This is a genomic window from Sulfitobacter sp. EE-36 (genome assembly GCF_000152605.1).
GTDB lineage: Bacteria > Pseudomonadota > Alphaproteobacteria > Rhodobacterales > Rhodobacteraceae > Sulfitobacter > Sulfitobacter pontiacus.
In genome coordinates, this window is the sequence record NZ_CH959310.1 from 111,950 (window position 1) to 1,026,420 (window position 914,471).

Here is a 914,471-nt window from a genome sequence, read left to right on the forward strand (position 1 = left end):
CCCATGTCACACGGTCATCACCATCACGTCGATCCCGACAGTGGCGACGGCAAGATTGCCCTCGCGGTGGCGATCAACCTCGGCCTCACGGTCGCGCAGGTCATCGGCGGGATCGTCGCGGGCAGCCTGTCGCTGATCGCCGATGCGCTGCATAACTTCAGCGACGCCATCGCGCTGATCATCGCCTTTGCCGCACGCAAGATCGCCCGCCGTCCAGCCAATGCAGATATGACCTTTGGCTACGGCCGGATCGAGGCGGTCGCGGCGCTGATCAACTATACCACGTTGATCGTGATCGGCCTGTATCTGGTCTATGAGGCCGCGATGCGCTTTGCCAATCCCGAACCCGTGGCGGGCTGGATCGTGGTGATCGTCGCCGGCTTCGCCTTGCTGGTGGATCTGGGCACCGCCGCGTTGACCTTTCGCGCATCGAAATCCAGCGTGAACATCCGCGCGGCCTTTCTGCACAATGTGGCCGATGCCTTGGGGTCGGTTGCCGTGATCGTGGCGGGGACGCTGATGATCCTGTTCGGCTGGGCTTGGGTGGACCCATTAGCCACGCTGCTGATTGCCGGATACATCCTTTGGCAATCCGCGACCGAACTGCCGCAGGTGGCGCGAATCCTGATGCTTGCCTCGCCCGATGCGCTGCGCACCGAAGACGTGATCGCGGCGCTGCGCGACCAGCCCGGTGTTGCAGACGTTCATCACGTGCACCTGTGGCTGATGGAGGAACACGGCGCGGCCTTTGACGCCCATATCGTCGCCGCACAAGGCACCGACCCAAGCGCCCTGCGCCAAGCCTTGAAATCCTATCTGAAGTCCGAGTTCGATCTGAACCACGTCACGCTGGAGCTTGAGACCCAGGATGCCCATTGCCACGACGCCAAGGTGATCGGTCACTAACACCCGCACCCCTCGACCTTTCGTATAGCGCGCCCTGCAAACCATCGCCGATGGCACTGCCTTCGGGCGCGTGGGTCGTTTTGGCTCCTTGTAAATTCGGCCTCAACTACGACATAATATAGTCAAAATAGAGGGCTAGACACCGCCCAAGGCTCGGGAAACAGGGCGCGACATACCCGCAACAGCACCAATCGGAGCAGGCATGCTGGAATTCGACAACGTCTCCAAGTCCTTTTGGACTGGCACGCAACACAAGGTCATTCTCGACCATGTGTCATTTCGTGTGGATTTGGGGCATTCCCTTGGCATCCTCGCCCCGAACGGCACCGGCAAGACGACCCTTATTAATATGATGGCGGGGCTGGAAAAGCCGGACGAAGGTGAAATCAGACGCGGCTGCAACATCAGCTTCCCGCTGGGGTTCATGGGCGGTGTCGTCAACAAGGTTTCCGCGGTAGAGAATGCCCGCTATATTGCCCGTCTCTATGGGCTGGACCCTGACTACGTCGAAAGCTTTTGTCGCTGGCTGTGTGGGTTGGGGGAATATTTTGACCAGCCCGTCGGGACATATTCGGCCGGGATGAAATCACGGTTTTCGTTTTCACTGCTGCTTGCGCTTGATTTCGACATCTATTTGATCGACGAAGGCATGCCGAGCACCACAGATGTGGAGTTCAACCGCAAGGCGGGCGAAATTCTGCAAGAACGGCTGCGCACGACGACGATCATCATCGTTTCGCACCAAGCCGAGACGTTGGAACAATTCGCGCGGTCCGCTGCTGTCTTGCTTGGCGGAAAGCTACATATCTTCGACACCTTGGAAGAGGCCAAACAGCTTTATGACTACGAAACCCAAGGCTAGAAAATTCCGCATCAAACGTGCGACCCCTGCTGCGGCCCCAAAAGGAACCGACGCGGTCGAACGTGATGCCCCCGCGGCAGCCCCGCCAAAGCCGCAGGCCCCCGACGCGCCACGCGCTGCGGCTGCATCACGCGGCGAAGCACCGAGAGCTGCAGCGCCCAGCCACGCTGCCGCAGCCTCCGCTGCGCGCCCGACCCCGCCCTCCGACGCCCGCAGCGGCGAGGTGTCATCAGCGACCGAAGTCAGCGGAGAGCAGGACATCGACGCGATCCGCCGCGAAGGGCTGACCGGCCGCCAATTGCGCATGGCCCGTCGCGTGGCGCAAAAACACGGGCTTGCCCCGACCTCTGACTTCGATGCGGTGCGGTTGCTGCGCGCCGAAGGGATCGATCCGTTCCAACGCTCCAACATGCTGGAACTGGTCGTTCCTCAGGACAAGCAATCCACCGGCACGGCATTGCAGAAAGGGCGCATCCAGCTTCCCCAGACCGTCCCTGCCGGGGGGCGCAACCTGCCCTCGACCGACGTTAATCCGATGGAACGCCGCATGCGCGAGATCTCGGACATCCAGCGTGACATCACCAAGCGCCGCCGTCGCAAGATGGGGCTGCTTATGGTGCGTCTGGCGTTCTTTGTCGGGCTACCCACAATCATGGGCGGGTATTATTTCTACAACATCGCCACGCCGATGTATGCGACAGACAGCCAGTTCCTGATTATCCAGAACGAAGGCACAGGCGGGCTTGGCCCCCTTGGCGGGCTGCTGCCGACGCAATTTGCCAACTCTGCCGATAGTATCGCGACACAAAGCTACCTCCAGTCAAAAGACGCGATGCTGCGGCTGGACCGTGATGTCGGCTTTATGAAGCATTTCTCGGACCCGGCCATCGACCCGATCCAGCGGATGAACCCTGACGCGTCGAACGAGGAAGCGTATAAACACTATAAGGACAACGTTAAAATCGGATACGATCCGACCGAAGGCATGATCCGGATGGAGGTGATTGCCGCCGATCCCGAGGTCGCGAAAGACTTTTCCGAACACCTGCTGGAATATGCCGAAGAACGCGTGAACGCCCTGTCGCAGCAAAAGCGCGAAGACGGCATGCGCGACGCCCGCGAAGCCTATGAGCAGACGGTCGCCAAGCGCCGCGAGGCGCAGGAAGCGCTGATTAAATTGCAGGTCGACAACGGGGTGGACCCGCAGGCGGTGATCGCATCGATCCGCGGTCAGATCACCAATTATGAAACCTTGCTGCTGGAAAAAGAGCTTGAACTTGCCGCCCTGCTCGACAACCCGCGCCCGAACCGCGCCAAGGTGGACGGTGCCCAAGGCGACGTGCGCCGGCTTAGCGCGCAGCTAGACAAGCTGAACGAACGCATGAACAGCGCGACCGAGGGCACCAACTCGCTTGCACAACAAGCGGTCAGCTTGCAACTGGCGCAGGCCGATCTGGCAGCGGCGGATGCCGCCTTGCAGGCGTCCCAGACCCAGATGGAACAAGCCCGAACAGAGGCCAGCCGTCAGGTCCGATATCTGACCGTCGCGGTGCGTCCGGTGGCGTCGCAAAGCGCCTCATACCCACGCAAGTTCGAGAACACGATTTTGACATTCCTGATCTTTGCGGGCATCTACCTCATGCTATCGCTGACCTCCTCCATTCTGAAAGAACAGGTAACAAAATGACCCAAGTCACCGTTGGAAATGTCGTCATCGGGAATGATCGCCCGCTGACGGTGATCGCAGGCCCCTGCCAGCTGGAAAGCGAAACCCACGCACAGATGATCGCCGGCCAGATGAAAGAGGCATGCGATGCCGTGGGCGCCCAGTTCGTGTTCAAGGCGAGCTATGACAAGGCCAACCGCACCTCCCTTGGCGGTAAACGCGGGCTTGGCATCGACGAAGGTCTGGCTGTGCTGCAATCGGTGGGCAAATCCATCGGCGTGCCCGTCCTGACCGACGTGCATACCGAAGCGCAATGCGCCATCGCGGCCGAGGCTGTCGACATCCTGCAAATCCCCGCCTTCCTGTGCCGCCAGACCGATATGCTGCTGGCCGCGGGCAATACGGGCAAGGTTGTGAACGTCAAAAAGGGTCAGTTTCTGGCCCCGTGGGATATGCCCAATGTCGTCGCCAAGATCGAATCCACCGGCAACAAGCGTATCCTGCTGACCGAACGCGGCACCTCCTTTGGCTACAACACGCTGGTCGCTGACATGCGCAGCCTGCCGCAGATGGCGCAAACCGGATACCCTGTAGTGATGGACGCGACCCATTCAGTCCAGCAGCCCGGCGGGCAAGGTGGTTCCAGCGGCGGACAGCGCGAGTTCGCCCCCGTCATGGCGCGCGCAGCGGTCGCGATTGGCGTAGGCGCGGTATTCATTGAAACCCACGAAGACCCGGACAACGCACCGTCGGACGGGCCGAACATGATCTATCTGGATCAGATGCCTGCGCTGGTTGCGTCGTTGATGAAATTCGACGCGCTGGCCAAGGAATACCCCCTCACCTTCTAAGGGGCCATCCTGCCAATACTAGACCTTCGCGGCGTTTCCGAATGCCGCGATCAGCCCCGCGTCCTTTACACCCGGCGCGCTTTCCACACCGGAAGAGACATCTACCTGCCGTGCGCCGGTCATACGGGCGGCCTGAGCCACATTGTCGGGGGTCAGCCCCCCTGCCAGCATCCACGGCTTGTCCCATGTGCGATCTGCGATCAGACGCCAGTCAAAGGACAATCCATTGCCACCGGGCAGCGCTGCCCCTTGGGGCGGTTTCGCGTCGATCAGGATCTGGTCTGCCACGGCCATATAGGCATCAATCTGTGGCAGGTCATCTGCATCGGCCACACCGACCGCCTTCATCACCGGCAGCCCATAGCGCGCCTTGACCTCGGCGACACGCTTGGGCGTTTCCTTGCCGTGTAGCTGCAGCATATCAATAGGCACAGCGGCCGTCAGCGCATCCAGAAAGGCGTCATCCGCGTTGACCGTCAGCGCGACCTTACACAGCCCCATTGGCACCTCTATGGCCAGTTCAGCGGCTTGATCAATCGTGACGTGCCGGGGGGATTTTTCAAAGAAAACAAAGCCGACATAGCGCGCACCGGCCGCAGCGGCCGCCGCAATATCCTGCGTGCTGCGCAAGCCGCAGAATTTCACGTGCAAATTTTGGGTCATCGGATATTTCCTGCGCTAAGGGGCATAGGCCCGCTTAGCTTGCTTGATCCAGCAGCGCCAGAACCTCGTCCTGGTCCTGATACTTCTCGCCCTTCAGGCGTGCGACTTCACGTTCCAGCCGGCGCATTTCGCGGGCCTGACGTGCGGCTTCGGCACGCTGGCCGTATTCGCGGATCCATTCCCAGACGAAACCCACCAGCAAACCGGCGATGATGCTGCCCAGAATAACAAGGAACAGCGGCACCTGAATTTCAGGGTTCAACGCGAACCAGCCCGATACCTCGGTCGGTAGCAACTTCAGCGACACCATAGACCGGTTGGCCAAGGCAACCGCGATCAGTGCAATGGCGAAGATTGCGATGCAGAGGTAGCGAACATAACGCATTAGGAATTCCCGTTTAAACGATCTCTAAGCAGTTTACCGGTCTTGAAGAACGGCACGTGCTTTTCTTCTACATGAACCGTTTCCCCAGTGCGAGGGTTCCGGCCCACACGGGCGTCACGTTTTTTCACTGAAAAGGCACCAAAGCCGCGCAGCTCTACCCGATCACCGTCGGACATCGCACCGGTGATCTCTTCGAAGATGGTATTTACGATCCGTTCCACGTCGCGCTGATAGAGATGGGGATTGTCGTCGGCAATCTTCTGGATCAGTTCTGACCGGATCATTTAACGTCCTCCGAGGTGCGCAATTAATGTCTTAACTAGATGGGACTATAGCAAACCAAACGCGTTCGTGAAGTCATGCATATTTCTATTATTGCGATTAAGCAGCGGGAAGTCGCTGTTTTCCAGTCATTTTTTAGCCACATTTCACACAACCACCCGGAATAGCGCTGCCAGCCGCCCTTCCTTGCCCCTCGCCACAGATTGCGATTCGCAACGAAAAAGGGCCCCGCAGTCTGCACTGCGAGGCCCCTGATCTGTGCAACAAGCGCTAAGGCTTATTCGTCGCCTTTCAGAGCGGCACCCAGGATATCACCCAAGGATGCGCCGGAGTCAGAGGAGCCATACTGCTCGACTGCTTCTTTCTCTTCTGCGATTTCACGTGCTTTGATCGACACGCCCAGACGGTGCGCTTTCGCGTCAACGTTGGTGATGCGTACGTCAACCTTGTCACCAACCGAGAAACGCTCGGGGCGTTGTTCGGCACGGTCACGCGACAGATCGGAGCGACGGATGAAGGCTTTCATGCCTTCGTATTCGACTTCGATGCCACCGTCTTCGATGGAGGTCACGGTCACAGTCACAACGGAACCGCGCTTCACGCCGCCCACTGCTTCTGCGAACTTGTCGCCGCCCACACCTTTGATCGACAGGCTGATGCGTTCTTTTTCCACGTCAACTTCGGAAACAACGGCCTGAACCGTGTCACCTTTGCGGTAGTCCTGGATCGCTTCTTCGCCGCGCTGGTCCCAGCTCAGGTCCGACAGGTGAACCATGCCGTCGATGTCGCCTGGCAGGCCAACAAACAGACCGAATTCGGTGATGTTTTTGACTTCGCCTTCAACTTCGGTGCCTTCTGGGTGTGTTTCAGCAAACACTTCCCATGGGTTGCGCATGGTCTGTTTCAGACCAAGGGAAACGCGACGCTTGGCGCCATCGATTTCCAGAACCATGACTTCGACTTCTTGGCTGGTGGAAACGATCTTGCCGGGGTGTACGTTCTTCTTTGTCCAGGACATTTCGGAAACGTGAACCAGACCTTCAACGCCTGGCTCCAGCTCAACAAATGCACCGTAATCGGTGATGTTGGTGACACGGCCAGTGTGCGTGGATTCCAGCGGGTACTTGGCTTGAACCAGATCCCATGGATCTTCTTGCAGCTGTTTCATACCCAAGGAGATGCGGTGCGTCTCTTTGTTGATCTTGATGACCTGAACCTTGATGGTTTCGCCGATCGACAGGATCTCGGATGGGTGGTTCACACGGCGCCATGCCATGTCTGTGACGTGCAGCAGGCCGTCAACACCGCCCAGATCAACGAAGGCACCGTATTCGGTGATGTTCTTGACCACACCGTCAACTTCCTGACCTTCGGTCAGGTTGCCGATCACTTCGGCACGCTGTTCGGCACGGGATTCTTCAAGGATTGCACGACGCGAAACAACGATGTTGCCACGACGACGGTCCATTTTCAGAACTTGGAACGGCTGCTTCAGACCCATCAGAGGGCCGGCATCGCGCACGGGGCGCACGTCAACTTGGGAACCGGGAAGGAAGGCAACTGCGCCGCCCAGATCAACGGTAAAGCCACCTTTAACGCGGCCAAAGATCGCGCCTTCAACGCGCTCTTCTGCGGCATAGGCTTTTTCCAGACGGTCCCAGGCTTCTTCGCGACGGGCCATCTCGCGCGAGATGACAGCTTCGCCACGGGAGTTTTCTACCTGACGCAGGAATACTTCGACTTCGTCGCCGACTTCCACTTTGGGTGCTTCGCCAGGCTCGGCAAATTCTTTCAGTTCAACGCGGCCTTCCATCTTGTAGCCTACGTCGATAATAGCTTGGCCCGCTTCGATCGCGATAACCTTGCCTTTGACAACAGAGCCCTCTTCGGGCGTGTCCATTTCAAAGCTTTCTTCCAAAAGTGCTTCGAAGTCTTCCATTGAGTTCATAGCCATGTAGCTTGATTTTCCTTTAGCATTTGGTTTCTGGCCGCGCGGTTGTCTCCGCCGGTCTGTGGTTAAAATTGTCATCCGCGATGGGATTCGATCCGCAAAACAAAGAGGGCCGGATGAAACCGACCCTGCCTGATATCTCGCGCCCGAAACGTGTATCCGCCCCTTAGACAGTCGCGCGTATAGCCCTGTTTCGGGGCAAAGGCAAGGGCTGGCGCGGGTGATCCCCTGTTCATACAGGGCGATGTCAGCAAAAAGGGCAGACCGTAGCCTGCCCTTGTCCATTTGGTGATCCGCGTCGTCCGGTATCAGCTTTCGGTCGGGCCGCCCGCCTCTTTCCAGCCGGGGAAACCGCCGATGTTGGTGACATTGGTGTAGCCCATGTCGTGCAGCGTCTTACCCGACAGCGCGGCCTGACCGCCCGCGCCGCAGACCAGGTAAATCTCCGCGTCTTTTCCGAAGATCGGGTTATACATCTCTTCCTTGTTGGGGTCGGCGCGGAATTCGATCATGCCGCGCGGCACACGATGCGCGCCCTTGATGGTCCCGCTTTTGGCGATGTCGCCGGAATCGCGCACGTCGATAAAGACGCCCTTGCCTTCGGCATGTTTCGCAATCGCGTCCTTGGCGTCCATCTTGGGGACAACGGCATTCGCATCGTCGAGATAGTCTTGAGCGGTCTTCATAGTCGGCACCTCTTGTTTATTCCTATCGTGCCCAGCCTACCGCCAGACACATCCCAAACCAACGTCGGGCACCGACATTCGTTCCGCCGCGTTTAGTCACGTCGACGTGCGGCCACCAGTTCGATGGCGCGGGCCACGGCTGTTTCGATATCCATGGTCGAGGTATCCATCAGCTCTGCATCCTCGGCGGGCTTCAGCGGTGCTTCGGCGCGGGTGCTGTCGCGGGCATCGCGGGCCTGCACATCGGCCAACACCCCTTCCAGCGTGACCTCGGCACCCTTGGCGCTAAGCTCGGCAAAGCGGCGCTGTGCACGGACCTCGGGCGTGGCGGTAATGAACAGCTTGACCGGCGCATCGGGGCAGATCACCGTGCCAATGTCGCGCCCGTCCAGCACCGCGCCCCCTGCCCGCATGGCAAAGCTGCGCTGGAAATCGACCAAGGCGGCCCGCACAGCGGGGATCGCAGCGGCGCGGCTCGCGGCCTCTGCCACGGCATTGGTGCGCAGCTGGTCATTCTCAAGATCATCGGCTTGCAGGGTCAGGGCGGCCTCTTCGGCGGTCATGCCCTCCAGCACTTTCGCCCCTACGGCGCGATACAGCAGGCCGGTGTCCAGATGCGCAAAGCCGAAATGCGCCGCAACAGCGCGCCCGACAGTGCCCTTGCCCGCCGCAGCCGGCCCGTCAATCGCAACGGTAAAGCCCAGCATCACGTATCCCCCCGCGTCACATCCGCGCCAAGGCGTTTCATCAGCGGCTCGAAGATCGGGAAGGACGTGGTGATCGGCGACCCGTCGTCCACACTGACAGGCGAGGTTGCGGCCATGCCGAGGATCATAAAGGACATCGCGATGCGGTGGTCCAGCTGGCTGGCGCAGGTGGCCCCGCCCGGCACGTTCCCGTGCCCCCGTCCGGTGACCGCCCACCAATCGGGGCCCTCGTCCACTTCGATCCCGTTGGCGCGCAGTCCCTTGGCCATCGCGTCGATCCGATCGCTTTCTTTGACCCGCAGCTCTTTCACGCCGCGCATCATGGTCTGGCCCTGCGCAAAGGCGGCCACGACAGAAAGCACCGGATATTCGTCGATCATCGACGCCGCGCGCGCTGGCGGCACCTCGATCCCTTTGAGGTCGGGCGAGAATTTGGCGCGCAGGTCGGCGACCGGCTCGCCGCCCTCGGTCCTCTCATTCTCATAGGTCAGATCGGCCCCCATCTCGCGCAGCGTGGTGAACAGCCCTGCCCGTGTCGGATTCAGCCCGATCCCCGGCACCAGCACGTCGGATCCCGGAACGATCAAGGCAGCACAGACCGGAAACGCAGCCGAGGACGGATCGCGCGGCACATCCACATGCTGGGCCTGTAGCTCTGGCTGGCCGGTCAGAGTGATCACACGGCCCTCATCCGTGTCTTCCACCGATATCTCGGCACCGAAGCCCGCCAACATCCGCTCCGTATGGTCGCGCGTGGCCTCGGCCTCGATCACGACGGTCTTGCCGGGGGCGTTCAGCCCTGCCAGCAAGACGGCGGATTTCACCTGTGCGGACGGCACTGGCACGGTGTAGCGCACGGGCACAGGGTCAGCCGCCCCCACGATGGTCATGGGCAGGCGTCCGCCCTTGCGCCCGACAGACTGCGTGCCGAACAAGGCCAGCGGATCGGTGACCCGCGCCATGGGGCGGCCGTTCAGGCTGGCGTCGCCGGTGAATGTCGCGGTGATGGGGGAGGTCGCCATCGACCCCATGATCAAGCGCACCCCCGTGCCCGAGTTTCCGCAGTCGATCACCCCGTCCGGTTCTGCGAAACCGCCCACGCCCACACCGCGCACAGACCAGTTGCCGCCGCCCATATTGGTGACTTCCGCGCCAAAGGCCTGCATCGCCTTGGCCGTGTCCAGCACATCGTCGCCTTCAAGCAATCCGCTGATGGTGGTTTCGCCGATGCACATCGCGCCCAGAATCAAGGACCGGTGCGAGATCGACTTGTCCCCCGGCACCTCGGCCACGCCGGACAGCGGGCCGCAAGCGGTAGAGGTCATCGGGACGGGCGTGGCGTGGCTGGACATGGATAACCCTCAAAAAAACTTCCTGAAAGCCCGTCTTAAACCAGCGATCCCGCCCCGTCCATTGCCAGCGTTCTTGGCCCGCGCCCGCCCGCTTAGGTCTTGCGGAAAGTCAGGTAGTGCGGCACGCGCCCTTCGCGCAGCGCTTTTTGTTCGTAGCGGGTAGAAATCCAATCGCCCCACGGCTCTTTCCAGTCGCCGGGACGTTCCGCCAGCCATTCGAACCCGCGGCGCGGCACCTGCTCAAGCGTCTGGCGCACATAGTCTTCGATGTCTGTGGCAACGCGAAAGATCGCGCCGGGCTTGAGCACCTTTGCCAACGGCTCAAGATGTTCAGGCGTCACAAAGCGACGACGGTGGTGGCGCGTTTTCGGCCACGGATCAGGGTACAGCAGGAAAGCGCGGTCAATCGATGCCTCTGGCAACACGTCAAAGATATCGCGTGCATCGCCGGGGTGGATCGCCACGTTATCGACACCCGCGCGGCGGATCTTGCCCAACAGCATCGCGACCCCGTTGATGTAAGGTTCGCAGCCGATGATGCCTACGTCAGGGTTTTTCGCCGCCTGATGCACCATATGTTCGCCGCCGCCAAAACCGACTTCCAGCCAGACGGGTTTGCCGCCAAACAGCGTCGGCAGGTCTAGCGGTGTACGGTCGGGGTTCGCGTCCCAATCGACAGGACCGGGCGACAGCGCCTCTAGATCCTCTTCGATATAGCCTTTCTGGCTTTGCTTAAGCGATTTGCCTTTTAGGCGACCGTAGAAATTGCGGCGGGGGCGTTCAGGATGTGTCATGGCGCTGGCTTTAGCCTGCGCGGGGGACGGGCGCAACATTTCGCGTGACGCCGCGCCGCAAAAGCCCACGCGCCCCATGCGCAACGGCGGTGCCGCCCCTGTGAGGCGCAGCAAAACCGGAACGATCACAGGGACTTTACGTTGAGCTACAGGGTTCTACCTGACCAAGAACCGATAATAATGCAGCGGAGGACATGCGAATGCGGGAACTGGCAAGCCGACTAGGACTACGAACGGACCCTACGATATTCTTTGTTTCCGCCCTGTGTACCGCCCTATTTGTACTGGCTCTTGTACTTGCCCCTGAACCGATCGGGGATGCTTTCGCCGCAGGCCGCGCCTGGATCGTATCGCATCTGGGGTGGTTCTTTATTCTTGGCGTCAACGTCTGGCTGGGCTTTCTGATCTGGGCCGCGATGAGCCGTCACGGCCATATCCGCCTTGGCCCGCGCGACAGCCGTCCCGAGTATACAAACCTGTCGTGGTTCACCATGCTTTTCGCGGGCGGCATCGGCACCGTGCTGATGTTCTGGGGCGTGGCCGAACCGATCAGCCATTTTTCGGACCCGCCCCTGCCCGGCGTTGAACCTTTCACGGAACAGGCCGCACAAGACGCCATCTCTATCGCCACATACCACCTTGCGCTGCACACCTGGACGATCTTCGCGCTGCCCGGTCTGGCCTTTGCCTATTTCATCAACCGCTATGATCTGCCCGTGCGGGTCAGTTCAGTCTTTTACCCGCTGTTGAAAGAGCGCATCCACGGCCCTTGGGGCAAGGCGATCGACATTGCGTCGATCCTCGGCACGCTGTTCGGCGTCGCGGTCTCGCTTGGGCTGGGGTCATCGCAGATCGCAGCGGGTCTGTCGGCGCTGTTTGGGTGGAACGACGGCGTGCCGCTGCAGGTCGGCATCCTGACCGCGCTGACCGCCGTTGCCGTGGTGTCTATCGTAGCGGGGCTGGATAAGGGGGTGAAGCTGCTGTCCAACCTCAATATCGGCATGGCCGTGGCGTTGATGGTCTTTGTGCTGGTGACCGGTTCGACCCTGTTCCTGCTGCGCGGCATGGTCGAGACCTTTGGCCTGTACCTAAGCAACCTGCCACGGCTCGCCTTCTGGAATGATATGCTTGCCGATACCAATCCCTCGAATGGGGATTGGGGCTGGCAGGGCAGCTGGACGGTGTTCTACTGGGCCTGGACGGTCACATGGTCGCCCTTCATCGGGCTTTTCGTCGCGCGGATTTCGCGGGGGCGCACGATACGGGAGTTCGTCTTTGGCGTGCTGCTGGCCCCGTCCCTGTTCACGCTGATCTGGTTCTCGATCTTCGGCTGGCAAGCGATGGAGATTGACGGCATCGGCACCGCCGCGCGCGCGGCTCTTGGCGCGCAGGCCGGTTCGCTGAGCGCCGCAGTGGCTGACTCTGTCCCGCTTGCCATGTTCGCGTTTTTCGAAAGCTTCCCTTTCGCCGATATTGTGCAGGGTATCGCCGTGCTGGTGGTGGCAATCTTCTTTGCAACATCCTCGGATTCCGCGTCGCTGGTTGTCGACATGCTGTGCACCGGTTCGCCCGAACCCGGCCCCACCCGCCAGCGGGTGTTCTGGGGCGTGTCCGAAGGGCTGGTCGCGGCGATGCTGCTGATTCTTGCAGGTGATTTGGGGCTGACCGCCTTGCAACAGGTGATCACGGTCGTCGGCTTGCCGATCTTCCTGCTGGTCTTTGCGATGATCCCTTCGCTGATCAAGGGGTTCCGGACCGAAGATATCGACCACGTCTCTATCGGCAAACGCCCCGGCCTAGGGGATCTATAGCAGCCCCCACCAACGCAAAAGGGCAGCCCATCGGGGCTGCCCTTTGTTGTGCCAAGAAGCAGTGTTTACAGCGCGGCCTTCAGCGCATCGACCAGATCGGTCTTTTCCCAGCTAAAGCCGCCATCCGCTTCGGGCGCGCGTCCAAAGTGGCCGTAGGCCGCGGTGCGTTCAAAGATGGGGCGGTTCAACTGCAGATGCTCGCGGATGCCGCGCGGTGTCAGGTCGATGATCTGACGGATCGCCTTTTCAATCGCCGCATCCGTGACATCCGCGTCGCCACCATAGGTATCGCAGTAGATCGACAGTGGCTTGGACACGCCGATGGCATAGCTCAGCTGGATCGTACACTTTTCGGCCAGACCGGCTGCCACGACGTTTTTCGCCAGATAGCGCGCCACATAGGCGGCAGAGCGGTCAACCTTCGTCGGGTCTTTCCCCGAGAACGCGCCGCCCCCATGCGGTGCCGCACCGCCATAAGTATCCACAATGATCTTACGCCCGGTCAGGCCCGCGTCGCCGTCAGGGCCGCCGATGACAAAGGTCCCCGTCGGGTTCACCCACCATTCGGTGTCGGGGGTGATCCAGCCTTCGGGCAGAACCTGGGTGATATAGGGTTCGACGATGTCGCGGATGTCGGCACTGGTCTGGCCTGCATCGGCGTGCTGCGTCGACAAGACGATAGAGGACACGCCAACAGGCTTGCCGTCTTCATAGCGCACGGAAAGCTGGCTTTTGGCGTCCGGGCGCAATGTCGGCTCTGTCCCGTCTTTGCGCACTTCGGCCAGACGGCGCAGGATCGCATGGGCATAGTGGATCGGCGCCGGCATCAGCTCTGGCGTCTCGTTGGTGGCGAAACCGAACATGATGCCCTGATCGCCCGCGCCTTCTTCTTTGTCGCCTGAGGCATCCACGCCTTGCGCGATATGCGCCGACTGCGGGTGCAGCAGGTTGGTGATCTCGCAGGTGGCGTGGTGGAATTCATCCTGCTCATAGCCGATGTCCTTGATGCAGGCGCGGGCGATGCCGTCGATCTTGCCAAGGTATTCATCCAGCTTGTCCTTGTTCGACAGGCCAACCTCGCCGCCGATGACCACGCGATTGGTGGTGGCAAAGGTCTCCGCTGCGACACGCGCTTCGGGTTCTTCGGTCAGAAAGGCATCAAGTACGGCGTCGGAAATCCGGTCGCAGACCTTATCCGGGTGGCCCTCGGAAACGGATTCCGAAGTGAACGTGTAGTTTTTGCGGGACATTTAGTGCTCCAATAGATTTCTTAGCCACGTCAGGAAGCCGTTGTGGCCGATTAACGGGGCTTAGCTTTGCCTGCCCCTTTGGTCAAACTTTAAGTTGCGTCGTCGGCGCAGGATAACAAGGGCAAACCCCGCCAAAGTGATGAAAAGAAACGGCCATTCGCCCCACCTGCTATAGGGTGTCGCAGGGCGTGGGGCGGGCAGAGGGGCATCCAGAAAGCCTGCCTCGTTCAGGGCCAAACTCTTTGTGATCCGGCCCCAGGGGTCGATCATCGCCGAAACGCCCGTGTTGGCGACGCGTGCCATGGGCAGGCCTTGCTCTATCGCGCGCATCCGGGCCTGAGCCAGATGCTGCAACGGCCCCTGGCCCTTGCCGAACCACGCATCATTCGTGAGCTGCATCAAGAACGCGGGCCGCGCCGGTGCGGCGTTGACGTCACGCGCAAAGACGGCCTCGTAGCAGATCAGGGGAAGCGCCTGGCCCAAGGGCCCCAGATCCATCAGATCTGCCCCCGGACCCGAGGAAAACCCGCTGCCAAACTGCGCCGCCATGCCGCGCAGACCGATACGGCCCAACAGATCGCCAAAGGGGATGTATTCGCCAAAGGGCACGAGGTGGTGCTTGTCATAGGTCTGCACAACCTCGGCGTCTGGCCCCAGCACCACGGCCGAGTTGTAATAGGCCATGTCGTCGCGCCGCTGCACCCCCAGCACCACAGGCGTACCGGCGGCGGCTTCGCTGATATAGGTCAGCGCGCCATGGGCCAAATCAAGCGGCCACGCGATGGCGGTTTCGGACCAGAGGATCAGATCAGGTGCCGCATCCCCCTGCGCAGGCGGTGCAGCGGTCAGCGCCAGCTGACGATCAAAGAATTCGGGAATTTTGACGGGGTCCCATTTGTCTTTCTGCGCCGCATTCGGCTGTACCATACGGATCATATGGTCGGTGATCGGGGCGTCTCCCCCCCAAAAGGGCACCGTCAACGCCGCCACACCCAAGACCCGCGCGCCCCAGACAGCGCCCTGCCGCAGCAATGTGCCCCGCGCGCGCTGTACCACCGCGACAGCCAGCGCGACGAAGGCAAGGGTCATGCCGTAGGGCCCCACCAGCGCAAGCCCCTGCCCCGGCCAATGGTTGACCAAAGACTGAGAGAACATCCCCCACGGGAAGCCGGTGAACAGATAACCGCGCAGCATTTCGGCGGCGGGCAGGACGAAGATCAGCGGCCAGACCTGTGCCGACAACCGGCGGGACATGTAGAACGCCAAAGCCCAATACAACGCCAAACCGCCCGTCAGCCCCGCCACAGCAAAAGGTGCCATCCAGGCATAGCGTTCAGGGTCGACCATGAAGGGCGATATCAGCCACGACCACCCATGCAAGAAATAGCCAAAGCCAAAGCCCCACCCGAGCGCTGCGGCCTGCCGGGGCGTCGCAGCAGCGCGGTAGATCAACAGAACAGCCGCTAGTGCCGCGAGCAAGACCAGCGGCAAATCATAGGGTGCCTGCCCAAAGGCCGCGACACCGCCCGCAAGCACCGCGGCACCGAACCGCATCCAAGCGGCACTGCGCAAAGTCATCAGTGAGATCCGGCCATACGCACGCGCAAACGCTTGATCCGGCGCGGATCGGCGTCGATCACCTCGAACTCGGGGCCATCGGGATGCACGACCACTTCGCCACGTGCCGGCACCCGTCCCGACAGCATGAAGACCAACCCGCCGAGGGTGTCGATCTCTTCTTCGTCGACATCATCGTGATCGGTCAGCGAATGGCCAATCTCGGCCTCGAAATCATCCAAGGGTGTCTTGGCCAGCGCGAGGTAGCAGCCGGGTTTTTCGACCGTCCAATATTTGCCTTCGTCCACGTCGTGTTCGTCTTCGATCTCGCCGATGACCTGTTCGATCAGATCCTCGATCGTGACCAGCCCGTCGACGCCGCCGTATTCGTCAATCACCAGCGCCATATGGCGCCGTTCGGCCTGCATCTTGGTCAGCAAGACGCCAATGGTCATGGACGGCGGCACGAACAGCAAGGGACGCAGCATCGCCTGCAGGTCAAATTCGGTGTTTCGGCCGTTAAAGCCGTGGGTCAGCGCCAGATCCTTGAGGTGAGCCATGCCAACGGGGGTATCGAGCGTGCCGTCATACACCGGCAGGCGCGTCAGACCGCTGTCCTTGAACACGCCGACCAGTTCATCCAGCGTCGAGGTCACCGGCACGGCGGTGATATCCGCCTTGGGCACCGCCACATCATCCACCCGCATCCGGCGCAGGTTCATCATGCCGCGGGTCGACAGCCTGTCAGCCTGTGCCGCGGTGATCTCCTCCTCTTCCTCGTTGTCCGACGCGCTAAGTGCGCCCATGACCCGGGAAAAGAAGCCACCGGATTTCGGGGTGTCTTCGGTTTCTTCGGCCTCGGAGGCCGGTATGATGTCTTCCAACTGCGCGCTCTGCGCCGCCTCAGATGATCCGTCTGTGTCGCCCATCGGGTCCTGTCTTTATGTGTTTAGGCAGGCGGTTGCACTGCGTCGTCTCTATATGGGTCATCCAACCCCAATTTGCCAAGTATTTCTACCTCTAACCGTTCCATCAGGGTCGCATCCCCGTCCCGTTCGTGGTCATACCCCAACAGGTGAAGCAGCCCGTGCACGATCAAATGGGTCACGTGATCGGCCATCGGGCGGCCTGCGGCCTCTGCCTCGGCGTGGCAGGTGTCATATGAAATTGCGATGTCGCCCAGTTCCAGCATATTGTCGAACCCCGGCGTGACCGGCAGCGGAAGTTCGCCGTCGCGCGCGGCACCGCGCTCCTCGGCCGGCCAGCTGAGCACATTGGTCGGCGTGGGCTTGTCGCGGAAATCTGCGTTCAACGTGGCGATATGGGCATCGTCGCAGGCCAGCACCGTCACCTCGGCGGTGTCGGCATCCAGCGACAGATGCGCCAATGTGGCGCGCATCGCGCGGGGGCATAGGGTATCAAGGTCCAGACCGGCCCAACGGGGGTCTTCCTCTATCACGTCAAGCGCCTGCATCAGCGCCCCACCGGGGGCCAGCCCCCGGCCCCCCGGAGTTTATTTGGCAAAATGAAGCAGCCGGGCATCACGCGTGGCCTGCATCTGCTTCATAGGCTTCGATGATCGCGGCCACGAGCGGGTGCCGCACCACGTCTTTCGAGGTGAAGTAGTTAAAGCTGATCTTGGGGATCGTCTTGAGCAGCCGTTCCGCGTCTTGCAAGCCCGATGGCACGCCGCGTGGCAAGTCGATCTGGGTCCGGTCACCGGTGATCACCATCCGCGAGCCTTCGCCCAGACGGGTCAGGAACATCTTCATCTGCATCGAGGTCGCGTTCTGCGCCTCGTCCAGCACAACAAAGGCGTTGGACAGGGTCCGCCCGCGCATGAAGGCGAGCGGGGCGATCTCGATCTTTTTCTCTTCGATCAGCTTGGCCAGTTGCTTGCCGGGCAAGAAATCATTCAGCGCGTCATAAAGGGGCTGCATGTAGGGATCGACTTTGTCCTTCATGTCACCGGGCAGGTAGCCCAGCTTCTCCCCCGCCTCAACGGCAGGGCGCGACAGGATGATGCGGTCCACGTGGCCACCAATGAACATCGACACGCCGACGGCCACCGCAAGATAGGTTTTACCCGTACCGGCAGGGCCGATGCCGAAGGCCAGTTCGTTATCGAACAGTGATTGCACATAGGCTTTCTGCGCAGCCGTGCGGGGTTCGACGCGTTTCTTGCGGGTCTGGATTTCGACGCCGCCCAAATTCGGCATCTCGATCTGGTCGCCCGGGCGCACCCCCGTCCCGGCCGCTGAATCGCCCATGCGTAGCAAACTGGTAACATCGGCGGGCTCCACACTGCGTCCGCCTTCCAGTCGGGCGTAAAGCCCTTCGAGCACTGAGGCCGCGCGGCTGGTCGCGTCTTCCTCTCCCATCACCGACAGGTGGTTGCCCCGACGCACGATCTGGACCTCAAGCGCCGTCTCTACGGCGGTCAGGTTGGCGTCATAGGGGCCGCAGAGATCGATCAGAAGCCGGTTGTCCGGAAATTCAAGCTGCTGCGCGTGAGAAGCGGGAGGCGTCATTGTGTCACTAGATGGCAAAGCGTTTTCCTAATTGGAGGTGTCTTTGGATTAATATGGGTCCCATATTCAAACTATGTACCCCTTTGAGCCGACAAAAAAGGGCCGGAGCGTAAAACGCGCCGGCCCGATCCTATGTGCAGGAGTGGTCGCAAGATCAGTTGGGATCTCGGACGCGCGAGCCGCCTTTGAAGTCGCCCGCCGTATATGTGGGCTGGGCCACGCCAGAGCAGACCGGCTTGCCGTATTTGTCCAGTCGCTGGCTCAGGTAGCCTTCGACGCCGTCGTCGATGATCCAGTGGTCGCAGCCATTGGGATCGACCCAGATGCCGGCCTGAAGCTGGCTCAGGTGCTTTTTGTCAAAGCCACGGTCGACGGTTTTATCGGCGGGATAGCCCCGGCCTTCGTAGTCAGCGCAGGCACCCAGTGTCAGGGCGCAGGCGGTGACCATCATAATCTTAGCTTTCATCACGTTACTGTCCCCTTAGCGAATGCAGATGATTTCGACGCGGCGGTTCTTGGCCATACCGCCCGCTGTGCCATTGGACGCCGCTGGCATCCGTTCGCCATAGCCGCGGACATCCGCGATGCGGGCCCCCGATTGCTGGGCGATGCTGGCAACCGCATTGGCACGGTTCAGCGACAGCTTCATGTTATAGGCATCCGACGCGCGGCTGTCTGTGTGCCCGCTGATGATATAGGACACGGCACCCGTGGTCTTGAAGAATTCAGCCAGACGGGCGCGGCCCTGCGGGTGCACACGGTAGCTGTCGGTGTTGAAAAACTGGTCCGTATTCATCACGCCGCAGACGTTACCCCGGCGGCAGACCGGAATACCCTGACGGGTGACATGCGGTGTCATATAGCCTTCGGCACCGTCATCCATGACCCAATGTTCACACCCATCGGGGTCAACCCAGATCGTTGGAATATACTGGCCCTTGTCGCGGCCCTGTTGAGATCTTGTTTGTGCATCGGCAGCAGATGCCTGAAGCACGAATGTTGCGGCAATCATCGTGCCCGCAAACAGCCGTAGCCCCTTGGAAATTGTATTAAACACAGCCCTCGTCCTTTTCTTACTGTCCCCCAGTCGGAAGACCCACAGATACCCCAGGCACCACGGTCGTCCGCTATATGTTGTGAGATTAAGAGGTAAACGCGCTTCTGTGAAGCGCGAATGCGGCCATATTTACTATATTACTGCCACACTTACGCCATTTTCCGGCCATTGCAGTCGTTTTGGTCTACAATCATTGCGGGCAAATCGCGGCCGGTGACACCTAAATCTGACGCGCCGTTAGCGAATTGGTTTTGGCATCAACGATTCTGACGCGGACAACGTCGCCAATTTCGGCCTGCGCCTCGTCGATATGCACAGAGTGGAGGTATTCGGATTTCCCCACCATCTGCCCCGCCTCGCGGCCCGCTTTTTCGACAAGAACAGAAACATCGCGCCCCACCATGCTGTTCTGGATCTCGCGCTGTTGACCGGTGATCAGCCCTTGCAAGCGCTGGAGGCGTTCGTCGGCTATGGCGGGTTCTACCTGCGGGCGTTCGGCGGCGGGGGTGCCGGGACGGGTCGAGTATTTGAACGAATAGGCGTAGCCGTATTTCACCTCGCGGACGAGCTCCATCGTGGCTTCGAAATCCGCGTCGGTTTCTTCGGGGAAGCCGACGATGAAATCGCCCGACATCACGATATCGGGGCGAGCGGCGCGGATGCGTTCGATCAGCCGCAGATAGCTTTCGGCGGTGTGGCTGCGGTTCATCCGCTTGAGGATACGGTCCGAGCCGGATTGCACGGGCAGGTGCAGATAGGGCATCAGCTTGTCGATCTCGCCATGGGCGGCGATCAGCGCATCGTCCATATCGTTGGGGTGGCTGGTGGTGTAGCGGATACGCTCCAGCCCGTCGATCTTGGCCAACTCCTTGATCAAGCGGGCGAGCGTGTAATCCGCCCCCTCTTCCCCCACGCCGTGATAGGCGTTGACGTTCTGACCCAGCAGGGTGACTTCGCGCACGCCGCGTTCTACCAGTTCACGGGCTTCGGTCAGCACGCGGGTCGCGGGGCGCGAGACTTCGGCCCCGCGGGTATAGGGCACCACGCAGAAGGCGCAGAATTTGTCGCAGCCTTCCTGCACGGTCAGAAACGCAGAAGGCGCACGCGTCGCTTTGCCGCGGCCTTTCAGCTTTTCAAATTTATCTTCTTCGGGGAAATCCGTATCAAGCGCGGTTTTGCCAGAGCGCACGCGCGCCTCCATCGCGGGAAGGCGGTGATAGGATTGCGGCCCCACGACCAGATCGACCGCCGGCTGACGGCGCATGATCTCTGCCCCTTCGGCCTGCGCCACACAGCCTGCGACGCCAATCTTCAGATCGGGGTTCAGTTCTTTAAGCGGCTTCAGGCGGCCCAGTTCGGAATAGACTTTTTCTGCTGCCTTTTCACGGATGTGACAGGTGTTCAGCAGGATCATATCGGCGTCAGCTGCGGTCTTTGTCTCGACGTAGTTATCGCCCAGAGACTCGGCCATACGTTCACTGTCGTAGACATTCATCTGGCAGCCGTAGGTCTTGATGAACAGCTTTTTTGGCGCGGTCATGGCAGGATCCGTTGATCAAAGGTGCAAAAGCGCGGTCTAACAGCGCCAGCGTTCTCTTGCAATGCGTCCCGATTTGACAGATTTAAGGCACAGTACAAATAGAGCCGGGGTGTCATGCAGTACCGCAGTCTTGACCATTTTATCAGTGACAGCAAAGCGGTGCTGAGCAAGGGGCCCATTGCCCTCATCATGGTCGAGGACGCGATAGAGATCGAGACGACGCTGCGCCATCACCAGCAGCTTGGCTTTGCCACCGTTGTCGCCTTTATGCCCGCCAGCTTCGCGCTGGCCCGTGATGTCGCCGAAAGCAAAGGCGTGCTGCGCGTGGATTACGACATGGACCGCGAGGGCGCGCTGGAAAATGCCGTAAACGCCGTGATTGAGGCCGCACCGGGGCAATGGCTTTATACCTGCTACAACGCCGAATATCTGTTCTACCCTTTCTGCGAGACGCGCACCGTGGGGGAGTTGCTGGCCTTTCACACGGAAGAGCGCCGCGATGCAATGCTCACCTATGTCGTTGATCTTTATGCAGATGATCTAGGTGCCGCCCCGAACGCGGTATCGCTGGACAACGCCTTTCTGGACCGGTCTGGCTATTACGCGCTGGCGCGGCCTGACGGCACGCCGGACAACCACCCCAAAGAACGGCAGCTTGATTTCTTTGGCGGATTGCGTTGGCGGTTCGAGGAACATGTGCCCGCCGCGCGGCGCAAGATCGACCGTATCTCGCTGTTCCGCGCCAAGCCCGGCTTGCGGATGCGGGACGATCACACCTTCACGGATGAAGAATACAACACCTACGCCTGCCCGTGGCACCACAATATCACGGCGTCGATCTGTTCTTTCCGCACGGCCAAGGCGCTCAAGTCCAACCCGGGCAGCAGGGATAGTATCGTCAGCTTCAAATGGCACAACTCCGCGCCGTTTGAATGGCATTCTCGCCAACTGCTGGATCTGGGGTTGATGGAACCGGGGCAGTGGTTCTGAACGCAGGGGACCGGTAAAAACCGTGCCCTAGACCGAACAGCCCTAGCCCTTGCGGCGCAGACGGATCACCACATCGACCGAGGCGATCTCGGCCCCTTCGGGAGCGTCGGGCAACTGCGCGATCACCAACTGGTCAGAGGGCGCATCGGACAGGCGTGCCTCGTCCTCCCAGAAAAAGTGGGGGTGATCATGGGTGTTGGTATCGAAATAGCTTTTGGACCCGTCAACCGTGACTTCCTGCATCAGCCCCGCGTCGCAAAAGGCGCGAAGGGTGTTGTAGACCGTTGCCAGCGACACGGCATCGCCCTGCCCCTTGGCCGCGTCAAACAGACTTTCGGCGGTGACGTGGCGGTGCTGACCGTCGCCCACCAACAGATGCGCCAGCGTCATGCGCTGCCGCGTGGGGCGCAGGCCCGCCTTGGCAAGCCACTCAGAACTGATCTGCTGTGTTGTTTGGGTCATTGGCTATAAGTCCCTCTCATGCGCTATATATAAGGGGCAATGGGGGCGGTTTTCAAACGGAAATCCGGAAACTCTTGCCAGCGCCGCCTTTCGCCGTCGCGTAAATGCGGTGTGCCTGCGCCCTTGCGGGCCTGCGGCGCGCAATGCTAAACCTGCCGGGATTTGAAATTCAGCCCTCAGGAGCCGCGATATTATGGCCGACTACCCCACCAGCTTTGACAAAGAAGCCCTGCTCAAATGCGCCCGTGGCGAGCTTTTCGGCGAAGGCAACGCGCAGCTGCCCGCCCCGCCGATGCTGATGATGGACCGGATCACAGACGTCTCGGCTGACGGCGGTGCCCATGGCAAAGGCCACATCACGGCGGAATTCGACATCACGCCCGACCTGTGGTTCTTTGACTGCCACTTCCCCGGCAACCCGATCATGCCCGGCTGCCTTGGCCTGGATGGTCTGTGGCAGCTGACCGGCTTTAACCTTGGCTGGCGCGGCTGGCAGGGGCGCGGCTATGCGCTTGGCGTGGGCGAAGTGAAGCTGACCGGCATGGTACGCCCTGACCGCAAGATGCTGACCTACAAGATCGACTTTACCAAAGCGATCCAGACCCGTCGCCTGACCATGGGCGTTGCCGATGGCATCGTCGAAGCCGACGGCGAAGTGATCTATCAGGTCAAGGACATGAAGGTCGCGCTGAGCGAGAGCTAAGCCCACCCGTCAGATCATCGCTCGGATCACCTTGCTGATCATCCAGACAGACTGATGACTTGATTTGTCGCCCCATAGGCGGCAAACGGGAAACGAACGTGCGGCCCCGCGACAAGCGTGCGGGCCGCGCAGCATCAAGAGGGCACCCGCCCCACACAGATCAAGGGAGTGCAGCCCATGCGCCGCGTCGTCGTCACAGGATTGGGAATTGTCTCGTCCATCGGAAACAATGCAGAAGAAGTTCTGGCATCGCTGAAAGACGGGACCAGCGGCATCGTCGCCAGCCCCGAAATGACAGAGCACGGCTTTCGCAGCCGCGTTGCAGGGACGCTCAAGATTGATGTGGCCGACCACATCGACAAACGCGCGCTGCGTTTCATGGGCGGCGGTGCGGCTTATGCCTATATCGCCATGCAGCAAGCCATCGCGGATGCGGGCCTGAGCGAAGACCAGATCAGCAACCCGCGCACCGGCCTTGTGGCGGGCTCTGGCGGGCCGTCGACATCGGCGCTGTTCACCGCGCATAACGTGGTGCGCGACACCGGCGCGACCAAGCGTATCGGGCCGTTTGCCGTGCCGAAATGCATGTCCTCCACGGTCAGCGCGAACCTCTCGACCGCCTTCAAGATCAAGGGCATCAACTACTCCATCACCTCGGCCTGCTCTACCTCGCTGCATTGCATCGGCAACGCGGCGGAACAGATCATGCTGGGCAAGCAGGACGTGATGTTCGCGGGCGGCGGCGAAGAGCTTGACTGGACGCTGTCCTGCCTGTTCGACGCCATGGGCGCGATGAGCAGTAAATATAACGACGCCCCCGAAACCGCGAGCCGCGCCTTTGACGCCAACCGCGACGGGTTCGTCATCTCGGGCGGCGGCGGCATGCTGGTGCTCGAAGAGCTTGAGCACGCCAAGGCGCGCGGTGCCACGATCTATGCAGAAGTCACTGGCTATGCGGCGACATCCGATGGTCATGACATGGTGGCCCCGTCCGGCGAGGGCGGCGAACGCGCCATGCGTCTGGCGCTGGAAACCCTGCCCGAGGGCCGCAAGGTCGGCTATATCAACGCGCACGGTACCTCCACACCCGTCGGCGACGTGGGCGAGATCGAAGCGGTCCGTCGCGTTTTTGGCCAGGGCAGCACGCCCCCCGTCAGCTCGACCAAGTCGATGACCGGCCACGCTCAAGGCGCCGCCGGCGCACTCGAGGCGATCTTCTGCCTGCTGATGCTCAAGAATGACTTTATCGCCAAATCCATCAACGTCGTTGATCTAGACCCGAAACTGGACCCGTCAGAAATCGCGCTGGAGCGTGTGGACAATGCCGGTCTGGATTCGGTGATGACCAACTCCTTCGGGTTCGGCGGCACCAACGGATCGATGATCCTTTCCAAATTCCAAGAGTAAGGGCAGCAGATGTCAGACATGCTTAAAGGAAAACGCGGCCTGATCATGGGTGTCGCGAACGAACGCTCCATCGCTTGGGGCATTGCCAAGGCGATGGCCGAAGCCGGTGCGGAACTGGCGTTCACCTATCAGGGCGAGGCCTTTGGGAAGCGTCTCGAACCTCTGGCGCAGAGTGTAGGGTCGGACTTCATGGTCGATGTCGATGTCACCGACGACGCCTCGCTTGATGCCGCGTTCGAGCAGTTGGGCGCGCGTTGGCCCACGATCGATTTCGTCGTCCACGCCATCGCCTTTTCCGACAAGTCCGAGCTGACTGGCCGCTTCCTGAACACCAGCCGCGCGAACTTCAAGAACTCGATGGATATCTCAGCCTACTCCTTCATCGAGATCGCCCGCCGTGCGCACCCGCTGATGGTCGAGAATGGCGGCACCCTGCTGACGCTGACCTATATGGGATCGAACCGCGTGACGCCCAACTACAATGTCATGGGCGTGGCAAAGGCCGCACTGGAAAGCGCCACGCGCTATCTGGCGAATGATCTGGGCCCCGAAGGCATCCGCGTCAACGCGATCAGCCCCGGCCCGATGAAAACGCTTGCCGGTGCCGCGATTGGCGGGGCGCGCAAGACCTATAAACACACCGACACAAACGCCCCCATGCGCGCCAATGCGACGTTGGAAGCGGTTGGCGGCACGGCGGTCTATCTGGCCTCGGATGCCGGTGCTTGCACAACGGGCGAGATTATCCGCGTGGATGGCGGGTTCCATGTGCTGGGGATGCCGCAGGCGGAGAACCTTTAAAGGTACTGGCGGACCGGGGCGCTGCCACAAAGTTCTATTTCCGGGGCTCTGCCCCGGACCCCGGGATTTCAGACCATTTGGAAATAGGGCGTCGCGTTTAGCGCAGGGGCGGGGTTTGGTAGAGCCAGACCTTCATACCGCCGTGGGCGATAGCAGGGCCTTGGGGTTTCCACGGCAGGCCGGTGGCTTTGGCCAAGGGCGGCTCGGACGTGACAAGGCCAACGCGCCAGCCTTTAAAGCGGGTCAGCAGCGTTTGGCCGAGCGTGCCATACAGCGGATAAAGCAGTTTCTTGTTGCCGATGCGCCCGCCGTAGGGCGGGTTCACCATGACAAGGCCGGGGGGGGCATCGGGCGGGGTCAGCTCGCCCGCGGCGTGGTTTTCAAAGGTCACGGTATCGGCCACCCCTGCCCGTTCGGCATTCATACGGCTCATCCGGACGGCACCCGCGTCACGGTCAGAACCATAGAAACGCAGCGGCGTGGATGTGGTGGGAGTGTCGCGCATGGCGGCCCATTGGGCAGCGTCAAAGCTCGCGAGGTCTTCGAAAGCGAAATGGCGCGAGCGGCCGGGATTGAGGCCCATGGCGATCTCGGCCGCCTCGATCACGAAGGTCCCAGAGCCGCACATCGGATCGACCACCGTCTCGGTGCCCGTGTACCCCGCCTGACGCAACATCAGATAGGCCAGGTTTTCGCGCATCGGCGCTTTGCCCACGGCTTCCTTGTGGCCGCGTTTGTGCAGCGCGTCGCCCGAGGTATCAAGGCTGATGGTCACCACATTGTCGTCGATCCGGACCTTGAGCACGAGAGCCGCCTCGGGCGAGATCGTGACCCCGAGGCTTTCGCGCAAGGCGGTTTCAATCCGCTGGGTCGCGGCACCGGCGTGATAGATTTTAGAGGCTTTCGTGGTCACCTGCACCCGCAGCGGCACATCGGCGCGCAGCACATCGCCCCAGGGGAACTTGCGCGCGCGTTTGTCCAGCTGCGCCAGATGGAACGCCATGAAGGACCCGATCCGCGCCAGCACGCGCGAGGCTCCGCGCAGTTGCAGGTTCGCGCGCCAGACCTCGGGCCAGCCGCCCTGCACCGTGATCCCGCCGGGCGAGGCCACAGGATTGGCAAAGCCTTTTTCTGTCACCTCGGCGAGAAGCATGTCTTCCAGACCGGGGGTGGCCACAATAAAAATGTCGAAGGTGTTTTGACTGTCCATAACCGCTGCTTACTGCGCGGCGCGCGAGGTTTCGAGCGGTTTCTTGGAGCAAGACAGTCCGGCGCGATTGAAAGCGCCGGACTGTATGGGCCTGGTTTAGGCGATTTTTACCAGTTCGATGTCGAACTGCAGGTCTTTGCCCGCCAGCGGGTGGTTGGCGTCAAGGGTCACAGTGGCGTCGTCAACCTCGACAACCATCACCGGCATCGCCTGCCCGTCCGGGGTTTGCATCTGCAGCTGCGTGCCAATTTCCAGCGGGATATCCGCAGGGATGCCTTCGCGTGGCACGGCCTGACGCATCTCGGGGTTCACATCGCCGTAGGCCTCTGCGCTGCCGATCTTGACGACTTTCTTGTCGCCGACTTCCATGCCGGGCATCGCGCTGTCGAGGCCGGGGATGATCTGGCCGGACCCGACCGTGAACTCCAAAGGCTCGCGCCCTTCCGAGCTGTCGAAGGTGCTGCCGTCAAGCAGGGTACCAGTGTAGTGAATAGCAACAGTATCGCCGGATTTAACCTGCGTCATAGAAAGCTCCGATCCATAAAGGGAAAATACAGGAGGCCGCGTATCTGCGCGGGTGCTCCGGGTTCGGCGCGCAGTGTTTCAAGCCTGCGTCCTGTCGTAAACCCCCATGAGGCCAGTTTTTCGGCCTTTTCTGTCGTGACGGGTCGTGACAGTCTTGCGGAAGAAATATTCAGGGGGGAAATCATGGCGATTACAACATGCGTGTTCGACGCATATGGCACCTTGTTCGATGTGGCCGCAGCCGCACGACAAGCCGCGTCAGAGCCGGATTTTGCAGCAATAAAAGACAGCTGGCCGCAGGTCGCCGAACATTGGCGGCAAAAGCAGCTTGGCTATTCCTGGCTGCGCGCTGTCACCGGGGCCCACGACGATTTCTGGCAGGTCACCCAAGAGGGTCTGGACTGGGCACTGGAAAAGACCGGAAACGACAACGACCCCGCCCTGCGCGAGCGCCTGCTGGCGCTTTACTGGGAGCTTCAGGCCTTCCCCGAAGTACCCAAGATGCTGAAAACGCTGAAGGAAGCTGGGCTGAATACCGCGATCTTGTCGAACGGATCACCAGCCATGCTGGACGGTGCGGTTTCCTCCGCCGGTCTGGGTGACACGCTGGATGCGGTGCTGTCGGTGGAAAGCGTCGGCGTCTTCAAACCACATGCCAAAGTCTATGAACTGGTCGGACAGCGCTTTGATTGCGCGACCTCAGAGGTGTTGTTTGTCTCGTCCAACGGATGGGATGCGGCGGCGGCGACAGGCTTTGGCTTTACCACCGCCTGGGTCAACCGCGCGGGAGAGCCGATGGACCGGCTGCCGTGGCAACCGGCCCATGTGCTGCAGGACCTCAACGGCATCCCAGAACTGGCAGGCGTATAATGGCTCATTTCACCACATCCGACGGGCTAACGCTCTATTTCACCGACGAAGGGGCGAGTCTGCCGATTCTCTGCCTTGCAGGATTAACGCGGACCACAGCGGATTTCGACTATGTCACCCCCCATCTGAAGGGCGTGCGGCTGATCAAGATGGACTATCGCGGGCGCGGGCAATCTGACTTCGACCCTGACTGGTCACACTATTCCCCCCCGGTTGAATGCCGTGATGCGCTGGAGCTGCTGGATCATCTTGGCATCGACAAGGCCGCCGTGCTTGGCACCTCGCGCGGGGGGCTGAATGCATTGGGGCTGGCCAAGGGAGCCAAGGATCGGTTGCTGGGCGTCGCCTTTAACGACGTTGGCCCGCATATTGACCCGCAGGGGCTGGATTTCATCATGGGCTATATCGGCCGCAACCCTGCTGCCAAGACCCATGCCGAGGCCGCCGCCGCCATGCCGCGTGTGTTTCCCGAATTTGACGACGTGCCCGACAGCCGGTGGATGGAAGAGGCGCAAAAGCATTACACCCAGACCGAAAGCGGCTTGCAGATCACGTATGACAAGCACCTGCGTGATGCGGTGGCCAAGGCGTTCTCTGCCCCCTCCCCCGACCTGTGGCCGTTCTTTGACGCGCTTGACGGGCTGCCGATTGCCTGCATCCGTGGCATGGCGTCCAATCTGCTGAGCGAGGAAACCTTGCAAGAGATGGAACGCCGCCGCCCCGATATGGTGGTCGCGCGGGTGCCGGGACGTGGGCATATTCCGTTTCTGGACGAACCAGAGGCGGTTGCGGCCTTGAACGAATGGATCGGGAAGATGCAATGAATATCGACATGATCCGCGCGGCAGCGCGGCGGCTGGAGGGGCACGTGCGGCGCACGCCTTTGCTGAACTCTCCGTTTCTGGATGACATCGCGGGGCGGCGCGTTTGGGTCAAGCCCGAGTGCCTGCAACACACCGGCAGCTTCAAGTTTCGCGGCGGCTGGTCGGCGGTGTCGGCTCTGGAGCCCTCCGTACGCGCCAAGGGGGTCATCGCCTTTTCCAGTGGCAACCACGCCCAAGGTGTTGCCTATGCGGCCAAGCTGCACGGGGTGCCTGCGGTGATCATCATGCCCGCCGACGCCCCCCGTCTGAAGATCGCCAACACCCGCGCGCTTGGGGCCGAGGTCGTACTTTATGACCGCATGACCGAGGACCGCGACGCCATAGGCGCAGCTATGGCGGAGGAACGCGAATTGACGCTGATCAAACCGTTCGACGACCCGCTGGTGATTGCCGGTCAGGGGACAACGGGGCTCGAGATCGCGCAGCAGGCCGCCGAAGCGGGGATTGCCCGTGCCGATGTGATTGCCTGCTGTGGTGGCGGGGGGCTGACCTCTGGCATCGCGCTGGCGCTTGAAGCCGAGGCACCGGGGCTGCGCGCGCGTACCGCCGAGCCCGAAGGCTTTGACGATACCGCGCGGTCGCTCGCCGCAGGAGAGATCACGCGCAACGCCGCCCTTGGCGGGTCGATCTGCGATGCCATCGTCACGCCGCAACCGGGCGATCTGACCTTTCCGATCCTCAAGCGGCTTTGCGGCCCCGGCCTTGTGGTCAGCGACAACGAAGCGCTGCAGGCGATTGGCCATGCGTTCAACCGTCTCAAACTTGTGGCCGAACCCGGCGGGGCTGTGGCCCTCGCCGCCGCATTGTTCCGGCAAGACGAGATCGACGGCGACGATGTGATCGTCACCATCTCGGGCGGGAATGTAGACCGTGATATTTTCTCGCGGGCGCTTGCCACGCTTGACTGACGCCCCACAGGAGGTTCTGACATGAAGATTTTCGATACTGGCGACGTGCGTCTGCACTACCGTGTGGATGGCCCCGAGGATGGTGCGCCTGTGGTCTTTGCCAATTCACTGGGGACTGATCTGCGCCTGTGGGATCCGATCCTGCCGCTGCTGCCCAAGGGTCTGCGCATCATTCGTTTTGACAAACGCGGGCATGGGCTGTCGTCGTGCCCGCCTGCGCCCTATGCGATGGGGGCGCTGATTGGCGATACGGAAAAGCTGCTGGATCATCTGGGCGTAAAGGGCTGCGTCTTTGTCGGGCTGTCCATCGGCGGGATGATCGCCCAAGGGCTTGCGACCAAGCGGCTGGACCTGATCCGCGCCATGGTGCTGTCCAATACCGCCGCCAAGATCGGTACCAAGGATATGTGGGCAGACCGCGTGCGCGCCGTGCAAGAAAGCGGTATCGAACCGATGGCAGATACCATCATGGAACGCTGGTTCGCCGCCCCCTTCCGCGCCACGCCCGAGCTTGAGCTTTGGCGCAATATGGTCGTACGCCAACCGGCCGAAGGCTATGCCGGTTGCTCTGCCGCGATTTCGGGGACGGATTTCTATACCCCCACGGCGGCGCTGCGCCTGCCAGTGCTGGGGATCGCGGGCTCCGAAGACGGGTCCACCCCCCCTGATCTGGTGCGCGAGACCATCGAGCTGATCCCGGGATCGAAGTTCAAGATCATCCGCAAGGCCGGCCATCTGCCCTGCGTCGAACACCCGCAGGAATATGCAGCGCTGCTGACCGAGTTTTTGCAAAGCGTTGGCCATGTCTGACATCCTTTTGGTTCACGGCTCGTGCCACGGCGCGTGGTGCTGGCGCGATCTGATCCCTGCGTTGCAAGAATTGGGCCACAGCCCCCGTGCGATTGATCTGCCCAGCCACGGCGACGACGCGACGCCGGTCAACGCGGTCACTCTTGACAGCTATGCCGATGCGGTGCTTGCGGCCTCTACCCCCGATACGGTGGTGGTGGGGCATTCGATGGGCGGTTTTGCCATCGGGGCGGCGGCACAGAAAGATCCAAGCGCCATGGCGCGGCTGATCTATCTATGTGCCTACGTCCCTGCGGCGGGGCTGTCGCTGGCCGAGATGCGCAAACAGGCCCCGTCGCAACCGCTGATGCCCGCTGTGCGCCTCGCCCCCGACGGCAAAAGCTTTACCCTTGATCCCGCAATGACAGAGGCGCTGTTCTATCACGACTGCCCGCCGGATGTTGCAGGTTTTGCCGCACCGCGCCTCTGCGCGCAGGCCGTGGCCCCGACGATCAAGCCTCTGCCAGATACTGCCCGTGCGGACGCCATGCCGCGCAGCTATATCCGCTGTATGGACGACCGCACCATCCCGCCCGCCTATCAGGTCACGATGACGAAAGACTGGCCAAGCGCGGATGTTCATGAGATGGCCTGCGGGCATTCACCCTTCTTTACCGATCCCGCCGGTCTGGCGCGGATCATTGACGACATTATCCCGAGGTAACCCATGGCCGCCAGCGTCTTTGACAGCCCCCTGTTCGCACAGCTTTTCAACACCGGTGACGCAGGCCGCCTGTTCTCGGACAGCGCTGCGATCCGCGCGATGCTGCTGGTCGAAGGGGCGCTGGCCAAGGTGCAGGGCAGCCTTGGTATCATCCCCGAGATGAGCGCCGCCGCGATCCACCGCGCCTCTCTCGAGATTCAGGTCGACCCCGGGGCGATTGCCGCCTCTACCGGAGAAAACGGCGTGTCCGTGCCGGGGCTTCTGGCGCAGTTCCGCGCCGAGATGCAGGCGCCGGAATTTGCCCAGCACGTCCATTGGGGCGCGACCAGTCAGGACATCATCGATACCGCGCTGATGCTGCGCCTGCGTCAGGCGCTCAAGCTGGCGGAAACCGATCTGCGCGAGATCATCGCGGCCCTTGCGGCAGGGGCCGAACAGCACCAATCCCTGCCGATGCCTGCCCGCACCTATGGCCAGCACGCCACCCCCACCAGCTGGGGCGCGGTGCTGGCGGAATGGGGCATGCCACTGTGCGATGCGCTCGACCAGCTTGAGGCGCTGCGCGAAGGGTCGCTGTTCGTGTCCCTGTCGGGGGCAGCGGGGACGGGATCTGCCCTTGGTCCGAAGGCTGCCGAGACCCGCGCGCAGCTCGCCCAAGCGCTTGGGCTGCACGACCCCGGGCGCAGCTGGCATGTGGACCGCGGCCCCGTGCTGCGCATCGCGGATTGGCAGGGCCGCGTGATGGCAGCGCTGGCGCATATCGCGCAAAGCACGCTGGCGCTGACCATGACCGAAACCGCCGAGCTTGCCCTTGGGGCGGCAGGCGCGTCGTCGACCATGCCGCAAAAACAGAACCCCGTGGGGCCCTCGGCGATTGTCGCCCTCGGGCACCAGTTCACCGGCCAGCGCGCCACGCTACAAGCCGCCGCGGCGCATCAGCATCAGCGTGATGGCGGCGCGTGGTTCGCGGAATGGATGGCCGTGCCTCAGCTGGCACTGAGCCTTGCCGCCGCGCTGAACCACACAAAAAGCCTTGTCGCGGGGCTGACGCCGCACCCTGTGAAAATGCACAGCGCGCTGACGGATGGGCTGGGCCTGATCCACGCCGAAGCGCTGAGCTTTGCCCTAGCCGAAACGATGCCCCGCCCCGAGGCCCAGAAGATCACCAAACAGCTTTGTCAGGATGCGCTGGCCAAACAGGTGCCGCTGGCCGATCTGGTCCACGCGGATTACCCCGACGTGGCCGAGACCCTTTTCGACCCGTCAACCCAGATGGGACAGGCCCCCGCAGATGCAGCCGCCTTCGTGGCCCGCGCGCGTGCGCTGTAACCGCGCAACCGGCGCGCGATAGCCCATGCGTCCGGCGGTCATATTTATCATCCTGACCGTCATGATCGATGCCATGGGCATTGGTCTGATCATCCCTGTGATGCCGGACCTGATCGCGCAGGTCCAATCCGCCGATCTGTCACGCGCCGCGCTGTGGGGCGGTGTGTTGGCGACGACATTCGCGGTGATGCAATTCCTGTTCAGCCCGCTGGTGGGCAGCCTGTCCGACCGCTTCGGGCGCAGGCCGGTGCTGCTGACCTCGCTGAGTGTGATGGCGCTGGACTATGTTCTGATGGCGCTGGCGGGGTCGATCTGGCTGCTGCTTTTGGGGCGGGTGATCGGTGGTATCTCGGCAGCCACGGGGGCCACAGCCAGCGCCTATATGGCCGACATCACCAGACCCGAGAAACGCGCCGCCGCCTTCGGCATGATCGGCGCGGGTTTCGGGGCCGGGTTCGTGCTGGGCCCTGTAGCAGGCGGTTTTTTGGCCGAGTTTGGCACACGTGCCCCCTTTTGGGCGGCGGCGGTGCTGGCGGCGGGGAATGTGATCTTTGGCTGGATCGTCCTGCGCGAAACCGTAAATACCCGCAGCGCTGCGCCCCTGTCATGGCGGCGCGCGAACCCCTTGGGGGCGCTGCGGGCCTTGGGCGATCTGCCCGGGGTGTCGCGCCTGCTGCTTGTCTATTTCCTCTATCACCTTGCGTTTGCCGTCTACCCGTCGGTCTGGAGCTATTTCGGCAAGGCGCAATTCGGCTGGTCCCCTGCGATGATTGGCGGGTCGCTGGCATTGTTTGGCGCGGCGATGGCCGTGGTTCAGGGGGGGCTGATCCGGCCCGTGCTGCACCGCTTTGCCGAACGCGGCACCGTGCTGATCGGCTTTGCCTGCTCCATCACCACTTTCGGGCTGATCGCAACAGTCACATGGGGCAGCGCGATCCTGATCCTGACCCCGCTTGCCGCACTCGCGGGCGTGATCCCGCCTGCGCTACAGGCACCGATGTCAGCCCGCGTCACCCCCGAGCGGCAAGGCGCGCTGCAAGGGCTGCTCACCTCGGCATCGGCGCTGGCGATGGTGGTCGCCCCCTTGGTTATGACATCCGTCTTTGCCGCCTTCACCAGCACTTCGACCCCTGTCTATTTTGCGGGCGCGCCTTTTGTGCTGTCGATGATCCTGTCGGTGGTCGCCTTGGTGGTCTTCCGGCGCGTGCGTATAAATCCCGCGCATGTGGACTGACATAACGTAAGCCTGAGCCAGCGCGGCGCATATAGGCTTGCGGGAGGGGGCAGAGCTTGCCACCCTTCCCTAAATTCACGCGCCCGGAAGGACCCGTTATGCCGTTGATCAAAGCCGCCGTTTGCCATGAATTTGGTGCTTCCCTGAAAATCGAAGACGTAGAACTCCGCGCCCCCGAGGGGGCAGAGGTCGAGGTGACGCTGGATGCCGTCGCGATCTGCCATTCGGACATTTCCTTTGCCAGCGGCGGCTGGGGCGGATCGCTGCCCGCGGTCTATGGTCACGAGGCCGCGGGACGGGTGAGCGCTGTGGGCGACAGGGTAAGCGGCGTCGCGGTCGGGGATAGCGTTGTGGTCACGCTGATCCGCGCCTGCGGCAGTTGCCCCAACTGCGCTAGCGGTCGACCTGTGATCTGCGAAACCCCCTATGACGGCGACACCGGCCCGCTGAAAACCAAAGACGGCGGCAAGCTGCATCAGGCCATGGCATCCGGTGCCTTTGCCGAAAAAGTCGTTGTGGATCAGGCACAGGTCGTCAGGATCAGCGCCGATATTCCCAAGGATGCCGCCAGCCTGATCGCCTGCGGGGTGATCACCGGCGTCGGTGCGGTGGTCAATGCTGCGCAATTGCGGGCCGGTCAGGACGTTGTGGTCATCGGTGCCGGTGGCGTCGGGCTGAACGCCATTCAGGGCGCGCGCATCGCCGGGGCCCGCCGCATCGTCGCCGTGGATATGAGCGCCGAGAAGCTGGAGATCGCCAAGGAGTTCGGGGCCACGGATGGTATCCTTGCCACCGAAGACAAACCCTGGGGGCAGTTGGAACAGGCGATTGGCCGCAAGGGCGTGGATGCGGTGATCGTGACCGTTGGGGCGATCCCTGCCTATAACGACGCACCGAAATACCTTGCCGCGGGGGGGCGCGTGGTCATGGTCGGCATGCCTCATATCGGCGACGGCGCGACCTATGACCCCGGCACATTCGCCGCAATGGGTCAGGGCACGGTCGGCTCCAAAATGGGCGACGTGGTGATCCAGCGCGATATTCCGTGGATGGTCGATCTATATGCCCAAGGACGGCTGAAACTGGACGAGCTGATCTCGGGGCGGTGGTCGCTGGAGCAGATCAACGACGCGATCGAGGATACCAAGACCGGTGCCGCACGGCGCAATGTGATCCTGTTTGACCGCTAGCGCCACGGGGGCCAGCCCCCGTACCCCCGGGATTTTGAACCATTTGGAAAAGAGGATCACGCGATGAAATTGCAAGATCTTGAGGTTATCGTCACAGCGCCCCCTGCCCCCGGCTGGGGCGGGCGCTATTGGATTTTGGTCAAGCTGACCACGGATACAGGGATAGTCGGCTGGGGCGAATGTTATGCCGCTTCGGTCGGGCCGCAGGCCATGCGCGCGGTGATCGAGGATGTTTTTGCACGTCACATGCAGGGCGAGAATCCCGAAAATATCGAGCTGATGTACCGCCGCGCCTATTCGTCAGGCTTTACCCAGCGACCCGACCTGACCGTCATGGGCGCATTTTCGGGGCTGGAGATCGCCTGCTGGGATATTTTGGGCAAGGATCGGGACAGTCCGGTCTATGCCTTGATCGGCGGCAGGATGAACGAACGCGTGCGGGGCTATACCTATCTTTACCCGCTGCCGCATCACGATATGACCGCCTTCTGGACTTCGCCCGAGATGGCGGCGGAATCGGCGCTGGACTGTGTGGCGCGAGGCTATACCGCGATCAAGTTCGATCCGGCGGGGCCCTATACCATGCGCGGCGGGCATATGCCGGCGATGACCGACATCTCGCAATCTGTCGCCTTTTGCAAAGCGATCCGCGCGGCGGTTGGCGACAAGGCCGATCTGCTGTTCGGCACCCACGGGCAATTCACCACCGCAGGCGCAATCCGTTTGGGGAACGCCATCGCGCCCTATAGCCCGCTCTGGTACGAAGAGCCGATCCCGCCAGATGCGGTGGAGCAGATGGCCGCCGTGGCGCGGGCCGTGCCGATCCCTGTCGCGACCGGAGAACGGCTGACCACCAAAGCCGAATTCGCGCCGGTGCTGCGGTCCGGGGCAGCCGCGATCCTGCAGCCTGCCTTGGGCCGTGTCGGTGGCATCTGGGAGGCCAAGAAGATCGCCGCCATGGCAGAGGTCTATAACGCGCAAATCGCGCCGCATCTTTATGCGGGCCCGGTGGAATGGGCGGCCAATATCCATCTGGCCACGTCGATCCCCAATATCCTGATGTGCGAATGTATCGAGACGCCCTTCCACGACCAGTTGATCAAGAGCACGATCAAGGTGGAGGACGGGTTTATCACAGCCCCCACCGCAGCCGGTTTGGGGCTAGAGGTGGACGAGGCCTTGGCCCGCGCGCATCCATATACCGGCAACGGGCTGCACCTGGAAATGCAGTCAGCGCCTTGTGATTACGTCAACGGGAATGCGTTTGAAGGGGGGGCACCGTCGGTCAAATCCTGACGGGTCCGGTGGTATGAGGGGGCCGCAGCCCCCTCTGCCAGAGATTTAGAAGAACGCCTGCAGGCCGGTCTGGGCGCGGCCCAGGATCAGCGCGTGCACGTCGTGCGTGCCTTCATAGGTGTTCACCGTCTCGAGGTTCATCATGTGGCGGATCACCTGGAATTCGCCGCTGATGCCGTTGCCGCCGTGCATGTCGCGGGACATGCGGGCGATGTCCAGCGCCTTGCCGCAGTTGTTGCGCTTGACGATAGAGATCATCTCGGGCGCGGCGTTGGCATTGTCCATCAGACGGCCCACTTGCAACGAGGCCTGCAGGCCAAGCGCGATTTCGGTCTGCATGTCGGCAAGTTTCTTTTGGAACAGCTGTGTCTGCGCCAGCGGTTTGTTGAACTGTTTGCGGTCCAGACCGTATTGACGCGAGGCGTGCCAGCAGAATTCAGCCGCCCCCAGTGCGCCCCAGCTGATGCCATAGCGGGCGCGGTTAAGACAGCCGAACGGGCCTTTCAGACCTTCGACATGAGGCAGCAGGGCATCTTCGCCGACTTCGACGTTGTCCATCACGATCTCGCCTGTGATCGAGGCACGCAGCGACAGTTTGTTGCCGATCTTGGGTGCGGACAGACCCTTCATGCCTTTTTCAAGGATGAAGCCGCGGATCTTGCCGCCGTGCTCTTCGGACTTGGCCCAGACCACGAAGACATCCGCGATCGGCGCGTTCGAGATCCACATTTTAGAGCCGGTCAGCTTGTAGCCGTTGGCGGTTTTCACCGCACGGGTTTTCATGCCCGCAGGGTCGGAGCCCGCATCAGGTTCTGTCAGGCCAAAGCAGCCGATGAATTCGCCGCTGGACAGTTTGGGCAGATACTTCATCCGCTGCTCTTCCGAGCCATAGGCGTAGATCGGGTACATGACGAGGCTGGATTGCACGGACATCATCGACCGATAGCCGCTGTCCACACGTTCCACTTCGCGCGCAACCAGACCGTAAGACACATAATTGCCGCCCAAGCCGCCGTATTGTTCGGGCACGGTGACACCCAGAAGGCCCATGTCGCCCATCTCGCGGAAGATCGCGGGGTCGGTGGTTTCATTGGCGAAAGCGTCGATCACGCGCGGCTGCAGCTTTTCCTGCGCATAGGCGCGCGCGCTCTCCTGGATCATGCGTTCGTCTTCGGTCAGCTGTTCGTTCAGGCGGAACGCATCCGCCCAATCAAAGCTGCCCATGTCGGGGGCGTCTTTGGCTTTCAATACGGGCAATTCGGTGCTCATGGTATGTCCTCCTCGGGGTTCGGATTTGGGCGCAGTATTGCAAAGCCCGGCGGCAATGACTATCGCTGGTTACTCCTGAACCTATGAGTCAAAGTCATATGATCGCCCCGCGCCGCTTCCTTCCGTCGGTCAACGCCCTGCTCGCATTCGAGGCAGTGGCACGCTTGGGCAGTGCCACATTGGCGGCGCAGGAACTGTCCCTGACGCAAAGTGCGATCAGCCGGCAGCTCAAGACGCTAGAGGCGCAGTTGAATGTGGCGCTGCTGGACCGCCAAGGGCGTCAGCTGGTGCTGACCGAGGCGGGAAAAATCTATGTAATTCAGGTGCGTGACGTTTTGAACAGGCTGGCTCAGGCATCCATCACCGCGCGCACGAACCCGATTGCGGGGGCGCTGAACCTTGCCATTCTGCCGGGGTTCGGGATGCATTGGCTGGCCCCGCGGCTGCGCGACTTTGCCCAGTCCCACCCGGAGGTGACGGTGAACCTCAGCACGCGGCTGCATCCGTTTTCCTTCCAGAACAGCCCCTTCGACGCTGCAATACATTTTGGCAAGGAAGACTGGCCCGGTGTGCGCTATTTGCCGCTGATGCCCGAGACGGTGGTCCCCGTCTGCGCGCCCGAGCTGCTGACCGAACCGCTGGAAGATCCCAGCCAGATCCTGCGCTATGCGCTGCTGCATCTGGATACCCGCCCGCGCGGCTGGTCGCGGTGGCTGAGCGCGCTTGGTGTCACGCAAGAGCCCCCTGCCGGCATGATGTTCGACCAGTTTTCAACCATGGCGCAGGCGGCGGTGCACGGGTTGGGCGTGGCGCTGCTTCCGACCTTTTCCGCCGAGCCCTATCTGCGCGACGGGCAGCTTGTGCTGGCATCAACGCAGACGACACAGAGCATCGGGAATTACTACCTCGTCTGGCCCGAGGACCGTGCCGAAACCGCGGCCTTGCAGTCGTTCAAGACGTGGCTCGACGGGCAAACGGGTCAGGTTCTTTAGCGTAGGCCAAGGTTCTGAAGCATATCCGCCCTATTTCCGCCGCAATTCTGCATTAGCACACCCTTCATCAGTTTTAAGGGGGGCCCCTTTGAAAGGGAGCATGGATATGCCAATTTCACTTACCAAACTCATTTCTGCTGGCGCGACAGCGGTCACACTTGCGGCTGCCACCGCAGCGACCGCGCAAACCCATGACGTCGTGATCTTTGACGACGCCTTCTTTCCTGCCGTGATCTATGTCGACGCCGGGGACGAACTGCGTTTTGTCAACAACGCCAGCGCCGCGCGCAACGTCAGCGCGGGTGACGGGTCGTGGTCATCCGGCACGCTGGAAACCGGCAGCAGCTTTAGCCAAACGGTAGAGGCAAACAGCCAAGTGACCTTTATCGGCACGTCGCTTGGGGAAAACCCCAAAAGCTACTCCGGCGAGATCAGCTTTGACCCCGCACCGCTGAGCGAGTGATCGGGTCCATCCCTGCGCTTGTCGCAGGTGTTTGAAATAAAAACGGCGCGCCCCTGTTTCCAGCGGCGCGCCGTTTCGCGTTGATATGGCGATATGGCTTACTTCACCGTGATGCGGCCATCGGTATAGGGCGTGTAGGCCCCGTTGGCGGCGATGAATTCAGCCGTCACATCTGCCAGATCGGGACCGTAGTCATAGGCGTTCTGCGCAGAGGTAAACGGCGCATAGCCGTCGCCGCCATTGCGCACATAGTTGTTGGACACGACGCCATAGGTCTTTTCGGGATCAAGCGGCATGCCGGATACGGTGACATCGCTGATGCGGCTGCCCGGCTCGGCGCTGGTGTCCACGGTGAAGGTCATGCCCGCCACTTGCGGGAAACGACCTGCGACCTCTTCGATCTGGCTCACGCCATTTTCCAGCGCCTCTACCAATGCCGCACCGGTGACCTGAAAGGTCGACAGGGTGTTCTGGAACGGCAGCACTGCCAGCACTTCGCCCATGGTCACCTCTCCGGCGTCGATGGAAGAGCGCAAGCCGCCGCTGTTCTGGATCGCGACCTCGATCCCTTGATCCGCCACACGGGCCAGCATCGCATCGGCGACGAGGTTGCCCATCTGACATTCCTGCACGCGGCAGACCGACCGGTCGCCCTCGATCGGCTCGGTGGTTTCGGCGACGACTTTGCTGCGCAGTTCTTCCAACGGTTGGGCCAGCTCGCCGATACGGGCGACGGTGGTCTCGTCCTCTGCGACGCCTGCGTCGATCAGGATCGGATCGCCCGAGGCTTCCTTGATCTTACCTTCGTCATCGAAGGTCACGTTCAGCTCGCCCAGATATTTACCGTAGGCATAGGCCTGCACAATCGCCGTATCCTTGACCATCGTCGGATAGGCCCCTTCGGCTTTTTCATCGGTATTGGACAGCAGCGTATTGGTGTGCCCGCCGACGATCACATCAACGCCTGTGGTATTCTCGGCGACCATCTGGTCGACCCCATAGCCCGAGTGGCTGAGCACGATGATCTTGTTGATACCCTGCGCGGTCAGCAGATCGACCTCGCCCTGCACGGCAGCCACGGAATCGGTAAAGACGACGTTGTCTCCGGGGCTCGACAGTTCGTGGGTGTATTCGGTGGTCAACCCGATCAGGCCTATCTTTTCACCGCCACGCTCGATCACGGCAGATTTCGCCAGCTTGTCCGCCAGCAGCGGTTCGGCAGAGACATCGGCATTCGACATCAGGATGGGAAAGTCGATCGCCTCCATGAAACCGGCAAGCACTTCGGGGCCATCGTCGAATTCGTGGTTGCCCACGGTCATGCCGTCATAGCCCAGCATGTTCATCATCTCGGCTGCCATCTTGCCCTTGTAGTGGGTGTAGAACAGCGAGCCCTGAAACTGGTCCCCGCCGTCGACCAGCACATAGTTGTTGGTGCGCGCCTTGGCGTCCTTGATCGCGTTGACCAGCCGTGCCGTCCCGCCAAAACATTCACCGGCGGTATTGTCCTCGGCGGAACAAGGGCCATCGTATTTGCTGATCGGTTCAAACCGCGCGTGGAAATCATTGGTGTGCAGGATGGTCAGACTATAATCCGCCGCTGCCATGCCCGAGGTCAGCGCAAGCGCTGCCGTGGCTGTCAGGAATCGTTTCATGATGGGTCCCCCCTTTGGGTTGAATTATGCACCTATGGTGACCCCCAGTTTGCCCCCTTGTCAAAGACCATCTGAGCGCAAACCCGCCCTTCCCCAAGGTCACCGCCCTACGCTGCCGCAAAGCGCACAGCCCTTGACCGTTTGCACCGACCAAGGCATCACAGCGGCTATGTTGATTTACAAGATTTTCCGCTCCGATGAATGGCAGGCCCTGCGCCGCGACGGCTCTACAACGGGCGCACCGGTTGATGTCGCCGATGGCTATGTGCATTTCTCGACCTCTGAACAAGCGGCTGAAACGGCTGCGAAACACTTTGCCAGTGAGACAGACCTGTTTCTTCTGGCCGTAGAGACCGACCGTCTTGGCGATGCGCTGAAATGGGAGGTGTCGCGCGGCGGCGCCGAGTTCCCGCATCTGTACCGCATGCTCATGCTAGAGGATGTGGTTTGGGCCCAGCCCCTGCCCTTGCTGAACGGGGCGCATGATTTTCCCGCTGGCTTTAAGGAAGCTCAATGATGACAGGATATATCGACCCGGATCGCGCACAGTTCGACGCCTTCAAGGGGCTGGACCGCGACACGCCGCTGAATATGGTGAACCTTGTCAAACTGCGCGACAAGGCCGCCTACCCAGACGATCACGCGCTGGCCGCCAAGGCGCTGACAGGGGCGCAAGCCTATAAGAACTACGGTGCCGAAAGCGGTCCGGTGCTGGCGGATGTCGGCGGATCGATCCTGTGGCGCGGCCAGTTCGAGGTGACGCTGATCGGCCCCTCGGACGAGGATTGGGATGTGATGTTCATCGCGCAATACCCCAACGCCCACGCATTTTTGCAGATGATCTCGGACCCGCGGTACAAACAGGCTGTGGTGCACCGTCAGGCCGCGGTTGTGACATCGCGCCTGATCCGCAGCGCACCGCTGCCCCTGACGGATGAATTTGCATGAAGCGCATGGCCGAGCAGCTGGGGCTGCGCGCCCTGCATCAGGTTGACCCCGAAACGGCCCATGGTCTGGCGATCACTGCGCTGCGGCTTGGCTTGGCCCCGACACCCGGTCCGGTCACATCGAAACGGCTGAAAACCTCGCTTGCCGGGATGAGCCTGCCCAACCCTGTCGGCCTTGCTGCGGGGTTTGACAAGAACGCCACCGCCGTCGCGCCGCTGTCCAACGCGGGGTTCGGCTTTATCGAGGTCGGGGCCGCCACGCCCCTGCCCCAACCCGGCAATGACAAACCCCGTCTGTTCCGCCTGACCGAGGACCGCGCGGCGATCAACCGCTTTGGCTTCAACAACGAAGGCATGCAGGCGATCTGCACGCGCTTGGCGCGCCGCGGTGCGGGCGTGCCCGTGGGGCTCAACCTTGGGGCCAACAAGACCAGCACCGACCGCGCCGCCGATTTCGCCCGCGTGATGGAGCTTGCCCGCGATCACGTGGATTTCGCCACGGTCAATGTATCCTCGCCCAATACCGAAAAGCTGCGTGATCTGCAGGGCAAGGCCGCCCTCGCCGCACTTCTGGCCGGCGTGATGGAGGTGCGCGGCGATACGCCCGTGTTCCTGAAAATCGCCCCCGATCTTACCGAGGCGGAGATCGCCGATGTGGCCGAGGTCGCCAATGACGCAGATGTGGCCGCGATCATTGCGACGAATACAACGCTGGACCGCACCGGCCTGAAGAACGCGCAGCGTCACCAGATGGGCGGGCTGTCGGGCGCGCCCCTGTTCGAAAAATCCACGCGCGTGCTGGCGCGCCTGTCGACGCTTACCGATATTCCGCTGGTGGGCGTCGGGGGCATCAGCTCGGCCGAGGATGCCTATGCCAAAATCTGCGCAGGCGCTTCGGCGGTGCAGCTTTATACGGCGCTCGTCTATGGCGGGCTGTCACTGGTGACGGATATCGCCAAGGGGCTCGACAAACTGCTGAAGCAGGACGGGTTCGATACCGTGGCCGATGCCGTGGGCAGCAACCGCAGCGCTTGGCTTTGACAGGACGCCCCGGCGAAGATCGGGGCGCGATCCGCGTGACTTCGCCCCGACCCTGCGCGCGCGGGGCCTATCCCGCCGCACGCTCCAACGCGGGGTAGCGCAGCGCCAGCGTGACCCCACGCGCGACAAAGGACACCAATAGCGAAATCCACAGCCCGTGGTTGCCCAGCCACGGCACCAGCAGCGCCGCACTTGCACAGTAGATCACAAACGACACCGCCATCATGTTGCGCATGTCCCGCGACCGCGTGGCCCCGATAAAGATTCCGTCCAGCATCCATGACGCCCACCCCAGCAGCGGGGCCGCGACCATATAGGGCAAGAACACCCGCGCCTCTGCGCGCACAAGCGGGGCCGTGGTCATGAGGTCGATGATCATGCCCCCGCCCCATGCGAAGCCCACGGTCATCAAGGCACAGGCCAGCAGACCCCAACCGCTGGTCAGCACCGCACCGCGCCGCAGGACATCACGCTGCTTGCCGCCCATGGCCCGCCCGACCAGCGCCTCGGCCGCAAAGGCGAAACCGTCAAGCGCAAAGGCCGTGATCATCAGGAATTGCAATAGCACCTGGTTGGCGGCGAGCTTTACATCCCCCAACCCCGATCCCAGAAACAGGAACGAGACGAACACCGCCTGCAACAGAAGCGACCGCACAAGGATATCGCCGTTGACCTTCATCATGTTAATCCAGCGCGGCCCGTCGAACACCTGCGCCCAGTCCCGCCATGCGGGCACTCCAAAAGCCGCACGGCAGAACCACAGCCCAAGTGCCGCACCCGACCATTCCGCCAGAAAGGTCGCGATGGCGACGCCCTGGATACCCCAGCCGAGCCCCAGTACGAACCACAGGTCCAGCGCGATATTCAGCCCGTTCATCCACAGTTGCACCACCAGCACGGCACGGGTGCGTTCCTGCGCGATCAGCCAGCCGGTGATCGCGTATATCGCAATCGCCGCCGGGGCGGACCAGACGCGGATCCCCATATAGGACCGGGCGAGGCTTTCGACCTCTGCGCTGGCCGGAGAAACCTGAAACGCCGCCCAGAACAGCGGTATCTGCAGCATCACCAGCGCAAGGCCCGCCAGCCCGCCGATCAGCAGCCCGCGTGTCAGCAGTGCCGCAACCTCTGCCGCGTCGTTGTTGCCTGCCGCCTGCGCGGTCAACCCGACGGTGCCCATCCGCAGAAATCCGAATACCCAGTAGAGCGATGACAGGATGATCGCGCCGATGCCCACGGCTCCGATGGGGGCCGCCAACCCGATCTGCCCGACGACGCCGGTATCCACCGCGCCTAAGATGGGCACGGTGGCGTTGGAGATAACAATCGGGATGGCGATGTTCAGCACGCGGCGGTGGGTCACCACCTCTTTCGCGGATAGTTTGCCTTGGGCGACGGCGCTGACTTCGCCCTTGGGGATCGCGTCAGTCACGGCGTTGGGGCATCAGGAAATGGCCCGTTGCCTGCGCGAAAAGCTTGCTGCGGTTGTCCTGCCATGCCTCGACATGCACCGAGGCATAGCGCCGGCCCGACCGGTTGATCCGCGCGCGCGCATAGGCATCGCGCGGCAGGCCCGAGCGCAGGTAATCGACGGTAAAGTCGATGGTCTTGGGCAGTCGTGGCAGATGCGTTGCATCCATCTTGTCGACGGCCAGCGCACCGGATTCAAGATCCTCCCACAGGTATTCCCAGCTGAGCGTGATGATCGAGGTCACCTCAAGGAACGAGGCCGTGACCCCACCGTGCAGCGCCTGCAACAGCGGGTTGCCGATCAGCTTGTCGGAAAACGGCAGAACGCCGGTCAGCTCGTCGCCGCGGCGGTCGAACTCGATCCCCAGAAAGCTGACGTAGGGCACCCCGTCCACCAGCGCACGCAGCGCCGCATCGCGACGCTTTTTGACGACCTGTACCGCCTCGGGTTTGCTCCGTGTGCTCATCGTTTGCCCTCCACCGTGAAACTGCCGGTGGCGGTGGCGACCGGGCTGCCGTCTTCTTCGTCCTGTGCCGTGGCGCGCACAAAGGCGACATTCCGCGTCACGTGATAACATTCCGCCCGCGCCGTGATCCGTTGACCGGGGACAGCCGCGCGCAGATATTCGATGCGCAAATCAATCGTCGCCGTCCCGCCGGGATTGCTGGGGTGGCTCATCACCGCGGCCCCGCAGCAGGTATCCATCAACGCCGACACGGCCCCGCCATGCAAGACACCTGTGCGCGGATCGCCGATCAGCCGTTCATCATACGGCATGTCGATCACGGCGACGCCGCCGTCCAGCTCTTGCAGCTCCATCCCCAGGGCACCGCTGTAAGGCAGCGCCGCTATGAACTGCTTGGCGATGCGAAGTTTGTCTGACATTTTTTACTTCCTTGGCGTTATTCTCCCCATATCAACCGAGCGGCCAAGCAAGAGCAACCCCAGTGTTGCGCTTGGAAAGTGAACCGCATAGTTTCCGAACTTGAGGAGACCAAGATGACAGACAAACGCCTGAACTTTAAAGAAATGTGTGCGGAGTTTGACGTCACGCCGCGCACGTTGCGCTATTACGAGTACATTGAACTGCTCCACCCCGAACGCGAAGGCCGGTCGCGCAGCTATGGCGCGCGGGAAATCGCCCGTATGAAGCTGATCATGCGGGGACGCAAGTTCGGGTATTCGCTGGAAGGCATCCGCCAATGGCTGCTGATCTATGAAAACGAAGGCACCGAAGCGCAAATGCGGGCGTGGGTCGTGAGCGCGGACCGCCAGTTGGGAGAGCTGGCAGAACAGCGCAAGCAGTTGGACGAAGCCATCGAAGAGCTGCAGAAATCTCGCGACGATACAGAGGCCGCATTGGCCAAGCGCGACTGATATTTGCGTAGCGCCTTGGGTTTACGGGGCGCTACCACAACTGACAGCCGCTGGCTGGAGGGTGCCGTCGTTGGCAGCATCGAGCGATGGTATGAGAAACTGATTGGATGCGGGCTGGCTTACGCCTGCCGCGCGGCCATCCGACCCATCACATCGGAAAGACGGGTCAGGTCTGCGGCTGTCACAATCAGTTCTGACAGTGAATCAGCGTCGAGGCAGGCAGCAAATTCATACGCCACGTCTTCAACAAGCTTGGCCGCATCCTTGAGCCCCCGCGATGCAGAAGACGCGGAAATCACCGGCCCTTGTGCAAGATCATAGGTATTCGGTGTTGTTGAGGGTTTCGGGGGTTTGTTCTGCGCCACGGCCTGTCCACTTACAGTTGAGAATTCGCCACGACTATGCGTCCGACAGGTGATGCGCACGTCCCGTAAGTGCGCGACATCCGGTCACGCTCCCTGCATTACGATAGGTTATCCAGCGACGGGTCGATCAGGCCAAAGGCCACGCCCCGCACCGCCGCGCGAGTCCGGTCGGTCACATCCAGTTTGCCAAACAGACGCCGCATGATCGTATCGACCGTGTGCCGCGACACCCCCATGATCTGCGCGATCGAGGTGTTGCTCTTGCCGCGCGCGATCCAACGGAGCAATTCCAGCTCGCGCGGGGACAAGCGCCGATTGGGTGCAGCAGGGCCTGCCACAAGCGCGCAGAACCGCATATGGGCAAACTGGCTGGCGACGTGCAGGTCCAGAACCTCTGCATCGCTCGGGCGCGGCCTGTCGTGGTGGAAGCCGATACTGACCAAAGCATTGCGCGCCTGTGGCCCAAAGACCTGACAGACCAGACCATCGGCAAAGCCGAATTCTCTCGCTCTGTTCAGATAGGCTTTCTGCTTTTCGGTCAAGGTGGTCAGCTGCGGCAGGTCACGCCAGAAAAACGGGGTGATCTGTGAGGCCGCGAAGGGAGGAAACGGATCGTCCAGATACAGGTGCTCTTCGGTATACATCCGGTGAAACTCTGCCGGGATACCGATCGCGACAGCGCCAAAGCTAGAGTCCCCAAGCGATTGCACATCAATACTGTGATAGGTGACCGTGCGAAAATCCTGCGCTTTGGCAAAGCGTTGCACCAGCAGCCATAGCGCCGAAACGCTGCTGACCTCGCGCAGACACTCTGTGAATAATCGCGGATCCATATCCTCGGGCATATCACCCCCCGGCCGATAAAACTTGCTCCCCCACACCACTTAGTCGGCGCGAGATACCTATCAATGACCGCCTCGTGAAAACCCCCGCGGAGTTACGCAGATTTACTCAACGTAAAGCAAATGTTTGACGTAGCGTCCAAGTTACGTAAGCTTGTTTCTGGGTTATACCGCTCCCAGTATAGGTGAAGTTGACCGTTCTACAGCAGTGATAGAATAGCGAGTAACTGATATGTCCAACACTACAATGACCATCCGCGAGATGTGCACCGCCTTCGATGTGACCCCGCGCACCCTGCGGTTCTACGAAGCAAAAGAACTGCTTTTTCCCGAACGTCAGGGACAAAAGCGCCTGTTTACCAAACGGGACCGTGCGCGGCTGAAACTGATCCTGCGTGGCAAGCGCTTTGGCTTCAGCCTCGAAGAAATCCGCCAGTTGCTGGACCTGTACCACATGGGCGACCAGCAACAGACCCAATTGGCGCGCACCTATGACATCGCGCGCGAACGTCTGGCCGACCTCGAAGCACAGCGCGAGGATCTGAACAACGCCATCGACGACCTGCAAAACCAGTTAAAATGGGGTGAGAAAATGATCGCCTCCATCAACAGCGCCCGCAACGCGGCAGAATAGGCCCGCAGTCCGGCGCACCCGAACACCTGATACACCGACCTAGATATACTGACCAAACGACGGCCAGATGGCCAAGGGAGAACACCACATGCCGAGCTACACCGCCCCGATCAAGGATATGCAATTCGTCCTGCACGACGTGCTGAACGTCACCGCGTCGTCCACCCCCGGTTACGACGAGCTTGAGGCGGATTTCACCTCTGCCATTCTGGAAGAAGCAGGCAAGCTGACCTCAGAAGTCCTCGCCCCGCTGAACGCGGTGGGTGATCAGGAAGGCTGCCGTCTGGAGAACGGCGTCGTCTACACCCCCAAAGGGTTCAAGGACGCCTTTGAAAAGGTCAAGGAAGGCGGCTGGACCGGTCTGGACATGCCAGAGCAATACGGCGGCCAGAACATGCCCTATATCCTCGGCACCGCCGTGGGCGAGATGTTCTCGGCGTCCAACCAGGCGTTCACCATGTATCAGGGCCTGACCCACGGTGCGGCCTCGGCGATCCTCGCCCACGGATCTGACGCACAAAAAGATACATATCTGCCCAACATGGTGTCCTGCGAATGGACCGGCACCATGAACCTGACAGAGCCCCACTGCGGCACCGATCTGGGCCTGATGCGCACCAAGGCAGCGCCACAGGAAGACGGCAGCTATAAGATCACCGGCCAGAAGATCTTTATCTCGTCCGGTGAACACGACATGGCCGATAACATCATCCATCTGGTGCTGGCCAAGATCGAAGGCGGCCCCGAAGGCATCAAGGGCGTATCGCTGTTCATCGTGCCCAAGTTCATGGTCAAGGAAGACGGCTCGCTTGGCGCACGCAACGCGGTGTCCGTCGGCTCCATCGAAGAGAAGATGGGCATCCACGGCAACTCTACCTGTGTGATGAACTATGACGGCGCGGTCGGCTACCTGCTGGGTGACGAACACAAAGGCATGCGCGCGATGTTCACCATGATGAACGAAGCCCGCGTGGGCGTCGGCATGCAGGGTCTGGCGCAGGCCGATGTGGCCTATCAGAACGCACTGGCCTACGCCAAGGACCGCCTGCAAGGCCGTGCGGTCACAGGGACAGAGCACCCCGACAAGCCTGCCGATCCGTTGATCGTCCACCCCGATATCCGTCGCAGCCTGATGGAGCAGAAATCCTTTGTCGAAGGGGCGCGGGCGTTCATCCTTTGGGGGGCCAGCCTGATCGACGCGGCACACCGCGCGGATGACAAGGATGCCGACGGGCTTGTCTCGCTGATGACCCCCGTCATCAAAGGCTTCCTGACCGACATCGGCTATGACATGACGGTCAAGGCGCAGCAGGTTTATGGCGGCCACGGCTATATCGAGGAATGGGGCATGTCCCAGTTCACCCGCGACGCCCGTATCGCCATGATCTATGAAGGGGCCAATGGCGTTCAGGCGCTGGACCTCGTGGGCCGCAAGCTGGCGCAGGACGGTGGCAAACACGTCATGGCCTTCTTTGATATGATCAAGACCTTCATCAAGGAAAACGCAGGCCAGGACGCCGAGTTCGACGCCAGCTTTATGGAGCCGCTGAAGGCTGCCAGCAAAGACCTGCAATCGGCAGGCATGTACTTCATGCAGAACGGCATGAAGAACCCCAACAACGCGCTCTCGGGGTCGAATGACTTCATGCATATGTTCGGGCATGTCTGTCTGGGCCTGATGTGGGCGAAAATGGGTCTGGCCGCGAAGAAAGCGCTGAAAGATGGCACCGGCGACGCGTCCTTCTACGAGACCAAGCTGGCAACCGGCCGTTTCTACATGGCCCGTCAACTGCCCGCGACTTCGCTGCACCTCAAGCGGATCGAAACCGGCGCGGATACTGTGATGGCGCTGGACGCGGCAAACTTCTAGGTTGCACCGGGGTGGGGACATCCCCCCACCCCGATGCTGACTGAAAGGACGCCCGATGCCCAAACGTTTCCGCCTGACCCGCCGCTTCCCTGTCGCCATGACCGAAGACGGCTACCGCCGCCTGAAGAAATTCGCGGCTGAGGCCGGATTGGATGAAGGCGAAGCGCTGTCGTTTCTCTTCGAGAACTTCAACAGCGTGATCGACGAAGAGAACCTGACCGCGCGACTGCGGCTGTTCAACGCGGAACTGGACGGACGAAAGAGGTAGCACACCACCACACCCCGAATGCCCTGCCGAACCCGACCCTTCGGGGAGAGTTTAAGGGGCAAAATGAAGCGCAAACACCCTGCCCTGATCCTGCGACCCGCACGACCAAAGCAGGGCTTCACTTTGCACGCGGCTCAGCTCTCCAGCCTGCCGCGCGGGGGTTGAATACGACAGGATGATTAGTAACTGATTAACGCAAACCCGCGCATCTTCATTTTGCCGGATAAACTCCACGGGGGTGTGGGGGTGTGAAACCCCCACGGGACGACGATCGACACACAGGACTTGAGGGAGGGTTCAGATGACCATCAAACTGCATTGCTTCGGCGAAAGCGGAAACGCCTATAAGGCGGCGCTTGCGCTGCAGCTGTCGGGGCTCGACTGGGAGCCGGTGAAAGTTGATTTCTTCGGCGGCGAAACCCGCACGCAGGATTACCGCACGACGATCAATAACATGGGCGAAGCGCCGGTGATGATTGATGGTGACATCCGTCTGACCCAATCCGGCGTGATCCAGGATTATGTCTCGGAGCAATCCGGCAGATTTGGCGGGGGCAATCCCGAAGAGCGCCGCGAGATCCTGCGGTGGGTGCTGTGGGACAACCACAAGCTCAGCTCGAACGCCGGTATGACGCGTTTTTTGATGAACTTCCTGCCCGAAGACAAGCAACCCAAAGAAGTCATCGGCTTTATGCAGGGGCGTTTGTCTGCGGCCTATGCCGTGCTGAACGACCACCTGAACGGCCGCGACTGGATTGTCGGCGACGGGATCACCAACGCCGACCTCAGCTGCTGCGGCTATCTGTATTACCCCGAGCCTTTCGGCTTTGTCCGCAAGGACTGGCCCCATATCGACGCGTGGCTCACGCGTCTGAGCGAAACACCGGGCTGGAAAGCCCCCTACGACCTGATGCCCGGCAGCCCTGCTGACCGCGCCTGACCCAAAGGGAGACACCACATGACCGAAGCATATATCTACGACGCCCTGCGCACCCCGCGTGGCAAGGGCCGCAAAGACGGCGCCCTGCACGAGCTGACTTCGTTGCGCCTGTCCGCGCTGACGCTCAATGCGATGAAAGAGCGCAACAACCTTGAAGGCCATGCCGTCGAGGACGTGATCTGGGGCAACGTGACACAAGTGATGGAACAGGGCGGCTGTCTGGCGCGCTCTGCCGTGCTGGCATCCGATCTGGATGAACGCATCCCCGGCCTTGCCATCAACCGTTTCTGCGCCTCTGGCATGGAAGCTGTGAACCTTGCCGCCAACCAAGTGCGCGGCGGCGCGGGCATGGGCTATATCGCCGGTGGCGTTGAAATGATGGGCCGCGTGGCCATGGGCAGCGACGGCGCGGCGATTGCCGTTGATCCTTCGCTCGCGATGGAGCGGTATTTCGTGCCGCAGGGCATCTCGGCTGACATCATCGCGACCGAATACGGCTTTACCCGTGACGAGGCCGACAAGCTGGCGATGCAGTCGCAGCAGCGTGCCAAGAAAGCCTGGGACGAAGGACGCTTTGATAAATCCGTGATCGAGATCAAGGACCAGAACGGCCTGTCGATCCTCAGCCATGACGAATACATGCGCCCCCAGACCGACATGCAGTCGCTCGGGTCGCTGAACCCTGCGTTCCAGCAGATGGGCGAGGTCATGCCCGGCTTTGATAAGGTCGCGCTGATGAAATATCCGCACCTCGAGAAGATCAACCACATCCACCACGCGGGGAACTCCTCGGGCATCGTGGACGGTGCGGCGGCTGTCCTTATCGGGAACAAGGAATTCGGCGAGAAATACGGTCTCAAGCCACGCGCGCGCATCCGAGCAACCGCCAAGATCGGGACCGACCCGACCATCATGCTGACCGGCCCAGTTCCCGTGACCGAAAAGATCCTTGCCGACAATGGCATGAACATCAACGACATCGATCTGTTCGAGGTCAACGAGGCCTTTGCCGCTGTGGTTATGCGCTTCATGCAGGCGTTCGACGTTGATGAAAGCAAGGTCAACGTGAACGGCGGGTCGATCGCCATGGGTCACCCCTTGGGGGCCACCGGCGCGATGATCATCGGCACGCTGCTGGACGAGCTTGAGCGTTCGGACAAGGAGGTCGGGATGGCCACGCTTTGTATCGCCTCCGGCATGGGTGCCGCCACCATCATCGAGCGCGTTTGATGGGCGACCAGCCGCATCCTTTCCACGCCGTGGCCGATCTGGCAGCGCGGCGTGGGCTGAGGGACCTTAAGCTCGCAGAAGAACGCGGGGGGCAATATGTGCGCCTGTATCAGGCCACGCCGCCGCTGTTCTTCAAGCATCGTAACGATCCAAGCGACAGCTATGACCGCGAGCGGTTCAAGGACTTCAAACGGATACTGCTAAGCGAGGAAGACTGCGACAAAGGCCCCGAAGCCACCATCGCCTTGATCCGCTCACTGCTTGAAAAATTCGCTGACTATACGCCTCAGCGCTCGTAACACACTCCAAATCAGGGAGAGATTTAAATGACCGATTTCACCATGAAGACAGACGCCGACGGCGTCGCCATCATCACCTGGGACGTGCCCGGAAAATCCATGAACGTCATGTCGATCGAGGGCCTGTCCGAGCTGGACAGCATCATCGACACGGTCCTGTCCGACGACGCCATCAAGGGGGCCGTGATCACCTCTGGCAAGGACGGGTCCTTTGCCGGTGGTATGGACCTGAACCTGCTTGCCAAGATGCGCGAAGACGCAGGGGACGACCCCGCACAGGGGCTGTTTGACGGCACGATGAAAATGCATGCCCTGCTGCGCAAGATCGAACGCGCGGGCATGGACGCCAAGACCAACAAGGGCGGCAAGCCGATTGCCTCTGCCCTTCCCGGCACTGCCGCGGGCATCGGGCTTGAACTGCCGCTGGCCACGCACCGCATCTTTGTCGCAGACAACCCCAAGGCGCGTATCGGCCTGCCCGAGATCATGGTCGGCATCTTCCCCGGCGCGGGCGGTACCACCCGTCTGGCGCGCAAACTCGGCGCGATGGCCGCATCGCCCTTCTTGCTGGAAGGCAAGATGGTTGCGCCTGCTGCTGCGAAATCTGCCGGTCTGATCGACGAAGTCGTCGCTGATCCGGTAGCCGCCGCGAAAGAATGGGTGCTGAATGCCAAGGATGCGGACATTCTGAAACCCTGGGACGCCAAGGGCTACAAGATGCCCGGTGGTGCCCCCTATCACCCTGCGGGCTTCATGACCTTTGTCGGGGCCAATGCGATGGTCAACGGTAAGACCCAAGGTGCCTTCCCTGCGGCCAAGGCCCTGCTGAGCGCCGTTTACGAAGGTTCGCTTGTGCCCTTCGATACCGCGCTGAAGATCGAGGCGCGCTGGTTCACCAACATCCTGCTGAACCCGTCCTCCTCTGCCATGATCCGGTCGCTGTTCCTGAACAAGGAAGCGCTGGAAAAAGGCGCGGTACGTCCCGAAGGCGTTGCCGATCAGCGCGTCAAGAAGCTGGGCGTTCTGGGGGCTGGCATGATGGGTGCGGGCATCACGCTTGTTTCCGTGCAAGCCGGGATCGAAGTCGTGCTGATCGACCAGACCCAAGAAGCCGCCGACAAGGGCAAAGCCTATTCCGCCAGCTTCTTTGACAAGGGCATCGCGCGCAAGAAATCCACCGAAGAAAAGAAAGCCGCAGCCCTTGATCTGATCACCGCGACCACCGATCTGGACGCGCTGAAAGGCTGTGACCTGATCATCGAAGCCGTCTTCGAAGACCCTGCCGTCAAGGCCGAGATGACCAAAAAGGTCGAAGCCGTGATCCCCGAGGATTGCATCTTTGCCTCCAACACCTCGACCCTGCCGATCACCGAGCTGGCCAAAGCGTCCAGCCGGGCGGATCAGTTCATCGGCATCCACTTCTTCTCGCCCGTCGAGAAAATGGCGCTGGTGGAAATCATCAAGGGGGCCGAGACGGGCGACCGTGCGGTGGCCAAATCGCTCGACTATGTGCGTCAGATCCGCAAGACGCCGATCGTGGTCAATGACGCGCGGTTCTTCTATGCCAACCGCTGCATCATCCCCTATGCCAACGAAGGCGCGCGGATGATCACCGAAGGGGCGGCACCGCAACTGGTCGATCACGCGGCACAGCTTCTGGGCTTCCCTGTGGGGCCGGTGCAGCTGACCGATGAGACCTCGATCGATCTGGGGGCCAAGATTGCCCGCGCGACCAAGGCGGCCATGGGCAATGCCTATCCTGCCAGCCAAGCGGATGATCTGATCTTCTGGATGGAAGATCTGGGCCGCCTGGGCCGCAAGGCGAACGCGGGCTTCTTTGACTATGACGAAAAGGGCAAGCGTCAGGGCTATTGGAAGGGGATGCACGACAAGTTCCCGCTGGCCGAGGAACAGCCAGACCTGCGCGATGTGCAGGACCGTCTGATGTTTGTTCAGGTGCTCGAAGCTGTACGTGCGCTGGAAGAAGGCGTGCTGGAAGACATCCGCGAAGGCGACGTGGGTGCGATCCTTGGCTGGGGCTTTGCGCCTTGGTCCGGCGGCCCGTTCAGCTGGCTCGACATCATCGGCACGCCCTATGCCGCGGAACGTTGTGACCAGCTGGAAGCGCAGTTCGGCGAGCGGTTCAAATGCCCTGACCTGCTGCGCGAAATGGCCGAGAAGAACCAGACCTTCTATGGTCGCTTCGGGCCGGACGCCAAAGCCGCCTGAGACGGCAACGCCCGATAGAGAAAACGGAAGCGGCCAGCAGTTCTTGCTGGCCGTTTTGCTTTGCTGGATGATGTACCGCCCGCGCTCTCAGCTGTCGAAGCTGTAGCCGAAACGCGCGATATCCTCGGCGCAGGTCGTGGCGATCAGGTCGCGGGTTTGGGGGGTGTAGTGGTCCCGATAGCCCGCCGCGCGGTCCGACGCATTCGCATGCGGCAACGTCAGATCAAAGCCCAGATGGTCGAACACCGGCTGCGCGTCCTGCGCGAAATGCTCGATCCGGATGAACAGGTTGCTTTGATCCTCGCCCGCCCCGTCACGCAGATAAGACCCATAGGGAGAGGCCAGAAGGCTGCCCTGCACGGTAGGCGTCTGCACGAAGGCATCAAACGCCAGCGACTTGGCAAGCCCCACAGCGGGATGATCGAACCCCTGCGCGCGCAGCCAATGGTAATAGCTGACCATCCGGTCCCACGGGTTACGCACCAGCGCAAAGGCGAACATCCGGGCAATCTCTTGGCGGGTGACCACGCCCTCGATATCGGCGAGGGTTGCGTGCTTCCAAAGCCGTCCTGCCGACGCAGCCCCTGCCAGACGCTTGCGCCGCTTGACTGCCTTGGGCGTGTCGCCCAGCATTAGATCGTCCTTCATCGCCCGTGCTTCCAGCGCGAGCGCAAGGGACGTGCCTCCGGTCTTGGGAATATGCACAAAAATATAGTTGCGTCCGCGGCTGATGATCATGACCGCCCCGCCGCATCTGTGATTGGCCGCTTTACGCTCGTGCCCATATCCTGCCTTTGCCCTGCTTTTATCATCCTTCCCAAAACGGGGGATGCTGCGCAATAGTAACCGGGACAAAGCGAAAAAAGACAGGGTGCGCCATGGGCTGGATGACGAACGAAGACGGGTTGGACAAATGCGCGGCGAATTACGTGCCGCTCACGCCTCTGTCGCACCTGAAACGCGCAGCCCATGTCTTTGCCGATGTGACGGCGGTGATCTACGGCGCGCATCGGGTGAGCTATGCGCAGTATCACGCGCGCTGCTCACAGCTTGCTTCGGCCTTGGTGGCGGCGGGGGTTGAACCGGGTCAGGTTGTGGCGACGATCCTGCCCAATATCCCCGCGCAGGCAGAGGCGCATTTCGGCGTGCCCGCCTGCGGTGCCGTGCTTAACACCATCAACACGCGGCTGGATGTGGGCACGGTGGGCTACATCCTCGACCACGGCGAAGCGCGGGTGCTGCTGGTCGATACGCAGTTCGTCGATCTGGCAGAGGCGGCCTGTGCAACCCTCGACGGCCCGCCCCCGCTGCTGATCGAAGTGCCTGATCCCGCGGCGGGGTTTCCGGCAACGGGTCGCCACACCACATACGATGATTTCATCGCCACCGGTGACCCTGCGTTCAACTGGATCATGCCGCAGGACGAATGGGAAAGCCTTGCGCTCAACTATACCTCTGGCACGACGGGGCGGCCCAAGGGCGTGGTCTATCACCATCGCGGGGCCTATCTGATGACCATGGGCACGGTGGTCAGCTGGCGTATGGTGATGCGGCCCGTGTTCATGCAGATCGTACCGCTGTTTCACTGCAACGGCTGGAACCACACGTGGATGATGCCCCTCTTGGGGGGCACACTGGTCTGCTGCCGCGACATCACTGCCGCTGCGATCTATGACGCCATCGCCGACGAAGGCGTGACCCATTTTGGCGGTGCCCCCATCGTGCTGAACATGATGGTGAACGCAACAGAAGCCGAACGCCGCGCCTTTGATCATCAGGTGGAGGTCTTCACCGCCGGTGCGCCCCCTGCCCCTGCCACCCTGTCCAAGATCGAAGCCTTGGGGTTCAACGTCACGCAGGTCTACGGGCTGACCGAGACCTACGGCCACGTCACCGAATGTCTGTGGGACCCCGCATGGGACAGCGCCCAAGGGGCCGAGCGCGCCGCGATCAAGGCCCGTCAGGGCGTCGCCATGCCGATGATGGAAGAGATCACCGTCATGGACAGCGAAATGGCCCAAGTCCCGCTGGACGCTGCCACACAGGGAGAGATCATGATCCGCGGCAATTCGGTGATGAAGGGATACTTCAAGAACCCCGCCGCCACGCGCGCGGCCTTTGCGGGCGGGTATTTCCATTCGGGCGATCTGGCGGTGCAGCATCCGAACGGACATATGCAGATCGCAGATCGCGCCAAGGACATCATCATCTCGGGCGGCGAGAACATCTCGTCCGTCGAGGTCGAAGGCGTATTGATGGGGCATCCGGATGTGAACCTCGCCGCCGTTGTCGCGCAACCGGACGAGAAATGGGGCGAAGTGCCCTGTGCTTTTGTCGAGCTGAAACCGGGCCGGAGTGGAGACGAAGCTGCCCTGATCGCCTTTGCGCGCGACACGCTTGCGGGTTTCAAAGCACCCAAACGCGTGGTGTTTCAAGAGCTGCCGAAAACCTCGACCGGGAAGATCCAGAAATTCGAACTGCGCGCACAGGCCGCCAGGCTTTAGTGCGGTCTACATCGCGCGCTGTGTGACGACCGGATCGGCGACGATCACCGCCTCTGCCTGCTCTTGCGGGCCGAGCCGTTTTTCGTACCGCCAGACGTCGATCTGCAACGGCCCCTCGCCGGTTTCGACCTCGTAGGGGATCGTGCCCGCCTGTACCCAACCGCAGGCCTCATAGAACCGCGCGGCGCGGGTGTTGCCAACCGAACAGGCCAGCCATTTCAGCCCATGCCCCAGCTCTGCTTCCGTCGCTGCCATCATCTGCTGCGCCAGACCGCTGCCCTGAAAGGCATCACTGACATAGAACTGGTAGATCTCGTCATGGTCCACCATGAAGAACCCCGCGATCTGCCCTTCGACCCAGACCACCTGCGTATGCTTAAGGTGCACACGCATCCGCATCGTGAACTCTTCGAAACTGCGCAGGGCGGTCAAGGCGGGCGGCACGACATCGGCATGGGCCTGATGCCAACCACGATACCAGATCTCGACAAGTCTGGCGGCATCATCGGGATGTGCGGGCTTGATCTGCATGGGACGCTCCTTTCGAATTCTCCTATGCTGTCTTAAGTCCACCCATTGCTCAACCCGTGTCAGGTGGTAAACTATCCAAAACAGTTAGGCACTATACTTCAGGATATGACAGCCCTTTCCAAATACGCCCGGTTGGAAGCAACCGGACTATGGCGTTCGGCCCCCGATGCCCAACGTCGCGAGGTCATCGTGTCGATCGGCGATGCGACACTGGTGATTTCCGACCTCAAGGATCAGGCGCTGACCCATTGGTCACTGGCGGCTTTGGCGCGGTCAAACCCTGGCACCCGCCCTGCGATTTTCCACCCCGACGGCGACCCCAGTGAAACGCTGGAAATCCCCGACAGCGAGGGAGAGATGATCGACGCCATCGAAACCCTGCGCCGCGTGGTCGAACGCCGTCGCCCCCGCCCGGGGCGGCTGCGCTTTGCCGGGGTGCTGACCTCGGCGCTGGTGGTGGCGGCGGTGGCGCTGTTCTGGCTGCCAGGCGCGCTGCAAGATCACACGCTGCGGGTGGTGCCCAAGGTCAAACGCGCCTCCATCGGGGCGGCGCTCCTGAAAAAGATCGAACGGGTGTCCGGCCCCGCCTGTACCAACGCCCGCGGGCGCACGGCGCTGGCAAAGCTCGGCGCGCGGCTGTCGTCTGATCCGATGGTGGTGCTGCCCGCCATGACCCGCCCCAGCCTGCACCTGCCCGGCGGGCTGATCGTGCTGAACAAGACCCTGTTCGAGGATTACGAGTCCCCCGATATCGCGGGCGGCTATATTCTGGCGGAGCAAGCGAAACGCGCCGTCACAGACCCGCTTGAACATATGCTCGCCACCATCGGCATCCGCGAAAACTTCCGCCTGCTGACCACCGGCGATGTGTCGGATGCGGCCCTCACACGCTACGCCGAACATCTGATGGCCGAACCCGCGCCGGAACCGCCCGTTGACGCCCTGCTTTCCCGCTTCGAAAAACAGCGCCTGCACAGCACGCCTTACGCGCAAGCCCGTGACATCACTGGAGAGACGGTGCTGCCCCTGATCGAAGGCGATCCGATGAACGGCAAGGAAACCGACCCACTGCTGAATGATGCCGACTGGCTACGGCTGCAAAATATCTGCGGCGGCTAAGGCAGAGATACACAAACCGACCTTCAGCGCAAAAGGCCAGCCGGATCGCCCCGACTGGCCTTTTGTCTGCACTGTCGTGCGGATGCGTCAGCGGATGTAGGCATCGCCGTAACCGGCACCGCGCAACTTACCCAAAGCCGCCGGTGCCGCGGACGCGCCAAAGGGCCCTGCCTGCACCGACAGATAGGTCTTGCCGCCGCGGATGGACTTACCGATGCGCGCGCCCATACCCATCCGCGCGATACGTTGTGCCGCACGCTGCGCGTTCGCGCTGTCTCCATAGACGCCGATCTGCACATAGGTCTTGCCCGCGGCACGCGGGGTCGCTGGGGCTGTGGCGACTGGCTTGGGGGTCGAACGGCTGGAGTAGACCGGCTTGCGCGCGGCAGGCGCTGCGTTCTTGTTGCGGACGATACGTTTGACCAGTTGGCCGTTGCGCTTGGCAAAGCTCACCTCGCCCAACTCGCGGCGCTGCTGCTCGACCGAGGTATAGGGGTAGACCAGCGGCAAACGCGCGGTCACGTCCTGCCCTGTGCTTTGGTTGACCAGACGGCGCGGCACGGTGTTGGTCCAGATCAACAACATCTTGGACCGCCCCTCAAGGTTCTGTTCGGCCCGCTTGGGGTTCAGACGGTCGTCTTCCCACACGGGGCGATATCCTTTGGGAACCGAGACGTTGGCATAGGTGTTCTGGCGGTTGATCGCGACATGTTTCGGCACGATCCGCGTATGCGCATGCGCCGCTGCGGGTCTCGCCGTGGTTGTGACGCTGCCTGCGGCTGCCCCATAGGACGGCGCAGATGCCACGGCCCCGGCCTGCGCGGTGGAGGGTAGGATCGGCGCGGTTTGCGGGCCGCAACGCACGGCGAGGCCCTTGGTCCGCGACCCGGAGTATTGCTGGCTGATGGCAGAGCGTCCGGCACAGGTGGTCGGCACCTGCGCCACGGCCACCGGCGCTTGCGCGCGCGGTGCGGCTGGCACGTCGACCGAGCGTGGCACCGGCTGGCGCACCGGCTTGGGTGCTTTCTGGCGTACAACAACCGGCTTGGCCTTGCGCTGTGGCAGAGGGCGTGCCGCAACCGTGGGCTGTTTGGCCGCGGCGGGCGCGTTGTTCACGGTGATCTGCACCGGCGCATCAGCACCACCGGCAGGCGCGCTGGCCGCTGTCTGCACATTGGTCGGCTTGAAGCCGCAGACACCCTGACGCTTGCGCGACACGCGCGGCACCCAGGTCACATTGCCGTCGATACCGGCCCGAATAAACACACAGCCTTTGCTGTCGACATATTGCTTGCCCTTATACGAGGCCGACGGGAATTCCGCCGGCTGATCGCGAAAGCTTTGCGCTTGGGCAATTCCTGCCCCAAACGTCGTCATCAATGCCGCAACTGCCACAATACTAGTAAATTTCATCTGCGCCCCCACACAATGTAGTACATAAACCATGCGCGATCCCGGTTTCAGAGTAAAGCACCCTGATCACCGGATCGCCCATTTTGCGCCTTACTTGGTCCCGAACATCCGGTCACCGGCGTCACCAAGCCCGGGAATGATATATCCCTGCTCGTTCAGCTTCTCGTCGACCGCCGCGGTGACGATCGGCACATCGGGATGCGCCTCTTTCATACGGGCCACGCCTTCGGGGGCCGCCAGCAGACACAGGAAGCGGATATTGGTCGCACCGGCTTTCTTCAGCATGTCGATCGCTGCCACGGATGAATTACCAGTGGCGAGCATCGGGTCCACGGCGATCACCAGACGGTCGTCCATACCCTCTGGCACCTTGAAATAGTATTCCACCGGCTGCAACGTTTCCTCGTCACGATATAGGCCAACAAAGCCTACCCGCGCCGACGGGATCAGCTCAAGCACGCCATCCATCAACCCGTTGCCCGCCCTCAGGATAGAGATCAGCGCCAGCTTCTTGCCATCCAGCGTAGGTGCGTCCATCGGCTGCATCGGCGTGTCGATCCGCTTGGTCGTCATCGGCAGGCCGCGGGTCACCTCATAGGCCAGAAGCTGGCTGATCTCGCGCAGCAACTGACGGAACGCCGCGGTCGATGTGGATTTATCCCGCATGATTGTCAGCTTGTGCTGCACCAGCGGATGATTAACGACGGTCAGGTGTTCAACGATATCGGACATCGGGGCGCTCTCCATATTACTTGGCTGAACTCATGCCCCGAAAAGCCGTGCCCCGCAACCATCGCATCTTCGCCAGCTTCATTTTGCCAGTCAAACTCCGGGGGGATCGCGGCCCTGCCGCGATGGGGGCTGGCCCCCATCCGACCGATACGCCGCCGAACAGAGTTTAGTCGGGCACCGCAACCCCAAGATGCCGCGCCACCAGCCCAGCGACATCGCGAAAACCGATCTGCCCCAAGCGGCCAGCACCCTGCCCTGCCACCAGAACCGGGGCCCGTTCGCGGGTGTGGTCGGTGCCCACCCATGTCGGGTCGTTCCCGTGGTCTGCGGTCAGCACCAGCAGATCCCCGTCCCGCAGTTGCCCCATCAGCTTACCGATCTCGGCATCAAACCACTCAAGCGCGCGGGCATAGCCCGACACATCGCGCCGATGCCCATAAAGACTGTCAAACTCCACAAAATTCGCAAACGTCAGGCTGCCGTCTTCGGCGCTTTCAACCAGATCACCAAGATGCCCCATCAACGTCTCGTCAGACCCTTTGCGCACCTCGTCAAAACCGGTCATCGAAAAGATGTCGCCGATCTTTCCAACGGCATAAACACGGGCACCACTGTCCTGCACCCAGTTGCTCAGCACCGGCGCGGGTGGCTTGATCGCGAAATCACGACGGTTGGTGGTGCGGGTAAAACCGCTTTGCGCATCCCCGATGAAGGGACGCGCGATCACCCGTCCGACTTTCATCTCATGCGCGATCGGGGCCATGTTTTCGCATAGGTCCAACAGCCGTTGCAGGCCGAAACTCTCTTCATGCGCGGCGATCTGCAACACGCTGTCAGCCGAGGTATAGCAGATCGGGAAACCGGTCTTGATATGCTGCGCGCCGAACTCCTCGATAATGGCGGTGCCGGGGGCGTGGCAATTCCCCAAAATCTCGTCCGTGCCGGCAAAGGCCGCAAGCTGCGCAACAAGCGCGGGCGGAAAGGACTTCGACACATCGGGAAAGTAATGCCACTCCCACGGGACCGGCAAACCGGCCAATTCCCAATGGCCCGAGGGCGTATCCTTGCCGCGCGAGATTTCTGTCGCCGCGCCCCATGTGCCGCTGACGGTGTCATCAAGGCTTGCGATATGCAGCCCGCTGGCCAGTTCAATCGCGGGGCCAAGCCCCAGCGACGCCATATGCGGCACGTTCAAAGGGCCGCTGCGCCCGTCTTCTGCACGGCCTTCGGCACAGGCCTGCGCGATATGACCAAGGGTATTCGCGCCGGTGTCCGGCACACGCCCGTTAAAGAAGGTGTCCGCATCGGGGGCACCGCCGATACCGACTGAATCCATCACAACCAGAAAAGCACGCGCCATCAGCCGACCCTCTCTACAATCAAATCCGGCACGGCGACCGGCTTCGGGCCGATGGTGATCGCACCGCGCACCGCCTGTGCGGCCCGCTCTGCGTCACCGGCGCGGGCCGCATGGACCACCGCCAGTGGCCCCTTGGACGATACTTTCGCGCCCAGGCGGACGACATCCGAAATCCCCACGGCCGGGTTGATCTGGTCCGTCTCGACCGCGCGCCCGCCGCCCAAAGCGACAACGGCAAGGCCCAAGGCCTCCCCATCAATCGCGGTCACATATCCGGTTTTCGGTGCGGGGACCTCTCCGATGATCGTCGCCTCGGGCAGGAACCGCGTCCAGTTTTCGACAAACTTCGCAGGCCCGCCCATGGCCGCGATCATCACGCCAAAGCGTTCCGCCGCGCGGCCCGACCGGATCGCCTGCACGATCATATCCGCCCCGACCTGCACATCGCCCGCCAGCCCTGCATTGGCCAGCAACACCCCCCCAAGAGCCGCACAGACCGAGACAATCGGCCCCTTGCTATGACCCGTCAGCACGCGCATCACCTCGGCCACTTCCAGCGCGTTCCCAAGGCTGGGCACCAGGGGCTGGCTCATATCGCTGATCACCGCCGTCGTCCGGCACCCACTCGCATTCGCAGTCTTGGTCAGCGCCGTCGCCAGCGCCTGCGCCTGCGCCAGATCTTTCATGAAGGCACCGCTGCCGACCTTGACGTCCAAGACCAGACCATCCAGCCCCGCCGCCAGCTTCTTCGACAGGATCGACGCGGTGATCAGATCGAGGCTGTCCACGGTCGAGGACACATCGCGCACCGCATAAAGCCGCTTGTCCGCGGGGGCGATACCGTCGGTCGCACTGACAATCGCACAGCCTGCCTTGGCCACCACGGCGCGAAACTGCGCCTCGTCCAATGTGGTATTCACACCCGGAATGGCCTCAAGCTTGTCCAGCGTCCCGCCAGTATGCCCCAGCCCACGCCCCGAGATCATCGGCACATAAGCCCCGCAGGCGGCCAAGGCAGGGGCCAGCACAAGGCTGACGCAATCGCCCACACCGCCCGTCGAATGTTTATCCAGCACCGGCCCGTTCAGATCCCAGTCGAACACCCGCCCGCTGTCGCGCATGGCGAGCGTCAGGGCCACGCGGCCCACATCGCTCAGCCCGACCTGACAGACCCCCATCGCAAAGGCCCCCGCCTGCGCATCACTGACCCGCCCATCGGCAAGGGCCATCGCGAACCAGACAAGCTCTTCTCGGTTCAGCGACCGCCGGTGTCGCAGTTTGGACAGGATCGCGCGGGCATCCATGGCTTAGCCCTCCATATGCGCGCGGCCAAAGGCACCGGGCAACAGCTCGGCCATGGTCATCACCTCTTCAACGCCCGACAGGGTCGCCATGGTCACCCGCGCGTCCCCCTGACCGAATTCCGCCAGTTTCTGACGGCAGCCGCCACAGGGGGTGACGGGCGTGGGGCTGCCCGCAATCACATAGGCCTCTACAAAAGCCGTCTCGCCCGCCGCGATCATGGCGGCGATGGCACCGGCCTCGGCGCAGGTGCCTTCCGGGTAGGCGACGTTTTCCACGTTGCAGCCGACAAACACCGCACCCGAGGCCGTGCGCAACGCGGCTCCCACCTTGAAGTTGGAATAGGGCGCATAGGCATTTTCCTGCACGGCGCTGGCGTGCTGTCGCAAATCACTGGTCATAATTCCCCCAAGTTTCACAAAACTATAAAAACCTTTCGCCAAAGTTGCGATGCCAAAAGCGGAAAAATGCCATGCTTCATTTTGCCAGACAAACTCCGGGGGAATCGTGGCCTGTCACGATGGGGGCTGGCCCCCTTCCCGCCCTACAATCTGCGCCGCATAGGCGGTGACACGCCCCGCTCCAAAAGTCGTGTTGGCGCGGCTGGCAAAATAGTTTAACGCTAAACTACTCTCTTAAAGGACCGCCAAAACATGACCGATGCGCCCAATCTGCGCCAAGCCGCACTTGACTATCACGCTTTCCCCAAGCCCGGAAAACTCGAAGTGCGCGCGACCAAACCACTGGCGAACGGCCGCGATCTGGCGCGCGCCTATTCCCCCGGCGTGGCTGAAGCCTGCCTTGAGATCAAGGCCGACCCGACCACAGCCGCGCATTACACCACCCGCGCGAACCTTGTGGGTGTGGTGACCAATGGCACGGCGGTTCTGGGGCTTGGCAACATCGGCGCGCTGGCCTCCAAACCGGTGATGGAGGGCAAGGCCGTCCTTTTCAAGAAATTCGCCAATATCGATTGCTTCGACATCGAGCTGGACCAGAACGACCCCGAAAAGCTCGCCGAACTGGTCTGCGCGCTAGAGCCGACCTTCGGCGCGATCAACCTCGAAGACATCAAGGCCCCCGATTGCTTTACCGTCGAACGCATCTGCCGCGAGCGGATGAACATTCCGGTTTTCCACGACGACCAGCACGGCACTGCGATTGTCGTTGGGGCCGCCGTGAAGAACGCGCTTTTCGTGGCGGGCAAGAAGTTCGAGGACATCAAGATCGTCTCCACAGGCGGCGGCGCGGCGGGCATTGCTTGTCTGAACATGCTGCTGAAGCTCGGCGTGAAGCGCGAGAACGTCTGGCTTTGTGATATTCACGGTCTGGTCTACGAGGGACGCGAGATCGACATGAACCCGATCAAATCGGAATACGCGCAGAAATCCGACCTGCGTGATCTGGCCGATGTGATCCATGATGCCGATCTGTTCCTCGGCCTCTCTGGCCCCGGTGTCCTGAGCCCCGAAATGGTGCAGAAAATGGCACCGCAGCCGATCATCTTTGCGCTGGCCAACCCCACGCCGGAAATCATGCCCGATCTCGCCCGCGCGGTGGCTCCTGATGCGATTATCGCAACGGGACGGTCGGATTTTCCCAATCAGGTCAACAACGTATTGTGCTTCCCCTTTATCTTCCGCGGTGCGCTGGATGTGGGGGCAACCACGATCAATGACGAGATGAAGATCGCCTGTATCGACGGGATTGCAGCGCTTGCCCGTGCCACCACCTCCGCCGAGGCTGCCGCCGCCTATCAGGGCGAACAGTTGACCTTTGGCCCCGACTACCTGATCCCCAAACCCTTTGACCCGCGTCTGATCGGTGTCGTGTCTACCGCCGTCGCGAAAGCCGCGATGGACACCGGCGTCGCCACCCGCCCGATCGAGGATCTGGCCGCCTATCGCCACAAGCTGGACAGCTCGGTCTTCAAATCGTCCATGCTGATGCGCCCCGTGTTCGAGGCCGCGCGCGTGGCCCCGCGCCGGATCGTCTTTGCCGAAGGCGAAGACGAACGCGTGCTGCGCGCCGCCCAAGCCATGGTGGAGGAAACCAAGGAACGCCCGATCCTGATCGGCCGCCCCGAGGTGATCGAACGGCGCATCGAAAAGGCTGGTCTGACAATCAAGCTGGGCGAGACAGTGGATCTGGTGAACCCCGAAAACGACCCGCGCTACCGCGACTATTGGGAGACCTATCACAACCTGATGGCCCGCCGCGGCGTGTCACCTGATATCGCGCGCGCCATCATGCGCACCAATACCACCGCCATCGGCGCGGTGATGGTGCACCGCGAAGAGGCCGACAGCCTGATCTGCGGCACCTTCGGGGAATTCCGCTGGCATATGAATTATATCGAACAGGTTCTCGGTCGCGACGGGCGGCGCCCCCACGGGGCACTGTCGCTGATGATCCTGGAAGATGGGCCGCTGTTTATCGCAGATACGCAGGTGCATCTGCACCCCACCCCCGAACAGATCGCCGAGATCGCCATCGGTGCTGCGCGCCATGTGCAACGTTTCGGCATCGAACCCAAGATCGCCCTGTGTTCGCAAAGCCAGTTCGGCAATCAGGGCGAAGGGTCGGGCAAACGTCTGCGCGCGGCGCTGCGGCTGCTGGATGCGGGCAACCATGATTTCTGCTATGAGGGCGAGATGAACATCGATGCCGCACTCGACCCCGAGCTGCGCAGCCGTCTGCTGCCCTCGAACCGGATGGAAGGTGCCGCGAATGTTCTTGTCTTTGCTCATGCGGATGCGGCATCGGGCGTGCGCAATATTCTGAAGATGAAGGGAGGCGGGCTTGAGGTTGGGCCGATCCTGATGGGGATGGGCAACCGTGCTCATATCGTCTCTCCGTCGATCACCGCGCGCGGGCTGCTGAACGTCGGTGCGATCGCCGGTACGCCGGTCGCCGAATACGGCTGACGCCCCGCGTGAAAACGCCGCCCTTATGCGGGGCGGCGCATGGACCGGAACCGGCCGGAATTACTTGGCCGGTTTGGTGCCCTTGGCCGCAAAGGGTGCCTTGATGTCGGACACGCTGCTTGGCATCGGCTTGGCAGGCCGTGCATCTGCTTTGGCCTTTTTCTTCTTGTTGGCGAGCTTATCACCCATTGTTCTGAACCTTTGTTCAAAGACGAAGGGCGGCGACATGCCGTCCCTATCCGCGATGCTGCGCCCCTTCGCGCGATTGATCTGATCCAAATTCGACGCGGTGGGTCATATTCGACACGCGCTGTGCGAAATTTTGTGCGCTACCGGAAACCGGCCGAAACGCGCTTGTAAATTTTGACACCGCACGCGGGGGAGCGGCTGTAAACTTTGTTGCCGGATGGTCGCGATATAGGCGCAAGCTCTTGCTCTTTCCCGCGGCCGTGGCCTACCAAATGGTATTCGCGTTCACGGGAGGGAGCCGCATATGGGATATCACGACATTTACAAAAGCTGTCAGGACAACCCTGAAGCCTACTGGCTAGAGCAGTCCAAAGCCATCGATTGGGAGGAAGCGCCCCGTCAGGCGTTGTTCGACAAGGGCAATGATCTGTACGAATGGTTCGCCGACGCCAAAGTAAATGCGTGCTATAACGCCGTTGACCGCCATGTGGAAAACGGCCGTGCCGATCAGGTGGCGATCATCCATGACAGCCCGATCACCGGCACCCAGACCAAGATCACCTTTGCCGAGCTGCAAACCCGCGTCGCCGCTGTCGCCGGTGCGCTACAGGCCAATGGCGTGGGCAAAGGCGACCGCGTGATCATCTATATGCCGATGGTCCCCGAAGCGCTTGAGGCGATGCTCGCCTGTGCGCGGATCGGGGCGGTGCACTCGGTCGTGTTCGGCGGCTTTGCCTCGAACGAACTGGCCGTGCGGATCAACGACTGCACCCCCAAAGCGATCATCGCCGCATCCTGTGGGTTGGAACCGGCGCGCGTCGTGGCCTATAAGCCGCTGCTTGATGGGGCCATCGAACAGGCCGACCATAAACCCGACTTCTGCCTGATCCTGCAGCGCGAACAAGCCCCCTGCGACCTGACACCGGGGCGCGATCTGGATTGGCACGCGGCGCAAAAAGGCACCACCCCCGCGCCCTGCGTCGCGGTGGAGGGCAACCACCCCGCCTACATTCTTTACACCTCGGGCACGACCGGCGCGCCCAAGGGCGTGGTGCGCCAAACTGCGGGGCATCTGGTGGCGCTGAACTGGACGATGAAGAACATCTACAATGTCGATCCGGGCGATGTCTTCTGGGCCGCCTCCGATGTGGGCTGGGTCGTGGGGCACAGCTATATCTGCTATGGCCCGCTGGTGCATGGCAACACCACCGTTGTGTTCGAAGGCAAGCCCGTGGGCACACCCGATGCGGGCACCTTCTGGCGCGTCATTTCCGAACACAATGTCCGCAGCTTCTTTACCGCCCCCACCGCGATCCGCGCCGTTAAACGCGAAGACCCAAAGGGCGAGGAGATTGGCAAATATGACATTTCCTGCCTGCGCGCGCTGTATCTGGCGGGCGAGCGCGCCGACCCAGACACCGTGATCTGGGCGCAGGAAAAGCTGGGCATACCCGTCTATGACCATTGGTGGCAGACCGAAACCGGCTATACCATCGTCGGAAACCCCGCCGGACTAGAGGCGCTGCCGGTCAAGGTCGGCTCCCCCACGGTGCCGATGCCGGGCTATGACGTGCAAATCCTGAACGAGGCGGGCGAGCCGCAACCCGCTGGCACTTTGGGGTCTATCGCGATCAAGCTGCCCCTGCCTCCCGGCACGTTGCCCACCCTGTGGAATGCCGAAGATCGCTTCCGCAAAAGTTACCTCACGACCTATCCCGGATACTACGAAACGGGCGATGCGGGCAGGATCGACGAGGATGGATATCTTTATATCATGGCGCGCACCGATGACGTGATCAACGTCGCCGGTCACCGCTTGTCCACCGGCGCGATGGAGGAGGTTCTGGCCGGCCACCCCGATGTGGCTGAATGTGCCGTGATCGGCGTCAGCGATCCGCTGAAGGGCCAAGCCCCGATGGGGTTTGTGTGCCTGTCCAAAGGGGTCGACCGCCCCCATGCCGAGATTGCAGCCGAATGCCAGCAACGGGTGCGTGACCAGATCGGGCCAGTGGCAGCCTATAAGATGACGCTGGTGGTGGATCGCTTGCCCAAGACGCGTTCAGGCAAGATCCTGCGGGCGACGATGGTCAAACTGGCCGATGCAGAGCCGTTCAAGCTGCCCGCCACGATCGACGATCCGGCCATTCTGGACGAGATCAAGTCGGCGCTGCAAACCATCGGCTACGCCAAGGACACCTGATAGATTCGGCTTCCCAGAACGCGAAAAAGGCGGCTGTAACAGCCGCCTTTTCTATTCAATATCTAGGCCAGTTAGTGTTTGGCCACGAAGCTGTCTACCTGACGCTCCGCCTCGTCTTTGGCAACGCCGTAGCGCGCCTGAATCTTGCCGACCAGCTGGTCGCGTTCGCCGGCGGCTTCTGTCAGGTCATCGTCGGTCAGATCACCCCATTCTTCTTTGACCTTACCGGTCATCTGGCTCCAGTTACCTTTAATTGTATCCCAATTCATGTCAGGTCTCCTTTTGCTAAAATTCCAAACGATGAAAGCACCTGAGCGGCCTCTCATGCGTCTCGGAATATCAACGCGCCAAAGGCACCGCGGTTCCGTCTGAAACGCGGATTAGTTGAACTGCTCGCTGATCAGCCGTTCTTCCAGACCGTGGCCCGGATCGAACAGGATACGGTGCTTGATCAACGGGTCCGAGGTGATCTCGACCGCGACGACATCACGGTAGGAATTCCCGTCGGCGTCGGCCATCACAGGGCGTTTGGCGGGCTCCAGCACATCAAAGCGCACGGTCACCGTTTTCGGCAGCAAAGCCCCGCGCCAGCGCCGTGGCCGAAACGCCGCCATCGCCGTCAGGGCCAGCACATCCGCGCCAATCGGCAGGATCGGGCCGTGCGCGGAGTAATTATAGGCGGTGGACCCGGCAGGCGTCGCCACCAGTGCGCCATCGCAGACCAGCTCCTCCATCCGCACGCGCCCGTCGACGCTGATCCGCAGCTTGGCGGCCTGCGGCCCCTCGCGCAGCAAGGCGACCTCGTTCAAGGCCAGCGCCTTGGAGGTCTCGCCATTCGCATGTGTGGCGACCATCACCAGCGGGTTGATCACCGCCTCTTCTGCTGCGCGCAGACGATCCACCAGATCCTCTTCGGCATAGGCGTTCATCAAGAACCCGATGGTGCCGCGGTTCATGCCATAGACCGGCGTCGACAGCTCTTGCGAGTCGTGCAGCGCCTGCAGCATGAACCCGTCCCCCCCGAGGGCGACGATAACCTCTGCCTCCTCGCGCGTGACATTGCCGTATCGTGCGCTCAGCGCCGTCAACGCATCCTGTGCAACATCAGAGCGGCTGGCGATAAAAGCGATCTTCATGGGCGGATGTTTCCAATGAGGGATATTCACAGTCAAAAGAACCACATATCGCGCCGACCTACCAGCTTTGCCGCATATGACGGTGCGACCGGCGCATTACGACCTTCACCCCCGTGCCGGATTAAGCTAGATAGCCCGCAACCCGCACACGTAGTCAAAGGAACCACGCCCATGTCCGGTTTTTTCACCACCCCCCTGTCCGAAGCCGATCCCGAAATCTTTGGGTCCATTACAGACGAGCTGGGTCGCCAGCGCAACGAGATCGAACTGATCGCCTCCGAAAACATCGTGTCTGCGGCTGTCATGGCGGCGCAGGGGTCGGTGATGACCAACAAATACGCCGAAGGCTACCCGGGCCGCCGCTATTATGGCGGGTGTGATTTTGTCGATGTGGCGGAAAACCTGGCGATTGAACGCGCGTGCAAATTGTTCAACTGCGATTTCGCCAACGTGCAGCCGAATTCGGGCAGCCAAGCCAACCAAGGCGTGTTCACCGCGCTGCTGCAACCCGGTGACACCATTCTGGGCATGAGCCTCGACGCGGGCGGCCACCTGACCCACGGGGCCAAGCCGAACCAATCCGGCAAATGGTTCAATGCCATCCAGTACGGCGTGCGCAAACAAGACAACCAGCTTGACTATGACCAGGTCGAAGCGCTTGCGAAGGAGCACCAGCCCAAGCTGATCATCGCCGGTGGTTCCGCCATCCCGCGCCAGATCGACTTCAAGCGGATGCGCGAGATTGCCGATATGGTCGGTGCCTACCTGCAGGTGGACATGGCCCATTTTGCCGGTCTGGTCGCTGCGGGCGAACACCCGTCCCCCTTCCCCCATGCGCATGTGGCGACAACCACCACACATAAAACCCTGCGCGGTCCGCGCGGCGGCATGATCCTGACCAACGACGAAGCACTGGCGAAAAAGTTCAACTCGGCCATCTTCCCCGGTATTCAGGGGGGCCCGCTGATGCATGTGATCGCGGCCAAGGCCGTGGCCTTTGGTGAAGCGCTCAAGCCCGAGTTCAAGACCTACATCCAACAGGTCATCAAGAACGCCCAAGCACTCAGCGACCAGCTGATCAAAGGCGGGCTCGACACAATCACACACGGCACCGACACCCACCTGCTGCTGGTCGACCTGCGCCCCAAAGGCGTCAAAGGAAACGACACCGAAAAAGCCCTGGGCCGCGCGCATATTACCTGTAACAAGAACGGTGTGCCGTTTGACCCTGAAAAGCCCATGGTCACCTCCGGCATCCGTTTGGGCTCGCCTGCGGCAACAACACGCGGGTTTGGTGAGGATGAATTCCGTCAGATCGCCGACTGGATCATCGAGGTTGTCGACGGGCTGGCCGCCAATGGGGCCGATGGCAACGCCGAGGTCGAAGCCAAGGTCAAAGCCGAAGTCGAAGCGCTCTGCGCCCGCTTCCCGATCTACCCCAACCTCTAAAGCCCCAAGCTCTAAAGCGATGTGCCCCGGGCCCTTCCAAATGGATTAAATCCCGGGGGGCCCGCAAGGGCGGGGCAGCGCCCCAAACCACGCCTCAAAACAAGGCCCCGCTCGCATCTCTGCAGCGGGGCTTTTGCGTATTCGATCGTAACAGCAGCGCCCGTCAGACGTAGCCGCGCCACCACAGAAACATGATGAACGCCACCGCAACGCACATCAGGTTGAACGCCACACTGGCCGCAAGACCAAGCCAGCGGTCCTTGCGCCGTTCGGCCACGTCGATCCCGGCAAGATGCTCCATCACGCGATCATAGGCGGACTGCACCGTCGCGCCCTCGAGCCTGCGTGCCATCTTGGGGTTGCGCGCCATAAAAGCCGCCTGTGCAAAGACCTTGCCCTCACGCCGCACCCGCGCGGGCAGACGCCGCCCTGCGCGCGCCAACGCATGAGAGACATCGCGCCCCTGCACACCCAGCTTTGCCTGCAAGCCGCGCTGCATGTCACGTGCCTTGGTCTCTAGGTCTTTTTGATCCAGCATGTTTCAACCCTAAACGGTCTGGCACATCCGCTGCAATGGCCCTACATCTTGGGCATGTTGAATTACACTGAATATGGCACCACAGGCGACGCCCCTGCCCTGCTGATCGTGCATGGTCTTTTCGGGTCAGGCCGCAATTGGGGCGTGATCGCCAAACGGATGTCCGACCAGCGCCGCGTGGTGACCGTCGACATGCGCAACCACGGGGACAGCCCGCGCGCGCAGACGCAAAGCTACCCCGAGATGGCCGCCGATCTGGCAGAGGTCATCACCCATCTTGGCGCGCCAATGGACGTCTGCGGGCATTCGATGGGCGGTAAGGCGGCCATGATGCTGGCGCTGAACCATCCCGAACTCGTGAACCGTCTGGTGGTCGCCGATATCGCGCCCGTCGCTTATGGCCACAGCCAGCAAGAGTTTATCGATGCGATGCGCACGGTCGATCTGGGTACGCTCACCCGCCGCGCCGACGCCTCTGACCAATTGGCGGCGGCGGGGGTCGAGCCCGCATTGCAAAGCTTTTTCACCCAGTCTCTGGATGTGCCCAACAAAACGTGGAAGCTGAACCTTGATGTGCTTGAGGCAGAGATGTCCAAGATCGTCGGCTGGCCCGATGGGGTCGATGGACAATACGAGGGGGAGGTGCTGTTCCTGTCCGGCGGCAACTCCACCTATGTCAAACCCGAAGACCGCCCCGTGATCAAGGCGCTGTTCCCGCAGGCGCGCTTTGCCAAGCTGCCGGACACAGGCCATTGGCTACATGCAGAAAAGCCGCGCGACTTCGAGGCGTCTTTGCGGGCCTTCCTGACGCTGGGGTGAGGCAAAGGGGCAGCGCATCGAGCGGTGCTGCGCCCCTGCCACATGGGTGTTGCCTGAAAACACGCCCCATATCCCGACATGCCCCCTTGCACCTCTCCCCCCAAAGCCTATAACGCGGAGAATTTGCAAACATCCGGGGGCCTGAGCCATGCCAAAAAGAACCGATATCCAGTCGATCATGATCATTGGAGCGGGGCCCATTGTCATCGGTCAGGCGTGCGAGTTCGACTACTCCGGCGCGCAGGCCTGTAAGGCCCTGAAAGAGGAAGGCTACCGCGTCATCCTCGTGAACTCCAACCCTGCGACAATCATGACCGATCCGGGGCTGGCAGATGCCACCTACATCGAACCCATCACCCCTGAAATCGTCGCCAAAATCATCGAGAAAGAGCGCCCCGACGCGCTGCTGCCAACGATGGGCGGTCAGACCGGGCTGAACACCTCGCTCGCGCTCGAAGAGATGGGCGTGCTCGAGAAATTCAACGTCGAGATGATCGGCGCGAAACGCGAAGCCATTGAAATGGCAGAAGATCGCAAGCTCTTCCGCGAAGCGATGGACCGTTTGGGCATCGAAAATCCCAAGGCGACCATCGTCACCGCGCCCGTTGCCGCCAGCGGTAAAAAAGACCTTGCGGCGGGCGTTCAGCTTGCGCTCGACGCGCTGGAATATGTCGGCCTGCCCGCGATCATCCGCCCTGCCTTCACAATGGGTGGCACCGGCGGCGGCGTGGCCTATAACCGCGACGATTACGAATTCTACTGCCGCTCGGGGATGGACGCGTCGCCGATGGGGCAGATCCTGATCGACGAAAGCCTGCTTGGCTGGAAAGAATACGAGATGGAAGTGGTGCGCGACACCGCTGACAACGCGATCATCGTATGCTCGATCGAGAACGTCGACCCGATGGGCGTGCACACAGGCGATTCGATCACCGTGGCCCCTGCCCTGACGCTGACCGACAAAGAATACCAGATCATGCGCAACCACTCGATCGCCGTGCTGCGCGAAATCGGCGTGGAAACAGGCGGATCGAACGTGCAGTGGGCCGTGAACCCCGAAGATGGCCGCATGGTCGTGATCGAGATGAACCCGCGTGTATCGCGCTCTTCCGCGCTGGCGTCCAAGGCGACGGGTTTCCCCATCGCCAAGATCGCGGCCAAGCTGGCGGTGGGCTTTACCCTAGACGAGCTGGACAACGACATCACCGGCGTGACCCCTGCGTCCTTCGAGCCGACAATCGATTATGTCGTCACCAAGATCCCGAAATTCGCGTTCGAGAAATTTCCCGGCTCCGAACCCTATCTGACGACCGCGATGAAGTCTGTCGGAGAAGCGATGGCGATTGGCCGCACGATCCACGAGTCGCTGCAAAAGGCGCTGGCGTCGATGGAATCCGGGCTGACCGGCTTTGACGAAATCGACATCCCCGGTCTGGACAGTGACCTGCCCGCCGACGCACCTCAGAACGAAGCCGCGCTGATTGCCGCGATCAGCAAGCAGACCCCCGACCGGATGCGCACCATTGCCCAGGCGATGCGTCACGGTATGTCCGACGTGGATATCCACGGTGTGACCATGTTCGACCCGTGGTTCCTTGCCCGCATCCGCGAGATCGTCGACGCCGAGGCGCAGGTCCGCAAAGACGGGCTACCGCTGACCGAAGACGGGATGCGCAAGCTCAAGATGATGGGCTTTACCGATGCGCGCCTTGGCACGCTGACCGGGCGCGACGAAGACAACGTGCGCCGCGCGCGTCTGAACCTTGGCGTCAAGGCCGTGTTCAAACGGATCGACACCTGCGCCGCCGAATTCGAAGCGCAAACGCCCTACATGTATTCTACCTACGAGGCACCCGCCTTTGACGAGGTCGAATGCGAAGCCCGCCCCAGCGACCGTAAGAAAGTCGTCATTCTGGGCGGCGGCCCGAACCGGATCGGCCAAGGGATCGAGTTCGACTATTGCTGCTGTCACGCCTGTTATGCGCTAACCGACGCGGGCTACGAGACGATCATGGTCAACTGTAACCCCGAAACCGTCTCGACCGACTATGACACCTCGGACCGGCTGTATTTCGAACCCGTCACCTTTGAACACGTGATGGAAATCCTGCGGGTCGAACAGGAAAACGGCACGCTACACGGCGTCATCGTGCAGTTCGGCGGCCAGACACCGCTGAAGATCGCTCAGGCGCTGCAAGAGGCGGGCATCCCGATCCTTGGCACCACGCCCGACATGATCGACCTTGCCGAAGACCGCGAACGGTTCCAGCAGCTGGTGCAATCGCTGGGCCTGAAACAGCCGCATAACGGTATCGCCCACTCCGACGCCGAAGCGCTTGAGATCGCAGCAGACATCGGCTTTCCGCTGGTGATCCGCCCGTCTTACGTTCTGGGCGGCCGCGCGATGGAGATCGTGCGCGATCAGGCCAGCCTCGAACGCTATATCCGCGACGCGGTGGTCGTATCGGGCAAAAGCCCCGTGCTGCTGGATCACTACCTCTCGGGCGCGGTAGAGCTGGACGTCGACGCGCTGTCAGACGGCGCGGATGTCCACGTTGCGGGGATCATGCAGCACATCGAAGAGGCCGGCGTTCATTCGGGCGACAGCGCCTGTTCGCTGCCCCCCTATTCGCTGAGCCGCGAGATCATTGCCGAGGTCGAAAAACAGACCAAGGCGCTGGCGCTGGCGTTGAATGTAGTGGGCCTGATGAACATCCAGTTCGCAGTCAAGGACGGCGAGATCTACCTGATCGAAGTCAACCCCCGCGCCTCGCGCACCGTGCCCTTTGTCGCCAAAGCGACGGACAGCGCGATTGCGTCAATCGCTGCGCGGATCATGGCGGGCGAAAAGCTGTCGGCCTTCCCGCAACGCGCGCCCTACCGTGACGATGCCGCCTATGACGACGTGCTGCCTTTGGGTGATCCAATGACACTGGCGGACCCGAACATGCCTTGGTTCTCGGTCAAGGAAGCCGTGCTGCCCTTCGCCCGCTTCCCCGGTGTCGACACGCTGCTTGGGCCGGAAATGCGGTCAACGGGCGAGGTTATGGGCTGGGACCGCGACTTCCCCCGTGCCTTCCTCAAGGCGCAGATGGGCGCGGGCAACCCGCTGCCGCGCAACGGCTGTGTATTCTTCTCGATCAAGGATATGGACAAGTCGGATGACATGCTGACCGCCGCGCGTATCCTGCTTGAGCAAGGGTTCACCCTGCGCGCCACCCGTGGCACCGCCGCCTGGCTGACAGAGCATGACATCGCCTGCGAGATCGTGAACAAGGTCTACGAGGGTCGCCCGAACATCACCGACATGATGAAGGACGAAGCGATCCAACTGGTGATGAACACCACCGAAGGCGCGCAGGCGGTCGAGGACAGCAAATCCATCCGCTCTATCGCGCTGTATGACAAGATCCCGTATTTCACCACGGCCGCCGGTGCCTATGCCGCAGCGCTGGCCATCAAGGCACAAGCCGAAGACGAGATCGGCGTTAAATCGCTTCAGGGCTAACTGCCCTTTCTGACCTGCGCCGCGTCTTTGATGCCTGGCGCAGGTCTTTCTCCTTTCCTCCCCCCCCTCTCATTGTCCGTCGCCCTTGCATGCCAGCCCCCGCTGGACTTGACCCCGCAGCCGTTTCTTGGCCTACTCGGACAACGCTGAAAAAGGTTTACCCATGTACACACCCGCCATTACTGGTAGCGGCATCTTTACGCCGGAACAGGTCATCACCAACGCCGAGCTGGTCAAGGCGTTCAACGCCTATGCCGATCTGTACAATGCCGAACATGCCGCTGAGATCGAGGCCGGAGAGTTGCCCGCCAAGGAACACTCGTCAGAGGAGTTCATCGTCAAGGCGTCGGGGATCGAACAGCGCTATGTCATGGATAAGACGGGTATTCTGGACCCCAAGGTGATGCACCCCCTGCTGCGCCAACGGTCCGACGACGAACCCGGCCTGATGGCCGAGATGGCGCTGGATGCGGCACAAAAGGCGTTGCTGGCGGCCGGGAAAACCGCGGCTGATGTTGATGCCGTCATCTGCGCGGCGTCGAACCTTGAACGCGCCTATCCGGCGGTAGCGATCGAAATCCAGCAGTTGCTGGATATCAACGGCTTTGCCTTTGACATGAACGTCGCCTGTTCGTCCGCGACCTTCGGCATCCAAGCGGCGGCGGATATGATCCGCTCCGGCTCGATCCGCTCTGCGCTGGTGGTCTGCCCCGAGATATGCTCGGCCCATCTGGAATGGCGCGACCGTGACTGCCACTTTATCTTTGGGGACGTGGCCACCGCCGTGCTGATCGAACGCGCCGAAGACGCAGCCGGTGCTTATTTCGAGATCAAATCGACCCGTTGCGCGACCGAGTTCTCGAACAACATCCGCAACAACAATGGCTTTTTGCGCCGGTCTCGCCCCGATGGCGTCGCGGACCGCCGCGACATGCAGTTCATGCAAAACGGGCGCAAGGTGTTCAAGGAAGTGCTGCCGATGGTTGCCGAACACATCGCGGGCCACATGGCTGACGAAGGCGTTGAGGCCGCTGATCTGAAGCGTCTGTGGCTGCATCAGGCGAATAAATCGATGAATGACTTCATCGGTCGCAAAGTGCTGGGTCGCGCGCCCGAAGCGGGCGAGCAGCCCAACATCCTGCAAGACTACGCCAACACCTCCTCTGCCGGGTCGATCATCGCGTTTTCAAAATACTCCGACGATCTGACCGATGGGGACACCGGGCTGATCTGTTCCTTCGGGGCCGGATATTCCGTGGGTTCTGTGCTGGTGCAGCGCCACGGCTAAGCCCACTGGCACAGAGCCACTTCAACACCTGTGACATGTGGGGCGCGGTCTGCGACAGACGCGCCCCCGCTGCCCTACCCCCACCTTGAACGCCAAGGTCGCCTGACGCTAAAGAGGGCCATGGCAAAGCTTTACTTTCATTATTCGACCATGAACGCGGGCAAATCGACCGTGCTTCTGCAGGCGGCTCATAACTATGTCGAACGCGGCATGGTCCCCTATCTGATGACCGCGAAATTCGATCACCGCGCCGGACACGGGCGGATCGCATCGCGTATCGGGATCGGGCACGAGGCGGACACCTTCGAGACGGACGAAGACCTTTTGGCGAAGATCGAAAAGCGTTTGGCTGAAGGCCCTTGCGCCTGCATCTTCATCGACGAGGCGCAGTTTCTCAGCCCTGATCAGGTCTGGCAATTGGCCCGTGCGGTGGATGACCTGCGGGTGCCCATCATGTGCTATGGGCTGCGCGTGGACTTCCGTGGTCTGCTCTTCCCCGGGTCGGCCACGCTGCTCGCCCTTGCCGATGAGATGCGCGAGGTTCGAACGATCTGCCACTGCGGCAAGAAAGCGACGATGGTGGTGCGACAGGATGCCGAAGGCAAAGCGATCCGCGAAGGGGCGCAGGTGCAGATCGGCGGCAACGAGACCTATATCTCATTGTGCCGCCGACATTGGCGCGAAGCCGTGGGCCGTTAAACGAGGTTCGGGGGCGTTTCGCCCGCGACGCCCGCTTTCAAATTCTCAACCGCCATCATCCACATATCCACACGCACCTCCCGGGAAGACGTGCCTAGATGCGGTAATAGCACCACGTTATCCAGATCCCGCAGGGCTTGCGGCACCTCTGGTTCGAACTCATAAACATCCAGCCCTGCGCCGCCGATGGTGCCCGCTTGCAGGGCCTCGATCAGGGCGGCTTCCTCGACGATATTGCCACGAGCGATGTTGATCAGGAAGGCATGGGGCTGCATCGCCGCCAGCACATCCGCATTGATCAGATGCTGCGTGTCGTCCCCGCCCGGCACAGCGATAACGACCACATCAACAGCGGCGACCAACTGTTTGAGATCACTGATATGTTCCGCCGGATAGGCGACGCTTTTCGCGCTGCGGCTAAAGTATTTCACATCCATCGAAAAGCCGTAGTGACAGCGCCGCGCGACGGCTTGGCCGATCCGACCCATCCCGACGATCCCGACAGTCTTGCCCGTCAGATGCATGCCCAAAAGCTGCGAAGGCTCCCATCCGGACCATTGACCTGACCGGACCAACCGTTCGCCTTCTCCCGCACGCCGTGCGGCCATCAGCATCAGCGTCATGGCGATATCGGCGGTGGCATCGGTCACGGCACCGGGCGTGTTAGAGACCTGAAGCCCCGCCGCCTTTGCCGCATCGACATCGATGTGGTTATAGCCCACCCCGAAATTGGCGAGCATCTTGCACCGTGGCATGCCGACCTTGCCAAAGACATCCGCGGTAAAGCGGTCGCCCAAGGTGGCCAGCACCCCGTCATAGTCGCGCAGGGCGTCCTGCATCTCGTCCTCGGACAAGGGCGCGCTGTCCTCGCGATAGGTCACGTCAAAGCCTTCCAGGGCCTCGTGCACTTCGGGGGGCGCAGGGCGGGCGATCAGTAGTTTCGTCAATGCAGACGTCCTCCGTTCGGGGTGGGTTGCGTGGGGCGCATCAGCACAATCGCCCCGTCCTCGTCCGGCACCCCAAGCACCAGAACTTCGGACATGAACGGCCCGATCTGACGCGGCGGGAAGTTGACCACCCCCATCACCTGCGTCCCGATCAGCGTCTCGGGCGTGTAATGCACCGTCACCTGGGCCGAGGTTTTACGCTCACCGATATCGGGACCAAAGTCGATCCACATCTTGATCGCGGGCTTGCGCGCCTCGGGGAAGGGTTCGGCACGGGTGACCGTCCCGACCCTGATGTCGACTTTCATGAAGTCGTCAAAGCTGATCTCAGCCATTCGAAAGCTCGCGCGAACGATCGGCGGCTGCCGCCACAGCGCGTTTGAGCAGGACCGGAAAGCCGTCTTGCTCGTTCATCAGCACATCCAGCGCGGCCTGTGTGGTGCCGTTGGGGCTGGTCACGTTGACGCGCAACTGGTCCGGGCCTTCGTCGGCGGATTTGGCCAGGGCCCCTGCCCCTGCGACCGTCGCCGTGGCGAGCTTTAGCGCGAGCTCGGGGCTGAGCCCCTGCGCGATCCCGCCCGCGGCCATGGTTTCGATCATGTGGAAAACATAGGCCGGACCCGAGCCGCTGACCCCTGTGACCGCGTCGATCTGGGATTCCTCCTCCAGCCGGACAACGTCGCCCACGGCCGACAGCAGCTCTTCGGCTTCATCCATGCCTTTGGCGTCGACGTGGTTGTTGCCGACGATGGCGGTGATGCCTTGGCTGATGGCGGCGGGTGTGTTGGGCATGGCGCGCACGATTGGCGTCTGTTCCCCCAGCGTTTTCTCAAACGTCGCGATGGTAGTGCCGGCGGCGACGCTGACAAAAACCGTCTTGCCGTTGCCCATGGCCTGCAACGTGGGCAGCGCGTCACCCATCATCTGCGGCTTCACCGCTACAAGAACCACAGCGGGCTCTTTGGGCAGATCGACGTTCAACTGCACGCCCTGCTCTTTCAACCAATCAGAGGGTTTCGGATCGATGACATATACCGAAGATGTCGGAAGCCCGCGTGCCAGCCAGCCCGCCAGCATCGCGGATCCCATCTTGCCACAGCCCAGTAGAACCAAACCGTCTTTGGCGATGCGCGTATCTTTCATATCTGTACCCCTAAATTAACATTCGGGGATACACCTATGCGTGGCCGTACGCCTCTGCAATGGCAACCTGAAGGGCTTGTCGGGGCGTCTGGTCGCCCCAAACCGCCAGTTGGACCGCGGGATAATACCGCTCTGCGTTGCTCACGGCGGCGTTGATCATGGTATCAATCTGCTGCGCAGAGGCATCCTGCCCCCCGGCAAGAACCAGCCCATAGCGATAAACCATCAGCTTTTGTTCCGGCCAATATGTGAAGGCACCGGTCCAGCATTGATCGTTCACATCGTTGAGCAAGTGATAGAGCACCGGCAGTTTTTCCGCGGGCGGATCCATTTCGAAGGTGCAGACAAGGCGCAGGGTTTCGTCAAAGGGCGACCACGCGAGGGTGATGGAATAGGTCCGCCACTGCCCTTCGACGGCCATCGCGATCTGTTCGTCCGATATACGGTCGAAGTCCCAGTCGTGATACGCCGCGAGATTTTCTACGATGTCGATGGGGTGAATGTCTTCTTCAAGATACTGCTCTGTCAGGGCCATGTGGTCACCTCTTTGGATCCGGGTATTCATATGCGCAGGCACATCAATACATGGGTGCATCTACCATAAATCGCCGAAGCTCTTAGCGACCTATACCAAATATGGTGCGCGCAACGCGGCCCTGAGGCAAGTCTTTTTCTGGGGGTAACCACGAAAGATAGGGGATAACCTCAGTATCTTGTGGATAAAAGCAGCATAACCCCCAATCTATAGAGCACTGACCCCGACAGACAGCATTAGAGGCGAAGATGCCACCGGGAAAACGAACACACCCGCCAAAAGGCGGGTGCGGATCACATCGTTCAACGTAGGCCGAAGGTAAGCGCGGCGATCAGCCCTTGCTGTCCATCGCATCAAGCCGCGCTTTCAGCGCTTCATTCTCTTCGCGGGCTTTTTGCGCCATGGCGCGCACCGCGTCGAATTCTTCGCGTGTCACAAAATCACGGTCTGCCAGCCAACGGTCCAGCATGCCCTTCATCGCGGTCTCTGCTTCGGTCTTGGCCCCTTGGGCCACGCCCATGGCATTGGTCATCATCTGCGAGATGTCGTCGAAAATCTTGTTGCGCGTTTGCATGGTCATTCTCTCCTGATCGGCTGTTGCTCACTATATGGTGTGCAAAGCGGGTTCTCGCAAGGTTGACTTCCGTTTACGGTCAGGCTCAATCAGCGCATGAATGCAATGCTCCCCTTCCCCGACCTGTCGCCCGAGATTTTCTCGTTCACGTTATTTGGCATGACCGTCGCCCTGCGCTGGTATGCGCTGGCCTATATCGTCGGCATCCTCGTTGGCTGGCGCATCGTTGTGCGCGCGGTTGAGCGGCCCAAGCTTTGGGCAGGCAATACCCCCGTCATGACCAAACAGCAGGTCGAGGATCTGCTTTTCTGGGTCATTCTCGGCGTCATTCTGGGCGGGCGTCTGGGATATGTACTATTCTATCAACCGGGCTACTACCTCAGCAATCCCGCGCAGATCCTGCGGATCTGGGAGGGGGGCATGTCGTTCCACGGCGGGGCGCTTGGGGTGATCTTTGCGGGCATCGCCTATACCAAGCGTCATGGCATTAGCACGATCTCTACCGGCGATGTCGTCTGTCTGGGGCTGGCACCCGGCCTGTTTCTGGGGCGTCTGGCGAATTTCATCAATGCAGAGCTTTGGGGCCGCCCCACCGATCTGCCCTGGGGCGTGGCCTTTCCCACGGTGGCCGCACAGGACTGCCCGGACATTGCGACGATCTGTGCACGGCATCCCTCGCAGCTATATGAGGCGCTGCTTGAGGGGCTGATCCTTGGGGCCCTGCTGATCTATCTGGCATGGCGGCGCGGCGGGCTGAAATCAGAGGGGCTGATCGGCGGCGTCTTTCTGGCCGGCTACGGGGCCGCGCGTTTCATCGTCGAATTCGTACGCCAACCTGATGCGCAATTTGTCAGCGCCAACAACCCGCTGGGGCTGGCGTGGCATGTAAACGGCTGGGGGCTGACCATGGGCCAACTGCTGAGCCTGCCGATGATTGCCATCGGGGTGTTCCTGATCTTGCGGGCGACGCGCAAGGCATGACCACACTGCGCGACATTCTACACAGCCGCATCGCGTCCAACGGGCCGATGCGGATCGACGAATATATGGCCACCTGCCTGCTGCATCCGACGCAGGGCTATTATACCACCCGTGACCCCTTTGGCACCCAAGGCGATTTTACCACTGCCCCCGAGATCAGCCAGATGTTCGGAGAGCTGTTGGGCCTGTGTCTCGCGCAGAGCTGGCTCGCCCAAGACGCGCCCTCGGCCTTCACCTTGGCCGAGCTCGGCCCCGGCCGCGGCACCCTGATGGCCGATATCCTGCGCGCGACCCGCAACGTGCCCGGCTTTATCGAGGCGGCGCGGATTACGCTGGTAGAGGCGTCCCCGACGCTGCGCGATGTGCAGGCCAAGACCCTTGCGGGGCATCAGGTGATCTGGGCCGACGGGACCGACGCGCTGCCCGACCAGCCGCTTTTTCTGGTGGCGAATGAATTTTTCGACGCGCTGCCGATCCGCCAGTTCGTCCGTGGCGAAACATCGTGGCGCGAACGGCAGATTGGGCTGGCGGACGGCGCGTTGAGCTTTGGGCTGGGGCCCGAACTGCCGCAACCCGCGCTGGCCGACCGGCTGGCTGATACCAAGCCCGGCGATCTGGTCGAGGATTGCACTCAGCTTGCGCCGATCCTCCACCCTGTGTCGGAACGGATCGCGACCCACGGCGGTGCCGCGCTGATCGTGGATTATGGCGACTGGCACAGTCTGGGCGATACCTTGCAAGCGCTGCAGGGGCATGAAAAAGCCGATCCTCTGGCCGCCCCCGGCCAAGCCGATTTGACAGCACACGTCGATTTTGAAAAGCTTGCCCTCGCAGCCGCACCGGCCAGCCACACCCGCATCACCCCGCAGGGCGTCTTTCTAGAACGCCTCGGGATCACTCAACGCGCACAGACCCTTGCCAAGGGCATGACCGAGGACGCGCTGAACGCCCATGTCGCCGCACATAGACGCTTGACGCATCCGTCAGAAATGGGAAATTTGTTTAAAGTGATGGGGATTTATCCTCCGCACCATAGCCCGCCCCCAGGATTGGAACCATGACGCTGGAAATACTCACCTCCGATAGTCTTGGCGACGTGCGCCACGGGTTCTTTACGCGCCGCGGCGGAGCCTCCTCTGGCGTGTTTGCCGGGCTGAATTGCGGGGTTGGCAGTTCCGACCAGCGCGAGGTCGTAGAGATCAATCGTGCCCGTGTCGCCGATGCAATGGACGTGGCACCGGACCATCTGGTTGGCGTGCATCAGATCCATTCCGCCACCGTCATTAGCGTCGATGGCCCCCTGAACGAGAAGCCCCGCGCCGATGCGCTGGTCACCGCGACACCGGGGCTGGCCTTGTCGATCCTGACCGCCGATTGCCAGCCTGTGCTGTTCCACGACGCCGAAGCCGGCGTGATCGGGGCGGCGCATGCCGGTTGGCGCGGCGCGCTTGACGGAGTGCTGACCGCCACAGTCGAGGCGATGGAAGACCTTGGGGCCACACGCGATAATATCACAGCGGTGATCGGCCCCTGCATCAGCCAGCGCGCCTATGAGGTCGGGCCAGAGTTCATCGATGCCTTCCTAGCAGAAGATCCGACATTCGCCCGCTATTTCGCAAATGGCACCGATGACCGGATGCAGTTCGACCTTGCGGGCTTTGGCCTGAACCGCCTGCGCGCGGCAGGTGTGGGCCATGCGGAATGGACGCGCCACTGCACCTATAGCGATGCGGATCGTTTCTATAGCTACCGTCGCAGCACCCACGCGAAAGAGGCTGACTATGGCCGGCTGATCGCTGCGATTGTGCTATAGAATCGTGAATTTAGGCAGCAATGCGACAGGCACCTGCCCAGATTTCGCCCCATAGCCGGCCAGCAGGCTGTTTAAATGCCGGCCCATTTTCTACCACAGGTCATAAATTCAAGGGTGTTTCGCGCTTTTGAGCGCGTGCCACAAACCGCGCCCAGGTCTGCTTAAATTATCTGTATTTTTTCGCGAAATGCCCAATCGGTGCCCGAAAGCATTTGCATAGTGATCCTCGACGAAAGGGCATTGCCCATAGACAATAGGATACAGAGCATGAAAACCAACGCACGCTTCATCAAATCGGTTATCGACGCTTCCAACAAGGAAGGCGTGAACCTGCCTTGGTCCCGTGGCACACGCCGCGCCGCGTTTATCGCGAAACGCGCTGCCCTGACGTCCCAGCAAAAAGCCGCCTGAAGAGAGTCGGCTTATGGCCCGGGGGGTCACGAGCCGCCGGTGACCCTGCGCGCGACGGGCGGGTGCCTGTCCGAACAGATGGTTTGAGACCGTTCACAAACATTCTCTGCGCGCGGGCCTCTCTCGCGCGGATTAATCCGGATCGCAGGTGTTTCAGCGGGGGCTAGGCACGTGGGATCGACCATATAAAGGTCACATTATGACATTGCATACTGCCCCTGATTTCATCCCCTCCCCTACACATACGGCGCAATCAGCAGCCTCCCGTTCGGTTCTGCGGGAGGCGCGGGCCCGATCGACCGGACGCACCCGCGCGTATGAGATTGCGGTGCTGCGTCAGGACGGCTCCGTCTTTGTGACCGAAGGCTACGCCCCTGCCACACCGTTGTTCGAAGAACCGTTTTCCGCTTTCGCCCATGGCACGTTGATCCGCACGACCCAAGGGGAAATCCCGGTCGAAGACCTTTGCCCCGGTGACCGGATCGTACAGGCCGACGGGCTGCACACTCCACTTCTTTGGGTTGGATCAAGCAAGTTCGTCCCTGCGGATATCGGCCATCGCACGCCGCTTGTACGGGTCATGGCGGACAGTCTGGGGCTGGCGCGCCCCTCTGGTTTCCTGACCTTCGGCCCCGCTGCGCGCATCCTGCATACGCCTCAAAGTCTTCGCGGCGCAGAGCAGACGCGCAAGGTCTTTACCCTTATGCGAGATCTGGTGGACGGGGTGAATATAATCGAAATTCAGCCTCCGACGCCGGTGCGGCTGTATCACTTGGGTCTTGCCCGTCATGCCGCGATCAGCGTCAGCGGTCTAGAGATGGAAACATTTCACCCCGGCCCGTCGACAATCGCAGCCCTGCCGCTTCATCAACGTGACGCGTTTTTATCAATGTTTCCGCATATCAATACTGCCAAGGATTTTGGCCCGCTGTGTCACCCCCGCGCGTCAGAACGGTTAGACCCGATCTACGCTGCGCAATAGGCCTTAGGGTTCGCTTTTCAGACGGCTTTCCAGCACATCAAAAGGCACGCCCGGTTCATCTTTGGCCGGGCGGATCACAAGGCTGGTTTTGACGCTTTCCACATTGGGCGTCGTCAGCAATTGTCCGGTCAGAAAGCTCTGGAAGCTGGACAGATCGGGGGCGACGCATTTCAGCAGGAAATCCACCTCGCCGTTGAGCATGTGACATTCGCGGACCAGCGGCCAGTTGCGGCACTTCTCTTCAAAGGCGGTGAGGTCGGATTCAGCCTGGCTGGCCAGACCGACCATTGCGAAGACCTGTACCTCGAACCCCAGCTCACGCGCGTTAACATTCGCGTGGTAGCCGCGGATATATCCGCTTTCCTCAAGGGTCCGGACCCGGCGCAGGCACGGCGGTGCAGAGATGCCTACACGTTTGGCCAACTCAACGTTGGTCATGCGCCCGTCCGCCTGCAATTCGGCTAAAATTTTCCGATCAATCGGATCAAGCCGCGTCCCTGCCATAATACCCCCATAGGATTTTCAATTGTTATAGCACCAACATCGTTGGACGCAATAATCTTTCGCCGGTGCGCAATGTTCTGAATTCAAGCAAAAATCAACCGCATTTTCGATGACGGCGATCTTTGCAGGGCGGATATGCAAACTTGGGGTTTAAGGCAACCCGAGGGGCGTCTATATCGGTTGGAACGCAACAAATGATACATTCTGGGGTTCTTTATCATGGCCGAAACTCGCGAAACCAAGCTTTTGATCATCGGCTCCGGCCCTGCCGGATATACTGCCGGTGTCTATGCCAGCCGCGCGATGCTGAACCCGATCCTTGTACAAGGCATCGAACCGGGCGGGCAGTTGACCACCACGACCGAGGTTGAAAACTGGCCCGGCGACAGCGAGGTCCAGGGCCCCGATCTGATGATCCGCATGCAGGACCACGCCAAGGCGATGGGGACCGAGATCATCGGCGACATCATCACCGATCTGGACCTGTCCAGCCGCCCCTTCCACGCCAAGGGCGACAGCGGCACGACCTATGTGGCCGACGCCGTGATCCTCGCAACAGGCGCACGGGCAAAATGGCTGGGGCTTGAGACCGAAGAGAAGTTCAAAGGCTTCGGTGTTTCGGCCTGTGCCACCTGCGACGGCTTCTTCTATCGCAATCAGGAAATCGTGGTCATAGGGGGTGGCAACACTGCCGTGGAAGAAGCGCTGTTCCTGACCAACTTCGCCTCCAAGGTCACCTTGATCCACCGCCGGGACGAGCTGCGCGCCGAGAAGATCCTGATCGACCGGCTGATGAAAAATCCAAAGATCGAACCGCTGTGGTTCCACCAACTGGATGAAGTCTATGGGACCGATGCGCCGCTTGGTGTCGAAGGGGTCAAGGTCAAGCATGTCGAAACCGGCGAGATCACCGATATTCCGTGCAAAGGTGTTTTCGTCGCCATCGGCCACGCGCCCGCGAATGAATTGGTCAAGGATACGCTGGAAACGCATATGGGCGGCTATGTCGTCACCAAGCCGGACAGCACCGAAACCTCTGTCCCCGGTGTATTCGCGGCGGGCGACCTGACCGACCACAAATACCGTCAGGCCGTGACCAGCGCCGGCATGGGCTGCATGGCCGCGCTAGAGGCTGAACGATTCCTTGCGGAAGTTGGCGATGACGAAGGCAAAGACACATCGCTGCCGCTTGGCTATGGAGCCGAGGTAAAAGACGACGCATAACGTTCGCCTAGGATGGCATTTGCTGGGATAAGATTGCCTTTTCCCAGCAAAAAACACGTCGCTGTCCGTAATTCGCCGCAAAGCGGCTACAAAGGTTGCCTAGCCCAATCGGTGCGGTCTATCAGCCCGAATATTCGAATTTGAACCCAAAATATTGCGAGACGCCCATGCAAACGCCCAACCTTGCTCCGATCCCTGAACTCTATGTCTCTTACGACTCGGCGCAGAAGCTGAAGGTGGAAGCTGGCGACCTGGTCAGCCATGACCTGACGCCGCGCCAGATCTGCGATCTAGAGCTGCTGATGAACGGTGGCTTCAACCCTCTCAAGGGTTTCTTGACCGAAGAAGACTATGACGGTGTTGTCGAAAACATGCGTCTGGCGGATGGGTCGCTGTGGCCGATGCCGATCAACCTTGATGTGTCGGAAAAGTTTGCCGAAGGGCTCGAGATCGGGCAGGACATTGCGCTGCGCGATCAGGAAGGCGTGATTTTGGCGGTGATGACGGTTACCGACCGTTGGGTTCCAAACAAGGCCCGCGAGGCAGAGAAAGTCTTTGGCGCGGATGACAGCGCGCATCCGGCGGTGAACTATCTGCACAACACCGCGGGCAACGTCTATCTGGGCGGTCCTGTGACTGGCATCCAGCAGCCCGTCCACTATGATTTCAAGGCGCGTCGCGACACGCCGAACGAGCTGCGTGCCTATTTCCGCAAGATGGGCTGGCGCAAGGTTGTGGCCTTCCAGACCCGCAACCCGCTGCACCGCGCGCACCAGGAACTGACCTTCCGCGCCGCGCGTGAAGCGCAGGCGAACCTGTTGATCCACCCCGTTGTCGGCCTGACCAAGCCCGGCGATGTGGACCACTTTACCCGCGTGCGCTGCTACGAGGCCGTGCTCAACAAATATCCCGCCGCCACCACCGCGATGAGCCTGCTGAACCTTGCCATGCGCATGGCTGGCCCCCGCGAGGCCGTGTGGCACGGTCTGATCCGCAAGAACCACGGCTGCACCCATTTCATCGTGGGCCGCGACCATGCGGGCCCCGGCAAGAACTCTGCCGGTGAGGATTTCTATGGTCCCTATGACGCGCAGGATCTGTTCCGCGCTCATGAGGAAGAAATGGGCATCGAAATGGTAGACTTCAAACATATGGTTTGGGTGGCCGAGCGCGCGCAATACGAGGCGATTGACGAGATCGAAGACAAGGATGACATCACCATCCTCAACATCTCGGGCACCGAGTTGCGCCGCCGTCTGCAGGAAGGGCTGGAAATCCCCGAATGGTTCTCCTTCCCCGAGGTGGTTGAAGAGCTGCGCCGCACCAAGCCGCCGCGCAACAAGCAGGGCTTTACCGTCTTCTTCACCGGTTTCTCCGGCTCGGGGAAATCGACAATCGCCAATGCTTTGATGGTCAAACTGATGGAGATGGGCGGCCGTCCCGTCACGCTGCTGGATGGCGATATCGTCCGCAAGAACCTGTCGTCGGAACTGGGCTTTAGCAAAGAGCACCGCGATCTGAACATCCGCCGCATCGGCTATGTCGCGTCCGAGATCACCAAGAACGGCGGCATCGCCATCTGTGCGCCGATTGCGCCTTACGCCACCACCCGCCGCGCGGTGCGCGAAGACGTGGAGAGCTTTGGTGCCTTCGTCGAGGTCCACGTCGCCACCTCCATCGAGGAATGCGAACGCCGCGACCGCAAGGGGCTGTACAAGCTGGCGCGTGAGGGTAAGATCAAGGAATTCACAGGGATCTCAGACCCCTATGACGTTCCCGAAACCCCCGAACTGCGCGTTGAGACAGAAAATGTCGACGTCGACAATTGCGCCGATCAGGTGCTGCTCAAGCTGGAAAGCATGGGGCTGATTAAGGGGTAACTCTTTCGCCAAGTCGAATACAGAAAGGCCAGCCTTCATAGGCTGGCCTTTTTCGTGCGTGTTGTTGGACCTCGTGCACAAAAAAGGGCCGCAAAATCGCGACCCTTTTCATTTAATTTTCGATGTTAAGACTTAATGCAACATCACGGGCGCATAGTCATGATCGCGCGCGAGGCTAAAGGCGAGCTTGCGGTCACCGACCAGCGCAAGCTGCTGCCCTTCGGCGTCATGCACGGCGTATAGCTGTTTTAGCCCTTCCGCCTGCTCGCGCACTTCGAGGGGAAGGTCGGACACGGCAATCATCTTGACGTAGACGGTACGGTCCTGAACATGCGTTTCTTCGTTATGCATTTTATTCCCCTTTTCTGATCTTGATGGTCTGAACGACTTTTTCGGGCTTGGCGCGGGTGAGATCGACGTGTAGCAGGCCGTTTTCAATCAGCGCTTCGCCAACGTCTACACCGTCGGCCAGTACGAAGGATCGTTGGAACTGGCGTGCGGCAATCCCGCGGTGCAAAAAGATTCGGTCTTCTTGCGTGTCGACCTGACGGCCACGGATCACAAGCTGTCTATCCTCAACGGTTATAGAGAGATCTTGTTCCGCAAAACCTGCAACCGCAAGCGTAATGCGGTAGCTATAGTCCGATGTTTGTTCAATGTTGAACGGTGGATATCCTTCGTTTCCGGCCTTCGCCGTACGTTCCATCACCCGTTCCAACTGCTCGAAACCCAGCATATGCGGGTAGGAAGCCAGCGTTAATTTCGTCATAAGACACGTCCTTTAAGATAAGCGACAGTCAGTCATCCGGCCCCGTATTCGGCGACCTGCATCAAATATGGGGGCCATGGGGGCAGGACGCAAGGGCTATGCCTTTGAATTGCAACCGCCTATATTCACAGGCCTAGATATAGCAAGAATCAGCCAAACCTATGAATCCTCCCTCCGACCTGTCGATGAAGAATGACGATGTCCTGCGTGTCGAGCTTGAGGTGTTTCGCCGCGAGCATCGCGATCTGGACGATGCCATTCAGGCGCTGGTCGACAAGGGGACGGGCGATCAGCTGACGCTGCAGCGGCTGAAAAAACGCAAGCTGCGCCTGAAAGACCTGATTGCCCAGATCGAAGACCGGCTGACCCCCGATATTACCGCCTGACAGCGCCCGCCAGCGGATTGCCACGCGGGCGATCATGGCTATAGTGCGCGCTTCTTATACGCTCTAGCAAAGGCCCTTTTTCATGGAAAATCCACCTGTCGGCATCATCATGGGCTCGCAGTCCGATTGGGCTACGATGCGTGAGGCAGCGACGCTGCTGGATGAACTTGGTATCGCGTACGAAGCCAAGATCGTATCGGCACACCGCACCCCCGACCGGTTGTGGAGCTATGGGAAAACCGCCGCCGACCGTGGCCTGCAGGTGATCATCGCCGGTGCGGGCGGTGCTGCGCATTTGCCCGGCATGATGGCGTCCAAGACCCGCGTGCCGGTGATCGGCGTGCCAGTGCAGACCAAGGCGCTATCGGGTGTGGATTCGCTCTATTCTATCGTGCAGATGCCCCGGGGCTTTCCGGTCGCGACGATGGCGATCGGTGCGGCAGGTGCTGCGAATGCCGCGTTGATGGCGGCAGGCATTCTAGCCCTCCAGGATCCTGCCCTTGCCACCCGCCTTGACGCTTGGCGCGATGCGCTTAGCGCGTCTATCCCAGAGGAGCCTTCGGATGACTGAAGCATTGAAGACAGGGGCCACCATCGGGATTTTGGGCGGCGGGCAACTGGGGCGCATGCTGGCCGTTGCTGCCGCACGTCTGGGGTTTCGCACGCATATCTTTGAACCCGGTGCCAACCCGCCTGCAGGTGATGTCGCCCATGCGCTGACCACCGCTGGCTATGATGACGTCGACGCGCTGACCGCCTTTGCCAAATCGGTTGATATTGTCACCTTCGAGTTTGAAAACATCCCGACAGATGCGCTGGATGTGATCGAAAACATCACCCCCATCCGTCCCAACCGCGAGGCGCTGCGCACCAGTCAGGACCGTCTGGTGGAGAAACAGTTCCTCGAAGGTTTGGGCCTGACTGTCGCCCCCTTTGCCGATATCGCCAATGCCGCCGATCTGGAGGCTGCGATGACGACGATCGGCGCGCCGTCGATCCTGAAAACCCGTCGCTTCGGCTATGACGGAAAGGGGCAGTCGCGCCTGCGCAGCGCGGATGATGCGGCGGGGGCCTTGGCAGATATGGCTGGCAATCCTGCGGTGCTGGAAGGCTTTGTGAACTTCACCGCCGAAGTGTCCGTGATCGCCGCGCGCAGCCCCTCGGGCGAGGTTGCCTGTTTCGATCCCGGTGAGAATGTGCACCGCGACGGCATCCTGCACACCACCACCGTCCCTGCCCGGCTCAGCGCCGCACAGCGCATGGATGCGGTACTGCTGGCCGCCAAGATCCTGAATGCGCTGGATTATGTCGGCGTGCTGGGGGTCGAGCTTTTCGTCACGCCGCAAGGTTTCATCGTGAACGAGATCGCGCCACGGGTGCATAACTCGGGCCATTGGACGCAGAACGGCTGTGCGGTGGACCAGTTCGAACAGCACATCCGTGCCGTGGCGGGATGGCCCTTGGGCGACGGCAGCCGCTATGCAGATGTGGTGATGGAGAACTTGATCGGCGACGATATGGACCGCGTGCCCGAGCTGGCGAAACAGCGCGACACAGCGCTGCATCTCTACGGCAAGGCCGACATCAAACCGGGTCGTAAGATGGGCCATGTGAATATCGTCAAACGGCCCAGCTAGGGCGATATCCGCGCGGGCCTAGCGAAGGAACCGCGCGGCAATATCACCGGACATATAGCTGACGCGCCCGCCCGACATCGTCAGGGCCACACGGCGCGTCTGCGCGTCGAGCACCAGTAGATCAGCCCGCTTTCCGGTGGCGATCACGCCCCGATCCGACAACCCCAGCACCGCCGCGGGCCCTGCCGATACCAAGTGCCACGCCTGCGCCAAGGGCAATACGCCACGATCCGCCAGCATGAAGGCCGCGCGTCGTGGCGACGGGTAATGGTAGTCAGAGGCAAGCGCCCCGCCGATCCCCATCGAAATCAGGTCAAGTGCGGAAACATTGCCGTTGTGCGACCCGCCGCGCACCACATTGGGCGATCCCAGCACCACATGATCCCCCGCCGCCGCTGCGGCTTCGGCTGCCTCCAACGTCTCGGGGAACTCGGCGACGCGCACGCCACGCTTGCGCCATAGGGCGCGCCCTTCGGCGGTGGTGTCATCATGGCTGCCCATCTGGATGCCCCGCGCCGCCAGCACCTTGCACAGCCAGTCCAGTGCCCCGGGGACATCCGCGCTTTGGGCGTGCAGGTCTTGCATCATCCGCAGATGGTCGTCCGGATTGCGTCCTGCCTTCAGCGCTTGCCCTACCATGCGTTTGGGCACCTGCCCTTTCGCCAGCCGGTCGTGCGGCAGATGGTCGTTGAACACGACATAGGACAGCCCCCAGTCCTGCATGCGCTGCGGCAGATCGGCGTAGAGGTCCAGCAGATGCGTCTCGAGCCGGAGCTGTCCGCGCAGGTCTGTAACCAACGTATCCGACACCTGCTGGATCGCGCCAAAGACCTGTTCGGCAAATTCATAGCCGCGCAAGCCGCCTTCCCAGCTGATGAACTGCGCCAGCACGGCGGTGGTGATGCCATTGGCGGCCAGCTCTGCCTCGGCGGCGACCAGACCCTCTTGCATGGTTTTCATCGCACCGCGACGGGGGGCGAGGTGCCGTTCGAACCCGTCCCCATGCACATCGACGATCCCCGGCACGATCATGTAACCGTCAAGATCAACGCGCGTGGTTTGCGCCGCATCGGTAATCAGCCCCTGCGCAACCGCCAGCGGGCGGGGCTCAAGCGCATCCGCGCCCAAGACGTGCGCCCCCGTAAATTCAACGTTCAGCATCGTTAGCCTTTTGTCCCGGCAAGCAGGCCCCATCGGGGCAGCCGATTGAATCAAGCACTGCGTCCACGAACCCCAGCGACCGGTCGAATTTCCCTGTGTCCAGATAGGTCATCGTCTGCGCAATCACCGTCGGGTTCATCATCATGAACGTATGCGTCACCGGCAGCATCAGAAAATCGCGCATCCCGTCGACCCGCGCGGATTGGACGGACACTTTGCCATCATCGCGCCCCGGCAGCAGCGACGAGAAATAGGGGTTCAGCGATTGCGTCCCCGCGATCACGCCCAGATCAAAGGTAACCGGAGGCAACCGCAGGGGAAGAGAGTTTTCACCCGTCCCCATCTGCGCCCCTGCGGGACCGTTCATCCAGTCAAAGGCGGCAAGATCACCCAGCGTGTCCACGACCTCGCTGCCGTGATTGGGCGGGGCCAGCATGACGACGCGGCCGATACGCGCATCGCCCGTTTCGGCAACCCATTGCCGCAGAAGGATACCGCCCATGGAATGGGTCACAAAATCAACCTTTTGCGTCCCGCATGCCGCGACTGCGTCGGGCAAGGTGCGGCGGGTCAGCTCTTCGACGGGGGCGGTGGTTGACGGGTAGCCGGGGCGCACCACGGTGTAGCCCTCGGTCTCGAGCGCGGCCTCCATCACGGCAAAGGAGGTCTCGGTCCGGGCGAGCCCGTGCAACAGCACCACGCAGCGCCCGTTTCCGGCTGTGGAAAGCGACGCTTGCGCCTGTGCCATGCCCGACAGCACGCCAAGCGAGAAAGTGATTGTGACCAGTGTTTTCATAGCTAGGATCAAATAGACTGAAAATGCCGCATGTGAAATGCTTTGACGCATGCGCCGCGAGATTGAGGGTAAGATGGCGGAAAATAGCCCGCGTTTGGCAGTTCGTGCCGTGTTGGTCCATGAAGGCCGCTTGCTGCTGGTCAACGCCTATCCCGATGGCAAAAGCGACCTGATGTGCGCGCCCGGTGGCGGGGTAGAACGCGGCAGCGCCCTGCCCGACAATCTGATCCGTGAGGTGTTTGAGGAAACCGGCCTGCAGATCGCCGTGGGGGTGCCCTGCTTGGTGAATGAATTCCACGACCCCGAGGGGGATTTCCATCAGGTGGATATCTACTTTCGCTGCACGGTGACCGGGTCTGCCGATGTGGACCCCGCGTGGCAGGACGCCGAAAGGATCGTGACCGACCGCCGCTGGGTCACCCCCGACGAGATGCGCGGCCTGCGGGTCAAGCCGGATAGTCTGGCGCAGGTCGCCTTTGGCAACGACCCGATCAGCTACGACCCGCTGGAGCCGATCGTGCGCTGACCGCCAGCCCGATCCCGCCAAGCACCAGCGCAGTGGCAATGATCACCTTTGCGCCCAAAGGCTCTGCCAGCAAAAGCGCACCGGCAAGAATCGCGATGACCGGCACCGATAGCTGCACCACCGCCGCCGTCGCCTGCGCCAGCCTTGGCAGCACCGCATACCACAGCGCGTATCCGAGGCCCGAGGTGACGGCCCCGCAGACCACGCCAAGAGCAATGCCCGTGGGGCTGTAGAATGTCGGCTGCACCAGCAGCAGGATAGCGACCAAGGGCGTGCAGATCACAAAGTTCCCCGCGCTGCCTGCCAGCGGGTCAGACGCACCTCGGCCAATGATCGTATAGGCGGCCCAGCCGAGCCCTGCGGCGATCATCAACACGGCGCCCAATGGGTCAACCGCCACGCCTTGCGACGGCCAGAGCACCAGCACCAATCCGGCAAAGGCCACCCCCGCCCCTAACAGCTTGCGCGGTGTCGGTGTCACGCCGAACAGCGCACCATGGGCGAACATGGCGATCTGAACCACACCGAACAGGATCAACGCGCCCAAGCCTGCGTCCAGCGTGAGATAGGCGAGCGAGAAACCGATGATATAGATGGCCAGCGTGACCGCCCCCAGCCCCTGTTGACGTCGCAGCAAGGGCACCCGCCCGCCGCGCAGCACGACCAGCAGCGCCAAGAGCACCGCCCCTGACAACACCCGCACAACGGCAAATCCGGTGGGGTCAATATGCCCGCCCGCGATGGCAAAGCGGGTCAGGACAGAGTTGGCCGCGAAGGCGACCATCACAAGGGCGGTGAGCAAGAAGATACGCATGGCGACTGCTTAGGCTACCGACGCGCGACGTACCACGAAAAAGGGGCGCATCTGGTGATGCGCCCCTTCATTCTGTCAGCACAAGGGCGTGATCGCCCCCGCGGCGTGATTTACATCATGCCGCCCATGCCGCCCATGCCCCCCATGTCGGGCATGCCGCCGGCTGCGCCGCCGTCTTTCGACGGTTTGTCGGCAACCATGGCTTCGGTTGTGATCAGCAGACCAGCAACGGATGCCGCGTCTTGCAGTGCTGTACGCACAACTTTGGCAGGGTCGATAACACCGAATTTGAACATGTCGCCATATTCTTCGGTCTGAGCGTTGAAGCCGAACTTCAGGTCGTCGCTTTCGCGGATTTTGCCGGCCACTACGGAACCGTCAACACCAGCGTTTTCAGCGATCTGACGCAGAGGCGCTTCGAGCGCTTTGCGGACGATGCCGATACCAACGTTCTGGTCTGCGTTGTCGCCTGTCAGCCCTTCGAGCTTTTTGCCCGCTTGGACCAGTGCAACACCACCACCAACAACGATACCTTCTTGAACAGCGGCACGTGTCGCGTTCAGGGCATCATCAACGCGGTCTTTGCGCTCTTTGACTTCAACTTCGGACATGCCGCCAACGCGGATCACGGCAACACCGCCTGCCAGTTTGGCAACGCGTTCTTGCAGCTTTTCTTTGTCGTAGTCGGATGTGGTTTCTTCGATCTGGTTACGGATCTGAGCAACACGTGCTTCGATCTCTGCCTTCTCGCCAGCGCCGTCAACGATTGTTGTTTCGTCTTTGGTGATGGTGACTTTCTTGGCCGAACCCAGCATGTCCATTGTAACGGACTCGAGCTTCATGCCCAGATCTTCGGAGATCACTTGACCACCTGTCAGGATCGCAAGGTCTTGCAGCATGGCTTTGCGGCGATCGCCGAAACCAGGTGCTTTGACCGCTGCGATTTTCAGGCCGCCGCGCAGTTTGTTGACAACCAGAGTTGCCAGCGCTTCGCCTTCAACATCTTCGGAGATGATCAGCAGTGGTTTTTGCGACTGGATCACTTGCTCAAGCAGGGGAACCATTGGCTGCAGCGAGGACAGTTTTTTCTCGTGCAGCAGGATGATCGCGTCTTCCAGCTCGACAGTCATCTTGTCGGAATTGGTCACGAAGTAAGGGGACAGGTAACCGCGGTCGAACTGCATGCCTTCAACAACATCGGTCTCTGTTTCCAGACCTTTGTTCTCTTCGACGGTGATCACACCTTCGTTGCCGACTTTCTGCATCGCGTCCGCGATCTGACGGCCGATTTCTTTCTCGCCGTTTGCAGAGATGGTGCCGACTTGGGCAACTTCGTCGCTGTCGTTGACAGGGCGCGCTGCTGCTTTGATCGCTTCGACGACAGTGGTGGTCGCCATGTCGATGCCGCGCTTCAGGTCCATCGGGTTCATGCCAGCGGCAACCGATTTCATGCCTTCTTTAACGATGGCTTGGGCCAGAACGGTTGCGGTTGTTGTACCGTCACCCGCTTCGTCGTTGGTCCGGGAAGCAACTTCCTTGACCATCTGTGCGCCCATGTTTTCGAACTTGTCTTCCAGTTCGATTTCTTTCGCTACGGATACACCGTCTTTGGTGATGCGAGGCGCGCCAAAGGATTTGTCCAGCACAACGTTACGGCCTTTGGGGCCCAGTGTGACTTTGACGGCATCGGCAAGGATGTTCACACCCTTAAGCATCTTGTTACGGGCGTCGGTCCCGAATTTTACGTCCTTAGCAGACATAGTGTCTCTCCTAATATCTTGGGTTGATGTCAGCGTATCTTGGGTGAGGCGCTAGGCCCCGGTCTGCCTGAGCTCAGGACAGGATCCCCATGATGTCGCTTTCTTTCATCATCAGCAGTTCTTCGCCGTCCAGGGTGACTTCTGTGCCGGACCATTTGCCGAACAGAACCTTGTCGCCGGCTTTTACAGCCATTGCGATCAGCTCACCGCTGTCCTTGCGCGCGCCTTCGCCACAAGAAACAACTTCACCCTCGGAGGGTTTTTCTTTTGCGGAATCAGGGATGATCAAGCCACCCTTGGTTTTTTCTTCGCTTTCGGTGCGGCGCACCAGCACACGGTCATGCAGCGGTTTAAATGCCATCTTTCAGCTCCTTAAGGCTCAAAGTTATTCTCCCAAGCCGCCCCTCCGGTCGAGGGGTGCAGCCATTAGCACTCAGCCCTGCCGAGTGCTAACGAGGGATAGCTAAGGATGTGCACGGCCCTAGTCAACCACGGTAATTTGAAAAATTTTAGCCAACTTGCCCCGTGGCCCGAGCAGGCTAGTCCGACCCGAGCACCCGCCCCGCGGCGGAAACGGCTTCGGCACCTGTCGGGGTCAGGCCGTATATGCCTGTCTCGATCTTTTCAAACCATCCGTAGTGATTGTCGCGCATCATGGCGGTTGCCCGCTGAACCTGGGTTTCGCGCGCGACATGGGCACCTTTGCTCGCCCCTGCCTCGAATAGATACATCGCGAGCTTCAGCGCATCCTGCCGATAGGCGGTGACCAGCCCTGCCCGCGTCTGCCCGCCGTCATTCGGGTCGCCCTGACGCCGTGCGAATTCACGCAGCAGCCGTGCCTGCCGCTTGGCGCTTTTGCGCGGCGCATAGGGGCCCGGATCGCAATGCACCTCGACCAGACCATCCTGCAGCCGCACGGTGATCACCCCCAACCCCAAACGCCGCGCCAGTGCCGTGTTGTCCTTGACCGCCTTGGCAAAACGTTTACCCGGCTGACGGGCGACCGCCAGGTAGACATCATCGCTGACCGACAGACGCGCGATACATTGATGAAACAGCGCGAGGCTAAAGCCCAGCTTCAGCTCGACCACCACCGGCGGCTCTGCCCCGCGAACAGCCACGACATCGGCAGCCCCCACCTCTGACTTCACGACATAGCCCTGATCCTCGAGAAAGGATTTGATCGGCGGGTAAAGGTCGGTTTCGCGCGGGTTTGTCATGGGTGCAGTGCTACCAGCTTTGCCCCGTTGCTGAGAACCCCAAAGCCGCGGCTATCAGGCAGGTGGTGACAACTGCGCCAACCAACCATATAAGGCGCGCAAATCAACACTCTCCCACTGCAGGACATTCCTATGACAACGCTTGTTTTTGGCCATAAATCCCCCGACACAGACAGCACCGGCAGCCCGATCATCTGGGCATGGTACCTGAATGAAATCAAAGGCGTCGACGCCGCCCCCGCCCTGCTGGGCGAGCCCAACACCGAAGCGCTGTTCATGCTGGACCACTGGAAGCTGGACAAGCCGCAGATCATCGACGACGTGCAGGCCGACCAGCCCGTTGTGATCGTTGACACCAACAACCCTGCCGAGCTGCCCGCCAGCATCAATGACGCGGACATCACCGCCATCATCGACCACCACCGTCTGGTGGGCGGGCTTGAAACCAAAGGCCCCGTCAACATCGTGATGGAGACGCTCGCCTGCACCGCGACGATCATGTACAAAATGATCGGTGATGACATGGCGCAGATGCCCACCAATATCAAAGGCGCGATGCTGACCTGCATCCTGTCCGACACGCTGGAATTCCGCAGCCCGACCACAACGCAAGAAGACACCGCCATCGCCCATGCGCTGGCCAAGGATCTGGGTATCGACATCGCTGAATACGCGGCGCAGATGTTTGCGGCGAAATCCGACGTATCGTCCTTCTCCGAGGCAGAGCTGCTGCGCATGGATTCGAAAGAATACGAAGTCGACGGCAAGAAATTCCGCGTCTCCGTTCTGGAAACCACATCGCCCGCAGCCGTGCTGAACCGTAAAGACGCGCTGATGGCCGCAATGCCCGGCGTTGCCACGGAAGACGGGGCCGATCAGGTATTGCTCTTCGTTGTCGACATCCTGAACGAAGAAGCCACCATGCTGATCCCCAACGACTTTACCAAGTCTGTGGCAGAGAAAAGCTTTGGCGCGACCGTCACCGGTGACAGCGTTGTCCTGCCCGGTGTGATGAGCCGTAAAAAGCAGATCATCCCGAACATCAAAGTCTAAACGGACCTATCTGGCTCCCTCCTTGGCGGGGGCACAAACGCAAAAGCCCCCCTGAGATCAGGGGGGCTTTTGTCATTTCAGCGCCGCGCCGAAGCGCGAGGGGCTTATACCTTCAAAGGGGTATCGCCGCGTTCCCATGCCAGCGGCTTGAACACGTCGTCGACGGGTGTCTGCGCGACGTGGTTCACGTAGTTGGAGATGGTTTTCTGCGCCATCCCAAGGATCACATCCAGCACCGCGCGGTGGCCATAGCCCGCGTCAAAGAACGCTTTCATCTGATCGTCGGACACATTGCCGCGCTGGCGGAACATCTGGACGGTAAAGGTGCGCAGCGCTTCCAGCTTGGGTGTCGGCAGCGCGGTTTCGTTGCGCAGCGCGTCCGAGATTTCGTCCGATACCTTCATCATCTTGGCGATACCTGTGTGCGCGGGGACACAGTAGTGGCATTCGTTCTCGACGTTGATCGCCTGCCAGACAACTGTCAGCTCTTCCGCATCAAAATCGGTTTCGGTGAACAGCTTGTGCAGCACCTGATAGCCTTCGTAAGCCTGTGGGCTTTCGGCCAGAACCTTGTGCAAACCGGGCAAACGGCCAAAGGCTTTTTGCGACTGCTCAAGCAGCGGCTTGGAGGCTTCGGGTGCGGTATCAAGATCGTGAGAGGGGAAGGACATGGAAAAGCTCCTGTAAATGTTTCGCTAAAGTACATTTAGGGTTTATTGAGCGATCACTCAAGTATATAATTGAGCAATCATTCAAGAAAAGGTGATCCCATGCCCCGCAAACCCAGCTATGACCGTGAAGATCTGATCGAACGCGCCCGCGATCTGTTCTGGCAACGCGGTTGGGCGGGTACGTCGCTGAAGGACCTGGAGGCGAGCCTCAAGATGAAGCCGGGCAGCTTCTATGCAGCGTTCGGGTCAAAGGATGCGCTGTTCGAACTGGCGCTTGATCGCTACGCCGCTGACGGGTCAGAGCGGATGAAGGCGCTTGCCCGTAACGAAGGCCCCCTGCCCGCGCTACAAAAATTCCCTCGCATGGTGATTTCGAATGACACCGCACCGGCCAAAGCCTGCATGCTCTCGAAAACCCTGCTTGAACTGCAAGCCCACCGTCATCCGCTGGCCCAAAAGGCAAACGCCCATCTGCTGAAGATGGAGCAGATGTTCGCAGAGCTGTTTTCCCAAGCCCAAGCCGCCGGTGACATCAGCACCGAACACGATCCGAGCAGTCTGGCGCGGCGCTACCAGTCCGATGTGCTGGGGCTGCGCGTCTCGGCGGAACGTGAGGGGGTGGATGCCGCCGCCATCGCGGGCGAAATCGCGGACGGGTTGGCGCGGCTCTGACACGCATCAGGGCGCGGGCCTGTTGCGCTGCCCAGTTGCCCCGCGGGGGGATGTGTGCTTTCTGCGGTGCAAAGCTCTTGCAGATTGGAAAGCGGCCCATGACCCAGATTATCAATAACCTTTTCGAAATCTCTGACCGCTATGACGCCTTGTTCGTCGACCTTTGGGGCTGCGTCCACGACGGGGTCAAAGCACTGCCGGATGCGGTCACCGCGCTGCAAGCCTATCGCAACGGCGGCGGCAAGGTGGTGCTGGTCACAAACTCCCCCCGCCCCCGCGACGGCGTGATCAAACAGCTGGCGCATTTCGGCGTACCGGATGATGCGTGGGACGATATTGCCACCTCGGGCGATTCTGCGCGCACGGCGATGTATCGCGGCATGGTGGGCAAACAGGTCTGGCACCTCGGCCCGCCCACGGACAAACACTTCTTTGATCCCAGCGACGTGCTTGATGATCCTGTCGATATCCAGCGCGTTGATCTGGAAGACGCCGAAGGCATCGTTTGCACCGGCCCGTTCGATCCGTCCGAAGACCCCTCCGTGCTGCGCCCGCAACTGCTTTATGCCAAGCAAAAGGGGCTCAAGCTGCTTTGCGCGAACCCCGATATCGTGGTGGACCGTGGCGATGTGCGCGAATGGTGCGCCGGTGCTGTCGCGGCGCTTTATACCGAGATGGGCGGGGAAAGCCTGTATTTCGGCAAGCCGCACCCGCCGATTTATGATCTGGCCCGCCGCAAGCTCTACGCATTGGACAAGGACATCACCGACAATGGCATTCTCGCCATCGGCGACGGCATCCATACCGATGTCAAAGGGGCCATGGGCGAGGACATCGATTCGCTTTTCATCTCTGGCGGTCTGGCCGCGCGGGAAACCAAAACGCAGACCCAGCCCGATCCCGAGGCGCTAACCCGTTATCTGGAAAAGGAAACATCGGCTCCGACCTACACAATTGGGCACCTACGCTGACCTACTTTTTCCTTGCGTTTCTGCGCTTGCAAAGTAATTAAGTTTCACACTGGATAAAACTGGCGTCACTTTATTACTGAAAGGGCTGGCATGTTGGATAATCTGCCCCGTGGAACGATCTGTATTGAAGATATCGAAATCGGCATGACGCGCTATCTGCGCAAGGTCATCACCGACGAAGACATCGAGATGTTCGCGCAAGTGTCCACTGATCGCAATCCGGTACATCTGGACGACGCCTATGCGCAGGACACGATCTTTGAGGGGCGGATCGCCCACGGCATGCTGACTGCTGGCCTGATCTCTGCCGTGATCGGAGAGCAGCTGCCGGGGCATGGCACCGTCTACATGGCGCAGTCGCTCAAGTTTCTGGCCCCCGTGCGCCCCGGCGATCTGGTCTATGCCGAGGTGAAGGTCACCAATATCGAATTCGACAAGCGCCGTGTGAAACTGGATTGCCACTGTGCGATTGACGGCAAAAAGGTCCTGATTGGCGAAGCAACCGTTCTGGCCCCGTCGCGCAAGTTCGACTGACGATAGCCCTCCCGCCAACGCCCGTACCACGACGCTGCGGTTTTTCGGTACCGTGACCCGCCCCGCTGCTTGTCAGCACCGGCAGAGGGGGCTACCACCAAGCGCATGGAAATCATTCGCGACTATCAATTTGTATCCGCTTCCGATCAGGGGGCGACCGCCGCTATTGGCAATTTCGACGGGGTGCATCTGGGGCATCGGTCGGTCATCGACATGGCCCGCGCCGCCCTGCCCGACGCGCCCTTGGGCGTGGTCACATTCGAGCCACACCCCCGCGAATATTTCGCCCCCGACGCCCCGCCCTTCCGCCTGATGGGCGCAGAGGCGCGCGCGCACCAGTTGCAAAAGATCGGCGTCGACAAGCTGTATGAGCTGGGGTTCGATGCAGCCCTATCCGGCCTCAGCCCCCGCGCCTTTGCGCAAGAGGTGATCGTTGATGGGCTGGGCCTGCGCCATGTGGTCGTGGGTGCGGACTTCCGCTTTGGCAAGGCGCGCGCGGGCACCGCTGAACAGCTGCAGGCCTTCGGTGCCGAGATGGGGTTCGGCGTGACCATCGCGCCGCTGATGGCGAAGGGCCCTGATACCGTGTCTTCGACCGCGATCCGCAACGCGCTGACAGAGGCACGCCCCCGCGACGCCGCCGCGATGCTGGGCCATTGGCACCGCGTTGAAGGCCCGATCCTGCACGGTGAAAAGCGCGGCCGCGAACTGGGCTACCCGACGGCGAATATGTCGATCGACGGGCTGCATCCGCCGGCCTTTGGTGTCTATGCCGTGCTTGTCGATGTGCTTGAAGGGCCGCAGGCAGGGCGCTACCACGGCGTTGCCAGCCTTGGCGTGCGCCCCATGTTCGGCGAGAACAGGGCCAACCTCGAGACATTCATCTTCGACTTCAAAGGCGATCTCTACGGCAAGCATGTCTCGGTCGCGCTGGTCGACCACCTGCGTGGCGAGGAAAAATTCGACAGTCTTGAGGCGTTGATCACCCAGATGGATGCGGACAGCGCACAGGCCCGCAGCATTCTGGCCGCGCTATGACCGATCCGATTGCCGCCAAAGGTCTTGCCAAACGGTTCTGGGAAAAGAAGCCGCTGACCAAGATGTCGCAAGACGAATGGGAAGCGCTGTGTGACGGTTGCGGAAAATGCTGCCTGAACAAGCTTGAAGACGAAGACACCGAAGAAGTCGCCCTGACCCGCGTGGCCTGCCGCCTGCTGGATGATGCGACCTGCCGGTGCAGCCACTACGAGAACCGGCACCAGTTTGTGCCCGACTGCATCGTTCTGAAGCCCGAAAATCTGGATACCCACGCCTATTGGATGCCGCTCACCTGCGCCTATCGGCTGCTGTGGCAGGGCAAGCCGCTGTATGATTGGCACCCGCTGATCAGCGGTGACCCTGATAGCGTGCATCGCGCGGGAATCTCGGTGCAGCATAACACCGTCTCGGAATTCGACACCCCGTTCGAGGAATGGGAAGACCACATCATTGAGGAGCCAACCTGATGTTTTTTGCCTCTGACAACGCGGGCCCTGTTCACCCCCAGATCATGAACCGTCTGGCACAGGCAAACACCGGACACGCGATGCCCTATGGCAACGATCCCATCATGGACGAAGTCCGCGACGCGATCCGCACCGCGTTCGAGGCACCCGAGGCCGCAGTCTATCTGGTCGCAACCGGCACCGCGGCCAATGCGCTCGCGCTGGCGTGCTACACCCAGCCGTGGCAGACGATCTTCTGCTCCGTCACCTCGCATATCCACGAAGACGAATGTAACGCACCCGAGTTCTATGCCGGTGCCGCGAAGCTGACCGTGGTGGAAACCGACGACAAGATGACACCCGAGGCTCTGACAAAGGCGATCGAGAAACACCCCGAGGGCAATGTACATGGCGCGCAGCGCGGGCCGGTGTCGATCACGCAGGTGACCGAACGGGGCTCGGTCCACACGCTGGAAGAGCTGAACGCCCTTACCGCTGTTGCCAAAAGCTATGACCTGCCGGTGCATCTGGACGGGGCGCGCTTTGCCAATGCGCTGGTTGCCCTGGGCTGCACCCCGGCAGAGATGACGTGGAAAGCGGGCGTCGATGTCGTCAGCTTTGGCGGCACCAAGAACGGTTGCATGGGTGTCGAGGCGGTGGTTTTCTTCGACCCCGCCAAGGCTTGGGAGTTCGAGTTGCGGCGCAAACGCGGGGCGCATCTGTTTTCCAAGCACCGGTTCCTGTCTGCGCAGATGGCGGGCTATATGCAGGATGATTTGTGGAAGACGACCGCCGCCTTGGCCAATGACAACGCACGCCATCTGGCCGACGGTTTGCGCGCCGCAGGGGCAACGCTGCTACATAAACCCGACGCCAATATGATCTTTGCCAAGTGGCCCCGCCGCATCCATCAGAAGCTGCATGATGCGGGGGCGAAATACTATGTCATGGACGGCTCGCTGGACAGCGGCGATCCAGATACGCCCTTATCGGCGCGGCTGGTCTGTGATTGGTCGATCGGCACAGAGGCGATCGACCAGTTCCTATCGTATTTCTGACGGCTATACCGTTTCGAGAAAGCTGCGGATTTCAGCGGCGACGGCCTGCGGGTGCGTGATCGGAGCCATGTGCCCCGCCCCTTCGATCGCCTTGCGTGTCACATTCGGCAAACGGCGGGCGATGGACGTGCTGATCGCATCTACCATATCCGCCGATGTGGCCCCGTCCATCAACAGCACCGGCATCTCGGCGCGGGCGAACTTGCCAGGTTCTAGCAGCCCGGCATTGTCGTCCCGCAAGAACGGCTGGCTAGCGGGCACATAATGGATACGGTCAGCCATATACTGGCGCAGCTTTTCCGGTGTCTGTTCCCATCCGCTGCCGTCGCCCCAGCCGGTGTTGAAGATGCGCGCAGCCTCCATCCGGTCGCCCGCATCAAAAGCCGCATCGAACCCGCCGGAGTTGCGATCCGCGGCTGCCACCCGTGCCGGATCGTCAGCCAGAGCCGCCGCGAAATAGACCGGTTCGATCATCGTCAGGCTACGCACCAGTTCGGGGTTCTCGATGGCAATCCGCAAGCCGATCGTCGCGCCAAAAGAATGGCCGATAATATCAATCGGTTCGGTCACCAGTTCCCGCACCAGATCGGTCGCCCGGGCATGGATATCCCCCTGCCCGTCCCAATCGGCGGATTTCCCGTGGGAGGGCAGATCGGGACACAGCAACGTCAGTTCATCTGCCAACGCCTCGCCCACGCCGCGCCACGCGCCGGAATGGGCAAGCGTGCAGTGAACAGCCAGCGCGTGCCGCGGACCATGCCCGAATTGCCGTGTATATAAACCTGAACTCACAGTTTACCTGCCATCACGAGGTCAAGATCTTCAAGCCGGTCCTGGCCCCAGAACTTGTGGACGTCGTCCAGAATATAGAATGGCGCGCCAAAGACGCCCTTTTCGACCGCCTCTTCCAGATTGCGCGCGTAGGTATCAGCCCCCTGCAGCAAGCCTTTGTCGGCCAGCGCGGGGTCAAAGCCCGCTTTTTCAAGACAGTCGCGCACGACCGCATCTTCGGCAATATCGCGTTCCTCGGCCCAGACGGCGGTCATGATCAGCTGGCACAGCTTGCCTACGTCGCCGCCTTCGTTCTGCGCTGCGATGATCGCATAGGATGAAGGCGCGCCGTTGGTGGGCCAATGCGCGGGTTTGAGGTTGAACGGCATCCCCAGCTTCTTGGCCTGACGCGGCAGTTCAATCGCGCGATACTCTTGCCGCGACGGATGCCGATCTTTCGGGGGCTGCCCGCCCGTGCGCCCGAAAGCGGTAATCAGATCAAAAGGTTTATAGGTAATCGTCGCCCCGTGTTTGGCGGCGATTTCCTCAAGCCGGTTTCCCGCCAGATAGGCATATGGTGAAAGTGTCGCAAAAAAATAGTCGATATGGGGCATTTGGGTCTCCGATCAGGGCTGTGCAGCTTTGCCAGACCGTAAGGCCATGCTAAGCGGTGTCAACGTCACGATTCTGTCACATGTTCTGCATCCAGGGACCCTTTGCACATGGCTCAAACCACCGAACCCAAACTGATCTCAGGTAACGCGAACATGCCGTTGGCCAAAGCCATCGCACGGCGGATGTCGCTGCATCGGGGGGTCAACGTAGGGCTGGTCGACGCACGGGTCGAACGGTTCAATGACGGCGAAATCTTTGTGGAGGTTTACGAGAACGTCCGCGGCGAGGATATGTTCATCATCCAGCCAACGTCGAACCCCGCCAATGACAACCTGATGGAACTGCTGGTCATGGCCGACGCGCTGCGCCGGTCCTCTGCGGCGCGTGTCACGGCTGTTCTGCCTTATTTCGGGTATGCCCGTCAGGACCGCCGCACCAAGGCAAGGACGCCGATCACCGCCAAGATGGTCGCGAATATGATGGTCGGCAGCGGCATTGAACGTATCCTGACGATGGACCTGCACGCCGCACAGATCCAGGGTTTCTTCGATATCCCTGTCGACAACCTCTATGCCTCCCCCGTTTTCGCGCTGGATATCCAGAACGAATTCAAGGGCCGCATGGACGAGCTGATGGTCATCTCTCCGGATGTGGGCGGCGTGGCCCGCGCACGCGAACTGGCGAAGCGCATCAACTCCCCCCTCGCCATCGTGGATAAGCGCCGCGAAAAGCCCGGCGAGATTGCAGAGATGACCGTGATCGGCGATGTGACCGACAAGGTCTGCCTGATCGTGGACGACATCTGTGACACCGCCGGCACCCTGTGCAAAGCGGCCGAGGTGCTGATGGAAAACGGCGCGAAGGAAGTCCACTCCTACATCAGCCACGGCGTTATGTCCGGCCCTGCGGTCGAACGCGTTAGCAATTCGGTGATGAAATCTCTGGTCATCACGGACAGCATCGCGCCGACGCCCGCCGTCAAGCAAGCAACAAACATCCGGATCGTGCCCACGGCGCCGATCTTTGCGCAGGCGATCCTGAACATCTGGAACGGTACCTCGGTCTCGTCCCTGTTTGACGCCGACACGCTAGAGCCGATCTACGACGGCATGTACAAACCCGGCTAAGCGCCCCTGAAACAACGGCTGGGGGCGCTGCTTAAAGCTCCCAGTCGTCTTGCTGCGGCAACGGCCCGATGGCCATCCAAGACGCCCTGACGCGCGCGATACGCGTATCGCCCCAGGTGCGGAACACCAGTTCAAATCCCTCTTTCGTAACATTCTCTGAACGCAGATCCGCGCGCATGACCGTGGCGTTATCCACGTCCCACAGGGCAAGCGAGGCGTGTACCGTGGGGATATCGCGGTACGGCGTGGAGAAGGTAATATGGTTGCGCCGCTCGCGCTGGCCCTGCCCCGTCCACATCTCGCCACCATCCTGAAAATCGGAGAACAACACCGTTTCTCCGCTATCGATACCAACGCTGTTTGCGTTCATTCTTTTCATCGTGATGGCCTGCCCCAACTCGTCCTACCGCTACAATCCGACAACCATAAGTTAAGGTTAACAAATAGAAAAGGCCCCGCGGATGCAGGGCCTTTTCATCAAAACGGGCAAGGAAACGTCAGAGGCTGGGTTGCTTGCTCGACAAGCCGATTTCGTCCCCCATGGCGACCATGTCGGACAGCAGCTTGGCTGCGTCGTCTACGGGGCCAGGTTCATTCACGAAACCCTCTTTTGCCGTTGTGTACATGGCTTTGGCTTCGGCGATCATTTCGTCCAGATGCTCTTGGGTCATATCACCCTTGGACACCGCGCGTTCGGCCAGAACCGATACGCCTTCGGAAGAAATCTCGGCAAAGCCGCCGGTTACCACATACTCAGCAGTGCCTTCCGGGCCTTCAACACGCAGCACACCGGGGCGCAGCGTGGTGATGGTGGGGGCATGATCAGGCATTGCTGTCATGTCCCCGTCCGCACCCGGAATCTGAACGGCCGTCACCTGCATCGAGGCCAGCCGCCGCTCGGGCGAAACGAGGTCGAATTGCATTGTGTCTGCCATTTTCAGCGCTCCTTAAGCGGCGTCTGCCGCCATTTTTTCAGCTTTCGCTTTCACTTCTTCGATGCCGCCAACCATGTAGAAGGCACCTTCGGGCAGGTGATCGTATTCACCGGCAACAACCGCCTTGAAGGAGGTGATTGTCTCTTCCAGTGGAACCTGCTTACCGTCGGAGCCGGTGAACACTTTCGCAACGTCGAAAGGCTGGCTCAGGAAGCGTTCGATCTTACGCGCACGGGCAACGGTCAGTTTGTCGTCTTCCGACAGTTCGTCCATGCCGAGAATCGCGATGATGTCCTGCAGCGACTTGTAGCGTTGCAGGATACCCTGAACGTCACGTGCCACGTTGTAGTGCTCTTCGCCAACGATGGATGGGTCCATCAGACGCGATGTGGAGCCAAGCGGATCAACAGCAGGGTAGATACCCTTTTCCGAGATCGAACGGTCCAGAACGGTTGTCGCGTCAAGGTGCGCAAAGGATGTCGCGGGCGCAGGGTCGGTAAGGTCATCCGCAGGAACGTAAACGGCCTGAACCGATGTAATCGAACCGGATTTGGTCGATGTAATACGTTCTTGCATCGCACCCATGTCGGTCGCCAGTGTTGGCTGGTAGCCCACGGCCGAAGGGATACGACCCAGCAGAGCCGAAACCTCGGAACCGGCTTGGGTAAAGCGGAAGATGTTGTCGACGAAGAACAGAACGTCGGTACCGGATTGGTCGCGGAACTGTTCGGCCAGTGTCAGACCGGTCAGAGCAACGCGCATACGCGCTCCGGGAGGCTCGTTCATCTGGCCGTACACCAGCGCAACCTGCGATTTTTCCAGATCATCAGGGTTGATAACGTTGGATTCGATCATCTCGTGGTACAGGTCGTTCCCTTCACGGGTACGTTCACCAACGCCCGCGAAAACCGAATAACCGGAGTGCACTTTGGCGATGTTGTTGATCAGTTCCATGATCAGAACGGTTTTGCCAACACCGGCACCACCGAACAGACCAATTTTACCACCCTTGGCGTAAGGTGCCAGAAGGTCGATAACCTTGATGCCCGTTTCCAGCACTTCGGATGTGGTCGACTGTTCCGCGAATTCGGGCGCGTCAGCGTGGATCGAGCGACGCTCGGCCGATTGGATGTCGCCTTTTTCGTCGATGGCTTCGCCAACAACGTTCATGATGCGGCCCAATGTGGCGTTACCCACTGGGATCGAGATGGGCGCGCCTGTGTCTTCGACGCGCTGGCCGCGAACCAGACCTTCGGTCGCGTCCATCGCGATGGTACGCACGGTGTTTTCGCCAAGGTGCTGAGCCACTTCGAGGATCAGTTTCTTGCCGTGGTTTTCAGTTACAACAGCGTTGAGGATCTCTGGCAGGTGATCCTCGAACTGCACATCGACGACGGCGCCGATGACTTGTGTGATTTTGCCGACTGCATTTGCCATGTCGTTTCTCCGATTTGTCCTACAGCGCTTCCGCGCCGGAAATGATTTCGATCAGCTCGTTGGTGATGACGGCCTGACGCGAACGGTTATACTCGATGGTCAGATCTTCGATCATGTCACCGGCGTTCCGTGTCGCGTTGTCCATTGCCGACATCCGGGCACCCTGTTCAGAGGCCGCGTTTTCCAGCAGAGCCGAGAAGATCGCCGTTGCAACGCCGCGCGGCAGCAGGTCGGCCAGGATGGCCTCTTCGCTGGGCTCGTAGTCGAACAGTGTCGTCGCCTCGTCCGCGCCTTCGGTCTCTTCGAAGGTCGCCGGGATGATCTGCTGTGCCGTCGGGATCTGGCTGACGACGTTCACGAACTTCGCATAGAAGATCGTGGCGATGTCATATTCACCCGCGTCAAAACGGCCAAGTACGTCCTTGGCGATCCCCTGCGCATCGGCATAGCCAAGGCGCTTGACGTCGCTGAGGTCAACGTGACCGACCAAAAGGTCGCCAAAGTCACGACGGATGCTGTCGCGGCCTTTCTTGCCAACGGTCAAAATCTTGACCTCCTTACCCTTGGCGATAAGGCCACGGGCATGGGCTTTGGCAAGCTTGGCGATGTTGGCGTTAAAGCCACCGCACAAGCCACGTTCAGCGGTCATGACAACCAACAGGTGCACCTGATCCGACCCCGTGCCGCTCAGCAGCTTGGGGGCGGTGTCAGACCCACCTACCGATGCAGCCAACCGCGACATCACAGCGTTAAAACGCTCTGTGTAGGGGCGGGACTGCTCGGCAGCTTCCTGCGCGCGGCGAAGCTTCGCCGCGGCAACCATTTGCATGGCTTTCGTGATCTTGCGGGTCGATTTGACCGACGCGATCCGGTTTTTTAGGTCCTTGAGGTTTGGCATGTGCCCTCCCTCCCTTAAGCGAAGTCAGCGGCGAAAGAATCGATGGCAGCTTTGATCTTGTCTTCCAGCTCACCCTTCACCTTGCGGTCGTTGTTGGTGATGTCAGCCATCAGGTCGGCGTGCTTGCTGCGCAGGTGCGCCAGCAGGCCCGCTTCAAAGCGGCCGACTTCTTTGACGTCGATCTTGTCGAGGTAGCCGTTTGTACCCGCATAGATCACGCAGACGATTTCCGCGTTGGTCAGGGGGGAGTACTGAGGCTGCTTCATCAGCTCTGTCAGGCGCGCACCACGGTTCAGCAGCTGCTGAGTGGAGGCATCAAGGTCGGAACCGAACTGAGCAAAGGCCGCCATTTCGCGGTACTGAGCCAAGGACAGCTTAACCGGACCAGCAACAGAGGACATCGCTTTGGTCTGAGCCGAGGACCCAACGCGCGAAACCGACAGACCGGTGTTCACAGCAGGACGGATACCTTGGTAGAACAATTCGGTTTCCAGGAAGATCTGACCGTCGGTGATCGAGATCACGTTGGTTGGAATAAACGCGGAAACGTCACCACCTTGGGTTTCGATGATCGGCAGAGCTGTCAAAGAGCCGTTGCCTGCGTCATCGCCCAGCTTCGCCGAACGCTCGAGCAGACGGGAGTGGAGATAGAAAACGTCACCTGGGTAAGCTTCACGCCCGGGCGGACGACGCAGCAGCAGGGACATCTGGCGGTAGGACACGGCTTGCTTGGAAAGGTCATCATAGATGATCAGCGCGTGACGGCCGTTGTCGCGGAAGAATTCCGCCATAGCTGTTGCGGAGTATGGTGCGAGGTACTGCATTGGTGCAGGCTCGGACGCGGTGGCCGCAACAACGATGGAATAATCAATCGCGCCTGTTTCCTCGAGCTTTTTAACCAGCTGGGCAACAGTCGAACGTTTTTGGCCGATCGCAACGTACACGCAGTACATTTTCTTGCTCTCGTCGTCGCCTGCGGCGTCGTTGATCTGCTGTTGGTTCAGGATCGCGTCCAGAGCAACGGCAGTTTTACCGGTCTGACGGTCACCAATGATCAGCTCGCGCTGGCCACGGCCAACGGGGATCATCGCGTCAACGGATTTCAGGCCAGTCGCCATTGGCTCGTGTACCGATTTCCGTGGGATAATGCCGGGGGCTTTAACGTCCGCGAGGCCACGCTCGGTGGATTCGATGGGGCCTTTGCCGTCGATGGGGTTACCCAGACCGTCAACAACACGACCCAGCAGACCGTTGCCGATTGGCACGTCCACGATGGAGTTGGTGCGCTTGACGGTGTCGCCTTCTTTGATGTCGCGGTCGGAACCGAAGATAACAACACCGACGTTGTCTGTCTCGAGGTTCAGGGCCATGCCCATGATGCCGCCGGGGAATTCGACCATCTCGCCAGCCTGGACGTTGTCCAGACCATACACGCGAGCGATACCATCACCAACGGACAGAACGCGGCCAACTTCGGCAACTTCTGCTTCTTGACCAAAGTTCTTGATCTGGTCCTTCAGGATCGCAGAAATCTCTGCAGCTTGGATACCCATTTATCCGACCTCTTTCATTACATTCTGGAGGGAATTGAGCTTTGCGCGGATCGACGTGTCGATCATCTTAGAGCCCACTTTTACGATAAGACCGCCAATGAGGGAGTCATCAACGGTCGCATTCAACGTTACTTTTTTGCCTGTGGTCGCGGCGAGCGACTTGGACAGCTTTTCGGACTGCGCTTTGGTCAGCGCCTTGGCCGAAATCACATCAGCAGTCACTTCGCCTTTTTCGACGGCGATGATGTCACGCAGGTTCTGGACCAGCTGCGGCAGGACGAACAGACGGCGCTTGTTGGCCATCAGTTCCAGCGTGCTGGCGAGCGTCTGGGACAGGTCCATCTTTTTGGCGATGGCACTGATCGACGCGGCTTGCTGTTCGCGCGTGTAGATCGGCGAATTGATCAGATCGCGGAAATCTTCGCTTTCGGCCAATGCGGCTTGCAGCGCATCAAGATCTTTCTCGATCTGGGGAAGGGCTTTGGCCTCTTGGGCCAACTCGTACACGGCGGTCGCATAGCGTTGTGCGATACCTGTAGAGATTGATGCTGTTTCGGACACGTCCATCCTCTCATACGTCAGGGCCGGATAAGCGAATACATCGCGTCACCGGGGTGTTGGCGCGACTTGAAATTACCCAAGACGTCTAAATCAGGGCGGATGTAGCAGACGGACCCGCATCCCGCAACACAGTATAGTGAGGTTGCCACAGGAAAGCGCCCCTTATTCTTAGCGCAATGCACCCCTGCGACGCTTTGACCTGATCAACCTGCCTAAAAATCAATAGACATCCGGCAATTTCGGGTGTGGCAGCGATTCTTGCCGCCGTGGCGCGGGGGTCACATAGGCTGTGGCAGGACCGCCTGAACTGCCGAGGGCGTCACCGCCCCGACCCCTTCCAAAACGCGGATCGACCGGCGCGCTGGCGTGCGTGCAACCTTGCCCTTGGGCGGGTACACCAGCTTGGTCACCTCGACCATAAACGCCCCGCCCGCCATGATCGTCGGCATGTGCCGCCCGACCTTTTCAAACAGCGGCCCCGCGCGCCGGAACGTCCGTCTGGTCGAGGGCATCAGATACAGCGCACCCAACTGGCGCTCTGGCAGGAACTGGTGTTTGCGCAGTTGCGTTTCGAGCTGCCCCAGCGAATAGGGCCGCCCGTATCCGAAGGGCGTGATATCGCTACGCGCCCAGAACCCTGCACGGTTGGGCACGATGAACAGCGCCCTGCCCCCCGGCCCCAACACGCGCCAGCATTCCTCTAGCAGGTCGCCCTGCCGGTCAGACGTTTCAAGCCCGTGCATCAGAACCAGCCGGTCGACATGTCCGGTTTCGATCGGCCAGAGCGTTTCTTCGGTCAGCACAGAGGTATTGGGCATGCCCGCGGGCCAAGGCATGACCCCCTGCGGCCCCGGCATCAGCGTCATCACCCGCCGCGCATCCGCCAGATAGGGGCGCAGCAAGGGGGCCGCGAAACCAAAGCCCACAACGGTCTGGCCCTTGGCCTCGGGCCAAAGCTCAAGCATGCGGGTACGCAAGGAATGCTGCGCCGCGCGGCCAAGGGCACTGCGATAGTAAAAGTTGCGCAGGTCTTGGACATCAAGGTGCATGGCAAAGGGCCTTGTTGGGTGGATCGCCCCGACCCTAGACCAAAGCCACGCGCCGCAAAAGAGCGGACTGCGCGAAACCCGTTTGCAGCACCGCCCCGCCCGCGCTAGCGTGGTGATCCGCACCCCGAAACCCCGACCGGAGCCGCTGCCATGTCCTTTGATCTTGTGACCATCCCCTGCCTGTCCGACAACTACGCCTTCCTGCTACGCGATCAGACCAGCGGCAAGGTCGCCTTGATCGACGTGCCTGAGGCCGCGCCGATCGCTGCCAAGCTGGACGAGTTGGGCTGGACCCTCACGGAGATCTGGCTGACCCATCACCACCCCGACCACATTCAGGGCGTGCCCGCGCTGATTGCCGACTACCCTGCCCGCGTGATCGGTGCCAAGGCTGATGCCGAACGCCTGCCCCCGCTGGACGCGGCCTATGACGACGGGCAATCCTTCACCTTCGGCGCGCATACGGTCGATGTGATCGATGTGTCGGGCCATACCGTCGGGCATATCGCCTTTCACGTCCCCGTGGCCAAATGCGTCTTTACCGCCGACAGCCTGATGGCGCTTGGTTGCGGTCGCCTGTTCGAAGGCACGCCCGCACAGATGTGGGACAGCCTGCAAAAGCTGATGCGCCTGCCAGCCGATACCACCGTATGTTCGGGTCACGAATACACGCAGTCGAACGCAAAATTTGCCCTGACGGTTGATCCGGAAAACGCGGCACTTATATCTCGTGCAAGAGAGATCGATCAGGCCCGTGCTGATGGCGAGCCGACAGTTCCCTCGACGCTTTCAACGGAACTTGAAACCAACCCCTTCCTGCGCCCGTCCGATCCGGGCATCCGTGCGCAACTGGGGATGGTCAACGCCACCGACACCGATGTGTTTGCCGAAATTCGCGCGCGCAAAGACCGTTTCTGACCGCCGCAATCATGGTCTAAAATCGACGTTCACGATAAATGTGACAGCGATATTGCAGAAAAACCTTGAAGCTGCGCCGTGATCAACCAAACTCTAATACTATGAGGCCATGCTCGGTTGCGGCGCGTCCTGTTTCTGACGCCCCCTCCGACACAGATCGAAAAGGAGCACGCCTGTGCCTTCATTCTCGTCTACCCTAGAACAAGCCATTCACGCGGCGCTGGCCCTTGCCAATGCGCGCAAACATGAATTCGCTACGCTTGAACATCTTCTTTTGGCCCTGATCGACGAACCCGACGCCGTGCAGGTAATGAAAGCCTGTTCTGTCGATATGACCGAACTGCGCGAAACGCTGGTCGAATTTGTCGATGAAGACCTGAACAATCTGGTCACCGATGTTGACGGCTCCGAAGCGGTGCCAACGGCAGCGTTCCAGCGGGTGATCCAGCGTGCGGCGATCCATGTGCAATCCTCTGGCCGGACCGAAGTGACCGGCGCGAACGTGCTGGTCGCGATCTTTGCAGAACGCGAAAGCAACGCCGCCTACTTCCTGCAAGAACAGGACATGACGCGCTATGATGCGGTCAATTATATCGCGCATGGCGTCGCCAAAGATCCGGCTTTCGGTGAACCACGCCCCGTGTCCGGTGCGCCGGATCACGAGGAAGAAGCCCAAGGTGTCACCGATGGCGACAAGAAAGAATCCGCGCTGGCGAAATACACCGTTGATCTGAACGCGAAATCCCGCGAAGGCGACGTTGATCCGCTGATCGGCCGGTCGGACGAGGTGGAACGCTGCATTCAGGTGCTGTGCCGCCGCCGCAAGAACAACCCGCTGCTGGTGGGCGACCCCGGCGTCGGGAAAACCGCCATCGCCGAAGGGCTGGCGCGCAAGATCGTTGCCGGTGAAACGCCCGAGGTCTTGGCCGAAACCACGATCTATTCGCTCGACATGGGCGCGTTGCTGGCGGGCACCCGCTACCGCGGTGATTTCGAAGAACGTCTGAAAGCCGTCGTGACCGAGCTGGAAGAACATGACAACGCCGTCCTGTTCATCGACGAGATCCACACCGTTATCGGTGCCGGTGCCACATCCGGCGGCGCGATGGATGCCTCCAACCTGCTGAAACCCGCGCTTGCGGGCGGCAAGCTGCGCACTATGGGGTCGACCACCTACAAGGAATTCCGCCAGCATTTCGAAAAAGACCGTGCCCTTGCGCGTCGTTTCCAAAAGATCGATGTGAACGAGCCTTCGGTCGAGGATGCGGTGAAAATCCTGCGGGGCATCAAACCCTATTTCGAGGATCACCACTCGGTCAAATATACCTCTGACGCGATCCGGACCTCGGTTGAACTGGCGCACCGCTATATCAACGACCGCAAACTGCCTGACTCCGCCATCGATGTGATCGACGAAGCGGGCGCGGCACAGCATCTGCTGGCGGCCTCGAAACGGCGCAAGACCATCGGCACCAAAGAAGTCGAAGCCGTGGTCGCCAAGATCGCGCGCATCCCGCCCAAGAACGTGTCCAAGGATGATGTGATTGTGCTCAAGGATCTTGAGGCATCGCTGAAACGCGTTGTCTTCGGTCAGGACAAGGCGATCGAAGCGCTGTCGTCCGCGATCAAACTGGCCCGCGCTGGCCTGCGCGAGCCCGAAAAACCCATCGGCAACTACCTGTTCGCAGGGCCGACAGGTGTGGGTAAGACCGAGGTGGCGAAACAGCTGGCCGACACGCTTGGTGTGGAACTGCTGCGTTTCGACATGTCTGAATACATGGAGAAACACGCCGTTTCCCGCCTGATCGGTGCCCCTCCCGGCTATGTCGGGTTTGATCAGGGCGGCATGTTGACCGATGGCGTTGACCAGCACCCGCACTGCGTTTTGCTGCTCGACGAGATGGAGAAAGCCCACCCGGACGTCTACAACATCCTGTTGCAGGTGATGGATCACGGCAAGCTGACGGACCATAACGGCCGGACAGTGGATTTCCGCAATGTCGTGCTGATCATGACGTCGAACGCAGGCGCGTCCGAGCAGGCGAAAGAAGCGATCGGCTTTGGCCGTGACCGTCGCACCGGCGAGGATACCGCCGCGATCGAACGGACCTTCACGCCCGAATTCCGCAACCGTCTGGACGCGGTGATCAGCTTTGCGCCGCTGCCGAAAGACGTGATCTTGCGGGTGGTCGAGAAGTTCGTGCTGCAGCTTGAAGCTCAGCTGATGGACCGCAACGTGACGATTGAACTGTCCACCAAAGCCGCCGAATGGCTGGGCGACAAAGGCTATGATGCACGAATGGGTGCGCGCCCCCTTGGACGCGTCATCCAAGAGCACATCAAAAAGCCCCTCGCCGAAGAGTTGCTGTTCGGCAAGCTGGCGAAAGGTGGTGTGGTCAAGGTCAACGTCAAGAAGGGCGAGCTGGACCTGACGATCCTCGGGTCGGAAAACCCCAAGCTGACAGGCAACAAGCCACCGTTGCTGACAGCTGAATGATACCACGCAGCGCCGTATTTGCGCTTGCACTGCCCTTTGCCAGCCCCGTGCTGGCAGAGGGTTTTCTTATCTCCCCGCCCCTTGATTGCGACCTTGGCACAGACTGCTTCATCCAGCAGTATGTAGATAGCGACCCGTCGTCTGATGCGATGGATTTCACCTGTGCCACGTTAAGCTATGACGGGCACAAAGGCACGGATTTCGCACTGCCCAGCCGGGCCCGTATCGCCGACAACATACCCGTCCTTGCCAGCGCCGCAGGCCGTGTCACCGGTATGCGCGACGGTATGACTGACAGCGGCTATACCAGCGAAAACGCCGCCGATATCGACGGTAAGGAATGTGGCAACGGCGTCGTGCTTGACCACGGGAACGGCTGGGAAACCCAGTACTGCCACCTCAAACAAGGCTCCGTCAGCGTTACCACGGGGCAGGAGGTCGCCTTGGGCGATACCATCGGCTTTGTCGGGCAGTCGGGAAAGGCCGCCTTCCCCCATGTGCATCTGTCGGTGCGCAAAGACGGAGCGGTCGTTGATCCCTTCGATCCCGATGGGACCACCAACTGCGACGCGCCCGGTGACAGCAACCTTTGGGCTGAACGGCCCGACTACCGCGCCGGTGGGCTGATCAGCATTGGTTTTGCCGATGCGGTCCCCGCCTATGACGCCATCAAACAAGGCGAGGCAGCGGCGGCGTCCCTGCCCGTGGACGCGGATGCGCTGGTTGTCTGGGGCTATATGTTTGGCACGCGGGCAGATGACATCGTGAACCTGTCCATCACCGGCCCTGACGGCATGGTGATCGCGGATGATGTGACGCTGACCAAAACCCAGGCACAAGCCTTTCGCGCCATCGGCAAACGTGGCCGCGTGGACTGGCCGGCGGGCATCTATACCGGCACGGTGACGATGATCCGCGGCCTGCAGATCATCAGCCAACGCAGCACGGAAATCGAGGTCAAATAACGCTACCTCTCGGTCAGCTTCAGCTCGATACGGCGGTTTTGCGCGCGGGCGGCTTCGGTGTTGCCACGGGCCACGGGCTGATATTGGCCAAAGCCGTTCGCGGCCAGCCGTTCCGGTGCAATCCCGAGGAAGTTGATCATATATTTGACCACTGACAGGGCGCGCGCCTGACTAAGCTCCCAGTTATCCGCAAATTCGCCCAACCCCGACAGCGGCTGGTTGTCGGTATGCCCGTCTACGCGAATGACCCAGTCGATTTCAGGCGGGATATCGGCCGCGATGTTGCGTAGGATACCGGCGACCTTGGCGATCTCTCCACGACCATCGGCGGACAGCGTGGCGGCCCCCGGGGGGAACAACACCTCGGAAGAGAAGACGAAGCGGTCCCCCTCGATGCGCACACCCTCCTGATTGCCCAAAAGCGCGCGCAGACGGCCAAAGAACTCGGACCGGTATTGTTCGAGGTTCTTTGTCTCGGCCTCAAGCCGCGCACGTTCAGCCGCTTCAAGCTTGGCGCGGCGGCGTTCTTCGGCGGCGACCCGTGCGAGGGCGGTGTTCAGGTCTGACCCCAGCGATTGCAACTGCACCTCTTTCGCGGCATCGCGTGCGACGGCATCATCCAGCAGGGATTGCAGCTCTCCCAACTGGCCGCGCAGGGCGGCGACCTGCTGGTTCAATAGTTCTGTCTGGCGTTGTGCCGCGGCAGTCGCCGCTTCTTCCTGCGCCAGCTCGGACCGGGCGGCATCCAGCAAAGCGGCCTGTTTCTCTGCATCCGACAGCTCTGCCTCGGCGCGGTTCTCAGCGGCAAGCTTTGCCGCAAGCGCATCCGCCAGTTTGGCGCGCAGCTCTGCCCGATCGGCCTGTGTTGCTTCAAGAGTTTCGGTTTCCGCCAGCGCAGCGGCAAGTTCTGCATCCAGCGTTTCCTTGGCAGCGCGGGCGGCGGCGAGCAGGGTCAGCGTATCCTCGGCCTCTTTGCGCTGCGTCTCTAGCGCCAGCGTCATTGCGGTCAGCTCTGCATCGGCATTTTCCAGCTTTTCGCGCAAGCGTTCGGCGGCGGCAGCTTCGGCCAAACGAGCGGCTTCGGCCTCTGACAGCGTGGCGGCATTCTGCGCGGCGGCGGTTTCCAAAGCGGCCTGCGCATCCTGATTTTGCGCCCGCAGATCATCCACCAGCGCTGTCAGCGCATCACGGCGGGCGGCGGCAAGGCGGGCGGCTTCGGCCTGGGCGTCCGTCTCTGACCGCGCCTGCGCCAAGGCAAGGTTCAACGCCTCTTGCGCGCTCAGTAGTTCTTCTTGTCGTGTCTCAAGCGCTTCTCCACGGGCGACCGCCGCATCCCGCTGGGACAACAGACTTGCCACCTGAGCTTCGAAGCCGGTGATCTTGGCCTCTGCCGCGTCAAGCTGTGCGGCCTGCGCATCGCGCGTCGCGGTCAAGGAGGCGATCATCGCCGCCTGCTCTGCCGCCTGATCGCGGGCAGCGGTGAGGGATGTGTTCAGCGTCCCCAGTTCTGCCTCAAGCTCGGCCGTGGTTTGCCGTTCCATCCCAAGCGCTTGCGCCAGCGCCGCGACTTCACCCGACAGTGAATTCAGTTCGTTCTCTTGCCCGTTGATCCGCTGGGTCTGTACGGCTTGCAGCACCATAAAGATGGTCAGCACGAACATCAGCACCAGCAAAAGACCCGTCATCGCATCCACGAATCCCGGCCAGATCGAGCCCTGAAACCGTGCCCCAGTGCGTCGGGAAAGCGCCATGATCAGCTGCCCTCGGTGTCGGTGCGGTCAGGGGTGCGCAAGCGGCGCGGCTCAGCGCCACGCGGAGCCGACAGCGCCTTGGCCAGCAAGGATATATCCTTGCGCAACTCGGCCATCGTCTCCTGCCGTCCGGCTGAAATCTCTTCGAGAATACGCAGCATCTGCACGTCGATCGACCGCAGGCGCATCCGGCTTTCCGCATCCGCGCGTTCGTGTTCACCCTGCCCTTCAAGCACGGCCACCATGCGCTCCTGCCCTTTGGCGATCCGGTCAAGGCTTTCGGCCGGCGTATCGGTCTGTGCGGCCCGCGCCGACAGTTCCTCCATCGTGGCGGCCAGCGCACCGATCTTGCTGTTCAGCGCGGTCTGGCTTTCCGCCGATTGTCCGATCAGCTGACGCAGGCTGTCCATCTGTTCGGCCATGTGATCCAGCACACCAGCCACCGCGTTTTGATCCGACGCCCCGTCCTCGCCCGAGGAAAAACCAACGCGAGTGATCGAGCTGAGCCAATCTTCAAGCTCCTGATAAAAGCGGTTCTGCCCGTGACCGGCAAAGAGTTCAAGCAAGCCAACCACCAGCGATCCCGCCAGCCCCAAAAGGGACGACCCGAACGCCACCCCCATACCGCCAAGCTGCGATTCCAGCCCTGTCATCAGGCGCGCGAACATATCGGTGCTGCCGTCCCCTTCTTGCGGGGCAAGGCTGCGGATGGTTTCAACAACCGCCGGTACGGTCGTCGCCAAGCCGTAGAACGTGCCCAGAAGCCCGAGGAAGATCAGCATGTTGACGATATATCGCGTGATCTCGCGCGCTTCGTCGATGCGGGTGGCGACGGAATCCAGGATAGATCGGGTAGAGGTCGCGTTCACCTGCATCCGCGCGCCGCGTGTGCGCAGCAGCGATGCCAGCGGTGCCAGCAGCTGCGGGGCGACGGCATCGGCATTGGGCGCGTCAGAGGCAAAATTCTCGATCCAGCGGACAGAGCCGATCAGCTGCACCACCTGATAAAAGCAGGCGATCACACCGATGAAGAAGACGACAATAATGACCCCGTTCAAATAGGGGTTCGCCGCAAAAATAGGCAAAACGCTTGGCAGCGCCAGAAAAGCCCCGATGCAAGTCAGCCCGAGGGCGATCAGCATCAGCGTGATCTGCCGCACCGGCTGGGAAAACTGTGGTTTGGATTCGCGATCTGACTGCGCCATGCCTCGTGGCTCCTGACACTTTTGTGCTTCTGTTGCCGCAGCCTACACTTAATCCCGACGGTTATGCCACGGGTTTATGCGCATAAAGTCTTTACGCGGTCGTGCAGCCACGCCAGCGACGGATCATGCAGCCCGATCTGCGTCAGATGCGCTGCGGTGTTGAATAGATATTCGGTATTCGGCCCCATGCCGCCAACCGCGCCCGAGATGATCTGCGCCTGCTCTTCCAGCGGCAAGCCGCCGCAGTATTGGTCATGTTCCGCGTCAATCACATAGACCAAGGCCGCAACCGTGCGCCCGTCCTCTAGCTGCACATCCAGGGTTTTCTCTACATAAGCCGACGAGACAAGCTCGCGTTCGCGCAAATAGGCCAGCGTCGCCTCTTCGGTGCCCGGTGCCACGCGCAGCGCCATGCCATCGCAGGCCGTGCCGGTATCCGCATCCAGCGCCAGCACAAGTCCCGGACGTTCGACCGAGCCACGGTGGTGGATGGAGCGCATGCAGAAAGACCGGGCATACCCGGGCAACCGCCCGATCACGCTTTCCGCGACGTCAAACCCCGGTTTCCACAATAAGCTGCCGTAACCGAACACCCACATTGCCATGTCTCTGGTCCTTTATCATTGGCTTGTTTAAAGCTGCGCTATCGCAGGCGTTAATAAGGTGTTGGGTAAAATGGGCAAGGTCGTGTTGGTTATTGTCGTTCTGGCGGCGGTTTGGTGCGGATGGTGGGTCGCGGCCTCGTCCGGATTGCAGCGGGGCATCGCGAAACTGATCGAAACGCGCCGCGCAGCCGGATGGCAGGCAGACGTGGGCGAAATGAAAAAGCAGGGCTTCCCCACGCGGTTGCAAACCCGTCTGACCGATGTGACCCTGACCCCGCCGGCCCAAAATGCCGGGCGCGGGATCGCCAGCGCCGTCGCGGCAAAGCGCGTCGACATCTCTACCCCCGCATACTGGCCCGGATATGTCACCGTTGCCTCGCCCTATATCGAACTTGGCCTGTCCGGCCCCAACCTGCGCGCCATGTTGTCGGCCGAGGACGTGACAACCGATCTGCGCCTACGCCCCAGCGTTTCCGGCCAGCTGGACCGGTTGACGCTGGACGGCGGTGCCTGGGTGCTTGACCTGCCCGTCACCGGCCCTGTCGAGGGGCGCGGGTTGAACGTCAGCGCTGTGCAACAGACCGTCGGCCAGCCGATCTATGATCTGGCGCTGGACGCGCAGAACGTCACCCCCAGTGCCGCACTGCGCGGCCTGTTCGGCCTGCCCGACGATTGGACAGAGGCCTTTGACACCGTCACCGCCAAAGCGACCATCACCTTTGACCGGCTGTGGGACCGTAAGGCCCTTGGCCGGACCCGCCCCCAGCCCCGCGTGATCGACCTGCGTCATGCCGAGCTTGCCTGGGGCGACATCGCCCTGTCCCTGCGCGGTACAATTGCGGTCGCCGAAGACGGTCTGGCAACAGGGACGCTGTCGGTCGCGGCACAAGACTGGCCGACGATGCTGACCATGGTTGAGAGCGCGGGATACATTCCCCCCAACTTCCGCCCCCAAGCGGAACAAATGCTGAAGGGGTTGGCGCAAATGTCGGGGAACACCGATGCGCTGGATCTGGACATCACCGTGAAGGACGGAAAGATGTCTATGGGTTTCATCCCCTTGGGCCGAGCACCCAAGATTATTTTGCGCTGAATTGCGTTAAATCAACGGCAATAGGTCCCCTTGCGATACCGCGCCGTGTCGAAATGAAAGTGATCCAGATGGAAACGGTTTGCTTTCGGGCCAAGCACGGTGCCAAACGGCCCGCAGGCCCCCTTGTGCACCCGACGCATGGCCTTACGGCTCGCGGGGGCATTCCAGCCCTTCAACACACTGACCTCAGCACCGCTGTGCATCTGGAAACCCGAGATATCGATCGCCCGCCCGCGCCCGTGCTCTGATATCTTGCCACCCGGCTGGTTGTTGCGCGTCCGGCAGGCGTAATGGGCGGCGACACGCAGCCCGCGCAGGCCACCCTGACCGGCAAAAGCGGGCTTTGCCGATTGATCAATCCATGTTTTCAATGCTTTGGCAGTCTTGCAGTCCATCACCGCCGCTTGGCTCAACCGTACGCCCGACACCGATTGGATCTGAACCGCATCGCTGACACCACATCCCTTGAGCTTAGGTTGCACCCGTCCGATCGCCTTGCCCTGAATGGAAATATCCCCGCACACAGCGCCCTTGGCCAGCAAGCGGCGTTTGGCCTTGGCCGCTTGTTCTAGCTTACGGCTGCGCAGGCTGGGCCGTAGCGAGGAGGCGATCCCGCCCGTGGCCGCTATCGCGCGTTTGGCCCCCGCATTGCGCGGCGGCGTGGCAATCGACCCTTGGGGTGTCAGCGCAGCACCCCCGGCCAAAGCCGGCGGGCGCAAAGAAGTATCGGGCCCGGCCAGTGCGGCACCGGAAAGCAGCGCGTATATCAGCGCCGCCCGGATCATTTATTGCCGGGTTGGCGACCAAAGTTCGGCGCGTCCGTGTCCTGCCCCGCTTCGATAATCCCGCGACGGATCGCGCGGGTACGGGTGAAGTAATCATGTAGATGATCGCCATCCCCCATACGGATCGCGCGCTGCAATGCGAAAAGCTCTTCCGTAAAGCGGCCCAGAATCTCGAGCGTGGCCTCCTTGTTGGTCAGGAACACATCGCGCCACATGGTCGGATCGCTTGCCGCGATGCGGGTAAAGTCGCGAAAACCCGCGGCGGAATATTTGATCACTTCGCTATCGGTCACGCGGCGCAAATCATCGGCCACGCCCACCATCGTATACGCGATCAAATGCGGCGCATGGCTGGTCACTGCAAGCACCAGATCGTGATGCTCCGCATCCATTTCCTCGACATTGGCACCCATACCATCCCAGAGGTTCCGCAACCGCGAGATCGCATTGGCGTTGGTGTCGGGCACAGGCACCAGCAGGCACCAGCGGTTGTCAAAAAGCTCTGCAAAGCCGCTGCGTGGGCCGGAGTGTTCGGTCCCCGCCAAAGGATGTGCGGGGATGAAATGCACCCCGTCGGGCAGCAGTGGGCCCACTTGCGCGATCACATCCGCCTTGACCGACCCCACATCCGTCACCGTGCAGCCGGGTTTGAGATGCCCGGCCATCTCGGCCGCGACCGACCCCATGACGCCGACGGGTACACAAAGCACCACAAGATCCGCGTCTTTCACCGTCTTGGCGATGGAATCGCAGACCTCGTCGCACAGTCCAATCTCGCGGGCGGTGTCGCGGGTTTCGGCGCTGCGTGCAAAGCCCGACACATGGCCCGCAAGCCCGCCGCGCTTCATCGCCCAGAACATCGAAGAGGCGATCAGCCCCAAGCCGATCAGCGCGACTTTCTCATAAATTACGGGCATATCAGTCGCCTTTAAACTGTCGGATCGCATGCACCACGCGACGGCATGCGCTTTCATCGCCCACGGTGATCCGCAAGCAGGTCGGCAGCTGGTAGCCCGCCACGCGCCGCACGATCAACCCTTGGGTCTTGAGGTATTCATCACAGGCCTCGGCCTCGTCCTGCGACTTGAACCGTGCGAGGATGAAGTTCGCGCAAGACACATCAGACGGCACGCCGATCTCTGCCAGCGCATCAGCCATCCAACTGCGCCATTTGGCGTTCTCGCTCCGGCAATGGGCGGCGTAGCCGGTATCCTTGATCGCCGCCGTTGCCGCATTCAGCGCGGCTTGCGACAGGTTGAACGGGCCGCGCACACGATTCAGCACGTCGATAATATGCGCCGGTGCATAGCCCCAACCGATCCGCAGCCCGCCCAGACCGTAAAGCTTCGAGAACGTCCGCGTCATCACGATATTATCGTGGCTATCGACCAAAGCCGCGCCGCCGTCATAGCCTTCGACATATTCGGCATAGGCCCCGTCGAGCACCAGAATTGCCTGTTTGGGGATACCGGCGGCAAGGCGTTCAATCTCGCTCAGCCCGATCATGGTGCCGGTGGGGTTGTTCGGGTTCGCAATGAACACCAGCCGCGTTTTGTCGGTGCACCCCGCGAGCAGCGCATCCACATCCGTGACCCGTTCGTTTTCGGGCACCTCGACCGGGGTCGCGCCATTGGCCAGCGCGGAGATCCGGTACATGCCAAAGCCGTGCACCGTGTGCAGCACCTCTGTCCCCTCGCCCGAGAACGCTTGGCACAAAAAGGCGATGATCTCGTCCGAGCCGGCCCCGCAAATGATGCGGTCAGCGTCCAGCCCGTGCACCTGCGCGATCGCCTGACGCAGCGCGGTATGATCAGAGGACGGATAGCGATGCAGATCATAGGACGCATCGCGGAACGCTTTGACGGCCGCGTCGGACGGGCCAAGCGGGTTCTCGTTCGAGCTGAGCTTGATCACATTATCAAGCCCCGCCACATGGGACGCCCCGCCTTGATACAGCGCGATGTCCATAATGCCGGGTTGCGGGCGAATAGCGGTTGTCATCTGTCATGTCTCCTGTCGGGCGGACCATAAACGCGCGCCGTCGCCAGCGCCACTACGATCTTGTCCCAGCGTCATATGGCCCCGCGCTAAAGGCGCGTCACCAAACGCAAAAAGGGCCACGCCGGTCTTTCCAGCGTGGCCCCTTCGGCATTGATATGCGAGGAACCTTAGTTCTTCGCGTAGAATTCGACCACGAGGTTCGGTTCCATCATGACAGGGTATGGCACGTCGCCCAAAGCGGGGGTGCGCACGAATGTCGCTGTCATCTTGGAGTGATCCGCCTCGATGTAGTCAGGCACGTCACGCTCTGCCAGTTGCGTCGCTTCGAGCAGGGCAACCATTTGCTTGGAACGGTCACGCACTTCGATCACGTCGCCTTCTTTGACGCGGTAGGAAGGAATGTTAACCTTCTTGCCGTTCACTTTGACGTGGCCGTGGTTCACGAACTGGCGCGCAGCGAAAACGGTCGCGACGAATTTGGCGCGGTATACAACGGCGTCCAGGCGACGCTCCAGCAGACCGATCAGGTTTTCACCGGTGTCGCCTTTTACACGCTCGGCTTCACCGTAGATGCGGCGGAATTGCTTTTCGGTCAGATCGCCGTAGTAGCCTTTCAGCTTCTGCTTGGCGCGCAGCTGAATGCCGAAGTCGGACATTTTGCCCTTGCGGCGCTGACCGTGCTGGCCGGGGCCGTATTCACGACGATTCACTGGGGACTTAGGACGGCCCCAGATGTTTTCGCCCATACGGCGGTCAATTTTGTGCTTGGCAGCTGTACGCTTAGTCACGGCTGTTCTCCTTTTTGAGGCCCCCGCAGGATTGCGACGGGCGGTAAAGGGCGTTGTCCTCTGGCCGAAGCCTGACAGGGTTCCCCTTGCGGGGTCCACCAACACCAATCAAGCGGCGCTTATACGGTGCTGCGGGTTGGAGTCAATGCACGAACTTGGCCCAATTAGCCTCAAATCATAGCTTATTAGGCAGTAGCGGCCGGGAAGTCCGTGAAAATGCGCATTTCGATGAACGCTCCGCCGCCCTACGTCATGTGACCCGCCGAACGCTGCCTTAAAATCGCCAAAATCGTTAACAAAAGGTTAAAGCGAGCACTTTTAAGTTGAAAAGTTAACGATTGTCACGCAGCATCAATGTGTTGAACGGTTTGAGGGGGCTAGTGTGACGCATAACATGGGCTATCGCGGCGGATACCGTTGGCATCCAATGCACTTCATCGGAACTTGTAATGCAGTTGTGGTGCGTAGCCTTCAAAGGCCACACGCATGAGAATCTTGGCCGTCGAGGACAACCAAGATCTGCGCAATTTGCTAGAAGAATATCTTCGAACGCAAGATCACGAATATGTCCGCACGGCCGCCTCCGGCAAGGAGGCGCTTGAAGTCATCCATAGCGCGCCGGTTATTTTCGACTGCCTCCTGCTCGACATCCAGATGCCGGAAATGTCCGGCGTAGAACTTATCCCCCACATCCGACAAATCGACGGGTACGAATTCGTGCCCATCATCATGCTCACCGGGGTAAAGAACAGCGAAAGCATCGCGAAATCCTTTGTGGCGGGCGCGTGGGACTATATCATCAAACCGTTCGAGTTCTTCGACCTTGAGGCACGCATTCATGGTGCAGAAATGCGCAACGCCGAATTTGTCCGGCACCTGAAACGCCCGCATGAATCCCCCAACCAAGAGAATTTCGACGTTCTGAAAGAGCTCGCGCTCGACCGTCCGATGTCGCCGTCCGAGCTTTCCGAGAGCGGCCTTGTCCCGCAGGACGCCTTTGAAAACTGCATTATGCGCATGCAATCCGAGTTTGGTGGCGGCATGCAGATCGCTGTGATCGTGTTGCAGAACTTTGCGGATGTGCTTGCGCAGGTTCCGCAAGACCAGCGCGTCGAGTTTTCCGTCGGATTGGCACGCAGGTTGACCGATGCGCTCAGCAGCCTGAACCTTATCGTGACATATCGATCAAACGGCACCTTCGCCGCGCTCTCGCCCGCGCTTAAAACGCAATCCACGCTCAATATTGCTGACGTGGTGAAGAGCGCGGTCCAGACCTCGCCAGAGGCAGCATGTCATCGCGATATCGTGGTCAACGTCGACTACTGCCGCACCAAGGCATTCTCGACCAGCGGCGACACGATTGTGATGCTTGACCAACTCGCAAAGCGCCTAAGTACCATTACCGCCTAACACGGTAACAGCGGCCTAGCCGGCGTCCCAGTCGTGTTTGGGCCTTTGCGCCACAGCCTGATGACGGGGACAGCACGTCAAATGGTCATTCACCATGCCCACAGCCTCCATGAACGCATAGACGATTGTCGGGCCGCAGAACTTAAACCCCCGTTTTTTCAAGTCAGCCGATATCTGCTTTGAAAGCGGCGTCCATGCGGGAACATCCGACTGACGCTCAAACCGGTTTTGCAGTGGCTCGAACCCCACGTATTTCCATAAGTACCGATCAAATCCCTCCTTCTTTTCAATCTCTTGCCAAACGCGTGCATTTGTAATTGCCGCCTCTATCTTTCCGCGGTGGCGGATAATGCCGGGGTTGGCGAGCAAGCGTTCAACCTCGGCTTCACCCCATGTGGCGATGACATTAGGGTCAAAACCGGCAAAAGCCTCGCGAAAATTCTCTCGCTTTTTAAGTATCGTGATCCAACTCAGCCCTGCCTGAAAGCCATCGAGGATCAGTTTTTCCCAAAGCGCGCGACTGTCATACTCCGGCACACCCCAGTCAGTGTCATGATAATCCAGGTAAATTTTCTCTGGCCCAGCCCAGTCACACCGCTGCATCCACATCCCCTTCTCCGACGGATCTGGCCGGATGGCTAAAATTTGTACTGCATTGCCGCGTTAACCCGGCGTTACAAGTTTCCGCGCCAAGGTGACATGAGTACAGCGATAAATGGAAGCGCCACTTTGGAAGATATATCACCACACCCGCTCGCCGACCTGCCCGAGGGGACGAAAAACCCGCTCGACTACGCGCTGACCCAACGCGACGGCAGCACATTGGCCATGGTCCGGGCTGCTGTCGCGCATAATCAGACGTTGATGGCTTACCAGCCTGTCATGCGGGACGCGGACGACCCAAAAATCGCCTTTTACGAAGGTTTCATTCGCATTCTGGATCCCACCGGTCGCGTCATTCCCGCCCGCGAATTCATGCCCGTGGTCGAGAAGACCCAGCTTGGCCGCGAGATTGATGTGCTGTCGCTCAATGCGGGGCTTGCCGCGCTGAGCGAAAACAAAGGGTTGCGCCTTTCGATCAACATGTCCGCGCGCTCTATCGGGTATGCGGGATGGACGACCCTTTTGAACCGGTGGCTGTCGCGCGACGGCACCATTGGCGAACGTCTCATCCTGGAAATTAGCGAAAAATCGGCGATGCAAATGCCCGAACTCGTCGCCAGCTTTATGGACCAGTTCCAGACACGGGGCGTTTGCTTTGCATTGGATAACTTTGGCTCTGACTACATCGCCATCCGTTATTTGAAAGAGATGTTCTTTGACATTCTGAAGATCGACGGGCAGTTCGCCCGCGGCGTAAGCGACCACCCCGACAATCGTGCAATCGTGTCGATCATGGTGTCGATCGCGCGCAACTTCGACATGATAACCGTCGCCGAACAGGTGGAAAATCAAGACGATGCATCCCTGCTTCTCGCGCTTGGGGTCGATTGCCAACAGGGCTTTCTGTATGGCGCACCAACCACCCAACCCTACTGGCAGAGCACGCCGGAAGAGCGCAAAAATGCGTAAGCGAACATGGCGCGATTGCCGCATGTGCAGCAATGGGATATGTCCAAACCATAGAAGACGGGGGAACGGGAAAACGCCGTATTATATTACCCCACGTCAGTAGTTCAGGGGAAGAACACATATGACCAACGTTGTCATCGCATCCGCAGCGCGCACGCCTGTCGGCAGCTTCAGCGGATCCTTTGCAAATACACCCGCGCACGATCTGGGTGCCGCGGTGCTGAAAGAGATCGTCGCCCGCGCAGGCATCGACCCTTCCGAGGTCAATGAAACAATTCTGGGTCAGGTTCTGACCGCCGCTCAGGGGCAAAACCCTGCCCGTCAGGCACATGTGAATGCGGGTCTGCCTATCGAAAGTGCTGCATGGTCGATTAATCAGGTCTGCGGCTCTGGTCTGCGCGCGGTCGCTTTGGCAGCACAGCACATCCAATTGGGCGACGCCGATATTGTGGCAGCCGGCGGTCAGGAAAACATGTCGATGAGCCCCCACGCCCAAAATCTGCGTCCGGGCCAGAAAATGGGCGACATGCAACTTATCGATACGATGATCCGCGACGGTCTGTGGGATGCCTTCCACGGGTACCATATGGGTCAGACAGCTGAAAACGTTGCCGCTAAATGGGATATCAGTCGTGACGCCCAAGACGCATTCGCGGTGGCCTCGCAGAACAAAGCCGAAGCCGCCCAGAAGGCCGGTAAATTCCAAGACGAAATCGTGCCTTTCACCGTCAAAACCCGCAAGGGCGAGGTGGTTGTCGATCAAGATGAATACATCCGCCACGGTGCCACGATGGAAGCGATGCAGAAACTGCGCCCCGCCTTCACCAAAGACGGTTCCGTCACCGCAGCCAATGCGTCCGGCCTGAACGACGGTGCCGCTGGCGCATTGCTGATGTCCGCAGACAACGCCGAAAAGCGCGGCATCACACCTTTGGCGCGCATCGCGTCATATGCGACCGTTGGCCTGGACCCGACGATCATGGGTGCCGGCCCGATCTATGCATCGCGTAAAGCGCTTGAGAAAGCGGGTTGGAAGGCCGAGGATCTAGACCTTGTCGAAGCCAACGAAGCCTTCGCGGCGCAGGCCTGCGCGGTCAACAAGGACATGGGGTGGGATCCATCGATCGTGAACGTGAACGGCGGTGCCATCGCAATCGGCCACCCCATCGGTGCCTCCGGCGCCCGCATCCTGAACACCCTTTTGTTTGAGATGCAGCGGCGCGGCGCGAAAAAAGGCCTCGCGACCCTGTGCATCGGCGGTGGCATGGGCGTGGCCATGTGTCTTGAGCGCCCATAACGCTGTATAATCGATCAAGCGTGGCGCGTGTTCGGCAAGAACGCGCGCCACGCGAAAAACATCTGCTTTTTCCCTGCGTAAACTGTTGCAATGAATTTCAAGCCTGACTACAAATTCTCCACGTAATTAAATTACGAAATTAATAAGGCAAACGAAACAACATTGCCTTAAGGGGAGAGATTTATGTCACGTGTTGCACTTGTAACAGGGGGAAGCCGCGGGATCGGGGCGGCTATTTCCACAGCTTTGAAAGACGCAGGATACACCGTCGCGGCAACATATGCCGGGAACGACGAGGCAGCCGCGCAGTTTACAGAAACCACGGGCATCAAAACCTACAAGTGGAACGTCGCCGACTATGACGACTCCAAAGCCGGGATTGCCAAAGTCGAAGAAGACTTAGGCCCGATTGACGTGGTCGTAGCGAACGCAGGTATCACCCGCGACGCACCTTTCCACAAGATGACGCCCGACCAGTGGAACGAAGTGGTTGGCACCAATTTGACGGGTGTTTTCAATACGATCCACCCGGTTTGGCCTGGCATGCGCGAGCGCAAATTCGGTCGCATCGTCGTCATCAGCTCGATCAATGGGCAGAAAGGTCAGTTCGCCCAGGTGAACTATGCCGCGACCAAAGCAGGCGATCTGGGCATTGTGAAGTCACTCGCTCAGGAAGGCGCGCGTGCCAATATTACCGCGAATGCGATCTGCCCCGGTTATATCGCGACGGATATGGTGATGGCGGTGCCCGAGAAGGTGCGCGACTCTATCGTGGCGCAAATCCCGACCGGCCGCTTGGGCGAACCCGAAGAAATCGCCCGCGCGGTTGTATTCCTAGTCAGTGATGACGCGGGCTTTATCAACGGGTCCACGATCACCGCGAATGGTGCGCAGCATCTGGTCTGAACGGCCTACTTGAACGCAAAAGGCCAGCGCATTTCGCGCTGGCCTTTTTGTCGGCGGCCCACCAATGGGCACGCCAACGGAATTGAAATCTATCAGGCGGAAAGCCGGGTAATTTCCTCTTTCAAGCGCAGCTTTTCCTTTTTCATATTCGCAACCTTTAGCCCGTCCATACTCGGCGATCGTTGGGCCTGTTCTACAGCGTCACTCATTGCCAAATGCTTCCGTTTCAGAGCATCCAGATGTGCGTCAAAAGCCATGTAACTCTCCTTAGGTTATGTTGCGTAGAATGATTGAAGCACGAAATATTCCACCTGTCACGCGGCAGCGCAGCAAAACTATCGACAAGTTGAGATATCGGCGAGAGGCTGCTTAGAATGGCAGCGCTGCGCCCTCGCGCAGGACCGCTCTTATTTCGGGCACATAACTGTCGCCGTCGCTTAAATGTTGTGCGCCTTCGTGCACGATAAGGGGCGCGTTCAAGCGAAATGCCCCCCGCCCGCTTTTGCGCGCACGCAGGATGACCAGTTCAGCCATGCGACCGATGCGCGGTGCGATCGGCAGCACCTCTATGCTGCCCATATCATGGGGTAGCGCGCGGATCAGATCGGGCAGGCGTTCCGCCCGATGGATAAAATGCGTCTGTCCTTTCGGGGCAAGGCGCTTGGCCGCGATCTTGACCCAGGTTTCCAACGGAGTCGCTTCACCCAAGGCGGTTTCACGACCGCTATTTGTCGCAGCGACAGAGGCATGCCGATCAAAATACGGCGGGTTGGCAAGAACGTGGTCAAATTGTCGCTGCCGCAGGGCCAGCGGCATGGCATCAATGTCGGCCTCGACCACTTCAAATGCTGGATTATTGCGCCGTGCAAGCGCGGCATAGGCAGGCTGGATCTCGACCCCCGTCAGCTGCAAGCCCGGCACCCGCGCGCCCAGACAAAGCGACGCCGCCCCTACCCCGCAGCCCAGCTCTAGCACGTGCTGACCGGCCTGCGCCGGAACCGTTGCAGCCAATAAAACAGGGTCGACGCCCGCACGGTAGCCTTTACGCGGCTGCCACAAATGCAGTTTGCCGCCCAGAAACGCATCCCGCGTGAGCGCGTCGGGGTCAAAAACGTCCACAGCGGTTACTTGGGCAACCCGGTGGGGATGTCGTTGTCAAGCAACACCCGCGTTGCGGCGGTGTGATCGTCGTCGTGCACCATCAAGCGGCGGGGGAAAATGCCGATCCCGCCTTCAAGCACGCTCATGTTTACGTCCAGCGGAAAGCAGTCTATATCCTCGCCCTGAAGAAGGGCGCTGGCAAAGGCGATTATTGTCGGATCGGTTGTGCGCAAAAGTTCCTTCATAACAGAGATGTAAGGGCAATCGACGTTGATTGTCGAGCCTTCCAATTAAGGTCGTGTAAATGACGAGCGAAAACACCCAGAAACCACATGACCGGATGGCGGCCTATCTTAACGCGGATATGACCGCGGTGAACGACCTGATCCGCGACCGCATGGCGTCAGAACATGCGCCGCGCATCCCCGAGGTCACGGCCCATCTGGTAGAGGCAGGCGGCAAGCGGCTGCGCCCGATGCTGACCCTCGCTGCGGCGCGTCTGTGCGGCTATGACGGCCCCTACCACGTGCACCTTGCCGCCACAGTGGAATTCATTCACACCGCGACCCTGCTGCACGACGATGTGGTCGATGAAAGCGCGCAGCGTCGCGGGCGGCCGACGGCTAACTTGCTGTGGGACAACAAGTCTTCGGTGCTGGTGGGCGATTACCTTTTCGCGCGCAGCTTCCAGCTGATGACCGAGACGAATAACATGCGCGTGCTGGCGATCCTTGCCAATGCCTCCGCCACGATTGCAGAGGGCGAGGTGCTGCAACTGACCGCCGCGCAGAATCTGGCCACGGATGAAGGCATCTACCTACAGGTCGTGCGCGGGAAGACGGCGGCGTTGTTTTCGGCGGCGACGCAGGTGGGCGGGGTGATTGCCACGGCCCCTGACGCACAGGTTCAGGCACTGTATGACTATGGTGATGCCTTGGGGATCGCGTTCCAGATTGTCGACGATCTGCTGGACTATCAAGGCGATCCGAATGCCACCGGCAAGAACATCGGTGATGACTTCCGCGAGCGTAAGCTGACCCTGCCCGTGATCAAGGCGATCGCCAAAGGCGACGCGGCCGAACGTGCCTTCTGGACCCGCACCATCGAGAAGGGCAAGCAGGAGGACGGCGATCTTGAACACGCTCTGTCACTGCTGAATGCACATGGCACTCTGGATGAAACCAAGGCAGAGGCGCTGGCATGGGCGGAACAGGCCAAGACTGCGCTGAACACCCTGCCTGATCATGATCTGACGCAGATGCTGCGCGATCTGGCCGATTACGTCGTCGCGCGTATCAGCTAATCGCCCCCCAATTGGGGCGCGTCGAAGCTACCCCAGCATCGGTGCGGCGGTGGCCCACCAGCCGGGCTGTGCCGCCGCAATACGCGTGACGGCGCGCTGCGCCAGTGCCTCGGTCTCGTAAAGGCCAAAGCAGGTCGCACCAGAGCCCGACATACGCGCCAGCAGCGCGTCCTGTAGGCTGCCCAGACACTCTGCCACCTCTGGCACCACCTGGATCGCCGGTGCCTCCAGATCGTTGCGCTGTGTGGCCAGCCAGGCGGCGAACGCAGGCGCGCTGGTGAATGCGGGCAGCTCTTTGGGCATGGGCGCGTTGGCGCGGGACTCGAGCCGCGAGAAGACCTCGGGCGTGGCGGCGGATTTATTCGGGTTGATCAGCACCAGCCAGCAGGGCGGCAGCTTGGGCGCGGGCGTCAATCGCTCGCCGATCCCCTCCATCCGCTGGGGGGTGTCATGCAGGCAAACCGGAACATCGGCACCCAGTCGCGCCACGTCCTCGGGCACCGGCAGCCCCCAATGCGCCGAGAGCAAGCGCAGCGCCGTGGCCGCATCCGCTGATCCTCCGCCGATCCCTGCCGCGGCGGGGAGGTTTTTCGTCAGATGCAACCGCGCCCCCCTGCCCGCGCCCGCGTCCAGCAGCCGTGCCGCACGCACCACGAGGTTGCGGTCATCATGGGGGGCGGCACCGCCATAGGGACCATCGATAAACAGCTCAAGCTGGTCAGAGGGAGATACCGCGATCCGGTCGCCCACGCCGGCGCGCACCACAAGACTATCCAGCAGATGGTAGCCATCGCTGCGCTGCCCAGTGACATGCAGGGTCAGGTTCACCTTGGACCAGGCGAAACCCGCGTTAGCAACACCGAGGGCAGCGGCTTGGGTCGTCATCTCTCGGCTGAGGCTTTGCTGAGCGGCTCGGCCCCTTCTTCGGCCAATACCGCGTCAAGCCCCACCTCGAGCTTGCGGCGCATGCGGTCGGGATCGGCCTCGCTGTCTTTATCTTCGGGATCCACAAACGATAGCGCCCGACGCCATTGGAATTCAGCCTCGCGTTGACGGCCAACGGACCAGTAAACGTCGCCCAAGTGGTCGTTGACCACCGGATCAACGGCGACCAGTTCAACGGCCCTTTCCATCTGGTCGACGGCCTCTTCGTAGCGGCCCAAACGATACAAGACCCAGCCCAGTGAATCGACGATATAGCCTGATTCAGGGCTCGCTGCGACGGCGCGTTCGATCATGTTCAACGCTTCGTCCAGATTGCGCCCCTGTTCCACCAGCGAATAGCCGAGGTAGTTCAACACCTGAGGCTGATCGGGGTTGATCTTGAGAGCGGCGCGAAAATCGCGTTCGGATGCCTCGCCATTGCCAGAGCGTTCTTCGGCAATGCCGCGGGCGTAATACAGCACCCAGCGTTGCGGATTGCTGTCGGGTGTCAGCTCTATCGCGCGGTCATAGGATTTGATTGCGGCCTTGAAGTTGTCCTGCGCCCGCAACGCATCGCCCAAGGCGGAATGGACCGACGGCAATGTGCCGTGGCTGCGGGTCAGCTGTTGCAGAACCTCGATCGCCTGTTCCGGTTTGTTCGACCGTCGCAGCGCCGCCGCACGCCCGAGTTCGGCTGCGTGATAGGCGGGGTTGTCGGCGGGTACGTCCTGCAGCTCCTCGATCGCAAGCTCGTACTGGCCGATGTTTTCCAGCAGATCCGCGGTCAGTAGCAGATCGTCGATATGATCGGGTCGCAGGTAACGCGCGATGCGCGAATAAAGCAGCACATAGTAGTCACCGGCACTTTCATTGCGCAGCACGGCCGCGAAGGTAAAGAAGACTTCGGCAATGCCTGCCTTGGCATCGGGGATCTGGGTAAAGGCGACCTGCCCTTCCCCCTGTAAGGCGGCGACCAACCCGTCAAGTTCGGGGTCGCTGCTGGCCCCGAAACTATCGGTCAGCAGCGCAAGCGCCTGTTCATTTCGCCCGAGCTGGCCAAGGATTTCCGCCCGCGCGATCACACCGCGCCGTGTCTGCCCTGCCGATCCCGCTTGGTTCGAAGCAAAGATCGCCTCCGCCCCTTCGTAGTCGCCGACCGACGCCAGTGCCAAAGCCTTGTGATACAGCACGAACCCCTGCATGCCGGCTTCTTTGCTCAGATCGTCAAACTGGGTGATGGCGGCGGTCATGTCGCCCACGCCCACATGCGCCCAGGCCTTGACCAAACCGTCCACCCAAGGGCCGATCCCGCCCTCGTCGGCGGATTGTTCGATCAGACCCGCATAGTTTTCTTCCTGCGCCATGCCAGCGGTTGTCACCAGATAGGCGATCTGCCCGGGCTGGTCCGACGCGGCCATGATGCGCGCCAAAGGCAGGGCGCGGTCGATATCCCCCAGAGAGAGCAGCGCCAGAACCGTGCTTTCAAGGAATTCGGGGTTCTTGGGATCAAGCGCCAGCGCCTCGCCATAATACTTGGCAGATTCCGCAAAATCACTGCGCACCGCAGCATGCCGACCGGCAAGATAGGCCCCCGCCGCCGATTGCGCCTGTACGGGCATTGCAACGGCTCCGGTCAGCGCCAAAACGCTTGCGGTCAACAGAAGGTTACGGATCATACTGGCACGCCTCATTTGTATTTGCGCGCAAGGCTAACAGGTTCACGACCAAGCGCAATGCCGCCTATCCAAAGGGACATCCCGCTTATCCTCTATCGGCGGAACCTTGCATGAAAAAAGGCGCGCCGCAGCACGCCTTTGATCGATTTCATCCAGTAAGTGACGCTTACACGTTAGGCCCGCAAGCGAGGCTTACATATTAGGCCCGTAAGCGACGCTTACATATTAGGATAGTTCGGGCCATCCCCACCCTGCGGCGTGGTCCAGACGATATTCTGCGTCGGATCCTTGATGTCGCAGGTCTTGCAGTGCACGCAGTTCTGGAAGTTGATGACAAAGCGCGGGTCCTTGCCGTCTTCCTCGACGAATTCATACACGCCGGCAGGGCAATACCGCGCCGAGGGGCCAGCGTACTCCGGCAGGTTGATATTCACCGGCACCGACGGATCCTTCAGCGTCAAATGCGCGGGCTGGCTTTCGTCGTGGTTGGTGAATGAAAACGCCACGTTGGTCAGACGGTCAAAGCTGAGCTTGCCATCGGGCTTGGGGTAGTCGATCTTCTTGTGCTTGTCAGCCTTTTCGGTCGCTTCAGCATCGGATTTACCATGCCCCAGCGTCCCCAGCAGCGAGAAGCCGAAAGTATTGGTCCACATGTCGAACCCACCCACGGCGAGCGAGGTCACAAGGCCGTATTTGCTCCACAACGGTTTGACGTTGCGCACTTTTTTCAGGTCTTTGCCGATCTCGCCGCTGCGGACGTCTTCCTCGTAGGCGGTCAGCTCGTCACCGGCGCGGCCCGCTTGAATCGCGTCATAGGCCGCTTCAGCGGCAGCTTTGCCCGACAGCATCGCGTTGTGGTTGCCCTTGATGCGCGGCACGTTGACCATGCCCACCGAACAGCCCAGCAACGCCACACCGGGTGCGACCATCTTGGGCATCGACTGGTAGCCGCCTTCGGTGATGGCGCGCGCGCCGTAGGCCACGCGCTTGCCGCCTTTCAGCAGCTCGGCCACCATCGGGTGGTGCTTGAAGCGCTGGAATTCCATGTAGGGGAAGACATGCGGGTTTTTGTAGCCAAGGTGGACAACGAAACCGACGTACACCTGGTTGTTTTCGATGTGATAAATGAACGACCCGCCGCCCGCGTTGCTGTTCAAAGGCCAGCCCATCGTGTGGGTCACGGTGCCCTCTTTGTGCTTGGCGGGGTCGATCTCCCAGATTTCTTTCATGCCAAGGCCGTATTTCTGCGGCTCTTTTCCGGCGTCCAGATCGTATTTCGCAATCACCTGCTTGGACAGGCTGCCGCGCACGCCTTCGGACAGGAAGACGTATTTGCCGTGCAGTTCCATGCCGGGCTCATAGCCGTCACCCTTGGTGCCATCGGCGCTGATGCCGAATTCACCGGCCACAACGCCTTTGATCTCGCCATTGTCGCCATAGACCAGCTCGGAGCACGCCATACCGGGGAAAATCTCGACCCCCAGCTCTTCGGCCTGTTCTGCCATCCAACGGCAGACATTGGCCATGGAAACGATGTAGTTCCCGTGGTTGTTCATCAGCGGCGGCATGGGGAAGTTCGGCACCCGGATTTTACCCGCCTCGCCCAGCATATAGAAGTTGTCTTCCTCGACCTTGGTCTTGATCGGCGCGCCTTTTTCTTTCCAGTCGGGCATCAGGGCGTCCAGACCGATCGGGTCCAGAACCGCACCCGACAGGATATGCGCCCCCACTTCAGAGCCCTTTTCCAGCACGACCACATTGCAGTCGGCGTCGAGTTGTTTCAGACGGATCGCGGCGGACAGACCGGCAGGGCCCGCACCGACGATAACGACGTCATATTCCATTGCTTCGCGTTCAACTTCGGCCATTTGGGGCTCCTCTTCGGGCAGAAAACGGTTTGGATTTCGCTAAACCAGCACGGTCGCTATTGCAATCGCAACACAGCGTAAATTAGCGCACCCACGACAGTTTGCATCTTAAATGTTGCAAGTGCAGCAATATTGTTTCGCATCGCAAAATGCTAGCTGCGCGGATCTCCCATTAGATAGCGCGGCCCCTGCCCTTTCTCCCCCGCGCGGTCTTGAGGGTTATAAAGCGCACAGGCCTGTAGGCTCAGGCATCCGCATCCGATACACCCATCTAGGTCGTCACGCAGGCGGGTCAACGTCGCGATCCGGTCGGCCAGCGTTGTACGAAACGCCTGGCTGATCCGCGCCCAGTCCTCTTTGGTGGGGGTGCGCCCATCCGGCAGGCGATCCAGCTCTTGCTTGATCTGCGGCAAGGTAAAACCGAATTGCTGCGCGATCATCACAAAGCTCAGCCGCCTCAGATCGGCACGCTCGAACCGCCGCTGCCCGCCGTTGTTGCGCCACGGTTTGATCAACCCTTGCGCCTCGTAATAGCGGATGGCGGACACCGCCAAGCCTGTGCGCCGCGCCAAAGCACCAATCGACAACCCGTCATTCACCGCCATAGACATTCCCCGAAATAATCCTTGACCTAAACTTAGGTTTAGAAATTACACACCATAGGGTCAACGTCACAAACACGGAAGGAAGACCCGACAATGCCAGCACAATTGGAACATGCCAACATCACCGTAACCGACCCGCAAGCCACCGCCGCCTGGATGACGCAGATCTTTGGCTGGCGTATCCGCTGGCAAGGCGATGCGATAGCGGGCGGGCATACTATTCACATCGGAACCGACAGTTCATACGTAGCGCTCTACACACCGGAAAAGACGCCGGCCACGGGCACCAGCAGCTATGACACCACCGGCGCGCTGAACCATATCGGGGTGACCGTCGATGATCTGGACGCCGCCGAAACCTTGGTCAAAGCGCAGGGGTTCACGCCGGTGAACCACGCCGATTACGAACCCGGGCGGCGCTTCTATTTTCGCGATCACGACGGTGTTGAATACGAGCTGGTCCAATACGATGACTAAGCGCGGATTGCCGCGGACGGGCTGACTCTGCTCTTGCAATCGCGGGGCAGTTTGGGTCAGGTAAGGATCAATTCAAATCGGTTGCACCCTCGGACGACAGTTCGGGGGCTGTGACCCTCATTGCGTGGACGCCCCCTGATGGAAAAAATCCCCATGACCCGCGCCGGTCACACGGCTTTGGAAACCGAACTCAAGCATCTGAAATCGGTTGAACGCCCTGCCATCATCAAAGCCATCGCCGAAGCCCGCGAACACGGCGACCTGTCCGAGAACGCCGAATACCATTCCGCCAAGGAAAAGCAGTCCTTCATCGAAGGCCGCATCAAAGAGCTTGAAGGCGTGATCTCCCTTGCGGATGTGATTGACCCGGCCAAGATGTCCGGCGCGATCAAGTTCGGCGCGACCGTGACCCTCGTGGACGAGGACACTGACGAAGAGAAGACCTACCAGATTGTTGGTGAATACGAGGCCAACATCGAAAAAGGCCTGCTGAACATCAAATCCCCTATCGCCCGCGCCCTGATCGGCAAGGAAGAAGGCGACAGCGTCGAGGTGCGGACACCCGGGGGGGACAAATCCTATGAGGTTCTCAAAATCGTCTACGCATAAGCCGGGGACAAAGAGATGACCGACAAACCGCAGCTGACACCGAACGCGCCGCGCCAATCCGCGCGGTCGACCCCCTTTGGCGTCTATTCGCGCCCGAACGACGGCGGGATCTCGAACATTGAACTCATCGCCGCAGCGCTAAGCGCTGTATGGTTGCTGGGGTCCGCGATCTTTTTCTTGATGCTGCCGTCGGATCAGCAACCCGATACGGGCGGCGCCGGTTTGCGGTTCCTGATGACGATGCTGGCGATCTTCATGCCCGTTGGCATGATCTGGGTCGCCGCCACAGCGGCCCGCGCCAGCCGTGTCATGCGCGAGGAAAGCAAACGGTTGCAGGCCGCGATCGACGCGATCCGGCAGGCGTATATCGCGCAACAGCAAGGACAGAACCTTGGCGCAGACGCGACCGTCGCGCGCAAGCTGGATGAAATCGCCGCCGCCGCCCGCAAGACCGAAAGCACGCTGGCCACCTTCCAAAGCCGCCGCGACGCCAGCACCCGCCTCGCGCCTCTCAAGCCTGCGGTGGTCGATGACCAGCCTGCGCTGGCGCTTGGCACTTCGGCCGCGGATATGACCCCACCGCTGTCACATGAAGATTTTATTCGCGCGCTGAATTTCCCCGAAACCGCAGAGGATACCGAAGGGTTTTCGGCGCTGCGCAAGGCGTTGAAAGACCGCAATGCGTCCCAGCTGGTGCAGGCGTCGCAGGACGTGCTGACGCTGCTTAGTCAGGACGGTATCTATATGGATGACCTGCGCCCCGACCGTGCACGCCCCGAAATCTGGCGCCAATTTGCCCAAGGGGCCCGAGGCCGTCCGATCGCAGCTTTGGGCGGCATCCGTGACCGGTCCTCGCTGGCGCTGACCAGTGCCCGCATGAAGCAAGACCCGATCTTCCGCGATGCCGCGCATCACTTCCTGCGCCGTTTCGACCGCGCCTTTGCTGCCTTTGAAGCCGAGGCCTCTGACGCCGACATCTCGGCACTGACCGACACGCGCACCGTGCGGGCCTTCATGTTGCTGGGCCGCGTGGCAGGGACGTTCGACTAGCGGTCAGGTGATCCCGAAAGACCCATAGGGAATATAGCGCACCAGATCGCCCGGCTGGATGTCGGCCGCGGCGTCCGGGAGTTCGACCAATCCTTCGGCCCAAGCCAGCCCGCTGATCCGCCCCGACCCCTCCGATGCAAAGACCTGCACCCGCCCGTCGCGCATCCGCGCGCGCAGATACTCGCGCCGCCCCGGTTTCTTGCGTTTGCTGAAATCTGCGGGCACGTCGAACCCCTGCGGTACAGGCCAGTCCTGCCCCGCCAGCCGTGCCAACGCAGGGCGCGCGAAAATCAGGGTGCAGACCATAGCCGCCACGGGGTTGCCCGGCAGACCAAAAACCGGCGCGCCTTGCCACATGCCAAGCGCTAAGGGCCGCCCCGGTTTGACCGCGATGCGCCACAGGTCAAGCGCCCCTGCCTCGGACAAAAGGGCCGACACGTGGTCTTCATCCCCCGCCGACGCGCCACCGCTGGTCAGGATCGCGTCGACACGGCCCTGCGTCTCATCCAGCCGCCTGCGCAAAGCAGCGCGATCGTCACCCACATGCCCCAGATCCACGCCCTGATGGCCGAACTGCGATACCAACCCCAGCAACATCGGGCGGTTCGCATCGAATATCTGCCCGTCGGCCGCGGTCCGACCGGCCTCGACGATCTCATCCCCTGTCGATAGCACGCCAACGCGCAACGGCCGATGGGTCGACACAGACGCCGTGCCCGTGGCCGCGAGCAAGGCGATATCCGCCGCTATAATCCGTCGTCCTGCGCGCAGTGTCACGGCACCCGCCGTCACGTCCTCCCCCGCTTTGCGGGTATTGGCACCCTGTTTCACCGGACCGTTAAACCGCAGGGTGCGCCCGTCGATGGTCACGTCTTCTTGCAACACCACGGTATCGACGCCTTCGGGCAGCGCGGCCCCTGTCAGCACGCGCATCGCCTGCCCTTCGGCAAGCGCCCCCGGCGCGTCGCCTGCCGCCGCGCGCCCCTCGGCCAGCGGCATCGCATGGGCACCGGCCTCGCGCCCGCCCGCAAAGCCATAGCCATCAACAGCCGTATTGGGCAGCGGCGGATTGGCGCGGCGTGCCAGCACATCCGCCGCGGCGATGCGCCCCAAGGTGGCAGCCAAAGCCACGTCTTCGACAGGGGTCACAGGATGCAGCCGTGCCCGCAACTGCGCCAGCGCCTCGTCCACCGGCGTCCAATGCACGCCCGGCGGCAGGGCAAAACAGTCGTTGCGCAGCGGTGGCGGGGCCTTGAGCAGATGTTCGAACCCCAGACCGAACATCCACCCCTCTTCCGCTGCCTCAACATCCAGCATCTGCGCCAGATCGACGGCAGGGACGGCGGCCAGCTGCCGCGCAAGCTCCTGCACCTGCCAGGCATCCTTGATCATGTTGTCAGGGGCGGGCCCCACGGTAAGCGACGGCCAGATCTCGGCAAAGACCACTTGCGCATCCGGCCTTTCAAACGGCCAGACCGCGACATGATCGGCAAAACGAGCACGCAGGCGTGACAGCACGGGCAGCCCCATGACCACCTGCGACCCGACAGCCCCTGCCCCCGCCATTTGCCAGCAGGTGAAACTGCCCTTGGCGCGCTGTTCCGCCGCGCGCTTGTCGGGAAACGGGTTGGCGTAGCCTGCCTTGGTGCGCGGCAGCCCTGCGATATCGCGGTTCGGCAGGCCGTTGGCCCAGAAAGGGCCGCTGCCATCGCCCAGACCCAGATTGATCTCTGCCACCAGATCGAAACGGTTGTTACGGTCTGGCGCGTCTTCGACCCGCGCCTCGAACCACTCCCACAGGGCGAAGGGATCGTCGCTGCCCGTCAGGGCCTCGGCAAAACCGCTGGGGTAGGCAAACGGGAAATCGAAGCCGATGAACAGGCGGCGATCCTGCGCCAGCTCCGCTTCGATCAGCGCGGCGATCCACGCCTCTGCCTCGGACCGGTTGCGCAGATAGACAGGCGGGTCCGAGATGCCCCCCCGTGACACCCCCGCCCAAATCGCATCTTTGCGCGGGGTTGGTCCGGTGTCATTACCGCCGGACCAATCGACCACAACAAACGTGTCGAAAGGGCTCACAAGCCCACCTCGGCCAGAATGAAATCGGCGATGGTGCTGGTGTCATTCAGATCGAATACGGGGCGATCCAACGTCATGGGGGTGTCGCTGGCAATCGCCTTGATCGTCGGATCCTCCGGCGCGATCAGCGCATTGCCGGTTTCGGCCCGATGCGCTTCGACCTTGGCGTGACCGTCGCGCTTGTAGCCTTCGACCAGCACCAGATCGACGGGCGCAAGCTTGGCCAGCAGCGCGTCGAGCGTCGGTTCATCCTCGCCCTGCAACTCATGCATCAGGGCAAAGCGGTTGCGCGAGGCCAACAGCACCTCGCGCGCGCCTGCGACACGGTGGCGGTGGCTGTCCTTGCCCGGGTGATCCACATCAAAACTGTGGTGCGCATGTTTCACGGTAGACACTGAAAACCCGCGGCCCGTGATTTCGGTCACAAGGCGTTCCATCAGCCCCGTTTTGCCTGCGTTTTTCCAGCCGACAACGCCGTAAACTCTCATAGCATCTCCTGTGCGCGGGCCAGATCTTGGGGGGTGTTGATGTTAAAGAACGCGTCTTCATGGGGGAACAGCGCTTCGCGACCCTCATGGGTTTGGGTCCACATCACGACCTTGCGCAGCCCCCCTTGCAAGGCGGCGCGCAGATCGTCGCGTAGGGCCACGGGCCAGAGGCCAAAGGTCGGATGCCGCGCGGTGCCGCGTTTGGCATCCGGCGTGGCGGCCAGCACCAGCGGATGGGTCATCCCCTCGCTTGCCAGCAACAGCTGCGGCACCAGATCACCGGGGAAGAACGGCGTGTCTGCCGCCGCCGTGACGATGGTATCCGCGCCCTGTTCAGCGGCCCAATCCAGCCCGGCCAGCACGCCCGCAAGGGGACCGGCGAATCCGTCGATACTATCGGGCAACACCGGCAACTTCAGCCCCGCAAACCGCGCGGCATCACCATTGGCATTCAACGCGACGCGATCCACCTGCGGAGTCAGCCGTTCAATCACATGACCCAGCACGCTTTGACCGCCAAGCTGCAACAGTCCCTTGTCGCCGCCGCCCATCCGCGTCGCCTGCCCACCGGCAAGAATCACCCCAAGTGGCTGTTTCATGCGCTGCCCTTTCGCCCAGATCGTTTCGGTTCATCCGCGATTCCGTCGGGGTCCGCGTCACGGATCAGACGGTCCTCTCCCGCCAGACACATAAAGCGTTTGCCCTTCATCCGGCCGATCAGCGTCAGCCCGACCTGCTGCGCGATCTCTACCCCCCAGGCGGTAAAGCCGGAACGCGAGACCAGCGCGGGGATGCCCATCATCGCGGTCTTGATCACCATCTCGGACGTTAGCCGCCCCGTGGTATAGAGGATCTTATCCTCGGCCGAGACTTTTTCAGAGAGCATCCAGCCCGCGATCTTATCCACCGCGTTGTGGCGACCCACGTCCTCCATATAGACCAGCGGGCGATTGCCCTGACACAGCACCGTGCCGTGAATCGCCCCGGCTTCCAGGTACAGGCTCGGCGTGCGGTTGATCTGTGCGCTAAGGTCATACAGCCACGAGGTCCGCAGCGGGGTCGTGGGCAGGATCACGCCCTCCAGCCCCTCCATCATGTCGCCAAAGACGGTGCCCACGGCACAGCCGGAGGTACGGGTCTTCTTGCGCATCTTGTCTTCGTAATCGGTTTTGCGGGCGGTGCGGACCACGACGACCTCCAGCTCTTCGTCATAGTCGACGCTGGTGATATCCTCACCGTCGCGCAGCATGCCCTGATTGCGCAAGAACCCAAGCGCGAGGTATTCAGGGTAATCGCCGATCGTCATCGCGGTGACGATTTCCTGCGCGTTCAGATATATCGTCAGCGGGCGTTCCTCGACCACATTGATCGTTGTTTCTGCCCCTGTTTGGTCGCGCCCGGTCACGGCACGGGTCAGCCGCGCCAACCCCGGTTGCGGTGCGATCAAATAAGCATCGGTGTCTGTCTTGACGGACAATTGCATCCCCCCAAAGCGGCAGTTAAGCATGTCCCGGCAATCTAGGGGGAACGCATGGCCATCACCACCACGAAATCGGCCTTTCGAAAAGGTCTTGCCGACGCCGCACCCTTTGTTCTGGTGATCATCCCCTTTGCGTCGCTGTTTGGCATCCTCGCCACCGAGGCGGGATTGAACGTATTTGAAACGCTCGCCTTTTCGGTTGTGGTCATTGCGGGGGCAGCACAGTTCACCGCGTTGCAACTGATGCAGGAACATGCCCCGACGGCGATCGTGCTGGCCTCTGCGCTGGCGGTGAACCTGCGGATGGCGATGTATTCCGCGTCGCTGACCCCTTACATCGGCTCCGCCCCGCTGTGGCAGCGCGCGCTGGCGGCCTATCTGACGGTCGATCAATCCTATGTCTGCGCGATGGCGCAGTACGAGAAACAGCCCGATATGACGATTCCGCAGCGGATGGCGTATTTCTTTGGCTGTGTGACCCCGATTGTGCCGCTGTGGTATTTGTTCACGCTGGTGGGGGCGATGGTGGGCGCGCAGATCCCCGAAAGCTGGGCGCTGGACTTTGCGCTGCCGATCACCTTTCTGGCCATGATCGCGCCAATGTTCCGCACGCCGGCCCATGTGGTCGCGGCGCTGGTCGCCTCTGTCGCGGGGCTGCTGACGGCGGGTGTGCCCTATTCGCTGGGGCTGATCATCGCGGGGCTTGCGGGAATGATGGCCGGTGCGCAGACAGAGCTTTGGCTGGAACGGCGCCAGCCCCAACACCCTGAACAGGACGCGGTATAATGGATCATATCAACACCGGCACACTTTGGTTCGTGATCATCGCCCTTGGCCTTGGCAGCTTCGGGCTGCGCTTTGTCTTTACCGGATTGGTTGGCGACCGCGAGATGCCCGCATGGCTGCTGCGGCACCTGCGCTATACGGCGGTGGCGATCCTGCCCGCGCTGGTGGCTCCGCAGGTGATCTGGCCCGCAGCCACGGACGGGCAGCTTGACCTGCCGCGCATGGCGGCAGCAGCTGCGGCACTGACAATCGGGGTGATCACCAAAAACGTGCTGCTCGCCATCATCAGCGGTGCAGCAACGCTTTACAGTCTGCTTTGGTTACTGGGCTAGAAGCGACGCCTGCACCGCGTCGATCACATCGCCTTCGTCATTCTCGTAGTATTTTGTCGTCGTGACACCGGGCAAGCTGGCGAACTGTTCGCTGAGCTTGGCCGGATAGAAGGTCTTGGAGATGCTTTCGAACCCTTGGACCTGCGACAGAATGCCCGAGGTCGCATTGGCGCAGAACGCCCCTGCTACCGTGCCGTTCGACATCACAAGCTGCAAGATCTGTTCCGCCTGCGCGTCCGTCACCTGAATTTCCTGACTGACAACATGGTAGGTGCTGCGTGCGTGCGAGGATTTGTAGCCTTGAATCCACTTGGGCGTCATACCGTAAAGCACGTCGCCGCGTTCGATCACGCGCGGATCGCGGAAGGAACCAGCGGGGTCAAAGATCACCTGCTGCGAGCCATTGACCACCAGCGCCGTATGGCCGCCGCTGCCGGTGCGGTTGTTGATCATTGTCATCAACGTGATGGATCGCGGCCCCGGTGCCACATAGGCGGCCGCCGCGACTTCTGCCGGTGTGTTATCAATCCCGGTATCATTCGCACAGGCCGCAAGCAGCCCGACGCAGGCCAAAGCCATCCAAACACGCATAGAAATATCCTGTCGGTTAGGTTTGCCCGCCTTAGCGCGCGAAGATCGCCATAAAGACCAGAATGGCAATAATCACGATGCACGACCATTTGACGAAGTTCATGAAGCTGTCAAAAGTCTTCTCGTGCGTGCTGGTGTCCATCGAGCCGTGTTCATGTTTGGCCATTTGCGCGATCCTTGTCTTAACGTGCGTATGATTTGAACTGGGGAATACTGTATTCATCTGCCTATGTCACGGCATCAAAATGCGCGGGATCAGGTGTTTTCGCCTGTCTGTGCCGGCTCTTGCGTCTCAAGGTCCTGCGCCAAGCGGAAACCGATACGATTCGCGGGGGCTTCCTGCACCGCTTTGGGCAGCGCACGCAGGGCGACATTCAACTGGGTGACATGCTGCACCAGCTGCATCCGTGCCCCCGCGTTGTCCTTGCCGTAAAAGGTCACGATGTCCGGGTCGAAATAGCCCATACCCTCGATCCGCAGCACACCGGCGTCACCGCCTGCGAACCCCATCGCGACCTCGTGATCGCCATCCAGCTGCTCTTCGAAATTTCTAAGGTAAAGCACGACCCGCTCGTAGGCCCATTGCGCCGGTGATTTCTGCGCGGCGGGCTTTTGGGTCATCCCCTTTGGCACCGGCTGGTCAGAGGCATTGCGTCTGTCGGGGTCCGAATGCACCTCGTAGAGGCGCGGCAGCGCGTCGGCCTCGATCGCCTCGGCCGCTGTCTTGATCTCGTTATCCATCGGTCAGCCCTTTGATTGATACACCCAAGCCCCGTCCAGCGCCCGCAAGCTGCGTGTGGCACGGCCCGTTTGGTAAAGATGGCTGAGATGGGCGACCGCTTCAACCAGCGCCAGACCGTATTCGCCTTCGCCGATGTTGCGCTTGAACAGGGTCGAGAAACATTCAGACGCCGATTTCGGCTCTGCAATCGCCTTTTCCAGACGGCGCAGGGCGCTGTGGTGATTCTCTATCAACTGGCGCATGCGGGTGGGCAGACCGGTGAAGGGCAGCTTGTGCCCGCCAAGCACCAGATGATCCTCGCGCGCCAGCAATGACAGACGGTCACAGGCCTCGATCCATTCGCCAATGGGGTCGGCCATGGGTTCGGTGGCATAGACCCCGACGTTAGGGCTGATGGACGACAGGATCTGATCCCCTGCAATCACCAAATTGTCATCACGGCTCCAGAAGGTGGCGTGTTCGGGGGCGTGCCCATTGCCCATATGCACGTCAAACACGCGCCCCCCGATGGTGATCTCGTCGCCCTGTTTGATCCGCGTAAAGCCAAGCGGCAGAGGCGAGACGATGTCGGCAAAGTTGAATGGCCGCTCGGAGGCGCGTTTCTCGTACAGCGCGGCATCCATCCCCGACAGTTTGTAGAACGCCAGCGTCTCGGCTGGCGGTGCCTCTTGCGGGTCCAGGGTCAGCATCCGCGCGGTCAACCACGCGGTGCGCGTCGTCACCAGCTCTGCCCCGTGTTCGGTCTGGAACCAGCCCGCCAACCCGATGTGATCGGGGTGGTGGTGGGTCACGATCACCCGCGACACCGGCTTGCCGCCCAAGGGCCCCGCGATCAGGTCCGTCCACAGCGCCTTGGACTTTTTCGACGCAAACCCCGTGTCGATGATCGTCCAGCTGTCGCCTTCGTCAAAGGCATAGACGTTGACGTGATCCAGCTTCATCGGCAGCGGCAGACGCAGCCAAAGCACGCCGGGGGCGACCTCTATCGCCGCATCATGGGCGGGCGGCGTCTCCCAGGGGAAACGTAATCCGGTTGGTGCGGTATCAGGCATCAGGCGGCCAGTTCGTCAGCGGAAAGCGCGAAAAGATCAGCCTCGCCCGCTTGGGCATGGGCCAACAGGCCGACGTGCTCCGGCAACAGACGCAGGATGTAGAAGCGCGCCAGCTTTTCGCGCGGCCCGCCCTTATCGGCCAGCGCCGCCTTGAGGTGCATATGCGCGCCAAGCACCCGTGCAAAGGCCCGCAGGTATGGCACCGCTCCGGCAAAGCGCGTGTCCATGTTCGATTGCTCGGTCAGCCAGTCGGTCGCCTCGCGCAGGGTTTCCGAGGCTTGCCACAGGGCGTCCGTCATATTCGGAAAAACGTCGCGGGCGGCTTCGGCGTCTGCCTCGATCTCGTCCAGCAAACGGTTCGCGGCCTCGCCCCCGTCCATCATCTTGCGCGCGACCAGATCCATCGCCTGAATGCCATTGGTGCCTTCGTAAATGGCGGTCACACGCACGTCGCGGCTGTACTGCGCGGCACCGGTTTCTTCGATAAAGCCCATGCCACCGTGGACCTGAACGCCCATTTCAGCGACGGCCATGCCCGTGTCGGTGCCAAACGCCTTGGCGATCGGGGTGAGGAAGGCCGCGCGGGCTTTCCACTCGGCCTGACCGGTGGCGTTTGTCATGTCGATGGCCTTGGCACAGCACAGCGCGATGGCGCGGGCGGCAAAGGTTTCGGCCTTCATCGTCATCAGCATGCGGCGCACATCGGCGTGGTCCACGATGGTACCGGTGCCGTCAGGGCGCGATGTCTTGCCCTGTTTACGGTCCAGCGCATAGGCCAGCGCGTGCTGATAGGCCGCTTCGGCGATGCCGATGCCCTGCCCGCCAACGCCAAGCCGCGCGTTGTTCATCATCGTGAACATCGCCGCCATGCCGCCTTGCTCGGGCCCGACCAGCCAGCCGGTCGCCTTGTCGTATTGCATCACGCATGTCGGAGACCCGTGAATCCCCAACTTGTGCTCAAGGCTCACCACCTTGAGGCTATTGGCATTGCCAAGGCTGCCGTCGTCATTGGGCAGGTATTTCGGCACGAGGAACAGGCTGATGCCTTTGGTGCCCGCAGGCGCACCGGGCAGACGCGCCAGGACAAGGTGGCAGATGTTGCCGCCAAAGTCATTGTCGCCCCAGGTGATATAGACCTTCTGACCCGAGATCGCATAGGTGCCATCACCATTGTCTTCGGCCTTGGTCGCCAGTGCCCCCACGTCCGACCCCGCTTGCGGTTCGGTCAGGTTCATCGTGCCGGTCCATTCGCCGCTGATCAGCTTGGGCAGGTACAGCTCCTTGATCGCGTCGCTGGCGTGATGCTCAAGCGCTTCGATCTGGCCTTGGCTCATCAAGGGGGCAAGTTGCAGGGACAGGCAGGCGCCGCTCATCATTTCGTTGACGGCAGTCGTCAGGGTCATGGGCAGGCCCATGCCGCCGAATTCGGGGTCGGCGGACATGCCGATCCAGCCGCCTTCGGCCACGGCCTTGAACCCGTCGGCAAAACCGGGCGAGGTGCGCACGACGCCGTTTTCAAGCTTGGCGGGGGTCTGGTCGCCGGCGCGTTGCAGCGGGGCCAGAACGTCATTAGTCATCTTGCCCGCCTCTTCGAGGATCGCGCGGGTGACGTCTTCGCTGGCGTCCTCGAAGCGTTCGGTCTGACGCACAGCGTCCAGCCCTACGACATGATCAAACAGAAAGGCAAAATCTTCGACAGGGGCGCGATAGGGCATAGTTTTCCTCCATTAACGCGTTCGTCTGCTTGGCAAACCGAACAGCGACCTGATAAGCCCAAGGCGATACTCCGGGCTGTTGCGGCGAGAATGTCGCTCAAGCCTGCACACCGCAACCCAAAACGCGGCGTCATCCCCCGTGAGAGAAGCCAATGACCGAGATTCTTCCAGCCGACCCTTCCGGCATTTCCCGCGCCGCAACCCTGCTGCAGCAAGGCGCATTGGTCGCGCTACCGACTGAAACGGTCTATGGTCTGGGGGCGGATGCGCGCAACGGGACGGCGGTGGCGGGCATCTACGAGGCCAAGGGGCGGCCCAGCTTCAACCCGCTGATCATCCATGTCGCCGATGTGGACCAAGCACGGCGCTACGGGCGCTGGTCCGACACCGCCGAGATTTTGGCAAGCGCCTTCTGGCCCGGTCCGATGACACTCGTGCTGCCTCTGGCCGACGGGCACGGGCTATCGTCGCTGGTGACGGCGGGGCTGGACAGCGTCGGCATCCGCGTGCCTGCGCACCCCACGGCCCGCGCCATTCTGCGTGCGCTTGGCGGTCCGGTGGCGGCACCCTCGGCCAACCCCTCGGGCAAGATCAGCGCAACGACGGCGCAACATGTTCTGTCGGGGCTGGGGGGGCGGATCGCCGCTGTGGTTGATGACGGCCCCTGCACCGTGGGTCTGGAAAGCACCATCATCGGTCTGAACCAGCCCCGCCCCACGTTGCTGCGCGCAGGCGGGCTGCCGTCCGAGGCGATAGAGGCAGCTCTTGGCGCACCGCTAGATGTGGCCGACGGGGCAGAGATTATCGCCCCCGGTCAGCTCGCCTCTCACTACGCACCCCATGCCAGCGTGCGTCTGAACGCCCAAGCAGCGACGGGTGGAGAGGTTTACCTAGGCTTTGGCGCGGCAAGCGGGAGCGGGCCGGATGACCTGACCCTATCGGCCAGTGGCGATCTGGTGGAAGCGGCAGCGCATTTGTTCGACCGGCTGCACGCGCTTGACCGGCTGAGAAAACCGATTGCCGTGGCCCCGATCCCCGAAACCGGTCTGGGCCGTGCCATCAATGACCGATTGCGCCGTGCGGCGGCACCGCGTTAGGGCTTTTGCCCCGCCGATCCTCGCAAGTCAGGCGCGCCCTGCTGTCGCGCTGAGCCCCAGAGGGTCCACCCCGATAGAGGTCAGCGCCGCTTCCCATTTGCGCGCATCGGGCAGGTCGAACAGGATAGCGCTATCGCCTTGGCAGGTCAGCCAGCCGTTCTGGGCAATCTCAGCCTCTAGCTGACCCGCGGCCCAACCGGCATAGCCCAGCATCAACATCGCCCGACGCGGCCCCTTGCCGCGGGCGATGTCTTCAAGGATGTCCAGCGTCGCGGTCATCGCCACCCCGTCCGCGATATCTGTCGTCTGCATCACGGACCGGTATTCGGCGCTGTGCAGGACAAAGCCGCGCTCTGTCTCGACGGGGCCACCCACATGCACCCCAAGACCGGACACATCGTCCATATCCACATCGCTGAGCCGGTCAAGCACATCGCCAAGCTTCAGATCAGCGGCGGGTTTATTGACGATCAACCCCATCGCGCCTTCGTCATCATGCGAGCAGATAAAGATCACCGAATGATCGAACCGAGGATCCCCCATGCCGGGCATCGCCACCAAAAGCTGGCCGGTCAGATCCATTTTCATGCTGTCGTCCTTATGCGTCATTCCAATAGCATGACCTGCGCCCCTGCGGCTTTCAACCCCCGCGACTGCAACACATCATAATGCAAACGTGACTTGGCAAACGGGGGGCAGATGGCCCATGAAAGCGCCATGACCAGAAAAATTCTTGGCCTGATGGCCGCTGCCCTTATCGCCCCGCTGCCCGCTTCTGCAATGGAAGTGATCCACGGGGAAATACTGCAAGGCTGGGTGCTGCCCGATGGCAACCGCATGGCCGCGATCCGCATGACGGTGGAGCCGGGCTGGAAGACCTACTGGCGCGCACCCGGTGACATGGGTATCCCGCCCAGCTTCGACTGGTCCGGCTCGCGCAACCTGTCGGCGGTGGCCGTGGAATGGCCTGCGCCCACGGTGTTCCGCGAACCCAATCTGACCACCATCGGGTATAAGGATCAGGTCGTGTTGCCGCTGCGGATCAGCGTGCCCGACAAAGGGGCCCCCGTCACGGTCCAGACCACCATTGATCTGGGCGTGTGCAGCGACATCTGCGTGCCCGCCTCGCTTGAGCTGAGCGGCGTGATCGACACCACCACAACCCGCGCCGATCCAGCGATTGCCGCCTCATTGGCGCAGCGCCCGTTTTCGGCGAAAGAGGCCCGTGTGAAAGACGTGACCTGCACCATCGGTATGGCAGGCGCGGACCTGACCCTGGACGCCGCGATCACCCTCCCCCCCGCGGGCGGGCAAGAGCTGGTGGTGATCGAAACCGGCAACCCAGATCTTTGGGTCAGCGAGGCAGATACCACCCGCAAGGGCAACGTCCTGCATGCGCGGGTGGACGTGGGCCACGTCAGCGGCGGCCCCGTGGCACTGAACCGGTCGCATATCCGCATGACGGTATTGGGCAGCAAGCAGGCCGTCGATATTGTGGGATGCAACGCGGGCTGATCACACGGCCCGTTTGCGACGCGACAGCAGCAACGCCACCGCGCCGACGATATAGCCCACCAGCGCGATCAAAGCCGCCCCGACCAGGAACAGCAGCAGCGCCGCGCTGCGCGGGGCCATCGCTCCGAGCTCAGGCAGTAGCTCGACCAGCGCGGGATGCAAGCCGCCTGTCACCGCAACCCACCCCAGCGTGGCCCCGCCCCACAGCACCACCAGCACCCAAAGCGCCAGAATGCCGAGGCGCAGACCCCCTGCCCGTGCCCGCATGGCCCGACGCATCGCCCGGATCTGGCGACCGATATCATGCTGCGCCGCGACCAGCGCAGGCACGACCAGCAACACCAGAAACATGCCAAAACCCAAACCATAGACCAGCGTGATCACCGTGGGCTTCAGGAACTGCGCCTGCTGGCTTTGCTCATAGAGCAGCGGCGCCATGCCAAGGACGGTTGTCAGCGTGGTCAGCATCACCGGCCGCAACCGGTCCGCCGCGCCATCGATGATCGATGGGATCACTCCACGGGTGGCGCCGTATTCGTCAATCGTGCCCACCAGAACAATGGAATCGTTGATAATGATCCCTGTCATCCCCAACAGGCCCACGACCGTGAACATGCTCAGCGGCACCTCCCACAGGGCGTGCCCGTAGATTGTGCCGACCAGACCAAAGGGGATCACCGCCATCACCACCATGGGCCGCGTCCAACTGCCAAAAACCCAGGCGAGAACAAGGTAGATGCCCGTCAGCACAAGGATCAGGCCAGTCAGCGCATCCGATAGAAACGTACCTTCCTGCTCGCTCAACCCGCCGATGCGGAAATCCACCTGCCGTTCAGAGGCGATGCGCGGCAGGATATCCTCGCGCAGGGCCGTCGTGATCTCGCTCGCGCGGGCGGGGTCATCCTCTGATATGTCGCCCGTGACCGAAATCAGACGGATGCCATTCTCGCGACGCACCGTGCTGAAGCCGGTGCGTCGGTCCACGCTGACGATATCGGCCAGCGGCACATATTGCCCGTCCGGCGTGCGCATCTGTGTCCGTTCAAGGAAATCCGCGGTGAGCTCTCCCTCGGGCAGTTCAACCCGGATTGTCGCCGATCGTGGGCCGTCGGGATAGGTCGCCGCCTCGATCCCGCCCAGACGGTGGCGCAGTACCCGCCCCAAGGTATCAATCGTGAACCCAAGCGCCTGGCCCTGCGGCGTCAGATCAAGGATCAACTCTTCCTTGTCATAGGCCAGATTATCCTGCACCGCGCTGACTTCGGGATATTGCCGCAGGGCATCTTGCAGATCCTGCGATGCGGCTTTCAACACCTGCGTGTCAGCGCCGTAGAACTGCACATCCAGCGCGTCCCCCCCGGGACCCGACCGCCAGCCGCGAAAGCTGACGGTTTCGGCAAGGGGATGATTTACCACCGCGTCTTGCAGTTCAGCGACAAAGGCGAAGCTGGAATAGGGGCGCAGGTCGGCGTCGATCAGCTCGATCGAGATGCCGCCCAGCAGATCGGCGTCCTTGCTGTCGGCCCCGTCCAGACCGCGCCCCGCATTGCCCCCGACCTGCGCGATCACATAGTCGATGGGGTTGGTGCCGTATTCCTCGGCGTATTGCGCGCCCAGCGCTTCTGTCGCGCGTTGCATTTCGCGCATCATCGCCAGCGTATCGGCGCGGGTGGCCCCTTCGGCCATGGCAAAATTCCCGGTCACCGACCCGCGTTCAGGCGCATTGAAGAACCGCCATTGCACGTCACCCTGGATGAACAGCGCCACCTGCGAGGCCAGCACAGCGACCACACCGGCAAGCACCACATAGCGCGCGCGGATCACCCCCGCCATGAAGGGGCGGAACAGCCGTTCGCGCACCCAGAGAAACCCGCGATTGACCACTCGGCTGGGCAGGTCATACCACCGTTGCTTGGCCCCTGCTGCCATCGCATGGGCCATATGGTTCGGTAGGATCAGAAAACATTCAACCAGTGACGCGGCCAGCACGGCAATCACTGTGAGGGGGATATCGCCGATCAGACTGCCAAAGCGCCCGCCCACGGCAAGCAGACCGAAAAAAGCAATGATCGTCGTCATCGTTGCGGCAAAGACCGGCATCGCCATCCGCCGCGCCGCATTCTCTGCCGCTTGCATGGGGGGCTCGCCCAGCTCCTTGTGGCGATAGTCCGCGTGTTCGCCCACAACGATCGCATCATCAACCACAATGCCAAGCGTGATGATCAACCCGAACAAAGAGATCATATTGATCGTGATCCCCCCCGCATACATCAGCGCAATCGCCGCGGCCATCGATGCAGGTATGCCCGCGGCCACCCAAAAGGCCGTGCGCGCATTAAGAAAGAGGAACAGCAACCCCACCACCAGTGCGAGCCCCATCAGCCCGTTATCAATCAGCAGGTCCAACCGCCCGGTGATCGCCTCGGCCCGCGTGCGGATCAGCTCTATCGTCACGCCCCTGGGCAGCATCACAGACATATCCGCCGCGACGCTTTCGACGCTATGCTGGATACCGATGGCATCCCCCCCGTCAGAGCGGTCAATACGCACAGAGATCGCGGGATCATCCCCCACGAAATACCCTACCTCGCGGTCGGAGCCCTGCTCGATCACCCGCGCCACATCCCCGACCAGCAATGACGACCCGTCCGCATTGCTGCGCAACACGACGCGAGACAGGGCATCCGCGCTACGCTTCGCGGTGCCGGTACGCACGCGCGCGTTGGCACCTGTCACATCACCGGCGGGATTGGCGTCCACCTCGGCCGCGATCACGGCGGCGATTTCGGCCATGGTGATGTCGTGACGGATCAGTCTGGTCGACGGCACCTCGATCAGGGTTTGCGGTGCCGCGACCCCCTGAATGGTGCTGCGCGTCACACCCGCCGCGAACAGCCGCGTGACGAATTCATCCGCGAAACGCCCCAGCTGTTCCGCGCTGATCGGGCCGGTGATCACCACATCGGTCACACGGTCGCGCCAGATACCACGCCGGACCACCGGATCTTCGGCATCTTCTGGCAGTGTGGTAACCGAATCCACCGCCGTTTGCACATCCGTCGCGGCGCGGGCCATGTCCCAATTGGGCTCGAACTCAAGCGAGACGGTCCCGCTGCCCTCGCGCGAGGCAGCGGTGGAGCTTTCGACCCCTTCGACCGCCAGCAAGACCGGTTCAAGCACCTGCACGATGGCACTGTCCACATCGTCGGCCCCCGCCCCCTCCCAAACGGTAGTGACCGACACACTGTCGATGATCACATCAGGAAAGAACTGCGCCCGCATATTCGGCGCAGCGGCCGCCCCGCAGACCAGCAGCACCACAAGCAGCAGGTTGGCTGCCGTCCGGTGACGGGTGAAATACGACAGGATCCCCCCTGCACGACCGGACATGCTGCGCGCCATCTCCCTAGCCTCCCATTCGGCTTTCAAGGCGTTCGATCATGCGCGCCGGCACCTGCGGCTCGGCCAGCTGCGCCAGCACGCGCGCCTTCGCCTCTTGGGGCATGCGGCTGTTCCCCTCGATAAAGGCCACAAGCTTTGCGCGACGCTCGTCTGTCAGGGCGATCATGCTGGGGACATCTCCCTGCGCGGTCTCATCCGCCCCCGGACGCAACGGCTTTACCGCGATACCGGCCCCCAGCAGGGGCGACCGCGCCTCGACCACGTCGCGACCTTCGACCGGACCACGGACCAACACGTCGTCGCCCACGCGGCGCAGAACAGAGACCTGAATGCTTTCCAATCGGTTCTCCGCATCCAGCACCAAGACCGCTCCCGTGGCATCAAGGGCCGAACTCGGCAGGCGGATCACATCGTCCAGCGCAGGTTCACGCACATGTACCGTCGCGAAATCCCCCGGTTTGAACCCCGGTGCCTGCGTCAACGAGGCAAAGATCAGACGCCCGCTGGCCCCCTCGCCCGCAGCGGCCCCCGCGCGGGTGATCTGGCCGCGGGCCTCAAGGTCCACGCCCGCGACATCAAGGCGCGCGGTGACCTCTGCCTTGATCAACCGGCCCTGCGCATCCAGCAGCCGCGCGTATTGCGCGGTCGAGATGCGGAAGGAAATCTCAAGATCATCCGGCGCGATCAGCTCTGCCAGCCTCTCGTTCGCAGAGACCAAGCGCCCCTCGACGACCGAGGTTTCGCTCAGCGCCCCATCGAACGGCGCGGTGATCGTGGTTTCCTTTAACGCGCGCTGCGCATCCTCCAACGCGATTTGAGCGTTGGACAACAAGCGCACCGCGTTATCCACGCGCGCTTCTGTCTGGGTCACCACCTGTCGACGCGCAAGAACGGCCTGTCGTGCGCTTGAGGCAGCAAGCTCCGCCGTTTCTGTCGCCGTCGCGGTGCCGACACCGCGTTCGCCCAGATCACGCTGGCGGTCAAACGCGCGGGTGCGCAGCGCGGCCTGCTCTTCGGCGGCGGCAAGCTCGTCCAGTCCCAATGCCAAAGCGCGGTCCGCATCGCGCCCCTCTGCCTCTGCATCGCGTACGGCACTTTGCGCCCGCGCGACCTCGGCCAAAGCGTCCGAACGGTCAAGGCGCACCAGAACCTGACCCGCTGTGACCTGCCCGCCCTCTTCGAATTCCGGTGCCAGCTCGACCACGCGCCCGCCCACGGCCGCACGCAGCTCTAGCGTGCGGCGGCTTTGCACCGCGCCAAAACTTTGCAGGATCGGCACTTCGGTCCCAGACTGCGCACGCACCACATTGACCGAGAATACCCGCTCACGCGGGGCGCGCTCGGGCGGCGTGTCGGTCAGACGCTGCTGAACCGCCCCGCCAATGAGGTCCGCCGCAAGCACCAGAAACCCCAATGTCGCCGCTGCCAGAAACAACCCGATCATGCTTTGCCGTAGAAAACGCATCTTGCCCCGATCCTATTTCGTCCATGCCAGCTTACCCCGCAGGCCTGCAGAACAAAATCACAGTTGTGACAGCCACGCACGGCTTATCAGGCGCATCGCAAAGCAGGGCGGGGGAATTGGATCAAATTCGTCGCCGCAGCTGTTATTTCCGGCGCTGGTGTTCATCCAGACGCGGCATGATCTCAACGAAGTTGCAGGGCTTGTGCCGGTAGTCGAGCTGCTTGATCAAAATCTCGTCCCACGCATCCTTGCACGCCCCCGGAGACCCGGGCAGCGCGAAGAGATACGTCCCCTGGGCGACGCCAGCGGTGGCCCGGCTTTGCACCGCCGAGGTGCCGATCTTCTGCATGGATACGATCGTGAACACGGTGCCGAAGGCGTCGATCTCTTTCTCGTAGACATCGCGATGTGCCTCGACGGTAACGTCGCGCCCCGTCAGCCCTGTCCCCCCTGTGCTGATCACCACGTCAATCTCAGGGTCGGCACACCAGTCGCGCAACTGGTCGGCAATCTCGCCCCGCTCATCTCGGATGATGCTGCGTGCCGCGAGGAAATGCCCCGCTTCGGCGATGCGCGCGACCAAGACATCGCCTGACCTGTCTTCGGCCAAACCGCGGGTATCGGATACCGTCAGCACCGCGATGCGCACGGGGATAAAATCAATCGTCTCGTCAATCCGGCTCATGTCCGCTCCAATACTGCAAGGCGTGCGGCGAGGGCCACGAAAATACCGCTGCTGATCCAGCGTAGCGCCTGCCCGCCCCCCACCATCCGGCGGCCCAGGCCACTGGCAAACACACCAACCAAGGCGTTGATAATCAAACCGCCAAGCGACAGCACCGACCCCAGCATCAGAAACTGCAGCAAAACCGGCCCCGCTTCTGGCACGACGAACTGCGGGACAAAGGCCAGCACGAAAAGGATCACCTTGGGGTTCGTCAGGTTCACGATCAAACCGCTGCGAAACGCGGATTTCGGGGCGGGTACGGGATTTGCGGCCGCCCCGCTGCTACGCCAGGTCTGCACGGCCAGCCACAAAAGATAGCCAACCCCGATCCAGCGGATCACGTCAAAGGCCCACGGCAGGGCCGCCACCACCGCACCAAGACCAAGCCCCGCCAAGGTCACATGCACCATACCGCCAAGGGCGACCCCCGCACTTGCCGCAACCGAGGCGCGCGGACCAAAGCGCATGCCCTGCCCCAGACAAAACATCATATCCGCGCCCGGTGTCAGGTTCAGCGCCAGGGCGGCGGGCACAAAGGCCAGCAATGTGAGGGGATCAACCATGCGTCAATTTCGCCTTCAGTGAGAGTAAATCGGCCCAGGCCTCGCGTTTGAACTCGGGGCTGCGCAGCAGATAGGCGGGGTGGAACATGGGCAATGCGGGCAACCCCTCGGCTTGCGTCCATTGACCGCGCAAGCGGGTGATGCCGCGTTTGCCCAGCAACGCCTGCGCGGACCAATTGCCAACGATGACCAATACCTCGGGCTTGGCCAAAGCGATATGCCGCGCCAGAAATGGCTTCATCATCGCGATTTCATCCGGCTTCGGATCGCGGTTCTGCGGCGGCCGCCAGGGCAAGACATTGGTGATATAGACAGGCGACGTCTGGTGATGGCGCCCCATGTCGATGGCCGCGAGCATCTTGTCCAGCAACACGCCGGCACGCCCGACAAAGGGCCGGCCCTCGCGGTCTTCGTCCCGTCCCGGTGCCTCGCCCACGATCATCACCCGTGCCCCCGGCGTCCCGTCCGAGAAAACCATTTTGCGCGCGCCGCGTTTCAGCTCGCAATGCTCGAAGGCGGCCATGGCGGCACGCAATTCATCCAGCGTCGCAGCCCCAGCCGCGGCCTGTGTCGCCTCTGCCACCACGTCCGGCCCTTGGGCAGCCAAAGGCACCGGTCCGCTCTTGCCCTTTTGCGCCTTCGGCTTCTCGACCGCGGCGGGCACCTCGTAGCGGTTCACCGGCGCATCGCAAATCGCCTCGGTCGCGCCAAGTTCGATCTGCCAATGCAAAAGCGCAAGCGCCTGATGATAATCCACTGATTCCATGCGCCCAACTTACGCGCTGGTGTCGGCAATAAAAATGCCAACTTCCAAATGGTCTTAAATCCAACGCGGCCCACACGGCCGGATGCCCCCGCCCGACGACTTGCCCCGCCCTGCGCCGCCGCCTATAACGCCAAAAATAACGTGGGGTCCCCCGTCATGAGTTTCGCACACCGCCATCTTCTGGGCATTGAACACCTGTCCCAGGACGACATCACCACCCTGCTTGATCTGGCCGACAGCTATGCCGATCTGAACCGCCAGCCCCATAAACACAGCGACGCGCTGAGCGGGCTGACACAGATCAATATGTTCTTCGAAAACTCCACCCGGACGCAGGCGAGCTTCGAGATCGCGGGCAAGCGGTTGGGGGCGGATGTGATGAATATGGCGATGCAGGCGTCCTCGATCAAAAAGGGTGAAACCCTGATTGATACGGCGATGACGCTGAACGCCATGCACCCCGATCTGCTGGTGGTCCGCCATCCACAATCCGGTGCCGTTGATCTACTGGCACAGAAGGTGAACTGCGCCGTGCTCAATGCGGGCGACGGGCGGCATGAACACCCTACGCAAGCACTGCTGGACGCGCTGACGATCCGCCGCGCCAAGGGCCGCTTGCATCGCCTGTCCATCGCCATCTGCGGCGACATTGCCCATAGTCGCGTGGCACGGTCCAACATCATGCTGCTTGGCAAGATGGAGAACCGCATCCGCCTTATCGCGCCGCCGACGCTGATGCCCGCGCAAATCGGTGAATTCGGCGTCGAAGTCTTCGATGACATGGAAGAAGGGCTGAAAGACGTTGATGTTGTGATGATGCTCCGCTTGCAAAAAGAACGCATGGATGGCGGCTTTATCCCCAGCGAACGCGAGTATTATCACAGATATGGGCTGGACGCCGAAAAACTGGCCCATGCCAAGCCCGATGCCATCGTGATGCACCCCGGCCCGATGAACCGCGGGGTAGAGATCGACGGAACGCTTGCCGATGACATCAACCGCAGCGTCATTCAGGATCAGGTAGAGATGGGCGTCGCCGTGCGCATGGCCGCGATGGACCTGCTGGCGCGCAACCTTATCGACAGCCGCAAGGCCACCGCATGACCGCAGCCCCGCCCGAAGAACAGGACCTGCTACACTGGCGTATCTCGCCGCGGGCGTTCGTTTGGCGGTGCGTGGCGCTGGCGGTGCTGACCATGTTGTTCACGCTGCCCTTGCTCATCTGGCTGGACCCGATCACCTGGCTGCTGGCCTCGGTCCTGATTGCGGTGTTCTACATGTGGGTGTTTGAGGAATTCCAGATCTGGTACAGCAACCGCAATACCGTCTGGCGGCTGACCAACCGTGCGCTTTACATCAACGCCCCCGATACAGCAGAGCCGCTGGTCCTGCCGTTGACCGACATCCGGTCAATCGGGAAACTGTCCTTGTGGTCGATCAGCCTTGGCCTGCCTGACGGCCAGCGGATCACCTTGCCGCTGGTGCCGAACCGGGCAGAGACCAAGACCCGCCTTGCCCAAGCGATAGAGGCTGCATCATGAGCGATCGTTTTTGGCAAGACCTGCTTGAACCCGAAGAAGAGCTGCTCTGGACAGGCCGCCCCCGCCCCAAGCTGTCGCTGCGCAATTTTCAGCTGTTCGGCCCCTTTGTCGGGGCCATTGGCACCGTGGTCGCGGGGGCATTTGTGCTGCGGGGCAACACCCTGCCCGTGTCGCAATCGGTCGTGGTGGCGGTGATCGTCGCGCTGGTGGCGCTGTCGTTGCTGCGCGGAATGAAACGCCTGACCGACCTGCGCCGCACCCGCTATGCGCTGACCAACCACCGCGCCCTGTTTTTCAAACTGACCCGCGACGGCACCCGTGCCAAGGCTTTCCCCCGCAGCGCCGAGACGAAACCCGATCTGCGCCCGACCAGCCCGCCGTCGGTTTTCTTTATCCGGCATGAACAGCCGGGCAATCCGGCACGCGCTGCGCATCTAGGATTTGAATATGTCGAAGACAGCGACAGATTAAGTGCATTGATGGTAACCCCGTACAAAGGTGCAACACGATGACACAACTCGAAATCCCCAAGGGCGAGATCGGCCAGATCCGCCTGTTTGCCGTGAACCGCCCGATTGACGAATTGGCCCGCGACCTGCGCAACGACAGCAAAGAGGCGTTGATTGCTGATCTGCTGGGCCGCCCTATGCCCGAAGGCGCGGCCGAACTGTTCCCCGTATCTGATCTGACCGGCATAGGTCTCGCCTCCTATTTGGGTGATGGCTATGCGGTGCCGCGTGAACAGATCAGCCGCGACCGCGTGCGACTGGATGCGCTGGACGGCTATGTATTGCTGCTGTTCTCCTCGGCCTTTGACGGGCAGGAAGCGACGCTGGACCTTGGCCCCGAACTGACGATGATCGGCACCTATGGCGAGGCGCAGCCCGATATGTCCGTCACCCCGCTTGAGGCTGACTCTGCACAGCCCTACACCGGTGCCGCGGATATGACCCCGAAATCCCCGCCCAAGGGCGGTGCCGGCGGTATGATCGTGCTTTTAGCGGTGATCGTGCTGATCGGTCTTATTCTATGGTGGCTGCTGTGAAAGAACCCAAACCCGATCCCAAGATGTCCGGCCGTATCGCCATGATTGCCCTGCTTGTCGCCTTTGGCGTGGCGGGCATGATGGTGTGGATCGGGTCCTGACCTTTCTGACCGCCCCTGCGGCACCCCTGTTTTCCTAACGACGAAGGCCCCTCCATGACCCTGCATTTTATCAACGCGCAGCTGATCGACCCCGAAGCAGGCACCGTCACCCGCGGCACGCTTCGGGTCGAGGATGGCAAGATCGCGGCGGTACTGGACGATACCGCACCGATCCCCGGGGATGCGCAGGTCGTGGATTGCCGTGGGAAATACCTGGCCCCCGGTATCGTCGATCTGGGCGTCAAGGTTTGTGAACCCGGGGAGCGGCACAAGGAAAGCTTCCGCTCTGCTGGGCTGGCAGCGGCCGCGGGTGGGGTCACGACAATGGTCACCCGCCCCGACACCGACCCCACCATCGACAGCCCCGAAGTGCTTGAATTCGTCACCCGCCGTGCGAACGAGGCCGCGCCGGTCAACGTCGTGCCCATGGCTGCGCTGACCAAGGGCCGCGAAGGCCGCGAGATGACAGAGATCGGGTTTCTCATGGATGCCGGTGCCGTGGGCTTTACCGATTGTGATCGCGTGGTGACGGATACCAAAGTGTTCTCCCGCGCGCTGACCTATGCCCGTAGCCTTGGCGCGCTTGTCATCGCGCACCCGCAGGAACCCATCCTGAGCAAGGGGGCGGCGGTGACCTCTGGTAAATTCGCGTCGCTGCGCGGGCTGCCTGCCGTCTCGCCCATGGCGGAACGCATGGGGCTGGACCGCGACATCGCCCTGATCGAAATGACGGGTGCCCGCTATCACGCCGACCAGATCACCACCGCCCGCGCCCTGCCCGCGCTGGAGCGTGCAAAGAAGAACGGTCTGGATATCACCGCCGGGGTCGGCATCCACCACCTGACGCTGAACGCGCTGGATGTGGCCGACTACCGCACCTTCTTCAAGCTCAAGCCCCCCCTGCGCGACGAAGAGGATCGCATCGCCGTGGTAGAGGCCGTGGCCTCTGGTCTGATCGATATCATCTGTTCCATGCACACCCCGCAGGACGAGGAATCCAAACGGCTCCCGTTCGAGGAAGCCGCATCGGGGGCCGTCGCATTGGAAACCCTGCTGCCCGCAGCCTTGCGACTGGTCCACTCCGAGATGATCGATATCGCCACATTGTGGCGTGCGCTGTCGTTCAACCCTGCGAAACGTCTGGGGCTGCCCGGGGGGCGGATGTCCGTCGGTGCCCCCGCCGATCTGGTGCTGTTTGATGATGGCGCGCCTTTCGTGATGAACCGCGAGGTTTTGCGGTCGAAATCGCGCAACACCCCCTTTGACGGGATGCGCATGCAAGGTAAGGTCTTGGAAACTTACGTTTCCGGCACCTGCATCTATAAGGCCTCCTGAATATGCCCCTGATCGACTCTTCCCTATTCGTGCTCCTGTTCTGGGCCGTTGCGGCCTATCTGATCGGGTCGGTCCCCTTTGGCATGGTGCTAACCCGCGCGATGAATCTGGGCGATCTGCGCAGCATCGGGTCGGGCAATATCGGTGCCACCAATGTGCTGCGCACAGGTTCCAAAAAAGCGGCGGCGCTGACGTTGATCCTGGATGGGGGAAAAGGGGCCGTTGCAGTGCTGCTGGCACGGCTCTTCGCGGGCGAGGACGCCGCCCAAATTGCCGCATTGGCCGCGATGCTGGGCCATTGCTATCCGGTCTGGCTGGGGTTCAAGGGCGGCAAGGGTGTCGCGACATTCCTTGGTGTGTTGCTGGCCCTTGCATGGCCCGTCGGCCTCGCCTGCTGTCTGGCGTGGCTGATCGCCATGGCCGTCACCCGCACCTCGTCCATCGGGGGGCTGGCATCCGCCGCGGCATCGACCTTTTTCATGATCTTCCTGGGCTACGGCAGCGCGTTATTTCTGGGCATCCTGCTGACCCTGCTGGTGTTCTGGCGCCACCGCGAGAACATCAAACGCATCCGCGCGGGCACCGAGCCCAAGATCGGCGCCAAGAAAGACTGACCCTGTGACGGCTACCGTAGACGCGCGCTTTTTGGACGCGTTCCACGCGCTGCCCGACGGCACGCACACCGGCAGATATCAAACCCGCCGCTATGTTTGGTCAAAAAGCACCTTTAATTCAGGTAAAAGCTGGAAACTGGTTGCCGAGGAATTGGGCGGCTCGGACTATATCAGCCTGAACCTCTATGCGCTGGCCAGCGGAGCACGTCTTTATCCCTGCGAAATGCCCGCGGCCAAGGTCATCGCCTTTGTCCGCGGGCTGATCATCGAGGATCAGTAAGAATAATCGGCGTAGATCCGGCTGAGGTCGCCCTTCCACTTACCGTCATAATCCTCCAGCAGTTCGTCCGCGGGGACCTTGCCGGTCTCGATGCTTTCCTTCAGCGCGTTCAGGAAATGCGTTTCGTCCGGGACCATCCCTCCGGCACCGCTGCGCGCCCGTGCTTTCAGCCCTTGTTCGGACAGGGCCACGGCCTCGCGCGCGATGTCATGCATGCGCACGCCGCCCACCTTGGCCTGCAACCCGTCGACAGAGGCCGCGACCCGCAGCGCTTGACGTGTTTCCGCGTCCCAGTCTTTAACCAGATCCCACGCACCATCCAGCGCCTGTTGGTCATAGGTCAACCCGACCCAGAACGCGGGCAAGGCACACAGACGACGCCACGGCCCGCCATCAGCACCGCGCATTTCGATGAATTTCTTGATCCGCGCCTCGGGGAAGGCGGTGGTCAGGTGGTCCGCCCAATCGCTCAGCGTCGGAATTTCCCCGGGCAGCGCAGGCAGCTTGCCTTTCAGGAAGTCGCGGAAAGACTGCCCCAGGGCATCGATATACTTCCCATCGCGGTAGACAAAATACATCGGCACATCGAGCGCATATTCCACCCAACGCTCAAAGCCCATGCCGTCTTCAAACACCCAGGGCAACATGCCCGTACGCGCCGCATCCAGATCACGCCACACGCGGCTGCGCCATGATTTATGGCCGTTAGGCTTGCCTTCGAAAAACGGCGAATTCGCAAACAGCGCCGTCGCGACAGGTTGCAAGGCCAGCGCCACGCGCAGCTTTTGCACCATGTCCGCCTCGGACCCGAAATCAAGGTTCACCTGCACCGTGCAGGTCCGACGCATCATGACCCGACCCATCGTGCCGACCTTGGTCATATATTCGTTCATCAGCTTGTACCGGCCCTTGGGCATCAGATCCATCTGGTCGTGGGACCATTCTGGTGCCGCGCCCAAGCCAATGAACCCCGCGCCGATCCGGTCCGCCACATCGCGCACTTCGCGCAGATGGGTGTTCACCTCGTCGCAGGTCTCGTGGATGGTTTCGACGGGCGCGCCCGACAGCTCCAACTGACCGCCCGGCTCGAGCGAGATATTGGCCCCGTCCTTGACCAACCCGATCAGCTTGCCGCCCTCTTCCACAGGATCCCAGCCGTGGCCGTCGCGCAGCCCTTCCAACATGGCGCGGATCGAACAATCGCCCTCATAGGGCAAGGGCAGCAGCGTCTCTTTGTTGTAGCCGAATTTCTCGTGCTCGGTGCCGATGCGCCAATCTTCCTTGGGCTTGCACCCGTCCGCGAGATAGTTGACCAGCTGGTCGTAACTTTCGATCGGGCCGCCGCCGGATTGAGGGATAGACATGTGGGGTGGCTCCGAGTTCAATTTCTGTGGTCTAAGGGATGGTGCGATTTCGACGGGGTGTCAATGCAACAGGGTCGAGGCCGGCCGCATCGAACGCCGCTCCCAAATCACGACGGACAGGGTCTTGTCATCGGCCAATTCGGCCAACATTCTTTCGGTACGCAGCCCCGGAAGTGCGGCAAAAGCGTCAAAAAGCGCGTCCGCCCCCGCGGCATCCACGGGGATCATCACGGGATTTTGTCCAGGCTGTTCCAGTTTCCAATGCGCCGGATAGGCCCCGCGCTCAAGGCTCAGACGCTCCATCTCGCGTAGGGCGATGACGCCGCCGGTCAGGGGACCGAAATAGGCGATCTGCCCCTCATCCACCTGCACCGCTCCGGCCCCGAGGCCGGTCTTGCGAAACCGCACGCGCTGCCCGCCGATCCAGACAAAGATCACCCCCGCAAGGATCAGCGCATAGCCCGGTATCGCCAACAGCAACCCCGGCCCCGCCACCAGCCAAAGCCCGATCAAAGCGACCGCGATTCCGCCCAGAACCTCGCGCCAACGCCACAGTTCAGCCTTCGCCTCAGGTCGCAGAAAACTCATCGTGCTCTCCTACTGCAGGCTTCATTTTGCCAGATAAACTCCACGGGGGCGTGGGGGTGTGAAACCCCCACTCCGACGCGCGTGCCGGAAACCGCACTCACGCCCAATCTCCCAATGTCTTTTGCCAAAGGGTCATAGCCGCCACTGCTGCCGTATCCGCCCGCAAGATGCGCGGCCCCAAGGCGACGGGGCGCGACCAGTCCAACCCGCGCAAGCGCGCGCGTTCACTGTCGGAAAACCCACCCTCTGGTCCAATCAGGATGGCCCAAGGACCAGGCCGCGCAGACGCGAGCCCCTCTTCCTCGCCCGCCAGCGCCTCGTCGCAGAACATCAAGGACCGCTCGGGCTCCCAACGATCGATCAGACGGTCCAGCCGGACCATATCGGCCACCTCTGGTACGAAAGTCCCGCCGCATTGCTCCGCTGCCTCGACCGCGTGGGCTTGCAGACGATCGCGCTGCACGCGGCCGGCGTTGGTAAATTCACTTTGCACCGGCACAATGCGCCGCGCCCCCATTTCGGCAGCTTTCTCGACGATGAAATCCGTGCGCGCCTTTTTGATCGGCGCGAAGATCAGCCACAGGTCGGGCGGCATGTGCAGCGGTTTGGTCTGTTCGGCACAGGCCAGCACGCCGCCGCGTTTACCCGCCTCGGCGACCTCGGCGCGCCATTCGCCATCAATGCCGTTAAACAAAAGAACCGACGCGCCAACCGATTGGCGCATCACGCCAAAGAGATAATGCGCCTGCGCCTTATCCAAAGGAACGGATTGCCCCTGCCCCAACGGATGATCTACATAAAGTCTGATTTTCGCGTTCATGGGCACAGATATATGTACGACACCTCGCCGACACCAGATGGGAATGATGCGACACGCGTGGTCGATGCCCCTGCGGACAATTGGGTGGACCGTTTTGCGCCGCGTTTCACCCGCCCCTACCTGCGGCTTAGCCGCGCCGACCGCCCTATTGGCACCTGGCTTTTGCTGCTGCCCTGCTGGTGGGGGCTGACGCTGGCGATGCTGTTTGGCCAGCAACCGCGCTGGTTTGACCTGTGGATTTTCATCGGCTGCGGTGCCGGTGCCTGGCTGATGCGCGGCGCGGGGTGCACGTGGAACGACATCACCGACCGGCATATCGATGGCAAGGTCGCCCGCACGCGGTCACGCCCCATCCCCTCGGGTCAGGTCAGCGTCAAAGGTGCGCTGGCATGGATGATCGCCCAGATGCTGATCGCGCTTGGCATTTTGCTGACCTTCAACGGGGCTGCCATCGCCCTTGGTGTACTGGCCCTGCTGCCCGTCGCCGTTTACCCTTTTGCCAAACGTTTCACGTGGTGGCCGCAGGTTTTCCTTGGCATCGCATTTAACTGGGGCGCGCTGCTGGCCTGGACCGCCCATACCGGCAGCCTCGGCGCGCCTGCGGTGGTGCTCTATGCTGCGGGCATCGCGTGGACGCTGTTCTATGACACGATCTATGCCCATCAGGACAAGGAAGATGACGCCCTGATCGGAGTCAAATCCACAGCCCGCCTGTTCGGAGACAATACCGGCCATTGGCTGCGGCGCTTCCTGATCGCCACCGTGGGCCTGATGGGGCTGGCGGTGATCTTTGCCCTGCGCGATTCCGCATCCTTTCTGGCGATGGTCATCGCCCTTGGCGGGCCCTGGGCAATGGGGTGGCATATGGCGTGGCAGTTGCGTGGTATCGACATCAACGACAATGACAAGCTTTTGCGCCTGTTTCGTGTGAACCGCGATACCGGCATGATCCCGCTGGTGTTTTTTGCCGCAGCCCTGCTGGCGTGATTGCACCCCTGTCCCCTCGGGCGTATCAAAGGCTCCAACGTTAACGGTTTCAGAAACGAGCTTATGCGCCTATCTGCACTCCTGATCATCGCGATGACCTTTACCGCCGCTGCGACCGTGTCATTGGTGGCCGCGAACTTTTCGGTAACCCTGATCGAGGAAAACTCCGAGATCGGCGTGCGTGATGCGCTTGATGCAAAAGAAATGACATGGGCCGAAGTGCAGGCAGACGGGCTGCAGGTCACCCTGTCGGGCACCGCGCCGGACGAAGTCGCGCGGTTCAATGCGCTAAGCACCGCAGGCACCATCGTCGATGCTGCCCGCGTGATTGACCAGATGGATGTGACCGCGCAGGCCGCAATCGCCGCGCCGAAGTTCTCGGTCGAGATTTTGCGCAATGATTCCGGCGTTTCGATCATCGGGCTGATTCCCACGACCACCGACCGCGATGCGGCCATCGACCGTTTCCAATCCATCGCCGGTCAAGATCATGTCGCCGACCTACTGGAATCAGCGAATTACCCTGCCCCCGACGGATGGGAAGACGCCTTTGGTTTCGCCATTTCCGCGATGGAGAAACTGCCCCGTGCCAAAGTCTCTGCCGAAGCGGGGCGTGTGGCGATCACGGCCATTTCCGACAGCGCAGAAGCCAAGGCACGGCTGGAAAACCAGCTGAAACGTGCGGCCCCTCCCGGGCTGGTGGTGACACTGGAGATCGCCGCACCGCGCCCGGTGATCACGCCCTTCACCCTGCGCTTCCAGATCGAGGAAGACAGCACCGGCTTTGACGCCTGCAGCGCGGATACCGAACAGGCCAGCGCCCGGATACTCAAGGCGGCCGTTGCGGCTGGCGCACCGGGGTCGGCACGCTGCACGGTGGGTCTTGGCGTGCCAAGCCCGCGGTGGTCGGAAGCCGTGGAGAAAGCCATCGGCGCGCTGTCCAAGATCGGTGGCGGCTCCGTCAGCTTTGCCGATGCCGATATCAGCCTGATCGCCGCCGAAGGCACCGAACGCGCCGTCTTTGACCGCGTCGTCGGAGAGCTGGAAAACGCCCTGCCTGACGTCTTTGCTTTGAATGCCCGCCTGCCCCAAACCGTCGACCCCGAGGCCGGCCCGCCCGAATTCGTCGCCACGCTCTCGCCCGAAGGTCAGGTACAACTGCGCGGCCGTCTGACAGACGACGCGCTGCGCGAATTGGCCGATAGCTACGCCAAGGCGAGCTTTGGCTCGGACAAGGTCTATACCGCCGCGCGGATTGTCGATGATCTGCCCGCCGATTGGCCGACGCGCGTGTTGTCGGCGCTCGACGCGCTGTCCAAGCTCGCCAACGGCACGGTCATCGTGACCCCCGATAGCGTCAGCGTCGCGGGCAACACCGGTAACCCCGATGCCAGCACGCAGATCGCAACCTTGTTGGCAGGCAAACTGGGCGAAGGCAAAGACTATGAGGTCAAAGTCGCCTATCAAGAAAAGCTCGACCCCGTTCTGGGCCTGCCCACCCCGCAGGAATGCGAAGCCGAGATCGGCAAAGTTGTGGCCAAGGGCAAGATCAACTTCGAACCCGGCAGCGCCACCATTGACGCCTCGGCGCTCGGTACGATGGATCAAATTGCCGAAATCCTGCAAGACTGCCGCGACATAGCACTTGAGGTACAGGGATATACCGACAGCCAGGGCCGCGAGGAAATGAACCTCGCGCTCAGCCAGTCGCGGGCCCAATCGGTGCTGAACGAACTGCGCGCCCGCCGCGTAATCACCGGCTCCTTCGTGGCCAAGGGCTATGGCGAAGAATCGCCCGTTGCCTCCAACGACACCGAAGAAGGCCGCGAGGCGAACCGCCGGATCGAATTTAAGCTGATCAATGAAGGCACGTCGGAAGATTCTGACGAAACAGCGCTGGAAAATGGCGCGGATACAGGCGATACAGACACACCATCCGACCAGACCCAAGAAGGCAACTAACATGAGCAGAACCGAATTTGTCATCGCGACAGCGATTATCCTATTCGTCGCCTTCTGCCTTGGATGGTTTGCCAACTGGCTGCTGCACCGCTTTACCCGCGTGGCGGCCGACGATGTCGCCCAGCTTGACCGGATGAGCCAGGAATTGCACGAAGCCGAAGAAACCCGCGATCAGGCGATCACCTATCTGCAACAGCGCGAGGCAGAGCTGACGAACCAGCTCAACCAGACCGAGGCAGAGCTGCGCGCGGCGATGGACGGGTTGCGCGATGCACGCCACGAAGCGGAAGAAATGCGCGCCTATATCGATCGTCAACAGGCCAGCTGAAAGACCGCGGTGCCGCTTACCACCGGGCCAGCGCGTCTTCGTCTTCTGCCTTTGATGCAACCCAATCCGCCCCTTTGGCAGTGATCTCACGCTTCCAGAAGGGTGCGCGCGACTTCAGGTAATCCATCAGGAATTCAGCCGCTTCAAACGCATCCTTGCGGTGGCGCGCAGCGGTGGCGACCATCATGATCATCTCGCCCGGCAGCAGTCGGCCGAAGCGGTGAATGACCAGCGCATCCCCCAGAGAAAACCGCACAATCGCGGTTTCGGCCATCTCGGTCAGGGCAGATTCGGTCATGCCGGGGTAGTGTTCAATCTCCATCGCCTGCAACGGATCATCGGGCAAATCGCGCACGATGCCGGTGAAGGTCACGATGGCTCCCATATCCCGATGACCGGCAGCAAAATCCTGGCTTTCCTGCCCCAGATCAAAACCCGCTTCCTGAACCGAGATCTTCATCTCAACCCCCTGTCATCGGCGGGAAAAACGCCACTTCGCGCACCCCTTCCAAAGAGGCATCGAAATCGGCAAGTTCCTGATCCACGGCGACACGCAGGCCGGACAGATCGGAAAAGGCGACCGCATAGCGCTCTTCGCGCGCGCGCAGTTCCTCTACAAGATCCAGAACAGTGCGCGCCGACGTCTCGACCTTCTCACGAGGAAGCCCGATACGTTCGCGAACCCATGCAAAATACAAGATATTCATTAGCGTGGCTCCACCAGATGGGGCATGGATTTGCGCAGATAATCATAGCCGGTGATCGCCGTCAGCGCCGCCGCAATCCAAAGCAGCACCAACCCGATCCGGCCGGCCCAGATCATCCCGTGGAACTTCCAGGTGAGCCCTAGAACGTCCTCTTCCTCACCCGAGAGTATGGCACCGACCAGGGCGTTATCCATGCCGAAAATCGACATGCCAAAGTAGTGTTCAAACAGCCCCTGCCCGAACAGCACAGCAATCGCGACCATCTGCGCGGTTGTCTTCCACTTGGCCAGCGCCGTGACCTTCAAAGTGCCAGACACATCCCCCAGAAACTCCCGCAGGCCCGAAACAAAGACTTCGCGAAACAGGATCACGGTGGCAGGGAGCACCAGCCACGGCGACCAGCTTGAAAACGCGACGATCACCATCAGCGCAATCACCACCATGGCCTTGTCAGCAATCGGGTCCAGCATGGTTCCCAGCTTGGTTTCCTGCCCCCATGCGCGCGCAAGATAGCCGTCAAACCAATCGGTGACCGCGGCGGCGATGAACAGGAACATCGCCAAAGCGTCCGCATAGGGACGCGTAAAATACAAGAACATCACAGCCACACCCGGGGCCGCGACAAGACGCAAGAGCGTCAGGATATTGGGGATATTCCACTTCATAGCGTCACCCTACAGTGGCAAGACGACAGGGGAAAGTGCCAAGACATCGCCTTCATTTTGCAAAATAAACTCCCCGCGGAGCGTCCTGCCCCCACCACGTGCCCAAAGGCTGAAATTTTGGGCTATCCGCGTTCATGGAAAAACGCATAAATCCGTTCGGCCAAAGCAACCGACACGCCGTCGACCGCCTTCAAGTCGCTCAAGTTCGCGCGACCAACGGCCTTGGCTGACCCGAAATGGGCCAACAGCGCGCGCTTGCGGGCGGCACCGACGCCGGGCACGTCATCAAGGGGCGTCGCCCCCACGGCCTTGGCACGTTTGGCGCGGTGGGTGCCGATGGCGAAACGGTGGGCTTCGTCGCGCAAACGCTGGATGAAATACAAAACCGGATCATTATGCCGCAAGGCCATCGGGCGCTTGCCGACGCGGTAAAACTCCTCTTTGCCCGCATCACGATCCACACCTTTGGCCACACCGACCATCGGAATATCCTCGACCCCGTATTCGCGCATGATGGATGCCACAGCACTCACCTGCCCTGCACCACCGTCGATCAACAGCAGGTCGGGCCACATGCCAAGCTTGCGGTCCGGGTCTTCCTTGAGCAATCGTTTGAAACGACGGGTCAGCACCTCTTTCATCATGCCAAAGTCATCCCCCGGCGTCAGGTCATCGCCGCGAATGTTGAACTTGCGGTACTGATTTTTCATCATCCCGTCGGGGCCGGCGACAATCATACCGCCAACCGCGTTCGTCCCCTGGATGTGGGAGTTATCGTAGACCTCGATCCGTTGCGGCGGCGCAGGCAGATCAAAGGCATCCGCGATACCTTTAAGAAGGTTCGTCTGGGTCGCTGTCTCTGCCAGTTTACGCGCCAAAGATTCGCGCGCGTTGCGCAGCGCCCCATCGACCAGCTCTGCTTTTTCGCCACGTTTGGGGACCACGATGTCAACTTTACGCCCCAGCTTGCCCGACAGCGCCTCGACCATCAGATCGGGGCTTTCGATGTCGTTCGACAGGATCAGCTGACGCGGTGGTTCGCGGGTGTCATAGAACTGGCCGATAAAGGCCTCCAGCACCTCGGCGGCGTCCACATCGGGGCCCACACGGGGGTAGTAGTCGCGGTTCCCCCAGTTCTGGTTGGCGCGGATAAAGAAGACCTGCACGCAAGCCTGCCCCTGATCCAGGTGCAGCGCGATAATATCCGCTTCCGCAACGCCTTGCGGGTTGATCCCCTGTGCCGTTTGCACCTGCGTCAGCGCCTTGATCCGGTCGCGCAGGGCGGCGGCGCGTTCAAACTCCATCGCCTCTGACGCCTCGGCCATCTCGGTCGCCAGCCTGCCCTGAATATCGGTCGACTTACCGTTGAGAAATTTCTCCGCGTCCTGCACCGTCTTGCGATATTCCTCGGGCGAGATCTTACCCACACAGGGGGCAGAGCACCGCTTGATCTGATGCTGCAAACAGGGGCGCGAGCGGCTTTCGAACATCGCGTCAGAGCAATCGCGCAGCAGGAACACCCGTTGCAGCTGGTTCAGCGTACGGTTCACCGCACCGGCGCTGGCGAAGGGCCCGTAGTAATTGCCCTTTTCCTTTTTGGCCCCACGGTGCTTTTTGATCTGCGGATAATCATGCGTGGCCGTGACCAAAATATTGGGAAAGCTCTTGTCATCGCGCAGCAGCACGTTGAATTTCGGCTTAAGCTGTTTGATCAGGTTCTGTTCAAGCAGCAACGCCTCGGTCTCTGTCTTCGTGGTCAGAAACATCATCGACGCGGTGTTTGATATCATCCGCGCGATCCGGCCCGAATGACCCGTCGGCCGCGCGTAGTTGCTCACCCGCGCCCGCAGATTCCGCGCCTTGCCCACGTAAAGGACACGGCTTTCCGAATCGAGCATCCGGTACACGCCAGGAGAGCCATCAATCGTTTTCAGGTACGATTGAATCACCTCATGGCCGGTTTTCGGTTTTTCGTTAGCGTCTGACATTGATTCGAGCGTTCGGACCTTTTGGCTGCAACAGTGTTAGCGGTAGGACAAGATTAAACATACCCACGACTCTTGTGGATAACCTTGCAGATAACTTTCAAACAGCGCGGATTTTCCCATGTATTAATGGGGCTTCCGGTGTTTGCCTAATTTTTAGGCATATGTGCAAGCCATTGATTTTAGACGTTATTTTTATTAACACTTTCCAACCCACTGAAAACACGCCCCTTTTTGTAACGGTTTTGTTACCGATGTGACCGCGGTGCACAACTTGCGTGGAAAGCCTATTCTAGGCCTTGCGCGTCGGGGGTTTTCCAGCCTAGGTGCTGCCCCCCGTCAGTGCAGATCAACTGCCCCGTGACCGACGGCGCATCAAGGAAATAGCCCAATGCAGCAGTAATATCGCGGGGATTCGCCCCGCGTTCGAGAATCACCTTGGACCGCTGCCGCGCAAAGTGTTCGTCGGTCTGCTTGGCCCCCTTCAGGGTCGGCCCCGGACCGATTGCATTGACCCGTATCGCCGGTGCCAGTGCTTGGGAAGATGTCTGGGTCAGCGCCCACAACCCCATTTTGCCGATGGTATATGTCATGAACTCCGGCGTGAGCTTGCGCACACGCTGGTCCAGCATATTGATGATCAGCCCCACGGCAACGGGCTCGTCCTGTGCGTCAGTCTCCGGAGCCAAGCCTTGCGCGGCCATCGCCTGCGTTAGAATGAAAGGTGCCCGCAGGTTGCTGCCGATATGGCGGTTCCAGCTTTCCTCTGTCGCGGTAGAAATGTTGTCGTATTCAAAAATCGACGCGTTGTTCACAAGGCAGGTGATCGGCCCGCCAAGCGCCACTGCCGCGCGTGGCAGCAGATCATGCGTCGCGGTCTCGTCCAGCAGATCGGCTTGCAGGGCGACAGCCTGCCGCCCCTTTGCCTTCAATTCGGACACAACCTCGTCGGCACCGTCGGACGAGCTGTTGTAATGCACCGCAACGTCATACCCGCGATCCCCGAGATATAGCGCCATCGCACGCCCCAAACGGGCTCCGGCTCCGGTTACCAACGCGTGTTTCATACCGCACCTCTTTTAGATCAGAACGGCCGCCATATAGCCCGCATAGACGGCACATAGAACGATGCCCCAGATGCGGTTAATGTCACGCCCCAGATACACAAAGGGGATCAACAGCAGCGACGCCCCCAGCATGACCCACAAATCGAACCGCAGGAATTCCGGATCAACATGGATCGGCCCTACGAGGCTCGCGATACCGATAATGCCCAGCAGGTTGAACAGGTTGGACCCGATCACGTTACCCAAGGCGACATCAGCCTGACGACGCAGCGCTGCCATAACGGTCGTTGCGAGCTCGGGCATCGAGGTTCCGATCGCCACCAACGTCAGCCCGATGACCGTGTCGCTCACCCCGTAGGCGCGCGCGATCATGGACGCATTATCCACCAGCAGCCCCGCCCCGAGGGGCAAACCCACCAACCCGAGCACAAGGAATACCGCAATGCGCCAGCCCGGCATATCGGGATCGGCCCCTTCGGGCTCTTCCAGGTCCGCGGCGGCAGCGTTTTTACATTCGCGGCGATGCTCTTTGCCGTCGCGGTACATGTCGTACAGGACATAGGCCAAGGCCCCCAGCAACACGAAACCCGCCCAGAAATCAAAAACGCCACGATACGCCAGCCCGATGAACAACACCGAAGCCGCAATCATCATGTTGAACGTCTTGCGCGTGCTACACTCTGACGTGTGCATCGTCGCCAGCAAGGCGGGCACCCCGAGCACCAGCAGGATGTTCGCGGTGTTCGACCCCACGACATTGCCCAATGCGATCCCCGGTGAATCGTCCAACACCGCCTTGATCGACACCAGCAATTCGGGCGCAGACGTCCCGAACGCCACAATCGTCAGGCTGACGATCAAAGCGGGCACGCCGAGGCGCAGGGACAGGTTGACCGCCCCCTTAACCAACGCATCCCCGGCCAGCAACAAAATCACCAGCCCCAAAACACTTAGAACCCAAGGCATAATCATCCGCGTTTACCCCCGCATCCGCAGGGAGATTTCCCAATGCGATAGCGTCCACAATTATTACATTTCTTCTGGCTCAGGCGCTTACCGCCCAGCCAGTGCATCTTTCCAAACCATGCGAGCGTGCCCATGGCGACCAGAAACAATAAGACAATCTTAAAGACCATGCGTCAGAGCCCGAACCGCGCATAGGCCGCGCGCTCTTCAATACTGTCGACCGCGTCGCCGATGATCTGCGCACCAAAACGGGACAGCAGCCCCTTTTTGGTGCCGTAGCGGTTGAACTTCACCTTGTCGCCAAAGCGTTGCTTGATCATCGGGCGCAGGTGGCCGATGCCGTCGATCAGCCCCAGCTCGGTGGCGCGTTTCGCCAGCCAGACCTCTCCGGTGAACAGGTCAGAATCAGAGGATAGCTTGCTTCCGCGGCGTGATGTGACGTGATCGATGAAGTTCCCGTGGATATCCTCCAACAGTTGTTTCAAGCGCGCGACATCTTCGGGCTTTTCAGGGCGGAACGGGTCGAGCATGGATTTGGACTGGCCTGCGGTATAAACCCGGCGCTCTACCCCGTGGCGTTGGATAAATTCATCCGCACCAAAAGACGCCGAGATCACACCGATAGACCCCAGAACCGAACTGGGATCGGCATAGATTTCATCCGCAGCCGCGGCCAGCCAATATCCGCCAGAGGCCGCGACATCTTCGACAAAGGCGATGACGGGGATGTTCTTTTCCTCAGCCAGACGCCGGATGCGCGCGCCGATCAACGACGATTGCACCGGGCTACCGCCGGGACTGCTGATTTCCAAAACCACAGCCGCGGGTTTGCCGCGGTTGAATGCCTTGTCGATGGCGGGGCCAATGCCGCTGTCGTTCAGGCCACCACGGGTGCGGCCCCCGATCACGCCAGACAGTCGCACCACGGAAACCGTCGGACGGGAGGCCAAAAAGGGAAGGTATTTTCTCATACCTTCCCATGTAGAGTGCACCATACCTGCAAACAAGGAGGGCACCCGATACTTACTGCCTAATCCGCCAGCCGGTACGGAAAATCCAACCGATCACCGCAAGACACAGCGCCGTAAAGCCCGCGATGGCCAAAAGGCTGGTTACAATCGGCACATCCGCCGATCCGAAGAAGGCCCAGCGGAAGCCCGAGATCAGATACACCACCGGGTTAAAGTGAGAGATCACCTGCCACACCGGCGGCAGCATAGAGATCGAATAGAACGATCCCCCAAGGAAGACCAAGGGCGTCACAATCAACAGCGGCACAAGCTGCAACTGTTCAAAGTTGCCCGCCCAGATCCCGATGATGAAGCCCATCAGCGAAAAGCTGATGCAGGTCAGCACCAGAAAGGCCACCATCCAGATCGGATGCTGAATGGTGATGTCCACAAAGAAGAACGCCGTGAGCAGGATGATCACCCCGATAAACAGTGCCTTGGTCGCCGCAGCCCCGACATAGCCGCAGACAATTTCGATAAAGTTAACCGGCGCGGATAAAAGTTCGAACACGGTGCCGATAAACTTGGGGAAATAGATGCCAAAGGACGCGTTCGAGATCGACTGCGTGATCACGCTCAGCATGATCAGCCCCGGTACAATGAACGCGCCATAGCTGATGCCTTCGACCTCTTGGATGCGGCTGCCGATCGCCGCGCCGAACACCACGAAATACAGCGACGTCGACAACACCGGAGAGATCAGACTCTGCGTGATGGTACGGAAGAAGCGCGCCATTTCAAACGTGTAGATGGATTTGACAGCGATCCAGTTCATGCCGCGTCCTCCTTGACCAGATCGACAAAAATATCCTCAAGACTGCTTTGCGACGTCTCAAGATCAGACAGCACAAGCCCCGCGGCCGCGACATCGGACAAGAGCTTGGTGATGCCCGTCCGCTCTGCCCGCGTGTCATAGGAATAGATCAACGCGTGCCCGTCGTCGGACAGGGTCAGCGCGTCAGAGACAAGACTGTCGGGGATCGCGTCAATCGGTTGGGTCAGCTGCACTACCAACTGCTTTTTCCCCATGCGTGACATCAACGTGTCTTTATCCTCGACCAGCAGCAGCTCGCCGTGGGCGATCACACCGATCCGATCGGCAATCGCCTCGGCTTCCTCGATATAGTGGGTGGTGAGGATGATGGTCACGCCACTGGCTTTCAGATCCGCGACGATGTTCCACATATCGCGGCGCAGCTCTACATCGACGCCGGCGGTGGGTTCGTCCAAGAACAGGACGCGGGGCTCATGCGCCAATGCCTTGGCAATCAAGACACGACGTTTCATCCCGCCCGACAAGGCGCGGATCTGGCTGTCTTTCTTGTCCCACAGCGATAGCTGCCGCAGGATCTTTTCAACTGCCGCATCATCCTTGGGTTTCCCAAACAACCCGCGCGAGAAACGCACAGTGCTGATGACTTTTTCAAAGGGTTCAAGGTTGATCTCTTGCGGTACCAGCCCGATCATCGACCGCGCACCACGGTAGTCGTCTACCGTGTCGAAACCGCCCACAGTGACGCTACCGCCTGTGCCGGTCGTGATCCCGCAAATGGTTGAAATAAGTGTTGTTTTCCCTGCGCCATTAGGGCCAAGCAGGGCAAGGATTTCGCCCTCTCGGATGTTCAGCGACACGCCTTTCAGCGCCTCGAACCCATCTGCATAGGCCTTGCGCAGGTCGGTGATCTTTACGATGTCAGGCATGGGCGTCTCCGGTGTTGTTGGCCGGAAACTAGACTGATTATCCCAAAGTGAACAGGCCCTACCCGTCAGCTTTTGCTGCGGCCGAACCAGCCCTTTTTCTCGGCTGGTGCATCCGCTGCCTCTGCCGCTTCCGTCGGCGCATCTTCGGCTGGGCCCTCAAGCGTTTCTTGCAGGTTGTTAAAGAACTGGTCCGCCATCTTTTTGGCGAACCCGTCGATGATCCGGCTGCCAAGCTGTGCAAGCTTGCCGCCGACCTTGGCCTCGACGTCATAGGAAAGCTCGGTCCCGCCATCGACAGCAGCCAGCGTCACGTCCGCCTCGCCCTTGGCAAAGCCCGCGGCACCGCCTTTGCCTTCGCCGCTGATCTTGATCGACTGGTCGGGCACCATATCGGTCATGGTGACCTGCCCCTTGAACGTGGCTTTGACGGGGCCGACCTTCTGCACCACGGTCGCCTCGAACCCTTCTTCCGGCGATCCGGTCACCTCGGTCGCGCCGGGGACGCATTTGATCAGCATGTCAGGGTCCAGCAGCGCGGCATATACCTCTGCCGGGCTGGCTGCGATCTGGCGGGTCTCTGACATTTTCATGGGGGCTCTCCGTTGATGGCTTTGCGACAACCTAGCGCACATCAATTGGCAACGCCAAGGTCAAACGCGCGGGTCCGACTATTGCGATAGGGCCGCAAAAGATATCAACAGTCGCCAAATCGCCAATAAAACGCAGACCCTAGCTCACCCGTACGATAACCTTACCCGTCGCCTTGCGCGTGCGCAGCAGGTCCAGCGCTTCGTTCGCTTGATCCAGCGGCAGTACGTGGCTCACATGGGGTTTCAGCTTGCCCGCGCTATACCAGTCAATCAGCACCTTGAAGCTGTCTGTCAGCACCTGCGGCTTGAAATTCTTGTAGCCGCCCCAGAAAAAACCCAGCACGTCGATGTTCTTGACCAGCAGGATATTGGCAGGGATCTGCGGCACCTCGCCCGAGGCAAACCCAAGCGGCAGGATGCGGGCCTCGGGGTTGCAGGCCCGCAGCGCCGCCTTGAACTGGTCGCCGCCGATCGGGTCATAGACCACATCTGCCCCGCCCAAGGATTTCACCACCTCGCGGATGTCATCGGTTTCTGAATCGATCAGATGGTCGGCCCCGGCAGCGCGGCAAATCTCTAGCTTGGCCGCACCACGGGCGCAGGCGATGACCTCTGCCCCCATGAGCTTGCCCAGCTCCACCGCGGTCAGCCCGACCCCGCCTGATGCCCCCAGCACCAGCAGACGTTCCCCCGGTTGCAGCCGCGCCTTGTAGTCCAGCGCCACATGACTGGTGCCATAGGCCACAAGAAAGGCCGCGGCATCCTCGGCCGGCATATCGTCGGGGATCGGCACGCAGACATTGGCGGGAATGGCGGCATATTCGGCCAGCCCCAGCAGGCCGCTATAGGCTGCGATACGTTGACCAACGGCCAGATCGGTCACGCCCTCCCCCACGGCGGCGACGCTGCCCGAAAGCTCCATCCCCAGCGTAAAGGGCAGATCTGGCTTTTGCTGATAGGTCCCCTTGATCATCAGCAGGTCACCAAAGTTCAACCCGCAGGCATCGACCCTGATCAACACTTCGCCAGCGGCGGGGACGGGCATTTCCAGCTCTTGTTCGGACAGGGGCTGGTCATAGGCGGTGACTTGCATGGCGCGCATCGGGGGATCCTCTTGCTATTTCACGCAAAAGGGCCAGAGCATTGGCGGCTTTGCAACCCCCTTGCCCCGACCCTTGTGAAATTACCCAACGGCAAATGCCTGGCCCCGCCATGCCCCCCTCAGGGCATGATCATCAATCGGATCCCATAGGCCACCAGCCCAAGCGCCGCGACGCTCAGCACCCAGATCAGGACAAACCACCCGGTGCGTGTCATCCAGTTGCGTCGCATCAGTGGTAACCCTCTTCGGGGTCGATCTTCCCGCGGAACACCCAATAGGTATAGATCGTGTAAGACAGGATCATCGGCAGCAGGACCAAGGTGCCGACCAAGGCGAACTTGAGACTGCTGTCTGGTGCCGCGGCCTCGACGATGGTCAGCGAGGAAGGCACGATATAGGGGTAGAAGCTGATCCCGATCCCGATAAAGCCCAGCACGAACAGCGCCAGCGCGCAGAGGAACGGCGTCACATCCCAATGACGTTGCAGCCCGTGGAACAGCCCATAGACGGCTGCGGCCACCAAGGCAGGCACCAGAAAGCTGAAGATCGCGGTCGGAAAGGCGAACCAGCGGCCAAAGAAAGCGTCGTTCAGGAAGGGCGTCCAAAGGCTGACGAGCCCCATGAACACCAGTGTTGCGATGGCGAAAGGCCAGGCCAGCCTCCGCATATGCGCCTGAATACGGCCCTCGAGCTTCATGTTCAGCCAGGTCGCGCCCAGCATCGCATAGCCGACGGTCACCGCGAAACCGGTCAGGACAGAGAAGGGCGTCAGCCAGTCCCACCAGCCGCCGGCATAGGCGCGGTTCTCGATTTCGATCCCCTGCACCAGCGCGCCAAGCGCGATCCCCTGACACATGGAGGCCACCAGCGAGCCCCCGAAGAACGAGATATCCCACAGATGTTTGCCCCGCACCGTGCGCCAGCGGTATTCAAAAGCGACGCCACGAAAGACCAACCCCAACAGCATCAGAATGATCGGCATATAAAGCGCGGGCATCACCGTGGCATAGGCCAACGGGAAAACGGCGAATAAACCGCCGCCGCCCAGAACCAGCCACGTTTCATTGCCGTCCCAGATCGGCGCGACAGAGTTCATCATCACATCGCGTTCGCCCTCGTCCTTGGACAGCGGGAACAACAGCCCGACCCCAAGGTCGAACCCGTCGAGGATGACATAGATCAGCACCGCAAGCGCGATGATGCCGGCCCAGATAAACGAAAGCTCTAATCCAAACATCTGCTGTCTCCTACTCTGACGCTGCTATGTCTTGGGTCTTGTCCTGCGCCACCGGAGTCGTCCCCGCCGCCCGCACCGGCCCGTCGGTAATCTCTCCTTGCGCGCCCACATGGGGGCGTTTGCGCATCAGCCCGAGGATATAGAACACCCCCGCCCCGAAGACGAAGAAATAGACCACGATGAAAGAGATCAACGATGCACCAACCGCAGGCGCGCTGACTGGCGCAAGGCTGTCACTGGTGCGCAGCAGCCCGTAGACGGTAAAGGGCTGACGCCCGACCTCGGTCGTGATCCAACCGGCCAACACCGCGACAAAGCCCATCGGCCCCATGACGATCGCCGCCCGATGCAACCAGCGCGAGCTGTGCAGCGTCCCGCGCCAGCGCGCGATCCCGCCCCAAAGGCCAAAGCCCAGCATGGCAAAACCAAGCCCCACCATCACACGGAACGAGAAAAAGACGATGGCAACCGGCGGCTCGTCCTCGTCAGGGATCGTGTCCAGCCCGTCCAGCGGCGCGTTCAGGTCATGCTTGAGGATCAGCGACGACAGTTTCGGCACCTCGATGGCGTAATCGACCCGTTTTTCTGCCTGATTGGGGATGCCGAACAGGATCAGCGGCGCGCCGTCGGGGTGGCTGTCGAAATGCCCCTCCATCGCCATGACCTTGGCGGGCTGATGCTCTAGCGTGTTGATGCCGTGGAAATCCCCTGCCGCGATCTGCAAGGGGGTGACCAGCAGCAGCATCCACATCGCCATAGAGAACATGCGCCGCGACGCAGGCCCCTGATTGTCCTTCAGCAAATGCCACGCACCCACAGCGCCCACAACCAGCGCCGTCGTCAGATAAGCCGCCAGCACCATATGCAGCAAGCGGTAGGGGAACGACGGGTTGAAGACGATCTTCCACCAATCCAGCGGAATAAACTGCCCCACATCGTTAAAGCCATAGCCCGCAGGGGTCTGCATCCAGCTGTTCACCGACAGGATCCAAGTGGCCGAAAGCAACGTGCCAAAAGCCACCATCGCTGTGGCAAACATATGCAGCCCCGGCCCGACCCGTTTCAGACCAAACAGCATGATGCCCAGAAAGCCGGCCTCTAGGAAGAAGGCCGACAGCACCTCATAGGCCATCAGCGGCCCGACCACCGGCCCCGCCTTGTCAGAGAAGACCGACCAGTTGGTGCCGAATTGATAGGACATCACAATGCCCGACACGACGCCCATGCCAAAGGCCACGGCAAAGATCTTTTTCCAGTAGTCGAAAAGCACCCTGTAGGTTTCGTCCTTGGTCCATAGCCAAAGCGCATTCACCACCGCCAGAAAGCTGGCCAACCCGATCGAGAACGCCGGAAAAATAATGTGAAACGAAACGGTAAAGGCGAATTGGACCCGTGCCAGAACCTCGGCGGAAAACCCATCAAGCATGTCGTACCTCGTAGTGAATGGCCAAAAACAACGGGTTTCGGCCCTTACACCCTAGATAGCGCTGCACCCCCCATAAGTCACATGCTCAAATCGCCGCAGAAGACGGGCGTGCTATAGGGTGATCCGCACAAGAAGCCCCGGCGCGTTGTCCAGCAGCGCGATCTGCCCGCCGTGCAGCTTTACCACCCCCTCCACAAGGCTGAGCCCCAGCCCGTTGCCCGGCGTGTGGCGGCTGGCATCCAATCGATACAAGCGGCGCAGCACTTTGTCGCGCGCATCTTCGGGGATGCCGGGGCCATTGTCGGCCACCTCGATCACAGGCCGCCCCTGCGTGCGGGAAAGCGTCAGGGTGATCTCGCTCCCCTCGGGCGTGTGGCGCATGGCGTTCTCCAGCAGGTTCGACATCATCTGCCCCAACAGGTTCTTGTCGCCCGAGACGGTGATTTGCGCGTCGGGCACGACACTGTGCAACCGCTGCTGCTTGGCCGCGGCGGCGGGCTCGTACACTTCGGTGAGGGTCTCGCAAAGCTGGTTCAGATCGACAGATGTGAAATGCGTCTTGGGCGACCCTGCCTCGACCGAAGCGATCTGTAGCAGCGATTGAAAGACCGAAGCGATGCCCGCGACCTCCTCCTGCGCTTTGGCCAGCAAGATGCCTTCGTCCGTGTCTTCGGGCAGGCTGCGCGCCAGATCGTCCAGATGCACCGCGACGCGCTGGATCGGCGTCTTGAGGTCATGGGCAATGTCCGACGATACCTGCCGCAGCATCTGGGTTTGCGCCTCTTGTGCACCTGCCATCTGGTTCACCTTGCTGCCGATCCGTTGCAGATCATCCGCCCACCCCGGCGACACGGTCACCCGCGCGGCAAGATCGCCGGTCGTCAGGTCATCCAGCGTGCGCCCGATGACATCCACATGCCGCTTGCTGCGCCGCGCCAGATAAAGCCCGCCCGACAAGGCGACCAGCACCGTGGGCAGCAGGCTGATCAGCAGGATATTCAGGAACACCGTGCGCAGCCCTTCGATCTGTGCGCGGCTGCGGGCGACGGTCAACTGCCCGCCATAAAGCGGCGTTGTCAGCGACAGGTAGACCCCGTCATATTCGGCCCGTCCCTCGGCCAGCGACACGATATGATAGCCTTCGTCATCCCGCGCGATGGCCCCGTTGCCATAGATGCGCCCCGACGGGGTGATATAGCTAAGCACAACGCGGCTGGGATCGGCGTCGCGCGATTCAGCGTCCACCAGCAGGGCCACGGCGCGGGCATTGGGGGCCGCGCGAAAGCCCGCGATATCCTGTTCAAGATCCGCACGGATCGCGGTTTCAAATGAATTCTGCGTCACCGCATAGCTGGCCGCCAACCCCATCAGGCTGACGGTCGAGAAGAGCAAGACCAGCAGCAGCGCCAACCGCACCGGCATGGACCGCCAAAGCTGCGCCAGACGCGCGGTCATCCGTCGATCCGGTAGCCGGCACCGCGCACGGTCTGGATCAGCTCGCGGTCAAAGGGTTTGTCCACCTTGGCCCGCAAACGGCTGATGTGGGTTTCGACAACGTTGGTCATCGGGTCAAAGCTGATGTCCCAGACCGCCTCAAGCAACATGGTCCGGGTCTGCACCCTGCCCTTGCGACGCAGCAGATGTTCCAGCAGGGCAAATTCACGAGGCAGCAGGTCGATCTCCTGTCCGGCGCGGGTCACCTTGCGGGTGATCAGCTGCATTTCAAGATCGCCTGCACGCAGCACGGTTTCCTGCTCCATCGCTTGGGGGCGCCGTGCGAGAGCGGTGACACGCGCCGAAAGCTCGCCAAAGGCGAAAGGTTTGACAAGATAGTCGTCGCCGCCTGCATTCAATCCGCTGATACGGTCATCAACGCTGCCCATGGCGGTCAGAAACAGCACCGGCGTCAGGTTACCCGCGCCACGCAAGGTCTTGACCAGGGTCAGCCCGTCGATCTCTGGCAGCATCCGGTCGACGATCAGCACGTCGTAAGCACCCGAGGTCGCCTGTATCAGCCCCTCGCGCCCTTCGGCGACAAGATCAACGGTATGCCCTTCTTCGCGCAACCCCCGCGCGATATAGGTTCCGGTGGTTGCATCATCTTCGACGACAAGCAGTTTCATATACAATGGTCCATTGAGGCTTTGATCCTTCGATACCTGATATAGGGCGTGCTGCCACCTGCGAGAGACAAGTTTACACATTTGTATAGCCCGCAAAAACCCGCTGTTAGAAAGGGCTGCCATTTGGGTGTCATCCCTGAAGACGAAGGAACCACGCATGACATCTCTTTTCTCCTCCCCCCGCCGCGCAGCACCCTTTGTGCTCGCAGCGGCCCTCGCCTCTACCTCGGCCATGACGCTTGCCCCGTCGGCGGCTCTGGCGGTGCCCGCCGGCGGCTATGCCGATCTGGTCGAACAAATCTCACCCGCTGTTGTCTTCATCGAGGTAACCGGCACGGCAGAGCAGGCCAGCGCGCAGGTGCAACTGCCCGAAGGCATGCCAGAGGAACTGCGCAAACGTTTTGAACAACTGATGCCGCAAGGACCGGCTGGCGCACAGCCGATGCACGGGCTTGGATCGGGCTTTATCGTGTCCAAGGACGGAATGATCGTAACGAACAACCACGTTGTCACCGGTGCCGACACGGTCAAGGTCAAGCTGGCCGATGGCCGCAGCTTTGACGCCAAGGTGGTCGGCAGCGATGTGCTGACAGATATTGCCGTGCTCAAGGTCGAAGCGGATGTGGACCTTCCAGCGGTGAAATTCGGGTCTTCCGATGACATGCGCGTCGGCGACGAGGTGGTCGCCATGGGCAACCCCTTTGGTCTGGGTGGCACGGTCACCACCGGCATCATCTCGGCCAAGTCGCGCAATATCAACGCAGGCCCCTATGATGACTTTATCCAGACCGATGCGGCGATCAACCGTGGCAACTCCGGTGGGCCGCTGTTCAATAACGCGGGCGAGGTGATCGGCGTGAACACCGCGATCCTGTCGCCTGATGGCGGCTCTGTCGGGATCGGCTTTTCCGTACCATCCGATCTGGTGCAGGACATCGTGGCCGACCTGTCCGACGACGGGGAAATCACCCGCGGCTGGCTTGGCGTACAAATCCGCCCGATGACGGCAGAGGTCGCGCAAGTGCTGGGGCTGGACGCGCCGAAAGGGGCAGTGATCGAAGCCATCGGCGATGACAGCCCCGCCAAGAAAGCGGGTCTTGAGAAAGGTGATATCATCCTGTCGTTCAACGACACAGAGATCAAGGAACTGCGCGACCTGACCCGCGCTGTGGCCGAAACCGATCCGGAAGCCAAAGCCGAGGTCATGGTCCTGCACAAGGGCAAAGAGGTCACGCGGACGGTCACCATCGGCACATTGGCCGATCAAAAAGCGTAAGCGTCTTCCAGCGGGCTTACCTCGTTCCCTGCTGGATTTGCCCGACCGCGTTCCCCAACGCGGCGGGCCCCACCGCCCGTCCGCCCGGGTGCGGCAGACCACCTCCGACGCAGACCGTCGGGGGTGGTTTTCTTTTGGGCCCTCTGCGGAAGTTTAGATTGTCGCCTCGAACAGCTTGCGCAGGTTTTCCGTGGTCAATGTCACAGGGTTGCCACCGCAAGACGGATCTTCAAGCGCCATCGCGACGAGATCGTCGATCCGGTCTGCGCTCACGCCCATGTCCGACAGTTTGCGCGGAATACCGAAGCTGTCGTTGAACTCCTGCACGAAGGCACGGAAGCCGTCATAGCCGCCGTCGATCCCCAGATACCCTGCCGCGCGGTCAAAGCGTTCGCGGATTTCAGGCTCGTTCAGATCCAGCACCGCGGGCATGCAGACCGCGTTGGTGGTGCCGTGGTGCGTGTTGAACACCGCGCCGATCGGGTGGCTCATCGCGTGGATCGCGCCCAGACCTTTCTGGAACGCCGTCGCCCCCATCGCCGCCGCCGACATCAGCTGCGCGCGCGCTTCGATGTCGTTGCCGTCTGCATAGGCGCGCGGCAGATAGTCGATGACCAGCCGCATGCCCTCCAGCGCGATACCCTGCGACATGGGGTGGTAATGCGGGCTGCTGAACGCCTCGACGCAATGGGCAAAGGCATCAAGGCCGGTGCCTGCCGTGATATGTTTGGGCATCCCCACCGTCAGCTCGGGATCGCAGATCACGATGCTGGGCAGCACTTTGGGGTGGAAAATGATCTTTTTCACATGGGTTTCAGAGTTGGTCAGCACCGACGCGCGCCCCACTTCGGACCCGGTACCGGCGGTTGTCGGCACGGCGATGATCGGCGCGATGGCATCGGCATCGGCGCGGGTCCACCAATCGCCCACATCTTCGTAATCCCACACAGGCCGCGACTGTCCCGCCATGAAGGCGACCATCTTGCCCAGATCGAGGCCAGAGCCACCGCCAAAGGCGATCACACCATCGTGCCCGCCCTCGCGGTAGACTTTCAGCCCCGCCTCGAGGTTCAGTTCGGTCGGGTTCGCGTCCACTTCCGAGAACATCGCGCGGCCAAAGCCCGCGCCGTCCAGCAGGTCCAGCGTGCGGGTCGTGATCTCCATCGAGGCAAGGCCCTTATCCGTCACCAGCAAGGGGTTTTTCATCCCCGTGGCCACGCAGGCCTCTCCGATTTCAGAAATACGGCCCGCGCCAAAGCGGATGGCGGTGGGGTAGGACCAGTTGTTTTGCAGTGCCATAAGGATCAAGCCTTTTTCAGGTGGTAAGATTTGGGGCGCGTTAGCGCCTGATAGCCAAGCTCGGACAGGCCCGCGCCCTGCCCTGTGTCCTTGCAGCCGGTCCAGCACAGGGCCGGATCAAGGTAATCGCAGCGGTTCATGAATACGGTGCCGGTTTCCAGCTGCGCGCCGATGGCATCGGCGGCATCCGCATCCTTGGTAAAGATCGCGGCGGTCAGGCCGAACTGGCAGTCGTTCATCAGCGCAATCGCTTCCGCGTCGTCCTTGACGGGCATGATGCCCACGACCGGGCCAAAGCTTTCGTCGCGCATCACGCGCATGTCGTGGGTGACGTTGGTCAGGATCTGCGGCGTGAGATACGCGCCGCCGTCATCCGCCTCGAAGGTATCGATCAGCGCGGTCGCACCGGCGGCGACGGCCTCGGAAATCTGGGCGCGGACCTCGGCGGCGAAACGAACGTTCGCCATGGGGCCGATATCGGTATCCGCCTCAAGCGGGTTGCCAAGCTTGAGCGCATTGACCCAAGCCACAGCTTTTTCGACAAAGGCATCATACAGGCTTTCGTGCACATAAATCCGTTCGATCCCGCAGCAGCACTGCCCCGCGTTGAACATCGCCCCATCCATCAGCCCGTCAACGGCGGCGTCAACATCCGCGTCGGCGCGCACATAGCCGGGGTCTTTGCCCCCCAGTTCGGTCGCGACGGGGGTGAAGGTGCCTGCGGCTGCAATCTCCATCGCCTTGCCGCCCCCGACCGAGCCGGTGAAGTTCACGAAGCCGAACTGCCGTTCAGCGATCAGTGCCGAGGTGGTGTCGTGATCAAGAAAAACGTTCTGGAAGGCATCGTCGGGGATGCCTGCGGCGTGGAAAGCTTCGGCCAGACGTTCACCCACTTGCAGGGTTTGGGTGGCGTGTTTCAGCACCACGGTATTTCCCGCAATCAGCGCTGGCGCGACCGTGTTGATCGCCGTCATATAGGGATAGTTCCACGGGGCCACGACCAGCACAACGCCGCGCGCCTCGCGGGTGATCTTGCGGGTGGCCTTGTCGCTGTCTTCGACGATTGTGGGGGCCAGCGCCTTTTCGGCGATGTCGGCCATGTGGTTGCCTCGCTCGGCAAAGCCGTTGAATTCGCCACCATAGCGCACGGGACGGCCCATCTGGTGCGCCAGCTCCTGCGCCATACGATCGGTGGTTTTGCCCACCTCGGCAATGGCACTGCGCACCAGTTGGACACGTTCGGACAAGGGGCGCGCGGCCCATGCGCCTTGTGCTGCCTTGGCGCGGGCGCAGACATCGCGTGCCGCCTCCAGCGACAGGACCGGGCGTTCAAGGTAAACCGATCCGTCAATCGGTGAGGTACATTTCAAAGTGTTTGTCATGGCTTATGCTCGCTCAAATCCGCGGTTGATTTCCCAGTCGGTCACGACCTTGTCGTATTCCTCCTGCTCCCATTCGGCTGCGCGGGTGTAGTGGTCAACCACGTCGTCGCCAAGGGCCTCGCGCAGCATGGCAGAGTTGCGCAGCGTTTGGGTCGCGGCACGCAGGGTGCGGGGGATTTCGGTGACGTTGGCGTCTTCGTAGACATCGCCCATCGTCGGCTCTTGCAGTGGCAGCTTTTCCTCGATCCCCTTGAGGCCCGCCGCCAGCAACACAGCCTGCGCCAGATAGGGGTTCAGGTCAGACCCGCCAATGCGACATTCAACGCGAATACCCTTGGTGCCATCGCCACACAGCCGGAAGCCCGCGGTGCGGTTATCGACAGACCAGACGGTTTTCGTAGGCGCAAAGGTGCCTTTGGCAAAGCGTTTGTAGCTATTGATATAGGGCGCGAAGAAATAGGTGATATCAGGGGCATAGGCGATCAGGCCGGCCATGAAATGCTGCATCATCTGCGACATCCCCAGCTTGGCGTCCTTGTCATAGAATGCAGGCGTGCCGTCTTTCCACAGCGACATATGCACGTGGCTGGACGACCCCACCTTATCCGCCGACCACTTGGGCAGGAAAGAGGCCGAGAACCCCTGCTGATAGGCGATCTCTTTCACCGCTTGTTTCGAAATCGTGTGGTGATCGGCACAGGCCAGCGCATCGGCATAGCGGATGTTAAGCTCTTGCTGGCCGACCTCGGCCTCGCCCTTGGTGCATTCGACCGGAATTCCCGCCCCCACGAGATGGTTGCGCAGTGGCTGGAGGAAGCTTTCCTCTTTCGTGGTCTGGAACAGGCAGTAGTCTTCGTTGTGGCCGTTCAGGGGCACGAGGTTGGCGTATTTTTCTTTCTGCAAGGTGCGGTAGTCGCCCTCGAACAGAAAGAACTCAAGCTCGGTCGCCATCATCGCGTCAAAACCAAGCGCATCCAGTCGGGCGATCTGCTTTTTCAGCATGGCGCGCGGCGAATGGGAGACAGGTTCGTGGGTGTGGTGATCCAGCACATCGCCAAGCACCAGCACGGTTTTATCCAGCCACGGCACATGGCGCATGGTCGACAGATCAGGCCGCAGCACATAGTCGCCATAGCCGGTTTCCCAGCTGGTCGAGGCAAAGCCCTCGGGCGTGGACATTACCAGATCGGTTGCCAGCAGATAGTTGCAGCAATGCGTCTCCGCGTGGGAATGATCGATGAAATTCGTGACGTGAAAACGCTTGCCCATCAGGCGGCCCTGCATGTCCACCAGTGCCACCAGCACCGTGTCCACCTCGCCTTTGGCGGCCAGGTCCTTGAGCGTGTCGAAAGTAAGGTTGCCCATCTGCAAACGTCCCTTTTGATGTGAGGGGGCGGCACAGATGCGCCGCCCCGATGGTCATGATGTCAAAGCCGGATCAGCCGAAAGTATAGGGCGGGCCCGCTTTCGAGATGACGTTGTTATAGTCGCGGAAAATCTGCACGATCTTGGCGGCGGTTTCGCCTTCTTCCGCCATCTCGTCCCAGAATTTCACCGCCGCTTCCTCGACCACTTTCCATTCGTCCTGCGGTACGGATGTCAGCTCCAGCTTCTCGCCCGATGCACGCAGACGCGCCTCGCCGCCCCAGTACCATTGGTTGCGGTAGGTGTGGCTCGCCTCGATCGCGGAGTTCACGATCTGCTTGAGGTGATCCGGCAGCTCTGCCCATTTCTCTGCGTTGACGAAGAACGACCCGATCCACGCCCCCGAGATGTTGTTGGTGCAGAAGTAGTTGGTCACATCGGCCCAGCCGACGGTGTAGTCTTCGGTGATGCCCGACCACGCCATACCGTCCAGCTCGCCCGTCTGCACCGCGACTTCAGCGTCCTCGTAAGGGATGTTAACCGGCACGACGCCGAATTGCGACAGGAAGCGACCCGCCGTCGGGAAGGTATACAGCTTCAGCCCGTCCATATCGGCCAGCGATTTGATCGGCTTGACGGTGTTGAAGTTACACGGGTCTTGCCCCGCCGCAGACAGCCAATGCACGCCAACCTTGGCGTATTCCTCGCGCCAGATGTCGGCCAGACCGTATTGGTTGAACAGCACCGGCACGTCGAGCGCGTGTTTCGTCGCCAGCGGGAAATATCCGCCGAAGGAGCGGACAGGCGTGGGCGACGCCATGGAGTCATCGTCCGAATGCACGCCGTCGATGGTGCCGCGTTGCAGCGCCTGGAAAAGCTCGCCCGTGGGGACGATCTGGTCGGCGTAGAACAGCTCGATTTCCAGCTCACCTTGGGCAGCGGCGTTGATCGCGTCGATGGCGGGTTTCGTCACCTCTTCGCCTAGTGCGGACCCCGCATAGGTCTGGAAACGCCAGCGGATCGGCTCTTGGGCGTGCAGGATCGATGGTGCGGCAAGGGTTGCCGGACCGGCAACGGCGGCTCCTTTCAGGAACTTACGTCTTGTTGTCATGTCTCATACTCCTTGTTGGGGTTGGGATGAAAAGGGCCAGTTGCTCTGACCGCTTGGTTGTTAATGCTTATTTTCCATAGACATAGTCCGGCAGCCAAAGCGCGATCTGCGGGAAGATCATGACCACCGCGAGCGCCAGCACCATGACCCCGACAAAGGGGATGATCGACCGGTAGATATCGCGGATCGTGATCTCTGGCGGGGCCATGGCGCGCATCAGGAACAGGTTATAGCCGAAGGGCGGCGTCATATAGGCGATCTGGCAGGTGATCGTATAAAGCACACCATACCACACCAGATCGAACCCGAGCGCACCCACCAGCGGTACATAGAGCGGGGCCACGATGACCAGCATCGCCGTGTCGTCCAGAAACGTTCCCATGACCAGAAACGACAGCTGCATCAGGATCAGGATCACCCAAGGGTTCAGGCCCCATTGTTCGGTAAACAGGTTTTCAATCGCCTTGACCGCCCCAAGCCCGTCAAACACCGCACCAAAGGCCAGCGCCGCGAGGATGATCCACATGAACATGCACGTGATCGCAAGGGTCTGGCGCACCGACGTCTCGAACACCGCCCGCGTCATCCGCCCCTTGAGCACCGCAGCCAGAAAGGCCGCAATCGCACCAATGGCAGAGCTTTCGACAAGCGAGGTCCAGCCGTTCACAAAGGGCACCATCATCACGGCAAAGATCACAACCGGCAGCAGGCCCGCGCGCAGCAAGCGCAGCTTTTCGGGCCAACCCACATCGCGTTCCTCGGCGGAAAGGGCGGGGCCCAGATCGGGGTTCAGGCGGCAGCGGATGGCGATATAGATGATGAACATCGTGGCCATCATCAGCCCCGGGATCGCGCCAGCCAGCCACAGCTGCCCCACTGGTTGCCGCGCAATCATCGCATAGAGCACCAGCACGACCGACGGCGGCACAAGGATGCCAAGGCTGGACCCCGCCTGAATGACCCCTGTCACCATCAGCTTGTCATAATTGCGTTTCAACAGCTCGGGCAGCGCAATCGTGGCCCCAATCGCCATGCCCGCCACCGACAGCCCGTTCATAGCAGAGATCAGCACCATTAGCCCGATCGTCCCGATGGCCAGCCCGCCGCGCAAACCGCCCATCCACACGTGAAACATTTTATATAGATCGTCGGCAATTTTACTTTCCGACAGCACGTACCCCATGAAGATGAACATCGGCAGGGTCAGCAGCGGATACCAACGCATCAGCTTGATCGCGGCAGAGAACCCGATGTCATAGCCGCCGCGATCCCCCCAAAGAAACAGCGCCGCAATCACCGCGACAAAGCCGATGGCCCCGAACACGCGCTGTCCAGTCAGCAGCATCAGCATCATGGTCGAAAACATCAGGATGGCGATCAACTCATAGGGCATCGCGGGTCTCCTCTGCCGATTTGAGGAAAAGGATGTCCTTGAACAGTTCAGAGACAGCTTGAAGCAGCATCAGGGTGATGCCGATGCACATGGTCACTTTGACCGGCCACATATAGGGGCGCCACGCGGTCGGGCTGCGCTCCCCCCCGTATTTGAACGAATACATCGTGGATTCGATACCGCCCCATAGCAGGATCACCAGATAGATCAGCAGGAAAAAGACGGTGATACAGTCCGTCCAGGCCTTCTTGCGCGGGGTCAATTCGGCATAGAACAGGTCCATCCGCACGTTCGCGCCCATCTGCAAAGCATAGGGCCCGCCAAGGATGTAATAGCCCACCATCACGAACTGCGCCATTTCCAGCGTCCAGATCTGGGGCGAGGCGAATGTCTTGTTATAGGACGACCACAGCAGGATCCCCATGAGCACGAAAATCCCGTACATCATGATCCGGCCAAGGCCATAGTTAAAGCCGTCGACCACCCGGATATATCTGCGCATCGCGTTCATTCTGCGGCCTCGCTGTCGGGGATGGGAAAGGCTTGGGTCAGGCTTTCGGCCAGATGCCGCGCCATGTCCTGCGCTTTTTCGGGTGTATCGATCAGATCATTGCGAATCTCGATCATCACGGCAGGCAGCGCCTGCGCCTCGCCATGTTTTTCAAGCGTATAGGTCACGCCATCTGTCGCGGCATAGGGTTCGTTCAGCGCCGAAGCATAGCGCCCCCGCGCCTGTTCAACCGCCAGCAAGGCCTGCGCGGCGGCGGGCTGCGCGTGGTAGAGAAAGCCAAGTTCAACCGCGCGGGTCGCCCCGTTATAGACAGGCGTAAAGCTGTGGATCGTGACCAGCACCGGCGCGGCCTGGGCGGGCTGCCAGCTTTCGCGAACACGGGCGACCGCATCGTGAAATGGCGTATGCACCTGATCAAAACGCTGCTGCCGTCCGGCATCGTCCAAAGCGGCATTTCCGGGGATGTCATAAATCTCGCTGCGCGCCGGAATACAGTCCGGGGCCGCAAGCGGGCGGTTGCAATCATAGACCAGACGGGAGATGTCACCGGCCACCAAAGGCGCGTCCAGAGCATCTGACAGCGCGTGCGCCACATCCAGCGCGCCGATGTCCCACGCGGCGTGCGAACAGCTTGCCGCAGGGGACAGCCCCAACCCGTCCAGCGCATCGGGTATCCGGCGCGAGGCGTGTTCACACACCAACAGCCAGCCCCCCTGCCCCTGCGGGTTCACGATGTTTACGGCATTCCAGTCGGTATTGGTCACGGTGCCCCTATCGTCTTGTTGCCTCACAATCACTACAGAATTTTCTAGCCTGTCAAGATTTTTTCTGTAATCTTTGCTTCACACTGATCTGCGCTGTACCGAAAGGAACATGAGTTGCACAAAAAAGCACTGGTCCGCGATCTGCTGAAAGAAAAGCAGACCGAGCTAACGGCGGCAGAGCGTAAACTGTCGGCTGTTCTGCTGGACGACCAGTTACTCACGGGGCTGCAATCCATCACACGGCTGGCCGAACTGGCCGAGGTGTCATCGCCCACCATCATCCGGCTGGCGCGCAAGCTGGGGTTCGATGGTTTCTCGGATATGCAGGACGCCATCCGCGACGAGATCGGCGCACGGATGAAAAAGCCGCTGGCCAAGCTCGACACCCCCGGTGACAGCAGCGATCACATGGTGTCGCGCTTTATTCAGGCGGTATCGGGCAATGTGAACCGCACGCTTGAACGGCTTGATCTGGCTGAATTCGACGAGGTTGCGGCGCTGCTTTCCGATCCGTCGCACAGGCTCTATCTGCTGGGCGGGCGGATCACGCGGTCCAACGCGCATTACTTTTTCAACCACCTGCAGATTATCCGGCCGCAGGTCACCCTGCTCGATTCCTCCCCCAGTGCATGGCCACAATCCTTGCTGGATATGGACGCGGGTTCAGTGTTGATCGTCTTTGACATCCGCCGCTACGAAAAAGAGCTGGAAAAGCTCGCCGATCTTGCGGTCAAGCAAGGCGCGACCATCGTGCTGTTCACCGATGCCTGGGGGTCGCCCATCGAAAAACACGCCCGCCACTGTTTCCGCGCCATGGTCGAGGTGCCGTCGAGCTGGGATTCAACGCTGGCGATTAACTTTCTGATTGAAGCGCTGGTCGCCGACGTGCAATCGCGCAGCTCCGACCAAAGTGCCGAAAGGATCGCGGCGCTGGAACAGATGATCGGCGAGTCGCGTATTTTCCGCAGCAACTAAGCCCCAGCCGCACCCCCGCACACCGCCACTGCGACATCCGTTCGTGACACATCAGAGTTTGCGTTGAACGGCAACATCCCCTAATCGGAACGCGCACCGCGTCTGCGTCGTTTTGTAAAGGATCTGCCATGAAGACCCCGTATTATCTGATCGACAAATCCCGCCTTCAGGCCAACATGGAAAAGATCGCCTGGTTGCGCGAGGCATCCGGCGCGAAATCCTTGCTGGCGTTGAAATGCTTTGCCACATGGTCGGTCTTTGACTTCATGGCGCAGTATATGGATGGGTCCACGTCCTCCTCGCTTTATGAGGTCAAACTGGGGTACGAGAAATTCGGCGGCGAAACCCACGCCTATTCAGTCGCCTACGACGATGACGAGATCGCCGAGGTGTTGGCCAATAGCGACAAGATCATCTTCAACTCCATCGGCCAGCTGGACCGTTTCGATGCGGCATCGGCGGGGCATACGCGCGGGCTGCGGGTGAACCCCGGTGTATCGACATCGGAATTCGATCTGGCCGACCCCGCCCGCCCCTTCAGCCGTTTGGGCGAACATGATCCGGCGCAGATCGCCGCCGTGGCCGACCGCATCACCGGGCTCATGTTCCACAACAACTGCGAAAATGACGATTTTGACCGCTTCGCTGACATGCTGACGTTGATCGAGGACGCTTTGGCGACACGATCCACCGGATGGACTGGATCAGCCTTGGTGGTGGCATCCATTTCACAGGCGAAGGCTACCCGCTGGACCGTCTGGCAGCGCGATTGAAAACCCTGTCGGATACCTATGGCGTGCAGGTCTACCTCGAACCGGGCGAAGCCGCGATTACCGGTGCCGCCACGCTAGAGACGACCGTGCTCGACACGCTGCACAACGGCAAGAACCTTGCCATCGTCGACAGCTCCATCGAGGCGCATATGCTTGATCTGCTGATCTACCGCGAGCCCGCCAAGGTGGCGCCGAACACCGGCGACCACGACTGGATGATCTGCGGCAAATCCTGCCTTGCGGGCGACATCTTTGGCGAGTTCAAGTTCGACGCCCCGCTTAAACCCGGCGACCGCATTTCGTTTCAGGACGCTGCGGGCTATACTATGGTCAAGAAAAACTGGTTCAACGGCGTCAAGATGCCCGGCATCGCCATTCGTGAACTTGACGGAACGATCACATCGGTCCGGTCATTCGACTACGAGGATTTCAAATCCGCCCTCTCCTAACCCTTCCCTTACAAGAGGTGTACTGAATACATGAAACGTAACGTTCTTATCATCGGCGCCGGTGGCGTGGCTCAGGTCGTGGCGCATAAATGCGCGCAAAATAATGACGTGTTGGGCGATCTGCATATCGCCAGCCGCACCGTGTCAAAATGCGAAGCGATCATTGAAAGCGTGCATGCCAAAGGCGCGATGAAACAGGACGGCGTATTCAAGGCCCATGCGGTCGACGGGATGGACAGCGACGCGGTTGAGGCGCTGATCAACGACCTCGGCGTGCAAATTGTGATTAATGTCGGTTCGCCCTTCGTGAACATGACCGTGCTCGAAGCCTGCATCCGCACCGGTGTCGCCTATATCGACACGGCCATTCACGAAGACCCGACCAAAATCTGCGAAACACCCCCGTGGTACGGCAACTACGAATGGAAACGCCGCGAGGATTGCGCCAAGGCCAACACCACCGCCATTCTGGGGGCAGGCTTCGATCCCGGTATGGTGAACGCCTTCGCCCGTTTCGCCGTGGACGAATTCATGGACGACGTGAAATCCATCGACATCGTCGACATCAACGCAGGCAATCACGGCAAGTATTTCTCGACCAACTTCGACCCCGAGATCAACTTCCGCGAATTCACCGGCACGGTCTACAGCTGGCAGGACGGCGCGTGGCAAGAGAACAAGATGTTCGAGGTCGGCCGCGAATGGGATCTGCCCGTCGTTGGCAAGCAGAAGGCCTATATGTCCGGCCATGACGAGGTGCATTCGCTCGCCGCGAACTATCCGGAGGCCGACGTGCGCTTCTGGATGGGCTTTGGTGATCACTACATCAATGTCTTCACCGTGCTGCAAAACCTTGGCCTGCTGTCTGAACAGCCCGTTGTGACCGCCGAGGGGCTCGAGGTCGTGCCGCTGAAGGTGGTCAAAGCCGTGCTACCCGACCCATCGACCCTTGCCCCGAACTATACTGGCAAGACCTGCATTGGCGATCTGGTCAAAGGCACCAAGGACGGCAAGGATGTAGAGGTGTTTGTCTACAACGTCGCCGACCACAAGGACGCCTATAACGAGGTCGGCAGCCAGGGCATTTCCTATACCGCTGGCGTGCCCCCCGTGGCGATGGCGATGCTGATTGCCGATGGCACCTACGACACCGGCACGATGGTGAACGTCGAAGAGCTGGACCCAAAGCCGCTGTTCGCCCTGCTCGACACCATCGGTCTGCCGACCCGTGTCAAACTGGCGGATCAGGACACCGGCTGGGACGAGGCCATCGCCTAAGCCTGCCGCCTGAGGCACCCACACCAACAACCCGCGCGCCCTTGCACCCGCGCGGGTTACCTCACCCCCGAAGGGCCGTACCCCCATAAAATCAAACGATTAAACACAAACAGCCCAGCGCGCGACCATGCGTGCAGGGTGATCAATTTGATTATGAAAATTGCGGACGGTTGTGCCGCCAAGTTCAAAATCTAACGATGTTTGAAAGTGGCGGACCGAGGAGGATTCGAACCCCCGACCCCCTGATTCGTAGTCAGGTACTCTATCCAGCTGAGCTATCGGTCCGTTAAGGCGGGGTTTAGTTCTGGGCGCGGGGGTTTGCAACCCCTTCTTTTGCCTAACGTGAATTTTCTTCAAACAAATTAGAAAGACCCGTCGCCCTTGGGCAATGTCACGATGAAAACTGTGCCCGACGCGCTTGTCTCTGACAGTTTGAGCGTCCCACCGTGACCGCGCACCAGCTCTGCCGCGATGGCAAGGCCCAGACCTGAGCCCCCCTTGCGCGCACCGCCCTTGAACGCAGTAAACAGATGCTCCCGCGCCTTGGGGGGAAGGCCGGGGCCGTTGTCGCTGACGCGGATCACCCAGTCGCCGGCCTGTTCACTGGCAGCAATAATGATTTCGCCAGATTTACCCGTGGCGATGATCGCCTGTCGGGCGTTGCGCACGAGATTCGCCAAGACCCTGAACAAATGCTCCGGATCGGCGCGCACGTGCAAATCTTGCGGCACGTCGCAGGTGAACGTCAGGTCCGCCCCGTTGATCGCCAGCCGCTCGCTATCAACGACGTCATCGACGATGCGCAACAGTGGCGTGACCGTCAGCGTCGGACTTGGCTCTTCTGCGCGGCCAAAGGCCAGCGTGGATTCGCACAGGTGCACGGCGCGGGTGATTGAGCTGACCAGCTTGGGGGCCATGCGTTTGACCGTCGGATCCTCGGACATTTCGATCCGGTCGGTAAACAGTTGTGCCGATGTCAGTATGTTACGCAGATCGTGGCTGATCTTGCTCACCGCCTGCCCCAGCTGCGCCAGACGCTCTTTCTGGCGCAGGGCTTGGGTCAGTTCGGTTTCAAGCTTCATCAATGCTTCCTCGGCTTCGCGCACCTCTGTCACACCAGCAGAAGGTGAAATGATTCGTCGCGCATCCTCGGGGGCAAGCGCGTAGTTCTGCATATGCCCGACCACACCCTTGATCGGTTTCAGCAAAAACGCCCGCATGGTCAGAAACAGCAAGAACGCCGTGATCATCGAGATGGCGGCAGAAAGCACCAGAATGCGAATACCATAGTCGATCATGGCGGTCCGTAAGGAGCCTGCCTCCATCGTGATTTCGATCAGAAGGCCCGCATCCTGCACCGGGGCACCGATCACGCGGATCACCCCCGGCTCTGTTTCGGCGAGCTGATGGAACGCATCGCGAATCAACACCCATGCGGAGGCATCGCGCAGATCGTATGTCTCTTTGATCGTCTGCGACATCGGGGAGGACAGTGCCAATTGCCGTATACGGTCCCGCCGCAGCACCACATTAAACACCTCCGCGGTGCGCAACAGCTCTGCCTCAAGCTCGGGGTCGATCATATCGCTTGCGAGCAGGGTCAGCGACGCAATCTGCGCCCTCTCCAGCCGGTTCATCATGTATTCTTCGCGAAACCGGGCGATAGAGGGCACAAAGATCAACACTTCTGCCAGCATCACAAAGATGGTGGTCAGAATAAGAAGCCTGCCGGAGAGGGATTTGAGCATAGGCGCGCGCTTTATGGGATGAACCGCTGCACCAGTCGAACGACAGTCTTGACCAAATCGCTTTCGAACAGACGCGGGCTGAAATACGCCCCCGCCGCACGTTTGTTGATTTCGCCGATGGTAGGGTAAGGTGCAACCATAGACGCAATCTGGCTCATTTTCATGTTATTTGCCAGCGCCAAAGCCCACAGGTTGATCAACTCTCCTGCTTGGTAACCGACGATGCTTGCGCCCACGGGACGCCCCTTGACCACCATGACCTTGATCAAACCTTTGGTTTTACGCTCCGCGATGGCGCGATCATTGTGGTTATAGTGAAAGCGCACGACCTCCAGCTTGTCACCGTGTTTCTCTTTGGCTTGCGCCTCGGTCAGGCCGACTTGCGACAGTTCTGGGTCGGTGTAGGTGGCCCAAGGGATATGCGCCGTCTTCGCCTTGGCAGGCAGCGCGAACATCAGCGACCGGATCACGACGCCGCCGTGATAGCCCGCAACATGGGTAAATTGCATCCCGCCTGCGACGTCGCCAATAGCATACACCTTGCGGTTGGTGGTGCGCAGGGAATCGTCAACCTTGATTCCGTTCTTGATCGGTTCGATCCCCGCCTTTTCCAGATCCAGACGATCCGTGTTTGCCTTGCGGCCGACGGCCACCAGAAGATGCGAGCCTTTGAAAACGCGCCCGTCTTTTGCTTCCACCTCTATCGCCCCGACATCCCCGCGGATTTCAGCAGCTTGCGCGCCTTCTGCAATCTCGATGCCTTCGTCCTTGAGCGTTTGCAAAACGATGGCGGCAAGTTCGGGGTCGTCCTTTGAAAGCGCTTTATCTCCCTCGATCACGGTAACCTTGCACCCCATGCGTATATGAGCCTGCGCCATTTCCATCCCGATCGGCCCGCCACCGATGATCAGCAGATGCTCGGGCTTCTCGCGCAGATTGAACAAGGTCTCGTTCGTCTCGTACGGCGTTTTATCCAAACCTGTAATCGGGGGTACCAGCGGCGATGATCCCGTCGCGATGACGATGCGCCGCGCCTTGATCACCGTATCCCCGGCCTGCACTTCGTCTTCGGAGATGAAGCGCCCGTACTCCCGGATCACGTTGACCCCGAAGCCTTCGAAGCGTTCCTGGCTGTCGACGGGCGCGATCTGCGCGATCACGTCCGCCACATGATCTTTTGCAGCGGCGTAATCCACCTCGCCCGCCGCATTGGACACGCCATAATCCGCGCTATGCCGCTGCCCATAGGCCGCCTTGCCCGTAGCAATCAGCGCCTTCGACGGCACGCAGCCAAAGTTCAGGCAGTCGCCGCCCATCTTGTGCCCTTCAAGCAGCACAACGTCCGCCCCCATTTGTGACGCCCCCGCCGCGACGGACAACCCGCCGGAGCCTGCGCCAATGATCAACAGGTCAGTTTTGATGCGGTTCATTTCAAAAGTTCCTTTTTGCCGGTGACAGCTTTCAACACGACGGGCAGCACCGACAAAGCGCAAAGCCCCAGAATGGGAAGCAGGATGTGAGGTTCGAATATAATGCCGAAGTCTGGCGTTTCACCCCGTGCAAAAACGGAACCCAGCCCAGCACCGATTGAGGTGAACACAAGCGACCCGGGAATGATCCCTAGAAAAGTAGAGATCACAAAGCGATAAAGAGGCACGCCCAGAAAGGCAGGAATAAGGTTCGCCACAAAGAAGGGCACCACGGGCACCAATCGTATGAAGAAAAGCATCGACCACTGGTTTTCGTCAATGCCCGCTTTGACCTTCCGCACAAGCCCCTCCGACGCGTCCATGCGCGCCTTCAATATCTCTCCGAGACCCATACGCGCGGCAAGAAAGATCACGACCGCCCCCAGTGTCGCGCCGGTGACATTTGCCAGAACGCCGAACACTGTCCCGAATAGAAAACCGCCAGTGATTGTTGCCACGCTCGCCCCTGGAAGGGAAAACCCCACAATCATGACATAAATGCCCAGAAAAACGAGGATCGTCAGCGCATAGTGCTGGTCACGAAAAGCGATCAACGCCTCGCGGTTGTCGCGCAGCGTCTCGAAGGTAAGGTAATCGCGCAGGGCGAAATAGCCGATCACCGCGACCGCCAAGATGACCACAAAGGGCAAGTAGCGAAACCACGAAGGCTTTTCAGAGGCTTGTGCGGACATATTGTCGGGTCACTTTCAAAAGGGTATAAGTTGCTCCTTATTAGATGGGTCAAATATCGCCAGTCAGATAGGGTGCTCACGGGTGGTTGATGTGAAGGCGGCTTTTATGACGATGTCACGGCAATTCCCAAGAAAACTGTAACATTGCGCAGATAAGCTGGCTTAATTTGTTGCAAAGGCCGAAATAACGGCACCAAGGGTTTGACTTGCCCGTGCTGCAGCTTTAGGAGCAGGGCTTGAAATGACAGTGACGCGCCGAATCTGGTCGCGTGCTAAAGTATAAAGTGGAGTCGGAGCGATGAAACGCACCTATCAACCTTCAAACCTTGTGCGCAAACGGCGCCACGGTTTCCGCGCACGCATGGCAACCAAAGCGGGTCGCAAGATCATCAACGCGCGCCGTGCACAAGGCCGGAAGGAACTGAGCGCGTAATACGCGACCTCGGTTTCAAAAAGATATGACACCGTCGGAGGCACCTATGGATGGCAGCATCGCCACACCAGAGGAAACGCTTCCGGCGGTTTCTTTACGTGTGCAAACGCTCAAAAATCGTCCCGACTTTCAACGGGCATCCCGCGCCCCTCGGGTCGCCATGCCCGGTTTCATCCTGCAGATGCGTAAACGCGCAGCGGGCGAAGCCGATGGCATACGGGTTGGCTTCACCTGCTCTAAAAAAGTGGGCAACGCCGTCGCGCGCAATCGGGCCAAACGACGTCTACGCGAAGTCGCACGCCTGACGCTCCCTCACGAGGGACGCGACGGTATGGACTATGTCCTCGTAGGTCGCAGCGATGCCACGGCATCCCTCCCTTTTGACAAATTGCAGTCGGATTTCACCAAAGCCTTGGGGATCCTGCACGGCAAGCAACGCTCTGGTTCAAAAAAGTGACCCCTTTGGCGCGCGTTTTGGCACTGCCTGTGAAAGGGTATCGCCTCGTCTTCAGCCCCTGGGTTGGCCACAACTGCCGATACCACCCGACATGCAGCGCATATGCGCTGGAAGCACTTGCTAAACATGGCGGCATCCAGGGCGGCTGGCTCACCCTGCGGCGCATCGCTCGCTGCCACCCTTGGGGCGATAGCGGCATCGACAACGTACCTGACTAGCCCTTCCGTTTCTCTCCTTTCTTTACATCACCAATCGCCGCCATACACATGCACTGGCGCTTGATCGGCAAACTCAGTTGCACTAAGCCAAGCCCATGCTTGATCATCCCGAAGATATTCACCCGCTCTTCAACGGTGCCCCCCAAAGCACCGAGTTTCGCAAACTGCGCAAACGTCTTGTGCGACAAACGCGCGAGGCGATTGAGCAATACGGGATGATCGAACCCGGCGGCAAATGGCTGGTTTGCATGTCCGGGGGCAAAGATAGCTACACCCTGCTGGCCATCTTGCACGAGCTCCAATGGCGCGGCCTTCTGCCCGTCGAACTGGTCGCCTGCAACCTCGATCAAGGTCAGCCCAATTTCCCCGCCACGGTCTTGCCCGCGTTTCTTGAAAAGATGGGTGTCAAACACCGCATCGAATACCAAGATACCTATTCCATCGTCATGGATAAAATACCCGCGGGCCGCACATTCTGTGCGCTGTGCAGTAGGCTTCGTCGGGGGCACCTCTATCGCATCGCGCGCGAAGAAGGATGTACCGCTGTTGTCCTAGGCCACCACCGTGACGATATCCTAGAGACGTTTTTCATGAACCTGTTCCATGGCGGGCGCTTGGCGACCATGCCGCCAAAACTCGTGAACGAAGAAGGCGATCTGTTCCTATACCGCCCCCTCGCCCATGTCGCGGAGGTCGATTGCGAAAAATTCTCTACTGCCATGAATTATCCAATCATTCCGTGTGATTTGTGCGGCTCGCAAGACGGTCTGCAACGCCAGCAGGTAAAATCGATTCTAGACGGCTGGGAGGCGAATAGCCCCGGACGCCGTCAGGTGATGTTCCGCGCGCTGATGAACGCACGCCCTTCGCATCTGTTGGACCCGAACCTGTTTGATTTTGCGGGCCTCACTCGGGACAAGTAAACCCTCGAAAAGCTGAGAGTTTTATTCAAATTCTATAGATCAAAGGCAGAACATTAATCTTTTGGTCAGAGGCAAGGGCTATCGGTATGGCGGTAACACTGTCAGCCGAGGCTTCATTTGCAACACGATCTTCAATCTAATCGTTCCCAGCGTAGCACAACCCGCCGCCATCTACCCGCTGGTCTCGTGCTCTTGCTGGGGTTTGCGTTGTCCGTGCTTTGGTTCGGCTGGCAGGGGTTGACTATCATCGGCTTTGTCGCCCCCCCTCTGCTGTATCTGGCTTCAGATAGCTGGCGCAGTACACCATCAGAACCAACGCACCCGCGCCCGCTGGATAGGACGGCCACTGCCCGACCAAGCGGCGGTACCGATCCTACACCTCGGGAACCGATGCAGCACGCTCAAGTGCTATTCCAGCCTCAAATATCCACCCATTCCGGCATGATTAGCGGATTTTCGGCAGCTCCGGCAAGGCATAACAGCATGAACACCGACGTGGCCGCGCCGCTCAGCGCCTCGGAAATTGCAGAGGATGAAACTCCTTTCAGTCACTTCAGCAATCTGACTCACGCGCTGCACAGGGCCAAAACCCTGCAACGAACGTCTCACTTTCCTCTTATCATCACATGCAGCCTTTCTACCGAGCAAGTGGATGACGTGCAGCTGGCGGCAAAACTGGAATGGGAACTTGATCGTCTTGACATCAAACCCGCTACTTTGCGACTAGCCCTGCCGCAACACCTTTGCCAGCATACGCCTTCTCACCCACTCATTTCTACATGCCGTGACCTTCGTACGCTAGGATGCGGTATCGCGCTTTACGGTTTTGGCAGCGGTCCACATTGCGTTGAGACCATTCAGAAATGCGGCGTTGACCTCGCGATTATCGACCCGTCTCTCACTAATGACGTTGATAATCACCCCAACCGTCGCCGCATCCTGTCAGCGGTAGTTGCGATGGCTCATGATTTGGGCGTCGAAACCCTGGCCTGTGATATACGAACCGCCGGAGAGCATAGCTTATTGTCTCAACTGGGCTGCGACCATGTTCAAGGCGACGGCATCGCGCCGCCCATGCAGACACACGAAGCGACCACTTGGATGCATACACATAGCCAAAAACTGACACATAGCCAAAAACTGACACGCCCGCCCAGTGTGGTAGGTGGCATTCGTTGATGTTTGGCTTCGGCAGATCAGTGTGCACCAAAGGGGAAAAGGCGAATCTACTTGACCTTTGGTGCCTTACTCTGTTGAACCCACGCTGATATTACAGGCATCAGGTGACGGTCACATGGACGATCAAAACAAGAATCTCATTTTCGCGACGGTTCTAAGTTTCATAGTCATCCTAGGGTGGTTCGTGTTGTTTCCGCCTCCGGAAACCGAAACCATCACCGACCCGGCTGCCACACAACAAGTGACGGACGCAACCTCGACAGAGGCTGTTGTCCCTTCAAGTGCAGGCGCAGCGGACAATGTTACCGACGCGTCGGACGAGGCAACGGCAGCTCTCGAAGAAGCGCCGCGTATTCCCGTTGAAACGGCTCGCATTTCCGGCTCAATCTCACTGCTAGGGGGGCGGGTCGATGACCTTCATTTGAAGGATTACAACACAACTATCGAAGATGATGCTCCCATCGTAAGCTTGCTATCACCTGCAGGCACACCCGACGCCTACTATGCGCTTTACGGCTGGGCTCCAGGTGCGGGGATTGCCCCTGAACAGGTTCCAGGACCAAACACCCTTTGGACGCTTAGCCAAGGTGAGACGCTGTCAGTCGAAACCCCGGTCACGCTCACTTGGGACAACGACGCCGGTCAGCTTTTCTCACGCACCATCTCAATCGACGAAAACTATATGTTCAAGATCGAACAGAAGGTTGAGAACACTTCCGAAAACTCAGTTTCGCTTGCACCTTACGGGCTAATTGCACGCCACGGTATTCCAAGCGACGCGCAGAATTTCTTCATTCTGCACGAGGGTCTTGTCGCCATGAACAATGGTGAACTGCTTGAGACCGCTTGGGATGACATTCCCGAGTTGGACGCCGTGAACGGCGTGCCATCCAAACGTATTGACGGTGTAACCAACGGCTGGATCGGCTTCACCGGGCACTATTTCATGACCAACCTGATCCCGGATCCGGCACAGCCAACGCGCTTATCAGTCAAGTACCTGCCACGCACCGAGATTTTTCAAACCGAATCCGTGATGCCGACGCAAACTGTCGCAAGGGGGCAGACAGCAACGGTCACCACACAGTTGTTCGCCGGCGCCAAAGAATGGGAAATTCTGCGCGACTATGAGGCGCAAGGCGTGTACAAGTTTATCGACTCCATCGATTGGGGCTGGTTCTTTTTCCTGACCAAACCGATCTTTTGGGTCCTTCACCACCTAAACCTGCTGATCGGCAACATGGGTGTCGCGATCATCGGCCTGACGTTGCTGATCAAAGCTCTGCTCTTCCCACTTGCGTATAAATCCTACGTTTCGATGGCGAAGATGAAAGAGCTTCAGCCACAGATGGAGAAGCTGAAAAAGGATGCGGGCGACGACCGTCAAAGGCTTCAACAGGGCATGATGGAGCTATATAAACGCGAGAAAGTGAACCCAGCCGCCGGCTGTCTGCCGATTTTGATGCAAATCCCGATTTTCTTTTCCCTCTACAAAGTGATCTTCGTCACGTTGGAGCTGCGCCACGCGCCCTTCTTCGGCCCGTTTCAGGATTTGAGCGCCCCAGACCCGACATCCATCTTCAACTTCTATGGTCTGCTGCCATGGGCTGCGCCCGAAGCAGGGACCGTTCTGGCCCTGGTCTTTATCGGGATCCTACCGCTGCTGCTGGGTATTTCGATGTTCCTGCAGCAAAAACTGAACCCGGCCCCTACGGATCCCACGCAGCAGATGATCTTTGCATGGATGCCATGGGTCTTCATGTTCATGCTTGGCGGTTTCGCATCCGGCCTCGTTGTCTACTGGATCGCAAACAACACGATTACCTTTACGCAGCAGTACCTGATCATGCGCAGCCAGGGCTATAAGCCCGATATCCTAGGAAATATCAAAGGCAGCATGAAATTCGGACGGAAGGGTGATCCGAAATAATGACAACGGTGACCCAGCTCTATCGCCACCCGCTCCAAAGCCATGGTCGCGAAGAGCTGGATCATATAGCGCCCTCCACGGGGCAGTCGATGCCGTGGAACCAGACCTGGGCGGTGGCGCATGCCGCGGCGCGTCTGGATGGGAACGAATGGTCGCATTGTGCAAATTTGAGCCCGGGTCAAAAGCACCATTTGGTTTGATACCACAACACCATGGATCGATCTTGATTAGGTCGGGCACGACGTGTCAGGTGGCGAAACTGTCCTACGCGTACGGGACCCCACCAAGCGGTGCCAAGCGACCACCGCGAATCCACACAACGGCGAGCGCGACATCGACATATTGCGCGTATTGAGCGCTTGGGATCACCAAGATTTCCGCGTATACGCTGAGGTTATTCACACGGGCTCCGTCGCAATTAGCGATCAGGTAAAGGTACTTTAACTCATGCAAGTCCAATTTAGCATCGCCGAAGAGCCTGATGCCTATGCAGCCGAAAAAGGCCGCATGCTATTTGCAGGCGAAACGCTGTTTGTGAAAGGCGTTGTCGCGATGGACGGCCTGCCACCTGCCGACCGGATGGAGGTGTGTTTTGCAGGGCGATCAAACGTTGGTAAATCGACTTTGATCAATGCCCTGACGGGCACAAAAGCGCTGGCAAGAGCGTCAAACACGCCGGGGCGCACTCAAGAGATCAACTATTTTACCGCGGCCGACGATCACTACCTCGTCGATTTGCCCGGGTATGGCTATGCTAACGCCCCTCTACCCGTCGTCGAAAAATGGCAACGGTTGCTGAAACAGTACCTTTCAGGTCGGCAAACGCTCCGCCGTGCGTTTGTGCTGATCGACGCGCGGCATGGTGTGAAGAAGGTCGATGACGAAATCATGTCTTTGCTAGATAGCTCAGCCGTGACATTTCAATGTGTCCTCACGAAAGCTGACAAAGTCAAAGAAGTTGAGCGTCAGAAGGTTCTGGATCAGGTCCGCGGTGCGCTTGCCAAGCACCCAGCCGCCTATCCCGAAATCGTGGTGACATCTTCTGAAAAGGGCTGGGGCATCCCTACGCTCCGTGCCATTATCGCGACGTTGGAGTGACGAGCACTTCGGCGTTTACCGAGGCAGAGAATGAGAAAACAAGACATGAATCGCGACTGGATCGCCACCGCACGCACCCTGAGCCAAGCGCTCCCCTACTTGCAGCGTTACGCTGACGCGACCGTTGTTATAAAGCTGGGCGGTCACGCCATGGGCAGCGACGATGCGATGGAAGAGTTCGCACGCGACGTAGCACTTATGCGCCAGGTCGGCGTGAACCCCGTCATCATTCACGGCGGCGGCCCGATGATCAACGATATGCTCGGCCGGCTGAACATCAAATCCGAATTCGTAAACGGCAAACGGGTGACCGACGCTGCCACGATGGAAATCGTTGAGATGGTTCTGTCGGGCCTTGTGAACGCCCGCATTGTGCAAGCGATCACGGCACAGGGTGGGCGTTGCGTCGGTGTGTCTGGCAAGGACAGCGGCCTTATTATCTGTGACCAAGAGGACCCAGAGCTGGGGTTGGTTGGCGCACCGACCGAAGTAAACCCCCGTTTGCTCCGCGATCTAGCCGACAAAGGGATTATCCCGGTGATTGCGCCCCTTGGCATGGGCCGCAACGGTGAAACATTTAACATCAACGGCGATACTGCGGCGGGCGCGATTGCAGCTGCGCTGAAGGCAGACCGCTTGCTGCTGCTTACCGACGTTGCGGGCGTGAAGAATGCCGAAGGCGACGTACTGACGGAGCTAACAGCGAGCCAGATACGCGAGATGGTGGCAGACGGAACGATTGCCGGTGGTATGATACCCAAAACACAAACTGCGCTTGATGCGATCGACGGTGGCGTGCGCGCAGCGGTGATTTTGGACGGGAGAGCCCCTAACGCCTGCTTGTTGGAGCTTTTCACCGAACATGGCGCAGGGAGCATTATCCGCGGCCAGTAACAACGACTATATAAATTACTGCATATTGCACCCTCCACTGTTTCCGGCTGTCTGAGCTTCTTGTTTATGCGGCCGATACATTAAGGAAACGTTGATGAGACGCCTTATTCTGATGCGCCATGCAAAAGCAGGTTGGCCGGCGGGGATCGCGACGGACTTTGACCGGCCTTTGGATGACAAAGGTCGGCAAGACGCACATGCAATCGGGCGATGGCTCGACGCAGAAGACTACAGACCTGATCTTGTGCTATGCTCTGCATCTCGGCGAACGTCGGAAACGCTCGAACTTTTGGAAATTCCCTCCGCTGTTAAACGAATCTTCACAGACCGCCTTTATCTAGCAGATACAGAACGGCTGATGGCGGCCATACAGGGCGCTGAAGGGTCCACAGTTTTAGTTCTCGCGCATAACCCCGGCGTGGCGGAGATGGCGCACCTCCTGCCCCGTGTGGGTGCCACAGCTCATCTTGCAGCCGGAACCCCACCGGGTGCGACAATGGTGATGTCATTCGAAGTGGACGACTGGAGGGGTGTGCACTGGCACAGCGGCGACGTACAGGCGTACATGACGCCACGGATGCTTGCCCAATAAAAAAGGGCGGGGAAATCCCCGCCCTTGAAACTTAGTGGCCCAAAATCTGACTGAGGAAGAGCTTGGTCCTCGGGCTTTGGGGGTTGTTAAAGAACTCTTCAGGTTCGTTCTGTTCGACGATCTGACCTTCATCCATAAAGATGACGCGGTTGGCCACCTGACGGGCAAAGCCCATCTCGTGCGTTACGCAGAGCATCGTCATGCCTTCCTCAGCCAGTTCGACCATCGTGTCCAGGACCTCTTTGATCATCTCCGGGTCCAAGGCAGACGTTGGTTCGTCAAACAACATGATACGCGGACGCATACACAGGCTGCGCGCGATCGCCACGCGTTGCTGCTGACCACCAGAAAGCTGACCTGGGTACTTGTCCGCCTGATCCGGGATCTTAACCTTCTCAAGGAAATGCATCGCGATTTCTTCGGCTTCCTTCTTAGGTGTTTTTCGTACCCAGATCGGAGCAAGCGTGCAGTTTTCGAGGATTGTCAAATGTGGGAAAAGGTTGAAGTGCTGGAAACACATCCCGACTTCGGAGCGGATCTTGTCGATGTTCTTAACGTCCGAAGACAGCACCGTACCGTCGACTTCGATCCGGCCTTTCTGATGCTCTTCCAAAGCATTGATACAGCGGATCAGAGTTGACTTCCCCGAGCCCGACGGTCCGGCAATAACGATACGTTCACCACGGTAAACGGTCAGGTCAATATCCCGAAGTACGTGAAACGTACCGTACCACTTGTTCATGTTCTCGATGCTGATCGCGACCTCGTTCGAGACTTTCAGCGCTTGTGCTTGTTCAGCCATAATTACAGCCTTTCCTTAATGGTGGTCGGTCTGGAGTTGACGTTCCAGCCATTGTGAATATTGCGAGATGCCGTAGCAGACGACGAAGAAGAGCAAGGCGGCAAAGCCCCAAAGTTCCCAGTAAACGCCGTTCCAGTCAGTCGACGCTAGGATCGGCCCGCGGATCATCCCAACCAGGTCGAACATCGAAATAATCGACACCAGCGTAGTATCCTTGAACAGCCCGACGGCCACGTTAACGATTCCTGGGATCGAGATTTTCAAGGCTTGGGGCAAAATAATCAGGCGCATGGCCTGCGCATAATCTAGGCCCAAGCTGTCTGCAGCCTCGTATTGACCACGTGGCAAGGCTGCCAACCCGCCCCGGATCACCTCGGCGATATAGGCCGACGCGAACATGGTGATCATGATAATAACACGTAGGATCAGGTCGAAGTTTGTGCCCGGTGGCAGGAAGTAAGCCAAGACCACGTTGGCAACAAAAAGCAACGTAATCAGAGGCACCCCTCGAATAAACTCAATGAAAACAACACAGATCAGTTTGATGATCGGTAAGCTCGATTGACGACCCAGCGCAAGCAGAATGCCCATCGGCAGGGACAAAGACACACAGATCACGCCCAAGATCATGTTGAGCATAAAGCCCCCCATGTTCCGCGAGGCGACCGGTTCCAGCGCGAGCACGCCCGATAGGCTTGGCGTAATGAAGCCGCAGATAAACCACGTCACGATGCCTGCGATGAGACCCGCAAAAAGTCCGCCTGCAAAGCTTGTCTTAACGATTCTGCTGTAGACCACATAGCCAACCACAACGGCCAGCAACGCCGACAATGGCACCAAAAGGGAACCGCCCCAGATCAACCAAAAGGCGATGAAAGGATAGATGACGGTAAAAAGGATGAGCCCACGTGGCAGATTGCTAAACAGCACCGGTGACACAGCGACGAACAGGAGCACGAATGCCAATGTCGGGCGCCAGTAGCCGTCCTGCGGATAGGCGATACCAAACAACAGTTGGTTCCAGCGTTCTGTCAGCACCGAGAAACAGCCAGCTTGGACACCGTCCAATACTTCGCGACACTCGCGAATGTTGGATGTCGTCCAAACGCCGCCCAGCAACCAAGGAAGGAAGCCGGAAAGGATCAGATAGATAACGTAAAGCGCTGCGAGCGTGAGAATGGTGTAAGGGATCGACGAAAACAGGCTTTCGCGGACCCATTTTACAGGCCCCTGCGCGGTTGGCGGGGGCGCGTGCTGTGGCAACATGGTGTCCCGCACATAAGGGACGGAGGCGGCGTGTGTATCTGACATCTTACCGCTCCTTCAAGCTGACAGAGTTGTTGTAAACGTTCATGATCGCAGAGATCGACAGCGAGATCGTGAGATAGAACAGCATCAGCAAAAGCACGCATTCGATCGCGCGGCCGGTCTGGTTCAATGTGATCCCCCCCAGTGTCGCAGTGATATCGGCATACCCGACGGCAATCGCGAGCGACGAGTTCTTGGTGATGTTGAGGTATTGCGAAATCAGCGGCGGAATGATCACACGCAACGCCTGCGGCAGAACCACAAGGTTCATGACTCGCTTCGGGCGCAAGCCCAATGACGATGCAGCTTCGGTCTGCCCTTTTGAGATCGCCTGAATACCTGCACGCACGTTTTCGGCGATGAAGGCACCGGTGTATACGGACAAAGCCAACCACAATGCGATCAGCGGCGCGCCGATCTGCAGACCACCACGGAAGTTAAAGCCCTTAAGCTCGGGGTAATCCAATGCGATAGGGCTGCCCATGATGAAGAACATCACAATCGTCGGCACCAGCAAGATCGCGACAGTGGGCCATCCCATAGGCAGCAGCTTGCCCGTACGGAACAGAAGGCTAACCGCATACCGGCGATAGATAATCGCGGCGATGATCGACAGCACAAAGGTCGCAACCACGATCATAGACCCCGGGCCCCAAACCGGTTCGGGAATGTAGATGCCGCGGTTGGTGAAGGCGAAGGCGTCGAAAAGCATGCTCGACGTGGCGTTGTCACCGCGGAACTTGTTGGGCGCGGGCAATACGGCCGTCATCAAGGTGTAGATCATCAGGATCCAGATCAGCACCGGAATATTCCGGAAAATCTCGACGTAGACCGACATCAGTTTGGACACGAGCCAGTTCTTGGACAGGCGCGCCACACCGGCGATCACACCCAGAATTGTCGCAGTGACACAGGCCAGAAACGCAACAAGAAGCGTGTTGATGATACCGACCATTGCCGCACGCAGGTTCGATGACTGGCTGTTATAATCGATTAAGGATTGGTTGATATCGTAGCCGGCTGGCACGTTCAAAAACCCGTAAGAGATGTTCAATCCGGCCTCTGCCAGATTTCGTACCAGGTTAATGCCCAGAAACGACATCAATGCGATAAGCAGTATCAGCGCGATAAACTGGAAGGTGTAGGATCTATAGCGGGTGTCGTTAAGCAACATCGACAGCCGGAACGAGCCCTGTTGAGGGTCGGACATTGTCGTCATCAGATTTTCCCTGTGTGCCGGACCTGTTTTTCACGCACCATTCGGTGTCGCGGGCCGGGTTTTATTTTTGCGTCGTATAGGCGCAAAGGGCGCGGAATTGCTCCGCGCCCCTCGACGGATGTGTTTAGCGGAAAGGAGGCGCGTACATCAGGCCGCCGTCTGTCCACTGAGCGTTCAGGCCACGGGCCAGACCGATTGGTGTTTCTTCGCCGATGTTCTTGGCAAAGATTTCGCCGTAGTTACCTTGCGACGCGATGGCTTTCTTCGCCCAGTCAGCTTCCAGACCCAGCATTTCACCCAAAGTACCTTCGGTGCCAAGCAGACGGGCAACTTCTGGGTTTGTGGTGTTTGTTGTCATCTCTTCGACGTTTGCCGATGTGACACCCAGCTCTTCAGCTGCGATCAGAGCGTAGAGAACCCAGCGGGTTACATCGCCCCAGTCGTTGTCGCCATGGCGAACAAGCGGGCCCAGAGGCTCTTTGGAGATGATTTCGGGCAGGATGATGTGCTCACCTGGGTTTTCAAAGGTCGCGCGTGTCGCGGCCAGACCGGATGCGTCGGTAGTATAGGTGTCGCACGCACCGGCCAGATACTGCTGTTGGCCTTCGGCGTTTGTTTCAACGGGGACGGGCTCGTAGCTGATGTTGTTGTTGCGGAAGAAGTCCGCGAGGTTCAGCTCGGTCGTGGTACCGGTTTGGATGCAGACAGTCGCGCCATCCAGATCCTTGGCAGAGGAAACGCCAAGCTCTTTCGGAACCATGAAGCCCTGACCGTCATAGTAGTTCACGCCGATGAAGTCGAACTTGAGGTCGACATCGCGGCTGAAGGTCCATGTGGTGTTACGTGCAAGGAAATCGATCTCGCCCGAAGCCAGCGCGGTAAAGCGTGTTTTGCCGGTTGTGGGGATGAATTCGACAGCAGCGGGGTCGCCCAGTACAGCAGCGGCAACGGCGCGGCATACCGCCACGTCAAAGCCTTCCCATTCACCATTGGCGTTGGGGGCCGCAAAGCCAGCCAGACCGGTGGTAACGCCGCAGTTCAGCTTGCCGCGCGCTTTGACATCGTCAAGCGTGGACGCAGCAGCTGCGCCAGCCGCAAGGCCGGCTACTGTTAGCGCACCAAAAAATACGGATTTGTTCATTTTAACCTCTTCCTGATTTTCCGCCACGTTTTAGGGCGGTTCACCCGGTGCCTTTTCGGACCGGAGATGTTTTGGCGGGGTTATCCCCGTCAGTGGAAGGGAGTTTGGGCGAATTTACGCCGGAACGTCAAGTCAGTGTGCTTAAAAAATGCCCTCAATCCTATGTATTGGGGTCACCGTGAAACCTATTCGGGCACGCTCAGGTCAAACATCAACTTAGCGTGTAAGAAACTAGTCTTTTTCACTGCGGCCAAGGCGTCTGCTTCGTCATCATTGCCCCACTGCTCGGCCTGCCAAATCTCGTCCAGACGCGAGATTTCCCAAATCGATTCCGCTTCCTTTGCGTCAAGCGCCGCCGCAAAGCCCAAGATTAGTGAGCCAGACAGGCTCACAAGGTCGTGGAAGGCAGCGAGTTGAAAGTTGCTTAATGCATGGGTGCGCGCCGACAGACGTGCGACATCCGCAGGTGACTGGGGTTCGTGCATGATCCCCACTCGGGTTTGCAAGCTCACGCCCAAGGCCTCGCGGGCCCACTCCAGCATGGGGTCCCATTGATCGGCCTGCCGCGCGACCAGCTCAGCCGGGCTATCCGCGCGATAGCACAGCAGATCACAGTCGCCGTAGGCCGCCAACATATCCGCGACCTCGGCATGTTGCAGCGCAACCTTGTCGATCGCTGCATTGGCGGTTTTGGTAGCGGGCATGGTGTCGGGGTTGATCACCCCGTCCTGTGCCTGCCACTCAGCGGCGATTTTCTGCGCCATAGCGCGGGTTGGCACCACCAGCGCACGTTTGGCCGGCGTCTTGATCCCGCGCCCGTCAAGCTCGACAGTATAGCCACCCTCCGCCTCGACAACGGCCGCCTCTTTCCAGAAACGTTTCGCTTTCCAATCGCTCACCCCCAATCCTCCTCGAACGGGTCAGCAGGCACGTCGGAGGGTGCCCACTGGAACGTGTCCCAGGTGCGCGCCATATGGTCCGGCAGCGGGGCCGTGAGGTTCAGTCGCGCCTTGGTGACAGGATGCTCCAGCGTCAGAGATCGCGCATGCAGGTGCAGCTTCTTCGAGATATCGCCCCCCAGTTGCGCGCCCCATCCGTCGCCCATGTTTTCCTGACCTGAACCGCCATATTTGCCATCTCCGACAATGGGATGCCCGATTTCAGCCATATGCGCACGTAGCTGGTGCGTCCGGCCCGTCACAGGGATCAGCGCCATCCAGCAGGTCCGCTTTCCGGCCTGTGCAAGGGTCGCATAATCGGTGGTCGCGCGCTTGGCGCCTTCGGTTGTTTCCATGTCTTTCGGGTGGACGCAGTACATCTTTTCGCCCTCACCACGGGCGCCGTGACCGAAGGCTTTGACCAGCCCGAATTTGATCGTCCCGTTGCGCGGATGCGGGACGCCCGCGACCGCAGCCCAGTAGATCTTGCGGGTTTCGCGATGGCGGAACGACGCTGTCAGCGCGGCGGCAATTGACCGTGTCCGCGCCATGATCAGCACGCCAGAGGTGTCTTTATCCAAGCGGTGCACAAGGCGCGGCTTTTCATCAAGCTCGAACATCAAAGCATCGGCAAGCGCGTCGACGTGGCGGTCCGATTGACCAGACCCGCCCTGCACCGGCAGCCCCGGCGGTTTGTTCAGCGCGATGATGTGATCGTCGCGATAGATCACACAGGACCGGATAAACTTGGTATCAGCCTCTGATATCCGCGTACGCTTGGGCGGCGGCGGAGCCTTTTCATCAGGCAGCGGCGGGATACGCACGGTCTGCCCGACCTCAAGCCGAGTAGAGGCTTTGACCCGCCCTCCATCAACACGGATGTCACCTTTACGGCACATCTTTTCGATCAGCCCTTGGCCAATCAACGGAAAGGTCCGTTTGAACCAACGGTCCAACCGTTGATCCCCGTCGCCTTCTTCTACGACCAGATGTTGAACCCGGCTCATGCAAATACCCCTCTGGCCACGAAAAGGCCCAGCATTAATCCTAGCACCGATAGCCCGACGGACAGTGCCACATATATCCCTGCCGCCCCGATCTGGCCGCGCTCCATCAACGTGACCGTCTCGAGCGAGAAGGACGAGAACGTTGTAAAGCCGCCAAGCACACCGGTCATCACAAATGGGCTGATCTGCGTCAGCCCTTTTTGTGCGGCACACACCACAAAGAGGCCCATCAAGAACGACCCGATGATGTTGACCGTCAACACCGCGATCGGAAAATCCGACAGCCCGACCAGCCGCGTCACGGCGACACCAAACAGATACCGCAAGGAGGCACCGATCGCGCCGCCCATAGCGACAAGGGACAGGGTTGAAATCATCTGCGGTCTCTCACGGTTCACGCCCCGAATGTCAAGTTTTCCGCGTTGCCCGCAGCTTTTCGAAATAATCGACGCGTTTTTTCAGGTCACGTTCAAAGCCTCGTTCGACAGGTTGATAGAATTGCGGTCGCTCCATCCCGTCGGGAAAGTAGTTCTGGCCGGAAAACCCGTCTTCGGCATCATGGTCATAGGCATACCCCGCGCCGTAGCCCTGTTCTTTCATCATCTTGGTGGGCGCGTTCATGATGTGCTTGGGCGGCAAAGAGGACCCGGTTTGCTTGGCCGTACGCCGCGCAGCCTTATAGGCCACGTAGGCCGCGTTCGACTTGGGGGCCAGCGCGAGATAGGTCAACGCCTGCGCAATCGCCAGTTCCCCTTCGGGCGAACCGAGCCGCTCGTAGGTCTCCCACGATTGCAGGCAAACAGACTGAGCTTGCGGATCGGCAAGCCCGATATCCTCGACCGCCATGCGCGTGATCCGGCGCATCAGATACCGTGGGTCTTCGCCTCCCTCCAGCATCCGCGCCAGCCAGTACAGCGCCGCGTCAGGGTCAGAGCCGCGCACGGATTTATGCAGCGCTGAGATGAGGTTATAATGCGCGTCCCCCCCTTTATCGTATTGCGCCGCGCGCCGCATCAACCGCGCCGACAGGGCCTTGCCGTCCAGCTTGCCCTCGACCTTCCAAGCGGCGACTTGCTCTATCAGGTTGAGCAACGCACGCCCGTCGCCATCAGCCATCTCAAGCAGGTTTTCACGCGCAGGCCCGTCCAATGGCAAGCCACGACCCAGTTCCTTTTCGGCCCTTTGGGCCAGCCGCTCCAGATCAGCCAGCGGCAAGCGCTCCAACACCAGAACCTGCGATCGGCTCAGCACAGCGGCGTTCAGCTCGAACGATGGGTTCTCGGTCGTGGCCCCGACCAGCAGGATCGTTCCATCCTCCATATGAGGCAGGAAGCCGTCCTGCTGCGCCTTGTTAAAGCGGTGGATTTCGTCCACGAACAGCAGTGTCCCCCGCCCGTTCTGTCGTCGGATTTTCGCCGCATCAAAGACCTTGCGGAGCTCAGGCACACCGCTGAAAATCGCGCTGATCTGCACGAAATGCAGGTCCGTCTCATCCGCCAGAAGTCGCGCGATCGTCGTTTTGCCAACGCCGGGCGGCCCCCAGAAAATCAGCGACCCCAGCGACCCCGACTGCAGCATGACCGTCAGCGGCGCATCCGGCCCCAGCACCTGTGACTGGCCGATAACTTCGCCCAAGCTCCGCGGGCGCAGCCGGTCCGCCAACGGGCGGTGCCCGCTTTCCACAGCCGGCGCGTCCGATCCAAATAGGTCCGCCATCGCGCTAGACCCGGAATTGCAGCGTCAGACGCTGCACGCCACGCTGCACCACCATCGACACCTGACGGCTGCCCGCCATCTGGTCGCTGACATCCGACGGTGTTTGCACCTCGGCCCCGTTCACGGCCAAGATCACATCCCCCTGCCGCAACCCCACGCGCGCACCATAGGGCCCGGTATCCATCACCGCCACACCCGCGACCTCAAGCGGGAGGTTCAATTCAGCCATCACAGCAGGATTGATCCGCGCCAACGCCAACCCTGGTAGCAAGCTGCTTTCATCCAGCGTGAGCGCGGCACGCGATGGCTCATCCGGTGCGGCGATCAAGGCGACCTCAACCTCTTCCACCGCGCCATCGTGCAGCCGCGTGATCCGCGCTTGTGCGCCCATCCCGGCCACGCTCATACGGTAGATCATCTCGGCGGGTGTATGTACCTCTTGCCCATCGACCGCCGTGATCACATCGCCGACTGCAACACCGGCCTTCAGAAACGGGCTGGCAGGATGCATCCCCGACACGATGATCCCACCAGGCCGGTCCAGCCCCAGCGGGCCCGCCATATCCGCGTCCACCGGCTGGCCGCTCATCCCCGCCCAAGGTCGGGTAAATTCAACGGCCCCGTCGCGCGCCTGCGCCATGAACGCCGCGATCAAATTGGCAGGTATCGCAAAGCCAATCCCGTTTGAACCGCCAGAGCGTGTTAAGATCGAGGTGTTGATCCCGATCAACCGGCCCTCTACGTCGATCAACGCACCGCCAGAGTTGCCCGGGTTGATCGGTGCATCCGTCTGGATGAAGTATCCCTGCCCGCCACCGTTCATACCGCCAGACCGCGCAAGCCCTGACACGATCCCGCTGCTCACCGTTTGCCCGACCCCAAAGGGGTTGCCGATGGCCAGCGTCAACTCGCCGACCTCGACGGTATCGCTATCGCGCAACGACAAAGGGGTAAGCCCGTCGACGTCATCGATTTTCAGGATAGCCAGATCGCTCTCTGCATCGCTCAGCAGCACACGGGCGGAAAACTCGCGACGGTCCGACAGGACGATCCGAATGTCCGTCGACATCCCGACCACATGATAATTCGACACGACGATCCCGTCCTCCGACAGGATCACGCCGGACCCGAGCGAGTTCTGAACCCGTGGGCGGCCGGCGTCTGGCCGCCGGAAGAAACGTTCAAAGAATGGATCAGCCTGCAGCGGCGTGCGGCTTTGCTCGACGATGGTGCGGGCGTAGATGTTCACCACGGCGGGGGCGGCCTCGCGCACCAGCGGCGCAAAGCTCAACTGGATCTGCGCGGCAGAGCTTGGCACAGTTTGCGCAGCGGCAGGGAAAGACAGAACGGTCAGCAGGATCAGAAGTATTCTCATGCCCCCAGATATGCGCAGCCACAGGCCCTTGCGCAACACCCGAGTTCCAAATGGATTTAAATCCTCGCCGAAGGCATAAAAGCAAAAAACCCCTGCGCTGGCAGGGGCTTTTAGAATTCTTAACAAAAGCAGGTCGCCTTAGTCTTCGGCAACCTCATAGGCCGCTACGCGCGCCTTGTCGTTTGCACCCTTCGCGTCGCGGTCGCGATCTACGAATTCGATGATGGCCATAGGTGCCATGTCGCCATAACGGAAGCCCGCCTTCAGAACGCGGACATAGCCACCCTGACGGTCTTTGTAGCGTGGGCCCAGGATGTCGAACAGTTTCGCGACATACTGGTCTTGCTTCAGCTTGCTTGCAGCCTGACGACGCGCGTGCAGGTCGCCGCGCTTTGCCAATGTGATCATCTTTTCGATGATTGGCTTCAATTCTTTGGCTTTTGGCAATGTTGTTTTGATTTGCTCATGTTCGATGAGCGAGCCTGCCATGTTCGAGAACAACGCCTTGCGGTGCTCATGTGTACGGTTCAGGCGGCGGTAACCACGTGCGTGACGCATTTTCTAGTCTCCAATTTAATGCCCTCTACGGGCGGTTTTGCTTTGTCTGGCTGGCGTGCGTAGCGCCAACTCTCCTTGGGGCCGATGCCCGGTCGTATTGTCGGGCGGGGAAGCCCCACCCGACAAATCTCTTAGAACGAATCCTCGAACTTTTTCGCGAGGTCTTCGATGTTGTCTGGTGGCCAGTCCTCGACGTCCATACCAAGGTGCAGGCCCATGCCCGATAGCACTTCCTTGATCTCGTTCAAGGACTTGCGGCCAAAGTTCGGCGTGCGCAGCATTTCGGCTTCGGTCTTCTGGATCAGATCGCCGATGTAGACGATGTTGTCGTTCTTCAGGCAGTTTGCCGAACGGACGGACAGTTCCAGCTCGTCTACTTTCTTCAGCAGCAGCGGGTTGAATTCCAGACCGTCGTCGTCGTCCTGACGCGATGCGGATTCAGGCTCGTCGAAGTTGACGAAGATGCCCAGCTGATCCTGCAGAATACGCGCAGCAAAGGCCACGGCATCGTCAGGAGAGATGGAGCCGTCTGTTTCGACTTTCATCGTCAGCTTGTCATAATCCAGCACCTGACCTTCGCGGGTCGGCTGCACGTCATAGGACACTTTCTTGACCGGCGAATAGATCGCGTCGATCGGGATAAGACCGATAGGCGCATCTTCTGGCTTGTTCTTGTCTGCCGCCACATAGCCCTTGCCGGTGTTGACCGTCAGTTCCATGTAAACGTCAGCGTTGTCATCCAGGTGGCAGATCACGTGATCGCGGTTCAGAATTTCGATACCAGCGCTTTCGGAGATGTCACCAGCTGTGACAACACCCGGTCCCTTGGCAGAGATCGACAGGCGCTTGGGCCCTTCGACTTCCATGCGCAGGGAAACGCCTTTGAGGTTCAGAACGATGTCGGTGACATCTTCGCGAACACCCGCAACGCTCGAAAATTCGTGCAAAACATTATCAATTTGTACAGATGTGATGGCGGCACCTTGCAGCGACGACATCAGAACGCGGCGCAGCGCGTTGCCCATTGTCAAACCAAAGCCACGCTCGAGCGGCTCGGCGATGACAGTAGCCTGACGTGCAGGGTCATTGCCCGGCTTGACGTCCAACTGCTGTGGCTTGATCAATTCAGCCCAATTTTTGTGGATCATACGTCCCTCCATTCCTGTTCTGCGCCCCATGTCCAAATGGCGAAGAACTCCCGAGGTTTCAACAAAGCAGTAAGAGGCCGTGCGCAAAGGCGCGGCCCCTTTTGTAACTTATACTCTTAGACGCGGCGGCGTTTCGGAGGGCGGCAGCCGTTGTGCGCCATTGGGGTCACGTCACGGATCGATGTGATGTTGAACCCGGCAGCTGCCAGCGCGCGCAGGGCGCTTTCACGGCCGGAGCCGGGGCCTTGCACTTCGACTTCCAGCGTTTTCACGCCGTGGTCCTGGGCTTTTTTACCTGCATCTTCAGCAGCCATCTGAGCCGCGTAAGGTGTCGATTTACGCGACCCTTTAAAGCCCATGGTGCCTGCGGAGGACCAGGAAATTGCATTACCCTGAACGTCAGAGATCAGGATCTTTGTGTTGTTGAAGCTGGAGTTAACATGCGCCACACCTGCGGCGATGTTCTTGGAAACCTTACGCTTCGTCTTTGTCTTTTCGCGTGCCATTGATCAGACCCTCCCTTACTTCTTCTTACCGGCAATGGCCTTTGCAGGGCCTTTGCGCGTACGAGCGTTGGTGTGGGTACGCTGACCACGAACCGGCAGGTTACGACGGTGGCGCAGGCCACGGTAGCAACCAAGGTCCATCAGACGCTTGATGTTCATCTGCGTGTCGCGACGCAGGTCACCTTCGACAGTGTAGTTTTCGTCGATATACTCACGGATTTTCAGGATCTCAGCATCCGAAAGTTCGTTGATACGACGTGTGGAATCGATGCCAACAGCTTCGCAGATTGCAGCTGCGGAGGAGTTACCGATACCGGTGATATATGTGAGGGCGATTGGAACCCGCTTTGCAGTCGGGATGTTTACGCCGGCAATACGTGCCACGTGTGTGCTTCCTTTTCGTTGCGGGTCCGTCATGCCAGACCCTTTTTTCACAACGTGAAGCCCGAGGCGAATGTGCCGTCGGGCTCCAGCTGATCAGGTGTTCATGCGCAGGGCGTGATCGGTGCCCGTTGCAATTCGATTCTCTTACGAGATACGGCTGGTTATGAGGAATTGACCGGCGCGTCAACCCATAGCGGCGGTACGCCGTATGGATATGTCTTTCAAACCGAAAGCGCCCCACCCTGCCCCATATAATAGCAAAACGGCGTGCTTTGAAAAGCGCGCCGTTGCCTATCGGTCGTAAGGTTGGATTAAGCGTCCAGAACCTTGGCGATGCTGTCCTGTACCTCTTTAATGTCCGCCAGACCGTCAACCCGCGTGAGCATGTTGTGGGCGTAGTAATAGCCCAACAGCGGCGATGTCTTCTTGTAGTATTCCATCAAACGATTGCGGAGGCTTTCCTCGTTATCGTCTGCGCGGCGCTTGAAGTCAGACGCGCCGCACTTCTCACACTTACCGTCGGCGGGCTGAGGCTTGGTCACGTCGTGATAGACTTCGCCACAGTTGCCGCAGGTGGACCGACCAGAGATACGCGCGACCAGCGCCTCGTCATCCACGCCCAACTGGATCACGTGATCCAACGGCTTGCCTGTCGCCTCCAGCAGCTCACCAAGCGCGGTGGCCTGCGCCAGCGTGCGTGGGAAACCGTCAAAAATGAAACCGCCGTGGTCAGTGGTGTCTTCCAGCTTTTCGCGGATCAGGCCGATCACGATCTCGTCGGTCACCAAATCACCGCGCGCCATGACATCGGCAACCATGTTGCCCATCTCTGTCCCGCTGTCTTTGGCTTCACGCAGCATGTCACCGGTGGAAAGTTGCACCATATTGCGTGTCTCAACCAGATGACGCGCTTGTGTACCTTTACCCGCTCCGGGTGGTCCTAAGAGAATAATGTTCATCGACGTACCGGGCTCCGTTTTTTCCGTGGTTTGCCAGACTTACCGCGCAACTGGGAACGTTCAAGCAGACCTTCATACTGATGTGCAAGCAAATGGCTTTGTACCTGCTGGATCGTGTCCATGGTCACGGACACAACAATCAGCACCGACGTACCGCCAAAGTAGAACGGGATCGCAAACTGGCCACGCAGGATTTCGGGCAGAATACAAACAGCCGCGAGGTAAAGCGACCCGAGCACCAGAATGCGGTTCACCACATATTCCAAATACTCGGCGGTTTTCTTACCGGGGCGGATGCCGGGGACGAAACCGTTCTGGTTCTTCAGATTGTCTGCAACCTCGTCAGGTTTGAAGCTGACGTTGAACGTGTAGAAATACGCAAAGAAGACGATCATCGCGACAAAGAACAGCAGGTACAGCGGCTGGCCCGGGCCGAAGTTGGCCAGCAGAACCGACATCACCGGACCGGTAGAATTGCCCGAGAATGTGCTGATCGTGACCGGCAGCAGCAGCAAAGAGCTGGCAAAGATCGCAGGGATAACACCGGCGGGGTTCACCTTGACCGGCAGGTGCGAAGAACCGCCATCGTACATCTTTTGCCCAACCTGACGGCGCGGGTACTGGATGTGGATCTTGCGCAAGGCGCGTTCCATAAAGACGACGAACATGATCGTCGCGATAACCATAACCAGCACGCCAACGATAATCGCGGGGCTGATCGCACCAGAACGACCCGAAGAGAAGAACTGCGCAATCGCGGCAGGAACCTCGGCGATGATGCCAACAAAGATGATCAGCGAGATACCGTTACCGATGCCGCGTGCGGTGATCTGCTCACCCAGCCACATCAGGAACATCGTGCCACCGACCAGCGTGATCATACAAGCGATGCGGAAATACATGCCCGGATCAGCGGCGATATCGCCAGCCTCAAGGGAGACAGCCAGGCCATAGGCCTGGAGCGTCGCCAGAGCCACCGTACCGAAGCGGGTGTATTGGTTGATCTTCTTGCGCCCCTGCTCGCCCTCTTTCTTGAGCTGCTCAAGCGCGGGCACCATCGAGGTCATCAGCTGAACGATGATCGATGCAGAGATGTAGGGCATGATACCCAAGGCAAAGATCCCCATACGGCCAAGTGCGCCGCCGGTGAACATGGAAACCATGCCGCCGATACCTTGACCCGCGCTTTCCATAAACTGGCGCAGGGCGGTGCCGTCGATCCCGGGAACCGGAATGAACGTGCCAAGGCGATAAACGATCAACAACCCCAGAGTGAATAGAATCCGGTTGCGCAGGTCTGTCGCCTTGCCCAACGCGGACCAACTGGTGTTGGCGGCCATGCTTTCGACGGCTGATACCATGATATAGGGCTCTTTCTTTGCAAAAACGCCGCCCAAGCCGTTTTCCGGCGGGCGGCATTTGGGAAAACTCGATTGACTATGTAAGCGGGACGCGTCCCGCTCACAAGGCAAAAGGTCGGGTTACGCGTCTGCGTTTGCCGCGGCAGGTGCTGTGACGGTCAGTTTGCCGCCCGCTTTTTCTACGGCTTCAACCGCGGATTTGGATGCACCGGATACCTGCAGTTCAACCTTGGCGTTGAAATCGCCTTTGGCCAGAACGCGGATACCGTCCAACTTGCGACGGACCAGACCGGAGGAAATCAGGGCGTCCTCGGTGATCGCAGCGGAGGCGTCGATCTTTTTGGCGTCGATGAATTTCTGGATCAGGCCCAGGTTCACAACGGCATAGGACTTCCGGTTTGGCTTGGTGAAGCCGCGCTTTGGAAGACGTTGGTACAAGGGCATTTGACCGCCTTCGTAACCGTTGATCGATACACCCGAACGGGATTTCTGACCTTTGATACCACGGCCACCCATTTTACCGGTGCCGGAACCAGGACCACGGCCTACGCGCTTGCGTTTCTTGGTGGCGCCTTCGTTGTCAGACAGTTCATGAAGTTTCATGTCGCTTCTCCTTTTGCCGGATGTGGCCCCCAGCGACGGGAGCGGCCAAACGCGGCGTTGCATGATTCTTGTGGCGGATTGGTCGCCACTGGGGGCGTATAGACGGGAGGCCTGAAGGTTTCAAGCCCTGCCCCAACTCCCAGGTGCCCGAGACAAATGAAAACGCCCCGTAGTTTCCCACGGGGCGTCGATACCGAGCAGCAAGACCATTATAAAGTCTCTAGCTTTCTAGGAAAGCGTTCAGCCTTTTTCTTCGATGATCTCAACCATGTGAGAAATCTTGCGGATCATGCCGCGAACGGAAGGTGTGTCTTCCAGTTCACGCACACGGTGCATTTTATTCAGACCCAGACCAATCAACGTAGCGCGCTGGTCGGCGGGGCGGCGGATTGGCGAGCCAACCTGCTTGATTACGATCGTCTTAGCCATGCTTATGCCTCCTCAGCGACTTGTGCGGACGATTCAACATTGTCCTCACGCTTGGGCAGAATGTCTGCAACTTTCTTGCCGCGACGCTGAGCAACAGCACGTGGCGAAGATTCTTTTTTCAGGCCGTCCATGGTGGCACGGATCATGTTGTAAGGGTTCTGAGTCCCGATGGACTTCGATACAACGTCCTTAACACCCAGCATTTCGAATACCGCACGCATTGGACCACCGGCGATGATCCCGGTACCTTCTGGTGCTGTGCGCATTACAACGCGACCGGCGCCGTGACGGCCTTCCATGTCGTGGTGCAAAGTGCGGCCTTCGCGCAGCTGAACGCGGATCATTTGGCGCTTAGCTTGCTCGGTGGCTTTGCGAATGGCTTCTGGAACCTCTTTCGCTTTACCTTTGCCGAAGCCTACGCGGCCCTTTTGGTCGCCAACAACGACAAGTGCAGCGAAGCCAAAGCGCTTACCACCCTTAACGGTTTTGGAAACGCGGTTGATCGCCACTAGGCGGTCGGCGAATTCGGGTGTCTCGTCGCGTTGGTTGCGGCGGTTGCCACCCCGGTTGTCATCTCTTGCCATGCGGCATCATCCTTTTGGTGCTGCGCTTGCGCGCGTCATAGAGTCAATCCAAGTGGGCAAAGCCCCCGGATCATCGAGGCGGCGCGAGACCCGCGCCGCCTACGTTCGCTTAGATTTTCAGACCGCCTTCACGGGCTGCATCGGCCAAAGCTTTGATCTTGCCGTGGAACAGGAAACCGCCACGGTCAAAATATGCTTCGCTTACACCGGCCTTCTTGGCACGCTCGGCGATTGCCGAACCAACCTTGGTCGCTGCTTCGATGTTGTTCTTGCCAACAACGCCCAAGTCTTTTTCCATCGAGGACGCGGAAGCCAATGTGACCCCGTTTACGTCGTCGATCAGCTGGGCGCTGATGTTTTTGTTCGAGCGGTGAACGGAGAGGCGAAGACGCCCTGCGTTGACCCGGCGAAGTTTGTTCCGAACGCGCAGGCGGCGTTTCAGAAACAGTTGTCTTTTGCTGTTTGCCATCTGTGCGATCCTTACTTCTTCTTGCCTTCTTTGCGGAAGACGAACTCACCCTTATAGCGGATGCCTTTGCCCTTGTAGGGCTCGGGCTTGCGCCATGCGCGGATGTTCGCAGCGACCTGACCAACAAGCTGTTCGTCAATGCCTTCTACCACAATCTCGGTCTGTTTCGGGGCTGTGACTGTCACACCTTCGGGTGCCACATAGTCAACATCGTGGGACAGGCCCAGGTTCAGTTTCAGCGTGTTGCCGTTCATGGCAGCACGATAACCAACACCCTGGATCTCAAGCTCTTTTTTGAAGCCTTCGGTGACGCCGGCAACCAGGTTGCTCACCATAGTGCGGCTCATGCCCCACTGCTGGCGTGCGCGCTTGGATTTGCCGCGTGGTGTGATGGTGACCACGTTGTCTTCGACAGCCAATGTAACGTCGTCAGTTGCCTTGAAGGAACGTGTTCCCTTGGGGCCTTTGACTTCGATGGTCTGGCCGCTCACGGATGCTGTAACACCGCTTGGCAGGTCGACCGGTTTTTTACCAATACGAGACATTTTGCTCTCCTTAGAATACGGTGCAGAGCACTTCGCCGCCAACGTTCTGGCTGCGTGCATTCTGATCCGACATCACACCCTTGGGGGTGGAGACAATCGACACACCAAGGCCCTGACGGACAACGGGAATGTCATTGACGCCCATGTAGACGCGGCGACCGGGCTTGGAAACCCGCTTCAGCTCGCGAATAACAGGTTCGCCCTCGTAGTACTTGAGGCTGATTTCAATCGCGGGGTGGCCATCGGCGCCCGTTTTTGCTTCGTAGCCACGGATGTAGCCTTCGTCTGCAAGCACGTCCAGAACCCATGCACGCAGCTTGGAAGCAGGTGTCATGACAGTGGATTTGCCGCGCAGCGAAGAGTTACGGATGCGTGTCAGCATATCTGCGATAGGATCGTTCATCTGATGCGCTCCTTACCAGCTCGACTTGACCATGCCGGGGATTTGGCCCGAAGAGCCAAGGTCCCGCAGCGCGATCCGCGAAATTTTCAGTTTACGGTAGTAAGCGTGTGGACGGCCTGTCAGCTGGCAGCGGTTGTGCAGACGCACAGCGCTGGAGTTGCGAGGCAGTTTTGCCAGCTTCAGGGAGGCGCGGAAACGCTCTTCCATCGGCTTGGATTCGTCGCTTACGATCTCTTTCAAGGCAGCGCGCTTGGCAGCGTACTTCTTGACCAGTGCTTCGCGCTTCTTTTCGCGCTCGATCATGGATTTCTTAGCCATATCTAAATCCTCCCCGCGCTTACGATGTGAAGGGCATGTTGAACGCTTTCAACAGTGCCTTCGCTTCAGCGTCGGTTTTCGCCGTGGTGGCGATCACGATGTCCATTCCCCAAGTTTCATCAACTTTATCAAAGTCGATTTCGGGGAACACGATGTGCTCTTTCAAGCCCATGGCGTAGTTGCCACGGCCGTCAAAGCTGTTGCCGTTGATGCCGCGGAAGTCGCGGATACGAGGCATTGCGATCGTGATCAGACGATCCAGGAATTCGTACATACGCTCGCCACGCAGGGTCACTTTCGCACCCAAAGGCATGTCTTCACGTACGCGGAAACCAGCGATGGATTTCTTGGCAACAGTTGTCAGCGCTTTTTGGCCGGCGATTGTTGTCAGGTCTTCCTGTGCGGATTTGGCTTTCTTGCTGTCACGAACAGCTTCTGCACCACAGCCGATGTTCAGAACGATTTTATCCAGACGCGGAATCTGCATTTCGTTCTTGTAACCGAACTCTTCCTTCAGAGCAGCGCGGATTTTGTCCGCGTATTCGCCCTTCAGGCGGGGTGTGTATGTTGCGTTATCAAGCATCGATCACGTCCCCCGTGGTTTTTGCAAAGCGCACTTTCTTGTCGCCTTCGATTTTAAAGCCAACGCGGGTTGCTTTGCCGTTGGCATCAACCAGCGCCAGGTTGCTCAGATCGATGGGCATCGCTTTGGGAATACGGCCGCCTTGCGACGTCTGGGACTGACGCGTGGCGCGGATTGCCATGTTGATACCATCTACGATTGCTTTGTTGGCCTTTGGGTCAACGGACGAGATGGAACCCGTCTTGCCCTTGTCCTTGCCAGCAAGCACGATGACTTTGTCACCTTTGCGAAGTTTAGCAGCCATTACAGCACCTCCGGCGCAAGCGAGATAATCTTCATGAAGTTTTTGGCGCGCAGCTCACGAACAACTGGCCCGAAGATACGTGTACCTACAGGTTCATTCGAGTTGTTCAGGATGACGGCGGCGTTACGATCGAAACGGATGGCTGTGCCATCTTCACGACGAACTTCCTTGGCAGTGCGAACGACGACGGCTTTACGCACGTCACCTTTTTTCACACGACCGCGAGGGATGGCTTCCTTGACCGACACGACAATGATGTCGCCGACGGATGCGTATTTACGCTTGGAACCACCCAATACCTTGATGCACTGAACACGGCGCGCGCCGCTGTTGTCAGCAACATCCAGGTTGGTCTGCATCTGGATCATTTGGTTTCTCCCGACCTTCTGGGGGGCGATGCGTGCCCTAACCCCAGGGTTTCGATTATATTGGTCCGCCCGAAATGGGCATCTCGCTCGTGCATTTGGGCCTTGCCGCCCTCAGAGTCAAGGGAAACAAGGACCTCAGGCCCGAGCGAGCAGTACCTTAAGCCTCAGCGGCTTGCAGCACTTCCCAACGTTTGGTTTTCGACTTTGGTGCACATTCGATGATGCGAACAGCGTCGCCCACTTTGAATGTGTTGTTCTCATCGTGCGCCCGGTATTTTTTGGACTTACGGATGGTTTTCTTCAGAACCGGGTGCGTAAAGCGACGCTCTACGGAAACGGTTACTGTCTGTGCGTTGGCATCGCTTGTCACGGTGCCTGTCAGGATACGTTTGGGCATACTCTCAGGCTCCTATTATTCAGCAGATGCCGCGGCAGCGGCTTTCTGGTTCAGAACGGTTTTGACACGTGCGACGTCACGCTTAACGGTCTTCAAACGTGCGGAGTTTTCCAGCTGGCCTGTGGCTTGCTGAAAACGCAGGTTGAAGGATTCTTTTTTCAGGTTAACAAGCTCATCGCGGAGTTGATCCGGCGTCTTGTCGTGCAGTTCTTTGGCGTTCATCGCCTCTTCCTTTCGACATCACCAGTAGGCCCCTTATGGGTGACCATGATTCTGGTGGAGTTCATGTGAAAGGTTCCTCTACAGGCCCTACCCCTGTTTGGCAAGCAAGCTTTCTATAAAACCGTATCGCCACCCAGAACAGGCTGATATAGAACGGCCCTATGTCACAGATCGAATCCCTTTTCGTCACCCGTCTTTACCGCGCCACCCTGTCCGAGCACGGTCAACCCGTTGATCCGGCCGAGCTGGAGGCCGCGTGCCTGTCCATCGCCGAGGATGACGAGGCCGGGCAGGAATGGTGCGAGGAACATGATTTCCCAGGCTACACCAGCTATGCATCGCTCACCGATCTGCCGTGGCGCTTCCCGATCTTCAAGACGGTGAAGAAAGCGCTGGATAAACACGTCAAGGCTTTTGCAAAGGAACTGGCGTTTGATCTGGACGGGCGCAAGCTCAAGCTGGAAGATCTCTGGATTAACATCCTACCCGAAGGCGGTATCCATACGGCGCATATCCATCCCCATTCGGTGATCTCCGGCACGACCTATGTGGCGATGCCCGAAGGCACGAGCGCGCTGAAGCTCGAAGATCCGCGGCTGCCGATGATGATGGCTGCCCCCGGTCGCAAGAAAGACGCCCCGCGGGAGCTGCGCCAGTTCGTCTATGCAGAACCCGTCGTCGGTGACGTGCTGCTTTGGGAAAGCTGGCTGCGGCACGAAGTGCCGATGAACATGTCCGAAGACGATCGCATCTCGGTCTCGTTCAACTACGCCTGGGGTTAACCACGTTTGGGCGGGGTTGCCTTGCGCGCCGCCTCTTGCTCTTTGATTGCGGCCTTTTCCTCTTTGGTCAGCTTATTGCCCCACTGATTATTGCTAAGCCCCAGATCATCCGGCATCGGCTTGGTCTTGCCCTTTTTGATCGTACCCCCCTTCTCAAGAAACGCTTTGATCAGGTCTTCGTCGGTGGTGGGCTTGGGCACATGTTTCATGTCAGCTCCTATAGGCAGGTTAGCCCGAGCCTATGCGCCACGCCTTGCACTGGCTAGACCCTGCCGCCGCTTATTCATCATGCATTAATGTTTCAAAAATCGCGGGCTGGATCACGTCACCGCGGGTTCAGCAGCTTGTGACTAGGATTGCATGTGTCCCGGTGCCATCTCGACCCCGTTACCGTAAACGATGCGCACATAAGGAAGCCCCACGTGGATACCCCAAACCAAATCCCCCTGCCCACCCTTGCCCTTGCCGGTCTGGTCGGCGAACTCACATTCGAGGCCTACGCATGGCTCGCCTCTCCCGTCCTGTTCGGCGTCAAGCTAGAGCCCGCGAACCTGGTCATCGGGCTAAGCAAAAAGCTTTTGGGCCTGGACCTGACTTACGGCGCGGCCTTCGCCGTCCACTTCCTGATTGGCGCGTTAGGATTTGCAGCGGTGGTCTATCTGACCAAGCGGATGACACAGCTCGGCTATATTGGCGCGGGTGCCCTGGCCGGCGTCATCTTGTGGTTTGTCGCCCAAGGCATTTTGGCACCGCTGATGGGGCGTAGCTTCATGATGGGTTTTGGCACCTACACGCAGTCATCCTTCGTGGGACATGTGGGCATGACCATTGTCATCGCGATGGTCTGGCAAAAACTGGCGCGCCGCCCCGCCAAGCTGTTTACCTAAACCCCGCACCAACCGACAAAAACAAAAGCCCCCGCTGATGTCTCAGCGGGGGCTTTTCTATTCATTCCTCCGACATGTGTCGAAGCGAAGGTCTTACCAATCTTCGCGTACAACGACGCGGGTTTTGATAGGCAGCTTCATCGCGGCAAGACGCAGAGCCTCTTGTGCAACGTCCTCGGCGACACCGTCGATTTCGAACATAACACGGCCTGGTTTGACCTTGCAGACCCAACGATCCACGGAACCTTTACCTTTACCCATACGAACTTCGATGGGCTTTGCGGTGACAGGAACATCCGGGAAAATACGGATCCAGACACGGCCTTGACGCTTCATGTGACGCGTCATGGCACGACGAGCAGCTTCGATCTGACGTGCAGTTACACGCTCGGGCTCGAGAGCCTTCAGACCGTAGGTACCAAAGTTCAGGTCAGACCCGCCCTTTGCCACACCTTTGATACGGCCTTTGTGCTGCTTGCGGAATTTAGTACGCTTTGGTTGTAGCATCTTTCATTCCCCCTTAGCGACGACCGCCGGCACCGCGTGGTGCTGGGCCGTCTTGCATTTCTTGTGCCTTGCGGTCACGAGCAGCCGGGTCATGTTCCATGATCTCGCCTTTGAAGATCCAGGTTTTGATCCCGATGATGCCGTAAGCGGTCGACGCTTCAACATGCGCGTAATCGATGTCGGCACGCAGAGTGTGGAGCGGCACGCGGCCTTCACGGTACCATTCGGTACGCGCGATTTCTGCACCACCCAGACGACCAGCAACGTTCACACGGATACCCAGGGCACCCATACGCATGGCGTTCTGTACCGCACGCTTCATGGCGCGACGGAAAGAGACCCGGCGTTCCAGCTGCTGTGCGATGGATTCACCAACAAGGGCTGCGTCCAGCTCTGGCTTGCGCACTTCAACGATGTTGAGGTGCAGGTCAGATTTGGTGATCTTGGCGATTTTCTGACGCAGACCTTCGATGTCTGCACCTTTCTTGCCGATGATCACACCGGGGCGCGCTGTGTGGATCGTGACGCGGCACTTCTTGTGTGGGCGTTCGATGATCACACGGGCGATACCGGCCTGTGCACATTCTTTCTTGATGAAGTCACGGATGGCGAGGTCTTCGAGCAGAAGATCACCATAGTCCTTCGTATCGGCGTACCAGCGGCTGTCCCAGGTGCGGTTGACCTGAAGACGCATACCGATCGGATTTACTTTGTTACCCATCAGGCTTGCTCCTCAACTTGACGCACGACAATCGTGATTTCCGAAAACGGCTTGATGATCTTGCCGAAACGGCCACGCGCACGTGGACGACCACGCTTCATGATCAGGTTCTTGCCGACATATGCTTCGGCAACGACCAGTTCATCCACGTCAAGGTTGTGGTTGTTTTCGCCGTTCGCGATGGCGGACTGAAGGCATTTCTTCACGTCCTGTGCGATCCGCTTTTTCGAGAAGGTCAGGTCCGTCAGGGCCTTGTCTACCTTCTTGCCACGGATCATCGCGGCGACGAGGTTCAGTTTCTGCGGGCTTGTGCGAAGCATGCGCAGTTTTGCACGGGCTTCGTTGTCAGCCACGCGGCGGGGATTTTTATCCTTGCTCATGGCTTATTTCCGCTTCGCTTTTTTGTCAGCTGCGTGACCATAATAGGTGCGAGTTGGCGAATACTCACCAAACTTCTGACCGATCATTTCTTCGCTGACGTTTACTGGGATATGCTTGTGACCGTTGTACACGCCGAACGTCAGGCCAACAAACTGTGGCAGGATCGTGGAACGGCGCGACCAGATTTTGATCACTTCGCTGCGACCGCTTTCGCGGGAGGCTTCGGCCTTCTTGAGGACATAAGAGTCAACAAAAGGACCTTTCCATACTGAACGAGACATCTATTAACGCCCCTTCTTCTTGGCGTGGCGCGAGCGTAGGATAAGCTTGCTGGACGCTTTGTTCTTGTTGCGGGTTTTTGCACCCTTTGTGGGCTTGCCCCAAGGCGTAACAGGGTGACGACCACCCGATGTACGGCCTTCACCACCACCGTGAGGGTGGTCGATCGGGTTCATAACAACACCACGTACCGAAGGGCGGATACCCTTGTGACGCATGCGGCCCGCTTTACCGTAGTTCTGGTTGGAGTTGTCAGGGTTGGACACGGCACCAACGGTGGCCATGCATTCCTGACGCACCAGACGCAGTTCGCCCGAGGACAAACGGATCTGAGCGTATCCACCATCACGGCCTACGAACTGTGCGTAGGTACCGGCGGCGCGTGCGATCTGGCCGCCTTTGCCTGGCTTCATTTCGATGTTGTGAACGATTGTACCGATTGGCATGCCCGAAAATGGCATAGCGTTCCCAGGCTTGATGTCGGCCTTGGCCGAGGAAATCACCTTGTCGCCAACAGCGATACGCTGTGGGGCCAGGATGTAAGCCTGTTCGCCGTCTTCGTACTGGATCAGTGCGATGAATGCGGTCCGGTTAGGGTCATATTCGATGCGAGCGACAACCGCGGACATGTCCAGCTTGTTGCGCTTGAAATCGACGATACGGTAAAGGCGCTTTGCCCCACCGCCTGTGCGACGCATTGTGATCCGTCCGGTGTTGTTCCGACCGCCAGATTTGGTCAAACCCTGTGTAAGGGATTTGACCGGGCGGCCTTTCCAAAGCTCCGAACGGTCGATCAGTACCAGCCCACGCTGGCCTGGCGTCGTCGGTTTGTACGACTTGAGTGCCATGTTCTCTGTCTTCCGTTTTGCTTGTCCCCGGCCCCGTCGTGATGGTGCCGAGATGGTTGTAGGGCCCCGAAGGTCCCCAATTTGAAATGCCAGACAAAGAACCCCTTTGCCCAACCTCGCGCTTGGCTAGAACTCACCCATGCGCAAAACGACACAGCCCCGGACGAATCCGGGGCACTGCCGATGGGGTCGTTTAGGGGAGGATCAGCCGAGGGTCAAGGGAGCGTTCGGGAATAGTCTCGAAAACCCGACGTAGACCTACGCGGCGCCCTTCAGGACGCCATTGCCTTGACCTTGCGCGCGACGCTTTCAACCGACGGGTCGGCAGCCTTAGGTACAATACGGTAGACCGCATTCACAAAGCAGAACAGCGAAAACATCAGCAATCCGGCACAGAGCAGCCCAACCAGCACGCGCCCGTAGGCCTGCTGGTGCAACCATTCAAACGCCGCATCAATGCCGCCAGCATTTGATGCATTGGCGCTTATCGCGGCATAGGCGATCAAACCACCGATGATCAGCACCACGACACCCTGCGCAGCCACGCCGATACGCAACAGCGGATTCCAATGCAGGGTAAAGTGGTTCGCTTCCAAATGTTCGCGATACGACTGCGACGCGGCCTTGTAGAAATAGTAGAACCCCGTGCCCATCGTCGCCAGACCGATCCCGCCCACGACCCACACGCCCGCTGTGGTCTGCAGGAACTGGTTCAGCAGCTCCTTGCTGCTAGAGCCAGACGACGCCACCCCCAGCACCGTCACAGCCAGCGCACCGATGGCACCGTGGATCAGGCCTGTGACCAGCATCCCGAACCGCGCAACGATGCCCTTGGCCCCGCTGCCATATGCCTCAAGATCCCAAAAGCTATCAACTGCGCGCCAGATCGCATAGGCGAACATGCCCGTGGCGATCGCAAAAATCACTGCAACCCCCGTCGCGCCGTCTAACGACTGCAGCGTCGACTTGGTGCCCTCGGCCTGACCACCAGATACAACGGACCAGAGCGACAGCCCGGCCACGACAAGGTAAACCAATCCGCGCCCGGCATACCCCGTCCGCATGATCGGCACGGCCCAGGCGAAATCGTCGGGGTCATTATCAGACAGTATCTCTGATCGGGTGGACTGGACGGAGTTGATCGACATAGTGGCGCTATCCCTTCGGGCAAAGCCGGCCACCATTCAGCGGGGCCATTCCTTTGACGTGATGTGCAAGGTCAACGCGCCGTAGGTCGGCAGGTTCCCGCGCGACATGCGCAGCGGGTATCATTCAGGCACCACCGCCCTGAAAACGGAAAAGGCCCCCCGCCTTGCAGCGAGGGGCCCTTTAACTTTTACGTCCAGGCTGACTTACAGACCGGTGGATACGTCGATGGAGTTACCTTCTTCGAGCGTAACGTAAGCCTTTTTCACGTCTTTCCGGCGACCCATCTGGCCACGGAAACGCTTTGCCTTGCCTTTGGTGATGGTCGTGTTCACGGCCTTCACCTTGACACCAAAGAGAGCTTCAACAGCTTCTTTGATCATTGGCTTGTTGCTGTCGATCGCAACTTCGAAAACGACTGCATTGTGCTCGGAAGCCATTGTCGCTTTTTCAGTGATGATCGGCTTGCGGATCACATCGTAATGTTCGTGCTTGGCGCTCATTTCAAACGGGCCTCCAGTGCTTCGATCCCCGCTTTGGTGATCACGAGAGTGTCACGCTTGAGGATGTCATAGACGTTTGCACCCATCGTCGGCAGGATATCCAGACCTTCGATGTTGCGCGCGGCTTGCAAGAAGTTCTCATTTACCGAGGCACCGTCGATGATCAACGCGCGTTTCCAGCCCAGGTTCTTAACCTGTTTGGCCAAAGCAGCTGTTTTCCCATCGGATGTTACATCGTCGATGATGACCAGGTTGCCGGTTTTTGCCTTGGAAGACAAAGCGTGGCGCAGACCCAGTTTGCGGAACTTCTTGGTCAGGTCGTGGCCGTGGCTACGAGGGGTTGGACCCTTGTAGATACCACCCGAACGGAAGATCGGTGCAGAACGTGCGCCGTGGCGTGCGCCGCCGGTGCCTTTCTGACGATAGATCTTCTTGGTCGAATAGCTGACCTCGGACCGTGTCTTGACCTTGTGCGTACCCTGCTGCGCGTTGTTACGCTGCCAGCGGACAACACGGTGCAGAATGTCGGCGCGTGGTTCAAGACCGAACAGGGCCTCGTCCAAGTCTACCGAACCGGCTGCGCCGCCGTCGAGTTTGATGACATCAAGTTTCATTCGTCACCTTCCTTCTTGTCCGACTCAATGGATGCTTCGGCTTCGGCAAGTGCGGCAGCTTCGGTCGCTGCTTGCTCTTCTGCCAAGCGTGCTGCTTCTGCTTCGGCCTCTGCAGCGGCTGCTGCTGCGGCTTCTTCAGCGGCTTTCGCGGCTTCGTCAGCGGCGGATTTCAAAGCGGCAGGCAGGATCGCGTCTGCTGGGAACGGCTTTTTCACCGCGTCCTTAACAGTCACCCAACCACCTTTGGAGCCTGGTACGGCACCTTTGACCATGATCAGACCGCGTGCGCTGTCGGTTTTGACAACTTCGAGGTTCTGCGTGGTAACACGGGCAGCACCCATGTGACCGGCCATTTTCTTGCCTTTGAAAACCTTGCCTGGATCCTGACACTGACCTGTCGAACCATGCGAACGGTGAGAGATCGAAACACCGTGTGTCGCACGCAGACCGCCAAAGTTGTGGCGTTTCATCGCACCGGCAAAACCTTTACCGATGGAGGTGCCTGCAACGTCAACATACTGACCAGCAAAGTAGTGATCGGCGATGATTTCTTCGCCAACGTTCAACATGGCTTCGGGGTCCACACGGAACTCCGCAACCTTACGCTTGGGTTCAACCTTTGCCGCAGCAAAGTGACCACGCATGGCCTGCGACGTCCGCTTGGCCTTGGCTGTACCGGCACCAAGCTGAACAGCTGTGTAGCCGTCCTTCTCGGGGGTACGCTGAGCCACGACCTGCAGTTTGTCGAGCTGAAGAACGGTCACAGGGATCTGCTTACCGTCTTCCATGAACAAACGGGTCATGCCCATCTTTTTTGCAATAACGCCTGAGCGCAACATATTATTACCCTCCTACGCTTATGACTGCAGCTTGATCTCGACGTCCACACCAGCGGCCAGGTCGAGCTTCATCAGCGCGTCCACGGTCTGGGGGGTCGGATCAACGATATCCAGCAGACGCTTGTGCGTGCGGATTTCGAACTGGTCACGGGATTTCTTGTCAACGTGTGGGCCACGCAGAACTGTGAATTTTTCGATCTTGTTCGGCAGCGGGATTGGGCCGCGAACAGATGCACCGGTACGCTTGGCGGTGTTAACGATTTCCTGTGTGGACGCATCCAGCACGCGGTAATCGAACGCCTTCAAACGGATGCGGATATTTTGGCTTTGTGCCATATGTCATCATCCCTCATTGGGAGTAGAAACGAAGAGGAAGAGACGCCTCATCACGGCCCTTCATTGCGTTTTGTCGTAAATCAAACGGGGCGCGTAAAAACGCACCCCGCTGAGACTTGCGCTCTATAGGTCGAGTCGCGCCATGTGGCAAGGGGGGAATCCGAGGTTTCGTTCGAATCCGCCCAGTACGACCGCCATCCGCGATCAAAACAATCGTGTCATAGCCAGCACCGCCGCCCCCACACAACGAAAAAGGCCGCCCCGATTGGGAGCGGCCTTCGTCTTGTTGCCGGTGCGCGGGGTGACCCGCGGGTTGGCTTACTCGGTGATTTTGGAAACCACGCCCGCGCCAACGGTACGACCGCCTTCGCGGATCGCGAAGCGCAGACCGTCTTCCATCGCGATGGGGGCGATCAGCTCGACGTCGAACTGCAGGTTGTCGCCAGGCATAACCATTTCAGTGCCTTCTGGCAGCTGAACGGTACCGGTGACGTCTGTGGTCCGGAAGTAGAACTGTGGACGGTAGTTCGCGAAGAACGGCGTGTGACGGCCACCCTCTTCCTTGGTGAGGATATAGGCTTCGGCTGTGAACTTGGTGTGCGGCTTAACCGAACCTGGCTTACACAGAACCTGACCACGCTCAACGCCTTCACGGTCGATACCGCGCAGCAGGGCGCCGATGTTGTCGCCAGCTTCCCCACGGTCCAGCAGTTTGCGGAACATTTCAACGCCGGTACATGTGGTTTTCTTTGTGTCGCGGATGCCGACGATTTCGATTTCGTCGCCAACGTTGATCACGCCACGCTCAACACGGCCGGTCACAACTGTACCACGACCGGAGATCGAGAAGACGTCTTCCACAGGCATCAGGAACGGCTGGTCAACAGCGCGCTCTGGTGTCGGGATGTAGTTGTCGACTTCTTCCATCAGCTTGCGGATGGAGTTCTCGCCGATGTTCTCGTCACGGCCTTCCATCGCCGCCAGAGCGGAACCTGGGATCACAGGGATGTCGTCGCCTGGGTAGTCGTAGGAAGACAGCAGTTCGCGGATTTCCATTTCAACCAGTTCCAGCAGCTCTTCATCGTCCACCTGGTCTACTTTGTTCATGTAGACAACCATGGCGGGAATGCCGACCTGACGGCCCAGCAGGATGTGCTCGCGGGTCTGTGGCATGGGGCCATCAGCAGCGTTCACAACCAGGATCGCGCCGTCCATCTGCGCCGCACCGGTGATCATGTTTTTCACATAGTCAGCGTGGCCTGGGCAGTCGACGTGGGCGTAGTGACGACCTTCGGTCTCATACTCAACGTGTGCGGTCGAGATGGTGATGCCACGTGCTTTTTCTTCGGGCGCGCCGTCAATCTGGTCATAGGCGCGGAAGTCGCCGAAGTACTTGGTGATCGCCGCGGTCAACGTGGTTTTGCCGTGGTCAACGTGACCAATGGTACCGATGTTAACGTGTGGTTTATTACGTTCAAACTTTGCCTTAGCCATGGTGGCCTCCTTGGTTTTCAAATTGGGCGGTGGGTTGAACACCCACCCTACGGTTTGGGTAGGGCGGGGTTATCCCCGCCGTCCCAGTTATTGCAACGCGCCAGTTACGCGAATTTCGCTTGGATCTCGTCAGAGATGTTCTGCGGAACAGGTTCGTAGTGCGAGAACTGCATGGTGAAGTTCGCACGACCCGACGACATCGAACGCAGCGTGTTGATGTAGCCGAACATGTTGGCCAGCGGCACCTGTGCGTCGATCGCGATTGCGTTCCCGCGTGTGTCCTGACCCTGAACCTGACCGCGACGCGATGTCAGATCGCCGATGATCCCGCCTGTGTAGTCCTCAGGGGTGATAACTTCGACCTTCATGATCGGTTCGAGCAGTTTCGCACCAGCTTTGCGCATGCCTTCGCGCATACCCATACGGGCCGCGATTTCAAACGCCAGAACGCTGGAGTCAACGTCGTGGAATTTACCGTCGATCAGAGCAACCTTGAAGTCGATGACCGGGAAGCCCGCCAAAGGACCGGAGTCCATGACCGAGTTGATCCCTTTTTCGACGCCCGGGATGTATTCTTTCGGAACGGCACCACCAACGATGCGGCTCTCGAAGGAATAGCCTTCGCCTGGCTCGGTTGGCATCAGGATCATCTTCACCTCGGCGAACTGACCGGAACCACCGGACTGTTTCTTGTGGGTGTAGGTGATTTCTGCTTCGCGCGAGATGGTCTCCCGGTAGGCAACCTGAGGCGCACCGATGTTCGCTTCAACTTTGAATTCACGACGCAGACGGTCCACCAGAATGTCGAGGTGAAGTTCGCCCATGCCCTTCATGATGGTCTGGCCGGATTCCAGATCCGTTTCAACGCGGAAGGAGGGGTCTTCTGCAGCCAGACGCGCCAGACCGGTGGACATCTTCTCTTGGTCAGCCTTGGTTTTAGGCTCAACCGCGATTTCGATAACCGGATCTGGGAAGGTCATTGTTTCAAGAACAACAGGGTCGTTGACGGCGCAAAGCGTGTCACCGGTTGTTGTGTCTTTCAGACCTGCCAGCGCGATGATGTCGCCCGCGAACGCTTCTTGAATTTCTTCACGATCGTTGGAGTGCATCATCATCATACGACCGACGCGCTCTTTCTTACCTTTGGTGGAGTTCAAGAGCGTGTCGCCCTTGTTCAGCACACCGGAGTAGATGCGGGTAAAGGTCAGCGAGCCAACAAAGGGGTCGTTCATGATTTTGAACGCCAGACCGGAGAAGGCCATGTCGTCATCCGCACGGCGTGCGATGTTACGGGTCTCTGTCTCGTCGCCTGGTTTGAAGCCCATGTAGTCAACAACGTCCATCGGGGATGGCAGATAGTCGATAACAGCGTTCAACAGAGGCTGAACACCTTTGTTTTTGAACGCGGAGCCGCAGAGTACGGGGATGAACTTGATCGCCAGTGTCCCTTTACGGATCAGACCGCGCAGGGTGTCAACGTCAGGCTCTGCGCCGTCCATCAGGTAGTTTTCCATGGCTTCGTCATCCATCTCGACCGCAGTCTCGATCAGATGCGCGCGCCATTCGTCGGCCAGGTCTTTCAACTCGGCACGGATTTCGCGTTGTTCCCAGCTCGCGCCAAGATCTTCACCGGCCCAGACCCATTCTTTCATGGTAACCAGATCGATCATGCCTTCCAGCTCGGTTTCGGCACCGATCGGGATTTGGATCGGCGCAGGTGTCGCACCGGTACGGTCTTTGATCATCTTCACGCAGTTGAAGAAGTCAGCGCCGATTTTGTCCATTTTGTTGACGAAAACGATGCGTGGAACCTTGTAGCGGTCCGCTTGGCGCCAAACGGTTTCGGTCTGGGGCTCAACACCGGCGTTGGCGTCAAGAACAGCAACCGCGCCGTCAAGAACGGCCAGCGAACGTTCAACTTCGATGGTGAAGTCAACGTGGCCGGGGGTGTCGATGATGTTCATCCGGTACTTGGTGTCGGATGTCGCGTCGGCTGTTGGCTCTTCCTGGCGCTGCCAGAAAGTTGTCGTCGCAGCGGAGGTAATTGTAATACCGCGTTCCTGCTCCTGCTCCATCCAGTCCATCGTGGCGGCACCGTCGTGCACTTCGCCGATGTTGTGGGACTTACCAGTGTAAAACAGGATCCGTTCGGAGCAGGTTGTTTTGCCTGCGTCGATGTGGGCCATGATGCCGAAATTGCGGTAGCGTGAGAGCGGATAGTCGCGTGCCATTGGGCTGCTTCCTCGAATATATCTGAAACGGATAAATCGCGCCCCGGGGTGGGACGCGACGGGAACGGCTTATGCCGCCCGAATTACCAGCGGTAGTGGCTGAACGCTTTGTTCGCGTCGGCCATCTTGTGGGTGTCTTCGCGCTTCTTAACAGCAGTACCGCGCGATTGAACAGCGTCCAGAAGCTCACCGGCAAGGCGCTCTTCCATGGTGTTCTCGTTGCGGGCGCGGGACGCTTTGATCAACCAGCGGATCGCCAGTGCTTCGCGACGCTCGGGGCGCACTTCGACAGGAACCTGATAGGTGGCACCACCAACGCGGCGCGAACGCACTTCGACGGACGGCTTGATGTTGTCCAGCGCTTCGTGGAAGACTTCGATGGGCGCGCGTTTGATTTTGTCTTCAACACGGTTCATCGCGTTGTAAACGATACGCTCCGCAACCGACTTCTTACCGTCGATCATCAGGTTGTTCATGAATTTGGTGAGAACCAGATCACCGTACTTGGCGTCTGGCAGTACTTCGCGTTTTTCAGCGGCGTGACGACGTGACATTTAAAGCTCCTAATTGTCAGTTGCCGAGGCAGGTTTGGTCCAGTGCGTCTGGTGCATATTGCACCCCGATCGCCCGGCGCTCAGTCTTACTCGGCTCACTCCCTTACGGGAAAACATGGCGGGCGGCGGGATCCGGCATCGTGTATCCGCGATGCGCGACCCCAAACCGACCCAAATTACTTTGGCTTCTTTGCACCATATTTGGAGCGACGCTGCTTACGGTCTTTAACGCCTTGCGTATCGAGAACACCGCGCAGGATGTGGTAGCGCACACCGGGAAGGTCTTTTACACGGCCGCCGCGGATCAGAACAACGGAGTGTTCTTGCAGGTTGTGCGATTCACCCGGGATGTAGCTGATGACTTCGAAACCGTTGGTCAGGCGCACTTTGGCAACCTTACGCATGGCCGAGTTCGGCTTCTTAGGTGTGGTGGTGTAAACACGTGTACAAACGCCGCGCTTTTGCGGGCATTCTTGCAGGTGCATGGATTTCGAACGTTTGATTTTAGGCTGGCGCGGTTTGCGGATCAGCTGTTGGATCGTTGGCATTCCGGTTTTATCCCCGTTTAGCTCACATAAGTGGTGCAGCGGGGCGGACCCCATTGCGGTTTCAAATTCGGTCACTTCGCACGTCCACGAAGCCTATCTTTCGCCCTACACCACTGGCGCAAAGCAAAATCACCGCAGCGTTCCCGTACCGAGGAAAACGAAGCGGTGGGGTAACAGAGGATCGAGTCAGCAGTAGACCGGATCGTGACCACAGTAGATATGATGTCGGCAAAGCAGGGCGACCCCCGCATCCGAGATAAGGGGCGTATAGGCAGAGTCGTCCACGCTGTCAACAGCCCCCGCCCCCAAGCCGCCCATGGCACGCCAAACGGGTATTCCGCCTTGCAAGATACCCCGGCTACCGCGCATATTTATGCCACATTATTCGGACAGGGCGGATCACGATGCAGGTACTTGGGCTATGCCGCTTTTCCTATCCGGCGCTTGGCGGGTTTCAGGTCGGGCATGACACCACCGCTGATCGTATCGCCTACCTTTATGATCCCGCGCGGCTTGAGGAAAGGTTCCGCCTGTTCGAAACCGTCGCGCTGCCCTGCCTGATGGCGCAAACAGACCCGGATTTCGAAATGATCGTGCTGGTCGGCGATCGCTTTCCCCGTATCCATATGGAACGGCTAAAGGCCTTGCTCGCCCCCCTGCCCCAAGCGCGGATTGTGGTAGAGCCGCCGCGCCCGCACCGCGAGGTGATGAAGGAAATTCTGAACAAGGCCCGCCACGCGCGCTCTGAACCCTGTGTGCAATTCCGCTTTGATGACGACGACGCGATTGCAGTCGATTTCGTGGCCAAGTTGCGTAAAGCTGTTGATGACGCCGCCCCGCTACTGGTCCAGCACAAATCCGTCGCGCTTGACTGGAACAAGGGCTACGTGGCCGAGTTCGGCGCGGATGGTATCACGGCGACCCCGTCGTTCCGGCCGTTCTACACCGCGGCGTTGGCAATGTTCGTGAACGCGGGGTGTCCACTTACGATCATGAACTTTGCCCATGACAAGCTGCCCCGCTTCATGCCTGCGCTGAGCTTTCCCGACCCTGCAATGTATGTCCGCGGCCACAATGGATTTAACGATTCACGCCAAAAGAATGCACGGGCGGTCGACCTATCCCCACTCAGCCCCGAGGAAGAGATCCTGTTCAAGGACCGCTTTTCCATCGACATCGACACTGTGCGCCGCGTCTTTGCCAAAGGTTAAAGCGGCGGCAACGGGCGGGTAGTGATGCGTTCACGGTAGAGTGTGAACAGCCCCGTCGCAGCGACGATAGATGCCCCAGCGAGCGTTGACGGCACCGGCCAGTCACCGAACACCAGCCACCCGAGGATCAACGCCCAGATCAGACCTGTGTAGCGGAACGGCGCGATGAACGATACGTCGCCTACCCGCATCGTCTGCACGCTGAAATAATACCCCATCAGCACAAAGACCGCGGCCGCCGTAATGGCGATCCAATGCGCGGAAGAGACCGGAGCCCACGGCGTGGTGAACTGCGCGAAGGTCGAAAACCCCGTCACGGCCAGCACAGCGGCGAAGGTCACGGTCATCGACGGCACCTCTTTCGACAGGCGGCGGGTGCTGAGGTCGCGCACAGTGACAAAGAACACCGCGATCAGCGCGTAGATCGACCAGATGTTGAAGCCCTCGGTGCCCGGCTTGACGATCAGCATCACGCCAAAAAACCCCACAAGGATCGCAGAGAAGCGCCGCCAGCCGACCTTTTCGCGATAGACCAGCGCCGCGCCCAAAGTCACCGTCAGCGGCAGGGATTGCAGAATAGCGCTAAGGTTCGCCAAGGGCATATTGAACAACGCGGTCACAAAGAAAAAGCTCGCCCCGACTTCGGCACCAGACCGGATTGCGACCAGTTTCCAATCGCGCCGGCTAAGACGCAGGTGCATCGGGCCGAGCCGCCCCCATAGCATCACGATCAACGAGATAGAGATCACACCGCGCAAGAACAGCAGCTGGAACAGAGGCACGGCCCCGCCCGTGGTTTTGGTCATCGTGTCGTTCAACACAAAGGCCGCCATAGAGCCCATCATGAAAAGTGCTCCGGCAAGGTTTGGCGACATCGGGTGGCTTTCAGTTTGTTAGGTTGGCTTATCATTGGCGCAAGCCGCGGTGGAAAACCAGCCCACCTGCGCAAAATTTCGACGCTATTTCATCCCCCTACCCCACAACGAAAAACCCCCGCCGATCTCTCGGCGGGGGCTCTGTTCGTCAGCTATCAAGCCTAGGCTTAGCTGCGGCTTTCGTCGTCGCTGGGGACGTTGTCGAAAACATCGCCACCAACGACATCGTCGGCTGTAGGCTCGGGCGCGGCCAGACGTGCTGCGGCTTCGGCTTCTTCGCGACGGGCCTCGATGACCACGTTGTCACGATCTGTCGCAACCTTGCGCATCTGCTGCGTCGCACCACCGGTACCGGCTGGGATCAGACGGCCCACGATGACGTTCTCTTTCAGGCCAACCAGCTTGTCGCGCTTACCCTGGACCGATGCTTCGGTCAGAACGCGTGTGGTTTCCTGGAAGGACGCCGCCGAGATGAAGCTGCGGGTTTGCAGCGACGCCTTGGTGATCCCCAGCAGGATCGGTTCGCCCTGCGCAGGACGTCCGCCTTTGGACAGCGCTTTGGCACAGGCCTGGTCGAACTCTTGCTTGTCGACGTGTTCGCCTTTCAACAGGGTGGTATCACCGCTGTCCTGGACTTCCCACTTCTGCAACATCTGACGCACGATCACTTCGATATGCTTATCGTTGATCTTAACGCCCTGCAGACGATAAACATCCTGCACTTCGTCGATCATGTAGTCAGCCAGCGCTTCGACACCCATAATCGCGAGGATGTCATGCGGCGCAGGGTTGCCGTCCATGATGTAGTCACCCTTCTGGACAAAGTCACCTTCCGCAACGGGGATGTGCTTACCCTTAGGCACCATGTATTCGACCTTGTGATCCGGATCCTCGGACGACTCGATCGAGATACGACGCTTGTTTTTGTAGTCCTTGCCGTAGCGGACGTACCCGTCGATCTCGGCGATGATCGCGTGGTCTTTGGGGCGACGTGCCTCAAAGAGTTCAGCAACACGTGGCAGACCACCGGTAATATCCTTGGTCTTGGCACCTTCACGCGGGATACGCGCAACGATGTCACCGGCCTTGATTTCAGTCTGGTCCTCAACGGACAGAATGGCATCAACGGACATTGGGTAGGTCACCGGGTTGCCCGCATCGTTGCGGACCGGCTCGCCATCGGCATCCACCAGAATGATTTCCGGCTTCAGCTCATTGCCTTTGGGTGCTGCACGCCAGTCGATCACGATCTTCTGTGTCATACCGGTTGCATCATCGGTTTCATCCTTGACCGCGATCCCCGACGTCAGGTCGACGAACTTGGTCATACCGGATTTCTCCGCGATGATCGGCAGCGTGTAGGGGTCCCATTCGAACAGCTTGTCGCCGCGCAGGATCGACTGACCCTCCTTGACGAACAGCTTGGTCCCGTAGCCAACCTTGTGGCTGGCGCGCTCGTCGCCGTTATCATCGACGATGGCAAGCTTCATGTTCCGGCCCATTACCATGATCTCGCCTGCGGCGTTCTCAAGGGTTTGAGCGTTCTCGAACACAACCTTACCGGACTGCGATGCCTCGAGGAAGGACTGTTGGCCACCCTGCGCAACACCACCAATGTGGAATGTACGCATGGTCAGCTGCGTGCCGGGTTCACCGATCGACTGAGCAGCGATAATGCCGACAGCTTCGCCTTGGTTCACCAGCGTACCGCGTGCAAGGTCACGACCATAGCACATGGCGCAGACGCCCTCTTCGGCCTCACAGGTCAGCGGGCTGCGGATCCGTGCGGATTGAACAGCCGCTTCGTCGATGATGTCAGCCAGACGTTCGTCGATCACAGTCTGCGCAGGCACCAACACTTCGTCGGTCCCGGGGCGAAGGATGTCATCCGCCGCAACGCGACCCAACAAACGTTCCGCCAGCGAAGAGACGACCTCACCATCGTTCACAGCCGCTTCGGCCGTGATCGCGGTTTCGGTGCCACAGTCATGCATACGAACGATACAATCCTGCGCAACATCCACCAGACGACGGGTCAGGTAACCCGAGTTCGCTGTTTTCAAGGCGGTATCCGACAGACCCTTACGGGCACCGTGGGTGGAGTTAAAGTACTCCAGAACGGTCAGACCTTCTTTAAAGTTCGAGATAATCGGAGTCTCGATGATGTCGCCGTTCGGCTTCGCCATCAGACCGCGCATCCCGCCCAGCTGTTTCATCTGTGTGACCGAGCCACGGGCACCGGAGTGCGCCATCATGTAGACCGAGTTCGGCTCCATCACCGCGCCGTCATCGTTGCGACGTTCGGCCGAAATGGCCCCCATCATCGCGTCGGTGACCTTGTCGTTACACTTGGACCAGGCGTCGACGACTTTGTTGTACTTTTCACCCTGAGTGATCAGGCCGTCCATGTACTGCTGTTCAAAGTCTTTAACCTGCTCGCGCGTTTCGTCCACCAAGGTCCACTTGGTTTCCGGGATCAGCATGTCGTCCTTGCCAAAGGAAATGCCGGCACGGAAAGCTTCACGGAAGCCCATGGTCATGATCTGGTCACAGAAGATAACGGATTCTTTCTGACCACAGTAGCGGTAGACCGTATCGATGACCTGCTGCACTTCTTTCTTACGTAGCAGACGGTTCACCAGATCGAACGGCGCTTTGGCGTTCAGCGGCAGCAACGCGCCAAGGCGGATACGGCCCGGCGTGGTGTCGTAACGCTTCATCACCTCGTTGCCTTCGGCATCGATCTGTTTGATCCGCGCCTTGATCTTGGAGTGCAGGTGGATCGCACCGGCACCAAGCGCATGCTCGACTTCCTCGACAGAGCCGAACACCATGCCTTCGCCCGGCATGCCTTCGCGTTCCAGGGTCGTGTAGTACAGACCCAAGATCATATCCTGCGACGGAACGATGATCGGCGCGCCGTTTGCAGGCGACAGAACGTTGTTGGTCGACATCATCAGGACGCGTGCTTCCAGCTGTGCTTCCAGCGAAAGCGGCACGTGCACAGCCATTTGGTCGCCGTCAAAGTCAGCGTTAAAGGCGGAGCAGACCAGCGGGTGAAGCTGGATCGCTTTACCTTCGATCAGTACCGGTTCGAACGCCTGAATGCCCAAACGGTGCAAGGTAGGCGCACGGTTCAGCATGACAGGGTGTTCGCGGATCACTTCGTCGAGGATGTCCCACACTTCGGGACGCTCTTTTTCAACCAACTTCTTGGCTTGCTTCACAGTGGAAGACAGACCTTTGGCTTCAAGACGCGAGTAGATAAACGGCTTGAACAGCTCGAGCGCCATCTTCTTGGGCAGACCGCACTGGTGCAGCTTCAGTTCGGGGCCGGTCACAATGACCGAACGACCGGAGAAGTCGACGCGCTTACCCAAAAGGTTCTGACGGAAGCGACCTTGCTTACCTTTCAGCATGTCGGACAGCGACTTCAGCGGGCGCTTGTTTGCACCAGTGATGACGCGGCCGCGACGGCCGTTGTCGAACAAGGCATCGACGGATTCCTGCAACATCCGCTTTTCGTTGCGGACGATGATGTCAGGCGCGCGCAGTTCGATCAGACGCTTCAAGCGGTTGTTCCGGTTGATCACGCGGCGATACAGGTCGTTCAGATCCGACGTCGCGAAACGGCCACCGTCCAGCGGCACCAGCGGGCGCAGCTCTGGCGGGATCACCGGAATGACGGTCATGATCATCCACTCGGGCCGGTTGCCGGACTCGAGGAAGGATTCAACGACTTTCAGACGCTTGATGATCTTCTTGGGCTTCAGTTCGCCGGTCGCCTCTTTCAGATCGGCACGCAGCTGGTCCGCTTCGGCTTCCAGATCGATGGCGGCTAGCATTTCGCGGATCGCTTCGGCACCGATATTGGCGGTGAACGCGTCCATGCCATAGGCATCCTGCGCGTCCATATACTCTTCCTCGGTCATCATCTGACCATAGGTGAGATCCGTCAGACCGGGTTCGATCACAACGTAGTTTTCAAAGTAAAGAACACGTTCCAGATCGCGCAGGGTCATGTCCAGCATCAGGCCGATGCGCGATGGCAGCGACTTGAGGAACCAGATGTGCGCAACAGGCGACGCCAGCTCGATGTGGCCCATACGCTCGCGACGGACCTTTTGCAGCGTGACTTCGACACCACATTTCTCGCAGACAACGCCGCGATACTTCATGCGCTTATATTTGCCGCACAGGCATTCGTAGTCTTTGATCGGGCCAAAAATACGCGCGCAGAACAGGCCGTCACGCTCTGGCTTGAACGTCCGGTAGTTGATGGTCTCGGGTTTCTTGATTTCACCGAACGACCACGACAGTATCCGCTCTGGCGATGCCAGAGAGACCTTGATTTCGTCGAACGTCTTCATCGGCGCGACGGGGTTGAACGGGTTGTTTGTCAGTTCCTGGTTCATCTTAAATCCTTAGATAAGTCTCGAAAGCGGAGAGAGTGAGGTGTTTCCTGCTTCGGGAAACGGTCCGGGGTTTATGAAAACCCCGGCGCGTGCCTCACTCGTCTTCCTCCGCATCCAGGAGTTCCATGTTCAGGCCAAGACCGCGTACCTCTTTCACAAGTACGTTGAACGATTCCGGAATACCGGCTTCGAAGTTGTCTTCGCCTTTGACGATGCTTTCATAGACCTTGGTCCGTCCGGCCACGTCATCCGATTTCACAGTCAGCATCTCCTGCAGGGTGTATGCAGCGCCGTAAGCTTCCAGAGCCCAGACCTCCATCTCACCGAAGCGCTGACCACCGAACTGCGCTTTACCGCCCAATGGCTGCTGGGTGACCAGCGAGTATGGACCAGTTGAACGCGCGTGGATTTTATCGTCCACAAGGTGGTGCAGTTTCAGCAGGTATTTCACGCCGACGGTCACCGGACGCGCAAACTGCTCGCCTGTGCGGCCATCAAACAGTACCGACTGACCGGAGCTGTCGAAACCGGCCCGTGTCAGGCTGTCGTTCACATCCGCTTCCTTGGCACCATCGAAAACCGGCGTGGCGATTGGGACACCGCGCGCAACGTTCTTGGCGGCGTCCAGCAATGTTTCCTCGTCCATACCCGAGATGCCTTCTTCGTAGACATCGTCGCCATAGGCGTGGTGCATTGCTTCGCGCACAGGTGTCAGATCACCGGAGCGTTTGTATTCCTGCAGCGCCTCGTCGATGTTGATGCCCAGGCCACGTGCGGCCCAACCCATGTGGGTTTCAAGGATCTGACCGACGTTCATACGCGACGGAACACCCAGCGGGTTCAAACAGAAGTCGACCGGCGTACCATCCGCGAGGAACGGCATGTCTTCCATCGGTACAACCTTGGAAATAACACCTTTGTTGCCGTGACGACCGGCCATCTTGTCGCCCGGTTGCAGCTTGCGCTTCACCGCGACGAAGACTTTGACCATCTTCATCACACCCGGGGGCAGATCGTCACCACGACGGACTTTTTCGACTTTGTCCTCGAAACGTGCATCCAAGGTCCGTTTCTGGATCTCGTATTGCTCGTTCAGGGCTTCGACGATCTTGGCATCATCTTCGTCGGCCAAAGCCAACTGCCACCACTGACCGCGCGACAAGGATGCCAGCAGGTCTTCGGTGATTTCAGAGTTTGCCTTGACGCCTTTCGGGCCTTTGACAGCCGTCTTGCCGATGATCATCGACTGCAGACGCGCGTAGATGTTGCGGTCAAGAATGCCAAGTTCGTCGTCCCGGTCACGGGCCAGACGTTCGACTTCTTCACGTTCGATCTGCAGCGCACGTTCGTCTTTTTCAACGCCGTGACGGTTGAACACGCGGACTTCAACAACGGTACCGAAATCACCGGGCTTCACACGCAGCGACGTATCGCGCACGTCCGAGGCTTTCTCACCGAAGATGGCGCGCAGCAGTTTTTCTTCTGGCGTCATCGGGCTTTCGCCCTTGGGAGTGATCTTGCCGACGAGAATGTCACCGGGTTCAACATCCGCGCCGATGTACACGATGCCCGCCTCGTCGAGGTTGCGCAGCGCTTCTTCACCGACGTTCGGAATATCGCGTGTGATTTCCTCTGGCCCCAGCTTTGTGTCACGGGCGGCGACTTCGAATTCCTCGATGTGGATCGAGGTAAACACGTCGTCACGCGATACACGTTCAGAGATCAGGATGGAGTCTTCGTAGTTGTAGCCATTCCAGGGCATGAACGCGACGACCACGTTCTTACCAAGCGCCAGTTCACCCATATCGGTCGATGGACCGTCCGCGATAACCTGACCCTTTTGAACCGTCTCGCCCACTTTCACCAGCGGACGCTGGTTGATGCAGGTGTTCTGGTTCGAACGCTGGAACTTGCGCATGCGGTAGATGTCTACACCCGCGTCGCCCAATTCAAGATCTTCGGTGGCGCGGATAACGATACGGCTGGCGTCGACTTGGTCGATGATACCACCGCGTTTCGCCATATAGGCAGCACCGGAATCCCGTGCGACGACTTCTTCGATACCTGTCCCCACCAGTGGTGCTTCGGCTTGAAGCAAAGGCACCGCCTGACGTTGCATGTTCGAGCCCATCAAGGCCCTGTTCGCATCGTCGTTTTCAAGGAACGGGATCAAGGACGCAGCGACCGAGACCAACTGTTTCGGCGAAACGTCGATCAGATCGACATTCTCGGAAGGCGACAGCGTGTAGTCACCGGATTTCCGTGTCGACACCAGATCGTTGACGAACTTCATGTTCTCATCAAGGTTCGCGTTCGCCTGCGCCACGGTGTGACGCATTTCTTCGGTCGCGGACATGTACTGCACGTCATCGGAAACAACACCGTTCGTTACTTTACGGTAGGGTGTTTCGATAAAGCCGTATTTGTTTACGCGGGCGAATGTTGCCAAAGAGTTGATCAGACCAATGTTCGGACCTTCGGGCGTTTCAATCGGACACATACGACCGTAGTGGGTCGCGTGAACGTCACGCACCTCAAAGCCGGCACGTTCGCGTGTCAGACCACCTGGCCCAAGCGCGGACAGACGACGCTTGTGCGTCACCTCGGACAGCGGGTTGGTTTGGTCCATGAACTGCGACAGCTGGCTGGAGCCGAAGAATTCACGTACCGCGGCAGCCGCCGGCTTCGCGTTGATCAGGTCTTGGGGCATGACAGTGTCGATCTCGACCGAGGACATACGTTCCTTGATCGCACGCTCCATCCGGAGCAGGCCGACGCGGTACTGATTTTCCATCAGCTCGCCAACGGAGCGTACACGACGGTTCCCAAGGTGGTCGATGTCGTCGATGTCGCCACGGCCGTCACGCAGATCAACCAGCGCCTTGATACAGGCGACGATGTCGTCACGGTCCAACGTGCGCTGCGTGTCTTCTTTGTCGAGCGCAAGACGCATGTTCATCTTCACGCGGCCAACCGCGGAAAGGTCATAGCGATCCGCATCAAAGAACAGCGTGTCGAACAGGTTCGACGCGGCTTCGACTGTGGGCGGCTCGCCCGGGCGCATCACACGGTAGATGTCCATGAGCGCGGTGTCGCGGTTCATGTTCTTATCTGCCGCCATGGTGTTACGCATGTAGGGGCCGACGTTGATGTTGTCGATGTCGAGAAGTGGGATCTCGGTGATGCCCGCGTCGATCAGCTCTTTCGCTGTACCGCCGATGAGCGTGCCGTCTTTATCGTGCTCGAGCGTCAGCTCGTCGCCCGCTTCGACATAGATCGCGCCGGTTTCTTCGTTGATGATGTCACGCGCGGCGAATTTGCCCGCGATGTGACCGAAGGGCAGCAGCAGTTCTGTCACTTTGCCTTCGTCGATCAACTGCTTCACGGCACGAGGTGTAACCTTCTTGCCCTTCTCGAACAGGATCTCGCCTGTCGCGGCGTCAACCAGATCATACGATGGACGTGTGCCCCGCACACGGTCTGGGAAGAAAGGAGCAACCCAGCCTTCGCCGTCTTTCAGCGTATAGTTCACGGTGTTGTAATACGCGTTCATGATCGCTTCTTGGTCAAGGCCAAGCGCGTAGAGCAGCGTTGTTACAGGCAGCTTACGGCGACGGTCGATGCGCGCGAACACGATGTCTTTGGCGTCGAATTCGAAGTCGAGCCACGACCCGCGGTATGGGATGATGCGGCAAGCAAACAGCAGCTTACCCGAAGAGTGGGTTTTGCCTTTGTCGTGGTCAAAGAAAACGCCGGGCGAACGGTGCATCTGGGATACGATAACACGCTCTGTACCGTTCACAACAAAGGTACCGTTTGGCGTCATCAGGGGCATGTCGCCCATGAACACGTCTTGTTCTTTGATGTCTTTTACCGATTTCGCACCGGTGTCTTCATCCACATCAAATACGATGAGGCGCAGCGTCACCTTCAAAGGCGCGCTGTAGGTCATGTCACGTTGCTGACATTCCTCGACATCGTATTTGGGTTTTTCGAGCTCGTACTTGACGTATTCAAGCACCGACGTCTCGTTGAAGTCCTTGATCGGGAAAACCGACTGGAACACGCCTTGGATGCCGTCACCGTCTGTCGGTGTTTCCGCATCGCCGGAGCGCAGGAACAAATCATAAGAGGATTTTTGAACCTCGATCAGGTTCGGCATCTCCAGCACTTCGCGGATTTTGCCATAGTATTTACGTAGACGTTTCTGGCCAAGGAAGGTTTGCGCCATGTGTCTGTCACCTTTCGTATCTCTTGCCGAGCTCGCCATCACCGGGGCCGTGATGCGCGCCCATAAGAGCGGTAAATCCTGATCAATTCTTGAGGCACGTCCCACCGTACCTCTTCCGACCACTAGGACCTATCCAGAGAAGCATTTCGCGCGAAATACTTTTCAAAACAGATCAGGCTGGACAGGGAATTCCCCGTCCAGCCTTAATTTTTATGGGCTTACCCAAAGCTTTACAAACTTCGGTCTGCTTTCATCAAGCAAAAACAGCACCCAGATCTAATGGCTTAGGCCAGTTCGATCTCTGCGCCAGCTGCTTCCAGCTTGGCTTTGATGTCTTCGGCTTCGGCTTTGTCGATGCCTTCTTTGATCTTGCCGCCAGCTTCAACCAGGTCTTTGGCTTCCTTCAGGCCCAGACCGGTGATGCCGCGAACTTCTTTGATCACGTTGATTTTGGATGCGCCGGCGTTCTTCAGAACGACGTCGAATTCAGTTTTCTCTTCAGCAGCCGCGCCTGCATCGGCAGGGCCAGCCATCATCACTGCGCCGCCAGCTGCGGGCTCGATGCCATACTCGTCTTTGAGGATGGTTTTCAGTTCTTGTGCTTCCAGCAGTGTCAGACCAACGATGTCTTCTGCCAGTTTTTTCAGATCAGCCATGTTTAGCTCTTTCCGTTAACGATATGTGTGTTCCAACGCGAGTGTTCAACCCTGCGCCAGCTTGACGATATTGCTTTACGCAGCCGCCTTGTCCTCGATGGTGGACAAGATGGAAGCGATGTTGCTTGCAGGTGCGCCAATGGCCCCGGCGATGTTGGAAGCAGGTGCGCCCAGCATACCCGCGATGGTGGAGATAAGCTCCTCCCGCGAAGGCATCTTGGACACGGCTTCAACACCGGCGACATCCAGTGCGTTCTCACCCATTGCGCCGCCGAGAATGACAAACTTTTGATTCTCTTTAGCGAATTCCTGAGCGACCTTGGCAGCTGCCACGGGGTCTTCGGAATAGGTCAGAACGGTCATACCCGTCAGGAGATCTGCAATGCTTTCGCATGGCTTTCCGTCTAGGGCAATTTTGGCGAGCCTGTTTTTGGCAACACGCACGGCCCCGCCCGCAGCGCGAGCGCGCGCACGAAGGTCCTGCATATCAGCAACTGTCAGGCCGACGTAGTGGCTTACCACAACGACGCCAGAGCTTTCGAAGATTTGGCCGAGCTCTTCGACCAACTGTTCTTTCTGGGCTCTATCCACAGTTTCACTCCAAATCTGGGGGTTACCCCCCGGCTCAATTAAGTCCGCTTACGCGAACAGTCTTGGTCCATTTTACGGGAATAAGCCAAAATAGCCCCACGCTTACGCGAACGGTAATTCTTGCATCTCCCATCTCAGAAAGGAATTAAGGCTTGCGCCACCCTTCGTCTCGGACAGAAGACTCACCATGCGATGCATAGTGAATCGAGGGCTTCTTAGGGAATGCAGCGCGGAATGCCAAGGGGAAACTCGACTTTCTTGCGCCGACTTTAGGCTAATCTGTTTCAAACACCATCAAACCGCGTTTATCCGGCCGGTTTCCGCATAAAAAATCCCCGCATCGGATGACCAATGCGGGGATCTGATCGCAGACGCAGGGCTGCGCCTATCGCTGGACCTTACTCGGTTACAGCGTTGTCGACTTCTACAGTCACACCTGGGCCCATTGTGGAGCTCAGCGCGATCTTTTTCATGTAGGCACCCTTGGAGCCGGTAGGCTTGGCTTTGGATACAGCGCCAACAAAGGCACGTACGTTTTCAACCAGCTTGGCTTCGTCAAAGGACAGTTTACCGATGCCAGCATGCACAACGCCGCCTTTTTCAGCTTTGAACTGAACCTGACCGCCTTTAGCAGCTTCAACAGCTTCTTTGATGTCCATTGTAACTGTGCCGACTTTTGGGTTTGGCATCAGGTTACGTGGGCCGAGAACCTTACCAAGACGACCAACGATGGGCATCATGTCAGGTGTCGCGATGCAGCGATCAAAGTCGATCTTGCCGCCTTGGACAGCTTCCATCAGGTCTTCGGCGCCAACGATGTCGGCACCTGCTGCTTGTGCTTCGTCAGCCTTGGGGCCACGGGCGAATACAGCAACCCGAACGGATTTACCGGTGCCGTTTGGCAGGCCGACAACACCGCGAACCATTTGGTCGGCGTGACGCGGGTCAACACCGAGGTTCATCGCGATTTCGATGGTTTCGTCAAATTTTGCGGTTGCGTTGGCTTTGATCAGGGCGACTGCTTCTTCAACGGTCAGATCTTCTTTGCCTACGAATGCTTCGCGTGCGGCGCGGGTGCGTTTTCCGAGTTTTGCCATCTTACTTAACCTCGATGCCCATGGAGCGGGCAGAGCCCAGAATGATTTTCATCGCGGATTCAACATCCACAGCGCTCAGATCGGCCATTTTGGCTTCTGCGATTTCGCGCAGTTGCTTGGTGGTCACGGTGCCGACGGTCTCGCGGCTTGGTGTTTTCGCGCCGGAGTTAACCTTGGCAGCTTTCTTCAGGTAGTAGGACGCGGGAGGCGTCTTGATGTCCATGGTGAAGGACTTGTCCTGATAGTAGCTGATCACGGTCGGGCAAGGGGCACCTGGCTCCATGTCCGCTGTCTTGGCGTTGAACGCCTTACAGAATTCCATGATGTTGATACCGCGCTGACCCAATGCGGGGCCGACGGGTGGGGATGGGTTCGCTTGACCCGCTTTAACTTGCAACTTCATCGTACCGACGAGTTTCTTGGCCATTGGCCTTCTCCTTTTAATGTCGGTGAACTTTCGTTCACCCTATACAACCACATCGCGATGTGGCCGCTTGCTAGCGTGGTGCGGTTGGGCGGCGCGCCGCTGTCCCCTCCCACAAACGAACGGTGTTGCCACCGTATGGCGGGTCGCCCCGCCAATCGCTCAGACCTGCTTGTTGACCTGAGTGAATTCCAATTCGACCGGTGTTTCCCGGCCAAAGATCGACACCGACACCTTGAGGCGCTGGTTCTCGTCGTCGACCTCTTCGATCATACCGTCGAAGTCTTCGAACGGGCCGTCCGCCACTTTGACCTTCTCACCCACTTCGAAGTGGATCAGCGTGCGTGGTGCTTCTTCGCCCTCTTGGACGCGGCCCAGGATCGCGGTGACCTCGGCGTCACGCATCGGCATCGGACGGCCCTGCGGCCCTAGGAAACCGGTGACGCGGTTGATCGAGTTGATCAGGTGATAGCCGCGATCGGACATCTCCATATGAACCAGCACATAGCCGGGCATAAAGCGACGCTCTGTCGTAACTTTCTTGCCGCGCCGGACCTCGATCACCTCTTCGGTGGGGACCAGCACTTCGTCGATTTGGTCCTCAAGCTCTTGCTCGGCGACCGTGGTGCGGATTTGCTCGGCAATCTTCTTTTCGAAGTTCGACAAAACACTGACCGAATACCATCTTTTCGCCATCTGAACTTGGTCCCTGTCTTGTGATGCAGCAACGGCCACATCTAATTCTCGTAAAAACCAGCCTGTCGCAACATGCCGGCGGTGAACAAAAAATCGGCGCGCAACACGAATCGCCGCACGCCCCTCTTGATCAGGTCTGCGGGATAGCCCGCAATCGCACATGTTTCAAGAGGGCCACGGCGTTTTAAGGTGCCGCGCCCCTGGATCAGCCGAAGGCGGCCAGGATGTACTGCAACCCGCCACGGATGAGGATATCGACGATCGCAAAGAACACCGCTGTCAACGCGGCAAGAATGAACACCATAACCGTGGTGAGCATGACCTCGCGACGGGTGGGCCAGACGACCTTGGATACTTCGGAACGCACTTGCTGGATGAACTGAAGCGGGTTGACTGTGGCCATGTCGGTTTTCCTGTATACGAACGATTGTGGGGATGTATCTGTCAAAAGCGCTGAATTCAAGGCTTCATATCAAGCTCGCCTACTGGCGAAGCTGGTACACCAAAGTGCGCGTTCTCACATGTGTTGAGATTGGCAGGGGCTGAGGGACTCGAACCCACGACCCTCGGTTTTGGAGACCGATGCTCTACCAACTGAGCTAAACCCCTATGCCGAGTGGTGAGGTAGTCGATATTCGCTGGGGGATCAAGGGCAGATAGACGCATTGCGCAGGAATAATGTCGCCCGCCTCCAAGCCACGAAAAAGGCCGCCCCGATTGGGAGCGGCCTTCGTCTTGTTGCCGGTGCGCGGGGTGACCCGCGGGTTGGCTTACTCGGTGATTTTGGAAACCACGCCCGCGCCAACGGTACGACCGCCTTCGCGGATCGCGAAGCGCAGACCGTCTTCCATCGCGATGGGGGCGATCAGCTCGACGTCGAACTGCAGGTTGTCGCCAGGCATAACCATTTCAGTGCCTTCTGGCAGCTGAACGGTACCGGTGACGTCTGTGGTCCGGAAGTAGAACTGTGGACGGTAGTTCGCGAAGAACGGCGTGTGACGGCCACCCTCTTCCTTGGTGAGGATATAGGCTTCGGCTGTGAACTTGGTGTGCGGCTTAACCGAACCTGGCTTACACAGAACCTGACCACGCTCAACGCCTTCACGGTCGATACCGCGCAGCAGGGCGCCGATGTTGTCGCCAGCTTCCCCACGGTCCAGCAGTTTGCGGAACATTTCAACGCCGGTACATGTGGTTTTCTTTGTGTCGCGGATGCCGACGATTTCGATTTCGTCGCCAACGTTGATCACGCCACGCTCAACACGGCCGGTCACAACTGTACCACGACCGGAGATCGAGAAGACGTCTTCCACAGGCATCAGGAACGGCTGGTCAACAGCGCGCTCTGGTGTCGGGATGTAGTTGTCGACTTCTTCCATCAGCTTGCGGATGGAGTTCTCGCCGATGTTCTCGTCACGGCCTTCCATCGCCGCCAGAGCGGAACCTGGGATCACAGGGATGTCGTCGCCTGGGTAGTCGTAGGAAGACAGCAGTTCGCGGATTTCCATTTCAACCAGTTCCAGCAGCTCTTCATCGTCCACCTGGTCTACTTTGTTCATGTAGACAACCATGGCGGGAATGCCGACCTGACGGCCCAGCAGGATGTGCTCGCGGGTCTGTGGCATGGGGCCATCAGCAGCGTTCACAACCAGGATCGCGCCGTCCATCTGCGCCGCACCGGTGATCATGTTTTTCACATAGTCAGCGTGGCCTGGGCAGTCGACGTGGGCGTAGTGACGACCTTCGGTCTCATACTCAACGTGTGCGGTCGAGATGGTGATGCCACGTGCTTTTTCTTCGGGCGCGCCGTCAATCTGGTCATAGGCGCGGAAGTCGCCGAAGTACTTGGTGATCGCCGCGGTCAACGTGGTTTTGCCGTGGTCAACGTGACCAATGGTACCGATGTTAACGTGTGGTTTATTACGTTCAAACTTTGCCTTAGCCATGGAGCAGCCCTTTATATTAATGAGGGCCTGAACCCAGACCCAAACCTATCTGGCGGGCGATGTATTGGGTCTGGCGCATAAAATCAAGCACCTGTTCGCCTCACACCGCCGCAGAATTCATGTAAATGCGCACTAGTTCGCTGTTACCGCCGGCGCAGAGGGGATTTCTGCGCGCTCGATGACCGCGTCCGCCGGGCGTTCGAACCAGCCTTCGGCCTTATTTTGCTTGACCAAATAGTTCTCGATCGACTTTGCCGCATTCTGGCTGAGGTTCTTAAGCTGTTCTTCAGCAGTCTTGGTGTAGCCAGACCCCACGATAGGCCCCTGATCAAGGGATTCGAAAACGGTGATCTGGTGCGGTTCGTCCGTAAGCTTCTTACCGGCGGCGTCGTCCCAAACGGTAAGGTTCAGGATCATGATCGACTTGGGCGCAAGCACAAGCGGAATACCCGGAGGGGCAAGAACATAGCCTTCGACACTGACGCCAAAGTGGTAATTGCGCGTGCCTTCATAGCGGTCAAAGCGTTCGGCGATGGCGTCTTTGACGGCCGTGGTCAGCACCTCTTCACTGACTTCGCGGCTGATCGGCAGTTTCTGTACCTTCGGCGCGACAACGATGTTGTGGTAGAGATTAAAGTCACCCAAAGGCACCGCCGGCTTGTCGAGGTCGGATGCCCCGTTACACGCAGAAAGGACCACGATACTGATCAAAGCGGATAAAATTCGAACCATTTCATGCCTCCTCGGCGCATTTATGCCCTTTGCGATACCCTAAGGCTGAATAGGGTGCAACGTTTGCTAAAGTGGCACGCACCGGGAGGCGTGCTAACCTATATCCGTCTGATGAAGGATAATTGCCATGGATCGCCCCCTGCCCGCCCGCGTGGCCTTGGTTAACCAACCCCTAGGCCTGCTTCGCAGCCTTGCGATGGCGCGCCGTAATGTGCTTAGCATTATTCCTGAAATAGCTGTCAAACAGCCGATGGTCTCGGGCAAAATGGGCAAGCGTTGGCACATGGTTATGGACCCGACTGCCATCCGCGAGATGCTGTTGGATCGGGTTGACGACTACCCCAAATCCTTGGTGACAAAAAACCTTTTGCGCCCCGCGATCGGAGACTCCCTTTTCATTGCAGAGGGTGCGCATTGGCGCTGGCAACGCCGCGCGGTGGCACCGGCCTTTTCACACCGCAATATGCTGAACCTGTCGCCCATCATGACCGCAGCAGCGCAAAGGTCGGCCGACCGGATCGCCGCCGCTGGCCCGCGGGCCATCAATATGCTGGACGAGATGGTCACGTCGACATTCGACGTCATCTCGGATGTCACATTCTCGGGCGGCGGCGGGTTTGACCGCGACGCCGTGCACCGCGCCATTGACGACTATATTGCAGAGGCCGGAAAACTGAGCCTTTTCGATATTCTTGGCTTGCCAGACTGGCTTCCGCGCCCAGGACGGGCGATGTCGGGCCGCGCCTTGAAAGATATGAAACGCATTGCCGACGGCGCGATAGATGCGCGGGCCGAACGGGGGCCCAGCGATACGCCGGACCTCCTGGATCTTCTCCTTGATGGCACCGACCCCAAGACCAAGCGTCAGATGAATACGGCCGAGCTACGGGACAATCTGTTAACCTTCATCGTCGCAGGGCATGAGACGACGGCCCTTACCCTGTCTTGGGCGCTCTATCTGATGGGCTTTGATCAGGCCGTGCAGCAGAAAGCCCGCGCCGAGGCGCAAACCGTGCTGCAGGGGCGCGCGGCGACGGGTGCAGACGTCGAAAACCTACCATACATCCGCCAAATTATCGACGAAACCCTGCGCCTGTACCCGCCGGCGGGGGTGATTTCACGCACCGCGCAGAGAAACGACACCTTATGCGGCAGGGAAGTTCGGCCCGGCGATACTGTCATGGTGCCGATTTACGCGCTTGGCCGCCATCAGCAGCTTTGGGATCAGCCCGACGTTTTCGATCCCGACCGTTTCAAAGATCGCAAAGCGATCGACCGATACGCCTACCTGCCCTTTGGCGATGGCCCGCGTATCTGCATCGGCGCGTCCTTTGCGCAGCAAGAAGCGGTGATCATCCTTGCGACCTTGCTTTCGCGGTTTCGTTTCACACCGGTCGCCGGGAAAAGCCCTGAACCGGTTATGATCCTGACCCTTCGCCCCGAAGGCGGAGTATGGTTAACCGCAACGCCTGCCTAGTCGCAAATCCGCCGCAAGTCGCCCCAGGCGTCCGCGTCGACAATAGCTGAGTATTCAGACTGCGCGTGCGCCGCATTTTGCGCTGCGGCGATACGGTCATCGAAGGATGGATGGCTCAGGAAATGGGCCATCAACGGGTTCGCTTCGCCTTGGGTCTGGCGCATGCGCTCGAACATGGCCCCCATCGCTTTCGGAGACACGCCCGCAGTTGCCAGAAGTTTATGTCCGAACGCGTCTGCCTCTGTTTCGGCCTGCTGGGTATAGGTCGCGCTGATCAAACGCTCTGCCAGAAACAACACCACGGCTCCGCCTGCGAAGTCACCGAACAAAAGCCCCAACACGCCAATCGATCCGGCGGACCGCAACGCGTGGCGTGTCGGGTCTCGACTGACAACGTGACCAATTTCATGCGCCAGCACAGCGGCGACCTCATCCGGGGACTGGGCTTGCTGGATCAGCCCGTCGAACAGCACGACAATCCCGCCGGGCAGCGCAAAAGCGTTAACCATCGGGTGGTCCAGCACGAGGACATTCAAATCCTGCACTGCCCCCTCGCCCGCGTTAAGCGCGGTGATCATGCTGGTGAGCGCCGCTTCGCCCGCCGAGGCGTCGCAAATGGCGAGGGGCTGCATGCCGGTTTCGTCCAAGGCCCTGCGAATCTGGCCCAATGTCGCCTCACCCAAGGCGGCCTCTCCTGCCGGTGGGATGAAATTCGCCAAGCGGTCCGCCAGAAATGGCACCAGCACTGCAATCTGAAGCAGAACGGCCGCGACAGCTGCCATCGCCCAAGCGAACAACCTGCGTCGCCCTCGGGCCCGCGCAGGACGCCGAGCAGCAGGAAGGTGTTGTAGCAGCGTCTTATCCGCAACGATAAGCCGCGCCAGCGGATCGGTAACCGAGCGCAGGGTATAGTCTTTCCCACGCGCCTGATCGGGCACCAACCGAATATCGCCAAGCCGCCAGAAGATAATATCTTCGCTATCCAGTCCAATCTGCAGATTATCGTTCGCAATATGCAGGCTGACATCTTCGGCAACCGGATGATCACCATCAAAATATGCCGCCCCCATGCCGTTAAACCCGACGCTCATATCGCGGCTCCCAGGTCCAACGCCTCTGCAAACCCTTCGGCTTCGGCGAAGTCATCCCGCCCCGACTGGCTGATGCTTTGCAAACCGTCATACCGCGGAAGCGCACAGGTTTTGGCCATGTGACGCATTAACGGAAAGGTGACGAATGTGTTGTAGCAAACGTTCCACATCAAAAAGACCGAGAGGTAAAAACCCGCCAACACCACGATCGCCAAAGCCCGCGGGATCGGAAGCGTTTCAATGTCGATCCCCAAATCAAACCCCATAAAGGCGCTTGGTCCAATGACGACAAATGCCCCTAACACTAGCATAAACACCCCCAGAACGAGGACGGAATATGCGATAAAGCTGCCGAAAACGTAGATGAACGCGATACGCGGTGCGCTTAGCCTCGACGTTATGGCGATACCATTCGCTGTCTTGTGGTTTGCCATTATTCTTTTCGAAACAAAGCGATAGTGCACTGCACCGTAGACCATGCCTAGCAAGCTCACGGGGAAAAGGAGCAACCAACAAGCGCCTTGCATAGAAAATGCTGCGCCCTGCCCGTCAGCCAGCGTTTCGAGCATCTGCGAGGCGAAGCCCGACGTGTCGAAAGTCTGAGACGCGGCAGATATGTACGCGTAAGCCACACTACCAAGAAGCAGCAAGGTGAACAAAGCAAACGGAATCGCGGCACGATAGAGCATGCCCCAACGCCCCCCTTGATGCAGCTGTGCCGACCCGAAAAAGGTGCGGTCCGTCGTGTATTTTTCAAGGTAGAAGGTCATACGTGGCCATAGCAGCCCCAGCGAGAAAATGGTGACCAGCCAATGCAGCATAGCGCGCCAGACATACCCCCATGCACCTTTATCAAGGCCAAACCGCACCCCGCGCCATCGCGTCCGTCCCAAGACGTACCGTCGCGCACGATATCGGGCATAGAACCACAAAGGAACAACCCCGAATCCTGCTGCGAAGTACCCTAAGGTCGCGCTCGAAAACACCGAGAAGCTGACGAACATCAGAATCAGATTAATGATTCCGATGTAGAAGGTGAGGATCACAACGGCGATGAAGAAGCCCAATAGCTTTTCAATCGGATCGCCGACGTATTCCATCGGATGCCCGCCCGGCCGGATTGCAGACCAATACCATCGCCGCAAACGGGTCTTCATCCAGAACCGGTAGAACCCAAGCGTCATAATCGTGAGAAAACCAGTTTTGAACGCCAACCAAAAGAGCGCGCCGCGCCCCCCGACGAATTGAACCGACATCGCGGGTGCCGAACCACTGGGGTATGACAGCTCGGCGTCACTCACGTCGCTTGCGATCAACCGAAGCGGTTATCACGCGGGAACCCACGCGGTGCCATGCGCCCCGCTGTCGCGCGCTTGCCAGTCCATTCGGTCAGGTCAGCTTCGGTGCGTGTCCGTCCCGCGGGATCCTGCCAGCTTAGCCCGTTCTCGCGGCTAAACGTGATCGCATCTGACATGCCCCCGTCTTTGTACTTTTGCAGCCGCACACCTTTGCCGCGCCCCATTTCGGGAAGCTCGTCCAAGCCGAACACCAAGACTTTGCGATTTTCACCCACAACGGCAACGGCATCGCCGGTCACCGGCGCGCAAATCATTGCTTTCGCGTCGCCGCGTACGTTCAGCACCTGTTTACCGCCGCGGGTCTGCGCCAGAACATCATCCTCCGGCACGATAAATCCATCCCCGGCCGAGGAAGCCACCAAGAGCTTGCGCCCCGCCTTGTGGATCAAAATATCGACAATTTGAACTTCGTTGGGCAGATCCACCATCAACCGCAATGGCTCCCCCATGCCGCGCCCGCCGGGCAAGGTCGATGCAGACACCGTGTAAAAGCGCCCGTTCGACCCGAAGACCAGCAGCCTGTCTGTTGTCTCTGCATGGAAAATAAAGCGGGGTCCGTCCCCATCCTTGAACTTCAACTCGCGGTTCAGATCGATATGTCCCGTCATCGCACGGATCCAGCCCATCTGCGAACAGACAACCGTAATCGGTTCGCGGTCGATCATCGCCTCCAGCGGGACTTCCTCGATCACGCCGGCTTCGGAGAAGCTCGTTCTACGACGACCGATATTCTTACCGTCCAGCGACCAGTCCTTGCCGAATTGCTTTTTCGTCTCGCGCAGCTGGTCGATGATCGTATCCCATTGGGTTCCTTCGTTTTCCAGCAGATCTTCGAGGCCCGAGCGCTCCTCCATCAAGGCGGCTTGCTCGCGCAGCAGCTCGATTTCTTCCAACCGGCGCAACGACCGCAGGCGCATGTTCAAAATCGCGTCCGCTTGGACTTCGGATAGCGAGTTCTCAGCGGAGGGCGCTGGCGGTACATAGCTCGCCTCGTCCATCGCGCGCACGTGATCCTTACCCCAATCCTCGGCCATCAACGCCGATTTCGGGTCCTCGTCATAGCGAATGATATCGATCACGCGATCGAGGTTAAGAAACGCGACGATAAAACCTTCCAAGACCTCTAGGCGGTGGTCGATCTTCTCCATCCGGTAGGTCGAGCGCCGCTGAAGCACCTCGCGCCGGTGATCAAGAAACGCGCGCAGCACTTCCTTCATCGAACATACTTTAGGCGTCACCCCGTCGATCAAGACGTTCATGTTCAACGAGAATCGCACCTCAAGATCAGAGCTGCGATACAGCATCCCCATCAGGACCTCGGGATCGACGTTCTTGGAACGCGGCTCGATGATCAGGCGAATATCGTCGGCCGATTCGTCGCGTACATCGCCCAGAATCGGAATCTTCTTGGTCTGAATAAGCTCTGCGATCTTTTCGATCAGCTTGGATTTCTGCACCTGATAGGGAATTTCAGTGATGACAATTTGCCAAGCACCGCGCCCCAGATCCTCGGTTTCCCACCGACAGCGCAGACGGAAACCGCCCTTACCCGTACGATAGGCGTTCGCAATGTTTTCAGGGGGCTCAACGATAATACCGCCGGTCGGAAAATCGGGACCGGGAACGTATTTGAGCAAGGTATCGTCGCGGGCATCGGGCGTTTTGATCAGGTGGATACAGGCGTCCACCAGTTCCGAGATATTATGCGGCGGGATGTTGGTGGCCATGCCAACAGCGATACCCGACGACCCGTTTGCCAGAAGGTTCGGGAACTGCGCGGGCAGAACGGCAGGCTCGGTCAGTGTGCCGTCGTAATTCTCTCTAAAATCGACAGCATTTTCATTCAGACCTTCCAGCATGGCCTCGGCCACGGCGGTCATGCGCGCTTCGGTATATCGGCTCGCAGCGGGGTTATCCCCGTCGATGTTGCCAAAGTTCCCCTGCCCGTCAACCAACGGATAACGCACGTTAAAATCTTGCGCGAGACGCGCCATCGCATCGTAAATCGCAGCGTCGCCATGCGGGTGATAGTTCCCCATCACGTCGCCAGAAATTTTCGCAGACTTCCGGAATCCCCCGGTGCTGTTAAGCCTCAGTTCACGCATCGCGAATAGAATCCGACGGTGAACGGGCTTTAACCCGTCGCGCGCATCGGGCAGCGCGCGGTGCATAATAGTAGACAGCGCATAGGTCAGATACCGGTCGCCCAATGCACGGCGCAAAGGCTCTGACGAATTGCGAGAATCTGGATCGGCGGGGGTGGTTACATCTGACATCTTCATTGTTTAGCCAAGGCCGCGAGACGCGGCAAGCGACTGTTTGGGGCGCAGCGCCCCAGCACGGCGTGCGGTGTCTCTGTCATGCAACTTTGCAAACATATTGGAACGATTAGGCAGCATTTTATGTTATACTTGATATTACAGCCTTGGGGAGACCTGCTGCGGGTCTAGGCTGTCTGCTATTTCGAGGAATGTGTGATGAAGCGGTTTATTTTGTTAACCTTCGGGTTTCTTGGTTGGGCATTCTACGAGATGAGCGGCGGGGCCGATTTTCAACCCGCGAGCGCTCGGATGGCTGCGAATGCAGACCAAATGCCAGCACAGGAGAACGAAATCACCGCTGAAACCTCAAACGAACCAGTCGAGACGGCAAAGGTCATCCCGGCGGTCGCGACGGCTCCGGTTGATACGACCCCGCCGGGTTTTGAAAGCACCGCGCAAGCTGATGATGCCGAACGTGTTTCTGTCACCCTCACCACCGCATTGAATACGGCGGACACCGGTGCTGCGACTGACGTATCGTATGTGCCTGTCGCCCAGAATATCGCGGCGAACGGGGCGGACACGCCAGCAATTATTCCCAGCTTGATCGTTCCGAACGACAGCGGTGCCGCGATCGTAGAAGCCCGTGCTGAAACGAACCTGAGCAGCGAAGCGGATATTCGTTCTGTATCCGGCAACCGTGTGAATGTCCGTGGTGGCCCTGGTACCGAGTTTCAGGTCGTGAGCAAGCTAGGTCGCGGCGATTCGGTCGAGATTATTCAGGATAACGGCGATGGATGGGTAAAGATGCGTCCCGTAGACGGCGGGCCAGAGGGCTGGATGGCCGATTTCCTGTTGTCGAACGGGTAAACTACTCAACAACTCCCGAGACAACAGTTAATGCAACAACGTACAATTTTAATTACCGGCTGCTCCTCCGGGATCGGCTACGCCGCTGCGCATGCATTGCGCGAACGCGGCTGGAGGGTTTTCGCTTCGTGCCGCCAAACGCGCGATTGCGAGAGGCTAGCCGCCGAAGGATTTGATGCGCCCCAGCTCGACTATACGGATGCCAGTAGCATCGCCACTGCGCTGGATCATGTACTTGAGCAAACCGGTGGCACGCTCGATGCCCTTTATAACAACGGTGCCCATGCGACACCCGGTGCCGTCGAAGACCTTCCCACAGACGCGCTGCGCGAGATATTCGAAAGCAATTTCTTCGGCTGGCACGAGCTTACGCGCAAGATCATCCCTGTGATGCGGGCACAGGGTCACGGACGCATTATCCAATGCTCGTCCGTCCTGGGTCTTGTCACAATGCCGTGGCGTGGCGCTTACAATTCTACGAAATTCGCGCTGGAAGGCTTAACGGACACGCTTCGTATTGAGCTGCGCGACACCCCCATCCACGTGACCCTGATCGAGCCCGGGCCCATTACATCCAACATCCGCGCGAACTCTATCCCGCACTTCGAGCGTTGGATCGATTGGAAAAGCTCTGCCCGAAAGGCGCAATACGAAAGCGCGTTGTTAGACAGGCTTTACACTGCGAGAGGACCCGACAGGTTCGAGCTTCCACCTCAAGCAGTCGTTGACAAGCTTGTCCATGCGCTGGAGGCCGACCGCCCACGGCCGCGGTATTATGTCACGACGCCGACGCGCATCTCGGGCATTTTAAAGCGTATTTTACCAACACGTGCCCTAGACTGGGTGCTCTCTCGATAAATTCGGGTTGCGCTACTGCATGACCCCGCTACATCTTTCAGCAACACAAAGGATGCTTATGTTCGCTGATCCGTTATATATCCTGACCGTCGTTGCCGTGATTGCGGTGGTTGTCGTATTGATTTTTGGGCTTGGGGGCTTCGCTGGTGGCGGAGAATTCAATAAGCGCAATTCAAATAAACTTATGCGCATGCGCATCATCGCACAGTTCATCGCTGTCGTTCTCATCGTCATATATGTGTACCTGCGAAAGGACGCTGGCTGATGGTTGTTCTTAATAAAATCTACACCCGCACCGGCGACAAAGGCGAAACCGCGTTGGGGAACGGGGACCGTGTGGCCAAACACGACCTGCGGGTCGAGGCATACGGCACATCCGACGAATTGAATTGTTTTGTTGGTGTCGCGCGGCTTGAAGCGAAAGGCGAAACCGACGCCGCGCTGTCGCGTATCCAGAACGACCTGTTCGACCTGGGCGCTGACCTGTGCCGCCCCGATATGGAAGCGGATGCAGACGCCGAATACCCGCCTCTGCGCCTCGCGGCGGAGCAGGTCGACAGGCTTGAACGTGAGATCGACGTGATGAACGCTGATCTATCCCCGCTGAGAAGCTTTATTCTACCCGGCGGCACCGCACTTGCCGCGCATTTGCACGTGTGCCGGACAGTTGCTCGCCGCGCCGAACGGCTTGCGGTGCACCTGGCAGGCAGAGATTCTATAAATCCGGCCACCGTCAAATATCTGAACCGGCTAAGCGATTGGTTTTTCGTCGCGGCGAGGGCTTCAAATAACGGCGGTAAGGACGATGTATTATGGGTGCCCGGGGCAAATCGCTAAGGCCGTCAGTCAGAAACGCCGCGTCGAAAGACAATAAATTACTATTTTTGACTGTTTTGCATTCGATTGCTTCGTTACACCGACGAAGAGTTCACATGATCGGGGCCGAACCGGCCCGGATCGTCAACTGAGGAGAGAGAACGCTCATGAAGGTACTGGTACCTGTAAAGCGCGTGATCGACTACAACGTGAAAGTACGCGTCAAAGCGGACGGCACGGGTGTTGATCTTGCCAACGTAAAGATGTCGATGAACCCGTTTGACGAGATTTCCGTCGAACAAGCGATCCGCATGAAAGAGGCCGGCCAGGTCGAAGAAGTTGTGGTCGTCTCTATCGGCGTAAAACAGGCGCAGGAAACACTGCGCACGGCGCTGGCAATGGGCGCGGACCGCGCGATTCTGATCGTGGCCGCCGACGATGTGCACAACGATATCGAGCCTTTGACCGTTGCCAAAATTCTGAAAGGCGTCGTCGAAGAAGAGAAGCCCGACCTTGTTCTTTGCGGTAAGCAGGCGATCGACAACGACATGAACGCCACTGGTCAGATGCTGTCCGCTCTGCTGGGGTGGTCGCAAGCGACCTTCGCCTCCAAAGTCGACATCGATGGCGACAGCGCTGTTGTTACACGTGAAGTCGACGGTGGTTTGCAGACTATTAAGGTTTCCATGCCTACAGTCGTGACTGTGGATCTCCGCCTGAACGAACCACGCTATGCGTCGCTACCCAACATCATGAAGGCAAAGAAAAAGCCTTTGGATGAAAAGACACCTGCCGATTATGGCGTCGAGGTTTCCAACCGTTTGGAAATCATCAAGACGGCTGAGCCAGCAGAACGTGCTGCGGGCATCAAGGTCGAGTCGGTCGATGAACTGGTTGCGAAACTTAAAGAAGCGGGGGCTGTGTAATGGCTGTTCTACTCCTTGCAGAAGTAACTGATGGCGAACTGGCACTTGACGCGACATCCAAAGCCGTTGCTGCGGCCAAGATGCTTGGTGATGTTACTGTTCTCTGCGCTGGTGGTTCCGCCGCTGCGGCGGGCGAAGCGGCTGCGAAAATCAACGGTGTTTCCAAAGTTCTGGTCGCCGAGGATGAGACCCTTGGCCACCGCCTCGCGGAATCCACGGCGGCGTTGATCGTATCGCTCGCCGGTGATTACGACCACATCACCGCGCCAGCGACCACAGACGCTAAAAACGTGATGCCACGTGTTGCAGCGTTGCTTGACGTCATGTTGCTGTCCGATGTGTCCGGTGTTGTCGACGCCGACACGTTCGAACGTCCCATCTATGCGGGCAACGCGATCCAGACGGTCAAATCCTCGGATGCGAAAAAGGTCATCACCTTCCGCACCACGACGTTTGACGCCGCGGGCGACGGTGGCTCCGCCTCTGTAGAGACGGTATCCGCTGCGGCAGATCCCGGCCTGTCTTCCTGGGTTGAAGACCACGTTGCAGAAAGCGATCGCCCCGAGCTGACATCGGCTGGCGTGGTTGTTTCCGGCGGCCGTGGCGTTGGCTCCGAAGAAGACTTCGCCTTGATCGAAAAGCTGGCTGACAAGCTGGGTGCCGCTGTTGGCGCTTCGCGCGCTGCCGTTGATTCGGGCTATGCTCCGAACGACTGGCAAGTTGGTCAGACCGGTAAGGTTGTCGCGCCCGAGCTTTATGTGGCGGTTGGTATCTCCGGCGCGATCCAGCACTTGGCCGGCATGAAAGACAGCAAGATCATCGTCGCCATCAACAAAGACGAAGAAGCGCCGATCTTCCAGGTTGCGGACTATGGTCTGGTGGCCGATCTGTTCGAAGCCGTTCCCGAGCTGATCGAGAAACTGTAAGCCTTTAAGGTTTTCATGGATAAGGCCCGCAATCACCTGCGGGCCTTTTTCTATTTCAGGTGTTCAATCGTTTGCGTGACCGCCTTCGCAATCTCTTGATGTGCCCGAACGCCGGGGAGCTGTAACGCCCGCTCTTTTTCTATTGCGGGGAACACCATCCCCGCCGTCCCCTCGGACATGGCCGCGAGCGACGGTGTCACATATACCACCCCGGCCGCCAGTCGACTCACCTGAGAAACCATAGCTTTGGTCACGAACAGAGGCCCCGCACGAGCCCGCGCCCCCATGTCCCGCGTGGGCTTTTCGGGACCAAGGTGAAGCAGCACGCATGGTCCCGTCATCCGGCCAAGCAGCAGGGTCATCCGTGCGATCCAGGCCTGCTGAAGCTCACGCACCACCATCGCGAACCGAGTGGGCGAGACTTGCTTGAGCGCTTCCAATAGGTGGCGTGTGAAATGAAACTCCGCAAAATCAACCTCGGGGTAGATGGAGCAAAGCAGTTTCGACGGTGCGATAAATCTGTCGTTTCGACGAGGGTGTACTGAATAATACCGATTCGACATGTTGTGTGCGCCCAACACTTGCACCACGGTCACATGCCCCCCGGCGGCAATTTTCATGACTTCGGCATCATGTAGAAACACATCCAGACCCGCATTTTGTAACCCGAAATTGATGCAAGGCACCCCGCTCGACAGCTCTACCAACGCGGGGAACGGAGTTTCGACGTAGCGGCCAAACGTCTGGGTGCCGCCAACAAAAACCACATAGGGCAAGGAAGTTCCCCGAAGGGGTCCGCGAAACAATAGTTTCGACGTGCCATATCGGCACAACGCGTAGTCCAACCGCCGCCTGCCATCATCCGTAGCGCCCATACCGTTCACCCTGTTCCACCGCTTTACGGACGCAGAATCGCCATAAGTATTTTCGATTTCCTTAATGTTCGGATTTGAGAAAAGCTGTCGTGAATTCCGACCCTTGCGGCTGCTACCCCGCCCGCTTTATGCTGCGGCGAAACAAAAGGGGACAGCGCATGGATATCCAGACAATCGGCATCGTTGGCGCAGGCCAAATGGGCAACGGCATCGCCCATGTTATGGCCTTGGCGGGCTACGACGTGCTGTTGAATGATGTAAGCGCTGAAGCACTGCAAAAGGCGGTTGATACCATTACCGGCAACCTCGACCGTCAGGTTGGCCGCGGTAAGGTAACCGAAGCAGACCGTGACGCGACGCTCAAAAGAATCGTGACAACCCAAACACTTGCAGAATTGGGCCAAAGTGATCTCGTGATCGAGGCGGCGACCGAACGCGAGACGGTCAAGCAAGCGATTTTTGAAGATCTGATCCCCCACCTCAAACCGACCACGATCCTGACGTCGAACACGTCGTCGATTTCGATTACAAGGCTCGCCAGCCGAACCGATCGCCCTGAAAAATTTATGGGGTTCCACTTCATGAACCCGGTGCCCGTGATGCAGCTGGTGGAGCTGATCCGCGGGATTGCGACGGACAAGGAAACTTTTGAGGCCTGCCGCGGCGTCGTTGATAAACTGGGCAAAACTGCGGCCTCTGCCGAAGACTTCCCAGCATTTATCGTAAATCGTATCTTGATGCCGATGATAAACGAGGCTGTCTATACCCTCTATGAAGGTGTGGGCTCTGTCGAATCTATCGATAGTTCACTCAAGCTGGGGGCCAACCACCCGATGGGGCCGCTGGAGCTTGCAGATTTCATAGGTCTAGACACCTGCCTGGCGATTATGAACGTGTTGCATGACGGGCTGGCCGATACGAAATATCGTCCCTGCCCGCTCCTGACAAAATACGTTGAAGCGGGCTGGCTGGGGCGGAAATCTCAGCGGGGTTTCTATGACTACCGCGGCGATGTGCCTGTCCCCACGCGATAAATCTGCAGCAAGCAGCGGGGGCCAGCCCCCGCGCCCCCGGGATTTATCCCATTTGGAAGATAGCGTTAGTCTTTAAGCGCAAGTGTATGCGCCCGTAGCCACGCCATGAAACCGCGCGGATCGTCCGCATGAGCGGCCATCTGCTCTGGCGAAAGCGGCGCGCCTACGATCGGGCCCTGCGGCTTGTCGCATGCATGCACAATCTCGTGGAGCAGAAGCCCCTGCCGCAAGATTGGCGAGATTTTATTCGCAATTTGATAGGCTCTGCTATTTTGCCCTGGAAAGCGCATCGGCACCACTTGCGCGCCCGAGCGCCGGATCATTTTCGCGGTGAAAACGTTCCACTCCGCCTCTATGGCAGGGCCGAACATGGTATCCGAAGCCGCTACGACCCCTGATGGGAACAGCGCGACAACACCGCCATCCTTGAGGTGCGCCATCGCTTTGGCGCGCATTTCGACACCTTTGCGCTGCGCATCAGGGTCATGGGGAAACGGCACGGGGATCATATAGCTGCCCGCGACCTCATCGATAGAGGTCAACAAAGAGCGCGTCAGGATTCGATAATCAGGGCGTACCCGTCCGATCAGATCGGCGAAAATCATGCCATCGACCATCCCGTGCGGGTGGTTCGCAACGACGACCACTGGACCCGTTTTCGGAATGCGATCCAGCTGTTCCTGCGGGGTCGTCAGGTCGATCCCCATGGTATCGAGTGCCGCACGCCAGAATCCCTGCCCTGTGGGCGCGCCCTGTTTCTCGAACTGTCGGATCAGGCGCAGAACCTTGAGCTTGCCGGTGAAAAGTTCGATTGCGCTGATGATCCCCGATTTGACAGGATGATCAAACGTGGATGCATAAGACAGGCTTCGACGGTCATACTTCGTGAAGGTCACCGGTTCGCCGCTGCCATCGTTCAGCAGGGGCGCAGGGCCGGTTGGCGCATTCTCCGTCATGTGGTTAACCCTTTACGCATCACAGTGGCCACCGGCCGCATTGCAAACACCGCCGTTACTGGCCTTCGCCGAACTTGTCAGCCACCAAGGCTGTTAACGCATCGGCCAATGCGTCCTGATCCGGGCCGGAGGTCTGTACATCAATCGTACACCCTTTGGAGGCCGCCAACATCAGCAGCCCCATAATGCTGTCACCAGAGGCGGACATGCCGTCCTTGCTTACTTCGGCGCGCGCATCAAAAGCCTCGACGACCTCAACCAGCTTGGCGGAGGCGCGGGCGTGCAGGCCTTTTTCGTTTACGATTTTCAATGAGACTTGGGTCATACAATAGGGGCCTTGCTATTCCGCACTAACATTCTGGCTATCAATATATTTTCTGCCGGCCGCCAAGGCCGCGCGTACCGCCTCGGGCACTTCTAAATCACGTGACTTTGCCAGCTTGATCAACATGGGAAGGTTTGCGCCGTAAAGGATCCGACGGTTTTCAGGACGGCATGCAAGCAAACTGAGGTTCGACGGAGACCCACCGAAAAGGTCCGTTACGACGACAACACCATTGCCTGTATCCACGGCATCGGCAGCCTCGCAGATTTCCCGCTGCTTTTCGGTACGATCATGGTCTGCATGGATCGCAATAGCGCGCACGCCGTTTTGCGACCCAACAACATGTTCGATCGCAGCCAAATATTCTTTGGCCAATCCACCGTGTGCAACAATCACAATACCAATCAACGCGATGTCTCTTCCCGTTTACTACGATCCAGTTCGCGGTGCCTGATGGACACCTGCCAGCCGTCGTTCGAAAGTTTGAACGCCAGATGTTCGGCCAAAGTTACGGAACGGTGTTGCCCCCCTGTGCAGCCAAACGCAAGAGAGATATGCGATTTACCTTCAGTCTTGCAGGCTGGCAGGATCAATTGACACAGAGAGTTTACCTGTCCGGCAAAGCTTTCGAACAGCGGGTCGGCATGCACGTAATCGGCGACCTCTTTTTGTGTGCCGTTCATACCACGCAGCGAGGGTTCCCAATAGGGATTGCGCAAAAACCGGCAGTCAAACACCATATCCGCACTGCGGGGCAAACCGCGCTTATACGAAAAAGACTGTACGGATACGCTGAGGTGATGTTCCCCATCAAGCGCGAACCAGCGCTCCACTTCCGCACGCAACTGGTGCACATTCAGCTCGGACGTGTCGATCAGGACATCCGCCAGCGCCTGCACCGGTTCAAGCAGCTCTTTCTCGCGCACGATCCCTTCGACAGGTGTAGCGGTGGCCGCCATGGGGTGACGCCGGCGTGTTTCGGAGAAGCGCCGAAGCAGGACGTTGGTCGCACAATCCAGATACAACAGTTCAATATCTACATCGGGACGAGACCGCATGTCCGACATCAGTTCGATCACGCGATCGGTCGAAAAATCGCGGTTCCGCAAATCGACACCAAGAGCCATCGGACGCAGTTGGCCCGGTGCTTCGAGCAATGCGCGCAGCATCCGCATCGGAATATTATCGATCGCTTCAAAGCCTGCATCCTCCAACACATTGAGCGTCGAAGATCGCCCTGCCCCCGCAGGGCCGGTCACCAGCACCATACGCCGGTTGGGTGTTACATCATCAGTCATCTGCTGTGTATTTCATCATCTTTGCCATCAAGTAAACAGTGGCAGCAAAATGGGGCCCGTCGCATCTTTTCAGGCATCGGATTTGGATGCCCATCACGTTTTGGTATGTGATTTCGGGAAGGCGGTCGGGCTCATCTTGGTCAAGGTCTACGATAAGAAAGATCGGTATCGCACTGCGATGTTTCAAGGTCAGCAAGCCGACGCCGCGCGCCTCGATCAACCCTTTGATCGCGACGGGTGGGTGTGCGATAACCTGGGCATCCTGAACGATCAAATCCGTGCGGTCATCGGCAACCAGCTCGGCTCCCATCGCAATCATCTGCAACGCCAGCGCGGACTTGCCTTTACCCGAGCCCCCCCTGATCATCACGCCACGCCCATCAATCGCGACGGTGGTGGCGTGGATCGTGCTTTTGGTCATGGCCGGTTCAGGTGGGTAGGCCGACCACAAAGCGCGCGCCAAGGGGATCAGAGGAGATATCGGCATCCGTGGGCCGGATATTTTCTGCCCAGATCACGCCGCCGTGCGCTTCGACAATCTGCTTCGAGATCGCCAGCCCGAGGCCGGAGTTATTGCCAAAATGCTCTTCCGGGCGCTGCGAATAAAAGCGCTTAAAGATCTTAGACAGAGCTTGCTCTGGAATGCCGGGTCCCGTGTCTTCGACGACCACAAGAACGCGATTTTCACGTTTGCGTGCCCAGACCCGAATGGCATCGCCGTCTTCGCAGAACGAGACGGCATTGCTGATCAGATTCACGAAAACCTGTGCCAAGCGTGCTTCCAACCCGTGCACGATGATCGGCTGTTCGGGCAGATCGGTGATAAAATCGATGCCACGTTTGCGCGCATCTTCGCCAAGATACTGACCCAGATTGCTGATCATCATCAGCAGATCAAACGGCTCTTCCTCTTCCTTGACCAATTCGCTGTCCAGACGGGACGCATTCGAAATATCACTAACCAGACGATCCAACCGGCGAACGTCATGGTCAATGACATCCAGCAGTTTTTCGCGCTGGTCCTCACGCTTGATCAGGCGCAGCGTGCCTACCGCAGAACGGAGCGAAGCAAGCGGGTTCTTGATCTCATGCGCGACATCGGCGGCAAACTGTTCGTTTCCGTCGATGCGGTTGTATAATGCGGAAACCATCCCGCGCAGCGCCCCCGACAAGCGCCCTATTTCATCAGGACGCGCCGTCAAATCAGGGATCCGAATGCGGCCCGGGTTCATCTTCCGCGCATCTTTATCACGCCCAAGCTCTGCCGCGGCAGCAAGATCGGACAACGGATTTGCGATGGTCGAGGCCAGCACGAGGCTCAATCCGATCGAAACCAGCGTCGCGATCACGAACATCTGAAGCACCCTCTCCCGTTCGCCGCGAACCAGTTTGTCAATTTCACCCGCGGCCGAGGTGACGGCGACAACCCCGACGGGCAATCCGTTCTGCACAATCGGCGTAGCAACGGAGAAAAGCGTGCCACCAGTGCCGACAAGATCGTTCCGCACCTTGGTCCCGCCTACCAATGCACCCGATACCAACGGCTGCAACTGTTCCGCCAACGGAGCAGGATCTGCCGTGGCGGCGCTTTCGAACGGTCGGGAGAGCAGCCCCCAAAGCCAGCTCAACCCATCGGAAATCAGCGCCGTGTCATCTTCGGCACCGACGTTATTTCGCGCGGCGGCACCCGCGTTCTGCGCAACAAGGCTTTCGGTAGAATCGAATACAAACACCTCGATCCCGCTGCGCAAATCAAGCCGGCCAAGGCTTGCATCCACATCTATCGCGTCGCTCAGGCTGTCAGGCGCACCCGCCGTTGCCAACTGCGCCTCGAAGACATCAGCGATCAGTTCAGCTTCCGAAACCAGTGACGCACCACGCTGCACGGCCAGGCTATCGCGAGAAGAGTTAAGATAAAGAATACCGGCGGCCAAAACATTCAACGCAATCAAGTTAAATGTGATGATCTTGCGCGTCAGCGGCGACGCACGCAGAGAGAAGAGCCCCCGCCGCGCGCGTTTGCTGCGCAGTTCATCTGTCGCGGTTTTGTCCGGAGCGACCCAATCGTCGCCCAATACAACATCACCGTCCCGATAAGGTGTGGTCATGTCTCGCACAAAATTCCTTTCGACAATGGCCATGGCTCAAGTCACTCTTCGTTGTATCTGTAGCCGATGCCATAGAGTGTTTCGATCGCGGAAAACTCGTCATCCGCAGTCCGCATTTTTTTGCGCAACCGTTTGATATGACTATCGATTGTACGGTCGTCGACGTACACTTGATCATCATATGCCACGTCCATCAACTGGTCACGTGACTTCACAAAGCCGGGGCGCTGTGCAAGCGCTTGCAGCAGCAGGAATTCTGTCACCGTCAGGGATACGTCCTTACCCTTCCAGCTTACTGCATGGCGCAACGGATCCATGCGCAAATCACCACGTTCGATCACTTTGGTTTCTTCGGTGTCGCCGACCTCGTTGGTTTCCACCGCATCCTGACGGCGCAACAGCGCACGGATACGTTCAACCAAAAGCCGCTGACTAAAGGGTTTTTTCACGTAGTCGTCAGCCCCCATCCGCAGGCCGAGCACCTCGTCAATCTCGTCATCTTTGGATGTCAGAAAGATCACGGGCATCGCGGTTTTCTGGCGAAGCCTTTGCAGCAAATCCATGCCATCCATGCGAGGCATCTTGATGTCCAACACCGCCATGTCGGGCAGCTTTTTGTTGAACGCATCCAACGCGGCTTGCCCGTCATTATATGTCTCGACTTCGAAACCTTCGGCTTCCAACGTCATTGAAACCGACGTCAGGATATTCCTGTCGTCATCCACCAATGCAATTTTAGACATTGCCTGTTCCTTTTATATGCTGCTCAACTGCCATAATATTTTTTCTTTCATTGATCATCAATTTACGCGGCCGAATCAATCGGAAACTGCGAATCGCTCCTCATCTTGGCCATAATCACGCCACAATTTGCTAATGAATGGCTAAATTGCCGCACATACAGGGTGCAGACGCCACGTTACCCCATAGCACTTTACGTTCAATTAACGACAGTTTCCGCAAACAGTTACATGGTGGCGCTAACTGCGACTAACCTACCTGTTCATACTGTAAATCAACGTGCTAAGAGGCGGACACGACCCCTTGGGTCGAGCCATTTGTGCAAGAATTGGCACCTTTTCTCGGTGCAGCTACAGGAGACATCACATGACGTTAGGCCGCGTAAATCCGCAATTCCGCCTCGAAGACCAAGGCATAAGCGGGCTTGGTGATGTCTATTACAACATGATCGAACCCGCGCTGGTCGAAGCCGCGCTGAAACGGGAAGAAGGCACGTTAGGCAAGGGCGGCGCGTTTCTTGTGACGACGGGCAAATTCACCGGACGCTCCCCCAAGGATAAACATGTCGTAAAAACCGACAGCGTTGCGGATAAAATCTGGTGGGAAAACAACGCCGAGATGTCGCCTGAAGGCTTTGATGCGCTTCACAAGGACATGTTGGCGCATATGCAGGGGCGTGACTACTTCGTCCAGGATCTGGTCGGTGGGGCCGATCCGAAACACGCGATCAACGTGCGTATGGTGACCGAGCTGGCTTGGCACGGTCTGTTCATTCGCCACATGCTGCGCCGCCCCGAGCGCGACGCGCTGGATGATTTCATCGCGGACTTCACCGTGATCAACTGCCCGAGCTTTTCGGCTGATCCAGCTAAACACGATTGCCGCTCGGAAACCGTCATTGCGATGAACTTCGACAAGAAGATGATCTTGATCGGCGGCACAGAATACGCAGGTGAGAACAAGAAATCTGTATTCACCCTGCTGAACTACCTGTTGCCGGAAAAAGGGATCATGCCGATGCATTGCTCGGCCAACCATGCTACCGGCAATCCCGTTGATACCGCTGTATTCTTCGGTCTGTCAGGTACAGGAAAGACCACGCTATCCGCCGATCCGGGCCGGACGTTGATTGGTGACGATGAACACGGCTGGTCGGATAACGGGACCTTTAATTTCGAAGGTGGCTGCTACGCCAAGACGATCAACCTCAGCCGAGAGGCAGAGCCCGAGATTTACGCCACTACCGAAAAATTCGGCACCGTGATCGAGAACATGATCTTTGATGAAGACACCAAAGAGCTTGATTTCGACGATGACAGCCTCACCGCCAATATGCGTTGCGCTTACCCGCTTCACTACATTTCTAACGCCTCGGCAAAAGCGACGGGTGGGCACCCCAAGAATATCATCATGCTAACCTGTGATGCGTTCGGCGTTCTTCCCCCTATCGCGCGCTTGACCCCGGCTCAGGCCATGTACCACTTCCTGTCTGGCTTCACCTCCAAGGTTGCCGGTACCGAACGTGGCGTGACTGAACCCGAGCCTACATTCTCGACCTGCTTTGGTGCGCCCTTCATGCCGCGTCGCCCCGAGGTTTACGGAAACCTTCTCCGCGAGAAGATCGCGGCGCATGGCGCAACCTGCTGGTTGGTAAACACTGGCTGGACTGGAGGCGCCTATGGCACAGGCAGCCGCATGCCGATCAAAGCAACGCGCGCGCTGCTGACCGCAGCATTGGAAGGGTCGCTCGCCGGGGTAGAGTACCGCAAAGATCCAAACTTCGGCTTTGATGTTCCCGTGGCGGTTACGGGTGTTGCTGACATCCTGCTGGATCCACGCCGGACATGGGACAACCCTGAATCCTACGATCGTCAGGCTGACAAGCTGGTAAAGATGTTTGCAGAAAACTTCGAACAATACCTCCCTTATATTGATGACGACGTGAAAGCCGCCGCCATCGGCTAAAGCTTACCAGAGCCGCGCCAATGCGCGGCTCTTTTTCCATGCGCAGACTATGCTGCTTTCGACGCTCGGTCCGAGAGCGGCATATCCAGAATAAAGCGCAAATCATCGCGCCCCATATAGGCCATGAACCCCTCGACCGGCGCATCCATTCCGTTGATGAACCACCGCAACGTGCCTGGCTCCGTATGCATATAGCCGTGCCGAGCTGGAAAGCCCTTATACACGACCGAGTTGGTCATAAACGCGATGACATGGTCAGGATCCCAATGCTGCATCGCCTGCCAGAATGCATAGCGCCCCAGCACAGAAGATAGACCTGCGTTTCTGAACTCTCGCGGCGTTGTGCCCACCCAGAACTCCCCATGATAGCACACGTCGCCAGCGATGCGCTGCGCACCCGGCCCCGCGCGATACCGTGATCGGAGAAAATCGATATCAACGCCGGGCGGCGGAAACTCGACAAATGACCGACGAAGATACTCGGCTAGCTTGGCTCCTTTCAAATCCAGCATACGCATTGCCTGCGTATGCATAACATCGCCTTTGGCATTTCGGCCGACAATCCAAAAGGCATTGGTTTCGTTCAGGTCGTGCGTTTCAGGGTCAAACGGCAGCCCTAGCAAGTGATCCGGACGCGCGTCCTGCAATATCGTCTTATACTCAGCAAAATCATAACCGACCGTTAATGTGATCCCGGCCTCATGCAAAAGTGCGGAACTGCTGGCGATAAACCGTTCGCCGTCTTGAAAACTCAACAACGTCATACTGAACTCTCCTTTGATGCAAGCTGATCAAAGGGTAGCTTATTTATCGGGAATTTTCTTCGATTTTTCGGTAACCGGCTAGAAGCCGACGATCGCATCCTCGGGCATGCCAACCATCGCGTCTTGATCCAACCCAGAGATGGTGACGTGACGTGATCTATCTACCGCGGATATCAATGCAAAGCTTCCGTCAGGGAAACGGCTCGCCATCAAAAGTCGTTTATAGGCCAATGGGATAAGCTCGCCGCCTGCCGTGTTCCTCGGCATTTGCGTTACAACCTCGTCAAGGCGGACCCCGCCATTCGCCTGAACCTCACGAAAGGGGAAATCCAGCATCGCCTCAAACTCGGGACCGCCCGGAAAATTGCCGAGAGGGCGGCCAATACTGCTGCGCGCGTTCTCCCAACCCCACCAACTTGTGTAGAATGATTCTTGCCCGACTTCGATACAGATCCAACCACTGGGTGAGTCGCGATACACTAGGACATAGGGGCGAATTTGTTGAAAATTCTCATGTTCCAACCGGCCCTCGCTCTGCACCCAGGCCGAGAATGCCTCCTTGATCATTTCAGATTCACCGTCCCAAATCTGGGTAAGTGGCCGTTGCTGCTGATAAAAATTCCATCCGTTGGGTGTTTCGTGGGACAGCCGTAAAAGCCCACCCGTGCTCCGCGTGTTGCCCTTGATCCAGACCTTGCCCCGCGCAAGAAACTCACGCGCTTCTGGCAAAGCCTCTTCACCACGCTGTGTTAATTTGTACCGGCGCTCATCAACCTCAAACATTGGAGCCCCCAAGAACTCCTCAATTTGGGCGATATGACGCCGAACCGTCTGCCGCGTACTTCCCAACAAGCGCACAGCTTGGCTAAGGTTCAACGTATCCGCGAGGACGGTAAAAGATCTAACCATTTCATATAGTAACGGCGGAATTCGGTCCGCGTCAAAATCAACTGGCTTTGGGCTGTCGACAGTGTTCATTCGTCACCAATGGTAAATTAATCATACATTAAAGCATTATTTATAATACACCCTTGGCCACTTTGTAACCACAAATTGAATAAATCTATCCAATTGAACGGAAAGAGTGATTTGGGGATGACTAATTCAACAACAACCGGAGGTAATTAATATGTCGCATCCAGTGGACATCCACGTCGGCAAAAAACTTAAACAGATCCGTACGCTGCGTCGGCTTTCCCAAACTGATGTGGCCAAGCGGTTAAACCTGTCGTTCCAGCAAATCCAGAAATACGAAATCGGGTCAAACCGGGTCGCGGCAAGCCGCCTGTTTGAACTGTCCCAGATTTTAGACGTAACGCCCGCATATTTCTTTGAAGGTCTGCATGACAACACGAATGATGCGCCCAAAGCCGACCCGAGCATCGAGATTGTCAGCGCCTTGGCCGCAATAAACGATGACGCGCTCAAAACACGTATTGTGACGTTTATCGAAGATGTGTCTGGGCTGACGGTCGCGCGTCAGGGCTAAGCCTTAACCAAACACGCCTCGGCGCACCAAGTTTGCGCCCGCAATCAATAGGATGACCAGCGTCGCTTTCTTAAAGGACGCTTGGTCAATCTTATCCATGACTTTGCTGCCAAGCCACATACCGGTGAGCGACGGCAAGATCATGACGGCAGAAAAGGGCACAGTTTCAGCGCGCAGCACGCCAGATCCGAAGTGCGAAAACAACAATAGCACCGCGCCGAGTCCGTAGATGACACCCTGAACCCGCATTTGGTCGTGCTTGGGCGTGCCCAATGCGGTCAGGTAGGCGACGGTAGGCGGCCCCCAAACAGCAGATACGCCACCGACCGCCCCGGCGAAGGCACCTATAAATGCTTCTAGTTTTGTAGATCGGTGCGACAGGGTGAAGCTACGCCCCGTCACCTGCCACAGCGCGAACAATGTGATCGGAACGCCAATCACTAGCAGCATCGTATCGGCGGCGAGAAAACGCACGGTCTGCGCTGACAAGCTAAGCGCGATGCCGCCCGCAATCAGGAAAACCTTGAACATTTTGATGGAGTCCCAAGCCGCGGCCACCCCCTGCCGCAGTGCCTGAAACATATTGGTAATTACAGTCGGGAAGATCAGCCCGGCAAGGGCAAGCTCAGGCGACAAGAACATCGTCAGCCCTGAGATTAGCACCAGCGGCATCGCGAACCCCACGACGCCCTTAATGAATCCCGCCACAAGGCCAATTACAAAGGCGAACGCCCATTCTGACGGCGTCAATAAACTGAAAAACATGTCCATACCGCACGTCATATCAAGATTGCGGCGAAGCGCACGCGAAATCCTCAACGTAATTTTAAACCAAATTGACGCAGCAAAACGTATCTTTATTGTGCTGCACCTGCGAAAAGGGTATGCCGTGCTTAACCAAACAAGGGAGCTTACAGATGGCACATGATGGACAAGACGTGATTTCTGGCGCGAACATCGTGATCGATGACCTGCTCGCAACCACCAGATCAACGCTGGCCCCGGTAGACCGCCTTTTAGAAGCCGCTAAATCTGCGGTTCGTGCGACCGTTTCTCAAGACGGGAAAGTGTCGAATACACTGGTCGAAGAAAACCAAACCGCCGCGCATGGTCTTGCGTGGCTTGCGACCTACGCCCAATCGCTTCACCAGATGCAGCTATGGGCAGAGAAGCTCGACGCAGATGGCACGTTTTCAGAAACAGAAAAGCTGATCCATCAAATCGCATTCGGCGAATATCTGTGCCAGATTTCCGGCGGCATTCAGATGAACCAAGGGGAAATTCTGCGCTTGCATGATCTTGGCGTCTCTACCACAGATCAAAACGCGTTTTCCAATGCCGGCATCACGACACTGCAGCAACGAGGCAATTCGCAAGCTGCACGCACGCGTCTTGTCGAACTCATGCAAGAGCAAAGCGCCAACATCACCGTCGGGCGGTCCGGCCTTGACGAAGAGCTGGAGATGATCCGCGAACAGTTCCGTCGTTACGCTGTTGAAAAAGTGGAACCATTTGCCCACGAATGGCACCTGAAGGACGAGCTGATCCCGATTGAAGTCATCAATGAATTGGCAGAAATGGGCGTTTTCGGCCTGACGATCCCAGAAGAATTTGGTGGCTTTGGGCTGTCCAAAGCCTCTATGTGCGTCGTCTCGGAAGAGCTCTCGCGCGGCTATATCGGCGTGGGCTCGCTCGGCACGCGGTCTGAAATCGCGGCCGAACTGATCATCGCCGGCGGGACGGACGCCCAAAAAGAAAAATGGCTCCCGCGGATCGCCAGCGCCGAGACCTTGCCCACAGCCGTCTTCACGGAACCGAACACCGGCTCTGACCTTGGTTCTTTGCGCACGCGCGCGGTGAAAGATGGCGACGATTATAAGATAACTGGCAATAAAACCTGGATCACGCACGCGGCCCGGACCCATGTGATGACGCTGCTGGCGCGCACGGATCCGCAGACGTCGAACTACAAGGGCCTGTCGATGTTCTTGGCCGAGAAAACGCCGGGCGACGACGCGAATCCTTTCCCTTCCGAAGGCATGACCGGCGGCGAGATCGAAGTGCTCGGCTATCGCGGCATGAAGGAATACGAGCTTGGTTTCGACGGGTTCCACGTCAAAGGTGAAAACCTGTTGGGCGGCGAAGAGGGCAAAGGGTTCAAACAGTTGATGGAAACCTTTGAAAGCGCGCGCATCCAGACAGCCGCGCGTGCCATCGGGGTCGCGCAATCCGCGCTCGACATTTCGATGCAATACGCGATTGATCGCAAGCAGTTCGGCAAGTCTCTCATCAACTTCCCTCGCGTGTCGTCCAAACTGGCGATGATGGCGGTCGAAATCATGATCGCCCGTCAGCTCACCTATTTCTCGGCGTTTGAAAAAGACGAAGGCCGGCGCTGTGATGTCGAAGCGGGCATGGCCAAACTGCTCGGCGCACGGGTCGCTTGGGCCGCAGCTGACAATGGCTTGCAGATCCATGGCGGCAACGGTTTTGCACTCGAATACAAAATCAGCCGTGTCCTATGTGACGCACGTATCCTCAACATTTTCGAAGGCGCGGCAGAGATTCAGGCGCAGGTCATCTCGCGCCGTTTGCTCGGATGAAGTTCGGGCAGCCTGACGCGTGAAATCGTCGGGCTGCCTATCCGGCCCCCATGATCAAGCTGACCTCCCTCTTTCTGGCCATAGCCCTGACAACGCAGTGCAGTCAGGACGAAACTCTGCGGGCGTATGGGGCCGCCGATCGCCTATGGCGCTTGCAAGAACTAAACGGGGTCCCGTTCTCAGCAAACACACAGCTGTCCTTTCCAGAAAAGGAAGAGGTTACCGTTCAAGGCCCCTGCAATCGGATGTCCGGCACGAACAAGCTGCCCTACCCCTGGTTTTCTTTCACGCTCAAATCATCCACCAAAAAGGCATGTCCTGATCTCAGCCAAGAAAACATCGTTATCGATGCGCTCAACAACGCCACCCTCGTCGAAATTCTGAATGACGTCATGATTCTGTCTAACACCGAGGACCTTAATATGGTGTTTCGCGCCGTCGACTAAATGCCTCGACGTAGCGCGCGCGCGCCTCGGGTAGGGGCTTGTCCCCTAGATCGCGCGCCAGATGCCGCTCTAGGAAATATCCCGTGGTTTTGAACGCCAGCGCAATATCCGCATCGCTCGCATCCCCTTCCCCACGTAAAACGGGCGACAATGGCAGCATTTTATCAACCCACTCCCCCGCCCCTTCTCGGGTCACGGCACGCCCCGTTTTCGGAGATACAAATACCAGCCCGCTGGTCCGTCCGGTCACCGCACAGGCGCTCAGATCAAGCCCATAGCCAAGCTCGTCTAACAGGCTGATTTCCCATTGAAGATAGGCCAACGGCCACAGGTCCCCCTGCCCCAATAGATCCAGAAGCGCTTCAGTTCGACGATATAGCGGCGCATGCGCTTCGCGTTCGGGCAATGCAAAGGCAAGCAGCCCCGTCACCGCATTCAACCCCGCAAGGCTCAGCCGATCATGCATTGCCAATGCGGCGCGGCTGCGCACGGGCTCTACAGTAAACGCGCCGATATGATCTTCAAGCCGCGCGCGCCATGCGATGTCTAACTGCGCACCCGGTTGGAGAATTGGGGCAATCTTGCGACTGGTACCGCCGCGCACGATCCCGGCGTGGCGGCCGCGCTCGGGGGTGAACACCTCGATGATGGCCGATGTCTCACCATGGCGGCGCGCGCTTAGCAAAATGCCTTGATCGCGCCATTCCATCAGCTCAGCCCGCCCTCATGCAGCAGATGCCGACCCTGCCTGTCTTCCACCTCGATCACCCAGAGGTCCGGATCAAAACTGAGCTGTCGGCTGATCGACGCATCAACCTCCTGCTCCTGTCCACTTGTCATTTCGACCCAGGTCCGCTCACCACTGATCAAATCGAAACTTTTCTGAAAAAGCTGTGCATTTCCGTCGAGCGTTGCAAGCTTCACCAGAACAGCGCCGCCGGTGTCATCCCCATGCGCGACCACGAACGCAGGAATATCATACACCCGCAGCCGCGCCAGATAGGCATCGACCCAGAACCGCGCGGTCAGCCGGGCCATGACAGCCCCGTCGTTCCAAATGGTGTAAAATCCTCCCCGAAGGGTCGGGCCGCACCAGATCTAGACATTGCCGTCTTTGAACTCCAGCCCCATCTCGGAGTAGCGCTCCGCCTCGTCCAGCCAGTTCGGGCGCACTTTGACCTGCAAAAACAGATGCACTTTCCGCCCCAGAAACTCTTCAAGCTCCTCGCGAGAGGCTTTGCTGACCGCCTTGATCGTCTCGCCCTTGCTGCCAAGCACGATCCCCTTGTGACCGTCGCGCACCACATAGATCAACTGATCCACCCGCGCAGAGCCGTCTTTGCGCTCTTCCCAGTTTTCCGTCTCGACCGTCAGCTGATAGGGCAGCTCCTGATGCAGACGCAGGGTCAGTTTCTCGCGGGTCATTTCAGCGGCGATCATGCGCATAGGCAGATCGGCAATCTGATCTTCAGGATAGAGCCACGGCCCCTCGGGCAATTCGCCCGCCAGCCAGTGGCGCAACGTATCCACACCATGCCCCCGCTCGGCCGAGATCATGAATGTTTCGGCAAAATCATAGCGGTCGTTCATCTCTTTGCTCAGCCCCAACAGGACCGGAGCTTCGACACGGTCGATCTTGTTGATCGCAAGCGCGACCTTGCGCCCCTGACCGATGTCAGCGAGACCTTCCAGGATACGTTCGACGCCTTCGGTGATCCCGCGGTTGGCCTCGATCAGCAGAATGACAACATCCGCATCGGCAGCGCCGCCCCAAGCCGCGGCCACCATGGCGCGGTCCAGACGGCGACGGGGCTGGAACAGACCGGGCGTGTCCACGAACACAAGCTGGCTTTCCCCTTCCATCGCGACGCCACGAATGCGGGCGCGTGTGGTCTGCACCTTATGGGTCACGATCGACACTTTCGCGCCGACCATGCGGTTCAGCAACGTCGATTTGCCCGCGTTGGGCTCGCCGATCAGGGCGATAAATCCGGCGCGCGTGGTCATGAGGGTCTCTCCAATTGGGCCAAGAGCGTCTTGGCAGCGGCCTGTTCGGCCTGACGTTTCGATGGGGCGGACGCGACGGCGCTGGCCCCGTTTTCAATCCGGGCGGTGATGGTAAACACCGGGGCGTGGTCTGGCCCCTGCCGGTCGGTCTGAACATAGGCGGGGGGCGGTAATCCGCGCGCTTGCGCCCATTCTTGCAGCGCGGTCTTGGCGTCGCGGGCGTCTTGCTTGACCTGCATCACGCGGTCACCCCACAATCGCAGGATCAACGCTTTGGCCTCGTCAAATCCGCCATCCAGATAGACAGCCGCGATGATAGCCTCGATCGCGTCCCCCAACAACGCCTGCTTGCGGCGGCCGCCAGACAACATCTCTGACCGGCCAAGCTTCAGCACAGCGCCCATGTCGATCTCGCGCGCGACCTCCGCGCAGGCTTCCTTGCGCACCAATGCGTTGAACCGCGGGGCCAGCTGCCCTTCGGTTGCGGCCGGATCAAGTTTCAGCAGCGCTTCGGCCATCACCAGCCCCAGAACGCGATCCCCCAAAAACTCGAGCCGCTGGTTGTCGTCACGATTGGCCGACGACATAGAGGCATGGGTCACCGCGCGGTTCAACAGCTCCGGCTTGGCAAAGTGGTACCCGATGCGGCCTTCAAAGGCCCGGAGATCAGCATTTAATTTCACTTGATCGCCTTAAAGAAACGATCGCTGCGCCATGTCCAGAAGAACAACATCGACCGACCGGCCGAGCTGAACATGATCCGGTCAGCGCGACCAATCAGGTTTTCATACGGCACGAAACCGACGCCACCGGCCTGCTGTGCCAGACGGCTATCGGCAGAGTTGTCGCGGTTGTCACCCATGAAAAAGTAATGCCCTTCTGGCACCGTGTAGACACCGGTATTGTCCGACGCCTGATTGCCAATGTTCAGGATCGCATGTTCGACCCCGTTAGGGAGCACTTCGATCTGGCGGGATTTTTCACATACACCACCGGCACCGACGGCACCGTTCTCGCAACGCGGACGCATACCCTGCGGGCCCTGACGGTCCATCACCTCTTCGAAGACACCATCGTCACGCAGTTCGACCGCCGTGCCATTGATGCTGACCACACCGTCGGTGATCTGAACCTTGTCCCCCGGCAAGCCGATCAGACGCTTGATGTAATCGCGACCAGACACGGGGTGACGGAACACCACCACATCGCCGCGCTCGGGCTCTGACCCGAACAAACGCGTGTTGTCGCCGTCAAACACACCGCAGACGTCTTTCGCGTCAACCTCAATGCCGAACCGCGGCATCATCACGCTGGGACAGGATGCGTAGGAATAGCCATAGGCCATTTTGTTCACGAACAGGAAATCCCCGATCAACAACGTCTCTTTCATCGACCCCGAAGGGATCCAGAAAGGCTGGAAAAACAGGGTCCGAAAGACCCCTGCGATCAACAGCGCATAGACGATTGTTTTGATGGTTTCGACAAAGGCGTTGCCGGTTTTTTCTTTGGCGGCCATTTTGGCGCTCCTGTTCATGCGTTCGAGCGTTACATGCGGGTGCCATTGACGCAAGTCAAGCAACCCTGCCCCCGATCCATCGACCGAATGGGCTATGATCTGCCGTTAGGTCTGAATACCTGCCTTGGGGCGGGCTTCGATGACGACAAAGGCCTGCGCCCAAGGGTGATCATCTGTCAGCGTGACGTGAATGATCGCCTCGTGGCCGTCGGGTGTCATCTTGGCCAAACGCTCCGCCGCCCAGCCGGTGACCTCCATCACGGGCTGGCCGGTGCGCAGGTTGCTCACCGCCATGTCGCGCCAAGCGATCCCCATGCGCAGACCGGTGCCAAGCGCCTTTGAACATGCCTCTTTCGCGGCCCAGCGTTTGGCGTAGGTGCCCGCGACATCACGGCGACGTTCGGCCTTTAGCTGTTCGACCTCGGTGAACACACGATTGCGGAAACGGTCGCCAAAGCGGTCCAGCGTGCCTTGAATCCGTTCGATATTCGCGAGGTCGGTGCCGATTCCCAAAATCATGCCGCGCCCTCAGCCCTTGCGGGCATCATCCATCAGGCGGCGCATCTCGGCGATGGCGGGGCCGAGGCCCAGAAAGATCGCCTCGCCAATAAGGAAATGCCCGATGTTCAGCTCTTGCACCTCGGGGAAAGCTGCGACGGGGCTGACGGTATCATAGGTCAGGCCGTGGCCCGCGTGCACCTCAAGCCCCAGATTATGGGCGAATTTTGACATCTCCTCGAGCTTTTGCAGCTCCTTTTGCGCTTCCTCCCAATGTCCTTCGGCATAGGCGTCGCAATAGGCACCGGTGTGCAGTTCGATCACCTCTGCCCCAATGCGGTTCGCCGCCTCAATCTGGCGCTGATCGGCGGCGATGAAGATGCTGACGCGGCTGCCCGCTTCGCGCAGAGGAGCAATAAAATGCGCCAGCCGGTTTTCCTCGCGTGCGACTTCAAGCCCGCCTTCGGTTGTCCGCTCTTCGCGCTTTTCCGGCACGATGCAGACGGCATGGGGTTTGTGGCGCAGGGCGATGGCCTGCATCTCTTCCGTGGCGGCCATCTCGAAGTTGAGCGGCACGTTCAACACCTCTTGCAGTCCTTCGATATCCGCGTCGGTGATGTGGCGTCGATCCTCGCGCAGGTGCGCGGTGATGCCATCAGCGCCTGCCTCTTGCGCGGCGCGGGCTGCGCGCAGCGGGTCCGGATAGGCACCGCCGCGCGCATTCCGCACAGTCGCCACGTGGTCAATATTTACGCCCAGCCGAAGCTTACCTTGTGCCGCCATGGTCTTTCCCCTCCAGAGCCGCCTGCTCTGCCTTGCGTTTCGCCTCTGCCTTGGCCGAGGCTTTCTTTTTCAACAAATCGAACTTGGCCTTGATCGCGCCCTTGCGCCGCTTTTGATAGGCCCGCAGCAAGGGCACGGCCAGATAATAGGCGATCGTGGCGCAGATCATGCCGGGCACGATGCCCCCGATCAGATACGGATAGAACACCTGATGCCAGAAGACCTCAAGCCCCGACCAATCCATGTCACGGCTGGTAAAGATCGCCACAAAGTTGGCCAACAAGTCGTGACCGGCGTCAAAGAATTTGCCCCCGAAGGACCGATGCTCCCCCGTCCGCATGTGGGAACCGAGAATCCAGTGTCCCATGGACAGCGATGACAACCCGATCGGGACATAGGTCAGCGGGTTGCCAAAAAACGTCCCCATCAATGCGGCCAGCAGATTGCCCCGCATGACACGCGATACCAGCGCTGCCACGATAAAATGCATGCCGTAGAAGGGCGTAAACGTGGTAAAAACACCGGCCCAGATGCCACGCGCAATGCGTTCGGGCGTATCGGGCAAGCGGCGCATCCGGTGTTTGACATAGTGAAACGCCCGCGTCCAACCACCCCGAGGCCACATGAATTCAGCCATCGCGCGCACTGTCGGCTTTGGATCGCGGCGTTTGAAAATCAACAGTTCGTCCTTGGGTCAGTGCAGTCCGGGCGGATCATGCGTCTTTGGTACCTGCCTTGAACAAGTCGGGGTTCCGGTATCGACTGATCTCGGCGACCTCGCTCTCGGCCTCCAACATCGGGATCAAAGAATGCAGATGCGCAATGTCTCGCAGTTCTACGTAGATCAACAACCGGTAAAAGTCAGGCTTGCGGTCCAAAAATTCCAGATCGGCGATATTGGCAGAGGATTGGCCGATCAGCGTACAAATCCGCCCCAGCACGCCCGCCCCGTTGCCGATGGTCAGATCCAGTGTTGCCCCATAGATCGCGGGATGTGGCCCGTCGTGCCAACGCAGGTCCAGCCAGCGTTCGGGCTGGTCCTCGTAATGCGACAGACGCTCGCAATCGATCGTGTGGATTTTGACGCCCTGCCCGCGGAAGGTGATGCCGACAATGCGTTCCCCCGGCAGCGCCTGACAACAAGGCGACCGGTCAAAGGATTGCCCCGCTTCCAGCCCCACCACCGCGCGCTTGCGGTCGACATGTTCCCCGGGTTTGGGGCGCAGGTTGGGATAGACGGCCTGCACCACCTCTTGGCCCGTCAGTTCGGCAGAGCCAAGCTGCGCCAAAAGCTCCTCCGCGCTGGAAAGGCGCAGGTTGCGCGCCGCGGTGCGCAGCACTTTCTCCGTCGCCGATTTATTCATCTGCTCGAAGGCAGAGCGGGCAAGTTCGCGCCCAAGGCTGACAAAGCGCGCGCGATCCAGTTCACGCAGCGACCGACGGATCGCCGTCTTGGCCTTGCCCGTCGTCGCGATATCCAGCCATGTCGCCTGCGGTGTCTGACCTTGGGCGGTGATAATCTCGATCGACTGGCCGTTTTTCACCCGCGTCCACAAAGGCACGCGCATCCCGTCGATCTTGGCACCCACGCAGGCAGACCCGATTCGCGTGTGGATCGCATAGGCGAAATCAATCGGCGTCGCCCCACGCGGCAGCTTGACCACCTCGCCCTTGGGGGTAAAGCAGAACACCTGATCGGCGTACATCTCAAGCTTGACCGCCTCGAGGAAATCTTCGTGATCCTCCTCTGAATCGAGCTGCTCTGTCAGTTGCGCGACCCATTTGACCGGATCAACAGCAAAGGGGTTCCGCGACCGCACGCCGTCACGATAGGACCAATGCGCCGCCACACCGGATTCAGCGACATCATGCATTTGCCGCGTTCTGATCTGCACCTCGACCCGTTTGCCGTCACGGCCAGAGACGGTGGTATGGATCGACCGGTAACCGTTCGTCTTGGGCTGACTGATATAATCCTTGAACCGGCCCGGCACGGCCCGCCAGCGCCGATGGATGGTGCCAAGCGCGCGATAACATTCATCCTCCGAGGTGGTGATAACGCGGAAACCGTAAATATCCGATAAACGGGAAAAGGATTGCTGCTTTTCCTGCATCTTGCGCCAGATCGAATACGGTTTTTTCGCCCGCCCAAAGACTTCGGCCTCGATCCCGGCTTTCTCAAGCTCGTGCCGCATGTCGCCGGTGATTCGCTGGATGACATCGCCCGTTTCGCGCTGAAGGGTGATAAAGCGCCGGATGATCGACTGTCGCCCTTCGGGGTTGAGCACGCGAAAGGCCAGATCCTCAAGCTCTTCGCGCATCCATTGCATGCCCATACGCCCCGCAAGAGGCGCATAGATATCCATTGTTTCACGTGCTTTCTGGATCTGCTTGTCAGGGCGCATCGACTTGATCGTGCGCATATTATGCAGCCGATCCGCCAACTTAACTAAAATAACCCGCAGATCTTTCGACATTGCCATGAACAGCTTGCGAAAGTTCTCGGCCTGTTTTGTCTCGTTGGAATTCAGTTGCAGGTTGGTCAGCTTGGTCACGCCATCGACCAGTTCAGCGACATCATGTCCGAACTTGTCATCGACGCTGCTATAGGACGCTTTCGTGTCCTCGATCGTGTCGTGCAGCAATGCGGTGATGATGGTCGCGTCATCCAGCTGCTGTTCGGTCAAAATAGCCGCGACAGAGACCGGATGCGTGAAATAGGGCTCTCCGGAATGGCGGAACTGGCCCTCGTGCATCTGCTGGCCATACTCATAGGCCAGCCTGATCTGATTTTCGTTCGTCTTAGGGTTATAGGCGCGCACAAGCGCGATAAGGTCGTCAGCCGTAATGTCGGCGGTATTCATACCTGTCCTGCCTATAAGCCCCGAAGGGCGCGGGCCTTAGCCCTGCCCTTGTGCCGCCATCAACTGCCGCAGCAGCATTTCTTCGGACATGCTGTCCTCTTCGGGCTTATCTTGCTCAGCCCCCATAAGAAGCGCCATTGCGTCCTCTTCGGGTTCATCAACCTCGATCTGGTTCTGGTTGCTTTCGATCAGACGCTCGCGCAGCTCGTCGGCCGATTGGGTTTCATCCGCAATCTCGCGCAGGGACACGACAGGGTTTTTGTCGTTATCGCGATCAACAGTAACCGTAGAACCTGCCGCAATTTCACGCGCACGATGCGCGGCAAGCATGACAAGCTCGAACCGGTTTGGCACTTTATCTACACAATCTTCGACAGTGACGCGGGCCATGGGGATGCTCCAATCATGAATGCTGCAAGAAGCCGACTATTTAGAAGCCATCGGCGGAATTTACAAGGGCCTATTCCAGCGGCCATACCCCCTTTTTATCTGCCTCTGGCAGGTCATTCAACATCTCGCGAACGGTTTTGCCGATCAGGGGATGACGCCAGTCCGGCGCGATGTCCGCCAGCGGCACCAAAACAAAGGCACGATCCTGAAGCCGCGGGTGCGGCAGGATCAGCTGGTCGGGCGCTTTGACCATCTGCTGTTCAAGCGGAATCTCCCGCCAATCGGTCTGGGTCTGTACATCCGGCAACACCACATCCCCCATCGCGATCAGATCCAGATCGACCGTCCGAGGGGCCCAACGGCTTTGCCGCTCGCGCCCAAGCTCTGCTTCGACGGCATGAAGAATAGCTAAAACTTGATCCGGCTCCCCTTCTACCCTTATACTAGCGGTTGTATTTACGAAATTCGGACCTGATCCCGCAGGAAACGCATAGGTTGAGTAAAACGGGCTAAGAGCAACAACCCGCACGCCCATACCAACCATAATATCAAGGGCCCGATGCAGAGTTTCCGCCGGCCCTCCCGCAACTGATGATTGATTGCTCCCGAGGGCGATCAGCGCGCACTTGCCGATTTCACCCCCCTTGGGGTCAGGGATGGCCAATGTCTTCACTTGCTGCCTCTCGAAAAAACCTTAGTTAGTATTGTATTCATAGTCGGAAACTAAATTTGAAACATTTCGTTTTATAGCGGCTCTACACGACGCAAATTTCCGAACGACGTGTATTAGGAAGGCACTTCATGTTCTACAAGGACGAACGGCTCGCTTTATTCATCGACGGCTCCAACCTTTACGCAGCTGCCAAGAACCTGGGTTTTGACATTGATTACAAGCTACTGCGGCAGGAGTTCATGCGCCGCGGCAAACTGCTGCGTGCCTTTTACTACACCGCTTTGCTGGAAAATGACGAATACTCCCCCATACGCCCGCTGGTCGACTGGCTGAACTATAACGGGTTCTCCATGGTGACCAAACCGGCCAAGGAATACACCGACAGCATGGGCCGCCGGAAGGTCAAAGGAAACATGGATATCGAGCTCGCGGTCGACGCGATGGAGCTTGCGCCACATCTTGACCACATCGTGATCTTCTCCGGTGACGGCGATTTCCGCCCGCTGGTCGAAAGCCTTCAACGCCAGGGCGTGCGCGTCTCTGTCGTCAGCACAATCCGCAGCCAACCGCCCATGATCTCGGACGAGCTGCGCCGCCAAGTGGACAACTTTATCGAACTCGAAGACCTGCGCGACGTTATTGGCCGGCCGCCACGTGAAACATCTGACGAATAACCCGCGACGGCGCGCCTAAATCTCCGCATCCCTCATGCCCCCGCAATACGTGCGCGCGCATTTGAAGCATCAGACTGTGCCGCCGCTGGTCTGGACGATGCGCCGCGCAACCCTTACCTATGGCCCATGCCCAAGGAGAGTGTGATGACCAAACCGCCTTTGACCCTGTATCTTGCCGCGCCACGCGGGTTCTGCGCGGGCGTCGACCGCGCGATCAAGATCGTCGAAATGGCCATCGAGAAATGGGGCGCGCCGGTCTATGTGCGCCACGAGATCGTGCACAATAAATTCGTCGTCGACGGGCTGCGCGAACGGGGTGCGATCTTTGTCGAGGAACTGTCGGAATGCCCCGATGACCGGCCCGTGATCTTCTCGGCGCACGGCGTACCGAAAGCCGTTCCCGCCAAGGCCGAGGCACGCAATATGGTCTATGTCGACGCGACCTGCCCGCTTGTCTCCAAGGTGCATATCGAGGCGCAACGCCACGCCGACGCCGGGCTGCAGATGATCATGATCGGCCACGCGGGCCACCCCGAAACCATTGGCACCATGGGGCAGCTCCCCCCGGGCGAGGTTTTGCTGGTTGAAACGCCCGCCGATGTCGAAACCGTCAAGGTGCGCGACCCGAGCAAGCTGGCCTATGTCACACAGACAACGTTAAGCGTTGATGACACAGCCGAGATTGTCGCCGCCCTGAACAAACGTTTCCCGCAGATCATTGGGCCGCACAAAGAAGACATCTGCTACGCCACGACCAACCGTCAAGAAGCGGTGAAGGCAATGGCGCCGAAGTGTGATGCGATGCTTGTTGTAGGCGCGCCAAACTCATCGAACTCTCGCCGTCTGGTCGAGGTCGGATCGCGTGCGGGCTGCGATTACGCCCAACTGGTGCAGCGCGCGACGGACATCGACTGGCGCAGCCTCGAGGGGATCAAAAGCATCGGGATCACCGCCGGTGCCTCGGCCCCCGAACAGCTTATCAACGAGGTCATTGACGCGTTCAAAGACCGATACGATGTAACCACCGAAATGGTCGAAACCGCGGTAGAGAATGTGGAATTCAAAGTCCCCCGTGTGCTGCGGGTACCCGCATGACCGGCATCCCCCGCGCGCCGCTTTGGCTTGGCCTTGCCGGGCTTACTCCCTTTATCTGGGGGGCCTTGACCGGGCTGGTCGATCCTTTAGCGAACTGGGGGGCGGCGACGTTCGGCGGCCGTTTTGTCGGGCCATATATCCAGCTGTTCTACGGCACAGTTATTCTTTCCTTCATGTCCGGTGTGCTATGGGGATTCGCAACCAAGACCAGCGGGGCGAAGGCGACGGCCGGCTATATCCTCGCCGTGATCCCGGCGCTTTGGGCGTTCTTCATGACAAGCGGCGGCCCCGTGGGTGCGGGGCTGAACCTGATGTTCGGTTTTGCGGGTCTACTGGTCCTTGATGCCGCCTTCTGGCACTGGCGTCTTGCGCCGCGCTGGTGGCTAAAGCTGCGCACGCTTCTGACCGCCGTCGTGCTGGCGTGTCTGGCTGTGGGCGTCTTTCTGTAGCAGCGAAACTTGCGGGCGGGGCGTAGATTAGGCTGGACGCCCCCACGCCAGACTGGATAAGGCAGCCCCATGACCAAGCTGATTGCATATACTGATGGTGCCTGTTCCGGCAATCCCGGCCCCGGTGGCTGGGGTGCCCTGATGCGGGCGATGGATGGCGACAAGATCGTTAAGGAACGCGAGTTGAAAGGCGGCGAACCCGCCACCACCAACAACCGGATGGAACTGATGGCCGCCATCAGCGCGCTCGAAGCGCTGGCCCGCCCGACCGAGATCACGATCGTCACCGACAGTAACTATGTCAAAAATGGCATCACCGGCTGGATCTACGGCTGGAAGAAAAACGGCTGGAAGAATGCCGCTAAAAAGCCCGTCAAAAACGCGGAGCTTTGGCAGCGGCTGGATGCGGCAAATGCGCGGCATCAGGTCACCTGGGAATGGGTCAAAGGCCACGCCGGCCATCCCGAGAACGAGCGCGCGGATGAACTGGCGCGGGCGGGCATGGCCCCGTTCAAAACCAAATGAGCCTGATCACCCTGCTGGAATATGCCTCCGTTCTGGTCTTTGCGATTACGGGGGCGCTGGTCGCCAGCCGCGCCCAGCTTGACCTTGTAGGCTTCGCCTTTATCGCCTGTCTCACGGCCTTGGGCGGCGGCACACTGCGCGACCTGTTGCTGGATCGAAACCCGATTTTCTGGATTGCGAACCCCACCCATCTCGCCGTGGGCATCACTGCCGCAATGGTGGTTTTCTTTACCGCGCATCTCCTCGAAAGCCGCTATCGCGCGCTGCTATGGCTCGATTCCGTGGCGCTCGCCGTGGCGGTTGCTGCGGGTACGGGTGTGGCGATCTCGCTTGATCAATCCGCTGTGGTCGTGGTGCTGATGGGGATGATCACCGGCTGCATGGGCGGGTTGATGCGCGATGTTGTCGTGGGGGAGGTGCCGCTTGTTCTGCAACAGGGTGAACTTTATGTGACCGCCGCTTTCGCCGGTGCCGCAACCGCCGTCATCATCCGTAGCATTCTGGGCGATGATGCGCTGGCGCTGTTTGCCGGTGCCTGTATGACGTGGATTTTGCGTGCCGGATCGCTGTATTTCGGATGGCACCTACCCGTGTACAAAAGCCGCCCGCCGCGGGTGTAACGTTACTTTCGACGCCAGTGAAACGGCACGATGATCAGCGCCCCGATAGAGGACGCGATGGCGTTCATGCCGGCCGAATTAAACCCGAAGCCGAACATCAACCGCACGAAATAAAACAGGAAAGCGCCGCCCACGCAGATGATGATCGAGGCAAGATAGCCGTTGCGGGTAAAGCCTGACTTTTCGGCGAAAAAGCCGACAAGCCCCGCGATCACAACCGTGCCAATAAGCGTCGGAAGCATGATTTACCCTTTGCTTAGAACTGTGCCCGCAGCAATCTGCGCACCACGCTGGAACGTTTGCGCATCTTGCGCCGCTTTCCCCGCACGTTGCAAGCGGATCAGCTGAACCGCACCCTCCCCGCAACCGACGCGCAGAGTGTCATCCAGAACCTCGCCCGCTGCGCCCACGCCCTCGGCAAGCTTCGATGCCAGCACCTTCACCCGCGTGCCGTCCAGATCGAACCATGCACCAGGAAACGGCGACAGCCCCCTGATTTGCCGGTCCACCTCTGTTGCGGGGCGCGACCAATCGATGCGCGCCTCGGTCTTGTCAATTTTACTGGCATAGGTCACGCCCTCTTCGGGCTGCGGTTCCGGTTGCAGGTCAGGCAGTTCCCGAAGTGCTTCCACGATCAACTCTGCGCCCATGGTGCTTAGTCGGTCATGCAGTTCGATCGTCGTCTCGGTGGTGCGGATCGGCGTCGCAGCGCTCAACAGTACGGGCCCCGTGTCCAACCCCGCCTCCATCTGCATGATGCACACACCCGTTTCAACGTCGCCCGCCATAATCGCCCGATGGATCGGCGCGGCACCCCGCCATCGGGGCAACAAACTAGCGTGGATATTCAGGCACCCGGATTTCGGCGCATCCAGAACGGCTTGGGGCAAAATCAGACCATAGGCCACAACAACAGCGACATCCGCGTCGAGCGCTGCAAACTCCGCCTGCGCCTCGGCGGTTTTCAACGAAACGGGGTGACGTACCAGCAACCCCAAAGCCTCTGCCCGTTGCTGAACCGGGCTGGGGCGGTCCTTTTTGCCGCGCCCTGCAGGGCGCGGCGGCTGGCAATAGACGGCGGCGATTTCGTGGCCGGCCAAGACCAACGCATCCAACACTGGCACTGAAAAATCAGGTGTTCCCATAAAGATAACACGCATCGAACACTTCCCTTCAAACCGTAGAGGCAATCAGCCCTTGTACTTGCGCGCCTTGCGCAGCAGCATATCACGACGCGTTTTACTCAGATTGTCGACAAACATTTTGCCGGCAAGATGGTCGATCTGATGCTGCACGCTGGTCGCCTCCAACCCGACGAAATCGCGCGTCACTCTCGCGCCCTGCTCGTCAAGATACTGCACTTTCACACCGCGTGGACGCCGGATCTTGGCCGATATTCCGGGCAAATTCGGGCTTGCCTCTTCGTATTCATTCATGATCGCCGAAGCGTCGATGACGACCGGGTTTGCCAATCGAATCCGCTTGTCCCGCGCTTGCGAGGCATCGACAACGGCGACCTGCAGCGACACCCCGATCTGCGGTGCGGCCAGCCCGACCCCCGGCATCGCGTCCATCGTGTCGATCATGTCGTCCCAGAGCGCACGAATTTCATCATTTATTTCTGCCACTTGGGCGGCGGGCGTCCGCAAACAGGCGTGCGGCCACGGAAGAATGCGACGAACGGTCATTGGCTTTGCTCCTGCGCGACACGGTCATAAATGACGATGCCATCAAGGTGGTCATATTCATGCTGCACGATCACGGCCTCTGCGCCGGTAAACTTTCGTTCGTGGGTGCCATCAGCATCCGTCCACCGCAAGGTAACCTCTGTTGCGCGGGCAATATCCATCGGCACGCCGGGGATCGACAAACATCCCTCTTCGCCAATCGCGCGGGTGTCAGACAGGCTGACGATCTGCGGATTGATACAGGCGACAGGCGTCGGGGTGCCTTCCTTCCAGCCCGCATCGAAAACGAAAATACGCTCCGTCCGGCCAACCTGCGGGGCCGCCAACCCGCGACCGGGCGCGGCATACATCGTCTCGAACATATCAGCGATCAGCTGGTCGATCTCGGGCGTGCGCGTGGCGACGGGCGCGCACACAGCTGTCAGCCGCGCGTCAGGCCAGGTCACGATGTCCAACACGCTCATCCGCGCGCCAGTTCGCGTTTCAGCTTGGTCATTTTGCGCGTGATCATCTGGCGTTTCATCGGTTTGAGATAATCGATAAAAAGCTTGCCATCCAGATGGTCGATCTCGTGCTGCACGCAGGTCGCCCATAGTTTGGTAAAGGTCTCGGTCTGCTCGTTCCCGTCGATATCGATCCAGCGCACGTCCACATCTGCGGGGCGCGTCACATCGGCAAACTGCTCGGGGATCGACAAACACCCTTCTTCATAGGTGTTCAGCGCGTCCGAGGCGGCGATGATTTCGGGGTTGAACATCACCAGCGGTCGCGGCGTCTCCCCTTCCTCCTTTACGCAATCCATGACGATCAAGCGGTTCATCACCCCGATCTGGGGGGCCGCAAGACCGATCCCCGGCGCGTCATACATCGTGGCGAGCATATCATCAGCCAAGCTGCGCAACTCGTCCGTCATATCGGTCACGGGGGCGCATGGCTTTTTCAGCCGCGGGTCAGGGTGTAGTAAAATATTGCGTATCATTTGGTTGATTTAGGCCAACACCTGCGCCGCTGCAACCTCGGGGCTTGCGGTCTGGTCGATTAGGTTTAGCGTGTCGGCCAAATCTGACAGGAGAACCCCATGAGCTTTGACGAAATCATCGACCGGCGTGGCACCCATTGCGCGAAATGGGACAAGATGGAGCCGATCTACGGCGTCCCCGCTGATACGGGCATTGCCATGTGGGTTGCGGATATGGATTTCCGCCCGCCTCAGGTGGTTCAAACCGCGCTGCAAGATATGTTGGACCATGGTGTCTATGGCTACTTCGGCGATGACAGCAAATATCTGGGTGCCATCCAATGGTGGATGGAGCATCGACACGGCTGGAAAGTCGCGCCCGAGTGGATTTTCACCACGCACGGCTTGGTTAACGGAACCGCAATGTGCGTAGACGCCTTCACCAAGCCCGGGGACGGAGTTGTCCTGTTCACACCGGTTTACCACGCCTTTGCGCGTGTGATCTCCGCCGCAGGGCGGCAGGTGGTCGAATGCGAAATGGCGATAGAAGGCGGCCAGTATACGCTCGATTTCGATGCCTATGACGCGCAAATGACTGGCAACGAGACGATGCTGGTGTTCTGTTCCCCCCATAACCCGGGCGGGCGTGTTTGGAGCAGGTCAGAGTTGGAGCAGGTCGCAGCCTTTGCCAAACGCCATGACCTTGTCCTCGTCTCGGACGAGATTCACCATGATCTGGTGATGCCCGGTCATACCCACATTCCAATGGCCCTGATCGATGGCGTGGCTGATCGGTTGGTCATGATGACCGCAACGACCAAAACCTTTAACATTGCCGGTTCCCACTCCGGCAACGTGATCATCCCCGATCCGAAGCTCCGCGAAACCTTTGCGGCACGCGTTGCAGCGATGGGGCTTTCGCCAAACTCCTTCGGTCTGTTTATGGCGACCGCAGCCTATTCGCCGGAAGGGGCCGCATGGGTTGATGATCTGGTCAGCTATCTGGACGGCAACCGGCAGATCTTTGACGCTGCGATTCAGGACATTCCCGGGCTGCAATCCATGCCGCTTCAATCAACCTACCTTGCTTGGGTCGATTTCAGCGGGACCGGAATGGACAGATCAGAGTTCACCCAACGGGTCGAAAACTCCGCTGGGATTGCTGCAAACCACGGGCCAACTTTTGGCAAGGGCGGGGAAAGCTTCCTGCGGTTCAACATTGCCACCCCGCGCGCCCGGGTAGAAGAAGCCTGCAACCGTCTGCGCGAGGCGTTCAAAGACCTGCAATAACATCAATGCGGTGCGTCGACGGTGATCAAGCCCGCCGGCGCATCTGCAGCCCGTTCGAAATCCAGCGCCGCAGACTTCGCGACACGGGTCGCACGTTTGAAATCAAACAACATTTCGCCGCCCTCTTGCTCTACCGCGACGATCAAACATTGAAACAGATGAGCCGCGCCATCGAATAAATCGACCCGACCGCGCAACTGCGGTGCCGTCTGCGCATCAAGCGAGAAGCCGGTGTCCCAATAACGCAGGACCTTATGTTCCACCCCGTCCGCGTGTACCCGCAAACGCGACGATTTTCGCAGGCTATCCACCCGTGCGGCATCCAGCCCGGCCTGAATGTCTTTCGGCAATATGGCTTCCACAGTTTCCTCCCTCCAAAGGCTTCCAACATGAAGCGTGACGTGCTGGGATTCAAAATCAAGTGCGCCCCAAGAATTTATTCGACGTGCATCAACGCAGCCCCCCTGTGCGTCGCGTGCTATGGCATTTCGCCCGTCTGAACTTACCTTGAACACAAACAAGTAAAGGAGTGATGTATGGGACTGCTGATCGACGGAGAATGGCGCGATAAATGGTACGATACGGAGTCTACCGGAGGTAAGTTTGAACGCTCCACCTCCAAATTTCGCAACTGGGTCACAGCGGACGGCAGCGCGGGCCCGTCAGGAAAATCAGGCTTTCAGGCTCAATCAGGGCGGTATCACCTCTACGTCAGCTATGCCTGCCCTTGGGCCCATCGCGCACTTATTTTCCGCGCGCTTAAAGACCTTACCGACCATATCAGCGTGTCGGTCGTACACCCAGATATGATGGAAGACGGCTGGACTTTCGCAACAGATTTCGAAGGCGCGACCGGAGACACCCTCTTTGGTAGTGACTTTTTGCGTGACATTTATATCAAAGCCGATCCAAATTTCACAGGCCGCGTCACGGTGCCTGTGCTTTGGGACAAGGCGCAGAGCACGATCGTATCGAACGAATCGGCCGAGATCATTCGCATGTTCAACAGTGCGTTTAATGAAATCACCGGCAATACTGATGATTATTGGCCGACTGACCTGCGCGACCAAATCGCCGACATCAACGAACGCGTTTACGAGACCGTTAACAATGGCGTCTACAAAGCCGGGTTCGCGACGTCTCAAGATGCCTATGACGACGCGGTTCATCCGCTTTTTGACAGTCTGGCGTGGCTAGAAAGCATCCTCGAAAACAACCGGTTCCTCGCCGGCAACAAGTTGACCGAGGCCGACTGGCGACTGTTCACGACCCTCGCGCGCTTTGACCTCGTGTATCACACCCATTTCAAGTGCAACCATAAGCGCCTTACCGATTACCCGAACCTTTGGGCCTATACCCGGCAACTTTATCAACACGCTGATATCGCCGAGACCGTGCATTTTGATCACATTGTTCGGCACTACCATTTCAGTCAGACCACGGTGAACCCGCATCAGATCATCCCGATTAACCCGACGGTCGATTTCACCGCCCCACATGGGCGCGATTAGGGACACGGGCGTTAGGCCACCAGCGTTTCTGCCTTCTTCAAATCGACAGAGACGAGCTGGCTGACGCCCTGTTCCGCCATGGTGACGCCGAACAGACGATCCATTCGCGCCATTGTGACAGCATGGTGCGTGATGATCAAAAAGCGCGTGTCAGTCTGTCGGCACATCTCGTCCAACAGGTCACAAAAGCGCGTCACATTCGCATCATCCAAAGGCGCGTCAACCTCGTCCAACACACAAATTGGCGCAGGGTTCGCAAGGAACACTGCAAAAATCAGCGCCATCGCGGTCAAGGTCTGTTCGCCCCCTGACAATAGGCTAAGCGTGCTAAGCTTTTTGCCCGGCGGCTGGCACATAATCTCCAACCCCGCCTCCAGAGGATCGTCCGATTCGACCATCACAAGGTTGGCTTCACCACCGTTAAAAAGATGTTTAAACAGCATAGAGAAATTGCTGTTCACCTCTTCGAATGCGGTCAGCAAGCGTTCACGGCCTTCTTTATTCAGGCTCGCGATACCGCTGCGCAATGTCCGGATCGCCTCGGTCAAATCCGCCTTTTCGCTAACCAGAGTGTCGTGTTCCGCCTGAACCTCTTTCGCGTCTTCCTCGGCACGCAAGTTCACAGCACCCAAGGCTTCGCGCTGTCCCTTCAAACGGCTCAGCTGGTTTTCAAGAACCTCGACATCTGACATCTCATCAGCATTGATCTCAAGCGTCTCTGCCAGCGCTTCGGGGGTCGTGTCGCGTTCTTCATCAATGCGCTCTGCGGCAAGGGTTACCGTTTCCTTCGCCGCATCTGCGCGCGCCTCTGCCCGCGCCCGCGCCTCGCGCGCCTCCGACGCCAAGCGCTCTGCGTCACGCTCAGCCAATGTCGTATCGCGCAAATCGGCTTCCCCGGTAGACAACTCTGCGCTGGCCGCCTGCTTGCGGGTCTCTGCCGCAGAAATTGCGCCCGTCAACTCTTCACGTTTCGCCGCGATCTCTCCGGGGGCAGAGCTCGCTTCGGTCAACTCTCTTTCCGACGCTTCTTTGCGTTCAAGAAGCTCGGCGCTGCGTTTTTCCGCCGTGTCCAGGCGGTTCCGCCAGCCGCCCAACTCCTTGGCGACATCCTGGGCACGTCTCTCGCGCGCGGTGCCCTCGCGACGCAGTTCGTCCAGCGCAGAACGCCTCGTCATCATCGCAATGCGCGCGCCTTCAACGGTCTGTCGCAACATCTCCACATCGGCGCGGGCACTTGAGACGTCGTCAAGCGCCGCAAGCGCATTCTCTGCCTCCGTCACCAAACGTCGTCCCTCGATCGCCTCTTCCTCGTGGCGGGCGACGGCCAATCCCAAACTGTCTAACCGGCTCTCCGCCAGGTTCCGATCCGCCTCAGCCCGGCTTAGGGCCCGTCCTGCATCCGCAACAGCACGGTCTGCATCGCGCCGCAGCGCCCGCGCATTTTTGTCTGCCTCTGCCTGAGCAAGCAGAAGCTTTTGCAATGTTTCATGTGCATCACGCGCAGCCTCTGCCCGTTGATTCGTTTGCTCTAACCCCTGCTTGAGTACCTCTAAACGGTTAATTTGTTGCAAACGAAGCGCGGCGGCCGAGGGCGCATCCTCCGCCCACGCCCGGAAACCATCCCACCGCCACAAATCGCCCTCTGGCGAGACGAGACGCTGGCCCGGCAGCAGCAGCGGTTGAAGCCGCGTGCCGTCGTCCGCGTCGACCAGACCAATCTGGCTCATCCGGCGGTTCAGAACGTCAGGCACCGAGACATGCGCCGTCAGCGGGGTGATCCCCTCGGGTAGCGGCTGGACCGTTGAATAGGCAGGTAAATATGCCCACCCCGAGGGTCCGTCGGCATCGACATCCGGGGCGCGCAGATCATCGGCCAGGGCAGCACCAAGCGCTTTTTCAAACCCGTGCTCGACCTGCAGGCGGTCCAGAATTTGACCACCCTCGGCGGTGTCACGCTCTACCAGCTTCGCCAGCGCGCCTGCTTCGGCGCGAATGGCGTTCAGCTCGCCCTCGGCCTCTGACCGTTCGGCACGGGCATCTGCTTCGCGACTTTGCGTGGCAGCGCGGTCGTCCTCCGCCTTTTGCAAGGCTTCCTCGGCAGCGACAGAGGCCGCATGCGCCTGCGTCTCTGCAGCTTGAGCGGCGCTGAAATCGGCGTTTGCCTTCTCGAGTGCGGCGGCACTCTGCGCTACGGCGGCACGCGCTTTATCCGCTTCCGCTTCCGATCGTTGAAGCGTTTTGCGGTGATCGTTCAGCAAACGTTCGGCAGAGCTGTGACGCGCGACCAAACGGGCGACATCCTCGGTCAGCTTCGACAGATCCGCTTCCTGTTTTTCGAGCACGCCGGCGGCCTCTTTCGCGCGCTCTGCCGCCTCCGCGACCGCAGCTTCATGGCCCTCGCCCGCATCCGACAGGTCACGTTCTTCCCGCTCCAACCGCGTGATCGTTTCTTCGGCGTCGCGGTTTAACTCACCTTCGCGATCCAGATCACGGGTCAACTGCGCGATGCGTTTGGTCAAGGCGTCAATCGCGGCCCGGGCGCGGTTTTCCTGATCGCTCAAGGTATCGCGCTGTACACCAAGCCGATGCACGATTGCGGCCGCGATCGCTTCTTCCTCACGCAGGGGCGGCAAAGCCTCTTCCGCTTTTTGCCGTGCCGCAGTGGTCTGACGTACGGCTTTTTCCGCCTCGGCGGCGGTGGCCATCTGGCTGCGCAGCGCTTCGGCCGTCGTTTGACGAGCATCCTCGGCCACGCGCCAGCGCCGATACAGCAGCACCCCTTCGGTCCGGCGCAGGGCATCCCCGATATCGCGATAACGCGCAGCCTGACGGGCCTGGCGCGCCAATTGCGAAAGCTGACCGGCAAGCTGTTCAACCACATCGTCGACGCGCGCAAGGTTGGCTTCGGTACCATTCAGCTTCAGTTCAGCCTCGTGACGGCGGGCGTAAAGCCCCGAAATACCCGCGGCTTCTTCAAGGATACGGCGCCGGTTCTTCGGTTTGGCGTTGATCAGTTCCGAAATCTGGCCTTGGCGTACCAACGCTGGCGAATGGGCTCCCGTTGATGCGTCGGCAAACAGCATTTGCACATCGCGCGCGCGCACATCCTTTCCAGCCGCTTTATAGGCGCTACCGACATCACGGGTGATCCGCCGGATGATTTCGATGCTATCACCGTCGTTAAACCCAGCCGGCGCGAGACGTTCGGAGTTGTCGATATGCAACGCAACTTCGGCGAAGTTCTTGGCCGGACGAGAGGACGCGCCGGCGAAAATCACATCTTCCATACCGCCACCGCGCATAGCGGTCGGACGGTTTTCGCCCATCACCCAACGGAGCGCTTCAAGCAGGTTGGACTTGCCGCAACCATTCGGGCCAACAACGCCGGTTAGACCATCCGAGATGATCAGATCAGTGGGGTCTACAAAGCTTTTAAAGCCTGTCAGCCTGAGTTTGGAAAACCGCAATGTTCGTGCCCGCCTGATTCTTATGGATAGCCAGAATTGCGGATCATCGGGTTTAGAGTCAACGCGACCCCGCTAGGTAGAGCGGGAAGTAGCCACCTTATCCACAAGATATTGTTATTCTATGTCTGTTATCGCGTTTCCCTTTCGCTATGGTTGTTTGACGGTTCTACCCCTCATCCGCAGTCCAGCTTTCCGACGGCAAGCGCTTGATCCCCCGCGACATGCGTGACCTCGCACCCGCTGACCTGCGCCATCGCCCGCGCCGCACGGTCGCGGATTGGGCCGAAGCGGGGGGCGTATTCCATATTGGTGCGTATCGCTTCAGCCTGATTGCCGTTAACGCGCACGTCAAAGTCGGATCCGTCCACCGTAATGGCAGTGGCAGGCAAGCCGCTGAAATGCGCGCTCGGCATGTTGCAGCCCGTGACAAACACCATCACGAAGGCGCACAGCAAGACGGTAAGGAATCGTGTATCTATCATCTTGAGCCCATCTAACGCGCAGCACCCTAAGCAAGTGTTAATGCGGACCAACATTTTGCAGAAAACAATCGCGTTGCCGCCCCGCCCCTCCGGTCATATAATTTGACCAATCCAAGGAAACGCCGATGCCCTTTCAGCCTATCACCTCCGAAAAACTGTCAGCCGCTGTCGTACGGCAGGTCGAACAGTTAATCCTGCGTGGCATTCTGCGGCCCGGCGAACGGCTACCCGCGGAGCGGGAGCTGGCAGAGCGTCTGGCCGTTTCGCGCCCCTCGCTTCGGGATGCTATTGCCCAGCTTCAGGCCAGCGGATTGCTGACCTCAAAGCCCGGCGCGGGGGTCTATGTCGCCGATGTGCTCGGCAGCGCGTTCTCCCCTGCCCTGACAGAGCTTTTTGCACGTCACGACGAAGCCGTGTTCGACTATCTTTCGTTCCGCCGCGACATGGAGGGGTTGGCAGCCGAACGGGCCGCGCGGCTTGGTTCTGACACCGACCTTGGGGTCATTCAGGCAGTTTTCGACAAGATGGAAGCGGCGCACCAGAAGCGTAACGCAGATGACGAAGCGCAACTGGACGCGCAGTTTCATATGGCGATCACAGAGGCGAGCCATAACGTCGTCATGCTGCATATGATGCGGTCGATGTATGACTTGCTGCGTGGCGGCGTATTCTACAATCGCGAAGTCATGTTCAAACAGCGCACAACGCGCACCGCCCTGCTGGATCAGCACCGCGCCATCAACAACGCATTACAGGAACGTGATCCCGCCGCAGCACAAGCCGCAGTAGAGGCGCATCTGACCTATGTCGAGAATGCGCTGCGCGATCATCAAAAAGCCGAGCGTAATGAAGATGTCGCGCGACAACGTCTTCAACACGAGACAAACACCTAGCCCAACGTAAAAAGGCCCCGATCAATACCGAGGCCTTTTAAAGTCAGTTCGTTAAAACTTAGTGAAGCTTCGCGTCGACTTCGGCAATTGCACTGTCGATCAACGCATTGCCTTCCGCGGCTGTCATCTTCTTGGCGATAACATCCTTGGCAGCGGCAATGGCCACAACGACAGCTTGATCGCGGACTTCTTTAACGGCAGCAGCCTGAGCGGAGTCGATCTGCTCTTCGGCGGCGGCCATACGGCGCGCGATGGATTTCTCCAGGTCGGCACGTGCCTGATCCGCGGCTTCGTTCGCTTCGGCCTTGGCCGATGTCACGATACGGTCCGCTTGCTCTTTCACTTCCTGCTGCTTGCGTTCGTAGCTGGCAAGAAGCGTCTGCGCTTCTTCACGCAGCGCACGGGCTTCGTCCAGTTCGGACTTGATGCCTTCGGCGCGGCTGTCGAGCATGCTGCCCATCATCTTTGGCACTTTGAAATAGATCAAAACACCGACGAAAAGCAGGAAAGCCAGCAGGACGATAAAGTCCGTATTGCGCAGCGAAAAGAACACGTCACCAGCTGCAAAAGCAGGGGAGGCGACCAGACCGGCGATGAGGGCTGAGAAGGTCAAACGCATGGCTTATCCTTTCATCCGGGCATCGACGGCCGCGGAAATTGTTTTCGCGTCAGCAGAGCCACCGACGGCGGCGACGATTGCCTCGGCTGTGTCTTTGGCAACAGCTTCAACGTTCTCCATCGCGGAGGCGCGGATCTCGCTGATCGCTTTTTCGGACTCGGCAGATTTGGCGGCGATCTCGGCGTCTGCCTTGGCAATCGCTTTGTCCAGATCGGCCTGAATATCGGCTTTCGCGGCGGCGATGATCTGCTGTGCTTCTGCACGGGCGTCGATCAAGGCTTTGTCGTAAGCGGCCTCTGCCTCCGTCGCTTTGACCTTCAGGTCTTCGGCGGCGGCGATGTCATTGGTGATGGTGCCCTGGCGTTCCGCCAGAACAGCGCCGATGCGTGGCAGGGCAACGCGCGACAGAATAAAGTAAATTGCGACCAGAGCGACGATAAGCCAGAAAATCTGGTTGCCGAACCAATCAATGCAAAGCTGTGGCATACCAATGGCGCTGCCAAATTCGTTGACACATGTGCCAGCGATTTCCCTAGTAATCGGTTCCGTCGCCATAGCGGGCTCCTGTCAAAGCGTGTAAGTCTTTCGGGCAGCGCGCCATAGCGCACTGCCCGAAGCGTAAGGACGTAGGTGTCTTAAGCTTAGACAGCGAACATCAGCAGCAGAGCGACGAGGAACGAGAAGATCCCCAGGGCTTCTGCAAAGGCGATGCCGATGAACAGAGTTGCTGTTTGACCAGCAGCAGCAGATGGGTTGCGCAGTGCGCCAGCCAGGTAGTTGCCTGCAACGTTGCCCACACCGATGGCTGCGCCACCCATGCCGAATGCTGTCAGACCTGCGCCAATGAATTGGCCCATTTGTGCGAGTTCGCCTTCCATGTCATTTCTCCTTACAATGGAATTTTGGTGATTGGTCAGGCGGGAATATCCCGCCTTGGTGTTAGTGGTGCGGGTGCAATGCGTCTTTCAGATAAACGCATGTGAGGATCGCGAAAACATATGCCTGGATGAAGGAAACCAACACCTCGAGACCATACATCGCCGTGATCGCAAGAACCGAGAAGGGGGCGATGGCAGCAAGTGCCGCGAAGCCCGCGAAAACCTTGATCACGGCGTGACCTGCCATCATGTTACCCGCAAGACGGATAGAGTGGCTGACCGGACGTACAAAGTACGAGATCAGCTCGATCACGGCCAGAACCGGACGCAGTGCCAGGGGCGCGCTGCTGACCCAGAACAGGCTCAGGAACGATGCGCCGTTCTTGACGAAACCCAGAATGGTCACACCGAAGAACACGGCAAAGGCCATCACGGCGGTGACCGAGATATGCGATGTCGGGGTAAACGCCATCGGCAGCAGGCCCAGGAAGTTCGAGAAGACGATAAACATGAACAGGGTCATGATGTAGGGGAAGTATTTCACCCCTTCTTTACCGCAGATATCCTCGACCATCTTGTAGATGAAGCCATAGGCCAGTTCAGCGACCGACTGCATGCGCGACGGGATAACCGACCGTTTGGAGGTGCCCAGAACCAGCAGCGCAAAGATCGCCAGAACGGCAACGGCCATCCAGACTGTTGCGTTGGTGATTGTGTACCAGGATACAGCGCCGTCGCCAAAGAATGGCTTGACGATGAACTGATCCATCGGGTGAAAAGCCAAACCGCCTGTTTCTTCGCCGTGTGCTTCTGCCGCCATGTCAGGGCCCTTTTTCTTCATCGGCCACATCGGCCATCTTCTTTTCCTGGATTTCCTGCGCGGAGCGGAGCATCGTCTTTACCCCAGCCGCAAGGCCCAGCATTACAAACAGCACCATGAAAATCGGGAGCGTTCCTAAGAACCAATCCAACGAGTATCCGATGCCAAAACCGATCCCAAGACCGGCGCAAAGTTCGATCACCATCCGCCAGGCCAGCGATGCCTGGGAATAATGCTCATCCGCCCGGGGTTTTGGAGCCTGCGCCCGTTTGGCTGCTTCGATCTTTGCCTCAAGCTGCTTTAGCCGCTGCTGTTGGTCCGGATCGGTCACGCCAAAATCCCTGTTGGATGTGTTGCGCAGTAGCTACTTTCACACCGCTTCAGAGTCAACTCTGTTAGCCGACACCCCAAGACATTGTAATCAATAGATTTTAAACTGGGCCGCAGTTCATATTCAGGCGCGAACGCCCCCCACCCCTTGCAAATTCGCGCGGCAATCATATTCAACCTTTTGGTTAAGCGTGGTTTCCGCTACCTCATAAGAACCGCCCCTACCCGCGCATCAAGGACATCCAGACAGCCGTGCCCCAACCGCCCGCCACACAGCTCGACGCGATTTTTGCCGCGCTCGCCGATCCGACGCGGCGCGCCATTCTGGCGATGCTTCTTGAGGATGATATGGCCGTCACAGACGTCGCCGACCCCTTCGGCATTTCGCTCGCTGCGATATCGAAACATCTGTCAGTGCTGGAACGTGCAGGTCTGATCGTGCAGGAAAAGCGCGGGCGGCTCAAATGGTGCAAGCTCGAGCCGGCAGCCCTAAAGGCCCCGTCCGTGTGGATGCAGGGCTTCGGTCAATATGACCCGATCAATCTTGATGACTTTGAAAGGTTTCTGGCCGCCGAAATACGCGAAACGTCAGGGGATGCGGATGCGGATGCGGCGCAGAATGATCCGGAGACGTCGGAAGACTAGGTAAATATTGGCCCTCCTGCGACGAGGTTTTACACAGAAGGGCCAAACTTGATGTTATTAAATGACGCCGAACGCAAAGCGCAGGATCGCCAGAACAACAACAATCAAACCGATCAGATAAATAATGCTACGCATTAGAATAGTCCTTTTATAAACTTTATGTGATCTTAACGCTGGATATGTCGGATCGGTTCCCGCCCTTTTGATCAAACCGCTTTGGTATCGTCCCGCAACAGCAGATACAGCGCCACAATCGTCAGCCCGACGCCTCCGAAAACAAGCGGGCCGGGTGCGCCATTGCCCAATGCGACTTCCCACAGAATAACCCAGCTGGGCGTCAGATAGGTATAGGCCATCACCTTGGCCGACGGCAGCCGCAGGGACGCAAATTGCAGCAACACAAAAGTCGCGGCAGAAGCAGCGATCGCGACGTAGAGGATGGTGATCCACACAATCGCGGGCAGCGCGGTCCAGTCCGTCCCGAGCACATCGCGCCAGCCATAGATAAACAGCAACACACCACCGGCGATCAGCGTGCCCAAGGTGAACACCACCGCCGGCTCTCCGCGGTTCAGCTTGCGCACCATCGGCGTATACAGCGCATGGCTTACGCAGCCGACGAAATACACCGCTTCGCCATACCCAAGCTCGAATCGCCGCAGCGCGGCCAGATCAGCGCGAAAAATCACCCAAAGCGCGCCGACCGCACCGATGGCCAGCGCCAGCGCCATCCGCCCTGTCGTGACCTGCCCTAACAAGAGCCACCCAAACCCCGCAGCAATCACGGGCGTCAACGTAAACACCGCCGCCGCACTGACGGGGCGCGCGGTCTTCAACCCCTCGAACATCAGCACGAAATAGACAGCGAAAAGCCCCCCAAGCACCAGATAGCGCCAAGGCGCGCGCGTGGCCCCTTTCGGCACACCCGTCGTCGCAGCGACCGCCACGGCAATCACAATGCCCGCGATCACGAACCGCGCCGCATTCAACGCCGTGGGCGAGATCAGATTGGCCGACAGCGACCCAAGCGAAAATGACCCTGCCACCAGAGCCGAAAATGCCAGCATCGCCAGATGCCCCTGCAGATCAGAACGCATCACAGCCCCGTCTTCACGGCTTTTTTCAGGTACGACAGCAAGGCCTGCACCTTTGGTGTGCGGTGCAGATCAACATGGGTGACCAGCCACAGCATCGAATCCCATTCCGGCAGATGCGGGTGCACCTCGACCAGATCGGGGTTGGCGCGCCCCTCGATCAGATCGACAAACCCGATCCCCGCCGCCTCCAGCACCGCAACGCGGAGCGCGTCTGCATGTAGACCGCGAAAGGAGATCGCATGTGCCGGCACCACCTCCCGCATCCATTTGAAGAAGGGCGCACGCATCTGCGCGTCGTCATGGCCGACAAACCGATGGTTGCCATATTCCTCGACCCCTGACGGCATCCCGAAGGCGGCGATATAGTCCTTATGCGCGAACAGCCCCATCTGGAACTGATAGAAAGGCTGCACGACGTTGTCCGGCTGCTCGGGCACCTGCCCCGCGCGGATCGCGATATGCGCCTCGCCATACTCCAGCCGGAACAATCGCTCCCCGGTCAGAAAGCGCAGGGTCACATCGGGGTTTTCCCTCTGGAACGCGACCAACAAAGGGGTCATCCAGCTTGAAAGCTCCATCAGAGAGGTCACGACCAGCTCGCCCGACACCGCTTCGCCGCGCCCCTTGATGCGACTGGCAAGCTGGCTGAACTGGTCATCCGTTGCAGAGGCCACACGCAGCAGATCCTCGCCTGCCTCCGTCGTCTTGTAGCCGCGCGCGTGCCGTTGGAATAGCTTCACCGACAGCCGTCGTTCCAGCGCATCCACATGGCGGATCACGGTCGCATGATGGACCCCCAGAACCTCGGCCGCGCCACTGACCGTGCCCATGCGCGCCACCTGATAGGCCGTCTTGATTTCTTCCCAATTGTCCATTCTCGGCCCCTCGTCTGCCCGACTGTGCATTATTGAACACATCACCCGCAGTTTCGCCAGTTGCGTTCGCACGAGCAAGGGTCATGTAAAGGGAAGAAAGTTAACACGAAAGGATATCCTCCCATGTCTATCTTGCGTATCGATTCCTCTGCAAACACCACCAGCTCTGTGACCCGCGGCCTCACCGACCGGATCATCGCACAACTGGGCGACAATGATGTAACCGTCCGCGATCTGGCTCTCGAACCCCTGCCCCAGATCACCGAAACATGGGCCATCGCCCGTGCCACCCCCGAGACAGACCGCACGCCCGAACAAAGCGAAGCGCTGGTTGAATCCGACAAGCTCGTCGCAGAGCTTCTGGCCGCCGACACCATCGTCATCGGCGCGCCCATCTATAACTTCAGCGTGCCCGCGTCGCTGAAGGCGTGGATCGATCTGGTCGCCCGTGTCGGCGTTACCTTCCGCTATACCGAAAACGGCCCCGAAGGTTTGGTCAAAGGCAAGCGCGTGATCGTGGCGATGGCCTCCGGTGGCGTGCCCGCCGGGTCCGAGGCGGACTTCAACACCGGCTACCTCAAGGCCGTTCTGGGCTTCATGGGCATGACCGACGTGACCATCGTGGCCGCCGACGCGCTGGCAACAGATGCCGAAGGCACCATCGCCCGCGCGAACGAAGCTGTGGATGCGCTCAAGGCAGCATAATCCTCGGGCGGCGCGGCGGGTTGACTCAGACCCGCCGCTCGCCTAAACGATCCGCAATCTCCGGAAGCACCATGTCTTCCGGTCTCTGGCGCGGCCAGAGATCGCCCCCCACCAGCGTGTTACGCCCGTGGGGGCATTTGCGTATTCAACGCGGGCATCCTATCTGAGGGGCACCGCAACCGATCGAAGGGGGCCATGGCCCATGTTTGAGAATCTTTCCGAACGCCTCTCCGGCGTCTTTGACCGTCTCACCAAACAGGGTGCCCTCTCGGAAGAGGATGTGAAAACCGCCCTGCGCGAAGTCCGCGTCGCCCTGCTCGAGGCCGACGTTTCCCTGCCCGTCGCGCGTGATTTCGTCAAAGCGGTGCAGGACAAGGCCACCGGTCAGGCCGTCACAAAATCGATCACCCCGGGCCAGCAGGTCGTCAAGATCGTCCACGACGCGCTGATCGACACGCTGAAAGGCGAAGGCGAACCCGGCGCGCTGAAAATCGACAGCCCCCCCGCCCCGATCCTGATGGTCGGTCTGCAAGGCTCCGGTAAAACCACGACCACGGCCAAGCTCGCCAAACGTCTGAAAGACCGCGACGGCAAGCGCGTGCTGATGGCCTCGCTCGATGTGAACCGCCCTGCGGCGATGGAACAGCTGGCGATCCTCGGCGTGCAGATTGGTGTCGATACGCTGCCCATCGTCAAAGGCGAAAACCCCGTCCAGATTGCCAAACGCGCAAAGACGCAGGCATCGATGGGCGGCTACGACGTCTATATGCTCGACACCGCGGGCCGCCTGTCGATCGACGAAGAGCTGATGCGCCAGGTCGAAGCGGTGCGCGATGTCGCCAACCCCCGTGAAACCCTGCTGGTCGTCGATGGTCTCACCGGCCAGGACGCCGTGCAAACCGCTGAAAACTTCAACGACCGCATTGGCATCTCCGGCGTCGTGCTGACCCGTATGGACGGCGACGGCCGCGGCGGTGCTGCGCTGTCGATGCGCGCCGTCACCGGCAAACCCATCAAATTCGTCGGCCTGGGCGAAAAGATGGACGCGCTGGAAACCTTCGAGCCTGAGCGTATCGCGGGCCGTATCCTTGGTATGGGCGATATCGTCGCCCTGGTCGAGAAAGCGCAAGAAACCATCGAGGCTGAACAAGCCGAAAAGATGATGAAGCGCATGGCCAAAGGTCAGTTCAACATGAACGACCTGAAAATGCAGCTTGAACAGATGCTCAAGATGGGCGGCATGCAAGGCATGATGGGCATGATGCCCGGCATGGGCAAAATGGCGAAACAGGTCGAAGACGCGGGCTTTGATGACAAGATCCTCAAACGCCAGATCGCCCTGATCCAATCCATGACCAAGAAAGAGCGCGCCAACCCCGCGCTGCTTCAAGCCAGCCGCAAAAAGCGCATCGCCAAAGGCGCGGGGATGGAAGTGTCCGAACTCAACAAGCTCATGAAAATGCACCGCCAGATGGGCGACATGATGAAAAAGATGGGCAAAATGGGCAAGGGCGGCATGCTCAAACAAGCGATGAAGGGCATGATGGGCAAAGGCGGCATGCCCGGCGGCATGGACCCGTCCCAGATGGACCCCAAAGCGCTGGAAGCCGCGGCCAAACAGATGGGCGGCAAACTGCCTGGTGGTCTGGGCGGAATAGGCGGCGGTGCCGGCCTGCCCGGCGGCCTTTCCGGTTTCGGGAAAAAGAAATGATCCGCGCTTCATTTTGCCAAATAAACTCCCGCCGGAGGCGCCTGCCCGTGCATCGCGCCCTCCCCTTCGCTATGAAAGGAGCCGCCGCATGACCGATCCTGTCACCCGCGCCGCCGAGGTTCTGAAAGAACACCGCGCCTCCATCGACCGTCTGGACGCGATCCTGGTCTATACTCTGGGCGAGCGGTTCAAACACACGCAGGCTGTGGGGAAACTCAAAGCCGAACACGACCTTCCCCCCTCTGATCCGGACCGCGAAGCGAACCAGATCAAGCGGCTCGAAGATTTGGCGAAAGAGGCTGACCTCGATCCCGAATTCGCCAAGAAGTTTCTGAACTTCATCATCGCTGAAGTCATTCAGCACCACAAACAACACCAATCATAGGTCCGGGCGCGTCCCTGACCCCAGTCTCAACTAAAGGAAACTACCTATGTCCATGAAAATTCGTCTCGCCCGTGGCGGTTCCAAAAAGCGCCCGTTCTACCGCATCGTTGCAGCGGACAGCCGCATGCCACGTGACGGCCGCTTCATCGAGAAGCTGGGCACCTACAACCCGCTGCTGGCAAAAGACAGCGAAGAGCGCGTGAAAATGGACGTCGAGCGCGTTCAATACTGGATCAGCCAGGGTGCGCAGCCAACCGACCGTGTTGCACGCATGCTGGAAGCCGCTGGCGTGAAAGAGAAAACCGAGCGGAACAACCCCAAGAAGGGTACCCCCGGCAAGAAAGCGCAAGAGCGCGTTGAAGAGAAAGCAGCAAAGGCCGCCGCTGCTGCCGAAGCCGCTGCTGCACCTGCAGAAGACGCCGCCGAAGAATAATCGGCACATCCCCCGGCGCGGTTCCTGCCGCGCCGGGGATTTCAGGTATATCCGACAGCCCGCATCTTTGCGCGTGCAGCCTGTCCGATGTACGTGGTACACGAAATGACACGTCCCGCAGCAGCGGCCCGCTCTCATCGGTCCCCTGCGCCCCGCCCCTGGACCAGATTGGAAGCTGACAATGTTTCGTCTTTTGCGCCTTCTTCTCATCCTCGGCATCGGTGTCGCCATCGGCATCTGGTTCGAACGCACCCTGATGAAATCGGAATGCCGCGCGGGCGAGGGTCAGTGGACCGGTACAATTTGCTTAAACTCGGAGCTTTTGCAGTGAGCGATAAAATTTCGGTGGGCGCGATCTCTGGCGCATATGGTGTCCGCGGTGAACTGCGGATCAAAAGCTACTGCGCGGTGCCCGAAGATATCGAAAGCTACAGCCCGCTCTCGAGCGAGGATGGCACGCGCAGTTTCAACCTCGCGCTGGTGCGTCCGGTCAAAAACGGCTTTGTCGCGCGCATTACCGATGTCACCTCTAAAGAAGAGGCCGACGCCTTGCGCGGCACCGTGCTGTTTGCGCAGCGCGACCAGCTGCCGTCGCTGCCCGACGATGAATTCTACCACACCGACCTGATCGGGCTTGAGGTCTATGACACCGGCGGCACGCTGATCGGCAAGGTCAAGACCGTCCAGAACCACGGCGCTGACGATCTTTTGGAAACGCAGCTTGCGGGCAGCGCGCAGACCGTGTTCCTGCCCTTCACCAAGGCGGCGGTGCCCACGGTCGATCTCGCCACGGGCCGCATCATCGCCGACCCGCCCGAGGGCATCCTGCCCGATGCAAAAGACGTCTAAGCCCGTACGAAAGGCCCGCATGACACAGGCCGCGATCACATGAGCACCCCTTCACGCTCCCACGGGCGGCAGTCTGTCCGTCCGACGTTCAAGCCGCGCGAGCTGATGCAGGACACGCCCGATTACGCCGGCGTCTGGCGGGCCGAGATCGTGACCCTTTTCCCCGAACTGTTCCCCGGTGTGCTGGGGGCCAGCCTGACGGGCCGCGCCCTGCAAGAAGGCACATGGCAGCTGCGCACCCATGATCTGCGCGGCTACGGCGTAGGCAAACACCGCAATGTTGACGACACCCCCGCGGGCGGCGGCGCAGGTATGGTCATGCGCGCCGATGTCGTCGGCCCCGCGATCGAGGATGCGATGGCCGGTGCCGCCGGACGCTGGCCCATCCTCTATATGTCTCCGCGCGGGCGGCGGTTTGATCAGGCGATGGCGCAGGATCTGGCCACCTGTTCCGGCGTGACCCTCCTTTGTGGCCGTTTCGAAGGCGTCGACGAGCGGGTGATCGACCATTACGGCATCACCGAAGTCTCCCTTGGCGATTTTGTCATGACCGGCGGAGAGTTGGCCGCGCAAGCCATGATCGACGCCACCGTGCGGCTCTTGCCCGGTGTCTTGGGCAACGCCGACAGCGTGGTCGAGGAAAGCCATTCCTCTGGCCTGCTGGAACACCCGCAATACACCCGCCCCGCCGAATGGAAAGACCGCCCCATTCCGCCGGTTCTCATGTCCGGCAACCATGGCGAAATTGCCAAATGGCGGCAGGCCCAGTCAGAAACCCTGACAGAACAACGACGCCCCGACATGTGGGCGAAATATACGTCCAAGAAGTGACCCCCACGGAAGGCAGACTATGACAGACCTGACCCGCACCCTTGATCACGCCCGCATTGATGAGCTGCCGAACCCCTATTTCGGCAAGGTGCGTGACTGCTACGACCTGCCCGACGACCGGCGCATCCTGATTTCCTCTGACCGTATTTCAGCCTTTGACCGTATCCTTACCTCCATTCCGTTCAAGGGTCAGGTGTTGACCCAGACCGCGCGGTTCTGGTTCGACAACACCTCCGACATCTGCCCCAACCACGTGCTCGACTACCCCGACCCCAATGTGGTGATCGGCAAGCATCTGACCATCCTGCCCGTAGAGATCGTCGTGCGCGGCTATCTCGCCGGCTCCACAGGGACATCGGTGCTGACGCTATACAAGAAAGGTGAACGGGAGATGTACGGCCACCGCTTCCCCGATGGCCTGCGCGACAATCAGGCGCTGCCCGCGCCGATCATCACCCCCACCTCCAAGGAATTCGACGGCGGCCACGATGCCCCGCTGACCGCCCAAGAGATCGTGGACCAAGGGCTGCTGACCCAGGCGCAATGGGACCAGATCAGCGACATCGCCCTGAAACTCTTTGCGCGTGGTCAAGAAATGGCGGCGAAAAACGGGCTGATCCTCGTGGACACAAAATATGAATTCGGCACCGATGCGCAGGGCAATATCCTGCTGGCCGATGAAATCCACACCCCCGACAGCTCGCGGTTCTGGCTCGCCGATGGCTATGACGCCGCGCTGGATAACGGCACACGCCCGCCGTCCTTCGACAAGGATGTGATCCGGTCCTGGGTCGATGCCCGCTGCGACCCCTATCACGATGACATCCCCGAAATCCCCGCCGACCTGATCGCCGCCACCTCGCAAGTCTATATCGACGCGTTCGAGGCGATTACCGGCCAACGTTTCGTCCCCGATCTGGAGGGCGACACCGTGCTGGACCGCGTGCGGCACAATCTGCGCCCCTATTTCACCGGCTGAAAACATGCGCGAGTACGGGTGATACGCTCTTGATCTGAAGGGGCATCCCGCCTATACGACGCGCAAGTCTGGAATCGCGCACGTGCGGCTCCAGTCTTTTCTGCATCCGCAGATGACAAGCAAAGATGACCCTACCTTCGATGGGACGCCACGGCGGGCCCGCCAGACAGACCGAAGCTATTGGATCGCACAAAACTTCGTGGACTAACCGCGAGCATTCATAGGAGACGATCAGATGAACCTGATTGCACAGATCGAGGCGGAACAAATCGCCGAACTGGGGAAAGAAATCCCAGACTTCCGCGCCGGTGACACCATCCGCGTGGGCTTTAAAGTGACCGAAGGTACACGTACCCGCGTTCAGAACTACGAAGGCGTCTGCATTGCACGCAACAACGGCCACGGCATTGCCGGTTCGTTCACCGTGCGCAAGATTTCCTTTGGTGAAGGCGTAGAGCGCGTATTCCCGCTGCACTCCACCAACATCGAAAGCATCACCGTTGTCCGTCGTGGCCGTGTGCGTCGTGCGAAACTGTACTACCTGCGCTCGCGTCGTGGTAAGTCGGCACGTATCGTTGAAAACGTACACTACAAGCCAAAATCTGGCGCGAACGCGTAAGGAGAGCTGTCATGAAAGCCGATACACACCCCGATTACCACACCATCAACGTCAAAATGACAGATGGCACCGTTGTGGAAATGAAATCGACCTACGGCAAAGAAGGCGACCAACTGGCGCTGGATATTGATCCCTCCGTGCACCCTGCATGGAACGGCGGCACATCCCGCCTGATGGATACCGGCGGCCGCGTGTCCAAGTTCAAAAACAAATACGCAGGTCTGGGCTTCTAAACCCTTTCCATTGCGGAATTCAGAAATGGCGTGCCCTCGCGGGCGCGCCATTTTTCGTTTCACGACTGTGACTTAGCCCGAGGCGCGACATCGCGTCCTTGCCCAAGGGTCAGGTCACATTTTACGGAACAAAGCGGCGGCTGTTTAGGTTTTAGAAAGCAACTACGGCCCATAGTCTTCTCAGCCCTCCACGAAAGGTTCGCTGATGCCCGCTTTCCCGCTCTCTACCCCACCCCGACCGCCTCGCGGTGCCAACAGCAGCAAGGCTCCGCGCGCGCTGGCTGATCCCGCCCCCCTCCCGGCCGAGGATTTGACCGCGGCCCGCGATCTGGTCGCCCGTGGCAGCTATGCGCAGGCGCTGGTGCTTGCTGGCGCGCTGGAACGTCTGCACGGGCCTCATGATGCGCTGACCCAGATCGCCGCCGATTGCCGCGCCCATCTGAATGTAACCCAGGATACCGCCGTCGCGATCGACACCGGTGCCATGGGCGCACACACCCCGCCGCTGCGCCGATCGGGCTAGCAGGCACTGCCCCTGCGCGGCGCGTTCCAGCGGGTGAATTTCGCAACAATAACCACAATCTAGAGCCACAAACGCTTTCAAAAGCGCCATTGCTGCCATATGGTTTTTCCCAATGTGACCCCGATAAAAACGGGGAGTGAAAGGGACAAAAGGCAATGGCGCATATCATCGTCGTCGGGAATGAAAAAGGCGGGGCGGGGAAATCCACCGTTTCGATGCATGTGGCGACAGCCCTTGCGCGGATGGGGCATAAGACCAGCGTGCTGGATCTGGACCTGCGCCAGCGCACCTTCGGGCGCTATGTCGACAACCGTAAATCCTTCCTCGCCAGTGCCGAGCTCGACCTCCCCTCGCCCGAGATGCACGAATTGCCAGAGATCGAGGCAAGCAGCCTGCAGCCCGGCGAAAACATCTACGACCATCGCCTCAGCGCCGCCGTCGCAGAGCTTGAACCGACGTCCGATTTCATCCTGATCGACTGCCCGGGGTCCCACACCCGTCTCAGCCAGGTGGCGCATTCGCTCGCCGACACGCTGATCACGCCGCTGAACGACAGCTTTATCGATTTCGACCTGCTGGCGCGCACCGACGCTATGGGTGACAAGATCACCGGCCCCTCCGTCTATTCCGAAATGGTCTGGAACGCGCGGCAGCTGCGGGCTCAGGCGGGCCTTGCCCCGATCGACTGGATCGTTGTGCGCAACCGCATGGGCGCGCAGCGCATGGTGAACAAGGACAAGATGGAACGCGCCATCGCCAACCTGAGCAAACGCATTGGGTTCCGTATTGCCCCCGGTTTTAACGAACGCGTCATCTTCCGCGAGCTCTTCCCCCGTGGCCTGACCCTGCTCGACCTCAAGGATATCGGCGTCAAGCAGCTAAACATCTCGAATGTCGCGGCACGGCAAGAGCTGCGCGACCTGATGAAAGCGCTGGACCTACCTGGCGTCGACATCAACTTTTGAACCGGCGCGCGGGGGCATGTGCCCCCGTCGCCCCCCCCTTCGCCCTCTGGCCCCCCGACAGCCCGCTGTCAGCCCACGCCGCCCTGTCCCGCCGCCAGTTTGACCAGCAACCGCTTCAGCGTCTCCCGCTCCGCCGCCGTTAAATCCGCCGTCAGACGCGCGTCATAGGCCTTTGCCACCTCGTAAAGATGCTCATAGGCCGCGCGACCCTGTGCCGTCAGGGACAGCATCTCGGTCCGTCGATCCTGATCCCCGCGCAGCCGCGTCACAAAGCGTCGCTCTGTCAGCTTTTGCACCGCACGGCTGATCTTGGTCTTATGCATATTCGCCCGCTGCCCGATATCGCTGGCCGTCATCTCGCCATAAAGCCCCAGATGAAACAGCACCCGCCACTCGGTCCGCAGCATCCCGTAGCGATCTTTATAGGTGCGCTGAAACGCCAGACTGCTCGCTTCTGCTGCCTGATTTAGAAGGTAGGGCAGAAAATGGGTCAGCTCGAAATTCTGGTCTGGCATCAGGGCAATCGCTTGTTAGTTACACAAAGGACTATTACCAACAAAGCAGATTTTGCAAGGTAGCTTTCAGGCACCCGCAGCGACACGCAAGGAACACCGATGACATTGCTGACCTCTTGGGTTGAAAGCGCGAACAGCGCCGACACCGACTTCCCGCTCAACAACCTGCCCTACGGTGTGTTTTCCACCGACACGCTCGAACCGCGCTGCGGCGTGGCGATCGGGGATATGGTGCTCGACATGGCCGCGGTAGAGGCCGAGGACCTGATCCTGCTCCACTTCGATCCTGTCTTCGATGTGCCCTACTGGAATGACGTCATGGATCTGGGCCCCGACGCATGGGCCACCCTGCGCGACCGCCTGACCGACCTGCTGGCAACGGGCAGCCCCGACCAGGCCAAGGTCGCCCCGCATCTTGTCCCCATGACTGACATCCGCCTGCATATGCCGATTGTCGTCTCGGAATACACCGATTTCTACGCGGGCCGGCATCATGCCACCAACGTCGGCACCATGTTTCGGGGCGCGGAAAACGCGCTGCCCCCGAACTGGCTGCACATGCCCATCGGCTACAACGGTCGCGCCTCGACCGTTGTCGTCTCTGGTACCGACATCCGGCGGCCCAACGGGCAAATCAAACCGGCGGACGCCGAGACCCCGCATTTCGGCTCCAGCCAGCGCCTTGATATCGAGCTCGAGATGGGGGCCATCGTCGGCACCTCCACCGATATGGGCGACACCCCCAGCGTGGCCGAAGCGGACGAGATGATCTTTGGCTATGTGCTGCTGAATGATTGGTCTGCGCGCGACATTCAGGCGTGGGAGTATCAACCGCTCGGGCCGTTTCAGGCCAAGGCCTTCGCCACCAGCATCTCTCCGTGGATCGTGACGAAAGCGGCGCTTGAACCCTTCCGCGCCTCCACGCCCGAGCGCGAGGTTGATCTGCTGCCCTATCTGGCAGAGCCGAAACCGATGCTCTACGACATTGACCTCTCCGTGATCATTCAGCCCGATGGCGGCGAACAACAGGTCATCGCGCGCACCAATTACAACACGATGTATTATTCCGCCCCGCAACAGCTGGCGCATCACGCGGCGTCGGGCTGCGCGATGAACGCGGGCGATCTGCTCGGCTCCGGCACCATATCCGGCCCCGACAAAGATGCCCGCGGCAGCCTGCTCGAACTCAGCTGGGACGGCGCGGAGCCGATCGCGCTGAACGATGGCACCACCCGCAGCTTTGTGCAGGACGGGGATACGATGATCCTGACCGGCCACGCTGCAGGCGACGGCTATCGCATCGGCTTCGGGGCCTGCGCCGGTACGATCCTGCCTGCGAAACCCACGCCATAACCGCGCTTCATTTTGCCAAATAAACTCCCGCCGGAGGCGCCCAACAGCGCGCCACCGATCGCGCGTCTGATCCTGAACCGGATCGGGCGCGCATTGCGTTTTGCGCAAACTCCGGTGACCGCCGCTGCTGTGGGTTGACGCACCGCCGCGCAATGCTTGAAACTCTGTGATACATGCTAGTTACATTCCTAGCCAATAAACGCAGCAAAGCTGCATCACCGCAAAGCATCCAGCGCCTGTGCTTGTGCTTCGTATCCGCCGCCCGAACCACAGGGGCAGCACCCGACCAGAGAGGAAGATCATGACGTTCTTAACCCGTACCGGCACCCCCTTACCCGCCGCCATTCACGCCTCTGCCGAAGCTGCCAAACGCGATCCGGTCAACCGACGCGAATTTCTGGCCCTCGCCAGCGCCTTTGGGGCCACGGCGACAACCGCCTATGCGATGATCGGCATGGCAGCCCCCGCACATGCGGCCGCGCATAAATCCGGCGGCACCGTACGGATGCAGATGGAGGTCCGCGCGTTGAAAGACCCGCGCACCTACGACTGGTCGCAGATCGCCAACATCACCCGCGGCTGGCTTGAATATCTCGCGATCTGGGAGAACGACGGGACCTTCACCCCCGCATTGCTCGAAAGCTGGGAGATCAACGAAGACGCCACCGAATATGTGCTGAATGTGCGCAAAGGTGTCACGTGGAACGATGGCACGCCCTTCACCGCCAACGATGTGGCGCGCAACATCACGGGCTGGTGCGATAAATCGGTCGAGGGCAACTCGATGGCCGGGCGCTTTGCCACGCTGATCGACGAGGACTCCGGTCAGGCGATCGAAGGCGCGATCACCGTGGTGGATGACCATACGGTCAAGCTGTCGCTGCCCCGCCCCGACATCACCCTAATCCCCGGCATGGCCGATTACCCCGCTGCCATCGTCCCCGAAGGGTTTGATCCGGAAACAATGCTCGACAACCCTGTCGGCACCGGTGCCTACCTGCCCGAATCTGTCGAAGTCGGGATCAAGGCCGTGTTGGTCAAGAACCCCGACCACACGTGGTGGGGCACCGAAGTCTACGGCGGGCCCTATATCGACCGGCTGGAGTATATCGACTACGGCACTGACCCTTCGGCCTTTGTCGCCGCCGCCGAAGCAGAAGAGATCGACGCCACCTATTCCATTGAAGGTGAATTCATCGACGTGTTCAGCACGCTGGACGGCTGGAACCAGAACGAAATCGCCACGGGTGCGACTATTGTGATCCGCCCCAACCAACTGGCCGAGGTGGATGGCAAGACACCCTACGCCGATGCGCGTGTCCGCCGGGCGCTGGCCATGGCGGTCGATAACGCCGTGCTGCTTGAACTGGGCTATGCCGGTCGCGGGCTGGTGGCCGAAAACCACCATGTCGGCCCGATGCACCCCGAATATGCCGAGCTCCCCCCGCGCGAGGCGAACCCCGAAGGTGCCCGCGCGCTGATGGAAGAAGCCGGCATGGCCGACTACGAGCACGAGCTGTTCTCCATCGACGACGCATGGCGCAAGGACACCACAGATGCGGTCGCCGCACAGTTGCGCGACGCTGGCATCAAGGTGAAACGCACGATCCTGCCCGGGTCGACCTTCTGGAATGACTGGACGAAATACCCCTTCTCCTCGACCAACTGGAACGCGCGTCCGCTGGGTGTGCAGATCTGGGCGCTGGCCTATCGCTCTGGCGAGGCATGGAACGAATTTGGCTGGTCCAACCCCGAATTCGACGCCCTCCTGACCGAGGCCCTCTCGGTCGCCGATGTCGAAAAACGTCGCGCTCTGATGGCCAAGGGCGAAGCGCTGATCCAGAACGAAGGCGTCACGATCCAGCCTTACTGGCGCTCGCTTTATAATCACACCCGCGAAGGGCTGGTCGGGGCCGGACACCACATCGGCTTTGAATATCACCCTGCGCGGATGGCCTGGACGTCGTAAGCACCCGTTTGCCATTCCCGAAATGAAAGGGCCGCGTCAGACGCGGCCCTTTTTTCATGTCACAGCGCTGTGCCCTGTCAGGGCAGCAGGAACAGCGTGATCGCGGGGAACATCACCAGAATGATCACCCGCACGATGTCGGAGCCGACAAAATACATCACGGCCTTATAGGTCTCTGTCATCGGGGTTTCACGGTCCATCGAGTTGATGATGAACAGGTTCATCCCCACCGGTGGCGTGATCAGACCGACCTCGACCACGATCAGCACAAGGATGCCGAACCAGATCGCCAGATGCTCTGTGCTCATCCCGAAATCCATCGCCGAGATGACGGGGAAAAAGATCGGCACGGTCAGCAGGATCATCGACAGGCTATCCATCAGGCAACCGAAAATGAGGTAGAAGACAAGGATCACGACCAAAACGAACCACGGGCTATAGCCCTGCCCCACGACCCAATCAGCCATGAATTGCGGCACGCCCGACAGGGCCAGAAAGCCGTTATAGAACCCCGCCCCCAGCACGATGAAAAAGATCATCCCCGTGGTTTTGGCCGTGCCCATCAGGCTTTCGCGCAAGACCGTCCAGTTCAGACTGCCCGCCAGCAACGCCGCCAGACCAGTGCCCGCAGCGCCCACAGCCGCGCCTTCGGTCGGGGTGAACCACCCCAGATAGATGCCGCCCACGACGACGAAAAAGATCACCAGCACCGGCCATGTATTCGCCAGTGCCTTGAAGCGGTCCCCCATGGGCACCGCAGGGCGCACGCCCGCGGATTTGGGGTTCAGACGTACGTAGATCGAGATCGTGATAACATAGCCGATGGCCGCCAGCACACCGGGAAGGAAGGCCGCCAGAAACAGCTTGGCGATATTCTGTTCGGTCAGGATCGCGTAGATCACCAGAATGACCGACGGCGGGATCAGGATGCCCAATGTCCCCCCCGCGGCCAGTGTCGCGGTGGAAAACCCGCCGGAATAGCCATAGCGCCGCAGCTCGGGCAGCGCGACCTTCGACATGGTCGCCGCTGTCGCCAGCGAGCTGCCGCAGATCGCGCCAAAGCCCGCGCAGGCCCCCACGGCCGCCATCGCCACCCCCCCGCGGCGATGCCCCAGAAAGCTCTCTGCCGCTTTGAACAGGGCTTGGCTCATCCCCGATAGGGTCGCGAATTGGCCCATCAGCAGGAACATGGGAATGATGCTCAGCGAATAGCTGGAAAACGTCGTATAGGTCTCGGACTTGAGCTTTGACAGCAGCGGCGTGGGGTTGCCCCCCATCGCCAGATACCAGCCGCCAAACCCGCACAGCAGCATCGCCAGCCCGATGGGGGCGCGCAGAAAGATCATCAGCAGCAGCACAGGAAAGGACCAGAAGCCCAGTTCTAGGTTGGTCATCTTAATGGGCCCCTTGTTCGCTGGGAAGAATATCGGTGCCGCGGATCGCCTCTATCACGCGGATCACGGCGCAATAGACGGACACAACACTGGCAATCACGCCGGACGCAAAGCTGGCGGCATAGGCCCACCACACCGGAAATTGCAGGAACAATGTCGTCTCGCCATTGCCAAGATAGCGTTGCATCCCCTCGTAGAGACGCCAGATGATCAGCACGATCACCGCGGCTAGAACGACCTCCCAAAAGGCCATGATCCAGCGGTTCACCCGCGCCGGCAGGAAAGAGGTAAACACATCCACCGTGGCATGGGCGCCGTAATACTGGCAGATCGGCAGGAACGAGAAGATGGCGAAGGCGACCCCCGCCTCCAGCAATTCATAATTGCCGTTGATCTCGCCGATGCCCATGTCAATCAGCCCCTGCGACAGGCCGGTCAGCTTCTCCTGAAAGAAGGGGCTATGCAGCATCTTGTTGACCGTGCGCCCGATGATAGAGGCCGTGGTCATCAGCACCAGTGCCATCAGCACCAGCCCTCCGATCACGGCGGTAAAGCGGGCAAGAAAATATATCAGCCGACGCATGGTTCTCTCAATCTTGTCTAGGTATTTTGGGGTGTATCAAGCAATCAGGCCCGCGGCGCAGGGATGCACCGCGGGCCTGCTATCGTCGTCAGGAATTATTTGCCGTAGGCATCCATCAATTCACGCGCTTCGTCGATCAGCGCCTGACCGTCGATGCCCTTGCTGTCCATATCGGCAATCCAGCTGTCATAGATCGGCTGCGACGCATCGCGCCAAACTTGGGTCTCTTCTTCGTTCAGCTCGACAATGTTGTTGCCCAGATCAACCGCGACCTGACGCGCAGGGCCATCGGCATCGGCCTGCGTGCCCCCCGCAAAGACCGAAAATTCCAGACCGGAGTTTTCATCCAGAACCTTTTTCAGCTCGTCCGACAGCCCGTCATAGCGGTCCTTGTTCATCGCCAGCACGAAGGTCAGCGTATAAAGTGCGGCACCGTCAAATTCGGTGTGGTTCTTCACCAGTTCCGGCACTTTCAACGATGGCGTCACTTCCCACGGGATCGTGGTGCCGTCGATTACGCCCTTGGACAGACCTTCGGGAATCGCCGGAACCGGCATGCCCACTGGCGTCGCGCCGGTAATCTCGAGCAGCTGGTTCACCAGACGCGACCCGCCGCGAATCTTCAGACCCTGCATATCGTCGGGCGACCGCACTTCGGTGTTGGTGTGCAGCATCCCGGGGCCGTGAACCCATGTGCCCAGAATATGTACGTCCTTGAACTCGGTGTCTTTCATGTGCTTTTCGAACATCTGCCAATAGGCAGAGCTCGCCGCGCGGGCGTCGGTGACCATAAAGGGCAGCTCGAACACTTCGGTCGTGGGATAGCGGCCGGGGGTATAGCCCACCACCGTCCAGACGATATCGGCCACACCGTCAATCGCCTGGTCCATCAGCTCCGGTGGCTTCCCGCCAAGCTGCATGGAGGGGTAGCGTTCAATCTTGATCTTGTTGTCGCTGGCGGCTTCGACCTTATCGGCCCAGACATCCAGAATAAGTTTGGGCACATTGGCCTGTGGCGGCAGGAACTGGTGCATGCGCAGGGTGACCTCTTGCGCCATCGCGCCGGTCGCGCTCATGCCAACGGCAAGGGCCGCACCCGCGATCCCCATCAGGGTTCTTCTCATCATCATTCTAATCTCCCGTGTTCAGTCAAAACGGACCGCTCTGTTGCCGAGCAGTTCCGAGCCTTTAGCTGAGTGACACTCTGACACCAGCGACAGGGGATTATCAATCACCTCCGGTACAAGCAGATGAAAAACACGTAGCTCGGGAACACGACACACGACAGGCCATGCTGAACAACAGCTATCCTACAAAAGTCATATCTGTGCGGGGGGGGGAGATGGTGGCGTTACCTGGATTTGAACCAGGGACCTAACGATTATGAGTCGTTCGCTCTAACCAACTGAGCTATAACGCCATCGGCGCTCCGAGTATGACAGGCTTCGGCCCCCGTCAAGAGCCAAAGCCAATCTTATTTGATTATTCGCCCTCGCGCACCGTATCAATCATGCGCTGCACGTTGTCAGGGTCGGCATCCGGGGTGATCCCGTGACCAAGGTTAAAGATATGCGGGCCCTTGGAAAAGGCTTTGACGATCTGCCGCGTCTCATCCACCAGCGCCTGCCCGCCGGTGACCATATGGGTCGATGCAAGGTTGCCCTGCACGCAACCATCCACCTGCACATGTTTGGCCGCCCAATCCGCCGAGACGGAATTATCCAGCGCCACACAATCCACCCCCGTCGCCTTGGCGAACCCGATGTATTTATCGCCGGCCTCGCGCGGGAAACCGATGATCGGAATACCGGGGTGGCGCTTCTTCAGCTCTTGCGTGATCTCGCGTGCAGGGGCCAGCGCGTATTTCTCGAAAGCATCGCCCGGCAGCGACCCCGCCCAGCTATCAAAGATCTTCATCACCTCGGCGCCTGCGTCAATTTGCGCAGACATATATTCGATGGTTGCCTTGGTAATCAGGTCCAACAGCTTCTCGAACAGGGCGTTATCCTGGGTGCGCAGCAGATGCGCAGGCCCCTGATCCTTGGTCCCCTGCCCCGCGATCATATAGGTCGCCACAGTCCAGGGCGCACCGGCAAAACCGATCAACGTCGTCTCGCGCGGCAGTTCACCGGCGAGGTTGCGCACCGTCTGATAGATCGGGTTCAACGTCTCGTGGATATCGCCCACGGGCCGCAGCTGGTCAAAATCCGCCTGTGTGGTGACCGTGGACAGGCGCGGCCCTTCGCCGGTGACAAACCACAGATCAGCGCCAAGCGCCTGAGGTACAAGCAAAATATCCGCAAAGAGGATCGCCGCATCAAACCCGTAACGACGGATCGGCTGCAAGGTGACCTCGGTCGCCAGCTCGGGGTTGTAGCACAAAGACAGGAAATCCCCCGCCTGCGCCCGCGTCGCCTTATACTCGGGCAGATAGCGTCCGGCCTGCCGCATCATCCAGATCGGCGGCACCGGCAGCGTCTCTCCGGCCAATGAACGCAGAATGGTTTTGCTTTGCGTGTCGGTCTGCGGCATCGGGGATTCCTACTCTTCAATGGTTTTGTCTTAGGTCAAGATGTAGCGCCGCGATGTCAAGGCAATGGCACCGCTTGTCAGATCAAATCCACACCCCTAAAGAAGAGCCATGACTGTGAACCTGCCCACCCCCGAAAACCCCATGCGCATCGGCACCCGCGGCTCGCCACTGGCGATGGCCCAGGCCTATGAAACCCGCGCCCGTCTGGCCGCCGCGTTTGAGATCCCGCAGGCGGCATTTGAAATCGTCGTGATCAAAGTCACCGGCGATGTCATTCAGGATCGCCCGCTCAAGGACATCGGCGGCAAGGGCCTGTTCACCCGCGAAATCGAAGAAGACCTGCTGGCAGGCAAAATCGACATCGCTGTGCATTCGATGAAAGACATGCCCACGATCCAGCCGGGGGGCCTGCTGCTTGATACCTACCTGCCGCGCGAAGACCCGCGCGACGCCTTTGTCGCGCCCACCCTCTCGGCGCTGGACCAACTGGCCGAAGGCGCGGTCGTCGGCACCTCCAGCCTGCGCCGCCGTGCGCAGCTGCTGCACCAGCGTCCCGACCTGCAGGTCGTCGAATTCCGCGGCAATGTGCAGACGCGGCTGAAAAAGCTCGCCGATGGTGTGGCCGAATGTACCTTCCTCGCCGTGGCCGGTCTGAACCGTTTGGGCATGCAACACGTCCCCGCCACGCCGATCGACGATACGCTGATGCTGCCCGCGGTCGCGCAAGGGGCCATTGGCATCGAACGCCGCGCCGGTGACCTTGATACCGAAGCCATGCTCGCCGCGATCCACGACACCCCCACGGGCCAACGTCTGGCCGCCGAACGCGCCTTTCTGCTCACGCTTGACGGATCCTGCGAGACACCGATTGCCGGGCTGGCCACGCTGGACGGCGACACGCTCCACCTGCGCGGCCAGGTCCTGCGCCCCGACGGGTCCGAGGCGATTGCCGGTGACCGCAGCGGCCCTATTGCGCAAGGTGGCCAGATGGGCGTCGATCTGGCGCAGGACCTGCTGGCCCAGGCAGGCCCCGGCTTCTTCGATTGGCACGTCAAAGGATAACATCCAAAATAAATTCGCGTTCTGTTTGAAACTAAGCGCAGCTTGGCCCCGTTGCTTCGGCATGATCAACAAATGATCACGATATAAACCGAGGAGAACACCATGACTTTCGCTAAAAAGATGATGACCGCAACCGCAGCTCTGGCCCTGACTGCTGGTGCGGCTTTCGCCGACGAGATGAAGAACCCCATGGTCGGTGGTGCTGAAATGTTCGCCGACAAGAACATCGTTGAAAACGCCGTGAACTCTGCCGACCACACCACATTGGTTGCTGCTGTGAAAGCTGCCGGTCTGGTTGATACCCTCGCAGGCGAAGGCCCCTTCACCGTGTTCGCCCCCACCAACGCCGGTTTCGACCGTCTTGAGCCAGGCACCGTCGAAATGCTGGTCAAGCCAGAGAACAAAGAGCGTCTGACCGAAATCCTGACCTGCCACGTGGTCGGCAAGGCCGTGATGTCCGACGCGCTGCAGGGCATGATCAAGGACGACGGCGGTGAGCACCCCGTGCCGACACTGGGCGGCTGCACGCTGCAAGCCTCCTACGCCGATGATGGCCGCATGAAGCTGGTGGATGAAAACGGCAACGCCGCCTTCGTAGAGATCGCGGACGTCAAACAGTCCAACGGTGTGATCCACGTTATCGACGGCGTGATGCTGCCAAAGCAATAAGCTGATACCAGTTTAGACGAAAAGGCCCCCGACCTGCACGGTCGGGGGCCTTCTTCATTCCAAATGGCAGCTATCCCGGGGGAGCCCGCAGGGCGGGGGCTGGCCCCCTAGATCCACTTTGCCAAAGGCGGCAGGCTCATGAGAACCGCATTGGCGTCATGGCCGGTTTCCAGCCCGAATTTCGTACCGCGGTCATAGACAAGGTTATATTCGGCATAAAGCCCGCGATGCACCAACTGCGCTTCTTTGTCTGCCTCTGACCAGTCTTGCGTGATCCGCTTTTGCACCAGCGGCAGATAGGCGGGCAGGAAGGCGCGGCCGATATCCTGTGTCAGGGCAAAATCCGCCTCCCAATCGCCTGTCGCGTGATCATCCATAAAGATACCGCCGACCCCGCGCGCGCGGTGACGGTGCGGGATATAGAAATACTCGTCCGCCCAGGCCTTCAGCCGCGGGTACAGATCGCTGCCATGAGGGTCCAGATGCGCCTTTTGCACAGCGTGGAAATGCGCGGTGTCTTCGTCATATTCGATGCAGGGATTCAGATCCGACCCGCCCCCGAACCAGCTGGCATGGGGGGTCCAGAACATGCGGGTGTTCATATGGACCGCCGGGGCATGGGGGTTCTGCATATGCGCGACCAGACTGATGCCCGACGCCCAGAACCGCGGGTCTTCGGCCATGCCGGGGATGCCCTTACGCGCCGCCATCGCGACCTGCGCGCGCTCTCCCAGGGTGCCGAACACTGTAGAGACGTTGACGCCGACCTTTTCGAACACACGCCCGCCACGCATCACGCTCATCAGACCGCCGCCCGCGTCACTGCCGTCGTCGCTGCTGCGTTTGGTCGGGGTCACCTCGAACGTGCCGGGCGCGGCATCAGACAGCGGGCCCTCGGCGTGGTCACGCTCCAGCGTCTCGAATGCCTCCACGATCTGGTCGCGCAGGCTGCGGAACCACTCAGCGGCGCGGGTCTTCTCCGCCTCGAAATCAACGGTCATGCGCAAAGCCTTTCGTTACTGCGTACTCTAGTGTGCCGGCGCGTCCACGGCGTCCAGCAAGGACCGCCCCCCGTCCACAACGATCACTTCGCCGGTCAGGAAACTGGAGCTGTCGGCGGCAAGATACTGGATCGTGTCGGCCAGCTCTGACGGCGAAGCGATGCGCCCCAGCGGCGTGTGGTTGCGGATGTCGTCGCGCCACTCGCGGTTCTCGGCGCAGGACGCTTTCAGCGACCCGCTCATCACCGACCCGAAAGCCACAGCGTTCACCCGGATGCGATGCGGGGCCAGGGTCAGCGCCATCGACCGCGTCATCTGCTCAAGCGCGGCCGCCGCCATGGAATAGGCCATCAACTCGGGCCGCGTGTGCCGCGAGGTGGTCGAGCTGAGGTTGACGATGCTGCCCACGCTGCCGTCTTCCTTGCCCTCGGACTGTTTGATCATGCGTTTGGCGACCTGCTGCGTCAGCTGCATCGCGGTCATCACGTTTTCCTGCCACAGGGTTTCAACGCTGGTGTCATCACTGTCCAGCGCATCCGTCGGCAGGAACTGCCGCGAGGCATTGACCAGCACGTCGACCTCGTCAAAAGCGTCGATGGTGGCAGAGACGAGGTTCGCAATCGTCAGCCGTTGCCGCAGATCACCCGCGAAAAAGCGGATGTTGCCGTCGTCCTTGGCATCGCCCAGCTGTTCGACCAGCGCTTTCTCGTCGATGTCGGCACACATCACATTTGCGCCCTTGTCGGCGAATTGCCGGGCAATCGCCAAACCGATGCCGTTCGCGGCCCCGGTGACGATGACGCTTTTGCCAGAGATTGAGAATGACATAAATCGTTCCTTAATCAGGCGCGGCCTGCCTATCGGCGTTTGCGCAAAGGCCGTGCCGCGTGAAACAGTTTGAACCGCGCATCGCCGCCGATTTCCTCGACATGGGCGAAACGGGTTTTCAGCTCTGCCTCATAGGGCAGATGACGGTTCGCGACCATCCACAGCTTGCCTTGCGGCGACAGGATGCGTGCTGCTGTGGCAACAAACGCCTGCCCGATCTGCGGCTCAGCCGCGCGACCGATGTGGAAGGGCGGGTTCATGATCACGCTGTCCATGCGGTGGGGCGGCTCCCAGCTTGTGGCATCCTCCCATGCAAAGGACGCGCGATCATCGGTGACATTGCGGCGCGCACATTCCAGCGCCATATGTCCCGCTTCAACAAGGTAAAGGTTTTTGATGTCAGGCCGTGTCAGCGCGTGGGCCGACAAAAAGCCCCAACCGGCCCCCAGATCGGCAACCTCGGACCCGAGCTTCTCGGGCAAGGCGTCCACCAGCAGCGCCGAGGCCAGATCGACACCATCGGCGGAAAAGACCCCCGGCGCGGTCCAGAACCCGCCTTCGGTCAGCTCCGGCCCCTGACGCCAGTCGGAAAAGAACTCCGCCGCCGGTTCCGAGATCCAGAACATCTTGCCGTGAGCCTTCGAGATCGGGCCCTGCACGGTCACACGGTCGCGCATCTCGCGCAGGACACTATCGGCACCGTCGGTCTTTTGCCCGTCGATCACAACGATCCCGTCGCAGACCTCGCAGGCGGCGGCGATCACGGCGCGGGCTTCGGCCTTGGCGCGTGGCAGGCAGACGATACAGGCCGCATAGCGGTCCTTGATGGTGCGCACGACATCATAGCCGCGCGCGGCCCATGCGTCATAATCCGGTTTGAAATCGTGGATAATCTGCACGCGGTCTTTATCCAGACCTGGCAAATCACTGTCACGGGGGGGCTGAAAGACGGCAATCGTCCCTTCAGCTGGCAACTCAAGACCACCGCCGTCAAGCGCCAGTTGCAGACGTGCATCAATCACGTGTTATTCTTCTTTTTCCATGGTGCATTGCAGCGGATGCTGGTGACGCCGGGCAAAATCCATCACCTGCGCGACTTTGGTTTCCGCGATCTCGTGGCTGAACACGCCCACGACCGCCAGCCCTTTTTTATGCACGGTCAACATGATCTCGAAGGCTTGGGCATGGTTCAGCCCGAAGAAGCGTTCAAGCACGATCACCACAAATTCCATCGGGGTGAAATCGTCGTTCAACAGCATCACCTTGTACAAAGGCGGCCGCTTGGTCTTTGGTTTGGTCTTGGTCAACAGATCGGTTTCGTCGTCGTCCCGGTCTTTGCCCGCCATCATAAGATCATCAAGGCGCATTGCTGCTCCTGCCTGAGAAGTCGTTTCAAGTGAGTCGTGTAGGCGTCTATATAACCCTAAAGCAGAATTAGAAAAGAGGGCGCGCCAAAGATGGGCAATCCGCTAACGACCATCGGTTTTGATGCCGATGACACTTTATGGCACAACGAACGCTTCTTTGCTTTGACACAGGTCAAATTCGCGGAACTTCTTGCCGATTACACCGACCGCGACAGCCTGATGGACCGGCTGCTTGAGGCAGAGCGGCGCAACATCCCCCACTACGGCTTTGGCATCAAAGGGTTCACCCTCTCGATGATCGAAACCGCGATAGAGGTCACCGAAGGCCGCGTGCCGGCCGATGTCATCTCCGAACTGCTGGCGGCGGGGCGGGATATGCTGGCCCATCCGGTCGAACTGCTGCCGGATGTGCGCGAAACCCTCGAAACCCTGCAAGACGACTATCGGATGGTGTTGGTGACCAAGGGCGATCTGCTGGATCAGGAACGCAAGCTCGCTGAATCCGGGCTGCGTGATATGTTCACCGCGATTGAAATCGTGTCGGACAAGACCCCGCAAACCTACCAGCGCATCTTTGATACCCACGGCGACGGCCCGGCCCGCGGCATGATGATCGGGAACTCCATGAAATCGGACGTGGTGCCGATGATCCATGCGGGCGGGCATGGCGTCTATATCCCCCACGGCGTCACCTGGGCGCTGGAGCATGCCCCCGCCCCGAGTGATTCGCCCCGCTTCCACCAGATCACGCGCCTGTCCGAAGTGGCAGAATTGCTGCCCTGATCGCTGCTGTATTCTCGCCTTACCTTCGCTGCGTTGTCGCCTAACTCTTGCCACATTCCCGCCACAATCGCCCCTATAGTGGCGGAGTTTTGGGCACACGCTATATGTGCTGCGCGGAAATCGCCGCTTTTCCGGGCTGCACCACATCGAACGCCTTTATCGAAAACACGTCCTATGGTAACCTTACCTTAATAATAATGGTCAGTTGAAAAATCGACGGCCGAGGCAGAGCAAAGGCAGTTATGATGAGAGTGCGGCGTGTGCAGCCAGCCCGGTATGGGCTATTTATTCTTGCGGCTATATGGATCTTGCTGATCCTGCCGCTCAGCGCAATGGCGGCCCCCTATGCCGCCTATGTGATCGACGCCCGAACCGGCGAAGTGTTGCACTCCCGAAACGCGGATACCCGTCTGCACCCGGCCTCCCTCACCAAAATGATGACACTTTATATCGCTTTCGAGGCGATTAAACGTGGTGAGATCTCGCTCGACAGCAAGGTCAAGATCACCAGCCACGCGGCGTCCGAACCGCCCAGCAAATTGGGGCTGAAATCGGGCCAGACCATCGCCCTGCGCTACCTGATCCGCGCCGCGGCCGTCAAATCTGCCAATGACGCCGCCACCGCCATCGGGGAAGCCATCGAAGGGTCCGAAGCCAAGTTCGCCCGCCGCATGAACCGCACCGCCAAGGCGCTTGGCATGACAAACACCACCTTCAAGAACGCCCACGGCCTGACCGAATCCGGCCACATGTCGACCGCACATGACATGACCATCATGGGCCGCCACCTGCTGTATGATCACCCCGAATACTACAACCTGTTCTCGCGCATCACTGCCGATGCGGGCGTGCGCAAGGTCAGCCACACCAACCGTCGCTTCCTGTCGTCCTACAAAGGCGCCGACGGGATCAAGACCGGCTACACCCGCGCCGCTGGCTTCAACCTCACCGCCTCGGCGGAACGGGGCAATGAACGCATTATCGTGACCGTCTTCGGCGGCACCTCCACCAGCGCGCGGAACGCCAAAGTGGCCGAGTTGATGGATCTGGGCTTCCGCCGCGCCCCCTCCAGCGCACCGCTGAAAAAACCCTCCAAACCCGCCTATGCCGATGTCGAAGATACGCCCGTCGCGTCTGATGGGGCCGCAGGCAAGGTCATCCGCCTTGTGGGGGCCGTCACCACTTCCAAACGTCCCACATTGCGTCCGGGCCACCAGCCTCAGGTCGTGGTTGCCACCGCAGAGGTGCCCCAAGCGACTTCGCCGATCCTGAACTCAGACATCACCGCCGCGCTGAAAGAGGCGCAGAAAACCGCGCCGCCCGTCGTGGCAGAGGCCCCTGCTCCGACACCGGACCCCGCAGCAGAGGCGGAAACCCTGCTCGCCTCGGTCTCGGTCCGGCCCACGCTGCGCCCCTCGGCTGCCGCATCGCTGGTTGAAACCGCCGCGGTCAAACAGGTCACACCCAAAGCGCCCCCCGCCCCCGAGGTCATCACCCGCGTGTCGACATCCGGCGGGCGTCACTGGGGCGTGAATGTGGGCCGCTACCCCAGCCGCTATGCCGCCGAGAAAGTGCTGCTGAAAACCGCATTGTCCGAAATCTCGACCCTCGACGGCAGCCTGCGCAAAGTCGTGCGTCGCCCGCAAGGGTTCGACGCCAACTTCCTTGGCATGACCCGCGAGACAGCCGATCTGGCCTGCCGCCGTCTGGTCGCCCGCAATGTGAACTGCTTTATGATCGGGCCAAGCTCTTAAGCTTGGCCTGCTCAGGTCGTCGCCTGTAGCAAGGTGCGCGTATAGTCGGACTGCGGATTGTCATACAGCGTATCGACATCGCCGTATTCGACCACATCCCCCCGCTTCATCACCATCACCTTATGCGACATCGCGCGCACGACCTTCAGGTCGTGGCTGATGAACAGATAGGCCAGCCCGTATTTGCGCTGCAAATTGCGCAGCAGGTCCACGATCTGCACCTGCACGGTCATATCCAGCGCCGAGGTCGGCTCGTCCAGCACCAGCAGCTTGGGCCGCAGCACCATTGCCCGCGCAATCGCGATCCGCTGACGTTGCCCGCCGGAAAATTCGTGCGGATAGCGGTCCATCGTGGCCGGGTCCAAGCCCACCTCGATCATCACATCGCGTACCAGTTCGCGCGGATTGCGGTCGGGGTCCACCTTATGCACGCTCAGCCCTTCGGCGATGATCTGCATACAGGTCATCCGCGGCGACAGGCTGCCGAACGGATCCTGAAACACGATCTGCATATCCTTGCGCAACCGCCGCAACTGCCGCGTGGACCAACTGCGCACGTCCTGCCCCATAAAGCTGATCCCCCCTTCAGAGGAGATCAACCGCATGATCGCCAGTGCCAGCGTCGTCTTGCCCGACCCGGATTCACCCACGATACCAAGGGTTTCCCCCGCGCGCACCGACAGCGAAGCGTCGTTTACCGCCTTCACGTGATCCACCGTCTTACGCATGAACCCCTTCTGGATCGGGAACCAGACCTTCAGATGATCGGTGCTGGCGATCACCTCGGCATCGGGTGCAACCGGGTCCGGTCGGCCCGATGGCTCCGCCCCCAAAAGCTTGATCGTATAGGGGTGCTGCGGGTTGTCAAAAATCTCGTGCGTGGGGCCGTGTTCGACAATCTCGCCCTGCTTCATCACGCAGACGCGGTCGGCAATGCGGCGCACGATGCCCAGATCATGGGTGATGAACAGCAGGCCCATGCCTTCGCTGTCTTTCAGCTCTTTCAGCAGGTCCAGTATCTGCGCCTGAATGGTCACATCCAAAGCCGTGGTCGGCTCATCCGCGATCAGCACATCGGGCTTGTTGGCCAACGCCATCGCGATCATCACCCGTTGACGTTGCCCACCCGACAGCTGATGCGGGTAGGCGCCCAACCGGCTCTGCGCATCCACGATCCCGACCTTGTCCAGCAGTTCAAGGATACGCGCCCGCGCCTCGGCCCCCGCCACGCCCTGATGCAGCGCCAGCGATTCCGCCAGCTGCTTTTCGATCGTATGCAGCGGGTTCAGCGAGGTCATCGGCTCTTGAAAGATAAAGCTGATGTCATTGCCACGCACCTTGCGCAGCAGCTTGTCGCTCGCCCCGACCATCTGCTGCCCGTCATACAGCACCGATCCCGACACCTCGGCACTGTCGCCCAACAGCGATACGGTGCTCAGCGCCGATACGGATTTACCCGAGCCGGACTCCCCCACCAGCGCCACGGTCTCCCCGCGCTGCACGGCAAAGCTCACGCCCTTGACCGCATGGGTCAACGCGCCTTCCTGACGGAAGGAGACGCGCAGGTCATCCACTTGCAGCACCGCGGCGTTCTGGGTCGAAGGCGTCATGAGAACGTCTTTCTCGGGTCAAAGGCGTCGCGGATCCCTTCAAAGATAAAGATCAGCAGCGACAGCATGATGGCAAAGGTGAAGAACGCGGTGAACGCCAGCCAGGGCGCTTGCAGGTTCTGCTTGGCTTGCAACGTCAGCTCGCCCAGGGACGGGGCCGACGACGGCAGGCCGAAGCCCAGAAAATCAAGGATCGCAAGCGTGCTGATCGTGCCGGTGATGATAAACGGCAGCATCGTCAGCATCGCGACCATCGCATTGGGCAGCATGTGGCGGAACATGATCGTCATATTCCCCACCCCAAGCGCGCGCGCCGCGCGCACGTATTCAAGGTTCCGCGCGCGCAGGAATTCGGCCCGCACCACACCCACCAGAGATGTCCAACTGAACAGCACCAGCAAGAACACCAGCAGCCAGAAACTGCGCCCCAGAATGGCGAACATGATGATGATCACATAAAGCGACGGGGTCGAGGTCCAGATCTCGATCACGCGCTGGAAGATCAGATCCGTCCAGCCGCCGAAGAACCCCTGCACCGCCCCCGCGATGATCCCGATCAACGATGCCGCCCCGGTCACAATCAGGGTAAAGATGATCGACAGCCGGAAGCCATGAATGACCCGCGCCAGCACGTCACGTTTGGTGCCATCGGTGCCCAGCAGGTTCTGCCCGTTCGGCGGCAGCGGGGCCGCGCCGGGCCGGTCCACGGCGGTGTCAAAGCTATAGGGGATGGGCGGCCAGATCGACCAACCCGCCGCGATCGCCTCGCCCGCGACCTCGCCATCTTGCGCATCCTCGATGATCCCCTCGGGGTCGTCCAAACAGTCGATCAACCCGCCCGAGGCGATCAGACATTGCACTTCGGGGTCGCGGTACACCGCTTCGGTCAGGAAATCGCCGCCGAAGGCCGTCTCGGGGTAGAACTTGAAGATCGGCATGTAATAGTCGCCGCGATAGTTCACGAGGATCGGTTTGTCGTTGGCCACAAATTCAGCGAACAGCGAGATGCCAAACAGGATCGCGAAAATCCAAAGGCTCCAATAGGCGCGGCGGTTACGGGTAAAGTTACGCCAGCGGCGTTGGTTCAGCGGGGATAGCGCCATGGGGTTCAGCCCTCGCGTTTTTCAAAGTCGATGCGCGGGTCGACGACCACATACATCAGGTCAGACAGGATACCGACCAGCAGACCGATAAGGCCAAAGATGAACAGCGTGCCGAAGACGATCGGATAATCCCGCGCGACCGCAGCCTCGAACCCCAGACGGCCCAGCCCATCAAGGCTAAAGATCGTCTCGATGATCAGCGAGCCGCCAAAGAACACACCGATAAACACCGCTGGAAAGCCCGCGATCACGATCAGCATCGCGTTGCGGAAGACGTGGCCGTACAACACCTTACGCTCCGACAGGCCCTTGGCCCGCGCCGTGACAACATATTGCTTCTTGATCTCGTCGAGAAAGCTGTTCTTGGTCAGCAACGTCAGCGTCGCAAAGGCCGAGATGGTCGAGGCCAGCACCGGCAGCGTGATGTGCCAGAAGTAATCCGCGACCTTGCCCAATGGGCTCAGCTGGTCAAAATTATCCGAGGTCAGCCCCCGCAGCGGGAATATCTGCCAGTAGGACCCGCCCGCGAACAGCACCAGCAGCAGGATCGCGAACAGAAAGCCCGGGATCGCATAGGCGGCGATAATCGCGCCCGATGTCCATGTATCAAAGGCCGTGCCGTCCTTGACGGCCTTGCGGATGCCAAGGGGGATCGACACCAGATAGGCAATCAACGTGGACCACAGCCCCAGCGTGATCGACACGGGCAGCTTTTCCTTGATCAACTCGATCACGCTGATCGACCGGAAATAGCTGTCGCCGAAATCGAACCGCATGTAATTCCACAGCATGTTCACGAACCGCTCTACCGGTGGTTTGTCAAAGCCGAACTCTTTCTCAAGCTCGGCGATGAATTCGGGCGGCAGGCCCCGTGCGCCAACGTAATTCTCGTTGCCGCCGGTATCTGCGGCATTCCCCGCATCCGATCCCCCGCCAGAGAACCCTTCGAACACGTCACCACCGCCCTGAATACGCGCGATCGCCTGCTCAACAGGGCCACCCGGCACAAACTGCACCAGTGCAAAGTTGATCAGCATGATCCCAAGCAACGTCGGTATGATCAGCAACAGCCGTCGAAGAATATATGCGCCCATGGCCGGCGTTTACCTCAGTGCGCCCGCAGCGCGCAAGGCGTCTGCTTTATCGGCATTGTACCACCAGAAATCGAGGTAACCCAAAGCGTAAGGCGGCTGCGTTTCAGGGTGTTCGTACTGGTCGTAATAGGCGGTCCAGAAACTGTCGTTATACCAGGTCGGGATTATGAAAAATTCATAGCGCAGTGCCCGATCCAGCGCCATCAGGCTGGCGTCCTCTTCCTCTTTCGTGTCGGCGGCCAGCGACGCGGTCACAATCGCATCCACCAGCGGGCTGGCAAGCCCTGCAGGGTTGAACAGCGAATAGGCCGCCGCCTCTGACCCATAGCGTTGTTCCAGCCCGGTGCCTGTGCCCAGAAACGCCCCATAGCTGTCATAGACCATGTCGTAATCGCGGTCCCGTTCGCGGGCCGTGTATTGGGAACTGTCGACTTTCTCGAGCACGGCATCAATGCCCATGTTCTGCAAATTTGACATAAAGTTTTCGATCACCGCCGACAGCGTCGCCGACCCCGAGGAGTTCAGCAAGAACCGCAACTGCAAGGGTTTGCCCTGCGCATTATAGCGTTTGCCGTCATCGCCCACGGCCCAACCGGCCTCGTCCAGCAGCTTCATTGCGCGGCGCAGGTTGCGACGGTCCGACAGGCGGCTCGCATCCGACGTATGCGGCACCACCGCGTCTTGCGTCAGCAGTTCGGGCGGAACGACATCGCCAAGGCTTTCCAGCAGCGCCAGTTCCGCCCCTTGGGGTGCGCCCGTGGCCATCAGGGGCGTATCCTGCGTAAACGACGCCCGCTGTTTGAACAGCCCGTATTGCAGCGATTCATTGGTCCATTCAAAGTTGAACCCCAGGGCCACGGCCTCGCGCACGCGCTTGTCCTGCAAGACCTCGCGGCCAAGGTTGAACACGATGCCCGAAGGCGTGGGAGGCGACCCGTCGGGGATATCCTCTTTGACCACCTGCCCTGCGGTCACCTTGGGGAAGTCATAGGACGACGCCCATTGTTTCGAGCTGCCCTCGGTGCGGAAGGTATATTCACCCGCCTTGAAGGCCTCGAACGCGGAATTCTCGTCACCGAAATATTCAACGCGGATTTTATCGAAATTGTTGCGGCCCACGTTGAACGGCAGGTCCTTGCCCCAGTAATCGGGGTTGCGTTTATAGACGATGCGACGGTTCACATCGATGCTGTCGATCATATAGGGGCCGGACCCGGGCGAGGTTTCCAGCCGCGATTCGTCGAGCCGCGCGCCGGTTTCCTCGTACCATTTTTTCGACCACGCGGGCACGCCGCCGACCTGTTCGATCAGGCTGCGCCGGGACACGCCGGGGCTGAAATAGAATTTGATGGTGTAATCGTCGATCACCTCGACCTTGGGGATCAGCTTGCGCACTGCATCGGCATAGGATTTCAGCCCCTGATCCAGCAGCAGGTTGTGGCTAAAGGCGATGTCATGGGCCGTCACCGGATCACCGGTCGAGAATTTGGCGTCCTTGCGCATGTGGAACACCACCCAATCCTTGCTCTCGGGGTATTCAAGGCTCTCGCACAGCAGGCAATAGGCTTCGCCGTAAACATCCGCGGGCACGATCTCTCCGCCGACGCCCTCGCCAAGCAGGCTCTCATACATCACCGTGCTCAACGCGCCGCCACGGCCCTTGCGCGAATAGGGGTTCATCGAATCAAACGTCCCGAGGGTAGAGATTGAAATCTCGCCGCCTTTGGGGGCGTCGGGGTTCACATAGTCGAAATGGGTGTAATCGGCGGGGTATTTCAGATCGCCGTAAAAGGAATAGCCATGCGCGGTGATGATCTTGTCACTGCCCTGCGCGGCGTCATCCTGCCCCCAAGCAGCACCGCCCAGCATCGCGGCCCCGAAAACAAGCAAGGCCGCGCCAGCGACGCGCAGCATGGGGGTTTGCGATTGTGTGTCAGCACGGGCATGGGTCCGGGGCATCGGGCGTATCCTTTATAACAACAGGCGATAGACAAGGGTCGTCGCGGCAGATCACTGCCGGATACACGCTAACGGCCCGACCGCCCAAGTTACAAGTTGCGAATATGTTACCTGACTGAAAACAGGGCACTTCACAGCAAAAGGCCGCCCACGAGGGGGCGGCCTTGCAATCGGAATATGGGGTGGATCAGTTGTCCAGGCTGTCGAGATAGGCGATCACATTCGCCCGGTCTTCGATCTTGGGCAGACCCGCGAAACCCATCGTAGTGCCTGGTGCGAAACCCGCAGGCTTGGTCAGGAAGGCGTTCAGGTTCTCGGGGGTCCATGTCTCAGCCACTTTCTCAAGCGCGCCGGAGTAGGACGCATACCCGTCAGCGGAATCAACCGGACGCCCGACAACACCGTAAAGGTAGGGACCAACCGCATTCGCACCATCTTCAACCTTGTGACAGGCCGAACATTTGCGGAAAACCTTTTCACCCTTGGCCGGATCAGCGGCCGCCATGATCTCGGCGAAATCGACTTCTTCAGCAGGCTCACCGCCACCAGAGGCGTCTGCCACTTCAATGACATAGCCTTGTTCGCCATGCGCTTCGGCATGATAAAGCTCTTCGCCCGCGAATTTGCCAAGCAGAAGGACAAGCCAAGCGCCAAACAGGCCGGCAGCGATTTTGGTAACGGTCATTGTATCGAACATGCGTGAAGGTCCATCGTTGGTATTCGGGCATCGTATTGCAGGCGTATCTATTGCTTTCCCTTCGTCGGGGCAAGGTGTAGTTACCGCGACCAAACGCCATAGTTGGCAACGGCTTGAAGAAGGATGCCCCTGATGACCAGTAAAACCGCGCCGCGCATCGCTTTTCAAGGTGCTTTGGGGGCCTATAGCCACGAAGCCTGCCTGCAAGCCCGCCCCGACATGATCCCCGTGCCCTGCATGACCTTCGAAGGGGTGATCCGCGCCGTGCGCGAAGGCCGCGCCGATCTGGCGATGCTGCCGGTCGAAAACTCGACCTACGGGCGGGTTGCGGACATCCACCGGCTGCTGCCGCAAAGCGGGCTGCGCATCATCGCAGAGGCTTTCGTGCGCGTGCGCATCAGCCTGATGGCCCATGACGGCGTGAAGCTCGAAGACATCAAACACGTGCGCGCGCATATGGTGCTGATCCCGCAGGCGCGCAGCTGGCTAGACGCCCATGGCATCACCTCAGAGGCAGCGGCGGACAGCGCAGGGGCTGCGGCAGATCTTGCAGTGTCGGAGGAACGCGATGTCGGTGTGCTGGCAAGCGAGGTCGCGGCGGATATTCACGGGCTCAAGGTGCTGGCCCGCGACATCGAGGATCTGGACCATAACACCACCCGCTTTTTGCTGATGTCGCCCGAGCTGGACCGGACCCGCCGTGCGGAAAACATGCTGACCACCTTTGTCTTTCAGGTGCGCAACATCCCGGCAGCGCTTTACAAGGCCATGGGCGGTTTCGCGACCAATGGCGTCAACATGACCAAGCTGGAAAGCTACATGGCGGGCGGGTCGTTCACGGCGACACAGTTCTATGCCGATATCGAAGGCCACCCCGAAGACCCCGCCGTCGCCCGCGCGCTGGAGGAGTTGGCGCATTTCACCAACTTCATCGATATTCTGGGCGTCTACCCCGCGCATCCCGACCGTCACGGCCAGTAAACGCGGCAACCACCGCCCCCCTAGCGGGGTTTGTGGTAGCGGTCTTCCATGTCCTTGGCATAGTCGCCGACACGTTTCTTGAACTTCTTGGTCAGCGAGTTTTTGGCCAGCTTCAACGACTGCACCAGCAGACGGGCCGACAGGTTTTGCGGCTTGAGCTCTAGCGCGACCATGATGCGGGTGCGGCTGCGTGACAGGGCGACGAGATCAAAGCTCATGTCGCCGGTCAACCCCTGCGAACGGGTGTTCAGCTTCATTTCGGTCGGGCGGTCAAAACGGTCCATCTCGACCTGAAGCTCGCGTCGTTTGCCGCGCATGTCAAAGGCAGCTTCCCACTGCATCCCCGGCCCCGCTTCTGCGAGCCGGTCCACGCGCTGCACCTCTGCGCCGCGGCGCATGGCGGCGCGTTCGAACTGGTCAAATTCGCACAGCATGTCGAATACCGCATCAATCGGCGCGTCGATGTCTTCTTTGGTGGAAAATTTCATGTTCTGCCTTGTTCGTCGTCTTTCCCGAAGGTTGCCTTAATCCAGCGTATCCGCAAGCCAGTTTTCCAGCAGGAAATGCGCAATCGCCCCCTTTCGGGCCGGTTTGATCTTGGGGTGTTGCCCAGCAAAGACATCCATCATGTCCTCTTTCGACACCCAAAGGGCCTCTTCGATCTCTTTGGGGTCGATGGTGATCTCGTGGCTTGTCGCCTCTCCGGCGCAGCCGAACATGAGCGACGCGGGAAAGGGCCAAGGTTGGCTCGCAAGATAGCTGACCTGACCGACCTGCACGCCCGCCTCTTCAAACACCTCGCGGCGCACGGCAGCTTCGAGCGTTTCACCCGGTTCAACAAACCCAGCCAGAAGCGAGAACATCCCCTCGGGCCAGCCCGGGGACCGCCCCATCAAGACAGAGCTGCCGTGGGTAATCAGCATGATCACAACCGGATCGGTGCGCGGAAAATGCGACGCGCGACACGCGGGGCAGTTGCGTTGCCAGCCTGCGTCATTCACCACGGTTTCAAAGCCGCAGCGGGCGCAGTAGCCGTGGTTTTCGTGCCACGCCAGAATGGCCTTGCCGGTCGCGGCGAGTTCGGCGTCACGCGGGCTGAGCCATGTCATCACGCGGCGCATTTCGACGAAAGCATAGTCGGACGGCAACATCGGGTGGCGCTGTTCGCTTTGATCCACGAAAGACCCCAGTTGGCGCGGGTCGAAGTCATCGGGCATCCACGGCGACAGGTCATAGGCAAAACGCGCGGCCCCCTCTTCGCGCCCCAGCAAGATCGGAGCAGAGCCGGCATCCGCCAGAACGGGGTGATCCAGTGGCAAACGCACAACAGACGCGGGGCGCGCGGGGTCGATCAGGACCTTACCCCGCCAGAATAGAATGGCGCGGGCGGCATCATCGGCGCGCAATGCGGCCACGGCCTCCTTGTCGGCGCGAACCTCTCCGGCGCGGTCAAGCGCTGACCCTCCGAAAGTGACCGTCTCGGCGTGCTTCATGCGTATCCTCCCGTTTGCGTGCACCATGCCTATTGGCCAAACCGCGCGATGCCAAGGCTGCATGGCGCCGTGCCCGTTAAAAACGCCCGAGATAAAATCGCCTTTGGGCCCGTCTTGCATCCCATCCGGCCCTATACTATATGGGCAGTGAGAGGTTGGTGCGGGCAGGTGCCTCGCCAACCCGGTCAGATCCGGAAGGAAGCAGCCGTAACGAGACCCACTTGGGTCGTTATCAGCCTCTCACCCCAGCGTATTTTGCGCAGCAAAATACGCGTCGCCCCGCAGGGTCATCCAAAGGATGGCCCGAGAGGGGCAGCCCCCGCCCCCAGATATTTCCGCAGTGCCTTATTGCTCCGCAGCGCCTCCATGCGTTTGGCTATCGGCATTTCGGCAAAGCCACAGGCAACAGGTCAGGTTACCCATGGGTAACTTAACCTGTTGTTTATACTCATTATTTTTCCGTTATAGCACCGAACGCTGTTACAGCTGCTCTGCCGCGAAAGTGTCGCATTGGCCAACCTGACCGCTGTCGAACCCGCGCTGGAACCAGCTGGAGCGCTGCTCGGACGTGCCGTGGGTAAAGGTGTGGGGCTGGGGGACGCGACCGGCCTGACGTTGCAGGTGGTCATCGCCGATCTTGCGCGCGGCGTTCAATGCCTCGTCCAGATCGCCCCGCTCCATCAGACCTTTGACGTTCTTGGCCCAGATGCCCGAAAAACAATCGGCCATCAGCTCGAGCCGTACGGTCAGGGCGTTCGCCTCGGCGGTCGAGGATTGGCGGCGCAGCGCATCGACCTTGGGCAGGATGCCCAGTTCGTTCTGGACGTGGTGGGCGACCTCGTGGGCAATCACATAGGCGGCGGCGAAATCCCCGCCTGCCCCCATGCGCTGCGCCAGAAGATCAAAGAATTGCGTGTCGATATAAGCCTTTTCATCCGCAGGGCAGTAGAACGGCCCCGTCGCGCCAGAGGCCCCGCCACAGGCACTTTGCGTGACGTTGGAAAAGACAACGAGCTTGGGCGGCACATATTCGCGACCCAACTGCTGCGGGAAAATCTCGCCCCAGACATCTTCGGTGGTGGCCAGCACCTGCGCGGTGAACTGCGTGGCCTGCGCGTCAGAGTCAGAGACCGGCGCGCCCTGCTGGGTTTGCGGCGCGCCGCCCCCGTTCAGCAAGGGCGATACGTCGATGCCGGTGAAATAGCCGATCGCCAGCACCGCCAAAACGCCGACGATCCCCAGACCGCCCGCACGCCCGGCACCGCCCCCGCGCCCGCCGCGGCGGACCTCAACGTTTTTGCTTCTTCTGATGCCGCGCAACCGCATAAATCTGTCCCCGTTATGTCAAATATTATTGTCAGCGTAACGCGCGACGCGCACAATAGTTCAATGAATAAAAGCAATGATCTGGCCGAGAACCGCACCGACTGGGCCGAAGACCGTACGATTTTGGCGAACGAGCGCACCTTTGCAGGGTGGATGCGCACGGGGATGGCGTCGCTTGCGGTGGCGATCGGGCTCAAGGCGGTGTTCGGTGATTTTGACCCGACCTGGGCTGCGAAAAGCGTGGCGACGATCTTTGTCGTCGCGGCGGTCTATATTTTCTGGGCGGCCCATGATGCGGCGACCAAGACGCTGGACCGGCTGAACGACCACCATGCCAATGCGCAACCCAATGCGCGGATGAAGACGCTGGCGGTGATTTTCAGCTTTGCCTCGGTTGCGGTTGGCGGCATCCTTTGGATGCTCTAGGTTCAGGGCTTCAATCGAATCTTGCAGGATCGTCATGACAGCACCCTCTGCCTATCGCGTATTGGCCCGCAAATACCGGCCTGAAACCTTTGCCGATCTGGTCGGGCAGGACGCGATGGTGCGCACGCTGAAAAACGCGTTCGAGGCGGACCGCATTGCGCAGGCGTTTATCATGACCGGCATCCGCGGGACCGGTAAAACGACGACGGCGCGGATCATTGCCAAGGGGATGAACTGCATCGGGCCGGACGGCAATGGCGGGCCGACGACGGAACCCTGCGGGGTCTGCGAACATTGCGTCGCCATCATGGAGGGCCGCCACGTCGACGTGATGGAGATGGACGCCGCATCGAACACCGGCGTCGGCAATATCCGCGAGATTATCGACAGCGTGCATTACCGCGCGGCCTCGGCCCGGTACAAAGTCTATATCATCGATGAGGTGCACATGCTGTCGACCGGCGCGTTCAACGCGCTGCTGAAGACGCTTGAGGAACCGCCAGAGCACGTCAAATTCATCTTCGCCACGACCGAGATCCGCAAGGTGCCCGTGACCGTGCTGTCGCGCTGCCAACGCTTTGATTTGCGCCGGATCGAACCCGAGGTGATGATCGCGCTGATGCGCAAGATCGCCACCGCCGAAGGGGCCGAGATTGCGGAGGATGCGCTGGCGCTGATCACCCGTGCCGCCGAAGGGTCGGCACGCGATGCCACGTCCTTGCTGGATCAAGCGATCAGCCACGGGGCGGGCGAAACGACGGCGGTGCAGGTGCGTGCGATGCTGGGGCTGGCGGATCGCGGGCGGGTGCTGGACCTGTTCGATATGATCCTGCGCGGCGATGCGGCCGGCGCGCTGGACGAGCTGGGCAACCAGTATTCCGACGGGGCCGACCCGATGGCCGTGCTGCGCGATCTGGCCGAGATCACCCATTGGGTATCGGTGGTCAAGATCACCCCCGATGCCGCCGAAGATCCCACCGTCTCGCCCGAGGAACGCAGCCGTGGCGTCACCATGGCGGAAACCCTGCCGATGCGCGTGCTGACCCGTCTGTGGCAGATGTTGCTGAAAGCGCTGGACGAGGTGGCAAGCGCGCCCAATGCGATGATGGCCGCCGAGATGGCCGTGATCCGCCTGACCCATGTCGCCGATCTGCCCAGCCCTGAAGAGCTTGCCCGCAAGCTGGCCAATACCACGCCCCCGCCCGCCCCGCCGCAGGGTCCGGGCGGCGGTGCCGCCGTGCCCGCCGGGGGTGGATCGACCAGCGCTATGGGCAGCCAGCAGATGTCGGGCGGGCCTGCGGGCGGCGCGACGATGGCGGCACTTGCCCCGGCGGTGGCGCAGGCTTTGGCGCACTACCCGACGTTTGAACATGTGGTCGAGCTGATCCGCAGCAACCGTGACGTGAAGCTGTTGGTGGAGGTCGAAACCTCGGTCCGACTGGCGGCCTATCAACCGGGGCGGATCGAATTCACCCCCACCGACAGCGCCCCCCGCGATCTGGCGCAGCGTCTTGGCACGCGGCTGCAACTGTGGACCGGCAACCGCTGGGCTGTGACCATCGTGGGCGACAGCAGCGCCAAAACCATCGCCGAGATCCGCGACGCCAAGGAAAACGCGCTGAAATCGCAGGCGGAAAACCACCCGCTGATGCAGGCCGTCATGGCGAGCTTTCCCGGGGCCAAGATCCTGTCGATCCGCACGCCCGAGGAAATCGCCGCCGCCGCCGTGTCCGAAGCGCTGCCCGAGGTCGAAGACGAATGGGACCCTTTCGAGGACGACTGACCCCGCCTGCCCCTGCTCTGCCCGCGACCTGTCCACGCCGGGGCACCCCTTGTCGGGGGGCGGCAAAGACCGCATATACATAAGCAAGTAAAGCTACAGGAGACGACCACATGCTTAAAGGTTTGGGTGCCATGGGTGACATGGCCAAGATGATGAAGACGGCACAGCAGATGCAGGGCAAAATGGCGCAGCTGCAAGAAGACATGCACAATATCATCGTCGAAGGGGAATCCGGTGCCGGTCTGGTCAAGGCGACCTGCACCGCCAAGGGCGAGCTGAAGTCGCTGGATATCGATCCGTCGATCTTCAACGGCGACGAGAAAGAAGTCGTCGAGGACCTGATCCTCGCCGCGATCAAGGACGCGCAGACCAAAGCCACCGACCGCGCCCAGTCCGAGATGAGCAAGCTGACCGAAGGCATGGGTCTGCCCGCGGATATGAAGCTGCCGTTCTGATCCTTCCAAATGGGGTTAAATCCTCGCCGAAGGCATTAAACTCTTTCACACCAACGCCATGGGGGTCCACAGATGAGCAGCACACGCGACATTGATGCGCTCATCGACCTGATGGCGCGGCTGCCCGGATTGGGGCCACGCTCGGCCCGCCGGGCGGTGCTGCACCTGATCCGCAAGCGCGCGCTGTTGCTGACCCCTTTGGCCGATATGATGCAGACCGTGGCGGCAACGGCGCGCGAATGCATCAACTGCGGCAATGTGGGGACCGCCGATATCTGCGACATCTGCACGTCGGAAAAACGCGCCAATGGCGAGATTTGCGTGGTCGAGGATGTTGCCGATCTGTGGGCGATGGAGCGGTCGGGCGTGTTCAAGGGGCGTTATCATGTGCTGGGTGGCACGCTGTCGGCGCTGGATGCCATTGGCCCGCAGGAATTGCGCATCCCCCGGCTGATGGACCGTGTGCGCGACGAGGCCGTGTCGGAGGTTATTCTGGCGCTGAACGCCACAATCGACGGGCAGACCACGGCGCATTATATCGCGGACCAGCTTGAGGGTCAGGTGCGGTTGACCTCTCTGGCACAGGGTGTGCCGATCGGCGGGGAGCTTGATTACCTTGACGATGGGACGATCACCGCAGCGATGCGCGCGCGCAAGTCGATCTAGGGCCACGTGGCCTCAGGCTTTCCGATCCGCCAGCCGTTTGCGCATCTGTGCAAGTTCAATCAGGGCGGCGTCGCGTTCGGCCTCTAGCTGGGCGATGCTGCGGCCTGCGGCCTCAATGTTCACCCCGTCGACCAGACGCGCGCATGTCTCGGCGTCGAGCGTAGGCGCGCCGAGATTATCCCAACGTTTCTGCTGGCTTGGCCCGAGATGTGCCAGATAGCCCGCCATGCCCCCGGCGCCCCCGCCAAGGTGATAGGCCATATGCGCCCCCAGCACCGACCAGCGCAGCCCCGGGCCGTTGACCAGCGCCTGATCCACCGCGTCGACATCGGCGATGCCCTCGGCGACGATATGCACCGCCTCGCGCCAGAGCGCCGAGGACAGCCGGTTAGCAATATGCCCCACCGCATCTTTTTTCAGCCGCACGGGCGCAGAGCCGAGGCTGCGGTAGAACCCTTCGGCCCAGTCGAGCACCTGAGGATCGGGGCCGTAGATTTCGACCAGCGGCACCAGATGGGGCGGATTGAAGGGATGTGCGGTGATCAGCCGGTCGGGGTGCTGCATCCCCGGCACAAGATCCGACCACGGGTGCGCCGAGGTGCTGGAGGCGATAATCACATCCGGCGCGACGATGCTTTCGATCTGTGCGTAAAGCTGGTGTTTCAGCGGCACGTTCTCGGGCGCGTTTTCCTGGATCAGCACCACGTCTTGCAGGGCGTCTTGCAAACTCTCGTGGGTTGAAAGCGCGCCTTGGCGGGCCGCCCCCGCCGAGATTTCTTGCAGTTGCGCCAAGGGGCCCGCCACGCGGGCGGCGAAACCGTCGCGGGCACCTGTGTCAGGGTCCCACGCGCGGACGCTGTGGCCTGCGTGCTGGAACAGCGCGGCCCAGCTTGCGCCGATCAATCCGCAGCCGATGACGGCCACGGTGCAGGGGGGCATCATCGTGGTCGTGTCAGTCAACCGACAGCACCGTTTCCTGACCGTTTTCAAGCACATAGACGCAGCCCTGCCGGTTTGACAACTGGCCCAGCTCGGCGCGGCTCAACCCGCAGAGCGCGCCGCGCAAAAGCTGGCCGCTGAGCCCGTGAGCGACCACGACGGTGGGTTCGGTCAGCGTGTCGACAAAGGCATTCACCCGCGCCTGAAACACGTCAAAGCCTTCGCCACCGGGAGCGGCGCAATAGAATTCCATGTGGGGGCTTTGCGCCGTGATGCCTTCGGGGAGGTTCTTGAAGATATCGGCGCGCAGGTGGCCTTCCCAATCGCCGGCGAAGATCTCTTTCAGGCGGTCGTCGGTCTGGTAGTCCCGCCCGCCAAGGGCGATATCCGCGGTCTGGCGCGTGCGTTTGAGCGGCGACACGATGCAGGGCGGGTTATCCGCAAGGATCGGGGCCATCAGCTCGGCCTGCTGCTGCGCATGGACCCTGCCCCGTTCGGAGAGCACGGATTCGGTCTGGCCCTGCACCCTCCCTTCTGCGTTCCATTCGGTTTCACCGTGCCGCAGGAACCAGACTTTGGGATAGGATTTCATGACGTGGGGCCTTTTATCGCGTTGAGTTGCCTAGCACTTTGGCTCAAGCGCGCGCAGAACGCCACCCACACAAAAATCAAGCAAGAGCGGGCGATACACCATAGGGCTTTCGCGCCGATCACTTTGCGACAGGCCCGCAATGCGGATGCCACTTGCGACGATGGAGACCATCGAGGACACGGTCAGCGACAGCACCGCCGCAAGCTGTTCACGGTCGGCATCAGGACGCAGACGCGCCATCTCATCAAGGTAGATAGAGGCAACGCGATCATAAAGCGGCCCTGCCTCGCGGTAATAGCGTTCGTCAGACATGATCCGCGCCACCAACTGCGCATAGGCCCGCCATTGCGGATCCCCGCGCGAGGCGATTTCGAGATACGGGGTGACATAGGCATCGATCAGCGTCTCCAGCGTGAGCCGCTCTGTCGATTTGAGCGCATCGAGCCGCGCCATGCGCATGGCGTTGAGCGTTTCGACCCGCCGTTTCAGCACGGTCACGAAAAGCTCTTGCTTTGTTCCCCCGTGAAAGCCGACCACCCCCAGCGTGACTTCGGCCTCGCGCGCGATCCGGCGGATGCTGACCGCATCAAAGCCAAGCTCGGCGAAGCACCGCTCTGCCGCGTCGAGCACGCGTTCGCGGGTGATCTCGCCGCGTGCAACGCGACCATCCTTGCTTGTGCCGTCTTCCTTGCGGTCCGTCATGACACCCCGGTCCCTCTGATCAGGCCATCAAGGTGCATGACCTGCGCGTTGCGCGGTCCGGCAGTGGTCACACATACCCCGCAGTTGATATTATTGCGGCGCTTCAGCATTTTTTACAAACTTTATCAAAAATCAAAGTAAACCAGTTCGTTGCCTCGGGATTTGGGTGCGCTTAGCGACATCGGCTTTGGTTTGCGACCAAGAATTGCACCGAATCACCTGTTACCAGAGGGCACATCCCCCTGATGGTTGAACAAATGGGCAGTGCGACACGGTATAGGCTAACTGACCGCACTTACCGCGTGTGTGAGCGTTAACGGTATCAACCCCGCTCGACCCAAGGAGAGGCGAGTGATTCGTTTTGCAATGCTGCGGGAGGCGCTATGTGATGTCTTGGGCATCGCCCTGCGCGTTTCGCCGCCGCTGGCCGCAGTTTCGCGGCCTTCGCGACGCGGGGGAGGTGGATATTTCAAACTAAGTGTACTATCGCATACCAAACTTCAGGAAAGGCTGGATACCATGGCTGAGACACAGACACCCGACATCATTTACACGCAGGTCGATGAGGCCCCCGAACTGGCAAGCTATTCGCTGCTGCCGATCATCCGCAGCTTTGCCGATGCGGCAGGGGTTTCTGTGGGCACCCGTGATATCTCTTTGTCGGGGCGTATTCTGGCGGCCTTCCCCGACGCGCTGACCGAGGCGCAAAAACAGTCCGACGATCTGGCGATCCTGGGCGATCTGGTGAAAACGCCCGACGCCAATGTGATCAAACTACCGAATATCTCTGCCTCGGTGCCGCAGCTGGTGGCCGCGATCAAGGAATTGCAGGGTCAGGGCTATGCGCTGCCCGATTATCCCGAAGCGCCAAGCACCGACGCGGAAAAGAAAGCCCGCGCGGCCTATGACGCGATCAAGGGCTCTGCGGTGAACCCCGTTCTGCGCGAAGGCAACTCGGACCGTCGCGCGGCCAATGCGGTCAAGAAATACGCGATGGCGAACCCCCATTCGATGGGTACATGGTCCAAGGACAGCAAAACCAAAGTATCGTCGATGTCGGGCGGTGATTTCTTCTCGAACGAGAAATCCCTGACGCTGACCGAGGCGCAGGCCGGTGCGGCCAAGATCGTGCATGTTGCCGCCGACGGGACCGAGACCGTGTTGAAGGATGGCGTTTCTTTCCCCGCGGGCACTGTGGTCGACACCACCTTCATGTCTGCCAAGGCGCTGGACAAATTCCTGGCCGAGCAGATCGAAGAGACCAAGAAATACGGCACGCTGTTCTCGTTGCATATGAAAGCGACGATGATGAAAGTGTCGGACCCGATCATCTTTGGCCACGCTGTGCGGGAATATCTGAAGCCCGTCTTTGACACATACGGTGACGAGCTGAAGGCGGCGGGTGTGAACCCGAACGCAGGCATCGGCGACATGATCGAGCGGATCAAGGACAATGCCGAGATCACCCAAGCCGTCAAAGACGCGATGGATGCACGCCCGCCGATGTATATGGTGAATTCGGACAAAGGGATCACCAACCTGCACGTGCCATCCGACGTGATCATCGACGCGTCCATGCCCGCGCTGATCCGCGCTGGCGGCAAGGGCTGGGGCCCCGACAACAAGGAACACGACACCAACTGCGTGATCCCCGACAACTCATATGCCCCTGTCTATGAAGAAAGCATTAATTACTTCAAGGAAACCGGCGCGCTGGACCCGACGACCTCGGGCACGGTGCAGAACATCGGGTTGATGGCGCAAAAGGCCGAGGAATACGGGTCGCACCCCACCACCTTCGAGATCCCCGCGGATGGCACCGTGAAAATGATCGCCGCCAATGGCGACGTGATTTCCGAGCACAGCGTCGAAGCGAACGACATCTGGCGCGCGGCCTCGGCCCGCAAGGCCCCGATCGAGGACTGGGTGCAGCTGGCCATCGACCGTCAGAAAGCCGAAGGCTGCGAGGCGATCTTCTGGCTGGACGAGAACCGCGCCCACGACGCAGAGCTGATCGCCTATGTGAAGCCGATCCTTGAAGCCAAGGGCGTGGCCGACAAGTTCCAGATCATGTCCCCCGCCAAGGCCACGCGCCAGACGCTTGAGACAATCCGCAAGGGCGAGAATTCGATCGCGATCACCGGCAACGTGCTGCGCGACTATCTGACCGACCTGTTCCCCATTCTGGAACTGGGCACCTCGGCCAAGATGTTGTCGATCGTCAAGCTGATGCAGGGCGGTGGCTTGTTTGAAACGGGCGCGGGCGGGTCTGCCCCCAAGCACGTGCAGCAGCTTGTTGAAGAAAACCACCTGCGGTGGGACAGCCTGGGCGAGTTCTGTGCGCTTGGGGAGAGCCTCAAGTTCCTCGCGGACCAGAAGGACAATGCCAAGGCCGCCGTCCTGGGCAAAGCCGTAGATGCCGCGACCCAAGGCATTCTGGACAACAACAAATCGCCATCGCGCAAAGTGGGCGAGCCGGACAACCGCGCCAGCCACTATTACTTTGCCCTTTACTGGGCGCAGGCGCTGGCCAGCCAGAGCGACGACGCCGCATTGGCCGAGCATTTTGCCCCCATCGCCGAAAAACTGGCGGCGAATGAGGACAAGATCATGGCCGAGCTGGCAGAGGTTCAGGGCAAGCCTGTCGATCTGGGCGGGTACTTCCATTCGGACCCCGCCAAGACCGAAGCGGTGATGCGCCCCTCGGCCACGTTGAACGCCATCATCGGCTAAGACACCACAGCATCGCGACCTATCCGCCCCGTCCTTTTGCAAAAGGGCGGGGCGTTTTCTTTGGGAACCATTCGCAGGCACTGCCGGTTGTTTGACCGGCACCTTGCCGCCCCGTCGGCAACAAACCGTCCCGCGCCCTTGCTGTCAGTTGATCCCTGCACGCATTCCTTCTATCGAAGAGGGCAGTATTTTAACGCTGATAGATCAGGATATTTCATGACCAAGCCGTTGCCCAAAGTCACGCCGAACACATGGGAATTTCTGCGCGACCCCATGATCGCCCCCACCGGTTTTCGCGAATATGACGCGCGCTGGCAGTACCCCGAGGCGATCAACCTGCCGGGCATCACCGCGCTTGGCCTTGGTCTGGGCACGCAGATGCAACAGCGCGGGATCGAGCCCGTTATCGCTGTGGGCAATGATTACCGCGACTATTCCCTATCGATTAAAAATGCGCTGATTTTGGGCCTGATGCAGGCGGGTATTCACGTCAAGGATATCGGCCCCTGTCTGTCTCCCATGGCCTATTTCGCGCAATTCCATCTGGATGCGCCAGCGGTGGCGATGGTCACCGCCTCGCATAACCCCAATGGCTGGACCGGCGTGAAGATGGGCTTTGAACGCCCGCTGACCCACGGCCCCGACGAGATGGCAGAGCTGCGCGATATCGTTCTGGAAGGGCGTGGCGAACAGCGCGAAGGCGGCAAGTATGAATTCGTCGATGGCGTGCGCGAAGCCTATCTGGATGATCTGGTGGGTGACTTCAAAATGACCCGTAAGCTCAAGGTCGTCTGCGCCACGGGGAACGGCACCGCCGCCGCCTTTGCGCCCGAACTGTTCCGCCGTCTGGGGGTCGAGGTGGTCGATAGCCACAACACGCTGGACTACACGTTCCCGCATTACAACCCGAACCCCGAAGCGATGGAAATGCTGCATGATATGTCCGACAGCGTGAAAGCCTCGGGCGCGGATTTCGCGCTTGGGTTTGACGGCGACGGCGACCGCTGCGGCGTGGTGGATGACGAGGGCGAAGAGATTTTCGCCGACAAGATGGGCGTCATCATGGCGCGCGATCTGTCTGCGATTTACCCCAACAGCACCTTTGTCGCCGATGTGAAATCGACCGGGCTATATGCCTCTGACCCTGTTTTGCAGGCCAATGGCGTTACGGCGGACTATTGGAAAACCGGCCACAGCCACATGAAACGGCGGGTCAAACAGTTAGGCGCGCTGGCGGGGTTCGAGAAATCGGGCCACTACTTCCTGGCTGAACCCATCGGGCGTGGCTATGACTGCGGCATGCGCGTCGCGGTCGAAGTCTGCAAACTGATGGACCGCAACCCCGCCATGAAGATGTCGGACCTGCGCCGCGCCCTGCCCCACACATATTCCACCCCCACCATGTCGCCCTATGCGTCGGACGAGGACAAATACGATATCCTCGACCGGATCGTCGCCAAGTTGAAAGACGTGACCGAGTTGGGCGGCCGCCCCGTGAAAGAGGTCGTGGCTGTGAATGGCGCGCGGGTGATCCTGGACAACGGCAGCTGGGGGCTGGTGCGCGCCTCTTCGAACACGCCGAACCTTGTGGTGGTCTGCGAAAGCTCTGAATCCGAGGAAGAATTGCGCGCGATCTTTGCCGATCTGGACGCCGTGATCCGGACAGAGCCGGAGGTTGGCGACTACGATCAAACCTTCTGATTGCAACAAGACTCGCCAGAATCCTCTAAGTTGAGTAAATGTTGATGTGTCTGCCCCCTCGGGCAGGCACATTTTTCTTTTAGGGGCCCTGATGGTAAAACGCGCGCTGATCACCGGTATCACCGGTCAAGACGGGTCCTATCTGGCGGAGTTGTTGCTGGACAAAGGATACGAGGTGCACGGGATCAAGCGGCGGTCTTCATCCCTTAATACGCAGCGGATTGATCATATTTATCAAGACCCTCACGAGGATGACCCCGATCTGATCCTGCATTATGGCGATCTTACCGATAGCTCGAACTTGACGCGGATTATGCGCGAGGTGCAGCCGGACGAGGTCTATAACCTTGGCGCGCAAAGCCATGTCGCGGTCAGTTTCGAGACGCCCGAATATACGACAGAGGTGAACGCCAACGGGGCCCTGCGGCTGTTAGAGGCGATCCGGTTTCTGGGGCTGGAAAAAAAGACCCGCTTTTACCAAGCATCAACTTCTGAGCTGTATGGCTTGGTGCAAGAGACACCACAGACGGAGGAAACACCCTTTCACCCGCGTAGCCCCTATGCGGTTGCCAAGATGTACGCCTATTGGATCACGGTTAATTATCGTGAGGCCTATGGGATCTATGCCTGCAACGGCATCCTTTTTAACCATGAAAGCGCCCGCCGGGGCGAAACCTTTGTCACGCGCAAGATCACGCGCGGCTTGGCAAATATCGCGCAGGGGTTGGAGGGGTGTCTTTATATGGGCAATATCGACGCGCTGCGCGATTGGGGGCACGCCAAGGATTATGTGCGCATGCAGTGGATGATGCTACAGCAGGACGTGGCAGAGGATTTCGTGATCGCCACCGGCGTGCAGTATTCCGTGCGCCAGTTCATCACGTGGTCGGCGGCAGAGCTTGGGATTACGCTGCGGTTCGAAGGCACGGGCGTGGATGAATGTGCGATTGTCGATAGCGTCATTGGGGAGGATGCCCCCGCGGTCAGCCCCGGCGATGTGGTGATGCGCATTGATCCGCAGTATTTCCGCCCCGCCGAGGTGGAGACGCTGCTGGGATCGCCCGCCAAGGCGAAGAAGAAACTCGGGTGGGAGCCGCAAATCACCGCGCAAGAGATGTGTGCAGAGATGGTGGCGAATGACCTCAAGGTCGCGCGGCGGCATGCGCTGTTGAAAGAACACGGGCTGGATCTGCCGATCCCGCTCGAGAACGGGTAGGCCCATGCGGAAGATCTATATCGCTGGGCATCGCGGCATGGTCGGCGGGGCGATCTTGCGGCAGTTGCAGGCGCGCAAGGACGCTGGGGAGGCGTTGGAACTGGTGACGCGGACCCGTGCAGAACTGGACCTGACCGATCAAGCGGCGGTGCGTGACTTTATGCGTTCTGAGGCACCGGATGTGGTGATCCTCGCCGCGGCCAAGGTCGGCGGGATCATGGCGAACAACACATATCCCGCCGAGTTTATTTACGAAAACCTGATGATCGAATGCAATGTGATCCATCAGGCCCATGCCGCTGGTGTTCAACGACTGCTGCAACTGGGCAGCTCTTGCATCTATCCGCGTGACGCGGCGCAGCCGATGGCCGAAAATGCCCTGCTGACCGGCCCGCTAGAGCCCACGAACGAGCCCTACGCCATCGCCAAGATCGCCGGCATTAAACTTTGCGAAAGTTATAACCGGCAATATGGCGTGGATTATCGCAGTGTGATGCCAACGAATCTCTATGGACCGGGGGATAATTTTCATCCGCAAAACAGCCATGTCTTGCCCGCCCTGATCCGTCGTTTCCACGAGGCCACGCGCGACGGGGCGGCGGAGGTGGTGATTTGGGGCAGCGGCAAACCGATGCGGGAATTCCTGCATGTGGACGATATGGCGGAAGCGTCGCTGTTTGTGCTCGACCTGCCGCGTGATGCCTACGCTGCGCAGACGCACCCGATGCAAAGCCATATCAACGTGGGCACGGGCCGCGACATCAGCATCGCGGCGCTGGCGCAGATGGTGGCGGAGGGGACGGGGTTCAAAGGACGGCTGGTGTTCGATACGTCGAAGCCCGACGGGACGATGCGCAAGCTGATGGATGTCTCGTGTCTGGCGGATATGGGCTGGCGCGCGCGGATCGATCTGAAAGACGGGCTTCGGGAGACGTATGATTGGTTTTTGCGACAGGATCACCTGCGCAGCTAAATCTCTCGCATTTGATTAATCTCTCGTTAGAATTTTTCAGATTAACTGCCTCTCATGATGCACGCTATTCTCCTTTGCGGCGGGTCGGGGACGCGTCTTTGGCCCCTGTCGCGCAAATGCTACCCCAAACAGTTTGCCAAGCTGATGGGGGATGAAAGCCTGTTCCAGATTTCGGCCAAGCGTCTGACCGGCCCCGGATTCGCCCCTCCGATTGTGGTGACTGGCGACCCGTTCCGGTTCATCGTGACCGAACAACTGGCGCAGGTGGAACGGGCGGCGCAGGCGATCCTGATCGAACCGGAGGGGCGCAATACCGCCCCTGCGATCCTTGCCGCCGCGCTGTATATCGGGCGCACTGACGCGCAAGCACTGATGCTGGTCGCGCCGTCGGACCATGTGATTCCCGACGGCGATGCTTTTGCCCAGACCGTGCAAGCCGCGGTGCCGCGCGCGCAGGCCGGTGATCTGGTCACCTTTGGCATCACGCCTACGCGGGCCGAAACGGGTTATGGCTATCTTGAGCTAGCTAAAGGTGCTGACGCGAGCGCCAAAACCCCGCAACCCCTTGCGCGCTTTGTTGAAAAGCCGGACGGGGCGACGGCTGCCAAGATGCTGCAGGCCGGGAATTTTCTGTGGAATGCGGGGATTTTCCTGTTCACGGCTCAGACGATTATCGCGGCTTATCAGGCCCACGCGCCCGATATGCTTCGCACGGTTAAGGCGTCGCTCGACGGCGCGGAATCTGATCTTGGGTTCACGCGACTCGCGCCTGAGCCTTGGGGCCAAGCTGATGATATCTCTATCGATTATGCGATCATGGAAAAGGCGGATAACCTCGCGGTGATGCCGTTCGCCGCCGGATGGTCCGACCTGGGCGGCTGGGATGCGGTCTGGCTGGAAAGTGGGCCTGACGCGGCGGGAAATGTCTGTTCGGACAATGCCACCGCGATTGACTGTGCGGGCACGCTGCTGCGGTCGGAAACCGACGGGTTGCAACTGGTCGGCATCGGGCTGGACAATATCATCGCCGTCGCCATGGGCGATGCGGTGCTGGTGGCGGATAAATCGCAAGCGCAGCGGGTGAAGGAAGCGGTTGAGGCGCTCAAAAGGCGGGATGCTAGCCAAGCGGTCCAACTGCCGCGCGATTACCGCCCGTGGGGGTGGTACGAAAGCCTTGTGATCGGCGGGCGATTTCAGGTGAAACGCATCGTGGTAAACCCCGGTGCAGCCCTGAGCCTGCAAAGCCATCACCACCGGTCGGAACATTGGATTGTGGTCGAAGGCACCGCGAAAGTAACTGTGGACGACACCGTGAAACTGATCAGCGAGAACCAGTCAGTCTACATCCCGCTCGGGTCTGTGCACCGGATGGAGAACCCCGGAAAACTGCCCATGGTGCTGATCGAGGTGCAGACCGGCAGCTATTTTGGCGAAGATGATATTATCCGCTACGAGGATGTCTATGCGCGGGGGTAAGGCTTCGTCTGTCCTGGCAACGAAAAAAGCGCCCCCCTCTAGGGGCGCTTTCGCTGTTCTAGGCTTTGCGTCGGATCAGCTGCGCGACAGGACGCTGGCGGGGCGCGCTTTGGCCAGACCGCTGGTAATAAAGCCTGCAAGCACCGCTTTGATGATGTCACCGGGGATGAACACGGTCACCAGCGCGGCGGATTCCAGCAGTGATTTATCCAGCGCGATCGACAGGCCGATGATCCCGAAGATATAAAGCACGACGATCCCGCCGATGACCGAAGCAACCGCCGCAACGATGGTCAGCGAGGGCCCGTACCATTTTTCGACGATCAGGCCGGTGACAAAAGCCGCCACGGGGAAGCCGATCAGGAAGCCGGAGGACGGCAGCATGAAGGCACCCAGCCCCCCGTTGCCACCGGCCAGAAGCGGCAGCCCCAAAGCGACCAGCAGCAAGAAGAGCAGCACGGCCAGCGCGCCGCGTTTGGCCCCCAGCACGGTCCCACAAAGCATGATGCCCAAGCTTTGCGCCGTGATCGGCACGCCAAAGCCAAGCGAGAATTTCGGGATCAACGCAAGTGCTGCAATCAGGGCAGCGAACAGCGCAACGAGGGTCAGGTTACGTTCCATAACAAAGGGTCCTTTGCGTAAATTTGACGGCATGTATCCCCGCGATCACAAAATTAAGCAAGCGTCGTGATCGTGACCAAAGGTCAGCGCGGGCGTTATGCAACCGGTGCGGCACAGGCCAGCAGGGCGGACACGTCCAGATGGGTTTCCATATGGTCGGCCAGCGCGTCGAGCGTATCTTCCACGGTCTGACTGTAGGAAGTCGGCCCTGCCCCCAGCCCCAGTTGCGCCAACCAGGCACTGCGGAAACTATCGTTGGTAAAGAGCCCGTGCAGATAGGTACCGGTGATCTTGCCATCGCGCGACCCTGCCCCGTCGGGGATGCCGTTGATATGCGCAAAGGGCGTGGCGCAATCGGCCCCCACCGTCTGTCCGATGTGGATTTCATAGCCGTCGATCTGCGTGCCCGTGGCGGCATGGTCGGCGGTGACGCGGGTCAGGGTCTTGTCCGGGGCCATGCGGGTTTCGACATCCAGCAGGCCCAGCCCCTCTTCGCGGCCCGCAGGTCCCTCGAAGCCCTGCGGATCCTCGATAAACCGGCCCAGCATCTGGTAGCCGCCGCAAATTCCCAGCACCGCGCCGCCGCGCCGCACATGGGCATAAAGGTCGATGTCCCAGCCTTGGGCGCGCAGGAAAGCCAGATCGCCGCGGGTGGATTTCGTGCCTGGCAGGATCACCAGATCGGCGTCGGCGGGCAGCGGCGTGCCGGGGGGGACCATGGTCAGCCGCACCGAGGGCTCCGCCGCCAGCGGGTCGAGGTCGTCGAAGTTCGAGATGCGCGAGAGCATGGGGCAGACGATGTGGAACCCGCCGTCGGAGGGGGCGCGCGACAGGTCCACCGCGTCTTCGGCGGGCAGCAGATGCGCGTTGGCAAACCACGGCAATGTGCCGAACCCCGTCCAGCCGGTGCGGCGTTCAATCTCGCGGTAGCCGTCGTCAAAAAGGCTGACATCGCCGCGGAACTTGTTGACCAGAAAGCCGGTGATCATCGCCGCGTCCTGCGGGTCCATGACCACTTGGGTGCCGACGATCTGGGCGATGACGCCGCCGCGGTTGATGTCTCCGGCCAATACAACGGGTACACCTGCGGCGCGGGCAAAACCCATATTGGCAAGGTCGTTCTGGCGTAGGTTCGTTTCAGCCGGGCTGCCCGCCCCTTCAACGATGATCAGATCGGCGCTTTGCCCGAGGATTCCGAAGCTTTGAAGCACGGGGGCCATCAACCCTGCGCGGGCCTTGCTGAAGTCACGCGCTTGCAGGGTGCTATGGCGCTGCCCTTGCACAATCACCTGTGACCCGCTGTCGGTTTCGGGCTTCAGCAGGATGGGGTTCATATGCACCGACAGGGGCCGCCCGCAGGCGATCGCTTGCAGAGCTTGGGCGCGACCGATCTCTCCGCCGTCCTCGGTGACGGCGGCGTTGTTCGACATGTTCTGCGGCTTGAACGGTGCCACGGAAAGCCCCCGACGCGTGGCCGCGCGGCACAGGCCCGCCACCAGCATGGATTTCCCCACATTCGATCCGGTGCCCTGGATCATGATGGCGCGGGTGGGCATGGCGGGACCTCGTGTTTTTTGTGCAGCCCTTGGTGTCAGCCTGCGCTGATCCCGTCAAGCATCCGCGGGCGGCCTCTGCGCATTGGTCGCCCGCGGGAAAATCCGCGCAAAGCGGGTTTGGCCCCTGCGTTATGACAGGCGCAGCTTGACAGGGGCGGGCAAATGACCAATGCAGGGCGTATGTTGGTTCCTGTCCCAGACAGGCGAAGAGGGAACGCGATACGCATTGATCCAGCCTTGGGTCAGCGCCAAGCGCAGCCGCCCCCGCGACCGTGACCGGAGAGAGCTTTCAACCACTGGCCCGCAGGCTGGGAAGGTGAAGGTTCGCAAGGCAAGCTGCCTTAGATCCGCAAGCCGGGAGACCTGCCAGCATAGTTTGTAACGGGCGAACGGGGTGTTTCGCGACTGGCCTAGAACGCTGTTCGCATGTCGTTCGCTGCTGGCGATCCCCCTTGGCCCATCGACGTATGAGGCAAGATATGACCACCACGGATCAACCGGTCACCGTCACCATTTGCACCACCTGTCGCGCAGGTCAGATCACCGCCGAGGACGCGCCGCGCCCCGGGCAACAGCTGTTTGACGCGCTGTCGGGGCATCTGCCCGACGGTGTGCAGCTGCGCGGAGCCGAATGTCTGTCGGCCTGTTCGCGGGGCTGTTCGATGGTCCTGTCGGGTGGCCCGTCGCGCTGGACTTATGTGTACGGCGATCTCGACACTGACGCGCATTTGTCCGATATCGTGAAGGGCGTCTCTGCCTATGCCCAGACCTCTGATGGCGTGGTGCCCTGGCGCGAACGCCCCGTGGTCTTCCGCAAACAATCCATCGCCCGCATTCCCCCACAGGAGCCAACCGAATGACCAACCTTACCAAAATCCCCGTTACCGTGATCACCGGCTTTCTGGGCGCTGGCAAAACCACCTTTATCCGTCACCTGATGGAGAACGCCGGCTCCAAGCGTCTGGCCGTGCTGGTCAATGAATTCGGCACCGCCGGTGTGGATGGCGACATCCTGAAATCCTGCGCGATTGACAATTGCCCCGCCGAGAACATCGTCGAGCTGGCAAACGGCTGTATCTGCTGCACCGTGGCCGATGACTTTATCCCCACCATCGAAGCCCTGATGGCCCTGCCCGAAACGCCTGATCACATCCTGATCGAGACGTCGGGGCTGGCGCTGCCCAAACCCTTGCTCAAGGCGTTTGACTGGCCAGCGATCCGGTCGCGCATCACCGTGGACGGCGTGATTACCCTGGCCGATGCCGAAGCCGTGGTCAGCGGGCAGTTCGCCCCCGATCTGGAGGCCGTGGCCGCGCAGCGCGATGCCGATGACAGTCTGGACCACGAAACGCCTTTGTCCGAAGTCTTTGAGGACCAAATCGCCTGCGCCGACATCGTGCTGCTGTCCAAGGCCGATCTGGCGGGCCCCGAGGGCGTCGAGGCTGCGCGCAAGGTGATCGAGGCGCATGCGCCGCGCAAGCTGCCGATCATTCCGATGACCGAAGGCGTGATCGACCCCCGCGTTGTGCTGGGTCTGGAAGCCGCCGCCGAAGATGACATCGACGCGCGCCCCAGCCACCACGACGGGCATGACGATCACGAACATGACGACTTTGAAAGCGTGGTGATCGACATGGGCGAGGTCGCCGATGTCGCCACGCTTGAGGCCGCCGTGTTGCGCTTGGCGCGCGAGCAGAAAATCCTGCGCGTCAAAGGCTATATCGCCGTTCAGGACAAACCGATGCGTCTGCTGGTGCAGGCCGTGGGCGAGCGCGTGCGCAGCCAGTTCGACCGCCCTTGGGGGGACATGCCGCGCCGCAGCCAACTGGTTGTGATCGCGGAACATGATCACGTGAACGAAGCCGCGATCCGCGCGGTGCTGGAGGGCTAAGCCGCCATGCATGTCGTCTTTCGCGAAAGCCACGGACTGGACCAAAGCGATCTGCCCCAAGATCTGGGGCAGACGCCGGCGGATCTGGTGGTGCTGTCCTTTTCGGACAGTGATCTGGGGGCTTTCGCGGCGGGCTGGCATCGTGCGGAAGGGGGCTTGCCGTCGTTGCGGCTGGCCAATCTGGTCGCGCTGAAACATCCGTTGTCGGTCGATACCTATGCCGAACAGACCCTTGCAGGGGCCAAGGCGGTATTGGTGCGGCTGATCGGGGGCGAAAGCTATTGGCCTTACGGGCTGGCGACCTTGCAGGATATGGCGCGCAAGCAGCAGATCGCGCTGGCGGTGCTGCCTGCGGACGGCCAACCCGACCCACGGCTCGACGCGCTGTCGACGCTGCCGCATTCGACGTTAAGACGCTTGCAACATCTGTGCGATACGGGCGGGGCGGTGGCTGCGCAGGCGGCACTGGCGCAGCTGTCGCTGGCCGCGGGTCTTTACGCGGGGCCAGCCAAAGGGGCCAAGACCGTGCCCGAGGCGGGGTTCTACCGCCCCCACACCGGCGTGATCCCCGCGCCGGAACCCTCCGACAAGCCGCGCGCGATTGTGACCTTCTACCGGTCCTATCTGACGGCTGCCGATACCGATCCTGTGGATGCGCTGATCGCAGCACTCGACGCGCGTGGCTTTGACGCCGTGGGGCTATTCGCGCCCAGCCTCAAGGGGGACACCGCGCCGTGGATCGCGCAGCAGATCGCCCGGCTTGATCCGGCGGTGATCGTGAACGCCACCGCTTTCTCCGCCCAGCGCGGGCCGGATGAACCATCTGTTCTGGGCGCATCAGATTGCCCCGTGGTGCAGGTCGCCTTATCGACCGCGCGTCGGCGCGATTGGGCCGGATCAGAGCGCGGGCTGTCGCCTACCGATCTGGCGATGCATGTCGTCTTGCCCGAGGTGGATGGCCGTCTGTTTGGCGGTGTCGTCAGCTTTAAACAGCCCGGCAAACGGGACGAGGCGCTGCAATACAGCCGCTTCGCCCATCGCGCCGACGCGAACCGCGTGGATTTCATCGCCGATCGCGTGCAGCGCTTGCACCAGCTACGGGTGCAGGACAACGCGGCAAAGTCTGTGGGGGTGGTGCTGTCCACCTACCCCGGCAAAGACTGGAACATGGCCCATGCGCTGGGGCTGGATGCGCTGGCTTCGTTGCGGGAGATGACGGCGCAGTTGGCGGCACAGGGCTATGACGTGGATGCGCAAGACTTTACCGATACGCAAACGGTTGCCAGCCGTCTTGGCACCGAAACGCTCCGCTGGCCGCTGGCAGAGTATGAGGTCGCGCTTGCAAAGCTGCCACAGGCGTTGCGTGAGGATCTGACCGAAGGCTGGGGCGCGCCGCAGGATGATCCGCTGTTTCACGACGGGGCGTTCTGTTTTCCGGCGCTGCGCAGTGGCAAGCTGCTGGTCGCCTTGCAACCCGAACGCGGGGCGCTGGCCGAACGGGATGATGACTATCACGACCTGAGCCGCACACCGCGACCGGGCTATGTCGCCTTCTATCTGTGGCTGCAACAGCAGGCGGATGCGATGGTGCATGTCGGGGCCCACGGCACGCTGGAATGGCTGCCGGGCAAATCCGTCGCCCTGTCTGACGCCTGCTGGCCCGAGGCGCTGATCGGCCCGATGCCGGTGATCTACCCCTTTATCGTCAATGACCCCGGCGAGGCCGCGCAGGCCAAACGCCGTATCGGAGCCGTGACCGTGGGCCATATGCCGCCCCCTTTGGTGACATCGAAACTGCCCGATGCATTCGGACGGTTGGAACGGCTGCTGGATGAATACTCGACCGCGGACGGGCTGGACCCTGCGCGGCGCGACCGGCTGATCGCGGACATCCGAGCCGAGGCGCAGGGCCGCGGGGTTGAACAGGACCTCGGCCTTGATGCCAGCGCCAGCGCGGCAGAGGCGTTGACCCGCATCGACCGCTTCGTCTGCGACATCAAGGAAACGCAATATGGCGACGGGCTGCATGTCTTTGGCGCAGGCGATCATGGGACGGGCGAGATCGACGGGCTGATCGCGGCGCTTTCGGCGCGGTTTGTGCCCCCCGGCCCGTCGGGGTCACCCTATCGCGGGCGCAGCGATGTGCGGCCCACGGGGCGCAACCTGTTTACCACCGATCCACGGGCCGTGCCCTCGCGCGCGGCCTATACCCAAGGGGTGAAGCTGGCCGAGGAATTGTTGCGCAAGCATTTGCAGGATCACGGCGACTGGCCCAAGGGGTTGGTCATGGACATGTGGGGCTCTGCCACCATCCGCACGGCGGGGGAAGAGTTTGCCATGGCGCTGCATCTGGCGGGTCTGTCCCCCCGCTGGGATGACGGCAGCGACCGTGTGAGCGGGTTCGACATTCTGCCGCTTGCGCTGTTGAACCGTCCGCGCATTGATGTGACCCTGCGGGTGTCGGGCCTGTTCCGCGATATGTTCCCCGGTCTGGCGCAGCTGTTCGAGACAGCAATTGCCAAACTGGCCGAGCGTCCCGAAACGGCTGCTGATAACCCCTATCTGGTGCAGACCCCGCGTGTCTTTGGCCCGCGTCCCGGCTCCTATGGCTTGGGGATCGGCACCGCGATGGACGACTATTCCGACGAGGCGCGCACAGCGGCGGGCGAGGCATGGCTGGCTGCGTCGTCCTACGCGATCGACGCGCGCGGAGAGATCACCTATGCCCGCGACGCGCTTGAGACGCAGCTGACGCGGGCCGATAGTTTCGTGCACCTGCAAGACCTGCCCGAGACCGATCTGCTGATGGCAGAGGATTACGCCGCCCATGAAGCCGGCTTTGCCGCCGCGATGCAGCGTTTGGGCAAGGGTGGGGCTGCCGCGCTGTACCATCTGGACGCCACCCGCCCCGACCAGCCCCGTGCCCGCACCCTGACCGAGGAGCTCGCCCGTGTGGTGCGCGCCCGTGCCGCCAACCCCGATTGGGCCACTGGCATGATGGCGCATGGGTTCCGCGGTGCCGCCGAGATTGCCGCGACGCTGGATCACCTTGCCGCCTTTGCGCATCTGGCAGGCGTCGTGCCGGACCATCTGTTCGACGCCATGTTCGATGCCACGCTGGGGCGCGATGATCTGGTCGACTTCATGCAGGACGCCAACCCGCAAGCGCTTGCTGCATTGCGCGCGCGGTTTGATGCGCTGCACCGGGCGGGGCTTTGGACGTCGCGCCGCAACTCTGTCCTTGCCGAATTGGGCACCCCCGCATGAGCGCGCCGCAGGTCTTTGGCTGGTGCCCCGGTGCGCTGCGGCCGATGATGTCGGGTGACGGGCTGGTGGTGCGGCTGCGTGTGCCGATGGGGCGGCTGAGCCCTGACCAGATCCGCCGCGTTGCCACGCTGGCGCGCACCCATGGCAACGGGATGATCGACCTGTCGGCCCGCGCGAACCTGCAACTGCGCGGGGTGACAACGGATAGCCATGCTGCATTGGTCGACGGGCTGCGCGAGATTGGCCTTGTCGATGCCGATCTGGCGGCAGAGGCGCGGCGCAATATCACCGTGACGCCGTTCTGGCAGGATGGGGACGACAGCCACCGCGTGGCGCAAGCTCTGGCCCATGCGCTCTCCAGCGAAGACGCACCCGACCTGCCCAGCAAGTTCGGCTTTGCGATCGATTGCGGAGCACGGCCTGTGCTGACGTGCACCTCTGCCGATATCCGGATCGAACGTAGCGCCGCTGGCTTGATCTGCCGGGCGGACGGGGCAGAGGTGGGCCAACTGGTATGCGTCGAGACTGCCGCAGATGCCGCACTGACGCTGGCGCGCTGGTTTCTGGACACCGGTGGCGTGACCGACGGGCGGGGGCGCATGGCCGCGCAGATCGCGACGAAGGGGGCTCCTGTGGGCGCTGATACCGTCCCCCTGCCCGCTGCGCCCGTCCCTGAGCCCGGTATGACCCCGCAAGGCACGCTTCTCGGGTTTGCCTTTGGCCAGACCACGGCGGAAAGCTTTGCGCAGTTGGCGGAGCTTGGTGCCCTGCGGCTGACCCCTTGGCGCATGGTGTTGATGGAAGGGATCACCCCCTCGGCTCCGCTACCCGATTTCATCACCGACGCCCGCGATCCGCGCCGCCGTGTGCAGGTCTGCACCGGTGCCCCCGGCTGCCGTCAGGCTTTGTCGGACACACGCGATGCCGCCCGCGCCATCGCCGCGCATCTGTCGCCCGATCGTGACGACACGATCCATATCTCGGGCTGTGCCAAAGGCTGCGCCCATCCCGCCCCTGCCCCCGTCACGCTGACCGCCAGCCATGACGGGCATTTCACCCTTATCCGCCACGGGCGCGCAGGCGATCCGCCGCAAAGCGCGCCCCTGACAGTGACCCAAATTCAAGACAGGAGGCTTTGAGTGCCCCACACCTACGAGACCAACGGTGCCGCGATCTATCTGGAGAGCTTTGCCACCATCCGCGCCGAGGCCGATCTGGCGCGGTTCACCCCCGATGAAGAACGTGTCGCCGTTCGGATGATCCACGCCGCCGGTCTGGTCGGGCTGGAAAAGCACGTACAGTTTTCTGAAAACATGGCGCAGATTGCACGGGCGGCGCTGGCGGACGGTGCGCCGATCCTGTGTGATGCGCATATGGTGTCCGAAGGGATCACCCGCACGCGTCTGCCCGCTGACAACCAGATCATCTGCACCCTGCGTGATCCCAAGGTGCCAGAGCTGGCGCAGCAGATGGGCAACACACGCTCTGCCGCGGCGCTTGAACTGTGGCGGCCACATCTGGCAGGGGCCTTGGTGGCCATCGGCAATGCGCCCACGGCGCTGTTCCACCTGCTCAATATGCTCGAAGATCCCGACTGTCCGCGACCTGCGGCCATCATCGGCTGCCCCGTCGGCTTTGTCGGCGCGGCGGAATCGAAAGAGGCGCTGATGCAGGATTTGCCCGTGCCGTCGATGATCGTGCAGGGGCGTTTGGGCGGTTCGGCGATTACAGTGGCGGCGGTGAACGCGCTGGCCACGTGGAAGGAATAACGATGGGCAAGGTCATTTGCATCGGGCTTGGCCCCGGCGATCCCGAATTGATGAGCGTCAAGGCGCACCGTTTGCTGACCGGCGCGCAGCACGTCGCGTTTTTCCGCAAACCCGGACGGCGCGGGCAGGCCCGCACCATCGTGGACGGCATCATCGCCGAGACGGCGGTGGAACACGCGATGGAATACCCCGTCACGACAGAGATCCACTTTAGCGATCCTGAATACAACCGCCTGCTGTCGGCCTTCTACGACGATTGGGCTGACCGTTTGACCGACCTTGCGCAGAGTGAAGATGTAATCGTGCTCTGTGAAGGGGACCCGTTCTTTTACGGGTCGTTCATGCATCTGCACAGCCGCCTTCAGGGCCGCGCCGAGGTCGAGATCGTGCCCGGCATCACAGGCATGTCGGGCTGCTGGACCGCGACGGGGCATCCGATCACTTGGGGCGATGATGTGCTGACGGTGCTCATGGCGACGCTGGACGAGGAAGAGCTGGCCACGCGGGCCGCCAATACCGATGCGCTGGTGGTAATGAAGATTGGCCGCAACCTTGATAAGTTGAAGCGCGCACTGACCAAGGCAGGGCGGTTGCAGGACGCGTGGCTGGTCGAGAAAGGCACGATGGCGGGGCAGACGGTGCAAAAGCTGACGGAAGTTCCGGCCGACGTGCCCTATTTCTCGATCGCGATCGTGCATGGTCAGGGACGGCGACCATGACCGGCTGGGTGCGCGTTGTCGGCCTTGGCCCCGGAGACGAGGCGCTGGTCACGCCAGAGGTGCGCGCCACCGTGGATGCGGCGACCGATATCGTCGGCTACATCCCCTATGTGCGCCGGATTGCCTCGCGCGACGGGCTGACCCTGCATGAAAGCGACAACCGGGTAGAGCTGGACCGCGCCGCACATGCGCTTGAAATGGCGGCGGCGGGGCGGCGTGTGGTGGTGGTGTCTTCGGGCGATCCGGGGGTCTTTGCCATGGCCTCTGCCCTGTTCGAGGCGTTGGAGAAAGGCCCGAACGACTGGCTGGCAATCGATATTCGCGTCCTGCCCGGCATCACCGCGATGCTCGCGGCGGCGGCGCGGTTGGGGGCACCGCTGGGGCATGATTTCTGCGCGATCAACCTGTCGGACAATCTGAAACCCTGGTCGCTGATCGAAAAACGGCTGCGGCTGGCGGGGGAAGCGGGGTTTGCCATGGCGTTCTACAACCCGCGCTCTGCTTCGCGGCCGCATCAGTTCGCCACCGCGCTTGATATTCTGCGCGAGGCCTGCGGGCCGGAGACCTTGATCTCTTTCGCGCGCAACGTCAGCCATCCGGACGAGACATTGCGCACCGTCACGCTGGCCGAAGCGACGCCAGAGATGGCCGATATGCGCACGGTCGTGATCGTCGGTAACGCCGATACCCGCCGCGTCGGGACACATATCTACACGCCACGGTCCGTCGTATGATCAAGCCACGCCAGGATATCGTCGAGCCGCGCAAATGTGGTGCGAGGGGGCACCGCGGGGCGCTGGATCATCAGCACGCGCAGCCCCAGTTCGCGCGCGGCGATAAGCTTGGCCTCGGCCCCCGTGCCGCCGGCGTTCTTGGCGATGATCAGCTTGGTCCCGTGGTCGCGCAGCAGGGCGATGTCTCCGGCCACGTCGAAGGGTCCACGGGCGAGGGTCACGGTCGTGTGCGGCAAGGGCAGCGGCACGGCGGGCTGGTCCACCAGCCGCAGCAGATAATGGTGCTGCGGATGGTTGGCAAAGACGGACAGCGCCTGCTTGCCGATGGCCAGAAAGACCCGCGTCGACACCTGCGGCAGCGCAGCGGCGGCGGCTTCGATACTTGGCAGATGGGTCCAATTGTCGGCGACAGTCTCGGCCCACGGGGCCCGTTCAAAAGCGGCCAGCGGGATGCCTGCCTGCGTGCTGGCGGCATGGGCGTTACGGCTCATCTGCGCGGCGAAGGGATGGGTCGCGTCGATCACGCGGGTGATATGGTTCTGCGCGATAAACGCCAGCAATCCGGCCACGCCGCCAAAGCCACCCACGCGGGTGGGCAGCGGCTGCGCCACGGGGGCGGCCGTGCGTCCGGCATAGCTGAACAGCGCATCATCGCCACGGTCGGCCAGCGCGCGCGCGAGGCTGGAGGCCTCTGTCGTGCCGCCAAGAATGAGGGTGCGCGTCATGGCTGATCCTGTTGCTGCCTGGGTGACCCTGATTGGTCTGGGCGAAGATGGCCTTGGCGGGCTGACCGATGCAAGCCGAAAGGCGCTGGCAGAGGCCGACGTGATCTTTGGCGGGGCGCGGCATCTGGCGCTTTGTGCCGCGGGCGCGCGGGGGCGCGAATGGCCGTTGCCGTTCAGTGTAGCGCCGGTGTTGGAACATCGCGGGCGTGCGGTTGTGGTGCTCGCCTCGGGTGATCCTTTCTGGCACGGCGTGGGCGGTTCGCTGGCGCAGGTGCTGGACGCGTCGGAATGGCGCTGCTTTCCCGCGCCGTCCTGCATGACGCTCGCCGCTGCGCGGCTTGGCTGGCGGTTGGAGGAGGTCACGACCCTTGGCCTGCATGCTGCCCCGTTCGAGGTGTTGCTGCCCCATCTGGCGGCAGGTGCGCGGCTGATCTGCACATTGCGCGATGGTGCGGCCCCTGCGACGCTGGCAGGCTATCTGACCGCGCAGGGTTTCGGCGCGTCCCGCCTGACGGTGATGGAGGCGCTTGGCGGTCCGCGTGAAATCGCGCGCACGGCCGATGCTGCGACTTTTGACCTGGACGGCGTCGCCGCCCCTGTGGTGGTGGCGATTGCGGTGTCGGGTAGCGCGGGTATCAGCCACGCGCCCGGACGGCCAGAGGCGCTTTTTGCCCATGACAGCCAGATCACCAAATCACCCATGCGCGCGTTGACGCTGGCTGCGTTGGCCCCCCGCGCGGGGGAGCTGCTGTGGGATGTGGGGGGCGGATCGGGCTCTGTCTCTGTTGAATGGTGTCTGGCCGCGCCGCACGCGCAGTCCATTGCAATCGAGCCGCGCGAAAGCCGCTGCGATAATATCACCGAGAACGCCCGCCGCTTTGGTCTGGCGGGCCGGATGCGCTGCGTGCAGGGCACGGCCCCCGATGCGCTGGCCGATCTGCCCCTGCCCGCTGCGGTCTTTCTGGGGGGTGGCGCGTCAGAGGATGTCTTGCAGGCGATCTGGGACAGGATCACGCCGGGCACGCGGCTTGTGGCGAATGCGGTGGCGCTTGAAACCCAAGCCTTGCTGATCCGCTGGCATGGGATGCACGGCGGGCAGCTACTGCGGATTGATCTGGCGCAGGCGGCCCCCTTGGGGACCATGCAGGGCTGGCACCCCAGCCGCCCGCAACTGCAATGGAGCGTGACCCGATGATCGTCGCGGGCATAGGATTGCGCGCGGATGCGACCGAGGCGGATTTACACGCGGCCCTTGCGCTGACGCGGCGCAGGCCGGACACGCTCGCGACCCTCGCGATCAAGGTGACGCCAGCGCTACGGCGTTTTGCCGACAGTCTGGGATTGCCGCTGATCGAACTGTCGGAAGCCGATATCGCAGACATCCCGACGCGTACCGTGTCACCGCGCGTGCAGGCGCGCTTCGGGACCGGATCACTTGCCGAGGCCGCCGCATTGCGCGTTGCCGGTCGCGGTGCCAAATTGACGACCTTGCGTGTGACCAGCCCCAATGGCATGGCCACCGTAGCTATCGCGGAAGGAATTGCCCCATGACTGTTCACTTTATCGGCGCGGGCCCCGGTGCCCCTGATCTGCTGACCCTGCGAGGGCGCGACCTGATCGCGGCCTGCCCTGTGTGTCTGTATGCCGGATCGTTGGTCCCGTCTGAGCTGCTGTCCTACTGCCCTGCGGATGCGAAGATCGTGAACACCGCGTCGCTGTCGCTGGACGAGATCATGGCAGAAATCAAGACCGCCGATGATGCGGGGCAGGATGTGGCGCGGCTTCATTCGGGTGATCTGTCGGTCTGGTCCGCCATGGGCGAGCAGCTGCGCCGCTTGCGCGAGCTGGACATCGAGTATGACATTACCCCCGGCGTGCCCGCCTTTGCCGCTGCCGCCGCTGCCTTGGGGAACGAGCTGACGCTGCCCGGTGTGGCGCAGTCGCTTGTTCTCACTCGGACATCTGGGCGGGCGTCAGCCATGCCCGAGGGTGAAACGCTCGAGAATTTCGCCGCCACGGGTGCCACGCTGGCGATCCACCTGTCGGTACATGTGCTGGATGATGTGGTCGCGCGGCTCACCCCTCATTACGGAGAGGACTGCCCCGTCGCCATCGTCTGGCGCGCAAGCTGGCCGGATCAACGGGTGGTGCGGGCGACCTTGGGCAGCGTGATCGACGCCACCGACGGCGAACGCGGGCGCACGGCGCTGATCCTTGTGGGCCGCGCGCTGACGGCAGAGGAGTTCCGCGAAAGCTGTCTGTACGCTGGCGATTACGACCGCCGTTTCCGCCCCGTCGGCACAGAGCCGCGCTTTCCCGAGGGCACAGAATGATGGAGACTACGCAACTGCCCAAGGGCCTGATGATCTCGGCCCCGGCGTCGGGCACGGGCAAGACCACCTTGATGCTGGGCCTGCTCAACGCGCTTAGCCGGCGCGGCGTCGACGTGCGCCCGTTCAAGAGCGGGCCGGATTACATCGACCCCGGCTTCCACCGCGCGGCCTGCGGGCGGTCGTCCTATAATATCGACAGTTGGGCCATGGGATCGGGCGTGTTGTGCAATCTGATCGGCACCGCCCATGGCGGCGATCTGGCCCTGATCGAAGGGTCAATGGGGCTGTTTGATGGTGTGGCGCAACCGGGGGAAACCTCGAACGGGGCGAGCGCGGATATCTCTGCCATGACGGGCTGGCCGGTGGTTTTGCTGCTGGATGTATCGGGTCAGGCGCAATCGGCTGCGGCCACCGCCCTTGGGTTCAAGACGATGCGCCCGGATGTGCATGTCGCGGGTGTGGTGCTGAACAAGGTCGCCAGCCCCCGTCACGAGGCGCTGCTGCGTCTGGGGATGGAGCAGGTCGGCATCCCCGTTCTGGGCGCGCTGCCCCGACAGGGATCGGTCACGCTGCCGGAACGCCACTTGGGTCTGGTGCAGGCCGAGGAACAGCCCGAGCTGATGAAGCTGCTGGATGCGGCAGGTGATTTCATCGCGCAGCATATCGACCTTGATCTGATCGTCTCTGCCGCCCAAGGGCGCAGTATTCCCGACGGGCCAGATGTGCTGCCCCCGCCCCCCGGTCAACGGATCGCTTTGGCCAAAGATGCCGCGTTTTCGTTCATCTATCCGCATTTGCTGGACCACTGGATCGCCGCGGGTGCGCAGGTGTTGCCCTTCTCGCCGCTGGCGGATGAGGCACCGGACGACAGCGCCGACATCTGCTGGCTGCCCGGCGGCTATCCCGAGCTGCATGCCGGACGCCTTGCCGCTGCCGCGCAGTTCCGCGACAGCCTGCAACAATTCGCCACGACGCGCCCGGTGCATGGGGAATGCGGGGGCTATATGGCGATGGGGGCCGGGTTGGTCGACAAGGAAGGCGTGCGGCACCAGATGGCGGGGCTGCTGGGGCTGGAAACCAGCTACGAGAAGCGCAAGATGCATCTGGGCTACCGGCTTGCCACGCTGAACGAACCCGGCCCCGGCTATGACGCGGGCGCGCGGTTGCGGGGGCATGAATTCCACTATTCTACGATCCTGTCGCAGCCCGATACACCGCTGGCGCGGGTGGTCGATGCCAATGGGGCCGAAGTGCCCGAGACAGGCTCGCGCCGCGGCCATGCGACGGGCACCTTCTTTCACCTGATTGCGGGGGCATCATGAGCGGTTTCGTCTCTTTCGTCTCCTCCGGTCCGGGTGATCCCGAGCTGCTGACCGTGAAGGCGGTAAAGCGGTTGCAAGAGGCCGAAGTCGTGCTGTTCGACGATCTGTCGGCGGGTCCGATCCTTGAACATGTCTCGCCCGAGGCGGATTTGATCGGGGTGGGCAAACGCGCCGGACGGCTGTCTCCGAAGCAGGATCACGTGAGCCGTTTGCTGGTCGAACACGCATTGACCGGCGCGCGGGTGGTGCGGCTCAAAAGCGGGGACGCGGGCGTGTTTGGCCGGCTTGAAGAAGAGCTGACCGCGCTGAAAGCGGCAGGCGTCGCCTTCGAGATCATCCCCGGTGTGACGGCAGCGTCTTCGGCGGCGGCGGCAGCGATGATCCCACTGACACGGCGGCTGACCGCGCGGCGGGTGCAATTCATCACCGGCCACGGCGAATCGGGGGCCTTGCCCGAAGATCTGAACATGGCGGCGCTGGCCGACCCTACGGCGACCACGGTCGTCTACATGGGCCGCCGCACCTTTGCGGGTTTCGCCGCGCGGCTGATCGCGGCGGGCTTGCCGCCCTCGACCCCTGCCCTGCTGGCAGAGGCGGTATCGACCCCCGATCAAAAGCTGAGCCGCCACACGGTTGAAAGCCTTGCCCATCTGCCACTGGATCCCGCAACGTCAGCGCCTGCGCTGATCCTTTACGGGCCGTTGACCGAATAGATGACTTGACAAAACCAACCCGAAAATGACCACCTATTCCGGACGGTTCCCCGTGCGCCTTCGGGCAATCGGGGTGAAAAGGGAATACGGTGCGGTGCCAAAGCAAAGGTGCCAAATCCGGAACTGCCCCCGCACCTGTAAGTGAAGAGCAACCCGCATTGCCACTGGGCCACACCGCCTGGGAAGGCGCGGCACGCATGGACGCACAAAGTCAGGAGACCTGCCGTCATGGGGATGATCCCCGATCCAACTGGCTGCCCCCCCGGGGCGGCTTTCACATTATGCCGTCGGGGAAGACGGTAAGGAGACCTGAATATGCATATCGAACCCGAAGTCGTGACCGGCGCCAAGCTGGTCCTGTCCTATGGCACCGCCGCCGGTGCTGCGGCCTATACCGCGAAAACCGCAATGGACTCTGTCCGTGAGAAAGGCGTCGTGCCTTTTGCGAGCGGGGCCGTGGTGGCCACCGCGCTGACCTTTGTCTTTTTCCAGGTCTTCCCGCATTTCCCCGTGGGCGTGAGCGAAGTGCACCTGATCCTCGGGTCGACCCTGTTCCTGCTGTTCGGCGTGGCCCCTGCGGCTGCCGGTCTGGCACTTGGTCTGCTGGCGCAGGGCGTGTTCTTTGCCCCCATCGACCTGCCGCAATACACGATGAACGTCACCACGCTGCTGGTGCCCTTGTTCATGGTCTCGGCGCTGGCCAAACGCATCATCGCACCCAATACCGCCTATGTTGATCTGACCTATGTTCAAGCGCTCAAGCTGTCGACCGCGTTTCAGGCGGGCGTTGTGGGCTGGGTCGCCTTCTGGGCCATCTACGGTCAGGGCTTTGCCGCCAGCAACATCGCCGCTGTGGCCAGCTTTGGCGGGGCCTATATGATGGTCATCCTGATCGAGCCGCTGGTGGATCTGGCCGTGCTCGCCGCCGCGAAAACCCTGCGCGATTTCGCGGGCAGCGCGCTGTTCACCAAGCGTCTGACACAGACTGCCGCTGAATAATCCAAGACCCGACGCGGCCCCCTATTCTGCGGGCCGCGTCACCCCCTGCCGGAGCCTCAAGATGTTTACGCTTTCACTGATCGGCATCGGGTCCGGCAATCCCAAACACCTGACATTACAAGCCATCGACGCGTTGAATGCCTGCGATGTGATCCTGATTCCGTCCAAGGGCGCGGGCAAGGATGATCTGGCCGGCCTGCGGCACGAGATTTGCGCCCAGGTGCTGCGGTCGGACGGGCCTGATATTCACGAATTCACCCTGCCCAAACGCGACGCCGCCAACCCTGATTATCACGCGGGCGTCCACGATTGGCATGATGCCATTGCACAGGTCTGGCTGGCCGAGATGCAGCGCACCCTGCCCCAAGGCGGCCGTGTCGGTTTCCTCGTCTGGGGGGATCCGTCGCTGTATGACAGCACCCTGCGCATTGCGGAGCGGTTGCAAAAGGTCGTCACACTCGCCGTCGATGTCGTGCCGGGGATCACCTCGCTTCAGGTACTGACGGCGGGCCATGCGATCCCGCTGAACACCATCGGCAATCCCGTCACCATCACCACCGGTCGGCAGCTGCGCGATCATGGCTGGCCGCAGGATGTAGATACGATTGCCGTCATGCTGGACGGCACCTGCGCCTTCGAGGTGTTGCGGCAGCACAGCGACGTCCACATCTGGTGGACCGCCTATGCCGGCATGCCGAACGAGCGTCGCATCGCAGGCCCGCTGGATCAGGTCTGCGACCGCATCATCGCAACACGGGCAGAGGCACGCGCCGCCCATGGCTGGATCATGGATATCTACCTGCTGCGCCGGTAGACACGCGCGCTACAGCTTTTCGAGCCGTTGCAAGATCGGGCAGTCGGGGCGGTCATCGCCAGCGCATTCATGCACCAGATGGGTCAAGGTCTGACGAATATCTTGCAGGTCCGCGATCTTGCTTTCGATCTGCGCCAAATGTTGCTGGGCGATGGCACGGACATCGGCGCTGGCGCGATCCTGATCATCCCAAAGCGCCAGCAGGTCGCGGCAATTCTCGATCGTGAAGCCCAAGGCCCGCGCACGGCCCAGAAACGTCAGCTTATGCACGTCGCTGTCGCAAAAGCTGCGATACCCGTTGGTGTCACGCGCGGGCGTGATCAGACCGATGTCTTCGTAGTAGCGGATGGTCTTGGCAGGCAGACCTGCGCTTTTCGACACGTCACCGATGTTCATAGACGTCTCCTTTCGTTGAATTAGGCGGTTGCTGCGGCGGCGATCCACCGCAGGCGCAGGGCGTTGAACAGGACAAAGACGCTCGACAACGCCATGGCGGCGGCGGCAAGCACGGGCGACAACAGCACGCCGAACAGCGGATAGAGCACACCGGCTGCAACAGGGATCAGCAGCGCGTTATAGCCAAAGGCCCAGAAGAGGTTCTGGCGGATATTGCGCATGGTGTGCTGGCTGATGTGCAGGGCGTTCACCACCCCTTGCAGATCGCCCGACATCAGCACCACGTCGGCCGCTTCGATGGCGACATCCGTTCCGGTACCGATGGCAATACCCACGTCGACCCCCGCCAGCGCGGGCGCATCATTGATCCCGTCCCCGACAAAGGCGACCTTGTGGCCCGCCTGTTGCAGGTCCTCCAGCGCGGCGACCTTGCCGTCGGGCAGCACTTCGGCGACCACGGTATCGATCCCCAAACGGTCGGCAATCGCCTGCGCCGTCGCCTTGTTGTCACCGGTGATCATGGCGATTTTCAGCCCCGCTTCATGCAGTGCCTCCAGCGCTTGGGGCGTCGTTTCCTTGATCGGGTCGGCGACGCCGATCATCGCGACAAGCGCCCCATCCACGGCCGCGAAAAGCGGTGTCTTGCCCTCTGCCCCCCATGCTGCCGACCGCCCCTCTGCCGCGGCGAGAGAGACCCCTTCGGCCTCCATGAAACGGTCCGCCCCGACAAGCACGCGACGTCCCTCGACCTCGGCGCGCACACCGTGGCCGGTTTGCGAGGCAAAAGAGGTCACCGCTGACAGCGACAGCCCCTGTTTTTCGGCATGGCGCAGGATGGCGCTGGCAATCGGGTGCTCTGACTGCGCCTCGACCGACGCGACGAGCCGCAACGCATCGGCCTGCGACCAGCCGTTGAAGACATCCAGATCCGTCACCTCAGGCCGACCGGCGGTCAGCGTGCCGGTTTTATCAAGCGCGATGGTATCGACCTCGGCCAAGACCTGCAGCGCGTCCCCCTTGCGGAACAGCACGCCCATCTCGGCCCCTCGCCCTGTGCCCACCATGATAGAGGTCGGCGTGGCCAGCCCCATCGCACAGGGGCAGGCGATGATCAGCACCGCGACGCTTGCCACCAAAGCGTGCCCCAGGGACGGCTGCGGCCCGAACGCCAGCCAGACAAGGAAGGTGGCCGCGGCAATCGCCATGACGACGGGCACGAACCACATGGTGATGCGGTTGACCATATCCTGTACGGGCAGCTTGGCGCCTTGGGCATCCTCGACCATGCGCACGATCTGCGACAGGGTCGTGTCCGCGCCCACATGGGTCGCGCGGTAGACCAGCGCGCCGGTGCCATTCACCGTCCCCCCGACCACACGCGTGTCGGGCAGCTTTTCGACGGGCACGGGTTCGCCGGTGATCATGCTTTCATCGACATAGGAACTGCCACGTGTCACGGTCCCGTCTACGGCGATCTTTTCACCGGGGCGCGCATGGATCAGATCGCCGACGGTGATCGCGTCGATCGCAACCTCTGACACCTTGCCGTCCCGCTCTACCCGCGCGGTTTTGGGGCGCAGCCCGACCAGTTTGCGGATCGCTTGCCCGGTTTGGCCCTTGGCCCGCGCCTCTAGCGTGCGCCCCAGCAGGATCAGCGTGACGATCATCGCGGCGGCTTCGAAATAGACCGCTTGCGCACCGGCGGGCAGCAACTGTGGCAAGAACAGCGCCACGGTGGAAAAGCCCCATGCCGCCGTGGCCCCCAGAAACACCAGAGAGTTCATGTCAGGCGTGCGTTTCAACAGCGCTGGCACGCCGGTGACAAAAAAGCGCCGCCCGGGCCATGCCAGAACGATGGTGGTCAGTACGAACTGGATCGACCAGCTCAGCTGCTGTCCCAGCGTCGACATCACCCAATGGTGGAACGCGGGGATCATATGGCCGCCCATCTCGAGCACAAACACCGGCAGGGTCAGCGCCGCGGCCAGCAGCGTCATACGCTTAAGATGCGCGGCTTCTTCAACCTTGCGGTCTGGCGCGGGGGAAGATGCGGTGTCCGTCACAGGGGTGGCGGGGTAGCCCGCGGCTTGCGCAGCCTGCACAATGGCGGCATCCGGCTCTGCGCTAAGCGACTGCACCACGGCCTCTTCCCGGGCGAGGTTGACGCTGACATCGACCACACCCGGCACGGCCGCCAAGGCGCGTTCGACCCGCCCGACGCAGGATGCACAGGACATGTTTTCAATGCCATAGCGCCGCGTTTGTACGGTGGCGGGGTAGCCTGCGGTCGCAAGTGCGGCGACGGCATCCTTGGGGTCGAAACCCGATGCCACCTGCAGCGACGCCGTTTCCGAGGCGAGGTTCACGCGGGCGTCCTGCACACCCTCCACGCGCCCAAGCGCGGTCTCGACCCGCCCCACGCAAGAGGCGCAATTCATACCTCCAATTCCAAAATTTATCGCAACTACATCGCCCATCAGCCGTCTCCTCGGGGTGTCTTGCCCCTCAGATAGGGCTTCCAGTTAATGGAAGGTCAAGCGGTGATATGGATTTTATTCGATCTCGTTGCAGATTCCGGTGTCTGCTCTAGGCCAGTTAAGACTTTGGAAAGACATCTGCGCGATGGTGAGCGTCAAACGATAAGCGGAGGGTGTGTATCGACGGATGCAGTCAAAAACACTGGTGATCAAAGGAAAAGGCGGATTGGGCAACCGCGTCCTGTCTGCGATCTCGGGTCTGGTTTACGCCGATCTATCCGGCCGCAAACCAGTGATCGACTGGCGCGACGGCAGCTATGCGCCGCTTGGCGAAAACGCTTATCCGCTGCTGTTCCAGTCTCCGATCGGGGACGAAGCGATTGGGGGTGCCACAATGGATGACGGGGCCGATGTTTGCCCCGCGATCTGGGCTGGCAATCTGCATCGCCAGCCCCAAGACATGATCGACACCTATATGCCGCGGTCACACTCAAACCCCTGGGGCTATCGGCGGCTTTGCGTGGACCTCAAGCGGCTGGACCAGTCTCAGGCGGTGGCGGTCTATTGGTCTTACCTGCCAAAGCTGGGCCGCATGCGACAAAACCTGCGCCGGGATACACGCTTTGCTAAACGGGGGGAGCGCGAGATTTTCGCCGATTATCTTGGCCGCTATTTTACCCCCAACGCACGGGTCCGCCATGCGCTATCGCACATGCGCCCCACGGAAAAACTGCCAAGCATCGGGGTTCATATCAGGTTCACCGATCGAAAAATCCCGCTTGGCCCGGTGCTAAAGACCCTGGAGCAGCTAAAGGCCCGCCATCCGAACGCAACTGTCTTTCTTGCGACGGACAGTGCCGAAATCGAGGATCGTTTGAAGCGTGCGTTCGACAGGGTCATAACCCATCCCAAACGGCTAGGCCTTGCCGGCGCGCGTTTGCATGGGCCGGATACAACATGCAACCCGCTGCAAGAGGCGGAAAATGCCCTGATCGACATGTGGCAATTGTCGCGTTGTGATCACCTGATCTATTCCCGCCGCTCGACCTTCTCTGTCACCTCTGGCTACCTGGGGCGTTTTGCCCCTGCGCGTATCCACGATGTCGAACGGTATTCTCCGACGCTTTGGGCGAAGGAACTGTTGCAACGCTATGCTTGATCATACCCCCGCAACCATGTTTTGCGGGCGGCCCAGACCGCCGCCCAATGCGCCGCCCGCGCCCGTCTTTGCGCATTGCGCGAAGCCACGAACGGCCGCGTGGCCAAATACCGCAGCGCCGACCAAAGCCACATCAGAAAGACCCCCGCTCCCTGTTGCCACGCAGGCCAGTGATCGCGGACCAATGACGCACGCGATGTCATCACCGCGATCGCCTTTACCTCTGTCACCGTGGTAGAGGCCCCGACATGATGCACAATCTGCGCCTTCGGCGTGATCAACGGCTGATGTCCCAAGTGAATCGCGCGCAGGCAAAGATCGGCATCCTCGCCATACATGAAATATTTCTCCGAAAAGCCGCCCAGTTGATGCCACAAGGAACGGTCGATCAACAGAAAACACCCCACAACGATATCGACAGGGCGCACAGAATCCCGCGGCCAGCGCCCATAGGCTTCGGGGTTAAACACCGCGCTGCGCGGGAAAGCTGTGCTGAGCCCGGTCGCTTTGAGCAACAGGCTGGCCACAGTGGGCCGCGCCCAACAAGACGCGATGTTAAGCGACCCGTCAGCAAAAATGGTGCGCCCACCCCATATCCCCGCCTGCGGATTTTCGCGCGCAAAGGCGACGAGTTGATCGACCGCATCGGTATGAAGTTCGGTATCAGGGTTCAGCAACAGTAGATAATCGGAACAACACTGCTGCGCGGCAAGATTATTCGCGCGCGCGAAGCCCAAATTCTGCGCCGAGCGGACCAGCCGGACCTGCGGAAACGCCGCAGCTATCGCGTCTGCCGAACCGTCAGAGGAGGCGTTATCCCAAACAATACACTCAAATTGAGTCAACTGCGTGTGTTCATACAGCGTTTCAATCGCCCTAAGCGTCAATTCCCGCGTGTTGTAGCTGACGATCACGACACTAAGGGCAGGCCCGCGATCAACCGTCGCCAGCTTCAGCACCCCGTCGCCCGCAATACGACACCCACGGTTGCCTTTAGTATTCGCAGATCCTCGGACAGTGACAGGGTGCTGAAGTATTGCGTGTCGAAAACTGCGCGCTCTGAAAACCTTGCTCTGTTCCGGGATGAGACCTGCCAGTTCCCACTGATCCCCGGCCGCAGGCTTTCGTAGTGATCACCCTGATAAAGCCCCCTTTGAGACACCAACATGGGTCGGGGCCCGACGAGGCTCATCTCTCCTCTCAGCACGTTTACGAACTGGGGCAGTTCATCCAGTGACGTGCACCGCAAGAACCGGCCCACCGTTGTGACACGGGGATCGTGACGCAGCTTCTGGTTTTGTCGCCATTCATCCCTGGCCTTTGGATTTTGTGCTAAATAGTCTCTTAGCGAGTGTGGATCGTGGGGGTGCATTGTTCGCAGCTTCCACATCTTGAAGACCCGCCCATCTTTACCGACGCGTTCCTGGGTGAAGAACGGAGACTGCCCAGTTGCTGCCACAAGACAGGCAAGAAGGCAGATCACGAGAACCACGATCGGTGCAGATAAAATGCAAAAGACGATGTCAAAACAGCGCTTGCCATATAGACGATAAAGCTCCCGATGCAGATCGCTCCGCTGCAGGGTGTCCACGCGTGGATAGGCTTGGCGTTTAAAGACATTTGTATGATGCACCGGAAACTCCTTCTTCGGCTCAGGCCCGGGGAAAGGTCGATGCTTCAATGGTTATGGGGACAGGCTTACTACGGGGTTAAGGAAAAACATCCAATTTGAATGACTGTGTAGAAAAGCCGTTCATCATGACGCGTTCCAAACGCGAAGACGGCTATAAACCCGTTCCACTGCATGATGTAATTTACGGTAAACTATGGTTTGCGCCGGCCACTCAGCGCAGGCGCTTGTCGCAAAGTCGCATATATGCCGCCAAGAGATGCGGTTCGGACGAAGACCATGCCAGCGCATTCACGACCCTCTCGCGCCCGGCCTTCCCCATCGCCGCTCTTAATGACGGATCGTCGATGAGTTGTTTAATGCAATCGGCAAATCGAATCGGATCATTTGAAGCCGCGTAGAGGGAGGCCGTTTCGGCGGTGCGCCGACCTTCGGTCAGGTCGAACTGAACGACAGGTTTGCCCAGCGCCATGTATTCAACCACTTTGTTCATTGATGATATGTCGTTCATCGCATTGCAGGGATCTGGGGCAAGCCCCATATCTATCGTGTTCAAAGCGTCCACCAAAGCGCGGCCATAAAGTGCGCCGGTGAACGTGAAGTAACCCGTCAGCCCAAGGTCATCGACCTGACGTTTCATGTCAGGCAATGAGGGACCAAAGCCGATAATCAAAAAGTGGATATCGCGCGTGCCCGAAGTCACAAGGTGATGCGCCGCGGAAAGCAACAGATCCATTCCCTCCTGCTGTCCGATCACGCCGACATACCCAAGCAGCGTCTCTCCCTCGCGCCGGTATCTCTGCGACCCTGGCCCGAGCGTAAAATCCGTCAGGTTCGGAGCGGAGCGCACAACGAATATGTCGTCGTGGCATTTGCCACCCCGTGTCATCGCGATTTGGCGAAAGCTTTCATTCGGGGATATCACCACCGATGCAGCACGGTAGCTGAGCAATTCACACTTTCGCATGACGTGGTAACCTACGCCTTGTTTGTCAAACTTGGCGACAAAAAGTTCTGGGCAGACATCGTGCTGGTCATACACATAAGAAACACCCTTGCGTCGGTACCACATGGCAAGAAGGCAGATCAGATCAGGTGGATTGCACCCGTGGATCGCCTGAAAAGGGTTTTGCCGCCAAATACGCCGCGCAAGCCGAAACCAATGCCAGATTGCGCTAGCATATTCCCTAGCATATGAAACCGTGCCGCCTCCGGTTTCAGGAACAGCGGGGTACCGGTAAATATCCACGCCTTCGCGCCGTTCAAATGGCGCAACCCATCCCTGACCCGTGGGCGAAATGATAGAGACCTGGTAGCCTGCGCGGACCAACGTCGTCGCTTCCAGCCAGACCCGGCGATCGAGCGGCACTGGTAGGTTTTCAACCACGATCAAGATATGACGCACGGGCGGTTCGGGCATAGGTCCTTCAACATCAGAATCAGATTGGCCTCCGTTTTGGCAGCCACGGGTGAACATGAAGTTAATTCCGAAGCGCCGTCGCCTTAAGTTGTCTCCAATAGGAAACATCACCGGTTGGTTCAGCCAATTACCCGGTATTTGCATCAATCTTGCTTGATTTGAGGGCTTGCCGCGCCCTTTCGCCCCGCGTATTCCAGCACGTGGGACACCCTTCCCCAACGAAGGGCGCTTATCTGAAAGGGTAGCTACATGGCTATTACGACACCGACCTCGCGGCCCACGAATCCGCGTTTTTCCTCTGGCCCGTGCGCCAAACCCCCCGTTTATGACCTGACCAAGCTTGCGAGCGCGCCTTTGGGGCGTAGCCACCGCGCGGCACCGGGCAAAGCGAAATTGCTTGAAACAATTGAAACCACCCGCGAAATTCTGGGCGTGCCTGCCGATTATAAGATCGGCATCGTTCCGGCGTCTGACACTGGCGCTTATGAAATGGCGATGTGGTCGTTGCTGGGCGAACGCCCTGCGGAAATGGTCGCATGGGAATCCTTCGGCGCAGGCTGGGTGACCGACGCCGTGAAACAGCTCAAGATCGAGCATACGGTACATACCGCGGATTATGGTCAAATTGTCGACATGTCGGCGTTGAACTACGACAACGACGTGTGCTTCACTTGGAACGGGACAACCTCTGGCGTGCGCGTCCCAACGGGCGATGTTATCCCTGCCGACCGCAAGGGGCTGACACTATGCGATGCGACATCGGCCGCCTTCGCTATGGATCTGCCGTGGGACAAACTGGATGTGACGACATTCAGCTGGCAGAAAGTTCTGGGCGGCGAAGCAGCACACGGCATGCTGATCCTCAGCCCTCGTGCTGTCGAGCGGCTTGAAAACTATACGCCTGCTTGGCCCCTGCCCAAGATCTTCCGCCTGACCAAAGGTGGCAAGCTAATCGACGGGATTTTCAAGGGCGAGACGATCAACACGCCTTCAATGCTTTGCGTTGAAGATTACCTGCTGGCGCTTGATTGGGCGAAATCCGTCGGCGGCCTGCAAGGTCTGATCGCGCGCGCCGATGCGAATACGGCAGCGATCACGGATTTTGTGGACACGCATGACTGGATCGAATTCCTCGCGGTTGATCCGGCGACACGGTCGAACACATCGGTCTGCCTGAAATTCAATGACGACCGGATCACAGACGGCGCAGCCTTCGCAAAAGCTGTCGCGAAACGTCTCGCGGACGAGGATGTCGCATTGGACATCGGCGCCTACCGCGATGCCCCTGCCGGTCTGCGGATCTGGTGCGGCGGCACCGTCGAAACCTCTGACATCCAGGCCATGCTGCCTTGGTTGGAATGGGCTTTCGAAGCCGAGATCAACGCTTAATTTCGGGTTCCCCGCTTGGCGATCACGCCAGGCGGGTGGCTAACCCACGCCCCCCTTCTATTCAAAAAAGGAGCGCCAATCATGGCCCCCAAAGTGCTTATTTCCGACAAACTCTCGGACGCCGCCGTTCAAATCTTCAAAGACCGCGGCATTGACGTCGACTTCCAACCCGATCTTGGCAAAGACAAGGACAAGCTTGCCGCCGTGATCGGCGATTACGACGGGCTCGCCATCCGGTCCGCGACGAAAGTGACCGAAAAGATCCTCGCCAATGCGACCAACCTCAAGGTGATCGCCCGCGCCGGTATCGGCACCGATAACATCGACAAGGATGCGGCCTCGAAAAAGGGTGTCATCGTCATGAACACCCCCTTCGGCAACATGATCACCACGGCAGAACACGCGATTGCGATGATGTTCGCCGTTGCCCGTCAAATCCCCGAGGCATCGGCCTCCACCCATGCCGGCAAATGGGAAAAGTCCAAATTCATGGGGGTCGAGCTTACGGGTAAAACCCTTGGCGTAATCGGTGCCGGCAACATCGGCGGCATCGTCTGCGATCGCGCCCGCGGGCTGAAGATGAAAGTCGCGGCCTATGACCCCTTCCTGAGCGAAGAAAAAGCCAAGAAGATGGGTGTCGAGAAAGTCGAGCTGGACGATCTCCTGGCGCGCGCGGACTTCATAACGTTGCACGTGCCTTACACGGATCAAACCGCAAATATCCTGTCCAAGGAAGCCTTGGCGAAAACCAAAAAAGGTGTGCGGATCATCAACTGTGCCCGCGGCGGTCTGGTCGACGAAGAAGCATTGGCCGAAGCGCTGAAATCCGGCCATGTCGCTGGCGCAGCCTTCGACGTTTTCAAGGAAGAGCCCGCGACCGAAAACCCGCTGTTCGGCCTACCCAACGTCGTCTGCACCCCCCACCTTGGGGCCGCCACGACGGAAGCACAGGAAAACGTGGCACTTCAGGTCGCTGAACAGATGTCCGACTACCTGCTGACCGGTGCCGTCACAAACGCCCTGAACATGCCGTCCGTCACCGCCGAAGAGGCAAAGGTCATGGGCCCGTGGATCACTTTGGCGGGTCACCTTGGGGCCTTCATTGGCCAGATGACGGATGAAGCCGTGAAGGCGATCAACATCCTTTACGACGGTCAGGTGTCCGAGATGAACCTGAACGCGCTGAACTGCGCGGTCGTGGCGGGCATCATGAAACGTGCCAACCCCGACGTGAACATGGTCAGCGCCCCCGTTGTTGCGCGCGAAAAAGGCATCCAGATCAGCACCACCAATCAGGACAAATCCGGTGTCTTCAACGGCTATGTGAAAGTGACCGTTGTCACCGAGAAACGTGAGCGGTCGATCGCGGGCACCGTGTTCTCGGATGGCAAACCACGCTTCATCCAGATCAAAGGCATCAATATCGAAGCCGAAGTTGGTGCGCATATGCTTTACACCACCAACAACGACGTGCCCGGCATCATCGGGACGCTGGGTCAGACCCTGGGGGCAAACGACGTAAACATCGCGAACTTCACCCTCGGCCGGTCCACCGCCAAAGGGGAAGCGATTGCCTTGCTCTATATTGACGGCCCTCTGCCCGAGAAAGCGCTGAAAGACCTGCGTGATACAGGTCTGTTCAAACAGGTCAAAGAGCTCGAATTCGAAGTCGCCTAAGACCCACAGCGCATCAATGAACCGCAAAGCGCCCCCATCACCGGGGGCGCTTTTGTTTTGCCTGCTTCCAATGGCCTAAATCCCGGGGGAGCAGCCAAAGGCTGCGGGGGCAGCGCCCCTACAGGCTCACCCCTACCGCTGCCCCCGACGCATCACGCGCCGGTCCAGTCCAGCACCACTTTGCCAGAGGCCCCCGATTTCATCGTCGCAAATCCCGTCTGGAAGTCGTCGACGTCAAAACGATGGGTGATGATCTCACTCACGTCCAAGCCGTTCTCCAGCATGGCGATCATCTTGTACCACGTCTCGAAGATCTCGCGGCCATAGACCCCTTTGACGGTGATCGCCTTGAACACGATGCGCGACCAGTCGACGGGCGATTTGCCCGGCGGGATGCCCAGCATCGCGATCCGCCCGCCCATGGTCATCGCCTCTACCATCTGATCCAGCGCGACCTGATTGCCCGACATCTCCATCCCGACGTCGAAGCCCTGTTTCATCTTCAACCGCGCGATGACATCGGCAAGGTCTTCGTGACGCACGTCGACGGGGACGACATCGGCGACCTTGGCGGCGAGCTCTAGCCGGGCGGGATTCACATCCGTAATCACCACATGACGCGCGCCGACGTGGCGGGCGACCGCTGCGGCCATGATACCGATGGGGCCTGCGCCGGTGATCAGCACATCTTCCCCCACCAGATCAAAGCTCAGCGCGGTGTGTACCGCATTGCCAAGCGGGTCGAGGATCGCTCCGATATCGTCCGAGATCGTGTCGGGCAGCGGGACGACATTGAACGCGGGCAGTCGCAGATATTGCGCGAAGGCACCTTGTTCATTCACGCCGATACCACGCGTGGCGGGATCAAGGTGGAACTTGCCGGACCGCGACTGGCGCGAGGTTTTTCCGATCAGATGCCCCTCGCCCGAACAGCGCTGCCCGATGGTCAGATCCGTGACATTGCGGCCCAGTTCCACAATCTCTCCGGCAAACTCATGGCCGGTGATCAGCGGGACAGGCACGGTATTCTGCGCCCATTCATCCCAGTTCCAGATGTGGATATCCGTGCCACAAATGCCGGTTTTGTTGATCTTGATCAGCACGTCATCCGGCCCGATTTCCGGCACCGGCGCGCGGGTCATCCACAGCCCCTCGCGGGGCTCGGACTTACACAGCGCCTTCATTTCGTTGCTCATGACAGAACCCCACAGGCTTTGCCCGCCACCTTGAAGGCTTCGAGCGCGCGGTCGAGCTCATCGCGGGTCAGCGCGGCATTCATCTGGGTTCGGATGCGGGCCTGACCGCGAGGCACAACGGGAAAGAAAAAGCCGCTGACATAGACGCCTTCCTCGAACAGGCGCGCTGCCATATCCTGCGCCAACTGCGCCTCGCCCAGCATTACGGGGACGATCGGATGTTCACCGGGCAGAAGGTCAAAGCCGAGATCGGTCAGCCCCTCGCGCCAGTATTTCGCGTTCTCGAACAGTTGCGTGCGACGATCGTCCCCTTGTTCGACCAGATCAAGCGCCTTGATCCCGGCCATGACAATCGACGGCGGCAGTGAATTCGAAAAAAGATAGGGCCGCGCGCGTTGGCGCAGCAGGTCGATCACCGGCTGCGGCCCTGCGATATAGCCGCCGATGGCCCCGCCAAGCGCCTTGCCCAAGGTGCCTGTCAGGATATCCACATCGACCCCGAAGTGCGCTGGCGTGCCCTCCCCCTTCGGGCCCATAAAGCCTGTGGCATGGCAGTCGTCGACCATCACCAGCGCTTCGTATTTCTCGGCCAGTTTGGTGATTTCGGGCAGTTTCGCCAGATAGCCGTCCATGCTGAACACACCGTCGGTCGCGATCATGATAAACCGCGCGCCTTCCTCGCGGGCGAGCTTGAGCTGACCTTCAAGGTCGTCCATGTCCGAGTTGGCATAGCGGTAGCGTTTGGCTTTGCACAGGCGGATGCCGTCGATGATCGAGGCGTGATTCAGACTGTCAGAGACGATGGCGTCCTCTGGCCCGAACAGGGGCTCGAACAGCCCGCCGTTGGCGTCAAAGCAAGCCGCAAACAGGATGGAATCATCTTTCCCGAGGAAGGCCGCCAGCTTTTGTTCCAGCTCGCGGTGGATGTCCTGTGTGCCACAGATAAAACGGACAGAGGCCATGCCGAACCCCTTGGGGTCCATCGCGTCACAGGCAGCGGCGATGAGATCGGGGTGGTCTGCCAGCCCCAGATAGTTGTTTGCGCAAAGATTGATCACCTGACGCCCGCCCACCGTGATCTCACCGGATTGGGGCGAGGTGATCATGCGTTCTTGCTTCATCATACCGTCCGCGGCGATGCCGGACAGGGTGGCGTTGACGTGATCTAGGTAGGCTTGGGTCATGATAGAACTCCTTTTCTCAGGCAAGTTCTATCATATCGGACACGGTTCCGAAATAGAGGAAATCCCTTATAGCGGATTTTTTCCTATATCGTGGATTTTCCCACCATGGCCCAAACGGTCAGGCGTCCTGCACGACCAGAAAAGCCCGCACAGGACCATCTGTCGCAGCGATCCGGTGCGGGACATCTGCAGGATAGCGCGCCGTGTCGCCAGCGTGGACAGTGCCGACGGCATCACCGCTGCGTAACTCTACCGTACCTTGCGACACGGTCAGATGCTCGCGCGCGCCGCGGGTATGGGGCTGGCTGTCCAGCATGCCGCCTGCGTCGATCAACAGTTCGTAAACCTCGTGTTTGCCTGCCTCTTCGGGGGGCGACAGGATGCGGATGCGGCAGCCGGAGCCGAGATTGTTGATCGTCGGCACCTCGGCCGCGCGCAAAACCTCGATCTGCGCGGGCGTTGGCGCGCTGTCCAGAAGGCCCGCGAAATCCACCTGTAGCGCACGGGTCAGGTTCCACAGGGTGGCGATGGTGGGGCTGCTTTCACCGCGTTCGATCTGGCTGACCATGGACCGCGACACGCCCGAAAGCTTGGCCACCGCATCAAGGCTCAGGCCCTGAGCGGTGCGCGCGGCCTTCAAGCGGGCGGGAAGTTGCGTCAGTATAGCGTCTGGATTATCCGTCATGCCGGATAGATGGGCCGCAGGGTGCCCCGCTGTCAATGGCAGGCGCTAGCTGAGCGCCTGTAAAATCGCGATAATCCCCGTCGCCGTCCCTGCCCCGACAATAGCGGAAAGAATGATCCACCGGCGGAATGCAGGACGTTGTGGCGGCGTTTCGTCTTGCTGCCGGATCAACGCGTTTTCGACAAGCGCAGGCAAACGCGGGCCAAAACGGGCGAGAACCATCGCGGTCTTGCTCAGATCCTTGATCACGGCACGGGGGCCGATGGACTTAGAGATGTAGTCCGTCACGATCGGGTTCGACACTTCCCAGATGTTGATATGCGGGTTGAGCGAACGGGCGACGCCCTCGACGACGACCATGGTGCGCTGTAGCAAGATCAGCTCTGTCCGTGTTTCCATGCCGAAACGTTCCGTGACCTCGAACAGGTAGGTCAGCAGCCGCGCCATCGAAATGCGGGTCGCGTCCATGCCAAAGATAGGCTCCCCCACGGCGCGCAGGGCGCGGGCGAATTCGTCAACATCCTTGTCGGCAGGCACGTAGCCCGCTTCGAAATGCACCTCTGCCACCCGTTTGTAATCCTTGCGGATAAAGCCGAACAGGATCTCGGCATATACGCGGCGGGTATATTCATCGATGTGGCCCATAATGCCGAAATCATAGGCGATGATATCCCCGTTCGGCGCGACCTTGAGGTTGCCCTGATGCATATCCGCATGGAAATATCCGTCGCGCAGCGCGTGGTTCAGGAACAGTTGCAACACGCGGTCGCCAAGCGCAACACGGTCATGGCCCGCGGCATCAATCGCGGCGTTGTCACCCATCGGGACGCCATCTGCCCAGCCCAGGGTCATGACACGGCGGGCAGAATATTCCCATTTGATCGCAGGCAGTTGGAAGCCGGCATCGCCCTTGGTGTTCGCCGCAAATTCCGACGCGGCGGAGGATTCGAGCCGCAGATCCAGCTCGCCCCGCACCACACCATCGAAATGTTCGATCACCTCCATCGGGCGCAAGCGGCGCGATCCGGGCGAGAAAAGTTCGACCATTCGCGCGGCAAGATAGAAGGCATCGACATCCTTGCGAAAGGCTTTCTCGATCCCCGGACGCAGCACTTTGACAGCGACATCTTCCTGCGTTTCGGCGATGGTGGCGCGGTGCACCTGCGCGATAGAGGCAGCGGCGACGGGCGCGCTAAAGTCAGAGAATATCGCATCGACCGGCAGGCCGAGCTCTTTTTCGACTTCGGCCTTGGCCTGTTCGATGGAAAACGGCGGCAGCTTGTCTTGCAGCACGCGCAATTGCACGGCCAGCTCATCGCCCACGACATCGGGGCGGGTAGAGAGCACCTGACCGAACTTGATGTAGGCAGGGCCAAGCGCGGTCAGCGCACGGGTCGCGGGCGGCATGGACGGATCACCGGCATAGCCCAGAAACTTGAACGGTTTGCCAAGCGCCTTGGCGACAAAGCGCAACGCGGGCGTTGCATCAAAGGCGTCCAGCACGACATTCATCGCGCCGGTCCGCTCCAAAGTTGCACCGGTGCGGATCAACCGCCAGATATTATGAGGTCCGCGCATGGGTTAAATCTTCCAACCAGAATGAAGCGCCGCGATCCCCAGCGACAGGTTCCGGTACTTCGCCTGCCCAAAGCCCGCGGTGCGCAGCATGCCAAGGAAGGTTTCCTGATCAGGGAAGTTGCGGATCGATTCCACGAGGTACTGATAGCTGTCGCGGTCGTTCGCGATCATCTGCCCCATGCGGGGGATGACGTTAAAGCTATACAAATCATAGGCTTTCTGCATCATCGGATTGGGCAGCTGGCTGAATTCAAGCACCATGAGACGCCCGCCGGGACGCAGCACGCGGTAGGCTTCGTTCAGCGCTTCTTGGGGGCGAGTGACGTTCCGGATGCCAAAGCTGATTGTATAGACGTCAAAGGTATTATCCTCGAACGGCAGCGCCATGGCGTCGCCAACGACCCAATCAAGGCTATCGGCCATCGCTGCGGCCTCTGCCCGTTTGCGCCCTTCGACCAGCATCGGTTCGGTCAGATCCAGCACGGTGGCGTGGCCCGATCCGGCACGGCCCAGAAACTTGAACGACACATCGCCGGTCCCCCCGGCGACATCCAGCAGCTTTTGACCGGCGCGCGGTGCCAGCCAATCCATCATCGCCTCTTTCCAGACGCGGTGGATGCCGACACTCATCACATCGTTCATGATGTCGTATTTGCTGGCCACAGAGTTAAAGACACCCTGCACGCGCCCGGCCTTGTCGCTTTCGGCTACGGTTTCAAATCCGAAATGAGTGGTTTTGTCGCTGTCGTTTGTCATGGGGTCTTGTAGTCCTTTGATCTGCACCTTTGTTATAGGGCGCGAGGGGGCAGGTACAATGCGCCCCTTTTGTCACAGGGGAAACAACCATGCCTGAGTTGCCAGAGGTCGAAACAGTGCGTCGCGGTCTATCCCCCGTGATGGAGGGGGAGGTGATCGCCCGCGCCGAGGTAAATCGCCCCGATCTGCGCTGGCCTTTCCCCCCAGATATGGCGGCACGGCTGACAGGACAACGGGTGACCCAGCTGCGGCGGCGGTCAAAATATATCCTCGCCGATCTGTCGTCGGGGGAATCGCTGCTGGTGCATCTGGGGATGTCGGGGCGGATGCTGATCTCGGGCGATCCATTGGGGCAGTTCGTGCATGACCACCCTGCCCCCGAAAAACACGATCATGTGGTGTTTCATATGGGCAACGGTGCACGGGTGACCTTTAACGACCCGCGCCGCTTTGGCGCGATGGACTTGCTGGACACTGCCAGCGCTGACAGCCACAAGCTGCTGTCGTCGATCGGGCCGGAGCCTTTGGGCAATGACTTCCACGAGGACCATCTGATTGCCGCGCTCAAGGGCAAGAACACCCCGATCAAGACCGCGCTGCTGGACCAGCGGATCGTGGCGGGGCTGGGAAATATCTATGTCTGCGAAACCCTTTACCGTGCGGGCATCCACCCTGCGCGCAAGGCAGGGCGGATCGCGGCGAAACGGGTGGGCAGCTTGGTCCCGATCATCCGCGATGTGCTGAACGAGGCGATCACCGCAGGCGGGTCCACCTTACGCGATTTCAAACGCGCGGACGGTGAATTGGGTTATTTCCAGCACAGCTTTGACGTGTACGGCCGCGCGGCAGAACCCTGCCGCAGTGAAGGCTGCACCCATCAGATTGCACGAATCGTCCAGTCGGGGCGGTCTTCCTTCTACTGCCCGCAATGCCAAAGATAACTTGAAACACCCCACCCCCGTGGTATGCACATCTTTCAAAGCGTAACAAACGAGAGCATTCTTGATGGCTTATGAAACGATCACGGTCGACGTCGACAACCACATCGCGCTTGTCACGCTGAACCGTCCCGATGCGATGAACGCACTGAATGACCAGCTGATGACCGAGCTGGCCGATGCGTTGAAATCGGCTCAGGAAAACGAAAAAGTCCGCTGCATCGTGATCACCGGCTCGGAAAAGGCTTTTGCCGCCGGTGCCGATATCGCCATGATGCGCGACAAAAGCTTCGTCGATGTCTTTGCCGGTGACCTCTTCACCCCCGAGACAGACCAGATTATGCGCGTGCGCAAACCCATCATTGCTGCTGTGTCGGGCTATGCCCTTGGCGGCGGCTGCGAACTGGCGATGATGTGTGACTTTATCATCTGTTCCGAAAGCGCCAAATTCGGGCAGCCTGAAATCAACCTTGGCGTTGTTGCAGGTATTGGCGGCACGCAGCGCCTGACCCGCGCCATCGGCAAATCCAAAGCGATGGACATGAACCTGACCGGCCGCTTCATGGATGCCGCCGAGGCAGAGCGTGCGGGCCTTGTATCGCGCGTCGTCCCCGTCAAGAAACTGATGGAAGAAGCCATGGCCGCCGCCGCCAAGATCGCCGAGAAATCGATGATCTCGACCATGGTGGTAAAGGAAGCCGTAAACCGGTCGTTCGAAGTACCCTTGCGCGAGGGCCTGCTGTTTGAGCGTCGTATTTTCCATTCGCTGTTCGCGACGGAAGACCAAAAAGAAGGCATGTCCGCCTTCCTTGAAAAGCGCGAAGCGCAGTTCCGGGACAAGTAAATGGCTTTGCGGGTTTGCATTGCGTGTCGGGTTGGACTATAGGCAGCCCTAATACATGCGCGTGCAGCCCGCTCTGGCTAGAATCACCTTATCGGATATCGGTTCCGGTCGTTGGGTTTGTGTCGCGTATTTGCAATTTGAACATACCCAAGATGAAGGCTGATCCTCATGGCAAACACACCTCAGGCTAAAAAACGCGCCCGCCAGAACGAAGCACGTTTCCAAATCAACAAAGCACGTCGTTCGCGCATCCGTACCTTCCTGCGCAAAGTCGAAGAAGCAATCGCATCCGGCGACAAAGAAGCCGCAACTGCCGCTCTGCGCGCCGCTCAGCCCGAGCTGATGCGCGGTGTGACAAAAGGCGTTTTCCACAAGAACACTGCCTCGCGCAAAATGTCGCGTCTGGCGTCGCGGGTCAAAGCACTGGGCTAAGCCCGGTTGACCTAACGTCATCTTTTACAACTTAAAAGCACCGCTTCGGCGGTGCTTTTTTTGTTTCTGTAGCACTCGCATCACGGGAATGAGATTCTTTTGCACCAATCTCTGAGTCAAGTTTGAAGATGTGTTGTATCAGTCCGACCGAGATTGCTAACACTATCAAACGCGATTCACTTCGCTTGGGGGGACAGGCCCGAACGGTTCGAGATATTTGCTAGAATATCGAACATCCGCCGGGGAAATTTGGATGGTCTTGCTAGGGGCCACCTGACGTCTGCAGATGCTGCTGCCAGCACATTTGCCCTGTCTTTTTAAAAACGACGAACGGTGTGTTCGGCAGCGACGTTTGGCGATTTGCTTCGCCAACGCACGCGTCAGGCATGCCTTATGTAAAAATGTCCGAAGGACGGCGGGCCGGTTCTCTGTGTGGGACCGGGTAAACGGTCTGTTGTCTTTTGACTGGGTAAAATAGCGTTTCAGTATGTGCTGAAGCGATCAAAGAATGGGACGGCAGGGCGCATGATGCAGGCAGAATGGACGACAATTCGGGACCGGCTTTTAAAGACGGTTGGACAGAACAACTTTACTACCTGGATTGACCCACTGACTGTTGGCCCCATCGAAGACGGCATTTGCACGTTGTTCGTACCGACCAATTTCTTTGGCAACTATGTCAGCCAGAACTTCGCCGATCTGCTGCTGCATGAAATGCAGTCCGAAGACATCAGCATCAGCCGCCTGAAATTCGCGGTCGCCCCACAGGACAAGCCCGCCGCCATTGATCCTGCCCCAGCCCGCCCCAAGCCCGCCGCCGCAGCCCAGCCTGCGAACAGCCAGATCAACGCCGCCCCGCTTGACGCCCGCTTTAGCTTTGACAACTTTGTGGTCGGCAAACCCAACGAACTGGCCCACGCCGCAGCACGTCGCGTTGCCGAAGGTGGCCCCGTCACCTTCAACCCGTTGTTTCTTTATGGTGGTGTCGGCTTGGGCAAAACCCACTTGATGCACGCCATTGCGCAAGAGCTTCAGGTTCGCAAACCCGAACTGAACGTGCTGTATCTGTCGGCTGAACAATTCATGTATCGCTTCGTGCAGGCGCTGCGTGATCGCAAGATGATGGACTTCAAGGAAATCTTCCGCTCGGTCGACGTGCTGATGGTGGACGATGTTCAGTTCATCGCGGGCAAGGACAGCACGCAAGAAGAATTCTTTCACACGTTCAACGCCCTCGTGGATCAGAACAAACAGATCATCATTTCCGCAGACCGCGCCCCGGGCGAGATCAAGGATCTTGAGGATCGCGTAAAATCGCGCCTGCAATGCGGTCTGGTTGTTGACCTGCATCCGACCGACTACGAACTGCGTCTTGGCATTCTGCAAAACAAGGTGGAAGCGCAGCGCAAGAACTACCCCGGTCTTGAGGTCGAAGCTGGCGTGCTCGAGTTTCTGGCGCATCGCATCACCACCAACGTCCGTGTACTGGAAGGCGCGTTGACCCGTCTGTTCGCCTTTGCATCGCTTGTCGGCCGCGAGATCAATATGGACCTGACGCAGGATTGTCTGGCCGACGTACTGCGTGCCTCTGAACGCAAAGTCAGTGTCGAAGAGATCCAGCGCAAAGTGTCCGAGCATTACAACATCCGCCTCAGCGATATGGTCGGCCCCAAGCGTCTGCGCAGCTATGCCCGCCCGCGTCAGGTCGCCATGTATCTGTGCAAGAAAATGACCAGCCGTTCATTGCCCGAAATTGGCCGCCGTTTTGGCGGGCGGGACCACACGACCGTGATGCACGGCGTGAAACGTATCGAAGAGCTTAAACAGAACGACGGTCAGATCGCCGAAGATCTGGAACTGCTGCGCCGCTCTCTCGAGGCTTAAGAGCACCAGCTTGCACAGAAGACACGCGAAGGCCTTGACGGGCCTTCGTTTCGTGCTGAAAAGTCAACAAAACTCTTGTGAATACATTGGTATCGGGTAGTTTGCCCTCCCGGACTGCCGGAATGGAGATGGCATATGAAATTCAGCATTGAACGCGCCGCGCTGCTTAAGGCCGTATCACAGGCCCAATCCGTGGTAGAGCGCCGCAATACCATCCCAATCCTCGCCAACGTGCTGATCGAGGCCGAAGGCTCTGACGCGTCGTTCCGCGCGACCGATCTGGACATCGAAGTGGTCGACAAGGCCGCGGCGCAGGTCGAACGTGCCGGTGCGACCACGGTTTCCGCGACCACATTGCATGAAATCGTGCGCAAGCTGCCTGATGGCGCATTGATCAGTCTGACCGCCGACAGCGCCGCGGGGCGTCTGACGGTCGAAGCAGGCCGCTCCAACTTCTCGCTCGCGACATTGCCGCGCGAAGATTTCCCCGTCATGGCGACTTCTGAATACCAGTCGAACTTCAAGGCCCCTGCCCCCGTGCTGCGCCGTCTGTTCGACAAATCCAAATTCGCCATCTCGACCGAAGAAACACGGTACTATCTGAACGGCGTCTACATGCATATTTCGGACAGCGAAGGCAGCAAGGTGCTGCGCTGCGTTGCCACCGATGGCCACCGTCTGGCCCGCATCGACGCGCCCATGCCCGAGGGTGCCGCCGAAATGCCCGGCGTGATCGTGCCCCGCAAAACCGTGGGCGAGCTGCGCAAGCTGCTGGACGACGACGATATGGAAATCGCCGTTTCCGTGTCCGAGACCAAGATCCGCTTTGCCACACCGGACATCACGCTGACCTCCAAGGTCATCGACGGGACGTTCCCCGACTACACCCGCGTGATCCCGCAGGGCAACACCCGCAAGATGGAAGTCGACGCCAGCGATTTCGCCCGCGCCGTGGACCGTGTTGCGACCGTAAGCTCCGAACGGTCCCGCGCCGTCAAGCTGCAACTGGACGAAGATCGTCTGGTGCTGTCCGTCAACGCGCCTGACAGCGGTGCCGCCGAGGAAGAACTGGTCGTTGCCTATGCCGACGAACGGCTGGAGATCGGGTTTAACGCGAAATACCTGCTTGAGATCGCAAGCCAGGTGGATCGTGAAAACGCCGTGTTCCTGTTCAACTCCTCCGGCGATCCGACGTTGATGCGCGAAGGCAATGACATGTCTGCGGTCTATGTCGTTATGCCGATGCGCGTGTGACGCTGACAGGCTACGTCGAACATCTTAACGCATTCATACCAGTCGTATGAGCGGCCTTTACCTCTCCCAGCTGACGCTGTCGCATTTTCGCTCGCATAAACGTGCGGTGATCGATTGCGACACGCGGCCTGTGTCTATTTTCGGGCCCAATGGCGCGGGAAAGACCAATATTCTGGAAGCCGTGTCTTTGTTGTCCCCCGGCCGCGGCCTGCGCCGGTCAAGCGCGTCGGATATGACGCGCCGGCCAGAAGCGCTTGGCTGGAAGATCACCGCACATCTGCGCAGTCTGGGCCAGATCCACGAGGTCGAGATCTGGTCAGAGGCGGGGGCCGCGCGGCAAGTGCGGATTGACGGCAAGGCGACAGCGCAGACCGGATTAGGGCGCATTGCGCGGGTGCTGTGGCTGATCCCGTCGATGGACCGTCTGTGGATCGAAGGCGCCGAAGGTCGCCGCCGTTTTCTTGACCGCATGACGCTCAGCTTTCTGCCTGACCATGCAGATCAGTCGCTTGCCTATGAAAAGGCCATGCGCGAACGCAACCGCCTGCTGAAGGATATGGTGCGCGAACCGTCGTGGTATGTCGCGCTGGAACAGCAAATGGCCGAGGCCGGAAGCGCGATCCACGCCAACCGTGTTGCCGCCTTGCAAGCCATCACCGAGGCACAGGCACAGGCCGAGACCGCCTTTCCCACCGCGACGCTTGATCTGATCTGCGATATGCCCACCACCGCCGAGGGGCTGCGTCAGGCGCTCGCCGATAACCGGATGCGCGATCTGTCAGCGGGACGGACCCTGATCGGGCCGCATCGTGCCGATCTTGAAGGGGTCTATGCCGCCAAGGACGTGCCCGCGCGTGATTGTTCAACCGGAGAGCAGAAGGCCCTTCTGGTGTCGCTGATCCTTGCGAACGCCCGCGCACTGGCCGCTGATTTCGGCGCGCCGCCCCTGCTGCTGCTCGACGAGGTCGCCGCCCATCTAGACGCCAACCGCCGCGCGGCGCTCTATGACGAACTGTCCGCCCTTGGTGCCCAAGCCTGGATGACCGGCACCGGAGAAGAGCTGTTCGACACGCTCGGCCCCCGCGCACAACGGCTTGAGGTGACAGAGACCCTCGGCCTTTCAACTGCAAGGATGCTTCCATGACCATCGCCCTGCCCGATCTGCTGCTGTACTGCGGCGCGCTTGTGATCCTGTTTCTGACCCCGGGCCCTGTCTGGCTGGCCATCATGGCACGCGCGCTGTCGGGCGGGTTTGGCGCGGCATGGCCGCTCGCCCTTGGGGTGGCGATCGGAGATATGCTCTGGCCGCTGGTGGCGGTGCTTGGCATCAGCTGGATCCTGTCGGTGTTTGATATGTTCATGCTTGGCATGCGCTGGATCGCCTGTGCCGTGTTCCTGATCATGGGCGTGTTGCTGATCCGCCATGCCGACGCCAAGATCGACCGCGACAACCGTCTGACCCGCCCCGGCGCGTGGGCCGGTTTCGGTGCCGGGTTGCTGGCCATTCTGGGCAACCCAAAGGCCGTTCTGTTCTATATCGGTGTGCTGCCGGGCTTCTTTGATCTGCGCCATGTCACCGCATTGGACGTGGGCGCGATCATCGCCGCATCCGTCGCGATCCCGCTGTTCGGGAACCTTGCGATCGCCGCTTTAGTGGGCAAATTGCGCGGCCTGATGACCGACCCGGCGACCCTGAAACGCATCAACATCGTGGCCGGTGCGCTGCTGATCTGCGTAGGTTTGCTCATCCCCTTCGTCTAACGCAAAATCTTGTGTCAGGCGCGTGACAATCGTGGCGGAAAACACTATAAATTGGGTAACAAAAGAAGGTTTCCCAATATGTCCGACACCGATCAGCTCCCCGAGGAATATGGCGCAGATTCCATTAAGGTTCTCAAAGGCTTAGAAGCGGTTCGCAAACGTCCGGGCATGTATATCGGTGACACCGATGACGGGTCGGGTCTGCACCACATGGTCTATGAGGTCGTGGACAACGGCATTGACGAGGCGCTGGCCGGTCATGCGGATGCGGTGAACGTTACAATTCACGACGACAGCTCTGTTTCGGTCAGTGACAACGGGCGCGGCATTCCCGTCGGCATCCACCAGGAAGAAGGCGTTTCCGCCGCCGAGGTCATCATGACCCAGTTGCACGCGGGCGGTAAGTTCGACAGCAACTCGTACAAGGTATCCGGCGGTCTCCACGGCGTGGGCGTATCGGTTGTGAACGCGCTTTCCGATTGGCTGGAACTGCGCATCTGGCGCGAAGGCAAGGAACATGTTGCGCGCTTTGAAGGCGGTTTCACCACCAAACATCTGGAGGTCGTGGGCCCCACCGAACGTACCGGCACCGAAGTCCGGTTCATGGCCTCGACCGAGACGTTTTCGAACCTCGACTATAGCTTCGAGACGCTGGAAAAACGTCTGCGCGAACTGGCGTTCCTGAACTCCGGCGTGCGCATCATCCTGACTGATGAACGCCCTGCCGAACCTCTGCGGACCGAGCTTTTCTATGAAGGCGGCGTGAAGGAATTCGTAAAATACCTCGACCGGTCGAAAACCTCTGTCATGCCCGAACCGATTTTCATCTCGGGCGAGAAAGACGATATCGGCGTCGAAGTCGCGATGTGGTGGAACGACAGCTACCATGAAAACGTGCTGCCCTTTACCAACAACATCCCGCAGCGTGACGGCGGCACCCACACCGCGGGCTTCCGCGGGGCGCTGACGCGGACAATCAACAACTACGCGCAATCTTCAGGTATCGCGAAGAAGGAAAAAGTATCCTTCACCGGGGATGACGCCCGCGAAGGCCTGACCTGCGTGCTGTCGGTCAAGGTGCCGGACCCAAAGTTCAGCTCGCAAACCAAGGACAAACTTGTCAGCTCGGAAGTGCGCCCCGCCGTCGAAGGATTGGTGAACGAAAAGCTGGCCGAATGGTTTGAAGAAAACCCGCAGATCGCCAAGATCGTCGTCGGCAAGATCATCGAAGCCGCCCACGCCCGCGAAGCAGCGCGCAAGGCCCGCGACCTGACCCGCCGCAAGACCGCGATGGACGTGAACTTCCTTGCGGGCAAGCTCAAGGATTGCTCTGAAAAAGACCCGTCCAAAACCGAAGTCTTTCTGGTGGAGGGTGACTCCGCCGGTGGCTCTGCGCAAACGGGCCGTGACCGCCAGACACAGGCGATCTTGCCCCTGAAAGGTAAGATCCTGAACGTCGAACGCGCCCGGTTTGACCGGATGCTGGGCAGTCAGGAAATCGGTAACCTTGTTATGGCGCTCGGCACCGGAATTGGTCGCGATGAATTCAACATCGATAAACTGCGCTACCACAAGATTGTCATCATGACAGATGCGGATGTTGACGGCGCGCACATCCGCACGCTGCTGCTCACGTTCTTCTACCGTCAGATGCCGCAGCTGATCGAGAACGGCCATCTCTATATTGCGCAGCCGCCCTTGTACAAAGTGTCGCGTGGCAAGTCCGAGGTCTACCTCAAGGATCAGGCCGCGATGGAGGACTACCTGATCCAGCAAGGCATTGAAGGCGCTATGCTAAAGCAGGGCAATGGCGAGGAAATCACCGGTCAGGATCTGGCCCGCGTCGTCGATCTGGCCCGCCAGATGCGCCGTGTTCTCGAAGCTTTCCCGACCCATTATCCCCGCCATATTCTGGAACAGGCCGCCATCGCCGGTGCCTTTGTGCCGGGCGCGGTTGATGCTGATCTGCAAGGCGTGGCCGACAAGGTCGCTGAGCGTCTGAACCTGATCGCATTGGAATGGGAACGTGGCTGGCAAGGCCGCATCACCCAAGACCACGGCGTCCGCCTCGCCCGCATCCTGCGCGGCGTGGAAGAGGTGCGCACCCTCGACGGCCGTATGCTGCGGTCGGGCGAGGCCAAACGCTCGGGAGGGTTCACAGAGCATCTGCAAGACGTCTACGGCACGCCCGCCAAACTGGTTCGCAAAGACCGTAGCCAGCTGATCCACGGCCCCATGGACCTGCTTGAAGCGATCCTTGCCGAAGGTGAAAAAGGCCTGTCCCTGCAACGCTACAAAGGTCTGGGCGAAATGAACCCCGATCAGCTGTGGGAAACCACGCTCGACCCCGACGCCCGCACCCTGTTGCAGGTTAAGGTCGCGGATATGGCCGAAGCAGACGACCTTTTCACCAAGCTGATGGGCGACGTCGTAGAACCCCGCCGCGAATTCATCCAGCAAAACGCGCTGAGCGTCGAGAACCTGGATTTTTAAGCGTTTGTAGGGAAGCGGGTAAAATTGCGTGGCGCGCATAAGTTTGCGCGTCGCCGATGATGCCAAGCAATATGAAATCATTTTAATTCAATAACTTATTTGATTCATCCAAATACGGAGGGCTTATAGGATCGCGCCAGGCTTGCCGCCTCCCCTTTCAGATCCGAGTGAACATTCCAATTAGCCTTCAATCACTCCATGCCCATTCCACGACATTGGACTGGACCCTTACCCCCCAATCAGCTCCGCGTTTTATGTTTACAACTGCATTCGCTTAGGACAGGCGGCCGCTTACGGCCCTAAACTGCCACTCGTTGGGCTGAGCATTGCTAGGCTGTTGCTTCCTCAAACCAGCCATCGGTGGCATCGTGCAGCATAATTTGGCAGGATGAGGTCAGCAGTGCCGGCAAACGTTGCTTTGCAAGACGGTTACGATGGCCCTTGGCAGAACTTAGCTGCAAGCCACCTGCACGGACTGAACCAATAGCAATGTGACCTGCGAAGGTCGAGCCTTACGCTTGGCCAGCAGCATCCGCACGTTGAGTGCTTCGGTCGCTTACCTAAAATCTTAAACATACAAAAGCATGAAAAGTTGCTACACCGATATTGATAATGAATATTCATTACCTTAATTAACCATAGCCTGCGGTGAGGATGATAAATGCCAAGACTAAGCAAATCAGAAACCAGAGAAAAACTCCGCGACGCTTTGGTCGCCGAAGTTGTGGAAAACGGGATTTCCTCGTTAAATGTAGCCGGCATCGTTGCGCGGGCAAAGGTCTCGGCAGGCACGGTCTACGTCCATTTTGAAAACAAGGATGACATGCTCCGGAAGGTGTACATGGAGCTTAAGGCAGATTTCCACCACACCGTCACCAAACACCAGGTCGAGACCGACAGCGCGCAACTTGTCCGAAATATGTGGTTTGCGATGTTCGACTTTGTGCGCATCCGCCCGCAGGACTTCCTGTTTCTCGATTATGTGAGTGCTGCAAAGATACTCTCACCAGAGCAACAAGCCATCACAGACAAATATGCCGCTGATATTGCGGTACTCCTAAAACGCGGGGTGGATGACGGCACTCTGGCCGATCTTGATACCAGTCTGCTTTCGCTTTTGTTGGTCGCTCCCGCCATGCAGCTCGCACGCAGTGCCGTCCTTTCAGGTCAAAAAATCCCCGAAACACTGATCGAACAGACCTTTGAGCGGGTCTGGCTTTCGATCGCAAAATAGCAATCAAAAGGATCAAACCATGCCGAAAGTTATACTCATCACTGGCACATCCACTGGCCTTGGCGTGGCCACCGCCGTTCAGGCCGCACAGGCCGGACACACTGTGTATGCCACCATGCGCAACACACAAAAACGCGGCACTCTCGATGCGGCTGCACAGGTTGCGGGAGTAACGCTGAACGTGCTGCAACTTGACGTGCAGGATGCGGACTCTGTTAATGCAGCAGTCGATACCGTTATTGCCGAACAGGGCCGCATTGACGTGCTGATCAACAACGCTGGCATGGGGTATGTGCGCAGCCTTGAGCAGGCCGAAGAGTCTGATATCCAAAAGATCCTCGACATCAACTACACAGGCGTCACGCGCTGCATCAAAGCGGTCATGCCACACATGCGCAAAGCCCGCGCCGGCCATGTGATCAACATCAGTTCTGTCGGTGGCTTGGTTGGTCAGCCGTTCAACGAAATCTACTGCGGCGCGAAATTTGCTGTCGAAGGCCTGACAGAGGCAATGGCCAGCTACATCACCCCAGCGTTCGGCATCCACTTCACCGCCGTTGAGCCAGGCGGCATAGCTTCTGAGTTCGCCAATACGGTGTTGGAGCAAGTCGAACAGACAGGTGGCATGTTAGAGGACGAATACCTGCCGATCCTTCAAAAATATATTACGGGTTCTCAAGACCGCCAAGAGACGGGCATCTACCAGACCGCGGATGAGGTTGCTGCGATTGTCATGAAGGTAATGGGTTCAGAACAGCCTCCTGTCCGCACGCGGACTTCTGAATGGTCCGAAGACTTCAGTAAACTCAAGACTGGCCTTGATCCGGATGGATTAAGGCAACAATCGCTGGTCGCCGAACAGTTCCTCAAATAGTCGGTAATCCCCCCTTAAATTAGAGGTGTTCAAAAGTAGAATTTTCTCGGCAAGATATCTAAGGAGATTTACGATGAAGAATGGACGATTCAGCGACGCACAGATCATGGCGGCGTTGAAGCAGGCGGAGGGCGGTGTGCCGGTTTCTGAGCTTTGCCGTGAGCATGGGATTGAATAGCCCCTCGTTTCCTAGACACCTTCTTGGTTCACATTGAACTGTCTGTTTTCGAAGTCGACAGGCGACAGCATACGGTTTCTGACATGTTTGAGTTTCGGGTTATAGAACATTTCGATGTAGTCGAAGATGTCCTGTCTGGCCTCCTCGCGGGTTTTATATGTTCGACGCCGTACGCGTTCCCGTTTGAGCAGGTTGAAGAAGCTCTGCGGCAAGTCTTTGTCCGCCATTGGTCCGAGGACAATGGACGCGCGCATTGTCATGGCAATTCCCGCGCCTGCTCATCGAGTGTTCGATGTTGTGGGCCCGCAGACCGAAGTATCTGCTTTCAGGACTGCTGAGCTGCGGCCAATGCGGCGGCAACCTTACTGTCGCGGGCAAAGGCGCGCGCCGACGCTATTACTGTGCCAACCATAAAGAGAAGGGCAAGGCTGTCTGCACCGGCATGCCCGGCTTGTCCGAGACCGACGCTGCCGAAAGCATCCTGAGCGGTCTGCGGACTGGTCTGATGCAAGACGCCGCCTACGAGGATTTTCGGAAGAAGTTTGTAGATAAGGTCCGAGCCCAAGAGCACGAGACCGGTGAGTCCCTGCGCCGACACGATGACCGGATCCGGGAGACGGAGAAGACCCACGCCAATCTGGTGCGCGCCGTCGAGGGCGGCACCTTTTCAGAAGCGCTGATCGAGCGGCTGAATGCGGGGGATGCGGAGCTGAAAGCACTACGGGCCGAGCGGGAAGCACTGGTCCCCACTCCGGTCGACCTTCCGGAAGACCTGCCGTCCCTTTACAGGGCCTACGTGGCTGATCTCGCCAGCACGCTGTCGGATGAGGTAGTTGCCGGTTCAGCGGCAGATGAGCTTCACACGTTGATCGACACGGTCGTGGTGAGCTGGAACGAACAGAAGGAACATCACGAGCTCGATATCCAAGGTAAGCTGTTGGAACTATTGAGCTTTGGTGCAAGCAAAAAGGCCGCGGGTCTTTCGACTGCGGCCTGTTCTTTAAAGCTGGTTGCGGGAGTAGGATTTGAACCTACGACCTTCAGGTTATGAGCCTGACGAGCTACCGGGCTGCTCCATCCCGCGCCGGGTGCCAATGTTTTTGTATTGGCTTATTTATTGTCATCGTTGAGAGATACGTAGAGGTTTTGCTAGGTTTGGCGGTGACCTACTCTCCCACGTCTTAAGACGCAGTACCATTGGCGCAGTAGCACTTAACTGCCGAGTTCGGGATGGGATCGGGTGTTTTGCTTACGCTATGACCACCAAACCGAGTAAAACCTCTATGTTGCTGCTTTTGCCATTGGCAAAAGAGCAACAAGCGGGAGAGAGCGTATCCGAAGGATGCGCGTTCCCGCCCCCTCACCATTCTGGGTAAGGATTTGTCCAAGTCAGTACCACTGATTGTATGTGTATGCTTTTGTCCTAGTAAGAAGTCTTTCTTCTACTGGATCAAATCAAGCCTATCGAGCAATTAGTACCAGTCAACTGAACGTATTACTACGCTTACATCTCTGGCCTATCGACGAGATGGTCTATCTCGGCTCTCAGGGATACCTTGTTTTGAGGGGGGCTTCCCGCTTAGATGCCTTCAGCGGTTATCCTGTCCGATCATAGCTACCCAGCACTGCTATTGGCATAACAACTGGTCCACCAGTGGATCGTTCACCCCGGTCCTCTCGTACTAGGGGCAACTCCTCTCAAGTATCCTACACCCACGGAAGATAGGGACCGAACTGTCTCACGACGTTCTAAACCCAGCTCACGTACCTCTTTAAACGGCGAACAGCCGTACCCTTGGGACCTGCTCCAGCCCCAGGATGAGATGAGCCGACATCGAGGTGCCAAACACTGCCGTCGATATGGACTCTTGGGCAGTATCAGCCTGTTATCCCCGGCGTACCTTTTATCCGTTGAGCGATGGCCCTCCCACTTGGGACCACCGGATCACTATGGCCGTCTTTCGACTCTGCTCGACTTGTCAGTCTCGCAGTCAGGCTGGCTTCTGCCATTGCACTCAACGAGCGATTTCCGACCGCTCTGAGCCAACCTTCGCGCGCCTCCGTTACGATTTAGGAGGCGACCGCCCCAGTCAAACTACCCACCACACAGGGTCCCGGATCCGGATAACGGACCGCGGTTAGACATCAAGCAGAACAAGGGTGGTATCTCAAGGGAGGCTCCACGCAGACTGGCGTCCACGTTTCAAAGCCCACCACCTATCCTGCACATGTTCGGCCTAATGCCAGTGTGAAGTTGTAGTAAAGGTGCACGGGGTCTTTCCGTCTAACCGCGGGTAACCGGCATCTTGACCGGTAATTCAATTTCGCTGAGTCTATGTTGGAGACAGCGGGGAAGTCGTTACGCCATTCGTGCAGGTCGGAACTTACCCGACAAGGAATTTCGCTACCTTAGGACCGTTATAGTTACGGCCGCCGTTTACCTGGGCTTCAATTCAGAGCTCTCACTCCTCCTTTTAACCTTCAGGCACCGGGCAGGCGTCAGACCCTATACGTCGTCTTACGACTTCGCAGAGCCCTGTGTTTTTAATAAACAGTCGCCACCCCCTGGTTTGTGCCCCCAGCCCCTAGTTGCCTAGGAACCGGGCCTCCTTCTCGCGAACTTACGGAGGTATTTTGCCGAGTTCCTTCAACATAGTTCTCTCAAGCGCCTTGGTATTCTCTACCTATCCACCTGTGTCGGTTTAGGGTACGATCTAGCGATGGAGCTATTTCCAGGGACCTCTAAGCAGCCCATTCAATCCGATAAGGATGAACTACCCTCGAGATCCGTCACTTCCATCTGGCCCAGGAATATTAACCTGGTTCCCATCGACTACGCCTTTCGGCCTCGCCTTAGGGGTCGGCTTACCCTGCTCAGATTAGCTTTAAGCAGGAACCCTTGGATTTTCGGCGAGAGTGTCTCTCACACTCTTTGTCGCTACTCATGTCATCATTCTCACTAGTGATCTCTCCACGGGATCGCTCACGCGCCCGCTTCACAGAAAGCTCCGCGTCTCCAATACCCCGAAGGGCTAAGGAGACATGGAACTATGTCACACTACGCTCTGCTACCATGCAATTAATGCATCCTAAGCTTCGGCTCATGGCTTGAGCCCCGTTACATCTTCGCCGCAAGACAACTTATTTAGACCAGTGAGCTGTTACGCTATCTTTAAAGGATGGCTGCTTCTAAGCCAACCTCCTGGTTGTTTTGGTCGTCTCACCTGCTTTCCCACTTAGCCATGAATTAGGGGCCTTAGCTGTAGGTCAGGGTTGTTTCCCTCTTCACAACGGACGTTAGCATCCGCTGTGTGTCTGCCATCTAGTACTCCTCGGTATTCGGAGTTTGGTTAGGATCAGTAAGCCTGTGGGGCCCCATTACCCATCCAGTGCTCTACCCCCGAGGGTATTCGGATGACGCTCTACCTAAATAGATTTCGCAGAGAACCAGCTATCTCCGAGTTTGATTGGCCTTTCACCCCTAGGCACAGCTCATCCCGATCCTTTTCAACGGATGTGGGTTCGGTCCTCCAATAAGTGTTACCTTATCTTCAACCTGGCCATGCCTAGATCACTCGGTTTCGGGTCTGATCCCACAAACTCAACGCCCTATTAAGACTCGCTTTCGCTACGCCTACACCTAACGGCTTAAGCTTGCTTGTGAGACCAAGTCGATGACCCATTATACAAAAGGTACGCTGTCAGGCCGTAAAGACCCTCCAACTGATTGTAGGCGTTCGGTTTCAGGTACTGTTTCACTCCCCTCGTCGGGGTGCTTTTCACCTTTCCCTCACGGTACTGGTTCACTATCGGTCAGTAAGGAGTACTTAGCCTTCGAAGGTGGTCCTCCGATCTTCAGACAGAATTTCACGTGTTCCGCCCTACTTAATACGTCCAATCATGCTTCTTATACGGGACTATCACCCACTTTGGTTGCGCATTCCAACGCATTCTAACCACACTCATGGCTCGGCTGGTCCCCGTTCGCTCGCCGCTACTAGGGGAGTATCAATTGATTTCCTTTCCTCCGGGTACTTAGATGTTTCAGTTCCCCGGGTTTGCTTTTATAAACCTATGTATTCAGTCTATAAATACCTGGTTCTGCTTACTGATGAACCCACCGTCTGCACCTTGCGAACTTACGTCCTCAAGTAGCAAAGCGGTAGGACAACAATAAACAATCAGGTGGGTTGCCCCATTCAGAAATCCATGGATCAAAGCTTATTCTCAGCTCCCCATGGCTTATCGCAGAGTATCACGTCTTTCATCGCCTCTTACTGCCAAGGCATTCACCAAACGCCCTTTTCGCGCTTGATTTGATCCAGAAAAAGAAAGACTGATTTAATGTCCTACCGCCTATTCGGCTACTTGAGGACAATTTAGACCCTCAAACGGCCGATAGAGTGCAGGACGTCAGTCCAACGCGGGAGACAGAAGCTGGTAAGAAACTGTCTTCCCTTATTCCAGATCAAAAGCATACTTTTACCCGCCCACTCTCTCAGAGTGGACAGCGAGTAGTGCATCTAGCCTACCTTCCGTGCAGGAAGTAGGCGTCACTACTCTGGTTAGTGTACTTGACTTGGACAACACGTCGCTTTCAGTCGCGATACGTTCAAAAGACCGAGGAAACAGTCAAATAAACGCCGGCTCCAAAAGGAGCAGCAACCGAGATCATCACCTAACGCGGTGCGATCAGATCGTGTTGTTTGTTACTTTAAGATTACTCTTAAAGTAACTGTATCTCTCTTTACGATGTCAATCAGATGCATTCCAAAGGAATGTCACCCATGCGCTTGCGCGCCGTCCGATTGGACGATTAAGAACTGCGAACAGTGCTTAATGGTCAAATCGTGTGCTTGCCCAACGCGTGCTTTGCTGCGCAAAACCCTGTTTGGGCGACGATCTTTAGCTGGCAAAGATCTTGGTGGGTCGAGGAGGACTTGAACCTCCGACCTCACGCTTATCAGGCGTGCGCTCTAACCACCTGAGCTACCGACCCAGCGTGTTTTGCAAAGCAAAACCGCGACGTCCCGGCAGGGCATTCCGAAGGAATGTCCCGAGAGGGACCAGCCCAAGCGGTTATTCAAGGGCCGTATGCTTGGTGGAGCCTAGGAGGATCGAACTCCTGACCTCCTGAATGCAAATCAGGCGCTCTCCCAGCTGAGCTAAGGCCCCAGCGTAGCCCGAGGGCTGCGTGTTACGTTGGCTGCATGAAGCAACCCGACCCCTCTCGGGACACCGCTGCGCGGTACCCTGTCGGGGCTTCGCGCCTCACTGCGTGAGACGCTTGCTGAAGAGATATGAGGACGGCTCGGTCCGAAAGGTCATCTTGCGATGCCTTGAATATGGTCAGTTTTGTTTACTGACCTGCTAAGTGATCTACGAGTGAGAACAAGTTCTCGCTGCTAAGATCATCCTTAGAAAGGAGGTGATCCAGCCGCAGGTTCCCCTACGGCTACCTTGTTACGACTTCACCCCAGTCGCTGATCCTACCGTGGCCGCCTGCCCCCCGAAGGTTAGCGCAGCGTCGTCGGGTAGAACCAACTCCCATGGTGTGACGGGCGGTGTGTACAAGGCCCGGGAACGTATTCACCGCGTCATGCTGTTACGCGATTACTAGCGATTCCGACTTCATGGGGTCGAGTTGCAGACCCCAATCCGAACTGAGACAGCTTTTGGGGATTAACCCATTGTCACTGCCATTGTAGCACGTGTGTAGCCCAACCCGTAAGGGCCATGAGGACTTGACGTCATCCACACCTTCCTCCCGCTTATCACGGGCAGTTTCCTTAGAGTGCCCAGCCGAACTGCTGGCAACTAAGGATGTGGGTTGCGCTCGTTGCCGGACTTAACCGAACATCTCACGACACGAGCTGACGACAGCCATGCAGCACCTGTCACTGCGTCACCGAAGTGAACGCCCGATCTCTCGGGTTAGCACAGGATGTCAAGGGTTGGTAAGGTTCTGCGCGTTGCTTCGAATTAAACCACATGCTCCACCGCTTGTGCGGGCCCCCGTCAATTCCTTTGAGTTTTAATCTTGCGACCGTACTCCCCAGGCGGAATGCTTAATCCGTTAGGTGTGTCACCGAACAGTATACTGCCCGACGACTGGCATTCATCGTTTACGGTGTGGACTACCAGGGTATCTAATCCTGTTTGCTCCCCACACTTTCGTACCTCAGCGTCAGTATCGAGCCAGTGAGCCGCCTTCGCCACTGGTGTTCCTCCAAATATCTACGAATTTCACCTCTACACTTGGAATTCCACTCACCTCTCTCGAACTCTAGACTGATAGTTTTGGAGGCAGTTCCAGGGTTGAGCCCTGGGATTTCACCCCCAACTTTCCAATCCGCCTACGTACGCTTTACGCCCAGTAATTCCGAACAACGCTAACCCCCTCCGTATTACCGCGGCTGCTGGCACGGAGTTAGCCGGGGTTTCTTTACCAGGTACTGTCATTATCATCCCTGGCGAAAGTGCTTTACGATCCTAAGACCTTCATCACACACGCGGCATGGCTAGATCAGGCTTGCGCCCATTGTCTAAGATTCCCCACTGCTGCCTCCCGTAGGAGTCTGGGCCGTGTCTCAGTCCCAGTGTTGCTGATCATCCTCTAAAACCAGCTATAGATCGTAGACTTGGTAGGCCATTACCCCACCAACTATCTAATCTAACGCGGGCCAATCCTTTCCCGATAAATCTTTCCCCCGAAGGGCTTATACGGTATTACTCTCAGTTTCCCGAGGCTATTCCGTAGAAAAGGGTATGTTCCCACGCGTTACTAACCCGTCCGCCGCTCACCCGAAGGTGCGCTCGACTTGCATGTGTTAGGCCTGCCGCCAGCGTTCGTTCTGAGCCAGGATCAAACTCTCAAGTTGAAACGCATTACTGCGTATCCTTGACGTCGAACCTCTGCACATCAAACCTGCATCACTTACTGAATGATACAGGCGTTTTCTCCGTTTGAAGTGCTTAAAGTTACCAAAGTAACGAAAAGCCGTCCAAACAGTGAAGCTGACACTCCATCATCGGCCGAAGCCTAAGAGCGCGATATACAGACGTTGATCCATCGAATGAACCAAACCGCCCACATATCTCTTCAGATATCTATCAATTTCAAAGAGCGTCGAGACAAAAGAAACCAAGATGCGCCGTAAACTTCTCAGCGCGCCCCGCCTCAATTACCTCAGAATTTCTCCGCTACGTAAGACCCGAACCGTAACCCGTCGTCCCCGTCTAGCGCCCCGCGTCTGCATCTCTGCGTCTCCGGTAAGGGGCGTTCTAAGGTTTGTTCCAAATACCCGCAACCCCTTTTTTCGGATTATGACAGTTTTTCGCTACTTTCCGAATTTTCCTATAAAAACAACGGTTTGATTTTTGAAAATTCCGCGAGCCTCGCGTTTTGCGCAGCTTTATTTCGCACGCTAGCACGTCATTGCCCCGCATCACTTACGCCCGCGCAGGTTATCCACAGCCTCGCAGCGCGAATGTGGATTGTTTCCCCTCCCCCGGCCCGAATCCGGCGCAATTCCCGGCCCGAGCCACCACCCAGATTCGGAATCAGCGCCGTTTAGGAAGTCGGAGCACCAGCAAAGCCAGAATCCCCGCCATATAGAGGAGAGGTTCGATCTGGAAACCTTTGACCAGCCAGATGAAGTGCACCCCAGCCAAAATTGCAGCCAGATAGGTTAACCGGTGCAACTTGCGCCACGTGGCCCCCAGCTTGCGGATCGAGAAGTTGTTCGATGTCGCCGCCAGGGGGACAAGACAGGCAAAACCCGCCATGCCGATCGTGATATACGGGCGCTTCAGAATGTCGGCCCAGATCTGCGACAGGATCCCGACATCCAGCACCAGCCATACCAACAGGTGCAGCGAGACATATATAAAGGCGAGCAATCCCAGGGCGCGCCGAAATCTGATGAGGTTCAGCCGAAGGTAGCGCCGCGCGGGCGTGATCGCCAACCCGGCGATCAACAGTTGCAAGGCTAGTAACCCCAGTTCTTTTTCCAACGCCTTGATCGGCTCCGCCCCCAGCCCGCCGGTCTGCGCCTGAAACAGCAACCACGGGATTGGCAAAAGCCCCACTATATATACGACCCATGTGGGAACACGTCGCGCGACGGTATTCAGGCGATCGATCATACCGCCCTGCTCACTTCTATAGAGGACACGGGTTTAGATATCCTTGCTCAGGTCCATACCGGCATAGAGCTCCGCGACCTCGGCCTCGTACCCGTTGAACATCAGCGTCGGGATCCGCTTGGAGAAAAGACCGCCACCGATGACCCTTTCGCTGGCCTGCGACCAACGGGGGTGATCGACCTCGGGGTTCACATTACTGTAGAAGCCGTACTCCCCTGCATTCGCCTTGTTCCAACTGGTCGGGGGCTGAGTATCCGTGAGGGTGATCCGCACCACGGATTTGATCGACTTGTAGCCATATTTCCACGGCACGACCAACCGCAGCGGTGCGCCGTTCTGTTTCGGGATATCCTTGCCATAGATGCCGGTGGCCATAATCGTCAGCGGATGCATCGCCTCGTCCAGACGCAACCCTTCGACGTAGGGCCAGTCGAGCACATTATAGGCGACGCCGGGCATTTCATCAGGACGCAGCGCAGTCTCGAAGGAGACGTATTTCGCGCCGGACTGCACACCGGCCATATTCAGCAGGTCCGCCAGCTCGAACCCGTTCCACGGGACCACCATTGACCACGCCTCGACACAGCGAAAACGATAGATACGCTCTTCGATCGTCATCTGTTGCATGATGTCGTCGAACCCATAGGCACCGGGCTTGTCGACCAGCCCGTCAATCTGAACCGTCCAGGGTTCAATCGTCAGACGGTCCGCGTATCTGGCGGGGTCGTCCTTGCCGGTGCCGAATTCATAGTAGTTATTGTAGCTGGTGATATCTTCATAACTGTTCGGCTCTAACCCCTCCGGCGCGGCAGAGGTGCGCCCCGCGATACCGGCCAACCCGATCCCCGCCAAAGCGCCCCCCATGATCTGACGTCGGTTCATAAATGCAGCATGCGGGGTGACGTCTTTATCCGTGAGTGTGTTGATCCAGCGATAGGCCATAACAGGCGCTCCTTACCAATATACATGGGTAGCCTACTGCGGGTTGTCGCGCCCACCAAACGCAATCCGCTACATTTCAGGAGACACACCGGAATGTCAGGGCAACACATGCGAACAGGGCCGAGGTTTCCCCCGGCCCTGCCCGATCACATCACCACACTATATACTATGTACCTAGTGGACGGTCGCTTCGTCCGGTTTGGCGCGGTTGCTGGGGGCCACGCGGTCGCCAATGATCAGCCCTTCGGCACCAGCCTGCACGGGGATAAGATCCCCATCCAGCACGTCACCTGCCAAGATCATCTCGGCCAGCGGGTCTTGCAATGCGCGCTGGATCACCCGCTTCAACGGACGCGCCCCGAACACCGGATCATAGCCTTCGTCGGCGAGCCACTTGCGCGCGCCTTCGTCCAACTCCAACCCGATCTTGCGACCGGCGAGACGCTTCAGCAGACGGTTCACCTGAATGTCGACGATCCCCGCCATGTCGGCACGTGCCAAGCGGTCAAAGATCACCGTTTCATCCAGTCGGTTCAGGAACTCGGGGCGGAAGTGAGCCCGCACCGCATCCATCACATCCCGTTTCGCCTGCGCCATGTCGCCCCCTTCGGGCAACTGGCTCAGCGCTTGCGCCCCAAGGTTGCTGGTCAGCACGATCAGCGTCTGCTTGAAGTCGACCTTACGGCCCTGACCATCCGTCAGCACGCCATCATCCAAGACCTGCAGCAACACGTTGAACACGTCGGGGTGCGCCTTCTCGACCTCGTCGAACAGCACGACCTGATAGGGTCTGCGCCGCACGGCTTCGGTCAATACGCCACCTTCGTCATAGCCAACATACCCGGGAGGCGCGCCGATCAGACGGGCCACGGCATGTTTCTCCATGAACTCAGACATGTCGATCCGCACCATCGCGTTCTCGTCGTCGAACAGGAATTCGGCGACGGCCTTGGTCAGCTCGGTCTTACCGACACCAGTCGGCCCGAGGAACAGGAAGCTGCCCAAGGGGCGGGCCTCGTCATTCAGGCCAGCACGCGCACGGCGCACCGCGTTCGACACAGCTTTGACCGCGAGGTTCTGACCAATGACACGGTTGTGCAACTGGTCTTCCATGCGCAGCAACTTGTCCCGCTCGCCTTCCAGCATACGACCCGCGGGGATACCCGTCCAACGTTCGACGACGCTGGCGATCTGATCCGGGCGCACGGCCTCTTCGACCATCACGTCGGCTTCGTTCTCTTCGGCCTCGCCCAGTTTGCGTTCAAGCTGCGGGATCACGCCATAGGAAAGCTCCCCCGCTTTGGCGAGGTTGCCTTCGCGCTTGGCGATCTCAAGCTCGGCGCGGGCACGGTCCAGCTGCTCTTTCAGCTCGCGCGCGCCCTCAAGGCGATCACGTTCGCCCTGCCACTGCGCAGTCATGGCATCGGCCTTTTCCTGCAGATCCCCCAGCTCTTTCTCCAACTTGTCCAGGCGGTCCTTGCTGGCAGCGTCATCCTCTTTCTTCAACGCCTCGGCTTCGATCTGAAGCTGCATGATCTGACGGTCCAGCGCATCCAGCTCTTCCGGTTTGCTGTCGACTTCCATCCGCAGACGGCTCGCTGCCTCGTCCACAAGGTCGATTGCCTTGTCGGGCAGGAAACGGTCCGTGATATAGCGGTGCGACAGGGTTGCCGCCGCCACAAGGGCAGAGTCGCTGATCCGCACACCATGGTGCAGCTCGTACTTCTCCTTAATGCCTCGCAGGATCGACACCGTATCCTCGACCGTAGGTTCGCTGACCATCACAGGCTGGAAGCGACGGGCAAGTGCTGCGTCTTTTTCGACATACTTACGGTATTCGTCCAAGGTCGTCGCACCAACGCAGTGCAATTCACCCCGCGCCAAAGCCGGTTTGATGAGGTTGGCCGCGTCCATCGCGCCGTCCGCCTTACCGGCACCCACCAGCGTGTGCATCTCGTCAATGAACAGGATCACCTCGCCCGCAGCTTCGGTGACCTCGGTCAAGACGGCTTTCAACCGTTCTTCGAACTCGCCACGATACTTCGCGCCGGCAATCAGCGCGCCCATGTCCAGCGCCAGCAAGCGTTTGTTGCGCAGGGATTCAGGCACATCGCCATCCACGATCCGCAGGGCGAGCCCCTCGGCAATCGCGGTTTTACCTACGCCGGGCTCACCGATCAGCACCGGGTTGTTCTTGGTACGGCGGCTCAACACCTGCATGGCCCGACGAATTTCCTCGTCCCGACCGATGATCGGGTCGATTTTGCCTTCGCGGGCACGTTCCGTCAGATCAAGGCTGTACTTCTTGAGCGCCTCATACCCGTCTTCCGCACTGGCCGTATCAGCCGTGCGCCCTTTCCGGATATCATTGATAGCGGCGTTCAACCCCTGTGCGGTGACCTTACCCGCATCCAACGCGGTTTTCGCACCGGATTTCACCATCGCAAGGGCCATCAGCACGCGTTCGACCGGCACAAAGCTGTCGCCCGCCTTTTTGGCCAGCGTCTCTGCTTCGGCCAGCACCTTTGCGGTGGCATTATCAAGGTATACCTGCGCGGCGTCGCCCGACACCTTGGGCAGCTTGCCCAAAGACAGCGTCAGGGTTTCAGTCACACGTGCAGGATCGCCACCGGCAGCAGCAATCAGATTGCTCGCCAGCCCTTGGTCGTCATCCAGCAATGCTTTCAATAAATGTTCCGGCGTCAGCCGTTGGTGGCTTTCACGCGTCGCGATTGTTTGCGCAGCATGAATAAAGCCGCGCGACCGTTCTGTGAACTTGCTCAAGTCCATGAGCTTCTCCTTTTCTTAAAGCGACCACAAAGAAGATGCCTGCTTTGCAGCACATCATGGCGTGATCCTCGGGATAGAATTTGGGGACAGAAGGAAGGGATTCAAGAGAGTCGCCTCACAAATACGTCAACAGAAAACATACATCTTTTAAGATTATTTGTCAGACTGGTGGAATTTCGCCACATTGCGAACACATTGGAATCCCACAAGAAAAATGCAGTTTCGCAATTTGTCGCTCATGGCAAGAATTAATTACAAAAATGTTAATTGACTGATTTTAGGCGAAAATTTATATTTATCCACATGACGGATGCACCCCAGTGGAACCATTTAGTCACACATACGTTGTACTGGCAGATGAACGAAAACAAATCGAGCCGACTTTAATCAGTACAACAAATTCTTGAGGTACGAACATGCAGACGCGCCAGATCCAGATGAACGACGTTATCTACAACGCGGCAGAGCAATGCTTTGAAGCCTTGGTCACCGTGCACGATGGCGATCGGTCCCGCAAATATGCCTGCGCCATCAACGCGCCGATGACGATGTCCTTTGATCAAGCGGCCAAAGGCCTGACCAAACAAGCCGAGCGTCGCCATACGAGCCGCGGCGGCATGTATTCCGAGATCCGCGCCCAGAAGCCCGCACAACGCAGTGGCCGTCCTCGGTTCGACCCAAAAGCTTGGTTGCGCCATGTCGCCAATCTTCCCGGCCTTCGCGCCGCCTGATTTACAGTTTCGGCGGAACTGCCTGCGCGCCCGTCCCGGCGCGTGTCCCGCCCAATCCAGAGACAACTGCCTGCCTGCACGTCTCTGATACTCGCCCGGACAGCCGCTGCGCTGCCCGGGCCTTTTTCTTTGCGCGATCCCTGTTTTCATAGACATGTCAGGTCGAACACCGTAAGCCTCCGGCGTTTGCCAAATCTCATCACTTCGGAGCCCGCCCCATGTCAGATGACCGCCTGATCGTTGCCCTTGATGTCCCCCACGCTGTTGCCGGCCTTGAACTGACCCAAAAGCTGGGCGACGCGGTGAGCTTTTATAAAATTGGTCTGGGCATGCTGACGGGCGGCGGCCTAGCGCTTGCGAACGAGCTGATTCAGGAACACGGCAAACGCATTTTTCTGGACATGAAACTGTTCGATATCAGCGCGACAGTCGAAGCAGCGGTGCGCGGGCTTGCGCAGTTCGACCTTGATTTTCTGACCGTGCACGGTGACCCGCATGTTGTCCGCGCCGCGATGGAAGGGGCCGCAGGATCCCGCACCAAGATTTTGGCGGTGACCATCCTGACATCTCTGGACCGCAACGATCTGGACGCAGCGATGATCCAGTCGGGCGATATCCCCGATCTGGTCCAGACCCGCGCCGGACGCGCGCTGGAGGCTGGCGCTGACGGCGTCATCGCCTCCCCGCAAGAGGCGGCCCTGATCCGTGCCCTACCCGAGGCCAACGGCAAGCTGATCGTCACCCCTGGCGTGCGACCAAGCGGGGCGGCTCTTGGCGACCAGAAACGCGTGGCAACACCTGGTCAGGCGATCTTGGACGGGGCGGATCACATCGTCGTTGGCCGCCCGATCTGGCAGGCCGAAGACCCTGCCGCCGCCGCCCGCGCGGTGCTGGCAGAGCTGCCCTAAACGCAGCCGAAATGCGCGAAACCCAACAAATAGCGCATTTTCGCCTATGTGATAAATCGGTAACAAACATGAACTGGCTGCCAGCAACTGGAACTTCCGTGTATGTTTTATGACATTCATATGGCAACCTTACTTTGGTGATACTCCCCGACGGACTGGTTCTTCCTGAAGTCCGTCACCTCCCCCCGCTTCAGGCGGGGGTCTTTCTTTGCCCCACCTCGCATCCGCTTTCCTCCCTCTAGTCGACGCTGCACGTATGTGCATGGCGAAGTCACGTGTGATCGGGTAGACTTGCGTTAACCAGCCCTTAACCTTACCTGACCGCCATGCCCGCCCTCTGCCGAGACTGCCTGTCCGAAATTGCGCCCGCGCGCCGGTGCTCTGCCTGCGGCAGCCCGCGCATCTCGTCGCATCCCGAATTATTCGACCTTTCCATCGCCCATATGGATTGCGATGCCTTCTACGCATCCGTGGAGAAACGCGACAATCCGGCGCTGAATGGCAAGCCCGTAATCATCGGGGGCGGACGCCGTGGGGTCGTGTCGACCGCCTGCTATATCGCGCGGATCAAAGGGGTCCGGTCCGCCATGCCGATGTTCCAGGCGCTGAAACTCTGCCCCGAAGCGATCATCATCAAGCCACGCATGGATGCATATGTCGAAGCCTCCCGCGCGATCCGCGCCATGATGGAAGAGCTCACGCCCGCCCTGCAGCCGCTGTCGCTGGACGAGGCGTTTCTGGACATGACCGGCACAACCAAGCTTCACGGGGCACCCCCTGCGGTGATGCTTGCGCGACTGGTGCGTCGCATGAAGGTCGAACTGGGGCTGACCGGATCAATCGGGCTGTCACACAACAAGTTTCTGGCCAAAGTCGCCTCAGATCTTGATAAGCCGCACGGGTTTTCAGTGATCGGCAAGGCAGAAACACAACAGTTTCTGAACGACAAACCGGTGAGCATGATCTGGGGCGTGGGCGCAGCAACGCTCGGATCCCTGAACAAGGCCGGCATCCAGACCTTCGCGGACCTGCTGCGATGGGAAAGGACCGACCTGATCGCGCGTTTCGGCAGTATGGGCGACCGCCTGTGGCATCTGGCACGCGGCCAAGACAACCGCCGTGTTTCCGCGCATGAACCGATGAAATCCATCAGCAACGAAACCACCTTCAACGAAGACACCTCCGACCCTCACCTGCTGGACGGGCATCTGTGGCGCATGGCGCAAAAGGTGGCGGACCGCGCCAAGGCCAAAGACCTTGCTGGCCGCGTTGTCGTACTCAAGCTCAAACGGGCCGATTTCTCGCTGATCACGCGGCGGGTGTCGCTGTATGACCCGACGCAACTGGCCGACCGCATCTACCGCACCGCGCGCGGGCTGTTTGACCAGCTTGGTGAACCGGGGCCTTTCCGGCTGCTCGGGTGTGGCATTTCGGACCTGAGCGCGGCTGACGGTGCCGATACCGCGGGCGACCTGCTGGACCCGGATGCCGCCCGCCGGGGTCAGGCAGAGCGGGCAACAGATGCCATCCGCAACCGGTTCGGGGACAAGGCAATCGTCAAGGGGCGTGCGCTGCGCTGATCACTCCGCCGCGAGGGCGAGGCTTTCTGGACGGATCCGCGCAATCTCTGCCACAACGCCGCGAAGCGCTTTTTGCACATCCTCGAAATCACCGTTGGGGCGCACCAGAGATTCGTTCATATACAGCGACCGGTCCAATTCGACCTGTACCGCATGCTGCCCCCGTGCCGGACGACCGTAAGCTTGGGTGATATAGGCCCCCGCAAAGGGCGTATTGCGGGTGACAGTGAACCCTGCCTTGACGAAAGCGGCCTCTATCTGATCCACAACATCGCTGCTGGCTGCCGCGCCGAACCGGTCACCCAAGACCACTTCAGGCCGTTTCAGCCCCATACGCGCGACGCCATCCATCGCCTCATGTGGCATCGAATGGCAATCCACCAAGATCGCCTGCCCGTGATCCGCCCGCGCGTCGTTCAGCAGGCTTTGCAACATATCGTGGTACGGCACCCAATAGGTGGCGATTCGCGCCCGTGCTTCATCCAGTGTTAATTTGCCCTGATAAATCGAGCGCCCGTTCGCCACGACACGCGGAATAACCCCCAATCCGGAGGCAACCCGCGGGTTATGCGCCTGCCGCCGAACCCCTTCGATCAGGGCCGGGTCAAGCTCGTCTCGGGACCGGTTCAGATCAAGGAACGCACGGGGGGCTCCCGCCATCAGAAACGGAGCCCCGAAATGGGGGGCAGAATTAAACAAAAGGTCAACAAACGCGTCCTCTGACGAGCGTATACTATGCCCGTCCAACACCGTGGACCGCAGGAAGGAAAAGCTGTAATTCCGCCCCGAATGAGGGGATGCAAACACCGCGCAGGAACGGGCTTGATCGGGGCGAACGACTTCGTAGGCGATGTGTGGCATTGTTGCACCTTTCAAGAATGATCATAGCGCATGTTTTTACAAAGCCAAAACCCCTTGATCATGCCTCCGACTCTATTTATAGACCCCGCTACCGGCGCGAATATCTCGCGCCCCGATTTGGTTTGGGGTGCAAATTTCGTGCTACATAGGGGGTGATTAGCTCAGCGGTAGAGCACTTCGTTGACATCGAAGGGGTCACTGGTTCGATCCCAGTATCGCCCACCACCTAATTCATGGTTCAGCATTCGCTGAACTGCCCGCAACCCGGCGCTGGCCCGCGCCACGACACAGGAGAACGACCATGAAGGTTCGCAATTCGCTCCGCTCGCTCAAGAACCGGCACCGTGACTGCCGCGTTGTGCGTCGCAAAGGCCGCGTTTACGTAATCAACAAAACGCAGCGCCGTTTCAAAGCCCGTCAGGGTTAAGCTTCGCGCGCATCTGATTAAAGGCCGCTCCTTCGGGGGCGGCTTTTTTCGTTTGGGCCACCGTCAACCGCGCCCCCCCCCTGCCTCAGCCAATCTGTGCTGACCTCTTGCGATCCCCCCAATACCGCTTAGGTTCTCTTCAGACTTCATCAGACGAACTGAAAGGGATCTCATGACCGATCTGCCCGACTACACCCCGCCCGCCGTATGGGAGTGGGAACCCGGCAATGGCGGCAAATTCGCCAATATCAACCGCCCCATCGCAGGCCCCACCGCAGACAAAGAGCTGCCGGTCGGCAAACATCCCTATCAGCTTTATTCCCTCGCGACGCCCAATGGCGTCAAAGTCACCGTGCTGCTGGAAGAACTACTGGCCGCCGGGCACAAGGGTGCCGAATATGACGCGTGGCTGATCAACATCGGCGAAGGGGATCAATTCGGATCCGGCTTTGTCGACATCAACCCGAACTCCAAAATTCCCGCGATGATGGACCGGTCCGGCGACGCGCCGCAACGCCTGTTTGAATCCGGATCGATCATGCTGCATCTGGCCGAGAAATTCGGCGCATTCATCCCCAAAGACCCAAGCCAGCGCACCGAATGTATGTCGTGGCTGTTCTGGCAAATGGGCAGCGCGCCCTATCTTGGCGGCGGCTTTGGCCACTTCTACGCCTATGCGCCGGTCAAGATTAAGTACTGCATTGACCGTTTCGCGATGGAGACCAAGCGCCAGCTTGACGTGCTTGATCGTCACCTTGCCGATAACGAATATATGGCGGGCGAATATTCGATCGCGGATATGGCGATCTGGGCATGGTACGGGCAGCTGGTTCTGGGCCGTCTCTATGACGCGGCAGAGTTCCTGAATGTCGATTCCTACGAAAACCTGATGAAATGGGCCAAGAAGATCGACTCGCGCCCTGCCGTTACACGTGGTCGCATGGTCAACCGACCCTTCGGTGAACCCGAAATGCAGCTGCACGAACGCCACGATGCCAGCGATTTTGACACAAAGACTCAGGACAAAATCGGCGACTGATCCCGCGCGTCTTGCCGCCCCTTCGCGGCAAGACGCTTGTCCTATTAATTCACTCAAGTATTCCTTGATATCAGCCCTCAAATCTGTTTCTTACTGTTTTTATAGGTTTTACACAGATGGAGGTCACCTGATGACTCTGACGAAATCCGCTTTCACGGCCGCCTTGATGGCCACAGTTGCGATGCCAGCATTGGCCGAAGGGCAGCTGAACCTCTACTCCTCGCGTCACTACGACACAGACGAACGTCTGTATTCCGACTTTACCGAGCAGACGGGCATCACCATCAACCGCATCGAAGGCAAAGCAGACGAGCTGCTGGCGCGTATGGAAGCCGAGGGTGCAAACTCCCCCGCGGACGTTCTGATCACCGTCGACACGAGCCGCCTGAGCCGCGCCAAGGAAATGGGCCTGCTGCAATCTGTTGACAGCGACATCCTCGAAGAGCGTATCCCCAGCAACCTGCAAGACGCCGACAACGACTGGTTCGGCTTTTCTCAGCGCGCGCGGATCATCTTTTACAGCAAGGACGCGGTAGACAACCCGCCGCAGAACTATCTGGATCTTGCCGATCCTGCCTATGAAGGTCAGGTCTGCATCCGTTCCTCCACCAACTCCTACAACCAGACCCTGCTGGCGGCATTGGTCACACACCACGGTGAAGAAAAAGCCACCGAATGGGCACAGGGCGTTGTGAACAACATGGCACGTGCACCACAGGGCGGTGACACCGACCAGCTGCGCGGTCTGGTATCGGGCGAATGCGAAATCTCCGTCTCGAACTCCTACTACTTTGCCCGTGCCATCCGCACCGAAGTAGACGGGCTGAGCGCCGATCTGGATAAAATCGGTCTGGTGTTCCCCGACCAGGAAGGCAACGGCGCGCATATGAACCTGTCGGGTGCCGGTGTTGCAGCAAATGCGCCAAACCGTGACAACGCGGTCAAGTTCCTCGAGTATCTGTCCTCCGACAGCGCGCAGTCCTACTTCTCTGCAGGGAACGACGAATTCCCCGCCGTCGAAGGCGTAGAGCTTGCGGCATCGGTCGAGAAGCTTGGCGAATTCAAAGCAGACGAGGTGAACCTGTCCGAAGTGGCCAAGAACATCCCGACGGCACAGAAAATCTTTAACGCGGTTGGCTGGGAATAATCCCAGCCTGCCACGGCAGAGACATGACATTGAACCGCATCGGCCCCGGGCCGGTGCGGTTTTTTCATGCGTAAAGGGAAATGTTTATTTCTGCCGACCGACCTGACGGCAGATCAGGATCACGGGCAGCAATCCCATCGCCACGATCACAAGGCTCGGCACCGCCGCCCCGTCCAGCCGCTCGTCGCTTGCCAGCCGGTAGGCCTGTACCGCCAGCGTGTCGTAGTTGAATGGCCGCATGATCAGCGTTGCAGGGAGCTCTTTCATCACATCGACGAAAACGATCAGCAGCGCGGTCAGCAGGCTTGGTGATAGGATCGGTAGATGCACACGGCGCAGCGTGCCCACAGGGGTTTCCCCCAATGACCGTGCGGCAGAGTCCATATTGGCATGCACCATCGCCTGCCCGCCCTCATACGCCCCCAGAGCCGCCGCAAGGAAGCGTACCATATAGGCGGCGACAAGCAGCCAGATCGACCCGGTGACCAGCAGCCCGGTCGATATGTCGAAGGTGCTGCGCATCCAGGCATCAAGCTGGTTATCAAAGGTCGCAAAGGGCACCATCAGCCCCACGGCAATCACGCCGCCCGGCACCGCATAGCCCAACCGCGCGATATAGCCTGCACCGAACGACAGCTTGCCCGGACGCAACCGCTGGAAGAACCCCACGCAGACTGCAGCGGCCACGGTCAGCACCGCCGCCACCCCCGCCAGCGTGGCAGAGTTGCGTATGAAGCCCAGATAGCGCGGGCTCAGCAGGTCTTGCTCTGACCCGATGCCCATCCAGATCAGCACGATTACTGGCAGGATCGCCCCAAAGATCACGGGAATACCGCAGGCCAGCATCGCGGCGGCGGCCTGCCATCCCTTAAGCTGCGCGGGCGGCATCGCCACGGCACGACGCGCCGGATCGTGGTATTGCGCCTTGCCGCGCTGGATACGCTCCAGCATCGCGAGCAGCAGCGCAAAACTGAGCAAACACAGTGCAAGCTGGGCCGCACCAGCGCGGTCGAACAGGGAAAACCAGCTGGTGTATATCCCTGTCGCAAAAGTCTGCACACTGAAATAGGCGACGGTGCCGAAATCGGCGATCGTCTCCATGACGGTCAGCAGAACACCTGCGGCAATCGCCGGTCGGGCCAGCGGCAGGCTCACCTTGAAGAAGGCCGCCCAAGCACTGCTGCCCAAGGCACGTGCTGCCAGAAACGTCGTGGCGGATTGCTGCAGGAACGCGGCGCGCGCCAAGAGGTAGACGTAGGGATAAAGCACCAGCACCAGCATCAAGGCCGCGCCCCCAAGGGACCGGATTTCCGGGAACCAGTAGTCGCGCGGACCCCAGCCCGTGACGTCACGCAGCACCGTTTGCACGATTCCGGGGTGGTCAAGGATATGCGTGTAGGCATAGGCCAGCACATAGGCGGGAAAAGCCAGCGGCAGCACCAGCGCGATTTCGAGCATGCGGGCACCGGGGAAGCGTGTCATTGTCACCAGCCACGCGGTCCCCACGCCCAAGGCAAAGGTTCCCGTGGCCACCATTGCGACCAGCAGAAGGGTTGTGCCCGCGTACCCCAGCAGCACCGTATCGATCAGGTGGCGCACCGTATCGGTGCCCCCGACCAGCGCGGCCAGCAAAACGGCCACCATCGGCAAGGCACAGGTCGCCGCAATCGCGACCGCAACCCCCGCCAGTAAACGCACGCCATCCCGCGATCTTTTCACGGCGGCGGGGCTTGTATTGATATCCTGTGTCGTCATGCGATTGGTTTCGACTAATTCAGTCGGAAATACCAGCGGGATGACTGAAATTTGTAGCGCCGCGCGCAGGTGCAAGAGCGTGATCCTGCCTTTGCAGCGGAATCTCCGGTGTCAGGATGCGTGCCTTCAGCACGGGTCAGTCATAGCTGCGCTGGTCTTCGATCACCAATCCGTCATTGGGCAGGCTGCCCGGCGCGGCCAGCACGACCTTGCCCTTCAGCTTGAGAAGCGCGGCAACAGAGGCACCGTAGCTGTCCGCGTCATCACCCGTCGTCTCAAGATGCACCGTCATGACGTCCTGTTCATTCGCACGGCTTGCCACCACGCGGGCCTTCGTGACCTCGGGGTGATTAGCAACAAGCGCCGCGACCTGTTCGGGGCGTACGAACATGCCCTTGATCTTGGTGGTCTGATCCGCACGGCCCATCCAGCCCTTGATGCGCATATTGGTCCGCCCGCAAGGAGACGCCCCCGGCAGCACGGCGCTCAGGTCGCCTGTGGCGAAACGGATCAGCGGATAGTCGGGGTTCAAGGTGGTCACCACGACCTCGCCCACCTCGCCCGGAGCGACGGGGGTGCCGGTGCCGGGGGTCACGATCTCGACGATTACATTCTCGTCCACGATCATGCCTTCGGCGGCGGGGCTTTCGTAGGCGATGTTGCCCAGATCCGCCGTTGCATAGCTTTGCAAACAGGTGATCCCCCGCTCTGCATAATAGTCGCGCAAGGATGGGAACAGCGCGCCCCCGCCCACGGCCGCTTTGGTGATGCCAAGGGTCACCCCCATCTCATCCGCTTTTTCGAGAATGATCTTGAGGTAATCCGGCGTGCCGGCATAGGCGGTCGTGCCGATATCGCGCGCGGCGATGACCTGCAGTTCGGTCTGCCCGGTGCCCGCTGGCAGCACCGCCGCCCCCACAGCCCGCGCCCCGGATTCAAAGATCATGCCCGCAGGTGTCAGGTGATAGCCAAAACAGTTCTGGACGATGTCGCCCTCGCCAATCCCCACCGCATGCAGGAACCGCCCCATGCGCCACCAGTCCGGCGCGTCGGACGAGGGTTCATAGATCGGGCCGGGAGACTGGAAGATATGGGTAAACGCATGGGCGGGTTTGGTGGTGAAACCGCCAAAGGGGGCCGACTGCGCCTGCTGTTTCCCGATCTCGGATTTGCGCAGAACCGGCAGCGCGGCCAGCGCCTCGACATTGGTGATCGTGTCCGGCGCGATCCCGTCCAACGATCCGGCATAGCCCGGCAGCGCCTGCGCCCGTGCGATCTGCGCGGGCAAGGTCCGGGCGAGATCGGCCGCCCGTGTCTCGGGGCTGCGGGTCTCTAGGCTGTCAAAATAGGACGTCTGTGCCATGTCGCTTACTCGCAATTCATCTGGGTGGTCAGGAAATGGAAAACTCGTGGGCCGTGCGCTGGATCAGCTGAGCCAGCGTTTGCGGCGCCGATAGCTGCGGACATCGCGGAAGGATTTGCGCCCCTCGTCCGACATGCCGAGGTAGAACTCCTTGACGTCCTGGTTCTCGCGCAGGTCGGCGGCAGGGCCGTCCATCACGACGCGACCGGATTCCAGAATATAGCCGTAATGCGCAAAGCGCAGGGCGACGTTGGTGTTCTGTTCGGCCAGCAGGAAGGTCACGCCTTCGTTTTCATTCACCGATTTGACGATCTCGAAAATCTGTTCGACCAACTGCGGCGCAAGACCCATCGATGGCTCGTCCAGCAGGATCGTTTCAGGACGCGACATCAGGGCACGACCAATGGCGCACATCTGCTGTTCCCCGCCCGAGGTATAGCCGGCCTGCGATTTGCGCCGTTCGCGCAACCGTGGGAAATATTCGTACACCATTTCCAGATCACGGGCGATCGCCGCCTTGCCGTCATTGCGGGTATAGGCACCGGTCAGCAGGTTCTCTTCGATGGTGAGGTGTTCAAAGCAATGCCGTCCCTCCATCACCTGCACGACACCACGTTTCACCATCTCTGCGGGGTCGAGCTTGTGCACCGGATCATTGCGGTATTTGATCGACCCTTTGGTGACCTCGCCCCGTTCGGAATGCAGCAGATTGGAAATCGCCTTGAGCGTCGTGGTCTTGCCCGCGCCATTGCCGCCCAACAGGGCCGTAATACCGCCCTTGGGCACCTTCAGGCTCACGCCCTTCAGCACCAGAATGACCGAGTTATAGATCACCTCGATATTATTGACCTCAAGAAGGGTCTCGACCTGCGCGTCGGGCGTTGGGGTGGCATCCAGCATGGGTGTCTCTTTCACTAGGTGGCGTGGGGGTCGGGCGCGGCAACAATGCCGCCGCGCCCCTGTTCAAGGGCTGCGCTTAGCAGCTGGGCTCGATACCGGATTCCGCGGCAAAGGCCTGCGCATCTTCGGTCACCAGCGGGGCCAGCACGTCTTGGTCCGACTGGATGTAGTCGGTGATCAGGCTCCAGCTGTCGGCAGCAGCATCCCACTGCGCCACAGCACCATAGCCGTTCCCACCGTGGTTTTCACAAGACACCGTGAACTCTGGCCCAAAGTTCGGCAGACCCAGATCCGCCATCTTGGCTTCGGTGATTTCCAGTGCTTCCATACCGTCACGCATCTGCGCCGGTGTCAGCGCCTTGGTGTCATGGATACCCTGCGCCGTTTTGGCAGCTTCGGCTGCCAGCATCGCGGCGTAAAGACCACGGTTATACAAAGCGGTCCCGATCTGGTCGCCCGCACCTGCGGCCTTGCCAGTATCAACAACATACTTCTGGATGTCGTCGAACACGGGGAAGTCATCGCCCACGTTGTGGAACGTCAGCGCCTTGTAGCCATTGGCTTTGTCACCCGCTGGACGCACGTCGTTTTCAGAACCGGACCACCAGATGCCGATGAACTGATCCATCGGATAGCGGATGTTCGCGGCTTCCTGCACGGCGACCTGGTTCATCACACCCCAACCGTACATGATCACATTGTCCGGCTTTTCACGACGGATCTGCAACCACTGGGATTTCTGTTCCTGACCGGGGTGGTCAACGGGCAGCAAGGACAGTTCGAACCCGTGCTTTTTGCCCAGTTCTTCCAGGGTGCGGATCGGCTCTTTGCCGTAGGCAGAGTTGTGATAGACCAGCGCGATTTTCTTACCTTCAAGGCTGCCACCGTTCAGATCCAGCAGGTGCTTGATCGCGACTGAAGCGCCGTCCCAGTAGTTGGTGGGGTAGTTGAAGATATTCTTGAACACCGACCCGTCTTTGGCCGATGTCCGGCCATACCCCATAGAGTGGACAGGGATGCCATCTGCCGTCGCTTTGGGGATCAGCTGATAGGTGATGCCGGTGGACAGCGGTTGATAGACCAGCGCGCCTTCGCCCTTGGTGCTTTCATAGCATTCCACACCCTTTTCGGTGTTATAGCCGGTTTCACATTCGATCATCCGGATCGGCTCGCCACCGATACCGCCATCACGTTCGTTCAGCAGCGTGAAGTAATCCGCATAGCCGTCGGCAAAGGGAATCCCGTTTGCCGCATAAGGGCCCGTGCGATAGCTGAGCGACGGGAATACAAGCTCTGCCATTGCGGGGCCCGCAGCCAGAGCAGCGCCAAGCGCCAACGTAGTCATCTTCAGTTTCATCGGTGTTTCCTCCCTTGGATGTATCCGATCTTGCCGGGTTGTCCCGGTCGTCTCTTCTTCGGCCTTGGGTCTCCTCCCCCCGGCCATGCGTCCTTCCCTAGTGCGGGAAGGGCCACAATCTCAGTTTTTCCTTGGCGACGCGCCACAACTGGGCCAGCCCATGCGGTTCCGCGATCAGGAAGATGATGATCAACCCGCCCACGATCACAAGCTGCAGATGCGCCACGATATCCGTCGGCCAACCGAACCAGTCGACGCCCACGATTTTCAACGCAACCGGCAAGAGGACAAGGAACGCGGCCCCGGCAAAGCTGCCAAAGATCGATCCCAGCCCGCCGATGATGATCATAAAGAGCACAAGGAACGATTTCTGGATGCCAAAGGCCTCGCCCACTTCGACCGCACCCAAATAGACCGCAAAGAACAGCGCCCCCGAGATGCCGATGAAGAAAGAGCTGACCGCAAAGGCCGTCAGTTTCGCCCGCAGCGGGTTCACCCCGATGATCTCGGCCGCGATATCCATATCACGGATCGCCATCCATTTGCGCCCCACCGACCCACGGGTCAGGTTGCGTGCCACATAGGCGCTGAAGATCACGAACATCAGGCAGAACAGATAGGTCGCCCAGGCCTGCGTATTCGGTCCGGTGATCTCGATCCCGAAGAATGTCCGCTCCGGCGCGCTGATCTGGCCCGAGGCAGAGTAGTTGTAGAACCACGGCACACGGTTGAAGAGCCATACCAGAAAGAACTGCGCCGCCAGCGTTGCCACGGCCAGATAGAACCCTTTGATCCGCAGCGATGGCAGGCCGAACAACACGCCGACACCGGCGGTCACCAACCCCGACAGCAACACATGCACCAGCATGCTCACGTCGGGAAAGGCGGTCATGAATTTGTAGCAGGCATAGGCCCCCACGGCCATAAAGCCACCGGTCCCCAAGCTCACCTGCCCGCAATAGCCCACCAGAATGTTCAGCCCGATCGCCGCAATGGCGTAGATCAGGAACGGCAGGAACAGCGAGTTCACCCAATAGTCATTGATCACAAACGGGATCACGGCAATGGCGATGAACAACACAAGATAATAGCGATACCGGTCGAACTTGATCGGAAACGTCTGGCTGTCTTCTTCGTATGAGGCGCTGAAATCCCCGGCTTCACGATAGAACATCAGATGCTCCCCCCGTTCCAAATGGTTTTAAATCCTGGGTTCCGGGGCAAAGCCCCGGTCAGGGAGTTGCCAAAACTACACACGTTCAATGATCTTCTCCCCGAACAAGCCCTGCGGACGGAACACCAGAAAGATCAGCGCCAGCATGTAGGCGAACCAGTTCTCTGTCGCACCGCCAAGGAAAGGCGCACCGATCAGGAATTCGAACAGCTTCTCCCCCACACCGATGATCAAGCCGCCCACGATGGCACCGGGAATAGAGGTGAACCCCCCCAACATCAGCACCGGCAACGCCTTCAGCGCGATCAGCGAAAGCGAGAATTGGACCCCCGATTTCGTGCCCCACATGATGCCCGCGACAAGGGCGACAAAGCCCGCCAGCGACCATACGAGGATCCAGATAAAGTTCAGTGACACGCCGACAGACAAAGCCGCTTGGTGGTCGTCCGCCACAGCCCGCATGGCGCGGCCCTGTTTGGTGTATTGCGCGAACATCACCAAGCCGATCACCAGCAACGCGGCAATGATGCTGGCCACGATATCCAGATTATCGATAAAGAACCCGTAGCCAAAGGCGTTAAAAGTGGTGTCGTCGATCCAGGTGTTCAGCCCCTGCGGCAGCCCCACATCCATAGACTTGATGTCGGACCCCCACATCAGATCGCCCACCCCTTCCAGAAAATAGGCCAGACCGATGGTCGCCATGAAGAGGATGATCGGCTCTTGCCCGACCAGATGGCGGAAGACCAACCGCTGCACCGCATAGGCCAGCCCGATCATCACCACCATTGTCAGCAAAATCGCGAGGAACGCCGGCACGTGCCAGCCGAAATGGTGAATATCCGTGCCCAGGATTGCGTTGATCAGGTGGCTAAACGGCACCTGCCCATCGATGATCCCTGCCAGGGTTAGGGCCGCAAACAGTGCCATAACCCCTTGGGCATAGTTAAAAATACCCGAGGCTTTGTAGATAAGAACAAACCCCAGGGCGACCAGTGCATAGAGCACCCCCGCCATAAGCCCGTTCAGGAACACCTCGATTGTAAAGGCCAGTTGCTCAGGCATATCAGACCCTCCCCATCGCAAAACCAGTGGCAAAATCAGTCATGGGCAACCCCCAGATATGCGTCGATCACGTCTTGGTTGTTGCGCACCTCGCTCGGGGTGCCGTCGCCGATCTTCTTGCCGTAATCCATCACGACCACACGGTCGCTCAGGTCCATCACAACGCCCATATCGTGTTCGATCAGGGCAATCGTCGTGCCAAATTCATCATTCACATCCAGAATAAAGCGGCTCATGTCCTCTTTTTCCTCGACGTTCATCCCCGCCATCGGTTCATCCAGCAGCAGGATCGACGGCTCGGCGGCCAGCGCGCGGGCCAGTTCGACCCGTTTCTTCAAGCCGTAGGACAGACGCGACACGGGCGTCTTGCGGATCGCCTGAATCTCAAGGAAATCGATGATCTTTTCGGCGACTTCGCGGTTCGCGGTCTCTTCGCGCTCCGCCTTGCCCTTCCAGATCGACTGCCAGAACATGCCGGTCTTCATATTGGTCAAACGCCCCGTCATGACGTTGTCCAGTACCGACATCCCTTCGAACAGGGCGATGTTCTGGAACGTGCGTGCGATCCCCTGCTGCGCCACCTCAAAGGGTTTCATCGCCGGACGACGGCTGCCCTTGTACCAGACCTCGCCTTCCTGCGGCACGTAGAACCCGCTGATCACGTTCAGCATCGATGATTTGCCCGCGCCATTCGGCCCGATGATCGCGCGGATCTCGCCCTGACGGATGTCGAAAGAGATATCCTTGATCGCCTCCACCCCACCGAACCGCAGGGTGATGTTTTTCATTTCCATCACAACGGGGCCAATCTGGCGCCCATCCGCTGTGACATAGCCGTCGGTCATATCTTTCACGCCGCAGCCCCCTTCCAAATGGTCTTAAAATCCACTGCGCGACCGCAGCAACCGCATGCTCCGCCTGATGTCATGCTCATTGCGCGGCCATCTTGCGGGTGTCTGCGAACACCTTGGCGTCGCGCACCTCCAGCGTGGCCGAGATCGACCCCTTGCGCCCGTCTTCATAGGTCACTTCAGTAACCGTGCTGACAGAGGGCGACCCGTCGTAGAGCGCGGTGATGATATCGTCGAACTTCTCGCCGATGACCTTGCGACGGACTTTGCGCGTGCGCGTCAACTCTCCGTCGTCGGCATCAAGTTCCTTGTGCAGCACAACAAAGCGATGCACCTGACAGCCCGACAGCATTTCGTCTTCTGCGATAGAGGCGTTGACCTCTTCCACATGACTCTGGATCGTGTCCATCACCTGCGGATGCCGCGCCAGTTCCTGATAGGACGCATAGCCGATGTTGTTGCGCTCCGCCCAGTTTCCGACCGCGGTCAGGTCGATATTGATAAAGGCGGTGCATTCGTCGCGTCCGTTCCCGAATACCACCGCTTCAAGGATGTTGGGGAAGAACTTCAGCTTGTTTTCCACGTATTTCGGTGCAAACAGGCTGCCATTGGCCATTTTGCCAACGTCTTTGGCGCGGTCGATAATGCGCAGGTGCCCGGTGCCTTCCTCGATAAAGCCCGCGTCGCCTGTCGCGACCCAGCCTTCGGCATCCTTGGTATCGGCGGTGCTTTCGGGGTTCTTGTAATACTCCACAAAAACGCCGGGGCTGCGGTAGAAGACTTCGCCGTTCTCGGCGATCTTCAGCTCCACGCCGGGGCAGGTCACGCCGACCGTGTCACTGCGCACTTCGCCATCGGGCTGCGCGGTGATGAAGACGGTGGCTTCGGTCTGGCCATAAAGCTGTTTCAGGTTGATCCCGAGCGAGCGGTAGAAATCGAAAATCTCGGGCCCGATCGCCTCGCCCGCGGTATAGCCGACGCGCACGCGGCTGAGGCCGAGCGTGTTTTTCAGCGGGCCATAGATCATCAACTCGCCCAAGGCGTATTTCGCACGGTCCATTGCGCCTACGGATTTACCGTCCAGAATGGCGGGGCCCACCTTGCGCGCATGGGCCATGAATTTGTCGAACAGCCACTTTTTGAAACGGCTCGCGTCCTCCATCCGGATCATCACCGATGTCAGCTGGGTTTCGAACACGCGCGGTGGGGCGAAATAATAGGTCGGGCCGATCTCGCGCAGGTCCACATGCATCGTGTCCGCGCTTTCAGGGCAGTTCGTGCAGAAGCCTGTCCACAGAGCCTGCCCTACGGAAAAGATGAAATCCCCCACCCAGGCCATCGGCAGATAGGCCAGAATATCGTCCGTCTGACGCAGCTTGTCGAACGCGGAAGAGGATTTGGCCGTCTCGATAATATTGCGGTTGCTCAGCACCACACCTTTGGGCTTGCCCGTGGTGCCAGAGGTATAAAGCATGACGCCCGTGCTGTCGTAGTCCAGCTTGGCCTGACGCGCCTCAAGCTCTTTGATGTGCTTGTCGCGCGCCTTGCGGCCCATGTCCTGGACGGCGCTATACTGGTCCAGCGCGGCGTGGTCGTATTTGCGCATTCCGCGTGGATCAAGATAGATCATACGCTCGAACTGGGTCAGCTGATCCTGAACATCCAGCACCTTGTCGACCTGTTCCTGATCACCGGCGATCACAAAACGCGCGCCACAATGATCCAGCACATAGGCCATCTCTTCGGCGTTGGCGTCCTGATACAGCGGCACAGGCACAGCACCGACCATCTCTGCGGCCATCATGGCCCAATAGAGATAGGGACGGTTGCGGCCGATGATGGCGATAAAGTCACCCTCGTTCGCGCCAAGCTCCAGCAGGCCAAGCGCAAGCGCTTCGACCTCGTCGCGGGTCTGTGCCCACGTCCAGCTTTGCCAGATGCCATATTCCTTTTCGCGATACGCAGGCGCGTTCGCAAATTGCTTTGCATTACGATGCAGCAGCGCCGGAACCGATTGCGGTCCGTCGGCGCTCACGAGCGTGTGAGCCAAATGTCTTCCTCCCAAACCCTGCTCTTTTTCGGCAGGTCGATCGCTGGTGCGATTCTGATGTCACACCATGATGTTGACCTGATGCTCTGCGTCAACTTTTACCTAATGATTTCTCAATTCTAACGAATTGTAACAGGCGTGATTTCCCAAGGTTGCGCTTGGCGGCGCTGTGGGGATGGTGCAGTCTGCCGCGGGGGGAGTCTGCATGCAGATCGACGATCACCAGACAAAACTCATGACGGCTGCGGGGCTGAACCTGATCGCGCAAGCGCTGACGATCTATGACGCGGATTTGCGGCTGGTGCTGTGTAATGCACCGTTCCAGCAGATGTTCGACCTCCCCAAAGCGCTGGTCACCCCCGGTGCGAGCTTTCAGGAAACGATCACGCTGCTGGCACAGTTGGGTGAATACGGCGACGTGGACGACGTGGCGCATTTCGTGGCCGAAAGGGTGGAACAGGCCCGCGCGTTTGAACCCCATTATATGGAACGCACCCGCGCCAATGGCCGCACCATCTCGGTCGAAGGCTCCCCCCTGCCCCAAGGCGGCTGGGTCACCGTCTACACCGACATCACCCGCACCAAACAGCAAGAGGCACTGCTGCGCGCCCGGTCTGATGCGCTGTCGGGGCAGGTGCTGGCCCACGCCGAAGAACTGTCAGCCACCAACCGCGAACTTGCCGCGATGAACTCCGCGCTGGAAGAGGCAAAACGCCAGCTCACCCTGTCTGAAGCCCGCACGCGGCTGACCACAGAAATGATGCCGGCCCATATCGCCCATGTGGATGCAAACGCCTGTTACACCTATTCAAACCGGCGGTTGGCCTCTGTCATGCCGGGGCGGCGCGCGGATCTGATCGGCCGCCATATCGCAGAGGTTCTGGGTCAGCAGGCCTACGATTCTATTGCTCCCTCGCTCACCCAAGCCTTTGCCGGAAAGCCGTCGGTGATCGAATTCACGGACGAGATGAGCGCCCGGCGCATCCGCGGAGCCTTTACCCCCGATACAAACGGCGGGGTCTATATCCTGTCGATGGATGTGACCGAGGAAACCCAGAACCGTGTCGCCCTGCAGCAGACCCGACGACGCGAGATCGCGGCGCAGGTGATCTCGGGGCTGGCGCATGATTTTTCCAACTTGCTGACGATCATCCTTGGCCTGCAGTCCCGGCTGGGGCGGCTGGACGGCCAACCGGCAGAGGCCGCCCCCCTCATCGAAGGCACCCTTGCCGCGGCGCGCCGGGGCGGCACGTTGCTTAGCTCTATTGCCGATATGACAGGCGCGCGCACGCTGCGTCCGACTGCGACCCATATCCCGCGGCTGCTTGAAGATCTGACCCTGATCGCGCGCCCCACCCTGCCCAAGGGCATGACGCTAAGCATCGACAACCAGATGGATGACACCCCCGTGCTGCTGGACAGCGGGCTGGTGCAGGACGGGCTGCTGAACCTGATCCTGAACGCCCGCGATGCCTGCGGGGCTGCGGGGGCGATCTCGCTCGAAATACGACAGGTCCATGACACATGGATCGAATGGGTCTTGCGCGATACCGGCCCCGGATTTTCGCCCTCGGCGCTGGAACACGGGTTTGATCCGTTTTTTACGACCAAAGGGGCCGAAGGATCGGGGCTGGGGCTGCCGATGGTCTATGACATGGTGAAATCGACGGGGGGCGATCTGCGCCTTGGCAATACGGCCCATGGCGCGCAGGTGACCATGCGGCTGCCCTACCGCCCCGCCGTGGCTGCCACCACCGGACTGGTTCTGCTGGTCGAAGACGCCGATGACCTGCGCGCGCTGGTGCGAGACATGTTGATGGGGCTGGGCCATTCCGTGATCGAAGCTGCCAGCGCGGATGAGGCCACCGCCCTGCTGGCCGATCTGCCCGACATCGCGCTGATCCTGTCCGACATCCAGCTTGTGGGCGAGGCGACGGGGCTGGACCTTGCCAAACGCCTACCCGCCGATGCCCCGCCGCTGGTATTGATGACCTCGCTCCCGCCCGATGATGCCCAGTTTCTAGAGGCGCAAACCCTTGCCCCCGTATTGCGCAAACCCTTCGAGATTGCGGATCTGACCGCGCTGATTGCCCCGAAAGAGAGTGCCGCCCAATGACCCGCCCCCTCGTCACCATTCTGGACGATGAACCCGAAATCCGCACGCTTCTCGCCGACGCTTTAGAGGAAGCGGGCTTTGACACGCTGTCCTTCAGCCGCGCCCGCGCGTTCGAGGCCGCCTTGGCGACCCACACCCCCGATGTCTGTCTGGTGGACCTGTCCCTGCCGGATTCAGACGGGCTGACGCTGGTGCATCGCCTGGCGCTGGAACAAGGGGCCATCGTGATCATCATCTCGGGCCGCGCACAGGTGCAGGACCGCGTCACGGGGCTGGAACTTGGCGCGGATGACTACATCATCAAGCCCTTTGATCCGGCAGAGGTCGTCGCCCGTATCCGTGCCCGTCTGCGCAGCGCCAAACCCACGCCGCAAGCCGGCACCGTCGCCGCGTTCAGCGGGTGGAAGGCACATTTCGACCGCTATGCGCTTGAGGATGAAAGCGGTGTCGAAACCCCCTTTTCCCACGCGGAGGGGGAGGTGCTGCGCCTGTTTCTGGACGCGCCCAAACGTCTGCTCAGCCGCGCGCAGATGCAGTCGAGCCTTGGCGGCGTCGCCTCTGAAAGCTTTGACAGGGCGATGGACGTGCGGATTTCGCGGCTGCGGACCAAACTGCGCGAAGACCCCAAAAACCCGCAGTTGATCAAGACGATCTATGGCGCGGGCTACATCTTTCTGGGCGACGTCACATGGAGCTGACCCCCCGTCGCATCAGCGGTGGCAGCCCCCATCTGGACGACGTGCTGCATCTGATGCGCGACTGCTTTGCCTATATGGAGGGGCGCATTGACCCGCCAAGCTCGCTTGGCCAAACCACCTTGCCATCGCTGCAAGCCACGGCGGATAGGGATGAAATCTGGGTGATCGGCGCGCCGCCTCTGGCGTGTGTGGTGCTGAGCGTGAAACCGGCGGTTCTGTATCTGGGCAAGCTCTGCGTTGCCCCCAGCCATCAGCGACTGGGGCTGGCACGCCATCTGATCACCCACGCCGAGAGCCGCGCCCGTGCCCTGCACCTTGGCCAGCTGGAACTGCAAACGCGGGTGGAGCTGTTGGACAATCACGCCACCTTTCGCGCGCTCGGCTTTCACGAATATGCCCGCACGGCGCACGCGGGGGTTGACCGCCCCACCAGCATCACCCTGCGCAAAACCGTGGCCTGAGCCACGCGTTGCCACCTGCCGCCACAGATGGCACCGCTGTCTTTTCTGCTTCGGGCGCTGCCGTTTTTTATTGCGCGCCTGCCCCTTGGCCCGCTAGATTCTACCCATGATCGAATGCTTGCTGTACAGGACCAACCCCGCCCAAAGACGGCTGTTCTATCGCGTCGAAATCGCGATGAACCTGTTCAGCGAAGTCTCTGTCCTGCGCGAATGGGGCGTCGCAGGTGGCCAGCCCAAAGCGGTGATCCAGTGTTTCGGCAACCTGCGCGAGGCGTCAAAAATGGCGGACCGCTATCGCACACGGGCCGAGCGTCGCGGCTATCTACGTCACTGACCCCAGCCGCGTCACCGCGCGGGCAAGCACCTGAACACCAGCCACCAGATCGGCCTCGCTCGTGTCTTCCTCGAAGGTATGGGACAGCCCTCCGATCGACGGCACAAACAGCATCGCCACCGGCATCTTGCGCGACACATTGGTCGCGTCATGCAGCGCGCCCGACGGGATCTTGCGCCAGTTGCCCGGCGCGACCTCTTCCGCGCCGGCTTCCAGCGCGGTGCGCAGGACCGGGTCCATCGCGACGGGTTCCAGCCCCAGCATTGTGCTAAAGCTGACCGTCAGCCCCTGCTGCGCCGCGATCTCGGTGGCGGTGTCGCGGATGATCTGTTCCATCCGGCCCAGACGGTCCGCATCCGCATCGCGCCACTGCATCGAGAACACCGTACGCCCCGGCACGATAGAGGATGCATTTGGGTGCAGCGTGACATGGCCGATGGTCCAGACGGTCTGCGGTGTGACGACGTTGCGCAGCCGGTCGTTCAACGCGGCATTGAAGGCAGAGACCGCCTGAAACGCATCGCGGCGCAGATGCATCGGTGTGGTGCCCGCATGGTTCTGCTGCCCATCAAAGGTGATCTTCATGTCGCGGATGCCGACGATATCGGTGACCACACCAATCTGTTCGCCGCTGGTATCCAGCGTCGGCCCCTGTTCGATATGCAACTCGACGAAGCCGGTGAACAGATCGGGCGACACCTCGCCCGTGACCAGATGCGCCACGGCCTGACGCGCGTCGCCAAGGGTCACGCCCGCATGATCGGTCAGCGCATCGGCGGCGGCCTGATCCAGATGCCCGCCCCAAACGGCGCTGCCCGTGGTGACGCCAAAGCGCCCCTCTTCATCCTGAAACGACACGACAGAGATCGCGGGGCCGCTGGCCTCGGCTGCGGCGCGGGCGACCTCGAGCGCGGCAATCACGCCAAGCGCGCCGTCGAGCCATCCGCCTTCGGGCTGGCTATCGGAATGTGACCCCATCAACAGCGACGGCCCGTCGGCCAAGCCGAAAAGATTGCCCATCTGGTCCATTTCAACCCGCAAACCGGCATCGCGCATCTGATCGGCCAGCCAGTCCCGCGCGGCGACATCGGCGTCGCTATAGGCCGGGCGGACCACCCCTTTGCCCACCCCCGCTGCGCCGAACGAGCGCAATTTGTGAAGGTCGGCGAGAAAGCGGTCGGGGTTGATCTGCATGGTTACTCCGCGGGTTGGGGGCCTGTTGCGGCCTCTACTTTCACGGCCGAGAATTTAAACTCGGGGATTTTGCCATAAGGGTCAACCGCTGGATTTGTCAGGATATTTGCCGCCGCTTCGACATAGGCAAAGGGCAGAAACACCATATCGGGCGACACGGCGCGGTCTTCGCGCGCCATCAGTTCGATCGACCCGCGCTTGGTCGTGAGCCGGATATAGGCACCCGGCTCTACCCCCAGCTTGCGTAAGGTAGACGGGTGGAGCGAACAGTTCGCCTCGGGCTCTAGCCCATCAAGCACATAGGACCGCCGCGTCATCGACCCCGTGTGCCAATGTTCAAGCTGCCGGCCCGTGGTCAGGATCATCGGATAGTCTTCATCCGGCGCGTCGTCAGGCGCGATGATGCTGGCGGGGGTAAACCGCGCGCGTCCGTCCTGTCGGGGGAAGCCATCGGCAAAGACAATCGCCTGCCCCGGATCGGTGGGGCTGGTGGACGGGTAGGTCACGGCCCCTTCGCTCTCTAACCGGTCCCAAGTGATGTTATTGAGAGACGACATATTCAGCTTCATCTCGGCGAAAACCTCGCTCGGGTCGGTATAGGTCCAGCCCAGCCCCAGACGTTTGGCCAGTTCAACCTCGATCCACCAATCCTCTTTCGCGTCGCCGGGCGGCGGCACCGCGGGGCGGCCCATCTGCACCTGACGGTTGGTATTGGTCACCGTGCCGGATTTTTCCGCAAAGGCGCTGGCGGGCAGGATCACATCGGCAAAATTCGCGGTCTCGGTCAGGAAGATATCCTGCACCACCAGATGATCGAGCTTGGCCAGCGCATCGCGGGCGTGTTCCACATCGGGGTCCGACATCGCCGGATTTTCACCCAGCACATAGAGGCTGCGAATATCCCCGTCATGCACCGCGTCCATAATCTCGGTCACGGTGAGGCCCTTCTTGTCGCTGAAATCGCTGCTTTGCCACACGTCGGTAAAGGCAGAGCGGACGCCATCATCGGACACCGGCTGGTAATCGGGCAGGAACATCGGGATCAGCCCCGCGTCAGACGCGCCCTGCACGTTGTTCTGCCCCCGCAACGGATGCAGCCCCGCACCGGGTCGTCCGATCTGCCCCGTCATCAGCGCAAGCGAGATCAGGCAGCGCGAATTATCGGTGCCGTGGATGTGCTGCGAAATGCCCATCCCCCAGAAAATCATCGCCGCATTCGCCCCCGCAAAGGTCCGCGCCACATCGCGCAGCACCTCCGCGTCAATGCCGCAGATCTTGGACATCTTTTCAGGGGTGAAGGTTTTCAGGTGGGCTTTCTCGATCTCCCAGTTTTCGGTGTAGGCTTCGATATACTGCTGGTCGTAAAGCTTTTCCTCGACGATTACATGCATGATCGCGTTCAGCATCGACACATCGGTGCCGGGGCGGAATTGCAGCATATGCGACGCGTGCCGTTTCAGCGCCTGGCCGCGCGGGTCCATCACGATCAGCTTGCCGCCGCGCTTGGCGAACTGTTTGAAGAAGGTCGCCGCGACGGGGTGGTTCTCGGTCGGGTTCGCGCCGATCACAATCGCAACATCGGCGTTTTCGATCTGGTTGAAGGTCGCGGTGACGGCACCGGATCCGACATTCTCCATCAGCGCGGCCACTGACGAGGCATGGCACAGCCGCGTGCAGTGATCGACGTTGTTGTGACCAAAGCCCTGTCGGATGATCTTTTGAAACAGGTAGGCCTCCTCGTTCGTGCATTTCGCTGATCCAAAGCCCGCCACACCCGCGCCGCCGATCTTTTTCATACCGCCCGCAGCGAAATCCAGCGCCTCGTCCCAGGTGGCTTCGCGGAAGTGGGTTTGCCAGTTGCCCGGGTCCACGTTCAACCCCTTGGGCGGGGCGTCCTTGCGACGGATCAGCGGTTTGGTCAGGCGATGCGGATGGTGGATATAGTCAAAACCAAAGCGCCCCTTGACGCAAAGCCGCCCTTCGTTCGCGGGACCGTTGATGCCCTCGACGTATTTGATCTTGCCGTCCTTGACCTTCAGCGACACCTGACAGCCGACACCGCAGAACGGGCAGATGCTGTCGACTTCGCTATCAAAGTCGGCGCTGTCGCCCACCTGCGCGTCATCGACCACCGTGGCGGGCATCAGCGCCCCCGTCGGGCAGGCCTGCACACATTCACCGCAGGCCACACAAGAGGACGCGCCCATCGGGTCGGCCATGTCGAACACCGGATAGCTGTCATGCCCGCGACCGGCCATCCCGATCACATCATTGACCTGCACCTCGCGGCAGGCGCGCACACACAGATTGCACTGGATACAGGCATCAAGGTTCACACGCATCGCCACATGGCTGTCGTCGAGCAACGGGATGCGCCCCTCTTCCAGCTTGGGGAAGCGGCTTTCCGAGATACCTTCCATTGCGGCCATGTCCCACAGGTGGCTGGATTTATCGTGGGCGACTTCGGGGGCGGGCTGATCGGTGACCAGCAATTCCATCACCATCTTACGGGCATTTTCGGCGCGCGCGTTGTTGGTGGTGACGACCATACCGTCGCTCGGTTCACGCAGGCAGGAGGCGGCCAGCACGCGTTCGCCTTCGATCTCGACCATACAGGCACGGCAGTTGCCATCGGGGCGATACCCCGGCTCCGGTGTGAAACACAGATGCGGGATTTTCAGACCGCGCCCATTGGCGATTTCCCAGATGGTCAGCCCGGTGTCGGCCTCGACCTCTTCGCCGTCGAGCGTGAATTTTACCTTATCCGCCATGGGGAACCCTCCTGTACCGCCCCGCAGTATAGGCAGGGCACGCATGCGACGGCAGTCATATTCCCGACACCCTGCCCCGTTTTTGCGCCACCGGCGTTTCCGATACGCGACGCGGGGGGCCGCCTGCAAAAAATCGACATGCGAGGGGCGGGCAGGCTTTCCACCCGCGCATGGCTTGCCTATCAATGGCGCAACAGAAAAAGGCGCGCTATGTCCCACATTACCCTCATCCGTCACGGTCAGGCAAATTCCCAGGCCAAGGACGAAATCAGCTATGACAAGCTAAGCCCGCTTGGCCACGAACAGGCCGCGTGGCTGGGCGACCACCTGCGCCAGTCCGAAACCCACCACACGCGGCTGTATACCGGCACGCTGCGCCGCCATATCGAGACGGCAGAGGGGATGAATACCGGGCTTGAACCGATACGCGACGCGCGGCTGAACGAGCTTGAGTATTTCACCCTCGCCACCATGATGGAGCAGCAGCACGGCATCCCTTTCCCCACGGAACAGGGCGGGTTCACCAACCACCTGCCGCTGGTGTTCGAGACGTGGAAAAGCGACAGGCTCGAAAACCCGCCCGAGAGCTACGCCAATTTCGAAGGGCGCATCAAATCCGTGCTATCAGAGATCTCGGACGGGGACGGGCCGGCGCTGGTCGTGACCTCTGGGGGGCTGATCTCGATGGTGATGGCGCAGGCGATGGGGCTGGGCATTCCGGCCATGTCGCGCATCGCGCTGGCGATCATGCACACGTCGATGCACCGGCTGTTCCCCATTGGCGGCCACTGGTCGCCGGTGTTGTTCAACGCGGTGCCCCATCTGGATACCCCCGCACGCCGTGTCGCGCAGACCCATATCTGAAAGGCAAAACGATGCTTACGCTTTATTACACGCCCGGAACTATCTCTGTCGCGGTGGCGATTGCCATCGAAGAAGCCGCCCTGCCCTATCAGCCGGTGCGCGTCGACTTCGCCACGGCAGAGCAGACGAAACCCGAATATCTGGCGATCAACCCCAAGGGACGCGTGCCTGCGCTGCGGCTTGAGGATGATACGATCCTGACCGAAACCGGTGCGCTGCTGGACTATGTCGCTGCCATTGCGCCCAAAGCCGGGCTGGTCCCCACGGACCCGACCGCCGCCGCACAGATGCGCAGCGCGATGTACTACCTCGCCTCTACCATGCATGTTGCCCATGCCCACAAGATGCGCGGATCGCGGTGGGCCAAACAACAATCAAGCTTCGAGGATATGACGGCTCAGGTGCCCGAAACCATGGCCGCCTGTGCCGATTTTGTCGAAAGTGATATCCTGCACGGGCCCTATGTGTTGGGCGACGATTTCAGCCTTGCCGATCCCTATCTGTTCGTCGTGTGCAACTGGCTTGAGGGCGACGGCGTGGATACGGCAGCCTACCCCAAGATCACGACATTCATGCAGCAGATGACTGCCCGCGCCAGCGTGGCAGCGGTGAAAGACAAGGGGATGCTATGACCGCGCCACATCTATGGGTTCGCGCCGAACAGCGCGACAATGAAACCCGCGTCGGCATCACGCCTCAAGGGGTTACCGCGTTGATGGAACAGGGGTTTCGCGTCACCGTCGAAGCCTCGGACAGCCGCGTGATCGCGACCGATGCCTATGCGGCCACGGGCTGCACCATCGCGCCACAGAACAGCTGGCCCGACGCGCCTGCCGATGCGATCATCTTTGGCCTGAAGGAACTGCCAGAGGACGGCACACCGCTGGTGCACCGGCACATCATGTTCGGTCACGCCTACAAAGGTCAATCTGCGGGGCGTATCCTGTTACAACGTTTCAAGGCGGGCGGCGGCACCTTGCTGGACCTTGAGTATCTGACCGACGAGACAGGCCGACGCGTCGCCGCCTTTGGCTATTGGGCGGGGTTCGCGGGGGCGGCGGTGGCCGTCAAATGCTGGGCCGCCCAAACCCGTGGGCAAGCTGTCGCCCCCATCACGCCCTATCCTAACGCCGATGCGCTGACCCGCGACCTTACGGCAGAGATCGACGGGCTCGCCACGCCCGACGCTTTGGTCATCGGTGCACTTGGTCGGGTGGGCAGCGGTGCCGCCGATCTTTGCGGCCGTCTGGGGATCAAGGTCACCGGGTGGGATATGAAGGAGACCGCCCACGGCGGCCCCTTCCCCGAGATTTTGCAGCATGTGCTGTTTTTCAACTGCATTCTGGCGGGGCCGCAGACACCGGTTTTCGTGCCCAAAAGCGCGCTGGACAGGGATCGCGCGCTGCGGGTGATCGGCGATATCGCCTGCGATCCCGACAGCGACTTCAACCCCGTACCGGTCTATGACCGCGCGACCGCATGGGAAGAGCCCGCGTTACGCGTGCATGACACCCCACCTCTGGATGTCACCGCGATCGACAACCTGCCGTCGATGCTGCCGTTGGAAAGCTCTGAAGACTACGCCGCGCAGCTGCTGCCGACGCTCTCGGCACTGGCGGAAGATGCCTCGCCCGTCTGGGCGCGGGCCCATGCGCTGTTCCAAGAACACAGCGCCGCCGTGTGACGCGTTCAGATCGGGCGGATCACGCGCCCGATCCGGTCACCCGAATAGACGGTAGTAGATGCCGTCGGGCAGGAACTGCGCCAGCCGGAAGAAAAGCGAGAACCCGAAGGGGAAGCTTTTCTTAAAGCTGCTGCCGCTCATATGCTCGACCACTTGCTGCGCGGCGGCCTCGGGCTCCATCAAAAAGGGCATCTTGAAGTCGTTCTTGTCGGTCAGCTGCGTGCGGATAAAGCCGGGGTTGATCACCTGCACCTTCACGCCGGTCTTGCGCAGGTCGGCGTGCATACATTCCGCCAAGGACAAGGTGCCCGCCTTGGACGCCGTATAGCCGATAGACTTTGGCAGCCCGCGATAGGCCGTGAGGCTAGAGGTGATCACGATGTGGCCCGCGTCGCGCTTGACCATATCAGGCACCACTTCGCCCATCACGCGCACCAGCCCGGTAAGGTTCACATCGATCATTGTGGTCGCATGCTCCGGCTCCCATGCCTGCGCCCCAAAGGGCCAATAGGCCCCCGCCAGATAGACAACGCCATCCACCGGCCCGACGGCCTTGACCGCCGCGCGGATGCTGTCGATATCCTGCACGTCGATGGTCTGGTAGCTTGCGGAAACAGGCAGTTCATCGACCAGCGCCGCCAACTTGTCTTCAGACCGGGCAGAGACGATGACCTCGGCCCCCAGTCGGCCCAGCTTATGTGCCAGCGCTTCGCCCAGTCCGGCGCTCGCCCCGATCAGCCAATAGCGTTTTCCTGTCCATTCGGTCATGCTGCGTCCTTTCTGCGGATGGTTGCGACCAATTCGGCCACCTTCACCCCAAATTTTCGGAACTGACTGCGGTTGATGATTGTGCCATCGCCGGTCAGATACATCCAGTCCACGGTATTCAGCAGGTGCCCGCCCACGTCATCGGGCAGCCTGATGGTGTATTTCGACTGCACCGTCGCACCGACGTTGCGGCCCTTGGCCGTGCCTTTGACGTCCGGCGCGGTGGCGGTGAAATGCCCCGTCTCGCCCAATGTGATCGTCCATGTGCGGTCTTGGGTCGTGTTGTCGTCATAGACGAAATGTTCGTCGATACGTGCGGTGTCGCCGTCCCATGTCACGTTGAAATCTGCCACGAAACTGCTGGTGACCCGCCCCGCGGGGCCAAAGATGACGCCTTCGCAGACCATCGCCCCGTCCAGATGTTTCCTCATGTCAAAGACAGTGTAGTCATCCGCATAATCCGACGGCTTTTGCGCAGGGAAATCGGTGATCCGCCGCCGCGCCAGCCAGATTGCGGCCACCACTGCGGCCCCCAGAGCAAACTGCAACATGTCCATCATTCTTCATCTTCCTTTTGCATCGGCGTGGCGGCCAGAAAACCGATGGCCAACAGCTTGAGCCCGCAAGGCACGCCAGCATAGAGCCATATGAGCGTCGAGATTGCCACCGGTCCATTGCCCGTCGTACCGCTGTCAAAGCCGGACGCCTGCAGGGTGGGAAGTAGCGTTATCGCAGCGAAGGCAAGGGCGAATTTCGACACCAGCGACCACAGCCCGAACCCCTCGGCGGCCTGCGGGGCGACCACCGCCATCCGCGCGGAGAACATCGCGGGCAGCAGTGTCAGGTCGGCCCCCAGCACCGCGCCAGAGGCGATGCAGACCAGCACGAACCACGCCACATCCCCCGCCCCCAGCAGCAAAGTCCCTGCAAACACAAGGATCGCCAACCCCATTGCGGACAGCAGGACGGGTTTGGGGCTGAAACGCTCTGCCAGCTTGCCCCACAACGGGGCGGCCACCGCAGCCGAAAGAAAGAAGAGCAACAGCAGCGCGCCCGCCCACCCCGGGGCACGCAGCACGCTTTCGACGTAGAACAGAAATAACGTAGATGTGACCGCGACAGGGGCCGCATTGAACAGCGCGATCAGCAGCAACCGACGGGCAATCGGATCGCGCAGGACCACGCCGATCCCCGTGGGACCCACGATATCGCCGCCGCGCCATTCGCCCCGCATTGCAAAAACGCTGCCCAGACCAAGTGCGGCAAAACCGATGGCAAACCCTGTAAACGGGGCCCCCATCACCAGCCCCAGCATCACAGGCAGTACCGAGGCCGCGCAGACGCCTAGCAACGCCCCCGTTTCGCGCCAGCGCGCCAGCACCAGATGTCCGCGCCCGGGCAACTGCGCGGCTTTGGCGACCCCTTGCGCGTAAAAGCAGATCGTCAGAAAGCTGAACGCCGAAAACACCCCCGTCAGTGTCAGCGCGAACCACATCAGCGGCGGCAACAGGGGAGGTACTGCAAACAGGGCAAACATCGATACAGCCATCAGGGCGACACCGACGGCGACCGCCGCGCCGCGCCTGTGACGCAAGGCTTGCGATAGCCGCCCCAGCAGCGGGTCCTGCACCACATCCAACAGGCGCAGCGCAAAAAGCACCGTGCCCAAAGCCCCCAGCGACACCCCGTATTCATCAACAAAGAACTTGGGCGCGTGAATATAAATCGGCAGCCCCGCCGCCGCCAGAAGCGACGCAAACAGCGCATAGGCAGGCAGTTGATGTGCCGAACGGGTCACGTGCCCGACACGTCTTTCACCGGCGGTTCAGGACGCGGGCGATAGCCGCCGCCTTTCCACCACAGCTTTAGCGCCTGCCAGTGGATCAAGGCCAACACCCGCCGCGCCCCGAAGGGACGCCGCAGCAGCGACCACAGGATTGCCTGGTTCGTGAGAGGGCCACGACGGCCCGTCAGGGTGGCGATCAAGCCCCCTTCGGACTGGGTATAATCGATCCAGACACCAATACGGTCGGCGCGGATATCAAAGCGAAAACTGTATCCCCCTTCGACCGGCTGAAATGGCGATACGTGGAAAATCTTGGTCGCGTGCAGATGATCTGTGGCCGTGATCGGGCGCAGGTCATCGTGGCGGCATAGATAGCTGTGCCGGTCACCGAAGGTATTCGATACCTCTGATATCACGGCGATCAGCGCCTCGTCCGCGCGGTGGCACAGCCAAAAGCTGACAGGGTTGAACACATGCCCCAGAACGCGCGGTTGCGCCATCAGCTCTATCCGCGCGACGCCCGTGACTTCGTGCTGCGCCAGAACATCGCGCACCCACGCGGCCCCGCGACCCGCGCCTTTGGTGCCGCCGTGGTCTTCGTCCCACAGCGATGTCACGGCCCCGCGGTTGCGCCCGAACAACGCTGGTGTTCGCAGCGATGCCTCTGCATCCAGAACCACGTAATCGACCGAATAGCGAAAGCTGTTTTCGACCGCCCCCTTGCGCCCATGATAGGTCACACCACGGATATGATCGACGCCGGCGCTCATTCTGCGGCCAGTGCGACCTTTGCCTTGGCCCGCAGCCCCTGCACCACGTCAACAGCGCTAGAGAGCCCGTCCTCGTGGAAGCCATGCTTCATCCAAGCGCCGCAGAACCAGGTGTTCTGCGTGCCGTTGAAGGCGCGCACCTGTTCTTGTGCGGCCAGCGCGCCCAGATCATAGACCGGATGGCGCAGGGTGACCTGATCATAGATCAGCTCTTCGCGGATCGGTCGCTTGGTATTGAGCGTCACAAAATGCGGGTCGTCCATCGGGATCGGTTGCAGCGAGTTCATCCAGTAGGTCAGGTCAATCCGGTCGGACTTCTGCCCCTTATCCTCGGCATAAATCCACGAGGCCCAGGTCTTGCGCAGCTTGGGCATAACAGAGGCATCGGCATGTAGCACCACGTCGTTGGGCTGGTATTTCACCGCACCCAAGGCCGCACGCTCTGCCGTGCTTGGGTCGGCCAGAAGGGCAAGCGTATCATCGGAATGGCTCGCAAAGACGACCTCGTCAAAGGCTTCCCATTCCGCGCCATGGGTTTTCACCTCTGCGCCCAAGGGCGTGCGGCGGACGGATTGCACCGGCGTGCCAAGGCGAATGTCGACGCCCTTGGCTGTCAGCGATGCTCCCAGACGGTTCACATATTCCTGCGACCCGCCCTTAACCGTATACCACTGGTGCTGGCCTGTGTGGCTTAGCAAGGCGTGGTTCTCGAAGAAGTCGATCATGGAATAGGCGGGGAAATCCATGATCTTGTCGACCGGCGTCGACCAGATCGCGCCCGACAGCGGCGTCAGGTAGTATTTGCGAAAATATTCACCCGCGCCCAGCTTGTCCAAGAACCCGGCGATGGTCAGCGTACGGTCTTGCGCCAACTTGGTCGCCGTGCTGTTGAACCGCACGATATCGGTCAACATACGCAGGAATTTCGGATTCAGCGCATTGCGCCGCTGCGCGAAAATCGAATCCAGCGTCATCAGCCCGTATTCCAACCGCCCCCCATCGATGGAGGCCCCAAAGCTCATGTTGGATTTGATCACCGGCACGTCGAGCTCTTTGAACAGCGCGGCGAGGTTGGGATAATTGGCGTAGTTGAACACGATAAAGCCCGTATCTACAGGCTGGTCGCCGTTCTTGCCCGCCATCTTCGTGCGCGCGTGGCCCCCCAGACGGGGGCAGCTTTCGAACAAGGTCACCTGATGGTCGTCGCCCAGCATATGCGCCGCCCCCATGCCGGAAATACCCGCGCCGATGACGGCAATCTTTCGGTGGCCTGCCAAAGAGTTATTCTGTGGCGGGTCGATGGCTTCAAATGGCATAAGGCGAGAATTTCCAGTCTGTCAGGTTTGTATCGGCACTTTCGGTGATACACGGGCTGGACGGTACATGAGTTGCAGTTAATCAGACACTAACTACGACTTTTTGTGACACCCTTGTCGTGGCTCCTCGCTTAGATAGCCCGTCAGGGCCGTTTGTCAGGGCGCGAAAGCGGCACAACGCGATTATCCTGCTCTGACAGTTCTTCGAAATCGAAATTATCCAGTTTTGCCGCACGTTTACCCGCGCGTTCAGCGGCCGTGCCCAAGCGTTCAAGATCAGCGCGGGCCTGCCCGAAATGGGTGTTCAGCTTGCCAACACGTTCGACCACGATCTCGACATCGCGGTGCAGCATCTTGAGCGTTTTGCGGATGGCCCCTGCCTGTTCCCGCATCCGCGCATCCTTGAGGATCGCGCGCATCGTATTCAGCGTTGCCATGCAGGTGGTCGGGGATACGATCCAGACCCGCGCATCAAAGCCTTCGCGGACCAGTTCAGGGAAGTTCGCATGCAGCTCGGCATAGACCGCTTCCGAGGGCAGGAACATCAGCGCGCCATCCGCGGTCTCGCCCTCAATGATGTATTTCGTGGTGATCGCCTGGATATGTGCCTTGACCGCAACCCGCATGGCGCGGGCGGCATCCTTGACCTCGTATTCCGTCTTGGCACGGCGCAGGGCTTCATAGGCTTCAAGCGGGAATTTACTGTCGATCACGATCGGGCCGGGCGGGTTCGGCAGGTGGATCAGGCAATCCGCGCGCCTGCCGTTGGAAAGCGTCGCCTGCATCGTATAGCTGTCACTTGGCAACGCCTTAGAGACGATATCATGCAGCTGGATTTCACCGAATGCGCCACGGGTCTGTTTGTTGCTCAGGATATCCTGCAGCGACAACACGTCGCCCGACAGTTTGGTGATATTGTCCTGCGCCTTGTCAATCGCGGCCAGCCGTTCCTGTAGCTGGGTCAGGCTGGTCGTCGTCTGCTTGCTGGAACCGTGAAGCGTCGCGCTCATGCGTTCCTGCATCTCTGCCAAGGACCGTGCAGAGCGGGCCGCGTTCTCGGCCAGCCGGTCCTGCATTTGTTGCTGCACATGGGCCATGCGGGCCTCGATGCTTTGCACCATCTGAGCCTGCGCATTGGCTTGGGTATCCGACACGGTTTGCAAGCCGCCGCGCAGCTGTTCCTGCCCCATGCCAAGCTGTTGCACATGGCCGCCCAGTATCTGCATCTGTCGCGCCAGCGGGGCCGCCACCCGCGCCGACCGCCCCGCCGCACGCACCGCCATCACCAGCAGGATCAGCACGAGCAAGACCACGCCCCCGCCGCCAATCAGCAGCAGCATGGCAGGGTCTGTCAGCGCGTAGGTTTCACCGCCAAGCTGGATCATGTGCGCCCGAACAGACGTTCGATATCGCTCAACTTCAGCTCGACATAGGTGGGGCGGCCGTGGTTGCACTGGCCGGAATGGGGCGTCGCCTCCATCTCGCGCAGCAGCGCGTTCATTTCCTCGCCCCGCATCCAGCGACCCGAACGGATGGAACCGTGACAGGCCACACGGCTGAGGATCGCCTCGATCCGGGCCTGTAACGTGTTGCTTTCGTTCTGATCCGCGAGCTCATCAAGGATATCCAGCACCATCGCCTTGGCATCCACCGTGCCAAGGATCGCGGGCGTTTCGCGCACGGCAATGGCACTGCCGCCAAAGGCTTCGATCCCCAGTCCAAACCGCGCGAGGTCTTCCGCGACCTCAAGCAGCCGCGCGCAGTCCGACGCTGACAGATCCACGATCTCGGGGATCAGCAAGGCCTGCGCCGCGACACCGTTTTCGGCCATCTGGCGTTTCAGCTTTTCATAGACCAGCCGTTCATGCGCCGCGTGCTGGTCCACGATGACCATGCCCGTCGCCGTCTGTGCGATAATGTAATTCTCGTGCACCTGTCCCCGCGCGGTCCCAAGGGGGAAGTCCGGCGCGGGTTCGGCGGCGGGCGTGTGTGCGTCGTGGGTCCGAGTGTCGTGGGTCTGAACGTCAGCGCCGCCAGCCTCGTACTGGGGGGGCGTTTCAACACGGCCCCACATGCCGGCGGTTTCGGCAAAGCCGGGTTCGGGCGCTTGCGCTTGATAGGCAGCACTGCGCGCACCAAGCGAGGGGCGGTCCATCTGATACACCCGCGCACCGGGCTGTTCGGGGCGCATCGCCCCCAAAGTCGCATTCGCCACGGTGGTTGAGGCACGGTGCCCCGCATCCGCCAGCGCATGGCGCAGCGCCGATACGATCAACCCGCGTGCCAGTCCTGGATCTCGAAAGCGCACTTCGGATTTGGCGGGGTGGACGTTGACATCCACAAGCTTGGGATCGCAATCGACAAACAGCGCGGCGGCGGGATGGCGGTCACGGCTCAGCAGGTCGAAATAGGCCCCGCGCAACGCCCCCACCAGCAGCTTGTCACGGACGGGACGCCCGTTCACAAACAGGTATTGCGTCACGGCAGAGCCGCGCGAATAGGTCGGCAGCGCCGCGTAGCCCGTCAGGTGCAGCCCTTCGCGTTCGGCATCAATGGCCAGCGCGTTTTCAGCAAACTCGCGCCCTAGCACCTGCGCCAAACGCCCGTGCAGCGCGGCGAACATATCGCCCTGTTCGGCCTCGGCGCGAAACACCTCGCGGCCCGGTCCGTCGCCGGACACATCGCGCAGGGTGAAACGCACGAAGGGTTCCGCCATCGCCAGCCGCTTGATGATGTCAGAGATCGCCTGCGCTTCGGCGCGATCGGTACGCAGGAACTTCAACCGTGCGGGCGTGGCAAAGAAGAGATCGCGCAGGGTGACGACGGTGCCACCATTCAGCGCAGCAGGGCGCACAGGGCCGGTCACGCCGCCGTTGACCGAAATCTCGGCCCCGTCCTGTCCGGCAACACGGCTGCAAATGGTCAGCCGCCCGACAGCCCCAAGCGAGGGCAGCGCCTCGCCGCGAAAACCGAAGGTGTGGATGTTCAGCAGGTCCGTCCCGTCAATCTTCGAGGTCGCGTGCCGGGACAGCGCCAGCGTCAGATCGTCCGCGGCGATGCCGCAGCCGTCGTCGGTGACGCGGATCAGCGTCTTGCCACCATCGGCATATTCGACCGTGATTTGCCGCGCGCCCGCATCGATTGCGTTCTCGACCAGTTCCTTGACCGCAGAGGCAGGGCGTTCAACGACCTCTCCGGCGGCGATACGGTTAATCGCCGAGTCGTCGAGCTGCCGGATCACCGGGCGATTTTCGCTTATATTGGGGTTTGGATGCGCCATGCGGCTAGACCTAGCATAGAGGCGCGCGATTCTGAAAGCCGCGAATACGGATGGTTAACGCTCGTCGGCGAGGTTAATCCTGCGTGGCTGCATTGAACCAGGCGACGATCTCGGCGCGTTCGCTGGCCTGCATATGGCTTAAGTTGGCGGGGGGCATCGCATCTGTCACACCCGCTTGCAAATAGATTTGTTTGGCCGCGCTGGCGATCTGATGTTCTGTCTCAAGCCGGATGGATTTCGGCGGCCAAAGCAGCCCGTCCCACGCGGGTTCTGCCGCATGACACATGCTGCACCGACCGCGCACGATATCATGCACCCGGTCAAACCCTTCGGCCTGGGCAAAGCGCAGTGCGGGGCCGGTGGCCTCTTCCGGCTCGACGCTGCGGAACATCGGCGCGGTCGACAGCCACATGATCGTGACGAACAACAGCGCGGTGACCGCCCATGTCCACGTCGGATTCCCCTGACGCGCATGCAGGCTGTTGAAGTAATGGCGGATCGTGACCCCCATCAGAAACACCAGTGCCGCAATCAGCCAGTTCATTTCCGACGCGAAGGCCAGCGGGTAGTGGTTGCTGAGCATCAGGAAGATGACCGGCAAGGTCAGATAGTTATTATGTGTGCTGCGCTGTTTGGCGATCTTGCCGTATTTCGCATCCGGCACCCGCCCCGCCTTGAGGTCGGCCACCACGATCCGTTGGTTCGGCATGATAATGAAGAACACGTTCGCCGACATGATCGTCGCGGTGAACGCGCCCAGATGCAGCAACGCTGCACGCCCCGAAAAGACCGAGGTATAGAAATAGGCCATCCCCACAAGGATCACATAGAGGCCGATCATCAGCCGTGTGTTGTTATCGCCGAATTTGCTTTTGCAGATCTGGTCGTAGACCAGCCAACCAAAGCCGAGCGACAACAGGGAAATCCCCACGGCCTGCCAGTTCGCCAGTTCTGCGACAGTGGGATCGACAAGATAGAATTCCGCGCCGAGGTAGTAGACCAAGATCAGCAAGGCAAAGCCGGAGAGCCACGTCGAATAGCTTTCCCATTTGAACCAGATCAGATCGTCGGGCATCTGCGCGGGGGCCACCAGATATTTCTGCACGTGATAGAACCCGCCGCCGTGGACCTGCCATTCTTCCCCGTCCGCGCCGGTTTTGAGGTTGCGGTCGCGGTGCAGGCCCAGATCCAGCGCGATAAAGTAGAACGATGACCCGATCCACGCGATGGCCGTGATGACATGCACCCAGCGAACGGCAAACTCGATCCAAGCGCCAATGGCGGCCATATCGTACATGGGGTGGCTCCTTAGTGTAGCGTCTTGGGTGTATGCGGCAGCTTACCCTTAGAACTGCCTGACAACCCGCCCGAGACTTCCTCGGTTGATTCCTCTGCCAGTTCTTCGGGCAGAAGCAGGTTCAGTACAATAGCAATCAGGGCCGCGGGAAGCAGACCGCTGGTCAGCAGGATCTTGGCCGTATCGGGCAGGTGTTGCACCGCGCCGGGTTCCAGCTGAAGCCCCAGACCAATCGAGATCGAGATGGCAAAGATCACCATATTGCGGCGGTTCCAGTCCACGTCGGACAACATCGACATGCCGGCGGCGACGACCATGCCGAACATCACGATAACCCCGCCGCCCAAAACCTCGATCGGGATGGTGCGGATCACGCCGCCGACCTTGGGGACCAGCCCGCAGAGGATCAGGAACAGCGCACCGACGGTGACGACGTGGCGGCTCATCACGCCTGTCATGGCGATCAGGCCGACGTTCTGGCTGAAGGATGTGTTGGGCAGCCCCCCAAAAAGACCGGCGACGGCGGACCCGATCCCGTCGGCATAGGTCGCGCCCTGGATTTCGCGGTCGGTCGCCTCACGGCCCGCGCCGCCCTTTGTGATCCCGGCGACGTCACCCACGGTTTCAATCGCCGAGATAAACGCCATCAGACAAAAGCCGATGATCGCCGCTGCCGAAAACTCGAACCCGTATTTCAGCGGATTGGGCAGCGCAAAGGCGGCAGAGCGTGACCACGACCCGCTGATGTCGCCAAAGCTGAGCATCCCCACGGCCAGCGCATAGATATACCCCACGATCAAGCCGATCAGCACAGCCGAGATCGACAGCATTCCGCGGGTGAAAAACTTGATGCCCAATGTGACAAAGATCACCACCAGCGCGGCCGACCAGTTCAGCAGGCTGCCATAGGCAGGCGTGCCAATCGCGGGTACACCACCGGCAGCGTATTGGATCCCCACCTTGACCAGCGCCAGGCCGATCATCGTGACCACCAACCCCGTAACAAGCGGCGGCAGCGCAAATCGGATCTTGCCGATGAACAGCCCCAGAAAGGCGTGGAACATGCCGCCGATCACAACGCCTCCGAACAGCGCGGCAAGCCCGTCCACACCCTTACCCGCCACCAGAGGGATCATGATGGGGATGAACGCGAAAGACGTGCCCTGCACAATCGGCAGCCCTGCCCCGACAGGCCCCAGCGTCAGCGTTTGCAGCAGCGTCGCGACACCGGCAAACAGCATCGACATCTGGATCAGGTACAGCAGTTCGGGAAAGTCGGGCGAGTTCGACCCGAACCCAAAGCCCGCCGCGCCCGCGATGATGATGGCGGGGGTGACATTGGACACGAACATCGCCAGCACGTGCTGAACACCCAGAGGAATAGCGCGATACAGCGGCGGCATGTAATTGGGGTCGCGCAGTTGTTCCGGCGTGCCGATGGCGTGGCGTGTCATATCAAATTTCCCTTGTTGATCACTGGCCGCTATTTGTGCGGTCCGATTATCTGCGGGGTTTACCCCTTGATCATATAAGGCGGGTCCAGCGGGTATTCGTCAAGGTTGGGGCTGGTGCCGATGCGGTCCACCACGGCGAAAAGCCCGGGCTCTGCCAAAGGGGTAAGCACGCCGTGCCATGTCCCGCGGTGAAAGTTCACGCCCTGATGCGGTGCCGTCAAGAACGCCAGCGGTGTGCCGGGGGTATCGCCCTCGTCGGGTGCCACGATCACAAGAAACGGCGCGCCCGTCAGTGGCAGGAAGGCTTGCGACCCTTCGGGGTGCCGTTCAAGCAGGTCCAACTGGTACGGCAGACGACGGGCCTGCGCGTTAAAGATGCTGATGCCCGCGCGACCGTCGGGCCCGAAATCCAGCTTTGCCAGATCATGGTGCCGCCCACAAAGCCCCGCGTTGATGATCCGGTCCGGCGCGCCCGAGTTGTCCAGCACTTCACCGAAAGGGGCGAAGGCATCTGCGGTCAGGGGCTGAACGGTGATCTCGCGCGGGCTCATAGCGACAGCGGCATGTGGCGGTTCACATCCTTATACAGCAGATAGCGGAAGGGTTCTTGCCCCGTGGCAATACAGGCCTGCGGACAGAAAGCGCGCAGCCACATGAAATCGCCCGCTTCAACCGGCACCCAGTCGCGGTTCAGCAAATAATCCGCCGTGCCCTGAATGACATAAAGCCCGTGTTCCATCACATGGGTCTCTGCGAAAGGGATGCGCCCGCCCGGTTGGAAGGTCACGATATTGACGTGCATGTCGTGGCGCAGATCGCCTGGGTCCGCGAAACGCTGGGTCGCCCAAGCGCCATCGGTATCGGGCATGGCAATCGGTGCGACTTCGTCGTCATGGGTCACGAATGCCTCCGGCGCATCCAAGCCGTCCACGGGGACATAGCGCTTGCGCACCCAGTGCAGGCCGCAAGGCGTATCGCCGGTGTTCCAAAGCGTCCATTTGGCCGCAGGGGGAATATAGGCGTAAGACCCTGCCACAAGATCATACCCCTGCCCGTCCAGCGTCAACCGTGCGCGGCCTGTGGCCACGAACAAGACCGCTTGCGCCTGCGCGTCCGGCTCGGGCGTGTCGCTGCCACCCTTGGGGGCAAGCTCTACCGCGTATTGCGCGAAGGTTTCTGCAAATCCGGTCAGCGGCCGCGCCAGCACCCAGGCGCGTGTGTTCACCCATCCGGGCAGCAAGCTGGTCACGATGTCCCGCTGCACCGAGGCAGGGATCACTGCGTAGGCGTCGGTGAAAACAGCCGTGCTTTCAGGAGAGACAGTCTGGTCCGGCAGACCGCCGGGGGGGAAGGCATAGGTCATAGCATATCCTCCAGCCGCAGCCGTGCGATCCGTTCGACCTGTGCGCATGCGGTGGTAAATTCATCTTCGGTTGCGTTGGCGATGCGGGTCTCGAACTGGCGCAGGATGCCGTCCTTGTCGTGATCCTTCACCGCGATGATAAAGGGAAACCCGTGTTTCGCGACGTATTGGCTGTTCAACGTCTCGAAGCGGGCGCGCTCGGCATCGGTCAAGGCGTCCAGCCCGGCGCTGGCTTGTTCTTGCGTGCTTTCAGCCGTCAGCCGTTTGGCCGCCGCCAACTTGCCCGCCAGATCGGGGTGCGCGGTCAGCACGCCCAAGCGTTCCGCCCGCGTCGCCGACCGGAACATCCGCGCCAATGCATTATGTATCCCCGCGACAGAGTTATGCGCGGGCCCAAGTTCAAGGTCATAGGCGCGTTCGGCGATCCACGCTGAATGTTCGAACACCCCGCCGAATTTCGCGACAAAGCTGGCGCGGTCCATCTGGTCCAGACGCAGGCGCGGCTGAGGCGGATGGGTGACACGCCAATGCTCTGCGATGTCGATGCGGCGCGGCGTCCAGACGCCTTCGAACCCTTTGATGTAGTCGATAAAGCGTTTCAGCGCCTGTATCCGTCCGGGCCGCCCGATCAGACGGCAATGCAGCCCGACCGACATCATCTTGGCCTGCCCGGCGCTGCCTTCGGCATAAAGCGCATCGAAGGTATCGCGCAGATAGGCATAGAACTGATCGCCCGAATTAAAGCCCTGCGGCGTGGCAAAGCGCATATCGTTGCAATCAAGAGTATAGGGGATAATCAGCTGATCGCGCCCTGCCACCTGCATCCAGTAGGGCAGATCATCGTCGTATGTATCCGAGATATAGTCGAAGGCCCCCGTCTCTGCCGCCAGCGCGACCGTGTTCACAGAGCTGCGCCCCGTGTACCAGCCACGCGGCGCTGTGCCGACGACCTCGCGGTGCAGGCGGATCGCCTCGTCCATATCGGCGCTTTCGACCTCGGCGGTGTGATCCTTGTAGTCGATCCATTTCAGCCCGTGGCTTGCGATTTCCCAATCGGCCTGGGTCATCGCCTCTACCTGCTGCGGGGACCGCGCCAAGGCGGTGGCGACGCCATAAACGGTAACAGGGATATCCGCTCCGGTGAACAGGCGGTGCAACCGCCAAAAGCCCGCCCGCGCGCCGTAGTCATAGATGGATTCCATGTTCCAGTGGCGTTGCCCCGGCCAAGGGGCGGCCCCGACGATCTCGGACAGGAAGGCCTCTGATGCGGCATCCCCGTGAAGCAGACAGTTCTCGCCGCCTTCTTCATAGTTCAGCACGAATTGCACCGCGATCCGCGCGCCGCCCGGCCATTGTGCATCAGGCGGTGTGGGGCCGTAGCCGTGAAAATCACGAGGGTAGCGTGTCATGGGATCGTCCTTTGGTCAGCGCCTGCGCGCGCGGGGAAACCGCGCGCTGCGGGCCGTTGTTTTAGTCAACCAACGGTTTTCTGGCACTGATTTTTCGCAATGTACAGCCAGCCAACCCTTCCCGAAAGGTCGGCCGGCTGCCAGATCGGCTCGAGTGGCCCTGCTCTCTTATAGCGAAAGTTCTATGGCGCTGGCCGGCCTGAAACTCAAACACATACGGGGGGCATATCGGGCGGGAAAGTGAGTGGAAGGGGCCGCTCTTGCTGCGCTATGCAACACGAGTCCTGTCGGCCCCTGCCCAATGATCGCCGCACCACGTGCGACTTGCCCGATCATAAGAATTCTGTCCCCCAGAATACATACTCGGATTGTATGGGTCGCTGGCAGGCAACACCTCCGATTGAATGTTGTGTACCATATAGGCGCAGGATGATTCGCGGCTCAAGCAAAAACGATTCGGTAGGCGAATTATTTTTCGCCATCGCCCGAATCACCGCCTCTTTCAGCGCGGACGCGCCCAGAAAGCCGCCCATCAATCCGCCATTGACCTAGCCCGACACCCGCCTATCGTAAGGGTCCAACGGATCAGGAAAGACCCCACCCATGGCAAACGGCTATTTGACGACGCATGTTCTGGACACCGCACGCGGCCGCCCCGCGGGCGGGCTGGAAATCACGCTTTACCGGATCGAGGGGGCCAACCGCATGAAGCTGGTGCAAATGACCACTAATGCTGACGGTCGCACTGACACGCCGATCTTGCCCAAGGGCCAGTTTGCGGCTGGCACCTACGAGCTGGTGTTCGAAGCCGGGGCCTATCTTGATGCCATCGGAGCGGAGCCCGAAGCACCGCGGTTCCTGGACCAGATCCCCCTCCGCTTTGGCATTTCGGATGCGGATGCGCATTATCACGTGCCGCTTTTGCTATCGCCGTTCGGCTATTCAACCTATCGCGGCAGCTGAACGCCGCTGGCGGATGTGACGTGAGGGCGCGATGCTTGCATTGCGCCGTTGCCCCGTGGCACATTGCCTGTCTGATCAGACAGGAAAGCGCCCATGTCCACGCATGTATATGACCCGACCGAACTGGCCCAAAGCCACCTGCCACAGGTGACGGAACCCCGCAATCCGGGGATGCCGCTGGATATGGATTGGGTGCGCGCCGTGCAGGTGAACTCCTCTGCGGTGGAGCGCCGCGCCGCGGGTTTGCCCGCGCGCCGTTCCGTGAAGAAAGAGTATCAGGCCGCATGGCTGCTGCGCGCCGTCAGCTGTATCGACCTGACCACGCTGTCAGGGGATGATACCGCCCGCCGTGTCGAGCGACTTTGTGCGAAGGCACGTCAACCGATTGCGCCCGCGCTGCTGGACGCGCTTGGCATGTCGCAGATCACCGTGGGCGCGGTCTGTGTCTACCACGAGATGATCGCCCCCGCCAAAGCAGCACTGCAGGGCACAGGCATCCCGATTGCTGCCGTTTCTACAGGATTTCCCGCCGGTCTCTCCCCGTTCGAGCTGCGTCTGCGCGAGATCGAAATGAGCGTCGCCGCCGGAGCCGCCGAGATCGATATCGTTATTTCGCGCCGCCATGTGCTGTCAGGTGACTGGCAGGCGCTTTATGATGAAATGCGTGCCTTCCGCGCCGCTTGTGGCGATGCGCATGTCAAGGCGATCCTCGCGACCGGAGAGTTGGGCAGCCTGCGCAACGTCGCGCGTGCCTCGCTGATCTGCATGATGGCGGGTGCTGACTTCATCAAGACCTCCACCGGTAAGGAAAGCGTGAATGCGACCCTGCCCGTAACCCTCGTGATGATCCGCGCGATCCGCGACTATTTCGACCGCACCGGCTTCCGCGTTGGCTACAAGCCCGCAGGCGGGATATCGAAGGCGAAGGACGCGCTGGTCTATCTGGCCATGATGAAAGAGGAATTGGGCGACCGCTGGTTGCAGCCCGACCTCTTCCGTTTCGGGGCCTCGTCGCTGTTGGGCGACATCGAACGTCAGCTCGACCATCATGTGTCGGGCAGCTATTCCGCAAGCCATCGTCACGCCATCAGCTGAGCCGCGTGAAACCAATGTCGGATTTGAGTATTTTGAAAAGGGTGAACCCATGAGCGTGTCCGAAATCTATGAAACCATGGACTATGGGACGGCACCGGAAAATGCCGCTGACGCACTGGCGTGGCTGGTCGATCAGGGCAGCCGTTTCGGGCATTTCATCGACGGCGCGTTCACCGAGGCGCGGGATGATTTCGAAAGCCGCAACCCCGCCAATGGCAATGTGCTGGCGACGTTGACGCAGGCCAGCCAGGCAGAGGTCGACACCGCGGTTGCCGCGGCGCGCAAGGCACAGCCCAAATGGGCCAAGCTGGGCGGTCACGGACGGGCGCGGTTCCTTTATGCGCTGGCGCGGTTGCTGCAAAAACACAGCCGGTTGTTCGCCGTGCTGGAAACGCTGGACAACGGCAAACCCATTCGCGAGGCGCGCGATGTGGATGTCCCCTTGGCGCAGCGGCATTTCTATTACCACGCGGGCATGGCCCAGTTGATGGAGTCCGAGCTACCCGACGCAGAAGCGCTTGGCGTATGCGGGCAGATCATCCCGTGGAACTTCCCGCTGCTGATGCTGGCGTGGAAGGTGGCCCCTGCTTTGGCGATGGGGAATACGGTGGTATTGAAACCGGCGGAGTATACCTCGCTGACCGCGCTGCTGTTTGCTGATATCTGTGTGCAGGCGGGCCTGCCCAAGGGTGTCGTGAATATTGTCACCGGTGACGGCGCCGTGGGCGAGATGATCGTGCAGGCTGAGGTAGACAAGATCGCCTTTACCGGATCGACCCCTGTCGGGCGGCGCATCCGCGAGGCGACCGCCGGAAGCGGCAAGGCGCTGACGCTCGAGCTGGGGGGCAAGTCGCCCTATATCGTGTTCGACGATGCGGATCTGGATTCAGCCGTCGAGGGGCTGGTGGATGCGATCTGGTTCAATCAGGGGCAGGTCTGCTGTGCAGGCTCTCGTCTGCTGGTGCATGAGCCCGTGGCGGATCGGTTCTATGCCAAGCTGCGGGCGCGGATGGCGAAGCTGCGGGTCGGTGACCCGCTGGACAAATCCGTGGATGTGGGCGCGCTGGTGGACCCCGTTCAGGTGCATCGCGTGACCGAAATGGTCGCCGCCAACACCAGTGGCGAGGTGTTTACCGCAGGCGATGTCCCCGCGACCGGATGCTATTATCCGCCCACATTGATCACCGGCATGAACCCTGCCGATCCCTTGATGCAGGACGAGATCTTTGGCCCCGTGCTGGTATCCACCACCTTCCGCACCCCTGCCGAGGCGGTCGAGCTGGCCAATAACACCCGCTACGGGCTGGCGGCGACAGTCTGGTCCGAGAATATCAACCTCGCGCTGGATATCGCGCCCAAGCTGGTATCGGGCATCGTCTGGGTGAACGGCACCAATATGATGGATGCAGCGGCAGGCTTTGGCGGTGTGCGCGAAAGCGGCTTTGGCCGCGAAGGCGGCTGGGAAGGGCTGGCGGCCTATACCCGTCCAAAAACCACGCAAAAACCTTTGAAAGAGATCACGGCCTTTTCCGGCAGCGGCACGCCAGCGGACCCGATCGACCGGACGGCCAAGCTTTATATCGGCGGCAAGCAAAGCCGCCCTGACAGCGGCTATTCCGCACCGGTCTGGGGCAAGTCCGGCGATCTGCTGGGCCATGTCTCGCTCGCGTCGCGCAAGGATGTGCGCAATGCCGTGGAAGCGGCTCATGCCGCAAAGGGGTGGAGCAAGACCACCGGTCATCTGCGCGCGCAGATCCTGTATTACGTCGCTGAAAATCTGGCGGCACGCGGGGATGAATTCGCACGGCGTCTGGATGCGATGCAGGGCACTAAAGCCGGCAAATCCGAGGTCGATCTCGCGGTCAAACGTCTGTTCACCTACGCGGCCTGGGCCGACAAATATGATGGGCAGGTGCATGGCGTACCGATCCGCGGCGTGGCGCTTGCGATGAAGGAACCTGTGGGCGTGATCGGCGCACTTTGCCCGGCGGAGGCACCGTTGCTGGGGCTGATCTCTTGCATGGCACCGGCTATTGCGATGGGTAACCGGATCATTTTATCCGCCAGCGGCCCCTTCCCGCTTGCTGCGACGGATTTCGTGCAGGTGCTTGAAACCTCTGACGTGCCGGCGGGTGTGGTGAATATCCTGACCGGGCCACAGAAGGACATCGCCGAAACACTGGCGCGGCATATGGACGTGGATGCGGTCTGGAGCTTTGGCGACAAGGCGCAAAGCGAAACCGTCGAGCGGGCCAGCGCGCAAAACCTGAAGCGCACATGGGTCAACAACGGCATGGCCCGCGACTGGGACGGCGCAGAGGGTGAAGGCAAAGCGTTCTTGCACGCCGCGACCGAGGTCAAGAATATCTGGATCCCTTACGGCGAATAACCTGCCGATGTCTTGAAACGAAAAACGGGCGCTGAGAAGCGCCCGTTTTTTGTGTCTAGTCCTGTGGTGAAAGCAGCGGTCAGTCGCTTTCCTGCGCCGTGGCCTCGATCCCTTCGGGTTGGCCGACAACAACAAAGGCCAGCCCGTCAGGGTCCAGCAGGTCGTCGGCAACACGTTTCACATCGTCCAGCGTCACCGCCTCGACCTTGTCGTTGCGCGTGGCGATATAATCGATGGGCAGGTCGATCATCTGCATCCCCACAAGGATGCTCGCGATGGTCTGGTTGCCGTCAAAACGCAGCGGGTAGGAGCCTGTGATATAGGTCTTGGCATCGTCCAACTCTTGCTGGGTTACGCCCTCGGCCGCGGCTTTGGCCCATTCGTCCTTGATCACATCCATCGCCTGCCCGATCCGGTCGTTCGCCGAACTGACCGATCCTTGCCATGTTTCAGCCAGATCCATCGGCACCAGATAGGAATAGACGCCATAGGTCAGCCCGCGTTTCTCGCGCACTTCGGTCATCAGACGGCTTTCAAACGAGCCACCGCCAAGCACTTGGTTCAACACGGTCGCGGCAAAGAAATCATCATCCTTCTGGGAAATGCCCTTTTGCGCAAAAATCGCGACGGATTGGGGCGTCGGAAAATCGACGACCGTCGTGCCCGACGGGATAGAGACCTCGGCCTGTGGGGGCAGCGGTGCACCGGTTTCGGGCAGATCGCCCAACAGTTCGTCAAGCATCAGGCCCAGCTCTTCTGGCGTGATGTCCCCCACCGCACCGATGAAGATACGGTCGCGCGCCAGCACAGCCTTATGTGCCGCGACAAGGTCATCGCGTGTCAGAGCGGTCACCGTTTCTTCGGTCCCGCTGAGCGGCGAGCCGTAGGGGTGATCGCCATACAGCAGCTCGTCCATCTTTTTACGCGCGATATCGTTCGGGTCTTTCGCGCTGGAGCGGATCCCCGAAAGCACCTGCCCGCGCACCCGTTCAATCGCGTCCGGGTCAAACCGAGGCGTTTGCAACGCCTGTTTCAACAACGCGATCGAAGCGTCCTGATTTTCGGTGAGAAAACGCGAGGATACGGAAAGCGCGTCGTCATCCACGCTGAACCGGAAGCTGCTGGCCAGCCCTTCGGCGGCACGGGCGAAATCGCGTGCGTCCATGTCACCGGCCCCCTCTTCCAGCAGGCCCGTCATCAGGTTGATTGCGCCGCGTTTTTCGGGGGCATCCAGCGATGCACCGCCGCGAAAGCGCACATCAAGTGCGACGAAGGGGATCGAATGTTCCTCTACCAGCCACGCGGTGATGCCACCGGGGGACGTCACCTCTTGGATGTCCACCTCGGCACGGGCGGGCAGCGCGGCCAGAACCGTCAGGACGATTGCGTAAAACAGTCTCATTCCGTCACCTCTTCGCGCATCAGCCACCCTGTGACAGAGGCTTCGCGGTTAAACACATCTTTGGCGGCCTGCATGATGTCTTCGGCTGTCACGGCCTCAAGCACATCCGGCCAATCCTGCACGTCCTGCACGGTCAACCCGATGGCGAGGGCGCTGCCATAGCGGTTGGCGACGCTGTCGGCGTTATCGCGGGCATAAATTTGTTCGGCACGGACCTGTTGCTTGATCCGTTCAAGTTGCTCGGCATCCACCCCGTCTTTCATGAAACCCGCGATGGCGGTGTCCATGGCATCTTCGGCGTCCTGCAAGGACACGCCCGGTTGCGGCACGACGACAAGGTTAAAAGTCGTATCGTCCAGCGATTGACCGCTATAGAACGCCGCTGAATAGGTCGCGACGGGCGCGTCAAACTGCAGTTTTTCGGCGAAATAGGATGTGGTGCCACCGCCCAGCAGTTCGGCCAACATGGTCAGGGCCGCTGCGGTTTTCTGGTCACCGGGATCCCGTTCCTGCGCCAGATAGGACCGGCTGACGTATTCCTGTGCAACGCGGTCATCGCGAAAGATCAGGCGACGTTCGGCGGTCTGTGGTGGCTCTTGCGTCCGCGATCGGTCGGGCAGATCCGGATTGGCGGGGATCTTGCCGTAATATTGTTCTGCCAGGGTGCGAACGTTTTCAGGCTCTACATCCCCAGACACGACAAGGATCGCGTTGTTGGGGGAGTAATACAGCTTGTAGAAATCCAGCGCATCCTGCAGGTCCAGCGAGCGCATCTCGTGCATCCATCCGATGATGGGCGTGCCGTAGCGGTGGTTGAGGTATTGCGCGGCATTAAGCTGTTCACGGAACAGCGCGCTCGGGTCATTTTCGGTGCGCTGGTTGCGTTCTTCGATAATCACATCCCGTTCGGTCGCGATGTTTTCCGGTGTCAGACGGATGTTTTTCATCCGGTCGGATTCCATCTGCATCATCAGTTCAAGCCGGTCTGCGGCAACCCGTTGGAAATAGGCGGTATAATCATAACTGGTGAAGGCGTTATCGCGCCCGCCATTCTTGGCAACCGTGGCTGAAAACTCGCCCGACTCCATCTTGTCGGTGGCTTTGAAAAGCAGGTGTTCCAGAAAATGCGCCACGCCCGACGACCCTTTGGGTTCGTCCGCCGAGCCAGCGCGGTACCACACCATCTGCTGCACAGCGGGGGCGCGGTGGTCTTCGACGACCACGACCTCCATCCCGTTGTCCAAGGTGAAATGCGTGACGTCTTCGTTGTCACGCGCAAGCGCGGCTGTGGTGGGCAGCGCAAGCGCCAATAGGGCCCCGAGGGCCGGTAATCTGATCATGGTCGGTCCTTTGAGCAGGGTCCTGAGACCTCTTACTTACGCCACCCCACGGGGTGATCAAGGGACCTAACAGAATTGTAATTCGGCCAGCGTCACTCTGCCGGAGGGGCGGAGGGCGTGCGTGCACCGGCCCGACGCCAGCGCGCGGCCTCGCGGGGGGCATCCAGGATCTGGCGTTTGTAGGCTTGGTCGTAGCGATCTGTCGGCACGATCTTGATCTGCGTGAACCGCGCCTTGCGCTTGCGGAACGCAGCATCGGTTTCGGCAAGTTCCTGACGGATGTTCGCCGACACGCCCATGCGGCTGGCCTGTTGCACCAGCGCGGCATCCGAGGCGGGGATGCCTGCTGCATTGCTTTGCGGCGTGCCGCCAAAGGCCAGAACCCCTTCGGCAATCGCGTTGCGGTCGGTCAAGTTCGCCTGCCCCGGCGTAGGCACGGGCAGCGCGTTATAGCTGTCAGGCTGCTGCAAGGGTTTGGAGGGCTGGACCATGAATTCGTCAGGCCCTTTCGCAGTGCTGCGAATGTCCCGCAGGCCAGTGTTGCCGCAGGCCCCAAGGGCAAGCGGTAGCAAGACAAGAGCGGCGACAAAGCGCATGACGGATCTCCTTAAGGACTTGTTAAGGTCTTTGTACCAATATCGCAGTCACGCGGTAATTGTCACTGGCCTTTTTTCTGGGCCTTTTTCGGTGTGGCTTTCGCCGGTTTTTTGGTGTCGCCGGTAAAGTAAATCAGCCCCAAAGCGCCCGCAAAAATGAAGATATCGGCGATGTTGAACACGAAAGGATTATTGATACCGCAACAAGACATGTTCAAGAAATCAAGCACATAGCCGTAGATCAGGCGATCAACCACATTGGCCAACGCCCCCCCGATCAGCAGACCTGCGCTGATATTGGCCCAAAGGCTCATGGTTTGGCGGCTTGCCCAGATCAGCACGCCCACGCAGATTGCACAGGCCAGCCCGATGAGGATCCAACGACTTGCGTCGGACCCGTCACCGAAAAGGCCAAAGTTGATCCCGCGGTTCTCGCCGTAGCGAAAGTTGATCAGCGGCGGCAATACGTCGATGGACCGGATACGGCTAAGCTCCATCGTATGCACGACAAGATACTTGCTAAGCTGATCCGCAAGAAACGCCGCAAAACCGGCCCAAAAAATAGTACGCATAACGACCGCTTTCCGTGGTTAGTGGCGGAAGTGGCGCATGCCGGTAAAGACCATGGCAAGCCCGGCCTCATCCGCTGCCGCGATCACTTCGTCATCCCGCATCGACCCGCCGGGCTGGATAAGCGCTGTCGCCCCTGCTTCTGCGGCAGTGATCAACCCGTCAGCAAAGGGGAAGAACGCATCGGAAGCGACGACAGAGCCCTGCGTCAGCGGTGCGGGCAAGCCCATGGCTTCGGCCATATCCTGCGCTTTGCGTGCGGCGATACGCGTGCTGTCGACGCGGCTCATCTGGCCGGCACCGACGCCCACGGTCGCGCCATCCTTGACGTAGATGATTGCGTTGGATTTCACGTGTTTCGCGACGGTCCAGGCGAACATCAGGTCCGACAACTCTTGATCGGACGGCTGGCGCTTTGTCACGACCTTCAGGTCATCCATGGTGATGCGGCCAACGTCTTTGTCCTGCACCAGATAGCCCCCCGACACCTGACGGAACGACAACGCCGCCTGTGCCGGATCGGCCAGACCGTTGGTGGTCAGCAAGCGGAGGTTCTTCTTCTTGCCAAAAATTTCCATTGCTTCGGGTGTAGCGTTCGGCGCGATCACGACCTCGGTAAAGATCGCGCTGATCGCCTCGGCGGTTTCGGCGTCAAGCGTCTGGTTCAGCGCGATAATCCCGCCAAAGGCGCTGGTGCGGTCGCAGTCGAACGCGCGGGTATAGGCATCCACCATCGACGTGCCTTGCGCCACGCCGCAGGGATTGGCGTGCTTGATGATCGCACAGGCAGGCCCATTGGCCGGATCGAATTCGCTGACTAGTTCAAAGGCTGCATCGGTGTCGTTGATATTGTTATACGACAGTTCTTTACCCTGATGCTGGGTCGCCGTAGCAACACCAGGACGTGCCGAGCCGTCGGTGTAGAAGGCCGCTTGCTGGTGGGGGTTCTCGCCGTAGCGCAAGGTCTGCGCCAGCGTGCCGCCCACGGTACGACGACGCGGGGTGTCCCCGACCTGCGCGGCCATCCATGTGCTGACAGCCGTGTCATAGGCCGCCGTGCGGGCATAGGCCGTCTGCGCCAAACGCTGGCGCAGCGCATAGGTGGTCTGCCCGTTATTCTCGGACAGTTCGTTGATCACTGTCGCATAATCTTCGACATCGACGATCACATTCACAAAACCGTGGTTCTTCGCGGCAGAGCGGATCATCGCAGGGCCACCGATATCGATATTCTCGATCACCTCGGCATATTCCGCCCCTTTGGCGACGGTTTCTTCAAAGGGATACAGGTTCACCACAACCAGATCGATTGCGCCAATGTCATGTTTGTCCATCGCCGCGACGTGTTCGTCATTGTCACGCAACGCCAGCAACCCACCGTGCACGACGGGGTGCAGCGTCTTGACCCGACCGTCCATCATCTCGGGGAAGCCGGTGACCTCGGACACATCCTTGACCTCCAGACCTGCGTCGCGCAGCGCCTTGGCGGTGCCGCCGGTGCTCAGCAATTCGACCCCATGCGCCGCGAGCGCCTGCCCCAGCTCGACCAGACCGGTCTTGTCAGATACGGAAAGAAGCGCGCGGGAGACGGGGTGAAGATCAGGCATCGGGGAGGTTCCTTTGGTCAGTCTTGGTCATCATATGGATCGTCGAGCGATAAATCTCGCACGCCAATCGCAGTTTCCTGCGCTTTGGACAAGGACCACCTGACCCTGCTCGCATAGTCGACGACCCGCCCGCTAAGCAGAATTTGCACCGACGCGCGGGGTTTCAGCCGGTTGCGCTCAAGGTAAACGCTTGGTTCCAAAGACAGTTTATGTGTGCCATCATGACGGAACACCCAGATTTCGCCGCTTTTCTGGGCCATGGAAATTGCCGCCCCGCCCAGATCGACGGTGGCATCCACATCCGGGTGCAGGTGGAAACGAATCTCGAACGGGATACCGGCAAGCTTCACCGCATCCATTTCCCGATCAAAGACACGCTTTTCAGCGGGCTCCATCGCGAGCAGCATGTCCTCCCCCGCGAGGCCGCGACCGTCGTGGGTCAGTTCCAGGCTGCGGGCATGGGTCAGGCCAAAGCCCGCGACATAGCCATTATGCGCGCCCTGAAACTGGGTGCCATCCCCGACGGAGCCGATTTCGACGGGCACGTAGGTCGGGCATTCGATCAAAGCCTCGGCGCCCGTGTGCCGGTCGGGATCTGCCAGACGCGCGCTGGAATAGCCGCCAAGCGACAGGCCGGAATGCGACGGTGTCGCACGCCCCGCCCGCCGCCAATCAGCACCAAATGAATCGCCCGGCCCGCAGTTCACGACCAAAGGGCGCCGCCCGCTGGTCAGTTCAAACGCAAGCGTAGAGGCATGGGCATTGAACGATGCGGCCCCGCCGGGGGGCGGGCTGGCGTCGACGATCACACTGGTGCGCCCTGCGGACAGGCGCGCATACCCCATCGACAGCCCGTCCGGCTGGCGCGTCTTGATCTTCGCCGTGGCCAGCGCGTGATCCAGCCAGCCTTCGGCCCCGCGCCCGCCGCCATGAAACCGCGCCAGCCCGCCGTCGGAATGCCGCAGGGTGCGTAGGGTGGGCGCGATGCGTTCGATCGCCTCCATATGCGCAGTTGGCGTGCCGCGTCCCGCATCGCTTAGCGCGGCGGCGGCCCATGTCAGAAGGGTAAATGCGTGCAACAGCTCTTCGGGGTTGCGGGTGGGCAGGCCGCCCTGCGCATCGATCTGCGCCTCGCATTCGCGGGCCAGTGCCTTGATCGCCGGATCGGCGCGCGCCTCTTGCCCCTCAAGCGAAAGACCGGCGTAGATCAACCCGGTCAGCGCCTCGAACCGCGGCAATCCCGGGGCTGCGGCATGCCAGCGACGCGACAGGAAATCCGTTTGTTCGACCAGCGAGCGATAGAAGACATCGCTTTCGTCCTGCGAGGTGCCACGCAGTACAAACAGCGCGTGGTTGATCCAGCGGATCAGCCGCCGGCCGGTCAGATCAGGGGTCCAGCCGATGCCTCGGCCCTTGCCGTAATGGTCGATCCAGCCCCAAAGCCAACGCTGCGCCGTGCCGCGGGCGCGCACATCGCCAACCGCAGCCAGATCATCCATCCAGGCGAAACCGTGCAGATCACGCGCGAAATCCTGATCCGGCGAGGCGACTTCCCACAGACTTGACGCGTCCGGCGCTTCGATCAGACTGCCGGAAAACAGGAGGTTGCCCGCGATCAGCTGCCGGCCCCGCGCAAAAGACCCGATGGTGCGCGGTTCGGGCGAGGAAACGAATCCCCTCGCTTGGGTACGCGTTTTGGTCGCGGCACGGGCGTGCCACCGGTTTAGAAAACGCGTCTTTCGCGCATTGAAGCTGGTACTTGTCATGCGGCTGCCCTTGTACGCTCTGCTGGCGTTTTGCGGATGTTAGCCGCTGTTGCCACCTGAGTCACCGCATTTTGACACGGGTTTTTGCGGGCGACGCAAATCCGCCCGCGTCAGGTTGGGCCTTTAGGCGTCCTTACGCAGGCAGGCGATGTAAAACCCGTCCATGCCACCCAGTTCAGGCCAATAATCGGGGCGCAAACGCAGGCCGCCCTCTTGGGTTGTCCACGCGGGATCAACACCGGGCACAGCCAAAGCGTCGCGGTCGACCCGCATATCCGCATGACGTTCCAACGCCTCGTCGACCTGCACTTCGCCTTCGTCGGGCAGCAGGGAGCAGGTGCAGAAAATCAAGCGCCCCCCGGGGTTGAGAAGGGACCACGCATGGTCGATCATTTCCGACTGCAGCTCGATCAGATCACCGAATTCGGACCCATCCTTGGCGTGGGGCAGATCGGGGTGACGGCGGATCGTGCCCGTGGCAGAGCAAGGCGCATCCAGCAGAATCGCGTCAAACGTCCCCTCGAACCGGCGCGCATCGACGACAACGACTTTGGCCGGCAGATGCACCCGTGCAAGGTTTTCCCGAACCCGCTGCATCCGCTGCTTGGAGTTATCGACCGCCGTCACCTGCGCACCTGCGGCGGCAAGCTGCATGGTTTTGCCCCCAGGCGCGGCGCAAAGATCGAGCACGGCCTCGCCTTTTTGTGGCGCAAGGATTTTCACGGGCAGCGCCGCGGCGGCGTCCTGCACCCACCAATCGCCCTCGGCAAAACCGGGCATGGTGGTGACCTGCCCCGCATCCGCGACGCGCACCGAACCGGTGGGCAAGACGGTGCCGCCCACGGCCGCGGCTAAACCTTCAGGATCTCGTTTCGCGGTCAGATCCAGTGGCGCACCTGCGAAATGCGCGGCTTCGATACCTGTCATCGCGTCGGGCCCCCAGGCTTCGGTCAGCGGGCCGCGCAGCCATTTTGGCAAGCGCGGCGCGCGCAAGGCCGCCCATGCCTCTGGCCCTTCGGCGGCGATTTTGCGCAAAACGGCATTGGTCAGCCCCTTGAGGTGCCCGAGTTTCTTATGCGTTGCCACCAGTTCGACCATCGCATTCACCACGCCGTGGGCCGCGCCGCCCTGACACAGTTCGACGGTGCCGACGCGCAGCGCGTTGCGCACGGTCAGCGGCGGGTATTTCGACAGGTGTTTCTGCAACAGACGGTCGGCGCGTTCCATTCCGCGCAGGGTATCCATTGCCAGACGCTGCGCCCGTGCGCGGTCATCGGGGGGCAGCTTGTCCAACGCCCCCGCCGACAAGAGCTCTGACATCAGACGTTCTTCCCCCAGGATCATATCCAAAAGGTACACCGCACTTCTGCGGGCCTGAACGCCGGTGTCTGACATGCGATACGCTTTCTTCTTTGGGGTGCCCGGGTTGTCTGGGCTTGGTTCCGGCGTATATCAAGGGGACAGTGGCCTCAAGAGGATGAGAGTATGACCGAAGCCGGCAAACGCCCCATGCCAAGCCCACCCCATGATCCGACACCCATGCCGGAGCCCGGGCCGGATATCCCGCCAGAACCCACGCCCGACCCGATGCCGATGGTACAAGAGCTTCCCGCCGCCGCGCAGCGCGCGCTGGCGGAGGCCGCCGAACGCCGCAAGGCCGCGCAGGCGCTGGACCTGCCGACAGAGCTTGGTGGTCGCGACGGACCAGAGCCTGTCCGCTACGGCGATTGGGAGAAAAAGGGCATCGCTGTCGATTTTTAAGACACGTGCCCCCTATGCGCTGAATCCCCCATGCGCTGACCCTGCGTCGCGCAGATCAAGATTACGGCCAAGCGCCCTGTGGCGCTTGCAGATAGGCGAGACTATTTCAACGAGAAGACCGCTGACTGCCCTGCCCCCTTATCCGAGGTAAAGCGGATTTTCCCACCGTTTACAGCGACTTCCTGACAATTGTAGCCAAGGTCGTCATCGCCCCAGATCAGGCTGCGGCAGAAATACCCGCCCTTCCAGACCCATTGGCCCGACACGTCCCACACGGCACCTGTACCCGATATGCCGCCGCTTTCGGTGACGCGCAATTCGACCAGCGGGCGGGTCAGTGTTTTACCTTCCACCACCGAAATGAAATCGCGCTGGCTGTCCAGTTTCTGGAATTCTGCCCAAGCGGCCCCGGTCAGCGCAAAGAACGCTGCGCAGGTCAGTAACGTCAGTTTTTTCATCACACCCTCCAACCAGATTGTTCCCATGAACATACGGGCCAGAGGTTAAGATAGTTTCACCACGGTTAAGCGACAGGGCGGCGGGAGGCGTCAGTCGTTCAGGCCCAGAACGTCCAGCATATCATAGGCTCCGGCAGGTTTCCCCTGCCCCCAAACGGCAGCTTTGATGGCACCGCGCGCAAAAACCGCGCGATCCGACGCGATGTGGCGCAAGATGATTCGCTCGCCCGCGGCAGCGAACATCACGTCATGTTCGCCCACAATGTCGCCCCCGCGGATCGCTGTGAACCCGATGTCACCCCGCTTGCGCGCGCCGGTGATCCCGTCGCGTCCGCGGTCAGAGACATCCGCCAGCGCGACGCCGCGCCCTTCCGCGGCGGCTTCGCCCAGCATCAGCGCAGTGCCCGACGGCGCGTCGACCTTCTGGTTGTGATGCGCCTCTATCACCTCGATATCAAAGTCTTCATCAAGCGCGGCCGCGACACGTTTGGTCAACTGGGTCAAAAGGTTAACGCCCAGGCTCATGTTGCCCGCCCGCACGATCACCGTCTGCTTTGAAGGTCCGTCCAGCGCGCCGATCTGCGCGTCGGTCATACCGGTGGTGCCGATAACATGAACCACACCCGCATCAGCCGCGATCTTGGCGAAGGCGAGTGTCGCTTCCGGAGCGGTGAAATCGATGACCGCCTGCGCGTCTTGCATCGCCTTTGCCGCGTTATCGGTCACGATCACGCCAACGGCAGTGCCGCCCATAGCAACGCCGATATCCTGACCTACCCACGCATGCCCGGCACGTTCAACCGCACCCGCTAGATGCACCCTGTCGCTGGCAGAAACCTGCCCAATCAACATCTGGCCCATGCGGCCCGAAGCCCCTGTAATCACTATGCCGGGTGTATCGCTCATGTTATGCTCCTTATTCGGTTCCGGTTTAGCGCGTGGTGATCTGCTTGGCAAAACCTCAGCGAACCCTTAGATGAAGCGCATGGCAAAGAACAAGTTTCATGAGGGCTCAGGCCCGTCGCAACGGCAGCTTCGCGTAGGCGAAACCATTCGTCGCGCCCTATCGGATGTTCTGGCGCGTGGCGATGTCCACGACCCTGAGCTGAACCGGATGTCGATCACCGTGGGCGAAGTACGCGCCTCCCCCGACCTGAAGATCGCGACGGCCTATGTGCTGCCCTTGGGCGGAGACGGTCAGGAAGACGTGCTTAAGCTGCTTGCGCGCAACAAGGGCGAGCTCCGCCGGTTGATGGCGAAGAAGCTGGTCCTGAAATACGCACCGGACCTGCGGTTCCAACTGGACGAAACGTTCGACCGTATGGACGAAACGCGCCGGATGCTGGCGCAGGACGTGGTGCGCCGCGATGCTGACGCACCCGACCGCGGATCGGAAGACGCGTGAAACGGTTCTGGGCCGCGCTTGGCTTCATGGGCTGGGCCGCCGCGCCCGTCCAAGCCGAGACCTGCGAAACCCTGACCTACAACGGCACCGGCTATACCCTGTGCCACGTCGACCTGACGCAGGACCGGCTTGAGCTGTTCCTTTACGATGCGGACGGCAAACCGCATGGATATTTCAACACATTGAATACGGCGTTGAAAAAGCGCGGCGCACAGCTGGGCTTTGCGATGAACGCGGGCATGTATCACGATACCCGTGCGCCGGTGGGTTACTACCTTGAGAACGGCAAAGAATATCAGCAGGTGATCAGCAGCGACGGCCCCGGTAACTTTGGCCTGCTGCCCAACGGCGTGCTCTGCCTGCGCGACGGGCGTGCCGATGTGATCGAAACCAAAGCTTTTCTGCGCGACGCCCCCGACTGCCGCAGCGCCACACAATCGGGACCGATGTTGGTGATCGATGGCAAGATGCATCCGCGCTTTCTGAAAGATGGCACCTCGCGCTATATCCGCAACGGCGTCGGTACCAGCGCCGATGGCAAACGCGCGGTTTTTGCCATCTCGAACGAGACGGTGAATTTCTATGATTTCGCGCTGCTGTTCCGGGATCACCTGAAGCTGCCAAATGCGCTTTATTTTGATGGCAATATCTCGAGGATGCGCGCACCCGATCTGGGCCGCAATGACTTGGGCTTTAGCGCGCTTGGCCCTATCATTGGCGTCGTGAAGCCCGACGCGCCGTAACGCAACAAGAGTTTTCTTGCCTTCGGCGAGGATTTTTCACCATTTGGAAGCCAGAGTCTCTGGGCAATCTTGCCGGACCTTTGATAGGAGGCGGGCAAATCAGTTAAGGGCATTTGATATGGGACGCAGGCGCAAGGGACGGGATATTTCGGGGTGGTTGGTGGTGGACAAGCCCGCTGGCCCGACCTCTACGACCGTGGTGAACAAAGTCCGTTGGGCGCTGAACGCGAATAAGGCGGGCCATGCGGGCACCCTTGACCCCGAAGCCACCGGCGTTCTGGCAATCGCGCTTGGCGAGGCGACCAAGACGGTGCCCTTTATCACGGACGCGATGAAAGCCTATGAGTTTACGGTCCGCCTTGGGATCGCGACAAATACCGATGATGCCGAGGGCGAGGTCATCGCAACCTCGGAACTGCGGCCCGATGACGACGCGATCAAGGATGCTTTGGGCAAATTTATCGGTGACATCCAACAGGTGCCGCCGCAGTTTTCCGCCGTAAAGATCGACGGCCAGCGCGCCTACAAACTGGCCCGCGACGGTGAAACGATGGAGCTGGCCGCCCGCCCGCTTTTTGTCGAACAGCTGCTGCTGGTGGACCGCCCCGATGCCGACCACGTGACGTTGGAGATGGTGTGCGGCAAGGGCGGCTATGTCCGGTCGATTGCGCGCGATCTGGGACAAGCCTTGGGCTGTCTGGGCCACGTGCGCGAATTGCGCCGCATCTGGTCGGGCCCGTTCGAGGCCTCTGAAGGGCTGACGCTGGCGCAGATCGAAGAGATGGCGCGCACAGACGCTTTGGACGCGCATTTGCTGCCGTTAGAGCAAGGGTTGCAGGACCTGCCAGAGGTGAAAGCCACGCCGGAAGGGGCCACTCGTCTGCGCAACGGCAACCCCGGCATGGTGATCGCCCATGACGTTGAATATGGCGACGAGGTCTGGGCGTCGTTTGAGGGCCGCGCTGTTGCTGTTGGGCGTTTCAAGGCGGGCGAATTGCATCCGTCGCGTGTGTTCAACCAGCCCGGTTCTGCGTGATCACGCGCAGCCATACCAAGGGCGATGCGCCTTCGACGGCTGTCTATTCGGACTGCGAAAACTACCGCTATAGTCTGACCCGCGTCTGGCACCCCGAGGCGGAGCGGGTGCTGTTCGTCATGCTAAATCCGTCAAAAGCGACGGAAATTGAAAACGACCCAACTGTCGAGCGGTGCGAGCGCCGTGCCCGCGCCTTGGGCTTCGGGGGGTTTCAGGTCACCAATATCTTTGCCTGGCGCGAAACCAGCCCCGAGTTGATGCGTCAGGCCAAAGACCCCGTCGGCCCTGATAACGATATGATTTTGAACGAAGGTATCTTGTGGGCCGATCAGGTGATCGCGGCTTGGGGTACCCATGGCGCACATCTTGAACGGGGTGCGCAGGTGCAAGAACTGCTGTCGCGCAGCCAAACGCCCGTGTACCATTTGGGCCTGTCCAAGGACGGGCATCCCAAGCATCCTTTGTATATCCGCTATGCGCAGGAACCGATTTTCTGGAGCCTTTAGGGCAAGCTTAACTTTCTTGATTCTATGGTGCTGATGCGGCCTTGGGTTTTGGGGCTGTTTCATCTGTATCCCCGCGTTATGCGGGCAATAGGGTCGGGTTTGCACATGCTGTTTCTTGCCGGATTAATGGGGTTGATCACCGTCGGGGCCGCCGCCTTTATCGACATCGGGGTCGAGGACGAGGATTCTGCTACCGACGAAGATGCACCGGCCGGCGATGTGATCTCCGGCACCCCCCGGGATGACCTGATTATCGGCTCGGGCGGCAGCGATCAGATCGCGGGCTATGGCGGTGATGACCTTGTAGGGGCGCGCAATGGCGATGACACCGTGTTTGGGGACAGCGGCGATGATACCTTGAGGGGCGGCGCGGGCAACGATGACCTGCATGGCAATGACGGCGATGATCTATTGGCGGGGGCCGAGGATGCGGATGGGCTTACCGGCCATAATGACGATGACATCCTGCAGGGCGGCGCGGGCCACGATACGCTAAACGGCTCTGCCGGGGGTGATACGCTTTTCGGGGATAGCGGGGATGACGCCGTGATGGGCGGTTTGGGCGATGACCTGCTGATTGGGGGGCGCGGGCAAGACGCGCTCTTTGGTGGATGGGGGAACGATACGATTGACGGCACCGTCGATCCGGACCGGCAGGATGCGCGCGTCACCGATATCGACGAAGGGGATTACCTGAATGGCGGTAGCGGCGATGATGTGATCCTTGCGGGATCAAACGATACGGTGACCCCGGGCGCAGGGCGTGATGATGTGATCCTTGGTGATTGGGTCAGCCCCGATGGCATCGTCGATATCCGCAGTTTCGACATAGAAGATGACAGCCTGCTGCTGGTCTGGGACGATAGCGATGCAGCCGCGATAGCGCCCAAGGTGGCAGTTGAACCGGATCCGGAGGATCTGCACTCTCATCTGATTTCAATGGACGGGGCGATTGTGGCGATGGTGCAGTCGGACCAGTTGCTGATGCCGGGCGACCTATCGCTTATCCCCCTCAGCTCGGCCCTCGCTGCGGGGCTAACGCGCGGCTGAACCTAGGGTGCCCTCTTGTCGGTCATAGGCGCGAACGTGCCCCGCCCCGCATTAATCCTTTGCCAAGGGGGCGAAACTTTCCTATACGCCCCCATCGCCCGATGATTCCTGTCAGCGGGTGATACTCCATGGGCCTGTGCTGGACGACATCCCGGCCTGTGCCATCACTTTAACCTTTCGAAAAGGAGACCCCGATGTCGATTACGCAAGAAGAAAAAGCACGCGTCATGAAAGAATTCGGCACCAAAGAAGGCGACACCGGTTCGCCCGAAGTACAGGTTGCCATTCTGTCCTCGCGCATCGCAACGCTGACCGAGCACTTCAAAACCCACAAGAAAGACAACCACGGTCGCCGTGGCCTTTTGAAAATGGTTGCGACACGCCGGAAGCTTCTGGACTATGTCAAAGGTAAAGATGACGCGCGTTATCAGGACCTGATCAAACGTTTGGGCCTGCGCCGCTAACCAGCGCTGCACCGCCACAACGATGAAAACCGCGCCCTGGCAACAGGGGGCGGTTTTTTTCGTTTCCCCCTGTGCTTTAGTGATGTTCGCCACAAGGAGAGCCCATGCCAATCAACCTGCGTGACCTCACCCCGCAAGATACCGATGCAGCCGCGCTGCTTTTCTTTGCAGCGGTGCATCAGGGCACGACGGATGTGTATTCGGCCGAACAACGCATCGCTTGGGCCGGGAAAGCGCCCGCACCCGCCACATGGCGAGGGCGGTTTGATACCGTCTCGGGTATCGTGGCCGAGATAGACAACAGTATGGCCGGCTTCATGACCCTTGACCGCGAGGGGCTGATCGATCTGGCCTTTGTGCAACCCGATCATATGGGCACGGGCGTGGGGCGCACTGTCTATTTTGCCATCGAAGACCGTGCCCGCATATTCGGCGTGCGACGTCTTCGGACCTTTGCCAGCGAAAAGGCAAAGCCATTTTTCACGCGTATGGGCTGGACCGTCGAGACCCCCAATATCGTCACCAAAGGCGGGGTCACCTTGCAAAACTACAAGATGTTCAAGACTTTGCCAGGCTGATCCCCTCGCCGCTCTGCTGCGGCTTGCAATCTGTGGCCTGCAGGGCCGCGTGCAGCGATCAACGCTTCCCTTCCCATCGCAGGCAAACTGCTGTATGGCCGCACAATCTGAAAGCCGGCGCCCGGACTCCAGCGCCCGACAAAGAAGATACCGGAGTCAGGGGGAATATGCCCTCTACGCAAATGGCCCGATCCGGGCCGAAACAGGAAACGTAGATGTTTAATGTAACGAAAAAATCCATGCAGTGGGGCGAAGAGACGCTGACACTGGAAACTGGCAAAGTGGCCCGTCAGGCAGACGGTTCGGTGATTGCGACACTGGGCGAAACCAGCGTCATGGCGAACGTCACCTTTGCACGCCAGCAAAAACCCGGTCAGGACTTCTTTCCGCTGACCGTCCACTACCAAGAGAAATACTATGCCGCCGGTAAAGTACCGGGTGGCTTCTTCAAGCGTGAGGCCCGCCCCACCGAGAAGGAAACCCTGACGGCCCGTCTGATCGACCGTCCGATCCGTCCGCTGTTCGTTCCCGGCTTCAAAAACGAAGTTCTGGTGATGTGTACTGTTCTCAGCCACGATCTGGTCAATGACCCCGACATGGTCGCCATGATCGCTGCCTCCGCAGCGCTGACCATTTCCGGCGCGCCGTTCCGTGGCCCGATCGGTGCCTGCCGCGTTGGTTTCGAGGATGGCGATTACGTTCTGAACCCGACTGTAGACGACATGCAGGACCTGCGCCTGAACCCTGATCAACGTCTTGATCTGGTTGTCGCTGGCACCAAAGAAGCCGTGATGATGGTTGAATCCGAAGCCTATGAGCTGTCGGAAGAAGAAATGCTGGGTGCGGTGAAATTCGCGCACGAGCAGATCCAGCCTGTTATCGACCTGATCATCGATCTGGCCGAAGACGCTGCGAAAGAGCCGTTTGACTTCCAGCCGGTTGACTATTCGGACCTGTCCGCTGCTGTCAAAGCCGCTGGCGAAGACGCTATGCGCGCCGCCTTTGCAATCGCCGACAAGCAAGAGCGCACCGCCGCTGTTGCCGCTGCCCGCGAAACAATCAAAGCCGCGCTGACCGAAGAGCAACTGGAAGACGCGAACCTCGGGTCCGCTCTGAAAGGCCTCGAAGCGTCCATCCTGCGTGGTGACGTGGTTAAAACCGGTAAGCGTATCGACGGCCGTAAGACCGACGAAATCCGCGACATCGTGGCCGAAACCGGCATCCTGCCCCGTACACACGGGTCGTCGCTGTTCACACGTGGCGAAACACAGGGTCTGGTTGTGACCACTTTGGGCACTGGTGACGACGAACAGTTCATCGATGCGCTGCACGGCAACTTCAAATCCAACTTCATGCTGCACTATAACTTCCCGCCCTATTCGGTTGGTGAAGTTGGCCGTGTCGGTGGCCCCGGCCGTCGCGAAATCGGTCACGGCAAGTTGGCTTGGCGTGCGTTGCAAGCGGTTCTGCCTGCCTCCACCGACTTCCCCTACACCATCCGCGTTGTGTCCGAGATCACTGAATCGAACGGCTCCAGCTCGATGGCGTCGGTTTGCGGTGGCTCCTTGTCCATGATGGACGCAGGCGTTCCATTGAAAGCGCCCGTCGCGGGTGTTGCCATGGGTCTGATCCTGGAAGACGACGGCTCCTATGCGATCCTGTCCGACATTCTGGGTGACGAAGACCACCTGGGCGACATGGACTTTAAAGTGGCCGGTACCGAAGCAGGTATCACGTCGCTGCAGATGGACATCAAGATCGCCGGTATCACGCCCGAGATCATGGAGAAAGCTTTGGCACAAGCCAAAGCGGGCCGTGTGCACATTCTGGGCGAGATGAACAAAGCCATCTCCGGCGCGGGTGAATTCTCGGTTCACGCCCCACGCATCGAAACGATGCAGATCCCAACCGACAAGATCCGTGAAGTGATCGGGTCCGGCGGTAAGGTGATCCGCGAGATCGTTGAAGTGTCCGGCGCGAAAGTCGACATCAACGACGAAGGCATCATCAAGATCGCATCGCCAAACGGCGACTCGATCAAGAAAGCCTATGACATGATCTGGTCCATCGTCGCCGAGCCTGAAGAAGGTGCGGTTTACACCGGTACCGTCGTCAAGATCGTTGATTTCGGTGCCTTCGTGAACTTCTTTGGCAAGCGCGACGGTCTGGTACACGTATCCCAGATCGAAAACCGCCGCCTGAACCACCCTTCGGATGTTCTGAAGGAAGGTCAGGAAGTGAAAGTGAAGCTGCTTGGCTTTGACGATCGCGGCAAGGTGCGCCTGTCGATGAAAGTTGTCGATCAGGAAACCGGCGAAGAGATCAAGAAAGAAGAAGGCGGCGAAGCGTAAGCTTCTCCACCAGTTCTGAAATGACGAAAGCCCCGGCCTATGTGCCGGGGCTTTTTTTGTGCCGTGACGGGTTAGTCCCGTTTGGCTTTAGCTTTCCATAAAGCTGTCCAGACGGTCCCAGAGCGAGTTATCCAGCAGCAGCTTGAAGCGCAGGTAGAAACCTTCCTGATACAGATCGCTGCGCAGGGCCGACTTGTTCATCGCGCGGTTATAGCCCAATGCAACCAGCGCACCTTTGGTGGGGGCAAACCCGATCTCTGCGCCGATACCGTTGGTAGCATTGCCTTGGTTGTCCCACAGATGCGCGGCGTTCAAGCCGATCTGGAACCGGTTGTCGCCGAATTCGTAGTTAAAGCCAGCCTGCACCAGTTGGGTGGTGGCGCGGGCAGAGAACCCGCCAAGGGTGGTTAGCTTTTGCGACTGGCCCGCGTATTTCGCGTTCAGGCGCAGGTCGGCGTCTACTTCATAGGCCGCGTCTACGGACCACATATGGGTCACCGACTTGGTCTCGCGCTGTTCGATGCGGTGCTCGTACCATGCCAGCACTTCGAGGCGTGGATCGTGAACCGGACGGTAGGCGATACCCGCACGCGACCGGATCCGGCGGTGGTCACGACCGTCGCGCTTGTCCAGTGCAACACGGGTACGGCCCAGCACGGTGAAGTCAGGTGTGACCTTACCCGCGATGCCAAAGCTGGCGTAATGGGTGTTGCCGTTGTCTTCAAAGGTGGTGTCCGCATCGGCATCGCCCACCCAGCTTTCCGCGCTGGACCCCCACTTCGCGCCAAGGGCAACGCTGGTCAGACGGTGATCGTCGCTTTCCATGCTGCGGGAATGTTCAATCCCGAAGCTGAAGCTGGTGTTCCCGTTCATGGCCCATTTGCCCATCATCGCTTGGGTAAACATGGTGTCCGAAGATCCCAGACCTTTGACGAAATCGGTGCTTCCGCGCAGCCAGTCATTCAGGTCGTAAGAGAAACCCAGCTTGGAATGTGTGGCCATGCTGTCGTCGCCAAAGGTCATTTCGACCTCGCTATAGGCACGCCAGCCGGGCACGGGCTCTCGGTACATGCCCAGGGTCAGCTCTGTCGGACGGTCCGAGCCGCCAAAGGGGTGACGCAGCTCTGCGGTGATGACGGTGCCGGGGCGGTTCGCAGGGGTCCAGTGGCCGCCAAGGATCAGACCGGGATGGGCCTTCTTCGAGGTTGCGGTGTGGTCCAGGCGATACTCCAGCCCGATGTAGCCTTTGAAATTCGTGCTGAACTCTTTGGCATAGACGGCATCCACGGTCAGACGCTCGATGTCAGAGGTGCGGTCACGTACATAGTCCACACCAAGAACAAAGTCGCTGGTCCCGTCGATCTCAAAACCGTAGTTCAGACGTGCGCGGGTGGTGCCGGGCAGTGCCAGACCGCCGCGCGAGGCAAACTTCTCGCCGGTGTGAACCATCTCGAAGTTGAAGTGACCGGTTTCCTTACGGATGTCGTAGGAAAGACGGTAGGCGGTATCCGATACGCCATTTGCATCTTCGGAGCGCGCAGCCTCGGCTTCCCACACGCCACCCTGCGTCCCCTCGTGACGGATATAGGCAGAGTGCAGACGCTCGCGGGCGGTGTTGCCACGGTCGGCATCGGCATGCACGATACGTGCGCCAACGGTGGTGCGGTCGGTCAGCGCGAGGTTCACCTCACCGCCATACAGCCAGTAGCGGTCGGCCCCTTCCACATCGACTTCGTAGGTGACGCGCACCGACACAGGGTTGCCCTGACCGTCGAACTGGCGCACCGCATCGTCAAAAGTGATCGAGTTGCCAAAGAAGTCCAGCAGGTAGTCGCTGCCGCGGCGCAGCGGCGTGGTCGAGATGACATCCCCGCCCTCTTCGTCGCGCACCAGCAGTTCAACCCGCTCGGAGCCTTGTACATAGCCGTCCAGATCCAGGTCATAGGGGCCGGACACACCACGCCCGAGGAATTCCTGCACGCGCTGCTCTTGGGCGGTACGGGCACCGAACAGGGTCACGCCGACCTTGTCGTTTTCCCAATGGGCCTTGGCACCGGTCACCACACGACGCATGCCGTCAAGCTTCAGCGCGCTGGCTTCGGGTTCGATCGCGATGTCACCGTAAAGGATGTACGAACGACCCTTCTCGACCTTAACGTACAGGTTTTCGGAGGATTGCGCGTCGAAACCACGTTCGGAGTTGTCACCATACACAGGGTAGAACTCGTCGCCACGGATGTCGCGGAACAGGCGGTCTTCGGTGTCACGGTCCGAGCTATAGCGCAGTGTCAGCAGCGCATCACCCGAGATCACGCCCTTGAGGTACACTTCACCCCGCAGACCGGTGGTTGTGTCTTCGAAAGAGCTGAAACGATCCGCGTCCAGCAGCTCACCCTTTGCACCGCCCAAGGCCACGGCCCCTTCGATCACGCCAACCATGATGCGCTGGTCCAGATCAGGTGTGAAAGTGATGGTTTCTTCGGCGCGGCCAAAGGCACCGCTGATGGTGATACGGTCTGTGCCTGCAACCTGTGGCGGGATCAGCCCAAAGGTGGCCTCGCCGTTGTCCAGATAGACCTGCACGCCGGGGGTGCCTTCGCGGATGTCGGCTACGTCCCACAGGGCCAGCTTGGCGCTGAGTGTCACGGTACCGGAGGCAGGTACAGGCATGCCACGGGCATCCAGCACACGCACCACAACCGGGATCACGTCGGTCGGCGATGCGGGCGCGGTGTCGGGCATGATCACCTCGAATTTGGCGGGCTTGCCGGGGGCAACCACGGTGATTTCCTCGCGGACACGTTCGATGCCGAAACCGTCACGGCCGACCAGCGTCAGGGTGTTCTGCCCCGGGTCCAGTTTCACCGCGACAAAATCCAGTGCCTGCGTGTTGTTCTTCTCGAAGCTTGTACGCTCGCCTACGCGGTCGCTGCTCAGCTCGCGGCCGTTCACCAGCAGGCCCAGCGACAGATCGCCCTTGCCCTTGACGCGCACGCTTTGGGTGCGGCGATCCAGTGTCTGACCGTCGGTCAGGTCCACGAAACCGGGTGCATCATCCAGCGTTTTGATCAGCATCTCGAGCGACTGGCGCTGTGCCTTGCCAGACGCTTTTTCAGAGACGGAGCTCGCCGCGCGGTTTTCATCCAGACGCTGCATCAGACGCGAGGTCAGCTGCGTGGTGGTCGCCACACCGGCTTCGCTGCGCACGGAACGTACCGGCGCACGCTGGCCTTCAATCGGCAGGTCGGCAGCCGTCAGCGCGTTGGATTGCGGCTGCTCGGCAAAGTACTTCTGACGCTGGTCAACCTCGGCCATCGCTTCGGGGGTGCAGTCCAGCACGGCGAAGTGCTCGGCGCGCAGTTCCCCCTTGCGCAGCGGGATCAGGCGCGACCCACCGCGCAGCAGATCGTTGGTGCGGGTTACGGTCACTTCGGTACCAACGGGCAGGGTTTCGTCCTGCACAAGGAACGCATGGGTCACGGAGCGCAGACCGAAAAGGGAGTATTTACCATCCATATCGGTCACAACCGACAGGCCCTCTTGGGTCACGATACGGACGCCGGGGATGCCTGGTTCAGTGTGGTCGCCACGGATACCGTCTTTGTCACAATCCATAAAGACCGACCCGATGACAGTGGCTTCACGGGCGAAGACGCCACCACTGTTGTTCAGCTTGACCATTGCGCGGGCAGTCTGGGACTGCATCACGGTACCGGTGCCCGCCTGACGACCCGTCAGAACCGCGGTGTTCTCGTTGCGGCCTTCGTGGGCGGCTGCGGTGAACTGCATGACATAGGTCAGCTCGTGGCTCGACAGGGGGGCCAGCATGCCCAGGTCATAGGTCATGTCACCCGACGCATCGACGGCAGGGTCTTCCATTGTCTCGCCGTTGAAGGTCACCGATCCTGCAACCAGCTGGCTGCCAAAGGCGGGGCGATCCATGATCTCGGCACCGATCAGCGCCTGGTTCATGTTGTTGGTGAAGTTCAGGGTGTAGACCACGAACTCGCCCGCGCCGACCATCTCCTTGTCGGCCTGCTTGTCCAGCGCCAGCGGCACACCATAGTGTGGATCCGCAGGAATGTCCGAGATGTCGAGCATCCCACCGGCGTGGCGGAAGCTTGCCATATAACCGGCCCCCGCAACACGACGATTAAAGCCGGGGAAGTCGGCGCGCACGGAAGGAACGTCCCATGCGGGGGCGTTCATCACGGCATACTGGTATTCACCGGCAGGCATGTCACCGAAGCTGAAGAAGCCGCGGGCATCGGTCATACGGCGCGCCATTTCGGCACCGCTGTTCATATCCATCAGCGCGATGGCAACATTACCGATCGGCTCGTTGGTCAGCGCATTGAACAGAAAGTTACCGGGGGTGATCAGCAGTTCGTCTTGCAGCGCGGCACCGGCACAATCGGCAGTGGCGATCAGACGGTCACCGTCGGTGGTCGCGATCACATTGTCGCCGGATACGGGCACATCCATCCGCGCCATAGGAACGGCGGCGGTAAGGAAAACACCATTGTTAGGGTCTGTTTCTGTGGCGGTCACACGCTCTACATCGCCGGTCAGGAAGCTGCGCAGCGTGATGATCGCACGATCTGCGGACATCGTTTCGTTGCACGCACCGGCGGTCAGACGCAGGCGGGTATCGCTGTTTGGCACGGCGTGAGGCTGGTCCGCTGCGGTTTCAGGATGTTCAAAGTGCAAGGCACCGGTCCCGGCAGCATCGCGGCTGTAAACCGTTGTGTTAGAGTCTACATCAACTGTGCGATCTTCCATTTTCACGAAGCTGCGGGCGGTGTTTGCGACCTCTACGCCGCCCAGGTTCATGGGCACCGTCACAGTGAACGCGGGGTCGCGGGCAAAACCGATTTCGTAGTCGCCCTCGTGAAAGAAGGCCACAGCGTCGACCTCGCCAGCAGGGAGCGCAGTCTGGTAATCATGACGCGCATCGCCCGCCGCGTGATACAGCGCAACCATGCCGCTTGGGTCGGTGATGCTGTGGAAACGGGCGTTCAGGGGCACCTCGTCGCGCAGCAGAACACCTGTGGCGGCGGCCCCGTCGATGCGGATCTGGGCACCGTGTACGTCACCATAGGCCAGCACATCACCGTCCGAGTCGTTGCGCAGGCGCAGCGTGTAGGTCAGCTGTGTTTCGTCTTCCATCTCGCGGACGGATTGTTCCTTTTGCAGCTCAAGCGAGCTGCCCATGATGGTGGTCTTGCCAGCTGCGGCACCCGTCAGGATGCGACGGGCCGCGAAGCCTGTTGTGCTTGTGGCGGATACCGACAGCACCGACTGCATCAGCGTGGCGGGAGTGGCGTAGAAGGAGGTGCGGAATTCGTAGATGAGCTGAGCGCTGTCGCCCACATCCATGAACATCGGCGCGCCTGCGCTGATGGTGGCTTCGCCATTGTCGATGCGGCCGTTGGCATTCGCGTCATAGACAAGGCGGGCGTCGTTCATCATGGCGGCACCCTCTTGGTGCTGCATGGTCATGGCGGCGTTCAGCGGGACGTTCCCGATGTTGGCGACCTCGAAGTAGTATTGCGCCATCGCGCCACGGGTCAGCATCAGTTCGGAGTATCCGTTGACATCCAGCGCAGGCACTGCGGCTACTTTGGCGTCTACGGCGTTCGAGTATACAGTCTCGATGATGCCCAGCGCTTCGTTAAAGTAGGTGGTCTGCGCGACGTTCCGGATGAAGGTGCCTGCGGGTACCTGCTTGGCAGCGGCGCCGTGCGGCAGGAGGGAGATCACCAGCGCGACGATCCAGAAACACGACATCATGCGGAGGGCGGTTTTGTGAAAGTTGCGGTCCATTTGATCAATCCCTGTTCTATCTTTTCTAAGAGGAGAGGAAGTGTGGTTCCCCCGGAGCGAGGGGGGGAAGGGTGCTCCGGGGAAACCTGGGGTTCGCTTACTCGTCCACCTGAACGGTGAATTCTAGCGTGGCGAACCCACCCGGAAGGACCGTGCCGTGGTCGCTCGAGATATTGCTCGAGGTGACGGTGGCGGTGCTACCTGCCGGGAAGAGCGTCTCGCTGCATGTGCCACCACAGTCGGTTACCGATGTGTAGGCAGGGGCGGCATCAGAGATGACTACGTTTGCAGCGGGAGAGGAGCCGGTGTTTTCAGCTTCCACTTTGTAGCGGATGCACTGACCGGGAGAGACGTCCTGACGGGTCTTGGTAAAGGTCCCGACGGTGCCGTCGCAGTTGGCGTCGATGTACTGGTACTTGCTCAGCGTGACGTCGCCAGAGATGATCACGATCCGGTCTTCTACTGCGTTGTCAGCAGTATCCGCGTCGGTCGCTGTGCCACCGTTCAGCGAGGGGTCAAGGCTGATGGTACCGATTTCGGTCACACCGCTTGTCGCTGTCGATGGTGTTTGCACACGGTAGATGACCGAGATGCTTTCACCGGGGGCAAGCCCGTTCACACCAGCCGAGACACCGTCTGTCAGATCATCAAAGTTGTCGATCACCAGCTCGGAAGGGTCGATCACACCGTTGCCGTTGGCATCCCAGAACAAAGCGCCCGAGAAGTTGTTCAACCCTGTGTCGTTGATCGCACCTTCGGTGATCGCAACGTTACCGGTGTTGGTGATGGTGTGCACCATGTCGACGATACCACCGGGCGAGGCCTGGGCGTTCTGGTCATCGATGATCTCTACGTTGTAGATCTCATTCACGGTCACTTCGTTGACGATCCGGTCGCCTTGGCCCGAGACAGAGGACACCAGCGCGATGTCGACCAATGTGTCACCCGGTGCCTGATCTGCCGGCGGGGTTACCACAACGGTGAAGGTATCGCTTGCACCAGCAGGGATGGTCCCGGTGTTGCTGATCGCGGACCCGTCAGCGGAGCGGAATTCGACGGTCCAACCGGCGGGCAGCGCTTGTGCCAGTGAGAGGTTGTAGCTGTCGGATACCGGACCGTTGTTTTCAACGACCATGTCGTAGGTGACCGGTGCACCGGGGTCGGTGGCATAGTTCACCCAAGGCGCGCCGCCGTTGGTGGGGTCAAGGCCATCGCCTTCGGAGCCTGCGACTGCGTTCTCAAGATCAACGGCAGAGGCAAGGATCGCACCGGTGAAGGTCGCTGTCGATGTATCCGAAACACCCGAAGCATCAGAGGTGGTGGAAACGGTGGCGTTGAAGTTGGCAGCAGCCGTTGGGGCCACATCTGTTGGCAGTGTTGCGATCAAGGTAACCTTGGCGCTGTCTCCCGCAGCAAGCGGACCGACGGAACCGATGATCGGCGTCACACCGTCTGCACCCACAAAGCGGAAGGTTGTGCCCGCGGGGTAGTCGATGTTGCTGACATCAAGCGTCAGACTGTCGGTCTGGTTCGACCGGTTGGTCAGCACGAATTCATGCTTCACTGTGCCACCCTGGGCCGCGTCGCCAGTTTCAGTCACGACATCGTTGTTTGCCGCGTCATCATCTGTTGCCGAAGCCGTCGTTGGATCGGCTGCACCAGCACCGTCGATGGCTGTATCAGCGATGGAGACCGCGAATTGGTCATCCACAATGATCGAAGCTGTGTTCGAGGGTGGGAAGGCAACGTTGTCGATTTCCTGTGTGGCGACGTTTTCAATGATACCCGCATCAGCAGTGTCGAGGATCACAGCTTGGAACGTCACACTACCGGAGCGGCCGGAACCGACGCTCGAGATGTTGAAGTTGACGCTCTGGCCGTTGGTATCAAAGGCGATTGTCTCGCCGGAGCCATTGGTCGCATCGACCGAAGAAGACCCGTTGGCGTCATCCAGAATACCCGCGGCGTCAGACCACCGTGCCGAACCGGGCACATAGGCCAAGCGACCGTCCAGAATGTCATCGACGGTATAGTTGTTCGCAGCAGCCAGACCGGTGCTGGAATATGTCAGCTCGATGCTCACGGTATCGCCGGCATCGACGATGTTGGGGTTACCACCGGACGCTGCATCAGCGACCATGGACTTGACCAGTTCGACAATCGCGTCGTTCGAGATGGTTAGCGTATCGGTGTTGACGGCTGTCTCTGTGCCATCAAGATCAGACCTTGCGGTCACTGTGATGCTGTCCGACCCTGTTGCGTTCGAGGGGACAGAGACTTCGATGACGACGCCGAACTGCTCGCCCGGTGCCAATGTTGGCGTTTCGGTCAGCGGTGTGGCGCTATCGGCGACACCATCCATGTTCGCATCCGGATAGAAGACGATGGCAGAGGTATCGAGTGTGCCTGTGTCTGTCTCTACTGCGGTCAGTGCGAAGAAGTCTGCGCCGTTCCCTTCGTTGGTAACAATGTGCGGCAGGAAGGCTTTACCACCGGGTGCGATGGTTTCGTTGTTGTCCGAAGTCAATGTCACGCCAGCAACCTGCTGAACGATCGTTTCAACCGTGTTCGACGTGACCGTGATGGTATCGCCGGCTTGGTTTGTATAGGTCGCAACCGCTTGGTTGCCGATCACGGACCCGGCTTCTGGTGCGGCGGCCAAAGCAGCTGCGCCAAATGCGGCGGTAACCGCCATCGCGCTTGCAGAGCGCATGAAGAAAGATTGATGTTTCACGTTAGTCATTCCTTTGATTTAACTAGATTAGGTAAATTGGATCAGGTTCCCCCCGATCAGTTGACGCGCACCCGATAGCTGTTGAGTGCGATTTCGCCTGACTCCAAAGGTTCGCTGAGCGTCCAACGGACGGCAGCGATCTGATCCTCAGGAAGTGGTTCTGGTTGAAGTGTGCCATCTGCACCGGCGACCATGCGGGTGGCGGGAAGTGTGGACCATTCAAGGCCATCGTTTTCAGGGTCGAGATCAGCCTGGACTTCGAACACGGCCTTGATCGATGTGCTCTGTGCGCCAAGCGTCAGTGTGACCCCTTCGGGTACGGGGGCCGCAATAACGATCCCCGCAAGTGCGTCTGCAGTCGTGTTCTCGTGCTGCAGTTGGTATTGGATGACCTCGCCAGGGCGGACGGTGCCCCGCTCGATCAACTGCTCTTCGCCACCGTCATTGGTTTCGACGATGCGAAAAGAAAATGTGCTGGAAAGTGCGTCAGCAAAAGCCGGCACGCCGGCGACAGAAATCGCGACACCAGCAAGCAGTGCACGGGCGATTTGTTGAGTTTTGAAAGTCATAATTTTTTCCCCTAGTTGCCGACCACCGCCGGCGGTTTTGATGAACCGGCCCAGTGTTTGGGCTGTCCTGAACTCATCATCAGGAGAAATGTCTCGGGGTGCATTCTCGCTTAGGGCTAGGTTTTTTATCTGCTGGGCAGCCCCCTACCCGTCCGTATATGCGGCGCTATCAATTCGATGGCGAAACACGCAATTCGCGCGGTGATTGCAGACGCAAACCCGCATCGCGCCGCGCAAAGCAGGCGAGTCACCCTCATGCAAAAGGGCATTGATTCTATTTATTTTGGGGAATGTTTGGCCCGATCCGGGCCCAGATCATGGAAAACCCCGACCGGATAGCCGGACAGGGCGTTTCGTATAGTTAACTGTCAGTGAGAATGGCCGTGCCCGCCATGATCGTCATCGTCTAACGATCCGTGTACCGCAAACTGGTCAATTCCCGCATCCTGCGGTTCAATGAAACGATAGCTTTCGCGCACACCGCTGTCGGAAAGCTCGCGTGCGACGGTCAGCAAGGTGTTTGGCGCGTGGTCGGCGCAAAGCTCCATCATCTGGGCGACTTCCTCTTCCGCGACGGGGCGAGCCGCTTCGGGCGATGGCGCGCCATAGATCTCGACGAAATGCTTCATCAGTTGCAAGGTGATCGCTTCAACCTCGAAGGGTTCGGCTTTGGTCACGGCAACAAAGGTGACCCGGCCAAACGTCTCTACGCCCATCCAGCCATTCGCGAAGGCCTGCCGCGCCTTGCCGGTCAGATCACCTTCGGACCAGTTCGAAAATTCGAACCCGCCAGAGACACACCATTCGCCTGTGCGCGCGGGCGCGTGGAACACATTGCGGTCGCTTTCATCAAAGTGGATGGCGCGGGCGAGGAAGAGATCGCTCATGGGGTTGGCTCCAGCAGGTCGGTCAGGGGAATAAGATGCGTGGTCGTATCGGTTTTCAGCAGCAGGCCAAAGTTTTCGTCGATACCGGTAAAGTCGCCCGTCAGATCGCCATAGGTGATCTGATCGCCCATGGCCCAGGCCAATCCGGTCCATTCCTTGTGCAAGGGGCCCGCGCCCTCGTCATCCCAGCGGTTCAGCGCCACCAGCATATGCCGCGCCCAGGCCTCTAGCAGTTCGACCGGGCTCACCTCGGCACACCCCTCGCCATAAAGTGTGGTGACATCGGGCGTTTCGCCCGGCGTGTCGGATTGCGGCAATAGCTTCACGTGAAACGCAACGACCAGCCAATCGGGCACGTGATGAGGGTCTGTATCAGACGCCGCCGCCCGCATCTGGCCGCAGATCGCACCGTTCAAACGCAGATCGCCGTTCCACGCGAGATGCACCCCCACCTCTGGCGGGGCGAGCGCGCCAAGCGCGTTCTGGAAGCCCACCGCACAAAGCGGGAGCATCGCCATCGCTTGGGCCAACGGCACCTCGGGCGCAAAGACGATGGCGGCCTGCAATACGCTTGGCCCCAGATTATACAGCACCAGCCCCGCATCACACCCCTGCCGCGCCTCTGCGCAGGCCTGAGCGAACGGGTCCTCCGCCTGTACGCCGGTCAACAAAGGGGGGAAGACGGGGCTGTCGCTCATGCGTGCCCGCCCGCGATCAGGGCCTTGGCCACCTTGCGGAAGCCTTCGGCCTGCGTGCTGTCGGGTTTCGACACCACAATCGGCGCGCCCCCGTCAGCCGCGACACGAATATCCAGATGCAACGGAATCTCGGCCAACAAAGGCACGCCCAGCTTTTCAGCCTCGGCGGCGACGCCCCCATGCCCAAAGACATGTTCCTCGTGCCCGCAGTTAGAGCAGATATGCGTGCTCATGTTCTCGATCATCCCGAGGATCGGGGTCTTCAACTGGTTGAACATGTCGATCCCCTTACGGGCATCCAGCAGCGCCACGTCCTGCGGTGTGCTGACGATGATCGCGCCGTCCACATGGGCCTTTTGCGCCAGCGTCATCTGCACATCGCCGGTGCCGGGGGGCAGATCGACGATCAACACATCCAGCGCGCCCCATTGGACTTGCATCATCATCTGCTGCAACGCGCCCATCAGCATCGGGCCGCGCCAGACGACCGCCTGATCGTCATTGGTCATCAACCCGATCGACATCATCGTCACGCCAAAGTTGCGCATCGGCAGGATCGTCTTGCCATCGGGGGACGCAGGCCGCCCGGACACGCCCAGCATCCGCGGCTGCGAGGGGCCGTAGACATCGGCATCCAGCATGCCCACGCGACGCCCTTCGGCGGCCAGCGCACAGGCAAGGTTCGCGGCAACGGTAGATTTACCCACTCCGCCCTTGCCCGACGCAATGGCGATGATCCGGTCCACGCCGGGGATCTTCTCGGGCCCCGCGGGTTCGGACTTGCGCCCCAGCTTCAGGTCGGGCGGCGGTACCCGCTTGGAATGGGCCGTCAGCACGGCCGAGACAGAGGCAACGCCCTCAAGCGCCTTTACAGCGGCGTCGGCCTCGTCGCGCAGCTTGGCGTAGGCGTCGGCGTGGCTCGGGTTGACCTCAAGCACAAAGCGCACCGCGCCGTCGTCGACGGTCAGCGCCTTCACAAGGCCAAGCTCTACAATATCCTTACCGGAGACGGGATCGTTCAGGGTTTTCAGGCAGGCCAGTACGGCATCACGGGTGACGCTCACGCTTCGGACTGCCCTTGGATCTTGCCAGTCACGACATGTTCAAGGTCCAGCCCGTCGATGGTCAGCACCACCTTGGCCTCGAATGTCTTGCCGCCGGTGTCGCCGTTTTCGCGCATCGCTTCTTCGATCGTCTGCTGCGAGGTCACACCGACCTGCTTGAGGAACTTGCGCATCGACATGTTGAAATCATCGCTCATGATTTTCTCCTGTTCTTTGGGTGGGTCGGCACAGCGCTTAGTGATCTTTGCGCTTGCTGAAATAGTCTTCGGATGTGCGCACACGCGGGCGTTCTTTGCCAGCCAACGGATTGTTCTGCGCGTGGTACTGCGCGTTGATCCGGCAGTTGTCGCACATCTGGATCATCTTCGCCGCCTCAGAGGAGGCGAACATCGCGTGTTTTCCTGCCAGCTTTTCGGTGATCTTTTCAACCGTGGATTTCACGCCGAAAAGCGACCCGCATTCGATACAGGCAAAAGGCTCTTCCTCATGCAGCACCACTTGGGTGAAGGCCTGCGCGGTCAGGTTCAACTGCGGCTTTAGGGTAATCGCATCCTCGGGGCAGACGTTCGCACATAGCCCGCATTGCAGGCAGGCGTCTTCCTGAAAGCGCAGCTGGGGCAAATCGGGGTTATCGCCAAGCGCCCCGGACGGGCACAGCGACACACAGGACAGACAGAGCGTGCAGGCATCGGTATCCACCAGCACCGCGCCATAGGGGGCAGCGTCGGGCAGGTCGATCACCTTGGCATCGGGCTGAAGGGTCTTGCCCGCAAGCCGTGCGACCTGACGGCGGGTGCCTAGAGGCAGCAGCGTGTCATGCGCAGGCTGCGCGGTTTCGGTGACCAGTGCGGTTTCCAGCGCATCGGGGTCGGCCACATCAATGAGGCGGATTGTATCGGTGCCGCTGATCGCGCGGGCAATCTCGGCCTGCACCTCGATCACGTCACGCTCTGTACGCGGCGACAGCAATACATCCACATGCGCAAAGCCGCAGCCAAGTGCGGCGAGCATTTCTGCATGGCCAAACCCCGCCAGCGCATCCACAGCCAGCGGGATGACATCAACCGGCAAGCCCGCGCCAAAACGCGCGTAAAGGCGGATCATCTCGGCCCCGTGGTCGTCGTCATGCACCAGCAAGCGCGGCGCGGTGCCGCCCGCCTTGCGATAGGTCGATGCCAGCGTCGACAACCGGCGGAACAGGGTATCAACAGGCGGCGCATCATAGGTGATCGCCCCCGAGGGGCAAACCGCAGAACAGCTACCGCAACCCGCGCAGATCATCGGGTCAATCGCCACATGTTCCCCGGCCGAGGTGATCGCCCCCGTCGGGCAGAGGTCCAGACAGTTGGAACAGGCGGCCTGCCCGGCCCGCGAATGGGCGCAAAGACTTTCAGTCAGCCGCACGTAAAGCGGCTTTTCAAAGGTGCCGACCATCTGCATGGCCTCGCGCACGGCTTCTGCCACGGCGGGCTTGCTGCCCGGATCGGCCCGCAGATAGCCATCACGTTTGTGCGGCGCGGGAAACAGCGATGTATTCCCCGTCAAATCCAGAATGATATCGCATTGCGACTTGGCCCCGTCCCGCGGCGCGGTGAACGAAGGCGCGCCGCGCCCACCGGGGATCAACATCTGCAACTGGTCAAAGGTCAGGCTGAAATCGCCCAATGCGCCCGATGCCTTGCGCAGATCGCCTTTGACCACGTCAAAACGCGGATCAACTGCCGCGTCATAATCGCCCTGCCACAGCACCGTCACCGCAAGCGTATCGGCCACCATCTCTGCCACCTCAAGCGCGAGGGCGGGCGGGGCCATGATCAGACACGTGCCCTCAGACACTACATCCATCACCCGTGGTGCCGGTGCGGCAAGCTGCTGCTCCGCCATCAGGGCGGCCATCTTGGGCGTCGCGTCGCCCTGATCGTCGTGCCAGCCGGCGCGGTCGCGAATATCGACGAACTGGGGCATCTCTGCGTTGATCTCGGCGGCCAGCTCTTCGAAACGGGGGCGTTCCTGCTGGCACGCGATCACGGTGTTGCCCGCGGCCATCGCCTCTGCCGCGGTGCCGATCTGGTCGGTGCACAGACAGCTATAGACCTTGGAGCACGGCAGACCCGTCGCCTTTGACAAGGCGGGCGCGTCAATATCCTGACTGCCCAGACAGTCGCACAGCAGAAAAGTCTTTTCCATAATCTCCTCGGGGACAGCACCGGATGGGATGGGTCAAGCGGCGGGGCACTGTCAGCGCTCGCAGGCCAAGCTAGTGGTGTTCGCGACCCGCCGCAAACCCCTAATTGCCCCTGCGTCCCGCAAAAGGGCCGTTCGCACCCACGGCAAGAATTACCCAACAAAAACAGTCGGAAAGACCGAAACCCCAGTCAAATATGGCAAATGCTGACGCATGGGAAATGCCGCATTGCAGCAATCACAAAACTGTGTGATTCAACCCTAGAATCCTCTTTGATACGCGTTATGATTACGTCAATATGAGGCTGGAAACGCCTGAAACATCATCGGAAACCAAGTTGAACGCACCGCTTAAATCAGCGCAAACGATGCCCGTCGGGGTCGTCCTTCGCAAGTCACCCGGCGTGACGAAATGGGCGAAGGTCGTTTGGCGTGCGGTTTGTGTCCTGCCCGGTGCCGACCCCGCCGACTGGAAGCTACTGCGTACCGAAGGCGAGGTGTCCGACTATCACGTGACCACTGTCCCGCTAACGCTGTACCGCTCCGATACCGAAGCCTATGTGCACGGGCTCGCCGCAAATGTGCCCTGTCTCTATGTCATCTGCCGCGAAACCCGCGACCCTGCCCGCCCGCTTGAGGTGGTGATGGTCACCGCCTCTCCCTATGAGGCGCAGGATTACAGCGACAATGGCGAAGATATCGTCGAAAAGGTCATGATGACGCCGCAGGTCCATGCCTGGATCAGCGCCTATGTCGACACGCACCACGAAGAAGAAGCCTTTGTGAAGCGTCGGCGCGACAAATACCAAGAGCCGAAGCAAGACGGGATCGGGGACGCGCGCATCTCGCAGACGACTGATGTCTACCGCGCACCGCGCACGTCGCGTTCGGGGTCGTCACAATGACCCGTCACACATCCTTCTGGGATCGCCGCCGCGCTGCCGTCAAGGCAGAGGAAGCCTCCGCGCAGCAAGCCGCCGCGGAGCAGGCAGAGGCGCAGCATCAGGCCGCGCTGGCGGAAAAATCCGACGCCGAACTGCTGGCCGAGTTCGATCTGCCCGATCCTGATACGCTGAAAGCCGGCGATGATTTCTCGGCCTTTATGGCCCGTGCCATTCCCGAACACCTGCGCCGCCGTGCGCTGCGCAAACTATGGGTGTCCGATCCGGCGCTGGCCTGTCTGGATGATCTGGTCGACTACGCTGACGACTATACCCAAGCCTCTGCCGTGACGAATTTCACCACCAGCTATGAGGTCGGCAAAGGGCTGCGCCGTCATATCGAAGATGTCGCGCGCAAGGCTGCGGCCGCGCTCGACACCGCCACCGATGCGGCAGAAACCTCTGCTGAAACAGAGCCGACCGCGCCCGTCGTTCCGGCAGAGGTCGACGCACCCGCCGTCGCCGTGGCCCAAGCGGATACCCCCGCAGAGCCCCCCGTCGCCGAAACCGCGATGGAAGAACCCGCAGCCCTGCCCCCGCGCCGCATGGCCTTTCGTTTTGAGGAGCAAAGCGCATGACCGCTGCCGCCCAAGCCACCCAAGTCTCTGCCGAAGATCGCCTGCGCGCTGATCTGTACAATTACCTTGGCGTGATGCTGGCCCGCCCTGCGGACCAGATGCTGCTGGACCAGACCGCCGGCCTGTCCGGCGATGACAGCCCGTTGGGCGAGGCGATCAACGGGCTTGCGCGTGTGGCCAAGGCCATGACGCCCAAGAAAGTGCAAACCGAATTCAACGCGCTGTTCATTGGTCTTGGTCGGGGCGAACTGCTGCCCTATGCCAGCTACTACCTGACCGGCTTTCTGAACGAAAAGCCCCTCGCCTCCCTGCGCAGCGACATGGCCGCACAGCGCATCAGCCGCGCCGAAAACGTCTTTGAACCCGAAGACAACATCGCATCCCTGATGGAGATGATGGGCGGTATGATTGTCGGGCGCTTTGGGGCTCCGGCCAGCGACGCCACGCAGCGGGCGTTTTTCAACAAACACATCGCCCCTTGGGCGGGTCACTTCTTTACCGACCTGCAAGGGGCCAAGAACTCCGTCCTATATGCCGGGGTTGCCGCAGTCGGCAGCGCCTTCATGGACATTGAACGCGAAGCATTTCGTATGACGGCGGGATAACCGCACCACATCAGGCGGGGCTTCCCCCCGCATAACCAAGGAAAGGGGTACAACCCATGACCCAGGATACCAAAGGCACCAACCGCCGCAATTTCCTGAAACTGGCAGGGACAGCCGCACCGGCAGCCGCCGTTGCCGTGGCCAGCAGCGGCACCGCCGCCGAGGCGCAGCCAGTCGATCTGCAATCGGACAAGATGCAAGATACCGCGCACACCCGCGCCTATCTGGAAAGCACACGCTTCTAATTCAGTGATCAACAACCCGCGCGCCTAACCACCGCGGGAGGGAAACTCAGCCCCGGTCCGACCCACGCGGTCAGAGCACGCGGGCATCAAGGGAGACTATTATGCTTCGGAAAAAGACCAACGGGATGGCACGGCGGCCCCAGCGGGCGGGCATGCTATCCGACATCGCGGAAAAATCCGTTGACCGTCGCGCATTCCTGCGCGGATCCGGTCTGGCCATCGGCGGCCTGGCGGCGATCGCATCGACCGCAGGCTCTGTCACACAAGCGTCAGCTGCCACCGCCGTCAGCGGCGCGGTAGAGACGATCAAATCTGTCTGCACCCACTGTTCGGTTGGCTGTACCGTCATCGCCGAAGTGTCGAACGGTGTCTGGACGGGTCAGGAACCCGGCTGGGACAGCCCGTTCAACCTTGGCTCGCATTGCGCCAAAGGGGCGTCGGTACGCGAACACGCCCACGGTGAACGCCGCTTGAAATACCCGATGAAAAAAGAGGGTGGCCAGTGGGTCCGGATCAGCTGGGAGCAGGCGATCAACGAGATCGGCGACAAGATGAACGTGATCCGCGAAGAAAGCGGTCCCGATTCCGTCTACTGGCTCGGCTCGGCCAAGCACAACAACGAACAGGCGTATCTGTTCCGCAAGTTCGCGGCCTATTGGGGCACCAATAACGTCGATCACCAGGCGCGTATCTGTCACTCCACCACCGTTGCGGGCGTTGCGAACACATGGGGCTACGGCGCCATGACCAACAGCTACAACGACATCCACAACAGCCAGGCGATCTTTGTCATCGGCGGCAACCCTGCCGAGGCGCACCCCGTATCGCTGCTGCACCTGCTGAAAGCGAAAGAGCAGAACAACGCGCCGATGATCGTGTGCGATCCACGCTTTACCCGTACGGCGGCCCACGCGGATGAATATGTCCGCTTCCGTCCCGGTTCGGACGTGGCGCTGGTCTGGGGTATCCTCTGGCACATCTTCGAGAACGGGTGGGAAGACAAGGAATTCATTCGCACCCGCGTTTGGGGCATGGACCAGATCCGTGACGAAGTCGCGAAGTGGACACCCGAAGAAGTCGAACGCGTTACCGGCGCACCCGCGTCGCAGCTTGAACGCGTTGCGCGCACCCTGGCCAACAACCGTCCCGGCACCGTGATCTGGTGCATGGGCGGCACGCAGCACAGCAACGGCAACAACAACACCCGCGCGTACTGCATCCTGCAGCTGGCTCTTGGCAACATGGGCACCGCAGGCGGCGGCACAAACATCTTCCGCGGCCACGACAACGTGCAGGGTGCCACCGATCTGGGCGTTCTGGCCGATACGCTGCCGGGCTACTATGGTCTGTCCGCAGGGGCATGGGCCCACTGGGCGCGGGTTTGGGAAGAAGACCTTGAATGGCTGCAATCCCGCTTCTCCAAGGCGTCGTTCAACGACACCTCGATGATGAACCTGACCGGTATCCCCGTGAGCCGCTGGATTGATGGCGTGCTGGAAGACAAGGAAAACATTGACCAGCCGGACAACACCCGCGCGATGGTTCTGTGGGGCCACGCGCCCAACTCGCAGACCCGTCAAAAGGAAATGGTCACCGCGATGGAGAAACTCGACCTGATGGTCGTTGTCGATCCATATCCAACGGTGTCCGCCGTAATGCAGGACCGCCAAGACGGGCTGTATCTGTTGCCCGCAACGACCCAGTTCGAAACCCGCGGCTCTGTCACCGCGTCCAACCGGTCGCTGCAATGGCGTGATCAGGTCGTCGAGCCCCTGTTCGAATCCAAGCCCGACCACACGATCATCAAGCTGTTCGCGGACAAGTTCGGTTTCAGCGACCGTCTGTTCAAGAACATCGCGCTGGACGGGGACGAACCCAACATCGAGGACCTCACCCGCGAGTTCAACCGCGGCATGTGGACCATCGGTTACACCGCACAAAGCCCCGAGCGCATGAAGATGCACATGGCCAACCAGCACACCTTTGACCGCACCACGCTGCGCGCCAAAGGCGGACCGGCCGACGGGGACTTCTATGGTTTGCCTTGGCCCGCATGGGGCACGCCCGAGATGAACCACCCCGGCACAGCGAACCTGTACGATATGTCGCTGCCCGTTGCCGAAGGCGGTCTGACCTTCCGCGCCCGTTTCGGTGTGGAACGTGACGGGGACAACCTGCTGGCCGAAGGCGTCTACAGCGCTGGTTCCGAGATCAAGGACGGCTACCCCGAGTTCACCATGGCCATGCTGCGTGAACTGGGCTGGGACAAAGATCTGACCGACGAAGAGATGGCCGTGATCAACTATGTTGCGGGCTATCCCGAAGGCCAACCGGCGAATGCAAAGCCGGACGAGGAAGTCGGTGAAACATCCCAGACCGGCGAGACCCCGTCGGACTATATCGCCGACACCGGTGGCGTGAACTGGAAAACCGACCTTTCGGGCGGCATCCAGCGTGTCGCGATCAAGCATGGCTGCGCCCCCTTCGGCAACGCCAAGGCCCGTGCCGTGGTCTGGACCTTCCCCGATCCGGTGCCAATCCACCGTGAACCGCTGTACACCAACCGTCGTGATCTGGTCGCCGACTACCCGACCTATGACGACAAGAAGTTCTGGCGCCTGCCCACCATGTATAAGTCCATCCAGGAGAATGACTTCTCCAAGGACTATCCGATCGTGCTGACCTCGGGTCGACTCGTCGAATATGAAGGGGGCGGCGACGAAACCCGATCCAACCCCTGGTTGGCCGAGCTTCAGCAGGACATGTTCATCGAGATCAACACCCGTGACGCCAACAATCTGGGCGTGCGTGACGGGGCCGATGTCTGGGTCGAGGGCCCCGAAGGCGGCAAGGTCAAGGTGATGGCGATGGTCACAGAACGTGTCGAAAGCGGCGTGGCGTTCATGCCATTCCACTTTGGCGGCCACATGGAAGGCGTTGATTTGCGGGACAGATACCCAGAGGGGGCCGACCCTTACGTCCTGGGTGAATCCACCAACACCGCGCAAACATATGGCTATGACTCAGTAACTCAGATGCAAGAGACCAAAGCAACTCTCTGCAAAATCTGGACAGCGTAAGGAGACTATTAAGATGGCAAGAGCAAAGTTTCTCTGCGACGCCGAACGCTGCATCGAATGCAACGCCTGCGTCACGGCCTGTAAGAACGAACACGAAGTACCGTGGGGCATCAACCGCCGTAAGGTCGTCACCATTCAGGACGGCCAACCCGGCGAGCGGTCGATCTCGGTTGCGTGTATGCATTGTTCCGATGCGCCCTGTATGGCGGTCTGCCCTGTAGACTGCTTCTACCAGACCGACGACGGCATCGTTCTGCACTCAAAAGACCTGTGCATCGGCTGCGGTTACTGCTTCTACGCCTGCCCCTTCGGCGCGCCGCAGTATCCACAGGCGGGCAACTTCGGGTCGCGCGGCAAGATGGACAAATGTACCTTCTGCGCCGGTGGCCCCGAGGAAAACCACTCCGAAGCGGAATTCCAGAAGTACGGCCGCAACCGGATCGCCGAAGGCAAGCTGCCGATCTGCGCCGAGATGTGTTCGACCAAAGCGCTGCTGGCCGGTGACGGCGATGTCGTCTCGGGCATCTACCGCGAACGCGTTGTCGCGCGCGGCTTTGGCTCGGGCGCCTGGGGCTGGGGCACGGCATACGAGCAAAAGGGCGGCTAAGCCCCCTTTCGCATATTCATGCTTTCCTTGGCCCGCTGGCACCTGCTGCTGGCGGGCCAACTATCTTTATCCTGTCGGAGGTCCCGATGACACTGCTGCGCGTTCTGCTGCCTCTCATATTTCTTGTGTCCTTTGCCGGTCTCTCCGCCGCGCAAGACACCTCGGGCGATGCCTCGGTCCTGCAACCGGGCCAACAGTCGCTTGAAGACATCATGGCCCGCCAACGCGGCGAGGACGTGCCCTTTGGGGCCGAGCTTCCCTTACCGCTTGAGGGCAACCCGCCCCCGGCCGAATCTCACCTTGGACCGCTTGGTAGCGCATCCGACGCGGACCTGTGGCGCGAGATCCGGGCGGACGCCCTGCCCGACGCGCGCGCCAGCAACCGCGGACCTGCGGCCAAGGTTCTGATGCAGGACGGTGGCATGTGGTGGCTGAACTTCCGTCACGGCCCGCTGCTGACCTATGGCAGCCTGCTGTTGGGTGTCACCGTCGTGCTGATGGCGATTTTCTATCTGATCCGCGGACGTATCCGTATCGAACACGGGCGCGCGGGTATCACCATCGAACGGTTCAAATTCATCGAACGCTTCGGCCACTGGCTGATTGCAAGCTCTTTCATCCTGCTGGCCATCACCGGTCTGCTATCGCTTGCGGGGCGTAAACTGCTGATCCCGCTGTTCGGGCACGAGGCGTTTTCGACCTTCGCCATCGCGAGCAAGTGGATCCACAACAACGTGTCATGGGCCTTTATGCTCGGGCTGGTGATGGTGTTCGTCATGTGGATCGTCCACAATCTACCGGATCGCACAGACATCAACTGGATTCTCAAGGGCGGCGGGATCTTCGGCAAGGGTCACCCCCCCGCCAAGAAGTTCAATGCCGGTCAAAAGCTGATCTTCTGGGCCGTCATCATTCTGGGCACCTCGATCTCTGTCTCGGGTATTTCGCTGCTCTTCCCGTTTGAATTGACGATGTTCGAACCTACGCTGGCGCTGTTGAATGACATGGGCGTGCCGCAACTGTTGGGGCTTGGCACAATAGACGCCACGCTGACCCCGCAAGAGGAAATGCAATACGCCCAGCTGTGGCACGCCGTTATCAGCTTTGTCCTGATGGCTGTGATCATCGCGCATATCTATATCGGGACACTCGGCATGGAAGGCGCGTTCGAGGCGATGGGGTCGGGCGATGTCGATCTTGAATGGGCCCGCGAGCACCACAGCATCTGGGCCGACGAAGTTGTCGCGAAGCAGGGTAAACATGCCTCTGGCACGCAGCCGGCAGAGTGATATGATGCACCCAACGCCCCCCACCCAACGTGCCAATGCGCATCAACGAGGTACGGAATGAAAGCTTTTATCACTGCCATCGTCGCCTTGGTCATCCTTGCTGCGGGCATGAACTTTGCGTTGGACAACGCAGGGTTCTCCGCGGCCGAGCAGACCTCGTCTGATCGCAATGTCCGGCTGGGCGACTAAGACCGCATCCTATGCATAGCAAACTCCGACGGCCCGCCCGATGAATGATATCTGGGCGGGCCTTTCTTCTGCGTTCTGGCTGGTTGTCACCGGCGATCCCGACCTGATCGAGATTACGCTCAGGTCGTTGCAGGTCAGCCTGACGGCGCTGGTCATTGCCTCGGCCATCGCGCTGCCCTTCGGCACATGGCTCGCCATCCGCCGTTTCCGCTTCCGCCGTACCGCGATTGCGGTGCTGAACTCTCTCATGGGTCTGCCGCCCGTCGTGGTGGGGTTGATCGTCTATCTGCTGCTGTCGCGCGCCGGTCCCTTCGGGGTGCTGGGGCTGCTGTTCACGCCGACGGCGATGATCATTGCGCAGGTGATCATTATCACGCCGCTCATCGCCTCTATCACCCATCAGGCGATGCGTGATCTTTGGGCCGAATACCACGATCTGCTGATTTCGCTGAACACCACCCCGACGCGGCGCATCCTGACGCTGATTTCGGACGGGCGGCGGGCCTTGTTGACGGCGGCGTTGGCAGGCTTTGGCCGCGCCATCGGCGAGGTCGGCGCGATCATGATCGTGGGCGGCAACATCGACCACGCCACCCGCGTGCTGACCACCGCCATCGCGCTGGAAACCGGCAAGGGTGATTTCGCACTGGCGCTTGGTCTGGGCTTTGTGCTGATCGCGCTGGCGCTGAGTGTGAACCTGATCATCCACGCCCTGTCGCGCACAGAAAGAGAGGGCAGATGGTGACCCCCCTGCTGCCCGCCCATATGCGCGATGTCAGCGTCAGCCGCCGCGGCAAGCGATTGCTGGGCCCCGTGGACCTGACCCTTGGCAAAACCGGCTTCACGATCCTGCTGGGGCCCAATGGTGCGGGCAAGACGACATTCCTCAAGGCGCTGCACGGCCTTGAACGGCTGTCGACGGGCGCGGTTACATGGGCCGTTCCGGATGACCTTGCGCGGATGCGACAGGCCTATGTCTTCCAAAGCCCCGTGATGCTGCGCCGATCGGTGCGCGCCAATCTGGGCTATCCTCTGGCGATACTCGGTCAGCCCAAGGCGCAGGTGAACAAAGCAGTAGAGGCTTGGGCGGCTCGTATCGGCCTGACGCCCGCGCTGGATCGCCCCGCGACGGGGTTGTCCGGTGGCGAGAAACAAAAGCTCGCCCTCGCCCGCGCCTTGATCCGCACCCCCGAGATGCTGCTGCTGGATGAGCCCTGCGCCAATCTGGATGGCCGCTCCGTCAAGGATATAGAGGCGCTGTTGCAATCTGCCCATCACTCAGGGACGCGCATCGTGATGGCGACCCATGATCTGGGTCAGGCGCGGCGCCTTGCAACTGAAATATTGTTTCTGTTTAAAGGTCGCATTCACGAGGCTGGCCCGGCGCCCGATGCGTTTGACGCCCCGCAGACCCCGGAATTCAAATCGTTCCTGAATGGAGATATTTTGATATGAAATCCTTGATTACCGCTCTTGTTCTCGCACTTGGCACCACGGCTGCGCAGGCGGACACCATGAAAATGGCTGTCACCACGTCCTTCAACAATTCTGGTCTGTCCGACGTTCTGCTGCCCGCCATCAAAGAAGATCTCGACCTTGACGTGCAACTGCTGATCGTCGGCACCGGTCAAGCCTTGCGCTTGGGCGAAGCAGGCGACGTCGATGCCATTCTGGTACACTCCAAGAAAGCCGAGGAGGCCTTTGTCGCCGACGGCTATGGCACCCACCGCCGCGAGATCATGTATAATGATTTCGTCCTGATCGGCCCAAATGACGACCCCGCCGCGATCAAAGACGCAGAGGCTGCGAAGGACGCGCTGGTCAAGATCGAAGCCGCCGAGGCCCCTTTCGTGAGCCGTGGCGACGACAGCGGCACCCACAAGAAAGAACTCTCGCTTTGGGCCGGTGCTGATCTGGACCCCGCGACATTCGGTGAATGGTACAAAGCTGTCGGCGCGGGCATGGGCGCGAGCCTCAACACCGCTGCAGGGATGGGGGCCTATATCATGTCCGACCGTGCAAGCTGGCTGAACTTTGACAACAAGGCCGATCTGGCAATCCTCTTTGCGGGCGATCCGGTGCTGTTCAACCAATATGCCTATATTCCGGTGAACCCCGAGAAACACGCGCATGTAAACAAAGACGCCGCGGCCCAGTTGGAAGACTGGCTTGTCGGCGACCGCGCCAAAGACCTGATCGACAGCTATACGATCAACGGCGAAAAGCTGTTCACCTTTAACGCCGAGCAGTGATTTAAACGGTTTGAGAACCTCGCCATGCGCGGTATCAAGCCGCATGAAATCATTGATCATCCATATGTCCACCAGCACCGCGCGGCACGCCAATGTCGCGCGGTTGCTGCAGGATCTGCCCGATGCGCAGGTCGTCGAAGCGGTGAATGGCCGCGACCCTACGCAGGTCGCAGATGTGCGCACCCACTCTGGCAACCTGCACAGCCCGTCCTATCCCTTCGCCCTGACACCGGCCGAGATCGGCGTCTTTCAAAGCCATCGCAAATGCTGGCAGATGATCGTCGATCAGGGCTGGGATTACGCGATGATTGTCGAGGATGACCTCGCCGTGTCGCGGCCAGAGCTGGACCGCGCGTTACAGCTTATCCACCAGAATATGACGCCCGATATGTACCTGCGCCTGCCGCCCAAGATGCGAGAGCTGCCCGCAGATGTCGTGGCGCGTGACGGCGATATGGCGTTGATCCTGCCCAAGCGGATCGGCTTGCAGTGTTGCTGTCAGGTGGTGGGGCGTGACGCCGCGCAGCTCTTGCTTGACGGATCGACCCAGATTGACCGCCCTGTCGATACATGGCTGCAGATGCATTGGGTGACGGGGCAAAAGCTCCACGCCCTGCTTCCCAATGGGCTAAGCGAAATCGCCAATCAGATCGGCGGGTCAACCATCCAGCAAAAAACCCGCACCAGCGGCAAGCTGATGCGGGAATTCAAGCGGGCGTGGTATCGCACGCAGGTTAAATTGCGACCTCAGAAAGCCTGAGATCCGCGCTTAGCTGGGCGCTTTGGTGGTGCGCAGGTAGGGCAGGATCTTGTTGAAATCGCCGAACTTCGCCTTGGCGTCATCGTCCGACAGGGTCGCGGGGATGATCACGTCGTCGCCCACATTCCAGTTCGCCGGTGTCGCCACGCCCTTTCCGGTCGAGGTTTGCAAGCCGTCCAGCGCGCGCAGAACCTCGGCAAAGTTGCGGCCCACGGTCATCGGGTAGGTCATCGACAGCTTCAGCTGCTTGTCCGGCCCGATGATGAACACGGCGCGGACTGTGGCGCTGTCGTTGGGGGTGCGGCCATCGGGCATATAGGCGTCGGCGGGCAGCATGTCGAAGGCTTTGGCAACGGTCAGGTCGTTATCCGCGATGATCGGAAAGCCCGCTTTGGCACCGGCGAAGGTCTCGATATCGCCTTTCCATTTCTTGTGCTCTTCAACACCGTCCACGGAAATGCCCATCACCTTGGTGCCGCGCTTTTCCCATTCGTCGGAAAGCTGTGCGACTGCCCCGAATTCGGTGGTGCAGACCGGCGTGAAATCCTTTGGGTGCGAAAAAAGGATCGCCCAGCTGTCGCCCACCCAGTCGTGCAGGCTGATCGTGCCCTGATCGGTTTCGACAGTCAGATCGGGGATGGTATCGTTGATGCGCAAGGACATAATATTCTCCGGCTTCATGGTTTCGGTTTGTCGTTCACCGCTTATGTAGGACGTTGCGCTGCCGGTTTCACCCCCTCACTTGCGGGTCCCCAGATGTGGTGACATGGTACGCGCAACAGGCTGGGGGAAACGTCCCCGGCACCGCATGACAAAAGGAGTTTTCCCATGCTGGAGAAGCGCGAGTTTTACATCAACGGTGAATGGGTATCCCCCGCCAAGCCGAATGACTATCACGTGATCGACCCCACCACAGAGGAGCCCTGCGCGGTCATCTCGCTTGGGGATCAGGCGGATACCGATGCCGCGGTTGCCGCTGCCAAGGCCGCCCTGCCCGGCTGGATGGCGACGCCTCCGGCGGAACGCATCGCCCTGCTGGAAAAGCTGCTAGAGGTCTATCAGGCCCGCGCCGAGGATCTGGCCAAAGCGATGAGCACGGCCATGGGTGCGCCGATGGATCTGGCCCGCACGTCGCAGGTTGGTGCCGGTTCTTATCACCTGAGCAACTTCATCAAGGCCGCGAAAGAGTTCAAATTCGAACAGCCGCTTGGCGATCACGCCCCGAATGACCGGATCATCCGCGAAGCCGTGGGCGTTGCCGGTCTGATCACGCCGTGGAACTGGCCGATGAACCAGATCACGCTCAAGGTCGGCGCGGCGATTGTATCGGGCTGCACGATGGTGCTGAAACCTTCCGAGGAAAGCCCGCTGGACGCGATGATCTTTGCCGAGTTGATTGACGAGGCAGGCTTCCCCAAAGGGGTATTCAACCTTGTGAACGGCGATGGCGTCGGTGTCGGCAGCCAGATGTCGTCGCATAAAGACATCGACATGATCAGCTTCACCGGATCGACCCGCGCGGGCACGCTGATCTCGAAAGCGGCGGCGGATACGCTGAAAAAGGTCCACCTTGAACTGGGTGGCAAAGGCGCGAACATCATTTTCAACGATGCAGATGACAAGGCTGTCAAACGCGGCGTGCTGCACATGATGAACAACACCGGCCAGTCGTGTAACGCCCCCAGCCGTATGCTGGTGCAGTCGGATGTCTATGACAAAGCCGTCGAAGAAGCAGGCGCTGTGGCGTCGCAGGTTACCGTTGGTCCTGCCTCCGAAGATGGGCGTCATATCGGCCCCGTGGTCAATGAATCGCAGTTCAACAAGATTCAGGACCTGATCCAGAAGGGCATCGACGAAGGCGCGCGTTTGGTTGCGGGCGGCACCGGACGTCCCGACGGCTTGAACCGCGGGTTCTTTGTCAAACCCACTGTCTTTGCAGACGTGACCCCCGACATGACCATCGCGCGCGAGGAAATCTTTGGGCCGGTTCTGTCGATCATGAAGTTCGACAGCGAAGAGCAAGCGGTCCAGATCGCCAATGACACGGTTTACGGCCTGACCAACTATGTCCAGTCGCAAGATGGCGAGCGTCGCAACCGTCTGGCGCGTCAGCTGCGGTCGGGCATGGTCGAGATGAACGGCCAAAGCCGCGCCGCGGGATCGCCCTTTGGCGGCATGAAGCAATCGGGCAATGGCCGCGAGGGTGGTATGTACGGGATCGAGGACTTTACCGAGATCAAGGCCGTCTCGGGTTGGGCTGCTGAATAAGCTGTCCTTCGGCATGCCCCACAAACACCAAGGCCACCCTGCGGGGTGGCCTTTCTCGTCTTCGCCCTATGGCCTTTAGAACGGCGCTTTGGCGCGGATCTTGGTCGAATGTCCGCCCTGAGGATGGTTGAACCGCAGCTCCTCCGAATGGAGCATCAGCCGCGGATACGCCAACGCGGGCCCCGTGGCGTAAAACGGATCGCCCAGAATCGGATGGCCGAGGCTCAGCATATGCACCCGCAGCTGATGGCTGCGCCCTGTCTTGGGGCTAAGGCGCACCCGCGCGGTGTCGCCTTCGTCTTTCAGCACACGCCAGTCGGTTTGTGCGGGTTTACCCGTTTCATGGCAGACCATCTGGCGCGGGCGGTTCGGCCAATCCACGATCAGCGGCAGATCGATGGTGCCGGTCTTTTCCTGCGGTACCCCCCAGACCCGCGCGACATAGGTCTTGCGCGTCATCCGCTTTTCAAACTGCAATCCCAGATGGCGCTGCGCATGGGGCGTCAGCGCAAAGATCATCACGCCCGAGGTGTCTCGATCCAGACGATGAACCAGCAGCGCGTCCGGAAATGCATCCTGCACCCGCGCGATGAGACAATCGGCCAGATGCGGCCCCTTACCCGGCACCGACAGCAAGCCCGCGGGCTTGTCGACCAGCAAAACTTCGGCGTCTTCATGCAGGACAACCAGCGGATCTTGGGGCGGATTATATTCTGTTTCCATAAGTGTCCGTCTCAGAGTTAGGGTAGGTTTTCAAGCCAATCTGTACCAAAGGACCCGGAATGCATCCTACTATTACCAAGATGATTGATGTTGTCGCCAAGGGGGATTCGGAAAAGATCGCCCCGCTGCTGGCGGAAGACATCACCTTCATGCCGCCGACATATTACAAGACCTGGACCGGCCGCGCCCCTGTGGCAGCGGTCCTGGGGCACGTCGGCAATGTCTTTAGCGATTTCAAATACCGCCGGATCATGGGGGAAGGCACAGATTGGGCGCTGGAGTTCCAGTGCAAGATCGGGGATCTGGATGCCGTTGGCGTCGATCTGATCACCTTGGGTGACGACGGTCTGATCGCCAAATTCGAGGTGGTGATGCGCCCCTATAAATCCATCGGTGCCCTACGTGAGGCGATGAACGCACGGGTGATGAAGGATCCCAGCTTCCTCGCATTCAAGGACGCGCTGTCCTGAGCGAATGATATAATGATCGAGGGGCGCGACATGTCTGCGCCCCTCCTCCCCCCTTGTCACGCCGGTTTGTGCCGCATCTGCCGGAACAGCGAGATCGAATAGATCACCAGCGCACCCCAGATCAGCGGAAAGGCAATCATGCGCGCCCGCCCAAAGGGTTCGTCAAAGACCAGCGCCGCGCAAAGGAGGATCATCGTCGGCGCGATATACTGCAAGATACCGATGGTCGACAGCCGCAGCCGCTTGGCTCCGTTGGCGTAAAAGATCAACGGCACCGCCGTGACCACGCCGCAGCCCACCAGCATCCACGTATTAAACGGCACGCCCTGACCAAAGTGGTTTTGCCCCGTCATAATCAGGTAAACCAGATAAGCCAGCGCAGGGGCGAGCAGGATCAGGACCTCAAGCAGGAACCCCTGGTTCGGCCCGATCGGCAGCCGCTTTTTCGCCAGCGCATACAGCCCGAAGGTGAATGTCAGGCTCAGCGCGACCCAAGGGAAGCGACCGGAATCGAGCGTCAGGATCGCGACGGCGACGGCTGCCAGCCCGAGTGCCGCAAGCTGAAGTCTCGACAGACGCTCCCCCAGCAGCAGCGCCCCCAGCAGGATGCTGAACAACGGGTTGATGTAATAGCCCAAGGCCGCGTCCAGCGCATGACCCGAGTTCACCGCCCAGATGTAGATGCCCCAGTTGACCGAGATCAGCGTCGCCGTGACACAGCCCATCGCCAAGGTGCGCGGCGATCGGAACGCCTCGCGCAGGGTGGCGGTGCGCCCCAGAAGGATCAGCACCAATGCGCCCACGGGCACTGACCAGATGACCCGATGCACGACGATCTCTGCCGCTGGAATATGGGCGATGGCCTTCATGTACAGCGGCAGAAACCCCCAAAGACCATAGGCCCCGATCGCAAAGGCAAGCCCTTGGGGCGTGTCCTCGGGCGGGGCGGGCTGGGTGTTGGATAGGGTATCTGGGTTGCGCATATCGTGTCTCCTTGGGGTCTGCTTACGCCCGCAGGACCGCAGGGGCCAGAGGGAAAGACTGACCCAAGGGCAGTTGCCCCACAGGCGCGCGGGATCAGCCCTTGATCACCCCTTAGGCATCGGCGTATGCGCGCTGCCCAACAGCACCCCGTAGATGATAAAGCTGACCGCCATCACGCGGCGGAACCAGACGTTGAACACCGCTCCCAAGGCAGCCCGCCCCAGCCCCGCTCCAAGCGCCGTAAACCCGGTATAGCTGGCCGCGGTCAGGGTCAGCGCCGTCGGCACGATCACGATCATCTGGTCCCAGATCGGGACATCCGGCTGCACGAATTGGCTGAAGGCCGCAAGATATCCAGCGACCGATTTGGGGTTGATCGTCGCAATCGCAAAGGCACGCCAATAGACCGACGCGGCGGGGCGATCCTCCATCACCACGGGCTTGCCCGCCAGGACCAGCCCGCGCACGCCCAGATAGATCAGAAACCCTGCCCCGATCATCTTGGCCACAAAGAACCCCGTGGCCGAGGCCGTCAGCAGCGCCGTCACGCCAATCGCTGACAGCGCCAGAAACAGCGAGGCCTGCGTCAGGATCGCCAGCACCCCGACCATCGCCCGCGCGAAGCCCAGGTTCATCCCGTTGCTGATACAGTTCACCGCGTTCGGCCCCGGCGTGGTGACAAATACCACCCAGAACAGGGCAAACACGAGCCAAGCGTCAAAGCTCATGACATTTCCTTTGATCGACGGGCAGGATTACCGGCCTAGACGTTTGCGAAAACAGATTTCAGAATCGCGGCGAGTGCATCGGCGTCGGTCTGGTCAAACGCGGCGGGCTGGTTGCTGTCGATATCAAAGACACCCAGCAGCTCTCCGGTGCCGTTCCAGACGGGCAGGACCAGTTCAGACCGCGTGGAGGACGCGCAGGCGATGTGGCCCGGAAAGGCATCCACATCCGCAACCAGCTGCGTTTCGCCCGTGCGCGCGGCGGCCCCGCACACCCCACGCGCGAAGGGGATCACCAGACAGCCATGCCCGCCCTGATAGGGCCCGATCTTAAGCAGCTCTGGCGCGGTCACACGGTAGAACCCCGTCCAGTCAAAGCGGTCGTCGGCGTGGTGCACCTCGCAGGCGACGGTGGCCATCAGCGCCACGCTGTCGGTTTCGCCGTCGGTCAAAGCGTGGAGGGTTTTGGAGAGGGTAGGATAGTCAACGCGCATAAAAGTGCCTTTTGTTACTGTCGGACCGGGGGGCTGTCTGCCCCCCGGACCCCCCCGAGATTTAGTCCATTTGGAAAATCAGGGACGTTCGATCGCAATCGCGGTGCCTTCACCGCCACCAATGCAGATCGCCGCGATGCCCCGTTTCAGCCCGCGCTTTTCCAGTGCGTTCAGCAGGGTCACGATAATACGTGCGCCAGAGGCCCCGATGGGGTGGCCAAGCGCACAGGCACCGCCGTTCACGTTCACGATGTCATGGGACAGCCCCATTTCATGCATGAAGGCCAGTGGCACGACGGCAAAGGCCTCGTTCACTTCCCACAGATCAACGTCGTCTTTCTGCCAGCCCAACCGGTCCAGCAGTTTCTGCGCCGCCGGTACGGGCGCGGTGGTGAAAAGCCCCGGTGCCTGCGCGTGACTGGCGTGGCCGAGGATATGCGCGCGGACATTCAACCCTTGGGATTTGGCTGCTGTTTCAGATGCCAGCACCAATGCCGCCGCCCCGTCCGAGATGGAAGACGCATTCGCCGCCGTTACCGTGCCGCCCTCGCGGAAGGCGGGTTTGAGTTCGGGGATCTTCTCGGGCCGTGCGTTGCCGGGCTGTTCATCCGCCGAGATGGTGACCGACCCTTTACGCGATTTCAGATCAACCGCTGCGATCTCGCCATCGAACGCGCCGCTGCTTTGCGCGTCGAGCGCGCGGGACAGGGAGGCCAGCGCATAGTCATCCTGCACGGCGCGGGTGAATTGAAATGTCTCGGCGCAGTCTTCGGCAAAGCTGCCCATCAGACGGCCCTTGTCATAGGCGTCTTCCAACCCGTCAAGGAACATGTGATCGATCACCTGACCGTGCCCCAACCGCGCGCCGCCGCGCATTTTCGGCAGCACATAGGGCGCGTTTGTCATGCTCTCCATCCCGCCGGCGATCATGGTATCGGTCTGACCCAAGGCGATCTGGTCGAAGGCGATCATCGCCGCCTTCATCCCCGAGCCGCACATCTTGTTCAGCGTTGTCGACGGCACCTCTTCGCCCAGACCTGCCTTGAAGCCGGCCTGACGCGCGGGGGCTTGGCCCTGCCCTGCGGGCAACACACAGCCCATCAGCACCTCGTCCACGGTATCGGTGCCGGCACCGTCCAGCGCCGCCTTGATCGCGTGCCCCCCCAGATCGGCCGCGGTCAGATCGGCAAAAGCCCCCTGAAACCCGCCCATCGGCGTCCGCGCAGCCCCTGCTATCACGACTTTTTCCATTTCGTCCCCTCCCCGGGAAATGATCATCTTTTGGTAAGGTATCGGCGCTATGTCTTCTGGCGTCCGGCACACCTTGGAGATGACCATATGAAACTCTCAACCAGAACAGAAGGGCAGCTGCAAATCATATCCGTGATGGAAGACCGTATTGATGCCGCCGTTGCCCGCGCCTTTAAAGAAGCCATGCGGGATATGATCGAAGATGGGCCACCGGTGGTTATTCTGGATCTGGGGCAGGTGAACTTTATTGATTCCAGTGGGCTTGGCGCGGTGGTAGCGACGTTGAAACTTCTGTTACCGGACCGCAGCCTCACGCTGGCGGGGCTGACGCCCTCGGTTGATCGGGTGTTTCGATTGACGCGGATGGACAGCGTGTTTCCCCTTTTCCCCACATTGGACGCCGCATTGGCCGCGCAGGTGCCCGCATGAGCGCCCCGAACCGGAACGAAGGCACAGTGGGTCAGGCGGATACCCCCTATGGGTTCGAGGTGACGTTGGAAGCCTCTGCCGATGCGGTACGCGCGGCCCTTGGACATATCCGCGCAGAACTGGCCGATCGGGGGCTATCGCAAGAGAACCTCGAGATTGTGGAACTGGTGCTGGCCGAGACGCTGAATAACGTGGTCGAACACGCCTATGCCGGATTGCCCCAAGCGGGGCTAATCGGGGTGCGCGGGGCCTATGCGCCTGATGACTTGCGGTTTCGCATCACCGATCTGGGTAAACCGATGCCGGGGTTCACCCTACCCCCGGGTGAAGCATTCGATGTACTGAAACTTGCAGACGAACTGCCCGAAGGGGGATTCGGCTGGAGCCTGATCCGGTTGCTGAGCTGCGAGCTGGAATATTCGCGCACCGGTGATATGAACCTGCTGGCGCTGCGCATTCCGCTTGCCGCCGGATAAGCTGGGTTTGGGGGCCGCCACTAGGGGGGCCTTTGCCGCCAGGGGTTAAGTGTTGGTCACCTTTGGGGCAGCTTGAAGCAACGCTTCGCAATAGCGCCTCAAAGGTTTCATAATTCCGCCCAGCTTTGCGGGCAACGTCGGTTCTGTAGCTGCATATGGCTTCCCTCGGCGTTGCGTTTTAATAGCCCCCACCCAGTACGCAACGCCGAGGCACATTTGCTGTACCCAATCCCCCTTTATGTACCCAGCTCCCCTTTAAGTGCCCAACTGCCCTTTAGTGATTGCCCGCCCGTCCTGCACCGCGCTACGTTCAGCCCGATGACAGCAACCTGAGGCCAATGACATGCGCGACTTTCACCTTCCCGGACGATCCCCCGTTCTGGCGAGCAATGGCATGTGTGCCACGTCCCATCCTTTGGCCGCAAAGACCGCTGTCAATATTCTTGAGCGGGGCGGCAACGCGATGGATGCCGCGATTGCCGGTGCCGTGCTGCTGGGGATTTGCGAGCCGCAGATGACCGGAATCGGCGGGGATTGCTTTGTGCTGTATTCTCCTGCGGGCAGCGACGAGGTGCACGCGCTGAACGGATCGGGCCGCGCCCCTGCTGCGTTGGATGCCGCCCATTTGCGCGACGCTGGTGAAAAGACGGTACCGCTGCGCAGCGCCCATGCCGTGACCATTCCCGGCGCGATCGACGCGTTTTGCCACCTGTCCGACACCATCGGCACCATGGGTCTGGACACGATTCTTGCCCCGGCGATCCGCTATGCCGAAGAAGGCGTGCCCGTCGCGGCACGTGTCGCCTTTGATTGGGGCAATGATGCGAGCACCTTGCAGGGGGCCGCACGCGATTTCTATCTGACCGGCGGCGAGGCCCCAAAGACCGGCGACATCTTCCGCGCCCCCGGTCAGGCCGAGGTCCTGCGTCGCATCGCCAAGGACGGGCGCGATGCCTTCTATGCGGGTGAGGTGGCCGAAGATATCGTCGCCTCTCTCAATGCGATGGGGGGCAAGCACACGGCAGAGGATTTTGCCGCCACCGCTTGCACCCCCGGTGAGCCCCTTGCCTCCACTTATCAGGGCGTTGAGGTGCTGGAACATGCGCCGAACGGTCAGGGGGCCACGGCACTGTTGATGATGAACATGCTGTCGCATTTCGACGTTGCATCCATGGATCCTTGGGGCGCGGAGCGTGTGCATATCGAGGCGGAAACCGCCAAGCTGGCGTATGATGCGCGCAATCGTTTTCTGGCGGACCCGGACCATACCGCACGTCTGGCACATATGCTTGCGCTCGAAACGGCGCAGGAGCTGGCGGCGTTGATCGACCCGAAGAAAGCCATGCCCGACCCCGTCGCCCTGTCAGAGGCGGTGCATAAGGATACGATCTATATCACCGTGGTGGACAAGGATGGGATGTCCGTGTCGTTGATCTATTCGATCTTCCACGGTTTCGGGTCGGGCATCGCGTCGGATAAATTCGGTATCCTGCTGCAGAACCGCGGTGCTGGTTTCACCCTTGACCAAGGGCGCGCGAACGAGCTGAAGGGCGGCAAGCGGCCGATGCATACGATCATTCCGGGGATGATCAAACGCGACGGTAAGGTGATCATGCCGTTTGGCGTGATGGGCGGGGCCTACCAGCCCAATGGCCACGCGCGGTTTGTCTCTAACCTGACGGATTTCGGGCTAGACCCTCAGGCCGCCATCGACGCCCCCCGCGCGTTTTCCGATAATGGCATCCTCAAGGTCGAACGCGGCTATAGCGATGCGGTCCGTGCCGAGCTGGCCGAGATGGGGCATAAGGTCGAAATTCCGGCCACAGCCATCGGCGGCGCGCAGGCGATCCAGCTGCATGACAACGGTTTGCTGGAGGGGGCGAGCGACGCACGCAAAGATGGGTGTGCTCTGGGCTATTAAAAAAGGGTGGCAGGGCGCGGGTCACCCACGCTTTGCCTCAGTTCAGCTGGAAGTGCAGCGGATAGGCCCCATCGGTGAACGGGCCGAAGAGGTCGGGGATATCGGGATGGTCCACAGGTTCGCCCGAGTAATCGGCCACGAGGTTCTGCTCGGACACATAGGCCACGTAATAGCTTTGTTCGTTTTCGGCCAGCAGGTGATAATAGGGCTGGTCTTTCTCGGGGCGGCTGTCTTCCGGAATAGCCTCGTACCATTCTTCGGTATTGGCAAATTCGGGGTCCACGTCAAAAATCACCCCTCGGAAGGGATGTTTTTTGTGCCGGACGATCTGGCCCAAGTGGTATTTCGCGCGCGTTCTTATCATAACATCGGTGCACCTACCGTTCGTTCGTAGTCCCTTCAAGGGGCTTTTGTCCAATCCTGCGACGCGTAACCAAGGAAACAGTTTGTGAACCTCGTCCTGACAGTGCTTGAAATTGTGGCTCCTGTGTTCCTGCTCGCGGGGATCGGCTTTGCCTGGGTAAAGCTGGGGTTCGAGTATCGCATCCAGTTTGTGACCCAGCTGGCGATGACCCTATCGGTGCCCTGTTTGATTTTCGTGTCGCTGATGACAACGCAGATCGACCCCGCCGCGCTGAGCGCTTTGTCACTGGCGACAGTGGCGGCCTATGGCGGGGTAACGCTGCTGGCTGCGCTGATCGTGCGCGTGTTCGGGTTGAACCGGCGGACGTATCTGGCCCCGATGATCTTCGGGAATACCGGCAATCTGGGTCTGCCGCTCGCGCTTTTTGCCTTTGGCGACACGGGGTTGGGTTATGCCGTTGTGGTCTTTGCCATTATGGCCATATGGTCGTTCACCTTTGGCATCTGGCTGGTGGCGGGCTCTGGCTCCTTTGGCAAGGTCATCCGTGAACCGCTGGTCTGGGGCACGGCATTGGGCGCATTGTTTCTGGTGCAAGGCTGGGAAACGCCGGTGTTTCTGACCAATACGCTGTCCCTGCTCGGTCAGATGGCGATCCCGATTATGCTGATCACATTGGGCGTTGCCGTGGCACGGCTGTCCCCCGGCGGGATCGGGCGCGCGGTGGTGTTGTCGCTGATCAAGCTTGCGATCTGCATCGGCATCGCCGCCTTGGCGGGCTGGTTCTTTGACCTTGATAAAATCGCTTTTGGCGTGCTGGTCTTGCAGGTCGCCACACCGGTGGCGGTGACATCCTACCTGCTGGCAGAGAAATACGGTGCGGATGCGCAGTCTGTCGCGGGGCTGGTTGTCGTCTCTACCGTGCTATCGGTTGCCGCTTTACCGCTTATGCTGGGGTTTCTGCTGTAATTTCTGGTGGGCGTCGGCGGGGCAATCTGATAAACTAAATGTAATAAAAACACGATAAAAGCGAGAGGCCGATGAGCAGAACCTTTTGCGCCCTGATAATTGCTGTGCTTTTGGCATCATGTAGTGGCGGTCCGACCAGTGCCCCACGAGACCTTGATAACGCATGTGCGATTCTCAAAGAGCGCCCAGAATATTACCGCGCATTCCGTGCAGCTGAACGCCGTTGGGGCGTGCCTGTCCATGTGCAGATGGCGACGATCCATCAGGAAAGCAAATTCATCGCGGATGCGCGTACGCCGTTCCGCTATGTCATCGGCGTGATCCCCATGGGCCGCCAGTCCAGCGCATTTGGCTACAGCCAAGCGCTTGATGCGACATGGGATGAATATCTGGCTGAAGCTGGCGGTTTCCGCGCCAAGCGCGACCGGATCAACGACGCGTCGGATTTCATGGGGTGGTACATGAACAAGAGCCGCGACAAGAACGGCATCCCCCTGCATGACGCGGAAAACCAGTATCTGGCCTATCACGAAGGCAACACAGGCTATGCGCGCCAAAGCTATAATTCGAAACCCTGGCTGGTCGCCGTGGCCCGCAAGGTGCGCGCGCGCTCCGATATGTACCAGCAGCAGATTGCAGGGTGTCGCCTGTCACGTTGGTAAGCTGACCAACACCGGATAAAGAAAAGGGCCTCGAACGTATGTTCGGGGCCCTTTTTCCTTAGCGGTTCACCTGACCGGGGCTGCCGACGTCAAACAGTTTGTTGGGCAGGCTGCCGCCCTTTTGCAGGTCGCCCAGAACCACGGTGGTCTTGGTGCCGTTGCCGTCGTTGATGATCCACTGGCGCAGCTCGACCGGGTTGCCGGTGAACTTCAGCTCGATATTGCCATACTCAGGATGCGCGGGGTCTTGGGCGCGCACGGTGGTCGCGGTGCCGTCATAGTTATGCCCCGTCACCATCTTGGCCTGACCAAGGTTCACATTCGCGGCCAGAATGATCGACAGCGGCGTTTTGGACAGCGGGTATGTCTCTGCCGGTTGGTTGGATTTCTTGTCGTAGATCACAACCGTATTGCTGCCCGCCACGACAATCCCCGAATCCGGTGCGTTGTATTCAAAGCGCACTTTGCCCGGACGTTTGATGTAGATCGTGCCGGTGCTGATCGAGCCGTCATCGTTGATCTGGGTGAATTCGCCCTTGGCGGTTTTCAGATCGTTAAGATAGCCGGAAATCGCGTTCAGCGGCAGTTTGTCGGCGGCGGCGGGCATCACAGCTGCCAACCCCAGACCAATGGCCAGAACGGTGGTGGTAACAAAACGCATCATAGTCTTCCTATTCTTATTCCAGTGCCTTGCCTTCGACATAGGGCTTCGCGTCATGATATACGATATCACGCAGCAGGATATCGCCTAACACGCCCGAAATGCAAAAGGGGCTGGCCTGTTCCCAAGCCAACCCCCGGCGTCGCAATGACGTTCCGATTATTTTTGCGCGCTACCCCTGCTCTGGTATCAGGATCTCGCGCTTGCCCACGTGATTGGCTGGCGAAACAAGGCCCGCGTCCTCCATCTGTTCGACCAGACGTGCGGCTTTGTTATAGCCGATGCCCAGTTTCCGCTGGATGTAGGATGTCGAACATTTGCGGTCTTTTGCAACGATCGCCACGGCCGTGTCATATTGCGCGTCTTCGCTGTCGGTATTGCCGCCCAGACCCAGAACCGCGTCGATGTTCCCCTCTTGGTCATCGGATGGCCCTTCGACCACACCCGACACATAATCAGGTTCACCATAGGCCTTTAGGTGGTTCACGATCTCTTCGACCTCTTCGTCGCTGACAAAGGGACCGTGGCAGCGCACGATCTTGGACCCGCCCGCCATATAGAGCATGTCACCCATGCCAAGGAGCTGTTCGGCCCCCATCTCGCCCAGGATCGTACGGCTGTCGATCTTGGAGGTTACCTGGAAGGAAATCCGCGTCGGGAAGTTCGCCTTGATCGTGCCGGTGATAACATCGACCGAAGGACGCTGTGTCGCCATGATCAGGTGAATACCCGAGGCCCGCGCCATCTGCGCCAGACGCTGGATGCAGGCTTCGATCTCTTTGCCCGCGACCATCATCAGGTCGGCCATCTCGTCCACGATCACGACGATATAGGGCAGCGCTTCGGGCTTGAATTCATCCGTCTCGAAGATCGGCTCGCCCGTATCCTCGTCAAAGCCGGTCTGGACGGTGCGGCTGAACATCTCTCCCTTGGCCAGGGCCTCGCGGACGCGACCGTTATAGCCTTCGATGTTGCGCACGCCCATCTTGGACATCTTGCGATAGCGCTCTTCCATCTCGCCCACGGTCCACTTCAGCGCGACAACGGCCTTTTTCGGGTCGGTCACAACGGGGGACAGCAGATGCGGGATGCCGTCATAGACCGACAGTTCCAGCATCTTGGGGTCGATCATGATCATCCGGCATTCTTCCGGCGTCAGCTTGTACAGCAGCGACAGGATCATTGTGTTGATCGCAACGGATTTACCCGAACCGGTGGTCCCCGCGATCAGCAGGTGAGGCATCTTGGCAAGGTTCGCGACCACAGGGTCACCGCCAATGTCTTTGCCCAAGGCCAGCGGCAGACGCATGGTGCTGTCGCCGAAATCACGCGCGGCGAGGATTTCACGCAGCACAACTTTCTCGCGGTTCTCGTTGGGTAGTTCGATCCCGATCACGCTGCGCCCCGGCACGGTGGACACACGCGCCGACAGTGCCGCCATAGAGCGCGCGATATCGTCCGCCAGACCGATCACACGGCTCGCCTTGAGGCCCGGTGCCGGTTCCAGCTCGTACATGGTGACAACGGGGCCCGGACGGACAGCGACGATTTCACCCTTTACGCCATAGTCATCCAGCACGTTTTCCAGCATGCGCGCGTTCTCTTCCAGCGCGTCGTCGCTCAGGTGCAGGCGTTCGACATTATCCGGGCTTTCCAGCAGGTTCAGCGGCGGCAGTTCAAATCCAGGGTGCGTGTCTTCAAAGGTCAACGCAGGCTGTGCCTCGGCCTGAGCTTGTTTGCTGGGCTGCACCGGCTTGCGCATCTGCGGTTGCACCACCTTGCGCGGCTGAGCCACGGGGATCTGCATGGTCGGTTCCCGCTCTGCCTTTTGCAGTGGCAGGTGGCTGTCGGTCATCGGTTCATCATCCAGAACCGCCATATCCGCGTCATGATCCGGTTCGGAGGGGGTTAGCTCAAGCACGGGGCGTTCCGCGACCAAAGGTGCACGGCTTGCGGTTAAAGGCGGCTCCGCCCGAGTAGGGGAGGGGGCCGGCGCACCGGTCAATGGCGGCTCTTCGCGGCGGGCACCACGGGCGGTGGTATCCAACAGAAGCGGGTCAGGGCCACGCCCGCGACCACGGGTCAAGGGGGCGGTGGTGGCCGTATGCACAGCCCCGCCGGTGCGCACGCGGCTTTTGATCACATCGGCGATCTTGGATTTGATACGGTCGCTGCTGGGGGCTTCGTCCAGTTCGGGTTCAGCCCATGTCTCGACCAGTTCAGGTTCGGGCAGCGGGTCGGCGCGTTTGACCAGCGTCGGCATTTTCGACAGCAGGCCGGTTTTTGGCGCAGGTGCAGGCGCGTCGCTATAGGCCAGTTCGTCGTCATAGTACCCTTGGCTGGCCGCGAATTGCGCGTTCTCCTCAGCCTCGATCCGGTTGCGTTCGCGGCGTTCAAGCTGGCGGGCCTGAATGCCCTGCGCGGCGGCAACCGCCCCCGATGCACCACGCCCCAGAAGGGTCATCAATCCGGCATAAGCCATGATCAGCCCGACCAGCATGAAGCGAAACAGACGTTGCAGTTCAAGTCGGGTGAAGCCGACAACAAAGGCACCAAAGGCAAGGATCGCCACGCCCATCAACAGTGACATCAGCTTGATCGTAAAGGTCGACCCGATCGGCAGGACGGTCAGGATCACGCCCATGACCGTGTCGCCAAACAGCCCGCCCAGACCAAAGCTATGGGTTTGCAGCCAAGCCGCATCCGGCGTCAGCGTTGCCCCGTAGATCGAACACAAGGCGACAGCAATCGGGGCAAAGATCAAACGGCCCACGGCGCGTTCCTCGCCGCGGTGCAGAGCAAAGCGTGCGCCCCAGGCCAGCAGGATTGCCGCGACAGACCACGCGCCCCAGCCCACGATCATGAATAAAGGCGCGGCCAGCGACGCGCCCATGCGCCCCAGCCAGTTCTGCACCGGCGCATCGGTGGACACCATAAAGTTGGGATCATCAGGGGTGTAACTGCCGATCATCATGGCGGCCATAAGGCCCAGGGCGATCAGCCCGAGGCCCAGCAGCTCCTTGCCGCGTTTTTCGATCGCTTCGGCCATGTTGGTGTCTAGCAAAGGGTCGCGCCCACGTGTCTGATATGCCATTGCTCTGATCCCTCGTCTTATTCTGGATAGAGACAGCGGCGGATCGCTTCGATCCCGCGCGTTGTCTCTTCTTTTGGGGCGACCATCGCCACCCGAATATAGTGTTTCCCGGGGTTTTCGCCGTCCACGCTTTGCGCCAGATAGCCGCCCGGCAGCACCCGCACGCCGGTTTCACGCCAGAGTTTCAGCGCCGCAGCTTCGTCATCTTCCACCGGCAGCCACAAAAAGAACCCGGCCTCGGGGCTTTGGTACCCGGGGACGTTGCCGAGAATACGGTCGGCGACCTCGTATTTCTCGATGTAAAGCGCGCGGTTCTCGGCCACATGGGCTTCGTCGTCCCAGACCGCAGCCGACGCCGCTTGCAACGGTAACGGCAGCGGTGCACCGGCATAGTTCCGCAGCTGCTTGATCTCGCGCATGGTATTGGCACCCGACGCGACAAAGCCGGACCGCAGCCCGGGCAGGTTCGACCGTTTCGACAGCGAATGGAAAATCACCACACGATCCGGATCGGCCCCGACCTCTTGCGCGACTTGTAGCGCCCCGACGGGCGGCGTGTCGCGGTAGATCTCTGAATAGCATTCATCCGCGAAAATCTTGAAATCGTATTTTTCTGCCAGCGCGATCAGATCGGCCCAATACGCATGGGTGGCCACGGCCCCCTGCGGGTTGGCGGGCGAGCAGACATAGGCCGCAGTGGTCCGGTTCAGCACATCTTCGGGCAGGCTGGCAAAATCGGGCAGATGCCCTGTTTCGCGCGTGGCAGGCACCATCACCGGATCAGCGGCACCGGAAATCGCGGCGATCATATAGACCTGATAGAACGGGTTCGGCATCAGAATGGCGGGCTTGCGGCCATTCTTCGTCTCGGGACAAGTGGCCATGACGGCGTTATACAGCCCTTCGCGGGTGCCGTTCAGCGGCATCACCTGCGTGTCTGCATCCACATCCACACCGTAGCGTCGGTTGATCCATCCGGCAATCGCGCCGCGTAACCGGGGCGTGCCGTCATTGGCCGGGTAGCTGTTAAATCCGGCAGCATTTTCGGCAATCACATCGGTGACCCATGCCGGAAAAGCATGTTTCGGCTCGCCAATCGTCATGTGGATCGGCGTGCCACCGCCTTCATGCGCATCAAGCAATGCGCGCAGGCGCGGCCACGCGTGGGCCGGAAGGTTCGAAAACCGCTCGGGGTACATCATTTCACTGCCTCGGGTTCGGGATCATTCACGCCCCGTTTGTTCCAGAGTACCCAAGGGCTTGCCCCGCGTCCAGACATTGCAGGACGCAGGGCAAGGTTTGTGTCATTTAGGCCAATGCCTCTTCGGCGGCTGCGGCAATGCGCAGCAGGTGCTCTTCGCCAAAGGGCTGACCCATCAGCATGATCCCGCAGGATGGGGTGCCCGTGGGCAGGGTCACCGCCGCCAGCCCCATAAGATTCCCGATACGCGTGTTGCGCAAGGTCATGAGGTTGGCCGAGACGTAATAGTCATGCTCGGCTTCCAGCCGGTCCAGCTTGGGGGGTAGCAGCGGTGCGGTGGGGATCAGCACCGCGTCATAGCCCGCCACAGCTTTCACATAGGCCGCGCGGATCTGGTCGATCATGGCCCAGGCTGCCACATAGTCGGGGCCGGAGTGGGATTTACCCAAGCGGAACCTTTCAAGGATTTCGCCGTACATCGCATCCGGGTTCGCCTCGATCACGTCGCGCCACAGGCCGTAGGCTTCGGCGGTGTAAAGGCATCCGCTTAGCGGCATCGCCTCTTTGATGGGGTCGAAATCGATGTCCTCGATCACCGCCCCCGCTTCCTTCAGCCGCGCGACAGCATCGTCGAAAGCCGCCGCGGGGGCGTCTTCAATATCATCGAACGCCACCGTGCGCAGGATCGCAAAGCGACGCCCTTCGATGTCGGTGCTGCCCATGTCCATCGGCTTGGACCCTTCGGTGAGCGCCAGCAGCAGGCTCGCATCCTCGACCGAGCGGCAAAGCGGGCCCACCGTGTCGAACTTGGCAGCCAGCGGCACGGTCCCCTCAAGCGACACACGGCCCGAGGTGGTTTTCAGCCCCACAAGATCGTTCCACGCGGCAGGCACCCGCACCGATCCGCCGGTATCCGACCCGATCGCCGCCGCCGCCAGACCGAAAGCGACAGAGGCCGCAGCCCCGGACGACGACCCGCCCGACACGGCAGCTTCATCGTTCACGCAAGGGGGGGTGGCGGTGCTGGGGTTATACCCGAGCCCCGAAAACGCCAGCTCGCTCATATGGGTCTTGCCCAGACAGACCAACCCCATCGCGGTGGCATTCGCCAACACGCGCGCGTCGCGGTCCGGCACACGGTCTTTCAGCAGGGCGGTGCCCGCCTCTGTCGCGATGCCGGCGGTGTCGAACAGGTCTTTCCAGCTGATCGGTACCCCGTCCAGTGGCGACAAACGCTGCCCCGCCCGCGCGCGGTCCCGCGCGGCACCGGCCTCGGCCAGGGCCCGGTCGGCGGTCACGCGGGCATAGATGCGATCCCGCAGGGGGTGGGCGTCGATCGCGTCAAGATAGGTCTGGCACAGCACAACAGGGTCGATCTGGCCGTCCCCGATGCCCCGTCCCAGATCTGCGGCTGTCATGGTTAACCACTCTTGCATGTTGCTTCCTCGAATAATGCTTTGGAAAAGGGACGGTAGCGACGCCAGCGCGCATGGACAATCCCTGCCGCACGCCCATATCTAAAGCTATGGATTTTGATACAGATATCGCAATCGTCGGTGGGGGGCTGAATGGCCCGACACTTGCCTTGGCTTTGGCGCAGATCGGGCTGCGGGTCACGTTGATCGACAGGCTGCCCGCTGCCACGCGGGAAGATGCGGCGTTTGACGGGCGATCCTATGCGCTGGCGTTGACCTCGACACGGATGCTCGGGGCGCTCGGGATTTGGGATAATGTGAAACCCCACGCGCAACCGATGCTCGAGATCAAAGTGACGGACGGGCGCGCGGGCGAAGGCCCCTCCCCTTTCTTAATGCATTTCGATCACGCAGAGATCGAAGAAGGGCCGATGGGCCATATGGTCGAGGACCGCCACCTGCGGCGCGCCTTGGCAGAAGCGGTGAGCGCTGAGGCCCGCATCACGCGGTTGGACGGCGAAACGGTCATCGCGCAAGACGCCGCCCCGGCGGGCGTCACCCTGACACTGGAAGATGGTAAGACCCTGCGCACGCGTCTGGTTGTCGGCGCGGATGGCCGCGCCTCGGGCACCGCCACGCGGGCGGGGATCAAACGCATCGGCTGGGATTATGCGCAAACCGCGCTGGTCTGCGCCATCGCCCATGAAAAGCCGCATCACGGGGTCGCGCATCAGTTCTTTATGCCCCCCGGTCCGCTGGCGATCCTGCCGCTGACCGAAAACCGGTCCTCCATCGTCTGGAGCGAGACCGCCGCCAACGCAGCGCATATCCACGCGCTGCCGGATGCGGGATACCTCGACGTGCTTCGCCCGCGCTTTGGTGATTTTCTGGGAGAGATTTCCCTTGCCGGTGCGCGGTACACTTACCCGCTGAGCCTGTCGCTGGCGCATTCGATGGTGGCACCGCGTGTCGCGCTGCTGGGGGATGCCGCACATGGGGTGCACCCGATTGCCGGTCAGGGGTTGAATGCTGGCATGCGCGATGTCGCCGCGCTGGCAGAGGTGATCGCTGATGCACAACGGCGCGGGCAGGATGTCGGCAGCACCACGGTGCTTGAGCAATATCAGCTGTGGCGTCGCTTTGATAACACCGCGCTGGCATTGGCGACGGACAGCTTCAACCGGCTGTTTTCCAACGACAACCCGCTGCTGCGTCTTGCACGTGATGTGGGGATGGCGGCGATTAACGCCCTGCCCGATGCCCGTCGCGGTTTCATGCGCGAGGCGGCGGGGCTGACGGGCACCCTGCCCCGTCTGATGCAGGGTAAGGCGCTTTAGGGGGCCGCCTACCCCCGCCGCGTCAGTCGATAACCCGCGCTTCGTCCACCAGCATCACTGGGATACCGTTGCGGATCGGATAGGCAAGACCGGCCGCGTCCGAGATCAGCTCTTGCTTGTCGGCGTCATAGGTCAGGCGCATCTGCGTGCGGGGGCAAATCAGTGCCTCTAGCATGCGGCGGTCGAATGGTATCTCTTCGGCGTTCAATTCATCATCTCCCCTTCTTGGCCACCCCGCAGGGTGTATTCGATCAACGTCAGCAACGTCTCGCGTCGGGTAGAGAGGGATGGTGCCTCGAGCAAGGCCTGTTTGTCTTCGCAGTCAAGATCCAGCATCATCGACAGTGAATTGATCAACAGTTCATCGTCGGCCTCTTGCAACGTATCCCAATCTGCCGACAGGTTTCGCGCGTCGAAGTAACGGCCAAGCGTGTTCAGGAAATTATCGCGGTCGAAACTGCTGTCCTGTTCATCCTTGCCAAGATCGCGTTCAAACCCGTCCCAGTTGACATCGCAACGGCGGTAGGGCGCGAAGCCTTCGACCTCTTTCACCACCCGAAAACGCGAAATCCCCGCGAGGGTGATCATATAGCGCCCGTCCTCTGTCTCGGAGAACTGGGTGATCCGCCCGGCGCATCCGATGGTTTGCAGCCCCGGACCGTCGCGCCCCGGCACCACATTGGGCTGCACCATGCCGATCAACCGCCCCGGCGTTTTCAGACTGTCTTCGATCATCTGCAGATAGCGCGGTTCAAAGATATGCAGCGGCAACCGCGAGCGCGGCAGCAGCAATGCGCCCGACAACGGGAAGATCGCGATTGTGTCTGGCAGGTCCGATTGCTGTATCATGTAAGCTTACCTAGGGCGCGCACAGCCTTATGCAAATATCATAGAGCTAAGTTTACGACGACCATTCAGGGCAATCGGATCGTTGGGTTTCAACGCCTCGAAGATGATGAACAATTGCGTCTTGGCGGCGCCGTCATTCCATTCACGATCCTTGCCGAAAAGCGTCAGCAGTTGATCCACAGCAGCTTGCGTGTCGCCATGCGCATAAAGCGCCTGCGCCAGATCAAAACGCGCCTGCATGTCATCAGGGTTGGCATCCACCGCCGCCTGAAGCTCTGCCACGGGGCCTGCATCGGCTGCCTGTCGCGCCAGTTGAAGCTGCGCATGCGCGGCCTCAAGCTCGGGCGCTTTCGAGATTTCGATGGGTGCGCCGTTCAGATGCGCTTCGGCCTGATCAAGCTGATCCAACGCGATATAGGCACGCACCATCCCACAATAAGCACCGGCGTGGTTCGGATCTTCGCCCAGGATCGCGGCAAAAGTGTCTAGCGCGTCCTGCGTCGCCCCTTCGGCCAGCATGTCATCCGCGGCGGCCACGGCCTCTGACAGCTCTTCACCGGGGGCTTCGCCGCCGCCCGCTTTGATCACGCGGTCGATGAACGCCTTGATCTCGGACTGTGGCAGGGCCCCCTGAAACCCGTCAACCGGCTGGCCCTTGAAGAAAGCATAAACGGTCGGGATCGACTGGATCTGCAACTGGCCTGCGATCTGTTGGGCCTCGTCAACGTTGATCTTCACCATCTTGACCGCGCCTTTGGCCGCGCGCACCGCGTCTTCGAGCATCGGGCCAAGGGTCTTACACGGGCCGCACCACGGGGCCCAGAAATCGACAATCACCGGCACCGTTTGCGATGCCTCTACAACATCGGCCATGAAGGTCGCTTCGCTCGTGTCTTTGATCAGATCGGCATCACCGGCACCGGCGGGGGAAAGGTTCAAATCCATCATATCAAAATCCTCGCTTGGGGTTGCCCTTTATATGAGGGCGCGTCTGTCTATTTCAAAGGTCGAATGTCGCAAAGACCGGCGCGTGGTCGCTGGGCTTTTCCCAACCACGGGCGTCGCGCAACACGCGGCTGGAATGTGCCGCGCCCGAGATATCGGGCGTTGCCCAGACGTGGTCCAACCGGCGGCCCTTGTCTGCCGCATCCCAATCCTTGGCGCGGTAGGACCACCAGCTATACAAGTTGCCTTGCGGGATATCCTGCCGCGTTACGTCGACGAAACCACCGGCGTCCTGCGTCTCGGCCAGCTTTTCGACCTCTATCGGTGTGTGGCTTACCACCTTGAGCAGCTTCTTGTGATCCCAGACGTCATCTTCGCGCGGTGCGATGTTCAGGTCGCCCACCAAAATGGATTTCTCGGGTTTGTCGCCGTGGAACCAGTCGCGCATGTCCGCCAGATAATCGAGCTTCTGGCCAAACTTCTCGTTCACCTCGCGGTCGGGCACGTCGCCGCCAGCGGGCACATAGAAGTTATGCACCGTCACCCCGTTTTCGAGCTTTGCCGCAATATGGCGCGCGTGGCCCAACGTCGCAAAGTCCTGATCACCGGCATCCACCAAGGGCAAGCGCGACAGGATTGCCACACCATTGTAACCTTTTTGCCCTCGCGCCACCATGTGGGTGTAGCCCGCTTCGATGAAGGCCGCGGTGGGGATTTTGTCGACCGGGCTTTTACATTCCTGCAAACACAGCACATCCGGCCCATGTTCAGCCAGCAGCTTGAGCACAATCGGTTCGCGCAACCGGACAGAGTTGATATTCCATGTGGCCAGCGTGAAAGGCATGAGGCAGCTCCCTTGGGTCAGATCGCGCGCACCCTACCGCGAAATGCGCAGCGTCCACCATGCCGAATTCCCGGGACTTCCGGGCTGCGGACAAAAAAAGACCGGGCACAAAGGCCCGGCCTAGTCCAACAGGGAGGTATGTATCATTTCCCGGATACAAACTTCGGGTTCAAACCGATCGACGGGTCATGAAAACCCCGTCTCTCGCAGGAATAACCAGTGGGGCCCGCTTGGGTTCCACAATTATGAAATAATTCTGTAACCACCTGATTCAGTTAACAAAATTCTTGCGTTCGAAGGATCAGGCTCGATCTTCTGGCGCAGGCGGTAGATGTGGGTTTCCAATGTGTGCGTCGTGACACCGGCGTTATAGCCCCAGACCTCGTGCAAAAGCGTGTCGCGCGGGACGACGCCCGCGGCAGCACGGTATAGGAACTTGAGGATATTCGTCTCTTTTTCGGTCAGCCTGATTTTCTTGTCGTCTTCGGTGATCAGCAACTTGGCCGACGGCTTGAACGTATAGGGTCCAAGCTGGAAAATCGCCTCTTCGGATTGTTCGTGCTGGCGCAACTGCGCCCGGATGCGCGCCAAGAGAACGGGAAATTTGAACGGTTTGGTGACGTAATCATTCGCGCCCGCATCCAGACCCATGATCGTATCCGCGTCACTGTCATGCCCCGTCAGCATCAGAATCGGGCTTTTCACGCCCTGGGTACGCAGGTCGCGACACAGGTCACGCCCGTCGATGTCCGGCAGTCCAACATCCAGAATGACCAGATCATACAAGGCTTCGGCGGCGCGGGTTTTGGCGTCTGCGCCATTGCCTGCTTCGAATACATCAAAGTCTTCGGTCAGCAATAATTGCTCGCTCAGCGCGTCGCGCAGGTCATCGTCATCATCTACGAGCAAGATTTTCTTTAGCTGGGCCATATCAACTCATCCTCTACAACTTTACTTTAGATGTGTTCACAAAGCCGTGCGTGCAAGAGTAGCAGGTGTTTGATCACACGACCGTGCGAAATTGTCGCGCAATGTTTCAATCCGCCGGTTTCTGCAGTAAGAAATGTGACAACATAACATGAAAGATTTCAAATCATGGTTTTTGGGCCCGATATAACCGAGCAACTGGCACGCGCCCGTGCGGACCTGCGTTTGGGCGTTCCCATTGTACTGGCGGGATCGCGGCCGGTTCTGGTTATGGCTGCCGAAACGCTGACACCCGCGCGGTTGACCGGGCTGCTGGCCATGGGTGGCGAACCGGTGTTGGTGATCAGCGCCCGGCGCGCCGAAACCCTGAAAGCGCGCGCCTACGACGGCAGTTTTGCGCGGGTCCTCCTGCCACGGGACGCCACGTTGCGATGGGTGAAATCCATCGCGGATCCGGCGGACGATCTGCGCAGCCCCCTGAAAGGCCCGCTGGCCTGCGCACGTGGGGGCGATGCGACGCCGCACGGCTTGGCGATTGATCTGATCAAGTCAGCGCGCTTGCTGCCCGCTGCTGTGATACTCGACCTTGAGGATGCAGGTCAGTTCGCCCAGCAAAACGGCCTGACGATGATCAACCTGAGCGCGGCACAACCGATCCTTGCCGCGCGCAGCCCCTTGCATCCGGTGGTGAATGCGCGTCTCCCGATGGAGGTGTCAGAGGCCGGACGTCTGCATATTTTCCGCCCCGACGACGGCGGGGAGGAACACTACGCCATCGAAATCGGCCGCCCCGACCGCAGCAAACCCGTGCTCGCGCGGCTGCATTCGGCCTGCTTTACCGGCGATATCATGGGCAGTCTGAAATGCGACTGCGGGCCGCAGTTGCATGCCGCGCTGACGCAGATGGGCAAGGAAGGGCACGGCGTGTTGCTGTATCTCAACCAAGAGGGGCGCGGCATCGGGCTGACCAACAAGATGCGCGCCTATTCCCTTCAAGATCAAGGCTTTGACACGGTCGAGGCGAACCACCGTCTGGGCTTTGAAGACGATGAACGGGATTTCCGATTGGGGTCGGACATCCTGACATCAATGGGGTTTTCGTCGGTGCGCCTGCTGACCAACAACCCCCGCAAGGTCGAGATGATGGAGGCAAGCGGCATCAAAGTCGCAGAGCGCGTCCCTCTCAAGGTCGGCGAGAACAGTCACAACCACGCCTACCTCGCCACAAAAGCCGCCAAATCCGGGCACCTTCTGTGACACCCGACGATCTGGTCCTCACGCCGCGGGGCGTCCGGTTTCAGGGGCAACTTTACCCCTGCACCATCGGCAAAACCGGTATCACCCGCAATAAGCGCGAGGGCGACAAGGCGACGCCCGCGGGCATTCACCGCATTGTCGGTATGCTCTACCGTCCCGACCGTATTCCCGCCCCTGTGCCGTGGGCGATGCCGATCGGCCCGCGTGATCTTTGGTCTGATGACGGGACGCAAGGGGACTACAACAGCCTTGTGCAGGCCCCCTACCCGCACAGCCACGAGGTTCTGCGCCGTGCCGATCCCCTATACGATCTGGTGATCCTGACAGATTGGAACTGGCCCGATGCCGTTGCAGGGCGCGGGTCGGCGATCTTTATCCACCAGCAGCGCCGGCCGGGCTATCCCACCGAAGGCTGCGTCGCCTTTTCACGCGCGCATCTGCACCAGATCGCCGTGCGGCTGACCCGGCACAGCAGGTTGATCGTCTAGCCTGCGGTACGTTCCCCGAAGATGGCGGAGCCGACACGCACATGGGTCGCCCCAAGCGCGATGGCCTTTTCAAAATCGCTGCTCATCCCCATCGACAAATCCCGCAACCCGTTGCGCGCCGCAATTTTGGCCAGCAGCGCGAAATGCAGCGCGGCTTCTTCATCGACCGGCGGGATGCACATCAGCCCGCGCACGGGCAGATCAAGCGACAGACATTCCTTGATAAAATCGTCGGCATCCGCTGGATGAACACCGGCCTTCTGATCTTCTTCGCCGGTGTTAACCTGCACGAACATATCAGGACAGCGCCCCATTTCCTGCGCCAGCCGCGCAAAGGTTTGCGCCAGTTTGGGGCGGTCAAGCGTGTGAATGACGTCAAATAATTCGAACGCGCTACGTGCCTTGTTACTTTGCAGTGGGCCGATCAGATGCAGCTTTACGCCGTCAAACTCCTGCCGGAAAGCGGGCCATTTGCCTTCGGCCTCCTGCACGCGGTTCTCGCCGAAACAGCGGTGACCTTCCGACAGCACCGCCGCAACCCGCGCGTCCGGCTGCACCTTGCTCACGGCGATCAGCTCAACGCTGCCCGGCGTGCGGCCTGCGTCGGTTTCGGCTTTGGCGATGCGGGATGTGATGTCTTGCAAGCTCATGTCAGTCGGCCCCTGTTGTTGAGGGCGCACAGAACAACAGCTTGGCGCAAAAGAAAAGGGGCAGACCAACGGCCTGCCCCTCTTTTAGACTGTATCGTTCAACTTAGAAAGTGAAACGAACACCCATGTCGGCACGGATTGTGTCGTCGCCTTTGCTGATGACACCGCCACGCAGGGAGACGCCGCCGCCCAGATCGTGGTGAGCGCCGATACCGTAGGAAGTTTCAGCGAAGTAGTCAGCGTCTGCAACGTAAACGTCCAGGTTGGTAGCTGCGCCGATGTCGAAGGACGCGGTCAAGGCGTAGTGGTCGCCGTTGACTGTGCCTACACCGGTGTCGTCACCGTTGTCAGCATATGCGAAGGAAACTTTGGCTGGGCCAACGTTACCAACCACGGACAGAGCGTAGTCGGTATCGCCTGCAGCGTTGGAGTCCTGAGCAGCAGCTGCAAATGTGAAGCCGTTGAATGTGTACGCAACGTAGCCTGCAACACGGTCATTTGTGTCGGAAGCAGAGATGTGTACTTTCAGGTCGCCCATGGAGTACAGAGCTTCAACACCGTTGGAACCAGCCGCGCCGTTACCACCGGAGGAGTACGCGTCGCCGCGGAAGTTGTATGCTGTGTACTCATACGACAGACCGGTCAGACCCAGGTCGATTTCGTACATGCCAGGCATGGATTCCAGAGCGCCGTAGATGTTACCAACACCAACTTCGAAGCCACCGGTGCGCGCGAAGAAGCGAACACCGTTGATGCCTGTGCCGGCTGGGCCAGCTGTGGTCAGACCGTCGTCAGCTGTACCGAAGATGCCGTCTGCGCCTTTTGTTACGGAGACGTTTTCGTCAGTGTTGTTCTGCTGGATACGTGCACGTGCACCGAATGTAACGCCCATGTCGGACTCAGCAGTTGCGTCGATCTGCAGACGGAAACGGCTTGTTACGTTGGTTTCATCGGTACCCGCTGCGTTTTCTTGGTAAAGAACACCAAAACGGCCGTAGCCGCCGAATGTAACGTCTGCAGCTGCAACGCCAGCGGTCGCAACCAGAGCTGTTGTAGCGAAGAGAACTTTTTTCATGAGTTATCCCTCGGTTTGAATTCATATGCCCATACCGGGGAATCCGGTAAAGGTATGAGAGGTGTTTTCAGCGTTTGCCCTAGTTTTGGCAAGGATCGCGGAAGCCTTGGCATCATTGGAAAAAACTGTGATGCAGCTATGTCACAGTTCCACAACGCCGCGGAATGCTCGGACGGGCCAAGAACGCAGAGGCACAGGTGCCCTGTACTCTAGTATATACTGACATTGCGCTTGCCCACCGAACCCCGCTTGGATAGACCTGTGCCCAAACAGGCAAAGGACGGTCGAGATGGTGCGCAGTTCGGTATTCAAATCTACACTAGCCCTCGTGGTGGTCTCAGCGCTTGGCGCATGCGGTGGCCTGAACTTCGGCCCGCCCAACGACAACGACCCGAACCTCGGGCTGTCTCCGACGAACCCCAACTATGTCGAGACGAACCCAGACAACACCATTTGGGCAATCTTCAACCGCAAAGACAATGACACCAGCGTGTCGGTCAACAAATACCTGTGGTCCGCGTCGCTCGAAGTTCTCAACTTCCTGCCCGTGCAATCTATCGACCCCTATACCGGCGTGATCGTGACCGGCTATGGCACCCCCCCGGGGGGCAGCCAGTCCTACCGCGCGACGGTCCTGATTGATGATCCCGCGCTTGATGCACGGTCGCTGAACATCGCGCTGCAAACCCGTGGTGGCCGCACGGTCAGCAAAGCAACCTCTCGCGCGGTCGAAGACGCGATCCTGAGCCGTGCGCGTGAAATGCGCATTGCAGACGCCAAATTCTGAGCCCGCACCCGTCTATTCCCCATTATCACGCCGGGCCACGCGCTAGTCGCTCGCCCGGCGTTTTTCGTTGATAAGGTCCGCCAAGATGCCCTCCTACTCTCCCGCCGAAATCGAAGCCCGCTGGCAAGCCGCCTGGGAAAAGAACGATGTGTTCCATGCGGTACGCAACGCCGACAAGCCAAAGTATTACGTGCTCGAGATGTTTCCCTATCCGTCGGGGCGCATCCACATGGGGCACGTGCGGAACTATACGATGGGCGACGTGATCGCGCGCTATAAGATCGCGACGGGGCATAACGTGCTGCATCCGATGGGCTGGGATGCCTTCGGGATGCCCGCTGAAAACGCCGCGATGGCTATTGGCGGCCACCCCAAAGACTGGACCTATGGCAACATCGCCGACATGCGCGACCAGATGAAACCGCTGGGATTGTCGATCGATTGGTCCCGCGAATTCGCTACCTGCGACCCTGAATATTACGGCCAGCAGCAGGCGCTGTTCCTCGATTTCCTGTCGGAAGGGCTGGTCTATCGCAAGAACGCCATCGTGAACTGGGATCCGGTCGATATGACCGTTCTGGCCAACGAACAGGTCGAGGCAGGGCGCGGCTGGCGCTCTGGCGCGCTGGTGGAACGGCGCGAGCTGACGCAATGGTTCTTTAAAATCTCCGACCACTCGGAAGAGCTGCTTGATGCGTTGGACACGCTCGATAACTGGCCCGCGAAGGTCAAGCTGATGCAGGCGAACTGGATCGGCAAATCGCGCGGGCTGCAATTCGCGTTCTCGACCATCGACGCGCCGGAAGGTTTCGACCGGATCGAAGTCTACACCACGCGCCCCGACACCCTGCTTGGCGCAAGCTTTGTCGGCATTTCACCCGATCACCCGCTGGCCAAACTGCTCGAGAAAGACAGCCCCGAAATCGCGGCCTTCTGTGCCGAATGTCGCAAGGGCGGCACAACCGAAGAAGCGATCGAGACTGCCGAAAAGCTGGGGATGGATACCGGCCTGCGTGTGCGCCACCCCTTCGATACCGCGTGGGAACTGCCCATCTATATCGCGAACTTCATCCTGATGGACTACGGCACGGGGGCGATCTTTGGCTGCCCCGCCCATGATGCACGAGACTTTGAATTCGCCACCAAATACGGGCTGCCGATCACGTCGACCTTCTTGCCGTCCGAGGACGCGGACCCAAAGCTCGCTGCGCCCTTCGTGCCGGCGAAATCCGAAAAAGTGTATTACAATGGCGGCTTTGCCGGCGAGAAATGGCAAACCGGCGAAGAGGCGATCATTGCGGCCATCGACGCCTGCGAAGCGCAGGGCGTGGGCCAAGGCGTGACCAAATACCGCCTGCGCGATTGGGGCCTGTCCCGGCAACGCTACTGGGGCTGCCCGATCCCGGTCGTGCATTGCGACACCTGCGGCGTGGTGCCCGAAAAGAAAGAGAACCTGCCGATCGAGCTGCCCTATGATGTCAGCTTTGACACGCCCGGCAACCCGTTGGACCGACACCCCACATGGCGCGACTGCGCCTGCCCGTCTTGCGGTGCGCCCGCGAAACGCGAAACCGATACGATGGACACATTCGTCGATTCCTCTTGGTATTTCGCCCGCTTCACCGCGCCACGCGCTGACACGCCGACCAATATGGCGGACGCGGAATACTGGATGAATGTGGACCAATATATCGGTGGCATCGAACACGCGATCCTGCACCTGCTGTATTCGCGCTTCTTCGCCCGCGCGATGCAGATCACCGGCCACCTGCCTGAAAAAGCGATTGAGCCGTTTAACGCGCTGTTCACGCAAGGCATGGTAACACATGAGATTTACCAAACCCGCGACGCAAATGACCGCCCCGTCTATCACCTGCCCGAAGATGTGACCGACGGCAAACTCGCCGATGGGACAGAGGTTGAAATCATCCCCTCGGCCAAGATGTCGAAGTCGAAGAAAAACGTAGTCGACCCGCTGGGGATCATCGCGAACTACGGGGCGGATACCGCCCGCTGGTTCGTCCTGTCCGATTCGCCCCCCGAACGCGATGTCGAATGGACCGCATCCGGGGCAGAGGCGGCGTATAAGCACCTAAACCGCGTGTGGAACATCAGCAGCCGCATCGCCGAGATGGACGACAGCGCCGCCGGCACCGGCGACGACGATCTGCTGCGCGCGATGCACAAGACCATCCACGATGTCACGATGGGTGTGGAATCCTTTGGCTTCAATGCCGCGATTGCCAAGCTTTATGCCTTTACCGCGACGTTGCAAAAATCCAAGGCGGGCAAAGCCGCACAGCGCGAAGCGATCATGACGCTGGCCCAGTTGATGGCCCCGATGACGCCCCACCTGGCAGAGGAAATCTGGACCGCGCAAGGCGGCGACGGTCTGATCACCACCTCGACCTGGCCGCAAGCAGACGAAGCGATGCTGGTCGACGATACGGTGACCCTGCCAATCCAGATCAACGGGAAACGCCGCGCGGAAATTCAGGTACCTGCGGATATGCCAAAGGAAGAGGTTGAAAAGATCGCGCTGAGCCACGAAGCTGTCATTCGTACCCTTGATGGGGCCACGCCCAAAAAAGTCATCGTTGTGCCCGGACGGATCGTCAATGTCGTTGCTTAACCGCCGTTTTCTTATCGCATTGCCACTGCTGGTCCTGGCGGCCTGCGGGTTTCAACCCGTTTACGGCCCCAGCGGTACTGGCACGGCGCTGCAAAACGCGGTGCAGGTCGACGCGCCGAGTGATGCCTATTCCTACACGCTCGTTCGCGAGATCGAGACGCGGTTGGGCCGCGCCGCAAGTCCGCGTTATGCTTTGGCCCTGACTGTCGACACCTCGGAAGAGGGGTTGGCGATCGACAGCGAAGACAACACCACACGGTATAATCTGGTCGGCAAGGTCGATTTCGCCCTGCGCAACCTCAGCAGTGGTCAGATCGAGGTATCAGGAAATGTCGAAAACTTTACCGGCTATTCCGCGACCGGGTCGACTGTTGCAACGCTCGCGGCAGAACGTGATGCCCAAAAACGCTTGATGGTCATGTTGGCCGACCAGCTGGTCACGCGCCTCTACGCGGCCGATCTGACCCCATGAAGCTGCCCCCGCGCGACGCGAATGCCTATTTCGCCAAGCCCGATCCGACGAAGACCGGGCTGCTGATCTATGGCGGCGATGCGATGCGCGTCGCGTTGAAACGGCAGAGTTTTCTGAAAAACCTGCTGGGCCCCAATGCCGAAGAGGAAATGCGCCTGACCCGTATTCAGGCCGCTGACCTGCGGCGGGATGCGCCCATGTTGCTGGACGCAATCAAGGCGGTAGGTTTCTTCCCGGGGCCGCGCGCGGCTTTTGTGGAAGACGCCAACGACAATATCGCCAAAATCCTGACCGATGCACTGGCCGACTGGCAGCCGGGGGACGCGCAGATCGTCGTGTCGGCGGGGGATCTAAAAAAGACCTCCAAGGTGCTCAAGGCGTTCGAGGCGCATAAGAACGCTTTCGCCACCCCGATCTACGACAATCCGCCTGACCGGGCAGAGATTGAACGCGTGCTTGCCGAAGCAAAGCTCAGCCCCGAGGCAGATGCGATGGGGGCGCTTAGTGAATTGGCGCGGGTGCTTGATCCGGGCGATTTTCGACAAATGGTCGATAAAATAACGCTCTATAAGATCGGCGACGCAGGCCCCCTCACGTCAGAGGATGTGGCCAACTGCGCCCCCACCTCGACAGAGGCAGAGGTCGACGACATTCTCCACGTCGTGGCAGAGGCGCGCGCGGGCGACATCGGCCCCGTGATGGCCAAGCTGCAGGCCCAAGGGGTGAACGCCGTGACGCTGATCATCATGGCGACACGTCATTTTCGCACGCTTTACCGCATCGCGAGCAATCCGGGCGGCCAGATCTGGGGCGTCCGCGACCGCGATCGCGCCATGCGTCAGGCCAAAAACTGGGGCGCGGCCAAACTGGAAACCGCACTGACCGTGCTGACAGACACCGACCTGACGCTTCGATCAGCAGGCCAACACGCGCCAACGATGGCGCTGGTCGAACGCGCCTTTATCCGCCTCGCCATGCTGGGGGCACAACGCTAAATTCAGGTTAATTCTTGGGAGGGAATGTCGATGTATAAGGTAATCGGGGCAACCAAATCGCGGGCGATGCGGGTAATGTGGATGCTTGAGGAATTGGGCCAGCCCTATGACCACGTCCCATGTGGGCCGCGTTCGGACGAGGCCAAGCAATACAACCCGTCCGGCAAAATTCCCGCACTTGTGGACGGCGACGACGTGCTGACCGATTCTGTCGCGATCATGCAGTATCTGGCGGACAAGCACGGCGCGCTGACCGCCCCCCCTGGCACGGCGGCCCGTGCGCATCAGGATGCGTTGACCTTCTGGCTGATCGACGAAATGGATGCGATCCTTTGGGCTGCGGCGAAACACAGCTTTGTTTTCCCGCAGGAACAGCGCGTCCCCGAGATCAAGGATAGCCTGAAAGCCGAATTCGCCCGCTCCGCTGCGATCCTGTCAGACAGGTTGGACGGGCCGTTCCTGATGGGGGAGGAAGTCACCATACCGGATTTGCTGGCGACCCATTGCATCAACTGGTCCATCGGCGCGGGATTTGCGCGGGTGGATGACAAGCTGGGAAATTGGGCCAAGTCCATGCGTGACCGCCCCGCGTTCAAGGCCGCCGCCACCCGCGAAGGTTAATCCCGCTGCGCCCAAGCGGCAGCGTGTTGGCCGGCCCATCGGCCTGTCGCAAGACAGGCCGAGATCAGATACCCGCCCGTCGGGGCCTCCCAATCCAGCATTTCGCCTGCAACGAAAACGCCGGGGCGGGCGTGTAGCATCAACCCGTCATCCAGCGCATCAAGCTTTACCCCGCCTGCGGTTGAAATCGCCTCGTCCAGCGGGCGCAGGCCTGCGTGTTTCACCGGCAGCGCTTTAAGCAACCTCGCCAAGTCAGTCGCGTTCGCCGGCAAGGGGCGCGCCATTTCCTGTAGCAGCGCAATTTTGGCCACATCCAGTTTGAGCGTTTTGCGCAGATAGTTTGCCACGCTCATCTTGCCACGTGGCTTAGCCAGCTTTTCGACCAGCGCCTCGCGGGATTGGTCCGGCAGCAGGTCCAGCATCAGCGGATGCCCTTCACGCAGCCCGCGCGACACGCTATAGATCCCGCCGCCTTCCAATCCGCGGGCGGAAATAACAGCCTCCCCCCGGGATCGGTAGGTGCCTGATTTCAAGCCGATCCCTTTCAGCGCCGAGCCGAAATGCGCCTCCATATGCGGCGACCAGTTCATCGCGATTCCTGCATTGGCAGGCGCAAAAGGCGCGATATCGACGCCGGCGTCGCGCAGCGGCAAGGCCCAAGCGCCGGTGGACCCCAAGCGTGACCAGCTTGCCCCACCCATGGCCAGCACAGTGACATCGGCCGGCAAGCCTTTCATGCCTTCTGGCGTATCGAACACCGGCGCGCCGTCTTCCCATCCGGTCCAACGCCAACGGGTGTTCACCACAACCCCCGCATCGGCCAGCCGCGCCAGCCACGCACGCAGCAGCGGCGACGCCTTCATCACGGTCGGGAAAACCCGCCCGGTAGAGCCGGTAAACAGGGTTTGCCCCAATCCCTTGGCCCATTCCTGCACCGCCGCAGCATCGAAACTGTTAAGAATGGGTTCAAGCGGTTCTTTTGCCGTCGAAAAAGCGTTCAGGAATTTGGCGTGTTCTTCGGCCTTGGTAATATTGAGACCCGATTTACCCGCCATCAACAGCTTGCGCCCGACGGATGGCTTATGATCGCAGACCGTCACAGCCAAGCCTGCCGCGGCCATCATTTCGGCCGCTATCAGCCCTGCAGGCCCCGCGCCGATGACAACCCCGCGGCGGGCGGGCAAATTTTCTGATGTCATGACGTGCTCTTCCATTCGGGTTAAGGATATAGCTGTGAGTTACAGCGGCACCATTAACTTGACCTTAAACCAAATGCACGACGATCGTGCTTATTCCAATAAGAGGGCAGAATATGCGCATCATTTTAATCATCTCGGGCCTTACACTGCTGGCAAGCTGCGGCGTGCCCTTTGTCCCGTTCATCTAACCGCCTGACCTAGGGCATTTCGGCAGGGGTTTCGGGCGGGGCGCACATCGCTTTGATCCCAGTGGCAATTTCGGGCGTGGCGGCAACGGTATCGGCAACGATATCGCGTGCGCTTTGCAAAAGCTCGTCGGCTGGCACAATACGATCGACCAAGCCGAACGTTAGTGCCTCTTCGGCGGTGATCTTCTGCCCGCCCATCAGAATAAGCTTGCTGCGTGCAGGGCCGATCAAGGCTGCCATACGTGCGGGGTCGCTGGGTTGCGGCAAGAACCCCAGCTTCATCACCGGATAGAAAAATTTGGCCCCGGGCACGCAGATCCGCAGATCGCTGGCCAGCGCCATCCCCATAGCGCCCCCCGCCAGCGTCCCGTTCAGCGCGCAGATGCTCAGCCCCGGCAGCGCGGCAATCGCGCCCGACAGCCGCTCCCATATGTCAGAGACAGCGAGCCCCGCGCGCGCCTCGTCCAGATCGGCACCAGCACTGAACACTTTGCCAGTACCCGTCAGGATCACCGCGCGGGCGGCTTGGGCGTCCTCCATGAACTCGGCCAGGGCGACCAGCATCTCGTGGGTGAGAGAATTCGCCTTGTCCGGCCGGTTGATCGTCGCGACCCAGACAGGGCCTTCGCGGTCGAAATCGATCATACCAGACCAATCGCTTTGCGGATGCCCTCGTCGCGCAGCGAGATTTCCTCGCCACAGTATGTGTCGGCCTCGGCGCTGCACATCCACAATAGGGCCCGCGCGGGCCAATCGGCGGGAATGTGATCTTCCCATGCCAGTTCGCTGACGGGGTTGATGCCGCTTGCCTTGATCTCGCGCTGCATCTGGGTTGCGACCGTGCCCGGCGACAGGCCGATGGCGCGGATCCCGTTCGCGGCTTCCTCCAGGTGGATCGACCGGCCCATCATGTTCACCGCCGCTTTGGACGCGCAATAGTGGCTCCAGGCTTCGATGGCGTGATGCGCGGCACCCGAGCTGATGGTCAGGATCGACCCGCCGCCTGCGTCTTTCATCACGGGCAAGACAGCGCGCATGCCGTTGTAGACGCCCTTGAGGTTGATATCGATGACCTGCGACCATTCGTCAGGGTCCGACGCGGAAAGATGCGAGATCGGTTCGATCACACCGGCGTTGTTGATCAGCACATCGACGCCGCCAAAGGCCCCCAGCACCGTTTCCACCGCCGAGGACATCTCACCGAAACGCGCCACGTTGCAGGGGATCGCGATGGCTTGCTTGCCGATTTCGCCCGCCAGATCGGCAATCGCGTCCTGAGACCGCGCCATCAGCACGACATTCGCCCCTGCGTCTGCAAAAACCCGTGCCGCTTCGGCCCCGATCCCGCGGCTGGCACCGGTGATCATCACGGTTTTACCTGTCATATCCATCGTATAATTCCCTTTGTCATCAATAAGCCCCGCATCGGGCCTGCCGTACACGGCGTTTGGTGACATCGTTAGCAACAACATCGGCCAGCGCCAATCAAAAGCGCCCCCGCGGGCGGAACATCGCAGATTGGCGCGGGTCGCTTTGCCTTGTAAGGTGGCGTCGGGCGCTTACCTTTAGCGCAACCGCGCTGTCACCGGATAGCCGCCCGCGATTTGCGACAAAGGAATTTTTCATGATCCGCCCTCTCTTCGGCAGTGCCGCCCTTTCAGTTCTTTTCACCTCGTCCAGCGCTTTGGCGGATGTGACGCCGCAGGATGTGTGGCGTGACTGGCAGGACCACATGCAAAGCATGGGCTATGCGCTGACGGCCACCGAAAAGGTATCCGGGGATACGCTCGCGGTGAGCAATGTCCGCTTTGATCTGACGAGCGAGCCTGATCTGGGCCAGATATCGATGTCGCTTGAACAGCTGAGCCTTGTGCAAAACGACGATGGCACCGTGTCGGTGGTCATGCCCGACGCAATGCCCTTGGTGTTCGAAATCACCCCGACCGACCCGGATGAAGACCGCGTGCGCGCAGCGCTAACCGTGAACCAGACTGGCCAGGACATGCGCGTGAGCGGGACGCCGACCGACCTGAGCAGCGCCTATGCTGCCGGTCTTCTAGGCTTGACGCTGGATCAGATGACAGTGGGCGACGAGACCTTCGGCCCCGACAACGCGGCGCTGAATGTGGTGCTGAACAACGTCGAATACGCCTCTAAATCGGTGCTGGACGATATGCGCGCCTATGCGCAGGACGGGTCCATTGCGTCGATGACTTTTGACATGCGGTTCAAAGATCCCAAAGAGCCCGCCATCGCGACGATCAACGGCACCTCGACGGATATGACGTTCGACGGCGACGGGCGGTTGCCACTGGGTATCGCGCAGGCCAGTGATATGGCCGCCATGCTGCGGGCAGGTATGACCGGCGCGGGCACGTTCACCAGCGGCAACAGCACCATGACGGTCGACATCGAAGATCCCGAGAATGGCAATATGTCTGCCGCTGTCGCCTCTGAAGGGGGGCGTTTGACGGTTGAAACCAGCGCCGACGGCATGAGCTATGCCGGTTCGCGTCAAGGCATGGCGCTGTCAGTGCAGCCGCAGCAGTTTCCTTTCCTTCTGTCCTTCGGCCTCGATAATGCGGCGTTCAACCTGAGCGCGCCGGTGCTCAAGACCGACGATGCGCAGGACGTGGCCCTTGGGCTGAACCTCGAAGGGTTCACCATGTCAGATATGGTCTGGGGCATGATCAACCCGCAAGGCACCCTGCCCCGCGATCCGGCCAACCTGTCGCTGGATGTATCCGGCAAGGCGCGGCTGTTGATGGATTACTTTGACCCCGAGGCCGCGACCAGAATGGCCGAGACCGGACAGGTGCCAGCACAGCTGGATAGCGTGAACCTGAATGCGCTGATCGTGGATGCACTGGGGGCCAAGCTGACCGGCAATGGCGCGGTCACGTTCGAGCATGACGAGAAAGACCCCACGGCGCTCAAGCCGTCGGGCGCTGTTGACCTCAAGCTGGTGGGCGGGAACACCTTGATCGATACGCTGGTGTCCTCGGGCTTGCTGCCTGCGCAGATGGCGATGGGTGCGCGTATGATGATGGGCATGTTCACCGTCCCGGCCGAGGGTGAGGAGGATACGCTGAAATCCAAGCTCGAATTTACCCGCGACGGGCAAATCCTCGCCAATGGGCAGCGGATCAAGTAACCCTTCGCGGCCACGGCCCTCCAGCGACTGGCGTCCCTTGCACAGCTGCGGCAGGGGCGCTAGCAGTCTTTCACCCATTCAAGGAGTATCCCCCCATGTCGCAATCCATTGAGGCGCTGACCAAGTCGTTGCTGCATGCCGCCCGTCAAGCGGGTGCGGATAGTGCTGATGCGATGGCCGTGCGCGGCACGTCGGTGAACGTGGATGTGCGTGGCGGGGTGCTGGAACAGGCCGAACGGGCCGAGGGCGTCGATATCGGGCTGCGGGTTTTTGTCGGGCAACGCTCTGCCAATGTCTCTGCTTCCGACACATCGGACCGTACGATCGAGGAAATGGCGATCCGCGCGGTGGCAATGGCGAAGGAGGCCCCCGAAGATCCCTACATCGGCCTTGCCGATCCCGACCAGTTGGCGACGGATTGGGATGTCGAGGCGCTTGAGCTTTACGACCCCGCGCCCGAGCCTTCGCCCGAAGCGCTGCAGGATGACGCCGCCCGCGCCGAGGCCGCAGGGCTGGCCATCAAAGGTGTCAGTCAGGTGCAGTCCGCGGGTGCGGGCTATGGCGCGCAACAGGTGTTTATGGCGGCCAGCAACGGGTTCGAAGGCGGATACCGCCGTACCGACCGCGGGCTGTCCTGCGTTGCAATCGCCGGCAGCGGCACAGGGATGGAGCGGGACTATGACGGCGACAGCCGCATCTTCCAGACCGACCTGCGCAGCCCTGAAGACATCGGCACCAAAGCCGGTGAGCGCGTTCTTGAACGCATGGGTGCTCGCAAACCGCCCACGGGGGCCTATCCGGTATTGTTTGACGAACGCATTTCCTCGGCGTTGATCGGGCATCTTCTGTCTGCGATCAGCGGCACGGCGATTGCACGCGGTGCCTCGTGGCTGCGCGACGCTATGGGCGAACAGGTGCTGCCAAAGGGCATGTCCCTGATCGAAGACCCGTTTCGCCCCCGCGTCGCAGGTTCGCGCCCGTTCGATGGTGAAGGGCTGCCCACGTCGCGCCGCACCATTGTGGACGACGGGACGTTGCAGGGCTGGACCCTTGATCTGGCAACCGCGCGCAAGCTGGGGCTGACCCCGACCGGAAATGCCGCACGCGGCACCGGATCGAACCCCGGTCCGGCCACATGGAATATCGCGCTGTCCCAGGGCAATGCCACCCGTGCAGACCTGATCCGTGATATGGGCACAGGTCTTTTGGTGACGTCGATGATCGGGTCGACCATCAACCCCAACACCGGCGACTACTCTCGCGGGGCGTCCGGTCTGTGGATCGAAAACGGCGAGATCACCCACGCAATCAACGAATGTACCATCGCGGGCAATCTGCGTGAAATGCTGCAATCGATCGTACCGGCCAATGATGCGCGCGCGCATCTGAGCCGCGTTGTGCCGTCGCTTCTTGTCTCGGGAATGACCCTTGCCGGCGCTTGATGACCTCTCCCTTTTGATCGAGGCCGCACGCCGCTCGGGCGAGATTGCGACCTCTTTCACTGGCAAAACCGCGCAGCGTTGGGACAAGCCCGATGATGCCGGTCCGGTGACCGAGGCTGACCTTGCGGTGAACGCGATGCTGCACCAGACGCTGACGGCGGCACGCCCGGAATATGGCTGGCTGTCCGAGGAAAGCGACGACGGTACACGGCGGCTGGGGCAGCGTGATCTGTTCATCGTCGACCCGATTGACGGCACACGCAGCTTTATCGAAGGGTCCGACACCTGGTCCCATTCCCTTGCTATTGCGCGCGACGGGAGGATCACGGCGGCGGTGGTGTTCCTGCCCATGCTCGACCGGCTCTATGCCGCGGCGGCGGGGGCCGGTGCGACCCTGAACGGGCAAAGCATCTCTGTCTCCGACATCGCCACATTGCCCGAGGCGACCGTGCTGGCCACGAAACCGGTGATGGAAATGCAGCATTGGACCAAGGGCGACCCCGGCTTCAAACGCGCGCACCGTCCGTCGCTGGCCTATCGGCTGGGGCTGGTGGGTCAGGGTCGTTTTGACGGCATGGTCACATTGCGCAAAAGCTGGGAATGGGACATCGCCGCAGGGGCGCTGATTGTCACCGAAGCAGGCGGGCAATGCACCGACCGCACAGGGCAACCCCTGCGGTTCAACAACCCCGATCCACGCCTGAACGGTGTCGTCGCGGGGGGCGATGCCGTCCATGCGGCGCTGCTAAGCGGCCTTGCCCAGACCCAAGCCACCCCTTAGATTGCCCCCAAGGCCATCTGTTTGAAAACAAAGGACCGCGATATGACCCAACGCTTGCACCTCGTCTTTGGGGGCGAACTGATTTCGCCCACCGGTACCGCGTTCAAAAACGTCGATGACATCCATGTCGTCGGGATTTTTCCGAACTACGCCAGCGCCTATGACGCCTGGAAAAACGAGGCACAGCGCACGGTGGATAATGCGCATATGCGGTATTTCATCGCGCATCTGCACCGTCTGCGCGACGAAGAGGCTGCGGCTTCCTCTACCGAAGAGCTGGGGTAAACTCTTATGGCGCGGTCGCTTGGGCTGTCGGCCTATCGCGCCTTTACCGGTCGCGGGGGCGTGCCGCCATTCACCCCCGTGGCCAAGCGCCCCACCGGAGAGCTGGTCTGGTGCCACGCCCCCGAACCCGGCAGCTTGTTCGCGATACAGGATCTGGCCATTCGTCTGTGCCGGAGCCGTCCGGGGCTGAGTGTTCTGATCACCGTTCCCCAAGCCTTGGTGCCGGTGGACCTGCCGCCGTGTAGCGAAGCCGACGTGCTGATCAATACTCTGCCCGAGGACCACCCCACGCTTGCCAAGACGTTTATCGATTACTGGCAGCCCGACGCCTGTGTCTGGGCATGGGGGCGTCTGCACCCGAATATGATTGCAGAGATGACCACACAGGCCTGCCCGATGTTCCTGATCGATGCCGACAGCGACGGCTTTGACGGGAGGCGCGACCGGTGGCTGCGCGATCTGACCCGCGATCTGCTGATGCATTTCTCGGCGATCATGACGCGGTCGGAGGCAGGGATGCAGCGGCTTGTCCGGCTTGGGCTCGCCCGCAAGGACATAGAGCTGACCCCCGCCCTTCAGGCCGGTGGCCGCGTGTTGCCTTGTATGGATTCCGATCTGGCCGATCTGTCGGCTGCGGTCGTGGGCCGCCCGATCTGGTTCGCCAATCAGGTGCTCGAGGGTGAGCTGAACACCGTGCTCACCGCGCACCGCCAAGGGCTCCGTCTGTCACACCGGCTGTTGCTGATCCTCGCGCCCGCCGACCCCAAGCAGGCCGATGTTTTCGCGCAGCGGATGGAGGATCAGAACTTTCGCGTGCTGCGATGGGGCGACGCGGGCTATCCCGACGCCTCGACCCAGGTGATGATCGCCGACGATCCGGCAGAGATCGGCTTGTTCTACCGGCTGGCCCCTGTGTCCTTTCTGGGCAACTCCCTGATCAACGGCAGCGGTGGCTGTGATCCGTTCGAGGCCGCGGCCCTGGGATCGGCTGTGCTGTACGGGCCGAAAGTCCGGCGGTATCTGCCGCTTTATACCCGGCTGGCTGCCGAAGGAGCCGCGCGGATCGTGAATGATGCCACAGCGCTTGGTACCGCCGTGAACCGGCTGATCGCGCCAGATCAGGCAGCGACGATGGCGCAGGCGGGGTGGGATGTGATCAGCCGCGGTGCAGCCGTCACCGACAAGGTGATCGACCTTGTACAAGAAACGCTTGACCAGCGAGAGACCACATCATGAAACGCGCCCCCGCCTTTTGGCACCGTCCCACGCCCGATTGGCGCGCGCGCCTGTTGCAACCTCTGGGCGCGCTTTATGCGCGTGCCACTGCCCGCAGGCTGGCGGCGGGCACGCCGCTGCGTCTGGATATTCCGGTGGTCTGCGTCGGCAACATCAACGCCGGGGGCACGGGCAAGACGCCAACGGTCATGGCTGTCGTCGAACACCTGCGCGACAGGTATCACACGCCCCATGTGGTGTCGCGCGGTTACGGCGGCACACTGAAGGGGCCGGTGCAGGTTGATCCGTCGCGCCACACCGCCGCGCAGGTGGGGGATGAACCGCTGCTGCTGGCCGCCTTTGCCGATGTATGGGTTGCGCAGGATCGCGCAGCGGGGGCGCAGGCCGCGGCGGAAGCGGGGGCCTCGGTGATTGTGATGGACGACGGCTTCCAGAACCCCGCGCTGCATCAGGACCTATCGATTGTGGTGGTGGATGCGGCCAAGGGATTTGGCAACGGGCTGTGCCTGCCTGCGGGCCCCTTGCGTGAACCCGTTGCTACGGGTCTGGCGCGGGCGGATATCGTGCTGTCCATCGGTGGCGCTGCAGATCAGGCGCAGTTTGACGCGACCAACCTGCCCGACGGGCTGCCGCATGTGCGCGCCGAACTCGCCCCCCTGCAAACGGGGATGGATTGGTCCGACACCCGCGCGCTGGCATTTGCAGGGATCGGGCACCCCGAGAAGTTTTTTGCCACCCTGCGCGATCTGGGGGCAGAGATTGTCCACGCCGAAGCGCTGGAGGATCACCAGCCGCTGAACCCTGCGCTGATGGGACGGCTAGAGGCGGATGCCGCCCTGCGCGGCGCACAGCTGGTCACAACAGAAAAAGACGCGGTGCGTCTGCCCGCGTCTTTCAGAATGAAGGTGATAACCCTGCCCGTGCGACTGAAGTTCGATCCTGAAAACGCGCTATTTGCCGCGCTGGATCAACTGCCGAAACCGGCATAACCGCCAGAGCTTCCAGCGAAGCCCGGGCGGCATGTCGGGGCGAACCTAGTCGTCCTGCCCCAGCTTTGGCGCGGCGCGATGCAAAGCCAGTTCAGCGCCCGAGAATTTGAACGGCGACCGGATGCCCGGCACCCCGTCCAGTTCGACCTTCATGCCGCGCGCGATGACTTGGGGGTCTTCGAACATATCGGCCATGTCGTTGATCGGACCGGCTGGCACGCCCTCTGCCTCGCAGGCGGCGAGCAGATCGTCGCGGGTGCGTTGGCTGGTAGCCCCGTTCAGACGGCGGATCATCTCGGGCCGGTTGGCGACGCGGTCGGCGTTCTTGGCATAGTCTGCCGAGGTTGCCATATCATCCAGCCCCAGCATCCGGCACAGCCGCTGGAACTGCCCATCATTGCCCGTGGCGATGATCAGATGCCCGTCAGAGGATGTGAACACCTCGTAGGGGGTCAGGTTCGGGTGTGCATTGCCCATCCGCGTCGGCGCATTGCCCGTGGTCAGATAGTTCATCGCCTGATTGCCCGTCACCGCAACAGCGCAATCCAGCAATGCCATATCAATATGCTGGCCCACGCCGGTCTGGCTGCGCTGGTGTACCGCTGCCAGAATGGCCGTGGTGGCATAGACGCCGGTAAAGATATCGGTGATCGCCATGCCGTGTTTCTGCGGCTGACGGTCGGGTTCACCCGTGATCGACATTAGGCCGGACATGCCTTGGATGATGAAATCATAGCCCGCGCGATGCGCATAGGGGCCGTCTTGCCCGAAACCGGTGATCGAACAATAGATCAGCTTGGGGAACTGCTTGGACAGGCTGGCGTAATCCATCCCGTATTTGGCAAGCCCGCCGGTTTTGAAATTCTCGATCAAGATGTCGGCATCGGCCAAAAGCTCTTTCATCTTGGCCTGACCTTCATCGGTGGTCAGATCGACAACAACCGAGGCTTTGCCCCGGTTGGCCGAGTGGAAATACGACGCGGATTTATCTTCCCCGCGCTCGATGAACGGAGGCCCCCACTGGCGGGTGTCGTCGCCCGCCGGGCTTTCGACCTTGATCACCTCGCAGCCGAGATCCGAAAGCGTCTGACCGGCCCAAGGGCCCGCCAGAATCCGTGCCAGCTCAATAACCTTGAGCCCTGCCAGCGGGGCCGCCATTATTCTTCCAGCGCTGCGTCGATGATCTCTTTCATCTCGGCATAGGGCATGTTGGAGTATTTCTTGCCGTTGATGATGAAGCTTGGCGTGCTGTTGATGTCATCCGCCTTCTGGTTTTCTTCCCACCATGCGACCAGCGACTGTGCTTTTTCACCGTCTTGCAGACAGGCGTCCAGTTCAGCGTTGTCGAGCCCGGCCAGACGGCCGATTTTGCGCAGCTCTTCGACGATCGCGGCAGGCTCTCCGGCGCGGACCCATTCGGACTGACCGGCATAGATCATGTCGGTAATGCCAAAGAATTTATCCTCGCCACCGCAGCGCGACACCATCGACGCCCAAAGGCCGTAGCGGTCAAAATAGACCTCGCGGTAGGTGAAGCCGATTTTGTCGTTGTCGATGTAATCCGCCTTGAGCTGCTGGAACGGGCCTTGGTCAAAGGCGGCGCAGTGCGGGCAGGTGTAGGATGCGTATTCGATGATCTGGACCGCTGAATCGGGGTTGCCCAATGTCATGTCCTGAATTTCGGTGGTTGCAGCAGGCGCATCTGCCTCTGCCGTGTGGGCTGACTGCGCGTTGGCCGCGCTGACCAGCGGGTTGATCGGTGTGCTGTTCACGGCATTTGTACCGCTGAAAGCGTACCAGCCACCTGCGGCAGCTACGGCAACAGCCGCAAGGATGGGGAATGTCGGTTTCATGTGATTTCCTTTTTCAGCGTTTGGTCTTGTTCAATATGTTCTCGCCCAGACGTGCAAGTGCATCGCGCAGGGCCTCGTTCGCGACAGGGCTGACGGTTTCGGCAGCACGCTGTTGCAAGACGGGGTCGTTCGGCGGTTCGGGATGGGTCTTGGGTTGCGGCGCAAAAGCGACCTGGCCTTCGGCAAAGCCGGTGGCAGCCGTCTGGGTCACCCGCACCCGCGCAATCGCGTTGAACCCGTAGATGGCGTTCACCTTGGCGCGCAGCTGTTCCTTCTGCATCTCCAGCATGGGCGCATTTGCCCCTGTCGTCAGCAAGGTCAGCGTTGCCCCCATACCGCCCCGGCCATAGCTGACCTCAACAGGACGCGAGATGGCCGCGACGTCCTGACCGACGATTTCGGCCCATTGGGTCAACAGACGGGATTGGGCAAAGCCGCGAGTCTCGCTCGCCTGACGGATCTTGGCCGAAAGCAGGCTATCCGTCCTTTTGAACCCTTTTGTACTGGTACGCCGTGGCGCCATGACTATCTTTCCCGAATGACTAGCCACAACATAGCGATCCCGCCTCGTATCACCAGCCATACCCAACCGAAAAGGTTATAAACATTGCGTGACACCGACCCCTCCGGCGACCTCCCGCTGATCCTTCTGGAATGGTACGATGTCCATGCGCGCGCGATGCCTTGGCGCGTGCCGCCAGCGGCGCGGGCGGCGGGCGTGCGCCCCGATCCCTACCGCACCTGGCTAAGCGAGGTGATGCTGCAACAAACCACCGTCGCAACCGTGCGCGACTATTTCCAGCGGTTCACCGCGCGTTGGCCGACGGTCGCTGATCTGGCAGCTGCTGCGGATGCGGATGTGATGGGAGAATGGGCCGGACTGGGCTATTACGCCCGTGCCCGCAATCTGCTGAAATGCGCCCGCGCTGTGGTGGCCGATCATGACGGCCACTTCCCCGCCGACCACGCGGCCTTGCTGAAGCTGCCGGGGATTGGCCCTTATACCGCTGCGGCCGTATCCTCTATCGCGTTTGATCTGCCCTTCACGGTGCTGGATGGCAATGTCGAACGGGTGATGGCCCGGCTTTATGACATCCACACCCCCCTGCCTGCCGCCAAGCCCGACCTCATGGCACGTGCTCAGGCGCTGACCCCAACCACCCGTCCCGGAGATTACGCCCAAGCGGTGATGGATCTGGGGGCCACGATCTGCACCCCCAAATCCCCCGCCTGCGGCATTTGTCCGTGGCGCGATCCCTGCCTTGCCCGCCGCAATGGCACGGCGGCCGAGCTGCCCAAAAAGACCCCGAAGAAGCCGAAGCCGATCCGGCATGGCACGGTCTATCTGGGGCAGCGCGCGGATGGTGCCTGGCTGCTTGAGACACGCCCCGACAAAGGGCTGCTCGGCGGTATGCTCGGTTGGCCCGGCACAGACTGGATCGAGGCAGACGGCCCGCGCCCCGCAGGCACACCGCCTGCCCCCGCCGACTGGCAGCCCCTTGCGGGGGAGGTGCGGCACACGTTCACGCATTTTCACCTGATGCTGACCGTCATGCACGCGCCCTTACCGGAGGACACGGCGCCAGCACGCGGACACTTTGTCGTGCGGGATGATTTCCGCCCGTCGGACCTGCCCACGGTGATGCGCAAAGCCTATGACTTGCTACGTTAGCGGCGGCGCGGCATAGTTTATCGCAGCCAAAGCTGTGCCCGATCCCTTTGGGCCAGATAACCCGAAAAGGCCGTGCAGCATGACCTCACCCACCACAAACATAAGCACCGACCAGCTGTCGCAGTTCCGGCGTGCGCTGCCTTTTGCCCTGTCCTTTGCGCTGATCCCGCTGGTCTGGATATCCGCCACCGTCGGCGGCTGGACCGTGATCTTGATGCCGCTGGTCACATGGTATCTGTTTTCGATCATCGACGCGATCGCGGGGCTGAACCTTGATAACGCCGATCCGGACGCATCAGACCACGACCTGTTCTGGTATCGCATGATCACGACCGCGTGGATGCCGGTGCAGTGTCTCACGCTGTTCGGGTTGCTATGGTACGTGCCACAGGCCGCCCATCTGTCCGGCTGGGAGAAAGCCGCCGTCTTCTTCGGCGTCGGCGTCATGACGGGCACCATCGGGATCAACTACGGCCACGAACTAATGCACCAACGCAATAGACGCGAACGCTTCTGGGCCGATGCGCTGCTGGCGATGGTGCTGTATTCGCACTTCCGGTCTGAACATCTGCTGGTGCACCACCGCTATGTCGCCACCCCGCGCGATCCGGTGACCGCACGCTATAACGAAGGGTTCCACCGCTTTTACCCGCGCGTGCTGCGGCAGTCGCTGGTGTCCAGCTTTCAGGCCGAAAAAGCGATGCTGGCACGCAAGGGCAAATCCTGGTCCGACCCGAGCAACCCGTTTTTCAAATATGGGGCGCTGCAAGCAGGCTGCCTGATCCTCGCCGTGGTCCTTGGCGGCTGGGTCGGGCTGGGCCTGTTCCTGCTGCAAGCGGGCGTGGCGATCTGGCAGCTCGAGCTGGTGAATTACATCGAACACTACGGTCTGACGCGCAAACATGTGGGTGACGGCAAATACGAACACGTCCAGCCGCGTCATTCGTGGAACGCGGCGCATATGGCGTCAAACTGGCTGCTGATCAATCTGCAACGCCATTCCGACCACCACTTTAAACCCGACCGGCGGTTTCCCGTGCTGCAAACCTATGGCGACGCAGAAGCGCCGCAGCTGCCCTATGGTTACCCCGTCATGACAATGGCCGCGATGATGCCCTGGGTCTGGCGGCGTGTGATGAACCCGCGGGTGCGGGAATGGCGCCGGACCTACTACCCCGAGATCACGGACTGGGCCGAGTATAACGCGGGCAAGACCCCCTATCCCCGCTGAACATCGCTGAACCTTCCTGACCGCCTGAAACGAAAAAGACCCCGCCAATGAAAGGCGGGGCCAAGGTGAGTGTCCTTATGGGCACGCCTTCTCATGAGGCGGCAAGGACACCGGCGGTGTTCGTAAATAGGGTGTGAAAGTGGGGAGAGGCCTAGTTGGCCATCTCTGCCCGGATCTGCTGGCGCAAGATATCGATCGGCACGCGTTTGCCGTCTTTCTTGTAGCACCAATATGTCCAACCATTGCAGCTTGGCGCTTTCTCATAAGCCGCACCGACTTGGTGGATCGATCCTTTGACCTCGTTCCCGACAAGCGTGCCATCGGCACGAACCTTGGCGGAATACCGGCCGTTCAGGGAATAAAGCTCTTCGCCCGGGCGCAGCATGCCACGTTCAACCAGCTGGCCAAACGGCACGCGCGGCTCGGCGCGTTTCGAGGTGGTGGTCTGCAACGCTTCCTTATCGAACTTGCGTACGGATTTGATCCGCTTTTCGGCAACCTTGCGATACGCTTCTTCCCGTTCGATCCCAATAAAGTCGCGGCCCAGCATCTTGGCAACTGCACCTGTGGTGCCTGTGCCAAAGAACGGATCAAGCACGACATCACCGGGGTTGGTCGACCCCACAAGGATACGGTGCAACAGGCTTTCGGGCTTTTGCGTCGGATGCGCTTTATCGCCCATCTCGTCCTTCAGACGTTCGTGGCCGGTGCAGATCGGCAGCACCCAATCACTGCGCATCTGGATACCTTCGTTCAGCGCTTTCAACGCTTCGTAGTTGAAGGTGTATTTGGAATTCTCGTCCTTGCCGGCCCAGATCATGGTTTCATGCGCATTGGTAAAGCGCTTGCCGCGAAAGTTCGGCATCGGGTTCGACTTGCGCCACACCACGTCGTTCAAGATCCAGAAACCCGCATCCTGCAATGCGGCACCGACGCGGAAAATATTGTGATAGCTGCCAATGACCCAGATCGCGCCATTGGGTTTCAGCAGACGTCGCGCGGCTTTCAGCCATTCGCGGGTAAACTTGTCATAGACGGCAAAGCTGGAAAACTGGTCCCACGCATCATCGACCGCATCCACCTTTGAATTGTCGGGACGATGCAAGTCGCCACGCAACTGCAGGTTATAGGGGGGATCTGCAAAGATAAGGTCCACCGACTCTGCCGGAAGCGCATTCATCGCTTCGATACAGTCGCCAGAAATGATCGTGTTTAAAGGGAGTGCTGCCGCACCCTTGGTCATCGTCTTCATAATAGCTGCCTCTTGCCCGGCACATTGTGTGCTCTTGGTTATCCACAAGATGCCCCGACAGACGATTCCTGGTCAATTTCTTTTTTGAATCAAGTGGTTAGTTATTTATCTTGATACAACATGTTGTGTACGGGCTTGAACAAACGTCTATGGTGTGGGGTCACACCAATTTTTTGCAACGCCTCCATGTGCTTTTTCGACCCGTATCCCATGTTGGTTTCCCAGCCATATCCGGGGTGCTGTTGCGCCAAGGACAACATGACACAATCTCGACATATTTTGGCCGCAATTGAGGCCGCGGAAATCGACTGCGACCGGGCGTCTCCCTTGACCACGGTTTCGGCAGGCAAGGTCAGATCGCGCGGGATCATATTGCCGTCGATCAACGCATAATCGGCGGGGGTCTTCAGCCCCTCCAGCGCGCGCAGCATGGCAAGGTGGCTCGCCCTCAGGATGTTAAGCTCTTCAATCTCTTCGACCGAGGCATGGGCAACGCTGACATCCGCAACCTGCAAAAGCTCTTCATACAGGCGTTCTCGCGCAGTTTTGGTCAGCTTTTTTGAATCGTTCAGCCCCTCGGGAATGCGATCCGGGTCCAGCACCACGGCAGCAGCAGTGACCGGCCCCGCCAAGGGCCCGCGCCCCACCTCGTCCACGCCGGCGACCCGCTCAAAGCCGCGCGCATGGGCGGCCCGTTCAAATTCAAAATCTGGTTTCATGACCCGTGAAAACCCCAACCCGCACCAAAGCTCAAGCCCCGCCCAAGCGAATTGTGACCTTGCGAAGACTGCGATGTCACAATCGCAAAAGATATCCACAGCACATAAGAAAGGGAGGGATGCCCGAACATCCCTCCCTTCCCCACCCGAGAGCATCGAAATGCCCCCGGTAATGGCACGCTGAGATTAACCGCGCGCCAAACTGTATCCCGCGCCGCGCAGGCAGCGGGCGTCATACCCATAGCGGGTGCCCCGATGGGTCCGGATCTGCTGCGCGCATTGCTGCGGCAGACGGTTGGCATGACGGAAATTATTCTCAAGACAGCGGCGGCCGAACATCAGCACCTGACCGCGACGCGTGTCGAAGCTCTGGAAACACTGTTTGGGCAGCAGCTTGGCGTTGGCATGGGTGCGATGCTGCTTGTGCTTGTAGCCCTTGGGCAGCGGACGCGGCTCTACCCGATGGCGCGATTGCGGCGCGCGGTAGACGGGCACGCGCTCGGCCCGTGGAGGGCGTGGGGCGCGGTACACAGTGTTTGGCGCATGGCGGTGCTTTGACACTTCCTGCCGTGCGCGTTCCTCGTCGCGCTTGTTCTTGTCGTGAATGATCTTGCCAACAATGGCCACGCCCAGAACACCGACCGCGATTTTCGCCAGATCCCTGTTGCGGTCGCCCGCGGCGGCGGGGGCAGCGGTAAGGGCGGTGATAGCGACGGCTGCGGCTGCAATCGAGGCGATGAATTTATGGTGCAATGTAAAGCGCATTGTCTGATCCTTTCGGTTGGGGGCAACATGGGAAGCACCCCATGCAAAGCCATCAAGAGCGAGGCCGTGGGATCAAACTGGCCGCACCCCCCTCAGACAGGCAATAACACCCCCCTGTTATCGAATAACAAAGCGGTACAGACCCAATGGATATTGAATATCCGCCCGGATAGGCGCAGTCTGATCGTCATGAAACACATCCTCCTTTCCCTGGCTGCTGCGGGGCTTCTGGCCCTCTCCGCCCCCTCTGCCCAAGCGGCGGAATGTTTTGCCGATTACAAGGCAAAACAGGAAAACCCCTTGCGCCTGCATTATGGTGTGGCGCAGGTATCCGGTGACTGCAGCCGTGCCTCGGCGCAGGCCCAATTGACGGACCGGCTGGCTGCACATGGCTGGACGTTGCTGACGATCGTCTCTGTCTTTGGCAAGGATGGCCTAAACCAAAGGAAAGCGAGTGCCGGACCAAATTTCCTCCGCTTCTGAGATGCGCCGCACGGGCGGGCGTTTTGTCGGCGGTGGTATCGCGGCCGTCGTGGCGATCATTCTGATCGGCGCAGGGCTGTTGCTATGGGCCTTGCCCGACGCCAATGCCTTTAACGCGCAGGTTGAACGCATCTTTGTCGAGAACGACGATCTGACTACTCAGGCTGAAATCAAACTGCTTGAAATTCTCGCACAATCGGGCACCGCGTTTTCCGAAACCCTGTCGAGCTACCGGATCGTGATCATCGTGCTGCTGGTCTTTGCGACGGCCATGCTGGTCGCGGCGCTGGTGTTCCTGATCATGCTCGTGGGCTTCAACCGCCGCATGGCGCAGATCGAACGGGTGGGGATACAAGTAAACTCGCTCCTGATCAGCCGCGAGGAAAACACCGTCTATCTCAACAACCTCGGCTTCAAACTGACCGCCGCCGCGATGGAAACGATGTCGGTCCTTGCCGAAGCGCGCATGGATGACGACGTGCTCTCAGGCTCCGAGATCGAGGGCATGATCTCGGGCCGGATCGCCGCTGACTGCGACGAAGCAGCAGGGGCCACGCGCATCAAACGTCTGCGCGATACATTGGGCAACCAGATCGTGTCGGAACTGCTGGTCAAGAATATCGCGCGGCGCGGCTATATGCTGGCCATCGACAAAGACGTGATCAAGGTTATCTGACCTCTTCATTTTGCCCTGAAAACTCCGGGGGAGTCGCGCCTGCGCGACGGGGGCAGCGCCCCCCTGCCCGATCTCGTGCTATTCGCGAGGGTATCCCCGCCTTGTCGATCCGCGCTTTATCAGTTCCACGCCGAGCCGGATATGCGGCGTTTGGATGGTCGCGCGGTCAGCGATTGCGTCCCGAAGCAGGGTCATTGCCCCTGCGCCGACCTCGTAGCGCGGCGTCGCGACAGAGGTAATGCCCGGGTTCAGGTGCCGCGACATTTCAAGGTCGTTGAAGCCGCAGATACCCAGATCGTTGGGGACGTTGATGCGACGGCGTTCGGCCTCGAACAGCGCGCCGGCGGCGAGGTCGTCGTTATTGCAGAACACAGCATCGGTGTCTGGCGCTTGCGCAAGAAGATCGCTCAGCAGTTGCCCGCCCATACCCACCGAGGACGGGTGGGTCGTCGTAATCACGCGAATCGGGTCATACACCCCGCGCGCCTGCGCTTCGGCTGTGAAACCCGCAAGCCGCGCCTGCGAGCGCGGGTCCATTCGCGCGCCCAGAAATCCGGGCTTTTTATACCCCGCATCAATCAAGTGCCGCGTGCCTTCGACCGCACCATCGTAGTGCGAGAACCCGATCATGAGATCAATCGGAGAGTCCGACACGTCCATAATCTGCACAACGGGACAGGGGGCGGACTTGAGCAGGGTCCGTGCGGCGTCGGTTTGGTCGATCCCTGCCACAATCAGCCCCGCAGGGCGCTGACGCAGGAAGGTACGCAAAAGGTTTTCTTCCTTGCTAGGGCTATAGCGGAAATTACCGATTTGCACCGATAAGCCTGACCCGTCGATCACATCGTAAACACCGCGCAAGACGTCAGAAAACACCGCGTTGGTCAACGATGGGACCAGCAGACCCACCACATTTGTCCGCTCGGACGCAAGCGCCGAAGCGGCTTGATCCGGTACATACCCAAGCAGTTCGATCGCAGCCTGAACCTTCTTTCGCACACCGGCCGAGACCATGTCGGGGGCACGAATCGTCCGCGATACCGTGATAGCGCTGACACCGGCCTCTGCCGCGACTTCATTCAACGTAACCCGCTTGTATTTAGTGTTCTTTTCCATGTGATAAAACCTATCACGTGCACAGGTCTTTGGGAATAGTTGACAGATGACAGCGCTGTCATTAGCGTCCGCCCATCGTCACCGTTTACGGTCACGACTTTTTAGGGAGGATAAACACATGCGCTTTACCGCTAGGCTTCTGGCCGCAACCGCACTTGTCAGCGCCGGGCTGGCCGGTGCCGCTGCTGCACAAGAATTTTCGCTCAAGTTCCAGTCATCTGATCCGGCAGGCAACGCCAACTTCTTGCTCCAGCAAGAATGGGCAAAAGACGTCGCCGCCAAAACCGACGGCCGCGTCGAGGTCGATCTGCTGCCCGTCGAAACAATCGTCGCCCATACTGAATCTCAGGATGCCGTGGCGGCTGGCATTATCGATGGCCACGTTACCGACACTTCTTACTTCGCAGGGAAAGAGCCGGCGTTTGGTCTGATTGCCAATCCGGTCGGGGCATGGTCAGACCCGCAGCAGATGTTCGACTTTATGGAGAACGGCGGCGGCAATGAGCTGATGAACGAAATGCTTGAACCCTACGGTTTGCATTTCATCGGCGCGACGACCCCCGGCCTCGAGGCGTTTTTGTCGAAGGTGCCGCTGGACGGTGTGGACGATCTGAAGGGGCTGAAAATGCGCGCCCCCGAAGGCATGGTGCAGAAAGTCTTTGCCGCGGCTGGCGCGTCTCCGGTCAACTTGCCTGGCTCCGAGGTGTTCACCTCGCTTGACAAGGGCGTGATCGACGCGGCGGATTATACCGTTTTCTCGACCAACCACGCGCAGGGCATGCATGACGTGGCGAACCATCCTGTATATCCCGGCTTCCACTCCATGCCGCTGGTCGAGGTGTCGATCAACAAAGGGGTATGGGATTCGATGCCCGAGGATATCCAAAGCGCCTTGGTGGAGTCCGTAAAAGACTTCCGGCAACTCCAGGTGTCGACCTTGGCCGAACGTGACATGGCCGCGGTAAAAGAAGCCGAAGCCAACGCCGATATCACCGTGCACAATTGGTCCGATGAAGAGCGTGCGAAATTCCGCGCCTTCGCCAAGACCGAATGGGAGAAGGCGGCCGAAGCATCCGACGCATCGCGCAAGGTCTATGACACGCTGACGGCCTATCTCGAAAAAAACGGGTTGCTGCAATAAGCGCCGAAGCACCAGCACCCTTCCGGACAGACCGGAGGGGTGAACGCTCGGGAGGGGCATATGCAAGACAGGACAGATCCCAACGTCGCGGCCAGCGCACCAGTGGATATTGACGCACCCAAGGGGGCGATCCCGGAGGCCGGGCTGCTAGGGCGCGGCATCGACCGGATCGGCATCCTTTTTGCCTTTGCGATCCTCGCCTCTGCCGCGATCCTCGGGATCGAGGTGGTCTTGCGCTATGTCTTTGACGCCCCCACGATCTGGGCGCATGAGACGGTGATCTTTCTGAACGCCACCGCCTTTGTTTACGGTGGGCTCTATGTGGTATCGCGGGATGCGCATATCCGTGTGGTCCTGATCTACGATTACCTGTCAGCCCCGTGGCGGCGCGTTTTCAATGTGGTGATTTCGCTGGTCTGCCTCGTGGCGACAGCCTTCTTCGGCTGGGCCGCATGGCAAAGCCTTGTGCGGGCGGTCTGGACGCCAACCGGCGCGATCCGGCTGGAAAGCAGCGGCAGCGCATGGGATCCGCCCACGCCGGGGATGCTTAAGATCTTTCTCTTTACAATTCTCGTGGTCATGGCCGTGCAGTTCGCTGTGCTTGCTTGGAACTACATGACAAAACAGGACCGGTGATGGACCTTCTCACAGCGCTGTTCGACTTTAAAGCCATGGGGATCGAAGTGGCGACAGGGGCGATGTTCGTCACCTTGTTCCTGCTGCTGATCACCGGCATGCCACTGGCTTTCGTGACCCTGCTCGTGGCGCTGATCTTTGCGCTTGGCTGGTTCGGGCCAATGGCCGTGCCGTTGATCACCAGCCGCATCTTCAGCTTCGTCAATTCCTTCGTCTTCGTGTCCGTACCGATGTTCGTATTGATGGCCGCGATCCTTGATCGGTCGGGCATTGCACGCGATCTGTTCGACGCCATGCGCGTGGTCGGTGGCCGTCTGCGGGGCGGCATCGCGATCCAGACTTTGCTGGTCGCCGTGGTGCTGGCCGCCATGTCTGGCATCATCGGGGGCGAGGTGGTGCTGCTGGGTCTGCTGGCGCTACCCCAGATGTTGCGGCTTGGCTATGACCGGCGTTTGGCCATCGGCGTATGCTGCGCGGGCGGGGCGTTGGGGACAATGGTGCCCCCGTCCATCGTCTTGATCATCTATGGTCTGACGGCGTCCGTCTCCATCGGGGATCTGTTCACCGCGTCCTTCCTGCCCGGTCTGATGCTGGCAAGCTTCTATATCATCTACGTGCTGGTGCGGGCCTATATGAACCCCGACATCGCCCCGATCCCGGAACCGGACGAGACCTCGACAGCCGAGAAGATGCGTCTGCTCAAAGGGTTGATCTTGCCAATCATGGTGGTGATCTTTGTGCTGGGGTCGATCTATGGCGGCATTGCCTCGGTCACCGAAGCCTCTGCCATCGGGGTGATCGGCGTGACCCTGTCCACGATGATCCGTGGCGAATTCACCACAGAACTGATGGTGGGCGCGGCCAAGCGGACCCTCGCGACCGTCGGGATGATCGTCTGGATCGGGATCGGTGCCTCGGCACTGGTCGGGGTCTTTAACCTGATGGGCGGCATCACCTTTGTCTCTAACCTGATCACCGGCGTGTCCGACAATCCAACTGTGATTGTCTTGTTCATGATGGCGATCCTCTTTGTCCTTGGGATGTTTCTGGACTGGGTAGGGATTGCGTTGCTGACCATGCCGATCTTTGTCCCGATCATTCGCGATCTTGGTCTTGATCCTGTGTGGTTCGGTGTGGTCTTCGCAATGAACATGCAGGTCAGCTTCCTGTCGCCGCCCTTTGGTCCCGCCGCCTTCTATCTCAAGTCGGTGACACCACCCGATATCTCTTTGGGAGAGATCTTTCGCTCTCTCCTGCCCTTCATTGCCCTTCAAATCCTCGCGCTCGCTATTCTCATTGCCTTCCCGGGCGTGACCGGCCGCTGAAAGACGAATTATGACCGACACCAAATCTCTGCGCTCCCGTAAGTGGTTCGACAATCTCGACGATCCGGAGATGACCGCGCTTTATATTGAACGCTACCTGAACTACGGGCTCACGCTTGAAGAACTGCGGTCAGGCAAGCCGGTGATCGGGATCGCGCAGACCGGCAGCGACCTGAGCCCTTGCAACCGCCACCATATCGAGCTGGCCAAACGGACCCGCGACGGGATCATCGCCGCCGGAGGCATCCCGATGGAAATTCCGGTGCATCCTATCCAGGAAACCGGCAAGCGTCCGACCGCGATGCTGGACCGTAACCTCGCCTATCTTAGCCTCGTCGAAAGCCTGTATGGCTACCCGATCGACGGCGTCGTGCTGACAATTGGCTGTGATAAAACCACGCCGGCGCTGCTGATGGCAGCGGCGACGGTGGGCATGCCCGCCCTGGCCTTCTCTGTCGGACCGATGCTGAACGGCTGGCACCGGGGCGAACGCGCAGGATCGGGGTCGGTGATCTGGCAGGCGCGGCAAGAGCTGGCGGCCGGCACAATCGACGCCGAAGAATTCCTCGAGATCGCGGCCTCTTCCGCCCCCTCGGTCGGGTTCTGCAACACAATGGGCACCGCGTCGACGATGAACTCCCTGTCAGAGGCTTTGGGCATGCAGTTGCCCGGCGTTGCCTCTATCCCCGCACCCTACCGCGAACGCGGGCAAGCGGCCTATCATACGGGAAAACGTATCGTTGATATGGTCCATGCAGACCTGCGCCCGGCCCAGATCATGACCCGCGAAGCCTTCGAGAATGCCATTGTCGTCAACTCCGCGCTTGGCGGTTCAACAAACGCGCCGATCCACCTCAATGCCATCGCCGCGCATCTTGGCATCGCGCTGAGCAACGGAGATTGGGAGGAATTCGGCCACGCCGTGCCACTCCTCGTCAATATGCAGCCGGTCGGCACCTATCTGGGCGAAGACTTCCACCGCGCGGGGGGCACAGCCGCTGTGATCGGTGAATTGTTGCGGGCCGGGCTTTTGCCACATCCCGATGCGCTGACTGTGACCGGTCAAACGATCGCCGAACTCTACACCGACACGCCGATCCTTGATGAGGATGTGATCCGCCGCGCGGCGTCACCGTTGAAACCCAATGCGGGTTTCCTGAACATGCGCGGCAACCTGTTCGACAGCGCCTTGATGAAAACCTCTGCCATCGACGCGGGCTTTCGGGCGCGCTATTTCTCGAACGCACAAGAGGCTTTTGAAGGCCGTGTCGCGGTATTCGACGGGCCAGAAGACTTTCACGCCCGCATCGATGACCCCGCGTTGGGGCTGACCGACGACAGTGTTCTGGTGATGCGTGGCGCAGGGCCCAAGGGCTATCCCGGCGGGGCCGAGGTGGTGAACATGCGCCCGCCAAGCTATCTGATCAAACAGGGCGTCCGCGCCCTGCCGTGTATCGGCGACGGGCGGCAGTCGGGCACCTCTGGCTCGGCGTCGATCCTTAATGCGTCGCCCGAAGCTGCGGATGGTGGCGGGCTTGCGCTGCTGCAAGACGGCGATCCGATCCGCATTGACCTGAAACAGCGCCGCGTGGACGTGCTGCTGGACGAAACCGAGCTTGCCGCGCGCCGCGCTGCGCTGGACGCTGCGGGGGGCTATGCGCAGCCAGAAAGCCAATCCCCCTGGCAAGAGATCTTCCGCGAGAAAGTACGCCCCTTCTCCGAAGGGATGGTCTTTGAAGGTGCGACCGAATACCGCGACATCACAAGCCGCGGCCTGCCGCGCAACAACCACTGACCCCATGCGCGACTTCGATATCATCTGCATTGGCGAACCGCTGGTCGAGTTCAACCAGATCAAGGGGACGCAGTGGCATCAGGGGTTCGGTGGTGACGTGTCAAACGTCGCCATTGGCGCTGCCCGTCTCGGCGCGCGCAGCGCCATCGCAACGCGCTTGGGCGACGACGGTTTCGGGCAAGAGCTTCGCAATCTTTGGAGCCGCGAGGGCGTCGATGCCTCCTGCGTTGCGACGGACGCATCAGCTCCGACGGGGCTCTACTTCGTGCGGCACGGGTCAGATGGGCACCGGTTCGAATATCGTCGCGCAGGCTCTGCTGCCAGCCGAATGACCGCAGACAGCTTGCCTGTCGAGGCCATAGAGCGCGCCCGGTTCACCCATCTGTCCGGCATCACTCTGGCGATCAGTGCCAGCGCGCGCGATGCCGGTCTGGACGCGATGCGTATCGCACGGGCGGCCGGACGGCAGGTGTCTTTCGATCCGAACTTGCGGCTGGCGCTCTGGCCCCTTGAGCAGGCCCGTTCCGTGATTATCCAAGCGCTCGGGCTGGCGGATATCGCGCTGCCGGGTCTGGATGACGCGCGCCAGATTACGGGGCTGGACACCCCCGAAGACATCGTGCGGGCATTTCATAAAATGGGGCCGGACATCGTCGCCCTGACCCTCGGAGAGGACGGCGCACTTCTGGGGCACGCCGGAACGATAACGCATATCCCCGGCGTTCGGGTCACTGCCCTCGACGCCACAGGTGCCGGAGACTGTTTCGACGGGGCCTTCCTGACCCGCCTGTCAAAAGGCGACACCCCCGAAGCCGCATGCCGCTACGCCGTCGCGGCCTCTGCGCTGTCCGTCCAGGGCTATGGGGCCGTCGCCCCGCTGCCCACTGTTGCCGACATGGCGGCGGGTTAAGCAAGCGCCTGCGCGACGGGGGCAGCGCCCCCTCTGGACACTCCGTGATGCTTGACCCTAGGGTACGCCGAAACAGCACCAAGGATCATGCCCATGCCAGCCCCCTTCAACGCATTCAAACAGGCTTTGAAACAAGGCGACACCGTCTTTGGCTGCTGGCTGGGTCTTGCGGACACCTATAGCGCCGAACTGATGGGGACCGCCGGTTTTGACTGGCTGGTGATCGACGGGGAACACGCACCGAACGACCTGCGCTCTATCATGGCGCAGCTTCAGGTGCTTGAAGCCTCTGACAGCCACCCCGTCGTGCGCGTCCCCGTGGGGGAGACCTATCTGATCAAACAGATGCTGGATGCGGGGGCGCAGACCCTGCTGGTGCCTATGGTGGATAACGCCGATCAAGCCCGCCAGCTGGTGCGCGATGTCACCTATCCACCTCACGGCGACCGCGGCGTCGGCTATGCGCTGACCCGCGCCGCGCGTTTCTCGCAGATCGCGGATTACGGCACCACGGCGGATGATGAGATCTGCCTGCTGGTGCAGGTCGAAAGCGTGAGGGGCCTTGAGAACCTGAATGCGATCCTCGCGGTCGACGGGATCGACGGCGTGTTCATCGGCCCTGCGGATCTGGCGGCTGATATGGGGTACATGGGCAATGCGCTCCACCCCGAGGTGCAAGACGCGATCATGACCGCGCTGCACAAGATACACGCGGCGGGCAAGGCACCGGGCATCTTGTCGACCCACGACGACATGACCCGCGACGCGCTTGAGGCCGGGGCGCAGTTTGTTGCGGTCGGGGCGGATGTTCTGCTGCTCAGCCACGCGGCGCAAGCGCTTGCGGGCAAATGGCGTGACACACTGACATGACACGCGGGGTAGCTTTGTTGGGGCTGGGCTATGTGCTCAGCCAGTTTTTCCGTGCCTTTCTGGCCGTGCTCAGCCCGTCACTGCGGGTTGATCTGGGGGCCACGCCCGAAGACCTCGCCTTTGCGTCGGGGCTTTGGTTCTTCTCCTTTGCGGCGATGCAACTGCCTGTGGGATGGGCGCTGGATACAGTCGGGCCGCGACGCACCGCGGCCAGCTTGCTGTTGGTGGGCGGGGGCGGCGGGGCGGCTTTGTTCGCGGTGGCGACGCAGCCGCTGCACATCAATCTGGCGATGGTCCTGATCGGGATCGGCTGTGCGCCGGTGTTGATGGGAGCCTACTATATCTTTGCGCGTGAATTCGCACCAAGCCGCTTTGTCGTGCTCGCCTCCGTCATGGTGGGCATCGGCACGCTTGGCAATCTCGTCGCCTCCTATCCGATGGCGATTGCGGCGGAAACGATCGGCTGGCGCGCGTCGCTTTGGGGGCTTTGCGCCATCACCACGCTGACGGCGGTTGGCATCTGGAGCGTCGTGCGCGACCCCGCCACCCCCGAAGGGGAGCAACGCGGCAGCCTTCTTGGCGTGTTCAAGATCAAGGCGCTGTGGTTCATCTTTCCCATCATGAGCGTCAGCTATGCCCAGGTCGGCGCGTTGCGCGGGCTCTGGATCGGTCCCTATTTCGAGGATGTCTTTGCCGCGAACGCTCACCAGATCGGCTGGGCGACCCTATTGATGGGCATCGCGATGGTGGCAGGCAGCCTCGCCTATGGCCCGCTGGACCGCGTGATCGGCAGCACGAAATGGGTGATTGTCGGGGGCACGGCGCTGAACCTCGCGGCCTTGGTGGCGCTTATGCTTTTCCCCGACAGCGGCATCATTCTTGCCACCGCGCTGATGGCCGCTGTCGGTTTCTTTGGCGCGACCTATGCGGTGATCATCGCCCACGGCCGCAGCTTTATGCCGCCGCAGCTGGTCGGGCGGGGCATGACCCTGTTGAACCTGTGCAGCATTGGGGGCGTTGGCGTGGCGCAGTTCCTGTCGGGCCGCGTCTATGCGGCCAGCCAGCCTGCCGTCACCGCGCAGGCCCCCTATGTGATGATTTTCACCCTGTTTGCCGTGCTCATGGCAGCGGGTCTGTTCGTCTACCTGTTTTCCCGCGATGCAGGCGAATAGGCCACGCCCCCTTCCCCCGCGGGCCCAAGCGGTATAAGAGGCCCGCACCATCACATTTTAGTATTGGAGTTTTAAGATGGGTTATCGCGTCGTCATCGCGGGTGCCACAGGCAATGTGGGCCGTGAAATGCTGAACATTCTGGCCGAGCGCCACTTCCCTGTAGACGAAATCGTGGCACTTGCCTCGCGCAAGTCTATGGGATCCGAAGTCAGCTTTGGCGACAAGACGCTCAAGACGAAAGACTTGGATACGTTCGACTTCACGGGCTGGGATATGGCGTTGTTCGCCGTCGGTTCGGAAGCGACCAAAAAATACGCGCCCAAGGCCGCCAAGGCCGGTTGCGTGGTCATCGATAACTCGTCGTTGTACCGCTACGATCCCGATATCCCGCTGATCGTGCCAGAGGTGAACGCCGACGCGATCCACGATTATTCCAAGAAAAACATCATCGCGAACCCGAATTGCTCGACCGCGCAGATGGTTGTCGCGCTCAAGCCGCTGCACGACCGCGCCACGATCAAACGTGTTGTCGTGTCGACCTACCAGTCGGTGTCCGGTTCGGGCAAAGACGGCATGGACGAACTGTGGGACCAGACCAAATCGATCTACAACCCCACCGACGACAAGCCCGCGAAGAAATTCACGAAACAGATCGCCTTTAACGTGATCCCTCATATCGACGTGTTCATGGATAGCGGTGACACGAAAGAAGAGTGGAAGATGATGGTAGAGACGAAGAAAATCGTCGATCCCAAAATCAAGGTCACAGCGACCTGTGTCCGCGTTCCGGTCTTCGTGGGCCACGCCGAATCGATCAACATCGAGTTCGAAGAGCATCTGGACGAGAACGAGGCCCGCGACATCCTGCGCGAAGCCCCCGGTATCATGGTCATCGATAAGCGCGAAGACGGTGGCTATGTCACCCCCGTTGAGTGTGCGGGCGATTTCGCAACCTTCATCAGCCGCATCCGTCAGGACAGCACGATCGACAACGGTCTGAACCTGTGGTGTGTCAGCGACAACCTGCGCAAGGGTGCCGCATTGAACGCCGTGCAGATCGCGGAACTGCTGGGCCGCGAAGTGTTGAAAAAAGGCTAAGCGCCCCCTGATCTTTATGTCGGGAAAGGCCAGTGCGATGCGCTGGCCTTTTTCATGTCCGGCATGTTCAGATCAACGCTGCCGCGGGCGCTCTGGCCATCAGGCGGCGCTCTGTTTGTCTGACAGCGTGGCAAAGTCGAACCACAGCTCTTGTTGCCGGTATCCGCCCTTGATCAGATGTCCGCGTCGCAGCACCTCGGGAAAGTCATCGGCCCAGTCACGGTAGCGGTCATTGCTCACGACAACCGCACCCATCTCGCGCGCGGCGGTCAGGATGAAGGGATCGGCCGGCGATCCGCTTGGCACGACCATCACCTGATCCACCGGCAGCTTCAGCATCGCCGCCAGCGCCGCATCATCTTTGTAAGCGTTCGTCAGCAGATGCCCTGCGTTGGCATCAAAGACCACGCCTGTCTTGAAGCCAAGGTCTTTCAGGGTCCGCACCACGTCCTGCACGGGCGTGATCAGCGGCGTGCCGCCCCACCAGTACATGACGTTTGACCCGTCAATCACCACCGCCCCACGGGCACTGCGCCGGGATTGCCCCGCCAGCCAGACCCGCGCCTCGCGCAGGAGCAAGATAGCGCTGGCGATGGCACAAGGCCCCGCCAGCAAAACCAGATCCCCCCAAACCGGCTGGGAGGTCGCGATGACCGTACCAATGATCGACACGGTCAGCAAAAGCGCAGGAACGATCACGCGCAGGTGCCGCCGGAACCGTCCCTGTCAGACCAACCCATTATACGGGCCGGAACATCTCTTTATCGGCGCTATAGCACTCAAGCCCGCCCTCGCCGATGTTGTGCCACAGGCCGTGCAACGTCAGCTCGCCCGCTTTGACCTGCTGCGCCACAAAGGGGAACGTCATCAGGTTCTCAAGAGAGGTCATAACAGCGTGTTTCTCAAGCTGGCGCGCCTGCTCTTTCGGGTCTTCGATGTCCGATACCGCATCGTATTTCGGGCGCAGGATATCCATCCACCGACCGACAAAGCTGTCTTTGGCATCCAGCGCTGGCGCGTTGCCTTTGCACATGTCCAGACAGCCCTGCACACCGCCACAGCTGGAGTGACCCAACACGATAACATGCGCGACCTTCAACGACTGAACCGCATATTCAACCGCGGCCGACGTCCCGTGCTGCTGCCCGTCAGGCTGGTAAGGTGGCACCAAGTTGGCGATATTACGGTGAATAAAGAATTCACCCTGATCCGCCCCAAAGATCGATGTTACATGCACGCGGCTATCGCAGCACGAAATGATCATCGCACGAGGATGCTGCCCGTCGGTGGCCAAACGGCGGTACCATGCCTCGTTTTCAGCGTAACTGGTTGCTTTCCATCCGTGATACCGTTGAACCAGATAATTCGGGAGCGGTTTCGCGTTATCCATCTCTGTCTCGCCTTTACTAAATTTTAGCCAAATTACTCTGAATTCGCATCATATTCGAGCGAAAACGCACACGGCCGTAAACGAATTGGACATCAATTGGCCGACATAGTGCAGATGCGCTGTGGGGGCGTAATGATGAGGTGACTCTAATGTATGTATTGCAAATGCGGCCAGTCGAACAAGTCCGCGTAGATCAGGAACGTCTGGGTATCCTGTATGACCAACTGGGTGAATCAGGGGCCGAAGATGTCGTCTGTCGCGCGATGGAGGAATTGGCCCTGCGCATGTCCCACTGCGACCGCCTGTATCAGGCATCCAACTGGCTTGAGCTGCGTAAAAACTGCCGGTCGCTGATTGCGATTGCCGAACAGGTGGGGCTGCAAAAGCTGGCAAACGTCGCGGGGGATGTGATCTGCGCGATTGACCAGAACAGTCATGTCGCGATCGGGGCGACGCTCACGCGGCTGATCCGCATCGGCGAACGGTCGCTGACCGCAATCTGGGACACGCAGGATGTGACCCTTTGACGGGCTTGCAGCGCCACAGGATACGTCTAGGCTGCGCGCGACTATCACGCACGAAAGGCCCAGCCCTATGTCCGCTCTCTTCGCCGATCCCTCCGCCGCTGCGATCCCGCTGCATCTGATTGCCTCCGATGCCCTGCCTGACTGGCTCGAGGGGCAATCCGATGCCACACGCACTTGGGTCGCGGCACAGGGGTTTACCGGCGCGTTGGGGCAGGCGTTGACGCTGCCGGGCGAAGATGGCGCGCTGCGCATGGCTCTGGCGGGCTACGGCACGGCCAGCGCCCGCAAACGGGGGCGCTTCTATCTGGCAGGTGCCGCGGCAAAGCTGCCCAAGGGCGACTATGAACTGCACGCCGACCTGCCCGCGACAGAGCTCGCGGTGGAGGCTCTGGGGTGGCTGCTCGCGTCCTATCGGTTTGACCGCTATGCCACGCAATCGCCGATGGCCGCCCGCCTTGTTGCGCCCGCTGGGATCGACGCCGATCACATCCGCGCCCTCGCCGAAGGGGAAATGCTGACCCGCGACCTGATCAACACGCCCGCCTCGGATATGGGCCCGCCCGATCTGGAAGCCGCAGCACGTAAACTGGCAGATCAACACGGGGCGCGGATCTCTGTCATCACGGGCGACGATCTGTTGGCGCAGAACCTGCCGCTGATCCATACTGTCGGCCGCGCCGCCGACCGCGCGCCCCGGCTGATCGACCTGACTTGGGGCAAAACCGGGAAAAAGCTGACGCTGGTGGGCAAAGGCGTGTGTTTTGACACCGGTGGGCTGAACCTGAAACCCGGCGCGTCGATGGGTCTGATGAAAAAGGACATGGGTGGCGCGGCGGCGGTACTGGGTCTGGCGCATATGATCATGGCCACGGGGATGGACCTGCAACTGCGCGTGCTGATCCCCGCGGTTGAAAACGCGGTCTCCGGCAATGCTTTCCGACCCCAAGACATCCTGACCTCGCGCAAGGGCCTCACGGTCGAGATCAACAATACCGACGCCGAAGGCCGGTTGGTGCTGGCCGATGCGCTGGCACTCGCGGACGAGGACAAGCCCGACCAGATTATCTCTATGGCGACGCTGACCGGTGCCGCACGGGTCGCCGTGGGCCCCGATCTTGCCCCCTATTTCAGCGACGATCCCGATTTCGTCGCCGCGTTGGAATCCGCTGCCGCCACCCACGCCGACCCCGTCTGGCGTATGCCCTTCCACACGCCCTACGAGCCGCTGATCGAACCCGGTATCGCCGATCTGGATAACGCCCCCTCTGGCGGGTTCGCAGGCTGTATCACCGCCGCGCTGTTTCTGCGCCGTTTCGTCACCGACAGCCCCTATGCGCATTTCGACATCTACGGCTGGCAACCAAGCGCCGCCCCTGCCCGCGCCAAAGGCGGCGTGGGTCAGGCCACACGCGCGCTGCATGCCAGCCTCGGGGCGATCTTGTCAAAATGACCGACCGACGCCTGCATCCCGACCCCGAGCGGATCACCGAAAAGACAGCGGCGCAGATCACCCTACCGGTCGTTGATCTGAACCGCAGCCCCGACGGCCCCCGCGACCGGCAAGCGCTCTACGGTGAGGCGCTGACCGTGCTGGATCGCACCGATGGCACCGCCTATGTGCAACTGACCAAGGACAACTACTGCGGTTACATATCCGAAACCGCCATCGGCCCTGCGGTCCGCCCGACTCACGTCGTCACCGCACCCGCCACCCACGCCTATGCGCGTGCCGATCTGAAATCACCGGATGTCAGCAGCCTCAGCTTTGGCAGCCGGGTTGTGGTGACGGGAACGGAAGGCCGATTTGCCCAGACCTCGCTTGGCCATATCCCGACCCAACACCTCGCCCCGCTGCCGCACGCTTTCCCGGACCCCGCCGCCGTCGCGGAGCTGTTTCTCGGCACGCCCTACCTCTGGGGCGGGAACAGCCGCTGGGGGATCGATTGCTCGGGCCTCGTTCAGGCCGCCTTCCTCGCCTGCGGCATTCCCTGCCCCGGTGACGGCGACCAGCAGCAGACCAGCTTTGCCGAGCCCGTGGCAGGTGCAGGCCCCGCCCCGCGCGACATCCAACGCAATGACCTCCTGTTCTGGAAAGGCCATGTGGCGCTGGTCCTCGACCCCGCCACGATGATCCACGCCAATGCGCATCATATGGCCGTGACCCGCGAACCCATCCAGGACGCGCTGACCCGTATCGCCAAAACCGACGGCCCGCTGACCGGGCACAAACGGCTAAACCCTTCCAAATGGCCTTAAATCCATCCGCCCCCTTATCCGGCGCGGCGGTCTAGGTGTCGACGGCGCGGATCATCTTGCGTTCCAGCACGCGCAGCACGGCAGCCAGATCCTGACCGCGGCGCAACACCTGTCCATTGGCCCCGATCACCGCGTACATCCCCTGCTTCAACCGCAGCTTGGGGCGTTTCTCGATCCGGTAAAGCGGCATCTCTGCAGTGCGTCTGAAGATTGAAAACACCGCGACCTCGCGCAGCGAAGAGATTCCATAGTCGCGCCATTCCCCCGCCGCGACCATGCGCCCATAGAGCGACAGGATCGGACCAAGCTCCGTCCGGTGAAAGGAAACCTGTTCGGGCGCGCGTTCATTCTGCGGGTGTGAGGGATGAATATGCACTGTCATGTTTTGACAGTTGCGCCCTTCGCCGCTCAAATCAAGAGAGCCACCGATCAATTCTCTTGAAAGCGTTACATTATCTGTGCAAGCATCCAAATTGTGAAACATAAAGGCCCGCCATGACCCCGCAACTCCGCGCCGAAAAATCCGCCGCTGCCATGTGGTCCACCGATACGGCCAGCCAGTCTTTGGGGATGCGCATCGACCATATCGCCCCCGGCGCGGCGAATCTGTCGATGGTGGTCACCGCGGCCATGTTGAACGGCCACGGCATCGCCCACGGCGGGTATATCTTCACCCTCGCCGACAGCGCCTTTGCCTTCGCCTGCAACAGCTACAACCAGCTTGCCGTCGCCCAGCAGAACCAGATTTCCTACCTCGCACCGGGGAAGGCTGGCGAACGGCTGCACGCGGCGGCGCGCGAACAATCCAGAACCGGACGCTCCGGCGTCTATGACGTGACAGTCACGGGGGAGGACGGGCGCACCATCGCCTTGTTCCGTGGCCTGTCACGCACCATCAAAGGCCACCATTTCGAGGAGGAAATGACCCCATGAAAGACCTCACGCCTGCCCGATCATCGCTTGACCCGATCGAGCTTGCCAGCCGCGATGAAATCAGCGCCCTGCAACTGGAGCGGCTGAAAAAATCCCTGCACCACGCCTATGCGAATGTGCCTTTCTACCGTCAAAGCTTTGATGCCGCGGGCGTCCACCCCGACGATCTGAACGACCTGAGCGATCTGGCGAAATTCCCCTTCACCGTGAAAACCGACCTACGCGACAACTACCCCTTCGGCATGTTCGCCGTGCCCCGCGACCAGCTGGCGCGCATCCATGCGTCCTCGGGCACCACCGGCCAGCCGACGGTCGTGGGCTACACCAAGAATGACCTCGCCAATTGGGGCAGCGTCATGGGGCGGTCCTTGCGCGCAGCAGGGCTGAAACCCGGCGACATGCTGCATAACGCCTATGGCTACGGGCTGTTTACCGGAGGGTTGGGGGTGCATCTGGGGGCGGATAGCCTTGGGCTAAGCACGGTACCGATCTCGGGCGGGATGACCCCGCGACAGGTCCGCCTGATCGAGGATTTCAAACCCGACGGCATCACGGTCACACCCTCTTATGCGCTGTCGATCCTGGATGAATACGCCCGTCAAGGCATCGATCCGCGCCAGTCTTCGCTGCAAGTGGGTATCTTCGGGGCCGAACCCTGGACCAATGCCATGCGGCTCGAGATTGAACAGGCGTTTGATATGCACGCTGTCGATATCTATGGCCTGTCCGAGATTATGGGCCCCGGCGTGTCCTGCGAATGTATCGAAACCAAAGACGGTTTGCACATCTGGGAGGATCATTTCTACCCCGAGGTCATCAACCCCGAAACCGGACAGCCCGTGGCCGATGGCGAACAGGGGGAGCTGGTTTTTACCTCGCTCACCAAAGAGGCCTTTCCCATCATCCGCTACCGCACCCGCGATCTGACCCGCCTGCTCGCCGGCACCGCCCGCAGCATGCGCCGGATGGAGAAAGTCACCGGCCGCAGCGACGACATGATCATCCTGCGCGGCGTCAACGTCTTCCCCACCCAGATCGAAGAGGCGCTGATGGCCACCCCCGGTCTCGCCCCGCATTTCCAGATCGAGCTCAGCAAGCCCGACCGCATGGATCAGATGCGGGTGCTGTGCGAATGTGTCGACGCCACCGTCGACGATGCCGCCCGGCAAACAGCGGCACAGCAGCTGGCCGCGCAGATCAAGGAAACCGTGGGCATCAGCGTGATGATCGACGTCGGCGATGTGAACACCATCACCCGTTCCGAAGGCAAAGCGGTGCGGATTATCGACAACCGGCCCAAGGGCTAAGCCGCGTAGCGCGCCAGAAACATATCGACCGCGCTGTCTACCACGCGGTCGATCTCTGCCTGAGAAATCCTGTCGATGATACCAAAGGTCAGTCGCAGCCAGACATCCCCCTTGCAGAGCTCTCCGAATTGGTCAGCCGCCAGTAGCGGGTCCTCCATAAACAACTGCCCACGGGCGACGGCGGTCTCGAAATACCCCGCCATCTCGCGCCGGACCACAGCTGGGCCGGAGTTATAAAAGCGCTGGCCAAGCTCGGGGAACCGGTCACATTCGGCCACGCATAGGCGAAACATCTGCTGACCAAAGGTCGATGTGATGAACCCCAGCAGATGCCGACCGGCCAGCCCCAGCACCACACGCGGCGGCGCATCGGTGTCGATACCTTCGAAAGCCTGCCGCGACTGGCGGGCACATTCGGTATCGGCGACCTCCATGAACAACAGGCGTTTGTCGGGGAAATAGCTGTACAGTGTCGCCTTGGACACGCCGGCGGCACGGGCAATCGCATCAACGCTCGCGCCCTCAAACCCGTCCGCCATGAAGACATCACGCGCCCCCGCAAGAACCTGATCGAATTTACGGCCCTTACGAACCTTGGTCTGGTCACTGGTCATGAAGGCTCCGGCAGTTTGAAAGGCAGAGTATAAACTGAACCGTTCAGTTCCAAGTCCCAAATGCAGCCCCCCAACCCCAAAGCCTGTGTATTTGCGTCACAGCACTGTTGCCCCGTTGCACGAAGCACAGGCAGCCGCTACCAATTTCACATGCTGGCGATCTTTCTCAAGACACTTCCCTTTTTCGCGCTGATCGGCTTGGGCTATTGGGCCGGGCGCACGCGGTTCTTCACCGCAGAGGCCACGGCCTACCTGACCAAATTCGTCTTCTATTTCGCCCTCTCTGCCATGCTGTTCCGCTTTTCCGCCAACCTGTCCTTGGCCGAGGTCTGGGACAGCCGTCTTGTCGCGGCCTATCTATGGGGCACGGGCTTTGTCTATGGCATCGCAACGCTGACAGGCTTTCTGCGCCGCCTCGATGTCCCCGCCACCGCGATGGAGGCCCAATGTGCCGTGATCGGCAACACCGGCTTCCTTGGCGTGCCCATGCTGACCCTGCTGCTCGGGGCAGAGGCAATCGGCCCCGTTGTGCTGGCCCTGGCGGTGGATCTGATCGTGTTTTCCAGCCTCATCGTGATCCTGATCACCGGCGCGCGCGATGGTCAGCTGAGCCTGCGCGCCCTGCGCACGATTTCCGTGGGGCTGGCGAAAAACCCGATGATCGTCGCCATGACCCTTGGCTTTATCTGGTCCGGCCTTCAGATCCCGATCCCTGATCCGATGAACGAATTTCTCGCCATCCTCGGCGGGGCCGCGACCCCCGGCGCGCTTTTTGCCATCGGGGCGTCGCTGGCGACGAAATCGGCGGAGAAGCTGCATGTCGCGGGCTGGCTATCGTTTTGCAAACTGGTGCTGCACCCGGCCTTTGTGGGTTTTGCCGCGCTGTGGTTGTTCAACGTCGATCCGTATAAGGCGGGCGTGATCATCGCCACCGCCGCGCTGCCGGTCGCGGGCAATGTCTATATGCTGGCCCAACACTATAACGTCGGGCCGCAACGGGTGTCTGCCGCAATCCTTGTCTCGACACTGCTCAGCATCCTCAGCGTTAGCCTCGTCATCGCGTGGGTCACCGCGCTTTAGCCTTCACCCTTTTGCAAATACTCAGCCAGCGCAGCGTCCTGCCCTTGCCGCGCAGACCGAGGGCCGATAGCCATAGACCAACCAGACACAGGAGACGCCCGATGAAAACGATTTCCGAAAACGCCAGCTTCCGAGGCACCCAAGGCGTCTATTCCCACCGCTCCACCGCCTGCAACTGCGACATGACCTTTGCGCTGTTCCTGCCCGAAGAGGCGCAGCAGGGCCCGGTGCCCTTGATGTGGTTCCTGTCGGGGCTGACCTGCACCCATGAAAACGCGATGACCAAAGCGGGGGCGCAGGCATGGGCCGCGGAACACGGGATCGCGGTGGTCTTTCCCGACACCTCCCCCCGCGGCGAGGATGTGGCCGACGACGACGCCTATGATCTGGGCAAGGGCGCGGGCTTCTATGTGAACGCCACCCAAGACCCGTGGGCACCGCATTTCCAGATGTGGGACTATATCGCCGACGAACTGCCGGCGCTGCTGGGTGAAAACTTCGCGCTGGATATGGACCGGCAGGCGATCTGCGGCCACTCCATGGGCGGGCACGGGGCGCTGACGCTGGCGATAAACCTGCCGGGGCGCTTTACCTCGGTCTCGGCTTTCGCGCCGATTGCGCATCCAACCAGCAGTGACTGGGGCCGCAAACAGCTGACAGCCTATCTGGGCAGTGACGAGACGACCTGGGCAAAACATGACGCGACGCTTTTGATGGCGGAGCGCGGCTTTGACGGGCCGATCCTCATTGATCAGGGCACCGATGACCAATTCCTTGATCTGCTGAAACCCGAAGCATTGGCCGAGGCGATGGCGAAAGCCCGCCAGAACGCCACATTGCGGATGCAGCCGGGCTATGATCACAGCTATTTCTTTATCTCGACCTTCATGGAGGACCACATCGCCTTCCACGCCGATGCGCTTTATGCGCGATAGGGCCCGGCGATGACGGTGCTTTATATCGACGCGGACGCCTGCCCCGTGAAGGCAGAGGCGGAACGCGTTGCCACCCGCCACAAGGTGCGGATGTTTGTGGTGTCCAACGGCGGGCTGCGTCCCTCGCAGAACCCGCTGGTCGAAACCGTGATTGTCCCCGATGGCCCCGACATCGCCGACATCTGGATCGCCGAACGCTGCGGCCCCGGTGACGTCGTGGTGACCGGCGACATTCCCCTTGCCGCGCGCTGCGTCGAAGCCGGCGCGCGGGTGCTGAAACACAACGGCGAAGCGCTGACCGCAGCCAATATTGGCAATGTGCTGGCGACGCGTGATTTGATGGCCGACCTGCGCGCCGCGGACCCGTTTCGCCAGGGCGGCGGCAAAGGGTTTACAAAGGCCGACCGCTCCCGTTTTCTGGACGCGCTAGAACGCGAGCTTCGCGCGGCACAACGATAGGGCAAGGGCGGCGCAGGTGCCCCCACCGACCCGGCAAAAGGAAGAGCACATGAAACCAGCGGCAGTCGTCTTTGACATCGGAAATGTGCTGATCGAATGGCAGCCCGAACGGTTCTATGACTCCGTGATCGGAGAGGACCGCCGCCGCGCCATGTTCGCCGAGGTGGACCTGCACGGCATGAACGATCTTGTCGATAGCGGCCAGCATTTCACTGACACGATCTATGCCGCCGCCGAAGCCAACCCAGCCTGGCGCGATGAGATCCGCATGTGGCATGATCGCTGGATTGAAATGGCCGCCCCCGTGATCCCCCGCTCTCTCAGGCTGAAAGAGGCGCTGCAGGCCAAGGGCGTGCCGGTGTTTTCGCTGACCAATTTCGGCATCCAATCCTATGACCATGCGGCAGAACACTACCCTTTCCTGCGCGCCTTTGATCGCGATTTCATCTCGGGTCACATGGGTATGATCAAACCCGACCCCGCGATCTATGCAGCGCTCGAGGAAGGATCGGGCCTGTCCGGCGATGCGCTTTTGTTCACCGACGACCGTATCGACAATATCAACGCCGCCAACGCCCGCGGCTGGCAGACCCATCATTTCACCGGGCCGGACGGCTGGGCTGACAGGCTCGTCGCTGCGGGGCTGTTGACCGAAGCAGAGGCCGCATGACCCAGTTCGACATCATCCCCTTCGACGCCGGCGACGCGCTGCTGGACTGGATCGGCCTGACCGACGCACTGGCCGAGGGGCACAACCTGCCGCGCGCCGAAATCGCGGATACGTTTTTGTATCGGGGCAAGGACACTTTGCTGAACCGCGCCGCATGGATCGACGGGCTGGGTTTGGCGGTGAAATCCGCCACCATCTTTCCCGACAACCCCACCAAAGGGGCACCGATGGTGAACGGCGGCGTGTCGCTTTACGCAGATGATCACGGCGCGCTCGAGGCTTTGATAGATTTTCACCTCGTGACCAAATGGAAAACCGCCGGTGACAGCCTGCTCGCCGCGCGCAGGCTTGCCCGCCCCGACAGCCGCAAAATCCTGATCGTCGGCGCGGGCACCCAAGGGCGCGGGCTTCACTCTGCCTACCGTGCTGCCTTCCCCGATGCCGAATTCACGGTGTGGAACCGATCCGCCCCCAATGCTCAGGCGATGGCACGTGATATCGAAGGGCTGCGCATCGCCGATGATCTTGAGGCCGCCGTGCGCGACGCGGACATCATCACCAGCGCCACCATGTCGACCGAACCGCTGATCAAGGGCGCGTGGCTGCAACCCGGCCAGCACCTTGACCTGATCGGTGCCTACCGCCCCGACATGCGCGAGGTGGATGATACGGCGCTGACCCGTGCCCGGGTCTTTGTCGACAGCCTCGACACCACGGTTGAACATATCGGCGAGCTGAAGATCCCGATCGCCCAAGGTGTGCTGAGCGCAAGTGACATCGTCGCGGATTACTATGATCTCGGCGCGTTCACCCGCCAGTCAGAGGATGAGATCACCCTGTTCAAAAACGGCGGCGGCGCGCATCTGGACCTGATGACCAGCCGCTATATCCTTGACCGGTGGCGCGCGCGCAGATGATCTGGTTTCTTCTCATTGCGGCTCTGGTCATCGCAATCCCGCTTGTGATCGAACGCAACCGTGCCGAAATGGAGGACGCGGACCGCGGCAGCGCCCTTGGCCAATTCGCAGAGCTGCCCGACGGGGTTACCCATTACGCGTGGACCGGCCCCGCTCAAGGCCCTGTTGTCGTTTGCGTCCACGGGCTGACCACCCCCAGCATTGTCTGGCGCGCGGTCGCCCGCGGGTTGGCGTCGATGGGGTACCGGACTCTAACCTATGACCTTTACGGGCGCGGCTATTCCGACCGTCCGTCTGGCCCGCAAGATCGCCAGTTCTTTATCAAACAGCTGCAAGACCTGCTGGAAGATCAGGATGTCACCGGCAGCTTCACCCTGCTGGGTTATTCCATGGGCGGCTCTATCGCGACGTGCTTTGCCGCCGCTTTCCCCGAACGTGTCGAACGGCTGATCCTGCTGGCGCCCGCAGGGATGGGGCTGGCACCGAACAAGCTGGTCGACTTTATGGCCAAAACCCCGCTGGTCGGCGATTGGCTGATGTTGGCGCTGTTCCCGCCGACCTTCCGGCGCGGCATCAGGGCCGAACGTGACATCCCGGTACAGGTCCGCCACATCCACGACCATCAGGCCGAACAGCTGGACTATAAGCACTATGTTCCTGCGGTGCTGGCCAGCCGTCGCGGTATTCTGGCGGATGTGCTGCGGGATGAACACCGCGCGATCCGGACGCATGATATCCCTGTGCTGGCGCTTTGGGGGCAGGATGATCAGGTGATCCCCGCGTCAGCCATCGGCAGCCTTGCCGAATGGAACCGCGCCGCCGAACACGAGGTGATCAAAGGCGCGGGCCACGGCCTGCCCTATACCCATGCGCCCCAGATCATTGCAGCGATCAAGGCACATATCGACACGGCGGATAAGGCGACAGATTAACTCGTCACCAGCCCGGGCAACCGCTTCTCGCGGATGGGCAAATGGATCAGCGCGCTAAACGCGCCCACGGCCACACCGATCCACCACACGGCGGTGTAATCGCCGTAAGCGTCATACATCCGCCCGCCCAGCCAGACCCCCATAAAGCTGCCCAACTGATGGCTGAAAAACACGATCCCATAAAGCGTGCCCATATAGCGCAGCCCATAAATATGCGCGACCAGCCCGCTGGTCAGCGGCACCGTCGCCAACCACAATGCCCCCATCCCGATGGAGAACAGGATGACCGACACCGGCGTGATCGGCAGTAGAATAAACAACGCCGCAATCACGGTACGTCCGGTATAAATCGCAGCCAGCAGGTACTTTTTGGAATAGCGTTTGCCCGCCCACCCCGCCAGCAATGTTCCGGCGATATTGGCCAGACCGATCAGGGAAATCGCCACCGCACCCAGGGCAGAGGTTGTTGTGATCCCGATGTTATGCAGCACGCCACCCGCAAGGATCGGACCGCAAAGTTCGGTCACGAAGGCAGGAAAATGCGCGGTGATAAAGGCCAGCTGATAGCCGCAAGAAAAGAAGCCGATAAAGATGAAGGTAAAGGTCGGGTCGCGCAGCGCCTTGCCCAGGATTTGTGACAGGCTTTCCTCCAGCTCGGCCTTGCTGGCCATCGCGGGGGCGCGCATCAACGGCAGCGTCAACAACATCGCCATGATCGCGCCCGCAAAGACAAGGAAGGTCGCCTGCCAGCTGAGGAACCCCAGCAACCATTCCGCCACTGGCGCACCAAAGACCTGACCCGCGCTACCCGCCGCCGTGGCAATGGCCAACGACATGGACCGGTTCTCGGCCGTTGAGGCGCGGCCCACCACGGCCAAAATCACGCCAAAGCCCGTTCCCGCGATCCCGAAACCCACCAACCACGCATAGGTTTGGTGTTCAATCGGTGACACCGAATTAGCCGACAGCACCAGCCCCACGGCATAGACCACGGACCCAATGATAATGGCGCGGCGGTCTCCGATCTTCTCGGCCATCGCGCCAAAGATCGGTTGGCCGATGCCCCAGGCGAGGTTCTGGATCGCGATCGCCAGCGAGAACTCGGAGCGGAGCCAGCCGAACTCTTCCGCGATGGGAATCTGAAAGACGCCAAAAGAGGCACGCACGGCAAAGCTCACCATGATGATCAGACACCCGACGATCAGCACCGGTGTGAAGATTGACGTATTTTTTTCCATGATGACCCCCGAAGCACGTGCCGCCACCGTAGCTTTGAAACCGGGGCCGTCAATTTCAAAACTGCGCGCATATCGGCCTGCGGGGGTTCTTCCCAAAGCCTGTGGCACATTGTAAGCCAAAGGCATGACTGATTTACGCACCATTTACGATAACCGCGTTGCCGACGGCAGCCTGTCGCCGGACCCCGCGCAAGAGGCCGTGCTGCCAGAGCTTGACCGCATTCGCAGCGCCTTGATGGCCCCGCAGAAAAAGGGCTTTTTCAAACGCGCACCCGAGCCACCGCAGGGTCTGTATCTTTGGGGTGGTGTGGGTCGCGGCAAGTCGATGCTGATGGATATGTTCGCGGCCAATATGGGCGATGTGCCAACGCGGCGAGTGCATTTCCACGCGTTCATGCAGGAAATTCACAATGCGATGCATGAGGCGCGGAAAACAGGCGTCGACGATGCGATTGCGCCAGTCGCAGCCGAGGTCGCGAATAGCGTGAAGCTGTTGGCCTTTGACGAGATGCAGATCACCGACATCACCGACGCCATGATCGTTGGCCGGCTGTTTGAAGCGCTTTTTGCGGCTGGTGTGGTGGTGGTGACAACGTCGAACCGGATACCGGATGATCTGTATAAAGACGGTCTGAACCGCCAGATATTCCTGCCCTTCATCGAATTGATCAAAGAGAAGATGAAGGTGATGGAGCTCGCCAGCCCGCGCGACTACCGACAGGACCGATTGGCGGGTACGAAATCCTATTTCACCCCCGTCAACCCAGAGAGCCGCGCCGCGATGAATGCCGTCTGGGAGGATCTGGCTGGCGGCCCGGGGGAGGAGTTGATCCTGCGGGTGAAGGGGCGCGATGTCGTCGTGCCGGAGTTTCGCAACGGTGTCGCCCGCGCCAAGTTCCACGCGCTTTGCGGTCGACCACTAGGGGCGGCAGATTATTTGACTTTGGCAGAGGCGGTGCGCGTGTTGATGCTGGACGATATCCCCAGTCTTGGCCGGTCAAACTTCAATGAAGCCAAACGCTTTGTGACCCTGATCGACGCGTTATACGAGGCTAAGGTGAGGTTGATCTGCTCGGCCGCGGCCGAACCCGAAATGCTATATCTGGAGGGGGAAGGCACCTTCGAGTTCGAGCGTACGGCATCGCGTTTGCGCGAAATGCAGGGGGAAGGCTGGGGCGCTTAATTGCGCCGCCGCCCCGGGGCGTACCCATCCCGCTGCAGATCGACTGCGGCCAGATAGAGTGGCGCGGCCTGATTGTGGTAAAATGCGACGGATTGGCGGATCTGCTGCCCGTCGCGAGCATGAGCTTGATCGCCGTCAGTCTGGCGGGCGGCCAAAGCCTTGCGTTCAGCGACAACAACCGCCGTCAGCAAACCTGCCGTATCCAGCGCACCAGAGGCTGTCGTAAGCGCCGGTGGTACTTTGAAATCGCCTTTGGCCGCCGCGCTGTTCAGCAACGTATCAATATAGCTGTCCGACCGTTCCGTGCTAATCGCCCAGATCAGGTAGGATTCAAGCACTTGGCCGCGTTTGCTATCATCGAACGATTGGACGATCGCGCTGACTGCATCCCCCACGTCAAAGGAAGCGTCCTTGTGCATCTTGTTGAGCAGCGTCGCAGGCGACAGCGGCACAAAGGCTGGCCCACCGGAGGCCAGATACGCCACCTGTCCATTGGCATAGCCCTGCGCGGTGTCGTGGCCCCCGGAAGATCGCCAGTGATCGACGATAAAGGTCACACCGACAAAGATCGTGAGCAGACGGAGATGGCCGAACACCATCCTGCGCAGCGCAAGGAAATTCTGATACGTATTGGTCATTGCATTGGTCCCCCCAAAGGCAAAATGTTACCCTCGGACCTTAGGACGCAAATTCCCTACAAAACGTAAATATAGCCAATTCTAATTGTTAAAAGGCTATCCGTTTTCCCGCAAAATTGCGCCTGCCAGATAGAGCGAACCGCAGATCAATACCCGCGCGTGGGGCGCCTTCGCGACAATGGTTGCAAGGGCTTCGGCGACGCCAGGTGCCTCTTGCGCGGTCAGGCCGACGTCGATCGCTGCGCGCGCGGTTTCGGTGGCCGGCAACGTCGCTGCTTCACCCGGTATTGAGACGGCGAACAATTGTTCTGCATGACCGGCCAGCGGGCGCAGATAGCCGCCGATATCCTTGGTGTTCAACATGCCACAGATCAGGAATGTGGGGCGGGCAGGCATGTCTTCTAGCACCGCCGCGATGGCGTCGCCCGCAGCAGGGTTATGCCCGCCGTCCAGCCATAATTCGGCCTGCGGCGCTGCGTCGATCAGCGGCCCGTGACGCAGACGTTGCATTCGGGCGGGCCATTCGGCGCGGGTCACAGCGGCCTCGCACGCTTGCGCGGAGGCCCCCAATTGTCGCAATGCTGCCAAAGCCGCACCGGCGTTGGAAATCTGGTGCGCGCCCAGCAGGTTAGGCTTGGGCAGGTCCAGCAAACCCGTGTCATCCTGAAAGACCATCCGTCCCGCTTCGGGGGCCACATGCCACTGCTGACCATAGGCAAAGACGGGGGCGTGGTGGCGTGCCGCCTGCGTCTCTATCACCTCGAGCGCGGCATCTTGTTGCGGGCCGACGATGCAGGGCACGCGACGTTTGATGATGCCGGCTTTTTCACCCGCAATCTCCGGCAGGGTCGTGCCCAGAAACTGTTGGTGATCAATCGACACCGGCGTGATGACGGTCAATGCGGGCTGGTCGATCACATTGGTCGCGTCCAGACGCCCGCCAAGGCCGACCTCAAGCAGGGTATAATCCGCCGGAGTACGGGCAAAGGCCAGTAGCGCGGCGCAGGTTGTGATCTCGAAATAAGTGATGCTCTCGCCGTTGTTGGCGGCGTAACATTCATCCAGCATCTCGGTCAGCGCCGCTTCGGAAATCAGCTCTCCGGCAAGGCGGATGCGTTCGTGAAAGCGCGCCAGATGGGGCGAGGTATAGGCGTGGACACGGTGGCCATCTGCCTCAAGCCCCGCTCGGATCATCGCCTGTGTCGATCCTTTACCATTGGTGCCGGCAATATGGATCACAGGGGGAAGGTCGTTCTGGGGGTTGCCCAAAGCGTTCAGCAGCCGCCACATGCGATCCAGCGTCAGGTCGATAATCTTGGGATGCAGCGCCATCATGCGTGCCAGCACTGCATCCGATGTGTTCTGCGTCATTTCGCCTTGGGTTCCGCCGCTTCGGCTTTGGGGGCCGCATCGGGTTCTGGCGTCAGCGCATGGGCAATATCGCCGCCTTCGGTAGGCGCAGGCAGATCGCCGCGCACCGCGGGGGGCAGCTTCATCAGCATCCGCGTGATGTCGATCAACTCGTCCCGCATCTGGGTGCGCGGAGTCACGCGGTCCAGCATGCCGTGGTCCAGCAGATATTCGGCGCGCTGGAAGCCTTCGGGCAGTTTCTCGCGAATGGTCTGTTCAATCACACGTGGGCCGGCAAAGCAGATCAGCGCATTGGGTTCCGCAATCTGGACATCCCCCAGCATCGCATAGCTCGCCGTGACACCACCGGTCGTGGGGTGGGTCAGAACGACGATATAGGGCAGCCCCGCTTCTTTCAGCATCTGCACGGCGATGGTGGTGCGCGGCATCTGCATCAGGCTCAGGATGCCTTCTTGCATACGCGCGCCACCGGCGGCAGAGAAGAGCACCAGCGGGCATTTCAGCTTAACCGCTTTTTCAGCCGCGGCGATGATGGCGTTGCCGACATACATGCCCATGGACCCGGCCATAAACGAGAAGTCCTGACCTGCCGCGACGATCGGCGTGCGGCCGATTTCACCGGTGGCGACCAGCATCGCTTCGGCTTCGCCCGTTTGTTTCTGGGCGGCCTTCAGACGGTCGGGGTATTTCTTTTGATCGCGAAAGTGCAAAGGGTCCGGCGTCGGCGCGGGGACTTTGACCTCGGTAAAGATGCCGCCGTCGAACAGCGCCTTGAAGCGTTCACGCGGGGTAATCGCCATGTGGTGACCACAGCTGGTGCAGACGTTCAGGTTGTCCGACACCTCGCGGTGGAACAGCATGGTGCCGCATTCTTCGCATTTCGTCCACAGATTGTCCGGCGTCTCGCGACGCGAGAAGATGGAGTTGATCCGAGGACGGACGTAGTTGTTGATCCAGTTCATGGTGAACCTTTGCTTCCAGTTTCGCCTTCCAAATAAGCTGACGCGCAGTAAATTGCAATCAACGGCGGATCGCCAACCGCGCGGCAAGCCAGCTGACCAGCATCAGCGCGAAATCGACGGGCAACCACGCGCGCAACGCGTCAACATCATCCATCCCGAAGGGGGTCAAATACAGCGCCAAACCCGATAGGTCATCGGGCAGAGAGGTGATGACGATCGCCGCGACATTATTGCAAAAATGCACTGCAATGGCTGGCCCCAGCGACCCTGCCCGCGCGGTCAGATCGGCCATCAACATCCCGAAGACACCGGCCCAAAGTGCTATGACCAGCGCATTTTCGCCGGCTTGATCGGGAAGATAGTGCCCAAGCGCGAAAATCACGGCCGGCAGCACCATCCACACCAGCGGAGAGTTGAACCGTGCCGCCAATTGCTGCTGGACATAACCGCGAAAGACGATCTCTTCGGCGCTGACCTGTACCAGCACCCCGAGCAGCGAAAACGGAAGCAACATCAGCCATGTGCCAAGCGCGAGGTTGGGCACATAGGGCGCGCCAAGGTTCCACGGTGGCAGCAAATAGGTCACCGCACCAAGCAGCACCAGCATCTTGAGCACGGCCCAGAACTGCGGCACCACAAGCCCCGACGGGCCGATCAGACCACGCACGGGACGTTTGTGGATCACCCGTGTCACCACGGCCACGCCGACGATCATCAACCCGAAGCTGCCAAGCAGCAGGAACATCGCCATCGGCGTCTTGCCTGACAGCAAGCTGTCATAAAACCCGTCCGCACGCGGCCCCATCAGGTTGAACAGGGTGGTGAACATCAGGTTGTTGAGCAGCAGGTAGATCGCGGTTGCCGCAAGAAACCCCAAGATCAGCCGCCACAGCGCCGCCGAGGGGATCGCAGGGGCGACAAAGGCTTTGTGGGCAGCGTATCGGGTCACGCGGGGTCATCTCCTACGGGTGGGGGCAAGGCTTCGTCTTCGCGCGGGATATCCACCCGTGCCGCACGAAGCAAGTCGGCGGCGTTGGTCAGATGGCTTGATACCGTGCGTAGAAGGCTCAGCAGGATCACACGGTCGTTTTCAACCACCGACTTGAATTGATCCGCACCGATCCGAAGGAAACGGCTGTCTTCGAGGGCGACAAAATCCATCTGCCGCGGCTCGTTCACGATGACCGCAAGGTCACCGATCAAACGCCCCTTTTCGACGGTTGAGACGTGATGCGCCAACCCTTCGGGGTCACGCCAGCTCAGCTCTCCCTTCCCCGACAGACAGAGGTAGACCGCATCTGGCCGTTGGTCTTGAGCAAAGACCATCTCTCCCTGTGCGACGGTGTACCACTGCGCCGCAAAGGCCAGCAGGCGCTGGTTGCGCGGGTCGAGGTTGCCGAACAAGTCGTTGCGCGCAATGATCCGCAGCTTGCGTCGCAAATCGTCCGAGATGCTGTCGTCCTGACTGGGGATATCAACCTGCGCCAGACCGTCAATGCGCCCGCCACGGATCTTGATGTACATGTCGAAATCGTCAGGATTGGCAAAGGAGCTATCCATGTAAATCTGGGTCGTTTCGGGCAGCAGTTCGCTGACCTTGTCGCGCAACCGTTGCAGGCTTTCTGCGTCATGCCCCGCAAGCGACTGGTTCAGGATCAGGATATCGGGTCGTTTCATCGCCGCGCGGCTGAATCCGGCGCGTTCCTGGAACATCATCGCGATATTTGACCCGCCGATGCTGACCGGCAGATCAAAGACGTTGAGCGCGACATCCTGTTGCAGCCCGTGTTTCTTGAACACGTCCGACACCACATCCAGAACCAGATCCGCCTGAAGCCCCGCCACGGCGGAAATCCGGCCATACAACACGTTTTCAAGTATCGTCAGACGCGGCAGATACTGGTCAGGTGTGATCGGCACGAACATATCCCGCGCCCGTTCGCGCATCTCGGCGCCCTGCTGCTTACGGATTTTCAGGATCTCGTCCTTGAAGGTCGCAGGGAAAGCCGGGCCGATCTGTTCGGCCGTGAAGGCAAAGGGCACGGTAAGCAGCAACGAGAATTCATCCTCGCTCAGCGCTTCATCCCCTTTGGCGCGACGCCGTAGCGCGATATCGACCAGTTGCTCGTACAGTTCTTCCTCGATGCCGAGAGCGGTGAACAGCGGGTGGTCGGTGCCATCACGTCCAAAGGTCTGGTGCAACGTTTCTACCAGCGTCTGTGAAATCGCGATGCCCTGCTCGGCCAGACCCTGTTCGATGATCATCGCCAGAAAGCTGCGTTCAAGCGCCAGACCCGCCTGCGAGATGCTGCGGATGGGCGCGGCGAACATCAGGTTCCCCCCAAGCGGCAGCGCCGGGTTGAACCGATCTGGGTCAAAGCGGTGCACCACCTTGTCCAGTCCTTGCTCTTTCAGCCGCTCGTGCACCTCGTCGCGCAGGGCAACCACGCGGGCCGCAAGCTCGGGGTGCTTGTCCGGGTCCATCCGGTCGGCGGCCATGCGACGGAACATCATGTCCTGTGTGCCAACGGCGTTGGCCAGCTCATACCACCAGTCGTTGATGTCCTCGCGGGTGCTCAGATCGGCGAGCCCGGGGTCCAGCCAATCCGCCTTGGTGCTGTCCAGACTATTGCCCGACCGCTTTGTCTCGATCGCGGCGCGGTCGGTTTTCATGGGGTCCCAGAGGACGGTTTTCGGGCTCGACCGCAGGGGCATCAGCAGATTGTCCCCGACGGTGCCCTGAAACAGATAGGGGTGCGCATCGGAATAGCCGATCCGCGCCGCAAGCACGGCCTGATGCAGCTCTGCCAGATTATGCCCCGCCATCGTGATCCGCCCGCGGCTCGGCACGGCCTCGCGCACCAAAAGCTCTGCCAGAGCGTTGCGTTCGGATTGGTTGGGCATCTCAAGCGCGACGCGCGCGCCTTTGGGTATTTCGAGGTTCAGATCATCCAGGATCGTGTTCCCGTCCGGCGTGCGCAAAGACACATGTTCCAGCACAATTGGGCCGCGCAGATGCGGGACTTCATCGGGCTCACCTTCGAACAGGCGCGCGTCGATCTCGCCCCGCGGGGCGAAACGTTCAATGACCACATCCCACCGCAGCGACATGTCCTGCGTCTGATTGTAATAGGTCAGCAGTTCCTTCCACGGGCTCGACAAATCCTTGTAGGCGGCCAAGGCCGCGACCAGCGCGCCCACCGTGATCTGCCCCTTGATCGCAAGATACCCCCCCACGGCATAGAAAAAGAACGGTGTCAGCTGGGTGATGAAGTTGTTGAGAAACTTCATGAAGAATTTCTTCTGGTAGATCTGGAAGCGGACCTCGAACAGTTGGCCCAGCCGGTCGGTGAACAGCGCCAGACGGTAGCGCCAGCCGCCGTTGGTGCGCAGGTCGGTGATACCGGCGGCGGTCTCGCCGATTTCAGACGACAGGTGCCGCACTTCCTTGATCCGCTGTTTGTTCAGCAGGTTGATCTGCCGCTGCAGCATCGGGATGAGATACGCCTGCAACGGGATCAATGCGACGCCCGCCAACCCGAACCACGGGGATTGCAGGAAGAGGAACAGCAGGATGATCAGCATCTGCCCCGCCTGGAACACAGGCTGGGCGACCGCATCGCCCATCAACCCGCCCATCGGCTCTGCCTCCGAGGTGACCATCGACACCAGCTCGCCCTGACTGGTGTTTTCGAAATAGCTGCGCGGAAAACGCATCATCCGCGCGATCAACTGATAGCGGAATCGACGCAGTAGCCGCTCTGCCAGCACCCCCTTCATCGTGTTCAAACGCATCTTCATCAGGCCGTGGATCAGCACCGAAAAAAGATAGGCAAAACACAGCACCATCAGGAACTGCACCTGACTGAACGACATCCCGAAAACGTCGATCACATCGGTCTCTGCCCCAATGGCATCGTTGATGATGCGCTTGGGCAGTTCGAGGGTGATGTAGAGGATCGGGAAGGTAATCAGCGTGAGGACAAGCAAAACCAGTTGGTCACGACGGGAGTATTTCCAAATAAAGGAAAAAATCGAATGCTCCATGCAGGGTCGCTTTCGCTAGGGGCGGCACAGAGCCAAGGATTATTTAACACCTAAGCCCACAGCCCGCGCTGTTCAACTGGTGGCTTGAGCCTTGCAGCGACAGGGCTGGGTGGCTATTCCGGTGTAAACGTCCACTCAGGGAGGCCTGCCACATGTCCACCAACACCCGCTTTGATAAATCCAGACTGCCAAGCCGGCACGTGACCGAGGGGCCAGAGCGCGCACCGCACCGGTCCTATTACTACGCAATGGGCATGACCGAAGAAGAGATTCACCAGCCTCTGGTGGGTGTGGCAACCTGCTGGAACGAAGCGGCCCCCTGTAACATCGCGCTGAACCGTCAGGCCCAAGCGGTCAAGGTCGGCGTCAAGGCGCAGCAAGGCACGCCACGCGAATTCACCACCATCACTGTCACCGACGGGATCGCCATGGGCCACGAGGGCATGCGCTCTTCCCTAGCGTCGCGCGAAGCGATTGCCGACACGGTAGAGCTGACAATGCGCGGTCACTGCTACGATGCGATTGTCGGTCTTGCGGGCTGTGACAAATCGCTGCCGGGCATGATGATGGCGATGCTGCGGCTGAACGTGCCGTCCGTGTTCCTCTACGGTGGGTCGATCCTGCCGGGCAAAGTCCCGGAAGGGGCCGATGTGCCTGCCGATTTCGCCAGCCGCGATCTGACTGTGCAAGACGTTTTCGAAGCCGTGGGTAACTACCAGAACGGCAGCATGTCGCAAGCCGCGCTTGAAGTATTGGAGCGCGTCGCTTGCCCGACAGCCGGTGCCTGCGGGGGCCAGTTCACCGCCAACACTATGGCCTGCGTGTCCGAGGCAATTGGTCTGGCGCTGCTGAACTCCTCTGGCATGCCTGCGCCCTATGAATCCCGCGACGCCTATGCGGCGGCCTCGGGTGAAGCCGTCATGAACCTGATCGAAAAGAACATCCGCGCGCGCGACATCTGCACCCGCGAAGCGTTCGAGAATGCGGCGCGTATCGTGGCCTGCACCGGCGGGTCGACCAATGCCGGTCTGCACCTGCCCGCTATGGCCGCCGAGGCGGGTATCGACTTTAACCTCAGCGATGTGTGCGACATCTTCCGCGACACGCCTTATTTCGTCGACATGAAACCCGGCGGGTCGCATGTGGCAAAAGACCTGTATGACGCGGGCGGCGTGCCTGTTGTGATGAAAGAACTGCGCAAGGCTGGCCTGCTGCATGATGACTGTCTCACCGCCTCGGGCCTGTCCATCGGTGAAGAGCTCGACAAGATCGAACGCGAAGCCGACGGCAAGGTGATCCACGCGATCGAAACACCGATCAGCAAGACCGGCGGCGTCGTTGGTCTGAAGGGCAACTTGGCACCCGAAGGGGCCATCGTGAAAATCGCGGGCATGTCCGAAGAAGACATCGTCTTTACCGGTCCGGCGCTGATCTTTGAATGTGAACAGGATGCGTTCGAAGCCGTGCAAAACCGGGCCTACAGCGAAGGCGACGTGTTCGTGATCCGCAACGAAGGCCCCGCTGGTGGCCCCGGCATGCGCGAAATGCTGGCGACCACGGCGGCCCTGTCCGGTCAAGGCATGGGCAAAAAGGTGGCACTGATCACCGACGGCCGTTTCTCCGGCGCGACACGGGGTTTCTGCGTTGGTCACGTCGGCCCCGAAGCCGCACATGGCGGACCGATTGCCTTGCTCAAACAGGGTGACATGATCACACTGAACGCGATCACCGGTTCGATCTCTGTCGATATCTCGGACGAGGAAATGGCAGAACGCAAAGCGGCTTGGCCCGGTGCCCGCAAAACAAACTATCAAAGCGGTGCACTGTGGAAATACGCGCAGCTTGTGGGCCCAACCTATCTTGGTGCGGTGACGCATCCCGGCGCGAAGGCGGAAACACATGACTATATGGACCTGTAAAGGTCCGCTTGCCGCCTTTGGCGTGATGCTTCTGACCGCCTGCGAGGGCGGTCAGGGGCTTGGCGCGTCCTCGGGTGCCGCCAAGCCGCCGTTGTCACGCGCGAAAATGGCCGGAGGGGTCGAACTGGTCGCCCCCGATGGTTTCTGCATCGACCAAACCAGCCTCGAGGCGCGCTTTGCCGTGATTGCACGCTGTGACGGATTAGGGGCCCCTGCCTCTGCGGGGGCAGCACCGCGCGGGTTGATCACGGTCAGCCTGACCCAGTCCAAACCCGGCTCCCTGCCAAGCGCCCAGCAGATCGCGGCTGAAACCTCGCTCCAGAATGTGAGCGATGTGGAGAAAGGCGACCAAAGCGTCACCTTCCGCGCGCAGGGGCGTATTCCTGTCGGTGGGCTTTCCCCCAAACAATGGCGCGGCGTCGCACGGATGGGCACGCAAACCGCCGGTATCGCCGTCTACGGCCCCGAACGCGGCGAGATCGTCAGCGCCTCTGGCCGAAGGGTTCTGACACAGTTGATCACCCGCAGCATCGACGCCAGTGCCCCTGCAAAAACCACCGTCGCGCAACGCAACTAGCGCGCCGGCCCCTTGGCCCATTTCATTTGTGCCCCCACGCCACAGGCGGTAGGGTACGACCAACAACCCATTCGTAATCGGGGCAACAGGCACATGCGCAAACTCGGGAAAAAGCTGATCGACAGCGCCTTGATCGCGCGGTTTACCCGCCGCTGGTCTGCCAAAGCCGACCGCGCCCCCCAGACAGAACTGTCCGTGCTGCGCAAACAAGCAGGTCAAGCACGCGCCTTGCGTCGGCATCTGGACAAGCTGATCTACACCGCCGAAGACCGGCTTGCCCTGCCCCGTATCGGTTCTAACAAGTTCTCTCGGCCCCATAACACCGATTGGTCCTGGCGCCCGCAGCTTTGGCGCGCGCCCTTGACCAAATCGGGGCTGTCGTCGGTGCAATCCAAGGCGACCATGGGGGATGAGGTCACGATTTTCCACGACTGCACCCTGTCCGAACTCGGCATCCGGCAAATCCGCAACCTCGAAGAAAACCATCTGGCGCCCTATGGGCTTCGGCTTGAGGTCTACCGTTTCGACGGGTCTTTCCTGTCCCTGGTGCTGGACCTGCAGGATGATTGCGTTGACGGGATGAAGCGCACGCATGTCCTGCGCGTGGACGCCGTGATCGAGATGGAGAAACCGATCGAAATTTTCGCCCGCCTGAACATCCGCCACGGGCCCAACACCGAACAAATGGTGCAGGAACTGCCGCTGAACAAATCCGAGGTCACGGCAGAATTCGACCTCGCCTATTCCAACCTGAACGAAAAACGCGTCGAGAAAGCCTGGATCGACCTGATTTTTGAAGGGCCCGAAATGAACCAGATCATGCTGCGTGACCTGACCTTTTCGCGCCGCCCCCGCGCCCAGTTGTAGGAGCCCCGCATGAGCAACCTGACCCTCACCAAAACCCAGATGCGCGACGGCACCTGGCAAGGGATCGTGACCGGCGCGGGCGATACCAAACCCGATCTTGCGGTCACCCATGCCGATGCCGATGTCGCGGGGGTGCAGTTGGAGCATGACGCGTCCTCGGATCACTGGGTGCTCAGCATCCCTGTGCCCGCAGCCGCAATCGCCGATGGGCTGCATACATTGCTGGTGGTCGACCGCGCGTCTGGCTCGACATTGGCCAGCATCACCCTGATCGGGGACGAGGTCACCGGCCCCGATTTGCGCGCCGAGGTGGATTTGCTGCGCGCCGAGCTTGATATGCTGAAACGTGCGTTCCGGCGGCACTGCGTCGAAACGACCTGACCGCGCTTGCTTGCTTGCCCCTATGACGCGATGTATCCCTTGGCAAGACTGAGCCCTTCAGAGGACCCTCGTGATGGCAGTGAAAAGACGGACTATCGGCGTGATCGGCCTTGGCAATTTTGGCTCTACGGTCGCAACCGAGCTGCAGCGTTTTGGCAACTACGTGATCGGCGTGGACCTGAACGACCAGCGCGTCAGCAACCATGTCGAAAAGCTGAGCCAAGCCGTTATCGTGGACGCCCGCGATGATGCCGCCCTGCGCGAGGCCGGGTTGGGCGACTGTTCGATGGCGCTGGTCGCCATGGGCAGTGATCTTGAATCGAGCATCCTGTCGGCCATCAACCTGAAACTGCTGGGAGTCGAGACGATCTGGGCCAAGGCCAAGACAAAAACGCACCACCGCATCCTGTCGAAACTGGGGGTCGACCGTGTGATCCACCCCGAAGTCGAAGTCGGCCAGCATATCGCGCAGGTGATCCACAACCCCTTGGTGCGCGACTATGTCAGCCTCGGGAACGGGTACCACGTGGTCAACTTCCGCATCCCCGAAGCGCTTGAGGGCAAATCGCTCGAGACGTTGTCATACGGCAAGAAGTTCGACCTGCGCTGTTTGGGCGTGATGCGGGGCACCGAATATATCGGGCGCGACGGGCTGGACTGCACGTTGCAACGGGACGATCTGTTGATCCTGCTCGGGCAGCGCACCGACCTGCGCAGCTTTGCGGCAAGCCTTTGAAGCTCTTTTCAAAGTCACAGAAAAGCGCGTGGCGGCTTCTGCCCCCGCCCGCCGTGCTTGTGTTGATCTATCTGACGATGGTGGTTCTGGGCGGATTGATCCTGTGGACACCGCTGGCGAATACTGCGGGGATCAGCCTGTCGGACGCGCTGTTCACCTCTACCTCTGCTGTTACGGTGACGGGGCTGGCGGTGGTCGATACTGGCACCGCTTTTACCGGTTTCGGGCAGGCGGTCATCGCACTTCTGATCCAGATGGGCGGCTTGGGGTTGATGACCTTTGCCGTTCTGGTGCTCTCCGCGCTTGGTATCCCTTTGGGGATGCCGCAGCGGATTATCCTGCGCGAGGACCTGAACCAGCCGAGCATCTACAATCTGACCTCGCTGGTGATGGCGATCCTGAAGATCGCCATTCTGGCAGAGCTAATCGGCGCTGCCTTGATGGCCTTTGTCTTCGTGCCCGAATTCGGTCTGGCGCAGGGGCTGTGGCATTCGGTGTTCCTAAGCATTTCTGCATTCAACAATGCGGGGTTCGCGCTGTTCCCTGACAGCCTGAGCAACTGGGTCAGCGATCCGATTATCAACGTCGTGATCCCCGCCCTGTTCATCATCGGCGGCATCGGGTTCATCGTGCTGGCCGATATCTGGGAAAAACGCAGCTGGCGACGGCTCAGCCTGCACAGCAAGCTGATGCTCACCGGCACGGTGGTGTTGATCCTGCTGGCCTGGGCGCTGTTTGCAGCACTTGAATGGCGCAACCCCGCGACCTTGGGCCAGTTCGGCAGCCTTGGCAGCAAGCTTTGGGCCAGTTGGTTTCAGGCCGTCACCCCACGGACAGCGGGCTTTAACACGCTTGATTACGCAGAGGTTCACGAGAGTACCGCCTTGATGACCATGACGCTGATGCTAGTCGGAGGCGGTAGCACGTCGACGGCGGGCGGCATCAAGGTGACCACGCTCATCGTGCTGATCCTCGCCACCGTGGCCTTCTTCCGGCGCAGCACCAGCCTGCATGCTTTTGGTCGGTCGATGGGGCCGGATGAAGTGTTCAAGGTCATGGCGCTGACCACAATCAGCATCCTTCTGGTCCTGACGGGCATCTTCATCATGTCGATCAAACATGACGGAGAGTTTATCGACCTCGCGTTCGAGGCAACATCGGCCTTTGGCACCGTCGGCCTGTCGCGCGGTGCCACGGCAGAGCTTGATAGCACCGGCCGCGCGATGATCATGCTGATGATGTTTCTGGGCCGCGTCGGCCCGCTGACCATCGGGTTCTTTCTGGCGACGCAATCGGTGCCCCGCGTGCGCTACCCCGAAGGCAAGGTCTATCTGGGCTGAACACCCGCCCTTGGCCCAACAAAAAAGACCGGCCCGCCTATCTGCGGACCGGTCTTTAATGCGAAGGCGTGATCGCCGCGCTTACTTCTTCGGGCCCAATGCGGACAAACCTTTGAGGATGTCGATGGCATAGGCTAGCTGGTAATCCTCTTCCCGCAAGGACGCAGCTTTTTCGGCCTTGGCGCGGTCTTCCATGATCTGGTCGACCTGATCGTCGGTCAGGCTGTCGTTGTTCAGGCTGCCGCGCAGGTCTGCTTCGGACCGCAGGGGGCGTGCTGTTGCATCCTCTTCCTCGCTGTCCGTAGGCTGTGCCGGTGGCTGGGCGACGATGATGTCGGGGGACACGCCAAGTGCCTGAATAGAGCGGCCCGACGGCGTGTAGTACCGCGCTGTGGTCAGGCGCATCGCCCCTTCACCGCGCAGCGGCATGATCGTCTGCACCGACCCTTTGCCAAAGCTTTTGGTCCCGACGACAATCGCGCGACGGTGGTCTTGCAGGGCACCGGCAACGATCTCGGAAGCCGAGGCAGAGCCACCGTTGATCAGCACCACAATCGGCTTGCCTTCGGCCAGATCGCCGGGGGTGGCGTTGGTGCGGTCGCCATCCGCGGCATCACGGCCACGGGTGCTGACGATCTCGCCCTCTTCAAGGAAAGCATCCGACACGGCGATAGCCTGATTCAACAGACCACCGGGGTTGTTGCGCAGATCCACGACAAAGCCGCTGACATTCTCGATGCCGCCGGCGGCCTCGACCTGCTCTTCCAGACCCTCTTTCAGCTTGGGGTAGGTCTGTTCGTTAAAGGTGGTGACCCGCAGCACAACTGCGTCGCCTTCGGTACGGGCGCGCACTGCGGTCAGCTGGATGGTATCGCGCACCAGCGACACGTCGAAGGGTTCGGTCTCGCCTTCTCGCACCACGGTGATCTCGATCTCTGATCCCACCGGCCCGCGCATCAGCTCGACCGCGTCATCCAGCGTCAGCCCCAGCAGGCTTTCGCCGTCCACATGGGTGATGAAATCGCCCGCTTCGATACCCGCTTCAGAGGCAGGCGTGCCATCAATAGGGGAAACAACTTTGACGAAACCCTCTTCCTGCGTCACCTCGATGCCGAGACCGCCAAATTCACCACGGGTCTGGTCGCGCATCTTCAGCGCGTCTTTCGGCGACAGGTAGCTGGAGTGTGGATCAAGCGAGGTAAGCATGCCGTTGATCGCGGCCTCTACCAGCTCTTCGGTGTCGACCTCTTCGACGTATTGCGCGCGGATGCGTTCAAAGATGTCGCCGAACAGATCAAGCTGTTCATAAACGTTGCTGTTCTTTTCAGTTTCCTGTGCCAGCAAGGGGCCCGCAATCTGCGTCGTGGCAATCACCCCTGCCAGCGTACCGCCCACGGCAGCCATCACGAACTTCTTCATCGTTTATCCATCCTTATCAGTTCGGAACCAGTCTGACGGGTCCTGCGGAACATTGTTCTCTCTTACTTCTATATAGAGCGTTTCTGAACGCTCCACGCCAGCCCCATCACCATTTGGTGACAGCGCCTGTTGATTTACGCCGGCCGGGCCGCCCATAAGGCCAATCGGCGTCTCTGCCCCGATCACCTGCCCTGCCTCGCCATAAACCACATCCAGCCCTGCCAATACAAACAACGCCCCGGCCCGAGGTTCAAGAATGACCACGTTTCCCAGGTCCAGCAGCGGGCCGGTGTAGCGGATTGTCGCCGCCGTGGGCGATGTCACGATGGCACGCGGGCGGGTCGCGAGGATAATCCCGGGGCGCGTCACCCCCGCCGCATCGGTTTCATTGGCGCGGCGCAGGATCACGCCCTGCACCGGCAAGGTCAGGTCGCCCTTCTGCCCTTCGAAATCGGCGGGCGCATCCGCAATCGGGTCCGAGGTCATCTCGGACAGGCCGCTGGCGAACCCCGATAGCGTCTCGGAGGTCGAGATCAGGATCGCGGTGCGCACCGGGTCTTCGTTGAAGCGTTTGGGCAGATCAGTCCGGTTCGCCATCGCCTGATTAAGCTCTGTCCGGGCGCGCTGGATTTCCGTCAGCCCCTCCTGCAAGCGCTGTGCCGCATCGGTTTGAAGCGCCCGCAGGGTCTGCACGTCTTCAAGATCCTGCCGCAAGACATCGGCGCGGGTGTTCAGGGCCGGTGTCAGCTCTGCCAGCAGCATACCCGCGCGTGCGGTGCCAACGGGCCCTTCAGGATGCAGGAACAAGGTGGGCGACGGGTTGCCGCCGATGCTTTGCAACACGCCCAGCAACTGCGCGACCTCGCCATCGCGGGCCTGTAGCTTTTTGCTCAGCTGCGCCTCGTTGATGGCCGCCTGACGCAGCCCCTCGCGCATGGCCCCAAGGCCGGTTTCAAACGCCTGAATCGTCTGGGTCAGCGCCTGCACGCGGTCCCGCGCCCCATCTGCGGCGTCCAACTGGGCAGAGGCCGCTTCAAGGTCGGCCATCGCGCGGCGCGCCTGTTCTGCCGCCTCGGTTTGCGCAAACACGCCAACGGGCCAGAACATCAGGGCAAGGGCGCAAAGGCGGATCATTCGAGCAGCGACTTTCCCGTCATCTCGGCCGGTTGATCCAGCCCCATCAACTGCAACACTGTCGGCGCCAGATCGGCCAGACGACCGCTGCGCAGGCTGGCCCCATCGGGCCCGCCGACAACCGCCACGGGCACGGGGTTGAGCGTATGCGCCGTATGCGCCCCGCCGGTTTCGGGATCAATCATCGTTTCGCAATTGCCGTGGTCCGCAGTGACAATCATCGCGCCGCCGACATCCTCAAGCGCCTCAAGCACGCGCCCAAGGCCGGTATCCACCGCCTCGCAGGCCGCGATGGCGGCATCAAGATCACCGGTGTGCCCCACCATATCGGGGTTCGCGTAATTCACCACAATCAGGTCGTAGCGGTCCTTGATCGCTTGCACGAAACGGTCGGTGACTTCCGCACAAGACATCTCTGGCTGCAAATCATAGGTCGCCACATTCGGCGACTTGGGCATATAGCGGTCCTCGCCCGTTGTGGGGGTTTCCTCGCCCCCGTTCAGAAAGAACGTCACATGCGGGTATTTCTCTGTCTCGGCCAAGCGGAACTGCCGCAGGCCGTGCTGTGCGACCCATGCCCCAAGCGTGTTCACGATCTCGGGCTTGGGGTACATGGTGGTCATGAACGCCCCATGCGCGTCGGAGTATTCCGCCATGCCCATCACCGCAGACCACGCAGGCCGCGCGCCTGTGTCGAAGGCGTCAAACTCCGGATCCGCAAGCGCCGACATGATTTCGCGCGCGCGATCGGCGCGGAAATTCAGGCAGAAGATCCCATCGCCGTCCTGTACGCCGGTGTAGCCCTCCAGCACCGTGGGCGTGATAAATTCATCGTTTTCGTCCAGACCATAGGCATCATTCACCGCATCGCGGGCCGTTGGGGCGGCACTGCCCTTGCCCTGCACGATCGCCTCATAGGCTTTGGCAACGCGGTCCCAGCGGTTGTCACGGTCCATCGCGAAATAACGCCCCGAGACGGTCGCGATGCTCGCCCCGTCGGGCAAGGCGGCTTGCAGCGTCTCGAAATAGCCCAAGGCCGAGCGCGGCGCGACATCGCGCCCGTCGGTCAGCGCATGGATCACCACCGGAATACCCTGCGCCCGCAGCGTCCGCACCGCGGCAATCATATGTGTCAGGTGCCCATGCACCCCGCCATCAGAGACAAGCCCCATCACATGCGCCGTGCCGCCGGTCTGTTTCAGCGTCTCGGCAAAGTCCAGCAACGGTTGATGGGTGGCAAACGCGCCTTCCTCGATCGCCAGATCGATCTGACCCAGATCCATCGCGACGACACGACCAGCCCCGATATTGGTATGCCCCACCTCGGAGTTGCCCATCTGCCCCTGTGGCAGACCCACATCAGGCCCGAAAGTGGTCAGCGTCGCCGAAGGGCAGCTTTGCATGATCCGGTCGACATGCGGGGTCTTTGCCAAAAGGGGCGCGTTTCCCTGGGGGTCATCGCGCAGGCCCCACCCATCCAGAATGCACAATACGACAGGTTTTGGGGTGTTCATCCTGAGACCGCTCCGCAGGTTTACAGTGGTTTTGCGTCTTTTAGCGGCTCTGTGGCCGATGGTGAACCTAATTCAACGCAGTTTACAAACTTGTAAGCAGAGGGCGGCCAAATCACACGGCGCACCCTTGCCCTGCCTGCGCGGTTTGGTCATAAGATGGGCGCATCAAAGCCAAGGACGACAGCATGACATCCCAAGCACCGGAAACCCGCATTGTGAACACCTGGCGCGTCGCCTGTGACGGCAGCGAAGGCGCCTTGGGGCACCCGCGCGTCTGGCTGCAAATCCCGCAAGACAAGGGCTGGGTCGAATGTGGGTACTGCGACTGCAAGTTCATCCACGCCGAGTTTGAGGGCAAGGTCTGACCAAAGCGTTACGATGGCTGGGCGCGCTTGCGCTTTTGCCCGCGTGCTTTGTGCTTGCCGCAGTGATCGGTGCCCTCTGGGCCGCTCCTGCCTCTGATGAACCGCGCGCGGTGCCAACGCGCGAGGTGCTGCTGGTCCACGGACCCATCCACTATGATCTGCTGATCCCGATTGATGATATCTCGGGCCCGCGGTTTGCCGCGCTCGAGACGCTGGGTCTGCCGCTATCGCATCCCGATGCGCGGTGGCTTGTCATCGGATGGGGGGCGCGCAAGTTTTATACGGAAACCCCCACCTATCGCGAATTGAAGCCCGGCAATGTCTGGCGCGGGATTATCGGCGATGACGCGGTGCTGCGGATTGATGTCATTGGCCCCATCGCCCCGACCGCCAAACGCCGGACCGTGACGATGACCGAAGGCGCGTACCGCAGGCTGGTCGCAAATGTCTGGTCGGCGCTTGACCCCGGCCCTGACGGGCTGCCGCAACGTGTCGATGTGGATGGGTATACCGCCACCGATGGATTCTTTGCCGCCAAAGGACGCTTTAGCATCCTGCGCACCTGCAACGTCTGGATTGGCGACCAACTTCGTGCGGCAGGGCTGCGGTTCGGACGCTGGACGCCGCTCCCCTTGTCGGTGAGCCTGTCCTGGCACCTTTACCAAAGCGAGCCCCGCTAGGCAGGGACGCTCCGCGGGGAGTTTATTTGGCAAAATGAAACCGGTCGCGGGCAATTGGCCGCTGGAGAGTTTGCCGGCTTCGTGGCACAAGAAAGCTTGTCTGAAAGAGGAGCACCGACATGTCCGGCACATTTGGCAAAGGTCACCATCTGCATCTGATCGACGGGTCGGCGTTTATTTTCCGCGCCTATCACGCGCTGCCACCGCTGACGCGCAAGTCGGACGGGCTGCCGATTGGTGCGGTGGCGGGTTTTTGCAACATGTTGCACCGCTATGTCGAAGGCAACACAGGCCCGGATGCACCCACCCATGTGGCCGTGATCTTTGACAAGGGCAGCCATACCTTCCGCAACGACATGTACGACAAATACAAGGCCAACCGCGAGGCCATGCCCGAAGACCTGCGACCGCAGATCCCCCTGACCCGCACCGCCACCGAAGCCTTCAATATCGCGTGCAAGGAAAAGGAAGGTTTCGAGGCGGACGACATCATTGCCACGCTCGCCGTACAGGCACGCGCCGCAGGTGGCCGCTGCACCATCATCAGTTCGGACAAGGATTTGATGCAGCTGGTCGGCGGCGGTGTTGAAATGCTGGATGCGATGAAAAACAAGAGCATCGACCGCGACGGTGTGTTCGAGAAATTCGGCGTCTATCCCGATCGTGTGGTGGATGTGCAGGCGCTGGCCGGCGACTCTGTCGATAACGTCCCCGGGGCACCCGGGATCGGGATCAAGACTGCGGCTTTGCTGATCAACGAATATGGTGATCTGGATGCGCTGCTGGAGCGCGCGGGCGAGATCAAGCAGCCCAAGCGTCGCCAGACCCTGATCGACCATGCCGACCAGATCCGCCTGTCCCGTGATCTGGTCAAGCTGGACGAGAACACGCCGCTGGACTTCACCCTTGAGGATCTTGAGGTGCGCGACCCTGATGCAGATCAACTGCTGGGCTTTCTGGCCGAGATGGAGTTTCGCACCCTGTCAAAACGTGTGGCCGAGGTGCTTGGAAAAGAGGCCCCCACCATCGCCGAGGCACCGGTCGCCGCCGATGTCCCGGCCGCGGCGGATGTGCCCTTTGACGCAGAGCTATATGAACACGTCAGTGACACAGCCGCGCTACAGGCCTGGATCGACCGTATCTACGAATTCGGCTATGTCGCCGTCGATACAGAGACCACCGGGCTGGACGATATGGTCGCGCAGCTTGTCGGCGTTTCGCTCTGTGTCGAACCGGGCAAGGCCTGCTACATCCCGCTCATCCACAAGGCGCGCGGCAGCGATGATCTGTTCGGGAGTGATGATCTCGCCGAGGGGCAGATCCCTACCGAAGAGGCGCTGCGCCTGCTGACACCGATGCTGGAGGATCACTCGATCCTCAAAATCGGGCAGAACATGAAATACGACAGCAAGATTTTCGCTCAGCTGGGGATCAACGTCGCGCCCATCGACGACACGATGCTGCTGTCCTACGCGATGCACGCCGGGCTGCACGGCCACGGCATGGACACGCTGTCTGAACGCTATCTGTCGCACACACCGATCCCGATCAAGCCGCTGCTGGGGACAGGCAAATCGGCCATCACCTTTGATAAGGTGCCGCTCGCCGATGCGGTGAAATATGCCGCCGAGGATGCGGATATCACTCTGCGTCTGTGGCAATTGTTCAAACCCCAACTTCACCGCGTCGGGGTGACGAAGGTTTATGAAACGCTTGAACGCCCGCTTGTGTCTGTGTTGGCGGCAATGGAACGCTCTGGCGTGAAGGTGGACCGCGATACGCTGAGCCGGATGTCCAACGCCTTTGCCCAGAAGATGGCAGGGCTTGAGGACGAGATCTATGAGCTCGCCGGGCGCAAATTCAACGTCGGCTCGCCCAAGCAGTTGGGGGAAATCCTGTTCGACGAGATGGGGCTGGAAGGCGGCAAGAAAGGCAAGACGGGGGCCTATGCCACCGGTGCCGATGTGCTTGAGGACCTCGCGACAGAGCATGACCTACCTGCGCGGGTGCTGGACTGGCGGCAGCTGTCCAAGCTGAAATCGACCTATACCGACGCGCTGCAGGACCACATCAACCCCGACACGGGCCGTGTGCATACGTCCTATTCCATCGCGGGGGCGTCGACCGGGCGGCTGGCTTCGACCGATCCGAACCTGCAAAACATCCCGATCCGGTCCGAAGAAGGGCGCCGCATCCGCGAAGCCTTTGTCGCAGAGCCGGGCAAGGCGCTGGTCGCGCTTGACTATTCCCAGATCGAGCTGCGGATACTGGCGCATATTGCCAATATCCCCGAGCTTAAGCAGGCGTTTCAGGACGGGATCGACATTCACGCGCTGACCGCCTCAGAGATGTTCGGCGTGCCGCTGGACGAGATGACGTCGGACGTGCGTCGTCAGGCCAAGGCGATCAACTTTGGCGTGATCTATGGCATTTCGGGCTTCGGGCTGGCGCGCAACCTGCGTATCCCGCGCGCCGAAGCACAGGGGTTCATCGACCGCTATTTCGAACGTTTCCCCGGCATCCGTACCTATATGAATGACACCAAGGCTTTCGCCAAAGAGCATGGCTTTGTGCAGACGCTGTTCGGGCGCAAAATCCACACGCCCGAGATCAACGCCAAGGGCCCCCGCGCCGGTTTTGCCCAACGGGCGGCCATCAACGCGCCAATTCAGGGCACCGCCGCCGATGTGATCCGCCGCGCGATGATCCGCATGCCCCATGCGATCAAGGATCTGCCCGCCACCATGTTGTTGCAGGTCCACGATGAATTGCTGTTCGAGGTGGAGAAAGGGGCCGAGGACGATCTGATCGCCGCCGCACGCCAGGTGATGGAGAATGCAGCCGATCCGGTGGTCAAACTGGATGTGAAGCTCGACGTGGATGCGGGCGTCGGGGCGAGTTGGGCGGAGGCGCATTAATCGTCTCTGAAGTGCCCCCTGCGGCTAGCTGAGTGTCATCCAGCCTAGGCTGTCTTCGGTCCGTGGGCCGGGGATGTATTCGCCACTGACCCAGCCGCGATACCCTGCGCGGCGCAGGGCGGCGAAGAGCGCGGGGAAATCAACCGTACCCGCCCCCGGCGCGCTGCGATCGGGCGCGTCGCCAAGCTGCACATGTACGATCAGGTCTTTGTATTGTTCGAACACCGCCACCGCGTCGCCGTGGATCATCTGCGCGTGGTAGCTGTCATATTGCAGCCCGACGTTCGGCCGGTTCACAGCACGCAGCACATCGGCGGCAAGCGCGTAGTCGTTCATGAAATACCCCGGCATCGCGACGGGGTTCAGCGGTTCAACCGTCAGGGTGAGCCCCTTGGGCGCGATATCAGCCGCCCAGATCAGATTGTCGATGAAGGTTTGCCGCGCCAGCGCGCCTTGCCCGTTGCCCGCCATGACATGCAGATAGCGGACCTTGAGCGCGGTGGCATATCGAAACGAACGCTGGATATCGACGCGGAAACGCGCCGCCAGTTCGGGCACCGCGGCAAAGCCCTGTGCGCCGCCGGTGTAATTGGGCGGCGGGGCGTTGATCAGGATCAGCTGCAAGCCGTTGGCGACACAGGCGCGCAGCGTCTCTTTGGCGGCCAGATCATAGGGGAAAAGCACCTCTACGGCGGTAAATCCTGCCTTTGCGGCGACGGCAAAACGGTCAAGATAGGGCAGCTCGGACCACAGCAGAGTAAGGTTCGCGGCTGGCTTCATGAAGGATCATCCGGTTCGGGCCGCTATCGTCGCGCTGTGGCAGGCAGGATCAATCGGGCAGTTCGTCCGAGGGGATAATACCAAAGAAGCTGCCGCCCGACCATACGCCGAACCAGCCGTCGTGATGCACGCCAAGCTCGACCAACCGGTAAAAGCTTTTGCGGTCGATCAGCGCCTCGAGGTTGCGGCGGATACGGACGTAGGGCGCGGGTTCACCATCTTCTGGGTCGCGCTCAACTCGGATAGGCAGATCGGGGCCTGCGACGGCGATGTCTTCCAGATTGGTCTGGAAGGTCAGCCTCTGGTCGGTGCCACTGCCTTCGGCCTCGAAATCGATGGCGACAAAGGGGGCGTCCTCGACCTTGATGCCGACTTTTTCAACCGGTGTCACAAGGAAATAATCATCTTCTTCGCGGATCAGAATCGATGCGAACAGCTTTACCAGCCCGATGCGTCCGATGGGGGTGCCTTGATAGAACCAAGTGCCGTCGCGTTTGATCTCCATGTCCAGATCGCCGCAAAACGGGGGGTTCCACTTTTCAACCGGCGGCAATCCGCGTGTTTTGGCGGCGGAAACAGAGGCGGCAAGGCTTTCTGCTGTCGGGGTCACGGTTTTTTGTCCACTCATTGCTTTTGCCATTTCCTGTTCACACGATACACTTACATCTAACTGATATAACCCCGAGGACGCAAAAGTCATGACCCAAGCCCGCGATATGGTAGCAGAAATCGAGACGCTTGGCGAAAAGCTGGCCGAGGCGAAGGCCTCGATCAACCGGCGTTTCATCGGGCAGCAACGGGTCGTTGACCTGACGCTGACGGCCCTGCTGTGCGGTGGCCACGGGCTGCTGATCGGTTTGCCGGGTCTGGGCAAGACGCGGCTGGTCGAAACGCTGAGCACGGTAATGGGGCTGGATGGCAATCGGGTCCAGTTCACGCCCGATTTGATGCCTGCCGATATTCTGGGGTCAGAGGTGCTGGACACCGCCGCCGATGGCACCCGCGCGTTCCGCTTTGTCGAGGGGCCGATCTTTTGCCAGTTGCTGATGGCGGACGAGATCAACCGCGCCTCGCCGCGCACCCAGTCGGCTTTGCTGCAGGCGATGCAGGAAAAGACCGTGACCGTCGCCGGACAGGACCGCGCCTTGGGGCATCCGTTTCACGTGCTCGCCACCCAGAACCCCATTGAGCAAGAAGGCACCTACCCGCTGCCCGAGGCCCAGCTTGACCGCTTTTTGGTGCAGATCGACGTGGCCTACCCCGACCGGGAGACAGAGCGGGATATTCTGCTGGCGACCACAGGGGATACCGATGCGCAGGCCGCACCCGTCTTTACCACGGCAGAGCTACTGGCCGCGCAAACGCTGCTGCGGCAAATGCCCGTGGGTGAATCGGTGGTCGAGCTGATCCTTGATCTGGTCCGCGCCTTCCGCCCTGACGGGCCTGATGCCAGCCCGCAAGTGCGCGATACCGTGGCGTGGGGCCCCGGCCCCCGCGCCGCGCAAGCGTTGATGCTGACGGTGCGGGCGCGCGCTTTATTGCAGGGGCGTCTGGCACCGTCGGCCGAAGACGTGATCGACATGGCCCGTCCTGTGTTGCTGCACCGTATGGCGCTGAACTTTGCGGCGCGCGCTCGTGGCGACAGCCTATCCGCGCTGATTGACACAACCGCTGCCAGCCTGATCGGGAAAAAGGCCGCGGCGTGAACAGCCCCGACACCCTTCGCATCCGATCAGAGGAGCAAGCCGCCCGTTTGCCCGCGCTGCTGGCCCGTGCAGAGCATCTGGCCGGTGCAGTCCTGCTGGGTGCCCATGGGCGTCGACGCGCAGGGGTGGGGGATGATTTCTGGCAATACCGTCCGGCACAGGCCGGGGATAGCCGTCGCAGCATCGATCACCGGCGTTCGGCCATGGGGGACCATGAGTTCGTGCGCGAACGTGAATGGCAGATCGCGCAGTCGGTCATGCTTTGGGTCGATCAGGGGGCGTCCATGCGCTTTGCCTCGACGCCTGCGTTGGAACAGAAGGGCGACCGCGCGCGGCTCATCGGATTGGCGCTGGCGATCCTGCTGCAACGGGGCGGTGAACGGGTCGGGCTGACCGGTAGCGCCCTGCCTCCGCGATCCGGCAGGCCGCAGATCCTACGCCTTGCCGAAGCCCTGTGTCAGGACGACGCCGCCGACTACGCCCCGCCGGAACATCGCGCCATGATCCCCCATGCACGGGCTGTGTTCATCTCTGACTTCATGGGGGATCTTGCGGGGGTGACCACCGCGCTGACCAAAGCGGCGGACCGCGGGGTGCGCGGCGTGTTATATCATGTGCTGGACCCCTCGGAGGAGGCCTTCCCCTTCACCGGCCGCACCATCTTTGAAAGCGTCGGCGGCACGCTGCGCCACGAGACCTTGAAAGCGAACGACCTGAAAGACCGCTATCTGGAACGGCTCGCCGCGCGCAAGGCAGAGCTGCGGCAGCTTTGTGCCCTGACCGGCTGGCAGTACGGGCTGCACCACACCGACAGCACCGCGCAATCGGCGCTTTTGTGGCTCTATGCGGCGCTGGATACGCGCAGCGGGGGGGCCGCATGACCGTTCTTGGGGGCATCGGCTTTACCGCGCCGTGGATGCTGTTGGCGCTTCTGGCGCTGCCGATCCTGTGGCTGATCCTGCGCGCGGTGCCACCTGCGCCGATCCGCCGCCGCTTTCCCGGCGTGGCGCTGCTGCTCGGGCTGAGCGATGATGAAAGCGTGTCGGACCGCACGCCGTGGTGGTTGCTGCTGCTGCGCATGCTGGCGGTGGCCGCATTGATCATCGGGCTGGCCGGACCGATCCTGAACCCGCAAGAGGAACAGACCCAAGGCACCGGCCCGCTGCTGATCGTGCTCGACGGGTCTTGGGCAGGAGCCACGCGTTGGCCGCAGCAAGCCGAAGCGCTAGAAGCGCAGTTGACCCGTGCGGCACGCGCTGGTCGCACTGTCGGTTTTCTTGCCCTCACCCGACCAGAAGCACCCGCCTTTCAATCCGCTGACGCATGGCGCAGCCGCCTGGCCGGGTTTGATCCCGCCCCTTGGCAGCCCTCCCCCGCCGACATTGACCGCGCGATTGAGATCGCGGACACGCTTGGCGGTTTCGATACCCTGTGGTTCAGCGACGGGCTTGCCTATGCGGGGCGCGACGCGATGCTTGATGCGCTTCAGGGCAAGGGCAGCGTCGAGGTCTATCAGACTGGCGCAGACGTACTGGCACTGGCCCCCGCGACCTATGAGGACGGGGCGATTACCCTGACCGCCAAGCGCGCCCTCGCTGGTGCCGAGCGGTCGGTGACCATCACGGCGCAGGGACGTGATCCGGCGGGCAATATCCGCGTCCTCGCCAGCGTTCCGGCCACATTCGACGCAGGATCAACGCAGGCCAGCGCGGCCCTGTCCTTGCCCGCAGAGCTGCGCGCGCGGATCAAGCGTTTCGACATCGCGGGCCAACGCTCCGCCGGGGCGACGACGCTGGTCGATGATGCGTTGCGGCGGCGCGAGGTTGGGCTGATCGCCGGACGCGAAAACCGCGAGGGGCTGGAGCTGCTGTCCCCCCTGCACTACATCGAACAGGCCTTGGCCCCCGCCGCCGATCTGATTGAGGGGGGGATTGGCGATGTGCTGCCCGCAAACCCAGATGTGATCGTGCTGGCCGATATCGCGACCCTATCGGAGGCAGAGCAGGCCCCCTTGATCGACTGGATCGAAGCCGGTGGCATGTTGGTGCGTTTCGCCGGTCCACGCATCGCCGCCAGCGACATCAGCCGAGATACCGAAGACCCTCTGATGCCTGTGCGCCTGCGGGCCGGTGGCCGCAGTGTCGGCGGCGCAATGAGCTGGGGCACCCCGAAAACGCTGGACAGCTTCCGCGAGTCCTCTCCTTTTTACGGCCTGGAGATACCGCAAGATGTGAACGTCTCGGCCCAGGTCGTCGCGCAGCCCGACCCGACACTGGCAGAGCGTGTGATCGCGTCGCTGAGCGATGGCACCCCGCTGGTCACCCGCAAGCAGGTAGGACAGGGGCAGATCGTATTGTTTCACGTGACAGCCACGGCCGAGTGGTCGACGTTGCCACTGTCGGGGCTGTTTGTGCAGATGATGGAACGGTTAGCGATTTCTTCATCTTCCGCCGGTATCGAGGCTTCGGACCTGCAGGGCACGACGTGGACGCCCCTGCGCGTGATGGACGGGTTTGGCACACTGTCTGACGCGGGTACGCTGCCCGGTGTGGACGGGGCTGATCTGATGGCCGCGCCTGCGGGCCCAGACCTGCAACCGGGGGTCTATGCCTCTGGCGATCGGCGCATTGCGCGCAATGTGGTGGTTGCAGATACCACCCTGACCCCCGCGGCATGGCCAGCGGATGTGCCAGTACGTGGGCTTGATGTGGCCGATGAACAGCCGCTTGCCGGTTGGCTGTTGTCCCTGTCGATCCTGCTGCTGCTCGCTGATGTCATCGCGTCGCTGTCCTTGTCGGGGCGGCTGCTCAGGCACAGCAATGCCGCAGCGCTGATCCTTTCGGCGCTGATCTATGCACCGACGCAGGCCGATGCGCAGGCGGACGACAGCTTTGCCCTGAACGCCACGGCGGAAATGACGCTGGCCTATGTGATCACCGGCAACGCGTCGGTTGACGAAATGTCGGATGCCGGATTGCGCGGGTTGTCGGATACGCTTTATTTCCGCACCTCGGTCGAACCTGCCAACCCCATCGGTGTGGATCTGGAGCGGGATGAGCTTGCCTTCTTCCCCATGCTTTACTGGCCCATCACCCCCGATCAGCCCCGCCCTTCGGATACGGCCTATCGCAAGCTGAACGACTATCTGCGCTCCGGCGGGATGATCCTGTTCGACACACGTGATGCGAATATCGCGGGCTTCGGGGCCGCCAGTCCCAACGGGCGCAAGCTACAAGATCTCGCCGCGCCGCTGGACATTCCCCCGCTTGAACCCTTGCCAGCGGATCACGTGCTGACCCGCACGTTCTATCTGCTGCAGGACTTCCCCGGACGGCACAGCGGACGCGATCTGTGGGTAGAGGCATCGCCCCCCGATGCCGAACAGGTAGAAGGGATGCCGTTTCGCAATCTGAATGACGGGGTGAGCCCGGTTGTCATCGGTGGCAATGACTGGGCCGCGGCTTGGGCCGTGTCCTCGAACGGCGCGCCGATGGTACCGATCGGGCGCGGTTTCGCCGGGGAACGTCAGCGCGAGCTCGCCTACCGCTTTGGCGTCAATCTGGTCATGCATGTGCTGACCGGCAACTATAAATCCGATCAGGTGCATGTGCCTGCGCTGCTGGACAGGTTGGGCCAATGACATCGACCATCATCTTCGACCCGCTGATTCCGCTGCCGATGTTATGGGGCGTTGCCGCACTGGCGTTGGTGGCCGTTGCTTTGGCGGTGCTGCGGGGGTTGCAAGGCTGGGCGCTGCGGGGGGCGGCGATGCTCGTCGTTCTGGCGGCGCTCTCTGGCCCCTCCGTGCAGCAGGAAGACCGCGCGCCGCTGACCGATATCGTCGTGATGCTGGAAGACGAAAGCGCCAGCCAATCCCTCGCAGACCGGCCCGCACAAACCGCCGCCGCCGCAGAGACGTTGGCGGCACAGATCACCGCACGCGAGAATACGGAACTGCGCCGCGTGACTGTGCCCGATGGAGAAGGCGATAGCGGCACGCAGCTGATGACCGCCTTGTCAGAGGTGCTTGCCGAAGAGCCGCGCGCCCGTATCGCAGGCATCCTTGCGCTCAGCGACGGGCGCATTCACGACGCCGATCTGCCCGTCGATCTGCCCGCACCGATGCATCTGTTGATGACCGGAAAGCAAAGCGATTGGGATCGCCGCCTGTCCGTCCGCAACGCCCCTGCCTTTGCCATCATCGGCGAACCCGTGACCCTGACCCTGCGCATCGACGACCTTGGGGCCGCCCCGCAAAAAGACGCGCTGGCCCCGCTTGAAATCTCGGTCGATGGGGAGCCGCCGCAGACCTTCCGCGTCCCCGTGGGGCAAGATCTGGAACTTCCCGTCACCCTGCCCCACGGCGGGCGCAATGTGATCCGGTTCTCGCTGCCCGAGGCCGAAGGAGAGCTGACCGACCGCAACAATGCCGCGCTGATCCAGATCAACGGGGTGCGCGACCGCTTGCGGGTGCTTCTCGTCAGCGGGGAGCCGCATCAGGGCGGGCGTACGTGGCGCAATTTGCTGAAATCAGACAGCTCTGTCGATCTGGTGCATTTCACGATCCTACGCCCGCCGGAAAAACAGGATGGCGTGCCGGTGGACGAACTTTCGCTGATCGCCTTTCCCACCCGCGAGTTGTTCATGGAAAAGATCGAGGATTTCGATCTGATCATCTTTGACCGCTACAAACGCCGCGGCATCCTGCCGTCGCTCTATCTTGAAAACGTCGCGAATTATGTGCGCGGCGGGGGTGCTGTGCTGGTCGCTGCCGGGGCGGATTTCGCGAGCGCCGACAGCATCTACCGTTCCCCCCTCGGAGAGGTCTTGCCCGCCACGCCGACCGCACGGGTGATCGAACAGCCCTACCGCCCGCTGGTGTCCGAGCTGGGGCACCGCCATCCAGTGACCAGCGGCTTACCCGAACAGGAAACATGGGGACGCTGGCTGCGGCAGATCGACGTGGCCGATCCCTTGGGCCATGTGGTGATGACTGGCGAAGATGACCGACCGCTGCTGATCCTGAACCGTGTGGAAGAAGGGCGCGTTGCGCTCATGGCGTCTGATCATGCGTGGCTGTGGAACCGTGGCTATGAAGGTGGCGGCCCGCAGCTAGAGCTGTTGCGACGGCTGGCCCACTGGATGATGAAAGAACCCGAGCTTGAGGAAGAGGCCCTGACCGCCACAGCCGAAGGCCAGACCATGCGCATCACCCGTCGCACGCTGGGGGACGACATCCCGCCTGTCACCCTGACCAACCCCGATGGCAGCACGGCAGAGATCACGCTTTCGCCAGCCACGCCGGGTGTCTTCGAAGGGGTTTACGAAGGCCCCGAGATTGGCCTTTACCGGCTGGAAAATGGCGACCAAAGCGCGGTGATCGGTTTGGGCCCTGCCGCCCCGCGGGAGTTTGTGGAAACGATTGCCAGCGACGAAGCCCTCGCCCCCGTCCTTGCGCCCCTGCGCGGTGGTGTCGCGCGGATCGAGGACGGCCTGCCCCGCATCCGCGACATACGTGTCGGGCGCCCCGCAGCCGGACGTGGATGGATCGGTCTGACCCCTCGCAACGCCTATGAAACACGTGACGTGCGACAGATGCCTATCTTGCCCGCGTGGCTCGTCCTGTTGCTGGGCAGCGCCCTGATCCTTGCAGCATGGCTGCGCGAAGGGCGGCGTTAACCTTAAAAACAACGCCACCGCCCGACAAATCACGCAACGCTTAAGCAGTTGTTCACCCCAAGCACCCCATGATCCCCCCGATAGGAGGGATTCGGAGCTTTGGATGAAACCAGCTGACCAGCTTGCCCATGAACAACGCCGCCGCGCAGAGGTGGAAGCGCTGCTTGAACAAACCCAGGCAGAGCTTTGTGCCGCTTACCGCAAGCTGGATGACCACGCGCAAAATGTCTCTGTCGAGATTTCTGAAACACGGGCGGAGGTTGAAAACATCCGCGGCGAAAACAAACGGGTGATGTCCGATCTATGTGCCGCGCGCGAACAGATCGAACTGACCCAACGCCGGCTGTGGCATTCGGTCGAAACCATCCACGACGGCTTTGCCTTTTTCAACAAAGACAATGAAATGATCATGGCCAATCGGTCTTATCTGGCCGTGTTCGACGGTATTGATGCCATCCGTCCGGGTGTCAGCTATTCTACCATCCTGCGCGTGCTCACCGATGAAGGGATCGTAAACATCGGGCGCCGCACGCCAGAGGAATGGCGCGCCAAGATGCTTCTGAGATCGCAGCAAAAGGCCCCCGCACCCATCATCATAAAGCTCTGGAATGGCGCATATATCAAGATTGTCGATCAAAGGGGAAAAGGCGGTGATATCGTATCACTCGCTCGCGACATTACCGAAACCGTGGAATATCAACGCAAGCTCGTCGATGCCCGCGCCACGGCCGAGGCAGCCAACAGCGCGAAATCTCTTTTCCTCGCCAAGATGAGCCACGAAATCCGCACACCGATGAACGGGATCGTAGGCATGACGGAGGTGCTTGGCGATACCGCGCTGACCCAAGACCAACGCCTATATGTCGACACCATAAAGACCTCTGGTGAAGCGTTGCTGGTCATCATCAACGACGTTCTGGATTTCTCGCGCATCGAGGCAAACCGGCTGAGCATCCACCCCGCCCCCTTTGATCTGGAACGTGTCTTCCAAGAGGTATTGCTGCTTTTACAGCCCCTTGCGGTGCAAAAGGGGCTGGACCTCGCGCTGGATTACGACCTGTTTCTGCCGCGCAAACTGGTCGGGGATGCAGGGCGCATCAGGCAAGTACTTACCAATCTGGTGGGAAATGCTGTTAAGTTTACGCAAAATGGACATATCCTGATCCGCGCCACGGGGCTTCCCGACGCGGGCTCTGGCAACGTACTGATCAAAATCTTGATCGAGGATACGGGCATCGGCATCGCGCCGGACATGATTGAACATATCATGGGAGAATTTACCCAAGCCAGCAGTGACCCCAGCCCCAATGCAGAGGGGACGGGACTGGGGCTCGCTATCTGCCAACGTCTGGTACAACTGATGGGGGGCGAGATTTGGGTCACGTCAGAGCATGGGATTGGATCGTGCTTCGGCTTCGAACTGCCCCTGAAAGCCCAAGAGGACAGTGCCGCGCCACCGCTTAAGCCCCCCCCCTTCCTGCGCCATGTCCTGATTGTCGAAAGGGAAACGATCTGCCGATCGATCTTGCAGCGCAATCTGGAACATATCGGTGTGCGCGTGACGTCCTGTGGCACCGGCTCAGAGGGGCTGGCCGCGCTGGACGGCAGTATTGATCTGCTGCTTGTCGACGACACGCTGCCCGATATGGACGGGATCGAATTTGCCCGCGCAGTGCACGTCTCCGACCCCGCGACCCAGGTAATCCTGTACAGTCAGACACCCGACAAAATCCGCGATAGTATGGATGATACGAGCGTGCGCCGGATCATGAAGAACCCGATCAGCGTCACCGAGCTACTGGCCGAGGTGTCAACGATGCAGCCGGTGCCTGTAGGTACCCGTCCGATGCGGGTCTTGGCGGCCGAGGACAATAAGACCAATCGTCTGGTGCTTCGAAAGATGCTGCAACGGCTGAACATCGACCTGCAACTTGCCACCAACGGGCAAGAGGCAGTTGCGCTGTTTGAAACCTTCCGGCCCGATCTGGTGTTCATGGACATTTCTATGCCCAAGATGAATGGAAAAGACGCCGCCGCCGCCATTCGTGCGCTGGAAGACGGGGCAAGCAGTTGCCCGATTGTCGCGCTGACAGCGCATGCCATTCAGGACGAAAAGGAAAGGATACTCGCCGCCGGGCTGGATCATTTCCTCACCAAACCCTTGCGCAAGGCTGAGCTTGTGGCACTCCTTAACCGTTACTGCCCCAACGCGGCTTTCCCGCTGGAGGGTCAGCTGGTGGGATAGGGCCGCACAAATACAGGTTTTTCCGGCGTCGACAGCTCTTTCTGCCATGCGTACCCGCCGATATCGAAATCCTTGATCGCCTCGGCGTCGGTAAGGCGGTTCTGCACCACGAAACGCGCCATCGCGCCACGGGCTTTCTTGGCGTAAAAGCTGACAATCTTGGGCCCTTTGCCGTCCGATTTATCTTCCATAAACTGAGGTGTCACAACCGTCGGCACCAGCGCCTTAAGGTCGACCGCGCCAAAATATTCCTGGCTGGCACAATTCATCAACGCCTTGCTGTTGGTCTGTTCCGCCTGTTCGTTCAACGCTTCGGACAGACGCGCGCCCCAATAGTCGTACAGCGACTTGCCCCGCGGCGTTTTCAATCGGCTGCCCATCTCAAGCCGGTAGGCCTGAATGGCATCCAAGGGACGCAGCACACCATAAAGCCCCGACAGAATGCGCAGGTGATCTTGGGCATAGTCCAGTTCATCAGGGTCCAGGCTGGTCGCTTCCAGCCCCTGATAGGTGTCACCAGCAAAGGCAAAGGCAGCGGGGCGCACAACATCGGGGGACGGTTTTTCCTCGAACGCGGTGAAACGATCGCGGTTCAGCTTGGCCAGTTTCTCGCTCAGGTGCATCAATGATTGCAAATCACCAACGCTCAGCTCGCGGGCCACCTTGACCAAGGCGACCGCATCTTCCTGCAGGTCGGGCGTCGTCATAGCGACGTCGCGTGGGGTCCAGTCCATTTTCTTGGCGGGAGAGATAACGGTCAGCATGGATTTTCCTTTTTTGGTCGCAGCAAGAGCTAGCCCGCTTGCTGCAAAACGTCCAGAAATGCGGGGCCAAACCTTTCGGTGCGTTTCTCGCCCAAAATGCGTTCGATGGCTTCAAGGTTCGGCGCGTGCAGCTGCGCCACTTTTGCCAGCAGCGAGGTCGAACAGCTCAACGGTTTTTCGCCGCCATCCGCCCCGCGAGACAAGGTGGCTTGCACTTCGCGCAGTTGATCGAACACCGATCCTGCCGCGCGTCCCGCCAGCTTGCGCCGCGTCGGGTGCATCTCGGCGGCGGCCCCGTTGATCACCTCTAGAAACGCATCGCCAAAGTTCTCGAGCTTTTTGGCCCCCACCCCGCCGATACGGGCCATGGCGTCCAGTGTATCCGGGCGTTTCTCGGCCATCTCGATCAGGGTGCGGTCGTTAAAGATGATATAGGCGGGCACTTTGGCGGCTTCTGCCAGCCCGCGTCGTTTCGCCTTGAGCGCAGAGAGCAGCGGCGCATCCTCGTCGCTGACCATCGCCTTGACCGCAGGACGGCGCTGCGATGCGGCGGCGCGGATACTGTCCCGACGCAGAGAGATCGACGCCTCACCGCGCAGGATTGGCAATGCGGCATCGGTCATGCGCAGCGCACCGTGACGCGCGGCATCGGGGCGCACCAGATCGTGCCCCATCATTTGCCGGAACACCGCCTGCCATTCGCGTTTGTCATATTCCTTGCCCACGCCATAGGTCGGTAAATCGCTGTGCCCGCGTTCACGGATTTTATCGGTTTCATTGCCCAGCAGGATGTCGATCAGATGACCTGCGCCAAACCATTCCTCGGTGCGCAGCATCGCCGACAGCGCCTTGCGCACGGCGGTGGTCCCGTCAAACACCTCGACAGGCGTATCGCAAAGGTCGCAATTGCCACAGGTGACATCGGTTTCATCAAAGTATTTCAACAGGTTCGCACGGCGACACGCCAATGCTTCGGCCAGCCCCAGCAGCGCGTTCAGCCGTGCATGATCAGCGGCGCGCCGTTCCGGCGGGGCGAGCCCTTCGTCGATCTGGCTGCGGCGCAATCGGATATCATCGGGGCCGAACAACGTCAGCGTCTCGGCCGGCGCACCGTCGCGACCCGCCCGCCCGATTTCTTGATAGTAGGCTTCGATGGATTTCGGCAGATCGGCGTGGGCCACCCAGCGGATATCCGGCTTGTCGATGCCCATGCCAAAGGCCACTGTCGCCACCACGATCAGCCCGTCTTCCTGCTGAAAACGGCGTTCGGCGGTGCGGCGGTCGTCCGCTTCCATCCCGCCATGATAATGCAATGCCAGATGTCCGTCGTCGCGCAACGCTTTGGCCAACCCTTCGGTCTTAGCCCGCGTTCCGCAATAGACGATGCCCGACTGCCCCCTACGCCCTGACGCAAAGTTCAGTATCTGCGCGCGCGGCCCGTTTTTGGCCGCAAAGGCCAGATGGATATTGGGCCGGTCGAACCCGCGCAGGAAGGCGCGCGGGGGGACACCATCGAATAGTTTCTGAACGATCTCGGCTTGGGTTTCCGTGTCCGCCGTTGCGGTGAACGCGGCCAGCGGAACGTCAAGCGTACGACGCAATTCGCCGATGCGCAGGTAATCCGGGCGGAAATCATGGCCCCACTGGCTGACGCAATGAGCCTCGTCCACGGCGATCAGCGATACGCCAACCCGTTTGAGCATGCCCGTAACCGACCCCGCAGCGAGCCGTTCTGGGGCCATGTAGAGCAGCTTGAGCGTCCCGGCCTCAAGCCCTTCCCACACGGCATCGGTTTCCTCTAGCGTATTGCCAGAGGTCAGCGCCCCCGCCCCGACGCCAAGCTCTTGCAGCGCGCGGACCTGATCGCGCATCAGGGCAATCAACGGCGATATCACCACCGTCACCCCGTCGCGCAAAAGCGCAGGCATTTGGAAACAAAGAGATTTACCACCACCCGTGGGCATGATGGCCAATGTGTTTTCGCCGGCGGTAACGGCCTCTACGATCTCTTGCTGGCCGGGGCGAAACCCGTCAAATCCAAAGACATCACGAAGTAGCGTGGCAGCGCCTGACATGAAAAACCCAACTGTATCTAACCTGCAGTTTGCAGAATCTCATAGTCGCGGGCGGGGAACAATCCCTGCCCGTGCGTCCGGCGGGGTCTTTGCCCCAGCAGCCGCCCGATCAGTAGAACAGCGCGGCGTTGTTGATCAGCAGGATACGCAGAACGGCAACGGCGATCAGAACGACCAGCGGTGCCAGATCAAGCCCGCCCATTTGCGGCAGAAAGCTGCGGACCCGCCCATAAACAGGCTCCAACAAGCGATTCAGCCCATCCCAAACTTGCGCCACCAAAGGTTGACGAAGATTTAAAACCTGAAAATTAATCAGCCAACTCATGATGACATGCGCGATGATGATGAACCAAACGATGTTCAGCAGAAGCATCAGGATCTGAAACAGGGATGTCATAAGGGGGCCTTTCGTTGCACAGCGCGAAAGTAGGTGCGCTGGCATCAAAGAACAAGAGCGGCAGCGCCTTGGCACCGCCGCTCTTGGTAAAATCGCATCACATCACGCTTGCATCGCGTTGATGACGACAGAAAAATCCAGACTATCGACCTGAAGCATGGACCAATCGGCGAAATGCCGTGTCTCGATCGGCTTTTCGTCGAGAATTTTGAAGCCGCTGTGACGACTGTCTTTCTGGATGTTTTCGATCAACTGGCGGATGTCGGCTTCTTCGCCCTCAAGCACCTGACAAAAGTTGCGCCCGTTGTAGGCCAAGGCACCAGTGACGCCATTTTTTTCATTCTCGCGCACAGCGACGGTAAATATGTCGGCAACATCCGCCTTAGAGACCGAAGGAACTGCGGTGCTGAAGTACAAAAGCCGGATCATCGACATACGGAGCCTCGTAAAATTATCCAAAACATTCTTAACGTTGGCACCCTGTGTAGGCAAAAAGGATTTGAAAAGCGACCCTTTTGATATGTCTTATGACATACTGATGGGCAGTTCACGCTTACGTTGCGCATAACACCGCTCTTGCGCCGCGTAGGGCTGCTGCACTACCGTCCGTCAAAACAGGAGAAAGCAGTCATGGCAGCCACGTCAGCGCGCAAGAAAATCTGGGGCTGGTACTTCTTTGACTGGGCCAGCCAACCCTATAACACGCTTCTTCTGACGTTTATTTTCGGCCCCTACTTCGCGCAAACAGCAACGGCAAATCTGGTGGACGGCGGCATGGCGCTGGATGCGGCCAAGGCGCAGGCACAGGCCTATTGGGGCTACGGGCTGACGGTTGCGGGGATCATGATCGCGATACTGGCCCCGACACTTGGGGCGGTGGCTGATTCATCGGGCAAGCGGATGCCGTGGATCTGGCTGTTTTCGGGACTTTATGTGGTGGGATCAGCCGCGCTGTGGTGGACCGCCCCGCAAGATTTCTCGGTCCTGTGGGCGCTTTTCTTCTTTGGCATTGGCCTGATCGGGATGGAATTCGCGACAATTTTCACCAACTCCTATCTGCCAGAGCTGCACCCCGACCCGGGAGAGCGCGGGCGGCTGTCGGGGTCAGGCTGGGCTTTTGGCTATGTGGGCGGTGTCGTGGCGCTGATCGTGATGATCGCGCTGTTTCAGGCGGGCAGCAATGGGCGCACAATGGCGGGGCTAAGCCCGCTCTTCGGGCTGGACCCCGCGACCAAAGCCGATACGCGCATCGTCGGGCCACTGACCGCAATCTGGTACGCGGTCTTTATGATCCCCTTCTTTCTGTATGTGCGCGATACGCCGGTGACCGGCGCGGCGCGGTACCGCGTGGGGCAAGGGCTTTCTGATCTATGGGTCACGCTGAAGAACCTGCCGCGCCACCCGTCGCTGCTGGCCTATTTGGGGTCATCCATGTTTTACCGCGATGCGCTTAACGGAATGTACACATTCGGCGGGATATACGCGCTTGGCGTATTGAACTGGAGCATTATTGATATCGGCGTCTTCGGGATACTTGCCGCGATTTCAGGCGCGGTGTTCTGCTGGGTGGGCGGGCGTGTGGATCGTGCGATCGGGCCGATGCCTGTGATCGTAACATGCTGTCTCATCCTGATTGCAACGGCCGTGCTGATCATCTCGCTGACGCCCAACTCGATTATGGGCATCACGCTGGCCGAAGGATCCTCCGCGCCCGACATCGCCTTTTACATCGCCGGTGCTTTGATCGGTGCGGCGGGCGGGGCGCTGCAGGCATCGTCGCGCAATATGCTGACCCGTCAGGGCAACCCCGACCGCATGACAGAGGCGTTTGGCCTTTACGCGCTATCGGGCAAAGCGACCTCGTTTCTGGCCCCTGCGCTGATCGCCATCGCAAGCGACGTATCCGGCAGCCAACGGATCGGGATCGCCCCTGTCGTAGGGCTGTTCATCATCGGCCTGGTTCTGTTAGTCTGGGTGAAACCGAACGGAGATTTCGCGAAATGATCCTGACACGAATCCTCACATGTACCGCGCTGGCCCTTACGCTGGCGGCTTGCGGCGGGTCACCGTCCAAGCCGAATGCGGAAGCGTCCAAAATCCTGCCGACCATCGGGTCGTCGGGGGGCGCGCGCAGCAACATTCAGGCCAAGAAGCTTTTTGGCGCGAAAGCCGACGGGTCACGGCAGTCTTCCGCCGCTTACGGCAGCTATTCAAAGGGCTGTGTCGCGGGGGCACAACAACTGGCGGAAACGGGGCCGACCTGGCAAGCGATGCGCCTGTCGCGCAACCGCAACTGGGGCCACCCGGAGATGATCGATTACATCAAAACGCTCAGCGCGAAGGCCGCACAGCAACCCGGATGGGAAGGGCTGTATGTCGGCGATATCAGCCAGCCCCGTGGCGGCCCGATGCTGACAGGGCACGCCAGCCACCAGATGGGTCTGGACGCCGATTTCTGGATGCTTCCGCCCAAGTCGCTGTCGCTGAGCCGGGCAGAGCGTGAAAGTATTTCCTCTATCTCCATGCGTCGGGCCAGCGGTGCCTATGTGAACAGCAGCTGGACCCCGCAGCACCATCAGGTGCTCAAGGCCGCGGCATCTGACCCCCGCGTGGCGCGCATCTTTGTTTTCCCCGGGGCCAAGGTGCAGATGTGTGCCGACGAAAAGGGCGACCGCAGCTGGCTGCGCAAAATCCGCCCTTGGTACGGGCACCACTATCATTTCCACGTCCGGCTGAGCTGCCCCAAAGGGGCGACCGGCTGCGTCAACCAGGATCCGCCCCCTGCGGGCGACGGCTGCGCCGATGCGCGTCAGTGGCAGGCGAATATCCTGAACCCGCCCCCCCCAAACCCCAATGCGCCCAAGCGCAAGCCAAAGCGCGAACTGCTGCTTGCTGACCTGCCAGCGCAATGCCAATCCGTGCTGGATTCGAACTAAGTTTGCTACAGATCCTTTTTGCCCTCGGCTTTGCCTCCGCTGCTTTTGCGGCGGGTGCAAATGGCCCTATTGCGCAGCATCAGCAGTTGACGTGGGAGCATGACGCCCCCTGGTTCGGTGGCCTGTCCGGTGTCGAGATGCGCGCGGATGGCAAACAGCTTACGGCGATCAGTGACCGCGGGCGGATCATCGTGGCCGACCTGTCGCGCGACGCGCTTGGCACGCTGACGGGGATGGAGATCATCCATTCCGTCGCGCTGCGCGATAAGAACGGCGCGGTGATGGACAAACCCGAGGCCGACGCCGAAGGTCTGGCGATTGCGCCGGATGGCAGCATCTTTATCAGCTACGAAGGCGATCATCGCATCGCGCGTACCAACCTTGCCGACGGCACCCCATTGCAGTTCATCGCCCCGCCCGAGGACGCATTGCTGCGCGACAATGCCGGGTTTGAAGCTTTGGCGGTCGATGCAGCAGGCGCGCTTTATGCCTTGCCCGAGGATAACCGCGGCGATCAGATCCCGCTGTACAAATACCAAGACGGCACGTGGCGCATCGCGGCCTACCTCGAAAATGACAGCCCCTTTGTCCCCGTGGGTGCGGATTTCGACGACGAAGGGCGGCTGTATCTGCTTGAGCGTACGGTCACCCCACTGGGGTTTCGCACGCGCCTGCGGCGGATCGAACTCTCTGGGGATCAGGCCAGCGCGGTGACGCTGCTGCAAACCCTGCCCGCGCGATACGACAACCTAGAGGCGCTGACGGTTTGGCGCGACGCCATCGGGCGCACGCGGGTGATGATGATATCGGACGATAATTTCCTGTCAGTGCAGGAAACCCAGGTGATCGAGCTGACGATAACGCAATAGCTTGCGCGGGTGCCCCGCCTTCCCTACAACGCATGACGTCTGCGATCCCCGCAGGCCAAGTCGCCGCACCCTTGCAAAAAACGGTTTCAAATATGACACGCACCTACCTTCCCGGCATTCTTGCCATGGCCGCCATCGTTGTGGCCTCCAACATTCTTGTACAGTTCCTCTTTGGCCAATGGCTGACTTGGGGCGCGTTCACCTATCCGCTGGCGTTTCTGGTCACCGACGTGATGAACCGCGTCTACGGCAAGGATGCCGCGCGCCGTGTCGTGCTGGTAGGCTTTGTCGTCGGGCTGGTCTGTTCGCTGATCGGGACACAGATCATGGGCGAGTTCGGGCCGCTGGTGACCCTGCGCATCGCGATCGGGTCCGGTGTGGCATTCCTCGTGGCGCAATTGGTCGATGTTGCGATCTTCTCTGCGCTGCGCGATGGCACGTGGTGGCGTGCGCCCTTGGCCAGCACGCTGGTCAGCAGTACGCTTGATACGTTGCTGTTTTTCTCGATCTCATTTTCCGGTGTCCTGTCGTTCCTGCATCCTGCAACCGATGTGTCCTGGGCGGCCGAAATGTTGCCATTGCTCGGCAGCGGCCCGCTCGCGCCGCTTTGGGTATCGCTGGCCGTTGCAGACTGGTCTGTGAAACTCGGGATTGCGCTGATTGCCCTGATCCCCTTCCGCATCATCACTGCACAACTTTTGACCCGCAGTTGATAGGCACCCTTTTGTGAACCGGGACGGCTGCAGAAAACGTTTTGCGTTTTCAGATTACTGTGCCAGTCTTCAAGTGAGTTCAACAAATGTAAAGGAGGTGATCCAGTGTCAAGAACGGTATTGGAGCGAGGTGTCGGAACAGCTTGGGAGGTATCCCGTTAGGGCAGCCCCTGACGGTTGAAACAACCCGGGTGGATCGCCGATCTAACCGATCCCACCTCCTTAAACCATTCGATTGGGCCGCTCCGCACAGGGGCGGCCCTTTTCGTATCTGGGCGTTCCCCTTTCCCTTGGGTCTGCGCGATGCGATAGTCGCCATGAAGGAGAGTTTGATGCTGCGGATCACGGACGAGATTGCCATTCAGGACTGGGAGCTGACGGAAAGCTTCATGCGTGCCTCCGGGCCCGGCGGTCAGAATGTGAACAAGGTCTCAAGCGCCGTGGAACTGCGGTTCGAGGCCGCGACCTCCCCTTCTATTCCGACGCCGGTTAAAAACCGTCTGCGCAGACTGGCGGGCCGTCGTTGGACGACCGAGGGCGCTTTGGTGCTGCAATGTGACGAAACCCGAAGTCAGGTCCGCAACCGCGAGATTATCCGCGAACGCTTGAAGGAGCTGATCACCGCCGCGTTGAAGCCGCCCAAAAAGCGTATCCCGACACGCCCCACGCTCGGTTCGAAGAAACGCCGGCTGAAGGCGAAAAAGACGCGGGGCGAGGTGAAGGCGCTGCGCGGGCGGGTTGATCCGCCGGAATAGCCTGCCGCGGGGCCTGCCCTGCGCCCCCGTTCCATCACTTCTATAGCAGCACCGCTATCTCGCCGTTTTTTGCCGGTATGTGCCCCCTATCGGCAAATCGCCGCCAGAGCGCCGAATCCGCGCCGGAACGGATCGCCGTGGCCCGGTGTTCCCCTCGCAGACATACAAGCGATGTCTGGTAGTAAATCTAAGGAGAACTCAGATGAAACTTACGACCACAACACTGATCGCGACCCTGATGGCCACCGGCGTTTCCACCGCAGCGATGGCGCAAACCTCTGTTGATGGTGCCGTTGGCGGCGCAGCAGACGTAGGCTCGGGCATCAGCGCTGACGTTGGCGCATCCGGTTCACTATCCACCGATTCCACACTGAAACAAGCCAAGGGTGCCGTGACCGACACCGGCGACACCGCGCAGGAAAACTATGGTCAGTTGATCCAGGAACTGCGCGCCGGCGCCGAAACCGACACGCAGACCCAAGCAGAAATTGATGCGTTCGATGCCGACGCCAAGCTGGACGTCGTAACCGTGTCGGAGCTGAAAGCCTCCAAACAGGGGACCACAACCGCGCTGGACGACGCGCTGGACGCACAGGCCGAGGCCGTTGACGACATGCGCGCCTCTGTTGACGCCAATGCTGACCTGAGCGCAGAGCTGAAAGCCGAAGGCTTTACCTCGGAAGAGGTCGTGGCCGTGCGCGGTAACGGTATGGGCGGTCTGACCCTGATCGTCGACGACCGCGGCTAAGCGATTTGCAGTTATGCCCCGCACCCCACGCAGGCGGCATAAAGCAGAGGGGCCGGTGGGAAACCACTGGCCCCTTTTGCCGTCGGATCAGACGATAATTTTCTGAGCCGCTTGATCACCGACGCCAAAGACACGTTTGTAACGGTCAATCTCTGACTGCGGGCCCATTGCTTTGTTAGGGTTATCCGACAGCTTCACCGTCGGGCTGCCGTTCGCCTTTACCGCTTTGCACACCAACGAAAACGGGGCGAGCGCGTCGTCAGGCACCAGCCCGCGGAAATCGTTTGTCAGCAAGGTGCCCCAGCCAAAGGAGGCTTTGACCTTGCCTGCGAACTGTTGATGCAGTTCCTTGATCTTGGCGACATCCAGACCGTCGCTGAAAATAACCCGCTTTTCACTGGGGTCTTCACCGCGGGACTTCCACCAGTCGATCGCGGTCTGTGCCGCCACCGCCGGATCACCACTATCGACGCGGATCCCGGTCCAGCCCGCCAGCCAGTCGGGCGCGTTATCTAGAAAGCCTTTCGTACCGTAAGTATCAGGCAGAATGATACGCAGATTGCCTTCGTGTTCATCGTGCCAGTCTTGCAGAACGTCATAGGGCGCTTGCGCAAGTGCGGCGTCGTCCTTGGCCAATGCGGCATAGACCATCGGCAGTTCATGCGCGTTGGTGCCGATCGCCTCGACCTCTCGGCTCATGGCGATTTTGCAGTTTGACGTACCGGTAAAGGCGTCGCCCAAGCCTTCCTGCATGGCCTGCACGCACCAATCCTGCCACAGGAACGAATGGCGGCGACGGGTGCCGAAATCGGCGATGGACAGATCGGGGATTTCCCGCAGGGCTTCGATCTTTTCCCAGACACGGGTCATGCCGCGCGCATAGAGCACCTGCAGTTCGAACCGGCCCATACGGTCCAGCACGGCGCGGCTGCGCAGCTCCATCAAGACGGCCAGGGCGGGGATCTCCCACAGCATGACTTCGGGCCACGACCCTTCGAATGTCAGCTCGTATTGGTCGCCCTTACGCTCAAGATGATAGGGCGGCAGGCGCAGGCCCTCGAACCACTCCATGAAGTCGGGGCGGAACATCTGACGCTTGCCGTAAAAAGTATTCCCACGCAGCCAGGTGCTTTCCCCGCGGCTGAGTGACAGCGACCGGATGTGATCAAGCTGTTCGCGCAGCTCGCCTTCGTCAATGAGATCGGCCAGCGGGATATGCTTGGAACGGTTGATCAGGCTGAATGTGACCTGTGTTTCCGGCTTGTTGCGAAAAACCGACTGGCACATCAACAGCTTATAGAAATCCGTATCAATCAGGGACCGCACGATAGGGTCGATCTTCCACTTGTGGTTCCAGACGCGGCTTGCAATGTCGACCATGTTCAAAGCTCCCTTAGGCGGTGTGTTTGTGGCCCATCCATCTTGTACGGGCAAGGGAATTGCCGCTGACACAGTGCAAAACCTGTGGTAATCCACCGACTTAACCCCCTAAGGAGCGCTGCTAGATGCTGGAATGGCCCAATCTCTTGCGAGAGTTGATTACCTTGTTTGTCGTGATCGACCCTATTGGCAGCCTTCCCGTCTTTCTTTTCGCGACAGCCAACGTCCCGCAACACCTGCACAAAAGCTTTGCGCTGCGGGCCGTACTGGTGGCCGGTCTGGTCTTGCTTGGGTTCCTCGTGGGCGGGCAATATCTGCTTGAGAACCTTGGGCTGCGGCTGGGGTCGTTTCAGGTCGCGGGCGGGATTATCCTGTTCCTCTTCGCGCTCAGCATGATTTTCGGCGATCCGAAACCGACGCAGGAAATCGAGGCGGCAGAGCGGGATCATCTCGCCGGTGCGGTCTTTCCGCTCGCCATGCCGTCTATCGCCTCTCCGGGGGCGATGCTGGCGATTGTGATCCTGACTGACAACCACACCAACCAGATATCAGACCAGCTGGTCACGGCGGGCCTGCTGGTTGTCGTGCTGCTGTTCACGCTTGTGCTTCTGTTGCTCGCAGGGCGGATCGGTCACCTGATGGGGACCACAGGCGCCAGCGTGATCAGCCGCGTCATGGGGATCATTCTGGCGACCGTCGCGGTAGATGCCACGCTTGGCGGGCTGGATGCGCTGGATATCCTCAACATCGCCCCCGTCGAAGACGCCCCGCTTAGCGCAGAGTAACCCCCGCCGTCGTCATCGCCTCGCGCGCGGCAGAAAGCGACCCGTCCAGATCGATCGCACGACACAGGTCCAAACGGACCTCGACATCAAAGCCCAGCTTCGCCGCGTCCACGGCGGAGAAGTTAACGCAGAAATCAAGCGCCAAACCGACCATCGTCAGCTTGGTTATGCCGCGTGTCCGCAAATACCCTTCAAGCCCGGTAGGCGTTTTGTGGTCATTTTCGAAGAACGCAGAATAGCTGTCTATGGCGGGGTTGTACCCTTTACGAATGATCATATCGGCACGGGTTTGATCCAGCCGCGGGTGGAACGCGGCCCCGTTGCTGCCTTGGACACAATGATCCGGCCACAGCACCTGCGCGCCATAGGGCATCTGCGTCACCTCGAACGGCGCCTTATCCGCATGGGACGACGCAAAGGAGGAATGGCCCGCCGGATGCCAGTCCTGCGTTAGAACCACCGCATCCGCCTGCCCCATCAGCGCGTTGATCCCGTCGACGATCGCGTCGCCGTCTGTCACCGCGAGGGCGCCGCCGGGGCAGAAATCATTTTGAACATCAATCACGATCAGGGCGTGGGTCATATCGGGTTCCTCATGGGCCAGCTTGTGCCAAGGGACATAGCACGGCGGGTGCGGCGCGGCACCCCCTTGCCTGAACCGCCGCATGGGCGTATCTCAGCGCGCATGTATACCATTGCCGCCCTCTATCATTTCAGCCGTTTTGACGCGCCTGACGCCCTGCGCCCGCCGTTGATTGCGCTTTGTGCGCAACATGACGTCAAAGGCACGCTGCTTGTCGCCGCCGAAGGCATCAACGGCACCATCGCCGGCCCCCGTGCGGGGATAGACGCGGTCATCGCGCATATCCGTGCGCTGCCCGGCTGCGCCGATCTTGAGTGGAAGGAAAGCACCGCCACGACGCCGCCCTTCGGCAAGATGAAGGTCCGCCTGAAGCGCGAGATCGTGACCATGGGTCAGCCCGATGTCGATCCTCTGGCCAAGGTCGGGCATTACGTCGATCCCGCCGACTGGAACGATCTGATCGGCCGCGACGATGTTGCCGTGATCGACACGCGCAATGACTATGAGGTCGCGATCGGCACCTTCGACGGGGCCATTGACCCCGAAACCCAGAGCTTTGGCGAATTCCCCGCCTGGTGGGAGGCGAATAAGGACCGGTTCCACAACAAGAAAATCGCGATGTTCTGCACCGGCGGTATCCGGTGTGAGAAATCGACCAACTACCTGATCGGCCAAGGGGTGGAGGACGTGTTCCACCTCAAGGGGGGCATCCTCAAGTACCTTGAAGAAGTCCCCGAAGAGCAAAGCAGCTGGAAAGGCGATTGCTTTGTCTTTGATAACCGGGTCAGCGTAGGTCACGGGTTGAAAGAAGGGCCGCATATGCTGTGCCACGGCTGCCGTCGCCCGATCCTGCCCGAAGATACCGCAAAGCCCGGATACGAGGCCGGCGTTAGCTGCCCGCAGTGCGTCAATGAAACCTCTGACGCGGATAAGGCGCGGTTCCGTGAGCGCCAGCGGCAGATGACGCTTGCCAAAGCACGCGGCGAAACCCACCGCAGCTGATCACGCTGTCGGCCCGCCCTGTTCCAAGCGCGGGCCTGTGGTGCAGGTTAAGCCCCGAACCCTTCGCGCCCGATCGAGACATAGGCCGAGAAACCGGCGCGCTTGGCATCTTTGGGGCTGTAGATATTGCGCAGATCTGCCATTGCAGGGGTCGTCATCCGCTTGGCCATCCGCTTGAGGTCCAGCGCGCGGAATTCATTCCACTCCGTCAGAATGACCAGCGCATCCGCATTTTGCGCGGCCTTATAGGCATCCTCCAGCCACGACACGCCCGGCAGCAAGGCTTCGCCCTCGCGTTTGCCCTGCGGATCAACCACACGCACCTTGGCCCCGTTGCCCACCAGCGATGGCACAATCGTCAAGCTGGGAGAGTCGCGCATATCGTCTGTGTTGGGCTTGAACGTTACCCCCAGCACCGCGATGGTCTTGCCGTTTACCGACCCGCCACAGATGTCGACCACCTTGTCGATCATCCGGCGTTTGACCTCGTCGTTCACCTTGATCACGGTTTCGGTCAGCTGCATCGGCACCGAATGATCCTGCCCCATCCGCGCCAAGGCCTGCGTGTCTTTCGGGAAGCAGCTCCCGCCGTAGCCCGGGCCCGCGTGCAGGAACTTGGACCCTATCCGGTTATCCAGCCCCATGCCCTTCGACACCATTTTCACATCCGCACCAGTGCGTTCACACAGGGCCGCGATTTCATTGATAAAGGTAATCTTGGTCGCCAAAAACGCGTTGGCGGCGTATTTGATCATCTCTGCGCTTTCCAGATCCGTCGACATGATCGAAAACTCGCGCAGCGAGAGCGGGCGGTAGATGTCCTTCATCACCTGTTCGGCGCGTTCATTCTGCGTTCCTACAACCACGCGGTCGGGGCGCATAAAGTCGTCAATCGCGGCCCCTTCACGCAGGAATTCCGGGTTCGAGGCAACGTCGAATTCGGCCTCAGGATTGGCTTTGGCGACGACCTGTTTGACCTGACGGTTGGTGCCCACGGGCACAGTCGATTTGGTGACGATCACCGCATAACCCGTCAGGACAGAGGCGATCTCTTCTGCGGCGGCCATGACATAGGTCAGATCCGCATGGCCATCCCCGCGGCGGGTCGGTGTCCCAACCGCGATAAACACGGCATCCGCACCATCCACTGCACTGGCAAGGTCACCGGTGAAAGACAGACGCCCCGCTGCAACGTTCTTCGCCATCAAGTCATCAAGGCCGGGTTCGTAGATCGGGACGATGCCCTTTTCCAACTTCTCGATCTTAGACGGGTCTTTGTCGACACAGACAACTTCATGCCCGAAATCCGAGAAACAAACACCCGAGACCAAACCGACATAGCCGGTGCCAATCATCGCAATCTTCATGAAACTTTATCCTAAATCAATTTGACAGTCAGCAAGCCAAGCCAGCCGGTGCACCCACATCTAGTGATCTGACAGCGCAAAACCAAGATAGGCAAATGGCATCAAAAGTCGACGCCAGCGCCCCAGCTCGAACTTTCGCAGCGGTTTTTGCATGACCTGGGGGTAGGGCCGGTCGATGGGTTTGCCCATCACTAGATCCGCGACCAGCCCGCCCGAATAGCTGCCCATTGCAACACCATTCCCATGATAACAAAGACTTGCATAGACAGCACCGGGGTCAGGGAGCTTGCCGACAAAGGGCATTTGCGCGCGCGACAGACATACCATACCCGACCATTGGTAGGGTGTCTCAACGTCTTTCCACGCCGGAAAAAACTTTTCAAAATCGCGGCGTACACGCGCAATGGCGCGCGCCTCTGCCGCTTTGCCCGTCACCAAACCGCCGCGCATGCCGAACAACATCCGGCGGTCCGGCATCAGCCTGAAATAATGCAGCAAATTGCGCGTATCTGCGGACATATAATCGCTCTTCCATCCCGCGGCATCAAGCTCTGCCTCGGTCAGGGGGCGGGTCACAAGGACCGTCGACTGCGTGGGCATATAGCGCGCAGACAGCCCTGGCACCAAATCTTCCGACGAATACCCGTTCGTGGCGACAATCACCTTCTGTGCATGCACCCTGCCCTTGGGCGTTCGAACGTCGTGACCCTGCGCCGCCTGCCGCACTTCGAGCGCAGGCGTATCATGATAGATGACCGCGCCCGCCTTTTCCGCCGCCGCAGCAAGGCCGGTCACGTATTTCCGCGGGTTCAGCGCAAAGCCCGCCGGAATATGCAGCGCCCCGTGGAACGGCCCTGAAAGCCCATGCGCCGCGAAATCCGCGGGATCAATCAGCCGCGCCTCTAGCCCGTAGTTCTCTCGCACCTCGCGGGCGCGCGTGCGAAAATCGTGCATATCCTTGGGCCGATGCGCCAGCTCGATCTCCCCGTCGGAGTGGCGGTCAACCTCGATCCCATGCAGCGTGATCAACGCGTCAACAAAGTTGATCGCCGCCAGCTCAGCCGCGCGAAAGCGCAACCGATCCTCGCGCCCTGCAAGCTTGTCCAGCGCGGCATCGCTGAGCCGCCCGCCCCCAAGGCAGCAAAAGCCCCCGTTGCGGCCCGACGCGCCCCAGCCGACGTATCGATTTTCCAGCACAACCGCCGAATATCCAGCCTCCGCAAGGCGCAACGCAGCAGAGAGCCCGGTAAAGCCGCCGCCCACAATCGCCACGTCACAGGATACGTCACCTTCCAACGCAGACCTGTCGGTAGCGGCACAGGTTTGATCCCACCAACAATTTTCCCTAGGCGCATCTGTATAGGCAAAATCGTTAAATATTCGTTTCATGCCGCCGCTCTTTCATGCCACGGCGCGTTCCGCCGCCTGCACATCGCGTTGCGCCTTGATCGCCTTGCGCTTCGACATCAGTGACGCCGTGATAACCCCGAAAGTCACGATACCGATCATGATGGTGGATAATGCGTTAATCTCGGGCGAGACGCCAAGACGCACCGCGCTCCAGATCTTGATCGGCAGGGTTGTGGAGGACGGGCCCGTGGTAAACGAAGCGATAACAAGGTCGTCCAGCGAGAGCGTGAACGCCAGCAGCCACCCCGAGATGACAGCCGGCGCAATGATCGGCAAGGTCACCAAACGGAAGGCGTCGAAAGGCGAACACCCAAGGTCCAGCGCAGCTTCCTCCAGCGACCGGTCAAAAGTCACCAGCCGCGATGACACGACCACTGAGACATAGCACATCGAAAAGGTCGTGTGTGCCAGCACGATGGTCAGCGTCCCCCGGTCCAGCCCGATCCCAATAAACAGAAGCAACAGCGATAGGCCGGTAATCACCTCCGGCATGACCAGCGGTGCGTAGATCATACCCGAGAAAAGCGTACGCCCAGCAAACCGCCCGCCGCGCACAAGGATGTATGCCGCCATCGTCCCCAACACCGTTGCCAGCGTAGAGGACGCCACCGCGACCTTCAGCGTTACCATCGCAGCATTCAGAAATGCCTCATTCTGAAGCAGCTCGCCGTACCATTTGGTCGAGAAGCCGGCCCACACTGTCACCAGTTTCGAACTGTTAAAACTGTAGATGACCAGCAGGATCATCGGCAGATAAAGAAAAGCAAACCCGAGGGTGAGCGACGTAATATTGAACCAGCTTGCGCGTCTCATGACTCCACCTCCGCCTGACGTTGCTGGTTGCGTTGGAACAGAACGATTGGAACGATCAGGATCAGCAGCAGGATCACCGCCACCGCGCTCGCGACGGGCCAGTCGCGGTTGTTAAAGAACTCCTCGAACAAGACCTTGCCGATCATCAACGTCCCTGAACCGCCCAACAAAGACGGGATAACGAATTCGCCCAGCGCGGGGATAAAGACCAGGAAACACCCTGCAATGATCCCGTTGCGAGACAAAGGTATCGTGACCAGCCAGAATGCCTTTAACCGTGAACATCCCAGATCTTCAGCGGCCTCGATCAAGGATTCGTCCAACCGATCTAGCGCGGCATAAATCGGTAGAATCATGAATGGCAGATAAGTGTAAACAATTCCTATATAGACCGCGGTCGTCGTGTTCATGATCGTCAAAGGCGTATCGATGATGCCCAACCACAGCAGGAATTGATTCAAAAGCCCCTCATTACTCAGAATACCGACCCATGCGTAAACGCGGATCAGGAAACTGGTCCAAAAGGGCAAGATCACCAGCATCATGAAGGTCGGACGCCATTCCTCGGGCGCGCGAGCCATGCCGTAGGCCATGGGGTAGCCCACCAAAACCGCTAAAACTGTAGATATTAACGCAATCTTCAAACTGCTTAGGTAAGCCTTCCAGTAGAGATCGTCCGAAGCAAGAAAGGTAAAGTTTTCCAGATCGAATGCCGCGAACATCGCCCAGATCCCGTCCTTTGCCGTCGGGGAGTAAGGAGGAATCGACAAAGCCAGATCAGAGAGAGAAATTTTAAAAACAATGATGAAAGGAATGAGAAACAGCGCGAGCAACCAGGCATAGGGCACCGCGATAAGGAAAAAGCGACGCATATTCATCGCTCCAACAGGACGCCGGCGGTGGCGCTCCATGAAATCCAGACCTTATCCTCCCACGTGATCGTGCGGCGCGACAGCCGACGCGTATTTGCGGTCTGTGCCTTGATCACTTGACCACCGGCCAGCTGGACATGGTAGGTGCTGAGATTGCCAAGATATGCGATGTCCAGAACGGTGCCCTGAACTGCGTTCTTCATTTCTGTCGGCTTCTCGGTAGAAATGGCGATCTTCTCCGGTCGGATCGCAAGATGAGCTTCCTGCCCATCGCTAAAGGGGCGTTCTGATGCCGCAAGCAAGGGGGCCTCATTCGCGACCCAATCAAGGTGGTACATATTCTCGCCCGCGGCCTTCACCGTGCCAGAGATAATGTTCACGTCACCGATGAAGTCGGCGACGTAGACGGAATTAGGTGCTTCGTAGATACCCCCTGGCGTCGCGACCTGGATGATCTGCCCTTCGTCCATCACAGCCACGCGGCTCGCGACGGTCATCGCTTCCTCTTGGTCGTGGGTCACGATAACAAAGGTGGTCCCCGTGCTTTCCTGGATATCCATCAGTTCAAACTGGGTGTCCTGACGCAGCTTTTTGTCCAACGCGCCAAGCGGTTCGTCCAGTAGCAAAAGCTTCGGCGCCTTGGCGAGGGACCGCGCAAGCGCGACCCGTTGACGTTGCCCCCCCGAGATTTGGTGGGGTTTGCGTTTGGCAAATTTGGTAAGGCGCGTCAGTTTGAGCATCTCTTCAACGCGTGCGGCGATATCTGCCTTGGACATATCCCCTCGTTTCAACCCAAAGGCGATATTCTCCCAGACAGACAGATGTGGGAACAGGGCATAGGACTGGAACATCATGTTCACCGCCCGCTTGTTCGGCGGGATGCCCGCGATATTCTTACCCGCCAATTCGATCTTGCCCGCGCTTGGGTTTTCAAACCCGGCAAGCATGCGCATCATCGTTGTTTTACCGCAGCCCGAAGGCCCCAGCAGTGCAAAGAACTCGCTTTCATAAATACTCAAAGACAGATCATCGATCGCAACGAAATCGCCAAAACGCTTTGTCACATTCTCGAAGCGGATAAGCGGCTTTTCGTTCGGGTCATCCCACGGGGCGAAAACGGGTTGGCTCACTTTGATCTATCCTTTGCACAGCGTTTACCCCTCCGGGTGGAAGGGTCCGGTAGATCGGGTCAAAGCCGGTAAGGCTTTGACCCGATGCGATTTTAGATACCAGATTTGATCTTCGTCCACATACGCGTGACGACACGCTGTACCTTGGGTGAATATGAAGAAATGGTATACAGGTTTTCCAGCGTGGCTTCGTCTGGGTAAATCGCTGTGTCCCCGATCACGTCTTCGGCAAGGAACTCCTGGCTCGCCTTGTTGCCGTTCGCATAGTAAACGTAGTTCGACGCGGCGGCCATATTCTCTGGTTCCATGATGAAATTCAAGAACTTATGCGCCCCATCCGGGTTTGGTGCATCCGCTGGAATAGCCATATTGTCGAACCACATCAGCGCCCCTTCTTTTGGCGCGTAATAGGCGATTTCGACACCGTTATCCGCCTCGGCCGCGCGGTCACGCGATTGCAGGATGTCACCCGACCAACCGAAGGCAACGCAGATATCACCGTTGGCCAGTGCGTTAATATACTCCGAGCTGTGGAACTTTTGAACGTGGGGGGCAACCGCCGTCAAAACAGGCTCTGCCTTCGCGATCACGTCGGGGTCCTGGGATTGAGGATCTTCGCCCAGAAACTTCAGAGCCGCGGGGATCATTTCTGTCGGAGCGTCAAGGAAATGCACGCCACATTCGGCCAGCTTTTCCATATTCTCGGGCTTGAATACGAGGTCAAGCGAATCAACAGGGGCATCTTCGCCCAGCACTTCCTTAACCTTGGTCATGTTCACGCCAAGCCCGGTGGTGCCCCACATATAGTTAACGGCATATTCATTACCGGGGTCGTATTTCGATACGCGGTCCTCGATCACGTCCCACATGTTGGTGATGTTCGGCAGCTTGTCTTTGTCGAGCTTCTGGAAAACCCCCGCCGTGATCTGGCGTTCAAGGAAGGTGCCGGTCGGGACAACCACGTCATAGCCGGACCCGCCTGCAAGCATCTTGGTTTCAAGCACTTCGTTACTGTCAAACACGTCATAGATCAGATCAATGCCGGTTTCTTTTTCAAATTTCTGCAACAGGTCTTCGTCGATGTAGTCGGACCAGTTATAGACCCGCACCTCTTCACCCAAGGCGCTGGTGGCGATCAATGCCGTTGCTGCGATTGAGCTGAGCAAGCTATATTTCATTGTCATCTCCCGTTGTGTAGGCTCAGTTGATCCGAACCTTTCGTCAATTTGATCAAGTTTTGCGTCATGCGACAAGATCATTTATAATTTTACGCAGGTGCATGCCGTGGTTCAAAATGTGGTTGAGTACAATTTAGGCAAATTTGATGAACGTAAATTCCGCTGACCTTGCGTCGCAAAAGCCTTTGGAAAGCCCGGCCAAGGTGCCGGCCCATCAGCATGTCTATGAACGCGTGCGCAAGCTGATCCTGTTCGGCGATCTTGCCCCCGGTCAAGCGGTCACCATTCAAGGCCTCGCGGAAACCCTTGATGCGGGCATGACCCCGGTGCGCGAAGCGCTGCGCCGTTTGATCGCCGAAGGCGCGCTGGTGCATCAGGGCAATCGGCGCGTATCGGTCCCTGTGCTGGACCTCGAAGGGGTTAACGAGCTGGAATTCATGCGAAAAACCCTTGAAGCAGAGCTTGCTCAACGGGCCACAAGCCGCATGTCAGAGACTGTTTTAAGCGAACTCGCACAGGTGGACGACGCGCTGAACCACGCGATTGATCGTGGGGATATCGGCGAATACCTGACCCAGAACTACCGCTTTCACACCATCGTCAACACCTGTGCCGAGGCCCCTATTCTGGCCGCGACCGTCGACCGTTTATGGCTGATGTTCGGCCCGTCGCTGCGCGTGGTCTGCGGTCGGTTTGGCACGTCGAACCTGCCAGATAAACATGCCGACTTGCTGGCGGCTTTTCGCGAAGGCGATGCGGCAAAGGCTGCGCAGGCCATGGCCGAGGATGTTTCTCAGGGCATGGTCCAGATTCGCGCCTCTCTTTGATTAAAATCTGATCGGCTGATAGCCGTTTATCATCACCACAGCAGAGCGATTCGATTGACTCTGCATAATTTGATCATATTCTGAGCCCAATCTTCCCTCCCCATTCCCAGAGGTGTTCTTTATGGCCCATATCACCAACCACATGCCCACCGCCGAGCTGCAATCACTTGACGCCGCGCATCACATGCACCCGTTCACCACCAATGACGAACTTGCCGAGAAGGGCGCGCGGATTATCACCCGTGCCAAGGGCGTCTACCTGACCGACAGCGAGGGGAACGAGATCCTTGACGGGATGGCGGGACTTTGGTGCGTCAACATCGGTTATGGCCGTCAGGAAATGGCCGACGTCGCAGCACGCCAGATGCTCGAGCTGAACTACTACAACACCTTCTTCATGACCTCGCACGTGCCCGCCATCGCCCTTGCAAAAGAGATCGCGTCACTGGCCCCCGGCGATCTGAACCATGTGTTCTTTGCCGGGTCGGGCTCCGAAGCGAATGACACCAACATCCGGATGGTGCGCACCTATTGGGCCATGAAAGGGAAGCCAGAGAAATCCCACATCATCAGCCGCAAGAATGCCTATCACGGGTCGTCGATGGGGTCCGGCTCTCTTGGTGGCATGAGCTATATGCACGAACAGGGTGGCATGCCGATCCCCGGCATTCACCACATCAACCAGCCCGACTGGTGGGTGGAAGGGGGCGACCTCACGCCCGAGGCCTTCGGCCTTGCCCGCGCGCAAGAGCTTGAGGCCAAGATCCTTGAGCTGGGGGCAGATAATGTCGCGGCGTTCATCGGTGAACCCATTCAGGGCGCGGGCGGGGTTATCGTGCCGCCAAGCACCTACTGGCCCGAAATCCAGCGTATTTGTGACAAGTACAATGTATTGATCATCGCGGACGAGGTGATCTGTGGCTTTGGCCGGACAGGCAGCTGGTTCGGGTCCGAGACCATGGGGATCAAGCCGCATATCATGACCATCGCCAAGGGCCTAAGCTCTGGTTACCAGCCGATTGGCGGGTCCATTGTGTGTGACGAGATCGCGCAGACCATCGGGTCTGGGGAGTTCAATCACGGCTATACCTATTCGGGGCACCCCGTTTGCTCGGCCGTGGCACTGGAAAACCTGCGGATTATGCAGGACGAAAACATTCTGGATCACGTGAACAATGTTGCTGCCCCCGCCCTGAAGGAAGGGCTGGCCAAACTGGCAGAGCATCCTTTGGTCGGCACCGTCAACGTCGCGGGTCTTATGGCGTCGCTGCCGCTGTCCCCGCGCAAAGAAACGCGGTCGAAGTTCGCAGGCGATGCAGGAACCGTCGGTTATATGTGTCGTGAACGCTGCTTTGCGAATAATCTGGTGATGCGCCACGTCGGCGACCGGATGATCATCTCGCCACCGCTGGTGATCACCCCAGAAGAGATCAAAGTATTCATGACGCGCGCCACCAAAGCGCTGGATGAAACCTATACCGCGGTCAAAGAAGGCGGCCTGCTTAAGGCAGCCGAAGACCACGCGCAAGACGCTGAATCGCCGCTCGGCTAAGGCGTGACATACATTCGGGACGAGGCGCAAAGGTCGCCCGTCCCGCCACTGGAAGCCCTGCAAGGACTTGTCTGTTTGCGACATCGGCAGAGGCTGACCAGCGCTCAAAATCGCCGGGTTCAGGGCGAGCCGCTGATGCTTAACCTATGGTAGATATTAACGAATTTCCCTTATTTCAAGCAGGCTGCACAGTAATTCCGCAGGCAAAAGAACTGTTTCTTGTCAAATAACCGTCGATCTTCCCGCAATTGACGCTTTCTGCCCAAAAGTGTCGTTAATTGGTTGCAAAGCGGAAACCAGCCAGTTTTAACTTCCTGTCAACAAGGGCGCTTGAACGTCACAATAAACGGGGAGCCAGCTTTGGCAGATACTTCAGCAACGAATGCGTTCGTAGAATTTGAACGCGTGCAGAAAAGCTATGACGGCGAAAATCTCGTCGTAAAAGACCTCAACCTGTCGATGCCGAAAGGCGAGTTTCTGACAATGCTCGGGCCATCGGGGTCCGGCAAGACCACCTGCCTGATGATGCTGGCGGGTTTCGAAACGGCCACGCATGGCGACATCCGGCTTGATGGTAAATCGATCAACAACATCCCGCCGCACAAACGCGGCATTGGCATGGTGTTCCAGAACTACGCGCTTTTCCCGCATATGACCGTTGCCGAAAACCTCGCCTTCCCGCTTGAGGTGCGCAAGATCGGCAAGTCCGAGCGTGAAGAGAAAGTAAAGATCGCGCTGGACCGTGTTCAGATGGGCGACTTCGGCGGCCGCCGTCCGGCACAGCTTTCCGGCGGTCAGCAGCAACGTGTTGCCTTGGCCCGTGCTTTGGTCTTCGAACCTGAACTGGTGTTGATGGACGAACCGCTGGGGGCGTTGGACAAACAGCTGCGCGAAACATTGCAGTTCGAGATCACGCATCTGGCGCATGAACTGGGCATCACCGTGGTCTACGTGACCCACGACCAGACCGAAGCGCTGACAATGTCCGACCGCGTGGCCGTGTTTGAAAACGGCCGCATCCAGCAGTTGGCCCCGCCCGATCTGCTGTATGAAGAGCCCGAAAACAGCTTTGTTGCGCAGTTCATCGGCGAGAATAACACTCTTGAAGGCGTCGTGACCGAGATCAAGGGCGGCACTTGCCTTGTGCAGCTGGACGGCGGCGGCCTGATCGAGGCCAAGCCGATCAACGTGACCCGCGCTGGCGAACGCACCCGCGTATCGATCCGCCCCGAACGTGTCGAATTCAACAAGGACCGGATGCAGGAAGGGGCACACACCCTGAAAGCCGAAGTGCTTGAATTCGTCTATATGGGCGACATCTTCCGCACCCGCCTGCGGGTTGCCGGGACCGACAACTTTATCATCAAGACACGAAACGCACCCGATCAGGTACGTTTGAAGCCAGGCCAGCAGATCGAGATTGGCTGGTTGGCAGAGGATTGCCGCGCCCTCGACGCATAAGCGTCAGGACGCGGCCGGCCGTCCAACGTTCGACGGCGTCGCACGAGGCTGTGGTTAAGCCCGATATCACACCCTCAAGACCCTAACGGGCATATAATGGGAGACTATCTAATGAAGTTTACGACAACGCTACTCGCATCCTCCGCGATCATTGGCGCTGGCACATTGGCATTCGCCGATGCGCATGCGGACATGGCCAAAGAGATGACGCTTGTTTCCTGGGGTGGCGCTTACCAAGCCAGCCAAGACAAAGCGTATCTGCAACCCTATCTGGAAATGCACCCTGAACTCTCTGCTGTTTGGGATGAAAGCTCCAACGAAGCCGTGGCAAAACTGCGCGCGATGAACGAAGCCGGCAATGTGACCTGGGATCTGGTCGACGTGGTTGCCGCTGACGCCATCCGCCTGTGCGACGAAGGTCTGGCTATGGAAATCGACGCGGACGAGATGCTGGCTGAAGCCCCCGACGGGACATCCGCTGAAGACGACTTTGGCGACCTGCTGGTCAGCGACTGCTTTATCCCGCAGATCGTGTATTCGACCACTTTCGGGTATCGCACAGACATGGTTGGCGACACGCCTCCAACCAAAATCTGTGACGTCTTCGACACCGAAGCCTACCCAGGCAAGCGCGCGCTTGAAAAGCGTCCGATCAACAACATGGAATGGGCGCTGCTCTGTGACGGCGTTGCAAAGGACGAAGTCTATGACGTTCTGGCAACTCCGGAAGGTCAGGAACAGGCTCTGGCCAAGCTCGACACCATCAAGGACGACGTGATCTGGTGGTCCGCCGGTGCCGACACGCCACAGCTGCTGGCCGATGGTGAAGTCGTCATGGGGTCCACCTACAACGGCCGTCTGTTCAGCGTTATCGAAGAGCAAGACCAGCCCGTTGCAATGCTGTGGGACGCACAGGTGTTCGACCTTGACGGTTGGATCATCCCAGCAGGTCTGCCTGAAGACCGTCTGGCGCGCGTCAAAGACTTCGTGAAATTCGCGACAGACACCCAGCGTCTGGCGGATCAATCGCAGTACATCAGCTACGGCCCTGCCCGTTTGTCCTCCGCTCCTATGGTTGGCAAGCACGCAGAACTGGGCATCGACATGGCACCACACATGCCAACCGACCCGGCCAACGCAAAGAACACGTTCCTCTACAACTACGAGTTCTGGGCTGACTACCGCGACGACATCGACGCGAAGTTCCAGGCATGGTTGGCGCAATAATCGCCTGAACCATTCGGAGGAGGCCGCTTTGGCCTCCTCCACCCCTTATTTGTTTTTCCATTTTCCCGACCTTCCAGCGACCTAACCCCATGGGGCCGATATGAGCGATACCGCCGACGCGACGAACGACACACCTGAACAGACCGGCCCGATGCTGGCCGCGGACGGCACACCGCTGAAACGCAGCCTGAACCGTGCGCTCCGTCGTCAGAAGCTCAGCGCGCTTTTGCTGATCGCCCCTCTGCTGATCTTTATCCTGATCACCTTTATCGCCCCGATCGCCGATATGCTGTTCCGCTCTGTCGAGAACCAGATCGTCAGCGACACGCTGCCCCGCACCACGCAAACCCTGTCCGACTGGGACAGCGAAAGCGGTGAAACCCCCGGTGCCCCCGTCTACAAGGCGCTCTACGAAGACCTGTTCATCGCGCAGGAACGCAAATTGCACACCCGTCTGGGCTCAAGGCTCAACTACGAGCTGACCGGTGCATCGTCCCTGTTCCGCAAATCCGGCCGCGGCGTGGATGACATTGGCGAAGTGTTTCAGGACCAGTTCGAGGATCTGAACGACTTCTGGAAGAAGGGCGAAAACTGGAACGCTCTGCTTGGCTCCGACGCATGGCTGGCAGAGATTTCCGATTGGAAAAAATCCTCCGGCGACGACCAGCCCGCGTTTGAAATGCGCGAAGGCATGGCAGAGCTTCTGCCCGAGACCGCCGAATACTACGAAATTTTCGCCGACTTCGTTCAGAACGACGACGAAGACAACCTGTACAAGGAAGACCCATGGGCGCTGATCTACTCGGCACTCTATGACGACCTGACAGGCCCCACGGCATCGCAAATCGCCAGCTATTCAGGCCCGGCATCAGCCGAACTGACCGAGGCTGCCGCAGCCGCCCCTACATTCGACGCAGTCGATTACAAAACAGCCTTCACCGAGATTGACGACGATTGGGGCAAAACCCCGATCTGGAGCACAATCCGCGCCTACAGTCCCGCGCTGACCAACGGCTATTTCCTGAATGCCGTCGACATGCAGAAAACGGCTGACGGTCCCGAATTCCGCCCCGACAACGAACGCATCTACGGCACGCTGTTCCTGCGCACGCTGTTCATGTCGGTCTGCATCACCCTCAGCTGTATCCTGCTGGGCTATCCGGTGGCGTGGATCCTCGCCAACCTGCCCGCGCGTACCGCGAACCTGCTGATGATCCTCGTGCTGCTGCCCTTCTGGACCTCGCTTCTGGTGCGGACATCGGCGTGGAAGGTCATGCTGCAACAACAGGGTGTGATCAACGATACACTGGTGTGGCTGGGGCTGGTGGCCGATGACAGCCGTCTTGCGCTGATCAACAACCAAACCGGCACGATCATCGCGATGACGCACATCCTGCTGCCCTTCATGATCCTGCCGCTCTATTCCGTGATGCAAACAGTACCGCCCAGCTATCTACGTGCGGCAAAGTCGCTGGGGGCCACGAACTGGACAGCCTTCTGGCGTGTGTATTTCCCGCAATCGGTGCCCGGCATCGGCGCGGGGTCGATCCTCGTGTTCATCCTGTCGATCGGCTACTACATCACGCCGGAAATCGTCGGCGGCACCACGGGGACATTCATCTCCAACCGGATTGCCTACCACATCTCCAGCTCGCTCAACTGGGGCCTCGCGGCCGCGCTTGGGGCGATCCTGCTGGCCGTGGTGCTTGGGCTTTACTGGGCCTACGACAAGATCGTCGGCATCGACAACGTGAAACTGGGAGGCTGATATCATGGTCGCACTCACACCTATCTCCCGCAAACCCGTCGGTTTCTATGTACCGGTTGTCGCCGCAGCAGGCGCCTTTGCCGGGCTCTTTGTCGGCACCGCCCAAGGCAGCGGACTGCTGGGCATCCTGATCGGAGCGCTCTCCATGGGGGCGCTGGCGTTTGTGCTGACGCAGTTGATCAAGAACGAAACCATCGCCCGCTGGACCTCTGTCATTCTGCTGGCGGTGATCGGCTTTATTCTGGGCGGCGTACCCATGCTGGTCCTGGGGGCCATCTTCGGCTGGTTCTTCGGCTGGTTCAGCTTCTGGCTCTACGAGGGACGCTACCGCGCCAAGGTCGCGCCCTATCTGACCCCGGGTCAGGTGCTCTGGCACTTTGCCTTCCGCATCATTTGCGGCGCGATCCTTGTGTTCCTGATCACACCGATCCTCGTGGTCATGCCACTTAGCTTCAACGCCGAGAACTTCTTTACCTTCACCCCTGAAATGCTGCGTTTCGATCCCGAAGGGTATTCGCTGCGCCACTACAAAGACTTCTTCAGCAGCTCCGCATGGCAAGGTGCCGTCTGGAACTCGATCAAGATCGCCCCGGCCGCGACCCTTCTGTCGGTCAGCTTCGGCACCCTCGCGGCGATTGGCCTGAGCCAGCAGCACGTGCCGTTCCGGCGCGCGATCATGGCAATCCTGATCTCGCCCATGATCGTCCCACTGATCATCTCGGCGGCGGGCATGTACTTCTTCTACAGCCGCGTCGGCCTGCAGGGCACATATGTCGGCGTTGTCCTGGCGCACGCGGCCTTGGGCATCCCCTTCGTCATCATCACCGTCACCGCGACACTGGTAGGCTTTGACCGCTCTCTGACCCGCGCGGCGGCGAATATGGGGGCCAATCCGGTCACAACCTTCTTCCGCGTGCAAATGCCGTTGATCCTGCCGGGCGTGATCTCGGGCGGTTTGTTCGCCTTCATCACCTCGTTTGATGAAGTCGTCGTGGTGCTCTTTGTCGGCTCCGCCGGTCAGAAAACGCTCCCGTGGCAGATGTTCACAGGCCTGCGCGAACAGATCAGCCCCACGATCCTTGCCGTTGCGACGATCCTCGTGGTCATCTCGATCTGCCTGCTGACCGTGGTCGAACTGCTGCGCCGCCGCTCCGAACGGCTGCGCGGGATGTCACCCGGCTAAGCCGCTTCCAAATGGTTTAAAATCCTCGCCGAAGGCACGCGCCGGACCGAAAGGTCCGGCGCGTTTCATTTACGCCAGATTATTCCGCCGCGGCTGCGCGCAGCGCCTCCAACAATCGGGGGGAGGCATAGCCGTCAGGCACAAGCCCCTGCGACAATTGGAAATCGCGCACCGCATTGATGGTCAACGGGCCGATCTTGGCGTCGATCTGGACCGTATCAAACCCCTGCGCCGTCAACTGCGTCTGAAGCTCGATCCGTTCGTCATAGGTCAGCGCGCGGTCTTGCACCGGCCAGCTGGCCTCGATCGGCCCGCCCCCGGCGATACGGTCCGCCAGATGCCCCACACCGATCACATAGGCATCGGCCGAATTATAGCGTTCGATCACCGCGAAATTGGCATAGATCAGAATCGCCGCGCCCTCTGCCCCACCGGGCAAAAGCAGGGACGCCGGGCCGTGATCCCCCAGCGATCCTGTCACAGGGCGCACCCCAAGCGCACGCCATTCCGCTGCCGTTTTCAGGATATCTCGCCCCGCCAGAAGATAGTCGAACCCCTCGGGCAGCCGTACCTCGACGCCCCAAGGCTGCCCTTGGACCCATCCGAAATGCTTGAGATACGCCGCAGTAGAGGCAAGCGCGTCACGTGGATCATCGCTCCAGATATCGCGTTTGCCATCGCCGGTGAAATCCTCGGCATATTGCTGGAAAGACGACGGCATGAACTGCGTGTGCCCCATCGCACCAGCCCAACTGCCCTGCATCCTCGCGGGCGTGGTATCGCCCGCCTGCAAGATCCGCAGCGCGTCCAGCAGTTCCCCTTCAAAAAAGGCCCGCCGCCGCCCGTCATAGGCCAATGTCGCGAGCGAGCTGAGCACCGGATCGCTGCCTCTGAAGGTGCCATAGGCACTTTCCAGCCCCCAGATCGCGGTGACGATCTCTTTTTCGACGCCATAGCGCGTTTCGATCTGGGACAGCGCATCGGCCTGTTCGGCCAGCGCCTTCTTCCCGTTGGTGACCCGTAGATCAGAGGTCGCGGTCTCCAGATAGGCCCAGATTGTTTTGGTGAATTCGGATTGGTTGCGGTCGCGGCGGATGACCTGCGGGTCATAGCGTACGGTCTGCATCGCGCGGTCAAAGACCGCACCGTCGATCCCTGCGGCCAAGGCACGCGCACGGAAGGCGGTCACCCAGTCCTGCAACCCCGCCGCGTTGCCCGGCTTTTGCACAGCCGCGGGCGGGCGCGCAGTACCCTCGGCCCCCGCAGCGATAGCACCTGTGGCAGCCGTCACTGAGAGCGTCACCCCGCCAACCAATACGCCAATTTTCAGCAGTTCCATTCCCGCGCCCCTCCCAGCATCACGCTGCAAGCCTAGCGTCAAACGCCGCGCCCAGAAAGGCGGAGTTGCCCGCTGTGCGTGTTACTGCCTGCCTGTTCCTGCCTCGTGTTCCCGCTCCGGGGTCAGCGTCGTGTGCGTTTGACCTTGCGTTTCACCTTATCCGCCTTGCGCTTGGCTTTGACACCCTTGCGCTTGGGATTGGTGCGGCCCGCAGGCCCACCGCGTCCGCGCCGCACCCCTTGGCCGCCCTTGGGCAGGGCGTCACCCTCAAGCGTCAGCAGCTCCAGCGCGATGCCCCCGGTGACCGGGACCGCCTCTGACAGGCGCACGGTGACACGCTGCCCGACAGAGATGATCATGCCCGTATCCGAGCCCATCAGCGTGCCGGCCTCTTGGTCGAAATGGAAATACTCGCGCCCCAGCGACCGCATGGGCAGCAGCCCGTCTGCCCCGGTTTCGTCCAGCTTCACAAAGGCTCCAAATCGCGCCACGCCGCTGATCCGGCCCGAGAATTCATTGCCCACACGTTCCGACAGATAGGACGCGAGATAGCGATCGGTGGTGTCGCGCTCTGCCATCATCGACCGGCGTTCCGTGTCCGAGATATGCGCGCCGGTCTGTTCGATATCCTCGATATCATGCTGGCTTAGCCCGTCGTTGCCCCAGCCGTGGGCAGTGATCAACGCGCGGTGCACGATCAAATCCGCGTAGCGCCGGATCGGAGAGGTGAAATGCGCGTAGGACCGCAGCGCCAGACCAAAGTGCCCGATATGCGCAGGCCCGTAATAGGCTTGCGTCATTGACCGCAGGGTCGACAGGTTGATCAGCTCGGCATCATCCGTGCCCGCCGCATCGTTCAGCAGCTTGTTCAAATGGCGCGTATGCAGCACCTGTCCCTTGGCCAGCGTATAGCCCGCCGCCTGCGCGGTTTCGCGCAAGGCGTCCAGCTTGGCCGGAGAGGGTTCTTCGTGGATGCGATACAGCAGCGGCGTTTTCTTGGACAGCAGAGTTTCGGCGGCGGCGACATTGGCCAGCACCATGAACTCTTCGATCAAGCGGTGCGCATCCAGCCGGTCCTTGAAGTTCACCGATTTCACGGTGCCGTCCTTGTCCAGCTCGATCCGCCGCTCGGGCAGGTCAAGGTCCAGCGGCTGACGCTCGGCGCGGGCAGCTTTCAAGGCGGCATAGGCGGCGTAGATCGGTTTTAGCACAGGGTCCAGCAACGGGCCGGTGCGGTCATTGGGGGCACCGTCAATCGCGTCCTGCACCTCTTCGTAGTGCAGCGAAGCGGGAGAGCGCATCAGCCCGCGATGGAAGCTATGGCCGATCTTGTTGCCCGCCGCATCCAGCACCATGCGGACAGCGATACAGGCCCGCGGCACGCCTTCGTGCAACGAACACAGATCTCCCGACAGACGGTCGGGCAGCATCGGCACCACACGGTCAGGGAAATAGGTGGAATTGCCCCGTTTGCGCGCCTCGCGGTCCAGCGCAGAGCCGGGGGTGACATAGGCCGCCACATCGGCAATCGCGACCCAGACGACATGGCCGCCCTCGTTCTTGGGGTCTTCGTCAGCATGGGCATAGCACGCGTCATCATGGTCCCGCGCGTCCGACGGGTCGATGGTGATCAGTGGCAGGTCGCGCAGATCCTCGCGCCCTTTCAGGCCCACGGGTTTCGCGGCATCGGCCTGCGCCATCACGTCGTCAGGAAAGTCGTCGGGGATACCATGCTGGTGGATCGCGATCAGGGACACAGCCTTGGGTGCCGACGGGTCCCCCAGCCGTTCAACGATACGCGCCCGCGGCGATCCCATGCGCGCCTTTGGTCCGGCCTGCTCCGCCTCGACCAGCTCGCCATCCTTGGCCCCGTGGGTCGCGTCTCCGGGCACCCACCATTCCTTGTCGGACCCTTTGTCGATGGGCACAATGCGCCCACCCTCTGTGGTCTTGCGGAAGATGCCCAAGACCCGCTGCGGGTTCGCGCCAATGCGGCGGATCAGCCGCGCCTCGTAGTGGTGGTCTTGCGCCTGTACCAGCGTCAACCGCGCCAGAATACGGTCGCCCGCACCCAAGGCCGGGTCAGAGGCACGGGGGATCACCAGCACCACGGGCTCCACGCCTTCACCCTGCCACTCCATCGGTTTGGCAAACAGATCGCCATCTTTGTCCGGCCCCGTGACCTGCAACACAGACACCGGCGGCAAGCGGTCAGGGTCCTGATAGCTGCGCTTGCGCTTTTCCAGATGGCCTTCGGCCTCCAGCTCTTTCAGCACGCGTTTCAGGTCGATCCGGGCCGCCCCCTTGATGCCGAACGCCTTGGCGATGTCACGCTTGGCGGTCAGAGTGGGGTTTTCGGCGATCCAGTCAAGGATCTCGGGCTTTGAAGGTATTTTGCTCATGCTTCACGAGGTAGCACGCGCACCCCGCTTCGTCATGGGCAAATCGTCGATTGTATCCACGTCGCGCAATGTGGCGACCTGTGCGATGCGGTGATCGGGCAGCGTGGCGACGGTATCGGCCAACGCATGCTCCGTGGACCAGCGGACATTTTCAAACAGGCGCGGCGGCACGGGGCGGGCGCGTTTCAGCCCGACCAGCCAATAACCCCCGTCCGGTGCAGGCCCGAACACCGCGTCATGCGACCCGAGCTCGCGAAACGCATCGGCCACCCGCGCCGCGGTCACACCCGGAATATCCGCCCCGATGACACAGACCGGCCCCGCGGGCGCGGCACGCAGCATACGGCCCATACGGTCGCCTAGATCACCGCGCCCCTGCGGCCAGCGCGGTAGATGCGCGGGCCAGACACGGCTGGACAGCCCCGCCCGATCCGGCGCGACCGCCAGCACCACCTGCCAGCGCGGGTCTTGCACACGGCGGATCAACGCGCGGGTCTGATGCCGGAACCACCACGCGGCAGCGGTCATGCCCAGATCACGGCCAAGCCGCGTTTTGACCCGCCCCGGCAGCGGCTCTTTCACCATGATGACCAGCGTGCGGTTCAAAGCGACAGCACCATTTCGCGATGATCAATGCCGGCGTCGTCAAAGACCGGCCCCTGCGCCACGAACCCCAGCTTTTCGTAGAACCCCAAGGCATGCAGCTGCGCGCCGAGCTTCACGAAGCGCACGGCAGGATCCTTGCGCGCCTCGTCTACCGCCGCGCGGATCAGCGCCGCGCCAAGCCCCGTACCGCGGTGGGATTTGATCACACATACCCGCCCAATCTTGGCCGTATCACCCTTGATATGCATCCGCGCCGATCCGATCGGCAGCTCTTCTTCGGTGGCAAGGAAATGCGTCGCGTCATCATCGCGATCGTCCATTTCATCGGCTTCCGACACGTTCTGCTCTTCGATAAAGACGATGCGGCGCAGCAGGTGACAGCTGGCGAGGTCTTCGGTCACGGCGATATGGGCGGTCATGCGAAATAGTCCTTCAGGATGCGGGTATAGATGGATTTGAGCTGGTGGATCTGCGCCACCTCGACGTTTTCGTCGACCTCGTGCATGGACTGACCAACCAGCCCGAATTCAACCACAGGGCAGTGGTGCTTCATGAACCGCGCATCCGACGTCCCGCCAGAGGTGGACAGCTCGGGCGTCACCCCCGTCTCTGCCTGCACCGCTTTGGACACCAGATCAGACAGCTCACCTGGCGGCGTGATAAAGCTCTCGCCCGAAATCTTGACCTTTAGCTCGACCTGCACGCCAAAACTGTCGCGGATCGCGGCGGCCTGTTCCTCCAGCCAGGTGGTCAGGCTAGCGCCCGAATGCTTGTCGTTAAAACGGATGTTCACCGTCGCGCGGGTTTCAGCCGGGATCACGTTGGTCGCGGGGTTGCCGGTATCGACGGTGACAATCGCCAGCGTGGAAGGATCGAAATGGTCCGTCCCCTCGTCCAGCTGATGCGAGGCAAGCTGATCCATCAGCCGCATCATCGCAGGCATCGGGTTATTGGCGCGGTGAGGATAGGCCGCATGGCCCTGTTTGCCGATCACGCGAAAATGCGCGTTCAGCGACCCGCGTCGCCCGATCTTGATCATCTCGCCCATTTTGTTCGGACATGTCGGCTCCCCCACCAGACAAACATCCATCCGTTCGCCCGCCTCTTGCATGTAATCCAGCAAGGCGCGGGTGCCGTCGATGCCTTCGGCTTCCTCGTCACCGGTGATTGCCAGCACGATGGACCCATCCGGGGGCGTGTCGCGGACAAAGTCGATGGCCGCGGCGGTAAAGGCTGCCACACCGGATTTCATATCGGTGGTGCCGCGCCCGTACATGATGCCGTCTTTGATCTCTGCGCCAAAGGGCGGCATCGTCCAGTCGGCCTCGTTCCCGATGGGCACGACATCGGTGTGACCGTTAAAGCCAAAGCTGCGGGTGTTACCCTTGTTGCCCCAACGCGCAAAGAAGTTCTTGATCCCGCCACGGTCCGCCCAGGCACAGTCAAACCCCGCCTCGGTCAGCAGATCGAACAGCACGTCTTGCGCGCCCCCATCTGCGGGGGTGACCGACGGGCAACGCACCAGTTTGGCGGTCAGGTCTACGGGATCGATGGCGGACATATGAGGGCTCCTTCGGCGTGTGTCGCGGTGTCGCCCTACATTTGTGGGGAAAATGCACCAAAGCCAAGGGGCAGCGCGGAAATACACAAAGCGGTGAGCCACATAGCCCGCGCCAGCGCTGCAAAGCCGCGCAGGAACCTTAGTCGAAGAAAGGCGTCATCTGCGCAATAATGACAGAGTTTTCATCCAGCGCCCGCGCCATCAAGGCCCGTTCGTCTTCGTCAATCTCGTGGCCTTCGGCCTCGCGGTCCGCAATCGTGCCATATCCGGTCACGTCCAGCGGGTTGGTATCGGCCTGCTTCAGGATGGCGACCGTCTCGCGCACGGCTTCCGCTTCGTCGATACCCGAGGCAAAGCACATCAGCGCAGCGCCCGTCGCCTTGTCCGGCAGGCCGTCGCCCTCTTTGCGGCCAATCTCGACCAGCAGCGTATAGACCTGCTGGCGTGACGGTTTCTTGGGTTTCTTCTGGTCAGACATAAAAAGGGCCACCGCATTAAGATGCGGCAGCCCTATCGTGTTCTGTGTCGTCTGAAAAGGGTCAGCTACGTCCGCGTACCAAACGTGTGACCCAAATCAACAGGCAGGCCCCGATGACACCGACGACCAGTTGGCCAATCCAGCCACCCAAGGTCGCACCGACGATTGTCATCAGCAGGAAGTTGGCAACGATCGCGCCAATGATCCCCAGAATAATGTTCATGATCAGCCCCATATCGGACTTCATGATCTTTTCCGCGATCCAACCGGCCAGACCACCGACGATTATTGCTGCGAACCAACCCAGACCTGTCATTTCAAATTCTCCATAAATCTTGTTTCATAGAGTGAACTCACAGGTCTGTGAAAAGGTTCCCTTAGTCGCGCAGCAGCTCGTTGATCGAGGTTTTGGAGCGGGTCTTTTCGTCGACGCGCTTCACGATCACGGCGCAATAAAGGTGCACACCGTTCTTCGACGGCATGGACCCCGCCACAACGACCGACCCCGCGGGCACTTCGCCATAGAAGACTTCGCCGGTTTCACGGTCGAGGATCTTGGTCGACTGGCCGATGTAAACCCCCATCCCCAGAACGGAGCCTTCGCGGACGATACAGCCTTCGACCACCTCGGAACGCGCACCGATAAAGCAGTTGTCTTCGATGATTGTCGGGCCGGCCTGCATGGGCTCGAGCACGCCACCGATGCCAACGCCACCCGACAGGTGGACGTTCTTGCCGATCTGCGCGCAGGACCCGACGGTCGCCCATGTGTCAACCATTGTGCCGCTGTCGACATAGGCACCAATGTTCACAAAGGACGGCATCAGCACGACGCCCGGCGCGATATAGGCCGATTTGCGCACGACACAGTTGGGTACGGCGCGAAAGCCTGCCTCTTTCCAGTCGGCATCGTTCCAGCCTTTGAACTTGCTATCGACCTTGTCCCACCAGCCGCTGCCCTGCGGGCCGCCGTCTTGCTGTTCCATATCCTTGATACGGAAGCCCAGCAGGACCGCTTTCTTGGCCCATTGGTTCACATGCCAGTCGCCGTTCTCCATCTTCTCGGCAACGCGCAGCTTGCCGCTGTCCAGCGCGGCCAGCGTGTCTTCGATCGCGTCACGTGTTTCGCCGGTGGTGGCCGAAGTGATCGTGTCACGGGCGTCCCAGGCGGCTTCGATGGCGGTTTCAAGTTGGGCGTTCGACATGGGTGTAGCTCCGGCGAATGAGGGTCAAATGTTGCGCTTGGCTATACAGTCGTCGGGGCTGTGGTGCAATGACGTCGGATGGCGTGGTCATTTGCGGCAAAGGCAGGCATGTTGCAGCAAAGGGCGCCCGTCGCCCGCACAGACCGGAGAGTATGATGACCGAATCCAAACGCCACCCCTTGCGCAAGGCCGGCGACGACCGCGCCACCGCGCAGGATGTACCCGACACGCCGCAAACGCGCGCCCCGGCATACCGGCTGGCCTTTACCGATGACGACTTCATGTGCCGTCAGGAGCTGCGCCCCGTCCGGCTGCAACTGGAATTGCTCAAGCCCGAGATGGAGCTGGACGCCCATGGTGTGAAATCCACCATCGTCCTGTTCGGCGGCGCGCGTATTCCCGCCCCTGCCCATAAAGACAAGGCCCGCACCAAAACACTGGCCGATCTGTCCCATTTCTATGACGAGGCCCGCGAATTCGCGCGGCTGATGACGCTGAAATCGATGGAGAGTGACGGGCAAGACAACGTGATCGTCACTGGCGGTGGCCCCGGCGTGATGGAGGCAGGCAACCGCGGTGCCGTCGACGCCGGCGGGCAATCGATCGGGCTGAACATCGTTCTACCCTTCGAACAGGCCCCGAATGAATATGTCACACCGGAGCTGTGCTTTAACTTTCACTACTTCGCGATCCGCAAAATGCATTTCCTGATGCGCGCGCGGGCGATCTGTGTCTTCCCCGGCGGCTTTGGCACGCTGGACGAGATGTTCGAGACGCTGACCCTGATCCAGACAGGCCGGATGAGCCGTGTGCCGTTCCTGCTGTTCGGCCGTGCCTTCTGGGAAAAGATCATCAACTGGGATGCGCTGGCAGACGCGGGCACGATCTCTGATCAGGATCTGGACCTGTTCCAATTCGTTGAAACCGCCGACGAGGCGATGAAGCTGATCGAAAACTGGGATACAGCCCCCGCCCGAGAGGAAGTCCCCGGGCGTTCAAAATAAAAGGTTCCGGTCAGATCAGGCGCAAAGATCGGCCGGAAGCACACAAACCTCAACGTGATGCGGCAGCGTTTCCAGAACGGACCCGTGGTCCGTGTCACGTACCCCATAGCCATACCCGGCCAGACGATGTTTCCATTCGCGGTAGGACAAGGCGCTTTCGCGTTCGCGGGTCACAAGCGCCAGTACATCGGCAGTGATAAAGGCGTCGTTCTTGATAATAACAGTCATCGCAGTATCGCTCCTGATTGTGTTGTCGATGGAAACAATATTCTGGGCGATGATGACTTAATTTCTGCTTAAATGTGGCGGGCCCAAGGTCATTTCAGGGTGACCCCGCCACAATCAAACGCCTTCAAACAAAAACAGCCGCCCCAATCGGGACGGCTGCATCGTGGATTTCACGTTGAATTAAGGGCGGTTACATCCCCGCGTCAGCCTCGATCTGCTTACGGGACTTGCGTTCACGCTCTGTCGCCGATTTCAACTGACCGCAGGCCGCCATGATATCTTCACCCCGCGGTTTACGCACGGGCGAGGCGTAGCCTGCCTGATACACGATCTCGGAGAACGCGCGAATGCGGTTGTTCGACGACCGCTTATACGGCGCGCCGGGCCATTCGTTGAACGGGATCAGGTTGATCTTGGCGGGGATACCGCGGATCAATTCAATCAGACGATGCGCATCAGCGTCTGAATCGTTCACACCATCCAGCATTACATATTCAAACGTGATCCGTTCGGAGTTGCTGACCTTGGGATAGGCCCGCAGCGCCTTGATCAGCTCGGCGATATTCCAGCGTTTGTTGATCGGCACCAACTTGTTGCGCACCTCGTCCGTGGTGGCGTGGAAAGATACAGCCAGCTGGCAGCCAATCTCTTCGGCGGTGCGCGCGATCTCTGGCACAACACCGGAGGTCGACAAGGTGATCCGGCGGCGCGACAGCTGGATCCCCTCGGGGTCCATCGCGATCTTCATCGCGTCGCGCACGTTTTCAAAGTTATACAGCGGTTCGCCCATGCCCATCAGCACGATGTTGGACAACAGCCGCGGCGCATCGGTCAGCGTACCGGGCACGGGCCATTCGCCCAGATCATCCCGCGCCACCATCACCTGCCCGATAATCTCGGCCGCGGTCAGGTTGCGCACCAGCTTTTGCGTGCCGGTATGACAGAAGGAACAGGTCAGCGTGCAGCCGACCTGAGAGCTGACGCACAAGGTGCCGCGCCCCTCTTCGGGGATATACACCACCTCGACCTCATGGCCGCCCGCGATGCGCACCAGATATTTGCGCGTGCCGTCTTCGGACACCTGCTTGGTCACGACCTCGGGCACCTCGATCACGAACTTCTCGGCCAGTTCGGCACGGAAGGCTTTCGACAGGTTGGTCATATCGGCAAAATCGCGGGTGCCCCATTGATAGATCCACTGCCAGATCTGCCCCACACGCATCTTCGCCTGTTTCTCCGGCGTGCCTTCCGCGATCAACGCGGCGCGCATGGCATCACGGGTCAACCCGACAAGGTTAACCGGCCCCTCCGCCTGCTTACGCGGAATGGTCATGACATCTTGAGTAATCGGCGCGGTCGCAGACATGGGGATTCTCCGGTGTGCAGGGGTTTGAGCGCTCTATATAGGGATTTTTCCCTAAATCAAAAGGAAACGCCGCATTGCTGGGCCGGGCTGAGTGCATAGCTTCGCCCGTCATGGCCGCTTTATCGACCAAACCCTTGGTGTGAAAAAGCCCCGCCAATGGCAGGGCTTTGCGATCAGTTCAGGCGGGAAAACCTAGCCGCCGCAGCGTTTGGCCGCATCTTCAACCGCAGCCGTAAACCCCAGAAGCGAGAACGTGTCCTCGGTCTGCGTCCCACGCCCAGAACGGCCCGTAAGCTTGGCATCCGCGCCACGTTTCATCGCGGCGATGATCTTGTTGTCGTCCTCGGTGGTCGCAGGCCAGGCCCATTCGCCTTCGGTGAACAGCTCGAACGTGGTGCCGCCGATGTTCATGTTGACCGTCGACCCCGAAGCAAAGGGATAGCCGCCGGTAAAGGCCACCTGCCCCTTGGCCCCCGCGCTTGGACGGTAAAAGACCATCAGCAGGGTCTGGCCACGGTTCACCGCCACAACGCGACCATCACGGGAGTTTACGGATTCTTTCGGCGTGGACACGCCCCAGCATTCGGTCGGGTTGTCTTCGACGAATACGCTCCAGTCCGTCTCTGCTGCCACGCGGTTCGTGCTTTGCGCTTGCGCGAAAACGCTGCCTGCGCTCAGACCCGCCAGCGCCGCCGCAAAACCAATCGTCCTAAAGTTCATCATCTACCTGGGCCTCCAGCCGCCATTAACCTCAACATCACAACAATTCCCCAATGGCAGCCCTTCGGGAGGCGCTCTTGATCAAAGGAACTGTATTTCTCTCGTCAACAAGCATAATAACGGCAAACAGGCGACACACGAAACCCTGATTGGCAGGAATTCGCCAACGAAAAGGATAATTCATGACCCAAGCAGCCCCCTTTGCTGAAATCTGGCGTGGTCCGTTTCTGGAAAGCGTGCATTCGGGCCATGCGGTGGTCTGTGACAGCAGCGGTCAGATACTGCAGGCTTGGGGCGATCCCGACACGGTGATCCTGCCGCGCTCCTCTGCCAAGATGATCCAGGCGCTGCCCCTGATCCAGTCCGGTGCCGCCGATGCCTATGGCCTTGGGCCCCAACATCTGGCGCTGGCCTGCGCGTCCCATCAGGCGGCGCATCTGCATGTGGGCATCATCTCTGACTGGCTCAAGACGTTGGGGATGGACGACAGCGCCTTTCGCTGCGGCACGGCACTTCCCGGTGACGAGGCCGCGCGCAATGCGCTGGTGTGTTCCGGCACGCAGCCTTGCCAGATCCACCATGAATGTTCCGGCAAACACGCAGGGTTCCTGACCGTAAACACCCATATGGGCGGCAGTGCGGATTACGAAAAGCCGGACCACCCCGTGCAACGCGCCTGTCTCGAGGCGTTCGAGCGTGTGACCGGCACCACCTCGCCCGGCTTCGGGATCGACGGCTGCTCTGTCCCGAATTTCGCGACCACGCTACATGGTATGGCCCGCGCCATGGCGCATTTCGCCGCTGCTCCCGATGGGGCGGCCGAGGCGCGGCTGCATCAGGCCATGCGCCTGCACCCCGACCTTGTCGCCGGCGAGACCCGCGCCTGCACCAATCTGATGCGCGCGATGAACGGCAAGGTCGCGCTCAAAACCGGGGCCGAGGGGTTCTTCATCGCGATCCTGCCGGATCAGAACATCGGCGTGGCTCTCAAGGCGGCCTGTGGCACCAAACGCGCGGCCGAATGCGCGATCACCTCGATCCTGGTCAAGCTCGGCGCGCTCGACCCGAACCACCCCGAAGCGTTGAAATACCGCAATGCCCCGATAGAAAACCGGCGCGGCATCATTACGGGCACGCTCAAACCTGCCGCTGGCTTTGCGTAACGCCGCTTCCAAATGGTTAAAAATCCCGGGGTATGGGGCAGCGCCCCATGCAGCTTGCGAGCCTAGATAACGAATTCGTCCTTGGCGTACCCCTGCACATAAAGCAGCGCCGTCAGGTCGCCAAAGTTGATCCGCACGTCACATTCCGCCGCCACGGCGGGCTTGGCGTGCAGCGCCACGCCCATGCCCGCGCGCGCCAGCATGCCCAGATCGTTTGCCCCGTCGCCCACGGCAATCACGTCGTCCTCTGACAGCCCCAGCCGCGCGGTGATCTGTTCCAGCGCATCGACCTTGGCCTGTTTGCCCAGGATCGGCACGCCGACGTCGCCCGTCAGCACGCCATCCGATGCGATCAGCGTATTCGCGCGGTTCTCGTCAAAGCCAAGCGCCTCTGCCACGGCGGCGGTGAATGCCGTGAAACCGCCCGACACAAGCGCCGCATAGGCACCATTTGCCTTCATCGTGGCAATCAGGGTCTTGCCGCCGGGCATATGGGTGATCCGTTCGGCCAGCACGCGGGTGATCACCGCCTCGTCCAACCCTTTTAACAGACCAACCCGTTCGCGCAGGGCGGCGTTGAAATCAAGCTCTCCGTTCATGGCGCGGGCGGTGATATCTTTGACGCGGTCCCCGACCCCGGCTTCATCTGCCAGCTCGTCGATACACTCCTGCTGGATCATGGTGCTGTCCATGTCCGCCAGCAGCATCTTCTTGCGGCGGCCTTCCGACGGGGTGATCACCAGATCGACCCCCATCCCCTGACATTCGGCCCAGACATCCCAGCGATTGCCCGGCATCCGCTTCATGTCAAAGCCCGCCGCTTCGTCCGGAGCAAGCCAGACCGCATCCCCGCCGCCCCATGCGTTGCGCACGGCATCGACCAGCGACGCCTCAAGCTGCGGGCGTTGAGGAGAGGTTAGAAGGGTCACACTATGCATGGGTCAGGTCCGTTCGGGTCAAATCAGTCTGGGGCGCATCTTGCGCATTGTTTTAACGGGGTTTCCACCCCTGTTCCAGCGCTCCTGCGGGGGAAGGTTGCGCGCTTTGCCCAAGCGGCCCGAACAGACCTCCTTGCACGTTACCCCGCCCACCCTTATGTTACAAAATATACAAACTGAAAAATGTCAGGTAACATTTAAGTTGCGTCGAATCGCGACTATCCCTACGCTCGTCAACCAAGGGAGACTTTCATGGACGCTTTTATTTGTGACGCGCAGCGCACACCCATCGGCCGCTTTGGCGGCGCATTGTCATCGGTCCGCGCCGATGATCTGGCAGCGGCACCGATTGCCGCACTGATGGCCCGCAATCCTGATCTGGATTGGTCCAAAATCGATGACGTGATCTTTGGCTGTGCCAACCAGGCTGGCGAAGACAACCGTAACGTGGCCCGTATGGCGGCTCTGCTGGCCGGCCTGCCGGTCGATGTGCCCGGTGCAACGATCAACCGTCTGTGTGCCTCTGGCATGGATGCGGTCGGCGTCGCGGCCCGTGCGATCAAGGCCGGCGACATGGATCTGGCGATTGCCGGCGGTGTCGAAAGCATGACCCGCGCGCCTTTCGTGATGCCCAAGGCGGAAACCGCCTTCTCGCGCAACAACGCTGTCTATGATACCACCATTGGCTGGCGCTTTGTGAACCCCAAGATGAAGGCGCAATACGGCGTCGAATCCATGCCTGAAACCGGCGATAACGTGGCTACGGATTATGATATCAGCCGCGAAGATCAGGACGCCTTTGCCAAGCGCAGTCAGGACCGCTGGGAAGCGGCGGACAAGGCCGGTGTTTTCGCCGACGAGATCTCCCCCGTGTCGATCCCGCAGCGCAAGGGCGACCCGATTGTCTTTGACCGCGACGAACACCCGCGCCCCGGCACCACGATTGAAGCGCTGACCAAGCTGCGCCCGATCAACGGCCCCGACCTGACCGTGACCGCGGGCAATGCCTCTGGCGTCAACGACGGCGCGGCGGCGATGCTGATGGCCTCTGAGGCGGCGGCGTCGCAGCACGGGCTGACCCCGATTGCACGCGTTGTCGGTATCTCTGCCGCCGGTGTCGAACCGCGCGTCATGGGCATCGGCCCTGTTCCTGCCAGCCAGAAAGTTCTGGCCCGCGCAGGTCTGACCATCGACCAGATGGATGTGATCGAACTGAACGAAGCATTCGCTTCGCAAGGGATCGCCACATTGCGCGCGCTTGGCGTGGCGGATGATGCGCCTCATGTGAATGCCAACGGCGGCGCGATTGCCATCGGTCACCCGTTGGGGATGTCAGGTGCCCGTCTGGTCATGACCGCAGCCCTGCAGTTGAAACGTACAGGCGGCCGCTATGCGCTGTGCACCATGTGTGTCGGCGTCGGCCAAGGCGTCGCCATCATCCTCGAACGCGCTTAACGCAATTATCCCCCTGAAAGGATCTGAACGATGTATGCACAGATGATCAAATCCACCGGCCAAGGTGTCAAATCTCTCGAAGAGATGGATCCGCAGGAACGCGCCTTTCAGGAACGGATAAATGCGGGCGGCAAGATCGAACCGAAAGACTGGATGCCGGAAGGGTATCGCAAGAACCTGATCCGGCAGATCGGCCAGCACGCGCATTCGGAAATCGTGGGCCAGTTGCCAGAAGGCAACTGGATCACCCGCGCCCCGACGCTGGAGCGCAAAGCGATCCTGCTCGCCAAGGTGCAGGACGAGGCAGGCCACGGTCTGTATCTCTATTGCGCTGCCGAAACACTGGGGGTCAGCCGTGACCAGCTGACCCGCGACCTTCTGTCGGGCAAAATGAAATACAGCTCTATCTTCAATTATCCGACCCTAACATGGGCCGATATGGGGGCTGTCGGCTGGCTGGTCGATGGGGCCGCGATCATGAATCAGGTGCCGTTGCAACGCACATCCTACGGTCCCTATGCCCGCGCGATGGTGCGTATCTGCAAAGAGGAATCGTTCCACCAGCGCCAGGGCTACGACATCATGATGAAGATGGCGAAGGGCTCAGACGCGCAGCGCAAGATGGCGCAGGACGCGCTGAACCGCTTCTGGGGCCCCGCGCTGATGATGTTTGGCCCGTCGGACGAAAACTCTGTCCATTCGACGCAATCGATGGCGTGGAAGATCAAGATGAACTCCAACGACGAGCTGCGTCAGAAGTTCGTCGATGAATGCGTCCCGCAGGCCGAATATCTGGGCCTCACCGTTCCCGACCCCGATCTGAAGTGGAACGAGGAACGCGGGCATTACGACTTTACCCAGCCCGATTGGGACGAATTCTTTGACGTGCTCAAGGGCAATGGCCCCTGCAATACCGAACGGCTCGCCGCGCGCAACAAGGCGTGGGACGACGGCGCGTGGGTGCGGGACGGTTTGATGGCACATGCGGCGAAGAAACGCGCCGCGAAACTGGCAGCGGAGTAAGCAAGATGAGCAGCCCAGAAGCAAAACCCTACCCCGGCACCCAAGCGGTCGACCACGGCAAGGCGCGCGCCGATGAATGGCCCCTGTTCGAGATTTTCATTCGCGGTCAGCACGGGCTGAGCCATCGCCACGTCGGGTCGCTTCACGCCGCTGACGCCGAAATGGCGATCAAGAATGCCCGCGATGTCTATACGCGCCGCAACGAAGGCGTGAGCATCTGGGTCGTCGAGGCCGCCCATATCGCCGCCTCCTCGCCCGAGGAAAAAGGCCCGCTGTACGAGCCTGCCAACGACAAAGTCTACCGCCACCCCACCTTCTTTGACATTCCAGACGAAGTGGGGGCGATGTGAGCACGGCAAATATAGACCCTAACAAAGGCGATTTGTTCGAATTTCTATGCCGGATGGGGGATAACACCCTTGTTCTGGGACACCGCGTCTCGGAATGGTGCGGCCACGCCCCCGTGCTGGAGGAAGACATCGCGCTGGCGAATACCGCGCTGGATCTGATCGGCCAAACCACACTTTGGCTGGATCTGGCGGGTAAGGTCGAAGACGCGGGTCGCGATGCGGATCGGCTGGCCTTTCACCGTGACGTCTGGGATTTCCGCAATCTGTTGTTGGTCGAACAGCCCAACGGCGATTTCGGCCAGACGATCATGCGCCAGTTCCTGTTTGACGCATGGCACCTGTCGCAGCTGACCGCCCTGATGGAAAGCAGCGATGCACAGATCGCCGCCATCGCGGAAAAGTCGAGCAAAGAGGTGACCTATCATCTGGAGCGCGCGACAGACACGGTGATCGGCCTTGGCGACGGCACCGAGGAAAGCCACCGCCGCATGCAGAACGCGTTGGACCTGTTGTGGCCCTATGTCGGGGAAATGTTCGTCGCGGACGCTGTGGACGAGGCTTTGGTCGCAGCAGGCATCGCGCCCGATCCTGCGTCCCTACGCGCCGCCTATGATACTTTGGTGAACGATGTCTTCACCGCCGCCACGCTGACACGGCCCGAAAGCGATTTCGGCCATCGCGGCGGCAAATCCGGTAAACGCCATTCGGAACATCTGGGGCATATGCTGACGCAGATGCAATGGCTGCAACGCGCCTACCCGGATGCGACATGGTAGTCGAAAAGCCTTCGTTAGAGACTGTTTGGGGCTGGCTCCACGCCGTGCCGGACCCCGAGATTCCGGTAATCTCGCTGACCGATCTGGGGATCATCCGCGATGTGCAATGGCACGATGACACGCTAGAGGTCACGGTGACGCCGACCTACTCCGGCTGCCCTGCCACGACGATCATCAACCTTGATATCGAAACGGCATTGCGCGGGCACGGGATCGAAAAACTGGCTCTAAAGCGGCAACTTTCGCCTGCCTGGACCTCTGACTGGATGACCGACGCGGGCCGCGCCAAGCTGGAAAGCTACGGCATCGCCCCGCCCCAACCCGCAGGTGGCCCCGAACGCTGCCCCCGTTGCCAATCGACGCATCTGGAAAAGATCAGCCAGTTCGGATCGACCCCCTGCAAGGCGCAATGGCGCTGCACCGACTGTCTGGAACCCTTCGATTATTTTAAGTGTATCTGACCCATGAGCCAATTCCTCCCCTTATTAGTGACTGATATTCAACGCACCATCCGCGACGCGGTGGTCTTGACCCTGCAACCCGAAGACCCAAAGGCGTTTGCCTTCAAGCAGGGTCAGTATCTGACATTCAAACAGGATTTCGACGGGACCGAGCTGCGCCGCAACTATTCCATTTGCGCCGGTCTGGATGACGGCGTGCTGCAAGTGGGGATCAAGCGGGTCGATGGCGGTGCCTTCTCTACCTTTGCGAACGAGGTATTGAAGGTCGGGGATACGCTGCATGCCATGCCCCCTCAAGGCACGTTTTCCGCCGGGTTAGAGCCTGATCGCGCGCGGAATTACCTTGGCTTTGCCGGCGGGTCGGGGATCACGCCCGTATTGTCGATCCTCAAGACGGTGCTGAAACGCGAGCCCAAATCGACCTTTACGCTGGTCTATGCCAACCGCGCTGTGAACACGATCATGTTCCGCGAAGAGCTGGAGGATCTCAAGAACCGCTATATGGGCCGGTTGAGCGTCATTCACATGCTGGAAAGCGGGCAGGACATCGACCTGTTCACCGGCCGTGTAGACCAGAATAAATGCGCCGAGTTGTTCAAGACCTGGATCGACGTGTCGGACATGGACATGGCCTTTATCTGCGGGCCGGAGCCGATGATGTTGGCCATCGCGGATGCCCTGAAAACCCACGGGTTAGAGCCTGAACAGATCAAGTTCGAACTGTTCAGCGAAAGCCAACAGGGCCGTCTGGCGAAACAGGAAATGGCCAAGCGCAGCGAAGGTCAGGCGCAAACGCAGGTGACCGTGAAAATCGACGGCGCGCAGCACAGCTTTACTATGGCTAAGGGGCAGTCGGTGCTGGATGCCGCGCTAGAGAATAACCTTGATGCGCCCTTTGCCTGCAAGGCGGGCGTTTGTTCGACCTGCATGTGCAAGGTCACCGAAGGCGAGGTCGAGATGCTGTCGAACCACGCGCTGGAGGACTACGAAGTTGAACGGGGATACCGGCTGAGCTGCCAAAGCTATCCGCTGAGCGACACGCTTTTCATTGACTACGACCATCACTAAGGGGCCCAATATGCGCGATATCCAAAGCTTTGCCGCCGGACAATGGATCAACCCCGGTGCCGGTGCACGCAACATCGCAAGTGCGATCACCGGCGATGTGATCGCCCAAGCCGGCAATGACGCGCTGCAGGTTCAGACGATGCTGGCCTATGCCCGTGACATCGGCGGCCCTGCCCTACGCAAGCTGACCTTTCACGACCGTGCCCGGATGCTCAAGGCCGTCGCGCTCTACCTCAATGACCATAAACAGAGCCTGTACGAGCTGTCGTTCGACACAGGTGGCACGCAGGCTGACCACATGATCGACGTGGATGGCGGGATCGGCACGATGCAGGTCTACGCCGCCAAGGGTCGCCGCGAAATGCCGGATGATCAGGTCTATCTTGACGGTCCCGTCGAACAGCTGGGCCGCGCGGGTCAGTTCATGGGCCGCCACATCTGCACACCGCTGCAGGGCGTTGCAGTGCATATCAACGCTTTCAACTTCCCCGTTTGGGGCATGTTGGAAAAGCTCGCCCCGACGCTGCTGGCCGGGGTGCCTGCCATCGTCAAACCCGCCACCGCCACCTGTCAGGTGACCGAGGCCTGTTTCCGCCTGATGATCCAATCCGGTATTCTGCCAGACGGCGCGATACAGTTGGTGACGGGGGGCTTGGGCGATATGCTGGACCACCTCGATTGTCAGGATGTCGTTAGCTTTACCGGCTCTGCCGAAACCGCGCTGAAACTGCGCAGCAACCCTGTGTTGGTCGAACGCTCTGTCCGGTTCGCGTCCGAACAGGATAGCCTCAATGCCTCTGTGTTAGGGTCTGATGCGGGCCCCGGCACGCCCGAATTTGATCTGTTTGTGAAAGAGGTCCAGCGCGAGATGACGGCCAAGGCGGGGCAGAAATGTACCGCCATCCGCCGGATCATGGTACCGCAACCCCATGTCGATGCGCTGATCGCCACGCTGTCGGACCGGCTGACCAAAGTCACCATCGGCGATCCCCGTCTTGAAGGCACGAAAATGGGCGCGCTTGTTTCGCAATCGCAGCGCCGCGACGTGCTGGAGAAAGCCGCCCTGATCGGGACAGAGGCAGCGCGTGTCTTTGGTGACCCCGATGCCTTTGCGGTCGAGGGGGCGGATGCGCAGAAAGGTGCCTTTGTCCCGCCGATGCTGTTCCACTGCGCCGATCCCGATGCCGCCACGCATGTGCACGACACCGAGGCTTTTGGCCCTGTGTCCACCATCATGCCCTACCGCGACACCGATCACGCCATCGCGCTACTGAACAAGGGCAAAGGGTCGCTGGTCGCCTCCATCATCACCCGCGACGGCGAGACCGCACGCGACATGGTGATGGGCGCAGGCGCGTTTCACGGGCGGCTCTATTTCAACAACCGCGACTCGATGGCCGAGGCGACGGGTCACGGTGCCCCCCTGCCCCATATGGTCCACGGGGGACCGGGGCGTGCAGGCGGCGGCGAGGAACTGGGCGGCGTGCGCGGCGTCATGCACTATATGCAGCGCACCGCCATTCAGGGCAGCCCCGATATTCTGACCGCCATGGGCAAGCAATGGGTGCCCGGCGCGACCGAGATTTCGGACCGCGACCACCCGTTCACCCGCCGCTTTGGCGCGCTGGATCTGGGCGAGACTTTCAATTCTGCCAGCCGCACCGTGTCGCTGGAGGATATCGAGACGTTCGCCCATTTCACCGGTGATACGTTTTACGCGCATATGGATGACGCCGCCGCCAAGGCGAACCCGTTCTTTCCGGGCCGTGTTGCCCATGGCTATCTGCTGCTGAGCTTTGCCGCAGGGCTGTTCGTGCAGCCTGACCCCGGCCCTGTGCTTGCGAATACCGGGCTGGACAACCTGCGCTTTATGGCACCGGTGCAGGCGGGCGACAGCATCAAGGTCCGGCTCAGCGTCAAGGCAAAGACGCCTCGCAATGACGAATACGGTGAGGTACGCTGGCACGTGACCCTGACCAATCAGGATGATGCCGCCGTGGCCGAGTATGAATTGCTGACGATGAATGCCTATTGACGACTTTGACCTTGCGATCGCCCCACTGAAAGACCTTGGCGGCCAGCGCGTCTGGTCCCTTATGATCAGTCTCTTTGGTGATCTGGCCCGACAGGAAGGGCAGATCATCGGCGGGCCGGTGCTGTCGGCGATCATGTCGGCGATGGACGTCCGCCCCGAGGCCGCGCGCGTGGCCCTGCATCGTTTGCGCAAGGACAAATGGATCGCCTCCGAGAAACACGGGCGGATCAGCCATCACAGCCTGACACCCCAAGGCCGCGCCCAAAGTCAGGCGGCCAGTGGCCGGATCTACGCCACGCCTGACGATCTGGCGGAGCACTGGCAAATGGTCGTGACAGATGACGCCGAGACCGGCCCGCTGGAAAAGGCGGGATTCACCACGTTGATGCCGCGCCTATATGTCGGGGATGCCAGCCTGCCTGTGCCGAAAGACGCGGCCACGCTGCCCGGTCAGGCTGCCCCCGACTGGATGAAACGCCAGCTAGAGCCTGCCTCCCTTGCCGAAAGCTATGCGCAGTTGTCAGACGCCTTGCACCATGTCGCGCGCGATCTTGCTGGTGCCGACACGCTAACGCCGTTGCAAATTGCGACCCTGCGCTGCCTGATCGTGCATAATTGGCGCCGCCTTGCGCTGAAGCACCCCGCGCTGCCGCGTCCGCTGATCCGCGATGATTGGGCCGGTCTGGTCGCGCATCAAAGGGTTGCTGCCCTGCTCGCGGCCTACCCACGCCCCGACCTGCCGGAAATCGCCACCGCCTGAGGCCGCGCAGAAAGCGATGCTTTCCCAACGCGCGCCGTCGGGATATAGGGAGGGCATGACAAATACAGTTTACCAAAATGACCTGCCCGACGGGCTGAACCTTGGACCGATGGTCGCGATCGATTGCGAAACCATGGGGCTGCATCCGCACCGTGACCGGCTGTGTGTGGTGCAGTTGTCCGGCGGTGACGGGAACGCGCATCTGGTCCAGATTGCCAAGGGCCAGACCGAGGCCCCTAATCTTTGTGCCCTGCTTGAAGACCCGCATGTGCTCAAGCTGTTCCACTATGGCCGGTTTGACATCGCGGCTTTGCTGAACACCTTTGGGGCCAAGGCCGCGCCGGTCTATTGCACCAAGATCGCCAGCCGCCTTGTGCGCACCTATACCGACCGCCACGGGCTTGCCAAACTCTGCCAAGAACTGCTGAGCGTCGATATCTCCAAACAGCAGCAATCCAGCGATTGGGGTGCCGAGACGCTGACCAAAGCGCAGATCGACTATGCCGCCTCGGACGTGCTGCACCTGCACAAGCTGCGGGACGTGTTGAACCAGATGTTGATCCGCGAAGGACGCATCGAGCTCGCGCAAGCGTGTTTTGAATTTTTGCCAACCCGTGCCCAACTCGATTTGGACGGCTGGCCCGAAACGGATATTTTTGCACACGCATGACCACACCTTTCCTAGATACCGCCCGCCGCGTCATCCGCACCGAAGCCCAAGCGCTTGAACAACTGGCCGACAGTCTGGACGACCGTTTTCGTCAGGCGATCGACCTGCTGGTCGCGACCCGTGGGCGGGTGATTGTCACTGGCATCGGCAAGTCCGGCCATATCGCCAAAAAGATCGCCGCGACGTTGGCAAGCACGGGCACGCCCGCGCAGTTCGTCCACCCTGCCGAGGCAAGCCACGGCGATCTGGGGATGATCACCGGCGATGATGTGGTGCTTGCGATCTCGAACTCGGGCGAAGCGCCGGAGCTGGCCAATCTGATCGCCTATTCGCGCCGCTTTTCCATCCCGCTGATCGGCATCACCAGCCGCGCGCAAAGCAGCCTTGGCGCGCAATGCGACGTGGTGCTGGAACTGCCGCAACTGGCAGAGGCCTGCGGGACCGGCGTGGTACCGTCGACATCGACCACGATGACACTGGCGATGGGGGATGCTGTGGCGATTGCCCTGATGGAAAACCGCGCCTTCACCGCCGAACATTTCCGCGAATTCCACCCCGGTGGCAAACTTGGCGCACGGCTTAGCCGCGTCGCTGATCTGATGCACACGGGCGATGCGCTTCCGCTGGTGCAGGTCGATGCCCCGATGTCCGACGCGCTGATGGCGATGAGCAGTAAATCCTTTGGCGTGGTGATTGTCACCGACAGCAACGGCGCGCTGGCCGGTATCATCACCAGCGGCGATTTGGGGCGTCACCTTGAGGGGCTGATGTCCAAAACCGCGCGCGAGGTCATGACGCCGACCCCTGTCACCGTCGCACCCGACGCGCTGGCGGAAAAGGCCGTGGGCATCATGAACGCCCGCAAGATCACCTGTCTGCTGGTGCTGGACCCCGCCCAAGGGGACGTCCCCGCGGGTCTGCTGCATATCCACGACTGCCTACGCGTCGGTCTGGGCTAGGGCGCGATGCAGGGGGACCGTTACACAAGGCTGATCTCTTGGCTCAAGGTGCTGTTCCCCTTGGCAGCGCTTGGCCTGCTGTCGACCCTGTTCCTGCTGTCGCGCGCGATTGATCCCGGGCAGGCCATCCCCTTTGCGGAGAAAGAGGTGCAAGATCGCCTGCGCGACCAGCAGATCACCGGCCCCTTCTTTACCGGCGCAACGTCAGAGGGGGACGAGCTGTCGTTCTATGCCGATGTGCTCACCCGCCCCGACGGGCAGACCGGCATGAACCACGCCGAAAACCTGCGTGCGACGATCAACACCCCCGAGGGATCGACCTTTCGCCTGCAATCGGATCTCGCCGATTTTGACATTGCCGAGGATGTGGCCGATCTGCTGGGCAAGGTGATCCTGACGACCTCGACCGGATACCGGTTGCAAAGCGAAAAGATCACGTCAGAACTGTCGGGGCTGAATATCCAGTCGCCGGGCGCGGTCCACGGCACTACTCCAGGTGGTACGCTGGAGGCTGGTGCCATGTCGATAACGCAAACAGATGATCAAATCGCCCCCCAATTGGTTTTCACAAACCGGGTGAAGCTGATATACAAACCGAAATCCAAATCAGAGTGACGCACGTGAAACACCTACTGCTGCCCGTTTTCCTGCTCCTTTCCGCGATGCCAATCGCCGCACAAGGGACCAATGTGGCCTTTGGGTCGATCCGTCAGGATACCGGCCTGCCCGTCGAGGTGACCGCCGACAACCTGTCCGTCGATCAAGGGGATGGATCGGCTGTTTTCACTGGGAATGTGCTGATCGGTCAGGGCGAGATGCGCCTGTCCGCTGCACGCGTTCTGGTTGTGTACCGTGCCGAGGCTGAAGGCATCGCGCGGCTTGAAGCGACGGGCGGTGTGACCCTTGTCTCGGGCAAGGACGCCGCCGAATCAGAGCGCGCGGATTACGACATCGACACGGGCACGATCGTGATGTCGGGGAACGTGTTGCTGACCCAAGGGCGCAATGCGCTCAGCTCTGACACCATGAGCGTCAAGCTGTCGGACGGCACGGCGCAGATGTCCGGCCGCGTGAAAACAATCCTGCAAACGGGCAGCAACAACTGATGTCTTCCCCGAATTTGACGGTCACGGATGGCGCAAGCGGTCTGCGCATCGAACACCTGCGTAAATCCTACCGCAAGAAAACTGTGATCCGCGACTTCTCGATGGAGCTGAACCGGGGCGAGGTTGTTGCCCTGCTGGGGCCGAACGGGTCCGGCAAGACGACCACGTTTTACGCCGTGGCCGGGCTGGTCATGCCCGAAGGCGGCACTGTCACGATTGATGGCAAGAACGTCACCACCCTGCCGATGTATCGCCGCGCACAGCTTGGCATCGGCTACCTCCCGCAAGAGATGAGCATCTTTCGCGGGCTGAGCGTGCAAGACAATATCTCGGCGATTCTGGATATCTCTATCTCTGACGCGCGCGGGCGGCGTGAACGGCTTGAAGCCTTGCTGTCGGAATTTTCCATCGAACACCTGCGCCGTGCGCCTGCCTTGGCCCTGTCAGGCGGGGAGCGTCGCCGCGTGGAAATCGCCCGCTGTCTGGCGGCCGATCCCAAATACCTGCTGCTCGACGAGCCCTTTGCGGGCGTGGACCCGATTTCGGTGGATGACATCCGCCATCTGGTTGCCGATCTGAAAAAGCGCGGCATCGGCGTGCTGATCACCGACCATAACGTGCGGGAAACATTGGATATTGTGGACCGTGCTTACATCTTGCACGAAGGTACTGTGTTGATGTCCGGCACCCCCGAAGAGGTCGTGCAGAACGAGAATGTGCGCCGGGTCTACCTGGGCGATAACTTCCGCATTTCCTAATCAACTACAGACATATTGCGCTAGTTTCCGCACATCCATGCGCCGGATTCATTTGACAACGCGGCCCAATCACGCGCTCAATAGGACTATGGCGAGACGGCGTATCATGTTTGTGCTGCATCCCCCCCCTTCCCAAAGGGATGGTGTCTCTCAAACTCGTCGCATCGTCATTCACCCGCATCTGACCCCGCCTTTACCGCATTTTATGCGGCCTATGGTGTTGTCCGGATCATAAGAACAAGGAGAATTTATGCGGTACCAAATCAGTGGCAAACAAATCGACATCGGCGAAGCCCTGCAAACGCATGTGAAAACGGAATTGGGCGAAGCTGTCCAGAAGTATGCTGAGCGTCCGACGGACGCGAATGTCATCTTTTCCAAATCCGGTCACGAGTTCGTCTGCGAAACGACGGTGCACCTATCGACTGGCCTTACGGCGTCAGCGAAAGCGCATGCTACTGATATCTATGGATCTTTCGATTCATGTGCAGCAAAGATGGAAAAGCAGCTGAGGCGCTACAAGCGACGGTTGAAAGATCACCATCGCGAGCGTGCGCAACCGGTTGAACTTTTCGGTGCATCCTCGTATATCCTCGCCTCAGAAAGCGATTCAGACGCGCAGGAACCCGAAACACTCCAACCCATGATCATCGCGGAAATGCAGACCAAGATCGCGACCTTGTCTGTGGGTGAAGCTGTGATGCAGATGGAAATTTCGGGAACGCCTGTCGTGGTCTTCCGCAAAGACGGTCAAGAAGGCGTAAACGTTGTCTACCGTCGCGATGACGGCAACATCGGCTGGATCGATCCGTCGTAACACAAACCGGACCCATCAGCGGCCGAGAGCAGAGCGAGCAGAATGAATTTTGCGAAACTCCTAAAGCCGGGGGCTGTCAAAGTCCTCACATCGGCCTCAAGCAAGAAACGCCTGCTCCACGATATCGGGGAGCTGGCGCATAATGCTTACGGCTTGAAAGCCGCCGCGGTGGTCGAAGCCTTGATGACGCGCGAATCCCTTGGTCCGACAGGCGTGGGCCACGGGGTCGCGCTGCCCCACGCGCGGCTTGAAGGTCTGGACAATGTGCTGGGGGCCTTTGTGCTTCTCGACAAGCCGATCGATTTCAACGCGGTCGACCGCCAGCCGGTCGATATCGCCTTTGCCCTGTTTGCCCCTGAAAGCGCGGGTGTCGAACACCTCAAGGCGCTGGCGCTGGTGTCGCGTACACTGCGCAATGCCTCTGTCTGCTCTAAGCTGCGGGCCAACCCGGACCCTGCCACGCTTTACGCGATTCTGACCGAAGCACAGGCAACGCAGGCCGCCTAAGCGGCGCTACCCCCAGCTTTTGAACCCGAACATCATATAGTCCCGCTGGTACGCGTCGGATGCGCGTTTTTCGATGTCGGCATCATAGATGTCGGCCAGCGCATAGGGGTGGGTTGCGGGTCGTGCGGGCAAGGCTGCGGGCGGTTGCACCCCGACGCTTTGCGCCAAGGCTGACAGCTCTGGGGCCAGCTCATCCTCGCGGATGATCCGGTCGGGCAAGGCGAATTCGCCGAAACCCTGTACCGCCTGCGCCTGCGTGCACCACGCCTGATCCACACGAATTGCTGTCTGCCCGTTCAGATTCCCCTTGAGGAAAGTCAAAAACGCCTTGAACGCCGCGCGATGCGCATCGGCGTCATAGCTGTGGTCCGGTTCGCCTTTCGGCAGCGGCAGCTTGTAGCGGTTGATCAACGTCGTGCGCAGCTGCGGGTAGCTGCCTTTGTCCGTGGTCACGATGTGCCGGCAGAACGCGTCATGAGCACGGTCCACCGGATGCCGCAGCACGGTGAAACTGCGGTGACCGGGATGCCGGCGCTTCCATTGGCGTAACTGTTTCTGGTTCAACTTGGTTTGCAGCTTGTCCCGCCCGACACCATCCAGCGCCGCCATCCAGTCCAGCACCTGCGGCTCTGGCCCGCTGCGCAAGGGCAAATAAAGCAACGGAGCTTCGGCCGCCGCGACATAGGACGGCACCACCGGCCCGCGGCGGGGTTCAAAATTCGGGGTGCGGGTCAGGTCGAAGCGATCCATCCGGCCAAGCGCATCCAGCATATCGTCATAATTGCTGACCTTGGCCGAGATCGGGTCGGGGTTCTGCTTTTTCAGACTTTTATCCAACGCCTCTAGCGGATGATCCACGCCCAGATACCGCGCCAGACCGTTCATCACCTCGACGCTTTGCAGATCCTCATAGGCCACGTAAAACGCCGTCTGCCCCAGCTTCTGCAACCGGTTCAACAGTGTCAGCTGGAACGCCTGAAGCGCCTCTAGGTGGTCCGAGAATTCTTCTTCGTCAAAGACGGCTTGCGCCTTTTTCCGCGCTTTCACATCCGTCAGTTTCCACTGCCCCGTGCTGCGCGCGATCTTCCAGCTGACGTAGCTTTCGACAGGGTTACGCGTCAGGATGATCTTGGCGCAGGTGTCGTCTTTCAGCAGCGGATCCAGAACGCGCGGGTCGTGGTTGTGGAAATAGCGAAACCCGCCGATGCCCTTGGTCTTGTCGCGTATCGCAACCAGCAGCTTTGTCGGGTCGTCGTCCCGTGTTTGCTGGTCTATGCCCAAAATCTCGGTGCTTTTGGGGTAGCCGATAAAATGCGGGTTGAAGGCCTCGCCGTGGCAAGTGATCCCGTCAAAGGCGTTCAGGTTACTCTCCAGAAAGTTGGAGCCCGTGCGCATTTCAGCAAAGACGACAAAGCTTTTGAATTTAGAACTCATATTTACTGCACCAGATAGGGTTTGCGCGGCGGTTTCTGGGGGGCCGACATGCCACGTTCAACAGGAAAGTCGCCCATCAGATAGGGGTGCATCCCCTGGTTCTTGAGGTTCTGCAGGAATTGGCCAAAGCCGGTGAGATCCGCCATCTTTGGTACCTCGGACAGACGACCGGTTTTGACCTGCCCGATCTCGTCCAGAATGCTTTGCAGCGGCTCCATCGGGGCTTCGATAAATTCGGCCATCGTCCAGATACGCACCCGCGCCTTGGCGTAATGCGACCGCAGCACCTTCATATGTTCGCTTTCGATCTTTTGCAGCGCGGCGGCGGTGCGGCGAATGTCGGCGAAATCCTGATTGGACCGGAACAGCGGCACGGCCCAAGCCCCGGTGATCACCGACACCTGCGCATTCGGATCCTTGGCGATGTTCCAGACGATATCCTGATTGTCCTGCGGGCCGAACTGGAAGCATTGACGTTCGCCACGGGTGTTCCAGATCAGATTGGTCAGAAACGCCTTGGGGTCGTAGTCGCGTATCTTGGCGCTATTACTCAGCGCCCCGTTGATCGAGTTCTGCCCATCGGCAAAATGCACGCGATCCGGTGCGAACAGATGTCCATGCACCCGCGCGCCGGTGGATTTGGTGAGCCAGGGTTCAAAGTTCTCGAACAGCTCGACAAAGCCCTGAAACACGGAATAGGGCGCGGCAGTGACGCCGTTTTCCCAATCTTCATTGGGGAAGCGGCTTTGCATATAGAGCCCCGCCCGCCCCCGCGTACGCCGTTCAACCGCTTTGGCAAAGACACGGTCAATCTTGCCGGGGTTCGGCTCTGTCCGCTTCATGGCACCCGCCTCATCGGTGAGGAACGCCTCGTAGAGCCTATCCGCTTTGGGCCATATCTTGCGCGCGACAAAGCAATCGGACCGCCGCAGAAGCTGGAGGTGATCGTCGTAAAAGATATGCGGCTTGCCCTGAAAATCGAACTTGGACAGGGTCAGCGACCGGCTTTCGATCTGGGTCGAATACAGCCGGGCGAGCGTCTGGAAGTAGCTTTCATCCGGTATCCAGACGTGGCGGAAATAGGCGTCGTATGCCGCGCGTTTCGGGTCTTGCAGGATCGCCGACAGGGTTTGCCTCGTCAGGCACCACCATTGCGACCCCATATGCGGCACGACCCCCTTGGGGATACGCCGCTTGAGCCCGATAAAGCGCTGCACAGCCACCGCCTTGTCGAACAGATAGCGCCGCCGTTTCCACGAGAAGGGAAAACGCATGGTAAAACGTTCTTCGTCCAGCCCGCCAACGGTCCAGGGCACATCGGCTGTGGTGGCGCTTTCGATAAAATCGGTGCGCGGGCGGGCGGCAAGATAGTCGATCAGCTCTTTCACCGGACGCAGCGGCAGGCATGACCCCGATGCCAGATACACATGGCGCACATCCGGAAAGCGGTTCAGCATCATCTCGGACGCGGTTTGCGAGGCGGCCACCAGCCCCCATGTCCCCCATTCGCAACGGTATCTTTTGCTGAACACCAGTGCGGGCACATCCGCCAACGCCTGCACAAAAGCATCATGGGTCTGGCGTGGCACCGATTTATCGACGTGGATCACCACCGGACAACCCGCCGCCGCCCAATGCCGCGCGACCTGTTCGGCGCGGCCTAGCGCGGTGTGCACCAGCATGACGATCCCGACGCTCATGCCCAGTTCCCCTTGGACATGAGACCGAGAATCTCGAGCTGGCGCCAGTTGATATATTTCTCGGACCACTTGCCCCATAGCTGCGGGTTCTGGTCGGGGTTGTTGGCATAGGTCTTGTATTCGATGGATTTGGCATAGTGCTGGCCGCGCACAAGCTCCTCTGCGGCCTTGGCGCTAAAGGTATCCAGGAATTTGGCATGAAGCAGCACGCCTGATGCTTTCTCTCCGCCCCATTCGTCATAGACACGGTTCAACCCGCGCGGCAGCAGCATATGGGTGGAACTGACATAGGCATAGCGCCGGTCCCATTTGACCAGGGGCACCTTGTTCAGCGCGGGGGCCTTGGCGGGCTTGTGTTTGAAAAATACCCGCGCACGCGGCCCGCCCTGTATCCACAGGTTTCCATATTTGGCATTGCGCGAGATCGCGTAGTTGCCGCTGTCGAACCAGGATGCGATCTCCATCGGGTTCTGCCCTTCTTGATAGGGTTCATCCCCCAGCCGTCCCTTGGGGTAGACATCCAGCAGCATCGCGCTAAAGCTGCGGATCTCGCAGTTGTCCAGCCAGTCGGTCAGCGCCTGAACCGGCCGCGTATCGCAAAACGGATAGACAAAGAACTCATCCGGATCGACCACCAGCACCCAATGCCCATGCGCGTATTTGCGTTTGAGGTAGTTCATCCAGTCGACACCGAACCCCGACCGCCGATAGCTGGCGTCGGTATGCCAGACAGAGACATCCTTCATCCCGCGCAGGTAATCGGCACTGCCATCGTCGGACCCGTTATCGACAAAGAGAAAGTGGTTGATCCCCAGCTCTCGATAATACTCCAGGAAATACGGGAGCCGGATTTTCTCGTTCCGCATGGTGCAGACAAGCAATACATCGTCGGGACGGATGGCGCTGGTGTTGTCCTGAACATGTGTCAGCTCGGACGACTTGCGCAGCGCCCGGATCAACCGCCGCTTGCGCCGCACGCGCATTCTGTAAGAATCCCAAAGGCTCACGTGTTCTCCATACCCTGCGCGGAATGCCCCGCCGGCCTAAGGCCCTCATCCCATCAGGTTCCAAGCCAATATGTCATGGGCCGTGTTCATAAACAACGTACTTTGAAACAGTTACGCGTTGCCGGAATGACGGTCAGGACCGGGGAATATCAAGCCCAGGGGCTGCGCATCAGGTCGCAGTCTTCCAGATCCGCCGGCCCGGTATAGCGCCGCGCCTCTGCGTGCCACAGATCGGGCGCGTCGGCGATCTGGTCATAGTAACCGTCAAACTGTTCCGGGTTGTGAAAATGCTGCCCCCGTGCCTTTTCCTGACGGGACTTCGCAATGATCTCTGGCAGGAACTTACTGTGCAGCAACACACCCGAGGCCGTCTTCCCCCCCGGCCCGTCGTAGATGTCATTCAGCGCGGGCGGCAGTAGGGAGTGGGTCGAATTCACATAGACATAGCGCCGATGCCAGCGGATCAACGGTATCTTGTTCAGCGTCGGTGACTGGCTGGGACGATCGGCAAAGAAAACCCGTTCGCGGGCACCACCCTGCACCCAGAGATTGTTCATCGGCCACTGGCGCACCGCCCGATAGGGGGCGGGGTCAAACCAATCCAGCACCTGCGCCGGGTCTTGGCCGGGGGCATAGAACTGCGCACCCAATGGGCCCTTCGGGAACATATCCAGCATCAGCGTGCCGAACCCTTTGCGCGCTTTACGCTCAAGTTGATCGGTCAACGCGGGCAGTTTCCGCGTCTCCATCTGGTCATAGACCAGCAGCTCGTCCGCATCGACGGTCAGACACCAGCGCCCGTGCCCATGCCGCCACAGCAGCCAGTTCAGCCAGTCCAGCCCGAACCGCGACGCGCGATAGCTGGCAGAGGTTTGCCACAGGGTCACATCGGGCTGTGCCGCCAGCATTTCGGTACTGCCATCGTCACTGCCATTGTCGATCATCAGAAAATGCGCAACGCCAAGATCGCGGTAGTGATCCAGAAAATATGGAAGCCGCGCGGCCTCGTTGCGCAGCACGACAAAGGCGAGCACGCCGTCACGCGGAATGGCGGGCCGCGTTGGTGCCTTCAACTGATGCCGCGACCGAAATGCACGCCACAGCAGCCGCCGCCGTTTCAACCGCATCCGATAGGCACCCCATAGCCGGGCCCCTCGCGACGCGGGAACAGCGGCGCTGTCGGTCATGCGCTATAGTGGCCGGTCTGGTGCCATCTCCACGCGTCGGTGATCATCTGCTGCAGGGTCGACCGTGAGGGCCGCCAGCCCAGCTCTGTCTCGGCGCGGACCGAGCCCGAGACCAGTTTGGTGCAATCGCCCGGCCGCCGGTCGCCTTCGGTCATGGGGACGACGCGGTTGGTGACCTCGCGGCTGTGTTCCACAACCTCGCGCACGGAAAACCCGGTGCCGGTGCCCAGATTGAACACGCGACTGCCCTTATCCTCTCGCAGCCAGTTCAGCCCCAGAACATGGGCATCGACCAGATCGCAGACATGCACATAATCACGAATGCAGGTGCCATCGGGCGTATCGTAATCGGTGCCAAAGATCGTCAGCGCATCCCGTTTGCCGTCGATAGCGTCCAGCATCAGCGGGATCAAATGTGTCTCGGGCTGGTGGAATTCGCCGACCTCCCCCTCGGGGTCGGCACCGGCCACGTTGAAATAGCGGAAGATCACGCTTTGCAGGCCATAAGCCGCCTCGAAATCGCGCAGGATATCTTCGATCGCGCGTTTGGAAGCCCCGTAGGCGTTGATCGGGTGTTGCGCGCTATTTTCATCCAGCACGACATTATCCTGATCGCCATAGGTCGCACAGGTGGACGAAAAGACGAAGTGTTTGCAGCCTGCGGCGACCGTCGCCTCGATCAGGTTCAGCGACCCTTCGACGTTGTTGCGCCAATAGGTGCCGGGCTGTTTCATGCTATCGCCCACTTGGCTAAGCGCGGCAAAATGCATGACGGCGACCGGCTGGTATTGTTCAAACGCGGCGTCAATCTCGGCGCGGTTCAGCAGGTCACCCTGCACGAACGGGCCGAATTTTACTGCGTCACGCCAGCCGGTGACCAGATTATCGAAGGTGACGGGGGTATGCCCTGCGGCGGCCAGCGCCTTGCACGCGTGCGACCCGATATAGCCCGCACCGCCGGTGACCAAGATATTCGCCATATGCCCGTCCCTATCGTCCTGCGCTTATTGCGCTGCGGTTTCACCCTGCATGATGTCTTGCAAATACGCACGCAGATCATCGCGCAGCTCTTCACGTGCCAGCCCGAAGGACACGGTCGCCTGCAGGAAACCGGACTTGGAGCCGCAGTCGAAACGCTGGCCCTTGAAGCGGTAGCCATAGACATCGTTGCCTTGGGTCAGCTCTGCTGCAATAGCGTCGGTCAATTGGATTTCCCCGCCCGAGCCGGACTTCAGCTGGTTCAGGTTTTTCAGCACGTTTGGCGACAGGATATAGCGGCCGATGACGGCAAGGTTCGACGGCGCGTCTTCGGCTTTGGGCTTTTCGACCATGCCCTTCACCTTGACCAGTTCACCATCGGTTTGACCCTCGTCGATGTCCAGCATCCCGTAGGAGGAGGATTTTTCAGGGTTCACTTCCATCGCCGCAACCATGTTGCCGCCGGTCTCGTTATAGGCTTCGATCATCTGCTGCAGGCAGGGTTTGTCGGCAGCGATCACGTCATCGGGCAACATCACCGCAAAAGGTTCGTTGCCGATCAGACGACGGGCGCACCATACCGCGTGGCCCAGACCAAGCGCTTTGTGCTGGCGGATATAGGCGATGGCACCGCTGTCCATATTGGTGCTTTTCAGGATCTCCATCAGCTCTGTCTTGCCCTTGGAGCGCAGTTCCTGCTCCAGCACGGGAGAATGGTCAAAGTAATCTTCCAGCGCGCCCTTGCCGCGGGAGGTGACAAAGATGAATTCCTTGATGCCCGCCGCGCGGGCCTCGTCGATGGCGTATTGCACCAGCGGGCGATCGACCAAGGTCATGATCTCTTTGGGGACAGATTTCGTCGCGGGCAAAAACCGCGTTCCCAAACCTGCCACCGGAAAAATCGCTTTTGTTACTTTCTTAGCCATGTGAAATCGTCGCCTTTATACATTTACGTGCGGATAACCGAGTTAGCGCTCATTGAATTGCAAACCACCATGCTGCCAGCCCTAAATATGGGCAGCGCCTAAAATATGGCGGCTTCTTGCTGATTTTGCGGTCGAAAGCTCCTTTATGCCGCAGCTTGCACATCTTTGCGCCTTATCCGCCGTTTTCGTTAAATAAATCAAAACGTCGGATCGCTGTGGCTTTATTCATTACAGGTTGCACGCCCCACCGCAATATTGGCGATGGCGGTGGGGCGGTGCGGTTACGCCAACCCCATCTCGGCCATCATCGCTTCGATCTTTGGCACATCTTCGGGGTTGTTCAGCTCCCAGAACTGGCGGCCCTTGGCCTCGACCTCGACACAGAGCACCTTGTGGCTGTTTTCCATGAAGCGCAGCTGCTCCAACCCTTCAAGCTGCTCAAGCGGGCCGACCTTCCATGACGGATAGGCCGCCAGCGCGTCGGGGCGATAGGCATAGACGCCCACGTGGTGAAACACCGGAGTGGCATCGGTATCTTCATAGGTTTTCGACGTGAACGGCACGACTTCCTTTGAAAAATACATCGCCGCATGATCCGCTGCGAAAACGGCGGTGGTGCCACCCACCCGACCTGCTTTGCGGTCGGCCAGCAGCCCGTTCAACGCCGCGCCATCACAGCGCAATACTGGCGTCGCGATTCCGGCATTAGGGTCGCCTTGCAGACCCTGCACAAGGCTTTCGACAAACCAATGTGGTGTCAGCGGCGCGTCGCCTTGCAGGTTCACCACGATGTCATAGCCACCGCCCAGAACCGCATGGGCTTCGGCGCAACGCTCTGTCCCGTTGGCACAGTCGACCGAGGTCATCACCACCTCGGCCCCGAAGGCTTCGGCGGCGTCTTTGATGCGATCATCATCGGTGGCCACAACGACCTTGTCGACGCCCTGAACTTCGCAGGCAGCACGCCAGCTGCGTTCGATCAGGCTGCGTGCCGTACCGCTCGCCCCTGTCAACAGCGCCAGCGGTTTCGCCGGATAGCGGGTGGAGGCATAGCGGGCGGGAATGACAATAAGAACCGACATCAGGAGGCTTTCAGATCAACGCCCGGCGCATGGGCGATAAAGAAGGGGTTGGCGAAATCGGCTTTGCCGTAGGTCAGCGGGGTCAGGTCGTCAAAGCGCACAACGGCCCCACCAGCGCCGGTCAGAACCGCGTGGCCTGCAGCCGTGTCCCATTCCATCGTGCGCCCGACCCGAGGGTACAGATCCGCCTCGCCCGTGGCGATCAGGCAGAACTTCAGCGACGAGCCCGCGCTTTTCATGTCGCGCACATTGTATTTCGCGATGTAGTCATCGGTCGCCTGATCGCGGTGCGACTTGGACGCAACTACCATCAGCGCGGCATTATCCGGCGTAGAGACTGATATCGGCTGCACAGGGCCCATGCTGTCTTTTGGGAAATCGCCAGTTTCCTCGACCGCGCTGCCATCGGCCAGCGTGAAGAACATGCGCGAACGGGCGGGGGCATAGACAACACCGCGCATCGGCACGCCGCCTTCGACCAGCGCGATGTTCACGGTGAAATCGCCCCGACGGTTGATGAACTCTTTCGTGCCGTCCAGCGGGTCCACGATCAGGAATGTATCGCCCGACGCCGAATGGGTGGCCGACTGCTCTTCCGTGACAAGCATCACATCAGGGAACGCCGCGCGCAGCCCGTCCGAGATGATCTTGTCCGCCGCTTCGTCGGCAATGGTCACGGGGCTTTCGTCGGATTTGGTTTTGACCTCGAAATCATCCGCGCCGTAAATCTCCATGATCTTGTCGCCTGCTTCGATCGACAAACGGCGCATCACCGTTACCAGTTGCTCATAATCCATAATGTCGCGGCCTTTTCAGTTTCGTTGATTACTTTGCGCAAACCCCTTATGATTGCGCCTTGACGGAACAGCAAGAATTCCGTGCGAGGGTACGTCACAAAGAGGCTTTACGATGTTTCAACCAAGGCGCACCAACACGGGCAATTTCCGCTCGGCCGTTAACTTCTTTGAACTCGTCTACCACTCCGTCGTGCGCTCTGTGCGCAAGCAGCACAACAATGCCTTTGCCGCCATCGGGATCAACATCCTGCAAGCGGTGATCTTTGTTGGCGTGTTCTATGTCATGTTCTCGGTTCTGGGGATGCGCGGGGCGGCCATTCGGGGCGATTTCGTGATCTACATCATGACCGGCATCTTTTTGTTCATGGTGCACACCAAAACGGTTGCCGCCGTCGCCGCTGCCGAGGGACCGGCGAGTGCGATGATGAAACACGCGCCGATGACCACGATGATCGCACTGGCTGCGGCGGCTTTGGGCGCGCTGTATATTCAGATGCTATCGCTGATCCTGATCATGTCGGTCTATCACCTCGCCTTCAATCCGGTGGTGATCTACGACCCGTCGGGCGTGATGTTCATGCTGATGATCGCGTGGTTTACGGGCGTGGCCGTGGGGATGGTGCTGCTAGCGATCAAACCCTGGGCACCGGCCTTTACACAGATCTTCACGACGATCTACCAGCGGGCGAATATGATCGCCTCGGGCAAGATGTTTCTGGCCAATTCGCTGCCGTCCTTCATGCTGGCCATGTTCGACTGGAACCCCTTGTTCCACGTCATCGACCAGGCGCGCGGATATGCGTTTATCAACTACAACCCGCGCTACAGTAACTGGGAGTACGCGGTTTGGGTCGGTGTGGTCCTGATGGTGATCGGGCTGATGGGTGAATTCTACACCCGTAAACACGCCTCCGCGAGCTGGAGCGCGCGACGCTAGGCTCAGGTCACGACCCGCAGTGTGATGTTGATCCGCCCGCCCTTGGGCAACAGCGTCGAAGACCCCGCACGAATGCGGTCGATTCCGTGATAGTTCAGCCGTGCCTCGCCGCCCATGACGACGACATCGCCCGATTGCAGCCAAAGGCTGTCGGTTTTGCCGCCGCGCGTTTGACCGCCGACGCGCAACATTCCTTCGTCGCCAAGCGAGATGGACACGACCGGCCAGCGGAAATCCGTCTCGTTCTTATCCTGATGCAGGCCCATCTTCGCGTCTGACGCGTAATAGTTGATAAGGCAGGACTCCGGCTGCCGCTCTAGCCCCGTCAGGTCATTCCAGATCGCCAATACCTCGGGCGGGATCGCAGGCCACGGGGTGCCGTTAGGGTGGGTTGGCGCATAGCGATAGCCCTGCGTATCGGACAGCCAGCCGTAGTCCCCCGCGGATGTCATACGCACCGACATCTGCTGCCCGCTTGGCATAACGGGGCGAAAGAACGGCACCTGTTTGACCACCCCGCGCACGGCATCCAGCAGCCCGCGCTGCGCCGACAACGTAAGGTAAGATTTGTGAATTTCGAAGCCGCGTAACCGCAATATCGTCATCTAAACGCCCTTCTTTCCTGCTTTCGCGAAAAATCCACGCAGAATCCGCCTCTCCTTTCTCATGCAACGGTTGCAGGGTCCATATCTGCTCCTTATATACGCCGAGAACCGCTAAAGGCATCCGGCCTTTGGTGAAAAAGATCGGGGCAAAGGTGCCACAACGGGCCTGCGCTTCGTGTCATCGCCTTGAGTAAAAGAGGGATCAAACATGGCCAAAGTTATTGGTATCGACCTAGGAACGACAAACAGCTGTATCGCCATCATGGACGGCAGCCAGCCTCGCGTTATCGAAAACGCCGAAGGCGCGCGCACCACGCCCTCCATCGTTGCGTTCACAGACGACGAACGTCTGGTTGGGCAGCCTGCCAAACGGCAAGCGGTTACCAACCCCGACAACACAATTTTCGGCGTGAAACGCCTGATCGGCCGTCGCAATGACGACGCGGATCTGGCCAAGGACAAAAAGAACCTGCCCTTCACCGTCATGGACGGTGGGAACGGTGACGCATGGGTACAAGCCAAGGGCGAGAAATACTCCCCCTCGCAAATCTCTGCGTTCATCCTTGGCAAAATGAAAGAAACAGCGGAATCCTATCTGGGCGAAGAAGTCACCCAGGCCGTGATCACTGTTCCTGCCTACTTTAACGACGCTCAGCGTCAGGCGACCAAAGACGCGGGCAAGATTGCCGGTCTGGAAGTGCTGCGGATCATCAACGAACCGACAGCGGCGGCCCTGGCCTATGGTCTGGACAAGAAAGACACGCAAACCATCGCGGTCTATGACCTTGGCGGCGGTACATTCGACGTGACCATCCTTGAAATCGACGATGGCCTGTTCGAAGTGAAATCCACCAACGGTGACACGTTCCTGGGTGGTGAAGACTTCGACATGCGCATCGTGAACTACCTTGCGGATGAATTCAAAAAGACCAACGGCGTCGACCTGACGCAAGACAAGATGGCGCTTCAGCGTCTGAAAGAAGCGGCAGAGAAGGCCAAGATCGAACTGTCCAGCGCAAGCCAGACAGAGATCAACCAGCCGTTCATCTCGATGGGCAAAGATGGCTCGCCACTGCACATGGTGATGAAGCTGACCCGCTCCAAGCTGGAGCAATTGGTTGGCGACCTGATCAAAGCGTCGATGAAGCCCTGCGCAGCCGCGTTGAAAGATGCCGGTGTATCCGCATCCGAGATCGACGAAGTCGTTCTGGTCGGCGGTATGACCCGTATGCCGCGCGTCATCGAGGAAGTGACCAAGTTCTTCGGCAAAGAGCCCCATAAGGGTGTGAACCCTGACGAGGTTGTTGCCTTGGGTGCGGCCATTCAGGCCGGTGTTCTGCAAGGCGACGTCAAAGACGTTGTTCTGCTGGACGTGACACCGTTGAGCCTTGGTATCGAAACGCTGGGTGGCGTGTTCACCCGTCTGATCGACCGCAACACGACGATCCCGACGAAGAAGTCGCAGGTCTTCTCGACCGCCGAGGATAACCAAAGCGCCGTGACCATCCGCGTCTTCCAAGGGGAGCGTGAAATGGCTGCGGACAACAAGATCCTTGGCGCGTTCAATCTGGAAAGCATCCCACCCGCACCCCGCGGTATGCCCCAGATCGAAGTGACCTTTGACATCGACGCAAACGGTATCGTTGCCGTAGGCGCGCTGGATAAAGGCACAGGCAAAGAGCAGAAGATCACGATCCAAGCGTCCGGCGGTCTGTCCGATGCGGATATCGAAAAGATGGTGAAAGACGCCGAAGAAAATGCCGACGCCGACAAAGAGCGCCGCGCATTGATCGAGGCGAAAAACCAGGCGGAATCGCTGATCCACTCGACCGAGAAGTCGCTGGAAGAGCATTCTGACAAGGTTGACCCGACCACCGTCGAAGCGATCGAACTGGCCATTGCTGCGTTGAACGACGAACTGGCAACCGACAATGTTGATAAGATCAACAACGGTATCCAGAACGTTACCGAAGCGGCGATGAAACTGGGCGAAGCCATCTACAAGGCGGCTCAGGACGAAAACGAAGACGTTGCCCCGGCTGCGGATGCACCCGAAGGTGACGACGATATCGTCGATGCCGATTTCGAAGATCTGGACGATAACAAGCGCGCGTAAGCACGCCCACGGAACCACTGAAGGGGCCGGTCCGCTTGCCGGGCCGGCCCGTCACGTTCCAGCGTAGGAGCTAATTCATGGCCAAACGTGATTACTACGAGACGCTCGGCGTCGCTAAAGGTGCCTCTGCCGACGAGATCAAAAAGGGCTACCGCACCAAAGCCAAGGAATTGCACCCCGATCGCAATGCCGACAACCCCAATGCCGAAGCCCAGTTCAAAGAAGCGAACGAAGCTTACGAAGTCCTGAAAGACCCCGAAAAGAAAGCTGCCTATGACCGTTATGGTCATGCGGCGTTTGAAGGGGGTATGGGCGGTGGCGGTGGCCATCGTGGCGGCGGCTTTGGCGGCGGCGGTCAGGGCGACTTCTCTTCGGCGTTCTCTGACGTGTTTGACGACCTGTTCGGCGACTTCATGGGTGGCCAGCGGGGCGGAGGCGGACGCCGTGCCGCACGCGGTGCCGATCTGCGCTATAACCTCGGGATTACGCTCGAAGACGCGTATCGGGGCATGCAGAAGTCGATCAACGTGCCCACCTCTGTGGCCTGCGATTCCTGTAACGGTTCCGGGTCAGAAGGCGGCGCAGAGCCGACCACCTGCCCCACCTGTTCCGGTATGGGCAAGGTCCGTGCTCAGCAGGGCTTTTTCACGGTCGAACGCACCTGTCCGACCTGTTCGGGCATGGGTCAGATCGTCAAGAACCCCTGTAAATCCTGCCGCGGTGCCGGGCGTGTTGAAAAAGACCGTGCACTGTCGGTGAACATCCCTGCGGGCGTTGAAACCGGCACACGTATCCGTCTGGCCGGCGAAGGCGAAGCAGGCATGCGCGGCGGGCCGTCGGGTGATCTGTACATCTTTATCGAGGTGCAGGACCACAAGCTGTTCGAACGCGACGGGCCAAACCTGTTCTGCCGCGTTCCCGTTTCGATGAGCACCGCCGCCCTTGGGGGCAGCATCGAGGTGCCAACGATCGACGGTGGCCGTGGCCGCGTGCAAATCCCTGCGGGCAGCCAGTCCGGTCGCCAGATGCGTCTGCGCGGCAAGGGTATGCCCCCGCTGCGTGGGGGTGGTACGGGCGATATGATCATCGAACTGGCGGTCGAGACGCCGGTGAACCTGACCAGCCGCCAAAAGGAATTGTTGCAGGAGTTCGAAAAGGAATCCTCCAACAACAATCCTGAAAGCAGCAGCTTCTTTTCGTCGGTGAAATCCTTCTGGGATTCGATGAAAGGGTAAGACCTGATCGCACAAAACATCGGGCGGGGCGCAGGCTCCGCCCTTTTTGTTTTTGCCCCTGCCCACGTTAACGGAATGATAACCTCTTTGGCCGCAAGCTGGGCCAATGGGACGCAACAACGCTCACTTTTCCGACCCGCGCCTGCCTTTTCTGGGGGACGAAGCGGTGCCCGCACCGCCAGCATCGGGCAAACAGCCGTCGTATATCGCGGATCACCGACAACGTTTGCGCGCACGCTTTATGCAGGGCGGTGCCGCAGCGATCCCGGACTATGAACTGCTTGAACTGGTGCTCTTCCGCGCCATCCCGCGCCGTGACGTCAAACCGCTGGCCCGTGCGCTGATGGACAGGTTCGGCGACTTCAACCGCGTGATCACCGCCCCTGAACCACGGCTTAGGGATATTTCGGGCGTGGGCGACGCGGTGATTGTCGAGCTTAAGGTGATTGAAGCCGCAGCCCACCGTATGGCGCGTTCAAGGGTGATGCGGCAGCATGTGCTATCAGGCTGGGACGCTCTGCTTGATTATTGCCACACCACGATGGCGCACCGCGAAACCGAACAGTTCCGCGTCATTTATCTGGACCGCAAGAACGTCGTCATCGGCGATGAGGAACAGGGCAAGGGCACTGTCGATCACGTCCCCGTCTACCCGCGAGAGGTCGCCAAACGCGCGCTTGAGCTGAACGCCAGCGCGCTTATTCTGGTGCATAACCACCCCTCGGGCGACCCTACCCCATCCCAAGCCGACATCGACATGACGCAGCAGATTTTCGCAGCCTGCAGCGCCCTTGGGCTGACCCTGCATGACCATCTGATCATCGGCAAATCACGCGAGCTTAGTTTTCGCAGCGAAGGGTACTTATAAGCGCAACTGTCGTGTTCGAATTTGTGGAGTTTACCGGATCACCCCTCGGCACTAGCTTTGGCCTATGTCCAATACGCCGCCCCCCGACCCGCTTTCCCTGATGCAGCGCGATGGCCTGCCCGATCCGTTGCGTGCGTTGATCAAAGCCTTCCCGCGCGACGGTTGGGAGGAGAACCCGAATTACTCCCGCCTGATCGCGTTCTGGTTGGATCGTCATATGATGTTCCGCCGTCTGCTGGACCAGATGGAGGGGGACGCGCAACTGGCGATGGACCGCGTCGAGCCACCCGAGACCTACAAACGCAAACTGTCGCGTTTCGGCGGGATGCTGATCAACGAACTGCACGGTCACCACCATATCGAGGATGCCCAGTATTTTCCGGTGATGGCACAGCTTGACCGAGGTGCGGCACAGGGGTTCGAGATCTTGGATCGCGACCACCACAGTCTTGATGGTATTTTGAACGATCTGGCCGAGACGGCAAATACCGTCCTGCGCCATGAGGGGGACGCGGCAGGTTTCCTGGACAGTACCGCGGCCATGAAACAGCGTCTGGATGCGTTCAAACCCATGCTGAACCGCCATCTGATCGACGAGGAAGAACTGGTCGTGCCGGTGCTGCTGAAATACGCCCCGCCCCAGTTTCGCTAGGGTTTAGCGCACCCAGACCTCTACCCGCCGGTTGGCCTGACGCCCCCATGCGGTATCATCACAGGCCATAGGCATCGCCTCGCCAAAGGCGTCCAAATCCAGCGTCACACGTTCCAGATTGGCGGTCACCGCCGCGGTGATCACCGCTTGCCGCACGGCTTCTGCCCGACGCAGCGCGATGTCACGGTTGGCGAAAGACGCGCCCTGCCCGTCACTGAACCCCACGAACAACAAACGGCGCGCGTCGTACTGCCCCACCTCGAGCGCGCGGGCGAGTTGCTGCACGTTTGACCGCGATTGTGCATCCAGACGCACCGATCCCGCCTCGAACCGGAAAGAGGTCGACAGCCGCGCCATGGGCTTCAATGCCGCATTCATCCGCTGTAGTTCCTCAAGCGTGATTTCGGGCCCCGCGACAGCAATCGCGTTTGTAAATCGGTTGCCCTGATCCTCGACGGGGATCTCCTCGGGCGTCTGATCCACAAACCCCGCGCGCCGGATCACGATCTGCGCCGCAGGGCTGCGGGTAAAGGCCAGAAACTCACGCGCCACCTGCGGCAGACGGCGGGCCGGAAAGTACAGAAACATCGGCGCGGTCAGCGGGTAATCTTCGGTCTTGATGGTGCGGCGCGAGGCATCGAGCGCAAAGCCGCAGCTGCCAGAGAGCGTCAACACATCGGTATCACGTTGTTCGGCATAGCTGGTGATGCCAAGCGCGAAACTGTCGTTTGCCACCGCTTCCGCCAGATCGGCGGGGCGGGCGTGGCGGGTGATATTGTCGGTGAACTTGAGCGTCGCGGGCCGCATCACCTGATCACTGATCGCTTGTGCCAGCCCGCTGCTGGTATCGGGCAGATGCAGATCAATGGGTGCGTCCGGCCCGCCAAGCGCCTGCCAGTTGGTCACCTTCCCCGCAAAGGCCCGCGCCAGCATCAACGGAGAGATCTGCTTGACCGGGTTCGAGGCCGACACCACCGGCACGACAGCATCAAGCGACAGCACGCGACTGCGGTTCAGCCCCGTCATATCCCCCAACCCCGCTTCGCGCGCGCGGACCCGTTCTTCAGGGCGCATTTCGCGTAGGGACATCACGATATCCGCCTCGTCCGCCAGTAGATCGGCAAAGCCTTCGTCACTATTGCTTGCCCGAAACATGAACAGTGCCACGGTTTGTTCGCTTTTTTCGTCGATCAACCGGTAGGTAAAGCGGTGTTCGTCTTCATCCTCGCGCACAGCGGTATAGCCGTTGCGCTGCGCAAACCCGTCGATCAAGGCAGGCATCAACACTTCGCCCATCGTGGCCGATCCCGAGAGCTGCAGCTCGGCGACGAAAGGGTACAGATTGGGGCAGCCCGGCCCTTCACATTGTACGCCGGTGCTGTCGACCGTCAGCTCGCCATATTCGGTTTCGACACGGTAGAACTCGCCATCAAAGCCCAGCAAGGTGCCGCTTAGTTCAATCTTGCCATCACGGGAGGACAGCGCGACATCCTGCGCCCCTGCGGACAGCGTCGCCGAACATAAGAAAAGTGCGGCGAGAACCGCCGCACGTATAATCGTGATCATAAGACCCCAAGCGTTGCGTTAGTGTCCCGCAACCTTCATGTCTTGGAGCAGATTATTCAACACAAGAAAGCTGCCGACCGCATCACAATCCGGCACTGCGACGCTTAGGTCGCGGGTTCTGAGGGTGGCATCGCCAAGCAGTTCGATCGATTGCGCCTCTATCTCTTGGCCGCAGTTCGCCTGGATCACTTCGGCTTCCACCGTCAGCGCAACGCGGGCATCGGTGTTTTCCATCGCAGCGGGGAATGTGTACACCTCGGCCACCAGTGGCTCTGCCGCGCTGAGGTCGCCGTTCACGGTCATAAATCCGCCTTCACCGGTGATCGCGGAGGCAACGCTGCGCGGCTTGCCAGCCCAGACATGGCCCGAACCATCATAGTCGGACCCGAATTCGCGGGCGTGCATCTGGAAACCCGTGTCGCCCTTCCATTGCAGAACCACGCGGTCAAATTCGGCCAGATCATCAATCTTCGCATCCGCAACCGCGCCTTCGCCGTTTCCGAAAGCAATGACGAAGGTCGCATCCTGCGCAAGCGCCGGAACGGTAATGTCCAGCGCGCCGGTGTCAGATGTGGTTTGGGTAAAGATCATGCCGCTGTGATGCACTGTGATCCGTTCGTTTGGCATGCAGGGCGCAGCCAGTGTCAGGTTCACCATAGCTGCCGCGACGGGGCGCGCGTTCGCGGTGATATCGCAGGTCTGTGTGGCCGCTGGTTCCGTCGCAATTGGGGCGGAAACTGGGCGAGAGATCGGTTCGTCCGCGCTTGCAGCGGCCAACATGACGGGGGCAGAATCGGGCAGCTCCACCGTGGGCTCCAGCGGGGCTGCATTGAACTCGGCCGAGGTGAGGACGATGTCTTCGACCTCGAGCACGGCATTCTCGTTGCTTAGCCGGCGCAGCTCTTGCTCTTTCACAGCGGCGTCAGAGCCATAGCGGGCTGTCGCAGCGTCAGAGCTTTGCATCACGTAGCCGATGCCCAAAGCGCAGGCGAGCGTGCCAGCAGCTGTCGCGATCTCTTTCATACGTGCCATCTGAGGGTCCTCACTGGGATAACTTCCCAATGAATATCGCCTAGCAGAGCGGCCCTGTTATGACCCTTGAGGGGAAAGATTTGGGCAGTTTTGAGGCATACCCAAGCCTTGCTTAACTGTCGTAATAGCCCTTGCCGTAGGCCCCGTAGGCACCGTATTCGCCGCCATAGCCATAACGTTTCATGCCCTTCTCATCGATCTGGCTGAGCACAAGACCGGTGATCCGCTGGTTCGAGTTGTGGAAGAAGCGCATGGATTCCTCGACCAGCCCCTTGTTCGTGCTGTCCCATTTTACAGAGAACAGGATCGCATCGGCATTCTGCGAGATGATACGTGCATCCGGCACAACGAGCACAGGCGGCGTGTCGATGATGATGAAGTCATACTGATCGCGCATCTCGGAGATGAAGGATTTGAACCGATCGGAGGAGAAGATATCCGCCGCGTTCACATTGGTCTTTTCGCCGCCCAGAACATCCGCGCCAAAACCGTCAGGCGTATGGATCGCATCGGCGAATTTCACATCGCCGTTCAGGACAGACGCGATACCGTTGCGCGGCATATCGGGGAAGTATTCGTTCAGCGTGCGGCGGCGGATATCGCCTTCGACCAGCAGGACGGATTTGCCCAGACCGGACAGGAATTTCGCCAGCGACAGCGAGACGGTGGTTTTACCCTCCCCCGGGATGGACGAGGTCGATACGATGACCTGCGGCTTTTTGTCGAGGTTCGACAGCATCAACGAGGTGCGCAGGTTGCGGATCGCTTCGGCGGCGGCAGACGTCGGCTTGTCCGACAGATACTTGAGCGTGTCCTTGCGGTGACGCGTAGGGATCAGCGGGATCTGCCCGATCACGGTATAGCCGGTGTGTTGCTCAAGCTCGTTCGCGGTGCGGAACGTGCGGGTTCTGAATTCGCGCAGCAGTACGAGCCCCGAGCCGACCATCGCCCCGAGGATCATCGCCAGCGCAATGATCTGCGATTTCTTCGGCGCGCTTGGTGAATTTGGCACGACCGAGCTGGACAGCATGCGGCTGTCGGCCTTCTGGATGCCTTCTTGGGCAGAGGTCTCTTTGAGGCGGGTCAGGAAATATTCATACAGCAGACGCGTTGCTTCGGATTCACGGGTCAGCTGTTGCAGCTCAATCAGGTCTTGCCCTTGCGAGGCCAGCTGCGCTGCAAGCTCTTCTTCCGAGTTGCGCAGCGCCTCGAGTTGTTGCGTGCTGCGCACAAGATCAGCCCGAACCCGCGTCATCACCGTGTCAAATCGCAGGTCAAATGCCGTCTGGTTCGTTTCGGACGACAGCCCGTTGCTAAAGATACGCGTCAGTGCGGCGTCTTGCGCGGCGTCGAGCTTTTCATCCGGCGTCTGCGCGGCCTCTAGGTCAGCAAGGCGTGTTTCAAGCGCCTCGCGGGTCAAGGCGGCACCATCAATGCGGTCACGGAGTTCTTTAATCTGACGCTCGAGCGCTTGCAGGCCCTCGATCGAAACCAGTTGGGTGCGCGCTGTAAATTCGGATACTTTCTTCTCGGCATTCTCAAGCTCGATCTGAAGCTCGGACACACGGTTGCTTAGCCATTCAGTCGCTTTTTCCGTCGCCTCGAATTTCACTTCGATCTGGTTCAAGATGTACAGTTCGACAATCGTATTCGCGATCTGGGCAGATTTCACCGGAGATTCCGTTTCAGCCGTGACGTTGAACACAAGGCTTTGGCGAATATTAGAGACCGAGACCTTGTTCAGCAAAGCCTGCACAACCGCGTCGCGGGTTTTGGTTTTCTGAAGTTCAGGGTCCAACTCTTCTTCGGGTGCCCCCGAAGAGAGCATCCCCTTGAGGCCAGAGATCATGCCACCGATCATGGATGGTTCGCGCAGTTCGCCGTTGAACTCAGGGTCATCAATCAGGTTCAGCCGGTCGACAACTTTGCCCGCCAACCCACGGGACCGCAGTACCTCAACCTCTGTATTGACCTCGGTGCTATCGCCCGAGAACCCGCCAACCACGGCCTGCAGGTCCACGATGCTGTCTTCTTTGGTGTCAAGAACCACAACCGCGGTGGACCGATAGGTCGGCACAGCCACGCCATAGGCATAGTACCCCGCCAGCAGCATGAAAATCAGTGTGACAGCAGCGATAATCAGTTTGCCGCGCCACAACGTACCAATCAGCGCGCCAAGATCGATGGTGTCGTCATCTTCGTCCCTGGGCCCGGAAAAGTTCGATTGGCTTTGGTTCATCATATGCATGTGGTCCGTTGATCATGGCCAGAACTGGCTAAAAGTAATGTATCAGGCAAGATGCCCGCGGTATCGCAGGTAGCGTCAACGGGCATAAGATGAAGAAGGTCTGCCTGTTATGCGATTGCGCCCAAAGGGTGATGGCGGCCTTGCTAAATCCTTATGAAAAAAATTCAATCAAAAGTCGTATAAAATTGTCCACTATCGGGAAATCGCGCTGGAATTACGTCACTTTAGTCCATTCTTGGCGATATAGCTGGCCAAATCAAGGATCAGTTGCCCCCGTGCCGCCGCAATGGCGGCCGGTCCCCCCTTGGGGTCGAAAGCTACGGTCAGGTCAAACAACCCCGATCGTTCGCTTCCACCGGTGGATACGGCGACGAAATACTGGCCCGAGGCGCGGAACTGGCCTGTTTCAGCGGCCAGCAATTCGCTGAACCGCAGCTCAAGCCGGGCATCGGGGTAGGCTTCGAATGGCCAAGGCTCGGATGCGATCCGACGGTTGGTGAGGCGCGACAGGTTCTCGCTCAATTCCAAGGCGACGGCCCGTTCGGGCGAATCCGCCCAAAGTTCGTCGGAAGAGCTCACCAACGTGCCGTTCGATTTGCGCACGTGGATTTCGTCGGCGGCCGCATAGCTGGGCAGCGATACATCACGCACTTCGACCGAGTTGAAGCGGATGCTCACCTGCTCTGTGACCGGGGGCATGTCCACGGCATAGCGATCTGCGGATCCACAAGCGGCAAGAAAGGCCACGAGACCAAGGCTTGCGATACTTTTTACAACGTTCATATTTTACCGTCCCAGCAACAATGAATTGGGGTTACGTTCAATGGTGCGCGCCAAGGATGCAAGCGCATCGGCCGCTTTTTGGATATCGCGCATGGTTTCTTGTGCGGTACGGCTGATCTGATCACCCTTGTTGTACCCTTCAATTGTACGCTCTGCCTGCGTGAACAGGGTCGACAGACGGTTCACGATCTGTGGCAGGTCTTGTGCCGACACCGCGATATTATCCGCCGCGTTACGCGCTGATGCCAGTGTCCGGTTCACGTTCTCGACCGCGCCGCCTTCGCGCAGTTCCTGCAGCGTATAGTTCAGCTCGTCCAGGGCGTTTTTCAGCGATCCGGGCAGCGCCACGGCGTCCGGTGTACCAATCACCTGATCGGCAGAGCGGGTCAGCGCGGTCAACTCGTCCACCAGCTGTTGCAGTTCCAGCTCGCTTGCCTTGGCGGCGACGGCCTGCATCTCTTCGACCAGTTCGGGCACGCCCTCGGTCGAGGTGCTGAAGGATGTGGCGGCTTCCGAGACGGAGTCGACCGCATCCAGCAGACGTTTCGCCATCTGCTCTTCCTCGAGTGTCGCGACCAGCGTCTCGACACGCAGCAGCGTGGCGTTCAGCGATACGGGGATATTCTGCACCGAGTCCGACGATACCAGCCCCGTGACCTCGTTGATCAGCGTGCGGACATCGCGCGGGGTCTGTTGCAGCTCGTCACTGCCAACAAAGGCCTGTAGCGAATTCATCAGACCGATGGCGCTGTTCAACAGCTCTTCGATGGGCAGGTTGTTGATGCGGCTAAAGACACCTTCGACGGTGGCAGCCGCGTCTGATGTTTCGTTCTTGGTCGTCGGCATGACAGGGAAGTTTTCGCCCGCGGCCACCAGGCGCCCGCTTGGCGCGTCTTCGACCACCACCAGTTCAACCTTCAGACCACCGGTCAACAGGCTGGCAGAGGCAAGCCGCGCGCGCAAACCGTTCACAACACGGTCCTGCAAGAACGCCAGCGCGCTTTCGGCAGATACATCCCCCGGCAGGCCAAGCCGCGCGGGCTGGATGGCCAGCGTCACGTTCAACCGCACGCGGCTGTCACCAAACTGGTCGTAATCCACGATACCGGCAAGGGAGTCGACCTCGCCGATGTTCAGACCGCTCAGCTCGACAGGGGCGCCGACGGCCAGTCCGGAGACGTTTTCATCAAAGATCACGTTGATCAGCAGTGGTTCGACTTCCGAGGCGTTGAAAACCGCGCTGCGAGCGTCTTCCTTGCTCGGGAAAATGTCGAAGACGGTGCCGTCTTGCACGCGGTCGCCGCCGGAAACGAATGTATCAAACGTCACCCCGCCCCCGATAAGCGTCGCAATGGACTGAAAGTCGATCTCGGCACCACCTGGCCCAAGGGAGAGGCTGAAACCAGAGCTGTCCCAGAAGCGTGTGCTGCTGTTGATCAGGTTGCGGTGCTCTTCGTAAATCAGCGCCTCTACGATGGCAAAGTTCCCGCGTGGGGCGATCTCTGCCTTGCCCAGACGGCCAACCTCGATCCCGCGATAAAGGATCGGGGCATCATCGGTCAGGGTGCCGTTGCCGACGGTGCGAAAGGCGATTTGCAGACCGGATTGCCCGGCGCGGATCAGCGGTGGCGAATCCGACCCGACGAACCGTTCGGCGAAATCGCCCACTTCGTCATTCCAGCTGCCCTCGATATAGACGCCGCTGAGCACCGTACCCAACCCCGAGATCCCCTGCGCCGAAACCTCGGGCTGGACGATCCAGAAAGACGCGCTGGCGTCGATAAAGGGGGCCACATTCTTGTCCACGCGGATCGACGCGACGACCTTGCCCAGACCGGTGGTAAAGCCGACTTCCTCGACCCGGCCAACGGTCACGTCACGGTAACGCAATTCGGTCTCGCCCGCCTTGATGCCGGCGCCTTTGTCAAATTCGACAAAAATCACCGGACCGCGGGAATTGTAGCTGTTGAACGCAACGCCCAAAGCCGCAACCAACGCCAGGATCGGAATGATCCAGACGATCGACGCGCTGCTCAGGAACAGTTTGCGCGCGGATTTAACCTTAACCTCGGGTGGCGTGTCAGACATGTTGATCGGAGTCCCCATCGAAAGCATTCGTGTCCCAGATCAGTCTGGAGTCGAAGGCCTGTGCAGAAAGCATGGTAAAAATGACCGACAAGGCGAAAAACATGCTCGCAGGGCCGGGGTTAATGGTCGCAAGGGTTTTGAGTTGCACCAGCGACGAGAGGATCGCAACCACAAAGATATCGATCATAGACCAGCGGCCGATATACTCGACAATTTCATACATCACATGGCGCGACCGATGTGCCGCGGCATTACGCGTCTTAACGCTGACTGCCAGATAGGCGATTGCCCAGAACTTGGCCAGCGGGATCGCGACCGACGCGAGCAGGATGATAAAGGCAATACCGTAAGAGCCGTGATGCGCCAGTTCGACCGCACCGCCGACGATGGTGCTTTTATCCACCTGAAACAGGGTCCGCGTTTTCAGCATCGGGTACATATTGGCGGGGATATAGCACATCAGCCCCACGACCCAGAACGCCCAGACCCGCTGCATACTGCCAAAGTCGCGCGACAGCATCTTGTGGCCGCAGCGTTGGCAGACAGGCGTGCCGATAGGCCACGCACGGGTACACCGTGTGCAGGCCACCAACCCCATTTCGCGGGCGCTTAGGATTTTTTGGGATTTTCCAGCGAATTCCATACCGACCATTTACACATGAATTTGTCCTGCGCCACAATCAGAACAACCAAACCACAAAACATCCAGAAAGCTGGCCCAAACCCCACAGTTGCCAGATCGGCAATCTTCACCAGCGCCACGGCACAGCCAAGCGCGAAAATCTCGGCCATCGACCACGGTTGCAACGCTTGCGACAGGCGGAACGCCTGCATTGCGTGGCGTGCGGGCGGCAGGTCCAGCACGATGGGCACCAGCACATAAAGCGTCAGCATCACCCGCGCCAAGGGCACCAGCATGATCAAGGCAGCCGTCGCCAGCGACAGCAGCAAAAGCGGCCCGCTGGAAAACGCCAGCGCCGCGTCCATCACAGAGACAGAGTTCTTGTTGCCCGCCGCATCAATATCCAGAAACGGAAAGAACGTCGCACCAAGGATCAGAACAAAGGTGGCAATGGCGATGGCAATGATCTTCAGCCCCGCCTTTTTGCGCGGTTCGATCAACACGGTATGGCACCGCTCGCACACCGCCTTCTCGCCGACCTTGGGCACCTTGAGGTGATACACGGCGTCGCATTGGGGGCAGACGATGATCTCCTCCAGATTGACGGATGGTGCAGGGTCGACGGTGTCTTTCATCCCCTTGGTATAAAGGAGATCACAAACCGTGTGTATCGAATTCTGGACACGAAAAGTTCATCCTCCACGTCGGCGGAATCCCGTCAATACAGGTTCCAGCGCTGGAACATTCGCGCAGTGTCTTTGTTGTGTCGGTGAAGATAGCGAAGATGAAAGGAGCTTTCTAATGACACAGATCACAGACGCGAAAATTCTGATCCTATCCACCAATGGTTTCGAGCAATCCGAGCTGGAGCGCCCGTTGAATGACCTCAAGGCCAAAGGGGCCACCGTGCATGTTGCCACCCCTGATGGCAAAGACATCAAGGGCTGGGACAAAGACGACTGGGGCAACATAGTTGCTGCGGACAAAGCCCTGTCGGATGTCACTGTTGATGACTATGACGCGATTGTCCTGCCTGGCGGTCAGATCAACCCCGACCTGCTGCGCGCAAACAAGGACGCCGTATCGCTGATCAAAAGCTTTGCTGACGCAGGCAAGACCGTTGCCGCGATCTGCCACGCCCCTTGGCTGCTAATCGAAGCAGGCATCATCAAAGGCCGCGCCGCAACCTCCTACGCCTCGATCGCGACGGATGTGAAAAACGCCGGTGCGCATTACGAGGACAGCGAAGTCGTCGTGGACCAAGGCATCATCACCAGCCGCTCTCCCGAAGATCTGGATGCGTTTATCGCCAAGATCGTCGAGGAAGTCGAAGAAGGTGAACACAACCGAAAAGCCGCTTAAATCCGGCGACAGCGAACCACAAAGGCGGGGCATGTACCCCGCCTTTTTTCGTGCGCAGGGAAAAAGTTACGCCACAACCCCCGGCATCAGGACGTTGCGCGACCCTTCCTCGAACGCGTCCAGCTTCTGATGCCAGACGGTTCCGGGCCAGCGATGCTCCATCTCGCGTTTGCGGGGTCGATAGACAGCGGTATAGAGCGTGCCGAAGCCTGCGTTGAACTGGTGCGAATAGAGCGGCGGCTTCAGGAACGTGTTGATGAATTTCTCTTCCGGATCACGGTGGAACCGCAACCGTTGCAGCAGATATCTTTCCCGTTCAACCGTCGCCGTAAAACGCGCATGGCTGATCCATTCGACGTTTTCCTGATGGTTGGTCGCCACCGCTGCCTTGGTGATGATCGCGGGCCGGTCCGGTGCCATCAGCGCCGTCAGATACTTGCGTTTGCGGTCCAGCACGGTGACGTTATAGCTCATGTGGGTCGGCACACGTGCCAGAATTTCGCCCGCTTGCTCGGCAGTCTCGCAGGTTTGCAGCACATAGCGCAGGATCAGCGGCACGCCAAAGCCCACCCCCACCACACGACGGCCCCCAAAGGTGAGCGATATCGACAGCCCCGCATCGTTCACCCCGTCTACAAGCCCGAACAACCCGTCAGAGGTGCCCATCACGCGGCGCCCCTTCCAGCCGGTGTGCAGCACCAGACTGTCGAAAGCGTTGGTGTTATAGTCATAGTTGCGCACCATGACAGGTTCCTTGCCGCCCCAGACCGCCTGACTGCATCCCGATAGATAGGGCGGAGGGCAGTAAAAGCTCAGGAACCTTGCCGCCAGATCACCCCCGCCTGCCTGATCACATAGATCTTCGTACAGCGGGATGAGGTCGGGCATATGCGCCTTGAGCGCACGACGACATTCGGCATAGGTCGGGCGCGCGGGCTCGCCCTCCTTCAGCCACCATGTACGGTAGTGAGGCCAGTATTCGGCGAAAAGCCCGGCCCATTTGGGACCGGGCAATTCTTCTGAAATGGCACGCCACAGCATGTGCTGCCCTTTCGGTGCTTAGAGGATTTTGAACGCCGGATCAGACATCGCCGGACCCGCCTCTGCGACGGGCAGAGGACGACCGTTCACCGATTGCTTGATCCCGTGGATCCACTTTTTCGCGCGCTCATTCAACTGGAAAGACTTCGTCATCGACCGACCGCGGGTCACAAGGATGCCAATATCGGCCCCTTCGTAGCGGTAATCACCCGGTTGCAGGATGCGCAGGAAGAACGCTTCGTTCTCGGATTCCACGGCGCGACGGTGATAATCGAAACGGTCAAACACAACGCGGCCATCTTCCAGCATCTTGTAAATGCCCGTTTCGGGCGCTTCGGTGCAGATATCGACGCTGTCTTCGGTATGTTTGATCACCATCTGGCTCCAACCGTCGATCATCTCGGGGTCGGCCCAACGGTTGTTCAGCTCTTCTACATCCAGATTGAACTTCTTCTTGCTGAATTCCAGCAGGTGGAACAGGAACAGCGGCGCATCCGCATGGGCAAAGGCCGCGTGGTTCGTCATCGACGACGCGCCCGTGATGCGCGGGTTCAACTCGCCCAGCCAGATGTCACCGGTCTTTTTGTCGATCAGGAAGTCGAGCTCGAAATATCCGCGATAACCTTCCTTGCGCAGCTGTTCGCCGAACTTATAGGTCAGCTCGCGCGCTTTCTGACGGACCTTGGGCGGGAAGGCGGTCGACAGGATTTCATTGCCACACCAGCCCCCGCGATAGGGCGTCAGATCCTTGAAACCGACCAGTTCCGTCATCAAGGGGCCAACGATCGTGCCTTCTTTGGTGGCGCAAGCCTCGATCGCGGAACCGCGGCAGTCGATCCGCTTCATGATCTTGATCTCGCCCTCGCCGACGATCTCGGATTCATGACGGCGGAAGTCTGCTTCGGACTTGATAAAGAACGTCGTGTGGCCACTGTCACCAAAGGCGGATTGCAGCACCAGATCGTGACCGATCCCGGCCTTCTCGCAGGTCTTCTTGAGGTCTTCGTAATCCTTGACCTCGGCCAGCACATTCGGCACCGACGGCACACCGGCCTTGTTGCCGATCCGCACGGTTTCGATCTTGTTGTCCATCTTTTGGCGCAGCTTGGCCTTGGGGAACCAGACATCCGCCCCCAGTTCTTTCGACAGGCGTTCGGTTTCCTCGTCGAACATCAGGAACACGAACTTGGGCTTGCCACCGCGCCGCTTGACGAAATCGATGACTTCTTTGTGCTGCAACAGATAGTTGTTGATGTCTTCGATGCTCTGGAATTCAGCGTGGGGTTGTTCCGAGGGGCAGAACACATTGGGGTGCTTGCCGCCGTAGCAGTCGATGTAGCAGATATACTTAAAGTTTTTCACCCACTCATCGAGACCAAGAAGGTTAAAGTTCGTGGCCGAGATAAAGTAAACAGGGTCTTCGTTACGGTGAAAGAACCGGCGAATTTCCGAGATATTCTTGAGAACAGTCGTTGTCATGATATTTGGTCCTTTGCTTAATCTTAGTCAGGTGAAGACGACAGGTTTTTCTTGCGCACCCGTTTCAGCGCCGCATCCGTAAAGACGCGCAGCCCCAGATCGGGGCGGTAACCGTGGATTTCGCTGACGTCCAAATTCCGCATGAACGACAGGATTTCCTGGCTCACCACCTGTCCGGGGACGAGGATGGGAAAGCCGGGGGGATAGGGGATGATAAAGCTGGCGGACACGACCGTCTGGTTGGCGTCCATCGCCTCTTTCAGCGTGCCGTTCAACTCTAGGTAATCGGTGTTCTTCTCGTCATAAGCGAGGAAGAACGCCGTGCGGATATCCCCTTCGGAGGTGACGTCGTCGTTGCGGAAGGCCTCGTGAAAGCGGCTGAAGTCCGGCAGCGGCGGGTAGTTCTCCATCAGGTTGGCGACGCGGTTGTCGAAAGACCGACGCTCCATCTTGCTGGCGTCATCCAGACGGTCATCCAGCGATTTCGCGATCTCGACCAGCACCTCGATCAGATAGGCGACGCTGGACCGCGTGGTGCCGATATTGGTCATGAACAAGACCGTGTTGCGCGAGGTCTTGTTGATCTGGATGCCGTATTTATCCATCAGGATATCGGTCTTGAACGTGTCACCGTCCCAGCCCGTCCCACCGACCAGCAGCGTCACGCGGCTGGCATCAAGGACGAACTGGTCTTTCTCCCAGCAGTCCCACATATCGGTCCAGCCCTGTTCCTGATGGTAATAGCTGGTCACCCCGCTTTCGCGGTATTCCTCGGGGATCATGTCGCCCGCTGTCAGCACCTTGAAGTATTTGCTCAGCAGCGGGTGGTCGGCAATCGCACGACGCATGGACAAAGCGGCCTCGATCTGGCGCTGCACGAATTCGAAGCCTTCAAGCTCTACCTGTCGTCGCCCCACATCAAGCGAGGCGATGATCTGGTAGTTCGGCGAGGTTGAGGTATGGGTCATATAGGCTTCGTGAAAGCTTTGTTCGACCTCGCCCTTAAAGTCCTGATCATTCACGTGAATCATCGACCCCTGCCGCAGGGAGGTCAGCGTTTTATGGGTCGATTGCGTGGTATAGACCCGCACCCTCGAATCCGGCGCAGGGATCAAACGCGTGTTCAGCAGCGTCTCGTCGTCGGCATCCTTCAGTTCAGCCTGCTGCTTTTCATAGGCGATGCGGTGGTCGTCCGACTTGAACCGCGCGCGCAGCGTATTGGCTGCGTTCATGCCCGTACGCTGGCGATAGGTCGGGTTGAAACGGGCAAAAGCGAACCACGCCTCGTCCCACAGGAAAATGAGGTCGGGCTTGATCGCCAGACATTCCTCCATCACCCGTTCGACGTTATAGACCAGCCCGTCAAAGGTGCAGTTTGTCAGCAGCAACATGCGCACCTGATCCAGCTTGCCCGCGGCCTTGAGCGCCAGAAGCTGATGCTTGATCTCGCGCAGGGGCACGGCACCGTACATGGAATATTCATTCAGCGGATAGCTATCAAGATAGCACACCTGCGCCCCCGCCAGCACCATCCCGTAGTGGTGGGATTTGTGGCAATCGCGGTCGACCAGCACGATGTCACCGGGGCGCACCAGAGCCTGCACCACGATCTTGTTACAGGTCGAAGTGCCATTGGTGGCAAAGAACGTCTGCTTGGACCCGAAGGCGCGACTGGCAAGCTCTTGCGCCTCTTTGATCGGCCCGTGTGGTTCAAGCAAGCTGTCCAGTCCGCCCGAGGTGGCAGAGGTTTCGGCCAAAAAGATGTTCGGCCCGTAGAACGCGCCCATGTCCTGAATCCAATGCGACCGCGTGATCGACTTGCCGCGGCTGATCGGCATCGCGTGGAAAACGCCCGTGGGCTGTTTGGAATATTCGACAAGCGCCGTGAAGAAGGGCGATTTGTTCCGCGCCTGCACCCCGCGCAAAATGTTCAGGTGCAGCTCCATAAAGTCTTCTTGGTTGTAAAAGACCCGACGGCAGATCCCCAGATCCAGACCCGCGATATCCTCGACCGACCGTTCGGTCACCAGATAGGCGTCCAGCTCGGGGCGGACCTTGGCGATCATACGGCAAAGCTCGGGGCCGTAGTTCTCGGGCTGGAGCTTGTCGATCTCTTCTTGCCCGCCAGCACGCGCCAGATACCGAACAAGGATCGTTTCATCCATCTTGGACTTGAGCGTCAGGCCCGGGCGTACAACGATGGCCTGGATATTATGGTTGAACAGCACCGCGATCAGCGCGTCTTCGATGGATTTGACCACCACGGCTTCGTAGTGGAACGGGTCTTCGGGGCGGCGCATCCGACTGACGTTGGATTTCAGCCAGCGCTCTTGCTGGTCGTTCACATCATCGACGATCAGCACCTCGAAATACGGTTTGGTCAGCGCCCGTGCCTCGGGGGACAGCATCGCCTCGTCGTCATGCTCGTCGTGATCGATGCTGTCGCGTTCCAGCGGGATGGTGCGACGGCGATAGGCCCCTGTTGTCAGCGCCCGCGTGATGCGGTTCACCGCAAAGGCCATGTCGTCAAAGCTGTTGTTATTCAGCATCCGTTGCAGGTGTTCGAACGCCGCCATGCCCGGAAAGGCCCAATAGGGTTCGATCAGCGACAGGGAGTCAAATAGCGCAGCGCATTTGCTGCGCAGGGCTTCGATTTCCTTGGCTGTAGTGGCGCGGGTCAGGCCGCTCGCCGCTTCACGCAGCGCGCTCCATCGGTCGGACCTCAGCTGAATTGCCGACGAATAATCGTTCATAGAATGCATCAATCGTACTCCGCTTTGGGCGGTCGACTGCTGCATCCCGGTGTCCAGCACTTTTGAAAAGCGCCGGACCTGAACGCCGCAGCCTAGCCGCTAGATGTCGGCCCGCTGCCCGGCAAATCACCGGGCTTTACGGGTGGATTTGGTGTCGCTGCAGCCGGAGCCACAGGTGTTTCGACAGGGGCCGTGATATTGGCAGTCCCCGCCGTTGGATTTGGCAGCGGTTCGGGGGCAAAGCCCGGCTGAACCGCAGGTGTCGTTGTTTCATGCCCTTTGAACACGGGCGCGTCTGGTACCCGCTGCGCGGGCACATCGACGTGCAGACCAGCGCGGGTCCCCTGATGGGGCACCTCAAGCGGGCCAAGCGTGTTCAGATAGGCGTCCGTCCCGCTGGAACGGTCATAGATCGAGAAGTCGGTAGACCGGTCGCGGAAGGATTTAAGCACCTGCCCCAGACCCTTCATGCCGGTTTCGCGCTGACGACGCACCATCGACAGATCGACTTCGATCGGGAACATGTCTTCCTGACCGGCGGACTGGTGCAGGACCATCGATGTCGGATCGACGACCAGCGATTTACCGACACCGCCTGCGCCCAGACCGTTGACCGCAAAGACATAGCACTGAAACTGCGCCGCGGTCGCGCGGGCAATCGCCAGCTCTGCGTCGCGGTCGGTGGTGCCGGTCAGAACCGGTGTCAGCAGAACCTCGACGCCTTGGCTGGTCAGCTGGCGCGTGGTTTCGGGGAACCACATGTCATAGCAGATCGACAAGCCGAAACGCCCGACTTCCGGCACGTCGAAAACACAGAATTCGGTGCCTGCCGCAATGCCGGATTCATAGGGCCGGAACGGGAACATCTTGGCGTAGCGGCGGATGATCTCGCCCTCGGGGTTGATCACCACGGCGGTGTTGTACACGCGCCCGTCCTCGGGGTTCTTGAGGAACATGGAGCCGGGGATCAGCCAGACACGGTGCTTGCGTGCAGCGGCCTGAAACACCTCGAGCGTTTCATTCTCAGGGGGCAATGCAAACCGGTCAAGCGGGCCAAAGGGGGCCAGCTCGGAAAACAGGACCATCTGGGTCCAGGGAAAACGCGCCATCAGGATGTCCAGTCGCTGGATCATGCCATCGACGTTGGACTCCAGCGCGTTGACGTACATCTGCACGCCTGCAATCGCAAAAGGTGTCATAACTTGTCACTCCGTCCAAACGGGCGGAAGGGGCCGGAAATACTCCGCCCATACGCCCAAGGTGACAAGTCCATACCCCCATTGTTGGGAATATTAAACACGTGACGTGATGGCGAACCCACCGTCATTTGCATGGCTTCTATGCGTAACATGCACAAACTAATCTGTTACACCACCGCTGCTTTGCGGGCCGCACGTGCATTGCGGCCCCGTTGCATGACGACCACGAGGGCTAGCAACAACAGCGCGGGAATAAACATCCAGTATTTACTTGGGGTTGCGACGGGTTTGAGCACGCGCAGCACCTCTTGGTCCCAATCCAGACCCGCCGATTGCGCGGCAGAGTTGTACAGAACGTCGTCGATGAACATCTGGTCGCCCTCGACACGGGTAATCACGCCGGCAGCCTCCAGCCGTTCTTCGCCCGTGGTGCCTTCTTTGATGGGCAGAAGGGCGACAAATTCGATCGGATCACCCAGATCATTGATACCGGCGACGCGCAGGCGCAGATCCTCCCCAAGCGGTGTGTCGGCCGCGGCCTGCACAATCTCGGCCGGTGCTTCTTCGGTATAAGGCGGAAAGACCATATCCATCCAGAAACCGGGCCGGAACAGGGTAAAGGCGATCAGCAAGAGGGCAATCGTCTCGTAGAAGCGGTTCCGCGCAAGGAACCAGCCCTGGGTCGCCGCTGCAAACAACAGCATCGCAAAGGTCGCGACAATGAAGACGAATATACCCTGCACCATCGTCACATCAATCAGCAGAAGTTCGGTGTTGAAGATAAACAGGAACGGCAGCGCCGCCGTCCGCAAGCTGTAGAAGAACGCGACGACACCGGTCTTGATCGGATCCCCACCAGACACAGCCGCGGCGGCAAAGCTCGCCAGCCCGACCGGAGGCGTCACATCAGCCATGATGCCAAAGTAGAATACGAACAGGTGCACGGCGATCAGCGGCACGATCAGACCGTTCTGCTGCCCCAGTGTCACAATGACAGGTGCCAGCAGGGCCGACACAACGATATAGTTCGCCGTTGTCGGCAACCCCATCCCAAGGATCAGCGACAGGATCGCGGTCAGGAACAGGATCGCAAGGATATTGCCGCCCGACAGAACCTCGACCACATCGGCAAGCGCCGAGCCAACGCCGGTCTGGCTGACAACGCCCACGATGATACCAGCGGTCGCGGTGGCGATCCCAATACCGATCATGTTGCGCGCCCCGACGACCAAGCCGTCGATCAGATCACGCACCCCTGCGACCACATCATTGGCAAACTGGCTTTCGCCCCGGAAAATCGCCATCAGCGGGCGCTGTGTCACGAGGATAAAGATCATGTAGGTCGTGGCCCAGAAGGCCGACAGGCCCGGGGACAGACGATCCACCATCAAGGCCCAGACCAGCACGACAATCGGCAGGATAAAGTGCAGGCCCGACCGCACCGTTGGACCAGGCAAGGGCAGACGCGTCACCGGCTCGTTCGGATCATCCAGTACCAGCGGCTCTTCCTTCGACCCGATATACAGCAGACCGGCATAGACCGCGGTCAGCAAGGCAAAGATGATATAGCCCGCGCTGTTGGGGAAAGCAGGACGCAGCCAGCCCATGCCATAGTAGACAGCAAAGCTCAGCGCGCAGATGCAGGCGATGATAAAGGCGGACACCAGCAAGCGCTGCACAATCGGCTTCGGCGTATAGGGGCGTTCCAACCCGACCATACCGGCCTTCAGCGCTTCGAGATGCACAATATACACCAGCGCGATGTAAGAGATCACCGCGGGCAGAAACGCGTGTTTCACCACATCAAAATAGGGGATGCCCACATATTCAACCATCAGGAAGGCCGCGGCCCCCATGACGGGCGGCATGATCTGACCGTTGACCGAAGACGCAACCTCGACCGCGCCGGCCTTTTCAGAGCTGAACCCCACCTTTTTCATCAGCGGAATGGTAAATGTCCCCGTGGTCACGACGTTGGCGATGGATGAGCCAGAGATCAGCCCCGTCATGGCAGAGGACACCACAGCAGCCTTCGCAGGCCCGCCTTTCATGTGGCCCATCATGCTGAAGGCGACCTGGATGAAATAGTTACCGGCACCGGCCTTATCCAGCAGCGCGCCGAACAGGACGAAGAGGAATACGAAAGACGTCGAGACACCAAGCGCGATGCCGAACACACCTTCGGTGGTGATCCACTGGTGATTCACAATCTCGGAAAGCGAGTTACCCTTATGCGCGATGATATCCGGCATCATCGGCCCCAAGACGTTATAGACAAGGAAGACCGACGCAACGATCATCAGCGCAGGACCAAGGGCGCGGCGGGTTGCCTCTAGCAGGATCATGATGCCGATCACGAAAACGACCGTGTCTTGCATGTTCGGCGCACCGACACGGCCCGAGATTTCGCGATAATACACAAACAGATACAACGCAGCCGCCGCGCCAACCAGCGCCAAGGCCCATTCCCACAAGGGGATACGGTCTTTGGGCGATCCAAGCACGACACATGCAACAATGACGATAGCGACCAGCGGGATCCACCAGGTCGGCGTGCCGTCTTTGGCCGCGACCATGAACAGATAGGCCAGCACCACGGGCACGATAATCCCCAGCCCCAGCTGCACCTTGGTGCGCGCGGCGGGGAAGGCGGCGATGCCAAGGAAGATAGCAAAGGCCAGGTGGATTGACCGGGCTTCGGTGTCGTTAAAAACACCCCAGCCGAAAACAAAAGGAAGCGGGGAGGCGATCCACAGCTGGAACAGCGACCACGCCAGCGCGGTCAACGCCAGAAAGACGCCAACGCTACCGGTCGCTGACCTGCCACCCGTGTCCGAAGACGCGACAAGTTCGTCCAGTTCGCTTTGGCTAAGCCCGCCTTTTCCGGCGGCTTCGGCTTCTACAGCGGCGGCTTGGTGTTGATCGTTCTGTGACATCTTCGTCCCCTTGGTGGCCCCGTATCAGGACAGGTGCACGTTTATTGTCGGTCGACTGCGGTCGTTGCCGCAGGATGCGAACGCGAGGCCCTCCTCGCGTTCGCGAATGGTCAAGCGGCGGGCTTATTCAATCCAGCCACGCTCTTTGTAGTACTTCGCCGCACCATCATGCAGAGGGGCGGACAGACCGTCTTTGATCATCTCTTCTTCTTTGAGGTTCTCAAACGCGGGGTGCAGCTTTTTGAAGCGGTCAAAATTGTCGAACACAGCTTTTACAACTTCGTATACGACTTCTTCGTCCACATCAGCGGAGGTCACAAAGGTCGCTTTCACGCCGAATGTTTTCACATCCGCGTCGGTGCCTTTGTACATGCCACCGGGGATGGTGGAGTATGCGTAGAACGGGTTATCGGCGACCAGCTTGTCGATCGCTTCGCCTTCAACCGGCACCAGCTTGGCGTCGACGGTGGACACGGCTTCCTGGATCGACCCGTTGGGGTGGCCCACGGTGTAGATGATCGCGTCGACCTTGTTATCGCCCAAAGCGGCGGCCTGTTCGGCTGGCTTCAGCTCGGATGCGAGCGCGAAGTCATCCATGGTCCAGCCTTTGGCATCCAGAACGACTTCCATCGTGGCGCGCTGACCTGAACCGGGGTTACCGACGTTGACGCGTTTGCCTTTCAGGTCGTCAAAGCTTTCGATGCCGGAATCGGCACGCGCGATGACGTTGAAGGGTTCGGCGTGTACGGAAAAAACCGCGCGCTCTTTGTCGAACTTGTCGCCTTCGAACTGCGAAGACCCGTTGTACGCGTGGAACTGCCAGTCGGACTGGGCAACACCCATGTCCATGTCACCCGCCTTGATGGCGTTGATGTTGGCGATGGAACCACCGGTGGACGGAGCGGTACATTTCAGGCCGGTTTTGGCGCTGTCACGGTTTACCAAGCGGCAAATCGACTGACCCACGACAAAGTAGACGCCGGTCTGGCCGCCGGTCCCGATGGTGATGAATTTCTCCTGCGCGGTGGCGGCGGTACCCGCGACCAGTGCAGAGGCGATGGCGATGGACTTGAAAATAGTCATTTGAAGTCTCCCAACTTAATTGTCTGAACACACGTCATTGATGCGCATGCTCTCCGTCATGGTTGAAATGAGCGCAGATATTCCGAAGCAAAACAAGCTGATTTATTGCGATTTTTCCCCGAAATAATGCTCTGACCCTGTGCGAATCGCGGCGTGAAATCATGAATTATTTTCACTATGCGGTACACATGGCACCCGTCATTTAGGGGACGCGGATGGTAAATCGCAACGCGAAAAACGATGTAATAAACTGATTTTCCATATTTATTTCACTTCCCCCAATCCTGTGCCTAAAAATACTAGCGCGCAGCGGCACAAAATCAAAACTGCGGGCCGGAATATGTGCCGGACATCTGCCTTCGCCGCGCGGTACTTTCAGGTTATTTGTGCTATATAACCGAAAAAGCAGCGATTTTCGACCCAGACGCGCCAGCAGGAGCCCCACATGAAAGCACTCAAATCCCTCGGCCGCTTTGGCCTTTTTGCGACTGTCGTCGTCCTTTTCGGCGCCTTCGCGATGCTCACAGCGCTGTGGTCGTGGTGGATGGCTTTCCCGTTGGTGATCTTCGGCATCCTCGCGCTGATGGGAGTGTACGACCTGATCCAGACCAAACATTCGATCCTGCGCAACTATCCGGTGCTGGGACACATGCGGTTTTTCTTTGAAGGTATCCGCCCGGAAATCAGGCAGTATCTGATTGAATCCGATCAGGACGAAGAGCCGTTCAGCCGTGATGACCGGTCGCTGGTCTATCAACGCGCCAAAGGCGTGGAAGACGCGCGGCCTTTTGGCACGCGGATGCGGGTCTATGATGCGGGGTATTCATGGGTCACCCATTCGGTCCAGCCGGTCCATATCACCGACACGGATTTTCGCGTGACCATTGGCAACAAGGACTGCAAGCAGCCCTATGACGCGTCGATCTACAATATCTCGGCGATGAGCTTTGGGTCGCTGTCGGCCAATGCGATCAGCGCCCTGAACAAGGGGGCCAAGATGGGCCAGTTCGCCCATGACACCGGCGAAGGCGGGATCAGCCGCTATCACCGCGAGGGGGGCGGCGACCTGATCTATGAAATCGGGTCGGGCTATTTTGGCTGCCGCACAGAAGACGGGCAGTTCGACCCCGACAAATTCAAGGAGCAGGCCGCCAGCGACCAGATCAAGATGATCGAGCTTAAGTTGAGCCAGGGGGCCAAACCCGGTCATGGTGGCATGCTGCCCGCGTCGAAGATCAGTGCCGAGATCGCGGCGGCACGGGGCATCCCGATGGGGCACGACTGCATCTCGCCCGCTGCCCATTCGGCGTTCACCTCTCCTGTTCAGATGATGGAGTTTCTGGGCAAGCTGCGCGATCTGTCGGGCGGCAAGCCTGTGGGGTTCAAGCTGTGCATCGGCCACCAGCGTGAATTCATGTGTATGGTCAAGGCGATGCTGGACACCGGGATCGTGCCTGACTTTATCGTTGTCGACGGCACCGAAGGCGGCACGGGCGCTGCCCCGCTTGAATTCGCCAACCACGTCGGCATGCCGATGGTCGAGGGGCTGACCTTTGTACACAACACCCTGCGCGGTGCCGGTATTCGCGATCAGGTGAAACTGGGCGCGGCTGGCAAGGTCGTATCCGCCTTTGATATCGCCCGTGCGCTGGCTTTGGGCGCGGATTGGTGCAATTCCGCCCGCGGGTTCATGTTTGCGGTGGGCTGTATCCAGGCGCAAGCGTGCCACACCAATCACTGCCCCGTCGGCGTCGCGACCCAAGACCCCACGCGCCAACGCGCCTTGGATGTGGATGACAAAAGCCAGCGTGTCGCGCGGTTCCACCGCAATACGCTGATGGCCTTGGGCGAGATGACAGGCGCCGCCGGTCTAGAGCACCCCAGCGATTTCCTCCCCCGCCATATGATGATGCGGCAAAGCGATAACAGCATGGTGCAGGGCGATCAGGTCTATGGCTACCTGCCCGAAGGTTATCTGCTGGATGATCAATCGCCCGACTATAACGGCAATAAAACCCGTTGGGCGCGGGCGCAGGCCGACAGCTTTGTACCGTTTGATTAAACGCCCCCAAGACCGGAAACACAAAAGGCGCGCAGGTTTCCCGGCGCGCCTTTCATTATGATGACAGAGCTTATTTTGCTTCTTCGGCGACCGCGGCAGCGACGGAGGCTTCGAAAATCCCAAGCCCCTCTTCGATGATCGCATCCGACGCGGTCAGCGGCACCATCACACGCACGGCGTTGCCCTGCATGCCACAGCTCAGCAGCAGCAGTCCGCGCTTGAGCGCGTGCGCAATAACACGTTTGGTGAAATCACCGTCCGGTGTCGCCGTGTCAAAGTCGGTCACAAACTCGACCGCGACCATCGCACCAAGACCGCGGATATCCCACATGCGGAAAGGTGCAGAGCGTGCGCCGATCTCGGCAAAGCGCGCCTTGAGGTGGTCACCCATGTCCAGCGACCGCTGCAGCAGGCCTTCTTCCTCGATCGCCTCGATCGCGGCAAGCGCTGCGGCACAGGCGACGGGGTTGCCGCCATAGGTGCCACCCAGACCGCCGGGGATCATCGCGTCCATCACATCAGCGCGGCCAATCACACCCGCCAGTGGATAGCCACCCGCCATCGACTTTGCGACGGTGATCAGATCGGGGGTAACGCCGGAGTGTTCGATGGCAAACCATTTGCCGGTCCGGCCAAAGCCCGCCTGCACTTCGTCGGCGATCAGCATGATACCGTGCTGGTCACAGATCTCGCGCAGCTGGTGCATCATCTCGAACGGCACGGGGGTATAACCACCCTCGCCCAAGACGGGCTCGATGATGATGGCGGCCACACGTTCGGGCTGGGCATCGGTCAGGAAGAGGTTCTTCAGGCCGGTGATCGCATCCTCGACCGTGATCCCGTCGCGAGGCGATGGGAAAGGCGCGCGGAAGATATCGGACGGGAAGGGACCAACGTCTTTCTTGTAAGGAGAGATTTTACCCGTCATCCCCAGCGTCAGCAGCGTGCGCCCGTGGTAGCCGCCGGTAAAGGCGATCACACCGGGGCGGCCGGTTGCAGCCCGCGCGATCTTGACCGCGTTTTCCACCGCCTCGGCACCGGTTGTGACCAGCAGCGTTTTCTTAGGCGCGTCACCGGGGGCCAGCGCATTCAGCTTTTCCGCCAGTTCGATATAGGGGGCGTAGGGCACAACCTGAAAGCTGGTGTGCGTATATTGGTCTTCTTGCGCCTTAGCTGCCGCGATCACCTTGGGGTGACGGTGGCCGGTGTTCAGCACGCCGATGCCGCCGACGAAGTCGATGTAGCGGTTGCCGTCCACGTCCCAAAGTTCCGCGTTCTCGGCGTATTTCGCATAGATCGGCGCCGCAGAGGCAACGCCACGTGGAACAGCCTGTTCACGGCGGGCGATCAACTGAGCGTTGGTTTCGACAGATACGTTTGCATCAAGCATGTCGGGCACGACGCTGCTTTTTGCCGGTTTCTTTGCAGCGGCCTTGCGCGGCTGCTTTTTGACAGTACTAGGCATATACAAATCCTCTTGTTGAAACGCGACCCGCGTTTAAAATCCTCTTATTGCGTTTAATTTAATTGTCAATATAGATTTGCCTCAGCGCGCGTCAGTTGAATCGGCTGCGCCAAAATTTGCCTGTGATCGCACCAAGATACGGGTTAGGTAGCTGACAGAAATAATCCGGGGACCGGACGTGGACATAGGTCAAAGACTAAGATCGATTCGAGAAGAACGCGGCCTGTCTCAGCGCGAACTGGCGACCAAGGCAGGGCTGACCAACGGCACCATCTCCTTGATCGAGAAGAACAAGACGAGCCCCTCGGTCGCGTCTTTGAAAAGCCTGCTGGACGCGATCCCGATCAGCATGGCTGAATTCTTTTCAACGCTGGAAGATACGCAATCGCCCAAGGTCTTCTACCGCGAGAGTGAGTTTACCAAAGTCTCTCCCACCTATGACGGTCAGGTGTCGTTACGCCAGCTTGGCAATGCGGAGCAACACTCCTTGCAGGTGCTGCACGAAACCTACCCGCCCGGCGCGGATACAGGCCCCGAACTGCTGGTGCATGAGGGCGAAGAGGCTGGTGTGGTTATTTCCGGAGAGATCGAGGTGACGGTCGATGATGCCGTCGCCGTTCTGGCACCGGGAGATGGCTATCTTTTTGACAGCCGCTTGCCGCACCGGTTCAGAAACATCGGCGACGTACAATGCATTGTCGTAAGTGCATGTACGCCGCCGAGTTTTTGAATTCGTTTTCTTGACGTGCGGATGACCCGCACTAAACCTTTGATTATCGTTCGTCGTCGCGCCGGGAATGGCTATGCAATGACGATCTTTGGCGCTTTTTCTCTTCGCTGCCCCGTTGCGTGGTCAGCGAAACGATAGCGATTGCGGCCAAAGCGAGAATCAAAAATGAAGCGATAAACAAATCTGTCGTCATTGATGCCTCCTGTTCGCTTGTGTGGCTCGTTCAGGAGACTAACAGCCCACGGGTCACATGGTTCCACAGGCTGGAGGGCGCAATTGCTGCATTGCAGAGTTTGCGCGGCGCTTTGCTGAGACGGCGAATGTCGCCTGACATACGCGATCGGGACCACATCCATCGCGAAACCACCGAAAGCCCCATGAATCCCGCAGGTTGCACCCCAACAGGCCCCGCTGGCTGGGGTGCGAAGGATTCACCGCCGACATACTGAAAATAAATTTAATTTTACCGAGTTTTCTGCGCCGAACCCTCAGTAGTCGTAGACTTCTTTCGCCTGCAGCGGCACGTGGAATTCAACGCTCAGCGTATAGGTGCCCTCTTCATCGATGATCTCTACCTGCCCGTTCAACTGACGCGAGAACGCGTTGATCAACCGTGAACCAAGGCCGGTCCCTGCTTCGGGATCAATATTGCCGGTGGTGTTCTTAACAAACAGCAACGCCATTTCCGGCTGGGTATGAGACAGGCTCACCTCGATATGCCCCTTTGCCTTGCCGTCGGCGGCGACATATTTCAGCGCATTGGTAATCGCCTCGGACACCAGCAACGTCAGCGGTGCGGCGTCGTCGGGGTCAAGCTGAACCGCCTCGTAGTTTTGCGACACCGTCACGCCAGAGCCGGACGGCAGACCTACGCTAAGGAGCTGGTTCACGATCTCATGCATGAGCGCGCCACCGTCGACGCGGGTCAGGTTGTCGTTCTGGTAAAGGCTTTTGTGCACTGTCGCGAGGCTGAGTATCCGGTCCTGCAAACGCTGCAGCACGCGTTTCGCATCCGATGTGGTCGCCTGACGGATCTGCATGTTCATGATAGAAGAGATCAGCTGAAGGTTATTCTTCACCCGGTGATGCACTTCTTTCAGCAGAATATTCTTTTGGCGCAGGTTGTCTTCTAGCGACGCTTCATCCCGCAGGATCGATTCCGCCATGCCGACAAAGGCATGCTCCATATTCACGATCTCGGTCGGGACGACACCCCCCAAGGGCGTGCGCGGCAAGGTTCTGTTCAACGCGAAATGGCGCATCTGCCGACCAAGTTTGCGGATGTGTTTAATGGCCAGACGGTTCAGCGCCCAGAAGGCCACGACAAGGCTTGCCAGCCACATCGCCACCGGCAGCACGAAGCTAAGCGTTGTCATCGCCCCCGCCTGAAGCAGCGGAGAATCCTCGGGCCAGACGCTCATGGCGTAGGCAACACCGGGGACGATGGGCAAAACGGCATAGACGCGGTCCTGCCCTTGCTGGTTGGCATCATGGAAGACGCGACCAGACTGGCCAACATACCATTTCAACGCGGCAAAGGAGGGCAGCTCTTGCTCGGCCGCTTCAACGCCATTTTTGGTCGTCAGGATGTCGCCCTGCGCGTTGAAGGTCAGCATCGCGATCGGCTGCGACCCTGTCTCGGGCAACGGTGCGTCGTGAAAAACCTTTTCGGGAATGGACAGGTTGATAAAGCCGATCAGCTCTTCTTCCACCTTAAGCGGGTTGGTGACGATCAGCACCGGTTCCTTGCTTTGCGCCGGCGTGCTGGTGACATTCGCCATGCGACTTTTGTGTTCGATCATCTTCTGAAATACAGGCCGGTCCGACACGTTACCCGAAACGCCTGTCGACACGCAGTCCATCCGCCCGTCGTTTTGGATGAAGCTTGCGACTGTATAAAGGTCGGAGGATTGTTGGTATTCCCGCATGAAGGCGCTGCAGGACACATTGTCAGACTTGATCAGTTTGACCACGGACGCCAAAGCCGCCGCTGCGCCGAACGCTTCCTGAATGGTGCCGCTTTCTTTCGCCGACGCTTGCTCTGTAATGGCAAGCAGCGACAGTTCGGCATTCTCGAGGTTCTGCTCCGCAATCTCTCGAGTCTGCACAACGGCGATCAAACCGATGGGCAGCAACGCAAGCGAAAGGAAAAGCAGCACGCGAAACGCGAGGCCCCGAAAGATATTTGTGGACAGAAACCCCGACGTCACGATCAGAAAGAAGACACTTTAGATGCCGAGATAACCGACATCGTCGCATCATCCGTCATTTCGAGACTTTCGTCATCGCGCAGGCCCATCAGCTCAGCCAGTCGCGCACGGGCACGGTTCGTCCGGCTTTTGATCGTACCGACGGCAACGCCACACATCTCGGCGGCTTCCTCGTAGGAAAAGCCCGATGCACCGACCAACAGCAATGCCTCGCGCTGTTCGTCTTTCAGCAAACCCAGAGCTTTGCGGAAATCGGTCATTTGCATATGCCCGTCATGCGCTGGCTTTTCGGCAAGGCTTTCGGTGAACACACCATCCACATCAGCGACCTCGCGGTTGGCTTTACGACGGGAAGAATAATAGGTGTTCCGCAAAATTGTGAAGAGCCAGGCGCGCATATTTGTGCCGACTTCAAATTTTTCGATGTTGGTCCAGGCTTTGACCAGAGTATCCTGAACCATGTCATCCGCGACGGCACCGTTCCGGGTCAGGCTGATGGCAAAGGCGCGCATGGCGGGCAAATGCTCCACCAGTTGGTCGCGGGGATCAGAATTGCTCATCCTTTTTTACCAGCGTTTTTATCCTGTTCTTTCAACTGATTAAGCAGGTCTTTAAATTTATCGGGAATCCCTTCTTCCATCGTCTCGTCATAAACGCGGCGAAGATTTTCGTCGATAAAGCGCTCACGCTCGTCGTTTTGGCCTGATTGCATGAACAAGTTTCCTGCCTTCTTTAAATACTGTATTTATACATATGACACGGAACCAAACACAGCGTTAGGGGGTTTGGTTCCAGAAATATTTTAAAAGGACGACAATAAATGACGGATGTCACCGAAACACCAAGTGTCAGCGATGCGTTGGGTGAATGCCTTCCTTACCTGCGTCGCTACGCGCGCGCACTGACCGGCAGCCAGAACAGCGGCGACGCTTTTGCAGCCGCCTCGCTCGAAGCGATTTTGACGGACCGGTCGGTTCTGGATGGTGTAGACACCCGCACAGGTGTGTTCCGCGTTTTGTACGGCATCTGGGCCAGCGCCGGTGCGCCTGTCGAGGAAGGTGAAAGCGGCCCCCGCGCCAAGGCGCAAAAGCACCTCGCCAAACTGACCAACCACAGCCGCGAAGCGTTGTTGCTGCACACGATCGAAGGGTTCTCCTTTAAGGAAGTCGGCCAGATCATCGGTGTTGAAGAAGGCGAAGCCAGCGAGCTGGTGCAGATTGCCCGCCGAGAAATGGCAGATAGCGTCACCGGTTCGGTCATGATCATCGAGGACGAGGCGATCATCGCGATGGACATCGAATCCATCGTCGCCGAAATGGGCCACCGTGTGACCGGTGTTGCGCGCACGCGTGACGAAGCTGTCAAACTGGGCAAGGCGGATGTGCCGGACCTGATCCTTGCGGATATCCAGCTGGCCGATAACTCCTCCGGCATCGATGCCGTGAACGATCTGCTGCGCGATCTGGGTAACCGTCCGGTGATCTTCATCACCGCATTCCCCGAGCGCCTGCTGACCGGTGACAAGCCCGAACCCGCGTTCCTGATCTCCAAGCCCTACACGGTGGATCAGGTTGTATCGGCTGTTTCGCAAGCGATGTTCTTCTCGTCGACAGAGACGCTGCACAGCTAAACCGGCATACAGGCAAACAAACGAGGCCGCGGTGGTTCCACCGTGGCCTTTTTTTATAGGTCCTGTGGGATGTAAGCCACGCCTTTAAGGAACTTATATCTACAGGGCGCGTTTGGTTGGTGAACACATGAATAATGGAGACCACCATGGCCAAGGACGTAACCAACACAAGCAACCTGTCTGTCGATGATATCTCGGTCCAGCTGGCCGTTTTGAAAGACGACATCGCGTCGCTGACAAGCACAATGGCCGATCTGACCAAAGCCAAAAGCGCCGAAGCAGCCAACCAAGCGAAATCCACAGCGCAGGATCTGGCGAACTCTGGCCGTGACAAGGCATTGGAAGCGCAGCAAACAGCCGAAGACTTTGTACGCACACAACCAGCCGCCGCATTGGGTATCGCTGCCGGTGTCGGCTTTATCGCCGGTCTGTTCGCGACACGCCGCTAATGTTCGAATATGTGACGGATAGGGTTGCCCAAAAGGCAACCCGAACGGCGCAAACTGCTGCTATCGGCTTTGGCGCAATGCTCTGCCTGATTGTGGGCGGGGCGTTTCTTGCAGTCGCCGCGTGGCTGTTCTTGCTTACCATCACCACACCGCTAGTAGCCTGTCTGATTATGGGCAGCTTGTTTTTCGGTATGGGCCTCGTATTGATTGCAGCCCTGTGGATCCCGGCCCGTGCAATCCGGCGTCAGAAACGCGAAGCCGCCTTACGCGCACAGGCGATGCAACAGGCGCAAGCCACCGGCGGCGTCGGCGGAATCGCCGCGATCATCACGGCTTTCGTCAACGGTCTGAACGCAGGGAAGCAAGCGCGTCGCTAATGCCTTGCACCATGGTGTCATTGGTGAAAGGCCGGTCTACGACGGAATAGATGTAGGTGTCGGGAATGCTTTGGCCTTCGCCGTATAGAACATAGGCGACATCTTTCGTGGGCAGGTCTGCGGCAAAGAGTTCCGACAGGTCATTCGACGTGCCGGACACAAGCGCCACGGCCTGAGACGAACAGCTGCGCAGTTCAGAGATAAAAGCGGAAAGGGTTTCGGACACAGAAAATGCGGCGTCACCGAATGCCTGTTCCAGCATGTCGATCACATCCGCCCGAACGATCGGGTCAGTATCGAATACGAAAAAAGGAATCACATCGCGCCTTTCTAATCCCGCAAAGGTAGCAATATTTCCAAAGCGCCGCGTTAAACTATGACATACGAGTTAGGAATTTTTTCATGGGTATCGATTGCCGCTATTGTCCGCTTCACAAAAAGGACGCCTTTGTCACCATGACAAGGGAAGAGCTTGAGTTCATGCAGAAATTCAAGGTCGGTGAGCTTAGCGTCGACCCCGGCACGACAATCCTCATGCAGGGGTCCAACTCCCCCCAACTCTATACGGTGCTGTCCGGCATGGGCATCCGGCATAAGTCGCTGGATAATGGTGAACGGCAGGTCATTAACTTTGTCTTCCCCGGCGATTTCATGGGGCTTCAGGCCGGTATGCTTGGCGAAATGGGCCACAGCGTAGAGGCGCGGACGCATATGCGCATGTGCGTGTTCAACCGCTCGGATTTCTGGACCTTCTTCCGCAGCAACCCCAGCCGCGCGTTCGATATCACATGGCTCGCCGCGATAGAGGAGCATTTCCTTGGCGAAACGCTTGCCACTGTCGGCCAACGCACCGCGCTGCAAGCGGTGTCATGGGCAATGCTCAAGTTCTTTGAACGCGGGATGGGGCTGGGGTTGGTGACAAATAACACAATGACCCTGCCCTTCACGCAACGCGATCTGGCGGATGCTTTGGGTCTATCGCTTGTCCATACCAACAAAACCCTCGCGAAGCTGCGTGACCAGCAACTCGCGTCTTGGTCGGATCAGGTGCTGCAGGTCAACGACCTCGACAAGCTCGCCGATGTTGCCGAGACAGAGCGCAGCAAACCGGCCAAGCGCCCCTTGATGTAGGCGCTATTCCTCGCTCACACTTACCAAATTATCCGCCACATAAGCCCCGCGTTTGCCAAGCGGCCGGTCACGGCCAATGGTGCTGTCAGGGCGCGTGCGCAGTTCCACCTGCGCGTTCCACGATGCCCCCATAAGCACCAGAAAACTGCTGATCCACAGCCAGACCAGCATGGCGATCACAGCGCCAATAGACCCGTAGACCTGATTGTAATTGCCGAAGTTCGCAACGTAATAGCTGAACCCGATCGACACCACCGCCCATGAAAACACCGCGAAAACGGCCCCCCATGTCAGCCAGCCGATGCGCGCCGCACGACGGTTCGGGCCAAAGCGGTACAGCACACCAACACCGGCCAATAGCACCAAAATCGCGATGCTCCAGCGGATGATCTCGGCGACGAAATAGCCGAATACCCCCAGGGGGATGAACGACAGCACAATCGGTGCGATCACCACAGTGATCAGCGCAATCAGCCCCACCATCACCAAGGTAAAGGTCAGCATCAGCGCCCGCAGATAGTGTCGCGCGGCGTTGCGATTGCGTTCACTATACACGCTATTCAGGCCGATCATCATCGCGCCCACACCTGCCCGCGCCGACCACATCGCCACCAGAACCGAAGCCGCACCAGCCCACCCCAGTTTGCCGGTGCTGGTCGTGACCAACGACACCACCTGATCATTGAGAATATCATAGACGTCATCGGGCAGCAGACCGCGCATGTCTTCCAGCTGGGCAATGACAACCACAGGGTCAGAGATCAGGCTCAGGATCGTAACCAGCGCGGCAAGGGCGGGAAACAGCGACAACATCGCATAAAAAGCGACCCCCGCCGCGATAAGCGAGACGTTCTTTTCAGAGATATCAACCAGCGCCGCTTTCAGCGCATCCCAGTACAGCTTTACGGTGCCCACCGATTTCTGTGTCAAAACCCTTGATCCTCGTTCCCCACGGCTGCGGCCCCTGCCACATCACTTTTACGCTACTTTTCCTCTTCTACCTCATCGCGCACCTGACCCCAAGCGACGAGGGTAAAGATGATCGTTCCGCCAACAATGTTGCCCGCAAGCACCGGTAAGAAGAACTCGAACACCGCCGCCATCAGGCCAAGCTGGCCGTCCAGTATCATCACCGCCATCTCGACCGACCCCGCAACGATATGCGCGAAATCCCCCGCGGCGATAAGCCAGGTGAACACAAGGATCAGGAAAAACGACGTCTCATCCGCCTGCGGCATCATCCAGACGATAAGCGCGACGATGACCCCCGCCGGAATGGCCCGCCAGAACCCCTGATAGGCCCCCATGCTAGTTGCATGATGCGACAGGTCCAGAATGGCGGGCAGCACCTCGGGCGAAATCGCGGGCGTCCACAGAAACAGCATCGCCGCGGCAAAGGCCCCCACCACATTCGCCGCCAGCACGATCCCCCACAGGCGGAACATACACATCAGCGAATGCCAGGTCTTGGCCCGCATGATCGGCAAAACGGTGGTGATGGTGTTTTCGGTAAACAACTGCATCCGCCCCATGATCACCGCCAGAAAACCCAGCGAATAGCCCAGGTTCTCGATCAGGAAACGATGCGCGGTATCGGGCAGATAGGTCCGGAACACGGCCTCGCCCAGGACCGACAGGCTGATCATCACCCCCGCCGCGATCCCCGACCAGATCAACGACCGTTTGCTGCGCGACAGCTCTTCCTCGCCCTCACGGCGGATCACTTCGTAGATCAGCTTGGGCGACAGCGCCGTCGCTTCGCTGACCGATTTCTCCTCGGCTTGTGCGTCCTGTGGTTTCTTACGCGAAACCCTGCGTTGAATAAGAGGGGCCATTCCTGCGCTCCTGAAAACTACGAACAAATGGGGCCGAGCCCGCAAAATCTGATTGTGATCCAGCATCAAACTAGCGCAGAAACTGCATAAGCACAGAAAGTAACGCAGCAGGGCCGCATAATGTTTACAGAAGATACCAAACTCATGTCGGCAATCCGTGACCGCTTTGCCCATGTTGACAGCTGCCCGTTCCAGGGACCGCGCGTGTTTTTCGAAAACGCTGGCGGCGCGCTGACATTGAACACGGTCGTCGAGACTTCGACCAAATTCGCAGCCATCCCCGACAATCAGGGGCGTGACAACCCCGCGTCCCATGCGCTGGTCGATATGATCAAACAGGCCCGCGCCGATATGGCGTTGTTCTTCAACGCGCCTGACGGGCAGTTCTTTGTCGGCGAAAGTGGGACAGAGCTCTCGTTCCGCCTGATCCGGACAGCCGTCATGGGCAGCGCCCCCGGTGCCGTTATAGGCTCCACCGTGGAACACCCCGCATCGCGCAGCGCGGCACAACACTGGGCCGATGTGGCGGGCAAACCCTATATCAGCGTGCCCCACGATACCGCGACAGGTCAGGTAACGCCCGACGCCTACGCCGCTTTGATGACCCCCGAGGTACGGGTCGCCACGATCCTGCACACCTCCCCCGTGACGGGGATCGCCAATGATGTGGCGGGCATCAGCGCCGCGATCCGCGCCATCGCCCCCGACGCCTATATCTTTGTCGACGGCATCCAGCACGCCAGCCATGGGCATATCGACATCGCCAGCTATGACATCGACGGCTATGTCATCTCTCCGTACAAACTGTTCTCGCGCCACGGCTATGGCATTGCCTGGGCGTCCGAGCGTCTTACCGCGCTGCCGATCGAGACACTGGCGAACGGTCCCGCCGGGAATTGGGAAATGGGCACCCGTGACACGGGCGCCTATGCGACATTCTCGGATGTGGTGCGCTATTTCGACTGGCTCGGCAGCCAGGTGTCAGACGCCACAGCCCCCCGAGCGCGGATAGAGGCCGCCGCCGCTGCGATCCACGACCACGAACAACAGCTGACCAATGCGCTGCTGTTCGGCACGGGAAACCTCGCCGGATTGGCCGATCTGGCGGGCGTCACGATCCTGGGCGGCACCGACAACCCCGACCGCGAGGGGCTTGTGTCCTTCACGCTCGACGCCCTGCCCGCGGCGGATATCGTGGCCCAACTCAACGCCCAAGGCATCCGGACCCATGTGCGCAAGGCGGATCACTACTCCGGCAACATCCTGACCCCGCTCGGGCTTGATGCCGCGGTGCGTGTGTCGCTTTGCCATTACAACTCCATGGACGAAGTCCGCGCCCTGCTCACGGCGATGAAAGACATCGCCGCATAAATGCCCGGTTGCGGCTTCATTTTGCAAAATAAACTCGAATCCGACGGGGCAACTGCAGACTTCGCTTGCCATATATGAACGCCCGTTCAAACATGGCGGTATGACAAGCACTCTCTCTACCGCCATTATCGCTAAGCGTGACGAACTGATCGCGCTGACCCAAGATCTGATCCGCATCCCGACGCTTAACCCGCCGGGTCAGGACTATCGGCTGATCTGCGAATACCTTGATACCCGCCTGCGCAAGCACGGGTTCGAGACGCAGCTGATCCGCGCCTTTGGTACCCCCGGCGATAGCGAGAAATACCCCCGTTGGAACATCATCGCCCGCCGCGAAGGGCGCAGGGCGGGCGAATGTGTCCACTTCAACAGCCACACCGATGTGGTCGAGGTCGGGGCCGGCTGGACGTTTGATCCCTTTGGGGCCGAAATCTCGGACGGCAAGATTTACGGGCGCGGCACCTGCGATATGAAAGGCGGGCTGGCGGCCTCTATCATCGCGGCCGAGACCTTTATCGAACAGCACCCCGATTTCAGCGGCGCAATCGAAATCTCCGGCACAGCGGACGAGGAATCCGGCGGCTACGGCGGTGTCGCCTATTTGGCCGAGCACGGGCATTTCAACCCGGACCGCGTGCAACATGTGATCATCCCCGAACCGCTGCAAAAAGACCGTATCTGTCTGGGGCACCGGGGCGGCTGGTGGGCCGAGATCGAAACCAAGGGCGAGATCGCCCATGGCTCCATGCCGTTTCTGGGCGATTGCGCCGTGCGCCACATGGGCGCAGTGCTCTCCGAGTTCGAAAACAAGCTGTTCCCCGCCATGGCCGCCCGTCACACAGACATGCCCGTGGTCCCCGAAGGGGCGCGAAGTTCGACGATGAACATCAATTCGATCCACGGTGGGCAAAAGGAAAACGACCCGGATTTCGACGGGCTACCGGCCCATTGCGTGCCAGACAGCTGCCGCATCACCATTGACCGGCGCTTTTTGCTGGAAGAACCGCTGGATCAGGTGCGCGGCGAAGTGCGCGCCCTGCTGGAAGGTCTGCGCGAAACGCGGGTCGATTTTGACTACGAGCTGACAGAGCTGAATTCGGTCCTGCCGTCGATGACCGACCGCGATGCGCCGGTCGTGCAAACTGTCGCCCATGCGATCGAGGATATCATGGGCAAAGCGCCTGAATACGTCGCCTCCCCCGGGTCATACGACCAGAAACACATCGACCGGATCGGCAAGCTCAAGAATTGCATCGCCTATGGCCCCGGCCTGCTAGAGCTGGCGCATAAGCCGGATGAATATATCGGCATCGACGATATGGTCGATAGCGCCTGCGTGATGGGGGCCGCGCTGGAGACGCTGCTACTTCCGAAAGACTAAGGCCCTCAGCCGTCAGCAAAGGCGTGTGGCGCGGCGATTGCCAGACCGTCGACGATCGCGGTCATCGCGGCCCCGCGGTGCAGTTCGGCCTGCGGAAATGCATCGCGCATGGCGCGGTCGATCACGCCCATCAGGCTGGACCCGCCGACAAAGATCAGCTTGGTCACGGCGTCGGGTTTTACCTCAGCCTGCGCCGTCAGATCAGTCGCAACCTGCGCGATCTCCGCTGCCATCTGCGCCAAACTCGCCGCCATCATCGCCGATGGCAGTGGGACCGTCAGCCCGCGCTCCACGATCTTGAGGTCGATCTGCGGCGGTGCGCTTGCATCGGGGTCATTCGCCGCGATCTTGCCGGCCTCTACCGCGAAGGCCATATCGTGGCCCAGCTCATCCTCCAACACATGTTGCAGTCGGTTCAGCAGCTTCGGCTCCACCGCGTATTTCGCCAGATCCTCGACCGCGCGACGCTGTTCGCGGGTGTAAAGGAACGGGATTTTCTGCCACGTCGCCAAATCGGCAAAAACCGCATGAGGGGCGGCGTGGGTTTCATCGCCGAACACATGTTTGATCTGGCTGCCCATCCCCAGATGCGGCATCACATGCTGAAGGCTCAACTCGCGATCAAAGTCGGTCCCGCCAATGCGCACCCCTTTGCTGGCGAGGATATAAATGCCCGCGTCACCTTCCTGCCGGAAAAGCGTAAAATCAGACGTACCGCCCCCGATATCGACGATCAGCCCCAGATCGCCGGGTTCAAGCACGGCACGATTGGCCAGAGCCGCGGCCTCGGGTTCGGGCATGAAGCGGACCTGTTTGAACCCGGCTTGCATATAGCATTCGGTCAAATCCACCAACGCCTGCGCGTCCCGCGCCGGATCGGCGCTGTGGAACATCACAGGTCGCCCTGACAGCGCCCGATCAAAATGCTGGCCGGTGGCGCGCTCAGCCTTCGTCTTCAGCTCGGCCAGAAAGCGCGCCACGATGGCGATGAAATCCATGCGTTTGCCCAACAGAACCCGACTTTCGCGCATCAAGGGCGTGCCCAGCAGACTTTTGAGCGCCCGCATATAGCGCCCGTCGTCGCCTCCGATCAGCGCCTCTTGGGCACCGCGACCATAGATGATCCGCTTTTCCTCATTGTCGAAAAACAGCGCGGTCGGCAGCGTGTTCTGCCCCGCCTCGACGGAAATCAAATGCGGCACACCGTCTACTGCATAGCCCACGGCAGAGTTGGACGTTCCGAAATCGATACCCAAAGTGGGTGACATCGCAGCCATGGCGCGCCCCTTCAAAACCTCAAAAAACGGCGCATAAACCGCGCACAGGCTAGGTACAACCGATAATTGCGACAGCATCCCGACGCTGGTCAAACCTGACAGAACTGGTTAACATTTTCCTTATTGCCAACAGGAGACACCCATGGCCCATCTTCGCAAACTTATTCTAGGCACCTGCGCTGCCGCGCTGATGGCCACCGGCGTCGCCGCGAAAAACGACATCACCGTCGCGATGCAACTTGAGCCACCGCATCTGGACCCGACAAGCGCTGCGGCAGGGGCCATTGATCAGGTGCTCTATTCCAACGTTTTCGAAGGGCTGACCCGCTTTATGGGCGACGGATCGGTCGTGCCCGGGCTGGCGCAATCGTGGGAAATCTCTGACGATGGCCTGACCTATACGTTCAAACTGCAAAGCGGCGTGACCTTTCACGACGGAACGACGATGGATGCCGCCGACGTCAAATTCTCGCTTGACCGGATTAATGCCGAGGACAGCGCAAACGCCCAAAAGGCGCTGTTCGGCGCGATCTCGGAGGTGACAGTCGTCGACCCGTCGACCGTCGAAATCAAACTGTCAGAGCCGGACGGCAACCTGTTGTTCAACCTCGCATGGGGCGACGCGGTGATCGTGGCACCCGAAAGCATCGACAATATCAAGCAACTGCCCATCGGCACCGGCGCGTTCAAATTCACCAGTTGGACCCAGGGCGACAATATCCGCATCGAGAAGAACCCGAACTACTGGGGGACCCCAGCCGCGCTGGATATCGCCACGTTCAAATTCATCTCTGACCCGACCGCCGCGTTCGCGTCGATGATGGCCGAAGATGTTGATGTGTTCGCCGGCTTCCCCGCGCCCGAGAACCTGCCGCAATTCGAAGCGGACCCGCGGTTTCAAGTGCTTGTCGGTTCTACCGAGGGCGAAACCATTCTGGCGATGAACAACAAACAGCCGCCGTTTGATGACCCCAAGGTGCGCGCCGCCGTCGCCCATGCCATTGATCGCCAAGCCATTATTGACGGTGCGATGTTCGGATACGGCACGCCCATCAGTACGCATTTCGCGCCCCATAACCCGGCCTATATCGATCAAACCGCGCTGAGCCTGCATGACATCGAAAAATCCAAAGCTTTGCTGGCCGAAGCCGGCTTTGCCGACGGGTTCGAGACCACGCTGGACCTGCCGCCCCCCTCCTACGCCCGCCGCGGCGGAGAGATCATCGCCGCGCAGCTGGCCGAGGTTGGTATCACCGCCAAGATCAATAATGTCGAATGGGCCCAGTGGCTTGAAACGGTGTTCAAGGGAAAGAACTTCGGCATGACAATCGTAAGTCACACCGAACCGATGGATATCGGCATCTACGCCAACCCTGATTACTATTTTCAATATGACAACCCTGATTTTCAGACTTTGATGACCAAGCTGAACACGACAACCGACCCGGAAGCACGCAACGCGTTGCTGGGCGAGGCACAGACCATGATCGCCCAAGATCACGTCAACGGTTTCCTGTTCCAGCTGGCGTCACTGTCCGTTGCAAAGGCAGGTCTGACCGGCCTTTGGCGCAATGCCCCGACGCAGGCTGTCGACCTTACCGGTGTTTCCTGGGCCGAATAGGGCGACATTTGAAGAAAGCGATAGAAGGGGGCTTGGGCCGTGCGCAATGCCCCTTTTTTATACCATAAGGTTACCCCCCGCTCGCCCGTGTTGTGCCATTGCCCGAGATCGGCAGTGTCTGAACCTTCGCCGCCACCCGCGTAGGGAAAGCGCGCCCGAAGATATCACTGGTCAAGCCGAACTGCCTTATCCGCCCCTCGGACAATATTAGCACTTTGTTCAACGCCGAAATTACACAGGGCTGGCGCGCCGTGATCACCACCGTGCTACCCCGATCACGCATATGGCGTGCGACCTCTGCCACGATCTGTTCAGCATCGGGACAGCTGAAAAGCGACCGCAGCGGATCATCCATCACAACCAGCGCCGGATTGCAGACCAACGCCCGCGCCAGCCCGATCTGCTGTATCTGCCCTTGGGTTAACGAGGATCCCCCACCGCCGCTCACAACACTCATATACCCATCCGGAAGAGCCATAATGGCGTGGTGTACACGGGCCAGCTTTGCAGCGGCGATCACCTGCGCATCCGTGGTATCGGGGCGAAATCTGGAAATATTATCGAAAATCGTCGCGGGCAGAAGATCAATGGTATCGGGCAAATAGCCGATCGCAGGGCCAATCTGCGCGGAAGGCCATCGGGCCAGATTAACGGCATCAAACCGAACCTCACCGGTTGTAGGAGCCGCAATGCCAACGGCCAGTTTTGCCAATATGCTTTTGCCCGCATTTGGCCCGCCGAGCACGCACAGCCCATCCCCCGGTGACAGGTCAAAAGAGACATCCTTCAGCCCGTTTTCCGCTCGCCCCTCGATCCCGTGGGAAACGGCGGTGAAAGAAATCCGGCCCTTTGGTTCAGGCAATGCAACCCCCTCGCGTGCCGGGATATTCTGTGAAAAATGGCGGTGCAGATGGCGGTGCGCGGACCAACCGGATGCAATCCCCTGCCAGCCGCTGATCATCTGGTCGATAGGGGCCAGTACGCGCCCCGCCAAGATCGAAGCAGCCATAATCATCCCCGCCGAGATTTGGCCCTGAATGACCAATATGGCCCCGACTGTCAGGATCGAGGACTGCAACATCAGGCGGAACGATTTGCTGAATGATGCCAGCGCATCCGGCGAGGCATGCAGGCGCTGGTGCCACGCCAGACTGCTGCGCTGAAGCCCGCGCCAATATGTGGCAAGATCAACTTGCATACGCATGGCGCGCAGCGGCTCCGCCAGACGGCGACTGTGATAGGACATATCAGCGAGGGTATGATCCTGATTTGCCGAGATGCTGATCGTGTTGCGCGTCAAATAGCGGCCCGTTGCCATCACGGCACAAGCCAAGGCCGCGCCGCCCAGAACCATCGCCCCCAACCAAGGGTGAATGATGAATAGGGCCAACAAAAAGATCGGCACAAACGGCATATCACAGACACTTATGAACGCGGGACTAGACAGCAGACGTCTAAGGTGCCCCAGTTGTTGCAGGGGCTGTTGTGCGCTTGCCGGTACGTTGTTCTTTTCATCATTGCTGATCCAAGCCGCGAAACACTCAGCCCCAAGCGCCAGGTCCAAACGCACCGAAAGACGGGCCAAAAGCCGTTGCCGGATCAGGTCAAAAAGCCCGAAGAAACAATAAAGAAGCAGCACAATTCCGAAGAGCCCCATCAGCGTGACCACTGACCCACTAGGCAAAACGCGGTCATATATCTGGATCATGTAAATCGATCCTGTGAGCAGCAGGATGTTGATCAACCCACTGACCACAAAAAGTAACCCAATCCCCCCAAGCTGTGATCGCAACGCGGCGGCATAGATGTTGTGCGTCTGCACGTTGCACTTCCCCCAAACCAATCAGTCGTCATGGCCGACATCCCCTTGCGGCCTGACTTCTGTGGTAGGGTGATTTCCTTTACAAAGTGGAAAAATTGGCAAATCTGAAAAGGATCAATATTTCAAATTGTACGTTTATTCTGCGGGGATCGCGGCTTCGCATCCACCATCCACAGTCCTGCGCCAAATATGAAGAATACGAAACCATAGATGCTGCCCCAAATGTGCACCGTCGACAGAGTGAGCGTGAGCCCAGTAAAGCAGAGTATCCAGCCTAGCCGTAGCGCCGCTAGGGTCCGATCCATGGTGAAATCTTTGCGCCCAACACGCCAAAGCGCATAGCCATAGCCGACTGTCAAAAAAGTAAACGCCGGCAATCCGAAACGCATCGCGATAAATAGCCAAAAATTATCGATACTCGAGGTGTGCATCCAAACCGGCCTGAGCCAATCTTTTAGCCCAAGTCCAAATACAGGCGCGCTCCAGACATTGGTCATGCCCCATTGGAAAATAGCAGACCGCCAATAGGCGCTTTCGGCAGAAAATGTCGCATAGCTCATGAAAACTTGGATCGGGGTTCGATTGGAAAGCAGATCAATCACGACGTAAAAAATAACAAAACAGGTTGAGAGGATTAGCCATCGTCGCCCGATCCTGCGACATAGGAAGCTCCAGAGAATCAGCCCTATCTGCACGATTGCCGCCAGCAGCGCGCCGCTGGACAGCGATAGGAAACAGCTGGCGCAAATCACCGTCATAACCACGGACCGCAAACCCAAGCTGTGCCGTCCCGCCAGTCCGATAAAGTACAGGGACGTCGCGATTGTACAAAACAAGCCCCAGTGAATTGGATGCTCGAACGAAAGTTGCACCCGTTCCAGTCCCATACGGCGATCAATCGACAGATCCACCGGGGTCGAAAGCCCGGTCATCTTCCACAATTCAATGGGAACAGATGTCCCGCTTTGCGACTCTATCAAAGCCAGAGGGAAGCATAGCACGATCAGTCCTGTGAGGATCTTAACCACTGCGGCAAAGCTGTGTCTGTCCCGGATAAAGGCGCGCCCGATCAAATACCCGCCTAGAAACTCGACCCCGATTGAGCCTGCATTCTGGGTGGCTTCCACCGGGTTGTTGACCGCTAAGGCCAGCGAAACCCATAGAAAATGCATAAAGAACAGAACGTCTGTCAACAAAACACGCCCGTAGTGGCCGCAAAACAGGCGGAGACTTAGCGGAATAATCAGCACTGCTAATAGCGCCTTGGTCCCGGTCATATAGACCGACCCTAAATTGAAGCCGACGGGCACCAGCAGGAGCCCGAAATACACGAGCACAACCCGTGATACGGGCCGTTGATGGTATAGTCGTATGCGCTTGAGCGAGCGGTGCTGGTCCGTCGCGTATATGTGGTTCACGTCCAAATCATATCTGTCCTTTCGCAAGAAGAATCTGCGGTGCAACCACCATTGAGCTGAACATTTAATATTGCGTGAAGATTAACCCGCCCTCCGCCTCTTTCCCTGCGAATGCAACGGCTCAGCGAGGTTGATATGTATCGATGCCTACGAATTCTGATCGCAAGGTATGGACTATGCAGATGACACTCGGACTGGGCATGAAACTGGGGCAAACGATGGCGGGGTCGCCGCCGCTAAAGATTTCGCCTGTCACGGAAATTCTTGCAGATGGTTGGCGGGCCGAGCACCGAGATATACCGTCGTTTTCCACCACTTCCGAGGCGCGGAATGTGACCGTGAACCGGCGCGGTTTTGATACGGCGGCGACGGCTGTCAGCAGGGCTTCGGTTGTGCAACTCAGCAGCCGTGTCAGGCAGCCCTACCCAGATCATTCAAATTTTACTGACAAGACCGTCGCGTGTTCAGACTTCGTTTACGCGGGCGATACTATCAACGGTGCAATCAATCACAGCACAAGGCCAGCGCCCCGGCCTATTGCCATGTGGTTAAACCACGACCGTGAGAGGATAGAAGATGATGCACATATACTAAGGCTGGCAGTTGCCCACGCATATGCCCAACAGGGGCAACCCGTCGCGGCGGTGCGGTTCATCGTCCGCGATACGCTTGGCAACGAAGCATCGCAGCTTGTGTCGTCGCAAAGCAGTCTTGGATTTGAGGCGTCGGGGCTCCATGTTCCGCATTATGCAGCGACGGTTGATCTATCAGGCTTGGCCCAGGGGGATTTATTGACTGTAGATGCCACCGTCTACCCATGGGTGGGGGAAGCCTTTTCCATCAGTGCCGACGCCGATGAATATCCGTCCCCCAACCTGACGACGCTTCGGATGCTGAACGACACGAGCGGCGGGTATGGGGCATGTTATGCCCAGGTCGATGGAACCACGGGCGACGATGCGACGGGTCAGGCTGCGTCTGCGCGCGCAGATGCCATTGCCGCCCCATTTGCGACAATCGCGGCCGCGGCCGACGCGATCAAGGAATTCAATGCCGCGCATTTTGGGCGGGTGGATGACGCAGGGGGTGGAACGATTTTACTGGCAGAGGGGTCGCATATCCTAACGCCTTTCAAGGCTGCCGGTCGCTCGGCACAGCTGCCCTTGTGTATCGGGGCTGAAGACCCGTCCAAACGGGATACCACGATCTTAACGGACGGTGGGGTCAATCGGTTCAACGGCATACCAACGCACCTCAAGATTTGTGATGTCACTTTGCAGAAAGGCGGGGCGAACACGGTGTTTCTGGACAGTGGTGCGGACTCGGTAGGCAATCTTTTGATAACAAAGAACTGTCTTTGGGACGCCAACGGATTCGGCAGCTACGGCGCTTGGGTTTACCGGGTGGGGCGCTTTGTACAAATCAACTGCTCCGTCGTGCCCAATGAAGATCCACGCCAGGGCAATTCCTTTTCGACCGAAGCAATCATGGTCACCGCGATCGGCTGCAAAAGCTGTGCCGGAACAATTACCTATCAGGCGCTCGGCTGTTCGGGGCTAGACGAATTCACCCTCCGGGCACCGATTGGCAACCGGCCTGCCATGACCGGCACGTTTTTAGGGTGGAACACATTCAGCAATGGCAGCGCTACCAATGCAATCGTTTCCGCAAGCGCCGAGATCGGAGAACGGGGCTTTGCTTTTGTAGGGAACATCGTGGAAAGCTGGGGGAGCTCTACAAATGCAGCGCTGCGATTGAACGCTGACAGCGACACAAATGCAGCCCAAAACATCGTTGTGCACAACAATACCATCGCGGGGGAACGTGCGAATTTGCTGTATCTGGACGGCACCGAGAACGTGGCGAAGTCGGGCTCTTTTCGGAACAATCTGTTCCACCGCATCAATATCAAAAGCGATGTATTTTCCGGCGAAACCTCCCTTACCGGCAACTGGCCAGCGCGGTACAAGGTTGGATGGTCGCATAATGTCGCAATCGCAGGGTCAAGTAATGAACCCGGTTATGGCCCGTCCTCGTGGCTGGGGGAACTGCCGTCGATCGGTGACGTTTCACATATCGCCGCGCCTTGGGTCGACGACCGCTCTCACACCGGTAGCAACACGGGCAGCGGTGACTACCGCCCCGACGCACTGTCCGATCTGCCCAAAATATCACCCGCGCAGGCACCCTATGGCAGCGACCTTGTGGGAAATACATTGGGCGATAGCGGCTTTATCGGCGCGGTGCTATCCTCCGCTTGATCAAGGACCCGCGCTGAAAACCCTCTCGCACGAAGGTCAGCGCGGGTCTTTCAATCCAGTGCCAGGACAATACCGCGCAAAGCAACGTCAACGGCAAGGCCAGCGCGATGTTCAGCGCTGGCGTCATGTCCCCCCACACCCAAACCACCAGCCCCTGCAGCGGCATCGCGTAAATATATATTCCGTATGAATAATCTCCGACCCTATTGAACATCAGCAAGGGGTCTAGCTTGCAATACCCCGCCCAGAGGCTGGTGTAGGTCACAGCCAGTGCAAGCATTGGAAAAGCGAAAACCGTAGCGTGCACGGCCCATGTCAGGACGATCAACCCAACGACGAAGGGCCACCGCAAGGGGATATAATCGCGCCAGATCCAGCAGGACGCCCCGAAAACAAAGGGCAAGGACAGCAGCCGCGTTTGCTGTAGGCGCGGATGAATGAGGTCGCCGAGATACGGCACACCCATCCACGCGATCAGGTATAGCGCCAACAGCACCGCCATCACCCGCCGGCGGGACAGGGCCCCGACAAGGCCGACGAACAGGATAAGTGCATAGCAGGCGACCTCATGCGCGAGCGTCCAAATCGACCCCTCTACGGTGGGATAGGGGTTCGTCGTGAACACGCCCGGCAAGGTATATTGAGGTTTAAACAAGAGTATATTTTGCACGATAAACTGCACCGTATCGGGATGAGACAGGTACGTACCCGCGTCTAACCGGCTGACCAGCGGCCCCATGATCAGCGCCACGATCAAGATGGACACGGCCAACCCCGGCAGCAGACGCGCGGCCCGCGCCGTGACAAAGGACAAGGCAGACCTCTGCCGGTCGTAGCTGCCCGCGATGAAAAAGCCGGACAGGCCAAAGAACACAAAAACCGCCAGCTCCCCCAGCGAATAGCCAAGCGCTGTTTTCAAAGGCTCAACCGTGCCGCGCCCAAGCGCGAGCGGCCACGCGTGAGAGACCAACACCGCCACCGACGCGAGAAAGCGAATGAGGTTAAAGTGGTTGTCCCGCCCGATGGCAAGCTCGGACAGGCGGGGCGGCTTTGCGCGTCTCTTCATGGTGAACGGCTGCCGTTGCTTTGGCCGCGGCATGTCTCTTGTGCGGTCAAAGTCTTCTTAACGGTGCTGTATCGCCTTGGGATCCATCCCATCGGGTGCTCCTTTTGTGAAAGTAATTCTGCAGACATCAGGCAGCACCATCGCCAGACCGGCCAGCAACAAACCGAAGCCTGCGGCCCGAACCCCCGTCGGTTGGTCCTTCGTGAAAACCGCCCAAGCCAATACCGCGACCATACAGATCAGCGGCAGGGCCAATGGCCGGAGCGGCACCCGTTGCACGCGGTGCATCCAGAGCAGCGCAATCATCAGCCCCGCGGCTTCGCCGAGTCCTGCGATATGCACCACATGGGGCAGGCTTGCGCCTTGCAGCACACTCCATGCCGCGAGGGGTAGGAACGTGATGCGCAACAGATCCGTCAAAAGCTCGGTCTTGCGATACCCTTCGCCCAGCGCGACAATCGCACACCCGCCTTTGACCACCCGCAACGCCTGAACCGCCGTCAAGAGCGTCAGCAGGGGCAACACAGCGCGGTATTTGTCGCCCAGCACATGGAGCACGAAGGAACCGCCTAGCAGGTTGACTGCCATGACCATTGCCGCAGCCAGCACGATATGGCTTTGGATCGTGGTGATCGCCTGGGCCCGAAATTCCGGACGCGCGGCGCTGGCTGAAAGGCGAGGCAGAAACAGGCTCATCGTGCTGCGCATCAGGACCAGCGACGGCGTCAGTGTCAGCGATACGGCCATGGAAAACAGGGCCAGCGCCTCTAGCCCCAGAAGACGCCCGACGATGGCGCGTTCGCCATTGAACACCAGAAACATCACCGCGCCGCTTGCCATGAGGGGCCAGCCGAACCGCATGCTTTGGACCATAACGGTCCCATCAAACCGCAGCCGGTAAGGGCGTTTCGCAACTGCGTGAGACATGAGCGTGCCCAGCGCCATATGCACCAACACGGCAAAAAGCATGATGCGGAAGTCATCGAACATCCGCGATAGGGGCAGCAGCGCGGCCAACGACCCCAGCGGCGGCAACAGCGCGATCCATATTGCGGCGCGATGTTTGTGGTGACGGGTCTGGCGATAGACGTCCAGATGCATCGCCCCCTGTAACAGCGGCACCACAGAGATCAGCTGAAACGCCCATGTCAGCTGCTCCACCCCAAAGGAACGGGCCAGAAGCGGCGCGAGAAGGAACAGCGCCACCGCCCCGATCATGCCACGTATCAGCGCCACACCATGCAGCGCGCTATGGAAATCCGCGTCATCCCCCTTGGGCGCATTGACGATCTGTTGTTGAAAGCCAAGCGCGGTCAGCATCTCTATCATAGCAAGTGCGAGCACGAGGCTTGTGCCGATCCCGAAATCTTCGAGGCTGATCAGACGCGACACCACCACCGTGCGCAGCAGCAAGATCGCGGCGGCGCAGGCGTTGCCGGACAGCAGAAAGCCAAACGACCGGATCACGGTCCACCCCCTGTCGCGCATCTGATGTCAGGGCAGGTCAATGCGGTTCCACCGGTGCAAAAGCCGTTCGGGGTCATGGCCCCGCAGCAGCGACAACATCCGTCGCGTGCGGTAAAGCCGGATAGACGTCAGCCCGATCAACGCCATCACACGGTTGCGCGCACCCTTGATGCGGGGGCTGGTCGCGACCTCTGCCACAGCGCATAACGGTGACGGAACGAGCAGCAGCGCCTTTATCGCCCACCGAATCCGGCCGCCAAGGCCGGTACAGCGCGCCCAGTCATGGGCAAGCTGCCTGTCCCATTTCAGCCGCAGGCCCGTCGCCGTATGCGGCGGGTGATAGACAAGCAGATCGGCGGCGAAGCCTATGCGATATCCGGCACAGGTGGCGCGCTGGCCCCAGTCGCGGTCCTCGGCATGGTGGAGGCCCTTGAACGGGCCGACCGCGTCGAACACCTTGCGATGCACGATCAGATTGCCCGTCCCCGTGAACCCCTGCTGCGCGATGTAGCGGTCCATCCGATAAGCAAAAATCGCTTGATATGCGGTCGCGGGGTCCAGCCTGCGCCCTTTACGTTCGATACGGACATCACCGCCAAGGATCGTATGGGGATCGCGCGCCATATGCGCGGCAATATGCGCCAGCCAATGCGCGTCGGGCAGGCAATCGGCGTCCAGAAAGGCAAGCACATCGCCCCGTGCCCGCGCCGCGCCAAGGTTGCGTGCGGGGCCGGGGCCGGGGATCGGCTGATGGATCAGGGATACCCATGGGTAATCGTTAACAACTCCTTGCGGTGACCGGGCGGAGCCATTGTCGACGACGATCACCTCGACCGGCTTCTGCGTTCCGGCGTCCAGCGCGGCAAGGCAACGCGCAAGGGCGTTGTGTTGGTTGAGATGGGGGATCACGACAGTGATGCCGGGTGGGGCGGACGGTGTGTTCATCCCCTCTTAAGACGGGAAGATGGTAAAGATTTCGCTAACGTCGAGGTCTCAGGAGCCGCGGAACCCCCGGCGCAACTGGCTGCTGATAGGCTCTGCCAGATAACTCAACACGGTCCTGTCTTTGGTCTTCAAAAACGCCTCGATCGGCATACCGGGGACCAAACGGACGGAGGCTGGCAGACGGTCCAGCTCGGTACGGGGGATATCCAGAATGACCCGATAAAAGCTGCCGCCATTGCGCGGGTCCACCACCACCTGCGGAGAGATGCTGTAAACGCTGCCGGTCAGTTTCGGGGTCGTATGCGGGTCAAAGGCGGTGAGCACGAGGGTGGCGGGCTGATCATAGCGTACCAGATTGATCGAGCGCGGATCGACCTGCACCTCGAATTCGAACTTTGACTGCTGCGGCACGATATCCATCAAGGTCGCACCCGCCCCGACAACCGCGCCAACGGTCGTGGCGCGCAGTTCATGCACCATCCCGTCGACGGGTGCCCGAATGGCAATACGGTCAAGCTGCGCTTGGCGGGTGAGGATCGATAGGGTCAGTTCCTGAACTTCGGCAGTGACCTCGCGCAGTTGCAGCGCGACCTGTTCCTGAAACCGGCGATCGGCTTGCAGGCTTTCCAGCTTGAGCGTCCAGCGTTGGTGGATCAACCGCGCCAGATCCGCCCGCCGCGCGGCAAGGTCACCGCGCAAACCGGCCCGCGTGGACTGTAGTTGCGACAAACGGACCTGCGGGGCCAGCCCCTTTTCAACCAAGCGCGTGAGGCTGCGCAGCTCTGTCGTGAGGATGGCCAGTTGTTGTTCCAGCGCAGAGATTTGACCGTTAAGGCCCGTGGCCTGGGTTTCGACATCGGCAAGATCACTGGCCATGCGGGCGCGCATTCCCGCGCGCATCTGGGCCCGCGCCTCGAATATCGCGGCCTGCCCTGCCTGCGCTTGCGTCATATCCAGCGCGCCGATTTTTGGTGGCAGATCAATGGCATCGAAACGGGGGGCGGGGCTTTCGTCACGCTCTGCCTCCAGACGGGCGCGCAGGCCCGCTGCCTCGGCCAGACGGGCGCGCGCCATGCGCAGGTCAATCTGCAAGATCGTGGCATCAAACCGCGCCAAGACCTGCCCCGCCTTGACGATATCCCCGTTCTGGACCGGCAATTCTGCCAATACGCCGCCATCCACCGTCTGGATCACCTTGGGCTTGCCCGCCACATCGATCTGCCCCGTCGCAATCACCGCCCCCGAAATCTGTGTTGTCGCGGCCCATCCCCCAAGCAGCGCAAACAAGCAGAACATCGCGGCCATCGTGGCACCGGTAATATGCCAAAGGCCGGTCTTGGGCTCGGGGGGGGCATGATGTGACACGGAAAGCTCCTTTGGTTGATGAACCCGGCGGGGATGCTGGGGGTGCATTCACCTTCGACAGAGGCTTGAGGCGCTGCGGCGGCATTCATGCGGCGGAATTGAGGCGCGGAGTCTGCATGGCGGCGCGGTACAGGGTCAGGGGCGCCCTGTGGCCCGATGGGTTTAAACCGAGCAAGAGGTCAGCCCCGAGGGGGGAGAGACAGATAAACTCTATTATTTTCAGTCGACTAGGGCAAAACCTCTGCGGTCAACCTTCAGCAAGCCCGCCCTATGGCCGCTGCAAGTTCACGCCGCTTTTACCGTGCACTTCGGTCACATCTCTAAATACCCGGCATTTTAGACCATTTGATCACATCGCGGCGCATAGGCCCTGCCCCCGCGTTTCCACGCTGTGCGTTTGGCGTTGATCCTTACCAGACTGTGTATTGTTTCGATCAAAAGCATAGAAACATGGCCACATTGTTTTTGTTTCCGGTCAAAGTGACGCCACATTGTCCCCGTACCCACAACAATACACAGGACGCGGGCCACAGGCCTGCCACCGGTTCAAAGATGTTGAGGGCTGTAACAATGGCAACCAGATTTAACGTTTTCTACCTTGGGAATGTCGGTCGTATCGATACGACCGAGGGAAACCAGATCAGCGAAAACGCAAGCTCGCTGGAGGGGGAAACCTTTGGGGGTGCCAACAGCCCGCTTTACAACAACATCAAATCCTTCTCTCCGGGGGCGCGGGGGTATGGAAATACTGCACGCGGCACATACTCTACTGATAACAGCGGGGAAAACGGGTCTGACACCTTCCGCATCAACGATGGCAACAGCCAGAACTTTGACGCCATTGCCTCCTATGCCGCGACGCTGACCTACGCCGACGGTTCCCAGGCGACCGTGACGGCGATTGTCTTCCAATCCACCAACGGCGACCTGTTTCTTGCGCCGGCTGCCAGCTCCTCCGATTACCAATCCGCGCTTGAGGCGGGGCCCATCGACTCCATCACGTTCAACACTGTCTCTTCAAACGAGTCGATGATGTACGCCAGCCGCGTCGATGCCGACTATGTTGCGCCGGATGGCACCGTTGATGGGACGTCGGGTGATGATTCCATGCGTGTGGGATCGACGGACGCGCAAGCGGACGAGGTGGACAACAGCGGCAACGCGATCAAGCTGGGCGCGGGCAACGACAAAATCTCGGCCGGGTCGGGCGATGACACGATTTTGGGCGGCGCGGGAAATGACTATATCGCAGGCAATGACGGCGACGACCGCATCCACGGCGACGCCGACACCACCGAAGAAACGACGTTTTCTTGGGCCAACCAGAATATCGAGGACGGCGTTAGCGTCACGGGTGGTATCACCGGGGTCACCTCGTCCGGCAATATCCAGGTCACGATGTCGGTGGATCAGGGGGAGAACTTCCGCTCTGCCACGATGGAGCGGAACGACCCGCTGTATGACTACAACGAACTAAGCGACAGTTCGTCGATCCATATCCTTGGCGGTGCGGCGGGGTCGGACCCGAATACCGCGAAGATGAGCATCGACTTCTCGTCGCTGGATAGCGGCGTGTCGGACGAGGTGAGCAATGTCACCTTCGGTATTTTCGACATCGATCAGGCCTATGGCTTCGTGGATGAAGTCATCGTGCGGGCCTATGACGCCGACGGCAATCTTATCCCTGTCAATCTGACGGCGGGCAATAGCGATACGCTGGACGTGAACGACGAAACCGGCCGTGCCATCAGCACGGATGCGGGGCGGGGCACGACCAATGCCAAGACGGGTTTCCTGCAGGTCGATATCGCGGGCCCCGTTTCGCGGATCGAGATCGAGTATAACAACCACGACCCCGATGATACTGGCCACGCGATCCGTGTTGGCGACCTCAAGATGTCGACCATCAGCGCGACCGATGCCGGCAATGATACGCTGGACGGTGGGGCTGGCAACGATACGATCTATGGCGACGGTGGGGATGATAGCCTTTCTGGTGGGGCGGATAATGACAGCCTGTCCGGCGGCAGCGGTGACGACCGGATCGAGGGTGGCACGGGCCACGATACGATCGCGGGCGGCACTGGCAATGATGCCATGTCGGGCGGGGATGACGCCGATCTGTTTGTCATGGAAGATGATTTCGGCACCGACAAAATCGCCGGTGGCGAAGGCGGCAAGGATTATGATGTCGTCACCTTCGACGCGCTGAGCAACGGTGTCTCGGTCACCTATACCGGCGCAGAGGCGGGCACCGCGACTGAAGGCCCCAACAGCGTTTCCTTCACCGAGATTGAAAAGCTGGTTCTGACCAATTCATCGGATTATGTGGATGCCAGCATTGGCGGTGTCGCGGTTGATACCGGCGCAGGCGATGACACGATCAAGGTTGGTGATGGCGCCTATGACATCGACGCCGGGACGGGCGACGACCGGATCATCCGCGAGGCGGGCACCACAACGGACGACGCGAACTCCGTCACCGACGCGGGCGATGGCATCGATACCTATGTCGCGGGCAGCGGGCTGGGGGCGGATCATACCGTCGATCTTGCCGCCAGCCGGCTGGACCACGCAGGAAGCGACCGTGGCGATCTGCTGAACTTTGAAAACGTCGCGCTCGAGAACTCTGCCGCGTCGGTCAAGGGCGACAGCAAAGACAACACCATCACCGCGCGCGGGACAAAGGACAACAGCTTGTCCGGCGGCGACGGCAATGATTCAATCGACGGCGGCGGTGGCGACGACAATCTACATGGCGACGCGGGCCGCGATACCCTGATCGGGGGCGACGGCAATGATACGCTGGACGGCGGTCAGGGCGATGACCAGCTGACAGGCGGCGACGGCGATGACGTATTCGTCTACTCCGGCGGTCACGACACGATCACCGATTTCAACGCGGGCAATACCGGCCCGCTGGATGACGACGACACCACCAATAATGATTTCATTGATCTAAGCGGCTATTACGACAAGATCTTCGATCTGCGCGCTGACTATGAAGACAATGGCATTCTGGATCAGTCCAACTTCGAGACCACGGATTACACCTATAATTCCAAGTTCGAGGATGGGTCGCTGAAGTTCATCGGCGTGCAGGCGCAGCACTTTACTTATGACAACACCGGCGTTGTCTGCTTTGGCAAAGGCACCGCCATCCGCACGCCGCGCGGGGATGTCTTGGTCGAAGACCTGCGTGTCGGCGATCTTGTCACCACAATGGACAACGGCCCGCAGAAAATCCGCTGGATCAACACGCGGTCTTACGATGCCGGACAAATGCAAAAGGGATCACATCTGCATCCCGTGCTGATCAAACGTGGTACTTTCGGTGCCGAACGGGATCTCTTGGTCTCGCAGCAACATGGTGTTCTGGTCGGCCAGAGCGGCGATAGCTTTGCCCGCGCCAAACACCTTGCCGACGCGGCCAAAGGCGTGCGCATCGCCAAGGGCAAGAAATCGGTCACCTACGTTCACCTGATGTTCGACGACCATCAGGTGATCTTTGCCGAGAACGTCCCGTCGGAAAGCTTCTACCCCGGCCCGATGGCGCTGGACCAGATGAGCAAACCGCATCGCGCGGCATTCTCCAAGGTACTGCCCGCCTTGGGCACAGGGCGCGTCAACCGCGAAGAAGTCGCCAAGGTCTATGGCCCTACAGCACGCGTGTTCCTGAAGAAGAAACAGGTGTTGAACCAGCACGGCTTGCCTGCGCGCGGCAAGGGTAAGGCCCCCTCGCGCCTGATCCTGCAGGCAAGCGCTGATCTGGCCCGGCAACAGGCGAGCAAGGCAATTCGGACCCGTAACACAGTGACAACGGCAGAGGCCCGCGCCTGACCCTAAAGCGCGGTATCGTCACTGCATCGTAGGCTGTATCGCATGAAAAAGGCGGGCGCATTTCTGCACCCGCCCGCAAAACCCTAAAGGGTTAACTCTTATTTGTCGCCTGGCAGACCAGCAGCGGCCTCACCTACGGTGGCGTCAAGGTTCTGGTTACATACAACCATGAACTGTTCCATCGCGGCTTCGTCCATTGGCTCTGCTGTCATGTTGGATTCAGCAGTGTTACCACCGGTGTCGTCCACAGCTTTCAGGTCACCTTCCAGCGAACCTTCTTCAGGCTCATCGTCGGTCGCTTCGGCTGCTGTTACAGTAGTGGTGGTGGTTGTATCACCTGTGTCACGGCCGGAGTTGCCCATGGAACCGCCGTTGTCACCATCATCGATCTCTGCGATCGCAGCGGAAGCCACCATCATCTGATCGTCTTTCGACAGTTCGTTGAACTCGGCGCATGTCATCGAGGTGTCAGCATGTGCGGCAGCAAATGCTGGTGCGGATACGGTACCCATAAGGGCGGCAATAGCGAGTGTCTTAAATGTGTTGGTCATCGTTAAGCTCCTAAATTCTCGTTTCTGAGTACCCAACCCCGTGCAGCGCGAATTGGTTCCCCTGCCCCAAAACTAATCGCTTCACCAAAAAGAGAGCGACGGGTAACCCGCTCGCCTTAAAAAGGTTTTTCTGCGCTGGACGCTGTTGATTTGCGCGCCTACCTTCGGCCGCATGATCCGGTACACGCTCAAACGTTTGCTTTCGCTCTGTATCAGCCTGGCTGTTGCGTCGCTGGTGATCTTTACCGTTATCGAAGTTGCCCCCGGTGACCCGGCCTCTTTTATGCTGGGGATGAATGCGCAGCCTGAAACGCTTGCTGCTTTGCGCAGTGAACTTGGGCTCGATGCATCGAAACCGGCGCGCTATCTGGCTTGGGTCGGCGGGCTGCTGCAGGGGGATTTCGGCACCTCCTATACCTACCGCACCCCCGTGTCCGAGATGATCGCCGCGCGGCTTTGGGTGTCCCTGCCACTGGCGCTGTACGCGCTTGGGCTGTCCACGCTGATCGCCTTTCCCGCGGGGATCTATGCGGCGGCGCGGCGTGGCAAAGCCGGGGATATGGGGGTCATGGGGGCCACACAACTGGGGGTCGCGGTGCCCAACTTCTGGTTCGCGATGATCCTTGTGCTGATATTCGCCATCAACCTGCGCTGGTTCGCCGCCGGCGGTTTTGTCGGCTGGGATCAAGGCGTGCTGACGGGGCTGCACGCCCTGACCCTGCCCGCCATTGCGCTGGCCCTGCCCCAGGCGGCTATTCTGGCGCGGGTCATGCGGTCTGCGCTGCTGGATGTCTTGGGCGAAGACTATATGCGCAGCGCCCGCGCCAAAGGGCTGACCGAAAGACAAGCACTGTGGCGGCACGGGTTACGCAATGCGCTGATCCCTGTGCTGACGATCATCGGGCTGCAATTTTCGTTCCTGCTGGCGGGGTCGATCATCATCGAACAGGTGTTCTATCTGCCGGGGCTTGGACGGCTGGTGTTTCAATCCATTTCGGCGCGGGATCTGATCGTGGTGGAATCCGTGGTCATGCTGCTGGTCTTCTCGGTCATTGTGGTGAACTTCCTTGTGGATCTGGCCTATGCGGCGGTTGACCCGCGTCTGAGGGCGCGCGCATGAACCGGAACCTGATCCTTGGCGCGCTGCTGACCTCGGTCTTTCTGATGTCCGCGCTTGTATCCTTTGTCTGGACGCCGTTTTCCCATACGGCGATGGATATCCCGAACAAGCTGCAAGGGGTCGGCGGTGCGCATCTGCTGGGCACCGATCACTTTGGCCGCGATATCCTGAGCATGATCATGGTCGGCGCGCGCACCTCTATCGCCGTGGCGCTGGTGGCGGTGGGCATCGGCATGGGCCTTGGCGTGCCGCTTGGTCTGTGGGCGGCAGCCAAACGCGGGTCGCTGGTGGACGAGATCATCATGCGCGGCAACGATCTGGTCTTTGCCTTCCCCTCGCTGGTGATCGCGATCCTGATCACGGCGATCTTCGGGGCCAGCGCGGTGAACGCGATCATCGCCATCGGCATCTTCAACATTCCCGTCTTTGCGCGCATCACCCGTGGTGCCGCGCTTAGCCTGTGGGAGCGAGAGTTCATCCTCGCCGCGCGGGTCGCTGGTAAATCGGCGGCGCGGATCTCGGTCGAACATATTCTGCCCAATGTGACCAATCTGTTGATCGTGCAGGGGACGATCCAGTTCAGCCTCGGCATTCTGGCCGAGGCAGGGCTGTCCTATGTCGGACTGGGCGCGCAGCCGCCGACGCCGTCCTGGGGGCGGATGCTGGCAGATGCGCAGACCATGGTCAGCATCGCCCCGCATATGGCGCTGGTGCCGGGGTTCGCGATCATCCTGACGGTGCTGGGGCTGAACCTGATGGGCGACGGGCTGCGCGATGCGCTGGACCCACGGTTGCGGGTGCGCCGGATATGAGCTTGCTTAGCATCACCAACCTGTCGGTGGCGATCCACCGGTTCAATATCCTGCAAGGCGTGACCCTCTGTGTCGACGCCGGAGAGATCGTGGCCGTCACCGGCGAAAGCGGGTCGGGCAAATCCATGACCGCGCTGGCGGCGATGCAACTGCTGCCCAAGGGGACGCAGGCGCGCGGTCATATCATGCTGGGGGATCAAGACCTGCTGGCCCTGCCTGAATCCGAGCTCTGCGCGATCCGCGGCAATGACATCGGCATGGTGTTTCAGGAACCGATGACGGCGCTGAACCCGGTGCAAACCATCGGCCATCAAGTGGCGGAAACCATCCGTATCCACGACAAAACTGTGTCACGTCACGCCGCGGCCCGCCAAGCCGCCGAGACGCTTGAGCGGGTCGGCCTGCCAAATGACCGCTTTCCCCTGTCCCGCTACCCGCACGAGCTGTCGGGCGGGCAACGCCAACGGGTGGTGATCGCGATGGCGATCGCGCTGCGGCCGCGCTTGCTGATCGCCGATGAACCGACCACCGCGCTGGACGTCACGACCCAGGCGCAGATCCTTGATCTGTTGAAATCGCTGGCGCGGGAGGACGGGATGGGGCTGCTGATGATCACCCATGATCTGGCGGTGGTCGCCGATATGGCCGACCGCATCATCGTCATGCGCAAGGGAGAGATCGTCGAACAGGGGCACACACACACCCTGCTGCACACCATGCGCCACCCCTATACGCGGATGCTGTTTGCCGCCTCGACCCATGCGGTCGCCCTGCCTGCCGCCCCGCCTCCGCAACCGCTGCTAAAGGTGGAAAACGTGAGCCGCGATTACGCCCTGCCGCGCAAGACGCTGTTCGGCAAACCGGGTCGGTTCCGCGCCGTCGACAACGTGTCCTTCACCCTGCAACGAGGCGAACGCCTTGGCCTCGTCGGCGAAAGCGGCTGCGGGAAATCGACCCTGACACGGGCGCTTTTGGGTCTGGAACCAGTTCAATCGGGCAGCATCACGCTGGACGGTGCAGCGGTCTATAGCGGCAGCAAACCCGATCTTGCCGTGCGGCGCAAAATGCAGGTGGTGTTCCAGGATCCCTTCGGCAGCTTCAACCCGCGCCACCGCGTAGACCGGCTGATCACCGAACCGTTCCACCTGCTACCCGACCCGCCCAAGGGCCGCGCCCGCAGCGATGCCATCGCCGATGCGCTGACCGCCGTGGGGCTGTCGCCGGAAGATGCGACCAAATACATCCACGAATTTTCAGGCGGGCAGCGCCAGCGCATTGCCATCGCCCGCGCCCTGATCATCCGCCCCGACCTCATCCTCTTTGACGAGGCGGTGAGCGCGCTCGACGTCTCGGTTCGGGCGCAGATCCTTGATCTGCTGGCAGAGCTTTGCAGCGCCTATGACCTGACCTATCTCTTTATCTCCCATGATCTGTCGGTGGTGCGCACGGTCACGGACCGGGTGCTGGTGATGAAATCGGGGCAGATTGTCGAACAAGGCGCCACCGCCGACGTCTTTGATCGCCCGCAACACCCTTACACGCAAAAGCTCCTCGCCGCCGCGCCCCGTTTGCCGGATCTGTGATGCCCCTGCTTCATTTTGCCAAATAAACTCCCCGCGGAGCGTCCCGCACCAACCAAAGGCCCTGCCCTATGAAACCCGGACCCAGAAACCTGATCACCGATGTGCCCGGCCTTCGGGTGGGAAACGCGCAGGACGATGCGCTGAAATCCGGCACGACGGTGCTGCTGGCGGATGCCCCTTTTACCGCCTCTGTCCATGTGATGGGCGGTGCTCCCGGCACGCGCGAAACGGATCTGCTCGCCCCCGATAAATCGGTCGCCGCGGTGGATGCGCTGGTGCTGTCGGGCGGGTCGGCCTACGGGCTGGATGCCTGTTCGGGCGTGGTGGACGGGCTGCGCGCGGCGGGGCGCGGGTTCCGGCTGGGCGATGCGACGATCCCGCTGGTGCCGGGGGCGATCCTGTTCGACCTGCTGAACGGCGGTGACAAGACCTGGGCAGAGAACCCCTACCGCGCCTTGGGCCGTGCCGCCTATGATGCCGCGGCTGAGGATTTCACGCTTGGCACCATCGGCGCGGGCACCGGCGCGCTGAGCGCGATGGTGAAAGGCGGGCTGGGGTCCGCGTCACTGCAACTGCCCGATGGGACAATAGTCGGCGCATTGGTCGCAGCCAATCCGGTGGGGGCCGTCACCACGCCGGGTGACCGTCACTTCTACGCCGCCCCCTTCGAGGTGGATGCAGAGTTCGGCGGCATGGGCTCGGACCCGGCGACGGGGCTGGGGATGACGATGGAAAGCCGCAAGATGGCGTCGATGTCCCCGCGCGAAAATACGACGATCGCTATTGTCGCGACGAATGCGACCCTCACAAAGGCGCAATGCCAGCGGATGTCCGTTGCGGCCCATGACGGGATCGGGCGGGCTACGGTGCCTGCGCACACCCCCTATGACGGTGATCTGGTCTTTGGCCTGAGCACCGGCGCGCATGAGGTTGCCGAGAGCATTTTGCCGCTGATCGGCCATGCCGCGTCACTGTGTCTGGCGCGGGCAATTGCGCGGGCAGCCTATCACGCGACACCGGCGGCGGGCGATCTGCTGCCCTGCTGGTCTGATCTGAATAGCTAAGCTCATAAAAAAGCCCGCGCTCCCCTTCTGGAAACGCGGGCCAATTAGGCGGGTTAGAGCCGCTTATTCGGTTTTCTCGGCCTCTGCATCGTCGGCCATGGGCGCGTCTGCTGCGGCCTCGGCTTCGGGAGAGAACGTCGCGAGATAGGCCGCAACATCTTCGCCGCCTTTGCGCATTCTGAACGACATTTTCGAACGGGCTTTCTTGTCATCCAGTGTGGTGCGCAGGAAATCGGTGGGGTTCTGCAAGTATTCGGCCATATTGGCTTCGTCCCAGACCAGACCGGCTTCGCCAGCGGCGACCAGATCATCGCCGTAGCGATAGTCTTCGACGGTGCCGGCCTGCTTGCCGATGATACCGTAAAGGTTCGGACCGACCTTGCCGCCCCGCTGGAAGGTTTCGCCAGCGTCGTCCACGATCATGTGGCAGGCTTTGCATTTGCCGAACTGCTTTTCGCCGGCGTCTGCGTCACCCATGCTATGGCTGTCTGCCAGGGCCGGAACCGCGATCACGGTGGCCAGTAGAGCGCTATAGAGATGTTTCATTGCGATTTCCCATATGTATGAATCATTTTGTAACCTAGGGGGCGCCCCCGTGATTTCAACGGGCGCTTTTGTCGCGGGGGCGATGCTGGGGCTCAGGTGCGGGGGCCTATTGTCACCTCAAGCGTCGCGATCCCGTCAACGCCGCCGGTCACGAAATCCCCTTCCACAAGGGCGGCGACACCGGCTGGTGTGCCTGTCATGATGATATCCCCCGGGGCCAGCGCCATAGACTGCGACAAGATCGCCACATGTTCGCGCACTGACCAGATCAGATCGGCCAGATCGGCGTCCTGCCGCACCTCACCGTTCACGGCAAGCCAGATGCGCCCCTGTTCCACAGACGGGACATCGGCGATAGGTTTCAGCGCGGCAATCGGGGCGGAGTTGTCAAAGGCCTTGCCCCAATCCCATGGCCGACCGGCTTTCTTCGCCTCTGCCTGCAGGTCACGGCGGGTCAGGTCGATCCCGACCGAAGCCCCCCAGACGTGATCCATCACGTCAGCTTCCGCGATGTTGCGCCCGCCTTTGCCGATGGCGATCACCAGCTCGATCTCGTGGTGCAGATCCTCTGTCTGGGGCGGATAGGGGATGGTGCAAGGCGTATCCAGCGCCGCATCGGCGGGTTTGGTGAAAAAGAACGGCGCCTCACGCGTCGGATCTTTGCCCATCTCGCGGGCGTGCGCCTCGTAATTGCGACCCACGCAGAAGATGCGGCGCATGGGAAAACGGGCGTCGGTGCCCTGCACAGCCAGACTGGCCTGTGGCGCGGGGGGGAATACAAAATCATCAGCGGGCATGGGGCATATCCTTTGCAATAGTCGTGTCACAGACATACGCCCCTGCGGCAGCCCCGTCATCCGATAAGACACCAAAAGGCAGGTTAGACATAAGCTGCAACGCAAAAGGCCGACACAATACGTGCCGGCCTTTGTTTTCGTTCACCTTTGGGCCCCGCGCTATTTCTCGGGCTGGGTCGCTGGTTTTTCAACCGGATCGACGGCGCCTGCGGGGGTGTCGTCGATCAACTCTGCGTCCTCGATATCGGCGCGGGTGGCGACAGGCGGCTTGGCATCCGCGCCCGAGTTATCCTCTAGTGCGCCGACGATCAGCGGCAGCATCTGCACACCGCCGGGCATGGCGACTTCGGACATGGGCGGGGTTTTCCACGCCAGCGTATCGAAGCTGTGGCAGTTTTCGCAGATCGGCTTCCAGCTCGCGTGGATATGTTGGCAGTTGTCACAAATCCACTGAGGGCCGCGCGATACGGTCAGCGCCCGTGCCAGCCAACCTTTGACGATGGTATCAGAGGCCCCCTCGCCCCGTTCGATGGCCGCCATCAAGGTGACCGAACGCGCGGTCGGGTCGGTTTCGACCAGATCCCCCAAGGACCGGCGCGCTTGCGGGAAGTCTTCGGCGGCGATGTTCAGCTCTGCCAGCAGCATCTTGGTCTCGGGGTGGTCCGGCTGCACGCGGGTCAGCGTGGTAAACCGCTTGAGCCGCTCTTTCGGGGTCTCGTCCGGCTGGATCGCGGCGAAGGCACCGGCCAAATCGGGGTGCGGTTGTACGTCCCACGCTTTTTTCAGCACGCGGGCCGCATATTTCGGTTTGCCCTGATCGATATAACCGTGCGCCGCCATCACGGCTGCGGGGATCAGATCGGGGGACAGGCGGTTCGCCTCGATCGCGGCCTCGCGGGCTTCGATGCTGTTCCCTTCGGCAATGACGTCTTTCGCCTCGGACAGGGCGAGCACGGCATCGCGCCGTTTATGCACATCACGCGGCATCTGGCCGTTCTTGAGCTTGGTGTTCAGCGTTTGGCGCGCACCGGCCCAATCTTCTTTCTCGGCCTGCAGTTTCAGCAGCACATCACCGGTTTCGGCATGTTTCGGTTTGATGGCAAAAGCTTTCTCGGCCAGCTTCAGCGCGGTTTCCGTGTCGCCTTCGGCCAGCTTCTGTTTCATGATCCCGCGCACACCGACAAAACGGGTGCGTTCGTTGGTGACCAGCTTGCGATAAGTCTCTTCCGCCTTGCGACGGTCGCCCGCCATTTCTGCAGCCTGCGCGATCAGCAGATTGGTCAGGTCGGGACGTTCAAGGTATTTATCCGCCTTTGCGGCCTTGGCCATCGCCAGACGCCCTTCGCCGCTGGCCAGCGCCATAAGCCCTTCAGAGAGCGCCTCGTAGCCTTTGCGTTCGCGGTTCCGGTCGAAATAGCGCGACAGCGCGGTTTCGTCGCCGTTCAGGAAATGCCAGACCGCCACCAGCAGCGCAAAGATCTTGAGCATGATCCAGACCGCGACAATCAGCAGGACCACGGCGATGACGGATTGCAGCGGGCCAAAGCTGTATTCGGTGCCCATCACGGTGACCTGCAACCCGCCCGAGCTTTCCAGCAAGAACGATGCGCCCCAGGTGATGGCGGCAATCACCGCAACGAACACAACGATCTTAATCAGTGACCAAAGCATAAATCAGGTTCCTCAGTTCGCCGTCAGGCGTTGTGTCAATGTCTGTACGGCGTCTTGGGCGTCGTGGCGCGCTTGCGCATCAGACAGCCATTCGGACAGGGGCTCTTGGGCTTCGGGCGGCAGGGCTTTCACCTCTGCCAGCGCATCGGCCAGACGCCCGTCGCGCATTGCGGCTTCGGCGCGCGACAGGATCGCGTCGGGGTCATCCCCATCACGCGGTGCAACCGACCGCGCCCCCAACTGCTGCTTGAAGAAGCCGCCGATGCCGCCCCCGTCCACATCAGGCGAGGCCGCACGTGCCGCTGCAAGCGATGCCCGTGCCGCATCGGGGAAACGGTCCTGAAGATTGGCGGCGGTGACAACGCCCGTGGCCGCCGTATCGGCAAGGGCCGGCGGGACATCCTGAATACCATTGGCTTGCAGATCGGCGATCTCTGCCTCGAAGGGCTGGCCGGTTGTGACGGCAGATACGATCCGGCCCAAGGCGGATTGCAACGTCGCGGCCTGTGCGGCTTGCGCCGTCGCTTCCTCTACGCTGAGCGCATTATCGAGCAGACGTTGAATTTCATCGCGCTGCGTCTCGACCGAGGATTGCAGCGCCGCCAGTTCCTCTTCAAAGGCTGACGTATCGACGGGGGCCGGAGCCTCTGCCGCGGGGCGGTTGCCCAGATCATCCACACGGGTGGCCAGTTCGGCCACCAGCGCCTGAACCTCTTGCAGGGCGGCGTCGTCGGTGGGCGCGGGGGCCGGGTCTGTCTCTTCCAGCGCCTTGATCCGTGCTTCTTGCGCGGCGATCGTGTCGGTCAGGCTAGATTGCGAGGTGTCCGCAGGGCGCAGGCCCGCCTGTTCCAGCAAATCATATTCCGCCACGGCAAAGCCGATCCCGCCCGCAATGATCCCGCCGAACAGCATCGGCCAAAAGACACTACCGCGCTTTTCAGGCTCTGCCACAGGCGTGACGGGGGGCGGCGTCTTGGTCGGCGTGGCCGGTTTCGCCGTTGTGGTCGATGCGGTTGACGTTGTGGGCTTGGGCGCGGGTGTTGCCGATTTATCAGAGGCCGTGTCCGGCTTTACATCTTTCGCGTCTGGCTTTGCATCGGATTTCGCGTCGTTCGGCTTCGTCTCGGGTTTGGCAGACGTCGAGGCGGTCGCGGTGGCCGCGGGCGTAACAGCCTTGGCCGCTGTATCACTGCCCCCCGTTTTCACGGCGGGTGTCGTTGCCTCTTTGGCGTCGCTTGCTTTCGCAGCACCCGATGCTGTGTCGGTGGTTTTCACGCTTTCCGGTTTGGCACTCGCTTTGTCATCGCTTGCTTTACCCGTCGCGGTTTTATCGGCGCTCGCCGCGCTTGCAGCAGATGTCTTGGCCGCAGGCTTGGGCTTGGCCGTTGATGGCTTCGCCGTTGTCCCAGCCGGTTTTGCCGCGGTGGACGATCCGGTTTTTTTGGCTGTGGTCTTCGGCTTGGCGGCGGCAGCAGACGCCTTTGATGTCGAAGATGTCTTCGGGGTGTCGTCACCTGAACTGGGTGTTTTCGCTTTCGCCACGCTTAAAAACCTTTCCGATTCTGACCTGATATCAGACGTATTGCACAACCTTAGACGGCATCTAGGTCGACCTTCAAGCTAACCTGTTCCAATCCACCGCAGTTTCAAGCGTAAAACGCAGTGACGTGGCGGTTGGTTCAGGGGCGATGAGCATCTGCTGAACCACTGTGCGGTCCAGCGCCTCGGCCACGGCGGGGCTCAGCGCGATGATGGTAGCCCGCCGCGTTTCACATGCCTGATCGGCGAATTGCGCGGCGGTGCGCGGGGAAAACAGCGGCACGATCGACGGGCCATCTGCCAGCGCGGCTTGGGCGTCACGCGTCAGGGGCAGCGCCCGCTGGTCATAAAGCACCACAGGGCGTGTCGGCAGACCGGCCTGCGTTAACCGTTCGGCAATATCCCCGCGTTGATGCGTGCCGCGCAGATGCAGCAGGGGCGTTGCGGGGCGATGTGCCTTGATCATCGGGAGCAAATGCGCAGCATCGGGCGCGTGAAACGCGACCTGCCAGCCCTTGGCCGCAGCCGCCTGCGCCGTCGCCTCGCCCACACAATAGGCCGGCAGGGTGTCTCCCGCCGGGCCATGCGCCACGCCATTGGCCGAGGTAAAGATCACCCCGCCGATGCCGCCCAGATCAACAGGTACGGCGGTCGGTCGAATTTGCAGCAACGGGCTGATCACTACCCGCACCCGCGACAGCAGCGCATCCGGCAGGCTGGCCGCAAACGCCACGCAGGCGGGCGCAGGGCGGGTCAGGATCAACGCTGGTTTTGTCATCTGACGCTTGGGCCCCAAGGATTGTTCCACCTGCCCCAAGGTGTTACTTGGCCCCTGTCACCCTTGCAACGGAAACAGCCATGTTACTTCTTGGATTGGAAAGCAGCTGCGATGATACCGCCGCCGCACTGGTGCGTCAGCTGCCGGGGCAACGCGCCCTCGTGCTGTCCTCTGTCGTTGTGGGGCAGACCGAGCTTCATGCCTCTTTCGGCGGTGTCGTCCCTGAAATCGCGGCCCGCGCCCACGCGGAAAAGCTGGACCTTTGCGTCGAAAAGGCGCTGGCCGAGGCCGCGCTGACCTTGGCGGATGTTGACGGTTTCGCCGTGACCGCGGGACCGGGGCTTATCGGCGGCGTGCTGTCGGGCGTGATGTGCGCCAAGGGGCTGTCGGCCGCGACGGGCAAGCCGCTATATGGCGTGAACCATCTGGCGGGCCATGCGCTGACGCCACGGCTGACCGATGATGTGCCCTATCCCTACCTGATGTTGCTGGTGTCCGGCGGGCATTGCCAGTTCCTGCTGGTGCATGGGCCGGACCGGTTTGAACGCTTGGGCGGCACCATCGACGACGCGCCGGGCGAGGCTTTTGACAAGGTGGCGCGCCTGATCTCACTGCCGCAACCGGGGGGCCCCGCGATTGAACAGGCGGCCAAGGCGGGCGACCCCAAACGCTTTGCCCTGCCGCGCCCGCTGCTGGATCGGCCCGATTGCGACATGTCTTTTTCGGGGTTGAAGACGGCGGTGCTGCGCACGCGGGACAAGGTGATCGACGAAAAAGGCGGGTTGAGCGTTCAGGATCAGGCCGATCTGGCTGCGGGTTTCCAAGCTGCCGTTACCGATGTACTGGCCGAAAAGACCCGCCGCGCCTTGCGGAAATATCTGGACCATGCGCCTGATGTGCGCACCCTTTGTGTGGCAGGTGGTGTGGCCGCGAACAAGGCAATAGGCCACGGGTTAGAGACTGTTGCAGCCGAAGTAGACTGCGCCTTTATCGCGCCGCCGCTGTCGCTGTGCACCGATAATGCCGCGATGATCGCCTTTGCCGCGATCGAGCAAAGCCAGCTGCGCGCGCCCGATGATCTGACCCTATCGGCCCGCCCGCGTTGGCCTCTGGACACACGCCAGCCCGCCATGTTGGGCAGCGGCAAAAAAGGAGCGAAAGCATGAGCATTGCCGTTCTGGGGGCCGGTGCCTTTGGCACTGCGTTGGCGATCTCTTTGGCGGGTAAGGGCGCGGTGACGCTATGGGCGCGGCATGCGCAGGGCATGGGGCAAAGCCGTGAAAACACCGCCCGCCTGCCCGGTTGCCCGCTGCCCGAAGGCCTGTTCGTGACCGAGGATCTGGCAGAGGCCGCCAAGGCGCAGACCTTGCTCGCCGCTGTCCCGATGCAAAAGCTGCGCGGGTTTCTGCGCGATCACGCTGCCGCATTGGACGGCAAGACCATCGTCGCCTGTTGCAAGGGGATCGAGCTGAACACCGGCCTTGGCCCTGTCGCCGTGATCCGCGAGGTGCTGCCCCATGCGACCGCAGCGATCCTAACGGGGCCAAGCTTTGCCGCGGATATTGCGCGGGGGCTTCCCACGGCGCTGACCCTTGCTTGCGCCGATAAAACCACCTGCGCGACCCTACAACAGAGCCTAACAACGGCAAACCTGCGTCTTTACCGCACCTCTGATACCGTGGGTGCGGAACTGGGGGGCGCGCTAAAGAACGTCGTGGCGATCGCCTGCGGTGCCGCAATCGGGGCCGGTCTAGGCGAAAGCGCCCGCGCTGCCGTGATGACCCGTGGCTTCGCCGAAATGCAGCGGCTCGCCGCGCATCACCACGCGGATCCGGTGACCTTGGCGGGCCTGTCCGGTTTTGGCGATCTGACGCTGACCTGCACCTCGACCCAATCGCGGAACTACCGGCTGGGACTGGCCCTCGGCCGGGGGGAGCCCTTTGACAGCGCCACCACCGTCGAAGGTGCCGCCACCGCGCGGGCGGTCGATGCGCTGGCCCATGACAACGGGCTGGATCTGCCGATCACCGCCGCCGTTGCAGGTCTGGTCGAGAACCGCTTAGATGTAGCAAGCGCGATGAAAGCGCTTTTGACCCGCCCTTTAAAGGAAGAATAACATGCTGGTTGCCCTTATTGCCAAAGACAAAGCTGGCGCGCTTTCCGTGCGTCAGGAAAACCGCCCCGCCCATGTGGAGTATCTGAAATCCACGGGCGTCGTTGCCCAGGCCGGTCCGCTGCTGGATGATGCCGGCGATATGATCGGGTCTTTGGTCATTCTGGATGTCGCCGACAAAGCCGCGGCACAGGATTGGGCCGACAATGACCCCTATGCCAAGGCCGGGTTGTTCGCCGATGTGCAACTGATCCCGTGGAACCGGGTGATCGGGTAATGGCCTACTGGCTGTTCAAATCCGAACCCTCGACCTGGGGCTGGCCGGATCAGGTCGCCAAGGGGGACGCGGGCGAGGAATGGGACGGCGTGCGCAACTATCAGGCGCGCAACTTCATGCGCGAGATGGCGGTTGGCGATCTGGGGTTCTTCTACCATTCGCAAGGCGAGCGCGCGATTGTCGGCATTGTCGAGGTCTGCGCCGCCGCGCATCCCGATAGCTCGACCGAGGACGCACGCTGGGAATGTGTCGATATCAAAGCCGTGCGCCCGTTTGAAAAACCGGTGACGCTGGACGATATCAAGGCCGATGGCCGCTTCGATGATATGCCGCTGGTCAAAAGCCCGCGTCTGTCTGTCCAGCCTGTCACATCAGAGCAATGGAGCGCGATCTGCGCCCTTGGAAACACCAAACCCTAGAGCCTACTATACGCTTTAGATACACGCTTTGGACATAAAAACGCCCGCTGAACCAAGCGGGCGTTTTCAGTTCGACAGCGTCAGATTTACGCGTAAACGGATTCTTTGCCGAAGTGTTTGGTCAGCATATAGTAGACCACCGCGCGGTATTTGTTCCGCTCGGATTTGCCGTAGGTCTCTACGGCTTTGTGGATACCGTCCATCAGCTCGGGGCTATCCGAGAGACCAAGCTTTTTGATGAGGAAGTTGTTCTTGACCAGCTCAAGCTCGCTTTCCTGCGACGCGGCGATGGTCTGCGCGTCAGCGTTATAGATCGACGGACCGCAACCGATGGTCACTTTCGTCAGCAGGTCCATATCTGGCGTCATGCCGCATTTTGTTTGCAGATCGTCGGCATATTTCGCGATCCATTCATCTCTTTTGCCCATTCGTGGTCTCCAACCGTTGATTTGACCGATGTTTCCGGCCTTGTTTCAGACCCTAAAGCGGTTTTGACGCGCGCAAAAGAATTTTTTCCCGCCTGCGTTTGTCTGTGCGGTTTTCGGCATGTCTTGATTGCGGCTCGCCCCGCGTCAAACGCTTGTACCGAAGCGGTTTTTCCGCAAAACTGCGAGGATGAAGACCGCCCTCGCCACCGCTTTCGCCCTTTGTCTTGCGCCGTTTCCTGGCGTCGCGGGGCCGCTGCCCGATCCCGTTGATCCGGCCAGCTTTGCGCCCGTCGATCTGGACGAGGCGATCCTCGGGCAGTTGCTGTTTTATGATCCGATCCTGTCTGGCAACCGCAATATCGCCTGCGCCACCTGTCACCACCCTGATTTTGCCACCAGCGATGGCGTATCATTGGGTCTGGGCGAAGGTGGGGTCGGGCTGGGGCTGGAACGGCGCGGGGATCCCGACAACATGCCGCCCCACCGCATCCCGCGCAATTCGCCTGCCCTGTTCAATCTCGGCGCAAAGGAATTCACCGTTCTGTTCCACGATGGCCGGATCGAGGTTGACGCCGGGATGCCGTCCGGTTTCCGCACGCCGCTGGACGACGATATGCTTGACGGTTTTGCGTCATTGCTGTCGGCGCAAACCATGTTTCCGGTGCTCAGCCCCGACGAGATGGCCGGCCAGAATATGGAGAATGACGTTGCCAAAGCCGTGCGTCAGGGTCTGATCACGGCGCAGGGCGGGGCGTGGGATATTCTGGCGCGACGGGTGGCGGGTCTGCCCGACTACGCGCAGCGATTCCAATCGGTCTATGATCATATCACCACGCCCGACGACATCGGATTTACCGATATTTCAAACGCGATTGCCGTCTTTGTGGCCCATGAATGGCGGTCAGACAGCTCTGCCTTTGATGCCTATCTGCGCGATCCGTCAGCCGCGCTGGACGCCGATGCGCAAAAGGGCATGGCGCTGTTTTATGGCGAGGCGAGCTGTAGCACCTGCCACGCGGGGGCGTTCCAGACTGACCATAGTTTTCACGCGATGGGGGCACCGCAGCTTGGCCCCGGCAAGGCGGCCGTGTTTGAAACCCACACCCGCGATACGGGGCGTATGGGTGTGACCGGCAATGGGGCCGATGCCTATGCGTTTCGCACGCCGTCCTTGCGCAATGTGATGCAGACCGGCCCTTGGGGGCATGCGGGCGGGCACAGCCAGATAGAGAAGTTCTTGCGCGATCATATGGACCCGGCCCGCGCGGCGAAACGCTTTGCCCCCGGCGCGGCTGACAGGAACGGGGTGCGCCTGCCGCCGCTGGACGGGGATGACTGGCGCGAGATGGACGACCCCGCCGCCCGTGATGCCATCACCCAAGCCGCGATGATCCGCGCGCCCAAAGGGCTGAACCCCGGTGATATCGCCGCGTTAGTGTCTTTCTTGCGCAGTCTGGATGACCCGCAGGCGCTGTCGGGACGCTTGGGTATCCCTGACACGGTGCCAAGCGGGCTGGCCGTGGGCGGTGCGCCCTGATCAATCGGGCTGCGTGACCGTGATCTGATCGCCTGCTGTCACGCGCATGGGGTCGCTTTGCGTGCCATCGGGCCATCGGACCTGCACCGATGCTTCTGCCGCGTCGCCGATGCCGAAATGCAGCGGTGCCAGCACCGCCCCCGCATGACCGCCGCCAAGGGTGATCTGCTGGCTTTGCACGGCGTCGCCCACCGTCACGATCACCCGCGCCCCCACGGCAAAGCGATTGCCGCCCGCGCCCCGCACCGCGATGCGCACAAAGCGGCCTGCCTCGGGCGTCACATTGCGATACATACGCATCGGCGCGCGCCGGTTCACCACGGCAAGATCCAGCAGCCCGTCGCCGTCAAAATCCGCCAGTGCCGCCCCCCGTGACCGCGCGATATCGGCCACACCTGCGGTGTCACCAACCTCGGTAAAACGGCCATCCTCCCCTTGGATCAACAGGTTATTCGGATCGCGCATCGCCATGCCGGGCATCTGGTCGACATTGCCCTTGGCGATAAACAGATCGGCGCGGCCATCGTTGTTCACATCGGCGAAACTGGCGTGCCATCCGGTAGACGGGCGGCCATCGCCGGGCACATAGGGACGCTGCGCATAGGTGCCGATGTCATAGGGCGCGCCGCGATAGCTGCCGTCGCCTTGCGCCACCTGCATCAGTTGGTCCCCCATAGAGGTGAGCATCAGCTCGTCCCGTTGGTCGCCCGTCAGGTCACGGCTGGCGATCCCCATCCCCCATAGCGAAACTTTGGCCCAGCCGTCCGCTTCGGTCAGGAACCGCTGTTCAGCGATATCCCACATCTGCTCCGCCCCGCCGGTGATATAATAGTGTCTATCATTGGAGATTCGCAGAGATTTGAGCCCACGCGCATCCTCTGCGGCAAGCATCGACAGGGCGCAATACCCCGGCGACAGCTCTTGCGCGGTATAGCGGGGCGCGGTGCCGCCCTTGGGCCTGAGCAGCGTGTTGGTATCACAGGCGCCAAACGGCCCGTCGGGATTGGCGCGGTCAACATAATGGCCGATAGCAAGCGTGGGAAAGGATGCGCCATCCTCCCACCAGGCGGTGAAGGCGGTGGTCCATTGATCGGTTTGCGGGATGCCCCATGCCTCTGTCACATCGGTGAACTGGCAATCCGCGCCGCCTTGAAGCACGCGGTCCGGCCCGACGCGCATGACATATAGATCAAGCAGCCCGTCACCGTTCATATCGACAGGATAGGCCCCCGTGGCCCCCGTAATCTCGGGGTCGATCACAGCCCGTTCAAAGGCGATTTCCCCCGTGTCAGAGACGTTTTTGAGCAGCAATAGCGGCGCGGTGCCACCTGCGGCCACCAGATCGGGCAGCCCGTCGCCCGAACAGTCAAACGCCGATACTCCGCCGCCGACAAAATGTTCCCACCCGCCGGTATAATGGTGGTCGGGCAGGCCCGCGCTGATGTCCTGAAACAACGGATCGGCATGGGCAGCAGAGGCAAAAACACAGGCTGCCGCCAGCAAACGATGGATCACGCAGCATTCTCCCCCAGCAGGGCGTCGGTCACATCGGACAAGGCCAGTGCGGCGGCCCCTTTCGCCCAGACGGACCCGCCCCAAGCGTGGATATCGACAGGGGTCGGCGCGCGGCCTGCGGGTAGGATCATAGAGTTCATCTCGCTTAGCACATCGTCAACGTTCAGATAGTCATAGCGCATCCGTTCGCCGCTGAGAATGATCCGTTCGGGGTCAAACAACTGCACGATATTGGCAAGCCCGACGCTCAGGAACCGTCCGGCACGGTTAAAGATCGCCAGCGCGGCTTCGTTGCCCGCGTTCGCCTCGTCATACAGGGTTTCGATCATCGACACGGCAGAGCTTTCGGCGCGCGGGTCGCGTTCAAACGCGGTGCCTGCCTCGCGGATAATGGCGTAATCGGCGACATAGGCCTCAAGACAGCCGCGCTGCCCGCAACGGCACAGGGCGCCGTCCAACTGCACCTTGGTGTGGCCCAACTCCATCCCCGGGCCAAGGGCGCCGCGGAACAGCCGGTTGTTCAGCACCAGCCCCATGCCGACGCCGCGTTCAATGGTCACCACGGCAAAGTTGGAAATCCCCCGACCGGCCCCGAACCAAAGTTCGGCCAGCGTCAGAAGGTTGGTGTCATTGTCCAAGGACACCGGCAGCCCCAGCGTTTTCGACAGCAGATCGCGCAGCGGCATGTCCGTGTCCAGCATCACCGGCGACCATTTCACGATCCCGAGGCTCGCATCCACCAGCCCGGGCAAGCCGATTCCCACCGCGCTGATGTCGGACATCACACGCCCGGATTTCAGCAACAGCCTGTCCATGAGGGAACTGACTTCGGACAACATATCTTCGGTAGACTGCCGCAGCGACGCACTAGCGACATGGGCCTCTGCGATGATCGTGCCTGCAAGATCCAGCAATACCGCGGTATGGCGTTCGTCCGACAGCTTCATACCCACAACGAAACGGCTTTGCGGGGCGACCCGCAGGGCAATGGGCGGGCGGCCACGGCTGGGGCCGCGCTGGCTGTCCTCTACCTCTTGCAGCAGACCGCGCGCGATCAGATCAGAGGTGATGGTGGTCACCGACCCGGGGCTGATATTGAGCTTGCGCGCCACATCCATGCGCGGCATCTGTCCGTTCGCGCGGACCTGTTCAAACACCTGTTGGCGCAGCGGGCGTGTATCATCCTGCGGCAAGGCCAGCAGCGGGCCACAGCCTGAAGACACAAGTTTTGACCCCTCCGACCCAAGGTCGCGAATTAGTTCGCTCGCCAAACTTTATCCTCCCGATGTATTTTGAAATTCCCCTGCAACAGGTTAATCCCTCTGTCTCCCACAGGAAATAAGCCGTGTTTTGCCGATCTGTGTCAAATTCTTTGTGTCATAATGTAAAATTTATTTTGACAACTGAATTAAAGTGCGCAACCTCATACTACGACGTCACCGATGCCACCAAGGACATCGGATCATTTCATCTGGGAGGAAAGAAATGCGTAAACTCTTTATGGCAGCGGCCGTCGCCACTGCTGGCTTCACTCAGACCGCAGTAGCCGAGGATATCACCGTCGGCGTGAGCTGGTCGAACTTCCAAGAAGAGCGCTGGAAAACAGACGAGGCCGCGATCAAGGCCGCGCTGGACGCTGCCGGTGCGAAATATGTCAGCGCCGATGCGCAATCGTCGTCGGCCAAGCAGTTGTCGGATGTGGAAAGCCTGATCGCCCAAGGCGTTGATGCGCTGATCATCCTTGCCCAAGACAGCCAGGCCATCGGCCCCGCAATCACCGCAGCCGCGGACGAAGGTATTCCGGTTGTGGGCTATGACCGCCTGATCGAAGACCCCCGCGCCTTTTACCTGACCTTCGACAACGTCGAGGTGGGCCGTATGCAAGCGCGTGCCGTGTTCGAAGCGATGCCAAAGGGCAACTATGTGATGATCAAGGGCTCGCCCACCGATCCGAACGCCGACTTCCTGCGCGGCGGCCAGCAAGAAGTGCTGCAATCCGCGATTGATGCAGGCGATATCACCATCGTTGCCGAAGCCTATACCGACGGCTGGCTGCCCGCCAACGCACAGCGCAACATGGAGCAGATCCTGACCGCGCAAGACAATAACGTTGATGCGGTTGTTGCGTCTAACGACGGGACAGCAGGCGGCGCCGTTGCCGCGCTGACCGCGCAAGGCATGGAAGGCACGCCCGTATCCGGCCAAGACGGCGACCACGCGGCGCTGAACCGTGTTGCCAAGGGCACGCAGACCGTCAGTGTCTGGAAAGACGCCCGTGATCTGGGCAAGAACGCTGCCGAAATCGCTGTTGCCCTTGCCGGCGGCACCGAGATGGCAGACGTGGACGGCGCGCAGGAATGGACATCCCCTGCGGGTACAGCCCTGTCGGCCAAGTTTCTGGCCCCCGTGCCTGTCACCATCGACAACCTGAACGCGGTTCTGGACGCCGGCTGGATTTCGAAAGAAGCCCTGTGCCAAGGCGTGACAGACGTCGCGGCCTGTAACTAAGACCAAAACGCACACCCCGCCCCTGATGCGGGGTGTGCCACCCGTTTGCTTCAGCCCGGCTGCCGCGCTTTGCGGCCCCGCTGATTGACATTGCGACCCAATCCGGAAGCCAATCACATGACAGATACGACCACCGAAACCGGGGCAGATGTACATCCGTCGCCGACAGCGCCCAAGCGCTCTTTTCTTAGCCAGCTCGAAATCGATACCCGTCTGTTAGGGATGATCGGTGCGTTCATTCTGGTCTGCCTCGTGTTCAACGTGCTGACCGACGGGCGCTTTCTGACGCCGCGCAATATTTTCAACCTCACGATCCAGACGGTCAGCGTTGCCATTATGGCGACCGGTATGGTCTTCGTGATCGTGACCCGTCACATCGACCTGTCGGTCGGCGCGATGCTGGCCACCTGCTCTGCCGCGATGGCGATGACCCAGACCGATATCCTGCCGCGTATGCTGGGCATGGGGCTGGGGCACCCGATGATCCCCTGGATCGCCATCGTCGTCGGCCTGCTGTTTGGCACCATCATCGGCGCGTTTCAGGGCTGGCTGATCGGGTTCCTCACGATCCCTGCCTTCATCGTGACCCTTGGCGGGCTGCTGATCTGGCGCAACGTGGCGTGGTATATGACTGACGGTCAGACCATCGGGCCACTGGATGAAACCTTCCGCAAGTTCGGCGGAATCAACGGGACCCTGGGCGAGACATGGTCCTGGGTCGTCGGGCTGATCGCCGTGGTTCTGGCGCTTTGGGCACTGTGGTCGTCACGGCGCAACAAGGTCAACCACGGGTTTCACGTGAAACCGGTTTGGGCCGAGGTGCTGGTCGGTCTGATCATCGCAGTGGGCATTCTGGGCTTTGTCGCCATCCTGAACGCCTACGAGGTTCCGACCGCGCGTCTGATGCGCGAGTTCAAGGCCCGTGGCGATGTGATGCCCGAAGGCTATACCGCGTCTTACGGCATCCCCTATTCGGTGTTGCTGCTGATCGCGCTGGCGATTGGCATGACCGTGATGGCCAAACGCACGCGGCTGGGGCGCTATATCTTTGCCACGGGCGGCAACCCCGACGCGGCAGAGCTGTCGGGCATCAACACCCGTCTGCTGACGGTCAAGGTCTTTGCCCTGATGGGGGCCTTGGTGGCGCTATCCGCGGTTGTCGCCTCTGCCCGTTTGACCAACCACTCGAACGACATCGGCACTTTGGACGAACTGCGTGTCATCGCGGCGGCTGTCATTGGCGGCACGGCTCTGGCGGGTGGTATAGGGACGATCCACGGGGCCATTCTGGGTGCCTTGATCATGCAATCGCTGCAATCGGGCATGGCTATGGTGGGCGTTGACGCACCGCTGCAAAACATCGTCGTCGGTGCGGTTCTTGTCTTCGCCGTCTGGATCGACATCGTCTATCGCCGCCGTATGGGAGGGAAATCATGACACCGCTTGTAGAGCTCAAGAACATCTCGCTGTCCTTCGGGGGGGTGCGTGCCGTCGATAACGTGTCGCTGGACCTGTATCCGGGCGAGGTCGTCGGCCTGTTGGGGCACAATGGCGCGGGGAAATCCACGCTGATCAAGATCCTTGCCGGTGCCTATCAGATGGACGAGGGCGAAATCTGGATCGAGGGCAAGAAAGCCAGCATCCATTCGCCCCGTGACGCCCGCCGCCACAACATCGAGACCATCTACCAGACACTGGCGCTGGCCGATAACCTTGATGCGCCCAGCAACCTGTTTCTGGGGCGCGAACTGACCAATAAGTTCGGCCTCGTGGATGACGCGCGGATGGAGGCAGAGACCCGCAAGATCATGGCGCGGCTCAACCCAAACTTTAAGAAGATAAGCGAGCCTGTCTCGGCGCTTTCGGGCGGTCAGCGGCAATCGGTTGCGATTGCCCGCGCGGTCTATTTCAACGCCAAGATCCTGATCATGGACGAACCGACCGCCGCCCTTGGGGTGCATGAAAGCAAGATGGTTGCCGATCTGATCAAAGAGCTGAAGGCCCAGGGGCTTGGCATCTTCCTGATCAGCCACGACACCCGCGAGATGCTGGAGCTGTGCGACCGTGTGTCGGTGATGAAAAACGGCGCGTTGATCGGCACCGAAAAGGTCGGCGACGTGACCGAGGATGACATCCTGAGCATGATCATCATGGGCAAGGCGCGCGACGCCGCATAGGCGCTGACAAAGGGGAAAACCATGTTTCTGGGGCTTGATCTGGGCACCTCTGGGCTGAAAGCCCTGCTGGTGGACGACGCCGAAAACATCATCGCGGAAAGCGTGGCACCCTTGCAGGTGTCGCGCCCCCACGATGGCTGGGTCGAACAGGACCCGCGCGATTGGTTCACCGCCTGCGCCGATGCGATTGCGGGGCTGGGGGTTGATCTGGCCGCCGTGCAGGGTATCGGGCTCAGCGGGCATATGCATGGCGCGACCCTGCTGGATGGTGCGGGCACGCCGCTGCGCCCCTGCATGCTGTGGAACGACACCCGCGCCGCAGCGCAAGCCGCCGCGATGGATGCTGACCCCCTCTGGCGTGCGGTCACGGGCAACATCGTGTTCCCCGGTTTCACCGCGCCCAAAGTGGAATGGGTGCGCGACCATGAGCCCGATATATTCGCGCGGATCGCCAAGGTGCTGCTGCCCAAGGACGCGCTGCGCTTCTGGCTGACCGGCGACGCGGTGTCAGAGATGTCCGATGCCGCAGGCACAAGCTGGCTAGATACCGGCGCGCGCGACTGGTCCGACGCTTTGCTGGAAAGGTCCGGCCTCACGCGGGAACAGATGCCATCACTGGTCGAAGGATCGCAGGTGTCAGGGCACCTAAGCGGCTCTATCGCTGCGCAACTGGGTCTACCTGCGGGGATCCCCGTTGCGGGGGGCGGCGGCGATAATGCTGCCTCGGCCATCGGGATGGGTGTGGTGAAACCGGGTCAGGCGTTCGTCTCGCTTGGTACCTCGGGCGTGCTGTTTGCCGCGACGCCGGGCTATGCCGCTGCACCTGAAAGCGCGCTGCACAGCTTTTGCCACGCGCTGCCGGACCTGTGGCACCAGATGGGGGTGATCCTTTCGGCCACGGATTCGCTGAATTGGCTGGCCGGTGTGTTGAACGAGGACGCGCGGACGCTCACCTCTGATCTGGGCGCGCTACAGGCCCCCGGCCGCACGATCTTTATGCCCTATCTGGGCGGCGAGCGGACGCCCCATAACGACGCCAATATCCGGGGCGGTTTCCTGCATCTGGCCCATAACACCGACCGCGCCGCCATGACCCGCGCGGTGCTGGAGGGGGTCACCCACGCCCTACGCGACAGTTTCGACGCGATGCGGCACACCGGCACCCACATCGACAGCCTGATCGCCGTCGGCGGCGGGTCTAAATCCGACTACTGGCTGTCGGCCATCGCCACGTCGCTGAACATGCCGATCCAGCTGCCCGCCGCGGGTGACTTTGGCGGTGCCCTTGGGGCTGCGCGCTTGGGTCGTATGGCCGCCACCGGTGCCGGGGCCGAGATCGCCGTGCCGCCACCCATTTCCCGCGTGATAGAGCCTGTTCCGGCCCTGGTAGATGCCTTTTCAGAGGCCCACGCCCGATATTCAGACACGTATAGCGCCGTAAAACATTTGCGCTAAGACAAGAAGGACCATCCCCATGACCAGCTTTTTCGACGGCTTCCCGACGATCTCTTACGACCCGCAAGCGGACCATGATTTCGCCTATCGCAGCTATAATCCCGACGAGATGCTGATGGGCAAGACGATGGCAGAGCATCTGCGCTTTGCCGTCGCCTATTGGCACAGTTTTGCATGGGAAGGCGGCGACCCTTTTGGCGGCCAGACCTTCCTGCGCCCGTGGTTCGACACCACGATGGACGCCGCCCGCGCCAAGGCTGACACCGCGTTTGATATGTTCAAGATCCTCGGTCAGCCGTATTTCTGCTTCCACGACGCCGATGTCCGTCCCGAGGGCGATACCTTTGCCGAAAGCACCGCGCGGCTGCACGAGATCACCGATTACTTTGGCGAGAAGATGGAGCAGACGGGCACCAAGCTGCTGTGGGGCACGGCCAACCTGTTTTCCAACCGCCGCTATATGTCGGGTGCTGCCACCAACCCCGACCCCGATATTTTTGCCTATGCCGCCGCGACGGTGAAGGAATGTATCGACGTCACCCACAAGCTGGGCGGCGAGAATTATGTGCTGTGGGGCGGGCGCGAAGGCTATGAAACGCTGCTGAACACCGACCTGAAACGCGAACGCGAACAGGCGGGGCGTTTCTTGCAGATGTCCGTCGAATACGCCCGCAAGATCGGCTTCAAAGGCACCATCCTGATCGAGCCTAAACCGCAGGAACCGACCAAACACCAGTATGATTACGACGTGGCCACCGTCTATGGTTTCCTCAAGGATTACGGGCTTGAGAACGAGGTGAAGGTGAACATCGAACAGGGTCACGCCATTCTTGCTGGGCATTCGTTCGAACACGAACTGGCGATGGCCTCGGCGCTTGGGATTTTCGGGTCGATCGACATGAACCGCAACGATTACCAGTCAGGCTGGGACACCGACCAGTTCCCCAATTCCGTCCCCGAAGTCGCGCTGGCCTATTACGAAGTGTTGAAAGCGGGCGGTTTCACCACCGGCGGCACCAACTTTGACGCCAAACTGCGCCGCCAGTCGCTGGACGCCGAGGATCTGATTTTGGCCCATGTCGGTGCGATGGATGTCTGTGCCAAGGGCCTGAAAGCCGCCGCCGCGATGCTGGAGGATGGCAAGCTCGAAGCGGCGCGTGACGCGCGCTATGCGGGTTGGGGCTCTGAACGCGGCCAAGGCTTGCTGAGCAGCGATCTGGAGACGATCAACGCGCAGGTCAAAGCCGACGCGCTGAACCCGCAGCCCGCCTCGGGCCGTCAGGAAGCGCTGGAAAATCTGGTTAACCGCTATCTTTAAGCTGTTACATGGCGCTGCTAGGGGTCTAGGCTGACCGATAAGGGGGCCCAAGATGTTCAAACGCTACGCCATTTACTATACGCCGCCGCCGGGGGATTTCGCCCGGCGGGGCGCGGCCTGGTTGGGCTGGGATGTGCAGGCGGGCGAAGCTGTGGCACATCCCGATATCGCGGGGCTTGATATTGCCAAGCTGACCCAACGACCGCGCAAATACGGGCTACACGGAACGGTCAAGGCGCCGTTCTTTCTGGCAGATGCAACCAACGCGGCACAGCTGACCGATGGCCTCGCCGCCTTTTGCGAAGGGCAAGCGCGGGTACAGTTGGACGGGCTGGCGCTGTCGCAGATCGGGCGGTTTCTGGCGCTGGTGCCGCAGGGCGACACGACCGCGCTTGGCAGTCTTGCGGCCTCTGCCAATGTGGTGCTGGACGCCTTCCGCGCGCCGCTGTCAGAGGCGGAGTTCACGCGCAAGAACGCCCCCTATCTGACCGAACAGCAGCGGATTTACCTCAAAACCTACGGATACCCCCATATTATGGAGTATTTCCGCTTTCACATCACCCTCACCGGGCCGCTTGCGCCCGATCAGATCGACCCCGTAAAAACGGCTCTGCACCGCTATTTAGGGTCGGAGACCCCTGCCCCCTTCACCATCGATAGTCTGACCCTATGTGGCGAGGATGCGCAGGGACGTTTTCACGAGGTCGAACGTTTCGCGCTTGGCACCTGACCCACGAAAAACGCCGCCCTGCATCCCTGCAAGGCGGCGTTTTGTCAGACGGTACGTACCGGCTTAGTAGCGGTAGTGTTCCGGCTTGAACGGGCCTTCGGGTGTGACGCCGATATAAGCGGCTTGTTCGCTGCTCAGCTGGGTCAGTTTCACGCCGATACGATCAAGGTGCAAACGGGCGACTTTCTCGTCCAGATGCTTGGGCAGGATATAGACCTTGTTCTCGTATTTGCCGGTGTTTTCCCACAGTTCGATCTGCGCCAACACCTGGTTGGTGAAAGACGCGGACATGACGAAGGACGGGTGACCGGTGGCGTTGCCGAGGTTCAGCAGACGCCCTTCGGACAGCAGGATCAGACGGTTGCCCGAAGGCATCTCGATCATGTCCACCTGTTCCTTGATGTTGGTCCACTTGTGGTTCTTCAGCGCGGCAACCTGGATTTCATTGTCAAAGTGGCCGATGTTGCCAACGATCGCCATGTCCTTCATCTCGCGCATATGCTCGATGCGGATCACGTCCTTGTTGCCGGTGGTGGTGATGAAGATGTCGGCGGTGTCCAGCACGTCTTCCAGCAGGACAACCTCGAACCCGTCCATCGCCGCTTGCAGCGCGCAGATCGGGTCGGCTTCGGTCACTTTCACGCGGGCACCGGCACCGGCCAGCGATGCAGCAGAGCCTTTGCCAACGTCGCCATAGCCACAGACAACAGCGACCTTACCGGCCATCATCACGTCTGTCGCGCGGCGGATACCGTCGACCAGCGATTCACGGCAGCCGTATTTATTGTCGAACTTGGACTTGGTGACGCTGTCGTTGACGTTGATCGCGGGGAAGGGCAGCTGGCCTTGCTTCACCAGATCATACAGACGGTGGACACCTGTGGTGGTTTCCTCGGACACGCCCTTGATCTGGTCGCGCATCTTGGTGAACCAGCCGGGGGATTGCTCCATCCGCTTTTGGATCTGCGCCTTGATCGCGACTTCTTCTTCCGACGACGGCACGGGGATCACATCTTCGCCCGCTTCGGCACGGGCGCCCAGCAGGATGTACAGCGTCGCATCGCCGCCATCATCAAGGATCAGGTTCGGGCCGTCGGGGAACTGGAAGGATTTATCCAGGTAATCCCAATGCTCTTCCAGCGACTGCCCCTTGATCGCGAAAACAGGCGTGCCGCCTTCGGCAATCGCCGCCGCCGCGTGATCCTGGGTCGAGAAGATGTTGCACGACGCCCAACGGACATCGGCCCCCAATGCGACAAGAGTTTCGATCAGCACGGCGGTCTGGATCGTCATGTGCAGCGAGCCGACGATGCGCGAACCGGACAGCGGTTTGCTGTCGCCGTATTCCGCGCGCAAGGCCATCAGACCGGGCATTTCGGTTTCTGCGATATCAAGTTCCTTGCGGCCATAGGCGGCAAGGCTAATGTCTTTAACGATGTAATCGTTGGCCATCGGGGCATCCCTTTTCAAAAGATCGGCTATGTATCGTATATTTGAAAAGGGCCGTAGCACTTTGATGCGGTGATCTCAACGGTGGCGGTCAAGCGTCACACGAAACGGTTACTCTGCCGAGGCGACGATCATCTCGTCCGTGGTCATCCCCGCCATCCAGTTTGCGCCCTGCGCGGTGACGCAGGCCATCCCGTTCGACAGGGTCTTTACAGCAGACCATGTGCCTGTGTCATCCGAGGCCCAGATCTGGACCGCGCCGTCGTCCTGTCCTTCGACCGGCGTTTCGCCGTACCAATCCACCAGCGACGCCTTCAGCTCTTGTGCGGGCATGCAGACATCGCTTGCCATTGCGGGTGCGGCCACGGTCCCGAGGCCAAGTGCGAGTGTGAGAGCAGAAATAACAGGTTTCATGATCGTCTCCTTCGTGGGAAGAACACGGCGAAACCCGCAAATGTTCCACGTGTCAAAGGCAGAGCAATAGAATGGCGCAGCAATCCCGTGCATGGCAACGTATGTTATCCGGCCGCAGGCTTGACCTGCTGGACCCGACGCCGGTCGATATAGAGATCGAGGATATCGCCCACGGGCTGGCCTTTGTCGCGCGGTGGAACGGGCAAACGCGAGGGGATTTTGCCTATTCCGTGGCCGAACATTCGCTGCTGGTCGAAACGATTTATGGCCGGATGAACCCCAAGGCCCCGCCAAAGTGGCGGTTGGCCGCGCTTCTGCATGATGCGCCGGAATATGTGATCGGCGATATGATCTCTCCGGTGAAGGCGGCGGTCGGGCCGGAATATGGTGCGCTGGATGACCGGTTGATGTCCGCGATCCATATCCGCTTTGGCCTGCCTGCGGCGCTGCCGAAATCGGTCAAGCAGCAGATCAAGCGCGCCGATAAGGTCAGCGCCTGGATGGAGGCGACGCAGATCGCCGGCTTTTCGGAGACAGAGGCGTCCAAGTTCTTTGGCCGGCCCAACCCCGATCTGATGGAGGGGCTGTCAATCGTGCTGCGCCCGCCGGTGGACACGCGCAATGACTTCACCGCGCGGCATCTGGATTTGCTGGGCGCGCTGTGATGGTCAAGGTCCGCCCGCCAATCGCGCTGGATGCCGGCAATATGGCGCAACTGCTGAACGAGATCATCACCATCGGGGGCACCACCGCGATGACCCGCCCTGTCACCGGCAAGGATCTGACCGAATGGATGGCCAGCAACGCCGATCAAAGTGCGTGGCATGTGGCGCTGGACGATCAGGAGAACGTCGTGGGGTTCCAGTGGATCAGCCCGCACCCCGATCTGCCACCCGAGGCCTGCGACATCGCGAGCTTTGTGCAGGTTGGTCGTACCGGTCTGGGCATCGGGTCGGCGCTGTTTGATGCCACCGCGCAGGCAGCGGCACGGCTGGGCTATGTCTGGATCAACGCCACGATCCGCGCCGACAACCACGGCGGGCTGACCTATTACCAAAGTCGCGGGTTTCGCGACTGGCACTATGACGAAGGGGTCTTGCTTGCCTCGGGTCAGGTCGTGGACAAGATCAGCAAACGCTACGACGTGTAGCGCGTTACTGCGGGGACCGTTTTGCCAGGATGCGCTGCAAGGTCCGGCGGTGCATGTTCAGCCGCCGCGCCGTTTCTGACACGTTTCTATCGCAAAGCTCGTAGACACGCTGGATATGTTCCCACCGCACACGATCCGCGCTCATGGGATTTTCCGGAGGCGGCGGCATGTCATCGCCCGTGGCCAGCAGCGCGTTCACGATGTCATTGGCATCAGCGGGTTTTGACAGATAATCCGTCGCACCGATTTTGACCGCGGCGACGGCGGTGGCGATGGCACCGTAGCCGGTCAGCACCACAACCCGCGCATCGGGGCGTTTGTCGCGCAGCACCTCGACCACATCCAGCCCGTTGCCGTCCTGCAACCGCAGATCGACCACCGCATAGGCCGCGGGCCGCGCGGTCGCGATGGCCACACCGGCGGCGACGGAACCGGCGGTTTCAACCTCGAAGCCGCGCTTCTCCATCGCCTTGGCAAGGCGTCGCAGAAACGGTTCGTCATCATCCACCAGAAGGAGGGACCGATCCTCGCCGAGATCAAGCGCATTTTCCTGAACCATATCATGCTCCGCTGGTTGAATGTTGTACCGGGACTTTATCCAGATATGTGGCGGTGGCCTAGCTTGGTCAAATTTTTACTGATGTTCCACAAAGCAGGCGACCTTGTCGGCCAGCTGCTCTGGCGGGACATCGCGGCGGAAGAAATCGACGAAACCTTCGCCCGGCATCACCAGATAGCTAAAGGTCGAATGGTCCACGAGGTAGTCTTCGCCTTCATCCTCATGCGCCTTGTAATAGGTGCGATAGGCATCGCTTGCCGCTTTGACCTGTGCGGGCGATCCGGTCAGACCGATCATCTTGGGGTGCATGTTGGCGGCAAAATCTCCAACAACTTCAGGGGTATCGCGGGCAGGATCGACGGAAATGAACACCGGCGTCACGGACATACCACGCGCCTCCAGCTCATCCACAGCGCGGGCGTTCCGGTCCACATCCAGCGGGCAGACGTCCGGACAAAAGGTATAGCCAAAGTAAACGAGGCTGGGTTCGGTGATCACATCCGCGTCCGTCACGGTCTGGCCTTGGGCATTCACCAGTTCGAACGGCCCGCCCAATTCGGCACCACCGGCTACGGCAGAGTTCTTGCACTGCGCGTATTTGTCGCTGTCGCCATCGGTCCGGTATACCAGCATCAGGGATACCGCCAGAAACGCCAGCACGACCAACACCGCGCCAATTGCCAACACTCTTCTCATATTCATTCTCCTGCGCGGTTAGGCGCTCTTGATCCCGGTCGGACACAGACCTACGCTTTCCCTTTATCAACGTAACCGACATTTTGAAAAGGTGCGCCGATGACGCAGGCCGCTAACATTCCCGTGGGTAGAGGCCTGGGCAAGGGCGCGCGCGCCAACTGGATCCGTCTGCGCACGATGATCGTGCTGCGGTGGGTGGCGATTGCGGGGCAGCTGACGGCGATCACCGTCGCGCAACGCATCTTTGGCCTGCAGCTGGAACTGGGGCTGTGCTATTTCGCGATTGGCGTGTCGGTGATCGGTAATCTGATCGCCATTCTGGTGTTTCCCGAAAACAAGCGTCTGTCTGAGTATGAAAACCTGCTGATGGTGCTGTTCGATCTGGTGCAGCTGGCCTTTCTGCTGTTCCTGACGGGCGGGCTGCATAATCCGTTTTCGCTGCTGTTGCTGGGGCCGGTGACCATCTCTGCCACGGCGCTTAGCCTGCGGTCGACCATCGTACTTTGTGGCACAGCCATTGGGCTGGCGACGGGGCTGGCGCTGTTTCACCTGCCCTTGATCACCCAGAACGGGGGCCGGCTTGAGCTGCCGGGCATCTTTATCTTCGGCATCTGGATCGCGCTGGTGATCGCGATTGTGTTTTCTACCGCCTATTCCCGCCGCGTCACCACCGAGATCCATTCGATGGCAGACGCCTTGGCCGCCACCCAGATGGCGCTGGCGCGCGAACAGAAGCTGACCGACCTTGGCGGCGTGGTTGCCGCTGCCGCACATGAACTGGGCACGCCCCTTGCCACGATCAAACTGGCCAGCAGCGAGCTGTGGAATGAACTGCAAGACCAGCCCGATCTGGCCGAAGATGCCGCGTTGATCCGCGATCAGGCCGACCGCTGCCGCGATATTCTGCGCGACATGGGGCGGGCGGGCAAAGACGATCTGCATCTGCGCCAAGCCCCCTTGATGACGGTGCTTGAAGAAGCCGCCGAACCGCACCGGATGCGCGGCAAGACGTTTACCTTTACCCTCGGACCAGATGCCGGAGACGCCGCCGACCAGCCCGCGATCCTGCGCCGGCCAGAGGTTATCCACGGGCTGCGCAACCTGATGCAGAACGCGGTGGATTTCGCCGCCACAACGGTCTGGGTAGAGGCGAACTGGTCTGACACGGTGATCTCGGTCCGGATATTTGACGATGGTACGGGCTTTCCTCCGCATATCCTTGGCCGCATCGGTGACCCCTTCATGCGGCGGCGCCCCTCGGACCGCAGCAACGCGCGGCGCCCCGAATACGAAGGCATGGGGCTGGGGCTGTTCATCGCCAAGACCTTGCTTGAACGCTCGGGTGCGGAGCTTCGCTTTGCCAATGGGCCGGACAGCGCCCCCAAGACGGACACCCCTGTCGGTGCGGTGGTCAAGGTCACATGGCCCCGCGAAAAGCTGGATGCGCATCACGGCGAAACGCCCCTGCCCACCGGAGAGAACACGCGCTTCACGTGATCCCTGCGGCAGCGGCGTGGGGGCCACCAAAGACGATCTCGGCGATTTTCCGCGGCCAGTCACACGTCGGTTCACGCGGCGGTTAATAAACTGTTAACTATTTGGGCGCTTAACTGAGTGGAACCCTAAAGAATTGAGTCCCGCCGTGGCTTCCACCTTCGACATTGCGCTCGTGATTTTTGCCATTCTTTCGAGTGGCTATATCGCCTATCTCTGGCTCGATAACGCAGAGACCGCCGACAAGGCCGATCCGCGGGGGGAGCCCGAGCTGTCCTATCTTTTTGACCACGGGGTATTGCAGCACGCCTCTGGCACGACAGCGCAGTTTTGCCCGCTAGAGGCGGGGTTTCACGAATGGTCCGACTTGCATCACAACGTGTCAGGTCGCTTTGCGATGTTCCCCGACAAACCCCCTTCTACACCTGAAGGCCAGTTAATCGTCCCGGCCACCGACCCCAAGATTCACACGCTGATCCGCATCACCTGGGAAAAGCACCTGTGCCGCGTGGTTGTGCTGGACCCCAATGATATGGGCGTCGATCTGCGGTCAGAGGCAGAGGTCACGCTGACGCGGCTACGCTCTACCGTGTCGGTGCCGCTTTGGCATACGGACCATGCAAACCGGCTGCTTTGGTATAACGATGCCTATCACGAGTTGTTTAACGCCTGTCACCCCGGTCAGGCGATTGAAACCCAGCGGCTGTTTCCCAGCGATTTCAGCAACGCGACCCACCGTCTGTCCTTGCGCGACCGGACCACGGGGGTGAAAGACTGGTACGCGGTCACCCACAGCCAATCGCGTAGCATCAACTGCTATGAGGCGACCTGCATCACCACATTGGTCCGCGCCGAAGAGGCGCAGCGCAATTTCGTGCAAACCTTGACCAAGACCTTTGCGCAGCTGTCCATCGGGCTCGCGATATTCGACCGCAAAAGCCAGCTGGTGCTGTTTAACCCGGCGTTAATCGACCTGACCGGATTGGGGGCGCAGTTCCTGAGCGCCCGTCCCGCGATTCAGACCTTCTTCGACAAGCTGCGCGAGGCGCGCAAAATCCCCGAGCCCAAGGATTATGCCACCTGGCGCACCACCGTGTCCGAGCTGATCAGCGCCGCCCATGATGGCCGCTATGAAGAGATATGGTCGCTTGAGTCAGGGCAGACTTTTCGGGTCAAGGGTCGGCCGCACCCCGACGGGGCCACGGCCTTTTTGATAGAAGATATCAGCGCCCAGGTCAGCCTGACCCGCACCTTCAGGGCAGAACTGGAACAGGGGCAGGCGATGCTTGATACGCTGGACGATGCCATCGTCGTCTTTTCGTCGTCGGGTATCCTGACCTTCTCTAACACCGCGTATAATAACCTTTGGGGTGTCGATCCCGACATGACCTTCGCCGATATCTCTATCCACGACGCCATTCAGGGCTGGCACCGCCGGTCCGCCCCCAATCTGCTGTGGCAAGAGATAGAGGATTTCGTCACTAACCGCGAAGATCGCATGAAGTGGAGCATGCCGCTGTATCTTGCCAATGGAACAGAGCTAACCTGCCTGTTTTCCCCCATCGTGGACGGGGCCACGCTGATCCGGTTTCACCAGCCGAAAAAGCCGGTGGCAGAGATTGAAAACCCCGAAGCCGAGAAACCGCCACAAGACGCCTGACGCCCCGCTTTCGCCTTGCGGCGCACCACCGCGCCCAAGTAACCTTGGCGCATGGCATCACACGCACTTGATCTTACGCTGCATGACGCAGACCAAACCGCCCGACTGGCCGTGACCCTTGGGCGCGCGCTCACTGCGGGCGACGTTGTTTTACTGACCGGCGACGTTGGCGCGGGCAAGACGCATTTCGCGCGGGCGCTGATCCAGTCGCTGCTGGCGGTGCCCGAAGACGTGCCCTCGCCCACCTTCACGCTGGTGCAGACCTATGACGCCCCCGCCGCCGCGATCTGGCATGCGGATCTGTACCGCCTCACCTCTGTCTACGAGATCGAAGAGCTGGGGCTGACCGATGCGTTCAGCGATGCCATCTGCCTTGTGGAATGGCCCGACAGGCTGGGCGATCTGCGCCCCGAAGATGCGCTTGATCTGACGTTGACGGTCACCGGCGACGACACACGGCGGCTCTCTGCCACGTGGAACGACGATAAATGGCCCGAAAAGCTGGGGGCATGGCGCAAATGAACGACCGTATGACCGCTATGGACCGCTTCCTTGCCGATGCGGGGTGGGCACAGGCGCGGCGCGATCTGCTGGCCGGGGACGCATCGAACCGCCGCTATGACCGTCTGACCCTTGATGATGGCCGCACCGCCGTGCTGATGGACGCCCCCGCCGACAAGGGCGAAGACGTGCGCCCCTTTGTCCGCATCGCCGATTGGCTGCGCGCCCAAGGGGCCAGCGCGCCCGAGATTTACGCGCAAGACGCCAGCAACGGCTTTCTGCTGATCGAGGATCTGGGCGATGACCTGTTTGCGCGGCTGATGGTCCAATCGCCCGCGATGACCCTACAGCTTTATACCGCCGCGACCGACTGTCTGCTGGACCTGCACAAGGCCCCGCCCCCCGATCTGCCGCTCTGCGATGCCGATTGGCTGACAGAGGCGGCGCAGATGGTGTTTGACTGGTACGCCCCCGACAGCGGCGCCGCGGCGGAGTTTAACGCCCTCTTCACCCCGCTGGCCCGCGCGCTGGACAATAGCCCCCGTGTGATCATCCTGCGCGATTACCACGCTGAAAACCTGTTGTGGCGACCCGAGCGGACGGGCTCTGCCCGCGTGGGGCTGCTGGATTTCCAAGACGCGCTACAGGGCCACCCCGCCTATGATCTGGTGTCGATCCTACAAGATGCGCGGCGCGATGTGCCCCCGCAGATCGAGACGGCGATGATCGCCCATTACATCCGGCAAAGCGGACAGGATGATGCCGCCTTCCGCAGCGCCTATGCCTTGCTTGGCCTGCAACGCAACCTGCGGATCTTGGGGATCTTTGCACGGCTTTGTCTGCGCGACGGCAAGGCGCATTACGTCGATTTCATCCCCCGCGTTTGGGGCTATGTGCAGCGTAACCTTGATGATCCGGCGCTAGCACCCTTGGCCAATGTGCTGCGTCCCGCCCTCCCCGCGCCGACCCCCGATTTTCTGAAGGATTTGAAAGCCAGATGCGCCACGCCCCAGATGCCGTGATGATGTTTGCCGCCGGCTTCGGCACGCGGATGCAACATCTGACCAAAGACCAGCCCAAGCCGATGATCCCAGTCGCGGGCAAGCCGTTGATCGACCACGCGCTTGATCTGGCGCGCGGTGTCGTGCTGCGGCGGATCGTCGTGAACCTGCACTATAAGCCCGACGCACTGCTGGATCATCTGGCGGGGCGCGACGTGCAGACGATTGTGGAACAGCCCGATATTCTGGAAACCGGTGGCGGGCTGCGCAATGCGTTGCCGCTTTTGGGCGACGGGCCCGTGTTTACCATGAACACCGATGCAATCTGGGCGGGCCCCAACCCGCTGTCCTTGCTGGCAGACGCATGGGACCCCGACAGGATGGATGCGCTGCTGATGGGCGTGCCGGTGGCGCAGGCCGTGGGGCATGGGGGCGACGGAGACTTTACGATGGGCACCGACGGCGCGTTGAAACGCGGGCCGGGGGTTGTCTATGGCGGGGTGCAGATCATCAAAACCGACTTGTTAGAGACGATTTCAGAGCGTGCATTCTCGCTCAACCTTTTGTGGGACGTGATGCTGGACGGCGGGCGGATGTACGGGCTGTCCTATCCCGGCGGCTGGTGCGATGTTGGCCACCCCGGCGGGATCACCCTTGCCGAAGACATGCTGGACGCCGCCGATGTTTGAACCGCAGGACGCACCGCGCGTTTTCGGGCTTGCCCCGGGCGTCGACTTTCCCAAGGAACTGGTGCGGGGTTTGCTTGCGCGGCTGGAAGGGCAACCCGCCCATGCCATCGGGCGGATCGATCTGGTGGTGAACACCCGCCGGATGCAGCGGCGTTTGCGCGATATCTTTGACGCGGGACCGCCCAGCCTGCTGCCGCGCATCCATCTGATCGACAACCTTGATACCCTTGGCAGCGGCGTTGACCTGCCGCGCCCCGGTCCGGCTCTACGCCGCCGTTTAGAGTTGATTACGCTGGTGTCAAAGCTACTGGATCAAGCGCCTGAACTGGCCCCGCGCGCGTCGCTTTATGACCTGTCGGACAGTCTGGCGCAATTGATCGACGAAATGCAGGGCGAAGGCGTACCGGTCGAGGCCGTGACCGAGCTGGATGTCAGTGACCAATCGGGCCATTGGGAACGCGCGAAACAGTTCCTCGCCATCGCGCATCAGTATCTGGGGGAAAGCGTCACCCGCCCCGATCCGCGTGCGCGACAACGTCAGGTCGCTCAGCGCCTGATCGCAGAGTGGGAGCAGAACCCGCCCCGGCATCCGGTGATCGTCGCGGGCTCTACCGGATCGCGGGGCACCTCTGCCCTGCTGATGGAGGCGGTGGCAAAGCTGCCGCAAGGCGCGCTTGTGCTTCCGGGTTTCTGTTTCGACATGCCGCAAGCGGTCTGGACCGATCTGGGCGAGGATCAGGAAAAGATATCGCAGGATCATCCACAATACCGGTTCCGCGACCTGCTGCGCCAGCTCGAGATGTCGCGCAGCAAGATCGAGGCCTGGACCGACACGCCGCCGCCCTCTGCCGCGCGCAATGCATTGGTGTCGCTGTCCCTGCGCCCTGCCCCTGTGACCCACGTCTGGCTGACCGAAGGGCCGAAACTGCCCGATTTGCATCAGGCCACCGAAGGGTTAACCCTGATTCAGGCCCCCACCCCGCGTGCCGAAGCGCTTGCGATTGCGCTGCGCCTGCGGCAAGCGGTCGAGGACGGTAAAACCGCCGCGCTGATCACCCCGGACCGGATGCTGTCGCGTCAGGTTACCTCGGCGCTGGACCGGTGGAACATCCTGCCCGACGACAGCGCGGGCCTGCCGCTGCATCTGTCGCCTCCGGGTCGGTTCTTGCGTCACGTGGGCGATCTGTTCCTGCGCAAGCTGGATTCCGAAGCCTTGCTGACCCTGCTGAAACATCCGCTGACCCACAGCGGCGGCGATCGCAATTTTCACCAGCTCAACACCCAACGGCTGGAACTGCAACTGCGCCGCGACGGGCTGCCCTATCCGGATGCGGAAGGTGTGTTGAAACTGGCGCGCAAGACGGTATCGCGGTCGAAAGACCCCGCGCAAATGGATGTCTGGGCCGACTGGGTCGGCACCCATCTGACTGATTGCGAACTCACCGGCGACCGGCCGCTAGAGGAATGGGTCGCCCTGCATATGGCGCTGGCCGATGCCATCGCCGACGGTGCCACGCCAAGCCAGCCCAACGGGTTGTGGCAGCATCACGCGGGCGAAGAGGCGGCGAAGGTGATGAACGATCTTGCCGAAAACGCGCCCTATGGGGGCGAGATGTCGGCGGCGGATTACACCGATCTGGTGGGTGCCCTGCTGCAACAGGGAGAAATCCGCGACCGCGACGCGCCGCATCCCAACGTCATGATCTGGGGCACGCTCGAGGCCCGCGTGCAGGGCGCCGATCTGGTGATCCTTGGCGGGCTGAACGACAGCACATGGCCCGAAGCCCCGCCGCCCGACCCTTGGCTGAACCGCCAGATGCGCCTGAAAGCCGGTTTGCTGCTGCCCGAACGGCGGATCGGCCTGTCGGCCCATGACTATCAACAATCCATTGCCGCGCCCGAGGTCTGTTTGACCCGCGCGATCCGGTCGGACGAGGCGGAAACCGTGCCTTCGCGCTGGCTCAACCGCTTGGGCAACCTGCTGAATGGCTTGCCCGCACAGGGTGGTGATGCGGCGTGGAAGGCGATGATCAAACGCGGCGACCACTGGCTGGATCAGGCCCGCGCGCTGGAAACCGTGACCCGTGTGCCCCCCGCGCCGCGCCCGTCGCCGCGCCCGCCCCGTGCCGCGCGCCCCCACGCGCTGTCGGTGACAGAGATCAAACGCCTGATCCGTGATCCCTATGCGATCTACGCAAAACACAGCCTGAAACTGCGTGCGCTGAACCCGCTGGTGCAATCGCCAGACGCGCCCGTGCGCGGCATCATCGTGCACGAGATCATGGAACGCTTCATCAAATCGGTGACAGCGGAGCCTGCGCTTTTGACGAAAAGCCATTTGTTAGAGACTGCCCGCACCGTGTTAGAGGCCGAAGCCCCCTGGCCCGCTGCGCGCGTCATGTGGCTGACCAAGATCGAACGGATTGCCGATTGGTTCATCGAAAACGAGCTGCATCGACAAAGCTATTCCACCCCCGCCGCTTTTGAAAAAGCCGCCAAGGGAAGTCACGCATTCCCCGATCTGGGCTTTACCCTTATGGGATTTGCCGACCGGATCGACCGGACGGAAGATGGCGATATTCTGATCTATGACTACAAGACCGGCACGCCGCCCAGTGTGGCCGAGCAGAAAGCCTTTGATAAGCAGTTGCTGCTCGAAGCCGCGATGGTCGAGGAAGGCGGTTTCAAGGAAATCGGCCCCGCCCCCGTTGCCCAAGCCGCCTATATCGGGCTTGGCAGCAAACCGGTGGAACGCCCAGCGCCGCTTGAGGATGAACCCCCGCACGAGGTGCTGGCCAAGCTACACGCGCTGATCACCAGCTACCTGTCGGATGAACAGGGTTTTACCGCGCGCCGTATGGTGAAAACCACCGATTTCGCGGGCGATTATGACCAGTTGGCCCGGTTTGGCGAATGGGATGCCACGACCGAACCCACGCCGGAGGATCTGACATGACCGCCCCCTTTGACGACGCCACCCGCGCCCAGATCGACGCGGCGCGGCCCGATGCCTCTACGTGGTTGGGGGCGAATGCGGGGTCGGGTAAGACCCGCGTGCTGACCGACCGCGTGGCGCGGCTGTTGCTGAACGGGGTCGAACCGCAGCATATCCTGTGTCTGACCTACACCAAGGCCGCCGCGTCAGAGATGCAGAACCGGCTGTTCAAACGGCTCGGTGCCTGGGCCATGCTGACCGACGCCGATCTGCGTCATTCGCTGTCGGAGCTGGGGGTCAAGGATGGCTTTACCCCCGAAAAGCTGCGCATGGCCCGCACCCTGTTTGCCCGCGCCATCGAAACCCCCGGCGGGCTGAAAATCCAGACGATCCATTCGTTCTGTGCGTCTCTATTACGGCGCTTTCCACTGGAAGCAGGGGTCAGCCCGCAGTTCACCGAGATCGAAGACCGCGCCGCCGATCTGCTGCGGGCCGAGATCGTGGACACCATGGCCGAGGGGCAGGATGCCGCGCTGATCACCACGCTGGCACGGATGTACACCGGCGAGGACTTCAGCAAGCTCACCCGCAGTATCGTCGGGCAGCGCGAAGGCTTTGCCACTGTGCTGTCATGGGAAGACGTGCTGGCGCTGTTCGATCAACCCGCCGACCTGACCGAGGAGAAGATCACAACTTCGGTGTTTCTGGGATCAGAGGCGATGATCCTTGAACAGATGATCCCACCGATGCGGGCCAAGGGCGGGCTGGACGGCAAAGCGGCGGAAAAGCTGGCGACGATCCAGACAATGGATATCTCTGCCCTGCCCGTTCTGGAAGACGTGATGCTGACCGGTGCGGGTGCCAAGGAACCCTTTACCGCCAAGGTCGGCACCCTGCCCACGAAACCGACGCAAAAGCTGCTGTTTGATTTGATGCCGCAGGTCGATGACTTGATGCGGCGGGTCGAAGATGCCCGTGACGCGCGGCTGGCGCTGAGGGCGGCGCAGAAGACCCATGTGCTGCATCAATTCGCGCATCGTTTCCTTGAAATCTATGCCCACGAGAAACAGAAACGCGGCTGGCTCGACTTTGATGATCTGATCCTCAAGGCGCGGGCGCTGCTGACCAACCCTGCGGTCGCGGCTTGGGTGCTTTACCGGATCGACGGTGGCATTGATCATATTCTGGTGGATGAAGCGCAGGACACCAGCCCGCGCCAATGGGATGTGATCGAACGGCTGGCCGATGAATTCTACAGCGGCGACGGTGCCCGAGAAGAGGAAGACCGCACGCTGTTTGTCGTGGGCGATAAAAAACAGTCGATCTATTCCTTTCAGGGGGCCGACCCGCGCGAGTTTGATCACAAACAGGATCTGTTTGAACAAAAGATCTCCCAAGCGGGTCAGATCTTTCAACGGCGCAGTCTTGAGTATTCGTTCCGATCGTCCTCGGCGATCCTGCACCTGGTGGATACAACGCTCGCCCCGCATACGGATGCAGGGTTTCAGGCCGATGCGGCGCATAAGGCGTTCAAATCCGCCCTGCCCGGCCGTGTTGATCTTTGGCCCGTGGTCGAGAAAACCGATGAGCCCGATGACCGTGAATGGTCTGATCCTGTCGATCAGAAGTCTGCGCATCACCATACGGTCGTTCTGGCCGATCAGGTTGCGTCGCAGATCAAGGAACTGATCGAGGGCGAACATTATCTGCCCGTCGATACCGATACCCCCGGTGCCTTTGCGCGGCGGCGTATTCGGGCGGGTGACTTTTTGATCCTTGTGCAGCGGCGCAGTGATCTGTTCTCGGAAATCATCCGCGCGTGCAAAACCGCCGGTGTGCCGATTGCGGGCGCGGACCGGCTCAAGGTCGGGGCCGAACTGGCGGTCAAGGATCTGGCGGCGCTGCTGAGCTTTCTTGCCACGCCCGAAGACAGCCTGTCGCTGGCGACGGCGCTGAAATCGCCTCTGTTCGGGTGGACAGAGCAGATGTTGTTCACCCTGTCCCACTACCGCAAGGAAGATCACCTGTGGCAGGCGTTGCGCAGCAGCGATGCCTACCCCGAAACCGTTGCCATCTTGCGAGATTTGCGGGCGCAGGTCGATTTCCTGCGGCCCTATGACCTGATCGAACGTATCCTGACCCGCCATGACGGGCGCCGCAAGCTGTTGGCGCGGCTGGGATCAGAGGCAGAGGATGGGATCAACGCCATGCTCTCGCAGGCGCTATCGTATGAACGCGGCGCGATCCCCAGCCTCACGGGGTTTCTGGTGTGGATGCAGACCGACGACCTTGAGATCAAGCGCCAGATCGACAATGCCTCGGATCAGGTGCGGGTGATGACCGTGCACGGGGCGAAGGGGCTTGAGGCGCCGATTGTGATCCTGCCGGACACGGGCAAACGCCCTTTGGTGATCCGGGACGAGATCATCAAGATCGGTGACACGCCCGTGTGGAAACTGTCCGAAGGGGATATGCCCGCTGCCATGCGCGGCGCGCTGGACGACCGCAAGGCGCGCGAGATGGCCGAACGGCTGCGACTGCTGTACGTGGCGATGACGCGGGCCGAGAAATGGCTGATCGTGGCCGCGGCGGGAGAGCTGCCCAAGGATGGCAACAGCTGGTATCAGATGGTCGGTGCCGCGATGGGTCAAGCCGGTGCCAAGCCGGTTGGCAGCTCGGGCGGGATGCGGTTTGAACATGGCGACTGGGATGCGCTGCCAGTGATCGACTCCGCCCCCAAAACCCACACCACGCCAGAGTTAGACCCTGTTTTCAACACAGCCCTTACCGTTATCCCACTGCGTGCAAAAACGCTGGCCCCTTCTGATCTGGGCGGTGCCAAGGCCCTGCCCGGCGACGATGGCCAATCGGAAGATGCGGCGAAATCCTACGGCAATCTGGTGCATAAGATGCTGGAAACCCTGCCGATGATGCACAGCGACCGCTGGAACGGCGTGCTGCACACACTGGCGCAGGGGTATGATGAAACCGTCGCCCAAGCCGCCTTGAGAGAGGCGATCGCGGTCTTGGATACGCCCGAACTGGCACATGTCTTTGGCAAGGACGCCTTGGCAGAGGTGCCGATCACGGCGCCCTTGGGCCCCAAACGGCTGCACGGGACAATCGACCGGCTGCTGGTGTCGGATACGGATGTATTGCTGGTGGACTACAAAACCAACCGCGTGGTGCCCGATACGCCTGATCGCTGCCCCGAAGGGCTGTTGCGCCAGATGGGGGCCTATGCCGCCGCGCTGGCGCAGGTGTTTCCCGATCACCGCATCCGCACCGCTATTTTATGGACCCGTACCGCCACGCTGATGGAACTGCCCGACGCGCTGATCACAAACGCCCTATCGCGGGTGCGCGATCTTGACGGGACGCATGGGGCTACATAGGTTCCCACTCTAACCAACCCCGTGCAGGAGCAGCAACATGGCAACCGTCGCAGTCACAGACGCAACATTCGACGCAGAAGTTAAGAATTCCGATATCCCCGTTGTGGTGGATTTCTGGGCTGAGTGGTGCGGCCCCTGTAAGCAGATCGGCCCCGCGCTCGAGGAACTTTCCTCCGAGATGGACGGCAAGGTAAAGATCGTCAAAGTCAACGTTGACGAAAACCCCAACAGCCCCGCCCAGATGGGTGTGCGCGGCATCCCTGCCCTGTTCATCTTCAAGAACGGCGAAGTCGTATCGAACCTGGCCGGCGCCCGCCCCAAGGCCGCGCTGCAAGGCTGGATCGAAGAGTCGATCTAGGCTGCCGCACCCGCAGCAAGCACATTCAATGGCGCGTCAGGCAAAGGCCTGGCGCGCTATTTTTTTAATCCGCTCGAACCGCATGACATTGGCGATAGATCCATGTTCTTGAATCCGGTTCCAGTCGGTCAGGATCTGCACCCGCGTCAGGAAGTGCACCGTGGGATCATCCGGCGGCACCAGCGTGTATCCTTCAAAGAACGCGTCCCAGGCGGCGGGGGGAACGCTGTGGCTTTTGGGCAAGGCACCAAGGTCGCCTACCATCTGGGTATAGCTTTGCAGCAGCCGCGCGATGTCATAGCCCACGGGCGACGGTGTGGTCGCTGAAAAATCGAACGCTGCCGTCTCGTCGGGCACCATCACCAGATTATACCCGTTCAGGTCGCCATGTTTCGCCGCAATCTGGCCCGCGTGCCCTTGGGCCTGCGGCGCGTAATCCGCGATACGGCCCACATAGGCTGCAAAACGTTGCTTGCCGTTGATCCGACGCGCACCGCTTTCAACACGCGCCACCAGACGGTGCAGGTGATTGACCATGAACCGCGGCTGAAACGGATGGGTGCCCTGCAAAGTGGCTCCGTGAAACGCCGCCAGCCAGCCGCCCGCACGGCGCAGCAAGGGGGCGTGATCCTCTGTCTGGCGGCACAGGTCCAGAAACGTGTCGCCCTTGGCAAAGCGCATCAGATAGGCCTGCTGCTCCGTGTCCGCCGCGAGGATCTGTGGCACGCTATAGCCGGGCACATCGTCGAGCGCGTCACAGGCAGCCTGATGGGCCGCAAGCATCGCGGTGAACCTGTCGGTATCCCACGGACGGGCCACGTGTTTGAGCACGACTGAGCCCCCGTCACGCCCGTCATAGCGCTGCACGATCTGGCGCTGGTTGCTGTCATCCTTGATCCACTCGGCCCCGCAGGTACAGGTTTCGGGCGCAATCCCCGCCTTGGCCGCCAATCCCTCAAATATTTGAAATCCTTTGGTTTTCAGGTCGTCTACCGGTGGCATTCAAATCCTTTCGGGACATTAGCCTTGCGAAACAGCGGCGGGGTTTTCATATAGGTTTGAACTATGGAGGCTACATGTCAAAGCAAGAATTCCCCGGCTGGCACGGGACCACCATCATCGGTGTGAAGAAAGACGGCGAAGTCGTGATCGCGGGCGACGGTCAGGTCAGCCTTGGCCAAACCGTGATCAAAGGAACCGCACGCAAGGTGCGCCGGCTGAGCCCCGGCGGGTTTGACGTTGTGGCGGGCTTTGCCGGATCGACTGCTGATGCTTTCACGCTGCTGGAACGGCTTGAAGCCAAGCTTGAAGCCACGCCCGGGCAGCTGGCGCGTGCCAGTGTCGAGCTTGCCAAAGACTGGCGCACCGACAAATACCTGCAAAAGCTCGAAGCGATGCTAATCGTGTCAGACGGGCGCGAGCTGCTGGTGATCACCGGCGCGGGCGACGTGCTGGAGCCTGAACATTCTGTCGCGGCGATCGGATCGGGCGGGAATTACGCGCTGGCCGCGGCGCGCGGCATGATGGACAGCGACCGCGACGCTGAAACCGTCGCGCGGGATGCGATGAAGATCGCGTCGGACATCTGCGTTTATACCAATGGTAACCTCACGGTGGAGAAAATCACACAATGACCGATCTGACCCCCCGCGAAATCGTCTCTGAACTTGACCGTTTTATCATCGGCCAGAACGACGCCAAACGCGCCGTTGCCGTGGCGCTGCGCAACCGCTGGCGCCGCAAGCAGTTGGGCGATGATCTGCGCGACGAGGTATACCCCAAGAACATCCTGATGATCGGGCCCACCGGCGTGGGCAAGACCGAGATCAGCCGCCGCTTGGCAAAACTGGCGCGGGCCCCTTTTCTCAAGGTCGAGGCGACGAAATTCACCGAAGTCGGCTATGTCGGCCGCGATGTGGAACAGATCATCCGTGATCTGGTAGACAGCGCCATCGTCATGACCCGCGAATACATGCGCGAAGACGTGAAGGTCAGCGCCCATAAGGCCGCCGAAGAACGCGTTGTTGACGCGATTGCGGGCAAGGACGCCCGCGAAGGCACCCGCGATATGTTCCGCAAGAAGCTGAAAGCGGGCGAGCTGGACGATACGATGATCGAGCTTGAAGTCGCCGATACCTCTAGCCCGTTCCCGGCCATGGATATCCCCGGGCAACCCGGCGGCGGTATGGGGATGATGAACCTTGGCGATCTTTTCGGCAAAGCCATGGGCGGCCGGACGGTCAAGAAACGTCTGTCAGTCGCCGAAAGCTACGAGGTGCTGATCAGCGAAGAGGCCGACAAGCTGCTGGATGACGAAACCGTCAACCGCGCCGCGATCGAGGCGGTAGAGCAGAATGGCATCGTCTTTCTGGACGAGATCGACAAGGTGTGCGCCCGCTCTGACGCGCGTGGCGGCGATGTCAGCCGTGAAGGCGTGCAGCGCGACCTGCTGCCCCTGATCGAAGGCACCACCGTATCGACCAAACACGGACCGGTGAAAACGGATCATATCCTGTTTATCGCCTCGGGCGCCTTCCATATTGCCAAGCCGTCCGACCTGTTGCCCGAATTGCAGGGCCGCTTGCCGATCCGCGTCGAGCTGCGCGCGCTGACGGAGGATGATTTCGTTCGCATCCTGACCGAGACCGACAATGCGCTGACGCTGCAATATACCGCGTTGATGGGCACCGAAGAGGTCGAGGTCACATTCACCGACGAAGGTATCCAGGCGCTGGCCAAGATCGCCGCCGACGTGAACCAGTCGATCGAGAATATCGGCGCGCGGCGGCTTTACACCGTGATGGAGCGTGTCTTTGAAGAGCTGTCGTTCAGCGCGCCGGATCGCACCGGCGAAAAGATCACTGTCGACGGCGATTTCGTCGAGAAGAACTTGGGCGAACTGACACGATCCACCGATCTGTCACGCTACGTTCTTTAGGGCTTTTCAATCTGCCATGCGCCTGAGAATGATGGCGCATGGCATACTTCAGATTTATCCGCGCCAATTGGGTGTTCTTGTTGGCGGGTTTCCTGCTGACATTTACCTCGGCCTATGGGCAGACCTATTTCATCTCGCTTTTCGCGGGCGAGATTAAGGGCAGTTTCGGGCTGTCTGACGGTCAATGGGGCGGGATCTATACCATCGGCACGACGCTCTCGGCGATCACGATGGTCTGGGCGGGTGTGCTGACAGACCGGTTTCGGGTGCGTCGGCTGTCATTCTGGGTGATGGTCGCGCTGGCGGGCGCCTGTCTGGCGATGGCCGCCGTGCCGAACTGGATCGCGCTGATCTTTGTCATCTATGCGCTGCGTCTGACCGGGCAGGGGATGATGTCTCAGCTTGGGGCCGTGGCGATGGTGCGCTGGTTCGAAGCCGCACGGGGCAAGGCGCTGTCGCTATCGTCTATGGGCTTTGCAGCGGGTCAGGCGATTTTGCCTGTCGTCTTCGTCGCCCTTTTCGCAAGCTTTCACTGGCGCAGCCTTTGGGTGCTGGCCGCCGCTTTGGTGCTGATCACCATGCCGGTGATGCTGCTGCTGCTGCGGCAAGAGCGTACGCCGCAATCCATGGCGCAAAGCACGCAATCGGCGGGGATGGACGGGCAGCACTGGACCCGGATGCAGATGATCCGCCACGGGTTGTTCTGGCTGATGATCCCGCTGGTGATCGGTCCTCCGGCCTGGGGGACGGCGCTGTTCTTTCAGCAGGTCCACCTGACAGAGGTGAAGGGCTGGACGCTAGTCAGCTTTGTCGCGCTGATGCCGCTTTATACGGTGACATCCGTGGTCTCGACCTTTGTGTCGGGCTGGGCAATCGACCGGTTTGGCGTGACGCGGGTCACGCCGGTGCAAATGCTGCCTTTTGCGCTGTCTTTCGCCGTGCTCGCCTTTGCCGATACGATTGCGATGGCGGGTGCCGGGTTGATGATCTTTGGCGTGGGGCAGGGGATGCAGGCGACCGCGACCTCTGTTTTCTGGGCCGAATTCTATGGCACGCGCTATATCGGGTCGATCAAGGCCGTAGGCGCTGCGCTGATGGTGTTCGGGTCGGCCATCGGGCCGGGGGTGACGGGGCTGTTCATTGATCTGGGCGTTGATTTCCCGCAGCAGATGATCCCGATTGCGATCTACTATGCCGTGGCCGCGATCATGGCGACGGTCGGGGTGTTGCGCTATCGCAAGCGGTTGGTCGCGCCTGCCACGGCCTAACGGTGACGCCGCAGATAGACGTAATAGGCGCCGCCGCCGCCGTGGCTGATATGCGCCTGACTGACCTGAAGCACGGCTGACGACAGCGGCGGCATCGACAGCCATTGCGGCACCTGATGGCGCAGCACACCGTGGCGCACGGGGATCGGGCCGCCTTCGTCCCGCATCTTGCCTTTACCGGTGATCACCAAGACAAGGCGCCGCCCCTTGGCATGCGAGCCCAGAATGAACTTGGTCAGCGCAGGGTGCGCGCGGTCCAGCGTCATACCGTGCAGGTCGATGCGACCCTCGGGGCGCATCTTGCCCCGCTTGAGCTTGCCAAACGCCTTTGAATCCATCTGCACCGGTGCCTGACGCAGCTGATCGGGCAGGGAGGGCATCAGATCATGGGTGTTTCGCCGCGGCTTGGGATCGGGCTTGCCCATGACGACAGAGCTGCGCTTGCGGATTTGCGGCGGCGTTGGCGTGGGGCCGTGGATCGGGGAGGTGCCGTCAATCTCGGCGCGGAACAGCTTGTCAACATCAAGCTTTTCCGTCCGCTCTGTCACCTTTTTCCAAAGCGATAGATCATCCTTATCCAGACGCTTGCGGCTCATAACAGCGGCTCCGGCAAAAGCGCATAGGCGCGCTGGATCGGCATCAGGACCATCATCCGCCCCGGATCACGCAGCTTGCCCGCGGCACGCCCCGCCTTGTCGCCGGTGCCAAAGAACACATCCGCCCGTTGCGCGCCCTTGATCGCCGACCCGGTATCCTGCGCGATCATCAAGCGGTGCATCGGTTCCTTGCCCTCTTTTTCGATCCAGACAGGGGCGCCGAGCGGTACAAACTTGGGGTCCACTGCAACGGTGCGCAGAGTGGTCACCGACCGGTTCATCGCGCCAAGCGGACCCTGATCGGCGGGCACCTGATTGACCTCGCGAAAGAACACATAAGACGGGTTGTGATACAGCAGCTCGCGTCCGTCTTCGGGGTTGCGGCGGACCCAGTTCTTGATCACCTCTGCGCTGACCTGATGCGGATCATAAACGCCGCGGCGCACCAGTTCGACGCCAATCGACCGGTACGGGTGGCCGTTCGCACCACGGTAGCCGACGCGCAGATAATTGCCATCGGGCAGCCTGATGCGGCCAGAGCCTTGGATTTGCAGAAAGAAAAGTTCGACCGGGTCGTCGACATAGGCGATCTCAAGACCGCGGCCCTTCATCACGTCGGTATCCAGAATATCGCGGCGGGTCAGCCACGGGTTGTTCGCCTTCGCCTCTGGCGGCATGGCATAGACCGGATAGCGGTAGCGGTCGGAGGGGTAGAGATCGCCATCAAGTTCAGGTTCGAAATAGCCCGTGAACATCGCCTCGTTTCCGTCCTCGATCAACACAGGCCGGAACAGAAGTTCAAAGAACTGGCGCGGGTCGGGGTCGGATCTGGCATAGGCGCAGATGTTGCGCCAATCGACATCCTTCATATCACCGCAGGTATTCAGAAACGCGCGCAGGGCGGCAGCGTGGTCGTCGGTTTCCCAACCCTCAAGCTGGTCGAACGACAGGATCGAATAGGACACATCTGTCGCAGAAGCGGGCGGTGCCATCAGGCCCGCCCACAGCAATGCACCCGCACAGGCACGTTTTAACCGTCTGTAGAAACGAGCAGCCAATTTGGATCATCCGAGCCCATGACACGGGCAAACACCCATGTGTCTTTTTGACGATTGACCTCTGTCGTGCTGCCTTCGACGATTTCACCATCGCGGTCTTTCACGACCGACGTCAGCTCGGCCACGAAACGGATCGTCAGCTCTGCCTCGTTGGTGGTCTTGTCCATCGTAGCGTTCTCAAGCTCCATCTCGCGGATGCCGATAAAGTGGCTTTCCACGGTCAGGCCCTGGTCTTCACGCGCGGCAACACCTTCGACAAAGCTTTCGTAGATGTCTTCTGAAAGGAAAGGTTTGATCTCGTCCAGATTACCGTGTTCGTAGCCCATCACGATCATCTCGTAGGCACCGCGGGCGCCGCCCAGAAAGTCGCTGACCCCAAAGGAGGGCTCGACACGCTTCATCTCGGCCAGTGCGAGCGCGGTATCGGACCCTTCGGGCGCGTGATCGGTAATATCCAGATCGGGGCCACCTTCGATGACTTCGAACGCGGGGCCGCTGGGGCGTTCGGGTTTCTCGCTGACCTCGGCCGGTTTTTCAAAACCGGTGCGTGTGCCAAGCACATTCTTGAGCCGCAGGATCAGGAACACGGCAATAGCGGCCAGTACCAGAAGCTGTATCATGGGCGAATTCATAGGTACCTCGTGCTGAGAAACATGGAAACGTCGGTCTAGTGCCCCTATGTAGGGTGTGAACCGGGCCAAGTCCACTCTGGCCCATAGGAAAGGACGCATGCCATGTGGCTGTTTTTGGCTTTTATTGCCGTACCGTTGATAGAAATAACGTTGTTCATTCAGGTGGGTGGGGCAATTGGCCTCGGCTGGACGCTGGCGATTGTTGTTTCTACCGCGATCATCGGCACCTATCTGATGCGCGCTCAGGGTGCGCTGGCGCTTGGCCAGATCAAATCGTCCCTGTCCGAAGTCCGTGATCCGACCGAACCGCTGGTGCATGGCGCGATGATCCTGTTTGCCGGCGCGTTGCTGCTGACACCGGGGTTTTTCACCGATGCCTTGGGCTTTGCCCTGCTGATCCCCGGCGTACGCACCGCTGCGTTCAAAGCCGCACGCAGCAAGGTTAACGTGAGCAGCGTCCATATGGGCAGCACCTCGGGGCCACGGCGCCCGCAGCCCCATCGTCCGATGCAGGGGGATGTGATCGATGGCGAATACCACGAGCTGTCGGAACAGGACCGCGGGCCCAAACGCCCCTCTGGCTGGACGGATCACTGACGACGGGGCATTGACTGCGGGCCACTGACTTCAGGCCATTTGAAGCGGGCCATTGAGCGCGGCAAGGCGATCTGATAAGCCCGACTAAATGAGTTTATTGTCTTAAGGAGCCTTTAAATGGCTGAAGAAGAAGCAACACAACCGACCCAGGCCGCACAGCCGCAGATGCGCATTCTGGGTCAGTTCATTCGTGATATGTCCTTTGAAAACATCATGGCGCAAAAAGGCGCGCCGACAGATGTACAGCCCGACGTTCAGGTTCAGGTCAATCTGGATGCGAAAAAGCGGTCGGCCGAGAACCAGTATGAATCCGCGATCAAGCTTCAGGTTACGTCAAAAGCCAAAGGCGGCGACGCGACGCTGTTCCTGCTGGAAATCGACTATGTCGGTATCTTCCACGTTGAAAACGTGCCCGAAGACCAGATGCACCCATTCCTGCTGATTGAATGCCCGCGCATGATCTTCCCGTTCCTGCGCCGCGTTGTCAGCGATGTGACCCGCGACGGTGGATTCCCGCCGCTGAACCTCGAAAACATCGACTTTGTTGCGCTGTATCGCAACGAGATCGCGCGCCGTCAGGCCGAGAATACGCAAAAAGCGGACGCCTAAAGCGTCTTCCAGACAGCGCTGTCGCCCAGTTTATCGACAAATTCGGTATGGGCGGCGGCCTCTTGCGGAGTAATCCGCGAGGGCAGGGGCGTCGGGCGCGGTTTTGGCGTCCAATCGGGGGTGGTGTCGCCCTCTTTCTTTTCCGGTTTGGTCGACAGGCCGAAGTCCGGTTGCCGCCCGCCGATCAGCTCTAGATAGACATCCGCCAGAATTTCACTGTCAAGCAAAGCACCGTGGAGCGTCCGCGACGTGTTGTCGATGCCAAAGCGGCGGCACAGCGCATCCAGCGACGCGGGCGAGCCCGGAAAGCGTTTGCGCGCGATGGCCAGCGTATCAAGCGCCTGTTCCCACGGGATCTGGGGCAGCCCCATCCATTTCAATTCCGCGTTCAGAAACTTGATATCGAAGGCGGCGTTGTGGATCACCAGCTTTGAATCACCGATGAAATCCAGAAAATCCTGCCCGATCTGCGCAAACTTGGGTTTGTCGCGCAAAAAGTCGTCGCCCAGCCCGTGCACCTCGAAGGCTTCGGCGGGCATGCTGCGTTCGGGATTGATGTATTGGTGATAGGTATTGCCGGTCGCCACGTGACCCATCAGTTCAACCGCACCGATTTCAACGATCCTATCGCCGCTTTCAGGGTCGAATCCGGTGGTTTCCGTATCCAGTACGATCTCACGCATGGGACAGCTTTCCTTTGATATCCTCGATGACAGCCTCCACCTGCGCGCGGGCGTGGGGCAGGGTGTCCGTTTCAATCACATAATCGGCCAAAGCGCATTTTTCATCGTTTGGCATCTGTTTGGCGCGGATGTTTTCGAACTGTTCCAGCGTCATCGTCCCGCGCGCCATCACACGCTTTTGCTGGATGTCGGCCGAGACCGTGACACAGGCCACCGCATCCATGCGTTTGTCACCACCGGTTTCAAAAATCAACGGGATGTCGAGCACGACGATCTTGGCCTTTGTTTCCGCCAGAAAGGCCGCGCGATCTTCGCCGACCAGCGGATGCACGATGCTTTCGATCGTTTTCAATACGGTGGGGTCAGCATCAATCAGGCTTTTGAGCGCGGGCCGCGATACCTCGCCCGCAACCACCGCATCGGGCAGCGTTTCCTGAAACGCCGCGACGGCGGCCCCCCCCTTGGCATAGAGCCGATGCACCGCGGCGTCTGCGTCCCAGACGGCGCAGCCAAGATCAGCGAACATTTGTGCGGTGGTCGATTTCCCCATGCCGATCGACCCGGTCAGACCCAGAAGAAACATCAGCGCAACGCCGCCAGACGTGTTTCATGGTCCACCGTCGGCCGCGCGCCAAACCACCGTTCGAACCCCGGCACCGCCTGATGCAAAAGCATGCCTAAACCGTCAACAGTGACGCATCCCGCCGCCTCTGCGGTTGCCAGAAGCGTGGTTTTCAACGGCGCATAGACAAGATCCGTAACCACGGTATCGGCGCGCAGCCCATCAAGCGGCACGCGCAGCTCGGATTTTCCGATCATCCCCAGAGATGTGGTGTTCACCACGAGGCCGGCATGGCTGACCATCGTCCCCGCCTGCGACCAGTCGTAGACCGTCACGCGGTTACCAAAGACCGACCGTAACCGTTCGGCCCGCACACGGGTGCGATTGGCAAGCAGGATCTCGGGCACGCCCGCGTCCAGTAGCGAAGAGATCACAGCCCGCGCGGCACCACCGGCACCAAGGACGCAGGCGGGGCCATCACCCGGCACCCAGTTAGGCGCGCCCGCCTTGAGGTTTTCGATAAACCCGTAACCGTCCGTATTATCGCCCTGAATTTTACCGTCTGCGCGGAAGGTGATCGTATTCACGGCCCCAATCATCGCGGCGCGGTCTGTGATGATATCTGCGATCTCGATCACCGCTTCCTTATGGGGGATCGTGACATTGGCCCCGATGAACCCCATTTTCGGCATCGCCTCAAGCACTTGGCGGAGGTCTTCGGGTTCGACGTGCAGGGGGATATAGGCCCCTTGCAGCCCAAGCGTTTTCAGCCAGTGCCCGTGGATCTGCGGGGATTTTGAATGGGCAATCGGCGATCCGATCACACCTGCCAGCGGTATTTTAGCCAAGCTCATGCGGATAGATCCCCCCGTAGCGTCAGATAATTCAACAGTTCAAGCAGGGGTAACCCTAGGACATTAAAGTAATCGCCTTCAATGCCGCTGAACAGCCTGACGCCTTCCTCTTCTAGTTTATAGGCGCCGACCGCATGTTGGATACTATCCCAGTTCCGCGCGACGTACTCCTCTATATAACTGTCCGACGCGTCGCGCATGCGCAGCCGCACCTGACCCACGTGACGCCAGATCGGTTTGCCATCCTCGACGATCACTGCGGCGGATAGCAAACTATGGCGATCGCCGCGCAGGGATTTCAGCTGGTCAATCGCCTCATCTGGCGTGGCGGGTTTTGACAGCAGCGTCCCGCGATGGTCGAGCACCTGATCACAGCCCATCACCAAGGCACCCGGGGTCTTGTCGCTGACTTTGCGGGCTTTCATCTCGGCCAGTGTATCGGCGATGTCGCGAGGGGGTGCCTGCTCTGCCAGCAGAGCCATCTTAATCATTTGTTCATCAATGCGCGCCACGCTCACCTCATGGGGGACGCAGGCCTGTTGCAGCAGTTGTGACCGGATCGACGACCCGGAGGCGAGGATGAAACGTTGGGGCATGGGGATAAACCTGTGTGCGACGCTAGGAAGTTCTTAGGGATTTTTCCCCCGAATGGCGAGAGTGCGCGAAAGCGTCGGGAAAACCCATGCCTGCCAGCGGGAAATTCCAGCTTTATACGGCGCTGCATAAGGATAAATCGCAAACCCCCTGAACGGAGTTAATCCCAAGCTTATCCACAAAGCTACACAGTTTATCCCCTGAAAATTTTTTAATTAAGTATTTGAAAAAGGGTGAATTTATCCGCGCGGCGCCGAGTTATCATCGAGACGGGATTCACAACATGCACAGGTGGATAAATCGAGGTACAAAACAGTAATCCACAGAAAATGATCCCCCTACTTACATCATCATCTTTCTTCTTTTCTTATTTATATTAGTAAGAAGGCACCAACCGGAGTGTGACATGACCGACTTGCTTGCCATCGCCTATCCTTGGGTAAAATCGCTTCATATCATCTCGGTCATTTCGTGGATGGCGGCGCTGTTCTATCTGCCGCGGCTTCTCGTGCATCATACAGAGCAGGTGGGCCAAACCGGCCAGACCCACGATCTTTTCAAGATGATGGAGTTCAAGCTTGCCACCGTGATCATGCGCCCCGCGATGATTGGCACCTGGATTTTCGGGCTGGCGCTGGTGTTCACACCGGGCATCGTCGACTGGGCCGCTGTGTGGCCCTGGACGAAAGGCGCAAGCGTATTTGCGATGACAGGGTTCCACGGGTGGCTTGTCGGGCGTGTGAAGGCCTTTGCAGCGGGGGAGAACCGGCTGAGCGGCAAACGTTACCGGATCATGAATGAAGTGCCGACGCTGCTGATGATCATCATTGTATTCTCGGTCGTCGTGAAATTCTAAGCTGATTGACGAAACCCGCCATTCTGAGTATGTGTTTCCTGCACCCCGTCCGGGGACCGTATACATCTGCCCATTTTTATGACACGACCCGCCCGCATTCCGGGATCGGAACAGGATATTTCCATGACAACTGAAACACTTAACCTTGCCGATCTAAAGGCGCAGACGCCCAAGAATCTTCTGGCGATGGCCGAAGAGCTTGAGATCGAAAACGCATCGACCATGCGTAAAGGCGAAATGATGTTCCAGATCCTGCGCGAACGTGCGGATGAAGGCTGGGAAATCTCGGGCGATGGTGTGCTGGAAGTGTTGCAGGACGGGTTTGGCTTCCTGCGGTCGCCCGAAGCGAACTATCTGCCGGGCCCCGACGATATTTACGTCTCGCCCGAGATGATCCGCCAGCACTCGCTGCGCACGGGCGACACAATCGAAGGTCTCATCAAGGCGCCAGATGATGCGGAGCGGTATTTCGCGCTGACAGATGTCACCAAGATCAACTTTGAAGAGCCGGAAAAAGCGCGCCACAAGGTGGCCTTTGAAAATCTGACGCCGCTTTACCCCGATGAACGTCTGACAATGGAAGTCGATGATCCGACGATCAAGGACCGGTCCTCGCGTATCATCGATCTGGTATCGCCCATCGGTAAGGGCCAGCGCTGCTTGATCGTGGCGCCGCCACGGACCGGTAAAACGGTTCTGCTGCAAAACATCGCGAATTCGATCGAACAGAACCACCCCGAGTGCTACCTGATCGTTCTGCTGATTGACGAACGCCCCGAAGAAGTCACTGATATGCAGCGTAGTGTCAAAGGGGAGGTTGTTTCTTCGACCTTCGACGAGCCTGCAACGCGCCACGTGGCCGTGTCTGAAATGGTTATCGAAAAGGCGAAACGTCTGGTCGAGCATAAGCGCGACGTTGTGATCTTGCTGGATTCGATCACCCGTCTGGGCCGTGCGTTCAACACTGTTGTGCCGTCGTCGGGTAAGGTTCTGACCGGTGGTGTTGATGCCAACGCGCTGCAGCGCCCCAAACGTTTCTTTGGCGCCGCGCGGAACATCGAAGAGGGTGGGTCGCTGACCATTATCGCCACCGCTCTGATCGACACCGGCAGCCGCATGGACGAGGTGATCTTTGAAGAATTCAAAGGGACTGGTAACTCTGAAATCGTGCTGGATCGCAAGATTGCGGACAAGCGCGTCTTCCCTGCGATCGATATTCTGAAATCCGGTACGCGGAAAGAGGATCTGCTGGTCGACAAAAACGATCTGCAAAAGACCTTTGTATTGCGTCGCATTCTGAACCCGATGGGCACGACGGATGCGATTGAATTCCTGATCGGGAAGTTGAAGCAAACCAAGACGAACTCCGATTTCTTCGACTCAATGAATAGCTAAATATTCACTTAAATCAGTGGGTTAAATGATATGGATACGATATTCGCCCAAGCCACAGCGCAGGGGCGGGCCGGTGTTTGCGTCATTCGTATCTCGGGCCCGCAAGCGTTTTTCATCGCTGAAACCATCGCGCAGCCGTTGCCCGCCCCGCGGGTGGCCGCCGTGCGGGCAATTAGTGACGCCGATGGGCAGGTCATTGATCGTGCGCTTGTCCTGACCTTCGAAGGTCCGAACAGCTTTACAGGCGAAGACACGGTCGAGCTTCACTTGCATGGGAGCATCGCCGTGGTGCGTGCGGTACTGGCGCTGCTCTCTGGTTTTGACGGCACGCGCCTTTCCGAGCCGGGCGAATTTACCCGCCGTGCGATGGAGAATGGCAAGCTTGACCTCACGCAGGTTGAGGGTTTGGGTGACCTCATCGAGGCAGAGACCGAAGCCCAGCGAAAACAAGCATTGCGCGTTTTGTCCGGTCACTTGGGTCAAAAGGTCGATATCTGGCGCGAAAAACTGATCCGAGCTGCCGCTCTGCTTGAGGTGACCATCGATTTCGCGGATGAAGACGTTCCCGTCGACGTCTCGCCCGAGGTTACGGAACTGCTGAATGCGGTAAACGCCGATATTCTGGCTGAAATCGCGGGTACGCATACGGCGGAACGTATTCGAACGGGTTTTGAGGTCGCTATTATCGGCCGGCCCAATGCTGGGAAATCCACTTTGTTGAATGCATTGGCGGGGCGCGATGCGGCGATCACCTCTGCCGTGGCGGGTACGACGCGCGACGTGATCGAGGTCCGGATGGATCTGGGTGGCCTGCCGGTGACCTTGCTGGATACGGCAGGCTTGCGCGAGGGGGCAGACGAGGTCGAAGCCATCGGGATCGACCGCGCGAAAACCCGCGGCGAGCAAGCTGACCTGCGCGTGTTTTTGAGTGAAGAGGGTGAGGATCTGCCTGTTGCCGCAACTGCGGATGATATCGTCCTAAGACCAAAGGCTGACTTACGCGATAGCGCGGATAACGCTATATCTGGTGTGACGGGGCAGGGTGTACCGCAGCTGATAGAAAGAATACAGGCCATCCTCGGGGCACGAAGCCTGAACGCTGGGCTTGCAACGCACGAACGTCACCGCGTTGCATTGCAGAAATCAGCCGAGGGATTAGCCGCTGCGATGTTGGTTCTGGATCACGGCCCCGATCAATATGATATAGCATCAGAAGAACTGCGCCATTCGATTCGCGCACTTGAGGCGCTGGTAGGCCGAATTGACGTTGAGAACCTGCTGGATGTAATCTTTTCGAGCTTTTGCTTGGGAAAATAGATGGAGTGTTTCACGTGAAACATTTTGACGTGATAGTTATCGGTGGCGGCCATGCCGGAGCCGAAGCGGCCCACGCATCCGCGCGTATGGGCGCGAATACTGCTTTGATCACGATGTCGCGCGACGGGATCGGGGTGATGTCCTGCAATCCGGCTATCGGCGGGCTGGGTAAGGGGCATTTGGTGCGCGAGATTGACGCGCTGGACGGTGTTATGGGGCGTGTCGCGGACAAAGCCGGCATCCAGTTCCGTCTTTTGAATCGCCGCAAAGGGCCCGCCGTTCAAGGACCGCGGGCGCAAGCGGACCGTGCGATCTATCGGAAAGAAATGCTGGCCGAGACCGAACGTCAGAAAAATCTGACCATCGTAGAGGGGGAGGTGACCGACTTCATTCTCGACAATGGCAAGGTTTCTGGTGCCGTTCTTGCCGATGGTGAACAGATCGCTGCGGCTGAGGTTGTTTTGACGACTGGTACTTTCTTGCGCGGGGTCATCCATATTGGAGATGTGTCGCGCTCCGGCGGTCGGATGGGCGATAAAGCCTCCGTCGACCTGGCAAAGCGCATTGATTCGTTCAACTTACCCCTCGGACGCTTGAAGACGGGGACGCCACCGCGCTTGGACGGGCGGACGATTGACTGGGAAAAGCTGGAATCGCAACCCGGAGATGATGAGCCTGTCTTGTTCTCTTTCTTGTCAGAGGCGACGTCGGCCCCGCAAATCTCCTGCGGTATTACGCATACCAATGAAGAAACGCATCAAATTATTCGCGATAACCTGTCGCGCTCCGCGATGTACGGGGGGCATATCGACGGGGTAGGACCCCGATACTGCCCGTCGATCGAAGATAAAGTCGTTCGCTTCGCTGATAAAACCTCGCACCAAGTTTTCCTGGAGCCTGAGGGCGCCGATGACCACACCATCTACCCCAATGGTATTTCGACCTCGCTGCCTGAGGATGTTCAACTTGCCTATGTGCGGTCAATGGTCGGGTTAGAAAATGTAGAAATCATCCAGCCCGGTTATGCGATTGAGTATGACTATGTTGACCCCCGCGCCCTTGACCTCGCGCTTTCCGTGAGGACCGTGCCTGGCCTATATCTCGCTGGTCAGATCAACGGGACAACCGGTTATGAAGAAGCTGCAGCACAAGGTTTGGTTGCCGGATTGAACGCGGCGCTTTCAGCACAGGGTAAAGAGCCGGTGACGTTCAGCCGCGCCGATAGCTATATTGGCGTGATGATTGATGACCTGACCACCCGGGGTGTGACAGAGCCCTATCGCATGTTCACCTCTCGCGCCGAATTCCGGTTGTCGCTTCGTGCTGATAACGCTGACCAGCGCCTCACGCCTTTGGCGATTGCCTTGGGCTGCGTCTCGCAAGAGCGGGTTGCGCATTTTAACGCCAAAATGGCCAAAATCGACGCAGCGATGGCAGAGCTCACTAAAACGCCCTATGCATCAAAGGCGATCGAGGCGGCAGGGATCAAGGTCAGCCAAGATGGAACGAAGCGGACCGGTTTCCAACTGTTGGCGTTTCCGGATGTGACATTCGAGCAGATCGTCTTGATTAATCCAGCGCTTGAAACGGTAGAACCCGAAATTCGCCGTCAGGTCGAGCGGGATGCGCTATATGCAAACTATATCGCGCGTCAGCAACGGGATATCGACCTCCTCCAGAAGGACGAGGCGCATGTTATTCCTGCGAATTTTGATTATGAAGCCATCGACGGGCTGTCAAATGAGCTTACCTCGAAGCTGTCGCTGACACGCCCGACCAATCTCGCGCAGGCGGCCCGAATTGACGGTATGACACCCTCTGCCCTGACGCTGCTCTTGTCTCACCTCAAGCGCGGCAGCCAGAAGAAGTCTGCATGATGGGCGCTTTTGAGGAGGATGTTTCACGTGAAACATTGGAGAAGCTTCAGCATTTTTCGCGTTTGGTCGAGAAATGGACCGCGAAGATTAATCTGATTTCCAAGCCGAGCGTCCCCGAGATGTGGGAGCGTCACATTTTGGATTCTCTACAAATCTATTCCCATGCGCCCAATGCGAGTCATTGGGTGGATCTTGGAAGCGGTGGCGGTTTTCCGGCAATTGTCGTAGCGCTGATGTCGCAGCAAGACGAGCGTGCGACGAAATTTACGTTGGTCGAAAGCGACCAGCGTAAATGCGCGTTCCTGAGAACAGCCATTCGGGAGCTTGAGCTGAACGCAACGGTGGCGAACGCGCGGATTGAAGAGATTGAGCCCTTGGAAGCAGACGTACTAAGCGCGCGGGCCTTGTCCGACTTGACCGCTTTGCTCGGCTTTGCAGATCGCCATCTCTTACCCACTGGCACTGCGCTTTTCCCGAAGGGGGAGAACTGGCGCGCAGAGGATACCGCCGCGAGAGAGACCTGGGCATATTCCTGCGACGCGATCCAAAGCCAGACGAACCCATCCGCCGCAATTCTTAAGATCAAGGAAATCAAACATGTCTGATCTGTCTCGACCTTCGGGGCCCAAAATTATTGCGATTGCGAACCAGAAGGGTGGGGTGGGCAAAACCACGACGACGATCAACCTCGCGGCGGCGTTGGTTGAGCAGAAGCAGCGCGTTTTGGTGATTGACCTTGATCCGCAGGGAAACGCGTCAACTGGTCTGGGTATTGAACTGGATGATCGGGAATTTACGACCTACGAGCTTTTGCTTGAGGATATCGACCTTGATCAAGTAATTATGACGACCGAGACAGAAGGCCTGCATATCGTTGCCGCCACTGTCGATCTGAGTTCCGCAGATATGGAATTGATCGCCAATGAAAAGCGTAGTTTTCTTCTGCATGACGCGCTTCGGCAGACGCAGATGGACAGCTACGCCTTCGATTATATCCTGATTGATTGCCCGCCATCGCTGAACCTGCTGACAGTGAATGCGATGATCGCGGCGCATTCGGTGCTTGTCCCGCTGCAAAGCGAGTTTTTCGCGCTTGAAGGATTGTCGCAATTGATGCTGACCATCCGCGAAGTGCGCCAGAGCGGGAACAAGGATCTGCGGATCGAAGGAATTTTGCTGACGATGTATGATCAGCGGAATAACCTGTCGCAACAGGTTGAGCAGGACGCCCGAAGCAATCTGGGCGAACTGGTATATAGAACCGTTATTCCGCGCAACGTACGGGTCAGTGAGGCACCCAGTTACGCGATGCCGGTTCTAAGTTACGATAGCGGGTCGAAAGGTGCCAAAGCGTACCGCGATCTGGCGAAAGAAGTACTGGCAAATAGTGCCGTATAAATAAGGGGTCAGGCAATGGCAGATAAAGACAAACGGCGCGGTTTGGGTCGAGGATTGTCGGCTTTGATGGCGGACGTAGCGGAGACACAAACGGTGGCATCAGAAGGCGCGGCGGAACAGTATGTTCCTATTGAAAAGATTTCTCCTAATCCGGAGCAGCCGCGCAAGCGGTTTGATCCGCAGGATTTGGATGATCTTGCAAACTCTATTCGCGAAAAAGGGGTTATCCAGCCGCTGATCGTACGCCGCCGCGATGATGGGACGTTCGAAATTGTCGCGGGTGAACGCCGATGGCGCGCGTCGCAGATGGCGCAGCTGCATGAACTTCCGATCATTGTCCGCGAATTCACCGATGTCGAAGTTCTCGAAGTTGCGATTATCGAGAACATCCAGCGGGCGGACCTCAATTCGATCGAAGAAGCGGCGGGCTATCGTCAGCTGATGGACCGTTTTGGCCACACGCAAGAGAAGATGGCGGAAGCCTTGGGCAAAAGCCGCAGTCATATCGCGAACTTGCTGCGCTTGCTAAACTTGCCCGAGAATGTACTGGAAATGGTGCGTCAGGGCGACCTGACAGCGGGTCACGCCCGGACCTTGGTGCCGTCGAAGAACCCTGAAAAACTGGCCAAACAGATTATCGCCGGCGGCTTGTCGGTGCGCGCGGCCGAGGCGCTGATCAAGAAAGAGCAGCAAGCTGAGAATGAAGGACCAAACAAACGGGCGGCGAAATCCTCGAACGAAAAAGACGCGGACACCCGCGCGCTTGAAGGGGATCTGTCAGAGAACCTTGGTTTGAAGGTAACCCTGAACCACAAGCCGGGGCAGGAGGCGGGCCAGATGGTGCTGCACTACACGACGATGGACGAGCTGGACGAGCTTTGCCAACGTCTGTCGGCCTCTTAATCCGACAAAAGCTCGGCCAGGATCGCGTTTAGCACCATAAAGCCCTGATCCGTCACATAAAGCTGGTCTTTATCCCTAGAAATCATCCCGATGTCCTGCATCTGGGTGATTTTTTTTGTCGAAAGCGGTGCGCCGGAAAGCGCCTCGTACCGGCGCAGATCCACGCCTTCTTTCAGACGCAGCCCCATCATCAGAAACTCGCTCCCCTGATCTTCGGTCGTCAAAAGCTCGCGGGGCTTTTCGGTGGCACCGCTGGCAACAGCGTCAAGCCAGCGTTTGGGGTTGCTAAAACATTCGGTCGCAAAGCGATTGCCGTTTTGGGTCAAGCGCCCGTGGGCCCCCGGACCGATGCCAAGATAATCACCGTAGCGCCAGTAGATCAGATTGTGCCGCGATTGCGCCCCGTCGCGGGCGTGGTTCGATACCTCGTAAGAGGGCATGCCCATCTCGCCGCAAATATCCTGAGTGGCCGCATACATATCGGCACCCAGATCATCGCTGGGCAATCCGCGCAGCTTTCCCACTGCATAGCGATCGCCAAAGGCGGTGCCTTGTTCGATGGTCAGTTGATACAGCGACATATGGTCTATCGCTAGCGATAGGGCCTGTTTCAGCTCGGTCCGCCAGTCGGCCAAACCCTGGTTCTGGCGACCATAAATCAGGTCAAAACTGACGCGTTCAAAGGTATTACGGGCGATGTCAAAAGCGGCAAGCCCTTCGTCAACCGTATGGATGCGGCCCAGACGTTTCAGGTCCGCGTCATTCAAGGCCTGTATCCCCATTGAAATGCGGTTGACGCCCGCCTGACGGAAGGCGGCAAAACGGACGGCCTCAACCGAACCGGGGTTCGCCTCAAGCGTGATTTCCAGATCATTCGCCGTGGGCCACAGTCGACGGATCGCGGCGATGACATCGGCGACGACATCGGGGTCCATCAGGCTGGGGGTGCCACCGCCGAAAAAGACGGCGTTCAAGACGCGCCCTTGGGTTTCGGCGGCGCCGCGTTCAAGCTCTGCCAGATAGGCATCGCGCCAAGCCCGTTGGTCGATTGTGCGACTAACATGGCTGTTAAAGTCACAATAGGGGCACTTCGCCTCGCAAAACGGCCAATGGATATAAAGGCCAAAGCCCCCCTGGCGCCAATCCTCAGTCAAAGCAGGCAGAGATCAATTTGGCGAAAGCGTCCGCACGGTGGCTGATTGCGTTCTTGGCGTCGGCGGACATTTCGCCAAAGGTCTGATCGTGCCCGTCGGGTTGGAACATCGGGTCATAGCCGTGACCGATGTCGCCGCGGATCGGCCAGACAAGCGTGCCGTTCACGCGGCCTTCGAAAACCTCTTCATGTCCGTCGGGCCATACCAAAACCAGTGTTGCGCAGAACCGCGCGCGGCGCGGGTGGGGGGCGTTTGCCTCTTCCAGCAACCTGTGGGTCTTGGTCATTGCCATGACGAAATCGCGGCCGTTGGGCGTTTCGGACCAATCGGCGGTATAGACGCCGGGGGCATTGTCCAGCGCTTCGACCTCGATCCCGGAGTCATCTGCAAGCGCGGGAAGGCCCGTTGCCGCCACCGCCGCACGTGCTTTGATGCGGGCGTTGCCGATGAAAGTGTTTTCGGTTTCCTCCGGCTCGCCCAGGTTCATCTCGGCGGCGCCTTTGACGGTGACGCCGAAGGGGGCGAAAAGCTCGGTCATTTCCTGCAGCTTGCCAGCGTTGTGGGTGGCGACCAGGATCTGGTCGCCGGTGAATTTACGGGTCATGCGGTGGCTGCCTTCTGCTTCTCGACCAGCTCTGCCACGCCTTTTTCGGCGAGGTCCATCAGCTGGTTCATCTGGTCGCGCGAATAGGTGGAGCCTTCGGCGCTCATCTGGATCTCGATCAGTTTGCCGGTGCCGGTCATAATAAAGTTACCGTCGACGCCTGCTTCGGAATCCTCGGGGTAGTCAAGGTCAAGCACGGGCTGGCCCGCATAGATGCCGCAGCTGATCGCGGCGACCGGATCGACCAGTGGGTCGCTGACCACGTCGCCGGCCTTCATCAGCTTGTTCACCGCCAGTTTCAACGCGACCCAACCCCCAGTGATAGAGGCACAACGCGTGCCGCCGTCGGCCTGCAGTACGTCACAGTCGATGGTGATCTGACGTTCGCCCAAGGCACTGCGATCCACGCCGGCGCGCAGGGCGCGACCGATAAGGCGTTGAATTTCAACGGTACGCCCCCCTTGTTTGCCCATTGCCGCCTCGCGGCGCATACGGGTGTTGGTGGCACGGGGCAGCATGCCGTATTCTGCCGTGACCCAGCCCAGACCGGAGCCTTTGATAAAGGGCGGCACGCGGTCCTCGATCGTGGCGGTACACAGCACATGGGTGTCGCCCATCTTGATCAGGGCCGATCCTTCGGCGTGTTTGGTGAATCCCGTTTCAATCGATACGGCACGCAGTTCGTCAAGTTTCCGACCAGAGGGGCGCATAGGTATTTCCTTTTCCATTTGCCATTGGGGATAACTCTGCGTTGCGGCGCGATGCAACCCCGATTGACGTTTGCCCCCTGTCGCACATACTTCTCCCACTATGGACAAAACACCTACAGTTTTAGACGAGATGAACGACCGCTCGCGCGAGGTGTTCCGCCGCGTGGTCGAAGGCTATCTGGCGAATGGCGATCCCGTGGGGTCGCGCACGCTGACCCGTGATTTCAGCGAAAAGGTCAGCGCGGCCACGATCCGTAATGTGATGCAGGATCTTGAATATATGGGCCTGCTCGGCAGCCCCCATGTCAGCGCCGGTCGTATCCCGACGCAGATGGGGCTGCGCATGTTCGTCGACGGCATGATCGAGATCGGCGATCCAACCGAGACGGACCGTGAAAAGATCGATGCGACCGTTGGCAGCAACAACGCCGATGTCAGCGGCATTCTTGATCGGGTGGGGTCGGCGCTGTCCGGCGTGACCCAGGGCGCCTCGCTTGTGCTGACGCCCAAACACGAGGCGCCGATCAAACATATCGAATTTGTTTCACTGTCTCACGATAGGGCGCTGGTCGTTCTGGTCTTTTCCGACGGTCACGTGGAGAACCGGTTGTTCACACCGCCGCCGGGCCAGACCCCCAGCAGCATGCGCGAAGCCGCGAATTTCCTGAATGCGCTGGTCGAGGGGAAGACCATCTCGGAATTGCAGCGCACCATCGCGCATGAGATCAGCCAGCGGCGCCAGCAGATCGATGTTCTGGCGCAGCAGCTTGTAGAAAGCGGTCTGGCGCTGTGGCAGGGCGAAGGGGAATCCCCCGAGCGGTTGATCGTGCGCGGACGGTCGAATCTGATCAACACCGAAGGCGAGGCCGAGAACGTCGAATTGATCCGCCAGCTGTTTGACGACCTTGAACGCAAGCGCGATATCGCGGAATTCCTCGAATTGGCCGACGCGGGCGACGGTGTGCGCATTTTTATTGGTTCTGAGAATAAACTTTTTTCACTTTCGGGTTCCTCTCTGGTCGTTTCCCCTTATATGAACGCTGATCGTAAGGTGATCGGGGCGGTCGGTGTGATCGGCCCCACGCGCCTTAATTATGGACGTATCGTGCCGATTGTGAATTACACGGCGCAGCTGGTTGGAAAGCTGATTTCGAACCGCAGCTAGAGGTGAATTATGGCAGAGCCGAAAGAGAACGAATTTCTGGATGATATCGATGACGCAGAGGCCGAAGCCTATGCCGACGAGATGTCCGAGATTGACGACGAAGCGCTGGAACTGGACGAATTGCGTGCCGAGCGTGACCAGCTGAAAGACCGTTTCATGCGGGCCCTGGCCGACGCGGAGAACGCGCGCAAACGATCCGACAAGGACCGTCGCGAGGCGGAAAACTATGGCGGGTCGAAACTGGCGCGCGACATGCTGCCGGTCTACGACAATATGAAACGCGCCCTGGAAGCCGCTACAGAAGAGCAGCGCACCATCTCCGGCCCATTGCTGGAAGGGATCGAGCTGACGATGCGCGAGTTGCTGAGCGTGTTCAAGAAGCACGGCATCGAAGTCATCTCACCCGCAGTGGGTGACAAGTTCGATCCGCAGCATCATCAGGCGATGTTCGAGGCACCCGTGCCAGACACCAAAGCAGGCGATATCATCCAAGTGGCCGCCGAAGGTTTCATGTTGCACGACCGTCTGCTGCGTCCGGCGCAGGTCGGCGTTTCCTCTACCCCCGCAGGGTAAACGCCCGGGATAGAGCGGCCCTTCGGGGAGGATTTAACACCATTTGGAAGTGAGGGAGGCGGTCAGGTTTTGGCCGCCTCTTTCAATTTATAGAGCAGGTCGAGCGCTTCACGTGGAGAGAGCTCGTCGGGGATAATCTCGGCCAGCGTTTCTTCAAGCTTGGAGCTTTGTTTTGGTTGGGGCGCAGGTGCCGGTGCCACGGCAAACAGGGGCAGATCGTCGATCAGGGTTTTCTGCGTCGCGCCGCCTTCGCGTTCGCCCTTTTCCAACGCTTCAAGCACGACGCGTGCGCGCGCGATGACGGAAGGCGGCAAGCCGGCCAATTGCGCGACCTGCACACCGTAGGACCGATCGGCGGCACCTTTGCGGACCTCGTGCAGGAAGATCACCTCTCCGTCCCATTCCTTGACCGCGACGGTGGCGTTATCGACCCCGCCCAGCTTGTTCGAAAGCGCGGTCATTTCATGGTAGTGTGTGGCGAACAAAGCGCGAGAGCGGTTGATATCGTGCAGATGTTCCAGCGTGGCCCAGGCGATGGACAAGCCGTCATAGGTCGCCGTGCCGCGCCCGATTTCATCCAGGATCACAAGTGCGCGGTCGTCTGCCTGATTGAGGATTGCGGCGGTTTCGACCATTTCGACCATAAACGTGGAACGGCCTCGTGCCAGATCGTCAGAGGCGCCGACACGGCTGAAAATCTGGCTAATCAGGCCGATGTGGGCGGTGGCGGCAGGCACGTAGCTGCCCATTTGCGCCATCAACGCGATGATCGCGTTCTGCCGCAGGAAGGTCGATTTACCCGCCATGTTAGGGCCGGTCAGCAGCCAGATATTCGCGTTGTCGCCATCGGCCGACAGGGTGCAATCGTTGGCGATAAAGGGGCTGCCGGATTGCTGGGCCAAGGCGCGTTCCACGACCGGATGGCGGCCCCCCTGAATGTCGAAGGCACGTGAATTATCGACGCGGGGTTTCACCCAGTTTTCGGACTGCGCCAGATCGGCCAGACCGGTGGCCAGATCAATCTCGGCCAATCCAGCAGAGGCGACACCGATCGGGCCGGAGTGATCCAGAATCGCGCGTTTCAACGTTTCATAGAGCCGCTTTTCAATCTCCAGCGCGTGGTTGCCCGCGTTGAGGATCTTTGTCTCCATCTCGGACAGTTCCACGGTTGTGAAACGGACCTGATTGGCGGTGGTCTGACGGTGGATAAAGGTATCGGACAGCGGCGCCGACAGCATTTTCTCGGCGTGAGTCGATGTGACTTCGGCGAAATAGCCAAGCACGTTGTTGTGTTTGATCTTCAACGTCGAGATACCGGTGAGCGTGATGAAATCCTGCTGCATCTGGGCAATGACGCTGCGGCCTTCGTCCCGCAGGGTGCGCACCTCGTCCAGCTCGGCGTCATACCCCGGCGCGATAAAGCCGCCGTCGCGGGCCAGCAGGGGTGGTTCGGCGATCAGCGCATCGTCGAGCAGATCAATCAGGCTGTCATGGCCGGTAAGCCCTTTGGCAGCCTGGGCCAGCAGATCGGGCAGGGCGGCGGTTTGCATCTTGTCGGCCAGATGGCTGGCTTCGGTCAGGCCGTTGCGGATGGCGGCAAGGTCACGGGGGCCGCCACGGTCCAGCGACAGGCGCGACAGGGCGCGGTCCAGATCAGGGACGTTGCGCAGATGCTGGCGGATGTCATTGCGGATCGACGGTGTGTCATAGGCAAAGCTGATCGCGTCCAGACGGGATTGAATCGTCTCTAACACACGGGAAGGTGACGAAATGCGCCGTTCCAGCAGCCGGGCGCCACCGGCGGTCACTGTCTTGTCCATAACGGACAACAGCGTACCGGCGCGACCACCGGTCAGCGCATGTGTCAGTTCAAGATTGCGACGTGTGGCAGCGTCGATCTGCACGCTGCGGGCCTCGGCCTCTTTCTGCGGCGGGCGGAGGAGGGGGAGTTTGCCCTTCTGTGTAATCTCGAGATAGTCGATGATCGCGCCCATGGCCGAGATATCGGCGCGTTCAAAGCTGCCGAAGGCGTCGAGCGACCCGATGCCGAACAGATCGCAGACCCGTTTCTCAGCGCTGCTGCTGTCAAAGGCAGAGCGCGCAATAGGGGTCAGCGCGATGTCGAAATCAGAGACTAATTCGCGTAAATCAGCCTCTTTCGCTTCTGACACGATCAGCTCTGACGGGGACAGACGGGCCAGTTCGGGGCCAAGGCGCGACAGGGTCAGGGGCATCACGTGAAACGCACCGGTCGAAATATCGACCCAGGCCAGCGCATGACCATCGCGGACCTCTGCAAATGCGGCCAGATAGTTGTGGCGCCGCGCTTCGAGCAGGGATTCCTCGGTCAATGTGCCGGGCGTGACCAGCCGCACGACATCGCGTTTGACCACGGATTTATAGCCGCGTTTCTTCGCCTCTGCCGGGCTTTCCATCTGTTCGCATACCGCCACGCGAAAGCCTTTGCGGATCAGCGTCAGCAAATACCCTTCGGCGGCATGCACCGGAACGCCGCACATGGGGATGTCTTCGCCCCCGTGTTTGCCGCGTTTGGTCAGCGCGATATCCAGCGCTTCAGCCGCGGCGACGGCATCGTCAAAGAACATCTCGTAGAAATCGCCCATGCGGTAGAACAGCAGCGCTTCGGCGTACTGGGATTTAAGCTCTAGATATTGCGCCATCATTGGCGTGATTTTTTCTTCGGTCACCCTGCGCCCCCGGTTCGAGTTAACGTTGTGTACAAAACCGCGCCTCCGGACGAAAGGGCGGACCGGCGTTGCACGTGAGGCGTCGCCGCGACGTCGTGCAAACCGTGAGCGCCATCATGATTGTGTGAGGGGCCGATCGGCGATATCAAGCGGGAAACCATGAGGAAAGCCGTTCTAGTGACCAAAAACCGCATCACGTCCGAAGAGGCGCTCGCCTTTCACCTTGAACCCACGCCGGGCAAGTTCGAAATCACCGCAACCGTCCCGATGACGACCCAGCGGGATCTGAGCCTCGCCTATTCCCCCGGTGTTGCCGTTCCCTGTGAGGCGATCGCTGAAAATCCCGAGCTGGCATATGACTATACCAACAAGGGCAATATGGTTGCGGTGATTTCCAACGGCACTGCTGTTTTGGGCTTGGGCAACCTTGGTGCGCTGGCGTCGAAACCGGTGATGGAGGGTAAGTCGGTGCTGTTCAAACGGTTCGCCGACGTGAATTCGATCGACGTCGAACTGGACACCGAAGACCCCGAGGCGTTCATCAACGCGGTCAAGCTGATGGGGCCGACGTTCGGCGGGATCAACCTTGAGGATATCAAGGCGCCAGAATGTTTCATCATCGAACAGCGTCTGAAAGAAGAGATGGATATTCCCGTCTTTCACGACGACCAGCACGGCACCGCGGTGATCTGTGCTGCCGGTCTGCTGAACGCCTTGCGCATTTCAGGCAAGAAGATCGAAGATGTGCAGATCGTGTTGAACGGTGCGGGGGCGGCGGGGATCGCCTGTCTTGAACTGCTCAAGGCGATGGGGGCCAAGCACAACAACTGTATCATGTGCGATACAAAAGGTGTGATCTATCAGGGCCGTACCGAGGGTATGAACCAGTGGAAGTCGGCCCATGCCGCGCAGACCGAGCTGCGCACGCTGGAAGAGGCGATGAAGAACGCGGATGTGTTCCTGGGTGTGTCGGTCAAAGGGGCGGTAACGCCTGCGATGGTCGCCAGCATGGCGGATAATCCGGTGATCTTCGCGATGGCGAACCCCGATCCTGAAATCACGCCGGAGGAAGCGCACGAGGTGCGCCCCGATGCGATTGTCGCCACAGGCCGCAGCGATTACCCCAATCAGGTAAACAACGTTTTGGGCTTTCCTTACCTGTTCCGCGGGGCGCTGGATATCCACGCCCGCGCCATCAACGACGAGATGAAGATCGCCTGCGCCCACGCTTTGGCCGATCTGGCACGCGAAGATGTGCCGGACGAAGTGGCGCTGGCCTATGGCAAGAACCTGAGCTTTGGCCGGGATTACATCATCCCGACGCCGTTCGATCCGCGTCTGATCCATCGTATTCCGCCTGCTGTTGCACGTGCAGGTATGGACACCGGCGCCGCGCGGCGCCCGATCATCGATATGGACGCCTACGAGCTGAGCCTGAAGTCGCGGATGGACCCGACGGCGAATATCCTGCGCGGGATCAACGCCCGTGCGCGGGCCAATCAGGCGCGGATGATCTTTGCCGAAGGGGATGACCCCAAGGTTCTGCGGGCGGCGGTGATGTATCAACGCTCCGGTCTGGGCAAGGCGCTGGTGGTCGGACGTGCTGACGACGTAAAGGCCAAGCTGACGGCGGCGGGGATGGAGGATGCCTACCGCGAGCTTGAGGTCGTGAATGCGGCCAATACCCAACACCTAGAGACGTATAAGTCATTCCTTTACAATCGCTTGCAGCGCAAGGGGTCGGACAGCAAGGATATCCACCGTCTGGCCGCCCGTGACCGCCACGTCTTTGCCGCGCTGATGTTGGCGCACGGGCATGGCGATGGTCTGGTGACCGGTGCAACCCGCAAATCCGCCCATGTTCTTGAACGGCTGAACCACGTATTCGATGCAAATGCAAAACACGGCGCCGTCGGGATCACTGCGCTGCTGCACAAGGGGCGGATCGTGTTCATCGGCGATACGCTGGTGCATGAATGGCCGAACGAAGAAGACCTTGCGAATATTGCTGAAAAAGGGGCCAAGGTCGCCCGCCACATGGGGCTTGAGCCGCGGGTTGCCTTCGTCAGCTTCTCTACCTTTGGCTATCCGGTTTCCGAGCGGGCAGAAAAGATGCAGCGCGCCCCCGATGTGCTGGATGCACGAGGGGTTGATTTCGAATACGAAGGCGAAATGACCGTGGATGTGGCGCTGAATGCCGAAAGCCAGAAGAACTATCCGTTCTCGCGGCTGACTGGGCCTGCGAATATCCTCGTCGTGCCGGCGCGGCATTCGGCCAGTATCTCGGTCAAATTGATGCAGGAAATGGCGGGCGCCACAGTAATCGGCCCGATCCTGACGGGGTTGGACAAGTCGATCCAGATCTGTTCGACCACATCCACCGCGAATGACATCCTGAACATGGCTATTCTGGCGGCCTGCAAGGTTGGCGAATGATCTGGAACCTCGGCTCTATCAACGCGGATAATTTCTACTATCTGCGGCATCTGCCGGCGCCGGGGGAAACGATTGCCGCGCATGATTTCCGGCAAGGGTTGGGCGGGAAGGGGGCCAATATGTCGGTCGCCGCCGCCCGCGCCGGAACGCGCGTTATGCATATCGGTGCCGTGGGGCCGGACGGTAAATGGACCGTGGACCGCTTGCTGGAATACGGCGTCGAAACGCAGCATATCAGCATGATCGACACGGCCACCGGTCACGCGAATATCTGTGTGGCCGAGGATGGCGAAAACTCTATCGTGTTGTTTTCAGGGGCCAATCACCAGATCACCACCCAGATGATCGGGGCCGCCCTGGCAGAGGCATCGCCCGGTGACTTTCTGCTGATGCAGAACGAAACCCTGGGCCAACGCTTTGCCGCGCAGACTGCGCATACTTTGGGCCTGCGCGTCGCTTATGCCGCCGCGCCCTTTGATGCTGAAATCGTGGCGCAGGTTCTGCCCGACATTGATCTGCTGGTGTTGAACGAGGTCGAGGCAGAGGCGCTTGAAAAAACCACAGGTGCCCGCATCGACGCGCTGCCGATCGACGATATTATCGTGACCTTGGGCGCTGAGGGGTGCAAATGGGTCTCTAACAAGGCGAAAACGGTGCAAAGCTTTCCGGCCTATCCGGTCAAAGCCATCGATACCACGGGCGCGGGGGACACGTTTACCGGCTATTTGATCGCTGCCTTGGACCGCAAACTGTCGATGCCGGATGCGATTGCGCTGGCAATGCAAGCTGGCGCCTTGATGGTCACGCGGCAAGGGACGGCGGATGTGATCCCGGACCTCAAAGACATCCAGGATCACGGTTTTGACGAAGATTAACGCTCGCGATTAACGCGGGGTTAACGTTATTTCGCGAAGGGCGCGGCGCTACCCCAAAGTTGTTTCACGCGCTGGTCGCGCCCACAGCCGTTGCGATAGCGCTTGTAGGCGACGGATTTCTTCACGCCCAAGCCGACGCTGGTAAAGGCCAGACGTTCATCGCTTTTGTAGTAATCCTGATGGTAGGCATCGGCGGGGTAGAACGCGGCTTTGCCCAAGATCGGGGTTACGACGTTCTTGCTCAAAGCGGCCTGCGCATCGGCCTTGGCCTTTTCTGCAGCGGCCTTCTGCCCGTTACCGTCGGCAAAAATCGCGGTGCGGTAGCTATCGCCGCGGTCGCAGAATTGCCCGCCCGCGTCTGTCGGATCAACCGACCGGAAGAACATCGACAGCAACTGGTCCGCAGACACCACCGCCGGATCATACTGGATCTGCGCTGCTTCATAGTGCCCGGTGCCGCCGGCGACGACCTGTTTATAGGTGGGGTTTTTCACGCTTCCGCCCGCAAAACCCGATACGACCTCTTTCACACCCTTAACGCTTTCAAAGTCCGCTTCAACGCACCAAAAGCAGCCGCCCGCGACCAAAAGCGTCTCTGTTCCGGCAGCTTTTGCGGTTGTCGCCTGTGCTGCAAGGCCCAGACCAATGGCAGCGCTTAACGCGATCATGCGCATATTTGTGGCAAATCCCATGGAATACTCTCCTTTGTTTTGCCTGACGGTGACCGCAATGTTTGCGCGACGCAACTCAGGTGCCCGTGATGTCACGGCCAAGTGATGTCGGTTTCACCCTTGGCCCCGTGGCACGAAGTTCTTAGCGTCAGCCCCAAAGAAGGAGCAATTTGATGCAAACCCACGTCACCACGCACCAAGCCGAAGAAGATGCCCGCAATGAAGACATTTTGATCTATTTAAACGGTCAGATTGTCCCCAAGGCACAGGCCGTGGTCAGCGTCTATGACAGCGGTTTCATGCTTGGCGACGGCATCTGGGAAGGGCTGCGGCTGTATGATGGTACATGGGCCTTTCTGAACGATCACTTTGACCGCCTGTTCGAGGCGTCCAAAGCCATTGACCTTGATATCGGGATGACGCGCGACGCCCTGATTTCAGCCTTGTTAGAGACGCAAAAAGCCAATGGCATGACCACCGACGCCCACGCGCGCCTGATGATCACACGGGGGCCAAAAACGCGGCCCTTCCAGCACCCGTCGCTGTCGCAATCGGGCCCCACCATCACGATCATTATGGAACACTCGCGCCCGAATATGCCGCGCCCGATCCGGCTGGCCACGGTGCCGCATCTGCGCGGGCTGCCGATGACGCAGGATCCAAAGCTGAATAGTCATTCCAAATTGAACTGTATTCTCGCGTGTATTGCCGCGGAAAAAGCGGGTGCCGACGAAGGGCTGATGCTGGATATTAACGGTTTCGTGAATACAACAAACGCCTGTAACTTTTTCATCGTCCGCAAAGGGGAGGTTTGGACCAGCACCGGCGATTACTGCATGAATGGAATCACCCGTCAGAAGGTGATCGACCTGTGTCGCGCCAATGATATCCCGTGTTTCGAAAGGAATTATTCATTGGTCGACACCTATGGTGCTGACGAGGCGTTCTTGACCGGCACATTCGGGGCGCAAACACCTGTCGCGATGATCGATGGCCGCCAGATTGGCACGGGCGACATGGGGCCGGTAACAAAAAAGCTGCGCGGTTTGTACAAAGACCTGATCGCAAAGGAATGTGCCTGATGCGTATCGCAATGTGGTCCGGCCCGCGCAATCTGAGCACGGCGATGATGTATAGCTTCGGAAACCGCGCCGATTTCACCGCGATGGATGAACCGTTCTATGCGCCGTATCTTAAGGCCACCGGCGTCGATCATCCGATGAAAGATGAAATTATCGCGGGCCATGAATGCGACCCCTTGAGCGTCGCGGCGCGCTGCGCAAAGCCGGGCACGCCGCATCGCTACATGAAACACATGCCCCATCATATGATTGACGGGTTTCCGATGGATTGGGCAGAGGGCTGCGTGCATGTCCACCTGATACGCCACCCCGCCCGCGTGATCGCCAGCTATACCGCGAAACGGGAAGCGCCGAATTTTAATGATATCGGCTATGGCCAACAGACTGCGCTGTACGATCAAATCGGTGGGCTGGTCATCGATTCCGCTGATATTCGCGCCGACCCCGAAGGCATGTTGCGCAAGCTGTGTGATGCCATCAACCTGCCCTTCGATCCGGCAATGCTATCCTGGGCGGCGGGCCCACGTGCCGAAGATGGCATCTGGGCCTCACATTGGTATGGTGCCGTGCACAAAAGCACCGGTTTTGCAGGGGCAGAGGGGCCGTTGCCCAGGCTTGAACCTGCCGCAGAAGCGCTGTGTGCCAAAGCGCTTCCACATTATCAAAAGCTTTATGATCAACGGCTTAGGTGATTTCGGGTTAAAATCTTCGATTTATCGAAACTAAATCATCTCATGTTGCGTGAATTATCAGGAAGAACCACGCAACAAGGAGATTTAACATGAAGATGTTTACAGCAACCGCTCTGGCTCTCACGCTTGCCACGGGTACAGCCTTCGCCGCCGCACACAGCAACGCGATGGTCGAAGCGATGGATCAAGATGTATCCAACGGTGTGGTCAGCGCCGATAAGGTGATGGCAACTGAAAACGGCTGGATGGTCGTTCACCGCACAGATGCCGAGATGAAACCCGGCCCCGTTGTCGGCTACGCGCCTCTGCGTGCCGGTGAAAACGTCGACGTTGCCGCCATTCTGCAAGAAGAGGTGAAATCCGGCGATATGTTGATGCTCATGGTCCACTCCGAAGAGGGCGGCATGAAAACCGGCGGCTTTGAATACACATTGGGCGCCAAAGAAGACGGCCCGATCAAGCCAGACGGTAAATTGGTGATGACGGTTATTACTGCAGAGTAAACCGTTTTAGCCCAAAAGAAGGCCCGGACAGAATATCCCCCTGTCCGGGCCTTTTTTGTTTACCCTTTGAGGCGCTTATCGCGTGCGGCCAAGAGCTTGAGACGCAGCGCGTTCAGCTGAATGAAGCCCGCCGCGTCTTTTTGATCATAGGCCCCAGCATCATCTTCAAATGTCACGTGGGCTTCGGAATACAGCGAATGATCCGACCAGCGGCCGACGGTACGCACGTGGCCTTTGTACAATTTCAGTCGAACTGTACCGGTTACATGGGTTTGCGAGGCATCAATCGCCGCTTGCAGCATGGTGCGCTCGGGGCTGTACCAGAAACCGTTATAGATCAGCTCCGCATAGCGCGGCATCAGCTCGTCCTTCAGGTGCATCGCCCCACGGTCGAGGGTGATCGATTCGATCCCGCGGTGTGCTTCAAGCAGCAAGGTGCCGCCCGGCGTTTCGTAAATACCGCGGGATTTCATCCCGACAAAACGACCCTCGACAAGGTCAAGGCGCCCGCAGCCATGTTTGCCGCCAAGTTCGTTCAATTTAGCCAGAAGTGTCGCGGGCGACATGGCTTCGCCGTTGATGCTTACCGCATCGCCACGTTCAAACCCGATTTCCACATACTCGGGCGTATCTGGTGCTTGCTCTGGCGAGACCGTGCGCTGGTACACATAGTCGGGCGCGTCCACGGCCGGATCCTCAAGCACTTTGCCTTCCGAAGAGGTGTGCAGCAGGTTCGCGTCCACGCTAAACGGCGCTTCACCACGTTTGTCCTTCGCCACAGGGATCTGATGTTTTTCGGCAAATTCGATCAATTTAGTCCGGCTGGACAGGTCCCATTCCCGCCATGGCGCGATCACCTTGATGTCGGGGTTCAGCGCGTAGGCCGCCAATTCGAAACGAACCTGATCGTTGCCCTTGCCTGTCGCGCCGTGCGCAACGGCATCGGCACCGGTTTCGGCGGCGATTTCAACAAGGCGCTTGGAAATCAGAGGGCGCGCGATGGAGGTGCCCAACAGGTATAGGCCTTCATAGACCGCATTGGCGCGGAACATGGGGAAGACGAAATCGCGCACGAATTCTTCACGCACGTCTTCCACGTAAATCTCGGATGCGCCCATCATTTCAGCTTTGGCGCGGGCGGGCTCAAGCTCTTCGCCTTGGCCGAGGTCAGCGGTAAAGGTAACCACCTCGCAACCATATTCGGTTTGCAGCCATTTCAGGATGATCGAGGTATCAAGCCCACCAGAATAGGCGAGCACAACTTTTTTGGGCGCGGACATGATGTTTCCTTTTCGGTTTGCACCGCGAAGTACCTGTTTTTCAAGGCGTGAGCAAGATTGAAGGCTGCGTTGACCGCGTCACCTGGGAATCGTATCGACAAGTATTCAACGGGAAGGTCGATGAGATGACAGATATGTTTAAAACTGCAGCACGCAGCGCAGCGCAACAGATGCGAGAGGTGTTTCCCGCCACCCCCTTGATGCGCAACGAACATCTGTCAGAAAAATATGACGCTGACATATGGTTGAAACGCGAAGACCTAAGCCCCGTTAGATCATATAAGTTGCGCGGGGCGTTCAACGCGATGCGCAAAGTGATCCCCGAGAAGTCTGTTTTCGTTTGTGCAAGTGCGGGCAACCACGCCCAAGGTGTTGCATTTATGTGCAGTCATTTCGGTGTGAAAGGTGTGATTTTCATGCCCGTCACGACGCCTCAACAGAAAATTCAGAAAACCAAGATGTTCGGTGGGCGTCAGGTCGAGGTTCGCTTGATCGGAGATTACTTTGACAAAACGCTCGCCGCGGCGCAGCAGTATTGCGTGGAAGAGGGCGCGCATTTTCTGTCTCCTTTCGATGATGAAGATGTCATAGAGGGGCAAGCCTCCGTTGCGGTTGAAATAGAGGAGCAGTTAGGGCGCGTGCCCGACCACATTCTGCTTCCCGTTGGTGGCGGCGGTCTTTCGTCCGGCGTTTACAGCTATTTTCAAAATGCGTGCCGGTATAGCTTTGTTGAACCTGAAGGGGCCCCTAGTTTGGCCAAAGCTTTGGTCGCGGGTGCACCGGTGGATGTGTCTCCTATCAATAGTTTCGTCGATGGGGCCGCGGTCGCAAAAATTGGCCAACGTAACTTTGCACGGTTGGATCGTGTCGCAGAGAGTGATGTGATACATCTGGCCGAAGACCGCATCTGCGTCACGATCATCGAAATGCTGAATGTTGAAGGCATCGTGTTAGAACCTGCTGGTGCCCTTTCGATTGAGGCGCTGGGCGAAGTAGCTGACCAGATCAAGGGCAAGACCGTTGTATGCGTAGCATCCGGCGGAAACTTTGATTTTGAGCGTCTGCCAGAGGTGAAAGAGCGGGCGCAGCGGTACTCCGGCGTCAAAAAATATTTTATTCTGCGGATGCCGCAGCGCCCTGGTGCGCTGAAAGAATTCTTGAGCATTCTCGGCCCAGACGATGACATCTGTCGGTTTGAATACCTGAAGAAGTCTGCGCGAAACTTCGGCTCTGTTCTGATCGGAATTGAAACACGCAGCCCTGACAGTTTTGGGCCGTTTTTGGCGCAACTGAAGGACGCAGGATTTACCTATACGGACATCACGAATGACGAAACCTTGGCTCAATTTGTTCTATAGGTGCACTGCAGGTCTCCGTGTTCGATAGGAAATGTTCTTTCGATTTTTCATAGCTGGTAAGGATCTCCTTCCAAATAGATGTGATTTGATGGCTGCCGGCAAAATTGCCTTCGGCCTGCGCGCATTGTTCTGATAATTCGACAAACCCCACGCTTAATGCGCTGCCCTTCACAAAGTGAAGTATATCGCGAAACTGATCGGTCGTTACGCCCATCGTTAGCTGAGCATTGGCTTCTTCCACCTCCTTAAAAAACACGCACATAATTGTGCTGAAGTCGTCGCGCCCAACAGCGGTTTGCAAGGTCGCGACCTGTTCCCAGTCAATCACTGATTCGCCCTCTTTCTCCGGCCAATGTGGGGCAAAGTTCTTAACAAAGCGTGCAGGGCGATCATCACTTAAAAACTTTTGGGCTTCACCGAATCTTAATCTGTCGTTGGCTAGGCTCGGGGTGAAGTTGTCGAAAGCTTGTGTATGTTGCAGAACAAGATTGAAAAAATTGCCCGACCAAACACGCCGCAGCGGTTTCGCGCGATCAAAACAGCTATGGTTGTCGACGATAGCGCGCTGCAACGGCGAATCTTGATGGCGACACTGTCGCGATGGGGATTCGATGTGCAGGAAGCGGCCTCTGCTGAAGAGGCATTGGCGGTCTGCGAACAAAATCTGCCGGATCTGATCATCAGCGACTGGATTATGCCAGGTATGTCGGGGCTGCAATTTTGCGAGGCGTTTCGCAAACTTTCGAAGGGCAGCTACGGGTACTTCATTTTACTGACGGCAAAATCTGATAAATCCGAGGTGGTTAAAGGGTTGGACAGCGGTGCGGACGATTTTGTCAGCAAGCCAGTCAACGTTGACGAGCTACGCGCGCGAATTATGGCCGGCGAACGCATTTTGACGATGCAGCGTGAATTATCGTCGAAAAACCGTGTCATTAGTGAAGCTTTGGACGCGTTGCAAAACGTACATGACGCATTGGATCGGGACCTAGACGAGGCGCGAAAGTTTCAGAAATCCCTTTTGCAGGAACCCCACTGCGCCTTCGATGCGGGTGCCGTGTCTTTGATGCTCAGGTCTAGCGGGCATGTAGGGGGCGATCTGGTGGGATATTTCACAGCGGGAAATAGCATCGGGATCTACGGACTAGATGTGTCCGGTCACGGGGTGAGCTCGGCCCTGATGGCCGCCCGATTGGCCGGTATATTTTCCGCCGTCGCACCGGAGCAAAACCTGGCGTTGGCACGCCAATCTGACGGGACGTATAAAATGCGCCCGCCCGACCAAGTAATCGCCGAGCTGAACAGCCTAGTGCTCTCTGACATGGAATCGGAGCAGTATTTCACACTTTTTCTGGCGGAAATTGAACTTGATACCGGCAGGATCAGGGCCACCCAGGCCGGCCACCCGCACCCCTTCATTCAGCGACGCAATCGCAGGTTGGAAAACTTCGGGAGAGGCGGGCTGCCCGTAGGGCTGATTGCCGATGCGCAATATGAAACAGTCGCGAGCCAGCTTTACCCTGGCGACCGTCTGATCGTGCTTTCCGACGGGGTGACCGAATGTCCTGACCCGATTGGACAAATGCTTGACGATAATGGTTTAAATCAGGTTCTACATGATCTGCACCCCATCAGGGGGCCGCTTTTCTTTGACGCGCTCACGTCGCGGCTAGAAGATCATGCGGGGACGGCTGACTTTCCTGATGATGTTTCCGGCATCTGCTTCGAATTTCAGGACCTTGCCGCCAGAAACCGTTCAAGAAAGTGCCGATCCCCATCGTTGCCTAGCACCGAAACGGCCTCTTCCCCCGACAGAACAACTGTTGCGTGGTCAGGCTCTATCGGGGGGGCAATATGACGGACGGGATGGGCGACATAGACATGGCAAATTTTCTCGGCCCAGATGTCATACTCCGGCATATAGACGTATCGCCGGAATGCACCCAACCGCCGGGGGCGCGCAATGGTCCAACCAATCTCTTCCATCACCTCGCGGTGGAGCGTTTGGAGAGGCGATTCACCGGGGTCAATGCCGCCGCCTGGCAACTGAATATCAACATGTGGCCTAAGCTGGGCGGTCATCAAAAAACGGCCCTTGAGGGGCAAAATCGCATAGGCTCCGGGACGCGACGTGTATGTTTTTCCCGGAATGGGCGGTTCCCCAACGCGTCGCATCATATGACTCCCCCTTTTCGCACGGCTTGTTGCCCTTATATAGACGCGGTATGCCAACCGTCTGCCGGTAAGGAAAGTCAAATGACCCAAGGAAACAAAATCGCGTGGGACGACACCGTTCTACCCTTTCAACTCGATGCCTCTGATATTCGGGGGCGCGTCGCGCGTCTGGATGGCGTGCTGGAAGGGATTTTGCGTCAGCATGACTATCCCGACAAGGTAGAAGCGTTGGTCGCCGAAATGGCCTTGCTTACGGCGCTGATCGGGCAAACCATTAAGCTGCGTTGGAAATTGCAACTGCAGGTCCAAGCCAAAGGGCCGGTGCGCATGATTGCGACAGACTACTATGGCCCGACGGATGATGGTGAACCCGCGCGCATCCGCGCTTACGCCAGCTATGATGCCGACCGGATCACCGATGGGCCGGCCTTTGATCAGGTGGGCGAGGGGTATTTTGCCATTATGATCGATCAGGGCAACGGGATGACCCCCTATCAGGGCATTACGCCGCTTACCGGTAAATCGCTGTCCGAATGTGCAGAGGCGTATTTCGCGCAGTCCGAACAGCTGCCCACACGGTTTGAGCTGAGCTTTGGCAAATCCACCTCCCCGGGGGAGGATGAGCATTGGCGCGCCGGCGGTGTTATGCTGCAACATATGCCCAAAGCCTCGCCCTTTGCCGCGCAAGGGGAAGGCAGCGGCGAGGTGCTGCAAGCCACTGATCTGGTCGACGGTGAAGAGGGGGATAACTGGCACCGCGTCAATGTCTTGCTGGATACGGTAGACGAGCTTGAACTGATTGGGCCGAGCCTGCCGCCGACAGATCTTTTGAAACGTCTGTTTCACGAGGAGATGCCGCGCGTATTCGACGCGCAGGCGGTCCGCTTTGGCTGCACCTGCTCCGAAGATCGTGTGCGGCAAAGCCTGTCGATCTATTCGGCGGGGGATATCGAAACGATGACGACAGACGACGGCCGCGTCACGGCCGACTGCCAGTTCTGTGGCGCGCATTATGATCTGGATCCGAAAACAGTCGGGTTCGAGGCAGAAGACAACAGTGGGAGCTGATCAGCTCGCCCATTTTCGTAAGGCGCTGGCGCAAACTGGTGTCACGTCTTCCGATTTTGACCTTAACAAAGGGTCTACGCCACCGGCGAACCGGACATTGCGGCCAGCTGGCGTTTTGGCCCCGATCGTTGAACGGGGCGGGCGGTTGGAACTTATCCTGACCAAGCGGTCGTCCGCGCTAAAGCACCATCCGGGGCAAATTGCCTTCCCGGGCGGCAAGCAGGATGGCGGTGATGCGGATGTCGTTGCCGCAGCCCTACGCGAGGCACGGGAAGAAATCGGCCTGCCGTCGGATCTGGTCGACGTCTTGGGTACGCTCCCCGCACATGAGACAGTTACGAACTTTCTGGTGACGCCGGTTATTGCCTTCGTGGAAAAAGACTTCGAAATTATCCCCGAGCCCGGCGAAGTTGAGGAAGTCTTTACCGTTCCACTTGATCATGTGCTCAACGCCGAAAATTACGTGGTCCAGTCGCGCCGGTGGCAGGGGCAGCGACGGTATTATTACACGGTTCCTTATGGTCCCTATTACATTTGGGGGGCAACCGCGCGTATGTTGCGGGCATGGACAGAACGTATGATGTAACCCTTCCCGCCAGCACGCGCTGGCTTTCCGACCCCGATGCCCAAGCCGTATGCGATGCGGTGACGGACGGCGGGCATGCGATCTATTTTGTCGGGGGCTGTGTGCGGAACGCGCTTTTGGGCGTGGCGGATAGTGATGTCGACATGTCGACCAATGCATTGCCCGAGCGTGTCATGGCTCTTGCCGCGCGCGCTGGGCTGAAAGCCGTACCGACGGGCGTGGAACATGGAACTGTCACCGTGGTCAGCGGCGGTAAGGGGTTCGAGGTGACGACCTTCCGCCGGGACGTGGAAACGGACGGGCGACGTGCGGTTGTCGCTTTTTCGGACAGTATCCTCGACGATGCGTTGCGCCGAGATTTTACGATGAACGCGCTTTACGCGGATTCGCAGGGGCGGGTGATCGACCCGCTTGAAGGTCTTGTTGATTTGCGCGCCCGGCGGGTGAGGTTTATCGAGGATGCCGCCCAACGTATCCGCGAAGACTACCTGCGCACCTTGCGCTATTTCCGGTTTTGCGCGTGGTATGCGGACCCGATCGAGGGCTTCGATCCGGAGGCTTTGGCCGCGATTGCAGCGCATACCGACGGGTTGGAAAGCCTGTCGGCAGAGCGGATCGGAGCAGAGCTTACGAAGCTGTTAACCGCGCCGGACCCTGCGCCAGCGGTCGCGGCGATGCGCCAAACCGGCGTTTTGGGGACCATTCTGCCGGGGAGCGATGACCGCTGGCTCGGGATGGTCGTGCATTTCGAACAGCTGTTGCAGATGTCTGTGGACTGGCGCACGCGGCTGGCAGCGCTTGGCGGTGAGGATATCGACCAGCGCCTGAGGTTGAGCAAGGCAGACGCGAAATACCTGCATCGGCTGAAAGAGGCGGCATATGGCGGAGAGACAGTGGCCGCGATTGCCCATATCGACGGCGGCGATATGGCGCGCGCGGTTGTTGTGCTGCGCGCCTGCCTGTCTGAAACGCCACCCGATGCGACTGTGCTTGATCGTATCGCGCAGGCCGAAACGGCTGTATTTCCCGTGCAAGCCGCTGATTTGATGCCGGAATACACCGGCCCTGCTTTGGGCAGGCGGCTGGCCGAACTTAGGGCGCACTGGATCGCTTCGGGGTTTGCGGCGACGCGCGACAGTTTGTTGAACACGCCAGAAAGCTGACGCAACCTGTGGTCTTTTCGGCGCGGCTCTTTCTATAGTGGCGGCGAACACGCGCCCCACAGGTGAATTATGTTTCGATTTTTCGAAAATCTTGTCGATCCCTATGCGGACTACGCCGAGCAAGACACGCCGCCCACGCGGCTGTGGCCCTTTTTCCGCACCTACAGCGCGCCGTTCAAAACGGTGTTCTGGGTCACGGGTGTGCTTTCCGTTGTCGTCGCGGCGATCGAGATCGGCTTGATCTACTATATGGGCCGTCTTGTCGATCTGATGGACGGCAGCCCGGCCGAGGTATGGCGCAGCTATGGGGCGGAGTTTATCGTCGTCGCCCTGCTTATCCTGATCGCGCGGCCTGCTGTGCAGGCGGTTCATGTGTTACTCCTGAACAACGCTGTGTTGCCAAATTACGGCACGCTTTTCCGTTGGCGCGGACACCGGCAGGTACTGCGGCAGTCGGTCGGCTGGTTCGAGGATGACTTTGCCGGGCGCATCGCCAACCGCATCATGCAAACGCCCCCCGCTGCGGGGGAGGTCGTGTTTCAGGTCTTTGACGCGATTTCATATGCGCTGGCCTATCTCATCGGCGCAGCGATTTTGTTAACCACGTCGGACTGGCAGCTGCTGATCCCCTTGGTCGCGTGGTTCGCGCTTTATGCTGTGCTGACTCAATGGACGATCAAGCGTGTGGCGGTCGCGTCGCAGGCCGCGTCGGATGCGCGGTCAGAGGTGACGGGCCGCGTGGTCGACAGTTACAGCAACATTCATTCGGTCAAGATGTTTGCCCACCATGACCGCGAGATTGAATATGCCAAGGGTGCCATCGAGAAGGCGCGCGTCACTTTTCAAAAGGAAATGCGGATATTCACCATCATGGATATCTGTCTGGTCAGCTTGAACGGTTTGTTAATCGTCGGGGTTGTAGGCTGGGCGTTCTATCTGTGGTCAACCGGCAACGCGACGGTGGGCGTGGTGACGGCTGCGACGGCGCTGACGCTGCGGTTGAACTCCATGACCGCCTGGATCATGTGGGCGCTATCGACGTTCTTCCAGCAGCTTGGCGTCGTGGCCGAGGGGCTAGAAACGATTGCGCAGCCAATCACCTTGGTTGACGACAGCGATGCCAAGCCGCTGGCCCTGACCGACGGGCGGGTGGAAATGCGCGGGCTGACCCATCATTATGGCCGTGGTTCGGGCGGGTTGGATCACGTGGATATCACCGTGCAGCCGGGGGAAAAGATCGGCCTGATCGGGCGGTCGGGCGCGGGCAAATCGACCTTGGTCAAGCTGCTGCTGCGGTTTTACGACCCCGAAGGCGGACGCATTCTGATTGACGGGCAGGATATCACCACCGTCCGGCAGGACAGCCTGCGGCAGGCGATCGGGATGGTGCAGCAAGACAATGCTTTGCTGCATCGGTCGATCCGCGAAAATATCCTTTACGGTCGTCCCACCGCGACCGAGACAGAGGTGATTGCCGCAGCGAAACAGGCCCAAGCGCATGATTTTATTCAGGAGTTGAGCGATCAGGGCGGGCGATCCGGCTATGATGCGCAGGTTGGCGAGCGGGGGGTGAAACTGTCAGGCGGGCAGCGGCAACGCATCGCGCTGGCACGGGTCATCCTCAAGAACGCGCCGATCCTTTTGCTGGACGAAGCGACGAGCGCGCTTGATAGCGAGGTAGAAGCCGCGATCCAGCAGACCCTGTACGGCATGATGGAGGGTAAGACCGTTATCGCCATCGCGCATCGCCTGTCCACTATCGCTGAAATGGACCGTATTCTGGTCATGGACGGGGGCCGTATCGTTGAAGAGGGCACGCATGAGGTGCTTTTGGCACAAGGCGGGCTATATGCAGATTTCTGGAACCGGCAATCCGGCGGGTTCCTTCGCACAGAAGAGCCGACATCGTAATGCCTTTGACATGGATCGACCCGTTTTCCCCCGCCAAGACAGAGCCGCCGCGCCGTCTGGCGGCCTTTTTTCGTTGGGCGTTGAAGGGCAGCGGCCCTGCGCTTGGCGTCGCGGGTGTGCTGTCGATTTTCGCCGGCGTGATAGAGGTGATGGCCGCCCTGGTTCTTGGGTGGGTTGTGGATGCGGCGCTTGCCGCCGAGGCGAGGGCGGTATTCTCGGATCATGCGGGGCTGCTCTTGGCGGGGCTGGCGTTCTTTTTGCTGCTGCGTCCGGCGCTGTTCGGCGTCAGTTCGTATATGCAGTCGATCGTGGTCGCGCCGAATGTGTTCAACCTCGTGCTGTCGCGCTTGCATCGCTACACGCTGGGGCAGGCGGTCACGTTTTTCGACAATGATTTCGCGGGCCGGATTTCGCAGAAGGAAATGCAGACCAGCCGCGCGCTGACCGATGTCGTGACCGAGGTGCTGCATACGGTGCTCTTCGCCGCCGCGTCCTTTGTCGGTGCGGTGATGCTGCTTGGCACGGTGGATTGGCGCATCGCTGCGGGGCTGGTGCTTTGGATGGTCGGCTATGTCTTCCTGATCCGCCACTTCATGCCGCGGGTCCGCAAACATTCCAAAGCGCGGGCAGGGGCGCGCGCGATGGTGACGGGGCAAGTGGTCGATACGATCACCAACATCAAGACCGTCAAGCTCTTCGCCCATGCCGATCACGAGGACCGCGCCGCCTTGGGGGCGATGCGCAAGTTTCTGGACACGAGCCTCGATTTCGGGCGGGTGAGTGTCTCTTTCCGGTTCTGGCTGATGACGATAGCGGGGTTTCTGCCGGTGCTGCTGGTGGGGGGTGCGCTTTGGTATTGGTCGCTGGGTCTGGTGACGGCGGGTGATATTGCGGCGACGGGGGCGGTGTCGCTACGGCTGGCGCAGATGACGGGCTGGGTCAGTTTCACGCTGATGGCGCTTTATGCGAATGTGGGCGAGGTTGAAGACGGGATGCGCACGCTGGCCGCGCCGCAGCAGCTGCGCGATGCAGACAACGCGGCAGAGCTGGAGGTGCACGAAGGGGCGATCCGCTTTGACGGGCTGCGCTTTACTTATGGCCGCGATACGGGCGGTATCGAAGAGCTCAGCCTATCGATCAAACCGGGAGAGAAGCTGGGCATCGTCGGCGCATCAGGTGCGGGGAAATCAACGTTGGTGTCGCTTTTGCTGCGGCTCTATACGGCGGAACAGGGTCACATTTCGATTGATGGGCAGGATGTCTCGGGTGTGACCAAGCAAAGCTTGCGGCGTCAGATCGGGATGGTCACGCAGGAGACGGCGATGTTCAACCGGTCGGCGTTCGACAACATCCGCTATGGCAAGCCCGACGCGACAAAGGAAGAGGTCATCGCCGCCGCACGTAAGGCCGAAGCGCATGAGTTCATCGAGAAGATGCAGGACCACACGGGCCGCAGCGGCTATGACGCGCATCTGGGGGAACGGGGGGTGAAGCTGTCGGGCGGGCAACGTCAGCGTATTGCGCTGGCCCGCGCGATCCTCAAGGACGCGCCGATCCTGATATTGGACGAAGCGACTAGCGCGCTGGATAGCGAGGTCGAAGCCGCAATCCAAAGCGCGCTGACCCGCGTGATGGAGGGCAAGACCGTGATGGCCATCGCCCACCGTCTGTCGACCCTGACCGAGATGGACCGCATCGCCGTGATGGACGCGGGCCGGATCGTAGAGATCGGCACCCATGACGCACTGCTTGCCAAAGACGGGCTTTATGCCCGCTACTGGCGGCGGCAGTCGGGCGGGTTTTTGGATATGAAGGCCGCAGAATAAGGCTTTTGCTGCGCCCGGCTTCGCGGTAAGCCCTGCGCATGACAGAATATACAATCCAGCGACTTGGCCACCTGGGCGACGGCATTGCGCCCGGCCCTTTATTTGCCCCGATGACCCTGCCGGGCGAGGTGGTGACAGGCACGCCTGACGGTCAGACCCTGACCGACATCCGTATCGTCACCCCGTCAGAGAACCGGGTGTCGGCGCCGTGTCGCCACTTCAAGGCCTGTGGCGGCTGCCAGTTGCAGCATGCGTCGGATGACTACGTCGCGGATTTCAAGCTGGGCGTGGTCAAGGCGTCGCTGGATGCCCACGGGATAGAGACTGTTTTCAAGCCGCTGCAAACCTCGCCTGCGCAATCGCGCCGTCGGGCAACCTTTGCCGCCAAACGTACCAAAAAGGGCGCGATGGCCGGTTTCCACGGGCGCGGGTCTGATGTGGTGATCGAAATTCCCGGGTGCCAGCTGCTGGACCCTGCGGTGATGGGCGCGCTACCGATTGCCGAAAAGCTTGCCGTGATCGGTACAAGCCGCAAGGCTGCTCTTGCTGTGACGGTGACCGCGTCGCGCGGGGGTCTCGATATCTCGGTCCAGAACGGGAAAGAGCTGGACGGCCCCTTGCGGCAAGAACTGGCGCATCTGTGCGACAGTCTGGGGCTGGCGCGGCTGACCTGGGACGGCGAGGTGATCGCGATGCGCACGCCGCCCGTACAGCGTTTCGGTGCGGCCAAGGTGACACCCCCGCCCGGTGCGTTCCTGCAAGCCACCCCGCACGGAGAGGCGGCGCTGGTCACCGCCGTGCGCGAGGCTGTCGGTGAGGCGCGCCATGTGATTGACCTGTTTGCGGGCTGCGGCACGTTCAGCCTGCCCCTGGCCGATCAGGCAGAGGTACACGCCGTCGAAGGTGACGCCGCCATGACCGCCGCGCTGGATCACGGGTGGCGCATGTCGACAGGGCTTAAACCCGTCACGACAGAGGCGCGCGACCTGTTCCGCCGTCCCTTGCTGCCGGACGAGCTGGCCAAGACCGACGCGGTGGTCATCGACCCGCCGCGCGCGGGGGCCGAGGCCCAGATTGCCGAGATCGTCAAAGCGATGCCGCCGGTGCTGGCCTATGTGTCGTGTAACCCCGTCACCTTCGCGCGGGACGCCGCCGTGCTGATTGCCGCCGGTTATACGTTGAATTGGGTGCAAGTCGTTGATCAATTCCGCTGGTCATCCCATGTGGAGCTGGCAGCGCAGTTCACTGCGCCGGAAGTACAACGCAAACGTAAATAACGCAGATCTATGGTGGGCACGGTAAACATGCGGGAACGTCTGGGAAGATGGGTCGAAGGGCGGGCCGTCAGCAATTTCATCATCGGTGTGATCGTGTTCAACGCCGCCTTGCTGGGGATGGAGACAGCCCCCGCCCTGATGGAGAAATACGGCACGCTGATCCTGTTTCTGGATCGCGTCTGCCTGTTCATTTTCATCGCCGAGATCACGCTCAAGATCATTGCGCGCGGGGTCGGGTTCTTCCGCAACGGCTGGAACGTCTTTGACTTTACGGTCGTTGCTATCGCGCTGGTGCCCGCGGTGCAGGGGCTGTCTGTCTTGCGGGCGCTGCGGATCCTGCGGGTTTTGCGGGTGTTGTCCGTCGCCCCGCGTCTGCGCCGCGTTGTCGAAGGGTTTATCACCGCGTTGCCCGGTATGGGGTCGGTGTTCCTGCTGATGACGATCATCTTTTACATCGGGTCCGTCATCGCGACCAAATTGTTCAGCGACCAGTTCCCCGAATGGTTCGGGTCATTGCCCGCCAGCGCCTATAGCCTGTTTCAGATCATGACGCTGGAAAGCTGGTCGATGGGGATCGTCCGCCCGGTGATGGAGGTCTACCCCTATGCCTGGGTCTTCTTCGTGCCGTTTATTCTGGTCACGACCTTCGCCGTGGTGAACTTGCTGGTGGGTCTGATCGTGAACTCGATGCAGGACGCGCATAACGAGGAAGAGACCGTGCGCACCGATGCCTACCGGCTTGAGGTGATGGAAAAGCTGGAAGCGATCGAAAAGAAGCTGGCAGAGCACAGCCGACAGTAACGGCTTTTTGACCGCACCGATATTTGCTACATGATAGGGCATCCACATAAGGCCGAAAAGGTCGCGGGAACGAGGCATAGTGAACATGAAACGCAGAAACCTGATTCTGGGTGGCACCGCGCTGGTCGCGCTTGGGGCCTGCAGCAGCAGTAAATTCAAACGGTACAACGGGCCGCAGGTCACCTATGTGATCGTCAACAAGGGCGACCGCCGGATGTATCTTATGCACCACGACAAGGTGCTGGAATCATACGATATCAAACTGGGGTTCGCGCCTGTGGGCCACAAGGTGTACGAAGGTGACGGGCGCACGCCCGAAGGGATCTATATGATCGACCGGCGCAATCCGAACAGCCGGTTCCACCTGTCGATCGGCATCAACTACCCCAATGAAATGGACCGCGCCCGCGCGGAAGCTTTGGGCAAAAGCCCCGGTGGCGATATCTTTATCCACGGTCAAAAGACCGCCAAGGACAAGAATCGCACAGATTGGACGTGGGGATGTATCTCTGTCTCGAACGACGAGATGGAGGAGATCTATGCGATGGTCGGGGATAACACCCCCATCGCACTGAATCCCTGATATCTAGTTAAAAGCGGGGGTGACCTTGGCGGTCACTTCCCCATCACCATGGTCCACCAGATCTTGCCGTTGTTTTCCTGATGCCAGGAAAAGCCCATGTTCAAAGCGTCCTTCGACATGATGATGCGGCGGGTGTCCGGTTTCTCCATCCACGCGGCAAGAGTTTCGAGCTCGGTCTCGTAGGTTTCCGAAATGACTTCGCCGACCAGCGCGCCAGTATATCCTACACGTTGGATACGATCGACAGGGGACGACCCGTCAGACCCGAAGTGCCAGGGGCGGTTCTGCACCGCCATATCCCGAGAATGGGTCGCGGCGGCGGCGTTCAGCTGTGCGTCTAGTTGAACCGGTGCCAGACCGGAGGCACCGCGCAGCGCGTTCACGGAATCAAGCATGCGGAATTGCAGCTTGCCGGTATCATTGCGCCCGATCTTATAGACGGTAGGGCCGGGGCGACCGTCGGATGCAAGCGGGGTCGGTGCAGGGGTACAGGCCGCCAGCGCCACGGTCAGGGAAATAAGGATTGAAAACAGACGGATCATGGCGCAGCTCCACGCAATTGGGTTTGTCGTGCCATACAGCTTGATGCGTTGCAGATCAAACGCACATGAGCGTGAGCGCGCCTGTTAACGCTTGTTTGATTTGAAACTGCGACTTTCGAGCCATATACGACAGTATTATACTAGGTTGTAACTACCTTCAGGAGACATCTGATGTCTGATAAGAAATTTACCCTTTCGTCGCGCCGTGCTTTCCTTGCTGGCAGCGCCGCGATGCTGGCAACGCCCGCTCTGGCGCAAAGCAGCGTCAACAGCGAAGCGACCACGGAGACGGAGCGTGATCTGACCGAGACCGTGCGTCGCAACACCTCCAGCTTCCGCACGCTGGATTGGCAGCCGTACTTCAGCGACACCAAGAACGGGGCCATTCTTGTCGATATCGACAGCCGCGCGGTGCATTACTGGTCCGAGGATCAGTCGATCTACAAACTGTACCCCTCAAGCGTACCGCTGACCGAGGAACTGACCCGCCGTGGGCGTACCAGCGTGATCCAGAAGGTCGTCGGCCCCACATGGCGTCCGACCCCGTCGATGCTGGAACGCAACCCAGAGTGGCCAGCGGTGATCGGGCCAGGCCCTGACAACCCCTTGGGCACCCACGCGCTGTACCTGAGCTGGACGTACTACCGTATCCATGGCACGCATGACACACGCAAGATCGGGCGTCGTTCGTCGAATGGCTGCATTGGCCTGTACAATGAACATATTGCTGAACTTTTTGCCATGGCGAACGTCGGCACCCAAGTGTTGCTTATTTGACAACTTTTTAGCGATTGTGGTGCTCAAAAGCTGAATCCGGGTTTGCAATTACCCGCTGATGCTGTTTAGAAAGTTTTACGAGGTAAGTCTTGGGCGCGTGCTATCACACTGTGAAGTACGCCTTTTCTGGAGGTTATGTTATGAAGAAACTCGTTCTCGCCGCTGCTCTGACAGCTGCTGCATCGAATGCATTTGCTGGTTCGCTGGCAGAGCCAATCATCGAAGCACCCGTCATCGTTGAAGAGTCCACCTCTTCTTCCTCGGGCATCCTGATTCCTCTGCTGCTGCTGGCCGTTGTTGCTGCTGCAGTTGCTTCCGACTAATTCGGTCGAAGTTTCAGTTAGAAAAAGGCGGTGTTCTACACCGCCTTTTTTTATGTCTGCCGTTCGGCGTCAGATGACAAGCGGACAAAAGAAAAGCGCCTGTAGCCACAGGCGCTTTCTTTGTTTTCAGGTCCAACCCGCGCGGGGGCTTAGTCGATCCAGCCTTGCAGGTTTTCTTCGATCACGTTGGACAGCGCCTTGATGTGCAAGTCGTCGTCATTGAGACAGGGGATATAGTGAAACTCCTCTCCGCCCGCGTGTTCAAAGCTTTCCTTGATCTCTTCGTTGATCTCTTCCAGCGTTTCGATGCAATCGGCTGAAAAGGCAGGGGCGCAGACCGCGATCTTCTTGTTGCCGGCTTCGGCCTGCCGCGCGACCTCTTCCACCGTATAGGGCTGCAACCATTCTTCGGGGCCGAATTTCGACTGGAAGGTCGTCATGATCTGGGTGTCGTCCCAGCCCAGCCGTTCCTTCAGCAGGCGCGTCGTTTTCTGGCACTGGCAGTGGTAGGGATCGCCCTCCATCAAATAGCGCAGCGGGACACCGTGATAGGAACACAGCAGCTTGTCGGGCTTTGTCTCCATCTTGGCGTAGGCCTTCTCGATCGAGGTGGCGAGCGCTTCGATATAATCGGGGCGGTCGAAATAGGGTTCAACCGTGCGTGCGGCGGGCTGCCATTTCTCTTTGGCGAGCGCGGCGAAAAACGCGTCATTCGCGGTGGCAGAGGTGGCACCGGCGTATTGCGGGTACAGCGGGAAGAACAGGATCTTCTGGCAGCCCGCAGCGGTCATCGCCGCCACCTTGGATTGGGTCGACGGGTTGCCGTAGCGCATGCAGTAATCGACCATGACTGCGTCACCATACCGCGCCTGCATTGCGTCTTTTATATTCGCGGTTTGCTGTTTGGTGATGGTCATCAGCGGGCTTTCCCCCGCCTCGTGGTTCCAGATCGACTTATACGCGGCACCGCTGGTGAAGGGGCGTTTCGACAGGATCACCAGCTGAAGCAGCGGTTGCCATTTCCACGGGCTATAGTCGATGACGCGGCGATCCGACAGAAATTCCGATAGATAACGGCGCATTGACCAGTAATCATAGTTGTCCGGCGTGCCGAGGTTCGCCAGCAGGATACCCACCTTGGGGGCGGGCACGGTGGGGTGGTCAGGCTGTGCATGGGCTGGGCGCTGCTGCGTCATCTGGCATTCCTTTTCTGCGTTTAGCGCTGAGATAAACGGTTATGGTCGCGCGTCAATCGCGCAGCGACGTTTCCGCCGTGGCCAGCGCATCGGCCAAGCGCTGCTGCGCAGAGCCGGGTCGCAGGGGTTTGGGCTGGCTGTCCGCCGGTGCCCAGCCCGCCAGAAAGACCAGCTCAAAGCTTGCTTTGATGCGCCCTTCTGGCGTGGCGTAGTGGTCGCGGTAAAGCTGCCCCGCCGCGTCAAAGATCGCGCGGCCACTGGGACGGCGCAGACGGCTGGTCAGCGCGTTGGCCTCTCCCATGGCGCGCAGGTCGCGCATCAGGTGCCAGATATCGCTGTATTCTGTCGTCAGCGTCACGGAATCCGCCACCGGCAGCGCAAGCCCCGCCCGTTGCAGCAGCCCGCCGATATCACGCAACTCGGCCATAGGGGCGATCCGCGGCGACAGACCGCCGGTGATCGACGCCTCGGCCTGACCCAGACAGGCGCGCAGCTCGTGCAGGGTCTGCCCGCCGAAACCAACGCTTAAAAACAGCCCGTCGGGTTGCAGGGCGCGGCGTGACTGGATGATTTGACCCACCGGATCATTCGCCCAATGCATCCCCATCGCATGGACCACCAGATCATGTGCGCCTTGGGTCAGCGCAAGCGTATCGGTGTCCTCCACCAGCGTCGCGTTCGGATGCAGCGCGCCCCAGACCTGCGGGAAGCCGGTGACAATCGCCGCTGACGTAAAGGTTCTGTTAACCAGCGACAGCCGATCATCGACCTCTTCAAGCGCGGCGCGGTGCAGGAACAGGGCGTCATCGGTGGCGCGGCTGCGGTTGCGGGTCAGCGCCGCGCGATCGGTCAGGGTGTGTGAAGCGTTCATGAAAGGATAATAAGATCATGCGAGACCAGTTACAAACCGCTGTTGCGCTGATTTACCCGCCGTCCTGTCTGGCGTGCGGGGCGTGGGTGACTGCTCATGGGGGGCTGTGCGGTCCGTGCTGGCGCGACACGGGGTTCATTGAAGGTGTGGTCTGCGAAACCTGCGGTATTCCCTTGCTGGGCGATCTGTCCGAGACAGACGTGCGCTGCGACGCGTGTCTTGCCGCGCCGCCGCCGTGGGAGCACGGGCGCGCAGCCCTTTTGTACCGAGATACCGGCCGCCGACTGGTGCTGGCGCTGAAACACGGCGACCGTCAGGACATCGCCAAACCCGCAGGGCACTGGATGGCGCGGGTGATCGCGCCCTTCGTCACGCCTGAAACTTTGGTTGTGCCCGTGCCGCTGCATTACGCGCGGCTGTGGAAGCGGCGGTTCAACCAATCGGCCCTGCTTGCCCGTGCGCTTGCCCGTGAACACAAGCTTGGGTGGTGCCCCGACGCGCTGCGCCGCGTCCGACGCACCGCCGCGCTAGAGGGGAAGGGACGTCGCGAACGCATTGCCCATCTGGATGGCGCGATCACCGCCCATCCCCGCCGCGCCGACCTGCTGCGTGGCCGTCCGGTGCTGCTGGTGGATGACGTGATGACATCGGGGGCGACATTACAGGCATCGGCGCGGGCCTGTCTGGAGGCACGCGCAGGGCCAATCTGCGTCGTGACACTGGCAAGAGTGGCAAAAGATACTTAAGTCTTGATCCAACCCATTTGTTGAAAGGACATCAACATGCAACCTGTTGAGATCTATACCTCCCCGCTGTGCGGCTTTTGCCATGCCGCCAAACGTCTGCTGAATGAAAAAGGCGTGAGCTTTGCCGAGGTCGACGTGCTTGCCCAGCCAGAGCGTAAGTCCGAGATGATCGAACGTGCCAATGGCGGGCGCACTGTGCCGCAAATCTTTATCGGCGACACCCATGTCGGCGGCTGTGATGACCTTTACGCGCTTGAGCGTGCGGGCAAGCTGGACGCTTTGTTGGCCTCCTGATGCAGGCGGCGCTGATCCAGCTGAACGTCAGCGATACACCGGCCCGCAATCTGGCGGGCACGGTAGAGATGGTGCGCGATGCCGCGGCGCAGGGGGCGGCGTTTGTCCTCACGCCCGAGGTCACGAACTGCGTCTCGACCAGCCGCGACCACCAGCGCAGCGTTTTGCAGCACGAAGACGATGACATCACCCTCGCCGCCCTGCGGGATGTGGCGCGAGAGGCGGGCATCTGGCTGCTGATCGGGTCGCTTGGGCTGAAAACGCGGGATGCGGACGGGCGCTTTGCCAACCGGTCGTTCCTGATTGATCCGCAGGGGCAGATCAAAGCCCGCTACGACAAGATCCATATGTTCGACGTGGATATCGACGCGGGCGAAAGCTACCGCGAATCGGCGGGCTACCGCCCCGGCGATCAGGCGGTTGTGGCGCAGACGCCTTTCGCCAAAATCGGGATGAGCATTTGCTATGACATGCGCTTTCCCAAGCTCTATCAGGCGCTGGCGGATGCGGGGGCCACGATCCTGACCATGCCCGCCGCGTTTTCGCCGGTGACCGGTGCCGCGCATTGGCACATGCTGCTGCGGGTCCGCGCGATCGAGACAGGGTGTTTCGTGTTAGCCCCCGCGCAGACCGGCACCCATGCCAGCGACAGCCACAAGACCCGCGACACCTATGGCCATTCGCTGGTTGTTGCCCCGTGGGGCGAGGTGCTGCTGGATGCGGGCACCGCGCCGGGCATTTATCCGTTCACGCTGGACATGGCGCGTGTACAAGAGGCACGTACCCGCGTACCCAGTCTTGCCAACCGGCGGGATTTCAAGGCACCTTAGTAACGGCTTATGACGGAAAATCGAAACTCACTTGCGATCACGTTGATCAGCGAATTGCTGTCGGCTGATCAACGGATGCGCAACCGGCTGACCCGGGCGCTGCCCAAAGGCATGGAGATTTCGCATTTTTCGGTGCTGAACAATCTGGCCTGGCATGACGGCGAAAAGACCCCCGCGCAGCTGGCCGAGACGTTCAATGTCACCCGTGGTGCGATGACAAATACGCTGAATAAACTGGTGTGGGCGGGCTATGTGCATATCCGCCCCGATTGGGACGATGCGCGGCGCAAGATGGTGGCGATCAGCCCCGCAGGCCGCAATGCGCGGGATCATGCGATCCGGCAAATCTCGCCGTTGATCAATGACGTGGCCGATGATCTGGGCGAGGCGCAGGTGCGTGCCACGCTCGATACCCTGCGCGCCCTGCGGCGCCAGCTTGAAGGCTGACGCCGGTTTGGGTCACTCTGGCTTCAGGCTGGCGGTGACGTAGTTCACGCTCAGGTCACGATCGGACAGACGCCACGACCATGTGATCGGGTTGAACACGAAGCCCTTGCGATCTACTGCCGTCAGGCCCGCCTTGTGCAGCAGGTCAAAGAGTTCATCCGGCGTGATGAATTTCGACCATTCATGGGTGCCCTTGGGCAGCCAGCGCATCACGTGCTCTGCCCCGACAATCGCCATCATGAAAGACTTGGGGTTGCGGTTCAGCGTCGAACAGATGTGCAGCCCGCCGGGTTTCAGCAGGGTGCGGCAGGCGATCAGATAATCGATGGGAGAGGCGACATGTTCGACCACTTCCATGTTCAGCACCACGTCGAATTGTTCGCCCGCTTCGGCCAGCGCCTCGGCGGTGGTGTGGCGGTAGTCGATGTCGAGCCCCGATTGCTGCGCATGGACCTGCGCGACAGGGATGTTGCCTGCTGCGGCATCGGCACCGACCACGGTCGCACCCAAACGCGCCATCGGTTCCGACAGCAGCCCGCCGCCACAGCCGATGTCCAGAATCCGCAGCCCGCGAAACGGTTCGGGCGATTTCAGGTCACGGTCGAACTCTCCGGCGATTTGGGCAGTGATGTAATCGAGCCGGCAGGGGTTGAGCATATGCAGCGGCTTGAACTTGCCGTTCTCGTCCCACCATTCGGCGGCCATGGCCTGAAACTTTTCGATCTCGGCGGGGTCAACAGTGCTTTGAGGCGCTTGCATTCTGATCTCTCTGTGCTCTTTTGGGTCCAATGACTATATAGGGCTGTAATGGACAAAATCCCGGACCAAAAGCGCGCAGTGCAATATCTTCACCCGCCGATCGATCCCTTCGATCAGCGGATGATGGAGGTGGGCGATGGTCATTCGATCTATGTCGAACAATGCGGCAACCCCGATGGCATTCCCGTGGTGGTCCTGCATGGCGGCCCCGGCGGCGGGTGCAGCCCGTCGATGCGGCGCTATTTCGATCCGGAAAAATATCACGTGATCCTGTTTGACCAGCGCGGGTGCGGGCGGTCCAAGCCTTTCGCGTCGGTCATCAATAACACCACATGGGATCTGGTCGCGGATATCGAACGCATCCGCGAAGCGCTTGGCATCGAGAAATGGATCGCTTTTGGTGGCAGCTGGGGCGCGACGCTGGCGTTGATCTATGCCGAAACCCACCCCGAGAGGGTGCGCAACATCATCCTGCGCGGCGTTTTCATGATGACGCAGGCAGAGCTTGACTGGTTCTATGGCGGCGGCGCGGGCAAGTTCTGGCCCGATCTTTGGGCGCGGTTTACCGGCCTGATCCCCGAAGCCGAGCACGGCGATCTGATCGCGGCCTACCACCGCCGGCTGTTCTGTGGCGACCGCATGACCGAGGTGAAATACGGCAAGGCCTGGGCCGCGTGGGAAAACGCGCTGGCCTCGATCCATGCGTCGGGCGGATCGTATGAGGGCCCGGGGGAATATTCGCGCACCTTCGCCCGGCTTGAGAATCACTATTTCACCAACGCCGGATTTCTTGAGTTTGACGGCCAGATCCTTGCGCATGTGGACCGCATTGCCCATATCCCCGGCGTGATTGTGCAAGGCCGCTACGATATGATTTGCCCCCCCTCCAGCGCGTATGAACTGGCGCAGGCTTGGCCCAATGCCGAGCTGAAAATGGTGCGCAACGCCGGTCATGCGCTGTCCGAACCCGGCATCAGCGCCGAACTGGTGCGCACGATGGACAGGATTGCCGCGCAATGACCCGCTCTTTGATGGATCGGCGTGCTTTATTTGCCTCGGGCGCTGCGGCGGCCTTGCTGGCGGCGACAGGTGTGTCGGCAGCGTCCATGCCCAAAGCGGGCGGGCGGTTGCGGATGGCGCTGTCGGGGGCGGCGCGCAGCGATACCTGGGGGCAGGGCGATGGCCTGTTCATGCAGGTGGCGCGGCAGGGGTTAATCTTTGATACGCTGACCGAAATCGCCGCTGACGGCACCCTGCGCGGAGAGCTGGCAACAGCCTGGCAGGGCAGCGCCGACGGGCGCGTCTGGCTGGTCGATCTGCGCAAGGATGTATTGTTTCACGATCAACGCCCCATGACCGCGCGCGATGTTGTCGCGTCCCTCGCGCTGGACGGTGTGGTAGAGGCGACGGGCCCCCATCAGCTGCGCATCATGATGGATGCGCCCGCGATGGACTTGCCCTTTACGCTGGCGGACCCGCGCCATGTGATCCGCGCCGCCCACGCGATGGATGACGGCATCGGCACCGGCCTGTACCGTCTGCGAAGATTTACGCCGGGTCAGCAGGTTTTGGCCGAACGTGTGGCGGATCACTACAAAGGGCGCAGCGCCGGCTGGTTCGATACGGTTGAACTGGTGTCCATTCCCGCGCAGCAGGTCCGTGCGCAGGCGATGGCTGAATATCTGGTCGAAGCGGCAGACCTGAATGATGGCGAAGTCCTTCAATCCTATGATGATATTGCCTTGCTGCCCCATGCACGCGGGGTGACCCATGCGGTGTCACGCAGCATCGCCATGCCCCTGCGCACCGGCCAGCATCGCCCGTTGGACAACCTGCGCGCCGCCGAACGCTGGTGGCTGGCCTAAGCAGGGCAGGCACACGGGGCTTGCAGTTTCACATATACGGGCGTATATGACGTCTCAACAGCGGCGCATCGGGGTCCACACCTGAGGCTCCACCGATCTTGAACACGGGCCGCGCGCCCGTTTTTTTGTGCCTGCTCGAAACTGCAGGATGATAGTGAGATTATGAACAACGACCTGATTGCAAAAGCAGCCATTGATCGCCGCATGGCCGAGATCATCACACCGGTGATCGAGGATATGGGGTTTGAACTGGTGCGCGTTCGCCTGATGTCGGGCAAGTCGACGACGTTGCAGGTGATGGCAGACCGTCCCGATGGCGGTATCGAGGTGGACGAGCTGGCCCTGATCAGCCAATCCATCAGCGCTGTCATGGATGTCGAGGATCCGATCCTTGATGAATACACCCTTGAAGTGTCGAGCCCCGGCATCGACCGCCCGCTGACGCGGCTCAAGGATTTCGAGATGTTCGAGGGCTATGAAGCCAAGATCGAAACCGGCGAACTGATCGACGGCCGCCGCCGCTTCAAGGGCGAGCTGGCAGGCGTCGAGGATGACGAGGTGCTGATCAACGTCGAGGAAGGCACCATCGGGCTCAAGTTCGATTGGCTGACCGACGCCAAACTGGTTCTGACCGACGATCTGATCAAAGAAATGCTGCGCCAACGCAAAGCGTCCGGTGCGATTGACGAAACCAAATTCGATGACATCGAGACCGAAGGGTCCACCGAGGGAGACGACTAAATGGCCATTACATCTGCCAACCAGCTGGAACTGCTGCAAACCGCCGAGGCTGTGGCCCGCGAAAAGATGATCGACCCCAATCTCGTGGTTGAAGCGATGGAAGAATCGCTCGCTCGGGCGGCGAAGTCGCGCTACGGCGCTGAGATGGACATTCGCGTTTCCATCGACCGCAAGACCGGTCGCGCGACCTTTACCCGTGTGCGTACGGTTGTGGCCGATGACGAGCTTGAGAACTATCAGGCGGAGTTCACGGTAGAGCAGGCCAAGCAGTATATGGCTAACCCCGAAGTCGGTCAGGAATTCAGCGAAGAAGTCCCGCCGGTTGAAATGGGCCGTATCGCCGCACAATCCGCCAAGCAGGTGATCTTGCAGAAGGTCCGCGAAGCCGAGCGTGACCGCCAGTACGAAGAATTCAAAGACCGCGCCGGTACTATCATCAACGGTCTGGTCAAGCGCGAGGAATATGGCAACGTTATCGTCGATGTGGGCGCTGGCGAAGCGATCCTGCGTCGCAACGAGAAAATCGGCCGCGAAAGCTATCGCCCGAACGACCGTATCCGTGTCTACATCAAAGACGTGCGTCGCGAACAGCGTGGCCCGCAGATCTTCCTGAGCCGCACCGCGCCCGAGTTCATGGCCGAACTGTTCAAGATGGAAGTGCCTGAAATCTATGACGGCATCATCGAGATCAAGGCCGTTGCCCGTGACCCAGGTTCGCGCGCGAAAATCGCTGTCATCTCTTATGATGGATCCATCGACCCTGTGGGGGCCTGCGTTGGTATGCGCGGCAGCCGTGTTCAGGCCGTTGTGAACGAGCTTCAGGGCGAAAAGATCGACATTATCCCGTGGAACGAAGACCAGCCGACGTTCCTTGTGAACGCGCTTCAGCCTGCCGAGGTCTCCAAGGTTGTTCTGGACGAGGAAGCGGGCAAGATCGAAGTCGTCGTTCCCGAAGAACAACTGTCGTTGGCGATTGGTCGTCGTGGTCAGAACGTGCGTCTGGCGTCGCAGCTGACCGGTCTGGACATCGACATCATGACCGAAGAGCAAGAGAGCCAGCGCCGTCAGGCAGAGTTCGAACTGCGCACTAAGCTGTTCATGGACAATCTGGATCTGGACGAATTCTTTGCCCAGCTTCTGGTCTCCGAAGGGTTCACCAACCTCGAAGAAGTCGCCTATGTCGAAGTGGACGAGCTGCTGGTCATCGACGGTGTTGACGAAGACACCGCAAGCGAACTGCAAGCCCGCGCCCGTGACGTGATCGAAGCGCAGAACAAAGCGGCGCTTGATGCGGCGCGCGCCTTGGGTGTGGACGACACGCTTATTGAATTCGACGGTCTGACACCCCAAATGATTGAGGCACTGGCCAAAGACGACGTAAAAACGCTCGAAGATTTCGCGACTTGCGCGGATTGGGAGCTGGCCGGCGGCTGGACTACCGTGAATGGCGAACGCACCAAGGATGAAGGGACACTTGAACCTTTCGATCTGTCGCTGGAAGATGCGCAAAAGCTGATCATGACCGCGCGCGTCCTGCTGGGGTGGGTCGATCCTGCCGAGCTTGAAGCGGATGATGTCGACGAAGAATTCGATGCCGACATCGACACGGACGAGGAGGCCGAGGCCTGATCGCGGGGCCTTGGGGAACGATATGACACGTGGTGGCGTTTCTAAAGACCGGCAAGACGGTCCCGAACGAAAGTGTATCGCCACTGGCGAGGCGCAGCCCAAAAACGGACTGATCCGCTTTGTCATTGGTCCCGACATGCATGTTTTCCCGGATATCATGGGAAAACTGCCCGGTCGGGGGATGTATGTGTCAGCGGATCGGGCCGCGTTGGAAAAAGCGGCCAAGAAGGGTCTGTTCGCCCGCTCGGCCAAGCAACCTGTCAAGGTTGCGGATGATTTGGTGGATGAAGTTGAAAAGCAACTTGTCCGCCGTGTGGTTGACCTGATTTCGTTGCAACGCAAGGCGGGCAAGGCCGTTGCGGGCTACGAAAAAGTCAAAGGTTGGCTGCAAATGGAAGAAGCCGAAGTGTTGATCCAGGCAGTAGATGGATCGGGCCGCGGCAAATCGAAACTAAGCACGCCGCATTACGGCCATTACATTGGCTGGCTGACGGCAGACGAATTGGGTTTGGCTTTCGGACGCCAAACTGTGATACATGGGGCGCTCGCCTCTGGTGGTCTTACCTCTCGTGTTGTAGAGGAGGCTCAGCGGTTAAAAGGCGTGCGCATAAACGAGGGTGGCAACGGTCACCCGAAAGGATAGACGAGCTTCATGAGCGATAGTGACGGCAAAAAGACATTGGGCCTGCGGGGAGCGTCTTCGCGTCCCGGCAACGTAAAGCAAAGCTTTAGCCACGGGCGGACGAAAAACGTCGTGGTCGAGACCAAGCGCAAGCGCGTTGTGGTGCCCAAACCTGCTGGCGCAAAAGCCGGCGGCGGTAGCAATCCATCGCTCGGGGATCCCTCCAAGCGTCCGGCAGGGATCACCGATTCCGAAATGGAACGCCGGCTGAAGGCGGTTCAGGCTGCCCGCGCCCGCGAGGCGGAAGAAGCCGAAGCACGCGCAGCCGAGGAAAAGGCCCGCGCGGAAGACCGCGAGCGTCGTCGTGCCGAGATCGAGGCGAAAGAAGCCGAAGAGCGTGAGCGCGAGGAAAGCCTGAAGGCGAAAGCCGAAGAGGACGAGCGCCGCAAGAAAGAAGCGGAAGCCGCAGCAGCCGCTGCCGCAGCCCCCGCAGCGGCCCCTGCCGCGCCGCGTTCGCCGAACATCAAATCCGGCGCACCGACCCCTGCGGCCCGCAAGAAAGAAGGCGACCGCGAGGAAACCAACAAGCGCAACAAGGGTGGCGACGATAGCCGTCGTTCCGGCAAACTGACGCTGAACCAGGCTTTGTCCGGTGGCGAAGGTGGCCGTCAACGGTCCATGGCGCAGATGAAACGCAAACAGGAACGCCAGCGCCAGAAGGCAATGGGCGGCTCGGTTGAGCGTGAAAAGGTCGTGCGCAACGTCAACCTGCCTCCGGCGATCGTGGTTTCCGAACTGGCGAACCGGATGGCCGAACGCGTTGGCGCTGTCGTCAAAGCATTGATGACAAACGGCATGATGGTCACGCAGAACGAAACCATCGACGCTGACACAGCCGAGCTGATCATCGAGGAATTCGGCCACAAAGTGGTGCGCGTTTCCGACGCTGACGTTGAAGATGTGATCAAGGAAGCCGAAGACGATCCGAAAGATCTGGTGTCGCGTCCTCCGGTCATTACGATCATGGGCCACGTTGACCACGGTAAGACATCGCTGCTTGACGCGATCCGCAAAGCCAAGGTTCAGTCCGGCGAAGCGGGCGGTATCACGCAGCACATCGGTGCCTATCAGGTCACAACCGACAACGGTCAGGTTCTGAGCTTCCTCGATACACCGGGCCACGCGGCCTTTACCTCGATGCGGTCGCGCGGTGCGCAGGTCACCGACATCGTCGTTCTGGTGGTCGCGGCGGATGATGCAGTGATGCCTCAGACGATCGAAGCGATTAACCACGCGAAAGCGGCCAAGGTGCCGATGATCGTGGCGATCAACAAGATCGACAAATACGAAGCCAACCCTGACAAAGTCCGTACGGACCTGCTGCAGCACGAGGTCATCGTTGAAAAGATGTCCGGTGAAACACAGGACGTCGAAGTATCGGCAACCACGGGCCAAGGTCTGGACGAACTGCTGGAAGCCATCGCGCTGCAAGCAGAACTGCTGGAACTGAAAGCGAACCCGAACCGCGCCGCGGTCGGTGCCGTGATCGAAGCGCAGCTTGACGTGGGCCGCGGCCCCGTTGCGACTGTTCTTGTTCAGAACGGTACGCTGCGTCAGGGCGACATCTTTGTTGTGGGCGAGCAGTACGGTAAGGTCCGTGCGCTGATCAACGATCAGGGCGAGCGCGTGAAAGAAGCAGGCCCATCCGTGCCGGTAGAGGTGCTTGGCCTTAACGGGACACCGGGTGCGGGCGACGTTCTGAACGTCACCGACACCGAAGCGCAGGCGCGCGAGATTGCGGAATACCGTGAAAAAGCCGCCAAAGACAAACGTGCTGCGGCTGGTGCTGCCACGACGCTGGAACAGCTGATGGCGAACGCCAAGGTGAATGAAACCATTAGCGAGCTGCCTTTGTTGATCAAAGCAGACGTTCAGGGTTCTGCCGAAGCGATCGTTCAAGCGATGGAGAAAATCGGCAACGACGAAGTCCGCGTGCGCGTCCTTCACTCGGGCGTGGGTGCGATCACCGATACCGACGTTGGTCTTGCCGAAGCCTCCAACGCGCCGATCATCGGTTTCAACGTGCGTGCAAACGCCTCGGCCCGTGCCTCGGCAAACCAGAAGGGTGTCGAGATCCGGTATTACTCGGTCATCTATGACATGGTTGATGATGTGAAAGCTGCCGCAAGTGGCCTGCTGAGCAACGAGATCCGCGAACACTTCATCGGCTATGCGTCGATCAAAGAGGTGTTCAAAGTGACTGGCGTTGGCAAGGTTGCGGGCTGTCTGGTCACCGAAGGCAAAGCAAGCCGCGCCGCTGGTGTGCGCCTGCTGCGCGACGATGTCGTGATCCACGAGGGCACGCTGAAAACGCTCAAGCGCTTCAAGGACGAAGTTGCCGAAGTACCGTCAGGCCAGGAATGTGGTATGGCGTTTGAGAACTACGAAGACATCCGTCCGGGCGACGTTATCGAAATCTTCACACGTGAAGAAGTCGTACGCACGCTGGACTAAGTCACACTTCGTCCGATATCTGATGATCAGAAGCCCGGTTAAATGTCCGGGCTTCTGTCGTTTCAAAGACCCGTTTATCTTCGTTAAAGCTCAACCGGTCGACACAGACCTGATCGTCTGAGATTTTCACAAGGTTGAAATCATTCGGCTCTCCGCGCACGCGAGACGACAGGCTGGTCCCCGCATGCAACTGAATCGCCGTGGTACCGCCGGATTCGACGGTAAAATTCTCTGCGTGCCACGTGTGTAGGTGCCCCGACAGGATCAGGTTCGCCCCGCAAGACAGCAGCTTTTCCAGCGCGATTTCGGCACCGGGTATGGGCTTTTTCTTGGTGTGATTGGGATGCTCTAGCGGGTGATGCACCACTAAAACGCGGGCTTTGCGCGCGGCGGTGTCGTCCATCGCCTTGCAGGCATGCGCGATGCGCCCTGCCGTCAGCTTTCCCGTCTGCCACGAAAAGCGATCGACCGAGTTGATACCGATGACGACCATATCGTCATCTTCATACCGCGGCGTCAGATCGGCGTTGATCCATTTGCGATACCGCCGCCACGGCATGAAAAACCGCTGGAACGGGCGGTCAAGCAGGACATCATGGTTCCCCGGCACACCCAAGACAGGCGCGTTGATCCGCTGGATAAAGTTATGCGCTTCCTCGAACTGGCTACGCCGCGCGCGCTGCGTGAAATCGCCCGAGATGGCGACGATATCGGGGTTCAGTTCGTTCACACAAGAGAGCAGCGGTTCCAGCAGGTCGGGGCGATCCTTGCCAAAGTGTAAATCTGAGAGATGCACCAATGTGCTCATCTGACGGCCTCGTTAAATTCGGCAGGAACGATCAGTTGCAGGGCCTCGCGCTGCATGTGCAGTTTGAACGGGCCCTTCATGCGGCTTAGCTCTCCGTCGCGGGCAACGGGGCGTGATTTATGCGGCATCTCAAGCGTGATCTCGTTCCCGCAGTGCATTTGATAGTCGGTTTCACGTTTCGCGACCCCAAGGGCCAGCGCAGCGGCGTGTTTGAACAACCCCCAACGGTTGGTATCGGGGGCAACCAGCAGCACCATGCCGCCCTTGGCGATACAGTCTTCACCGCTCAGCCCCATTTGGTTCAGCTGAAAGGCGTTGCTGATCGCAAAGACCAGCGGTGTCCGATGTTTAAAGGATTTGCCATCAATCGTCACCGTCAGCCTGAGCGGCGCGCGGAGTGTTGCCAGCGCTTTGACCACCGACCAATAGGCCGCAACACGGCTGCGGCCCCAGCGGTCATAGATGCCTTCGCGGGTTTTCAGGATGGCGGCATAGGCCCCGATGCTGGCGTTGTTCAGGAACGCGTTGCCATTGATCTTGGCGATGTCCGTAGGGCGCAGGACGCCTTTGGCGATGACATCCACGGCTTCGTCAACGGTTTCGGGCAGGTTCAGGGAACGGGCGAAATAGTTGAAGGTGCCCGCGGGGATAATCCCCATCTGGTTGTGCACATGGGCCAAGCCCGAGGCGACGCCGCTGATGGTTCCGTCGCCGCCTGACGCGACGATGGTGGCATCGGGGTTCGCCTCGGCAGTCGATTGCGCTACCTGTCCCAAATCCGCGCCATTGGGCGAGAATTCAACGAAGCTGGCGGGAATGTCGTGGTGTTGAAACCTGTCTGAAATCCGGGACTTACGCTCTGTCCCGTCTTGGCGGCCGGAGCCCTTGTTCAGAATAACGATAACACGTTGAGGCTTCATGATTGATCCATCCTTGATGACCTAAGCAAACGCTTGGGGCAGGGGGATGGTTCAGATGTTTTGCGTGTGCCTGATCAGTTCCGGCGCTGGATTGGCTTGCCGGTATAGATCGCGTCATCAACCTTAACCGATACGCGGCCGTCGGGCATGTCGCGGACGAAAATACCCTGGACGGATACGGTGGAACCGATGGTGATTGTGCGAAGCATTGTTTCCTCCCCGAAGAACCTGAAGTTGCATCTTTATAAGCGACAATTTGCCTAAGTCTAGCAACAAAAAAGTCAAGGATGCAGTATTCACGCGCGTAAAGAAACAGCTGCGAGGTCGCGCTGGCCCTAAAGCCAGTCGCGCAGGATCGGAATCAGGGGAATGTCCGCAGGGGGCATTGGATAATCTTTCAGCGCATTGGCACGGACCCATTTCAGGGTCTGCCCCTCGCGCGCCTGCGGTGTGCCGTTCCATTTGCGGCAGGCAAACAGCGGCATCAACAGGTGGAAATCATCGTAAGCATGGCTGGCAAAGGTCAGCGGGGCAAGGCAGGAGGCCCATGTGTCGATGCCAAGTTCTTCTTGCAGCTCGCGGATCAGGGCGGCTTCGGGGGTTTCGCCGGCTTCGACCTTGCCGCCCGGAAACTCCCACAAACCGGCCATGGATTTGCCGGGCGGGCGCTGTGCCAAAAGCACGCGCCCGTCCACGTCGATCAGGGCAACCGCCGAGACAAGGATAACCTTCACGAACGATAGTCCGCGTTGATCTCGATATAGCCGTGGGTCAGGTCGCAGGTCCAAACCGTTGCTTTGCCGTCGCCAAGGCCCAGATCAACGCCGATGGTGATGTTCTGGCCCTTCATATGCGCCGCCGCTGCCTCTTCCGAGTAGTCGGGGCTGCGCCATCCGTCTTTGGCCACCTCGATATCGCCAAAGCGGATCGACAGCCGATCCCGATCAGCAGCGGCCCCTGATTTACCGACGGCCATTACCACGCGGCCCCAGTTCGGGTCCTCGCCCGCGATGGCGGTCTTGATGAGGGGGGAATTCGCGATGGCCATGCCGTGGGTCTTGGCGTCGTCATCCGTAGCGGCACCGGTCACGGCGATCTCGACGAATTTGGTCGCCCCTTCGCCGTCTTGCACAACCTGATGCGCCAGGTTCAGCATGACGCCGTGCAGCGCTTCCGAGAACGCATCGCTTTCGCTGGCATCCACGCCCGACGCGCCAGTTGCAGCCAGGATCAAACTGTCGGAGGTCGATGTGTCGCTATCCACGGTGATGCAGTTAAAGGTGCTATCGGTATGGGTCGACAGCATCTTTTGCAGCGCCGGTTGGCTGACAACCGCATCGGTGAAGATATAGACCAGCATCGTCGCCATATCTGGCGCGATCATGCCTGATCCCTTCGCAATCCCCGCGATAGAGACTGTTTTACCGTCAATCTCGACCTCGGCACGGGCCCCTTTGGGGAAGGTGTCCGTGGTCATGATCGCCTTGGCCGCATCGGAAATGCCCTTGTCGGACAACGCGCCCTTAAGGTCCGCCAGAACAGCCGTAATACGGTCGTGGGGCAGCGGTTCGCCGATCACACCTGTCGATGAGGTGAAAACACGCGATTGGGGAATGTTGCAGACATCAGCAACCGCAGCGGTAATTGCTTCGACCGCGGTGACGCCGCCCTTGCCGGTGAAGGCATTGGCGTTGCCCGAGTTGACCAGGATCGCGGCACCGGTGTCTGATGTCGCGCCGATCTTGGCCTGACAATCCAGTACCGGGGCGGCGCGGGTGGCAGAGCGTGTAAACGCCCCCGCCACCGTCGAGCCCGGGGCCAATTCGGCCAGCATCACATCGGTGCGGCCTTGATACCGTACCCCCGCCGCGATGGTGGCGAAACGCACACCATCGATGACAGGAAGATCAGGGAAGTGATCGGGTGCCAGCGGGGATACAGCGGTGATTTTGCCCATTTGTTACTCCAGCAGGCCGAGGTTAGTCAGAACCGAAGGGTCGATTGTGTCAGCCGCCGAGCGGTCAACATCTGCGGCTTCGGTGGTCTTTTCGATCAGGGTCTGTGCCTTGACCTGACGGACCTGGGTTTCCAGCTCGTCCTTCACGTCTTCAAGCTTGGGCGCTTCTTTCTGGCGCTTGTCGTCCAGTTTGATCACGTGCCAGCCGAACTGGGTTTCAACGGGTTCAGACACAGCGCCGACTTCAAGCTCGGCAACGGCGGTTTCAAACGCGGGCACCATCATGCCGGGCCCGAACCAACCCAAAGTACCGCCCGCAGGACCGGAAGGACCGGTGGACTTTTCTTTCGCCAGCTCGGCAAAATCCGCGCCTTCATCCAGCTCTTTCTTGACGGCTTGGGCTTCTTCTTCTGTTTCTACCAGAATATGCGACGCGCTGAATTCCTCGGTCGGTTCTGCATCGGCGTAAGCTTCGTCATAGGCGGCTTGCAGCTCTTCCTCGGTGACGTCCTGGGCCATTGCTTTCTCGATCACTTCGCCCGCGATCAGCTGGCGACGTTCGTTTTCAAGCGCCATCTCGATCCGCTTTGGCACTTCGCCGTCAAAGTCTTGCGACAAGGCGGTTTGCTGCACAAGCTGATCCAGAATGCCTTTGAACAGGACTTCGGGGGGAAGCTGTTGATATTGTTCGGGCAGAGTGGCGCGGGCAATGATCATGCTGCCAATCGTGATGTCGGTGCCATTGACCGTGGCAACCACGGTTTCAGCGGTGACGTCTGTCTGCGCATCCGTTTTTTCGGCAGTGTCGTCCTGCGCAACAGCGGGCAGGGCGAGCGAAGCTGCCACCACGAATGGTGCCAGAAAAGTGAGAGGTTTTTGCATGTATCTGTCCTTGGTTTGGCAGCCACAAGGGGCTGCTACATTGACACGGTTTAGTGCGGCCCTTACATCGCCCTATGGGCGCGGCCTTGGCGCACGTTCAGTCTTGTATCTAGGGGCTGTCCGGCGGCTCGGCAAGCAGATGGACGCCTTGGAACATAACTTCGGCAGGAGATTGCATGCTGGGCATCGGAACACTCGCCAAAAAAGTCTTTGGGACCCCAAACGACCGTAAAATCAAGGCGACCCGCCCGCTGGTTGAAAAGATCAACGCGCTGGAAGAAGAATTCTTGGCTTTGACCGACGACGGTCTGAAGCAAAAAACGGAAGAGCTGCGCAAGCGGGCGATTGACGGCGAAAGCCTTGATGATCTGCTGCCGGAAGCTTTTGCGAACTGCCGTGAAGGCGCACGCCGGACCTTGGGTCTACGCGCTTTTGACACGCAGTTGATGTCGGCGATTTTCCTGCATCAGGGCAACATATCCGAGCAGAAAACCGGCGAGGGTAAAACCCTGACCGCGACGCTGGCCGCTTACCTCAATGCGCTCACCGGCAAGGGTGTGCATGTGGTCACGGTGAACGAATACCTCGTGAAACGGGACGCCGACTGGATGGGCAAGGTCTTTGCCTCGCTGGGGCTGACCACGGGCGCTGCGGTGTCCGGCATGACCGAGGAAGACAAACGCGCCGCCTATGATTGCGACGTGACCTACGCCACGAACAACGAGCTGGGCTTTGATTATCTGCGCGATAACATGAAGTCTGAGCTGAGCCAGATTTTCCAGAAACAGCACAACTTTGCCATCGTGGACGAAGTCGACAGTATTCTGATCGACGAGGCGCGGACGCCGCTGATTATCTCTGGCCCGTCGCAAGACCGCTCCGAGATGTATAAAATCGTCGACGATGTGATCCCGCTGCTGCAGGAAAGCCACTACGAGCTGGACGAGAAAACCCGCAACGTGACCTTTACCGACGAAGGGAACGAGTTCCTCGAGCAAGAGCTGCACAGCCGCGGTCTGCTGGAAGAAGGGTTAACGATGTATGACCCCGAAAGCACCACCATCGTGCACCACGTGAACCAGGGTTTGCGGGCGCATAAGCTGTTCCAGCGCGACAAGGATTACATTGTGCGCGACGGCGAGGTGATGCTGATCGACGAATTCACCGGACGTATGATGTCCGGTCGTCGTCTGTCAGACGGGTTGCATCAGGCGATCGAAGCGAAGGAAGGCTGCCAGATCCAGCCCGAGAACGTGACACTGGCCTCGGTCACCTTCCAGAACTACTTCCGGCTTTATGACAAGCTGGCGGGCATGACGGGTACTGCCGAAACCGAAGCCGAAGAATTCGCCGAGATTTACGGGCTGGGTGTTGTCGTTGTCCCGACCAACGTGCCGGTTGCGCGTGTGGACGAAGACGATCAGGTCTATCGTTCGGCGCTGGAAAAATATCAGGCGATGATCGAAAAGGTCAAAGAAGCCAATGCGATAGGCCAACCGGTTCTGGTGGGTACAACCTCTATCGAGAAATCGGAAATGCTGAGCCAGATGCTGACCGAAGCGGGCATCAAGCATAACGTACTGAACGCGCGCCAGCACGAGCAGGAAGCGCAGATCGTGGCAGATGCGGGCAAGTTCGGCGCGGTGACCATCGCGACAAACATGGCCGGTCGCGGCACCGACATTCAGCTGGGCGGCAACGTCGAGCTGAAGGTGATTGAAGCGCTGGACGCTGATCCTGATGCCGATCCCGTTGCGATCCGTGAAAAGATTGAAGCGGAACACGCTGACGAGAAGAAAAAAGTGCTCGACGCAGGGGGGCTGTATGTTCTGGCGTCCGAGCGTCACGAAAGCCGCCGGATCGATAACCAGCTGCGCGGCCGTTCGGGCCGTCAGGGTGACCCCGGTCGGTCGTCCTTCTACCTGTCTCTCGAAGACGATCTGATGCGTATTTTCGGCTCTGAACGGCTTGAGAAAGTGTTGACGACGCTTGGCCTGAAAGAGGGCGAAGCGATTGTACACCCTTGGGTCAACAAGTCGCTGGAGCGCGCGCAGGCCAAGGTCGAAGGGCGCAACTTTGACATTCGTAAACAGCTGTTGAAGTTCGACGATGTGATGAACGACCAGCGGAAGGTCATCTTTGGCCAGCGCCGCGACATCATGGAAGCCGCCGACCTGCAAGAGATCACCGCCGACATGCGCGAGCAGGTGATCGACGATCTGATCGACCAGTTCATGCCGCCGAAAACATATGCAGATCAGTGGGATACGCAAGGTTTCCAGGCCGCGGTTGCGGATCAGTTGAACCTGGATGTGCCCGTTGCAGCATGGTGTGAGGAAGAGGGCGTCGACGATGAGGTCATCCGCGAACGTCTTGTCGAAGCCAGCGAAAACATGATGGCCCAGAAGGCTGAACAGTTCGGCTCCGAGAATATGCGCAACATCGAAAAGCAGGTGTTGTTGCAGGCGATTGACGGCAAGTGGCGTGATCACCTTCTGACGCTGGAACATCTGCGGTCGGTCGTCGGTTTCCGCGGCTATGCGCAGCGTGATCCGTTGAATGAATACAAGAACGAATCCTTCCAACTGTTTGAAAGCATGCTGGACAGCCTGCGGACCGAAGTGACCCAGAAGCTGGGTCAAATCCGTCCGATGACAGAGGAAGAGCAGCAGCAAATCCTGTCGCAAATGCAGGAACGTCAGGCCGCGGCACAGGTTAACGCAGCGCAGGCGGCGGAAGAGAACAGCGAAGCGCCGGCTTCGACCGCCGCAGCCGCGTCCGGTTCGACCGCTGTGGCGGGGTTCGACGAGAATGATCCAAGCACGTGGGGCACCCCTGCGCGCAATGATGAATGCCCCTGCGGGTCGGGCAAAAAGTTCAAGCATTGTCACGGCAAGCTTGCGTGAATGATCTTCCCCAAGGCTGGTTGCCGGCCTTGGGGGTGCTCCGCACGGTGGGGTAAGATTTAGGTAGGATCGGTAGACCAAGCTGCGCTTTTCACCAAACGGAGAGCGACATGCCAATTACCGACAATTTCAATGACTATACCGCAGGATTGACCGGCCCTATTTGCGGGGCCTTTGATATTGTGCCCGACGATACCGCTGACCTGCCGCAGATCACCCGTGGCTTTATGGTCGGTGGGGCCGGTGATGTCGCGGTGACGCTGAAAAGCGGGGATGCAATCACTCTGCCCGGTTTGATGGCGGGGGTCGTCTATCCGTTTCGCATCTCAAAAGTGCGCGACAGCGGCACCACCGCAACGGGGATCAAAGGGTTGGTCTAGCGCCTTGTCACCGCGTTAACTGTTGTTGCGCCCCGTCAGTATCCGGTGGGGCGCAACAGGACGGGCAGAGTGCGCGCGATGATCTTGAGATCGCCCATAAAGCTTGGCTGGCGGGCATAGCGTTCATCAAGCGAAGCGCGTTCGGCAAACAGCAAGATGCCGCGCCCCGACACCTGCCAAAGCCCTGTGACCCCCGGACGCACCCGTTGGTAAGCGTGGCGGGCATCACCGTAGCTGTGCAGCTCCGCCCGGGTGACGGGGCGCGGCCCGACCAAAGACATATCGCCGCGCAGTACGTTCCAGATCTGGGGCAGTTCATCCAGACCGGTGCGGCGCAGGAAATGGCCGCCGGGGATCACGCGCGGATCTTTGGTCAGCTTTTGGTACAACGCCCATTCCAGCGCGCGATCAGGTCGCGCCAATAGAATCGCCGGCAGCGCGGCCTGTGCATCAGGGACCATCGTTCTGATTTTCCAACAGCGGAAAACCTTGCCGGCGCGCCCAATCCTCGGGTGGGCATAAAGTCCGCCCTGACCCTTGGATGCCACCAGACAGTATAAAACGATAATCACCGGCAGGATCAGCGGCAGCAACGCGAGGCTGACGGCAAGGTCGAACATCCGTTTCCCGCCACGTTCGTAAAGTGGTGCCCGACGTGCATGGACATCACTGCCCTGCCGTATCCCGATATCGATAAACGCCATCGTCACCTCTTACCCATAGCAACCAAACACCGGCGCATGTGCCGATGTGTCAGCTAAAGCAGAGGTATCCTAAGGTGTGGTTAAAATCGGGATGCCGTCAGATCAGAGGTAGTTAAACTCGACCTCGCCATTGTGGATCGTTGCGGCGGTGAGCTTGTCCGTCGCGTAGGCACCGGTGTCGATCGACACCACGCCGCCCTTGATCATCGGGGTGTCGACGATTGTGTGCCCATGTACGACCCAGATGCCGTCACGGCGGCGTTTGCGCCCGAAATCCTCATGCCCCCAAAGCAACGTCCGGCTTTCCTGATCCTTGATAGGGATCAGTGGGTTAGCAGCGGCGTGGACAAAGGCGACATTGCCCGACACCCAAGAGGTTGGCAGGTTGATCACCCAGTCGAGCAAGGCCTCGCCCATAGCGCCTTGCAGGGCGTCGCGGGCGCGTTCCAGATCATCACCAGAGGAGGTTTGCGACACGCCCGAGACGCCAAAGCTCGACAAAGTCTGGAGCCCGCCGTACCGGAGCCAGCGCGGACCATTCTCTTTCGGATTGTCGATAAACTTTAGCATCATCTGCTCGTGGTTGCCCATCAGCGTGATGATATCGGGCTGTTCGTGCAGCGCCCGCAGAACCTGCGCGCTTTGTTCGCCGCGGTCGACAAGGTCGCCGACGCAGATCACCTGTGTGCCGGCCGGAGGTTCGGGCAGTCTTTCAAGCAGATCAAAACGCCCGTGAATATCTCCGATCGCAATTACGGGCACATCCGGTGTGATCGGATCGAAATGAGGTTCGGGCTCGGGGTCAGGTTGACGGCGTTTAAACCAACGGTTCAGCATAGGTCTTGGCGTATCCTCTGTGTTGCAAAACTGGCGCAACGAAATGGTAAATCCGTTGATTGGACGGCACACAAAGTGTAGTCCTTCCTAAACTTCTCTACGGTCCCGGTATTCGCAACAATTAATTAATAGGTAGGTTAGCAGATGCAAGGGCGCTCGAGGAAACTAGCTTGTTCGATGCTAGCCGGGGCGTTTTGCGTCACTAGTCTTGCCGAAGGTTCAGCGCAATCTTTATCGACCTACGGCACACCCGGATTGGTTGAAATGCCGACGGCCCGCGTGTTGAAGGACGGCGATCTGGCCTTCACGGCAAGCACGTTTGGCCCCAACTACCGGTATTCAGCAACGTTCCAGGTCTTGCCGCGTCTCTATGGGACATTCCGGTATTCGCAGATTAAGAATATCAGTACCAATGCGTACCTTGATGGCGATACCTTCGATCGCAGCTTTGATGTGCATTACCAGATTTGGGATGAAACCGACGTACGCCCTGCTTTCGCCGTGGGTTTGCGTGACTTTCTGGGCACCGGTATCCTGAGCAGTGAATATTTTGTGGCCACCAAAAGCTTCGGGTCGAAGCTGGAGGTCACCGGCGGTCTGGGCTGGGGGCGGCTTGCGGGGCGGAACTCATTCTCGAATCCGTTCAGTATTTTGTCAGACCGTTTTGACACACGGTCGCGCGACGCCAACACGGGCGGCCAGCTAGAGACAGGAAACTGGTTCCGCGGGCCGACGTCGGTCTTCGCGGGCGTGCAGTGGAATGTGTCGGACCAGATGACGCTATTCGCCGAATACTCCCCCGATGAATACACGCGGGAATCGGTGAACACGGGCATCGACGTGTCTTCGCCCCTCAACGTGGGGTTGGAGTATCGTTTCAACAACGGTGTGCACCTCAAGGGGTTTGTCGTCGGGGGGCATGAGGTCGGCGCGCAGCTGAGCTATGTCATCAACCCCAAGAAACCGTCCGTACCCGGCGGATTGGAGCAGGCCCCGCGCACCATCGGCGCGCGCAACCGGCTGGCGATTGCGGAGTGGAACAACTCTGCTGCCGGGGGCGGGCGTGATGCGGTCGAGGCCGTGTTGCAGCGTGTGCTGGCGGAAGACGGGCTGGAGCTGCAAGGCTTCACCATGTCGGGCAACCGCGCGACCGTGCGCGTGGAAAACACCCGTTTCGACAACGAGGCCCAAGCGGCAGGGCGCACGGCGCGGGCCATGGCGGTGACGCTACCCCCCGCGATCGAAGAGTTCACGGTCGTGTTTCTGGAGCGCGGCGTGCCGCTGAACCAGATCGTGACGCAAAGATCCGATCTGGAAGAGCTGCAGTTTGATTACGATGGTGCCTGGCGCAGTCTGGCGCGGGCGCGTCTGGAAGACGGGCATGCTCAGGGCCGCGAAGGCGAGTTGGCGGATGTCTATCCGGTCTTTGACACGTCGATCGGCCCATATCTCGCCACGTCCTTTTTCGACCCTAACAGCCCGATCAGGGCCGATTTCGGCGTCCAGCTTAAGATGGATTACCGGCCCCGTCCGGGGCTGACCTTTGCGGGTCGTTTCCGCTATCCGCTGGTGGGTAATATCGATAAATCGTTCCGCGTGTCGGATTCCGTGATCGAGCCGGTCCGCTCTAATGCTATACGCTATGCAAAGGAATCTGAGCTTGAGGTGAACAGCCTCACGGCCGAGTATTTGTTCCGGCCAGGGAAAGACCTGTTTGGTCGTGTTTCTGCAGGGTATCTGGAAGGGATGTTTGGCGGGGTGTCGACCGAGGTGCTTTGGTATCCGATGGATAGCCGGCTCGCACTTGGGGCAGAGTTGAACTATGTCAAACAACGTGATTTCGACATGCTGTTCGGGTTTCAGGACTATGACGTCGTGACCGGCCATGCCTCTGCCTATTATGATCTGGGCAATGGGTTTTTTGGGCAGCTAGACGTTGGTCGCTACCTCGCGGGTGACTATGGCGCGACGTTCTCTTTGGATCGTGAATTCAACAACGGGTTCAAGGTTGGCGGGTATTTCACGCTCACGGATGTGTCCTTTGATGATTTTGGGGAAGGGTCTTTCGACAAGGGCCTGCGGTTCGAAGTGCCGCTTTCGTGGCTGACCGGACGCCCGTCGCGGACGAAAGTCCAGCAAACAATCAAGCCGATTACACGCGACGGCGGGGCGCGTCTTGCTGTCGCCAACCGTTTGCACGGGGTCGTGCGCGACTATCGCGGCAAAGAGCTGCGGGACAGCTGGGGGAGATACCTGCGATGATCTTACGTGCGTTGACCCTTGGTCTGTGTCTGGCGGGCCTCACAGCCTGTAGCGCCAGCCAGAATCTTCTGGCGCGTGGTGTTGCCGTTGCTGTGGACGACGATTCAGTCGTGCCCAAAACCGCGCAAGGGTTTCCGCCGCGTTTTGCCGCGCTGGTGCAGGATACCGCGACCCCCGCCTTGCTGCTGACCGTCGAGAACCGTGCACAAACCGGCCGCATGCTGCGCGAGGCGCGTGTGAACGGTGTCGATACATGGCTGAGTTCGGATTTAACGGCGCTGATGCTGGAAGACGGGATGCTGCAAGGGACACGCGGCCTTGGGTCTGAACTCTTCGCCGCTGATGTGTCGGAGCCCAAGGCGCTGATCCTGTCCGGGCGGCGCGGTTATTCAGACCGGTTGCACAGCAATCTGACAGGACTGGATGAGATTTCTACCCGCGGGTATCGCTGTCTGGTGGAGCCGCAGGGCAGCGCGACGCTCGCGCTTGAGATCGGCACCGTGCCGACGCGGGTTGTAACCGAGGATTGCAAAAGTCTGGACCAGTCGTTTCGGAATACGTATTGGGTCAGTGTAAAGAGCGGTGCCATTGTACAGGCGCGGCAATGGGCGGGCGATGAGGTCGGGTATTTGATGACCAAGGCCGCCGCCCGTTAAGGTTAACAGGGGCCGAACCTGTCTGGGGGCGAGGTGTCACATGATGAATGGGAGTATTAAAGTGCGATACCTATTGGTAGCTGTTTTGGGCCTGACCCTTGCAAGCTGTGGTACGGTTTACCGAACACCTGAAGTTGTAGAGGGCGTCGCTGGCGGCACCAATGTACGGGTGATGAACCTCACTGCTGAATCCGTCATTCAGGCGAATAGATCCGCCTATGCGCCACGGAGCCTGCCCGATGTGTTTTCCCGCACCGCAGGCTCTGGCTCGGGGCTGCGTGGAACCGGGGCGCTGCCATCGCCCACACTCGACGTTCAGACCCGCCCCAACGCGCTTGAGCTGCGCCTGCCGCCCCCGGTTGATCCCGGTCCCTACGAGATTGGTATCGGTGATGTGGTGCTGCTGGCCACACCGCGTGCCGCCGGATCGGTTGAACAGTTGACCGGGCTGCTGGCCGCACAAAACGCGCGCCAAGGCTATACGGTGCAGGATGACGGATCGATCAACATTCCCGATGTGGGCCGTGTGCGTATTGCCGGGTTGACCATTGAAGACGCCGAAGCGGCCTTGTTCCAGCGTCTGGTCGAGAACCAGATTGACCCGACTTTCAGCCTCGAGATTTCCGAGTTCAACTCGCGCCGTGTGTCCATCGGGGGCGCCGTGTCGCAGCCGACCGTTGTGCCGGTAACGCTGACGCCGCTCTATCTGGAAGAAGCCTTGGCCGCTGCCGGCGGGATCACGGTCGAGGATCAGGACTATGCCTCGATCCGTTTGTACCGTGATGGTACGCTGTATCAGATCCCGCTGTCGCAGCTTTATTCCCGCGCGAGCCTGACCAAGACCCGCCTGCTGCCCGGCGATGCGATCTTTGTCGACACGGAATACGAACTGGCGCGTGCGCAGGAATATTTCGCGCAGCAGATTACTTTGGTTCAGGCGCGTCAGGCGGCACGCGCCTCGGCATTGCAAGAGCTGCAGCTTGAGGTGTCCTTGCGCCGTGATAATCTGGACGAAGCCCGTGACAACTACAAAGCACGCCTAGATCTTGGTGCCGATGACCGCGACTATGTCTATCTCGCGGGTGAGGTTGGAACTCAGTCGCGCTTTGCCTTGCCGTACGAGCGTAAGGCAAGTCTGGCAGATGCCTTGTATGATGCGGGTGGTGTGGCGTCGTCGACCGGCGATGTATCGCAGGTCTATGTGTTGCGCGCTTCCTCTGACCCGCGCGAACTGGGGGCCATTACCGCGTGGCATCTGGATGCCCGCAACGCCGCCAATTTCGCGCTGGCCCCGCGGTTCGAGCTGCGCCCTGATGACATCATCTTTATCGCGCAGCAGCCCGTTACTAAATGGAGCCGCGCTGTTTCGCAGATCCTGCCGCAGATCCTGAGTGTGGGGAACGCGGTCAGCAATTGATCTGACCACGATTGATGACCAAAGGCCGGGCAGAAATGTCCGGCCTTTTACGTTTCAAAGGGTCTGTCTAACGGGTGGAGGTTTCGCAAATTGAACCCATCGGTGCCCTATTTCAGCCACATCGTCTCATTACCCCTGAACGGGTCAATTATTCAGGCGATGTGATATGTATCTTTCTGTTGTGATCCCTTGCATGAACGAAGAAGCCTCGATCCCGGGGCTGGTATCGCGGCTGACGCAGGCGATCGCGCCGTGGAAAGATCGGGCCGAGATTATTCTGGTCGATGATGGATCCACCGATGCCACGTGGAAAGCGATCGAGGCCGCGCAAGCCGGCTGTGCGCAACTGGTGGGTATCAAGCTTTCGGCCAATCGCGGGCATCAAATCGCGCTGACCGCCGGGCTTGAGGCGGCACGGGGCGAACGCATTTTTATGCTGGATGCCGATTTGCAAGATCCGCCGGAATTGCTGGTCGATATGATGTTCATGATGGATCGCGGGTTTGACGTGGTTTACGGCCGTCGTAGCGAGCGCCAAGGCGAGACCATGTTCAAGAAGGCCACGGCGCATCTGTTCTACCGCTTCCTCAATGCCATGTCCGATGTCCCGATCCCGCAGGACACGGGCGATTTCCGTTTGGTCAACCGCCGCTCGCTGGATGCGGTGCTGGCGATGCCGGAAAAGGCCCGTTTTATTCGGGGGATGTTCGCTTGGGCAGGCTTTAAACAGGTGGGTATTGAATATATCCGCGCACCACGCGCCTTGGGCGAAACCAAATACCCCTTCCGCGCCATGATGCGCTTTGCCATCGACGCGATGACCGCCTTTTCGACGAAGCCGTTGAAACTTGCGACGCGCCTGTCTTTTGTCAGCTTGTTCATGGCGGCGTTGATGGCCGTTTATGTGATCTATTCGCTGGTCGTGTATCAGACGGCACCGGGTTGGGCGTCGGTGGTGCTCGCGGTTAGCTTCTTCTCGGGGGCGCAGCTTTTGACGCTGGGTATTCTGGGGGAGTATATCGGTCGCCTTTACGTCGAGGCCAAGGATCGCCCGCTCTATTTTGTCAGCGATGATACGCGCGATATGGTCCCCGATGTGAAACGGTTGCGTGCCTGATGCGTGTTTTTGACTATAAGTGCGCCCGCTTTGGGGTTGTCGGCATTATGACGGCATTATCCTACGTGGCGATGTATCCGGCGTTTCTGGCGGCGGGGGTGCCACAACCGGCAGCTAATGCGCTGGCGTTTTTTCTGACGATCGTGCTGCAATACATCGGTCATGCCCTGTTCACCTTTGAACGGCGGCTGATCAATCGCAGCCAGATCACAAAATTTGCTATCATGGTGGGCTGCGGTTTTGGCATGTCGATGCTTGTCACGGGCCCTCTGGCAGCGGCTTTGGGGATGCCGGCCTGGGCGGCGGCGCTGGCCGTTGCGCTGTATCTGCCGGTGCAGAACTATATTTTGATGACCCTATGGGTGTTCGCCTTGCCGCACCCCAAGACGGAGTACATGTCATGAGCCATATCTACAGTGATACATTTTTTGACTACATCAACCAAAGTGCGCGTGCCTCGGCAAAACCGTTTGTGTCATTGCTGTTTCCTTTGCTGAAGCCCACGACGGTGATCGATCTGGGCAGTGGACGCGGTGTCTGGATGGATGAATGGCGCAAAGGTGGCGCTGAGGACGTGCTGGCCGTAGACGGGGATTATGTAGACCGGGCGCAGCTGGCAGTCGCGCCGGAGCAGTTCATGGCCGCCGATCTGACACAGCCGGTAAAGACGGGGCGCCGCTTTGATCTGGCGCAGAGCCTTGAGGTCGGAGAGCATCTGCCCACCGAAGCCTCGGAGGTTCTGGTCGATAGTCTGACGCGGGCGTCTGATCGTGTGTTGTTTTCCGCTGCGGTCACCGGACAGGGGGGCGAGTTTCACGTGAACGAACAGCCCTTGTCCTTCTGGCAGGATATTTTCGCGGCCAAGGGCTATGTCGCCTATGATTGCGTGCGCCCTGCATTGAAGGACAACAAGGATATCGCGCCCTGGTATCGTTACAACGCGATCCTTTATGTGAATGAGGCCGGGCGCGCGGGTTTGCCGAAAGAGATCCTCGCGACCCAAGTGCCTGCGGGCCAAAAGCTGCGCAACGCGGGTAGCCTTGGTTGGCGGTTGCGTTTGGCTGTGGTCAAGACCCTGCCACGCGGCGTTGTCACGGCCATTGCGCAAGCGCGGGCGATGGTGCTTGCCCTGCGGGCGCGCCGTGCCAAGACCGTGGGTCGCGCGGTTGTATGACGGCGGCGGTCGGGCGGCAGTTGGCGATGCGGGCCGAATCTGAACGGCTGCAGCTGGCACCGGTCTTCCTGATCACACTGGTGGCGGCGTTTTTGCTGACGGGGCAAAATCTGCTGGATCCGATGATCCGCCATGATGACTATCCCGCCCTTTTCGCGGATGCGCCCGCCTTTTGGAACAAGACCCTGCACGAGGGGCGGTGGCTGAACTACATCTGGCACCTGCGCGAGGTGGTAACGCCTGCCTGGCTGAACTTTGCCCTGTATCAGAGTCTATGGGCGGCGTTTGTCGCTGCGTTTGCCGTTGCGGCGATGGGGCCCGGTACGCAGCGCTGGTTTACTGTTGTGCTGGCCCTGCTGCTGGTGGTTTGCCCGTCCGAGATGTTGATCTCGCTCTGGTTCAATACGCTCATCCCCGGGTTGGCTGTTGTGGCGCTGTTTGCGGTGCTGGCCTGTTACATCTCCAGCGCGCAGTTGCGCTGGCTATTGCCGATTTTCGTGATCGTCAGCTTTATGGCCTATACGACCTATCCGCTGCTGCTGCTGGCGATTTGCATTGCGCGCACGCGGGAGCGGTCAATCCGCGATCTGGCGGGGCTGATGGCGCTGTTTTGCGCGAGCTTCGTTGTCGCGGTGCTAACGGTCTATACGTTGAACTGGGAGGTTCACGGTGTATTTGGCGTGCCTGTGGCCGATTGGCGTGAACCGACCGCGGGGGACGGGATTGGCGGGATAATCGCGAACCTGCCGAAGCTGGGGGAAACATTTACGCTGTTCCTCAACCGGACCGGCATCGGGTATCCGCCGCTGATCGGGCTTATTCCGTTTGTCTATATCCTTGCCCTGAATGTGCTACGCAAGCGCGCGCCGCTTGAGGCTTTGTATCTTGCGGCTGGTATGGCGATCGGGCTGGCGCTGGCAGTGGTTCAGGCGCTGAAACTGGGGGTGATCGTTCCGCCGCGCGCGTTTATCTTCTTTTGGGTTTTCTTTGCGCTCACTGTGGTGCGTGCGGTTCAGATATTGAGCGAGGATGAGGGTCTACACGGCCGTTTAGGGCGCAATCTATTGCTGTTGATCATCGGTGTGTGGTTCATCCAGCTGTTTCTGGCCTATGGGCAGTCCAATGATTGGCGTAGCGATACCAAGCTCTGGGCGCAGGAGGTGCGGGCGACAGAGGGGCCGGTCTATGTCTATGGCGATTCGTCGAAAATTGCCGCTGGGCTAAAGGCCGGCATACAATCTTATAAAGCGCTGCCGTTCCGGCTGAAACAGTTGACCGGAAAGACGGCGGTGGCCTGTGATGAGGTGCCTGATACCTGCCCGTCCCGACCAGATATGACTGCCAGTGATGCCGAGGTGCATTTGCTACGCGAAGGGAATGCGCTGTTCATGCTGTTTGCGCCAGAACCAGCGGACGAGACTGAGGATTAAGCGGTAAAGATGCTGTCCATGTGTTCGGCCAGATAGATGCGCAGCCAGGGGGTAAAACGCTCTGGCGTGGTTTGGGTCTGGCGGGCGAGGTCGGAGAGGTCGACCCAGGCGGTGTCCATCACTTCGGCGGGGTTCGGGGTCACATCGGTGAGCGCGACGGCTTCGGCGACGCAAATCTCTACCAGCTCATGTTCGGTCAGGCCGCCGCCCACATCGGCGCGGTATTCGACCTGGTCGCGGTGGTCGAGCCTTAGGCCGCTGATCCCCAGTTCTTCGTCCAGTCGCCGTTTGGCGCAGGTGAGCGCGGGTTCCTCCCAGAACGGATGGGTACAGCAGGCGTTCGCCCAAAGACCGGGGGTGTGATATTTGCCAAGCGCCCGTCGCTGGATCAGGGTTTCGCGTCCGCGCATGACGAAAACCGAGATCGCCTTGTGGCGCAGACCGCGCTGGTGGACCTCAAGCTTTTCGACGGGGGTAAGCTTGCCGTTGACCCAGGCGGGGATCATCGTGGTCATGTGGCTGCCCCATTCGGGTGGCGTTTTGGCGATGTCATATCCGGCTGCCCCGCTCCTTGCGGCCCGCTGGCCCTCTGCGCTAGGCGGTCTTGTAACGGGTCGGTTTTGGATTGTCAGCCGCTGGTTGCGAAATGACGGATAAGAGCAGTTACGCAATACCGCGCGCGGTGGTGCAGGCTCGCGTTAACCTGTCTGCGGCAGGGTGAGCCCTGATCACCATCTACCGAACAGGAGCCACCATATGACCGATACATCCCCCGTTCTCGCCCTTCCGTATATTCAACCGTCGCAAGCGCAAAAGCATGTGACCCATAACGAGGCGCTGCGGCTTTTGGATGCGATTGTGCAACTGTCGGTCCTGTCTTTCACCGAAACTACGCCGCCCGCGACCTCAGCCGAGGGGGATCGGTATCTGGTGGCCTCAAACGCTGTGGGGGATTGGGCAGGGCATGACCAAGAAGTCGCGGTCTTCGTGGATGGGGCGTGGCAGTTTATCGCGCCGATGCCGGGCTGGGTGGCATCTGTGGCCCCCGGCCAAACCCAAGTGGTTTACGACGGCGCGCGCTGGGCGGTGCCGGCGTTGCAAGATGTGCCTCGGCTGGGTGTCGGGGCGACGCCGGATGCGTATAACCGGTTGGTTGTGGCGTCGGATGCGGTGCTGTTCAACAATGACGGGGCGGGGCATCAGGTGAAGATCAACAAGGCAGCCGAAGGGGACACGGCCAGCCTGCTGTTCCAGACCGCCTTCGGGGGGCGGGCCGAGATGGGGACCTCGGGGAGCGATGATTTCGCCATCAAGGTCAGCGCAGACGGCGCGAATTGGGCGGAAGCTTTGCGCATTGAAGCGGCGAGCGGGCGTGTAACCGCCCCAGTCTCGGGTTGGCGAGAGCAGCTGACTGCCCCTCGCGTTTACTATGTGGACCCGCTTCAGAGTGGCGATGGGCAAAGTGGGCGGGGCACGGGGGCGGCTGCCTTTGCGTCGCTAGGCCGTGCGATGGAGGAAGTCGCCCGTTTGGACAGCGCAGGCCACGCCGTCACGGTTCAGTTGGCGGATGGCAGCTATGATCTGGGCGCTTCGCCAGTCGCGGTAAGCGCGGCATTGGGGGGAGGTCTGGTTGAGCTTGTCGGGAATACCGGCGACCCTGACGCGGTCACGATGACAGCGACGGGGTCGGTGATCGAGCTGGTTTCGGGGCGTCTGAGATTGCGGGGTATGCGGATAGAGACCACCGGTGCGGACCCGGCGATCCGGGTGTTGCCGGAAGCGGTGTTAGAGGTTGATGAGGTCGTCTTTGGCGCGGCGGGGGGACATCTGGATATCGTTGGCGGGCGCGTCGAGGGTGCGGGTTCGTACGTTATCGACGGCGATGCCGCGTATCATCTGCGTCTGTCGCAGGGGGCTGTGCTGGCGCGGGGGATGCAGACGGTGACGCTGGCGAATACGCCCGACTTTGCCACTGCGTTTGTGAGTTGCGAGATGGCCGGGCAGGCGGATTTCAGCGGGCATGGTTTCACCGGCACAGCCACGGGCAAACGTTTTGACGTGAGCAGCAACGCTGTGGTGCAAAGTGGCGGGACCGTGCTGCCGGGCGATATCGCGGGCACGACGCAAAGCGGTGGCCTATACCTCTGATCTGCGAAAACCTGACAATTGTATGAAAGGGCCACATTGCCGCCTTAAAAGCTGAAGCTGCCGTTAAGGAATTCGGCCCATCTTTATCCCCGGAACATGTAGGGGAATAAACCGATGGAGCTTGAGCATAAAACCACATTGTCCGCGCGGGAGGATATGGCGCTGACCGGGGTGACGGATATGGCGGTTGTCCAATCCTCTGGCGGGGCGGTGCTGTACACGACCTCGCGCTTTGGTGGCGGTGACTTGCTGGCCTATCGCATTGATGCGGAAGGGGGGCTTCGGTTTCTGGACAGTCGGGCCATCGCCGGGGACACGCGGGCCGGGGTCACCAGCAGGCTGGAGGTCGTAGACGGTGCGCTATTGCTCACGGGGGCGGATAACGCCGCGCTCACCCGCGTTGCGTTAACAGATGATGGGCGCTTTGGTAATGTTTCTGCCGTGACCGGTGGTGCCGTGCCTGCCCAGTTACTGGCCGTCGAGACGTTGGATTTGGGCGGGCAGAGCCATCTATACGGGCTGGTGCGGGGGGCGGATAGCATCGGGTCGTGGCGCATGGGCGACAATGGGGCGCTGACGCGCATATCGGGCGACAGTGGCGTCGCGTCAGAGGCAGGTCTGACCGGGCTGAGCGTCGGGTATGTCGGAAGCACGCCGTATCTGCTGGCGTCCTCGGCGCGGGACGACGCATTTATTTCGTTCAAATTGGATGGGAATGGTATCCCGCGAGAAGTCTCTCGTATCGCGGCGGAGGATGGCGTGGGGATCGGCAGGCCAAGCGCGACAGCCTTTGTAGAGGTTGGGGGGCATGGATTTGCGATATTGGCCGCGGCGGGAAGCGCGAGTTTGAGCGTCGCGATGCTGGGGGAAAATGGTGGATTAACCTTAACGGATCACGTCCTCGACACGCGGGACACACGCTTTGACGGGGTGCATGTGATCGAGACCGCAACACATCACGGCCGCGCCTATGTGGCGGCGGCGGGCGGAGATGATGGCGTTTCGGTCTTCGAATTGATGGACGATGGCCGGTTGATGCATCTGGTGTCGATCGAAGACACGGAAGGGAGCACGCTTGACGCGGTGTCGGCGCTTGACTTTTCGGTACAAGGAGATTTACTGCACCTCGCCGCCGCGTCAGGTGCCGAAGCGGGGCTGAGCATTTTTACGGTGGATATTTCGGGCCGGGTTGCGGCGGCAACAGGGGGTGATCAAGCCGACACGCTGACAGGCGGCACGGGGGGCGATTTGTTATCCGGCGGGGATGGCGCGGACCATATCGCCGGGCGCGCAGGGGATGATATTTTGCGAGATGGCGGCGGCCGTGATCTGCTGACCGGCGGTTCCGGCCGCGATCTTTTTGTCCTTTCCGCAGATGGGGAGGCCGATACGATTGCCGATTTCGACAGCGCACAGGACAGCATTGATCTGTCGGCCTGGCCGTTCCTGAGGCATGGGTCTCAGTTGACCATATCTTCGACCAAAAATGGTGCGGTTCTGTCCTTTGGTGAGGAGCGGTTAGAGATAAAAACATCGAACGGACAGTCCCTTAGCGAGGACGAGGTTCAAGCGCTCGATCTGATTGGGCAGTCGCGTTTCATGCCGGATTGGACCCTGCCAGAGGAAGCTGATACGCCATCCCTCCCCACCGCACCGACCCCGTTGGTTCTGGTTGGCACGCCCCAGTCGGATGTGCTGGAAGGGGATGCGGCCGATGATCATATCAGTGGGCGCGCGGATGGCGACAGGCTGATCGGCGCAGGCGGCAATGATACGATTCTTGGCGAAGCTGGGGCCGATACGATCTATGGCAACGGCGGGAGCGATCTGATTGAGGGTGGTACCGAGGGGGATCAGATCTGGGGCGGTATCGGCTGGGACACTTTGCGCGGTAGTGATGGGGACGACGCCCTGTGGGGCGGCGACGGGTATGACGCGCTTGGCGGTGGCGACGGGAACGACACGTTAACCGGCAATAACGGTGCGGATAGACTCTATGGGGATAGGGACGATGACCATCTGATCGGCGGGTTAAATGCCGATAGCCTGTGGGGCGGTGCCGGCAAAGACCGTTTGGAGGGTAGCGCCGGTGCGGATCAACTGCTTGGCGGCAGCGGGAATGATCAGCTTTTCGGAAATGCGGGGGCAGATTTTCTGCAGGGGGACAGCGGGAATGACCGTCTTGCCGGGGGGATCAACAACGATACGGTTAACGGTGGGTCCGGGAACGATACGCTGTCTGGCGACAATGGTGCCGACCAGCTGATCGGCGGCGACGGCGATGATTTGATCAAAGGCAATGCCGGTCACGATACGCTTGACGGCGGCGCGGGAAACGACGTGCTGTCCGGTGGGATCGGGGCAGATCGGTTTATCTATGGTGCAGGCCAAGACACAATCCTGAGCTTTCAAAACGAAATTGACACTCTTTCGCTGGATTCTGCCCTTTGGGGTGGGGGAAGTTTATCGATGAGCCAGCTTCAAACGTTCGCACGCAAAGGGGCCGAAGGGCATATTGTGCTGGATTTTGGCAGCGGCAAAACACTGGACCTGTTGGGCGTCGAAAACCTATCTATCCTAAATGGCGACTTCGAAAGCTTTTAAAGTTTAAACTGCCACGCTGGGATCGTTATCGTTCCAGAACGTCACGGTGATAGCGCCTTAATAACACAAGGCCAAAAAGGCCCAGTATTGCGGCAACGGCGTAGACATAGGCTGATGAGACATAGGGTACGTCGTAGTTATGATAAAAACCGGACCTGACGCGGCCCACCACGTGGATCAGCGGATTGAACCAAAGATAGCTGCGGTAGGGTTCGGGTATCGTTTCGTATAAAAAGATGACGCCGGACAGTAGCAAAAGCGGCCGCGTGCAAATCCCGTAGACACGTTGCCAGACCTGAAACATCGACATCATGAAACAGTTGAACACCCCCACGCCCAGTGAAAGCGCGGCAATCATAGTCAGAGCTGACACGATGTCTGATGCATTTATTGCGGCCCGCGTATCAAACAGAAAAATGACCCCACTCAGTACGATAAAGCCTACAAGAAGCTGAGTGAGAAAATTGAGGATGAACCGCCCCAAGATGGCGTCGACGAAAGTCACGCGCGGGTACGCTAGTAGCTGTTTCGAATAGTTGATCGCCTGCGCGACCTTGTTGCTGAGATCGACGAACATCAAAAAGGGCAGCAAACCTGTAGCGTAAAAGATCGGAAAATTGTTTCCGAGAGGGGGCATACGAAACCCGATCGAGAATATTGCGGTCAACAGCGCGATCCCGAGAACGGGTTCAGCCAATGCCCAAATATACCCACCCGGGGACCGGCCGTAGCTGGTCCCGATTTCGCGAAGTATCAGCGCGACGATAATGCGTGGCGTCGCAAAGACCATTGTTCTTCGTCCGCGTGCAACCCGACCTATCATCCTGCTACCCTCTGCGCGCTGTTGATCTGCCATCGGGCGGGCGTCGCTGCGCCAAAACGATTTAAAATGAAGTCATACTGTAGGGCAAAGGCCTCTCTAAAACTGTGTTTTAGGTGCTCTGGCAACATAGCGTGGCGACCAGAATTACTGCGAAGATCAGCTTTGGGTGAAATCGGCGAAATACCTAAGAACGTGCAGATATCGCGCACGGTATGAGCGTGAAAAAGGTCTTCGTAAAATACATATTTAATTCGATGTAGGGGGATCACGGCTTCCAGCTCGCTCATCGTGCGCCGATAGTTCGCCCGCTCTAACTTAGGCAGCCGTTTACTGTCGATCAAATGCTGCGCGCGTGCCTCGCAAGCCGTTTGAAAGTCAGCTACCTGGGCGGCATCCGCGCTAACGGCCATTCTGATTTGGGACCACATACGATCAATCGGATCCCTCAAAATAAAGATGAAACAACTTTCGCCAAGGCTCCCCATTTCAGAGAAGTCCTTTGCGTCCAGTATCGCATAAGCCGGGGTGATGTCGCAAATCACAGGCTGACCGCTAAATCCCTGAGTAAGATAGGAAAGATAAGCCTCGTGATGTTCAGGCGCATCCGTGTAGATGGACAAAAGGTCAGCCAATTCGCTGAGGACCCTAAGATTGCGCCGATTCTTGGGGCCGCGTTCTGACACCAATTCCCTTGCCAAGGTTTTCGCCGTGTTCATACGTAGGTCAAAAACCTGGTCAGACTTACCCGCGATCACATTGAAATAATGAAGTTCCTTATTGCGCGAAAAATGAATCTGACTGCTGGTGCGTAAGGTTTCATAAAGCCAAGTCGTGCCGGCTTTCTGAGCCCCGATGCAATAGGCAAGCTTGGTGTTTTCCGGCAGAAGAGATAGAGCCATACGGTACGCCTTGGGATGAGCTGATCATTTCCCCATGTTGTATTCGTGATGTGCTATCGCATCGTTAATGTCGGCAAAGTATTCTAGGTTTCCGGACTCTAAAACAGCGCCTGCAGTGCATAGTTCTCGTAGCATGCCATTGGAATGGCTTACAAATATTGCACCAGATCGGGACAGGCGGTCCATAAAAATGGAACGACTTTTCTGTTTGAACCGAGCATCTCCGACAGCGGTGATTTCGTCTATCAAATAGGTGTCAAACTGCAGCCCCATGGAAACGCCGAAAGCCAGGCGCGACTTCATACCGGCGGAGTATGTTCGGAATGGAAGGTGAAAATGAACCCCAAGCTCTGAAAAATCGGCGACGTAATCGACCAGCGCAGACGTGTCTGCACCATAAATCCGTGCCACGAAGCGCGTGTTTTGTGCCCCCGTCATGTCGGGGTGGAACGACCCAGCAAAGCCAACTGGGAAGGATACACTGCCATCAGAGATGACCTCGCCTGATGTAGGGTCAGTTGCCCCCGCAATGATCTTGAGCAGCGTAGATTTTCCAGCGCCGTTCCGTCCTAGCAGCCCGACAGAAATACCAGTGGGAAAAATAACGTTAATATTTGAAGCGACTGTCTTCCGTCGCCCCCGAACATGATAGGTTTTGGTCAAATTTCGAAAGACAATCATCGGCGATCCTAGTGCCGATCTCGTAAGGAGTGCCAAACCAGCATAATGAGCGCCCACAGGGCGAAGCTAGATGCGAATGTGACGCCTAGAAGAAATGGGCGATTTGGATAAATCGAAGTCTCTGCAAGTGTCGGAGGAATATGCGCCGCCAAGTATTTGGATCTTTTTCGCGCCTCTGCAACCGCTGTATCAAAGGCCGCTTGGCTGGCGGTATAAGACTGTTCAGCAAATTCCAAATCGACCTTTAGGCTTTCAAACTGCCCAAAAAGATCCGCGAAACCAATGGTGTGCATTGAACCCTGCTTGGCGTTCAATTTTTGATGCTCCTGCGAGATACGCGCTGCTATTATGTCGCGCCTTCGTTGCGCTTGCTTCAAGCGGGAATCGGTTGGCGTGCTGGTTTGCTGAAGCATGTCGATGCTAATCAACGTTTCCGTCATTTCTGCTTCTAAAGATGCCAATAACCCAGTTTGAATTTGAAGCGGTGTATCGGGGCTCACCAATTGGTTCCTCATGCGGAATTCGGCCAGCGTAAGCCGCGTTTTCTTGAGGCGCTGCGCTGCGCGCGCCAAGTTTTCTTCAGCATGTTGGGTAGCATCCTCGCGCGCTATCGCGGAAAGTTCATGTATCAGTTTTGCGCTTTCAGCATAGATTTCTTGGACAATGGCCCGCGCGTCTTCGGGAGCAAATGCTTGCACCTTAACCTCGATCAGACCGGTGCTACTATCGCTATACACATTGACCATGCGACCCCAGTATTTGGTCAGTTCCTCGATCGTACCAGGGGCGTGGTAGCCGAAGACCGGATCAGAGTTTGTTGCGGGGGGCGACCATATTTTTCGCAAATTCAGAGACTTATCGATTTTCTCTACTAAGTGCTGACTTTGAATGAATTGATACAGAACTTCTTCGTCCGCGGCACCGGACCCCGAGAGATTTGCAACCCCACCCAAGAGTTCGACCGGCGAGCTCATATCCTCGCTATGGACAGCAAATCCAGCGATAGAGGTATAGCGATCTGCAGCGCGCTCCCAAAGGTACCATGACACGAACAGGCTGGTTCCGAGAACGATGATGATAAAGCTGACAAACGAAAGCCGATGACGTAGGTGAAGGCGCGCTTGCGGCACAGGCGGGACGATCGACGTGATTGGCAGTGTCAGAATGGTCGCTTGAGAGGCGGTTTCTCGTTTCTTTTCCCGCGCCGCAACGGCAAGCGCCCTATCATGCCGTTTTTTTTCGATGCGTCGCAAAGCTTCCTCACGCTCGCGCAGTTTTTGTTGTTTGCGCGCCGCGTGCGTATTGTGCGTGGTCGTTGATTGGGCAGGATTATGGGTCATGATCTCAGTGCCTAATTCAATAGTCCTCACAGTTTATTAATTCGCGCGAAGTAGTTCAGAGAAAGTCGATTAAACTACGAAGGACTTTGGGATGGCGGAACCGCATGTTCACATTTTAATGGGGACGAAGAACGGTGGCATGTTTTTGGCAGATCAGCTGGCCTCAATCCGCGGGCAATCGCATCAGGATTGGAGTCTTTGGGCAAGCGATGACGGCTCGACCGATGGCACTTCTGAGGCGCTTGAAAATTTTAAAGCGGAAACACCGCACCATGATATTCACTTGCTCAAAGGGCCTCAGAGGGGCGTTGCCGCCAACTATTATAAATTGTTGAGAAACCAAGAGTTAGACGGGAGGTGGGTGGCGTTTTCCGATCAGGATGATATCTGGCTGCCTCACAAACTATCCCGTGCTGTCGCGCTCGTCGGGCGGCTGGGTGGTAGATGTGTTTACAGTAGTAGAAGTTACTATGTGGACCAAACGGGGGGGCGGTTGGGAACGTCCCCAATGCTGAACCGCCCTTGTCGTTTTGGAAATGCAATCGTACAGAATGTTTTGCGCGGAAATACGATTGTGATTCCGCCTATCGTCACCAACTATCTGCGTAGCATTTTAAGTACTACCGACGTTGCGGAAACTCCTTTTCATGATTGGTGGATGTACCAGGCGATCACAGGCGCAGGGTTTGGTATTCTTCATGATCAGAAACCTGGGGTACTATACCGGCAACACGGTGAAAATCTTGTGGGCGCGCCTACTCGTTATTTACGGCGCAGGGCTCGATGCCTGGCGGATGGTACGTTGGTGAATTGGATCGATGCAAATGCGGCCGCGATGTACCGAATTGCTCCTGTTCTAACGGCGACCGCTCGCGAGCAATTATTGAGGTTTCTCGATTGGCGATCCCAAAGTCATACTAAGGGTCGCGCGGCACTGACTTCGCTCGGGATCTATCGGCAAACACATGCGGGCGATCTAGCCCTGCGCACGCTTGCACAACTCAAACAGTTCTGAATCGGTGTTAAATTAACAAGCCCTCGTCTTTGAGGTGATCAAGTAAGGCTATGTCAGCCTCAGCAAACGCAGCCAGTCTTTCCTGTGCCGGTTTATCGTTGATCAGAGTCATTAGATCTTGCCATCGGCTTGTCTGAACGCCTTTTGGCCCAACATTGATGCGCGTTTTCACAATCGAAGGACGACGCCCCGTCAGGTTTTGAATGTCATTTTCAAGCAGATTTAAACTGCTTAAGCGATAAACCCTATCTAGTTTCCGCGCGCCGCCCATCGCTTGACCAACAAGCATATCTTTCGAGAAATGGCAGACCTCGGCCGCCCCGCGAACTTTCCCGGTGGCGAGATAGCTACAGTAAAAATTGTCGTAGTGATCCTTAATGAACTGTTGCCAAGCGGGACTTCCGCCAAAGAAATACGCGGCGGGGGAGCAATTTTTTACTTTGTACAACCCCATATGCCCAGGCGACGAAAGCAGGCTGTCCGTGAGACGTGAGGCCTTATTTCTTAAATAAAAGTAGAAAGAAGCGATCCTTTCAAATGGATCGCGAAGTACCGTGAACGCAAAGGTATCTGTCTGGGTCTCACGAAGGCGGCACCAATCTAGGTGACCCGAGTAAAGGTCATACCCGTTGGGAAATTGACCATCTGGGTAAGCTTGGTGGTGAACGCGAACAGGAGAGGTTCGAGCGCTGCCATAGATTTTAGTGAGCTCCGAGTGCACAGATTGGCCCGCGGTTTTGGGAATATGTAAAAATGCGACTTTTTTCACTGAATGTTTTCCGATCGCAGATCCAGCGTCGGGGGTGCGAAAGGCGCGGCATCTTTGAGCATTGTGTTTACCCCTCTACAGAATTCCAGCACATCCGACGGATCAAGGTGATCCATCTGCCACGGCGCAAACTGCCACCAGCGGCACTTTAACATGAGACTGATGAAGCTCGGCGGTAGGCGCATTCGTTTGAGAGTGGCCGGATTCCCCGCGACGACTGCATAAGGGGCAACGTCACGGGTCACGACCGAATGCGCCCCGATTATTGCGCCGTCGCCAATGGTGACCCCGGCGGCGATATACGCCCCGTGCCCGATCCATACATCATTTCCAATTGTAGTGATTTTTACCTTGGTGGGCGGCTTGCTGTGAGCTGTCCTATAATTGTGGTAATGTTCGGCTGCCTCAAAACCGTCGCCAAGTTCGAATACCCGGTCCCCAAGATAGAAAGCGGGGCTTGTGGATACCCAGTCCAACGGGTGGTTTTGCCGACCTATTTGGACGGATTCGCCGAATGAACAATATCGGCCGATACGTGCGGCAAAACAGTATCCCGAGACTTGATACGAGAACGTTCCCATCTCTAACGAGTGTTCATACTGTGTCCATTTCAGGCTCCCCGGGGCTTCGAGCACGGTATGTCTGGGCAGGCTGATCGACGTAGCACCCCGGTTCAGTACTTCGATGCCATTGTTTCGCAAAAATTTTAGGGGCACTGAGATCTGGCTCATGAGGCCACCGCCCAGGTTTTGGTGATGTGATTTTTAACGTGAGACAGCAGAATATCCGCCAAATCCTGTTGGGTTGAGTAGGGAATAGGAAAACCGTTTTCAGCTTTGGTAGCTGCTTCGCCCTGAGCACCAATTGCGAACGCATGGGTGGGCAAACCGGATGTCAGAGCTTCGTGCGTGGTAAACGAGAATGTCTCCGGCCACACGGAAGGTATTAACCAATCTGTCACGCCGTATCGGGCGGCAATTTTTCCCAGATCTGATATGGTATATCTCCCATGGATAGGCACCGAGGGGGGGAGGGGAATGGCGGGATCGAAGTTCCCGACGATGACCATACCGACACCTTGCACATCTATCGCATCAGCGGCTCGGCTGATGATCTGTGCGCCTTTCTGAAGACCAATGTCGCCCAATACACCGATCACCGGGCGCTTTGGGCTGAGGGGCCGAGGGATACGGGGCACGGCGTCTGAAATTCTATGCGGTGTAACTTGAATTTTATCGGCGCAGTTGGGGAATGCTGCGCGCACAATTTCTTTGCTATTTTTAGAAAATACCACGATCTCTTGGGATGCGGTCAGGAGTTTTCCCCACTCGTTTTGCCACCGAATCATGCTTATCGGTGCACCTGTGGTTGCTGGGGCATTTAGGTGAGGTGGGGGTAGGCCATCGTACACTCCTTGATCGTTCAGAAGAGTGTAGTTGGGCGAGATTGCGAAGTAGTCATGAAAGAGAAACTCTATCACCTGTTGGCCGGTTTGGCTCAATTCTAGAATCGCACTTGGAATAGTCAGCGGGTCACGGTCCCCAACCGCGCAGGAATAGATTAATCGTCGCCGTTTTATGGGGCGTAGAAGTTGTTTGACGTAGCCGAGGTTGTTGGTCCCGCCGGAGATTATTCCGTCATGGCAATGCAACTCAATTTGCCATCGCATGGCACCGCCGACCCTGATTACGACAGCGGCGCGGCCCAACGCGTGATGTTTTGATTTCACCCGATGTTGCAGATACGATTCAGCGCCGCCACCCATACTGTGCGCGATATATATCGAGACCGGATAGGTGTCTTGTGCACCGAGCCAAGCCAATGCCAAAGCGAGCCGGGGCGATTTGAATGGGTCAGAGGTAATAAACTGCTGCACATCTCTATCGTATTTGGGATAACGTTTTGAAATAAGCGCGTTGTTTTTCGCGATGAGGCGCGTCTTCTCTTCCGATCCGAAACTTTGTCCGCCGCGATGCTCTACGAAAAGGTTAACCGCACTATAATGTTGTCCGCCCGCAGCTCTGATGCGCTGGCACCAATCGACCTCTTCGCCGTATCCCCGACCAAAACTGACATCCAATTGCGGTTCAGCTCTGAGGTATCTGGGGTTGATCGCCATGCAAAATCCCACCCCGGTCGGCGTGGCCACGCGATAGCTTTGCGGGTTAAGCTGCGCGGCCGTCACATCTATAAGATCCCCCTGTCCGGCGGCAAGTTTTTGGGGCGCACATATGAGGGGGGCGGTAAAAATTTCCGCGTCGTTGGACATTGGGGTTACAGTGGCGGCGCGTGGATATTCAACGAGGGGGCGGATAAGGCGGCTCGCCCAGTTCGCCGGGACTAAGGCGTCAGAATTCAGTAAAATTACCGTGTCGGGCCAGCGTTGTGCATAGCGCAAGCCTTTGTTTACGCTTTTTACAAACCCAAGGTTTTGATCATTCTCAAGCAGTGTCGCACGATCATTGTGGGCCAAGGACCACGCGCGCAGCAACGGTAGAATCCGTTTATCGGTTGAGCAATCTTCGATCAGAATAATGCGCCACTGAAGATCGGTATTGTCGACGACGCGCCGCAGCGCCTCTTTCAGTAGGTCATGCGCGTTGAATACCGGCAGTATTATCGTCACCGATGCCGTTGTGACGGGAGGCGCATTGGCGCGGAATAGGTCAGGGTCAAGCTCGCGCGCATGGTGCAGGGGGCATAGCCCCAGCCCCCGTTTGATCCGCGTGCGAAAAGCGGGGTCCCGTTTGACGCGCCAGCAGCCATAGGCAGGCAACTGCAGCATCAGCGCGATGACGAACTTGATTACCAAACGCGCTTGAATCCACCAAAGGTGAGGGAGTTTTAGACTTCGCGCAATTGTCCAGGTGCCCTTGCGGACACGGTGAAATTCGACCCCAAACCGCCCGATTTCTTGCAAGCCTGTCGGGCCAAGCGGCGTGGTCAGGTCGAACCCGACCCGTTGCGGGCCACCATAGGCTTTGGTCACGTCGTCACGGATCAAGTCAGCTTTAGCGCTTACTTTTACGTCGTTCATATGCAGCACGATATCATCCGCGAACGTCCAGCCCGCCAGCCTCAAGTTCCCGTCATTTACGGCAAATACATCAACGGCACCCACCGCGGCACCGGACGGGTCCATAATGTGCATTGGACGCCCCACGGCCCTTAGGTGGGCGGCGATATAGCGGGCAAAGAGGGCTTTGAGCTGTTTATACAAAATCAATCATTTCGATTCTATGTTGCGTTGATAGAGCTCTAGATCAGCACGCTCACTCTTAAGGGGAGGTTAAGTTCACTCAGCATTACAACAGAATTTCTGTTCGGATTTTACGGGAGGTGACATAGGTGAGCAAAACGCAACTTGGCGTTTTGGTGACGGATAATGGTCAGAACAATCAGGTAGATATATCGCCAACAGCTACCTGCGCCGAAGGGGTGCAGATTAATATATACGGGCGCAATAACCACGTGGTGATCGGCGAGGGTACTGTGATCTCCGGTGGCTTGGTTGAGCTCAGGAATCACGAGAGCGCCGTCTATTTTGGCGCAGATTGTCGTTTGGCGGGGTCATTTCGGTGCCGCGCGCGTGACACGCATATTCGCATTGGCGATCGCACCACGATCATGATGGCTTACCTCAGTCTCCACGAAGCGGGCACGATCACGATTGGCGAGGATTGCATGCTGTCCGGGGATATCACCATGGATGTCAGTGATATGCATTCGATCCTTGACGTAGAAACGGGGGAGCGGATCAACCCGCCCCAAGATATCGAAATCGGGGATCATGTCTGGTTGGCCCATGGTGTCAGGATCATGAAAGGAGCGCAGATAGGGCAGCATTCAGTGATCGGTAGCCGTTCCATGGTTCTTGGGGTGATCCCCGCACATAGCTTGGCTGTGGGCGCGCCGGCGCGTGTCATGCGCGCTGGTATCACCTGGGATCGCCGACGGCTAAGCCCCAAAGATCAATAAGTATTGGGTCCCTGTGCGGTGCCGTTGGTGATTTACACTATCGAAAGAGGAGATACTTGATGGCAATATCATGGGGATTGCGGGTAGATTTTGCTTTGCTCATCCTACGCAAACTAGCTATGAGATGACCTGAGTGGTCCCGTAGCTCAACTGGATAGAGCACCTGACTTCTAATCAGGATGTTGGGGGTTCGAGTCCTCCCGGGATCGCCAGACGCACCGAGTGTAGCTACAGCACAGTGATTGGCCCTTCGCCGTCGGTCAAATGCCCGATAATACGGGCTTTTTTACCTTCGGTAGCCATATCGCTGATCGCAATCTTTGCCTCGGCTGGGGGGAGGGCAGCCAGCAAGCCGCCTGCGGTTTGAGGGTCGTGCAAAAGCGGGTCGCTGCGTCCTCGCGTGGGCGCGTTGTCGACGTTGGGGTGATACAGCGACGAGTGCACGCCGCGATCTGATAGGTCTCGGGCACCGGAGTAGACGGGAATGGCGTCCGCCGAGATTTCCGCGCTCAGGCGCGATGCGCGGCAGATGGCGGCGATGTGGCCCGCAAGGCCAAAGCCGGTGACATCTGTCATGGCATTGGCGCGACGCAGGTGGAAGGCTTGACGGTCCTGCGGTTCTGCCATCTCGTGCAGGGCCTGGGCGACGTCGGCTCCCCGTGCTGTGCCCTCCATATGCGCAGCCATGATAATTCCTGATCCGATGGGCCGGGTCAGCACAAGGCAGTCGCCAGCTTGAGCGCCCGACAGGGTGATTGGTGGCGTTTCGCGCGTGCCGGTGACGGTGAATCCGATGGTCATTTCGGCACCCATCGATGTGTGCCCCCCGACAATCGTCGCGTCCGCGTGGTCGAATATCGAACGGGCTGCGTCGGTGATTTCTTGCAGTGTCCGTGACTGAAGTGCCTGAGACATATGGGGAAGTACGATGCTGGAAAGGGCCACTTGGGGCTGCGCCCCCATGGCCCAAATGTCGCCCAAGGCGTGCACTGCTGCGATGCGCGTCATCAAGGCAGGGTCGTGGATCAAAGCGCGCAAGTGATCGGCGCTGATGACCTGAAAGCCGCCACCGGGCTGCTTTAGCACCGCAGCATCATCGCCGAGGACAGAAAGAACGGCCGCATCCGTCGGACCTTGAAGCGACGAAAGCCCGTTACGAAGCACTGTGTTTCCGACCTTAGCGCCACAGCCGCCACACAAGGGTTTCGCGGCCAGTATATCGCGGGCACCCTGCGCCAGCGTATCGGGCAAAGCTGGCGGTTGCATCGGCGGCAAATCGTCAAGTTTATCCATGAAGGCGCGGTCAATTCGGTCTTTCCAGCGCCATAACGCAGGCCCCGAGAATGCAAGATCGAATTTTTCCGCCAAAGCCGATTTTTCCCCAAGGGAGATAAGCTTTAGGTAACGTTTTTGTGGTTTGAAGGGCTTGCGGGGACCATTGGTGAGGGCGGCGCGAAGGTTGTGATACAGGACGGGTGCTGCGCGAACGGCAAACACGCCAGCCTTGGGGCGTGGGGCAAAGGGCATTGCTGCGCAGTCACCGACGGCAAATACAGTTGGGTCACCGGGAAGTGACAGGTCGGGCGTTGTTTCGATGAAGCCATCACGCAAGGGAAGGTCCGTTTGCGCCAGCCATTCATGCGGGAAAGCACCGGCAGCGCCGACCGTCAATTGAGAACGGATTTTGTCGCCGCTGCCCAGAACGACATGATCGGCGGCGATTTCCGTGACGCGTACGCCGGTGCGTAGGGTGACCTTGGCGCCGCGAAGCTTGGCCTCGACCGTGTGGCGCGCGCGGTTGCCAAGGCCCGAAAGCGTCGGGTCGGACTGTAGCAAGGTGACCCGAGGCTCGATCCCCGCGCTGCGCACGGCATGGGCCATCGCGAGGGAAAGCTCGCAACCGGCGACACCGCCGCCGATCACGGCGATTTCGGGCTCTATGTCCCCGCTCGTCACCGCGGCAAGGAAATCGCGCCAGCGTTTGGCGTAGACATCAAGTGGCTTTGCACCGACAGCAAAACCATCAAACCCCGGGATACCCATTTTAGCGGTGATCCCGATATCAAAGGAGGCAACATCATATGCAATAGGCGCGCGGTCTTCGACATGAACCAGACGCGCAGTGCGATCGATATCTGTGGCGTGGGACAGGATCAGACGCGCGCCCGCAAAGCGGCACAGTCGCACCAGGTCGATTTCAAGTGTTTCACGTGAATAGTGACCCGCGATATAGCCCGGCAGCATACCTGTATATGGGGCCGTGGGGCCGGGATTGATGACGGTTAACCGCGCGCCCGGTAGCGGGTTCATCCCCCATTTGCGTAGCACCAACACATGGGCATGCCCGCCGCCGATCAGCACCAGGTCTTGGGTCAGCGGGATATCGTGTCGATGCATCGAATGACTTTCTATCAGGCGGGTGTGACAGTCTTAGCCCGCGAGATCAGCGGATCAAAGCCGCAAGACACAACTGCGGCCCGTTGCAACGGAATGTGAACTACGTGACAAAGACCGCAGCGTTTCCGTGAACAAGGTGGCCTCCGTCCGTGACCCTTCGTATTCTGCACACTGCCGATCTTCACCTCGATTCACCGCTTCGTAGTTTGGCGATGAAGGATGACCGTCTGGCCGCGCAGGTGCGCGGTGCCAGCCGTCAAGCGCTTGAGACGATGGTGCAATATTGCATCGACGAGAGGGTCAGCGCCTTTCTGATCTCGGGCGATCTTTATGACGGGCAAGAACGTAGCGCGAAAACCGCCGCGTATCTCGCCGCGCAGATGCATCGTTTGGCGCAGGCTGACGTGCGGGTGTTCTATATCAAGGGGAACCATGACGCGGAAAACCCGATCGCGGGGGAGATCGACCTGCCGCCAAACGTGCATGTGTTCGACGGGCGGGGCGAGAAAGTACAACTGGCGGACCACCGCGTCTATATTCACGGCGTCAGCTTTCGCGACCGTCACGCGCCGGAAAGTCTGCTGCCGAAGTATACCGTGCCAGAGGCGGGGGCGGTTAATATTGCGATGATGCATACCTCTCTCGCGGGGGCCGAGGGGCACGATCTTTATGCGCCTGTGTCGGTCGGCGAACTGGCGGGGGCTGGGTTTGATTATTGGGCGTTGGGGCATGTTCACAAACGCGCCGTGCACAGCGAAGACCCCTGGATCGTGATGCCGGGCATGCCGCAAGGGCGCGATATCGGGGAGGCGGGGCCAAAGTCCGCAAGCCTGCTGACGATCGAGGATGGCAAGATCTCGGTTTCCGAAGTGGCGACCTCGGTCGTGGAATTCCGCCGCTGTGATTGCGATGTGACAGGGGCGGAGGCTGACGAAGATCTGCGCCGCAAACTGCGGTCGGCGTTGCAGGCACAGGCCGGACGGGGGGCTGCGATCTTGCGGTTGCGGTTGACGGGGCAAACGGCGCTGGCGTGGCAGATACGCCAGTTGGCGGATATTTGGCGCGCCCAAGCCGACGAAATCGCGGAAAGCATCGGTGATCTGTGGATCGAGAAGATGTCGGTGGATGTAACGGCTGTATCTGAGGATGCAGTGGATGGTGCTGTGGCCGAGGTACAGCAGTTGATGACGGACATCGCCAAGGAGCCCGCCACTCGGGACAGGTTGCAGCAAGAGTTGAGCCAGATCCTTGGCCTATTGCCTGCTGATCAGCGCCGCGCCCTCGCACCGGATGCAGAGGCGCAAGAGGCGTTGTTGCGGCAGCTGACCGACGAGGCGGTGTTGACCATGGCCGCGCAGATGCGAGGAGCAGGCGAATGATGCGGCTGCAGCAGCTTGCGCTGGACCGATTTGGTCACTTTACCGACCGCGTGCTGGATTTCGGCGCGCGCCCCGCAAACGGATCGGACTTTCATATCGTCTTTGGCCGGAATGAAGCGGGCAAAACCACCCTGATGGAGGGGTATCTGCGGCTGCTTTACGGTTTTGCAGCGCGTGAACCCTATGCCTTCAAACACCCCCGCGCGAACCTGCGCGTCAGCGGTACCGTCGATATTGACGGGCAGATCCACCAGCTGTCCCGATTGCCCAAGCGCTCGGGCAATCTTGTGGACGGGGCGGGCCAACCTGTGCCGGATGCTTTGCTGTCTGCGGCGCTGCGCGGTGTGTCGCAAAAGGAATACCAAAGCCTGCTGTGTCTCGACGATGAAACGATCGAAGCCGGCGGCGAAGAGATTACCAAAAGCGAGGGGGATATCGGGAAGCTGCTGTTCTCTGCCGCGGCGGGTATCAGCGATCTGTCGCGGGTCTTGGGGCGGGTGGAGCAGGGCAATCGTGACCTTTATCTAAAAGGCGGTACAAAATCAGAGTTCGCGGCGCTGAAGGCTGCACATGCGGAACTGGTCCAGCAGATCAAGGATCATGACGTCAGCGCCGCCGCGTTTCGCGAGCTGCGTCTTGCGCGGGACGCCGCCCAAACCGAAGAGCAGCGTCTGCGCGCCGCCAAGTCCGAGCTTTCCGTTCAGAGAACGCGGCTGGAGGCTATACTTGATGCGCATCCATTGGCGACAGAATGGAAAACCCTAGAGGCGCAGCTTACCCCTATCGCGCATTATCCCATGACGCTGGAGTTCGACAGCGAAGACTTGATTAAAATGATGACGAAACGGATCGCACTTGTTGCCGAAAGGGAACGGTCCGTCGCCGAGGTGCACACATTGCGGGCCGCGCGAGACGAGGTAGCCGTCAACGCGGATGATTTGGCGCGAGGGGCTGATGTTGATGCGCTTGCCTTCAAGAAAAGTCAGGTAGAGGCGGGACAATCCGACCTGCCCAAACGCGAAGCACAGTTGATGCAGGATACCGCTGATATGCGGGCGCGGCTTGATACTCTGGGGTTGCCCGCCGATGGCACGCTTGCGCAATTCATCTTAAGCGATCCCGCCCTTGCGGCGCTCGAACAGGAGCGCGCCACTTTGGACGATGCGCGCAAGCATCTGCAAACCACTCTGGCGGAGGCAGAGGTCGCGCGCGACAAATACGATGACGCGGCACGGGCCCTGCGCGATACCGAAGAAGAGACCGCCGTCGATGCGGATGTCGAACGCCTGTTCATGCAGGCCGAAGCGGAGGATCTGGTCAGTCGATATCATGACGCGCTGCGCCGGCTCGCGGCGGATCGTCAGGGGGTGGCCACAGCCTTGCGCGGGCTGACGCGGCAAAATGTGGCGTTCGACGCGGTTCCGGCACTTCCGCTCAGCAGCCGGCGCGCGCAGGAATTGATGCAGGCCCATGGCGAAGCGCGGCTTGCCCTGCGTGCGGCCGTGCAGGCGGAAACCACGGCAGCCGATCGTTTGGCGGATGCCGAGACAAAACATGCGATGGCCGCCTCGGCCCCAGACTTGATCAGCGATGATGCCGCCGCCAAAGGGCGACAAACCCGAGACGAGTTATGGGCGCTGCATAAAGATGTGTTGGACATGGCCTCTGCCTCTGCGTTCGAGGCTGCCATGCGGGCGGATGACGCGCAGACCTCATTCCGCGCCGGGCAAAGCCAATCGCTGGCGGAAATGCGGCAGGCGGAACGACAGTTGATCGAGGCGCGACAGGATCATGACAGGGCCCAGAATAAACGTACCGCGACCGAGGTGGCGTTTGATAAGGTGACGGGTGAACTGCGGTCCCACCTCGACGCACTTGGCCTGCCCGAAACCCTTTCTGCCGAGGATTTTGTCGAATGGGTGCGCGACGCAGAGGCTGCGCAAACTGCAGCCGAAACCTTAAAGACATCTGAACAGGCCAACACAGAGTTATTGCGCGCGGCAGAACAGATGCGCGACGATCTGGCGGCACGATTGGGTGCAGGGGATGCGCCTTTGCGGACCGTCGTGCTCATGGCCAAAACCCAGATCGCAGCGTCGCGCGAGCATCAGAATGCGCAAAAGCTCGCACAGGCCACAGTGCGTCAGGCCACGGCAGAGCGGGATCGCCGAGCAGTCGCAGCGGACAAGGCACGCACGGCCGTGACCGAGGCGCGTGACCAGTGGCGCGATGCCGTCGCGATGCATCTTCCGGCGCTGCAGGCTGGCATAGACATGTGGAACGGGCTGACCGGCCTGCGTAGTATCCGAGAGGTCGACGCCCGCATGGCGGGTGTCCGGCGTCAGATTGCGGGCATCAAACAGGATCGCGCCGGTTTCATCGCACAGTTGGATGCACTGGATGGCGGGGCAGACGCGCAGGAACAGCCCTTGGCGCGTTACGCCGCTTTGCAAACCGCGGTGGAGCGTGCCCGTCAGGCCCAAGCGCGTCGCAGCGATCTAGACGCCCGCCTTGCCGTTGCGGAGGACGCCGCGGCTGAGGCGCTGCGCGAGATTGCCGTGCTAGATGATCAGGTCCAACTTCTGGCCCGTGCGTTTAATGACCAGATAGACACCTCTACCCTCGATGCATTGCGTCAGGCGACGGCGACCGCGCAACAGGCAATTGCCCTGCGCCAGCAAAGTGCGGATTTGCATACCCGTCTGCTCTCGATCCTGGGGGTTGATGCCTGGGAGCAGGCGCAGGAACGCCTCAGCGCCGCGCCCCTCGCACAGGCGCAAGTGGCGCTTGCCGAGCTCTGCGAAGACCTGTCGCGACTTGAAGCAGAGCTCGACAGCGCGATTGCTGCGCGCGCTCGGGCGCAAGCGGCGCTGGATGCGGTTGGGGGGGATGGTGATATTGCGGCGCTCACCTCGCAAAAGCGCACGGTCGAAGAACAGATGCAGGCCGTGATGCTGCGCTATCTGACGGGGCGCTTTGGACATACTTTGGCCGAGGATGCCATCCGCCGGTATCGCGACACCCACCGCAGCACGATGTTGGCCGCGACCGAACAGGCATTCAGCGACCTGACCCAAGGGGCATACACTACACTGACCACGCAGCCTGCCGCTCAGGGGGATGTGTTAATGGCCGTGCGGGCAGAGGATGGGGTGTCTAAGGAAGCCGCCGCAATGTCCAAAGGGACGCGGTTCCAGCTTTACCTTGCCCTGCGCGCGGCGGCCTACGAGCAAATGGCGTCGACAGGAACCGTGCTGCCGTTCTTCTGTGATGATGTGTTTGAAACCTTCGACGAAGACCGCACCCGCGCGGCCTGTCGATTGATGCAACGGGTCGGAAAGCGCGGGCAGGCCATCTATCTCACCCACCACCAGCATGTGGTCGATCTTGCACAAGAGGCCTGCGGCACAGATGTGACCGTGCACCGGCTGTAACGCCCGATATGGATTCGCGATTATCCAGCCCGCGAGTCGGCGATTCCACCGCAATGCCCTACCTGTGGTTGGGTCGAGGCACGAAAAGCCCCGTATAAGCGGAGAGAGATACCCTGAGGGGCCTGGGTGCTACAAATTTCCGACGCTCAGAAAGTCAATAAAACAGGCGTTTGTGAAGGTTTTTTGACGAAAAGGATAAAATCCGAAAAAAGGGGTTGCGGGTATTTGGAACAAACCTTAGAACGCCCCTTACCGGAGACGCAGACACGCTGACACGGGGCGCTAGACGGGGACGACGGGTTACGGTTCGGGTCTTACGTAGCGGGAAAATTCTGAGGTAATTGAGGCGGGGCGCGCTGAGAAGTTTACGGCGCATCTTGGTTTCTTTTGTCTCGACGCTCTTTGAAATTGATAGATATCTGAAGAGATATGTGGGCGGTTTGGTTCATTCGATGGATCAACGTCTGTATATCGCGCTCTTAGGCTTCGGCCGATGATGGAGTGTCAGCTTCACTGTTTGGACGGCTTTTCGTTACTTTGGTAACTTTAAGCACTTCAAACGGAGAAAACGCCTGTATCATTCAGTAAGTGATGCAGGTTTGATGTGCAGAGGTTCGACGTCAAGGATACGCAGTAATGCGTTTCAACTTGAGAGTTTGATCCTGGCTCAGAACGAACGCTGGCGGCAGGCCTAACACATGCAAGTCGAGCGCACCTTCGGGTGAGCGGCGGACGGGTTAGTAACGCGTGGGAACATACCCTTTTCTACGGAATAGCCTCGGGAAACTGAGAGTAATACCGTATAAGCCCTTCGGGGGAAAGATTTATCGGGAAAGGATTGGCCCGCGTTAGATTAGATAGTTGGTGGGGTAATGGCCTACCAAGTCTACGATCTATAGCTGGTTTTAGAGGATGATCAGCAACACTGGGACTGAGACACGGCCCAGACTCCTACGGGAGGCAGCAGTGGGGAATCTTAGACAATGGGCGCAAGCCTGATCTAGCCATGCCGCGTGTGTGATGAAGGTCTTAGGATCGTAAAGCACTTTCGCCAGGGATGATAATGACAGTACCTGGTAAAGAAACCCCGGCTAACTCCGTGCCAGCAGCCGCGGTAATACGGAGGGGGTTAGCGTTGTTCGGAATTACTGGGCGTAAAGCGTACGTAGGCGGATTGGAAAGTTGGGGGTGAAATCCCAGGGCTCAACCCTGGAACTGCCTCCAAAACTATCAGTCTAGAGTTCGAGAGAGGTGAGTGGAATTCCAAGTGTAGAGGTGAAATTCGTAGATATTTGGAGGAACACCAGTGGCGAAGGCGGCTCACTGGCTCGATACTGACGCTGAGGTACGAAAGTGTGGGGAGCAAACAGGATTAGATACCCTGGTAGTCCACACCGTAAACGATGAATGCCAGTCGTCGGGCAGTATACTGTTCGGTGACACACCTAACGGATTAAGCATTCCGCCTGGGGAGTACGGTCGCAAGATTAAAACTCAAAGGAATTGACGGGGGCCCGCACAAGCGGTGGAGCATGTGGTTTAATTCGAAGCAACGCGCAGAACCTTACCAACCCTTGACATCCTGTGCTAACCCGAGAGATCGGGCGTTCACTTCGGTGACGCAGTGACAGGTGCTGCATGGCTGTCGTCAGCTCGTGTCGTGAGATGTTCGGTTAAGTCCGGCAACGAGCGCAACCCACATCCTTAGTTGCCAGCAGTTCGGCTGGGCACTCTAAGGAAACTGCCCGTGATAAGCGGGAGGAAGGTGTGGATGACGTCAAGTCCTCATGGCCCTTACGGGTTGGGCTACACACGTGCTACAATGGCAGTGACAATGGGTTAATCCCCAAAAGCTGTCTCAGTTCGGATTGGGGTCTGCAACTCGACCCCATGAAGTCGGAATCGCTAGTAATCGCGTAACAGCATGACGCGGTGAATACGTTCCCGGGCCTTGTACACACCGCCCGTCACACCATGGGAGTTGGTTCTACCCGACGACGCTGCGCTAACCTTCGGGGGGCAGGCGGCCACGGTAGGATCAGCGACTGGGGTGAAGTCGTAACAAGGTAGCCGTAGGGGAACCTGCGGCTGGATCACCTCCTTTCTAAGGATGATCTTAGCAGCGAGAACTTGTTCTCACTCGTAGATCACTTAGCAGGTCAGTAAACAAAACTGACCATATTCAAGGCATCGCAAGATGACCTTTCGGACCGAGCCGTCCTCATATCTCTTCAGCAAGCGTCTCACGCAGTGAGGCGCGAAGCCCCGACAGGGTACCGCGCAGCGGTGTCCCGAGAGGGGTCGGGTTGCTTCATGCAGCCAACGTAACACGCAGCCCTCGGGCTACGCTGGGGCCTTAGCTCAGCTGGGAGAGCGCCTGATTTGCATTCAGGAGGTCAGGAGTTCGATCCTCCTAGGCTCCACCAAGCATACGGCCCTTGAATAACCGCTTGGGCTGGTCCCTCTCGGGACATTCCTTCGGAATGCCCTGCCGGGACGTCGCGGTTTTGCTTTGCAAAACACGCTGGGTCGGTAGCTCAGGTGGTTAGAGCGCACGCCTGATAAGCGTGAGGTCGGAGGTTCAAGTCCTCCTCGACCCACCAAGATCTTTGCCAGCTAAAGATCGTCGCCCAAACAGGGTTTTGCGCAGCAAAGCACGCGTTGGGCAAGCACACGATTTGACCATTAAGCACTGTTCGCAGTTCTTAATCGTCCAATCGGACGGCGCGCAAGCGCATGGGTGACATTCCTTTGGAATGCATCTGATTGACATCGTAAAGAGAGATACAGTTACTTTAAGAGTAATCTTAAAGTAACAAACAACACGATCTGATCGCACCGCGTTAGGTGATGATCTCGGTTGCTGCTCCTTTTGGAGCCGGCGTTTATTTGACTGTTTCCTCGGTCTTTTGAACGTATCGCGACTGAAAGCGACGTGTTGTCCAAGTCAAGTACACTAACCAGAGTAGTGACGCCTACTTCCTGCACGGAAGGTAGGCTAGATGCACTACTCGCTGTCCACTCTGAGAGAGTGGGCGGGTAAAAGTATGCTTTTGATCTGGAATAAGGGAAGACAGTTTCTTACCAGCTTCTGTCTCCCGCGTTGGACTGACGTCCTGCACTCTATCGGCCGTTTGAGGGTCTAAATTGTCCTCAAGTAGCCGAATAGGCGGTAGGACATTAAATCAGTCTTTCTTTTTCTGGATCAAATCAAGCGCGAAAAGGGCGTTTGGTGAATGCCTTGGCAGTAAGAGGCGATGAAAGACGTGATACTCTGCGATAAGCCATGGGGAGCTGAGAATAAGCTTTGATCCATGGATTTCTGAATGGGGCAACCCACCTGATTGTTTATTGTTGTCCTACCGCTTTGCTACTTGAGGACGTAAGTTCGCAAGGTGCAGACGGTGGGTTCATCAGTAAGCAGAACCAGGTATTTATAGACTGAATACATAGGTTTATAAAAGCAAACCCGGGGAACTGAAACATCTAAGTACCCGGAGGAAAGGAAATCAATTGATACTCCCCTAGTAGCGGCGAGCGAACGGGGACCAGCCGAGCCATGAGTGTGGTTAGAATGCGTTGGAATGCGCAACCAAAGTGGGTGATAGTCCCGTATAAGAAGCATGATTGGACGTATTAAGTAGGGCGGAACACGTGAAATTCTGTCTGAAGATCGGAGGACCACCTTCGAAGGCTAAGTACTCCTTACTGACCGATAGTGAACCAGTACCGTGAGGGAAAGGTGAAAAGCACCCCGACGAGGGGAGTGAAACAGTACCTGAAACCGAACGCCTACAATCAGTTGGAGGGTCTTTACGGCCTGACAGCGTACCTTTTGTATAATGGGTCATCGACTTGGTCTCACAAGCAAGCTTAAGCCGTTAGGTGTAGGCGTAGCGAAAGCGAGTCTTAATAGGGCGTTGAGTTTGTGGGATCAGACCCGAAACCGAGTGATCTAGGCATGGCCAGGTTGAAGATAAGGTAACACTTATTGGAGGACCGAACCCACATCCGTTGAAAAGGATCGGGATGAGCTGTGCCTAGGGGTGAAAGGCCAATCAAACTCGGAGATAGCTGGTTCTCTGCGAAATCTATTTAGGTAGAGCGTCATCCGAATACCCTCGGGGGTAGAGCACTGGATGGGTAATGGGGCCCCACAGGCTTACTGATCCTAACCAAACTCCGAATACCGAGGAGTACTAGATGGCAGACACACAGCGGATGCTAACGTCCGTTGTGAAGAGGGAAACAACCCTGACCTACAGCTAAGGCCCCTAATTCATGGCTAAGTGGGAAAGCAGGTGAGACGACCAAAACAACCAGGAGGTTGGCTTAGAAGCAGCCATCCTTTAAAGATAGCGTAACAGCTCACTGGTCTAAATAAGTTGTCTTGCGGCGAAGATGTAACGGGGCTCAAGCCATGAGCCGAAGCTTAGGATGCATTAATTGCATGGTAGCAGAGCGTAGTGTGACATAGTTCCATGTCTCCTTAGCCCTTCGGGGTATTGGAGACGCGGAGCTTTCTGTGAAGCGGGCGCGTGAGCGATCCCGTGGAGAGATCACTAGTGAGAATGATGACATGAGTAGCGACAAAGAGTGTGAGAGACACTCTCGCCGAAAATCCAAGGGTTCCTGCTTAAAGCTAATCTGAGCAGGGTAAGCCGACCCCTAAGGCGAGGCCGAAAGGCGTAGTCGATGGGAACCAGGTTAATATTCCTGGGCCAGATGGAAGTGACGGATCTCGAGGGTAGTTCATCCTTATCGGATTGAATGGGCTGCTTAGAGGTCCCTGGAAATAGCTCCATCGCTAGATCGTACCCTAAACCGACACAGGTGGATAGGTAGAGAATACCAAGGCGCTTGAGAGAACTATGTTGAAGGAACTCGGCAAAATACCTCCGTAAGTTCGCGAGAAGGAGGCCCGGTTCCTAGGCAACTAGGGGCTGGGGGCACAAACCAGGGGGTGGCGACTGTTTATTAAAAACACAGGGCTCTGCGAAGTCGTAAGACGACGTATAGGGTCTGACGCCTGCCCGGTGCCTGAAGGTTAAAAGGAGGAGTGAGAGCTCTGAATTGAAGCCCAGGTAAACGGCGGCCGTAACTATAACGGTCCTAAGGTAGCGAAATTCCTTGTCGGGTAAGTTCCGACCTGCACGAATGGCGTAACGACTTCCCCGCTGTCTCCAACATAGACTCAGCGAAATTGAATTACCGGTCAAGATGCCGGTTACCCGCGGTTAGACGGAAAGACCCCGTGCACCTTTACTACAACTTCACACTGGCATTAGGCCGAACATGTGCAGGATAGGTGGTGGGCTTTGAAACGTGGACGCCAGTCTGCGTGGAGCCTCCCTTGAGATACCACCCTTGTTCTGCTTGATGTCTAACCGCGGTCCGTTATCCGGATCCGGGACCCTGTGTGGTGGGTAGTTTGACTGGGGCGGTCGCCTCCTAAATCGTAACGGAGGCGCGCGAAGGTTGGCTCAGAGCGGTCGGAAATCGCTCGTTGAGTGCAATGGCAGAAGCCAGCCTGACTGCGAGACTGACAAGTCGAGCAGAGTCGAAAGACGGCCATAGTGATCCGGTGGTCCCAAGTGGGAGGGCCATCGCTCAACGGATAAAAGGTACGCCGGGGATAACAGGCTGATACTGCCACAGAGTCCATATCGACGGCAGTGTTTGGCACCTCGATGTCGGCTCATCTCATCCTGGGGCTGGAGCAGGTCCCAAGGGTACGGCTGTTCGCCGTTTAAAGAGGTACGTGAGCTGGGTTTAGAACGTCGTGAGACAGTTCGGTCCCTATCTTCCGTGGGTGTAGGATACTTGAGAGGAGTTGCCCCTAGTACGAGAGGACCGGGGTGAACGATCCACTGGTGGACCAGTTGTTATGCCAATAGCAGTGCTGGGTAGCTATGATCGGACAGGATAACCGCTGAAGGCATCTAAGCGGGAAGCCCCCCTCAAAACAAGGTATCCCTGAGAGCCGAGATAGACCATCTCGTCGATAGGCCAGAGATGTAAGCGTAGTAATACGTTCAGTTGACTGGTACTAATTGCTCGATAGGCTTGATTTGATCCAGTAGAAGAAAGACTTTCTACTCGGACAAAAGCATACACATACAATCAGTTGTGCTGACTTGGACAAATCCTTACCCAGAATGGTGAGGGGGCGGGAACGCGCATCCTTCGGATACGCTCTCTCCCGCTTGTTGCTCTTTTGCCAATGGCAAAAGCAGCAACATAGAGGTTTTACTCGGTTTGGTGGTCATAGCGTAAGCAAAACACCCGATCCCATCCCGAACTCGGCAGTTAAGTGCTACTGCGCCAATGGTACTGCGTCTTAAGACGTGGGAGAGTAGGTCACCGCCAAACCTAGCAAAACCTCTACGTATCTCTCAAACGATGACAATTAATAAGCCAATACAATAACATTGGCCACAGCCGCGGGATGGAGCAGCCCGGTAGCTCGTCAGGCTCATAACCTGAAGGTCGTAGGTTCAAATCCTACTCCCGCAACCAAATACAAAAATACGATATAGGAAACGCCCGCATCGCCTGCGGGCCTTGTGCCGATTTGAGCCAACGTGATGGCGCGAGGGGTGACCTGATAGGAACGCAGGTCCCGCTACCTATAGCTGAATTTACGGAAGTGGGATGCTTCGTAAACACAAAGATTCGCGCAGAGACACCTCAGCGAGAGCGCAAACTGTTAGCCCTCCACTCAAACAACCTGAACGCGCCCTAGAGCCGCAGCAGGCGTGCCTCATGGCGTTTCAGCGTGTTACGCGCGGCGTTGTATTGCTTTATCCCGATCTGCTCTGAAAGCGCGGGGAACAGCGCCAGTATCTCGTCGCGTTGCGCTTGGCCGATGCTTTGAAGTGTTTCTACTCCCGGCTGAAAGCTTTCTGTCCATGCCCCGTCCGACAGCACAAGCTGATGGCTTTCGAACATCAGGTGCACGTATTGAACCGACGGAGGCGTCAACGTCCGGATCGTGTCACCATTCACCAAGTGCTTCGCGGCGACGAGGACCTCGTCCTGACCAAAATGTAGCATCGATCGCGCATCGGAAAGAAATATTCGGTGGTTGGGTGAAACGATAAGGTCGCGTTCCGGCGTTCCAGCGCCGAGAGCACCCGCCGTGATCAAAACGGGGCGCAGGTGTGGATAGACGACCAGCTCTGCCGCTGTCAGCTGACGTGCACCGACCCAAGAGACCTTCTGCATTCCGTGGTCGCGTGTGATGACAGCGTCACCGGCTTTCAAGTGCTCTACAGGGGTGTCGCCTTTTGCAGTAGCGATCAGGCTGCCCGCGGTGAAACATGGTACGGTGTTACCGACATAGAACTTGCCGTTGCCATCCTCCAAGGTACCGGATGCGATGGAGCCGTCGCCGTCAAAATCCTGATCCGTATTGCGGTCAATCTTGAGTGTGCCGATATTGTCGCCCGCATTGGTACCTGGTGCCACCAGTAGATTCCCAAATGTCGGCGCGCTTGGGTCGTTGGCACCGCTTTCAGTGCGGGGCACCAGAACGTTGGCGTTGAACCGTACGTAGGTGTCGCCAAGTCCGCTGACATCGCTTTGGATATTCGCCGATTGGCCGGGGTTCATCGGAACGTAATTATATTGGACGATGCCGGCGTTATAGTCGGCAGCACTGGCATAGACCTTGATCCCGATGAAGGACGAGCCCCCGTCAAGTTCACCGTCTGCCGTTTCATTCTGTGTGATGAATTCGATGATGGCATCGTCAGCGAAGGGCTGGCTGCCACCGGAAAGTGTCATCTGACCAGCGCCGTCTTGGCCTGCGCTGGAGTTTGTGGACACAGCGGGATTGTTGATAACATCGATACCAAACGCAAAAAAGCTCGCCATCTCTTTATCCTCTGCTGGCCTGTGGGTCGGTCAAATGATCCGGATCGGCCTAGTTTATAGTAATCTCCGCAAATTCATTAGCGATAAGTGGCGACAAATCGAATTAACTTTTGACATATCACATGGATGTGAAGCGAGCCCGACGCCAGTGGGGCGTCTTTGATGGCGCTATCGATGGGGGATGGTATGCCGCAGATGCGAAGCTAATTTGAAAGGGCAGTTCGATGGGCAGGGACAACGATCGCTAAGGAGCACTAAGTAACAGTGAAATGAAAAAGCGACTTATCGGGGATAAGTGGTGCCCAGGAGAGGACTCGAACCTCCACACCGTTGCCAGTACTAGCACCTGAAGCTAGCGCGTCTACCATTCCGCCACCTGGGCACAGGGGGGTTGTGAGGGAGCGTTTATTGTTGTGGGGCGGGGGTGTCAATTGGATTCTCGCAACAAAATGAAACGGCGTGAAAATAAATCCGGAAAACCGAGGTTTGGTGCGGTGGGACGGGCTTTCGAGGCGATCTCTGCCGGAATTGCTGCTTGTTCCCGAGGGGGGCTGGATGTATCTGTAGCGCTAGATTTTCTGGTCAGGGGTATCATCATGGCAAAGCTGGTCACGGTTTACGGCGGCTCCGGGTTTGTGGGGCGGTATATCGTTCGTCGCATGGCGTTGGCGGGGTGGCGGGTGCGCGTCGCGGTGCGTCGCCCGAACGAGGCGCTGTTTGTGCGCACCTACGGCACTGTCGGCCAGGTCGAACCGGTTTTTTGCAACATCCGTGATGACGCTTCGGTACGCGATGCGCTGCAGGGCGCTGATGCGGTGGTGAACTGCGTCGGTATTCTGGCCGAGGCGGGAAAAAACACTTTTGACGCCATTCAGGCCGACGGCGCGGAACGCATTGCGCGCTTGGCCGCCGCCGAAGGGATCACGCGTTTGGTGCAAATCTCTGCCATCGGGGCGGATGCCGAGGCGGATAGCGAATATGCCCAGACCAAGGCGATGGGAGAGGCCGGTGTGCTCAAGCATATGCCGCAGGCTGTTATCCTGCGCCCCTCGATCGTGTTCGGCCCCGAGGATGACTTCTTTAACCGTTTCGCTGGTATGACGCGGATCAGCCCCGCGATCCCTGCTGTAGGGGCGGATACGCTGTTCCAGCCCGTCTATGTAGATGACGTGGCCCACGCGGCGGAGCTTGCAGTGACAGGCAAGGCCGCTGCCGGAATTTACGAACTGGGTGGCCCCGAGGTCGAAAGCTTTCGCGGCCTGATGCAACGTATGCTTGATGTGGTGAACCGGCGCCGCATGGTTGTCGCCTTGCCGACTTTCGTGGCGCGGGTGATCGCCTTTGGTCTTGATGTGTTGCAGTCGGTGACGCTCGGCCTTGTCAAGAACAACACGCTGACCCGTGATCAGGTCAAGAACCTGGCGCATGACAATGTTGTGGGCGGGGGGGCGCAGGGCTTTGATGCTTTGGGTATCAGCCCGGTGTCCATGGGCTCCGTCCTGCCCGAGTACCTGTGGCGGTTCCGCCCCTCGGGCCAGTATGACGAGATCAAGCAATCCGCGAAGAACCTGCGGACCTAACGATTTCGATGTCGAATTTGGAAAGGCCCTGCCGGCGACGGCGGGGCCTTTTGCGTTAGCTGTAGGCGTATACCAACAGCGCTGCCCCCAGCAGGATGCGGTAGATCACATAAGGGGTGAAATTCACGCTGCGCAGCAGGCGCATCATCAGGACCAGTGCCGCCAGTGCGGCAACAAAGGCAAAGCCCGCAGCGATCGACGCGTCGCGCGCGAGCTGCGCGTCGGCTTGCCCGATCACATCCAGTGACAAAAGCGCGCCAGAGGCGAGGATCGTGGGAATCGACATCAGCATAGACAGCGTTGCGGCGCTGGCGCGGTCATAGCCCAGTTTGCGGGCTGCGGTGATGGTGATGCCCGACCGCGACGTGCCGGGGATCAGCGCAAGCGCCTGCGCCAGACCCATCCAGGCGGCACCTTTGATATCCCAGTCGCCGGACTCCCGATCGCTGCGCCCCGTGTGATCCGCCCAATAGAGCACAATACCGAAGAGCAGCATGGTCCAGCCGATCACCGCGACAGAGCGGAGCATTTCGTCAATCCCCAGCAGCTTGAACGTCAGCCCGACGACCAGCACCGGAATTGTTGCGAGGATCAGCAGGGCGGCCAGCCTTGCGCCGGGGGTGTCCATCTTGCCGCGCAGCAGGCGACCAAGCCCGATGGTGGCTTCTGCGACCTCGGACCGGAAGTAGAGCACGACCGCGAGAAGCGTGCCCACATGCACCGCGACATCAATCGCAAGCCCCTGATCCGGCCCGCCGGTCAGCGTGGGCAGCAGGATCAAATGACCCGAGGAAGAGACAGGCAGAAACTCTGTCAGACCCTGAATGATTGCGACAAGCAGCAGTTGGAACAGGGTCATAAGGGTGGCGGCCTTTGGATCATTTGCGATGCCCTAGGCGTATAACTTTGGGGGGCTGGAAGGAAAGTCCGTTGTTGGGTCCGAATCGGACATAAATATATGGTAAATTTGTGAGAATATCGGGGGTGATATGAAATAAACCGCATATAGGTCAGCAATGCTGCCTTTATAATCGTTTGACCCCTGTGTATGAGGGGGCAGCAACGTGTTTCAGGCGGAGAGATCCAAGATGGCAAAGCAGCCAATGCTCAAGTTTACAACGGTATCCCGGGATATGCCCGAAAAACGGATGCCGAATCTGCGTCGTGAAGACTTTAAAGAGATTTATGCGGAATACGCGGATGAGAAAGCGCAGGAGCAGTCCAGCCGCTGTAGCCAATGTGGCGTTCCCTATTGCCAGACCCATTGCCCGCTGCACAATAACATCCCCGACTGGCTGCGCCTGACCGCCGAGGGGCGTCTGCAAGAAGCCTATGAGGTCAGCCAGGCCACCAACACCTTCCCCGAAATCTGCGGCCGCATCTGCCCGCAGGACCGTCTGTGCGAAGGCAACTGTGTGATCGAACAATCGGGCCACGGCACCGTGACCATCGGCTCGGTCGAGAAATACATCACCGATACCGCGTGGGAAAATGGCTGGGTGCAGCCGATCAAGCCCAAGACCGAACGCGCCGAATCCGTTGGCATTATCGGCGCGGGCCCCGGTGGTCTGGCCGCAGCCGACGTGCTGCGCCGCGCGGGTGTGCAGGTCACCATCTATGACCGTTATGACCGCGCGGGTGGTTTGCTGACCTACGGCATCCCCGGTTTCAAACTGGAAAAAGATGTGGTCATGCGCCGCAACGACCAGCTGGCCGAAGGTGGCGTTAACTTTGAATTGAACTGCGATGTGGGCGTCGACATCAGCTTTGCCGATATCCGCGCCAAGCATGACGCCGTGATCATCGCGACGGGCGTCTATAAAACACGCGACATCCAGGCCCCCGGTGTGGGCGGCGTTGGCCTTGAGCGCGCGATTGATTTCCTGACCGTGAGCAACCGCAAAAGCTTTGGCGACAAGGTAGAGGAATTCGATTCCGGCCGTTTCAATGCCGAAGGGAAGCGCGTTGTCGTGATCGGCGGCGGGGATACCGCGATGGACTGTGTACGGACCTCGATCCGTCAGGGGGCGACCTCGGTCAAATGTCTGTACCGCCGTGACCGCGCCAACATGCCCGGCTCGCAACGCGAAGTGCAAAACGCCGAGGAAGAAGGCGTGGTCTTCGAATGGCTGTCCGCGCCCAAAGGGTTCGTCGGTGATCCGGTGACCGGCGTCGTCGTGCAAAAGATGCGCCTTGGCGCGCCGGATGTCTCGGGCCGTCAGGCCCCCGAGGTGATCGAGGGTGCCGATTATGTCGAAGAGGCGGATCTTGTGATCATGGCGCTTGGCTTTGAACCCGAAGACCTGCCCACGCTATGGAACACGCCCGAGCTGCCGGTCAACCGCTGGGGCACGGTCAAGGCCGACTATATCACCGGCGCGACCGAACTGGATGGCGTCTATGCCGTGGGCGATATCGTGCGCGGTGCGTCGCTGGTGGTCTGGGCCATCAAGGACGGGCGCGACTGTGCGCAGGCGATCCTTGAAAAGATGGGGGCCAGCGTGGCCATCGCAGCCGAATAAGCGCCCCTTTCAACTGATATTTCGCGCCTCGGGCGCGCCCGATTTAGGAGATTCCAAATGACCAAATATGATGACGCCTGGGTAGCACGCGAAGAAGCAAAACGCGCCTTCATGGCAGAAAACGGTCTGTATTCCGAAGAAGAAGAGCATTCATCCTGCGGGGTGGGTCTTGTTGTGAACATCGACGGCTCCAGCAGCCGCGCGGTTGTCGAAAACGGGATCAAGGCGCTCAAGGCGATCTGGCACCGTGGTGCGGTGGATGCCGATGGCAAGACCGGCGATGGCGCGGGCATCCACGTGCAGATCCCCGTAAACTTTTTCTACGATCAGGTGCGTCGCACCGGTCACAGCCCCCGCGAAGGCGAATTGATCGCCATCGGTCAGGTCTTTCTGCCGCGCACCAACTTTGCCGCGCAGGAAACCTGCCGGACCATCGTTGAAACCGAAGTGCTGCGGATGGGCTACTATATCTACGGCTGGCGCCACGTGCCCGTGGACACCTCTGTTCTGGGGGAAAAGGCCAACGCGACCCGTCCCGAGATCGAACAGATCCTGATTTCCAACGCCAAGGGCGTGGACGAGGAAACATTCGAGCGCGAGCTTTACGTCATCCGTCGCCGCATCGAGAAAGCCGCGCTGGCCGCTCAGGTGCCGACGCTTTATATCGCGTCGATGTCCTGCCGGTCGATCATCTACAAGGGCATGATGCTGGCGCAGGATGTTGCCAACTTCTACCCCGACCTGATGGACGAACGCTTTGAATCCGCCTTCGCGATCTATCACCAGCGCTATTCGACCAACACCTTCCCGCAGTGGTGGCTGGCGCAGCCCTTCCGCATGCTGGCCCATAACGGCGAGATCAACACGCTCAAGGGTAACGTCAACTGGATGAAGAGCCACGAGATCCGCATGGCGTCGGGCACCTTTGGCGACATGGCCGAAGATATCAAACCGATCGTCGCCGCGGGGTCGTCCGACTCTGCCGCTCTGGATTCGGTGTTCGAAGTCCTGGTGCGCGCGGGTCGTTCGGCCCCGATGGCGAAAACCATGCTGGTGCCTGAAAGCTGGTCAAAGCAAGCGGTCGAGCTGCCACAGGCATGGCGCGACATGTATTCCTACTGCAACTCGGTGATGGAGCCTTGGGATGGTCCCGCAGCGCTGGCCATGACCGATGGCCGCTGGGTCTGCGCCGGTCTTGACCGGAACGGCCTGCGCCCCATGCGTTTCGTCGTCACCGGCGACGGCATGCTGATCGCGGGTTCCGAGGCGGGGATGGTCCCGCAGGACGAGGCGAATGTCGTGCGCAAAGGCGCGCTTGGCCCCGGTCAGCTGCTGGCGGTCGACATCGAAGAAGGCAAGATGTTCGGCGACACCGAGATCAAGGACAAGCTCGCCGCGTCGCGTCCCTTTGGTGAATGGGTCGGCAAGATCAACGAGCTGGACAAAGCGCTTGGCGATGTCGAGGAAAAGGCCCTGTTCTCGGGCGATGAGCTGCGCCGCCGTCAGGTTGCAGCGGGCTATACCATCGAAGACCTCGAGCAGATCCTCGCACCGATGGCCGAAGATGCGAAAGAGCCCTTGGCATCCATGGGCGATGACACCCCGTCGGCGGTTCTGTCGAACCAGTACCGCCCGCTCAGCCACTTCTTCCGCCAGAACTTCAGCCAGGTCACCAACCCGCCCATCGATAGCCTGCGCGAATTCCGCGTCATGAGCCTGAAAACGCGGTTCGGGAACCTCAAGAACGTGTTGGATGAATCCAGCGCCCAGACCGAGATCCTCGTGCTCGACAGCCCGTTCCTCGCGAACGCGCAGTTCGATCAGTTGATGACCGAATTCAACGCGAATTCCGTCACCATCGACTGTACGTTCGAGCCGGGGGGCAACAGCCTGAGCGAAAACCTGCGCCGCATCCGGGACGAGGCAGAAGACGCCGTGCGCTCCGGTGCTGGTCACATCGTGCTGACCGACCAGTTCAGCGATGCGACCCGTGTGGCGATGCCGATGATCCTTGCGACCTCTGCCGTGCACAGCCAGCTGACCCGCAAGGGCCTGCGGACCTTTACCTCGCTCAACGTGCGCTCGGCCGAATGTGTGGACCCGCATTACTTTGCCGTGCTGATCGGCTGTGGTGCCACCGTGGTGAACGCCTACCTTGCCGAAGATTCGCTGGCGGATCGTATCGGGCGTGGTCTGCTGGACATGACCCTGACCACCGCAATGGCCCGCTACCGCGAGGCGATTGATCAGGGCCTGTTGAAAATCATGGCGAAGATGGGCATCAGCGTCATGTCCTCCTACCGTGGCGGCCTGAACTTCGAAGCCGTAGGGCTGAGCCGTGCGATGTGCGCGGAATACTTCCCCGGCATGACCAGCCGTATCAGCGGGATCGGTGTGACCGGTATCCAACGCAAGGCCGAAGCGGTCCACGACCGTGGTTGGCAGGGCGATGGCGTCGTCATGCCCATCGGCGGCTTCTACAAGGCGCGCAAATCCGGCGAGACCCACGCATGGGAAGCATCGTCGATGCACATGCTGCAAATGGCCTGCAACAAAGCGTCCTACCAGATGTGGAAGCAGTATAGCGCCAAGATGCAAAGCAACCCGCCGATCCATCTGCGCGACCTGCTGGATATCAAGCCGCTGGGGGCCCCAGTGCCCATCGAAGAGGTCGAATCCATCACCTCTATCCGCAAGCGGTTCGTGACGCCGGGCATGTCCCTTGGCGCGCTGTCGCCCGAGGCACACAAGACCCTGAACGTCGCGATGAACCGCATCGGGGCCAAGTCCGACTCTGGCGAGGGTGGCGAAGATCCGGCGCACTTCGTGCCCGAGGCCAACGGCGATAACCCGTCGGCCAAGATTAAGCAGGTGGCGTCGGGCCGTTTCGGTGTGACTGCCGAATACCTGAACCAGTGTGAAGAGCTTGAGATCAAGGTCGCCCAAGGGGCCAAGCCCGGCGAGGGTGGTCAGCTTCCGGGCATGAAGGTCACCGACCTGATCGCCCGTCTGCGCCATTCGACCAAAGGCGTGACCCTGATCTCGCCCCCGCCGCACCACGATATCTATTCCATCGAAGACCTCGCGCAGTTGATCTATGACCTCAAGCAGATCAACCCGCGCTGTAAGGTGACCGTGAAGCTGGTGGCGTCCTCGGGCGTTGGCACGATTGCGGCCGGTGTGGCAAAGGCCAAGGCCGATATCATTCTGATTTCCGGCCATAATGGCGGCACGGGCGCATCGCCTGCGACCTCGATCAAGTATGCGGGTCTGCCGTGGGAGATGGGCCTGACCGAAGCGCATCAGGTTCTGGCGATGAACAACCTGCGTGACCGCGTGACCCTGCGGACCGATGGTGGTTTACGCACAGGGCGTGACATCGTGATGGCCGCGATGATGGGAGCCGAGGAATACGGCATCGGCACTGCCGCGCTGATCGCGATGGGTTGTATCATGGTGCGTCAGTGCCAGTCGAACACCTGCCCCGTCGGCGTCTGCACCCAAGACGAAGCGCTGCGTGGCAAGTTCACCGGCAACGCGGATAAGGTCGTGAACCTGATCACCTTCTACGCCACCGAAGTGCGCGAATTGCTCGCCTCTATCGGGGCGCGTAGCCTGGATGACGTGATTGGCCGTGCCGATCTGCTGGCACAGGTCAGCCGTGGCTCTGCGCATCTTGACGATCTGGATCTCAACCCGCTGCTGATCACCGTCGATGGCGCGGCAGAGATCGTCTATGACCGCAACAAGCCACGCAACGCTGTGCTGGACACGCTGGACTCTGAAATCGTGCGCGACGCCGCACGGTTCCTCGAGGATGGCGAGAAGATGCAGCTGAGCTATGCGGTGCAGAACACGCACCGTACCGTGGGCACCCGCGTCTCAAGCCACATCATCCGAAACTTCGGCATGAACAACCAGCTGCAGCCCGATCACCTGACGGTCAAGCTGACCGGTTCGGCAGGGCAGTCGCTGGGGGCCTTCGCGGCACCGGGGCTCAAGCTTGAAGTGTCCGGCGATGCGAATGACTATGTCGGCAAGGGTCTGTCGGGCGGCACCATCGTCGTGCGCCCGTCTATGGCCAGCACCATCGTCGCCTCTGACAACACCATCATCGGCAACACGGTGCTTTATGGTGCGACCAAGGGCTTTTTGTTCGCAGCGGGCCGTGCCGGTGAACGTTTCGGCGTTCGGAACTCGGGCGCGCATGTGGTGATCGAAGGCTGCGGCAGCAACGGGTGTGAATACATGACCGGCGGTGTGGCCGTGATCCTGGGCGAGATCGGCGCGAACTTTGGCGCGGGTATGACGGGCGGTATGGCATATCTCTACAACCCCGATGGCAAGGCCGACAAAATGCTGAACCGCGAAACGCTGGTGACCTGCCCTGTCACGGTCGAGCATTGGGAAAACCAGCTGAAGGGTCTGATTGAACGGCACCTGCAGGAAACCAACAGCCGCAAGGCTGAAGACATCCTGCAGCACTGGGACATTGAAAAGGATAACTTCCTGCAGATCTGCCCCAAAGAGATGCTGGTCCATCTGCCCGCCCCGCTGAGCGTCGAAGAACACGCGATCCCGGCGGAGTAAGCAAAACGGATAGATCGGGCGGGGGGGAAACCTCGCGCCCGATTTCTTTTGTGCGTCGCCCACGCTTTACCGGGGCCGCAACCGGCCTATAGTTACGGGATGATCAAAACACTTACCTCTCGCGTCCGGCTGATGGCGCTTTTGCTGGTGGGGCTCGCGCTTGCGGCCTGTACCGATGCTGCGCCCAAGGGCGGCGGCGATATTCTGGTGATTGGCGACTCCGTCATGGCGTGGAACGGATCAAGCGATCAGGCGATCCCCGATGCGATGGCAGCCAGCCTCGGGCGCAATGTGGTCAGCAAGGCCGTCCCCGGGGCGCAGTTCAGCAATGACAGCACGCTCTTGTCCGCTGTCGGTTTCGATATTCAGGATCAGTACCCCGGCGGGCGGTGGAACTGGATCGTGGTGAACGGCGGGGCCAATGATCTGGGGTTCAACGACTGCAAATGCGCGGCCTGCACGCCTGTTGTCGACACGCTAATCGCGGCGGATGCCGCTACTGGGGAAATCCCCGCCTTCCTGACACGTTTGCGCAGCACGGGCGCGCAGGTGATGTGGATGGGGTATTACGCAGGCAACGGCAAAGGGTCATTCGAGGGCTGTCGTGATGATCTGGTTCTGCTGGAACGCCGCATCGCGCGGTTTGCGGCACAAACCCCGGGGGTGACATTCCTTGATTCAGAAACAGTGATCGACCGTCAGGATCCCAGCTTGTTTGCCAGCGATAACACCCACCCGTCGCCCAAGGCCTCGGCGTTGATCGGGGCCTATCTTGCAAAAGGGATTTCCGCCCGCAGTGCCCGTTCACAATAAGCCATTGCCACGATATAGCTGATGGCTATGGCAAAACGCGCATCCTCCAAATCCAAGGGCAAAGCCAAGTCCAAGACCCCGTCCCCTGCGGCGCAGTTGCGGTCGCTCAAGCGGCGTGTGGTTCGGGGCGCGTTCAAGCTGGTGCTCGCCGTGCTTGGCCTGTTGATCGCCCTGGTGTTGCTGTTCGCGGTGATTAACCCGCCGACGACCCCCTATATGTTCAGCGAAGGCCGCAGGCTGGGGGGCGTGGACCAGCAATGGGTCGCGCTGGAAGACGTGGCCCCTGTCATGGCGCGGTCTGTCGTGGCGGCGGAGGATGCGAATTTCTGCGAACACTGGGGCTTTGATCTGGCCGCGATCAAACGCGCCATCGCCGAAGGATCAAACCGCGGGGCATCCACCCTGTCGCAACAGACGGTCAAGAACGTCTATCTCTGGCATGGCCGCACATGGTTGCGCAAAGCGCTTGAGGCCGGGATCACGCCGCTGGTTGAAACCGTCTGGACCAAGCGGCGCATCATCGAGGTCTATCTGAATGTGGCCGAGTTCGATGAAGGCATCTTTGGTGTCGACGCCGCGGCGCAACATTACTTTGGGGTGATTCCCGCCAAGCTGACCGCAACCCAAGCGGCGCGGCTGGCCGCGATCCTGCCGTCGCCGAAAACCCGTTCGGCCGCGCGCCCCTCTGCCGCGGTGCGCAAGCGCAGTGCCCAGATCCGCGATGGTGCGGCGACAATCAGCAAGGACGGACGGGCAGCCTGTTTCGAGAGTTGAAAAACCCAACCAAGACGGGCATGAGGATGAAACCCCTGTTTGTTAGTACCGGAACCCCTTATGGCTCGCCTGTTTCACGTCCCGCTTTCGCCGTTCTGCCGCAAAGTCCGGCTGAGCCTCGCTGAAAAGAAGATCGAGGTCGAACGCGTCGAAGAGCGGTATTGGGAGCAAGACCCAGATTTCATGCGTCGCAATCCGGCGGGCAAGGTGCCCGTATTGCAGCTTGACGGCATCATCATGTCCGAAAGCGCCGCGATCTGCGAATATATCGAGGAGACCCGCCCCGAACCGTCGCTGATGCCCTCTGATCCGGTTCAGCGGCTTGAAGTGCGTCGTCTGGTCAGCTGGTTCGATGACAAGTTCCACGACGAGGTCACCTCGAAGCTGCTCTACGAACGGGTCAACAAAAAGGTGATGAAGCAGGGGTTTCCCGACAGCCGCAACGTCAAGGACGGGGCTAAGGCGATCAAGTATCACATCGACTATATGGCATGGCTGCTGGACCACCGGCGCTGGCTGGCAGGCGATGTGATGACGCTGGCCGATTTCGCGGCGGCGGCGCATCTGTCCTCGCTCGATTATATCTCGGATGTGGACTGGAACCGGTCCGACGTGGTCAAGGACTGGTACGCCAAGATCAAGTCCCGCCCTGCGTTCCGGTCGTTGCTGGCCGATCAGGTGCCGGGCTTCCCGCCGCCGAAGCATTACAATGACCTTGATTTCTGATCCACGCCGCGCCCGATGTCTGTGACACCGGCTGCCGATACGGACTCCCTGCGGGGCCGGTTGGTGGCGCAGGCGCTGGACGAAGGCTTTGTCTCCTGCCGGATCTGCCGCCCCGACGCGGTGCCTGATGTGCCCGAACGGCTGCAGGCTTTCGTCGATGCAGGCTATCACGGGCAGATGGCGTGGATGGCCGACCGTATGGCATGGCGCGGCAACCCTGCCGCCCTTTGGCCCGAGGCGCGGTCGGTGATCATGTTGGCCGAAAGCTACACCCCAGAATACGACCCGACCGAGGTGCTGAACCACCCCGACAAGGCGGGCGTATCTGTCTATGCGCAGGGACGCGACTACCACGACATCGTAAAGAAACGGCTCAAGCGGGTGGCGCGATGGCTGGTGGCGCAGGAACCCTGCGAGGTGAAGGTCTTTGTCGACACGGCCCCCGTGCCGGAAAAGGCGCTTGGGCAGGCGGCGGGGCTGGGCTGGCAGGGCAAGCACACCAATCTGCTAAGCCGCGACTGGGGGAACTGGGCCTTTCTGGGCGCGATTTTCACCACGTTGGATTTCACCCCCGACACGGCAGAGGTGGATCACTGCGGGTCGTGCCGGTCCTGCCTCACGGCGTGCCCGACGAATGCCTTCCCCGCGCCCTATCAGCTGGATGCGCGGCGCTGCATTTCCTATCTGACGATTGAACACAACGGGCCGGTCGACCTAGAGCTGCGCAGCAAGATGGGCAACCGCATCTACGGCTGTGACGATTGCCTTGCCGCCTGCCCGTGGAACAAATTCGCCGTCGCGGCGAGCGATTTGCGCTATCACGGCGGTGTCGGAGCCCCCGATCTGGCAGAACTGGCGACGCTGGATGATGCGGCCTTTCGTCTGCGGTTCAGCGGCTCGCCGATCAAGCGGATCGGGCGCAACCGGTTCATTCGCAATGTGCTTTATGCCATCGGCAATTCCGGTCAGGCGCGTCTGACCCCTGTGGCGCAGGGCTTGTTGGACGATCCGGACGCGACTGTCGCCGACGCGGCGCAATGGGCCGTGGCCCGTCTGCGCGAAAACCAAGGCTGACAGGGCTGGACCGCTGCGCCGGAACAGGTAAACCCTAGGCAAACGGTGCAAGGATAGTTGAATGGCGCTTTTGCTTGGGGTCGATACGGGCGGCACCTATACGGATGCGGTGCTGATCCGCGATGAAACCACGGTGATCGCATCGGCCAAGGCGCTGACCACCCGCGCCGATCTGGCCCTTGGTGTGGGGCAGGCCGTGCGCCGCGTGCTGGCGGCGGCCGATGTTTCAGCGGGTCAGGTGGCGATGGCGTCGCTGTCGACCACGCTGGCAACCAATGCGCTGGTCGAAGGGCAGGGCGGGCGCGTCGCGTTGATCTATGTCGGCTTCAAGGAACGGGATCTTGAGACGCACGGGCTGGCAGGGGCGCTGAACGGTGACCCTTATCTGATCCTTGGCGGGGGTCATGACCACGCAGGCGCAGAGCGTGCCCCGCTGGACGAAGCCGCGCTGATCTCCTTTTTGACCGAGCAGCGTGAACAGGTCAGCGGTTTTGCCGTCGCCAGCCAGTTCGCCACGCGCAACCCCGTCCATGAACAACGCGTCGCCGCCTTGGTGACGCAGGTGACGGGGCGGCCCGTGTCGGCCTCGCATCAGCTGTCGGCCAAGCTCAACGGGCCAAAACGGGCGCTGACGGCGGTGCTGAACGCGCGGCTGATCGGGATGATCGACCGGCTGATCGGGCGGGCAGAGGATGTGTTGACCGACATTGGCGTCACCGCCCCGCTGATGGTGGTGCGGGGGGACGGAGCGCTGATCTCTGCCGCGCAGGCACGGGAACGGCCGATTGAAACGATCCTCAGCGGGCCTGCGGCCTCGATCGTGGGGGCGCGGTGGATGACCGGTGCGGCCCGTGCGTTGGTCAGCGATATTGGCGGCACCACCACCGATGTAGCCCTGTTGCGCGATGGCCGGCCCGCGATCGACCCCGCAGGGGCCCGCGTCGGCAGCTACCGCACGATGGTAGAGGCCGTTGCCATGCGCACCACTGGTCTGGGGGGCGACAGCGAGGTGCATTTCCTGACAGAAGGCTTGCAAGGGGGGGTGACGCTGGGGCCCAAGCGGGTCTTGCCCATTGCGCTCATCGCGACGGAGGCACCCGAGGTGGTTCATGCCGCGCTTGATGCGCAGCTGCGCAGCACCACCCCCGGCGAATATGACGGGCGCTTTGTGCGTGCCGTAGCCAGTCAACCGCGCGAGGGGATCTCGGCGCGTGAACAAATGCTGCTGGACCGTATTGGTGACGGGCTGCACCCGATGGCCGACATCCTGCGCGCCCGCATAGAGACAGGCGCGCTGAAACGTCTGGTAGAGCGTGGTTTGGTCCAGCTGGCCGGCGTTACGCCATCGGACGCAAGCCATGTGCTGGGACGGGTCGCGGCGTGGGACGCAGAGGCCGCAGGCAAGGCGCTGCGGTTGTTTGGACGGCGACGCACAGGCGCGGGGCAGATGCTAGCCCCTGACCCTGCCGCTATGGCGCAGATCATTGTGGATCAACTGACCGAACAGACCGCGCTGGCCATGCTGGAAGCGGCGTTGGCGGAAGAAGAGCCCGCCTTTGATACAGAACCCGAAACGCTGGCCCGCCACCAGCTGTTGCAGCGCGGGTTGCGCGGGCACGCGGGGCTTGTGCGGATCGAGGCGGCGTTGAACCTGCCGGTGATCGGGCTGGGGGCCTCTGCCGCGGCCTATTATCCGGCGGTGGGGGAACGGCTGGGCACGCAGATGATCCTGCCCGAAAATGCCGCGGTGGCCAATGCCATTGGCGCTGTCGTCGGGCGGGTGACCATGCGGGAAAGCGGCACGGTGACGTCCCCGGCAGAGGGGCGGTTCAGGGTGTATCTGGCCGGCGGGCCGCAGGATTTCACGGATCAGACACAGGCGCTGAGCACGCTTGAGGCAACCCTGCGCGACAAGGCAGAGGCGGCGGCTCGGGCGGCGGGGGTGGTCGATGTGCAGATCGACGTGCAACGCGACATCCGCCATGCAGAGGTCGAAAGCCGCAAGGTCTTTATTGAAGCGCTGCTGACGGTCGAGGCGACAGGCAGGCCAAGGGTCGCATCGGCCTGACGCTGCACAAAAGAAAACGGCGCAAACCCGAGGGGCTGCGCCGTTTTGCGTTTATTCTGCTGCCGCGCGTTTGGGCAGGACCCAATCGGGGCGCGGGAAGTGGCAGGTGTAGCCGTTTGGAATACGCTCCAGATAATCCTGATGCTCGGGCTCTGCTTCCCAGAAATCGCTGACGGGTTCTACCTCTGTCACGACTTTGCCCGGCCAGATGCCCGATGCCTCTACATCGGCAATCGTGTCCAGCGCCGTGGCTTTCTGGTCTTCGTCGACATAGTAGATCGCCGAACGATAGCTCAGCCCGCGGTCATTGCCCTGACGGTTCAACGTGGTCGGGTCGTGGATCTGGAAAAACAGTTCCAGCAGATCGCGATAGCTGATCACGTCGTCGTCAAACATCACCTCGATCGCCTCGGCATGGGTGCCGTGATCGCGGTAGGTGGCATTGGGCACATCGCCGCCCGAATAGCCCACGCGGGTCGATAGAACCCCCTCGCGTTTGCGGATCAGGTCCTGCATGCCCCAAAAGCATCCTCCGGCCAGTACTGCGCGTTGTTCGCTCATGCTACATCCTCCACTTGGTTGATATAATCGCCATAGCCTGCGTCTTGCATGTCGTCACGATGAATAAAGCGCAACGAGGCGGAATTGATGCAATAGCGCAGCCCGCCACGATCCGCGGGACCGTCGGGGAAGACGTGGCCCAGATGGCTGTCCCCATGGGCGCTGCGCACCTCGGTGCGGATCATGCCCAGCGACGCGTCACGCAGTTCGGCGACATGGGCCGGTTCGATGGGTTTGGTAAAGCTCGGCCAGCCGCAGCCGGATTCGTATTTGTCCGAGGACGCGAACAGCGGCTCGCCAGAGACGATGTCTACGTAGATGCCCGGCTCTTTGTTATCAAGCAGCTTGCCCGTGCCCGGCCGTTCGGTGCCGTTCTGCTGGGTGACACGGAATTCTTCGGGGGACAGAGCGTTAATGGCGGCGTCGGTCTTTTCATAGGTCGGCATGCGAGGCTCCTTTGCGGTTTGATACATTAAATGGGGCCTGCGCGGGTTTTTCAAAGGGGTAATGCACCGACGCACCGATCTGTGACCGCCCGCCTGTCGCCCAACCCCTTGGCTTGCAGGTCAGGCCCTGCGCTGCCGCGAGACCTGAACCGCAAGAATACCCAAGGCAATCACGGCGACGCCGATGATATCCTGAACCCCCAGCGGTTCGCCCAGCAATAGCCAGGCAATCGCCACCCCGAAAAACGGGTTGAGGAAATGGAAGGTTGCGGCGCGGGTGGCTCCGATACGGTTGACCAGCCAGAACCAGACCACCGTCGCCAGCAGCCCCGGCACCAGACAGGTATACAGGAACGCCAGCGCCAGTGGCCAGCTTGGGCTGATGTGCGGCGTCTCGAACAGCAAGGTCGCAATCGATAGCGCCACGCAGCCGACAAGCATCTGCAAACCCACCACCATCAGGAAGTTCCCGCCAGAGGTCGCACCGCGCACCAGCAGGGTCGCCGCTGATAGCGCGACCACACCGACGCCGCATAGCACCAACCCCGTCAGATCGACGCCGCCGCTGATCCTTGCGCCCATAATGATGGCCACCCCGATCACACCGGCGATCAGCCCTGCGACGCCCAACGGCTTGAGCTTTTCCCCCAGAAACAGCCATGTCGCCAGACCGACCAGCAACGGCATGGTCGAGGCGATGATCGCCGCCAGTGACGCCTGTACGGTCTGCATCGCGACAAAGTTCATCCCCAGATAGACCGCGTTTTGCAGCACGCCGAAAATGATCGTTGCCCGCCATTGCGCAGGCGTCAGTCGCCACGTCTGACCAAGCGCCAGCGCGACCCCCACGCCGATCAGGCCAGAGATCAGATACCGCGCCGACAAAGCCATCAAAGGGGACGCGTCCGCGACGATAATCCGCGCCGATGTAAAGGCAGAGGACCACATGACGGCGAAGGCCAGCCCCATGAGAATTGCACGTATATCCATGAGGGGGCCTTTCAGGTTTTCCAGTGGGCGGAGACTTCCGCAGTTGCCCGACAGGGGCAAGCGCATTCATCGCAACACAGACCTGCGCCAAACGCAAAGGGCCGCCCGTGGGCGACCCTTTGTCAGAACAGACTGTGATCAGTCTTATTCGTTAACGCTGTCTTTCAGCGCTTTCGCGATGGTCATCTTAACAACCTTGTCCGCGTCTTTCTTGAACTGTTCGCCGGTGGCAGGGTTGCGCACCATACGCTCGGGGCGTTCGCGGCAGTAGATTTTGCCAATGCCGGGAAGTGTCACAGCGCCACCGCCGGAGACTTCTTTGGTGATCAACGCGCAAACCGCGTCCAGTGCCGCGCTTGCTGTTTTCTTGTCTTCGCCCATTTCCTCAGCCAAAGCCGCGACGAGCTGGGTTTTTGTCATTGGTTTAGTTGCCATCTTGTTTTTCTCCTTCGTCCGCCCGGATTAGGGCCTCACGCGCAGAATGTAACGGTATGTTGTGGCTGAACACAACGAATAGGTCGCAAGAAACCGCGAAAACATGCTATTTTCAGCCGATTTCGGCCTTTAGAGAAAGGCAGTTTCGTCAAACGAGCGCAATTTTCGGCTATGCAACCGCTCTAGCGGCATATCGCGTAGCTGTTCCATCGCGCGAATACCGATCATCAAGTGTCGTGCGACCTGCGTTTTGTAGAAATCAGAGGCCATACCGGGCAGCTTCAACTCGCCATGCAAGGGTTTGTCCGAGACGCATAGAAGCGTGCCGTAGGGCACCCGGAAGCGGTAGCCGTTGGCCGCAATCGTGGCGCTTTCCATATCCAGCGCCACGGCGCGCGACTGGCTGAGCCGTTGCACCGGACCGGATTGATCGCGCAATTCCCAGTTGCGGTTGTCGATGGTGGCAACGGTGCCCGTGCGCATGATCCGCTTCAACTCGTAGCCCTCAAGCTGGGTGACCTGTTCAACGGCGTCCTCCAGCGCGATCTGGATCTCGGCCAGCGCGGGGATCGGAACCCAGACCGGCAAATCGTCGTCCAGCACGTGATCCTCGCGCAGATAGCCATGCGCCAGCACGAAATCCCCAAGCGCCTGTGTGTTGCGCAAACCGGCACAGTGGCCGACCATCAGCCACGCATGGGGCCGCAGCACGGCGATGTGGTCGGTCGCGGTTTTCGCGTTGGATGGGCCGACGCCGATGTTGACCAGCGTGATCCCGGACCCGTTCGCGCGCTTGAGGTGGTAGGTCGGCATCTGCGGAGTCTTGACCGACGCAGGCAGCGGCGCGTCGCCGTCGGAAATCTCGACATTGCCGGTAGAGACGAAGGACGTGTAGCCGCTATCGGGGTCGCGCAACATGGCGCGGGCGTATTCCTCGAACTCGGTGACGTAGAACTGGTAGTTGGTGAACAGCACGTGGCTTTGGAAATGTTCGGGATCGGTTGCGGTGTAATGCGTCAGCCGTGCCAGCGAATAATCGACGCGCTGCGCGGTGAAGGGGGCCAGCGGGCGCACGTTGTCCAGCGGTAGATAGGTGCCGTTGACGATGTCGTCATTGGTTGTGCTCAGGTCCGGCACGTCAAACACATCGCGCAGGGTGAAATCCGCGGCACCTTCCTGCGGGATCGTCACGCTGTCGTCATTGCTGACCGCGAAATGCACGGGGATTGGCGTGTCGGATACCGCGATGGTCACGGGCTGGCCGTGGTTTTCGATCAGCAGACGGATTTGTTGTGTCAGGTAATGTTTGAACAATTCTGGCCGCGTAATCGTGGCCGAGAAGGTGCCGGGGGACGACACATGGCCGAACGACAGCCGTGAATCCACCTGCGCATAGCTGGAGGTGGTAAACCGGATCTCGGGGTAGAAGGCCCTGATCCGCGTTTCCGGGGCGGCGCTGTCCATCGCCTTCTGGAAATGTGCGCTCAGGAAGCCTGTCGCTTGGCTGTATAGCTCGATCAGCCGTGCAACGGCGGCAGCGGCATCGGTGAACTGTTCGGCGGGGCGGGCGTCTGGGGTAAGGATTCTGGTCATGAAACGGGCTCTAACAAAGGAATAAATTCAAAACTGCGCACATCGACCAAGCCGAGGTCAGAGATGCGCAATTCGGGAATGACAACAAGCGCCAAAAGCGAATGCTGCATATAGGCGTTGTTCAGCGTGCAGCCACAGTCGCGCATCGCCTGCATCATGGCTTCGGTCTTGGCGGCGACCTCGGAGGCGGGGTTGTCGGACATCAGGCCGGCGATCGGCAGCTCGACCATGGCCAGCTCTGCCCCGTCCTTGAAGATGGTGATCCCGCCGCCAACCTCGCGCAGACGGTTCGCGGCCATCGCCATATGCTTGGTATCGGTGCCCACCACGATCATGTGGTGACTGTCATGCGCCACGGTGGACGCCATCGCCATCGGCCCCTGATAGCCAAAGCCCGAGACCAGCGCGTTGACCACAGTGCCGGTGCCGCGGTGCCGTTCGACCAGTGCGATCTGGCACACTTCGCCCGTGGACTGCACGCGCCCTTCGGTCACCGGCAGCTCGAATTTCAGCGCGCGGGTGGGGGCCTGATTCTCGACCACGCCGATGACATTGGCGGTGACGGCATTGGCCCCCGCAGGAGCGGTGATCTGGAAATCATCCGCGCCAAGGGCTTTGCCCATGTTGACGGTCTGCCGCGCATGGGGCGGCCAGTCGTAATGCGGGCAGTCTACCAGACACGCGCCATCCTCGGCCACGATCTGCCCCCGCGCGATCACCGTCTCGATGGGGAGCGTTTCGAGGTCAGAGGTCAGGATCACATCGGCCCGCCGCCCGGGCGTCAGCGATCCGATCTCGCGTTCCAGCCCAAAGTGGGTCGCGGTGTTGATCGTCGCCATTTGCAGCGCGACCAAAGGATCGCAGCCGCAGTCGATGGCATGGCGCACCACGCGGTTCATATGACCGTCATTGACCAAGGTGCCGGAATGGCAGTCATCGGTGCACAGGATCATGTTGCGCGAATCCAGCCCTTTTTCGGTGATCGCGGTGATCTGTGTTTCCACGTCATACCACGCGGACCCCAGCCGGATCATCGACCGCATCCCCTGACGCATCCGCGCAATGGCATCCGCCTCGCAGGTGCCCTCGTGATCATCCGCAGGGCCGCCCGCCACATAGGCTGCAAAGGCGGGCCCCAGATCGGGGGAGGCATAGTGCCCGCCCACGGTCTTGCCCGCGCGTTGCGTTGCGGCAATCTCGGCCAGCATCTTGGGGTCGCCCGCGGTCACACCGGGGAAGTTCATCATCTCGCCCAGACCGATGATGCCGGGCCAGTGCATGGCCTCGGCGACATCCTCTGCCGTGATTTCAAAGCCGGTGGTTTCCAGACCGGGGGCGGATGGCGCACAGGACGGCATCTGGGTGAAGATGTTCACCGGCTGCATCAGGGCTTCGTCATGCATCATGCGCACGCCTTCCAGCCCCAGCACATTGGCGATCTCATGCGGGTCGGTGAACATCGACGTGGTGCCATGGGGGATCACGGCGCGGGCAAATTCCGCCGGTGTCAGCATGCCGCTTTCGATGTGCATATGCCCGTCACACAGGCCGGGGATCATATAGCGGCCCTTTGCCTCGATCACCTTGGTCGTGTCGCCTTTGCAATGGCTGGCGTCCGGCCCGACAAAGGCAATGCGCCCCGCCTTGATCGCGATATCATGGTCCGGCAGGGTTTCGCGCGTGTGCACGTTGACCCAGATACCGCCGGTGATAATCGTATCCGCAGCACTGCGTCCTGCCGCAACAGCGACCAGTTGATCGGCCACATCGGGCCACGAGGGGAATGTGTGTTCTTTCATACCTGACGTTGACACGAAGATCGCCCGAGGTTCAAGCCAGAGCCGTCCAGCGCCGTGGCGTTTGCACTGTCCGTGCTGACTGGGCTAACTGTCTGCAACCGACAGGACATAAGGCGACCCCATGAAGATCATGTTTGTGCACCAGAATATGCCCGGCCAATACCGCGAGCTGGTGCAATGGCTGGCCGATCAACGCACACACCAGATCTATTTCCTGACCCAACGCAAAAATCCGCCCCGTTTTGATGGCGTCGAGACACGGGTCTACAAGGCGCATCACAGACCGGCAGAGACTGCCTATGGGCTGTCGAAGAACTGGGAGGAATCGACTGGCAACGGCTTGGGGGCCGCCCGCGCGGCCAAACAGATCGAGACCCGCGAAGGGTTCAAGCCGGATATCGTGGTGGGGCATGTGGGCTGGGGGGAGCTGACGTTTTTCAAGCAGATCTGGCCCGATGTCCCGATCATCGGCTTCTTCGAGTATTACTACAGCGATACCGGCGGCCCTGTGGGGTTCGACCCCGAAGACCCGGTGACCGAGAATACCCCGTTTCTGTTGCACGCGCGCAATGCCGTGCCGCTGGCCAATATCGAAACTGTCGATGTCGGGCTCAGCCCGACCTACTGGCAGCGCGACCGTTTTCCGCAAAGCTTTCACCGCAAGCTCTATGTCTGTCACGACGGGATACGCACGGACCAGCTGCGCCCCGATCCGGCGGTGACGCTCAAGCTGGGGCGGATGGATCGCGCCCTGACCAAGGATGACGAGGTGCTGACCTTTGTGTCGCGCAACCTTGAACGCACGCGGGGTTTTCATGTGTTCATGCGCGCATTGCCACGCATTCTGAAGCAACGCCCCGATGCGCGGGTGTTGGTGGTAGGGGGCAACGACACCTCTTATGGCGGCAAAAGCAAACACCCCGGGGGTCTGCGCGCCGAGATGGAGGCAGAGGTAGGCAAGCACGTCGATTGGTCACGGGTGCATTTTCTGGGCAAGCTGTCCTACGAGGACTACCAGAAGGTTATTCAGATCAGCCGCTGCCACCTTTATCTGACCATGCCATTTGTGCTGTCGTGGTCCCTGCTCGAGGCGATGGCGATGGGCGCGACGATTGTCGGCTCTGACGTGGCCCCCGTGCGCGAGGCGATTACCCACGGCGAAACCGGTCTGCTATGCGATTTCTTCGATCCCGACGCGCTGGGCGATCAGGTGGCGGATGTGCTGGGCAATCCGGCGGCCTATGCGCATCTGGGGCCTGCGGCGCGGGCGCATGTGGTCCAGACGTACGACTTCCTGACCAAATGCCTGCCGGAACATATCGCGCAGATGAATGCATTGGTCCCCGAAGGGCAGCGGATCGCCTTGCCCCGGACCGCCACCACATAGAAAGGACGCCTCATGGAGAAAACGCTGCTGTCGATTGGGCATGGCTTTAGCGCGCGCGCCCTTGCCGCACGGCTGGTGCCGCAGGGCTGGCGCATCATCGGCACCACGCGCAGCCCCGACAAGGCAGATGCCATCGCGGACACAGGCGTTGAACCCGTCGTCTGGCCGGGGGCCGATCTGGGGGCGTTGATCGCGCAGTTTCCCAATGTGCTCGTCTCGGCCGGACCGGACAGCGCAGGCGATCCGGTTTTGAATGCGGTCGAGGATGCGGTCATTCGCGCCGCGCCCGATCTGCGGTGGGTCGGCTACCTGTCGACAACAGGGGTTTACGGTGACCACGACGGCAATTGGGTGGACGAGGACACGCCGCTGACACCATCGACCAAGCGCGGACGCGCCCGTGTCACGGCAGAGGCACGGTGGCAGGCGATCCCCGATCTGCCGCTGCATATCTTTCGCCTCGCAGGCATCTATGGCCCCGGACGCGGCCCCTTTGCCAAGGTGCGGGCCGGAACGGCGCGGCGGATCATCAAGCAGGGGCAGGTCTTCTCTCGGATCCATGTCGAGGATATTGCCCAAGCGCTTGAGCTGTCCTTGCAGCGGCCCGACCCGGGCGCGGTCTATAATCTGTGCGACGATGACCCCGCGCCGCCGCAAGACGTGATCGCCCACGCGGCAGCGCTGCTTGGCCTGCCCGTGCCCCCCGCGATCCCCTTTGATCAGGCCGATATGACCCCCATGGCCCGCAGCTTTTACGCGGAAAGCAAGAAGGTTCGGAACGACCGTATCAAGCAGGCGTTAGGCTGGGCACCGCAGTTCCCCACCTATCGGGCCGGGCTGGCGGCATTGCTTGCACAAGACAGCTGACCTTTGGGGGGTATATGCACAATATCGAGGAGCGTAGCCTCACCCATCTGCTGGACGGGATGGAACAAGCGGCCAGCCGCGAGACGGTCACGATCAACGATGTGCTGAACGAATTCGGAGAGCGGTCCCTGCTCCCGTTCATTCTGCTGGCCGCGCTGCTGTTGGTGTCGCCGCTGTCCGGTGTCTTTGGTGTGTCCAGTTTCATGGCGATGGTGATCATCGTGCTGTCGGCGCAGGCGGTCTATGGGCGCAAACGTCTGTGGTTGCCGCAGTTCCTGCTGCGCCGGGAGGTCAAGTCATCCCGATTGCTGTTCTGCGTGCGGTGGCTGCGCAAGCCCGCGGCGTTTTTTGATCGCCACTCGGGCAAAAGGCTCCAGTTTCTGACGACAGGCCCGATGCGTCTGCTGACGTTGGTGACCTGCGTGATCCTGCCTGTGGGTTGGCCCTTGCTTGAATTCGTGCCCTTCGCGTCGTCCTTCGGGGGCGGGACGGTGGCGCTGTTTGCCTTTGGTCTGTTCACCCGCGACGGGCTTTATGTGCTGCTGGGGTATCTGACAATCCTGCTGACATCGCTGACCTTTTACGCCGTTATTTTCTGATTACCCCAGATAGGCGCGCAGCGCGTCGGGCGGGTTGTCCATCAGCGCTGCGGCAGGCTGCGGCGGATGTGCAGTGCCAGCTTCGACAAAGATCACCTGATCCGCGATGCGGCGCACGTCCTCGGGGGCGTGGGTGACCATGATCAACGCGGCTTTGGTCTCTGCGGCGAGGGCGGCCACCAGATCCAGCATGTCGTTGCGCAGGGCGGGGCCAAGTGCGGCAAAGGGTTCGTCGAGCAGCACAAGCGGACGGGCTTGTACCAGCACCCGTGCGAGGGCCACACGGCTTTGCTGCCCGCCGGAAAGCTCGGCAGGTTTGCGGGCAGCCATCCCCTGCAGCCCGACGCGATCAAGCGCCTCGTGTACACGGGTTTGGTCCGCGGTGCCGAGCCGCAGGTCGGGGCGCAGCCCCAGCCCCACATTCTGCATCACGCTGAGATGGGGAAAGAGGTTGTTGTCCTGAAAAAGCATCGTCATCGGCCGTGCACCGGGGGCGGCTTGGGTGATGTCTTTGCCCTGCCACAGCAGCCTGCCGGACCTGAGCGGAATGAACCCGCAAAGCGCCCCCAGCAGGGTGGATTTTCCCGCACCCGAGGGGCCGATCACCGCATAGGTCTGCGCGGGCGCAAGGGTCAGGTCGGCGTGCAGGGTAAAGCTGCCTTGGGTGATCTGTGCGGTCTCAAGCGTCAGCATGCCAGCGCCCTCCCTTGTCGAATATCCAGAAAATCCCAAGCGACAGCGCCAGCAGGATCAGGGCCGCACCGGCCGCGGCCTCCATCCGGTAGGCCCCCATCAACCGGTACATCTGCAGTGGCAGGGTGGCACTGTCGGGGTCGGCGAACAAGGCGATGACCCCCAGATCCCCCATCGACAGGGCGCCGGTCAGCCCCGCGGCAAAGCCGATCTGCGGGCGCAAGCGTGGCAGGATCAGCCAGCGCCAAAGCGGCCATCCACTCAGCCCCAGCATCTGCGCCTGCCGGCCATAGATCTGCACCGTGTCGCGCAGGCGGGGCACCAGAATACGCAGGGCGAAGGGCAGGGCCATCAGCGCATTGACCAGCGCCGTGACGGGCAGGGCCAGCGCAAAGGGGCTGGCGACAGGGTTGATCAGAATGAACCAGCCGGTGCCGATCATCAGCGGAGAGGCGGCTAGACCCAAGAGGCCCACGGCCTCTACCCCGCCGCGGGCGCGGGTCGCGATCCATCCGGCAAGGGGCAGGGCCAAGGCCAGCAAGACCACCACGCTAATCAGTGCCACGGTGAGTGAGGTGCCCGCCGCCTGCCACACGCTGGCGGGCATTTGCGGCAGGCCGATCACCCCGCGCAGCACGACCGAGGTCAGGGGCAGCAGCAGAAACCCCGCCGCCAACGTGATGAACAGCGCGTCGAGCCACCGTTGCAGCCCACCACGTGCGTCCCAGCGGTGCAGGGGTCGGTCCTGCCCGCCGCCCAGACTGATCGCGGGGATGATCCACAGCGCCAGCGCGGCGGTGCTGCCCGCAAGCCCAAGCTGCACCAGCGACAGCAGCGCTGCACGGTTCAGGTCAAAGTCGAAACGGAACGCCTGATAGATCGCAAGCTCGATCGTCGTGGCGCGGGGGCCGCCGCCGAGGGTCAGCGCGACGGCAAAGCTGGTCAGGCAGATCACAAAGATCAACGCTGCGGTGCCGGGCAGGATTTGCCGCAGGAGGGGAAGCTCGATGCTGCGGAATACCGCGCGCGGGGTCAGGCCAAGCTGTGCGGCCAGCCGGAACCGTTCCGCGGGCACGGTCTGCCACGCCTGCAACAACAGCCGCGTGGCCAGCGGGAGGTTAAAAAAGATATGCGCCAGCACCACGCCGTGCAGCCCGTAGATCGTGATGCCGGGCAATCCGACCGCCGCCAGCGCCGCATTGAGCCAGCCCGCGCGGCCAAAGACCGCAAGCACCCCGAGCACGGCGACAATCACCGGCAGGATGAACGGTGCCCCCAGCAGCGTGACCAGCAGCCCGCGCCCGACAAAGCGCCGTCGCGCCAAGGCGCGGGCGACAGGGATTGCCAGCATGGTAGACAGCAGGGCGGAAAGCGCGGCCTGTAGCACGGTGAACCGGATCGCGGACCAATCGGCCGGGCCAAGCCCGCTGCCGAACTCGGCCCGCCACAGCACGGCCCCCACCGCAGCAAGGATCAGCGCCGCAACCAGAACGGCGGCGCTGATGCCGGATTTCGTGCTTATTGCGACAGTGCGGAGAGCCATTCGGCCAATGCTTCCTCGCGCAGGGCGGGCACGTCATCGTTCGGGATCAGCAGCGCCTTGCCCGGTTCGATCAACTGCTCAAAGCCTTCGGGCAGCCCGCCTTGGGGCGTGACGGCGGGGTACATCCAGTTGGTCGTGGGCAGCACCGATTGCGCCGCGTCCGATACCATGAACTGCATGAACTGATCGGCCAGCTCGGGCTGGTCGCTGCCCGCCAGTTTGCCGACCACTTCGATCTGCATGTAGTGGCCTTCGTCAAAGGCGGCGGCGGCTTTGGTCGCGTCCTCTTCGGCGATCAGGTGGTAAGCGGGGGATGTGGTATAGCTCAGCACCATGTCGGCTTCGCCCTCAAGAAACAGGCCGTAGGCTTCGGACCAGCCCTTGGTCACGGTCACGACGTTATCCGCCAGACCTTCCCAGATCGCAGGGGCCTCGTCGCCATAAGCGTCCTTGACCCACATCAGCAGGCCCAGACCGGGGGTAGAGGACCGCGGGTCCTGGATCACGATCTTGAGGTCACTGTCGGCCAGCGCGCGGAAATTCGCGGGCGGGGTCAGATCAGCGTTATGGACAAAGGCGAAATAGCCCCAGTCATAGGGGGCAAAGCTGTCATCCTCCCATGTGACCGGCAGGTCATAATCCGCGTTCACTGTGGCGGGCGCGAACAGCCCTGTTTCCTTGGCCCCCGCGATCAGGCTGGTATCAAGCCCCAGCACCAGATCGGCGTCAGACCGCGCGCCTTCCAGCTTGAGCCGCGCCAGCAGCGCCGCGCCATCGCCCATGCCGACGAATTTCAGATCGCAGGCGCATTCGGCCTCGAAGGCCGCTTCGATCACGGGGCCGGGGCCCCATTCGGCGACAAAGCTGTCGTAGGTATAGACCACCAGTTCGGGCGTATCGGCCCATGCTTGCGTGGCGAAAAGCGTGGTGGCAGCAAGTGTAAGATACTTCATGGCATCCTCCAAAATGCGGCGTCAGAAAGCGTTGGAGGTGTATCCAGACCTTCCCTCCGCCGGTGTTAACCGGTTCAGGTTCAACGGGTCCGTGCGCGCACATCTCAGCCTGTCAGGCCCCCCGAGGTATCTTATCGGTAGAACGCCTGTCGCCCGCGCGCAAGGTGAAACCCCTTGAGGCATGGTGCAGCCCCCGTTAAGGATCACCGCCAAAGGAGCACCGCCCATGTCGATCAACAGCTTTGGCCATCTTTTCCGCGTGACCACCTGGGGCGAAAGCCACGGGCCTGCTTTGGGGGCCACGGTGGACGGCTGCCCTCCCGGTGTGACGATCACCGAAGAGATGATCCAGCACTGGATGGACAAGCGCAAACCCGGCCAGAACAAATACACCACGCAGCGCCGCGAGGCGGATGAGGTGCGGATCTTGTCGGGCGTGTTCGAAGGCGTCACCACCGGCACGCCGATCCAGCTGATGATCGAGAACACCGACCAGCGGTCAAAGGACTACGGCGACATCAAGGACAAGTTCCGCCCCGGTCACGCCGACATCACCTATTTCCAGAAATACGGCATCCGCGATTATCGCGGGGGCGGGCGGTCCTCGGCACGTGAAACCGCGTCGCGTGTGGCGGCGGGTGGCCTTGCGCGCGAAGCGATCAAGGCGATTGCGCCGAATGTGCAGATCACCGGCTACATGGTGCAGATGGGCCCGCACAAGATCGACCGCGATGCCTTCGATTGGGACCAGATCGAACAGAACCCGTTCTGGGTGCCCGACGCCAAAGCGGCAGAAGAGTGGGCGGCGTATCTGGACGGTCTGCGTAAATCCGGATCCTCCGTCGGTGCGATCATCGAGGTGACAGCGCGCGGCGTGCCCGCGGGTCTTGGCGCGCCGGTCTATGGCAAGCTCGACACCGATCTTGCCGCCGCGATGATGAGCATCAACGCCGTCAAAGGCGTGGAGATCGGCGAAGGCATGTCCGCCGCCATGCTGACCGGAGAGCTGAACGCGGACGAGATCAGCATGGGCCCCGACGGCCCTGTCTATTCGTCAAACCACGCGGGCGGTATTTTGGGCGGCATCAGCACCGGTCAGGACATCGTGCTGCGTTTTGCGGTCAAGCCGACGTCAAGCATCCTGACCACACGCAAGACAATCACCAAGACCGGCGAAGACACAGAGATCATTACCAAAGGCCGCCATGACCCTTGCGTTGGCATCCGCGCCGTGCCGGTGGGCGAAGCGATGATGGCCTGCGTCCTGCTTGACCATATGCTGTTGCACCGCGGTCAGGTCGGCGAAAACCGCGGCATCATCGGCTAAGTCGCGCGGAACGCTTGGATTTTCCGCATGTTGGCGGGAATACGACGTGCAAGTTGACGCGGGGTCTTGCAACTTGAAACCTGCAGGCGCAAGCATGCGCCATGCAAAGCACCACGACAGAGCACCGCCCCGGCCGGGCCATCGCCCTTAAACTGGGGGCGGTCTTTCTGTTCTCGGTCATGGCGGCCCTCATCAAGATCGCGACGGCCACCGTGCCCGCCGCCCAGGCCGTGTTCTACCGGTCGTTCTTTGCCTTCCCGATGATCATCCTGTGGCTATGGCAAAGCGGCGACCTGCGCGACGGGCTGAAGCCAAGCAATCTGATGGGCCACGTCTGGCGCGGCGTTTTCGGGACCACGGCGATGGCGCTGACCTTTGCCGGGCTTAGCCTGCTGCCCCTGCCAGAGGTCACCGCGATCGGCTATGCCACGCCGCTTTTCACGGTAATCTTCGCCGCGATATTCCTGGGCGAACAGGTGCGTGTGTTCCGACTGTCTGCGGTGGCCGTGGGGCTGATCGGCGTGCTGATCGTTCTGTATCCCCGCTTTACCGTAGGCGGGGATAGTGTGTCGCAGCTTGCCATGCTGGGGGCGATGATGGTGGTTGCCGCGTCGATCATGCGCGCGCTTGTCCAGATCCACGTGCGCCGATTGGTGCAAACCGACAGCACGGCGGCCATCGTGTTCTATTTCTCGCTCACCGCGACCTGCCTGTCGTTCCTCACGCTGCCCGCAGGCATGGTGATCAACTGGGAGCCGCTTTGGTGGGTGAACCCCGGTTGGCAAGTCTCGGCGCTGTTGATCCTGTCGGGCATGATCGGCGGGGTATCACAGATCATGATCACGGCCTCTTACCGGTTTGGCCCGGTGTCGATGCTCGCCCCGTTCGACTATGCCTCTATGCTGTTCGCGGTGATGATCGGCTGGGTGCTTTTCAGCGAAATCCCGACGCCTGCGATCCTGATCGGTGCGGGTCTGGTCATCGCCGGCGGTGCCGCGATCATCTGGCGGGAACGGCAGTTGGGGCTGGATCGGTCCAAATCCAAGGCCAGCAGCACGCCACAGGGGACGCCCAGCTGACCGGTTGAAATTACGTGCCATGATTGAATTTCATGTTAGCCTAACCCTCTGGGGTGTGGAGCCGCGGGTATCCCGTCGGTGCTGCACCCTGTTTTCTGGGAGGGAAGAAAGATGAAATTTACCAAGATTATCGCAACTGCCTTGTCCATCGGTGTCGGGGCATCTGCCGCATGGGCGCAAGACTGTGACCATTCGCATTGGGGCCCTGACGACCAGCTGGGATCGGCGAACCTGATCTCGACTGAGCGCACGTTGGAGGCCGCCAAGCTGATCAAGCAGGGCAAATCGATGCCGCTCGGGATCGTGATCGGGCCGGATACACCTGCCTTCCCGCCCCGTTCGCTGAGCCTTCAGGTCGTTCAGCCGAACCAGCACGGCGGCCAAAAGCTGTCGTCCTTTGGCTATGAGGGCAATTATAACGACGATCTGCTGCAAACCTGGATCGGTATCGGGTCGCAGTTGGACGGGCTTGGGCATCTGGGCGAAGACGGGATGTATTATAACTGCCTGGACGAAAAGGAAATCTCGGCGATCAGCGGCCTGACCAAATTGGGAACGCATGCCGTGCCGCCCTTGGTCGGGCGCGCCGTGATCATCGATATGGCCAAGCACATGGGCAAAGATGTGTTGGCCGCCGGTGAGCATTTTGGCGAGGCAGAGATTACCGCCGCGATGGAGGCGCAGCAGATCACGGTAAACGAAGGTGATATCGTGCTGTTTCACACCGGCTGGACCGACGGCATGATGGAAAGCGACCCGACGGCCTGGGGGTCCACCGAACCGGGGCTGAATAACGAAGGCGCGGTGTTTATGGCGTCGATGAACCCGATGGCCGTGGGTGCAGACACATGGGGCCTAGAAGCCATTCCACCGAAAGAGGGGGACAAGGTGTTCTATGGCCATGTCACGCTGCTCAAGGATAACGGCATCTATATTCTGGAGACGATGAACACAGGACCGCTGGTCGCGGAAGGCGTGCAAGAGTTCATGTTTGTGCTCGGGCAGCCGCTGATCAAAGGCACGGTACAGGCCATGATCAATCCGGTCGCGCTTTACTAATACGACGTGCTGCACCGCAGGTGCGGACATGAAAACGGCGCGGGGGGAGATCCCCTCGCGCCGTTTGTTTTGATGGGGCAGGTCAGGACCGGACGAGCTTTTCGTAGTCTTCCGAAATCTCGCGGGTGAGCGCGCCGACCTCGAAGGTGTAGTCGCCGATCTGTCCGACGGGTGTGACCTCGGCCGCGGTGCCGGTCAGCCAGCATTGCTCGAAGCCTTCCAGCTCTTCCGGCATGATGTGGCGTTCGTGCACGGTCAGGCCCTTTTCCTTGAGCATCCCGATCACGGTCTGACGGGTCAGCCCGTTGAGGAAGCAATCGGCCAGTGGCGTGTGCACTTCGCCGTCCTTGACGAAAAAGATGTTCGCGCCGGTCGCTTCGGCCACATAGCCACGGTAGTCCATGAACAGCGCGTCGGAACAGCCCTTGGCCTCTGCCGCGTGTTTGGAGGTGGTGCAGATCATATACAGGCCCGCCGCTTTGGCGTGTACGGGGATCGTTTCGGGCGACGGGCGCTTCCACTTCGAGATGTCGAGCTTGGCGCCCTTCATCTTGGCGTCGCCGTAATAGTTGCCCCATTCCCAGCCCGCGATGGCCAGACGCACAGGGTTGCGCGCCGCCGAGACACCCATGTCGGGGCCGGCACCACGCCACGCGACCGCACGGACATAGGCATCGGTCCAGCCGTTCGCCTTGAGCATTTCGTATTTCGCGGCTTCGATCTCGTCCACGGAATAGGGGATTTCGAAGTCGAGGTATTGCGCCGATTTGCGCAGCCGTTCCGAATGCTCGCGGCCTTTGAAAATCTTGCCATTGTAGCAGCGTTCGCCCTCGAACACCGATGACGCATAGTGCATGGCGTGGGTCAGGATGTGGACATTGGCGTCGCGCCAATCGACCATTTTACCGTCCAACCAGATTTTGCCGTCGCGATCGTCGTATGCGCCGTCCATGATGTATCCTTCCTCAAAGCACCTCGGGATTTATGAAAATTGCGTGAAACCCGCTGTGTGCAGACATATAATTACGCAAAACATGGGATTCGATAGCCTTTGACTCTTGGAAAGTCAATAACGCTGACGTAAGCTCTTGGCGCAGCAAGGGGAGAGTATAATGGCAGACGGACGCGGCCCATCATCACACACGGGCGAGAACCTGCTGTTCCTGACGGATGAACAGCTGCGGCAGGGGATCGAGGCGATGTTCTTTGCCTATCGCGGTTTTACAGCCGACCCTGACAAGATCCTGGTGGATATGGCCTATGGTCGTGCGCACCACCGTGCGATCCACTTTATCAACCGGGCCCCGGGCACGACGGTAAACAACCTTCTGGGGATTTTGGGTGTTACAAAACAATCCCTTAATCGTGTATTGCGCACGCTGATCGCCGATGGTCTTGTCAAAAGCCAAGTAGGAAAAGCAGACAAGCGGGAGCGGCACTTGTATCTGACTGACGCCGGGCGCGCGCTCGAACAGACATTGTCTGATGCACAACGGATGCGGATGCGCAGTGCGTTCCGCGACGCGGGCCCCGAGGCGGTCGCCGGTTTCCGCACCGTGCTAGAGGCGATGATGGACCCCGAAATGCACCATTGTTACACCCGTCTGAAGGAAAACGGCGCGTGAACGAGGCCGACGCACATCTGCTGATCGTCGATGACGACGAACGTATTCGCACGCTGCTGCAGAAGTTCCTGATGCGGCACGGGTTCCTTGTGACCTCGGCCCGCGATGCCGCCCATGCGCGGCGTATTCTGGCGGGGCTGGATTTTGACCTGATCGTGCTGGATGTGATGATGCCGGGCGAGGATGGTCTAAGCCTGACCCGCAGCCTGCGCGAAGACATGCAAACGCCGATCCTACTGCTGACCGCCAAGGGCGAGACGGGCAACCGGATCGAAGGGCTGGAAGCGGGGGCGGATGATTACCTTGCCAAACCGTTCGAACCCAAAGAGCTGCTGTTGCGGATCAACGCGATCCTGCGGCGTATGCCCGACACTCGTGTGGCTGATACCGCGCCCAAGGTGCTGTCGATGGGGCCGATCCGCTATGACATCGAACGCGGAGAGCTGTGGCAGGGCGACGATCTGGTGCGGCTGACCGCCACCGAAATCCAGCTGATGCGCATTTTCGCGGCCCAACCGGGTGCTGCGCTGAGCCGGTCAAAACTGGTCGAGGAACTGGGCCGTGACCGCGGGCAGGCGCAGGAACGTGCTGTCGATGTGCAGATCACCCGATTGCGCCGCAAGATCGAAGACAATCCCAAACAGCCCCGCTATCTGCAAACCGTGCGCGGCGCGGGCTATATGCTGGCCCCCGACTGACCACGCGCTGCCTTGGCGGTAAATGTGGTATCGTGGCGTAAGAGAATTTGCGCCCAAGAAATCGGCACGGTCACTGGAAGCTATGGCGCGGGCGGGCTATGGTCAGGCCAAGTTTGATTGATGGGATTCACGGCAATGACGGATACTCCGGTAGAAGAGATGAGCTTTGAGGCAGCGATGGCCGAACTGGAAAAGGTTCTGGGCCAGCTGGAACGGGGCGATGTGGCGCTGGATGAAAGCATTTCGCTTTACGAACGCGGGGCCAAGCTCAAGAAACGCTGCGAGACCAAGCTGAAGGAAGCCGAAGAGAAAGTCGCGCAGATCACGCTGGATGGCGACGGCAACCCTGTCGGAGTGGCTCCTGTTGGCGGGGTTTGACATCTCGCTTGAGACAGAGCTGACGCGCAAACCGTTTCATGCGGCCATGCCCCATGCTGCGGATCTGGCGATTGGCCAGATTCTGCACGGGCTTGACGGGTTGGACGGCACCGTGGCCGAGGCGATGCGCTATGCCGTGACAGGCGGCAAGGGCCTGCGGGCCTTTCTGGTGATCGAAAGTGCGCGGCTGCACGGGGTGATGGACGCGCAGGCCGCCCCCGCCGCCGGCGCGATCGAGGCGCTGCACGCCTATTCGCTGGTGCATGATGACATGCCTTGCATGGATGATGACGCCCTGCGTCGGGGTCAACCCACGGTACATGTGAAATGGGACGAGGCGACGGCGGTTCTGGCGGGCGATGCGCTGCAGACATTGGCGTTTGAACTGGTCGCGGCAACGGGCTGCGGCGACGCTGAACGGGTTGCGCTGGTCACGGGGCTGGCGCGGGCTGCCGGAGTGCGCGGCATGGTGGGCGGGCAGGCGATGGACATCGCCGCCGAAACCGCGCGCCAGCCGCTGACGCTGGACCAGATCACAACGCTTCAGGCCGGCAAGACCGGTGCGCTGATCGAATGGGCCGCGACGGCGGGGCCGGTGATGGCGGGCGATGATGCCGCCGCGCTGCGCAGCTATGCGCGCAACCTCGGGCTGGCGTTCCAGATTGCGGATGACATTCTTGACGTCGAAGGCGATGCCGCCACGGTGGGCAAGGCCGTGGGCAAGGATGCCGATGCGGGCAAGGCGACCTTTGTGTCGCTGCTGGGGCTGGACCCCGCCCGCGCCCGCGCCCGTGATCTTGTCGATGCTGCCTGTGATGCCCTGTCCCCCTACGGCAGTGACGCCGAAACCTTGCGAGACGCGGCCCGCTTCGTTATTTCCCGCAAAAGCTGATCCGGTGGAGAGCCAGATGACCGATAGACCAGATACGCCCCTTTTGGACCGCGTGAACCGCCCTGCCGATCTGAAGAATTTCTCGGATGCAGAGCTGGTGAAACTGTCCCATGAACTGCGGGCAGAGACGATTTCTGCCGTATCAGAGACGGGCGGCCATCTGGGCGCGGGTCTGGGCGTGGTTGAACTGACGGTCGCGATCCATTCGGTGTTTGATACGCCGAAGGACAAGCTGATCTGGGACGTGAGCCACCAGTGCTACCCGCATAAGATCCTGACCGAACGCCGCGACCGTATCCGCACCCTGCGTATGAAAGACGGGTTGAGCGGATTTACCAAACGCAGTGAATCCCCCTACGACCCCTTTGGTGCGGCGCATTCGTCGACCTCTATCAGCGCGGCTTTGGGCTTTTCGGTGGCGCGGGATCTGGGCGGCAATGTCCCCGAAGGTCTGGGCGATGCGATTGCGGTGATCGGCGATGGGTCGATGTCGGCGGGCATGGCCTATGAGGCGATGAACAACGCGGGTCATCTGAAAAAACGGATGTTCGTCATCCTGAACGACAACGAGATGTCGATCGCGCCGCCGGTGGGGGCGATGTCGACCTACCTCAGCCGTCTTTATGCCGAAGAGCCGTTTCAGGATTTCAAAGCCGCGGCCAAGGGCGCTGTCAGCATGTTGCCCGGCCCGTTCCGCGAAGGCGCCAAGCGCGCCAAGGATATGCTCAAAGGCATGGCCGTGGGCGGTACGTTGTTCGAACAGCTTGGGTTTTCCTATCTCGGGCCGATTGACGGGCATGACCTGAACCAGTTGCTGCCGGTCTTGCGCACGGTCAAGGCGCGGGCGACGGGGCCGGTGCTGATCCATGTGATCACCAAAAAGGGCAAGGGCTATGGCCCCGCCGAAGCCGCCCGTGACAAGGGCCACGCGACCGCCAAGTTCAATGTGCTAACGGGCGAGCAGAAGAAAGCGCCGTCAAACGCGCCCAGCTATACCCGCGTCTTTGCGGACAGCCTGATCGCCGAGGCCGCAAAAGACGACAAGATCTGCGCCGTGACAGCCGCGATGCCGGATGGGACCGGGCTGAACCTTTTCGCCGAACGCTACCCCAGCCGGTGCTTTGACGTGGGCATCGCGGAACAGCACGGTGTGACATTCTCTGCCGGATTGGCAGCGGGCGGGATGAAGCCGTTCTGCACGATGTATTCGACCTTCCTGCAGCGCGGCTATGATCAGGTGGTGCATGACGTGGCGATCCAGCGCTTGCCGGTGCGCTTCGCGATTGATCGCGCGGGGTTGGTCGGGGCGGATGGGGCCACTCATGCCGGCGCCTTTGACGTGGCGTTTTTGGCGAACCTGCCCGATTTCGTCGTGATGGCTGCCGCGGATGAGGCAGAGCTGGTGCATATGGTTGCCACGGCGGCGGCCTATGACGACGGGCCGATTGCCTTCCGCTTCCCGCGGGGCGAAGGCGCGGGCGTGACCATGCCCGAACGCGGCGAACCGCTAGAGATCGGCAAGGGGCGCATCATCGCCGAGGGCAAGCGCGTGGCGCTGCTGTCTTTTGGCACACGCCTGTCAGAGGTGGAAAAAGCCGCCGAGGCGCTACGGGCCAAGGGGATCACGCCGACCATTGCCGACGCTCGCTTTGCCAAGCCACTGGACCGCGAGATGATCCTGTCGCTGGCCGCCGATCACGAGGCGCTGATCACCATCGAAGAGGGTGCAGTCGGCGGTTTTGGCAGCCATGTGGCACAGCTTCTGGCGGACGAGGGTGTGTTCGACGCAGGGCTGAAATACCGGTCTATGGTGCTGCCCGATATCTTTATCGATCAGGCGAGCCCTGCGGATATGTATGCGGTCGCGGGGATGAACGCCGAACATATCGAGGCCAAAGTGCTGGATGTGCTGGGCATCGCCAGCATCGGGGCGCAGCGGGCCTGACGCACAGGCCCGCGCGGTAAACCCGTCTTACGCGTCAAGCAGTTGACGCGCCGCGACGATGCCAAGCGCTGCCGAAGCGGCTTCGCGCCCCTTTTCAACGAAATGCGCGCGGTAGATCGCATTGTGGTGGTCGGTTTCCTGATAATGGTGCGGCGTCAGCGATACGGATAGCACGGGCACGCCCGTATCAAGGCCTACGCGCATCAACCCGTCAACCACGGCTGTCGCCACGAAATCATGCCGGTAGATGCCGCCATCGACCACGAAGGCCGCGCAGATCACCGCATCGTATTTGCCGGATTTGGCGAGGGTTTGCGCCATCAGCGGCATCTCGAACGCGCCGGGGACATCGACAACATCGATCTGGCTTGCGGGGATGGTTTCGGAAAACCCGTCATAGGCACGATCTACAATATCGGCGTGCCAGCGTGCTTTTACAAAGGCGTAGCGGGTGTGTGTCATAGTGATCTCCTTTTTTACGTCAGCGACACAAGTCACCCAAGGCGATCACGATTGCGGACGGCCCCAAGGGGCCGCAACAAACGCATTCTCTTTCATCCGGACTATGACCGTCGGCTCTGGCATCTCACCAGATCTGCTGACCCGGCGCATCCCGAAGGGATGTCGCCAGCGCTCGCGGGCTCGTGGCACTGGGGCCACATACCGCCGGTGGGGAATTGCGCCCCGCCCTGAGAATAGGGATACGTTGCCAAGGCAGGGGCGCGTCTGCAATACCAAAAGCGCGTTTGCAGTTTGGACCCTACGTTATGCACCCGAATCCCGTTTACCACGACGCCGACACCGCCAAGAACATCGCTTTTGCCCGCGACCGCAGCTTTGGCGTGCTTGCAGCCAATGGCAGCGACGGCCCGTTGATCAGCCATGTGCCGTTTTTGCTGAACGAAGCAGGGGATCAGGCGGATCTGCATCTGGTCAGGTCAAACCCGATTGCGCGGGCGCTCAAACCCGCGTTGCCGGTTAAGCTCGCCATCAGCGGGGGCGATAGCTATGTCTCGCCCGACTGGTACGACATCGACGATCAGGTGCCGACGTGGAACTATGTAGCGGTGCATCTGACCGGCACGCTAGAGCTGCGCCCACAAGAAGAGCTGCTGGACCTGCTGGATCGCCAGTCTGCCTGGTTCGAGGACCGCCTGCTGCCCAAGCCGCCGTGGACCACCGCCAAGATGAACCCCGTGACCCTGCAGAAAATGATGCGCATGATCGTGCCCTGCCGGATGCGGATCACCGGCGTCGACGGGACGTGGAAGCTGAGCCAGAATAAACCCGATGCGGTGCGACTGGCCGCAGCCGACGGGGTAGAGGCGCACGGCTTTGGCGCGGGAACAGGCAGTTTGGCCGACCAGATGCGCGCGGCAAAAGGCGCCTGATCAACAAGCGATTGCACCGCGCGCGGATGACGGTGATAGTTCGCCAGAACCCCGAGGAGGAGACACCCGTGAAACTATCCTATTCCCCGACATCACCCTATGTCCGCAAGGTCATGGTATTGCTGCACGAAACCGGCCAGATCGAAGATGTGACGCTTGAGAATATCTCGACCACGCCGCTGGCGCCTGATGCCGCGCTGCTGCCGAACAACCCGCTGGCCAAAGTACCGGCACTGGTGCGCGACGAGGGGCCTGCGCTGTATGATAGCCGTGTAATCTGCGCCTATCTGGATGACCGCGCGGGCGGCAAGCTGTACCCGACCGGCAGCCGCCGCTGGGACACGCTGACGCTTGAGGCAACGGCGGATGGTATGCTGGATGCGGCGCTATCGATGGTCTACGAGGGCCGGATGCGCCCCGAAGGCACGCAGATGCCGGAATGGGTCGAGGGTCAGTGGTCCAAGATCGAACGGGCCTGCGCGGCGCTGAATACACGCTGGATCAGTCAGCTTTCCGGTCCGCTGGATAT

The 914,471-nt window shown here is 60.1% G+C and carries 882 protein-coding genes, 12 tRNA genes, 6 rRNA genes, 1 other RNA gene, 3 pseudogenes and 5 riboswitches (1 of these 909 cut by a window edge); of the genes and pseudogenes, 436 read left to right on the forward strand and 468 right to left on the reverse strand.

Annotated features, from left to right (window positions below; translation table 11 throughout):
- Positions 1–3: 3 nt before the first annotated feature.
- The 4 genes from EE36_RS03050 (at position 4) to kdsA (ending at position 4,285) form a co-directional block, all read left to right on the forward strand.
- Positions 4–906 (forward strand): cation diffusion facilitator family transporter, encoded by a 903-nt coding sequence (locus EE36_RS03050; RefSeq protein ID WP_005849399.1) that lies wholly within the window; start codon positions 4–6, stop codon positions 904–906.
- 202 nt (positions 907–1,108) lie between these two features.
- Positions 1,109–1,768 (forward strand): ABC transporter ATP-binding protein, encoded by a 660-nt coding sequence (locus EE36_RS03055; RefSeq protein WP_005849402.1) that lies wholly within the window; start codon positions 1,109–1,111, stop codon positions 1,766–1,768.
- Positions 1,746–3,455, forward strand: coding sequence for a capsule polysaccharide transporter (locus tag EE36_RS03060; protein WP_005849403.1), 1,710 nt, complete (start codon positions 1,746–1,748; stop codon positions 3,453–3,455). Before EE36_RS03055 ends, EE36_RS03060 begins: the two co-directional genes overlap by 23 nt.
- Positions 3,452–4,285, forward strand: a complete 834-nt coding sequence (gene kdsA, locus EE36_RS03065; protein ID WP_005849405.1) for a 3-deoxy-8-phosphooctulonate synthase — start codon at positions 3,452–3,454, stop codon at positions 4,283–4,285. Before EE36_RS03060 ends, kdsA begins: the two co-directional genes overlap by 4 nt.
- Positions 4,286–4,303: 18 nt before the next feature.
- Here the strand turns inward: kdsA and EE36_RS03070 are convergent, their stop codons facing one another.
- The 8 genes from EE36_RS03070 to trmB form a co-directional block, all read right to left on the reverse strand.
- Positions 4,304–4,948 (reverse strand): phosphoribosylanthranilate isomerase, encoded by a 645-nt coding sequence (locus EE36_RS03070; protein WP_005849407.1) that lies wholly within the window; start codon positions 4,946–4,948, stop codon positions 4,304–4,306.
- A gap of 34 nt (positions 4,949–4,982) precedes the next feature.
- Positions 4,983–5,333, reverse strand: coding sequence for a LapA family protein (locus tag EE36_RS03075; RefSeq protein WP_005849409.1), 351 nt, complete (start codon positions 5,331–5,333; stop codon positions 4,983–4,985).
- Positions 5,333–5,617, reverse strand: coding sequence for an integration host factor subunit beta (gene ihfB, locus EE36_RS03080; RefSeq protein WP_005849411.1), 285 nt, complete (start codon positions 5,615–5,617; stop codon positions 5,333–5,335). The genes EE36_RS03075 and ihfB overlap by 1 nt, the downstream gene beginning before the upstream one ends.
- Before the next feature lie 275 nt (positions 5,618–5,892).
- Positions 5,893–7,569, reverse strand: coding sequence for a 30S ribosomal protein S1 (gene rpsA, locus EE36_RS03085; protein ID WP_235183804.1), 1,677 nt, complete (start codon positions 7,567–7,569; stop codon positions 5,893–5,895).
- A 305-nt stretch (positions 7,570–7,874) separates the two neighbouring features.
- Positions 7,875–8,252, reverse strand: a complete 378-nt coding sequence (locus tag EE36_RS03090; RefSeq protein WP_005849415.1) for a rhodanese-like domain-containing protein — start codon at positions 8,250–8,252, stop codon at positions 7,875–7,877.
- Between the two features lie 92 nt (positions 8,253–8,344).
- The gene (locus EE36_RS03095; protein ID WP_005849417.1) at positions 8,345–8,959 is read right to left on the reverse strand and encodes a d(CMP) kinase; all 615 of its coding nucleotides are present in this window, start codon (positions 8,957–8,959) and stop codon (positions 8,345–8,347) included.
- Positions 8,959–10,311 (reverse strand): 3-phosphoshikimate 1-carboxyvinyltransferase, encoded by a 1,353-nt coding sequence (aroA, locus tag EE36_RS03100; RefSeq protein WP_005849419.1) that lies wholly within the window; start codon positions 10,309–10,311, stop codon positions 8,959–8,961. The genes EE36_RS03095 and aroA overlap by 1 nt, the downstream gene beginning before the upstream one ends.
- Positions 10,312–10,403: 92 nt before the next feature.
- Positions 10,404–11,144, reverse strand: coding sequence for a tRNA (guanosine(46)-N7)-methyltransferase TrmB (gene trmB, locus EE36_RS03105; protein ID WP_198005498.1), 741 nt, complete (start codon positions 11,142–11,144; stop codon positions 10,404–10,406).
- Between trmB and EE36_RS17565 the strand changes: the two genes are divergently transcribed.
- Both EE36_RS17565 and EE36_RS03110 read left to right on the forward strand, forming a co-directional pair.
- Positions 11,104–11,250 carry a hypothetical protein gene (locus EE36_RS17565; protein ID WP_198005508.1) on the forward strand — a complete coding sequence of 49 codons (147 nt, stop codon included), beginning with the start codon at positions 11,104–11,106 and terminating at the stop codon, positions 11,248–11,250. The two genes, trmB and EE36_RS17565, sit on opposite strands and share 41 nt — an antisense overlap.
- Before the next feature lie 55 nt (positions 11,251–11,305).
- A complete protein-coding gene (locus EE36_RS03110) occupies positions 11,306–12,916 on the forward strand; it encodes a BCCT family transporter (RefSeq protein ID WP_005849423.1) in 1,611 nt (536 codons plus the stop codon).
- 65 nt (positions 12,917–12,981) lie between these two features.
- Here the strand turns inward: EE36_RS03110 and metK are convergent, their stop codons facing one another.
- From metK to miaB, 8 genes are all read right to left on the reverse strand, one after another.
- Positions 12,982–14,166, reverse strand: a complete 1,185-nt coding sequence (gene metK, locus EE36_RS03115) for a methionine adenosyltransferase (protein ID WP_005849425.1) — start codon at positions 14,164–14,166, stop codon at positions 12,982–12,984.
- Between the two features lie 4 nt (positions 14,167–14,170).
- Positions 14,171–14,218, reverse strand: a riboswitch (SAM-SAH riboswitch).
- Between the two features lie 8 nt (positions 14,219–14,226).
- A complete protein-coding gene (gene lnt / locus EE36_RS03120) occupies positions 14,227–15,744 on the reverse strand; it encodes an apolipoprotein N-acyltransferase (RefSeq protein ID WP_005849426.1) in 1,518 nt (505 codons plus the stop codon).
- Positions 15,744–16,652, reverse strand: coding sequence for a hemolysin family protein (locus EE36_RS03125; RefSeq protein WP_005849427.1), 909 nt, complete (start codon positions 16,650–16,652; stop codon positions 15,744–15,746). The genes lnt and EE36_RS03125 overlap by 1 nt, the downstream gene beginning before the upstream one ends.
- A 20-nt stretch (positions 16,653–16,672) precedes the next feature.
- Positions 16,673–17,197, reverse strand: a complete 525-nt coding sequence (gene ybeY, locus EE36_RS03130; RefSeq protein WP_005849428.1) for an rRNA maturation RNase YbeY — start codon at positions 17,195–17,197, stop codon at positions 16,673–16,675.
- Positions 17,198–17,264: 67 nt separating this feature from the next.
- Positions 17,265–18,254: a PhoH family protein gene (locus EE36_RS03135; RefSeq protein WP_005849429.1), complete on the reverse strand. Its 990-nt coding sequence runs from the start codon at positions 18,252–18,254 to the stop codon at positions 17,265–17,267.
- Positions 18,255–18,408: 154 nt separating this feature from the next.
- Entirely contained in the window at positions 18,409–18,720 is a 312-nt protein-coding gene (locus tag EE36_RS03140; protein ID WP_005849430.1) for a hypothetical protein, read from the reverse strand.
- 15 nt (positions 18,721–18,735) lie between these two features.
- Positions 18,736–19,311, reverse strand: coding sequence for an OmpA family protein (locus EE36_RS03145; RefSeq protein ID WP_005849431.1), 576 nt, complete (start codon positions 19,309–19,311; stop codon positions 18,736–18,738).
- A 220-nt stretch (positions 19,312–19,531) separates the two neighbouring features.
- Positions 19,532–20,851 carry a tRNA (N6-isopentenyl adenosine(37)-C2)-methylthiotransferase MiaB gene (gene miaB / locus EE36_RS03150; protein WP_005849432.1) on the reverse strand — a complete coding sequence of 440 codons (1,320 nt, stop codon included), beginning with the start codon at positions 20,849–20,851 and terminating at the stop codon, positions 19,532–19,534.
- A 114-nt stretch (positions 20,852–20,965) separates the two neighbouring features.
- Here miaB and EE36_RS03155 point away from each other — a divergent pair, with 114 nt between their 5' ends.
- The gene (locus tag EE36_RS03155) at positions 20,966–21,841 is read left to right on the forward strand and encodes a glycosyltransferase family 2 protein (RefSeq protein ID WP_005849433.1); all 876 of its coding nucleotides are present in this window, start codon (positions 20,966–20,968) and stop codon (positions 21,839–21,841) included.
- 42 nt (positions 21,842–21,883) lie between these two features.
- Here the strand turns inward: EE36_RS03155 and irrA are convergent, their stop codons facing one another.
- Entirely contained in the window at positions 21,884–22,303 is a 420-nt protein-coding gene (gene irrA, locus EE36_RS03160) for an iron response transcriptional regulator IrrA (RefSeq protein WP_005849434.1), read from the reverse strand.
- A 193-nt stretch (positions 22,304–22,496) separates the two neighbouring features.
- Between irrA and fabA the strand changes: the two genes are divergently transcribed.
- The 3 genes from fabA (at position 22,497) to EE36_RS03175 (ending at position 25,214) form a co-directional block, all read left to right on the forward strand.
- A complete protein-coding gene (gene fabA, locus EE36_RS03165) occupies positions 22,497–23,006 on the forward strand; it encodes a bifunctional 3-hydroxydecanoyl-ACP dehydratase/trans-2-decenoyl-ACP isomerase (protein WP_005849435.1) in 510 nt (169 codons plus the stop codon).
- A 177-nt stretch (positions 23,007–23,183) separates the two neighbouring features.
- A complete protein-coding gene (gene fabB / locus EE36_RS03170) occupies positions 23,184–24,413 on the forward strand; it encodes a beta-ketoacyl-ACP synthase I (RefSeq protein ID WP_005849436.1) in 1,230 nt (409 codons plus the stop codon).
- Between the two features lie 9 nt (positions 24,414–24,422).
- On the forward strand, positions 24,423–25,214 hold the full coding sequence (locus EE36_RS03175; protein WP_005849437.1) for an enoyl-ACP reductase: 792 nt from the start codon (positions 24,423–24,425) through the stop codon (positions 25,212–25,214).
- A gap of 97 nt (positions 25,215–25,311) precedes the next feature.
- On the opposite strand, the gene EE36_RS03180 is transcribed toward EE36_RS03175, so the two are convergent.
- Together EE36_RS03180 and EE36_RS03185 are read right to left on the reverse strand one after the other, a co-directional pair.
- Positions 25,312–26,424 carry a class I SAM-dependent RNA methyltransferase gene (locus EE36_RS03180; RefSeq protein ID WP_005849438.1) on the reverse strand — a complete coding sequence of 371 codons (1,113 nt, stop codon included), beginning with the start codon at positions 26,422–26,424 and terminating at the stop codon, positions 25,312–25,314.
- A 96-nt stretch (positions 26,425–26,520) separates the two neighbouring features.
- Positions 26,521–26,949 carry a peptidylprolyl isomerase gene (locus EE36_RS03185; protein ID WP_005849439.1) on the reverse strand — a complete coding sequence of 143 codons (429 nt, stop codon included), beginning with the start codon at positions 26,947–26,949 and terminating at the stop codon, positions 26,521–26,523.
- 183 nt (positions 26,950–27,132) lie between these two features.
- On the opposite strand from EE36_RS03185, the gene EE36_RS03190 reads away from it, so the two are divergent.
- The 9 genes from EE36_RS03190 (at position 27,133) to EE36_RS03230 (ending at position 36,173) form a co-directional block, all read left to right on the forward strand.
- Positions 27,133–27,819, forward strand: coding sequence for a haloacid dehalogenase type II (locus EE36_RS03190; RefSeq protein ID WP_005849440.1), 687 nt, complete (start codon positions 27,133–27,135; stop codon positions 27,817–27,819).
- Positions 27,819–28,643 carry an alpha/beta fold hydrolase gene (locus tag EE36_RS03195; RefSeq protein WP_005849441.1) on the forward strand — a complete coding sequence of 275 codons (825 nt, stop codon included), beginning with the start codon at positions 27,819–27,821 and terminating at the stop codon, positions 28,641–28,643. Before EE36_RS03190 ends, EE36_RS03195 begins: the two co-directional genes overlap by 1 nt.
- Complete coding sequence (locus tag EE36_RS03200) at positions 28,640–29,611, forward strand: threonine/serine dehydratase (protein WP_005849442.1); 972 nt, start codon at positions 28,640–28,642, stop codon at positions 29,609–29,611. The genes EE36_RS03195 and EE36_RS03200 overlap by 4 nt, the downstream gene beginning before the upstream one ends.
- A gap of 21 nt (positions 29,612–29,632) precedes the next feature.
- Positions 29,633–30,421 (forward strand): 3-oxoadipate enol-lactonase, encoded by a 789-nt coding sequence (gene pcaD / locus EE36_RS03205; protein WP_005849443.1) that lies wholly within the window; start codon positions 29,633–29,635, stop codon positions 30,419–30,421.
- Positions 30,414–31,124, forward strand: coding sequence for an alpha/beta fold hydrolase (locus EE36_RS03210; protein WP_005849444.1), 711 nt, complete (start codon positions 30,414–30,416; stop codon positions 31,122–31,124). Before pcaD ends, EE36_RS03210 begins: the two co-directional genes overlap by 8 nt.
- Positions 31,125–31,127: 3 nt before the next feature.
- Positions 31,128–32,453: a lyase family protein gene (locus tag EE36_RS03215; protein ID WP_005849445.1), complete on the forward strand. Its 1,326-nt coding sequence runs from the start codon at positions 31,128–31,130 to the stop codon at positions 32,451–32,453.
- Positions 32,454–32,478: 25 nt separating this feature from the next.
- On the forward strand, positions 32,479–33,687 hold the full coding sequence (locus tag EE36_RS03220; RefSeq protein ID WP_005849446.1) for a tetracycline resistance MFS efflux pump: 1,209 nt from the start codon (positions 32,479–32,481) through the stop codon (positions 33,685–33,687).
- A gap of 98 nt (positions 33,688–33,785) precedes the next feature.
- On the forward strand, positions 33,786–34,877 hold the full coding sequence (locus tag EE36_RS03225) for a zinc-binding dehydrogenase (RefSeq protein ID WP_005849447.1): 1,092 nt from the start codon (positions 33,786–33,788) through the stop codon (positions 34,875–34,877).
- Positions 34,878–34,940: 63 nt separating this feature from the next.
- Positions 34,941–36,173 carry a mandelate racemase/muconate lactonizing enzyme family protein gene (locus EE36_RS03230; RefSeq protein WP_005849448.1) on the forward strand — a complete coding sequence of 411 codons (1,233 nt, stop codon included), beginning with the start codon at positions 34,941–34,943 and terminating at the stop codon, positions 36,171–36,173.
- Between the two features lie 45 nt (positions 36,174–36,218).
- Here the strand turns inward: EE36_RS03230 and EE36_RS03235 are convergent, their stop codons facing one another.
- The gene (locus EE36_RS03235) at positions 36,219–37,442 is read right to left on the reverse strand and encodes an acyl-CoA dehydrogenase (protein WP_005849449.1); all 1,224 of its coding nucleotides are present in this window, start codon (positions 37,440–37,442) and stop codon (positions 36,219–36,221) included.
- Positions 37,443–37,540: 98 nt separating this feature from the next.
- Here EE36_RS03235 and EE36_RS03240 point away from each other — a divergent pair, with 98 nt between their 5' ends.
- Positions 37,541–38,434: a LysR substrate-binding domain-containing protein gene (locus tag EE36_RS03240; protein ID WP_005849450.1), complete on the forward strand. Its 894-nt coding sequence runs from the start codon at positions 37,541–37,543 to the stop codon at positions 38,432–38,434.
- A gap of 106 nt (positions 38,435–38,540) precedes the next feature.
- Positions 38,541–38,897, forward strand: a complete 357-nt coding sequence (locus EE36_RS03245; RefSeq protein WP_005849451.1) for a hypothetical protein — start codon at positions 38,541–38,543, stop codon at positions 38,895–38,897.
- Between the two features lie 98 nt (positions 38,898–38,995).
- Here the strand turns inward: EE36_RS03245 and EE36_RS03250 are convergent, their stop codons facing one another.
- Positions 38,996–40,552 (reverse strand): bifunctional UDP-sugar hydrolase/5'-nucleotidase, encoded by a 1,557-nt coding sequence (locus EE36_RS03250; RefSeq protein WP_005849452.1) that lies wholly within the window; start codon positions 40,550–40,552, stop codon positions 38,996–38,998.
- A gap of 169 nt (positions 40,553–40,721) precedes the next feature.
- On the opposite strand from EE36_RS03250, the gene EE36_RS03255 reads away from it, so the two are divergent.
- From EE36_RS03255 to EE36_RS03265, 3 genes are read left to right on the forward strand one after another with little or no spacing between them, the layout of a single operon-like run.
- Positions 40,722–41,069, forward strand: coding sequence for a DUF952 domain-containing protein (locus tag EE36_RS03255; RefSeq protein ID WP_039912154.1), 348 nt, complete (start codon positions 40,722–40,724; stop codon positions 41,067–41,069).
- Entirely contained in the window at positions 41,069–41,500 is a 432-nt protein-coding gene (locus tag EE36_RS03260) for a DUF1330 domain-containing protein (RefSeq protein ID WP_005849454.1), read from the forward strand. The genes EE36_RS03255 and EE36_RS03260 overlap by 1 nt, the downstream gene beginning before the upstream one ends.
- Positions 41,497–42,540 (forward strand): quinone-dependent dihydroorotate dehydrogenase, encoded by a 1,044-nt coding sequence (locus tag EE36_RS03265; RefSeq protein WP_005849455.1) that lies wholly within the window; start codon positions 41,497–41,499, stop codon positions 42,538–42,540. The genes EE36_RS03260 and EE36_RS03265 overlap by 4 nt, the downstream gene beginning before the upstream one ends.
- Positions 42,541–42,607: 67 nt before the next feature.
- On the opposite strand, the gene EE36_RS03270 is transcribed toward EE36_RS03265, so the two are convergent.
- Genes EE36_RS03270 through EE36_RS03280 form a run of 3 tightly spaced genes read right to left on the reverse strand, consistent with a single transcriptional unit; the run spans position 42,608 to position 44,896 of the window.
- Positions 42,608–43,972, reverse strand: coding sequence for an MATE family efflux transporter (locus tag EE36_RS03270; RefSeq protein WP_005849456.1), 1,365 nt, complete (start codon positions 43,970–43,972; stop codon positions 42,608–42,610).
- Positions 43,965–44,477 (reverse strand): PaaI family thioesterase, encoded by a 513-nt coding sequence (locus EE36_RS03275; RefSeq protein ID WP_005849457.1) that lies wholly within the window; start codon positions 44,475–44,477, stop codon positions 43,965–43,967. Before EE36_RS03275 ends, EE36_RS03270 begins: the two co-directional genes overlap by 8 nt.
- Positions 44,474–44,896 (reverse strand): PaaI family thioesterase, encoded by a 423-nt coding sequence (locus tag EE36_RS03280; RefSeq protein ID WP_005849458.1) that lies wholly within the window; start codon positions 44,894–44,896, stop codon positions 44,474–44,476. The genes EE36_RS03275 and EE36_RS03280 overlap by 4 nt, the downstream gene beginning before the upstream one ends.
- A gap of 114 nt (positions 44,897–45,010) precedes the next feature.
- Between EE36_RS03280 and EE36_RS03285 the strand changes: the two genes are divergently transcribed.
- Positions 45,011–45,388: a MerR family DNA-binding transcriptional regulator gene (locus EE36_RS03285; RefSeq protein WP_005849459.1), complete on the forward strand. Its 378-nt coding sequence runs from the start codon at positions 45,011–45,013 to the stop codon at positions 45,386–45,388.
- A 119-nt stretch (positions 45,389–45,507) separates the two neighbouring features.
- Here EE36_RS03285 and EE36_RS03290 read toward each other — a convergent pair whose 3' ends face one another.
- The gene (locus tag EE36_RS03290) at positions 45,508–45,753 is read right to left on the reverse strand and encodes a hypothetical protein (protein WP_005849460.1); all 246 of its coding nucleotides are present in this window, start codon (positions 45,751–45,753) and stop codon (positions 45,508–45,510) included.
- Positions 45,754–45,851: 98 nt separating this feature from the next.
- On the reverse strand, positions 45,852–46,598 hold the full coding sequence (locus tag EE36_RS03295) for a LuxR family transcriptional regulator (protein WP_050752193.1): 747 nt from the start codon (positions 46,596–46,598) through the stop codon (positions 45,852–45,854).
- A gap of 229 nt (positions 46,599–46,827) precedes the next feature.
- Here EE36_RS03295 and EE36_RS03300 point away from each other — a divergent pair, with 229 nt between their 5' ends.
- From EE36_RS03300 to EE36_RS03330, 7 genes are all read left to right on the forward strand, one after another.
- The gene (locus tag EE36_RS03300) at positions 46,828–47,229 is read left to right on the forward strand and encodes a MerR family DNA-binding transcriptional regulator (protein ID WP_037944722.1); all 402 of its coding nucleotides are present in this window, start codon (positions 46,828–46,830) and stop codon (positions 47,227–47,229) included.
- Between the two features lie 88 nt (positions 47,230–47,317).
- The gene (locus tag EE36_RS03305) at positions 47,318–49,099 is read left to right on the forward strand and encodes an acyl-CoA dehydrogenase C-terminal domain-containing protein (RefSeq protein ID WP_005849463.1); all 1,782 of its coding nucleotides are present in this window, start codon (positions 47,318–47,320) and stop codon (positions 49,097–49,099) included.
- A gap of 55 nt (positions 49,100–49,154) precedes the next feature.
- Positions 49,155–49,367 carry a hypothetical protein gene (locus EE36_RS03310; RefSeq protein WP_005849464.1) on the forward strand — a complete coding sequence of 71 codons (213 nt, stop codon included), beginning with the start codon at positions 49,155–49,157 and terminating at the stop codon, positions 49,365–49,367.
- A gap of 301 nt (positions 49,368–49,668) precedes the next feature.
- On the forward strand, positions 49,669–50,307 hold the full coding sequence (locus tag EE36_RS03315) for a glutathione S-transferase family protein (RefSeq protein ID WP_005849465.1): 639 nt from the start codon (positions 49,669–49,671) through the stop codon (positions 50,305–50,307).
- A gap of 18 nt (positions 50,308–50,325) precedes the next feature.
- Entirely contained in the window at positions 50,326–51,537 is a 1,212-nt protein-coding gene (locus EE36_RS03320) for an acetyl-CoA C-acetyltransferase (RefSeq protein WP_005849466.1), read from the forward strand.
- The gene (locus EE36_RS03325; protein WP_005849467.1) at positions 51,537–51,836 is read left to right on the forward strand and encodes an acetyl-CoA acetyltransferase; all 300 of its coding nucleotides are present in this window, start codon (positions 51,537–51,539) and stop codon (positions 51,834–51,836) included. The genes EE36_RS03320 and EE36_RS03325 overlap by 1 nt, the downstream gene beginning before the upstream one ends.
- 27 nt (positions 51,837–51,863) lie before the next feature.
- Positions 51,864–54,065: a 3-hydroxyacyl-CoA dehydrogenase NAD-binding domain-containing protein gene (locus EE36_RS03330; protein ID WP_005849468.1), complete on the forward strand. Its 2,202-nt coding sequence runs from the start codon at positions 51,864–51,866 to the stop codon at positions 54,063–54,065.
- 87 nt (positions 54,066–54,152) lie between these two features.
- On the opposite strand, the gene EE36_RS03335 is transcribed toward EE36_RS03330, so the two are convergent.
- Complete coding sequence (locus EE36_RS03335) at positions 54,153–54,803, reverse strand: sulfotransferase family 2 domain-containing protein (protein WP_005849469.1); 651 nt, start codon at positions 54,801–54,803, stop codon at positions 54,153–54,155.
- 140 nt (positions 54,804–54,943) lie between these two features.
- Here EE36_RS03335 and EE36_RS03340 point away from each other — a divergent pair, with 140 nt between their 5' ends.
- Positions 54,944–56,569 (forward strand): AMP-binding protein, encoded by a 1,626-nt coding sequence (locus EE36_RS03340; protein WP_005849470.1) that lies wholly within the window; start codon positions 54,944–54,946, stop codon positions 56,567–56,569.
- A 6-nt stretch (positions 56,570–56,575) separates the two neighbouring features.
- On the opposite strand, the gene EE36_RS03345 is transcribed toward EE36_RS03340, so the two are convergent.
- Positions 56,576–57,100, reverse strand: a complete 525-nt coding sequence (locus tag EE36_RS03345; protein ID WP_005849471.1) for a GNAT family N-acetyltransferase — start codon at positions 57,098–57,100, stop codon at positions 56,576–56,578.
- Between the two features lie 105 nt (positions 57,101–57,205).
- On the opposite strand from EE36_RS03345, the gene EE36_RS03350 reads away from it, so the two are divergent.
- Positions 57,206–58,219, forward strand: coding sequence for a hypothetical protein (locus tag EE36_RS03350; protein ID WP_005849472.1), 1,014 nt, complete (start codon positions 57,206–57,208; stop codon positions 58,217–58,219).
- Positions 58,220–58,306: 87 nt separating this feature from the next.
- Here EE36_RS03350 and EE36_RS03355 read toward each other — a convergent pair whose 3' ends face one another.
- From EE36_RS03355 to EE36_RS03375, 5 genes are all read right to left on the reverse strand, one after another.
- Positions 58,307–59,632: an SPOR domain-containing protein gene (locus tag EE36_RS03355; RefSeq protein WP_254655538.1), complete on the reverse strand. Its 1,326-nt coding sequence runs from the start codon at positions 59,630–59,632 to the stop codon at positions 58,307–58,309.
- Between the two features lie 90 nt (positions 59,633–59,722).
- Positions 59,723–60,355, reverse strand: coding sequence for a uracil phosphoribosyltransferase (upp, locus tag EE36_RS03360; protein ID WP_037945097.1), 633 nt, complete (start codon positions 60,353–60,355; stop codon positions 59,723–59,725).
- A 175-nt stretch (positions 60,356–60,530) separates the two neighbouring features.
- Complete coding sequence (locus EE36_RS03365; protein WP_005849475.1) at positions 60,531–61,724, reverse strand: phosphopentomutase; 1,194 nt, start codon at positions 61,722–61,724, stop codon at positions 60,531–60,533.
- Complete coding sequence (locus EE36_RS03370) at positions 61,724–63,028, reverse strand: thymidine phosphorylase (RefSeq protein WP_005849476.1); 1,305 nt, start codon at positions 63,026–63,028, stop codon at positions 61,724–61,726. Before EE36_RS03370 ends, EE36_RS03365 begins: the two co-directional genes overlap by 1 nt.
- A 3-nt stretch (positions 63,029–63,031) precedes the next feature.
- A complete protein-coding gene (locus EE36_RS03375; RefSeq protein WP_005849478.1) occupies positions 63,032–63,427 on the reverse strand; it encodes a cytidine deaminase in 396 nt (131 codons plus the stop codon).
- A 252-nt stretch (positions 63,428–63,679) separates the two neighbouring features.
- On the opposite strand from EE36_RS03375, the gene EE36_RS03380 reads away from it, so the two are divergent.
- Positions 63,680–65,953 carry an NADP-dependent malic enzyme gene (locus EE36_RS03380; protein WP_005849479.1) on the forward strand — a complete coding sequence of 758 codons (2,274 nt, stop codon included), beginning with the start codon at positions 63,680–63,682 and terminating at the stop codon, positions 65,951–65,953.
- A gap of 60 nt (positions 65,954–66,013) precedes the next feature.
- Here the strand turns inward: EE36_RS03380 and EE36_RS03385 are convergent, their stop codons facing one another.
- Positions 66,014–66,142, reverse strand: coding sequence for a hypothetical protein (locus tag EE36_RS03385; protein WP_005849481.1), 129 nt, complete (start codon positions 66,140–66,142; stop codon positions 66,014–66,016).
- Positions 66,143–66,446: 304 nt separating this feature from the next.
- Here EE36_RS03385 and EE36_RS03390 point away from each other — a divergent pair, with 304 nt between their 5' ends.
- On the forward strand, positions 66,447–68,342 hold the full coding sequence (locus tag EE36_RS03390) for a propionyl-CoA synthetase (protein WP_005849483.1): 1,896 nt from the start codon (positions 66,447–66,449) through the stop codon (positions 68,340–68,342).
- 71 nt (positions 68,343–68,413) lie between these two features.
- Here the strand turns inward: EE36_RS03390 and EE36_RS03395 are convergent, their stop codons facing one another.
- Together EE36_RS03395 and EE36_RS03400 are read right to left on the reverse strand one after the other, a co-directional pair.
- Positions 68,414–68,611 carry a CsbD family protein gene (locus EE36_RS03395; RefSeq protein ID WP_005849485.1) on the reverse strand — a complete coding sequence of 66 codons (198 nt, stop codon included), beginning with the start codon at positions 68,609–68,611 and terminating at the stop codon, positions 68,414–68,416.
- A gap of 111 nt (positions 68,612–68,722) precedes the next feature.
- The gene (locus EE36_RS03400) at positions 68,723–69,478 is read right to left on the reverse strand and encodes an NAD kinase (protein WP_005849487.1); all 756 of its coding nucleotides are present in this window, start codon (positions 69,476–69,478) and stop codon (positions 68,723–68,725) included.
- A gap of 171 nt (positions 69,479–69,649) precedes the next feature.
- Between EE36_RS03400 and glyA the strand changes: the two genes are divergently transcribed.
- On the forward strand, positions 69,650–70,927 hold the full coding sequence (gene glyA, locus EE36_RS03405) for a serine hydroxymethyltransferase (protein WP_005849489.1): 1,278 nt from the start codon (positions 69,650–69,652) through the stop codon (positions 70,925–70,927).
- 163 nt (positions 70,928–71,090) lie between these two features.
- Here the strand turns inward: glyA and EE36_RS03410 are convergent, their stop codons facing one another.
- Entirely contained in the window at positions 71,091–71,465 is a 375-nt protein-coding gene (locus EE36_RS03410; RefSeq protein ID WP_005849491.1) for a hypothetical protein, read from the reverse strand.
- A 54-nt stretch (positions 71,466–71,519) separates the two neighbouring features.
- Between EE36_RS03410 and EE36_RS03415 the strand changes: the two genes are divergently transcribed.
- The 4 genes from EE36_RS03415 (at position 71,520) to EE36_RS03430 (ending at position 77,779) form a co-directional block, all read left to right on the forward strand.
- Positions 71,520–72,284: an alpha/beta fold hydrolase gene (locus tag EE36_RS03415; protein WP_005849493.1), complete on the forward strand. Its 765-nt coding sequence runs from the start codon at positions 71,520–71,522 to the stop codon at positions 72,282–72,284.
- Positions 72,285–72,432: 148 nt separating this feature from the next.
- Positions 72,433–75,792 (forward strand): carbamoyl-phosphate synthase large subunit, encoded by a 3,360-nt coding sequence (carB, locus tag EE36_RS03420; protein WP_005849495.1) that lies wholly within the window; start codon positions 72,433–72,435, stop codon positions 75,790–75,792.
- 163 nt (positions 75,793–75,955) lie between these two features.
- The gene (locus EE36_RS03425; protein WP_005849497.1) at positions 75,956–77,080 is read left to right on the forward strand and encodes a beta-ketoacyl-ACP synthase III; all 1,125 of its coding nucleotides are present in this window, start codon (positions 75,956–75,958) and stop codon (positions 77,078–77,080) included.
- A gap of 120 nt (positions 77,081–77,200) precedes the next feature.
- Positions 77,201–77,779, forward strand: coding sequence for a thymidine kinase (locus EE36_RS03430; RefSeq protein ID WP_005849498.1), 579 nt, complete (start codon positions 77,201–77,203; stop codon positions 77,777–77,779).
- Here the strand turns inward: EE36_RS03430 and EE36_RS03435 are convergent.
- The 5 genes from EE36_RS03435 to EE36_RS03455 form a co-directional block, all read right to left on the reverse strand.
- Positions 77,776–78,726 (reverse strand): D-glycerate dehydrogenase, encoded by a 951-nt coding sequence (locus EE36_RS03435; RefSeq protein ID WP_005849500.1) that lies wholly within the window; start codon positions 78,724–78,726, stop codon positions 77,776–77,778. The genes EE36_RS03430 and EE36_RS03435 overlap by 4 nt on opposite strands.
- Positions 78,723–79,061: a tRNA-binding protein gene (locus tag EE36_RS03440; RefSeq protein ID WP_005849502.1), complete on the reverse strand. Its 339-nt coding sequence runs from the start codon at positions 79,059–79,061 to the stop codon at positions 78,723–78,725. Before EE36_RS03440 ends, EE36_RS03435 begins: the two co-directional genes overlap by 4 nt.
- A complete protein-coding gene (gene proC / locus EE36_RS03445) occupies positions 79,054–79,869 on the reverse strand; it encodes a pyrroline-5-carboxylate reductase (protein WP_005849504.1) in 816 nt (271 codons plus the stop codon). The genes EE36_RS03440 and proC overlap by 8 nt, the downstream gene beginning before the upstream one ends.
- 34 nt (positions 79,870–79,903) lie before the next feature.
- Entirely contained in the window at positions 79,904–80,404 is a 501-nt protein-coding gene (locus EE36_RS03450) for a YbjN domain-containing protein (protein ID WP_005849506.1), read from the reverse strand.
- A gap of 331 nt (positions 80,405–80,735) precedes the next feature.
- Positions 80,736–80,978, reverse strand: coding sequence for an accessory factor UbiK family protein (locus EE36_RS03455; protein ID WP_005849508.1), 243 nt, complete (start codon positions 80,976–80,978; stop codon positions 80,736–80,738).
- Between the two features lie 96 nt (positions 80,979–81,074).
- On the opposite strand from EE36_RS03455, the gene lgt reads away from it, so the two are divergent.
- The 5 genes from lgt (at position 81,075) to EE36_RS03475 (ending at position 85,165) form a co-directional block, all read left to right on the forward strand.
- Positions 81,075–81,959 carry a prolipoprotein diacylglyceryl transferase gene (gene lgt / locus EE36_RS03460; RefSeq protein ID WP_005849509.1) on the forward strand — a complete coding sequence of 295 codons (885 nt, stop codon included), beginning with the start codon at positions 81,075–81,077 and terminating at the stop codon, positions 81,957–81,959.
- Positions 81,956–83,020, forward strand: coding sequence for a class I SAM-dependent methyltransferase (locus EE36_RS03465; protein WP_005849511.1), 1,065 nt, complete (start codon positions 81,956–81,958; stop codon positions 83,018–83,020). Before lgt ends, EE36_RS03465 begins: the two co-directional genes overlap by 4 nt.
- Positions 83,017–83,772: a peptidoglycan editing factor PgeF gene (gene pgeF / locus EE36_RS03470; protein ID WP_005849512.1), complete on the forward strand. Its 756-nt coding sequence runs from the start codon at positions 83,017–83,019 to the stop codon at positions 83,770–83,772. Before EE36_RS03465 ends, pgeF begins: the two co-directional genes overlap by 4 nt.
- A gap of 267 nt (positions 83,773–84,039) precedes the next feature.
- Complete coding sequence (locus tag EE36_RS17570; protein ID WP_005849514.1) at positions 84,040–84,183, forward strand: hypothetical protein; 144 nt, start codon at positions 84,040–84,042, stop codon at positions 84,181–84,183.
- A 199-nt stretch (positions 84,184–84,382) separates the two neighbouring features.
- On the forward strand, positions 84,383–85,165 hold the full coding sequence (locus EE36_RS03475; RefSeq protein WP_005849516.1) for a Hint domain-containing protein: 783 nt from the start codon (positions 84,383–84,385) through the stop codon (positions 85,163–85,165).
- Positions 85,166–85,168: 3 nt separating this feature from the next.
- Here EE36_RS03475 and EE36_RS03480 read toward each other — a convergent pair whose 3' ends face one another.
- Positions 85,169–85,669 carry an Lrp/AsnC family transcriptional regulator gene (locus EE36_RS03480; RefSeq protein ID WP_005849518.1) on the reverse strand — a complete coding sequence of 167 codons (501 nt, stop codon included), beginning with the start codon at positions 85,667–85,669 and terminating at the stop codon, positions 85,169–85,171.
- 219 nt (positions 85,670–85,888) lie between these two features.
- On the opposite strand from EE36_RS03480, the gene trxB reads away from it, so the two are divergent.
- Together trxB and EE36_RS03490 are read left to right on the forward strand one after the other, a co-directional pair.
- On the forward strand, positions 85,889–86,893 hold the full coding sequence (gene trxB / locus EE36_RS03485; RefSeq protein WP_005849520.1) for a thioredoxin-disulfide reductase: 1,005 nt from the start codon (positions 85,889–85,891) through the stop codon (positions 86,891–86,893).
- A 167-nt stretch (positions 86,894–87,060) separates the two neighbouring features.
- Positions 87,061–88,773 (forward strand): bifunctional sulfate adenylyltransferase/adenylylsulfate kinase, encoded by a 1,713-nt coding sequence (locus EE36_RS03490; protein ID WP_005849524.1) that lies wholly within the window; start codon positions 87,061–87,063, stop codon positions 88,771–88,773.
- 132 nt (positions 88,774–88,905) lie between these two features.
- Here EE36_RS03490 and EE36_RS03495 read toward each other — a convergent pair whose 3' ends face one another.
- Both EE36_RS03495 and EE36_RS03500 read right to left on the reverse strand, forming a co-directional pair.
- Entirely contained in the window at positions 88,906–89,124 is a 219-nt protein-coding gene (locus tag EE36_RS03495; protein ID WP_005849526.1) for a DUF1150 family protein, read from the reverse strand.
- Between the two features lies 1 nt (position 89,125).
- Positions 89,126–89,542 carry an Hsp20 family protein gene (locus tag EE36_RS03500; RefSeq protein ID WP_005849527.1) on the reverse strand — a complete coding sequence of 139 codons (417 nt, stop codon included), beginning with the start codon at positions 89,540–89,542 and terminating at the stop codon, positions 89,126–89,128.
- A 161-nt stretch (positions 89,543–89,703) separates the two neighbouring features.
- On the opposite strand from EE36_RS03500, the gene EE36_RS03505 reads away from it, so the two are divergent.
- The 3 genes from EE36_RS03505 to EE36_RS03515 all read left to right on the forward strand — a co-directional run bounded on the left by EE36_RS03505 (position 89,704) and on the right by EE36_RS03515 (position 91,565).
- Entirely contained in the window at positions 89,704–89,928 is a 225-nt protein-coding gene (locus tag EE36_RS03505) for a YdcH family protein (protein ID WP_005849528.1), read from the forward strand.
- An 82-nt stretch (positions 89,929–90,010) separates the two neighbouring features.
- Positions 90,011–90,499: a 5-(carboxyamino)imidazole ribonucleotide mutase gene (gene purE / locus EE36_RS03510; protein WP_005849530.1), complete on the forward strand. Its 489-nt coding sequence runs from the start codon at positions 90,011–90,013 to the stop codon at positions 90,497–90,499.
- Entirely contained in the window at positions 90,492–91,565 is a 1,074-nt protein-coding gene (locus EE36_RS03515; protein ID WP_005849532.1) for a 5-(carboxyamino)imidazole ribonucleotide synthase, read from the forward strand. The genes purE and EE36_RS03515 overlap by 8 nt, the downstream gene beginning before the upstream one ends.
- A gap of 18 nt (positions 91,566–91,583) precedes the next feature.
- On the opposite strand, the gene EE36_RS03520 is transcribed toward EE36_RS03515, so the two are convergent.
- Positions 91,584–92,726, reverse strand: a complete 1,143-nt coding sequence (locus tag EE36_RS03520; protein WP_005849534.1) for an alpha-D-ribose 1-methylphosphonate 5-triphosphate diphosphatase — start codon at positions 92,724–92,726, stop codon at positions 91,584–91,586.
- Positions 92,713–93,522 carry a triacylglycerol lipase gene (locus EE36_RS03525; RefSeq protein ID WP_005849535.1) on the reverse strand — a complete coding sequence of 270 codons (810 nt, stop codon included), beginning with the start codon at positions 93,520–93,522 and terminating at the stop codon, positions 92,713–92,715. Before EE36_RS03525 ends, EE36_RS03520 begins: the two co-directional genes overlap by 14 nt.
- 49 nt (positions 93,523–93,571) lie before the next feature.
- Between EE36_RS03525 and EE36_RS03530 the strand changes: the two genes are divergently transcribed.
- Positions 93,572–94,048 carry an NUDIX domain-containing protein gene (locus EE36_RS03530; protein ID WP_005849537.1) on the forward strand — a complete coding sequence of 159 codons (477 nt, stop codon included), beginning with the start codon at positions 93,572–93,574 and terminating at the stop codon, positions 94,046–94,048.
- Here the strand turns inward: EE36_RS03530 and EE36_RS03535 are convergent.
- The 4 genes from EE36_RS03535 to EE36_RS03550 form a co-directional block, all read right to left on the reverse strand.
- A complete protein-coding gene (locus tag EE36_RS03535; protein WP_005849539.1) occupies positions 94,014–94,862 on the reverse strand; it encodes a DMT family transporter in 849 nt (282 codons plus the stop codon). The two genes, EE36_RS03530 and EE36_RS03535, sit on opposite strands and share 35 nt — an antisense overlap.
- Before the next feature lie 110 nt (positions 94,863–94,972).
- Positions 94,973–96,622 (reverse strand): chaperonin GroEL, encoded by a 1,650-nt coding sequence (gene groL / locus EE36_RS03540; protein ID WP_005849541.1) that lies wholly within the window; start codon positions 96,620–96,622, stop codon positions 94,973–94,975.
- Between the two features lie 73 nt (positions 96,623–96,695).
- Positions 96,696–96,983, reverse strand: coding sequence for a co-chaperone GroES (locus EE36_RS03545; RefSeq protein ID WP_005849542.1), 288 nt, complete (start codon positions 96,981–96,983; stop codon positions 96,696–96,698).
- Between the two features lie 178 nt (positions 96,984–97,161).
- The gene (locus tag EE36_RS03550) at positions 97,162–97,842 is read right to left on the reverse strand and encodes a DUF2161 domain-containing phosphodiesterase (protein ID WP_005849544.1); all 681 of its coding nucleotides are present in this window, start codon (positions 97,840–97,842) and stop codon (positions 97,162–97,164) included.
- Between the two features lie 132 nt (positions 97,843–97,974).
- Between EE36_RS03550 and EE36_RS03555 the strand changes: the two genes are divergently transcribed.
- A complete protein-coding gene (locus tag EE36_RS03555) occupies positions 97,975–98,895 on the forward strand; it encodes a manganese-dependent inorganic pyrophosphatase (RefSeq protein ID WP_005849546.1) in 921 nt (306 codons plus the stop codon).
- Between the two features lie 104 nt (positions 98,896–98,999).
- Here EE36_RS03555 and EE36_RS03560 read toward each other — a convergent pair whose 3' ends face one another.
- Entirely contained in the window at positions 99,000–99,566 is a 567-nt protein-coding gene (locus tag EE36_RS03560) for a carboxymuconolactone decarboxylase family protein (RefSeq protein WP_005849548.1), read from the reverse strand.
- A gap of 99 nt (positions 99,567–99,665) precedes the next feature.
- Between EE36_RS03560 and EE36_RS03565 the strand changes: the two genes are divergently transcribed.
- From EE36_RS03565 to EE36_RS03590, 6 genes are all read left to right on the forward strand, one after another.
- The gene (locus EE36_RS03565; protein WP_005849550.1) at positions 99,666–100,238 is read left to right on the forward strand and encodes a TetR/AcrR family transcriptional regulator; all 573 of its coding nucleotides are present in this window, start codon (positions 99,666–99,668) and stop codon (positions 100,236–100,238) included.
- Positions 100,239–100,336: 98 nt separating this feature from the next.
- Positions 100,337–101,209, forward strand: a complete 873-nt coding sequence (locus tag EE36_RS03570; RefSeq protein WP_005849552.1) for a TIGR01459 family HAD-type hydrolase — start codon at positions 100,337–100,339, stop codon at positions 101,207–101,209.
- A 90-nt stretch (positions 101,210–101,299) separates the two neighbouring features.
- The gene (locus EE36_RS03575; RefSeq protein ID WP_005849555.1) at positions 101,300–101,743 is read left to right on the forward strand and encodes a MaoC family dehydratase; all 444 of its coding nucleotides are present in this window, start codon (positions 101,300–101,302) and stop codon (positions 101,741–101,743) included.
- A 105-nt stretch (positions 101,744–101,848) separates the two neighbouring features.
- Positions 101,849–102,781, forward strand: a complete 933-nt coding sequence (locus tag EE36_RS03580) for a bifunctional riboflavin kinase/FAD synthetase (RefSeq protein ID WP_005849556.1) — start codon at positions 101,849–101,851, stop codon at positions 102,779–102,781.
- Entirely contained in the window at positions 102,778–103,248 is a 471-nt protein-coding gene (locus EE36_RS03585) for a YcgN family cysteine cluster protein (RefSeq protein ID WP_005849558.1), read from the forward strand. The genes EE36_RS03580 and EE36_RS03585 overlap by 4 nt, the downstream gene beginning before the upstream one ends.
- Positions 103,248–104,285 carry a low specificity L-threonine aldolase gene (locus EE36_RS03590; protein WP_005849560.1) on the forward strand — a complete coding sequence of 346 codons (1,038 nt, stop codon included), beginning with the start codon at positions 103,248–103,250 and terminating at the stop codon, positions 104,283–104,285. The genes EE36_RS03585 and EE36_RS03590 overlap by 1 nt, the downstream gene beginning before the upstream one ends.
- Before the next feature lie 3 nt (positions 104,286–104,288).
- On the opposite strand, the gene EE36_RS03595 is transcribed toward EE36_RS03590, so the two are convergent.
- Together EE36_RS03595 and EE36_RS03600 are read right to left on the reverse strand one after the other, a co-directional pair.
- Positions 104,289–105,077 (reverse strand): alpha/beta fold hydrolase, encoded by a 789-nt coding sequence (locus tag EE36_RS03595; protein WP_005849562.1) that lies wholly within the window; start codon positions 105,075–105,077, stop codon positions 104,289–104,291.
- The gene (locus EE36_RS03600) at positions 105,074–105,670 is read right to left on the reverse strand and encodes a 2-hydroxychromene-2-carboxylate isomerase (RefSeq protein WP_005849564.1); all 597 of its coding nucleotides are present in this window, start codon (positions 105,668–105,670) and stop codon (positions 105,074–105,076) included. The genes EE36_RS03595 and EE36_RS03600 overlap by 4 nt, the downstream gene beginning before the upstream one ends.
- A 108-nt stretch (positions 105,671–105,778) precedes the next feature.
- Here EE36_RS03600 and EE36_RS03605 point away from each other — a divergent pair, with 108 nt between their 5' ends.
- The gene (locus EE36_RS03605; RefSeq protein ID WP_005849565.1) at positions 105,779–106,798 is read left to right on the forward strand and encodes a ribose-phosphate pyrophosphokinase; all 1,020 of its coding nucleotides are present in this window, start codon (positions 105,779–105,781) and stop codon (positions 106,796–106,798) included.
- Positions 106,799–106,829: 31 nt separating this feature from the next.
- Here EE36_RS03605 and EE36_RS03610 read toward each other — a convergent pair whose 3' ends face one another.
- The 7 genes from EE36_RS03610 to EE36_RS03640 all read right to left on the reverse strand — a co-directional run bounded on the left by EE36_RS03610 (position 106,830) and on the right by EE36_RS03640 (position 113,231).
- Entirely contained in the window at positions 106,830–107,168 is a 339-nt protein-coding gene (locus EE36_RS03610; protein WP_005849567.1) for an H-type lectin domain-containing protein, read from the reverse strand.
- Between the two features lie 127 nt (positions 107,169–107,295).
- Positions 107,296–107,733 carry a F0F1 ATP synthase subunit epsilon gene (locus tag EE36_RS03615; protein ID WP_005849569.1) on the reverse strand — a complete coding sequence of 146 codons (438 nt, stop codon included), beginning with the start codon at positions 107,731–107,733 and terminating at the stop codon, positions 107,296–107,298.
- Positions 107,734–107,745: 12 nt separating this feature from the next.
- Positions 107,746–109,170 (reverse strand): F0F1 ATP synthase subunit beta, encoded by a 1,425-nt coding sequence (atpD, locus tag EE36_RS03620; protein ID WP_005849570.1) that lies wholly within the window; start codon positions 109,168–109,170, stop codon positions 107,746–107,748.
- A 19-nt stretch (positions 109,171–109,189) separates the two neighbouring features.
- A complete protein-coding gene (locus EE36_RS03625) occupies positions 109,190–110,068 on the reverse strand; it encodes a F0F1 ATP synthase subunit gamma (protein WP_005849572.1) in 879 nt (292 codons plus the stop codon).
- Between the two features lie 14 nt (positions 110,069–110,082).
- Positions 110,083–111,621 carry a F0F1 ATP synthase subunit alpha gene (gene atpA, locus EE36_RS03630; RefSeq protein ID WP_005849573.1) on the reverse strand — a complete coding sequence of 513 codons (1,539 nt, stop codon included), beginning with the start codon at positions 111,619–111,621 and terminating at the stop codon, positions 110,083–110,085.
- Positions 111,622–112,182, reverse strand: coding sequence for a F0F1 ATP synthase subunit delta (locus EE36_RS03635; protein WP_174226613.1), 561 nt, complete (start codon positions 112,180–112,182; stop codon positions 111,622–111,624). It abuts the gene before it with no gap.
- Between the two features lie 278 nt (positions 112,183–112,460).
- Positions 112,461–113,231: a methyltransferase domain-containing protein gene (locus EE36_RS03640; RefSeq protein WP_005849577.1), complete on the reverse strand. Its 771-nt coding sequence runs from the start codon at positions 113,229–113,231 to the stop codon at positions 112,461–112,463.
- A gap of 150 nt (positions 113,232–113,381) precedes the next feature.
- Between EE36_RS03640 and gloB the strand changes: the two genes are divergently transcribed.
- The 3 genes from gloB (at position 113,382) to EE36_RS03655 (ending at position 117,611) form a co-directional block, all read left to right on the forward strand.
- A complete protein-coding gene (gene gloB / locus EE36_RS03645) occupies positions 113,382–114,149 on the forward strand; it encodes a hydroxyacylglutathione hydrolase (protein ID WP_005849578.1) in 768 nt (255 codons plus the stop codon).
- A gap of 175 nt (positions 114,150–114,324) precedes the next feature.
- Entirely contained in the window at positions 114,325–116,646 is a 2,322-nt protein-coding gene (clpA, locus tag EE36_RS03650; RefSeq protein WP_005849580.1) for an ATP-dependent Clp protease ATP-binding subunit ClpA, read from the forward strand.
- On the forward strand, positions 116,643–117,611 hold the full coding sequence (locus tag EE36_RS03655; RefSeq protein WP_005849581.1) for a M23 family metallopeptidase: 969 nt from the start codon (positions 116,643–116,645) through the stop codon (positions 117,609–117,611). Before clpA ends, EE36_RS03655 begins: the two co-directional genes overlap by 4 nt.
- A 2-nt stretch (positions 117,612–117,613) precedes the next feature.
- On the opposite strand, the gene EE36_RS03660 is transcribed toward EE36_RS03655, so the two are convergent.
- From EE36_RS03660 to EE36_RS03670, 3 genes are all read right to left on the reverse strand, one after another.
- Positions 117,614–119,362, reverse strand: coding sequence for a peptidoglycan -binding protein (locus tag EE36_RS03660; protein ID WP_005849583.1), 1,749 nt, complete (start codon positions 119,360–119,362; stop codon positions 117,614–117,616).
- 2 nt (positions 119,363–119,364) lie between these two features.
- A complete protein-coding gene (locus EE36_RS03665; RefSeq protein WP_005849585.1) occupies positions 119,365–120,567 on the reverse strand; it encodes a hypothetical protein in 1,203 nt (400 codons plus the stop codon).
- A 74-nt stretch (positions 120,568–120,641) separates the two neighbouring features.
- Positions 120,642–121,172: a gamma-glutamylcyclotransferase gene (locus EE36_RS03670; RefSeq protein ID WP_005849587.1), complete on the reverse strand. Its 531-nt coding sequence runs from the start codon at positions 121,170–121,172 to the stop codon at positions 120,642–120,644.
- Positions 121,173–121,230: 58 nt separating this feature from the next.
- On the opposite strand from EE36_RS03670, the gene EE36_RS03675 reads away from it, so the two are divergent.
- Positions 121,231–122,265 carry a DUF2125 domain-containing protein gene (locus EE36_RS03675; RefSeq protein ID WP_254655539.1) on the forward strand — a complete coding sequence of 345 codons (1,035 nt, stop codon included), beginning with the start codon at positions 121,231–121,233 and terminating at the stop codon, positions 122,263–122,265.
- An 11-nt stretch (positions 122,266–122,276) separates the two neighbouring features.
- On the opposite strand, the gene EE36_RS03680 is transcribed toward EE36_RS03675, so the two are convergent.
- From EE36_RS03680 to rpsD, 4 genes are all read right to left on the reverse strand, one after another.
- Positions 122,277–123,050 (reverse strand): extensin family protein, encoded by a 774-nt coding sequence (locus tag EE36_RS03680; protein ID WP_005849591.1) that lies wholly within the window; start codon positions 123,048–123,050, stop codon positions 122,277–122,279.
- On the reverse strand, positions 123,047–123,967 hold the full coding sequence (locus tag EE36_RS03685; protein WP_005849593.1) for a prephenate/arogenate dehydrogenase family protein: 921 nt from the start codon (positions 123,965–123,967) through the stop codon (positions 123,047–123,049). The genes EE36_RS03680 and EE36_RS03685 overlap by 4 nt, the downstream gene beginning before the upstream one ends.
- Position 123,968: 1 nt before the next feature.
- Positions 123,969–125,051, reverse strand: a complete 1,083-nt coding sequence (gene hisC, locus EE36_RS03690; protein WP_005849595.1) for a histidinol-phosphate transaminase — start codon at positions 125,049–125,051, stop codon at positions 123,969–123,971.
- 167 nt (positions 125,052–125,218) lie between these two features.
- Positions 125,219–125,839 (reverse strand): 30S ribosomal protein S4, encoded by a 621-nt coding sequence (gene rpsD / locus EE36_RS03695; RefSeq protein ID WP_005849596.1) that lies wholly within the window; start codon positions 125,837–125,839, stop codon positions 125,219–125,221.
- A gap of 486 nt (positions 125,840–126,325) precedes the next feature.
- On the opposite strand from rpsD, the gene EE36_RS03700 reads away from it, so the two are divergent.
- The gene (locus EE36_RS03700; protein ID WP_005849598.1) at positions 126,326–127,249 is read left to right on the forward strand and encodes a PleD family two-component system response regulator; all 924 of its coding nucleotides are present in this window, start codon (positions 126,326–126,328) and stop codon (positions 127,247–127,249) included.
- A 15-nt stretch (positions 127,250–127,264) separates the two neighbouring features.
- Here EE36_RS03700 and EE36_RS03705 read toward each other — a convergent pair whose 3' ends face one another.
- Complete coding sequence (locus EE36_RS03705) at positions 127,265–127,858, reverse strand: DNA-3-methyladenine glycosylase I (RefSeq protein ID WP_039911499.1); 594 nt, start codon at positions 127,856–127,858, stop codon at positions 127,265–127,267.
- A 120-nt stretch (positions 127,859–127,978) separates the two neighbouring features.
- On the opposite strand from EE36_RS03705, the gene EE36_RS03710 reads away from it, so the two are divergent.
- From EE36_RS03710 to phbB, 3 genes are all read left to right on the forward strand, one after another.
- Positions 127,979–128,821, forward strand: a complete 843-nt coding sequence (locus EE36_RS03710; protein WP_005849601.1) for an EAL domain-containing protein — start codon at positions 127,979–127,981, stop codon at positions 128,819–128,821.
- A gap of 121 nt (positions 128,822–128,942) precedes the next feature.
- Entirely contained in the window at positions 128,943–130,118 is a 1,176-nt protein-coding gene (locus EE36_RS03715) for an acetyl-CoA C-acetyltransferase (RefSeq protein WP_005849602.1), read from the forward strand.
- Positions 130,119–130,301: 183 nt separating this feature from the next.
- Positions 130,302–131,024: an acetoacetyl-CoA reductase gene (gene phbB, locus EE36_RS03720; RefSeq protein WP_005849603.1), complete on the forward strand. Its 723-nt coding sequence runs from the start codon at positions 130,302–130,304 to the stop codon at positions 131,022–131,024.
- Between the two features lie 92 nt (positions 131,025–131,116).
- Here phbB and EE36_RS17270 read toward each other — a convergent pair whose 3' ends face one another.
- The 3 genes from EE36_RS17270 to EE36_RS03730 form a co-directional block, all read right to left on the reverse strand.
- Positions 131,117–131,281 carry a YdcH family protein gene (locus tag EE36_RS17270; protein WP_005849604.1) on the reverse strand — a complete coding sequence of 55 codons (165 nt, stop codon included), beginning with the start codon at positions 131,279–131,281 and terminating at the stop codon, positions 131,117–131,119.
- A 112-nt stretch (positions 131,282–131,393) separates the two neighbouring features.
- Positions 131,394–132,143: a tRNA1(Val) (adenine(37)-N6)-methyltransferase gene (locus EE36_RS03725; protein ID WP_005849606.1), complete on the reverse strand. Its 750-nt coding sequence runs from the start codon at positions 132,141–132,143 to the stop codon at positions 131,394–131,396.
- Between the two features lie 5 nt (positions 132,144–132,148).
- Positions 132,149–132,370, reverse strand: a complete 222-nt coding sequence (locus EE36_RS03730) for a DUF2007 domain-containing protein (protein WP_005849608.1) — start codon at positions 132,368–132,370, stop codon at positions 132,149–132,151.
- 59 nt (positions 132,371–132,429) lie between these two features.
- Here EE36_RS03730 and EE36_RS03735 point away from each other — a divergent pair, with 59 nt between their 5' ends.
- Positions 132,430–133,428 carry a polyprenyl synthetase family protein gene (locus EE36_RS03735; protein ID WP_005849609.1) on the forward strand — a complete coding sequence of 333 codons (999 nt, stop codon included), beginning with the start codon at positions 132,430–132,432 and terminating at the stop codon, positions 133,426–133,428.
- A 27-nt stretch (positions 133,429–133,455) separates the two neighbouring features.
- On the opposite strand, the gene EE36_RS03740 is transcribed toward EE36_RS03735, so the two are convergent.
- From EE36_RS03740 to soxR, 4 genes are all read right to left on the reverse strand, one after another.
- Complete coding sequence (locus tag EE36_RS03740; protein ID WP_005849611.1) at positions 133,456–134,313, reverse strand: 4-(cytidine 5'-diphospho)-2-C-methyl-D-erythritol kinase; 858 nt, start codon at positions 134,311–134,313, stop codon at positions 133,456–133,458.
- Entirely contained in the window at positions 134,310–136,028 is a 1,719-nt protein-coding gene (locus EE36_RS03745) for a tetratricopeptide repeat protein (RefSeq protein ID WP_005849613.1), read from the reverse strand. The genes EE36_RS03740 and EE36_RS03745 overlap by 4 nt, the downstream gene beginning before the upstream one ends.
- 218 nt (positions 136,029–136,246) lie before the next feature.
- Entirely contained in the window at positions 136,247–137,896 is a 1,650-nt protein-coding gene (locus EE36_RS03750) for an electron transfer flavoprotein-ubiquinone oxidoreductase (protein WP_005849615.1), read from the reverse strand.
- 152 nt (positions 137,897–138,048) lie between these two features.
- The gene (gene soxR / locus EE36_RS03755) at positions 138,049–138,501 is read right to left on the reverse strand and encodes a redox-sensitive transcriptional activator SoxR (protein WP_039911502.1); all 453 of its coding nucleotides are present in this window, start codon (positions 138,499–138,501) and stop codon (positions 138,049–138,051) included.
- A 93-nt stretch (positions 138,502–138,594) separates the two neighbouring features.
- On the opposite strand from soxR, the gene EE36_RS03760 reads away from it, so the two are divergent.
- The 3 genes from EE36_RS03760 (at position 138,595) to EE36_RS03770 (ending at position 140,637) form a co-directional block, all read left to right on the forward strand.
- Positions 138,595–138,978, forward strand: a complete 384-nt coding sequence (locus tag EE36_RS03760; RefSeq protein WP_005849617.1) for a VOC family protein — start codon at positions 138,595–138,597, stop codon at positions 138,976–138,978.
- A gap of 138 nt (positions 138,979–139,116) precedes the next feature.
- On the forward strand, positions 139,117–139,587 hold the full coding sequence (gene greA / locus EE36_RS03765) for a transcription elongation factor GreA (RefSeq protein WP_005849618.1): 471 nt from the start codon (positions 139,117–139,119) through the stop codon (positions 139,585–139,587).
- Between the two features lie 15 nt (positions 139,588–139,602).
- Positions 139,603–140,637, forward strand: coding sequence for a hypothetical protein (locus tag EE36_RS03770; RefSeq protein WP_005849620.1), 1,035 nt, complete (start codon positions 139,603–139,605; stop codon positions 140,635–140,637).
- A gap of 3 nt (positions 140,638–140,640) precedes the next feature.
- Here EE36_RS03770 and glp read toward each other — a convergent pair whose 3' ends face one another.
- From glp to EE36_RS03790, 4 genes are read right to left on the reverse strand one after another with little or no spacing between them, the layout of a single operon-like run.
- Positions 140,641–142,716 carry a gephyrin-like molybdotransferase Glp gene (glp, locus tag EE36_RS03775; protein WP_005849622.1) on the reverse strand — a complete coding sequence of 692 codons (2,076 nt, stop codon included), beginning with the start codon at positions 142,714–142,716 and terminating at the stop codon, positions 140,641–140,643.
- Positions 142,713–143,204 carry a molybdopterin-guanine dinucleotide biosynthesis protein B gene (gene mobB / locus EE36_RS03780; protein WP_005849624.1) on the reverse strand — a complete coding sequence of 164 codons (492 nt, stop codon included), beginning with the start codon at positions 143,202–143,204 and terminating at the stop codon, positions 142,713–142,715. The genes glp and mobB overlap by 4 nt, the downstream gene beginning before the upstream one ends.
- A complete protein-coding gene (mobA, locus tag EE36_RS03785; RefSeq protein WP_005849625.1) occupies positions 143,201–143,803 on the reverse strand; it encodes a molybdenum cofactor guanylyltransferase MobA in 603 nt (200 codons plus the stop codon). The genes mobB and mobA overlap by 4 nt, the downstream gene beginning before the upstream one ends.
- Positions 143,800–144,687, reverse strand: a complete 888-nt coding sequence (locus EE36_RS03790) for a formate dehydrogenase accessory sulfurtransferase FdhD (RefSeq protein WP_005849627.1) — start codon at positions 144,685–144,687, stop codon at positions 143,800–143,802. Before EE36_RS03790 ends, mobA begins: the two co-directional genes overlap by 4 nt.
- A 48-nt stretch (positions 144,688–144,735) precedes the next feature.
- On the opposite strand from EE36_RS03790, the gene EE36_RS03795 reads away from it, so the two are divergent.
- Both EE36_RS03795 and EE36_RS03800 read left to right on the forward strand, forming a co-directional pair.
- Complete coding sequence (locus EE36_RS03795) at positions 144,736–145,470, forward strand: AzlC family ABC transporter permease (RefSeq protein ID WP_005849629.1); 735 nt, start codon at positions 144,736–144,738, stop codon at positions 145,468–145,470.
- A complete protein-coding gene (locus EE36_RS03800; RefSeq protein ID WP_005849632.1) occupies positions 145,470–145,802 on the forward strand; it encodes an AzlD domain-containing protein in 333 nt (110 codons plus the stop codon). The genes EE36_RS03795 and EE36_RS03800 overlap by 1 nt, the downstream gene beginning before the upstream one ends.
- Here the strand turns inward: EE36_RS03800 and EE36_RS03805 are convergent.
- From EE36_RS03805 to EE36_RS03825, 5 genes are all read right to left on the reverse strand, one after another.
- A complete protein-coding gene (locus EE36_RS03805) occupies positions 145,791–146,393 on the reverse strand; it encodes a hypothetical protein (RefSeq protein ID WP_005849634.1) in 603 nt (200 codons plus the stop codon). The two genes, EE36_RS03800 and EE36_RS03805, sit on opposite strands and share 12 nt — an antisense overlap.
- Before the next feature lie 31 nt (positions 146,394–146,424).
- Positions 146,425–146,559 (reverse strand): aa3-type cytochrome c oxidase subunit IV, encoded by a 135-nt coding sequence (locus EE36_RS03810; protein WP_005849635.1) that lies wholly within the window; start codon positions 146,557–146,559, stop codon positions 146,425–146,427.
- An 89-nt stretch (positions 146,560–146,648) separates the two neighbouring features.
- Positions 146,649–147,134 (reverse strand): DUF6173 family protein, encoded by a 486-nt coding sequence (locus EE36_RS03815; RefSeq protein WP_005849637.1) that lies wholly within the window; start codon positions 147,132–147,134, stop codon positions 146,649–146,651.
- Positions 147,135–147,137: 3 nt separating this feature from the next.
- The gene (locus EE36_RS03820) at positions 147,138–148,187 is read right to left on the reverse strand and encodes an MBL fold metallo-hydrolase (protein WP_005849639.1); all 1,050 of its coding nucleotides are present in this window, start codon (positions 148,185–148,187) and stop codon (positions 147,138–147,140) included.
- Positions 148,187–149,902, reverse strand: a complete 1,716-nt coding sequence (locus tag EE36_RS03825; RefSeq protein ID WP_005849641.1) for an acyl-CoA dehydrogenase — start codon at positions 149,900–149,902, stop codon at positions 148,187–148,189. Before EE36_RS03825 ends, EE36_RS03820 begins: the two co-directional genes overlap by 1 nt.
- 152 nt (positions 149,903–150,054) lie before the next feature.
- On the opposite strand from EE36_RS03825, the gene EE36_RS03830 reads away from it, so the two are divergent.
- Positions 150,055–150,999: an L-threonylcarbamoyladenylate synthase gene (locus tag EE36_RS03830; protein WP_005849643.1), complete on the forward strand. Its 945-nt coding sequence runs from the start codon at positions 150,055–150,057 to the stop codon at positions 150,997–150,999.
- Between the two features lie 27 nt (positions 151,000–151,026).
- Here EE36_RS03830 and EE36_RS03835 read toward each other — a convergent pair whose 3' ends face one another.
- On the reverse strand, positions 151,027–151,581 hold the full coding sequence (locus tag EE36_RS03835) for a YqgE/AlgH family protein (RefSeq protein WP_039912157.1): 555 nt from the start codon (positions 151,579–151,581) through the stop codon (positions 151,027–151,029).
- A gap of 135 nt (positions 151,582–151,716) precedes the next feature.
- On the opposite strand from EE36_RS03835, the gene EE36_RS03840 reads away from it, so the two are divergent.
- Positions 151,717–152,514 carry a protein-disulfide reductase DsbD domain-containing protein gene (locus tag EE36_RS03840; protein WP_235602558.1) on the forward strand — a complete coding sequence of 266 codons (798 nt, stop codon included), beginning with the start codon at positions 151,717–151,719 and terminating at the stop codon, positions 152,512–152,514.
- Here EE36_RS03840 and EE36_RS03845 read toward each other — a convergent pair whose 3' ends face one another.
- The 5 genes from EE36_RS03845 to EE36_RS03865 all read right to left on the reverse strand — a co-directional run bounded on the left by EE36_RS03845 (position 152,515) and on the right by EE36_RS03865 (position 159,437).
- The gene (locus tag EE36_RS03845; protein ID WP_005849649.1) at positions 152,515–155,916 is read right to left on the reverse strand and encodes an efflux RND transporter permease subunit; all 3,402 of its coding nucleotides are present in this window, start codon (positions 155,914–155,916) and stop codon (positions 152,515–152,517) included.
- Positions 155,917–155,920: 4 nt separating this feature from the next.
- Complete coding sequence (locus tag EE36_RS03850; RefSeq protein WP_005849651.1) at positions 155,921–157,381, reverse strand: efflux RND transporter periplasmic adaptor subunit; 1,461 nt, start codon at positions 157,379–157,381, stop codon at positions 155,921–155,923.
- Between the two features lie 142 nt (positions 157,382–157,523).
- On the reverse strand, positions 157,524–158,066 hold the full coding sequence (gene moaB / locus EE36_RS03855) for a molybdenum cofactor biosynthesis protein B (protein ID WP_005849653.1): 543 nt from the start codon (positions 158,064–158,066) through the stop codon (positions 157,524–157,526).
- On the reverse strand, positions 158,063–158,671 hold the full coding sequence (locus tag EE36_RS03860) for a LysE family translocator (protein ID WP_005849655.1): 609 nt from the start codon (positions 158,669–158,671) through the stop codon (positions 158,063–158,065). Before EE36_RS03860 ends, moaB begins: the two co-directional genes overlap by 4 nt.
- Positions 158,664–159,437: a uracil-DNA glycosylase family protein gene (locus EE36_RS03865; protein WP_005849657.1), complete on the reverse strand. Its 774-nt coding sequence runs from the start codon at positions 159,435–159,437 to the stop codon at positions 158,664–158,666. The genes EE36_RS03860 and EE36_RS03865 overlap by 8 nt, the downstream gene beginning before the upstream one ends.
- A 156-nt stretch (positions 159,438–159,593) precedes the next feature.
- Between EE36_RS03865 and EE36_RS03870 the strand changes: the two genes are divergently transcribed.
- The 7 genes from EE36_RS03870 to EE36_RS03900 all read left to right on the forward strand — a co-directional run bounded on the left by EE36_RS03870 (position 159,594) and on the right by EE36_RS03900 (position 164,353).
- Positions 159,594–160,541 (forward strand): aspartate carbamoyltransferase catalytic subunit, encoded by a 948-nt coding sequence (locus EE36_RS03870; RefSeq protein WP_005849658.1) that lies wholly within the window; start codon positions 159,594–159,596, stop codon positions 160,539–160,541.
- Positions 160,538–160,978 carry a hypothetical protein gene (locus EE36_RS03875; RefSeq protein ID WP_005849661.1) on the forward strand — a complete coding sequence of 147 codons (441 nt, stop codon included), beginning with the start codon at positions 160,538–160,540 and terminating at the stop codon, positions 160,976–160,978. The genes EE36_RS03870 and EE36_RS03875 overlap by 4 nt, the downstream gene beginning before the upstream one ends.
- Entirely contained in the window at positions 160,975–161,490 is a 516-nt protein-coding gene (locus EE36_RS03880) for a hypothetical protein (RefSeq protein WP_005849663.1), read from the forward strand. Before EE36_RS03875 ends, EE36_RS03880 begins: the two co-directional genes overlap by 4 nt.
- Positions 161,487–162,023, forward strand: coding sequence for a hypothetical protein (locus EE36_RS03885; RefSeq protein WP_005849665.1), 537 nt, complete (start codon positions 161,487–161,489; stop codon positions 162,021–162,023). The genes EE36_RS03880 and EE36_RS03885 overlap by 4 nt, the downstream gene beginning before the upstream one ends.
- A gap of 155 nt (positions 162,024–162,178) precedes the next feature.
- Positions 162,179–163,459 carry a dihydroorotase gene (gene pyrC / locus EE36_RS03890; protein ID WP_005849668.1) on the forward strand — a complete coding sequence of 427 codons (1,281 nt, stop codon included), beginning with the start codon at positions 162,179–162,181 and terminating at the stop codon, positions 163,457–163,459.
- Between the two features lie 2 nt (positions 163,460–163,461).
- A complete protein-coding gene (gene plsY / locus EE36_RS03895) occupies positions 163,462–164,073 on the forward strand; it encodes a glycerol-3-phosphate 1-O-acyltransferase PlsY (RefSeq protein ID WP_005849669.1) in 612 nt (203 codons plus the stop codon).
- Between the two features lie 4 nt (positions 164,074–164,077).
- Positions 164,078–164,353, forward strand: coding sequence for a hypothetical protein (locus EE36_RS03900; protein WP_005849671.1), 276 nt, complete (start codon positions 164,078–164,080; stop codon positions 164,351–164,353).
- Here the strand turns inward: EE36_RS03900 and EE36_RS03905 are convergent.
- From EE36_RS03905 to EE36_RS03915, 3 genes are all read right to left on the reverse strand, one after another.
- Entirely contained in the window at positions 164,347–165,717 is a 1,371-nt protein-coding gene (locus EE36_RS03905) for a glutamate--cysteine ligase (protein ID WP_005849673.1), read from the reverse strand. The genes EE36_RS03900 and EE36_RS03905 overlap by 7 nt on opposite strands.
- Positions 165,718–165,777: 60 nt before the next feature.
- Positions 165,778–166,305: a hypothetical protein gene (locus EE36_RS03910; protein ID WP_005849675.1), complete on the reverse strand. Its 528-nt coding sequence runs from the start codon at positions 166,303–166,305 to the stop codon at positions 165,778–165,780.
- Positions 166,306–166,402: 97 nt separating this feature from the next.
- Positions 166,403–167,125 (reverse strand): 16S rRNA (uracil(1498)-N(3))-methyltransferase, encoded by a 723-nt coding sequence (locus tag EE36_RS03915; RefSeq protein ID WP_039911511.1) that lies wholly within the window; start codon positions 167,123–167,125, stop codon positions 166,403–166,405.
- A 12-nt stretch (positions 167,126–167,137) separates the two neighbouring features.
- On the opposite strand from EE36_RS03915, the gene ubiA reads away from it, so the two are divergent.
- The 3 genes from ubiA (at position 167,138) to EE36_RS03930 (ending at position 170,402) form a co-directional block, all read left to right on the forward strand.
- The gene (gene ubiA / locus EE36_RS03920; RefSeq protein ID WP_039911513.1) at positions 167,138–168,112 is read left to right on the forward strand and encodes a 4-hydroxybenzoate octaprenyltransferase; all 975 of its coding nucleotides are present in this window, start codon (positions 167,138–167,140) and stop codon (positions 168,110–168,112) included.
- A gap of 63 nt (positions 168,113–168,175) precedes the next feature.
- Positions 168,176–170,074 (forward strand): OmpA family protein, encoded by a 1,899-nt coding sequence (locus EE36_RS03925; protein WP_005849687.1) that lies wholly within the window; start codon positions 168,176–168,178, stop codon positions 170,072–170,074.
- 1 nt (position 170,075) lies between these two features.
- The gene (locus tag EE36_RS03930) at positions 170,076–170,402 is read left to right on the forward strand and encodes a hypothetical protein (RefSeq protein WP_005849689.1); all 327 of its coding nucleotides are present in this window, start codon (positions 170,076–170,078) and stop codon (positions 170,400–170,402) included.
- A gap of 16 nt (positions 170,403–170,418) precedes the next feature.
- On the opposite strand, the gene EE36_RS03935 is transcribed toward EE36_RS03930, so the two are convergent.
- From EE36_RS03935 to EE36_RS04005, 16 genes are all read right to left on the reverse strand, one after another.
- Positions 170,419–170,862, reverse strand: coding sequence for a molybdenum cofactor biosynthesis protein MoaE (locus tag EE36_RS03935; protein WP_005849690.1), 444 nt, complete (start codon positions 170,860–170,862; stop codon positions 170,419–170,421).
- 1 nt (position 170,863) lies between these two features.
- On the reverse strand, positions 170,864–171,109 hold the full coding sequence (gene moaD / locus EE36_RS03940; RefSeq protein ID WP_005849691.1) for a molybdopterin converting factor subunit 1: 246 nt from the start codon (positions 171,107–171,109) through the stop codon (positions 170,864–170,866).
- Positions 171,109–171,774 (reverse strand): CDP-diacylglycerol--glycerol-3-phosphate 3-phosphatidyltransferase, encoded by a 666-nt coding sequence (gene pgsA, locus EE36_RS03945; protein ID WP_005849692.1) that lies wholly within the window; start codon positions 171,772–171,774, stop codon positions 171,109–171,111. Before pgsA ends, moaD begins: the two co-directional genes overlap by 1 nt.
- 122 nt (positions 171,775–171,896) lie before the next feature.
- A complete protein-coding gene (gene uvrC / locus EE36_RS03950; protein WP_005849694.1) occupies positions 171,897–173,762 on the reverse strand; it encodes an excinuclease ABC subunit UvrC in 1,866 nt (621 codons plus the stop codon).
- Positions 173,763–174,046: 284 nt separating this feature from the next.
- The gene (locus EE36_RS03955; RefSeq protein ID WP_005849695.1) at positions 174,047–174,826 is read right to left on the reverse strand and encodes an SDR family oxidoreductase; all 780 of its coding nucleotides are present in this window, start codon (positions 174,824–174,826) and stop codon (positions 174,047–174,049) included.
- A 12-nt stretch (positions 174,827–174,838) separates the two neighbouring features.
- Positions 174,839–175,792, reverse strand: a complete 954-nt coding sequence (locus EE36_RS03960; protein WP_005849697.1) for a calcium/sodium antiporter — start codon at positions 175,790–175,792, stop codon at positions 174,839–174,841.
- 173 nt (positions 175,793–175,965) lie between these two features.
- Positions 175,966–176,763 (reverse strand): S49 family peptidase, encoded by a 798-nt coding sequence (locus EE36_RS03965; RefSeq protein WP_039911517.1) that lies wholly within the window; start codon positions 176,761–176,763, stop codon positions 175,966–175,968.
- Positions 176,764–176,815: 52 nt separating this feature from the next.
- A complete protein-coding gene (locus EE36_RS03970) occupies positions 176,816–177,577 on the reverse strand; it encodes an ABC transporter permease (protein WP_005849702.1) in 762 nt (253 codons plus the stop codon).
- Positions 177,574–178,503: an ABC transporter ATP-binding protein gene (locus EE36_RS03975; RefSeq protein ID WP_005849703.1), complete on the reverse strand. Its 930-nt coding sequence runs from the start codon at positions 178,501–178,503 to the stop codon at positions 177,574–177,576. Before EE36_RS03975 ends, EE36_RS03970 begins: the two co-directional genes overlap by 4 nt.
- Positions 178,504–178,568: 65 nt before the next feature.
- Positions 178,569–179,093, reverse strand: coding sequence for a CoxG family protein (locus EE36_RS03980; RefSeq protein WP_005849705.1), 525 nt, complete (start codon positions 179,091–179,093; stop codon positions 178,569–178,571).
- Positions 179,094–179,232: 139 nt separating this feature from the next.
- Entirely contained in the window at positions 179,233–180,195 is a 963-nt protein-coding gene (locus tag EE36_RS03985; protein ID WP_005849707.1) for an NADPH:quinone oxidoreductase family protein, read from the reverse strand.
- A gap of 119 nt (positions 180,196–180,314) precedes the next feature.
- The gene (locus EE36_RS17275) at positions 180,315–180,425 is read right to left on the reverse strand and encodes a DUF2474 family protein (protein WP_005849709.1); all 111 of its coding nucleotides are present in this window, start codon (positions 180,423–180,425) and stop codon (positions 180,315–180,317) included.
- Positions 180,425–181,432 carry a cytochrome d ubiquinol oxidase subunit II gene (gene cydB, locus EE36_RS03990; RefSeq protein WP_005849712.1) on the reverse strand — a complete coding sequence of 336 codons (1,008 nt, stop codon included), beginning with the start codon at positions 181,430–181,432 and terminating at the stop codon, positions 180,425–180,427. Before cydB ends, EE36_RS17275 begins: the two co-directional genes overlap by 1 nt.
- Positions 181,433–181,442: 10 nt before the next feature.
- Positions 181,443–182,858: a cytochrome ubiquinol oxidase subunit I gene (locus EE36_RS03995; RefSeq protein ID WP_005849714.1), complete on the reverse strand. Its 1,416-nt coding sequence runs from the start codon at positions 182,856–182,858 to the stop codon at positions 181,443–181,445.
- Between the two features lie 111 nt (positions 182,859–182,969).
- Positions 182,970–184,313 (reverse strand): HAMP domain-containing sensor histidine kinase, encoded by a 1,344-nt coding sequence (locus EE36_RS04000; protein ID WP_005849716.1) that lies wholly within the window; start codon positions 184,311–184,313, stop codon positions 182,970–182,972.
- A complete protein-coding gene (locus tag EE36_RS04005) occupies positions 184,310–184,981 on the reverse strand; it encodes a response regulator transcription factor (RefSeq protein WP_005849717.1) in 672 nt (223 codons plus the stop codon). Before EE36_RS04005 ends, EE36_RS04000 begins: the two co-directional genes overlap by 4 nt.
- 157 nt (positions 184,982–185,138) lie before the next feature.
- Between EE36_RS04005 and EE36_RS04010 the strand changes: the two genes are divergently transcribed.
- Positions 185,139–186,257 carry a Do family serine endopeptidase gene (locus EE36_RS04010; RefSeq protein ID WP_005849719.1) on the forward strand — a complete coding sequence of 373 codons (1,119 nt, stop codon included), beginning with the start codon at positions 185,139–185,141 and terminating at the stop codon, positions 186,255–186,257.
- A 153-nt stretch (positions 186,258–186,410) separates the two neighbouring features.
- On the opposite strand, the gene EE36_RS04015 is transcribed toward EE36_RS04010, so the two are convergent.
- The 7 genes from EE36_RS04015 to EE36_RS04045 all read right to left on the reverse strand — a co-directional run bounded on the left by EE36_RS04015 (position 186,411) and on the right by EE36_RS04045 (position 194,082).
- On the reverse strand, positions 186,411–187,556 hold the full coding sequence (locus EE36_RS04015) for an iron-containing alcohol dehydrogenase (RefSeq protein ID WP_005849721.1): 1,146 nt from the start codon (positions 187,554–187,556) through the stop codon (positions 186,411–186,413).
- A 5-nt stretch (positions 187,557–187,561) separates the two neighbouring features.
- Positions 187,562–188,938: an aldehyde dehydrogenase family protein gene (locus EE36_RS04020; RefSeq protein WP_005849723.1), complete on the reverse strand. Its 1,377-nt coding sequence runs from the start codon at positions 188,936–188,938 to the stop codon at positions 187,562–187,564.
- Between the two features lie 3 nt (positions 188,939–188,941).
- Positions 188,942–190,303 (reverse strand): glutamine synthetase family protein, encoded by a 1,362-nt coding sequence (locus EE36_RS04025; protein WP_005849725.1) that lies wholly within the window; start codon positions 190,301–190,303, stop codon positions 188,942–188,944.
- Positions 190,304–190,376: 73 nt separating this feature from the next.
- On the reverse strand, positions 190,377–191,414 hold the full coding sequence (locus tag EE36_RS04030) for a TRAP transporter substrate-binding protein (protein WP_005849726.1): 1,038 nt from the start codon (positions 191,412–191,414) through the stop codon (positions 190,377–190,379).
- A 67-nt stretch (positions 191,415–191,481) separates the two neighbouring features.
- Positions 191,482–192,807: a TRAP transporter large permease subunit gene (locus EE36_RS04035; RefSeq protein ID WP_005849728.1), complete on the reverse strand. Its 1,326-nt coding sequence runs from the start codon at positions 192,805–192,807 to the stop codon at positions 191,482–191,484.
- Positions 192,797–193,318 carry a TRAP transporter small permease subunit gene (locus tag EE36_RS04040; protein WP_005849730.1) on the reverse strand — a complete coding sequence of 174 codons (522 nt, stop codon included), beginning with the start codon at positions 193,316–193,318 and terminating at the stop codon, positions 192,797–192,799. The genes EE36_RS04035 and EE36_RS04040 overlap by 11 nt, the downstream gene beginning before the upstream one ends.
- A complete protein-coding gene (locus EE36_RS04045) occupies positions 193,315–194,082 on the reverse strand; it encodes an N-formylglutamate amidohydrolase (RefSeq protein WP_005849732.1) in 768 nt (255 codons plus the stop codon). The genes EE36_RS04040 and EE36_RS04045 overlap by 4 nt, the downstream gene beginning before the upstream one ends.
- Positions 194,083–194,196: 114 nt before the next feature.
- Between EE36_RS04045 and EE36_RS04050 the strand changes: the two genes are divergently transcribed.
- From EE36_RS04050 to EE36_RS04060, 3 genes and pseudogenes are all read left to right on the forward strand, one after another.
- Positions 194,197–195,057, forward strand: a complete 861-nt coding sequence (locus EE36_RS04050; RefSeq protein WP_005849734.1) for a MurR/RpiR family transcriptional regulator — start codon at positions 194,197–194,199, stop codon at positions 195,055–195,057.
- Between the two features lie 128 nt (positions 195,058–195,185).
- A pseudogene (locus tag EE36_RS04055) lies at positions 195,186–196,279 on the forward strand (carboxynorspermidine decarboxylase).
- Between the two features lie 30 nt (positions 196,280–196,309).
- Positions 196,310–197,557 (forward strand): saccharopine dehydrogenase family protein, encoded by a 1,248-nt coding sequence (locus tag EE36_RS04060; RefSeq protein WP_005849740.1) that lies wholly within the window; start codon positions 196,310–196,312, stop codon positions 197,555–197,557.
- A 208-nt stretch (positions 197,558–197,765) separates the two neighbouring features.
- On the opposite strand, the gene EE36_RS04065 is transcribed toward EE36_RS04060, so the two are convergent.
- From EE36_RS04065 to EE36_RS04080, 4 genes are all read right to left on the reverse strand, one after another.
- Positions 197,766–197,842, reverse strand: a tRNA-Arg gene (locus EE36_RS04065).
- Positions 197,843–197,919: 77 nt separating this feature from the next.
- Complete coding sequence (locus EE36_RS04070; RefSeq protein ID WP_005849742.1) at positions 197,920–199,305, reverse strand: HAMP domain-containing sensor histidine kinase; 1,386 nt, start codon at positions 199,303–199,305, stop codon at positions 197,920–197,922.
- A gap of 11 nt (positions 199,306–199,316) precedes the next feature.
- Positions 199,317–200,735, reverse strand: coding sequence for an NAD(P)/FAD-dependent oxidoreductase (locus tag EE36_RS04075; RefSeq protein ID WP_005849745.1), 1,419 nt, complete (start codon positions 200,733–200,735; stop codon positions 199,317–199,319).
- Positions 200,732–201,466, reverse strand: coding sequence for a TVP38/TMEM64 family protein (locus EE36_RS04080; RefSeq protein ID WP_005849746.1), 735 nt, complete (start codon positions 201,464–201,466; stop codon positions 200,732–200,734). The genes EE36_RS04075 and EE36_RS04080 overlap by 4 nt, the downstream gene beginning before the upstream one ends.
- A 298-nt stretch (positions 201,467–201,764) precedes the next feature.
- Here EE36_RS04080 and rpmH point away from each other — a divergent pair, with 298 nt between their 5' ends.
- The 9 genes from rpmH (at position 201,765) to EE36_RS04125 (ending at position 209,190) form a co-directional block, all read left to right on the forward strand.
- The gene (rpmH, locus tag EE36_RS04085; protein WP_005849748.1) at positions 201,765–201,899 is read left to right on the forward strand and encodes a 50S ribosomal protein L34; all 135 of its coding nucleotides are present in this window, start codon (positions 201,765–201,767) and stop codon (positions 201,897–201,899) included.
- A 46-nt stretch (positions 201,900–201,945) separates the two neighbouring features.
- On the forward strand, positions 201,946–202,356 hold the full coding sequence (gene rnpA, locus EE36_RS04090) for a ribonuclease P protein component (RefSeq protein ID WP_005849750.1): 411 nt from the start codon (positions 201,946–201,948) through the stop codon (positions 202,354–202,356).
- The gene (yidD, locus tag EE36_RS17280; protein ID WP_074634766.1) at positions 202,353–202,574 is read left to right on the forward strand and encodes a membrane protein insertion efficiency factor YidD; all 222 of its coding nucleotides are present in this window, start codon (positions 202,353–202,355) and stop codon (positions 202,572–202,574) included. The genes rnpA and yidD overlap by 4 nt, the downstream gene beginning before the upstream one ends.
- Before the next feature lie 95 nt (positions 202,575–202,669).
- Complete coding sequence (gene ttcA, locus EE36_RS04095) at positions 202,670–203,497, forward strand: tRNA 2-thiocytidine(32) synthetase TtcA (RefSeq protein WP_005849754.1); 828 nt, start codon at positions 202,670–202,672, stop codon at positions 203,495–203,497.
- A 390-nt stretch (positions 203,498–203,887) separates the two neighbouring features.
- Positions 203,888–204,676 (forward strand): EAL domain-containing protein, encoded by a 789-nt coding sequence (locus tag EE36_RS04100; RefSeq protein ID WP_083776450.1) that lies wholly within the window; start codon positions 203,888–203,890, stop codon positions 204,674–204,676.
- 115 nt (positions 204,677–204,791) lie between these two features.
- Positions 204,792–206,606: a membrane protein insertase YidC gene (yidC, locus tag EE36_RS04105; RefSeq protein ID WP_005849758.1), complete on the forward strand. Its 1,815-nt coding sequence runs from the start codon at positions 204,792–204,794 to the stop codon at positions 206,604–206,606.
- Positions 206,607–207,053: 447 nt separating this feature from the next.
- A complete protein-coding gene (gene yihA, locus EE36_RS04115; RefSeq protein WP_005849761.1) occupies positions 207,054–207,704 on the forward strand; it encodes a ribosome biogenesis GTP-binding protein YihA/YsxC in 651 nt (216 codons plus the stop codon).
- 30 nt (positions 207,705–207,734) lie between these two features.
- Entirely contained in the window at positions 207,735–208,598 is an 864-nt protein-coding gene (argB, locus tag EE36_RS04120; RefSeq protein WP_174226614.1) for an acetylglutamate kinase, read from the forward strand.
- A gap of 94 nt (positions 208,599–208,692) precedes the next feature.
- On the forward strand, positions 208,693–209,190 hold the full coding sequence (locus EE36_RS04125; RefSeq protein WP_005849765.1) for a histidine phosphatase family protein: 498 nt from the start codon (positions 208,693–208,695) through the stop codon (positions 209,188–209,190).
- Positions 209,191–209,221: 31 nt separating this feature from the next.
- Here the strand turns inward: EE36_RS04125 and EE36_RS04130 are convergent, their stop codons facing one another.
- The 27 genes from EE36_RS04130 to rpmC all read right to left on the reverse strand — a co-directional run bounded on the left by EE36_RS04130 (position 209,222) and on the right by rpmC (position 228,837).
- On the reverse strand, positions 209,222–209,992 hold the full coding sequence (locus tag EE36_RS04130) for an amino acid ABC transporter ATP-binding protein (protein WP_005849767.1): 771 nt from the start codon (positions 209,990–209,992) through the stop codon (positions 209,222–209,224).
- Between the two features lie 15 nt (positions 209,993–210,007).
- Positions 210,008–211,303 (reverse strand): amino acid ABC transporter permease, encoded by a 1,296-nt coding sequence (locus tag EE36_RS04135; protein ID WP_005849768.1) that lies wholly within the window; start codon positions 211,301–211,303, stop codon positions 210,008–210,010.
- Between the two features lies 1 nt (position 211,304).
- Positions 211,305–212,519, reverse strand: coding sequence for an amino acid ABC transporter permease (locus EE36_RS04140; RefSeq protein WP_005849770.1), 1,215 nt, complete (start codon positions 212,517–212,519; stop codon positions 211,305–211,307).
- Between the two features lie 124 nt (positions 212,520–212,643).
- The gene (locus tag EE36_RS04145) at positions 212,644–213,660 is read right to left on the reverse strand and encodes an amino acid ABC transporter substrate-binding protein (RefSeq protein ID WP_037944858.1); all 1,017 of its coding nucleotides are present in this window, start codon (positions 213,658–213,660) and stop codon (positions 212,644–212,646) included.
- Between the two features lie 185 nt (positions 213,661–213,845).
- Positions 213,846–214,559, reverse strand: a complete 714-nt coding sequence (locus tag EE36_RS04150) for an ATP12 family chaperone protein (protein WP_005849775.1) — start codon at positions 214,557–214,559, stop codon at positions 213,846–213,848.
- On the reverse strand, positions 214,556–215,605 hold the full coding sequence (locus EE36_RS04155) for an RluA family pseudouridine synthase (protein WP_005849777.1): 1,050 nt from the start codon (positions 215,603–215,605) through the stop codon (positions 214,556–214,558). Before EE36_RS04155 ends, EE36_RS04150 begins: the two co-directional genes overlap by 4 nt.
- Positions 215,602–215,982 (reverse strand): fluoride efflux transporter CrcB, encoded by a 381-nt coding sequence (gene crcB / locus EE36_RS04160; protein WP_039911526.1) that lies wholly within the window; start codon positions 215,980–215,982, stop codon positions 215,602–215,604. Before crcB ends, EE36_RS04155 begins: the two co-directional genes overlap by 4 nt.
- A gap of 31 nt (positions 215,983–216,013) precedes the next feature.
- Entirely contained in the window at positions 216,014–217,321 is a 1,308-nt protein-coding gene (locus tag EE36_RS04165) for a replication-associated recombination protein A (RefSeq protein ID WP_005849781.1), read from the reverse strand.
- A gap of 4 nt (positions 217,322–217,325) precedes the next feature.
- Positions 217,326–218,696: a trypsin-like peptidase domain-containing protein gene (locus EE36_RS04170; protein WP_005849783.1), complete on the reverse strand. Its 1,371-nt coding sequence runs from the start codon at positions 218,694–218,696 to the stop codon at positions 217,326–217,328.
- A 138-nt stretch (positions 218,697–218,834) separates the two neighbouring features.
- Positions 218,835–219,254, reverse strand: a complete 420-nt coding sequence (gene rplQ / locus EE36_RS04175) for a 50S ribosomal protein L17 (protein ID WP_005849785.1) — start codon at positions 219,252–219,254, stop codon at positions 218,835–218,837.
- A gap of 131 nt (positions 219,255–219,385) precedes the next feature.
- Positions 219,386–220,402, reverse strand: coding sequence for a DNA-directed RNA polymerase subunit alpha (locus EE36_RS04180; protein WP_005849787.1), 1,017 nt, complete (start codon positions 220,400–220,402; stop codon positions 219,386–219,388).
- 116 nt (positions 220,403–220,518) lie between these two features.
- Entirely contained in the window at positions 220,519–220,908 is a 390-nt protein-coding gene (gene rpsK, locus EE36_RS04185; RefSeq protein ID WP_005849789.1) for a 30S ribosomal protein S11, read from the reverse strand.
- 15 nt (positions 220,909–220,923) lie between these two features.
- A complete protein-coding gene (gene rpsM, locus EE36_RS04190) occupies positions 220,924–221,292 on the reverse strand; it encodes a 30S ribosomal protein S13 (protein ID WP_005849790.1) in 369 nt (122 codons plus the stop codon).
- A gap of 311 nt (positions 221,293–221,603) precedes the next feature.
- A complete protein-coding gene (locus tag EE36_RS04195; protein ID WP_037965940.1) occupies positions 221,604–222,251 on the reverse strand; it encodes an adenylate kinase in 648 nt (215 codons plus the stop codon).
- A complete protein-coding gene (secY, locus tag EE36_RS04200) occupies positions 222,248–223,612 on the reverse strand; it encodes a preprotein translocase subunit SecY (RefSeq protein WP_037945112.1) in 1,365 nt (454 codons plus the stop codon). The genes EE36_RS04195 and secY overlap by 4 nt, the downstream gene beginning before the upstream one ends.
- A gap of 120 nt (positions 223,613–223,732) precedes the next feature.
- On the reverse strand, positions 223,733–224,215 hold the full coding sequence (gene rplO / locus EE36_RS04205) for a 50S ribosomal protein L15 (RefSeq protein ID WP_005849796.1): 483 nt from the start codon (positions 224,213–224,215) through the stop codon (positions 223,733–223,735).
- A 240-nt stretch (positions 224,216–224,455) separates the two neighbouring features.
- Positions 224,456–224,644: a 50S ribosomal protein L30 gene (gene rpmD, locus EE36_RS04210; RefSeq protein WP_005849797.1), complete on the reverse strand. Its 189-nt coding sequence runs from the start codon at positions 224,642–224,644 to the stop codon at positions 224,456–224,458.
- Positions 224,645–224,646: 2 nt separating this feature from the next.
- Positions 224,647–225,228 carry a 30S ribosomal protein S5 gene (rpsE, locus tag EE36_RS04215; protein ID WP_005849799.1) on the reverse strand — a complete coding sequence of 194 codons (582 nt, stop codon included), beginning with the start codon at positions 225,226–225,228 and terminating at the stop codon, positions 224,647–224,649.
- Positions 225,229–225,337: 109 nt separating this feature from the next.
- Positions 225,338–225,697: a 50S ribosomal protein L18 gene (rplR, locus tag EE36_RS04220; RefSeq protein WP_005849801.1), complete on the reverse strand. Its 360-nt coding sequence runs from the start codon at positions 225,695–225,697 to the stop codon at positions 225,338–225,340.
- A gap of 11 nt (positions 225,698–225,708) precedes the next feature.
- Complete coding sequence (rplF, locus tag EE36_RS04225) at positions 225,709–226,242, reverse strand: 50S ribosomal protein L6 (RefSeq protein ID WP_005849804.1); 534 nt, start codon at positions 226,240–226,242, stop codon at positions 225,709–225,711.
- Between the two features lie 10 nt (positions 226,243–226,252).
- Entirely contained in the window at positions 226,253–226,645 is a 393-nt protein-coding gene (gene rpsH / locus EE36_RS04230; RefSeq protein WP_005849806.1) for a 30S ribosomal protein S8, read from the reverse strand.
- A 12-nt stretch (positions 226,646–226,657) separates the two neighbouring features.
- Entirely contained in the window at positions 226,658–226,963 is a 306-nt protein-coding gene (gene rpsN / locus EE36_RS04235) for a 30S ribosomal protein S14 (RefSeq protein ID WP_005849808.1), read from the reverse strand.
- A gap of 19 nt (positions 226,964–226,982) precedes the next feature.
- Positions 226,983–227,546 carry a 50S ribosomal protein L5 gene (rplE, locus tag EE36_RS04240; RefSeq protein ID WP_005849810.1) on the reverse strand — a complete coding sequence of 188 codons (564 nt, stop codon included), beginning with the start codon at positions 227,544–227,546 and terminating at the stop codon, positions 226,983–226,985.
- Entirely contained in the window at positions 227,539–227,850 is a 312-nt protein-coding gene (gene rplX / locus EE36_RS04245) for a 50S ribosomal protein L24 (RefSeq protein ID WP_005849812.1), read from the reverse strand. The genes rplE and rplX overlap by 8 nt, the downstream gene beginning before the upstream one ends.
- A complete protein-coding gene (gene rplN, locus EE36_RS04250; protein WP_005849814.1) occupies positions 227,850–228,218 on the reverse strand; it encodes a 50S ribosomal protein L14 in 369 nt (122 codons plus the stop codon). Before rplN ends, rplX begins: the two co-directional genes overlap by 1 nt.
- Positions 228,219–228,375: 157 nt before the next feature.
- On the reverse strand, positions 228,376–228,615 hold the full coding sequence (rpsQ, locus tag EE36_RS04255; RefSeq protein WP_005849816.1) for a 30S ribosomal protein S17: 240 nt from the start codon (positions 228,613–228,615) through the stop codon (positions 228,376–228,378).
- Between the two features lie 15 nt (positions 228,616–228,630).
- Entirely contained in the window at positions 228,631–228,837 is a 207-nt protein-coding gene (gene rpmC, locus EE36_RS04260) for a 50S ribosomal protein L29 (RefSeq protein WP_005849818.1), read from the reverse strand.
- A 161-nt stretch (positions 228,838–228,998) separates the two neighbouring features.
- Here rpmC and EE36_RS04265 point away from each other — a divergent pair, with 161 nt between their 5' ends.
- Positions 228,999–229,619 (forward strand): TIGR02466 family protein, encoded by a 621-nt coding sequence (locus EE36_RS04265; RefSeq protein WP_005849820.1) that lies wholly within the window; start codon positions 228,999–229,001, stop codon positions 229,617–229,619.
- Here EE36_RS04265 and EE36_RS04270 read toward each other — a convergent pair.
- Positions 229,616–229,828, reverse strand: coding sequence for a hypothetical protein (locus EE36_RS04270; protein ID WP_005849822.1), 213 nt, complete (start codon positions 229,826–229,828; stop codon positions 229,616–229,618). The two genes, EE36_RS04265 and EE36_RS04270, sit on opposite strands and share 4 nt — an antisense overlap.
- Positions 229,829–230,041: 213 nt before the next feature.
- On the opposite strand from EE36_RS04270, the gene EE36_RS04275 reads away from it, so the two are divergent.
- A complete protein-coding gene (locus EE36_RS04275) occupies positions 230,042–230,506 on the forward strand; it encodes a hypothetical protein (protein ID WP_005849824.1) in 465 nt (154 codons plus the stop codon).
- A gap of 93 nt (positions 230,507–230,599) precedes the next feature.
- Here EE36_RS04275 and rplP read toward each other — a convergent pair whose 3' ends face one another.
- The 14 genes from rplP to rpsL form a co-directional block, all read right to left on the reverse strand.
- Positions 230,600–231,013 (reverse strand): 50S ribosomal protein L16, encoded by a 414-nt coding sequence (gene rplP / locus EE36_RS04280; protein WP_005849828.1) that lies wholly within the window; start codon positions 231,011–231,013, stop codon positions 230,600–230,602.
- A gap of 13 nt (positions 231,014–231,026) precedes the next feature.
- On the reverse strand, positions 231,027–231,734 hold the full coding sequence (gene rpsC, locus EE36_RS04285) for a 30S ribosomal protein S3 (protein ID WP_005849830.1): 708 nt from the start codon (positions 231,732–231,734) through the stop codon (positions 231,027–231,029).
- Positions 231,734–232,114, reverse strand: a complete 381-nt coding sequence (rplV, locus tag EE36_RS04290; protein ID WP_005849831.1) for a 50S ribosomal protein L22 — start codon at positions 232,112–232,114, stop codon at positions 231,734–231,736. The genes rpsC and rplV overlap by 1 nt, the downstream gene beginning before the upstream one ends.
- Before the next feature lie 3 nt (positions 232,115–232,117).
- Positions 232,118–232,396 carry a 30S ribosomal protein S19 gene (rpsS, locus tag EE36_RS04295; RefSeq protein WP_005849833.1) on the reverse strand — a complete coding sequence of 93 codons (279 nt, stop codon included), beginning with the start codon at positions 232,394–232,396 and terminating at the stop codon, positions 232,118–232,120.
- A gap of 3 nt (positions 232,397–232,399) precedes the next feature.
- Entirely contained in the window at positions 232,400–233,242 is an 843-nt protein-coding gene (rplB, locus tag EE36_RS04300; RefSeq protein WP_005849835.1) for a 50S ribosomal protein L2, read from the reverse strand.
- 272 nt (positions 233,243–233,514) lie between these two features.
- Entirely contained in the window at positions 233,515–234,390 is an 876-nt protein-coding gene (locus EE36_RS04305) for a DUF1206 domain-containing protein (RefSeq protein WP_005849837.1), read from the reverse strand.
- Positions 234,391–234,594: 204 nt separating this feature from the next.
- Positions 234,595–234,891 carry a 50S ribosomal protein L23 gene (locus EE36_RS04310; RefSeq protein WP_005849839.1) on the reverse strand — a complete coding sequence of 99 codons (297 nt, stop codon included), beginning with the start codon at positions 234,889–234,891 and terminating at the stop codon, positions 234,595–234,597.
- Positions 234,888–235,505, reverse strand: coding sequence for a 50S ribosomal protein L4 (gene rplD, locus EE36_RS04315; protein WP_005849841.1), 618 nt, complete (start codon positions 235,503–235,505; stop codon positions 234,888–234,890). The genes EE36_RS04310 and rplD overlap by 4 nt, the downstream gene beginning before the upstream one ends.
- Entirely contained in the window at positions 235,502–236,344 is an 843-nt protein-coding gene (gene rplC, locus EE36_RS04320; protein ID WP_005849843.1) for a 50S ribosomal protein L3, read from the reverse strand. Before rplC ends, rplD begins: the two co-directional genes overlap by 4 nt.
- Positions 236,345–236,362: 18 nt before the next feature.
- A complete protein-coding gene (rpsJ, locus tag EE36_RS04325; RefSeq protein WP_005849850.1) occupies positions 236,363–236,680 on the reverse strand; it encodes a 30S ribosomal protein S10 in 318 nt (105 codons plus the stop codon).
- Between the two features lie 318 nt (positions 236,681–236,998).
- Entirely contained in the window at positions 236,999–238,174 is a 1,176-nt protein-coding gene (gene tuf / locus EE36_RS04330) for an elongation factor Tu (RefSeq protein ID WP_005849852.1), read from the reverse strand.
- Between the two features lie 104 nt (positions 238,175–238,278).
- Positions 238,279–240,405, reverse strand: a complete 2,127-nt coding sequence (gene fusA, locus EE36_RS04335; RefSeq protein ID WP_005849854.1) for an elongation factor G — start codon at positions 240,403–240,405, stop codon at positions 238,279–238,281.
- A gap of 83 nt (positions 240,406–240,488) precedes the next feature.
- Entirely contained in the window at positions 240,489–240,959 is a 471-nt protein-coding gene (rpsG, locus tag EE36_RS04340; protein ID WP_005849857.1) for a 30S ribosomal protein S7, read from the reverse strand.
- A gap of 176 nt (positions 240,960–241,135) precedes the next feature.
- Positions 241,136–241,507: a 30S ribosomal protein S12 gene (gene rpsL / locus EE36_RS04345; RefSeq protein WP_005849863.1), complete on the reverse strand. Its 372-nt coding sequence runs from the start codon at positions 241,505–241,507 to the stop codon at positions 241,136–241,138.
- A gap of 404 nt (positions 241,508–241,911) precedes the next feature.
- Between rpsL and EE36_RS04350 the strand changes: the two genes are divergently transcribed.
- On the forward strand, positions 241,912–242,718 hold the full coding sequence (locus EE36_RS04350; protein ID WP_005849865.1) for a putative rhamnosyl transferase: 807 nt from the start codon (positions 241,912–241,914) through the stop codon (positions 242,716–242,718).
- Here EE36_RS04350 and EE36_RS04355 read toward each other — a convergent pair.
- The 12 genes from EE36_RS04355 to EE36_RS04410 all read right to left on the reverse strand — a co-directional run bounded on the left by EE36_RS04355 (position 242,715) and on the right by EE36_RS04410 (position 258,381).
- Positions 242,715–243,593: a DMT family transporter gene (locus tag EE36_RS04355; RefSeq protein WP_005849867.1), complete on the reverse strand. Its 879-nt coding sequence runs from the start codon at positions 243,591–243,593 to the stop codon at positions 242,715–242,717. The genes EE36_RS04350 and EE36_RS04355 overlap by 4 nt on opposite strands.
- Positions 243,594–243,760: 167 nt before the next feature.
- Positions 243,761–248,008, reverse strand: a complete 4,248-nt coding sequence (gene rpoC, locus EE36_RS04360; RefSeq protein ID WP_005849869.1) for a DNA-directed RNA polymerase subunit beta' — start codon at positions 248,006–248,008, stop codon at positions 243,761–243,763.
- 94 nt (positions 248,009–248,102) lie between these two features.
- Complete coding sequence (rpoB, locus tag EE36_RS04365) at positions 248,103–252,239, reverse strand: DNA-directed RNA polymerase subunit beta (RefSeq protein WP_005849870.1); 4,137 nt, start codon at positions 252,237–252,239, stop codon at positions 248,103–248,105.
- A 284-nt stretch (positions 252,240–252,523) separates the two neighbouring features.
- Entirely contained in the window at positions 252,524–252,895 is a 372-nt protein-coding gene (gene rplL, locus EE36_RS04370; protein WP_005849872.1) for a 50S ribosomal protein L7/L12, read from the reverse strand.
- Positions 252,896–252,970: 75 nt separating this feature from the next.
- Complete coding sequence (gene rplJ / locus EE36_RS04375; protein WP_037941629.1) at positions 252,971–253,486, reverse strand: 50S ribosomal protein L10; 516 nt, start codon at positions 253,484–253,486, stop codon at positions 252,971–252,973.
- Positions 253,487–253,884: 398 nt separating this feature from the next.
- Positions 253,885–254,583, reverse strand: coding sequence for a 50S ribosomal protein L1 (gene rplA / locus EE36_RS04380; RefSeq protein WP_005849875.1), 699 nt, complete (start codon positions 254,581–254,583; stop codon positions 253,885–253,887).
- 1 nt (position 254,584) lies between these two features.
- The gene (gene rplK / locus EE36_RS04385) at positions 254,585–255,010 is read right to left on the reverse strand and encodes a 50S ribosomal protein L11 (protein WP_005849876.1); all 426 of its coding nucleotides are present in this window, start codon (positions 255,008–255,010) and stop codon (positions 254,585–254,587) included.
- Between the two features lie 159 nt (positions 255,011–255,169).
- Positions 255,170–255,703, reverse strand: a complete 534-nt coding sequence (gene nusG, locus EE36_RS04390; protein WP_005849878.1) for a transcription termination/antitermination protein NusG — start codon at positions 255,701–255,703, stop codon at positions 255,170–255,172.
- Between the two features lie 205 nt (positions 255,704–255,908).
- On the reverse strand, positions 255,909–256,106 hold the full coding sequence (gene secE, locus EE36_RS04395; RefSeq protein WP_005849880.1) for a preprotein translocase subunit SecE: 198 nt from the start codon (positions 256,104–256,106) through the stop codon (positions 255,909–255,911).
- A 130-nt stretch (positions 256,107–256,236) separates the two neighbouring features.
- Positions 256,237–256,312, reverse strand: a tRNA-Trp gene (locus EE36_RS04400).
- 161 nt (positions 256,313–256,473) lie between these two features.
- Positions 256,474–257,649 carry an elongation factor Tu gene (tuf, locus tag EE36_RS04405; RefSeq protein WP_005849852.1) on the reverse strand — a complete coding sequence of 392 codons (1,176 nt, stop codon included), beginning with the start codon at positions 257,647–257,649 and terminating at the stop codon, positions 256,474–256,476.
- Positions 257,650–257,781: 132 nt separating this feature from the next.
- Positions 257,782–258,381 (reverse strand): hypothetical protein, encoded by a 600-nt coding sequence (locus tag EE36_RS04410; protein ID WP_254655540.1) that lies wholly within the window; start codon positions 258,379–258,381, stop codon positions 257,782–257,784.
- 127 nt (positions 258,382–258,508) lie between these two features.
- Here EE36_RS04410 and EE36_RS04415 point away from each other — a divergent pair, with 127 nt between their 5' ends.
- On the forward strand, positions 258,509–259,858 hold the full coding sequence (locus tag EE36_RS04415; protein ID WP_005849886.1) for a cytochrome P450: 1,350 nt from the start codon (positions 258,509–258,511) through the stop codon (positions 259,856–259,858).
- Here the strand turns inward: EE36_RS04415 and EE36_RS04420 are convergent.
- From EE36_RS04420 to EE36_RS04430, 3 genes are read right to left on the reverse strand one after another with little or no spacing between them, the layout of a single operon-like run.
- The gene (locus tag EE36_RS04420; RefSeq protein ID WP_005849887.1) at positions 259,855–260,949 is read right to left on the reverse strand and encodes a M48 family metallopeptidase; all 1,095 of its coding nucleotides are present in this window, start codon (positions 260,947–260,949) and stop codon (positions 259,855–259,857) included. The two genes, EE36_RS04415 and EE36_RS04420, sit on opposite strands and share 4 nt — an antisense overlap.
- Positions 260,946–262,205: a DUF898 family protein gene (locus tag EE36_RS04425; RefSeq protein ID WP_005849889.1), complete on the reverse strand. Its 1,260-nt coding sequence runs from the start codon at positions 262,203–262,205 to the stop codon at positions 260,946–260,948. The genes EE36_RS04420 and EE36_RS04425 overlap by 4 nt, the downstream gene beginning before the upstream one ends.
- A gap of 56 nt (positions 262,206–262,261) precedes the next feature.
- Entirely contained in the window at positions 262,262–264,583 is a 2,322-nt protein-coding gene (locus tag EE36_RS04430; protein WP_039911556.1) for a DNA topoisomerase IV subunit A, read from the reverse strand.
- Positions 264,584–264,784: 201 nt separating this feature from the next.
- Between EE36_RS04430 and EE36_RS04435 the strand changes: the two genes are divergently transcribed.
- From EE36_RS04435 to EE36_RS04460, 6 genes are all read left to right on the forward strand, one after another.
- Positions 264,785–265,438, forward strand: a complete 654-nt coding sequence (locus tag EE36_RS04435; protein WP_005849892.1) for an SH3 domain-containing protein — start codon at positions 264,785–264,787, stop codon at positions 265,436–265,438.
- 30 nt (positions 265,439–265,468) lie between these two features.
- Entirely contained in the window at positions 265,469–266,296 is an 828-nt protein-coding gene (locus tag EE36_RS04440) for an SDR family oxidoreductase (RefSeq protein WP_005849894.1), read from the forward strand.
- A gap of 52 nt (positions 266,297–266,348) precedes the next feature.
- A complete protein-coding gene (locus EE36_RS04445; RefSeq protein ID WP_107277634.1) occupies positions 266,349–266,561 on the forward strand; it encodes a twin transmembrane helix small protein in 213 nt (70 codons plus the stop codon).
- Positions 266,561–267,133 carry a cob(I)yrinic acid a,c-diamide adenosyltransferase gene (locus EE36_RS04450; protein ID WP_005849898.1) on the forward strand — a complete coding sequence of 191 codons (573 nt, stop codon included), beginning with the start codon at positions 266,561–266,563 and terminating at the stop codon, positions 267,131–267,133. Before EE36_RS04445 ends, EE36_RS04450 begins: the two co-directional genes overlap by 1 nt.
- Before the next feature lie 146 nt (positions 267,134–267,279).
- Positions 267,280–268,038, forward strand: coding sequence for an electron transfer flavoprotein subunit beta/FixA family protein (locus tag EE36_RS04455; protein ID WP_005849900.1), 759 nt, complete (start codon positions 267,280–267,282; stop codon positions 268,036–268,038).
- Positions 268,038–268,964, forward strand: coding sequence for an electron transfer flavoprotein subunit alpha/FixB family protein (locus EE36_RS04460; RefSeq protein WP_005849902.1), 927 nt, complete (start codon positions 268,038–268,040; stop codon positions 268,962–268,964). The genes EE36_RS04455 and EE36_RS04460 overlap by 1 nt, the downstream gene beginning before the upstream one ends.
- A 50-nt stretch (positions 268,965–269,014) precedes the next feature.
- Here EE36_RS04460 and EE36_RS04465 read toward each other — a convergent pair whose 3' ends face one another.
- The gene (locus EE36_RS04465; protein ID WP_005849904.1) at positions 269,015–269,839 is read right to left on the reverse strand and encodes a DUF6473 family protein; all 825 of its coding nucleotides are present in this window, start codon (positions 269,837–269,839) and stop codon (positions 269,015–269,017) included.
- Positions 269,840–269,862: 23 nt separating this feature from the next.
- Positions 269,863–270,057, reverse strand: coding sequence for a hypothetical protein (locus tag EE36_RS17575; protein ID WP_198005509.1), 195 nt, complete (start codon positions 270,055–270,057; stop codon positions 269,863–269,865).
- Between EE36_RS17575 and EE36_RS04470 the strand changes: the two genes are divergently transcribed.
- Complete coding sequence (locus EE36_RS04470) at positions 269,998–270,873, forward strand: 3-hydroxybutyryl-CoA dehydrogenase (RefSeq protein ID WP_005849905.1); 876 nt, start codon at positions 269,998–270,000, stop codon at positions 270,871–270,873. The two genes, EE36_RS17575 and EE36_RS04470, sit on opposite strands and share 60 nt — an antisense overlap.
- A gap of 65 nt (positions 270,874–270,938) precedes the next feature.
- On the opposite strand, the gene EE36_RS04475 is transcribed toward EE36_RS04470, so the two are convergent.
- Genes EE36_RS04475 through EE36_RS04505 form a run of 7 tightly spaced genes read right to left on the reverse strand, consistent with a single transcriptional unit; the run spans position 270,939 to position 276,303 of the window.
- Entirely contained in the window at positions 270,939–271,829 is an 891-nt protein-coding gene (locus EE36_RS04475; RefSeq protein ID WP_005849907.1) for a lysophospholipid acyltransferase family protein, read from the reverse strand.
- A gap of 55 nt (positions 271,830–271,884) precedes the next feature.
- Positions 271,885–272,154 carry an HPr family phosphocarrier protein gene (locus EE36_RS04480; protein WP_005849908.1) on the reverse strand — a complete coding sequence of 90 codons (270 nt, stop codon included), beginning with the start codon at positions 272,152–272,154 and terminating at the stop codon, positions 271,885–271,887.
- 15 nt (positions 272,155–272,169) lie between these two features.
- Entirely contained in the window at positions 272,170–272,562 is a 393-nt protein-coding gene (locus EE36_RS04485; protein WP_005849910.1) for a PTS sugar transporter subunit IIA, read from the reverse strand.
- On the reverse strand, positions 272,559–273,452 hold the full coding sequence (gene rapZ / locus EE36_RS04490; RefSeq protein WP_005849912.1) for an RNase adapter RapZ: 894 nt from the start codon (positions 273,450–273,452) through the stop codon (positions 272,559–272,561). Before rapZ ends, EE36_RS04485 begins: the two co-directional genes overlap by 4 nt.
- Positions 273,445–273,873: an HPr kinase/phosphorylase gene (locus EE36_RS04495; protein ID WP_005849914.1), complete on the reverse strand. Its 429-nt coding sequence runs from the start codon at positions 273,871–273,873 to the stop codon at positions 273,445–273,447. Before EE36_RS04495 ends, rapZ begins: the two co-directional genes overlap by 8 nt.
- A 7-nt stretch (positions 273,874–273,880) precedes the next feature.
- Complete coding sequence (locus tag EE36_RS04500) at positions 273,881–275,593, reverse strand: sensor histidine kinase (protein ID WP_198005482.1); 1,713 nt, start codon at positions 275,591–275,593, stop codon at positions 273,881–273,883.
- Positions 275,594–275,601: 8 nt separating this feature from the next.
- The gene (locus tag EE36_RS04505) at positions 275,602–276,303 is read right to left on the reverse strand and encodes a response regulator transcription factor (RefSeq protein WP_005849917.1); all 702 of its coding nucleotides are present in this window, start codon (positions 276,301–276,303) and stop codon (positions 275,602–275,604) included.
- Between the two features lie 364 nt (positions 276,304–276,667).
- Between EE36_RS04505 and EE36_RS04510 the strand changes: the two genes are divergently transcribed.
- The gene (locus EE36_RS04510; RefSeq protein WP_005849919.1) at positions 276,668–278,266 is read left to right on the forward strand and encodes a phosphoenolpyruvate carboxykinase; all 1,599 of its coding nucleotides are present in this window, start codon (positions 276,668–276,670) and stop codon (positions 278,264–278,266) included.
- Positions 278,267–278,313: 47 nt separating this feature from the next.
- Here EE36_RS04510 and EE36_RS04515 read toward each other — a convergent pair whose 3' ends face one another.
- On the reverse strand, positions 278,314–279,030 hold the full coding sequence (locus tag EE36_RS04515; protein ID WP_005849921.1) for a hypothetical protein: 717 nt from the start codon (positions 279,028–279,030) through the stop codon (positions 278,314–278,316).
- 78 nt (positions 279,031–279,108) lie between these two features.
- Positions 279,109–280,008 carry a LysR family transcriptional regulator gene (locus tag EE36_RS04520; RefSeq protein WP_005849923.1) on the reverse strand — a complete coding sequence of 300 codons (900 nt, stop codon included), beginning with the start codon at positions 280,006–280,008 and terminating at the stop codon, positions 279,109–279,111.
- Between the two features lie 151 nt (positions 280,009–280,159).
- Here EE36_RS04520 and EE36_RS04525 point away from each other — a divergent pair, with 151 nt between their 5' ends.
- Positions 280,160–280,519 carry a helix-turn-helix domain-containing protein gene (locus EE36_RS04525; RefSeq protein WP_005849925.1) on the forward strand — a complete coding sequence of 120 codons (360 nt, stop codon included), beginning with the start codon at positions 280,160–280,162 and terminating at the stop codon, positions 280,517–280,519.
- A 3-nt stretch (positions 280,520–280,522) separates the two neighbouring features.
- Here EE36_RS04525 and EE36_RS04530 read toward each other — a convergent pair whose 3' ends face one another.
- Positions 280,523–281,290: a sulfite exporter TauE/SafE family protein gene (locus EE36_RS04530; protein WP_005849926.1), complete on the reverse strand. Its 768-nt coding sequence runs from the start codon at positions 281,288–281,290 to the stop codon at positions 280,523–280,525.
- Between the two features lie 146 nt (positions 281,291–281,436).
- Between EE36_RS04530 and EE36_RS04535 the strand changes: the two genes are divergently transcribed.
- Entirely contained in the window at positions 281,437–283,122 is a 1,686-nt protein-coding gene (locus tag EE36_RS04535; protein ID WP_005849928.1) for an acyl-CoA dehydrogenase family protein, read from the forward strand.
- A 50-nt stretch (positions 283,123–283,172) separates the two neighbouring features.
- Positions 283,173–283,568 (forward strand): META domain-containing protein, encoded by a 396-nt coding sequence (locus EE36_RS04540; protein WP_039911561.1) that lies wholly within the window; start codon positions 283,173–283,175, stop codon positions 283,566–283,568.
- Here the strand turns inward: EE36_RS04540 and recO are convergent.
- The 11 genes from recO to folK all read right to left on the reverse strand — a co-directional run bounded on the left by recO (position 283,540) and on the right by folK (position 292,299).
- The gene (gene recO / locus EE36_RS04545; protein ID WP_005849930.1) at positions 283,540–284,277 is read right to left on the reverse strand and encodes a DNA repair protein RecO; all 738 of its coding nucleotides are present in this window, start codon (positions 284,275–284,277) and stop codon (positions 283,540–283,542) included. The two genes, EE36_RS04540 and recO, sit on opposite strands and share 29 nt — an antisense overlap.
- Positions 284,277–284,606 carry a DUF1491 family protein gene (locus tag EE36_RS04550; RefSeq protein WP_005849931.1) on the reverse strand — a complete coding sequence of 110 codons (330 nt, stop codon included), beginning with the start codon at positions 284,604–284,606 and terminating at the stop codon, positions 284,277–284,279. The genes recO and EE36_RS04550 overlap by 1 nt, the downstream gene beginning before the upstream one ends.
- A gap of 60 nt (positions 284,607–284,666) precedes the next feature.
- Complete coding sequence (gene era, locus EE36_RS04555; protein ID WP_005849932.1) at positions 284,667–285,575, reverse strand: GTPase Era; 909 nt, start codon at positions 285,573–285,575, stop codon at positions 284,667–284,669.
- Positions 285,572–286,258 (reverse strand): ribonuclease III, encoded by a 687-nt coding sequence (gene rnc, locus EE36_RS04560; protein WP_005849933.1) that lies wholly within the window; start codon positions 286,256–286,258, stop codon positions 285,572–285,574. Before rnc ends, era begins: the two co-directional genes overlap by 4 nt.
- Positions 286,255–287,091 (reverse strand): signal peptidase I, encoded by an 837-nt coding sequence (lepB, locus tag EE36_RS04565; protein WP_005849934.1) that lies wholly within the window; start codon positions 287,089–287,091, stop codon positions 286,255–286,257. The genes rnc and lepB overlap by 4 nt, the downstream gene beginning before the upstream one ends.
- Before the next feature lie 105 nt (positions 287,092–287,196).
- Entirely contained in the window at positions 287,197–287,610 is a 414-nt protein-coding gene (acpS, locus tag EE36_RS04570) for a holo-ACP synthase (RefSeq protein ID WP_005849935.1), read from the reverse strand.
- 9 nt (positions 287,611–287,619) lie between these two features.
- Positions 287,620–288,372: a pyridoxine 5'-phosphate synthase gene (locus EE36_RS04575; protein WP_005849936.1), complete on the reverse strand. Its 753-nt coding sequence runs from the start codon at positions 288,370–288,372 to the stop codon at positions 287,620–287,622.
- Positions 288,356–289,051, reverse strand: a complete 696-nt coding sequence (locus tag EE36_RS04580) for a DUF2062 domain-containing protein (protein WP_005849937.1) — start codon at positions 289,049–289,051, stop codon at positions 288,356–288,358. The genes EE36_RS04575 and EE36_RS04580 overlap by 17 nt, the downstream gene beginning before the upstream one ends.
- Positions 289,052–289,085: 34 nt before the next feature.
- Entirely contained in the window at positions 289,086–291,236 is a 2,151-nt protein-coding gene (locus EE36_RS04585; protein WP_005849939.1) for a bifunctional (p)ppGpp synthetase/guanosine-3',5'-bis(diphosphate) 3'-pyrophosphohydrolase, read from the reverse strand.
- Between the two features lie 36 nt (positions 291,237–291,272).
- On the reverse strand, positions 291,273–291,626 hold the full coding sequence (gene rpoZ / locus EE36_RS04590; RefSeq protein WP_005849941.1) for a DNA-directed RNA polymerase subunit omega: 354 nt from the start codon (positions 291,624–291,626) through the stop codon (positions 291,273–291,275).
- Positions 291,627–291,696: 70 nt separating this feature from the next.
- Positions 291,697–292,299, reverse strand: a complete 603-nt coding sequence (gene folK / locus EE36_RS17290) for a 2-amino-4-hydroxy-6-hydroxymethyldihydropteridine diphosphokinase (RefSeq protein ID WP_338460440.1) — start codon at positions 292,297–292,299, stop codon at positions 291,697–291,699.
- A 128-nt stretch (positions 292,300–292,427) separates the two neighbouring features.
- On the opposite strand from folK, the gene EE36_RS04600 reads away from it, so the two are divergent.
- From EE36_RS04600 to EE36_RS04620, 5 genes are all read left to right on the forward strand, one after another.
- The gene (locus tag EE36_RS04600) at positions 292,428–292,973 is read left to right on the forward strand and encodes an NYN domain-containing protein (protein ID WP_005849944.1); all 546 of its coding nucleotides are present in this window, start codon (positions 292,428–292,430) and stop codon (positions 292,971–292,973) included.
- A gap of 144 nt (positions 292,974–293,117) precedes the next feature.
- The gene (ispH, locus tag EE36_RS04605; protein WP_005849946.1) at positions 293,118–294,068 is read left to right on the forward strand and encodes a 4-hydroxy-3-methylbut-2-enyl diphosphate reductase; all 951 of its coding nucleotides are present in this window, start codon (positions 293,118–293,120) and stop codon (positions 294,066–294,068) included.
- The gene (locus EE36_RS04610; protein ID WP_005849947.1) at positions 294,065–294,517 is read left to right on the forward strand and encodes a DUF3429 domain-containing protein; all 453 of its coding nucleotides are present in this window, start codon (positions 294,065–294,067) and stop codon (positions 294,515–294,517) included. Before ispH ends, EE36_RS04610 begins: the two co-directional genes overlap by 4 nt.
- Before the next feature lie 69 nt (positions 294,518–294,586).
- Positions 294,587–295,042, forward strand: coding sequence for a ribonuclease HI (gene rnhA, locus EE36_RS04615; protein WP_005849948.1), 456 nt, complete (start codon positions 294,587–294,589; stop codon positions 295,040–295,042).
- Entirely contained in the window at positions 295,039–295,662 is a 624-nt protein-coding gene (locus EE36_RS04620; protein ID WP_005849949.1) for a trimeric intracellular cation channel family protein, read from the forward strand. The genes rnhA and EE36_RS04620 overlap by 4 nt, the downstream gene beginning before the upstream one ends.
- A gap of 2 nt (positions 295,663–295,664) precedes the next feature.
- On the opposite strand, the gene EE36_RS04625 is transcribed toward EE36_RS04620, so the two are convergent.
- From EE36_RS04625 to def (EE36_RS04645), 5 genes are read right to left on the reverse strand one after another with little or no spacing between them, the layout of a single operon-like run.
- A complete protein-coding gene (locus EE36_RS04625) occupies positions 295,665–295,904 on the reverse strand; it encodes a hypothetical protein (protein ID WP_005849950.1) in 240 nt (79 codons plus the stop codon).
- 3 nt (positions 295,905–295,907) lie between these two features.
- On the reverse strand, positions 295,908–296,822 hold the full coding sequence (gene fmt, locus EE36_RS04630) for a methionyl-tRNA formyltransferase (RefSeq protein ID WP_005849951.1): 915 nt from the start codon (positions 296,820–296,822) through the stop codon (positions 295,908–295,910).
- A gap of 30 nt (positions 296,823–296,852) precedes the next feature.
- On the reverse strand, positions 296,853–297,350 hold the full coding sequence (gene def / locus EE36_RS04635; RefSeq protein WP_039911567.1) for a peptide deformylase: 498 nt from the start codon (positions 297,348–297,350) through the stop codon (positions 296,853–296,855).
- The gene (gene def / locus EE36_RS04640; protein WP_005849953.1) at positions 297,347–297,814 is read right to left on the reverse strand and encodes a peptide deformylase; all 468 of its coding nucleotides are present in this window, start codon (positions 297,812–297,814) and stop codon (positions 297,347–297,349) included. The genes def (EE36_RS04635) and def (EE36_RS04640) overlap by 4 nt, the downstream gene beginning before the upstream one ends.
- Entirely contained in the window at positions 297,811–298,329 is a 519-nt protein-coding gene (def, locus tag EE36_RS04645; protein WP_037941269.1) for a peptide deformylase, read from the reverse strand. The genes def (EE36_RS04640) and def (EE36_RS04645) overlap by 4 nt, the downstream gene beginning before the upstream one ends.
- A gap of 99 nt (positions 298,330–298,428) precedes the next feature.
- Here def (EE36_RS04645) and EE36_RS04650 point away from each other — a divergent pair, with 99 nt between their 5' ends.
- Positions 298,429–299,598 carry a MalY/PatB family protein gene (locus EE36_RS04650; protein WP_005849955.1) on the forward strand — a complete coding sequence of 390 codons (1,170 nt, stop codon included), beginning with the start codon at positions 298,429–298,431 and terminating at the stop codon, positions 299,596–299,598.
- A 2-nt stretch (positions 299,599–299,600) separates the two neighbouring features.
- Here the strand turns inward: EE36_RS04650 and EE36_RS04655 are convergent, their stop codons facing one another.
- Entirely contained in the window at positions 299,601–299,960 is a 360-nt protein-coding gene (locus EE36_RS04655) for a hypothetical protein (protein ID WP_005849957.1), read from the reverse strand.
- A gap of 174 nt (positions 299,961–300,134) precedes the next feature.
- Here EE36_RS04655 and EE36_RS04660 point away from each other — a divergent pair, with 174 nt between their 5' ends.
- Positions 300,135–301,109 carry a glutathione S-transferase family protein gene (locus EE36_RS04660; protein WP_005849959.1) on the forward strand — a complete coding sequence of 325 codons (975 nt, stop codon included), beginning with the start codon at positions 300,135–300,137 and terminating at the stop codon, positions 301,107–301,109.
- Between the two features lie 11 nt (positions 301,110–301,120).
- Here EE36_RS04660 and smc read toward each other — a convergent pair whose 3' ends face one another.
- Positions 301,121–304,576 carry a chromosome segregation protein SMC gene (gene smc / locus EE36_RS04665; protein ID WP_005849961.1) on the reverse strand — a complete coding sequence of 1,152 codons (3,456 nt, stop codon included), beginning with the start codon at positions 304,574–304,576 and terminating at the stop codon, positions 301,121–301,123.
- A 173-nt stretch (positions 304,577–304,749) separates the two neighbouring features.
- A complete protein-coding gene (locus tag EE36_RS04670; protein WP_005849963.1) occupies positions 304,750–305,058 on the reverse strand; it encodes a hypothetical protein in 309 nt (102 codons plus the stop codon).
- Positions 305,059–305,183: 125 nt separating this feature from the next.
- On the opposite strand from EE36_RS04670, the gene EE36_RS04675 reads away from it, so the two are divergent.
- The gene (locus EE36_RS04675; RefSeq protein ID WP_005849965.1) at positions 305,184–305,951 is read left to right on the forward strand and encodes an FCD domain-containing protein; all 768 of its coding nucleotides are present in this window, start codon (positions 305,184–305,186) and stop codon (positions 305,949–305,951) included.
- Positions 305,952–306,009: 58 nt separating this feature from the next.
- Here the strand turns inward: EE36_RS04675 and EE36_RS04680 are convergent, their stop codons facing one another.
- The 5 genes from EE36_RS04680 to EE36_RS04700 all read right to left on the reverse strand — a co-directional run bounded on the left by EE36_RS04680 (position 306,010) and on the right by EE36_RS04700 (position 308,599).
- Positions 306,010–306,570: a F0F1 ATP synthase subunit B gene (locus EE36_RS04680; RefSeq protein WP_005849967.1), complete on the reverse strand. Its 561-nt coding sequence runs from the start codon at positions 306,568–306,570 to the stop codon at positions 306,010–306,012.
- Positions 306,571–306,573: 3 nt separating this feature from the next.
- Positions 306,574–307,125 (reverse strand): F0F1 ATP synthase subunit B', encoded by a 552-nt coding sequence (locus EE36_RS04685; protein ID WP_005849969.1) that lies wholly within the window; start codon positions 307,123–307,125, stop codon positions 306,574–306,576.
- Positions 307,126–307,211: 86 nt separating this feature from the next.
- Entirely contained in the window at positions 307,212–307,448 is a 237-nt protein-coding gene (locus EE36_RS04690; protein WP_005849971.1) for a F0F1 ATP synthase subunit C, read from the reverse strand.
- Between the two features lie 61 nt (positions 307,449–307,509).
- Positions 307,510–308,268 carry a F0F1 ATP synthase subunit A gene (locus EE36_RS04695; protein WP_037941251.1) on the reverse strand — a complete coding sequence of 253 codons (759 nt, stop codon included), beginning with the start codon at positions 308,266–308,268 and terminating at the stop codon, positions 307,510–307,512.
- Position 308,269: 1 nt separating this feature from the next.
- Positions 308,270–308,599: an AtpZ/AtpI family protein gene (locus EE36_RS04700; protein ID WP_005849975.1), complete on the reverse strand. Its 330-nt coding sequence runs from the start codon at positions 308,597–308,599 to the stop codon at positions 308,270–308,272.
- A gap of 251 nt (positions 308,600–308,850) precedes the next feature.
- On the opposite strand from EE36_RS04700, the gene EE36_RS04705 reads away from it, so the two are divergent.
- Positions 308,851–309,243 carry a helix-turn-helix transcriptional regulator gene (locus EE36_RS04705; RefSeq protein WP_005849977.1) on the forward strand — a complete coding sequence of 131 codons (393 nt, stop codon included), beginning with the start codon at positions 308,851–308,853 and terminating at the stop codon, positions 309,241–309,243.
- 206 nt (positions 309,244–309,449) lie between these two features.
- On the opposite strand, the gene EE36_RS04710 is transcribed toward EE36_RS04705, so the two are convergent.
- Complete coding sequence (locus tag EE36_RS04710) at positions 309,450–310,340, reverse strand: DMT family transporter (RefSeq protein ID WP_005849980.1); 891 nt, start codon at positions 310,338–310,340, stop codon at positions 309,450–309,452.
- The gene (locus tag EE36_RS04715; protein WP_005849981.1) at positions 310,340–311,215 is read right to left on the reverse strand and encodes a LysR family transcriptional regulator; all 876 of its coding nucleotides are present in this window, start codon (positions 311,213–311,215) and stop codon (positions 310,340–310,342) included. The genes EE36_RS04710 and EE36_RS04715 overlap by 1 nt, the downstream gene beginning before the upstream one ends.
- Positions 311,216–311,338: 123 nt before the next feature.
- On the opposite strand from EE36_RS04715, the gene EE36_RS04720 reads away from it, so the two are divergent.
- From EE36_RS04720 to EE36_RS04770, 12 genes are all read left to right on the forward strand, one after another.
- Positions 311,339–311,920, forward strand: a complete 582-nt coding sequence (locus tag EE36_RS04720; protein WP_005849982.1) for an FMN-dependent NADH-azoreductase — start codon at positions 311,339–311,341, stop codon at positions 311,918–311,920.
- A 202-nt stretch (positions 311,921–312,122) separates the two neighbouring features.
- Positions 312,123–313,631, forward strand: coding sequence for a signal recognition particle protein (gene ffh / locus EE36_RS04725; protein WP_005849983.1), 1,509 nt, complete (start codon positions 312,123–312,125; stop codon positions 313,629–313,631).
- Between the two features lie 88 nt (positions 313,632–313,719).
- Positions 313,720–314,016, forward strand: coding sequence for a chorismate mutase (locus tag EE36_RS04730; protein WP_005849985.1), 297 nt, complete (start codon positions 313,720–313,722; stop codon positions 314,014–314,016).
- A 46-nt stretch (positions 314,017–314,062) separates the two neighbouring features.
- On the forward strand, positions 314,063–314,449 hold the full coding sequence (rpsP, locus tag EE36_RS04735) for a 30S ribosomal protein S16 (RefSeq protein ID WP_005849986.1): 387 nt from the start codon (positions 314,063–314,065) through the stop codon (positions 314,447–314,449).
- Between the two features lie 181 nt (positions 314,450–314,630).
- Entirely contained in the window at positions 314,631–314,780 is a 150-nt protein-coding gene (locus tag EE36_RS17580) for a hypothetical protein (RefSeq protein ID WP_005849987.1), read from the forward strand.
- A complete protein-coding gene (gene rimM, locus EE36_RS04740; RefSeq protein ID WP_005849988.1) occupies positions 314,777–315,298 on the forward strand; it encodes a ribosome maturation factor RimM in 522 nt (173 codons plus the stop codon). The genes EE36_RS17580 and rimM overlap by 4 nt, the downstream gene beginning before the upstream one ends.
- Positions 315,299–315,337: 39 nt before the next feature.
- On the forward strand, positions 315,338–316,129 hold the full coding sequence (gene trmD / locus EE36_RS04745; RefSeq protein ID WP_005849989.1) for a tRNA (guanosine(37)-N1)-methyltransferase TrmD: 792 nt from the start codon (positions 315,338–315,340) through the stop codon (positions 316,127–316,129).
- Between the two features lie 19 nt (positions 316,130–316,148).
- The gene (locus EE36_RS04750; protein ID WP_005849990.1) at positions 316,149–317,108 is read left to right on the forward strand and encodes a phosphoribosylaminoimidazolesuccinocarboxamide synthase; all 960 of its coding nucleotides are present in this window, start codon (positions 316,149–316,151) and stop codon (positions 317,106–317,108) included.
- Positions 317,109–317,343: 235 nt separating this feature from the next.
- Positions 317,344–317,727, forward strand: coding sequence for a 50S ribosomal protein L19 (rplS, locus tag EE36_RS04755; RefSeq protein ID WP_005849991.1), 384 nt, complete (start codon positions 317,344–317,346; stop codon positions 317,725–317,727).
- 11 nt (positions 317,728–317,738) lie between these two features.
- Positions 317,739–317,960 carry a 50S ribosomal protein L31 gene (rpmE, locus tag EE36_RS04760; protein WP_005849993.1) on the forward strand — a complete coding sequence of 74 codons (222 nt, stop codon included), beginning with the start codon at positions 317,739–317,741 and terminating at the stop codon, positions 317,958–317,960.
- Positions 317,961–318,165: 205 nt separating this feature from the next.
- Entirely contained in the window at positions 318,166–318,483 is a 318-nt protein-coding gene (locus tag EE36_RS04765; protein WP_005849995.1) for a hypothetical protein, read from the forward strand.
- A gap of 155 nt (positions 318,484–318,638) precedes the next feature.
- Positions 318,639–319,448, forward strand: a complete 810-nt coding sequence (locus EE36_RS04770; RefSeq protein WP_005849997.1) for a division plane positioning ATPase MipZ — start codon at positions 318,639–318,641, stop codon at positions 319,446–319,448.
- Between the two features lie 68 nt (positions 319,449–319,516).
- Here the strand turns inward: EE36_RS04770 and EE36_RS04775 are convergent, their stop codons facing one another.
- Positions 319,517–319,963, reverse strand: coding sequence for a MarR family winged helix-turn-helix transcriptional regulator (locus EE36_RS04775; RefSeq protein ID WP_005849999.1), 447 nt, complete (start codon positions 319,961–319,963; stop codon positions 319,517–319,519).
- Positions 319,964–320,062: 99 nt separating this feature from the next.
- Between EE36_RS04775 and fahA the strand changes: the two genes are divergently transcribed.
- Together fahA and EE36_RS04785 are read left to right on the forward strand one after the other, a co-directional pair.
- Complete coding sequence (gene fahA / locus EE36_RS04780) at positions 320,063–321,316, forward strand: fumarylacetoacetase (protein ID WP_005850001.1); 1,254 nt, start codon at positions 320,063–320,065, stop codon at positions 321,314–321,316.
- 301 nt (positions 321,317–321,617) lie between these two features.
- A complete protein-coding gene (locus EE36_RS04785) occupies positions 321,618–323,285 on the forward strand; it encodes an ABC transporter substrate-binding protein (protein WP_005850003.1) in 1,668 nt (555 codons plus the stop codon).
- Between the two features lie 77 nt (positions 323,286–323,362).
- Here the strand turns inward: EE36_RS04785 and EE36_RS04790 are convergent, their stop codons facing one another.
- The 5 genes from EE36_RS04790 to hemE all read right to left on the reverse strand — a co-directional run bounded on the left by EE36_RS04790 (position 323,363) and on the right by hemE (position 327,794).
- Complete coding sequence (locus EE36_RS04790; protein ID WP_005850006.1) at positions 323,363–324,679, reverse strand: TRAP transporter large permease; 1,317 nt, start codon at positions 324,677–324,679, stop codon at positions 323,363–323,365.
- Between the two features lies 1 nt (position 324,680).
- Complete coding sequence (locus tag EE36_RS04795) at positions 324,681–325,262, reverse strand: TRAP transporter small permease (RefSeq protein ID WP_005850008.1); 582 nt, start codon at positions 325,260–325,262, stop codon at positions 324,681–324,683.
- A 95-nt stretch (positions 325,263–325,357) separates the two neighbouring features.
- Positions 325,358–326,392 carry a TRAP transporter substrate-binding protein gene (locus EE36_RS04800; protein WP_037953934.1) on the reverse strand — a complete coding sequence of 345 codons (1,035 nt, stop codon included), beginning with the start codon at positions 326,390–326,392 and terminating at the stop codon, positions 325,358–325,360.
- 213 nt (positions 326,393–326,605) lie between these two features.
- Positions 326,606–326,682: transfer RNA gene (locus EE36_RS04805), tRNA-Met, on the reverse strand.
- Positions 326,683–326,744: 62 nt separating this feature from the next.
- Entirely contained in the window at positions 326,745–327,794 is a 1,050-nt protein-coding gene (gene hemE, locus EE36_RS04810) for a uroporphyrinogen decarboxylase (RefSeq protein WP_005850013.1), read from the reverse strand.
- A 109-nt stretch (positions 327,795–327,903) separates the two neighbouring features.
- Here hemE and hemC point away from each other — a divergent pair, with 109 nt between their 5' ends.
- Entirely contained in the window at positions 327,904–328,857 is a 954-nt protein-coding gene (gene hemC / locus EE36_RS04815; protein ID WP_005850014.1) for a hydroxymethylbilane synthase, read from the forward strand.
- 102 nt (positions 328,858–328,959) lie between these two features.
- On the forward strand, positions 328,960–329,526 hold the full coding sequence (locus EE36_RS04820; protein WP_005850016.1) for a fasciclin domain-containing protein: 567 nt from the start codon (positions 328,960–328,962) through the stop codon (positions 329,524–329,526).
- A 107-nt stretch (positions 329,527–329,633) separates the two neighbouring features.
- Here EE36_RS04820 and hemF read toward each other — a convergent pair whose 3' ends face one another.
- From hemF to clpS, 4 genes are read right to left on the reverse strand one after another with little or no spacing between them, the layout of a single operon-like run.
- On the reverse strand, positions 329,634–330,527 hold the full coding sequence (hemF, locus tag EE36_RS04825; protein WP_005850020.1) for an oxygen-dependent coproporphyrinogen oxidase: 894 nt from the start codon (positions 330,525–330,527) through the stop codon (positions 329,634–329,636).
- Between the two features lie 27 nt (positions 330,528–330,554).
- Positions 330,555–331,355 carry an SDR family NAD(P)-dependent oxidoreductase gene (locus EE36_RS04830; RefSeq protein WP_005850022.1) on the reverse strand — a complete coding sequence of 267 codons (801 nt, stop codon included), beginning with the start codon at positions 331,353–331,355 and terminating at the stop codon, positions 330,555–330,557.
- Positions 331,356–331,384: 29 nt separating this feature from the next.
- Positions 331,385–332,377: a class I SAM-dependent methyltransferase gene (locus tag EE36_RS04835; protein ID WP_005850024.1), complete on the reverse strand. Its 993-nt coding sequence runs from the start codon at positions 332,375–332,377 to the stop codon at positions 331,385–331,387.
- 3 nt (positions 332,378–332,380) lie between these two features.
- Entirely contained in the window at positions 332,381–332,722 is a 342-nt protein-coding gene (gene clpS / locus EE36_RS04840; RefSeq protein WP_005850026.1) for an ATP-dependent Clp protease adapter ClpS, read from the reverse strand.
- A gap of 90 nt (positions 332,723–332,812) precedes the next feature.
- Here clpS and EE36_RS04845 point away from each other — a divergent pair, with 90 nt between their 5' ends.
- Positions 332,813–333,505 (forward strand): HAD family hydrolase, encoded by a 693-nt coding sequence (locus EE36_RS04845; protein WP_005850027.1) that lies wholly within the window; start codon positions 332,813–332,815, stop codon positions 333,503–333,505.
- Positions 333,506–333,750: 245 nt separating this feature from the next.
- A complete protein-coding gene (locus tag EE36_RS04850) occupies positions 333,751–335,259 on the forward strand; it encodes a D-alanyl-D-alanine carboxypeptidase family protein (RefSeq protein WP_005850029.1) in 1,509 nt (502 codons plus the stop codon).
- An 11-nt stretch (positions 335,260–335,270) separates the two neighbouring features.
- Here EE36_RS04850 and EE36_RS04855 read toward each other — a convergent pair whose 3' ends face one another.
- The 5 genes from EE36_RS04855 to EE36_RS04875 all read right to left on the reverse strand — a co-directional run bounded on the left by EE36_RS04855 (position 335,271) and on the right by EE36_RS04875 (position 341,722).
- Positions 335,271–336,869 (reverse strand): ABC transporter ATP-binding protein, encoded by a 1,599-nt coding sequence (locus EE36_RS04855; RefSeq protein WP_005850031.1) that lies wholly within the window; start codon positions 336,867–336,869, stop codon positions 335,271–335,273.
- Positions 336,866–337,972 (reverse strand): ABC transporter permease, encoded by a 1,107-nt coding sequence (locus tag EE36_RS04860; RefSeq protein ID WP_005850032.1) that lies wholly within the window; start codon positions 337,970–337,972, stop codon positions 336,866–336,868. The genes EE36_RS04855 and EE36_RS04860 overlap by 4 nt, the downstream gene beginning before the upstream one ends.
- Before the next feature lie 5 nt (positions 337,973–337,977).
- Positions 337,978–339,066, reverse strand: a complete 1,089-nt coding sequence (locus EE36_RS04865; RefSeq protein WP_005850034.1) for a microcin C ABC transporter permease YejB — start codon at positions 339,064–339,066, stop codon at positions 337,978–337,980.
- 9 nt (positions 339,067–339,075) lie between these two features.
- Positions 339,076–341,025 carry an extracellular solute-binding protein gene (locus EE36_RS04870; RefSeq protein WP_005850036.1) on the reverse strand — a complete coding sequence of 650 codons (1,950 nt, stop codon included), beginning with the start codon at positions 341,023–341,025 and terminating at the stop codon, positions 339,076–339,078.
- Positions 341,026–341,212: 187 nt separating this feature from the next.
- On the reverse strand, positions 341,213–341,722 hold the full coding sequence (locus EE36_RS04875) for a cytochrome c family protein (protein WP_005850037.1): 510 nt from the start codon (positions 341,720–341,722) through the stop codon (positions 341,213–341,215).
- 132 nt (positions 341,723–341,854) lie between these two features.
- On the opposite strand from EE36_RS04875, the gene EE36_RS04880 reads away from it, so the two are divergent.
- The gene (locus EE36_RS04880) at positions 341,855–342,703 is read left to right on the forward strand and encodes a prephenate dehydratase (protein WP_005850039.1); all 849 of its coding nucleotides are present in this window, start codon (positions 341,855–341,857) and stop codon (positions 342,701–342,703) included.
- 20 nt (positions 342,704–342,723) lie between these two features.
- On the opposite strand, the gene EE36_RS04885 is transcribed toward EE36_RS04880, so the two are convergent.
- Together EE36_RS04885 and nudC are read right to left on the reverse strand one after the other, a co-directional pair.
- Positions 342,724–343,191: an SRPBCC family protein gene (locus tag EE36_RS04885; protein ID WP_005850040.1), complete on the reverse strand. Its 468-nt coding sequence runs from the start codon at positions 343,189–343,191 to the stop codon at positions 342,724–342,726.
- A 36-nt stretch (positions 343,192–343,227) separates the two neighbouring features.
- Positions 343,228–344,196, reverse strand: coding sequence for an NAD(+) diphosphatase (gene nudC, locus EE36_RS04890; RefSeq protein ID WP_005850041.1), 969 nt, complete (start codon positions 344,194–344,196; stop codon positions 343,228–343,230).
- Between the two features lie 148 nt (positions 344,197–344,344).
- Between nudC and ffs the strand changes: the two genes are divergently transcribed.
- Positions 344,345–344,442: signal recognition particle sRNA small type (gene ffs / locus EE36_RS17295), an RNA gene on the forward strand.
- Positions 344,443–344,676: 234 nt separating this feature from the next.
- Here ffs and EE36_RS04895 read toward each other — a convergent pair.
- On the reverse strand, positions 344,677–345,522 hold the full coding sequence (locus EE36_RS04895) for a neutral zinc metallopeptidase (protein WP_005850043.1): 846 nt from the start codon (positions 345,520–345,522) through the stop codon (positions 344,677–344,679).
- A gap of 63 nt (positions 345,523–345,585) precedes the next feature.
- Here EE36_RS04895 and EE36_RS04900 point away from each other — a divergent pair, with 63 nt between their 5' ends.
- The 4 genes from EE36_RS04900 (at position 345,586) to recR (ending at position 348,852) form a co-directional block, all read left to right on the forward strand.
- A complete protein-coding gene (locus tag EE36_RS04900) occupies positions 345,586–345,948 on the forward strand; it encodes a DUF202 domain-containing protein (RefSeq protein ID WP_005850045.1) in 363 nt (120 codons plus the stop codon).
- A gap of 34 nt (positions 345,949–345,982) precedes the next feature.
- On the forward strand, positions 345,983–347,731 hold the full coding sequence (locus EE36_RS04905; protein WP_005850048.1) for a DNA polymerase III subunit gamma/tau: 1,749 nt from the start codon (positions 345,983–345,985) through the stop codon (positions 347,729–347,731).
- Between the two features lie 110 nt (positions 347,732–347,841).
- Positions 347,842–348,186: a YbaB/EbfC family nucleoid-associated protein gene (locus EE36_RS04910; RefSeq protein WP_005850050.1), complete on the forward strand. Its 345-nt coding sequence runs from the start codon at positions 347,842–347,844 to the stop codon at positions 348,184–348,186.
- Between the two features lie 72 nt (positions 348,187–348,258).
- The gene (gene recR, locus EE36_RS04915; protein ID WP_005850052.1) at positions 348,259–348,852 is read left to right on the forward strand and encodes a recombination mediator RecR; all 594 of its coding nucleotides are present in this window, start codon (positions 348,259–348,261) and stop codon (positions 348,850–348,852) included.
- A gap of 12 nt (positions 348,853–348,864) precedes the next feature.
- Here the strand turns inward: recR and EE36_RS04920 are convergent, their stop codons facing one another.
- Genes EE36_RS04920 through EE36_RS04930 form a run of 3 tightly spaced genes read right to left on the reverse strand, consistent with a single transcriptional unit; the run spans position 348,865 to position 351,085 of the window.
- Positions 348,865–349,812 (reverse strand): 3-hydroxyacyl-CoA dehydrogenase NAD-binding domain-containing protein, encoded by a 948-nt coding sequence (locus EE36_RS04920; RefSeq protein WP_254655541.1) that lies wholly within the window; start codon positions 349,810–349,812, stop codon positions 348,865–348,867.
- Positions 349,805–350,383 carry a histidine phosphatase family protein gene (locus tag EE36_RS04925; RefSeq protein ID WP_005850056.1) on the reverse strand — a complete coding sequence of 193 codons (579 nt, stop codon included), beginning with the start codon at positions 350,381–350,383 and terminating at the stop codon, positions 349,805–349,807. Before EE36_RS04925 ends, EE36_RS04920 begins: the two co-directional genes overlap by 8 nt.
- 30 nt (positions 350,384–350,413) lie before the next feature.
- On the reverse strand, positions 350,414–351,085 hold the full coding sequence (locus EE36_RS04930) for a TetR/AcrR family transcriptional regulator (protein WP_005850058.1): 672 nt from the start codon (positions 351,083–351,085) through the stop codon (positions 350,414–350,416).
- Between the two features lie 519 nt (positions 351,086–351,604).
- Here EE36_RS04930 and EE36_RS04935 point away from each other — a divergent pair.
- From EE36_RS04935 to EE36_RS04955, 5 genes are all read left to right on the forward strand, one after another.
- Positions 351,605–353,818, forward strand: coding sequence for an NADP-dependent isocitrate dehydrogenase (locus tag EE36_RS04935; protein ID WP_005850063.1), 2,214 nt, complete (start codon positions 351,605–351,607; stop codon positions 353,816–353,818).
- 216 nt (positions 353,819–354,034) lie between these two features.
- A complete protein-coding gene (locus EE36_RS04940) occupies positions 354,035–355,519 on the forward strand; it encodes a phosphomannomutase/phosphoglucomutase (protein ID WP_005850065.1) in 1,485 nt (494 codons plus the stop codon).
- 91 nt (positions 355,520–355,610) lie between these two features.
- On the forward strand, positions 355,611–356,735 hold the full coding sequence (gene gmd / locus EE36_RS04945) for a GDP-mannose 4,6-dehydratase (protein ID WP_005850067.1): 1,125 nt from the start codon (positions 355,611–355,613) through the stop codon (positions 356,733–356,735).
- Between the two features lie 4 nt (positions 356,736–356,739).
- Positions 356,740–357,708: a GDP-L-fucose synthase gene (locus EE36_RS04950; RefSeq protein ID WP_005850068.1), complete on the forward strand. Its 969-nt coding sequence runs from the start codon at positions 356,740–356,742 to the stop codon at positions 357,706–357,708.
- Between the two features lie 54 nt (positions 357,709–357,762).
- Positions 357,763–359,184 carry a mannose-1-phosphate guanylyltransferase/mannose-6-phosphate isomerase gene (locus EE36_RS04955; RefSeq protein ID WP_005850070.1) on the forward strand — a complete coding sequence of 474 codons (1,422 nt, stop codon included), beginning with the start codon at positions 357,763–357,765 and terminating at the stop codon, positions 359,182–359,184.
- A gap of 75 nt (positions 359,185–359,259) precedes the next feature.
- Here EE36_RS04955 and EE36_RS04960 read toward each other — a convergent pair whose 3' ends face one another.
- On the reverse strand, positions 359,260–359,805 hold the full coding sequence (locus tag EE36_RS04960) for a biotin transporter BioY (protein ID WP_005850072.1): 546 nt from the start codon (positions 359,803–359,805) through the stop codon (positions 359,260–359,262).
- A gap of 95 nt (positions 359,806–359,900) precedes the next feature.
- Positions 359,901–361,361 (reverse strand): cobyric acid synthase, encoded by a 1,461-nt coding sequence (locus EE36_RS04965; protein ID WP_005850074.1) that lies wholly within the window; start codon positions 361,359–361,361, stop codon positions 359,901–359,903.
- Between the two features lie 167 nt (positions 361,362–361,528).
- Positions 361,529–361,747, forward strand: a riboswitch (cobalamin riboswitch).
- A 93-nt stretch (positions 361,748–361,840) separates the two neighbouring features.
- Here EE36_RS04965 and EE36_RS04970 point away from each other — a divergent pair.
- From EE36_RS04970 to cobJ, 7 genes are read left to right on the forward strand one after another with little or no spacing between them, the layout of a single operon-like run.
- Positions 361,841–362,221, forward strand: coding sequence for a DUF1636 domain-containing protein (locus EE36_RS04970; RefSeq protein WP_005850076.1), 381 nt, complete (start codon positions 361,841–361,843; stop codon positions 362,219–362,221).
- Positions 362,218–363,252 carry a cobalamin biosynthesis protein CobW gene (cobW, locus tag EE36_RS04975; protein ID WP_005850078.1) on the forward strand — a complete coding sequence of 345 codons (1,035 nt, stop codon included), beginning with the start codon at positions 362,218–362,220 and terminating at the stop codon, positions 363,250–363,252. The genes EE36_RS04970 and cobW overlap by 4 nt, the downstream gene beginning before the upstream one ends.
- Positions 363,253–363,258: 6 nt before the next feature.
- Positions 363,259–366,519: a cobaltochelatase subunit CobN gene (cobN, locus tag EE36_RS04980; protein WP_005850080.1), complete on the forward strand. Its 3,261-nt coding sequence runs from the start codon at positions 363,259–363,261 to the stop codon at positions 366,517–366,519.
- The gene (gene cobG, locus EE36_RS04985) at positions 366,516–367,658 is read left to right on the forward strand and encodes a precorrin-3B synthase (RefSeq protein WP_005850081.1); all 1,143 of its coding nucleotides are present in this window, start codon (positions 366,516–366,518) and stop codon (positions 367,656–367,658) included. The genes cobN and cobG overlap by 4 nt, the downstream gene beginning before the upstream one ends.
- Positions 367,659–368,288 carry a precorrin-8X methylmutase gene (locus EE36_RS04990; RefSeq protein WP_005850082.1) on the forward strand — a complete coding sequence of 210 codons (630 nt, stop codon included), beginning with the start codon at positions 367,659–367,661 and terminating at the stop codon, positions 368,286–368,288. It begins immediately after the preceding gene.
- Positions 368,289–368,290: 2 nt separating this feature from the next.
- Entirely contained in the window at positions 368,291–369,007 is a 717-nt protein-coding gene (locus tag EE36_RS04995; RefSeq protein WP_005850083.1) for a precorrin-2 C(20)-methyltransferase, read from the forward strand.
- Positions 369,004–369,741: a precorrin-3B C(17)-methyltransferase gene (gene cobJ / locus EE36_RS05000; RefSeq protein WP_005850084.1), complete on the forward strand. Its 738-nt coding sequence runs from the start codon at positions 369,004–369,006 to the stop codon at positions 369,739–369,741. The genes EE36_RS04995 and cobJ overlap by 4 nt, the downstream gene beginning before the upstream one ends.
- On the opposite strand, the gene EE36_RS05005 is transcribed toward cobJ, so the two are convergent.
- On the reverse strand, positions 369,717–370,466 hold the full coding sequence (locus tag EE36_RS05005) for a cobalt-precorrin-6A reductase (RefSeq protein WP_005850085.1): 750 nt from the start codon (positions 370,464–370,466) through the stop codon (positions 369,717–369,719). The two genes, cobJ and EE36_RS05005, sit on opposite strands and share 25 nt — an antisense overlap.
- On the opposite strand from EE36_RS05005, the gene EE36_RS05010 reads away from it, so the two are divergent.
- From EE36_RS05010 to cobF, 7 genes are all read left to right on the forward strand, one after another.
- Complete coding sequence (locus EE36_RS05010; RefSeq protein WP_005850086.1) at positions 370,465–371,661, forward strand: bifunctional cobalt-precorrin-7 (C(5))-methyltransferase/cobalt-precorrin-6B (C(15))-methyltransferase; 1,197 nt, start codon at positions 370,465–370,467, stop codon at positions 371,659–371,661. The genes EE36_RS05005 and EE36_RS05010 overlap by 2 nt on opposite strands.
- Positions 371,643–372,017, forward strand: a complete 375-nt coding sequence (locus EE36_RS05015) for a cobalamin biosynthesis protein (protein ID WP_254655542.1) — start codon at positions 371,643–371,645, stop codon at positions 372,015–372,017. The genes EE36_RS05010 and EE36_RS05015 overlap by 19 nt, the downstream gene beginning before the upstream one ends.
- Complete coding sequence (gene cobM / locus EE36_RS05020) at positions 372,014–372,799, forward strand: precorrin-4 C(11)-methyltransferase (RefSeq protein WP_005850089.1); 786 nt, start codon at positions 372,014–372,016, stop codon at positions 372,797–372,799. Before EE36_RS05015 ends, cobM begins: the two co-directional genes overlap by 4 nt.
- Positions 372,796–374,121, forward strand: coding sequence for a cobyrinate a,c-diamide synthase (locus tag EE36_RS05025; protein ID WP_039911596.1), 1,326 nt, complete (start codon positions 372,796–372,798; stop codon positions 374,119–374,121). Before cobM ends, EE36_RS05025 begins: the two co-directional genes overlap by 4 nt.
- Positions 374,118–374,834 (forward strand): uroporphyrinogen-III C-methyltransferase, encoded by a 717-nt coding sequence (gene cobA / locus EE36_RS05030; RefSeq protein WP_005850092.1) that lies wholly within the window; start codon positions 374,118–374,120, stop codon positions 374,832–374,834. The genes EE36_RS05025 and cobA overlap by 4 nt, the downstream gene beginning before the upstream one ends.
- A 26-nt stretch (positions 374,835–374,860) precedes the next feature.
- A riboswitch (cobalamin riboswitch) is annotated at positions 374,861–375,077 on the forward strand.
- Between the two features lie 72 nt (positions 375,078–375,149).
- The gene (locus tag EE36_RS05035; RefSeq protein ID WP_005850094.1) at positions 375,150–375,833 is read left to right on the forward strand and encodes an energy-coupling factor ABC transporter permease; all 684 of its coding nucleotides are present in this window, start codon (positions 375,150–375,152) and stop codon (positions 375,831–375,833) included.
- Between the two features lie 61 nt (positions 375,834–375,894).
- A complete protein-coding gene (gene cobF, locus EE36_RS05040; protein ID WP_005850096.1) occupies positions 375,895–376,647 on the forward strand; it encodes a precorrin-6A synthase (deacetylating) in 753 nt (250 codons plus the stop codon).
- 9 nt (positions 376,648–376,656) lie between these two features.
- On the opposite strand, the gene cueR is transcribed toward cobF, so the two are convergent.
- Together cueR and EE36_RS05050 are read right to left on the reverse strand one after the other, a co-directional pair.
- Positions 376,657–377,043 carry a Cu(I)-responsive transcriptional regulator gene (gene cueR, locus EE36_RS05045; RefSeq protein ID WP_005850098.1) on the reverse strand — a complete coding sequence of 129 codons (387 nt, stop codon included), beginning with the start codon at positions 377,041–377,043 and terminating at the stop codon, positions 376,657–376,659.
- Positions 377,044–377,063: 20 nt separating this feature from the next.
- Positions 377,064–379,481 (reverse strand): heavy metal translocating P-type ATPase, encoded by a 2,418-nt coding sequence (locus EE36_RS05050; RefSeq protein WP_254655543.1) that lies wholly within the window; start codon positions 379,479–379,481, stop codon positions 377,064–377,066.
- Between the two features lie 226 nt (positions 379,482–379,707).
- Between EE36_RS05050 and EE36_RS05055 the strand changes: the two genes are divergently transcribed.
- Positions 379,708–380,679, forward strand: a complete 972-nt coding sequence (locus EE36_RS05055) for a NodZ family protein (protein WP_005850102.1) — start codon at positions 379,708–379,710, stop codon at positions 380,677–380,679.
- Here the strand turns inward: EE36_RS05055 and EE36_RS05060 are convergent.
- The 3 genes from EE36_RS05060 to EE36_RS05070 form a co-directional block, all read right to left on the reverse strand.
- Positions 380,670–381,638, reverse strand: a complete 969-nt coding sequence (locus tag EE36_RS05060) for a glycosyltransferase family 2 protein (protein WP_005850104.1) — start codon at positions 381,636–381,638, stop codon at positions 380,670–380,672. The two genes, EE36_RS05055 and EE36_RS05060, sit on opposite strands and share 10 nt — an antisense overlap.
- Positions 381,632–382,312 carry a sugar transferase gene (locus tag EE36_RS05065; RefSeq protein WP_005850106.1) on the reverse strand — a complete coding sequence of 227 codons (681 nt, stop codon included), beginning with the start codon at positions 382,310–382,312 and terminating at the stop codon, positions 381,632–381,634. The genes EE36_RS05060 and EE36_RS05065 overlap by 7 nt, the downstream gene beginning before the upstream one ends.
- A gap of 211 nt (positions 382,313–382,523) precedes the next feature.
- The gene (locus tag EE36_RS05070) at positions 382,524–383,873 is read right to left on the reverse strand and encodes a glycosyltransferase family 4 protein (RefSeq protein ID WP_254655544.1); all 1,350 of its coding nucleotides are present in this window, start codon (positions 383,871–383,873) and stop codon (positions 382,524–382,526) included.
- Between the two features lie 105 nt (positions 383,874–383,978).
- Between EE36_RS05070 and EE36_RS05075 the strand changes: the two genes are divergently transcribed.
- Both EE36_RS05075 and serA read left to right on the forward strand, forming a co-directional pair.
- The gene (locus EE36_RS05075) at positions 383,979–385,118 is read left to right on the forward strand and encodes a phosphoserine transaminase (protein ID WP_005850110.1); all 1,140 of its coding nucleotides are present in this window, start codon (positions 383,979–383,981) and stop codon (positions 385,116–385,118) included.
- A gap of 81 nt (positions 385,119–385,199) precedes the next feature.
- Positions 385,200–386,795 carry a phosphoglycerate dehydrogenase gene (serA, locus tag EE36_RS05080; protein WP_005850112.1) on the forward strand — a complete coding sequence of 532 codons (1,596 nt, stop codon included), beginning with the start codon at positions 385,200–385,202 and terminating at the stop codon, positions 386,793–386,795.
- Between the two features lie 152 nt (positions 386,796–386,947).
- Here the strand turns inward: serA and tdh are convergent, their stop codons facing one another.
- The 5 genes from tdh to ubiE form a co-directional block, all read right to left on the reverse strand.
- A complete protein-coding gene (gene tdh, locus EE36_RS05085) occupies positions 386,948–387,991 on the reverse strand; it encodes an L-threonine 3-dehydrogenase (protein ID WP_005850114.1) in 1,044 nt (347 codons plus the stop codon).
- Positions 387,988–389,175: a glycine C-acetyltransferase gene (locus tag EE36_RS05090; RefSeq protein WP_005850116.1), complete on the reverse strand. Its 1,188-nt coding sequence runs from the start codon at positions 389,173–389,175 to the stop codon at positions 387,988–387,990. The genes tdh and EE36_RS05090 overlap by 4 nt, the downstream gene beginning before the upstream one ends.
- Before the next feature lie 118 nt (positions 389,176–389,293).
- Positions 389,294–389,860, reverse strand: a complete 567-nt coding sequence (locus EE36_RS05095; RefSeq protein WP_009825419.1) for a helix-turn-helix domain-containing protein — start codon at positions 389,858–389,860, stop codon at positions 389,294–389,296.
- A 45-nt stretch (positions 389,861–389,905) separates the two neighbouring features.
- Positions 389,906–391,438, reverse strand: coding sequence for a 2-polyprenylphenol 6-hydroxylase (gene ubiB / locus EE36_RS05100; RefSeq protein ID WP_005850119.1), 1,533 nt, complete (start codon positions 391,436–391,438; stop codon positions 389,906–389,908).
- Between the two features lie 3 nt (positions 391,439–391,441).
- Complete coding sequence (gene ubiE / locus EE36_RS05105) at positions 391,442–392,194, reverse strand: bifunctional demethylmenaquinone methyltransferase/2-methoxy-6-polyprenyl-1,4-benzoquinol methylase UbiE (protein ID WP_005850121.1); 753 nt, start codon at positions 392,192–392,194, stop codon at positions 391,442–391,444.
- Positions 392,195–392,283: 89 nt separating this feature from the next.
- On the opposite strand from ubiE, the gene mutM reads away from it, so the two are divergent.
- The 11 genes from mutM to EE36_RS05160 all read left to right on the forward strand — a co-directional run bounded on the left by mutM (position 392,284) and on the right by EE36_RS05160 (position 404,086).
- A complete protein-coding gene (gene mutM, locus EE36_RS05110) occupies positions 392,284–393,135 on the forward strand; it encodes a bifunctional DNA-formamidopyrimidine glycosylase/DNA-(apurinic or apyrimidinic site) lyase (protein ID WP_005850123.1) in 852 nt (283 codons plus the stop codon).
- A 64-nt stretch (positions 393,136–393,199) separates the two neighbouring features.
- Positions 393,200–393,976: an enoyl-CoA hydratase gene (locus tag EE36_RS05115; RefSeq protein WP_005850125.1), complete on the forward strand. Its 777-nt coding sequence runs from the start codon at positions 393,200–393,202 to the stop codon at positions 393,974–393,976.
- 168 nt (positions 393,977–394,144) lie between these two features.
- On the forward strand, positions 394,145–394,408 hold the full coding sequence (gene rpsT / locus EE36_RS05120) for a 30S ribosomal protein S20 (RefSeq protein WP_005850127.1): 264 nt from the start codon (positions 394,145–394,147) through the stop codon (positions 394,406–394,408).
- A 525-nt stretch (positions 394,409–394,933) separates the two neighbouring features.
- Complete coding sequence (gene dnaA / locus EE36_RS05125) at positions 394,934–396,292, forward strand: chromosomal replication initiator protein DnaA (protein WP_005850129.1); 1,359 nt, start codon at positions 394,934–394,936, stop codon at positions 396,290–396,292.
- Positions 396,293–396,427: 135 nt separating this feature from the next.
- Positions 396,428–397,546, forward strand: coding sequence for a DNA polymerase III subunit beta (gene dnaN / locus EE36_RS05130; protein WP_005850131.1), 1,119 nt, complete (start codon positions 396,428–396,430; stop codon positions 397,544–397,546).
- A 46-nt stretch (positions 397,547–397,592) separates the two neighbouring features.
- Positions 397,593–398,690 carry a DNA replication/repair protein RecF gene (gene recF, locus EE36_RS05135; protein WP_005850132.1) on the forward strand — a complete coding sequence of 366 codons (1,098 nt, stop codon included), beginning with the start codon at positions 397,593–397,595 and terminating at the stop codon, positions 398,688–398,690.
- Complete coding sequence (locus tag EE36_RS05140) at positions 398,687–399,307, forward strand: LysE family translocator (RefSeq protein ID WP_005850134.1); 621 nt, start codon at positions 398,687–398,689, stop codon at positions 399,305–399,307. The genes recF and EE36_RS05140 overlap by 4 nt, the downstream gene beginning before the upstream one ends.
- A gap of 78 nt (positions 399,308–399,385) precedes the next feature.
- Positions 399,386–401,800 carry a DNA topoisomerase (ATP-hydrolyzing) subunit B gene (gene gyrB / locus EE36_RS05145; RefSeq protein ID WP_005850135.1) on the forward strand — a complete coding sequence of 805 codons (2,415 nt, stop codon included), beginning with the start codon at positions 399,386–399,388 and terminating at the stop codon, positions 401,798–401,800.
- 661 nt (positions 401,801–402,461) lie between these two features.
- Positions 402,462–403,034 (forward strand): TetR/AcrR family transcriptional regulator, encoded by a 573-nt coding sequence (locus EE36_RS05150; protein WP_152540665.1) that lies wholly within the window; start codon positions 402,462–402,464, stop codon positions 403,032–403,034.
- A gap of 19 nt (positions 403,035–403,053) precedes the next feature.
- Entirely contained in the window at positions 403,054–403,908 is an 855-nt protein-coding gene (locus EE36_RS05155) for an SDR family oxidoreductase (protein ID WP_005850139.1), read from the forward strand.
- A gap of 73 nt (positions 403,909–403,981) precedes the next feature.
- Positions 403,982–404,086 (forward strand): transposase, encoded by a 105-nt coding sequence (locus EE36_RS05160; RefSeq protein ID WP_005850141.1) that lies wholly within the window; start codon positions 403,982–403,984, stop codon positions 404,084–404,086.
- Between the two features lie 11 nt (positions 404,087–404,097).
- Here the strand turns inward: EE36_RS05160 and EE36_RS17450 are convergent.
- Positions 404,098–404,413, reverse strand: a pseudogene (locus EE36_RS17450) (IS3 family transposase); the annotation flags it as partial.
- On the opposite strand from EE36_RS17450, the gene EE36_RS17775 reads away from it, so the two are divergent.
- Positions 404,379–405,137 carry a zinc ribbon domain-containing protein gene (locus EE36_RS17775; RefSeq protein ID WP_156785559.1) on the forward strand — a complete coding sequence of 253 codons (759 nt, stop codon included), beginning with the start codon at positions 404,379–404,381 and terminating at the stop codon, positions 405,135–405,137. The pseudogene EE36_RS17450 and the gene EE36_RS17775 overlap by 35 nt on opposite strands.
- On the opposite strand, the gene EE36_RS05175 is transcribed toward EE36_RS17775, so the two are convergent.
- The 9 genes from EE36_RS05175 to clpB form a co-directional block, all read right to left on the reverse strand.
- Positions 405,094–405,170 (reverse strand) — tRNA-Met (locus tag EE36_RS05175). The genes EE36_RS17775 and EE36_RS05175 overlap by 44 nt on opposite strands.
- Before the next feature lie 69 nt (positions 405,171–405,239).
- Positions 405,240–405,354 (reverse strand): 5S ribosomal RNA (gene rrf, locus EE36_RS05180).
- A 183-nt stretch (positions 405,355–405,537) separates the two neighbouring features.
- Positions 405,538–408,403 (reverse strand): 23S ribosomal RNA (locus EE36_RS05185).
- 605 nt (positions 408,404–409,008) lie between these two features.
- Positions 409,009–409,085, reverse strand: a tRNA-Ile gene (locus tag EE36_RS05190).
- Between the two features lie 100 nt (positions 409,086–409,185).
- Positions 409,186–409,261: transfer RNA gene (locus EE36_RS05195), tRNA-Ala, on the reverse strand.
- A gap of 246 nt (positions 409,262–409,507) precedes the next feature.
- A 16S ribosomal RNA gene (locus EE36_RS05200) occupies positions 409,508–410,967 on the reverse strand.
- A 682-nt stretch (positions 410,968–411,649) separates the two neighbouring features.
- On the reverse strand, positions 411,650–412,234 hold the full coding sequence (gene msrQ / locus EE36_RS05205; protein WP_005850147.1) for a protein-methionine-sulfoxide reductase heme-binding subunit MsrQ: 585 nt from the start codon (positions 412,232–412,234) through the stop codon (positions 411,650–411,652).
- 33 nt (positions 412,235–412,267) lie between these two features.
- On the reverse strand, positions 412,268–413,176 hold the full coding sequence (msrP, locus tag EE36_RS05210) for a protein-methionine-sulfoxide reductase catalytic subunit MsrP (RefSeq protein WP_005850149.1): 909 nt from the start codon (positions 413,174–413,176) through the stop codon (positions 412,268–412,270).
- 174 nt (positions 413,177–413,350) lie between these two features.
- Positions 413,351–415,966, reverse strand: a complete 2,616-nt coding sequence (clpB, locus tag EE36_RS05215; RefSeq protein ID WP_005850151.1) for an ATP-dependent chaperone ClpB — start codon at positions 415,964–415,966, stop codon at positions 413,351–413,353.
- Between the two features lie 416 nt (positions 415,967–416,382).
- Here clpB and EE36_RS05220 point away from each other — a divergent pair, with 416 nt between their 5' ends.
- From EE36_RS05220 to EE36_RS05230, 3 genes are all read left to right on the forward strand, one after another.
- Complete coding sequence (locus tag EE36_RS05220) at positions 416,383–416,697, forward strand: hypothetical protein (protein WP_005850153.1); 315 nt, start codon at positions 416,383–416,385, stop codon at positions 416,695–416,697.
- 218 nt (positions 416,698–416,915) lie between these two features.
- A complete protein-coding gene (pyrF, locus tag EE36_RS05225) occupies positions 416,916–417,605 on the forward strand; it encodes an orotidine-5'-phosphate decarboxylase (protein WP_005850154.1) in 690 nt (229 codons plus the stop codon).
- 326 nt (positions 417,606–417,931) lie between these two features.
- Positions 417,932–419,185 carry a DNA polymerase IV gene (locus EE36_RS05230; protein ID WP_039911608.1) on the forward strand — a complete coding sequence of 418 codons (1,254 nt, stop codon included), beginning with the start codon at positions 417,932–417,934 and terminating at the stop codon, positions 419,183–419,185.
- Here EE36_RS05230 and EE36_RS05235 read toward each other — a convergent pair whose 3' ends face one another.
- Entirely contained in the window at positions 419,186–420,046 is an 861-nt protein-coding gene (locus EE36_RS05235) for an N-formylglutamate amidohydrolase (RefSeq protein ID WP_005850159.1), read from the reverse strand.
- A gap of 150 nt (positions 420,047–420,196) precedes the next feature.
- On the opposite strand from EE36_RS05235, the gene EE36_RS05240 reads away from it, so the two are divergent.
- From EE36_RS05240 to EE36_RS05255, 4 genes are all read left to right on the forward strand, one after another.
- Positions 420,197–420,271: transfer RNA gene (locus tag EE36_RS05240), tRNA-Val, on the forward strand.
- Positions 420,272–420,347: 76 nt separating this feature from the next.
- The gene (ykgO, locus tag EE36_RS05245; RefSeq protein WP_005850168.1) at positions 420,348–420,473 is read left to right on the forward strand and encodes a type B 50S ribosomal protein L36; all 126 of its coding nucleotides are present in this window, start codon (positions 420,348–420,350) and stop codon (positions 420,471–420,473) included.
- Between the two features lie 172 nt (positions 420,474–420,645).
- Positions 420,646–421,512, forward strand: a complete 867-nt coding sequence (yghU, locus tag EE36_RS05250; RefSeq protein ID WP_005850170.1) for a glutathione-dependent disulfide-bond oxidoreductase — start codon at positions 420,646–420,648, stop codon at positions 421,510–421,512.
- A gap of 130 nt (positions 421,513–421,642) precedes the next feature.
- Positions 421,643–422,659, forward strand: coding sequence for a Fe(3+) ABC transporter substrate-binding protein (locus EE36_RS05255; RefSeq protein WP_005850173.1), 1,017 nt, complete (start codon positions 421,643–421,645; stop codon positions 422,657–422,659).
- Positions 422,660–422,743: 84 nt separating this feature from the next.
- Here the strand turns inward: EE36_RS05255 and EE36_RS05260 are convergent, their stop codons facing one another.
- The 8 genes from EE36_RS05260 to EE36_RS05295 form a co-directional block, all read right to left on the reverse strand.
- On the reverse strand, positions 422,744–424,414 hold the full coding sequence (locus tag EE36_RS05260) for an iron ABC transporter permease (RefSeq protein ID WP_005850174.1): 1,671 nt from the start codon (positions 424,412–424,414) through the stop codon (positions 422,744–422,746).
- A 136-nt stretch (positions 424,415–424,550) separates the two neighbouring features.
- A complete protein-coding gene (locus EE36_RS05265) occupies positions 424,551–425,777 on the reverse strand; it encodes a phenylacetate--CoA ligase family protein (RefSeq protein ID WP_005850176.1) in 1,227 nt (408 codons plus the stop codon).
- Between the two features lie 63 nt (positions 425,778–425,840).
- Positions 425,841–426,677 carry an ABC transporter ATP-binding protein gene (locus tag EE36_RS05270; RefSeq protein WP_005850178.1) on the reverse strand — a complete coding sequence of 279 codons (837 nt, stop codon included), beginning with the start codon at positions 426,675–426,677 and terminating at the stop codon, positions 425,841–425,843.
- A 76-nt stretch (positions 426,678–426,753) separates the two neighbouring features.
- Positions 426,754–428,034, reverse strand: coding sequence for an ABC transporter substrate-binding protein (locus EE36_RS05275; protein WP_005850180.1), 1,281 nt, complete (start codon positions 428,032–428,034; stop codon positions 426,754–426,756).
- Between the two features lie 97 nt (positions 428,035–428,131).
- Entirely contained in the window at positions 428,132–429,208 is a 1,077-nt protein-coding gene (locus EE36_RS05280; RefSeq protein ID WP_005850182.1) for a branched-chain amino acid ABC transporter permease, read from the reverse strand.
- Positions 429,209–429,283: 75 nt separating this feature from the next.
- Positions 429,284–430,273 (reverse strand): branched-chain amino acid ABC transporter permease, encoded by a 990-nt coding sequence (locus EE36_RS05285; protein ID WP_005850184.1) that lies wholly within the window; start codon positions 430,271–430,273, stop codon positions 429,284–429,286.
- A gap of 35 nt (positions 430,274–430,308) precedes the next feature.
- A complete protein-coding gene (locus tag EE36_RS05290; protein ID WP_174226616.1) occupies positions 430,309–431,118 on the reverse strand; it encodes an ABC transporter ATP-binding protein in 810 nt (269 codons plus the stop codon).
- Between the two features lie 85 nt (positions 431,119–431,203).
- Positions 431,204–433,174 (reverse strand): AMP-binding protein, encoded by a 1,971-nt coding sequence (locus tag EE36_RS05295; protein ID WP_039911620.1) that lies wholly within the window; start codon positions 433,172–433,174, stop codon positions 431,204–431,206.
- A gap of 205 nt (positions 433,175–433,379) precedes the next feature.
- On the opposite strand from EE36_RS05295, the gene EE36_RS05300 reads away from it, so the two are divergent.
- From EE36_RS05300 to EE36_RS05315, 4 genes are all read left to right on the forward strand, one after another.
- Positions 433,380–435,290, forward strand: coding sequence for a PAS-domain containing protein (locus EE36_RS05300; protein WP_005850189.1), 1,911 nt, complete (start codon positions 433,380–433,382; stop codon positions 435,288–435,290).
- The gene (locus tag EE36_RS05305) at positions 435,287–435,988 is read left to right on the forward strand and encodes a response regulator transcription factor (protein WP_005850190.1); all 702 of its coding nucleotides are present in this window, start codon (positions 435,287–435,289) and stop codon (positions 435,986–435,988) included. The genes EE36_RS05300 and EE36_RS05305 overlap by 4 nt, the downstream gene beginning before the upstream one ends.
- A complete protein-coding gene (locus EE36_RS05310) occupies positions 435,979–436,449 on the forward strand; it encodes an N-acetyltransferase (protein WP_005850191.1) in 471 nt (156 codons plus the stop codon). Before EE36_RS05305 ends, EE36_RS05310 begins: the two co-directional genes overlap by 10 nt.
- A 106-nt stretch (positions 436,450–436,555) precedes the next feature.
- A complete protein-coding gene (locus tag EE36_RS05315) occupies positions 436,556–436,783 on the forward strand; it encodes a WGR domain-containing protein (RefSeq protein WP_005850193.1) in 228 nt (75 codons plus the stop codon).
- Here the strand turns inward: EE36_RS05315 and EE36_RS05320 are convergent.
- Both EE36_RS05320 and fdhF read right to left on the reverse strand, forming a co-directional pair.
- Entirely contained in the window at positions 436,772–437,977 is a 1,206-nt protein-coding gene (locus EE36_RS05320) for a Zn-dependent hydrolase (RefSeq protein ID WP_005850195.1), read from the reverse strand. The genes EE36_RS05315 and EE36_RS05320 overlap by 12 nt on opposite strands.
- A 2-nt stretch (positions 437,978–437,979) precedes the next feature.
- A complete protein-coding gene (gene fdhF, locus EE36_RS05325; protein ID WP_005850197.1) occupies positions 437,980–440,748 on the reverse strand; it encodes a formate dehydrogenase subunit alpha in 2,769 nt (922 codons plus the stop codon).
- Between the two features lie 210 nt (positions 440,749–440,958).
- On the opposite strand from fdhF, the gene EE36_RS05330 reads away from it, so the two are divergent.
- The 3 genes from EE36_RS05330 to EE36_RS05340 are packed head-to-tail and all read left to right on the forward strand — an operon-like array spanning position 440,959 to position 443,296.
- Positions 440,959–441,612 (forward strand): histidine phosphatase family protein, encoded by a 654-nt coding sequence (locus EE36_RS05330; RefSeq protein WP_005850200.1) that lies wholly within the window; start codon positions 440,959–440,961, stop codon positions 441,610–441,612.
- Between the two features lie 11 nt (positions 441,613–441,623).
- Positions 441,624–442,244, forward strand: coding sequence for a glutathione S-transferase family protein (locus EE36_RS05335; protein ID WP_005850202.1), 621 nt, complete (start codon positions 441,624–441,626; stop codon positions 442,242–442,244).
- Positions 442,241–443,296, forward strand: coding sequence for a saccharopine dehydrogenase (locus EE36_RS05340; RefSeq protein ID WP_005850205.1), 1,056 nt, complete (start codon positions 442,241–442,243; stop codon positions 443,294–443,296). The genes EE36_RS05335 and EE36_RS05340 overlap by 4 nt, the downstream gene beginning before the upstream one ends.
- Before the next feature lie 36 nt (positions 443,297–443,332).
- Here the strand turns inward: EE36_RS05340 and EE36_RS05345 are convergent, their stop codons facing one another.
- The 12 genes from EE36_RS05345 to puuE form a co-directional block, all read right to left on the reverse strand.
- Positions 443,333–444,064 (reverse strand): SDR family oxidoreductase, encoded by a 732-nt coding sequence (locus tag EE36_RS05345; protein ID WP_005850208.1) that lies wholly within the window; start codon positions 444,062–444,064, stop codon positions 443,333–443,335.
- Positions 444,061–444,624, reverse strand: a complete 564-nt coding sequence (locus EE36_RS05350) for a DUF3833 family protein (RefSeq protein ID WP_005850210.1) — start codon at positions 444,622–444,624, stop codon at positions 444,061–444,063. The genes EE36_RS05345 and EE36_RS05350 overlap by 4 nt, the downstream gene beginning before the upstream one ends.
- Entirely contained in the window at positions 444,621–445,862 is a 1,242-nt protein-coding gene (locus EE36_RS05355) for an MFS transporter (RefSeq protein WP_005850212.1), read from the reverse strand. The genes EE36_RS05350 and EE36_RS05355 overlap by 4 nt, the downstream gene beginning before the upstream one ends.
- Positions 445,859–446,620 carry a DUF1365 domain-containing protein gene (locus EE36_RS05360; RefSeq protein ID WP_005850213.1) on the reverse strand — a complete coding sequence of 254 codons (762 nt, stop codon included), beginning with the start codon at positions 446,618–446,620 and terminating at the stop codon, positions 445,859–445,861. The genes EE36_RS05355 and EE36_RS05360 overlap by 4 nt, the downstream gene beginning before the upstream one ends.
- Positions 446,617–447,936 carry an NAD(P)/FAD-dependent oxidoreductase gene (locus EE36_RS05365; RefSeq protein ID WP_005850215.1) on the reverse strand — a complete coding sequence of 440 codons (1,320 nt, stop codon included), beginning with the start codon at positions 447,934–447,936 and terminating at the stop codon, positions 446,617–446,619. Before EE36_RS05365 ends, EE36_RS05360 begins: the two co-directional genes overlap by 4 nt.
- A gap of 143 nt (positions 447,937–448,079) precedes the next feature.
- On the reverse strand, positions 448,080–449,321 hold the full coding sequence (locus EE36_RS05370) for a DNA recombination protein RmuC (protein WP_005850217.1): 1,242 nt from the start codon (positions 449,319–449,321) through the stop codon (positions 448,080–448,082).
- Complete coding sequence (gene mutL / locus EE36_RS05375; protein ID WP_005850219.1) at positions 449,318–451,216, reverse strand: DNA mismatch repair endonuclease MutL; 1,899 nt, start codon at positions 451,214–451,216, stop codon at positions 449,318–449,320. Before mutL ends, EE36_RS05370 begins: the two co-directional genes overlap by 4 nt.
- A 73-nt stretch (positions 451,217–451,289) precedes the next feature.
- Positions 451,290–452,513 (reverse strand): urate hydroxylase PuuD, encoded by a 1,224-nt coding sequence (locus EE36_RS05380; RefSeq protein WP_005850221.1) that lies wholly within the window; start codon positions 452,511–452,513, stop codon positions 451,290–451,292.
- An 11-nt stretch (positions 452,514–452,524) separates the two neighbouring features.
- The gene (locus tag EE36_RS05385; protein WP_005850223.1) at positions 452,525–453,967 is read right to left on the reverse strand and encodes a uracil-xanthine permease family protein; all 1,443 of its coding nucleotides are present in this window, start codon (positions 453,965–453,967) and stop codon (positions 452,525–452,527) included.
- Positions 453,968–454,026: 59 nt separating this feature from the next.
- Complete coding sequence (locus EE36_RS05390; protein ID WP_005850225.1) at positions 454,027–454,518, reverse strand: ureidoglycolate lyase; 492 nt, start codon at positions 454,516–454,518, stop codon at positions 454,027–454,029.
- Positions 454,515–455,330 carry a bifunctional allantoicase/(S)-ureidoglycine aminohydrolase gene (locus EE36_RS05395; RefSeq protein ID WP_005850227.1) on the reverse strand — a complete coding sequence of 272 codons (816 nt, stop codon included), beginning with the start codon at positions 455,328–455,330 and terminating at the stop codon, positions 454,515–454,517. The genes EE36_RS05390 and EE36_RS05395 overlap by 4 nt, the downstream gene beginning before the upstream one ends.
- On the reverse strand, positions 455,327–456,739 hold the full coding sequence (puuE, locus tag EE36_RS05400; RefSeq protein WP_005850229.1) for an allantoinase PuuE: 1,413 nt from the start codon (positions 456,737–456,739) through the stop codon (positions 455,327–455,329). Before puuE ends, EE36_RS05395 begins: the two co-directional genes overlap by 4 nt.
- 603 nt (positions 456,740–457,342) lie before the next feature.
- On the opposite strand from puuE, the gene uraH reads away from it, so the two are divergent.
- The 3 genes from uraH to EE36_RS05415 all read left to right on the forward strand — a co-directional run bounded on the left by uraH (position 457,343) and on the right by EE36_RS05415 (position 461,186).
- A complete protein-coding gene (gene uraH / locus EE36_RS05405) occupies positions 457,343–457,702 on the forward strand; it encodes a hydroxyisourate hydrolase (RefSeq protein WP_005850231.1) in 360 nt (119 codons plus the stop codon).
- A 93-nt stretch (positions 457,703–457,795) separates the two neighbouring features.
- Positions 457,796–458,797 (forward strand): deoxyribose-phosphate aldolase, encoded by a 1,002-nt coding sequence (deoC, locus tag EE36_RS05410; protein WP_005850232.1) that lies wholly within the window; start codon positions 457,796–457,798, stop codon positions 458,795–458,797.
- Positions 458,798–458,846: 49 nt separating this feature from the next.
- Positions 458,847–461,186 carry an aldehyde dehydrogenase family protein gene (locus tag EE36_RS05415; protein ID WP_005850234.1) on the forward strand — a complete coding sequence of 780 codons (2,340 nt, stop codon included), beginning with the start codon at positions 458,847–458,849 and terminating at the stop codon, positions 461,184–461,186.
- 79 nt (positions 461,187–461,265) lie between these two features.
- Here EE36_RS05415 and EE36_RS05420 read toward each other — a convergent pair whose 3' ends face one another.
- The 7 genes from EE36_RS05420 to EE36_RS05450 form a co-directional block, all read right to left on the reverse strand.
- The gene (locus tag EE36_RS05420) at positions 461,266–462,588 is read right to left on the reverse strand and encodes a pitrilysin family protein (protein ID WP_005850236.1); all 1,323 of its coding nucleotides are present in this window, start codon (positions 462,586–462,588) and stop codon (positions 461,266–461,268) included.
- Entirely contained in the window at positions 462,585–463,928 is a 1,344-nt protein-coding gene (locus tag EE36_RS05425; protein ID WP_039911630.1) for a pitrilysin family protein, read from the reverse strand. Before EE36_RS05425 ends, EE36_RS05420 begins: the two co-directional genes overlap by 4 nt.
- 92 nt (positions 463,929–464,020) lie before the next feature.
- Complete coding sequence (locus EE36_RS05430) at positions 464,021–464,524, reverse strand: DUF3035 domain-containing protein (protein ID WP_005850240.1); 504 nt, start codon at positions 464,522–464,524, stop codon at positions 464,021–464,023.
- Between the two features lie 62 nt (positions 464,525–464,586).
- The gene (gene lspA / locus EE36_RS05435) at positions 464,587–465,096 is read right to left on the reverse strand and encodes a signal peptidase II (RefSeq protein ID WP_005850242.1); all 510 of its coding nucleotides are present in this window, start codon (positions 465,094–465,096) and stop codon (positions 464,587–464,589) included.
- Between the two features lie 18 nt (positions 465,097–465,114).
- Complete coding sequence (gene purH, locus EE36_RS05440) at positions 465,115–466,701, reverse strand: bifunctional phosphoribosylaminoimidazolecarboxamide formyltransferase/IMP cyclohydrolase (protein ID WP_005850244.1); 1,587 nt, start codon at positions 466,699–466,701, stop codon at positions 465,115–465,117.
- 17 nt (positions 466,702–466,718) lie between these two features.
- Complete coding sequence (locus EE36_RS05445; protein WP_005850246.1) at positions 466,719–468,467, reverse strand: heparinase II/III family protein; 1,749 nt, start codon at positions 468,465–468,467, stop codon at positions 466,719–466,721.
- Between the two features lie 123 nt (positions 468,468–468,590).
- Complete coding sequence (locus EE36_RS05450; protein ID WP_005850248.1) at positions 468,591–469,862, reverse strand: RsmB/NOP family class I SAM-dependent RNA methyltransferase; 1,272 nt, start codon at positions 469,860–469,862, stop codon at positions 468,591–468,593.
- A 192-nt stretch (positions 469,863–470,054) separates the two neighbouring features.
- Between EE36_RS05450 and EE36_RS17585 the strand changes: the two genes are divergently transcribed.
- Positions 470,055–470,228 carry a DUF1674 domain-containing protein gene (locus EE36_RS17585; protein ID WP_197145971.1) on the forward strand — a complete coding sequence of 58 codons (174 nt, stop codon included), beginning with the start codon at positions 470,055–470,057 and terminating at the stop codon, positions 470,226–470,228.
- 101 nt (positions 470,229–470,329) lie between these two features.
- On the opposite strand, the gene EE36_RS05460 is transcribed toward EE36_RS17585, so the two are convergent.
- Together EE36_RS05460 and dapB are read right to left on the reverse strand one after the other, a co-directional pair.
- The gene (locus EE36_RS05460; protein WP_254655545.1) at positions 470,330–470,686 is read right to left on the reverse strand and encodes a dihydrodipicolinate reductase; all 357 of its coding nucleotides are present in this window, start codon (positions 470,684–470,686) and stop codon (positions 470,330–470,332) included.
- A gap of 90 nt (positions 470,687–470,776) precedes the next feature.
- A complete protein-coding gene (dapB, locus tag EE36_RS05465; protein ID WP_005850254.1) occupies positions 470,777–471,592 on the reverse strand; it encodes a 4-hydroxy-tetrahydrodipicolinate reductase in 816 nt (271 codons plus the stop codon).
- A 79-nt stretch (positions 471,593–471,671) separates the two neighbouring features.
- Here dapB and rbfA point away from each other — a divergent pair, with 79 nt between their 5' ends.
- The 8 genes from rbfA (at position 471,672) to pnp (ending at position 478,819) form a co-directional block, all read left to right on the forward strand.
- On the forward strand, positions 471,672–472,091 hold the full coding sequence (gene rbfA / locus EE36_RS05470) for a 30S ribosome-binding factor RbfA (protein WP_037953962.1): 420 nt from the start codon (positions 471,672–471,674) through the stop codon (positions 472,089–472,091).
- Positions 472,088–472,834: a phosphodiester glycosidase family protein gene (locus EE36_RS05475; RefSeq protein WP_005850259.1), complete on the forward strand. Its 747-nt coding sequence runs from the start codon at positions 472,088–472,090 to the stop codon at positions 472,832–472,834. The genes rbfA and EE36_RS05475 overlap by 4 nt, the downstream gene beginning before the upstream one ends.
- A gap of 118 nt (positions 472,835–472,952) precedes the next feature.
- Positions 472,953–473,870: a tRNA pseudouridine(55) synthase TruB gene (gene truB, locus EE36_RS05480; RefSeq protein WP_005850261.1), complete on the forward strand. Its 918-nt coding sequence runs from the start codon at positions 472,953–472,955 to the stop codon at positions 473,868–473,870.
- Positions 473,867–474,376 (forward strand): DUF1643 domain-containing protein, encoded by a 510-nt coding sequence (locus tag EE36_RS05485; protein WP_005850263.1) that lies wholly within the window; start codon positions 473,867–473,869, stop codon positions 474,374–474,376. Before truB ends, EE36_RS05485 begins: the two co-directional genes overlap by 4 nt.
- 105 nt (positions 474,377–474,481) lie before the next feature.
- Complete coding sequence (locus tag EE36_RS05490; RefSeq protein ID WP_005850265.1) at positions 474,482–475,426, forward strand: calcium-binding protein; 945 nt, start codon at positions 474,482–474,484, stop codon at positions 475,424–475,426.
- Between the two features lie 194 nt (positions 475,427–475,620).
- Positions 475,621–475,890, forward strand: a complete 270-nt coding sequence (gene rpsO / locus EE36_RS05495) for a 30S ribosomal protein S15 (RefSeq protein ID WP_005850267.1) — start codon at positions 475,621–475,623, stop codon at positions 475,888–475,890.
- Between the two features lie 104 nt (positions 475,891–475,994).
- Positions 475,995–476,468, forward strand: a complete 474-nt coding sequence (locus EE36_RS05500) for a GNAT family N-acetyltransferase (RefSeq protein WP_005850270.1) — start codon at positions 475,995–475,997, stop codon at positions 476,466–476,468.
- Positions 476,469–476,683: 215 nt separating this feature from the next.
- Positions 476,684–478,819 (forward strand): polyribonucleotide nucleotidyltransferase, encoded by a 2,136-nt coding sequence (gene pnp, locus EE36_RS05505; protein WP_005850272.1) that lies wholly within the window; start codon positions 476,684–476,686, stop codon positions 478,817–478,819.
- 87 nt (positions 478,820–478,906) lie between these two features.
- Here the strand turns inward: pnp and EE36_RS05510 are convergent, their stop codons facing one another.
- The 8 genes from EE36_RS05510 to EE36_RS05545 form a co-directional block, all read right to left on the reverse strand.
- Complete coding sequence (locus EE36_RS05510; RefSeq protein ID WP_005850273.1) at positions 478,907–484,645, reverse strand: carboxypeptidase-like regulatory domain-containing protein; 5,739 nt, start codon at positions 484,643–484,645, stop codon at positions 478,907–478,909.
- Between the two features lie 97 nt (positions 484,646–484,742).
- Positions 484,743–487,388: an NEW3 domain-containing protein gene (locus tag EE36_RS05515; RefSeq protein ID WP_039911635.1), complete on the reverse strand. Its 2,646-nt coding sequence runs from the start codon at positions 487,386–487,388 to the stop codon at positions 484,743–484,745.
- Between the two features lie 47 nt (positions 487,389–487,435).
- The gene (locus EE36_RS05520; RefSeq protein WP_005850277.1) at positions 487,436–487,948 is read right to left on the reverse strand and encodes a hypothetical protein; all 513 of its coding nucleotides are present in this window, start codon (positions 487,946–487,948) and stop codon (positions 487,436–487,438) included.
- Between the two features lie 368 nt (positions 487,949–488,316).
- The gene (locus tag EE36_RS05525) at positions 488,317–488,835 is read right to left on the reverse strand and encodes a DUF6505 family protein (protein WP_005850279.1); all 519 of its coding nucleotides are present in this window, start codon (positions 488,833–488,835) and stop codon (positions 488,317–488,319) included.
- A complete protein-coding gene (locus EE36_RS05530) occupies positions 488,832–489,533 on the reverse strand; it encodes a biotin/lipoate--protein ligase family protein (protein ID WP_005850281.1) in 702 nt (233 codons plus the stop codon). The genes EE36_RS05525 and EE36_RS05530 overlap by 4 nt, the downstream gene beginning before the upstream one ends.
- On the reverse strand, positions 489,530–490,597 hold the full coding sequence (gene apbC / locus EE36_RS05535; protein ID WP_005850283.1) for an iron-sulfur cluster carrier protein ApbC: 1,068 nt from the start codon (positions 490,595–490,597) through the stop codon (positions 489,530–489,532). Before apbC ends, EE36_RS05530 begins: the two co-directional genes overlap by 4 nt.
- The gene (locus tag EE36_RS05540) at positions 490,594–490,794 is read right to left on the reverse strand and encodes a DUF6494 family protein (RefSeq protein ID WP_005850284.1); all 201 of its coding nucleotides are present in this window, start codon (positions 490,792–490,794) and stop codon (positions 490,594–490,596) included. Before EE36_RS05540 ends, apbC begins: the two co-directional genes overlap by 4 nt.
- 37 nt (positions 490,795–490,831) lie before the next feature.
- Entirely contained in the window at positions 490,832–492,784 is a 1,953-nt protein-coding gene (locus EE36_RS05545; protein ID WP_005850286.1) for a 4Fe-4S binding protein, read from the reverse strand.
- A 335-nt stretch (positions 492,785–493,119) separates the two neighbouring features.
- On the opposite strand from EE36_RS05545, the gene EE36_RS05550 reads away from it, so the two are divergent.
- From EE36_RS05550 to EE36_RS05600, 12 genes are all read left to right on the forward strand, one after another.
- Entirely contained in the window at positions 493,120–493,686 is a 567-nt protein-coding gene (locus EE36_RS05550) for a DUF3305 domain-containing protein (RefSeq protein WP_114865393.1), read from the forward strand.
- Positions 493,683–494,300 (forward strand): DUF3306 domain-containing protein, encoded by a 618-nt coding sequence (locus EE36_RS05555; RefSeq protein ID WP_005850290.1) that lies wholly within the window; start codon positions 493,683–493,685, stop codon positions 494,298–494,300. Before EE36_RS05550 ends, EE36_RS05555 begins: the two co-directional genes overlap by 4 nt.
- A complete protein-coding gene (locus EE36_RS05560) occupies positions 494,297–494,905 on the forward strand; it encodes a molecular chaperone (RefSeq protein ID WP_005850292.1) in 609 nt (202 codons plus the stop codon). Before EE36_RS05555 ends, EE36_RS05560 begins: the two co-directional genes overlap by 4 nt.
- Before the next feature lie 56 nt (positions 494,906–494,961).
- Complete coding sequence (locus tag EE36_RS05565) at positions 494,962–495,150, forward strand: twin-arginine translocation signal domain-containing protein (RefSeq protein WP_005850294.1); 189 nt, start codon at positions 494,962–494,964, stop codon at positions 495,148–495,150.
- A gap of 101 nt (positions 495,151–495,251) precedes the next feature.
- A complete protein-coding gene (locus tag EE36_RS05570; RefSeq protein WP_005850296.1) occupies positions 495,252–498,230 on the forward strand; it encodes a formate dehydrogenase subunit alpha in 2,979 nt (992 codons plus the stop codon).
- A 13-nt stretch (positions 498,231–498,243) separates the two neighbouring features.
- Positions 498,244–498,837 (forward strand): formate dehydrogenase FDH3 subunit beta, encoded by a 594-nt coding sequence (gene fdh3B, locus EE36_RS05575; protein ID WP_005850298.1) that lies wholly within the window; start codon positions 498,244–498,246, stop codon positions 498,835–498,837.
- 86 nt (positions 498,838–498,923) lie between these two features.
- Positions 498,924–500,126 (forward strand): formate dehydrogenase subunit gamma, encoded by a 1,203-nt coding sequence (locus tag EE36_RS05580; RefSeq protein ID WP_005850299.1) that lies wholly within the window; start codon positions 498,924–498,926, stop codon positions 500,124–500,126.
- A gap of 57 nt (positions 500,127–500,183) precedes the next feature.
- Positions 500,184–500,315, forward strand: a complete 132-nt coding sequence (locus tag EE36_RS17745; RefSeq protein WP_005850301.1) for a hypothetical protein — start codon at positions 500,184–500,186, stop codon at positions 500,313–500,315.
- Positions 500,316–500,355: 40 nt separating this feature from the next.
- Positions 500,356–501,060: an ABC transporter permease gene (locus tag EE36_RS05585; RefSeq protein ID WP_005850303.1), complete on the forward strand. Its 705-nt coding sequence runs from the start codon at positions 500,356–500,358 to the stop codon at positions 501,058–501,060.
- Entirely contained in the window at positions 501,054–501,770 is a 717-nt protein-coding gene (locus tag EE36_RS05590) for an energy-coupling factor ABC transporter ATP-binding protein (RefSeq protein ID WP_005850305.1), read from the forward strand. Before EE36_RS05585 ends, EE36_RS05590 begins: the two co-directional genes overlap by 7 nt.
- Positions 501,767–502,567 carry a substrate-binding domain-containing protein gene (locus EE36_RS05595; RefSeq protein ID WP_005850307.1) on the forward strand — a complete coding sequence of 267 codons (801 nt, stop codon included), beginning with the start codon at positions 501,767–501,769 and terminating at the stop codon, positions 502,565–502,567. The genes EE36_RS05590 and EE36_RS05595 overlap by 4 nt, the downstream gene beginning before the upstream one ends.
- 43 nt (positions 502,568–502,610) lie before the next feature.
- Positions 502,611–503,327 carry a glycosyltransferase family 25 protein gene (locus EE36_RS05600; protein ID WP_005850309.1) on the forward strand — a complete coding sequence of 239 codons (717 nt, stop codon included), beginning with the start codon at positions 502,611–502,613 and terminating at the stop codon, positions 503,325–503,327.
- A 9-nt stretch (positions 503,328–503,336) separates the two neighbouring features.
- Here the strand turns inward: EE36_RS05600 and EE36_RS05605 are convergent, their stop codons facing one another.
- Positions 503,337–503,990, reverse strand: a complete 654-nt coding sequence (locus EE36_RS05605; protein WP_039911640.1) for a peroxiredoxin — start codon at positions 503,988–503,990, stop codon at positions 503,337–503,339.
- A gap of 165 nt (positions 503,991–504,155) precedes the next feature.
- Here EE36_RS05605 and EE36_RS05610 point away from each other — a divergent pair, with 165 nt between their 5' ends.
- Positions 504,156–505,595, forward strand: coding sequence for an aldehyde dehydrogenase family protein (locus tag EE36_RS05610; RefSeq protein WP_005850313.1), 1,440 nt, complete (start codon positions 504,156–504,158; stop codon positions 505,593–505,595).
- Between the two features lie 75 nt (positions 505,596–505,670).
- On the opposite strand, the gene EE36_RS05615 is transcribed toward EE36_RS05610, so the two are convergent.
- Positions 505,671–506,318: an RluA family pseudouridine synthase gene (locus tag EE36_RS05615; RefSeq protein ID WP_005850315.1), complete on the reverse strand. Its 648-nt coding sequence runs from the start codon at positions 506,316–506,318 to the stop codon at positions 505,671–505,673.
- 59 nt (positions 506,319–506,377) lie between these two features.
- Between EE36_RS05615 and EE36_RS05620 the strand changes: the two genes are divergently transcribed.
- Positions 506,378–506,788 (forward strand): nuclear transport factor 2 family protein, encoded by a 411-nt coding sequence (locus EE36_RS05620; RefSeq protein WP_039911642.1) that lies wholly within the window; start codon positions 506,378–506,380, stop codon positions 506,786–506,788.
- Between the two features lie 56 nt (positions 506,789–506,844).
- On the opposite strand, the gene rarD is transcribed toward EE36_RS05620, so the two are convergent.
- The 4 genes from rarD to EE36_RS05640 all read right to left on the reverse strand — a co-directional run bounded on the left by rarD (position 506,845) and on the right by EE36_RS05640 (position 510,242).
- Positions 506,845–507,771: an EamA family transporter RarD gene (gene rarD, locus EE36_RS05625; RefSeq protein WP_005850318.1), complete on the reverse strand. Its 927-nt coding sequence runs from the start codon at positions 507,769–507,771 to the stop codon at positions 506,845–506,847.
- A 105-nt stretch (positions 507,772–507,876) separates the two neighbouring features.
- Positions 507,877–508,500, reverse strand: a complete 624-nt coding sequence (locus EE36_RS05630; RefSeq protein WP_005850320.1) for a LysE family translocator — start codon at positions 508,498–508,500, stop codon at positions 507,877–507,879.
- A 35-nt stretch (positions 508,501–508,535) separates the two neighbouring features.
- Positions 508,536–508,991, reverse strand: a complete 456-nt coding sequence (locus EE36_RS05635) for a GAF domain-containing protein (RefSeq protein WP_005850322.1) — start codon at positions 508,989–508,991, stop codon at positions 508,536–508,538.
- A 78-nt stretch (positions 508,992–509,069) separates the two neighbouring features.
- A complete protein-coding gene (locus tag EE36_RS05640) occupies positions 509,070–510,242 on the reverse strand; it encodes an acetyl-CoA C-acyltransferase (RefSeq protein WP_005850324.1) in 1,173 nt (390 codons plus the stop codon).
- A gap of 87 nt (positions 510,243–510,329) precedes the next feature.
- Between EE36_RS05640 and EE36_RS05645 the strand changes: the two genes are divergently transcribed.
- The 3 genes from EE36_RS05645 (at position 510,330) to EE36_RS05655 (ending at position 513,068) form a co-directional block, all read left to right on the forward strand.
- Complete coding sequence (locus tag EE36_RS05645; protein WP_037965335.1) at positions 510,330–510,671, forward strand: STAS domain-containing protein; 342 nt, start codon at positions 510,330–510,332, stop codon at positions 510,669–510,671.
- Positions 510,668–511,147, forward strand: a complete 480-nt coding sequence (locus tag EE36_RS05650) for an ATP-binding protein (protein WP_005850328.1) — start codon at positions 510,668–510,670, stop codon at positions 511,145–511,147. The genes EE36_RS05645 and EE36_RS05650 overlap by 4 nt, the downstream gene beginning before the upstream one ends.
- 343 nt (positions 511,148–511,490) lie before the next feature.
- Positions 511,491–513,068 (forward strand): gamma-glutamyltransferase family protein, encoded by a 1,578-nt coding sequence (locus EE36_RS05655; RefSeq protein ID WP_039911647.1) that lies wholly within the window; start codon positions 511,491–511,493, stop codon positions 513,066–513,068.
- Positions 513,069–513,105: 37 nt separating this feature from the next.
- Here the strand turns inward: EE36_RS05655 and hspQ are convergent, their stop codons facing one another.
- Positions 513,106–513,432: a heat shock protein HspQ gene (hspQ, locus tag EE36_RS05660; protein WP_005850331.1), complete on the reverse strand. Its 327-nt coding sequence runs from the start codon at positions 513,430–513,432 to the stop codon at positions 513,106–513,108.
- 84 nt (positions 513,433–513,516) lie between these two features.
- Between hspQ and EE36_RS05665 the strand changes: the two genes are divergently transcribed.
- A complete protein-coding gene (locus EE36_RS05665) occupies positions 513,517–514,398 on the forward strand; it encodes an AEC family transporter (RefSeq protein WP_005850335.1) in 882 nt (293 codons plus the stop codon).
- A 71-nt stretch (positions 514,399–514,469) separates the two neighbouring features.
- Positions 514,470–515,060, forward strand: a complete 591-nt coding sequence (locus EE36_RS05670) for a lytic transglycosylase (protein WP_174226590.1) — start codon at positions 514,470–514,472, stop codon at positions 515,058–515,060.
- A 58-nt stretch (positions 515,061–515,118) separates the two neighbouring features.
- Here EE36_RS05670 and EE36_RS05675 read toward each other — a convergent pair whose 3' ends face one another.
- The 4 genes from EE36_RS05675 to EE36_RS05690 all read right to left on the reverse strand — a co-directional run bounded on the left by EE36_RS05675 (position 515,119) and on the right by EE36_RS05690 (position 521,452).
- Positions 515,119–515,721: an outer membrane lipoprotein carrier protein LolA gene (locus tag EE36_RS05675; protein WP_005850339.1), complete on the reverse strand. Its 603-nt coding sequence runs from the start codon at positions 515,719–515,721 to the stop codon at positions 515,119–515,121.
- Between the two features lie 172 nt (positions 515,722–515,893).
- Positions 515,894–518,815, reverse strand: coding sequence for a DNA translocase FtsK 4TM domain-containing protein (locus EE36_RS05680; protein ID WP_005850343.1), 2,922 nt, complete (start codon positions 518,813–518,815; stop codon positions 515,894–515,896).
- 17 nt (positions 518,816–518,832) lie between these two features.
- Positions 518,833–520,014: an aminotransferase class I/II-fold pyridoxal phosphate-dependent enzyme gene (locus EE36_RS05685; protein ID WP_005850345.1), complete on the reverse strand. Its 1,182-nt coding sequence runs from the start codon at positions 520,012–520,014 to the stop codon at positions 518,833–518,835.
- Positions 520,015–520,123: 109 nt separating this feature from the next.
- Positions 520,124–521,452 carry an amidase gene (locus EE36_RS05690; protein WP_039911651.1) on the reverse strand — a complete coding sequence of 443 codons (1,329 nt, stop codon included), beginning with the start codon at positions 521,450–521,452 and terminating at the stop codon, positions 520,124–520,126.
- Positions 521,453–521,541: 89 nt separating this feature from the next.
- Here EE36_RS05690 and EE36_RS05695 point away from each other — a divergent pair, with 89 nt between their 5' ends.
- Entirely contained in the window at positions 521,542–522,768 is a 1,227-nt protein-coding gene (locus EE36_RS05695; protein ID WP_005850350.1) for an FAD-dependent monooxygenase, read from the forward strand.
- Between the two features lie 22 nt (positions 522,769–522,790).
- On the opposite strand, the gene EE36_RS05700 is transcribed toward EE36_RS05695, so the two are convergent.
- From EE36_RS05700 to EE36_RS05720, 5 genes are all read right to left on the reverse strand, one after another.
- Positions 522,791–522,943 carry a Trm112 family protein gene (locus EE36_RS05700; RefSeq protein WP_180829218.1) on the reverse strand — a complete coding sequence of 51 codons (153 nt, stop codon included), beginning with the start codon at positions 522,941–522,943 and terminating at the stop codon, positions 522,791–522,793.
- A gap of 29 nt (positions 522,944–522,972) precedes the next feature.
- A complete protein-coding gene (locus EE36_RS05705) occupies positions 522,973–523,617 on the reverse strand; it encodes an LON peptidase substrate-binding domain-containing protein (RefSeq protein WP_005850355.1) in 645 nt (214 codons plus the stop codon).
- A 27-nt stretch (positions 523,618–523,644) separates the two neighbouring features.
- The gene (gene trxA, locus EE36_RS05710) at positions 523,645–524,565 is read right to left on the reverse strand and encodes a thioredoxin (RefSeq protein WP_005850357.1); all 921 of its coding nucleotides are present in this window, start codon (positions 524,563–524,565) and stop codon (positions 523,645–523,647) included.
- Between the two features lie 52 nt (positions 524,566–524,617).
- Complete coding sequence (locus EE36_RS05715) at positions 524,618–525,406, reverse strand: exodeoxyribonuclease III (protein WP_005850358.1); 789 nt, start codon at positions 525,404–525,406, stop codon at positions 524,618–524,620.
- 243 nt (positions 525,407–525,649) lie between these two features.
- Positions 525,650–526,336 (reverse strand): response regulator transcription factor, encoded by a 687-nt coding sequence (locus EE36_RS05720; protein ID WP_005850360.1) that lies wholly within the window; start codon positions 526,334–526,336, stop codon positions 525,650–525,652.
- 165 nt (positions 526,337–526,501) lie between these two features.
- Between EE36_RS05720 and ribA the strand changes: the two genes are divergently transcribed.
- Both ribA and EE36_RS05730 read left to right on the forward strand, forming a co-directional pair.
- Positions 526,502–527,590: a GTP cyclohydrolase II gene (gene ribA, locus EE36_RS05725; RefSeq protein ID WP_005850362.1), complete on the forward strand. Its 1,089-nt coding sequence runs from the start codon at positions 526,502–526,504 to the stop codon at positions 527,588–527,590.
- Positions 527,587–528,078 carry a L,D-transpeptidase gene (locus EE36_RS05730; RefSeq protein WP_005850364.1) on the forward strand — a complete coding sequence of 164 codons (492 nt, stop codon included), beginning with the start codon at positions 527,587–527,589 and terminating at the stop codon, positions 528,076–528,078. The genes ribA and EE36_RS05730 overlap by 4 nt, the downstream gene beginning before the upstream one ends.
- On the opposite strand, the gene EE36_RS05735 is transcribed toward EE36_RS05730, so the two are convergent.
- The gene (locus EE36_RS05735) at positions 528,075–528,728 is read right to left on the reverse strand and encodes a YggS family pyridoxal phosphate-dependent enzyme (RefSeq protein WP_005850366.1); all 654 of its coding nucleotides are present in this window, start codon (positions 528,726–528,728) and stop codon (positions 528,075–528,077) included. The two genes, EE36_RS05730 and EE36_RS05735, sit on opposite strands and share 4 nt — an antisense overlap.
- Before the next feature lie 103 nt (positions 528,729–528,831).
- Positions 528,832–529,803 carry a porin gene (locus EE36_RS05740; RefSeq protein ID WP_005850368.1) on the reverse strand — a complete coding sequence of 324 codons (972 nt, stop codon included), beginning with the start codon at positions 529,801–529,803 and terminating at the stop codon, positions 528,832–528,834.
- 289 nt (positions 529,804–530,092) lie between these two features.
- Between EE36_RS05740 and EE36_RS05745 the strand changes: the two genes are divergently transcribed.
- The 5 genes from EE36_RS05745 (at position 530,093) to EE36_RS05765 (ending at position 535,310) form a co-directional block, all read left to right on the forward strand.
- The gene (locus EE36_RS05745; RefSeq protein ID WP_005850370.1) at positions 530,093–530,590 is read left to right on the forward strand and encodes a DUF3576 domain-containing protein; all 498 of its coding nucleotides are present in this window, start codon (positions 530,093–530,095) and stop codon (positions 530,588–530,590) included.
- An 85-nt stretch (positions 530,591–530,675) separates the two neighbouring features.
- Positions 530,676–533,222: a leucine--tRNA ligase gene (leuS, locus tag EE36_RS05750; protein ID WP_005850372.1), complete on the forward strand. Its 2,547-nt coding sequence runs from the start codon at positions 530,676–530,678 to the stop codon at positions 533,220–533,222.
- The gene (gene lptE / locus EE36_RS05755; RefSeq protein WP_005850375.1) at positions 533,209–533,694 is read left to right on the forward strand and encodes an LPS assembly lipoprotein LptE; all 486 of its coding nucleotides are present in this window, start codon (positions 533,209–533,211) and stop codon (positions 533,692–533,694) included. The genes leuS and lptE overlap by 14 nt, the downstream gene beginning before the upstream one ends.
- Positions 533,691–534,689, forward strand: a complete 999-nt coding sequence (gene holA / locus EE36_RS05760) for a DNA polymerase III subunit delta (protein WP_005850377.1) — start codon at positions 533,691–533,693, stop codon at positions 534,687–534,689. Before lptE ends, holA begins: the two co-directional genes overlap by 4 nt.
- 30 nt (positions 534,690–534,719) lie before the next feature.
- Positions 534,720–535,310 (forward strand): glutathione S-transferase family protein, encoded by a 591-nt coding sequence (locus EE36_RS05765; RefSeq protein ID WP_005850379.1) that lies wholly within the window; start codon positions 534,720–534,722, stop codon positions 535,308–535,310.
- Here the strand turns inward: EE36_RS05765 and EE36_RS05770 are convergent.
- From EE36_RS05770 to EE36_RS05780, 3 genes are all read right to left on the reverse strand, one after another.
- Positions 535,307–536,509: a TIGR03862 family flavoprotein gene (locus tag EE36_RS05770; protein ID WP_005850381.1), complete on the reverse strand. Its 1,203-nt coding sequence runs from the start codon at positions 536,507–536,509 to the stop codon at positions 535,307–535,309. The genes EE36_RS05765 and EE36_RS05770 overlap by 4 nt on opposite strands.
- Before the next feature lie 197 nt (positions 536,510–536,706).
- Complete coding sequence (locus EE36_RS05775) at positions 536,707–537,342, reverse strand: enoyl-CoA hydratase/isomerase family protein (RefSeq protein WP_005850385.1); 636 nt, start codon at positions 537,340–537,342, stop codon at positions 536,707–536,709.
- On the reverse strand, positions 537,339–538,088 hold the full coding sequence (locus EE36_RS05780) for an SDR family oxidoreductase (protein WP_005850387.1): 750 nt from the start codon (positions 538,086–538,088) through the stop codon (positions 537,339–537,341). The genes EE36_RS05775 and EE36_RS05780 overlap by 4 nt, the downstream gene beginning before the upstream one ends.
- Positions 538,089–538,321: 233 nt before the next feature.
- On the opposite strand from EE36_RS05780, the gene EE36_RS05785 reads away from it, so the two are divergent.
- The 6 genes from EE36_RS05785 (at position 538,322) to lpxK (ending at position 544,584) form a co-directional block, all read left to right on the forward strand.
- Entirely contained in the window at positions 538,322–539,851 is a 1,530-nt protein-coding gene (locus EE36_RS05785) for a DUF2125 domain-containing protein (RefSeq protein WP_005850389.1), read from the forward strand.
- 95 nt (positions 539,852–539,946) lie between these two features.
- Entirely contained in the window at positions 539,947–541,293 is a 1,347-nt protein-coding gene (locus EE36_RS05790; RefSeq protein ID WP_005850391.1) for a TldD/PmbA family protein, read from the forward strand.
- Positions 541,280–542,074, forward strand: coding sequence for a 3'(2'),5'-bisphosphate nucleotidase CysQ (locus EE36_RS05795; RefSeq protein WP_005850393.1), 795 nt, complete (start codon positions 541,280–541,282; stop codon positions 542,072–542,074). The genes EE36_RS05790 and EE36_RS05795 overlap by 14 nt, the downstream gene beginning before the upstream one ends.
- A gap of 42 nt (positions 542,075–542,116) precedes the next feature.
- Complete coding sequence (locus EE36_RS05800) at positions 542,117–542,359, forward strand: DUF4170 domain-containing protein (RefSeq protein WP_005850395.1); 243 nt, start codon at positions 542,117–542,119, stop codon at positions 542,357–542,359.
- Positions 542,360–542,365: 6 nt separating this feature from the next.
- Positions 542,366–543,595 (forward strand): 3-deoxy-D-manno-octulosonic acid transferase, encoded by a 1,230-nt coding sequence (locus EE36_RS05805; protein ID WP_005850397.1) that lies wholly within the window; start codon positions 542,366–542,368, stop codon positions 543,593–543,595.
- Positions 543,592–544,584, forward strand: coding sequence for a tetraacyldisaccharide 4'-kinase (gene lpxK, locus EE36_RS05810; protein ID WP_005850399.1), 993 nt, complete (start codon positions 543,592–543,594; stop codon positions 544,582–544,584). The genes EE36_RS05805 and lpxK overlap by 4 nt, the downstream gene beginning before the upstream one ends.
- Positions 544,585–544,629: 45 nt before the next feature.
- Here lpxK and EE36_RS05815 read toward each other — a convergent pair whose 3' ends face one another.
- From EE36_RS05815 to EE36_RS05825, 3 genes are read right to left on the reverse strand one after another with little or no spacing between them, the layout of a single operon-like run.
- Entirely contained in the window at positions 544,630–545,742 is a 1,113-nt protein-coding gene (locus EE36_RS05815; RefSeq protein ID WP_005850400.1) for a CaiB/BaiF CoA-transferase family protein, read from the reverse strand.
- Entirely contained in the window at positions 545,742–546,437 is a 696-nt protein-coding gene (locus EE36_RS05820; protein WP_005850402.1) for a DsbA family protein, read from the reverse strand. Before EE36_RS05820 ends, EE36_RS05815 begins: the two co-directional genes overlap by 1 nt.
- A 13-nt stretch (positions 546,438–546,450) precedes the next feature.
- On the reverse strand, positions 546,451–546,960 hold the full coding sequence (locus tag EE36_RS05825; protein WP_005850403.1) for a DUF721 domain-containing protein: 510 nt from the start codon (positions 546,958–546,960) through the stop codon (positions 546,451–546,453).
- An 84-nt stretch (positions 546,961–547,044) separates the two neighbouring features.
- Between EE36_RS05825 and EE36_RS05830 the strand changes: the two genes are divergently transcribed.
- Positions 547,045–548,109: an A/G-specific adenine glycosylase gene (locus tag EE36_RS05830; protein ID WP_005850405.1), complete on the forward strand. Its 1,065-nt coding sequence runs from the start codon at positions 547,045–547,047 to the stop codon at positions 548,107–548,109.
- A gap of 79 nt (positions 548,110–548,188) precedes the next feature.
- Positions 548,189–549,340, forward strand: a complete 1,152-nt coding sequence (locus EE36_RS05835) for an alkane 1-monooxygenase (protein WP_005850407.1) — start codon at positions 548,189–548,191, stop codon at positions 549,338–549,340.
- A gap of 151 nt (positions 549,341–549,491) precedes the next feature.
- Here EE36_RS05835 and EE36_RS05840 read toward each other — a convergent pair whose 3' ends face one another.
- The 3 genes from EE36_RS05840 to EE36_RS05850 form a co-directional block, all read right to left on the reverse strand.
- On the reverse strand, positions 549,492–550,592 hold the full coding sequence (locus EE36_RS05840; RefSeq protein WP_005850409.1) for a site-specific DNA-methyltransferase: 1,101 nt from the start codon (positions 550,590–550,592) through the stop codon (positions 549,492–549,494).
- 101 nt (positions 550,593–550,693) lie between these two features.
- Positions 550,694–551,311: a ribonuclease HII gene (locus EE36_RS05845; RefSeq protein WP_039911658.1), complete on the reverse strand. Its 618-nt coding sequence runs from the start codon at positions 551,309–551,311 to the stop codon at positions 550,694–550,696.
- 186 nt (positions 551,312–551,497) lie between these two features.
- Positions 551,498–552,076, reverse strand: a complete 579-nt coding sequence (locus tag EE36_RS05850; RefSeq protein WP_005850412.1) for a hypothetical protein — start codon at positions 552,074–552,076, stop codon at positions 551,498–551,500.
- Between the two features lie 189 nt (positions 552,077–552,265).
- Here EE36_RS05850 and EE36_RS05855 point away from each other — a divergent pair, with 189 nt between their 5' ends.
- Positions 552,266–552,559: a hypothetical protein gene (locus tag EE36_RS05855; RefSeq protein WP_005850413.1), complete on the forward strand. Its 294-nt coding sequence runs from the start codon at positions 552,266–552,268 to the stop codon at positions 552,557–552,559.
- Entirely contained in the window at positions 552,531–553,235 is a 705-nt protein-coding gene (locus EE36_RS05860; protein ID WP_254655546.1) for a hypothetical protein, read from the forward strand. The genes EE36_RS05855 and EE36_RS05860 overlap by 29 nt, the downstream gene beginning before the upstream one ends.
- Positions 553,236–553,313: 78 nt before the next feature.
- Here the strand turns inward: EE36_RS05860 and EE36_RS05865 are convergent, their stop codons facing one another.
- The gene (locus EE36_RS05865; protein WP_005850417.1) at positions 553,314–554,351 is read right to left on the reverse strand and encodes a LacI family DNA-binding transcriptional regulator; all 1,038 of its coding nucleotides are present in this window, start codon (positions 554,349–554,351) and stop codon (positions 553,314–553,316) included.
- 118 nt (positions 554,352–554,469) lie between these two features.
- On the opposite strand from EE36_RS05865, the gene EE36_RS05870 reads away from it, so the two are divergent.
- The 8 genes from EE36_RS05870 (at position 554,470) to EE36_RS05905 (ending at position 563,299) form a co-directional block, all read left to right on the forward strand.
- Positions 554,470–555,492, forward strand: coding sequence for a TRAP transporter substrate-binding protein (locus EE36_RS05870; protein WP_005850419.1), 1,023 nt, complete (start codon positions 554,470–554,472; stop codon positions 555,490–555,492).
- Positions 555,493–555,552: 60 nt separating this feature from the next.
- Positions 555,553–556,128: a TRAP transporter small permease subunit gene (locus EE36_RS05875; protein ID WP_039911660.1), complete on the forward strand. Its 576-nt coding sequence runs from the start codon at positions 555,553–555,555 to the stop codon at positions 556,126–556,128.
- Entirely contained in the window at positions 556,128–557,453 is a 1,326-nt protein-coding gene (locus tag EE36_RS05880) for a TRAP transporter large permease subunit (RefSeq protein WP_005850423.1), read from the forward strand. Before EE36_RS05875 ends, EE36_RS05880 begins: the two co-directional genes overlap by 1 nt.
- Positions 557,454–557,463: 10 nt before the next feature.
- A complete protein-coding gene (locus EE36_RS05885; RefSeq protein ID WP_005850424.1) occupies positions 557,464–559,248 on the forward strand; it encodes an IlvD/Edd family dehydratase in 1,785 nt (594 codons plus the stop codon).
- 4 nt (positions 559,249–559,252) lie between these two features.
- Positions 559,253–560,158, forward strand: coding sequence for a sugar kinase (locus tag EE36_RS05890; protein ID WP_005850425.1), 906 nt, complete (start codon positions 559,253–559,255; stop codon positions 560,156–560,158).
- A 93-nt stretch (positions 560,159–560,251) separates the two neighbouring features.
- Positions 560,252–561,028 (forward strand): aldolase/citrate lyase family protein, encoded by a 777-nt coding sequence (locus tag EE36_RS05895; protein WP_005850426.1) that lies wholly within the window; start codon positions 560,252–560,254, stop codon positions 561,026–561,028.
- The gene (locus EE36_RS05900; protein ID WP_005850428.1) at positions 561,025–562,200 is read left to right on the forward strand and encodes an MFS transporter; all 1,176 of its coding nucleotides are present in this window, start codon (positions 561,025–561,027) and stop codon (positions 562,198–562,200) included. Before EE36_RS05895 ends, EE36_RS05900 begins: the two co-directional genes overlap by 4 nt.
- Positions 562,201–562,276: 76 nt before the next feature.
- On the forward strand, positions 562,277–563,299 hold the full coding sequence (locus EE36_RS05905) for an aspartate-semialdehyde dehydrogenase (RefSeq protein WP_005850430.1): 1,023 nt from the start codon (positions 562,277–562,279) through the stop codon (positions 563,297–563,299).
- Between the two features lie 99 nt (positions 563,300–563,398).
- Here the strand turns inward: EE36_RS05905 and EE36_RS05910 are convergent, their stop codons facing one another.
- Together EE36_RS05910 and EE36_RS05915 are read right to left on the reverse strand one after the other, a co-directional pair.
- Positions 563,399–563,998, reverse strand: a complete 600-nt coding sequence (locus EE36_RS05910) for a hypothetical protein (protein ID WP_005850432.1) — start codon at positions 563,996–563,998, stop codon at positions 563,399–563,401.
- 40 nt (positions 563,999–564,038) lie between these two features.
- Positions 564,039–564,689 carry a carbonic anhydrase gene (locus EE36_RS05915; protein WP_005850433.1) on the reverse strand — a complete coding sequence of 217 codons (651 nt, stop codon included), beginning with the start codon at positions 564,687–564,689 and terminating at the stop codon, positions 564,039–564,041.
- A 149-nt stretch (positions 564,690–564,838) separates the two neighbouring features.
- Between EE36_RS05915 and EE36_RS05920 the strand changes: the two genes are divergently transcribed.
- The 3 genes from EE36_RS05920 (at position 564,839) to EE36_RS05930 (ending at position 567,472) form a co-directional block, all read left to right on the forward strand.
- A complete protein-coding gene (locus tag EE36_RS05920) occupies positions 564,839–565,216 on the forward strand; it encodes a hypothetical protein (RefSeq protein WP_005850435.1) in 378 nt (125 codons plus the stop codon).
- A gap of 67 nt (positions 565,217–565,283) precedes the next feature.
- Positions 565,284–566,666 (forward strand): M17 family metallopeptidase, encoded by a 1,383-nt coding sequence (locus EE36_RS05925; RefSeq protein ID WP_005850437.1) that lies wholly within the window; start codon positions 565,284–565,286, stop codon positions 566,664–566,666.
- Positions 566,663–567,472 (forward strand): C40 family peptidase, encoded by an 810-nt coding sequence (locus tag EE36_RS05930; protein WP_005850439.1) that lies wholly within the window; start codon positions 566,663–566,665, stop codon positions 567,470–567,472. Before EE36_RS05925 ends, EE36_RS05930 begins: the two co-directional genes overlap by 4 nt.
- 31 nt (positions 567,473–567,503) lie before the next feature.
- On the opposite strand, the gene EE36_RS05935 is transcribed toward EE36_RS05930, so the two are convergent.
- Positions 567,504–567,854 carry a DUF2794 domain-containing protein gene (locus EE36_RS05935; protein ID WP_037953992.1) on the reverse strand — a complete coding sequence of 117 codons (351 nt, stop codon included), beginning with the start codon at positions 567,852–567,854 and terminating at the stop codon, positions 567,504–567,506.
- A gap of 113 nt (positions 567,855–567,967) precedes the next feature.
- On the opposite strand from EE36_RS05935, the gene paaI reads away from it, so the two are divergent.
- Together paaI and paaK are read left to right on the forward strand one after the other, a co-directional pair.
- Positions 567,968–568,405, forward strand: a complete 438-nt coding sequence (gene paaI, locus EE36_RS05940; protein WP_005850442.1) for a hydroxyphenylacetyl-CoA thioesterase PaaI — start codon at positions 567,968–567,970, stop codon at positions 568,403–568,405.
- On the forward strand, positions 568,402–569,712 hold the full coding sequence (paaK, locus tag EE36_RS05945) for a phenylacetate--CoA ligase PaaK (RefSeq protein WP_005850443.1): 1,311 nt from the start codon (positions 568,402–568,404) through the stop codon (positions 569,710–569,712). Before paaI ends, paaK begins: the two co-directional genes overlap by 4 nt.
- Here paaK and EE36_RS05950 read toward each other — a convergent pair.
- Positions 569,709–570,326 carry a TetR/AcrR family transcriptional regulator gene (locus EE36_RS05950; RefSeq protein WP_005850445.1) on the reverse strand — a complete coding sequence of 206 codons (618 nt, stop codon included), beginning with the start codon at positions 570,324–570,326 and terminating at the stop codon, positions 569,709–569,711. The genes paaK and EE36_RS05950 overlap by 4 nt on opposite strands.
- Positions 570,327–570,476: 150 nt before the next feature.
- On the opposite strand from EE36_RS05950, the gene EE36_RS05955 reads away from it, so the two are divergent.
- From EE36_RS05955 to EE36_RS05980, 6 genes are all read left to right on the forward strand, one after another.
- On the forward strand, positions 570,477–571,406 hold the full coding sequence (locus tag EE36_RS05955; RefSeq protein ID WP_005850446.1) for an AEC family transporter: 930 nt from the start codon (positions 570,477–570,479) through the stop codon (positions 571,404–571,406).
- Positions 571,407–571,507: 101 nt separating this feature from the next.
- Positions 571,508–572,341, forward strand: a complete 834-nt coding sequence (fghA, locus tag EE36_RS05960; protein WP_005850447.1) for an S-formylglutathione hydrolase — start codon at positions 571,508–571,510, stop codon at positions 572,339–572,341.
- Between the two features lie 9 nt (positions 572,342–572,350).
- Positions 572,351–572,800, forward strand: a complete 450-nt coding sequence (locus tag EE36_RS05965; protein ID WP_005850449.1) for a YaiI/YqxD family protein — start codon at positions 572,351–572,353, stop codon at positions 572,798–572,800.
- A 49-nt stretch (positions 572,801–572,849) separates the two neighbouring features.
- Positions 572,850–573,470, forward strand: a complete 621-nt coding sequence (locus tag EE36_RS05970) for an HAD family phosphatase (RefSeq protein WP_005850450.1) — start codon at positions 572,850–572,852, stop codon at positions 573,468–573,470.
- Complete coding sequence (locus tag EE36_RS05975; RefSeq protein ID WP_005850452.1) at positions 573,467–574,387, forward strand: ornithine cyclodeaminase family protein; 921 nt, start codon at positions 573,467–573,469, stop codon at positions 574,385–574,387. The genes EE36_RS05970 and EE36_RS05975 overlap by 4 nt, the downstream gene beginning before the upstream one ends.
- Positions 574,384–575,319, forward strand: coding sequence for an alpha/beta fold hydrolase (locus EE36_RS05980; protein WP_039912166.1), 936 nt, complete (start codon positions 574,384–574,386; stop codon positions 575,317–575,319). The genes EE36_RS05975 and EE36_RS05980 overlap by 4 nt, the downstream gene beginning before the upstream one ends.
- Here the strand turns inward: EE36_RS05980 and EE36_RS05985 are convergent.
- Positions 575,316–576,557, reverse strand: a complete 1,242-nt coding sequence (locus EE36_RS05985) for an MFS transporter (protein WP_009825556.1) — start codon at positions 576,555–576,557, stop codon at positions 575,316–575,318. The genes EE36_RS05980 and EE36_RS05985 overlap by 4 nt on opposite strands.
- A gap of 124 nt (positions 576,558–576,681) precedes the next feature.
- Here EE36_RS05985 and zapE point away from each other — a divergent pair, with 124 nt between their 5' ends.
- Entirely contained in the window at positions 576,682–577,740 is a 1,059-nt protein-coding gene (zapE, locus tag EE36_RS05990) for a cell division protein ZapE (protein WP_005850456.1), read from the forward strand.
- On the opposite strand, the gene EE36_RS05995 is transcribed toward zapE, so the two are convergent.
- The 5 genes from EE36_RS05995 to EE36_RS06015 form a co-directional block, all read right to left on the reverse strand.
- The gene (locus EE36_RS05995; RefSeq protein ID WP_005850458.1) at positions 577,737–578,378 is read right to left on the reverse strand and encodes a hypothetical protein; all 642 of its coding nucleotides are present in this window, start codon (positions 578,376–578,378) and stop codon (positions 577,737–577,739) included. The two genes, zapE and EE36_RS05995, sit on opposite strands and share 4 nt — an antisense overlap.
- A 96-nt stretch (positions 578,379–578,474) precedes the next feature.
- Positions 578,475–579,749: a folylpolyglutamate synthase/dihydrofolate synthase family protein gene (locus tag EE36_RS06000; RefSeq protein WP_005850459.1), complete on the reverse strand. Its 1,275-nt coding sequence runs from the start codon at positions 579,747–579,749 to the stop codon at positions 578,475–578,477.
- A complete protein-coding gene (accD, locus tag EE36_RS06005) occupies positions 579,746–580,711 on the reverse strand; it encodes an acetyl-CoA carboxylase, carboxyltransferase subunit beta (protein ID WP_005850460.1) in 966 nt (321 codons plus the stop codon). The genes EE36_RS06000 and accD overlap by 4 nt, the downstream gene beginning before the upstream one ends.
- Positions 580,712–580,769: 58 nt before the next feature.
- On the reverse strand, positions 580,770–581,660 hold the full coding sequence (locus tag EE36_RS06010; protein ID WP_005850461.1) for a CPBP family intramembrane glutamic endopeptidase: 891 nt from the start codon (positions 581,658–581,660) through the stop codon (positions 580,770–580,772).
- The gene (locus tag EE36_RS06015; protein WP_005850462.1) at positions 581,657–584,758 is read right to left on the reverse strand and encodes an ABC transporter transmembrane domain-containing protein; all 3,102 of its coding nucleotides are present in this window, start codon (positions 584,756–584,758) and stop codon (positions 581,657–581,659) included. Before EE36_RS06015 ends, EE36_RS06010 begins: the two co-directional genes overlap by 4 nt.
- 152 nt (positions 584,759–584,910) lie before the next feature.
- On the opposite strand from EE36_RS06015, the gene ilvD reads away from it, so the two are divergent.
- From ilvD to EE36_RS06045, 6 genes are all read left to right on the forward strand, one after another.
- A complete protein-coding gene (gene ilvD / locus EE36_RS06020; protein WP_005850463.1) occupies positions 584,911–586,677 on the forward strand; it encodes a dihydroxy-acid dehydratase in 1,767 nt (588 codons plus the stop codon).
- Entirely contained in the window at positions 586,658–587,254 is a 597-nt protein-coding gene (locus tag EE36_RS06025) for a hypothetical protein (RefSeq protein WP_005850465.1), read from the forward strand. The genes ilvD and EE36_RS06025 overlap by 20 nt, the downstream gene beginning before the upstream one ends.
- 93 nt (positions 587,255–587,347) lie before the next feature.
- Positions 587,348–588,121 (forward strand): DUF6478 family protein, encoded by a 774-nt coding sequence (locus tag EE36_RS06030; protein WP_005850467.1) that lies wholly within the window; start codon positions 587,348–587,350, stop codon positions 588,119–588,121.
- Between the two features lie 9 nt (positions 588,122–588,130).
- Entirely contained in the window at positions 588,131–588,502 is a 372-nt protein-coding gene (locus EE36_RS06035) for a hypothetical protein (RefSeq protein WP_005850469.1), read from the forward strand.
- A 73-nt stretch (positions 588,503–588,575) separates the two neighbouring features.
- The gene (locus EE36_RS06040; protein ID WP_005850470.1) at positions 588,576–589,238 is read left to right on the forward strand and encodes a TrkA family potassium uptake protein; all 663 of its coding nucleotides are present in this window, start codon (positions 588,576–588,578) and stop codon (positions 589,236–589,238) included.
- Between the two features lie 77 nt (positions 589,239–589,315).
- Positions 589,316–590,578 (forward strand): TrkH family potassium uptake protein, encoded by a 1,263-nt coding sequence (locus EE36_RS06045; RefSeq protein ID WP_180829220.1) that lies wholly within the window; start codon positions 589,316–589,318, stop codon positions 590,576–590,578.
- 81 nt (positions 590,579–590,659) lie between these two features.
- On the opposite strand, the gene EE36_RS06050 is transcribed toward EE36_RS06045, so the two are convergent.
- Genes EE36_RS06050 through gpmI form a run of 3 tightly spaced genes read right to left on the reverse strand, consistent with a single transcriptional unit; the run spans position 590,660 to position 594,645 of the window.
- On the reverse strand, positions 590,660–591,997 hold the full coding sequence (locus EE36_RS06050; protein WP_005850472.1) for a S41 family peptidase: 1,338 nt from the start codon (positions 591,995–591,997) through the stop codon (positions 590,660–590,662).
- Between the two features lie 3 nt (positions 591,998–592,000).
- Positions 592,001–593,131 carry a murein hydrolase activator EnvC gene (locus tag EE36_RS06055; RefSeq protein ID WP_005850474.1) on the reverse strand — a complete coding sequence of 377 codons (1,131 nt, stop codon included), beginning with the start codon at positions 593,129–593,131 and terminating at the stop codon, positions 592,001–592,003.
- The gene (gpmI, locus tag EE36_RS06060) at positions 593,128–594,645 is read right to left on the reverse strand and encodes a 2,3-bisphosphoglycerate-independent phosphoglycerate mutase (RefSeq protein WP_005850477.1); all 1,518 of its coding nucleotides are present in this window, start codon (positions 594,643–594,645) and stop codon (positions 593,128–593,130) included. The genes EE36_RS06055 and gpmI overlap by 4 nt, the downstream gene beginning before the upstream one ends.
- Before the next feature lie 185 nt (positions 594,646–594,830).
- Between gpmI and EE36_RS06065 the strand changes: the two genes are divergently transcribed.
- From EE36_RS06065 to polA, 3 genes are all read left to right on the forward strand, one after another.
- Positions 594,831–595,010, forward strand: coding sequence for a zinc-finger domain-containing protein (locus EE36_RS06065; RefSeq protein ID WP_005850479.1), 180 nt, complete (start codon positions 594,831–594,833; stop codon positions 595,008–595,010).
- A gap of 62 nt (positions 595,011–595,072) precedes the next feature.
- Positions 595,073–595,690 (forward strand): TIGR02117 family protein, encoded by a 618-nt coding sequence (locus EE36_RS06070; RefSeq protein WP_254655547.1) that lies wholly within the window; start codon positions 595,073–595,075, stop codon positions 595,688–595,690.
- A gap of 119 nt (positions 595,691–595,809) precedes the next feature.
- Positions 595,810–598,608 carry a DNA polymerase I gene (gene polA, locus EE36_RS06075; protein ID WP_005850483.1) on the forward strand — a complete coding sequence of 933 codons (2,799 nt, stop codon included), beginning with the start codon at positions 595,810–595,812 and terminating at the stop codon, positions 598,606–598,608.
- A gap of 24 nt (positions 598,609–598,632) precedes the next feature.
- On the opposite strand, the gene EE36_RS06080 is transcribed toward polA, so the two are convergent.
- A complete protein-coding gene (locus EE36_RS06080) occupies positions 598,633–599,388 on the reverse strand; it encodes a hydroxypyruvate isomerase family protein (protein ID WP_005850485.1) in 756 nt (251 codons plus the stop codon).
- A 49-nt stretch (positions 599,389–599,437) separates the two neighbouring features.
- Complete coding sequence (locus EE36_RS06085) at positions 599,438–600,016, reverse strand: DUF1285 domain-containing protein (RefSeq protein ID WP_005850487.1); 579 nt, start codon at positions 600,014–600,016, stop codon at positions 599,438–599,440.
- Positions 600,017–600,086: 70 nt separating this feature from the next.
- Here EE36_RS06085 and EE36_RS06090 point away from each other — a divergent pair, with 70 nt between their 5' ends.
- The 5 genes from EE36_RS06090 to EE36_RS06110 all read left to right on the forward strand — a co-directional run bounded on the left by EE36_RS06090 (position 600,087) and on the right by EE36_RS06110 (position 609,018).
- Positions 600,087–601,094, forward strand: a complete 1,008-nt coding sequence (locus tag EE36_RS06090; RefSeq protein ID WP_005850489.1) for a MoxR family ATPase — start codon at positions 600,087–600,089, stop codon at positions 601,092–601,094.
- Positions 601,091–601,975, forward strand: a complete 885-nt coding sequence (locus EE36_RS06095) for a DUF58 domain-containing protein (RefSeq protein ID WP_005850491.1) — start codon at positions 601,091–601,093, stop codon at positions 601,973–601,975. The genes EE36_RS06090 and EE36_RS06095 overlap by 4 nt, the downstream gene beginning before the upstream one ends.
- Positions 601,972–604,734 carry a DUF4159 domain-containing protein gene (locus tag EE36_RS06100; protein ID WP_005850493.1) on the forward strand — a complete coding sequence of 921 codons (2,763 nt, stop codon included), beginning with the start codon at positions 601,972–601,974 and terminating at the stop codon, positions 604,732–604,734. The genes EE36_RS06095 and EE36_RS06100 overlap by 4 nt, the downstream gene beginning before the upstream one ends.
- A complete protein-coding gene (locus tag EE36_RS06105; protein ID WP_005850495.1) occupies positions 604,731–606,773 on the forward strand; it encodes a membrane protein in 2,043 nt (680 codons plus the stop codon). Before EE36_RS06100 ends, EE36_RS06105 begins: the two co-directional genes overlap by 4 nt.
- A gap of 103 nt (positions 606,774–606,876) precedes the next feature.
- Positions 606,877–609,018 (forward strand): response regulator, encoded by a 2,142-nt coding sequence (locus tag EE36_RS06110; RefSeq protein ID WP_005850497.1) that lies wholly within the window; start codon positions 606,877–606,879, stop codon positions 609,016–609,018.
- Here the strand turns inward: EE36_RS06110 and yaaA are convergent.
- The 4 genes from yaaA to EE36_RS06130 all read right to left on the reverse strand — a co-directional run bounded on the left by yaaA (position 609,003) and on the right by EE36_RS06130 (position 612,683).
- On the reverse strand, positions 609,003–609,782 hold the full coding sequence (gene yaaA / locus EE36_RS06115; RefSeq protein ID WP_005850498.1) for a peroxide stress protein YaaA: 780 nt from the start codon (positions 609,780–609,782) through the stop codon (positions 609,003–609,005). The genes EE36_RS06110 and yaaA overlap by 16 nt on opposite strands.
- 29 nt (positions 609,783–609,811) lie before the next feature.
- On the reverse strand, positions 609,812–611,857 hold the full coding sequence (gene recQ, locus EE36_RS06120) for a DNA helicase RecQ (RefSeq protein WP_005850499.1): 2,046 nt from the start codon (positions 611,855–611,857) through the stop codon (positions 609,812–609,814).
- A gap of 109 nt (positions 611,858–611,966) precedes the next feature.
- Complete coding sequence (locus tag EE36_RS06125) at positions 611,967–612,254, reverse strand: YggT family protein (RefSeq protein WP_005850500.1); 288 nt, start codon at positions 612,252–612,254, stop codon at positions 611,967–611,969.
- Between the two features lie 102 nt (positions 612,255–612,356).
- Positions 612,357–612,683, reverse strand: a complete 327-nt coding sequence (locus EE36_RS06130) for a BLUF domain-containing protein (protein WP_254655548.1) — start codon at positions 612,681–612,683, stop codon at positions 612,357–612,359.
- 201 nt (positions 612,684–612,884) lie between these two features.
- Between EE36_RS06130 and EE36_RS06135 the strand changes: the two genes are divergently transcribed.
- From EE36_RS06135 to EE36_RS06160, 6 genes are all read left to right on the forward strand, one after another.
- Positions 612,885–614,258 carry an MFS transporter gene (locus tag EE36_RS06135; RefSeq protein ID WP_005850502.1) on the forward strand — a complete coding sequence of 458 codons (1,374 nt, stop codon included), beginning with the start codon at positions 612,885–612,887 and terminating at the stop codon, positions 614,256–614,258.
- Entirely contained in the window at positions 614,255–615,190 is a 936-nt protein-coding gene (gene mepA, locus EE36_RS06140; protein WP_005850503.1) for a penicillin-insensitive murein endopeptidase, read from the forward strand. The genes EE36_RS06135 and mepA overlap by 4 nt, the downstream gene beginning before the upstream one ends.
- A 2-nt stretch (positions 615,191–615,192) precedes the next feature.
- Positions 615,193–616,059 (forward strand): esterase-like activity of phytase family protein, encoded by an 867-nt coding sequence (locus tag EE36_RS06145; protein ID WP_005850504.1) that lies wholly within the window; start codon positions 615,193–615,195, stop codon positions 616,057–616,059.
- A gap of 92 nt (positions 616,060–616,151) precedes the next feature.
- Positions 616,152–616,772: a queuosine precursor transporter gene (locus EE36_RS06150; RefSeq protein ID WP_037942876.1), complete on the forward strand. Its 621-nt coding sequence runs from the start codon at positions 616,152–616,154 to the stop codon at positions 616,770–616,772.
- A gap of 332 nt (positions 616,773–617,104) precedes the next feature.
- Positions 617,105–617,527 (forward strand): alternative ribosome rescue aminoacyl-tRNA hydrolase ArfB, encoded by a 423-nt coding sequence (gene arfB / locus EE36_RS06155; RefSeq protein ID WP_005850506.1) that lies wholly within the window; start codon positions 617,105–617,107, stop codon positions 617,525–617,527.
- Between the two features lie 202 nt (positions 617,528–617,729).
- Positions 617,730–618,275: a hypothetical protein gene (locus EE36_RS06160; protein ID WP_005850507.1), complete on the forward strand. Its 546-nt coding sequence runs from the start codon at positions 617,730–617,732 to the stop codon at positions 618,273–618,275.
- An 87-nt stretch (positions 618,276–618,362) separates the two neighbouring features.
- Here EE36_RS06160 and pncB read toward each other — a convergent pair whose 3' ends face one another.
- Complete coding sequence (gene pncB, locus EE36_RS06165) at positions 618,363–619,655, reverse strand: nicotinate phosphoribosyltransferase (protein WP_005850508.1); 1,293 nt, start codon at positions 619,653–619,655, stop codon at positions 618,363–618,365.
- A gap of 125 nt (positions 619,656–619,780) precedes the next feature.
- Here pncB and EE36_RS06170 point away from each other — a divergent pair, with 125 nt between their 5' ends.
- The gene (locus tag EE36_RS06170) at positions 619,781–620,440 is read left to right on the forward strand and encodes a MarC family protein (protein WP_005850509.1); all 660 of its coding nucleotides are present in this window, start codon (positions 619,781–619,783) and stop codon (positions 620,438–620,440) included.
- Here EE36_RS06170 and pncA read toward each other — a convergent pair.
- Positions 620,427–621,023 (reverse strand): bifunctional nicotinamidase/pyrazinamidase, encoded by a 597-nt coding sequence (gene pncA / locus EE36_RS06175; RefSeq protein ID WP_156785527.1) that lies wholly within the window; start codon positions 621,021–621,023, stop codon positions 620,427–620,429. The two genes, EE36_RS06170 and pncA, sit on opposite strands and share 14 nt — an antisense overlap.
- Positions 621,024–621,125: 102 nt before the next feature.
- On the opposite strand from pncA, the gene EE36_RS06180 reads away from it, so the two are divergent.
- Complete coding sequence (locus tag EE36_RS06180) at positions 621,126–622,025, forward strand: rhodanese-related sulfurtransferase (RefSeq protein ID WP_039912169.1); 900 nt, start codon at positions 621,126–621,128, stop codon at positions 622,023–622,025.
- Between the two features lie 47 nt (positions 622,026–622,072).
- Here the strand turns inward: EE36_RS06180 and EE36_RS06185 are convergent, their stop codons facing one another.
- The 6 genes from EE36_RS06185 to EE36_RS06210 form a co-directional block, all read right to left on the reverse strand.
- Positions 622,073–623,392, reverse strand: coding sequence for a UDP-glucose/GDP-mannose dehydrogenase family protein (locus tag EE36_RS06185; protein WP_005850512.1), 1,320 nt, complete (start codon positions 623,390–623,392; stop codon positions 622,073–622,075).
- 60 nt (positions 623,393–623,452) lie between these two features.
- The gene (locus EE36_RS06190) at positions 623,453–624,781 is read right to left on the reverse strand and encodes an FAD-binding oxidoreductase (protein WP_005850513.1); all 1,329 of its coding nucleotides are present in this window, start codon (positions 624,779–624,781) and stop codon (positions 623,453–623,455) included.
- 12 nt (positions 624,782–624,793) lie between these two features.
- Positions 624,794–625,615, reverse strand: coding sequence for an ABC transporter permease (locus tag EE36_RS06195; protein WP_005850514.1), 822 nt, complete (start codon positions 625,613–625,615; stop codon positions 624,794–624,796).
- Positions 625,612–626,487 carry an ABC transporter permease subunit gene (locus tag EE36_RS06200; RefSeq protein WP_039912171.1) on the reverse strand — a complete coding sequence of 292 codons (876 nt, stop codon included), beginning with the start codon at positions 626,485–626,487 and terminating at the stop codon, positions 625,612–625,614. The genes EE36_RS06195 and EE36_RS06200 overlap by 4 nt, the downstream gene beginning before the upstream one ends.
- Before the next feature lie 2 nt (positions 626,488–626,489).
- Positions 626,490–627,617 (reverse strand): ABC transporter ATP-binding protein, encoded by a 1,128-nt coding sequence (locus EE36_RS06205; protein ID WP_005850516.1) that lies wholly within the window; start codon positions 627,615–627,617, stop codon positions 626,490–626,492.
- A gap of 92 nt (positions 627,618–627,709) precedes the next feature.
- On the reverse strand, positions 627,710–628,801 hold the full coding sequence (locus EE36_RS06210) for a polyamine ABC transporter substrate-binding protein (protein WP_039911675.1): 1,092 nt from the start codon (positions 628,799–628,801) through the stop codon (positions 627,710–627,712).
- 140 nt (positions 628,802–628,941) lie between these two features.
- Here EE36_RS06210 and EE36_RS06215 point away from each other — a divergent pair, with 140 nt between their 5' ends.
- From EE36_RS06215 to EE36_RS06240, 6 genes are all read left to right on the forward strand, one after another.
- Positions 628,942–629,622 (forward strand): GntR family transcriptional regulator, encoded by a 681-nt coding sequence (locus EE36_RS06215; protein ID WP_005850518.1) that lies wholly within the window; start codon positions 628,942–628,944, stop codon positions 629,620–629,622.
- Positions 629,623–629,743: 121 nt separating this feature from the next.
- Positions 629,744–631,174: an aspartate aminotransferase family protein gene (locus EE36_RS06220; protein ID WP_005850520.1), complete on the forward strand. Its 1,431-nt coding sequence runs from the start codon at positions 629,744–629,746 to the stop codon at positions 631,172–631,174.
- Between the two features lie 360 nt (positions 631,175–631,534).
- Positions 631,535–632,635: an ABC transporter ATP-binding protein gene (locus tag EE36_RS06225; protein ID WP_005850522.1), complete on the forward strand. Its 1,101-nt coding sequence runs from the start codon at positions 631,535–631,537 to the stop codon at positions 632,633–632,635.
- A 111-nt stretch (positions 632,636–632,746) separates the two neighbouring features.
- Entirely contained in the window at positions 632,747–633,862 is a 1,116-nt protein-coding gene (locus tag EE36_RS06230; protein WP_005850523.1) for an extracellular solute-binding protein, read from the forward strand.
- A gap of 100 nt (positions 633,863–633,962) precedes the next feature.
- On the forward strand, positions 633,963–635,630 hold the full coding sequence (locus tag EE36_RS06235; RefSeq protein ID WP_005850527.1) for an ABC transporter permease: 1,668 nt from the start codon (positions 633,963–633,965) through the stop codon (positions 635,628–635,630).
- 4 nt (positions 635,631–635,634) lie between these two features.
- Entirely contained in the window at positions 635,635–636,813 is a 1,179-nt protein-coding gene (locus EE36_RS06240) for an ABC transporter permease (RefSeq protein WP_005850529.1), read from the forward strand.
- A 79-nt stretch (positions 636,814–636,892) separates the two neighbouring features.
- Here EE36_RS06240 and EE36_RS06245 read toward each other — a convergent pair whose 3' ends face one another.
- The 8 genes from EE36_RS06245 to dapD form a co-directional block, all read right to left on the reverse strand.
- Positions 636,893–638,152 (reverse strand): lytic murein transglycosylase, encoded by a 1,260-nt coding sequence (locus tag EE36_RS06245; RefSeq protein ID WP_005850530.1) that lies wholly within the window; start codon positions 638,150–638,152, stop codon positions 636,893–636,895.
- Between the two features lie 122 nt (positions 638,153–638,274).
- Complete coding sequence (gene rnr, locus EE36_RS06250) at positions 638,275–640,554, reverse strand: ribonuclease R (RefSeq protein WP_005850532.1); 2,280 nt, start codon at positions 640,552–640,554, stop codon at positions 638,275–638,277.
- Between the two features lie 3 nt (positions 640,555–640,557).
- Positions 640,558–641,160 carry a TIGR04282 family arsenosugar biosynthesis glycosyltransferase gene (locus EE36_RS06255; RefSeq protein ID WP_005850533.1) on the reverse strand — a complete coding sequence of 201 codons (603 nt, stop codon included), beginning with the start codon at positions 641,158–641,160 and terminating at the stop codon, positions 640,558–640,560.
- Positions 641,157–641,579 (reverse strand): GNAT family N-acetyltransferase, encoded by a 423-nt coding sequence (locus EE36_RS06260; protein WP_005850535.1) that lies wholly within the window; start codon positions 641,577–641,579, stop codon positions 641,157–641,159. The genes EE36_RS06255 and EE36_RS06260 overlap by 4 nt, the downstream gene beginning before the upstream one ends.
- On the reverse strand, positions 641,576–642,721 hold the full coding sequence (dapE, locus tag EE36_RS06265; protein ID WP_005850536.1) for a succinyl-diaminopimelate desuccinylase: 1,146 nt from the start codon (positions 642,719–642,721) through the stop codon (positions 641,576–641,578). Before dapE ends, EE36_RS06260 begins: the two co-directional genes overlap by 4 nt.
- Before the next feature lie 139 nt (positions 642,722–642,860).
- Positions 642,861–643,199: a hypothetical protein gene (locus EE36_RS06270; protein ID WP_005850537.1), complete on the reverse strand. Its 339-nt coding sequence runs from the start codon at positions 643,197–643,199 to the stop codon at positions 642,861–642,863.
- A gap of 61 nt (positions 643,200–643,260) precedes the next feature.
- On the reverse strand, positions 643,261–643,515 hold the full coding sequence (locus EE36_RS06275; protein WP_005850538.1) for a GlsB/YeaQ/YmgE family stress response membrane protein: 255 nt from the start codon (positions 643,513–643,515) through the stop codon (positions 643,261–643,263).
- Between the two features lie 61 nt (positions 643,516–643,576).
- Complete coding sequence (gene dapD / locus EE36_RS06280; protein ID WP_005850539.1) at positions 643,577–644,404, reverse strand: 2,3,4,5-tetrahydropyridine-2,6-dicarboxylate N-succinyltransferase; 828 nt, start codon at positions 644,402–644,404, stop codon at positions 643,577–643,579.
- Positions 644,405–644,559: 155 nt separating this feature from the next.
- Here dapD and EE36_RS06285 point away from each other — a divergent pair, with 155 nt between their 5' ends.
- The gene (locus tag EE36_RS06285) at positions 644,560–645,408 is read left to right on the forward strand and encodes a TIGR00730 family Rossman fold protein (protein ID WP_037942873.1); all 849 of its coding nucleotides are present in this window, start codon (positions 644,560–644,562) and stop codon (positions 645,406–645,408) included.
- 15 nt (positions 645,409–645,423) lie between these two features.
- On the opposite strand, the gene EE36_RS06290 is transcribed toward EE36_RS06285, so the two are convergent.
- The 3 genes from EE36_RS06290 to EE36_RS06300 form a co-directional block, all read right to left on the reverse strand.
- On the reverse strand, positions 645,424–645,636 hold the full coding sequence (locus EE36_RS06290) for a hypothetical protein (protein ID WP_005850541.1): 213 nt from the start codon (positions 645,634–645,636) through the stop codon (positions 645,424–645,426).
- 190 nt (positions 645,637–645,826) lie between these two features.
- Positions 645,827–647,002: a 23S rRNA (adenine(2503)-C(2))-methyltransferase RlmN gene (rlmN, locus tag EE36_RS06295; RefSeq protein WP_005850542.1), complete on the reverse strand. Its 1,176-nt coding sequence runs from the start codon at positions 647,000–647,002 to the stop codon at positions 645,827–645,829.
- Between the two features lie 192 nt (positions 647,003–647,194).
- Positions 647,195–647,725, reverse strand: coding sequence for an invasion associated locus B family protein (locus EE36_RS06300; protein WP_005850544.1), 531 nt, complete (start codon positions 647,723–647,725; stop codon positions 647,195–647,197).
- A gap of 179 nt (positions 647,726–647,904) precedes the next feature.
- Between EE36_RS06300 and EE36_RS06305 the strand changes: the two genes are divergently transcribed.
- Entirely contained in the window at positions 647,905–648,885 is a 981-nt protein-coding gene (locus EE36_RS06305) for an asparaginase (RefSeq protein WP_005850545.1), read from the forward strand.
- A gap of 62 nt (positions 648,886–648,947) precedes the next feature.
- Here EE36_RS06305 and serB read toward each other — a convergent pair whose 3' ends face one another.
- Positions 648,948–649,823, reverse strand: coding sequence for a phosphoserine phosphatase SerB (serB, locus tag EE36_RS06310; RefSeq protein ID WP_005850546.1), 876 nt, complete (start codon positions 649,821–649,823; stop codon positions 648,948–648,950).
- Positions 649,824–650,075: 252 nt separating this feature from the next.
- Between serB and pcaF the strand changes: the two genes are divergently transcribed.
- The 15 genes from pcaF (at position 650,076) to EE36_RS06385 (ending at position 662,568) form a co-directional block, all read left to right on the forward strand.
- Entirely contained in the window at positions 650,076–651,278 is a 1,203-nt protein-coding gene (gene pcaF / locus EE36_RS06315) for a 3-oxoadipyl-CoA thiolase (RefSeq protein ID WP_005850547.1), read from the forward strand.
- A gap of 30 nt (positions 651,279–651,308) precedes the next feature.
- On the forward strand, positions 651,309–652,301 hold the full coding sequence (gene paaA / locus EE36_RS06320) for a 1,2-phenylacetyl-CoA epoxidase subunit PaaA (RefSeq protein ID WP_005850548.1): 993 nt from the start codon (positions 651,309–651,311) through the stop codon (positions 652,299–652,301).
- 5 nt (positions 652,302–652,306) lie between these two features.
- A complete protein-coding gene (paaB, locus tag EE36_RS06325; RefSeq protein ID WP_005850550.1) occupies positions 652,307–652,651 on the forward strand; it encodes a 1,2-phenylacetyl-CoA epoxidase subunit PaaB in 345 nt (114 codons plus the stop codon).
- Positions 652,652–652,704: 53 nt separating this feature from the next.
- Positions 652,705–653,427, forward strand: coding sequence for a 1,2-phenylacetyl-CoA epoxidase subunit PaaC (gene paaC / locus EE36_RS06330; protein WP_005850552.1), 723 nt, complete (start codon positions 652,705–652,707; stop codon positions 653,425–653,427).
- Complete coding sequence (gene paaD, locus EE36_RS06335; RefSeq protein ID WP_037965539.1) at positions 653,421–653,888, forward strand: 1,2-phenylacetyl-CoA epoxidase subunit PaaD; 468 nt, start codon at positions 653,421–653,423, stop codon at positions 653,886–653,888. The genes paaC and paaD overlap by 7 nt, the downstream gene beginning before the upstream one ends.
- A gap of 3 nt (positions 653,889–653,891) precedes the next feature.
- The gene (locus EE36_RS06340) at positions 653,892–654,956 is read left to right on the forward strand and encodes a 2Fe-2S iron-sulfur cluster-binding protein (protein WP_005850556.1); all 1,065 of its coding nucleotides are present in this window, start codon (positions 653,892–653,894) and stop codon (positions 654,954–654,956) included.
- A gap of 10 nt (positions 654,957–654,966) precedes the next feature.
- Positions 654,967–656,991, forward strand: coding sequence for a phenylacetic acid degradation bifunctional protein PaaZ (paaZ, locus tag EE36_RS06345; protein WP_005850557.1), 2,025 nt, complete (start codon positions 654,967–654,969; stop codon positions 656,989–656,991).
- The gene (locus tag EE36_RS06350; protein ID WP_005850558.1) at positions 656,981–657,751 is read left to right on the forward strand and encodes a PaaX family transcriptional regulator C-terminal domain-containing protein; all 771 of its coding nucleotides are present in this window, start codon (positions 656,981–656,983) and stop codon (positions 657,749–657,751) included. The genes paaZ and EE36_RS06350 overlap by 11 nt, the downstream gene beginning before the upstream one ends.
- A 55-nt stretch (positions 657,752–657,806) precedes the next feature.
- Entirely contained in the window at positions 657,807–658,421 is a 615-nt protein-coding gene (locus EE36_RS06355) for a ribonuclease D (RefSeq protein ID WP_005850559.1), read from the forward strand.
- Positions 658,418–659,380 (forward strand): SIS domain-containing protein, encoded by a 963-nt coding sequence (locus tag EE36_RS06360; RefSeq protein WP_005850561.1) that lies wholly within the window; start codon positions 658,418–658,420, stop codon positions 659,378–659,380. Before EE36_RS06355 ends, EE36_RS06360 begins: the two co-directional genes overlap by 4 nt.
- A 6-nt stretch (positions 659,381–659,386) precedes the next feature.
- Entirely contained in the window at positions 659,387–659,995 is a 609-nt protein-coding gene (locus EE36_RS06365; RefSeq protein WP_005850562.1) for a hypothetical protein, read from the forward strand.
- Entirely contained in the window at positions 659,992–660,486 is a 495-nt protein-coding gene (locus EE36_RS06370) for an LptA/OstA family protein (protein ID WP_005850563.1), read from the forward strand. Before EE36_RS06365 ends, EE36_RS06370 begins: the two co-directional genes overlap by 4 nt.
- A complete protein-coding gene (gene lptB / locus EE36_RS06375) occupies positions 660,486–661,244 on the forward strand; it encodes an LPS export ABC transporter ATP-binding protein (protein WP_005850564.1) in 759 nt (252 codons plus the stop codon). Before EE36_RS06370 ends, lptB begins: the two co-directional genes overlap by 1 nt.
- A gap of 250 nt (positions 661,245–661,494) precedes the next feature.
- Positions 661,495–662,061, forward strand: a complete 567-nt coding sequence (gene raiA / locus EE36_RS06380; RefSeq protein WP_005850565.1) for a ribosome-associated translation inhibitor RaiA — start codon at positions 661,495–661,497, stop codon at positions 662,059–662,061.
- Between the two features lie 42 nt (positions 662,062–662,103).
- Positions 662,104–662,568, forward strand: a complete 465-nt coding sequence (locus tag EE36_RS06385; protein WP_005850566.1) for a PTS sugar transporter subunit IIA — start codon at positions 662,104–662,106, stop codon at positions 662,566–662,568.
- A 6-nt stretch (positions 662,569–662,574) separates the two neighbouring features.
- Here the strand turns inward: EE36_RS06385 and EE36_RS06390 are convergent, their stop codons facing one another.
- From EE36_RS06390 to cysQ, 8 genes are all read right to left on the reverse strand, one after another.
- Entirely contained in the window at positions 662,575–664,002 is a 1,428-nt protein-coding gene (locus EE36_RS06390) for a hypothetical protein (RefSeq protein ID WP_005850568.1), read from the reverse strand.
- 2 nt (positions 664,003–664,004) lie between these two features.
- Complete coding sequence (locus EE36_RS06395) at positions 664,005–665,702, reverse strand: beta-1,6-N-acetylglucosaminyltransferase (RefSeq protein ID WP_005850570.1); 1,698 nt, start codon at positions 665,700–665,702, stop codon at positions 664,005–664,007.
- Complete coding sequence (locus tag EE36_RS06400) at positions 665,699–666,685, reverse strand: glycosyltransferase family 2 protein (RefSeq protein WP_005850572.1); 987 nt, start codon at positions 666,683–666,685, stop codon at positions 665,699–665,701. The genes EE36_RS06395 and EE36_RS06400 overlap by 4 nt, the downstream gene beginning before the upstream one ends.
- 173 nt (positions 666,686–666,858) lie before the next feature.
- The gene (locus EE36_RS06405; RefSeq protein ID WP_005850574.1) at positions 666,859–667,896 is read right to left on the reverse strand and encodes a glycosyltransferase family 2 protein; all 1,038 of its coding nucleotides are present in this window, start codon (positions 667,894–667,896) and stop codon (positions 666,859–666,861) included.
- A complete protein-coding gene (gene galE, locus EE36_RS06410) occupies positions 667,893–668,876 on the reverse strand; it encodes a UDP-glucose 4-epimerase GalE (protein WP_005850576.1) in 984 nt (327 codons plus the stop codon). Before galE ends, EE36_RS06405 begins: the two co-directional genes overlap by 4 nt.
- A 24-nt stretch (positions 668,877–668,900) precedes the next feature.
- A complete protein-coding gene (galU, locus tag EE36_RS06415; RefSeq protein ID WP_005850578.1) occupies positions 668,901–669,800 on the reverse strand; it encodes a UTP--glucose-1-phosphate uridylyltransferase GalU in 900 nt (299 codons plus the stop codon).
- Between the two features lie 281 nt (positions 669,801–670,081).
- A complete protein-coding gene (locus tag EE36_RS06420; RefSeq protein ID WP_005850579.1) occupies positions 670,082–670,882 on the reverse strand; it encodes a 3-deoxy-manno-octulosonate cytidylyltransferase in 801 nt (266 codons plus the stop codon).
- Positions 670,882–671,679, reverse strand: a complete 798-nt coding sequence (gene cysQ, locus EE36_RS06425; RefSeq protein WP_005850580.1) for a 3'(2'),5'-bisphosphate nucleotidase CysQ — start codon at positions 671,677–671,679, stop codon at positions 670,882–670,884. Before cysQ ends, EE36_RS06420 begins: the two co-directional genes overlap by 1 nt.
- Positions 671,680–671,791: 112 nt before the next feature.
- Here cysQ and EE36_RS06430 point away from each other — a divergent pair, with 112 nt between their 5' ends.
- Positions 671,792–672,616: an ABC transporter permease gene (locus tag EE36_RS06430; protein ID WP_005850582.1), complete on the forward strand. Its 825-nt coding sequence runs from the start codon at positions 671,792–671,794 to the stop codon at positions 672,614–672,616.
- Between the two features lie 2 nt (positions 672,617–672,618).
- On the opposite strand, the gene EE36_RS06435 is transcribed toward EE36_RS06430, so the two are convergent.
- The gene (locus EE36_RS06435) at positions 672,619–673,221 is read right to left on the reverse strand and encodes an alpha-ketoglutarate-dependent dioxygenase AlkB (protein ID WP_005850583.1); all 603 of its coding nucleotides are present in this window, start codon (positions 673,219–673,221) and stop codon (positions 672,619–672,621) included.
- A 208-nt stretch (positions 673,222–673,429) separates the two neighbouring features.
- On the opposite strand from EE36_RS06435, the gene dnaK reads away from it, so the two are divergent.
- From dnaK to EE36_RS06455, 4 genes are all read left to right on the forward strand, one after another.
- Positions 673,430–675,337, forward strand: coding sequence for a molecular chaperone DnaK (dnaK, locus tag EE36_RS06440; RefSeq protein ID WP_005850585.1), 1,908 nt, complete (start codon positions 673,430–673,432; stop codon positions 675,335–675,337).
- A gap of 77 nt (positions 675,338–675,414) precedes the next feature.
- The gene (dnaJ, locus tag EE36_RS06445) at positions 675,415–676,572 is read left to right on the forward strand and encodes a molecular chaperone DnaJ (protein ID WP_005850586.1); all 1,158 of its coding nucleotides are present in this window, start codon (positions 675,415–675,417) and stop codon (positions 676,570–676,572) included.
- A gap of 106 nt (positions 676,573–676,678) precedes the next feature.
- On the forward strand, positions 676,679–677,440 hold the full coding sequence (radC, locus tag EE36_RS06450) for a DNA repair protein RadC (protein WP_005850587.1): 762 nt from the start codon (positions 676,679–676,681) through the stop codon (positions 677,438–677,440).
- 64 nt (positions 677,441–677,504) lie between these two features.
- Complete coding sequence (locus EE36_RS06455; RefSeq protein WP_005850589.1) at positions 677,505–678,092, forward strand: hemerythrin domain-containing protein; 588 nt, start codon at positions 677,505–677,507, stop codon at positions 678,090–678,092.
- Between the two features lie 3 nt (positions 678,093–678,095).
- Here the strand turns inward: EE36_RS06455 and EE36_RS06460 are convergent, their stop codons facing one another.
- From EE36_RS06460 to EE36_RS06490, 7 genes are all read right to left on the reverse strand, one after another.
- The gene (locus EE36_RS06460; protein ID WP_005850590.1) at positions 678,096–679,658 is read right to left on the reverse strand and encodes a substrate-binding domain-containing protein; all 1,563 of its coding nucleotides are present in this window, start codon (positions 679,656–679,658) and stop codon (positions 678,096–678,098) included.
- 18 nt (positions 679,659–679,676) lie between these two features.
- A complete protein-coding gene (locus EE36_RS06465) occupies positions 679,677–680,690 on the reverse strand; it encodes a hypothetical protein (RefSeq protein ID WP_005850593.1) in 1,014 nt (337 codons plus the stop codon).
- A 112-nt stretch (positions 680,691–680,802) separates the two neighbouring features.
- Positions 680,803–682,932 (reverse strand): polysaccharide biosynthesis tyrosine autokinase, encoded by a 2,130-nt coding sequence (locus EE36_RS06470; RefSeq protein WP_005850595.1) that lies wholly within the window; start codon positions 682,930–682,932, stop codon positions 680,803–680,805.
- Between the two features lie 225 nt (positions 682,933–683,157).
- Positions 683,158–683,721, reverse strand: coding sequence for a membrane integrity-associated transporter subunit PqiC (locus tag EE36_RS06475; RefSeq protein ID WP_005850596.1), 564 nt, complete (start codon positions 683,719–683,721; stop codon positions 683,158–683,160).
- Between the two features lie 3 nt (positions 683,722–683,724).
- Positions 683,725–685,809: an MlaD family protein gene (locus EE36_RS06480; protein ID WP_254655549.1), complete on the reverse strand. Its 2,085-nt coding sequence runs from the start codon at positions 685,807–685,809 to the stop codon at positions 683,725–683,727.
- A complete protein-coding gene (locus tag EE36_RS06485) occupies positions 685,802–686,407 on the reverse strand; it encodes a paraquat-inducible protein A (RefSeq protein ID WP_005850600.1) in 606 nt (201 codons plus the stop codon). The genes EE36_RS06480 and EE36_RS06485 overlap by 8 nt, the downstream gene beginning before the upstream one ends.
- A gap of 11 nt (positions 686,408–686,418) precedes the next feature.
- Positions 686,419–687,066, reverse strand: a complete 648-nt coding sequence (locus EE36_RS06490) for a paraquat-inducible protein A (protein ID WP_005850602.1) — start codon at positions 687,064–687,066, stop codon at positions 686,419–686,421.
- A 166-nt stretch (positions 687,067–687,232) separates the two neighbouring features.
- Here EE36_RS06490 and EE36_RS06495 point away from each other — a divergent pair, with 166 nt between their 5' ends.
- Positions 687,233–687,793 carry a type 1 glutamine amidotransferase domain-containing protein gene (locus EE36_RS06495; RefSeq protein WP_005850604.1) on the forward strand — a complete coding sequence of 187 codons (561 nt, stop codon included), beginning with the start codon at positions 687,233–687,235 and terminating at the stop codon, positions 687,791–687,793.
- Positions 687,794–687,859: 66 nt separating this feature from the next.
- Here EE36_RS06495 and EE36_RS06500 read toward each other — a convergent pair whose 3' ends face one another.
- From EE36_RS06500 to EE36_RS06525, 6 genes are all read right to left on the reverse strand, one after another.
- Positions 687,860–688,834, reverse strand: a complete 975-nt coding sequence (locus EE36_RS06500) for a C45 family autoproteolytic acyltransferase/hydolase (RefSeq protein WP_005850606.1) — start codon at positions 688,832–688,834, stop codon at positions 687,860–687,862.
- Between the two features lie 18 nt (positions 688,835–688,852).
- Entirely contained in the window at positions 688,853–690,313 is a 1,461-nt protein-coding gene (locus EE36_RS06505; RefSeq protein ID WP_005850608.1) for a biotin carboxylase, read from the reverse strand.
- A gap of 23 nt (positions 690,314–690,336) precedes the next feature.
- On the reverse strand, positions 690,337–693,075 hold the full coding sequence (locus EE36_RS06510) for an aminotransferase class I/II-fold pyridoxal phosphate-dependent enzyme (RefSeq protein ID WP_005850610.1): 2,739 nt from the start codon (positions 693,073–693,075) through the stop codon (positions 690,337–690,339).
- A gap of 83 nt (positions 693,076–693,158) precedes the next feature.
- A complete protein-coding gene (locus tag EE36_RS06515; protein WP_005850612.1) occupies positions 693,159–694,265 on the reverse strand; it encodes a carbon-nitrogen hydrolase family protein in 1,107 nt (368 codons plus the stop codon).
- Positions 694,266–694,432: 167 nt separating this feature from the next.
- Positions 694,433–697,201, reverse strand: coding sequence for a TRAP transporter permease (locus tag EE36_RS06520; RefSeq protein WP_005850614.1), 2,769 nt, complete (start codon positions 697,199–697,201; stop codon positions 694,433–694,435).
- A 123-nt stretch (positions 697,202–697,324) separates the two neighbouring features.
- Positions 697,325–698,284, reverse strand: coding sequence for a TAXI family TRAP transporter solute-binding subunit (locus tag EE36_RS06525; protein ID WP_005850616.1), 960 nt, complete (start codon positions 698,282–698,284; stop codon positions 697,325–697,327).
- A gap of 445 nt (positions 698,285–698,729) precedes the next feature.
- On the opposite strand from EE36_RS06525, the gene EE36_RS06530 reads away from it, so the two are divergent.
- Entirely contained in the window at positions 698,730–700,346 is a 1,617-nt protein-coding gene (locus EE36_RS06530; RefSeq protein ID WP_005850620.1) for an FMN-binding glutamate synthase family protein, read from the forward strand.
- A gap of 70 nt (positions 700,347–700,416) precedes the next feature.
- Here EE36_RS06530 and gabT read toward each other — a convergent pair whose 3' ends face one another.
- Positions 700,417–701,811: a 4-aminobutyrate--2-oxoglutarate transaminase gene (gene gabT / locus EE36_RS06535; protein ID WP_005850622.1), complete on the reverse strand. Its 1,395-nt coding sequence runs from the start codon at positions 701,809–701,811 to the stop codon at positions 700,417–700,419.
- A 178-nt stretch (positions 701,812–701,989) separates the two neighbouring features.
- Here gabT and EE36_RS06540 point away from each other — a divergent pair, with 178 nt between their 5' ends.
- Entirely contained in the window at positions 701,990–702,541 is a 552-nt protein-coding gene (locus EE36_RS06540; RefSeq protein WP_009825647.1) for a cupin domain-containing protein, read from the forward strand.
- Positions 702,542–702,584: 43 nt separating this feature from the next.
- Here EE36_RS06540 and EE36_RS17460 read toward each other — a convergent pair whose 3' ends face one another.
- From EE36_RS17460 to EE36_RS06555, 4 genes are all read right to left on the reverse strand, one after another.
- Positions 702,585–702,734, reverse strand: a complete 150-nt coding sequence (locus EE36_RS17460; protein WP_005850628.1) for a hypothetical protein — start codon at positions 702,732–702,734, stop codon at positions 702,585–702,587.
- A gap of 295 nt (positions 702,735–703,029) precedes the next feature.
- Positions 703,030–704,700 (reverse strand): sensor histidine kinase, encoded by a 1,671-nt coding sequence (locus EE36_RS06545; RefSeq protein ID WP_254655550.1) that lies wholly within the window; start codon positions 704,698–704,700, stop codon positions 703,030–703,032.
- 53 nt (positions 704,701–704,753) lie between these two features.
- Entirely contained in the window at positions 704,754–705,311 is a 558-nt protein-coding gene (locus tag EE36_RS06550; RefSeq protein WP_005850631.1) for an RNA polymerase sigma factor, read from the reverse strand.
- On the reverse strand, positions 705,308–705,463 hold the full coding sequence (locus tag EE36_RS06555; protein ID WP_005850632.1) for a NepR family anti-sigma factor: 156 nt from the start codon (positions 705,461–705,463) through the stop codon (positions 705,308–705,310). The genes EE36_RS06550 and EE36_RS06555 overlap by 4 nt, the downstream gene beginning before the upstream one ends.
- A 108-nt stretch (positions 705,464–705,571) precedes the next feature.
- On the opposite strand from EE36_RS06555, the gene EE36_RS06560 reads away from it, so the two are divergent.
- The 3 genes from EE36_RS06560 (at position 705,572) to EE36_RS06570 (ending at position 707,207) form a co-directional block, all read left to right on the forward strand.
- Positions 705,572–706,381 (forward strand): response regulator, encoded by an 810-nt coding sequence (locus EE36_RS06560; RefSeq protein ID WP_005850634.1) that lies wholly within the window; start codon positions 705,572–705,574, stop codon positions 706,379–706,381.
- Between the two features lie 146 nt (positions 706,382–706,527).
- Positions 706,528–706,830: a YqjD family protein gene (locus EE36_RS06565; RefSeq protein ID WP_235183729.1), complete on the forward strand. Its 303-nt coding sequence runs from the start codon at positions 706,528–706,530 to the stop codon at positions 706,828–706,830.
- A 77-nt stretch (positions 706,831–706,907) separates the two neighbouring features.
- Positions 706,908–707,207: a hypothetical protein gene (locus EE36_RS06570; RefSeq protein WP_005850636.1), complete on the forward strand. Its 300-nt coding sequence runs from the start codon at positions 706,908–706,910 to the stop codon at positions 707,205–707,207.
- Here EE36_RS06570 and EE36_RS06575 read toward each other — a convergent pair.
- Positions 707,170–707,526 carry a hypothetical protein gene (locus EE36_RS06575; RefSeq protein ID WP_005850637.1) on the reverse strand — a complete coding sequence of 119 codons (357 nt, stop codon included), beginning with the start codon at positions 707,524–707,526 and terminating at the stop codon, positions 707,170–707,172. The genes EE36_RS06570 and EE36_RS06575 overlap by 38 nt on opposite strands.
- Positions 707,527–707,609: 83 nt before the next feature.
- Between EE36_RS06575 and EE36_RS06580 the strand changes: the two genes are divergently transcribed.
- Positions 707,610–708,338: a Crp/Fnr family transcriptional regulator gene (locus tag EE36_RS06580; RefSeq protein WP_005850638.1), complete on the forward strand. Its 729-nt coding sequence runs from the start codon at positions 707,610–707,612 to the stop codon at positions 708,336–708,338.
- A gap of 3 nt (positions 708,339–708,341) precedes the next feature.
- On the opposite strand, the gene EE36_RS06585 is transcribed toward EE36_RS06580, so the two are convergent.
- Both EE36_RS06585 and EE36_RS06590 read right to left on the reverse strand, forming a co-directional pair.
- Positions 708,342–709,268, reverse strand: coding sequence for a YihY/virulence factor BrkB family protein (locus EE36_RS06585; RefSeq protein ID WP_005850639.1), 927 nt, complete (start codon positions 709,266–709,268; stop codon positions 708,342–708,344).
- Positions 709,269–709,321: 53 nt separating this feature from the next.
- Positions 709,322–710,173 carry a formate/nitrite transporter family protein gene (locus EE36_RS06590; RefSeq protein WP_005850641.1) on the reverse strand — a complete coding sequence of 284 codons (852 nt, stop codon included), beginning with the start codon at positions 710,171–710,173 and terminating at the stop codon, positions 709,322–709,324.
- Between the two features lie 120 nt (positions 710,174–710,293).
- Between EE36_RS06590 and EE36_RS06595 the strand changes: the two genes are divergently transcribed.
- On the forward strand, positions 710,294–711,544 hold the full coding sequence (locus EE36_RS06595) for an aminotransferase class V-fold PLP-dependent enzyme (RefSeq protein WP_005850642.1): 1,251 nt from the start codon (positions 710,294–710,296) through the stop codon (positions 711,542–711,544).
- Positions 711,545–711,644: 100 nt separating this feature from the next.
- A complete protein-coding gene (locus tag EE36_RS06600) occupies positions 711,645–712,925 on the forward strand; it encodes an acetylornithine deacetylase/succinyl-diaminopimelate desuccinylase family protein (protein ID WP_005850643.1) in 1,281 nt (426 codons plus the stop codon).
- A 5-nt stretch (positions 712,926–712,930) separates the two neighbouring features.
- On the opposite strand, the gene EE36_RS06605 is transcribed toward EE36_RS06600, so the two are convergent.
- Positions 712,931–714,202 carry an Hsp70 family protein gene (locus EE36_RS06605; RefSeq protein ID WP_039912176.1) on the reverse strand — a complete coding sequence of 424 codons (1,272 nt, stop codon included), beginning with the start codon at positions 714,200–714,202 and terminating at the stop codon, positions 712,931–712,933.
- Positions 714,203–714,344: 142 nt separating this feature from the next.
- On the opposite strand from EE36_RS06605, the gene EE36_RS06610 reads away from it, so the two are divergent.
- Complete coding sequence (locus EE36_RS06610) at positions 714,345–715,823, forward strand: ABC transporter substrate-binding protein (protein WP_005850645.1); 1,479 nt, start codon at positions 714,345–714,347, stop codon at positions 715,821–715,823.
- Positions 715,824–715,893: 70 nt separating this feature from the next.
- Here EE36_RS06610 and EE36_RS06615 read toward each other — a convergent pair whose 3' ends face one another.
- Together EE36_RS06615 and EE36_RS06620 are read right to left on the reverse strand one after the other, a co-directional pair.
- Positions 715,894–717,531 (reverse strand): type I secretion system permease/ATPase, encoded by a 1,638-nt coding sequence (locus EE36_RS06615; RefSeq protein WP_254655551.1) that lies wholly within the window; start codon positions 717,529–717,531, stop codon positions 715,894–715,896.
- Positions 717,532–717,767: 236 nt separating this feature from the next.
- Positions 717,768–718,976, reverse strand: coding sequence for an O-antigen ligase (locus tag EE36_RS06620; protein WP_254655552.1), 1,209 nt, complete (start codon positions 718,974–718,976; stop codon positions 717,768–717,770).
- Positions 718,977–719,245: 269 nt separating this feature from the next.
- Between EE36_RS06620 and EE36_RS06625 the strand changes: the two genes are divergently transcribed.
- Positions 719,246–721,324, forward strand: coding sequence for a hypothetical protein (locus tag EE36_RS06625; RefSeq protein ID WP_254655553.1), 2,079 nt, complete (start codon positions 719,246–719,248; stop codon positions 721,322–721,324).
- On the opposite strand, the gene EE36_RS06630 is transcribed toward EE36_RS06625, so the two are convergent.
- From EE36_RS06630 to EE36_RS06645, 4 genes are read right to left on the reverse strand one after another with little or no spacing between them, the layout of a single operon-like run.
- Positions 721,296–722,390 carry an acyltransferase gene (locus EE36_RS06630; protein WP_005850652.1) on the reverse strand — a complete coding sequence of 365 codons (1,095 nt, stop codon included), beginning with the start codon at positions 722,388–722,390 and terminating at the stop codon, positions 721,296–721,298. The genes EE36_RS06625 and EE36_RS06630 overlap by 29 nt on opposite strands.
- 57 nt (positions 722,391–722,447) lie before the next feature.
- Positions 722,448–723,857, reverse strand: coding sequence for an oligosaccharide flippase family protein (locus EE36_RS06635; protein ID WP_005850654.1), 1,410 nt, complete (start codon positions 723,855–723,857; stop codon positions 722,448–722,450).
- Between the two features lie 27 nt (positions 723,858–723,884).
- Positions 723,885–724,802, reverse strand: coding sequence for a glycosyltransferase family 2 protein (locus EE36_RS06640; RefSeq protein WP_005850657.1), 918 nt, complete (start codon positions 724,800–724,802; stop codon positions 723,885–723,887).
- 48 nt (positions 724,803–724,850) lie between these two features.
- Positions 724,851–726,167, reverse strand: coding sequence for an HlyD family type I secretion periplasmic adaptor subunit (locus tag EE36_RS06645; RefSeq protein WP_005850659.1), 1,317 nt, complete (start codon positions 726,165–726,167; stop codon positions 724,851–724,853).
- A gap of 570 nt (positions 726,168–726,737) precedes the next feature.
- On the opposite strand from EE36_RS06645, the gene EE36_RS06650 reads away from it, so the two are divergent.
- Positions 726,738–730,007 (forward strand): Hint domain-containing protein, encoded by a 3,270-nt coding sequence (locus tag EE36_RS06650; protein WP_005850661.1) that lies wholly within the window; start codon positions 726,738–726,740, stop codon positions 730,005–730,007.
- A 98-nt stretch (positions 730,008–730,105) separates the two neighbouring features.
- Here the strand turns inward: EE36_RS06650 and EE36_RS06655 are convergent, their stop codons facing one another.
- Entirely contained in the window at positions 730,106–730,558 is a 453-nt protein-coding gene (locus EE36_RS06655; protein ID WP_005850664.1) for a hypothetical protein, read from the reverse strand.
- 172 nt (positions 730,559–730,730) lie between these two features.
- Here EE36_RS06655 and EE36_RS06660 point away from each other — a divergent pair, with 172 nt between their 5' ends.
- From EE36_RS06660 to EE36_RS06675, 4 genes are all read left to right on the forward strand, one after another.
- Complete coding sequence (locus EE36_RS06660) at positions 730,731–731,678, forward strand: ABC transporter permease (RefSeq protein ID WP_037965886.1); 948 nt, start codon at positions 730,731–730,733, stop codon at positions 731,676–731,678.
- Positions 731,675–732,490 carry an ABC transporter permease gene (locus EE36_RS06665; RefSeq protein WP_005850668.1) on the forward strand — a complete coding sequence of 272 codons (816 nt, stop codon included), beginning with the start codon at positions 731,675–731,677 and terminating at the stop codon, positions 732,488–732,490. The genes EE36_RS06660 and EE36_RS06665 overlap by 4 nt, the downstream gene beginning before the upstream one ends.
- Positions 732,487–734,073: an ABC transporter ATP-binding protein gene (locus EE36_RS06670; RefSeq protein ID WP_005850670.1), complete on the forward strand. Its 1,587-nt coding sequence runs from the start codon at positions 732,487–732,489 to the stop codon at positions 734,071–734,073. The genes EE36_RS06665 and EE36_RS06670 overlap by 4 nt, the downstream gene beginning before the upstream one ends.
- A gap of 68 nt (positions 734,074–734,141) precedes the next feature.
- Positions 734,142–735,137 carry a P1 family peptidase gene (locus EE36_RS06675; protein ID WP_005850673.1) on the forward strand — a complete coding sequence of 332 codons (996 nt, stop codon included), beginning with the start codon at positions 734,142–734,144 and terminating at the stop codon, positions 735,135–735,137.
- Between the two features lie 63 nt (positions 735,138–735,200).
- On the opposite strand, the gene EE36_RS06680 is transcribed toward EE36_RS06675, so the two are convergent.
- From EE36_RS06680 to EE36_RS06695, 4 genes are all read right to left on the reverse strand, one after another.
- Positions 735,201–735,683, reverse strand: a complete 483-nt coding sequence (locus EE36_RS06680) for a cytochrome c family protein (RefSeq protein WP_005850674.1) — start codon at positions 735,681–735,683, stop codon at positions 735,201–735,203.
- Between the two features lie 92 nt (positions 735,684–735,775).
- The gene (locus tag EE36_RS06685) at positions 735,776–736,480 is read right to left on the reverse strand and encodes a fumarylacetoacetate hydrolase family protein (protein ID WP_005850676.1); all 705 of its coding nucleotides are present in this window, start codon (positions 736,478–736,480) and stop codon (positions 735,776–735,778) included.
- Positions 736,481–736,639: 159 nt separating this feature from the next.
- The gene (locus EE36_RS06690; RefSeq protein ID WP_005850678.1) at positions 736,640–738,151 is read right to left on the reverse strand and encodes a heme biosynthesis protein HemY; all 1,512 of its coding nucleotides are present in this window, start codon (positions 738,149–738,151) and stop codon (positions 736,640–736,642) included.
- Positions 738,152–738,163: 12 nt separating this feature from the next.
- Positions 738,164–739,426 carry a COG4223 family protein gene (locus tag EE36_RS06695; protein ID WP_254655554.1) on the reverse strand — a complete coding sequence of 421 codons (1,263 nt, stop codon included), beginning with the start codon at positions 739,424–739,426 and terminating at the stop codon, positions 738,164–738,166.
- Between EE36_RS06695 and EE36_RS17680 the strand changes: the two genes are divergently transcribed.
- Positions 739,410–739,775 (forward strand): hypothetical protein, encoded by a 366-nt coding sequence (locus EE36_RS17680; RefSeq protein WP_254655555.1) that lies wholly within the window; start codon positions 739,410–739,412, stop codon positions 739,773–739,775. The two genes, EE36_RS06695 and EE36_RS17680, sit on opposite strands and share 17 nt — an antisense overlap.
- Here the strand turns inward: EE36_RS17680 and EE36_RS06700 are convergent.
- Positions 739,767–740,468 carry a uroporphyrinogen-III synthase gene (locus EE36_RS06700; protein WP_254655556.1) on the reverse strand — a complete coding sequence of 234 codons (702 nt, stop codon included), beginning with the start codon at positions 740,466–740,468 and terminating at the stop codon, positions 739,767–739,769. The genes EE36_RS17680 and EE36_RS06700 overlap by 9 nt on opposite strands.
- Positions 740,469–740,548: 80 nt before the next feature.
- On the opposite strand from EE36_RS06700, the gene tsaD reads away from it, so the two are divergent.
- From tsaD to EE36_RS06720, 4 genes are read left to right on the forward strand one after another with little or no spacing between them, the layout of a single operon-like run.
- Complete coding sequence (gene tsaD, locus EE36_RS06705; protein ID WP_005850684.1) at positions 740,549–741,634, forward strand: tRNA (adenosine(37)-N6)-threonylcarbamoyltransferase complex transferase subunit TsaD; 1,086 nt, start codon at positions 740,549–740,551, stop codon at positions 741,632–741,634.
- A complete protein-coding gene (locus tag EE36_RS06710) occupies positions 741,631–742,584 on the forward strand; it encodes an NAD(P)H-dependent glycerol-3-phosphate dehydrogenase (protein ID WP_005850685.1) in 954 nt (317 codons plus the stop codon). Before tsaD ends, EE36_RS06710 begins: the two co-directional genes overlap by 4 nt.
- Before the next feature lies 1 nt (position 742,585).
- On the forward strand, positions 742,586–742,858 hold the full coding sequence (locus EE36_RS06715) for a YciI family protein (protein WP_005850688.1): 273 nt from the start codon (positions 742,586–742,588) through the stop codon (positions 742,856–742,858).
- The gene (locus EE36_RS06720) at positions 742,858–743,277 is read left to right on the forward strand and encodes an EVE domain-containing protein (RefSeq protein ID WP_005850690.1); all 420 of its coding nucleotides are present in this window, start codon (positions 742,858–742,860) and stop codon (positions 743,275–743,277) included. Before EE36_RS06715 ends, EE36_RS06720 begins: the two co-directional genes overlap by 1 nt.
- Positions 743,278–743,363: 86 nt before the next feature.
- Here the strand turns inward: EE36_RS06720 and EE36_RS06725 are convergent, their stop codons facing one another.
- On the reverse strand, positions 743,364–743,705 hold the full coding sequence (locus tag EE36_RS06725) for a DUF2853 family protein (RefSeq protein WP_005850691.1): 342 nt from the start codon (positions 743,703–743,705) through the stop codon (positions 743,364–743,366).
- Positions 743,706–743,892: 187 nt separating this feature from the next.
- On the opposite strand from EE36_RS06725, the gene EE36_RS06730 reads away from it, so the two are divergent.
- Positions 743,893–745,242, forward strand: a complete 1,350-nt coding sequence (locus EE36_RS06730; RefSeq protein ID WP_005850693.1) for a cytochrome-c peroxidase — start codon at positions 743,893–743,895, stop codon at positions 745,240–745,242.
- On the opposite strand, the gene EE36_RS06735 is transcribed toward EE36_RS06730, so the two are convergent.
- Positions 745,243–746,757, reverse strand: coding sequence for a CRTAC1 family protein (locus tag EE36_RS06735; protein ID WP_005850698.1), 1,515 nt, complete (start codon positions 746,755–746,757; stop codon positions 745,243–745,245).
- On the reverse strand, positions 746,754–747,980 hold the full coding sequence (locus EE36_RS06740; protein WP_005850700.1) for an ROK family protein: 1,227 nt from the start codon (positions 747,978–747,980) through the stop codon (positions 746,754–746,756). Before EE36_RS06740 ends, EE36_RS06735 begins: the two co-directional genes overlap by 4 nt.
- A gap of 262 nt (positions 747,981–748,242) precedes the next feature.
- On the opposite strand from EE36_RS06740, the gene xylF reads away from it, so the two are divergent.
- The 6 genes from xylF to EE36_RS06770 all read left to right on the forward strand — a co-directional run bounded on the left by xylF (position 748,243) and on the right by EE36_RS06770 (position 754,945).
- The gene (gene xylF / locus EE36_RS06745) at positions 748,243–749,265 is read left to right on the forward strand and encodes a D-xylose ABC transporter substrate-binding protein (protein ID WP_039911704.1); all 1,023 of its coding nucleotides are present in this window, start codon (positions 748,243–748,245) and stop codon (positions 749,263–749,265) included.
- A gap of 117 nt (positions 749,266–749,382) precedes the next feature.
- Positions 749,383–750,702, forward strand: a complete 1,320-nt coding sequence (locus EE36_RS06750) for a sugar ABC transporter permease (RefSeq protein ID WP_005850703.1) — start codon at positions 749,383–749,385, stop codon at positions 750,700–750,702.
- The gene (locus EE36_RS06755) at positions 750,699–751,442 is read left to right on the forward strand and encodes an ATP-binding cassette domain-containing protein (RefSeq protein ID WP_005850705.1); all 744 of its coding nucleotides are present in this window, start codon (positions 750,699–750,701) and stop codon (positions 751,440–751,442) included. Before EE36_RS06750 ends, EE36_RS06755 begins: the two co-directional genes overlap by 4 nt.
- 21 nt (positions 751,443–751,463) lie before the next feature.
- A complete protein-coding gene (xylB, locus tag EE36_RS06760; protein WP_005850707.1) occupies positions 751,464–752,897 on the forward strand; it encodes a xylulokinase in 1,434 nt (477 codons plus the stop codon).
- Positions 752,898–752,916: 19 nt separating this feature from the next.
- Positions 752,917–754,215 carry a xylose isomerase gene (gene xylA, locus EE36_RS06765; RefSeq protein ID WP_005850709.1) on the forward strand — a complete coding sequence of 433 codons (1,299 nt, stop codon included), beginning with the start codon at positions 752,917–752,919 and terminating at the stop codon, positions 754,213–754,215.
- 52 nt (positions 754,216–754,267) lie between these two features.
- A complete protein-coding gene (locus EE36_RS06770) occupies positions 754,268–754,945 on the forward strand; it encodes a DUF1045 domain-containing protein (RefSeq protein ID WP_005850711.1) in 678 nt (225 codons plus the stop codon).
- Positions 754,946–755,008: 63 nt separating this feature from the next.
- Here EE36_RS06770 and ahcY read toward each other — a convergent pair whose 3' ends face one another.
- Both ahcY and EE36_RS06780 read right to left on the reverse strand, forming a co-directional pair.
- Positions 755,009–756,397 carry an adenosylhomocysteinase gene (gene ahcY / locus EE36_RS06775; RefSeq protein ID WP_005850713.1) on the reverse strand — a complete coding sequence of 463 codons (1,389 nt, stop codon included), beginning with the start codon at positions 756,395–756,397 and terminating at the stop codon, positions 755,009–755,011.
- A gap of 108 nt (positions 756,398–756,505) precedes the next feature.
- Complete coding sequence (locus tag EE36_RS06780; RefSeq protein WP_005850714.1) at positions 756,506–756,808, reverse strand: hypothetical protein; 303 nt, start codon at positions 756,806–756,808, stop codon at positions 756,506–756,508.
- Between the two features lie 71 nt (positions 756,809–756,879).
- Here EE36_RS06780 and EE36_RS06785 point away from each other — a divergent pair, with 71 nt between their 5' ends.
- Together EE36_RS06785 and EE36_RS06790 are read left to right on the forward strand one after the other, a co-directional pair.
- Positions 756,880–757,473 carry an HD domain-containing protein gene (locus EE36_RS06785; RefSeq protein ID WP_005850716.1) on the forward strand — a complete coding sequence of 198 codons (594 nt, stop codon included), beginning with the start codon at positions 756,880–756,882 and terminating at the stop codon, positions 757,471–757,473.
- Positions 757,473–757,958 carry a GNAT family N-acetyltransferase gene (locus tag EE36_RS06790; protein WP_005850718.1) on the forward strand — a complete coding sequence of 162 codons (486 nt, stop codon included), beginning with the start codon at positions 757,473–757,475 and terminating at the stop codon, positions 757,956–757,958. Before EE36_RS06785 ends, EE36_RS06790 begins: the two co-directional genes overlap by 1 nt.
- 4 nt (positions 757,959–757,962) lie before the next feature.
- Here the strand turns inward: EE36_RS06790 and EE36_RS06795 are convergent, their stop codons facing one another.
- Both EE36_RS06795 and EE36_RS06800 read right to left on the reverse strand, forming a co-directional pair.
- On the reverse strand, positions 757,963–758,517 hold the full coding sequence (locus EE36_RS06795; RefSeq protein ID WP_005850719.1) for an ActR/PrrA/RegA family redox response regulator transcription factor: 555 nt from the start codon (positions 758,515–758,517) through the stop codon (positions 757,963–757,965).
- Between the two features lie 75 nt (positions 758,518–758,592).
- Positions 758,593–759,213 (reverse strand): SCO family protein, encoded by a 621-nt coding sequence (locus EE36_RS06800; protein ID WP_181358622.1) that lies wholly within the window; start codon positions 759,211–759,213, stop codon positions 758,593–758,595.
- Positions 759,214–759,312: 99 nt separating this feature from the next.
- On the opposite strand from EE36_RS06800, the gene regB reads away from it, so the two are divergent.
- From regB to trxA (EE36_RS06840), 8 genes are all read left to right on the forward strand, one after another.
- Positions 759,313–760,710, forward strand: a complete 1,398-nt coding sequence (gene regB, locus EE36_RS06805) for a sensor histidine kinase RegB (RefSeq protein ID WP_005850723.1) — start codon at positions 759,313–759,315, stop codon at positions 760,708–760,710.
- A 145-nt stretch (positions 760,711–760,855) separates the two neighbouring features.
- The gene (locus EE36_RS06810; protein ID WP_005850725.1) at positions 760,856–762,367 is read left to right on the forward strand and encodes a PAS-domain containing protein; all 1,512 of its coding nucleotides are present in this window, start codon (positions 760,856–760,858) and stop codon (positions 762,365–762,367) included.
- Between the two features lie 51 nt (positions 762,368–762,418).
- The gene (tsaE, locus tag EE36_RS06815; RefSeq protein ID WP_005850727.1) at positions 762,419–762,889 is read left to right on the forward strand and encodes a tRNA (adenosine(37)-N6)-threonylcarbamoyltransferase complex ATPase subunit type 1 TsaE; all 471 of its coding nucleotides are present in this window, start codon (positions 762,419–762,421) and stop codon (positions 762,887–762,889) included.
- Positions 762,877–763,890, forward strand: a complete 1,014-nt coding sequence (locus tag EE36_RS06820) for an aminoglycoside phosphotransferase family protein (RefSeq protein WP_005850729.1) — start codon at positions 762,877–762,879, stop codon at positions 763,888–763,890. Before tsaE ends, EE36_RS06820 begins: the two co-directional genes overlap by 13 nt.
- Positions 763,866–764,558, forward strand: a complete 693-nt coding sequence (locus EE36_RS06825) for a nucleotidyltransferase family protein (protein ID WP_005850731.1) — start codon at positions 763,866–763,868, stop codon at positions 764,556–764,558. The genes EE36_RS06820 and EE36_RS06825 overlap by 25 nt, the downstream gene beginning before the upstream one ends.
- Complete coding sequence (gene addB, locus EE36_RS06830; protein ID WP_005850733.1) at positions 764,551–767,514, forward strand: double-strand break repair protein AddB; 2,964 nt, start codon at positions 764,551–764,553, stop codon at positions 767,512–767,514. The genes EE36_RS06825 and addB overlap by 8 nt, the downstream gene beginning before the upstream one ends.
- Positions 767,511–770,888, forward strand: a complete 3,378-nt coding sequence (addA, locus tag EE36_RS06835) for a double-strand break repair helicase AddA (protein ID WP_005850737.1) — start codon at positions 767,511–767,513, stop codon at positions 770,886–770,888. Before addB ends, addA begins: the two co-directional genes overlap by 4 nt.
- A 37-nt stretch (positions 770,889–770,925) precedes the next feature.
- On the forward strand, positions 770,926–771,246 hold the full coding sequence (gene trxA / locus EE36_RS06840) for a thioredoxin (RefSeq protein WP_005850739.1): 321 nt from the start codon (positions 770,926–770,928) through the stop codon (positions 771,244–771,246).
- Positions 771,247–771,282: 36 nt separating this feature from the next.
- On the opposite strand, the gene EE36_RS06845 is transcribed toward trxA (EE36_RS06840), so the two are convergent.
- Positions 771,283–772,248, reverse strand: coding sequence for a phosphotransferase (locus tag EE36_RS06845; RefSeq protein ID WP_005850741.1), 966 nt, complete (start codon positions 772,246–772,248; stop codon positions 771,283–771,285).
- Between the two features lie 74 nt (positions 772,249–772,322).
- Here EE36_RS06845 and hslV point away from each other — a divergent pair, with 74 nt between their 5' ends.
- From hslV to EE36_RS06860, 3 genes are read left to right on the forward strand one after another with little or no spacing between them, the layout of a single operon-like run.
- On the forward strand, positions 772,323–772,880 hold the full coding sequence (gene hslV / locus EE36_RS06850) for an ATP-dependent protease subunit HslV (RefSeq protein ID WP_005850743.1): 558 nt from the start codon (positions 772,323–772,325) through the stop codon (positions 772,878–772,880).
- The gene (hslU, locus tag EE36_RS06855) at positions 772,877–774,184 is read left to right on the forward strand and encodes an ATP-dependent protease ATPase subunit HslU (RefSeq protein ID WP_005850745.1); all 1,308 of its coding nucleotides are present in this window, start codon (positions 772,877–772,879) and stop codon (positions 774,182–774,184) included. Before hslV ends, hslU begins: the two co-directional genes overlap by 4 nt.
- Positions 774,185–774,222: 38 nt before the next feature.
- Complete coding sequence (locus tag EE36_RS06860; protein ID WP_005850747.1) at positions 774,223–775,452, forward strand: MFS transporter; 1,230 nt, start codon at positions 774,223–774,225, stop codon at positions 775,450–775,452.
- On the opposite strand, the gene EE36_RS06865 is transcribed toward EE36_RS06860, so the two are convergent.
- From EE36_RS06865 to EE36_RS06875, 3 genes are read right to left on the reverse strand one after another with little or no spacing between them, the layout of a single operon-like run.
- A complete protein-coding gene (locus EE36_RS06865; protein WP_005850748.1) occupies positions 775,449–776,048 on the reverse strand; it encodes a Smr/MutS family protein in 600 nt (199 codons plus the stop codon). The two genes, EE36_RS06860 and EE36_RS06865, sit on opposite strands and share 4 nt — an antisense overlap.
- Positions 776,045–777,040, reverse strand: coding sequence for a murein transglycosylase A (locus tag EE36_RS06870; RefSeq protein WP_005850750.1), 996 nt, complete (start codon positions 777,038–777,040; stop codon positions 776,045–776,047). The genes EE36_RS06865 and EE36_RS06870 overlap by 4 nt, the downstream gene beginning before the upstream one ends.
- Before the next feature lie 38 nt (positions 777,041–777,078).
- Entirely contained in the window at positions 777,079–777,738 is a 660-nt protein-coding gene (locus EE36_RS06875) for a Tim44/TimA family putative adaptor protein (protein ID WP_005850752.1), read from the reverse strand.
- A 102-nt stretch (positions 777,739–777,840) separates the two neighbouring features.
- Between EE36_RS06875 and EE36_RS06880 the strand changes: the two genes are divergently transcribed.
- On the forward strand, positions 777,841–778,335 hold the full coding sequence (locus EE36_RS06880) for an FxsA family protein (protein WP_005850754.1): 495 nt from the start codon (positions 777,841–777,843) through the stop codon (positions 778,333–778,335).
- Positions 778,336–778,452: 117 nt separating this feature from the next.
- Positions 778,453–778,944 carry a protein-export chaperone SecB gene (gene secB / locus EE36_RS06885; protein ID WP_005850756.1) on the forward strand — a complete coding sequence of 164 codons (492 nt, stop codon included), beginning with the start codon at positions 778,453–778,455 and terminating at the stop codon, positions 778,942–778,944.
- Here the strand turns inward: secB and dnaQ are convergent.
- From dnaQ to EE36_RS06905, 4 genes are read right to left on the reverse strand one after another with little or no spacing between them, the layout of a single operon-like run.
- On the reverse strand, positions 778,941–779,627 hold the full coding sequence (gene dnaQ / locus EE36_RS06890; RefSeq protein WP_005850757.1) for a DNA polymerase III subunit epsilon: 687 nt from the start codon (positions 779,625–779,627) through the stop codon (positions 778,941–778,943). The genes secB and dnaQ overlap by 4 nt on opposite strands.
- On the reverse strand, positions 779,620–780,210 hold the full coding sequence (coaE, locus tag EE36_RS06895; protein ID WP_005850759.1) for a dephospho-CoA kinase: 591 nt from the start codon (positions 780,208–780,210) through the stop codon (positions 779,620–779,622). The genes dnaQ and coaE overlap by 8 nt, the downstream gene beginning before the upstream one ends.
- Positions 780,210–781,043 carry a shikimate dehydrogenase gene (locus EE36_RS06900; RefSeq protein ID WP_005850761.1) on the reverse strand — a complete coding sequence of 278 codons (834 nt, stop codon included), beginning with the start codon at positions 781,041–781,043 and terminating at the stop codon, positions 780,210–780,212. Before EE36_RS06900 ends, coaE begins: the two co-directional genes overlap by 1 nt.
- Positions 781,040–781,639, reverse strand: a complete 600-nt coding sequence (locus tag EE36_RS06905) for a nucleoside triphosphate pyrophosphatase (protein ID WP_005850763.1) — start codon at positions 781,637–781,639, stop codon at positions 781,040–781,042. The genes EE36_RS06900 and EE36_RS06905 overlap by 4 nt, the downstream gene beginning before the upstream one ends.
- 404 nt (positions 781,640–782,043) lie before the next feature.
- Here EE36_RS06905 and EE36_RS06910 point away from each other — a divergent pair, with 404 nt between their 5' ends.
- From EE36_RS06910 to EE36_RS06940, 7 genes are all read left to right on the forward strand, one after another.
- A complete protein-coding gene (locus EE36_RS06910) occupies positions 782,044–782,493 on the forward strand; it encodes a CopD family protein (RefSeq protein WP_005850765.1) in 450 nt (149 codons plus the stop codon).
- A 123-nt stretch (positions 782,494–782,616) separates the two neighbouring features.
- On the forward strand, positions 782,617–783,888 hold the full coding sequence (gene rho, locus EE36_RS06915) for a transcription termination factor Rho (RefSeq protein WP_005850767.1): 1,272 nt from the start codon (positions 782,617–782,619) through the stop codon (positions 783,886–783,888).
- A 30-nt stretch (positions 783,889–783,918) separates the two neighbouring features.
- Positions 783,919–785,205 carry a tRNA uridine-5-carboxymethylaminomethyl(34) synthesis GTPase MnmE gene (gene mnmE, locus EE36_RS06920; RefSeq protein ID WP_005850769.1) on the forward strand — a complete coding sequence of 429 codons (1,287 nt, stop codon included), beginning with the start codon at positions 783,919–783,921 and terminating at the stop codon, positions 785,203–785,205.
- 14 nt (positions 785,206–785,219) lie between these two features.
- Positions 785,220–787,082 carry a tRNA uridine-5-carboxymethylaminomethyl(34) synthesis enzyme MnmG gene (gene mnmG / locus EE36_RS06925; RefSeq protein WP_005850771.1) on the forward strand — a complete coding sequence of 621 codons (1,863 nt, stop codon included), beginning with the start codon at positions 785,220–785,222 and terminating at the stop codon, positions 787,080–787,082.
- The gene (rsmG, locus tag EE36_RS06930) at positions 787,079–787,687 is read left to right on the forward strand and encodes a 16S rRNA (guanine(527)-N(7))-methyltransferase RsmG (RefSeq protein ID WP_005850773.1); all 609 of its coding nucleotides are present in this window, start codon (positions 787,079–787,081) and stop codon (positions 787,685–787,687) included. Before mnmG ends, rsmG begins: the two co-directional genes overlap by 4 nt.
- On the forward strand, positions 787,680–788,480 hold the full coding sequence (locus EE36_RS06935; RefSeq protein WP_005850775.1) for a ParA family protein: 801 nt from the start codon (positions 787,680–787,682) through the stop codon (positions 788,478–788,480). Before rsmG ends, EE36_RS06935 begins: the two co-directional genes overlap by 8 nt.
- 15 nt (positions 788,481–788,495) lie before the next feature.
- The gene (locus EE36_RS06940; RefSeq protein WP_005850777.1) at positions 788,496–789,383 is read left to right on the forward strand and encodes a ParB/RepB/Spo0J family partition protein; all 888 of its coding nucleotides are present in this window, start codon (positions 788,496–788,498) and stop codon (positions 789,381–789,383) included.
- Here the strand turns inward: EE36_RS06940 and hemW are convergent.
- From hemW to rph, 3 genes are read right to left on the reverse strand one after another with little or no spacing between them, the layout of a single operon-like run.
- A complete protein-coding gene (hemW, locus tag EE36_RS06945; protein WP_005850779.1) occupies positions 789,380–790,537 on the reverse strand; it encodes a radical SAM family heme chaperone HemW in 1,158 nt (385 codons plus the stop codon). The genes EE36_RS06940 and hemW overlap by 4 nt on opposite strands.
- Positions 790,530–791,141: an RdgB/HAM1 family non-canonical purine NTP pyrophosphatase gene (gene rdgB / locus EE36_RS06950; protein ID WP_005850781.1), complete on the reverse strand. Its 612-nt coding sequence runs from the start codon at positions 791,139–791,141 to the stop codon at positions 790,530–790,532. Before rdgB ends, hemW begins: the two co-directional genes overlap by 8 nt.
- A complete protein-coding gene (rph, locus tag EE36_RS06955) occupies positions 791,138–791,851 on the reverse strand; it encodes a ribonuclease PH (protein ID WP_005850783.1) in 714 nt (237 codons plus the stop codon). The genes rdgB and rph overlap by 4 nt, the downstream gene beginning before the upstream one ends.
- Positions 791,852–791,981: 130 nt before the next feature.
- Between rph and hrcA the strand changes: the two genes are divergently transcribed.
- The gene (hrcA, locus tag EE36_RS06960) at positions 791,982–793,016 is read left to right on the forward strand and encodes a heat-inducible transcriptional repressor HrcA (protein ID WP_005850786.1); all 1,035 of its coding nucleotides are present in this window, start codon (positions 791,982–791,984) and stop codon (positions 793,014–793,016) included.
- A gap of 9 nt (positions 793,017–793,025) precedes the next feature.
- Positions 793,026–793,589: a nucleotide exchange factor GrpE gene (locus EE36_RS06965; RefSeq protein ID WP_005850788.1), complete on the forward strand. Its 564-nt coding sequence runs from the start codon at positions 793,026–793,028 to the stop codon at positions 793,587–793,589.
- A gap of 62 nt (positions 793,590–793,651) precedes the next feature.
- Here EE36_RS06965 and mutS read toward each other — a convergent pair whose 3' ends face one another.
- Entirely contained in the window at positions 793,652–796,273 is a 2,622-nt protein-coding gene (mutS, locus tag EE36_RS06970; protein WP_005850790.1) for a DNA mismatch repair protein MutS, read from the reverse strand.
- 201 nt (positions 796,274–796,474) lie between these two features.
- Between mutS and EE36_RS06975 the strand changes: the two genes are divergently transcribed.
- Positions 796,475–798,733, forward strand: coding sequence for an NADP-dependent malic enzyme (locus tag EE36_RS06975; RefSeq protein ID WP_005850791.1), 2,259 nt, complete (start codon positions 796,475–796,477; stop codon positions 798,731–798,733).
- Positions 798,730–799,608 carry a ribokinase gene (locus EE36_RS06980; RefSeq protein WP_005850793.1) on the forward strand — a complete coding sequence of 293 codons (879 nt, stop codon included), beginning with the start codon at positions 798,730–798,732 and terminating at the stop codon, positions 799,606–799,608. The genes EE36_RS06975 and EE36_RS06980 overlap by 4 nt, the downstream gene beginning before the upstream one ends.
- Before the next feature lie 26 nt (positions 799,609–799,634).
- Here the strand turns inward: EE36_RS06980 and msrA (EE36_RS06985) are convergent, their stop codons facing one another.
- Positions 799,635–800,300 carry a peptide-methionine (S)-S-oxide reductase MsrA gene (gene msrA / locus EE36_RS06985; protein ID WP_005850795.1) on the reverse strand — a complete coding sequence of 222 codons (666 nt, stop codon included), beginning with the start codon at positions 800,298–800,300 and terminating at the stop codon, positions 799,635–799,637.
- A 152-nt stretch (positions 800,301–800,452) separates the two neighbouring features.
- Between msrA (EE36_RS06985) and EE36_RS06990 the strand changes: the two genes are divergently transcribed.
- The 3 genes from EE36_RS06990 (at position 800,453) to EE36_RS07000 (ending at position 802,556) form a co-directional block, all read left to right on the forward strand.
- On the forward strand, positions 800,453–801,361 hold the full coding sequence (locus EE36_RS06990) for a D-amino acid aminotransferase (protein ID WP_005850797.1): 909 nt from the start codon (positions 800,453–800,455) through the stop codon (positions 801,359–801,361).
- Positions 801,361–802,053: a sulfotransferase family protein gene (locus EE36_RS06995; protein ID WP_005850799.1), complete on the forward strand. Its 693-nt coding sequence runs from the start codon at positions 801,361–801,363 to the stop codon at positions 802,051–802,053. Before EE36_RS06990 ends, EE36_RS06995 begins: the two co-directional genes overlap by 1 nt.
- 89 nt (positions 802,054–802,142) lie before the next feature.
- On the forward strand, positions 802,143–802,556 hold the full coding sequence (locus tag EE36_RS07000) for a hypothetical protein (protein ID WP_005850801.1): 414 nt from the start codon (positions 802,143–802,145) through the stop codon (positions 802,554–802,556).
- A 59-nt stretch (positions 802,557–802,615) separates the two neighbouring features.
- Here the strand turns inward: EE36_RS07000 and EE36_RS07005 are convergent, their stop codons facing one another.
- The gene (locus EE36_RS07005) at positions 802,616–803,836 is read right to left on the reverse strand and encodes an argininosuccinate synthase (protein WP_005850804.1); all 1,221 of its coding nucleotides are present in this window, start codon (positions 803,834–803,836) and stop codon (positions 802,616–802,618) included.
- A 125-nt stretch (positions 803,837–803,961) separates the two neighbouring features.
- Here EE36_RS07005 and ilvA point away from each other — a divergent pair, with 125 nt between their 5' ends.
- On the forward strand, positions 803,962–805,194 hold the full coding sequence (ilvA, locus tag EE36_RS07010) for a threonine ammonia-lyase IlvA (protein WP_039912183.1): 1,233 nt from the start codon (positions 803,962–803,964) through the stop codon (positions 805,192–805,194).
- On the opposite strand, the gene EE36_RS17685 is transcribed toward ilvA, so the two are convergent.
- Positions 805,157–805,765, reverse strand: coding sequence for an Hpt domain-containing protein (locus tag EE36_RS17685; protein WP_254655557.1), 609 nt, complete (start codon positions 805,763–805,765; stop codon positions 805,157–805,159). The two genes, ilvA and EE36_RS17685, sit on opposite strands and share 38 nt — an antisense overlap.
- A 12-nt stretch (positions 805,766–805,777) precedes the next feature.
- Here EE36_RS17685 and EE36_RS07020 point away from each other — a divergent pair.
- Positions 805,778–806,914: pseudogene (locus EE36_RS07020) on the forward strand (SpoIIE family protein phosphatase); the annotation flags it as partial.
- Positions 806,915–806,925: 11 nt separating this feature from the next.
- Here EE36_RS07020 and EE36_RS17305 read toward each other — a convergent pair.
- A complete protein-coding gene (locus EE36_RS17305) occupies positions 806,926–807,372 on the reverse strand; it encodes an NUDIX hydrolase (protein WP_005850812.1) in 447 nt (148 codons plus the stop codon).
- A gap of 78 nt (positions 807,373–807,450) precedes the next feature.
- On the opposite strand from EE36_RS17305, the gene EE36_RS07025 reads away from it, so the two are divergent.
- The 8 genes from EE36_RS07025 (at position 807,451) to EE36_RS07060 (ending at position 816,584) form a co-directional block, all read left to right on the forward strand.
- On the forward strand, positions 807,451–808,437 hold the full coding sequence (locus EE36_RS07025; RefSeq protein ID WP_005850814.1) for an Hsp33 family molecular chaperone HslO: 987 nt from the start codon (positions 807,451–807,453) through the stop codon (positions 808,435–808,437).
- On the forward strand, positions 808,382–809,023 hold the full coding sequence (locus tag EE36_RS07030) for a CoA pyrophosphatase (RefSeq protein ID WP_050752209.1): 642 nt from the start codon (positions 808,382–808,384) through the stop codon (positions 809,021–809,023). Before EE36_RS07025 ends, EE36_RS07030 begins: the two co-directional genes overlap by 56 nt.
- Complete coding sequence (locus EE36_RS07035) at positions 809,002–810,186, forward strand: CCA tRNA nucleotidyltransferase (protein ID WP_039912187.1); 1,185 nt, start codon at positions 809,002–809,004, stop codon at positions 810,184–810,186. The genes EE36_RS07030 and EE36_RS07035 overlap by 22 nt, the downstream gene beginning before the upstream one ends.
- A 69-nt stretch (positions 810,187–810,255) precedes the next feature.
- On the forward strand, positions 810,256–812,097 hold the full coding sequence (locus EE36_RS07040) for an ABC transporter ATP-binding protein (RefSeq protein ID WP_005850819.1): 1,842 nt from the start codon (positions 810,256–810,258) through the stop codon (positions 812,095–812,097).
- Entirely contained in the window at positions 812,097–813,923 is a 1,827-nt protein-coding gene (locus tag EE36_RS07045) for an ABC transporter ATP-binding protein (protein WP_005850820.1), read from the forward strand. Before EE36_RS07040 ends, EE36_RS07045 begins: the two co-directional genes overlap by 1 nt.
- Before the next feature lie 38 nt (positions 813,924–813,961).
- On the forward strand, positions 813,962–815,200 hold the full coding sequence (locus EE36_RS07050; protein ID WP_005850822.1) for a class I SAM-dependent RNA methyltransferase: 1,239 nt from the start codon (positions 813,962–813,964) through the stop codon (positions 815,198–815,200).
- Positions 815,201–815,209: 9 nt separating this feature from the next.
- Positions 815,210–816,001 (forward strand): ion transporter, encoded by a 792-nt coding sequence (locus tag EE36_RS07055; RefSeq protein WP_005850824.1) that lies wholly within the window; start codon positions 815,210–815,212, stop codon positions 815,999–816,001.
- Between the two features lie 85 nt (positions 816,002–816,086).
- Positions 816,087–816,584 (forward strand): murein L,D-transpeptidase family protein, encoded by a 498-nt coding sequence (locus EE36_RS07060; protein WP_005850826.1) that lies wholly within the window; start codon positions 816,087–816,089, stop codon positions 816,582–816,584.
- A 32-nt stretch (positions 816,585–816,616) separates the two neighbouring features.
- On the opposite strand, the gene EE36_RS07065 is transcribed toward EE36_RS07060, so the two are convergent.
- Positions 816,617–817,126: a CAP domain-containing protein gene (locus EE36_RS07065; RefSeq protein ID WP_005850828.1), complete on the reverse strand. Its 510-nt coding sequence runs from the start codon at positions 817,124–817,126 to the stop codon at positions 816,617–816,619.
- 171 nt (positions 817,127–817,297) lie between these two features.
- On the opposite strand from EE36_RS07065, the gene EE36_RS07070 reads away from it, so the two are divergent.
- Together EE36_RS07070 and EE36_RS07075 are read left to right on the forward strand one after the other, a co-directional pair.
- Complete coding sequence (locus EE36_RS07070; protein ID WP_005850831.1) at positions 817,298–817,903, forward strand: L,D-transpeptidase; 606 nt, start codon at positions 817,298–817,300, stop codon at positions 817,901–817,903.
- Between the two features lie 140 nt (positions 817,904–818,043).
- Positions 818,044–818,226: a hypothetical protein gene (locus EE36_RS07075; RefSeq protein ID WP_005850832.1), complete on the forward strand. Its 183-nt coding sequence runs from the start codon at positions 818,044–818,046 to the stop codon at positions 818,224–818,226.
- Positions 818,227–818,375: 149 nt separating this feature from the next.
- Here the strand turns inward: EE36_RS07075 and hemH are convergent, their stop codons facing one another.
- Together hemH and EE36_RS07085 are read right to left on the reverse strand one after the other, a co-directional pair.
- Positions 818,376–819,422, reverse strand: a complete 1,047-nt coding sequence (gene hemH, locus EE36_RS07080) for a ferrochelatase (RefSeq protein ID WP_005850835.1) — start codon at positions 819,420–819,422, stop codon at positions 818,376–818,378.
- A 52-nt stretch (positions 819,423–819,474) separates the two neighbouring features.
- Positions 819,475–820,293 (reverse strand): hypothetical protein, encoded by an 819-nt coding sequence (locus tag EE36_RS07085; protein WP_005850837.1) that lies wholly within the window; start codon positions 820,291–820,293, stop codon positions 819,475–819,477.
- Between the two features lie 17 nt (positions 820,294–820,310).
- Between EE36_RS07085 and EE36_RS07090 the strand changes: the two genes are divergently transcribed.
- From EE36_RS07090 to EE36_RS07105, 4 genes are read left to right on the forward strand one after another with little or no spacing between them, the layout of a single operon-like run.
- Entirely contained in the window at positions 820,311–821,039 is a 729-nt protein-coding gene (locus EE36_RS07090; protein ID WP_005850842.1) for a ComF family protein, read from the forward strand.
- 36 nt (positions 821,040–821,075) lie between these two features.
- Positions 821,076–821,333 (forward strand): glutaredoxin 3, encoded by a 258-nt coding sequence (gene grxC, locus EE36_RS07095; RefSeq protein WP_005850844.1) that lies wholly within the window; start codon positions 821,076–821,078, stop codon positions 821,331–821,333.
- Entirely contained in the window at positions 821,333–822,163 is an 831-nt protein-coding gene (locus tag EE36_RS07100; protein WP_005850846.1) for a carbon-nitrogen hydrolase family protein, read from the forward strand. Before grxC ends, EE36_RS07100 begins: the two co-directional genes overlap by 1 nt.
- A 9-nt stretch (positions 822,164–822,172) precedes the next feature.
- Positions 822,173–822,610 (forward strand): MarR family winged helix-turn-helix transcriptional regulator, encoded by a 438-nt coding sequence (locus EE36_RS07105; protein WP_005850847.1) that lies wholly within the window; start codon positions 822,173–822,175, stop codon positions 822,608–822,610.
- 12 nt (positions 822,611–822,622) lie between these two features.
- Here EE36_RS07105 and ubiG read toward each other — a convergent pair whose 3' ends face one another.
- Positions 822,623–823,369: a bifunctional 2-polyprenyl-6-hydroxyphenol methylase/3-demethylubiquinol 3-O-methyltransferase UbiG gene (ubiG, locus tag EE36_RS07110; RefSeq protein WP_005850849.1), complete on the reverse strand. Its 747-nt coding sequence runs from the start codon at positions 823,367–823,369 to the stop codon at positions 822,623–822,625.
- Positions 823,370–823,417: 48 nt separating this feature from the next.
- Between ubiG and pip the strand changes: the two genes are divergently transcribed.
- From pip to infB, 6 genes are all read left to right on the forward strand, one after another.
- A complete protein-coding gene (gene pip, locus EE36_RS07115) occupies positions 823,418–824,389 on the forward strand; it encodes a prolyl aminopeptidase (protein ID WP_005850851.1) in 972 nt (323 codons plus the stop codon).
- On the forward strand, positions 824,386–825,234 hold the full coding sequence (locus EE36_RS07120; RefSeq protein WP_005850853.1) for an ABC transporter substrate-binding protein: 849 nt from the start codon (positions 824,386–824,388) through the stop codon (positions 825,232–825,234). The genes pip and EE36_RS07120 overlap by 4 nt, the downstream gene beginning before the upstream one ends.
- Before the next feature lie 162 nt (positions 825,235–825,396).
- On the forward strand, positions 825,397–825,975 hold the full coding sequence (rimP, locus tag EE36_RS07125; protein WP_005850854.1) for a ribosome maturation factor RimP: 579 nt from the start codon (positions 825,397–825,399) through the stop codon (positions 825,973–825,975).
- Positions 825,976–827,604, forward strand: coding sequence for a transcription termination factor NusA (gene nusA, locus EE36_RS07130; RefSeq protein ID WP_005850855.1), 1,629 nt, complete (start codon positions 825,976–825,978; stop codon positions 827,602–827,604).
- A gap of 22 nt (positions 827,605–827,626) precedes the next feature.
- Positions 827,627–828,247, forward strand: a complete 621-nt coding sequence (locus EE36_RS07135; protein ID WP_005850857.1) for an RNA-binding protein — start codon at positions 827,627–827,629, stop codon at positions 828,245–828,247.
- Positions 828,248–828,256: 9 nt separating this feature from the next.
- Entirely contained in the window at positions 828,257–830,740 is a 2,484-nt protein-coding gene (gene infB, locus EE36_RS07140) for a translation initiation factor IF-2 (protein ID WP_005850858.1), read from the forward strand.
- A gap of 1 nt (position 830,741) precedes the next feature.
- Here the strand turns inward: infB and EE36_RS07145 are convergent, their stop codons facing one another.
- The 6 genes from EE36_RS07145 to EE36_RS07170 all read right to left on the reverse strand — a co-directional run bounded on the left by EE36_RS07145 (position 830,742) and on the right by EE36_RS07170 (position 835,307).
- Positions 830,742–831,548: a metallophosphoesterase gene (locus EE36_RS07145; protein WP_005850860.1), complete on the reverse strand. Its 807-nt coding sequence runs from the start codon at positions 831,546–831,548 to the stop codon at positions 830,742–830,744.
- A complete protein-coding gene (locus EE36_RS07150; protein WP_005850861.1) occupies positions 831,545–832,468 on the reverse strand; it encodes a diacylglycerol kinase family protein in 924 nt (307 codons plus the stop codon). Before EE36_RS07150 ends, EE36_RS07145 begins: the two co-directional genes overlap by 4 nt.
- Before the next feature lie 74 nt (positions 832,469–832,542).
- Positions 832,543–832,677: a hypothetical protein gene (locus EE36_RS17750; protein WP_005850863.1), complete on the reverse strand. Its 135-nt coding sequence runs from the start codon at positions 832,675–832,677 to the stop codon at positions 832,543–832,545.
- A gap of 126 nt (positions 832,678–832,803) precedes the next feature.
- Positions 832,804–833,202 carry an 8-oxo-dGTP diphosphatase MutT gene (gene mutT / locus EE36_RS07160; protein WP_005850865.1) on the reverse strand — a complete coding sequence of 133 codons (399 nt, stop codon included), beginning with the start codon at positions 833,200–833,202 and terminating at the stop codon, positions 832,804–832,806.
- Complete coding sequence (argJ, locus tag EE36_RS07165) at positions 833,199–834,425, reverse strand: bifunctional glutamate N-acetyltransferase/amino-acid acetyltransferase ArgJ (RefSeq protein ID WP_005850867.1); 1,227 nt, start codon at positions 834,423–834,425, stop codon at positions 833,199–833,201. The genes mutT and argJ overlap by 4 nt, the downstream gene beginning before the upstream one ends.
- Before the next feature lie 3 nt (positions 834,426–834,428).
- On the reverse strand, positions 834,429–835,307 hold the full coding sequence (locus tag EE36_RS07170; RefSeq protein WP_005850869.1) for a peptidylprolyl isomerase: 879 nt from the start codon (positions 835,305–835,307) through the stop codon (positions 834,429–834,431).
- A gap of 176 nt (positions 835,308–835,483) precedes the next feature.
- Here EE36_RS07170 and secA point away from each other — a divergent pair, with 176 nt between their 5' ends.
- Both secA and EE36_RS07180 read left to right on the forward strand, forming a co-directional pair.
- Positions 835,484–838,213 (forward strand): preprotein translocase subunit SecA, encoded by a 2,730-nt coding sequence (secA, locus tag EE36_RS07175; RefSeq protein ID WP_005850870.1) that lies wholly within the window; start codon positions 835,484–835,486, stop codon positions 838,211–838,213.
- Between the two features lie 110 nt (positions 838,214–838,323).
- Positions 838,324–838,593: a hypothetical protein gene (locus tag EE36_RS07180; RefSeq protein WP_005850873.1), complete on the forward strand. Its 270-nt coding sequence runs from the start codon at positions 838,324–838,326 to the stop codon at positions 838,591–838,593.
- A 35-nt stretch (positions 838,594–838,628) separates the two neighbouring features.
- On the opposite strand, the gene EE36_RS07185 is transcribed toward EE36_RS07180, so the two are convergent.
- Together EE36_RS07185 and EE36_RS07190 are read right to left on the reverse strand one after the other, a co-directional pair.
- Positions 838,629–839,297: a sugar transferase gene (locus EE36_RS07185; protein WP_005850875.1), complete on the reverse strand. Its 669-nt coding sequence runs from the start codon at positions 839,295–839,297 to the stop codon at positions 838,629–838,631.
- Between the two features lie 102 nt (positions 839,298–839,399).
- The gene (locus EE36_RS07190) at positions 839,400–840,134 is read right to left on the reverse strand and encodes a metallophosphoesterase (RefSeq protein ID WP_005850877.1); all 735 of its coding nucleotides are present in this window, start codon (positions 840,132–840,134) and stop codon (positions 839,400–839,402) included.
- Between the two features lie 177 nt (positions 840,135–840,311).
- On the opposite strand from EE36_RS07190, the gene EE36_RS07195 reads away from it, so the two are divergent.
- The 7 genes from EE36_RS07195 to EE36_RS07225 all read left to right on the forward strand — a co-directional run bounded on the left by EE36_RS07195 (position 840,312) and on the right by EE36_RS07225 (position 848,190).
- Complete coding sequence (locus EE36_RS07195; protein WP_302621058.1) at positions 840,312–842,396, forward strand: YjbH domain-containing protein; 2,085 nt, start codon at positions 840,312–840,314, stop codon at positions 842,394–842,396.
- Complete coding sequence (locus EE36_RS07200) at positions 842,393–843,052, forward strand: YjbF family lipoprotein (protein WP_005850881.1); 660 nt, start codon at positions 842,393–842,395, stop codon at positions 843,050–843,052. Before EE36_RS07195 ends, EE36_RS07200 begins: the two co-directional genes overlap by 4 nt.
- A gap of 172 nt (positions 843,053–843,224) precedes the next feature.
- On the forward strand, positions 843,225–844,469 hold the full coding sequence (locus tag EE36_RS07205; protein WP_005850883.1) for a polysaccharide biosynthesis/export family protein: 1,245 nt from the start codon (positions 843,225–843,227) through the stop codon (positions 844,467–844,469).
- A gap of 166 nt (positions 844,470–844,635) precedes the next feature.
- Entirely contained in the window at positions 844,636–845,586 is a 951-nt protein-coding gene (locus EE36_RS07210; RefSeq protein ID WP_005850885.1) for a glycosyltransferase family 2 protein, read from the forward strand.
- The gene (locus tag EE36_RS07215; protein WP_005850888.1) at positions 845,586–845,990 is read left to right on the forward strand and encodes a GtrA family protein; all 405 of its coding nucleotides are present in this window, start codon (positions 845,586–845,588) and stop codon (positions 845,988–845,990) included. Before EE36_RS07210 ends, EE36_RS07215 begins: the two co-directional genes overlap by 1 nt.
- Complete coding sequence (locus tag EE36_RS07220; RefSeq protein ID WP_005850890.1) at positions 845,987–846,760, forward strand: methyltransferase domain-containing protein; 774 nt, start codon at positions 845,987–845,989, stop codon at positions 846,758–846,760. The genes EE36_RS07215 and EE36_RS07220 overlap by 4 nt, the downstream gene beginning before the upstream one ends.
- A gap of 26 nt (positions 846,761–846,786) precedes the next feature.
- The gene (locus tag EE36_RS07225; RefSeq protein ID WP_254655559.1) at positions 846,787–848,190 is read left to right on the forward strand and encodes a hypothetical protein; all 1,404 of its coding nucleotides are present in this window, start codon (positions 846,787–846,789) and stop codon (positions 848,188–848,190) included.
- Here EE36_RS07225 and idi read toward each other — a convergent pair.
- On the reverse strand, positions 848,187–848,705 hold the full coding sequence (gene idi, locus EE36_RS07230; protein WP_005850894.1) for an isopentenyl-diphosphate delta-isomerase: 519 nt from the start codon (positions 848,703–848,705) through the stop codon (positions 848,187–848,189). The two genes, EE36_RS07225 and idi, sit on opposite strands and share 4 nt — an antisense overlap.
- 241 nt (positions 848,706–848,946) lie before the next feature.
- Here idi and EE36_RS07235 point away from each other — a divergent pair, with 241 nt between their 5' ends.
- On the forward strand, positions 848,947–850,338 hold the full coding sequence (locus tag EE36_RS07235) for a DUF2793 domain-containing protein (RefSeq protein WP_005850896.1): 1,392 nt from the start codon (positions 848,947–848,949) through the stop codon (positions 850,336–850,338).
- A gap of 114 nt (positions 850,339–850,452) precedes the next feature.
- Positions 850,453–852,942 (forward strand): hypothetical protein, encoded by a 2,490-nt coding sequence (locus EE36_RS07240; protein ID WP_005850898.1) that lies wholly within the window; start codon positions 850,453–850,455, stop codon positions 852,940–852,942.
- 25 nt (positions 852,943–852,967) lie between these two features.
- Here the strand turns inward: EE36_RS07240 and EE36_RS07245 are convergent, their stop codons facing one another.
- From EE36_RS07245 to EE36_RS07260, 4 genes are read right to left on the reverse strand one after another with little or no spacing between them, the layout of a single operon-like run.
- Positions 852,968–853,732: an ABC transporter permease gene (locus tag EE36_RS07245; protein ID WP_005850900.1), complete on the reverse strand. Its 765-nt coding sequence runs from the start codon at positions 853,730–853,732 to the stop codon at positions 852,968–852,970.
- A gap of 29 nt (positions 853,733–853,761) precedes the next feature.
- Positions 853,762–854,664: a sulfotransferase gene (locus EE36_RS07250; RefSeq protein WP_005850902.1), complete on the reverse strand. Its 903-nt coding sequence runs from the start codon at positions 854,662–854,664 to the stop codon at positions 853,762–853,764.
- Between the two features lie 24 nt (positions 854,665–854,688).
- Positions 854,689–855,345 (reverse strand): ABC transporter ATP-binding protein, encoded by a 657-nt coding sequence (locus EE36_RS07255; RefSeq protein WP_005850904.1) that lies wholly within the window; start codon positions 855,343–855,345, stop codon positions 854,689–854,691.
- An 8-nt stretch (positions 855,346–855,353) separates the two neighbouring features.
- Complete coding sequence (locus EE36_RS07260) at positions 855,354–856,685, reverse strand: hypothetical protein (protein ID WP_005850906.1); 1,332 nt, start codon at positions 856,683–856,685, stop codon at positions 855,354–855,356.
- Between the two features lie 91 nt (positions 856,686–856,776).
- Between EE36_RS07260 and EE36_RS07265 the strand changes: the two genes are divergently transcribed.
- Positions 856,777–857,700 (forward strand): glycosyltransferase family 2 protein, encoded by a 924-nt coding sequence (locus EE36_RS07265; protein ID WP_005850908.1) that lies wholly within the window; start codon positions 856,777–856,779, stop codon positions 857,698–857,700.
- 7 nt (positions 857,701–857,707) lie between these two features.
- Here the strand turns inward: EE36_RS07265 and EE36_RS17310 are convergent, their stop codons facing one another.
- The 3 genes from EE36_RS17310 to EE36_RS07280 are packed head-to-tail and all read right to left on the reverse strand — an operon-like array spanning position 857,708 to position 861,689.
- Positions 857,708–858,469: a sulfotransferase family 2 domain-containing protein gene (locus EE36_RS17310; RefSeq protein WP_083776453.1), complete on the reverse strand. Its 762-nt coding sequence runs from the start codon at positions 858,467–858,469 to the stop codon at positions 857,708–857,710.
- A complete protein-coding gene (locus EE36_RS07275; RefSeq protein ID WP_005850912.1) occupies positions 858,466–859,200 on the reverse strand; it encodes a CatB-related O-acetyltransferase in 735 nt (244 codons plus the stop codon). The genes EE36_RS17310 and EE36_RS07275 overlap by 4 nt, the downstream gene beginning before the upstream one ends.
- Positions 859,197–861,689, reverse strand: coding sequence for a glycosyltransferase (locus tag EE36_RS07280; protein WP_005850913.1), 2,493 nt, complete (start codon positions 861,687–861,689; stop codon positions 859,197–859,199). Before EE36_RS07280 ends, EE36_RS07275 begins: the two co-directional genes overlap by 4 nt.
- A gap of 128 nt (positions 861,690–861,817) precedes the next feature.
- Here EE36_RS07280 and EE36_RS07285 point away from each other — a divergent pair, with 128 nt between their 5' ends.
- Together EE36_RS07285 and EE36_RS07290 are read left to right on the forward strand one after the other, a co-directional pair.
- Positions 861,818–862,447, forward strand: a complete 630-nt coding sequence (locus EE36_RS07285) for an acyltransferase (protein ID WP_005850915.1) — start codon at positions 861,818–861,820, stop codon at positions 862,445–862,447.
- 135 nt (positions 862,448–862,582) lie between these two features.
- Positions 862,583–862,659, forward strand: a tRNA-Arg gene (locus tag EE36_RS07290).
- Positions 862,660–862,675: 16 nt separating this feature from the next.
- Here the strand turns inward: EE36_RS07290 and selD are convergent.
- Positions 862,676–864,844: a selenide, water dikinase SelD gene (gene selD / locus EE36_RS07295; protein ID WP_005850917.1), complete on the reverse strand. Its 2,169-nt coding sequence runs from the start codon at positions 864,842–864,844 to the stop codon at positions 862,676–862,678.
- A 164-nt stretch (positions 864,845–865,008) separates the two neighbouring features.
- Here selD and EE36_RS07300 point away from each other — a divergent pair, with 164 nt between their 5' ends.
- From EE36_RS07300 to EE36_RS07335, 8 genes are all read left to right on the forward strand, one after another.
- Positions 865,009–866,223, forward strand: a complete 1,215-nt coding sequence (locus tag EE36_RS07300; RefSeq protein WP_083776479.1) for a DNA repair exonuclease — start codon at positions 865,009–865,011, stop codon at positions 866,221–866,223.
- The gene (locus EE36_RS07305) at positions 866,220–869,657 is read left to right on the forward strand and encodes a YhaN family protein (protein WP_005850921.1); all 3,438 of its coding nucleotides are present in this window, start codon (positions 866,220–866,222) and stop codon (positions 869,655–869,657) included. The genes EE36_RS07300 and EE36_RS07305 overlap by 4 nt, the downstream gene beginning before the upstream one ends.
- Before the next feature lie 644 nt (positions 869,658–870,301).
- A 16S ribosomal RNA gene (locus EE36_RS07310) occupies positions 870,302–871,761 on the forward strand.
- Between the two features lie 246 nt (positions 871,762–872,007).
- Positions 872,008–872,083: transfer RNA gene (locus EE36_RS07315), tRNA-Ala, on the forward strand.
- A gap of 100 nt (positions 872,084–872,183) precedes the next feature.
- Positions 872,184–872,260, forward strand: a tRNA-Ile gene (locus EE36_RS07320).
- A gap of 605 nt (positions 872,261–872,865) precedes the next feature.
- Positions 872,866–875,731: ribosomal RNA gene (locus EE36_RS07325) — 23S ribosomal RNA — on the forward strand.
- A 183-nt stretch (positions 875,732–875,914) separates the two neighbouring features.
- Positions 875,915–876,029, forward strand: a 5S ribosomal RNA gene (gene rrf, locus EE36_RS07330).
- 70 nt (positions 876,030–876,099) lie between these two features.
- Positions 876,100–876,176: transfer RNA gene (locus tag EE36_RS07335), tRNA-Met, on the forward strand.
- Between the two features lie 222 nt (positions 876,177–876,398).
- On the opposite strand, the gene EE36_RS07340 is transcribed toward EE36_RS07335, so the two are convergent.
- On the reverse strand, positions 876,399–877,535 hold the full coding sequence (locus EE36_RS07340; protein WP_005850922.1) for a Hint domain-containing protein: 1,137 nt from the start codon (positions 877,533–877,535) through the stop codon (positions 876,399–876,401).
- 296 nt (positions 877,536–877,831) lie between these two features.
- Positions 877,832–877,917 (reverse strand) — tRNA-Leu (locus EE36_RS07345).
- Between the two features lie 214 nt (positions 877,918–878,131).
- Between EE36_RS07345 and EE36_RS07350 the strand changes: the two genes are divergently transcribed.
- Positions 878,132–879,115, forward strand: a complete 984-nt coding sequence (locus EE36_RS07350; protein ID WP_005850924.1) for a complex I NDUFA9 subunit family protein — start codon at positions 878,132–878,134, stop codon at positions 879,113–879,115.
- A gap of 55 nt (positions 879,116–879,170) precedes the next feature.
- On the opposite strand, the gene EE36_RS07355 is transcribed toward EE36_RS07350, so the two are convergent.
- Positions 879,171–879,974, reverse strand: a complete 804-nt coding sequence (locus EE36_RS07355) for an undecaprenyl-diphosphate phosphatase (RefSeq protein WP_005850925.1) — start codon at positions 879,972–879,974, stop codon at positions 879,171–879,173.
- Positions 879,975–880,203: 229 nt separating this feature from the next.
- On the opposite strand from EE36_RS07355, the gene EE36_RS07360 reads away from it, so the two are divergent.
- The 7 genes from EE36_RS07360 (at position 880,204) to EE36_RS07390 (ending at position 891,682) form a co-directional block, all read left to right on the forward strand.
- Positions 880,204–881,637 (forward strand): NAD(P)-dependent oxidoreductase, encoded by a 1,434-nt coding sequence (locus EE36_RS07360; protein ID WP_037954057.1) that lies wholly within the window; start codon positions 880,204–880,206, stop codon positions 881,635–881,637.
- A 57-nt stretch (positions 881,638–881,694) separates the two neighbouring features.
- Positions 881,695–886,227 (forward strand): glutamate synthase large subunit, encoded by a 4,533-nt coding sequence (gene gltB, locus EE36_RS07365; protein WP_005850929.1) that lies wholly within the window; start codon positions 881,695–881,697, stop codon positions 886,225–886,227.
- A gap of 99 nt (positions 886,228–886,326) precedes the next feature.
- On the forward strand, positions 886,327–887,040 hold the full coding sequence (locus tag EE36_RS07370; RefSeq protein ID WP_039911725.1) for an SGNH/GDSL hydrolase family protein: 714 nt from the start codon (positions 886,327–886,329) through the stop codon (positions 887,038–887,040).
- A 27-nt stretch (positions 887,041–887,067) separates the two neighbouring features.
- A complete protein-coding gene (mtgA, locus tag EE36_RS07375) occupies positions 887,068–887,814 on the forward strand; it encodes a monofunctional biosynthetic peptidoglycan transglycosylase (RefSeq protein ID WP_005850932.1) in 747 nt (248 codons plus the stop codon).
- A gap of 60 nt (positions 887,815–887,874) precedes the next feature.
- Positions 887,875–888,540, forward strand: a complete 666-nt coding sequence (locus tag EE36_RS07380; protein WP_005850934.1) for a glutathione S-transferase family protein — start codon at positions 887,875–887,877, stop codon at positions 888,538–888,540.
- 15 nt (positions 888,541–888,555) lie between these two features.
- The gene (gene queG, locus EE36_RS07385; RefSeq protein WP_005850936.1) at positions 888,556–889,614 is read left to right on the forward strand and encodes a tRNA epoxyqueuosine(34) reductase QueG; all 1,059 of its coding nucleotides are present in this window, start codon (positions 888,556–888,558) and stop codon (positions 889,612–889,614) included.
- A gap of 61 nt (positions 889,615–889,675) precedes the next feature.
- Positions 889,676–891,682, forward strand: coding sequence for a hydantoinase/oxoprolinase N-terminal domain-containing protein (locus EE36_RS07390; RefSeq protein WP_005850937.1), 2,007 nt, complete (start codon positions 889,676–889,678; stop codon positions 891,680–891,682).
- 51 nt (positions 891,683–891,733) lie between these two features.
- On the opposite strand, the gene msrA (EE36_RS07395) is transcribed toward EE36_RS07390, so the two are convergent.
- The 6 genes from msrA (EE36_RS07395) to ade all read right to left on the reverse strand — a co-directional run bounded on the left by msrA (EE36_RS07395) (position 891,734) and on the right by ade (position 897,506).
- Positions 891,734–892,243: a peptide-methionine (S)-S-oxide reductase MsrA gene (gene msrA / locus EE36_RS07395; protein WP_037942922.1), complete on the reverse strand. Its 510-nt coding sequence runs from the start codon at positions 892,241–892,243 to the stop codon at positions 891,734–891,736.
- Positions 892,240–892,689, reverse strand: a complete 450-nt coding sequence (gene msrB, locus EE36_RS07400; protein ID WP_005850940.1) for a peptide-methionine (R)-S-oxide reductase MsrB — start codon at positions 892,687–892,689, stop codon at positions 892,240–892,242. The genes msrA (EE36_RS07395) and msrB overlap by 4 nt, the downstream gene beginning before the upstream one ends.
- Before the next feature lie 120 nt (positions 892,690–892,809).
- On the reverse strand, positions 892,810–893,679 hold the full coding sequence (locus EE36_RS07405; RefSeq protein WP_039911731.1) for a DMT family transporter: 870 nt from the start codon (positions 893,677–893,679) through the stop codon (positions 892,810–892,812).
- Positions 893,680–893,823: 144 nt separating this feature from the next.
- Complete coding sequence (locus tag EE36_RS07410) at positions 893,824–894,114, reverse strand: HU family DNA-binding protein (protein ID WP_235183739.1); 291 nt, start codon at positions 894,112–894,114, stop codon at positions 893,824–893,826.
- A gap of 129 nt (positions 894,115–894,243) precedes the next feature.
- Positions 894,244–895,707 (reverse strand): AMP nucleosidase, encoded by a 1,464-nt coding sequence (locus EE36_RS07415; protein WP_005850943.1) that lies wholly within the window; start codon positions 895,705–895,707, stop codon positions 894,244–894,246.
- Complete coding sequence (gene ade / locus EE36_RS07420) at positions 895,704–897,506, reverse strand: adenine deaminase (RefSeq protein WP_005850944.1); 1,803 nt, start codon at positions 897,504–897,506, stop codon at positions 895,704–895,706. Before ade ends, EE36_RS07415 begins: the two co-directional genes overlap by 4 nt.
- Before the next feature lie 121 nt (positions 897,507–897,627).
- Here ade and EE36_RS07425 point away from each other — a divergent pair, with 121 nt between their 5' ends.
- From EE36_RS07425 to EE36_RS07435, 3 genes are read left to right on the forward strand one after another with little or no spacing between them, the layout of a single operon-like run.
- Positions 897,628–898,893, forward strand: a complete 1,266-nt coding sequence (locus EE36_RS07425) for a glycosyltransferase family 4 protein (RefSeq protein ID WP_005850945.1) — start codon at positions 897,628–897,630, stop codon at positions 898,891–898,893.
- 12 nt (positions 898,894–898,905) lie between these two features.
- Complete coding sequence (locus EE36_RS07430; RefSeq protein WP_005850946.1) at positions 898,906–899,760, forward strand: SDR family oxidoreductase; 855 nt, start codon at positions 898,906–898,908, stop codon at positions 899,758–899,760.
- Positions 899,761–899,774: 14 nt separating this feature from the next.
- Entirely contained in the window at positions 899,775–900,359 is a 585-nt protein-coding gene (locus EE36_RS07435; protein WP_005850947.1) for an exopolysaccharide biosynthesis protein, read from the forward strand.
- Here EE36_RS07435 and EE36_RS07440 read toward each other — a convergent pair whose 3' ends face one another.
- The 3 genes from EE36_RS07440 to thiB are packed head-to-tail and all read right to left on the reverse strand — an operon-like array spanning position 900,360 to position 903,548.
- Positions 900,360–901,052, reverse strand: a complete 693-nt coding sequence (locus tag EE36_RS07440) for an ATP-binding cassette domain-containing protein (protein WP_005850948.1) — start codon at positions 901,050–901,052, stop codon at positions 900,360–900,362.
- The gene (locus tag EE36_RS07445) at positions 901,039–902,595 is read right to left on the reverse strand and encodes a thiamine/thiamine pyrophosphate ABC transporter permease ThiP (protein WP_005850949.1); all 1,557 of its coding nucleotides are present in this window, start codon (positions 902,593–902,595) and stop codon (positions 901,039–901,041) included. The genes EE36_RS07440 and EE36_RS07445 overlap by 14 nt, the downstream gene beginning before the upstream one ends.
- Positions 902,571–903,548 carry a thiamine ABC transporter substrate binding subunit gene (thiB, locus tag EE36_RS07450; RefSeq protein WP_005850950.1) on the reverse strand — a complete coding sequence of 326 codons (978 nt, stop codon included), beginning with the start codon at positions 903,546–903,548 and terminating at the stop codon, positions 902,571–902,573. Before thiB ends, EE36_RS07445 begins: the two co-directional genes overlap by 25 nt.
- 34 nt (positions 903,549–903,582) lie before the next feature.
- Positions 903,583–903,682, reverse strand: a riboswitch (TPP riboswitch).
- A gap of 92 nt (positions 903,683–903,774) precedes the next feature.
- Between thiB and aroC the strand changes: the two genes are divergently transcribed.
- From aroC to EE36_RS07465, 3 genes are all read left to right on the forward strand, one after another.
- A complete protein-coding gene (aroC, locus tag EE36_RS07455; RefSeq protein WP_005850951.1) occupies positions 903,775–904,875 on the forward strand; it encodes a chorismate synthase in 1,101 nt (366 codons plus the stop codon).
- Positions 904,876–904,976: 101 nt separating this feature from the next.
- Positions 904,977–905,954, forward strand: a complete 978-nt coding sequence (locus EE36_RS07460) for a DMT family transporter (RefSeq protein ID WP_005850952.1) — start codon at positions 904,977–904,979, stop codon at positions 905,952–905,954.
- Positions 905,955–906,065: 111 nt separating this feature from the next.
- Positions 906,066–907,013, forward strand: coding sequence for a cyclase family protein (locus EE36_RS07465; RefSeq protein WP_005850953.1), 948 nt, complete (start codon positions 906,066–906,068; stop codon positions 907,011–907,013).
- A gap of 82 nt (positions 907,014–907,095) precedes the next feature.
- Here EE36_RS07465 and EE36_RS07470 read toward each other — a convergent pair whose 3' ends face one another.
- Positions 907,096–907,965, reverse strand: coding sequence for a branched-chain amino acid aminotransferase (locus EE36_RS07470; RefSeq protein WP_005850954.1), 870 nt, complete (start codon positions 907,963–907,965; stop codon positions 907,096–907,098).
- Between the two features lie 160 nt (positions 907,966–908,125).
- On the opposite strand from EE36_RS07470, the gene EE36_RS07475 reads away from it, so the two are divergent.
- The 5 genes from EE36_RS07475 (at position 908,126) to dxs (ending at position 912,551) form a co-directional block, all read left to right on the forward strand.
- Complete coding sequence (locus tag EE36_RS07475; protein ID WP_005850955.1) at positions 908,126–908,638, forward strand: MarR family winged helix-turn-helix transcriptional regulator; 513 nt, start codon at positions 908,126–908,128, stop codon at positions 908,636–908,638.
- Complete coding sequence (locus EE36_RS07480) at positions 908,635–909,336, forward strand: response regulator (protein WP_005850956.1); 702 nt, start codon at positions 908,635–908,637, stop codon at positions 909,334–909,336. The genes EE36_RS07475 and EE36_RS07480 overlap by 4 nt, the downstream gene beginning before the upstream one ends.
- A gap of 135 nt (positions 909,337–909,471) precedes the next feature.
- Positions 909,472–909,714 carry an exodeoxyribonuclease VII small subunit gene (locus tag EE36_RS07485; protein WP_005850957.1) on the forward strand — a complete coding sequence of 81 codons (243 nt, stop codon included), beginning with the start codon at positions 909,472–909,474 and terminating at the stop codon, positions 909,712–909,714.
- A complete protein-coding gene (locus EE36_RS07490; protein ID WP_005850958.1) occupies positions 909,668–910,606 on the forward strand; it encodes a polyprenyl synthetase family protein in 939 nt (312 codons plus the stop codon). The genes EE36_RS07485 and EE36_RS07490 overlap by 47 nt, the downstream gene beginning before the upstream one ends.
- 16 nt (positions 910,607–910,622) lie before the next feature.
- On the forward strand, positions 910,623–912,551 hold the full coding sequence (dxs, locus tag EE36_RS07495; RefSeq protein ID WP_009825808.1) for a 1-deoxy-D-xylulose-5-phosphate synthase: 1,929 nt from the start codon (positions 910,623–910,625) through the stop codon (positions 912,549–912,551).
- A 27-nt stretch (positions 912,552–912,578) separates the two neighbouring features.
- On the opposite strand, the gene EE36_RS07500 is transcribed toward dxs, so the two are convergent.
- The gene (locus EE36_RS07500) at positions 912,579–913,013 is read right to left on the reverse strand and encodes a 6,7-dimethyl-8-ribityllumazine synthase (protein ID WP_005850960.1); all 435 of its coding nucleotides are present in this window, start codon (positions 913,011–913,013) and stop codon (positions 912,579–912,581) included.
- Positions 913,014–913,093: 80 nt separating this feature from the next.
- Positions 913,094–913,252: riboswitch (FMN riboswitch) on the reverse strand.
- A gap of 66 nt (positions 913,253–913,318) precedes the next feature.
- Between EE36_RS07500 and EE36_RS07505 the strand changes: the two genes are divergently transcribed.
- Both EE36_RS07505 and EE36_RS07510 read left to right on the forward strand, forming a co-directional pair.
- Positions 913,319–913,942 (forward strand): FMN-binding negative transcriptional regulator, encoded by a 624-nt coding sequence (locus EE36_RS07505; RefSeq protein ID WP_005850961.1) that lies wholly within the window; start codon positions 913,319–913,321, stop codon positions 913,940–913,942.
- Between the two features lie 26 nt (positions 913,943–913,968).
- Positions 913,969–914,471 carry the 5' portion of a glutathione S-transferase gene (locus EE36_RS07510; RefSeq protein WP_005850962.1) on the forward strand. 151 nt of this gene lie beyond the right edge of the window, so only the first 503 of its 654 coding nucleotides appear in the window; it begins with the start codon at positions 913,969–913,971; its stop codon lies off the right edge, out of view.

Bases quoted from the DNA above. Each gene is read 5' to 3' on its own strand.
- EE36_RS04040 (WP_005849730.1), bottom strand. From the start codon at position 193,318: ATGAACGCGATGCGCAGATATATCCGGGTGGTCGACGGCTTTAACTAT.
- EE36_RS06525 (WP_005850616.1), bottom strand. From the start codon at position 698,284: ATGACTATTTTCAAGTCCATCGCCATCGCCTCTGCACTGGTCGCGGGT.
- EE36_RS04530 (WP_005849926.1), bottom strand. From the start codon at position 281,290: ATGGACATGTTTTTCAGTTTATTGACGCCGTCAGAATGGGCGTTCGCC.
- infB (WP_005850858.1), top strand. From the start codon at position 828,257: ATGAGCGATAGTGACGGCAAAAAGACATTGGGCCTGCGGGGAGCGTCT.
- EE36_RS05985 (WP_009825556.1), bottom strand. From the start codon at position 576,557: ATGGAAAAAAATACGTCAATCTTCACACCGGTGCTGATCGTCGGGTGT.
- EE36_RS06275 (WP_005850538.1), bottom strand. From the start codon at position 643,515: ATGACAGGTCTGGGTTGGTTCGCAGCAATAATCGTCGGTGGTCTGGCC.
- EE36_RS04100 (WP_083776450.1), top strand. From the start codon at position 203,888: ATGCAGCACGCTCAAGTGCTATTCCAGCCTCAAATATCCACCCATTCC.
- EE36_RS03200 (WP_005849442.1), top strand. From the start codon at position 28,640: ATGAATATCGACATGATCCGCGCGGCAGCGCGGCGGCTGGAGGGGCAC.
- EE36_RS07415 (WP_005850943.1), bottom strand. From the start codon at position 895,707: ATGACCAGAATCCTTACCCCAGACGCCCGCCCCGCCGAACAGTTCACC.
- pncB (WP_005850508.1), bottom strand. From the start codon at position 619,655: ATGGTCGACATTGCAAGCCGCGTCTGGAACCACAAGTGGAAGATCGAC.
- EE36_RS07470 (WP_005850954.1), bottom strand. From the start codon at position 907,965: ATGGACGGCGCATACGACGATCGCGACGGCAAAATCTGGTTGGACGGT.
- EE36_RS04850 (WP_005850029.1), top strand. From the start codon at position 333,751: ATGAGAGTGCGGCGTGTGCAGCCAGCCCGGTATGGGCTATTTATTCTT.
- EE36_RS03465 (WP_005849511.1), top strand. From the start codon at position 81,956: ATGACCACACTGCGCGACATTCTACACAGCCGCATCGCGTCCAACGGG.
- EE36_RS05050 (WP_254655543.1), bottom strand. From the start codon at position 379,481: ATGAATTGCGCCTCTTGCGTGGGGCGGGTCGAGACCGCGCTTGGGCGC.
- EE36_RS07145 (WP_005850860.1), bottom strand. From the start codon at position 831,548: ATGAGCACATTGGTGCATCTCTCAGATTTACACTTTGGCAAGGATCGC.
- EE36_RS04075 (WP_005849745.1), bottom strand. From the start codon at position 200,735: ATGAACCGCATCAAAACTGACCTGTTGATCATTGGCGCAGGCTCCGGC.
- rpsQ (WP_005849816.1), bottom strand. From the start codon at position 228,615: ATGCCCAAACGTATCCTGACAGGCACCGTGACAAGCGATGCCAACGCA.
- EE36_RS07240 (WP_005850898.1), top strand. From the start codon at position 850,453: ATGGAGCTTGAGCATAAAACCACATTGTCCGCGCGGGAGGATATGGCG.
- hslV (WP_005850743.1), top strand. From the start codon at position 772,323: ATGTCAAAGCAAGAATTCCCCGGCTGGCACGGGACCACCATCATCGGT.
- EE36_RS03175 (WP_005849437.1), top strand. From the start codon at position 24,423: ATGTCAGACATGCTTAAAGGAAAACGCGGCCTGATCATGGGTGTCGCG.
- EE36_RS06235 (WP_005850527.1), top strand. From the start codon at position 633,963: ATGAGCGATACCGCCGACGCGACGAACGACACACCTGAACAGACCGGC.
- EE36_RS07505 (WP_005850961.1), top strand. From the start codon at position 913,319: ATGCACCCGAATCCCGTTTACCACGACGCCGACACCGCCAAGAACATC.
- EE36_RS03390 (WP_005849483.1), top strand. From the start codon at position 66,447: ATGGGATATCACGACATTTACAAAAGCTGTCAGGACAACCCTGAAGCC.
- EE36_RS06435 (WP_005850583.1), bottom strand. From the start codon at position 673,221: ATGACGATATTGCGGTTACGCGGCTTCGAAATTCACAAATCTTACCTT.
- EE36_RS06385 (WP_005850566.1), top strand. From the start codon at position 662,104: ATGAATTTTGCGAAACTCCTAAAGCCGGGGGCTGTCAAAGTCCTCACA.
- EE36_RS05150 (WP_152540665.1), top strand. From the start codon at position 402,462: ATGCCAAGACTAAGCAAATCAGAAACCAGAGAAAAACTCCGCGACGCT.
- nusA (WP_005850855.1), top strand. From the start codon at position 825,976: ATGGCCATTACATCTGCCAACCAGCTGGAACTGCTGCAAACCGCCGAG.
- EE36_RS07250 (WP_005850902.1), bottom strand. From the start codon at position 854,664: ATGGCTCTATCTCTTCTGCCGGAAAACACCAAGCTTGCCTATTGCATC.
- selD (WP_005850917.1), bottom strand. From the start codon at position 864,844: ATGCATCGACACGATATCCCGCTGACCCAAGACCTGGTGCTGATCGGC.
- fghA (WP_005850447.1), top strand. From the start codon at position 571,508: ATGAAAACGATTTCCGAAAACGCCAGCTTCCGAGGCACCCAAGGCGTC.
- EE36_RS03315 (WP_005849465.1), top strand. From the start codon at position 49,669: ATGACCATCAAACTGCATTGCTTCGGCGAAAGCGGAAACGCCTATAAG.
- EE36_RS05600 (WP_005850309.1), top strand. From the start codon at position 502,611: ATGAAATCATTGATCATCCATATGTCCACCAGCACCGCGCGGCACGCC.
- EE36_RS04135 (WP_005849768.1), bottom strand. From the start codon at position 211,303: ATGTCAGATACACACGCCGCCTCCGTCCCTTATGTGCGGGACACCATG.
- EE36_RS06055 (WP_005850474.1), bottom strand. From the start codon at position 593,131: ATGATCCGCCTTTGCGCCCTTGCCCTGATGTTCTGGCCCGTTGGCGTG.
- gpmI (WP_005850477.1), bottom strand. From the start codon at position 594,645: ATGAACACCCCAAAACCTGTCGTATTGTGCATTCTGGATGGGTGGGGC.
- dnaJ (WP_005850586.1), top strand. From the start codon at position 675,415: ATGGCCAAACGTGATTACTACGAGACGCTCGGCGTCGCTAAAGGTGCC.
- EE36_RS06795 (WP_005850719.1), bottom strand. From the start codon at position 758,517: ATGGTTCAGGAAAATGCGCTTGATCTCGGCGAGGATCGGTCCCTCCTT.
- dnaN (WP_005850131.1), top strand. From the start codon at position 396,428: ATGAAATTCAGCATTGAACGCGCCGCGCTGCTTAAGGCCGTATCACAG.
- EE36_RS04930 (WP_005850058.1), bottom strand. From the start codon at position 351,085: ATGACGGACCGCAAGGAAGACGGCACAAGCAAGGATGGTCGCGTTGCA.
- EE36_RS04010 (WP_005849719.1), top strand. From the start codon at position 185,139: ATGACATCTCTTTTCTCCTCCCCCCGCCGCGCAGCACCCTTTGTGCTC.
- EE36_RS03480 (WP_005849518.1), bottom strand. From the start codon at position 85,669: ATGGCAGGGACGCGGCTTGATCCGATTGATCGGAAAATTTTAGCCGAA.
- EE36_RS05490 (WP_005850265.1), top strand. From the start codon at position 474,482: ATGCTGTTTCTTGCCGGATTAATGGGGTTGATCACCGTCGGGGCCGCC.
- EE36_RS05855 (WP_005850413.1), top strand. From the start codon at position 552,266: ATGAAACACATCCTCCTTTCCCTGGCTGCTGCGGGGCTTCTGGCCCTC.
- EE36_RS04425 (WP_005849889.1), bottom strand. From the start codon at position 262,205: ATGTCGGTTCAATTCGTCGGGGGGCGCGGCGCGCTCTTTTGGTTGGCG.
- recQ (WP_005850499.1), bottom strand. From the start codon at position 611,857: ATGTCAGGCGCTGCCACGCTACTTCGTGATGTCTTTGGATTTGACGGG.
- EE36_RS03570 (WP_005849552.1), top strand. From the start codon at position 100,337: ATGACCCAGATTATCAATAACCTTTTCGAAATCTCTGACCGCTATGAC.
- moaD (WP_005849691.1), bottom strand. From the start codon at position 171,109: ATGAATATCTTGTATTTTGCATGGGTTCGCGAACGTATCGGGCTTCCT.
- pyrF (WP_005850154.1), top strand. From the start codon at position 416,916: ATGTCAGATGACCGCCTGATCGTTGCCCTTGATGTCCCCCACGCTGTT.
- EE36_RS07485 (WP_005850957.1), top strand. From the start codon at position 909,472: ATGACGGATACTCCGGTAGAAGAGATGAGCTTTGAGGCAGCGATGGCC.
- EE36_RS07465 (WP_005850953.1), top strand. From the start codon at position 906,066: ATGAAATTTACCAAGATTATCGCAACTGCCTTGTCCATCGGTGTCGGG.
- EE36_RS05680 (WP_005850343.1), bottom strand. From the start codon at position 518,815: ATGGCATATCAGACACGTGGGCGCGACCCTTTGCTAGACACCAACATG.
- EE36_RS03905 (WP_005849673.1), bottom strand. From the start codon at position 165,717: ATGTCTATCCCTCAATCCGGCGGCGGCCCGATCGAAAGTTACGACCAG.
- EE36_RS06860 (WP_005850747.1), top strand. From the start codon at position 774,223: ATGGCATACTTCAGATTTATCCGCGCCAATTGGGTGTTCTTGTTGGCG.
- rpsA (WP_235183804.1), bottom strand. From the start codon at position 7,569: ATGGCTATGAACTCAATGGAAGACTTCGAAGCACTTTTGGAAGAAAGC.
- EE36_RS06125 (WP_005850500.1), bottom strand. From the start codon at position 612,254: ATGACATCCCTGTTTCAGATCCTGATGCTTCTGCTGAACATCGTTTGG.
- EE36_RS04770 (WP_005849997.1), top strand. From the start codon at position 318,639: ATGGCGCATATCATCGTCGTCGGGAATGAAAAAGGCGGGGCGGGGAAA.
- EE36_RS05415 (WP_005850234.1), top strand. From the start codon at position 458,847: ATGAGCGTGTCCGAAATCTATGAAACCATGGACTATGGGACGGCACCG.
- metK (WP_005849425.1), bottom strand. From the start codon at position 14,166: ATGTCCCGCAAAAACTACACGTTCACTTCGGAATCCGTTTCCGAGGGC.
- EE36_RS03440 (WP_005849502.1), bottom strand. From the start codon at position 79,061: ATGGCTGAGATCAGCTTTGACGACTTCATGAAAGTCGACATCAGGGTC.
- hslU (WP_005850745.1), top strand. From the start codon at position 772,877: ATGACCGATCTGACCCCCCGCGAAATCGTCTCTGAACTTGACCGTTTT.
- EE36_RS05300 (WP_005850189.1), top strand. From the start codon at position 433,380: ATGCAGATCGACGATCACCAGACAAAACTCATGACGGCTGCGGGGCTG.
- hrcA (WP_005850786.1), top strand. From the start codon at position 791,982: ATGAACGACCGCTCGCGCGAGGTGTTCCGCCGCGTGGTCGAAGGCTAT.
- EE36_RS03110 (WP_005849423.1), top strand. From the start codon at position 11,306: ATGCGGGAACTGGCAAGCCGACTAGGACTACGAACGGACCCTACGATA.
- EE36_RS03750 (WP_005849615.1), bottom strand. From the start codon at position 137,896: ATGGCCGAAGTTGAACGCGAAGCAATGGAATATGACGTCGTTATCGTC.
- EE36_RS04695 (WP_037941251.1), bottom strand. From the start codon at position 308,268: ATGGCGGCAGAAGCACACGGCGAAGAAACAGGCGGTTTGGCTTTTCAC.
- EE36_RS05560 (WP_005850292.1), top strand. From the start codon at position 494,297: ATGACCGCTGCCGCCCAAGCCACCCAAGTCTCTGCCGAAGATCGCCTG.
- EE36_RS07100 (WP_005850846.1), top strand. From the start codon at position 821,333: ATGCAGGCGGCGCTGATCCAGCTGAACGTCAGCGATACACCGGCCCGC.
- EE36_RS03565 (WP_005849550.1), top strand. From the start codon at position 99,666: ATGCCCCGCAAACCCAGCTATGACCGTGAAGATCTGATCGAACGCGCC.
- EE36_RS07425 (WP_005850945.1), top strand. From the start codon at position 897,628: ATGAAGATCATGTTTGTGCACCAGAATATGCCCGGCCAATACCGCGAG.
- uraH (WP_005850231.1), top strand. From the start codon at position 457,343: ATGGCAAACGGCTATTTGACGACGCATGTTCTGGACACCGCACGCGGC.
- proC (WP_005849504.1), bottom strand. From the start codon at position 79,869: ATGAAAGATACGCGCATCGCCAAAGACGGTTTGGTTCTACTGGGCTGT.
- pgeF (WP_005849512.1), top strand. From the start codon at position 83,017: ATGACGCTGGAAATACTCACCTCCGATAGTCTTGGCGACGTGCGCCAC.
- EE36_RS04720 (WP_005849982.1), top strand. From the start codon at position 311,339: ATGTCTATCTTGCGTATCGATTCCTCTGCAAACACCACCAGCTCTGTG.
- EE36_RS17580 (WP_005849987.1), top strand. From the start codon at position 314,631: ATGTTTCGTCTTTTGCGCCTTCTTCTCATCCTCGGCATCGGTGTCGCC.
- EE36_RS04775 (WP_005849999.1), bottom strand. From the start codon at position 319,963: ATGCCAGACCAGAATTTCGAGCTGACCCATTTTCTGCCCTACCTTCTA.
- groL (WP_005849541.1), bottom strand. From the start codon at position 96,622: ATGTCTGCTAAGGACGTAAAATTCGGGACCGACGCCCGTAACAAGATG.
- EE36_RS03215 (WP_005849445.1), top strand. From the start codon at position 31,128: ATGGCCGCCAGCGTCTTTGACAGCCCCCTGTTCGCACAGCTTTTCAAC.
- yaaA (WP_005850498.1), bottom strand. From the start codon at position 609,782: ATGCTGACCGTTATCTCTCCCGCCAAGAAAATGGACTGGACCCCACGC.
- EE36_RS06030 (WP_005850467.1), top strand. From the start codon at position 587,348: ATGCGCAAACTCGGGAAAAAGCTGATCGACAGCGCCTTGATCGCGCGG.
- EE36_RS05980 (WP_039912166.1), top strand. From the start codon at position 574,384: ATGATCTGGTTTCTTCTCATTGCGGCTCTGGTCATCGCAATCCCGCTT.
- EE36_RS03185 (WP_005849439.1), bottom strand. From the start codon at position 26,949: ATGACGCAGGTTAAATCCGGCGATACTGTTGCTATTCACTACACTGGT.
- EE36_RS05280 (WP_005850182.1), bottom strand. From the start codon at position 429,208: ATGTTCTATCGTGAAGCCGGGGATTTCAGCGCCTCATACGAAGAAGAC.
- fmt (WP_005849951.1), bottom strand. From the start codon at position 296,822: ATGCGTGTTATCTTTATGGGAACACCTGATTTTTCAGTGCCAGTGTTG.
- thiB (WP_005850950.1), bottom strand. From the start codon at position 903,548: ATGAAGTATCTTACACTTGCTGCCACCACGCTTTTCGCCACGCAAGCA.
- EE36_RS06905 (WP_005850763.1), bottom strand. From the start codon at position 781,639: ATGCCCCAACGTTTCATCCTCGCCTCCGGGTCGTCGATCCGGTCACAA.
- queG (WP_005850936.1), top strand. From the start codon at position 888,556: ATGTCTGTGACACCGGCTGCCGATACGGACTCCCTGCGGGGCCGGTTG.
- rplL (WP_005849872.1), bottom strand. From the start codon at position 252,895: ATGGCTGATCTGAAAAAACTGGCAGAAGACATCGTTGGTCTGACACTG.
- EE36_RS04415 (WP_005849886.1), top strand. From the start codon at position 258,509: ATGGATCGCCCCCTGCCCGCCCGCGTGGCCTTGGTTAACCAACCCCTA.
- EE36_RS06035 (WP_005850469.1), top strand. From the start codon at position 588,131: ATGAGCAACCTGACCCTCACCAAAACCCAGATGCGCGACGGCACCTGG.
- serA (WP_005850112.1), top strand. From the start codon at position 385,200: ATGGCCCCCAAAGTGCTTATTTCCGACAAACTCTCGGACGCCGCCGTT.
- lepB (WP_005849934.1), bottom strand. From the start codon at position 287,091: ATGGCCGCCAAAGAAAAAACCGGCAACGCCTTTGTCGAAACCATCAAA.
- EE36_RS05565 (WP_005850294.1), top strand. From the start codon at position 494,962: ATGACCCAGGATACCAAAGGCACCAACCGCCGCAATTTCCTGAAACTG.
- gmd (WP_005850067.1), top strand. From the start codon at position 355,611: ATGGTAAAACGCGCGCTGATCACCGGTATCACCGGTCAAGACGGGTCC.
- EE36_RS17305 (WP_005850812.1), bottom strand. From the start codon at position 807,372: ATGATGCGACGCGTTGGGGAACCGCCCATTCCGGGAAAAACATACACG.
- EE36_RS07150 (WP_005850861.1), bottom strand. From the start codon at position 832,468: ATGAAGCCTCAACGTGTTATCGTTATTCTGAACAAGGGCTCCGGCCGC.
- EE36_RS04830 (WP_005850022.1), bottom strand. From the start codon at position 331,355: ATGTCATTCTCAATCTCTGGCAAAAGCGTCATCGTCACCGGGGCCGCG.
- EE36_RS06500 (WP_005850606.1), bottom strand. From the start codon at position 688,834: ATGCTGTGGCGTGCCATTTCAGAAGAATTGCCCGGTCCCAAATGGGCC.
- EE36_RS07405 (WP_039911731.1), bottom strand. From the start codon at position 893,679: ATGGATATACGTGCAATTCTCATGGGGCTGGCCTTCGCCGTCATGTGG.
- EE36_RS06090 (WP_005850489.1), top strand. From the start codon at position 600,087: ATGACCCAAGCCCGCGATATGGTAGCAGAAATCGAGACGCTTGGCGAA.
- EE36_RS05850 (WP_005850412.1), bottom strand. From the start codon at position 552,076: ATGCGCTTTACATTGCACCATAAATTCATCGCCTCGATTGCAGCCGCA.
- EE36_RS03605 (WP_005849565.1), top strand. From the start codon at position 105,779: ATGGCTCAAACCACCGAACCCAAACTGATCTCAGGTAACGCGAACATG.
- rbfA (WP_037953962.1), top strand. From the start codon at position 471,672: ATGGCAAAGAACAAGTTTCATGAGGGCTCAGGCCCGTCGCAACGGCAG.
- EE36_RS03800 (WP_005849632.1), top strand. From the start codon at position 145,470: ATGGATCATATCAACACCGGCACACTTTGGTTCGTGATCATCGCCCTT.
- EE36_RS03500 (WP_005849527.1), bottom strand. From the start codon at position 89,542: ATGACGAAATTAACGCTGGCTTCCTACCCGCATATGCTGGGTTTCGAG.
- EE36_RS05140 (WP_005850134.1), top strand. From the start codon at position 398,687: ATGACCATCGCCCTGCCCGATCTGCTGCTGTACTGCGGCGCGCTTGTG.
- fabA (WP_005849435.1), top strand. From the start codon at position 22,497: ATGGCCGACTACCCCACCAGCTTTGACAAAGAAGCCCTGCTCAAATGC.
- ffh (WP_005849983.1), top strand. From the start codon at position 312,123: ATGTTTGAGAATCTTTCCGAACGCCTCTCCGGCGTCTTTGACCGTCTC.
- EE36_RS04845 (WP_005850027.1), top strand. From the start codon at position 332,813: ATGGGCAATCCGCTAACGACCATCGGTTTTGATGCCGATGACACTTTA.
- EE36_RS06390 (WP_005850568.1), bottom strand. From the start codon at position 664,002: ATGAGTTCTAAATTCAAAAGCTTTGTCGTCTTTGCTGAAATGCGCACG.
- EE36_RS07235 (WP_005850896.1), top strand. From the start codon at position 848,947: ATGACCGATACATCCCCCGTTCTCGCCCTTCCGTATATTCAACCGTCG.
- EE36_RS05385 (WP_005850223.1), bottom strand. From the start codon at position 453,967: ATGACACGCCACGCCATCGGCACGCCGGAACAACTGCGCGACCCCAAT.
- EE36_RS05770 (WP_005850381.1), bottom strand. From the start codon at position 536,509: ATGACATCAGAAAATTTGCCCGCCCGCCGCGGGGTTGTCATCGGCGCG.
- rpsG (WP_005849857.1), bottom strand. From the start codon at position 240,959: ATGTCACGTCGTCACGCCGCTGAAAAACGCGAAGTACTGCCAGACGCC.
- EE36_RS03995 (WP_005849714.1), bottom strand. From the start codon at position 182,858: ATGCTTGATGGGTTTTCCGCCGAGGTTCTGGCACGGGTCCAATTCGCC.
- EE36_RS04305 (WP_005849837.1), bottom strand. From the start codon at position 234,390: ATGTCGATCAACTCCGTCCAGTCCACCCGATCAGAGATACTGTCTGAT.
- EE36_RS06000 (WP_005850459.1), bottom strand. From the start codon at position 579,749: ATGACGCAGAACACATCGGATGCAGTGCTGGCACGCATGATGGCGCTG.
- EE36_RS05350 (WP_005850210.1), bottom strand. From the start codon at position 444,624: ATGATGGACATGTTGCAGTTTGCTCTGGGGGCCGCAGTGGTGGCCGCA.
- EE36_RS06865 (WP_005850748.1), bottom strand. From the start codon at position 776,048: ATGAGCCGCAAGCGTCTGGATAAGGATGATCTATCGCTTTGGAAAAAG.
- EE36_RS05420 (WP_005850236.1), bottom strand. From the start codon at position 462,588: ATGAGACTGTTTTACGCAATCGTCCTGACGGTTCTGGCCGCGCTGCCC.
- rho (WP_005850767.1), top strand. From the start codon at position 782,617: ATGACAACTGAAACACTTAACCTTGCCGATCTAAAGGCGCAGACGCCC.
- EE36_RS04460 (WP_005849902.1), top strand. From the start codon at position 268,038: ATGGCTGTTCTACTCCTTGCAGAAGTAACTGATGGCGAACTGGCACTT.
- EE36_RS05365 (WP_005850215.1), bottom strand. From the start codon at position 447,936: ATGCCATTTGAAGCCATCGACCCGCCACAGAATAACTCTTTGGCAGGC.
- EE36_RS07070 (WP_005850831.1), top strand. From the start codon at position 817,298: ATGTCTGATAAGAAATTTACCCTTTCGTCGCGCCGTGCTTTCCTTGCT.
- EE36_RS03515 (WP_005849532.1), top strand. From the start codon at position 90,492: ATGACTGAAGCATTGAAGACAGGGGCCACCATCGGGATTTTGGGCGGC.
- fusA (WP_005849854.1), bottom strand. From the start codon at position 240,405: ATGGCACGCGACTATCCGCTCTCACGCTACCGCAATTTCGGCATCATG.
- EE36_RS03550 (WP_005849544.1), bottom strand. From the start codon at position 97,842: ATGACAAACCCGCGCGAAACCGACCTTTACCCGCCGATCAAATCCTTT.
- EE36_RS06650 (WP_005850661.1), top strand. From the start codon at position 726,738: ATGGCAACCAGATTTAACGTTTTCTACCTTGGGAATGTCGGTCGTATC.
- cobW (WP_005850078.1), top strand. From the start codon at position 362,218: ATGACCAACCTTACCAAAATCCCCGTTACCGTGATCACCGGCTTTCTG.
- EE36_RS04935 (WP_005850063.1), top strand. From the start codon at position 351,605: ATGGCTGAGACACAGACACCCGACATCATTTACACGCAGGTCGATGAG.
- EE36_RS03265 (WP_005849455.1), top strand. From the start codon at position 41,497: ATGAAGCGCATGGCCGAGCAGCTGGGGCTGCGCGCCCTGCATCAGGTT.
- rpoZ (WP_005849941.1), bottom strand. From the start codon at position 291,626: ATGGCCCGCGTCACTGTCGAAGATTGTGTAGATAAAGTGCCAAACCGG.
- EE36_RS03525 (WP_005849535.1), bottom strand. From the start codon at position 93,522: ATGAAAACACTGGTCACAATCACTTTCTCGCTTGGCGTGCTGTCGGGC.
- EE36_RS04140 (WP_005849770.1), bottom strand. From the start codon at position 212,519: ATGACGACAATGTCCGACCCTCAACAGGGCTCGTTCCGGCTGTCGATG.
- EE36_RS06210 (WP_039911675.1), bottom strand. From the start codon at position 628,801: ATGACAATGAAATATAGCTTGCTCAGCTCAATCGCAGCAACGGCATTG.
- EE36_RS06715 (WP_005850688.1), top strand. From the start codon at position 742,586: ATGCTGGTTGCCCTTATTGCCAAAGACAAAGCTGGCGCGCTTTCCGTG.
- yihA (WP_005849761.1), top strand. From the start codon at position 207,054: ATGCAAGTCCAATTTAGCATCGCCGAAGAGCCTGATGCCTATGCAGCC.
- EE36_RS06570 (WP_005850636.1), top strand. From the start codon at position 706,908: ATGCTCTGCCTGATTGTGGGCGGGGCGTTTCTTGCAGTCGCCGCGTGG.
- EE36_RS07030 (WP_050752209.1), top strand. From the start codon at position 808,382: ATGATCTGGATCCGAAAACAGTCGGGTTCGAGGCAGAAGACAACAGTG.
- EE36_RS05265 (WP_005850176.1), bottom strand. From the start codon at position 425,777: ATGGCACAGACGTCCTATTTTGACAGCCTAGAGACCCGCAGCCCCGAG.
- EE36_RS05865 (WP_005850417.1), bottom strand. From the start codon at position 554,351: ATGGAAAAGAACACTAAATACAAGCGGGTTACGTTGAATGAAGTCGCG.
- EE36_RS06670 (WP_005850670.1), top strand. From the start codon at position 732,487: ATGAGCTTGCTTAGCATCACCAACCTGTCGGTGGCGATCCACCGGTTC.
- EE36_RS04620 (WP_005849949.1), top strand. From the start codon at position 295,039: ATGAGCCTGATCACCCTGCTGGAATATGCCTCCGTTCTGGTCTTTGCG.
- rpsJ (WP_005849850.1), bottom strand. From the start codon at position 236,680: ATGGCACAAAGCCAAAATATCCGCATCCGTTTGAAGGCGTTCGATTAC.
- purE (WP_005849530.1), top strand. From the start codon at position 90,011: ATGGAAAATCCACCTGTCGGCATCATCATGGGCTCGCAGTCCGATTGG.
- era (WP_005849932.1), bottom strand. From the start codon at position 285,575: ATGACCACGCGCGCCGGATTTATCGCCCTGATCGGCGAGCCCAACGCG.
- rplD (WP_005849841.1), bottom strand. From the start codon at position 235,505: ATGAAACTTGATGTCATCAAACTCGACGGCGGCGCAGCCGGTTCGGTA.
- trxA (WP_005850357.1), bottom strand. From the start codon at position 524,565: ATGATGGATTTGAACCTTTCCCCCGCCGGTGCCGGTGATGCCGATCTG.
- rlmN (WP_005850542.1), bottom strand. From the start codon at position 647,002: ATGTCTGCGACCGCGCCGATTACTCAAGATGTCATGACCATTCCGCGT.
- EE36_RS03885 (WP_005849665.1), top strand. From the start codon at position 161,487: ATGACACAACTCGAAATCCCCAAGGGCGAGATCGGCCAGATCCGCCTG.
- EE36_RS04195 (WP_037965940.1), bottom strand. From the start codon at position 222,251: ATGAACATTATTCTCTTAGGACCACCCGGAGCGGGTAAAGGTACACAA.
- EE36_RS06605 (WP_039912176.1), bottom strand. From the start codon at position 714,202: ATGGCTGCGATGTCACCCACTTTGGGTATCGATTTCGGAACGTCCAAC.
- EE36_RS04155 (WP_005849777.1), bottom strand. From the start codon at position 215,605: ATGAGCCGGGTTCAACATCTGGTCGTAGAAGAAGGCGACGGGGATCAA.
- EE36_RS03255 (WP_039912154.1), top strand. From the start codon at position 40,722: ATGTTGATTTACAAGATTTTCCGCTCCGATGAATGGCAGGCCCTGCGC.
- EE36_RS06875 (WP_005850752.1), bottom strand. From the start codon at position 777,738: ATGAATTCGCCCATGATACAGCTTCTGGTACTGGCCGCTATTGCCGTG.
- EE36_RS06685 (WP_005850676.1), bottom strand. From the start codon at position 736,480: ATGCCCGCTGATGATTTTGTATTCCCCCCCGCGCCACAGGCCAGTCTG.
- rnpA (WP_005849750.1), top strand. From the start codon at position 201,946: ATGGATGGCAGCATCGCCACACCAGAGGAAACGCTTCCGGCGGTTTCT.
- lpxK (WP_005850399.1), top strand. From the start codon at position 543,592: ATGAAACGCGCCCCCGCCTTTTGGCACCGTCCCACGCCCGATTGGCGC.
- EE36_RS06065 (WP_005850479.1), top strand. From the start codon at position 594,831: ATGACATCCCAAGCACCGGAAACCCGCATTGTGAACACCTGGCGCGTC.
- EE36_RS06625 (WP_254655553.1), top strand. From the start codon at position 719,246: ATGACACTCGGACTGGGCATGAAACTGGGGCAAACGATGGCGGGGTCG.
- dxs (WP_009825808.1), top strand. From the start codon at position 910,623: ATGACCGATAGACCAGATACGCCCCTTTTGGACCGCGTGAACCGCCCT.
- rplS (WP_005849991.1), top strand. From the start codon at position 317,344: ATGAACCTGATTGCACAGATCGAGGCGGAACAAATCGCCGAACTGGGG.
- EE36_RS04035 (WP_005849728.1), bottom strand. From the start codon at position 192,807: ATGCCCTATGAGTTGATCGCCATCCTGATGTTTTCGACCATGATGCTG.
- EE36_RS03715 (WP_005849602.1), top strand. From the start codon at position 128,943: ATGACCAACGTTGTCATCGCATCCGCAGCGCGCACGCCTGTCGGCAGC.
- EE36_RS06665 (WP_005850668.1), top strand. From the start codon at position 731,675: ATGAACCGGAACCTGATCCTTGGCGCGCTGCTGACCTCGGTCTTTCTG.
- EE36_RS05815 (WP_005850400.1), bottom strand. From the start codon at position 545,742: ATGGCGGCCCCGCTGGCAGGGCTCAAGGTTATTGAGCTGGCACGGATT.
- EE36_RS17570 (WP_005849514.1), top strand. From the start codon at position 84,040: ATGAAAACCAACGCACGCTTCATCAAATCGGTTATCGACGCTTCCAAC.
- EE36_RS06520 (WP_005850614.1), bottom strand. From the start codon at position 697,201: ATGTCACAGAACGATCAACACCAAGCCGCCGCTGTAGAAGCCGAAGCC.
- EE36_RS04430 (WP_039911556.1), bottom strand. From the start codon at position 264,583: ATGTCAGATGTAACCACCCCCGCCGATCCAGATTCTCGCAATTCGTCA.
- xylA (WP_005850709.1), top strand. From the start codon at position 752,917: ATGACCAGCTTTTTCGACGGCTTCCCGACGATCTCTTACGACCCGCAA.
- EE36_RS04500 (WP_198005482.1), bottom strand. From the start codon at position 275,593: ATGGCCATTGTCGAAAGGAATTTTGTGCGAGACATGACCACACCTTAT.
- rplP (WP_005849828.1), bottom strand. From the start codon at position 231,013: ATGCTACAACCAAAGCGTACTAAATTCCGCAAGCAGCACAAAGGCCGT.
- def (WP_037941269.1), bottom strand. From the start codon at position 298,329: ATGATACGCAATATTTTACTACACCCTGACCCGCGGCTGAAAAAGCCA.
- EE36_RS06100 (WP_005850493.1), top strand. From the start codon at position 601,972: ATGACCGTTCTTGGGGGCATCGGCTTTACCGCGCCGTGGATGCTGTTG.
- EE36_RS05890 (WP_005850425.1), top strand. From the start codon at position 559,253: ATGCGCGACTTCGATATCATCTGCATTGGCGAACCGCTGGTCGAGTTC.
- EE36_RS04355 (WP_005849867.1), bottom strand. From the start codon at position 243,593: ATGTCGCCAAACCTTGCCGGAGCACTTTTCATGATGGGCTCTATGGCG.
- EE36_RS05520 (WP_005850277.1), bottom strand. From the start codon at position 487,948: ATGACTTTCAAAACTCAACAAATCGCCCGTGCACTGCTTGCTGGTGTC.
- EE36_RS07180 (WP_005850873.1), top strand. From the start codon at position 838,324: ATGCCAATTACCGACAATTTCAATGACTATACCGCAGGATTGACCGGC.
- EE36_RS07060 (WP_005850826.1), top strand. From the start codon at position 816,087: ATGAAACGCAGAAACCTGATTCTGGGTGGCACCGCGCTGGTCGCGCTT.
- EE36_RS03935 (WP_005849690.1), bottom strand. From the start codon at position 170,862: ATGAAGATCTCGGTTCAGGAAGCGGGTTTTGATCTGGGGCAGGAAAGC.
- EE36_RS05055 (WP_005850102.1), top strand. From the start codon at position 379,708: ATGCAGTCAAAAACACTGGTGATCAAAGGAAAAGGCGGATTGGGCAAC.
- EE36_RS03865 (WP_005849657.1), bottom strand. From the start codon at position 159,437: ATGGAATCAGTGGATTATCATCAGGCGCTTGCGCTTTTGCATTGGCAG.
- EE36_RS05915 (WP_005850433.1), bottom strand. From the start codon at position 564,689: ATGGATAACGCGAAACCGCTCCCGAATTATCTGGTTCAACGGTATCAC.
- msrA (WP_037942922.1), bottom strand. From the start codon at position 892,243: ATGAGCGAACAACGCGCAGTACTGGCCGGAGGATGCTTTTGGGGCATG.
- EE36_RS05925 (WP_005850437.1), top strand. From the start codon at position 565,284: ATGTCCGCTCTCTTCGCCGATCCCTCCGCCGCTGCGATCCCGCTGCAT.
- EE36_RS06195 (WP_005850514.1), bottom strand. From the start codon at position 625,615: ATGAGACGCGCAAGCTGGTTCAATATTACGTCGCTCACCCTCGGGTTT.
- EE36_RS17575 (WP_198005509.1), bottom strand. From the start codon at position 270,057: ATGGGCGATGCCGTTGCCCATTTGGCCTGCGCCAACGATGCCGATTGT.
- EE36_RS05345 (WP_005850208.1), bottom strand. From the start codon at position 444,064: ATGACCGAATGGACAGGAAAACGCTATTGGCTGATCGGGGCGAGCGCC.
- fabB (WP_005849436.1), top strand. From the start codon at position 23,184: ATGCGCCGCGTCGTCGTCACAGGATTGGGAATTGTCTCGTCCATCGGA.
- EE36_RS07370 (WP_039911725.1), top strand. From the start codon at position 886,327: ATGATCAAAACACTTACCTCTCGCGTCCGGCTGATGGCGCTTTTGCTG.
- EE36_RS03660 (WP_005849583.1), bottom strand. From the start codon at position 119,362: ATGGCGCTTTCCCGACGCACTGGGGCACGGTTTCAGGGCTCGATCTGG.
- arfB (WP_005850506.1), top strand. From the start codon at position 617,105: ATGCTGCGGATCACGGACGAGATTGCCATTCAGGACTGGGAGCTGACG.
- fdhF (WP_005850197.1), bottom strand. From the start codon at position 440,748: ATGGCGGATAAGGTAAAATTCACGCTCGACGGCGAAGAGGTCGAGGCC.
- def (WP_039911567.1), bottom strand. From the start codon at position 297,350: ATGACCGTTCGTCGCATTCTTCCGTGGCCGCACGCCTGTTTGCGGACG.
- EE36_RS07065 (WP_005850828.1), bottom strand. From the start codon at position 817,126: ATGATCCGTCTGTTTTCAATCCTTATTTCCCTGACCGTGGCGCTGGCG.
- fahA (WP_005850001.1), top strand. From the start codon at position 320,063: ATGACATTGCTGACCTCTTGGGTTGAAAGCGCGAACAGCGCCGACACC.
- EE36_RS03425 (WP_005849497.1), top strand. From the start codon at position 75,956: ATGTACACACCCGCCATTACTGGTAGCGGCATCTTTACGCCGGAACAG.
- EE36_RS05360 (WP_005850213.1), bottom strand. From the start codon at position 446,620: ATGAGCGCCGGCGTCGATCATATCCGTGGTGTGACCTATCATGGGCGC.
- EE36_RS06785 (WP_005850716.1), top strand. From the start codon at position 756,880: ATGGCGCAGCAATCCCGTGCATGGCAACGTATGTTATCCGGCCGCAGG.
- rnr (WP_005850532.1), bottom strand. From the start codon at position 640,554: ATGAGCAAAATACCTTCAAAGCCCGAGATCCTTGACTGGATCGCCGAA.
- EE36_RS05530 (WP_005850281.1), bottom strand. From the start codon at position 489,533: ATGAGCGACAGCCCCGTCTTCCCCCCTTTGTTGACCGGCGTACAGGCG.
- mobB (WP_005849624.1), bottom strand. From the start codon at position 143,204: ATGAGAGTTTACGGCGTTGTCGGCTGGAAAAACGCAGGCAAAACGGGG.
- cobF (WP_005850096.1), top strand. From the start codon at position 375,895: ATGTTTACGCTTTCACTGATCGGCATCGGGTCCGGCAATCCCAAACAC.
- EE36_RS06285 (WP_037942873.1), top strand. From the start codon at position 644,560: ATGACCGAATCCAAACGCCACCCCTTGCGCAAGGCCGGCGACGACCGC.
- EE36_RS03740 (WP_005849611.1), bottom strand. From the start codon at position 134,313: ATGACGACCCAAGCCGCTGCCCTCGGTGTTGCTAACGCGGGTTTCGCC.
- lptE (WP_005850375.1), top strand. From the start codon at position 533,209: ATGTCGTTGCTTAACCGCCGTTTTCTTATCGCATTGCCACTGCTGGTC.
- EE36_RS05720 (WP_005850360.1), bottom strand. From the start codon at position 526,336: ATGGCCCAGCTAAAGAAAATCTTGCTCGTAGATGATGACGATGACCTG.
- EE36_RS03805 (WP_005849634.1), bottom strand. From the start codon at position 146,393: ATGCGTGTTTGGATGGCTTTGGCCTGCGTCGGGCTGCTTGCGGCCTGT.
- EE36_RS06680 (WP_005850674.1), bottom strand. From the start codon at position 735,683: ATGAAACATCTCTATAGCGCTCTACTGGCCACCGTGATCGCGGTTCCG.
- EE36_RS04005 (WP_005849717.1), bottom strand. From the start codon at position 184,981: ATGAAACTGCTTGTCGTCGAAGATGATGCAACCACCGGAACCTATATC.
- EE36_RS07215 (WP_005850888.1), top strand. From the start codon at position 845,586: ATGCGTGTTTTTGACTATAAGTGCGCCCGCTTTGGGGTTGTCGGCATT.
- phbB (WP_005849603.1), top strand. From the start codon at position 130,302: ATGTCACGTGTTGCACTTGTAACAGGGGGAAGCCGCGGGATCGGGGCG.
- EE36_RS05785 (WP_005850389.1), top strand. From the start codon at position 538,322: ATGATCCGCCCTCTCTTCGGCAGTGCCGCCCTTTCAGTTCTTTTCACC.
- EE36_RS07305 (WP_005850921.1), top strand. From the start codon at position 866,220: ATGATGCGGCTGCAGCAGCTTGCGCTGGACCGATTTGGTCACTTTACC.
- pgsA (WP_005849692.1), bottom strand. From the start codon at position 171,774: ATGAAGTGGAATATCCCCAATATCCTGACGCTCTTGCGTCTTGTCGCG.
- EE36_RS07105 (WP_005850847.1), top strand. From the start codon at position 822,173: ATGACGGAAAATCGAAACTCACTTGCGATCACGTTGATCAGCGAATTG.
- EE36_RS03280 (WP_005849458.1), bottom strand. From the start codon at position 44,896: ATGTCAGACAAACTTCGCATCGCCAAGCAGTTCATAGCGGCGCTGCCT.
- xylB (WP_005850707.1), top strand. From the start codon at position 751,464: ATGTTTCTGGGGCTTGATCTGGGCACCTCTGGGCTGAAAGCCCTGCTG.
- EE36_RS05160 (WP_005850141.1), top strand. From the start codon at position 403,982: ATGAAGAATGGACGATTCAGCGACGCACAGATCATGGCGGCGTTGAAG.
- mnmE (WP_005850769.1), top strand. From the start codon at position 783,919: ATGGATACGATATTCGCCCAAGCCACAGCGCAGGGGCGGGCCGGTGTT.
- EE36_RS06560 (WP_005850634.1), top strand. From the start codon at position 705,572: ATGACGGATGTCACCGAAACACCAAGTGTCAGCGATGCGTTGGGTGAA.
- EE36_RS05090 (WP_005850116.1), bottom strand. From the start codon at position 389,175: ATGACCCAAGCCTACCTAGATCACGTCAACGCCACCCTGTCCGGCATC.
- EE36_RS06730 (WP_005850693.1), top strand. From the start codon at position 743,893: ATGAAGACCGCCCTCGCCACCGCTTTCGCCCTTTGTCTTGCGCCGTTT.
- EE36_RS03505 (WP_005849528.1), top strand. From the start codon at position 89,704: ATGAATCCTCCCTCCGACCTGTCGATGAAGAATGACGATGTCCTGCGT.
- msrA (WP_005850795.1), bottom strand. From the start codon at position 800,300: ATGGGATTTGCCACAAATATGCGCATGATCGCGTTAAGCGCTGCCATT.
- msrP (WP_005850149.1), bottom strand. From the start codon at position 413,176: ATGGCCTATCGCTGGATCAACACACTCACGGATAAAGACGTCACCCCG.
- EE36_RS05390 (WP_005850225.1), bottom strand. From the start codon at position 454,518: ATGAGCCCGCGCGAGATCACCGTTCAGCCCCTGACCGCAGATGCCTTC.
- EE36_RS03250 (WP_005849452.1), bottom strand. From the start codon at position 40,552: ATGAAACGATTCCTGACAGCCACGGCAGCGCTTGCGCTGACCTCGGGC.
- mepA (WP_005850503.1), top strand. From the start codon at position 614,255: ATGATCCTGACACGAATCCTCACATGTACCGCGCTGGCCCTTACGCTG.
- EE36_RS03850 (WP_005849651.1), bottom strand. From the start codon at position 157,381: ATGCGTTTTCTACGGCAAAGCATGATCGGGTTGTTTCTGGCAGCGGCG.
- EE36_RS05800 (WP_005850395.1), top strand. From the start codon at position 542,117: ATGACCCAACGCTTGCACCTCGTCTTTGGGGGCGAACTGATTTCGCCC.
- EE36_RS05630 (WP_005850320.1), bottom strand. From the start codon at position 508,500: ATGAGCTTTGACGCTTGGCTCGTGTTTGCCCTGTTCTGGGTGGTATTT.
- EE36_RS06110 (WP_005850497.1), top strand. From the start codon at position 606,877: ATGAAACCAGCTGACCAGCTTGCCCATGAACAACGCCGCCGCGCAGAG.
- EE36_RS17270 (WP_005849604.1), bottom strand. From the start codon at position 131,281: ATGGCTTTTGACGCACATCTGGATGCTCTGAAACGGAAGCATTTGGCA.
- ribA (WP_005850362.1), top strand. From the start codon at position 526,502: ATGGTTTTTGGGCCCGATATAACCGAGCAACTGGCACGCGCCCGTGCG.
- rarD (WP_005850318.1), bottom strand. From the start codon at position 507,771: ATGCGCAACCCAGATACCCTATCCAACACCCAGCCCGCCCCGCCCGAG.
- dapB (WP_005850254.1), bottom strand. From the start codon at position 471,592: ATGAGCGATACACCCGGCATAGTGATTACAGGGGCTTCGGGCCGCATG.
- EE36_RS03685 (WP_005849593.1), bottom strand. From the start codon at position 123,967: ATGCCCGTAATTTATGAGAAAGTCGCGCTGATCGGCTTGGGGCTGATC.
- EE36_RS05900 (WP_005850428.1), top strand. From the start codon at position 561,025: ATGACACGCGGGGTAGCTTTGTTGGGGCTGGGCTATGTGCTCAGCCAG.
- EE36_RS04875 (WP_005850037.1), bottom strand. From the start codon at position 341,722: ATGTTCGATACAATGACCGTTACCAAAATCGCTGCCGGCCTGTTTGGC.
- EE36_RS06040 (WP_005850470.1), top strand. From the start codon at position 588,576: ATGGCAGTGAAAAGACGGACTATCGGCGTGATCGGCCTTGGCAATTTT.
- EE36_RS05965 (WP_005850449.1), top strand. From the start codon at position 572,351: ATGACGGTGCTTTATATCGACGCGGACGCCTGCCCCGTGAAGGCAGAG.
- EE36_RS04925 (WP_005850056.1), bottom strand. From the start codon at position 350,383: ATGAAATCCTATCCCAAAGTCTGGTTCCTGCGGCACGGTGAAACCGAA.
- cobA (WP_005850092.1), top strand. From the start codon at position 374,118: ATGAGCGGTTTCGTCTCTTTCGTCTCCTCCGGTCCGGGTGATCCCGAG.
- EE36_RS03925 (WP_005849687.1), top strand. From the start codon at position 168,176: ATGCGCCTATCTGCACTCCTGATCATCGCGATGACCTTTACCGCCGCT.
- EE36_RS05220 (WP_005850153.1), top strand. From the start codon at position 416,383: ATGCAGACGCGCCAGATCCAGATGAACGACGTTATCTACAACGCGGCA.
- miaB (WP_005849432.1), bottom strand. From the start codon at position 20,851: ATGACCGCGCCAAAAAAGCTGTTCATCAAGACCTACGGCTGCCAGATG.
- pcaF (WP_005850547.1), top strand. From the start codon at position 650,076: ATGGACGCTTTTATTTGTGACGCGCAGCGCACACCCATCGGCCGCTTT.
- EE36_RS05920 (WP_005850435.1), top strand. From the start codon at position 564,839: ATGTATGTATTGCAAATGCGGCCAGTCGAACAAGTCCGCGTAGATCAG.
- EE36_RS05115 (WP_005850125.1), top strand. From the start codon at position 393,200: ATGGCTTATGAAACGATCACGGTCGACGTCGACAACCACATCGCGCTT.
- rplV (WP_005849831.1), bottom strand. From the start codon at position 232,114: ATGAGCAAGGATAAAAATCCCCGCCGCGTGGCTGACAACGAAGCCCGT.
- EE36_RS07040 (WP_005850819.1), top strand. From the start codon at position 810,256: ATGTTTCGATTTTTCGAAAATCTTGTCGATCCCTATGCGGACTACGCC.
- EE36_RS07195 (WP_302621058.1), top strand. From the start codon at position 840,312: ATGCTAGCCGGGGCGTTTTGCGTCACTAGTCTTGCCGAAGGTTCAGCG.
- ybeY (WP_005849428.1), bottom strand. From the start codon at position 17,197: ATGCAGGCGCTTGACGTGATAGAGGAAGACCCCCGTTGGGCCGGTCTG.
- secB (WP_005850756.1), top strand. From the start codon at position 778,453: ATGGCTGAAGAAGAAGCAACACAACCGACCCAGGCCGCACAGCCGCAG.
- acpS (WP_005849935.1), bottom strand. From the start codon at position 287,610: ATGATTTTGGGAATCGGCACCGACCTCGCGAATATCGAACGGATTCAA.
- EE36_RS03245 (WP_005849451.1), top strand. From the start codon at position 38,541: ATGCCAATTTCACTTACCAAACTCATTTCTGCTGGCGCGACAGCGGTC.
- soxR (WP_039911502.1), bottom strand. From the start codon at position 138,501: ATGGCGGTGAATGACGGGTTGTCGATTGGTGCTTTGGCGCGGCGCACA.
- serB (WP_005850546.1), bottom strand. From the start codon at position 649,823: ATGCATAGTGTGACCCTTCTAACCTCTCCTCAACGCCCGCAGCTTGAG.
- EE36_RS06220 (WP_005850520.1), top strand. From the start codon at position 629,744: ATGGCCCATATCACCAACCACATGCCCACCGCCGAGCTGCAATCACTT.
- EE36_RS03520 (WP_005849534.1), bottom strand. From the start codon at position 92,726: ATGCTGAACGTTGAATTTACGGGGGCGCACGTCTTGGGCGCGGATGCG.
- EE36_RS07475 (WP_005850955.1), top strand. From the start codon at position 908,126: ATGGCAGACGGACGCGGCCCATCATCACACACGGGCGAGAACCTGCTG.
- EE36_RS06900 (WP_005850761.1), bottom strand. From the start codon at position 781,043: ATGAGCTTGGCTAAAATACCGCTGGCAGGTGTGATCGGATCGCCGATT.
- EE36_RS06800 (WP_181358622.1), bottom strand. From the start codon at position 759,213: ATGAGAAGAGTGTTGGCAATTGGCGCGGTGTTGGTCGTGCTGGCGTTT.
- EE36_RS06405 (WP_005850574.1), bottom strand. From the start codon at position 667,896: ATGACCGACAGCGCCGCTGTTCCCGCGTCGCGAGGGGCCCGGCTATGG.
- EE36_RS03365 (WP_005849475.1), bottom strand. From the start codon at position 61,724: ATGGCGCGTGCTTTTCTGGTTGTGATGGATTCAGTCGGTATCGGCGGT.
- EE36_RS06460 (WP_005850590.1), bottom strand. From the start codon at position 679,658: ATGATCACGATTATACGTGCGGCGGTTCTCGCCGCACTTTTCTTATGT.
- EE36_RS05585 (WP_005850303.1), top strand. From the start codon at position 500,356: ATGAATGATATCTGGGCGGGCCTTTCTTCTGCGTTCTGGCTGGTTGTC.
- EE36_RS07135 (WP_005850857.1), top strand. From the start codon at position 827,627: ATGACACGTGGTGGCGTTTCTAAAGACCGGCAAGACGGTCCCGAACGA.
- EE36_RS04955 (WP_005850070.1), top strand. From the start codon at position 357,763: ATGATGCACGCTATTCTCCTTTGCGGCGGGTCGGGGACGCGTCTTTGG.
- EE36_RS05590 (WP_005850305.1), top strand. From the start codon at position 501,054: ATGGTGACCCCCCTGCTGCCCGCCCATATGCGCGATGTCAGCGTCAGC.
- EE36_RS07055 (WP_005850824.1), top strand. From the start codon at position 815,210: ATGGTGGGCACGGTAAACATGCGGGAACGTCTGGGAAGATGGGTCGAA.
- irrA (WP_005849434.1), bottom strand. From the start codon at position 22,303: ATGACCCAAACAACACAGCAGATCAGTTCTGAGTGGCTTGCCAAGGCG.
- EE36_RS06105 (WP_005850495.1), top strand. From the start codon at position 604,731: ATGACATCGACCATCATCTTCGACCCGCTGATTCCGCTGCCGATGTTA.
- EE36_RS04440 (WP_005849894.1), top strand. From the start codon at position 265,469: ATGCAACAACGTACAATTTTAATTACCGGCTGCTCCTCCGGGATCGGC.
- EE36_RS04680 (WP_005849967.1), bottom strand. From the start codon at position 306,570: ATGCGTTTGACCTTCTCAGCCCTCATCGCCGGTCTGGTCGCCTCCCCT.
- EE36_RS04855 (WP_005850031.1), bottom strand. From the start codon at position 336,869: ATGACGCCTTCGACCCAGAACGCCGCGGTGCTGCAAGTGGATGACCTG.
- rpsK (WP_005849789.1), bottom strand. From the start codon at position 220,908: ATGGCACGCGAAAAGACAAAGACGAAGCGTAAGGTTTCCAAGAACATC.
- EE36_RS06185 (WP_005850512.1), bottom strand. From the start codon at position 623,392: ATGAAGATTGCGATGATTGGCACCGGCTATGTCGGTTTGGTCTCGGGT.
- idi (WP_005850894.1), bottom strand. From the start codon at position 848,705: ATGACCACGATGATCCCCGCCTGGGTCAACGGCAAGCTTACCCCCGTC.
- EE36_RS04685 (WP_005849969.1), bottom strand. From the start codon at position 307,125: ATGGCGACGGAACCGATTACTAGGGAAATCGCTGGCACATGTGTCAAC.
- trmD (WP_005849989.1), top strand. From the start codon at position 315,338: ATGAGCACCCCTTCACGCTCCCACGGGCGGCAGTCTGTCCGTCCGACG.
- EE36_RS04650 (WP_005849955.1), top strand. From the start codon at position 298,429: ATGAGCTTTGACGAAATCATCGACCGGCGTGGCACCCATTGCGCGAAA.
- EE36_RS06690 (WP_005850678.1), bottom strand. From the start codon at position 738,151: ATGCTTTGGTCACTGATTAAGATCGTTGTGTTCGTTGCGGTGATTGCC.
- EE36_RS05700 (WP_180829218.1), bottom strand. From the start codon at position 522,943: ATGCTAGAGGCACTGATTTGCCCCCGCACGCAGATGCGCCTGACCTAT.
- EE36_RS06675 (WP_005850673.1), top strand. From the start codon at position 734,142: ATGAAACCCGGACCCAGAAACCTGATCACCGATGTGCCCGGCCTTCGG.
- EE36_RS06480 (WP_254655549.1), bottom strand. From the start codon at position 685,809: ATGTCTGACACGCCACCCGAGGTTAAGGTTAAATCCGCGCGCAAACTG.
- EE36_RS03210 (WP_005849444.1), top strand. From the start codon at position 30,414: ATGTCTGACATCCTTTTGGTTCACGGCTCGTGCCACGGCGCGTGGTGC.
- EE36_RS05950 (WP_005850445.1), bottom strand. From the start codon at position 570,326: ATGACCAGTGACCAGACCAAGGTTCGTAAGGGCCGTAAATTCGATCAG.
- tuf (WP_005849852.1), bottom strand. From the start codon at position 238,174: ATGGCTAAGGCAAAGTTTGAACGTAATAAACCACACGTTAACATCGGT.
- EE36_RS06995 (WP_005850799.1), top strand. From the start codon at position 801,361: ATGCGTATCGCAATGTGGTCCGGCCCGCGCAATCTGAGCACGGCGATG.
- EE36_RS06395 (WP_005850570.1), bottom strand. From the start codon at position 665,702: ATGAGCGTCGGGATCGTCATGCTGGTGCACACCGCGCTAGGCCGCGCC.
- dnaA (WP_005850129.1), top strand. From the start codon at position 394,934: ATGATGCAGGCAGAATGGACGACAATTCGGGACCGGCTTTTAAAGACG.
- EE36_RS03970 (WP_005849702.1), bottom strand. From the start codon at position 177,577: ATGAACTGGATCGCTGTCAAATCCATCTACACGTTTGAAATGGCGCGC.
- EE36_RS06790 (WP_005850718.1), top strand. From the start codon at position 757,473: ATGGTCAAGGTCCGCCCGCCAATCGCGCTGGATGCCGGCAATATGGCG.
- EE36_RS07340 (WP_005850922.1), bottom strand. From the start codon at position 877,535: ATGGCGAGCTTTTTTGCGTTTGGTATCGATGTTATCAACAATCCCGCT.
- EE36_RS03180 (WP_005849438.1), bottom strand. From the start codon at position 26,424: ATGGACAGTCAAAACACCTTCGACATTTTTATTGTGGCCACCCCCGGT.
- hspQ (WP_005850331.1), bottom strand. From the start codon at position 513,432: ATGATAAGAACGCGCGCGAAATACCACTTGGGCCAGATCGTCCGGCAC.
- rpsC (WP_005849830.1), bottom strand. From the start codon at position 231,734: ATGGGTAACAAAGTAAATCCGATCGGTATGCGTCTTCAGGTCAACCGC.
- EE36_RS04610 (WP_005849947.1), top strand. From the start codon at position 294,065: ATGACCGGCATCCCCCGCGCGCCGCTTTGGCTTGGCCTTGCCGGGCTT.
- EE36_RS07255 (WP_005850904.1), bottom strand. From the start codon at position 855,345: ATGATTGTCTTTCGAAATTTGACCAAAACCTATCATGTTCGGGGGCGA.
- atpA (WP_005849573.1), bottom strand. From the start codon at position 111,621: ATGGGTATCCAAGCTGCAGAGATTTCTGCGATCCTGAAGGACCAGATC.
- lptB (WP_005850564.1), top strand. From the start codon at position 660,486: ATGTCTTCCCCGAATTTGACGGTCACGGATGGCGCAAGCGGTCTGCGC.
- EE36_RS03760 (WP_005849617.1), top strand. From the start codon at position 138,595: ATGCCAGCACAATTGGAACATGCCAACATCACCGTAACCGACCCGCAA.
- EE36_RS03655 (WP_005849581.1), top strand. From the start codon at position 116,643: ATGATACCACGCAGCGCCGTATTTGCGCTTGCACTGCCCTTTGCCAGC.
- EE36_RS06420 (WP_005850579.1), bottom strand. From the start codon at position 670,882: ATGTCGGTTCTTATTGTCATTCCCGCCCGCTATGCCTCCACCCGCTAT.
- hemH (WP_005850835.1), bottom strand. From the start codon at position 819,422: ATGACGCAGCAGCGCCCAGCCCATGCACAGCCTGACCACCCCACCGTG.
- rplO (WP_005849796.1), bottom strand. From the start codon at position 224,215: ATGAAACTTCATGAACTGTCTGACAACGAAGGCGCCACCAAGAAACGC.
- EE36_RS05005 (WP_005850085.1), bottom strand. From the start codon at position 370,466: ATGACGCGCACCCTCATTCTTGGCGGCACGACAGAGGCCTCCAGCCTC.
- EE36_RS03820 (WP_005849639.1), bottom strand. From the start codon at position 148,187: ATGCCTGATACCGCACCAACCGGATTACGTTTCCCCTGGGAGACGCCG.
- EE36_RS05510 (WP_005850273.1), bottom strand. From the start codon at position 484,645: ATGGACCGCAACTTTCACAAAACCGCCCTCCGCATGATGTCGTGTTTC.
- EE36_RS05935 (WP_037953992.1), bottom strand. From the start codon at position 567,854: ATGACAGTGCATATTCATCCCTCACACCCGCAGAATGAACGCGCGCCC.
- EE36_RS05780 (WP_005850387.1), bottom strand. From the start codon at position 538,088: ATGGATATGACAGGTAAAACCGTGATGATCACCGGTGCCAGCCGCGGG.
- EE36_RS04880 (WP_005850039.1), top strand. From the start codon at position 341,855: ATGACCAGTAAAACCGCGCCGCGCATCGCTTTTCAAGGTGCTTTGGGG.
- EE36_RS06080 (WP_005850485.1), bottom strand. From the start codon at position 599,388: ATGAAGCCAGCCGCGAACCTTACTCTGCTGTGGTCCGAGCTGCCCTAT.
- rpsT (WP_005850127.1), top strand. From the start codon at position 394,145: ATGGCAAACACACCTCAGGCTAAAAAACGCGCCCGCCAGAACGAAGCA.
- EE36_RS03730 (WP_005849608.1), bottom strand. From the start codon at position 132,370: ATGAAGGAACTTTTGCGCACAACCGATCCGACAATAATCGCCTTTGCC.
- EE36_RS05775 (WP_005850385.1), bottom strand. From the start codon at position 537,342: ATGATCGATTTCGACCGCGAAGGCCCTGTCTGGGTCGCGACGATCAAC.
- EE36_RS05605 (WP_039911640.1), bottom strand. From the start codon at position 503,990: ATGTCCTTGCGCATCAACGATACCATCCCCGATCTGACTGTCGAAACC.
- hemE (WP_005850013.1), bottom strand. From the start codon at position 327,794: ATGCCGCAGACCGACACGCAAAGCAAAACCATTCTGCGTTCATTGGCC.
- EE36_RS17275 (WP_005849709.1), bottom strand. From the start codon at position 180,425: ATGCGACGCAACTGGATGACACGCACCGGGTGGTTTGTCCTGATCTGG.
- EE36_RS03400 (WP_005849487.1), bottom strand. From the start codon at position 69,478: ATGAAGATCGCTTTTATCGCCAGCCGCTCTGATGTTGCACAGGATGCG.
- cobM (WP_005850089.1), top strand. From the start codon at position 372,014: ATGACTGTTCACTTTATCGGCGCGGGCCCCGGTGCCCCTGATCTGCTG.
- secA (WP_005850870.1), top strand. From the start codon at position 835,484: ATGCTGGGCATCGGAACACTCGCCAAAAAAGTCTTTGGGACCCCAAAC.
- EE36_RS07435 (WP_005850947.1), top strand. From the start codon at position 899,775: ATGCACAATATCGAGGAGCGTAGCCTCACCCATCTGCTGGACGGGATG.
- EE36_RS03975 (WP_005849703.1), bottom strand. From the start codon at position 178,503: ATGCCTGACATCGTAAAGATCACCGACCTGCGCAAGGCCTATGCAGAT.
- EE36_RS06720 (WP_005850690.1), top strand. From the start codon at position 742,858: ATGGCCTACTGGCTGTTCAAATCCGAACCCTCGACCTGGGGCTGGCCG.
- mutM (WP_005850123.1), top strand. From the start codon at position 392,284: ATGCCTGAGTTGCCAGAGGTCGAAACAGTGCGTCGCGGTCTATCCCCC.
- ubiB (WP_005850119.1), bottom strand. From the start codon at position 391,438: ATGCGCGGACCTCATAATATCTGGCGGTTGATCCGCACCGGTGCAACT.
- EE36_RS03490 (WP_005849524.1), top strand. From the start codon at position 87,061: ATGCAAACGCCCAACCTTGCTCCGATCCCTGAACTCTATGTCTCTTAC.
- galE (WP_005850576.1), bottom strand. From the start codon at position 668,876: ATGGCGAATATCTTGGTCACCGGCGGTGCGGGCTATATCGGGTCGCAC.
- clpB (WP_005850151.1), bottom strand. From the start codon at position 415,966: ATGGACTTGAGCAAGTTCACAGAACGGTCGCGCGGCTTTATTCATGCT.
- EE36_RS17745 (WP_005850301.1), top strand. From the start codon at position 500,184: ATGAAAGCTTTTATCACTGCCATCGTCGCCTTGGTCATCCTTGCTGCG.
- EE36_RS03410 (WP_005849491.1), bottom strand. From the start codon at position 71,465: ATGCTGGATCAAAAAGACCTAGAGACCAAGGCACGTGACATGCAGCGC.
- EE36_RS05790 (WP_005850391.1), top strand. From the start codon at position 539,947: ATGTCGCAATCCATTGAGGCGCTGACCAAGTCGTTGCTGCATGCCGCC.
- hemF (WP_005850020.1), bottom strand. From the start codon at position 330,527: ATGACCGTTGATTTCGAGGCGGAGAAGACCCGCGCCGCTGAGTGGTTC.
- cydB (WP_005849712.1), bottom strand. From the start codon at position 181,432: ATGTTTGGATTAGAGCTTTCGTTTATCTGGGCCGGCATCATCGCGCTT.
- xylF (WP_039911704.1), top strand. From the start codon at position 748,243: ATGCGTAAACTCTTTATGGCAGCGGCCGTCGCCACTGCTGGCTTCACT.
- EE36_RS03600 (WP_005849564.1), bottom strand. From the start codon at position 105,670: ATGCCCCATATCGACTATTTTTTTGCGACACTTTCACCATATGCCTAT.
- EE36_RS06240 (WP_005850529.1), top strand. From the start codon at position 635,635: ATGGTCGCACTCACACCTATCTCCCGCAAACCCGTCGGTTTCTATGTA.
- EE36_RS06990 (WP_005850797.1), top strand. From the start codon at position 800,453: ATGCAAACCCACGTCACCACGCACCAAGCCGAAGAAGATGCCCGCAAT.
- EE36_RS04550 (WP_005849931.1), bottom strand. From the start codon at position 284,606: ATGGCCCGGCTGACCGCGCGGTTCTGGGTCGATGCCTATCTGGCGCGG.
- EE36_RS04455 (WP_005849900.1), top strand. From the start codon at position 267,280: ATGAAGGTACTGGTACCTGTAAAGCGCGTGATCGACTACAACGTGAAA.
- EE36_RS07350 (WP_005850924.1), top strand. From the start codon at position 878,132: ATGGCAAAGCTGGTCACGGTTTACGGCGGCTCCGGGTTTGTGGGGCGG.
- EE36_RS04710 (WP_005849980.1), bottom strand. From the start codon at position 310,340: ATGCGTTCTGATCTGCAGGGGCATCTGGCGATGCTGGCATTTTCGGCT.
- EE36_RS07390 (WP_005850937.1), top strand. From the start codon at position 889,676: ATGGCGCTTTTGCTTGGGGTCGATACGGGCGGCACCTATACGGATGCG.
- EE36_RS04165 (WP_005849781.1), bottom strand. From the start codon at position 217,321: ATGGCGGACCTATTTGGATCGGACGCGCCGGCTGTGGAAAGCGGGCAC.
- regB (WP_005850723.1), top strand. From the start codon at position 759,313: ATGACGCAGGCCGCTAACATTCCCGTGGGTAGAGGCCTGGGCAAGGGC.
- EE36_RS06290 (WP_005850541.1), bottom strand. From the start codon at position 645,636: ATGACTGTTATTATCAAGAACGACGCCTTTATCACTGCCGATGTACTG.
- rpoB (WP_005849870.1), bottom strand. From the start codon at position 252,239: ATGGCGCAAACCTTCCTTGGCCAGAAACGTCTACGTAAATACTATGGC.
- EE36_RS05095 (WP_009825419.1), bottom strand. From the start codon at position 389,860: ATGACGGATAATCCAGACGCTATACTGACGCAACTTCCCGCCCGCTTG.
- EE36_RS07190 (WP_005850877.1), bottom strand. From the start codon at position 840,134: ATGCTGAACCGTTGGTTTAAACGCCGTCAACCTGACCCCGAGCCCGAA.
- EE36_RS04790 (WP_005850006.1), bottom strand. From the start codon at position 324,679: ATGACCAACCTAGAACTGGGCTTCTGGTCCTTTCCTGTGCTGCTGCTG.
- EE36_RS07085 (WP_005850837.1), bottom strand. From the start codon at position 820,293: ATGAACGCTTCACACACCCTGACCGATCGCGCGGCGCTGACCCGCAAC.
- EE36_RS03790 (WP_005849627.1), bottom strand. From the start codon at position 144,687: ATGCAATTGTCCGTCAAGACAGACACCGATGCTTATTTGATCGCACCG.
- EE36_RS03450 (WP_005849506.1), bottom strand. From the start codon at position 80,404: ATGGCCCTGACAGAGCAGTATCTTGAAGAAGACATTCACCCCATCGAC.
- EE36_RS04060 (WP_005849740.1), top strand. From the start codon at position 196,310: ATGAAACGTAACGTTCTTATCATCGGCGCCGGTGGCGTGGCTCAGGTC.
- addA (WP_005850737.1), top strand. From the start codon at position 767,511: ATGACCGCCCCCTTTGACGACGCCACCCGCGCCCAGATCGACGCGGCG.
- EE36_RS07035 (WP_039912187.1), top strand. From the start codon at position 809,002: ATGGACAGAACGTATGATGTAACCCTTCCCGCCAGCACGCGCTGGCTT.
- EE36_RS06135 (WP_005850502.1), top strand. From the start codon at position 612,885: ATGGCAGCCACGTCAGCGCGCAAGAAAATCTGGGGCTGGTACTTCTTT.
- EE36_RS05270 (WP_005850178.1), bottom strand. From the start codon at position 426,677: ATGCTGGATGCCACCCCAACGCCCGACGCGCAGGTCGAGACCCTTCTT.
- EE36_RS17460 (WP_005850628.1), bottom strand. From the start codon at position 702,734: ATGACGACAGATTTGTTTATCGCTTCATTTTTGATTCTCGCTTTGGCC.
- EE36_RS07000 (WP_005850801.1), top strand. From the start codon at position 802,143: ATGAAGATGTTTACAGCAACCGCTCTGGCTCTCACGCTTGCCACGGGT.
- EE36_RS03415 (WP_005849493.1), top strand. From the start codon at position 71,520: ATGTTGAATTACACTGAATATGGCACCACAGGCGACGCCCCTGCCCTG.
- EE36_RS03555 (WP_005849546.1), top strand. From the start codon at position 97,975: ATGACAACGCTTGTTTTTGGCCATAAATCCCCCGACACAGACAGCACC.
- EE36_RS05260 (WP_005850174.1), bottom strand. From the start codon at position 424,414: ATGACGACACAGGATATCAATACAAGCCCCGCCGCCGTGAAAAGATCG.
- ihfB (WP_005849411.1), bottom strand. From the start codon at position 5,617: ATGATCCGGTCAGAACTGATCCAGAAGATTGCCGACGACAATCCCCAT.
- EE36_RS03665 (WP_005849585.1), bottom strand. From the start codon at position 120,567: ATGGCGCAGTCAGATCGCGAATCCAAACCACAGTTTTCCCAGCCGGTG.
- EE36_RS03615 (WP_005849569.1), bottom strand. From the start codon at position 107,733: ATGGCAGACACAATGCAATTCGACCTCGTTTCGCCCGAGCGGCGGCTG.
- rpsO (WP_005850267.1), top strand. From the start codon at position 475,621: ATGTCGATTACGCAAGAAGAAAAAGCACGCGTCATGAAAGAATTCGGC.
- EE36_RS07360 (WP_037954057.1), top strand. From the start codon at position 880,204: ATGGCAAAGCAGCCAATGCTCAAGTTTACAACGGTATCCCGGGATATG.
- EE36_RS06980 (WP_005850793.1), top strand. From the start codon at position 798,730: ATGATCTGGAACCTCGGCTCTATCAACGCGGATAATTTCTACTATCTG.
- mtgA (WP_005850932.1), top strand. From the start codon at position 887,068: ATGGCAAAACGCGCATCCTCCAAATCCAAGGGCAAAGCCAAGTCCAAG.
- EE36_RS03830 (WP_005849643.1), top strand. From the start codon at position 150,055: ATGACCGAGATTCTTCCAGCCGACCCTTCCGGCATTTCCCGCGCCGCA.
- secY (WP_037945112.1), bottom strand. From the start codon at position 223,612: ATGGTATCAGCCGTCGAAAGCATGGCCGCCAACACCAGTTGGTCCGCG.
- EE36_RS05595 (WP_005850307.1), top strand. From the start codon at position 501,767: ATGAAATCCTTGATTACCGCTCTTGTTCTCGCACTTGGCACCACGGCT.
- EE36_RS03320 (WP_005849466.1), top strand. From the start codon at position 50,326: ATGACCGAAGCATATATCTACGACGCCCTGCGCACCCCGCGTGGCAAG.
- EE36_RS05555 (WP_005850290.1), top strand. From the start codon at position 493,683: ATGACCCGTCACACATCCTTCTGGGATCGCCGCCGCGCTGCCGTCAAG.
- EE36_RS06780 (WP_005850714.1), bottom strand. From the start codon at position 756,808: ATGAAACCTGTTATTTCTGCTCTCACACTCGCACTTGGCCTCGGGACC.
- rplQ (WP_005849785.1), bottom strand. From the start codon at position 219,254: ATGCGTCACGCACGTGGTTACCGCCGCCTGAACCGTACACATGAGCAC.
- EE36_RS05840 (WP_005850409.1), bottom strand. From the start codon at position 550,592: ATGAAGACGATGACCAAGGGTGCGGCAGCACTCCCTTTAAACACGATC.
- EE36_RS06725 (WP_005850691.1), bottom strand. From the start codon at position 743,705: ATGGGCAAAAGAGATGAATGGATCGCGAAATATGCCGACGATCTGCAA.
- EE36_RS06660 (WP_037965886.1), top strand. From the start codon at position 730,731: ATGATCCGGTACACGCTCAAACGTTTGCTTTCGCTCTGTATCAGCCTG.
- crcB (WP_039911526.1), bottom strand. From the start codon at position 215,982: ATGATTTCAACCCTGTCCCTTGTCGCTATGGGCGGCGCGATCGGTGCC.
- hisC (WP_005849595.1), bottom strand. From the start codon at position 125,051: ATGACAACCGCTATTCGCCCGCAACCCGGCATTATGGACATCGCGCTG.
- paaA (WP_005850548.1), top strand. From the start codon at position 651,309: ATGTATGCACAGATGATCAAATCCACCGGCCAAGGTGTCAAATCTCTC.
- secE (WP_005849880.1), bottom strand. From the start codon at position 256,106: ATGGCCACAGTCAACCCGCTTCAGTTCATCCAGCAAGTGCGTTCCGAA.
- ttcA (WP_005849754.1), top strand. From the start codon at position 202,670: ATGCTTGATCATCCCGAAGATATTCACCCGCTCTTCAACGGTGCCCCC.
- yidC (WP_005849758.1), top strand. From the start codon at position 204,792: ATGGACGATCAAAACAAGAATCTCATTTTCGCGACGGTTCTAAGTTTC.
- EE36_RS03260 (WP_005849454.1), top strand. From the start codon at position 41,069: ATGACAGGATATATCGACCCGGATCGCGCACAGTTCGACGCCTTCAAG.
- EE36_RS07500 (WP_005850960.1), bottom strand. From the start codon at position 913,013: ATGACACACACCCGCTACGCCTTTGTAAAAGCACGCTGGCACGCCGAT.
- EE36_RS07090 (WP_005850842.1), top strand. From the start codon at position 820,311: ATGCGAGACCAGTTACAAACCGCTGTTGCGCTGATTTACCCGCCGTCC.
- EE36_RS03140 (WP_005849430.1), bottom strand. From the start codon at position 18,720: ATGAAAGCTAAGATTATGATGGTCACCGCCTGCGCCCTGACACTGGGT.
- EE36_RS05975 (WP_005850452.1), top strand. From the start codon at position 573,467: ATGACCCAGTTCGACATCATCCCCTTCGACGCCGGCGACGCGCTGCTG.
- EE36_RS06565 (WP_235183729.1), top strand. From the start codon at position 706,528: ATGGCCAAGGACGTAACCAACACAAGCAACCTGTCTGTCGATGATATC.
- dapD (WP_005850539.1), bottom strand. From the start codon at position 644,404: ATGTCGAACGCCCAACTTGAAACCGCCATCGAAGCCGCCTGGGACGCC.
- EE36_RS05805 (WP_005850397.1), top strand. From the start codon at position 542,366: ATGGCGCGGTCGCTTGGGCTGTCGGCCTATCGCGCCTTTACCGGTCGC.
- EE36_RS04910 (WP_005850050.1), top strand. From the start codon at position 347,842: ATGCTTAAAGGTTTGGGTGCCATGGGTGACATGGCCAAGATGATGAAG.
- EE36_RS06260 (WP_005850535.1), bottom strand. From the start codon at position 641,579: ATGACCGCCCATATCGCCGTGACCGAAGACCTCGCCAGCTGTCACCTG.
- paaZ (WP_005850557.1), top strand. From the start codon at position 654,967: ATGCGCGATATCCAAAGCTTTGCCGCCGGACAATGGATCAACCCCGGT.
- EE36_RS04585 (WP_005849939.1), bottom strand. From the start codon at position 291,236: ATGAATACCGCCGACATTACGGCTGACGACCTTATCGCGCTTGTGCGC.
- EE36_RS05825 (WP_005850403.1), bottom strand. From the start codon at position 546,960: ATGGCGCCACGGCGTACCAGTACAAAAGGGTTCAAAAGGACGGATAGC.
- EE36_RS06935 (WP_005850775.1), top strand. From the start codon at position 787,680: ATGTCTGATCTGTCTCGACCTTCGGGGCCCAAAATTATTGCGATTGCG.
- EE36_RS04970 (WP_005850076.1), top strand. From the start codon at position 361,841: ATGACCACCACGGATCAACCGGTCACCGTCACCATTTGCACCACCTGT.
- recR (WP_005850052.1), top strand. From the start codon at position 348,259: ATGAGCAGCACACGCGACATTGATGCGCTCATCGACCTGATGGCGCGG.
- holA (WP_005850377.1), top strand. From the start codon at position 533,691: ATGAAGCTGCCCCCGCGCGACGCGAATGCCTATTTCGCCAAGCCCGAT.
- EE36_RS04470 (WP_005849905.1), top strand. From the start codon at position 269,998: ATGGATATCCAGACAATCGGCATCGTTGGCGCAGGCCAAATGGGCAAC.
- EE36_RS03870 (WP_005849658.1), top strand. From the start codon at position 159,594: ATGAGTTTCGCACACCGCCATCTTCTGGGCATTGAACACCTGTCCCAG.
- accD (WP_005850460.1), bottom strand. From the start codon at position 580,711: ATGAACTGGATCAACAACTACGTCCGTCCTCGGATCAACTCCATCTTC.
- EE36_RS06230 (WP_005850523.1), top strand. From the start codon at position 632,747: ATGAAGTTTACGACAACGCTACTCGCATCCTCCGCGATCATTGGCGCT.
- EE36_RS04750 (WP_005849990.1), top strand. From the start codon at position 316,149: ATGACAGACCTGACCCGCACCCTTGATCACGCCCGCATTGATGAGCTG.
- EE36_RS03370 (WP_005849476.1), bottom strand. From the start codon at position 63,028: ATGGATGCCCGCGCGATCCTGTCCAAACTGCGACACCGGCGGTCGCTG.
- EE36_RS05500 (WP_005850270.1), top strand. From the start codon at position 475,995: ATGCCAATCAACCTGCGTGACCTCACCCCGCAAGATACCGATGCAGCC.
- EE36_RS03545 (WP_005849542.1), bottom strand. From the start codon at position 96,983: ATGGCATTTAAACCGCTGCATGACCGTGTGCTGGTGCGCCGCACCGAA.
- EE36_RS05715 (WP_005850358.1), bottom strand. From the start codon at position 525,406: ATGCCTTTCACGCTGGCCACATGGAATATCAACTCTGTCCGGTTGCGC.
- addB (WP_005850733.1), top strand. From the start codon at position 764,551: ATGTTTGAACCGCAGGACGCACCGCGCGTTTTCGGGCTTGCCCCGGGC.
- EE36_RS04125 (WP_005849765.1), top strand. From the start codon at position 208,693: ATGAGACGCCTTATTCTGATGCGCCATGCAAAAGCAGGTTGGCCGGCG.
- EE36_RS06940 (WP_005850777.1), top strand. From the start codon at position 788,496: ATGGCAGATAAAGACAAACGGCGCGGTTTGGGTCGAGGATTGTCGGCT.
- EE36_RS04020 (WP_005849723.1), bottom strand. From the start codon at position 188,938: ATGACAAACACTTTGAAATGTACCTCACCGATTGACGGATCGGTTTAC.
- yghU (WP_005850170.1), top strand. From the start codon at position 420,646: ATGACCGATCTGCCCGACTACACCCCGCCCGCCGTATGGGAGTGGGAA.
- EE36_RS03335 (WP_005849469.1), bottom strand. From the start codon at position 54,803: ATGATCATCAGCCGCGGACGCAACTATATTTTTGTGCATATTCCCAAG.
- EE36_RS06640 (WP_005850657.1), bottom strand. From the start codon at position 724,802: ATGAACACACCGTCCGCCCCACCCGGCATCACTGTCGTGATCCCCCAT.
- EE36_RS05075 (WP_005850110.1), top strand. From the start codon at position 383,979: ATGGCTATTACGACACCGACCTCGCGGCCCACGAATCCGCGTTTTTCC.
- EE36_RS03825 (WP_005849641.1), bottom strand. From the start codon at position 149,902: ATGCCCTATCGCGCCCCTGTCGAAGATTTTGCCTTTCTGTTTGATCAT.
- EE36_RS03860 (WP_005849655.1), bottom strand. From the start codon at position 158,671: ATGGTTGATCCCCTCACATTGCTGGCCTTTGTGCCCGCCGCCCTGGCG.
- atpD (WP_005849570.1), bottom strand. From the start codon at position 109,170: ATGGCAAATGCAGTCGGCAAAATCACACAAGTCATCGGCGCCGTCGTC.
- EE36_RS03610 (WP_005849567.1), bottom strand. From the start codon at position 107,168: ATGAACGCAAACAGCGTTGGTATCGATAGCGGAGAAACGGTGTTGTTC.
- rplE (WP_005849810.1), bottom strand. From the start codon at position 227,546: ATGCTTGATAACGCAACATACACACCCCGCCTGAAGGGCGAATACGCG.
- paaC (WP_005850552.1), top strand. From the start codon at position 652,705: ATGGGGGATAACACCCTTGTTCTGGGACACCGCGTCTCGGAATGGTGC.
- EE36_RS04800 (WP_037953934.1), bottom strand. From the start codon at position 326,392: ATGATGATGAGAAGAACCCTGATGGGGATCGCGGGTGCGGCCCTTGCC.
- EE36_RS04950 (WP_005850068.1), top strand. From the start codon at position 356,740: ATGCGGAAGATCTATATCGCTGGGCATCGCGGCATGGTCGGCGGGGCG.
- rpsP (WP_005849986.1), top strand. From the start codon at position 314,063: ATGTCCATGAAAATTCGTCTCGCCCGTGGCGGTTCCAAAAAGCGCCCG.
- paaK (WP_005850443.1), top strand. From the start codon at position 568,402: ATGAAAGACCTCACGCCTGCCCGATCATCGCTTGACCCGATCGAGCTT.
- EE36_RS07430 (WP_005850946.1), top strand. From the start codon at position 898,906: ATGGAGAAAACGCTGCTGTCGATTGGGCATGGCTTTAGCGCGCGCGCC.
- EE36_RS03585 (WP_005849558.1), top strand. From the start codon at position 102,778: ATGACCGATCCGATTGCCGCCAAAGGTCTTGCCAAACGGTTCTGGGAA.
- rpsS (WP_005849833.1), bottom strand. From the start codon at position 232,396: ATGTCTCGTTCAGTATGGAAAGGTCCTTTTGTTGACTCTTATGTCCTC.
- EE36_RS06015 (WP_005850462.1), bottom strand. From the start codon at position 584,758: ATGGAGCATTCGATTTTTTCCTTTATTTGGAAATACTCCCGTCGTGAC.
- moaB (WP_005849653.1), bottom strand. From the start codon at position 158,066: ATGAGCCGGATTGACGAGACGATTGATTTTATCCCCGTGCGCATCGCG.
- EE36_RS03810 (WP_005849635.1), bottom strand. From the start codon at position 146,559: ATGGCCAAACATGAACACGGCTCGATGGACACCAGCACGCACGAGAAG.
- EE36_RS03960 (WP_005849697.1), bottom strand. From the start codon at position 175,792: ATGCCTTGGGTTCTAAGTGTTTTGGGGCTGGTGATTTTGTTGCTGGCC.
- truB (WP_005850261.1), top strand. From the start codon at position 472,953: ATGGGACGCAGGCGCAAGGGACGGGATATTTCGGGGTGGTTGGTGGTG.
- EE36_RS03915 (WP_039911511.1), bottom strand. From the start codon at position 167,125: ATGAACGCGAAAATCAGACTTTATGTAGATCATCCGTTGGGGCAGGGG.
- EE36_RS05335 (WP_005850202.1), top strand. From the start codon at position 441,624: ATGCTTACGCTTTATTACACGCCCGGAACTATCTCTGTCGCGGTGGCG.
- EE36_RS05340 (WP_005850205.1), top strand. From the start codon at position 442,241: ATGACCGCGCCACATCTATGGGTTCGCGCCGAACAGCGCGACAATGAA.
- EE36_RS06465 (WP_005850593.1), bottom strand. From the start codon at position 680,690: ATGGCACGTATGAAAGAGATCGCGACAGCTGCTGGCACGCTCGCCTGC.
- ubiG (WP_005850849.1), bottom strand. From the start codon at position 823,369: ATGCAAGCGCCTCAAAGCACTGTTGACCCCGCCGAGATCGAAAAGTTT.
- EE36_RS07200 (WP_005850881.1), top strand. From the start codon at position 842,393: ATGATCTTACGTGCGTTGACCCTTGGTCTGTGTCTGGCGGGCCTCACA.
- EE36_RS04170 (WP_005849783.1), bottom strand. From the start codon at position 218,696: ATGAGAATACTTCTGATCCTGCTGACCGTTCTGTCTTTCCCTGCCGCT.
- mutS (WP_005850790.1), bottom strand. From the start codon at position 796,273: ATGATGGCGCAATATCTAGAGCTTAAATCCCAGTACGCCGAAGCGCTG.
- rplN (WP_005849814.1), bottom strand. From the start codon at position 228,218: ATGATCCAGATGCAGACCAACCTGGATGTTGCTGACAACAGCGGCGCG.
- polA (WP_005850483.1), top strand. From the start codon at position 595,810: ATGTCCGGCACATTTGGCAAAGGTCACCATCTGCATCTGATCGACGGG.
- EE36_RS06510 (WP_005850610.1), bottom strand. From the start codon at position 693,075: ATGCATTCTATGAACGATTATTCGTCGGCAATTCAGCTGAGGTCCGAC.
- galU (WP_005850578.1), bottom strand. From the start codon at position 669,800: ATGGCTAAGAAAGTAACAAAAGCGATTTTTCCGGTGGCAGGTTTGGGA.
- EE36_RS05845 (WP_039911658.1), bottom strand. From the start codon at position 551,311: ATGAAACCAGATTTTGAATTTGAACGGGCCGCCCATGCGCGCGGCTTT.
- EE36_RS03060 (WP_005849403.1), top strand. From the start codon at position 1,746: ATGACTACGAAACCCAAGGCTAGAAAATTCCGCATCAAACGTGCGACC.
- EE36_RS05705 (WP_005850355.1), bottom strand. From the start codon at position 523,617: ATGATACAGCAATCGGACCTGCCAGACACAATCGCGATCTTCCCGTTG.
- EE36_RS06400 (WP_005850572.1), bottom strand. From the start codon at position 666,685: ATGCGCGTGCGGCGCAAGCGGCGGTTGATCCGGGCGCTGCGCAAGTCG.
- def (WP_005849953.1), bottom strand. From the start codon at position 297,814: ATGAGCGTGTTGGACATCGTGACCTGGCCTGACGCGCGGCTGACAGCT.
- EE36_RS03230 (WP_005849448.1), top strand. From the start codon at position 34,941: ATGAAATTGCAAGATCTTGAGGTTATCGTCACAGCGCCCCCTGCCCCC.
- EE36_RS06910 (WP_005850765.1), top strand. From the start codon at position 782,044: ATGACCGACTTGCTTGCCATCGCCTATCCTTGGGTAAAATCGCTTCAT.
- cobJ (WP_005850084.1), top strand. From the start codon at position 369,004: ATGACCGGCTGGGTGCGCGTTGTCGGCCTTGGCCCCGGAGACGAGGCG.
- EE36_RS04505 (WP_005849917.1), bottom strand. From the start codon at position 276,303: ATGTCTAAAATTGCATTGGTGGATGACGACAGGAATATCCTGACGTCG.
- mobA (WP_005849625.1), bottom strand. From the start codon at position 143,803: ATGAAACAGCCACTTGGGGTGATTCTTGCCGGTGGGCAGGCGACGCGG.
- EE36_RS07355 (WP_005850925.1), bottom strand. From the start codon at position 879,974: ATGACCCTGTTCCAACTGCTGCTTGTCGCAATCATTCAGGGTCTGACA.
- deoC (WP_005850232.1), top strand. From the start codon at position 457,796: ATGTCCACGCATGTATATGACCCGACCGAACTGGCCCAAAGCCACCTG.
- EE36_RS06490 (WP_005850602.1), bottom strand. From the start codon at position 687,066: ATGAAAGACACCGTCGACCCTGCACCATCCGTCAATCTGGAGGAGATC.
- pcaD (WP_005849443.1), top strand. From the start codon at position 29,633: ATGAAGATTTTCGATACTGGCGACGTGCGTCTGCACTACCGTGTGGAT.
- lnt (WP_005849426.1), bottom strand. From the start codon at position 15,744: ATGACTTTGCGCAGTGCCGCTTGGATGCGGTTCGGTGCCGCGGTGCTT.
- gabT (WP_005850622.1), bottom strand. From the start codon at position 701,811: ATGCCTAGTACTGTCAAAAAGCAGCCGCGCAAGGCCGCTGCAAAGAAA.
- EE36_RS03735 (WP_005849609.1), top strand. From the start codon at position 132,430: ATGACGAGCGAAAACACCCAGAAACCACATGACCGGATGGCGGCCTAT.
- EE36_RS07245 (WP_005850900.1), bottom strand. From the start codon at position 853,732: ATGGTCTTTGCGACGCCACGCATTATCGTCGCGCTGATACTTCGCGAA.
- EE36_RS04905 (WP_005850048.1), top strand. From the start codon at position 345,983: ATGACAGCACCCTCTGCCTATCGCGTATTGGCCCGCAAATACCGGCCT.
- EE36_RS05540 (WP_005850284.1), bottom strand. From the start codon at position 490,794: ATGAGCGATGATTTCAACATGTCGATGCGCAAGTTCCTCAAGCAGGTC.
- EE36_RS06485 (WP_005850600.1), bottom strand. From the start codon at position 686,407: ATGGGGTTGGTGGCCTGCACACGGTGTACCCGTGCGTGGCCTATCGGC.
- EE36_RS04675 (WP_005849965.1), top strand. From the start codon at position 305,184: ATGCCCTTTCAGCCTATCACCTCCGAAAAACTGTCAGCCGCTGTCGTA.
- EE36_RS04765 (WP_005849995.1), top strand. From the start codon at position 318,166: ATGCCCGCTTTCCCGCTCTCTACCCCACCCCGACCGCCTCGCGGTGCC.
- EE36_RS06365 (WP_005850562.1), top strand. From the start codon at position 659,387: ATGCAGGGGGACCGTTACACAAGGCTGATCTCTTGGCTCAAGGTGCTG.
- zapE (WP_005850456.1), top strand. From the start codon at position 576,682: ATGACTGATTTACGCACCATTTACGATAACCGCGTTGCCGACGGCAGC.
- EE36_RS07170 (WP_005850869.1), bottom strand. From the start codon at position 835,307: ATGCAAAAACCTCTCACTTTTCTGGCACCATTCGTGGTGGCAGCTTCG.
- EE36_RS04625 (WP_005849950.1), bottom strand. From the start codon at position 295,904: ATGCTTCCGACGCTTATTGGCACGGTTGTGATCGCGGGGCTTGTCGGC.
- EE36_RS06200 (WP_039912171.1), bottom strand. From the start codon at position 626,487: ATGCGTCGCTTTTTCCTTATCGCGGTGCCCTATGCCTGGTTGCTCGCG.
- EE36_RS07265 (WP_005850908.1), top strand. From the start codon at position 856,777: ATGGCGGAACCGCATGTTCACATTTTAATGGGGACGAAGAACGGTGGC.
- EE36_RS05525 (WP_005850279.1), bottom strand. From the start codon at position 488,835: ATGAGCGATCTCTTCCTCGCCCGCGCCATCCACTTTGATGAAAGCGAC.
- EE36_RS06470 (WP_005850595.1), bottom strand. From the start codon at position 682,932: ATGATGAACCAAAGCCAATCGAACTTTTCCGGGCCCAGGGACGAAGAT.
- ade (WP_005850944.1), bottom strand. From the start codon at position 897,506: ATGAAAGAACACACATTCCCCTCGTGGCCCGATGTGGCCGATCAACTG.
- EE36_RS03625 (WP_005849572.1), bottom strand. From the start codon at position 110,068: ATGCCAAACCTCAAGGACCTAAAAAACCGGATCGCGTCGGTCAAATCG.
- EE36_RS06340 (WP_005850556.1), top strand. From the start codon at position 653,892: ATGAGCCAATTCCTCCCCTTATTAGTGACTGATATTCAACGCACCATC.
- EE36_RS04660 (WP_005849959.1), top strand. From the start codon at position 300,135: ATGGGACTGCTGATCGACGGAGAATGGCGCGATAAATGGTACGATACG.
- EE36_RS05735 (WP_005850366.1), bottom strand. From the start codon at position 528,728: ATGAGCTTGCAAGACATCACATCCCGCATCGCCAAAGCCGAAACCGAC.
- ubiA (WP_039911513.1), top strand. From the start codon at position 167,138: ATGTACGACACCTCGCCGACACCAGATGGGAATGATGCGACACGCGTG.
- EE36_RS06495 (WP_005850604.1), top strand. From the start codon at position 687,233: ATGACACAGATCACAGACGCGAAAATTCTGATCCTATCCACCAATGGT.
- EE36_RS06770 (WP_005850711.1), top strand. From the start codon at position 754,268: ATGTTCAAACGCTACGCCATTTACTATACGCCGCCGCCGGGGGATTTC.
- EE36_RS03455 (WP_005849508.1), bottom strand. From the start codon at position 80,978: ATGCAAACGCGCAACAAGATTTTCGACGACATCTCGCAGATGATGACC.
- EE36_RS04030 (WP_005849726.1), bottom strand. From the start codon at position 191,414: ATGACAACAAGACGTAAGTTCCTGAAAGGAGCCGCCGTTGCCGGTCCG.
- EE36_RS06025 (WP_005850465.1), top strand. From the start codon at position 586,658: ATGACTATATGGACCTGTAAAGGTCCGCTTGCCGCCTTTGGCGTGATG.
- EE36_RS06300 (WP_005850544.1), bottom strand. From the start codon at position 647,725: ATGATGAACTTTAGGACGATTGGTTTTGCGGCGGCGCTGGCGGGTCTG.
- EE36_RS04865 (WP_005850034.1), bottom strand. From the start codon at position 339,066: ATGGGCGCATATATTCTTCGACGGCTGTTGCTGATCATACCGACGTTG.
- lspA (WP_005850242.1), bottom strand. From the start codon at position 465,096: ATGCGTACTATTTTTTGGGCCGGTTTTGCGGCGTTTCTTGCGGATCAG.
- EE36_RS06190 (WP_005850513.1), bottom strand. From the start codon at position 624,781: ATGAAACGAATATTTAACGATTTTGCCTATACAGATGCGCCTAGGGAA.
- EE36_RS07275 (WP_005850912.1), bottom strand. From the start codon at position 859,200: ATGAGCCAGATCTCAGTGCCCCTAAAATTTTTGCGAAACAATGGCATC.
- EE36_RS04940 (WP_005850065.1), top strand. From the start codon at position 354,035: ATGACCAAGCCGTTGCCCAAAGTCACGCCGAACACATGGGAATTTCTG.
- EE36_RS04435 (WP_005849892.1), top strand. From the start codon at position 264,785: ATGAAGCGGTTTATTTTGTTAACCTTCGGGTTTCTTGGTTGGGCATTC.
- EE36_RS04080 (WP_005849746.1), bottom strand. From the start codon at position 201,466: ATGTCCGCACAAGCCTCTGAAAAGCCTTCGTGGTTTCGCTACTTGCCC.
- EE36_RS04525 (WP_005849925.1), top strand. From the start codon at position 280,160: ATGTCGCATCCAGTGGACATCCACGTCGGCAAAAAACTTAAACAGATC.
- argJ (WP_005850867.1), bottom strand. From the start codon at position 834,425: ATGGGCAAAATCACCGCTGTATCCCCGCTGGCACCCGATCACTTCCCT.
- EE36_RS05955 (WP_005850446.1), top strand. From the start codon at position 570,477: ATGCTGGCGATCTTTCTCAAGACACTTCCCTTTTTCGCGCTGATCGGC.
- EE36_RS03310 (WP_005849464.1), top strand. From the start codon at position 49,155: ATGCCCAAACGTTTCCGCCTGACCCGCCGCTTCCCTGTCGCCATGACC.
- EE36_RS05380 (WP_005850221.1), bottom strand. From the start codon at position 452,513: ATGTACGATATGGCCGCCATTGGCGCTTGGATCGAGTTTGCCGTTCGC.
- EE36_RS07410 (WP_235183739.1), bottom strand. From the start codon at position 894,114: ATGGCAACTAAACCAATGACAAAAACCCAGCTCGTCGCGGCTTTGGCT.
- EE36_RS03055 (WP_005849402.1), top strand. From the start codon at position 1,109: ATGCTGGAATTCGACAACGTCTCCAAGTCCTTTTGGACTGGCACGCAA.
- EE36_RS04475 (WP_005849907.1), bottom strand. From the start codon at position 271,829: ATGACGGAGAATGCGCCAACCGGCCCTGCGCCCCTGCTGAACGATGGC.
- EE36_RS05650 (WP_005850328.1), top strand. From the start codon at position 510,668: ATGAGCGCCCCGAACCGGAACGAAGGCACAGTGGGTCAGGCGGATACC.
- EE36_RS07440 (WP_005850948.1), bottom strand. From the start codon at position 901,052: ATGCTGACGCTTGAGACCGCACAGATCACCCAAGGCAGCTTTACCCTG.
- EE36_RS06610 (WP_005850645.1), top strand. From the start codon at position 714,345: ATGGCCCATCTTCGCAAACTTATTCTAGGCACCTGCGCTGCCGCGCTG.
- gyrB (WP_005850135.1), top strand. From the start codon at position 399,386: ATGTCCGACACCGATCAGCTCCCCGAGGAATATGGCGCAGATTCCATT.
- EE36_RS07120 (WP_005850853.1), top strand. From the start codon at position 824,386: ATGACCCGCTCTTTGATGGATCGGCGTGCTTTATTTGCCTCGGGCGCT.
- rplR (WP_005849801.1), bottom strand. From the start codon at position 225,697: ATGGCAAACAGCAAAAGACAACTGTTTCTGAAACGCCGCCTGCGCGTT.
- EE36_RS17585 (WP_197145971.1), top strand. From the start codon at position 470,055: ATGCCGATGGTACAAGAGCTTCCCGCCGCCGCGCAGCGCGCGCTGGCG.
- ilvD (WP_005850463.1), top strand. From the start codon at position 584,911: ATGTCCACCAACACCCGCTTTGATAAATCCAGACTGCCAAGCCGGCAC.
- EE36_RS03845 (WP_005849649.1), bottom strand. From the start codon at position 155,916: ATGGCGCGCAGCATGTCCGGTCGTGCAGGGGGGATCCTGTCGTATTTC.
- EE36_RS04795 (WP_005850008.1), bottom strand. From the start codon at position 325,262: ATGCGTCGGCTGATATATTTTCTTGCCCGCTTTACCGCCGTGATCGGA.
- EE36_RS03815 (WP_005849637.1), bottom strand. From the start codon at position 147,134: ATGGATAACGAGATCAAGACAGCGGCCGAGGCGATCGAGGCCGACGCG.
- rplC (WP_005849843.1), bottom strand. From the start codon at position 236,344: ATGTTGCGCTCAGGCGTTATTGCAAAAAAGATGGGCATGACCCGTTTG.
- EE36_RS05290 (WP_174226616.1), bottom strand. From the start codon at position 431,118: ATGACCGACGGCTATGTCACAGCGGATGGGCGCCAGATTGGCCCCGTT.
- EE36_RS03640 (WP_005849577.1), bottom strand. From the start codon at position 113,231: ATGCACCTTGATGTCCAAGACCTGCGCAACTTTTACTATCGCAGTGCC.
- EE36_RS04670 (WP_005849963.1), bottom strand. From the start codon at position 305,058: ATGATAGATACACGATTCCTTACCGTCTTGCTGTGCGCCTTCGTGATG.
- EE36_RS05570 (WP_005850296.1), top strand. From the start codon at position 495,252: ATGCTTCGGAAAAAGACCAACGGGATGGCACGGCGGCCCCAGCGGGCG.
- EE36_RS03495 (WP_005849526.1), bottom strand. From the start codon at position 89,124: ATGCATAACGAAGAAACGCATGTTCAGGACCGTACCGTCTACGTCAAG.
- EE36_RS03930 (WP_005849689.1), top strand. From the start codon at position 170,076: ATGAGCAGAACCGAATTTGTCATCGCGACAGCGATTATCCTATTCGTC.
- EE36_RS05995 (WP_005850458.1), bottom strand. From the start codon at position 578,378: ATGACCAATACGTATCAGAATTTCCTTGCGCTGCGCAGGATGGTGTTC.
- glyA (WP_005849489.1), top strand. From the start codon at position 69,650: ATGTCCGGTTTTTTCACCACCCCCCTGTCCGAAGCCGATCCCGAAATC.
- purH (WP_005850244.1), bottom strand. From the start codon at position 466,701: ATGCCTGATCTTCACCCCGTCTCCCGCGCGCTTCTTTCCGTATCTGAC.
- EE36_RS06870 (WP_005850750.1), bottom strand. From the start codon at position 777,040: ATGGCACCGCCCGCTTCTGCGACAGATGTGTCCTATTCGATCCTGTCG.
- EE36_RS05870 (WP_005850419.1), top strand. From the start codon at position 554,470: ATGCGCTTTACCGCTAGGCTTCTGGCCGCAACCGCACTTGTCAGCGCC.
- EE36_RS03395 (WP_005849485.1), bottom strand. From the start codon at position 68,611: ATGAATTGGGATACAATTAAAGGTAACTGGAGCCAGATGACCGGTAAG.
- recO (WP_005849930.1), bottom strand. From the start codon at position 284,277: ATGGAATGGCGCGATCAAGGCATTTTGCTAAGCGCGCGCCGCCATGGT.
- rpsL (WP_005849863.1), bottom strand. From the start codon at position 241,507: ATGCCAACGATCCAACAGCTGATCCGCAAACCGCGCCAGCCTAAAATC.
- aroC (WP_005850951.1), top strand. From the start codon at position 903,775: ATGTCGATCAACAGCTTTGGCCATCTTTTCCGCGTGACCACCTGGGGC.
- EE36_RS05070 (WP_254655544.1), bottom strand. From the start codon at position 383,873: ATGCAAATACCGGGTAATTGGCTGAACCAACCGGTGATGTTTCCTATT.
- EE36_RS03835 (WP_039912157.1), bottom strand. From the start codon at position 151,581: ATGGATCTGACCGGCCAGCTTTTGGTGGCGATGCCCGGCATGGGGGAT.
- EE36_RS06845 (WP_005850741.1), bottom strand. From the start codon at position 772,248: ATGCCACCGGTAGACGACCTGAAAACCAAAGGATTTCAAATATTTGAG.
- EE36_RS03095 (WP_005849417.1), bottom strand. From the start codon at position 8,959: ATGCTGGGCTTTACCGTTGCGATTGACGGGCCGGCTGCGGCGGGCAAG.
- EE36_RS04960 (WP_005850072.1), bottom strand. From the start codon at position 359,805: ATGGAACGTAACCTGACCCTCGTTGCGCTGTTCGCTGCCCTGATTGCA.
- EE36_RS03135 (WP_005849429.1), bottom strand. From the start codon at position 18,254: ATGACGCCTCCCGCTTCTCACGCGCAGCAGCTTGAATTTCCGGACAAC.
- EE36_RS03575 (WP_005849555.1), top strand. From the start codon at position 101,300: ATGTTGGATAATCTGCCCCGTGGAACGATCTGTATTGAAGATATCGAA.
- EE36_RS03305 (WP_005849463.1), top strand. From the start codon at position 47,318: ATGCCGAGCTACACCGCCCCGATCAAGGATATGCAATTCGTCCTGCAC.
- rsmG (WP_005850773.1), top strand. From the start codon at position 787,079: ATGATGGGCGCTTTTGAGGAGGATGTTTCACGTGAAACATTGGAGAAG.
- EE36_RS06880 (WP_005850754.1), top strand. From the start codon at position 777,841: ATGTGGCTGTTTTTGGCTTTTATTGCCGTACCGTTGATAGAAATAACG.
- rplF (WP_005849804.1), bottom strand. From the start codon at position 226,242: ATGTCTCGTATTGGTAAAAAACCGGTCGACCTGCCAAGCGGTGTTACA.
- rimP (WP_005850854.1), top strand. From the start codon at position 825,397: ATGAACAACGACCTGATTGCAAAAGCAGCCATTGATCGCCGCATGGCC.
- trxB (WP_005849520.1), top strand. From the start codon at position 85,889: ATGGCCGAAACTCGCGAAACCAAGCTTTTGATCATCGGCTCCGGCCCT.
- EE36_RS04000 (WP_005849716.1), bottom strand. From the start codon at position 184,313: ATGACCGCGCGTCTGGCGCAGCTTTGGCGGTCCATGCCGGTGCGGTTG.
- EE36_RS03560 (WP_005849548.1), bottom strand. From the start codon at position 99,566: ATGTCCTTCCCCTCTCACGATCTTGATACCGCACCCGAAGCCTCCAAG.
- EE36_RS04270 (WP_005849822.1), bottom strand. From the start codon at position 229,828: ATGAAACATGTGCCCAAGCCCACCACCGACGAAGACCTGATCAAAGCG.
- rpmC (WP_005849818.1), bottom strand. From the start codon at position 228,837: ATGAACGCCAAAGAACTGCACGACAAGACGCCGGATCAACTCCGCGAT.
- EE36_RS03955 (WP_005849695.1), bottom strand. From the start codon at position 174,826: ATGAAACACGCGTTGGTAACCGGAGCCGGAGCCCGTTTGGGGCGTGCG.
- rph (WP_005850783.1), bottom strand. From the start codon at position 791,851: ATGCGCCCCTCTGGTCGGAAACTTGACGAACTGCGTGCCGTATCGATT.
- paaB (WP_005850550.1), top strand. From the start codon at position 652,307: ATGAGCAGCCCAGAAGCAAAACCCTACCCCGGCACCCAAGCGGTCGAC.
- EE36_RS06215 (WP_005850518.1), top strand. From the start codon at position 628,942: ATGAACGTAAATTCCGCTGACCTTGCGTCGCAAAAGCCTTTGGAAAGC.
- kdsA (WP_005849405.1), top strand. From the start codon at position 3,452: ATGACCCAAGTCACCGTTGGAAATGTCGTCATCGGGAATGATCGCCCG.
- cobN (WP_005850080.1), top strand. From the start codon at position 363,259: ATGCATGTCGTCTTTCGCGAAAGCCACGGACTGGACCAAAGCGATCTG.
- EE36_RS03340 (WP_005849470.1), top strand. From the start codon at position 54,944: ATGGGCTGGATGACGAACGAAGACGGGTTGGACAAATGCGCGGCGAAT.
- EE36_RS03295 (WP_050752193.1), bottom strand. From the start codon at position 46,598: ATGCCCGAGGATATGGATCCGCGATTATTCACAGAGTGTCTGCGCGAG.
- EE36_RS06515 (WP_005850612.1), bottom strand. From the start codon at position 694,265: ATGACACCTTTTGCGATTGCAGGCGTGCAGATGTACGTCAACGCGCTG.
- ubiE (WP_005850121.1), bottom strand. From the start codon at position 392,194: ATGACAAACGACAGCGACAAAACCACTCATTTCGGATTTGAAACCGTA.
- EE36_RS04860 (WP_005850032.1), bottom strand. From the start codon at position 337,972: ATGGCGCTATCCCCGCTGAACCAACGCCGCTGGCGTAACTTTACCCGT.
- EE36_RS03155 (WP_005849433.1), top strand. From the start codon at position 20,966: ATGCAGTACCGCAGTCTTGACCATTTTATCAGTGACAGCAAAGCGGTG.
- EE36_RS05545 (WP_005850286.1), bottom strand. From the start codon at position 492,784: ATGGAAAAGACTTTTCTGCTGTGCGACTGTCTGGGCAGTCAGGATATT.
- EE36_RS06505 (WP_005850608.1), bottom strand. From the start codon at position 690,313: ATGACAACGACTGTTCTCAAGAATATCTCGGAAATTCGCCGGTTCTTT.
- EE36_RS05035 (WP_005850094.1), top strand. From the start codon at position 375,150: ATGCATATCGAACCCGAAGTCGTGACCGGCGCCAAGCTGGTCCTGTCC.
- uvrC (WP_005849694.1), bottom strand. From the start codon at position 173,762: ATGTCAGACGCTAACGAAAAACCGAAAACCGGCCATGAGGTGATTCAA.
- tuf (WP_005849852.1), bottom strand. From the start codon at position 257,649: ATGGCTAAGGCAAAGTTTGAACGTAATAAACCACACGTTAACATCGGT.
- EE36_RS06750 (WP_005850703.1), top strand. From the start codon at position 749,383: ATGACAGATACGACCACCGAAACCGGGGCAGATGTACATCCGTCGCCG.
- mutL (WP_005850219.1), bottom strand. From the start codon at position 451,216: ATGGCGCATCCAAACCCCAATATAAGCGAAAATCGCCCGGTGATCCGG.
- rpsE (WP_005849799.1), bottom strand. From the start codon at position 225,228: ATGGCAAGAGATGACAACCGGGGTGGCAACCGCCGCAACCAACGCGAC.
- EE36_RS07220 (WP_005850890.1), top strand. From the start codon at position 845,987: ATGAGCCATATCTACAGTGATACATTTTTTGACTACATCAACCAAAGT.
- EE36_RS04445 (WP_107277634.1), top strand. From the start codon at position 266,349: ATGCTTATGTTCGCTGATCCGTTATATATCCTGACCGTCGTTGCCGTG.
- EE36_RS03840 (WP_235602558.1), top strand. From the start codon at position 151,717: ATGACCAGAAAAATTCTTGGCCTGATGGCCGCTGCCCTTATCGCCCCG.
- EE36_RS05635 (WP_005850322.1), bottom strand. From the start codon at position 508,991: ATGCGCGTTGACTATCCTACCCTCTCCAAAACCCTCCACGCTTTGACC.
- EE36_RS05610 (WP_005850313.1), top strand. From the start codon at position 504,156: ATGCTGGAGAAGCGCGAGTTTTACATCAACGGTGAATGGGTATCCCCC.
- EE36_RS04420 (WP_005849887.1), bottom strand. From the start codon at position 260,949: ATGAGCGTCGGGTTTAACGGCATGGGGGCGGCATATTTTGATGGTGAT.
- EE36_RS04015 (WP_005849721.1), bottom strand. From the start codon at position 187,556: ATGGCACTGCAAAACAACTGGTCCTACCCCACCGCCATCCGCTTTGGC.
- EE36_RS03535 (WP_005849539.1), bottom strand. From the start codon at position 94,862: ATGCGTATCTTCTTGCTCACCGCCCTTGTGATGGTCGCCTTCGCGGCC.
- tsaE (WP_005850727.1), top strand. From the start codon at position 762,419: ATGGCATCACACGCACTTGATCTTACGCTGCATGACGCAGACCAAACC.
- EE36_RS05670 (WP_174226590.1), top strand. From the start codon at position 514,470: ATGAGCAGAACCTTTTGCGCCCTGATAATTGCTGTGCTTTTGGCATCA.
- EE36_RS06550 (WP_005850631.1), bottom strand. From the start codon at position 705,311: ATGAGCAATTCTGATCCCCGCGACCAACTGGTGGAGCATTTGCCCGCC.
- EE36_RS05025 (WP_039911596.1), top strand. From the start codon at position 372,796: ATGATGGAGACTACGCAACTGCCCAAGGGCCTGATGATCTCGGCCCCG.
- EE36_RS04450 (WP_005849898.1), top strand. From the start codon at position 266,561: ATGGTTGTTCTTAATAAAATCTACACCCGCACCGGCGACAAAGGCGAA.
- EE36_RS06150 (WP_037942876.1), top strand. From the start codon at position 616,152: ATGACACGCACCTACCTTCCCGGCATTCTTGCCATGGCCGCCATCGTT.
- EE36_RS05430 (WP_005850240.1), bottom strand. From the start codon at position 464,524: ATGCGCTTTGTCGCCGCTCTTGTCTTGCTACCGCTTGCCCTTGGGGCC.
- EE36_RS03705 (WP_039911499.1), bottom strand. From the start codon at position 127,858: ATGTGGATGCAGCGGTGTGACTGGGCTGGGCCAGAGAAAATTTACCTG.
- ykgO (WP_005850168.1), top strand. From the start codon at position 420,348: ATGAAGGTTCGCAATTCGCTCCGCTCGCTCAAGAACCGGCACCGTGAC.
- EE36_RS04310 (WP_005849839.1), bottom strand. From the start codon at position 234,891: ATGAGCGCCAAGCACGAACATTACGATGTGATCCGCAAGCCGATCATC.
- EE36_RS07225 (WP_254655559.1), top strand. From the start codon at position 846,787: ATGCGGGCCGAATCTGAACGGCTGCAGCTGGCACCGGTCTTCCTGATC.
- rpmD (WP_005849797.1), bottom strand. From the start codon at position 224,644: ATGGCTAAGACGATCGTAATCAAGCAGGTTGGCTCGCCAATCCGCCGC.
- grxC (WP_005850844.1), top strand. From the start codon at position 821,076: ATGCAACCTGTTGAGATCTATACCTCCCCGCTGTGCGGCTTTTGCCAT.
- EE36_RS04820 (WP_005850016.1), top strand. From the start codon at position 328,960: ATGACTTTCGCTAAAAAGATGATGACCGCAACCGCAGCTCTGGCCCTG.
- rpoC (WP_005849869.1), bottom strand. From the start codon at position 248,008: ATGAACCAGGAACTGACAAACAACCCGTTCAACCCCGTCGCGCCGATG.
- trxA (WP_005850739.1), top strand. From the start codon at position 770,926: ATGGCAACCGTCGCAGTCACAGACGCAACATTCGACGCAGAAGTTAAG.
- EE36_RS06965 (WP_005850788.1), top strand. From the start codon at position 793,026: ATGGCAGAGCCGAAAGAGAACGAATTTCTGGATGATATCGATGACGCA.
- EE36_RS05515 (WP_039911635.1), bottom strand. From the start codon at position 487,388: ATGACTAACGTGAAACATCAATCTTTCTTCATGCGCTCTGCAAGCGCG.
- EE36_RS05370 (WP_005850217.1), bottom strand. From the start codon at position 449,321: ATGATCCAGCTTGGCGGTGAAACCTACGCGCTGACAGACCCTGCCATG.
- EE36_RS07210 (WP_005850885.1), top strand. From the start codon at position 844,636: ATGTATCTTTCTGTTGTGATCCCTTGCATGAACGAAGAAGCCTCGATC.
- EE36_RS05315 (WP_005850193.1), top strand. From the start codon at position 436,556: ATGATCGAATGCTTGCTGTACAGGACCAACCCCGCCCAAAGACGGCTG.
- EE36_RS03355 (WP_254655538.1), bottom strand. From the start codon at position 59,632: ATGAAATTTACTAGTATTGTGGCAGTTGCGGCATTGATGACGACGTTT.
- fdh3B (WP_005850298.1), top strand. From the start codon at position 498,244: ATGGCAAGAGCAAAGTTTCTCTGCGACGCCGAACGCTGCATCGAATGC.
- EE36_RS07260 (WP_005850906.1), bottom strand. From the start codon at position 856,685: ATGACCCATAATCCTGCCCAATCAACGACCACGCACAATACGCACGCG.
- EE36_RS04540 (WP_039911561.1), top strand. From the start codon at position 283,173: ATGATCAAGCTGACCTCCCTCTTTCTGGCCATAGCCCTGACAACGCAG.
- EE36_RS05620 (WP_039911642.1), top strand. From the start codon at position 506,378: ATGCATCCTACTATTACCAAGATGATTGATGTTGTCGCCAAGGGGGAT.
- EE36_RS06580 (WP_005850638.1), top strand. From the start codon at position 707,610: ATGGGTATCGATTGCCGCTATTGTCCGCTTCACAAAAAGGACGCCTTT.
- EE36_RS05460 (WP_254655545.1), bottom strand. From the start codon at position 470,686: ATGAAAAAACTGACGTTACTGACCTGCGCAGCGTTCTTTGCGCTGACC.
- rpsN (WP_005849808.1), bottom strand. From the start codon at position 226,963: ATGGCTAAGAAATCCATGATCGAGCGCGAAAAGAAGCGCGAAGCACTG.
- plsY (WP_005849669.1), top strand. From the start codon at position 163,462: ATGCCCCTGATCGACTCTTCCCTATTCGTGCTCCTGTTCTGGGCCGTT.
- rdgB (WP_005850781.1), bottom strand. From the start codon at position 791,141: ATGACCCGTAAATTCACCGGCGACCAGATCCTGGTCGCCACCCACAAC.
- EE36_RS03880 (WP_005849663.1), top strand. From the start codon at position 160,975: ATGAGCGATCGTTTTTGGCAAGACCTGCTTGAACCCGAAGAAGAGCTG.
- EE36_RS06755 (WP_005850705.1), top strand. From the start codon at position 750,699: ATGACACCGCTTGTAGAGCTCAAGAACATCTCGCTGTCCTTCGGGGGG.
- EE36_RS04510 (WP_005849919.1), top strand. From the start codon at position 276,668: ATGACGTTAGGCCGCGTAAATCCGCAATTCCGCCTCGAAGACCAAGGC.
- EE36_RS05970 (WP_005850450.1), top strand. From the start codon at position 572,850: ATGAAACCAGCGGCAGTCGTCTTTGACATCGGAAATGTGCTGATCGAA.
- greA (WP_005849618.1), top strand. From the start codon at position 139,117: ATGGAAAAAATCCCCATGACCCGCGCCGGTCACACGGCTTTGGAAACC.
- EE36_RS03240 (WP_005849450.1), top strand. From the start codon at position 37,541: ATGATCGCCCCGCGCCGCTTCCTTCCGTCGGTCAACGCCCTGCTCGCA.
- paaI (WP_005850442.1), top strand. From the start codon at position 567,968: ATGACCCCGCAACTCCGCGCCGAAAAATCCGCCGCTGCCATGTGGTCC.
- EE36_RS04070 (WP_005849742.1), bottom strand. From the start codon at position 199,305: ATGCTCAAATCCCTCTCCGGCAGGCTTCTTATTCTGACCACCATCTTT.
- EE36_RS04265 (WP_005849820.1), top strand. From the start codon at position 228,999: ATGTCACAGATCGAATCCCTTTTCGTCACCCGTCTTTACCGCGCCACC.
- EE36_RS03530 (WP_005849537.1), top strand. From the start codon at position 93,572: ATGCGCCGCGAGATTGAGGGTAAGATGGCGGAAAATAGCCCGCGTTTG.
- EE36_RS03075 (WP_005849409.1), bottom strand. From the start codon at position 5,333: ATGCGTTATGTTCGCTACCTCTGCATCGCAATCTTCGCCATTGCACTG.
- EE36_RS05445 (WP_005850246.1), bottom strand. From the start codon at position 468,467: ATGACAAGTACCAGCTTCAATGCGCGAAAGACGCGTTTTCTAAACCGG.
- EE36_RS05875 (WP_039911660.1), top strand. From the start codon at position 555,553: ATGCAAGACAGGACAGATCCCAACGTCGCGGCCAGCGCACCAGTGGAT.
- EE36_RS04785 (WP_005850003.1), top strand. From the start codon at position 321,618: ATGACGTTCTTAACCCGTACCGGCACCCCCTTACCCGCCGCCATTCAC.
- EE36_RS03985 (WP_005849707.1), bottom strand. From the start codon at position 180,195: ATGCGCGCCATGCAAGTCACCGCCTATGACCAGCCCCTGTCCGAACAA.
- trmB (WP_198005498.1), bottom strand. From the start codon at position 11,144: ATGTTGCGCCCGTCCCCCGCGCAGGCTAAAGCCAGCGCCATGACACAT.
- EE36_RS05235 (WP_005850159.1), bottom strand. From the start codon at position 420,046: ATGCCACACATCGCCTACGAAGTCGTTCGCCCCGATCAAGCCCGTTCC.
- EE36_RS17565 (WP_198005508.1), top strand. From the start codon at position 11,104: ATGGCGCTGGCTTTAGCCTGCGCGGGGGACGGGCGCAACATTTCGCGT.
- EE36_RS07445 (WP_005850949.1), bottom strand. From the start codon at position 902,595: ATGGCTCTCCGCACTGTCGCAATAAGCACGAAATCCGGCATCAGCGCC.
- EE36_RS04885 (WP_005850040.1), bottom strand. From the start codon at position 343,191: ATGAAATTTTCCACCAAAGAAGACATCGACGCGCCGATTGATGCGGTA.
- EE36_RS06825 (WP_005850731.1), top strand. From the start codon at position 763,866: ATGCGCCACGCCCCAGATGCCGTGATGATGTTTGCCGCCGGCTTCGGC.
- EE36_RS05905 (WP_005850430.1), top strand. From the start codon at position 562,277: ATGGGTTATCGCGTCGTCATCGCGGGTGCCACAGGCAATGTGGGCCGT.
- EE36_RS06045 (WP_180829220.1), top strand. From the start codon at position 589,316: ATGGTGGTTCTGGGCGGATTGATCCTGTGGACACCGCTGGCGAATACT.
- gltB (WP_005850929.1), top strand. From the start codon at position 881,695: ATGACCAAATATGATGACGCCTGGGTAGCACGCGAAGAAGCAAAACGC.
- EE36_RS03345 (WP_005849471.1), bottom strand. From the start codon at position 57,100: ATGCAGATCAAGCCCGCACATCCCGATGATGCCGCCAGACTTGTCGAG.
- rplA (WP_005849875.1), bottom strand. From the start codon at position 254,583: ATGGCAAAACTCGGAAAACGCACCCGCGCCGCACGCGAAGCATTCGTA.
- EE36_RS04895 (WP_005850043.1), bottom strand. From the start codon at position 345,522: ATGCGGTTGCGCGGCATCAGAAGAAGCAAAAACGTTGAGGTCCGCCGC.
- aroA (WP_005849419.1), bottom strand. From the start codon at position 10,311: ATGTCCAGCCACGCCACGCCCGTCCCGATGACCTCTACCGCTTGCGGC.
- EE36_RS03980 (WP_005849705.1), bottom strand. From the start codon at position 179,093: ATGAAAATGTCAGAGACCCGCCAGATCGCAGCCAGCCCGGCAGAGGTA.
- EE36_RS05690 (WP_039911651.1), bottom strand. From the start codon at position 521,452: ATGCAAGAGTGGTTAACCATGACAGCCGCAGATCTGGGACGGGGCATC.
- EE36_RS03330 (WP_005849468.1), top strand. From the start codon at position 51,864: ATGACCGATTTCACCATGAAGACAGACGCCGACGGCGTCGCCATCATC.
- recF (WP_005850132.1), top strand. From the start codon at position 397,593: ATGAGCGGCCTTTACCTCTCCCAGCTGACGCTGTCGCATTTTCGCTCG.
- pncA (WP_156785527.1), bottom strand. From the start codon at position 621,023: ATGACCCACGCCCTGATCGTGATTGATGTTCAAAATGATTTCTGCCCC.
- ahcY (WP_005850713.1), bottom strand. From the start codon at position 756,397: ATGGCCAACGATTACATCGTTAAAGACATTAGCCTTGCCGCCTATGGC.
- pnp (WP_005850272.1), top strand. From the start codon at position 476,684: ATGTTTAATGTAACGAAAAAATCCATGCAGTGGGGCGAAGAGACGCTG.
- EE36_RS03910 (WP_005849675.1), bottom strand. From the start codon at position 166,305: ATGAGTTTTCTGCGACCTGAGGCGAAGGCTGAACTGTGGCGTTGGCGC.
- EE36_RS05155 (WP_005850139.1), top strand. From the start codon at position 403,054: ATGCCGAAAGTTATACTCATCACTGGCACATCCACTGGCCTTGGCGTG.
- EE36_RS03680 (WP_005849591.1), bottom strand. From the start codon at position 123,050: ATGATCCGGGCGGCGCTGATATACGCGCTGCTTTCCGGTGCCGCACTG.
- EE36_RS03300 (WP_037944722.1), top strand. From the start codon at position 46,828: ATGTCCAACACTACAATGACCATCCGCGAGATGTGCACCGCCTTCGAT.
- pip (WP_005850851.1), top strand. From the start codon at position 823,418: ATGGACAAAATCCCGGACCAAAAGCGCGCAGTGCAATATCTTCACCCG.
- EE36_RS06050 (WP_005850472.1), bottom strand. From the start codon at position 591,997: ATGAAGAAGTTCGTGATGGCTGCCGTGGGCGGTACGCTGGCAGGGGTG.
- radC (WP_005850587.1), top strand. From the start codon at position 676,679: ATGGGACGCAACAACGCTCACTTTTCCGACCCGCGCCTGCCTTTTCTG.
- EE36_RS03770 (WP_005849620.1), top strand. From the start codon at position 139,603: ATGACCGACAAACCGCAGCTGACACCGAACGCGCCGCGCCAATCCGCG.
- EE36_RS07005 (WP_005850804.1), bottom strand. From the start codon at position 803,836: ATGTCCGCGCCCAAAAAAGTTGTGCTCGCCTATTCTGGTGGGCTTGAT.
- EE36_RS04480 (WP_005849908.1), bottom strand. From the start codon at position 272,154: ATGACCCAAGTCTCATTGAAAATCGTAAACGAAAAAGGCCTGCACGCC.
- EE36_RS07025 (WP_005850814.1), top strand. From the start codon at position 807,451: ATGACCCAAGGAAACAAAATCGCGTGGGACGACACCGTTCTACCCTTT.
- EE36_RS04535 (WP_005849928.1), top strand. From the start codon at position 281,437: ATGGCACATGATGGACAAGACGTGATTTCTGGCGCGAACATCGTGATC.
- EE36_RS04870 (WP_005850036.1), bottom strand. From the start codon at position 341,025: ATGCCCCGGACCCATGCCCGTGCTGACACACAATCGCAAACCCCCATG.
- EE36_RS03190 (WP_005849440.1), top strand. From the start codon at position 27,133: ATGGCGATTACAACATGCGTGTTCGACGCATATGGCACCTTGTTCGAT.
- EE36_RS03375 (WP_005849478.1), bottom strand. From the start codon at position 63,427: ATGACCAGTGATTTGCGACAGCACGCCAGCGCCGTGCAGGAAAATGCC.
- rplK (WP_005849876.1), bottom strand. From the start codon at position 255,010: ATGGCCAAGAAACTCGTCGGTACGATGAAGTTGCAAGTTAAAGCGGGT.
- EE36_RS06630 (WP_005850652.1), bottom strand. From the start codon at position 722,390: ATGAAGAGACGCGCAAAGCCGCCCCGCCTGTCCGAGCTTGCCATCGGG.
- EE36_RS07380 (WP_005850934.1), top strand. From the start codon at position 887,875: ATGGCTCGCCTGTTTCACGTCCCGCTTTCGCCGTTCTGCCGCAAAGTC.
- EE36_RS06595 (WP_005850642.1), top strand. From the start codon at position 710,294: ATGTTTACAGAAGATACCAAACTCATGTCGGCAATCCGTGACCGCTTT.
- dapE (WP_005850536.1), bottom strand. From the start codon at position 642,721: ATGTCCGCCATCGATCCCGTAGACCTGACCGCCAAACTGGTGCGTTGC.
- pyrC (WP_005849668.1), top strand. From the start codon at position 162,179: ATGACCCTGCATTTTATCAACGCGCAGCTGATCGACCCCGAAGCAGGC.
- dnaQ (WP_005850757.1), bottom strand. From the start codon at position 779,627: ATGCGTGAGATCGTACTGGATACGGAAACCACCGGATTCGACCCTGAA.
- EE36_RS07045 (WP_005850820.1), top strand. From the start codon at position 812,097: ATGCCTTTGACATGGATCGACCCGTTTTCCCCCGCCAAGACAGAGCCG.
- EE36_RS04350 (WP_005849865.1), top strand. From the start codon at position 241,912: ATGCAGGTACTTGGGCTATGCCGCTTTTCCTATCCGGCGCTTGGCGGG.
- EE36_RS03325 (WP_005849467.1), top strand. From the start codon at position 51,537: ATGGGCGACCAGCCGCATCCTTTCCACGCCGTGGCCGATCTGGCAGCG.
- EE36_RS04600 (WP_005849944.1), top strand. From the start codon at position 292,428: ATGTTCTACAAGGACGAACGGCTCGCTTTATTCATCGACGGCTCCAAC.
- EE36_RS04515 (WP_005849921.1), bottom strand. From the start codon at position 279,030: ATGACGTTGTTGAGTTTTCAAGACGGCGAACGGTTTATCGCCAGCAGT.
- ispH (WP_005849946.1), top strand. From the start codon at position 293,118: ATGACCAAACCGCCTTTGACCCTGTATCTTGCCGCGCCACGCGGGTTC.
- leuS (WP_005850372.1), top strand. From the start codon at position 530,676: ATGCCCTCCTACTCTCCCGCCGAAATCGAAGCCCGCTGGCAAGCCGCC.
- EE36_RS03590 (WP_005849560.1), top strand. From the start codon at position 103,248: ATGTTTTTTGCCTCTGACAACGCGGGCCCTGTTCACCCCCAGATCATG.
- EE36_RS03965 (WP_039911517.1), bottom strand. From the start codon at position 176,763: ATGAGAAAATACCTTCCCTTTTTGGCCTCCCGTCCGACGGTTTCCGTG.
- EE36_RS05765 (WP_005850379.1), top strand. From the start codon at position 534,720: ATGTATAAGGTAATCGGGGCAACCAAATCGCGGGCGATGCGGGTAATG.
- EE36_RS06430 (WP_005850582.1), top strand. From the start codon at position 671,792: ATGTTTCAACCAAGGCGCACCAACACGGGCAATTTCCGCTCGGCCGTT.
- EE36_RS03745 (WP_005849613.1), bottom strand. From the start codon at position 136,028: ATGATCCGTAACCTTCTGTTGACCGCAAGCGTTTTGGCGCTGACCGGA.
- raiA (WP_005850565.1), top strand. From the start codon at position 661,495: ATGCGGTACCAAATCAGTGGCAAACAAATCGACATCGGCGAAGCCCTG.
- EE36_RS05275 (WP_005850180.1), bottom strand. From the start codon at position 428,034: ATGAAACTGAAGATGACTACGTTGGCGCTTGGCGCTGCTCTGGCTGCG.
- EE36_RS04025 (WP_005849725.1), bottom strand. From the start codon at position 190,303: ATGGGCAACCTTACTTTCGACACGCTCAAGGACCTGGCCGCCAAAGGC.
- EE36_RS07490 (WP_005850958.1), top strand. From the start codon at position 909,668: ATGGCGACGGCAACCCTGTCGGAGTGGCTCCTGTTGGCGGGGTTTGAC.
- EE36_RS06130 (WP_254655548.1), bottom strand. From the start codon at position 612,683: ATGATCCGGCTTTTGTACTTCAGCACCGCAGTTCCTTCGGTCTCTAAG.
- EE36_RS03795 (WP_005849629.1), top strand. From the start codon at position 144,736: ATGGCCATCACCACCACGAAATCGGCCTTTCGAAAAGGTCTTGCCGAC.
- EE36_RS06355 (WP_005850559.1), top strand. From the start codon at position 657,807: ATGACAAATACAGTTTACCAAAATGACCTGCCCGACGGGCTGAACCTT.
- EE36_RS05320 (WP_005850195.1), bottom strand. From the start codon at position 437,977: ATGCAGATCAACCCCGACCGCTTTCTCGCCGACCTTCACAAATTGCGC.
- EE36_RS05885 (WP_005850424.1), top strand. From the start codon at position 557,464: ATGACCGACACCAAATCTCTGCGCTCCCGTAAGTGGTTCGACAATCTC.
- EE36_RS06530 (WP_005850620.1), top strand. From the start codon at position 698,730: ATGAAAGCACTCAAATCCCTCGGCCGCTTTGGCCTTTTTGCGACTGTC.
- EE36_RS06245 (WP_005850530.1), bottom strand. From the start codon at position 638,152: ATGGAACTGCTGAAAATTGGCGTATTGGTTGGCGGGGTGACGCTCTCA.
- EE36_RS05010 (WP_005850086.1), top strand. From the start codon at position 370,465: ATGGCTGATCCTGTTGCTGCCTGGGTGACCCTGATTGGTCTGGGCGAA.
- EE36_RS06615 (WP_254655551.1), bottom strand. From the start codon at position 717,531: ATGATCCAGATATATGACCGCGTTTTGCCTAGTGGGTCAGTGGTCACG.
- EE36_RS06700 (WP_254655556.1), bottom strand. From the start codon at position 740,468: ATGACAAAACCAGCGTTGATCCTGACCCGCCCTGCGCCCGCCTGCGTG.
- EE36_RS05880 (WP_005850423.1), top strand. From the start codon at position 556,128: ATGGACCTTCTCACAGCGCTGTTCGACTTTAAAGCCATGGGGATCGAA.
- EE36_RS03195 (WP_005849441.1), top strand. From the start codon at position 27,819: ATGGCTCATTTCACCACATCCGACGGGCTAACGCTCTATTTCACCGAC.
- EE36_RS05835 (WP_005850407.1), top strand. From the start codon at position 548,189: ATGACCTCACCCACCACAAACATAAGCACCGACCAGCTGTCGCAGTTC.
- EE36_RS06180 (WP_039912169.1), top strand. From the start codon at position 621,126: ATGTATACCATTGCCGCCCTCTATCATTTCAGCCGTTTTGACGCGCCT.
- EE36_RS03430 (WP_005849498.1), top strand. From the start codon at position 77,201: ATGGCAAAGCTTTACTTTCATTATTCGACCATGAACGCGGGCAAATCG.
- cueR (WP_005850098.1), bottom strand. From the start codon at position 377,043: ATGAACATCGGTGACGTGTCGAAAAGCGCAGGTCTGCCTGCCAAGACC.
- EE36_RS06600 (WP_005850643.1), top strand. From the start codon at position 711,645: ATGACAAGCACTCTCTCTACCGCCATTATCGCTAAGCGTGACGAACTG.
- tdh (WP_005850114.1), bottom strand. From the start codon at position 387,991: ATGAGCAACGAAATGAAGGCGCTGTGTAAGTCCGAGCCCCGCGAGGGG.
- rpmH (WP_005849748.1), top strand. From the start codon at position 201,765: ATGAAACGCACCTATCAACCTTCAAACCTTGTGCGCAAACGGCGCCAC.
- EE36_RS06710 (WP_005850685.1), top strand. From the start codon at position 741,631: ATGAGCATTGCCGTTCTGGGGGCCGGTGCCTTTGGCACTGCGTTGGCG.
- hemC (WP_005850014.1), top strand. From the start codon at position 327,904: ATGACTGTGAACCTGCCCACCCCCGAAAACCCCATGCGCATCGGCACC.
- EE36_RS03670 (WP_005849587.1), bottom strand. From the start codon at position 121,172: ATGGCAATGTGGGTGTTCGGTTACGGCAGCTTATTGTGGAAACCGGGG.
- nudC (WP_005850041.1), bottom strand. From the start codon at position 344,196: ATGAAGCACGCCGAGACGGTCACTTTCGGAGGGTCAGCGCTTGACCGC.
- EE36_RS04465 (WP_005849904.1), bottom strand. From the start codon at position 269,839: ATGGGCGCTACGGATGATGGCAGGCGGCGGTTGGACTACGCGTTGTGC.
- EE36_RS17775 (WP_156785559.1), top strand. From the start codon at position 404,379: ATGTTGTGGGCCCGCAGACCGAAGTATCTGCTTTCAGGACTGCTGAGC.
- EE36_RS05740 (WP_005850368.1), bottom strand. From the start codon at position 529,803: ATGAAAAAAGTTCTCTTCGCTACAACAGCTCTGGTTGCGACCGCTGGC.
- EE36_RS04690 (WP_005849971.1), bottom strand. From the start codon at position 307,448: ATGGAAGGCGAACTCGCACAAATGGGCCAATTCATTGGCGCAGGTCTG.
- tsaD (WP_005850684.1), top strand. From the start codon at position 740,549: ATGTTACTTCTTGGATTGGAAAGCAGCTGCGATGATACCGCCGCCGCA.
- EE36_RS06555 (WP_005850632.1), bottom strand. From the start codon at position 705,463: ATGCAATCAGGCCAAAACGACGAGCGTGAGCGCTTTATCGACGAAAAT.
- EE36_RS03580 (WP_005849556.1), top strand. From the start codon at position 101,849: ATGGAAATCATTCGCGACTATCAATTTGTATCCGCTTCCGATCAGGGG.
- EE36_RS07205 (WP_005850883.1), top strand. From the start codon at position 843,225: ATGAACCTCACTGCTGAATCCGTCATTCAGGCGAATAGATCCGCCTAT.
- EE36_RS04575 (WP_005849936.1), bottom strand. From the start codon at position 288,372: ATGGCGGCACAAGGTAAGCTTCGGCTGGGCGTAAATATTGACCACGTG.
- EE36_RS05230 (WP_039911608.1), top strand. From the start codon at position 417,932: ATGCCCGCCCTCTGCCGAGACTGCCTGTCCGAAATTGCGCCCGCGCGC.
- EE36_RS03285 (WP_005849459.1), top strand. From the start codon at position 45,011: ATGACAGACAAACGCCTGAACTTTAAAGAAATGTGTGCGGAGTTTGAC.
- msrB (WP_005850940.1), bottom strand. From the start codon at position 892,689: ATGCCGACCTATGAAAAGACCGACGCCGCCATTAACGCTCTGTCCCCC.
- EE36_RS03225 (WP_005849447.1), top strand. From the start codon at position 33,786: ATGCCGTTGATCAAAGCCGCCGTTTGCCATGAATTTGGTGCTTCCCTG.
- EE36_RS05895 (WP_005850426.1), top strand. From the start codon at position 560,252: ATGCCAGCCCCCTTCAACGCATTCAAACAGGCTTTGAAACAAGGCGAC.
- EE36_RS05675 (WP_005850339.1), bottom strand. From the start codon at position 515,721: ATGCGTTTTGTTACCACCACCGTTCTGGCCATTGGTCTGGGGTTGGCA.
- EE36_RS06360 (WP_005850561.1), top strand. From the start codon at position 658,418: ATGACCACACCTTTCCTAGATACCGCCCGCCGCGTCATCCGCACCGAA.
- EE36_RS03475 (WP_005849516.1), top strand. From the start codon at position 84,383: ATGACATTGCATACTGCCCCTGATTTCATCCCCTCCCCTACACATACG.
- EE36_RS04995 (WP_005850083.1), top strand. From the start codon at position 368,291: ATGGGCAAGGTCATTTGCATCGGGCTTGGCCCCGGCGATCCCGAATTG.
- rpsH (WP_005849806.1), bottom strand. From the start codon at position 226,645: ATGAACGATCCTATCGCAGATATGCTGACACGCATCCGTAACTCTTCG.
- EE36_RS04495 (WP_005849914.1), bottom strand. From the start codon at position 273,873: ATGACCAAAAGCACGATCCACGCCACCACCGTCGCGATTGATGGGCGT.
- EE36_RS03385 (WP_005849481.1), bottom strand. From the start codon at position 66,142: ATGGGTGATAAGCTCGCCAACAAGAAGAAAAAGGCCAAAGCAGATGCA.
- EE36_RS06170 (WP_005850509.1), top strand. From the start codon at position 619,781: ATGCTGGAATGGCCCAATCTCTTGCGAGAGTTGATTACCTTGTTTGTC.
- EE36_RS05820 (WP_005850402.1), bottom strand. From the start codon at position 546,437: ATGAAACCGACATTCCCCATCCTTGCGGCTGTTGCCGTAGCTGCCGCA.
- EE36_RS03700 (WP_005849598.1), top strand. From the start codon at position 126,326: ATGAGAATCTTGGCCGTCGAGGACAACCAAGATCTGCGCAATTTGCTA.
- EE36_RS05305 (WP_005850190.1), top strand. From the start codon at position 435,287: ATGACCCGCCCCCTCGTCACCATTCTGGACGATGAACCCGAAATCCGC.
- EE36_RS04900 (WP_005850045.1), top strand. From the start codon at position 345,586: ATGAATAAAAGCAATGATCTGGCCGAGAACCGCACCGACTGGGCCGAA.
- rpmE (WP_005849993.1), top strand. From the start codon at position 317,739: ATGAAAGCCGATACACACCCCGATTACCACACCATCAACGTCAAAATG.
- EE36_RS05655 (WP_039911647.1), top strand. From the start codon at position 511,491: ATGCGCGACTTTCACCTTCCCGGACGATCCCCCGTTCTGGCGAGCAAT.
- nusG (WP_005849878.1), bottom strand. From the start codon at position 255,703: ATGGCGAAAAGATGGTATTCGGTCAGTGTTTTGTCGAACTTCGAAAAG.
- EE36_RS06475 (WP_005850596.1), bottom strand. From the start codon at position 683,721: ATGAACGTTGTAAAAAGTATCGCAAGCCTTGGTCTCGTGGCCTTTCTT.
- carB (WP_005849495.1), top strand. From the start codon at position 72,433: ATGCCAAAAAGAACCGATATCCAGTCGATCATGATCATTGGAGCGGGG.
- EE36_RS06590 (WP_005850641.1), bottom strand. From the start codon at position 710,173: ATGGCCCCTCTTATTCAACGCAGGGTTTCGCGTAAGAAACCACAGGAC.
- EE36_RS06455 (WP_005850589.1), top strand. From the start codon at position 677,505: ATGTCCAATACGCCGCCCCCCGACCCGCTTTCCCTGATGCAGCGCGAT.
- EE36_RS05930 (WP_005850439.1), top strand. From the start codon at position 566,663: ATGACCGACCGACGCCTGCATCCCGACCCCGAGCGGATCACCGAAAAG.
- EE36_RS05255 (WP_005850173.1), top strand. From the start codon at position 421,643: ATGACTCTGACGAAATCCGCTTTCACGGCCGCCTTGATGGCCACAGTT.
- EE36_RS05615 (WP_005850315.1), bottom strand. From the start codon at position 506,318: ATGGAAACAGAATATAATCCGCCCCAAGATCCGCTGGTTGTCCTGCAT.
- EE36_RS06350 (WP_005850558.1), top strand. From the start codon at position 656,981: ATGCCTATTGACGACTTTGACCTTGCGATCGCCCCACTGAAAGACCTT.
- rapZ (WP_005849912.1), bottom strand. From the start codon at position 273,452: ATGACTGATGATGTAACACCCAACCGGCGTATGGTGCTGGTGACCGGC.
- EE36_RS04180 (WP_005849787.1), bottom strand. From the start codon at position 220,402: ATGATCCACAAAAATTGGGCTGAATTGATCAAGCCACAGCAGTTGGAC.
- EE36_RS04410 (WP_254655540.1), bottom strand. From the start codon at position 258,381: ATGGTTCGAATTTTATCCGCTTTGATCAGTATCGTGGTCCTTTCTGCG.
- EE36_RS03090 (WP_005849415.1), bottom strand. From the start codon at position 8,252: ATGAAGACCGCTCAAGACTATCTCGACGATGCGAATGCCGTTGTCCCC.
- coaE (WP_005850759.1), bottom strand. From the start codon at position 780,210: ATGTTTCTTCTGGGTCTGACCGGGTCGATCGGCATGGGGAAATCGACC.
- EE36_RS03380 (WP_005849479.1), top strand. From the start codon at position 63,680: ATGACCGATGCGCCCAATCTGCGCCAAGCCGCACTTGACTATCACGCT.
- EE36_RS03350 (WP_005849472.1), top strand. From the start codon at position 57,206: ATGACAGCCCTTTCCAAATACGCCCGGTTGGAAGCAACCGGACTATGG.
- EE36_RS05310 (WP_005850191.1), top strand. From the start codon at position 435,979: ATGGAGCTGACCCCCCGTCGCATCAGCGGTGGCAGCCCCCATCTGGAC.
- EE36_RS03235 (WP_005849449.1), bottom strand. From the start codon at position 37,442: ATGAGCACCGAATTGCCCGTATTGAAAGCCAAAGACGCCCCCGACATG.
- EE36_RS06085 (WP_005850487.1), bottom strand. From the start codon at position 600,016: ATGAGTGGACAAAAAACCGTGACCCCGACAGCAGAAAGCCTTGCCGCC.
- EE36_RS07185 (WP_005850875.1), bottom strand. From the start codon at position 839,297: ATGGCGTTTATCGATATCGGGATACGGCAGGGCAGTGATGTCCATGCA.
- EE36_RS03275 (WP_005849457.1), bottom strand. From the start codon at position 44,477: ATGAGCACACGGAGCAAACCCGAGGCGGTACAGGTCGTCAAAAAGCGT.
- EE36_RS05285 (WP_005850184.1), bottom strand. From the start codon at position 430,273: ATGCCTGAGCAACTGGCCTTTACAATCGAGGTGTTCCTGAACGGGCTT.
- EE36_RS07460 (WP_005850952.1), top strand. From the start codon at position 904,977: ATGCAAAGCACCACGACAGAGCACCGCCCCGGCCGGGCCATCGCCCTT.
- EE36_RS05450 (WP_005850248.1), bottom strand. From the start codon at position 469,862: ATGTCAGACACCGGCGTTCAGGCCCGCAGAAGTGCGGTGTACCTTTTG.
- EE36_RS05645 (WP_037965335.1), top strand. From the start codon at position 510,330: ATGAAACTCTCAACCAGAACAGAAGGGCAGCTGCAAATCATATCCGTG.
- dnaK (WP_005850585.1), top strand. From the start codon at position 673,430: ATGGCCAAAGTTATTGGTATCGACCTAGGAACGACAAACAGCTGTATC.
- rnhA (WP_005849948.1), top strand. From the start codon at position 294,587: ATGACCAAGCTGATTGCATATACTGATGGTGCCTGTTCCGGCAATCCC.
- ilvA (WP_039912183.1), top strand. From the start codon at position 803,962: ATGACAGATATGTTTAAAACTGCAGCACGCAGCGCAGCGCAACAGATG.
- EE36_RS03070 (WP_005849407.1), bottom strand. From the start codon at position 4,948: ATGACCCAAAATTTGCACGTGAAATTCTGCGGCTTGCGCAGCACGCAG.
- EE36_RS05580 (WP_005850299.1), top strand. From the start codon at position 498,924: ATGACACTGCTGCGCGTTCTGCTGCCTCTCATATTTCTTGTGTCCTTT.
- EE36_RS05695 (WP_005850350.1), top strand. From the start codon at position 521,542: ATGGATTTTGATACAGATATCGCAATCGTCGGTGGGGGGCTGAATGGC.
- EE36_RS04715 (WP_005849981.1), bottom strand. From the start codon at position 311,215: ATGGACAATTGGGAAGAAATCAAGACGGCCTATCAGGTGGCGCGCATG.
- puuE (WP_005850229.1), bottom strand. From the start codon at position 456,739: ATGACACGCTACCCTCGTGATTTTCACGGCTACGGCCCCACACCGCCT.
- EE36_RS06820 (WP_005850729.1), top strand. From the start codon at position 762,877: ATGGCGCAAATGAACGACCGTATGACCGCTATGGACCGCTTCCTTGCC.
- EE36_RS05395 (WP_005850227.1), bottom strand. From the start codon at position 455,330: ATGACCTATGCCTTCCCCCCCGGCGGTCTGCCGGACCAGACTGTCTCT.
- EE36_RS07050 (WP_005850822.1), top strand. From the start codon at position 813,962: ATGACAGAATATACAATCCAGCGACTTGGCCACCTGGGCGACGGCATT.
- EE36_RS05745 (WP_005850370.1), top strand. From the start codon at position 530,093: ATGGTGCGCAGTTCGGTATTCAAATCTACACTAGCCCTCGTGGTGGTC.
- EE36_RS05330 (WP_005850200.1), top strand. From the start codon at position 440,959: ATGTCCCACATTACCCTCATCCGTCACGGTCAGGCAAATTCCCAGGCC.
- EE36_RS07075 (WP_005850832.1), top strand. From the start codon at position 818,044: ATGAAGAAACTCGTTCTCGCCGCTGCTCTGACAGCTGCTGCATCGAAT.
- EE36_RS06655 (WP_005850664.1), bottom strand. From the start codon at position 730,558: ATGACCAACACATTTAAGACACTCGCTATTGCCGCCCTTATGGGTACC.
- paaD (WP_037965539.1), top strand. From the start codon at position 653,421: ATGGTAGTCGAAAAGCCTTCGTTAGAGACTGTTTGGGGCTGGCTCCAC.
- gloB (WP_005849578.1), top strand. From the start codon at position 113,382: ATGTCCTTTGATCTTGTGACCATCCCCTGCCTGTCCGACAACTACGCC.
- EE36_RS04520 (WP_005849923.1), bottom strand. From the start codon at position 280,008: ATGAACACTGTCGACAGCCCAAAGCCAGTTGATTTTGACGCGGACCGA.
- EE36_RS04130 (WP_005849767.1), bottom strand. From the start codon at position 209,992: ATGGCTGAACAAGCACAAGCGCTGAAAGTCTCGAACGAGGTCGCGATC.
- EE36_RS06160 (WP_005850507.1), top strand. From the start codon at position 617,730: ATGAAACTTACGACCACAACACTGATCGCGACCCTGATGGCCACCGGC.
- argB (WP_174226614.1), top strand. From the start codon at position 207,735: ATGAGAAAACAAGACATGAATCGCGACTGGATCGCCACCGCACGCACC.
- msrQ (WP_005850147.1), bottom strand. From the start codon at position 412,234: ATGATCGATCGCCTGAATACCGTCGCGCGACGTGTTCCCACATGGGTC.
- EE36_RS03050 (WP_005849399.1), top strand. From the start codon at position 4: ATGTCACACGGTCATCACCATCACGTCGATCCCGACAGTGGCGACGGC.
- EE36_RS03875 (WP_005849661.1), top strand. From the start codon at position 160,538: ATGACCGCAGCCCCGCCCGAAGAACAGGACCTGCTACACTGGCGTATC.
- rplX (WP_005849812.1), bottom strand. From the start codon at position 227,850: ATGGCTGCTAAACTTCGCAAAGGTGACAAAGTCATCGTGCTTGCTGGC.
- EE36_RS05640 (WP_005850324.1), bottom strand. From the start codon at position 510,242: ATGGAAAAAGTCGTGATAGCAGGGGCTGCGCGGACGCCGATGGGCGGG.
- cobG (WP_005850081.1), top strand. From the start codon at position 366,516: ATGAGCGCGCCGCAGGTCTTTGGCTGGTGCCCCGGTGCGCTGCGGCCG.
- EE36_RS05425 (WP_039911630.1), bottom strand. From the start codon at position 463,928: ATGATCAGATTACCGGCCCTCGGGGCCCTATTGGCGCTTGCGCTGCCC.
- EE36_RS04730 (WP_005849985.1), top strand. From the start codon at position 313,720: ATGACCGATCCTGTCACCCGCGCCGCCGAGGTTCTGAAAGAACACCGC.
- EE36_RS05685 (WP_005850345.1), bottom strand. From the start codon at position 520,014: ATGTACCCCGAGCGGTTTTCGAACCTTCCGGCCCACGCGTGGCCGCGC.
- EE36_RS03125 (WP_005849427.1), bottom strand. From the start codon at position 16,652: ATGGGCGACACAGACGGATCATCTGAGGCGGCGCAGAGCGCGCAGTTG.
- EE36_RS04965 (WP_005850074.1), bottom strand. From the start codon at position 361,361: ATGCCCACCCGCGCCATCATGATCCAGGGCACCGGATCGAATGTGGGG.
- EE36_RS06305 (WP_005850545.1), top strand. From the start codon at position 647,905: ATGACCCAAGCAGCCCCCTTTGCTGAAATCTGGCGTGGTCCGTTTCTG.
- rplB (WP_005849835.1), bottom strand. From the start codon at position 233,242: ATGGCACTCAAGTCGTACAAACCGACGACGCCAGGCCAGCGTGGGCTG.
- EE36_RS05015 (WP_254655542.1), top strand. From the start codon at position 371,643: ATGGAGCGTGACCCGATGATCGTCGCGGGCATAGGATTGCGCGCGGAT.
- EE36_RS03220 (WP_005849446.1), top strand. From the start codon at position 32,479: ATGCGTCCGGCGGTCATATTTATCATCCTGACCGTCATGATCGATGCC.
- clpS (WP_005850026.1), bottom strand. From the start codon at position 332,722: ATGCGCCTTGATGATCTTATGATGGCGGGCAAAGACCGGGACGACGAC.
- EE36_RS17750 (WP_005850863.1), bottom strand. From the start codon at position 832,677: ATGCTTCGCACAATCACCATCGGTTCCACCGTATCCGTCCAGGGTATT.
- EE36_RS06270 (WP_005850537.1), bottom strand. From the start codon at position 643,199: ATGTCTGACCAGAAGAAACCCAAGAAACCGTCACGCCAGCAGGTCTAT.
- cysQ (WP_005850580.1), bottom strand. From the start codon at position 671,679: ATGGATTATGAGCAACTGGTAACGGTGATGCGCCGTTTGTCGATCGAA.
- lgt (WP_005849509.1), top strand. From the start codon at position 81,075: ATGAATGCAATGCTCCCCTTCCCCGACCTGTCGCCCGAGATTTTCTCG.
- EE36_RS04145 (WP_037944858.1), bottom strand. From the start codon at position 213,660: ATGAACAAATCCGTATTTTTTGGTGCGCTAACAGTAGCCGGCCTTGCG.